The organism is Nakamurella deserti, from assembly GCF_003260015.1.
GTDB lineage: Bacteria > Actinomycetota > Actinomycetes > Mycobacteriales > Nakamurellaceae > Nakamurella > Nakamurella deserti.
In genome coordinates this window covers 403,075-1,150,313 of record NZ_QCXS01000003.1, presented here as the reverse complement: position 1 = coordinate 1,150,313, position 747,239 = coordinate 403,075, and the positions used below count along the sequence as shown (strand labels likewise).

General features: G+C 72.3%; 651 protein-coding genes, 13 tRNA genes, 1 rRNA gene, 1 other RNA gene, 5 pseudogenes and 5 riboswitches (1 of these 676 running past the window's edge). Of the genes and pseudogenes, 355 read left to right on the top strand and 316 right to left on the bottom strand.

What is annotated here, in order from left to right; all coding sequences use genetic code 11:
- Window positions 1–87, top strand: a 5S ribosomal RNA gene (gene rrf, locus DB033_RS18430); the annotation flags it as partial.
- Between the two features lie 1,568 nt (window positions 88–1,655).
- Here the strand turns inward: rrf and katG are convergent.
- Both katG and DB033_RS18420 read right to left on the bottom strand, forming a co-directional pair.
- Complete coding sequence (gene katG / locus DB033_RS18425) at window positions 1,656–3,854, bottom strand: catalase/peroxidase HPI (protein WP_170315593.1); 2,199 nt, start codon at window positions 3,852–3,854, stop codon at window positions 1,656–1,658.
- Window positions 3,855–3,930: 76 nt separating this feature from the next.
- Window positions 3,931–4,353, bottom strand: a complete 423-nt coding sequence (locus tag DB033_RS18420; RefSeq protein WP_240615973.1) for a Fur family transcriptional regulator — start codon at window positions 4,351–4,353, stop codon at window positions 3,931–3,933.
- 307 nt (window positions 4,354–4,660) lie between these two features.
- On the opposite strand from DB033_RS18420, the gene DB033_RS18415 reads away from it, so the two are divergent.
- A complete protein-coding gene (locus DB033_RS18415) occupies window positions 4,661–5,449 on the top strand; it encodes an excalibur calcium-binding domain-containing protein (protein ID WP_170315583.1) in 789 nt (262 codons plus the stop codon).
- A 58-nt stretch (window positions 5,450–5,507) separates the two neighbouring features.
- Here DB033_RS18415 and DB033_RS20830 read toward each other — a convergent pair whose 3' ends face one another.
- From DB033_RS20830 to DB033_RS18405, 3 genes are all read right to left on the bottom strand, one after another.
- Window positions 5,508–5,660 carry a hypothetical protein gene (locus DB033_RS20830; RefSeq protein WP_157970790.1) on the bottom strand — a complete coding sequence of 51 codons (153 nt, stop codon included), beginning with the start codon at window positions 5,658–5,660 and terminating at the stop codon, window positions 5,508–5,510.
- Window positions 5,661–5,729: 69 nt separating this feature from the next.
- On the bottom strand, window positions 5,730–6,167 hold the full coding sequence (locus tag DB033_RS18410; protein ID WP_111768289.1) for a universal stress protein: 438 nt from the start codon (window positions 6,165–6,167) through the stop codon (window positions 5,730–5,732).
- A gap of 32 nt (window positions 6,168–6,199) precedes the next feature.
- Complete coding sequence (locus DB033_RS18405) at window positions 6,200–7,780, bottom strand: MDR family MFS transporter (RefSeq protein WP_111768288.1); 1,581 nt, start codon at window positions 7,778–7,780, stop codon at window positions 6,200–6,202.
- Window positions 7,781–7,917: 137 nt separating this feature from the next.
- Between DB033_RS18405 and DB033_RS18400 the strand changes: the two genes are divergently transcribed.
- Window positions 7,918–8,499: a TetR/AcrR family transcriptional regulator gene (locus DB033_RS18400; protein WP_111768287.1), complete on the top strand. Its 582-nt coding sequence runs from the start codon at window positions 7,918–7,920 to the stop codon at window positions 8,497–8,499.
- An 87-nt stretch (window positions 8,500–8,586) separates the two neighbouring features.
- Here DB033_RS18400 and DB033_RS18395 read toward each other — a convergent pair whose 3' ends face one another.
- The 11 genes from DB033_RS18395 to DB033_RS18345 form a co-directional block, all read right to left on the bottom strand.
- Window positions 8,587–9,543 (bottom strand): sugar-binding transcriptional regulator, encoded by a 957-nt coding sequence (locus DB033_RS18395; protein ID WP_157970789.1) that lies wholly within the window; start codon window positions 9,541–9,543, stop codon window positions 8,587–8,589.
- A gap of 94 nt (window positions 9,544–9,637) precedes the next feature.
- Window positions 9,638–10,642, bottom strand: coding sequence for an ABC transporter permease (locus DB033_RS18390; protein ID WP_111768285.1), 1,005 nt, complete (start codon window positions 10,640–10,642; stop codon window positions 9,638–9,640).
- A complete protein-coding gene (locus DB033_RS18385; RefSeq protein WP_111768284.1) occupies window positions 10,639–12,186 on the bottom strand; it encodes a sugar ABC transporter ATP-binding protein in 1,548 nt (515 codons plus the stop codon). Before DB033_RS18385 ends, DB033_RS18390 begins: the two co-directional genes overlap by 4 nt.
- A gap of 4 nt (window positions 12,187–12,190) precedes the next feature.
- Window positions 12,191–13,168, bottom strand: coding sequence for a substrate-binding domain-containing protein (locus tag DB033_RS18380; RefSeq protein ID WP_111768283.1), 978 nt, complete (start codon window positions 13,166–13,168; stop codon window positions 12,191–12,193).
- Window positions 13,169–13,257: 89 nt separating this feature from the next.
- On the bottom strand, window positions 13,258–14,802 hold the full coding sequence (locus DB033_RS18375; RefSeq protein ID WP_111768282.1) for a xylulokinase: 1,545 nt from the start codon (window positions 14,800–14,802) through the stop codon (window positions 13,258–13,260).
- Window positions 14,799–15,842 (bottom strand): zinc-binding dehydrogenase, encoded by a 1,044-nt coding sequence (locus tag DB033_RS18370; protein WP_111768281.1) that lies wholly within the window; start codon window positions 15,840–15,842, stop codon window positions 14,799–14,801. Before DB033_RS18370 ends, DB033_RS18375 begins: the two co-directional genes overlap by 4 nt.
- A gap of 197 nt (window positions 15,843–16,039) precedes the next feature.
- The gene (locus DB033_RS18365) at window positions 16,040–16,903 is read right to left on the bottom strand and encodes an aldehyde dehydrogenase family protein (protein WP_111768280.1); all 864 of its coding nucleotides are present in this window, start codon (window positions 16,901–16,903) and stop codon (window positions 16,040–16,042) included.
- Complete coding sequence (locus DB033_RS18360) at window positions 16,900–18,369, bottom strand: aldehyde dehydrogenase family protein (RefSeq protein WP_111768279.1); 1,470 nt, start codon at window positions 18,367–18,369, stop codon at window positions 16,900–16,902. The genes DB033_RS18365 and DB033_RS18360 overlap by 4 nt, the downstream gene beginning before the upstream one ends.
- 13 nt (window positions 18,370–18,382) lie before the next feature.
- Entirely contained in the window at window positions 18,383–19,405 is a 1,023-nt protein-coding gene (gene deoC, locus DB033_RS18355) for a deoxyribose-phosphate aldolase (protein ID WP_111768278.1), read from the bottom strand.
- A gap of 63 nt (window positions 19,406–19,468) precedes the next feature.
- Window positions 19,469–20,425, bottom strand: coding sequence for a sugar-binding transcriptional regulator (locus tag DB033_RS18350; RefSeq protein WP_111768277.1), 957 nt, complete (start codon window positions 20,423–20,425; stop codon window positions 19,469–19,471).
- Between the two features lie 31 nt (window positions 20,426–20,456).
- Complete coding sequence (locus DB033_RS18345) at window positions 20,457–21,488, bottom strand: galactitol-1-phosphate 5-dehydrogenase (RefSeq protein WP_111768276.1); 1,032 nt, start codon at window positions 21,486–21,488, stop codon at window positions 20,457–20,459.
- A 224-nt stretch (window positions 21,489–21,712) separates the two neighbouring features.
- Here DB033_RS18345 and DB033_RS18340 point away from each other — a divergent pair, with 224 nt between their 5' ends.
- The 3 genes from DB033_RS18340 to DB033_RS18335 are packed head-to-tail and all read left to right on the top strand — an operon-like array spanning window position 21,713 to window position 22,931.
- Entirely contained in the window at window positions 21,713–22,486 is a 774-nt protein-coding gene (locus tag DB033_RS18340; protein ID WP_111768275.1) for a methyltransferase domain-containing protein, read from the top strand.
- Entirely contained in the window at window positions 22,483–22,788 is a 306-nt protein-coding gene (locus DB033_RS20825) for a hypothetical protein (RefSeq protein ID WP_157970788.1), read from the top strand. Before DB033_RS18340 ends, DB033_RS20825 begins: the two co-directional genes overlap by 4 nt.
- Window positions 22,671–22,931: a GNAT family N-acetyltransferase gene (locus DB033_RS18335; protein WP_111768274.1), complete on the top strand. Its 261-nt coding sequence runs from the start codon at window positions 22,671–22,673 to the stop codon at window positions 22,929–22,931. Before DB033_RS20825 ends, DB033_RS18335 begins: the two co-directional genes overlap by 118 nt.
- 68 nt (window positions 22,932–22,999) lie before the next feature.
- Here the strand turns inward: DB033_RS18335 and DB033_RS18330 are convergent, their stop codons facing one another.
- From DB033_RS18330 to DB033_RS18290, 9 genes are all read right to left on the bottom strand, one after another.
- Window positions 23,000–25,609 (bottom strand): MGH1-like glycoside hydrolase domain-containing protein, encoded by a 2,610-nt coding sequence (locus tag DB033_RS18330; protein ID WP_420814091.1) that lies wholly within the window; start codon window positions 25,607–25,609, stop codon window positions 23,000–23,002.
- Window positions 25,610–26,003: 394 nt separating this feature from the next.
- Window positions 26,004–27,701, bottom strand: coding sequence for a S1C family serine protease (locus tag DB033_RS18325; protein ID WP_111768273.1), 1,698 nt, complete (start codon window positions 27,699–27,701; stop codon window positions 26,004–26,006).
- 178 nt (window positions 27,702–27,879) lie between these two features.
- On the bottom strand, window positions 27,880–30,075 hold the full coding sequence (gene pknB / locus DB033_RS18320) for a Stk1 family PASTA domain-containing Ser/Thr kinase (RefSeq protein ID WP_111768272.1): 2,196 nt from the start codon (window positions 30,073–30,075) through the stop codon (window positions 27,880–27,882).
- Window positions 30,072–31,274 carry a protein kinase domain-containing protein gene (locus DB033_RS18315; RefSeq protein WP_111768271.1) on the bottom strand — a complete coding sequence of 401 codons (1,203 nt, stop codon included), beginning with the start codon at window positions 31,272–31,274 and terminating at the stop codon, window positions 30,072–30,074. The genes pknB and DB033_RS18315 overlap by 4 nt, the downstream gene beginning before the upstream one ends.
- Window positions 31,275–32,822, bottom strand: a complete 1,548-nt coding sequence (locus DB033_RS18310; RefSeq protein ID WP_111768270.1) for a penicillin-binding transpeptidase domain-containing protein — start codon at window positions 32,820–32,822, stop codon at window positions 31,275–31,277.
- Entirely contained in the window at window positions 32,819–34,348 is a 1,530-nt protein-coding gene (locus DB033_RS18305) for an FtsW/RodA/SpoVE family cell cycle protein (protein WP_420814073.1), read from the bottom strand. Before DB033_RS18305 ends, DB033_RS18310 begins: the two co-directional genes overlap by 4 nt.
- Window positions 34,345–36,039, bottom strand: coding sequence for a PP2C family protein-serine/threonine phosphatase (locus tag DB033_RS21710; protein WP_205843981.1), 1,695 nt, complete (start codon window positions 36,037–36,039; stop codon window positions 34,345–34,347). Before DB033_RS21710 ends, DB033_RS18305 begins: the two co-directional genes overlap by 4 nt.
- 16 nt (window positions 36,040–36,055) lie before the next feature.
- The gene (locus DB033_RS18295) at window positions 36,056–36,526 is read right to left on the bottom strand and encodes an FHA domain-containing protein FhaB/FipA (RefSeq protein WP_111768268.1); all 471 of its coding nucleotides are present in this window, start codon (window positions 36,524–36,526) and stop codon (window positions 36,056–36,058) included.
- 4 nt (window positions 36,527–36,530) lie between these two features.
- Window positions 36,531–37,493 (bottom strand): FhaA domain-containing protein, encoded by a 963-nt coding sequence (locus tag DB033_RS18290; protein WP_111768267.1) that lies wholly within the window; start codon window positions 37,491–37,493, stop codon window positions 36,531–36,533.
- 410 nt (window positions 37,494–37,903) lie between these two features.
- Here DB033_RS18290 and DB033_RS18285 point away from each other — a divergent pair.
- Together DB033_RS18285 and DB033_RS18280 are read left to right on the top strand one after the other, a co-directional pair.
- Window positions 37,904–37,986, top strand: a tRNA-Leu gene (locus DB033_RS18285).
- A gap of 160 nt (window positions 37,987–38,146) precedes the next feature.
- Window positions 38,147–39,250: a hypothetical protein gene (locus DB033_RS18280; RefSeq protein WP_111768266.1), complete on the top strand. Its 1,104-nt coding sequence runs from the start codon at window positions 38,147–38,149 to the stop codon at window positions 39,248–39,250.
- A gap of 37 nt (window positions 39,251–39,287) precedes the next feature.
- Here DB033_RS18280 and DB033_RS18275 read toward each other — a convergent pair whose 3' ends face one another.
- Window positions 39,288–41,633 (bottom strand): putative bifunctional diguanylate cyclase/phosphodiesterase, encoded by a 2,346-nt coding sequence (locus DB033_RS18275; RefSeq protein ID WP_170315582.1) that lies wholly within the window; start codon window positions 41,631–41,633, stop codon window positions 39,288–39,290.
- A gap of 115 nt (window positions 41,634–41,748) precedes the next feature.
- Here DB033_RS18275 and DB033_RS18270 point away from each other — a divergent pair, with 115 nt between their 5' ends.
- Window positions 41,749–41,943, top strand: coding sequence for a hypothetical protein (locus tag DB033_RS18270; RefSeq protein ID WP_170315581.1), 195 nt, complete (start codon window positions 41,749–41,751; stop codon window positions 41,941–41,943).
- Between the two features lie 67 nt (window positions 41,944–42,010).
- Here DB033_RS18270 and DB033_RS18265 read toward each other — a convergent pair whose 3' ends face one another.
- Together DB033_RS18265 and DB033_RS18260 are read right to left on the bottom strand one after the other, a co-directional pair.
- Window positions 42,011–43,012, bottom strand: a complete 1,002-nt coding sequence (locus DB033_RS18265) for a sugar phosphate isomerase/epimerase family protein (protein ID WP_111768264.1) — start codon at window positions 43,010–43,012, stop codon at window positions 42,011–42,013.
- Window positions 43,009–44,211 carry a Gfo/Idh/MocA family protein gene (locus DB033_RS18260; protein ID WP_111768263.1) on the bottom strand — a complete coding sequence of 401 codons (1,203 nt, stop codon included), beginning with the start codon at window positions 44,209–44,211 and terminating at the stop codon, window positions 43,009–43,011. The genes DB033_RS18265 and DB033_RS18260 overlap by 4 nt, the downstream gene beginning before the upstream one ends.
- A gap of 168 nt (window positions 44,212–44,379) precedes the next feature.
- Between DB033_RS18260 and DB033_RS18255 the strand changes: the two genes are divergently transcribed.
- Complete coding sequence (locus DB033_RS18255) at window positions 44,380–45,390, top strand: LacI family DNA-binding transcriptional regulator (RefSeq protein ID WP_205843980.1); 1,011 nt, start codon at window positions 44,380–44,382, stop codon at window positions 45,388–45,390.
- A gap of 127 nt (window positions 45,391–45,517) precedes the next feature.
- Here DB033_RS18255 and DB033_RS18250 read toward each other — a convergent pair whose 3' ends face one another.
- Window positions 45,518–45,982 (bottom strand): MarR family winged helix-turn-helix transcriptional regulator, encoded by a 465-nt coding sequence (locus tag DB033_RS18250; protein ID WP_205843979.1) that lies wholly within the window; start codon window positions 45,980–45,982, stop codon window positions 45,518–45,520.
- A 587-nt stretch (window positions 45,983–46,569) separates the two neighbouring features.
- On the opposite strand from DB033_RS18250, the gene DB033_RS18240 reads away from it, so the two are divergent.
- Both DB033_RS18240 and DB033_RS18235 read left to right on the top strand, forming a co-directional pair.
- A complete protein-coding gene (locus DB033_RS18240) occupies window positions 46,570–47,073 on the top strand; it encodes a DUF4383 domain-containing protein (protein ID WP_157970787.1) in 504 nt (167 codons plus the stop codon).
- Between the two features lie 72 nt (window positions 47,074–47,145).
- Window positions 47,146–48,573: an APC family permease gene (locus tag DB033_RS18235; RefSeq protein WP_111768259.1), complete on the top strand. Its 1,428-nt coding sequence runs from the start codon at window positions 47,146–47,148 to the stop codon at window positions 48,571–48,573.
- A 243-nt stretch (window positions 48,574–48,816) separates the two neighbouring features.
- Here DB033_RS18235 and aceB (DB033_RS18230) read toward each other — a convergent pair whose 3' ends face one another.
- Together aceB (DB033_RS18230) and aceA are read right to left on the bottom strand one after the other, a co-directional pair.
- Window positions 48,817–50,502 carry a malate synthase A gene (aceB, locus tag DB033_RS18230; protein ID WP_111768258.1) on the bottom strand — a complete coding sequence of 562 codons (1,686 nt, stop codon included), beginning with the start codon at window positions 50,500–50,502 and terminating at the stop codon, window positions 48,817–48,819.
- A 59-nt stretch (window positions 50,503–50,561) separates the two neighbouring features.
- The gene (gene aceA / locus DB033_RS18225) at window positions 50,562–51,896 is read right to left on the bottom strand and encodes an isocitrate lyase (protein WP_111768257.1); all 1,335 of its coding nucleotides are present in this window, start codon (window positions 51,894–51,896) and stop codon (window positions 50,562–50,564) included.
- 115 nt (window positions 51,897–52,011) lie between these two features.
- Here aceA and DB033_RS18220 point away from each other — a divergent pair, with 115 nt between their 5' ends.
- The 8 genes from DB033_RS18220 (at window position 52,012) to DB033_RS18185 (ending at window position 67,303) form a co-directional block, all read left to right on the top strand.
- Complete coding sequence (locus DB033_RS18220) at window positions 52,012–53,523, top strand: helix-turn-helix domain-containing protein (protein WP_111768256.1); 1,512 nt, start codon at window positions 52,012–52,014, stop codon at window positions 53,521–53,523.
- A gap of 129 nt (window positions 53,524–53,652) precedes the next feature.
- The gene (locus DB033_RS18215; protein WP_111768255.1) at window positions 53,653–54,843 is read left to right on the top strand and encodes a zinc-dependent alcohol dehydrogenase; all 1,191 of its coding nucleotides are present in this window, start codon (window positions 53,653–53,655) and stop codon (window positions 54,841–54,843) included.
- 145 nt (window positions 54,844–54,988) lie between these two features.
- Window positions 54,989–58,339: an exodeoxyribonuclease V subunit gamma gene (gene recC, locus DB033_RS18210; RefSeq protein WP_240615971.1), complete on the top strand. Its 3,351-nt coding sequence runs from the start codon at window positions 54,989–54,991 to the stop codon at window positions 58,337–58,339.
- On the top strand, window positions 58,336–61,668 hold the full coding sequence (locus DB033_RS18205) for a UvrD-helicase domain-containing protein (RefSeq protein WP_111768253.1): 3,333 nt from the start codon (window positions 58,336–58,338) through the stop codon (window positions 61,666–61,668). Before recC ends, DB033_RS18205 begins: the two co-directional genes overlap by 4 nt.
- Entirely contained in the window at window positions 61,665–63,503 is a 1,839-nt protein-coding gene (recD, locus tag DB033_RS18200) for an exodeoxyribonuclease V subunit alpha (RefSeq protein WP_111768252.1), read from the top strand. Before DB033_RS18205 ends, recD begins: the two co-directional genes overlap by 4 nt.
- A 180-nt stretch (window positions 63,504–63,683) precedes the next feature.
- Window positions 63,684–63,980 carry a GlsB/YeaQ/YmgE family stress response membrane protein gene (locus tag DB033_RS18195; protein ID WP_111768251.1) on the top strand — a complete coding sequence of 99 codons (297 nt, stop codon included), beginning with the start codon at window positions 63,684–63,686 and terminating at the stop codon, window positions 63,978–63,980.
- Between the two features lie 118 nt (window positions 63,981–64,098).
- Window positions 64,099–64,377 carry a hypothetical protein gene (locus DB033_RS18190; protein ID WP_111768250.1) on the top strand — a complete coding sequence of 93 codons (279 nt, stop codon included), beginning with the start codon at window positions 64,099–64,101 and terminating at the stop codon, window positions 64,375–64,377.
- A gap of 532 nt (window positions 64,378–64,909) precedes the next feature.
- On the top strand, window positions 64,910–67,303 hold the full coding sequence (locus tag DB033_RS18185) for a glycoside hydrolase family 31 protein (protein ID WP_240615970.1): 2,394 nt from the start codon (window positions 64,910–64,912) through the stop codon (window positions 67,301–67,303).
- A 117-nt stretch (window positions 67,304–67,420) separates the two neighbouring features.
- Here DB033_RS18185 and DB033_RS18180 read toward each other — a convergent pair whose 3' ends face one another.
- The 4 genes from DB033_RS18180 to DB033_RS18165 all read right to left on the bottom strand — a co-directional run bounded on the left by DB033_RS18180 (window position 67,421) and on the right by DB033_RS18165 (window position 77,307).
- Window positions 67,421–68,368, bottom strand: coding sequence for a DUF6159 family protein (locus tag DB033_RS18180; protein WP_111768249.1), 948 nt, complete (start codon window positions 68,366–68,368; stop codon window positions 67,421–67,423).
- 111 nt (window positions 68,369–68,479) lie between these two features.
- Window positions 68,480–69,904 carry an MDR family MFS transporter gene (locus DB033_RS18175; protein WP_111768248.1) on the bottom strand — a complete coding sequence of 475 codons (1,425 nt, stop codon included), beginning with the start codon at window positions 69,902–69,904 and terminating at the stop codon, window positions 68,480–68,482.
- Window positions 69,905–70,002: 98 nt separating this feature from the next.
- Window positions 70,003–73,683, bottom strand: coding sequence for a S8 family serine peptidase (locus tag DB033_RS18170; RefSeq protein WP_111768247.1), 3,681 nt, complete (start codon window positions 73,681–73,683; stop codon window positions 70,003–70,005).
- A 36-nt stretch (window positions 73,684–73,719) separates the two neighbouring features.
- Entirely contained in the window at window positions 73,720–77,307 is a 3,588-nt protein-coding gene (locus tag DB033_RS18165) for a S8 family serine peptidase (RefSeq protein WP_111768246.1), read from the bottom strand.
- A 153-nt stretch (window positions 77,308–77,460) separates the two neighbouring features.
- On the opposite strand from DB033_RS18165, the gene DB033_RS18160 reads away from it, so the two are divergent.
- From DB033_RS18160 to DB033_RS18140, 4 genes are all read left to right on the top strand, one after another.
- Window positions 77,461–78,714 carry a PQQ-dependent sugar dehydrogenase gene (locus DB033_RS18160; RefSeq protein ID WP_111768245.1) on the top strand — a complete coding sequence of 418 codons (1,254 nt, stop codon included), beginning with the start codon at window positions 77,461–77,463 and terminating at the stop codon, window positions 78,712–78,714.
- Between the two features lie 293 nt (window positions 78,715–79,007).
- The gene (locus tag DB033_RS18150; protein ID WP_111768243.1) at window positions 79,008–80,801 is read left to right on the top strand and encodes an N-acetylglutaminylglutamine amidotransferase; all 1,794 of its coding nucleotides are present in this window, start codon (window positions 79,008–79,010) and stop codon (window positions 80,799–80,801) included.
- Complete coding sequence (locus DB033_RS18145; RefSeq protein WP_111768242.1) at window positions 80,801–82,288, top strand: circularly permuted type 2 ATP-grasp protein; 1,488 nt, start codon at window positions 80,801–80,803, stop codon at window positions 82,286–82,288. Before DB033_RS18150 ends, DB033_RS18145 begins: the two co-directional genes overlap by 1 nt.
- A gap of 146 nt (window positions 82,289–82,434) precedes the next feature.
- Window positions 82,435–82,896 (top strand): hypothetical protein, encoded by a 462-nt coding sequence (locus tag DB033_RS18140; protein ID WP_111768241.1) that lies wholly within the window; start codon window positions 82,435–82,437, stop codon window positions 82,894–82,896.
- A gap of 152 nt (window positions 82,897–83,048) precedes the next feature.
- On the opposite strand, the gene DB033_RS18135 is transcribed toward DB033_RS18140, so the two are convergent.
- Window positions 83,049–83,609 carry a DinB family protein gene (locus DB033_RS18135; protein WP_111768240.1) on the bottom strand — a complete coding sequence of 187 codons (561 nt, stop codon included), beginning with the start codon at window positions 83,607–83,609 and terminating at the stop codon, window positions 83,049–83,051.
- Between the two features lie 49 nt (window positions 83,610–83,658).
- Window positions 83,659–84,174 (bottom strand): SRPBCC family protein, encoded by a 516-nt coding sequence (locus DB033_RS18130; protein ID WP_111768239.1) that lies wholly within the window; start codon window positions 84,172–84,174, stop codon window positions 83,659–83,661.
- A gap of 103 nt (window positions 84,175–84,277) precedes the next feature.
- Here DB033_RS18130 and DB033_RS18125 point away from each other — a divergent pair, with 103 nt between their 5' ends.
- The 3 genes from DB033_RS18125 to DB033_RS18115 all read left to right on the top strand — a co-directional run bounded on the left by DB033_RS18125 (window position 84,278) and on the right by DB033_RS18115 (window position 86,695).
- A complete protein-coding gene (locus DB033_RS18125) occupies window positions 84,278–84,919 on the top strand; it encodes a Pr6Pr family membrane protein (protein ID WP_111768238.1) in 642 nt (213 codons plus the stop codon).
- A 39-nt stretch (window positions 84,920–84,958) separates the two neighbouring features.
- A complete protein-coding gene (locus tag DB033_RS18120) occupies window positions 84,959–85,588 on the top strand; it encodes a MerR family transcriptional regulator (RefSeq protein ID WP_205843978.1) in 630 nt (209 codons plus the stop codon).
- Window positions 85,589–85,723: 135 nt separating this feature from the next.
- Entirely contained in the window at window positions 85,724–86,695 is a 972-nt protein-coding gene (locus DB033_RS18115) for a hypothetical protein (protein ID WP_111768236.1), read from the top strand.
- Here DB033_RS18115 and DB033_RS18110 read toward each other — a convergent pair.
- Window positions 86,647–87,489, bottom strand: a complete 843-nt coding sequence (locus tag DB033_RS18110) for an SMP-30/gluconolactonase/LRE family protein (protein ID WP_111768235.1) — start codon at window positions 87,487–87,489, stop codon at window positions 86,647–86,649. The genes DB033_RS18115 and DB033_RS18110 overlap by 49 nt on opposite strands.
- 1 nt (window position 87,490) lies before the next feature.
- Window positions 87,491–87,769 carry a DUF2277 domain-containing protein gene (locus DB033_RS18105; RefSeq protein ID WP_111768234.1) on the bottom strand — a complete coding sequence of 93 codons (279 nt, stop codon included), beginning with the start codon at window positions 87,767–87,769 and terminating at the stop codon, window positions 87,491–87,493.
- A 184-nt stretch (window positions 87,770–87,953) separates the two neighbouring features.
- Between DB033_RS18105 and DB033_RS18100 the strand changes: the two genes are divergently transcribed.
- On the top strand, window positions 87,954–88,682 hold the full coding sequence (locus tag DB033_RS18100; RefSeq protein ID WP_157970786.1) for an alpha/beta fold hydrolase: 729 nt from the start codon (window positions 87,954–87,956) through the stop codon (window positions 88,680–88,682).
- A gap of 9 nt (window positions 88,683–88,691) precedes the next feature.
- Here the strand turns inward: DB033_RS18100 and DB033_RS18095 are convergent, their stop codons facing one another.
- Window positions 88,692–89,369, bottom strand: a complete 678-nt coding sequence (locus DB033_RS18095) for an SDR family oxidoreductase (protein WP_111768232.1) — start codon at window positions 89,367–89,369, stop codon at window positions 88,692–88,694.
- A 48-nt stretch (window positions 89,370–89,417) separates the two neighbouring features.
- Window positions 89,418–91,742 carry a putative bifunctional diguanylate cyclase/phosphodiesterase gene (locus DB033_RS18090; protein ID WP_111768231.1) on the bottom strand — a complete coding sequence of 775 codons (2,325 nt, stop codon included), beginning with the start codon at window positions 91,740–91,742 and terminating at the stop codon, window positions 89,418–89,420.
- Window positions 91,743–92,077: 335 nt separating this feature from the next.
- On the opposite strand from DB033_RS18090, the gene DB033_RS18085 reads away from it, so the two are divergent.
- From DB033_RS18085 to DB033_RS18065, 5 genes are all read left to right on the top strand, one after another.
- Window positions 92,078–92,515: a hypothetical protein gene (locus DB033_RS18085; protein WP_111768230.1), complete on the top strand. Its 438-nt coding sequence runs from the start codon at window positions 92,078–92,080 to the stop codon at window positions 92,513–92,515.
- 121 nt (window positions 92,516–92,636) lie between these two features.
- Complete coding sequence (locus DB033_RS18080; protein ID WP_111768229.1) at window positions 92,637–93,947, top strand: hypothetical protein; 1,311 nt, start codon at window positions 92,637–92,639, stop codon at window positions 93,945–93,947.
- 196 nt (window positions 93,948–94,143) lie between these two features.
- Complete coding sequence (locus DB033_RS20820) at window positions 94,144–94,554, top strand: STAS domain-containing protein (protein WP_157970785.1); 411 nt, start codon at window positions 94,144–94,146, stop codon at window positions 94,552–94,554.
- A gap of 202 nt (window positions 94,555–94,756) precedes the next feature.
- A complete protein-coding gene (locus tag DB033_RS18070) occupies window positions 94,757–96,040 on the top strand; it encodes an MFS transporter (protein WP_157970784.1) in 1,284 nt (427 codons plus the stop codon).
- A gap of 133 nt (window positions 96,041–96,173) precedes the next feature.
- A complete protein-coding gene (locus DB033_RS18065; protein ID WP_111768226.1) occupies window positions 96,174–96,464 on the top strand; it encodes a hypothetical protein in 291 nt (96 codons plus the stop codon).
- Between the two features lie 8 nt (window positions 96,465–96,472).
- Here DB033_RS18065 and DB033_RS18060 read toward each other — a convergent pair whose 3' ends face one another.
- From DB033_RS18060 to DB033_RS18050, 3 genes are all read right to left on the bottom strand, one after another.
- Window positions 96,473–97,369, bottom strand: a complete 897-nt coding sequence (locus tag DB033_RS18060) for an SDR family oxidoreductase (protein ID WP_111768225.1) — start codon at window positions 97,367–97,369, stop codon at window positions 96,473–96,475.
- Window positions 97,370–97,458: 89 nt separating this feature from the next.
- Window positions 97,459–98,472, bottom strand: a complete 1,014-nt coding sequence (locus DB033_RS18055; protein WP_111768224.1) for a Kiwa anti-phage protein KwaB-like domain-containing protein — start codon at window positions 98,470–98,472, stop codon at window positions 97,459–97,461.
- A complete protein-coding gene (locus tag DB033_RS18050; RefSeq protein ID WP_111768223.1) occupies window positions 98,469–99,041 on the bottom strand; it encodes a hypothetical protein in 573 nt (190 codons plus the stop codon). Before DB033_RS18050 ends, DB033_RS18055 begins: the two co-directional genes overlap by 4 nt.
- 118 nt (window positions 99,042–99,159) lie before the next feature.
- On the opposite strand from DB033_RS18050, the gene DB033_RS18045 reads away from it, so the two are divergent.
- Window positions 99,160–99,927, top strand: a complete 768-nt coding sequence (locus DB033_RS18045) for a deoxyribonuclease IV (protein WP_111768435.1) — start codon at window positions 99,160–99,162, stop codon at window positions 99,925–99,927.
- Window positions 99,928–99,957: 30 nt separating this feature from the next.
- Here DB033_RS18045 and DB033_RS18040 read toward each other — a convergent pair whose 3' ends face one another.
- Together DB033_RS18040 and DB033_RS18035 are read right to left on the bottom strand one after the other, a co-directional pair.
- Complete coding sequence (locus DB033_RS18040; RefSeq protein ID WP_205843977.1) at window positions 99,958–100,935, bottom strand: DNA-3-methyladenine glycosylase family protein; 978 nt, start codon at window positions 100,933–100,935, stop codon at window positions 99,958–99,960.
- Window positions 100,936–100,979: 44 nt separating this feature from the next.
- Window positions 100,980–101,606 carry a DivIVA domain-containing protein gene (locus tag DB033_RS18035; RefSeq protein WP_111768222.1) on the bottom strand — a complete coding sequence of 209 codons (627 nt, stop codon included), beginning with the start codon at window positions 101,604–101,606 and terminating at the stop codon, window positions 100,980–100,982.
- Between the two features lie 68 nt (window positions 101,607–101,674).
- Here DB033_RS18035 and DB033_RS18030 point away from each other — a divergent pair, with 68 nt between their 5' ends.
- The 5 genes from DB033_RS18030 to DB033_RS18010 all read left to right on the top strand — a co-directional run bounded on the left by DB033_RS18030 (window position 101,675) and on the right by DB033_RS18010 (window position 111,020).
- A complete protein-coding gene (locus tag DB033_RS18030; protein ID WP_111768221.1) occupies window positions 101,675–103,705 on the top strand; it encodes a M13 family metallopeptidase in 2,031 nt (676 codons plus the stop codon).
- Window positions 103,706–103,758: 53 nt separating this feature from the next.
- Window positions 103,759–105,117 (top strand): MFS transporter, encoded by a 1,359-nt coding sequence (locus tag DB033_RS18025; protein WP_111768220.1) that lies wholly within the window; start codon window positions 103,759–103,761, stop codon window positions 105,115–105,117.
- Between the two features lie 879 nt (window positions 105,118–105,996).
- A complete protein-coding gene (locus DB033_RS18020; protein ID WP_157970783.1) occupies window positions 105,997–108,684 on the top strand; it encodes a C40 family peptidase in 2,688 nt (895 codons plus the stop codon).
- Between the two features lie 231 nt (window positions 108,685–108,915).
- Window positions 108,916–109,179: a hypothetical protein gene (locus DB033_RS18015; RefSeq protein WP_157970782.1), complete on the top strand. Its 264-nt coding sequence runs from the start codon at window positions 108,916–108,918 to the stop codon at window positions 109,177–109,179.
- Window positions 109,176–111,020: an alpha/beta hydrolase gene (locus DB033_RS18010; RefSeq protein ID WP_111768217.1), complete on the top strand. Its 1,845-nt coding sequence runs from the start codon at window positions 109,176–109,178 to the stop codon at window positions 111,018–111,020. The genes DB033_RS18015 and DB033_RS18010 overlap by 4 nt, the downstream gene beginning before the upstream one ends.
- 331 nt (window positions 111,021–111,351) lie before the next feature.
- Here DB033_RS18010 and DB033_RS18005 read toward each other — a convergent pair whose 3' ends face one another.
- Together DB033_RS18005 and DB033_RS18000 are read right to left on the bottom strand one after the other, a co-directional pair.
- Window positions 111,352–112,143, bottom strand: a complete 792-nt coding sequence (locus tag DB033_RS18005) for an SDR family NAD(P)-dependent oxidoreductase (RefSeq protein WP_111768216.1) — start codon at window positions 112,141–112,143, stop codon at window positions 111,352–111,354.
- Window positions 112,144–113,115, bottom strand: a complete 972-nt coding sequence (locus DB033_RS18000; RefSeq protein ID WP_111768215.1) for a TIGR03557 family F420-dependent LLM class oxidoreductase — start codon at window positions 113,113–113,115, stop codon at window positions 112,144–112,146.
- A gap of 166 nt (window positions 113,116–113,281) precedes the next feature.
- Between DB033_RS18000 and DB033_RS17995 the strand changes: the two genes are divergently transcribed.
- Window positions 113,282–114,325 carry a glutathione S-transferase family protein gene (locus DB033_RS17995; RefSeq protein ID WP_111768214.1) on the top strand — a complete coding sequence of 348 codons (1,044 nt, stop codon included), beginning with the start codon at window positions 113,282–113,284 and terminating at the stop codon, window positions 114,323–114,325.
- Window positions 114,326–114,427: 102 nt separating this feature from the next.
- Here DB033_RS17995 and DB033_RS17990 read toward each other — a convergent pair whose 3' ends face one another.
- The 5 genes from DB033_RS17990 to DB033_RS17970 form a co-directional block, all read right to left on the bottom strand.
- A complete protein-coding gene (locus DB033_RS17990; protein ID WP_111768213.1) occupies window positions 114,428–115,885 on the bottom strand; it encodes a GuaB1 family IMP dehydrogenase-related protein in 1,458 nt (485 codons plus the stop codon).
- A gap of 64 nt (window positions 115,886–115,949) precedes the next feature.
- Entirely contained in the window at window positions 115,950–116,240 is a 291-nt protein-coding gene (locus tag DB033_RS17985; RefSeq protein WP_111768212.1) for a putative quinol monooxygenase, read from the bottom strand.
- Window positions 116,237–117,427 carry a CaiB/BaiF CoA transferase family protein gene (locus tag DB033_RS17980; RefSeq protein WP_111768211.1) on the bottom strand — a complete coding sequence of 397 codons (1,191 nt, stop codon included), beginning with the start codon at window positions 117,425–117,427 and terminating at the stop codon, window positions 116,237–116,239. The genes DB033_RS17985 and DB033_RS17980 overlap by 4 nt, the downstream gene beginning before the upstream one ends.
- 164 nt (window positions 117,428–117,591) lie before the next feature.
- Window positions 117,592–118,866: a GGDEF domain-containing protein gene (locus tag DB033_RS17975; protein WP_157970781.1), complete on the bottom strand. Its 1,275-nt coding sequence runs from the start codon at window positions 118,864–118,866 to the stop codon at window positions 117,592–117,594.
- 223 nt (window positions 118,867–119,089) lie between these two features.
- Window positions 119,090–120,250, bottom strand: a complete 1,161-nt coding sequence (locus DB033_RS17970; RefSeq protein ID WP_111768209.1) for a GGDEF domain-containing protein — start codon at window positions 120,248–120,250, stop codon at window positions 119,090–119,092.
- Window positions 120,251–120,434: 184 nt separating this feature from the next.
- Between DB033_RS17970 and DB033_RS17965 the strand changes: the two genes are divergently transcribed.
- From DB033_RS17965 to DB033_RS17950, 4 genes are all read left to right on the top strand, one after another.
- On the top strand, window positions 120,435–121,331 hold the full coding sequence (locus DB033_RS17965; RefSeq protein ID WP_111768208.1) for an NADP-dependent oxidoreductase: 897 nt from the start codon (window positions 120,435–120,437) through the stop codon (window positions 121,329–121,331).
- 199 nt (window positions 121,332–121,530) lie between these two features.
- Window positions 121,531–121,734 carry a cold-shock protein gene (locus tag DB033_RS17960; protein WP_111768207.1) on the top strand — a complete coding sequence of 68 codons (204 nt, stop codon included), beginning with the start codon at window positions 121,531–121,533 and terminating at the stop codon, window positions 121,732–121,734.
- A gap of 194 nt (window positions 121,735–121,928) precedes the next feature.
- Window positions 121,929–122,366 (top strand): phospholipase A2, encoded by a 438-nt coding sequence (locus DB033_RS17955; protein WP_111768206.1) that lies wholly within the window; start codon window positions 121,929–121,931, stop codon window positions 122,364–122,366.
- Between the two features lie 14 nt (window positions 122,367–122,380).
- A complete protein-coding gene (locus tag DB033_RS17950; RefSeq protein WP_157970780.1) occupies window positions 122,381–122,869 on the top strand; it encodes a GNAT family N-acetyltransferase in 489 nt (162 codons plus the stop codon).
- Here DB033_RS17950 and DB033_RS17945 read toward each other — a convergent pair.
- The gene (locus DB033_RS17945) at window positions 122,833–123,657 is read right to left on the bottom strand and encodes a hypothetical protein (protein WP_157970779.1); all 825 of its coding nucleotides are present in this window, start codon (window positions 123,655–123,657) and stop codon (window positions 122,833–122,835) included. The genes DB033_RS17950 and DB033_RS17945 overlap by 37 nt on opposite strands.
- A gap of 130 nt (window positions 123,658–123,787) precedes the next feature.
- Here DB033_RS17945 and DB033_RS17940 point away from each other — a divergent pair, with 130 nt between their 5' ends.
- Window positions 123,788–124,315: a MaoC family dehydratase gene (locus DB033_RS17940; RefSeq protein ID WP_111768203.1), complete on the top strand. Its 528-nt coding sequence runs from the start codon at window positions 123,788–123,790 to the stop codon at window positions 124,313–124,315.
- A 5-nt stretch (window positions 124,316–124,320) separates the two neighbouring features.
- Here DB033_RS17940 and DB033_RS17935 read toward each other — a convergent pair whose 3' ends face one another.
- On the bottom strand, window positions 124,321–124,878 hold the full coding sequence (locus tag DB033_RS17935; RefSeq protein WP_111768202.1) for a DinB family protein: 558 nt from the start codon (window positions 124,876–124,878) through the stop codon (window positions 124,321–124,323).
- A 53-nt stretch (window positions 124,879–124,931) separates the two neighbouring features.
- Between DB033_RS17935 and DB033_RS17930 the strand changes: the two genes are divergently transcribed.
- Window positions 124,932–125,777 (top strand): HpcH/HpaI aldolase/citrate lyase family protein, encoded by an 846-nt coding sequence (locus DB033_RS17930; RefSeq protein ID WP_111768201.1) that lies wholly within the window; start codon window positions 124,932–124,934, stop codon window positions 125,775–125,777.
- On the opposite strand, the gene DB033_RS17925 is transcribed toward DB033_RS17930, so the two are convergent.
- Window positions 125,750–126,643 (bottom strand): carbohydrate kinase family protein, encoded by an 894-nt coding sequence (locus DB033_RS17925; RefSeq protein ID WP_205843976.1) that lies wholly within the window; start codon window positions 126,641–126,643, stop codon window positions 125,750–125,752. The two genes, DB033_RS17930 and DB033_RS17925, sit on opposite strands and share 28 nt — an antisense overlap.
- A gap of 138 nt (window positions 126,644–126,781) precedes the next feature.
- Here DB033_RS17925 and DB033_RS17920 point away from each other — a divergent pair, with 138 nt between their 5' ends.
- The 4 genes from DB033_RS17920 to DB033_RS17905 all read left to right on the top strand — a co-directional run bounded on the left by DB033_RS17920 (window position 126,782) and on the right by DB033_RS17905 (window position 129,646).
- Window positions 126,782–127,312, top strand: a complete 531-nt coding sequence (locus DB033_RS17920; RefSeq protein WP_111768432.1) for a DUF1697 domain-containing protein — start codon at window positions 126,782–126,784, stop codon at window positions 127,310–127,312.
- Window positions 127,313–127,523: 211 nt separating this feature from the next.
- Window positions 127,524–127,976, top strand: a complete 453-nt coding sequence (locus DB033_RS17915) for a DoxX family protein (RefSeq protein ID WP_111768200.1) — start codon at window positions 127,524–127,526, stop codon at window positions 127,974–127,976.
- 131 nt (window positions 127,977–128,107) lie between these two features.
- Entirely contained in the window at window positions 128,108–128,968 is an 861-nt protein-coding gene (locus DB033_RS17910; protein WP_111768199.1) for an NAD-dependent protein deacetylase, read from the top strand.
- A 27-nt stretch (window positions 128,969–128,995) separates the two neighbouring features.
- Window positions 128,996–129,646, top strand: coding sequence for a hypothetical protein (locus tag DB033_RS17905; protein WP_111768198.1), 651 nt, complete (start codon window positions 128,996–128,998; stop codon window positions 129,644–129,646).
- 31 nt (window positions 129,647–129,677) lie between these two features.
- Here DB033_RS17905 and DB033_RS17900 read toward each other — a convergent pair whose 3' ends face one another.
- On the bottom strand, window positions 129,678–130,073 hold the full coding sequence (locus tag DB033_RS17900) for a hypothetical protein (protein WP_111768197.1): 396 nt from the start codon (window positions 130,071–130,073) through the stop codon (window positions 129,678–129,680).
- 584 nt (window positions 130,074–130,657) lie between these two features.
- On the opposite strand from DB033_RS17900, the gene DB033_RS17895 reads away from it, so the two are divergent.
- A complete protein-coding gene (locus DB033_RS17895; protein WP_157970777.1) occupies window positions 130,658–131,425 on the top strand; it encodes a sigma-70 family RNA polymerase sigma factor in 768 nt (255 codons plus the stop codon).
- 321 nt (window positions 131,426–131,746) lie between these two features.
- Here DB033_RS17895 and DB033_RS17890 read toward each other — a convergent pair whose 3' ends face one another.
- Entirely contained in the window at window positions 131,747–132,283 is a 537-nt protein-coding gene (locus DB033_RS17890; protein ID WP_240615967.1) for a Dps family protein, read from the bottom strand.
- Between the two features lie 264 nt (window positions 132,284–132,547).
- Here DB033_RS17890 and DB033_RS17885 point away from each other — a divergent pair, with 264 nt between their 5' ends.
- The 4 genes from DB033_RS17885 to DB033_RS17870 all read left to right on the top strand — a co-directional run bounded on the left by DB033_RS17885 (window position 132,548) and on the right by DB033_RS17870 (window position 140,965).
- Window positions 132,548–134,116, top strand: a complete 1,569-nt coding sequence (locus DB033_RS17885) for an ATP-dependent DNA ligase (RefSeq protein ID WP_111768194.1) — start codon at window positions 132,548–132,550, stop codon at window positions 134,114–134,116.
- A gap of 468 nt (window positions 134,117–134,584) precedes the next feature.
- Window positions 134,585–135,697 (top strand): M4 family metallopeptidase, encoded by a 1,113-nt coding sequence (locus tag DB033_RS17880; RefSeq protein WP_111768193.1) that lies wholly within the window; start codon window positions 134,585–134,587, stop codon window positions 135,695–135,697.
- Between the two features lie 106 nt (window positions 135,698–135,803).
- Complete coding sequence (locus tag DB033_RS17875) at window positions 135,804–136,109, top strand: protealysin inhibitor emfourin (protein WP_111768192.1); 306 nt, start codon at window positions 135,804–135,806, stop codon at window positions 136,107–136,109.
- Between the two features lie 632 nt (window positions 136,110–136,741).
- A complete protein-coding gene (locus tag DB033_RS17870) occupies window positions 136,742–140,965 on the top strand; it encodes a PKD domain-containing protein (RefSeq protein ID WP_111768191.1) in 4,224 nt (1,407 codons plus the stop codon).
- Between the two features lie 158 nt (window positions 140,966–141,123).
- Here DB033_RS17870 and DB033_RS17865 read toward each other — a convergent pair whose 3' ends face one another.
- The 4 genes from DB033_RS17865 to DB033_RS17845 all read right to left on the bottom strand — a co-directional run bounded on the left by DB033_RS17865 (window position 141,124) and on the right by DB033_RS17845 (window position 158,120).
- The gene (locus tag DB033_RS17865; RefSeq protein ID WP_111768190.1) at window positions 141,124–141,576 is read right to left on the bottom strand and encodes a DUF1810 domain-containing protein; all 453 of its coding nucleotides are present in this window, start codon (window positions 141,574–141,576) and stop codon (window positions 141,124–141,126) included.
- A 573-nt stretch (window positions 141,577–142,149) separates the two neighbouring features.
- Complete coding sequence (locus DB033_RS17860; protein WP_420814072.1) at window positions 142,150–144,483, bottom strand: HelD family protein; 2,334 nt, start codon at window positions 144,481–144,483, stop codon at window positions 142,150–142,152.
- Between the two features lie 652 nt (window positions 144,484–145,135).
- Entirely contained in the window at window positions 145,136–146,464 is a 1,329-nt protein-coding gene (locus tag DB033_RS17855; protein ID WP_111768188.1) for an MATE family efflux transporter, read from the bottom strand.
- A 499-nt stretch (window positions 146,465–146,963) separates the two neighbouring features.
- Window positions 146,964–158,120, bottom strand: a complete 11,157-nt coding sequence (locus tag DB033_RS17845) for a DUF11 domain-containing protein (RefSeq protein ID WP_111768187.1) — start codon at window positions 158,118–158,120, stop codon at window positions 146,964–146,966.
- A gap of 364 nt (window positions 158,121–158,484) precedes the next feature.
- Between DB033_RS17845 and DB033_RS17840 the strand changes: the two genes are divergently transcribed.
- Window positions 158,485–159,744: a cation:proton antiporter gene (locus DB033_RS17840; RefSeq protein WP_111768431.1), complete on the top strand. Its 1,260-nt coding sequence runs from the start codon at window positions 158,485–158,487 to the stop codon at window positions 159,742–159,744.
- Here the strand turns inward: DB033_RS17840 and DB033_RS17835 are convergent.
- Genes DB033_RS17835 through DB033_RS17825 form a run of 3 tightly spaced genes read right to left on the bottom strand, consistent with a single transcriptional unit; the run spans window position 159,671 to window position 163,500 of the window.
- Window positions 159,671–160,192, bottom strand: a complete 522-nt coding sequence (locus tag DB033_RS17835; RefSeq protein ID WP_111768186.1) for a mycothiol transferase — start codon at window positions 160,190–160,192, stop codon at window positions 159,671–159,673. The two genes, DB033_RS17840 and DB033_RS17835, sit on opposite strands and share 74 nt — an antisense overlap.
- Before the next feature lie 56 nt (window positions 160,193–160,248).
- Window positions 160,249–162,738 carry an FtsX-like permease family protein gene (locus DB033_RS17830; RefSeq protein ID WP_111768185.1) on the bottom strand — a complete coding sequence of 830 codons (2,490 nt, stop codon included), beginning with the start codon at window positions 162,736–162,738 and terminating at the stop codon, window positions 160,249–160,251.
- A complete protein-coding gene (locus tag DB033_RS17825; protein WP_111768184.1) occupies window positions 162,739–163,500 on the bottom strand; it encodes an ABC transporter ATP-binding protein in 762 nt (253 codons plus the stop codon). It lies immediately after the preceding gene.
- A gap of 281 nt (window positions 163,501–163,781) precedes the next feature.
- Between DB033_RS17825 and DB033_RS17820 the strand changes: the two genes are divergently transcribed.
- Window positions 163,782–165,482 (top strand): P-loop NTPase family protein, encoded by a 1,701-nt coding sequence (locus tag DB033_RS17820; protein ID WP_111768183.1) that lies wholly within the window; start codon window positions 163,782–163,784, stop codon window positions 165,480–165,482.
- The gene (locus DB033_RS17815; RefSeq protein WP_111768182.1) at window positions 165,479–167,071 is read left to right on the top strand and encodes a GTPase; all 1,593 of its coding nucleotides are present in this window, start codon (window positions 165,479–165,481) and stop codon (window positions 167,069–167,071) included. Before DB033_RS17820 ends, DB033_RS17815 begins: the two co-directional genes overlap by 4 nt.
- A 245-nt stretch (window positions 167,072–167,316) precedes the next feature.
- Here the strand turns inward: DB033_RS17815 and DB033_RS17810 are convergent, their stop codons facing one another.
- The 9 genes from DB033_RS17810 to DB033_RS17770 form a co-directional block, all read right to left on the bottom strand.
- Window positions 167,317–169,071 carry a DEAD/DEAH box helicase gene (locus tag DB033_RS17810; RefSeq protein ID WP_205843975.1) on the bottom strand — a complete coding sequence of 585 codons (1,755 nt, stop codon included), beginning with the start codon at window positions 169,069–169,071 and terminating at the stop codon, window positions 167,317–167,319.
- A 102-nt stretch (window positions 169,072–169,173) separates the two neighbouring features.
- On the bottom strand, window positions 169,174–170,253 hold the full coding sequence (locus tag DB033_RS17805; RefSeq protein WP_111768181.1) for an ATP-grasp fold amidoligase family protein: 1,080 nt from the start codon (window positions 170,251–170,253) through the stop codon (window positions 169,174–169,176).
- 420 nt (window positions 170,254–170,673) lie between these two features.
- Window positions 170,674–172,860 (bottom strand): FtsX-like permease family protein, encoded by a 2,187-nt coding sequence (locus DB033_RS17800; protein ID WP_157970776.1) that lies wholly within the window; start codon window positions 172,858–172,860, stop codon window positions 170,674–170,676.
- Between the two features lie 95 nt (window positions 172,861–172,955).
- Window positions 172,956–173,678, bottom strand: a complete 723-nt coding sequence (locus DB033_RS17795) for an ABC transporter ATP-binding protein (protein WP_111768179.1) — start codon at window positions 173,676–173,678, stop codon at window positions 172,956–172,958.
- Window positions 173,675–174,199, bottom strand: a complete 525-nt coding sequence (locus tag DB033_RS17790) for a PadR family transcriptional regulator (RefSeq protein WP_111768178.1) — start codon at window positions 174,197–174,199, stop codon at window positions 173,675–173,677. The genes DB033_RS17795 and DB033_RS17790 overlap by 4 nt, the downstream gene beginning before the upstream one ends.
- Window positions 174,200–174,974: 775 nt before the next feature.
- Entirely contained in the window at window positions 174,975–177,422 is a 2,448-nt protein-coding gene (locus tag DB033_RS17785; protein WP_111768177.1) for an FtsX-like permease family protein, read from the bottom strand.
- Window positions 177,422–178,195 (bottom strand): ABC transporter ATP-binding protein, encoded by a 774-nt coding sequence (locus tag DB033_RS17780; RefSeq protein WP_111768176.1) that lies wholly within the window; start codon window positions 178,193–178,195, stop codon window positions 177,422–177,424. The genes DB033_RS17785 and DB033_RS17780 overlap by 1 nt, the downstream gene beginning before the upstream one ends.
- A gap of 317 nt (window positions 178,196–178,512) precedes the next feature.
- A complete protein-coding gene (locus tag DB033_RS17775) occupies window positions 178,513–179,169 on the bottom strand; it encodes a response regulator (protein WP_111768429.1) in 657 nt (218 codons plus the stop codon).
- Complete coding sequence (locus tag DB033_RS17770) at window positions 179,166–180,386, bottom strand: sensor histidine kinase (protein WP_111768175.1); 1,221 nt, start codon at window positions 180,384–180,386, stop codon at window positions 179,166–179,168. Before DB033_RS17770 ends, DB033_RS17775 begins: the two co-directional genes overlap by 4 nt.
- A 66-nt stretch (window positions 180,387–180,452) precedes the next feature.
- Between DB033_RS17770 and smpB the strand changes: the two genes are divergently transcribed.
- The 4 genes from smpB (at window position 180,453) to DB033_RS21705 (ending at window position 183,906) form a co-directional block, all read left to right on the top strand.
- Window positions 180,453–180,938 carry an SsrA-binding protein SmpB gene (smpB, locus tag DB033_RS17765; protein WP_111768174.1) on the top strand — a complete coding sequence of 162 codons (486 nt, stop codon included), beginning with the start codon at window positions 180,453–180,455 and terminating at the stop codon, window positions 180,936–180,938.
- Window positions 180,939–181,667: 729 nt separating this feature from the next.
- Window positions 181,668–182,492: an Fpg/Nei family DNA glycosylase gene (locus tag DB033_RS17760; protein WP_111768173.1), complete on the top strand. Its 825-nt coding sequence runs from the start codon at window positions 181,668–181,670 to the stop codon at window positions 182,490–182,492.
- A 74-nt stretch (window positions 182,493–182,566) separates the two neighbouring features.
- Window positions 182,567–182,932: a PLDc N-terminal domain-containing protein gene (locus DB033_RS17755; RefSeq protein ID WP_205843974.1), complete on the top strand. Its 366-nt coding sequence runs from the start codon at window positions 182,567–182,569 to the stop codon at window positions 182,930–182,932.
- Between the two features lie 338 nt (window positions 182,933–183,270).
- Window positions 183,271–183,906: a sugar O-acetyltransferase gene (locus DB033_RS21705; RefSeq protein WP_111768172.1), complete on the top strand. Its 636-nt coding sequence runs from the start codon at window positions 183,271–183,273 to the stop codon at window positions 183,904–183,906.
- Between the two features lie 436 nt (window positions 183,907–184,342).
- On the opposite strand, the gene DB033_RS17745 is transcribed toward DB033_RS21705, so the two are convergent.
- On the bottom strand, window positions 184,343–186,094 hold the full coding sequence (locus DB033_RS17745) for a thiamine pyrophosphate-dependent enzyme (RefSeq protein ID WP_111768171.1): 1,752 nt from the start codon (window positions 186,092–186,094) through the stop codon (window positions 184,343–184,345).
- A 125-nt stretch (window positions 186,095–186,219) separates the two neighbouring features.
- Here DB033_RS17745 and DB033_RS17740 point away from each other — a divergent pair, with 125 nt between their 5' ends.
- On the top strand, window positions 186,220–186,831 hold the full coding sequence (locus tag DB033_RS17740) for a GyrI-like domain-containing protein (protein ID WP_111768170.1): 612 nt from the start codon (window positions 186,220–186,222) through the stop codon (window positions 186,829–186,831).
- A 15-nt stretch (window positions 186,832–186,846) separates the two neighbouring features.
- Here DB033_RS17740 and DB033_RS17735 read toward each other — a convergent pair whose 3' ends face one another.
- Window positions 186,847–187,626, bottom strand: a complete 780-nt coding sequence (locus tag DB033_RS17735; RefSeq protein ID WP_111768169.1) for an LLM class F420-dependent oxidoreductase — start codon at window positions 187,624–187,626, stop codon at window positions 186,847–186,849.
- Window positions 187,627–187,818: 192 nt separating this feature from the next.
- On the opposite strand from DB033_RS17735, the gene DB033_RS17730 reads away from it, so the two are divergent.
- Window positions 187,819–188,283 carry a hypothetical protein gene (locus DB033_RS17730; protein WP_111768168.1) on the top strand — a complete coding sequence of 155 codons (465 nt, stop codon included), beginning with the start codon at window positions 187,819–187,821 and terminating at the stop codon, window positions 188,281–188,283.
- Between the two features lie 4 nt (window positions 188,284–188,287).
- Here DB033_RS17730 and DB033_RS17725 read toward each other — a convergent pair whose 3' ends face one another.
- On the bottom strand, window positions 188,288–190,018 hold the full coding sequence (locus DB033_RS17725) for an FAD-binding dehydrogenase (protein ID WP_111768167.1): 1,731 nt from the start codon (window positions 190,016–190,018) through the stop codon (window positions 188,288–188,290).
- Window positions 190,019–190,550: 532 nt separating this feature from the next.
- Between DB033_RS17725 and DB033_RS17720 the strand changes: the two genes are divergently transcribed.
- The gene (locus tag DB033_RS17720; protein ID WP_111768427.1) at window positions 190,551–191,630 is read left to right on the top strand and encodes an FAD-dependent oxidoreductase; all 1,080 of its coding nucleotides are present in this window, start codon (window positions 190,551–190,553) and stop codon (window positions 191,628–191,630) included.
- A 60-nt stretch (window positions 191,631–191,690) separates the two neighbouring features.
- Here the strand turns inward: DB033_RS17720 and DB033_RS17715 are convergent, their stop codons facing one another.
- The 5 genes from DB033_RS17715 to DB033_RS17695 form a co-directional block, all read right to left on the bottom strand.
- Window positions 191,691–191,894 (bottom strand): cold-shock protein, encoded by a 204-nt coding sequence (locus DB033_RS17715; RefSeq protein ID WP_111768166.1) that lies wholly within the window; start codon window positions 191,892–191,894, stop codon window positions 191,691–191,693.
- 309 nt (window positions 191,895–192,203) lie between these two features.
- Window positions 192,204–193,394, bottom strand: coding sequence for a hypothetical protein (locus tag DB033_RS17710; protein WP_111768165.1), 1,191 nt, complete (start codon window positions 193,392–193,394; stop codon window positions 192,204–192,206).
- Between the two features lie 106 nt (window positions 193,395–193,500).
- Complete coding sequence (locus DB033_RS17705; protein WP_111768164.1) at window positions 193,501–194,301, bottom strand: amino acid ABC transporter ATP-binding protein; 801 nt, start codon at window positions 194,299–194,301, stop codon at window positions 193,501–193,503.
- Window positions 194,258–195,118: an amino acid ABC transporter permease gene (locus tag DB033_RS17700; RefSeq protein WP_111768163.1), complete on the bottom strand. Its 861-nt coding sequence runs from the start codon at window positions 195,116–195,118 to the stop codon at window positions 194,258–194,260. The genes DB033_RS17705 and DB033_RS17700 overlap by 44 nt, the downstream gene beginning before the upstream one ends.
- A 5-nt stretch (window positions 195,119–195,123) precedes the next feature.
- The gene (locus tag DB033_RS17695) at window positions 195,124–196,110 is read right to left on the bottom strand and encodes an ABC transporter substrate-binding protein (protein ID WP_111768162.1); all 987 of its coding nucleotides are present in this window, start codon (window positions 196,108–196,110) and stop codon (window positions 195,124–195,126) included.
- A gap of 327 nt (window positions 196,111–196,437) precedes the next feature.
- Here DB033_RS17695 and DB033_RS17690 point away from each other — a divergent pair, with 327 nt between their 5' ends.
- The 3 genes from DB033_RS17690 (at window position 196,438) to DB033_RS17675 (ending at window position 200,241) form a co-directional block, all read left to right on the top strand.
- A complete protein-coding gene (locus DB033_RS17690) occupies window positions 196,438–196,746 on the top strand; it encodes a GNAT family N-acetyltransferase (protein ID WP_111768161.1) in 309 nt (102 codons plus the stop codon).
- A complete protein-coding gene (locus tag DB033_RS17685; protein ID WP_111768160.1) occupies window positions 196,743–198,008 on the top strand; it encodes an AI-2E family transporter in 1,266 nt (421 codons plus the stop codon). The genes DB033_RS17690 and DB033_RS17685 overlap by 4 nt, the downstream gene beginning before the upstream one ends.
- 271 nt (window positions 198,009–198,279) lie before the next feature.
- A complete protein-coding gene (locus DB033_RS17675) occupies window positions 198,280–200,241 on the top strand; it encodes a CAP domain-containing protein (protein ID WP_157970775.1) in 1,962 nt (653 codons plus the stop codon).
- 76 nt (window positions 200,242–200,317) lie between these two features.
- Here DB033_RS17675 and DB033_RS17670 read toward each other — a convergent pair whose 3' ends face one another.
- From DB033_RS17670 to DB033_RS17655, 4 genes are all read right to left on the bottom strand, one after another.
- The gene (locus DB033_RS17670) at window positions 200,318–200,857 is read right to left on the bottom strand and encodes a copper resistance CopC family protein (RefSeq protein WP_111768158.1); all 540 of its coding nucleotides are present in this window, start codon (window positions 200,855–200,857) and stop codon (window positions 200,318–200,320) included.
- Entirely contained in the window at window positions 200,854–201,588 is a 735-nt protein-coding gene (locus tag DB033_RS17665) for a YcnI family copper-binding membrane protein (protein ID WP_111768157.1), read from the bottom strand. Before DB033_RS17665 ends, DB033_RS17670 begins: the two co-directional genes overlap by 4 nt.
- Before the next feature lie 63 nt (window positions 201,589–201,651).
- Window positions 201,652–202,194, bottom strand: coding sequence for a hypothetical protein (locus DB033_RS17660; protein ID WP_111768156.1), 543 nt, complete (start codon window positions 202,192–202,194; stop codon window positions 201,652–201,654).
- Between the two features lie 56 nt (window positions 202,195–202,250).
- Window positions 202,251–202,784: a DUF6474 family protein gene (locus DB033_RS17655; protein ID WP_111768155.1), complete on the bottom strand. Its 534-nt coding sequence runs from the start codon at window positions 202,782–202,784 to the stop codon at window positions 202,251–202,253.
- A gap of 250 nt (window positions 202,785–203,034) precedes the next feature.
- Between DB033_RS17655 and DB033_RS17650 the strand changes: the two genes are divergently transcribed.
- Window positions 203,035–204,747, top strand: coding sequence for a TM0106 family RecB-like putative nuclease (locus DB033_RS17650; RefSeq protein ID WP_111768154.1), 1,713 nt, complete (start codon window positions 203,035–203,037; stop codon window positions 204,745–204,747).
- Between the two features lie 157 nt (window positions 204,748–204,904).
- The gene (locus DB033_RS17645) at window positions 204,905–205,222 is read left to right on the top strand and encodes a hypothetical protein (protein WP_111768153.1); all 318 of its coding nucleotides are present in this window, start codon (window positions 204,905–204,907) and stop codon (window positions 205,220–205,222) included.
- Between the two features lie 21 nt (window positions 205,223–205,243).
- On the opposite strand, the gene DB033_RS17640 is transcribed toward DB033_RS17645, so the two are convergent.
- Both DB033_RS17640 and DB033_RS17635 read right to left on the bottom strand, forming a co-directional pair.
- Window positions 205,244–205,555 (bottom strand): hypothetical protein, encoded by a 312-nt coding sequence (locus tag DB033_RS17640; RefSeq protein WP_111768152.1) that lies wholly within the window; start codon window positions 205,553–205,555, stop codon window positions 205,244–205,246.
- A gap of 260 nt (window positions 205,556–205,815) precedes the next feature.
- Window positions 205,816–206,361 carry a TetR/AcrR family transcriptional regulator gene (locus DB033_RS17635; protein ID WP_111768151.1) on the bottom strand — a complete coding sequence of 182 codons (546 nt, stop codon included), beginning with the start codon at window positions 206,359–206,361 and terminating at the stop codon, window positions 205,816–205,818.
- A gap of 189 nt (window positions 206,362–206,550) precedes the next feature.
- On the opposite strand from DB033_RS17635, the gene DB033_RS17630 reads away from it, so the two are divergent.
- Window positions 206,551–207,477 carry a proline dehydrogenase family protein gene (locus tag DB033_RS17630; RefSeq protein WP_111768426.1) on the top strand — a complete coding sequence of 309 codons (927 nt, stop codon included), beginning with the start codon at window positions 206,551–206,553 and terminating at the stop codon, window positions 207,475–207,477.
- 47 nt (window positions 207,478–207,524) lie between these two features.
- Window positions 207,525–209,159: an L-glutamate gamma-semialdehyde dehydrogenase gene (gene pruA / locus DB033_RS17625; RefSeq protein ID WP_111768150.1), complete on the top strand. Its 1,635-nt coding sequence runs from the start codon at window positions 207,525–207,527 to the stop codon at window positions 209,157–209,159.
- 467 nt (window positions 209,160–209,626) lie between these two features.
- Here pruA and DB033_RS17620 read toward each other — a convergent pair whose 3' ends face one another.
- Together DB033_RS17620 and DB033_RS17615 are read right to left on the bottom strand one after the other, a co-directional pair.
- Window positions 209,627–210,406: an inositol monophosphatase family protein gene (locus tag DB033_RS17620; RefSeq protein ID WP_111768149.1), complete on the bottom strand. Its 780-nt coding sequence runs from the start codon at window positions 210,404–210,406 to the stop codon at window positions 209,627–209,629.
- 86 nt (window positions 210,407–210,492) lie between these two features.
- Window positions 210,493–211,467, bottom strand: a complete 975-nt coding sequence (locus DB033_RS17615) for an aldo/keto reductase (RefSeq protein ID WP_111768148.1) — start codon at window positions 211,465–211,467, stop codon at window positions 210,493–210,495.
- Between the two features lie 52 nt (window positions 211,468–211,519).
- On the opposite strand from DB033_RS17615, the gene DB033_RS20815 reads away from it, so the two are divergent.
- A complete protein-coding gene (locus DB033_RS20815; RefSeq protein WP_157970774.1) occupies window positions 211,520–211,936 on the top strand; it encodes a hypothetical protein in 417 nt (138 codons plus the stop codon).
- A gap of 353 nt (window positions 211,937–212,289) precedes the next feature.
- Window positions 212,290–212,973, top strand: coding sequence for a peptide-methionine (S)-S-oxide reductase MsrA (msrA, locus tag DB033_RS17605; RefSeq protein ID WP_240615963.1), 684 nt, complete (start codon window positions 212,290–212,292; stop codon window positions 212,971–212,973).
- Window positions 212,974–212,980: 7 nt separating this feature from the next.
- On the opposite strand, the gene DB033_RS17600 is transcribed toward msrA, so the two are convergent.
- The 6 genes from DB033_RS17600 to DB033_RS17575 all read right to left on the bottom strand — a co-directional run bounded on the left by DB033_RS17600 (window position 212,981) and on the right by DB033_RS17575 (window position 218,249).
- The gene (locus DB033_RS17600) at window positions 212,981–213,850 is read right to left on the bottom strand and encodes a bile acid:sodium symporter family protein (protein WP_111768147.1); all 870 of its coding nucleotides are present in this window, start codon (window positions 213,848–213,850) and stop codon (window positions 212,981–212,983) included.
- 133 nt (window positions 213,851–213,983) lie between these two features.
- Window positions 213,984–214,985: a tRNA glutamyl-Q(34) synthetase GluQRS gene (gluQRS, locus tag DB033_RS17595; protein WP_111768146.1), complete on the bottom strand. Its 1,002-nt coding sequence runs from the start codon at window positions 214,983–214,985 to the stop codon at window positions 213,984–213,986.
- 34 nt (window positions 214,986–215,019) lie between these two features.
- Window positions 215,020–215,520, bottom strand: a complete 501-nt coding sequence (locus DB033_RS17590) for a hypothetical protein (RefSeq protein ID WP_111768145.1) — start codon at window positions 215,518–215,520, stop codon at window positions 215,020–215,022.
- Between the two features lie 53 nt (window positions 215,521–215,573).
- Window positions 215,574–216,362 (bottom strand): hypothetical protein, encoded by a 789-nt coding sequence (locus DB033_RS17585; RefSeq protein WP_205843971.1) that lies wholly within the window; start codon window positions 216,360–216,362, stop codon window positions 215,574–215,576.
- 54 nt (window positions 216,363–216,416) lie between these two features.
- The gene (locus DB033_RS17580) at window positions 216,417–217,145 is read right to left on the bottom strand and encodes a maleylpyruvate isomerase family mycothiol-dependent enzyme (protein WP_111768143.1); all 729 of its coding nucleotides are present in this window, start codon (window positions 217,143–217,145) and stop codon (window positions 216,417–216,419) included.
- Window positions 217,146–217,226: 81 nt separating this feature from the next.
- Window positions 217,227–218,249 (bottom strand): NAD(P)H-dependent glycerol-3-phosphate dehydrogenase, encoded by a 1,023-nt coding sequence (locus DB033_RS17575; protein WP_111768142.1) that lies wholly within the window; start codon window positions 218,247–218,249, stop codon window positions 217,227–217,229.
- A 219-nt stretch (window positions 218,250–218,468) separates the two neighbouring features.
- Here DB033_RS17575 and DB033_RS17570 point away from each other — a divergent pair, with 219 nt between their 5' ends.
- Both DB033_RS17570 and treS read left to right on the top strand, forming a co-directional pair.
- A complete protein-coding gene (locus DB033_RS17570; protein WP_111768141.1) occupies window positions 218,469–219,407 on the top strand; it encodes an aldo/keto reductase in 939 nt (312 codons plus the stop codon).
- Between the two features lie 137 nt (window positions 219,408–219,544).
- Entirely contained in the window at window positions 219,545–221,812 is a 2,268-nt protein-coding gene (gene treS / locus DB033_RS17565; RefSeq protein WP_111768424.1) for a maltose alpha-D-glucosyltransferase, read from the top strand.
- A 243-nt stretch (window positions 221,813–222,055) separates the two neighbouring features.
- On the opposite strand, the gene DB033_RS17560 is transcribed toward treS, so the two are convergent.
- Genes DB033_RS17560 through DB033_RS17535 form a run of 6 tightly spaced genes read right to left on the bottom strand, consistent with a single transcriptional unit; the run spans window position 222,056 to window position 227,661 of the window.
- Window positions 222,056–222,895, bottom strand: coding sequence for a DNA/RNA non-specific endonuclease (locus tag DB033_RS17560; RefSeq protein ID WP_111768140.1), 840 nt, complete (start codon window positions 222,893–222,895; stop codon window positions 222,056–222,058).
- On the bottom strand, window positions 222,892–223,713 hold the full coding sequence (locus DB033_RS17555) for a shikimate 5-dehydrogenase (RefSeq protein ID WP_111768139.1): 822 nt from the start codon (window positions 223,711–223,713) through the stop codon (window positions 222,892–222,894). The genes DB033_RS17560 and DB033_RS17555 overlap by 4 nt, the downstream gene beginning before the upstream one ends.
- A 39-nt stretch (window positions 223,714–223,752) precedes the next feature.
- Complete coding sequence (locus tag DB033_RS17550; RefSeq protein ID WP_157970773.1) at window positions 223,753–224,661, bottom strand: septum formation family protein; 909 nt, start codon at window positions 224,659–224,661, stop codon at window positions 223,753–223,755.
- 40 nt (window positions 224,662–224,701) lie between these two features.
- Window positions 224,702–225,610, bottom strand: a complete 909-nt coding sequence (locus DB033_RS17545; protein ID WP_111768137.1) for a septum formation family protein — start codon at window positions 225,608–225,610, stop codon at window positions 224,702–224,704.
- 9 nt (window positions 225,611–225,619) lie between these two features.
- Window positions 225,620–226,600, bottom strand: a complete 981-nt coding sequence (locus tag DB033_RS17540) for an alpha/beta fold hydrolase (protein ID WP_240615962.1) — start codon at window positions 226,598–226,600, stop codon at window positions 225,620–225,622.
- Window positions 226,597–227,661, bottom strand: a complete 1,065-nt coding sequence (locus DB033_RS17535) for a right-handed parallel beta-helix repeat-containing protein (protein WP_157970772.1) — start codon at window positions 227,659–227,661, stop codon at window positions 226,597–226,599. Before DB033_RS17535 ends, DB033_RS17540 begins: the two co-directional genes overlap by 4 nt.
- Before the next feature lie 156 nt (window positions 227,662–227,817).
- Between DB033_RS17535 and DB033_RS17525 the strand changes: the two genes are divergently transcribed.
- The 3 genes from DB033_RS17525 to DB033_RS17515 all read left to right on the top strand — a co-directional run bounded on the left by DB033_RS17525 (window position 227,818) and on the right by DB033_RS17515 (window position 230,170).
- Window positions 227,818–228,624 (top strand): pentapeptide repeat-containing protein, encoded by an 807-nt coding sequence (locus DB033_RS17525; protein WP_111768133.1) that lies wholly within the window; start codon window positions 227,818–227,820, stop codon window positions 228,622–228,624.
- A gap of 72 nt (window positions 228,625–228,696) precedes the next feature.
- Complete coding sequence (locus DB033_RS17520; protein WP_111768132.1) at window positions 228,697–229,038, top strand: rhodanese-like domain-containing protein; 342 nt, start codon at window positions 228,697–228,699, stop codon at window positions 229,036–229,038.
- 199 nt (window positions 229,039–229,237) lie between these two features.
- On the top strand, window positions 229,238–230,170 hold the full coding sequence (locus DB033_RS17515; protein ID WP_157970771.1) for a DUF4328 domain-containing protein: 933 nt from the start codon (window positions 229,238–229,240) through the stop codon (window positions 230,168–230,170).
- Between the two features lie 10 nt (window positions 230,171–230,180).
- On the opposite strand, the gene DB033_RS17510 is transcribed toward DB033_RS17515, so the two are convergent.
- Complete coding sequence (locus DB033_RS17510) at window positions 230,181–231,038, bottom strand: hypothetical protein (RefSeq protein ID WP_111768130.1); 858 nt, start codon at window positions 231,036–231,038, stop codon at window positions 230,181–230,183.
- Window positions 231,039–231,120: 82 nt separating this feature from the next.
- Here DB033_RS17510 and DB033_RS17505 point away from each other — a divergent pair, with 82 nt between their 5' ends.
- On the top strand, window positions 231,121–232,074 hold the full coding sequence (locus DB033_RS17505) for a DUF5926 family protein (protein WP_111768423.1): 954 nt from the start codon (window positions 231,121–231,123) through the stop codon (window positions 232,072–232,074).
- Window positions 232,075–232,135: 61 nt separating this feature from the next.
- Here DB033_RS17505 and DB033_RS17500 read toward each other — a convergent pair whose 3' ends face one another.
- Window positions 232,136–232,696, bottom strand: coding sequence for a dihydrofolate reductase family protein (locus DB033_RS17500; RefSeq protein WP_111768129.1), 561 nt, complete (start codon window positions 232,694–232,696; stop codon window positions 232,136–232,138).
- A 142-nt stretch (window positions 232,697–232,838) separates the two neighbouring features.
- On the opposite strand from DB033_RS17500, the gene DB033_RS17495 reads away from it, so the two are divergent.
- On the top strand, window positions 232,839–233,687 hold the full coding sequence (locus DB033_RS17495) for a PhzF family phenazine biosynthesis protein (protein WP_111768128.1): 849 nt from the start codon (window positions 232,839–232,841) through the stop codon (window positions 233,685–233,687).
- On the opposite strand, the gene DB033_RS17490 is transcribed toward DB033_RS17495, so the two are convergent.
- Entirely contained in the window at window positions 233,680–234,483 is an 804-nt protein-coding gene (locus DB033_RS17490; RefSeq protein ID WP_111768127.1) for a CPBP family intramembrane glutamic endopeptidase, read from the bottom strand. The genes DB033_RS17495 and DB033_RS17490 overlap by 8 nt on opposite strands.
- Before the next feature lie 95 nt (window positions 234,484–234,578).
- On the opposite strand from DB033_RS17490, the gene pheA reads away from it, so the two are divergent.
- Together pheA and DB033_RS17480 are read left to right on the top strand one after the other, a co-directional pair.
- Window positions 234,579–235,502: a prephenate dehydratase gene (gene pheA, locus DB033_RS17485; RefSeq protein ID WP_111768126.1), complete on the top strand. Its 924-nt coding sequence runs from the start codon at window positions 234,579–234,581 to the stop codon at window positions 235,500–235,502.
- A gap of 11 nt (window positions 235,503–235,513) precedes the next feature.
- Window positions 235,514–236,116: a histidine phosphatase family protein gene (locus DB033_RS17480; RefSeq protein WP_157970770.1), complete on the top strand. Its 603-nt coding sequence runs from the start codon at window positions 235,514–235,516 to the stop codon at window positions 236,114–236,116.
- A gap of 266 nt (window positions 236,117–236,382) precedes the next feature.
- Here DB033_RS17480 and DB033_RS17475 read toward each other — a convergent pair whose 3' ends face one another.
- Window positions 236,383–236,964, bottom strand: a complete 582-nt coding sequence (locus tag DB033_RS17475) for a DUF6198 family protein (protein WP_111768124.1) — start codon at window positions 236,962–236,964, stop codon at window positions 236,383–236,385.
- A 101-nt stretch (window positions 236,965–237,065) separates the two neighbouring features.
- On the opposite strand from DB033_RS17475, the gene DB033_RS17470 reads away from it, so the two are divergent.
- A complete protein-coding gene (locus tag DB033_RS17470; RefSeq protein ID WP_157970769.1) occupies window positions 237,066–237,737 on the top strand; it encodes a DUF1707 SHOCT-like domain-containing protein in 672 nt (223 codons plus the stop codon).
- Between the two features lie 4 nt (window positions 237,738–237,741).
- Here DB033_RS17470 and DB033_RS17465 read toward each other — a convergent pair whose 3' ends face one another.
- Together DB033_RS17465 and DB033_RS17460 are read right to left on the bottom strand one after the other, a co-directional pair.
- A complete protein-coding gene (locus DB033_RS17465) occupies window positions 237,742–238,095 on the bottom strand; it encodes a hypothetical protein (protein ID WP_111768122.1) in 354 nt (117 codons plus the stop codon).
- A 94-nt stretch (window positions 238,096–238,189) separates the two neighbouring features.
- The gene (locus tag DB033_RS17460; protein WP_111768121.1) at window positions 238,190–239,047 is read right to left on the bottom strand and encodes a helix-turn-helix transcriptional regulator; all 858 of its coding nucleotides are present in this window, start codon (window positions 239,045–239,047) and stop codon (window positions 238,190–238,192) included.
- Window positions 239,048–239,202: 155 nt separating this feature from the next.
- Here DB033_RS17460 and DB033_RS17455 point away from each other — a divergent pair, with 155 nt between their 5' ends.
- A complete protein-coding gene (locus tag DB033_RS17455) occupies window positions 239,203–240,381 on the top strand; it encodes an MFS transporter (protein ID WP_111768120.1) in 1,179 nt (392 codons plus the stop codon).
- Window positions 240,382–240,602: 221 nt separating this feature from the next.
- Here DB033_RS17455 and DB033_RS17450 read toward each other — a convergent pair whose 3' ends face one another.
- From DB033_RS17450 to DB033_RS17430, 5 genes are all read right to left on the bottom strand, one after another.
- Window positions 240,603–241,550, bottom strand: a complete 948-nt coding sequence (locus DB033_RS17450) for a carbohydrate kinase family protein (protein WP_111768119.1) — start codon at window positions 241,548–241,550, stop codon at window positions 240,603–240,605.
- Window positions 241,551–241,660: 110 nt separating this feature from the next.
- Complete coding sequence (gene prmC / locus DB033_RS17445; protein ID WP_111768118.1) at window positions 241,661–242,467, bottom strand: peptide chain release factor N(5)-glutamine methyltransferase; 807 nt, start codon at window positions 242,465–242,467, stop codon at window positions 241,661–241,663.
- 2 nt (window positions 242,468–242,469) lie between these two features.
- Window positions 242,470–243,420: a Gfo/Idh/MocA family protein gene (locus tag DB033_RS17440; RefSeq protein WP_111768117.1), complete on the bottom strand. Its 951-nt coding sequence runs from the start codon at window positions 243,418–243,420 to the stop codon at window positions 242,470–242,472.
- Window positions 243,421–243,466: 46 nt separating this feature from the next.
- A complete protein-coding gene (locus DB033_RS17435) occupies window positions 243,467–243,757 on the bottom strand; it encodes a metallopeptidase family protein (protein WP_420814090.1) in 291 nt (96 codons plus the stop codon).
- 137 nt (window positions 243,758–243,894) lie between these two features.
- On the bottom strand, window positions 243,895–245,226 hold the full coding sequence (locus tag DB033_RS17430; RefSeq protein WP_111768115.1) for an HNH endonuclease signature motif containing protein: 1,332 nt from the start codon (window positions 245,224–245,226) through the stop codon (window positions 243,895–243,897).
- Window positions 245,227–245,960: 734 nt separating this feature from the next.
- On the opposite strand from DB033_RS17430, the gene serS reads away from it, so the two are divergent.
- Window positions 245,961–247,220 carry a serine--tRNA ligase gene (serS, locus tag DB033_RS17425; protein ID WP_111768114.1) on the top strand — a complete coding sequence of 420 codons (1,260 nt, stop codon included), beginning with the start codon at window positions 245,961–245,963 and terminating at the stop codon, window positions 247,218–247,220.
- Between the two features lie 110 nt (window positions 247,221–247,330).
- On the opposite strand, the gene DB033_RS17420 is transcribed toward serS, so the two are convergent.
- Both DB033_RS17420 and DB033_RS17415 read right to left on the bottom strand, forming a co-directional pair.
- Window positions 247,331–247,837, bottom strand: coding sequence for a phosphoribosyltransferase (locus tag DB033_RS17420; protein WP_111768113.1), 507 nt, complete (start codon window positions 247,835–247,837; stop codon window positions 247,331–247,333).
- A 65-nt stretch (window positions 247,838–247,902) separates the two neighbouring features.
- Window positions 247,903–251,178 carry a DEAD/DEAH box helicase gene (locus DB033_RS17415; protein WP_111768112.1) on the bottom strand — a complete coding sequence of 1,092 codons (3,276 nt, stop codon included), beginning with the start codon at window positions 251,176–251,178 and terminating at the stop codon, window positions 247,903–247,905.
- A 109-nt stretch (window positions 251,179–251,287) separates the two neighbouring features.
- Here DB033_RS17415 and DB033_RS17410 point away from each other — a divergent pair, with 109 nt between their 5' ends.
- The gene (locus tag DB033_RS17410; RefSeq protein WP_157970768.1) at window positions 251,288–252,058 is read left to right on the top strand and encodes a DUF4232 domain-containing protein; all 771 of its coding nucleotides are present in this window, start codon (window positions 251,288–251,290) and stop codon (window positions 252,056–252,058) included.
- 1 nt (window position 252,059) lies between these two features.
- On the opposite strand, the gene DB033_RS17405 is transcribed toward DB033_RS17410, so the two are convergent.
- Together DB033_RS17405 and DB033_RS17400 are read right to left on the bottom strand one after the other, a co-directional pair.
- Window positions 252,060–252,617 carry a hypothetical protein gene (locus DB033_RS17405; protein WP_157970767.1) on the bottom strand — a complete coding sequence of 186 codons (558 nt, stop codon included), beginning with the start codon at window positions 252,615–252,617 and terminating at the stop codon, window positions 252,060–252,062.
- Between the two features lie 31 nt (window positions 252,618–252,648).
- Window positions 252,649–253,986 (bottom strand): aspartate aminotransferase family protein, encoded by a 1,338-nt coding sequence (locus DB033_RS17400; RefSeq protein WP_111768109.1) that lies wholly within the window; start codon window positions 253,984–253,986, stop codon window positions 252,649–252,651.
- 84 nt (window positions 253,987–254,070) lie between these two features.
- Here DB033_RS17400 and DB033_RS17395 point away from each other — a divergent pair, with 84 nt between their 5' ends.
- Window positions 254,071–254,946 carry a LysR substrate-binding domain-containing protein gene (locus DB033_RS17395; RefSeq protein ID WP_111768108.1) on the top strand — a complete coding sequence of 292 codons (876 nt, stop codon included), beginning with the start codon at window positions 254,071–254,073 and terminating at the stop codon, window positions 254,944–254,946.
- A gap of 4 nt (window positions 254,947–254,950) precedes the next feature.
- Here DB033_RS17395 and DB033_RS17390 read toward each other — a convergent pair whose 3' ends face one another.
- Window positions 254,951–256,222, bottom strand: coding sequence for a YhjD/YihY/BrkB family envelope integrity protein (locus DB033_RS17390; protein ID WP_240615959.1), 1,272 nt, complete (start codon window positions 256,220–256,222; stop codon window positions 254,951–254,953).
- 112 nt (window positions 256,223–256,334) lie between these two features.
- Here DB033_RS17390 and DB033_RS17385 point away from each other — a divergent pair, with 112 nt between their 5' ends.
- From DB033_RS17385 to DB033_RS17345, 9 genes are all read left to right on the top strand, one after another.
- Entirely contained in the window at window positions 256,335–256,586 is a 252-nt protein-coding gene (locus DB033_RS17385; protein WP_157970766.1) for a hypothetical protein, read from the top strand.
- Window positions 256,587–256,642: 56 nt separating this feature from the next.
- Window positions 256,643–257,119, top strand: a complete 477-nt coding sequence (locus DB033_RS17380; RefSeq protein WP_111768107.1) for a nucleoside deaminase — start codon at window positions 256,643–256,645, stop codon at window positions 257,117–257,119.
- Complete coding sequence (gene allB, locus DB033_RS17375) at window positions 257,119–258,459, top strand: allantoinase AllB (RefSeq protein WP_111768106.1); 1,341 nt, start codon at window positions 257,119–257,121, stop codon at window positions 258,457–258,459. Before DB033_RS17380 ends, allB begins: the two co-directional genes overlap by 1 nt.
- 18 nt (window positions 258,460–258,477) lie before the next feature.
- On the top strand, window positions 258,478–259,566 hold the full coding sequence (alc, locus tag DB033_RS17370; protein WP_111768105.1) for an allantoicase: 1,089 nt from the start codon (window positions 258,478–258,480) through the stop codon (window positions 259,564–259,566).
- Window positions 259,563–260,066 carry a 2-oxo-4-hydroxy-4-carboxy-5-ureidoimidazoline decarboxylase gene (gene uraD / locus DB033_RS17365; protein WP_240615958.1) on the top strand — a complete coding sequence of 168 codons (504 nt, stop codon included), beginning with the start codon at window positions 259,563–259,565 and terminating at the stop codon, window positions 260,064–260,066. Before alc ends, uraD begins: the two co-directional genes overlap by 4 nt.
- Window positions 260,063–260,395 (top strand): hydroxyisourate hydrolase, encoded by a 333-nt coding sequence (locus tag DB033_RS17360; RefSeq protein WP_111768103.1) that lies wholly within the window; start codon window positions 260,063–260,065, stop codon window positions 260,393–260,395. Before uraD ends, DB033_RS17360 begins: the two co-directional genes overlap by 4 nt.
- A gap of 161 nt (window positions 260,396–260,556) precedes the next feature.
- Window positions 260,557–261,459, top strand: a complete 903-nt coding sequence (gene pucL / locus DB033_RS17355; RefSeq protein ID WP_111768102.1) for a factor-independent urate hydroxylase — start codon at window positions 260,557–260,559, stop codon at window positions 261,457–261,459.
- Window positions 261,459–262,862 (top strand): nucleobase:cation symporter-2 family protein, encoded by a 1,404-nt coding sequence (locus tag DB033_RS17350; RefSeq protein WP_111768101.1) that lies wholly within the window; start codon window positions 261,459–261,461, stop codon window positions 262,860–262,862. Before pucL ends, DB033_RS17350 begins: the two co-directional genes overlap by 1 nt.
- A gap of 319 nt (window positions 262,863–263,181) precedes the next feature.
- Entirely contained in the window at window positions 263,182–264,552 is a 1,371-nt protein-coding gene (locus DB033_RS17345) for a ferric reductase-like transmembrane domain-containing protein (RefSeq protein ID WP_205843970.1), read from the top strand.
- Window positions 264,553–264,795: 243 nt separating this feature from the next.
- On the opposite strand, the gene DB033_RS17340 is transcribed toward DB033_RS17345, so the two are convergent.
- The 3 genes from DB033_RS17340 to DB033_RS17330 form a co-directional block, all read right to left on the bottom strand.
- Window positions 264,796–265,368, bottom strand: a complete 573-nt coding sequence (locus DB033_RS17340) for a hypothetical protein (RefSeq protein WP_157970765.1) — start codon at window positions 265,366–265,368, stop codon at window positions 264,796–264,798.
- Window positions 265,369–265,690: 322 nt separating this feature from the next.
- Complete coding sequence (locus DB033_RS17335; protein WP_157970764.1) at window positions 265,691–266,101, bottom strand: hypothetical protein; 411 nt, start codon at window positions 266,099–266,101, stop codon at window positions 265,691–265,693.
- A 102-nt stretch (window positions 266,102–266,203) separates the two neighbouring features.
- Entirely contained in the window at window positions 266,204–266,674 is a 471-nt protein-coding gene (locus DB033_RS17330) for a flavin reductase family protein (protein ID WP_420814089.1), read from the bottom strand.
- A gap of 204 nt (window positions 266,675–266,878) precedes the next feature.
- Here DB033_RS17330 and aceB (DB033_RS17325) point away from each other — a divergent pair, with 204 nt between their 5' ends.
- The 15 genes and pseudogenes from aceB (DB033_RS17325) (at window position 266,879) to DB033_RS17255 (ending at window position 282,778) form a co-directional block, all read left to right on the top strand.
- Window positions 266,879–268,471, top strand: coding sequence for a malate synthase A (gene aceB, locus DB033_RS17325; protein WP_170315580.1), 1,593 nt, complete (start codon window positions 266,879–266,881; stop codon window positions 268,469–268,471).
- Window positions 268,455–269,798: a DUF6986 family protein gene (locus DB033_RS17320; protein WP_111768098.1), complete on the top strand. Its 1,344-nt coding sequence runs from the start codon at window positions 268,455–268,457 to the stop codon at window positions 269,796–269,798. The genes aceB (DB033_RS17325) and DB033_RS17320 overlap by 17 nt, the downstream gene beginning before the upstream one ends.
- On the top strand, window positions 269,795–270,097 hold the full coding sequence (locus DB033_RS17315; RefSeq protein WP_111768097.1) for an urease subunit gamma: 303 nt from the start codon (window positions 269,795–269,797) through the stop codon (window positions 270,095–270,097). The genes DB033_RS17320 and DB033_RS17315 overlap by 4 nt, the downstream gene beginning before the upstream one ends.
- 8 nt (window positions 270,098–270,105) lie before the next feature.
- A complete protein-coding gene (gene ureB, locus DB033_RS17310; protein WP_111768096.1) occupies window positions 270,106–270,447 on the top strand; it encodes an urease subunit beta in 342 nt (113 codons plus the stop codon).
- The gene (locus DB033_RS17305; RefSeq protein WP_111768095.1) at window positions 270,440–272,137 is read left to right on the top strand and encodes an urease subunit alpha; all 1,698 of its coding nucleotides are present in this window, start codon (window positions 270,440–270,442) and stop codon (window positions 272,135–272,137) included. The genes ureB and DB033_RS17305 overlap by 8 nt, the downstream gene beginning before the upstream one ends.
- Window positions 272,137–272,922, top strand: coding sequence for an urease accessory protein UreF (locus tag DB033_RS17300; protein WP_240615957.1), 786 nt, complete (start codon window positions 272,137–272,139; stop codon window positions 272,920–272,922). The genes DB033_RS17305 and DB033_RS17300 overlap by 1 nt, the downstream gene beginning before the upstream one ends.
- A gap of 37 nt (window positions 272,923–272,959) precedes the next feature.
- Window positions 272,960–273,736: pseudogene (gene ureG / locus DB033_RS17295) on the top strand (urease accessory protein UreG); the annotation flags it as partial.
- 206 nt (window positions 273,737–273,942) lie between these two features.
- Window positions 273,943–274,668, top strand: a complete 726-nt coding sequence (locus DB033_RS17290; protein ID WP_111768094.1) for an urease accessory protein UreD — start codon at window positions 273,943–273,945, stop codon at window positions 274,666–274,668.
- Window positions 274,669–274,945: 277 nt separating this feature from the next.
- The gene (locus DB033_RS17285) at window positions 274,946–276,136 is read left to right on the top strand and encodes an ABC transporter substrate-binding protein (protein WP_111768093.1); all 1,191 of its coding nucleotides are present in this window, start codon (window positions 274,946–274,948) and stop codon (window positions 276,134–276,136) included.
- A 106-nt stretch (window positions 276,137–276,242) separates the two neighbouring features.
- Window positions 276,243–277,091, top strand: coding sequence for an ABC transporter ATP-binding protein (locus tag DB033_RS17280; RefSeq protein WP_111768092.1), 849 nt, complete (start codon window positions 276,243–276,245; stop codon window positions 277,089–277,091).
- Complete coding sequence (locus DB033_RS17275; RefSeq protein ID WP_111768091.1) at window positions 277,091–277,954, top strand: ABC transporter permease; 864 nt, start codon at window positions 277,091–277,093, stop codon at window positions 277,952–277,954. The genes DB033_RS17280 and DB033_RS17275 overlap by 1 nt, the downstream gene beginning before the upstream one ends.
- Before the next feature lies 1 nt (window position 277,955).
- A complete protein-coding gene (locus tag DB033_RS17270) occupies window positions 277,956–278,849 on the top strand; it encodes an ABC transporter permease (RefSeq protein ID WP_111768090.1) in 894 nt (297 codons plus the stop codon).
- A 13-nt stretch (window positions 278,850–278,862) separates the two neighbouring features.
- Window positions 278,863–279,669, top strand: coding sequence for an FAD binding domain-containing protein (locus DB033_RS17265; RefSeq protein WP_111768089.1), 807 nt, complete (start codon window positions 278,863–278,865; stop codon window positions 279,667–279,669).
- Window positions 279,666–282,365, top strand: coding sequence for a molybdopterin-dependent oxidoreductase (locus DB033_RS17260; RefSeq protein ID WP_240615955.1), 2,700 nt, complete (start codon window positions 279,666–279,668; stop codon window positions 282,363–282,365). Before DB033_RS17265 ends, DB033_RS17260 begins: the two co-directional genes overlap by 4 nt.
- The gene (locus tag DB033_RS17255) at window positions 282,362–282,778 is read left to right on the top strand and encodes a YccF domain-containing protein (RefSeq protein WP_111768088.1); all 417 of its coding nucleotides are present in this window, start codon (window positions 282,362–282,364) and stop codon (window positions 282,776–282,778) included. Before DB033_RS17260 ends, DB033_RS17255 begins: the two co-directional genes overlap by 4 nt.
- Window positions 282,779–282,797: 19 nt before the next feature.
- On the opposite strand, the gene DB033_RS17250 is transcribed toward DB033_RS17255, so the two are convergent.
- Entirely contained in the window at window positions 282,798–283,142 is a 345-nt protein-coding gene (locus DB033_RS17250; RefSeq protein ID WP_111768416.1) for a DUF3140 domain-containing protein, read from the bottom strand.
- 91 nt (window positions 283,143–283,233) lie between these two features.
- On the opposite strand from DB033_RS17250, the gene DB033_RS17245 reads away from it, so the two are divergent.
- The gene (locus tag DB033_RS17245) at window positions 283,234–284,028 is read left to right on the top strand and encodes an HAD family hydrolase (protein ID WP_157970763.1); all 795 of its coding nucleotides are present in this window, start codon (window positions 283,234–283,236) and stop codon (window positions 284,026–284,028) included.
- Window positions 284,029–284,046: 18 nt separating this feature from the next.
- Here the strand turns inward: DB033_RS17245 and DB033_RS17240 are convergent, their stop codons facing one another.
- The gene (locus DB033_RS17240) at window positions 284,047–285,036 is read right to left on the bottom strand and encodes a LysR family transcriptional regulator (RefSeq protein ID WP_420814071.1); all 990 of its coding nucleotides are present in this window, start codon (window positions 285,034–285,036) and stop codon (window positions 284,047–284,049) included.
- A gap of 43 nt (window positions 285,037–285,079) precedes the next feature.
- On the opposite strand from DB033_RS17240, the gene DB033_RS17235 reads away from it, so the two are divergent.
- The 4 genes from DB033_RS17235 to DB033_RS17220 all read left to right on the top strand — a co-directional run bounded on the left by DB033_RS17235 (window position 285,080) and on the right by DB033_RS17220 (window position 288,897).
- Window positions 285,080–286,237, top strand: coding sequence for a TDT family transporter (locus DB033_RS17235; RefSeq protein WP_157970762.1), 1,158 nt, complete (start codon window positions 285,080–285,082; stop codon window positions 286,235–286,237).
- Window positions 286,238–286,306: 69 nt separating this feature from the next.
- On the top strand, window positions 286,307–287,257 hold the full coding sequence (locus DB033_RS17230) for an ABC transporter ATP-binding protein (RefSeq protein WP_111768085.1): 951 nt from the start codon (window positions 286,307–286,309) through the stop codon (window positions 287,255–287,257).
- Window positions 287,254–288,288 (top strand): hypothetical protein, encoded by a 1,035-nt coding sequence (locus DB033_RS17225; protein WP_111768084.1) that lies wholly within the window; start codon window positions 287,254–287,256, stop codon window positions 288,286–288,288. Before DB033_RS17230 ends, DB033_RS17225 begins: the two co-directional genes overlap by 4 nt.
- Window positions 288,289–288,309: 21 nt before the next feature.
- Complete coding sequence (locus DB033_RS17220; protein WP_111768083.1) at window positions 288,310–288,897, top strand: hypothetical protein; 588 nt, start codon at window positions 288,310–288,312, stop codon at window positions 288,895–288,897.
- Between the two features lie 220 nt (window positions 288,898–289,117).
- On the opposite strand, the gene DB033_RS17215 is transcribed toward DB033_RS17220, so the two are convergent.
- On the bottom strand, window positions 289,118–290,056 hold the full coding sequence (locus DB033_RS17215) for a hypothetical protein (protein ID WP_157970761.1): 939 nt from the start codon (window positions 290,054–290,056) through the stop codon (window positions 289,118–289,120).
- Here DB033_RS17215 and DB033_RS17210 point away from each other — a divergent pair.
- Window positions 289,964–291,256 carry a hypothetical protein gene (locus DB033_RS17210; protein ID WP_111768081.1) on the top strand — a complete coding sequence of 431 codons (1,293 nt, stop codon included), beginning with the start codon at window positions 289,964–289,966 and terminating at the stop codon, window positions 291,254–291,256. The genes DB033_RS17215 and DB033_RS17210 overlap by 93 nt on opposite strands.
- On the opposite strand, the gene DB033_RS17205 is transcribed toward DB033_RS17210, so the two are convergent.
- The 3 genes from DB033_RS17205 to DB033_RS17195 are packed head-to-tail and all read right to left on the bottom strand — an operon-like array spanning window position 291,164 to window position 294,407.
- On the bottom strand, window positions 291,164–292,513 hold the full coding sequence (locus DB033_RS17205) for an NAD(P)/FAD-dependent oxidoreductase (RefSeq protein ID WP_205843967.1): 1,350 nt from the start codon (window positions 292,511–292,513) through the stop codon (window positions 291,164–291,166). The genes DB033_RS17210 and DB033_RS17205 overlap by 93 nt on opposite strands.
- Window positions 292,513–293,877, bottom strand: a complete 1,365-nt coding sequence (locus DB033_RS17200) for an aspartate aminotransferase family protein (protein ID WP_111768080.1) — start codon at window positions 293,875–293,877, stop codon at window positions 292,513–292,515. The genes DB033_RS17205 and DB033_RS17200 overlap by 1 nt, the downstream gene beginning before the upstream one ends.
- Window positions 293,874–294,407, bottom strand: a complete 534-nt coding sequence (locus DB033_RS17195) for an Lrp/AsnC family transcriptional regulator (RefSeq protein ID WP_111768079.1) — start codon at window positions 294,405–294,407, stop codon at window positions 293,874–293,876. The genes DB033_RS17200 and DB033_RS17195 overlap by 4 nt, the downstream gene beginning before the upstream one ends.
- Before the next feature lie 311 nt (window positions 294,408–294,718).
- Here DB033_RS17195 and DB033_RS17190 point away from each other — a divergent pair, with 311 nt between their 5' ends.
- The 6 genes from DB033_RS17190 to DB033_RS17165 are packed head-to-tail and all read left to right on the top strand — an operon-like array spanning window position 294,719 to window position 301,857.
- A complete protein-coding gene (locus tag DB033_RS17190) occupies window positions 294,719–295,897 on the top strand; it encodes an ABC transporter substrate-binding protein (protein ID WP_111768078.1) in 1,179 nt (392 codons plus the stop codon).
- Window positions 295,894–297,030, top strand: coding sequence for an ABC transporter ATP-binding protein (locus DB033_RS17185; protein ID WP_111768077.1), 1,137 nt, complete (start codon window positions 295,894–295,896; stop codon window positions 297,028–297,030). Before DB033_RS17190 ends, DB033_RS17185 begins: the two co-directional genes overlap by 4 nt.
- 49 nt (window positions 297,031–297,079) lie before the next feature.
- The gene (locus DB033_RS17180) at window positions 297,080–298,006 is read left to right on the top strand and encodes an ABC transporter permease (RefSeq protein ID WP_111768076.1); all 927 of its coding nucleotides are present in this window, start codon (window positions 297,080–297,082) and stop codon (window positions 298,004–298,006) included.
- Complete coding sequence (locus tag DB033_RS17175; protein WP_111768075.1) at window positions 298,003–298,875, top strand: ABC transporter permease; 873 nt, start codon at window positions 298,003–298,005, stop codon at window positions 298,873–298,875. The genes DB033_RS17180 and DB033_RS17175 overlap by 4 nt, the downstream gene beginning before the upstream one ends.
- Before the next feature lie 7 nt (window positions 298,876–298,882).
- Complete coding sequence (locus DB033_RS17170; protein ID WP_240615954.1) at window positions 298,883–300,418, top strand: aminobutyraldehyde dehydrogenase; 1,536 nt, start codon at window positions 298,883–298,885, stop codon at window positions 300,416–300,418.
- An 11-nt stretch (window positions 300,419–300,429) separates the two neighbouring features.
- Window positions 300,430–301,857 carry an NAD(P)/FAD-dependent oxidoreductase gene (locus DB033_RS17165; RefSeq protein ID WP_111768074.1) on the top strand — a complete coding sequence of 476 codons (1,428 nt, stop codon included), beginning with the start codon at window positions 300,430–300,432 and terminating at the stop codon, window positions 301,855–301,857.
- Between the two features lie 108 nt (window positions 301,858–301,965).
- Here DB033_RS17165 and DB033_RS17160 read toward each other — a convergent pair whose 3' ends face one another.
- The 3 genes from DB033_RS17160 to DB033_RS17150 are packed head-to-tail and all read right to left on the bottom strand — an operon-like array spanning window position 301,966 to window position 303,925.
- Window positions 301,966–302,547: a bacterial proteasome activator family protein gene (locus DB033_RS17160; protein WP_420814088.1), complete on the bottom strand. Its 582-nt coding sequence runs from the start codon at window positions 302,545–302,547 to the stop codon at window positions 301,966–301,968.
- A 19-nt stretch (window positions 302,548–302,566) separates the two neighbouring features.
- Window positions 302,567–303,547: an NAD(P)H-quinone oxidoreductase gene (locus DB033_RS17155; protein ID WP_111768072.1), complete on the bottom strand. Its 981-nt coding sequence runs from the start codon at window positions 303,545–303,547 to the stop codon at window positions 302,567–302,569.
- 21 nt (window positions 303,548–303,568) lie between these two features.
- A complete protein-coding gene (locus tag DB033_RS17150; RefSeq protein ID WP_111768412.1) occupies window positions 303,569–303,925 on the bottom strand; it encodes a nuclear transport factor 2 family protein in 357 nt (118 codons plus the stop codon).
- A gap of 98 nt (window positions 303,926–304,023) precedes the next feature.
- On the opposite strand from DB033_RS17150, the gene DB033_RS17145 reads away from it, so the two are divergent.
- Entirely contained in the window at window positions 304,024–304,539 is a 516-nt protein-coding gene (locus DB033_RS17145) for a MarR family winged helix-turn-helix transcriptional regulator (protein WP_111768071.1), read from the top strand.
- A 3-nt stretch (window positions 304,540–304,542) separates the two neighbouring features.
- On the opposite strand, the gene DB033_RS17140 is transcribed toward DB033_RS17145, so the two are convergent.
- Window positions 304,543–306,630 carry an amylo-alpha-1,6-glucosidase gene (locus tag DB033_RS17140; RefSeq protein ID WP_205843966.1) on the bottom strand — a complete coding sequence of 696 codons (2,088 nt, stop codon included), beginning with the start codon at window positions 306,628–306,630 and terminating at the stop codon, window positions 304,543–304,545.
- A gap of 204 nt (window positions 306,631–306,834) precedes the next feature.
- On the opposite strand from DB033_RS17140, the gene DB033_RS17135 reads away from it, so the two are divergent.
- The 15 genes from DB033_RS17135 (at window position 306,835) to DB033_RS17065 (ending at window position 323,505) form a co-directional block, all read left to right on the top strand.
- Window positions 306,835–307,896 (top strand): LacI family DNA-binding transcriptional regulator, encoded by a 1,062-nt coding sequence (locus DB033_RS17135; protein ID WP_111768070.1) that lies wholly within the window; start codon window positions 306,835–306,837, stop codon window positions 307,894–307,896.
- Between the two features lie 136 nt (window positions 307,897–308,032).
- Complete coding sequence (locus DB033_RS17130) at window positions 308,033–309,352, top strand: sugar ABC transporter substrate-binding protein (protein WP_111768069.1); 1,320 nt, start codon at window positions 308,033–308,035, stop codon at window positions 309,350–309,352.
- Window positions 309,353–309,468: 116 nt separating this feature from the next.
- On the top strand, window positions 309,469–310,629 hold the full coding sequence (locus DB033_RS17125; protein ID WP_205843965.1) for a carbohydrate ABC transporter permease: 1,161 nt from the start codon (window positions 309,469–309,471) through the stop codon (window positions 310,627–310,629).
- Complete coding sequence (locus DB033_RS17120; protein WP_111768068.1) at window positions 310,629–311,528, top strand: carbohydrate ABC transporter permease; 900 nt, start codon at window positions 310,629–310,631, stop codon at window positions 311,526–311,528. The genes DB033_RS17125 and DB033_RS17120 overlap by 1 nt, the downstream gene beginning before the upstream one ends.
- Before the next feature lie 40 nt (window positions 311,529–311,568).
- A complete protein-coding gene (locus DB033_RS17115) occupies window positions 311,569–312,225 on the top strand; it encodes a GNAT family N-acetyltransferase (RefSeq protein ID WP_111768067.1) in 657 nt (218 codons plus the stop codon).
- A gap of 27 nt (window positions 312,226–312,252) precedes the next feature.
- Complete coding sequence (locus tag DB033_RS17110) at window positions 312,253–313,134, top strand: EamA family transporter (RefSeq protein ID WP_240615953.1); 882 nt, start codon at window positions 312,253–312,255, stop codon at window positions 313,132–313,134.
- Between the two features lie 73 nt (window positions 313,135–313,207).
- Window positions 313,208–313,321, top strand: a riboswitch (SAM riboswitch).
- Window positions 313,322–313,710: 389 nt separating this feature from the next.
- Window positions 313,711–315,330 carry a TIGR04028 family ABC transporter substrate-binding protein gene (locus DB033_RS17105; RefSeq protein WP_420814087.1) on the top strand — a complete coding sequence of 540 codons (1,620 nt, stop codon included), beginning with the start codon at window positions 313,711–313,713 and terminating at the stop codon, window positions 315,328–315,330.
- Window positions 315,331–315,446: 116 nt separating this feature from the next.
- Window positions 315,447–316,385, top strand: a complete 939-nt coding sequence (locus DB033_RS17100; RefSeq protein ID WP_111768066.1) for an ABC transporter permease — start codon at window positions 315,447–315,449, stop codon at window positions 316,383–316,385.
- 1 nt (window position 316,386) lies between these two features.
- The gene (locus DB033_RS17095) at window positions 316,387–317,307 is read left to right on the top strand and encodes an ABC transporter permease (protein WP_111768065.1); all 921 of its coding nucleotides are present in this window, start codon (window positions 316,387–316,389) and stop codon (window positions 317,305–317,307) included.
- On the top strand, window positions 317,304–318,983 hold the full coding sequence (locus tag DB033_RS17090) for a dipeptide ABC transporter ATP-binding protein (protein ID WP_111768064.1): 1,680 nt from the start codon (window positions 317,304–317,306) through the stop codon (window positions 318,981–318,983). The genes DB033_RS17095 and DB033_RS17090 overlap by 4 nt, the downstream gene beginning before the upstream one ends.
- 43 nt (window positions 318,984–319,026) lie before the next feature.
- A complete protein-coding gene (locus DB033_RS17085) occupies window positions 319,027–319,635 on the top strand; it encodes a CMD domain protein (RefSeq protein WP_205843963.1) in 609 nt (202 codons plus the stop codon).
- Window positions 319,632–320,249 (top strand): alkylhydroperoxidase domain protein, encoded by a 618-nt coding sequence (locus DB033_RS17080; protein ID WP_111768062.1) that lies wholly within the window; start codon window positions 319,632–319,634, stop codon window positions 320,247–320,249. The genes DB033_RS17085 and DB033_RS17080 overlap by 4 nt, the downstream gene beginning before the upstream one ends.
- Window positions 320,242–322,254 (top strand): FAD/NAD(P)-binding protein, encoded by a 2,013-nt coding sequence (locus tag DB033_RS17075; protein ID WP_111768061.1) that lies wholly within the window; start codon window positions 320,242–320,244, stop codon window positions 322,252–322,254. Before DB033_RS17080 ends, DB033_RS17075 begins: the two co-directional genes overlap by 8 nt.
- Window positions 322,251–322,940 carry an SDR family oxidoreductase gene (locus tag DB033_RS17070; protein ID WP_111768060.1) on the top strand — a complete coding sequence of 230 codons (690 nt, stop codon included), beginning with the start codon at window positions 322,251–322,253 and terminating at the stop codon, window positions 322,938–322,940. The genes DB033_RS17075 and DB033_RS17070 overlap by 4 nt, the downstream gene beginning before the upstream one ends.
- A gap of 94 nt (window positions 322,941–323,034) precedes the next feature.
- Window positions 323,035–323,505: a GNAT family N-acetyltransferase gene (locus DB033_RS17065; RefSeq protein WP_205843962.1), complete on the top strand. Its 471-nt coding sequence runs from the start codon at window positions 323,035–323,037 to the stop codon at window positions 323,503–323,505.
- 140 nt (window positions 323,506–323,645) lie between these two features.
- On the opposite strand, the gene ypfJ is transcribed toward DB033_RS17065, so the two are convergent.
- On the bottom strand, window positions 323,646–324,686 hold the full coding sequence (gene ypfJ / locus DB033_RS17060) for a KPN_02809 family neutral zinc metallopeptidase (protein WP_111768058.1): 1,041 nt from the start codon (window positions 324,684–324,686) through the stop codon (window positions 323,646–323,648).
- 188 nt (window positions 324,687–324,874) lie between these two features.
- On the opposite strand from ypfJ, the gene DB033_RS17055 reads away from it, so the two are divergent.
- The 8 genes from DB033_RS17055 to DB033_RS17020 all read left to right on the top strand — a co-directional run bounded on the left by DB033_RS17055 (window position 324,875) and on the right by DB033_RS17020 (window position 333,189).
- Complete coding sequence (locus DB033_RS17055; protein ID WP_111768057.1) at window positions 324,875–325,486, top strand: TetR/AcrR family transcriptional regulator; 612 nt, start codon at window positions 324,875–324,877, stop codon at window positions 325,484–325,486.
- Window positions 325,487–325,527: 41 nt separating this feature from the next.
- Window positions 325,528–327,786: an MMPL family transporter gene (locus DB033_RS17050; protein WP_111768056.1), complete on the top strand. Its 2,259-nt coding sequence runs from the start codon at window positions 325,528–325,530 to the stop codon at window positions 327,784–327,786.
- Window positions 327,787–327,880: 94 nt separating this feature from the next.
- A tRNA-Ser gene (locus tag DB033_RS17045) sits at window positions 327,881–327,968 on the top strand.
- Window positions 327,969–328,187: 219 nt separating this feature from the next.
- Window positions 328,188–329,609, top strand: a complete 1,422-nt coding sequence (locus DB033_RS17040; protein WP_205843961.1) for a hemolysin family protein — start codon at window positions 328,188–328,190, stop codon at window positions 329,607–329,609.
- Complete coding sequence (locus DB033_RS17035) at window positions 329,606–330,643, top strand: CNNM domain-containing protein (RefSeq protein WP_111768055.1); 1,038 nt, start codon at window positions 329,606–329,608, stop codon at window positions 330,641–330,643. Before DB033_RS17040 ends, DB033_RS17035 begins: the two co-directional genes overlap by 4 nt.
- 51 nt (window positions 330,644–330,694) lie before the next feature.
- Window positions 330,695–330,925 carry a hypothetical protein gene (locus DB033_RS17030; protein WP_111768054.1) on the top strand — a complete coding sequence of 77 codons (231 nt, stop codon included), beginning with the start codon at window positions 330,695–330,697 and terminating at the stop codon, window positions 330,923–330,925.
- Between the two features lie 408 nt (window positions 330,926–331,333).
- Window positions 331,334–332,185 carry a glycosyltransferase gene (locus DB033_RS17025; protein WP_157970759.1) on the top strand — a complete coding sequence of 284 codons (852 nt, stop codon included), beginning with the start codon at window positions 331,334–331,336 and terminating at the stop codon, window positions 332,183–332,185.
- Entirely contained in the window at window positions 332,182–333,189 is a 1,008-nt protein-coding gene (locus DB033_RS17020) for a glycosyltransferase (protein ID WP_111768052.1), read from the top strand. Before DB033_RS17025 ends, DB033_RS17020 begins: the two co-directional genes overlap by 4 nt.
- A gap of 15 nt (window positions 333,190–333,204) precedes the next feature.
- On the opposite strand, the gene DB033_RS17015 is transcribed toward DB033_RS17020, so the two are convergent.
- The 5 genes from DB033_RS17015 to DB033_RS16995 form a co-directional block, all read right to left on the bottom strand.
- Complete coding sequence (locus DB033_RS17015) at window positions 333,205–334,119, bottom strand: 2-hydroxyacid dehydrogenase (protein WP_111768406.1); 915 nt, start codon at window positions 334,117–334,119, stop codon at window positions 333,205–333,207.
- Between the two features lie 52 nt (window positions 334,120–334,171).
- Window positions 334,172–335,272, bottom strand: a complete 1,101-nt coding sequence (locus DB033_RS17010) for an SPL family radical SAM protein (protein WP_111768405.1) — start codon at window positions 335,270–335,272, stop codon at window positions 334,172–334,174.
- Between the two features lie 77 nt (window positions 335,273–335,349).
- Window positions 335,350–335,667 (bottom strand): hypothetical protein, encoded by a 318-nt coding sequence (locus tag DB033_RS17005; protein WP_111768051.1) that lies wholly within the window; start codon window positions 335,665–335,667, stop codon window positions 335,350–335,352.
- A gap of 338 nt (window positions 335,668–336,005) precedes the next feature.
- On the bottom strand, window positions 336,006–336,386 hold the full coding sequence (locus tag DB033_RS17000) for a response regulator (RefSeq protein ID WP_111768050.1): 381 nt from the start codon (window positions 336,384–336,386) through the stop codon (window positions 336,006–336,008).
- Window positions 336,383–338,446 carry an ATP-binding protein gene (locus DB033_RS16995; protein ID WP_170315579.1) on the bottom strand — a complete coding sequence of 688 codons (2,064 nt, stop codon included), beginning with the start codon at window positions 338,444–338,446 and terminating at the stop codon, window positions 336,383–336,385. Before DB033_RS16995 ends, DB033_RS17000 begins: the two co-directional genes overlap by 4 nt.
- Before the next feature lie 300 nt (window positions 338,447–338,746).
- Here DB033_RS16995 and DB033_RS16990 point away from each other — a divergent pair, with 300 nt between their 5' ends.
- Window positions 338,747–339,514, top strand: coding sequence for a sulfite exporter TauE/SafE family protein (locus DB033_RS16990; RefSeq protein WP_111768404.1), 768 nt, complete (start codon window positions 338,747–338,749; stop codon window positions 339,512–339,514).
- Window positions 339,515–339,523: 9 nt separating this feature from the next.
- On the opposite strand, the gene hisC is transcribed toward DB033_RS16990, so the two are convergent.
- A complete protein-coding gene (hisC, locus tag DB033_RS16985; RefSeq protein ID WP_111768048.1) occupies window positions 339,524–340,579 on the bottom strand; it encodes a histidinol-phosphate transaminase in 1,056 nt (351 codons plus the stop codon).
- A gap of 111 nt (window positions 340,580–340,690) precedes the next feature.
- On the opposite strand from hisC, the gene DB033_RS16980 reads away from it, so the two are divergent.
- The 5 genes from DB033_RS16980 to DB033_RS16960 all read left to right on the top strand — a co-directional run bounded on the left by DB033_RS16980 (window position 340,691) and on the right by DB033_RS16960 (window position 343,582).
- Window positions 340,691–341,527: a hypothetical protein gene (locus DB033_RS16980; protein WP_157970758.1), complete on the top strand. Its 837-nt coding sequence runs from the start codon at window positions 340,691–340,693 to the stop codon at window positions 341,525–341,527.
- 78 nt (window positions 341,528–341,605) lie between these two features.
- Window positions 341,606–341,692: transfer RNA gene (locus tag DB033_RS16975), tRNA-Ser, on the top strand.
- 80 nt (window positions 341,693–341,772) lie between these two features.
- A tRNA-Arg gene (locus tag DB033_RS16970) sits at window positions 341,773–341,845 on the top strand.
- Between the two features lie 136 nt (window positions 341,846–341,981).
- The gene (locus DB033_RS16965; protein ID WP_111768046.1) at window positions 341,982–342,713 is read left to right on the top strand and encodes a phosphatase PAP2 family protein; all 732 of its coding nucleotides are present in this window, start codon (window positions 341,982–341,984) and stop codon (window positions 342,711–342,713) included.
- Entirely contained in the window at window positions 342,713–343,582 is an 870-nt protein-coding gene (locus DB033_RS16960; protein WP_157970757.1) for a phosphatase PAP2 family protein, read from the top strand. Before DB033_RS16965 ends, DB033_RS16960 begins: the two co-directional genes overlap by 1 nt.
- 2 nt (window positions 343,583–343,584) lie before the next feature.
- Here the strand turns inward: DB033_RS16960 and DB033_RS16955 are convergent, their stop codons facing one another.
- Window positions 343,585–344,256 carry a GAF and ANTAR domain-containing protein gene (locus DB033_RS16955; RefSeq protein WP_157970756.1) on the bottom strand — a complete coding sequence of 224 codons (672 nt, stop codon included), beginning with the start codon at window positions 344,254–344,256 and terminating at the stop codon, window positions 343,585–343,587.
- A gap of 728 nt (window positions 344,257–344,984) precedes the next feature.
- Between DB033_RS16955 and DB033_RS16950 the strand changes: the two genes are divergently transcribed.
- Window positions 344,985–345,728 carry a GAF and ANTAR domain-containing protein gene (locus DB033_RS16950; RefSeq protein ID WP_205843960.1) on the top strand — a complete coding sequence of 248 codons (744 nt, stop codon included), beginning with the start codon at window positions 344,985–344,987 and terminating at the stop codon, window positions 345,726–345,728.
- A 363-nt stretch (window positions 345,729–346,091) separates the two neighbouring features.
- On the opposite strand, the pseudogene rpsR reads toward DB033_RS16950, so the two are convergent.
- Both rpsR and rpmG read right to left on the bottom strand, forming a co-directional pair.
- A pseudogene (rpsR, locus tag DB033_RS16945) lies at window positions 346,092–346,340 on the bottom strand (30S ribosomal protein S18); the annotation flags it as partial.
- Entirely contained in the window at window positions 346,330–346,494 is a 165-nt protein-coding gene (gene rpmG, locus DB033_RS16940; RefSeq protein WP_111768043.1) for a 50S ribosomal protein L33, read from the bottom strand. The gene rpmG and the pseudogene rpsR, both read right to left, overlap by 11 nt.
- A gap of 85 nt (window positions 346,495–346,579) precedes the next feature.
- On the opposite strand from rpmG, the gene DB033_RS21515 reads away from it, so the two are divergent.
- From DB033_RS21515 to DB033_RS16905, 6 genes are all read left to right on the top strand, one after another.
- Window positions 346,580–346,831, top strand: a complete 252-nt coding sequence (locus tag DB033_RS21515) for a type B 50S ribosomal protein L31 (RefSeq protein WP_111768042.1) — start codon at window positions 346,580–346,582, stop codon at window positions 346,829–346,831.
- A gap of 194 nt (window positions 346,832–347,025) precedes the next feature.
- A complete protein-coding gene (locus DB033_RS16925) occupies window positions 347,026–347,148 on the top strand; it encodes a ribosomal protein bL36 (RefSeq protein ID WP_111768041.1) in 123 nt (40 codons plus the stop codon).
- Window positions 347,149–347,181: 33 nt separating this feature from the next.
- A complete protein-coding gene (locus tag DB033_RS16920; RefSeq protein ID WP_111768040.1) occupies window positions 347,182–347,418 on the top strand; it encodes a large ribosomal subunit protein bL28 in 237 nt (78 codons plus the stop codon).
- Window positions 347,418–347,723 carry a 30S ribosomal protein S14 gene (gene rpsN, locus DB033_RS21845; RefSeq protein WP_111768039.1) on the top strand — a complete coding sequence of 102 codons (306 nt, stop codon included), beginning with the start codon at window positions 347,418–347,420 and terminating at the stop codon, window positions 347,721–347,723. The genes DB033_RS16920 and rpsN overlap by 1 nt, the downstream gene beginning before the upstream one ends.
- 32 nt (window positions 347,724–347,755) lie before the next feature.
- Window positions 347,756–348,829, top strand: coding sequence for a GTP-binding protein (locus DB033_RS16910; protein WP_240615951.1), 1,074 nt, complete (start codon window positions 347,756–347,758; stop codon window positions 348,827–348,829).
- Between the two features lie 26 nt (window positions 348,830–348,855).
- Window positions 348,856–349,683, top strand: coding sequence for an ATP-grasp domain-containing protein (locus DB033_RS16905; protein ID WP_157970755.1), 828 nt, complete (start codon window positions 348,856–348,858; stop codon window positions 349,681–349,683).
- 115 nt (window positions 349,684–349,798) lie between these two features.
- On the opposite strand, the gene DB033_RS16900 is transcribed toward DB033_RS16905, so the two are convergent.
- The 5 genes from DB033_RS16900 to DB033_RS16880 all read right to left on the bottom strand — a co-directional run bounded on the left by DB033_RS16900 (window position 349,799) and on the right by DB033_RS16880 (window position 354,322).
- Window positions 349,799–350,440 (bottom strand): anti-sigma factor family protein, encoded by a 642-nt coding sequence (locus DB033_RS16900; protein ID WP_111768037.1) that lies wholly within the window; start codon window positions 350,438–350,440, stop codon window positions 349,799–349,801.
- Complete coding sequence (locus DB033_RS16895) at window positions 350,433–350,942, bottom strand: sigma-70 family RNA polymerase sigma factor (RefSeq protein WP_170315578.1); 510 nt, start codon at window positions 350,940–350,942, stop codon at window positions 350,433–350,435. The genes DB033_RS16900 and DB033_RS16895 overlap by 8 nt, the downstream gene beginning before the upstream one ends.
- Window positions 350,943–351,106: 164 nt before the next feature.
- Window positions 351,107–351,862, bottom strand: a complete 756-nt coding sequence (locus DB033_RS16890) for a VldE C-terminal domain-containing protein (protein WP_157970754.1) — start codon at window positions 351,860–351,862, stop codon at window positions 351,107–351,109.
- Between the two features lie 169 nt (window positions 351,863–352,031).
- Entirely contained in the window at window positions 352,032–353,546 is a 1,515-nt protein-coding gene (gene glpK, locus DB033_RS16885; protein WP_111768035.1) for a glycerol kinase GlpK, read from the bottom strand.
- On the bottom strand, window positions 353,543–354,322 hold the full coding sequence (locus tag DB033_RS16880) for an IclR family transcriptional regulator (protein WP_111768034.1): 780 nt from the start codon (window positions 354,320–354,322) through the stop codon (window positions 353,543–353,545). Before DB033_RS16880 ends, glpK (DB033_RS16885) begins: the two co-directional genes overlap by 4 nt.
- Window positions 354,323–354,483: 161 nt before the next feature.
- Between DB033_RS16880 and DB033_RS16875 the strand changes: the two genes are divergently transcribed.
- The 3 genes from DB033_RS16875 to glpK (DB033_RS16865) all read left to right on the top strand — a co-directional run bounded on the left by DB033_RS16875 (window position 354,484) and on the right by glpK (DB033_RS16865) (window position 358,652).
- Window positions 354,484–356,229: a glycerol-3-phosphate dehydrogenase/oxidase gene (locus DB033_RS16875; protein ID WP_111768033.1), complete on the top strand. Its 1,746-nt coding sequence runs from the start codon at window positions 354,484–354,486 to the stop codon at window positions 356,227–356,229.
- A 91-nt stretch (window positions 356,230–356,320) separates the two neighbouring features.
- Complete coding sequence (locus DB033_RS16870; RefSeq protein ID WP_240615950.1) at window positions 356,321–357,058, top strand: MIP/aquaporin family protein; 738 nt, start codon at window positions 356,321–356,323, stop codon at window positions 357,056–357,058.
- Between the two features lie 76 nt (window positions 357,059–357,134).
- On the top strand, window positions 357,135–358,652 hold the full coding sequence (gene glpK / locus DB033_RS16865) for a glycerol kinase GlpK (protein WP_111768031.1): 1,518 nt from the start codon (window positions 357,135–357,137) through the stop codon (window positions 358,650–358,652).
- A 67-nt stretch (window positions 358,653–358,719) separates the two neighbouring features.
- Here the strand turns inward: glpK (DB033_RS16865) and DB033_RS16860 are convergent, their stop codons facing one another.
- The 3 genes from DB033_RS16860 to DB033_RS16850 all read right to left on the bottom strand — a co-directional run bounded on the left by DB033_RS16860 (window position 358,720) and on the right by DB033_RS16850 (window position 361,782).
- Window positions 358,720–359,676, bottom strand: a complete 957-nt coding sequence (locus tag DB033_RS16860) for a hypothetical protein (protein ID WP_157970753.1) — start codon at window positions 359,674–359,676, stop codon at window positions 358,720–358,722.
- A gap of 49 nt (window positions 359,677–359,725) precedes the next feature.
- Window positions 359,726–360,985, bottom strand: a complete 1,260-nt coding sequence (locus DB033_RS16855) for a GGDEF domain-containing protein (RefSeq protein ID WP_111768029.1) — start codon at window positions 360,983–360,985, stop codon at window positions 359,726–359,728.
- 329 nt (window positions 360,986–361,314) lie between these two features.
- The gene (locus tag DB033_RS16850) at window positions 361,315–361,782 is read right to left on the bottom strand and encodes an OsmC family protein (protein WP_111768028.1); all 468 of its coding nucleotides are present in this window, start codon (window positions 361,780–361,782) and stop codon (window positions 361,315–361,317) included.
- 127 nt (window positions 361,783–361,909) lie between these two features.
- On the opposite strand from DB033_RS16850, the gene hrpA reads away from it, so the two are divergent.
- Window positions 361,910–366,106 carry an ATP-dependent RNA helicase HrpA gene (gene hrpA / locus DB033_RS16845; protein WP_111768400.1) on the top strand — a complete coding sequence of 1,399 codons (4,197 nt, stop codon included), beginning with the start codon at window positions 361,910–361,912 and terminating at the stop codon, window positions 366,104–366,106.
- Window positions 366,107–366,188: 82 nt separating this feature from the next.
- On the opposite strand, the gene DB033_RS16840 is transcribed toward hrpA, so the two are convergent.
- Window positions 366,189–366,449 carry an antitoxin gene (locus DB033_RS16840; RefSeq protein WP_111768027.1) on the bottom strand — a complete coding sequence of 87 codons (261 nt, stop codon included), beginning with the start codon at window positions 366,447–366,449 and terminating at the stop codon, window positions 366,189–366,191.
- 254 nt (window positions 366,450–366,703) lie between these two features.
- Window positions 366,704–367,288 (bottom strand): putative glycolipid-binding domain-containing protein, encoded by a 585-nt coding sequence (locus DB033_RS16835; RefSeq protein ID WP_111768026.1) that lies wholly within the window; start codon window positions 367,286–367,288, stop codon window positions 366,704–366,706.
- Window positions 367,289–367,431: 143 nt separating this feature from the next.
- Between DB033_RS16835 and DB033_RS16830 the strand changes: the two genes are divergently transcribed.
- Window positions 367,432–369,114, top strand: a complete 1,683-nt coding sequence (locus DB033_RS16830) for an ABC-F family ATP-binding cassette domain-containing protein (protein WP_111768025.1) — start codon at window positions 367,432–367,434, stop codon at window positions 369,112–369,114.
- Between the two features lie 136 nt (window positions 369,115–369,250).
- Here DB033_RS16830 and DB033_RS16825 read toward each other — a convergent pair whose 3' ends face one another.
- Complete coding sequence (locus DB033_RS16825; RefSeq protein ID WP_157970752.1) at window positions 369,251–369,544, bottom strand: hypothetical protein; 294 nt, start codon at window positions 369,542–369,544, stop codon at window positions 369,251–369,253.
- A gap of 93 nt (window positions 369,545–369,637) precedes the next feature.
- A complete protein-coding gene (locus DB033_RS16820) occupies window positions 369,638–370,015 on the bottom strand; it encodes a hypothetical protein (protein ID WP_111768023.1) in 378 nt (125 codons plus the stop codon).
- 107 nt (window positions 370,016–370,122) lie between these two features.
- Here DB033_RS16820 and DB033_RS16815 point away from each other — a divergent pair, with 107 nt between their 5' ends.
- From DB033_RS16815 to DB033_RS16805, 3 genes are read left to right on the top strand one after another with little or no spacing between them, the layout of a single operon-like run.
- Complete coding sequence (locus DB033_RS16815) at window positions 370,123–370,764, top strand: hypothetical protein (protein ID WP_111768022.1); 642 nt, start codon at window positions 370,123–370,125, stop codon at window positions 370,762–370,764.
- Window positions 370,764–371,441, top strand: coding sequence for a hypothetical protein (locus DB033_RS16810; protein ID WP_111768021.1), 678 nt, complete (start codon window positions 370,764–370,766; stop codon window positions 371,439–371,441). Before DB033_RS16815 ends, DB033_RS16810 begins: the two co-directional genes overlap by 1 nt.
- A gap of 39 nt (window positions 371,442–371,480) precedes the next feature.
- Window positions 371,481–372,608 carry a copper resistance D family protein gene (locus DB033_RS16805; protein ID WP_111768020.1) on the top strand — a complete coding sequence of 376 codons (1,128 nt, stop codon included), beginning with the start codon at window positions 371,481–371,483 and terminating at the stop codon, window positions 372,606–372,608.
- Between the two features lie 87 nt (window positions 372,609–372,695).
- Here DB033_RS16805 and DB033_RS16800 read toward each other — a convergent pair whose 3' ends face one another.
- On the bottom strand, window positions 372,696–374,021 hold the full coding sequence (locus tag DB033_RS16800) for a hypothetical protein (RefSeq protein ID WP_157970751.1): 1,326 nt from the start codon (window positions 374,019–374,021) through the stop codon (window positions 372,696–372,698).
- Between the two features lie 92 nt (window positions 374,022–374,113).
- Complete coding sequence (locus tag DB033_RS16795) at window positions 374,114–375,127, bottom strand: prephenate dehydrogenase (RefSeq protein ID WP_240615949.1); 1,014 nt, start codon at window positions 375,125–375,127, stop codon at window positions 374,114–374,116.
- Between the two features lie 185 nt (window positions 375,128–375,312).
- Here DB033_RS16795 and DB033_RS16790 point away from each other — a divergent pair, with 185 nt between their 5' ends.
- The 3 genes from DB033_RS16790 to DB033_RS16780 all read left to right on the top strand — a co-directional run bounded on the left by DB033_RS16790 (window position 375,313) and on the right by DB033_RS16780 (window position 376,393).
- Window positions 375,313–375,789, top strand: coding sequence for a tRNA adenosine deaminase-associated protein (locus tag DB033_RS16790; RefSeq protein ID WP_111768017.1), 477 nt, complete (start codon window positions 375,313–375,315; stop codon window positions 375,787–375,789).
- 4 nt (window positions 375,790–375,793) lie between these two features.
- The gene (gene tadA / locus DB033_RS16785) at window positions 375,794–376,264 is read left to right on the top strand and encodes a tRNA adenosine(34) deaminase TadA (RefSeq protein ID WP_111768016.1); all 471 of its coding nucleotides are present in this window, start codon (window positions 375,794–375,796) and stop codon (window positions 376,262–376,264) included.
- A 42-nt stretch (window positions 376,265–376,306) separates the two neighbouring features.
- Window positions 376,307–376,393, top strand: a tRNA-Ser gene (locus DB033_RS16780).
- A gap of 244 nt (window positions 376,394–376,637) precedes the next feature.
- On the opposite strand, the gene DB033_RS16775 is transcribed toward DB033_RS16780, so the two are convergent.
- The 5 genes and pseudogenes from DB033_RS16775 to DB033_RS16755 form a co-directional block, all read right to left on the bottom strand.
- Window positions 376,638–377,861 carry a tyrosine-type recombinase/integrase gene (locus tag DB033_RS16775; protein ID WP_111768399.1) on the bottom strand — a complete coding sequence of 408 codons (1,224 nt, stop codon included), beginning with the start codon at window positions 377,859–377,861 and terminating at the stop codon, window positions 376,638–376,640.
- Window positions 377,861–378,070, bottom strand: coding sequence for a helix-turn-helix domain-containing protein (locus DB033_RS16770; RefSeq protein WP_111768015.1), 210 nt, complete (start codon window positions 378,068–378,070; stop codon window positions 377,861–377,863). The genes DB033_RS16775 and DB033_RS16770 overlap by 1 nt, the downstream gene beginning before the upstream one ends.
- Window positions 378,071–378,328: 258 nt before the next feature.
- Window positions 378,329–379,920, bottom strand: a pseudogene (locus tag DB033_RS21745) (replication initiator).
- A complete protein-coding gene (locus tag DB033_RS16760; RefSeq protein WP_157970750.1) occupies window positions 379,917–381,335 on the bottom strand; it encodes an FtsK/SpoIIIE domain-containing protein in 1,419 nt (472 codons plus the stop codon). The pseudogene DB033_RS21745 and the gene DB033_RS16760 overlap by 4 nt, the downstream one beginning before the upstream one ends.
- Window positions 381,335–381,676, bottom strand: coding sequence for a hypothetical protein (locus tag DB033_RS16755; protein ID WP_111768012.1), 342 nt, complete (start codon window positions 381,674–381,676; stop codon window positions 381,335–381,337). Before DB033_RS16755 ends, DB033_RS16760 begins: the two co-directional genes overlap by 1 nt.
- Window positions 381,677–381,916: 240 nt before the next feature.
- Here DB033_RS16755 and DB033_RS16750 point away from each other — a divergent pair, with 240 nt between their 5' ends.
- A complete protein-coding gene (locus tag DB033_RS16750) occupies window positions 381,917–383,011 on the top strand; it encodes an NsdA family TPR-like regulatory protein (RefSeq protein WP_111768011.1) in 1,095 nt (364 codons plus the stop codon).
- Here the strand turns inward: DB033_RS16750 and DB033_RS16745 are convergent.
- Window positions 383,008–383,487 (bottom strand): NUDIX hydrolase, encoded by a 480-nt coding sequence (locus DB033_RS16745; RefSeq protein ID WP_111768398.1) that lies wholly within the window; start codon window positions 383,485–383,487, stop codon window positions 383,008–383,010. The genes DB033_RS16750 and DB033_RS16745 overlap by 4 nt on opposite strands.
- A 253-nt stretch (window positions 383,488–383,740) precedes the next feature.
- Between DB033_RS16745 and cutA the strand changes: the two genes are divergently transcribed.
- The 4 genes from cutA to DB033_RS16725 all read left to right on the top strand — a co-directional run bounded on the left by cutA (window position 383,741) and on the right by DB033_RS16725 (window position 388,268).
- On the top strand, window positions 383,741–384,085 hold the full coding sequence (cutA, locus tag DB033_RS16740) for a divalent-cation tolerance protein CutA (protein WP_111768010.1): 345 nt from the start codon (window positions 383,741–383,743) through the stop codon (window positions 384,083–384,085).
- A gap of 147 nt (window positions 384,086–384,232) precedes the next feature.
- Window positions 384,233–386,578 carry a restriction endonuclease gene (locus DB033_RS16735; protein ID WP_111768009.1) on the top strand — a complete coding sequence of 782 codons (2,346 nt, stop codon included), beginning with the start codon at window positions 384,233–384,235 and terminating at the stop codon, window positions 386,576–386,578.
- Between the two features lie 422 nt (window positions 386,579–387,000).
- Window positions 387,001–387,687 carry a hypothetical protein gene (locus DB033_RS16730; protein WP_111768008.1) on the top strand — a complete coding sequence of 229 codons (687 nt, stop codon included), beginning with the start codon at window positions 387,001–387,003 and terminating at the stop codon, window positions 387,685–387,687.
- Window positions 387,684–388,268, top strand: coding sequence for a toll/interleukin-1 receptor domain-containing protein (locus tag DB033_RS16725; RefSeq protein WP_111768007.1), 585 nt, complete (start codon window positions 387,684–387,686; stop codon window positions 388,266–388,268). Before DB033_RS16730 ends, DB033_RS16725 begins: the two co-directional genes overlap by 4 nt.
- An 859-nt stretch (window positions 388,269–389,127) precedes the next feature.
- Here the strand turns inward: DB033_RS16725 and DB033_RS16720 are convergent.
- Window positions 389,128–389,805, bottom strand: coding sequence for a response regulator transcription factor (locus DB033_RS16720; protein WP_170315577.1), 678 nt, complete (start codon window positions 389,803–389,805; stop codon window positions 389,128–389,130).
- Between the two features lie 483 nt (window positions 389,806–390,288).
- Here DB033_RS16720 and DB033_RS16715 point away from each other — a divergent pair, with 483 nt between their 5' ends.
- The 3 genes from DB033_RS16715 (at window position 390,289) to lepB (ending at window position 395,170) form a co-directional block, all read left to right on the top strand.
- Window positions 390,289–392,211 (top strand): fibronectin type III domain-containing protein, encoded by a 1,923-nt coding sequence (locus DB033_RS16715; protein WP_157970748.1) that lies wholly within the window; start codon window positions 390,289–390,291, stop codon window positions 392,209–392,211.
- An 837-nt stretch (window positions 392,212–393,048) separates the two neighbouring features.
- Window positions 393,049–394,644: a multicopper oxidase family protein gene (locus DB033_RS16710; RefSeq protein ID WP_111768004.1), complete on the top strand. Its 1,596-nt coding sequence runs from the start codon at window positions 393,049–393,051 to the stop codon at window positions 394,642–394,644.
- A 1-nt stretch (window position 394,645) separates the two neighbouring features.
- Window positions 394,646–395,170: a signal peptidase I gene (lepB, locus tag DB033_RS16705; protein ID WP_205843959.1), complete on the top strand. Its 525-nt coding sequence runs from the start codon at window positions 394,646–394,648 to the stop codon at window positions 395,168–395,170.
- Here lepB and DB033_RS21175 read toward each other — a convergent pair.
- The 3 genes from DB033_RS21175 to DB033_RS16690 all read right to left on the bottom strand — a co-directional run bounded on the left by DB033_RS21175 (window position 395,152) and on the right by DB033_RS16690 (window position 399,272).
- On the bottom strand, window positions 395,152–396,771 hold the full coding sequence (locus tag DB033_RS21175; RefSeq protein WP_205843958.1) for a peroxidase family protein: 1,620 nt from the start codon (window positions 396,769–396,771) through the stop codon (window positions 395,152–395,154). The two genes, lepB and DB033_RS21175, sit on opposite strands and share 19 nt — an antisense overlap.
- Before the next feature lie 494 nt (window positions 396,772–397,265).
- Window positions 397,266–397,679 carry a response regulator gene (locus DB033_RS16695; RefSeq protein WP_157970747.1) on the bottom strand — a complete coding sequence of 138 codons (414 nt, stop codon included), beginning with the start codon at window positions 397,677–397,679 and terminating at the stop codon, window positions 397,266–397,268.
- A 216-nt stretch (window positions 397,680–397,895) separates the two neighbouring features.
- Window positions 397,896–399,272, bottom strand: coding sequence for a sensor histidine kinase (locus tag DB033_RS16690; RefSeq protein WP_170315576.1), 1,377 nt, complete (start codon window positions 399,270–399,272; stop codon window positions 397,896–397,898).
- A 643-nt stretch (window positions 399,273–399,915) separates the two neighbouring features.
- On the opposite strand from DB033_RS16690, the gene DB033_RS20800 reads away from it, so the two are divergent.
- Entirely contained in the window at window positions 399,916–400,989 is a 1,074-nt protein-coding gene (locus tag DB033_RS20800) for a copper resistance D family protein (protein WP_157970746.1), read from the top strand.
- Between the two features lie 78 nt (window positions 400,990–401,067).
- Here the strand turns inward: DB033_RS20800 and DB033_RS16680 are convergent, their stop codons facing one another.
- Window positions 401,068–402,342, bottom strand: a complete 1,275-nt coding sequence (locus DB033_RS16680) for a PucR family transcriptional regulator (protein WP_111768000.1) — start codon at window positions 402,340–402,342, stop codon at window positions 401,068–401,070.
- 91 nt (window positions 402,343–402,433) lie between these two features.
- Here DB033_RS16680 and DB033_RS16675 point away from each other — a divergent pair, with 91 nt between their 5' ends.
- Together DB033_RS16675 and DB033_RS16670 are read left to right on the top strand one after the other, a co-directional pair.
- Window positions 402,434–403,537 (top strand): ferredoxin reductase, encoded by a 1,104-nt coding sequence (locus tag DB033_RS16675; protein ID WP_420814086.1) that lies wholly within the window; start codon window positions 402,434–402,436, stop codon window positions 403,535–403,537.
- A 40-nt stretch (window positions 403,538–403,577) separates the two neighbouring features.
- Window positions 403,578–404,795, top strand: coding sequence for a fatty acid desaturase family protein (locus tag DB033_RS16670; RefSeq protein WP_111767999.1), 1,218 nt, complete (start codon window positions 403,578–403,580; stop codon window positions 404,793–404,795).
- A 108-nt stretch (window positions 404,796–404,903) separates the two neighbouring features.
- Here DB033_RS16670 and DB033_RS16665 read toward each other — a convergent pair whose 3' ends face one another.
- A complete protein-coding gene (locus tag DB033_RS16665; RefSeq protein ID WP_111767998.1) occupies window positions 404,904–405,587 on the bottom strand; it encodes a UdgX family uracil-DNA binding protein in 684 nt (227 codons plus the stop codon).
- Window positions 405,588–405,657: 70 nt separating this feature from the next.
- Here DB033_RS16665 and DB033_RS16660 point away from each other — a divergent pair, with 70 nt between their 5' ends.
- Window positions 405,658–406,992 carry an MFS transporter gene (locus tag DB033_RS16660; protein WP_111767997.1) on the top strand — a complete coding sequence of 445 codons (1,335 nt, stop codon included), beginning with the start codon at window positions 405,658–405,660 and terminating at the stop codon, window positions 406,990–406,992.
- 204 nt (window positions 406,993–407,196) lie between these two features.
- A complete protein-coding gene (locus DB033_RS16655; protein ID WP_111767996.1) occupies window positions 407,197–408,591 on the top strand; it encodes a neutral zinc metallopeptidase in 1,395 nt (464 codons plus the stop codon).
- Window positions 408,592–408,756: 165 nt separating this feature from the next.
- Here DB033_RS16655 and DB033_RS16650 read toward each other — a convergent pair whose 3' ends face one another.
- From DB033_RS16650 to DB033_RS16640, 3 genes are all read right to left on the bottom strand, one after another.
- Window positions 408,757–410,043 (bottom strand): lysylphosphatidylglycerol synthase transmembrane domain-containing protein, encoded by a 1,287-nt coding sequence (locus tag DB033_RS16650; protein WP_157970745.1) that lies wholly within the window; start codon window positions 410,041–410,043, stop codon window positions 408,757–408,759.
- Between the two features lie 164 nt (window positions 410,044–410,207).
- Window positions 410,208–410,873 carry an MOSC domain-containing protein gene (locus tag DB033_RS16645; protein WP_157970744.1) on the bottom strand — a complete coding sequence of 222 codons (666 nt, stop codon included), beginning with the start codon at window positions 410,871–410,873 and terminating at the stop codon, window positions 410,208–410,210.
- A 64-nt stretch (window positions 410,874–410,937) separates the two neighbouring features.
- Window positions 410,938–411,909 (bottom strand): alpha/beta hydrolase, encoded by a 972-nt coding sequence (locus tag DB033_RS16640; RefSeq protein WP_205843957.1) that lies wholly within the window; start codon window positions 411,907–411,909, stop codon window positions 410,938–410,940.
- Between the two features lie 85 nt (window positions 411,910–411,994).
- Here DB033_RS16640 and pta point away from each other — a divergent pair, with 85 nt between their 5' ends.
- Both pta and DB033_RS16630 read left to right on the top strand, forming a co-directional pair.
- Window positions 411,995–414,109 (top strand): phosphate acetyltransferase, encoded by a 2,115-nt coding sequence (gene pta / locus DB033_RS16635; protein WP_111767992.1) that lies wholly within the window; start codon window positions 411,995–411,997, stop codon window positions 414,107–414,109.
- On the top strand, window positions 414,106–415,296 hold the full coding sequence (locus DB033_RS16630; RefSeq protein WP_111767991.1) for an acetate kinase: 1,191 nt from the start codon (window positions 414,106–414,108) through the stop codon (window positions 415,294–415,296). The genes pta and DB033_RS16630 overlap by 4 nt, the downstream gene beginning before the upstream one ends.
- Window positions 415,297–415,312: 16 nt before the next feature.
- On the opposite strand, the gene DB033_RS16625 is transcribed toward DB033_RS16630, so the two are convergent.
- The 4 genes from DB033_RS16625 to DB033_RS16610 all read right to left on the bottom strand — a co-directional run bounded on the left by DB033_RS16625 (window position 415,313) and on the right by DB033_RS16610 (window position 418,557).
- Window positions 415,313–415,504, bottom strand: coding sequence for a hypothetical protein (locus tag DB033_RS16625; RefSeq protein ID WP_111767990.1), 192 nt, complete (start codon window positions 415,502–415,504; stop codon window positions 415,313–415,315).
- A 77-nt stretch (window positions 415,505–415,581) separates the two neighbouring features.
- Window positions 415,582–416,394 (bottom strand): phosphatase PAP2 family protein, encoded by an 813-nt coding sequence (locus DB033_RS16620; RefSeq protein WP_111767989.1) that lies wholly within the window; start codon window positions 416,392–416,394, stop codon window positions 415,582–415,584.
- Window positions 416,394–417,146: an alpha/beta hydrolase family protein gene (locus tag DB033_RS16615; RefSeq protein ID WP_111768395.1), complete on the bottom strand. Its 753-nt coding sequence runs from the start codon at window positions 417,144–417,146 to the stop codon at window positions 416,394–416,396. The genes DB033_RS16620 and DB033_RS16615 overlap by 1 nt, the downstream gene beginning before the upstream one ends.
- Before the next feature lie 4 nt (window positions 417,147–417,150).
- Complete coding sequence (locus DB033_RS16610; RefSeq protein WP_111767988.1) at window positions 417,151–418,557, bottom strand: TPM domain-containing protein; 1,407 nt, start codon at window positions 418,555–418,557, stop codon at window positions 417,151–417,153.
- Between the two features lie 113 nt (window positions 418,558–418,670).
- Here DB033_RS16610 and DB033_RS16605 point away from each other — a divergent pair, with 113 nt between their 5' ends.
- Window positions 418,671–419,357, top strand: coding sequence for a hypothetical protein (locus DB033_RS16605; protein ID WP_111767987.1), 687 nt, complete (start codon window positions 418,671–418,673; stop codon window positions 419,355–419,357).
- Window positions 419,358–419,377: 20 nt separating this feature from the next.
- On the opposite strand, the gene DB033_RS16600 is transcribed toward DB033_RS16605, so the two are convergent.
- A tRNA-Ser gene (locus DB033_RS16600) sits at window positions 419,378–419,465 on the bottom strand.
- A 96-nt stretch (window positions 419,466–419,561) separates the two neighbouring features.
- On the opposite strand from DB033_RS16600, the gene ffs reads away from it, so the two are divergent.
- Together ffs and DB033_RS16590 are read left to right on the top strand one after the other, a co-directional pair.
- Window positions 419,562–419,660: signal recognition particle sRNA small type (ffs, locus tag DB033_RS16595), an RNA gene on the top strand.
- A 72-nt stretch (window positions 419,661–419,732) separates the two neighbouring features.
- Complete coding sequence (locus DB033_RS16590; RefSeq protein WP_111767986.1) at window positions 419,733–422,282, top strand: DNA polymerase III subunit gamma and tau; 2,550 nt, start codon at window positions 419,733–419,735, stop codon at window positions 422,280–422,282.
- A 966-nt stretch (window positions 422,283–423,248) separates the two neighbouring features.
- Here DB033_RS16590 and DB033_RS16585 read toward each other — a convergent pair.
- Window positions 423,249–423,878, bottom strand: a complete 630-nt coding sequence (locus tag DB033_RS16585) for an MBL fold metallo-hydrolase (RefSeq protein WP_111767985.1) — start codon at window positions 423,876–423,878, stop codon at window positions 423,249–423,251.
- Window positions 423,879–424,102: 224 nt separating this feature from the next.
- Between DB033_RS16585 and DB033_RS16580 the strand changes: the two genes are divergently transcribed.
- Complete coding sequence (locus DB033_RS16580) at window positions 424,103–424,810, top strand: hypothetical protein (RefSeq protein ID WP_111767984.1); 708 nt, start codon at window positions 424,103–424,105, stop codon at window positions 424,808–424,810.
- A 67-nt stretch (window positions 424,811–424,877) separates the two neighbouring features.
- Here DB033_RS16580 and glyA read toward each other — a convergent pair whose 3' ends face one another.
- Window positions 424,878–426,215 carry a serine hydroxymethyltransferase gene (gene glyA, locus DB033_RS16575; protein WP_111767983.1) on the bottom strand — a complete coding sequence of 446 codons (1,338 nt, stop codon included), beginning with the start codon at window positions 426,213–426,215 and terminating at the stop codon, window positions 424,878–424,880.
- Window positions 426,216–426,730: 515 nt separating this feature from the next.
- Between glyA and DB033_RS16570 the strand changes: the two genes are divergently transcribed.
- The 11 genes from DB033_RS16570 (at window position 426,731) to DB033_RS16520 (ending at window position 438,912) form a co-directional block, all read left to right on the top strand.
- Complete coding sequence (locus DB033_RS16570) at window positions 426,731–428,497, top strand: ABC transporter substrate-binding protein (RefSeq protein ID WP_111767982.1); 1,767 nt, start codon at window positions 426,731–426,733, stop codon at window positions 428,495–428,497.
- Between the two features lie 172 nt (window positions 428,498–428,669).
- On the top strand, window positions 428,670–429,692 hold the full coding sequence (locus DB033_RS16565; protein WP_111768394.1) for an ABC transporter permease: 1,023 nt from the start codon (window positions 428,670–428,672) through the stop codon (window positions 429,690–429,692).
- Window positions 429,689–430,627, top strand: coding sequence for an ABC transporter permease (locus DB033_RS16560; RefSeq protein WP_111767981.1), 939 nt, complete (start codon window positions 429,689–429,691; stop codon window positions 430,625–430,627). Before DB033_RS16565 ends, DB033_RS16560 begins: the two co-directional genes overlap by 4 nt.
- Before the next feature lie 4 nt (window positions 430,628–430,631).
- Window positions 430,632–431,672 carry an ABC transporter ATP-binding protein gene (locus tag DB033_RS16555; RefSeq protein WP_111768393.1) on the top strand — a complete coding sequence of 347 codons (1,041 nt, stop codon included), beginning with the start codon at window positions 430,632–430,634 and terminating at the stop codon, window positions 431,670–431,672.
- Window positions 431,669–432,763 carry an ABC transporter ATP-binding protein gene (locus DB033_RS16550; RefSeq protein ID WP_111767980.1) on the top strand — a complete coding sequence of 365 codons (1,095 nt, stop codon included), beginning with the start codon at window positions 431,669–431,671 and terminating at the stop codon, window positions 432,761–432,763. Before DB033_RS16555 ends, DB033_RS16550 begins: the two co-directional genes overlap by 4 nt.
- 118 nt (window positions 432,764–432,881) lie before the next feature.
- Window positions 432,882–433,568 carry a GntR family transcriptional regulator gene (locus DB033_RS16545; protein ID WP_111767979.1) on the top strand — a complete coding sequence of 229 codons (687 nt, stop codon included), beginning with the start codon at window positions 432,882–432,884 and terminating at the stop codon, window positions 433,566–433,568.
- An 82-nt stretch (window positions 433,569–433,650) separates the two neighbouring features.
- Window positions 433,651–435,450 carry an allophanate hydrolase gene (atzF, locus tag DB033_RS16540; protein ID WP_170315575.1) on the top strand — a complete coding sequence of 600 codons (1,800 nt, stop codon included), beginning with the start codon at window positions 433,651–433,653 and terminating at the stop codon, window positions 435,448–435,450.
- Between the two features lie 127 nt (window positions 435,451–435,577).
- Entirely contained in the window at window positions 435,578–436,282 is a 705-nt protein-coding gene (locus DB033_RS16535) for a cysteine hydrolase family protein (RefSeq protein ID WP_111767978.1), read from the top strand.
- A gap of 175 nt (window positions 436,283–436,457) precedes the next feature.
- Window positions 436,458–438,056: a SulP family inorganic anion transporter gene (locus tag DB033_RS16530; protein WP_240615946.1), complete on the top strand. Its 1,599-nt coding sequence runs from the start codon at window positions 436,458–436,460 to the stop codon at window positions 438,054–438,056.
- Window positions 438,057–438,088: 32 nt separating this feature from the next.
- Complete coding sequence (locus tag DB033_RS16525; RefSeq protein WP_240615945.1) at window positions 438,089–438,442, top strand: ArsR/SmtB family transcription factor; 354 nt, start codon at window positions 438,089–438,091, stop codon at window positions 438,440–438,442.
- The gene (locus tag DB033_RS16520) at window positions 438,439–438,912 is read left to right on the top strand and encodes an SRPBCC domain-containing protein (protein WP_111767977.1); all 474 of its coding nucleotides are present in this window, start codon (window positions 438,439–438,441) and stop codon (window positions 438,910–438,912) included. The genes DB033_RS16525 and DB033_RS16520 overlap by 4 nt, the downstream gene beginning before the upstream one ends.
- Window positions 438,913–438,916: 4 nt before the next feature.
- On the opposite strand, the gene DB033_RS21505 is transcribed toward DB033_RS16520, so the two are convergent.
- Together DB033_RS21505 and DB033_RS21700 are read right to left on the bottom strand one after the other, a co-directional pair.
- Window positions 438,917–439,219, bottom strand: a complete 303-nt coding sequence (locus DB033_RS21505; protein WP_476703779.1) for a MarR family winged helix-turn-helix transcriptional regulator — start codon at window positions 439,217–439,219, stop codon at window positions 438,917–438,919.
- Window positions 439,220–439,275: 56 nt separating this feature from the next.
- Window positions 439,276–439,404, bottom strand: a complete 129-nt coding sequence (locus DB033_RS21700; protein WP_276309225.1) for a hypothetical protein — start codon at window positions 439,402–439,404, stop codon at window positions 439,276–439,278.
- A 96-nt stretch (window positions 439,405–439,500) separates the two neighbouring features.
- Between DB033_RS21700 and DB033_RS16510 the strand changes: the two genes are divergently transcribed.
- Window positions 439,501–441,072, top strand: coding sequence for an LLM class flavin-dependent oxidoreductase (locus DB033_RS16510; RefSeq protein WP_111767976.1), 1,572 nt, complete (start codon window positions 439,501–439,503; stop codon window positions 441,070–441,072).
- Window positions 441,073–441,193: 121 nt separating this feature from the next.
- Here DB033_RS16510 and DB033_RS16505 read toward each other — a convergent pair whose 3' ends face one another.
- The gene (locus DB033_RS16505; protein ID WP_111767975.1) at window positions 441,194–441,568 is read right to left on the bottom strand and encodes a VOC family protein; all 375 of its coding nucleotides are present in this window, start codon (window positions 441,566–441,568) and stop codon (window positions 441,194–441,196) included.
- Window positions 441,569–441,626: 58 nt separating this feature from the next.
- Here DB033_RS16505 and DB033_RS16500 point away from each other — a divergent pair, with 58 nt between their 5' ends.
- A complete protein-coding gene (locus DB033_RS16500) occupies window positions 441,627–442,067 on the top strand; it encodes a MarR family winged helix-turn-helix transcriptional regulator (protein WP_205843956.1) in 441 nt (146 codons plus the stop codon).
- Window positions 442,068–442,077: 10 nt separating this feature from the next.
- Here the strand turns inward: DB033_RS16500 and DB033_RS16495 are convergent, their stop codons facing one another.
- Complete coding sequence (locus DB033_RS16495) at window positions 442,078–443,301, bottom strand: acetyl-CoA C-acetyltransferase (protein ID WP_111767974.1); 1,224 nt, start codon at window positions 443,299–443,301, stop codon at window positions 442,078–442,080.
- A 73-nt stretch (window positions 443,302–443,374) separates the two neighbouring features.
- Window positions 443,375–443,584 carry a hypothetical protein gene (locus DB033_RS20795; RefSeq protein WP_157970743.1) on the bottom strand — a complete coding sequence of 70 codons (210 nt, stop codon included), beginning with the start codon at window positions 443,582–443,584 and terminating at the stop codon, window positions 443,375–443,377.
- 118 nt (window positions 443,585–443,702) lie between these two features.
- On the opposite strand from DB033_RS20795, the gene DB033_RS16490 reads away from it, so the two are divergent.
- Entirely contained in the window at window positions 443,703–444,560 is an 858-nt protein-coding gene (locus DB033_RS16490; RefSeq protein ID WP_157970742.1) for an AfsR/SARP family transcriptional regulator, read from the top strand.
- Window positions 444,561–444,605: 45 nt separating this feature from the next.
- Here the strand turns inward: DB033_RS16490 and DB033_RS16485 are convergent, their stop codons facing one another.
- Both DB033_RS16485 and DB033_RS16480 read right to left on the bottom strand, forming a co-directional pair.
- Window positions 444,606–445,136: an NUDIX hydrolase gene (locus tag DB033_RS16485; RefSeq protein WP_111767972.1), complete on the bottom strand. Its 531-nt coding sequence runs from the start codon at window positions 445,134–445,136 to the stop codon at window positions 444,606–444,608.
- A 124-nt stretch (window positions 445,137–445,260) separates the two neighbouring features.
- Window positions 445,261–446,337 carry an N-acetylmuramoyl-L-alanine amidase gene (locus DB033_RS16480; protein WP_205843955.1) on the bottom strand — a complete coding sequence of 359 codons (1,077 nt, stop codon included), beginning with the start codon at window positions 446,335–446,337 and terminating at the stop codon, window positions 445,261–445,263.
- Between the two features lie 112 nt (window positions 446,338–446,449).
- Here DB033_RS16480 and DB033_RS16475 point away from each other — a divergent pair, with 112 nt between their 5' ends.
- The 7 genes from DB033_RS16475 to DB033_RS16445 all read left to right on the top strand — a co-directional run bounded on the left by DB033_RS16475 (window position 446,450) and on the right by DB033_RS16445 (window position 451,300).
- Window positions 446,450–447,259, top strand: coding sequence for a DUF4397 domain-containing protein (locus tag DB033_RS16475; RefSeq protein WP_111767970.1), 810 nt, complete (start codon window positions 446,450–446,452; stop codon window positions 447,257–447,259).
- A gap of 41 nt (window positions 447,260–447,300) precedes the next feature.
- Window positions 447,301–448,110, top strand: coding sequence for a class F sortase (locus DB033_RS16470; RefSeq protein WP_157970741.1), 810 nt, complete (start codon window positions 447,301–447,303; stop codon window positions 448,108–448,110).
- A gap of 35 nt (window positions 448,111–448,145) precedes the next feature.
- The gene (locus DB033_RS16465) at window positions 448,146–448,733 is read left to right on the top strand and encodes an RNA polymerase sigma factor (protein WP_240615943.1); all 588 of its coding nucleotides are present in this window, start codon (window positions 448,146–448,148) and stop codon (window positions 448,731–448,733) included.
- Window positions 448,720–449,661, top strand: a complete 942-nt coding sequence (locus DB033_RS16460) for an anti-sigma factor (protein WP_157970740.1) — start codon at window positions 448,720–448,722, stop codon at window positions 449,659–449,661. The genes DB033_RS16465 and DB033_RS16460 overlap by 14 nt, the downstream gene beginning before the upstream one ends.
- Window positions 449,662–449,751: 90 nt before the next feature.
- Complete coding sequence (locus DB033_RS16455; RefSeq protein WP_111767968.1) at window positions 449,752–450,108, top strand: YbaB/EbfC family nucleoid-associated protein; 357 nt, start codon at window positions 449,752–449,754, stop codon at window positions 450,106–450,108.
- Window positions 450,109–450,114: 6 nt separating this feature from the next.
- Window positions 450,115–450,714 (top strand): recombination mediator RecR, encoded by a 600-nt coding sequence (gene recR / locus DB033_RS16450; RefSeq protein ID WP_111767967.1) that lies wholly within the window; start codon window positions 450,115–450,117, stop codon window positions 450,712–450,714.
- 13 nt (window positions 450,715–450,727) lie between these two features.
- Window positions 450,728–451,300 (top strand): uridine kinase family protein, encoded by a 573-nt coding sequence (locus tag DB033_RS16445; protein WP_240615942.1) that lies wholly within the window; start codon window positions 450,728–450,730, stop codon window positions 451,298–451,300.
- 2 nt (window positions 451,301–451,302) lie between these two features.
- Here the strand turns inward: DB033_RS16445 and DB033_RS16440 are convergent, their stop codons facing one another.
- The gene (locus tag DB033_RS16440; RefSeq protein ID WP_111767966.1) at window positions 451,303–452,307 is read right to left on the bottom strand and encodes a GGDEF domain-containing protein; all 1,005 of its coding nucleotides are present in this window, start codon (window positions 452,305–452,307) and stop codon (window positions 451,303–451,305) included.
- Window positions 452,308–452,526: 219 nt separating this feature from the next.
- Complete coding sequence (locus tag DB033_RS16435) at window positions 452,527–453,093, bottom strand: TetR/AcrR family transcriptional regulator (protein WP_111767965.1); 567 nt, start codon at window positions 453,091–453,093, stop codon at window positions 452,527–452,529.
- 65 nt (window positions 453,094–453,158) lie between these two features.
- On the opposite strand from DB033_RS16435, the gene DB033_RS16430 reads away from it, so the two are divergent.
- Window positions 453,159–454,403 (top strand): MFS transporter, encoded by a 1,245-nt coding sequence (locus DB033_RS16430; RefSeq protein WP_157970739.1) that lies wholly within the window; start codon window positions 453,159–453,161, stop codon window positions 454,401–454,403.
- A 267-nt stretch (window positions 454,404–454,670) separates the two neighbouring features.
- On the opposite strand, the gene DB033_RS16425 is transcribed toward DB033_RS16430, so the two are convergent.
- Window positions 454,671–455,861, bottom strand: a complete 1,191-nt coding sequence (locus DB033_RS16425; protein WP_111767963.1) for an MFS transporter — start codon at window positions 455,859–455,861, stop codon at window positions 454,671–454,673.
- A gap of 209 nt (window positions 455,862–456,070) precedes the next feature.
- Here DB033_RS16425 and DB033_RS16420 point away from each other — a divergent pair, with 209 nt between their 5' ends.
- From DB033_RS16420 to cydC, 4 genes are read left to right on the top strand one after another with little or no spacing between them, the layout of a single operon-like run.
- Window positions 456,071–457,507 (top strand): cytochrome ubiquinol oxidase subunit I, encoded by a 1,437-nt coding sequence (locus DB033_RS16420; protein ID WP_111767962.1) that lies wholly within the window; start codon window positions 456,071–456,073, stop codon window positions 457,505–457,507.
- Window positions 457,508–457,519: 12 nt separating this feature from the next.
- Complete coding sequence (gene cydB, locus DB033_RS16415; RefSeq protein ID WP_111767961.1) at window positions 457,520–458,536, top strand: cytochrome d ubiquinol oxidase subunit II; 1,017 nt, start codon at window positions 457,520–457,522, stop codon at window positions 458,534–458,536.
- Window position 458,537: 1 nt separating this feature from the next.
- On the top strand, window positions 458,538–460,145 hold the full coding sequence (cydD, locus tag DB033_RS16410) for a thiol reductant ABC exporter subunit CydD (RefSeq protein ID WP_111767960.1): 1,608 nt from the start codon (window positions 458,538–458,540) through the stop codon (window positions 460,143–460,145).
- Window positions 460,142–461,800, top strand: coding sequence for a thiol reductant ABC exporter subunit CydC (gene cydC / locus DB033_RS16405; protein ID WP_111767959.1), 1,659 nt, complete (start codon window positions 460,142–460,144; stop codon window positions 461,798–461,800). Before cydD ends, cydC begins: the two co-directional genes overlap by 4 nt.
- A 63-nt stretch (window positions 461,801–461,863) precedes the next feature.
- Here cydC and DB033_RS16400 read toward each other — a convergent pair whose 3' ends face one another.
- Complete coding sequence (locus tag DB033_RS16400) at window positions 461,864–462,580, bottom strand: TioE family transcriptional regulator (RefSeq protein ID WP_111767958.1); 717 nt, start codon at window positions 462,578–462,580, stop codon at window positions 461,864–461,866.
- A gap of 59 nt (window positions 462,581–462,639) precedes the next feature.
- Between DB033_RS16400 and DB033_RS16395 the strand changes: the two genes are divergently transcribed.
- The 10 genes from DB033_RS16395 (at window position 462,640) to DB033_RS16350 (ending at window position 474,056) form a co-directional block, all read left to right on the top strand.
- A complete protein-coding gene (locus DB033_RS16395; RefSeq protein WP_111767957.1) occupies window positions 462,640–463,824 on the top strand; it encodes an erythromycin esterase family protein in 1,185 nt (394 codons plus the stop codon).
- A 79-nt stretch (window positions 463,825–463,903) separates the two neighbouring features.
- Window positions 463,904–464,020, top strand: a riboswitch (SAM riboswitch).
- Window positions 464,021–464,291: 271 nt separating this feature from the next.
- The gene (locus tag DB033_RS16390; RefSeq protein ID WP_111767956.1) at window positions 464,292–465,347 is read left to right on the top strand and encodes an amino acid ABC transporter permease; all 1,056 of its coding nucleotides are present in this window, start codon (window positions 464,292–464,294) and stop codon (window positions 465,345–465,347) included.
- Window positions 465,344–466,108 (top strand): amino acid ABC transporter ATP-binding protein, encoded by a 765-nt coding sequence (locus tag DB033_RS16385; protein WP_111767955.1) that lies wholly within the window; start codon window positions 465,344–465,346, stop codon window positions 466,106–466,108. Before DB033_RS16390 ends, DB033_RS16385 begins: the two co-directional genes overlap by 4 nt.
- 70 nt (window positions 466,109–466,178) lie before the next feature.
- Window positions 466,179–467,222 carry an ABC transporter substrate-binding protein gene (locus tag DB033_RS16380; protein ID WP_111767954.1) on the top strand — a complete coding sequence of 348 codons (1,044 nt, stop codon included), beginning with the start codon at window positions 466,179–466,181 and terminating at the stop codon, window positions 467,220–467,222.
- Between the two features lie 71 nt (window positions 467,223–467,293).
- Window positions 467,294–468,418: an FAD-dependent oxidoreductase gene (locus DB033_RS16375; protein ID WP_111767953.1), complete on the top strand. Its 1,125-nt coding sequence runs from the start codon at window positions 467,294–467,296 to the stop codon at window positions 468,416–468,418.
- Window positions 468,419–468,462: 44 nt separating this feature from the next.
- Window positions 468,463–469,551 carry an NADPH-dependent FMN reductase gene (gene ssuE / locus DB033_RS16370; protein WP_111767952.1) on the top strand — a complete coding sequence of 363 codons (1,089 nt, stop codon included), beginning with the start codon at window positions 468,463–468,465 and terminating at the stop codon, window positions 469,549–469,551.
- Window positions 469,548–471,581, top strand: coding sequence for an FAD/NAD(P)-binding protein (locus DB033_RS16365; protein ID WP_111767951.1), 2,034 nt, complete (start codon window positions 469,548–469,550; stop codon window positions 471,579–471,581). The genes ssuE and DB033_RS16365 overlap by 4 nt, the downstream gene beginning before the upstream one ends.
- Entirely contained in the window at window positions 471,571–472,689 is a 1,119-nt protein-coding gene (locus tag DB033_RS16360; RefSeq protein WP_111767950.1) for an LLM class flavin-dependent oxidoreductase, read from the top strand. The genes DB033_RS16365 and DB033_RS16360 overlap by 11 nt, the downstream gene beginning before the upstream one ends.
- Window positions 472,690–472,724: 35 nt before the next feature.
- Window positions 472,725–473,522, top strand: coding sequence for a DUF1684 domain-containing protein (locus tag DB033_RS16355; protein ID WP_111767949.1), 798 nt, complete (start codon window positions 472,725–472,727; stop codon window positions 473,520–473,522).
- Window positions 473,523–473,564: 42 nt separating this feature from the next.
- Complete coding sequence (locus DB033_RS16350) at window positions 473,565–474,056, top strand: NADPH-dependent FMN reductase (RefSeq protein ID WP_111767948.1); 492 nt, start codon at window positions 473,565–473,567, stop codon at window positions 474,054–474,056.
- Window positions 474,057–474,059: 3 nt separating this feature from the next.
- On the opposite strand, the gene DB033_RS16345 is transcribed toward DB033_RS16350, so the two are convergent.
- From DB033_RS16345 to DB033_RS16315, 8 genes are all read right to left on the bottom strand, one after another.
- Window positions 474,060–474,743, bottom strand: coding sequence for a GNAT family N-acetyltransferase (locus tag DB033_RS16345; protein WP_111768386.1), 684 nt, complete (start codon window positions 474,741–474,743; stop codon window positions 474,060–474,062).
- Between the two features lie 62 nt (window positions 474,744–474,805).
- Window positions 474,806–476,176 (bottom strand): NtaA/DmoA family FMN-dependent monooxygenase, encoded by a 1,371-nt coding sequence (locus DB033_RS16340; protein WP_111767947.1) that lies wholly within the window; start codon window positions 476,174–476,176, stop codon window positions 474,806–474,808.
- Window positions 476,173–477,384 (bottom strand): LLM class flavin-dependent oxidoreductase, encoded by a 1,212-nt coding sequence (locus DB033_RS16335; protein WP_111768385.1) that lies wholly within the window; start codon window positions 477,382–477,384, stop codon window positions 476,173–476,175. The genes DB033_RS16340 and DB033_RS16335 overlap by 4 nt, the downstream gene beginning before the upstream one ends.
- 64 nt (window positions 477,385–477,448) lie before the next feature.
- Window positions 477,449–477,535, bottom strand: a complete 87-nt coding sequence (locus DB033_RS21840; RefSeq protein WP_420814085.1) for a putative leader peptide — start codon at window positions 477,533–477,535, stop codon at window positions 477,449–477,451.
- 37 nt (window positions 477,536–477,572) lie between these two features.
- A riboswitch (SAM riboswitch) is annotated at window positions 477,573–477,686 on the bottom strand.
- A 70-nt stretch (window positions 477,687–477,756) separates the two neighbouring features.
- Window positions 477,757–478,419 (bottom strand): methionine ABC transporter permease, encoded by a 663-nt coding sequence (locus DB033_RS16330; protein WP_111767946.1) that lies wholly within the window; start codon window positions 478,417–478,419, stop codon window positions 477,757–477,759.
- Window positions 478,420–478,441: 22 nt separating this feature from the next.
- Window positions 478,442–479,467 (bottom strand): methionine ABC transporter ATP-binding protein, encoded by a 1,026-nt coding sequence (locus DB033_RS16325; RefSeq protein ID WP_111767945.1) that lies wholly within the window; start codon window positions 479,465–479,467, stop codon window positions 478,442–478,444.
- 34 nt (window positions 479,468–479,501) lie between these two features.
- Window positions 479,502–480,467, bottom strand: coding sequence for a MetQ/NlpA family ABC transporter substrate-binding protein (locus DB033_RS16320; RefSeq protein WP_111767944.1), 966 nt, complete (start codon window positions 480,465–480,467; stop codon window positions 479,502–479,504).
- 234 nt (window positions 480,468–480,701) lie between these two features.
- Window positions 480,702–480,817, bottom strand: a riboswitch (SAM riboswitch).
- Window positions 480,818–480,932: 115 nt separating this feature from the next.
- Complete coding sequence (locus DB033_RS16315; protein WP_111767943.1) at window positions 480,933–481,595, bottom strand: response regulator transcription factor; 663 nt, start codon at window positions 481,593–481,595, stop codon at window positions 480,933–480,935.
- 69 nt (window positions 481,596–481,664) lie between these two features.
- Here DB033_RS16315 and DB033_RS16310 point away from each other — a divergent pair, with 69 nt between their 5' ends.
- Window positions 481,665–482,021, top strand: coding sequence for a BlaI/MecI/CopY family transcriptional regulator (locus DB033_RS16310; RefSeq protein ID WP_111767942.1), 357 nt, complete (start codon window positions 481,665–481,667; stop codon window positions 482,019–482,021).
- A 4-nt stretch (window positions 482,022–482,025) separates the two neighbouring features.
- Entirely contained in the window at window positions 482,026–482,916 is an 891-nt protein-coding gene (locus tag DB033_RS16305) for a M56 family metallopeptidase (RefSeq protein WP_157970738.1), read from the top strand.
- A 79-nt stretch (window positions 482,917–482,995) separates the two neighbouring features.
- Here the strand turns inward: DB033_RS16305 and DB033_RS16300 are convergent, their stop codons facing one another.
- The 3 genes from DB033_RS16300 to DB033_RS16290 form a co-directional block, all read right to left on the bottom strand.
- Complete coding sequence (locus DB033_RS16300) at window positions 482,996–484,570, bottom strand: DHA2 family efflux MFS transporter permease subunit (protein WP_111767940.1); 1,575 nt, start codon at window positions 484,568–484,570, stop codon at window positions 482,996–482,998.
- A complete protein-coding gene (locus DB033_RS16295; RefSeq protein WP_205843954.1) occupies window positions 484,567–485,199 on the bottom strand; it encodes a PadR family transcriptional regulator in 633 nt (210 codons plus the stop codon). Before DB033_RS16295 ends, DB033_RS16300 begins: the two co-directional genes overlap by 4 nt.
- Before the next feature lie 149 nt (window positions 485,200–485,348).
- Window positions 485,349–486,275, bottom strand: coding sequence for an EamA family transporter (locus DB033_RS16290; RefSeq protein WP_111768384.1), 927 nt, complete (start codon window positions 486,273–486,275; stop codon window positions 485,349–485,351).
- Between the two features lie 73 nt (window positions 486,276–486,348).
- On the opposite strand from DB033_RS16290, the gene DB033_RS16285 reads away from it, so the two are divergent.
- On the top strand, window positions 486,349–487,269 hold the full coding sequence (locus DB033_RS16285; RefSeq protein ID WP_205843953.1) for a LysR family transcriptional regulator: 921 nt from the start codon (window positions 486,349–486,351) through the stop codon (window positions 487,267–487,269).
- Here the strand turns inward: DB033_RS16285 and DB033_RS16280 are convergent.
- On the bottom strand, window positions 487,259–488,287 hold the full coding sequence (locus DB033_RS16280) for an EamA family transporter (protein WP_111767938.1): 1,029 nt from the start codon (window positions 488,285–488,287) through the stop codon (window positions 487,259–487,261). The two genes, DB033_RS16285 and DB033_RS16280, sit on opposite strands and share 11 nt — an antisense overlap.
- Before the next feature lie 77 nt (window positions 488,288–488,364).
- On the opposite strand from DB033_RS16280, the gene DB033_RS16275 reads away from it, so the two are divergent.
- Together DB033_RS16275 and DB033_RS16270 are read left to right on the top strand one after the other, a co-directional pair.
- Window positions 488,365–488,907, top strand: coding sequence for a CGNR zinc finger domain-containing protein (locus DB033_RS16275; RefSeq protein WP_111767937.1), 543 nt, complete (start codon window positions 488,365–488,367; stop codon window positions 488,905–488,907).
- Window positions 488,904–489,191: a hypothetical protein gene (locus DB033_RS16270; RefSeq protein ID WP_111767936.1), complete on the top strand. Its 288-nt coding sequence runs from the start codon at window positions 488,904–488,906 to the stop codon at window positions 489,189–489,191. The genes DB033_RS16275 and DB033_RS16270 overlap by 4 nt, the downstream gene beginning before the upstream one ends.
- Window positions 489,192–489,205: 14 nt before the next feature.
- Here DB033_RS16270 and DB033_RS20790 read toward each other — a convergent pair whose 3' ends face one another.
- From DB033_RS20790 to DB033_RS20785, 7 genes are all read right to left on the bottom strand, one after another.
- On the bottom strand, window positions 489,206–489,370 hold the full coding sequence (locus tag DB033_RS20790) for a hypothetical protein (RefSeq protein WP_157970737.1): 165 nt from the start codon (window positions 489,368–489,370) through the stop codon (window positions 489,206–489,208).
- 47 nt (window positions 489,371–489,417) lie between these two features.
- Window positions 489,418–490,743, bottom strand: a complete 1,326-nt coding sequence (locus DB033_RS16265; protein ID WP_111767935.1) for a reverse transcriptase family protein — start codon at window positions 490,741–490,743, stop codon at window positions 489,418–489,420.
- Between the two features lie 216 nt (window positions 490,744–490,959).
- A complete protein-coding gene (locus DB033_RS20975) occupies window positions 490,960–493,143 on the bottom strand; it encodes a PKD domain-containing protein (protein WP_170315574.1) in 2,184 nt (727 codons plus the stop codon).
- Between the two features lie 96 nt (window positions 493,144–493,239).
- Window positions 493,240–495,018 (bottom strand): 2-isopropylmalate synthase, encoded by a 1,779-nt coding sequence (gene leuA, locus DB033_RS16255; protein ID WP_111767934.1) that lies wholly within the window; start codon window positions 495,016–495,018, stop codon window positions 493,240–493,242.
- Between the two features lie 554 nt (window positions 495,019–495,572).
- Complete coding sequence (locus tag DB033_RS16250) at window positions 495,573–496,565, bottom strand: hypothetical protein (protein WP_111767933.1); 993 nt, start codon at window positions 496,563–496,565, stop codon at window positions 495,573–495,575.
- A gap of 488 nt (window positions 496,566–497,053) precedes the next feature.
- Window positions 497,054–497,704 carry a metal-dependent transcriptional regulator gene (locus DB033_RS16245; protein WP_111767932.1) on the bottom strand — a complete coding sequence of 217 codons (651 nt, stop codon included), beginning with the start codon at window positions 497,702–497,704 and terminating at the stop codon, window positions 497,054–497,056.
- 390 nt (window positions 497,705–498,094) lie between these two features.
- Window positions 498,095–498,235, bottom strand: a complete 141-nt coding sequence (locus DB033_RS20785; protein WP_157970736.1) for a hypothetical protein — start codon at window positions 498,233–498,235, stop codon at window positions 498,095–498,097.
- A gap of 329 nt (window positions 498,236–498,564) precedes the next feature.
- On the opposite strand from DB033_RS20785, the gene DB033_RS16240 reads away from it, so the two are divergent.
- The 3 genes from DB033_RS16240 (at window position 498,565) to DB033_RS16230 (ending at window position 501,493) form a co-directional block, all read left to right on the top strand.
- Window positions 498,565–499,830, top strand: coding sequence for an aspartate kinase (locus DB033_RS16240; protein ID WP_111767931.1), 1,266 nt, complete (start codon window positions 498,565–498,567; stop codon window positions 499,828–499,830).
- Between the two features lie 53 nt (window positions 499,831–499,883).
- Window positions 499,884–500,972, top strand: a complete 1,089-nt coding sequence (locus DB033_RS16235) for an aspartate-semialdehyde dehydrogenase (RefSeq protein ID WP_111767930.1) — start codon at window positions 499,884–499,886, stop codon at window positions 500,970–500,972.
- An 89-nt stretch (window positions 500,973–501,061) separates the two neighbouring features.
- A complete protein-coding gene (locus DB033_RS16230; RefSeq protein ID WP_111767929.1) occupies window positions 501,062–501,493 on the top strand; it encodes a hypothetical protein in 432 nt (143 codons plus the stop codon).
- 6 nt (window positions 501,494–501,499) lie between these two features.
- Here the strand turns inward: DB033_RS16230 and DB033_RS16225 are convergent, their stop codons facing one another.
- From DB033_RS16225 to DB033_RS16215, 3 genes are all read right to left on the bottom strand, one after another.
- The gene (locus DB033_RS16225) at window positions 501,500–502,807 is read right to left on the bottom strand and encodes an Nramp family divalent metal transporter (protein WP_240615940.1); all 1,308 of its coding nucleotides are present in this window, start codon (window positions 502,805–502,807) and stop codon (window positions 501,500–501,502) included.
- Between the two features lie 109 nt (window positions 502,808–502,916).
- Window positions 502,917–503,951 (bottom strand): hypothetical protein, encoded by a 1,035-nt coding sequence (locus DB033_RS16220; RefSeq protein ID WP_157970735.1) that lies wholly within the window; start codon window positions 503,949–503,951, stop codon window positions 502,917–502,919.
- Window positions 503,948–505,783: a S9 family peptidase gene (locus DB033_RS16215; protein ID WP_111767926.1), complete on the bottom strand. Its 1,836-nt coding sequence runs from the start codon at window positions 505,781–505,783 to the stop codon at window positions 503,948–503,950. Before DB033_RS16215 ends, DB033_RS16220 begins: the two co-directional genes overlap by 4 nt.
- A 155-nt stretch (window positions 505,784–505,938) precedes the next feature.
- Between DB033_RS16215 and DB033_RS16210 the strand changes: the two genes are divergently transcribed.
- The 3 genes from DB033_RS16210 to DB033_RS16200 all read left to right on the top strand — a co-directional run bounded on the left by DB033_RS16210 (window position 505,939) and on the right by DB033_RS16200 (window position 510,006).
- Window positions 505,939–506,793: a hypothetical protein gene (locus DB033_RS16210; RefSeq protein WP_111767925.1), complete on the top strand. Its 855-nt coding sequence runs from the start codon at window positions 505,939–505,941 to the stop codon at window positions 506,791–506,793.
- A gap of 126 nt (window positions 506,794–506,919) precedes the next feature.
- Window positions 506,920–507,195 carry an HNH endonuclease gene (locus DB033_RS16205; RefSeq protein ID WP_205843952.1) on the top strand — a complete coding sequence of 92 codons (276 nt, stop codon included), beginning with the start codon at window positions 506,920–506,922 and terminating at the stop codon, window positions 507,193–507,195.
- Between the two features lie 372 nt (window positions 507,196–507,567).
- Window positions 507,568–510,006, top strand: coding sequence for a sensor domain-containing diguanylate cyclase (locus DB033_RS16200; protein ID WP_111767923.1), 2,439 nt, complete (start codon window positions 507,568–507,570; stop codon window positions 510,004–510,006).
- Window positions 510,007–510,063: 57 nt separating this feature from the next.
- On the opposite strand, the gene DB033_RS16195 is transcribed toward DB033_RS16200, so the two are convergent.
- The gene (locus DB033_RS16195) at window positions 510,064–512,328 is read right to left on the bottom strand and encodes a bifunctional lysylphosphatidylglycerol flippase/synthetase MprF (RefSeq protein WP_205843951.1); all 2,265 of its coding nucleotides are present in this window, start codon (window positions 512,326–512,328) and stop codon (window positions 510,064–510,066) included.
- 551 nt (window positions 512,329–512,879) lie between these two features.
- Between DB033_RS16195 and DB033_RS16190 the strand changes: the two genes are divergently transcribed.
- From DB033_RS16190 to DB033_RS21165, 4 genes and pseudogenes are all read left to right on the top strand, one after another.
- Window positions 512,880–513,629, top strand: a complete 750-nt coding sequence (locus tag DB033_RS16190; protein ID WP_111768381.1) for a prolipoprotein diacylglyceryl transferase — start codon at window positions 512,880–512,882, stop codon at window positions 513,627–513,629.
- Window positions 513,626–513,943: a hypothetical protein gene (locus DB033_RS16185; protein WP_111767922.1), complete on the top strand. Its 318-nt coding sequence runs from the start codon at window positions 513,626–513,628 to the stop codon at window positions 513,941–513,943. Before DB033_RS16190 ends, DB033_RS16185 begins: the two co-directional genes overlap by 4 nt.
- Window positions 513,944–513,975: 32 nt before the next feature.
- A pseudogene (locus DB033_RS16180) lies at window positions 513,976–515,577 on the top strand (radical SAM protein).
- Complete coding sequence (locus DB033_RS21165; RefSeq protein WP_205843948.1) at window positions 515,574–515,957, top strand: hypothetical protein; 384 nt, start codon at window positions 515,574–515,576, stop codon at window positions 515,955–515,957. The pseudogene DB033_RS16180 and the gene DB033_RS21165 overlap by 4 nt, the downstream one beginning before the upstream one ends.
- Before the next feature lie 12 nt (window positions 515,958–515,969).
- Here the strand turns inward: DB033_RS21165 and DB033_RS16170 are convergent, their stop codons facing one another.
- Entirely contained in the window at window positions 515,970–517,262 is a 1,293-nt protein-coding gene (locus DB033_RS16170) for an amidase (protein WP_111768379.1), read from the bottom strand.
- Between the two features lie 281 nt (window positions 517,263–517,543).
- On the opposite strand from DB033_RS16170, the gene DB033_RS16165 reads away from it, so the two are divergent.
- Complete coding sequence (locus DB033_RS16165; protein WP_157970734.1) at window positions 517,544–517,951, top strand: hypothetical protein; 408 nt, start codon at window positions 517,544–517,546, stop codon at window positions 517,949–517,951.
- A gap of 43 nt (window positions 517,952–517,994) precedes the next feature.
- On the opposite strand, the gene DB033_RS16160 is transcribed toward DB033_RS16165, so the two are convergent.
- The gene (locus DB033_RS16160; RefSeq protein ID WP_111767920.1) at window positions 517,995–518,615 is read right to left on the bottom strand and encodes a hypothetical protein; all 621 of its coding nucleotides are present in this window, start codon (window positions 518,613–518,615) and stop codon (window positions 517,995–517,997) included.
- Window positions 518,616–519,279: 664 nt separating this feature from the next.
- Between DB033_RS16160 and DB033_RS16155 the strand changes: the two genes are divergently transcribed.
- The 6 genes from DB033_RS16155 (at window position 519,280) to DB033_RS16130 (ending at window position 525,195) form a co-directional block, all read left to right on the top strand.
- Entirely contained in the window at window positions 519,280–519,492 is a 213-nt protein-coding gene (locus DB033_RS16155) for a helix-turn-helix transcriptional regulator (RefSeq protein ID WP_111767919.1), read from the top strand.
- A 40-nt stretch (window positions 519,493–519,532) separates the two neighbouring features.
- Window positions 519,533–520,624, top strand: a complete 1,092-nt coding sequence (locus DB033_RS16150) for a recombinase RecA (RefSeq protein ID WP_111767918.1) — start codon at window positions 519,533–519,535, stop codon at window positions 520,622–520,624.
- A 620-nt stretch (window positions 520,625–521,244) separates the two neighbouring features.
- On the top strand, window positions 521,245–521,430 hold the full coding sequence (gene mobC / locus DB033_RS21835) for a plasmid mobilization relaxosome protein MobC (protein WP_111767917.1): 186 nt from the start codon (window positions 521,245–521,247) through the stop codon (window positions 521,428–521,430).
- Between the two features lie 178 nt (window positions 521,431–521,608).
- Complete coding sequence (locus tag DB033_RS16140; protein ID WP_111767916.1) at window positions 521,609–523,024, top strand: AAA family ATPase; 1,416 nt, start codon at window positions 521,609–521,611, stop codon at window positions 523,022–523,024.
- The gene (locus DB033_RS16135) at window positions 523,021–523,866 is read left to right on the top strand and encodes a DUF4435 domain-containing protein (protein WP_111767915.1); all 846 of its coding nucleotides are present in this window, start codon (window positions 523,021–523,023) and stop codon (window positions 523,864–523,866) included. The genes DB033_RS16140 and DB033_RS16135 overlap by 4 nt, the downstream gene beginning before the upstream one ends.
- A gap of 516 nt (window positions 523,867–524,382) precedes the next feature.
- A complete protein-coding gene (locus tag DB033_RS16130; RefSeq protein ID WP_205843947.1) occupies window positions 524,383–525,195 on the top strand; it encodes a tyrosine-type recombinase/integrase in 813 nt (270 codons plus the stop codon).
- Between the two features lie 32 nt (window positions 525,196–525,227).
- Here DB033_RS16130 and DB033_RS16125 read toward each other — a convergent pair.
- From DB033_RS16125 to DB033_RS16115, 3 genes are all read right to left on the bottom strand, one after another.
- Window positions 525,228–525,304 (bottom strand) — tRNA-Pro (locus DB033_RS16125).
- Between the two features lie 62 nt (window positions 525,305–525,366).
- Window positions 525,367–526,275 carry a metallophosphoesterase gene (locus DB033_RS16120; protein WP_111767914.1) on the bottom strand — a complete coding sequence of 303 codons (909 nt, stop codon included), beginning with the start codon at window positions 526,273–526,275 and terminating at the stop codon, window positions 525,367–525,369.
- Window positions 526,272–528,608 carry a transglycosylase domain-containing protein gene (locus DB033_RS16115; protein WP_170315572.1) on the bottom strand — a complete coding sequence of 779 codons (2,337 nt, stop codon included), beginning with the start codon at window positions 528,606–528,608 and terminating at the stop codon, window positions 526,272–526,274. The genes DB033_RS16120 and DB033_RS16115 overlap by 4 nt, the downstream gene beginning before the upstream one ends.
- A gap of 402 nt (window positions 528,609–529,010) precedes the next feature.
- Between DB033_RS16115 and DB033_RS16110 the strand changes: the two genes are divergently transcribed.
- On the top strand, window positions 529,011–529,274 hold the full coding sequence (locus DB033_RS16110) for a WhiB family transcriptional regulator (protein WP_240615978.1): 264 nt from the start codon (window positions 529,011–529,013) through the stop codon (window positions 529,272–529,274).
- 30 nt (window positions 529,275–529,304) lie between these two features.
- Here DB033_RS16110 and bagB read toward each other — a convergent pair whose 3' ends face one another.
- Genes bagB through DB033_RS16095 form a run of 3 tightly spaced genes read right to left on the bottom strand, consistent with a single transcriptional unit; the run spans window position 529,305 to window position 531,696 of the window.
- Entirely contained in the window at window positions 529,305–530,399 is a 1,095-nt protein-coding gene (gene bagB / locus DB033_RS16105; RefSeq protein WP_111767912.1) for an ArsA family ATPase, read from the bottom strand.
- A complete protein-coding gene (gene bagA / locus DB033_RS16100) occupies window positions 530,396–531,400 on the bottom strand; it encodes an ATPase BagA (RefSeq protein WP_111767911.1) in 1,005 nt (334 codons plus the stop codon). The genes bagB and bagA overlap by 4 nt, the downstream gene beginning before the upstream one ends.
- Window positions 531,401–531,447: 47 nt before the next feature.
- A complete protein-coding gene (locus DB033_RS16095; RefSeq protein WP_111767910.1) occupies window positions 531,448–531,696 on the bottom strand; it encodes a hypothetical protein in 249 nt (82 codons plus the stop codon).
- An 86-nt stretch (window positions 531,697–531,782) separates the two neighbouring features.
- On the opposite strand from DB033_RS16095, the gene DB033_RS16090 reads away from it, so the two are divergent.
- Together DB033_RS16090 and DB033_RS16085 are read left to right on the top strand one after the other, a co-directional pair.
- On the top strand, window positions 531,783–531,959 hold the full coding sequence (locus DB033_RS16090) for a Sp36 family protein (protein ID WP_111767909.1): 177 nt from the start codon (window positions 531,783–531,785) through the stop codon (window positions 531,957–531,959).
- Entirely contained in the window at window positions 531,956–532,411 is a 456-nt protein-coding gene (locus tag DB033_RS16085; RefSeq protein WP_111767908.1) for a RidA family protein, read from the top strand. The genes DB033_RS16090 and DB033_RS16085 overlap by 4 nt, the downstream gene beginning before the upstream one ends.
- On the opposite strand, the gene DB033_RS16080 is transcribed toward DB033_RS16085, so the two are convergent.
- Window positions 532,395–533,048, bottom strand: a complete 654-nt coding sequence (locus DB033_RS16080) for an MBL fold metallo-hydrolase (protein WP_111767907.1) — start codon at window positions 533,046–533,048, stop codon at window positions 532,395–532,397. The genes DB033_RS16085 and DB033_RS16080 overlap by 17 nt on opposite strands.
- A 42-nt stretch (window positions 533,049–533,090) precedes the next feature.
- Here DB033_RS16080 and DB033_RS16075 point away from each other — a divergent pair, with 42 nt between their 5' ends.
- Together DB033_RS16075 and DB033_RS16070 are read left to right on the top strand one after the other, a co-directional pair.
- Window positions 533,091–533,876, top strand: coding sequence for an MBL fold metallo-hydrolase (locus DB033_RS16075; protein ID WP_240615939.1), 786 nt, complete (start codon window positions 533,091–533,093; stop codon window positions 533,874–533,876).
- Entirely contained in the window at window positions 533,873–534,700 is an 828-nt protein-coding gene (locus DB033_RS16070; protein WP_111767906.1) for a putative RNA methyltransferase, read from the top strand. The genes DB033_RS16075 and DB033_RS16070 overlap by 4 nt, the downstream gene beginning before the upstream one ends.
- A 72-nt stretch (window positions 534,701–534,772) precedes the next feature.
- On the opposite strand, the gene DB033_RS16065 is transcribed toward DB033_RS16070, so the two are convergent.
- Both DB033_RS16065 and DB033_RS16060 read right to left on the bottom strand, forming a co-directional pair.
- On the bottom strand, window positions 534,773–535,390 hold the full coding sequence (locus tag DB033_RS16065; protein ID WP_420814084.1) for a Crp/Fnr family transcriptional regulator: 618 nt from the start codon (window positions 535,388–535,390) through the stop codon (window positions 534,773–534,775).
- A gap of 164 nt (window positions 535,391–535,554) precedes the next feature.
- Window positions 535,555–535,809, bottom strand: coding sequence for a hypothetical protein (locus tag DB033_RS16060; protein ID WP_111767904.1), 255 nt, complete (start codon window positions 535,807–535,809; stop codon window positions 535,555–535,557).
- A 110-nt stretch (window positions 535,810–535,919) separates the two neighbouring features.
- Here DB033_RS16060 and nth point away from each other — a divergent pair, with 110 nt between their 5' ends.
- The 3 genes from nth to DB033_RS16040 all read left to right on the top strand — a co-directional run bounded on the left by nth (window position 535,920) and on the right by DB033_RS16040 (window position 539,023).
- Window positions 535,920–536,729 carry an endonuclease III gene (gene nth / locus DB033_RS16055; protein ID WP_111767903.1) on the top strand — a complete coding sequence of 270 codons (810 nt, stop codon included), beginning with the start codon at window positions 535,920–535,922 and terminating at the stop codon, window positions 536,727–536,729.
- Between the two features lie 267 nt (window positions 536,730–536,996).
- The gene (locus tag DB033_RS16045; protein ID WP_170315571.1) at window positions 536,997–537,842 is read left to right on the top strand and encodes an NUDIX hydrolase; all 846 of its coding nucleotides are present in this window, start codon (window positions 536,997–536,999) and stop codon (window positions 537,840–537,842) included.
- On the top strand, window positions 537,839–539,023 hold the full coding sequence (locus tag DB033_RS16040; protein ID WP_111767902.1) for a MarP family serine protease: 1,185 nt from the start codon (window positions 537,839–537,841) through the stop codon (window positions 539,021–539,023). Before DB033_RS16045 ends, DB033_RS16040 begins: the two co-directional genes overlap by 4 nt.
- 94 nt (window positions 539,024–539,117) lie before the next feature.
- Here the strand turns inward: DB033_RS16040 and DB033_RS16035 are convergent, their stop codons facing one another.
- The 3 genes from DB033_RS16035 to acs form a co-directional block, all read right to left on the bottom strand.
- Window positions 539,118–540,068: an alpha/beta fold hydrolase gene (locus DB033_RS16035; protein WP_111767901.1), complete on the bottom strand. Its 951-nt coding sequence runs from the start codon at window positions 540,066–540,068 to the stop codon at window positions 539,118–539,120.
- 28 nt (window positions 540,069–540,096) lie between these two features.
- Entirely contained in the window at window positions 540,097–540,585 is a 489-nt protein-coding gene (locus tag DB033_RS16030; protein ID WP_240615938.1) for a phage holin family protein, read from the bottom strand.
- A gap of 472 nt (window positions 540,586–541,057) precedes the next feature.
- Window positions 541,058–543,061, bottom strand: a complete 2,004-nt coding sequence (gene acs / locus DB033_RS16025) for an acetate--CoA ligase (protein WP_111767899.1) — start codon at window positions 543,059–543,061, stop codon at window positions 541,058–541,060.
- A 307-nt stretch (window positions 543,062–543,368) separates the two neighbouring features.
- Here acs and DB033_RS16020 point away from each other — a divergent pair, with 307 nt between their 5' ends.
- From DB033_RS16020 to DB033_RS21740, 8 genes are all read left to right on the top strand, one after another.
- The gene (locus DB033_RS16020) at window positions 543,369–544,100 is read left to right on the top strand and encodes a Fic family protein (RefSeq protein WP_111767898.1); all 732 of its coding nucleotides are present in this window, start codon (window positions 543,369–543,371) and stop codon (window positions 544,098–544,100) included.
- An 883-nt stretch (window positions 544,101–544,983) separates the two neighbouring features.
- Window positions 544,984–546,105 (top strand): septum site-determining protein Ssd, encoded by a 1,122-nt coding sequence (gene ssd / locus DB033_RS16015; RefSeq protein WP_111767897.1) that lies wholly within the window; start codon window positions 544,984–544,986, stop codon window positions 546,103–546,105.
- A 35-nt stretch (window positions 546,106–546,140) separates the two neighbouring features.
- Window positions 546,141–547,343 carry a TadA family conjugal transfer-associated ATPase gene (locus tag DB033_RS16010; protein WP_170315592.1) on the top strand — a complete coding sequence of 401 codons (1,203 nt, stop codon included), beginning with the start codon at window positions 546,141–546,143 and terminating at the stop codon, window positions 547,341–547,343.
- Window positions 547,344–547,509: 166 nt separating this feature from the next.
- Window positions 547,510–548,265 carry a type II secretion system F family protein gene (locus DB033_RS16005; RefSeq protein WP_111767896.1) on the top strand — a complete coding sequence of 252 codons (756 nt, stop codon included), beginning with the start codon at window positions 547,510–547,512 and terminating at the stop codon, window positions 548,263–548,265.
- Window positions 548,262–548,978, top strand: coding sequence for a type II secretion system F family protein (locus tag DB033_RS16000; RefSeq protein ID WP_157970732.1), 717 nt, complete (start codon window positions 548,262–548,264; stop codon window positions 548,976–548,978). Before DB033_RS16005 ends, DB033_RS16000 begins: the two co-directional genes overlap by 4 nt.
- 347 nt (window positions 548,979–549,325) lie before the next feature.
- Window positions 549,326–549,586 (top strand): DUF4244 domain-containing protein, encoded by a 261-nt coding sequence (locus DB033_RS15995; protein WP_111767894.1) that lies wholly within the window; start codon window positions 549,326–549,328, stop codon window positions 549,584–549,586.
- A gap of 2 nt (window positions 549,587–549,588) precedes the next feature.
- A complete protein-coding gene (locus DB033_RS21695; protein WP_276309223.1) occupies window positions 549,589–549,954 on the top strand; it encodes a TadE family type IV pilus minor pilin in 366 nt (121 codons plus the stop codon).
- Window positions 549,951–550,736, top strand: coding sequence for an Rv3654c family TadE-like protein (locus DB033_RS21740; protein WP_338066272.1), 786 nt, complete (start codon window positions 549,951–549,953; stop codon window positions 550,734–550,736). Before DB033_RS21695 ends, DB033_RS21740 begins: the two co-directional genes overlap by 4 nt.
- Before the next feature lie 253 nt (window positions 550,737–550,989).
- Here DB033_RS21740 and DB033_RS15980 read toward each other — a convergent pair whose 3' ends face one another.
- The gene (locus tag DB033_RS15980; RefSeq protein ID WP_205843945.1) at window positions 550,990–551,967 is read right to left on the bottom strand and encodes an N-acetylglucosamine kinase; all 978 of its coding nucleotides are present in this window, start codon (window positions 551,965–551,967) and stop codon (window positions 550,990–550,992) included.
- 1,322 nt (window positions 551,968–553,289) lie between these two features.
- Window positions 553,290–555,527, bottom strand: coding sequence for a DEAD/DEAH box helicase (locus DB033_RS15975; RefSeq protein ID WP_205844005.1), 2,238 nt, complete (start codon window positions 555,525–555,527; stop codon window positions 553,290–553,292).
- Between the two features lie 405 nt (window positions 555,528–555,932).
- Here DB033_RS15975 and DB033_RS15970 point away from each other — a divergent pair, with 405 nt between their 5' ends.
- The 9 genes from DB033_RS15970 (at window position 555,933) to DB033_RS15930 (ending at window position 567,947) form a co-directional block, all read left to right on the top strand.
- Window positions 555,933–558,212 carry a sodium-translocating pyrophosphatase gene (locus tag DB033_RS15970; protein WP_111767892.1) on the top strand — a complete coding sequence of 760 codons (2,280 nt, stop codon included), beginning with the start codon at window positions 555,933–555,935 and terminating at the stop codon, window positions 558,210–558,212.
- A 131-nt stretch (window positions 558,213–558,343) separates the two neighbouring features.
- On the top strand, window positions 558,344–559,117 hold the full coding sequence (locus DB033_RS15965; RefSeq protein WP_111767891.1) for a hypothetical protein: 774 nt from the start codon (window positions 558,344–558,346) through the stop codon (window positions 559,115–559,117).
- A 234-nt stretch (window positions 559,118–559,351) separates the two neighbouring features.
- Window positions 559,352–560,074 carry a hypothetical protein gene (locus tag DB033_RS20780; RefSeq protein ID WP_157970731.1) on the top strand — a complete coding sequence of 241 codons (723 nt, stop codon included), beginning with the start codon at window positions 559,352–559,354 and terminating at the stop codon, window positions 560,072–560,074.
- 125 nt (window positions 560,075–560,199) lie between these two features.
- Window positions 560,200–560,871 carry a hypothetical protein gene (locus DB033_RS15955; RefSeq protein WP_111767890.1) on the top strand — a complete coding sequence of 224 codons (672 nt, stop codon included), beginning with the start codon at window positions 560,200–560,202 and terminating at the stop codon, window positions 560,869–560,871.
- 438 nt (window positions 560,872–561,309) lie between these two features.
- On the top strand, window positions 561,310–561,972 hold the full coding sequence (locus DB033_RS15950) for a hypothetical protein (RefSeq protein WP_205843944.1): 663 nt from the start codon (window positions 561,310–561,312) through the stop codon (window positions 561,970–561,972).
- A gap of 299 nt (window positions 561,973–562,271) precedes the next feature.
- Window positions 562,272–565,124: a type I DNA topoisomerase gene (topA, locus tag DB033_RS15945; RefSeq protein ID WP_111767889.1), complete on the top strand. Its 2,853-nt coding sequence runs from the start codon at window positions 562,272–562,274 to the stop codon at window positions 565,122–565,124.
- 17 nt (window positions 565,125–565,141) lie between these two features.
- The gene (locus tag DB033_RS15940; protein ID WP_111767888.1) at window positions 565,142–565,834 is read left to right on the top strand and encodes a hypothetical protein; all 693 of its coding nucleotides are present in this window, start codon (window positions 565,142–565,144) and stop codon (window positions 565,832–565,834) included.
- A 55-nt stretch (window positions 565,835–565,889) separates the two neighbouring features.
- Window positions 565,890–567,080 carry a DNA polymerase III subunit delta' gene (locus tag DB033_RS15935; RefSeq protein WP_111768370.1) on the top strand — a complete coding sequence of 397 codons (1,191 nt, stop codon included), beginning with the start codon at window positions 565,890–565,892 and terminating at the stop codon, window positions 567,078–567,080.
- Window positions 567,081–567,128: 48 nt separating this feature from the next.
- Window positions 567,129–567,947 carry a PSP1 domain-containing protein gene (locus tag DB033_RS15930; RefSeq protein ID WP_111767887.1) on the top strand — a complete coding sequence of 273 codons (819 nt, stop codon included), beginning with the start codon at window positions 567,129–567,131 and terminating at the stop codon, window positions 567,945–567,947.
- Window positions 567,948–568,016: 69 nt separating this feature from the next.
- Here DB033_RS15930 and DB033_RS15925 read toward each other — a convergent pair.
- Together DB033_RS15925 and DB033_RS15920 are read right to left on the bottom strand one after the other, a co-directional pair.
- Window positions 568,017–568,089, bottom strand: a tRNA-Thr gene (locus tag DB033_RS15925).
- Between the two features lie 56 nt (window positions 568,090–568,145).
- Entirely contained in the window at window positions 568,146–568,619 is a 474-nt protein-coding gene (locus DB033_RS15920) for a MarR family winged helix-turn-helix transcriptional regulator (RefSeq protein WP_111767886.1), read from the bottom strand.
- A gap of 77 nt (window positions 568,620–568,696) precedes the next feature.
- Between DB033_RS15920 and DB033_RS15915 the strand changes: the two genes are divergently transcribed.
- On the top strand, window positions 568,697–569,464 hold the full coding sequence (locus DB033_RS15915; protein ID WP_111768369.1) for a dioxygenase family protein: 768 nt from the start codon (window positions 568,697–568,699) through the stop codon (window positions 569,462–569,464).
- A gap of 237 nt (window positions 569,465–569,701) precedes the next feature.
- Here the strand turns inward: DB033_RS15915 and ribD are convergent, their stop codons facing one another.
- From ribD to DB033_RS15890, 3 genes are all read right to left on the bottom strand, one after another.
- Entirely contained in the window at window positions 569,702–570,721 is a 1,020-nt protein-coding gene (gene ribD, locus DB033_RS15910; RefSeq protein ID WP_111768368.1) for a bifunctional diaminohydroxyphosphoribosylaminopyrimidine deaminase/5-amino-6-(5-phosphoribosylamino)uracil reductase RibD, read from the bottom strand.
- Window positions 570,722–570,750: 29 nt separating this feature from the next.
- The gene (locus DB033_RS15905) at window positions 570,751–571,320 is read right to left on the bottom strand and encodes a maleylpyruvate isomerase N-terminal domain-containing protein (protein ID WP_111767885.1); all 570 of its coding nucleotides are present in this window, start codon (window positions 571,318–571,320) and stop codon (window positions 570,751–570,753) included.
- Window positions 571,321–572,403: 1,083 nt separating this feature from the next.
- Window positions 572,404–572,477: transfer RNA gene (locus tag DB033_RS15890), tRNA-Lys, on the bottom strand.
- Window positions 572,478–572,662: 185 nt separating this feature from the next.
- On the opposite strand from DB033_RS15890, the gene DB033_RS15885 reads away from it, so the two are divergent.
- Together DB033_RS15885 and DB033_RS15880 are read left to right on the top strand one after the other, a co-directional pair.
- Window positions 572,663–573,247 (top strand): MarR family winged helix-turn-helix transcriptional regulator, encoded by a 585-nt coding sequence (locus tag DB033_RS15885; RefSeq protein ID WP_170315570.1) that lies wholly within the window; start codon window positions 572,663–572,665, stop codon window positions 573,245–573,247.
- Window positions 573,244–575,016, top strand: coding sequence for an MDR family MFS transporter (locus DB033_RS15880; protein ID WP_111767882.1), 1,773 nt, complete (start codon window positions 573,244–573,246; stop codon window positions 575,014–575,016). Before DB033_RS15885 ends, DB033_RS15880 begins: the two co-directional genes overlap by 4 nt.
- A gap of 83 nt (window positions 575,017–575,099) precedes the next feature.
- Here DB033_RS15880 and DB033_RS15875 read toward each other — a convergent pair whose 3' ends face one another.
- Window positions 575,100–576,518 carry an aminotransferase class V-fold PLP-dependent enzyme gene (locus DB033_RS15875; protein ID WP_111767881.1) on the bottom strand — a complete coding sequence of 473 codons (1,419 nt, stop codon included), beginning with the start codon at window positions 576,516–576,518 and terminating at the stop codon, window positions 575,100–575,102.
- Between the two features lie 44 nt (window positions 576,519–576,562).
- Window positions 576,563–576,676, bottom strand: a riboswitch (SAM riboswitch).
- Window positions 576,677–576,832: 156 nt separating this feature from the next.
- On the opposite strand from DB033_RS15875, the gene DB033_RS15870 reads away from it, so the two are divergent.
- The 4 genes from DB033_RS15870 (at window position 576,833) to DB033_RS15855 (ending at window position 579,525) form a co-directional block, all read left to right on the top strand.
- Window positions 576,833–577,252: a pilus assembly protein TadG-related protein gene (locus DB033_RS15870; RefSeq protein ID WP_157970730.1), complete on the top strand. Its 420-nt coding sequence runs from the start codon at window positions 576,833–576,835 to the stop codon at window positions 577,250–577,252.
- A gap of 1,914 nt (window positions 577,253–579,166) precedes the next feature.
- Window positions 579,167–579,239 (top strand) — tRNA-Glu (locus tag DB033_RS15865).
- A gap of 88 nt (window positions 579,240–579,327) precedes the next feature.
- Window positions 579,328–579,401, top strand: a tRNA-Asp gene (locus DB033_RS15860).
- A 47-nt stretch (window positions 579,402–579,448) separates the two neighbouring features.
- A tRNA-Phe gene (locus DB033_RS15855) sits at window positions 579,449–579,525 on the top strand.
- A 69-nt stretch (window positions 579,526–579,594) separates the two neighbouring features.
- Here the strand turns inward: DB033_RS15855 and DB033_RS15850 are convergent.
- Complete coding sequence (locus tag DB033_RS15850; RefSeq protein WP_240615934.1) at window positions 579,595–580,602, bottom strand: LacI family DNA-binding transcriptional regulator; 1,008 nt, start codon at window positions 580,600–580,602, stop codon at window positions 579,595–579,597.
- A 212-nt stretch (window positions 580,603–580,814) separates the two neighbouring features.
- Window positions 580,815–581,210, bottom strand: coding sequence for a VOC family protein (locus DB033_RS15845; RefSeq protein ID WP_111767879.1), 396 nt, complete (start codon window positions 581,208–581,210; stop codon window positions 580,815–580,817).
- A 402-nt stretch (window positions 581,211–581,612) separates the two neighbouring features.
- On the opposite strand from DB033_RS15845, the gene urtA reads away from it, so the two are divergent.
- The 5 genes from urtA (at window position 581,613) to urtE (ending at window position 586,452) form a co-directional block, all read left to right on the top strand.
- A complete protein-coding gene (urtA, locus tag DB033_RS15840) occupies window positions 581,613–582,908 on the top strand; it encodes an urea ABC transporter substrate-binding protein (protein ID WP_170315569.1) in 1,296 nt (431 codons plus the stop codon).
- Between the two features lie 82 nt (window positions 582,909–582,990).
- Complete coding sequence (gene urtB, locus DB033_RS15835) at window positions 582,991–583,875, top strand: urea ABC transporter permease subunit UrtB (RefSeq protein ID WP_111767878.1); 885 nt, start codon at window positions 582,991–582,993, stop codon at window positions 583,873–583,875.
- Window positions 583,872–585,008: an urea ABC transporter permease subunit UrtC gene (urtC, locus tag DB033_RS15830; RefSeq protein WP_111767877.1), complete on the top strand. Its 1,137-nt coding sequence runs from the start codon at window positions 583,872–583,874 to the stop codon at window positions 585,006–585,008. Before urtB ends, urtC begins: the two co-directional genes overlap by 4 nt.
- The gene (gene urtD / locus DB033_RS15825) at window positions 585,008–585,760 is read left to right on the top strand and encodes an urea ABC transporter ATP-binding protein UrtD (protein WP_111767876.1); all 753 of its coding nucleotides are present in this window, start codon (window positions 585,008–585,010) and stop codon (window positions 585,758–585,760) included. Before urtC ends, urtD begins: the two co-directional genes overlap by 1 nt.
- On the top strand, window positions 585,760–586,452 hold the full coding sequence (urtE, locus tag DB033_RS15820; protein WP_111767875.1) for an urea ABC transporter ATP-binding subunit UrtE: 693 nt from the start codon (window positions 585,760–585,762) through the stop codon (window positions 586,450–586,452). The genes urtD and urtE overlap by 1 nt, the downstream gene beginning before the upstream one ends.
- Window positions 586,453–586,498: 46 nt before the next feature.
- Here the strand turns inward: urtE and DB033_RS15815 are convergent, their stop codons facing one another.
- Window positions 586,499–587,374 (bottom strand): type IV toxin-antitoxin system AbiEi family antitoxin domain-containing protein, encoded by an 876-nt coding sequence (locus DB033_RS15815; protein ID WP_111767874.1) that lies wholly within the window; start codon window positions 587,372–587,374, stop codon window positions 586,499–586,501.
- Between the two features lie 116 nt (window positions 587,375–587,490).
- A complete protein-coding gene (ku, locus tag DB033_RS15810) occupies window positions 587,491–588,456 on the bottom strand; it encodes a non-homologous end joining protein Ku (protein ID WP_111767873.1) in 966 nt (321 codons plus the stop codon).
- Window positions 588,457–588,520: 64 nt separating this feature from the next.
- On the opposite strand from ku, the gene DB033_RS15805 reads away from it, so the two are divergent.
- Entirely contained in the window at window positions 588,521–590,935 is a 2,415-nt protein-coding gene (locus tag DB033_RS15805; RefSeq protein ID WP_111767872.1) for an ATP-dependent DNA ligase, read from the top strand.
- Here the strand turns inward: DB033_RS15805 and DB033_RS15800 are convergent.
- The 14 genes from DB033_RS15800 to DB033_RS15735 form a co-directional block, all read right to left on the bottom strand.
- Window positions 590,909–591,652 carry a glycosyltransferase family 2 protein gene (locus DB033_RS15800; RefSeq protein ID WP_111767871.1) on the bottom strand — a complete coding sequence of 248 codons (744 nt, stop codon included), beginning with the start codon at window positions 591,650–591,652 and terminating at the stop codon, window positions 590,909–590,911. The two genes, DB033_RS15805 and DB033_RS15800, sit on opposite strands and share 27 nt — an antisense overlap.
- The gene (locus tag DB033_RS15795) at window positions 591,649–593,100 is read right to left on the bottom strand and encodes a bifunctional PIG-L family deacetylase/class I SAM-dependent methyltransferase (protein ID WP_111767870.1); all 1,452 of its coding nucleotides are present in this window, start codon (window positions 593,098–593,100) and stop codon (window positions 591,649–591,651) included. The genes DB033_RS15800 and DB033_RS15795 overlap by 4 nt, the downstream gene beginning before the upstream one ends.
- Window positions 593,094–594,137 carry an acyl-CoA dehydrogenase family protein gene (locus DB033_RS15790; RefSeq protein WP_111767869.1) on the bottom strand — a complete coding sequence of 348 codons (1,044 nt, stop codon included), beginning with the start codon at window positions 594,135–594,137 and terminating at the stop codon, window positions 593,094–593,096. Before DB033_RS15790 ends, DB033_RS15795 begins: the two co-directional genes overlap by 7 nt.
- 111 nt (window positions 594,138–594,248) lie before the next feature.
- Window positions 594,249–594,914, bottom strand: a complete 666-nt coding sequence (locus tag DB033_RS15785; RefSeq protein ID WP_205843941.1) for a TetR/AcrR family transcriptional regulator — start codon at window positions 594,912–594,914, stop codon at window positions 594,249–594,251.
- Window positions 594,915–594,921: 7 nt separating this feature from the next.
- Window positions 594,922–595,638, bottom strand: coding sequence for a GAF and ANTAR domain-containing protein (locus DB033_RS15780; protein WP_111767868.1), 717 nt, complete (start codon window positions 595,636–595,638; stop codon window positions 594,922–594,924).
- A 133-nt stretch (window positions 595,639–595,771) separates the two neighbouring features.
- Window positions 595,772–595,954: a hypothetical protein gene (locus tag DB033_RS15775; protein ID WP_111767867.1), complete on the bottom strand. Its 183-nt coding sequence runs from the start codon at window positions 595,952–595,954 to the stop codon at window positions 595,772–595,774.
- 232 nt (window positions 595,955–596,186) lie between these two features.
- A tRNA-Thr gene (locus DB033_RS15770) sits at window positions 596,187–596,259 on the bottom strand.
- A 38-nt stretch (window positions 596,260–596,297) separates the two neighbouring features.
- A complete protein-coding gene (locus tag DB033_RS15765; protein ID WP_111767866.1) occupies window positions 596,298–596,870 on the bottom strand; it encodes an HdeD family acid-resistance protein in 573 nt (190 codons plus the stop codon).
- A 112-nt stretch (window positions 596,871–596,982) separates the two neighbouring features.
- Window positions 596,983–598,359: a DUF4032 domain-containing protein gene (locus DB033_RS15760; protein ID WP_170315568.1), complete on the bottom strand. Its 1,377-nt coding sequence runs from the start codon at window positions 598,357–598,359 to the stop codon at window positions 596,983–596,985.
- Window positions 598,360–598,410: 51 nt separating this feature from the next.
- Window positions 598,411–598,878 (bottom strand): GtrA family protein, encoded by a 468-nt coding sequence (locus DB033_RS15755; RefSeq protein ID WP_111767865.1) that lies wholly within the window; start codon window positions 598,876–598,878, stop codon window positions 598,411–598,413.
- A gap of 74 nt (window positions 598,879–598,952) precedes the next feature.
- On the bottom strand, window positions 598,953–599,825 hold the full coding sequence (locus DB033_RS15750; protein ID WP_111767864.1) for a glycosyltransferase family 2 protein: 873 nt from the start codon (window positions 599,823–599,825) through the stop codon (window positions 598,953–598,955).
- Window positions 599,822–600,817, bottom strand: a complete 996-nt coding sequence (locus tag DB033_RS15745; protein WP_111767863.1) for a glycosyltransferase — start codon at window positions 600,815–600,817, stop codon at window positions 599,822–599,824. The genes DB033_RS15750 and DB033_RS15745 overlap by 4 nt, the downstream gene beginning before the upstream one ends.
- The gene (locus tag DB033_RS15740; RefSeq protein ID WP_111767862.1) at window positions 600,814–601,950 is read right to left on the bottom strand and encodes a glycosyltransferase; all 1,137 of its coding nucleotides are present in this window, start codon (window positions 601,948–601,950) and stop codon (window positions 600,814–600,816) included. The genes DB033_RS15745 and DB033_RS15740 overlap by 4 nt, the downstream gene beginning before the upstream one ends.
- 62 nt (window positions 601,951–602,012) lie before the next feature.
- Window positions 602,013–603,107 carry a glycosyltransferase gene (locus tag DB033_RS15735; protein WP_111767861.1) on the bottom strand — a complete coding sequence of 365 codons (1,095 nt, stop codon included), beginning with the start codon at window positions 603,105–603,107 and terminating at the stop codon, window positions 602,013–602,015.
- A gap of 80 nt (window positions 603,108–603,187) precedes the next feature.
- On the opposite strand from DB033_RS15735, the gene DB033_RS15730 reads away from it, so the two are divergent.
- From DB033_RS15730 to DB033_RS15720, 3 genes are read left to right on the top strand one after another with little or no spacing between them, the layout of a single operon-like run.
- Window positions 603,188–604,111 (top strand): WcbI family polysaccharide biosynthesis putative acetyltransferase, encoded by a 924-nt coding sequence (locus tag DB033_RS15730; protein WP_111767860.1) that lies wholly within the window; start codon window positions 603,188–603,190, stop codon window positions 604,109–604,111.
- Window positions 604,108–605,217: a glycosyltransferase family protein gene (locus tag DB033_RS15725; protein WP_111767859.1), complete on the top strand. Its 1,110-nt coding sequence runs from the start codon at window positions 604,108–604,110 to the stop codon at window positions 605,215–605,217. The genes DB033_RS15730 and DB033_RS15725 overlap by 4 nt, the downstream gene beginning before the upstream one ends.
- Entirely contained in the window at window positions 605,211–606,560 is a 1,350-nt protein-coding gene (locus tag DB033_RS15720; RefSeq protein ID WP_111767858.1) for a glycosyltransferase, read from the top strand. Before DB033_RS15725 ends, DB033_RS15720 begins: the two co-directional genes overlap by 7 nt.
- A 69-nt stretch (window positions 606,561–606,629) precedes the next feature.
- Here DB033_RS15720 and DB033_RS15715 read toward each other — a convergent pair whose 3' ends face one another.
- Genes DB033_RS15715 through DB033_RS15700 form a run of 4 tightly spaced genes read right to left on the bottom strand, consistent with a single transcriptional unit; the run spans window position 606,630 to window position 610,947 of the window.
- The gene (locus tag DB033_RS15715; RefSeq protein ID WP_205843940.1) at window positions 606,630–607,355 is read right to left on the bottom strand and encodes a gamma-glutamyl-gamma-aminobutyrate hydrolase family protein; all 726 of its coding nucleotides are present in this window, start codon (window positions 607,353–607,355) and stop codon (window positions 606,630–606,632) included.
- An 11-nt stretch (window positions 607,356–607,366) separates the two neighbouring features.
- A complete protein-coding gene (locus DB033_RS15710; protein ID WP_111768361.1) occupies window positions 607,367–608,137 on the bottom strand; it encodes a 3-oxoacyl-ACP reductase in 771 nt (256 codons plus the stop codon).
- 29 nt (window positions 608,138–608,166) lie between these two features.
- Window positions 608,167–609,531: an aldehyde dehydrogenase family protein gene (locus DB033_RS15705; protein WP_111768360.1), complete on the bottom strand. Its 1,365-nt coding sequence runs from the start codon at window positions 609,529–609,531 to the stop codon at window positions 608,167–608,169.
- A 27-nt stretch (window positions 609,532–609,558) separates the two neighbouring features.
- On the bottom strand, window positions 609,559–610,947 hold the full coding sequence (locus DB033_RS15700) for a glutamine synthetase family protein (protein ID WP_111767857.1): 1,389 nt from the start codon (window positions 610,945–610,947) through the stop codon (window positions 609,559–609,561).
- 86 nt (window positions 610,948–611,033) lie between these two features.
- Between DB033_RS15700 and DB033_RS15695 the strand changes: the two genes are divergently transcribed.
- A complete protein-coding gene (locus DB033_RS15695; protein WP_111767856.1) occupies window positions 611,034–611,495 on the top strand; it encodes a GyrI-like domain-containing protein in 462 nt (153 codons plus the stop codon).
- A gap of 4 nt (window positions 611,496–611,499) precedes the next feature.
- Here the strand turns inward: DB033_RS15695 and DB033_RS15690 are convergent, their stop codons facing one another.
- Entirely contained in the window at window positions 611,500–612,420 is a 921-nt protein-coding gene (locus DB033_RS15690) for a hypothetical protein (RefSeq protein ID WP_157970728.1), read from the bottom strand.
- A 105-nt stretch (window positions 612,421–612,525) separates the two neighbouring features.
- Here DB033_RS15690 and DB033_RS15685 point away from each other — a divergent pair, with 105 nt between their 5' ends.
- Complete coding sequence (locus tag DB033_RS15685) at window positions 612,526–612,861, top strand: helix-turn-helix domain-containing protein (protein ID WP_111767854.1); 336 nt, start codon at window positions 612,526–612,528, stop codon at window positions 612,859–612,861.
- Between the two features lie 25 nt (window positions 612,862–612,886).
- Here DB033_RS15685 and DB033_RS15680 read toward each other — a convergent pair whose 3' ends face one another.
- The 5 genes from DB033_RS15680 to DB033_RS15660 all read right to left on the bottom strand — a co-directional run bounded on the left by DB033_RS15680 (window position 612,887) and on the right by DB033_RS15660 (window position 617,058).
- Entirely contained in the window at window positions 612,887–613,483 is a 597-nt protein-coding gene (locus DB033_RS15680) for a ClpP family protease (RefSeq protein WP_111767853.1), read from the bottom strand.
- On the bottom strand, window positions 613,480–614,097 hold the full coding sequence (locus DB033_RS15675) for a ClpP family protease (protein ID WP_111767852.1): 618 nt from the start codon (window positions 614,095–614,097) through the stop codon (window positions 613,480–613,482). Before DB033_RS15675 ends, DB033_RS15680 begins: the two co-directional genes overlap by 4 nt.
- An 84-nt stretch (window positions 614,098–614,181) precedes the next feature.
- Window positions 614,182–615,750, bottom strand: a complete 1,569-nt coding sequence (locus DB033_RS15670) for an amino acid permease (protein WP_111767851.1) — start codon at window positions 615,748–615,750, stop codon at window positions 614,182–614,184.
- 97 nt (window positions 615,751–615,847) lie between these two features.
- The gene (locus tag DB033_RS15665) at window positions 615,848–616,510 is read right to left on the bottom strand and encodes an anti-sigma factor (RefSeq protein WP_111767850.1); all 663 of its coding nucleotides are present in this window, start codon (window positions 616,508–616,510) and stop codon (window positions 615,848–615,850) included.
- Window positions 616,507–617,058, bottom strand: coding sequence for a sigma-70 family RNA polymerase sigma factor (locus DB033_RS15660; protein ID WP_420814083.1), 552 nt, complete (start codon window positions 617,056–617,058; stop codon window positions 616,507–616,509). The genes DB033_RS15665 and DB033_RS15660 overlap by 4 nt, the downstream gene beginning before the upstream one ends.
- Before the next feature lie 247 nt (window positions 617,059–617,305).
- Here DB033_RS15660 and DB033_RS15655 point away from each other — a divergent pair, with 247 nt between their 5' ends.
- From DB033_RS15655 to DB033_RS15645, 3 genes are all read left to right on the top strand, one after another.
- Window positions 617,306–618,205, top strand: a complete 900-nt coding sequence (locus DB033_RS15655; protein WP_111767848.1) for a DUF4394 domain-containing protein — start codon at window positions 617,306–617,308, stop codon at window positions 618,203–618,205.
- Window positions 618,206–618,362: 157 nt separating this feature from the next.
- A complete protein-coding gene (locus tag DB033_RS15650) occupies window positions 618,363–619,457 on the top strand; it encodes a hypothetical protein (protein WP_111767847.1) in 1,095 nt (364 codons plus the stop codon).
- Between the two features lie 151 nt (window positions 619,458–619,608).
- A complete protein-coding gene (locus DB033_RS15645) occupies window positions 619,609–619,905 on the top strand; it encodes a DUF3263 domain-containing protein (protein ID WP_111767846.1) in 297 nt (98 codons plus the stop codon).
- Window positions 619,906–619,920: 15 nt separating this feature from the next.
- On the opposite strand, the gene DB033_RS15640 is transcribed toward DB033_RS15645, so the two are convergent.
- A complete protein-coding gene (locus tag DB033_RS15640; protein ID WP_111767845.1) occupies window positions 619,921–620,877 on the bottom strand; it encodes a CDP-alcohol phosphatidyltransferase family protein in 957 nt (318 codons plus the stop codon).
- Complete coding sequence (locus DB033_RS15635; protein ID WP_111767844.1) at window positions 620,877–621,611, bottom strand: phosphatidylserine decarboxylase; 735 nt, start codon at window positions 621,609–621,611, stop codon at window positions 620,877–620,879. Before DB033_RS15635 ends, DB033_RS15640 begins: the two co-directional genes overlap by 1 nt.
- 150 nt (window positions 621,612–621,761) lie before the next feature.
- Between DB033_RS15635 and DB033_RS15630 the strand changes: the two genes are divergently transcribed.
- Both DB033_RS15630 and cphA read left to right on the top strand, forming a co-directional pair.
- Window positions 621,762–622,718 carry a cyanophycinase gene (locus tag DB033_RS15630; RefSeq protein ID WP_111767843.1) on the top strand — a complete coding sequence of 319 codons (957 nt, stop codon included), beginning with the start codon at window positions 621,762–621,764 and terminating at the stop codon, window positions 622,716–622,718.
- Between the two features lie 130 nt (window positions 622,719–622,848).
- Window positions 622,849–625,542 carry a cyanophycin synthetase gene (gene cphA, locus DB033_RS15625; RefSeq protein ID WP_111767842.1) on the top strand — a complete coding sequence of 898 codons (2,694 nt, stop codon included), beginning with the start codon at window positions 622,849–622,851 and terminating at the stop codon, window positions 625,540–625,542.
- Window positions 625,543–625,812: 270 nt separating this feature from the next.
- Here cphA and DB033_RS15620 read toward each other — a convergent pair whose 3' ends face one another.
- From DB033_RS15620 to DB033_RS15610, 3 genes are read right to left on the bottom strand one after another with little or no spacing between them, the layout of a single operon-like run.
- The gene (locus tag DB033_RS15620; protein WP_111767841.1) at window positions 625,813–627,009 is read right to left on the bottom strand and encodes an FAD-dependent monooxygenase; all 1,197 of its coding nucleotides are present in this window, start codon (window positions 627,007–627,009) and stop codon (window positions 625,813–625,815) included.
- Between the two features lie 59 nt (window positions 627,010–627,068).
- Window positions 627,069–627,419: a hypothetical protein gene (locus DB033_RS15615; RefSeq protein WP_111767840.1), complete on the bottom strand. Its 351-nt coding sequence runs from the start codon at window positions 627,417–627,419 to the stop codon at window positions 627,069–627,071.
- Complete coding sequence (locus tag DB033_RS15610) at window positions 627,416–627,781, bottom strand: TetR/AcrR family transcriptional regulator (protein WP_111767839.1); 366 nt, start codon at window positions 627,779–627,781, stop codon at window positions 627,416–627,418. The genes DB033_RS15615 and DB033_RS15610 overlap by 4 nt, the downstream gene beginning before the upstream one ends.
- 113 nt (window positions 627,782–627,894) lie before the next feature.
- Between DB033_RS15610 and DB033_RS15605 the strand changes: the two genes are divergently transcribed.
- On the top strand, window positions 627,895–629,112 hold the full coding sequence (locus tag DB033_RS15605; RefSeq protein ID WP_240615931.1) for a cation:proton antiporter: 1,218 nt from the start codon (window positions 627,895–627,897) through the stop codon (window positions 629,110–629,112).
- A gap of 83 nt (window positions 629,113–629,195) precedes the next feature.
- Window positions 629,196–631,496 (top strand): TerD family protein, encoded by a 2,301-nt coding sequence (locus tag DB033_RS15600; protein ID WP_111767838.1) that lies wholly within the window; start codon window positions 629,196–629,198, stop codon window positions 631,494–631,496.
- A gap of 17 nt (window positions 631,497–631,513) precedes the next feature.
- Here DB033_RS15600 and DB033_RS15595 read toward each other — a convergent pair whose 3' ends face one another.
- Entirely contained in the window at window positions 631,514–632,698 is a 1,185-nt protein-coding gene (locus DB033_RS15595) for a molybdopterin molybdotransferase MoeA (protein ID WP_205844002.1), read from the bottom strand.
- A 5-nt stretch (window positions 632,699–632,703) separates the two neighbouring features.
- Complete coding sequence (locus DB033_RS15590; RefSeq protein WP_205843937.1) at window positions 632,704–632,961, bottom strand: DUF6457 domain-containing protein; 258 nt, start codon at window positions 632,959–632,961, stop codon at window positions 632,704–632,706.
- 102 nt (window positions 632,962–633,063) lie between these two features.
- Between DB033_RS15590 and DB033_RS15585 the strand changes: the two genes are divergently transcribed.
- Window positions 633,064–634,719, top strand: coding sequence for an HNH endonuclease (locus tag DB033_RS15585; protein ID WP_111767836.1), 1,656 nt, complete (start codon window positions 633,064–633,066; stop codon window positions 634,717–634,719).
- 183 nt (window positions 634,720–634,902) lie between these two features.
- On the opposite strand, the gene DB033_RS15580 is transcribed toward DB033_RS15585, so the two are convergent.
- Window positions 634,903–636,627 (bottom strand): Mur ligase family protein, encoded by a 1,725-nt coding sequence (locus tag DB033_RS15580; RefSeq protein WP_111767835.1) that lies wholly within the window; start codon window positions 636,625–636,627, stop codon window positions 634,903–634,905.
- Between the two features lie 85 nt (window positions 636,628–636,712).
- Here DB033_RS15580 and DB033_RS15575 point away from each other — a divergent pair, with 85 nt between their 5' ends.
- The 3 genes from DB033_RS15575 to DB033_RS15565 all read left to right on the top strand — a co-directional run bounded on the left by DB033_RS15575 (window position 636,713) and on the right by DB033_RS15565 (window position 640,096).
- The gene (locus DB033_RS15575) at window positions 636,713–637,525 is read left to right on the top strand and encodes a serine/threonine-protein kinase (protein WP_111767834.1); all 813 of its coding nucleotides are present in this window, start codon (window positions 636,713–636,715) and stop codon (window positions 637,523–637,525) included.
- A gap of 246 nt (window positions 637,526–637,771) precedes the next feature.
- The gene (gene groL / locus DB033_RS15570; RefSeq protein WP_111767833.1) at window positions 637,772–639,391 is read left to right on the top strand and encodes a chaperonin GroEL; all 1,620 of its coding nucleotides are present in this window, start codon (window positions 637,772–637,774) and stop codon (window positions 639,389–639,391) included.
- A gap of 225 nt (window positions 639,392–639,616) precedes the next feature.
- Window positions 639,617–640,096, top strand: a complete 480-nt coding sequence (locus DB033_RS15565) for a hypothetical protein (protein WP_157970727.1) — start codon at window positions 639,617–639,619, stop codon at window positions 640,094–640,096.
- A gap of 63 nt (window positions 640,097–640,159) precedes the next feature.
- On the opposite strand, the gene DB033_RS15560 is transcribed toward DB033_RS15565, so the two are convergent.
- A complete protein-coding gene (locus DB033_RS15560) occupies window positions 640,160–641,182 on the bottom strand; it encodes an LLM class flavin-dependent oxidoreductase (protein WP_111767831.1) in 1,023 nt (340 codons plus the stop codon).
- A 278-nt stretch (window positions 641,183–641,460) separates the two neighbouring features.
- Between DB033_RS15560 and DB033_RS15555 the strand changes: the two genes are divergently transcribed.
- Complete coding sequence (locus tag DB033_RS15555; RefSeq protein WP_205843936.1) at window positions 641,461–642,597, top strand: zinc-binding dehydrogenase; 1,137 nt, start codon at window positions 641,461–641,463, stop codon at window positions 642,595–642,597.
- Window positions 642,598–642,719: 122 nt separating this feature from the next.
- Here DB033_RS15555 and DB033_RS15550 read toward each other — a convergent pair whose 3' ends face one another.
- Window positions 642,720–644,156, bottom strand: coding sequence for an MFS transporter (locus DB033_RS15550; protein ID WP_111767829.1), 1,437 nt, complete (start codon window positions 644,154–644,156; stop codon window positions 642,720–642,722).
- Between the two features lie 36 nt (window positions 644,157–644,192).
- Complete coding sequence (gene mmsB / locus DB033_RS15545) at window positions 644,193–645,089, bottom strand: 3-hydroxyisobutyrate dehydrogenase (RefSeq protein ID WP_111767828.1); 897 nt, start codon at window positions 645,087–645,089, stop codon at window positions 644,193–644,195.
- A gap of 284 nt (window positions 645,090–645,373) precedes the next feature.
- Between mmsB and DB033_RS15540 the strand changes: the two genes are divergently transcribed.
- A complete protein-coding gene (locus DB033_RS15540) occupies window positions 645,374–646,498 on the top strand; it encodes an alcohol dehydrogenase catalytic domain-containing protein (protein ID WP_111767827.1) in 1,125 nt (374 codons plus the stop codon).
- Window positions 646,499–646,581: 83 nt separating this feature from the next.
- Here the strand turns inward: DB033_RS15540 and DB033_RS15535 are convergent, their stop codons facing one another.
- From DB033_RS15535 to DB033_RS15520, 4 genes are read right to left on the bottom strand one after another with little or no spacing between them, the layout of a single operon-like run.
- Window positions 646,582–648,084: an aldehyde dehydrogenase family protein gene (locus DB033_RS15535; protein WP_205843935.1), complete on the bottom strand. Its 1,503-nt coding sequence runs from the start codon at window positions 648,082–648,084 to the stop codon at window positions 646,582–646,584.
- The gene (locus DB033_RS15530; protein WP_111767826.1) at window positions 648,081–649,598 is read right to left on the bottom strand and encodes a hypothetical protein; all 1,518 of its coding nucleotides are present in this window, start codon (window positions 649,596–649,598) and stop codon (window positions 648,081–648,083) included. The genes DB033_RS15535 and DB033_RS15530 overlap by 4 nt, the downstream gene beginning before the upstream one ends.
- Window positions 649,599–649,602: 4 nt before the next feature.
- Window positions 649,603–650,436, bottom strand: a complete 834-nt coding sequence (locus tag DB033_RS15525) for a DUF6042 family protein (RefSeq protein ID WP_111767825.1) — start codon at window positions 650,434–650,436, stop codon at window positions 649,603–649,605.
- A complete protein-coding gene (locus tag DB033_RS15520) occupies window positions 650,433–652,109 on the bottom strand; it encodes a DNA repair helicase XPB (protein WP_111767824.1) in 1,677 nt (558 codons plus the stop codon). The genes DB033_RS15525 and DB033_RS15520 overlap by 4 nt, the downstream gene beginning before the upstream one ends.
- A gap of 162 nt (window positions 652,110–652,271) precedes the next feature.
- Between DB033_RS15520 and DB033_RS15515 the strand changes: the two genes are divergently transcribed.
- The gene (locus DB033_RS15515; RefSeq protein ID WP_157970726.1) at window positions 652,272–653,486 is read left to right on the top strand and encodes an MFS transporter; all 1,215 of its coding nucleotides are present in this window, start codon (window positions 652,272–652,274) and stop codon (window positions 653,484–653,486) included.
- Window positions 653,487–653,586: 100 nt separating this feature from the next.
- Window positions 653,587–654,933 carry a serine hydrolase domain-containing protein gene (locus DB033_RS15510; RefSeq protein ID WP_111767823.1) on the top strand — a complete coding sequence of 449 codons (1,347 nt, stop codon included), beginning with the start codon at window positions 653,587–653,589 and terminating at the stop codon, window positions 654,931–654,933.
- Here the strand turns inward: DB033_RS15510 and DB033_RS15505 are convergent.
- Window positions 654,930–657,149 carry a helicase C-terminal domain-containing protein gene (locus DB033_RS15505; protein ID WP_111767822.1) on the bottom strand — a complete coding sequence of 740 codons (2,220 nt, stop codon included), beginning with the start codon at window positions 657,147–657,149 and terminating at the stop codon, window positions 654,930–654,932. The genes DB033_RS15510 and DB033_RS15505 overlap by 4 nt on opposite strands.
- A gap of 124 nt (window positions 657,150–657,273) precedes the next feature.
- On the opposite strand from DB033_RS15505, the gene DB033_RS15500 reads away from it, so the two are divergent.
- Genes DB033_RS15500 through DB033_RS15475 form a run of 6 tightly spaced genes read left to right on the top strand, consistent with a single transcriptional unit; the run spans window position 657,274 to window position 660,906 of the window.
- Window positions 657,274–657,453 carry a hypothetical protein gene (locus DB033_RS15500; RefSeq protein ID WP_111768356.1) on the top strand — a complete coding sequence of 60 codons (180 nt, stop codon included), beginning with the start codon at window positions 657,274–657,276 and terminating at the stop codon, window positions 657,451–657,453.
- The gene (locus DB033_RS15495) at window positions 657,450–658,040 is read left to right on the top strand and encodes a nucleotidyltransferase family protein (RefSeq protein ID WP_111767821.1); all 591 of its coding nucleotides are present in this window, start codon (window positions 657,450–657,452) and stop codon (window positions 658,038–658,040) included. The genes DB033_RS15500 and DB033_RS15495 overlap by 4 nt, the downstream gene beginning before the upstream one ends.
- Window positions 658,041–658,083: 43 nt before the next feature.
- The gene (locus DB033_RS15490; RefSeq protein ID WP_111767820.1) at window positions 658,084–659,511 is read left to right on the top strand and encodes an NAD-dependent malic enzyme; all 1,428 of its coding nucleotides are present in this window, start codon (window positions 658,084–658,086) and stop codon (window positions 659,509–659,511) included.
- A complete protein-coding gene (gene moaC / locus DB033_RS15485; protein WP_111767819.1) occupies window positions 659,508–659,996 on the top strand; it encodes a cyclic pyranopterin monophosphate synthase MoaC in 489 nt (162 codons plus the stop codon). The genes DB033_RS15490 and moaC overlap by 4 nt, the downstream gene beginning before the upstream one ends.
- Window positions 659,993–660,484 (top strand): MogA/MoaB family molybdenum cofactor biosynthesis protein, encoded by a 492-nt coding sequence (locus DB033_RS15480; protein WP_111767818.1) that lies wholly within the window; start codon window positions 659,993–659,995, stop codon window positions 660,482–660,484. Before moaC ends, DB033_RS15480 begins: the two co-directional genes overlap by 4 nt.
- On the top strand, window positions 660,484–660,906 hold the full coding sequence (locus DB033_RS15475) for a molybdenum cofactor biosynthesis protein MoaE (protein WP_111767817.1): 423 nt from the start codon (window positions 660,484–660,486) through the stop codon (window positions 660,904–660,906). Before DB033_RS15480 ends, DB033_RS15475 begins: the two co-directional genes overlap by 1 nt.
- A 14-nt stretch (window positions 660,907–660,920) precedes the next feature.
- Here the strand turns inward: DB033_RS15475 and DB033_RS15470 are convergent, their stop codons facing one another.
- From DB033_RS15470 to moaA, 4 genes are all read right to left on the bottom strand, one after another.
- Complete coding sequence (locus DB033_RS15470) at window positions 660,921–662,501, bottom strand: glycosyltransferase family 39 protein (RefSeq protein ID WP_111767816.1); 1,581 nt, start codon at window positions 662,499–662,501, stop codon at window positions 660,921–660,923.
- A gap of 164 nt (window positions 662,502–662,665) precedes the next feature.
- On the bottom strand, window positions 662,666–663,772 hold the full coding sequence (locus DB033_RS21160; RefSeq protein WP_205843933.1) for a hypothetical protein: 1,107 nt from the start codon (window positions 663,770–663,772) through the stop codon (window positions 662,666–662,668).
- Window positions 663,773–664,033: 261 nt separating this feature from the next.
- Entirely contained in the window at window positions 664,034–664,306 is a 273-nt protein-coding gene (locus DB033_RS15460; RefSeq protein WP_111767815.1) for a MoaD/ThiS family protein, read from the bottom strand.
- Between the two features lie 4 nt (window positions 664,307–664,310).
- The gene (gene moaA / locus DB033_RS15455) at window positions 664,311–665,405 is read right to left on the bottom strand and encodes a GTP 3',8-cyclase MoaA (protein WP_111767814.1); all 1,095 of its coding nucleotides are present in this window, start codon (window positions 665,403–665,405) and stop codon (window positions 664,311–664,313) included.
- Window positions 665,406–665,540: 135 nt separating this feature from the next.
- On the opposite strand from moaA, the gene DB033_RS15450 reads away from it, so the two are divergent.
- The 3 genes from DB033_RS15450 to DB033_RS15440 are packed head-to-tail and all read left to right on the top strand — an operon-like array spanning window position 665,541 to window position 668,224.
- Window positions 665,541–665,933, top strand: coding sequence for a hypothetical protein (locus tag DB033_RS15450; protein ID WP_157970725.1), 393 nt, complete (start codon window positions 665,541–665,543; stop codon window positions 665,931–665,933).
- The gene (locus DB033_RS15445; RefSeq protein WP_157970724.1) at window positions 665,926–667,047 is read left to right on the top strand and encodes a VWA domain-containing protein; all 1,122 of its coding nucleotides are present in this window, start codon (window positions 665,926–665,928) and stop codon (window positions 667,045–667,047) included. Before DB033_RS15450 ends, DB033_RS15445 begins: the two co-directional genes overlap by 8 nt.
- Window positions 667,040–668,224, top strand: coding sequence for an XdhC family protein (locus tag DB033_RS15440; RefSeq protein WP_111767811.1), 1,185 nt, complete (start codon window positions 667,040–667,042; stop codon window positions 668,222–668,224). Before DB033_RS15445 ends, DB033_RS15440 begins: the two co-directional genes overlap by 8 nt.
- Here the strand turns inward: DB033_RS15440 and DB033_RS15435 are convergent.
- From DB033_RS15435 to DB033_RS15420, 3 genes are all read right to left on the bottom strand, one after another.
- Entirely contained in the window at window positions 668,179–668,652 is a 474-nt protein-coding gene (locus DB033_RS15435) for an SRPBCC family protein (RefSeq protein ID WP_111767810.1), read from the bottom strand. The two genes, DB033_RS15440 and DB033_RS15435, sit on opposite strands and share 46 nt — an antisense overlap.
- Window positions 668,649–669,047: an ArsR/SmtB family transcription factor gene (locus tag DB033_RS15430; protein WP_240615929.1), complete on the bottom strand. Its 399-nt coding sequence runs from the start codon at window positions 669,045–669,047 to the stop codon at window positions 668,649–668,651. Before DB033_RS15430 ends, DB033_RS15435 begins: the two co-directional genes overlap by 4 nt.
- A gap of 713 nt (window positions 669,048–669,760) precedes the next feature.
- Window positions 669,761–670,747 carry an LLM class F420-dependent oxidoreductase gene (locus DB033_RS15420; RefSeq protein ID WP_111768354.1) on the bottom strand — a complete coding sequence of 329 codons (987 nt, stop codon included), beginning with the start codon at window positions 670,745–670,747 and terminating at the stop codon, window positions 669,761–669,763.
- Window positions 670,748–670,863: 116 nt separating this feature from the next.
- On the opposite strand from DB033_RS15420, the gene DB033_RS15415 reads away from it, so the two are divergent.
- Both DB033_RS15415 and DB033_RS15410 read left to right on the top strand, forming a co-directional pair.
- Window positions 670,864–672,072, top strand: coding sequence for a hypothetical protein (locus DB033_RS15415; RefSeq protein ID WP_111767808.1), 1,209 nt, complete (start codon window positions 670,864–670,866; stop codon window positions 672,070–672,072).
- A gap of 103 nt (window positions 672,073–672,175) precedes the next feature.
- Window positions 672,176–672,952 carry an HAD-IIA family hydrolase gene (locus DB033_RS15410; RefSeq protein WP_420814082.1) on the top strand — a complete coding sequence of 259 codons (777 nt, stop codon included), beginning with the start codon at window positions 672,176–672,178 and terminating at the stop codon, window positions 672,950–672,952.
- 84 nt (window positions 672,953–673,036) lie between these two features.
- Here the strand turns inward: DB033_RS15410 and DB033_RS15405 are convergent, their stop codons facing one another.
- Both DB033_RS15405 and DB033_RS15400 read right to left on the bottom strand, forming a co-directional pair.
- Window positions 673,037–673,534: a hypothetical protein gene (locus tag DB033_RS15405; protein ID WP_111767806.1), complete on the bottom strand. Its 498-nt coding sequence runs from the start codon at window positions 673,532–673,534 to the stop codon at window positions 673,037–673,039.
- Window positions 673,535–673,639: 105 nt separating this feature from the next.
- Entirely contained in the window at window positions 673,640–676,420 is a 2,781-nt protein-coding gene (locus DB033_RS15400; protein ID WP_111767805.1) for an ATP-binding protein, read from the bottom strand.
- A gap of 178 nt (window positions 676,421–676,598) precedes the next feature.
- Here DB033_RS15400 and DB033_RS15395 point away from each other — a divergent pair, with 178 nt between their 5' ends.
- Window positions 676,599–677,219 carry an HAD family hydrolase gene (locus tag DB033_RS15395; RefSeq protein ID WP_111767804.1) on the top strand — a complete coding sequence of 207 codons (621 nt, stop codon included), beginning with the start codon at window positions 676,599–676,601 and terminating at the stop codon, window positions 677,217–677,219.
- 36 nt (window positions 677,220–677,255) lie between these two features.
- On the opposite strand, the gene DB033_RS15390 is transcribed toward DB033_RS15395, so the two are convergent.
- Window positions 677,256–677,564: a hypothetical protein gene (locus tag DB033_RS15390; protein WP_240615927.1), complete on the bottom strand. Its 309-nt coding sequence runs from the start codon at window positions 677,562–677,564 to the stop codon at window positions 677,256–677,258.
- Window positions 677,565–677,688: 124 nt separating this feature from the next.
- On the opposite strand from DB033_RS15390, the gene DB033_RS21830 reads away from it, so the two are divergent.
- Window positions 677,689–678,093, top strand: a complete 405-nt coding sequence (locus tag DB033_RS21830) for a cold-shock protein (protein WP_111767802.1) — start codon at window positions 677,689–677,691, stop codon at window positions 678,091–678,093.
- Between the two features lie 92 nt (window positions 678,094–678,185).
- Here the strand turns inward: DB033_RS21830 and DB033_RS15380 are convergent, their stop codons facing one another.
- From DB033_RS15380 to DB033_RS15370, 3 genes are all read right to left on the bottom strand, one after another.
- The gene (locus DB033_RS15380) at window positions 678,186–678,605 is read right to left on the bottom strand and encodes a CBS domain-containing protein (RefSeq protein ID WP_111768353.1); all 420 of its coding nucleotides are present in this window, start codon (window positions 678,603–678,605) and stop codon (window positions 678,186–678,188) included.
- A 152-nt stretch (window positions 678,606–678,757) separates the two neighbouring features.
- Entirely contained in the window at window positions 678,758–679,270 is a 513-nt protein-coding gene (locus tag DB033_RS15375; RefSeq protein WP_157970723.1) for a DUF2771 family protein, read from the bottom strand.
- 53 nt (window positions 679,271–679,323) lie between these two features.
- Window positions 679,324–680,814, bottom strand: a complete 1,491-nt coding sequence (locus DB033_RS15370; protein ID WP_157970722.1) for an MFS transporter — start codon at window positions 680,812–680,814, stop codon at window positions 679,324–679,326.
- Between the two features lie 877 nt (window positions 680,815–681,691).
- Here DB033_RS15370 and DB033_RS15365 point away from each other — a divergent pair.
- The 3 genes from DB033_RS15365 to DB033_RS15355 are packed head-to-tail and all read left to right on the top strand — an operon-like array spanning window position 681,692 to window position 687,335.
- Complete coding sequence (locus tag DB033_RS15365) at window positions 681,692–683,320, top strand: DUF3027 domain-containing protein (protein WP_111768352.1); 1,629 nt, start codon at window positions 681,692–681,694, stop codon at window positions 683,318–683,320.
- Window positions 683,321–683,350: 30 nt separating this feature from the next.
- Window positions 683,351–686,344, top strand: a complete 2,994-nt coding sequence (locus DB033_RS15360; RefSeq protein WP_111767799.1) for a sacsin N-terminal ATP-binding-like domain-containing protein — start codon at window positions 683,351–683,353, stop codon at window positions 686,342–686,344.
- A gap of 10 nt (window positions 686,345–686,354) precedes the next feature.
- Window positions 686,355–687,335, top strand: coding sequence for an NAD(P)H-dependent flavin oxidoreductase (locus DB033_RS15355; RefSeq protein WP_205843932.1), 981 nt, complete (start codon window positions 686,355–686,357; stop codon window positions 687,333–687,335).
- Between the two features lie 26 nt (window positions 687,336–687,361).
- Here DB033_RS15355 and DB033_RS15350 read toward each other — a convergent pair whose 3' ends face one another.
- Entirely contained in the window at window positions 687,362–687,655 is a 294-nt protein-coding gene (locus tag DB033_RS15350) for a DUF2530 domain-containing protein (protein ID WP_111767797.1), read from the bottom strand.
- Between the two features lie 96 nt (window positions 687,656–687,751).
- Between DB033_RS15350 and DB033_RS15345 the strand changes: the two genes are divergently transcribed.
- Window positions 687,752–688,174: a MarR family winged helix-turn-helix transcriptional regulator gene (locus tag DB033_RS15345; RefSeq protein ID WP_111767796.1), complete on the top strand. Its 423-nt coding sequence runs from the start codon at window positions 687,752–687,754 to the stop codon at window positions 688,172–688,174.
- A 13-nt stretch (window positions 688,175–688,187) separates the two neighbouring features.
- On the opposite strand, the gene DB033_RS15340 is transcribed toward DB033_RS15345, so the two are convergent.
- From DB033_RS15340 to DB033_RS15330, 3 genes are all read right to left on the bottom strand, one after another.
- A complete protein-coding gene (locus DB033_RS15340; RefSeq protein WP_111767795.1) occupies window positions 688,188–689,051 on the bottom strand; it encodes a class F sortase in 864 nt (287 codons plus the stop codon).
- A 445-nt stretch (window positions 689,052–689,496) separates the two neighbouring features.
- On the bottom strand, window positions 689,497–690,270 hold the full coding sequence (locus DB033_RS15335; RefSeq protein WP_111767794.1) for a ferritin-like domain-containing protein: 774 nt from the start codon (window positions 690,268–690,270) through the stop codon (window positions 689,497–689,499).
- A gap of 14 nt (window positions 690,271–690,284) precedes the next feature.
- Window positions 690,285–690,950, bottom strand: coding sequence for a ferritin-like domain-containing protein (locus DB033_RS15330; protein WP_111767793.1), 666 nt, complete (start codon window positions 690,948–690,950; stop codon window positions 690,285–690,287).
- A 308-nt stretch (window positions 690,951–691,258) separates the two neighbouring features.
- On the opposite strand from DB033_RS15330, the gene DB033_RS15325 reads away from it, so the two are divergent.
- Window positions 691,259–692,122, top strand: a complete 864-nt coding sequence (locus DB033_RS15325; protein WP_111767792.1) for a TrmH family RNA methyltransferase — start codon at window positions 691,259–691,261, stop codon at window positions 692,120–692,122.
- Between the two features lie 29 nt (window positions 692,123–692,151).
- Entirely contained in the window at window positions 692,152–692,664 is a 513-nt protein-coding gene (locus DB033_RS15320; RefSeq protein ID WP_205843931.1) for a DUF2537 domain-containing protein, read from the top strand.
- Between the two features lie 1,237 nt (window positions 692,665–693,901).
- Here DB033_RS15320 and DB033_RS15315 read toward each other — a convergent pair.
- From DB033_RS15315 to serC, 4 genes are all read right to left on the bottom strand, one after another.
- Entirely contained in the window at window positions 693,902–695,776 is a 1,875-nt protein-coding gene (locus DB033_RS15315; protein WP_111767791.1) for an ABC transporter ATP-binding protein, read from the bottom strand.
- A complete protein-coding gene (locus tag DB033_RS15310; RefSeq protein ID WP_111767790.1) occupies window positions 695,773–697,653 on the bottom strand; it encodes an ABC transporter ATP-binding protein in 1,881 nt (626 codons plus the stop codon). Before DB033_RS15310 ends, DB033_RS15315 begins: the two co-directional genes overlap by 4 nt.
- A 136-nt stretch (window positions 697,654–697,789) precedes the next feature.
- Window positions 697,790–698,818, bottom strand: coding sequence for a septation protein SepH (gene sepH / locus DB033_RS15305; RefSeq protein WP_111767789.1), 1,029 nt, complete (start codon window positions 698,816–698,818; stop codon window positions 697,790–697,792).
- 112 nt (window positions 698,819–698,930) lie between these two features.
- The gene (serC, locus tag DB033_RS15300) at window positions 698,931–700,058 is read right to left on the bottom strand and encodes a phosphoserine transaminase (RefSeq protein WP_111767788.1); all 1,128 of its coding nucleotides are present in this window, start codon (window positions 700,056–700,058) and stop codon (window positions 698,931–698,933) included.
- Window positions 700,059–700,333: 275 nt separating this feature from the next.
- Between serC and DB033_RS15295 the strand changes: the two genes are divergently transcribed.
- A complete protein-coding gene (locus DB033_RS15295; protein WP_111767787.1) occupies window positions 700,334–701,839 on the top strand; it encodes a carboxylesterase/lipase family protein in 1,506 nt (501 codons plus the stop codon).
- Between the two features lie 262 nt (window positions 701,840–702,101).
- Complete coding sequence (locus tag DB033_RS15290) at window positions 702,102–702,752, top strand: YoaK family protein (RefSeq protein ID WP_111767786.1); 651 nt, start codon at window positions 702,102–702,104, stop codon at window positions 702,750–702,752.
- A gap of 404 nt (window positions 702,753–703,156) precedes the next feature.
- Here DB033_RS15290 and DB033_RS15285 read toward each other — a convergent pair whose 3' ends face one another.
- On the bottom strand, window positions 703,157–705,700 hold the full coding sequence (locus DB033_RS15285) for a DEAD/DEAH box helicase (RefSeq protein WP_240615926.1): 2,544 nt from the start codon (window positions 705,698–705,700) through the stop codon (window positions 703,157–703,159).
- A 55-nt stretch (window positions 705,701–705,755) separates the two neighbouring features.
- Here DB033_RS15285 and DB033_RS15280 point away from each other — a divergent pair, with 55 nt between their 5' ends.
- Window positions 705,756–706,211, top strand: a complete 456-nt coding sequence (locus DB033_RS15280) for a GNAT family N-acetyltransferase (RefSeq protein ID WP_170315567.1) — start codon at window positions 705,756–705,758, stop codon at window positions 706,209–706,211.
- A gap of 56 nt (window positions 706,212–706,267) precedes the next feature.
- Window positions 706,268–706,516, top strand: coding sequence for a hypothetical protein (locus tag DB033_RS15275; protein ID WP_111767784.1), 249 nt, complete (start codon window positions 706,268–706,270; stop codon window positions 706,514–706,516).
- Window positions 706,517–706,535: 19 nt separating this feature from the next.
- Here DB033_RS15275 and DB033_RS15270 read toward each other — a convergent pair whose 3' ends face one another.
- Entirely contained in the window at window positions 706,536–707,642 is a 1,107-nt protein-coding gene (locus DB033_RS15270; protein WP_111767783.1) for a citrate synthase 2, read from the bottom strand.
- A gap of 154 nt (window positions 707,643–707,796) precedes the next feature.
- Here DB033_RS15270 and DB033_RS15265 point away from each other — a divergent pair, with 154 nt between their 5' ends.
- From DB033_RS15265 to DB033_RS15235, 7 genes are all read left to right on the top strand, one after another.
- Complete coding sequence (locus DB033_RS15265; protein ID WP_111767782.1) at window positions 707,797–708,156, top strand: ArsR/SmtB family transcription factor; 360 nt, start codon at window positions 707,797–707,799, stop codon at window positions 708,154–708,156.
- Window positions 708,157–708,224: 68 nt separating this feature from the next.
- Window positions 708,225–708,710, top strand: coding sequence for an SRPBCC family protein (locus tag DB033_RS15260; RefSeq protein ID WP_111767781.1), 486 nt, complete (start codon window positions 708,225–708,227; stop codon window positions 708,708–708,710).
- 141 nt (window positions 708,711–708,851) lie between these two features.
- Window positions 708,852–709,526, top strand: a complete 675-nt coding sequence (gene pdxH / locus DB033_RS15255) for a pyridoxamine 5'-phosphate oxidase (RefSeq protein ID WP_111767780.1) — start codon at window positions 708,852–708,854, stop codon at window positions 709,524–709,526.
- The gene (locus DB033_RS15250; protein WP_111767779.1) at window positions 709,523–710,839 is read left to right on the top strand and encodes an MFS transporter; all 1,317 of its coding nucleotides are present in this window, start codon (window positions 709,523–709,525) and stop codon (window positions 710,837–710,839) included. The genes pdxH and DB033_RS15250 overlap by 4 nt, the downstream gene beginning before the upstream one ends.
- A gap of 79 nt (window positions 710,840–710,918) precedes the next feature.
- On the top strand, window positions 710,919–711,482 hold the full coding sequence (locus tag DB033_RS15245) for a hypothetical protein (RefSeq protein WP_111767778.1): 564 nt from the start codon (window positions 710,919–710,921) through the stop codon (window positions 711,480–711,482).
- Window positions 711,483–711,526: 44 nt separating this feature from the next.
- A complete protein-coding gene (locus tag DB033_RS15240; RefSeq protein WP_111767777.1) occupies window positions 711,527–712,453 on the top strand; it encodes an aldose 1-epimerase family protein in 927 nt (308 codons plus the stop codon).
- An 87-nt stretch (window positions 712,454–712,540) separates the two neighbouring features.
- A complete protein-coding gene (locus DB033_RS15235; protein ID WP_170315566.1) occupies window positions 712,541–713,950 on the top strand; it encodes a sensor domain-containing protein in 1,410 nt (469 codons plus the stop codon).
- 3 nt (window positions 713,951–713,953) lie between these two features.
- Here DB033_RS15235 and DB033_RS15230 read toward each other — a convergent pair whose 3' ends face one another.
- A complete protein-coding gene (locus DB033_RS15230) occupies window positions 713,954–715,339 on the bottom strand; it encodes a cryptochrome/photolyase family protein (RefSeq protein WP_111767775.1) in 1,386 nt (461 codons plus the stop codon).
- 49 nt (window positions 715,340–715,388) lie between these two features.
- Complete coding sequence (locus tag DB033_RS15225) at window positions 715,389–716,705, bottom strand: citrate synthase (RefSeq protein WP_420814081.1); 1,317 nt, start codon at window positions 716,703–716,705, stop codon at window positions 715,389–715,391.
- Between the two features lie 398 nt (window positions 716,706–717,103).
- On the opposite strand from DB033_RS15225, the gene DB033_RS15220 reads away from it, so the two are divergent.
- Together DB033_RS15220 and DB033_RS20775 are read left to right on the top strand one after the other, a co-directional pair.
- Window positions 717,104–718,618, top strand: coding sequence for a long-chain-fatty-acid--CoA ligase (locus tag DB033_RS15220; protein ID WP_111767773.1), 1,515 nt, complete (start codon window positions 717,104–717,106; stop codon window positions 718,616–718,618).
- 108 nt (window positions 718,619–718,726) lie between these two features.
- On the top strand, window positions 718,727–720,016 hold the full coding sequence (locus tag DB033_RS20775; protein WP_157970721.1) for a polysaccharide deacetylase family protein: 1,290 nt from the start codon (window positions 718,727–718,729) through the stop codon (window positions 720,014–720,016).
- 16 nt (window positions 720,017–720,032) lie between these two features.
- Here DB033_RS20775 and DB033_RS15210 read toward each other — a convergent pair whose 3' ends face one another.
- Window positions 720,033–721,142: a DNA polymerase IV gene (locus tag DB033_RS15210; RefSeq protein WP_111767772.1), complete on the bottom strand. Its 1,110-nt coding sequence runs from the start codon at window positions 721,140–721,142 to the stop codon at window positions 720,033–720,035.
- A 236-nt stretch (window positions 721,143–721,378) separates the two neighbouring features.
- Between DB033_RS15210 and DB033_RS15205 the strand changes: the two genes are divergently transcribed.
- From DB033_RS15205 to DB033_RS15190, 4 genes are all read left to right on the top strand, one after another.
- Window positions 721,379–721,762, top strand: a complete 384-nt coding sequence (locus DB033_RS15205; protein WP_205843930.1) for a RidA family protein — start codon at window positions 721,379–721,381, stop codon at window positions 721,760–721,762.
- Complete coding sequence (locus DB033_RS15200) at window positions 721,759–722,934, top strand: lactonase family protein (RefSeq protein ID WP_111767771.1); 1,176 nt, start codon at window positions 721,759–721,761, stop codon at window positions 722,932–722,934. Before DB033_RS15205 ends, DB033_RS15200 begins: the two co-directional genes overlap by 4 nt.
- Window positions 722,935–723,046: 112 nt before the next feature.
- The gene (locus DB033_RS15195) at window positions 723,047–723,889 is read left to right on the top strand and encodes an SDR family NAD(P)-dependent oxidoreductase (protein WP_111767770.1); all 843 of its coding nucleotides are present in this window, start codon (window positions 723,047–723,049) and stop codon (window positions 723,887–723,889) included.
- A gap of 226 nt (window positions 723,890–724,115) precedes the next feature.
- Window positions 724,116–725,072, top strand: a complete 957-nt coding sequence (locus tag DB033_RS15190) for a LysR family transcriptional regulator (RefSeq protein ID WP_205843929.1) — start codon at window positions 724,116–724,118, stop codon at window positions 725,070–725,072.
- A gap of 14 nt (window positions 725,073–725,086) precedes the next feature.
- Here DB033_RS15190 and DB033_RS20770 read toward each other — a convergent pair whose 3' ends face one another.
- Window positions 725,087–725,254 carry a hypothetical protein gene (locus DB033_RS20770; protein ID WP_157970720.1) on the bottom strand — a complete coding sequence of 56 codons (168 nt, stop codon included), beginning with the start codon at window positions 725,252–725,254 and terminating at the stop codon, window positions 725,087–725,089.
- Window positions 725,255–725,312: 58 nt separating this feature from the next.
- Here DB033_RS20770 and DB033_RS15185 point away from each other — a divergent pair, with 58 nt between their 5' ends.
- The 8 genes from DB033_RS15185 to DB033_RS15150 all read left to right on the top strand — a co-directional run bounded on the left by DB033_RS15185 (window position 725,313) and on the right by DB033_RS15150 (window position 734,322).
- Window positions 725,313–726,536, top strand: coding sequence for an aminotransferase class I/II-fold pyridoxal phosphate-dependent enzyme (locus DB033_RS15185; protein WP_205843928.1), 1,224 nt, complete (start codon window positions 725,313–725,315; stop codon window positions 726,534–726,536).
- Window positions 726,533–727,570 (top strand): D-2-hydroxyacid dehydrogenase, encoded by a 1,038-nt coding sequence (locus DB033_RS15180; RefSeq protein ID WP_205843927.1) that lies wholly within the window; start codon window positions 726,533–726,535, stop codon window positions 727,568–727,570. Before DB033_RS15185 ends, DB033_RS15180 begins: the two co-directional genes overlap by 4 nt.
- A gap of 127 nt (window positions 727,571–727,697) precedes the next feature.
- On the top strand, window positions 727,698–729,350 hold the full coding sequence (locus DB033_RS15175) for a peptide ABC transporter substrate-binding protein (RefSeq protein WP_111767768.1): 1,653 nt from the start codon (window positions 727,698–727,700) through the stop codon (window positions 729,348–729,350).
- A 133-nt stretch (window positions 729,351–729,483) separates the two neighbouring features.
- Entirely contained in the window at window positions 729,484–730,410 is a 927-nt protein-coding gene (locus tag DB033_RS15170; RefSeq protein WP_111767767.1) for an ABC transporter permease, read from the top strand.
- Entirely contained in the window at window positions 730,403–731,368 is a 966-nt protein-coding gene (locus tag DB033_RS15165; protein ID WP_111767766.1) for an ABC transporter permease, read from the top strand. Before DB033_RS15170 ends, DB033_RS15165 begins: the two co-directional genes overlap by 8 nt.
- Before the next feature lie 77 nt (window positions 731,369–731,445).
- On the top strand, window positions 731,446–732,420 hold the full coding sequence (locus tag DB033_RS15160) for an ABC transporter ATP-binding protein (RefSeq protein ID WP_420814080.1): 975 nt from the start codon (window positions 731,446–731,448) through the stop codon (window positions 732,418–732,420).
- Window positions 732,413–733,480, top strand: coding sequence for an ABC transporter ATP-binding protein (locus tag DB033_RS15155; protein ID WP_111767765.1), 1,068 nt, complete (start codon window positions 732,413–732,415; stop codon window positions 733,478–733,480). Before DB033_RS15160 ends, DB033_RS15155 begins: the two co-directional genes overlap by 8 nt.
- Window positions 733,477–734,322, top strand: a complete 846-nt coding sequence (locus DB033_RS15150; RefSeq protein WP_170315565.1) for an LLM class flavin-dependent oxidoreductase — start codon at window positions 733,477–733,479, stop codon at window positions 734,320–734,322. The genes DB033_RS15155 and DB033_RS15150 overlap by 4 nt, the downstream gene beginning before the upstream one ends.
- 17 nt (window positions 734,323–734,339) lie before the next feature.
- Here the strand turns inward: DB033_RS15150 and DB033_RS15145 are convergent, their stop codons facing one another.
- From DB033_RS15145 to DB033_RS15110, 8 genes and pseudogenes are all read right to left on the bottom strand, one after another.
- Entirely contained in the window at window positions 734,340–735,230 is an 891-nt protein-coding gene (locus tag DB033_RS15145) for a Gfo/Idh/MocA family protein (protein ID WP_240615977.1), read from the bottom strand.
- Window positions 735,187–735,987: a GtrA family protein gene (locus DB033_RS21490; protein WP_111767762.1), complete on the bottom strand. Its 801-nt coding sequence runs from the start codon at window positions 735,985–735,987 to the stop codon at window positions 735,187–735,189. The genes DB033_RS15145 and DB033_RS21490 overlap by 44 nt, the downstream gene beginning before the upstream one ends.
- A gap of 94 nt (window positions 735,988–736,081) precedes the next feature.
- A complete protein-coding gene (locus DB033_RS15135; RefSeq protein ID WP_111767761.1) occupies window positions 736,082–736,861 on the bottom strand; it encodes a MerR family transcriptional regulator in 780 nt (259 codons plus the stop codon).
- Between the two features lie 110 nt (window positions 736,862–736,971).
- Complete coding sequence (locus DB033_RS15130; protein ID WP_111767760.1) at window positions 736,972–737,577, bottom strand: energy-coupling factor transporter transmembrane component T family protein; 606 nt, start codon at window positions 737,575–737,577, stop codon at window positions 736,972–736,974.
- A complete protein-coding gene (locus DB033_RS15125; RefSeq protein WP_111767759.1) occupies window positions 737,574–738,260 on the bottom strand; it encodes an energy-coupling factor ABC transporter ATP-binding protein in 687 nt (228 codons plus the stop codon). Before DB033_RS15125 ends, DB033_RS15130 begins: the two co-directional genes overlap by 4 nt.
- 37 nt (window positions 738,261–738,297) lie before the next feature.
- Window positions 738,298–739,395, bottom strand: coding sequence for a thiolase family protein (locus DB033_RS15120; RefSeq protein WP_111768345.1), 1,098 nt, complete (start codon window positions 739,393–739,395; stop codon window positions 738,298–738,300).
- A gap of 36 nt (window positions 739,396–739,431) precedes the next feature.
- Window positions 739,432–740,757 carry a class I adenylate-forming enzyme family protein gene (locus tag DB033_RS15115; protein ID WP_111767758.1) on the bottom strand — a complete coding sequence of 442 codons (1,326 nt, stop codon included), beginning with the start codon at window positions 740,755–740,757 and terminating at the stop codon, window positions 739,432–739,434.
- 170 nt (window positions 740,758–740,927) lie between these two features.
- Window positions 740,928–741,488: pseudogene (locus DB033_RS15110) on the bottom strand (biotin transporter BioY); the annotation flags it as partial.
- 65 nt (window positions 741,489–741,553) lie between these two features.
- Between DB033_RS15110 and DB033_RS15105 the strand changes: the two are divergent.
- The 3 genes from DB033_RS15105 (at window position 741,554) to DB033_RS15095 (ending at window position 743,318) form a co-directional block, all read left to right on the top strand.
- Window positions 741,554–742,342 (top strand): alpha/beta fold hydrolase, encoded by a 789-nt coding sequence (locus tag DB033_RS15105; protein ID WP_157970717.1) that lies wholly within the window; start codon window positions 741,554–741,556, stop codon window positions 742,340–742,342.
- Window positions 742,343–742,510: 168 nt separating this feature from the next.
- On the top strand, window positions 742,511–743,011 hold the full coding sequence (locus DB033_RS15100) for a MogA/MoaB family molybdenum cofactor biosynthesis protein (RefSeq protein ID WP_111767756.1): 501 nt from the start codon (window positions 742,511–742,513) through the stop codon (window positions 743,009–743,011).
- A 43-nt stretch (window positions 743,012–743,054) separates the two neighbouring features.
- Entirely contained in the window at window positions 743,055–743,318 is a 264-nt protein-coding gene (locus DB033_RS15095; protein ID WP_111767755.1) for a hypothetical protein, read from the top strand.
- A gap of 443 nt (window positions 743,319–743,761) precedes the next feature.
- On the opposite strand, the gene mscL is transcribed toward DB033_RS15095, so the two are convergent.
- The 4 genes from mscL to DB033_RS15070 form a co-directional block, all read right to left on the bottom strand.
- The gene (gene mscL, locus DB033_RS15085) at window positions 743,762–744,187 is read right to left on the bottom strand and encodes a large conductance mechanosensitive channel protein MscL (RefSeq protein ID WP_111767753.1); all 426 of its coding nucleotides are present in this window, start codon (window positions 744,185–744,187) and stop codon (window positions 743,762–743,764) included.
- Window positions 744,188–744,310: 123 nt separating this feature from the next.
- Window positions 744,311–744,850 carry an SAF domain-containing protein gene (locus tag DB033_RS20765; protein ID WP_157970716.1) on the bottom strand — a complete coding sequence of 180 codons (540 nt, stop codon included), beginning with the start codon at window positions 744,848–744,850 and terminating at the stop codon, window positions 744,311–744,313.
- 548 nt (window positions 744,851–745,398) lie between these two features.
- The gene (locus DB033_RS15075; protein WP_111767751.1) at window positions 745,399–745,767 is read right to left on the bottom strand and encodes an FmdB family zinc ribbon protein; all 369 of its coding nucleotides are present in this window, start codon (window positions 745,765–745,767) and stop codon (window positions 745,399–745,401) included.
- A gap of 152 nt (window positions 745,768–745,919) precedes the next feature.
- Window positions 745,920–746,588: a 5-formyltetrahydrofolate cyclo-ligase gene (locus DB033_RS15070; protein WP_157970715.1), complete on the bottom strand. Its 669-nt coding sequence runs from the start codon at window positions 746,586–746,588 to the stop codon at window positions 745,920–745,922.
- Window positions 746,589–746,787: 199 nt separating this feature from the next.
- On the opposite strand from DB033_RS15070, the gene glp reads away from it, so the two are divergent.
- On the top strand, window positions 746,788–747,239 hold the beginning of the coding sequence (gene glp / locus DB033_RS15065; RefSeq protein ID WP_111767749.1) for a molybdotransferase-like divisome protein Glp. 772 nt of this gene lie beyond the right edge of the window; 452 of the gene's 1,224 nt are visible here — the first part of the coding sequence; the start codon lies at window positions 746,788–746,790; its stop codon lies off the right edge, out of view.

Sequence of the window (747,239 nt, the reverse complement as noted above, 5' to 3'; positions counted from 1 at the left end):
GGTCCCATCCCGAACCCGGAAGCTAAGCCCTACAGCGCCGATGGTACTGCACCCGCCAGGGTGTGGGAGAGTAGGACACTGCCGAACACACATCCCAGACAAAGGGGCCCCCACCACGGGGCCCCTTTTCTGCATTCCACGGCAACTGTCACCGAGCCCCTCTCTTGCCTATCAAGGTCGTTGTCGGATGGTGCGTCGAAGGGGTACCCGCGTTTGTGAAGGCGGCGCCGGATGGAGCGAGAATTCCGTGTCACGGCGTCGTCGGAACACGAAGTGGTTCTGATCGCACCGCTGGCGACGGACAACCAGTTCAACGGGTCGCTCGCCGGCCGGCCGGCGCAGGTGGGCTTGCGTCCCTGTGACGAAACGAGGGCGATCGCGCCGCGACCTCCATCCGCATGACGGTCATGTGTCCGTTGGCTGGAGGCATAGTTCCGGTTGGCGGTCTCACGAGCCACGCGCGGGCCGATCCGCGTGGTCTGCAGCGTGCCTCTTCGTAGAGATGGTGGACTCCGATCCGGAGCGGGTCGTCACAGCGCCGTCGATTCCGACCGACGGGCAGTCGCCACACGCATGAGCCACTGGGTGTCGTCAGCGTTGATCGAGCATGTGTCGTGTCTTGGTGCTGACGCGCCCGCAGCGCATGTGTGCGCCGCTGTCAGGGCCCCTGAGTACGTCGCGCGCGACCATGCGAGCATGGGTCGTCGAGTGGCGCCCGATGTCCTGCCACCCTCGCATCGTCGTCCGTGGGCAGAGAGTCGTGCGGGGCAGCGGAGCGCGACGACGATCGGCATGGTTGACCTGACCGTTCACGTCTCCAGAGTCTGAGTGGAACAGTGAGGTCTCGCCGTGGACGTCGCTCGAGCCCCCGAGCTGGTCCGGTGAGCGGCTCCGTCGCGACTCTGATGCAACTCGGTAAGGACGCGAATCGTGCGCGGCCGGGACGGCGCTCCAGGACCTCGTGGACGACCGGCTGCACCTCCAACGGCCACAGGGGGACCCCACCGGACAGGTGCTCATGGTGGTCGCCTTGGTCACGCAGCGCATTCCTTGGGTCCGGCTGTCCGACTATGCCGTGAGGGCGAAGGCCCCCGACCTGTCACCGGTCGACCAGGCGTGAGTGCCGCGACGGTTCGGTACACCCTCGCCGGACAGCACAGCGCCCGGGCGAAGGCCCCCGACCTGTCACCGGTCGACCAGGCGTGAGTGCCGCGACGGTTCGGTACACCCTCGCCGGACAGCTCAGCGCCCGGGCGGAAGGCCCCCGACCTGTCACCGGTCGACCAGGCGTGAGCGCCGCGACGGTTCGGTACACCCTCGCCAGTCAGCACAGCGCCCGGGCGAAGGCCCCCGACCTGTCACCGGTCGACCAGGCGCGAGTGCCGCGACGGTTCGGTACACCCTCGCCAGACAGCTCAGCGCCCGGGCGGAAGGCCCCCGACCCGTCACCGGTCGACCAGGCGCGAGCGCCGCGACGGTTCGGTATACCCACGCCGGACAGCACAGCACCCGGGCCGCTCCGACCGGTCACCGGTCGACTACGCGCGAGTGCCGCGACGGTTCGGTACACCCTCGCCAGACAGCACAGCGCCCGGGCCGCTCCTACAAGGAGAGGCCCGGGCGCTGCGTGATACCAGGCGGTCGGTGAGGACCGATCAGACCAGGTCGTACCGGTCCAGGTTCATCACCTTGACCCAGGCGTCGACGAAATCGCGGACGAACTTCTCCTTGGCGTCGTCACTGGCGTAGACCTCGGCCAGAGCGCGCAGCTCGGAGTTCGATCCGAACACGAGGTCGTTGCGGCTGGCCGTCCAGACGACGTCGCCGGCCGCGTTGCGGCCGTCGAAGGTGTCCGGGGTGTCCGGCGATGCGGTCCAGGTGGTGCCGTGCTCGAGCAGGTTGACGAAGAAGTCGTTGGTCAGCGCGCCCGGAGTGGCGGTCAGCACACCCAGCTTCGATCCGCCGGCGTTGGCGTCCAACGCCCGCAGACCGCCCACCAGCACAGTCATCTGCGGTGCGCTCAGGGTCAGCAGGTTGGCCCGGTCGACCAGCAGGAACTCCGCCGGCAGCAGGTTGCCCTTCCCGAGGTAGTTGCGGAAGCCGTCGGCCTTCGGCCGCATCCCCTCGAACGACGGGATGTCCGTCTGCTCCTGGGTGGCGTCCGTACGGCCCGGGGTGAACGGCACCGTGATGTCGTGGCCGGCGATGCGGGCGGCCTGCTCGACCGCGGCCGAACCGCCCAGCACGATCAGGTCGGCCAACGACACGACGGCGGTCCCGGCGGCGTTGAACGCCTGCTGGATGTCCTCCAGCGTCCGCAGCACCTGCGCGAGGGTTTCCGGGTCGTTGGCCTCCCAGTCGCGCTGCGGCTCCAGGCGGATGCGGGCCCCGTTGGCTCCACCGCGCTTGTCGCTGCCGCGGAAGCTGGCGGCCGACGACCAGGCGACCGACACGAGCTGCGCCGTCGACAGGCCGGACTCGAGGATCTGCGCCTTCAGGGACGCGATCGCCTCAGCGTCGATCACCTCGTGCTCCCGCGCGGGCACCGGGTCCTGCCAGATCAGCGTCTCCTGCGGCACCAGCGGACCCAGGTAGCGCTGGATCGGCCCCATGTCGCGGTGGGTCAGCTTGAACCACGCCCGCGCGAAGGCGTCGGCGAAGTGGTCGGGGTCGGCCATGAAGCGACGGCAGATCTCGTCGTACACCGGGTCCACGCGCAGAGCGAGGTCCGACGTCAGCATCGTCGGCTGCCGGTTCAGGGTGCCGTCCTCGGGGTCGGGCACGGTGTTGGCGCCGCCTCCGTCGACCGGACGCCACTGGTGGGCACCGGCGGGGCTGTCGTACAGCTCCCACTCGTAGGCGTAGAGGTTCTCCAGGTAGCTCATGTCCCACTGGGTCGGCGTCGAGTTCCAGGTGACCTCGAGGCCGCTGGTGATGGTGTCGCGACCCTTACCCGAACCGAACGACTGCTTCCAGCCCAGACCCTGCTCCTCGATGGCGGCCCCCTCCGGCTCCGCCCCGACGTACACCGACGGATCGGCTGCGCCGTGGGTCTTGCCGAAGGTGTGACCGCCGGCGATCAGCGCGACCGTCTCCTCGTCGTTCATCGCCATCCGGGCGAAGGTCTCGCGGATGTCCCGGGCCGAGCCCAGCGCCTCGGGGACACCGTTGGGGCCCTCGGGGTTGACGTAGATCAGGCCCATCTGCACCGCGGCGAGCGGGCTCTCCAGCTCCCGGTCGCCCGTGTAGCGCTCGTCGCCCAGCCAGGTCTGTTCCGGACCCCAGTAGACGTCCTCGTCGGGCTCCCAGACGTCGGGACGACCCCCGGCGAAGCCGAAGGTGGTGAAGCCCATGGTCTCCAGCGCGCGGTTGCCCGTGAAGATCATCAGGTCGGCCCACGAGACCGTGCGGCCGTACTTCTTCTTCACCGGCCACAGCAGGCGGCGGGCCTTGTCCAGGTTGCCGTTGTCCGGCCAGCTGTTCAGCGGGGCGAAGCGCTGCATGCCGGCGCCGGCGCCACCACGCCCGTCGCTGAGCCGGTAGGTCCCGGCGCTGTGCCAGGCCATCCGGACCATGAACGGCCCGTAGTGACCGAAGTCGGCGGGCCACCAGTCCTGCGACGTGGTCAGCACCGCGTCGACGTCGCGGGCCAGCTCGTCCAGATCGACGCCGGCGAAGGCGGCGGCGTAGTCGAAGTCCTCGCCCATCGGGTTGGCCACCGCGGGGTGCTTGCGCAGGATCTTGAGATTGAGCTGGTTGGGCCACCAGTCGCGGTTCCCGCCGCCCTCAGTGGGGTGGTTGCGCGGTCCGACGGTCGCGACGGGGCAGCGGGCTTCGCTCTCCGCCGACTGCATGTCGCCGACTTTCGCGTTGTGGGTCTGGGTCACGTGGTTCCTTCCGGGAGGGGACGGGTGGGGCTGGGGAGGGGGCTCAGGCGGCGCTGCACGCGGGGCAGTGGCCCCAGTAGATGACCTCCGCCTCGTCGACGGCGAAGCCGTGGTCGTGGGACGCGGTCAGGCAGGGTGCCTCGCCGACCGCGCAGTCGACGTCGACGATCACCCCGCAGGTGCGGCACACCAGGTGGTGGTGGTTGTCGCCGATGCGTGCCTCGTAACGGGCGACCGAGCCCGACGGCTGGATGCGTCGGAGCAGCCCGGCATCGGTCAGCGCGTGCAGCGAGTTGTAGACCGCCTGCCGTGACACATCAGGGAAGTGGTCCTTCACCGCGGTGATGATGCCGTCCGTGTCGGAGTGCGGGCGCGATTGCACGGCGTCGAGGACCGCCCGCCGCGGACGGGTCACCCGTAGCCCTGCCGAGCGCAGCAGGTCGTCGGTTCGACGGATCGGAGGCACCGACGCAGTGTCGACCCTTTTCTGGACTGAGTCAAGAAAGCCCGGCATGTCCTGCGTGGGTCGTCGGACCGGCGCTGCCTCGACCGGGTGTCTCGGCTACCCGCGCCGGAAGCCGCCGGCCACAGGTGCGGTCCCCGGGTACTCGGCTCGGATTCGGTGTGTCTGCACGGTCGCGGCGGGTGCGGCGCCTTGCGTTTCGCCCCCTGCTGTCGCGTTCGTCCGATTCACATGTCAGACTCGCACCGCGACGGTTCGCAGCCCTACCGAGTGAATGGCGGGGCGCCGGTTCGCTCCAAGGGGGACGACGATGCGCAGATTGAAGTCGATGCTGTTGGCCGGGCTCGTGACGGCCGCCGGCGTGTTCACGGCGACGCCGGCAGTTGCGGACGTCTACTACGCCAACTGCGCGGAGGCGAGAGCCGCGGGAGCGGCCCCGATCTTGGTCGGCCAACCCGGTTACCGCCTACCTTTGGACGGCAACAAAGACGGCGTCGCCTGCGAGACCGGGGGCTCCGGAACCACCCCGCCGCCCCCCACCGGCGCCACGCCGCCGCCACCGCCCGCGAGTGTCGCCCAGACCGACATCGTGAAGTACTCGTGGTCGCCCAACCTGTACTCGGTGACCTTCTATGCGAGCGGCTGGGTGTGGCACAAGCTGACCGGGGCCGAGTGGGCCAACACCGGGTACCGGGCCCCGCGCCTGGCGGGCTGGATCGAGGGCACGGTCATCTTCAAGTACCAGGTGTCGAACGAGATCTTCGCGACGCTCGACGGTTACACCCACAAGCTGACCTTCGCCGAATGGCAGGACATGGGTCTGCGGGCGCCGCTGGAGAAGCGGGGCGGCTACGTCAATCTGTGGTGGGCTCCGCAGGGCATCGCCATCACCGACGGTGTCACCTCGACCGCGGTGACCTACGACGCCTGGGCTGCTGCGCAGTTCCCGACGCCGCAGGCCCTCGGGATCCTCCCCGGTGACCGCATCTGCACCGCGCCGGGATCGCCGAACCTGCTGTTCCAGGGGGCCACCCTGCAGAACCACGTCCTCACCTACGGCGAGTGGGACGCCACCGGCTACCGGCAGCCCAGCTGCTGACACAGGTACGACGAAGGGGCGGGTCCGTGACGGACCCGCCCCTTCGGTGTGTCTGCGGTCAGCTGCCGGGGAACTCGGCTCCGGCGGCCCGGACCGGATCGACCATCGCAGGATCACCCTGCTCCGGATCGTCGCGGGGCTCCTCGGTGTCGGCCCCGGGGCTGACGGCCTGCGTCGGCTCCTCGGTCGGCGTGTGGTCGGGTGCGGTCATGGCGATCTCCGTCCGTTCGGTGGAACTCCGTCACCGACAACGGTCTCCCGCAGCCGGAGGATCGAAACCTCAGGGCACCACCATCACCGGGACCGGTGCCCGTCGCTGCAGCTTGCGCCCCACCGCCCCGGCCAGCCGGTGCAGGATGCTCTTCGACTGCCCGACGACGATGAGGTCGGCCCACTGCTCCTGCGCGGCCTGCAGCAGCCGGGCACTGGGATCACCGAGGCACCGCACGACCTGAACCTCCAGATCCAGGTCGGCGGTCATCTCGGCGACCAGCTCGTCCAACCAGGCGGTGTCCTCCTCGGTGGGGGCTGCCGCCCGGAACCGGCCGGTGACGTCGAAGCGGTAGTCCGTGAACGGCAGCGCGTGCACCAGCAGCAACCGGGCGTGCTGCCGCCGGGCGATCCCGATGGCGTAGGCCAGCGCGTGCGCCGCCGTGTCGGAGGCGTCCACCCCCACCACCACCGTGGACCCGGTCCGGTCCGTGACCTGCTCGCTCATCGTGCGTCACCCGTCTCCGTCGACCTGCGCGGTCACTTCTGCAATGTGGGCTCGGCCGGCGCGACGTCGAGCGTGTTGCGCAGCCGGATCTTCGGCAGGGCCACCGCGGCGATGATGCCGACCACACCGATGCCGGCGGCGATCATGAACGTCAGCGCGGTCGCGTCGCCGTAGGCGACGTGCACGATGCTCTGGATGGCCGGCGGCATGCCCGCGATGTCCAGCGTGCCGGCGGACGCGCCGCCCGCCTGGGCCGGGATGCCGGCGTCGGCCATGCCGGAGGCGATGTTGCCGGTGACGCGGTTGGCCAGCACGGCACCGAGGACCGAGACGCCGATCGTGCCGCCGAGCGACCGGAAGAAGGCGACCGTCGCACTGGACGACCCGAGGTCCTTCAGCGGGACGGTGTTCTGCACCGACAGGACGAGGTTCTGCATGGTCATGCCCACACCGATGCCGACCAGCGCCATGTAGACGCCCATCAGCCACAGCGAGGTCAGGTGGTCGGTGGTGCCCAGCAGCGCGAACCCGGCGACCAGCACGACCGAGCCGGCCACGATGTAGGGCTTGATCCTGCCGGTGCGGCTGATCAGCCGGCCGGAGACGGTGGAGGCGACCAGCACGCCACCCATCAGCGGGATGGTCAGCAGGCCGGCGCGGGTCGGGCTGAAGCCACGGCCGAGCTGGAAGTACTGGCCGAGGAAGAACGCCCCGCCGAACATGGCCATGCCGACGGCGATGCTGGCGACGATGGCCAGGGCCGTGGTGCGCTGGCGGACGATCTGCAGCGGCACGATCGGCTCCGAGCTGCGGCGCTCGACGAGCACGAAGATCACGGCCATCACCAGGGCAGGGCCGACCATCGCGGCCGTCTGCCAGGAGATCCAGTCGAAGGAGTTGTCCACGAACGACACCCAGATGAGCAGCAGGCTCACCGCGACGGCGATCAGGGCCGCGCCGGGGAAGTCGATGTGCACGTTCTCGCGCCGGACGTGCGGCAGGTGCAGCGTCTTGGCCAGCAGCACGAACCCGATGACGGAGAACGGCACGCCGACGAAGAAGCACCAGCGCCAGCCGAGCCACGACGTGTCCACGATGAGACCGCCCAGCAGCGGGCCGCTGACGGTCGCGACGGCCATCACCGCACCCAGGTAGCCGTTGTACTTCCCGCGCTCCCGCGGCGGGATCATCGACGCGATGGCCACCTGGACCAGCGCCTGGAGACCCCCGACGCCGACGCCCTGCAGCACCCGGAAGCCGATCAGCTGCGGCGTGCTCTGGGCGAAGCCGCAGAGGATCGAGCCGATCGCGAACACCACGATGGCCGCCTGGATCAGCGCCTTCTTCGGGTAGAGGTCGGCAAGCTTGCCCCAGATCGGCGTGGTCACCGTCGACGACAGCAGGGTCGCGGTGACAACCCAGGTGTACTGACCCTGGGTGCCGTTCAGCGAGCCGATGATGCGGGGCAGCGCGGTGGACACGACCGTGGCGCTGATCATCGACACGAACAGCACCATCAGGAGGCCGGACAGCGCTTCCAGAATCTCTCGGTGCCGGCTCTTCTCGTCGGGAACGGCCGGTGGCGCGGCTCGGCGGCTGGTGGTCTGGGTCATCGGGTTCCTCGTGCTCGCGTGCGGAAGGCGGCGGACCGCGCGGGGGGAGTTCCCGCATGCGGACCGTTGAGTGCAACTATGCACCTTGCCGTCATATTCCCGCCGCCGGAGGGCCGCACACTCACTAGGCTGAGTGGATGAGTCTGCGCGAGTCCAAGCGGGTCTCCACCCGCGCCGCCCTGGAGCAGTCGGCGTGGTTGCTCGCGGCCAGCCGGCCCTGGTCCGACGTCACGATCGACGACATCACCACCGGAGCGGGCGTCGCCCGCCGCACCTTCTTCAACTACTTCGAGTCGAAGGAGGAGCTGTTCGCCGCGCTGGGGTCGATGCGTCCGGGGGAGTTCCTCGCCGCGGTACGGGCCCGCCCGCTCGACGAGGATCCGTGGGAGATGCTGTGCGGGTCGCTGACGGTCCAGCTGCAGTCCAGTCCGCGGGAGTCGATCGAGCGGATGCGGGCCATGTGGCGCGAGCCCGCGCTGCTCGAACAGCACATCGCCGGACGTCGCTTGCTGGAGCAGAACCTCGTCGACGAGATCCGCCGTCGCCGGCCCGCCCTCGACACCACCGACGCGCTGCTGATGGCCTCGGTCTTCCTCACCGCCACCCGGGTCGCCCTGCAGACGTGGGTGGACGACGGCTCCCCCGGGACGCCGATCGAGTCGTTGACCCGGACGCTGCGCGCGGTGACCGTCACCGTCGGGACGCAACTCGGGGTCTGACCGCAGGTCCGGACGTCAGATCGGGTACGCCCTCGCGGACCGACCCCGGTCGGTCGGCCGTCGGGCCGGCGACGGGCTCGACCCCGGTCAGTCGGCCGTCGGGCCGGCGAGCAACGCGGTGGCGAGTGAGTCGTCGACGATGAGCGTCGTGAGGTAGCCGCCGGCCAGCGCGGCGCGCGCGACGGCGGCCTTGGCCGCACCCGCCGCGATGCCGATGGACACGTCGCGGGTGCCCAGGGCCGCGAGATCCAGGCCCATGGTGCGGTCGTCGAGCTCCACGTCGGCGACGCTGCCGTCCGCGGTGATGAACCGGGAGATCACGTCGCCGACCGCTCCGCCGTCGCGCAACCGCCGCACATCCGCCTCGTCGATGTAGCCCGACGACACGAGGACCGACTCCGTCTGCAGCCGGCCGAGGGAGAACATGGCCACCGGCGCCTCCCGGGCGCCGCGCAGGGTGGCCCGGATCGTGGGCTCGCTCTCCAGGGCACGCCGCACCGACACCCGCCCGACGATCGCGGGCACCTGGAGCAGGTGCGCCCGCCCCCGGCCGCGTTCGCCGAAGCGGTGCATCGTCTCCACCGCGCCGGTGGCGTAACTGCTGATCGGGACGGCACCGTTGAGCTGGAACAGCTCGACGTCACGGGCCCAGCCGTCGCGCAACGCCATCGACACCGCCTGCATCGTGGTGCCCCAGCCCAGCGCCACCGACTCGCGGGTCAGCTCCAGCGACTCCAGGTGCCGGGCGCCCGCCGACGCCACGGCCAGCAGCCGCAACGGGTCCTCGCCGGGTCCGGTGCCGGCGAAGGAGGCGGCGACCACCGCCTCCTTCAGGTCGAACCGGCTCTCGAGCGCGACCTCCAGCTCGGTGAGCCGCACCTGGGGGTGGCGGATGTCGATGCTGACGATGCCGCGGTGCAAGGCGGACGCGAGCAGCCGGCCGACCTTCACCCTGCTGATCCCGAGCCGGTCGGCCACCTCGGCCTGGGTGAGTCCCAGGCGGTAGTACAAGTAGGCCGAGCGAACGGTCAGGCGGTCGTCCATGGTGGTCTTCCCGGCTCCGGAACCCGTGGACGTGAGCGCGCCCATCAGTCCGGGATGTCTGGTGTCCGGCGGACGCCGCGCGGGTGCCGGGGCATCAATCCGCCGTCTGACCCCGGCGGAGGCGGTCGATCAGCACGGCGAGCAGGATGACCACACCCATGATGATCTGCTGGTAGAACGACTTCACGTTCATCAGCGTCATGCCGTTGGACAGTACCGCGATGAACAGGGCGCCGATCAGCGTGCCCACGAGCGATCCGCGGCCGCCCATCAGCGACGTCCCGCCCAGCACGATGGCGGCGATGGCGTTGAGCTCGTAGCCGGACCCCAGGTCGGGCACCGCGCTCTCCAACCGGGAGGCGACGATGAGACCGGCGATGCCGGCGCAGAGACCGGAGATGACGTAGGTCCACAGCACGACCTTGCGGACCGGGATGCCGCTCAGCCGGGCCGCCTCGGCGTTGCCGCCGATGGCCAGCACCTGGCGGCCGAACACCGTGCGGTTCAGCAGGAACCAGCCGCCGACGAACACGGCCAGCATGACGAGCACCGCCACCGGGACGCCGAGGATGTTGCCCTGGCCGATCCAGTCGTAGCCGACCTGGTCCGGGATCAGCGTGGTGCCCCCGGTGCCGACGTAGACCACACCGCGCAGATAGGTCAGCGCGGCCAGCGTGACGATGAACGCGGGCAGGGCGAAGCGGGCGATGAAGACACCGTTGACCGCACCGATCACCGCACCCGCCGCCAGCGCGCACAGGATCGACACCACGGCGGGGAACGAGTTGTCACTCAGGACGATGGCGACCATCGCGCACACGCCGAGCGCCGACCCGACCGACAGGTCGATGCCCGCGGTGAGGATCACGAAGGTGCCACCGGCGGCCAGGATGGCGATCGCGGACACCTGGCGCATGACCTCGAGGAGGTTGTTCACACTCCAGAAGTAGGGCGCGATCACCGCCATCAGGGCGATGATGAGCAGCAGCGCGATGCCCACGCCCAGCTGGTCGCTGCGGTCGAAGAACTGCTTGACCGCGCCGTGGCGCCGGTCCTGGTCGGGCTGTACGCCCGTCGCCGGTGTGGTGGCGGTGCTCATACCTGAGCCTCTTTCTCCTGCAGTGCTGCGGTGGACGGACGGTCGGTCCCGGCCAGCCCGAAGGCGTGTTCCATGACCGTCTCCTCGGTGAGGTGGTCGTTGGGCAGGTCGGCCACGAAGCGGCCCTGCCGCATCACGACGACCCGGTCGGCGAGGCCGAGCAGTTCGGGCAGTTCGGAGGAGATGACGACGATGGCCATCCCCTGGGCGGCGGCGTCGTTGATGATCCGGTAGATGTCGGCCTTGGCGCCGACGTCCACCCCCCGGGTGGGCTCGTCGAGGATCAGCACCTTCGGCTGGGTCCGCAGCCACTTGGAGAGCAGCACCTTCTGCTGGTTGCCGCCCGACAGCCGGCGGACCTTCTGCCCGCGGGGCGAACGGATGCCCATCTGCCCGCGTTCGGTGTCGGCGGCGCGCCGGACCGACGCGCCCCGGACGACGCCGCCCGTCGACACCCGCCCGAAGCTGGCCATCACGATGTTGGCGGCGACACTCTGGCCGAGCACCAGGCCCTGCTCCTTGCGGCTCTCGGGGACCAGCGCGACGCCGGCCCGCATGGCCGCCCGCGGCGAGGACGCGCGGAAGCGCGCACCGTCGACCTCGACGGTCCCGGTCGCCGGCCGGTCGGCCCCGAAGACGAGACGGGCGAACTCCGAGCGTCCCGAGCCGACCAGGCCGGCGATGCCGACGATCTCCCCCGAACGCACCGTGAGGTCGACCGGGCCGATGGACCGGCCGTCGCCGATGCCCTCCACCTGCAGCATCACCCGGCCCGCCGTGGGCCGGTCGCCGGTGAACAGCGCCTCGATGGACCGGCCCACCATCCGGTTGACGATGACCTCCGGCGGTGCCTCGGCGATCGGCAGCGTCTCGACGAACTTCCCGTCCCGCAGGACGGTGACGACGTCGGCGAGCTGCTCGATCTCGTCCATCCGGTGGGTGATGTAGACGATCGCGGTCCCCCGCCGCCGCAGCTCGTGGACGATCGCGAACAGGTTCGCGACCTCCCGGGCCGACAGGGCCGCCGTCGGCTCGTCGAAGATCAGCACCTTGGGGTCGCTGGCGAGCGAGCGGGCGATTTCGATGAGCTGCTGCTGCCCGGTGCTGAGCCGGTCGGCCCGGGTCTGCTCGGAGAAGGTCGCGCCCACCCGGTCGAGCTGCTCGCGGGCCCGGGCCCGGGTCGCCCTGCGGTCGAGCATGGCGACCCCGGTCCGGTACTCCCGGCCCATCGCGAGGTTGTCGGCCACCGAGAGGTTGGGCGCGATCAGCAGCTCCTGGTGCACGATCGCGATGCCGGCGTCCTTGGCCGTGCGGACGTCGAGCGTGCGCTGTTCACCGTCGACCTCGATGGTGCCGGCGTCGGGCGCGTGGATCCCGGCGAGGATCTTCATCAGGGTGGACTTGCCGGCCCCGTTCTCGCCGGCCAGGACGTGGACCTGGCCGGCGAAGAGATCCAGATCGACGCCGTCGACGACGGTGACCCCGGCGAACCGCTTGACGATCCCGCGCAGGCGGACCACCGGCCGTGCGTGTGCTGCCGTCATCGGATCATCCCCAGGGGGTGTAGTCGGCGGCGGTCGCCTTGTCGACGAGCGTGGTGGGGAGCTCGATGAGCGTCTCGGCCGGCTTCTCGCCCTTGTGCAGGGCGTTGCCGATCTCCACGCCCTTGTTGGCCAGCGCGACCGGGTCCTGGGCGGCGGTGGCGGTGATCATGCCCCCGGAGGTGATCGTGTCCACGGCGGCCTTGGCGCCGTCGACCGAGGTGATGATGATCTGCATGTTCTTCTGCTTGGCGGCCAGCTCAACCCCGGCGGCGGTCGGGTCGTTGATCGCGAACATCGCCACGATGTTCGGGTTCGCCGTCAGGATGTCGGTCGCGACCGGCAGCGCCTTGTCGCGGCTGTTGTCACCCCGCTGCTCGGCGACGATGGTGATGTCCGGGTAGTTCTCCAGGGTCTTCTTGCAGCCGGTGACCCGGTCGGAGACGGCCGAGATCGGCGTTCCGTCGAGGATGGCGATGTCGCCCTTGCCGTTGATCTGCTTGGCCAGCGACTCGCACGAGACCTCGCCCGCCTGGACGTTGTTGGTGGTCACCGAGGCGCTGGCGTTCTTGGTCACCGAGTCGATGCCGACCACCGGGATGCCGGCGTCGATGGCCCGCTTGACGGCCGGACCGACGGCGTCGGAGTCGACCGGGTCGATGACGATGAAGTCGACGCCGGAGGTGATGAACTGGTCGATCTGGTTGGACTGGACGGTGACGTCCTCCTGGGCCTCCTGCGAGAGGACCTCGGCGCCGAGGGCCTTGCCCGCCGCGATGACGGTGTTGGACTCCAGGACGAAGAACGGGTTGGTGCTGTTGGAGACGGTGACGCCGATCTTGAGGCCTTCACCGCCACCGCCGCCGGAGGACCCGGAGGCGGCAGGGGCGTCACCGGACCCGCAGGCCGTCGCGGTGAGGAGGAGCCCCAGGGCGACGGTGGGGAACAGGAGCCGGGTGCGGACGGGACGGACAGCTGTGGCCATCGTGATCTCTCTTCTGGGTCGTGGGGGAGCAGGTGGAAGCGCGGATGCGGGGAAGCGGTGGGCAGTGCGGTGTGGGTCGGGTCCGGCCGTCACGGCAGGGCCGGATCCTCGGATTCGGAGAAGGCCTGCAGGCGGCGGAAGACGGGATCGACCTGGTCGCTGAGCAGGTCGAAGATCTCGCGCAGTTCGGCGTAGCGGTGGGAGCGCCCCGCGTCGGGCAGCACCGGCTCGGGCAGCGTGTGCCAGGCCGCGGCCCGCTCGGCGATGTCGGTGATGTGACCGGTGGCGGTGGCGGCGATGAGCGCGTTGCCCAGCAGGGCGCACTCGGCCTTGGGCATCTTGACGAACGGAACGCCCAGGACGTCGGCCTTGATGGAGATCCACAGGTCCGACTTGGACCCGCCGCCCATGGCGCGGACCTCGGTGAGGCGCCGCCCGATGATGGACGGGGCGCGGTCGGCCCAGGCGGCGTACTGGAAGGCGATGCCCTCCAGCACGGACCGGTACAGATGGGCGCGGGTGTGGCCGGCCGTGGTGCCGACCCAGCCGCTGCGCAGATACGGCTTGGCCGGCAGCACCCCGCCCTGGAAGTGCGGCAGCCACAGCAGCCCGCCGGAGCCGACGGACACCTCCGACGCCATCCGCTCCAGGGTGGCGAACGCCTCGTCGGCCGGCGCGGGATCACCGACGATGCGCTGCCGCACCCACTCCGGTCCCATCCCGCCGCCGTTGATGTAGGAGAACGACAGGAACCCACCGGGCACGATCGAGCGCGAGGTCACCATGGACATCCGCTCGACGTCGGGCGCCCAGCGGTCGATGCACATCGTGAACAGGCTCGCGGTGCCGGCGGAGTCCGACGCCTGACCCGGTGTGACCAGGCCGGCCCCCAGGCAGGCGACGATCTGGTCGCCACCGCCCGCGGCGATCGGCACCCCCACCGGGATGCCGGTGGCGGCCGCGGCCGCCGGCGTGACCGACCCGATGATGTCCAGCGGATCCACGATGCGGGGCAGCCGGTCGGCGTCCAGGCCGAAGAGCGCGATGAGTTCCGGTGACCAGGCCGCGTTCCGGGCGTCGGCGAGGTTGGAGAAGCACAGGTTGGACGTGTCGATGTAGGCGTCGGCGACGCCCAGACCGGCGAGCCGCGCGGCGACGAACGGTCCGGGAACCTGGAACGCCGCGGTCCTGTCGTACACCTCGGGCCGGTTCCGCTTGAGCCACCGCTCCTTCGGGCCGTGCGAGTACGTCGGCGGTCCGCCGGAGATGCCGGTGATCCGGGCGGCATGCGGTGCCATGTCGTAGATGTCGGTGCCGCAGCGCGAGTCCAGCCAGGAGTCGAACGGTGCCACCGGGTCGAAATCGGCGCCCACGGCACCGATCCCGGCCATCTGGCTGGAGAACGACACGCCGGCGATGTCGGAGGCACGCTGCGATGCGGTGACGGCGCGGCGGATCGCCGTGTGGGCCTGCCGTTCGATGGCGAGCAGGTCCTGCTCGACGACCCCCGGTCGCGGGGTGTCCAGCGTCGACTCGACCGAGGCGCCGGCGACGATCTGCCCGTCGAGATCGATGACGGCCGCCTTGATCAGGGTGGTGCCCATGTCGCAGGCGACGAAGACGGGTCCGGTCACGGTGCCACCACCACTTTCAGTGCGTCGCCGGCGGCCGACACCCGGAAGGCCTCGGTGATGTCGGACAGTCCGAACCGGTGGGTGACCAGCGGCCGGTACGCGTCGGCGTGCCGGGCCAGCACGGCGAGCGCCTCCACGCAGTCCTGCGTCGTGTTCGCGGTCGAGCCGGTGACGCGGAGTTCCTTGTAGTGCACCAGGTTCGCGTCCAGCGGCAGCTCGCCGCGGCCGCTGGGGAGACCGGCGAAGAAGTTGACCCGGCCACCCAGGGCGGCGGTGCGCAGGCTCTCGGCGAACAACGCCGGCACCGGCGCCGCCACGAGTGTGCAGTCGGCGCCGTGTCCGTCGGTCTCGGCGAGCACCCGGGCGGGCAGGTCCTCGGCCCGCGGGTCGACGGTCACGTCCGCCCCGAAGCGGGCGGCGAGCGCGCGGCGCGCGGCCGAGGTCTGGCTGACGATGATCCGCCGGACACCGAGCTGCTTGGCGAGGATCACCGCGAGCAGACCGATCGGGCCCGCGCCGTGGACGAGCAGCGAGTCGGCCGGGCCGAGCTCCAGGGCCGTGACGCCACGCAGGACCGCGGCCAGCGGCTCCGTGAGGACGGCGACCTCGGGGTCGAGGCCGTCCGGTACCGGGATGACGTTGCCCTGTTCGACGGCGCGTCGCGGGAGCCGCACGGACTCCGCGAACCCGCCGTCGATGGTGAGCCCGGTCGCCGCGTAGTCCACGCACAGGTTGCTGCGGCCGCCGCGGCAGGCCACACAGTGGCCGCAGCCGATGTTGGGTGCCACCGCGACTAGCGTGCCGGGGGTGAGATGAGCGGCGTCCGAACGGTTCTCGCGGACCCGTCCGACGAACTCGTGACCGGGGACGCGCACCGTGCCGGCCGGGAAGAGTCGGTGTTCGCCGCGGGCCATCTTCAGATCGGTGCCGCAGATGCCGGCGAGGACGACGTCGACGACGATCTCGCCGGGTCCGGCCGCCGGAGCGGCGACGTCGGCCAGCGTCAGGGTCGACGGCGCGTGGAATTCGAGAGCGAGCATACCGTCCTGAACTTCATCGGTGAGGAGGTGAACAGATGCTCACGGAGTAAGCAAATGTCGTTGAACCCAGTCAAGGCCGGGCCGTGGGCGGCGTCAACACGATCAACAAGTGTGCGCAACTGCGGGTGCGCGCTGCTCACCTGAGCAGTGCTGCCGCGCGGGGGTCGACGCCGCCCGCCCGCGATCCGGTGCGACGCTCAGATGAGCGCCTTGGTGTGCCAGACGGTCTTGGTCTCGGTGAACACCGTGATGCGGGCCAGATCGGCCGGCGCGGTGCTGTCCGGCGTCGGGCGCAGCACCCGCTTGAGAGTGTCGGCCGCGGTGGTCTCCAGGGCCGTCCAGTCCAGCGCACCGGCCCCGGTGAGGTCGACGGCGTTGACGTCCGCGTGACCGACCAGCCACGGCGACAGCTCGGCCGGCGAACCGGTGAGGACGTTGACCACGCCGGCCGGCAGGTCGCTGGTCGCGAGCACCTCGCTGAGGCTGATCGCCGACAGCGGCGCGTGCTCGTTGGCCACCACGACGACCGTGTTGCCGCTCAGGATGACCGGTGCCACGGTGCTCACCAGCCCGACCAGGGTGTCGACCGGACCCTGCGGCGCGATGACGGCCACCACGCCCGTCGGCTCCGGCACCGACAGGTTGAAGTACGGACCGGCCACCGGGTTGGCGTGGCCGCTGACCTGCACGTACTTGTCGCACCACCCGGCGTACCAGACCCACAGGTCGATCGCCCGGTCGACCTGGGCGTTGGCCGCGGCGACGGACCCGCCCTCCAGATCGGTGATCTCCCGGACGAACTGGTCGCGGCGGCCCTCGAGCAGCTCGGCGATCCGGTACAGGATCTGCCCACGGTTGTAGGCCGTCGCTGCGGACCACTTCTGCACCGCACCGCGGGCGGCCCGGACGGCGTCCCGGGCGTCCTTGCGGGAGGCCTTGGCGGCGTTGGCCACGAACGATCCTTTCCTGGTGCTCACCGCGTACACCCGGCCGGACTCGCTGCGGGGGAAGGCACCGCCGATGAAGAGCTTGTAGGTCTTGTGCACTGCGAGCCTGGTCATTTCAGGATTCCTTTCGCGGCGGCCTCGACCCGGGCCGAGGTCAGGTAGGACATCAGCCCGGGGACGCCGCCCTCGCGTCCGTAACCGGACTCCTTGTAGCCGCCGAACGGGGAGGTGGGGTCGAACTTGTTGAAGGTGTTGGTCCACACCACCCCGGCCTTGAGCCGGTCGGCGACCGCGAGCACGCGGGACCCCTTCTCGCTCCAGATGCCGGCCGACAGCCCGTAGGGGGTGTTGTTGGCCTTCTCGATGGCCTCGGCCGGCGTGCGGAAGCTCAGCACCGACAGCACCGGTCCGAAGATCTCGTCCCGGGCGATCCGGTGGCTGGGGGAGACCCGGGTGAAGATGGTCGGGGGGAACCAGAACCCGCGGTCGGGCAGCGTGCACGGAGCGCTCCACCGGACGGCGCCCTCGGCCACGCCGACGGCGGCGTGTTCGGTGATCGTGGCCAGCTGGGCGGCGGAGTTGATCGCCCCGACGTCGGTGTTCTTGTCCAGGGGATCACCGACCCGCAGTGTCGACAGCCGGACCTTGAGCCGTTCGACGACCTCGTCGTGGACGTTCTCCTGGACGAGCAGCCGCGAGCCGGCGCAGCAGACCTGGCCCTGGTTGAAGAAGATGCCGCTGACGATGCCCTCGATGGCCTGATCGATGGGGGCGTCGTCGAAGACGATGTTCGCGCCCTTGCCGCCCAGCTCCAGCGTCAGCTTCTTGCGTGATCCGGCGACCGCGCGGGCGATGCCCTGGCCGACCATCGTGCTGCCGGTGAAGGCGACCTTGTCGACCCCGGGGTGGGCGACCAGCGCGCCGCCCATGCTGCCTGGCCCGGACAGGATGTTGACCACCCCGGGCGGCAGCTCCGCCTGCTGCAGGATGTCGGCGAACAGCAGCGCGGTCAGCGGCGTCGTGGACGCGGGCTTGAGCACCACCGTGTTGCCGGCGGCCAGCGCCGGCGCGATCTTCCAGGCCAGCATCATCAGCGGGAAGTTCCACGGGATGATCTGCGCGGCCACGCCCAGCCCGCGCGGGTCCGGGCCGAGTCCGGCGTACTCGAGCTTGTCGGCCCAGCCGGCGTAGTAGAAGAACCAGGCGGCGACGGTGGGGATGTCGAAGTCCCGGGTCTCCTTGATGGGCTTGCCGTTGTTCATGCTCTCGGCCACCGCGAGCTCCCGCGACCGTTCCTGCACCAGGCGCGCGATCCGGTACAGGTACTTGGCGCGTTCGGACCCGGGCATCCGGGACCAGGTCTGCTCGTAGGCGCGGCGGGCGGCGGCGACCGCGGCGTCGACGTCCTGCGCGTCGCCGGCGGCCATGGTGGCCAGCCGCTCCCCGGTGGCCGGCGAGATGGTGTCGAAGGGGGTGCCGTGGCCGTCGACGAACTTCCCGTCGATGAACAGGCCGTACTGGTCGCGCAGCGCGACGATGCCCGGGGACTCCGGCGCCGGTGCGTACTCGAGGAAGGTCATGGGGTGTTCCCTGTCAGTCGATGGTGACGTAGTCGGGGCCGGAGTACTGGCCCGTGCGGATCTTCTGGCGTTGCAGCAGCACGTCGTTGAGCAGGCTGGACGCGCCGAACCGGAACAGGTGCGGGGTCAGCCACTCCTCGCCGACGGTCTCGGCCACCAGCACGAGGTGCTTGATGGCGTCCTTGGAGGTGCGGATGCCGCCCGCGGGCTTGACGCCGACCCGCTCGCCGGTGAGCCGGTACCAGTCGCGGACGACCTCCAGCATCGACAGCGTCATCGGCAGGGTCGCGGCCGGCGAGACCTTGCCGGTCGAGGTCTTGATGAAGTCGCCACCGGCCAGGATGGCCAGCCACGACGCGCGGCGGACGTTGTCGTAGGTGTTCAGCTCCCCGGTCTCGAGGATGACCTTCAGGTGGGCGGACGATCCGTCCGCGCGGCGGCAGGCGTGCTTGACCGCTTCGATCTCGTCGTAGACCTCGCCGTACCGGCCGGCCAGGAAGGCGCCGCGGTCGATGACCATGTCGATCTCGTCGGCGCCGGCGGCGACCGCGTCGGCGGTGTCGGCCAGTTTGACGGACAGCGAGGCCCGGCCGCTCGGGAAGGCGGTCGCCACGGCGGCGACGTTGACGCCGTCGTCGCGGCCGGCCGAGTGCGCGGCGCCGAGGGCCTCGACCGCGACCGGGACCAGGTCGCCGTAGATGCAGACCGCTGCCACCCGGGGGGTGCTGAGGTCGCTCGCGTCCGGGGTGAGTGCCTTGGCCACCAGTGACCGCACCTTGCCGGGGGTGTCGGCGCCCTCCAGGGTGGTCAGGTCGATCAGCTCGATGATGCGGTCCAGGGCCCACGCCTTGGACGACGTCTTGATGGAGCGGGTGCCGAGCCCGGCGGCGCGGGCCTCGAGACCGACCGCGTCCACGCCGGGGATGCCGTCGAGGTAGCGACGCAGGTTGGTGTCCGACGCCGGCCCGCGCAGCAGGTCACGCGCGCGGGTGGCGGAGGTCGCGACCGGCGCGACGTGGTCCTTCTGGATGGTCATGGATTCCTCTGGATCGGTGTGGTGGGCGCGGACGGGTGGCGTCCGGGTGCTTCGCGGGGGTGCTCACCGGCACAGGCTGTCGTCGATGAGGTGCTCGGCGGTGAGTTCGTCGGTGATCAGGACCGAGCACAGTCCGTTGGTCACCACCGCCCGGCAGATGTCGTGTTTGGTCTCGCCGGCGATGACCGCGATCGCCCACTTCGCGGCCCGCAGGACGTCCAGCCCGATGCCGACCGTGCGCTCCTCGAGCGCGGGGTCGACGGGGAAGCCGTTGGCGTCGACGAACCGGCCGAGGACGTCGCCGACCGCGCCCTTGTCCCGCAGCTCGTCGAGGTAGGCCGCGGAGATGTAGCCGGTCTCCACCAGCACCGAGGACTTCTCGACCAGACCGGCACTGAACAGCAGCACCGACGCCGCCGCCGCCATGTCGAGGACTCCCCGCACGGTGCGGTCGGACTCGATGGCCCGCTTGGTCTCGACCCGCTCCAGGATCGCCGGGCTCGGCAGCATGCTGGCCGATCCGCCGCCCTTCTGGGCGAGCATCACGGCGGTGTTGGCCGCGGAGCTGGCCCGCCGGTTGAGGCTGACGCCGCCGTTGAGCTGCACGACGTTGACGCCGTTGGCCCAGCCCTGCTTGGCCTGCGAGGCGACCTCGTGCATCGTGCGGCCCCAGCTGACGCCGAGGCTGCGCGGTGCGGGCCGGATGGTCGACAGGTACTCCGCCGCGGCGAGCGCGACCCGCCCGCGGAGGGCGTCCGTGTCGCCCTCGCCCAGGCCCGGGACGACGACCGCGTCCCGCAGGCCGAAGCGGTCGCGCAACGCCCGTTCCAGCGGTTGCCGCCGGGCCCGCGGATGCACGATCTCGATGCGGACGAACCCGCTCTCCCGGGCCTGCGCGATGAGCCGGCCCACCTTCCAGCGGGTGATCTGCAGCAGGGCCGCGATCTCGCCCTGCGTCTTGTCGCTCTCGTAGTACAACTCGGCGGCTTTGACGGCCAGGATTTCGTCTTCTTCGGTCATGGCCTCATTGTCGATCGCGTGCGAGCGACCCTCAGTTGGCGTTCGGCAGGAACAGGACCTTCGAGCTGAAGATCGACCGGTCGGCGAGCTGCTTCATGGTCAGCGGAACGGCCTCCAGACCCAGTTCATGCGTGATCATGAATTCCCACCGCAGGGATCCGTCGGCGAGGCGGGCGGCCGAGTCGGTCCATTCCGATCCCGGGAACGGGGCCGAGAACGAGTTCCAGCTGCCGTGCAGTGAGATCTCGCGCCGCAGGAATGCGCTGAAGGTCGCCTTGTCCAGTTCCACCGGGCTGTGCGGGATGCCGATGAAGGCGGCCGCACCGTGCCGCGCGGCGAGGTTCGGCGCCAGGGCGATCGTCGGCGGCACGCCGGCGGTCTCGATGATCACGTCGAACCCGCGACCGGCCTGGTCCAGCGCCTCCTCCGCCGAGGTGGCGGTCAGGTCGGCCCCGGCGTCGCGCGCCATCTGGGCCTTCTGCTCGTTGACGTCCAGCGCCAGCACCTCCCCGGCGCCGAAGATCTTGGCCCACTGCACCGCGAACAGGCCGATGGGCCCGGCACCCAGCACCCCGACCCGCTTGCCCTCCGTCAGGTTCGTCTTGAGCACGGCGTGCAGCGCGATGGCCGACGGGTCGATCATCGCCGCGGCCCGCGGGTCGAGGCCACGGGGCATCAGCAGGGCGTTGTCGGCCGGGACGTCGACGTACTGGGCGTACGCGCCGTCGCGGCGGCTGCCGAAGTAGTCGTAGTTCTCGCAGAGACTGAAGTTGCCGGCGGTGCAGCTCGCGCATCGGCGGCAGGGCAGCAGCGGCGGCACCGACACCAGGTCGCCCTGGGAGAACCCGGAGACCGACCCGCCGGCGTCGACGACGTGCCCGGAGAACTCGTGGCCGCAGATGAGGGGGTAGCGGTAGGCGCCGGAGAAGTTCATCCGGGGGATGTCGGAGCCGCAGACGCCGCAGGCGGCCACCTTGACCAGCAGGTCGCCGGGGCCGATGGCCGGGATGTCGACCTGCTCCACCCGCACGTCTCCCGGCTCGTACATCAGAGCCGCGGTCATCTGTTCCGTCACCGAGTCGTCCCCTGTCCTGCGTCGTGTGGGCCGGCGCGTGCCTCAGCGCCGGGGCCAACGCTAGGGCGGCGAGCCGGGCTCCGGCACAAATGTTGGCGGTTTTGCTCACATGAGCAACGGGCACCGGGAGCGCGCCACTATTGAGCAGGAGCCGGCGTCGCGGGACCGGTGCGATCGCCTAGCGTCGTGCGCATTCACCGGAGGAGATGCCCATGCCGCAGTGGAGTCCGCAGACCTACCTGCAGTTCGCCGACGAGCGCAGCCGGCCGTTCGTGGACCTGCTGGCCCGGGTGCCGGGCGAGCGCCGCACGATCGTCGACCTCGGCTGCGGCCCCGGGCACCTCACCGCACTGATGCGGTCACGGTGGCCCGCGGCGGAGATCGTCGGGGTCGACTCGTCACCGGAGATGATCGCGACGGCGACCGCGGAGAACACCGACCCGGGTGCCCGTTACGTCGAGGGTGCGATCGGGGAGTGGTTCCCGGACGAGCCGGTCGACCTGATCATCTCCAACGCCGCCTTCCAGTGGGTGCCGGCGCAGCTCGAGATCGTCCCGCGGCTGCGCGAGCACCTGACCCCGGGCGGGGTGCTCGCCTTCCAGGTGCCGAACAACTTCCGCGGACCGAGCCACGTGCTGCTGCGCGAACTCGCCGCCGCGGACCCGTACGCCCGCTACGCCGAGGGGGCGGCGCTGTCCCGCGGGGTGACCGCGGCGACCTACCTCGACCTGCTGGCCGGCCCCGGGTGGACCGTCGACGCCTGGGAGACGACGTACCTGCACGTGCTCGCCGGCGAGGACGCCGTGTTCGGCTGGATGAGCGGCACCGGGGCGCGACCCGTCCTGCAGGCGCTCCCCGACGAACTGCGCCCCCAGTTCGTCGAGGAGTACCGGTCGGTGCTGCGGGAGGCCTACCCGCGGCAGCCCTACGGCACCGTGCTGCCGTTCCCCCGGGTGTTCGTGGTCGTGGCGCAGGACGTGGTGTGAGCCTGCTGCTCCGGTCGGCGGAACCCCATGACCTCGTCGCCGTGCTGGGCCTGTTGGCGCAGGACCGCATGCGGTCGGTGGCCGAACCCACGGAGGTGACCGACCGGCAGCGGGCCGCGCTCGCCGAGATCCTCGCCGATCCCGCCGCCGACCTGGTCGTCGGTGAGCTCGACGGTCGGCTGGTGTGCACGGCGACCGTGAACCACCTCCGTGGGCTGTCCCACGACGGCGGGCTGATCTGCCAGATCGGGGCGTCCGGACGGTGGACGACCTCCGCGGGCGGGGCATCGGCCGGGCGCTGATCAGCTCGATCGTCACGACCGCGCGGGACCGGGGCTGCGCGCGGGTGCAGCTGACATCGAACCGGCGGCGGGAGCGGGCGCACGTGTTCTACGAGCGGCTCGGCTTCACCGCCTCACACCTGGGGTTCACGCTCGAGCTCTGACCGGCGGCGGGTGCCGGCTCGGCTCGGCTCCCGGGGGTCGGGTGGCCCGCCGTCTCCCGGCGGTGGGCTCAGCCCCAGCCGTGCGAGCGCGGATCCGGGGGCAGCCGCGGGTTGAGCAGGTGCGCCACCAGCGCGGTCCAGCCCGTCTGGTGGGTCGCTCCGAGCCCCTCGCCGGTGTCACCGTCGAAGTACTCGCAGAACGACGGGTGCTGCGACCACAACGGGTCGTCGCTGGACTCGATGCGGTCGCCGTCGGCGGGGCGCTTGCCGTCGACCGGCCGGAACAGTGAGATGAGCCCGCTGTCGATGAGGTCCGCGGCCTGCACCAGGGTCTTGAAGTTGCCCGACCCCTTCGGGATCTCGATGGTGAACGAATCGCCGAAGTGCCGTCCGTAAGTGCGCAGCTTGTCGGCCAGCAGCACGTTCACCGGGAACCAGATCGGCCCCCGCCAGTTGGAGTTGCCGCCGAACATGCCGCTGCGGGACTCGCCGGGTTCGTACTCGATCGACACCTGCTGGCCGCCGATCTCGGCGGTGATGACCTGCTTCACCGCCGCCGACAGCGAGCGGATGCCGAACGGCGACAGGAACTGCTCGGTGTCGAACATCCGCTCCAGGATCCGCTTCAGCCGGTCCGGGTCCACCAGCGACAGCAGCATCCGCCGTCCGCCGGGTCCCGACCGGGACAGCAGCGGCCCCATCATCTCCGGCCGCCGGCGCTGCAGCCAGCGCAGCCGGGCGGTGACGTCGGGACACTCCTCGGCGATCCACTGCGGCACCTCGGTGGCCCCGAGGATGGGCAGCAGGCCGACCATCGACGGCACCCGCATGTGCGGCGCCTGCCCGTCCGGATGGACCAGCACGTCGTAGAAGAAGCCGTCCTCCTCCTGCCACAGCGAGATGCCCCGCGACCCGAACTCGCGCATGGCCTGCGCGATGGACAGGAAGTGTTCGAGGAACTTCGTCGCGACGTCGTCCCACGCGCTGTCGTGCCGGGACAGCTCGAGCGCGATCTTGAACATCTGCTGGCAGTAGAACGCCATCCAGCTGGTCGCGTCCGACTGCTCCAGGCGGTAGCCCGGCGGCAGCGGCGCCGAGCGGTTGAACAGGCCGATGTTGTCCATCCCGAGGAAGCCGCCCTCGAAGACGTTCGAGCCGGTCGAGTCCTTGCGGTTGACCCACCAGGAGAAGTTCAGCAGCAGCTTGGTGAACACCCGGACCAGGAACTCGCGGTCGCGGTAGCCGTCGATCCGGTAGACGTGCCAGGCCGCCCAGGCGTGCACCGGCGGGTTCACGTCTCCGAACTCCCACTCGTAGGCGGGCAGCTGGCCGTTCGGGTGCATCGCCCACTCGCGGCACATCAATACGAGCTGTTCCTTGGCGAACGCCGGATCGACATGGGCCAGCGGGATGACGTGGAAGGCCAGGTCCCAGGCGGCGAACCAGGGGTACTCCCACTCGTCGGGCATCGAGATGACGTCGGCCAGCGCCATCTGCCGCCAGTGCTCGTTGCGCACGTACTTGCGGTAGTCGGCGACCGGCGGGCTGTTCGGGTCGCCCTCCATCCAGGCGTTGACGTCGTAGCGGTAGAGCTGCTTGCCCCACAGCAGCCCGGCGTAGGCGCGGCGGGCGATGTGCCGGTCGGCGTCGGAGAGCTCCGGGTGGATGACGTGGGAGTAGAAGTCGTCGGCCTCGGACCGGCGGTCGTCGAACACGGCGTCGAAGCCCGCGCCGAAGGTGGCGTCACCCGGTGCGTCCCGGGACAGCCGCAGCTCCATCGACACCGAGCCGCCGGCCGGGACCGCGTCGAAGTGGTACCAGAACGCCGCCTTGGTGCCCTCCAGGGCGGGGTTGACCGCCTTCAGGTCGCCGTGGACGACGCGGTTGTTGATGCCGTCCTTGGTGTACTTCGACGGATTGGACGGGGCGTCGAACAGCTTCACCGCGTTGGTCTCGTTGTTGCAGAACAGTACGTCGGGGGACCCGGCGGCGGACAGCACGTAGCGGCCCAGGAAGCCCTGGGAGATCTCGATGGCCTCCAGCCCGCCGACGGACAGCGTCGGCGGCAGGATCTGGTGCATCGTGCCCTGCCGGCCGTCCCGGCCCCACGCCCAGGTGTTGCGCAGCCACGCGGTCGGCAGCACGTCGATGGGAGCGGCGTCCGGACCGTGGTTAGTGACGGTGATCCGGATGCACACGTCGTCGGCGTCGGCCTTGGCGTAGCTCATGGTGACGTCGAAGAAGCGGTTGCCGTCGAGGATGCCGGTGTCGCCGAGCTCGTACTCCCGCTGGTCGCGGCCACGGGCGGCGTTCTCCTCACGCAGCTGCTGATACGGGTACTCGGCCTGCGGATAGCGGTAGAGCCACTCCATCCAGCTGTGGGTCGGGGTGCCGTCGATGGCCCACCAGTACTCCTTGACGTCCTCGCCGTGGTTGCCCTCGCCGTTGGTCAGGCCGAAGAGCCGCTCCTTGAGGATCGGGTCCCTGCCGTTCCACAGCGCGACCCCGAAGTTGAGGAAGCCGAACCGGTCGCTGATCCCGCCCAGCCCGTCCTCGCCCCAGCGGTACGCCCGGGCGTTGGCGTGGTCGAACGGGAAGTAGTCCCATGCGTTGCCGTCGGCGGAGTAGTCCTCGCGGACGGTGCCCCACTGACGGCCGGAGACGTACGGGCCCCACATCCGCCAGGGCCCGGACGCCCCGGGGGACTCGGCCAGGCGGGCGTGCTCGGCGGACAGCGGGTGCCGGGCGTCCGCGGCCGCCCGCTCGGGATCGACCGGACCGTTCGGGTAGTAGAAGACGTCCTCAGGATCCCGGGCACCGGCGCCGCCCGGCGGCGTCGGGGAGGCACCGGCGGGCTGCTCGGGCACGGGTCCACCGGCGGTTCCGCGTGGTCGGATCGGGCTCGTCGTCACCGCGTCGATACTGGCCCATCCTGGTCACGAAGTGGTCACCGGGTCCGGTGCGGTACGGGCGCCGGACGGCGAGAGACGCCCGGGTCGTGGACCCGGGCGCCTCTCTGGGGGAGCGTCGGAGGACCTCCGGCCCCGGACGTGACGTCCGTGGCCGCCGAGGTCAGTTGCCGGCGGAACCGAGCGTGACGGTCACGGTCTCGGTGGACGAGCCGCGGAGCACGGTCACCTCGACCTGGCTGTTCGGCGCCGCCGAGCGGATGGTGGCGACCAGGGCGTCCGACGACTCGATCAGGTTGTCGCCGATCTTGGTGACGACGTCACCGACCTTCAGCCCGGCGGCCTCCGCCGGCCCGCCGGCGGTGAGCTCCTTGATCTCCGCGCCGGTCGGGATGGAACCGTCGCCGGCGTCACCGACCGTGGCACCGAGGATCGCGTGCGTGGCCTTGCCGGTGTTGATGATCTCCTGGGCGATCCGCGAGGCGGTGTCGATCGGGATGGCGAAGCCGACGCCGATCGAACCGGACTCGCCGGAACCCGACGACAGGGACGCGATCGCGGAGTTGATGCCGATGATCTGGCCCTGCATGTTGACCAGGGCGCCGCCGGAGTTGCCGGGGTTGATGGCGGCGTCGGTCTGCACCGCGTTGAGCACGGTGCCCGCCGACGCGGCGGTGCTCTGCTGCTGCTGCTGACCGAACGGGTCCTGCTGCTGCGGCTGGCTGTCGGCGGAGGTGGTGCGCACGGGGCGGTTCAGCGCCGAGACGATGCCGCTGGTCACCGTGGCCGACAGGCCGAGGGGACTGCCGATGGCCACCACCGGCTGGCCGACGGTGACGGCGTCGGAGTCGCCCAGCGACGCGGCGGTCAGGCCGCTGACCCCGTCGACCTTGATCACCGCGATGTCACCGGTGGTGTCGGCGCCGACGAGCTCCGCGGTCGCGGTGGTGCCGTCGTTGAAGCGGACCGACAGGGACGTGGCGCCCTCGACGACGTGGTTGTTGGTGAGGATGTAGCCGTCGCTGGTGAGGATCACGCCGGAACCCTCGCCGCCGGAGCCGGACGAGGTGGCGACCACCGACACCACGCTGGGCAGTACCGCGGCCGCGACCGACTCCACGCTGCCGGCGGGGGCGGCGGTGGCCGGCGCACTCGTCTGTGTGAGGGCGTGCGAGATTGAGGACGCGGTGATGGCGCCGCCGTTGGCGTTCTGCCGGAGGTCGGCACCGAGGTAGCCACCGCCGAGGCCGGCGCCCAGCGCCAGCACGAGCGCGCCGGCCACCAGGACACCCGAGCGGCGCTTGCGCGGCCCGTCCGCGGCGGGCGGGGCGGCCGTCACGGTCTGCGGGCCGTGCTGACCGAAGTGCTGCTGGCCGCCGTGCCAACCGGCGCCCTGCTGGCTCCAGCCGCCCGCGTACGACGCCGGCTGGTAACCCGACGGCTGCTGCTGCGGCATCGGCCGGGGCGGGTAATGGCCGCCGGTCTGCGGCATCGGGGTGGCAGGGTAGCCGCCCGTCTGGTGCGGGATCGGGGTGGGCACGACCGCCGGGTGGGTGGCGGTCGGCCCCTCCGGCGCGGGCCGGTCCCAGCCGCGGTCCGCGTCGCCCTGGCGGCGGATCAGCGGGTCGTTCTCGTCGAGCTCCGGCACGTCCCCGTCGACGGGGCGGCCGTCGGACGTACGGCCCGCGCCGGGGTGGCCGTCGGTGCCGTGGGCGTTGCGGTCACCGAAGAACCAGGCGTTGCGCCCGTCCTCCGGACGCGGCTCCGGCGTCCCGTCGGTGGGCGTGGGGTACTGCGAGCCGGCCACCGCGTCGGCGGGGCGGGGCTGCGATTCGGGAGTGCCGGTGGGCTCGTTGCTCATGGGGTCAACGATGCGCCCGCAACGTGTGGGATCGATGAGCGGTGGCTGAGCCACCGCTCAGAGTTCCCGACGGGGGATACGCCGGGGTGGACTCACCCGTCCGGCCCCGTCCGGACGGGTCCGGACAGCGGCGGAACGAAGGCGGTGGCTCCGAGGTGGACTGCCGGTCGGGTGGTGCTCAGCCGGTCGGCGCGGCGGACGGCGGCGTCTCGGGCGGGGTGGTCGCGGCGGGCGGCGGGGCGGCCGCGCCGATCTGCACCGTCACCCGGGAGTTCGCCGCGACCACGCTGCTGGCCTGCGGTGACTGGCCCTGAACCCGGCCGACCTGCGCCGGGTCGGTCACCGTCACCGGGTTGGCCACGAAGCTGCCGGCGAACCCGGCGCCCTGCACCGCGGACTGGGCCTCGGCCTGCGTCTTCCCGCGCAGGTCGGGCATCGTCACCTTGCCCGGCTGGCCGATGTTGACCTTGATGACGCCGTTCTTGTTGTAGTCGGTGTCGGCGCCCGGATCCTGCTTGATGACCACACCCCACTGGCCCGGGTTGTTGGTGTCGATGTAGCTCACCTGGACGGTGTTGCCCTCGGCCCAGCCGGCGGCGATGAGGGCCGCGTTGGCGCTCTTCTCCGACTGCTGCGTCACGCTCGGCACCCGGAACAGCGAGTTGTCCGAGGTGACCAGCGTGACCAGGGTGCCCTTCTGGGCGGCTTCGCCGGGATTCACGCCGGTCATGTCCAGGACCTCGTTGAGCGGCTTCGACGACCCCTGCTGCTGCTGGTAGACCACGAACCCGGACGCCTCGAGCTCGGCCTTGACCGCATCGAACGGCCGGCCGACCACGGCTTCCTTGGCCGGCACCTCGGACGTGGGGACACCCTTTCCGATGGTGACGGTCACGGTGCTACCCGGCTGCACGTCGCTGTCGGCCGTCTTGTCCTGCTCGACGACGAGGCCCTTCTCGGTCGCCGCCGAATCGGCTTCGACGAAGACCGCCACGAGGTTGTTCTTCGCGAGCGCTGCGGTCGCGACGTCCTGTGTCATGCCGCGCAGGTTGGGCACCTTCACCAGCGACTGCGGTGCGCCCACGGTCAGCCGGATCTTGTCGGTCGTCGGCCGGACGGTGCGGCCGCTGGGGTTCTGGTCCTGCACCTTGCCGACCTGGTCCTCGGCGACCTCGACGAAGGTGACCTGCGGGTCGATCTCGAAACCGGCGTCGCGGGCGGCCTCGACCGCCTCGGCCTGGGTCATCCCGGTCAGGGCCGGCACCGGGACCTCCTTGGCCTGCGGCGGCCGCGAGGTCAGCGAGATCGCCATCCAGATGGCGGCGCCCAACACGGCCAGGCACAGCGCGCCGACCCCGACGAACCCCCAGAACCGCTTCCGTCGGGAGGCCTCGTCGTCCGCGTCGTCGATCGGGAGGGGCGCGACGCGGGACGGCGGCGCCAGCATCGACGCCGCCGAGGTCCGGGCCGGGGTGGCCCGCATCAACTCGGTGCGCTCGTCGTCGCTCATCACCGGGGTCGCGTGCACGGCCTGACCGGACAGCGCCCGGACCATGTCGCTGCGCATCTCGGCGGCGGTCTGGTAGCGGTTCAGCGGGTTCTTGTTCAGCGCCTTGAGCACGATGGCGTCGAGCTCGGCGGGCACCTGCGGGTTGACCTCGCTGGGCGGCTTCGGGTCCTCGCGCACGTGCTGGTAGGCGATCGCCACCGGGGAGTCGCCGACGAACGGCGGGGTCCCGGTGAGCAGCTCGTACAGCACGCAGCCGGTGGCGTAGACGTCCGAGCGGGCGTCGACGGTCTCGCCGCGGGCCTGCTCGGGTGACAGGTACTGGGCGGTGCCGATGACCGCCGCGGTGGCGGTCTGGGTGGCGCCGCCGTCGCTCATCGCCCGGGCGATGCCGAAGTCCATGACCTTCACCGCGCCGGCCTTGGTCAGCATGATGTTGGCCGGCTTGACGTCGCGGTGCACGATGCCGTGGCGGTGCGAGAAGTCCAGCGCCGCGCACACGTCGGCCATGATCTCCATCGCCCGGCGGGCCGGCAGCGCACCCTCGCGGCGCAGGATGTCGCGCAGCGTCTGGCCGTTGACGTACTCCATGACGATGTACGGGACGGGGCCGTTCTCGCCCACGGTCTCGCCGGTGTCGTAGACCGCGACGATCGCGGGGTGGTTCAGGCTCGCCGCGTTCTGCGCCTCCCGGCGGAACCGCGCCTGGAACGACGGGTCGCGGGCGAGGTCGGCCCGGAGCACCTTGACGGCGACGTCCCGGCCCAGCCGCAGGTCGCGCCCGCGGTGGACCTCGCTCATCCCGCCGAAACCGAGGGTCTCGCCGATCTGGTAGCGCTCACCGAGCGGTGGGACGACAGCGGTCATGACCAACCTTCACTCTTCAACACGATCATCGATTCTCTCAAAGCGTCGAGCGGGGATGTCCGGGGTGTGAGCAACACCCCGGAACTCGCCGTCCCGGTGAGGGACGACGTCTGGAAGTACAGGGCCGTGCCGACCGCGCCCGCGAGCAGCAGGATCAGCAGCGCGATCAGCACCGACAGCCCGGTGTGCCGCTTCGGCCGCGGCCGTGTCGCGGGCCGCGCCGCCGGCACCGCGGAGGTGACCGGGCGGGGCGGGGCGGCCGCCACCGCGGTCCGGGTCCGTGGGGGCGCGGCGAACACCTGGGTGGGCGGCAGCGCGGCCGCACCGGGCAGCGCGAAGCTACCGGTCGGCGGCGGCGCGTACCCGGCGCGCACGGCGGCGACCGCCTGGGCGAACGCACCGCCGTCGGGGTAGCGCTGCGCGGGGTTCTTCAGCAGCGCGTGCCGGATCAGCTCCACCACGGCGGGCGGAACGTCCGGCGGTAACGGCGGCGGCTCGTTGCGGATCTGGGCCATCGCCACGATCACCGGGTTGTCCCCGACGAAGGGCCGGAACCCGGCCAGGCACTCGTAACCGACGATGCCCAGGGCGTACACGTCCGACGCGGGACGGGCGTCGTCGCCGGCGGCCTGCTCGGGGGACAGGTACTGGGCGGTGCCCATGACCAGGCCGCCCTTCGTGACGGGCACCTGGGAGGCGACCTTGGCGATGCCGAAGTCGGTGATCTTCACCTGCCCGGTCGGGGTGATGAGGATGTTGCCCGGCTTGATGTCGCGGTGCACGAGCCCCCGGGCGTGCGCCTCCTGCAGCGCCCGGCCGCTCTGCTCCAGCACGTCCAGCACCCGGTCCAGCGGTAGCCGCGGGCTGCGGGCCAGCACCGCCGACAGCGGCTCACCACCGACCAGCTCCATCACCAGGAACGCCGTGTCCTGCGGGCCGTCCGGATGCGAGGCGGTCTCGCCGTAGTCGTAGACCGCCGCGATACCCGGGTTGTTCAGCGAGGCGGTGATCTGGGCCTCGGTGCGGAACCGGCCGACGAACTCCGGGTCCGACGTGAGCTCCGACTTCAGGATCTTCACCGCGATGTCGCGGCCGAGGGTCCGGTCGGTGGCGGCCCACACCTCACCCATCCCACCCACGGCGATGCGCCGGGTGAGCCGGTAGCGGTTGCTCAGGACCAGACCTGGGTGCAGGGCCATCTACGACCCCTGCAGGGCGGCCGCGATGACCGACCGGCCGATCGGGGCGGCGACCACCCCGCCGGTGGCGTCGGCACCGACGTTCGCGCCGCTCTCGATGAACACCACCACCGCCACCTGCGGGTTCTCCGCGGGCGCGAACGCCGAGTACGACACGTACGGCGGGTTGGCCTTGGTGTCGCCGGGGTTCACCCCGTGCTCGGCGGTGCCGGTCTTGGACGCGATGTTCACGCCCTGGATCGGGGTGCCGCCGGCGTTGGCCAGCGTCACCTGCTCCGACTCCTGCATCATCGCGGTCAGATCGGCCGCCACCTGCGGGCTGACGGCGTTCTCGTCGGCCACCGTCGGCACCGCCGTGGACAGCTCCGACAGGTCCGGCGCGGTCGTGCGGGCGATCAGGTACGGATCCATCCGGACCCCCTTGTTGGCGATGGTGGCGGCGATCATCGCCGTCTGCAGCGGCGTCAGCGCGACGTCGCGCTGGCCGATCGAGGACTGCGCGACCGCGGCCTGGTCGGCCATCTCACCGAGACGGGAGCCCTGCGCGATCAGCCCGCCGGTGCTCGTCGAGCCGTCGGCGAGACCGACGTCGAACCGGTCCTCGTCGATGCCGAACGCGGCCGCCTGCCGCCGGATGGCGTCCCCACCGAGCTGCATGCCCAGGTCGGCGAAGGCGGTGTTGCACGAGTGGGCCAGCGCGACGGTCATCGTCACGTCCGAGGAGCTGCCGGCACACTCGGCCCGGTTGAAGTTGCGCAGCTGGACGCCGTCCGTCCCGGGCAGCGTGATGGCCCCGGCGCTGGTCAACGGCGTCTGCGGGTTGTACGCGGCTCCCTGGGACAGCGCGGCGGCCGCCACCACCAGCTTGAATGTCGACCCCGGCGGCAGCGTGTCGTCCAGCGCCCGGTTGTCCACCGGGCTCGGCGCGGCCGGGTCGTCGGGGCTGTACAGCGTGTTGTACTCCTCGCGCTGGGCGCCGTCGTTGTGCGTCGCCATCAGGTTCGGGTCGAAGCTGGGCGTGGACGCCATCGCCAGCACCTCGCCGGTCGACGGCCGCAGCGCCACCACCGTGCCGACCACCTGGGCGTCGACGAGCGCCTGGTAGGCGGCCTCCTGCACCCGCGGACTGACCGTCAGCTCGACGTTGCCGCCGCGCGGGTCGCGGCCGGTGAGGAAGTCGCCGAGCCGGTCGACCAACAGGTCGGCGGAGTCGCCGGAGAGCAGGTCGTCCTGGGCGGCCTCCATCCGGGTCGGGCCGTAGCTGAGCGAGTAGTAGCCGGTCAGGCTCGCGTAGGCGGCCGGATTCGTCGGGTACACCCGCTGGTAGCGGTAGGAGTCGTCGGCCTCCACGGACTGGGCGAGCACCACCCCGCCGGCGGCGGTGATCTGGCCGCGCTGCCGGCTGGCCTCCTCGTAGAGGATCCGCTTGTTGTTGGGGTCGTTGCGGTAGCTCGAGGACTTCGCGACCTGGATGTAGGTGATGTTGGCCAGCAGGGCCACCACCAGCACGATGACCGCGGTGGCGCCGCGGCGGATGTTGCGATTCACCCGGTGCCGTCCGGCGGGGTCTTCGGGCCGGTGGCGGCGTCCTCGCGGGTTCCGCGCAGGGCGCTGATCGGGACGGCCTGGGTCATCGCGTCGCTCAACGGCGCGGCCGGCTTCGGCTTCGGGCGGGGCCGCCGGGACGCGTCGGAGATGCGCAGCAGCAGGGCGATCGAGATGTAGTTGGCCAGCAGGCTGGACCCTCCGTAGGACAGGAACGGGCTGGTCAGGCCGGTGAGCGGGATGAGCGCGGTGACGCCGCCGACGACGACGAAGACCTGGAAGGCGAGCGAGAAGCCGAGACCGGCGGCCAGCAGCTTGCCGAAGTCGTCGCGGACGGCCATCCCGATCCGCATGCCGCGGCTGGCCAGGATCAGATAGCAGAGCAGCACCGCGGCCAGCCCCACCAGACCCAGCTCCTCGCCGATGGCGGCGGTGATGAAGTCCGTCGAGGCGAACGGCACGAAGTCGGGACGGCCGGCGCCGAGCCCGGTGCCGAAGATGCCGCCGGTACCCAGCGACAGCAGCGACTGGACCAGTTGGTAGCCGTCGTTGAAGGGATCGGCGAACGGGTCCAGCCAGATGTCGACCCGCTGCTGGACGTGGCCGAAGTTCAGGTACGCGACGTAGGCGCCGCCGGCGAACGCGAGCAGACCGATGACCAGCCAGGACGCGCGTCCGGTCGCGAAGTAGATCATCGCCAGGAACACGCCGAACAGCAGCAGCGCGGTGCCCAGGTCCTTGCCGTAGAACAGCACGCCGAGGGCCACCACGACGGCGATCATGAGCGGTCCGAGGTCACGGGCCCGCGGCAGCACCAGCCCGAGGAACTTCTTGCCGGCCGTGGACAGCACCGTCCGCTTGCTCGCTAGGTAGGACGCCGCGAAGACGATCAGGGCGATCTTGGTGAACTCGGCGGGCTGGATCGACAGCACGCCCGGGATGCGCAGCCAGATGTTGGCGCCGTTGATGGTCGGCGCCAGGCTGGGCGAGATCAGGCCCAGCACCGCGGGGGTGGCCAGGAAGACCAGCCCGACGAACGCCAGCGTGTACGCGTACTGCCGCAGCGCCGAGTGGTGCTTGATCACCATCAGCACGACGAGGAAGAACACCAGCCCGACCCCGGTCCACACCAGCTGCGCGATCGCCTCCGGGCGGGGGGTGTCGTTGCCGCGCAGCGTCGCCCGGACCGCGGCCGCCAGGTCCAGCCGGTGGATCATCACCAGGCCGAGGCCGTTGAGCAGCGCCACCACGGGCAGCAGCAGCGGATCGGCGAACGGCGCCAGCACCCGGACGATGAAGTGCGCGATGGCGAAGACGGTCAGGAACGCGCCGCCGTACCAGGCCAGGTCCCACGACACGGCGCGGTTCTGGTTCAGCTCCACCAGGGTGAGCGCACTGGTGACGATGACCGCGACCAGGACGAGCAGGCCGAGCTCGGCGGCCCGGCCGCTGGGCGGTCGGTGACTGGTGTGCGGGCCGTCCACGGGAACGCGGATGCGGGCGCCGGTGCTGTCGCGGGTGGTCATCATCCGATCCGGCAGTTGATGTCGGGCTGCGGCGTCTGCGCCGACAGCGTGGTCGCCGACACCGAGGTGCCGGTGGCGGGCTGGGTGGACGGCGGGACGGCGGTCGCGGTGCCGTCGGTGGGACCGATCCCCGCGGTCGTCGCCGCCGACGGGTCGGTGCCGTCGGTGGGACCGATCCCCGCGGTCGTCGCCGCCGACGGGTCGGTGGTCGTTGGCGGGACGCCCGGGGTCGAGGTTCCGGTGCCCGGAGGCCCCGGGGTGGGGGTCGGGCTGAAGGTCGAGCACAGCGGGAGCTTCTGGCCGTCGAGGCGGAGCAGGATCTCGCGGGCGTTCTGTAGGTCGCTGGCCGGGATGCCCGCGATCACCTGGTCGCGGGCGGCCGGCACCAGGTCGGTCGTGTGCAGCGGGACGCAACCGGGCGTCGGACCCCAGCACGAGCCTTCCTGCGCCGACGACAGGTCGATGCCGAGGATGGATCCGTCCACGCCGCGGAAGACCGCGACGGAGCCGTTGTTGTCGCCCACGTAGTACTGCGTGCCGACCCAGTTGACGCCGAGGACACCGCCGATCACGAGCAGCGCGGCGATCGCGACGGCCAACCCGACCCGGCGCACCCACCGGCGCGTGCGGCTGGGCCTGCGCACGGCGCGCGACCGGGCGGCGCCGCGGTGGTCGTCGGCGTCGTCGTCCAGATCGTCGAGGTCGTCGTCGTCGAGATCGTCGTCGTCGTCGAGCCCGTCGAGGTCGTCGTCGAAGCGGTCACCGCCCAGCCGGTTCGGGCTGGTGATGGGCTCGGTGTAGCTGCGCTGGGCGGCCTCCGCCGCGGCGCGCTCGGCGGCCAGCGTGGCCACGTCGGGCTCGCGGGGCAGCGCCACCCGGGGCATCCGCTTGGTGAACCGCAGGTCCGAGAGCGGGCCCGTGGCGTCGGCGTCCATCGGGGTGTCCGGCTCGTTCTCCAGCGGCGGGGTCTGGCCGATGTCCACCACGTCGGCGACGATCACCGTGACGTTGTCGGGCCCGCCGCCGCGCAGCGCCAGCTCGATGAGCCGGTCGGCGGCCTCGGCGGTCTCGTAACTGGCCAGGGTGTCGGCGATGGCCTCGGCCGAGACGACGCCGGACAGGCCGTCGGAGCAGATCAGGTACCGGTCGCCGACCCGCGCCTCGCGCATCGTCAGGGTCGGCTCCACGTCGCTGCCGCCGTTGAGCGCCCGCAGCAGCAGTGACCGCTGCGGGTGCTGGGCGGCTTCGGCCTCGGTGATGCGTCCTTCGTCGATGAGCGACTGGACGAAGGTGTCGTCGTGGGTGATCTGTGACAGCACGCCGCCACGCCACAGATAGGCGCGGGAGTCGCCGACATGGGCGATGCCCAGACGCGGCCCGTCGAACATCAGCGCGGTGACGGTGGTGCCCATCCCGTCGAGCTGCGGGTCCTCGGTGACCATGCCGGCGATGGCCTCGTTGCCGTCCTCGGTCGCGTGCTCCAACGGGGTCAGCAGGTCGCGGCCGTTCGGCTCGTACCGGTCCAGCGGCGCGAACGCGGCGACGGCCAGCCGCGACGCCGTGTCACCCGCGACGTGGCCGCCCATCCCGTCCGCGACCACCAGGAGCCGGTTGCCGGCGAACACCGAGTCCTGGTTGTTGGCGCGCAGCAGCCCGCGATCCGTCCGCGCGGCGTAGCGCAGCGTGTGGGTCATCGGAACGGCCCGCCGCTCACGGCCGCAGCTCGAAGACCGTACGGCCGATGCGGATGGGGGTCAGGGCGGGGACGGGCACCGGAGTGCTCACCCTCGTCCGGTCGAGGTAGGTGCCGTTCGTCGAGCCGAGGTCCTCGAGCCAGTAGCTGTTGCCCTGCAACGTGAGCCGGGCGTGCCGGGTGGAGGCGTAGTCGTCGTCCAGGATCAGCGTCGAGTCGTCGGCCCGCCCGATCAGCACCGGGGCGCCGGTCAGCTCGATGCGGGTGCCCGACAGGTGGCCGGCGGTGACGGTGAGCTGGCGTGGCGGCCCGCTCTGCACCGGCTGGGCGGCGACCGCGCGCTCCCGGCGGGCGCGCCGCGAGTCGCGCGGCTCGTTGGTGGCCAGCGCCCGGATGTCGGCCCGGATGGTGCGGATCGCGGCGTAGACGAACAACCACAACAGGAGCAGGAACCCCACCCTGGTGATCTGGAGGACGAACGCGGGCACGGCCCTACCCTCGCTGGCTGAAGACGATGGTGGAGTGACCGAGCCGGATGACGTCACCGTCGGCCAGCTGCCAGGTCTGCACGATGGTGCCGTTGACCGTGGTCCCGTTGGTCGAGCCGAGGTCGTGCATCACCGCGATGTGCCCGTCGAAGTAGACGTCGAGGTGCCGGCGGGACACGGAGGTGTCGGGCAGCCGGAAGGCGGCGTCCTGCCCGCGGCCGACGATGTTGGACCCGGGCTGCAACTGGTAGCTGCGGCCCGAGCCGTCGTCGGCGTGCAGGGCGGCGACGACCTCCGGGTACGCCGGCCGGCGGCCGGGGTACGGCTGGTCGGGATACCGCGGATCGGCGTAGCGGGGGTCACCGAAGCGTGGGTCGTACTGCGTCTCCGGCTGCGGCGCGTAGCCGTGCTGGTACCCCTGGTCGGCGTACTGGTCGGCGTGCGGCTGGCCGTAGTCGCGGTACTCCGGCTGCCGGTAGGGCCCGGCGGGCGGGCCGTAGGGGCCCGGGTACGGCTGCGACGGGGGCGGCGGCTGGTACGGCGGCTGGTCGGGCACGGGGCGGCTCCCGGACGCGGGGACGGGGCGGCGCGGGCCGACGTCCGGGTCGACGATCGAGCTGACCCGGAACTGCCCGGTGTGCAGCGAGGGAGCCTCCTCGAGCTCCACCTCGATGTCGCCGAACGTGTCGTAACCCTGTTCGTCGAGGTACTCGCGGATCGTGTCCGACAGCGCCGTCGCCACCCGCTGCTCGTCCTCGCCGATGCCCTTGCGGTCGGTCGGGCCCAGCCGCACCGTGAAGTGGTTCGGCGCGACCAGCCGGCCACCGTCCTGGGTGAGCTTGCCGTTGGCCTCGTCCTGCAGGGCGGTGATGACCTCGGACGGGTGCACGGTGCCGCCGAACAGGCGCGCGAAGGTGTTGCCGACGGCACCCTGGAGGCGGCGCTCGAAGCTCTGGATGATGCCCATCGGTCACCCCCTGGGAGTCGTCGCACGTGTCGTGCGGTGTGGTCGGCGTGCGGTCTGACTGTGAGGTTAATGGTCGGGGTTGTGGTTGGACCTGCCGCGACGCGACCGGGATCGAGCTGTGACCGCAGCCGTTGGTGGACGTGTGGCGGCGGCGGGAGTTGCGTGGGAGGGGGATTCCGGGGGGTCGCGCCGTGGAGGTGGCCGGGTCGTCGTGGAGTCGCGCGGGGTCGGGCGGGGTGCCGAGTTGCCCACCGGATCGGGGTCTGCCCGTCCTGCGGGGTGAGCAGAGCCCGCTCGGTGGGGCGGCTCCGGCGCGTGTGGTGAGGGGCGGGTGCGTCGGTGCCGCCGGGGTTCGGCATCCGGCGATTTGGGTTGCCGTGGCGGCCGGTGATAATCTCGTCGGGTTGCTCGCGCGAGTGGCGAAATGGCAGACGCGCACGGTTCAGGTCCGTGTGTCCGTAAGGACGTGGGGGTTCAACTCCCCCCTCGCGCACTCTGGTTGAGACAGACGACCAAGCCCCTGACCCGGCGGTGATCCCGCCCGGTCGGGGGCTTGTGTCGTTTTCGGCCCGGCCGTTCCCCGGTCGCCGGGCGGGAACATTCTCCCGCCCACGCCACTCGCACCCCCAGGACCATGACCTGGAGGGTGTGCGGTGACGAAGACCTGGCGCGCGGCGGTGGCGATGACGGTGCTCACGGTGGCGGTGGCGGGGTGCGCGACGGCGACCGGCTCGGCGGTTGCGGCCGTGGACCCGCCGGCGGCGGGTGCCGGCTCGGCGCCGGTGACGCAACACGACGGCTGGACGGTGGGTGGCGCGCTGGCCCTGCTGCCCGCGACGGCGCTGCCCGCGGGGGAGGCGTTCGTGACGGTCGGCGATCTCGTCGGGGCGTCCGGACACGCGGGGGTGGAGCACCCGGCCGGGGCGGCCGGGTCGATCACCGTGCTGGAGTGGGCGTCGGCGGTCAGCGCGCCGCGCGCCGACGCGACGGTCGCGGCGCTGCTGCCGGAGGTGGCCCAGCCCGCTTCGCTGGCTCTCGCGGACGACTTCCGGGCCGAGGTCGGCTGGAACCTGGCCGATGTGGAGACCTTCGCCGAGATCACGGCGCCGCCGGACCGGTTCAGCGTGCTCACCGGCCCGATCGACGAGGCCGACCTGACGGCCGCGATGGGGACGCCGGTCGAGGGCGTGTGGAGTGTCGGCCCGGACGTCGACGGCCGCCAGGATCTGGCCGGGCGGACCGTGGCCCGGCCGCTGGGCGAGGGACTGCGGACGGCGTCGGCCGACGGTGCCGTCGCGGTCTCGCGCGCCACCGCGCCCCTCCGGCAGTGGGTGGCGGGCGGCGGGCGGACCCTCGCCGAGGACCCGTCGCTGGCGGCCCTGGCCGCCGCGCTCGACGAGCGTGAGGTCTACGCGGCGGTGCTGGTGCCGGACGCCACCGACGCGGTGGGGGAGCACGCGGCACTGGCCCCGTTCGGGGCGATGGCCGTCGGGTTGGCCGTCGAGGACGGCGTGCCGGTCCTGGTGGTGGCGTACCGGTACGACACCGCCGCCGCGGCCGCGGGCGACGTCGCCACGCTCACCGACCTGGTGCGGAACGGGGCCGCCGCCGACGGTCGGCCCTGGGCGGACCGGCTCGATGTCGGCGAGGTCAGCGCCGAGGGCGCCGTCCTGACCGGCTCCTTCACCGTGCACGGGCCCCCGTCGGTGGCCTGGCAGCTGATCGCCACCCGGGACGCGCTGGCGACGCACCGCTGAGGCGGCCGGCGGTGTAAACCGGACGCGCGACCGGAGATCAGCGCGCGACCCGCAGCACCCTGGGCGGCCCGCCGGTCGGCGCGACACTGGCGCGCACCTGGGCGGCGAGGTCGGCGGGCCGCTGGGCCCGGCCGAACAGGTAGCCCTGGCCGGTGCGGAAGCCCAGCTCGACGAGGCGGTCGCGCTGGTCCAGGGTCTCGACCCCTTCCGCGACGAGACCCAGCGACAGCCCGCGGGCGATCTGCACGATCGCCGCGGGGATGGTGTCCGCCGCCGGGCCGCGACCGAGGTCCTCGGTGAACGACCGGTCGAGCTTGAGGTGGTCGACCGGGAACCGCCGGAGGTAGTTCAGCGAGGACCAGCCGGTGCCGAAGTCGTCGAGGCCGATCACCACCCCCGCCGCCCGCAACCGGCGCAGCCGGAGCCCGACCTCCTCGTCGTCGATCAGCACGCCCTCCGTCACCTCGACGGTCAGCAGCGCGGCCGACACCGCGGCGCCGACGAGCACCGCGAGGACCTCGTCCTCGATGCCCGGCTGCTGCAGCGTCCGCCCGGAGAAGTTGACCGCCATGTGCAGCGTGTTCCCCGGTACCTCACGCCGCCACGCCGCCAGCTGGCCGACGGCCGCCCTCAACACCAGACGGTCGACGTCGACGATGAGCCCGGATTCCTCGGCGAGCGCCAGCCAGTTCAGCGACGGCACCATCGAGGCGCCGTCGGTCGTCCACCGGGCCAGCGCCTCGAAGCCGCGCAACGTGCCCGTCGACAGGTCCACCACCGGCTGGTACCAGGGCTGCACCGACCCGTCCTGCACCGCGGCCGCCAACTGGTTGCGCACGTCCAGCCGCTCCATCAGCACGGCCGACATCCCCGGCTGATACCGCCGCCATCCACCGCCGGCCCGCTTGGCCGCGTACATGGCGACGTCGGCCTCCCGGAGCAGATCCGACGTCGAACTCCGCCTGCTCTCCGCGGTCGTCACCCCGAGGCTGACCTGGGGCCTCAGAGACCGCCCGGAGAACGACACCGGCTCGTGCAGCGCTGCGAGCAATCCCTCGGCGACCGACTCGAAGGATCCGACCACGAGGATCGCGAATTCGTCGCCACCGAGCCGGGCCACCAGATGCCGGCCTCCGAGGTGGTCCCGCATCCGGCTGCCGAGCTCGCGCAGCAGGAAGTCGCCGGCTTCGTGTCCGAGGCTGTCGTTGATCGACTTGAAGTCGTCCAGGTCAAGGAACGCGACCGACGGTGCCGCTCCACCGTCCCGCCAGGCGCGCATCGCGGTGTCCACCCGGTCGACGAAACGGGTGCGGCTGGCCAACCCGGTCAGCGGGTCCTGGTCGACCCGTTCCCGGAGCTGCGCGGCGACCCGCTCGCGGTCGCCCAGGGCGGCCTCCAGGGCCCGGCTGTGGTCGCGCAGCTGGACCGACCGTTGCTCGGCGATCCGCAGCAGTCCGACACCCCGGGCGACCACCAGCACCAGCAGCAGCGACATCGCGCCGACCGCGAACACCTCACCCACCGGGGCGTGCTCCTCGTTGCCGAGGTGCTGGTGCAGCAACAGTGCCGCGGGAGCGAACGCCGGGATGAGCAGCGCCTGCAGCCGCCGGTGCGTCGACGACCCGGGTGGTCGCTGCATGCGCTCGGTGAGCCGCGTCATCGACGGGTGCAGCGCGGCGGCGCCGAACATCAGGTCGACCAGCAGCCACCCCACGTCCAGCGGCCCACCGGGGACATAGCTGCCGATGGCCTCCTGCATGCCGTAGGCGGTGTCGACCCCGACCAGGGTGACCAGCGCGCCCACCAGCAGCAGATACGACGGGTTCACCGACGCCCGGCCGACGAGCATCCGCAGCACCATCAGCAGCAGGCCGAGGTCCAGCAGGGGATAGAGCAGCGCCACGGTCACCGCGAACGGTGAGCCGTCGCTGCGCACCACGACCGGTTCGATGAGCGGTTCCCACAGGAGGGTGGCGGCACCGATGGTCCAGATCGACGCGTCGACCCACGCCGTGCGGTCAGGGCGGCCCAGCGCGGCCAGCATGCTCCCCAGCATCAGGAACAGCACGGGATAGAAGGCCAGGTACAGCCCGTCGACGAAGGACGGGAAGGGCACCGAGCCGGCGACGTCGGCGTAGATGTCGAACGCGATGTCGCCGGCGAGGCTGATCGTCAGGCCGGCGGCGAGGAGCGACCAGGGGAGCCGGTTCGCCGGCCGGTGCGCGCGTATTCCGTGCAGGATCGCGAGGATCACGACCACGGAGACGCCGCTGTAGAGCCACGACTGGAACCTCTCGGGCACTACCGGATAGGCCAGTGACGCTGCTGCCACCACCGCGCAGTACGCAGCCGTCACCGCACGCACGGGGCCTCCGAGGGTCACGAAAGGACAACCCATCGTAACGATAGGTGACGCATCGTGTCTAGAGGCGACCTGACCCGGCTCGCCCCGTTCCGGTGCTGCGTACCGTGAGCGTCACGGCGACCGAGGAGCGGACATGGGCAGGACCGGCATGATGATCGGCGGCGCGGTGCTGATCGCGCTGGGGGTGCTGTTCACCCTGCAGGGGCTGGGCTACGTCGGCGGATCGGCGATGAGCGGCTCCACGACCTGGGCCGTGCTCGGACCGCTCATCGCGCTGGTGGGAGTGGTGCTGTCGGTGGTGGGGGCCCGGAAGTCGCGGACCCGCTGACCGGGGCCCGTCGGACGACCCGGGGCCCGCTCCCGACGGATCGGGTACGGGCCCCGGCGCGGGGGGTTCAGCGACCGAGTGCGGCGTCGGCGTCGAGCAGCACCTTCGCGGCGACCTCGAGCCCCTCGATGCGGCCCAGCTCGGTGTCCTCGTGCTCGATGTTGACCAGCATGTCGGGGTCGACCTCGTGCAATGCGCGCAGGAACTCCGTCCAGAACGCGGTGTCGTGGCCCTTGCCCAGCGCGACGAAGTCCCAGGCGGCGGGAGTGGGCCATGCGTTGGCCCACTCGTCGCCGCCCAGGTTGGTGCGCGCCTCGTCGGCAGACAGCCGACGGAAACTGTTGTCCAGCACACCGTTGAGAGCGGCGGTGTCGGCGTTGATCCGGACGTCCTTCGCGGCCGCCTGGTAGACCAGACGACCGAGCTTGCGCACGACGGCGACCGGGTCCATCTGCTGCCAGAACAGGTGCGAGGCGTCGAGCTCGACGCCGACGTGCTGCACGCCGGCCCGCTCGACCAGCATCAACACGTCGGCGGTGTTGAAGACCAGGTTCTGCGGGTGCAGCTCCAGCGCGACCTTGACGTCATGGTCGCCAGCGAGCGCGTCGATCTCCTGCCAGAACGGAACGGCGACGCCCCACTGGTAGTCCAGCACGTCCAGCGCGGCGGAGTTCCAGGCGTTGACCACCCAGTTGACCCGGGTCGCCCCGGGCTCGCCGCCGGGCAGCCCGGACATGGTGACCACGCGGTGCTGGCCGAGCCGGTGCGCGAGCCGGATGGAACGGCGGACGTCCTCGGCGTGCTTGTCGCCGATGGCGGGGTTCGGGTGCAGCGGGTTGCCGTTGCAGTTCAGGCCGGCGATGGCCACCCCGGTGCCCTCGAAGAGGCCCAGGTAGTCGTCCCGGGCGGTGTCGGAGACCAGGATGTCGTCGAAGGTCGGGATGTGCACCGGCGGCAGGAAGCCGCCGGAGTTGATCTCGATGCCGGTCAGGCCCAGGTCGGCGACGACCTTCAGCGCCTCGGGCAGCGGACGGTCGTGCAGGATCGCGTTGTAGACGCCGAGCTTCATGCGGACACTCCCTGGGTGGCGACAGTGGCGACGGTGGCACCGTTGTTCGCCGCGGACTCGGCGACGGCGGCGAGCAGTTCCATGTTGTGCACGCCCTCGTCGAAGGTGGCGCAGCGCGGCAGGCTCTCGGACTCCGGGACGCCGGCGACCTCCTCGAGGAAGGCCCGCGCCTGGTAGGCGAAGGCGTCGTTCTGGCCGAAGCCGACGCTGGGGGCGTCCATGGCCAGGCCGCCGGCGATGTAGGGGTGCTCCGGGCCGAGGATGACCTGGCGGTAACCGTTCTGGGCGGACTTCCCCTCGCGCAGGAACAGCTCGATCTCGGCCGGGCGGCGCTGGTCGAACTTCGCGGCGCCGTTCTCGCAGAACACCTCGAAGATGAGGCTGTTGGCGTGGCCGGCGGCGACCCGGGAGACCTCGAGCGCCCCGACGCCGTTCTCGAACGTCGCCGAGAACGCGGCGTAGTCGTCGTTGGTGACCGGCTCGAAGACGTCGGAGACCTCGGCGTGGTCGTGGCCCATCACCGCGCCCAGCGGCACCGGCCGCTCGGTGATGACGGTGGACAGCTGTCCGCCGCTGACCGAGGTCATGGCGCCGCAGAGGAACTCGGACACGTAGGCCAGGTGGCTGCCGACGTCGGCGAGCGCCCCGGAGCCGGGTTCGCCGGCGAAGCGCCAGCTCATCGGGCCGTGCGGGTCGCAGCCGTAGTCGGTCCAGTACCGCCCGGAGAAGTGCAGCACCTCGCCCAGGTCACCGGACCGGATCAGCTCACGGATGTAGGCGATGCCGGGGGTGCGACGGAAGGTGAAACCGACCTTGGCCACCGAGTTCGCGGTGCGGGCGGCGTCGGCCATCGCCCGCGCGTCATCGAGGGTGTCGCTGAGCGGCTTCTCGCACAGCACGTGCTTGCCGGCGGCCAGCAGGCCCTCGACGACCTCGCGGTGCAGCTTGTTGGCGATGACGACGCTGACCACGTCGACGTCCGGGTTCTCCGCGATCGCCTGCCACGAGGCGTCCCAGCGCTGGTAGCCGAACCGCTGGGCGGCCAGCGTGCCGAAGTGCTCGTTGACGTCGCCGATGGAGACCAGGCGGATCTCGGGCAGCGTCGGGCTGTAGAGCGCGGACGCGGTGCGGTAGGCGGCGGCGTGGGCCTTGCCGGCCATGCCGGCACCGATGACGGCGACGCCGAGACTGTCGGCCATTCCATCTCCTTTGACGGGGGTCTTCGCCCGATGGGGCGGGCTGTTGGAGCGCTCCAATGGAGCGCTCCAACAAGGTACGATGAGCGCCCGGGGCTGTCAACCACGTCCCGGCGGTCTCTGTGGGTGACGATGGGACCTCGAGCGATCGGAGTGCGGGTGGACGGGACGGTGACGGGCGGCGTCGGCGACCGGCCGCCGCCGACGATCTACGACGTGGCCCGGGCGGCTGGCGTCAGCAAGTCCCTGGTCTCGCTGGTGCTGCGCGACTCACCACAGGTCAGCGCGACACGACGGGCTGCCGTGCACGCGGCCATCGCGGAGCTGGGTTACCGGCCGAGCCGTGCGGCCACGGTGCTGGCCAGTCGTCGCACCCACAGTGTCGAGGTCCTGATCGACGACTACCGCAACCCGTCCTTCGTCGGGTTGGTCCGCTCGATCCAGGGCGAGCTGTCGGGGCGCGGGTACCACCTCGCGGTCTCCGACCTGCAGCTCACGGCCTCCCAGGCGCGCGCCGACCTCGACAACCTGGCCGCCCGCGCCGACGGCCTCGTGCTGGCCGCCGAGCCCGACAGCGCGCTGCTCGCGACCTGGCGGGGGCCGACGGTGGTGGCCGGCTGGCGCGAGGTGATGCCGCCGCAGGCGGACCTCGTCACGGCCGACGACGAGGCCGGTGGCCGGCAGGTGGTCGCGCACCTCCGTTCGCTCGGGCACCGGCGGATCGGCCACCTGTCCGGGGCCGGCGGTCCGGCGGCCCGTCGGCGGACCGGGTTCGAGGAGGCGGTGGCCGCCGCCGGCGTCGATCTCCGGTTGTCCAACACCGCGGGTGGCACCACCGAGGAGGACGGCTACCGGGCGGTCGCCGCGCTGTGGGACCGGTTCCCCGACACCACCGCGGTGTTCGCGGCCAACGACTCGATGGCTCTCGGCGCGCTGGCGGCGTTGCGTGAGCGCGGTCTGTCCGTGCCGGCCGACGTCTCGCTCGTCGGGTACGACAACTCGCCACTCGCCCAGTCGCGCTACCTCGACCTGACGTCGGTGGACGATCGCAGCGAGACGGTGGGTATCGGCGCGGCCCGGGCGCTGCTCGCCCGGATCGACGACCCCACCCTGCCGACCACCCGCACGCTGCTGGAGCCGGTGCTGGTGGCGCGGGGAACGTCGGCGCCGCCGGCCTCCTGACCGCTCGCGACTCCGGCGGCTCCGGACCCTGCGGACCGGGTCCGATGGGGACGGCGGTCGGCCGGTGGTGCGCACCGCACCCGACCCGCTGGGGCCCGGCGGTGCGCGGCGGGGCGACCGAGGGGTCTCAGCAGGCGTCGGGGTCCATGGTGGCGGTGATGCGGTCGGCGATGACCCCGAGCTGGGCGACCTGCTCGGGGGTGAGCGGGTCCATCACATGGCTGCGGACCGCGTCGACGTGGTCCGGGGCGGCCGCGACCATCCGGGCGCGCCCGTCGTCGGTGAGCGCCATCAGGATGGATCGGCGGTCGTCGGGCGACGGCTCCCGGCGGACCAGTCCCTGCGCCTCGAGTCGCCGCGCCACGTGGGACAGCCGCGAGACCGAGCCGTTGGCGAACGCCGCCAGGTCACTCATCCGCATGCGGTGGTCGTGCCGGTCCGACAACGCGGCCAGCACCATGTACTCGAAGTAGGTGAGCCCGGACTCGCGCTGCAGGCGGCTGTCCAGCGTCGACGGCAGGACGACCATCAGCTTGGCGAGCGACATCCAGGTCGACAGCTCGGCGGCCGACAGCCAGCGGGGTTCCTCCATGCCGTCCACCGTACCCAGTTGTTTGACGGTTCAACTTTCAGCGGCGACCGTCGGCGTGGAAGTTCAACTCATCGACGAGTGGCTGGAGCTGTCCGGAACGTGGTGTGGTGGATCGTCGCCGGGTTGACGGCCGCGGCGTACCTGGGTGCGGGCTATGAAGCTGTCCCAGCCGAGGCAGAAGTTTCAGAGCTCGGGTATGAGCTGGGCCGGGGACTCACGCCGGCCGCCGTGCAGACGATCGGGGCGGCCGAGGTGCCCGGCGCGCTGGGACTGATCCTGCCCGCGGCGTCGGACGTCGCCCCCCGTGCTGGTGCCGATCGTGGCGTCCGGACGCGTCCTGATGATGGTCGGGGCGGTGGTGACCCACGTCCGCCGGCACGAGGCGGGCGCCGCCGTGCCGGGCGCCGTCCTCGGGTTGCTGTCGCTGCTCGTCGCCGTGCTGCGGTTCGGGCCCTACGCCTTCCGAGTCCAGCCCGGCCGGCGGGGTTTGACCGTCCGGCTGTCGGGCACCAGTGAGAGTGCGGATGTCCAACCGGTCGGCAGCCCGCTCTGTCGCGCGGGTCGCGGCGCTGTCCCAGGAGGCCCTGATGCCCCGACCGTCCATCGGTCCCGTGCCCAACTCCGAGCCCGGACGGCTGCCCATCCAGCAGGCGGCGCTCGTGTTCGGAGTCGTGTTCCTCGTCCTCGGCGTGCTGGGGTTCATCCCCGGGATCACCACCGACGCCGGCGGGGCCGACTTCACCGAACACGGCGGACGGTTGTTCGGCGTCTTCGGCACCTCGGGTCTGGACAACCTGGTGCGCCTGGTCTTCGGCGTCCTCGGCGTGGTCCTGGGCCTGCGGTCGGCGTTCGGCAGCGCGGTGTACCTGGGTGTCGGCGGCGTCTTCTACTTCCTGATCTGGCTGTATTCGGTGCTCGCCGATCCGACGGTGAGCAACGACGGCATGGGCATCGGTGCAGCCGACTGGGCACTCAACACGGTGCTGGGTCTGGGCATGGTCGTCGTCGCCGTGATCACCCGGCCGCGCCGGGCCGGCCGGACCCCGGAGCTCAACGACCCGCCCTTCGACGCCAACCCGACGCCCAACTGACGTCCGCCCGCGCGTGACGCGGGACTGTGTGGTGCACTGACGCCCTGCGTCGTTCACCCACAGGGAGATCCGATGGCCGCGTCCGACACCGAAACGTCCGCAACCCGGTCTCCCCGCGAGCAGCCCGCCCTGAAACGGGTGATGGGACCCAAGCTCCTGCTGCTGTTCATCGTCGGTGACATCCTCGGCACCGGGGTCTACGCCCTGACCGGCGACGTCGCCTCCGAGGTCGGCGGCGCGGCCTGGTTGCCGTTCCTCATCGCCTTCGCGGTCGCCATGGTGACGGCGTTCAGCTATCTGGAGCTAGTCACCAAGTACCCGCAGGCGGCCGGGGCGGCGCTGTACACCCACAAGGCGTTCGGCATCCACGTCTTCACGTTCCTGGTGGCGTTCGTGGTGATGTCGTCCGGCATCACCTCGGCGTCGACGGCGTCCCGGGCGTTCGCGTCCAACCTCGTGGAGGGGTTCGAGCTCGACCTCGGCGACAGCGGGGTGCTGTTCATCGCGCTCGGCTTCATGGCGCTGGTGGCGCTGGTCAACTTCCGCGGGGTGGGGGAGAGCGTCAAGGCGAACGTGGTGCTGACGCTCATCGAGCTGTCCGGGCTGCTGCTGGTGATCATGGTCGGGCTGTGGGCGTTCGTCGACGGCGACCCCGACTTCTCCCGGGTGGTGGCGTTCGAGTCGGCGCAGGACAAGGGCACGTTCCTGGCCGTCACCACGGCGACGTCGCTGGCGTTCTTCGCGATGGTGGGCTTCGAGGACTCGGTGAACATGGCCGAGGAGACGAAGGACCCGGTGAAGATCTTCCCCAAGGTCATGCTCACCGGGTTGACCGTCACCGGCATCATCTACGTCCTGGTGGCGATCGTGTCGGTGGCGCTGGTGCCGGTCGGGCAGCTCGCCGACAGCGACACCCCGCTGGTGGAGGTGGTGCGGGCCGGCGCGCCGGGGCTGCCGATCGGCGACATCCTGCCGTTCATCTCGATGTTCGCGGTGGCGAACTCGGCGCTGATCAACATGCTGATGGCCAGCCGACTCATCTACGGGATGGCCAGGCACCGGGTGCTGCCGCCCGTGCTGGGCCGGGTGCACCAGGACCGGTGCACGCCGTGGGTGGCGATCCTGTTCACCACCGGACTGTCGGTGCTGCTCATCACCTACGTCTCGCTGGCGTCGTCGGACGCGGTGGCGGTGCTCGGCGGGACCACCTCGTTGCTGCTGCTCGCGGTGTTCGCGGTGGTCAACGTGGCGGTGCTGGTGCTGCGGCGCGACACCTCGGCGACGAAGTACTTCCGGGCGCCGACGGTGCTGCCGGTCATCGGGGTGGTCGCCTGCGTGTTCCTGGTGACGCCACTGTCGGGCCGGCCGTCCACGCAGTACGTGCTGGCCGGCTGGGTGCTGGTGATCGGGCTGGTGCTGTTCGGGGTGACGCTGCTGATCAACCGGCGGCTCGGGGTGAAGCCCGAGGGGCTCGGAGACGCCGAGGAGCTCCAGGGCTGAGGACAGCGCGTCGGCGGTGCGGCGACCGGCGCACGCCTCGGGAACGGCAGACCCGGCAGGTCCGATCGTCCGCGCGGTCATCACCGGAGATCCGGGAGAGGCCTCCAGGGTCCGAGCTGGCGTGGAACCGGCCCGGGTGGCAGACCGACGTGAGGACGCCCCCTACCCGGCTCTGCGACGGCCACCGCACCACGCCCCGCCCGGGAATCCCGGACGGGGCGAGGTGCGGCGCGGACCCGCTGATCAGTGCGTGGCGCCCACCAGTTCCGGTGCGGGGAACGGTCCCTGGATGGAGCGCCGCAGGTCCTGCCGGGAGATCGGGCCCTTGGGCTGCAGGGGCCGGTCGATGAGGTACCGGACGTAGGCGTACGGGGTGAAGAAGTCCGGCAGCTCCTCCTTCATGGCCGCTTCGATGAACACGTCGCGGGCCTCCTCGACGTGGCGGTGCTCGCGGTCGGTGGTGACCGTCTCGTGCAGGCCGTCGACGACGTGCTCGATGATCTCGTCGACCAGTGCCGGGGTGATGACCAGGCCCTCGGCGGTGCGGGTGCGGTGGTGCAGCCACTGCCAGATCTGGGTGCGCGAGATCTCCACGGTGGCAGCGTCTTCCATCATGGAGTCGATCGCGACCGCGCCGGCGCCGCCGACCCAGGCGTACAGGTAGCGCAGGGCGACGGCGATGTTGGTGCGCACGCCCGAGATGGTGACCCGGCCGGGGGTGGTTCCCAGGCCGAGCAGGTCGTCGGCGGTGATCCGGGCCGGCCAGTGCTGCGCGTCGTCGTGCGGCCTCCCGGTGAACGCGTCCAGGCAGATCCGGACGAGCGCGGGGTGGGCGACCCAGGAGCCGTCGAAGCCGTCCTCGGCCTCGCGGGCCTTGTCGGCGCTGACCTTGGCCAGGGCCTCGCGGGTGGCCTGCTCGTCGTCGCGGGTGGGGACGAAGGCGGCCATTCCGCCGATGGCCTGGGCACCGCGGCGGTGGCAGGTGTCGACGAGTAGCTCGGTGTAGGCCCGCATCATCGGGGTGGTCATGGTGATCGAGGAGCGGTCGGGCAGCACGAACTCCGGTCCGCGGCCGGCGAAGGTCTTGATGTAGCTGAAGATGTAGTCCCAGCGGCCGGCGTTCAGGCCCGCCGAGTGCTCCCGCAGCTCGTACAGGATCTCCTCCATCTCGAACGCGGCCGGGAAGGTCTCGATCAGCACGGTCGCGCGGATGGTGCCGACGGGCAGCCCCAGCAGTTCCTCGGCGCGCAGGAACAGGTCGTTCCACATCCGGGCCTCCAGATGGGACTCCAGCTTCGGCAGGTAGAAGTAGGGGCCGGCGCCGGTGTCGATGAGCCACTGCGCGTTGTGGAACAGGTAGAGCCCGAAGTCGACGACCGAGGCGGGCAGCGGACGTCCGTCGGCGGACAGGTGCTTCTCGCACAGTCGCCAGCCGCGGGGGCGGACCATCACCGTCGGGGTGGTGTCGCCGACCTGGTAGGTGCGGCCGTTGTCGTCGGTGAAGTCGATGGTGCCGCGCAGCGCGTCGTGGAGGTTGAGCTGGCCGTCGATGACGTTGAACCAGCTGGGCGCGGTGGAGTCCTCGAAGTCGGCCATCCAGACCGAGGCGCCGGAGTTCAGCGCGTTGACGGTCATCTTCTTCGTGGGCGGGCCGGTGATCTCGCAGCGGCGGTCGGCCAGGCCCGGTGCGGTCGGGGCGACCTGCCACGACGGGTCGTCCCGGATGCCGGCGGTCTCGGGCAGGAAGTCCGGCTGCTCGCCGGCGGTGATCCGCTTCTGCCGGTCGTCCCGGGCGATCAGCAGCTCCGCGCGGCGACCGGCGATCGCGGCGTCGAGCTTGCCGACGAACGCCAGCGCCTCGGGGGTGAGGATCTCGTCGAAACGGGGGTGCATCTCGCCGCGGATGCTCGGGGTCTTCAGGTTCAACATGGGGGTCTCGTCTCTGGACGGTGTCGCTGTGACAGGGGAGTCGGGGGCGCCGGGTCGGCTCAGTGGAACTGCTGCTCCTCGGTGGAGCCGCTCATCGCGAGGGTGCCGGAGTTCGGATTCAGGGCGGTGGCGACCTTGTCGAAGTAACCGGTGCCGACCTCGGCCTGGTGCTTGACCGCGGTGTAGCCGTTGCTCTCGTCGGCGAACTCGGCTTCCTGCAGCTCGACGTAGGCGCTCATCCCGGACCGGGAGTAACCCTGCGCGAGGTGGAACATCGAGTGGTTGAGCGCGTGGAAACCGGCCAGGGTGATGAACTGGAACTTGTAGCCCAACTCGCCGAGTTCGTCCTGGAACGTGGCGATCTCGTCGTCGGACAACGCCGCCCGCCAGTTGAACGACGGCGAGCAGTTGTAGGCGAACATCTGGTCGGGGAACTCGCGGCGCATCTCGGTGGCGAACTCCCGGGCGAGACCCAGGTCGGGGGTGCCGGTCTCGACCCAGATGAGGTCGGAGTAGGGCGCGTACCGCTTCGCCCGGGCCAGCACCGGCTCGATGCCGTTGCGGACCCGGAAGAAGCCCTCCGCGGTCCGCTCACCGGTGATGAACGCGGCGTCGGTCTCGTCGACGTCGCTGGTGAGCAGGTCGGCGGCGAGCGCGTCGGTACGGGCGATGACCAGGGTCGGCACGTTCTCGATGTCGGCGGCGAGTCGGGCGGCGTTGAGGGTGCGGACGTGCTGGCTGGTGGGGACCAGGACCTTGCCGCCGAGGTGGCCGCACTTCTTCTCCGAGGCGAGCTGGTCCTCCCAGTGCACGCCCGCCGCACCCGCGGCGATCATCGACTTCATCAGCTCGAAGGCGTTGAGCGGCCCGCCGAAGCCGGCCTCGGCGTCGGCGATGATGGGCACCAGGTAATCGGTCCCGGCCTTCCCGGTGGAGTGGTCGATCTGGTCGGCGCGCAGCAACGCGTTGTTGATCCGGCGGACGACGGCCGGCACCGAGTTCGCCGGGTACAGGCTCTGGTCCGGGTAGGTCTGGCCGGACAGGTTGGCGTCGGCGGCGACCTGCCAGCCGGACAGGTAGATGGCGTCGAGCCCGCCGCGGACCATCTGCACGGCCTGGTTGCCGGTCAGGGCACCGAGTGCCCGGGTGAAGGTCTTGTGCTGCAGCTGGTCCCAGAAGCGCTCGGCGCCGCGACGGGCCAGCGTGTGCTCCTCGGTGACGGTGCCGCGGAGGCGCACGACGTCCTCGGCGCTGTAGGTGCGCTCGATGCCCGACCACCGTGCGTCTACCGCCCACTCCGCCCGGAGCGCCTCGGCGTCGGCGGCGATGGTGCCGGCGGGAGCCGTTGCGGCGAAGCGGGTCTCGGTGATCGGCGACGACAGCGTGGCGGTCATGAGCGGTCCTTTCGGGGCCGTGGGAACGGGTGCTCCATCACCGTCGCGTCAAGACCGGGGGTTCACAATGGCATCCCTTCGTAAAGAATCGCCGTTCTTGCGTTATCGTGCAGCAATGACGGATACGGTCGCTGCTGAGGTCGTCGAGACCGCCGCATCACGCGGTGGACGAGCGGTGCCGGCGGTGCCGGCCGGCCCGGATCTGCTCACGGTGGGACGCCGGATCCGGCACCTGCGGCAACAGCGGGCCAGCACGTTGGACGAGGTGGCCGGGGCGGCCGGGATCTCGGCGTCGGCGTTGTCGCTGATCGAGAACGGCAAGCGCGAGGCGAAGCTCTCGGTGCTGTCCGCCATCGCCGGCGCGTTGGAGACGGGGCTGGGTGATCTGCTGGCGGTGGCGGCGCCGAGCCGGCGGGCCGCCCTGGAGATCGAACTCGAGAAGGCCCAGCGGGCCGACTCCTTCGAGGCGCTCCGGATACCCGCGGTGCGGCCGGGTCCGCGGCTGCCCACGGAGGCGCTGGAGGCGCTGGTCGGGCTGCACCGGGCGCTGGCGTCGGTCCAGGCCGAGCGGGCGGCGACGCCGGAGCACGCGCGCCGGGCGAACGCGAAGCTGCGGCAGCGGATGCGCGACCAGGACAACTACTTCGGCGACATCGAGACGGTGGCCGCCGGACTGTTGCAGGCGGTCGGCTACCGGGAGGGCCCCATCACCCGCACCGTGGTCGACCGGATGGCGGCGCATCTGGGGTTCTCGCTGGTGCACACCTCGAACCTGCCGCAGTCGACCCGGACCGTGACCGATCTGGCCAACCGCACCATCTACCTGCCGCAACCCGATGCGGGACAACACGACTCGCGGTCGCTGGCGCTGCAGGCGCTGGGTCACGTGATGCTCGGGCACCGGGTGCCGGGGGACTACGGCGACTTCCTCGAGCAGCGGGTCGAGGTGAACTACTTCGCCGCGGCGCTGCTGATCCCGGAGAAGGGGGCGTTGTCGCTGCTGCGGAAGGCCAAGGCGGCCAAGGACATCGCCATCGAGGACCTGCGGGACGCCTACGCGGTGTCGTACGAGACCGCGGCGCACCGGTTCACCAACCTGGCCACCCGGCACCTGGATCTGCCGGTGCACTTCATGCGGATCTCCTCGTCGGGGTTGATCTACAAGGCCTACGAGAACGACGGGGTGCACTTCCCGAAGGACCCGACCGGGGCGATCGAGGGGCAGCGGGTCTGCCGGTACTGGACCGCTCGGGTGGTGTTCGAGCAGGCGGACCTGTCGGCGGCGTACCAGCAGTACACCGACACCGGCCGCGGAACGTACTGGTGCACCGCGGTCGTCGACCGCACCCCGGCCGGTCTGTTCTCGGTGAGCGTCGGGGTGCCGTACGCCCACGTGAAGTGGATGCGGGGGCGCGAGACGCTGGAACGGTCGCGATCGAAGTGCCCCGACCCGGCGTGCTGCGAGCTGCCGCCCGCCGACCTCGCGTCCCGCTGGGAGGGCAAGGCCTGGCCGAGTGCCCGGGTGCACTCACACCTGCTGGCGGCCATGCCGCCCGGTGTCTTCCCCGGCGTGGACGACACCGACGTGCTGGGCTTCCTGGAGGCGCAGGCGCGCGGGCGGGGGTGAGTGGCGCGTCGCGGGTTTGTCCGCGCGCCCGGCGTGGCATATCGCTTCACACGTTGGAAAACACCGGCGACCGTCGGCGTGCACACTTCACCGCGAGGCGTTGCGCTGCCGACCGCGGAAGGATCAGCAATGAAGGCACTCACCTGGCACGGCAAGCGCGACGTGCGCGTCGAAGAAGTCCCGGACCCGAAACTGCAGGATCCGACCGACGCGATCATCAAGGTCACCTCGACCGCCATCTGCGGCTCCGACCTGCATCTCTACGAGATCATGGGGCCGTTCCTGACGCCGGGCGACATCCTCGGGCACGAGCCGATGGGCATCGTGCAGGAGGTCGGCTCGCAGGTCACCCACATCAAGCCCGGTGACCGGGTCGTCATCCCCTTCAACATCTCCTGCGGCAGCTGCTTCATGTGCAGCCAGGGACTGCAGTCGCAGTGCGAGACCACGCAGGTGCACGACCACGACAAGGGTGCCGCGCTGTTCGGCTACACCATGCTCTACGGCGCCGTCCCCGGTGGGCAGGCCGAGTACCTGCGGGTGCCGCAGGCCCACTACGGCCCCATCAAGGTCAGCGAGGAGGGGCCGGACGAGAAGTTCCTCTTCCTCTCCGACATCATCCCGACCGCCTGGCAGGCCGTGCAGTACGCGAACGTGCCCGACGGCGGCACGCTGGCCGTGTTCGGCCTCGGCCCGGTCGGCCAGTTCTCCGCCCGGATCGGCAAGCACCTGGGTTACCGGGTCATCGGCATCGAGCTCGTCCCCGAGCGCCGTGCGCTGGTCGAGAAGTACGGCGTGGAGACCCTCGACCCCTCGGCGGTCGACGACGTGCCCGATGCGCTGCGGCAGATGACCAAGGGCCGTGGCCCGGACTCCGTGGTCGACGCGGTCGGCATGGAGGCCCACGGCGGGGTCGGCAACAAGCTCACCAAGGTGGCCCAGGCCGCGGCCGGGTTGCTCCCCGGACCCATCGCCCGCCCCGTCTTCGAGACGGTCGGCCTGGACCGCCTCACCGCGCTGCACCAGTCGCTGGACGCGGTCCGCCGCGGCGGCACGGTGTCGCTCAGCGGCGTCTACGGCGGCTCCGCCGACCCGATGCCGCTGATGAACATGTTCGACAAGCAGATCCAACTGAGAATGGGTCAGTGCAACGTCCACCGCTGGGTGGACGACATCCTGCCCCTGGTGAACGACTCCTCCGACCCGCTGGGAACGCTGGACCTGACCACCCACACGGTGCCGTTGGCCGAGGCTCCGTCGATGTACGAGACGTTCCAGAAGAAGCAGGACGGCTGCATCAAGGTCGTGCTCAAGCCCTGACGGTCGCCGTACCACCCGCGCCGCCGTCCCTCGTGAGTCGAGGGGCGGCGGCGCGGCCGTGTCCGGGTGGACGGCGGATCCGCTGACGGCTCACTGTCGGCGGGGGTCACTACGCTGTGCCGGACCGGTGGGGGAGCCGGGGAGAATGCGCAGCGGAAGGGGGACGACGTTGACGCTGTTCGTGCACCGTGCGGAGCGGTCCGACCGTTTGGTCGACGCGCTCGGCGAGCTGCTCGCGCAGCCGCTGGCGGATCCGTTCGCCCTCGAGGTCGTCGCGGTACCGGCCAAGGGCATCGAACGTTGGCTGACCCAGCAGCTCGCCCGGCGGCTGGGACGCCGTGACGGGCGGGCGGACGGCATCTGCGCCGGCGTGCGCTTCCCGTCCCCGACCAGGCTCTTCACCGAACTGCTCGACGTCGGTGACCGTGACCCGTGGGCGCCGGACAGCCTGGTCTGGCCGCTGCTGGACGTCATCGACGCCGCTGCCGGGGAGCCCTGGTGCGAGGTCCTGAGCACCCATCTCGGCGTGGGCGCGGCCGAGGCCGAGCTGGTGCACCGGCGCGGCCGTCGGTACTCCGTCGCCCGGCGTCTGGCCGGACTGTTCTCCGACTACGCGGCCCAGCGGCCGCAGATCCTCACCGACTGGGCCGCCGGCCGGGACACCGACGGGTTCGGTGGCTCGCTGGCGCCGGACCTGAGCTGGCAGCCGGAGATGTGGCGGCGCACCCGCGACCGCATCGCCGGCCCGGACCCGCTCGCCCGGATGGCCGCAGCGCTCGGTGACGGCACCCCCGATCTACCGGAGCGGGTCTCGCTGTTCGGGCCGACCCGGCTGCCGGCGGCCCACCTGGACCTCGTCGACGCGCTGGCCGAACGGCGTGACGTGCACCTGTGGCTCCCGCACCCGTCCCCGGAGCTGTGGCGGCGGATCGCCGCGGTCCACGTCCCGGCGGTCATCCGGCGCGACGCCGATCCGACGATCCTGACGCCCGAACACCCGTTGCTGTCCTCGCTCGGCCGCGACGCCCGCGAGCTGCAGCTCGCCCTCGGCGGCCGGCCGTCGGTCGACCTCCACCATCCCGGCGCCGAGCTGCCGGCCACGCTGCTCGGCCGGCTGCAGGCCGACCTGCGTGACGACCGCCGCCCCGCCGAACGACTCCCACTCGGCGCCGACGACCGCACCGTGCAGGTGCACGCCTGTCACGGGCCGAGCCGCCAGATCGACGTGCTGCGGGAGGTCCTGGTCGGTCTGCTGGCCGACGACCCGACCCTGGAGCCCCGCGACATCCTCGTGATGTGCCCCGACATCGAGGTCTACGCGCCGCTCGTCGCCGCCGCATTCGGCCTCGCCGACGTCGTCGAGCAGGGGCACCCGGCCCACCAGCTGCGGGTCCGGCTGGCCGACCGGGCGCTGGTCCAGACCAACCCGCTGCTGGCCACCGTGGCCAGGCTGCTCGAGCTCGCCGACGCCCGGATCACCGCTTCGCAGCTGCTCGACCTGGCCGCCTGGCCGCCGGTACGGCGACGGTTCGGCTTCAGCGACGACGACCTCGAGACCATCACCCGCTGGACCGCCGACTCCGGCGTCCGGTGGGGACTCGACGCCGCCCACCGGCAGCCGTTCGGGTTGAGCCAGTTCCCGCAGGGCACCTGGAAGGCCGGCCTCGACCGCATCCTGCTCGGCGCGACGATGGCCGACGAGGGCGGCAACTGGCTCGGTCTGGCGCTGCCGGTCGACGACGTCGGCAGCGGCGACGTCGACCTCGCGGGCCGACTGGCCGAGCTGATCAACCGGCTGCACCGCGCCGTGGACCTGCTGACCGGGCCCAAGCCCGTCACCGGCTGGCTCGCGACGCTCGCGTCGGCCGTCGCCGGACTGACCAGCGTCAGCACCGACGACGCGTGGCAGCAGGGCGAGCTCGACCGCGAGTTCGCCGACATCGCGGCCGGCGCCGGACCGGACCCGACCGCACCGCTGCGACTGCCCGACGTCCGCGCGCTGTTGGCCGGTCGGCTGGGTGGTCGGCCGACCCGGGCGAACTTCCGGACCGGCAACCTGACCGTCTGCACCATGGTGCCGATGCGGTCCGTGCCGCACCGGGTGGTGGCCCTGGTCGGTCTCGACGACGGGGTGTTCCCGCGGGCCGCGCACCCGGACGGCGACGACGTGCTCGCCCGCGATCCGGTGGTGGGGGAGCGGGACCGTCGCGGCGAGGACCGGCAGCTGCTGCTGGACGCGATGCTGGCGGCGACCGGGACCGTCGTCATCACCTACACCGGCGCCGACGAGCGCACCGGCGCGGTCCGGCCGCCGTCGGTGCCGATCGGCGAGCTGCTGGACACGCTGGACGACATGGCGGTGACCGCCACCGGCGAGCCGGCCCGCAGCCAGGTGCTGGTCCGGCACCCGCTGCAGCCGTTCGACCTGCGCAACGTCGTTCCCGGTCGGCTCGGCGTGCCGGGGCCGTTCAGCTTCGACCCGGCCGTGCTGGCGTCCGCCCGGGCGGCGGCCGGCCCCCGGGAAGCGGCGCCGGCGTTCCTGGCCCAGCCGCTGTTCGACCTCCCCCCGACCGACCTCGACCTCGGGCGGCTGATCGCGATGCTGCACAACCCCGCCCGCGGGTTCCTCCGGCAACGGCTGGACGTGGCGGTGCGGTTCGAGGACGACGAGCCGTCCGATGCGCTGCCCGTCGAGCTCGACGCCCTGCAGCAGTGGGCCATCGGTGAGCGTCTGCTCCGCGACCGGCTGTCCGGGCAGGATCCGGACACCACGCGGCAGGCCGAGTGGCGTCGCGGGACGCTGCCGCCCGGTCCGCTCGGTCAGCGCATCCTGGGCACCGTGATGGCCGACGTCGACCCACTCGTCAACGCCACCGCCGGGCTGCGGGTGGGGGACCGGACCTCCGCCGACGTCCTCGTCCCGCTGGGGACCCGGCGACTCGTCGGCACCGTCGCCGGGCTGTACGACACCACCGTCGTCGCGATCAGCTACAGCAGGCTCGGCGCGAAGGCCCGCCTGCAGGCCTGGATCCAGCTGCTGGCCCTCAGCGCCACCCACCCCGCGGTGGAGTGGACCGCGGTGACCGTCGGCCGCGGGCCGGGCGCGCCGGAGCAGTCGACGCTCGGTCCGGTTCCCGCCGAGCAGGCGCGCGAGGTGCTCGAGCAGCTGGTCGACCTCTACGACCGCGCCCTGGGGGCACCGCTGCCGCTGCCGCTCAAGACCGGTCTCGCCTACGCCGAGAGCCGCTTCCGGCGCCGCAGCCCGGAGGACGCCCTGAACGCCGCCCGGATGCGCTGGGTGTCGGACAAGTTCCCGGGCGAGGACGCCGACCCGGCGTTCGTCCGGATCTGGGGAGCCGCCGCGCCGTTTGCCGACGTCAACCGCGAACCGTCGCGGCCCGACGAACGCTGGATGCGGGAGCCGTCCCGGTTCACCGAACTCGCCCTGCGGCTGTGGTTCCCGTTGCTGACCGCGGAACGGCGGGAGACGCTGTGAACCCCTTCGACCTGTGTGGCGAGCTACCCACCGGCACCACCGTGCTGGAGGCCAGCGCCGGCACCGGCAAGACCCACACGGTCGGCGCGCTGGTGGCGCGCTACGTCGCCGAGGGGCACGCCCGGTTGCACGAGCTCCTCGTCGTCACCTTCGGCCGTGCCGCGAGCCAGGAACTGCGGGAGCGCGTGCGCGGGCAGCTCGTCCAGGCCGAACGCGGTCTCGCCCGGCCCGACCTGGCCCGCGCCGGCGACGACGAACTGCTCCGGCTGCTCGCCGGGGCCGACGACGCCGAGGTCGCGGTACGGCGTCGCCGGCTGGCCACCGCACTGGCCGACTTCGACAGCGCCACCATCGCCACCACCCACCAGTTCTGTCAGCAGGTGCTCACCGGCCTCGGGGTCGCCGGCGACACCGAGCCGCACGCCCAGCTCGTCGAGGACCTGGACGAGCTCGTGGTCGAGGTGGTCGAGGACCTCTACATCCGGGGCTTCGGGCATGCCCGGGCCGACAGTCCGCTGTTCGACTACGCCGAGGCGCTGGCCCTCGGTCGGGCCGCCATCGGGGACCCGGCGACGCGGCTGGAGCCCGCCGACGCCGATCCGTCGAGTCCGGCCGGCCTGCGCCGGCGGTTCGCCATCGGCGTGCGGAAGGAGGTCGACCGCCGCAAGTCCGACCGCGGCATCCTCGGCTACGACGACCTGCTCAGCCGGTTGTCGGCCGTCCTGGGACCGCAGCACCGGGCGGCCCGCGAGCGGATGCGGGCCCGCTGGCGGTACGTGCTGGTCGACGAGTTCCAGGACACCGACCCCGTGCAGTGGGAGGTCCTGAGCCTGGCCTTCGCGGGCGCGTCGACCCTCATCCTGATCGGCGACCCGAAGCAGGCGATCTACGCCTTCCGCGGCGGCGACATCGCCACCTACCTCGCCGCCGCCGCTGGCGCGGCCCAGCAGTCGACGCTCGGCCGCAACTTCCGCAGCGACGCTCCGCTGATCGACAGCCTGCAGGTGCTGCTCGGTGACGCGGCCCTCGGCGACGAACGCATCGTGGTGCGACCGGTGGTGGCGCACCACGCCGGCTCCCGGCTGGTCGGCGCGCCGAAAGCCGCGCCGTGCCGGCTGCGCGTCATCCGCCGCGAGCAGTTCGGTGAGTCCGGCAGCGCCCGGATCCCGATCAGCAAGGTCCGCCCGTTCATCGCCAAGGACCTGGCCATCGACATCGAGGCCCTGCTCGGCTCGGGGGCCACCTTCGAGGGGGAGCCGCTGGTCGCCGGTCAGGTGGCCGTCCTCGTCGCCACCCACGCGCAGACCGCGATGGTGCAGAAGGCCCTGCTGGCCCGCGGGATCCCCGCCGTCATCGCCGGCAGCGGCAGCGTCTTCGCCACCCCCGCCGCCGACGAGTGGCTGGTGCTGCTGGAGGCCCTGGAACAACCGCACCGCTCCGACCGGGTGCGCGCCGCGGCGCTCACCCCGTTCATCGGCCGCACCGCCGCCGAGCTGGCCACCGCCGGCGAGGAGCTCACCGACAGCTACGGGGGGCAGCTGCGGCAGTGGGCCGACCTGGTCACCCGACGAGGTGTCGCGGCGCTGCTGGAAACGGTGTCCGAGCTCGGCCTGGGCGAGCGGACGCTGCGTCTCCGCGACGGTGAACGCCGCCTCACCGACCTGCGCCACGTCGGTCAGGCGCTGCACGCCGCCGCCGTGGAACACGGGCTCGGACTGGCCGCCCTGGTCGAGTGGCTGCGCGGCCGCCGGTCGGAGGCGGCGAAGGACACCGCCGCCGAACGCACCCGCCGGTTGGAGAGCGACGCCGCCGCGGTCCAGGTGCTGACCCTGCACGCGAGCAAGGGCCTGCAGTACCCGGTGGTGTACCTGCCGTTCGCCTTCGACCGCTGGGTCGGGGAGCCCGGCATCCTGCTGCTGCACGACGCCGCGGGCGAACGCATCCTCGACATGGGCGGGGCCGGCTCGGTGGGGCGTCCCGAGCGGGAACGGCGCGCCGCCGCCGAGGCCGCCGGTGAGTCGCTGCGGTTGTTCTACGTCGGGGTCACCCGCGCCCAGAGCCAGGTGGTGCTGTGGTGGGCGCCCACCGCCAACACCTGGTCGTCCGCGCTGCACCGGCTGATCTTCGGACGCACCCCCGGCCGGTCCACCGTGCCGGACACGGCGCCGGCCGTCGGGGACGTCGAGGCCCACCAACGCTTCGCGACCCTCGCCGCGGCGGGCGGTCCGTCGGTGGAGCCGGCGCTGTTCGTCGACCTGCCCCCCGACCCGCCGCCCGGGGAGGCGCTGCCGGCCCTGGAGGTCGGCCGGTTCCGGCGCGAACTCGACGTCGCCTGGCGCCGCACGTCCTACAGCGCGCTGTCCGCGGCGGCCGACCACGTCCCCGGAGCCGCCGGCTCCGGCCCGGACGTCACCAGCGAACCCGAGACCGGGGAGCGCGCGGACGAGGATCTGCCCGTCCTCGTGCTGCCCGCCGAGCCTCCCGCCGACGACCTGCCGTCGCCGATGGCCGACCTGCCGAAGGGCACCGGCTTCGGCACCCTGGTGCACGCCGTGCTCGAACACGTCGACCCGCTGGCGAGCGACCTCGGGGCCGAGCTGCTCGAGCGCTGCGTCGAGGAGGTGAGTCACCGGCCCGGCCTCGTCGACGCGGCCGAGCTCGCCGCAGCGCTGCTGCCGGTGCTGCGGACCCCGCTCGGGCCGCTCGCCGACGGCCGCACGCTGGCCGACATCGCACTGCCCGACCGGCTCGCCGAACTCGATTTCGAACTCCCGCTCGCCGGTGGCGACCGGATCGAGGCCGACGTCACCCTCGCCGAGCTGGCGCCCCTGCTGCGACAGCACCTCCCCGCCGACGACCCGCTGCTGAGCTACGTCGACCGGCTCGAGACCCCCGAACTCGGCGGACAGGCTCTCCGCGGGTATCTCACCGGCAGCCTCGACCTCGTCGTCCGGCTGCCGGGGCCGCGCTACCTGGTCGCCGACTACAAGACCAACTGGCTCGGCGAGGGCCCCGACACCCCGTTGACCGCCTGGCACTACCGGCCCGACGCCCTGGACCGGGTGATGGCGCAGTCGGACTACCCGTTGCAGGCGATGCTGTACTGCGTGGCGCTGCACCGGTTCCTGCGCTGGCGCCAGCCCGGCTACCGGCCCGAGCTGCACCTCGGCGGGGTGCTCTACCTCTACGTCCGGGGGATGTGCGGTCCCGACACCCCGGTGGTCGACGGACGGGTCAGCGGCGTGTTCGGCTGGCAGCCGCCCGGCGCACTGGTGGCGGCGTTGTCCGATCTGCTCGACGGCGTCCCGGCACCGGCGGGTCGCGCATGAACACCACGAACCCCCTTCTTGCCGCCGGCGCCGCGACAGCGGACGACCGGCTGACCGATCCGTGGGACGCCTCTCTCGCCCTGGGCGCGACCGGCCTGCTCGCCGTGTTCAACGCGGCCGGGATGATCACCGCCGCGGACGTCCACGTCGCGACCAGCGTCGGCCGGCTGGGCAACGAGGCCGACGAGACGGTGCTGCTGGCCGTCGCGCTGGCCGTGCGGGGTCTGCGGCAGGGATCGGTGTGCATCGATCTCGGCGAGCAGATCCGGATCGACCCGACGCTGCCCTGGCCCGACCTCGTCGACTGGTACGAGACCGTCCAGGCCAGCGTGCTCACCACCGGGAACGGCCCCCTGCGCTGGGACCTGGACCTGCTCTACCTCGACCGCTACTGGCGGCAGGAGGTGCAGGTCTGTTTCGACCTGCTCGACCGCGCCACCCGACCGCCTCCCACCGTCGACGCCGCCCGGTTGGCTGCCGCACTCGACCGGCACTTCCCGGACCGTTCCGAGCAGCGCCAGGCGGCCGAGGTCGCAGCGCGCCGCTGGACCACGGTGCTGGGTGGCGGCCCGGGCACCGGCAAGACCACGACCATCGCGCGGCTGCTGGCGGTGCTGATCGACCAGCCCGGCCCGGCACCCCGGGTCGCGCTGGCCGCCCCCACGGGCAAGGCGGCCGCCCGGATGCAGGAGGCCGTGCAGGAGGTGCAGTCCCGCTTCGCGCCGACCGAACGGGACCGGCTCGGAACGGTGACGGCCTCGACCCTGCACCGACTGCTCGGCTCCCGCCCCGGGTCCGGCTTCGGCACCCGCTTCGCCCACGACCGGCACAACCGGTTGCCCTACGACATCGTGGTGGTCGACGAGACCTCGATGGTGTCGCTCACGCTGATGGCCCGGCTGCTGGAGGCGCTCCGACCTGAGACCCGGCTCGTGCTCGTCGGTGACCCCGACCAGCTCGCCTCCGTCGAGGCCGGCGCGGTGCTCGCCGACCTCGTCGCCGGTCTCACGCAGCGCGAACAGCGCACCCCCGCACCGGCGGCCGGCCAGGTGGGCAGCGGCGTCGTGATGCTGACCCGTATCCACCGCTTCGGCGGCGGCATCGCCGAGCTCGCCCACGCGGTGCGGGACGGCGACGCCGACGAGGCCCTCGACATCCTGCTCAGCGAGCTCGACGACGTGTCGTTCATCGACCCGGACGCCGGCGACGACCTCGATGACGTCCGGACCGACGTCACCACCTCGGCCGCGGCCCTGCGCGACGCCGCCGCCGACGGCGACGCACCGGCCGCGCTCGACGCCCTGGACCGGCACCGGGTCCTGTGCGCCCACCGGACCGGCCCCTACGGCGTCGAGGACTGGAGCCGCCGCATCGAGCGGTGGCTGGCCGAGTCCCGCAGCGCCACCCACCAGGCGGAGTGGTACCTGGGGCGACCCGTACTGGTGACCGCGAACGACTACCTGCTCGGGCTCTACAACGGCGACACCGGGGTGGTGGTCGCCGGTAGCGGACCGGACGGGCCCACCGGTGATCTGCGGGTGGCCTTCCGCCGCCAGGGCACCGTGGTGACCTTCGCGCCCAGCCGGTTGTCCGGCCTGCAGACGGTGCACGCGATGACCGTGCACCGCAGCCAGGGCAGCCAGTTCGACCACGTCACCCTGGTGCTGCCCGAGCCGGACTCACCGCTGCTCACCCGCGAGATGCTCTACACCGCGCTCACCCGGGCCCGCGGACACGTGCGGCTGCTCGGTACCGAGGAGTCGTTCCGGGAGGCCATCGCCCGCCGGGCCGCCCGGGCGTCCGGACTGCGGGAGCGGCTGGCCGCCGGACGCTGAAGTCGGTCGGTCACGGCCTCGAGGGCCGGGATCCGATGCGCGCGGACGGTCCACCGATCGGTGGACGCCACGATCCGCCGGTGCGCCGGCCGGCCGGCCGACTGTCCCGGCAGCCGGTCCGTACGACGCTTGATCCATCGCCCGGACGACAGGCCCGGACATCGGATCAAGGAGTCGGACATGCTGCACCTCGTCATCGCCCTCGGGTTCTTCGTCGCGGTCGGCGCGGTGGTCGGCCTGCTCGCGCGGTTCATCACGTTCGACCGCTTCCGGCTCTCGCTGCCCAGGACCATCGCGTTGGGCACCATCGGCGCGGCGGTCGCGCCGCTGGTCCAGTGGTGGGTCCTCACCCCCGAGGCCCGCGCGACCGACAGCAGCAGCTGCCTGGTCTCGGTGCTCGGCGCCATCGCCGCCATGGCGATCTACCGGGCGTGGGTGCCGGCGAGCGCTGCCGCCACCGGTGAGCGGACCGCCTGACACCACCCGCCCCGCCGCCGGGCCACCGCCCCGTCAAGGGCCCGGCAGTCCCACGTCACCCGACGTCCTCGTCCCGCGGTGCACGGGGCGGCACCCCATCCGGAAAGGCCGATACCTCGTGACCGTCCTGATCGGCCTCTTCGTCGCCATCGCCGCGATCTCCGGCCTGCTCACGCGCCTCGTCGTCCCGGGCGCACGGGATCTGCCGCTGCCGCACTCGTTGCTGCTCGGTGCGGCCGTCACCGCCGCGGCCGGATTCGGCTGCTGGTTCGTGGCCACCCCGGTCGTCGACGTCCTCGCCACGCCGCTCGCTTCGACGGTGCCGATGGTCGGTGTCCTCGCGGTCGTCGCCGGGTGGCGCTCCCGGTCCGTCCCGGCCGATCAGTACATCGGCTGACCCGTCGCGTGTCAGGCCGGCGTCCCCGATCCGGTTGTCCGCCGCCCGGTGTCGGCCGCCCGGTCGATCGAGCCGTTCGGCCGAGTGGACGGCGTGTCCGTCCCGCCGGTCGTCCGTCCCGCCGGTCGTCCGTCCCGACGGCCGTCCGTCCCGCCGGCATCTCCGTCACGGCTGACCGGCCGGTCGGGCTGTCGCGACCGAGCGGCCGGGCTGTCCGTCGCGGCTGACCAGCCGGGCTGGCCGTCTCGGCCGGGCTGTCCGTCCGGGCTGTCCGGCCGGCCTGTCCGCCCCGGCCGGCCGGTCCGGCCGTCGTGACCGAGTGGCCGGGCTGTCCGTCCCGGCCGTCCCTCGGCGCGGCGTCCCGACCGTCGGTCCCGATGATCGGCTGTGCGGCCCAGCCGCGCCAGGGGGTACCAGTCCTGCGGTGGCCGGCGTGACCCGCACGTCGACCCACCGGCGTCGACGCCGCCCGGGCAGCCTCTGGGCACCCCGGGGTAGCGTCGCCCCCCGCACCCGACCGAAGGAACCCGACGTGTCGCACCCGTCCGACAGCTACGACTTCCGACCCACCGGCGCCGCCGTCCCCACCCCGCAGGCCGACCCCGCCGCGATGGTCGTCGGTGACCGTCACCGCATCACCGTGCTGACCGCGGGCCTGGTCCGCCTCGAATGGTCGGCCGACGGCAGGTTCGAGGACCGGGCCTCCACGCTCGCCCAGCACCGTGATCTGCCGGTGCCGTCGTTCACCGTCACCGAGACCGACGCCGCCCTGGAGATCGTGACCGACCGGTTCCATCTCGTCTACGACCGCGGTCCGTTCACCGCCGCCGGCCTCTCCCTGCAGGTCAGGGGCAACACCACCACCTACCACTCGGTCTGGCGCTACGGCGAACCCGTGCCCGACCTCCGCGGCACCGCGCGCACCCTGGACAACGTCGACGGGCGGCTGCCCCTCGAGCACGGGGTGGTCTCCCGGCAGGGTTTCGCCGCGCTCGACGACTCGCACTCGATGGTCTTCACCGCTGACGGGTGGGCGGCCGCCCGCAACGGCGCGAACCTCGACCTCTACGTCTTCGCCTACGGCCTCGACCACACCGAGGCGGTACAGGCCTTCTACGCCCTCTCCGGTGGCCAGCCGGTGTTGCCCCGGTGGGCGCTGGGTAACTGGTGGAGCCGCTACCACCCGTACAGCGCCGACGAGTACCTGGCGTTGCAGGACCGGTTCGCGGCCGAGGACCTGCCGTTCTCGGTCGCCGTCATCGACATGGACTGGCACCGCGTCGACGACGTCCCGGAGATCCACGGCAGCGGCTGGACCGGCTACTCGTGGAACCGGGAGCTGTTCGCCGACCCGGAGGCGTTCCTCGCCGAGCTGCACCGCCGCGGCCTGCGGGTCACCCTCAACGTGCACCCGGCCGACGGCGTCCGCGCCTACGAGGACGCCTACCCGGAGATGGCCGCCGCCCTCGGCCGCGACGCCGACGAGGAGGCGCCGATCGCCTTCGACGTCACCGACCGCGACTTCATGGCCGCCTACTTCGAGATCCTGCACCGCGGACTCGAGCGGCAGGGCGTGGACTTCTGGTGGCTGGACTGGCAGTCCGGCCCGTACTCGCGGGTCGCGGGCATCGACCCGCTGTGGATGCTGAACCACTTCCACTACCTCGACGCCGCCAAGGGCGGGCAGCGGCCGCTCACGTTCTCCCGGTACGCGGGGCCCGGCAGCCACCGCTACCCGGTCGGCTTCTCCGGCGACACGGTCATCTCGTGGGCGTCGCTGGACTTCCAGCCCGAGTTCACCGCGACCGCGTCCAACATCGGCTACGGCTGGTGGAGCCACGACATCGGCGGCCATTTCCAGGGGACCTACGACCCGGAGCTGCTGCTGCGCTGGGTGCAGCTCGGCGTCTTCTCGCCGATCCTGCGGCTGCACTCCGCGCGCAACCCGTTCGTGGTCAAGGAGCCGTGGGCGTACGGCGCCGACGTGCGGGCCGCGCTCGGCGAGGCGCTGCGGCTGCGGGCCCGGCTGGTGCCTTACCTGCACACGATGAACCACCGGGCGGCCACCGACGGTGTCCCGCTGGTGCGCCCGATGTACCACCTGTATCCGGATCAGGCCGCGGCCTACCGGGTGCCCAACCAGTACGGCTTCGGGTCCGAGCTGGTCGTGGCGCCGATCACCACCCCGACCGACGAGGTGACCCGTGTCGGGTCGGTGCGGGCGTGGCTGCCGGCCGGCGTCTGGGTCGACCTGCTGACCGGCGTCGCCTACGACGGCGGCCGGGAGGTCCGGCTGCACCGTGACGGTCAGAGCGTCCCCGCGCTGGTCAGGGCCGGCGGCATCGTGCCCCTGGCGGCGCCGGCCGAGTCCGACGCGACGGTCAACCCCGGCGCGCTGGAGGTCGTGGTGGCGCCCGGTGCGGACGGCAGCTTCACCCTCGTCGAGGACGACGGCACCGGCCACGATCCGGCGTCCATCCCGACCGTGACCACGCGGATCACCTGGGAACAGGCCACGGGCACCCTCACGGTGCACCCCGCCGAGGGCGTGACCACAGCGATCCCGGCTGCCCGGAGCTGGACGGTCACCCTGCTCGGTGTCGTCGACCCCGGCGAGGTCCGGGTCGGTGACGCTGCCGTCGCGGTGGTCAGCGGGAACGGCCGGAGCAGCGTGGAGATCACCGACGTCGCGATCGGCGAGGTCGTTCAGGTGACGTTCGGGCCGGATCCGGCGCCGGTGACCAGCGACGTCCCGGGTCGGTTGTTCCAGCTGTTGATGCGCAGTCACTACGGACTCGACGACAAGGCCGACCTGTGGCGTCGGCTCGAGGGGGCGCCCGCGGCGGTGCTCACCGAGCTCGCGGCCCGGGATGTCCCGGAGTCCCTCCAGGCGGCGATCGCGGAACTGCTCACCGCGCGGCGGTGATCCATCGGTGCCGGCGCCGCCCCCGCGTCGCCGGCGCCGACACCATGCCGCCGGCGCCGCCGCCCCCGCGTCGCCGGCGCCGACACCATGCCGCCGGCGCCCGGCGTCGCGGCGACCTCAGGCGAAGCGGCCCTTGTCCTTCTTCGGTGCGAAAGCGCCGGCCAGCAGCCGCGGGTCGAGCCCGGGCACCGGTCGGCCGGTGGCGTAGCGGTAGAGCATGGCGCGCGCATACTGGCCGACGGCGGCGAACGCGATGCTCAGCACGACCAGCGCGACGAGGGCCAGCGCGGTCAGGGCGATGCCCAGACCCACCGCGGCGCCGCCCCGGCTGATGAGCGCGAACCCGCCGAACAGGGCGAGCACCGGCACCACCATGAACGCCAGCTGGATGAGTCCCCACCGCAGCGTCGACCGCAACCCCAGTCCCCAGGTCTGTCGGATCAACGCGGACGAGCGCTTCACCGCCTCGACCGGACCGGCGTTCTCCGCCACGACGACCGGCACCGCGAGGAAGGTGGCGATGCTCCACGCGACCCCGCCCAGGAAGCCGATGAGGCCGCCGAGGAACCCGGCGCGTTCCTGCACCGCGCGGATCAGGCTGCCGACCACGGTGGTGAGCGCCGCCCAGCCCAGGATCTTGCCGATCTTCCCCCAGGCCGCTCGCACCGTGCTGCCGACCGTCGGGTCCCCGCCGTCGGCCCGTTCGTTGGCGCCGAAGACCAGCGCGGCCTGGAAGAAGATCGCGATCGCGCTCGCGACGAAGCCGCCGATGATCGCGCCTGCGTAGATCCAGCCCTTCGCCGCGCCCTCGCTGCCGTGCGACACCATGACGAGGACGCCGGGGACGAAGAAGATCGCCATCGCGATCGCACCGCCGACCGCGGCCATCACCGGCAGCAGCAGCAGCTCGCGGTCCGACTTCAGCAGTGACCAGCAGGACCGCAACAGGTCGCGTCCCTTGACCGGGCCGTCGAGGCCGCCGTGGTCACCGAACGGGTGAGCGGCGGCTGGCTGCTGCCGGGGCGGCGTCCCGGGGTGGGGTGGCTGGTCACCGGGGTAGGTCATGGCTCTCCTCGTCACCGAGGGGACGGCGTCCCGGGAGTCGGTGATCCGGGATCATTCTGAGCCGCGGCCCGATCCACGCGGCGGCGTTTTACCAGGTCGTGACACGCGGGGTCAGGCTGGTGCGTCGATCCGCTTCGGGATGAACGCGACCGCCAGGCCCATCAGCACGGTGAGCACCGCGCCGACCAGGAAGACCTGGTGCGCTGCGGTGCTCATGGCCTGCGCGGTGGGGTTGTCGCTGCCGCCCAGGCTCGCGTTGGCGATGGCGCCGAACAGGGCCACACCCACCGCGCTGCCCACCGAGCGGGCGAACATGTTCGTCCCGGTCACCACGCCACGGTCGGTCCAGCCGACGCTCGACTGCGCGGCGATCAGCGACGGGCTCGCGACGAGGCCCATCCCGAGTCCGACGACGAAGCAGTACAGCCCGACCTGCCAGACGCTGGACCCGAGGCCCAGCGTGGCGGTCAGGGCGGCACCGGCGACGACCAGCACGGAACCGATGAGCGCGGTGTTGCGGAAGCCGATCCGCAGGTACAGCCGACCGCTGAGGCTCGCCGCGATGGGCCAGCCGAGCGTCAGCGTGGCCAGCGCGAAACCCGCCGTCAGCGGCCCGGTGCCCAGCGCGGTCTGCACGTAGGTCGGAACGTAGGAGGTCAGCCCGAGCAGCACCGCGCCGACCAGGAAGGTGGTCGCGCTCGTGGCGGCCAGCAGCCGGCGACGCAGTACCCACAGCGGCAGGATCGGCTCCGCCGCGGTCCGCTCCACCAGCACGAAGCCGATCAGCATCAGCGGCCCCACGATGAGCACGACAAGGCTCGGCAGCGAGTTCCAGGCCCACGCCTCGCCGCCCTCCAGCAGGCCGAGGATGAGCAGCGCGCACCCGACCGTCAGCAGCAGGGCGCCCCGGACGTCGATGACGTGCGGGGTCCGCTCCACCTTCTCCTTGAGGTTGCGGGCCAGCAGCCAGCCCGCCAGCAGACAGAACGGGATGTTGACGAAGAAGATCCAGCGCCAGGAGATCCACTCGGAGAACACGCCACCCAGCGTCGGGCCGACGACCGCGGAGATCGCCCACACGCTGGCCAGGTAGCCCTGCACCCGGGCCCGCTCGGCGACGGTGTAGATGTCACCGGCGATGGTCATGGCGATCGGCTGCACCGCGCCGGCGCCGAGGCCCTGGACGGCTCGGAAGGCGATCAGCGCCGGCATGCTCCAGGCGAATCCGCACAGGATCGACCCGAGCAGGAAGAGCCCGATGCCCAGGAAGATGATCGGCTTGCGGCCGTAGAGATCGGCGAACCGGCCGTAGATCGGCACCGACACGGCCTGCGCGAGCAGATAGATCGAGAACAGCCACGGGAACGAGGTGAACCCACCGAGGCTGTCGACCACCGACGGCACCGCGGTGGCGATGATCGTCGAGTCCAGTGCGACCAGCGAGGTGCTGAGCATCAGCGCGATCAGGATGGGCCCGCGGTCGGACCGGAATCCGACGGGCCTGACGTCGGCGTCCGATGATGTGGTGCTGGTCATGCGTCTCCTCGCTGGCACTGTCGTTGCAGCAGTGCCCGCGATGGAGCCCGCCGACGCTCACAACCGTCACGTCGACGGGCCCATTCCCCGTTCCGGGTCTATCCGTGGTGTCCGTCCGGGCGCCGCCGCCGGGCCGCGACGACGACACCGGCACCGACCGCGAGCAGGGCGAGCCCCCAGAGCCCCGGCGTCCGCGCGTCCGCACCGGTGTACGCCAGAGAACCGTCGGCCTGCCGGGTCGGTGCCGTCGGAGTGGTCGACGGCGTCGTGCGGGTCGGGCCCGGAACGATCGGCGGCGCCACCGCCGTGGCGGGGACCACCGATCCGGTCGGGTCCGGTGGAGCGGTCGGCCCCGTCGGCCCGGTCGGCCCGGTCGGTCCCGTCGGTTCCGTCGGCGGGGTCGGTACGGGCGCCCCGACGACGTAGGAGTACGGGAACACGGCCAGCACGTCGCCGGTGGTGGAGCCGGCGTCGAGGTACGCGGCGTTGCCGGGCACCTGGGTCACCACCGTCTCCACGGCCAGGAACCCGGTGACGGTCGTGCCCACCGGTGCGTCGGCGTGCAGGACGGCCGACAGCGTTCCGGTGGCCCCAGCCGGCAGGGTGGTGCCCGTCCCGGCGCGGCCGGCGGCCGCCATCCACGGCACGCCGGCGGTATCGGTGACCGTGGTGTCGAACCCGGCGGTCCGCGCCGTGGCGGTGACGGTGGCGGTACCGGCGGGTGCGGGATCGGTGACCGCCCCGGGGACGGCGAACAGAGCACGCCACGGACCGGCCAGGACCGGGGCCTCGGCGGTCGCCGTGAGCGGCCCGCCGACGGGGGCGAACTCGCTGCGGCCGGTCGCGTCGTAGAGGCCGAACGCGCTCGCGACGGTGGCGTCGGCGGTGGCGGTCACCCGTGTGCTGAACGGCGGCACCAGGTACAGCGGCTGCTGCTGGTCCGCCATGGCCGGGAGCGTCACCGGCCCGTCGCCGGCCGCGGCCGGCAGCGCGACGTCGACCTGGCCGGAGGTCCGGGCGTCACCGACCACGGTGAGAGCACCGCCGCCCGGGTTGGTCACCGACAGGGTCACGGGCAGGTCGCTGCCCTGCGGGATCTCCGTGCCCGCGGGCAGCCCGGTGGCCAGGGGTGCGACCGCGTCCAGGGCGAGGTCCACCTGCAGCGGCACGTCGATCGCCGCGACCTCGTAGGCCGACCCGAACACCTGCAGCTGGACCTGCCAGCGGCCCGGCGCGGGATCGGGAACGGTGCTCTGCGCGCCCCGGCCTCCCAAGCCGGCGTCGGCCCCGGTGCCGATGCCCGCCACGGACACCGGGTTTCCGTCGGGGTCGATCAGGACGAGCACGCTGACCACCTCGATCTCGCCGGCCACCCCGGCGACCGCGGACAGCGAGCGGTGGCCGGGCGGCACGTCCACGTCCCAGGTCGCCGTCTGCTGGGCCGCGCCCCGGCGACCCGCGGTGGGCAGCAGCGGTGTGGTGAGGCTGACCCGGTCCCGGGTGGTCAGGTCCGCGGGCGATCGTAGAACCACCGGGATGCTCAGCCGGTCGGCGACCCGCAGGGTGGTGATGCGGTCGCCGGGCCCGATCGGTGCCGGCAGGACCGTGGTGACCTGCGCGGACGCGCCGGGGGCGAGTACCGGGGTGGACGCGGCGACGGCGGCCACCGGTGTCCGGGCGGCCAGGTCCACCGCCAGCACCCCGACGAACGGTGACGCCTGCAGGGACTGCGCGACGACCGTCCAGGTGCCGGCGTCGGGACTCGGCAGCGTCAGCTGGATGCCGGACGTCGAGAAGCCGGCGTTGACGAAACGGCCGTCCGGTGCGATCGCGGTCAGCTGCACGAAGTCGGTCGGGGTGTCGCCGGTCAGCCCGGTGAGCAGCTGCAGCCGGGCCCACGGCAGCCCGGCCGGGATCTCGACGGCCTGCGTCGTGGCGATCAGCGGCTGCCCGCCGACCAGCGTCGACGAGAACCCGTCGAGGTAGGGGACCGCGTCGTCGGCGAAGGACACCGGGTACGACGAGCGCGCGGTGACGGTGTCCTCGGTCAACGACAGGTCGTCCAGCGCCATCGGGGTGGGGCCGGTGTTGGTCACCGTCACCTCGACCGGCAGGGAACCGGTGCGGGTGGCGGCGATCCGGTCGACGTCGGCGACCAGCGTCTCCTCACCGCTGACCGACGGGCCGTCGGCGGGCTCGAGGCCGGCTGCGGGCAGGTGCCGCGCCGCGGTCACCGCGGCGAGGGCGTCGACCTGGCCGTTGCCCTGGACCTCGGCCGGCAGACCGAGGTCGGTGGCGGTGCCGGTGAGGATGCGGCGCACCTGGTCCGGGGTCGGCCGGGCGCCGCCGTGACCGTCCCGGTAGGCCTCGATGACCAGCGCGGCGATCCCGGCGACGAACGGCGCCGACTCGCTGGTCCCGGCGAACGGGATCAGGTCGGACCGCCGGCCGGCGTCGCCGACGGCGGTGCACTCCTGGAACCTCGGGTCGGTCGAGCAACTGCTCCATCCGGCGACCCCGGGGGCGACGAGATCCACGGTGCGTGCGCTCATCGTGGTGCCGGACGAGGAGAAGAACGCCGGGGCCCCGTTGTCCCAGGTGCCGGCACCGAAGCGGCTGATGCCCAGCCCGCCGACCTGCGCGAAGAGGCGGGCGGTCGACGTCGCGCCCACGGAGATGACACCCGGCAGCGCCGCCGGGACCTCGATGGTGTTGTTGGGGCCGGCGTCGCCGCTGGACACCACGACGGTGACGCCCGCCGCGACTGCGGCGGTGTTCACCGCCTGCACGGCGGACCGGAGACCGGTGTCGGGGACGATGGGCAGCCCGAGCGACTCGCTGAGGATGTCGACGCCGGCGACACCGACCGCGTAGTCGACGGCCTGCAGGATGCCGGCCACGGTGAGGTCGCCCTGGTCCTGGACGTTGCCCACGACCAGGTCGGCGGCCGGCGCGACGCCGACCACCCGGATCCAGCAGTGCCCGCCGGGCAGGGTGACCGCGGCCGGGGCGACCGTGTCGGCCAGGTCGTAGGTCACCACACCCTGGGCGCCGATCGAGGACACGTCACCGAAGGCCTCCCCGGCTTCACCGCCGACGGCCGCCCCGCCCGCGCCGTACACCCGGTAGTCGGTGATGACCCGCGACCCGTCGGGCCGGATGAAGTCGGGTGACGCCGGGTCGATGCTGTTGGTGATGATGCCGATGGTGACATCGCTGCCGTCGTAGCCCAGGGCCGCGGCGGTGGCGGCGTCCGGGTCCTCGGAGCGGACGTTCATCACCCCGAGCGCCTCCGGCTCCAGTTGGGGTGCGTCCTCGGTTCCGGTGCAGGCATCCGACGGGGCGGCCACCGGCGGCGCGGTGGCCGCGGCCGGTACGGCGGCCGTCGTGGACAGGGCGGCCGCCGCGTCCGCGCCCAGGTCCGGCGCGGTGACCGGCGGCGCGACCGCGGTGTCGACGCCGACCGCGGCGACCCGGGGGTCGGCGGCCAGGGCCACCCGCTGCTCGGGGGTCACGGTGGCGATCAGGACGTTGCCGGTGCCCAGGTGCGCGACGTCGATCGGGACGTCGCCGGCCAGGTCGGCCAGGACGGCGCCCTGCTCGGCCGCCGCCCGTTCCGCGCGGTCGGCGGCGGGGACGCCGCCGAGGTCGTCGGCCATGGTGACGACCACGGTGACCGACGGTCCGGCAGCTGGCGCGGCCACCGCCGCCGGGACGGTCGTGACGGTCACGGGGGCGGCGAGGACGGCGGCCAGCAGCAGCCGGGGGAGTGTGCGCATGGATCTCTTCCGGGGTCGGTGACTCGGTGGGCGCGGTCAGGAGGAGCGGCGGCGCCGCTGCCGGGCGGCGACCAGCAGAACGGCGCCGAGGGCGAGCAGCCCCAGGCCCCACACCCCCGGGGTCCGCGGATCGGCGCCGGTGTGGGCCAGGGGGCCGTCGGCGGTCCGGCTGGGTGCCGCGGCGGTCGTCGCGGTGGCAGCGGTCGTAGGAGTGGTGGCCGTCGTGGACGCGGTCGCCGGTGTCGTGGGCCCGGACGGCGACGGCGTCGTGGGGACGACGACCTCGGAGGTCGGCGCCGGGTCGGTGGTGGGAGCGGGCTCCGGGGCCACGACCGAGTAGGAGTAGGGAAACACCGCGACGACGTCGCCGGACGACGCCCCCGAGGCGTTCCGATCGGGATCGGTCGCGGGAGTCGCTGCGGTGACCAGTGCGAGCCTGCCGGCCACGGTGTCGCCGACCCGGTCCGGCACCGGGATGCGGACCTGGACGGTCGCGGTCGCGCCCGGCGCCACCACCACCGGGTCAGCCGCCGGGGACAGTCCGGTCTCGGTGACGAAGGGGGCGCCGTCCGCATCGGTGATCGACGGGTCGTACCGCAGCGTGGTGGCCACCGCCCGCACGGTCGCCGTTCCGTCGGGTGAGCGGACGTCACCGACCGGTCCGGGCACCGACTGCGAGGTGGTCCAGAAACCGGCCGTCACGGGACCGGACGCGGTGACGGCGGAGGAGGTTGCGGGTGCGCCGACCAGATCCGGGTAACCGAGCGGCGCCTGCAGGCCGGGCACGGTGGCCACGTCGGCGTCACTGGTCAGGCGGAGCCCGGTGGTGAAGAACGGCACCGCGAAGGACGGCAGCGTCTGCCCACCGATGACGGGGAGCGGTACCGCGGCGTCGGCGCCCTGAGGGGCGAGTTCCACCTCGGCGGTCTCGTCGGTCCGCGCGTCGACCCGCAGCGACAGCGGCGTCGTGCCCGGGTTGGTGACGGTCAGGACAGCCGGCACCGTGGTCCCGGCGACCGACGTCACGGCCACGGGCAGTCCGTCGGCGGCCGGCCGCACGCCGTCGAGCGACAGGTCCACGGTGAACGGCGCGGCAGCCACCGGCGTCGGGTAGTAGGCCTGGAAGAACAGCAGGGTGTACCGCCAGCGCCCGGGGGTCGGGTCGGCCACGGTCTGGGCCAGGTCCAGTCCGCCGCCGGCCGGGGAACTGATCCCGGCGATGGTGGACCGGACGACCCCGTCAGGGTCGATCAGCACGCCGGTCGCCTCGATGGCCATGTCCGACACCCGCAGAGCCGCCGACAGCGATCGGTGCCCCGGTTCCACGTCGAACTCCCAGGTGCCGGTCTGGAACGGCTCCCGGTCCGCGCCGACCGGGGCCACCGTCCCCGACACCGAGGCGGACCCGCCGGACAGATCCAGGGCGCGCCGCTGCACCACCGGCAGTGCGAGACCGGATCCCACCCGCAGGGTCGCGACGGTGTCGCCGACCTCCGTGGCGGCGGGCACCGTGACGGCGACGGGGACGGTGGCGCCCGGCGCGATGGTCAGCGGCTCCGCCGTCGCGACCGTGTGGCGGACGGCGGTGTCGACGATGAGGTCGCCGACCCAGGGGACAGGGGCGCCCGCCTGCATGACCGCGGTCCAGGTGCCGGCCTCTGGCCGGGCGAGCAGCGCCAGCAGGCCGTTCTCGCCGTCTCCGAACGCGGCGAGGGTGCCGTCGGGCGTCAGCACGGAGGCCTGCACGGCGGCCATCGGATCGACGGTGGTGGGAGTGGCGTTGATCCGCAGCCGCACCCACGCGGCCCCGGCCGGCACGTCGAAGGCGACCGGAGCGGCACCGAACTTCCCGCCGCCCTCACCGGCGGTAAACACCGGGGCGGCCGGGTCGAAGGTCACCGGACGGACGGAACCCGCCGCGGTGTCGACGACGTCGGTGGTGACGGACGGCGTCAGCGTGACCGGTGTCGTCCCGGTGTTGGTCACTTCGGTGCGCAGCACCGCCGGCGCGGCGCCGTCGACGGTGAACTGGCTGTCCGCGCTGACCAGGGTGGTGCCGGGAGCGGCCGGTGCGGCGGCGCCGGCGGTGGGCGTGGTGAGCCCGGGCGCGGGGAGGGACCGGGCGGCGAGGACCGCGGCGTAGGCGTCCACCTGCCCGGAACCCTGCTGGTCGGCGGGCAGGCCGAGGTCCCCGGCCGTGGACGTCACGATCTGCTTGACCTGCGCCGGTGTCGGATCCGCACCGCCGTGGCCGTCCCGGTAGGCCTGCACGACGAGTGCGACGACCCCGGCGGTGAGCGGCGCGGACAGGCTGGTGCCGCCGAACTTCGCGATGTCGCTCGGGGTCTGACCGTCCAGGGCGTCGCACCCCTGGAAACGCGGTCCGGCCACACAGCTCGTCCAACCGGCGTCGCCGGGCGCGACCACGTCGATGGTGCGACCCGTCTGGGTCACGCCCGCCGACGACAGCGTCGCGGTGGTGCCGTTGCGCCAGGTGCCGTTGCCCGACCCGGGTGTGCCGTAGGCGCCGATCTGGACGGGCAGCCGGCCGTTGGTGCTCGCGCCGACGGCGATGACCCGCGGATCGGTGGCCGGGTTGGTGACGGTGGACGCGCCCGCACCGTCCCCGGAGGACACGACGACGGTGACGCCGGCGTCGATCGCGGCGTCATTGGCGGCCTGGATCGCCGACCACGAGCCGACCTCGGGCACCATCGTCGAACCGAACGATTCGGACAGGACGTCGACCCCGGCCGCCACCGCGTGGTCGATCGACAACACGGCGCCGGCGGTCGTCAGGTCGTCGTGGTCGTAGGCGTTGGTGGCGACGATGTCGGCGCCGGGCGCGGTCCCGACCACACGGACCCAGCAGTGCCCGCCCGGCAGGGTGGTCGCGGCCGGGTCGACGACGTCGGCGAGGTCGTAGGTCACCACGCCCTGCGAGCCGACGGCCGAGACGTCGCCGAACGCCTCGACGGCCTCACCGACCTGCCGGGTGCCGTCGGCGACATAGGTGCGGTAGTCCACCACCACCCGGGATCCGTCCGGTCGGATGAAGTTCGGTGCGCCCGGGTCCAGGTTGGTGGTCACGATGCCCACGGTCACGCCGCTGCCGTCGTAGCCCAGGGCCGCCGCGGTGGCTGCCGTGGGATCGTCGGAACGCACGTTCAGGGTCTGCAGCGACTCCGGTTCCAGCTGCGGGGCGTCCTGCGTGCCGGTGCAGGCGGCGTCGGGCACGGTGAACGGCGGTAGCACGGTGCGATCGGCGGCCGCGTCCGCGGGGACGGGCGCGGCAGCGGGCAACGGCGCATCCACCGTCACCGCGGCCACCCGCGGGTCGGCGGCCAGCCACGAGCGCTGGGCGGGCGTGACGGTCGCGACGATCACGCTGGCGCTGCGCGACGCGGCGACATCCCGGGGAGCCGGCCCGCGGAGGTCGGCGAACACGGCGGCGCGGGCGGCGTCGATCGCCCCGGCCCGCGCCGCCAGTGGCACGTCGAGCAGCGGGTTCGACAGGGTGATCACCACGGTGACGGGAGCGCCGGTCGCCGGAGCGGCGGCGGCGGGAACCGTCAGAAGCCCGACGAACGCAGCGAGCAGCAGACGGTTGAGTGGAGTACGCAACGGACCTCGCTCGAACGGGCGGCGACGTAGCGTCGCACATCAGTGACTCAATGATGAGATGAGTGACGCTCCGTGTCCAGATATATCTTTGAGGTGACCTTCGCCGGGACTTTGGTCTTTGACAGTCCTTGACCTGCTGGGCACGGTGGAGGGATGAGCCGCCGACCCGCCGTGTCCCGACGCCTCGTCGCGTTGCTCGCCGTCACGACGTTCGGTGTGGCGGCGTGTTCGTCGGAGGGCGCGGCCCCGGCGTCCACGCCGGCCGGCTCGACCCTGGGCTCCACCCCCGCACCGCCGAGCGCCGGCACCAGCGCCGTCGCACCGGCCACCACCGCCGTCACGCCGGCCTCCACCACCGCCGCGCCGGCCACCACGGTCGAGCCGTCAGCCGGATCCGCCACCCCGTCCACCGCCTCGGTGACCGGACCCGTCCGCCCCGCCGGTGAGCCGACCGATGTCGTCACCGGCCTGGACGCGCCCTGGTCGGTGGTCTTCGTCGACGACACCCCGCTGGTCAGCGAGCGCGACACCGGCCTGATCCGGCAGGTCGGCGGCGACGGCCTCCGCGAGGTCGGCACCGTCGAAGGCGTCGCCGCCCGCGGCGAGGGCGGCCTGCTGGGTCTGGCCCCCTACCCGGCCGACGCACCGACGATGCTCTACGCCTACTTCACCGGTGCCGACGACAACCGCATCGTCCGGATGCCACTCACCGGCGACGCGGCCGCAGGGTTCGGCCTCGGGCCGGCCGAGACCGTTTTCGAGGGCATCGTCAAGAACAGCACCCACAACGGCGGCCGCATCGCCTTCGGTCCCGACGGCATGCTCTACGTGACCACCGGTGACGCCCAGCAGCGGGACACCCCGCAGGATCCGGACAGCGTCAACGGCAAGATCCTGCGGCTCACCCCCGACGGCGACGTCCCCGCCGACAACCCCGTCGCCGGCAACCCGATGTACTCGATGGGCCACCGCAATCCGCAGGGCATCGCCTGGGACGCGTCCGGACAGTTGTGGGCGGCGGAGTTCGGCCAGAACACCTGGGACGAACTCAACCGCATCGAACCCGGGGGCAACTACGGCTGGCCGACGCACGAAGGGGCCGTCGGGGTCGACGGCTTCGTCGACCCGGTGCAGCAGTGGGCGACCGGGGACGCGAGCCCCAGCGGTGTGGCGATCGCCGGGGACACGCTGTTCATCGCCAACCTGCGGGGTGAACGGCTGCGTGCCGTCGACCTCGCGGATCCCGCGGCGTCGACGGAGCTGTACGACGGCACCTACGGGCGGCTCCGCGACGTCACCGTCGCCCCCGACGGCACGCTGTGGATCCTCACCAACAACACCGACGGCCGGGGTGAGCCGACCGACGGCGACGACCGTGTCCTCGGGGTGCCGCTCGCCCCTGGCTGACCGTCGTACCCCCCTCGACCAGCCACAACGGCGCCGGGTACGGTCGACGGGCGACGTCGTCGTCGCCCCCGACGGTGCGCGGTGGATGCCGCGAGACGGACACGGACGGTCGTGGGCCCCCGGGATGCGGTGACGATCGCCCTCTCGGCGTGCGGCCGGGGCCCGTCCGAGGTGTGCTCGTGGAGGCCCCACGCGCCCGAGCGGGACAGGCCGACCACGGACCCACCGGAGGATCTGACCATGATCGTCGCAACGGCCCCACGCTGCACCGTCCGCCGGGCGGAGGTCCTTCCGTGTGCGGCCTGAGCGGGGAGATCCGGTTCGACGGCCACGCCGCCGACGTCGAGGCGGTCGCGCGGATGTCGTGCGTGCTCGAACCACGGGGCCCGGACGGGCAGGGCCTGTGGCAGAGCGGCCGGTTCGCGCTGGCCCACCGGCGGCTGTCGATCATCGACCTGTCCGACGCCGGCGCGCAGCCGATGCTGGACCCGGAGCTCGGGCTCGTCGCGGTGTTCAACGGCTGCATCTACAACTACCGGGAGCTCCGCGCCGAGTTGTCGGGTCACGGCTACCGCTTCTTCTCCACCTCCGACACCGAGGTGATCCTCAAGGCGTACCACCGCTGGGGCACCGACTTCGTGCAGCATCTCCGCGGCATGTTCGCGGTGGTCGTGGTCGAGCGGGACAGCGGCCGGGTGATCATGGCCCGCGACCGGCTCGGCATCAAGCCGCTGTACCTGTCGGCCGCACCCGGGCGGCTGCGGTTCGCCTCGTCGCTGCCGGCGATCCTGGCCGGCGGCGACGTCGACACCGACATCAACCCGGTCGCCCTGAACCACTACATGACCTTCCACGCGGTGGTGCCGCCGCCGCTGACCATCCTGTCCGGGGTGCGCAAGCTGCCGCCGGCGACCGTCCGGGTCATCGGGACCGACGGCCGGCACACCGACACGCAGTACTGGTCACCCACCCACGCCCGCGATCCGCAGTACGCCGGACTGGGCGAGAAGGAGTGGCAGCAGCTGCTCCTGGACACATTGCGGACCGCGGTGAAGCGACGGATGGTCGCCGACGTGCCCGTCGGGGTGCTGCTGTCCGGCGGTATCGACTCGTCCGTCGTCGTCGCGCTGCTCGCCGCGGAAGGGCAGCGGGATCTGTCGACCTTCAGCATCGGCTTCGAGCGGGTGGGCGACTACGAGGGCGACGAGTTCCGGTACTCCGACCTCGTCGCGCAGGAGTTCGGCACCGACCACCACCAGCTGCTGATCCCCTCCGCCGACGTGCTGGACGGGCTGGACGGCGCCGTACAGGCGATGAGCGAGCCGATGGTCAGCCACGACTGCGTGGCGTTCTACCTGCTGTCGCAACAGGTATCCCAGCACGTCAAGGTCGTCCAGTCGGGGCAGGGCGCGGACGAGATCCTGGCCGGCTACGAGTGGTACCCGCCGCTGGCCGGCGTCGATCCCGGCGACCCCGACGCCGCCCTGGCCGCCTACTCGGCGAACTTCTTCGACCGGACGCACACCGAGCTGGGAGCCATCCTGCAGCCGCGGTGGTTCCTCGACGGTGACCCGAGCCGCGACCTCGCCCGCGAGCACTTCGCCCGCCCGGGTGCCGACTCCGCCCTGGACCGGGCGCTGCGCCTGGACTCGCTGGTGATGCTGGTCGACGACCCGGTGAAGCGGGTCGACACCATGACGATGGCCTGGGGTCTCGAGGCGCGGGTGCCGTTCCTGGACCACGAGTTCGTCGAGCTGTGCGCGGCGATCCCGCCGGAACTCAAGCTCGCGCACGGCGGCAAGGGTGTGCTCAAGGAGGCGTCCCGGACGCTGCTGCCGTCGGCGGTCATCGACCGGACGAAGGGACACTTCCCGGTGCCGGCCATCATCAGCCTGCAGGGCCGGTACCTCGACCGGGTCCGTGAGGCGCTGCGCGCACCGGCGGCCGTGGAGCGGGGACTGTTCCGGCCGGAGTACCTGGACATGCTGCTCGCCGACCCGAACACCCACCGGACCAACCTCGGGTCCAATCAGCTCTGGCAGGTCGGGCTGCTCGAGATGTGGCTGCAGCAGCACGTGATCCGCTGATGGCCGGCCCCGCCGACCCGACCGCAGGCACCCCCGTGTCCCCGTTGCTCGACGGCTACGGCGCGCCGCCGCTGGACGAGGCGCTGGACACCTCCGGTGGGATCCGCCCGGTGTACGCGCCGGTGTTGGCCGCGCTGGACGCGCTGGGGCCGGCCGCCCTCGCCGAGCGCGTGCGGGAGCTGCACGCGCTGCGGCAGCGGGAGGGCATGATCTTCACCGCCCCGGTCGGAGGCCACCTCAAGGAGCAGGTGTTCCCGCTGGACGCGGTGCCGCGCATCATCGGCGCGGACACCTGGCGGATGCTGTCCGACGGTGCCGGCCAGCGGGCCCGGGCGTTGAACGCCTTCCTCGCCGACGTCTACACCGACCGTCCCGACGGGGCCGCGGCCGCCATCGTCGCGGCCGGCATCATCCCGGAGGCCCTGGTCCGCGGCGCCCCGGGTTGGCTGCCGGCCGCCGTCGGTCTGGTGCCCGCCGACGTGCCGCGCGCCGTGGTCTACGGCATCGATCTGCTCACCGACGAGGCCGGCCGCTGGGTGGTGCTCGAGGACAACCTGCAGGTCCCGTCGGGCAGTGCCTACGCGCTGGCCAACCGGCGGACCGCCGCGGCGGCGCTGCCCGAACTGGTCGGCACCGTGCCGGCCGTCCGGTCGCCGGAGACGCTGGGGGCGATGTTCCGGGCGGCGCTCACGTCCGTGCGGCCGCCGCGCTGCCGCGCCGAGGTGCCGTCCGCGGTGGTGCTGTCGGACGGGCCGGCGAACTCGGCCTGGTACGAGCACCGTCTGCTGGCCGCCGAGCTCGGCGTCCCCGTCGTGCTGCCCGGACAGCTGGTGGCCGACGGCGACGGGGTCGCCGCCGCAATCGGGGACACGACCGCGCGGATCGACGTGATCTACCGGCGCACCGGTAGCGACGAGCTGATCGACCGGGCCGACGGGCCCGGTGGGCTGATCCGGGACGCGATGGCCGCCGGCACCCTGACGATGGCCAACGCGCCCGGGAACGGGGTCGCCGACGACAAGGCGATCTACGCCTTCGTCGGACCGATGATCCGGTTCTATCTCGGCGAGGACCCGATCCTGGACGACGTGGGCACCTGGGTGCTGGCCGATCCGGGCCAGTACGACGCGGTGCGCGGCCGGATGGGCGACCTGGTGGTCAAACCCGTCGACGGCTCCGGCGGCGAGGGCGTGATGATCGGCCCCGACCTCACGCCGTCGCAGGTGGCGGCGGTCGAGGCCGCCGTGGCCGCCCGCCCCGAGCGCTACATCGCGCAGGACGTCGTCCGGTTCTCCACGCACCCCACCCTGATCGGCGACGGACTCCGGCCCCGGCACGTGGACCTGCGGATCTTCGCCTTCGCCCACTCGATGACCGACGTGGTGGTGCCACCGGTGGGGCTCACCCGGGTGGCGCTGCGGTCCGAGGGACTGCTGGTCAACTCCTCGCAGGGCGGCGGCTCGAAGGACACCTGGATCCAGGAGTAGTCGAGGCCGTCGCAGCCTCGGATGGATCGGGTCCGATGGAGCTGGGAACGCGGTCCGCCCGCTGTGGGGCGGATTTCGCTCACCGGTGGGAGCGATCCGCCCCGGAAGTGAGGCACCCGAGAGCAGCCGGCTGGTAGAAGGAGCGGATGACCGGGCCACGGACGCGCGACGGGCGCCCGACGAAACCGCTCGGCCGCCTGTGGTGGTGGCTGTCGGCGATGCTTCTCCTCACCGGCGGACTCCTGCTGTACGTCATGACGGTGCGCCCGGTCCGCGGGTGGGTGGTCGTCGCGCTCGTGGTCGCAAGCCTGGCGGTCGTCGCGGCCTTCGTGCGCACGGCGATGCGGAGCAACGCGGACTTCGTCCGTTCGCTGTCCGGCGAGGACCGGGAACGGCACTACCCGGTGCTGCCCGCGCGACGGCTGTGGCACCTGCTGCCGATCCCGATCGTCCTCAGCGGGTTGGGGTTGTGGGCGTCCCTGGAGGACTGGCTGGGTTTTCCGGCCTGGAACGCGCTCGCGTCCGTCGGGTGGGGGTTCTACTTCACCGTCCTGTTCCGCTCGTTGGCGGCCCGTCGAGCCGGGGAGTCGCCGACCCCGGACGCCTGAGGCGCCCGGGGAGCGCTGCCGGAGGCGTGTCGGTCCGCACGGTCCGGGGCGGATCGGGCCGGGAACGCGGTCCTCCGCTCGACGTGGGGCGGATTGCTCTCACCGGTGAGAGGAATCCGCCCCGGAAGCGAGGCGCCTCAGGGCGACCGGTCTCAGCTCCGGTGGGCGTGGAGGTCCCGCAGCAGGGCGATCTCGGCGCCGTGGTGGATCAGCTCCCGGTGGATGTGCAGCACCAGAGCGGCCATCGACAGGGTCTCGAAGCCGCCCTCGCCGCACGCCCGGTGCAGTCCGTCCTCGCCGAGCGAGCGGACGCCGGCGACCCACGCGGCGTACATCCCGTCCAGCTGCGCCAGCGCCGCGTCGGCGGTCCCCGGGTAGTCGTAGCCGAAGTAGTCCACCGGCGGGCCGCCGAAGTGGGAGGCGATCCGCGCTCCGAGCACCCCGACCAGCAGGTGTCCCAGCCGCCACGCGATCGTGGTGACCGGCGCGGGCTCCGGTGCGGGTGCGGCGAACTCGATCTGCCAGTCGCCCGACCCGCCGGTGATGGGTGTGGTGGTGGTTCCCCGCGGTCGCAGGCTCCAGCAGCCGGCGACCGGCTCCCAGAAGTACTCGTCGTCGGTCAGTCCGGTCAACCGCGGTCGCAGTTGCTGCTCCCAGTGCCAGGTCAGCTGCAGCAGCAGCTCGTCGTTCCAGGTGACGGCGGTGGTGGTCATGACGGTCCTCTCGCTCGCAGGGTGCCCCTCACCGTGGCAGCGCTTCCGGTCAGGGCATGTCCGCAGAGCGGTCGACCTGGTCGCTGAACCAGGCCGACTGCGCCGGGTGGTAGTCGTCGAACGACGGTGGCGCCGCGCCGGTGTGCGCGGCGACGAACATGTCCAGGTAGTACTCCCAGCCGGGACCGAGGTCCGCGACGCCGGCGGTGTCGGGCAGCCGCTGGGTCAGCGTCAGCAGCGCTCCGCCCGGAGCCGCCGCCACGGTCACGGCCAGCTCCCAGCTCGCGGCGTCGTCGGTCATCGACACCTCCAACCGTGCCGGCGGTCGGCACACCCGGATCAGCACGTCGTTCCACGGCGTGCCCTCCTCGAACCCGGACCGCAGGTGCACGGTCCGGCCCTCGCCGGGCTCGCCCTTCCACATCCCGAACCACCGCGCCGTGCGGTCGGGCTCGGTCAGCGTGGCCCACACCTCCTCGGGGGGCGACGCCAGGCTGCGCTGGACGACGAGATCGCAGCCGCCACCCGCCCGCAGCTCCACACGTCCGGTCGGTTCCGCTGTCATGCCGCCTCCTCGGATGGTGACCCCATCGTCGTCCGGACCGGGGGTCCGTGCAGCGTGAACCGGGCGTTCTACGATCGGGCGGTTACCGAACCGAGGAGCGGACGTGACCCCGTACCCGGCACCTCCCGTCGCCGCCCGTGTGCTGCGGGTGGTGGTGGCACTCGCGGTCGTCGCCGCCGTCGTGGCCACCGTCGTCGACATCAGCTCGCGGACCACGCTGCAATTCTTCAACTTCTTCGGCTTCTTCACCGTGCAGTCGAACCTGCTGCTCGCCGCGGTCTACCTGGTCATCACGCCGGCGGCGAGGCCCCGGTCGGCCCGGGCCGCGGAGCTGCTCAGCCTGGTGCGGGCGTCGGTGGCGACCTACATCGTCATCGTGGGTGTGGTCTACGGCCTGCTGCTCGCGCCGCTCGGCGAGGCCGGTGGGGTGCCGGTCCCGTGGGCGAACACGGTGCTGCACATCGTCACCCCCGTCTACGGGCTGCTCGACTGGATCGTGTTCCGTGACCGGTCGCCGCTGGCCGCCCGGCGGGTGTGGGTGGTGCTGCTGTATCCGCTGGTCTGGCTGGTCGTCGTGCTAGTGCGGGGGGCCACCGACGGCTGGGTGCCGTATCCGTTCCTCGATCCGGCGAACGGCTACGGTTCCGTCGCCGTGGTGTGCGTGGGCATCCTGCTGGCGTTGCTCGTGGTGGGCTCGCTGGTCTTCGCGGTCAGCCGGTCGCATCCGGCGACCCCCAGCCACTAGACAGCACCACTCTCGAAAGCTACGCTCTCCAATATGCGGATGGCGGAGCTGAGCGAACGGTCGGGGATCCCGGTCGCCACGGTCAAGTTCTACCTCCGTGAGGGCCTGCTGCATCCCGGGGTCCGCACGAGCCAGACGCAGAGCAGCTACGACGACACCCACGTCCGGCGACTGGGGATGATCCGGGCCCTGATGGACGTCGGGGGGCTGTCGGTCTCACGGACGTCGGAGGTCATCGCCGCGATGGCCGACCAGGATCGCCCCCTGGGTGAGGTCCTGCACGCGGCCCAGCTGTCGGTCAGCCGGTTCGCGGCGACCGCCGGCCCGCTGGACCGGGAGCGGGCTCTCGCCCGGGTGGACGAGCTGGCCGCCCGCCGGGGCTGGACGGTGCACGAGGGCAACCCCGGGAGGCTGGCCGCCGCGGATGTCCTCGCCACCCTCGACCACGTCGGCGTGCACAGTTACGACGTCCTCATCACCGCGTGCGCCACGGCGGCGGAGATCGTCGCCGAGGCGGACCTGGAGGAGGTCGCCGCCACCGTCGGTGGCCGCGAGTCCGTCGTCGAGACCGTGGTCGTAGGAACGGTTCTCGGCGACGTGCTGTTGATGGCGATGCGCCGGATGGTGCAGGAGCACATCTCGCGCAAGCAGTACCCCCACACCCCCTGACCCGGTCGTCCCGCGCTTCCCGGCCGCCCCGCTCGGTGACGGTCCGGTCCTGTTCGGCCCGCACCTCGCTCCACCGTTCCCTCCGCCGCCGTCGGCCCGGAGGTCGCTGCCGCACGCCCCCGAACGGAGACCACCATGACCACCTCGCACCGCCTGCTCCCCGCCGTCCTCGGCCGCCACCGTCCGCTCCGCGTCCTGGCTGCCGCGATGGCCGTCTGCGCGGTGGTCAGCGTCGTCGGCCTCGTCCTGGACGACCGGATCCTCACCGGGGCGCCGATCTGGGCCAAGCCGCTCAAGTTCTCACTGTCGATCGCGGTCTACGCGTGGTCGCTGGCCTGGCTGATCGACCAGCTGCCACGGGCCCGGCGCACCGCCTGGTGGCTGGGAACGGCGGTCGCCGTGCTGCTCGGCGTCGAGCAGGTCATCATCGTCGGCGCGGTACTGCGTGGGACGACCAGCCACTTCAACGGCGGCAGCCCGGTGGACGCCGCGTTGTACGCGGTGATGGGGCTGGCCATCTCGGCGGTCTGGGTGATCACCCTGGTGCTCGGGCTGATGGTGTTCCGCCGGCCCGGCCCCGACCGGGCGCGCACCCTCGCCGTCCGGGCCGGCGTGGTCGTCGCGTTGATCGGGATGGCGGTGGCGTTCCTGATGACGGCGCCGACCGGTGCGCAGATCGAGGCCGGTGGCACCGTCGTCGGGGCGCACACCGTCGGGGTCGCCGACGGGGGACCCGGACTGCCGCTGCTCGGCTGGAGCACGGTGGCCGGTGACCTGCGGATCCCGCACTTCGTCGGGATGCACGCCCTGCAGGGGCTGCCGTTGCTGGTGGTGGCGCTGGAGCTGGTGGCGCGCCGGTGGGCGCCGCTGCGGTCGACGGCCGTCCGGACCCGGCTCGTCGGGGTCGCCGCCGCCGGCTGGCTCGCCACCACCGCGCTGCTCACGGTCCAGGCGCTGCGCGGTCAGTCGATCGTGCAGCCCGACGGGGCGACCCTCGGAGCGGCCGCCGTGGTGCTGATCGGTGTGGTCGCCGGTGTCCGGGCCGCGCTGCGGACCGCTCAGCCGGCGAAGGTCGCCGCCGGCAGCCCCCGGACGCCGGCGGAGTAGTGGAACACCGCACCGGCGGCGGCGTGGTCGTCGTCGCCCTCGGCGGACGTGGTGATGAACAGCTCGTCCAAGCCGTCACCGCCGAAGGTGCACGCCGTGACGTTGGTGGCGTCCACCTTCACGACCTCGACGAGCGCGCCGTCGGCGGCGTAGTGGTGCACCGCGCCGCCGCCCCAGAGCGCGACCCACACGCCGCCCTCGGCGTCCAGGGTCAGGCCGTCGGGCGAACCGCCCTCCACGGTGACGAACGGGCGTCGACCCGTGAGAGCGCCGGCGGCGTCGGAGTCGAAGACGTCGATCCGGCCGGTCGGGGTGTCGTTGTAGAAGGCGTGGGTGCCGTCCCCGGTCCATTCGAGACCGTTGGACACGGTCGCCCCGGTGAGCACCACGTCCAGGGTGCCGTCGGCGGCGATCCGGTGGATCGACCCGGCGCCGGGCGTCTCGTCGTAGGCCATGGTCCCGCACAGGAAGCGGCCGGCCGGGTCGCAGGTGCCGTCGTTGAAGCGCAACGCGGGATCGGTGACGACGGTGGCCAGTGTGCGTAGGGCGCCACCGGGCTCGTCGGCGACGACGAAGTCCCGTTCGGTGGCGATGACCAGACCACCCTGCCGGCGGGGCCGGAACGCCGCCGCCACCTTCCCGACCTTCCAGTCGCTCACCGAGCCGTCGGCGGCCAGGTGCAGGATGCTGCCCGCCAGCAGGTCCACCCAGCGCAGGCCACCCCACTCCGGCCACCACACCGGGCCCTCGCCGTGGTGGGCGTCGGGCCCGGTCAGCTGTTCCGCGCGTGCCACCTCAGGACGCCGTCGCCCGTGCGGCCATCCGCGCCAGCACCTCGGGCCGGCGCAGCGGCGGGACGGTGGCCGGTGGCTGCCGGCGCTCCGGCAGCTGGCCGAGCAGCCGGGCGGTGATCGCCGCGATCTCGGCCACCGCGGCCTCGAACGGCTCGCGGGTGGTGTCGGTGACCTTCTGGATCCCGGACACCTTGCGCACGTACTGCCGGGCGGCGGCCTCGACCTCGACGGGGGTGGCTGCGGGGACGAGACCGCGCAGCTCGGTGATGTTGCGGCACATGCACCCAGGGTAGGACGGTGCCCGCGGTCCGTCGCCCCCGGGACCAGCCGATTCGTTCCTCCGCGGGAGACGCCCCGCGGTAGGGTGGGCCATCCGTCGCGGCCGGTCATCCGGGGCGCGGCGTCTGGACCGGGTCCCTGGCGGGGCCCCGGTCGCCGCACCCATCGACGAGGATGGTTCTTCCGTGGCTTTCAGCTTGGCGCACGACGTCCACATCGGCGACCACCTGGTCCGGATCCGCTGTGCCGGGACCGGCCGGCCCGTGCTGCTGCTCCACGACATCGGCGGCTGCGGTGCCTCGTTCGCCGGTCTGACCAGCGGGATCGTCGGCATCGGCCGCGAAGCGGTCGCCCCCGACCTGCCCGGGTTCGCGCAGAGCGACCCCATCGACGGCGGGATGCCGGAGCTGGTCGGCTTCCTGCAGGAGCTCACCGAGCAGACCATCGACGGCGAGGTGGACATCGTGGGGCACGGGTTCGGCGGGTACCTGGCGCTGAGCCTGGCCGCCGACGCTCCCGACCGCTACCGCCGCATCGTCCTCGAGGACCCGATGTCGCCGCCGCCCGCGGGCAGCCGCGGCACCAGCCGGATGACCGCCTCGATGGCGCTGAACGGGGCGTTCACCACGGTTCGCCGCGGGCGGATCCTGCAGAACGTGGGCGGGTTCGGACGGGCCAAGACCCTGCTGGAGACGCTGGCCCGACCGGATCAGGAGTGGTGGGACCGACTGACCGCCGTGCGGTCCGAGGTGCTGCTGCTCGACCTGGGTCACGCCCGCTCCGACCACCGCTCGCGGCTGCGTCAGCTGGAGAACGCGCTGCTCAAGGTCGACCACCGGGATCTGTCGGGGGAGACGAACGCCGCCGAGCCGGGTGGCGCCGCGCACCGGGCGCTGCTGGAGTTCATGGCCTGACCTCCGCGGTCACGGTGTGCGTTGCGGCTCGAGCCGGATCTCGGTGGGGCAGCCGCGCACCGGGAAGCCGGTGACGAAGCGGACCGCCGCGGCCACGTCGGCCGGCGCCAGCAGCGCGTCCACCGCGGCCCCGGCGCGCAGACCCGCGCCCGCCGCGACCAGGCCGGGGCTGATCAGGCTGACCTTGACGTCACGGTCCCGGACGTCCAGCCACACCGCACGGGCGAGCCCGGTCAGCCCGTGCTTGCTGGCCACGTAGGCCGCGTTGTGCGCGTAGGCGGTGTGACCGGCCGCCGAGCCCAGGTAGATCAGCGTCGACGGTGCCGTCCGCAGCAACGTGGGCAGCAGCAGCCGGGTGGCGGCCGCCGCGGCCACCAGGTTCACGTCCAACACCGACTCCCAGGCGGCAGGGTCGGCCTCGTCGGCGTCGGCCCAGTCGAAGAGGCCGGCGGCCCAGACCACGACCCGCAGCGCGGGCAGGCCGGCGGCCGCGGTGGCCAGGGCCGTCCGGTCGGTGACGTCCACGATCTCGGTGTCGGCGTCCGGGCCGACGGCCGCGCACGCCGCCGCCAGCCGTTGCCGCGACCGTCCCCACAGCCGCACCCGGTGCCCGTCGGCCGCCAGGGCGGCGGCGACCGCGGAGCCGATCGCGCTCGAGCCGCCCACCACGAGCGCGGTCACGTCCATACCGGTGACCTGCCCCGACCGTCGGCGACCGACGCACCCGGGTCGTCCTCAGCGGGCTTCGACGTCCAGGTCCAGCTGCAGCGGCCGGCCCAGAAGGGCAAAGATCTTGTCGGCCGGCGCGGGCCGGGCGAACAGGTTGCCCTGGGCGAACGGGCAGCCCAGCTCGCGCAGGACGGCGGCCTGGGCCGGGCGTTCGACGCCTTCGGCGACCATGTCCAGCCCGAGGTCGCTGCCCAGCCGCAGCAACGCCCGGATGAGGCGTTCGGCCCGCGGGTCCCGGTCGATCTCGGCGACGAACGCCATGTCGATCTTGAGGATGCGCAGCGGGATGTGCTGCAGGTTGACCAGCGACGAGTAACCCTTGCCGAAGTCGTCCAACGCCAGCGGCAGCCCGAGCGCGCTCAACGACCGGGTCACCGCGGTCACCGTGGCGATGTCGCCCAGCAGGGCGTCCTCGGTGATCTCCAGGACCAGCTGGTCGGCGTTCATGTCCCACCGGCCGAGCACGTCGGCCATCCGGGCGGGGAAACCCGGGTCGGTGATGAGCGACGGCGGCACGTTGACCGCGACCCGCAGGTCGCGGTGGCCGAGCCGGCGCGACCAGTCCGCCACGTCGGCGCAGGCGGTCCGCAGCATCACCGTGGTGAGCCCGCCGATCAGGCCGGCGCGCATCGCGAGGGGGACGAACTGGCTCGGCGGGACGTCGGCGCCTTCGTGGCGCCACCGGGCCAGCGCCTCCAACCCGACGACCATCCCGTCGGTCAGCGACACCACCGGCTGGTACACCGCGGTGATGCGGCCGTCGGCGATCGCCGCCGCCAGCGGCTTCTGCAGGGGCAGGTCCAGCACGTTGGGCGCCATCATCGTCGGGTCGTACAGCGCGAGCTTGCCCTTGCCCGACCGCTTCGCCGAGTACATCGCCAGGTCGGCGTTGGCCAGCAGCGCCTCCAGCGTCGGGCTGGGGTCGTCGGGCTTGACCTCGATCATCCCGACGCTCATCCGGACGGTGAGCAGGCTGCCGGCGACGGTGAACGGCGGGCGCAGCGCCTCGATGATCCGCGCCCCCACCGCGGTCGACTCGCCGCCGTCCTCGATGAGGATGGCGAACTCGTCGCCGCCGAACCGGGCCAGGGTGTCACCGGTCCGCAGCGCACCCCGGAGCCGGTCGCTGACCCGGATCAGCAGCTCGTCGCCGGCGGGATGACCGAACGTGTCGTTGACCGCCTTGAAGTCGTCGAGGTCGCAGAACATGATGGCCAGCGGACGCAGATCCCGCCGGTGCAGCTCCAGTGCGTGCCCGACCCGGTCGTTGAACAGGGCCCGGTTGGTCAGCCCGGTCAGCAGGTCCGAGGTGGCCTGCCGGCGCAGCTGGTCCTCGCGGGCGGCGACGACGGCCATCAGGCGCCGGTTCTCGCTGTACGTCAGGTACTGCCGCCCCACGACGCCGGCCACGCCCACCGCGAAGCAGACGAAGTCGATCGGCCCGGCGGTCCGTTGCGTCACCAGCTGCACGACGATGACGACGGCCGCGGCGGCGAGCAACGGCAGGAACGGGACGATGAACGGCACGTCATGAGCGCTCACCGGGTTCTCGATGAACGTCTCCGCGTCCTTCGGCGGGCGGATCGCGGTCACCGCGATCAGCACGAACGCGACCACCCAGCCCAGATCGGAGAGGGCCCCGGTGGCGTAACGGTCCGTCGCGGAGAGGTAGGCGTAGGAGCTGTCGGCCACGGCCATCGCCGTCAGCGCCGCGGTCAGCAGCAGCAGCGGCCGGCGGAAGGGGCCGGGGCGGCTCAGCGAGTACACCACCATGGCCACGAACAGCACGTCACCGATGGGATAGGCCATCGACACCACGAGGGCCATCGGTTCGCCCTGGTAGGTCTCGTAGACCGTCCGCAGCACGGTCCACCACGAGATCACCAGCATCGAGCTGACGACGACCACGCCGTCGAGCACGTTGCGGATCCGGATGCCGGGCGGCTGCGAGGTGGGGAACTTCCACAGGCCGACCGCGACGCCGATCGGGAACATCAGGAACCCGACGTCGGCCAGCGACGGCAACGGAGCCGGGTCGTCGGCGACCAGCTCGTAGTAGCAGTAGACGAGTTGCCCGCACGCCCAGCCCGAGACCCCGAACCCGATCCACCGCCACGACGCCCGCAGCGCCCCGTCCGTGCGGAACGAGGTGACGAGCGCGGCGGCGCCGGCGAACGCCGACAGCACGAGCTGTGTGAGGTCGCCGAAGACGGTGATGCCGCGGGTTCCGCGCTCCGAGCCGACGAACACCCCGCCGATCGCCAGCACGACGACCGCGGCGACGACCATCAGACGGACGGTGGACGCCCGCGGGGTGAGAGAACCGAGCATGCGCAGCTCCGGTACGGGTCGGCGGATCGCCGACCGGCCGGGCGCGGTGGTCGACGGCGGAGAGGGTCGGGAAAGGGTGGGTCTCCTCTCACGATCCTCCGTCGAGGAGACGGCGGGCGTCACCTCACCAGGTGAATGACGCGCGTTCCGTCATGGTCGATGGGGTCAGTATGACGGAGGACATCGGCGATCGGGCGGAAAACGGGGGACCGACCGGGGGTCACGTCGTTTCCCCGACGACCTGGGTAGACAATCAACGGGCCGTCCTTCGACGGCCCCCCACGTCGGACAGGTCGGACATCCGATCCGCCACGGACACAGAACGAGGAACGCTCATGTCACTCGCCGCCAAGCTGCGCCGCGCACCGGTCCGGGTCGCCGCCGGTGCCTTCGTCCTCAACAGCGGTCTGGGCAAGATCAAGGGCGACTCCGAGCAGGCCGCCGGTATCCACGGGATGGCCGTCGGCGCCTACCCGTTCCTGAAGAAGGTGGAGCCCAACACCTTCCTCAAGGCGCTCGGCGCCACCGAGGTCGTCCTCGGCGCGGCGCTGCTGCTGCCGCTGGCGCCCGCCGGGCTGGTCGGCCTGGGGCTGAGCGCCTTCGGCACCGGACTGGTCGGGCTGTACGTGCGCACCCCCGGCCTGCACGACCGCTACCTGCGTCCGACGCCGGGCGGCATCGGTATCGCCAAGGACGTGTGGCTGGCAGCCATCGGGTACGGGCTCGTCGTCGACGCTGCGCTGGCCGAGTCGCCGGTCACCCGCACCGACTGATCCGCCACCGGGTACTGCAGTCGCGCCGGTCGAGGCGACCATCCTTCCGTGAGCTGATCGCCCCGTTCGGCGCAGTCGCGCGTCGTACGCTGGGCACCGTGTTCGGAACCAGGTCGCGTCGGTGGTCGCCGTGGCCGGCCTGATCGACCTGCCGCCGGTCGAGGCCGGCCCGGCGGCCGACGACCCGCTCCACCCCGCTGACGCAACAACCCCGTCCGCACACCCGCCGCAGCCGCCGTCACCCCCGCTGACGATCCGGGAACGGTCGTTCGAGCGCGCGGTCACCGCGGCCGGCGTGATGCCGATGGTCTCGCCGGCGGCGGTCGGGACCGCCGACATCCGGCGCGAGCGCCAGGTGGCACAGGCCTTCCGACGGGCGGCGTTGCGGGCCCGGTGGTGGTTCGTCCTGGTACTGGTCGGCGCGGTCGCGGCCTCCGGCTACGTCGTCCTGCGCACCGATCAGCAGGTGTCGGCGATCGTGGTGTGGCCCACCACCGGCAGCAGGTTCGTCGAGTCCGCGGCGTCGGTCGACGACCCGGGGTACCGGACCACGATGGCCATCGTCGCCGGCGGTCTGAACCGCAAGAGCGGCAACCTCGTCGCGGAGGCGCTCGCCCCGTCGCTGGCCGGCCCGCAGACCCGCGTGTTCAGCCTGGTCTACGGCAGCGGCATCTACGACGACGACATCGACGCGAAGTTCGACGCCCTGTTCCAGCGCTTCCGGCCCGAGCGCCTGGTGCTGTACGGCAACAGCATGGGCGGCGACGTCGTGCTCAACATCGCGCAGCACTTCCAGCAGCGGTTCGCCGACCCGACGTTGTACGCGCCGGGTCAGGTGGTGCCGGTGATCGACACGGTCTTCCTGGACTGCACACCGCTGAGCACCGCCGACGTCCGGTCGAACGCGCGGTCGCGCGCGGACTTCCTGACCGGCCTCACCGAGGCGGTGGGCACCGACGGCGGGGCGGTGACGAGGCTGGCCGCCGAGATGCTGGTGCAGCGCCGGCAGTGGTCGACGGGCGACTATCCGTTCCTGATGGTCGACGGTCACCGCTTCGCCTACAAGTGGGACGAGGTGTGGCGGGAGAAGCTGAACCCGACCGGGGTGTCCACCGCCCTGGTGAAGGACCAGTACGGCGTGATCCGCCGCTTCGACGCGGCGGGCGTGTTCGGCGCGCTCGCGGACGGCACCGATGTGGTGTACCTGCGGCCCGACGTCGGCACCGACGACAACACCATCAACGTCGACCGGGTCGAGTCCGCGCTGACCGTACTGGCCGCCGCCTCCGATCTCGATCTGACCGTCATCGACATCCCCGGTGGCACCCACGCCAGCGCGGTGCGCGACGCCGACCGCTACAACGCCGCCATCGACGATCAGCAGACCGAGGCCGTGCGGAGCCGGGTGGCGGAGCTGTACGCGGGCCGTTGAGCCGTCCGGCGTCGGTCCGACGCAGCGTGGGCGGGCTCGCCGACCGGCCCGTCACGCAACGCTCATGTCATCCGATCGCCCGCGCCGCCGCGGTCGGTGCGGGTCGCCCGCTCGTGCCATGACGCGGTGGAAACGTCGGAGTACTTTCGGTGATGGTGGAAGTGGCTCCCATCGTGGGGGGCCGAGGGAGGCCCAGTTGTCCGTCCAGCGCACCATCCCGCAGATGCGGACGCCGCTGTCCGGCGGCGCCCGCCGCCTGTCGGTCCACACCACGCAGACCGCACGCGTGGGCGTGCTGGTCCTGCGGGGCGACGCCCGACCGGACGCGCTCGGGCCGCTGATCACGGCGATCGACGGGCTGTTCGCCGCCCGCGTCGGCGCCATCGTCCTGGACTGCCGGGACGTCACCTCGTGGTCGAGCCGTGGGCTGGAGGTCGCGGTGCTCACCGCCACCCGCGCCCACGAGCAGCGCATCGGCTTCGCCGCCTGCGGCGTCCCGGAGGAGCAGCTGTCCTTCGTGCGGCGGCAGTGGCCGGGGGTCCGGGTCGAGCAGTTCGCCTACCCCGGGCGTCGGTCCGCCGAGGACGCCCTGCTGTCGCACGCCTGACCGGCGTCGGTCGCCCGCTGGTGCGAAGCGTTCGTCCCCCCATCGGGGCTTCACCGACAGCGAGGTCTTCGCTACGGTGCGACGTGACGGTCATACTGACACCGGGGACGGACCGGATGTACGGCAGGGGGCGGATGCATGACGGCGGAACGACCGGCGCTGTCCGACGCCCGCCGAGCAGCTGATCCCGTGGTCGCCTGAGGTGGACCTCCTCCCCGTCGCCCAGGTCCGCAGCCGGTACCTGATCCTGATCTCGCTGCGGTGGCTGGCGGTCGGTCTGGTCATCCCCGTCCAGGCCCTGCTGCCGCTGGCCCGCGGCCTCTCGCTGGCCCAGCTCGGTGTGGTCATGGCGATCCAGGGATTCGTGGTGCTGGCTCTGGAGCTGCCGACCGGTGGACTCACCGACGCCTGGGGCCGTCGCCCCGTCCTGGTGCTCGCCGGCGTGATCGGTGTCGCCGCGACATCGCTGTACTTCGTCGCCGACAGCGTGGCGTCCTTCGCCGTGGCGAGTGCCCTGATGGGCGTCTTCCGGGCGCTGGACTCCGGTCCGCTGGAGGCGTGGTTCGTCGACGCGACCCAGGCGACCGTCCCGGACTACCCCCTCGAACGCGGCCTGTCGGCGGGCAACGCCGCCCTGAGCATCGCCATCGCAGCCGGTTCGGCGCTCGCGCTGCCCCTCGTCAGCTGGCAGCCCTTCGACGGAGTCGAGCCGCTGGCGTTGCCGGTGGCGGCGGCCCTGGTTGTCCAGATCGTGCTCATCCCGCTGACGCTGGTCCTGATGCGCGAGATCCGGCCGGCGGGCGAACGGCCGGGGGTGTGGTCGGGCATCCGTGAGGTACCCCGGGTGATCGGTGGCGGCGTCGCGCTGCTGCGGCGTTCCCGCGTGGTGCTCGCGCTGGTGTCGGTGGAGCTGTTCTGGAGCTTCGGGATGCCGGCCTTCGAGTCCCTCACCCCGGTGCGGCTGTCGGAACTGTTCGACGGCGACGCGGACCGGGCCGCAGCGGTGATCGGACCGGCCGGCGCGGCGGCGTGGGCGGCGGCGGCCGCGGGATCGGCCGTCGCCCTGCTGATGACCCGCTGGTGGGGGGTGGCCCGCAGCGCCGTCCTGCTGCGCCTCGTGCAGGGCGCGACCGTCGTGACGATGGGGCTGATCGGTGGCGTCGTCGGTTTGCTGACCGCGTTCTTCGCCTGCTACCTGGTGCACGGCGCCTCGAACGCGTTGCACAGCACCCTGCTGCACCGCCAGGTCGGCCCCGACCACCGCGCCACGGTGGTCTCGTTGAACTCGATGGTGTCCCAGCCGGCCGCGTCGGTGGGCGTCCTCGTGCTGACCGCCGTGGCCGACCGGACCGGCGACACCTCCTGGTCGTTCGTCATCGCGGGCGTGGTGATCGCGATCGCGGCGCCGCTGTACCTGCCGGCCTGGCGCGCCGAACGGGAGACCGCGCCGGCCGCGGTGGCGCAAGGGGCCTCGGGCCCGACCTGAGGGCGGCGGCGCCGTGCGGGGCGGTCCCTCCGGCGGCGCGGATCCGGTGGCCGCTGCCGGTCGTGCGCGGGGGGGTCGCCGTACGGTCTGCGGACACCGGGCACCGGAGGGCCCGTGGCGACGGAGGTGGGCGATGGTGTCGAACGTGGTGCTCGTGGTGCTCGGACTCGTCCTCGTGCTGGCCGCGCAACTGGTTGCCCTGCGCGCAGCGGGGGACCGGCGGCTCGGGTGGAGTGGACGGCCGCCCGTGTCGACCGGGCTGTCGGTCACCGGGATCGCGTGTGTGGCGTGGGGTCAGACCCAGCTGCAGGCGCGTGTCGGCGGATGGGCGTGGCTCGTGCTCATCCCGTTCGCGGCGGCCGTCATCGTGCCGGTGTGGTGGCACAACCGGACGGTGGCGGCCGCCGCGTCGGGGCGCGGCTGACCGCAGGCTCAGTGGGTCGGCTTGCCGCCGGTGACCCCCAGCATCTCGGCGGTGATGTAGCTGGACTCCTGCGAGGCGAAGAAGACGTAGGCGGGAGCGAGCTCGGCCGGTTGCCCGGCCCGTCCCAGCGGGACGCCCTCGCCGTGGCTCTTCACCTTGTCCTCGGTCATCGTGGCGGGGATCAGCGGCGTCCAGATGGGCCCGGGCGCCACGGCGTTGACCCGGATCCCGCGGTCGGCCAGACCCTGCCCCATCGACTTCGTGAAGTTGTGGATGGCGGCCTTGGTGAGTGCGTAGTCGAACAGCTCCGGCGACGGTGTGGTGGCCTGGATGGACGAGCTGTTGATGATGGTGGAGCCGGGCTGCAGGTGCGGGACCGCCTTCTTGGTCAGCCAGAACATCGCGTACAGGTTGGTCTTGAGGACCCGGTCGAACTGCTCGGTGGTGACGCCCTCGATGCTGTCCGGCTGCACCATCTGGTACGCGGCGTTGTTAACCAGGATGTCGATGCCGCCCAGCTCGGTCACGGCGGTGGCGATGATGTGGTCACAGGTCGATTCCTCGCGGATGTCCCCCGGTACGAGCACGGCGTTGCGGCCCGCCTCGGTGACCCAGCGGGCGGTCTCCTCCGCGTCCTCCTGCTCGGCGGCGAGGTAGCTGATCAGGACGTCCGCACCCTCGCGGGCGAACGCGATGGCCACGGCGCGGCCGATGCCGGAGTCACCGCCGGTGATGACGGCGCGCTTGCCGGTCAGCCGTCCGGTGCCGCGGTAGCTCTGCTCGCCGTGGTCGGGCTGCTCCTCCATGTCGCCGGTCAGGCCGGGATGGGCGATCTGCGCGCCGCTGGTCTCCGGCTGGTCGTGTTGCTCGGTCGGGTTCTGGGCGTCGAACTGGTCGCTGGTCATGTCGATCCGGTACCCAGCCGGTGGCACCGTCTCACCGCTTCGGGCGATCCGGGCCTCCTCCGTGGACCGCTCATCACCGGTGGTGCCCGTCAGCTGAGCTGCGTCTTGGAGTTCGCCTCGTAGGTGATGTCGGTCAGCTCCGACCGCAGGAAGTCGTCGTCGAGCAGCTTGAGGATCGCCCAGCGGTGCTGGGCGTCGGAGCTGAAGACCAGCCTGGGGTGTGGTCCGTCGGCGTCCTGGACGGGGACGTCGATCTTCGGGTGGGCCTTGAGGAAGGTGACCAGGGCCGGCATCGTCACCGCGTCCGCGTAACCCGGCCGGTCGAGTTTGGCCTGGATGCTCACGAGCTTGCGCATCATGTTGAGGTCGGTCTGACAGGCGGCCGCGAGCTTGTCACCGTCGACGATGTCGAGTTTGCCGATCGAGGCCCGGTACGTCTTCTCCGCCGACTTCCGCAGCTCGGGCAGCGCGCCGAACATCGACTGGTAGGTCGTGGGCGACTGCATGACGACCGTGCTCGTCACCGCGTCGCCCAGCACGATCAGCCGCAGCCCACGGTCGATCACCAACGGCTCCTCGGTCAGCCGGACGAACTGCTCGCCGCTCCACAGCGCCCAGACCTTGCGCCGCTGCAGCGCCTTCTCGGGGGAGAACGCCTGGTAGAGCCGGCCCAGGTCGCGACCGTCGGCGTCGCGGATCCGCAGGACCAGCAGGCTCTTGCGGCCGAACTCCACCGACCGGTCGTACTGCGGGTGCGACGGCCGGGTGACCAGCGCGTCGACCGCGGCCAGCGGGCTGTCCGGGAGCACCGCCGAGTGGAGCCACTGCTGGGCGCTGGGGCTCAGCCCCGGGTCGGCCGGCCGGAGCTCGGCGTTCGCGGCGGCGGCGGCCGACTCGGCGCACTGGGCCAGCAGCTCGGCGGCCAGCTCACCACTCAGCGGCACCTCGTAGGCGACCGGGTCGGTCAGGGCCTCGGTGACCATCAGCATGGTCAGCCGCAGCAGCAGGGTGGGGGTGAGACCGATGAGGCCGCGGCGCAGCTCGTCGGCGGTGGCGTCGTCGTCGGTCAGGTCCTCGGTCGGGGGCGGGGCGGTCTCGGTCATGGTCGTCCTGTCGTGCGGTCGGTGCGGCGGGTGCGGGTGGTGCGGTCGAAGTGGACGTAACCGCCCAGCGGGATGAGATCGCGGCTCTGGCCGGGCGCGAGGTACCAGGACCGGGTGATGAGCAGCAGGAAGCCGCCGTCGGGCCGGTCCGCCTCGAAGACGCGGTAGCCGAGCAGGGCGAGCAGCGGGTTGGAGTAGTAGAGGTCGGACTGGACGTAGAGCACCGCGATCATCAGCAGGTAGATCAGCAGGCCCCAGCGGGCCGCCGGCGGAGCCGACGTCGTCACGAAGAACGGCACCACGTAGGACGCGAAGAACTTGAGGGCCTCGGCGTCCCGGGGCTTGGCCTTGCTGAGGATCTCGGGGGTGGCGTTGCGCCGCGGGATGGCGACGAACAAGAACAGCAGGGTGCCGACCACGCCGGCGGCGCTCATCCCGACGAAGACCCAGCGGAGCCACTCGACGCGGAACGAGTTGAGCACCGCGAGCAGCAGCAGCAACGGGCTGTAGGCGGCAGCGAGCATCACCAGCCGCACGAGCAGCGACGGACGGAAGGCGGTGGTGCGCACATCGCTCAACCTAGGTGGCGGCACCGACAACGACCCGTCGGAAGGCCGCCGGCGGTCGCCGCCCGACCGGTCCGCACGGCGGTCGGTGTCGGTGACCCGGGTTAACCTCGGACCCATGGTGGCTATCGGCGCACACGTGCGCTCGGATGATCCGTTGGCGGAGGCGCGCGAGTCGGGGGCGCAGGCCGTGCAGTTCTTCCTCGGTGATCCGCAGGGCTGGAAGAAGCCGGTCGAGCACGCGCACGCCGCCGAGCTGCGGGCCTCCGACATCGTCCGGTACGTGCACGCGCCCTACCTGGTCAACGTGGCGACCCGGAACAACAAGATCCGCATCCCCAGCCGCAAGATCCTCACCCAGCACGCGGCGGCCGCCGCCGACATCGGCGCCCGGGGGCTGATCGTGCACGGCGGCCACCTCAACGCCGGCGACGACCCGGCCGAGGGCTTCGCGAACTGGCGCAAGGTGTTCGAGCGGGAGGAGTTCGGTCTACCCATCCTCATCGAGAACACCGCCGGTGGTGACAACGCCATCGCCCGTCGGTTCGACCGGCTCGCCCGGCTGTGGGACGAGGTCGGCGAGTTCGGCGTCGGGTTCTGCCTGGACACCTGCCACGCCTACTGCGGCGGCGAGCCGCTCGACGACGTGGTCGACCGGGTGCTGGCCATCACCGGCCGCATCGACCTGGTGCACGCCAACAACAGCCGGGACGCCTTCGACTCGGGCGCCGACCGGCACGCCAACTTCGACGCCGGCACCATCGACCCGCAGCTCATCGCGCACGTCTGCGCCGCGGCCGGGAGCGACGTCATCGTGGAGACGCCGGGCGGGGTCGACGGCACCGGCGAGGACATGCGCTACCTGCAGGAGCACCTGAACCGCGCGTGACCCCGCCCCCGGCCGGGGCGCGTCAGGCGGTCACTTGTCCCAGTGCCGTTCGATGCTCATCCGCGGGCCCAGGCGCGGGGGGCGCCGGCCCACCGGGCTCACCTCCAGCAGCCGGATGACCCGGTAGCGGTGACCGGCCCAGGGCGCCAGCAACTCCAGCATCCGGTCGTCGTCGACCTTCTCCCCGATCAGCGAGTACCCGACGAAGCCGGCGAGATGGTAATCGCCGACCGAGACGGCGTCCGGGTCGCCGAGCGCGCGCTGGGCGATCTCGGCGGCCGTCCAGACGCCGATCCCGCGCACCGCCGTGAGCCGCCGCTGAGCGGTCGCGTGGTCGAGCTCGACGCACTGCTCCAGGCGCCCGATGACCTGCAGGGCCCGCATGATGGTCGCCGAGCGCGCCGGGTCGGTCCCCGAGCGGTGCCACTCCCACGACGGGATGCGGCTCCAGGTGGCGGCGTCCGGCGGCACCCACATCGGTACCGGCGTCGGACCGGGGGCCGGCTCACCGTAGCGGCGGACCAGCCACGACCACTCGCCGAACGCCTCCTTGCCGGTGACCTTCTGTTCCAGGATCGCCGGGATCAGCGCCTCCAGCACGCGGTGGGTGCGCAGGATGCGCACGCCCGGGTTGCGGCGCAGCGCATCGACGAGCCACGGCTCGCTGGGCCGGAACCCTTCGAGGTCGTCGTCGGCGCCGAGCATCCGCGGCAACTGGGCGATGAACTCCTCCGCGCCCGGTCCCCAGGCGTCGGCGTGCACCTCCCGCAGGTGCACCTGTCGCAGCCGGTAGGTGCACGGGCCGGTGGTCATCCGGCTGGCCCGCCACAGGGTGCCGTCCGGCGCGCGGTGGTGGCTGGGATCGGCGCGGCCCCGGCTCAACGGCCGCAGCATCCGGTGCAGGTCGACGTCGAACTCCGGACGCCAGACCGTGCTGTGGTGCGCGACCGGCCCCGGCGGCGGTGCGGGGGCGGCAGGGGGGGTGCGGCGCACTCCACCCCGGGTCATGGCGCCAGGGTAGGCGCCGGGTCGGGACACCACGGGCGGTCGGCTCAGCGCGGGCCGGCGGGCCGGTCGGCCCCGTCCCGCGGGTCCTCGACGGCCATCTCGGCCAGCGCCTCGCCGTCGGCGGGCAGTGCAGCGGCCGTCACGGTGTCGTCGCCGGGCGCGGACGCGGTGTCACTGTCGGCGGAATCGGTGTCGTCGGGCTCGGGCTCGGTGGCGGTGGCGGTGGCGGTGGCGGTGGCGGTGGCGTCGGTGGGCGCGTCCCCGTCGGCCGGCGCGGTGTCGGCGTCGGCGTCGGTGTCGGTGCCACCGTCATTGACATCGCCGGCGTCGGTCCCGGTGGGCGCGTCCCCGTCGGCCGGCGCGGTGTCGGTGTCGGTGGGGGCCGGGTCGGCGCTGCCCTCGTGGCCCCAGGCGTCCTCGAGCCGCACGAGTTCCAGGTGCACCGTACCGAGGAAGGCGTCCACGTCGGCTTCGGCGTACCCCCGGCCCCCGACCCGCGCCTTGCCCAGCTCCAGGCGGTAGACCTCGTTGGACGTGAGCCCGGCACCGGTCTCCAGACGGACGGCGAGGCGTTCGACGAAGGCGTCCACCTCGTCGGCGTCGTACCCCCGCCGGAGGCGGGAGGCGGCGGGGAAGGTGGTGCTGCGGACCTCGGCGGCTGTCAGAGTCATCGCCGATCAGCATAGGAGCCGGGCTGCGGGGCAGCGACCCGTCGCTGTGTCCGACCCTGGTGGTAGGTATGGACAGCGACGACGACACCACGGAGACCGCACACGGTGCGGGAGCGGGAGACGACCACGTGACCAGCACGGCAGTGAACACCGACGACACCACCGGCGACGGAACGGTACGGCCGCAGGACGACCTCTTCCGGCACGTCAACGGGGCCTGGCTGGACGCGACCGACATCCCGTCGGACCAGTCGATGACCGGTGCGTTCGTCCGGCTCCGCGACGAGGCCGAGGAAGCGTCGCGGGAGCTGGTCGAGGAGGCCGCGGCCGACACCGGCGCCGCCCCCGGGTCGCCGGAGCAGTTGATCGGCGACCTCTACCGCAGCTTCATGGACGTCGACCGGGTCGCCGCGATCGGCGTCGGCGCGATCGCCGACCAACTGGCCGCCGTCGCCGCCGTGTCCGACGTCACCGGGTTGTTCGGCACCCTCGGCCGGCTGGAGCGCGACGGCGTGCCGGGGCTCTTCCGCTTCTACGTCGACACCGATCCGGGCAAGCCCGACCAGTACGTGCTCAACCTCCTGCAGGGCGGTCTGGGACTGCCCGACGAGTCGTTCTACCGCGACGAGCAGTACGCCCCCATCCGGGACGCCTACCGGACCCACCTCGCCCGCATGTTCGAGCTCACGTCGCCCGGGGTGGCCGGCGCCGACGCCGCCACCGCGGTGTTCGAGCTGGACACCGCCATCGCGGCCGTGCACTGGGACCGGGTGCGGACCCGCGACAACGACCAGACGTTCAATCCGACCGACCGGGCGGCGCTGGACGCCCTGTGGCCGGCCGCCTGGTGGGACGCCTGGCTCGAGGGGGTCGGTGCGGACGCCGCGGTGGTCGCGCACACCGTCGTCCGGCAGCCCAGCTTCTTCACCGAGGTCGCCCCGTTGCTGACCTCGGAACGGCTCGCCGACTGGAAGGGGTGGCTGTCGTGGCGCGTGGTGCACGCGGCCGCCCCGCTGCTGCCGCAGGCGGTCGTCGAGGAGAACTTCGACTTCTACGGGCGCACCCTCTCCGGCACCCCGCAGCTGCGGGAACGGTGGAAGCGCGGAGTCGGCCTGGTCGAGAGCGCGGTGGGGGAGGCACTGGGTCGGCTCTACGTCGAGCGCCACTTCCCGGCGGCGTCGAAGGCGCGGATGGACGAGCTGGTCGGGCACCTGATCGCCGCCTACCGGCAGGAGATCGGTCGGCTGCAGTGGATGAGCGAGACCACCAAGACGCGGGCGTTGGAGAAGCTCGAGGCCTTCAACCCCAAGATCGGTTATCCCGCGCGGTGGCGCGACTACAGCGCGCTCGAGGTCCGCGCCGACGACCTGGCCGGTAACGCCCGCCGGTCGGCGTCGTTCGAGCTCGACCGGGAGTTCGCCAAGATCGGCAGCCCGGTGGACCGCGACGAGTGGTTCATGACGCCGCAGACGGTGAACGCCTACTACAACCCCGGGATGAACGAGATCGTGTTCCCGGCCGCGATCCTGCAGCCGCCGTTCTTCGACGCCGACGCCGACGACGCCACCAACTTCGGTGCCATCGGTGCGGTCATCGGCCACGAGATCGGTCACGGCTTCGACGATCAGGGCTCCAAGTACGACGGCTCCGGCGCCAAGAAGGACTGGTGGACCGAGGACGACCGGGCCGCCTTCGACGGCCTGACCCAGCGGCTGATCGCGCAGTACTCCGAGCTCGAACCGGCCCAGGTGCCCGGCCACAAGGTCAACGGCGCCCTGACCGTCGGCGAGAACATCGGCGACCTCGGCGGGCTCGGTATCGCCTACCAGGCGTGGCTGCTGGCGCAGGGCGGGGAGACACCCGCCGACGTGGACGGAACACCGGCCCGGCAGCGGCTGTTCCTGTCGTGGGCGACGGCCTGGCGGGCCAAGGGCCGCGACGAGGAGGTGTTGCGCCGCCTCGCGCTGGATCCGCACTCGCCTCCGGAGTTCCGGTGCAATCAGGTGGTCCGTAACCTCGACGAGTTCTACGCGGCTTTCGACGTCACCCCCGACGACGCGCTGTGGCTGGACCCTGCGGATCGGGTGCGCATCTGGTGAGGTGACGGTCGGGCTTGCCCCGGGTGGACGCGGTTCGATCGAGAGGGACGTCGATGGTCGTGACCGGTGGTGGGCGGCAGCGGGTCGGCAGAATCCACCCGGCCTGGTTCGTCGCGGCCGCGGCCTTCGTCGCCCTGCTGGGGGCGGCCGGGTTCCGCTCGGCGCCCGGCGTCCTCATCGTCCCGCTGCAGGAGGAGTTCGGCTGGACCCGCGGCACCCTGTCGCTGGCCGTCAGCGTCAATCTGGTGCTCTTCGGCCTGATGGCACCGTTCGCCGCGGCGCTGATGGACCGCTTCGGGGTGCGGGCGGTGGTGGCCATCGCACTGACCCTCATCGCGGTCGGCAGCGGCACGGCGGTGTTCGTGACCGCCTCCTGGCAGCTGGTGCTGCTGTGGGGCGTCGTCGTCGGCATCGGCACCGGCTCGATGGCCCTGGTCTTCGCCGCCACGATCGCCAACCGCTGGTTCGTCCGGCGCCGCGGTCTGGTGATGGGGGTGCTCACCGCCGGGTCGGCGACCGGCCAGTTGGTCTTCCTGCCGGTGCTCGCGACGGTGAGCGAGCGCACCGGCTGGCGGGTGGCCTGCCTGATCGTGGCGGGTGCCGCGTTGGCGGTGGTCCCGCTGGTGTTGCGCTTCCTGCACAGTCATCCGCGTGACCGTGGTGTGCTGCCCTACGGCGGCACCGCGGCCGACGAGATCCACGCCGACACCACCGGTCGACCGTCCGACGCCGTCCGTCGCGCGGTGACGGCGCTGCGGGAGGCGGCCCGCACCCGCACGTTCTGGGCGCTGGCCGGTGGGTTCGCCATCTGCGGCGCGACGACCAACGGACTCATCGGCACCCACTTCATCCCCGCCGCCCACGATCACGGGATGGGGCAGACGACGGCCGCCGGTCTGCTCGCGGTGGTCGGCGTCTTCGACATCGTCGGCACCGTCGCGTCGGGGTTCCTCACCGACCGCTTCAACCCGCGGGTGCTGCTGGCCGTGTACTACTCACTGCGCGGGGTCGGCCTGGTGATGCTGCCGGGGATGCTCGGCGACAGCCTGCATCCCAGCATGATCGGCTTCGTCATCGTCTACGGGCTGGACTGGGTCGCCACCGTCCCGCCGACGGTCGCGCTCTGCCGGGAGGCCTTCGGCGCGACCGGCACCATCGTGTTCGGCTGGGTGTTCGCCTCGCACCAGATCGGTGCGGCCATCGGGTCCGGCGCCGCCGGTCTGCTGCGCGACAGCACCGGCAGCTACACCGTCGCCTGGTTCGGGGCCGCGGGACTGTGTGTGGTGGCCGCCGCCGTGTCCATCGGCGTCCGGCGCTGGGACGCGCCTGTCGGCGTGGTTCCACCGCCGACCCCGCCGGCGGACGTTCCGAATGCGCCCACGCGGACGAGTGAAACGATGGTCGCGGACTGATCCATCCGGGTCGTGATGCCCCTCGTTCAGGTCGATGGAAACGTGATCGTCGGACGCACGGTGACGCTCACGGCAAATGAATTCGGTGTTTTCCGGGACGAGGTCGTCGCGCACTCAATTCGTCGTCGGAAGAATGTCGGCGCGTGAAATGGGCGGCGGACGGGGCCGGTTCCGGCGCACGCACCCTGCGTGACGTTGCTCCGATCGGTGGCGACCGGCACCGTGACCGGGACGGAGGGTGACGGCCGTTGCCGAACGGCGGTCCCGTGCCGACCTCCTCACCCGGACGCCGCGGTGGCGGGCTCGTCCGATGGCGCACCGTCACGTCGGTGCAGCGGCGTGAGTCCCATTCTGCCGCAACCTGTCTCGTGCACTGTTCCGGGCCAGGGGCGGTCGGTGCGGATCCACGGGTCCGGTCGGCGGGCGGGGCGGTCGCCGCCTCGGTCGTCGGGGTCGCCGGCTCGGCGCTGCCCGCGCGCGTTCCGCGGCGGAGCCGGGTCGTCGAGCGCGGTCGGCCACCCGGCGCAGCGCAAGACGCCGGACGGGCGTGCCCCGGGAACGGCGCGAGGATCATTCTGCGGGAATGACGTGACGCCATTCATGGCGGCGATGTCCGCCGTTGCTCGGGTGTTCGTCGGAATCACCTCGAGATGTTTCGGAACAACTCTGGACACGTCTCACCCGATCGGCCTACGCTGTGTCTTCGGCCACTCTGCTGCGTCTGTCGTCCTGCGCAGCGGCGGTCGGCGGCCGCACCTGGGGTGGGTCGGGCAGTTGTTCCGTGTTGTCGGTTCAGGGGGTTGGGTAGTGGCGTTCGAAGTGCCCGAGGTCGAGACAGCGGTGTCCCCCCGGACCGGGTTCGCCCGTGGACGGCGGTCCGTGAGGTCGGTGGGTTCCGGTGAGCCGCAGCAACCGTCTCCGGCACCGGGCCGCGGTCTGCGGTTCCTGACGACGCCGGGCCGGCGGCTCGCCGTCGCCTCGGCCCTCGCGTTCACCCTCGCCGTGGCCGGTCAGACCCCGGCGTCCGCCGAGCCGGTGGCCGTCCCGCAGCCGTCGACCGTCTGCGTGACCGCGCCGCCGGTCGCACCGGCGGTCGTGGCGGCCAGCGGTAACGCGACGGGTGTGTACGGCGGGGTGCTGCTGACCGGCACGCAGGTCGACGCCGCGGCCACCATCGTCAACGTCGGCCTCGACGCGGGTGTGTCCCGCCGGGGTATCGCCACGGCGGTCGCCGCCGCGATGGCCGCCTCGTCGTTGGACCCGACGGCCCGCAACCGGTCCTACGTGGGCCTCTTCCAGCAGCGCACGGACGCCCGCTCCGGGCTCTACACCGCCGAGGACCGCCTCGACCCGGTGGGCAGCGCGAAGATGTTCTTCGCCGAGCTGGTCGCCCGGGTGCCCGGCTACGACACCGACCCCCGCAGCAACGCCGTCGTCGGCGAAGAGGTCCAGGAGTCCGGCGACGCCGGACTGGCGTCCCGCTGGGCCGGCCTGGCCGACGGCCTGGTCGACCACTTCATCCCGGTCGAGGCCCCGGTCGCCGCGGAGGCGCCCGCCGCTCCCGAAGTCGCCGCGGTGGTCACGCCCGCCGTCGCGACGGTCGGGTCGACCGGGCACCGCGGCCTGACCGTGGCGATGCCCCTGCGCACCGCAGGCCTGGCCTTCGCCGCACCGTCCACCACGGCCGACGTGACCACGCCCACCACCGCCGGCACCACGGCGGTGTCGGGTTCCACCTCGTCGCGTGCCTCGGGCGCCACCGCCGGCAGCACTTCGGCCGCCGGCGACGAACCGGCCACCACGGCCGGCACCACGCCCGGGGCCCCGACGACGACCGGATCGGGCGCGTCCGCACCGACCACCGGGTCGACCGACGGGTCGACCACCACCGCGCCGACAACGACCGGACCGACGACGACGGCCCCGGCGGAGCCGACCGGCACCGAGTCGACGACGACCGGCACCGAGCCGACCACGACCGGCCCGGCGGAGCCGACCGGCACCGAACCGACCACGACGGCCCCGGCGGAGCCGACCACCACCGAGCCGACCACCACCGCCCCGGCGGAGCCGACCACCACCGAGCCGACCACCACCGAGCCGACCACCACCGAGCCGACCACCACCGCCCCGGCGGAGCCGACGCCCGCGACCGCACCGGCGACCGAGACCGCACCGCCCGCGGCCGAGCCGGAGGTCGTCGAGCCGCCCGTCGTGGACACCCCTCGTGAACCCGACACCGCACCCGAACCGGTGCGCGCCACTGACACCGTCGGACAGGCCCCGGGCCGGACGGCGGTCCTCGACTGCGGCCCGGACAACAACGGCGGCTCCACCGCCTTCGACCCGGGCTTCATCGTCTCCGACGAGGTCTTCTACGACACGCAGGCGATGACGGCCGAGCAGATCCAGGCGTTCCTGGACGCCCAGGGCGCCGCCTGCGAAGGCCCGTCGTGTGTGAAGAACCTGCGGGTGACCACGCCCGACCTGCCCGCTGACCGGTACTGCGCCGCGTACACCGGCGGCACCGACGAGCTCGCGTCCGCGGTGCTGGCCCGGGCTTCCGTCGCCTGCGGCATCAACCCCCAGGTGATGCTGGTGACGCTGCAGAAGGAGTCGGCGCTGGTCACCAGGACGTCGCCGACCCCGGCGTCGTACAACGCGGCGTGGGGCTGGCACTGCCCCGACACCGGCCCCGGCGGCACCGCCAACTGCGATCCGGCGCACGCCGGGTTCTTCAACCAGCTCTACGGCATGGCCAAGCAGTGGTCGCGGTACAAGGTCGACCCGGACAAGTACCACTACCAGGCCGGCGAGACCGCGAACATCCTGTGGAACGTGGCCGAGACCGGCTGCGGCGGCTCCGACGTCACCATCCGCAACACGGCCACCGCCTCGCTGTACAACTACACGCCCTACCAGCCCAACGCCGCGGCCCTCGCGTCCTACCCCGGCGTCGGTGACCGGTGCAGCGCCTACGGCAACCGGAACTTCTTCTTCCTGTTCCAGAAGTACTTCGGCGTCACCGGTGGTGGCGTCAGCGCCACTGTCTCGGTCAACGGGGTGCAGGTCACCATCCCGAACCTGCCCACCGTCGCCCCCGAGGTCCGCGGCGCCGTCATCACCGCGCCCAACGAGAACGTCGCCCGGGGCATCGCCGCCGGCTTCGCCTCGATCGGCCTGCCCTATGTGTGGGGCGGCGGCACCAACGGAGGTCAGGCCGACCAGGGCTGCTCCCGCGGCGGTACCGCCAAGAACTCCTGCGCCGGCACGGTCGGGTTCGACTGCTCCGGACTCACCGCCTACGTGCTGACCACGGCCGGCTTCGCGGTCGGCACCAACTCCGGGTCGCAGCGCGCCGGCGGCCGGTCGGTGCCGTGGAGCGCCGGGCAGGCCGGTGACATCATCGGCTACAGCGGCCACGTCGCGGTGTACCTCGGCAAGATCAACGGTGTCGACTACCTGCTCGAGGCGCCGAACGTCGGCAAGTACGTGCAGATCCGCCCGGTCTACGGCCGCACCAGCGGGTCGTCCGCGGACGCCGTGCTGCACCGCTACTGGAGCTGACGACCGCCGACGTCACCGCACCACCGGAACGGGAGCGACCCACGCAGGTCGCTCCCGTTCCGGCTGTGCGGCCCCGCCACCGCCCCGGCCCTCGCTCGACCTCGTCGGCCCCGATTGTGGACAGACCTCCCGGCGCGCCGATCCGGCTCCCTAGGGTCGTGCCCGGAGTGATCGACGGGTCCGGGGGGACGTATGGCGGGGTTGGAGATGGTGCCGGGCGGGGTCCACCGCGTGGCCGAACTGCTGCGGGACGGCTCGGAGCGGGCCGCGCTGGCCGGCGCCGCGGTCGCGCGGCTGACCGACGGATGGGCCCCGCCGGCGGCGGGCCGGTCGGTACGGGCGGCGGTCGAGGCGGTGTCGACCAGCTGGACCGACGTGGCCGGCGACCTGGTCGCCGGGCTCGCCCAGCTGGCCACCTGGGTGGACGGTGCGGTGACGGCGATGCTCACCGTCGACGACACCACCGCCGCCGAGTTCCGGGCGCTCCCGCGATGACCGCCGCCCTCGTCGTGCCGGTGATCGTCCCCTACGCCGAGAGCGTCTCGGCGTTGCCGTTCCCCGGCGACGATCCGGCCGCGCTCAGCGCCGCCGCCGACCGGCTCTTCGACACCGCCCAGCATCTGGCCCGGCTCGACGACACGGTGACCGATGCGCGCGCGGCCCTGTCCGGGGCGTGGCGGGGAGCGGCGGCCGCGACGGGCGAGGCCGAGATCGACGCGGTACGCACCGCGCTCGACGAGGGCACCGGTCGGCTCTACCGGGCCCGCGGAGCGCTGCTGGCGCTGGCCGACGACCTGACCTCCGTCCGGACCGCGGTCGACGTGGCCCGCTCCGGATGGCTGCGTGCCGAAGGGGAGGTCAGGGCGCTCCAGCACGCCATCCGGATGGCGGACTGCGCCACCGTGGCGCCGCTGCAGGAAGAGTTGCGGCTCGCCACGGTCCGCCGGGACGTCGCCACGGCCGCCTGGGACGATCACCTGCGCCGGGCCGACGCGGCGACCGCGGAATGCGCGTCCGCGCTGACCGCGACCGTCGGCGGCGCCCCGGTGTTCCGGGCCGGCCGCGGCGTGGTCACCGCCGACCTCGGCGAGGCGCTCGGCACCGACCGGATGAGCAGTGACGACCTGTTCCGGTCGAGCCTCGCGCAGGAGACGGACGCCGAGGCGGCCTGGGTCGCTCTCGGACCGGCGGCGCAGGCGTTCGCCCGGACGACCGCAGGCACCCTGCCGCCGGCCGAGAGCGGTCCGGCGCTGCGGGCGGCGTGGTTCCGCAGCCGCAGCTGGACCGAGCAGCAGGCCGTGCTGCACGACGACCCGCGGTCGGTCGGCGCGGCGGACGGGCTGCCCGCCGCGGTGCGGCACCAGGCCAACCTGCTGATCTTGGACCGGCGGGACGCGGAGCTCGCGGTGATGATCGCGGCGCCGCCACCGGCGGCGGTGAGTGCCCCCAGCTGGCCGATGTTCGACCAGTCCTCTCTCGCCGACCGCTTCCTTCGCGCGGGGCTGCAGGACGAGCGGGACGCCATCGCGAGCGTCCGGCTGGCCCTGTCCGTCCCGCGGTCACAGGAGGTGTACCTGCTGGACGTGGATCCGACCGGCCGGGGTCGGGCGGTCATCGCCGTCGGCGACCCCGACTCCGCGGCCCACGTCGCCACCTACGTGCCCGGGACGGGCAGCGGCATCGGCAGCCTCGGCGGCGAGCTGGACCGGGTGGACGCATGGGCGGCGGGCACCGCCGAGCACGGCGCCCGGGACGTGGCGGCGATCGCCTGGGTGGGCTACGAGGCACCGTCCGACGTCGTCGTCGCCACCCGTGACGCCTACGCCGATGTCGCGGCGCCGGCGCTGGTCGCCTTCCAGCAGGGCCTGCGCGTCGCGCATCAGGGAAAGCCCGCGCAGGCGACGGTCGTCGCCCACAGTTACGGCAGCTCCGTGGTCGCCGCGGCGGCGTCCGGAGGCCGGAGCCTGGCCGCCGACCGGTTGGTCCTCGTCGCCGGTACCGGCCTGGAGGTGGCGTCCGTGGCGGACCTGGCGCTCGACGGCGTCGACGCGGATGAGCTGCCCGGCCGGGTCTTCGCGGTCATGCACGAGAACGACTTCATCCAGTACACCGGTCTGGCTCACGGCGGCAGTCCCTACGAGGCGGACTTCGGTGCGCAGGTCATCGTGACCGGTCGCCACCAGCAGCTCCCAGGGGACGCCGACCCCGGTCTCCTCGATCTCCGGTCACCGTTCCTGGACCTGTTCCACGCCCACGGTGCCTATCAGGACCCGGGCTCGATCGAGCAGCGGGTGATCAGCGCACTGATCGTCGACGCCCCCGTGCCGGTGCGGTGATCGGCGGCGTTGGAACCTGCGCGACCGGGCTGGCGGTCGGTCGGTGCGGCGACCGGCCGGTGTCGTGACCGGCAGCACGGTGACCTGCGTCGGCGCTGCCATCCGACCGGGGCGCCGTGACCTGCCTCAGCGATGACCTGTCCCGGCCGGTGTGGCGGCTTGCCACAGCGGTCCACCGGCCGGCGATGCGGGGCAGGGCGATGCGGGGCCGGGCGATGCCGTGACCTGAAACATCTGCTCCGGCGGTGCGGAACGTTCTCCCGCAGGCGATCCACACCGCGCTGAGCCGCCAGTGGCCGGGGGTGCCGGTGCCGCGACGGCCCCGGGCCGGTCAGATGGTGGCGACCGACCCGGCGTCGACCCGGTAGTTCGAACCGTTCACGAAACTCGCCCGGTCGCTGCACAGGAACGCGATGACCGCCGCCACCTCGTCCACCTGGCCGCGTCGCTTCAGCTCGAGGTACGGACGCTCCTCGTCGAGGAACGACGCGATCGCGCCGTCGAAGGAGGTCCCGGTCTGCTCCGCGCGCCTGGTCATCATCGCGTCGGTCATCGGCGTGGCGATGAACGCGGGCGACACGGCGTTGACCAGCAGGCCCTCGGTGGCGTACGACCGCGACAGTCCCTTCGCGAGCGCCAGGATGCCGGCTTTGGCGGCGCAGTACGGCAGCTCGTCGTCGTACGGCTGCACCGCGTCCTCCGACGCCACGAAGACCAGCCGGCCCCATCCGCCGCGGCGCAGGCCGGGGAGGAACGCCCGGACCAGCCGTACCGGCGCCAGCAGGTCCGTCTCGACGGTCTGCGACCAGCCCGCGTCGTCGATCTCGTGGAACAGGCCCTGCGCCCCGGTGATCCCGGCCGACTGCACCAGGATGTCGAGGTCGCCGACGGCCCCGGCCACGCGCTCGTGCAGCCTCTCGACCGCGGCAGCATCGGTGAGGTCGGCGCCGAAGGCGAGGACGTCACCCCCGACCCCGGCGGCCGCGTCGACCACCGCCGCCTCGTCCAGGTCGGTCAGGACCACCCGGGCACCCTCGGCGTGCAGCAGCCGCGCGGTGGCCAGTCCTATCCCGGAATCGGCACCGCTGATCAGGGCGGTCCGGCCACGGATACCGAGGTCCATCTAGAGCTTCCTCAGCTCCGGCAGGATCTCCGCGGTGGCTGCGGCGAAGAAGTTGTCCTGCTGGTCGGCGCCGATCTGGACCAACGCCAGATCGGTGAAGCCCGCGTCGAAGAACTCCTTGGCCGCGGCGACCACGGCACCCACGTCGTTGCCGCAGGGGATGGTCTCGGCGATGTCGGCGACCTTCACCGACGACGACGCCTGGTCGAACCCGGCGGTGCCCGGCAGTTCGGCGTTGACCTTCCAGCCGCCGGCACTCCAGCGGAACAGCCGGTGGGCCCGCTGGGCCGCGGCGTCGGCGTCACTGTCCCAGCTGATCGGCAGCTGGGCGACCTTGCGGCTCGACGAGCCGGTCCGACTCGCCGCGTCCCACCACTGGCCGAGCTCCGGCTCGGGGTCGATCGCGATCATCACGTCGGCCAGCGGGCCGAACAGCTCGCACGACTGCTTGCCGGAGACGGCGATACCGATCGGCACGCGCACGTCGGGGAGATCCCAGAGCTTGGCCGACGCGACCTGGAAGTGACGGCCGTCGTGATTGACGTAGCCGCCGTCGAAGAGCGCGTTGATGATCTGCGCCGCCTCCACGAGCCTGGCCTGCCGGACGTCGGCCGCGGGCCAGCCGCCGCCGACGATGTGCTCGTTGAGGTTCTCGCCGGAGCCCAGGCCCAGGGTGAACCGGCCGCCGGAGATGATCTGCAGCGTCGCAGCCTGCTGCGCCACCACGGCCGGGTGATACCGGAACGTCGGAGCGGTCACGTACGTCATCAGCGGGAGGGTCTCGGTCGCCTGGGCGACGGCGCCCAGCGTCACCCAGGCGTTGGGCGCGTGGCCCATCTCGTCCAACCACGGGAAGAAGTGGTCGCTGCTCACGGCGAAGTCGAAGCCGGTGGCTTCGGCCTGCTGGGCGTGCCGGATGAGGTCGCGCGGTCCGGCCTGTTCGGTCATCAGGGTGTATCCGATAGCTGCCATGTCCTCCGGGTTGCCCCCCGCTCCGACGGGATAAACAGACCGGTGCGCGGCCAGTCGAGGCGATCCGGGCGTCCGGCGCCGGATCCGGAAAAGTTCATGCATCCGCATCGAAACGGCTCCGGGGCGACTACCGTCGGCAGGACCACAGGGGACGGAGAGACAGCCGATGAGCGCGACCGACACCGACAACTCGACCAAGGGTGCGTACGTCACCGGAGGAGCCGAGTTCGCCAGGGACACCAACTACATCACCACGCGCATCACCGAGGACGGCCGCGACGGCTTCCCGGTCGAGCCCGACCGTTACCGGTTGATCGTCGCGCGGGCCTGCCCGTGGGCCAACCGGGCCATCATCGTCCGTCGGCTGCTGGGCCTGGAGCCGGTGCTCTCGATGGGCATGACCGGCCCGACCCACGACAAGCGTAGCTGGACCTTCGATCTCGACCCCGGCGGGGTGGATCCGGTACTGGGCATCGAGCGCCTGCAGGAGGCGTACTTCAAGCGCGATCCGGAGTACCCGCGCGGCATCACGGTCCCGGCGATGGTCGAGGTCGCCACCGGGAAGGTCGTCACCAACGACTACCGGCAGATGACCCTGGACCTCTCCACCGAGTGGACGCGGTTCCACCGCGAGGGCGCCCCCGACCTGTACCCGGAGCACCTGCGCAACGAGATCGACGAGGTCGCCCACCGCAACTACACCGAGGTCAACAACGGCGTCTACCGCTGCGGGTTCGCCGGCTCCCAGGAGAGCTACGAGAGCGCCTACGACCGGCTCTTCACCCGGCTGGACTGGCTCACCGAGCGGTTGTCGACCCGGCGCTACCTGGTCGGCGACAGCATCACTCAGGCCGACGTCTTCCTGTTCACCACGCTGGCCCGCTTCGATCCCGTCTACCACGGACACTTCAAGGCCAACCGGTCGAAGCTGTCGGAGATGCCGGTGCTGTGGGCGTACGCCCGCGACCTCTTCCAGACGCCCGGCTTCGGCGACACCACCGACTTCGTGCAGATCAAGAAGCACTACTACGTGGTGCACACCGACATCAACCCGACCCAGATCGTGCCGGCCGGGCCGGACCTGACGAACTGGTGGGAGCCGCACCACCGCGAGGAGCTGGGCGGCCGGCCGTTCGGCGACGGCACCCCGCCCGGACCGCCCGTCCCGTCCGAGGTGGTGCCGGACGGACACGGCGCGCCCCGCCCCTGACCCGCGACGGCTGCGCCGCGACCCGCCCACCTCAGGAGATGGGCGGGTCACGGACAGCGCCGGTGGCGAGACCGGGCGGTCAGCGGCCAGTCGGCGGACGGGTCACCACGAGGTGGGGCGGGGCCTGCCCTCCTCGTAGCCGGCGGCGCTCTGGACGCCGACCACGGCGCGGTCGGCGAAGTCCGGGATCGACGGGGCGCCGGCGTAGGTGAACGAGCTGCGGACGCCGGCGATGATCGAGTCGACGAGGTCCTCCACACCGGGCCGGGCCGGATCCAGGTACATCCGGGCGGTGGAGATGCCCTCCTCGAACAGCGCCGAACGGGCCCGGTCGAAGGCCGACGCAGTGCGGGTGCGGTTGCGCACCGCACGGGCCGACGCCATGCCGAAGCTCTCCTTGTACCACCGGCCGTCGGCGTCGCGGGCGAGGTCGCCGGCGCTCTCCCAGGTGCCGGCGAACCAGGAACCGATCATCACGTTCGCCGCCCCCGCGGCCAGGGCCAGCGCGACGTCGCGTGGGTACTTGACGCCGCCGTCGGCCCACACGGTCGCACCGTGCTCGGCGGCGGCGGTCGCACATTCCAGGACCGCGGAGAACTGGGGCCGGCCGACGCCGGTCATCATCCGGGTCGTGCACATGGCGCCCGGACCGACGCCCACCTTGATGATGTCCGCTCCCGCGTCGGCCAGATCGGCCGCACCGCTCGCGGAGACGACGTTGCCCGCCACCACGGGGATCCGGCGGCCGGTCTCGCCCTCGAATGCGTCCCGCGCCGCGACGACCACGGCCAGCGACTCGATCATCTTCTCCTGGTGGCCGTGCGCGGTGTCGACCACGAGCACGTCGGCCCGGGCCGCGAGCAGCGCCTCGGCCTTGCCCGTGACGTCACCGTTGATGCCGATCGCCGCCCCGATGAGCAGGTTGCCCGACGGGTCGACCGCGGGGGTGTAGATCGCCGAGCGCAGCACGCCCTTGCGGGTGAGCACGCCGAGCATCCGGTCGCCGTCCAGCACCGGCACCACGTCCAGGTGCCGGGAGGTCATCACGTCGAAGGCGTCGCGCAGGTCGTCGTCCTTGGTGACGGTCACGATGTCGGGCGTCATCACCGCCGACGCCCGGGAGAAGCGGTCGACCTCCAGGCAGTCCCGCTCGGTGATGATGCCGACCGGGCGGCCGCCGTCCACGACGACCGCGGCACCGTGCGCCCGCTTGCCGAGCAGCGACAGCACCTCGGCGACGGCGGCGTCCGGGGCGACGGTGATCGGCGTCTCGAAGACGGGGTCGGCGTCCTTGACGTAGCCGATGGCCGCGGCGACCGCGTCGATCGGGATGTCCTGTGGCAGCACGGCCATGCCGCCGCGACGCGCGATGGTCTCGGCCATGCGCCGGCCGGCGACGGCCGTCATGTTGGCCACCACCAGCGGGATCGTGGTGCCGATGCCGTCAGGGGTGCGCAGGTCGACGTCCAGGCGTGACGTCACCGCGGAGCGGGACGGCACCAGGAAGACGTCGGAGTACGTCAGGTCGGCGGTGGGCTGGAGTCCGTTGAGAAACTTCACGGGACCTGATCGTAGGCGAGCGGGTGTTGCGTCGGCATGACGGCCGGCCGGATCCGACGGCGGCTCAGACGCCGGTGGCGGTGAACTTCGTCAGGCCGGGAGGCCCGGCGAGGTAGTCACCGAGCGCGGTCGCGCCGGCTCCGGCGCGCCAGTCGCGGTACATCGCGTCGTGGTACATCGATTCCCACCGCTCGACGACCAGCACGTGGGCCGGGTCGTCGGTGTCGACGAGGACCTCGACGGACAGGCAGCCGGCGAACGAGCGGGTGTCGGTGAGCACGGTGTGCAGGAACGCGAGGCCCTCGTCGCGGCGGGCCGGGTCGAAACGGACGTCCAGCAGCGCGGTGACGGTCATGCCTGCACCCCCAGCCATGCCAGGACGTCGTCGGTGTGTTGCCCCAGCGTGGGCGGTGAGGCGTGCTCGCGGTGCCATTCCGCGCCGTCGGCGCCCCAGAACCGCAACGGCGGGCCGGGGAGCTCCACCGGGCCGAGCACCGGGTGGTCGACCTCGATCAGCAGGCCCTGCGAGCGGGTCTGGTCCCACTCGTACACCTGCTGCATGTTCTTCACCTGACCACTCGGCACACCGATCGCGTTCAGCTTCGCCAGCAGGTCCGCCGTCGTGTACCGGCTGAACGCGGCCTCCACGGCGGCCTTGACGGCGTCGGAGTTGCGGACCCGGTCGCCGTTCGTGGCGAACCCGGGCGCGTCCAGCGGCAGTCCGAACGCGGGCGCGAACGTCGCCCACAGGCCCTGGGAGCCCACCGCGATCTGCACGATGCCGTCGGCGGCGTGGAACAGCCCGTACGGGCAGATCGACGGGTGGTGCGGACCCTCGCCGACGGGGATCTCCCCGGCCACCGTCCACCGGGTGCCCTGGAACGCGTGTACCCCGACGATGGAGGCCAGCAGCGACGTGCCCACCAGCCCGCCGCGACCGGTGGTGGCGCGTTCGTGGAGTTTGGCCAGCACCCCGTAGGCGCCGTACATCCCGGCCAGCAGGTCACCGATCGGCACGCCCACCTTCGTCGGGGTCGCCGCGTCCGGGCCGGTCACCGACATCAGGCCGGCCTCGCCCTGGGCGATCTGGTCGTAGCCCGCGCGGCCGCCCTCCGGGCCGTCGGAGCCGAATCCGGAGATCGACAGCACCACCAGCCCCGGGTTGAGCTCGGCCAGCTGCTCGATCGAGAACCCCAACCGGGCCAGCACCCCGGGCCGGAAGTTCTCCAGCAGCACGTCGCTGCGGCGGATCAGCTCGGTCAGCGCGGCACGTCCGGAGTCGGACTTCAGGTCCAGCGCGATCGACTCCTTGTTGCGGTTGCACGACAGGAAGTACGTGGAGATGTCGTGCTCCGGACCGACGAACGGCGGCCCCCAGCCCCGGGTGTCGTCACCACTGCCCGGCGTCTCGACCTTGATCACCCGCGCCCCGAGGTCACCGAGCATCATCGCGGCGTGCGGCCCGGCCAACGCCCGCGTCAGATCGACCACGAGGATGTCGCCCAGCGGCCCGTCGGACCAGCGGTCCCCAGCATTCGTCATCGACTCTCCTCCACAGCCGCCGGCCCCGGTGCCAGCCGGACAAGCGTATTGCTGGGCGCGCGGCGGCGCCGCCCGGGTCCCTCCGCGCCCTTTGACCTGCACCGACGCCGACAGGGCCCGATCCCGGGTCGCGCTCGGCCCGCGGGACGTGACGGCGTCCGGTGTCAGGACCCCTGGTCCGGGCGCCGCTCCGCCCGGCGGTCACGTCCGCTGCGGGCCGCCATCACGCTGTCGAAGATCTCGTCCGGGCTCCTGGCCATCGTCGCCCCGCCGTCGGTCCGTTCCAGTGCCGCGGTCCGTGGCAGGTCCAGCACCACCTGATCGCCGCCGCGCTGCTTGGCCGCGTACATCGCGGTGTCGGCGCGGATGATCAGGTTGGTCAGCAACACACCCGGATCGGCGGACGGGAAGTCGTCGCCGGCCAGCCCCACCGCGCCGACCGACACCGTGACCGGCACCGGGTCGTCGGGGTGGTGCGAGACCGCACGCAGCCGCTCGGCCATCGACGCGATGCCGTCGGCGTGCACCCGGTCCAGGACGACGAACTCCTCCCCGCCGGTGCGCGCCACCAGGCCGTACTTGCGCACCGAGGCGTCCAACCGGGCGGCGAGCAGTCGGAGCACCGCGTCGCCGGCGTCGTGGCCGTGCCGGTCGTTGACCACCTTGAACCGGTCGATGTCGACCAGGAACACCGCGATCACCGCCCGCTCCGACCGCGCCTGGGCGAACACCCGCGGGGCCGCGGCCTCCAGACCACGCCGGTTGAGCAGCTGCGTCATGGGGTCGCGGTGGGCGAGTTCGGCGCTGCGGGCGCTGTCGGAGCGCAGCGCGTCGGAGAAGACCTGGCCGAACAGACGGGTCACGATCAGCGTCGCGGTCAGGCCGACCACGAGGAAGACCACGAACGGCACGTCCGCGCCCGGCTCGAGCAGCGCCCGGACGCCGTAGAAGAGCAGATTGGCCTTGACCCACACACAGTGCGCGACCAGCGCCCGACGCCCGTGCGCGAAGGTCAGGTAGTCACCGAGCAGGAAGAACCACGTCGCCGCCAGCAGGGAGACCACGGGATCGGCGCAGCAGAACAGCACGATGCCGTGGCCCACCTCGGCGGCCAGGACGAACGCCACGGAGGTCCGCTCGCGGGGCCAGCCCCGCACCCACCACAGCGCCGCGGCGACGACCGCGGCCGCCGCCACCACGCCGGTGGCGATCCGGGCGGCCGTCCCGGTCGGCCCGCCCGGGGTGTACATCAGCAGCACCGAACCGGCCGCCAGCAGCAGGCAGCTCAGAGCGACGAAGCGCCCGGTCGACCGCAGGATGCGTTTGGCCTCGGCCACCGCCAGGTTCTGCCGGTACATCGAGCGGCGGCCGCGGGAGCGTCCCACGGGACCGGGCGGCGGCGCGTCCGGGCCGGGGGCGGAGCCCGAGCCGTCAGCCATCGCCGCTCCGATCACGCACCCGGTGCCACGCCGGGTTCCGGTGGGGTTCGCGGCGGTCGCCTCGAGCCGGTGCCGTGGGACGGTGCCGCCGGGCGTGCCGCCGACGGGAACGTGGGACGGCACGTGCCGGACTCCCGGACCGGCACGGCACGGCACGTGACGGAGCGGAGGAGTCCCGCCTCGATGATGGCAGGGAGTGACCGCGCGCTCGCGGATCGCCGTCCTATTGTGACCCTGATCGCCGGTCCGCGGTGCGCGGGTCACTCACCCGGACCTGGTTCCCGCCGTCGCGCTTGGCGCCGTACATGGTGGTGTCCGACAGCCGGATCAGCTCCTGGACGTTCTGGGTGAGGCGGTCGACCGGTACGTCGCGCACCGGCACGCTGGACACCCCGACGCTGGCGGTCACCGGCACGTCGTCGTCCTGGCGGTGGACGGCCCGGAGCAGCCGGTGGGCCAGTGCGGCGGCACCGTCGGGGGCGACCGTGTCGATGACGATGAACTCCTCACCGCCGGTGCGGGCCACGATGGCGCCGCGGCGGACGCTTCCGGTGAGCCGGGCCGCGACGAGCGTGAGCACCTGGTCGCCGCGGTGGTGCCCGTACCGGTCGTTGATCGCCTTGAACCGGTCCAGGTCCAGCACCACGATCGCGAGCTGCTCGTCGGGACCACGGCCCGCGGCCAGCAGGGCCGGCAACGCGGCGTACATGCCGCGGTGGTTCAGCAGAGCGGTCAGCGCATCCCGCTCGGCCAGCGCGGCGGCGCGTCGGGAGTCGTCGCGCAGCGCGTCGGCGGCGAGCTGACGGAAGATCGGGATGGCGACGATGAGCCCGATCAGCGCCAGCCCCACGTAGACGATCAACGGCAGGCTCGCGTTGGTGCGCCGGCTGGCCTGGGTGGCGAAGAAGGCGATATTGGCCAGTGCCCACAGGGCGTGCAGGCCCACCGCCCGGCGGCTGTGCGCGATGGTGATGTGCTCGCCGATCAACGCGAACCACAGGGTGGCGATCAGCGCCAGCATCGAGCTGGTGGTGAACAGCAGGACGCCGGTGTGCGACAGCTCGCTGTAGAGCAGGAACGCCACCGACACGTGTGCCTTCGGCCAGCCACCGCGCCACCAGAGGAACCCGAGGACGACGCTGACGGCACCGATCACGCCCATGTAGGCGGCCGCTACCGTGCTCGCCGGCCCGGCCGGCGACAGCATGAGCAGCAGCACGCCCAGCCCGTAGGCCCAGCAGGACACGGCGATGCCCTTGCGCATCGGGTTCAGCAGGGACGCGGCCTCGGCGACGTGCAGGTTGCGGGTGTACTCCGGGCGCCCGGTGAGACGGGCCAGCCGCGAGGGCCGCGACGCCCCAGGTCCGTCCCGCTCTTCCACCACGCGTCCGTATCGTCCTGGCCGGTCCGGGGTGCCGCACCGGCAGCCCGTCGATCCGACGGCCGGGTCGTTGTGGAGAGTGGCCGTCACCTGTGAGTATCCCGCACCGGGAAGAATCCACCGGGCGGCTGGGGTCTCAGCCGGGGACGAGGGCGGCCGATCCGGCCGGCCCGGTGACGGAGGACAGATGCGTGCGGTCCGGTTCGATGAGTACGGCGGTCCCGAGGTGCTGGTCGTCGAGGACGTCCCCGAGCCCCATCCCGGCCCGGGCCGGATCCGGGTGGCCGTCCGCGCCGCTGGGGTGAACCGGGTGGACTCCAAGTACCGCGCCGGGATCATGACCGTGAAGTCGCTGCCCTACATCCCGGGCACCGACGTGTCCGGCGTGGTCGACGAGATCGGCGACGGCGTCACGGGGGTGACGGTGGGGGACGAGGTCTTCGGCGCGACCCCCAAGGGGGGCTACGCGGAGTTCGCAGTGCTGACCGCCTGGGCCGCCAAACCGGCGTCGATGTCGTGGGTGGAGGCGGCCGCGGTGCCGCTCGCCGCGGAGACCGCCGCCCGGGCGTTCGCCGTCGTCGACGTGCCGGACGGCGTGACCGTGGTCGTGAACGGGGCGTCCGGCGGGGTGGGCAGCGCCGCCGTCCAGCTCGGGGTCGCCCGGGGGATGACGGTCGTCGGGGTGGCCGGACCCGCCAACCACGCCTACCTGCGCGAGCTCGGGGCGTTGCCCGTCGGCTACGGCGACGGGCTGGTCGGACGGGTGCGCGAGCTGGTGCCGGCCGGCGTGGCCGCCGCCCTGGACATCGCGGGCTCCGGTGTGCTCCCGGAGTTGATCGCGTTGACGGGGGATCCGGCCACCGTGGTCAGCGTCGCGGACTTCAGCGCCCCCGAACACGGTGCGAAGGCGACCGGGGGAGCGGAGGGCCGGCGATGGGACGTGCTGCCGGTGGTCGCCGACCTGCACCGGCGGGGCCGTTTCCGGGTGTCCGTCCAGCAGGTTTTTCCGCTGGCGGAAGCCGCTGCGGCGCAGGCGATCTCGGAGCTGGGGCACGTCCGCGGCAAGCTCGTCCTGGAGATCTGAGTCACCCCGCGTTTGTCGAACCGTCCCCGGCGTGCTTGACTTGACCCTGGTCACCAGATCTTGTTTTTCGCATAACCATTCGACGGCTCCGGCCGGAGGATCCTCTCGATCGTCGTATCCAGAGATGTCGGATTTCCAGACAGACCCGGTCACCCGCACCCGCGGGCGACCGACGGATATGCCTCCAGAGGAGAAAATCATGGCTACCGGAACTGTGAAGTGGTTCAACGCGGAAAAGGGCTTCGGCTTCATCACCCCCGAGGATTCGGGTGCTGACGTCTTCGTGCACTACTCCGAGATCAACTCGGGCGGCTACCGCAGCCTCGACGAGAACCAGCGCGTGAGCTACACCGTCACCCAGGGCCCCAAGGGCCCGCAGGCGACCGGCGTCACCGTCGTCTGAGACTCGTTCTCACGCACCACCAGCACTGTCCACATGGGCGGTCACCCTCAAGGGTGGCCGCCCATGTGGCGTTTCCGCACAGAACCGGGCCCGGAAGAGGACGCCCGGGTGCTGCGCGTGCCGCTGTCGGTGGCCGGGGCTAGCCTCGGATCGAAGATCCGGCACCGGGGCCGGGCGTCGAGTCGGGAGTTCCCATGGTCGCGATCACCCCATCGGCCGCGCGCCGGCGCCTGCAGTCGGCGCTGTCGATCGTGCTGTTCCTGATCGTCGGTTCCCTCTTCGCCGGTGCCGGTTCCGCCGCTGCGCAGACCGCGGCCGCCCCGCCCAGCCCGGAGTTCCCGTATCCGCACGACGGCTGCACCTTGGTGCCCGAGGCTCCGTCCGGCGTCAGTTTCACCACCGCGTGCAACCACCACGACGGCTGCTACGGTGCCCGTGAGCTGAGCCGCGCCACCTGCGACGGCATCTTCTACCGGGAGATGGTCGCCGCCTGCGTCGCCGATCGCGGTACGCACTACTACACCTGCCGCAGCTTCGCCTCGATCTACTACCTCGGCGTCCGGGCGTTCGGCAAGCCGTTCTACGACAGTGCCGACCCGGCGACCCGCATCCGCACGCCCATGGACGCCTGACCGAGGTGGCCGTCGTGCTGCGTCCGTTCACCGCCGCCGACGCCGGGCTGCTGGCCGGGATGGCGTCCGACCCGCGGATCACCCGCTTCGTCGGCGACGGGCTGCCGTGGGACCGTGACCGTATCGAGCAGCGCGTCACCGAGGCGGTGACCGGTGCGGCCCTCGAGGTCGTGGGCGGGGTCCGCTGGTCCGTCGCGGAGGAGAACGGCCGACCGTGTGCGCTCGGCGTGGTCAGCCATCGGGAGTCGGGACTCGAGATCGGCTACTGGGTGGCGGTCACCCACTGGGGCCGGGGCATCGGACGGGCCACCGCCCGGTTGCTGATCGCCGGGCTCGCGGGTGCCACGGCCACCGTGTTCGCCCGGGTCCACCCCGACAACGCCGCGTCGATCGCGGTGCTGACGGGCCTGGGCATGCGGCGCACGGGGACGGCGGACGGCGTCGACCGTTACGAGCTGCCCGGCTTTCAACGCCACGGCAACTCGCCCGTGCCCAGCCCGTAGACCGACCCCGTCAGATCGCGATCGCCCGTCACCGCCACCGCGCACACGCCGAAGACCAGCGACGACGGCGGGTCGAGGTTGGTCCGTGGATCGGCCGCCACCGTCCGGAACTCCACCGACAGCCGGCCGCCCATCGTCGGGTCGCCGGTGTCCAGCAGCGCGGCCGCGAGCTCGGTGCAGCCGGTCCGCCAGCGTCGGGCCTCCCGCTCGTTGATCAGCGAGCGCGCGAACCCGACGGCGTCACTGAGGTACTCGACCCGGTGCGGCCGGTCGCAGGCCACCGTGATGCCGTCGGCGGTGACGCACACCCCGAACGCCGCCGGCCGGGTCAGCGGCGCCCGACCCTGGGCGTGCACCGAGCCGACGGAGGCCGCCGCCCGTGACGGTCCGACGACACACACCGACCAGCCGCGGGACCCGACCCGCTGCGTCGCCGGCGCGTGCACCACCCAGCTGCTCGCGCCGAACGCCGGCCGCCAGACCTGCGCACTCCCGATGAGGCCGAGGGCGACGTACTCGAACGTGGCCGCCCGGCATCGCGAGTCGCCGTCGTCGACCGGCCGGCCGGGCGCGTCGGCCGCCCAGCGGGCGGTGACCTCGCCGGCGTGCACCTCGCCGCAGGGGACGACCGAGGCGTCCAGACGGAGACAGGCCCCCACAGGCGGCGGGGCCGGCAGCGCCACCGGGGACGGCTGCGCCACCAGGGCCGGGGAGAGCAGCCGGGGCACCGACACCGCGACGGTCAGCGCCACCAGCAGCAGCACCATCCCGACGAGTCGGCGCTCCACCCGGTCAGGATAGGACGGCGCCCGCGCCCTGCCCAGAGGTCCGGCTCGCCCGCCCGGCGCGCGGCCGCCTAGGGTGCGACGCTGGACGCGTGCCCACCCACCGGGGCCACGAGGGACGAGGAGGGATCCTGTGACCACCGATCCGGTACCGCCGACCACCCGCGACGTCCCGGGGTGGTCGGGTCGGCTGTTCGAGGACTTCGCCGTCGGCGACGTCCACCACCACCCCTTCGGCCGGACCGTCACCGAGACCGACAACCAGTGGTTCACCCTGCTCACGCAGAACGTCGCGAGGATCCATCTGGACAAGGAGTTCGCCGCCGGCACCGCCTACGGCCGGACGCTGGTGAACTCGGCACTCACGTTGGCGCTGGTCACCGGTCAGTCCACCATCGACTTGTCGATGAACGTGTTCGCCAACCTCGGCTGGGACGAGGTGCGGATGCCGGCCCCGGTCTTCGAGGGCGACACGCTCCATTCGCGCTCGACGGTCCTGGAGCTGCGTCCGTCGGCGTCGCGGCCCGCGGTCGGCGTCGTCACCGTCCGCAGCGAGGGGGTCAACCAGCACGGCGTGGTGGTCATCGTGTTCCGCCGGACCTTCCTGGTGTACCGGCGCGGACACCTGCCGCCGGCCGCGGGCCCGTGGCGGGCGTCGTGAACCGCTCACTGACCGGTGCGGCCGTCGATGCACTCCCGCAGCAGATCGGCGTGGCCGCAGTGCCGGGCGTACTCCTCGATGAGGTGCACGACGATGTCGCGTACCTCCAGGGGCTCACCGTGGTGCTCCACGACCGTGTCCAGCGGCGTCCCGGTGTACACCTCACGCGCGTGCGCGACCTCGCGCCGCCACGTCGCCCACGCGTCCGCGACGACGGCCGCATCGGGCACGGCGCCGTCGAAGTCCAGGTCCTGCCGCTCCGGCGTCCAGTACGGGCGCGCCGCGTCGGGCCGCCCCTGCACGACCCGCACCGCCCAGGTGTGCTCGACCTTCGCGAGGTGCCGCAGCAGGCCCAGCAGCGACAGGGTGGACGGCGGTACCGCTCGCCGGGCCAGCTGGTCCGGTGTCAGTCCCTCGCACTTGAGCTCCAACGTCAGTCGGTACCGCGTCAGGTAGGAGTCCAGGACCGCCGCCTCCCCGGAGACCGGCCCGGCGCCCGCCTCGCGTGGGTCGTCCTCGGGGTCCAGCCACATGTCGGGAAAGCGGCGCGTCGGATCGGTCATGCGTGTCAGCCTGCGCGGCGCCTCCGTCGCGGCACAAGGACGCAGGCCCGCCGGTGACGGTCGCGGGCGCCGTCACGGTGCTGTTCGTCCCCGGGGACCGGCCCGACCGGTTCGACAAGGCGCTGGGCGCCGGTGCGGACCTGGTGGTCGTCGACCTGGAGGACGCGGTCGCGCCGGCAGCCAAGGCCGCGGCCCGCGGACACGTGGCGGCGGCGCTGCGCCCCGGTGACCGGCGGTTCGCGGTCCGGCTCAACCCTCTGGACGGCCCCGAGCGCGAGGCCGACCATCGGCTGCTCGACGAGCTGACGGGCCACCCCGACAGCGCACTGCAGGCGGTGATGGTGCCCAAGGCGGACGATCCGGCCGCGCTGGCGGCGATCGCGGACCGGCTCGCGCGGGCGTTCGACGGGCCGGTCCCGCTCATCGCGCTGGTGGAGAGCGCCCGCGGTGTCCTCGCCGCCCCGGCGCTGGCCGCGGTCGGCGGCGTCACCCGGCTGGCCTTCGGCGCGCTGGACCTGGCCGCCGACGTCGGCGCGTCGAGCGACCCCGGCCCACTCCTGGGGTACGCCCGCGCCCAGGTGGTGCTGGCGTCCCGGGCCGCACGCATCGCCGGGCCGCTGGACTCGCCCCCGACCGAGATCGCCGACCTGGCGGCGGTCACCGCGGCGGCCCGTTCGGCGCGGGGGATGGGCTTCACCGGCAGCCTGTGCATCCATCCCGCGCAGCTGCCCGCCGTGCGGGACGCGTTCGCACCCACGGCGGCGGAGCTCGCGTGGGCGCGCCGGGTCGTCGCCGCGGGCGACTCCGCGGTGCAGGTCGACGGTCGGATGGTCGACCGCCCGGTCACCGAGCGGGCCCGGCGGCTGCTCGGCTACGCGCCGCCGGACAGCGGCCGCTGAGGCGGCGCGAGCTCGTCGGAGCGGACACACCGGGCCGCGTGGGCGGCGGCCGCCCGCAACGCCGTCGCCGCGTCGGCCCCGTCGAGCAGGGCGAGCAGCGCGGCGGCGGTGAAGGCGTCGCCGGCGCCGTTGCTGTCCACGATCTCGGGGACCGGTACGGCGGGAACGTCGTGCCACCGGCCGTGGGCGTCCAGGGCCAGCGCACCGTCGGCGCCCCGGGTGCAGACGACGAGCCGGGCGCCGGCGTCGATCCGCGCCCGCATGTACCCGGCTGGCTCCGGGAACCGTTCGCCGGAGAACACGAGGTGGGTGGCGACGGCGGCGAAGTCGTCCCGGGACCGGTCGCGGCCGTCGTGGCTGTGCAGGTCGACCCAGACGGGGACGTCGCGGCCGGTCAGTTGTGCGATGAACGGTCGTGAGCTGTCCGCCGGATCGAGGACGACGGCGTCCGCGGCGGCGAAGGCGGCCGCGGTCTGGCCGCTGTGCAGGGTCTCGACCAGCTCCGGCCGGGTCAGGTGCACCGACACCCGCTCGCCGTCGTCGCTCATCAGGTTGACGTGCTGCTCGGTGCGTCCGGCCGGATCGATCTCGGCGATCACGGTCGCACCGGCCGCCCGCAGCGGAGCCAGTGCCCACTGGGCCTCGGGATCGTCACCGACGACCGTCCGCAGCGTGACGGCGGCGCCCAGCCGGGCCAGGTTGAGGGTCTTTCCCGCCGACGTGCCACCGAGGGTGTGCCGGTACGAGCGCGCGGTGACCGCGTGCGGTCGGGCGGGTGGCAGCTCCGGCACCCGGATCAGCAGATTCCAGGCGACCGGACCGGCGACGAAGACCTGCGGTCGCGACGGACCGCCCAGCGGGGACACCGCTGCACTGTAGAACGCCCGCCCGGCCGTCGGCGCGGGCCGGTGCGGCCGTCCCCCGGCGCCCAGCGCGACGACCTGCTCCGGCGGGTCCGTCAGGCCCGCGGGCGGGCCGGCGGCGGGACGGGGAGAATCCCCCGGATGACGGCGTGGGCGGCGATGGTGCGTGCGGTGAACGTGGGCGGTGCCCGGCTGGCGATGGCGGATCTGCGCGCCATCGGCACCGCGGCCGGTTTCGAGGCGGTCCGCACCCATCTCAACAGCGGCAACCTGCTCTTCGAGGCGTCGTCGGGCACTCCGCGGCAGTACGCGGCCACGGTGTCCGCAGAACTCGAACGGCTGGTGGGCCGCCCCGTTCCGGTGATCGTGCGGACCGGGGAGCAGTTGCGCCGGGCGGCGGACCGTGCGCGACGGCTGTTCCCGGACGCCCCGGAGAAGACCGTCGCGATCGCGTTCCTGGACCGGCCGGTGCTCGACGTCGCCCCGGACCGGCTGGGCACCTTCGACACCGAGCGGTACGTCATCGACGGCGACGCGGTCCACCTGCTGTACCCCGCCGGTCAGGCCGACAGCAAGCTCACCCTGCCGATGATCGAGAAGCGGCTCGGGGTCGTCGCCACGGCGCGTGGGGTGCGCAGCGTCGAGGGGATGGCGACGCTCCTCGGTGCGTAGTCGCACTGGGCGACAACGGTTCTCGCGACCCGCCGGCGGGCGTCGCGGATGTGGGATGGTTCACGACCGGTCCCCGCGACGTTGACCGTGGGGTGGTCGTTGGCTACCGTCGGCAGTAAATGAGCGTTCATGTATCGAGCGCACCAGCCGGCGGACATCCGTCCCACTCCTGCACCCGGCCCGCTCCGGCGGCATCACGACAAGGACTCCCATGACCATCGCACTGTCCCCGGCCACCTCGGTGACCGGCTCCACGGTCCGCCGTGACCTCGCGCTGCTGATCGGCCGTCTCGGCTTCGGCGTCGTCTTCGTGGCGCACGGTTGGCAGAAGCTGTTCACGAACGGCATCGACGGCGTCACCGCCGGCTTCACCCAGATGGGCATCCCGGCCCCCGGGGTCAGCGCCTGGTTCTCCGCGCTCGTGGAGCTGGTCGGTGGTGGGGCCCTCATCCTCGGCGCCGCGGTGCCGCTCGTCGGCCTGCTCCTCACGATCAACATGCTGGGTGCGCTGTTCTACGTCCACCTCGACGCCGGGATCTTCGCCACCGACGGCGGCTACGAGCTCGTGCTGGCGCTCGCCGTCGGCGCTGCGGTGCTCGGCCTGCTCGGCTCCGGGCGTTTCGGGTTGGATGCGCTGCTCGTCGGCCGGCGTCGCCGCGGCTGACGTCCCACGGTGCCCGTCGGGCGGCGGTGTTCCCCGGGAGCTCCGCCGCCCCGCGACGTTCCGGGCTGTCCGGTGCCGGACACCGGCGTCCGACACCGGGGACGCGCTCCGGCGGTGGGTACCGTTGTCTCGTGCAGACCGCGACGAGTGCGACGCCCGAGGCGCTGCTCTGCGCTGTCGCCGAGGTGCTGGCGGGCGGCGGTGTCGCGGTGTTGACCGGCGCCGGGCTGAGCACCGACAGCGGCATCCCCGACTACCGCGGGCCCGGTTCGCCGCCACGCGCACCGATGACCTTCCAGGAGTTCATCACCCCACGGGGCCGGCAGCGGTACTGGGCGCGCAGCTTCGTCGGGTTCGAGCGGATGGCGGGTGCGGCACCCAACCCCGGCCACCGGGCGCTCGCCGCGATCGAGAAGGCCGGCCTGTCCGACGGCCTCATCACCCAGAACGTGGACGGGCTGCACCAGGCCGCCGGCTCCCGCGCCGTCATCGACCTGCACGGACGCATCGACCGGGTGGTGTGCCTGGCGTGCTCGCGCCGTAGCTCGCGCCAGGACTACCAGCAGCTGCTCGCCGCGCTCAATCCCGACGCCACCCGCGCCGGCGAGATCGACCTGGCGCCGGACGGCGACGCCCACGTCGAGGACACCGACCACTTCGTGGTCGCCGACTGTGAACACTGCGGCGGCGTCCTGAAGCCCGATGTGGTGTTCTTCGGGGAGTCGGTGCCACCACCGGTCGTCGCCGAGGCCACCGCCCTGGTCGCCGGTGCACGGTCGTTGCTGGTGCTCGGTTCGTCACTGACCGTCTACTCGGGCCGGCGGTTCGTCCGGCAGGCCTCGTTGCGCGGCATCCCCATCGTGGCGGTCAACCGTGGACCGACCCGCGCCGACGAGTACGCCACCGTGCGGGTCGACGCCGGCACCTCGGAGGTGTTGCCGGCGGTGGTCGACCTGCTCGCCCCCGACGGGTCGGCCGTCGCCGTCGGATGACCCCGGGGGGCACGTAGGGTCGCGGACGTGACCGCCCGACCTGCAGAGCTCGCCGTGTTCGACGGCTTCATCACCGGTCTCGGGACCACGTCCGGGGTGCGGGTGGTGATCGGCATCTGGCCGCGTTCACCGCTGGGCACCTTCGCCGATGTCATGGTCGAGACCGCGGCCGGCCACCGCGTGCTGCTGGCTCCCCGGCCGGACGTCGCCGAGTACGTGGCCGCGACCTACCACTTCGACGAGATCCGCCTGGAACAGATCGAGGTGCGGCGCGACGGTCCGGACCTGCGTGTGGCGTCGACCAGCCTCGACCTGCGGGTGCGCATCGGCCGGCGACCACCGCTCGGTGTGCTGCTCAGCCTGGTACCGGTGCGCCTGGCCCGGGCGCGGTGGTGGACCTCGGCCCTGGATCCGGTCGCCCGGACGGTGCTGCCCGGCGTCCGCACCCGGGGCTCCGCCGGCAACGGTAGGCGGGAGTGGTACTCCGCGCTGGACCTGCACCGGCTGGCTGCGGCCGGCGGCACCTTCGACGGACTCGACATGGGCTCCCTGGCAGCGGTCAGGCCGCCGGTGCGCTTCGGGTTCGGGTCGGTGCCCGAGCGACCGTCCATCGTGCGGGTGGCCACCACGGTGGGACAGGACCGGCCATCCGCGGCCTGCCCGGTCCCGCCTGCGTGACGGGGACCGGGCAGCCGGGCCGGAGCACGGACTACGCCGTCCGGCTCCGACGTTCCTGGGTGTCGCGGCGCGCACCGCGCAGCATCGACAGTGCCGCGTCGGTGTCCATCCGCATCGCTCCCGCGAGCAACCGCTCCGTGTCGGACGCTCCCGGCTGTTCGGGCGACGTCGCCAGCCGGACGGCCGAGCTCGCGAAGTAGTCGGTAGAGGCGGTGACCCATTCGCAGAAGTTCGACCAGGCGCCGGCGGCGTACTCGCGCACCACCTGATGACCGTCGACGACCCGGAGCACCCCGGCCGTCCGGTCCGCGACGCAGTCGGTGCCCCGGATGTACTCGGAGCGGGGTCGGCCGTCGTCACCCGGACACAGCACGACCCAGGTCGACCGGCCGTCCGCGGACGTCACCGCGGCTGTCGGGTCGCTCATCGTCGGGCACCTCTCGTCTGCTGATCCGCCCCGCCCGGCCCGCACCCGCTGCGGTCGCCGCTGCTCCGTCGGTGGTGGGTGACCCTCCGGTGGGGCTGTCGTCGTCGCCACCCGTAGTCCCGAATGGCTGTGACGGCGCTCACGTGCCCCACGATAGTAGGACTTCCGACCGACCTTCGTCCACCGACGCAGGCGACAGCCCCGGCCGGTCGGCGCGGGGGCCACGGTCGAGGTGGCGCGACGACGCGGGGAACCCGGCCTGCGCCGCCGACGTCGGGTGGGGCGGACGGGGCGGGGTGCGGCGGTCGCCGCCCCGGGAGTTCACCCGTCGTACGGCCACCGTTGCGCCCGCGGCGCTTGGTTAGCCTTGCTAGATGTCATCGATCGTGGTTGTATGAAGTTCTTGGTCCAGCAGCGGCGCCAAGAATCCGAGTGTTTCCACCACGGAGGCTCAAATGCCGCTCTCCCTAGACGACCGCACGCCCACAACGACTCCGGCTGAAGAGCCGAAGACTGTCACCGTTCTGGCCGATCGTGCCGCGCGTCGTGCTTCATCCCATTCGGACCGTAATCGCGAAGAGACGTTGAACATCCTGCGTCAGGCCCGCGAGACCACGGACGAGAAACTGCGTCACCGACTGCTGGACCAGGTCGTCACCGAGCACATGCGGTACGCGCACTCGATGGCCTCCCGGTTCCGCGGTCGCGGCGTCGACTACGACGACCTGGTCCAGGTCGCCTACCTCGGACTCGTCAAGGCCGCTCAGGGCTGCGACCCCGAGCGTTGCGCCGACTTCATGCAGTACGCCACCCCGACCATCATGGGTGAGCTCAAGCGTCACTTCCGCGACCACGCCTGGAGCGTCCGGCCGCCGCGCCGGCTGCAGGAGATCCAGCCGTTGCTCACCTCGACCCGCAACGGGCTGACCCAGAAGCTGGGTCGCCAGCCCACCAGCCGCGAAGTGGCCGAGGAGATGGGCGTCCCGGCCGAGCAGGTCACCGAGGCGGTCGTCGCAGGTCAGGGCTTCAGCACCGCATCATTGGACCCGTTCTCCGACGGCTTCATCAACTCCGGGTCCGACGATCCGAAGTTGGCCAGCGTGGAGAACATGGACCTGCTGTCGACGCTGTTCGTCAACCTGACCGACCGCGAGCGCAAGGTGTTGCTGCTCCGCTACTACCTCGGCTGGACCCAGTCCGAGATCGGTGCGGACCTCGGCTTCAGCCAGATGCAGATCTCGCGGACGCTGCGGTCGGCCATGAACAAGCTGGCTCTGTCGCACGCCGGTCAGGAGGGTCAGACCACTGCGCCCGCCACCGGTGGCGAGGTTCACGAGGACCGCATCGCCTGACGGTTCCGTACGACGTTCCACCACAACTTCACTCCTGCGGTCCGAACGATCGGTCAATCCGGTCGTTCGGATTGCCATGTCCGCATTTCCTCGCGCAGTCCGCATCGCTGTTCGCGCTCGGTATTCGGACGGCCGGGATTGTGATGAGTGCGAATGCATGACGGACGGAGTTCCCGATACACGGGTCGTTTCGCACACGGAAAAAGGTCCGGATCACCGAGTGGCGATCCGGACCTTTTCCGTGGAATCATGGGAATCGTGTGGGTGGAACACCCGGGGAGGTGGGCGGCCGGAGCCGACCCGTCCTCCCACGACCCAAGGTCAGCGCTCGTCCATGCTGGCGTCCTGCGCCTGGGCGGCGGCGGTCTTCTCGGTGTCGGCGTCCTCGTTGCTGAGTACGCCACCCGAGGACTCCAGGTGCGCCCGGACGAACCAGTGGAACTGCTCGATCTGATGAAGGTGACCGATGAGCAGATCGTTGGTGACGGGGTCGAGCTTCTCGGTCTCGTCGGCAGCCTTGCGGTAGTCCTCGATCACTCCGACGTAGACCAGATCCAGTGCACCCAGGTGGGCGATGGAGTCGGCGCGGCCGATGGAGTAGTCGTCCCAGCTGCGGGCCTCGACGAGCTTGCCCGGGGTGCCGACGGGGCTGCCGCCCAGGGTGGCGATGCGCTCGGCGACCTCGTCGGCGTAACCGCGGACCGCCTCGACCTGCGGGTCGATCATCTCGTGGACCCCGATGAAGTGCGGTCCGACGACGTTCCAGTGGATGTGCTTGAGGGTCAGGTGCAGGTCGTTGAGCGCGTGCAGGCGGTCCTGCAGGATCTCGGCGACCTGGGCGCCGGCCTCGAGGGACATGGACGGAACGGTGAAGCTCGGCGTGTACGCCATCTCGTGCTGCCTTTCTGGGTCGCTGTCGGCGGGGCCGACAGGTGACGTGGCGGTGGGTCGTTCGGCCGGTCGGTGGACCGGTGGCCACGACCCCGGGAGGATCCGGTGGGCGGCATGCGGCCGCGCACCCCCTTTCAGGCGGGTACCCGGGGGTCCGACCTGCCAAACCGGTCGTCAGCGTGCCGCAGCGGTCGTCGGAGGACTGTCGGTGGGACGCGACAGAATGGCCCGATGCTCTTCGATGCGCTGGTCACGACGTCGGCGGCCGTGGCCGGAACCCGGTCCCGGCTGGCCAAGCGCGACGCCCTGGCGGCTCTGCTCGCCGCGGCCGGACCGGAGGACGTCGACATCATCGTCTCCTACCTCGGGGGGGAGCTCCGCCAGCGTCGGACCGGCATCGGCCACGCCACCCTCCGGACCCTGCCGCCACCGGCCGCCGAGCCCTCGTTGACGGTCGCCGCGGTCGACGCGGCGCTGGAGCACGTCGCCGGGCTGGCCGGCCCGGGGTCCGCCGCAGCGCGGACCGCCGCGGTCGGTGACCTCTTCGCCCGGGCGACCGCGGACGAGCAGGACTTCCTGCGCCGACTCGTCGCCGGGGAGATCCGGCAGGGGGCGCTGGACTCGACGGTGCTGGACGCGGTCGCGCTGGCCAGTGGCATCCCGCTCGCGTCGATCAGGCGGGCGGTCATGATGGCGGGCGCCACCGGGCCGGTCGCAGTGGCCGCGTTGACCGGCGGTGAACCCGCCGTCGCCGCCTTCACCCTCCGCGTGGGGGTGCCGCTGCGACCGATGCTCGCGTCCAGCGCGCCGGACGTCCGCGCCGCCATGACCAAGCTGGGCGACGGCCTCGAGGTCTGCCTGGACACCAAGCTCGACGGGATCCGCATCCAGGCGCACCGCGACGGCGACCGCGTCCGGCTGTTCACACGGAGTCTGGACGACATCACGAACCGCCTGCCGGAGGTGGCGGCGATCGTCGCGTCGCTGCCCACCGACCGCGTCGTGCTCGACGGCGAGGTCATCGCGCTGGACGCGAACGGCCGGCCACGCCCCTTCCAGGAGACGGCCTCGCGCACCGCCACCCAGGGCGACGGCGGGACGGTCGCGCTGTCGGTGTTCTTCTTCGACTGCCTCGTGTGGGACGGGCGCGAGCTGATCGACCGGCCGCTGTCCGAGCGCCTCGAGGTGCTGGGGGCGGCGGTCCCGGCGGCGCACCTCATCGACCGTCTGGTGACCGCCGACCCGGCCGCGGCCGACGCCTTCTTCGCCGGGGCCCTGGCCGCCGGGCAGGAGGGCGTCGTGGTGAAGGATCTCGCCGCGCCGTACGAGGCCGGCCGGCGGGGCTCGGGCTGGATCAAGGTCAAACCGCGGCACACGCTGGATCTGGTCGTGCTCGCGGTCGAGCGTGGCAGCGGGCGCCGGCAGGGACTGCTGTCCAACATCCACCTGGGGGCGCGCGACCCCGACCGGCCCGGTGAGTTCGTGATGCTCGGCAAGACGTTCAAGGGGATGACCGACGCCATGCTCGCGTGGCAGACGGAGCGCTTCACCGAACTCGCTGTCGAACGGTCGGACTGGGTGGTGCGGCTGCGTCCGGAACAGGTCGTCGAGATCGCCTTCGACGGCGTCCAGCGGTCCAGCCGCTATCCCGGAGGCTTCGCGCTGCGCTTCGCCCGGGTGCTGCGCTACCGCGACGACAAGACGGCCGACGAGGCCGACACCGTCGACGCGGTGCGGGCCCTGGCGAGCTGGTTCGAGGCCCGGGGTGCAGGCGGGGCGGACGAGGACGCCGGGGACTGAACGGAACCGGCGTCCCGTTGTGCCGGACCCGGACCCGGACCCGGACCCGGACCCCGGGGCCGGGCCGGCGATGGCGTCGGTGGCGGCCGCGCCGGTGGGCGGTGTCGGCGCAGGCGGCCGCGCCGGTCGGCGTCGTCACGAACGGCGGTGGGCGGGCGTCGTCACGAAAACGGCGCCGGGCCGGTGTCGTCGCGTGCTGCGGTGGGCGGGCGTCGTCAGGTACGGCGGTGGGCGTGGCGTCGTCGGGAGTGTCGGTGGGTGTCGTCGCCGACGGCGGTGGCGTCGCGTCGTCAGGAGTGTCGGCGGGTCGGTGTCGTCGCCGACGGCGGTGGCGCGGGGTCGTCCGCGCTGACGGCCCGCCCGGCCGCGGTGGAGCCGTCCGCCCGGCCGGGTACCGGGAGCTGCCGCGGGAAGCCGGAACGTCGAGCAGGACGCGTCGTTGTCGGTGGCCCGTGCCACTATCGGGGCATGCGACACGGAATCGTCCCGCCCTACCTGCTCGCCCAGCTCTCCGCCCTGCAGGCCGAGCGGATGACGGTGGCGCGCAGCGCGGCGGCCGCCACCCTCGCCCACGACGCGGAGATCCGCAGTGCCCGGTCGGCTCGTGCGGGGGAGCCCGCGCCCCCCACCGCACCCGGCACACGGGCCGGAACGGCAGGTGCGCGCGCCGACGCCGACACCGCGCCCGCCGGCCCGCAGCGCACCATCGGGGACGCGGGCGGTACCGAGCAGACGCCCGGCACCGTCGTCCGGCGCGAGGGCGAGGACCCCACCTCCGATGTCGCGGTCGACGAGGCCTACGAGGGGCTCGGCGCGATCTACGCCCTCTACGCCGAGGTCTACGGCCGCGACTCCATCGACGGGGCGGGTCTTGCGCTCAACGCGACCGTGCACTACGGGAAGAAGTACGACAACGCCTTCTGGGACGGCAGTCAGATGGTGTTCGGCGACGGCGACGGTGAGGTCTTCAACCGTTTCACCGCGTCGCTGTCGGTCATCGGCCACGAGCTGGCCCACGGCATCACCCAGTACACCGCCGGACTCGTCTACCAGGGCCAGTCCGGTGCCCTCAACGAGTCGGTGAGCGACGTCTTCGGTGCGCTGGTCGAGCAGTACAAGGAGGGGCAGACCGCCGACCGGGCCACCTGGCTCATCGGTGCCGGCCTCTTCACCGACGAGGTGCAGGGCGCGGCGCTGCGCTCGATGATCGCCCCCGGTACCGCCTACGACGACGACGTGCTGGGCAAGGACCCGCAGCCCGACCACATGGACTCCTACATCAAGACCAGTAGCGACAACGGTGGTGTGCACCTGAACTCCGGAATCCCCAACCGCGCGTTCGCCGTCGCCGCCCGCGAGCTGGGCGGCAACGCCTGGGAGACCGTCGGCCGGGTCTGGTACGACACCCTCACCAACGGGTCGCTGACGCCCACGGTGCGGTTCGCGGGCTTCGCCACCGCCACCACCAAGGCCGCGCGGGCCCGGTTCGGTGTCCGGTCACCCGAGGAGCTCGCCGTCCGCAAGGGCTGGGACACCGTCGGGCTCGCCGTGAAGGGGCTGCCGCTCACCCGCCGACGCTGACGCCCGCACCCGACATCATCGACGCTGCGTCACCGGACGGGCGAGGTGGGTTGATGGTGGCCGCGATCGCTGTCCCGACTGCGGCCGGTGGCGTACAAACGGAAGCATGAAGGTCAACGTGCTCCGTTCCGGCGGCTTCGCCGGTATGACGACGGGCTGGGAGATCCGGGTCGACGAACAACCCGACCCCGCGCGCTGGCAGTCCCTGGTGGAGGCCTGCCCCTGGGACGGCCCCGCTCCGCAGGCCGCCGGCCGTGCGGGCAACGACCGCTTCGTGTACGAGTTCCAGGCGGGACGTCGGCGCACCACGCTCGGGGAGTCCTCCGTGCAGGGTCCGTGGCGCGAGCTGGCCGACAGCGTCCGCGAGAACGGCCGCCGGATCCCGGCCACGGAGTTGAGCCCGGGGCGTTGAACCCGGAGGCGGTCGACCGCCGACCTCGACCGGGGAGCCGGCTCGGTGTCCGGGCACCCGGTGAACGGCCGGCCCGCCGTGTCGTGCGTGCCACGGTGGCTGCCACACGACCGGGCCGGGACCGCCCGTGTCGACGGCGGACCGCAGCCGGACTGCGAGCGCCGGCGGGCCGGGAGTCGAGGCGTCGCAGCGCCGTCGTGCATTGTGACGGGCCGCCCGCGCAACGGGGCGGGGCGACGCCCGGCGCGGTGCGGCCCGGACCCGGGGGGCTGCCCTCGCGGGCGCCGCGCCGGCGGGTCGACGTCTCTGTGCCCGTTCGCGGCCCGGCCGACGCCTGCGCTGCCGGTGAAGCCGCACACGCCCCAGCTCGGCGCACCCTGCGATGCGCACCCGACCGCTGAGTGCTGGGCACAGCCGCGACACGCCGTTCGATGACCGAGTGTGACCGTCGTCGATACACAGAGGTCCTGTCGAGCACCGGCAGGGATGCGACTTCCGCTCAAAGGGTGATAGTCGTGGCGATAGACGGTAAATTATCGGGCAGAACGGACATCTCATCCCCCCGAACGGGGATCGACCGCAGCTGCCGATCGGGTCTGCGCCGTTGTCCGGGTTGAGAGCTGGGGGAGTACATGGTGTTTCACGTCCGCACGATCGCGAGCCGGGGCCGCGGGGTGGCGCTCGCGCTGGCCGCCTGTCTGGTCGTCGGCGGCCTGGGAGTCGGGACGGTCGCGTCCGCAGCGGCGGATCCGGCGCCGGTGCAGCCGCGGACAGCAGGGGTCGTGACCGCCGACGTGCTGCCCACCGCCCAGATCAACGGCGTCGCGTGGGCGCAGGTCGTCATCGGGAACACCGTGTACGTCGGCGGTGAGTTCAGTTCCGCCCGGCCCGCCGGGTCCCCCGCCGGACAGAACGAGAGCGCACGGGGCAACCTGCTCGCCTACAACCTCACCACCGGCGCGCTGATCAGCTCGTTCGCCCCCAAGGCCAACGCGCAGGTCAAGGCGCTCGCGGCCGCACCCGACGGGCGCACGTTGTACGTCGGGGGCAACTTCACCTCCGTCGACGGGGTCGCGAAGAGCCGCATCGCGGCCTTCGACACGGCGACGGGCGCGTTGAAGACCTCGTTCACCGCGGGGGTGAGCTACACGGTGTCCTCGATGGCCGCCACCGCCGACACCCTGTACGTGGGGGGTGCCTTCGACGCCTCCGGCAAGACGAGCCGCATCCGGCTCGCGGCCTTCGCGGCCGGCACCGGCGCGCTCACCGGCTGGGCCCCCACGGCGGACGGGACCGTGCACTCGATGGCCCTGTCGCCTGACGGCAGCAAACTCATCGTCGGCGGCATGTTCACGACCCTCAACGGCGTGGCCGCCAAGGGGATCGGCGCGGTCGACGCGCGCGCCGGCACGACCGTCCAGCCCTGGAAGACCAACGACGTCTTCTTCTCCGGCGGCCCCAACGCCTCGGTCCTGACGCTGTCCTCCGACGGCACCTCGGTGTACGGCGGGGTCTACAAGTACAACTCCACCGGGGCGCTGGAAGGCACCTTCAAGATCGATCCGAACGACGGGACCGTCCAGTGGCTGTCGGACTGCCACGGTGACGTCTACGGTGTCTGGGCCGGCCCGGCCGCGGTCTACCAGGTCGGACACTCGCACTACTGCGGCAACCACTTGGGCTGGCCCCAGCCCAAGACCTGGGACTTCAACCGCGGCGTCGCCTACACGAAGGCGGCGACCGGCACCCTCACCCGGGACGCCATCGGCGGGAGCTACGGCAGCTACCCGGGGGTCGCGGCGCCGTCGCTGTACTCCTGGTTCCCCCGTCTGGACGCCGGCACCTACACGGGCAAGACGCAGGCTGCCTGGACGGTGGCCGGCAACGCCGACTACGTCGTCGTCGGTGGGGAGTTCCCGACGGTCAACGGCACCGCCCAGCAGGGCCTCGCCCGGTTCGCCGTGCGCACCCTGGCACCCGACGACCAGGGTCCCCGGCTCAGCGGTTCCTCCTATCTCCCGGTGCTCTCGTCGACGTCGGCGGGTACGGTCCGGGTCAGCGCGACCGCCAACTGGGACCGGGACGACCGCACCCTGACCCACCGCATCCAGCGCAGCGGTGTCCCGGCCGGGACCTGGACGACGGTCGCCACCCGGACCGCGGACTCCGCGGAATGGGAGCGGCCGCCGCTGGGGCATGTCGACACCGGACTGACGGCGGGTGCGGCCTACAGCTACCGCATCCTGGTCGCCGACGCGGACGGCAACTCCGTCACGGGCGGCACGGCCACCGTGACGGTCGCGTCCTCCGGTACCCCGACGGCCTACGGGCGCACGGTGCTCGAGCAGGGCGCCTCGCTGTACTGGCCGCTCGACGACACCAGCGGTCCGGCCGTCGATCTCGCCGGTCACAGCCCCGGCGTGCCCAACACCGGCGTCACCAGGGGTGCTGCCGGCGCCATCGCGGGCAGCGCCGCCATGACCTTCAACGGGACGACCACCGGCGATCTGGCGGCGTCGGGCACGCTGCCGTCGACCGACACGTTCACCGCGTCGGCGTGGTTCCGCACCACCAGCACGGCGGGCGGCCGGATCCTCGGCTTCTCCGACCTGCCCACCGGTACGTCGGCTCACCGCGACCGGCAGCTCTGGCTCGGCACCAACGGACAACTGAACTTCGGGGTGTTCGCCGCCGCCCGGACGACGCTGACCAGCGCCAGAAGCTACAACGACGGCGCCTGGCACCAGGCGGTGGCGTCACTCGGTCCCAACGGCATGGTCCTGACCGTCGACGGCGTCCGGGTCGGCCAGCGTTCGGACGTCACGGCGGCCGAGAAGTACATCGGCACCTGGCGTATCGGAGGGGACAGCCTGGCCGGCTGGGGGACCGGTGGTTGGTTCAACGGTTCCATCGACGAGGTGTCGATCTACCCCACGGTGCTCACCGCTCAGCAGATCAACGCGCAGTACGTCGCCTCCGGACGGAGCTCGACGCTCCCCGCGGCTCCCACCGATCCGTACGGCGCCGCGGTCTTCGCCGACCAGCCCACCGCCTACTGGCGGCTCACCGAGCTGACCGGCATGGTCGCTGCGGATGCGGGACCGTTCCGCTACCCCGCGACCTACCAGATCGGCACCACCCGCGGACAGGCCGGCGCACTCGCCGGCTCGACCAACCCCGCGACCCTGTTCAACGGCACCAGCGGCTCGATGTCGTCGGACGCCTCGTTCACGGCACCGGGCGCCTACTCGGTCGAGACGTGGTTCCGCACGACCTCCACCACCGGCGGCAGCCTCATCGGATTCGGCAACTCACGGGTCGGCCCCTCCACGACCAACGACCGCCAGGTCTACCTCCGCAACGACGGCAAGGTCGCCTTCCGCACCGGGACCGGTGCGGGCGCCGCGGTCGTGGTCAGCCCCACCGCCTACAACAACGGTGCCTGGCACCACGTCGTCGCCAGTCAGGGAGCGGGTGGGATGGTGCTGTACGTCGACGGCGCCCCGGTCGGCACGAATCCGTCCACCACCGCCGCCGCGTACAGCGGGTACTGGCGGGTCGGTGCCGATCCGACCGGCGACTCGACCAGCGCCTTCGTCAACGCCACCATCGACGAACCGGCGGTCTACGGTGCCGTCCTGGGTCCGGAGCGGGTCGCCGCCCACTACCAGGCGGCCCGGGGCACGGCGCCGAACCGGGCACCGACCGCGGTGGTCACCACGTCGACCGCGGGTCTGACGGTCAATGCCTCCGGGACCGGGTCGAGCGACCCGGACGGCACCGTGACCGGCTATGCGTGGAACTTCGGTGACACCACGACCGGTACCGGAGCGACCACGTCGCACACCTACACCGCCGCCGGCACCTACACGGTGACGTTGACGGTGACCGACAACGCCGGTGCCACCGCGACGTCGACGGCCTCGGTGACGGTGACCGCACCGCCGGCGCCGAATCAGGCGCCGACGGCGGTGGTCACCACGTCGACCGCGGGTCTGACGGTCAATGCCTCCGGGACCGGGTCGAGCGACCCGGACGGCACCGTGACCGGCTATGCGTGGAACTTCGGTGACACCACGACCGGTACCGGAGCGACCACGTCGCACACCTACACCGCCGCCGGTACCTACACGGTGACGTTGACGGTGACCGACAACGCCGGTGCCACCGCGACGGCGACGGCCTCGGTGACGGTGACCGCACCACCGGCGACCCCGGTGTTCGCCGACGACACCTTCGGCCGGACCGTGACCTCGGGCTGGGGCTCGGCCGCCGTCGGCGGCGCGTGGACGGTCAGCGGGGCCACCCCGACCGCGACGGTCGGTGGCGGACTCGGTCGGCTGCCGATCAACGCCGGACAGACCCGGACCGCGATCCTCGGTGGAGTGGCGGAGTCCGACGTCGACCTCCGGACGACCGTCACCCTGGACAAGGCGCCGGTGGGTGGTTCCACCCTGGTGTCCACGGTCGCCCGCCGCAGCAGCAGTGGTGAGTACCGGATGACCGCGGCGTTCAGCACCAACGCGGGCAGGGTCAACTTGCAGCTCAACCGCATCGTCGGGTCGACGACGACGCAGATCGCGGTGTTGACCGTCCCGAACCTGACCTACACGGCCGGTTCGGAGCTCGCCCTGCGTCTGCGGGTCGTCAGCACGGGAGGCACCACCCAGCTCCAGGGCAAGGCGTGGCCGGCCGGCTCACCCGAACCGGAGGCCTGGACGGTGACCGCGACCGACACGGCCGCGGTGCTGCCGGCCGGCACGGTGGGTCTCCTGGGGTACGTGTCCGGCGCCGCCACGAACGCGCCGGTGACCCTCGGCGTCCGTTCGTTCAACGGTCAGCGGGTGGCGCCCTAGAAGCCCGCCGCCGCCGCCGGACCACCGCTGCCGGACCACCGCTGCCGGACCACCGCTGCCGGCCCACCGCCGGTCGGCCCAGTCGCGGGGGTTGTCCTGAGCCGACCGGCCGGCGCGGGTGCGGTCCGGGGAGCGCGATCCGCCGCCGGGGCGGGTGCTCAGGTGGGAGCGAGCAGCCGGTCGGTCGCGGCGTCCGGGGAGCCGCGGTAGAACCGGTCCAGGGCCGCGGCGAACACGGGTTCTGCCGGGTCGGCGCGCGCGAACAGCGTCATCGACGACCGTAGTTTGACCGCGTCGATGCCGCCGAGGACGCCGTCGGCGGAAGCGTCCGGGGGCAGGTCCGCCAGGGCCTGCGACACCTCGCGCAACCGATGCCCGAGCACCGGATGCGCGAGATAGGCCCGCGCCTCGTCCAGCGACCCGATGGCGTACCGCTGCGCCATCGGGCTCCTGCCGAGCCCCGCGATCTGCGGGAACACGAACCACATCCAGTGCCCCGTCTTGCGCCCCCGCCGCACCTCGGCCAGCGCCTGCTCGTAGGTCCCCTCCTGGGCCACGACGAAGCGGTCCAGGTCGAAGCGGTCGGCAGGGGCAGGTTCGGCGACGTCCATACCGCCTGCAGTGCCCGCTCGGACCCGCTGCTCACACCCCGACGGGGTCGGCCGGCTCGACCCCGGACCCGGTCGCCCCGTCAGCAGCGCTCCCGGCCCGGGCCCACGCCTGGGCGCGCCCTGCGTCTGGCCGCGTTCCGGCGCGCGTCCGCATCGACGCGGTCCCGCATTCACGCGTGGATCGACGCCCGCTGGCGTTCCCGCGCCCGTCCGCATTCATGCCGTCCCGGATCCGCCCGCGTCTCGACGCCTGCACGCGTTCTGGCGTCTGGCTGCGTTCCGGCGCGTCCGCATCGACGCGGTCCTGGATGCGCCGGCGTCTCGACGCCTGCTCGCGTTCTGGCGTCTGGCTGCGTTCCGGTGCCTGCTCGTGTTCCGGCGCTCACTCGCGTGCCGGTGTCTGCTCGGGCTCCGGCGCTCACTCGCGTGCCGGTGTCTGCTGGTGTTCCGGCGCCCACTCGTACTCCGGCGCCCACTCGCGTGCCGGTGTCTGCTCGGGCTCCGGCGCCCACTCGGGCTCCGACACGCGGCCGCCTGGTTCCGCCCCGGCACCACCGTGGACCGAGCGGCAGCTCAGCCCAGCGAGCGCAGCACCGCCGGCAACGGCTCGGCGTGCAGCACCGTCAGCCGCTTCGTCGGCCGGGTGAGCGCCACGTACAGGTCGTTCAAACCGCGGCCCGACTCCGCCGCGATCGCCGCCGGCTCCACCAGGATCACCGCGTCGAACTCGAGGCCCTTGGCCTGGCGGGTGGTCAACATGACGAGCGGTCGCCGCAGATCCGGGTCGTCCGAGACATCCGCTTCCAGCAGCCCCGGCCGTGCGGCGTGCACCGCCGCGGTCAACGGGGCCAGCGCGTCGTCGGCGACGATGATCGCCGTCGTCCCGACCGGCTCGTCCTCGTCCCCGGTGACGTCGGCGCGCTGCCGCGCCGACTCCCGCTCGGCCGCCGCCACGATCGCCGCGACCAGCCCCTCGTCACCCACCGCGGTCACCGTCGGCTGCTCGCCCGTCTCCCGCACCGACTCCGGCGGGGTCCGCTCCGGATCGATGACCACGAGCACGTCGTTGGCCACCGTCATGATCTCCGCCGGCGTCCGGTAGTTCACCGTCAGCTCGGCCAGCCGCCAGCGCTCGCCCAGGTACGGGGTGAGCACCTGCTTCCACGACGAGGTGCCCGCCGGATCCGACGTCTGCGCGACGTCACCGACGATGGTCATCGAGCGCGTCGGGCAGCGCCGCATGAGGGTCCGCCACGCCATCGGCGAGAGCTCCTGCGCCTCGTCGACGATGAGGTGCCCGTAGGTCCACTCCCGGTCCAGGGACGCCCGCTCGGCGGTGGTCAGCCGGGACAGGTCCTCCTGCCGGTCGGCGAGCACATCCGCGGTGATCAGGTCCGACGCGACCAGCATCTCCTCCTCGGCGTCGTCCTCGAAGTCCGCCGACCGGGAACCCTCGATCACGTCCAGCACGCCCTGCGCGTACTCGACCTCCTCCTCGCGACGCCGCCGGGCCCGGGCCTGCTCGGCCCGGTCGTCGACGCCCAGCAGCTCGGCGGCCTCGTCCAACAGCGGCACGTCCTCGACCGTCCAGGGCGACGACGGATCCCGCTGCAGCAGCGCCCGCGCCTCCGCCGAGAGGTGGATCCGGGCCATCGCCTCGTCGGAGGCGAACAGATCCCGCAGCAGCGCCTCCGGGGTCAGCCGCGGCCACAGCTCGTTCAGAGCCGCCTGCACCCGGCCGTCACCACGGAGCTCGCCCCGGATGTCGTCCAGGTCGTGCCGGTCCAGCAGGTTCCCCCCGCCGGCGACGTTCTCGCCGACCTGGTCCGCGTAGCGTTGGGCGAGCGCCGAGATCATCTCAGTGACGAAGATCGACCGGGCCCGGTTGTGCGGCTGCCGCGACGAGCGGGCCCGCCGCCGCGCCTGGGTGACCTGGCCGCGGTCCAGCGCCAGGTCGTAGCGCTCGAAGCGGACCGTGTCACCGCGGTGCGGCAGTTGCTGCCGGTCGGCGACGGCGGCGGCGATGGTGGCGGCCATCGACGGCGCACCCTTGACCACCGCGACCGCGGCGTCGTCCGTGGCGGTGGCCCTGACCCCCGGGTACAGCGTCCCGACGGTGGCCAGCGATACGGCGGTCTCGCCGAGGGCCGGCAGCACCTGCTCGATGTAGCGCAGGAACGTCGAGTTCGGACCCACGACGAGCACTCCGCGGGTCGCGAGCCGCTCCCGGTGGGTGTAGAGCAGGTAGGCGGCGCGGTGCAGGGCGACCGCCGTCTTGCCGGTACCCGGGCCGCCCTGGACGACCAGTGCGCCGTTCACCTCGGACCGGATGATGCGGTCCTGCTCGGCCTGGATGGTCTCGACGATGTCGCCCATCCGGCCGGTGCGGGCCGCGCCCAGCGCCGCCAGCAGCGCCGACTCGCCGGTCAGCGATGTCGGTGCGGACGCCTGACCAGGGACGTACACCAGCGACTCGTCGTCGATGGAGACGACCTTGCGGCGCCGGGTACGGATGTGCCGACGCCGGGTCACCCCGGCCGGCGACACCGCGGTGGCCAGGTAGAACGGCCGGGCCGCCGGCGCCCGCCAGTCGATGAGCAGCGTCTCGAAGTCCCGGTCGTAAATGCCGAGCCGGCCGATGTAGAGCCGGTCCGGATCGGCGGCGCGGCCGTCCTGCTCGCCGTCGGCGTGCGGCGTGCGGGCCCGGGTCGGGTCGAAGTCCAGCCGACCGAAACACAGCCCGTACTCGGCCGCACCCAGTTGCTGCAGGCGGTCGGAGTAGCGGGCGGCGGCGACGTCGCGGTTGGTGAGCCCCTGCGGGGTGCCGTCGGTCTCCCGCAGCGCACGACGCAGCGACTCCTTGGTCTCGGCCCAGAGATCGTCGAGGCGTTCGTAGAGCACGCCCACGTAACGCTGTTCGTGTTGGATGCCGTCGTCCTCCCGGGTGCCGGCGCTCCGGGCGCCGGCGGGGTCGGACGTCGTGCTGTGGGTCGGGGTGGCGTCGCCGTCGGCGACGGTGGCAGCGGCAGCCGCGGCACCGTTGGGGGAGGCGGCGACGCCGTCGGGAGAGGTCGAACCGGCGGCCGTGGGAGTGGCCAGCTGGTCGGTGATGTCCTGGCTGATGACGATGTCCTTCAGGTCCTACGTGCGTGCATTCGAGAACGTTCGACTTTACCCGCGCCGACGCCGGGCGGGCGGGGTTCGTCCGGTCACGTCCCCTCTCGGGTGAGTGGCGGCAGGACGGGGCGGCCGGGAGGGCCGACCGCGCGGAGCCGCGCCACTCGGCCGCGGCCGGCCCGGGTGCGCCGACGTGACCGGTTAGGTTCCGAGGACCCGCGAACGGTCGCCGCGGTCGCGCCACTCGGCTGCGGCCGGCCCGGGTGCGCCGACGTGACCGGTCAGGTCCCGAGGGTCAGCCAGCGGTCGCCGGAGTCGCGCCATTCGGCCGCGGCCGGCCCGGGTGCGCCGACGTGACCGGTCAGGTTCCGAGGACCAGCCAGCGGTCGCCAGAGTCGCGCCCACTCGACCGCGGCCGGCCCGGGTGCGCCGACGTGACCGGTCAGGTTCCGAGGATCAGCCAGCGGTCGCCGCGGTAGCGCCACCCCAGCGTCACCGCCCGCGCCAGCATGTAGACGCCGGCGTAGACGGCCCATAGCCAGACCAGCCCGGCGGTTCCGTCCGGGGCCAGACGGGCGGTCAGCGCCAGCGCCGGCAGGTAGACCAGCAGGTTCACCACCCCGGCGACCGCGAGGTAGCGGCCGTCGCCGGCGCCGAGGAGCACCCCGTCGAGGACGAACACCCAGCCCGACAGCAACTGCCCGACGGCGAGCACGAAGCAGGCCGCGGTGACCGCGGCGATCACCGCCGGGTCGGGGCTGAACAGCCGGCCGACGAAGGGCGCCGACACCGCGAGGAGCGCCCCGAGCACCACCCCCGCCCCGCACGCCCACTGCAGCATCCGCCGGGTCAGCGACCGGGTCGCGGCGGCGTCACCGGCGCCGAGGGCATGGCCGGTGAGGGCCTGCGCGGCGATGGCGATCGCGTCCAGCGCCAGCGCCAGCAGGTTCCAGACGTTGAACGTCACCTGCAGGCCCGCCAGCGCGACGTCGCCCTTCGTGGCGCCCACCATGACGGTCAGCAGGACCGCGATCCGCAGGGTCAGCGTCCGCAGGAACACCGGGAACCCGGCGCGCCCGGCGTGACCGATGCGCCGCAACGACGGCCGGAGCGGCAACCCGCCCGGTCCGGCGGCGCGGAACACCGCGACCACCAACGCCGCCGCCATCAGGTACTGCACGACGACGGTGCCGATCGCCGACCCGGCGATCCCGAGGTCGAGGCCGTAGACCAGCAGCAGGTTCAGGCCGACGTTGACGGCCGCGCCGATTGCGGCGACCACCAGCGGCGGCATCGTCCGCTGCAGTCCACGCAGCACTCCGGTGCAGGCCAGCACCAGCAGCATCGGCGGCAACCCGAGCGCCGACCAACGCAGGTACGTCGCGCCCTGCCGGGCCACCTCGCCCTGCCCACCCAACAGCTCGACGAGCACTCGGCCCCCCGGCAGCAGCACCGCGAGCAGGACGACGCCGATGGCCACGCTCAGCCACATGCCGTCGACCCCGTGCCGCAGCGCCCCGCGGAGGTCACCGGCGCCCACCCGGCGGGCCACCGCGGCGGTGGCGCCGTAGGCGAGGAAGACACTGAGCCCGACGGCGGTCGTCAGCACGGTGGCGGCGAGGGCCAGGCCGGCCAGCGGGGTGACGCCGAGGTGCCCGACGATCGCCGAGTCGGCCAGCAGGAACAGCGGCTCGGCGACCAGCGCGCCGAGCGCAGGCAGCGCCAGGGCGAGGATCTGCCGGTTGACGCTGCGCGCCGGGGCGGTACTCACCCGGGGACGGTAACCGCCGAGGCCGACAGGGCCACAGCCCTCGGCCCACGGACGGGGCGCCGGCGGCCGTACTGATCAGCTCCCAGGAAGTAGTCAGGGCGAAAGGGGGCGTGTTGATGTCCTTCAATGCACTGAAGTTCGCATTGTGGGCCCTGAGGACGGCCGCAGCGTGACCTCCGAGCCGCCGGCGGGCACCCGGTCGCCGGTCCCCGGCCGCCGGCACCCGGCACCGGTCCCCGGCACCCGCACTCGGTCCCTGGCCGCCGGCACCCGGTCGCCGGCACTTGGTCCCCGGTCGCCGATCCCCGGTCGCCGGCTTTTGGTCCCCGGTCGCCGGTCCCCGGTCGCCGGCACCCGGTACCGGTCCCTGGCCTCTGGCACCCGGTCCCTGGCACCTGCCAGCCGGTCCCCGGTCTCCTCCACCCGGAACGCGGAACGCGGAACGGCCGGAGCGTCCCCCGACGGGACGCTCCGGCCGCAGCCTGCTACTGAAACGTACTCACTGCCGCGAGCGTCGCCGGCCACCACCGATGGTGAGCGCCACCCCGGCGCCGAGCAGCACCAGCGCCCAGCTCAGCGCCGCCCAGACCGGCGATCCCGTCCAGGCCAGCGCGCCACCGGTCGAACCGGGCACGGCCGGCAGCAACGGCGACGTCACCCCCGGCACCGGACCGGCGCCCGACCCAGGACCGGCGCCCGACCCGGGACCGGCGCCCGACCCGGGACCGGCGCCCGACCCGCCGTCCACCGGCGCGGCGACCACCGTGACCTCGGCCTCCGCCCGGGCGACCGCCGCCTCGCCCTGGACCTCGAGCGACACCACGTTCACGGTGTCGCCGGCGTCCGGGTAGGACACCGCGACGGTGAGCACGGCCGGGGCCTCCGGCAGCACGTCGCCCACGGTCCACCGGCCATCGGCGAACGTCCCCTGCCCGGCGGTCGACGCACCGACCACCGCACCGGCGGGGAACAGCTCCGTCAGCACCGCGTCCAGCGCGGCCGACGGTCCCGCGTTGGCCACCGTGATCGTGTAGACCACCTCCTGACCCACCCCCACGCTGGTGGCGGCCGCCGTCTTGGTCACGGTCACCGCCGTCTCCGCGGTGACCGGCGTCGCCCGCACCGCGGTGTCGTCGGCCGGCACCAGGTCGACGAGGGCCGACAGGACCGTCGCGGTCAGCGACAGATCACCGCGGAACGTCGGGTCCACCGGCGCGGTCAGGGCGATCACGACCGTCTCGCCGACCGCCACCGCGCCGACCGTGCAGGTCAGGACGTCCCCGTCCAGGACGCAGCCGTCCGGCGCGACGACCGTTCCGAGCCCGGCGGGCAGCGCGATCGTGACCACCGCGTCCACCGCGTCGACCGGACCGGCGTTGGTCACCGTGACCGTCCAACCCACGGAGGTCCCGGCGACCACGGCGTCCGGGCCGGCGATGGTGACGCCGAGGTCGGCGGCGCCGGTGACCGGCACGGTCGACGAGGCGCTGTTGTCGCCGGGCACCCGGTCGTCGGGGGAGACCACGGTCGCCCCCAGCGTGACGCTTCCGGACGCCGCAGCCCCGACCGTTCCGACGATGGTGATGACCGCATCGGCGCCGGCGTCCAGCGGGTCGAGGCGGCACAGCGGCGTCGGTGTGAGCTCGCACGTCCCGCCGTCCGTGGTCAGCGACCTGACGGTGACCCCGGTCGGCACCGTGATGGCCACGACGGCCGCCCGGGAGGCGTCCGGGCCGGCGTTGCGCACCGTGGCGGTCCACGCCGCCGGGCCACCCGGGGTGACCGGGTCCTCGTCGGCCGTGACGACCACCGCCAGGTCCGCGGCCCGCAACGTGGTGCCGACCACCGCGCTGTTGTCGCCGGTGTCCGGGTCGGGCGTCGAGGACGTCACGCCGACGGTGGTCGAGAGCGTCGCCGGATCGACGTCCTCGGCGAGCGTGCCACTGACGACCACGACCAGGGACGTCCCCGCGGCGAGGGTCGCCGCGGTGCAGGTGAGCACCTGTCCCGCGAACGCACAGGCGCCGCCGTCGACGGTGGACGTCAGCGTTCCGACGCCCGCCGGCAGGGCAGCGGTCAGCGTCACGCCGGCGGCGTCCGACGGACCGGTGTTCGTCGCCGTGAACGTCCAGCTGACCGGTCCACCGGCCTGCGGCAGGTCCGGCGCGACGGCCGCGGTGACCGTCAGGTCGGCGCTGCGGGTGACCGGCGTGGTGGCGGTCGCGGTGGCCGGCGATCCGTCCGGGACCGCGGCGGTGCCGCTGGTCACGGTGGCGGTGCTGATCACGGCCGGTCCACCGAAGCCGGCGTCGACGGTACCGCCGACCTGCACCGTCACCGTCTGACCCGGGGCGAGATCGCCGAGGTCGCAGACGACGTCGCAGGTGCCGGTGGAGGGGGTGCGGGTGACCCCGGTGACGCCGGTCGGAGCTGGATCGGTCAGCACCACCCCGCGGGCCACGGACGGGCCGTTGTTGGTCACGGTGACCGTCCAGCCGAGGCCGGTGCCCGCCACCACCGACGCGGCGCCGGCGGTGTTGGTCACGGTGAGGTCGGCCGCGGTGGTGACCGCGGTGACCGCCGTGGCGGTGGCGTCGGCGGGGTTCGGGGCCGGGTCCGGCCCACTGCCGGCGACCGTGGCCGTGGCCGTGATCGAGGTGCCGGTGAAGGCCGGGTCGACAGTGCCGGTCAGGGTCAGTCGCACCGCGGCACCGGCTCCGACGCCGATGGTCGGGATCGTGCAGGTGACGGTCGCGTCGCAGACGACACCGTCCGGTGCCTGCACGGTGACGCCGGTGACGCCGGCCGGGATCAGCTGGCTCACCTGCACGCCGGTGGCCACCGAGGGCCCGGTGTCGGTCACGGTCACGACCCAGCTGACGGCTCCGCCGGCCACCGCGGTGGCGGGTCCGGTCAGTCCGACGACGAGGTGCGCGGCGGTGCCCACGGTGGCGGTGCCGGTGGCGCTGTCGTTCCCGGCGTCCGGATCGGCGGTGTCGCTGCTGACGGTGGACGTCCAGCTCACGGCGGTGCCGGTGAAGGCGGCGTCGAGGGTGCCGGTGACCCGGACGGTGATCCGACCGGCCGGGCCCAGGTCGCCGAGCGCGCAGCCGCTCTCGGTGCAGACGAGCGGCGTGCCGTCGGCCTGGGTGAGGCCCGCGTCGCGCAGACCGTCGGGGACGAGCCCGTTGAGCAGCGCACCGCGGGCGACGGACGGGCCGGCGTTGGCGACCACGACCGTCCAGCCCACCGGACCGCCGGCGGTGACCGTGTCGTTGTCCGGCGTCACGGTGACCGCGAGGTCGGCGGAGGTGTCGACCTGGGTGATGGCGGTCGACGACCGGCCGTCCGCGGGATCGCCACCCGGCTCGGGCGTCGGGGAGGTGATGGAGGCGGTGTCGATCAGGGTGCCGGCGGGGGTGGCCGGGTCCAGGACCGCGTCGATTCCCACGACGACCACCGCCCGGTCGCCGGGCGCGACGGCGCCGAGCGTGCAGGTGACGACGCCGTCGGTGAGGCTGCAGCTGCCCTGCGACGCGGTGACGAGGGCGGCGGCCAGGCCGGCCGGCAGCACGTCGGTGAGAACGATGTCCCGGGCGACGGACGGGCCGTCGTTGGCGACGACGATCCGCCACGACACGGCGCCGCCCGCGGCGACCGTGCTGGGGCCGGTGGTGAGCACGGTGAGGTCGGCGGCCGGGACCACGGGGGTGGTGGCGGCGCCGGTGCGGTCACCGCCCGCGGGTTCGACGGTGGGGGAGGTGACAGCGGCGGTGAGGGTCACGTCGGTGACATCCAGCGCCGGGTCGACGGCGACCGGCAGGGTCACGGTGACCGTGCCGTTGGCCGGGATGACGCCCACCGCGCAGCTGACGGTGCGCTCCACCACGGTGCAGGTGCCCTGACCGGACGTCGGCCCGGGGGCGGTCAGGGTCAACCCGTCGGGCAGGACCGTCGCCACGGCGGCGCCCGCCGCGTCGGACGGTCCGCTGTTGGTGATCACCACCGTGTAGGTGGCCGTGCCGCCCGGAACCAGGGTGGGAGCGGCGCCGACCGCGACGGTGAGGGCGGCGGCGGTGCCGACCACGGACTCCGCCGTGGCGGTGTTGTCGCGGCTGTCCGGGTCGGCGCTGGCCGTCGTGACGGTCGCGGTGGTGCGCAGGGTGCCGGTCGGGACGTCGGCGGACAGCGTGCCGGTCAACGTCAGGACGACGGAACCGCCGGCGGCCACCGTGCCGACGGCGCAGGCCGCCGGGTCGCAGGGAGTGCCGTCGGGCCGGGTCAGGACGGCGTCACCGACGCCCGCCGGGACCAGCGCTGACACCGACACCTCGCGGGCGTCGGACGGGCCGTCGTTGCCGACGGTCAGCGTCCAGCTGACCGGTCCGCCGGCGGTGACGCCGGCGGCGGTGCCGAGGGTGAGCCCCAGCTCGGCGCTGTCGGTGGTGGAGCCGACCGCGGTGGAGGTGTTGTCGGCCGGGTTCGGGTCGGCGGTGTCGGCCTCGACGGTGGCGGTGTTGGCGAGCCGCTCGGCGACGCCCTGGGCGAGGGTTCCGGTGACCGTCACCGTGCGGGTCGCGCCGGCGGGCACGGTGGGCCAGGTACAGGCGACGACGCCGTCGGTGACCGTGCAGACGCCGTCCGGACCGGTGACCGCGACGGCGCCCAGCACGGCCGCGGGCAGCGCGTCGGAGAGGCGCACCCCCGCGGCGTCGGACGGTCCGCGGTTGGTGACCTCGAGGGTGTAGCCGATCGGGGCACCGGCGACCGGGGCGCCGCTGGTGAGGGCGACGCCGACGGCGAGGTCGGCGGCCGGGACGACCGGGGTGGTCGACGCGGCGGTCACCGGCTCGGCGCCGTCGGCGGTGGCCCCGGCGGTGGTGTCCAGGGTGGTCGACGTGCTGCCGGCGGCCAGCAGTCCGGTGACGGCGATGGTCGACGAACCGAGCGGGTCCAGCGTGCCCAGCTCACAGCGGACGCCGGTCGCGGTGACCGTGCAGGGCACGCCGGTGGCCACGACGGTCGCGGTCACGGCGCTCAGGTCGGCGGGCAGGGCGTCGGTGACGACGAGGCCGGTGGCCGTCGACGGGCCGGAGTTGCCCACGGTGAGCAGCCAGCTCACCGCCGTGCCGGGCACCGCGGGGACGGTGCCGTTGACGCTGTTCACCAGCGTCAGGGTGCTCGTGACGGTGACCTCGCTGGTCACCGTCGTGGTCGAGTTCGCCGCGGCCGGGTCGGTGGTGGCCGCGGTCACGGTGCCGGTCAGGCCGAGCGGGCCGGCGCCGCGGGCGGCGTCGACGGTGCCGGTGACGGTCACCGCGGCGGTGCCGTCGACGGGCAGCGTCCCGAGCGGGCAGGTCAGGACGTCGCCGTCGAGGACGCAGGCCCCGGCGGGGGTGGTGGCCGTGACCGCGCCGAGTCCGGCGGGGAGCGTCACCGTGAGGGCACCCTCGCGGGCGACCGACGGTCCGGTGTTGGTGACGGTGAACGTCCAGGTGCCGTCGGTGCCGGCGGTGATCGAGCCCGGCCCGTCGGCGACCACGGTGAGGTCGGCGCTCGTGGCGACCGGGGTGCTGACCTGGCGGGTGTTGTCCGCGGGGGTGGCCTCCGGGGTGTCGGAGGTGACGGTCCCGGAGAGCACCAGCGCGGTGTCGGCGGCGGCGTCGAGGGTGCCGGTCACCGTGACGGTGGCGGTGCCCGCCGGCGCGAGGTCGTCGACCGTGCAGCGCACCACACCGGTGGTGCCGGTGCAGCCGGCGCCGGCGACGGCGGTGAGGGTGACGCCGGCCGGCACCGCGAGGGTGAGGACGGTGCCGCGGGCGATGGAGGGTCCGGCGGCGGTGATCCCCACCTCCCAGCCGACGGTGCCGCCCGCGGTGAAGGCGGGCGTGATCGGTTCGAGCCGGGTGATGGCCAGGTCCGTGCCGGTGCCGATGAGGGTCTCGACGGTGCCGGTGTCGTCGGTCGGGTCGGGGTCGGTAGTGGCCGAGGAGACGGTCGCGATGGTGCGCAGCGTGCCGCCCGGGTTGTCGGCGGCCAGCGTGCCCGTCACGGTGACGGTGACCGCACCCCCGGCGTCCAGGGTGCCGAGCGCGCAGCGCAGCACCCCGGTGCCGTCCACGGTGCATCTGCCGGCGCTCGTGGTAGTGGCGGTGAAGGTGACGCCGGCCGGGGCCGGGGTGGTCAGGGTGACGCCGGCCGCGGCCGACGGCCCGTCGTCGGTGACGACGAACTGCCACGTCAGGGCGTTGCCGGCGACGGGCGTTCCGGCGGTCAGGGTGGCGTCGACACGCAGGTCGGCGGCGCGGGTGACGGTCGCGGTGCTGGCGGCGGCGGCGCTGGCCGGGTTGTTGTCGAAGCTGTCCGACCGGGCGGTCGCGCTGTTGGTCAGGGTCGCGCCGTCGGCGGTCGTCGACGGCAGGGCGATGACCACGGTGGCGGTCCGGCCCTGGACGGCGCCCACGCCGACGGACGGCCAGGTGCACGTCACGGTGGTCGTGCCCCGGCAGCTGCCGCCGCCGCCGGCGGTCGCCGAGACGAACGTCGTCCCGGTCGGCAGCACGTCGGTGACGGTGACGTTCGCGGCGGTGGACGGTCCCGGGTTCGTGACGGCCAGGTCGTAGCTCGCGGTGGTTCCGGCGACGGGCGTGCCGCTGGTGAGCGTCTTGCTCAGCTTCAGGTCGGAGCGCGCGGTCACCGGACTGTCGACCGTGGCGGTGTCGTTGGCGGGTGTCGGGTCGGCGGTGCCGCTGGACACCGTCGCGGTGCTGCTCAGGGTGGAACCGGCCACGCCGGGGTCGACCAGCACGCTGAGCTGGACGGTGACCGAGGACCCGGGTGCGAGATCGCCGATGCGGCAGACCACCGCGGCGCCGCCGGTGCAGGTGCCCACGGAGCTCAGGGCCGCCAGGAACGCGGTGCCCGCGGGCAGCGTCTGGTCGAGGACGACCGCCCGGGCCGTGGACGGCCCGTTGTTGGTCACCGAGAGCAGGTACTCCTTCTCGGTGCCCGCCTCGGTGAGGTCGCCGACGGCGACGAGCCCGACGGCGACGTCCGCGGCGGTGACGACAGTGCCGGCGACGGTGGTGGTGCGCAGGGCGACGTCGGTGTCGGGCGTGGGGGAGTCCACGGTCACGACCTCGGTGTAGGTGGTGCCGTCCGGCGTCTCCGGGAAGGTCGCCGCCCGGACCACGACCTGGCGGCCGGCGCCGGCGGCGACGGTGCCGAAGGCGCACGTCAACCCGTCGGGCGAGACGGAGCAGGTACCGCCGTCGCTGGCGTCCACGGACAGCACGGTCAGCCCGGCCGACAGCGGCGCGCTCAGGGTGACGGCGGCGGCGTCGGACGGCCCTTCGTTGGTGAGGACCACGACGCTGGTCAGCACGCCGCCGGCGGTCACGGGTTCGGGCGTCGCCGAGCCGGTGATCCGCAGCGCGGCGAGCTGGCCGACCGGGGTGGCGGTGACGGCCGGCGCGACTCCGTCCGGATCGGTGGGTGAGGTGACGCCGGCGGTGCTGCGGAGCGTGCCGGTGGCCGACGGGGCCACGGTGACGGGGATGCGCACGGTGAGGGTGCCGCCGGCGCCCAGCGTCGCCGCCGTGCAGGTGACGGTGCGGCCGTCGACGGTGCAGCCGCCCAGGTCGGTGTTGGCGGTGGACGGGGTCAGGGCGGCGTCGAGGACGTCGGTGACGACGAGGTCGCGGGCGTCGGAGGGCCCGTTGTTGGTCACCGTGACCGTGACGACGGCCGTGCCGCCGGCGACCAGCGGTTCCGGGGACACCGTCGAGGCGATGGCCAGGTCGGCGCGGCTGACGACGCTGATCGTGGCGCCGCCGGTGTTGTTCGCCGGGGTCGGATCGGGGGTGTTGGAGCCGACCTGGGCGGTGCCGGGGATCGCGCCGGAGGCGGCACCGGGGTTGACGACGGCGACCAGCGGCACGGCCAGCGACGTCCCGGGCGGGAGGTTGCCGAGGCTGCAGGTGACGGTGCCGCCGAGCAGGGTGCAGGCGCCGGCGCTCGAGCCCAGGACGGGCGCCAGGTTCGGCGGTACCTGTCCGGTGGCCACCACCCCGACGGCCGTGGACGGTCCGTTGTTGGTGACCGTGAGCAGGTAGCGGACCTGGGTGCCGGCGGTGACCGTGTCGGGCGGCGTCTGGGCGGCGACCGGCGCGAGGGTGACGCCGATGTCGGCGACCGCGTTGACCGTGACGGTCGACGTCGCGTCGTTGTCGCTGCCGTTCGGGTCGGGGTTCGCGCCGGCGACGGTCGCCGAGACGGTGACCGCGCCGGTCAGGGTGGGGGCCAGGGTGCCGTTGAGCACGACCGTGTCGTCCGTTCCGGCGGCGACGGTGCCGAGGGCGCAGGTGACCACACCGTCGGACGACGTGCAGGTGACGCCGGCGGGGCCGGTGAAGCCGGTGAACGCGACGCCGGCCGGAAGCCTGGTGGTCAGCGTGGTGGCGCCGCTGGGAGAGGGGCCGGCGTTGCGGGTGGTCAGGGTGTAGGAGACCGGTCCGCCGGCCACCAGGGGGCCGCCGGTGGTGGCGGCGACGCGCAGGTCGGAGCGGACGGTGGCCGACGAGACGACGCTGCTGCTGTTGTTGGCCGTCGCCGGGTCCGTGGTGGCGGCGCTGACGGTGGCCGTGTTGGTCACGGTGCCGGCGGCGCCGGCGGTGGCGGCGACGAAGGTGACGGTGCGGCTCTGGCCGACGGTGAGCGATCCCACCGGGCAGGTCACCGTGCCGCCCGCGGCGGTGCAGCCGTCGGCGCTGCTGCCGAAGGTCAGGCCGGCCGGCAGCGGGTCGGTGACGACGGCGCCGGTGGCGGCCGAGGGGCCGTTGTTGGTGACGGTGAAGCGGTAGGTGACCGGGGTGCCGACGACGATGGTCGCGGGGTCCGAGCTGGCGGCCAGCGACAGGTCGGCGACGGCGACGACCGGCACGGTGACGGTGGTCGTGTTGTTGCCGCCCACCGGGTCGGTGGTGGCCGAGCTGACGGTCGAGAGGTGGCTGACGGTGCCGGTCGCGGTGCTCGCGACGTCGGCGAGAACGGTCACGGTGACCGTGCCGCCGGCGGCGACGGTGCCGACCGCGCAGCGCAGGGCGCCGTCGGTGACGGCGCAGGTGCCCTGGCTGGTCGAGCCGGAGCGCAGGGTGAGGCCGGCGGTCGCCGGACCGTCCAGGACGACGGTGCGGGCGTCGGACGGGCCGTTGTTGGTGATCCGGACGGTGTAGGTCTGGGTGCCGCCGGCGGTGACCGGGTCGGCGGCGGCGGTGCCGGTGACCGCCAGGTCGGCCGCGGCGGTCACCGTGACGGTCCCGGTGGCGGTGTTGTCGGCGCTCGTCGGGTCGGTGGTGGTGGACAGCAGGGTGGCCGTGTCGGTCAGCGTCGAGCCCGGGGCGAGGTTGGCGGCGGCCCGGGTGACGACGGTGACCGCGACCTGCTGTCCCGGGGTGAGGGAGCCCAGCGGGCAGCTGACGGTGTTGCCGCTGACGGTGCAGGTCACGCCGGCCGGCCCGGTGGCGCTGATCAGGCTGACCCCGACGGGCAGCGGATCGGTGAGGACGACACCGGTGGCGGTGGACGGTCCGTTGTTGACGGCGGTCAGGGTGGTGGTGACCGTGGCGCCGGCGTCGACCGTCGTCCGGTCGGCGGTGCGGCCCAGCGCCAGATCGGCGGCGACGCCGACGGTCACCACGGCGGAGGCGCTGTTGTCGGTCAGGTCGTCGTCGGCGGTGTCGGCGCCGACCGAGACGGTGCCGGTCAAGGTCCCGGCGGGGGTGCCGGGAGCGACGGCGGCGGTGATCGGCAGGACCACCGACGCGCCGGGGGCCAGCGTCGCGGTGGTGCACGTGACGGTCTGTCCGGAGGCGGTGCAGGTGGTGCCGGTGGGCGTCGCCGCGGAGCTGTAGGTGGTGCCCGCGGGCAGCGTCTGCGTGGTGACGACACCGGTGGCCGGGTTCGGGCCCTCGTTGGTGACGGTGTCGGTGAACACGACGGTGCGGCCGGCGAGGGTGGTGCCGCCTCCGGTGGCCGAGGTGACGGACAGGTCGGCGAGCGCCCGGACCGGGGTCGACACCACGTTGCCGGTGAACGTGTAGGACTTGTTGATGGTGCGGGCGAGGTAGTTCAGGGTCGGCGTGTTGGACACGGTGGTGCCCGCTGCGGCCCGGTCGACGGTGACCCGGAACTGCACGGTGCTGGTCTGGTTGGGCGCGATGGTGCCGCCGCTGGTGGTCGTCGCGCCGCTTCCGGACCGCACGGTGACGGTGCGGTTGTTCGCGGTGTACTCGCCGATGTCGTCGCCGGCGGCGTCGGTCAGCGGACCGGTCGCGCCGCTGTTGGCGAGCACGGTCAGGCTGCCCGGGACGTAGGTGACGTTCGGCGGCAGCGCGTCACCGATGACGGTCCGGTCGGCGAAGTCGGCGCCGGTGTTGGTGAACGTGAGCTGGTACTGCAGGGTGTCGCCGGGGACCGCGACCGAGCTGCCCGACAGGTTGGTGACGGTCTTGGAGATCGTGTTGAACGTCGGCGTGAACAGGTCGATCTGGGTGGTGATGACGCCGGGGTAGTAGGTCTCGCCGCCGGTGGTCAGGTTGATGGAGGTCGAGGTCGAGGCGTTGCCGAGCACGTTGGTCGTGCTGACCCGGCCGATGTCGACGCCGAAGTTGTTGCCGTTGCCGGGGTTGCGGGACGTGATGCCGACGCCGGTGTCGCTGATGGCGGAGTCGAAGAAGTTGTTGGCCGGCCGGGTGGCGTCGGACAGCACGGTGCCACCCAGGGCCAGGCTGTCGCCGACGCTGCCGCGGTCGCCCTCCCAGGCGACCACGCCGATGGTGGCGCGCACCGGGCCGGTCGGCGGGGTGAGGAAGCCCGAGATCGGGATGCTGACGTTGCTGTTGCCGGCGGCGGAGGTGACGTCGGCGAACCCCTCGTAGATCCGCAGGTCGCGCAGCGGCTGCGACGGATCGCGGTAGGCGACGACGAGGCTCCAGCCGGCGTACTTGTCCGCGCCCAGCGAGGCGGCCATGTCGGCGACCCAGTAGGTGCCGTTGCCCTGGGCGGCGACCAGCGTGGTCACGTCCAGCGAGCTCTGGTACGGGTTGTCCTGCAGCGGCTGGACCTGCGTGCCGGCGGTGTAGGTGGTGTACCCGGCCGCCCCGGGCGCGCGGAGCTTGATGACGGCGGCCGAGGCCGCGGGCAGCGTGGTGCCGAGCCGGGCGCCCCAGACCAGCTTGGCCGACAGGACGGTGGCGCCGCTGGGCAGGACGAGGTCCGCGCTGGTGGAGTTGCTCGTCGAGGGGTCGGTGTCGGCGTCGACGAAGACCATCGAGTAGTCGTTGTTGTTGACGCTTCCGGCAGCCGCTCCGGTCGCCGCGGCGTTACGGGCGGCCGAGCAGCCCGCGGTGGCCGTCGGGCAGGTCAGCTGGCTGTTGCCGGTGAGGACCACCGCCCCGTTGTCCTGGACGGAGAACGAGGTGGTGAACGGCGTCCGCACCACCGCTTCGGCGGTCGGCGCGGCCGCCAGGCCGCTCCAGGTCAGCATGGAGGCGACCAGCAGCAGGACGGTGCCGAGCCCGAGGAGTCGACGCGCCCGTGGGAGGTCGGTCCCGGCCGGCGGGGTGGACGGCTTCGACCGGGAACCGGTGACGATCATGGAGCTCGCTTTCAGCGTCTGTTACGCACAGTGACAGGCATCGTGCACTATGTGACGATGGTAGGGGAGGTCGCGAAGCCTCGGCAGGGTCCTCACCCCCTCGGGCCGCCGGCTCGTGACCGAGGGTGAGATCCGTCGCCTCCGATGCTCCGGAGGCGGCTCCGCCGCTGCCGGTCGGGTGCGGGCCGACAGGGTGAGCAGCGTCCGGAACGGGCTCGCGACCGACCGGTGGTCCGGGCCGGCCGGGTCCCACCGACTCCCCGGGTTCCTGCCAGGATCGTCGGGACACCGCCGCGCGCTCGAGAAGTGGACCCGCCGTGCCCGATCCGTCCCGCCGTCCCGACCCCGATCCGGTGACGGCACCGTGACCGGCCAGCCGCTCGGCGCGCTGCTCGTCGTGATGGCCGTGGCGGTCGCCGCCCCCATCGTGTCCCGGCTGCTCCCCGGCCGCCCGCCGCAGGTGCTCTTCCTGATCCTCGGCGGGGTGCTGATCGGCCCGGCGGTCGCCGGCGTGGCCGACCCGGCCCAGGTCGGGCTCATCTCCGGACTCGGCCTGGGCTTCCTGTTCCTGCTCGCCGGGTACGAGCTCGATCCGCGGTTGCTGGTTCAGAAGGCGGGCCGGCAGGCCCTGTGGGCCTGGGCGATCAGCGCGGTGGCCGCCGCGGCCATCGTGGGCGGGCTGGCGGCGGTCGGGTTCGTCACGGCCTTCGTCCCGGTGGCGATCGGTCTCACCACGACCGCCCTGGGCACGCTGCTGCCCATCCTGCGGGAGCAGGGGATGCTCGCCGGGGCGTTCGGCCGGTTCGTCTTCGCGGCCGGCGCGGTCGGCGAGATCATGCCGATCCTGGCCATCTCGCTGTTCCTCGGAGCGCACGACTCCTGGTGGGAGGCGCTGATCATCGCCTCGATCGCGGCGTTCGCCTTCGTCATCGCCTGGCTGGTGAAGCTGCTCTCGCACACCCGGGTCGCGGCCATCGTCGGGGAGAACCGGCACGCGACGTCACAGCTGACCCTGCGGATCACCGTGGTGCTGCTGATCGGTCTGTTGCTGATCACCCAGCAGTTCGGCGTGGAGGCCGCGCTGGGCGCGTTCTTCGCCGGCATGGTGCTGCGGCGCACCGCGCACGCGAGCGAGGAACTCGACGACAAGCTCGACGCGGTCGGCTACGGCGTCTTCATCCCGGTGTTCTTCGTCAGTTCCGGGATGGCGCTGGACGTGCGCTCGATCGCGGAGAACCCGGCGCGGCTGTTGGTCTTCCTCGCGCTGCTGCTCGTCGTCCGGGGGGTTCCGGCGATGGTGGTCTACCGCCGGACGCTGGTGGTCCGCGAGCGGGTGCAGTTGATGTTCCTGACCGCGACGGCGCTGCCGCTGCTGGTCGCGCTGGCCGAGATCGGCCGCAGCTCGGGTGCGATGCTGCCCGAGAACGCCGCCGCACTCGTCGGGGCGGGGGTGCTCTCGGTGGCGGTCTTCCCCCTCGTCGCCACCCGGCTCGGGCGGCCGGCCGCGGCGTCCGGCGGGGGCCGCCGACCCGGCGGGCCGGCCACGGGGGTCAGTCGCCTTCGGCGAGCCCGCGCAGGTAGGCGGCCTGTCCGAGGTGCTGCAGGCAGTCACCGAGAACACTGACCAGCCGGGCGCTCATGGTCACGGGCGGGTCCCAGTCCTCGTCGACGATCCGGCCGAGGTCGGCCGCGGTCACGTCGCGGAGGAAGTCCGTCGTCACCGCGTCGACGGCCGCGTGGTAGGCGCGCAGCTCGGCGGCCGGCACCGTGACCGCCCCGACCTCCTCGGGCGACTGGCCGTAGCCGGTCGCCCCGCGGCTGAACGGCAGCTCGAAGCGGTCGGCGAAGCCCTGCTCGGTCCACACCTGCGGGCGGCCGGCGAGCTCGGACAGGTGGGAGTCCTGCACGCGGGTGAGGTGCCAGACCAGCCAGGCGACGGTGTTGGCGTCCGGGTCCGGGCGGTACGTCGCGACCTCGGGGGAGAGGCCGTCCGTGGTGCTCTCGACCAGCTCGCGGATGCGGCCGAACGCGTCGAGCAGCAGTACACGCAGGGCGTCGGTGTCATCAGCCATCCCGACACGGTAAACCGGCCTCGACGGAGGCGAACTCCGGGGCCCCGGCGGCCGGGTCAGATCTCGGCGAGGACGGCCCGGGGTTGGGCGCGGGCGGCGCGGCGGGCCGGGAGGACGGAGGCGGCCACCCCGGCGAGCACCGCCGCGGCGAGCACCAGCAGGACGTCGGTGGTGGGGAAATCCATCACCAGTGGGGTGTCGATCTCGCCGAAGGTGGCGGCGGCCCCCACCCAGCCGTAGACCGCGCCGAGGCCGATCCCGACCACGGCGCCGACGGTGGCCAGCAGCGCCGCCTCCACCGCCAGGCTCATCCGCAACTGACTCCGCCTCAGCCCGAGGGCGCGCAGCAGCGCCGACTCGCGGGTGCGTTCGGTGACCGCCAGGCCCAGCGTGTTGCCGATGCCGACCACCCCGATCACCGCCCCCACCGAGAGCAGCGCGGTGACCAGCAGCAGGATCCGGGTCAGGCCCTTCCAGATGGAGGCGTGGTCGACGGCCGCGCCGGCCAGCGCGATGGACGGGTAGCGGGCGACGATGGGGTTCAGGGCGGTGATCGCGGCGTTGGCGCTGTCGATGTCGGCGAGCCGGCCCCAGAGGGCGACGGGCCCGGCGGCGGGGTCCAGCACGGCCAGGTCGGTGGCCGCGATCACCACGGTGGCGCGCTGGCCGCGGGCGAGGTGGCTGACCGAGACGGTCAGCTCCAGGCTCCCGGCGGGCCCGACGAGCTCGACGGTGTCGCCGGCCTTGAGCCGTGCCGACGACATCAGCCCGTCGGGCAGTGCGATGCGGCCGGTGGGCACCGGGAGCGTGCGGATGACCGCGTCCACGTCGGCGGCGGTGCCGACCGCGGTGACCGGGGTGGGGACGCCGTCCACCCGCAGGTCCGCCAGGGTGCCGGACAGTGTCCGGGTGGTGAGCCCGTCGACCCCCGAGATCTCGGTGCCCAGCCCGCCGGGCAGCGCGGGCAGCACCCGGCCGGTCGGGCTGTCGGCCGACGGTTCGGCCACGCTGGTGATGCTCACGTCCAGCGGGAAGCGGTCGTCCAGGGACGACGACAGGCTGGCCCGGGCGGAGGCGGCGGCGACCTGCAGGGTGACGATCAGGCCGACCGCGATGGTCAGCGCGGTGGCGGTCGCGGCCGCGCGGTGCGGGTTGCGCAGGGCGTTGGCGGCGGCCAGCCGGCCGGGCGTCCCGGCGAGCCGGGCGGCCGGGACGACGAGCCGCAGGAAGCGGGACAGCACGGACCGCAGCAGCAGCAGGACGCCGAGCGCGGACACCACCCCGCCGCCGACGGCCACCGCCAGCGACGGCATCATCACGCCGGCAGCGAGCCCGCCCCCGCCGAACAGCACCATCACCACGCCGAGGAAGGTGCGCACGAGGCCGCGGCTGGCGCTGTGCGGCGCCGGGATCAGCAGGTTCAGTGCGGCCAGCGGCGACACCTTCATCGCCTTCACCGAGGGCAGCAGCGCGGCGATCACGGTGACGCCGATACCGGCACCGACCGACAGCGCGAGCGGCAGCGGGTTCACCGTCAGGCTGGAGGTCTGCAGGTGCGCGATCGGCATCGCGACCAGCGCCGCGCCGACGGCCAGCGGGGCGCCGGCGAGCGAGCCGAGGACCCCGATGAGCAGCGCTTCCCCCAGTACCGAGGAGCGCACCTGCCGTCTGGACGCGCCGATGGCGCGCCACAGCCCGATCTGGCGCTGCCGTTGGTGGATGAGGATGGTGAAGGTGTTCGCGACGACCGTCGAGGCGACGAGTCCGGCGATGACGGCGAAGGCGAGCAGCACGGTGCCCAGCACCTGGGTGCCGCCGAGGGCGAGCTCGACCTGCCCGGCGGCGACGGCCGCACCGGTCCGCACGACGGCCGTGTCGCCGAGGGCGGCGCCGACGGCGGTGGCCAGCGCGCCCGGGTCGGTGCCCGCGGCGGCGGTGACGTCGAACTCGGCGGCGACGCCACCGTCGAGCTCTCCCGCCAGGCCCACCGTGGTGTAGAGCTCGTCGCGGGATCCGGTCAGCGACGAACGGTGCACGTCCAGCAGTCCGACGACGGTGAACCGGCGCTGCGTGGCGTCGGCGGTGGTGACGGTGACGGCGCTGCCGACCGCCAGGTCGTTGCGCTCGGCGGTGTCGGCGTCGACGGCGACGGCGGTCAGCGGGTCGGCGGTGTCGGCCGGCCACTGCCCGTCGGTGAGGTCGAACCAGCGCAGGGCGGGATCACCGGGGATCGACTGGACGTGGGTGAAGCCCCGGGTGGTGGCGGTGGTGAAGGCGAGGATCGCGTGGTGCACCGGTTCCACGGCGGCGACACCGGGGACGGCGGTGATGGCCGCCGGCATCCCGGCGGTGTCGGTCCCGCCGCGCGGCTGGACGATGACGTCGACCCGGGACGCCGCGGCACCCACCGTGCGGGCCAGGTCGGTCCGGAAGCTGTCGGTGAAGATCAGCGTGGACGCGGCGAAGCCGACGCCGATGGCGATGGCGAGCAGCACGGCGGCGAACCGCCGCTTGTGCAGCAGCAGGCCGGCCCAGGCCGAGCGCACTCAGACCGCCAGCGACGACAGGGCGTGCAGCACGCTGTCGACGTCGGGGCGGACGAGTTCGCCACGGAGCCGCCCGTCGGCGAGCAGGATCGCGCGGTCGGCGTAGGTGGCGGCGACCGGATCGTGGGTGACCATCACGATGGTCTGGCCGGCGCGGGCGGCGTCGCGGAGGTGGGCCAGCAGGGCGGCGCCGGTCTTGGAGTCCAGCGCCCCGGTGGGCTCGTCGGCGAAGACGACGGCGGGGCGGGTGATCAACGCCCGGGCCACGGCGACGCGCTGCTGCTGACCGCCGGACAGGTGCGCCGGCCGGTGGTTCAGCCGCTCGGACAGGCCGAGCGAGGTGACCAGCTCGGCGAACAGCGCCTTGTCGACCTTGCGGCCGGCGAGCTCCAGCGGCAGCGTGATGTTCTCCCTGGCCGACAGCATCGGCAGCAGGTTGAAGCTCTGGAAGACGAAGCCGATCCGGTCCCGCCGGTGGATGGTCAGCCGCCGGTCGTCGAGGCCGCCGAGCTCGACTCCGTCGACGAACACCTGGCCGCGGTCGGCGTTGTCCAGGCCGGCCATGCAGTGCATCAGGGTCGACTTGCCGGAGCCGGACGGCCCCATGACGGCGGTGAAGCTGCCGGCCTCGAAGGAGACCGAGACGTCGTCGAGTGCGGTGTAGGCGGCCGGTCCGCGGCCGAAGATCTTGGTGACCCCGACGGCCCGGGCGATCCCGGAGTCGGTGGAGCGGATCGACGACAGCAGGTCGGTCGACGTCATGGTGGCGTCCTTCGCTCGGGCACCGTGCGGGGCGGCCCTCGGGGGTGCGCGACGGTGATTGCAGAGAGCGACTTTACCGTTACACAGTGACACGAGACCATGGATCTACGGGTGATGTTTCCGATCACTGCGGGTAGTCGAACCAGTGGCCGACCGCGTCCGGCCGTCGCTTCGTGGTCCCGCCGGCGCCGATGCCCGGTCCGGTGGTGGGAATGATGACCGAGGGTGGCGACCGGCCCCCCGAGGGGTGCGGATCCACGGCGGCGGGCACCTAGCTGGGCATGACGACCCCGACCGGGCTGCCGGACGCCCTGCAGCGGTTGCGCGACGCCGTCGCCGCGGCGCCCCTGGGCCTGGCGACCGCCGGCCGCGATGCCGCGGCCCGGACCGCCCGCGCCGTCGTCGACCAGATCGACGACTATCTGCTGCCCCGGGTGCGCGACCTCGACGCCCCGCTGCTGACCGTCGTCGGCGGCTCCACCGGCGCCGGGAAGTCCACGCTGGTCAACAGCGTGCTGGGCGCCCGGGTCACCACTCCGGGGGTGCTCCGGCCGACGACCCGCTCGCCGGTGCTGGTCTGCGCGGCCGCCGACGTGGCGTGGTTCTCCGGCACCCGGGTGCTTCCCGGACTGGCCCGCACCACGGGTGGGGGTGACACCCTCAGCGGCATCACCCTCGTTCCCACCGACGCCCTCCAGCCGGGTCTGGCCCTGGTCGACGCCCCCGACGTCGACTCGGTGGTCGAGGCCAACCGCGCGCTCGCCGGGCAGCTGCTGGGGGCGGCCGACCTGTGGATCTTCGTCACCACGGCGGCCCGGTACGCCGACGCCGTCCCCTGGGATCTGCTGCGGACGGCACAGGACCGCGGCACCGCCCTGGCCGTCGTCCTGGACCGGGTGCCGCCCGAGGCGGTCGGCGAGGTCGCCGAGGACCTGGCCGCGATGCTGCGACGCGCCGGGCTCGGCGCGGCCCGGCTCTTCGTCGTCGAGGAACGACCGCTGGTCGACGGCTTCCTGCCCGCGGAGCAGGTGGCGCCGCTGCGGAACTGGCTGCAGGCGCTCGCCGCCGACCAGGAGCAGCGGGCCGCCGTCGTCCGGCAGACGCTGGCCGGTGCGCTGGAGAGTCTCGGCGGCCGGGTCGACCTGGTCGCCGCCGGCGTCGAGGAGCAGGCGGTCGCCGCAGAGGCGCTGCGGGCGGCGGCGGACGCCGCGTACGCCGGTGCCCGTGCCGCCGTCGACGAGGGCGTGGGCAACGGCAGCCTGTTGCGCGGGGAGGTGCTCGCCCGCTGGCAGGAGTTCGTGGGCACCGGGGAGTGGATGCGCAGCCTGCAGGGGCAGGTCGGTCGGTGGCGTGACCGGGTGACCGCGGCGTTCCGCGGCCGGCCCGACCCGGCCGCGGACCTGCAGGGAGCGCTGGAGTCCGGCGTCGAGCAGCTGCTGCGCGCCGAGGCCGACCGGGCGGCGGAGCACACTGTCGTCGCCTGGCGCTCGCTGCCGGGCGGCATCGCGGTGATCGGCGGCCGGGAGACCGAGCTGGACGGGGCCTCGCCGGACTTCGGCCGGAAGGCCGCCGACGAGGTGCGCGACTGGCAGGGTTTCGTGCTCGAGCTGGTGCGTGCGGAGGGCGCGGGCAAGCGGTCGCAGGCCCGGCTGCTGTCCTGGGGCGTCAACGGCGTCGGTGCGACGCTGATGATCGCCGTCTTCGCCTCCACCGCCGGGCTCTCCGGCGCCGAGGTGGCGATCGCCGGCGGCACCACCGCCGTCGGCCAGCGGCTGCTGGAGGCGGTGTTCGGCGACAACGCCGTCCGGGAACTCGCCACGCGCGCCCGCGCCGACCTGGACGCCCGGGCCGACCGGCTGCTGCGCGGCGAGCAGGCCCGGTTCACCGAGCTGCTGGCGGACGTGGCGCCTCCGCCGGACGCCACCGCCGAGCTGCGCGGCGCGCTCGCCGGGCTGGCCACCGCCCGCGGAGCCCGCGCATGAAGCTGGGCAGCGGGCGGCGCACCGATCTCCCGTTGACCGAGCGGCTGGCCGCCCTGCGGGAGGCCGTGGAGGTCGCGGAGGGCCGGCTCGGGGTGCCCGAGGTGTCGCGGGCCCGCACCCTGCTGGCCAAGGCCGGTGCGCGCGAGGCGCTCGGCGACGCGACCGTGGTGGCGCTCGCCGGGGCGACCGGCAGCGGCAAGTCCACCCTGTTCAACGCGGTGAGCGGCAGCGAGGTGAGCACTCCGGGCGTCCGCCGGCCGACGACCGGGGTCGCGCACGCCGCCGTGTGGGGTGATCACGGAGCCGACCGGCTGCTGGACTGGCTGCAGGTGCCGCGCCGGCACCGGGTGCACCCGGCCGAGCCGGCGCTGGACGGACTGGTGCTGCTGGACCTGCCCGACCACGACAGCGTCCGGCTGGAGAACCGGCTGGAGGTCGACCGTCTGGTCGAGCTGGTCGACGTGCTGGTCTGGGTCCTCGACCCGCAGAAGTACGCCGACGCCGCGGTGCACTCGCGGTACCTGGCGCCGCTGGCCGGGCACGCGGGGGTGCTGGTGGTCGTGTTCAACCAGGTCGACCGGCTCGACGACGCCGCGGCGCGGGCCTGCCTCACCGACCTGCGGGGGCTGCTCGACCGCGAGGGACTGGCCGCGACGCCGATCATGCCCACCTCCGCCCGCACCGGAGCCGGATTGCCCGAGTTGCGGGCCGAGCTCGCCGCCCGGGTGGCCGCGCGGCGGGCGGCCACCGACCGGCTGGCCGCTGACGCCCGGTCCGCCGCCGCCGCGCTGGCGCGGCACTGCGCGCCGGACGCCGACGGGGGCCGCGCCCGCGACGACCGGGAGGGCCTGGCGGCCGCGCTCGCGGACGCGGCCGGGGTGCCCGCGGTCGTCAGCGCGGTCGAGCGCTCCGTCCGCCGCGACGGACAGCAGCACACCGGCTGGCCGGTGCTGCGCTGGACCTCGAAACTGCGGGCCGACCCGCTCAGCCGGCTGCACCTGGGGAGCGAGGCGGCCCGCAGCTCGCTGCCCGAGGCCGGTGCGGTGCAGACCGCCGGCGTCGACACGGCGCTGCGCCGGACCCGGGACGCCGCCGGTCAGGGACTGCCGCAGGCCTGGCGGGACGAGCTGCGACGCACCGCGGAGCTGTCGGAGGAGCGGTTGGCCGACCGGCTGGACCGGGCCGTCACCGGCACCGACCTCGGCCCGGACCGCACGCCGGTCTGGCAGCGGGCGGCCGGCGGCCTGCAGTGGCTCCTCGCACTGACCGCGCTGGCGGGAGCGCTGTGGCTGCTCGCTCTCGTCGGGTTGGGCCTGCTCCAACTGGCCGACGTCGTCCCGCTGCCCCGGGTGGAGGGCATCCCGTTGCCCACGCTGCTGCTCGTCGGCGGCCTGCTCGCCGGCCTCCTGCTCGCGCTGGTGAGCAGACCGCTGGTGCGCGCCGGGGCCCGCCGACGGGCCCGGCAGGCACGGCAGCAGCTGACCGACAGGGTGGCCACGGTCGCCGACACCGAGGTGCTCCAACCGCTGACCAGGGTCCGTGCCGACCACGACCGGTTCCGCGCCGCGGTCACCAGGGCCGGCAGCTGACCCCGGCCCGTCCCGGCCCGTCCTGACCCGTCCTGACCCGTCCTGACCCGTCCCGGCCGGCCCCGGCTCGTCCTGACCCGTCCTGACCCGTCCCGGCCGGCCCCGGCTCGTCCTGACCCGTCCTGACCCGTCCCGGCCGGCCCCGGCCCGTCTTGGCCTGTTCCGGACCGGCTCGACCTGTTCTGGCCCGTCCTGATCTGATCTGTCCTGATCTGTCTGGTCCTGTTCTGGCCTGTCCTGATCTGTCAGCGGGGGTCGGGTTCGGCCAGCGCCGCGTCCGGCAGCCACGACACCCCGAGGATCTCCGCGATCCCGGCGAGGGCGGCGCTGTCCGCTCCGGCGGTGTCGGCGGTGGCCCGCAGCCGGCCGACCATCAGCGACGCGATCTGCTCCTCGGCAGTGTCCTCGGCGTAGGCGAGGTGCCACGGACAGATCTGCCCGTCACGGTGGGAGCGGCCCAGGACCTGCCGGGCGGCGATCCCGGAGAAGCGGACGTTGTGCATCAGTGCCTCCCGCGGGGCCGCCGATCCGGTGTCGCCGTCGGCCAGGTGCTCGCCGGCCTGCAGGCTCAGGCTGCTGGTCGGAGTGAACACGACGACCTTCGCCGCACCCGTCTGGAAATGCAGCCGCTCGGCCTCGGCGTCGGCGCCGGTGGTGCCACCGAAGATGCGGGCGACCGGCACCCCGGCCGCCTCGACGGCGTCGGCGATCGGCTGGGCGGCGGCTCCGACGAACTCGCACGACACCGGCACCTGCCGGCCGGCCTCGACGGCGCGCAGCACCCACGCCACGGTCGCGGGCACCCGCAGCAGGGAGGCCTTCTGCCGGAACCGCAGCACCGCGGCGCGGCCGGTGGCGGTGGCGGCCCGCCCCCGGATCTCGCGGTCGTCCTCCAGGGCCCGCAAGGCGCCGCGGAAGGCCGACCAGGCGACGTCGTAGGCGATGCGCTCGTCGGGGGTGAGGGTGACCGGCATCGGCTCCAGCGGCGCCGGCCCCCAGGGGGCGGCCCGGTGCAGGGTCAGCGGTGCCGGTGCGTCCAGCAGCCAGCGCCGGACCGTGCGGGTGGCGTCCTGCTGGGCGGCGGTGTCATCGGCGGCCGCGCCGTCCCAGGTCCAGGTGCCGTACGGGCCCTTGCGGATCGGCAGCCCGGCCTCGAGCAGCCGGCCGCCGAAGTCGGTCCACCGGGTGGTGGGCTCACCGTGGACCTGGGCCAGCAACGGAGCGAGGTAGGTCAGCTCGGCCGGATGGTTGCCGGGGGTGGCGGTCATCCACAGCGTGAACGGTGCCTTGGCGTGCGGGCTGCGGAACCGGGAGACGGCCCGGTAGCGGCGGACCCTGGCGGTGTCCGGATTGCGGTAGAGCTGCGCCTCGTCGACCGCCAGCAGGTCCCACGTCCAGCGCGGCGTGGTGCCGTCGAGCAGGTGCGGCAGCTCGTCCGGCGAGGCGATGAGGATGTCGAGGTCGCCCGGGCCGAGCGCGGTGACCGTGCGCCGCCAGTGCGGGACGGTGATCTGCTTCGGGCGGTCCACCAGGATCAGCAACCGGGTCAGCGTCCGTGCCGCGGCGATCTCCTTCAACGCGAGGAACGCGGTGACGGTCTTGCCGACGCCGGTGTCGTCGGTGAGCAGGAAGCCGCGGGCCGGGGCACCGCCGATGCGGGTGGCCGCGGCGGTGACGATGGCGCGGGCACCGTCCACCTGCAGGTCACGCGGGGTCATTGCGGCGACCGGCGGCGGCGGCGCGCCGGGAGTGCCGTTCGCGTCGTCCTCCCGGCGGCGCAGCACGGTGTAGGGCTGCGACCGGTACGGCGCCAGGTGCGCCGGCAACGCGTGAGCGGTGTGGGTGTGGGCCTTGCGGGCCGGGTCCCACACCGCGCCGTCGACCTGCTGCTGGAAGGGGACCGCCAGGTACCAGAGGCGGCCGGCGGTCGGGTCGTGCGGGCTCGTCGGGCGCGGTGCAGCGGGGCGTCGTGCCGGACGGCGACGGGTGGTGCGGGGCATTCGGCCGATCCTGCCGTCCGGGGGCCGGCCGGCCCGGCAGGGCGAGGCGCCGGGTCGGCCACACCCACCGGCGACAGCGGCCCCGAGGACCGCCGTGCGGTCCTACCGCGGCAGCCGCCAGAGGGCGCCCAGGTCCGCGTCGTAGGACGCGGGCTCGAAGAACACGTGGGCGTTGCCGTCGTTGTGGGTGATCTCGCCGAACCAGCACCGCCCGCGCGCCCAGTACAGATCGATCCGGGCGTAGTCGAAGTCCGCGGCCAGCTGCTCGGCCACCGGGATCATGTCCCGGACCTCGGGCGGCAGCACGAGCGCGGGAGCGGTGGGCATGATCTGGCGCAGGGCGACCGGCTGCAGGTCGGCGTCGAAGAAGTTGACCCGGTGGTCACCGAAGCGGCCCGAGTGCACGCGGATGAGTGCGGTGCGCCCGTGGAAGACGAGGAATTTGTAGTCCGCGGGGACGTCGCCGTCCTCGTCGGTGAGCAGCTCCTCGATGAGCAGCCGCGGCGGGATCTGCTTGTAGGCCCGCTCACGGGACTGCTCGTAGTAGTTGGTCCGCAGCCATCCCTCGGCCGTGCGCAGCACCTCGCTGCGGTCGATGGCGTCCTTGTCCGGCACCAGCAGGTTCATCGCACAGCCGTGGGAACCCTTGAGGACGAACGACTGCGGCAGGTCGTCCCAGGGGATGTCGACCGCGCGCTCGTAGGTGCCGATCAGGGGGATGAGCAGTTCCGGGCCGACGGTGGCGGCCACGTGGTCGCGGACGGCGATCTTGTCGGTGGTCAACGGGATCAGCGGGTTGTCGTCGTGCAGGATCCGCCAGGCCAACTTCTCGTTGTACGTCCTCGGGTTGCGCAGGTCGGGCCGGTAGCCGAGGGAGCGCTGCATGCGTCGCCGGATGACGGCGGCGTCGTAGGTGGTTGCCAGGACCGGCCACCGCTCACCGTGCCGGTCCGCCACGGCGCGCGCGACGACGTCGAGCCGGCGGGTCACCGCGCCGAGCAGCCGACGGGCGACCGGCGGACGCCGTGCGGCGCCGTTGCCGGCCGGGGGCGGTGCGGTGGGGAGACCGGGATCCGCGGCGGGCCGGAGCGGGGTGACCGCAGCTGCGGGGCCGTCCGCCGCCGTGGCGTCCGGGAGGCCGCTGGTCCGGACGTCGTCAGGGGTCGCGAGGTGCGTGGTCATGGGAGGGGTTCCTTCCGAGGTGCTGGCGATGGCGCGGCACGGCGGACCGGGGGTCACAGTCGCACGACCGGTCCGGGGCGCCCGCGCCCCGGCCCCGCGGTCGCGGGGTGGGACCGGCCGATCCGGTCGGCTGCCAGTCGTCCGCGATGAGCGGCGGTGGTCGTGACCCGTTCGGATCAACGCGTTGGCCGGTGCATCGGGAATCTGTGACTGAGAGTAGCAAGCCTGGGCTCGGAGCAGGCATTCGGGTGATGCGGATGACAGTCGGGCTGCGCCCGTCTCGGCGGTCACCGTGCTCGTCGCCGGGACGCCAGGGGTCGGTGTGCGCCGTCTGCCGCCCTACGGGTGGGGGGTGCGGGGCCGTCCGCGCCGGGCGAGCGGTGGATCCGGGCCGTCACCGGTGGGCGGCCCGCAGGGCGCTCATTCCGTGCGGAGCGCGTCCGGCCCGGTGGTCCGGCGGAGCCGGGCGGCGGTGGCGACACCGACGAGAGACGCGGTCAGGACGACCACGCCGCCGCCCACCACCAGCCGGATGACGTCCAACGACACCGCGTCGTCGATGCTGTGGAACACGCGCATCTGTACGACGATCGTCGCGCCCACGATGCCGGCCAGCACAGCGCCGACGACCGCCGGGACGACGGCGGCCAGCACGATCGAGCGGGTGAGCGTCGCGTCCGGCACCCCGGAGGCCCGGGCGAGGGCGAAGATCCGACGGCGGCCGTCGACGTATTCCGCAGCCGACAGCCACTGGCCGAGGGCGCAGATGAGCAGCACCATCAGTGCGCAGCCGATCAGTACCACGCTGACCCAGGTCAGGACGTCCAGGACGCTGCCGGTGTCCGACGCCGTCAGGACCAGCGCCGACTGGCCGCCCAGCCACGCCACCGCCGCCCGGGCGCCCGGCAGCGCGTCCGCGGACATGCGCACGCGCACTTCGACCTGGGCGAGGGTGGTCAGCTCGGGGATCTGAGCGGCGACCGCCCCCGGCGTCAGGATGTACTGGTTGCCGAGGTACCCCTCCCACGGGAGCCCGACGGGGATGGTGTCGGCCGGCGGTGACCAGGTCCCGCCACCCCGGACGACGAACCGGTCGACGGCGGTGGGATCGCCGTGGTGCACGAAGACGTCGCCGTCCGTGCAGGGGACGTCGGCGAGCTCGCCCATGGCATCGCAGGTGGCGAGCCGTGCCGCCGCGTCGGTTCCCACCAACGGCAGGCCTGTCGACAGCGAGACGGTCTGGACACCGGGGACGGCGCCGAGGTCCGCCTGCAGCCTCTGCAGGTCGGCGACGGGCAGGTCGAGGACCACGCCGTCGTACGTCCCGGCGGCCGCGGCGCTCGTCTGCGGGGAGCGGTCCGGCTCGGTGCCGAGGATCGACAACAGAGCGAGCACGCCCGTCAGGGTGGTGGCGATCGCGGCCGCCGGCCGGGTCGACGCCTTCGGCTGCTCCACGAGGCGGCCGCGGGCCAGTTGCGCGGCGGGGCTCCCGGCCCGGAGCCGGCGCGCGAGGCCGAAGGTGAGGGGGCCGACGAAGACGGCCACGCAGAGGACGTCCAGGACGACCATCGGGAACAGCACGAGCACGCCGATGCCCGGATCCCCGCTCGGGGCGTGGGTGTTCCAGTGGACGACGCCGTTCGCCGCGAGCGTCACCGTCAGGAGCAGCAGCCGCCACCACATCGCCGGTGGTCGTTCGTCCCCGTCCCCGACCCCACGCCGATCGGCCCGCCGGGCGCCCAGAGCGGCCGAGGCACCGACCACGGCCGGCACGCCGACGGCGATGACCGCCGCGAACACCGGGTCGGGGGTGACGTCGGCCGACTGGGCGCCGTGGCCGCCGATCGACAGGAACGGAGCCAGCATCCGCAGGCCGAGATACACCGCCGCCGCCAGGACGAGACCGACCGCGGAGGCCACGAGGAGTTCGGCCGTCAGGACGTGGCGCAACTGCTGGCGCGACGCCCCGAGCAGTCGCAGCACATCGGCGCGGCGATCGCGGCGGGCCGCGCCGATGCGGCCGGCCAGCGCCGTGAACACGACGAGGGGCACCAGCAGCACAGCGGTCCCGACCCCCATGATCATCCACAGCTGGAGGTTCAGTGCCGCGGGATCGGGGCCACGGGTGTCCGCTCCCCAGGAGTCCGCGGTGCGCCAGTCCCGCGGGAGGGTGGGCAGGCCCTGGTAGAACCGCCACTCCCGTGCGCTGGTCAGCACGTCCGGATCGATGGTCCCGATCACGGTGCCGCTCACGAGGTTGCGGATCTCGGTCTGGTCGGGGTCGGCCAGCGCGTCGGCGAGGGCAGGGGACACCAGCACCTCGCCGGCCGCCGGGAACACGGCGGTGCCCGGGGGCGGCGCCGCGTCGGGCGGTCCGGCCAGCAGGACGCCGACGACGCTGTGGTCGCCGACCGTGTGGGTCACCGTGCCCGAGCGGAACTCGGGCCCGGACCCGGTCAGGGCCGGCTCGGTGGCGAGGCTGCGCGCGGTGATGGACGTGATCAACGGGTCGACCGTCGCCAGCGCCAGCAACGCCAGCGTGCAGAGTGCGATACCGAGCGCCATCACGAGCAGCCGCTTGCGGTTCCGCCGTTCCGCGGTCGCCATCGACAACGCCCAGCGTGCCTGCGCCCGGACGCCTGCGCGCGACGGCAGGGCCGGCCGCGCCCACCCCGGGCGGTCGACGACCGGCGCCGGGCCGGTCACCGGCGGGTCTCGGTGGTGCGTCCGTCGCGGACCACGATCTCGCGGTCGGACCAGGCCGCCACCCGCGGCTCGTGCGTGACGAGAACCAGTGCGGCATCGACCTCCTCGACCGCGCCGGCCAGCAGCTCCATCACCTTCTCGCCCTGCAGGGTGTCCAGCGCGCCGGTGGGCTCGTCGGCGAAGATGACCGCCGGGCAACCGATGAGGGCGCGCGCCACCGCCACCCGCTGCGCCTGCCCACCGGACACCTGGCCAGGATGCTGGTCGGCGACATCGGCGATCCCGAGGCGGCCCAACCACTCCCGTGCGGCCGCGGCCGCCACCCGGGACGAGGCGCCGCCGAGACGCAGTGGCAGGGCGATGTTCTGCAGACAGGTCAGCTCGGGGATCAGCTGTCCGAACTGGAAGACGAAACCGAACTCGGTACGCCGCACCACGGACAGTTCGCGGTCGCCCATCGTCGCGAGGTCGCGTCCACGGTGGTGGACCGCGCCCGCGTCGGGTCGCAGGATGCCGGCGACGCAGTGCAGCAGGGTGGACTTCCCCGATCCGGACGGCCCGAGGACGGCGACGATCTCGCCCGCCCGCACCTCCAGATCGGCTCCCCGCAACGCCGGCGTGGCCCCGAAACCCTTGACGAGCCCGACGGCGCTCAGTACCGGCGCGGTCGCCGTCCCGACCGTTCCCCCGGCTCCCGGGGCTCCTCCCGGCTGCGTCACCGGCCGACCTGGCCCGCCAGCTCGGCCAGCCGCGACGCGGTGACGTCCAGCCAGCGCAGGTCCGCCTCCAGGTGGAACAACGCGTGGTCACAGATCAACTGGTCGGCCAGGTCGCCGGACCGCTTGCGACGGTTGAACTCCCGCATGGCCTTCAGGTGCTCGGCCCGTTGGGCGTCGAGCAGCCCCGCAGCCGACCGGTCTGACATCAGGGCCAGCACCACCTTCGTGTAGAGGGTGTTCTGCAGGTATTCGGCCGGCTGCTCGGGAGTGGTCAACCAGGCTTCCAGGTCGCTCACCCCCGCATCCGTGATGCTGTAGCGCTTGCGATCCGGTCCCGACCCGGCTTCCGACCCCTCCGCGGAAACCAGGCCGTTGCGGAGCAACCGCGCCAGCGTGGCGTACACCTGCCCGTACGCCAACGGGCGATCCGACCGGAAGATCTGGTCGTGCGCCCGCTTCAGGTCGTAGCCGTGCGACGAACCTGTCTCGATGAGTCCCAGCAACGTGCGCGACACCGACATGCCCCAGGACTATACACACGAGCTATACACCAAGTGAATACGGGTTACCCGGTGGCACCTGGCCGTGGGGCGTCCGGTTCCGCCGACGTCCGTGGGATCTGCCCACCGGATCCGGACGTGCCCACCCTGCAGGCTGGGCATCGCCGGATTCGGTGGGCAGTTCGGGGATGCGGTCAGGGTGGGGGCAGCAGGGCGGGCCGGACGAGCTCCGGGAAGGTCGTCCGACAGCGGAGGCATCACCCCGTCCGGGGCGACCGCGCCCTGGACGACGACGCGCATCCCTCGCGGGCAGCCGGAGTCGACGCGAGTATCCCGTCAGGGGCGGCTGCCACTGCTCGGCGCCTCCGGTTCGGGATGAGCCGGAGGCCGCGCGGTGGCCGGGTCCTGCCCGTGATCGAGTCCGTCCTCAACCCGTGGTGCACGTCGGCGGGTTCCGGAGCCGATCAAGCGTCGGGCGGCCATTCGTGGCGCCCGGCATCGGTGCCGACGGGTGCCCGGCGCAGCCATCACGTGCCGGAAGCGCGGGCCGCTCACGGGTCGGCGACCAGCTGACGCCGGTACCGCTGATCCGGAGCAAGGGCGTCGGTGTGATCGGGGTGTCCCCGAGCAGGTCCTGAAGCATCTCGCCGGGCTGCGACCCCGGGCGCGGAGCCGTCGCCGTCCGGCTGCGACCCCGGGCGCGGAGCCGTCGCCGTCCGGCTGCGACTCCGGGCCCGGAGCCGTCGCCGTCCGGCTGCGACCCGGACCCGGACCGTCGCCGGCCCGGGCCCGTCCCTCACACCTCGGCCAGCGCCGCGGTCGGCGTCGCCTGTGCGGCCCGCCGGGCCGGCAGCACCGAGGCGATGACGCCCGCCGCCATGGCCAGCACCAGGACCAGCGCGACCTGGCCGTAGGGCACGGCGACGACCAGCTCCTCCCCGATCTCGGCGAAGGTGGCCGCCGCGCCGACCGCGCCGTAGCCGATGCCGAACGCGATCCCGACCACCGCTCCCACCGCGGCCAGCAGCGCCGCCTCGATGGCGATGGTCAGCCGCAGCTGACCGCGACGCAGACCCAGCGCCCGCAGCAGCGCCGACTCCCGGGTCCGCTCGACCACCGACAGGCCCAGCGTGTTGCCGATGCCGACCACCGCGATCACCGCCGCGACCGCGAGCAGCGCCACGACGACCAGCAACATGGTGTCCAGGCCCTCGGCGAGCGAGGCGTGCTCCACGGCGGCGCCGGTCAGCGTCAGCGCGTCGTCGGACACCAGCAACGGCTTGAGCTGCGCGATCACCGTGTCGGCCTCGTCGATGTCGTCCAGCGACCCCCACAGCGCCCGCGGCGTCGCCGCCGGGTCGAGCAGCGCCAGATCGGCCGAGGTGACCACCGCGGCCGCGTCCATGTTGTTGGCCAGACTGCTGTCGGCCAGCCGCAGGATCACCGCGGTGCCGTTCACGGTCACCGTCACCGGGTCGCCGTTCTCGAGCTCGAGCGACCCGACGATCCAGCTGGGCAGCGCGATCTCGCCGGCCGGTGGTGCCGGCGAGCGCAGCAGCGCGTCGCTGTCGGCGGTGGTGCCCAGCACCGTCACCGGGAAGGTCTGCGCACCCGAACCGATCTCGGCCGTGGTCCCGGCCACCGACACCGCCCGCACCCCGTCGATGCGGTCGACCTGGTCGACCAGCCCGCCGGGCAGCGTGCCGCCCTCCCCGGACGCGTCGATCACGCTGAGGTCCAGCGGATAGCGCTCGGTCAGTGCGTCCGACAGGCTCGCCCGCGCGGACGCACCCGCCACCTGCAGGGTGACGATCAGCCCGACGGCGATCACCAGCGCGGTACTGGTCGCCGCCGACCGCCCCGGATGACGCAGGGCGTTGGCTGTCGCGAGCCGGCCCGGCACCCCTCCGAGCCGGGCCGATCCGCCGACCAGCCGCAGCACCCACGGCAGCACCGACCGCAACAGCAGCAGCAGACCCGCCGCCGAGAGCATCCCGCCGGCCACCGCCACCAGCAGCGACGGCAGCACCACCCCGGCGGCCAGCGCGGCACCGCCGACGACGGTCAGCCCGCCGCCGAGCACCAGCCGCAGCCGCCCGGACCGCCGGTCCTCGGCCGCCGTGGGCACCACGCTCAGCGCCGCCAGCGGCGTCACCCGCATCGCCCGGGACGCCGGCACCAGCGCGGCCAGCACCGTGACGACGGTCCCGATCACGAAGGCCACGGCCATCCCGACCGGCGGCACCGTCAGACTGCCCAGCGCGATGTCGGCGACGCCCAACCCGACCGCCCCGATCCCGATGCCGACCGCCACGCCGAGCAGCGAACCGATGACCCCGACCAGCGCGGCCTCGATGATCAGCGACCGCCGGACCTGCTGCCCGGAGGCGCCGACGCACCGCAGCAGGGCGAGCTGCCGCTGCCGCTGGGTGACCAGGATGGTGAAGGTGTTGGCGATGACGAACGCGGCGACCAGGCCGGCGATCGCGGCGAAGGCGAGCAACACCGCGGTCAGGGTCTCCGTCCCGCCGATCACCGTCGACGTGCGCTCCTCCGCGGCGGCGGCGCCGGTGCGTACGGCCGCGTCGTCCCCGAGCGCGGCCGACAGGTCGGCGGCCACGGCCTCCGGCGAGGCGCCGTCGGCCACGGTGACCGACAGCTGGTCGATGTAGCCGCCGGCCAGCGCCGACAGCAGCTGCGCATCACCGAAGAACTGGTCGGAGCCGCCGGTCAGCTTCGACTGGTGCACGTCGACCAGGCCGGTCAGGGTGACCTGCCGGGCGACGCCGTCCGGGTCGGTGAAGGTCAGGGTGTCGCCGACGGTCAGCCCGTTGCGGGTGGCGGTGGCGGGGTCGGTGAGCACGGCGTCCGGGCCGATGGGCCAGGCGCCGGTCGTGAGGTCGAACCAGCGCTGCGCCGGGTCGGCCGGAATGCTCGCGACCATCGTCCAGCCGCGGGCGCCGGGGGTCTGCATCTCGACGTAGGTGGTGTAGCGCGGCTCCACCGCAGCCACCCCGGAGGCCGTGGTCACCCGCGGGTCGTCGGGGCGCAGATCGGCGCCACCGGGCTGCACCTCGACGTCCATCAGCGCCTGCGCGGCGCCGACGGAACGGACCAGGTCGGTGCGGAAGCTCGAGGTGAAGACGAGCGTGGCGGCGGCGAAACCGACGCCGATCGCGATGGCGAGCAGCACGGCGACGAACCGGCCGGGGTAGGCGCGCAGATTCGCCCAGGCGGCGCGCATCAGGCGGCCAGCGAGGCGAGCGCGGCCAGGACGGTGTCCGGTGCGGGCCGGTCGATCTCGCCCCGGATGTGGCCGTCGGCCAGCAGCACCGCGCGGTCGGCGTAGGCCGCGGCGTGCGGGTCGTGGGTGACCATGACGACGGTCTGGCCGAGCTCGCGGACGGCGGAGCGCAGGTAGGACAGCAGCGCCGCCCCGGTCTTGGAGTCCAGCGCCCCGGTCGGCTCGTCGGCGAACACGACCGCCGGGCGGGTGATGAGCGCCCGGGCGATGGCGACGCGCTGCTGCTGGCCACCCGACAGCTGGGCCGGTTTGTGGTCGAGCCGGTCGGCGAGCCCGAGCGAGGTGACCAGCGCGTCCAGCGCGGTCCGGTCGACCCTGCGGCCGGCCAGCTCCAGCGGCAGCGTGATGTTGTCCCGCGCCGACAGCATCGGCAGCAGGTTGAAACTCTGGAAGACGAAACCGATCCGGTCCCGGCGCACCTCGGTGAGGGCGCGGTCGGGCAGCCCGGTGATCAGGTCGCCGTCGATGAACACCTCACCCGACGTCGGCTGGTCCAGGCCGGCCAGGCAGTGCATCAGCGTCGACTTGCCCGAGCCGGACGGGCCCATGATCGCGGTGAAGGATCCGGGCGCGAAGTCGATGTCGACGCGGTCGAGCGCGGTCACGGTGGTCGAGCCCTCGCCGTAGACCTTGGTGACGCCGACGGCACGGGCGGCCGGCGCGCCGGCCGCCGGGCCGTCGGTGGGGGGATGGACGAGACCGGCTGCGGTCATGGGTGTTTCCTCTCCGGAGCGCGCGGTCGATGTCCCGCGGCGATGAGAAGAACGCTAGGGATGGGACGTGGTCGCCCACATCGGCCGAGGGCACCGGACGGTCGGTACCGGCGGACCTGCGCGGCGCGGCACATCTCCACCCGTGGGGGGAGAGGAGGGCCCCCGAACCCGACGCGGCGCGGTGTTCGCGCCGCCGGCTCCGCCGCTGCCCGCGCTGTTCACCTCGTCGAGCCACCACAGGGTTCGCTTCGATCCCCGCCGCGCAGCAGCACCTCTGATCCCCTGGCTACGCTCGTACCCCGTCGGGTTCAGCGCACTCAGCGCACCAGCCTGGTCTCGAAGGCGAACAGCACCAACCCGACCCGGTCCCGGCGCTGCAACTTCGCCAGCAGGCTCCCGACGTGCGTCTTGACCGTCGACTCGGCCATGAACAGTCCGGCGGCGATCTCGGGATTGGTGAGCCCGCGGGCGATCTCGACCAGCACCTCCCGCTCCCGGGCGGTGAGCTGCCCGAGCCGGTCGTCGGGCGGGGCCGGCGCGGACGGCAGCGCCGCGGTGACGTGCTGCAGCAGCCGTCGCGTCGCCGACGGGGCGATGACCGCGTCGCCGGCGGCGATCGTGCGGATGGCGGACAGCAACTCGTCCGGCCGGGTGTCCTTGAGCAGGAAGCCGGAGGCGCCGGCCTTGAGGGCGGCGAAGACGTACTCGTCCAGGTCGAACGTGGTCAGCACCAGCACCTTCGGCGTGTCCGGGCCCGGCTCGGCGAGCAGCCGGCGGGTGGCCTCCACGCCGTCCAGCACCGGCATCCGGATGTCCATCAGCACGACGTCGGCGGCGGTGGCCGCCAGTGCGGTGAGTGCCGCGGCCCCGTCGGCGGCGTCCCCGACGACGGCCATGTCGTCCTGCGCGTTGATCAGCATCCCGAAACCGGCCCGGACCAGCGCCTGGTCGTCGACCAGGAAGACGCGGATCACCGCTGCCCGCCGAGCGGGATCCGGGTGGTGGCGTCGGTCGGCGACGGCCACGAGGCCAGCGGCACGACCGCGCGCAGCCGGAACCCGCCGCCCGGCCGCGGTCCCGCCCAGAGCCGGCCGTCGAGCACCGCGAGACGCTCGCGCATGCCCTGGATGCCGTTGCCGGCCCCGTCGGACAGGGCCGCGGCGCCGCGGCCGTCGTCGACCACCTCGACGGTCAGGTCACCGTCACTGACAGCGATCTCGACCTCCGCGGCGGCCGCCGGTCCGCCGTGCTTGAGCACGTTGGTCAGGCCCTCCTGCACGATCCGGAAAACGGTCAGATCGACGGTCGGCGACAGCGGCGGGAGGTCGGCGGACAGTCGCAGGGTGACCGTCACACCCGACTGGCGGATCTGGTCGACCAGCTTGTCCAGCGACGCGAGTCCCGGCTGCGGCAGGTAGCCGTCGGGTTCGCCGATGGCGCCGTCGGAACGCAGGACCCCGACCAGCGAACGCATCTCGGCCAGCGCCTGCCGGCTCGTCTCGGCGATGGTGCGCAACACGTCGACGGCGACCGAGGGGTTCTTTGCCGCCGCCGCGGCGCCACCGTCGGCCTGCACGACGATCACGGCCAGCGAGTGGGCGACGATGTCGTGCAGCTCGCGGGCGATCCGGGTCCGCTCGCCGGCGGCGGCGTTCTGCACCCGCTGGTCGCGTTCCGCCGTGACCAGACGGTTCCGTTCGGCCAGCGCGGCCAACTCGGCGGCCCGGAAGTCCAGGTCGGCGCGGCGGCGGTCGCCCGCGACGTACGCGGTGGCGACCATCGCCAGCAGCGCCACCATCCCGCCGAAGGCGTAGGTCACGTCGTAGCTGTACCGCGTCACCGGCAGGATGACCGCCCCGGCGACGCCGGCGAACAGCGCGGCCCGGCCCCACGACCGGTCGGGGATGTAGACCACGCTCGAGTAGATGACGAGCAGCACGCTGGCCGAGGTGATGGTCGGCGCCCCGCTGACCAGGACCAGCAGCTCCAGCACGATGCTCGCGATGAGCACCGGCACCGGGTAGCTGCGGCGGAACACCAGCGGGAAGGCCAGCAGCACCGCCAGCCAGTCGCGGCCGTCGCCGTAGTACAGCGAGCCCGAGATGACGGCGACCGCCATCACGCCGAGGGCGATGGCGATGTCGCCGGGATACGGGTTCGTCCCGAACCACCGGTAGATGCTGTGCCGCATCCTCCGACCGTAGTTCCGCGGCCGGAGCTCCGGATCCCCCCACGGTTCCGGATAGCGTTGACCCCGATGAAGACCACCGACGGCCGGCAGATCATCGCGCGCAACCGCAAGGCCCGGCACGACTACGCGATCGAGACGACCTACGAGGTCGGGCTCGTGCTGACCGGCACCGAGGTGAAGTCGCTGCGCGAGGGCCGGGCGTCGCTCGTCGAGGGCTTCGCCGTCATCACCGACAACGAGGTGTGGCTGCACGGCGTGACCATCCCCGAATACCTGCAGGGGACCTGGAACAACCACTCGTCGCGGCGGCCGCGCAAGCTGCTGCTGCACCGCCGGGAGATCCTGCGGATCGCCGCGGTGCTGCACGAGAGCCCGCACGCGCTGGTGCCGCTGGAGCTGTACTTCCGCGACGGCATCGCCAAGCTCGAGCTCGCCGTGGCGCGGGGCAAGAAGAGCTACGACAAGCGGCACGACCTGGCCAAGCGGGACGCCCAGCGCGAGATCGAGCGGGCCGTGTCCGACCGCTACAAGCGGGGGCGGGCGCGGGGCTGAGGGTTCTGGCCGGAGGGGCCGGAGGGGCCGGAGGGCCGGGTGCCGTGGGGGTGGCGTGAGCGCCCAGGCGCGGCGTGGCTGGGGCGTCCAGTGTGACTTCGCGACAGTTCCGGCAGCTTCGCGACGGCTCCAGCCGGTCGGACTTGTCGCGAAGCCGATGATCCGGTCGCGGAGTGTGCCCAGGGTGGCCTTCGCGTCGGGTGTGTCGGTGGCGCACCTGTTGCAGCGGGTGCGTCGCTGGCGATAGTGATGCGAAAGGTGCGCGCCGCGGGGTGGCTCACCGGGTGTGTCGCTGGCCTCGACGGGGAGTCGGGTGGGTGGGACGTGCAGCCCCACTTCGCGACAGTTCCGGCGGCTTCGCGACGGCTTCGGCTGCTCGAATCGGTCGCGAAGGCGCTGATCCTGTCGCGGAGTGTGCCTGGGTGGCCCTTGCGTCGGGTGTGTCGGTGGCGCACCTGTTGCCACGGGTGCGTCGCTCGTGATGGTGATGCGAAGGTGCACGTCGGGCGAAGAGTGCTGCAGGAGTCGTACGCCTTCCCACTTCGCGACAGCTCGGTCAGCTCAGCGACGGCTTCGGTTGGCCGGACCGGACGCGAAGCCGATGATCCGGTCGCGAGGTGCGGGCGTCGGAGCCGAGGGCGCCAACGACGCGTCCGACGCGATCACAGGGTGCAGACCGCCCGCCTGCGCCCACGGTTGCTCCCTCACACTTCCGGGCAGACTGGCCGGGTGCCCGAACTCCCCGAGGTCGAGACCGCCCGCGCGGTCATCGAGCGTGCCGGTCTGAACCGCGAGATCGCCGACGTCGACGACAACGACACCTACGTCTGCCGCCCGCACCAGCCCGGTGAGATGAAGGCGGTGCTGGTCGGCCGGACGCTCACGGCCGCCCGTCGCCGCGGCAAGACGATGTGGTGCGAGACGGCGTGGGCCGGCACCGGCGACGACCCGAATCCGGACCTGACACTCGGGCTGCATCTCGGTATGGCCGGGCGGATCTACATCAGCGGCCCCGATGGGTCCGAGCACGAGGGCGGCGACCCGATCCGGCTCGGCACCGGCACGCCGAACCCGAGCTGGGACCGGTTCACGCTCACCTTCACCGACGGTGGGACGCTGCGGATGTTCGACAAGCGGCGGCTGTCGCGGGCCCGGTTGGACCCGAGTCTCGAGGCGCTCGGCCCCGACGCCAGGCTCGTCGACCGGGCCGACTTCCGCACGGCCATCGAGGGCTCGAAGGCGCCGATCAAAGCACGGCTGCTCGACCAGAGCGTCATCGCGGGGGTGGGGAACCTGCTGGCCGACGAGACGCTGTGGCAGGCCAAGATCCGGCCGTCCACCCCGGTGGACGAGCTGTCGCCCCGGGCGCTCACGCGGTTGCACGACGCGCTGCACGCGGCCACCGAGTCGGCCATCGCCCACGGCGGCGTCCACACCGGGGTCGTCATCCCGGCTCGGCACAAGGGGGCGAGCTGCCCTCGCTGCGGTGCCGCGATGCACCGTGACACCGTCGGTGGTCGCACCACCTGGTGGTGCTCCAAGGAACAGCGCTGACCGCGTCACGTTGCCGGTTGCGCACCCGTCTGCGACGCTGTCACCTCGGCGTTCGCTGATGGCGGGGGCCATGCGTGCTGTACCTCGACGGAATCCTGCTCATCGCGGTCCTGGCGCTGTGGGTGTATTGCATCGTCGAGATCCTGCAGACCCCGGACAGCGCGTGCCGTCACCTTCCGCGAATCGGCTGGCTCGTCCTGGTGGTCCTGCTGCCCTTGATCGGCAGCGTCGGTTGGCTGCTCGCCGGTCGACCGCAGGGCACCCGGAACGCCCAGATCCATCCCACGCCCGGGTACCCGGAGTACGAGCGGCTCGGCCGGGCGCTCCCACAGGACCCGACTGCCGACGAGGAGTTCCTGCGCCAGGTCCGTGCCCGCGCCGAGGAGCAGCGTGCCCGGTACCGCGAGCAGCAACGCCGGGAGCGGGACGGGCAGCTCTGACCCGGACGGAACTCGACCGGTGGTGCGGCCGGACGCGTCCCACCGCAGACGCGCGCGGAGCTCGCAGCAGCCGCCCGAGACCGTTCGGCCGGCTGTGCTGGCCGCACGATGTCCGCCGGCCGCGCCGGCCCGCTCGATTTCGGCCGGCGCCGGCCAGCCGCCAATGCCCAGACGTCGTTCTTCCCGTCCGCGGTGCCGGCGGAGACGGATGCCCAGCAGCACCGTCGGTGCTGACCCGCCGAACCGGTCGCCACCGCCGAGCGACGCGGTCCGGGCGGCGCGCAGCGGCCCGCGCCACACCGGCGGGCCCCCGTTGTCCCTGTGGAAGGCTCGCTCCCATGGTCAACCGCGATCGCATGGATGCCGGCCTCATCTACGACCCCACGGATCCTGCGCTGGCGGACCTGCAGGTCGAGGCGCTGGAAGTGCTGTACGACTTCAACGCGACCCGCCCTTCACAGGGCGCCGAGCGGGAGGCGCTGATGCGGCGGATGTTCGCCTCGGTCGGGACGAACTGCTACATCGAGCCGCCGCTGCGGTCGAACTGGGGTGGCCGCAACGTGCACCTCGGCAACGACGTGTACGCCAACTTCAACCTGACGCTGGTCGACGACGCGCCGATCCGCATCGGCGACAACGTCATGTTCGCCCCCAACGTGGTCGTGGCGACCGCCGGCCATCCGGTGATGCCGGAGCTGCGTCGCCGGGCGGCCCAGTTCAACCTGCCGGTGACCATCGGCGACAACGTGTGGATCGGTGCCGGCGCGCTGATCATGCCGGGCGTCACCATCGGGGACGATTCCGTCATCGGCGCCGGCAGCGTCGTGACCCGTGACATCCCCGCCGGCGTGGTCGCCGTCGGATCCCCGTGCCGCATCGTGCGGGAGATCGGTGAGCACGACCGGCAGTTCTACTGGCGCGACCGGCGGATCGACATCACCGTCGACGACTACATCGCCGGCTTCACGTCGTAGGAGCCCCCGTGGCGTCCGGCGAGCCCGGGTCATCCGGCGACCGGTGACGTCCGGGAAGCCTGCCGCGTCAGCGAGTCCGTTGCGTTCCGCGAGCCCGTCGCGTCCGCCAGGCCCGTCAAGTACTGGAAGCCGGTCGCGTCCAGCGAAGGCCGTCGCGGCCGACGAGCCTGTCGCGGCTGTCGAGCCCGTCCCCGCCGAGAGGCCGGTGACCTCTAGCAAGCCGTGACCTCCGGGAGGCCGGTGACGGCCAGCCCGTTGCCTCCGGCAAGCCGGCGACCCCCACCAAGCCGGTGACCGCCAGGCCGGCAAGCCGGTGACCCCCACCAAGCCGGTGGCCGCCAGGCCAACAAGCCGGTGACCACCGAGGTCGCTGAACCGGTGTCCGCCGGGAGAGCCGGTCATCTCGATGGGAGCCGGTCACATCCCCGGCAGCTGCTCAGGGACGCGGGATGTTCTTCAGGTTCGTCTTGGCGAGCTTCAGCACGTCCCCGACACCGCCGCCGAGGACGATCTTGCCCATCGACAGCGCGAAGCCCTTGGCCTCGGCCAGCGTCAGGTGCGACGGCACCTCCAGCGCATCCGCGGTGGTGACGACGTCGAGCAGCGCCGGTCCGTCGTGGGCCAGCACCTCGGTCACGGCCGCCCGCAGATCGCGGGGGTCGGTGACCCGGCGGGTGAAGAAGCCGGCGCCGGCGGCGATCGCGGCGTAGTCGACCTCGTCGTGGTCGGTCTCGAACGGCGGGTCACCGGCCACGAGCATCTCCAGCCGCACCATGCCGAGGCTCGAGTTGTTGAACACCACGACCTTCGTCGGCAACCGGTGCTGCTTCACGGTCAGCAGCTCGCCGAGCAGCATGGCGATGCCGCCGTCGCCGCTCATCGAGATGACCTGCCGCTGCGGGTAGGCGACCTGCGCACCGACCGCCATCGGCAACGCGTTCGCCATCGAGCCGTGCACCCACGAGCCGAGCAGCTTGCGGCGGCCGTTGGGGGAGATGTAGCGGGCGATCCAGGTGCAGCACATGCCGGTGTCGGCGGTGAACACCGCGTCGTCGTCGGCCAGCTCGTCCAGGATGGTCGCCAGGTACTCGGGGTGGATCGGTGTCGGCTGGTGCTCGTCGTCGACGTAGGTGTCGACGGAGCGCCGCACCTTCTTGTCGTGCGACTTCAGCATGTCGTCGAGGAACGACCGGTCGTCACGGGCGGTGAGCTGCGGCAGCAGTGCCTCGATCGTCAGTCCGACGTCGGCGGCGACGCCCTGCACCAGGGGGGTGCGCCGGCCCAGCCGCGTCGGATCGATGTCGACCTGAACGGTGTGGGCCTGCGGCAGGAAGTCGGTGTACGGGAAGTCGGTGCCCAGCATCAGCACCAGGTCGGCCTCGTGCAGCGACTCGTAACAGGCGCCGTAGCCCAGCAGCCCGGTCATGCCGACGTCGTACGGGTTGTCGTACTGCAGCACGTCCTTGCCGCGGAGGCTGTGCCCGACCGGGGCGTTGAGCGCCGCGGCCAGCGCGAGGACGTCGTCGCGGGCGTCGAGGCAGCCGATGCCGCCGAAGATGGCCACCTTCTCCGCGTCGTTCAACCGCTGGGCGAGCTCGGTCACCGCGGCCGGATCGGGCGCGGTCAGGGGACGGCGAGCGGCCGGTGCGGAGTCGACCACCTCGTTCACGGCGTCGGCGGCGAGCACGTCGCCGGGCAGCACCAGCACCGCCGCACCGCACGCGCCGACGGCGTTCTGCACGGCGACCCGGGCCAGCCGCGGCATCTGCTCGGGCGTGGACACCAGCTCGCACCAGTGGCTGGCCTGCGCGAACAGTGCCTTCGGGTCGGTCTCCTGGAAGAAGCCGGTCCCGATCTCCTTGGAGGTGATGTGCGAGGCGAGCACCAACACCGGGGCGGCCGAGCGGTGTGCGTCCATCACGCCCTGGATCAGATGGGTGTTCCCCGGGCCGCAGCTGCCGGCGCAGACGGCCAGCTTCCCGGTCAGCTGCGCCTCGGCCGACGCGGCGAACGCGGCGGCCTCCTCGTTGTGCACGTGGATCCAGTCGAGACCGCCCTTGGCCGACCCGCCGCTGCGGCGGACGGCGTCGCTGAAGGCGTTCAGGCTGTCGCCGACCAGCCCGTAGATGTGGGTGACGCCGGCCTGGACCAGCGTGCGGACCAGAACCTCGGCCACGGTTGTCGACATGCGCACTCCTCGATCGTCGGTACTTCCAGTCTGCCCGGTCGTTAGCTGAGCTAACGAGCCGGCGGTACGTCTGATGCGTCTCACCGTGGCCGGTGCGATGCTCACACCGAGGAGAGGCGGACCCCGTGAAGACGGATTTCAAGAAGACCATCGACGCCTACAGTGCCCGCGCCGGTCGGTTCGACACCGTCCGGGTGCCGCCACTGGACTACCTGATGGTCGACGGGCACGGCGACCCGAACACCGCGCCCGCCTACGGGGCGGCGATGGCGAGCCTCTACCCGCTGGCCTACGCGCTGAAGTTCCTCGGCAAGGCCGAACTGGGCCGTGACCACGTGGTGATGCCGTTGGAGGCCCTCTGGTGGTCCGACGACATGGACGCCTTCACATCGGCGCGCGACACGTCACGCTGGAGCTGGACGGTGATGATCATGGTCCCGGACTGGATCACTCCGGAGCACCTCACGGCGGCCGCCGTCCGCAAGGACATCGATCCCGCGGCGGTGCGGTTGGAACGCCTGGACGAGGGGCTGTGCGTGCAGACCCTGCACGTCGGCCCGTACGACGCCGAGGGCCCGGTCCTGGCCACGATGCACGACGAGGTCATCCCCGGCCGCGGACTGCGGATGACCGGCAGGCACCACGAGATCTACCTCAGCGACGCCCGACGGACGGCGCCGGCGAAGTTGCGGACCATCCTGCGCCAGCCCGTCGCCGAGGTGGCCGCGGCGGGCTGACGCAGGGAAGGCGACTCAGCCCGCGTTGCGCGCGTCCCGCCAGGCCGTCCACTGCCGCAGCTTGGCCAGGTCGTACTCGGGTCCGCCGACGCCCATCGTGAACAGGGTGACCCCGGCGTCGGCGATGGCGTTCACGGCCGCTTCGTCGAGGTCGCCGAGCTCGGTGGAGTGCTCGATCTCGGCGGGGTCGCGCCCGACATCGGCGCAGTGACCCTCGAGGATGCCGACCTTGCGGCGGTAGGTGTCCAGGTCGGAGAACGAGTGCCAGATGTCGCCGTGCTCGGCGACCTGGCGCAGCGTCTTCTTCTCACCACCCCCGCCGATCAGCACCGGGATGTGCCGGTTCGGCTGTGGGTTCAGCTTCGCCAGGCGGGCGTCGATGCGGTCCATGTACTCGGCGAACAGGTTGAGCCGGGAGCCGGCGGTGCCGAACTCGTAGCCGTACTCGGTGTAGTCCTTCTCGAACCAGCCGGCCCCCATGCCCAGGATGAAGCGGCCGCCGGAGATGTGGTCGATCGTGCGGGCCATGTCGGCCAGCAGGTCCGGGTTGCGGTAGCCGCCGCCGGTGACCAGCGCACCGAACTCGACGCGCTCGGTCTGCTCGGCCCAGGCGCCGAGCATGGTCCAGCACTCGAAGTGCTTGCCGTCCGGATCCCCGTACAGCGGGAAGAAGTGGTCCCAGTTCATGACGACGTCGGCGCCGCCCTCCTCGGCGCGCATCACGGCGTCGCGGAGCTGGCTGTAGTCGGCGTGCTGCGGATGCAGCTGGACGGCGATGCGGATCGGTCGAGTCATCGGTGTCTGCTTTCGATCGGCGGATTTCCCCCCGGATTCCTACCCCCTGCGCCCCCGGCCCGTGCGGGCGGGGCCGGGCACCCGGGTCGTGGGGATGCGGCGACACCCGTTGTCAGGACGAGGCAACGTCCGGGATGGCCCGGCCCGTCCTGGGGTGGGAGGGTCGAGGGACCGTCCGGAGAGGAGCCCGTGATGCGTGCTCGCGCGATCCTGCTGTTCGCCGCTCCGATCGTCGCGGTGATCCTGTTGTCGTGGGTGGCATGGGCCGTGTTCGGCGAATCGCACTCGGTCGCATCGGCAGCCGCGAGTCCGGTCGCGTGGATCCCTGTCGTCCCCGACCCGGACGACGACCCCCACGTGCCCGCGGAGTGCGACGGCCTGCCGGTGGAATTCGGGCGTGCGGTGACCGACCCCGCCGATGTCGTGGCGCTGACCCTCTGCTCCGCGGTGCCGCCGCCCGGCTGCGCCCAGGCGGAGCGCCTCGACCACTTCCTCACCGTGGTGACCGCGCCGCCGGCCGGCGGACCGTCGCCGGTCGGGGACGCGTTGTTCACCGTCCAGGCGGACGGCTGCCGTGTGGTCGTCGACGAGGGGTGGGCGGTCCTCGGCTTCGCCGACCCGGTGCCGGTGGAGCGGTTGCTGGCCGGAACGTCCTGACCGCTCAGACCACCGACGCTCCCGCCGCCCGGCCCGCCGACCGTCCGCTGAACAGGCACCCGCCGAGGAACGTCCCCTCCAGCGACCGGTAGCCGTGCACGCCGCCGCCGCCGAAACCGGCCGCTTCACCCGCCGCGTACAGGCCGGGGATCGGCTCGCCGCCCATCCGCAGCACACGCGACGACAGGTCGGTCTCCAGTCCGCCGAGGGTCTTGCGGGTCAGGATGTGCACCCGCACGGCGACCAGCGGACCGGCCGCCGGGTCGAGGAACTCGTGCGGCTCGACGGTGCGCATCTTCCGGTCGCCGAAATACCGGCGGGCGGCCACCACCGCGGCCAGCTGCGGATCCTTGCCCAATCCGGAGCGGACCTGCAGGTCACGGCCCTGCACCAGGCGGGTGACGGCCGCCGGGTCGATGAGGTCCTCGCCGGCCAGCGCGTTCATCTTCCCCACCAGCTCGGGCAGCGTCGCGGCGGTGAGGAAGTCCACGCCCCGCTCCTGGAAGAGCCTTACCGCGTCGGTCGGCCCGTCCGACAGCCGGTTCTTGAGCAGCGCACGCACCGACTTCCCGGTCATGTCGGTGTTCTGCTCCGACCCGGACAGCGCGAACTCCGGCCCGATGGTGCGCTGATTGAGCACCAGCCACGAGTGGCTGAAGCCGGTGGACAGGATGTGGTCGACGGTGCCACGGGTGTCGAATCCGGGCCACAGCGGCGACGGCAGCCGTTGGCCGCGCGCGTCGAGCCACAGCGACGACGGGCCGGCCAGGATGCGGATGCCGTGCGACGGCCAGATCGGCGCGTGGTTGACCACGCCCTCCGCGTAGTGCCACATCCGGTCGCTGTTGATGCGGTGACCGCCGGCCCGTTCGGCGACCTCGATCATGAGGCCGTCGGTGGACGCGGGCACCCCGGACAGCAGCTCGGCGGGTTGCGGCTTGTCGGCCGGCCAGAACCGCCGCACCAGGTCGAAGTTGCCGCCGATCCCGCCGGAGCAGACGATCACCGCCTGGGCCCGCAGGGTGAAGTCGGAGTCGACCTCCCGGGACGACGCCTCGCCGCGGGCCACGGCCGACGCCGCCAGCACCTCGCCGGCCACCCCGGTGACGGTGCCCGACTCGACGGTCAGCTCGGTGACCCGGTGCCGGAACCGGAACTGGATCCGGCCGTCGCGGACGTGCGTCATCACCCGCTTCAGGATCGGTGTGACCACGCCCGGGCCGGTGCCCCAGGCGAGGTGGAAGCGGGGGACCGAGTTGCCGTGGGCGCTGCCCTGGTAGCCGCCGCGCTCGGCCCACTGCACGATCGGGAACAGTCCGATGCCCTGCGCCCTGATCCAGCTGCGCATCTCTCCGGCCGCGAAGTCGACGAACCCCTCGGCCCACCTCCGCGGCCAGTGATCCTCCGGACGGTCGAAGCCGGCCGTGCCCATCCAGTCGGACAGGGCCAGGTCGGCGCTGTCGCGGATGCCGAGCCGGCGCTGCTCGGGGCTGTCGACCAGGAACAGCCCGCCGAGCGACCAGTAGGCCTGCCCACCGAGGCTGGCGGCCGGCTCCTGGTCGAGGACGACGACGCGGCGTCCCGCGTCGGCGGCCTCGGCGGCGGCCACCAGCCCGGCGAGACCGGCGCCGACGACCACGATGTCGGTGGTCAGGTTGCCCTGGCCGGTCGTCGCGGGGGCGCCGCCGGTGCGCTGCTCGGCCCCCAGCCCGGTCGGGGTGTCGGTCACGGTCATGGCTGCCTCGGTTCGCCTCGAAGTGGCTCGGAGTGGCCTGGGTCACTGGGTCCATTCGACCACGGATCACCGACACCGACGCGGGCGAGCCCGATCAGCGGCTCGTACCTGCGGTCACCACGGGCCGTCGGGCCGCGGTGCCGCAGCTGCGCCCGAGGATGCGTCTCCTGCCGTCGAGGATCCGTCGTGATGGCGGGCTCGCGCTCGGTGCTCGGCTTCCCGAGCTCGTGGCTGCCGCCGAGGACGCCCCCGTCGCTCCGCGGGAACACGGACAGGTCGTTCGCCGGGTCGATGTACCCGTGGCCGCGCTCGGGCCGTGGGCGCAGGAGGAGGATCCGGCCCCGCCCGGGGGGTCAGTTCCTCGTCACCGCACAGCTCCTTCGCGCTGAGGCCGGTGCAGTTCACCACCAGCGGCGGCGTCAGCGACTCCAGCTCGTCGGTGCTGGTGAACGCCGCGCCGGCGGGGCGTCGCCGGGGCGTGAGTTCCCGCACCGTGCGGCATGAAGTGCCACCACCGGACGTTGCACCGGCCGTGGAACAGACGGACGTCCTGGTCATCGGTGCGGGTCAGGCCGGTCTGAGCGCGGCCTACCACCTGCGCCGGACGGGCATCCCGCACGTCGTGCTGGACGCGAACGCAGCACCCGGGGGCGCCTGGCAGCACCGCTGGCCGACGCTGACCATGGCCACCGTCAACGGGATCCGCGAACTGCCGGACTTCCCGGTCCCGCCCGGGAACCCCGAGGAACGGGCCAGCGACGCCGTCCCGCGGTACTTCGCCGAGTACGAACGGGCCTTCGACCTGGACGTGCGGCGGCCGGTCCGGGTCCGTTCGGTGTCGTCCCGCGGCGACCTGCTGCTCGCGTCCACCGACACCGGCGACATCGCCGCCCGAGCGCTGATCAACGCCACCGGCACCTGGACGCGACCGTTCTGGCCGACCGTACCGGGGATGCGCGACTTCGCCGGGCGGCAGCTGCACACCGCCGACTACCCGGGCCCGGCCGCCTTCGCCGGACAGCGGATGCTCGTGGTCGGCGGCGGTGTCTCCGCCCTCCAGGCGCTGATGGAGCTGGGCCCGGTCACCGCCGCCCAGCACTGGATCACCCGCCGCCCACCCGCGTTCGTCGACCGCGAGTTCACCGCCGAGTTCGGCCGGGCCGCGGTCAGGCTCGTCGAGGACCGGGTCGCCGTCGGTCTCCCGCCGCGCTCGGTCGTCTCCGTCACCGGCCTGCCGTCGACCCCCGCGATCCGGCACGCTCAGGCGGCCGGCTTCCTCGACCGGCGGCCGATGTTCGACCGGCTCACCGTTGACGGTGCGGCCTGGGCCGACGGCTCGACGATCGCCGTGGACACCGTGCTCTGGGCGACCGGCTTCCGGGCCGCACTGGACCATCTGCGTCCGCTGCACCTGCGGGGACCCGGCGGCGGGATCGTCATGGACCGCACCGCCGTGGCCGCCGACCCGCGGATCCACCTCGTCGGCTACGGGCCGAGGGCCTCGACGGTCGGTGCGAACCGGGCCGGCCGGGCGGCGGTCGCCGTGATCCGGCGGTACCTCGACGCCGCCGATGCCGCCGATGCCCTCGGTTCGACGGGGATGTCGGCCTGAGGACGACGACAGGGGTGGTCCCGTCCGGAGACGGGACCACCCCTGCGCGTGTCGGTCAGGTCAGATCGCGGAGACCGCGGTGGCCTGCGGGCCCTTGTTGCCCTGCGTGACGGTGTAGGTGACGCGCTGGTTCTCCTCCAGCGAGCGGTACCCGGTGGTCTGGATCTCGGAGTAGTGGACGAAGACGTCCGCACCCGAATCGTCGGGCGTGATGAAGCCGTAGCCCTTTTCCGCGTTGAACCACTTGACGGTTCCGTTGGCCATGCCGTTCTCCCTGAGGCGATGTATCCGTCGGGGGAGCGCTGGTGCGACCCCCCGGGTCTGTCCACGAATCCGACATCTCTGGATACTTCGATCGAGAGAAAACTCGGGAAACGGCCCCGGAGCAGACTCCGGAACCGGACCCGGGAGGATGACCCGGGCCCCGAGGAGGAACCATGTTGCACGTGTCGAGCTGAGACCGAGGCCAGTGAAGCACGACCCCTCGCGCCAGGTCAAACCTTTGTGACCAGCAGCAACCGGGCTCTCGGAGCTTCCTCCGTCCGGCCGCGCGGCACCTGCGCGGGGGCCCGGTCACGGCGTCGCTACTCCGTCGTAACGAGGGGGTCGGTTCGGCAGAACGGTGACGAGGGTCGGCCCGAACGGGGTACGCCCGGGCGTGCGGGCGGCGTCGACGAAGACCCGGACCCGCCGGCCCTGCGTCGCGGAGAAGACCTCCCGGTGATGCGAAGGCCGCCAGCCGGGGGCGGGGGTCCCGCCGTTGCTCAGGTCGACGGGTTCGACGCCGTGGCGCGCCTCGGCGGCGGTCATCAGCAGCCGGGTCACGGGGACACGGGCCGCGCTCCCGGCCCCGTCAGTCCGGTCAGCCCGGTCGGCGGTGTCGTTCCGGTCGTTCCGGTCGACCTCGCCGATCCGATCGCCGGCGGCCACGGTCCCCAGGGCGGCCAACCGGTCCAGCAGCACCAGCACCGCCCGCCAGCGCTCGGGCACGTCGGCGATCGGTGTGCCGGTACCGACGAACGTCGTGGGCCACGCGGGTGCGGTCGCATCGGACGTGGCGATCCAGGCCGCGAGATCCGGCCCCGGCACCAGGAACAGCCGGCAGCCCTCGGGGGTGCCGTGCCAGGCGACGAGTCCGTCCGGGGTCCACACCACGCCGTCACTCCGGGCGGCCCGTCGCCGGAACGCGGCGGTGGCCCGGGCCACGGTCGGCGCTGTCCGGGTGAACCCGGCCGCGACCCCCGGCGAGAGGGCCCGGATGTCCGTGGCGGCGAAGGCGCGGTCCAGCGCGTCGAAGGTGGCCAGCGCGGACCAGGCGTCCTGCGCGGCGGTCGCGGCGTCCCGCAGCGGGGTGACGTCCGCGACGCCGGCCGTCTCGGCCAGGGCCCGCCCGGTCATCAGGGTCGCCCGGGTGCCGGCCGCCCGGGAGCGCAGCTGCGCCTCCATCCGGCCCGCCCGGGCCCGCCAGAGGGCGACGACGAGTCCGGTGGCGGCCCCGGTGAACAGCTCCACCGCGGAGCCGGCCCGCAGCTCGAGGTCCTCGACCGTCCCGGGCCGCGGGGGCGGCACCTCCGACCACGGATCGGCCACCGGCGGATGCGCAGCCAGCCGGGCGATCACCGCGTCGACCGAGCGCAGGTCGGTCAGCGCCCCACCGGCCGGGCGACGTACGGCGACGTACGGCGGGGAGCCGCCCGCGGACGCGGCGTCGAAGTGCAGGGGGCGGCGCGGGTCGAGCATGGGTTCGAGCTCGGTGAGCTTCATCGGCGGCCTGTCGGACAGTGGTCGACACGAGCCGACACCACGGAACGCGGGCCGGTCGGGCCCGCTGCAGACGTGACGCCGCGGCGCGCCCCGGGTCACGCGGGTCTTACAACCGCCCGGCGTCGATGATCCGGCGGAGGAACTGCTGGGTCCGCGGGTCGACGGGATCACCGAGCACCTGCGCCGGCGGGCCCTGCTCGGCGATGGTGCCGCCGGCCAGGAACAGCACCCGGTCGCTGATCTGCCGGGCGAAGCCCATCTCGTGGGTGGCGATCAGCATCGTCATGCCTTCGGTCGTGAGGTCGGCGAGCATCGCCAGCACCTCACCGACCAGCTCCGGATCCAGCGCCGACGTGACCTCGTCGAACAACATCAGCTTCGGCTGGTTGACCAGCGCCCGGGCGATGGCCACCCGTTGCTGCTGACCACCGGACAGCGAGTCGGGCCGCGCGGCCGCCTTGTCGCGCAGGCCGACCCGCTCCAGCAGGGTCAGCGCCGCCGCCTCCGCGGCATCCCGGCCGACCCCGTGCACCCGCCGCGGGGCCAGCGTCACGTTGTCCAGCACGCTCATGTGGGGGAACAGGTTGAACGACTGGAACACGATGCCGATCGACGCCCGGGACCGGTCGGGATCGATGCGGGGGTCGGTGATGTCGACGCCGTCGAGGACGATCTGCCCGTCGTCGACCGGCTCCAGCAGGTTGATGCAGCGCAGCAGGGTCGACTTCCCCGACCCGGACGCGCCGATCACGGTCACGCACTCGTGGGCGGCGACGTCGACGGAGAAGTCGTCCAGGATCAGCGCGTCGCCGTAGGACTTGCGCAGGTGGCGCACCGAGAGCAGCGCGTCGGACGACCCGGTCTCAGACAACCGAACCCCCGTTCCAGCCCTGCCGCCGCGCGACATGGTCGGTCAACCGCGTCATCGGGATCGTCAACAGGATGAACAGCAGCCCCGCGACCACGTACGGCGTGTAGTTGAACGTCCGGGCCGTCTCGATCTTGGCGTTCAGGATGGCGTCGTAGGCCACCGCGCCCAGGACGTACAGCAGGCCGGTGTCCTTCTGCAGCGCCACCATGTCGTTGAGCAGCGGCGGCAGCACCCGGCGCACCGCCTGTGGCACCACCACGAACCGCATCGTCTGGGCGTGGGACAGCCCGAGCGACCGGGACGCCGCGCGCTGTGACGGATGGATGGACTCGATGCCGGCGCGGAACACCTCCGACACGTACGCGCCGTAGACCAGCACCAGCGAGACGCAACCCCAGAACAGCGGGTCCCGGGGCAGGAACGACAGCCGCAGGCTGGGCACCCCGAACCCGAGCAGCAGCAGCACCAGGATCAGCGGCAACCCGCGGAAGACGTCCGCGTAGGCGGTGGCGAGGATCCGGACCGGGAAGAACACCGGGCCGCGCAGGGTCCTGGCCAGCGCCACGACCATGGCGAGGACGAGGATGCAGAGCCCGCAGGCCACCATTAACCGGACGTTGAGCCAGAGCCCCCGGAGGATGTCCGGCAGCACCTGCCAGCCGTAGCCGAGGTCGAAGAACGTGGAGCGGACGCGCGGCCAGCCCGACGAGTTGACCACGACGGTGACCAGCACGCCGACGACGACCGCGGTCGACACCAGCGCGATGAGCACGCTGCGCCGGCTGCGGGACCGGCGGTAGGCCCGCCGCTCGAGCTCGACCGCGGACGGCGTCCAGCCGCCCGGCGCGGACATCGGGATCAGGACAGTGCGGGAGCGCCGGTGTCGGCGATCCACTGCTGGGCCAGCGCGTCCAGGGTGCCGTCCTCGCGTAGGGCGTCGACGGCCGCGGTGACGCACGCCGTGAGCTCCGAGCCCTTGTCGAGCACCAGGCCGAACTGCTCGGTGTCGGCGGTGCTCGCGGGCAGCTGGCCGACGAGGGAGCCGTCCGGCAGCTGCGCGTTGGCGACGTAGAGCGCGCTGGGCAGGTCGAGGACGAGACCGTCGATCGAGCCGGCCTGCAGTGCCTGCACGCCCGCGTCGTTGGAATCGAAGATGGCCGGCTCGGAGCTGGGGGCGATCGACGCCGAGATCGCGTCCAGGCTCGTGGTGCCGATCATCGCGCCGAGCCGGGCGTCCTTGAGGCCGGCCAACGTGGTGACGCCCTCGATCGGGCTGCCCTTCACGGTGACGACGGCCTGCACCACGTCGTAGTAGCCCGAGGAGAAGTCCACCGCGGCCCGGCGCTCGTCGCTGATCGAGACCTGGTTGAGGTCGAAGTCGAAGTCCTTCGGGGTCGGCGCGATGACCGCCTCGAACGGCACCCGGGTCCAGGTGACCTGGGCCTTGTCGTACCCGAGCTGCTCGGCGACGGCGTAGGCCACCGCGGATTCGTAGCCCTGCCCGTTCGTCGGGTCGTTGTCCACGATCCACGGCTCGTAGGCGGGTTCGCTGGTGGCGATGGTCAGGGTGCCGGGCGACAGCGTGGGCAGCTCTCCCGGCGTGCAGCCCGCCGCGGCGCCACCACCGGACCCGGCCGGAGCCGACGCCGAACCGGCCGGAGCCGACGCCGACGGGTCCTCCGACGCCGACGCCGTGGCCGACGGACCCGTGCCGGCCGCGGCGGACGTCGACGTCGGAGTGGTCGACCCGGCGGCACCGTCAGCGCCGTCAGTGCTGCCGCAGCCGGTCAGGACGAGCAGGCCGGCGGTGCCGAGCGCGAGGGCCACCGAGCGGGCGGGATTCATCGGGATCTCCTGATGTCGGGCGGGTCCCGGGGCGTGCGGGATCGCGGTCGTACGGACGTGGCGGAGGGCGCGGTGCGGTACCGCCGGGACCGGACACCGCGTCGTGTCCGGCCCGGCGCCGAGGCCCACCGATGCGCACGACTGTAACCGGCAGGTCCGACACCCGACGAGGCGACGACGGGCGGCGCGGCCGGTGGCGGCGGGCCCGGCGGCCGACCCCGACGGCGGCGTTGTCCGAGGTCCGGGTCTGGGTACGGTCACCGCGACGGGGAACGCTGTGTGTCACGATCGGACATCACGCACCACGCGGGAACAACGGGCGGCGACATGACTCACCAAGGCGACAGCCACGACATCACCCATCGGCAGGCGGACCGCCGGTTCGTCGTGACCGAGGGCGGCGCCGACGTCGCGCACCTGGAATACGTGGTCCGGGACGGCGTCTGGTTCATCACGCACACCTTCACCGAGCCGGCGGCCCGCGGGCGCGGCCTGGCCGCCCGGGTCACCCGGGCGGCCCTCGAGGCCGCCCGGTCGGAGCACGTCACGGTGCGTCCGGTGTGCCCCTTCGTGGTCGACTACGTCGCGACGCACCCCGAGTACGCGGACGTCCTGGCGCCGGCGCGCGCGGAATGACGACCCAGCGTGGCCCGGGCAAGAACTGGTTGACCGCAGGCCCGATGCGGGGCTTCGGGGCCGTGCGCTCCACCGGCAAGCCCGTCCCCGGCTCCCTTCCCGCGGTGTCCCCGGCCACGGCCAACGCCGCGGAGGTCAACGCGGAGGCGGCGCTGGAACCGGCGCCCACCGAGCAGGTGAAGCTGGCGAACTCGCAGTCGCACAACGCCTCTCCGGAGGCCGTGCTCTCCAGCGGCCCGCGCCACCACTCACCGTTCCGGTGGGGGTTCCTCGGCGGCCTCGGAGTGCTGCTGGCCTGGATCGCCTACCAGTCGCTGGACTCGCTCCGCGGCACCCTCATCACCATCGCCGTGGCGGCGCTGCTCGCCATCGGCCTCGATCCGGCGGTCGGCTTCCTGATCCGCCGCGGCCTGCGCCGCGGATTGTCGGTGCTGGTCGTGATGCTCGGACTGCTGCTGGCCATCGCCGCCGCGGTCTACGCGGTGCTGCCGCCGATCGTCAACGAGGTCGCCGCCTTCATCGTGTCGGTCCCCGACCTGCTGGCGAACCTGCAGCAGAACGAGACCATCCGCAACTTCGACCAGAAGTTCGGGGTCATCGACCAGATCCAGAACTCCAGCTTCCTGCAGAACCTGGCGGCCGGCGCCGGCACCACGGTGCTGACCGCGAGCGTGACCGTCGCCGGGCTGATCGTGGACCTGCTCATCGTGCTGGTGCTGACGCTGTACTTCCTGGCCGGCTTCCCCAAGATCAAGCGGGCGGCGTACCGGCTGGCTCCGGCGTCCCGGCGCGAGCGGGTCACCGAGCTGGGCGAGGTCATCCTGCGCCAGATGGGCGGCTACCTCGGTGGGGCCACCCTCATCGCCCTCCAGGCGGGCATCTTCGCCGGCATCTTCGCCTCGATCGTCGGGCTGCCGTACCCGTGGGCGATCGCGCTGGGCGCCGCGCTGCTCGACTTCATCCCCGTCGTCGGGCCGATCGTCATCGGGGTCTCGATGATGCTGCTCGGTTTCACGGTCTCGGTGACCGTCGGCATCGTGGCGGGGGCCGTCTACCTGGTCCAGCACCTCTTCGAGGCCTATTGGCTGTACCCGCGGGTGATGGAACGCGCGATGAGCATCAGCACCGGATCCGTCGTGGTCGCGATCGTCATCGGCGGTGCCCTGCTCGGGGTCACCGGTGCGTTGATGGCGGTGCCGGTGGCGGCCGCCATCCAGCTGATCATCCGTGAGGTCGTCTTCCCGATGCAGGACCGCGCCTGACCCGGTGTCCTCGTCGGGCAGCTCGGGTTGGCCGGCACCGCGGCCCGGGACCGCGTCCACCGACGGGGTCGGCGACCGGGTGGCCGGTGACCGTCGGTGATGCGGCCGTTCGAGTCGGCGCGGCGGTGCCCGAACGGTAGACGGCGCCCGTGACGGCCTGTTCATGTGACCCAACGCACGCTGTCTGACGGACAGTTATACAGGTATTACTTTGAGTAGTCACTACCGTGGCTCTGAGTGATCACCGTGCGGTCCGCCTGAAAGGTCCATCATGACGCCTGTCCCGAACGCCCGGGCGCGATCCGGAGGGCAGCGTCCCGCTGTCGTCCGCGCGCTCGCCGGCGTCGCCGTCGCCGCCGTGGTCGGCGGCCTGCTCGTGCCCGTGGCGACGTCCGGCCCCGCCGCCGCCGCTCCCGCACCGAGCGCCGCAGCCGTGGTGGCACTGCCCGTGGTGACCCAGGACGTCTCCCCGCTCGACGTCTTCGACGCCGAGCTGCTGCGGCTGGTCAACGCGGCTCGGGCCGGCGCCGGCGTGGCGCCGGTCCAGGAGGCGCGCGGTCTCGACCGGCTGTCGGCCTGGTGGTCCGGGCAACTGGCCGCCGGCACCGGCACCCTGGCGCACAACCCCACCGGACTGGCCATGGTCACCGAGTACGGCGCCGGCACCCGCACGCTGTGGGCCGAGAACGTCGCCAAGCTGTCGCCGGCCTCGGCGGTGACCGCACAGAGCCTGTTCGACACCTACCTCGCGTCACCGACCCACCGGGCCAACATCCTGAACCCGAAGTTCGGCTACATCGGGGTCGGCTCCGTCACCGCGGCCGGGATCAGCTTCAACACCGTGAACTTCACCGACGCCGTCGACGCCGGCCAGACGTTCGACCCGAGGGCGGCGGCCACCCCCGTCGGGCAGTTCCAGTCGCTGACGGCGACCGGTGCGACCGTCCGGCTCACCGGCTGGGGGCTGGACCCCGAACTCGCGACCGCCGCCTCCACCATCCGCGTCACCGACACCGCCCCCGACGGCTCCGTCGCCACCTCGACCGCGCAGGCCTCGATCGCCCGGCCCGAGCTGGCCGCCGATCGTCCGGCGTCCGGCGCGGCGCACGGTTTTGACCACTCGTACGTCACCGCCGGCCGTGGTGGGCACACCGTCTGCGCGACCGTCGTGGACACCGGCGCCGGGCTGGGCGACACCGCCCTCGGTTGCCTGACCTACACCGTCGGCGATCCGGTCGGCGGTGTGGAGAGCGCCACCGTCACCGGCCGCACGCTCACCGTCGCCGGTTGGGCGGTGGATCCGGATCAGCCGACGGCCGCGGCCACCGTCACCGTCACCGACCGGCTCGCCGGTGGTCCGGCCACGTCGACCACGGTCGTCGCCTCGGCGCCGCACGCAGGCGCCGACCGCGCGGTCCCGGGCGCCGGCCCGGCACACGGATTCACCGTGACGGCGCCGATCTCCGGCGTCGGCGAGCACGCCGTCTGCGCCACCGTCGCCGGTGTCCGGGCCGCGGGTGTCGTCACCGACCTCGGCTGCCGCACGGTCACCGTCACCCCGGCCACCCCGGTCGGCGCCTTCGACACCGTCGGGACCCCGGACCGCCGTTCGGTCAGTGTCACCGGCTGGGCCGCCGACCCGGACGCCCCGACGACGCCGTCCACGGTCGCGGTCGTGATCACCAACAGCGCCGGGACCACCACGACGACCCTCGACGCGGCGACCGGTTACCCGGTGGACCTCGGGTCCGGCCTCGGCCGGGACCACGCCTTCAGCGCGACGCTGCCCCTCACCGCCGACGGGGTCAACACGGTCTGCGTCCGGTCGGTCAGCCGCAGCACCGCCACGGTGACCACCGATCTCGGGTGCCGCACCGTCACCGTCGCCTGGATGCACGGGTGGCTGGACAAGATCACCCCCGCCACCGCCGGGGGCGTGCGCACGCTGACCGTCGCGGGCTGGGCGATCGACCAGGGCGTGCCCACCACGCCGACCCCGGTCCAGCTGAAGGTGACCGGCCCGAGCGGCTACACCACGACCACCACCGTCACGGCGAACGCCTCCCGTGCCGACGTCGGGCGGGCGTTCCCGGGGACCGGCGCCAACCATGGATACCTGGCCACCCTCAAGGTGCCGGCGGCCGGCTCCTACCAGGTCTGCGCCACCGAGGTCAGCCCCCGGAACCCGGCGCTGACCAAGCTGCTGCGGTGCCTGTCGGTGACGGTGGGCTGACGACCGGGACGAGGACGGGCCGGTGCGCGTGCTGCGCACCGGCCCGTCGTGCTGTCCGCGATCGCGGTCCGGTGCCTCAGTCGGCCTGGTCGGCCGTCCGCCGGCGGGTGCTGACGACGCCGATGACGACGACCAGCACCACCACGACGGCGGCGCCGAGCACCCACACCCACGCCGGGATCGAGTCCGACGGTGTGGCAGCGCCGGCGTCCGCCGGGTTGGCGGTGCCGCCACCGGCCGTGGTGAGCGTGAAGGTCGTCGTGCCCTCCACCGGGTGCCCGTCGGCCGAGACGACGCGGTAGGCGATCGTGTAGTCGCCGGCCGGACCGAGGGTGTTCACCGGCACTGACACGGTGTTGTTGAGCACCGTGACCGGTGACCCCTCCCAGCGGTCCCCGGCCGGTCCCACCACCGTCACGACGGGCTGCAGGTTCTGCACCACGTCGTTGAACGTCAGCGTCACCGTGGCCGGCGACGAGTCCAGGGTGGCGGCGTCCGCCGGGTCGCTGGCGGTCAGCGCGTTGTGGGCCCACGCCGGGCCGGCCCCGACGAGGGCGAGGGCGCCGACCACCAGGGCGACGAGGGCGGCGCGGGTGGACCGGCGGGGGACTCTCATGCGGCTCCTCGATCGTCCGGGACGGCTCGCGACCGTCGGCCACGGGCCAGCACCAGTCCGGTGCCGACCCCGGCGAGGCCGACGACGATGCCTGCGATACCCAGTACCCGGGCGGTGGTGTCCGTCGCCGGGGCCGACGGCGCCGACTCGGTCCCGGCCTGGTCGGTGGCGGTGTCCACGGGGGTGATCGTGAGCTGCGGCGCCGGGTGCTCCGGCTCCTCGCCGCTCCCCGGCGTCGGTTCGCTCCAGCTCACCACCTCGCCGTCGTCGTAGGTCTGGACGGCCGGGAACTGCATCGAGGCCACGTCCGGGACCGGTCCGACCAGGAGGTTGAAGACGGTGAACTCGTGCGGCGGCAGTCCGGCGCCGTCGGCGGTGAAGGTGACGCCGGTGACGGCCTCGTCGAGCGTGAAGTTGCCGACGGTGACCGGGGCGGGCAGCGCCGTCTCGATGACGTCGATCGTCCAGCCCGGGATCTGCTGGGCGGAGACGAAGCCGAACGGGGTGTCGGCCGGCAGTTGGATCTCGACCTTGGTGGTGTTGGCGGTGTCGCTCTCGTTCGGCACCCGGAAGCCGATGGTGGTGTAGCCGCCGGCGACGACCGACTCGGGGGTGACGGTCACATGGGCCAGGGCGGTGCCGGCACCGAGCAGCAGCGCGGCGCCGCCGGCGACCAGGACGGTGGTGGCGCGCCGGATCCGGCGCGCGGTGGAACGGTGGTGCTGGGTCATTGCGGAGGTCCCCTCAGGGCGTGGCTGCGCGGACGCCCACCCTCGGCGGGCGTGGCGCAGGGGTCAACAGGACGGAGCGGGCTCCGTCGGTGGACCACGCCGGGAGACCGACGAGCCGGTCAGCCGGGACCGCAGGACACGGCCCGCGCGGTCGACGACGGCGGTCCACGCGGCCGTCGCGGCCACCGGGGGCAGCGCCCCGAGCCGGGGGCGGAGCCGGGTCAGCCAGCCGTGCAGCGCGAACAGCAGCCGCTCGCCGTGGCTGAACATCAGCGCGGTGACGAGGGCGGCCAGCACGTGGAAGGCGAGCATCAAGATCGGGTCCCCGGGATCGGACACCGGATGGTGGGTGCCGGCCAGGGACAGCACGAGGTGGAATCCGACCTGGGTGCCGGCCATGGCCACGAGCAGCGCAGGGAACCGCTGCCGCCGGGTGGCCAGCGGCAGCAGCGCCACGACCAGCAGCGCACACATCGCCGTCAGCAGCGGGAGGTCCGGTGGTGTGCCGCCACCGGCGAGGTGGCCGATCACGGCGATCTGCGCTGCGAGGAGCGCGAACGCGCCGGCACGGACGGACCGCCAGCGGCCGTCGGTGGGGGCGGACACGTTCCGGAGCCTATCGTCCGGCGACCGGACGGGCCCGTCGCCGGGACCGGCGGCGGTCAGTCGTGGGAGTGCAGCAGGTGGGTGATGAGGTCGCGTTCGAGCTTGTCCAACTCGCGCTCGACCGCCGCGACCGTGGGCTTGCGGCGGGCCGCCGGCATCGGCGCGGCGGCGTTCACCGCGATCCCCAGGTCGGTCAGCGTGGTCATCGTGCGGTCGGCGAAGTCGGTGACCGTGGCGTCGCCACCGCGGCGCTCCTTCAGTTCCCGCACCGCGGCGGCCACGGCGTCCAGCCGGGCGCGGACCGGGCCGGTCGGGCCGCGGTAGAGGGCGACGTCGTCGACGGGGACGCCGAGCTTCTTGGCCCGCTGCTGGTCGGCGAGCAGCCGGACGTTGTCGACGGCCTTGAGCGCGACGGGGGCGAGCATGGGTGCGACCACCTGACCGACGCTCATCAGCCGCTTGGTCTTCTTGGGGTCGCCGAGGGTGCGCGCCACCGAGGACGCGAGCCGGGTCGCCCGGGAGGGCTTGCGGCCGGCCACCTTGTCGAGGGCGGCGGCTCCCAGCCGGAGTGCCGCGTTGTTGCCCACCATGTCGTGCAGACCGCCTCGCGTCGCGTGCCGCCGCCAGACCGCCGGCGACTGTGGATGTGTGCACCGCTTCCGGTACCCGCCTGGCGGCGTCGCCACCGGTCGTCTGCCGAGCCTAGCCGGACCCGTCCGGCCGGCGGGGACCCGTCCGGCCGGCGGGATCGGCGACGGTCCGGCTCCGTCAGCGAGCTCTGTCGGTGCCGACGCCTAGCCTGATCACTGTCAAGGCGGGCGTGTCGATCGAGGTGTGGCAGTGCAGACAGGACAGACCGAACGGGTCCGGCTCGGAGCAGGCTCCGCGTCGTCCTGCCGTCGGCGCATCCACCTCGACCACGACCCGACCGCGGACCCCACCGCCCGTTCCGCCCCCGATCCGGCCGCCGCGTTGATCCGCCGCGAGATCGGGGTGCACCGCGTCGAGATGGCCGCGCGGGTCGACGTCGACGGCGCCCGGCTCGCCCAGGACCTGCGCTCCGGGAGCCGCCAGGCGGTCGTCGACATCCTGGTGCCGGGGCCGGACGGCGGCTGGATCCCCGTGCTGATCAAGGGTCACCGGACGCTCGACGCCGGGGCCGGCGCGGTGGTGTCGTCGCTGACCGACCCGCTGCGGTGGGTGTCGTCGGGTGAGCTGCGGGTGCGCCCGCACCACGAGGACGCGCTGGCGCTGGCGCACTGCCACCGGCTGCTCGGCGAGCTCGGGCTGGCCGGGCCGCGGGCCGTCGGCGGCGTGATCGGCCGGGGCAACGCCGACGACACCACGATCTGCTGGTACGACCTGGCCGCGCCCGGGGGCGTGGCCGCGGTGTCGTTCGGGGCGGTGTCGTTCGGGCTCGGTGCGGGCGGCTCGGCCGCCGACGGCGGCCCGGGACCGGCGCCCGGGTCCGCGCCCAGCATCCTCGACGACTACGACGCCCGTTTCGCCGACCGGCTGGCGGTGGCCGAGGCCGCACTGCGGCGCGAGCGGCCGCTGGCGTCGCCGAGCCGGGTGTCGGAGTGCCGCCGCTGCCCGTGGAACCCCGTGTGCACGGTCGAGTTGACCCTCGGTCGGGACGTCTCGCTGATCGCGCCCGGCGCCGACGCCGCCGGGTTGCGTGCGGTCGGGGTGGTCACCATCGACGACCTGGCTTTGGCCGACGACGACCAGCTCGCCGCGGTGGCGCCGTCCCGCTCCACGGGCGCGCTGCGCGGTCCGGAGCTGCGGTTGCGGGCGCGCGCCTGGCAGGCCGACGCGGTGCTGATCCGGCGGCGCGACGCGGTGCAGGTGCCGCGGGCCGACATCGAACTCGACGTCGACATGGAGTGCTTCATCGACGACGGCGCCTATCTGTGGGGGACCTACCTCAGCGGGACGGCGGCCGGGATGACCGCGGCCACCGGTGCCGGGTTCGAAGGCGGTTACCAGCCGTTCGTCACCTGGCATCCCCTGCCCGACCGCGCCGAGGGCGTCATGTTCGCCGAGTTCTGGGCGTATCTGCGGGAGCTGCAGCTGGTCGCCAACGACGCCGGTCTGACCTTCGCCGCCTACTGCTATTCACGGCAGGCCGAGGAGCGGTGGTTGTTCTCCACGCCGGCGCGGTACCCCGACGTCCCCGGAATGCCCAGCGCCCAGGAGGTCCGGGCGTTCACGTCGAGCGCGTCGTGGGTGGACATGTACGAGATGCTGGGCCGCGAGTTCCTCGCCGCCGGGTCCAAGCGGCTCAAGACGGTGGCGCCGCTGGCCGGGTTCAACTGGCGTGACCCCGAGCCCGACGGCGCCAACTCCATGGTCTGGTACCGGGCCGCGGTGGGCGCCGACGGGGCGCCGCCCTCGGAGAGTCAGAAGCGCCGGCTGCTCGAGTACAACGAGGACGACGTTCTCGCGACGCTGGCCCTTCGGCGCTGGATGAGCGACGGCGCCGCCGCCGACACCCCGACCGTCGCCGAGCTGTCCGTCCCCCGTGACCCGCTGGAGCGGCTGGCGGGCTGATCCGGGGACGGGGGCGTGCGGTGCGAGGTGCCGGACGGCACCCGGTTCCGCGTCGGCGAAGTGGGCGGGCGGCAGGGTGGGCCGTGCGGGGTGGGATCCCGAAGCCGAACGGAAGAAAACACCGCGCGGCGGGTCGGACCTGGATGACAATCGGTCGATGCCGCGTCGGTTGATGTTCGTCCAGCTCAAGAGCGGTCACGACACCGATCAGGGTCCGTCGTGGATCACCTGGGTGGACTTCAACCGCACCTGGAAGACGGCCCGGTTCCACGGGCGTGAGCTGCGCCGGTTCCAGGGTGTCCGAGGCAACTTCGCCGACCTGGACACCAGGGAGGAATTCTGGCTGTCGGGCCCGAAACGCGACCGGACCGACGCGCGGTACAGCGCGGCTCGGCCGACAGTCGACCCGGATGCCGCCGCCGCGTACGCCGCATATCTGGCCGGCGGACGCCTGCCGGGCCGGGAAACGGGGTGACAGGCGTCCGTCGGCCAGAAGTCAGACGGCGATCGTGCCGGTGCTGAGCTTGCGGGCGACCAGCGACGCGGCGGCGACCCCGGCGGCGACGGTGATGACCGACGGCCACGCCCCGAGCTTCTTGGCGAGCGGGTGGCTGGCGCCGAACCCGCCGGTGTAGAGCGCGCCGAGGCCGGCCGCGACCGGCCAGCTCAGCTGCTGCTTCCACTGCACCTGCGCCATGGTGCCGGCGGCGGCGAGGACGGCGCCGCCGTACTCCCGGCGGGTCTTGCGTGCGACGGCGAAGCCGCCGATCAGGCCGACGGTGGTGAAGACTTCCGGGGGCACCCGCATGCGCTGTTCTCCTCCTGGGATGTGGCTCTGGTGTTCAGGTGCCCATCCTCCCGGACCGGCAGCGGCCGCGTGCCCGCGGGCAGCCGGCGTCCGGTCCCAGCCCGTTCGCCGGCGCATGCGGTTCCGGATCCGGGGTGCCGCGAGTCCGCCCATCGAACCGGGGTCTGCTCAGCCTGCAGGGAGAGCGGACCCGTGTTCATCGGGCAGATCGGCCCGGTGAGCCGCGGCAGGCCGGATCCCGGCGCAGCCCGCGGCCTGAGTCAGCTCCGCCCGTAGGCCCGCAGGATCTCCCGCGCCTGCGCCGCCGGCAGCCGCGGGTGGGGCAGGTAGCTCTGCACGACCAGCCCGTCGAGCAGCGCGACGAACTCGATGGCCTGCCGCGCCGGGTCGACGACCCGCAGCGTGCCGTCGGCGGCGCCCCGCGCCAGCAGCCGCGCGACGAGATCGTGCAGATCGCGGTAGATCTCCGACTGCCACTCGCCGTACCGCGGCACGTGCGAAGCCAGTGCCCAGAAGTCCAGCCACAGATGCCAGTGCTCCCGCGCCCGGTCGTCCGATCCGACGAGCCCGTCGATGAGCAGGTCCAGGCCGGCCGCCCCGGTCGCCGCGTCCGCGGCCGCGGAGGTGACGGGCGCCGAGAACGCCACCATCTCCTCCGCGAGCACCCCGGCCAGCACCTCGTCGATGCCGGCGAAGTGGTAGGTGACGGTGCCGAGGGCCACGTCACCGGCCCGGGCGACGTCCCGCATCGTCGTCGCCGACAGCCCCTGATCGGCGATCAGGGTCCGCGCCGATTCGATGATCATCCGGCGGCGGACCTCCGGTGGGCGGCGACGTCGGGGCTCGGACGGTGCTGTCTGCTGGGTCACGATCCGGGGGCTCTTCCGTTGGCGGCGGGCCTGCGCTAGTCTGCTAATCGTACGATCGAACGATTAGCTCCGCAAGGCCGCTCGACACTCCAGCCACCTGCTCTGACGAGGGGAAACCCGGTGTACCTGCTCCGCAAGCCGATCCTGGCCCTATCCGCTTCGGACAAGGTCCGCGACGTCATCACCCGGGCGCCCGTCACCCGCGCCGTGGTCGACCGCTTCATCCCCGGCGCCACCGTCGCCGCTGCCGTCGAGTCGGTCCGGACGCTGCGCGGAGCCGGCCTGCAGGTCACCCTCGACTACCTGGGGGAGGGCGTCACCGACACGGTCGGAGCGGAAGCCACCGTCGCCGCCTACCTCGAGCTGCTGCAGGCGCTCACCGCCGCGGACGTCGTCGAAGGCGCCGAGGTGTCGGTCAAGCTGTCCGCCGTCGGCCAGGCGCTGCCCGACGGGGAGGCGATCGCGCTGGCCAACGCCCGCACCATCGTGCGCGCCGCCTACGCCGCCGGCGCCCGCGTGACCCTCGACATGGAGGACCACCCGACCATCGACTCCACGTTGCGGGTGCTGCACACCCTGCGCGAGGAGCAGCCCGACGTCGGTGTGGCGATCCAGGCGATGCTGCACCGCACGCCGCACGACCTCGAGTCGCTCGTCGGTCCCGGCTCGCGGGTCCGACTGGTGAAGGGCGCGTACAACGAGCCCGCGTCCGTCGCGCACCAGGACCCGGCCGAGGTCGACCTGGCCTACGTCCGCGCGATGCGCCAGCTGATGGCCGGCGAGGGCTACCCGATGATCGGCAGCCACGACCCGCGGCTGGTGGCGATCGCCGGCGAACTCGCCGCCGAGCACGGCCGCAAGGCCGGTGACCACGAGTTCCAGATGCTCTTCGGGATCCGCCCCGACGAGCAGCGCCGGCTGGCCCGGGAGGGTCACACCGTCCGCGTCTACGTGCCCTACGGCGAGGACTGGTACGGCTACTTCACCCGCCGGCTCGCCGAGCGTCCGGCCAACCTGCTGTTCTTCCTGCGCTCGCTCGCCAGCCGCAGCTGAGCACCTCACATCCTCTTGACCTGCACCGACCTTCGCTAGGAGCCCCCGTGGACGCCATCACCACCCCGCCCGCACCGGTCAACGACCCGGTCCGCAACTACGCCCCGGGCAGCCCGGAGCGCGACGACCTCACCGCGGCGCTGGCGACCTTCGCCGACGCGCGTGAGCTGCCGGCCGTCATCGGCGGTCGCGTCGCCCTCGGCGGTGGCGCCCGTTTCGACGTCACCGCCCCGCACGACCACGCCCGGGTGCTCGGCACCTCGGCGCACGCCACCGCCGCCGACACCACCGCCGCGATCGACGCCGCGATGGCCGCCGCACCCGCCTGGCGGGAGCTGTCCTTCGACGACCGCGCCGCGGTCATCCTCAAGGCCGCCGACCTGCTGACCGGCCCGTGGCGCGCCCGGATGAACGCCGCCACCATGCTCGGCCAGGCCAAGACCGCCTACCAGGCCGAGATCGACGCGGCCTGCGAGCTGGCCGACTTCTGGCGGTTCAACGTGCACTTCGCGCGGCAGATCATCGCCGAGCAGCCGATCGCCAACGCCCCCGGCATCTGGAACCGCAGCGACCACCGCCCTCTCGAGGGCTTCGTCTACGCCATCACCCCGTTCAACTTCACCGCGATCGCCGGCAACCTGCCGACCGCACCCGCGCTGATGGGCAACGTCGTGCTGTGGAAGCCGTCGATGACCCAGCAGCTCGCCGCGTCGGTGACGATGGACCTGCTGCGCGCGGCCGGGCTGCCGGACGGCGTGATCAACCTGCTGCCCGGCGACGGCCTGGCCGTCTCCGAGGTCGCGCTGGCCGACCCACGTTTGGCCGGCATCCACTTCACCGGCTCGACGAAGACGTTCCAGCACCTGTGGGCCGAGGTCGGCACCAACATCGCCCGGTACGACAGCTACCCGCGGCTGGTCGGCGAGACCGGCGGCAAGGACTTCATCCTGGCCCACCCGTCGGCCGACCTGGACATCCTCCGGACGGCGATCGTCCGCGGCTCGTTCGAGTACTCCGGGCAGAAGTGCTCCGCGTCGTCGCGGGTCTTCGTCCCGCGGTCGCTCTGGGGGAAGCTCCGCGACGACCTGGCTGCCGAGACCGAGGCGCTGTCGATCGGTGACGTCGAGGACTTCCGCAACTTCACCAGCGCCGTCATCGACGAGCGGGCCTTCGACAAGCACGCCGCGGCCGTCGACCGGGCGCACAAGACGTCCGGCATCGAGGTGCTGGCCGGCGGGACGTACGACAAGAGCCACGGCTACTTCGTGCGGCCGACGGTGCTGGTGGGCGAGGACCCGACTGACGAGATCTTCTCCACCGAGTACTTCGGGCCGATCGTGTCGGCGTTCGTGTACGACGACTCCGACAGTTCGGCGTTCGCTTCCGTGGTCGACATGGTCGACAAGGGCTCCAGGTACGCGCTGACCGGCTCGATCATCGCCGCCGACCGGCAGGCGGCGGCGGCGGCGACCCAGGCGCTGCGGTTCTCGGCGGGGAACTTCTACGTCAACGACAAGCCGACCGGCGCGGTCGTCGGCCAGCAGCCGTTCGGCGGCGGCCGGGCGTCGGGCACCAACGACAAGGCCGGGTCGGCGCTGAATCTGCTGCGCTGGACCTCGCCGCGCTCCATCAAGGAGACCTTCGCCGCACCCACCTCGGTCGGCTACCCCCACCAGGGCTGATCCGGCTGCACCTCCCCCGACGTCCGCTGCGCGCCCCGGCTCGCAGCGGACGTCGTCGTCGCGGGCCCGCTGCGCGCGGGCCGCTCCGTCCCCGCCGGCGGGACGAGGGCGGTACTGGTGGTGTGCGGTGGGCACGCCGGCGATGCGGCTTGTTCGACGAGGTCGGCGGACGCCGACCGGGGGACGGACGCCGAGGTGTGCGCCGATCCTGACTCGGTGAGCGTGGACGGACGAGGCGTCAGGTCTCGGACGGCGCCGCGTACTTCGACTGTGTCCGCCGGACCAACCCAGGCGACGGCCCGACCGCGCACCCCGACGGCACGACACAGCCAGGCGAGCAACAGACAAACCACTTCGCCGGACGGCACCAGACAGCTGGGCGAGCAACAGACCCTTCACCTCGCCGGACGACGCCGCACACCGACGCGAGTAACAGACAAACCACCTCGCCGGACGGCACCAGACAGCTAGGCGAGCAACAGGCCCTTCACCTCGCCGACCGCCGTGGCCGGTCCGGCCAGATGCCAGCGGACGCCCTGCGCCTCGAACACGTCCGTCACGCCGCCCGCGCCCTGCACCAGCGCCGCCCCGGGGAACCAGTCCCACGAGAGCGTGTCGGCGTGCACCCAGACGCCGAGCCGGCTGCCGGCGATCGCGGCGAGCTCGACCGAGCCCGACCCGAGCATCCGCAGCGACGCCGACCCGGCGATGCTGCGCAGCAGCGGCCCGATCAGCTCGGGCCGGGACAACCGTGCGGGATGCAGGTAGGTCGAGATCGAGATCTCGTGGAGCGACGCATCGACCAGCGGCGCCACCGGTGCACCGTTGAGGGTCGTCGGAATCCCGGGTCCGCCCAGCCAGAGCTCGTCGGTGGTGGCCTGGTAGACCGCGCCGAGCAGCAGCTCGTCACCGTCGACCAGCGCCAGCGCGGAGCACCACTCGGGCAGTCCGGAGACGAAGTTGTACGTCCCGTCGACGGGGTCGATGATCCACTTCCGCCGGCCCTCGCGGGCCGCGCCCTCCTCGCCGATGAGTCCGTCGTCGGGTCGGAGTTCGGCGAGCCGGTCGACGATCATCGCCTCGGCGGCCTTGTCGGCGTCGGACACGACGTCGCTGATGGAGGTCTTCTGGTCGACGACGAGGACGCCCTGCCGCATGGTCAGGGCGAGCTTCCCGGCCTCGGTGACGAGCTGAGCCGCCAGGTCGAGATCGGCCTGCAGGGCGGGGGACGGGTTCGCGGTGGACACCCGGACACCCTAACGACGCCCCGCCGACGGGCGGCGCGGGGCCACGGGGCGCCCACCGCCGGCACGGTGCGCGCCCCGGTCCCGGTCTAGGCGGCGTCCCCCGACAGCACCGTGTCGACGGCGGCCAGGTCGTCCCCGGTCGGCGTCCACGCATCGGCGGCGGCCGCGTTGGCCTGGACCTGGGCGACGCTGGTCGCCCCGGCGATCACCGACGACACCTGTGGCTGGGCGAGCAGCCAGCCGAACGCCAGCTGCAGCAGCGTGATGCCCCGCTCGTCGGCCAGCGCCTGCAGCCCTTCGACGGTGTCCCACGGGGCCGACGCCAGGATGTGCGGCTTGGCGGCCGTCAACCGGGCCCCTTCGGGGGCGTGGTCGCGGGTGTACTTGCCGGTCAGCAGCCCGTTGTACAGCGGGAAGTACGGCAGCACGCCGACGCCGTGTGCGACCGCGGCCGGCAGCAGCTCCTGCTCGACGCCCCGCTCCAGCAGCGAGTACTCGTTCTGCGCCGAGACGAACGGGGTGTAGCCGCCGCTGGAGGCGGTCCACGCGGCGTCGGCGAGCTGCCAGCCGGCGAAGTTGGAGTGCCCGAGGTAGCGGACCTTGCCCTCCCGCACGAGGTCGTCGAGCGCGGACAACGTCTCCTCGATGGGCGTGGAGGGGTCGGGCTGGTGCAGCTGGTAGAGGTCGATCCAGTCGGTGTCCAGCCGGCGCAACGACGACTCGACCGCGGTGCGGATGTAGCGGCGGGAGCCGCGGGCGCCGAAGTCCGGGCCGTTGGCGCCCTGCATGTCCATGCCGAACTTGGTGGCGAGGACGACCTCGTCCCGGCGCGATCCGAGGGCGGCGCCGAGCAGCTCCTCGCTGCGGCCCTTGGTGGCGCCGTAGATGTCGGCGACGTCGAAGAAGGTGATGCCGGCGTCCAGGGCCGCGGCCACCACCTCCGCCGAACCTTCGGGGGTCTCGGTGTAGGTGCCGGCGCGGCCCAGGTTGTTGCAGCCCAGCCCGGTGGCGGAGACGACGAGACCGGAGGAGCCGAGATGACGCGATGACGGTGTGCTCATGCCTGCGACGGTAGCGACCACGCCGCGGACGCCGACACGTACGGTGGCCTGCGTGTCCGTGAAGCCGAAGAAGAAGTGCTGTCTGAGCAAGCCGCGGTGCACCCGTTGTCCGCTGCGGATGCTCGCCGACGGCACCCTTCCCGACGGCTACACCGTCAAGCACCTGCGGCTGGTGAAGGTCGCCAAGGACCACTCCCGCGAGGGCGTCGTCGCCGGCACCACCCACGGCAGGAGCGAGACCGGGACTCCGGGCACGGGCAAGAGCCCGAAGAGCAAGAGCAGGAGAACGAGTCCGAAGGGCAAGGGCAAGGGCAGGGGCAAGGGCGAGGGCCCGAAGGGCAAGGGCGAGGGCGAGGGCGAGGGCGCGAAGGGCAAGGGCAAAAGCGCGAAGGGCAAGGGCAAGGGCAGGAGCGAGGACGAGGGCCGCAGGAGCGGGAACGCGAAGAACCGCGGCACGAAACGGACCTGACCCGGGCACGACGACGTGCCCGCCGCGTCGTCCCCGGGGCAACCGCGACGCCCGCCCGCGCAGCGTTCACGGCCTGTGCACCCTGCTGACCGCACGCACGTCGCCGCCGCGCGCCGTCCAGGGCTTGTGCACCCTGCTGACCGCACGCACGTCGTCGGGCCTTGCGCCGTCCAGGGCCTGTGCACCCTGCTGACCGCACGCACGTCGCCGGCCCTTGCGCCGTCCCGGGCCTGTGCACCCTGCTGACCGCACGCACGTCGCCGGTGCGCCGTCCGGGGCCCGTGGACCCCGCTCACCGCACGCACGTCGCCGGCCGGGACCCCGGCGCCGGGTCCGCTCGTACGCTCGGAGGGGTGGGCATCCTCGATCGCTTCTCCCTGACCAGCCGCCGGACGCTGCCGACGCCCGAGACCGCGCTCCGCGGCCGGGACACACCGATGCGGGTCGACGGCACGCACACCGTCCTCGGCACCCCGACGGTCGGCCCGTGGCCGGCCGGGTACGCGACCGCGGTGTTCGGGATGGGCTGCTTCTGGGGCGTCGAGCGGCTGTTCTGGCGGATGCCGGGGGTGTTCAGCACCGCGGTCGGATACGCCGGCGGCATCACCCCGAATCCGACCTACGAGCAGACGTGTTCCGGTCGCACCGGTCACGCCGAGGTCGTGTCGGTGGTCTTCGATCCGGCGCAGGTCACCTACCGGGACCTGCTCGTGGCGTTCTGGGAGAACCACGACCCCACCCAGGGCATGCGCCAGCACAACGACCGCGGCACCCAGTACCGATCGGTGATCCACCCGACCGACGCCGCCCAGCTCGCCGCGGCCGAGGCGTCCCGCGACGCCTACCAGGTGCGTCTGACCGCCGCCGGCCACGGGGCGATCACCACCGGGATCGCCGTCGACCAGCCGTTCTACTACGCCGAGGACCACCATCAGCAGTACCTGGACAAGAACCCGGGCGGCTACTGCTCGATGCGCGGCACGGGCGTCAGCTGCCCGGTGCCGGGGAGCTCCGGGCTGGGCGTCGCCGCCCGCTGACTCGGTCTCAGCGGACGTCGGCGGTCGGCGGCCGCACCCTGCGGCGGTCCCGGACGAGCATGCCGAAACCGGCCGCGAAGAAGAACATCAGCACCGCGTAGACCCCGGCGGGCAGCGACATCTCCACGTTGTCCAGCACCGACTGCGCGATCACCACCGCCAGCGTGGCGTTGTGCATGCCGATCTCGAAGGCGGCGGCCAGGGCCTGCCGCCGCTCCACGGCGAACATCCGCGGGACCGCGAACCCCACCGCCAGGCTCACTCCGCAGAACACCGCGGTGATCCCGGCGAGCCGGCCGACGTTTTCGGCGAGCAGCTCGGCGTTGCTGACGATGGTGCCGGCCACCACCAGCACCAGGATGACCAGGGACGCGATCCGCACCGGCTTCTCGGCGCGCGCGGCGATCGCCGCCGAGCGGGCCCGGACCAGCATGCCCGCCGCGACCGGCAGCAGCACGATGGCGAACACCTCGAGGGTCTTGCCGAGCTGCAGGCCCAGGGTCGGGTCGCCGGTGTCGAACCACCGCAGCGACAGGTTGACCACCAGCGGCAGCGTGACCACCGAGATCAGCGAGTTGATCGCGGTCAGGCTGATGTTGAGGGCGACATCGGCCCGGAACAGGTGGCTGAACAGGTTCGCCGTCGTGCCGCCGGGGGAGGCGGCGAGGAGCATCATCCCGACGGCCAGCACGGGCGGCAGCCCGAAGAGCAGCACCAGGCCGAAGCAGACCGCCGGCAGCAGCACCAGCTGGCAGACCAGAGCGACGAACACGGCCCTGGGATGGCGGCCGATGCGGGTGAAGTCCGCCGGGGTCAGCGTCAACCCGAGCCCGAACATGACGATGCCGAGCGCGATGGGGAGCAGCACCGTCGTCATGGCACTCCGCGCCGCCAGGCCCGGCGGCCGTCGGGACCCGGCCGCGGTGCCGGGTCGTGGGCTTTACCTGCGCCTGAACTGTAGGCCGGTCACCGGCGGCGGGACAGGCCCGAACAGGTACGTCGTCCGTCGATCAGCCGGCGTCGCGCCGCAGCTCCGCCGGGTCGACGATCCACGGCTCGCGCGGCAGCCGCGCCGGGTCGAACCCGGCGAGCAGGTCGGCGGCGCGGGCGACCGTCGCGGCGTCGGTCAACCCGGCACTGCGGGCGATGAGTGCGAGCAGTTCCGGCACGGTCCAGCCGGCTCCGGTCAGGTCGGGCAGCGTCACCGCCCCGTCGCGTTTGGCGAGCCGGGCGCCGACCGGGTTCAGCGCCAGCGGGACGTGCCCGTAGGTGGGGACCGGCAGCCCGAGCAGCGTCGCGAGGTGCACCTGCGCCGGCGTGGACGGGAGCAGGTCGTCACCGCGGACGACCTGGTCGACGCCCTGGGCCGCGTCGTCCACGACGACGGCCAGGTTGTAGGCGGCCAACCCGTCGTTGCGCCGCAGCACGATGTCCTCGACCGGACCGGCGAACGCGCCCTGCAGCACGTCGTGGAACGTCAGCGTGTCGACCCGGCGGCGCAGCCGCAGCGCCGACGGGCGGCCCTGAGCGGTCCGGACCGCGACCTCGTCGGCAGTCAGCCGGCGGCAGGTGCCGGGGTAGCGGCCCTCGCCGGGACGGCCGTCGGCCTGTGGGGCCGACGCGGCCTCCCGGATCTCCCGGCGGGTGCAGAAGCACGGATAGGTCAGCCCGGCGGACGTCAGCCGGTCCATCGCGGCGTCGTACACCGGCGCGCGTCGGCTCTGCTGCAGCACCGGGCCGTCGTGGTCGATCCCGAGGGCGGTGAGGTCCCGCAGCTGCCCGGCGGCGGCCCCGGCGGCGACCCGGTCCAGGTCCTCCATCCGGACGAGGAAGGCCCGTCCGGTCGACCGGGCGAAGAGCCAGGCCAGCAGGGCGGTCCGCAGGTTGCCCAGGTGCAGCGTCCCGGACGGGCTGGGGGCGAACCGGCCGGCGCCGCGGGTGGCCGGCTGCCCGGGATCCGCCGACGCTCGATCGGTGCGCCGATCGGGTCCCGCCGTCGCTCCGGGGCTCAACGGATCAGTGCCCCTGGGCACCGGTGCTGCGGCCTCAGAGCCCACGGACGAATTCCTGCGCCTCCCCGGCGTCGAATCCGGCCTGCGTCCGGAGCAGCTCGACCGCCTCGGCGTCGCGGCCGAGGGCCTTCAGGTTGCGCACCTCGAGCTCGACCTCGAACGGAACGGCGGACGCGCTGGGGGCGTCGTCGGACCAGTCGGCCGGTGCGGCGGTCAGCGCGATCTCGGGGAGATCGGTGGGGGGCGCGTCGGGGACGGCGGTCGACCCCGCCGGCGGACGCGGGGCGCGGGTCGCCATCTTCTCCACCATGGCCGTCGCGGTCATCAACGACAGGTCGGGCGTCGCCTGCCGCAGCAGGGCGATGGCCTGCACCTTCTTGCCGGCCCGGGCCAGGGCGTGGACGTCGGTCATCACGCTCGGGTCGAACGTCATCCGGGTCGGGTCGCCGCCGCGGGTGAGCGCCCGGCGGCCGAGTACGACGATGACGACCACGACGGCGACCACCGTGGCGAGAATGCCGAACAGGATGTCCACGACGCCGATGGTAGGCGTCGGTGCGCCGGCGGCGGCCCGCCGCCGGCGCCCGGTCAGGACCCGGTGATCTCGGCGAGCACCTGCTCCTGGAAGGCGCGCGCGTCGGCCGCCCCGGGGGCCGGCGCGCCGTCGACGCGGGCGTCGATGGCCTGCCGGATCACGTCGGCGCCGAGGCCGGAATCGGCGATGCGCAGGCCGGCCGGCACCTTGGCCAGCCAGTAGCCGGTCCGGATGCGGGCGAGTGCGCGGCAGGCACCGAGCACGGCGTCCGCGGCGCCGGTGTCGGGCTCGTTGCCCTCGGGGGCGGGCTGGGCCAGGTACCAGGTGAGCCCGTCGATGAGCAGCCGCCGCAGGTCGCCGCGGCCGACCTCGCCGAAGACGTCGTGGGCGGGCGGGCCGAGCAGCGCCCGGCCGTGCTCGCGCAGGATGCTGCGGTCGATGGCGTACCAGAACAGGCCGTCCTCGGCGGCCCGCTCGGTGCCGCCGTAGGTCGCGCGGAACGGCATGGTCTCACCGGTGTTGAGTTCCACCTCGAAGCCGGGCTCGGCCGCTCCGGCACCGGCCACGGCCCGCCAGTAGACGACCAGCTCCAGGCCCCGGGCGGGGCAGGGGAGGTTCTCGTGGCGCAGCCGCCGGACGATGTCGTCCTTCTGCTCCCAGGACAGCGGATCGGCGGTGACCAGGGCGACGTCGATGTCGCTGCGGCCCCGCTGGTAGGCGCCGAACGCCACCGAACCGGCGGCGTAGGCGCCGATGAGGTTGCCGCCCAGCGATTCCCGGGCCTGCGCCACCAGCGCGTCCAGGTAGTTCTCGATCGCCGTTCCGTCGTCTGAGTGAGTCACCCGCGGATCACACCCCATACCGGCGTCGACGGCAACCGCGACACCCGCAGGGTTTCATCCCATCGCGGTGGCGAACAACCGGCGTACCTCGTCCGCGGCGTCCGGGTCGCCACTGACGGTCACCGGGACGGAGTCGTCGCCGCGCCCCCAGACCCAGGCCCAGACGGCGGCGGCCTCGCCGTCGACGGTCGCGTCGGCGGGGCCACCGGTGGGGAAGTCCAGGAACCGGGCGAGCGGCCGGATCCGCCAGTCCCGTTCCGGGGTGCTGAGCAGCACGGTGCGGCCGCTGCCCGCGGGCGGTGCGGTGAGGCGCGGACCGAGCCAGACCTCGATGGCCTCCGCGATGCCGTCGGAGGCGAGCGTCGGGTTGACCCACCACTCCTGGCCGAGGGCCTGCTGCACATCGATGCGATGGACGAGCGTCTCGTGGGCCATCCGGCGGAACCAGAAGCCGTTGGTGCGGTCGTGGGGGCACCAGGTCGGGGCGGGTGCCGCGGCCTTGCGGGGGAGCAGCACGTCGATCATCGAATGGGCGGCGTGACCGAGCCAGCCGGTCAGCTGCTCCGGGTCGTCGGGCCCGTCGGGCCACTCGTCCGGACGGCGCCCCTGCTGCAGCCACCCGGCGACCCCGGTGTAGATCCGCCCGAGGTGCCGCAGCACGTCGTGGCCGGTCATCGGGGCACACCCCGGCGCGACCGCGGTCAGGCCGGTCTGCGTCCCGGCCAGCTCCAGGAGCTCCGCCACCTCACCCTCGAGGTGGTCCAGCAGGATTTCGCGTTCCATGCGAAGAGTCTGCCGTGTCGCGACGGGCTTCGGTGGGTGAACCACTCGGGGTCCGCCCGGATCAGGCCTCGCAGCGAGCCCTCACCAGCTGTCCCCGTGCACCTCGTGCCCCGGCGGAACGGCGAGCAGCCCGCGGTAGGCGTCCTCCACGCTCGCGCCGGCGTTGACCACGGCGTCGACCTCACGCGCGATGGGCATGTCGATGCCGTGCTCGGCGGCCAGCTTCATCACCACCGACGCCGACTTGACCCCCTCGGCGACCTGGGTCATGCCGGCCAGGACGTCCGCGATCGGCACGCCGCGCCCGAGTTGCTCGCCCACGTGCCGGTTGCGGCTCCGGACACTCGTGCAGGTCACCGTCAGGTCGCCGAGACCGGCCAGACCGCTGAAGGTCTCGCGGTCGCCACCGACGGCCACCCCCAGTCTGGTCATCTCCCGCAGCGCCCGGGTGATCACCATCGCGCGGGTGTTCTCGCCGGCGCCGATGCCGTCGCCCATCCCGACGGCGATGGCGAAAACGTTCTTCAGCGCCCCGGCGATCTCCACACCGGCGACGTCGGAGCTGGAGTAGATCCGGAACCGCGACGTCCGGAACAGGTCCCGGAGCTGCGCCGCCTGGTGTTGGTCGGGCATCGCGATCACCGCGGCCGCGGCGTACCCGGCGGCCACCTCGCCGGAGATGTTCGGACCCGCCAGCACTCCCGCGGGGTGCCCGGGCAGCACCTCGTCGACGATCTCGGTCATCCGCCGCTCCGTCACCTGCTCGAGCCCCTTGACCAGGCTGACGATCGGCGTCCAGGGCCGCAGGTGCGGCGCGAGGTCGGACAGCACGCCCCGGAAGCCGTGCGACGGCACCGCCATGATGACGATGTCGGCCGGTTCGACCACCTCCGCGAGGTCGGCCGACGCCCGCAGCGTCGGCGTCAGCGGTGTGTCCGGGACGTAGCGCTCGTTGCGGTGGTCGGTGTCGATCGCGGCGGCGGTGTCGGCCGACCGCGCCCAGATCGTCGTCGGGTTCCGGCGCGCGACGATCGACGCCACCGTCGTTCCCCACGATCCGGAGCCGATCACGGCCACCCGGGGTTGCCGGCGTTGCAGCGTCATCGCTGTCCTCCCTCGTCCGGCGCCATCATCCCCGGTACGGGTCGGCCGGCGCAGGTGGTCGGGCTCCGGAACGGACGACTTCCAGCCGGCGGGAGTCATCCGCCGCGGAGCGTGGCCCACGGGGCGGGCGGTCTCCCCCCTGTCGCTGCATTCGATTGCACCACTAAGCTCGGGACGCTCGGACACCCCGGTCGATCTCTACGGAAGAGGCTGCCTGTCATGGACCACCGCGAACTCGGCCGCACCGGGATGAACGTCTCCACGGTGTCGTTCGGCACCTCACCGCTGGGCGACATGTTCGGTCCGGCGTCGGAGGAGTCCGGCATCGCCGCGGTCCACCGGGCTCTGGACGCCGGCATCAACCTGTTCGACACCTCCGTCTACTACGGCATGGGTCTCGCCGAGGAGCGTCTCGGCAAGGCGCTGCAGGGCCACCGCGACGAGGTCTTCATCAGCACCAAGGCGGGCCGGTTCGGTCCCGACACCTTCGACTTCTCCGCGGCGCGACTGCGGTCCAGCCTCGAGCAGAGCCTGCGGCTGCTCGGAACCGACCACGTCGACGTGTTCTTCCTGCACGACATCGAGTACGTCGACATGGACCCCGTCCTGACCGAGGGTTTCGCGGCGTTGCAGCAGTTCAAGGACGAGGGGCTCACCCGCTTCGTCGGGATGAGCGGCTACCCGATCAAGGCGCTGCAGCGGGCCGTCGCGGAGACCGACATCGACGTCGTGCTCAGCTACAGCCACGCCACCCTGCTCGACCAGTGCCTCACCGAACGGCTGGTCCCGCTGGCCGAGGAGCACGGCGTCGGCATCATGAACGCCGCCGCGGTCACCCTCGGGCTGCTGACCCCCGGGCCGTCGAAGATCATCGGCGGTCAGCACCCCGCCGACTCCGAGATCATCGCCGCCGCCGAGCGGATCAAGGCGATCTGCGCCGAGGCCGGCGTCGACGTCGCCTTCCTGGCCAACCAGTTCTCCATCCAGCGGTCCGGTTGCCCGACGACCGTGATCGGCACGGTGAAGCCGGAGAACCTCGACAGCGCCGTGGCGGCCGCGACCACGCCGATCGACGAGCAGTTGCTGGCCAGGGTGCTCGCCGCCGCCGCGCCGGTGAGCCGGCACTGCTGGATCAGCGGCCGGCCGGAGAACAACTGAGCCGCGGCGGGCGGTGGGTCGAGCCGGGGAGATGAACCGTCACCGCTCCGAGGGTGACACCATGGTGCGCGGACCGGGCGCACCGCCCGGCTGAGGACACCGGCACCACCGGCAGCACCGACGGAGGGACCTTCGCTGTGACCGTGACCGCGAACCCGAGCAGCACCCCATCCGGCAACGGAGCCGCGGACCCGGTCGACGCGACGTCCGCGGATGTCGCGACCGCGTCCGAGATCAACTTCGACGAGCAGTTCTACCCGGCGCGCCCCCGGGCGCTGCGGCCGAAGGCGCGCCGCCGCATCGAGGTGAGCGCCGACCTCAAGCCGCCCTTCGAACCCGACGGCCGCAACCGCGCCTACGTCGACTGGCTGGTCAAGCAGTCGATGCTCGGTGACGCCAAGACGCTGGCCCGCCAGCTGGCCGGGCAGGCCAGCATGTGGGCCAATCCCTTCGCGCACCCGAACCCGCGGGCCGCCGTCGACCGCGCGTCGGTGTGGTTCACCGCGTATCCGCTGTCGTTCATGACCAAGCGCAACCAGACGTTCCTGTCCGCGCTGGGCGCGGAGGACCTGTGGGCGGCGTTCGCCCGGATCGGCATCAAGGCGGTGCACACCGGGCCGGTCAAGCTGGCCGGCGGCATCAGCGGCTGGGAGCCCACTCCGAGCATCGACGGTCACTTCGACCGGATCAGCATGGCCATCGACCCGCTTTTCGGCACCGAGGACGATTTCCGTTCGATGTGCGAGTCGGCGACGAGCTTCGGTGGCACCATCATCGACGACATCGTGCCCGGTCACACCGGCAAGGGCGCGGACTTCCGGCTCGCGGAGATGAACTACCGCGACTACCCGGGCGTCTACCACATGATCGACATCCCGGAGTCGGACTGGCATCTGCTGCCCGACGTCCCGGAGGGCGAGGACTCGGTCAACCTCGACGCCGCAGCCGAACAGGCGCTGCAGGAGGCGGGCATCATCATCGGCCAGCTCCAGCGGGTGATCTTCTACGAGCCGGGGGTCAAGGAGACCAACTGGAGCGTGACCCGCGAGGTCTACGACACCGAGGGCCAGAAGCGCCGTTGGGTGTACCTGCACTACTTCAAGGCCGGGCAGCCGTCGATCAACTGGCTCGACCCGACGTTCGCCGGGATGCGGCTGGTGATGGGCGACGCCCTGCACTCACTGCTGGACCTCGGGTCCGGCGGGCTGCGGCTGGACGCCAACGGCTTCCTCGGGGTGGAGAAGAGCGCCGAGGAGAGCCCGGCGTGGTCGGAGGGGCACCCGCTGTCGGAGGCGGCGAACCAGCTCATCGGCGGCATGGTCCGCAAGGTCGGCGGGTTCACCTTCCAGGAGCTCAACCTGACGATGGACGACATCAAGGCCACCTCGGAGGTCGGCCCGGACCTGTCGTACGACTTCGTCTCCCGCCCCGGCTATCAGCACGCGATGGCCACCGGCGACACCGAGTTCCTGCGGTTGACCCTGCGCGAGGCCATGCGGGTCGGCATCGACCAGGCGTCGCTGGTGCACGCGATGCAGAACCACGACGAGCTCACCTACGAGCTGGTGCACTTCGCGACCACCCACAAGGACGACCTGTACGAGCTGGGCGGCGAGACGCTCAACGGCGCCGACCTCGCCGAGACGGTGCGTGAGACCCTCCGGCAGAAGCTGACCGGCCCGGCCGGCCCGTACAACTCGACGTTCACCACCAACGGGATCGCCTGCACCACGGCCAGTGTCATCACCGCGACGTTGGGGATGACCGACCTGGAGGCGCTCACCGCCGACGACGTCGAGCGGGTCCGGCGGGCGCACCTGCTGATGGCGATGTTCAACGCGCTGCAGCCGGGCGTCTTCGCGCTGTCCGGCTGGGACCTGTGCGGGACGCTGCCGCTGGACCGCCGGGAGGTCAAGTCCCTGATCTCCAGCGGTGACACCCGGTGGATCGAGCGCGGTGCGCACGACCTGATGGGGTGGTCGCCGGAGTCGACGTCATCGTCGTCGGGGATGCCCAAGTCGATCAGCCTCTACGGTTCGCTGCCCGAACAGCTGGCCGACCCGAACTCGTTCGCATCGCGGCTCAGCGAGATCCTGGCGGTGCGCGAGGAGCACGGCATCGCCACCGGCTTCCTCGTCGACGTGCCGGACGTGCCGCAGAAGAGCATGTTGATCATGGTCAACCGGCTGGCCGTCGGCGCCATCCAGGTGACCGTGCTCAATTTCGCCGAGGACGAGGTGTCCGGTCCGGTCATCTCCCCGGAGCTGCCCGTCGGCGGCACCGTGGTCGACCTCGCCACCGGCGAGGAGCTCGGCACCGTCGACGCGCTGGGCAGTTTCCAGGTGTCGCTCGCCGGTTTTGGTGGGGTCGCGCTGATGGTCAAGGACCCGTCCGAGTCGGAGTAGGTCCGCCCGGACGCCGAGGCACCGCCTCCCGACGTCCGTTCCCGCGGCCGATCACCGGCCGCGGCAACGGATGCCCGAGACGGCACCACTCGGCGGGCCTCCGCTCCCGGTGCCGCCGGCGCATCGGGTGCCGCGGGTCAGTCCGGTGCCGCGGTGTCGCGGTCGCGTCCGGTGGCACCGGCGCGCGCGGTGTCGCCGGCGGGTGTGGTGTCGCCGGCGGGTGTGCGTCCGGCGCGATCCCCATCACCAGCGGATGGCCGCCACGTCGGTCACGGGCCGGCGCTGATCGAGGTCTCCGCTGAGCTCCCCGGCGAACGACGGCTCACCGACGACCTTCGCGCGCAGCGACCGGGACAGCGACAGCTGCGTCCGGCGGGACAGCTCCGCCGCGGTGATCGCGAACACCTCGAACGGCGCCAGCGGGTCGGGCAGCACACCCGGTTGCAGCGTCTGCGTCACCAGGAAGATCCGCACCCGCGGCTTCCCGTCGATCTCGTAGGCCAGCAGCTTCCAGAACTCCAACGGCACCTGGACGTCGCGGTAGTCCGGGTCGTCGGGCTGCAGCACCGGGCCGGCGATGACGCTGGCCCGCTGCCGGTCGACCACCTCGAGCAGCGCGATCTCGATCTGTCCCCACACGCCGTCGCGCGCCGCCTGGTTGAAGTCGTCCATCTGCGGCGTGATGTTGGTGAAGAAGAACGAGTCGCTGTTGGCGCGTTCGGCTGCCGCCCGGGTACCCCACAGCAGATCGGCGCGGCGGGCGAGATGCCCGCGGTCCAGCCGGTTGCGGTCGTAGACGTCGTTGAGGACCTGGCCGGACACGGGCAACCGGGGATCGGCGCGGAACTTCTGACCGTCGCGTGAGATGTCGGAGAACCGGGTGCTGCCGTCGATGTTCCACGCGACCCAGCGCGCCAGCCGCCGTGAGCGGCTCATGACCAGCGAGAAGTGCATGTAGTCGAGCACCGTGCCGCCCGTGGACGGTTCCGCGAGATCGTCGGCGATCGCCGCGTACGGCGTCGGCAGCGCAACCGTGAACGGCAGGAAGGCGGGGTCGAAACCGGAGCCGGTGGGGGCGCTCACGCCGAGCGGGCGAACGCCGACGCCCGCTGCACCTGGTCGGGCGTGGGACGGATCCCCGTGTAGAGCTCGAACTGCCCGGCGGCCTGCAGCGCCACGACCTCCGCACCGGTGATGACCTTGCGGCGCGCGGCCCGTCCGGCGGAGATCAGCGGTGTCTCCGACGGGGACGCGACGACGTCGAAGACGGTGGTCGCGGCCCCGACCGCGTCGCCGGGGACCGGCATCACGCCCTCCCCGGAACCGCCGGCCATGCCGATCGGGGTGGCGTTGATCAGCAGCGACGGCCGGAGCGCGGCCAGTTCGGCCTGCCAGCCGTACCCGTACTGCTCGGCCACCGCGGTACCGGTGGCTTCGTTGCGGGCGACCACGGTGCCGGCCCGGAATCCGGCGTCGTGCAGGGCGGCGACGACGGCCTTGGCCATGCCGCCGCTGCCCAGGACGACGAAGTCGTCGTTGCGGTCGACGTGGTGCGACGCGAGCAGCGAGGCGATGGCCAGGTAGTCGGTGTTGTAGGCCTTGAGGTGACCGTCGGTGTTGACGATGGTGTTGACCGAGGCGATGACGGCAGCGGACGGATCGAGCTCGTCGAGCATCGGGATGCACTGCTCCTTGTAGGGCATCGACACGGCCGCCCCGCGGATCGGCAGCCCCCGGATGCCCCGGATCGCGTCCTCCAGGTTCGTCGGCGCGAACGCCTTGTAGACGTAGTTCAGGTCCAGCTCCTCGTAGAGGAAGTTGTGGAACCTCGTCCCGTGGTTGCTCGGCCGCGCGGCGAGCGAGATGCAGAGCTGGGTGTCCTTGTTCAGGGTGCGTGCCATGCGGCTCATTGTGTCCGGTGGCACCGACAGCCGCCCGTCTCAGGGCGCCCAGGGCAGCGGCGCGTCGCCGAGCCGGCGCAGTGAACCGACCAGCATCCTGCCGTCGGTGCGGATCTCGCAGCTGGTCCAACCGCCGGCGGCGTCCGGGGGCAGGGGTAGCGCCACCGACTGGCTGTCGGCCGATGTGTACCAGGCTGTCGTGTCGGTGGCGACGCGGATGCCGTCCGCTGTCGTCGGCGCATCCCGACCGGTGGACGCCGTGACCAGGGCGGTGCAGTCGGCGTCGACCTCGTCCTGGGTCAGTTGTGAACCGGGATCGATACCCAGGTAGCCCACCCACTCGAGGTCGTGCGGCTCATTGCACGGCACGCTCATCGCCCAGCCCTGGGTGGGCTCGACCCGCCCGCACGAACCCAGAGCGGGATCGCCATTTCTCACCAGCTGGTCGAAAGTGGTCGTCAGCGGCTCCCCGCGACTCAGGCCCACCGTGCACGCCGCCCACTGCTGCCCTGCGGCGCTCTGCCGGTGGTCGGGCCCGATCACTCCCAGCTGCAGCTCCAACGCCCACTGCCAGTGCAGCGTCGTGCCGGCGATCCGGCCCTCGGCGTGCAGATCGGACCAGCAGTCGCCCATGAAGTGTTCGGCCGCGGTCAGCCCGTCTCGACCGGCGCTCGGCGGAAGCACGTCGACGATCCGGTGGATCTCGGCGCCGTGCGATTCGGTGCAGGCGACAAACGTGGGTGCCGGATCTGTCTGCACCCGGCCGGAGTCCGAGTCGGTGTATCCCGAGAACGGCTCAAGGAGACAGTCGCCGGCCGACGGCGGTGGGGGCGGTGGCGCCACCGATGCGGCACCCTCGACCGACGCCGGGTTCAGCACCTTGGGCACGACGATGACCGCGAGCAGCGCCAGCATGAGCATCAGCCCCCCGCTGATCCGCCGGTCCACCGGCCGCACGCTACCCGTGGCACCGGAGCCGGGCGAGGGCTCAGGCCCAGGGCAGCGGCGCGTCGCCGAGCCGGCGGAGTGAACCGACCAGGGGCCGGTCGTCGGCGGTCCGGACGGCGCAGGTGGCCCAGCCGGTGACACCCGCGGGCAGGGGTGCCGTGACGACGGCGGGGATGCCGTCCACCACGGTGAATGCGGTCGCCGCGACGGTGACGTCGGTGTCGTCGAGCAGACCGGGACGGCCGGAGGCCCGGACGATAAGGTCCCGGCACGTGCGGTCCAGCTCGCCCTGGGTGACCGCCTCAGCAGCCAGATCGCGACGGCCGAAGGTCTCGACGGTGTGCGGCAGGGTGCAGTCCACCGCGAGCGCAGACCAGGTCACCCCCGCCGCCGTCGCTGCGCAGGATCCCTGCGCGGGTGCGAGGTCGGCGGCATCCAGGTCGGCGAAGGACCGGTCCAACGCTCCGGTGGCGACCCCGGCGGTACACGCCACCCACCGTTGCCCGGCGGCCCGCTGCCCGCCGTTCGGTGCCACGACCGAGAGCTCGACGACGAGGTCCGGCCGCCATCCGTCCCCGGTGGCCGCGGGGACCACCCCGGGGGTCCGTGCGCTGTCCGCGCACTGACCGATCAGCTCGACCACCGCTGCCGCCGGGCTCGCGGTCCCGTCCCCGAGCGGCAACGCGGACTCCACCCGCACCACCTCACCGGCGTGCAGCTCGTCGCAGCGCACCGTCGTCAGGACCTGGCTCGTGGTCAGCTCGCCGTCCACGGTGAACTCGTACGACGGGGTCTCCTCGCGGATGCAGTCGCCGACCACCGGAGCGGGCGGGGGCGGCGCGACCACGGGTCGGCCGTCGACGGTCGGCGGGGACAGGATGCGGGGGACGACGAGTGCGGTCAGCACGGCCAGCACGAGCAGCAGCGCCCCGCTGATCCGCCGGTCCATGGCGCGACCCTACCGAGGCGCCTCCGGGCGGGTCAGGCGGTCGGCCAGCCGTGCGTTGGCCTCCGTCCACGCCTGCACCATCCGGGGGCCGCCGTGTCCTTCGGTCTCCTCGACGATCAGCTCGCTGCCCGGCCAGCTGCGGTGAACCCGCCAGGCGGTGATCACCGGACCGCTGACGTCAAGCCGGCCGTGGATCAGCACGCCCGGGATGCCGGACAGCGGGTCCATCCGGCCCAGCACCGGCGGGTCGAGAAAGGCGTCGTGCGACCAGTAGTGCGTGATCAGCGTGGCCATCACCGGGTCCCGGACCGGGTCGAAGGGACCGTCGCTGCGGCCGCTGCCGATCCCGATGTGGGCGTGCTCCCACGCCATCCAGGCCCTGGCCGCGGCATCGTGGGCCGCCGGATCCGGTGACCGCAGCAGCTGCGCGTACGCCTCGACGATCCGCCCCTCGCCGCGGCGGTACCCGACCCCGGCGTTCTCGGCGAAGGCCGCGAACCGGTCCCAGTCCTCCGGGTACAGCGCGCCGACGGTCTCGGTGATCCAGTCGACCTCGGCCCGCCGGGTGGTGGTGACGGCCATCAGGACGATCCCGAGCACCCGCTCCGGGTGCGCCTGCGCGTAGGCCAGCGCCAGCGTCGCGCCCCACGACACTCCGTTGAGTACCCAGGCCTCGACGCCGAGGTGGATCCGGAGCAGCTCGAGGTCGGCGATCAGCCGGGGGGTGGTGTTGCCGTCGAGGTCGTGGGCCGGGTCGCCCGCCGGCGGAAGCGACCGGCCGCAGCCCCGTTGGTCGACTCCGATCACGCGGTAGCGGGTGCGGTCGAACCGCTCCACGTATCCGCCGCGGCCCAGGCCCGCGCCGGGACCGCCGTGCAGGTACAGAGCGGGGAGGCCCGAACCCGTCTCCTCCCAGTACATCGACTGACCCGAGCCGACGTCGAGCAGCCCGGAGCGGGTGGTCCGCGCGGCGGGGAGCCCGGCCGTCACGGTGTGCAGCCGACGTTGCTCAACCCGGAACCGGCGTCGGCAGCGGTGTTGTCGCATCCGACGACGTTGCCCAGCGCCGGCCGGACCGCGTAGCCGAAGCCGTCGGCGCGGACGTCGGCGCTGTTGCCGCGGAACACGTTGGCGTCGCCCCAGCCGCCCTTGCCGATCCGGTGCGTCTGGAAGCCGTCGAGCGGACTGTGCGTCCCGCGGTTGCGCTCGATCAGCCAGCCGCTGCCCTTGACGTCGACCCAGGAATCGGCGCCGGTCATCCCGGTGCCGTCGAAGGTGTTGCCGCGGATCACCCCGCCGGTGGTGCCCTCCTTGATGTCGATCGACTCCGAACCCGTGGCGCGGATGCGGTTGTCGAGCACCCGATTGCGGTCACTGCGATCCGGCGCGCAGTCGGTGACGGTGCACCAGTTGCTGTCGGCGCTGCCGACGTAGACGCCCTCGCCGAACTTGTCCCGGCGCAGCCCGGTGGTGTCGATGTCGTTGTCGGCCACCACATTGTCGGAACTGTGACGCCGCAGGTGGATCGCCTCGTCGCCGGTGGTCGTCACGTGCAGGCCCTGGATGGTCGTGTGCGTGACACCGTCGGCCATCACGCCCTTCTGGCCGTTGCGGACGGTGAACCCGACCACCCGCCACCACGCCGCGCCGTCGAGGTGCAGGACGTAACCCTCCTTGATCCCACCCGCGTCCAGCACCGCACCGCGACCGCCGCACAGGTGCACGGGCGCGTCCCGGGTGCCTTCCGCGGTGGCGGCGAAGTTGCCGGCGTAGGTGCCGTCGCGCAGCGCGATGACGGTGCCGGGTCCGGCGCCGGCCAGCGCCGCGGTCAGCTCGTCGGCGGTCCCCACCGTGACGGTGGCCGGTGGGCAGACGACGGGTGCAGGAGCGGGGACGCCCGCGGAGTCGGGTGGCGGGACGGCCACCGTGGTCGGCGGCGGGGCCGGCGGTGGAACGGCCACCGTGGTCGCCGGCGGGGCCGGCGGCGGCGGGGCGGTGCAGCCGGCCACGATCACCATCGCCGCTGCCGCGCGGAGCCACCGGTGCTTCATCCGTCGATCATCGACCGCCGGGGTGCCGTGGCGGTCGCCGGGGGCGGCAGGTCACCCGCGGGTGCCCCGCGCAGCCGCCGGGTGCAGCCGAGCGAGCCCCACCACGCGGGTCGCACCGACCACGTCGGCCGGCCGGCGTTGCGGCACGATGGATCGGTGACCAGCACCGCACCACCGGACGGCCGGGCAGCCCTGCGGGCCGACTGCCGCCGCTGCGCCGGACTGTGCTGCATCGCTCCCGCCTTCCAGCGCTCCGCCGACTTCGCCCTCGACAAGCCGGCGGGCCGCGCCTGCCCGAACCTGCGGGCCGACGCCCGCTGCTCCATCCACACCCGGCTGCGGGACAGCGGTTTCCCGGGCTGCGTGGTGTTCGACTGCTTCGGCGCCGGCCAGCAGGTCGTCCAGGTCACGTTCGGCGGCAGTGTTCCGCTCGGACCGGCGGTGTTCGCGGCGTTCGGCGTCATGCGCGAGCTGCACGAGTCCCGCTGGTACCTGGCCGAGGCGCAGACCCTGGTGGACGGTGCCCGGCGGCGCGAGGTCGACGCGCTGGTCGACGAGACCGCCGCGCTGGCCGGCCTCGACCCGGCGGCGTTGGGGGAGGTCGACCTGCCCGGCCTGACCGCCCGGGTCGGTGCCGTCCTGGGCCGGGTGAGCGACCACGTGCGAGGGCCGGTCCCGCGGTCCAAGCAGCGTCGCGGCGCCGATCTGGTGGGCACACGTCTGACCGGCGCCGACCTCGTCGCGGCCTCGCTGCGGGGCGCCTATCTGATCGGGGCCGACCTCAGCGGCGCCGACCTCTCACGAGCCGATCTGCTCGGCGCCGACCTGCGCGGTGCCGACCTCCGCGGCGCTCGGCTGGCGACCGCACTGTTCCTCACCCAGCCGCAGCTCGAGTCGGCCCGCGGTGACGCCCGGACCACCATCCCCGCGGTGCTGCGCCGCCCCGCGCACTGGGCCGCCTGACCGCGGGCTCGACGCAGCCGCCGCGGCGGTACCGGGTGCACCCGCCGACCCCGCCCGGGCTCCGGTGGCAGGATGGCCCTCGTGACCGCGCCCGAATTCCCCGAGATCCCCGTCAGCCGCCTGCCGGAGGACGCCGTGTTGCTCGACGTCCGCGAGGACGACGAATGGGCCGCCGGACACGCACCGGACGCCGTGCACATCCCCATGACCACCCTGGCCGAGCGGCTCGACGAGGTGCCCGACGGCGACCCCGTCTACGTCATCTGCCGCAGCGGCGGCCGTTCGGCGCGGGTCACGAGCTACCTCAACGGCAACGGCTGGGACGCGGTCAACGTCGAGGGCGGCATGTCGATGTGGGAGCGGCTCGGCAAGCCGCTGGTCTCCGAGACCGCCGATCCGCCCCAGGTCATCTGACCGCCCGGTGGACGCCTTCCGCTGTCGGCGGTGCGGCTCGTCGCTGCCACCTGCCGCCGGGCGCTGCGGGCACTGCGGTGCGGTCACCGGCCCGCCGCCGGTGACCCGGTGGCGGTGGTTCGCGCACCGGCCGCCCGGCGCCCCCGGGCCGACCCCACCGACGCGGACCGTCCCGTACGCCGGTCCACCCCGGTATCCGGTGACCCCGCGGTGGGGTTTCACCCCGTCGGTGTGGATCCCGGACGGCACGGCCACCACGCCGACGCCGCCGGCGCCGGGCCGCGAGCTGCGCTCGGTCGTCCTGCTGGCCCGGGCCACCGCGGTGATGTGCGTGATCGCCGCGGCCGCGGAGACCTTCCGGTACGTCCTGCTGGTCCGCGGGCGCACGGAGGTGCTCCCGGTCGATCTGGTGCGGTGGAGCGACGCGCTGGTCGTCGCGGCCGGCTGGGCGGCCCCGCTGCTGGGCCTGGCCACGGCGGTGGCGTTCGTCCCGGCGTCGGGCAGGGCCGCGGCCTGGGCCGCCCACCGTGCGCGGGTGCGTCCGACCCGGTCGGCGACACGGCGGCTGCTCTGGCTGCTCCTGCCCGGCTGGAACCTGTACGGCGCCGGGGTCGTCGTCGCCGAGGTGGACGCCGTGCTCCGGACCGCCCCGCCGCCGGCACCCGAGCCCGTCCGGCCGGACCGGATGCGGTGGCGTTCCGCGCAGCTGCCGACGGTCGACCTGCCGCAGCCCGCCGTCACCCCGCAGGGCGCAGCCGCTCCGGTCACCCCGGCGCAGCCGCCCCGCCCGGTGCACCGCTCCCCGTCCCGGCTGGTCAGCTGGTGGTGGGCGGCGTGGGTGCTCGGTGGGTTGCTGGCGCTGGCCACCGTGATCCGGGCGCTGGACCCGGGCAGCCTCCAAGCCCGCGCGAACCTGGTCGAACTGCACGTCGTGGTCGACCTGGTGGCCGCAGTCACGGCCGGGCTGACCGCCGCGGTCGCCGCGTCCTGGGCGCGTCTCGTCGATCCCGTCCGGGTCCACTACCCGACCGGTTGGATCCTGCCGCCCGCGGCCGCCCGGGTCGGTGCCGGTCCGCTGACCGGCCCCGAGCGGGATCTCGACGCCCGGCGCAAGCCCGCCGCCGCCCCCTGACCGGCCGCCCTCATCCGGTGGGCAGCGCGCGGTCCCCGAGCCCGACGACCGAGTCGGTCAGCTCCAGTTCGCCGCTGTCGACGACGCAGTCGACCGACCACGCGACGAGGTCGGGTGACGGTGAGATCGCCGGCACCATGCTCGAGCGGACCACCGCGGGCGTCAGCCGGCCGCCGCGGGTGGGGTCGCCGCTGCGCGTCAGGTCGCCGGCCAGGTCGTGGCAGCTCGCCGTCAGCGCCGCGTCCAGGTCCGCCGGCAGTCCGTTGTCGCCGAGCGACGCGGCCGACGCCCGGGGCAGCGTCCCGGACGCCGTCCCCAGCCGCTCCACCGTGTGCCGGTCGGTGCACGGCAGCCGGAAGTACAGCGACCCGGACGCGCAGTCCCCGAACGCGCCGGGCCGTTCCACCGCGTCGGCCGGCAGTCCGACGGCGGTGCCCTCGTAGCGCGACCGGTCGGCGGGCCGCAGGACACACGCCGCCCAGGCCCCGTCGCCCAGCCGCTGGTCGCGGGGCGCCCGGATCAACCGGGTCGAGACGTTGAAGACGGTGAGCTGCCAGCCGTGCAGCTGCGGTGGGTCGCCGCGGGAGGCGGCCAGCTCGTCGGTGCAGGCCAGTGAATGCCGGTTCACGGGACGCCGCGGATCGTCGGCGTCCCAGGTGGTGAACACCTCGCCGTCGTGCGGTCGTGCGCAGTCGACCGGCGTGGCGATGCGGGGTCCCAGGACCATGCAGGTCCCGACCGCCGGGGGCGCCGGCAGTGGGGCGGCGACCGCCCGGCCGTCCATCCCCGGCCGCAACGCCTGCGGCACCAGCACCGCGGCGAACACGGCCAGCAGCAGCGCCGCCACGCCGCTCCACCGCCGGTCCACGGGTTCACGGTAGGCGCCGACCGGCCGCCGCGGGAGGGCCGAACGCGCCGGACGGGCGGCACCGGTGCACTACCGTGACGGGGTGGCTCAGAAGACATCGCGACGTTCCCGTTCGGCCCAGATCGCCCAGGACGGCGCCCCCGCCGCCGACGGCATCAATCCGCGTCAGCCGTGCCCCTGCGGCTCGGGCCGCCGCTACAAGGCCTGCCACGGCTCGGGGGACGCCGAGAACCTCATCGTCGCCCGTCCCTTCGCCGGTCTGGCGGCCGAGACCGAGCTGATCGCGCTGCGTGAGTTCGTACCGTCGGCCACCGCGCCGTTGACCATCGACCGCGAGGACGTCCCGTCGATCACCCTCGGCAGCGTGCTGCCGGCCGCGGCGGCCGCGCTGACCCGCGCCGACGGTTCCATCCTGCTGGGTCTGCAGGTCCAGACGCACTCCGGTGACCTGTCCCGGGACGTCGCCGCCGCGCTGGAGTGGGCGCTGGACGCCGGCCCCTCCCAGGTGCTGTCGGTCGTCGGCCGGGCGACCGCCGGCAACCGTCTGCAGGACCTCCTTTTCGACGGCCCGCTGGACGTCACCGTCCACGAGACGTTCGGCTGGTGGCTCGACGTCGAGGCCGAGCCGGGCAGCGAGGTGGCCCTCACCCTCGAGCGGGCCAACTCGGCGATCATGCCGACCGCGAAGGTCGCCGAGCTGCCGGGTGCCTACTGGGTCGACGCCGGCGAGAAGGCGCACCTGCGCTGGGTCCGCCCCGAGGAGGAGGCGACCGTGATGGCCGCCCTCGCCCGACTGGCGGCGGCCGACGAACTCGACCTCGGTGACGGCTCCCGCTACGTCGGGTCGTTCCGCGCCCACGGCCGGCTGGTCCCGGTGTGGGACCTCGACCGCGACGCGCACCCGACCGAGTGGAACGAGCCCGCGCTCGCCTTCGAGGAGCGCCTCCAGCGGGCGCTGGCCTCCGATGCGCCGCTCACCGACGCCGAGCGCCGGGCCCGCGACGGCATCCTGGGTCGTCAGTTCACGCTGCGCTGACCTGCGGGGTGTCGCGGTGCACCCCGGGGGTCTGGTCCGGCCCCGGGGCGGCGGCGGACGGTCAGGTCCGCGGCCGGTAGCGCAGGACGGTCACGCCGGACCGGAACTCCTGGCGACCCACGGGCCCGAGCGGGAGGCGTCCGTGCAGCCCGGCGAGCAACGTCGGCCCGTGCCCGGCCACGACCGGCTGCACGACGAACGTGTACTCGTCGATCAGGCCTGCGTCCGCCAGCGCCATGGGCAGCGTCACGCCACCCACGAACAGGCCCCCGCCCGGCTCCTCCTTGAGTCGTCGGACGGCGTCCACCACGTCCCCGCGCACCAGGTCGGCGTTCCAGTCGACCGCGTCGAGCGTGCCCGACACGACGTACTTGGGCGCGGTGTCGATGGTCTCGGCGAACGGGATCGCGTCCGCCCCCATCCGGTCGGGCCACGAACCGCTGTCCGGTCGACGCCAGGCGGACCGCATCATCTCGTAGGTCACCCGGCCGAAGAGCAGCGCATCGGCCCGTCCCAGCTCGGCGGTCCAGAAGCGCATCGACTCGTCGTCGGGAGGAATCCCGGCCTCGTGATGGCAGCAGCCGTCGAGGGTGACGTTGATCGCGTAGCGCAGAGGTCTCATCCGTGTCCTCCCGAGGGTGCGCGACACCTGTGCGCCGGACCGTACCCCGGACCCTCGGACGCCGTCGCCGTGACCACCGACCGGGGCCACCCGTTCCCGGGTGGCCGTTGATCCGGTGGGTCGGGCGCGCCACCATCGTCGGATGGACGTTCTCGAGTACGCCGCTTTCGCCGACGGGCCGGGTGGCGGCAATCCGGCCGGCATCGTGCTGGACGCCACCGACCTGGACGACGCGACGATGCAGCGCGTCGCCGCCGAGGTGGGGCACGCCGAGACCGCGTTCGTGGTCGCTCGTGATCCCGCCGACCCGAGAGCCCTGACGCTGCGGTACTTCTCCCCGCAGGCCGAGGTCCCGTTCTGCGGTCACGCCACGGTCGCGACCGCGGTGGCGCTCGCCGAACGGCAGGGCGTCGGGACGTTCCGCTTCGCCACGGCGCCGGGCCTCGTCGTGATCGCGACCGCGACGACCGCCGACGGCATCCGGGCCACCTTCACCAGCGTCGAGCCCGCTGTCACGACGCTGGAGCGCGAGGTCCTGGACCGGCTGCTGACGCTGCTGCACCTCGATCGCAGCGACCTGGACGACCGTCACCCGCCGGCGGAGGCGTTCGCGGGCAACCGGCATCCGGTGGTCGTCCTGCGTGACCCCTCGACCTTCGACGGGTTCGGCTTCGACCCCGCCGCGGTGCGGGCCTTGATGGACGAGCAGGGGTGGGCGGGCACGGTGACGGTGCTGATCGAGCGGGACCCGACGACCTTCGAGGCCCGCAACCTGTTCCCGGTCGGCGCCATCACCGAGGACCCGGCGACCGGGTCGGCGGCGGCCTCGGTCGGCGCGTACCTGCGCGCGACCGGCGCGGTCACCCCACCCGCGACGGTGACCATCCACCAGGGACGCCACGTCGGCCGGCCGAGCCGGCTCACCGTGGACGTCGGGCCGGCCGGCGGCATCCGGGTCAGCGGCGGCGCGGTGCGGATGGGCGTCAGCTGAGCAGGCTGTTCCACCAGTCGGCGACGAAGAAGTAGCCGACGAACGCGCCGACGTCGATCAGCGTGTGGGCCCCGATCAGCGGCCAGAGCCGCCGCCACTTGAGCCACACGAAGCCGAACACCAGCCCCATCAGCAGGTTCCCGAGTGCCTGCCCCCACCCCTGGTACAGGTGGTAGCTGCCGCGCAGCAGCGCGGACAGGGCGACCGCGACCCAGGGGTCCACCCGCAGCTGCCGGAGCCGGGTGAGCAGGTAGCCGACGACGAGAACCTCCTCCAGGAAGCCGTTCTCGAGGGCGGCGAGGACCAGGACGGGAATCGTCCACCAGTGCTCGTCCAACGTCGCCGGGGCGATCCGTGCACTGATCCCGAGCCGGTAGGTGATCACCACGAACACCAGCCCGGTGAGGCCGATCGCCGCCGCCAGGCCGACCGCCCGGCCAAGATCGCCCAAGCGCCAGGACAGCCCGATGTCACGACCGAGCCGGAAGCCCGCGCGCCACAGCAGGTGGACGCCCAGCAGTCCCCACGCGACGCCGACGGCGATGCTGGTGAGCTGGAGCGCGAGGTCGGCCCAACTCACCGACGACTGCGGCGCCACCACGCTGACCTGCTGTCCGGCCAGCGGTACCGGCTTGAGCAGGTTGTCGATCAGGGTGATGAGGGCGCGGACGCCGCTGGCGCCGAGGGTGACCGCGAAGACCACCAGGATCTCGAAGCGGATGGACCGTGGGGTGTCGGGTCGGGGGGTCGGGTCCGGCGCCGCGGCGGGCAGCGCGAGCACGCGGGAGAGGGCCATGACGGGCCAGCGTAGAGACCGTGGGTGCGGCCGGGCTGGGAACCGCGGTCGAGAGCGATGCGCTCGCCCAACTCAGTGCCACTTAGTGTGAGGGAGTGACTCAGCGCTGGGCGTACCTCGGACCCGCAGGCACCTTCACCGAGCAGGCGACGCTGGAGCTGCGGCAGCGGGCGGACGGTGACGTCGAGCTGCACCCGGCCGGCAGCGTCGGAGCCGCGATCGCCGACGTCCGGGCCGGCGCCATGCAGGCCGCCTGCGTGCCGATCGAGAACTCGGTCGAAGGTGCGGTGCCGCTGACCCTGGACGAGTTGACGCACGGCGAGCCGCTGGTGATCAGCGCCGAGGCGTACGTGACGGTCCGACTCGACCTGCTGGTGCGGGCGGGTACGTCGACGGCCGACATCCGCAAGTTGGGGTCGCACCCGCACGGGCACGCCCAGGTGCGCTCCTTCGTCACTTCCCGGCTGCCGGCCGCCGAGAGCGTGGTCTTCGGCTCGACCGCCGCCGCGGCCGCCGCGGTCGCCGCCGGTGAGCTCGACGCCGCGGCCGCCGCACCCGCCGCGGGGCGTCACTACGGGCTGGTGTCCGCGGCCGAGGACATCGGCGAGATCCACGGTGCCGTCACCCGGTTCGTGCTGCTGCGACTGCCCGGCCCGCCGGTGCCCCGCACCGGCAACGACCGCACCTCGCTGGTCGTCTACGTGCAGGACGAGCCCGGATCGCTGCTGTCGGTGCTCGCCGAACTGGCGAACCGGGGGATCAACCTCACCCGGCTCGAGTCGCGACCGGCCCGCTCCGAACTCGGCAAGTACTTCTTCCTGCTCGACGCCGACGGCCACATCGACGACCCGGCGATGGCCGATGCGGTCGCCGCCCTGCACCGCCGCTCGGCCGGCGTCCGCTTCCTCGGCTCGTACCCCCGCGGCGCCGGGACCGCCCACACACCGCCCGCCTTCGCATCGCCCGCCGCGTTCGCCCGTGCCCGCGCGTTCGTCGACGGACTCGGGGCCGGCCGGTGAAGGTGACCCTGGTGCGGCACGGGGAGACCCCGGGCAACATCGCCGGCCTGCTCGACACCGCCCCACCGGGACCCGGTCTCACCGCCCGGGGGAAGGAGCAGGCGGCCGCGCTGGTCGACCGTTTCCGCGGCGAGCCGTTCGACCGCATCTGGACCTCCGCGCACCTGCGGGCCCAGCTGACCGCCGCGCCGCTCGCGGACGACCGCGGGCTGGACCTGACGATCCGTCCGACACTCGGCGAGTTCAGCGTCGGCGACCTGGAGGGCCGCAACGACGACGCGGCGATGGAGGTCTTCCTCGAGGTGATGCACGCCTGGCTCGACGGCAGGCTCGACCCGAGGATGCCGGGCGGTGAGGACGGACACGACCTGATGCGCCGGATGGACGCGGCGATGGCCGAGATCAGCGCGGCGGGCGACGACTCCGCGTTCGTGGTCAGCCACGGTGGCCTGCTGCGGATCTGGGCGTCACTGCGGTGCGCCAACATCACCCGCGACTTCGCCCTGGCCAACTACCTGGTGAACACCGGGGTCATCGTGGTGACCGGCACGCCCACCGTCGGCTGGCACTGCGAGTCCTGGGACCTCACACCCGGCCGGCGCGAGGCGACCTGACCGGACCGGGGCTGCCGTGACCTGATCTGCCCGGGACTGTCCGCGCCTGACCGGGCCCGAGCTGACCGTGTCTGGCCGGGCCTGTGGTGGCCGGTCTGCCGCACAAATCCGGGTCCGCTCACCCTGCAGGCTGGGCAGACGCCGATTCGATGGGCAGATCGCGACCCCGGTGCGCGGAGGCGGGTGCGCGCAGGCTGGGGCGCGGAGGCGGGTGCGCCGGACCCGGTGCGCATGCCCGGACCGCGGAGTCGGGTCGGCCCGGCTGCTCAGGCGGCGTGCACCCGGAGCCGTGGCGAGAGCCGTCCGACGAGATCAACCGCCGGCCCCAGCAGCAGGACGACGAGCACGGTGCCGGGCCCGACCGCGGCTCCGAGGAGCCAGCCGAGCAGCGCGCTCGCGCCCTGGAAGACGCTGTAGCTCCACCGGAACGGGATCGGCGGGTCGTAGGCCGTGGACAGCGCCTCGGCGGGACCGGACCCGGTGTCGCTGCCCAGGTAGCCCGCCACCCCGACGGCGACCACGGCGAAACCGGCCAGCAGCATCACACTCCGCGCCACCAGTCCGGACGGCGCCGACAGCAGCTCCAGCACCGCGGTCACGACAGTCCCGGTGACGACGGGCTGCACCACCGTCCCGAGGGCGGGGCGCCGCCCCTTCAGCCAGGCCAGCCCCACCAGGATGACCCCGACCACCACATTGACCAGCAGGAACGGCGCGTCGAGCGAGAGCGACAGGCCGCTGACCATCGTCGAGAAGCCGTCCGAGCCCAACGCCGGCGTGAGCAGCAGCGCGACGCCGACCCCGAGCACCGCGCACGACAGGACCAGCTGCACCACCCTGATCCACATGGGGGCCAGCCTTTCACGGCCGTCGGGGAGGCCCGGTGTCCCCGATCGGGTCAGGGAAGACCCCGATGCCGACGGTCGCCGCCTTCTCTAACCTGGAATGCATGACCGGTCCCCAGATCCACCCGCGCGACCTGCGGGTGTCGGACGCCGAGCGTGCCCACGCGCTGCAACTGCTGGAGCGCGCCACCGGCCGTGGCTACATCGACATCGGCGAGTTCAGCGACCGCAGCCGGCGGGCGATGGAGGCTCGGACCCGCGCCGACCTGAACCTGCTGCTGCTGGACCTGCCCGGACTGCAGCTGTCCGGCCGTCCCTACGATCCCGCGTCGACGCTGCCCGAACCGACCCCGTCGGCCGCCGCGGCCCCGCGGTCCCCGGGCGACGTGTTGCAGCTGCGGGGCTACGGGTCGCGTCAGTTCACCGGCAACTGGACGGTGCCGTCGCTGATCACCGTCGAGGGGATGGGTGCGGGCACCAAGCTCGACTTCACCCAGGCGCACCTCACCACCCCGCACGTCACCATCGACTTCCGGTCCAACCTCGGCGGCACCACGCACCTGCGGGTCCCGCCCGGTACCGCGGTCCGCTACGAGGGTCTGGACCTGCGCGGCGCCGCGGTGCACAACAACGTGCCCAGCGCCGGCTTCCACGGGCCGCCGCCGCTGTCGCTGAGCCTGGTCGGGGTCAAGCGCTACGGCGCCATCCACATCCGGCAGCCGCGCACGGGCGGGCTGAAGAAGATCGTCACCGACCTGGTGGATGGCTGGCGCTGACCGGTCAGCCCGCCGGCGGGCCGGAGGCGTGCCGGCCCTCGCTGTAGGCGCCGTCCCCCTCGTACGCGGCTGTCTCCGCCGCATCGCCCGGGCTCGCGACCGTCCCGGGTTCGCCGCCGGCGGTGACGGCATCCCGGTCCTCGCCCTCGTCGCTCCTGTCGGCCGGCGGTGCGGCCGGTGCGGTCGGGATCCCCGACGCCTGCAGGCCCCCGGCGTGCGGGCCGTCCGCACCTTCGATGCGGTCGGGGACCTCGGGCAGGTCCGACTCGGGTGAGGTGCGGCCCTGCGAATTCACGAGACCCTGCTGCGCCCACTGGTCGATGCTCTGGTGATCGTGCCGCGGTACCGGTCCGGTCATGGTGGTCTCCCTCAGGTCGGGCGTCGCGCCGAGGTCGGGCGAGGTGCGCCGCTGCTGTCCGCTCTACCCAGCGTGCCTGCGGCGGCACCCGTGCTCAGCGGACCGGCGCCTCGGCGGTCCAGCTCGCGAGCAGGCGCAGCGCCTCGGCGGTGGGGGAGCCGGGCTCGACGGTGTAGGTCAGCAGCACCAGCGAGGGGTCGGACGCGAGCTCGAACGACTCACCGACGAAGTCCAGGTCGCCGACGACCGGGTGCCGGAACCGTTTAACGCCCTCCCGGTAGCGCTGCACGTCGTGCGTCGCCCACAGGGTCCGGAAGTCCGCCGACCGGGTGGACAACTGCCCGACGAGCTGGACGAGGGCCTCGTCGTCCGGGTCGCGACCGGCGGCGGTGCGGAGCAGGGCCACCTGGGCGCGCATGACTCGGGCGGGTTCGCGGTAGAAGTCGGCGCTGCGCGGGTCCAGGAACAGCAACCGCGGCAGGCTGAACGGCAGCGTCATCTGTTGCTCGCCCGGCGCGGCGTACAGCGCGCGGCCCAGCTGGTTGGCGGCGATCATCTCGAGCCGGGCGTTCTGCACGAAGGCCGGCATCGACAGTCCGTCGAGGACGGCCTGCACGGTCGGGCGCACCCCGCTCGGCCGGGCGCGGGGCGGGCGTCGGGTGGCGGACTGGGCCGGCGTTCCGAACAGGTCGAAGAGGTGGTCGCGCTCCACGTCGTCGAGCTGCAGCGCCCGGGCGACCGCGTCGAGGACCTCGGCCGAGACGCCCCGGGCCCGGCCCCGTTCGAGCCGGTTGTAGTAGTCGACGCTGACCCCGGCGAGGTGCGCGACCTCCTCGCGGCGCAACCCGGGGACCCGGCGGGTGCCGCCGAACAGCGGGACGCCGGCGTCCTCGGGGGAGAGCCGGGCGCGGCGGGACGCCAGGAAGTCGCGGATCTCCGCCTGCTGGTCCATGACCGGCAACGCTACGTCTGGTCGGGCGGACCAGGGGTGTCCTGTGAGTACCTGGTTCCCGCGGGACCTGGGTCCGGCCCGGTCTGCCGCCCACGGTCGCCGGCGCGTTGGATGAGGACGTCGCCCGGGGATCCACCCCGGTTCGGAAGGACACCATGACCCGCGCGCTCACCCTGCTGTTCGCCGTCGCCGGCGGCGCCGCCGTCGGCAACCTGTACTGGGCCCAGCCGCTGCTGGAGGAGATCGCCCGGTCGTTCGGCGTCTCGGTCGGGTCGGCCGGTCTGCTGGTCACGGTCACCCAGGTCGGCTATGCGGTCGGCATCTTCCTCGTCGTGCCGCTGGGGGACGTGCTGAACCGGCGGCGGCTGATCCCGGCGGTGCTGGTGGCGTCGTCGGTGGCCCTGTTCGCGGCGTCCGTCGCACCGGGGTTCGCGTTGCTCCTGGTGTCGCTGGTGCTGGTCGGGTTGACCACGGTGGCCGGCCAGCTGCTGATCCCGCTGGCCGGTGACCTGGCCGAGCCGGCCGACCGTGGCCGCATCGTCGGGACCGTGGTGTCGGGGGTGCTGATCGGCATCCTGCTGTCGCGGACGATCAGCGGTCTGGTCGCCGACGCCTTCGGCTGGCGCGCGATCTACGTCCTGGCCGGGGCGATCGCGCTCGTGTTCGCGGCGGTGCTCTGGCGGGCGCTGCCGGTGCTGCCGGCCCGCGAGCGCATCGGCTACGGCACGCTGCTCGGCTCGGTGTTCGCCGCGGTGCGCCGCAACCGGCCGGTGCCGGTCACGCTGGTGATCAGCTCGATCGGCTTCAGCGTGTTCACCCTGTTCTGGACGGCAATCACCTTTCTGCTCAGCGACGAGCCGTACGGCTACTCGGTGACCGAGATCGGGTTGGTGGGGCTGGTCGGCCTGGCGGGGGCGGTGGCGGCACAGCGGGCCGGTCGACTGCACGACCGCGGCTGGTCGGTGCCGGTCACCGGCGCGGCGATCGCGGTGGCCATCGCGTCGCTGGTGCTGGCGGCGGTCGGGCAGCGCTCGATCATCGTCATCCTGATCGCGGTCCTGGTGCTCGACATCGCCATCCAGGCGATGAACGTGCTGAACCAGTCGCGGATGTTCGCCGTCGACCCGGAGGCCAGGAGCCGGCTCAACACCGCCTTCGTCACCATCAACTTCGTCGGCGGCGCCATCGGTTCGGCGCTCGCGTCGCTGCTGTGGCACGTCGGCGGCTGGACCGCGGTGATGGCGGGCGGATCGGGTCTGCTGGCCGTGGCGCTGGCGGTCTGGGCGGTGCACCGACGCGGACGGCTGGTGGTGCCGGTGCCTTCGGCGCGGTGAGCGACGTCCGGCCGGAGACGCGCCGGCGCACCTGACCGACGACGACCAGGCTGCCGCCGTCCATTCCCGCGACGAGGCCCGCCCGGTTCGACTGCCGGGACGACCCCTCGGGGTCCGGGCCGTTACCGCTCGGACCAGGCGAACAGCGCCGGTATCCCACGGAGACGGCCGGTGACCGCAGCACCGGAGACCGGACCGCCGTCAGCGCCGGACCGACCGCCTCAGGTCAGCTCGTGAGCCCACGGCGGGTTGGCTCCGGCCCGGGAGACGGTGACGGCGGCGACCTTGGACGCGAACTCGAGTGCCTCGCGGAGCCCGTCGACGGTGAGATCGTCCAGCCGGCCGCCGAGCGCCCCGGCTCCGGCGAGGTGGTGCAGCAGCCCGCCGTGGAAGGAGTCCCCGGCGCCGACGGTGTCGACCACCGCCCGGCCCGCCACCGGCACCCGGACGTGCTCGCCGCGCAGCGACGCGAACGCCCCCTCGGCGCCGAGGCTGACCACGGCCAGCACCACGCCGTGCTCGTGCAGGGTGGCAGCGGCGTCCTCCGGGGACGCGCCCGGCCACAGCTGTACGAGGTCGTCCTCGGACAGCCGGACGATGTCGGCCAGCGCCGCCCAGTGCGCGATCTTCGCGCGGTACTTCTCGACCGGGATCAGCGCCGTCCGCAGGTTGGGGTCGATCGACACGGTGAGGTGCGACCGGGCCGCGGCGAGCAGATCCTCGATGACCTGGCCGGACGGCTGCAGGGCCAGCGCGAGCGTCCCGGTGTGGATGGCGACCGGGGCGTCGTCACCGCCGCCGGCGACCAGCGGCGCCAGCTCGTCGGGCGTCCACTGCCAGTCGGCGGTGCCGTCGACGTAGAACTCGTACGACGCGGCGCCGTCCTCGGCGAGCTTGGCGATGGCCAGCGTCGCGGGTTCGGCCGCCGCGACACTCGTCGACAGGTCGACGCCGGAGGCCTCCAGCGACGACCGGCACAGCGATCCCAGCGATCCGGTCGAGAGCCGACCGGCGAACCGGGCGACGGTGCCCAGCCGGGCGAGCGCGACCGCGAAGTTCGCCGGTCCTCCGCCGGGGTGCACGGTCAGGTGGGCGACGTGGTCGCGCACCCCGTCCGGCGGGAGGACCGCATCCGCGACGACTTCCCCGACGACGGCGATCGTGGTCATGTGCTCCCTCAGACGTTCTCGGTGTCCCGGGGCGCGACCCGGACGGCCCCCGCATTATGCCGAGGGTGCGACGCCCCGGCAGCGCGACCGGAGGGTGCGGTCAGCGGCATTCAGCGGCGGGCGGTGGTGGCGCGGTCCCGGCCCGCCGCATCCCGGTGCGTGGCCGGGTCGCGCCAGCCGTCCGCGACCAGGATCGCCGCGACCGCCGCGGCCTGCTGCTCACCGTGTTCGATGACCAGCGTCCCGCCGATGCGGAGCAACCGCCGCGCGGTGGTCGACACCTGTCGCAGCACGTCCATCCCGTCCGTGCCGCCGAACAGCGCGACCGCCGGGCTGTGCCGCCGCACCTCGACCTCCCGCGGCACCATTCCGGTCGGGATGTACGGCGGATTCGACATCACCACGTCGACGGCACCGTCGCGTTCCGGCAGCGCGTCGGCCAGGTCGCCGAGGAGCATCCGGACGTTGTCGACGCCGCGGGCGTTGCGCTCGGCCCAGGCGAACGCCTCCAGTGCGACCTCCACCCCGACCACCGTCGCCTGCGGCACCTCCGCAGCCATCGCCAGCGCGACCGCGCCCGACCCGGTGCCCAGGTCCACCCCGACCGGATGCGCCCCGGCGGCGGCCAGCGCGTCGATCGCCAGCTGCACGGTCTGCTCGGTCTCGGCCCGCGGCACGAACACGCCGGGCCCGACCGCCAGCGTGAGCCCCCGGAACGACGCCCGCCCGAGCAGGTACTGCATCGGCTCCCGGTCGGCCCGCCGCTGCACGAGTGCGGCGACCCCCGCGGGATCGTCGACCTGAGTCGCCGCCCCGACGACGTGTTGCACCAGCCGCCGGGCGTCCTCGCCCGGCGTCGGGACCCCGGCCGCCGTGAGCACCGCGGTCGCCTCCGCGATGACGGCGGGGAGGTCCACGCCTAGCCCGCCGCCCGAATGGCTTCCAGCAGCCGCAGCGTCTGTCGCGTCCACTGCTGGTCGCGCGTGTGGTCGCCGTTCGCCGCGATGAGCTCGGCGAAGCGGCGGGCCTCGTCGGTCAGGGTCCCCGCGGGTGCGTCCACCGTGCGCTCCTCGACCCGGCCGTCGACGAACCGCAGGGTGAGCCGGCGCGCGCTGTCGATGGCATCGACCTCGAGGGTGCCGACTTCGCCCTGGATCTCACTGGGCAGCGCGGAGTCGGTGATCTTGGACCAGCTCAGATCGGCGACGAAGCCTTCGTAGACGGCGAGCGCGGCCCCCGCACCGTCGGAGCCGGCGGCGATCGGTACCAGGGCCGCCGCGACGCGCTCGGGTTCACCGAGCAGGGAGACCAGGGCGTGCGCGCAGTAGACGCCCAGATCGTTGAGTGCGCCACCGGCCATCGCCGGATCGAAGATGTTGACCCGTTCCCCGGTCAGCACCTGGTCGTACCGCGAGGACCGTTTGCCGTACCGGAAGGAGACGCGTCGGACCGTTCCGACAGCGGGCAGCGCGGCGCGCACGGCGTCCAGCCCGGGGTCGTAGGCCGTGCGCATCGCCTCGATGAGCACCACCCCGGACGCGCGGGCCGCGTCGACCAGCTCGTCCCATTCGGCGACGGTCGGCACCGCCGGCTTCTCGACGAGGACGTGCTTGCCGGCGGTGACCGCGGCGAGTACCTGCCCGTGGTGGACGCTGTTGGGGCTGCCGACGTAGACCGCGTCGATCGCGTCGGAGGCGAGCAGCGCGGCCAGGTCCGAGGCGGGTTCCGCGCCGAAAGTCGCAGCGGTGGCGGCCGCCTTCGCGGGATCGCGGGAGTGGACGTGGCTGATCGTGATCCCGTCGACGGCGGCCACACCCTCGGCGAAGCGCTCGGTGATGGTGCTGGTGCCGATGGTGGCGACGCGGATCATGGGGCTGCTCCGGGGGTTCGGGACGGGAGCCGATCGTCCCACGGGGTCACGCCCAGCCGAGCTCGTCCAGCCGGTCGTCGTCGATGCCGAAGTGGTGTGCGACCTCGTGGATGACGGTGGTGATGACCTGCTCGCGGGCGCCCTCGTAAGAGGTGGCCCGGGCCAGGATGGGCTGGCGGTAGATGGTGATGGTGTCGGGCAGGGCGCCGGAGTACTGATGGGTCCGCTCGGTGAGGGCGACCCCGTGGTACAGCCCGTACAGGCTCTCGGTCGGGTGTTTCTCCTCGACCAGCACCACGACGTTGTCCATCGCCCGGGTGAACTGCTCCGGGATCATGTCCAGGGCTTCGCTCACCAGGTCTTCGAATTCGAGTCGGTCCAGATCCAGCACGCCCTCCATGATGCCGGGAGCGGCCGGGCCGCGGACGCGGGCTTGCGCGCGCTCGTGCGGGAGGAGCCGAGGCCGGCGCGGTCTCACGGCGGCTCGAGGACCGGAGCCAGGTGGTGCACGGTGTTGCGCCGCGGCCGTCGCTCGGGGTCGATCCAGCGGGGTGGGACGAACTCCGGCACGCCGTCGGTGGACATGCGGGCCTGCCACTGTTCCTTGTGGATCTCGGCGTGGTGGTACGGGCACAGCAGGCAACCGTTGTCGTAGCTGGTGGGTCCGAGGTCGCGGGTCCAGAACCGGAGGTGGTGCACATCGGTCCACGACGGCGGGCGGTCACACCCCGGGAACGCGCACCCGCGGTCGCGGATGGTGATCGCCCGGCGGATCGCGCGACTGAAGGTTCTGGTGGAGCGGCCGAGGTCGAGCACCTGGCTGTCGCCTCCGAGCACGGCCGGCAGCACGTCCGCGTCGCACAGCAGCTGCCGGAGGGTGCGCGCGGTCAGCGTCGCACCGCTGTCGGTCACCGCGGCCCCGAGCTGTCGGCGGGCGGGATCCCACGGCACCGTGACGGTGATCTGCGGGCGGCGGCCGCCGTGACCGGGCAGGTCGGCGTGACCGACGGCGCGGCGGATCACCTCGATCAGTGCGTGGGCCCGCCGGACCGCGGGCGGTCGCGGGTCAGGCACCCCGTCGGACGCGGGCCGAGGTGCTGCGAGGCCGTCGATGGCGAGGCGCAGTGTCTCGACCGACAGGTCGTCCAGCCGGCCGTGGACCGGTGTCAGTCCGGTGGCGGCGTTGCGGACGCCGATGGTGAACTCCGCCCGGGCGGCCGCTGCGTCCTGGTCGAGCCCGCCGTCCGGGTCGAGCACCTCGGCGAGGTGGGCGGCGACCTTGCGGAACTGGTCGGGCTCGAGGTCGGTGGCGTAGGAGACGAGCTGTTGCTCGGCCTCGACGCGCACGTCGTCGGCGAGGGCGGTGGGCAGTCGGTGCATCGTCGCGATGACGGTGTCGAGGTGCGACCGGTCGAGCAGGCCGCTGTCGACAGCGGCACCGAGCAGCGGCAGCTCCGCAGGCGCCTCGCCGCCCGACGGCAGGTCCCGCGGCCGCGTCGCGCGGGCGGCGCGGACCCGGGACCGAGCCTCGTGCGCCGGGATGCGCAGCAGCTGTCGCAACAGTGACGCCGTCGACGGGCACGACGCGGCCGTCGCCAGGCCCCGCTGGTCGATCGCGACGGTCTGCGCGACCTGCACGGCGAGCACCAGCCGGGCCACCGCTTCGGTGGAGCGGGCCAGGTCCTGCAGCTCCTCGGCCGCGACCTGGCCGTACGCGAGTCGGCCCAGTGCCTCGAGCTGCTCGGCGATCCGCGCCAGCAGTGCACGGCCGTGAGTGGCGGTCGGCGAGGCGAGGGCGGTGGACATGGAACAAGATTAGAACACCTGTACGGCAGTGCGATGGGGTTGTCCACAGGGAGGGTCGTCACCGGTGATGGCTGCGAGGGTGCTCACGTCCGCGTACTCCCGCCGTCACCGACCACCGCCGGATCCGCCCGAATCGAACGGGTTGCCCGCGCTGACGATCGTGGGACTACCTGCCGTGGCCAGCCGGACGGTGCCGCCGCCCGCCCGGCTGGCCCGACTGTCCGTCCTGCTCGGTTGGTTCGACTGCCGCCCCGCCTGACAAGACCGACCGGCGCCCGCCCGCCGGGTTGGACCGACCGCGTTCCGCCCGGCAGGACCGGTCGACCGGCTCACCGGCTGCCCCGCCCGGCCCACCGACCGCCCACAGCCCGGCTGGACCCAACCGATCTGTCCCGCCCGGCTCTACCGACCGCCAACAGCCCGGCTGGACCGATCCGCCCCGCCCGGCTGGACCGATCCGCCCCGCCCGGCTGGACCGATCCGCCCCGCCCGGCTGGACCGATCCGCCCCGCCCGGCTGGACCGACAGTCGCCCCGCCCGGCAGGACCGACAGTCGCCCCGCCCGGCGGGACCAACCGATCCGCCCCGCCCGGCCGGACCGACCGCCGCCCCGCCCGCCAAGACCGACCGGCGCCTGCCCGGCTGGACCAACCGATCCGCCCCGCCCGGCCGGACCGACCGCGGCCCCGCCGGACCGGCCGGTCCGTCCCGAGCCAGCAACTAGGCTGACGCCCGTGATCGATCTGCGCCTGCTCCGCGACAATCCCGACCTCGTCCGCACCTCGCAGCTGGCGCGTGGCGCCCAGCCCGCGCTGGTGGACGAGTTGCAGGACCTCGACGTCACCCGCCGGGCGGCCATCGTCGCCGCCGACGCCAAGCGCGCCGAGCAGAAGGCGTTCGGCCGGACGATCGGCAAGGCGTCCAAGGAGGAGCGCCCGGGCCTGCTCGAGCAGGGCAAGGCGCTCGCCGCCCAGGTCGACGAGCTGGAGGCCGCGGAGAAGGCCGCCGAGGCCGCCCTGGTCGCCGCCCACAAGGCCATCCCGAACGTCATCGCCGACGCCCCGCCCGGCGGCGAGGACGACTTCGTCGTGCTGCGCGAGGTGGGCAGGCCGACCACGTTCGACTTCCCGGTGCGCGACCACGCCGAGATCGGTGAGCTGCTGGGCGCCATTGACACGGTGCGCGGAGCGAAGGTGTCCGGTGCCCGGTTCTACTTCCTGCGCGGCGTCGGTGCTCAGCTGCAGCTGGCGATGCTGAACCTGGCGATCAGCCGGGCGCTGGCCAACGGCTTCACCCCGATGATCCCGCCCGTGCTGGTCAAGCCCGAGACGATGGACGGCACCGGCTATCTCGGCGAGCACTCCAGCGAGGTCTACCACCTGCCGGCCGACGACCTTTACCTCGTCGGCACCTCCGAGGTGCCGATCGCGGCGTACCACTCGCAGGAGATCATCGATCTCGCCGCCGGTCCGGTCCGCTACGCGGGCTGGTCGTCCTGCTTCCGGCGCGAAGCCGGCTCGTACGGCAAGGACACCAAGGGCATCATCCGGGTGCACCAGTTCGACAAGGTCGAGATGTTCGTCTTCTGCAAGCCCGAGGATGCCGCCGCGGAGCACGAGCGCCTGGTCGCTTTCGAGGAGGAGATGCTGGGGTTGATGGAGATCCCGTACCGAGTCATCGATGTCGCGGCCGGTGACCTCGGGGTGTCGGCGGCGCGCAAGTTCGACAGCGAGGCGTGGGTGCCGTCGCAGCAGGCGTACCGGGAGCTCACGTCGACCTCGAACTGCACCACGTTCCAGGCCCGCCGGCTCAACATCCGCTACCGCGACGAGGACGGCAAGCCGCAGACCGCGGCGACCCTGAACGGCACGCTGGCGACCACCCGCTGGATCGTGGCGATCCTGGAGAACCACCAGCAGGCCGACGGTTCGGTGCGGATCCCGGCGGCGCTGCAGCCGTTCATGGGTGGACTGACCGAGCTGACGCCCGTCTGACGGCAGGTCCGTTTCGGGGGAGCAGCACCGCCCGGTTCAGGCGTCACCACCCGGTTCAGGCGTCACCACCCGGCTCAGCGTCACCACCCGGCTCAGCGTCACCACCCGGCTCAGGCGTCGTTGATGGCATCCACTCCGGTGACCGGCTTCTGCGCCGACCAGGGGAAGGTGATCCAGAGATCGGTTGCCCGCCAGGAGAAGTCGGGCTGGATGATGGTGCGTGACTTGGTGTAGAGCACCGCCGAGCGGGCCTCGGTGGCGTGCTCGGAGAGCAGCCGCATCACCAGGTCCAGGGTGCGTCCCGAGTCGGCGACGTCGTCGACCACCAGCAGCTTCTTGCCCTGCAGTGCCTCGGTGTCCAACAGCGGGGCCAGCACGACCGGGTCGGGCAGAGTCTCCTCGATGTCGGTGTAGAACTCCACGTTGAGGGTGCCCGCCGCCTTGGTGCCGAGGGCGTAGGCCAGTGCCCCCGCGGGCAGCAGGCCGCCGCGGGCGATGGCGACGACGATGTCGGGCTGGAAGCCGCTGTCGGCGATCGACTGGGCGAGCTCCCGGGACGCGGAGCCGAACAGCTCCCAGCTCAGGACTTCACGTACGGATGCGGGTTCGGCGGCCATGCGACGACCGTACCGGGTGGGCGCGGACCGTTCTGCGGCACAGCGGATGGTGCCGGTCACCCCGGTCAGCCGATGAGTGCCCGGATGTCGGCCGCGGTGAGCGAGCCGTCCACGCCCGCTCCGCCGTCACCGCGCCCCCCGAGGACACCTTCGAACAGCGCGGTCTTGTCGGCCTTGAGCAGCGCCACCTTCTCCTCGATGGTGTCCTTGGCGACCAGCCGGTAGACCATCACCGTCTTCGTTTGACCGATGCGGTGCGCACGGTCGACGGCCTGCATCTCGGTCGCCGGGTTCCACCACGGGTCGAGCAGGATGCAGTAGTCGGCTTCGGTGAGGTTGAGGCCCAGACCTCCCGCCTTGAGGCTGATCAGGAACACCGGGTCGGTGCCGTTGCGGAAGGCGTCGATGACGTCCTGGCGCTTGCGGGTGCTGCCGTCCAGGTACTGGTGACCGATGCCGTCGCGCTCGAGGCGGGTCCGGACCCGCCGCAGGAATCCGGTGAACTGGCTGAACACCAGTGCCCGGTGACCGCCGCCGACGACGTCCTCCAGCAGTTCCGACAGCACCGTGAGCTTGGTGGAGCCGACGTGGTCGTGTTCGGGGTCGACCAGGCCGGGGTCGATGCTGGCCTGCCGGAGCAGACCCAGCGAGCGGAAGATCGCGAACCGCTGACCGTCGACGTCCTCCAGCATGCCGAGCACCTTCTGGCGTTCCCGGGCCAGCAGCCGGTCGTACACCTCCCGGTGGCCGGGCTCCAGGGTCAACGCCAGCACCTGCTCCTGTTTGGCGGGCAGGTCGTCGACCACCTGGTCCTTGGTGCGACGCAGCATCAGCGGCGCGATGCGCCGACGCAGCTGGTCGAGACGCTCGTCCTGGCCGAGTTTCTCGATCGGCGTCCGGTAGTACTCGGTGAAGTTCTTCAGGTTCGGCAGCAGGCCCGGCGCGACGAGGGCGAACAGGGCCCACAACTCGGTGAGGTTGTTCTCCAGCGGGGTGCCGGTGATCGCCACGGTGAAGGTGCGGTCGAGGCGGGTGATCACCGAGAACGTCTTGCTGTCGTGGTTCTTCACCGTCTGCGCCTCGTCGAGCAGCACACCCGACCACGGAAGCGCCTGGTACTGCTCGGCTTCCAGTCGCAGCAGCGTGTAGGAGGTGATGAGGACGTCGGCGCCGGCGGCGACGTCGGCGATCGAGCCGTCACGCCGGCGGGCGGTGCCCTCGACGACGGCGGTGCGCAGGCCGGGCAGGAAACGTGCGGCCTCGGCCTGCCAGTTGCCGACCACGCTGGTCGGGGCGACGACCAGGTAGGGCGGCGCGCCGGGATCGTCCCGCCGGTGCGCGCCGATCATCGCCAGGGTCTGCACGGTCTTGCCCAGGCCCATGTCGTCGGCGAGCACGCCGCCGAGCCGGTGCCGCCGCAGCAGCGACAGCCACTGGAAGCCGCGGTACTGGTAGGGCCGCAACTGTGCGGTCAACGCCGTCGGCAACGGCTCCGGGGTGTCGTCGAAGGCACGCAGCGACCGGATGTGGGCGTTCCACTCGCGGGACTGCCGGTCCGGCACCCCCAGCTTCTCGAGCTCGGCCCAGAAATCAGTCTGGTAGCGGCTGATCCGCAGTCCGCCGCGTCTGTCCTGCAGCAGACGCGCCTCGGTGATGAGGTCGCGGAGGCGGGCCAGCGCGGGCGTGTCCAGCTCGAAGTAGGTGCCGCTGGGCAGGATCATCCGGGTCTCGCCGCTCACCAGTGAGCTGAACAGCAGCACGAACGGGACGTGCTCCCCGGCGACGGTGACGGTGACGGCCAGGTCGTACCAGTCCCGGCCGCCGGACGGGCTGACCTCGAAGCCGATGACCGGCTGTTCGGTCGCCTGGCGGTAGTCGGCGAAGCGTCCCGAGATCTGCAGCCGGACAGCTGCCTCGCCGGCCAGGGCGGGCAGGATGCGCTCGACGAGGTCGATGGTCCCGCTGGTTCCGAGGGTCGTCTCCGGCAGCAGCGCCGGGCCCCCGCCCGGCCCGGTGGTGACCAGGGACGTGCCGGCGAACAGCCGCAGCACCGGCGCCAGGACACCGGCCTCGGCGGCGGGGTCGCGGGGAAGCTCCTCGCGCCAGCCGTTCAGCTCGATCGGTCGCGACCGGTCACCCAGCGGGTAGTCCCAGCTCAGCGCGACCCGGGTGGCGTGGTCCGGCTCGGGATGGACGTCCACCACCAGGATCGGTCCGCGGGATTGCGGGATCGCCACGCTGTCGTCCACGGCGATGTGGTGGTGCTGCTGCAACAGGGCGAGATAGCCCGTGAAGAACCGGCTCTCGTCCTCGCGAGGGACCCGGATGACGCCGCCGTCGAGGAGCTCGGCAGTGCTCGGGTGCTGCCGGCGGGCGAACCGCGCGAGCGTGATCGACGCCCGGGTCGCGGCGTCCCGCGCCGCTACGGCGACGGCGACGCCGTGGGCGGGGGTCCCGAGCAGCACCGCGTCGCCGGTGACGGGCTCACCCGCCACCGTGAGGACGGGCCGCAGCTCCAGGGTCCCCTCCGACCGGCCGAGCCGGAGGACGACGTCCGCGGGTGCGGCACTCACCGACAGCGCGCCGCCGCGCGCGGTGACGAACGCGATGTCGCACCGGGTGGCGTCGTCGAGCAGTTCCCAGATCACCGGGTTCTGCACGAGGTCCAGCCGCAGCCAGGTGCCGGCACCGGCGCGGCGACCGAAACGGTCGACCTCGGCGTCGAGCGCGGCGATGCTGCGCAGCACCTCGAGATGGTCCGCCCGGAAGGTCGCGTCGACCCGCCAGCCGTTGTTGATGTCGGTCCAGGACGCCCCGGTGGTCACCCACCGGCCGTTCTTCCCGATGCGCACGGGACGGGCCCGCAGGGCGCGCAACCGGACGTCGCTGCGCCGGGCCGCGGTGCCCTGCTCGAGTTCGAAGGTCAGCCCGAGCGACTCGGTGCCGTGGCGCTTCCCGGTCTTCAGTGCCCCGAGCGCCCGCTCCCAGTCGGGGACGGCGGGGCCGTCCTCGGGGCCGTCCTTGGTGCCGGCCGCGGCGGTGGTCAGGGCGGCCAGCAGCACCGCGATGCCGTGTTTGCACTCGAATCCGACCGGACACGAGCAGGCGGCGTCCACCGTGCGCAACGCCCCGTTGGGCGCGAGCGTGTAGGACACGGTGACCGAGTAGGGGATGGCCCCCGAGCCGCGGACCGAGCCGGTGACGACGCCTGCCGCCGTGTCGTGCCGGACGGTGAGCACCTGCCCCGAGCGGAAGTACTGCACGCCGCGCTCGTAGCTTCCGGGGTCGACGAGTTCGGCCAGGCCGAACCTGTCCAACCCCGTCATCCCGCCGCTGCCCATCGCCGTGCACGATACCGACGGACACCGACACCACCCGGCCGTGGAGGACGCCCGGTCCGACGACCCCGAAATGGCCGCCGGGGCGCTCCCGGTGCACCAGGATGGGCGGGTGTCCGCCACCGCCGCCCGGTCCGTCCGTCGCTCCGTCGCCGTCCTCGTCGCGGGGGTGGCGTTGACCGCCGGGTGTGCGGGCACCTCCCGCCCGGCCGCGACCGGCACGGCCGGGGGGTTCACCACGACGGTCGCCGACTCCACGACGACGGTCGCCGACTCCGCGACGACGGTCGCCGACTCCACCCCAGCGGCGACGGCGCCGACGCCGACCGGGGAAGTGCCGCCCACCCCGTCCTCGGTCGCCGGGACCGCGGCCACCACGGACGTCCCCGCGGCTGCCGCGGGCCGCTGCGCCGACGGCGGCGTGCCGGTGATCCAGGGTGGCGCGGACGCCGCGATGGGAGCGCGGTACGTCGCTCTCACCGCCGTCAACTGCACGTCGGCGCCGATCGAGCTGTCCGGGTTCCCCGAGATCGAGATGTTCGAGGCCGACGGAGCTCCCGTGAACGTCGCCCCGGTGCCCGGGGTGGTCGGCGAGGTCGGCACCGATCAGCCGTCGCACACCGTCAGCGTCGCACCGGGAGGCAGCGCCTTCGTCCGGTTGAGCTGGCGCAACCTCACCGAGACCGACGCGCCGGTCACCGCCGAGTCGGTCGTCGTCACGCCCGGCCCCGGTCTGGCCCCGCAAACGGTTCCGATGACCGTCGACCTGGGCACGACCTACGAGGCCTACGTGACCAGCTGGACGCTCACCCCACCCGACGTCGCGGTGCCGCTGACGGTGCCCGGCACCGCCGTCGCCGGGTCGACCGCGATAACGGGCTGACTCACGGTCCGTCGGTGGGGCGCCCGCGGCGGATCCGCCGGTACTCGGCGTCCAGCAGCTTCCCGCGGTCGGCGACAGCGCGGACGCGGCGCTCGATGTCGGCCGCTGGGTCCCGGTGGGTGTGGTGCGTCGTCGGTGCTGGTCGCGCCGGCCGCGCGAACGGGACCCCGCCCATCGCGGCGACGGCCGCCGAGAGGTCGACGTGGACGTCGTCGAGGGTGACGGTCCTACCGTCCTTCATCGACAGCCGGACGCGCTCGACGCCCGGCTGCGCGCCGGTGACGAGCTCGATCTCGTCCCATCTCAGCGAGCTCCGGAGTCGCCAGCGCCGGGTGATGCCGCCCGCGTCGACGACGGTGGGGCGGCGCAGACGCATGACGCCGGACGCGGTGACGACGGTCAGGAAGACGGCGCTGCTCGACCAGCTCCCGCGCGACCAGGTCCAGGCCAGGAAACCGAGGTACGGCACGGCGATCACCGTCAGGATGAGCCGGTCACGCCGTGACACCGCCGGCCGTCGTCCGACGATCCGGTCCGGCGTCCCGTTCTCCGAGCTCATGGCTTCCGCCTCCACCCCGCGGAGCGGTCCGTCAGCCGAGTCCCGGGAAGTCCGCGACGACCTCACCGATGGCCTGGTCGAGCATCTCCAACCCGAGCGCGATCTCCGCGGGCGTGCTGGTCAACGGCGGCGCGATGCGGAAGGTGCCGCCCATCCCGCGCAACTGGACGACGTTCATGTGCAGCCCCAGCTGCAGGCAGCGCTGCGTCACCTGCGCCCCGAGAACGTCCGAACCGAGCTTGGTCTCCCGGTCCAGGACCAGTTCGATGCCCTGCAGCAGTCCGCGGCCACGGACGTCGCCGACGACCTCGTGCCGGGCCTGGATGTCGAGCAGCCCCTGCCGGAGCTGGGCGCCCCGGGCGGCGACGACCTCGGTCATCCGGTCGCGCTGCAACACGTCGAGCACGGTGTTGCCCACCGCGGCGACCAGCGGGTCCGAGACGTGGGTGGTGAAGAACAGGTAGCCGCGGTCGCGGGCGGTCTGCTCGATCTCGGCGGAGGTGACCACCGCGGCCAGCGGCAGGCCGGCGCCGAGGGTCTTGGACAACGTGAGGATGTCGGGAACGACGCCGTCGCGCTCGAAGGCGTACCAGTCGCCGGTCCGGCACAGGCCCGTCTGCGCCTCGTCCAGGATCAGCAGCATCCCGCGTTCCCGGCACTTGGCCTGCAGCGCGGCGAGATACCCCGGCGGCGGCTCGATGATGCCGGCCGAGCTGAGGATCGGCTCGACGATGCACGCCGCCAGGCTGCCGACCGACTGGGCGTCGATCATCGCGAACGCGTGGTCCAGCTGCCGTCGCCAGTCGAGGGTGCCGTCGGGGTGGACGACGTCGGGCCGGTAGCTGTGCGGCGTCGGGATCGCGAAGTTGCCCGGTGCCACCGGGCCGTAGCCGAACCGTCCCGAGCTGTACGTCGCGGCCGCGGCGCCGGCGGTCATGCCGTGCCAGGAGCCGCTGAACGACACCGTCTCGAATCTGCCGGTCACCAGCTTGGCCATCCGCAGCGCGGCCTCGTTCGACTCGGCGCCGGTGGTCAGCAGCAGCACCTTCTCCAGCGGGTCCGGCAGGGTGCCGGCGATCCGCCGGGCCAGGTCCACCACGGGCCGTGACAGCATCCCGCTGAAGAGGTGGTCCAGGGTGGCGATGCCGTGCTGCACGGTGGCGACGATGTCGGGGTGCGAGTGACCGAGGATGGCGCTCATCTGACCGGACGTGAAATCCAGGATGCGTCGCCCGCTCTCGGTGAACAGCCAGCTGCCGGCGGCGCGTTCGATGATCTCCGGGCTGAAGCCGCCGCCGTACCGGATGAGGTGCCGGTCGGCGTCGGCCCAGAAGTCGTCGGCGGCGCGGGTGGGGGCGGTGAGCGTCATGACCTGCACGTTAGGACCCGAGCCGGGGCAACGTCCATCGCACGATGGCGGCCAGGCTGTGCGGATCTGCTGAACAATGCGTGCATGACCCTGGACCCGTGGCGACTCCGGTTGCTCACCCAGTTCGCCGACCGCGGCACCGTCCGCGCGGTCGCGGCGGCGCTGTCGCTGAGCCCGTCAGCGGTGTCGCAGCAGCTCACGGTGCTCGAGCGGGAGGCTCGGGCCACCCTGCTCGACCGGCACGGCCGCCGGTTGGTGCTCACTCCGGACGGCGCCCGGCTGGTTGAGCATGCGCGGGAGATCCTGGACCGGATCGACGTCGCCGAGCGGGATCTGGCCGGTCGTGGAGCCGCGCCGGTCGGCCCGGTACGGATCGCCGCGTTCTCCAGTGCCCTGTCGGCGCTGATCATCCCGGCGCTCGCCCGGCTCGCGGCCGCGCATCCCCTGCTCGAGCCGAGCACCGTCGAGTCGGAGCCGCACGAGTCGGTGCCGGCCCTGTTGCGCGGCGAGTGCGATCTGGCGGTCGTCGCCGAGGTCGGAGACGCCCCGCTGCCCCGCGGCGCCCCGATGGTGACCGTCCCGCTGGTCACGGATCGGCTCGTCACCGTCGTGAGCACCGACCGGGCGGCGCCCGCCGGTCTCGCCGAGTTGGCCGAGTCGCCGTGGGTACTGGACAGCGCCAGCAGCTATCTGTCCGACCTGGTGCTGCGGAGATGCCGGCAGGCCGGGTTCGAGCCGAGGGTGGTCGCCCGCTACCGCAGCTTCGGGATGATGCTGCAGCACGTCGAAGCGGGAACGGCGGTCACGGTGCTGCCCGAGCTGGCCATCGACCCGCGGTACCGGGTGCACACCGCGGTCGTCGAACCGGTCGTCCGGCGGTCCGTCTCGGCGGCGCTCCGGGCGGGTTCCGAGCCCCGCCCGGCGGTGCAGGTCGTCGTCGACGCGCTCCGTCGACGCTGAGCGCTCAGGCGGGATCGGCCGCCGGGACGGTGTCGTGCTGGGGGTCCGGGTGCGCCGCCCGCATGCTCCGGGTGCGGTTGCGGACCGGGAAGTACTCCAGCAGCGCGTTGTTGAACTGGGCGCCCAGGATGATCGCCATGCACGCGAAGTAGTAGAAGAGCAGGAAGGTGATCGGGGTGGCGAGCGCCCCGTAGGTCAGGCCGTGGCTGTAGACGTAGGCCAGGTACAGCCGCAGCCCGAAGCTGAACACCAGGAACATCGCCGCCGCCAGCAGCGCGCCCGGGATTCCACGCACCCACGGATGTTTGACCTTGGGGGCGACCTTGTAGAGCGTGGTGAGCAGCAGCAGCAGGACCAGCACGGTGGCCGGGTAGTAGCTGAAGCCGATGACGCTGGTGACGTTGTCCCGCCAGTCCTGGGGGAACAGCCGCGGCAGGTATTCCGGGCCGATCGCGATCAGCGGCAGCAGCAGGATGCCGAACACCAGGGCGATCAGGTAGAGCCCCAGCGCGAAGAACCGCTCCACCACGGGGTGCCGGAACTCGTGCTGGCGGTAGGCGACGGTGATGGCCTCGACGAACGCCGACATCGCCGACGAGCCGGCCCACAGGCTGATGATCAGGCCCACCGAGACCACGTCGGTGCGGCCGCGATCGAGGATCGTCTCCACGGTGTTGCCGACGAGATCCGAGGCGACCTCGGGGTTGAACAACCCGTGCAGGAAGCGGTCGACCTGGTCCTGGATGGCCGCGATGGTGTCCGGCCCGAAGAGCGGCGCGATGAGTCCCACGAGCCCGAGCAGGGCGAGCAGGATCGGCGCGGTGGACAGCGCGCACCAGAACGCCGCCTGCGCGCTGAGACCGAACAGCGAGTCGCCCCAGGCCTTGCCCAGCGTCCGGCCGGCCACCCGCCGCCAGCGCTTCTGCCGGGCCGGCGGCAGGTCGCCGGCCACGAACTCGTGCCACGCCAGCGGGCCGAGGTCGGCGCCGTGCGGCACCGGGTCGTTGGGCAGCGGCTCGTGGATCTCCTTGCCCGCCTTCGCCCGGGCCAGGTACGCGCGGAACGCCAACTGCTCGGTCCGCGACAGCACACCGTCGTGGTTGGTGTCGGCCAGCTCGAACATCTCGTGCTCGAGCTGCTCCTGCTCGGTCATCGGCCGCCCCTTGACCGGGGCGTGCCGCATGATCTGCGCGGTCGCCTCGGAGTCGCCGGCCGCGGGGTGCCGCTGGTCGAACGGCGACAGGTCGGACCGGGAGCCGTCGGACGGAGTGCTCATACGTCGAGGATGCCCCGTCCGGCGGGCTCACGGGGGAACGGGCGCGGGTCACGCGCCGAAACGGTGCACAACTGTGCTGTGACGCCGCGACGAGCCGGTTCCACACCGGCTGTTGCTGGTGCTGTTGCCGCTGCCGCTGCCGCTGCCGCTGCCGTTGCTGCCGCTGCCGCTGCTGTTGCTGCCGCCGGTACCGCCGCTGCTGTTGCTGCCGCTGCCGCTGCTGTTGCTGCCGCCGGTACCGCCGCTGCTGTTGCTGCCGCTGCCGCTGCCGCTGCCGCTGCCGCTGCCGCTGCCGGTGCTGGTGCCGGTGCCGTCGCCGCTGCCGCCCGCGCGCGCCGGCACCTGTCGGGCCGCCCGCGCGTAACAGCCGCGTCATCCCCCCGACCCTCACCGGTCAACCTCATCCCTAGAGTTCGACCCATGGCGGACTTCGAACACCGGTTCCTCACGCGCGCACTCGAGCTGGCGGCCGAGGGGGCGGCGTCCGGGGCCGGCGGCCCGTTCGGGGCGGTGCTGGTCAAGGACGGTGCGATCGTCGGCGAGGGCTGGAACGAGGTCATCGCGACCAACGACCCGACGGCGCACGCGGAGATCACCGTCATCCGCCGCACGTGTGCCGCGTTGGGCACCTTCCAGCTCGACGGTTTCCAGCTCTACTCGTCGTGCGAGCCGTGCCCGATGTGCCTCGGCGCGGTCTACTGGGCCCGTCCCGAGGTCGTCTACTTCGCCGGCACCAAGGACGACGCCGCGTACGGCGGCTTCGACGACTCGTTCATCTACAGCGAGCTGGCCGGCCCGATGGGCGACCGCACGATCCCGTTCGTCCAGGTCGACACCGACGGTGCCCGTGACGTGTTCACCGCGTGGCTCGCCAAGGCCGACCGGACCGCGTACTGATGCCCGGCCCGTTCGCCGAGCTCGCCGTCCACGCCCGGCGGGCGATCGTCGACGGCGAGGAGCGGCCCGTCTCGCTGGCCGTCAGACTCGGCCGCATCGTCGGCATCCACGAGTTCGGCACCGCCGTCGCCGCGCAGCAGCAGTGGACGCTGGCCGACGACGAGGTGCTCATCCCGGGCATCGTCGACACCCACGTGCACATCAACGAACCCGGCCGCACCGAGTGGGAGGGTTTCGACACCGCCACCGCGGCGGCCGCGGCGGCCGGCGTCACCACGCTGATCGACATGCCGCTGAACTCGCTGCCGCCCACCCTCACCGCGGCCGCGCTGGCCACCAAGAAGGCCGCGGCCCGCGGCCGGTGCCGGGTCGACACCGGCTTCTGGGGCGGGGCGGTGCCGACCAACCTCGACGACCTGCCGGAGCTCTTCGCCGCCGGGGTGTTCGGCGTCAAGTGTTTCCTGCAGGACTCCGGGGTGCCCGAGTTCCCGCCGCTCGCGGCCGCCGAACTGGAGCGGGCCATGACGGTCATCGCGGGCCTGGACGGGCTGCTGCTGGTACACGCCGAGGACCCGGCCGTGCTGCACGTGTCACCGACCCCGCTCGGCCGCGACTACCAGGCGTTCGTCGCCTCCCGGCCGGACACCGCCGAGGCCGCCGCCGTGCGGACCGTCATCGAGACGTCCCGGCGGACCGGCTGCCGGGTGCACATCGTGCACTTGTCGTCGGCGGCCGGCGCGGAGCTCATCCGGCAGGCCAAGGCCGACGGGGTCCCGATCACCGCCGAGACGTGCCCGCACTATCTGACTCTCGCCGCCGAGGACATCCCCGACGGCCGGCCCCAGTACAAGTGCTGCCCGCCCATCCGTGGGCACGCCGACCAGGAGGCGCTGTGGGCGGCGCTGCTGGACGGCACCATCGACATCGTCGTCACCGACCACTCGCCGTCCACGCCGGAGCTGAAGATCCTCGACGTCGGCGACCTGGGGCTCGCCTGGGGTGGCATCGCCGGGCTGCAGTTCGGCTTCGCGGCCACCCTGACCGAGGCGCGCCGCCGCGGCATAAGCCTGCCGCAGGTGCTGCAGTGGATGTCCCGGGGACCCGCGGATCTCGTGGGCCTGCCGCACAAAGGGCGTCTCACCCTCGGCGCCGACGCTGATCTGATCGCCCTCGCCGTCGACGAGACCTACACCGTCACAACCGATCTCATTCGTCACAAGCACCCGGTCACGCCCTACCTGGGTGCGCAGCTGACCGGGCGGGTGAGAGCATGCTGGCTGCGCGGCACCCGGCTGGACGACAGCACGGTCGCCGGACAGCTGTTGACCCAGCGGTTCTGACCGCAGATGAGGAGCACCATGGCCAAGCGCACCGACCTGGACCTCGCGAGCCGCGCCCTCGGCGGCTCGGTCCGCTACGCCAGCGACGAGTTCTTCGCCCCGCGGGAGGCGCTGATCCTGCCGGGCGAGTCGGTGCACGACACCTCCACGTTCGGTGCGCACGGCAAGATCTACGACGGCTGGGAGACCCGCCGCCGCCGGACCCCGGGACACGACTGGGCCGTGGTGCAGCTCGGTGCCCCCGGTGTCATCCACGAGATCGTCGTGGACACCGCCTGGTTCCTCGGCAACTATCCGCCGGAGATCTCCGTCGAGGCGGTCTGGATGGACGGCAGCCCGGACGAGGAGACCCTGCAGGCCGCCGACTGGACCACCATCGTGCCGAGCTCGGCCGCACGCGGGAACACCAAAAACACCTACCGGGTGCACAACCACTACGCCTTCACCCACGTCCGGCTGAACATCTTCCCCGACGGTGGCGTCGCCCGGCTGCGCGTCCGCGGCACCGCGGTGCCCGACCCGCGCGTCCTCGGGTCGCGCATCGATCTGGCCGCCCTGCAGCACGGCGGCGACGTCGCCGAGATCAGCGACATGTTCTACTCCGACGCCCGGCTGTTGCTCTACCCCGGTGTCGCGCGCTCGATGGCCGAGGGCTGGGAGACCGCCCGCCGCCGCACCGCCGGCAACGACTACGTGGTCGTCACCCTGGCCGGCCCGTCCACGCTGGACTACGTCGACTTCGACACCCACTACTTCCTCGGCAACGCCCCGGGCTGGGTCCGGTTGTCGGCCCGCACCGACGCGGACGCGCCCTGGGTGGAGATCCTGCCGCGCAGCAAGATCTCCTCCGACGCGCACAACCGGTTCCGGCTGGACCACGTCACCGACGAGATCACCGCCGTCCGGGTCGACGTCTATCCCGACGGCGGCTTCTCCCGCCTGCACCTCTTCGGTGAGCTCGCCCCGGCCGCGCTGTCGGAGGCGATCGCGCACTGGCTGCGGCTGCTGCCGTCGTCCGCGTACGCGGCGATGCTGGCGTCGTACGGCATCCCGTTCGCCGCGGTGAAGGACCTGTCCGCCGAGCAGCTGCTGACCCTGACCTGGTGACTGTGAACCCGACGACGATGGACCTGCGGACCTTCAACACCTCCGACGACGCGACCGTGCGTCCGCTGCTGGACGGCTGCCTCGACATCGACACCTGGGTCGACTCGCTGATCGGTGCGCGGCCCTTCGAGAGTCGACAGGCGTTGTTGGACCACGGGTTCCGGGCGTCGGCGGCGATCACCTGGGACCAGGTCGCCACCGCGCTCGCCCGGCACCCGCGGATCGGGGAACGCGCGTCCGGCTCCGACGCCGCCCGGTCGGCGTCGGAGCAGAGCGGTGTCGCTGCCGGCGAACACGACGCCTTCGCCGCTGCGAATCGGCGCTACGAGGAACGCTTCGGCCACATCTTCCTCATCTGCGCCAGCGGCCGCAGCGGGGCGGAGATGCTCGCGGCGCTCGAGCAGCGCCTCGGTAACGACGACGGCACCGAGCACGACGTGGTCATCCGCGAGCTGCGGGCGATCGCGGCGCTCCGACTGGAGAAGGCGGTCCCGGCATGATCGATCGGATCTCGACCCACATCCTCGACACCACCCGGGGTGTCCCCGCCGCAGGGGTGCCCGGCCGGCTCGAACGGCGCGCGGACGACGGCACCTGGCTGCCGGCCGGCGACGGGATCACCGACGCCGACGGCCGGATCGGCCGGCTGAACGAGGAGCCGGTGGCACCCGGCGAGTTCCGGGTCACCCTGGACACCGAGGGTCACCTCGCCGCAGGCGCGTTCTACCCGGCGATCACCCTGACCATCCGGCTGGACGGGGCCCGCACGCACTACCACCTGCCGGTACTCGCCGGCACCTACACGTACTCCACGTACCTGGGCAGCTGAACCGCTCCCACCTGCGACGGTGTTCCGGGGATGTGACCGCGGGCGGCGCAGATCTTCACACCGTCGTCATCTGAACCGGTCAGGATGATCCCCATCGTCGGCACCACCGGGCACCGCGAGGCGACCCCGGCGCCGGGAGCCACCGCACGGGATGGGAACACATGGGGATCAGGCTCGGGGAGAACCGGTACGGCAAGGCGGAGGTGCGGCTGGTCCACCTCGACCGCAGCAAGCCGCAGCACGTCATCAAGGACCTCAACGTCACCAGCCAGCTGATCGGTGACTTCACCGCGGCGCACAGCACCGGCGACAACGGCCGGGTCATCGCCACCGACACCCAGAAGAACACCGTCTACGCGCTGGCCAAGACCGGCGGGGTGGGCGCGATCGAGGAGTTCGCGCTGCGGATGGCGCGCAATTTCGTCGACAAGTACGACTGGATCACCGGGTCCCGGCAGGAGATCGAGGAGTACGCGTGGAACTCGGTGTACGCCGACGGCCAGCCGGTCGGGCACTCGTTCGTCCGCGGCTCCTCGGAGGTCCGCACCACCGTGGTGTGGAAGGACGGACCCGCCGAGACGGTCATCTCCGGGCTGACCGACCTGGTGCTGCTCAACAGTGCGCACAGCGAGTTCCACGGCTTCCCGCAGGTCGAGTACACGTCGCTGATCGAGACGAACGACCGCATCCTGGCCACCGCCTGCACGGCGCGCTGGGTGTACGTCGGGATGGACCCCGACAGCGCCGACTGGGACGCCCTTTTCACCGGGATCCGGGCGCTGCTGCTGAAGACCTTCGCCACCACCCACTCGCTGGCCCTGCAGCAGACGCTCTACGCGATGGGAGAGGCGGTGCTGCAGGTGTTCCCGGAGGTCGGCGAGATCCGGTTCTCGATGCCCAACAAGCACCACTTCCTGGTCGACATGAAGCACTTCGGACTCGACAACGACAACGAGGTCTTCTACGCGGCGGATCGGCCCTACGGGCTGATCCAGGCGGCCGTCGTTCGTGATGACGCGCCGGTGCCCCCGGCCGTCTGGTCCGGGATCGCGGGGTTCATCTGATGAGTACGTCCACCAGCTCCACCACTGACGTCGTCCGTCCAGAGGACGAGAAGCTCCCCGTCGGGTCCGCCTTCTTCTTCGGCCTCCAGCACATCCTGGCGATGTACGCCGGGGTGGTGTCCCCGCCGCTGATCATCGGTGCGGCAGCCGGTCTCAGCGGCACCGAGATCGCCACCCTGGTCACCGCGGCGCTGTTCGTGTCCGGGCTCGGAACCCTGCTGCAGTCCCTGGGGCTGCCGTTCGTCGGATCAAAACTACCCCTGGTGCAGGGGGTCTCGTTCGCCGCGGTCGGCACCATGACCGCGGCCGCCACCGACACCGCCATCGGCGACCCGCACGCCCGGCTCGCCGTCATCTTCGGGGCGGTGATCGTGGCCGGTGTCTTCGGCTTCGTCATCGCGCCGCTGTTCGCCCAGCTCGTCCGGTACTTCCCGCCGGTGGTCACCGGCTGCGTCATCACCGTCATCGGGCTGTCGCTGTTCCCGGTCGCGTTGCGCTGGATCCGCGGCAACGCGACGATCCGGGTCAACGGTGAGCTCGTCGACAACCCGAACTACGCCGCCGGCTGGGCGCTCGCACTCGGCGCGGTCACCCTGTTCGTGACGCTCGCGGTGGCCCGCTTCGGCCGGGGCCTCTTCGCCCGGATGGCCGTCATGGTCGGCCTCGTCGTCGGCACCGGCATCGCCACCGTCATGGGCAAGGTCAACTGGGGCGCGGTCGGCACCGGGCCGGTGTTCCAGCTGCCGCAGCCGTTCTTCTTCGGCGCCCCGCAGTTCCGCATCGGCGTCATCATCTCCATGTGCATCGTGATCCTGGTGATCATGGCCGAGACCACCGCCGACCTGCTCGCGGTCGGCGAGATCCTCGGGACCGACGTCGACCGCAAACGCATCGCCGACGGGTTGCGCGCCGACATGGGGGCCACCGCCATCGCGCCGATCTTCAACGGCTTCCCGATCAGCGCCTTCGCCCAGAACGTCGGCATGGTCGCGATGACCGGGATCAAGAGCCGCTTCGTGGTGGCGGCCGGAGGCGGCATCCTGGTCGTCCTCGGACTGCTGCCCGTGCTCGGGCGGGTGATGAACGCGATCCCGCAGCCGGTGCTCGGTGGCGCCGGCATCGTGCTCTTCGGGTCGGTGGCGGCATCGGGCATCCGGACGCTGAGCCGGGTCACCTTCACCAACTCCAACGTGCTCATCGTGGCCACCTCGATCGGCGTCGGCATCATCCCCATCACGGTGCCGGAGATCTACCTGCACATGCCGGACTGGCTGCACAAGATCTTCGAGTCCGGGATCAGCGCCTGTGCCATCTTCGCCGTGGTGCTCAACCTGCTCTTCAACCACCTCGGGAGCGGCGCGCCGGCCGCGGCGGGCGGCGGGTCCGAGGGCGCCGCCCATTGACTCCGACCGGTCGGTGAGCGCCGCCCGGCACCCGGGCGCGATCGTCGGATCTTTCCGGATCGACCGTGCAACCGGTGCCCGGCGACCCTCCGTCTGGGTCCCGACGACGACGGGCCGGACCGTGGGTGGTCGCCTCGGCGGAGGGGTTCGAGGTGACCGGCCGGCCCGTCGACGTCAGATCCGCGACCCCCGGTCCACCGATCGGTGGAGGACGACGTCATCCCGTGCGGGGCGCGATCGGCCGAGGGCCGGCACGCCGTGTTCCGGCGACGCTGGGAGCAGCCCCGGATCAGCCGGGACCTGGCGAGCGAGGCACCTGATGAGCACCGAACTCCTGCACCGGCCGGCGATCCCCACGGCACGGGCTCCCCGTCCGGTCACGCACGTGATCGACCTGCCGCCGGTGTCGCCCGGCCACCGGCTGGCCGGGAGCCGGTTCACCCCGTTCCACCGGTTGATCGCCGCCGGCCTGACCGTCAATGCGATGTACGCACTCGTACTGCTGCTGAGTGCGCCGACGGCGGCGGCCCTGTTCGTCACGACCATCACCGCCGCCAGCGTCAACATGGCCGTGGCGGTGCTGATCCGGCACCAGTACGTGGTCAACGCGTTGTTCGCGGTGGCGACCCGGGCGCCGCTGAGCTGGCCACTGCGGGTGCGGGCGGCGCTGGCCAAGGTGCACCACGTCGGTGGCGGCGTCCACGTCGGGTGCGCGATCGCCGCCACCGCCTGGTTCGGCGCGTTCACCGCGGTGCTGTCGACCCAGCCGCACATCGGCGCCGCCGGTGGCGTGCACACCCCGCTGGTCGTGGTCGCCCTGCTCATCGCCACCGATCTCGTCGTCATCGCGATCTGCGCCCGTCCGTCGATGCGGGAGCGCCACCACGACGTCTTCGAATCGACCCACCGCTACGGCGGCTGGCTCGCGCTGAGCCTGTTCGTCGCCCTGACCTTCCTCGTCGCGATCAGCAACGGCGGCGATGTCGTCGCGGCGGTGGCCGCGTCGCCGAACACCTGGATCCTGGTGGTGCTGCTGATCGGGGCGGCGATCCCGTGGCTGCAGCTGCGCCGGGTGCCGGTGGAGGTCGTCAGGCCGTCCGACCACGTCGCGCTGGTCAGCTTCCCGACCGAGAAGCGGCCGCGGACCGGCTCGGCGCTGCACATCGCCCGCCGCCCGCTCGGCCAGTGGCACGCCTTCGCCAACATGGTCACCCCCGACGAGCCGGGATTCCGGATGGCCGTCTCACGCGCCGGTGACTGGACGTCGGGATTGATCGCCGACGCCCCTGAACACCTGTGGGTCCGCGGCGTCCCCACCACCGGGGTCGGTACCTGCGCCCGGCTGTTCACCAAGGTCGTCTGGGTCGCCACGGGCAGCGGCATCGCACCGTGCCTGCCGCACCTGCTCAACGATCCGACGCCCGCTCAGCTGGTCTGGGTCACCCGCCACCCGGAGCGCACCTACGGCACCGAGCTGGTCGACCAGATCCTCGCCGCCCAGCCACAGGCGATCCTGTGGAACACCGACGAGGACGGCAAGCCCGATCTGGCCGAGCTGGCCTACAAGGCCTACCTGGAGAGCGGCGCCGAGGCCGTCATCTGCATCTCGAACAAGGCGGCGACGCTGAAGATGGTCAGCGAGCTGCAGCGACGTGGGGTTCCCGCCTTCGGGCCCATCTGGGACTCCTGAGCCGCCGCACATCCCGGCCGCCGACCCGCTCTCCGGGTCGGCGGCCGGTTGTCGCTGCAGGATGGGCCGGCACGGGGAGCCGGAGCCGTCCTCAACCCGGAACAACGCCGAGATGTTCTGGTTGACGGGCCCTCATCCAGAACATCGATGCCCCGGTCCGAGTCGATGGCGCTGCCACCCGGTTCTTGGGCCGCCGAGCAGGTGCCCACCACGGATCCTGTCGGGGGACGGCAGGGTGAGCGCTCAGTGCAGTGAGCCGGACGCCGTCCACCAGACGTCGTTGTCCACCTGTCGCACCAGTAGCGGTCCGGTGCCGTCGGCGCCCAGGGACCACACCTCGAGCTCTTCCTCCGGTTCGGGAGGAACGAGGTCGCCACGCTTGATCAAGCCGAGTCCGTTCGGCAACCGGACGCCTTCGAGGGGCCGGTAATCCACGCCCCAGCCGGCCTTCGAGCGTCGGACGCGCACGACGGACACCCTCGCCGGGTCGCGGTCGAGTCGCACCCGGAGCAGTCGCTTCCAGCGCCGCGTCGACCACCACATGCCAACGGCGGACGCCAACGTGACCACAATGACGGAGATCATCAGCCAGGCCCTGCCGGCATCGCCGGTGTCGAGGCCGAGCGAGGCCTCGTCGGACGCGGCGATGACGAAGACCGACACCTCCCGGCCAGCGGCGAGCGGGGGGTCGTCGGCCGTGACTCGCGCGGTGCCTTCGCGGAACCCGCCGGGGGCCGCGGCGTCGATCCACCGAAGACCTATCGACCACACCGGACCGTGGCGTGCCTTGCGGGGCTGGTCGTCGGCCGGCAGCACGGATCCGACCACAGCAGTCACCTCTGTCGCCGCGCCCACTGCCCGAGCGAAGGACGTCGGGAGCTGCCACACGACGACGGCCGCGAGCAGGACGGTGAAGGCGACGAGGGACGCCGCAGCCCACCGCCAGCTGCGCATCTGGCGCCGGACGGCGGCGACAGGCCCGGTCGGCGGCGCCTCCCGGACGCGCGCCTTCGGCCGGTCGGTCATCAGGTCCGTCCGACCATCGTCGAACGAGAGCCGGCCATGCCCCGGGTGGTCACCGCGGAAGTAGACCAGAGGACCGCGACGGCGACACCACAGGGCCGGAAGCGTGCGGTCCTCAGTGCAGCGAGCCGGACGCGGCCCACCACGTCCCGTCGTGCTGCCGCATCAGCAGCGGACCGCCGCCGTCGGGGGCCGAGGACCACACCTCGAGTCGCTCGCCGGATACCGGCGGCTCGAGGTCGAACCACCGGCCGATGGTGAAGCTGTGCGGCAGCGTCGCGCCGCGGATCGGTCGGTAGTCGACCACGAAGCCGGTCCTGCTGAGGTGCACGTCGATCACCTCGACCAGGGCGGGTGTGCGGGTCGCCGTCACCGTGGCGAGCCGCTGCCACTGTCGTGCACGGCGCAGCATGCCGGCGCCGGCGAGCGAAGTGACGGCGAGACCGCCGACCATCGCCCAGACTGCACCGGTGGGAACACCCGGCGCCACCCACACCATGACCAGCAGGGTGACACCCGTCAGCACGATGCCCGCGGACCCCCAGCGGAGGATGCGAGCTCGCGGGCGGGTGACCGAGGCCGGATCTGACGTGGCGGCGGGCGTCCCGGTCACGACGGCCGGGACCCGTCAGGCCTGCCGCTGCCCCAGGTAGTCACCACGGAAGTAGAACAGCGGCATCACGTCGGGGGTGGCGTCCAGGTCCAGCACGTCGGCCACCACGATGGTGTGGTCGCCACCGTCGTGCTCGGCGCGCAACCGGCAGTCGACCCAGGCGAGGACGCCCTCGAGCACCGGACTGCCACCGGACGACAGGGTGTAGCCGACCCCGTCGAACTTGTCGGTGCCGGCCGCGCCGGCCTGCGCGAAGGTGTCACTGAGCCACGAGTGGTCGTCGGCGAGGATGTTGATGGTGAACTGCCCGATCTCGCGGATCCGCGGCCAGGTCGTCGACGTCCGCGCCGGGCAGAAGCTCACCAGCGGCGGGTCCAGCGACAGCGACGCGAACGCCTGGCAGGTGAAGCCGATCGGCCCGTCGGGCGACATCGCGGTGATGACGGTGACGCCGGTGCCGAAGTTGCGCAGCACGTCCTTCATCATCCGGGGCGTCACCGCGCCGTCCGAGGCCCGACCGGTCAGGCGCGGACGGGCGTCACTCAGCGGCTCGATCACCCGCTCCACGGTAGCCGCCACCGCCGCCCCCGGGGTTGCGCCGTCGGCCACACCCCCGGTAATCCCGGTGACACATGGCTGCGGCAGCATGGGCCGGGCCGACGCGCTGCCGCGTGCAACGAAAGGACCGGAGTGGACAATTCGATCGTGATCAGCGCCCCGGACGCCGAGGCTGCCGACGAGGTGTTCACCGCCGGCGCGCTGGCCTTCCTCGAGGCGTTGCACCGCCGTTTCGCCGGCCGCCGCCGCGAGTTGCTCGACCTGCGTCAGGTGCGCCGCGAAACCGTCGCCCTGCACGGCACCCTGGACTTCCTGCCGGAGACCGCCGAGGTCCGCTCCGGTGACTGGCGGGTCGCCCCGATCCCGGAGTACCTGGCCGACCGGCGGGTCGAGATCACCGGCCCGACCGACCGGAAGATGACGATCAACGCGCTGAACTCCGGTGCGCAGGTGTGGCTGGCCGACCTCGAGGACGCCAACACCCCGGCCTGGCCCAACATCGTCGAAGGGCAGCTCAGCCTGCGGGACGCGATCCGCGGCACCATCACCCTCGAGCAGAACGGCAGGAGTTACCGCCTCGACGACGGACCGCTCGCGGTCATCGTCGCCCGCCCCCGCGGCTGGCACCTCGACGAGAAGCACCTCGCCGTCGACGGAGAGCGGCTGGTCGGGGCGCTGGTCGACTTCGGGCTGTACCTGTTCCACAACGCGCAGGTGCTCCTCGACCGGGGCCGCGGGCCGGCGTTCTACCTGCCCAAGATGGAGTCGCACCTGGAGGCCCGGTTGTGGGCCGAGGTGTTCGCGTTCTCCGAGGAGTACCTGGGCCTCGAGCACGGGGTCGTCAAGGCCACCGTGCTCATCGAGACCATCTGGGCCGCCTTCGAGATGGACGAGATCCTCTACGAGCTGCGCGACCACATCGTCGGTCTCAACGCCGGCCGCTGGGACTACCTGTTCTCCATCGTCAAGACCTTCCGCGACGCGGGGCCGGCGTTCGTGCTGCCCGAACGGCAGGTCGTGACGATGGCGTCGCCGTTCATGAAGGCCTACTCCGACCTGCTGGTTCAGACCTGCCACCGCCGCGGCGCCTACGCCATCGGCGGGATGGCCGCGTTCATCCCGTCCCGGCGGGACGCCGCGGTCAACGACGCGGCGTTCGCCAAGGTCCGGGCGGACAAGACCCGCGAGGCCGACGCCGGCTACGAGGGATCCTGGGTCGCCCACCCCGACCTGGTGCCGATCTGCCGGGAGATCTTCGACGGCGCGCTGGGCGGCCGGCGACACCAGCTGGACCGTGAGCTGCCGCCGGTCGCGGTCACCGCGCACGACCTGCTCGACGTGGCCTCGGTGGCGGGGCCGGTCACGATGGCCGGCCTGCGGGACACCATCGCCGTCGCGCTGGAGTACATCGCCAACTGGCTGGCCGGCCGCGGCGCGGTGGCCATCCACCACCTGATGGAGGATGCCGCGACCGCGGAGATCTCGCGGTCGCTGGTCTGGCAGTGGCGGGTCGCCGGGGTGGTGCTGGACACCGGTCGGCCGGTCACCGACGTCCTCGTCACCGAGGTGCTGGATGCGGCGACGGAGCAGCTCTCGGCGGCGTGGACCGCCGTTCCCGGCGGACTGGAGTTGCTGGCGCAGGCCCGCAACCTCATGTTCGACCTGTGCAACGACGACTCCTTCATCGACTTCCTGACGCTGCCCGCGTATGAACTCCTCGACTGACGGCTGGCCGTCCGGCCGGCTCGCCGGATGGGACGCCGCCCTCGCCGAGGAGGACCGGCGGTACCGGGACGCCTACCCCGGGCCGCCGGGTCCGGGCCCGGTGCACACCGTCTACGTGCCGGTGCCGAGGTTCTCGGCCGCGACGGTGGGGGAGTGGCGGCTGGCCGCGACGGCCGCGGTCGACGACCGTCCGCGGCAGTGGGAGGCGTTGCTGGCGACGCTGGCCGCCCCGCAGGACCGGGCCGACCTCGCCGCCCGCACGCTGGCCAAGCTCGCCGCGGAGCCGATCGAGGACCTGCGCATCGATTTCGAGGACGGCTTCCGCGCGCACCGCGGCACGGCCGCGGACGACGCCGACGAGGACGCCCACGCCCGCCGCGCGGCCGCCGCCGTCGCCGAGCTGGCCGGGACGACCCCGCGACAGCTGCCCGCTTCGTGGGGGCTGCGCATCCGGTCGCTCGCGCCGGAGACCCGGGCCCGGGGGCTCCGCACGCTGGGTCTGTTCTTCGACGCACTCTTCGCCGAGACCGATGTGCTTCCAGGGGGCTTCGTCGTCACGCTGCCCAAAGTCACTTCTCAGCAGCAGGTCTCGGTGTTCGTCGAGGTGCTGGCGGCGCTGGAGGAGCAGTACGGGATCGCTGTGGGCAGCCTGCGTTTCGAGATCCAGGTGGAGACTCCGCAGACGGTGCTCGGGGCCGACGGCCGGGTCCCGGTGGCGGCGATGATCCACGCCTCGCAGGGCCGGGTCAGCGGCCTGCACTTCGGGACCTACGACTACACCGCGAGCCTGGGCATCCTCGGGGCGTACCAGAACCTGCGGCACCCGGTCGCCGACTTCGCCAAGTCGCTGATGCAGCTGGCCGCGGCCGAGACCGGGGTCAGGGTCAGCGACGGCTCGGACAACAAGGTGCCGGTGGGTGACGACGGGACGGTCCTGGCTCGCTGGGAGGCGCATGCCGACGGGGTGGGGCGTGCGCTGCGGTCGGGCATCTACCAGGGCTGGGACCTGCACCCGGCGCAGCTGCCGACCCGGTTCGCGGCCACCTTCGCGTTCTTCCGCGCCGGCGCGGACGAGGCCGCCCGCCGGCTCGGTGACTACCACCGGCAATGCAGCGGTTCCGGCGTGATGGACGAGCCTGCCACCGCGTTCGCGCTCGCCCGCCACTTGGCGGCCGCCGTGCGGTGCGGAGCCGTCACCACCGCCGAGCTGCACGAGGCCGGCGGCATCGGACCGGCGGTCGTGCGCCGCTACCTGGTCCGCAACGCCGTCCCCGGCGTCGACGTGCCCGAGACCCCGACCGACCCCGACCAGGAGGCGCGCCCGTGAACCTCACCCCGGCCGACACCGAGAAACTGCTGCTGTCCGTGGCGGGCATGGTCGCCCGCGACCGGCTGTCCCGCGGCGTGGTGCTGAACTACCCGGAGACGGTGGCGCTGCTCACCACCTGGGTCATCGAGCGCGCCCGGGAGGGCCGCAGTGTCGCCGAGCTGATGGAGCAGGGCCGCGACGTGCTGTCCCGCGACCAGGTCATGGAGGGCGTCGCCGAGATGATCCCCGACGTCCAGATCGAGGCCACGTTCCCGGACGGGCGCAAGCTCGTCACCATCCACTCACCCATCAAGTAGGGGCGGTCATGGCTTCCGTTTCGTCGTCCGGCCCGGGTGCGATCCGCACCGCCGAGGGCACCATCACGCTCAACGCCGATCGCACCGACGCCGAGCGTCTGGAGCTGGTCATCGTCAACACCGGTGACCGCCCGGTGCAGATCGGTTCGCACCTGCACCTGCCGGAGTCCAACAGCGCGCTCGACTTCGACCGCGCCGCGGCGCACGGCTTCCGGCTGGACATCCCGTCGGGCACTTCCCGGCGGTTCGAACCCGGAGCCTCCCGCACGGTGACGGCGGTCGCGTTCAAGGGCCGCCGCATCGTGCCGGGCCTCCAGATCAAAGACAGCACGGGAGCTCTCGATGGTTGAGATCAGTCGTGCCGAGTACGCGGCGCTGTACGGCCCGACGGTCGGTGACCAGGTCCGCCTCGGCGACACCGACCTGTGGATCGAGATCGAGCAGGACTGGACGGCCGGCGGTGAGGAGGCCGTCTTCGGTGGCGGCAAGTCCATCCGGGAGTCGATGGCGCAGGGGATGCGGACCAGCGCCGACGGCGCCCTGGACACCGTCATCACCAACGCGATCGTGCTCGACCACTGGGGGATCGTCCGGGCCGACGTCGGCATCCGCAACGGCCGCATCGTCGCGCTCGGCCGCTCGGGCAACCCCGACATCGCCGACGGTGTGCACCCGGACCTCGAGATCGGCCCCGGCACGGACGTCATCTCCGGCGAGGGTCGGATCCTCACCGCCGGTGGCATCGACCTGCACGTGCACTTCCTGTCGCCGTCGCAGATCCACGAGGCGCTGGCCACCGGGCTGACCACCCTCGCGGGCGGCGGCACCGGACCGAGTGAGGGCAGCAAGGCCACCACGGTCACCCCGAGCCCGTGGCACCTGACGTCGCTGCACCGGTCCCTCGACGCGCTCCCGATGAACTTCCTGATCATGAGCAAGGGCAACACCGTGTCGGCGGCCGCGCTGAAAGAGCAGGCGCTGGCCGGCGCGGGCGGCTACAAGGTGCACGAGGACTGGGGTTCCACCCCCGCCGCCATCGACGCCGCGCTGAGGGCCGCCGACGACTGGGGCCTGCAGGTCGCGCTGCACTCGGACTCGCTCAACGAGGCCGGCTACGTCGCCAGCACCGTCGGCGCCATCGGCGGCCGTTCCATCCACGCCTTCCACTGCGAGGGCGCCGGCGGCGGCCACGCCCCCGACATCCTCACCATCGCCGGGCTGCCGAACGTGATCCCGGGCTCGACCAACCCGACGCTGCCGCACACGGTCAACACCATCGCCGAGCACCTCGACATGCTGATGGTCTGTCACCACCTGAACCCGGCGGTGCCGGAGGACCTGGCGTTCGCCGAGTCCCGGATCCGCGCGACCACGATCGCGGCGGAGGACATCCTGCACGACATGGGCGCCATGTCGATCACGTCGTCGGACGCGCAGGCGATGGGCCGCATCGGCGAGGTCATCACCCGCACCTGGCAGGTCGCGCACGTGATGAAGGCGCGCCGCGGATCACTCGGCGGCGCTGCGGACAACATCAGGGCCAAGCGGTATGTCGCCAAGTACACGATCAACGCGGCGATCGCGCACGGCCTGGACGACGAGATCGGCTCGATCGAAGCGGGCAAGGTCGCCGACCTCGTGCTCTGGGAGCCGAAGTTCTTCGGTGTCCGGCCGTCGGTGGTGATCAAGGGCGGCGCGCTGGCCTTGGCGGCGCTGGGCGACCCGAACGCCTCCATCCCGACCCCGCAGCCGGTGCTGATGCGCCCGACGTTCGGGGACGCGATCGGCGCCGACCTGTCGGTGTCGTTCGTCTCCCCGGCCGCGGTCGACGACGGACTCGCCGGCCGACTGGGGTTGCGTCGCAGGCTGTACGGGGTCAAGCCGACCCGCGACGTCGGCAAGGCGCAGATGATCAACAACGACGTGCTGCCGGCGATCCGGGTGGACCCGGAGACGTTCTCCATCTGGGTCGACGACGAGCTCATCGTGCCCGCGCCGGCGTCGAGCCTGCCGCTGGCCCAGCTCTACTCGCTGTTCTGATGGTGGCCCGCACCCTGCCGCATCGTGGCGGTCCCCATCCGCCGAGCGGGCGGGAACTGCCACGATCCGGCGACCCGCGGCCGGACAGCGCCGCCGCTCCCACCGAGGCGAGCGTCGGGTCGGCGGAGCTGATGCTGATGCTGCTGGCCGACGCCCGGCTGCCGACCGGCGCGCACACCCAGTCCGCGGGGCTGGAACCGGCCATGCGGCACGGCGTGTCGGTCGCCGAGGTCCCGGAGCTGATCGCCGCGCGCCTGGCCACCGTCACCGCGGTCGAGGCCGGGACCGCCGTCGTCGCCCGGCACCTCGCGATCGACGGCCGCTTCGACGGACTGGCGGCCGTCGACGAGGCCTGGCAGGCCCGCACCGTCAGCCCGGCGCTACGGGAGGCGTCCGCACTGGCCGCCCGCGGCTACCTACGGCTGCTGCGCTCGCTCTGGCCGGCGGCGGCCGGCCTGGCGGCGCTGACCGCGTTGCGGCACCCCTGCCGCGCGGTCGTCCTGGGCGTCACCGCCGCCGTCTCGGGTCTGTCGGCGGCGCAACTGGTCCGGCTGATCGGCAACGACGACGCCGCCACCATCGCCGCGGCCGTGCTCAAGATCGAGCCGGTCGATCCGGTCCTCACCACCCGCTGGGTCCTCGAGGCCCAACCGCAGATCGAACGGTTGGCCGCCCGGCTCGCCCCGATCGGCACCATCGACGAGATCCCCGCCCTGGCCGCACCCCTCATCGAGGAGTGGGCCGAACTCCATGCCACCACGACCCAGAGGTTGTTCCGTGCCTGATTCCCACCTGCCTGATTCCCACCTGCCTGATTCCCACCTGCCCGACACCACCGCGGCCCGTTCGCTGCGTCTGGGCATCGCCGGACCCGTCGGTACCGGCAAGAGCTCGCTGATCGCGCTGATCTGCCGCGAGCTGGCCACCGAGCTGCGGCTCGGCGTCATCACCAACGACATCTACACCGACGAGGACGCCCGCTTCCTGCGGTCCGCCGGGGTGCTCGACCCCGACCGCATCCGCGCCGTCGAGACCGGCGCGTGCCCGCACACCGCCATCCGCGACGACGTCACCGCGAACCTGCTCGCCGTCGAGGACCTGGAGCGGGACTTCTCGCCGCTGGACGTGGTGCTCGTCGAGTCCGGCGGCGACAACCTGACCGCCACCTTCTCGCCGGCGCTGGTCGACGCGCAGATCTTCGTCCTGGACGTGGCCGGCGGCGGTGACGTGGCGCGCAAGGGCGGTCCCGGGATCGGCCGCGCCGATCTGCTGGTGGTCAACAAGACCGACCTGGCGCCGTACGTCGGGGTCGACGTCCCGCAGATGATCGCCGACGGTGAGGCCGCCCGGGACGGCCGTCCGGTCCTGGGGTTGTCCCGCCTGGACCGCACGTCCATCGACGCCCTCACCGCCTGGGTGCACACGATGCTGTCATCGCACCGCTCCGGCGACCACGTGCCCCAGGATCCCGGCCCCATGGCGCCGCACTTCCACGCCGACGAAGAAGGCGGGGGACATGTGCACAGCCACGCCGACGAAGAAGGCGGGGGACATCTGCACAGCCACGCCGACGAAGACGGCGGGGGACATCTGCACAGCCACGCCGACGAAGAAGGCGGGGGACATCTGCACAGCCACGCCGACGAAGAAGGCGGGGGACTTGTGCACAGCCACGCCGACGAAGACGGCGGGGGACATGGGCACAGCCACGCCGACGGCGGGGCGCAGGTGCACCCGCACACCGGCGAGCACACCCACGACCACGGCGGGCACACCCACACCCACGAGCCCACGCCCGCCCGGACGTGACGTTCGTCGGCATCCGGGCGGGCACCGGCGGCCGTCCGGAGCTGACGCTGCGCACGTCGCACCTGAGCCCGCGCACCCTGCGCACCACCGCCGACGGCGCCCGCATCGCGCTGGTCGGCACGACGGCGCTGCTGCTCGCCGGTGACCACGTGGCCCTGGGCGTCGACGTCGGGGCGGGCTGTCATCTCGAGCTCGTCGACACGGCGGGCACCGTAGCCTACGACGGCAGGGGTGGCGCGTCGTCGTGGCGGGTCGACATCACCGTCGCCGACGGTGCCTCGCTGACCTGGAAGGCCGAGCCGTTCGTCGTGGCGGACGGGGCGGACGTGACCCGCACCACCCGGGTCGACCTCGCGGCCACCGGGGTCGCGCTGCTGCGCGAGACGCTGGTGCTCGGCCGCTCCGGCGAACGCGGCGGTGCCCTCCGGTCGCGGACGCGCGTCGCCCACGGCGCGCGCCCACTGCTCGCCGAGGACCTCGACCTCACGGACCCGGTGCGCCGGCACCGCGTCGGGCTGCTCGGCGCACACCGCATCGTGGACACCGTCAGCCTGTTCGGTCGTCGTCCGCCGGCCGACCCGCCGCCCGGCGTCCGGCTGTTCCCGCTCGCCGGTGAGGGCGCGGTCGCCCGCCACCTCGGTGGCGACGCCCACCGCTCGGGCGCCGGCGCGCTGTTCCAGCACTGGCGTGCGGGGGTCCGCCCGGCCATCGGCGACCGGTAAAGTTCACGCCGAGCGACCTGCCGGGCGCGCTGTGCCACCCTCGATCACCTCACAACCTGCCACCGGCGTGCGTCGACGTTCGGCAACGCGCGTGTTACACGAATTTCACGAACCTGCGCGAGGGTCCACCTAGCTGCGCTCCGTCCGGGGAGCACCCAGTGGGTCGCCCACCGACCCGTCGTCGTACGCCCGGAACCACCCTCGCCGTCGAGCCGACCGACCTGACCACGCCGTGGCCCGGCCGTGCGGCTCCCCTTCGTTCCTGATGGAGTGACCGATGACCAACCCGCTGATCCGCCCCGACGACCGCGGTCCGGTGTCCCGCCGCAGTTTCCTGCGGGTGGCCGGTCTGTCCGCCGCCGCTCTGGGCGGCGGTGGGATCCTCGCCGCGTGTGGCGGCGCGGAGACGCCGGCGGCGAGTTCCGCCTCGTCGGCCACCTCGGCGGTCGCGTCGTCGGCGGGTGAGGCGTCCGCCTCGATGTCCTCCTCGGCCGCCGGTGGCAGCATGACGATGGCCCCGGCCGGGACGTACGGCGACATCAAACTCCAGCTGTCGTGGGTGAAGAACTACGAGTTCGCCGGTGAGTTCTTCGCCACCGAGAAGGGCTACTACACCGAGGCCGGGTTCTCGAGCGTCGAGCTGGTGTCCGGGCCGGTCCCGTCCTCGGCGGAAGAGCTCGTCGCCACCGGTGAGGTGCAGATCGGACTGTCCGCGCCGGACGCCACCGCCCGCTACATCCTCGACACCGGCGCGCCGCTGAAGATCATCGGCTCGACCTATCAGAAGAACCCGTTCTGCATCCTGTCGCTGCAGGAGGGCAAGCCGATCAGCACACCGGCCGACCTCGTCGGCAAGAACATCGGCGTCCAGGCGGGCACCAACCAGTCGATCTTCGAGGGCTTCCTCAAGGCGAACGGACTGACCGCCGACCAGCTGACGATCACGCCGGTGCAGTACGACCCGGCGCCGCTGTACGAGAACCAGGTCGACGGCTTCATGTCCTACGTCACCAACGAGCCGTTCCTGGCCGAGGCGAAGGGCTTCACCCCGGTCACGCTGGTCTTCGCCGACAACGGGCTGCCGTTGACCGCCGAGACCTTCACCGTGCTGCAGGACACCATCGACAACGACCGCGAGATGCTCAAGGCGTTCCTCTGGGCCGAGATCAAGGGCTGGACCGACTCCATCGCCGACCCGCAGGGTTCGGCGGAGCTGTCGGCCAACAAGTACGGCAAGGACCTCAACCTCGACGTCGAGAACGAGGTCAAGCAGGCCACCGCGCAGAACGAGCTGATCGTCTCCGACGACACGAAGCAGAACGGCATCTTCACCCTGACCGAGGAGCTGCAGGGGCAGATCGTCGAGGCCATCAAGCTCACCGGCTACGAGACCTCCGCCGAGGAGCTGTTCGACCTGTCGCTGCTCGACGAGGTCTACGCGGCGTACCCGGATCTGATCACGGGCTGACGCCGACGGGTCGTGGTGGCGCGGACACCCGTGCCACCACGACCATGGTCCCGACGGCGACCGCCCCGGTGTCGGCCGCCGCACACTCCGAGGAAGGGCACCCCCGATGACGCACTCCACCACCGAACCGGTTGCCACACCGTCGGCCCGGGGGGCGGCGTACGACCCGAAGTCGGCCACCGGCATCAGCCTGCAGGGACTGTCGAAGAAGTTCTCGATGGGCCGCACCTCGGTCACGGCCCTGACCGACACCGACCTCGGGACGGCGAAGAACTCGTTCCTGTCGCTGCTCGGTCCGTCAGGCTGCGGGAAGTCCACCATCCTGCGCATCCTCGCCGGTCTGGAGACGCCGACGGCGGGCAAGGCGCTGATCAACGGGATGTCGACGCTGGAGATCCAGCGCACCCACCAGCTGGGCATCGCCTTCCAGGAGGCCGCGCTGCTGCCGTGGCGGACCGTGCGCAACAACATCAGGCTGCCGCTCGAGGTCGCCGGCATCACCCCGGAACCGGGCCTGATCGACGACCTGGTCGGGCTCGTCGGGCTCACCGGGTTCGAGGACGCCAAACCCGCGCAGCTGTCCGGTGGGATGCGCCAGCGAGTCGCCATCGCCCGGTGCCTGGCCGTCAAACCCAGCGTGATGCTCCTGGACGAGCCGTTCGGCGCGCTGGACGACATGACGCGGCAGCGGCTGAACGTCGAGCTGCTGCGCATCTGGACCGAGAAGCCCGCCACCACGCTGATGGTCACCCACGGCATCTCCGAGGCGATCTTCCTGTCCGACGTGGTCGCGGTGATGAGTCCCCGGCCGGGCCGGATCGCCGAGGTGGTGTCGATCGACCTGCCCCGGCCGCGGACCCCCGACATGATGCGCACCCCGGAGTTCCACGCCTACCACGATCAGCTGTCGGAGATCCTCTTCGGACGCGGCGGCACCGGATCGGACGAGCACTGATGAGCACCCCCGTGGCCACTCCGGTCCAGACGGCACCCCCGCCCGCGCCCGCGGGTGATCCGCGCACGCCACTGGGCCGGCGGATCACGCAGCTGCCGTCCTGGGTGGGTGCCACCATCGGCGTCGCGTTGATCCTGCTGATCTGGTGGATCGCGTCGATCACCCTGTTCCAGTCCAGCCGCGCCATCCCCACCCCGTTCTCGGTGGCCGCCCGGTTCTTCGACGGCGCCCAGTGGGTGTCGCTGTGGACGAACCTGCAGGTCACGCTCGGCTCCGCGGCGTGGGGGTTCCTGTGGGGCAACCTCGCCGCCTTCCTGTTCGCCTCGCTGGTCCTGCTGCTGCCCCGGCTGGAACAGATCGTCACCCAGCTGGCGATCGTCACCTACTGCATCCCGCTGGTGGCGATCGGACCGGTGCTGGTGATCGTCGCCGGCCTGGACAACCCCCAGGTCCCGTCGATCACCCTGGCCGCGTTGTCGGTCTTCTTCACCTCCGTCGTCGGCACGCTGCTCGGCTTCCGGGCCGCCTCGGCGACGAGCCTGGACGTCGTCCGGGCCTACGGTGGCGGCCGCTGGACGATGCTGCGCAAGGTGCAGCTGATCGCGGCCCTGCCCAGCGTCTTCGGCGCGCTGCGGATCGCCGCGCCGGCCGCGTTCCTCGGGGCCATCCTGGCCGAGTACCTGGGCAGCGGCGGGGAGAACAAGCTCGGCAAGCTGCTGCGCTCCGCGCAGGCCGTCGGCGACGTCCCCACCCTGTGGTTCCTGGCCCTCATCAGCGGAGCGGTCGCCGGCCTGGCCTACTTCCTGGTCGGTCTGGTCGCCCGGTTCGTCACCCCGTGGACCGCCGGAAAGGCCGGAAGCTGACATGACCGCCGTTCTCGATCCCGCCGCTCGCGCCACCCCCACGGCCACGGAGGACGCGCAGCCCTCCATCGCCCGGGTGGTCGCCCGGCGCACCCTGCTGTCGGCCACCGTGCTGATCTCGGCGCTCGTCGGCCTCGGCGTCATCTGGGTGGCGCTGTTCAAGGTCTTCGACGTCAACCCGCTGGTCGGCAAGACGCCGGGCAACGTCTGGGACTACCTGTTCACCTCGGCTCCGACGACGCGCGGCATCCGGCCCCAGTCGCTGTCGGCCGAAGCGGCCCGCTCGGAGCTGTGGGGAGCGCTGGGCACGACGCTCGTCGACGCGGCCATCGGCTTCTTCACCGGCCTGGCCATCGCGCTGGTCGTCGCCGCCCTGTTCGTGCTGTTGCCGGCGGTGGAGTTCGCGTTCATGCCGATCGCGATGCTGCTGCGCTCGGTGCCGCTGGTGGCGATGGCGCCGGTGCTGCTGATGATGTTCACCGGCAAGGCCGCGATCGCCGCCATCGGCGCGATCGTGGTGCTCTTCCCGGCGCTGGTGAACATCGTCATCGGACTGCGGTCGGCCTCGCCCCAGTCGCTGGACGTGGTCAAGGTCTACGGCGGCTCCGACCGGGACGCGTTGTTCAGAGTGCGGATCCCGTCCGCGCTACCGCACTTCTTCGCCGCCGTGCGGATCTCCGTACCCGGGGCCGTCGTCGGTGCCATGCTGGCCGAGTGGCTGTCCGGCAGCGAAGGCTTCGGCGGTCTGCTGAACAAGTACCAGGGCGCCAACAAGACCGGCGTCTGGGCCATCGTGGTGTTCTCGGTGGTCATCTCGATCGTGCTGTACGAGATCGCGACCATCATCGAATCGGCCGTGCTGGCACAGTGGGGACCGAACGCCGGCAAGCGCTGAGGGTGAGGACCCGATGGATCTGACGACGGTGACCGAGGTGCTGGTCGCCCGGGACCGCGCCGATCTCGCCGATCCACGTCCCGGCGACGCCTTCCTCGCCGGCGGCACCGCGCTGTACGGGGAACCCCACGACACCCTGCGCCGCCTGGTCGATCTCAGCGAGCTCGACTGGGAGCCGCTGACCGTCCGGCCCGACGGGCTGCACATCGCCGCCACCTGCACGGTGGCCGAGCTGCGTGCCCTGCAGCCGCCGGTGGAGTGGCCGCACCTGAGCCGGCTGGTCGCCGACTGCTGCGACGCGTTCCTGGCCTCGTTCAAGATCTGGAACCGCAGTACCGTCGGCGGCAACCTGTGCGTCTCCTACCCGGCGGGCTCGATGATCTCGCTGACCGCCGCCGCCGACGGGCGGGTGCTCGTCTGGCGCCCCGACGGCACCGAGTACGTCCTGCCGGTCACCGATTTCGTGGTCGGCGACACCGTCAACGTGCTGCGGCCCGGCGAGGTGCTGCGCGAGATCGTGCTGCCCGGTGCGGCGCTGCGGGCGACGTACGCGATGCGCAAGCTGGCGCTGGCGCCGCTGGGCCGGTCGTCCGCGGTCATCATCGGCCGCACCGACGGCGCCGACGTCGTGCTGACGGTCAGCGCCACCACCACCCGGCCGTTCACCCTGCGGGTGCCGCGCGGGCCGGTGCCCGACCTGGTCGCCCGCCTCGACGCCGTCGTGGCCGGCCACTGGGTCGACGACGTCTACGGCGCCGCACCGTGGCGGCGGCACATCACCGCCGTGCTGGCTCACGAGGTCCTGGAGGAACTGGCGTGACCACCCTGAGCAGCGAGCCGGCGACGGTCACGGCGCCGCCGGACGCCGTCGTCGAGATCGACGGCACCGCCGCCACCGCCGCGCCGCGGCCCGGCCAGTGCCTGCGGACGTTCATCCGCGAGCAGGGGCACTTCGGGGTCAAGAAAGGCTGCGACGCGGGGGACTGCGGCGCCTGCTCGGTGCTCGTCGACGGCGCGCCGGTGCACTCGTGCGTGTTCCCCGCGCACCAGGCCGTCGGTCACGCGGTCACCACGGTCACCGGACTCAGCGACGGCGAGCTGCACCCGGTGGCCGCGGACTTCGTGGCCGCCCAGGGCTTCCAGTGCGGCTTCTGCACCGCCGGGATGGTCGTCACGGCGTCGACCTTCGGCCCCGCCGACCTGGACGACCTGCCGCGCAAGCTCAAGGGCAACCTGTGCCGCTGCACGGGATACCGCGCCGTCGAGGACGCCGTCCGCGGCGTCGTCAACGTGCGGTCCGAGCCGGGTCGCCCGCCCGTGGGGCAGTCCGTGGCCGCGCCCGCCTCGGTGCGGGTGGTCACCGGGACGGAGCCGTTCACGCTGGATCTCGCGCTGCCGGGGCTGCTGCACGCGAAGCTGCTGCGGAGCCCGCACCCCCATGCCCGCATCCGGTCGATGGACGTCACCGCCGCCCTGCGGGTGCCGGGGGTGGTCACGGTCCTCACCGCCGACGACTCCCCGGACGTGCTGTTCTCCACCGGGCGGCACGAGAACCGGCTCGACGACATCGACGACACCCGCGTCTTCGACACCGTCGTACGGTTCGTCGGCCAGCGGGTCGCCGCGGTGATCGCCGAGTCGGTGACCGCCGCCGAGGCGGGCTGTCGCGCGATCGCGGTCGACTACGAGGTGCTGCCGGCCGTCGTGGATCCCGAACGCGCCCGGGATCCCCAGGCACCCGCCGTGCACGCCGACAAGGACCCCGCGACCTGCCGGATGATCGACGGCCGCGGCAACGTCGCCGCCGAGGTGCACTCCGAGATCGGTTCGGTGGAGAGCGGGTTCGCCGACGCCGCGGTGATCGTCGAGCAGGTCTGGACGACCCCGCGGGTACAGCACGCGCATCTGGAGACCCACGGGTCGGTCGGCTGGCGGGCCCCCGACGGCCGCCTGGTCGTGCGGACCAGCTCCCAGGTGCCGTTCCTGGTGCGCGACGAGCTGTGCCGCATCTTCGGCGTGGACCGCCGCGACCTGCGGGTGCTCACCACGCGGGTCGGTGGCGGGTTCGGGGCGAAGCAGGAACTGCTCACCGAGGACGTCGTCCTGCTCGGCATGCTCAAGACCGGGCGTCCCGTCCAGCTGGAGTTCACCCGCTCCGAGCAGTTCGTCGGCGCACCGAGCCGGCATCCGATGCGCATCGGGGTCCGGATGGGCGCCACCGCCGACGGCGACATCACCGCGATCGCGGTGGACGTGCTGAGCAACACCGGCGCCTACGGCAACCACGCGATCGGCGTGATGTTCCACGGCTGCAACGAGTCGCTGACCGTCTACCACTGCCCGAACAAGAAGGTCGACGCCGCGGCGGTCTACACCCACACCCCGCCCGCGGGGGCCTTCCGCGGCTACGGCCTCGGACAGGTCATCCTGGCCGTCGAGGGGGCACTGGACGAGGTCTGCCGACGGCTCGACCTGGACCCGTACGAGGTCCGGCGGCGCAACGTGGTGCGACCCGGCGAGCCGATGCTGTCGACCACCCCCGAACCGCACGACGTGCGTTACGGCTCGCACGGCGCCGACGAGTGCCTGGACCTGGTCCGGTCGGCCATGCACCGCGGCAACGGGGTGTCGCCGCCGCCGGGGCCGCACTGGCGGGTCGGCACCGGGATGGCGATGTCGATGATCGACACCATCCCGCCGCGCGGGCACTTCGCCGACGCCTCGGTCACCGCCGAGGCGGACGGCAGCTACACGGTGCGGGTGGGTACCGCCGAGTTCGGCAACGGCACCGCCACCGTGCACACCCAGATCGCCGCGTCGGTGCTCGGGGTCGGGGTCGGCCGGGTCCGGCTGGTCCCGTCCGACACCGACGCCGTCGAGCACGACACCGGCGCCTACGGTTCGACCGGCGTCGTGGTCGCCGGGCACGCGGTGCTCCGGGCGGCGGAGGACCTGCGCACCCGGATGATGGTGGCCACCGGCCCGACCGCCGGGCTCGTCGGCCGCGGCCGCGACGACGGGTCCGGCCGCTCCATCGCCTTCAACGTCCAGGGGTTCCGGGTGGCGGTCGACGTGCGGACGGGAGAGGTGCGGATCCTGCAGTCGGTGCAGGCCGCCGACGCGGGCTTCGTGATGAACCCGGTCCAGTGCCGCGGCCAGGTCGAGGGCGGCGTCGCCCAGGCCGTCGGCACCGTGCTGTACGAGGACATGCGGGTCGATCCGGGCGACGGGCGGGTGCTCACCACGACCCTGCGGGAGTACCACATCCCCCAGTTCGCCGACGTGCCGCGCACCGAGGTGCTGTTCGCCGCGACCTCGGACGCGTTGGGTCCGTTCGGGGCCAAGTCGATGAGCGAATCGCCTTACAACCCGGTCGCACCCGCCCTGGTCAACGCGATCGCCGACGCCACCGGTGTCCGGTTCACGTCGCTGCCGTTGACCTGGGACCGGATCTGGGCGGGACTCCGGGCGGCCGGGGTGGCCGAGGCGGCGCAACCGGGGACACTGGGTCCATGAACGCCATCCTCAACGTCATCTGGCTCGTGCTCTGCGGGATCTGGATGGCGCTCGGCTACGTGGTGGCCGGTGTGGTCTGCTGCATCCTGATCATCACGATCCCGTTCGGGATCGCGTCGTTCCGGATCGCCGGCTTCGCGCTGTGGCCGTTCGGCCGGCGGGTCGTCGACCGTGCCGACGCCGGGTCGGCCTCGGCCATCGGCAACGTGATCTGGTTGATCTTCGCCGGCATCTGGCTCGCGATCGGACACCTGGTCACCGGGGTGGCGCTGTACATCACGATCATCGGCATCCCGCTGGGCCTGGCCAACTTCAAGCTGATCCCGGTGACGTTGATGCCGCTGGGCAAGGTCATCGTCCCCACCGACGACCCCTACCTGCAGTGGCGCGGCACCGCTGCCCGGACGTACTGAGCCGCGCCCACCATCGCGCTCACTTCTTGAGCGGGTCGTTGCCCCAGTTCATCAGCGAGTAGCGCCACCGGGAGTGCTCGACGTCCTTCGACGGTCCCTGCGCCCGGTGCCGGTGGACGTAGCCGACCACCTTGTGCATCCACTGCACGTCGTCGTCGGTGAGGTCGGCCTTCTTCGTGTGCAGGATCTCCACGATGCGGCGGCCGGAGTGGTGGCCGGTCGACTCGCCGTCGCCGTCCTTCTTCTGACCGACCTCTTTCGACTCGTCGGTCTCCAGCCAGTGCTCGATCTCCGACGCGGTCATGTTCACCGCGTCCTTCCAGTCGTCCCAGACGTCGTCGACGCCCTTCCCGGTGTCTGCCATGACGTGCTCTTTCCCACCTTTCCCGGTCGCGCAATCGCGACTGCGCCGGGTGTTGGTCCGGCGGACACCCGGGCGGGGGCACAATCGGAGGGTGCAGAGTGCTCCGGCGATGGTGGTGTCCGACATGGACGGGACCCTGCTGAACGATCTGGGGGTCGTCACGAGCCGCACGGCGGCGGCCCTGAAGCGGGCCGACGCGGCGGGGGCGCGGGTGGTCATCGCCACCGGCCGCCCCGTCTGGTGGTTGGGGCCGGTCATCGACGCCGGGTTCGACGGCATCGCGGTGTGCATGAACGGGGCGATCGTGTACGACATCGCCGCCCAGGAGGTGCTGTCGGCGTCCCTGCTGACCGCCGACGTCGCGCAGGAGTTCGTCGCCGACCTCACCCGTCTCGAGCCGCGCTTCGCGCTGGCCGTCGAGCGGGCGGGCACCCAGCTCGCGTCGTGTTTCGCCGAGGAGAGCTACGACCACCCGTGGGCCGACGGGGTGTTCCAGCGGGTACCGCGGGCGGAGCTGCTCGCCGAGCCGGTCGCCAAGCTGCTGGTCCGCGGCACCGAGGGATCGGCCGACCTGGCCGCCCACGCCCGGGCCGCCGCCGGTGACCGGGTGGCCGTCACCTACTCCACCGACGACGGCCTCGTCGAGATCGCCGCCCCCGGCGTCAACAAGGGCACCGCCCTGGACCGGTTGGCGCAGGGCTGGGGCATCGACCCGGCGCACGTCATCGCCTTCGGGGACATGCCCAACGACCTGGAGATGCTGAGCTGGGCCGGTCACGGCGTCGCCATGGGCAACGGTCACACCGAGGTCCACGCCGTCGCCGACGAGGTCATCGGTCTGCACCACCACGACGCGGTCGCCGAGGTCCTCGAACGCTGGTTCTGACCCACCGGGCGCGGTGCGTCAGTGCTGATGGTGGACCACGATGTGACTCAACAGATCGCGGGCGGCGCCGGCCGGTGGCTGTGGCGGGCCCGTCCACACCGCCCGCAGCGTGCGCGACAGGTCCAGACCCGACACCGGTACCGCGCGCAACCGCCCGGTGGACAGGTCGTCGGCCAGCGCCAGCGCGCTCAGCACGGCGGGACCGGCGCCCGCCAGCACCGCGGCCCGGACCGCCGAGGTCGTCGACAGGGCCATCACCGGCGTCGCCTGCTCGCGGGAGCCGAGCACCTTGCGCAGGGCGGTGCTCAGCGCGTCGCGGGTACCGGACCCCTCCTCGCGGCTGACCAGCGGGGTGTCGTTGAGCGCCTCGGCGGTGAGTGCCCGCCCGCGGCGCACCCAGGGGTGGTCGGGCCGGGCGACCACCACCAGGTGGTCCCGGCCGACGACCCGGCTGCGGATGCCGCGGGGGACCGACGGCCCTTCGATGAAGCCCAGATCGGCCGAACCGGCGCGGATGTCGGCGAGGACGCGGTCGCTGTTGGTGGCGCTCAGCGTGACCTCGGTGGCCTCCCGCCCGGACGCCCGGGCCGCACTGTGGAACGCGACCAGCCAGCGGGGCAGCAGCTGCTCGGCGACGGTCAGGCTGGCGCTGAGCCGCAGGTGACTGCGGCGGCCGCGGCGCAGCGTGGCGAGTCCGGTGTCGAACTCCGAGGCGATGCCGATGAGCCGGTCGGCCCAGGCCGCCACCGTCACGCCGGCCGGGGTGAGGGTGGAACCCTGGGGGGTGCGCCGGACCAGCGGTACCCCGGTCTGCGTCTCGATCGCCGCGATCCGCGCCGAGACCGCCTGCTGGCTGACGCCGACCTGGCGGGCCGCGGCGTTCAGGCTGCCGGTGTGGGCCACCGCGAGCAGCACCTCCAGGGCGGCGAGGTCGGGCATCCGGGAGCTGAGCACGGCCCCGACCCTACCGCCACCGTCACAAACAGAGGTTGTAACCCCACAACGCATGCCCGGCTACCGGGTCCCTGCCGGCGGCGGCAGGGTCGTCGTCATGACCGGAATCCTCGTCCCCACCGCCGCTCCCGCGCCGCACCGGTGGGTGCGGTTCGGTCTGCTGGCCGATCTGGCCGACCCGCGGTCGGTGTTCGCGGCACTCACCCCCAACTGGTACGCCTCGGTGATGGGTACCGGGATCGTCGCGGTGGCCGCCGCCTCGCTGACCGTGACCGTGCCGGGACTGCGGTCGGTGGCGGTCGGGTTCTGGGGGCTCGCCACGTTCCTGCTGCCGGCGTTGACGGTGGCGACTGCCGTGCACTGGTGGCGGTGTCCGACCACGGCCCGTGGGTATCTCGGCGACCCGGTGATGGCGCACTTCTACGGCGCCCCGCCGATGGCGCTGATGACGGTCGGGGCCGCCACCCTCCTGGTCGGAGCGGACGTCGTCGGCGAGCGGTGGGCGCTGGGGATCGACGTGGCGCTCTGGATCGCCGGGACCCTCGCCGGTCTCGTCGGGGCCGTGGTCGTGCCGTACCTGCTGGTGCGCCGGCACCGGCTGACCATCGGTGGCGCGTTCGGTGGGTGGCTGATGTCGGTCGTGCCGCCGATGGTCTCGGCGTCCACCGGTGCCCTGCTGGTCCCGCACCTGCCTGCCGGCGGGGCCCGGGTCGCGCTGGTGGTGGCCGGCTACGCCATGGTCGGGTTCAGTCTGACGGCCTCGGTGGTCGTGATCCTCCTGCTGTGCCACCGGCTGGCGGTCTTCCCGCCCGGACCGGCGCGGATGGTGCCCACGCTGTGGATCGTCCTCGGACCGCTGGGCCAGTCGGTGACGGCGGTGAACCTGCTCGCCGGTGCGGCCGCCGTCGCACGGCCCGGACCGACCGCAGACGCCCTGTCGGTCTTCGGGACCGGTTACGGGACGGTGGTTCTCGTCCTGGCACTGGGGTGGGCGGGGTACGCGGTGACCGTTACCGCGCGGACCGTGCGGCGCGGTGGCCTGCCGTTCTCCCTGACGTGGTGGTCGTTCACCTTCCCGGTCGGTACCTGTGTCACCGGTGCGAACGGGATGGCCCTGCGCACGGGTTCCGCAGGGTGGGCGGTCGTGGCCGGTGTGCTGTTCGCCGTGCTCCTCAGCACCTGGCTGGTCGTCGCGGCCCGGACGGCCGCCGGTAGCCGGCGGGGGTCGCTGTTCCTCCCGGTGACGGCCCGCTGACCGGGACGCAGGCCCATGGGCCGGTGGGCCGATCACTGACATAGTGGGGCGACCGACGAGGGGACTCCGATGGCAGTGATCGAGATCCGTGGTCTGCAGAAGACCTACACACGGTTCAACAAGCCGCCCGAGCACGCGGTCCGCGGGCTGGACCTGACCGTCGACGCCGGTGGTGTCTTCGGATTCCTCGGGCCCAACGGCTCCGGCAAGACGACGACCATCCGGCTGCTGCTCGGCCTGGCCCGCCCCGACGGCGGCACCATGACGATGTTCGGCCGGCCGATCCCCACCGACCTGCCGGCGGTCATCGGCCGGGTCGGTGCGCTGGTGGAGACGCCGTTGTTCTTCCCGCAGTTCAGCGGGCGCCGCAACCTCGAACTGCTCGCCTCCGCGACCGGTCTGCCGACGTCCCGGGTCGACGCCATGCTGGAGCTGGTCGACCTGAGCGGCCGCGCCGGCGACCGGGTCAAGGGCTACTCGCTGGGCATGAAACAGCGCCTCGGCATCGCGGCGGCGTTGTTGAAGGACCCGGAGCTGATCATCCTGGACGAGCCGGGGAACGGGCTCGACGCCGCCGGCATCAAGGAGGTGCGGGAGCTCATCGTGCGGCTGGGGGCCGGTGGCCGCACGGTGCTGCTGTCGTCGCACCAGCTGGCCGAGGTCCAGCAGGTCTGCGACCGGGTGGCGATCATGTCGCACGGCGCGGTCATCGCGTCCGGGTCCGTCGCGGAACTGCTCGCCGCGGGGAGCAGCGGTGAGGTCCGGGTCCGGGTCGGCGACCTCGCGTCGGGCGCGGACGTGCTGCGGGCCCGGGGGTTCACGGTCACCCGGGACGACGCCACCCTGCGGGTCGGTGGCGTGACCGACGCCGCCGAGATCACCCGGGCGCTCAGCGACGCCGGGCTCTACCTGTCGGAGCTGTCACCGGTGTCGGCGGACCTGGAGAGCGTGTTCCTGACGTTGACCGGTGAGCCCGGATCCGCGGCCGGTCCGTCGGCCGCGGCCGAGGTGGCCGCGTGACCGCCGTCGACACCTCCGGGTCTGCGACGGCGGGTCCCGGCGCGGAGGCACCGACCTTCAACCGGCTGCTCGCGACCGAGTGGCGGCGGCTGTCGGCCCGGCGGTTCACCCGGGTGCTGCTGCTCGTCTCCGCGGTGGGCTACCTCGTCGCGATGGCGTTCATCTGGTCGCAGCACGCGCAGCCGACCGAGGCCGACTACGCGCAGGCCACCGTGGCGCGCGACCAGCAGGTCGTCGAGATCCAGCGGTCGGTCGACGCGTGCCTGGCCGCCGGCGAATCGAGCGACACCTGCGGCGTCGCGCCGACCGTGGACAGCTTCCCGCTCGACTACTTCCTCGACGCCCGTCCGTTCACGCCGGAACAGGTACCCGGCCTGACGTCGGCGGTCGGGATCGCCGTCGCGATGGCGGCCTTCGTCCTCGCGTCCACCGTCATCGGCGCCGAGTGGTCCAGCCGCAACATCGTGGCCTGGCTGTTCTTCGAGCCCCGGCGGCTGCGGTTGCTCGGGGCCAAGCTGCTGACGCTGCTCGGTCTCGTGGTGGTGCTGGCGTTCGTCGCGCAGGCGATCTGGCTGTCGTCCGCACGCCTGTTGATGTCGCAGCGGGGCCTGCCGGTGTCGTCACTGGGATCGTCGGCCGACGCGTTCTGGCCGACGACGCTGCAGGTGTCGGTGCGGGCGGCGCTGCTGGTGGTGCCGATGGCCGTGCTCGGGTTCGGGTTGGCGAACCTGATGCGCAACACCGCGGCGGCTCTCGGGGTGGCGTTCGTGTACTTCGCGGTCGTCGAGACCGTCCTGGGCGGCATCAGCCCGCGGTTGCAGCCGTACCAGTTCACCGTCGGCCTGCGTGCGTGGGTGCAGGACGGTGGGATCACCGTGTACGGGGACCCGGTCTACGACCAGCAGACCGGCAACCTCGACCCCGAGCTCATCCCGGTGTCCAACCTGCACGGCGGGATCGTGCTGCTGGCCTACGCGGTGGTGGTGCTCACGGTGTCCGTCGCGCTGTTCCGGCGGCGCGACATCACCTGAGGTCCGACCGGAGGGAAGGTCATGAGGGTCCGCTGGGCACTGCTGCTCGCCGTGATGGTGGCCGGGCTGGCGACCGTGCCGGCGCCGGTGCCGGCCTGGGCGTGCTCGTGCGTGGAACGACCGCTCGTCGAGATGGTGCAGGACCCGAGGTCGACGACGGTCTTCACCGCGACGGCGGCGGGTGGTCCCGACCATGCCGGTGACGCCGACGGGACCGGCTACGACACGTGGGAGTTGCGGGTCGAGACGGTCTACCGCGGGCAGGTCGCCCCCACGACGACGGTGTCCACGCACCATCAGGCGTCGGCGTGCGGGATGTCGTTCGAGCCCGGCCGGCGGTACCTGGTCGTCCCCGACGCCGCCGCCACCGTGGGCCTGTGCGGTGCCACCACCGGCGACATCACGCCCGAGGTGATGGCGGTGCTGGGAGCCGGCCACCCGCCGAACGCCGCGACGACGGCCATCGCGCGCACCCCGCCGGACGGCGGAGCCATGGACGGCGGCGAGCCGGGTGGGTGGGCCGTGTGGTGGCCGACCGCGGTCGGAGCAGCGGTGGGGATGGTGCTGCTGGTCGGGGGTCTGTGGGCGGTGCGGCGACGGCGGGGGTGAGGACAGCGCGGGTCGGGGGTGAGGTCCGGTGGCATGGCCCGGCCGGCGACGGCGGCAGCCTGCCGCAACCCGACGACCGCCCCCCGTCACGACGCCGATCGGGCACTGGACCGGAGCGTCCCGCCCTGGCCCCCGTCACGACGCCGATCGGGCACTGGACCGGAGCGTGCCGCCCGGCCCGTCGCGATCCCCGTCGAGGACCACCGGCGTCGCCCGAGCCTCAGCCGACGCTGACGATGTCCCCGTCGCGTGCGAGGCGCCCCTCGGTGACCGCCTCGTCGAGGGCCGCCGCCATGCGGGCCTCGACGTTGGCGGTGACCCGCTTCCCGCCGAAGATGCGGCGGGTGATCCCGAAGACCTCGGCCACCGCGGTCGGTCCCTGCAGCGTGACCACGTCGCGCATCGCGTTGGCCAGCTCGTGGCGCGGGATGTGCTCGGTCGGCCGGAGCTCCGGTTCCGGGGAGCTGCGGAAACCCTCGTACCCGACGGGGTCCACCCGGGCCGGCCAGCACACCGTGCCGTCCTCTGTGCGAACGGTCGACTTCGGGATCACCGCGGCGATGTCGGTGACCCGGCCGGGCGACAACTTGCGCACCTCGAACGACGCGGCGATCAACCGGGCCAGACGCTCGATGTGGATGGGACCTTCGGCGTTGATCCCCTCGACCAGGGCCGCGTTGACCAGTCGGCGGTTCGTGGCCACGTCCAGCTTGTCGAGCACGATGCGGCCACCCTTGGGCCCGGGCGTCCAGGGCACGAACACCGACTCGTGTGGCAGCGTCGCCGCCGGTCGCTCCCTCAACGGCGGCGGGACGTGCGCGTCCGACACCGTGGCCGACGCGGGTGTCCCGACCGCGGCGACGTCGGCGGCCTGACGCGCAGCGGCCTCCTGCTCGCCGGCGGCCGCGGCCCGGCGGCTCGCCTCCTCCGCGGCGGCGACCTCCGCAGCCTGACGGGCGGTCGCCTCCTGGGCGGCGCGCTCGGCCGCGAGGCGGCTGGCCTCGGCGGCCGCCGCCACCTCGGCGGCCTGCCGGTCGGCGGCCTCGGTGGCCTCCCGGGCGGCGCGGTGAGCGGCCTGCTCGCGCTCGCGTTCGGCGATCTGCTCGCGCTCGGCCCGCGCGGCGTGGGCGCGTTCGTCGGCCGCGCGGCCGGCTTCCACCGCTGCCGCCTGCTCGGCGGCCCGGCGGTCGGCGGCCTCGCGCGCTGCCTGCTCGTCGGCGCGGCGATGCGTTGCGGCGGCCTCCTCGGCCTCGGCCGCTTCCTGCGCGGCGCGGTGGGCGGCCTGCTCGCGTGCGCGTTCGGCTTGTGCGCGTTCGGTTTCCGCATGTTCGGCGCGCGCGAGCTGTTCCCGGTCGGCGGCCTCGGCCGCTTCCTGCGCGGCGCGGTGGGCGGCCTGCTCGCGTGCGCGTTCGGCTTGTGCGCGTTCGGTTTCCGCGTGTTCGGCGCGCGCGAGCTGTTCCCGGTCGGCGGCCTCGGCCGCTTCCTGCGCGGCGCGGTGGGCGGCCTGCTCGCGTTCGCGTTCGGCTTGTGCGCGTTCGGTTTCCCCGTGTTCGGCGCGCGCGAGCTGTTCCCGGTCGGCGGCCTCGGCCGCCTCCTGCGCGCCGCGGTGGGCGGCCTGCTCGCGTTCGCGTTCGGCTTGTGCGCGTTCGGTTTCCGCGTGCTCGGCGCGCGCGAGCTGTTCCCGGTCGGCGGCCTCGGCCGCCTCCTGCGCGGCGCGGTGGGCGGCCTGCTCGCGTGCGCGTTCGGCTTGTGCGCGTTCGGTCTCCGCGCGTTCGGCGCGCGCGAGCTCCTCCCGGTCGGCGGCGGCCTGCATGGCTTCCTCGAGCGCAGCGGCCGCTTCCTCGGCCCGGGCGGCGGCGTCGCGCTCGGCGACCGCCGCGGCTTCCGCTTCCGCGGCAGCGGCCGCTTCGGCCCGGCGCCGCTCCTCGGCGTCGGCGGCCTCCCGTGCCGCGGCCGCGCGTTCGGCCTGCTCACGTTCGGCGGCCTGCGCCGCCGCGGCGGCCGCCGCAGCTTCGGCGGCGGCGTCCCGCTCGGCCTGCTCGCGCGCGGCCTCGGCGGCGGCGGCGTCGGCCGCCTCCTCGGCGGCCTGTTCCTCGCGGCCACGGCCGATCAGGGACCGTCCCCAGCGGCGCAGGCGACCCCCGCGGGCGCCGTCCGAGTCGTCGTCGTCCAGCGGTCGGGGCATGGTCGGGCGGTCCTCTCATCGGTTCGTGCAGCGCACCGAGCCTATCGGCCCTTGCGCGCCCGGCCCGGGGCGCGGACCGGCTCAGTCCCCGGTCAACGCCCCCAGCACGGTGCCGAGCCGCGACGGTCGGCCGGTCGCCGCTTCGCGCCGGTCCACCAGCGCCGCCAGCCGTAGCCCCCCGTTGATGCCCGCCCATCGCAGCGGCTCCGGCTCCCACCGGCGCGACCGGTGGTTCACCCACGGCAGCGTGACCAGCTCCGACCCCGTGCCGGTGATCAGGTCGGCCAGCGTCCGGCCGGCCAGGTTGCTGGTGCTCACGCCGTCGCCCACGTAGCCGCCGGCCCAGGCGGTCCCGCTCGCCCGGTCGAAGCCGACCGAGGCGTGCCAGTCCCGCGGGATCCCCAGCGGCCCACCCCATGCGTGCGTGAAGCGGATGCCCCGCAGCGCCGGGAACAGCTCCACCAGCGTCCGCCGCAACGACGCGAACACCGTCGCGTCCGCGTCGAACTCCGGCCGGATCCGCGACCCGAAGTGGTACGGCGCCCCGCGTCCGCCGAAGACGATGCGCCCGTCGTGGGTGCGTTGCCCGTAGATCACCAGGTTGCCGTGATCACCGAACGTCGGCCGGTCCAGCAGCCCGACCGCCGCCGACTGCGCGTCGGTCAGCGTTTCGGTGGCCGTGATCAGCGAATACACCGGAGCCAGCGCGCGGGTCGCGCCCGGAAGTCCCGCGGTGTACGCCTCGGTGGCCCGCACCACCACGTCGGCGGTCACGGTTCCCCGGTCGGTCACCACCCTGCCCGGTGCGATCGAGGTCACCGCCGTCGACTCGTGCAGCGTGACGCCCGCCCCGACGACCGCATCCGCGAGACCACGGACCAGCGCCCCCGGATCGACCGCGGCGCAGTGCGGGGTGAACGTCGCCCCCAGCGCCCCGGTGACGCCACAGACCGAGGCCAGCCCGGCCGGGTCCAGCCACCGGACGTCCTCGCCCCACTGCTCCGATTCGCGGACCGCGGCCTGCGCCCGGACCCGCTGCGCCGGTGTCCGCGCGAACGACAGCTCGCCGCCGCGCGTGACGTGCGCTCCCGGCGCCGCGCCGCGGGCGAACGCCTCGATCTCGTCGATCGAGGACCGGACCGCGCCGCGCATCGCCCGGGCCGCGTCCCGTCCGTAGCGGTGGGCCAGGCCGGCGTCGGACACCGGGAACAGGTCCGACGCCCAGCCGCCGTTGCGCCCGGAGGCGCCGAATCCGGCGTATTCCCGTTCCAGCACCACGATCCGCAGCGACGGGTCGGCGCGGCGCAGGTACCAGGCCGTCCACAGTCCGGTGAAGCCGGCGCCGACGATGGCCACGTCATGGCTGCGGTCGCCCGGCAACGGGTCCCGCGGCGTCCGCGACACCCCCTCCCACCACAGCGGCGCCACCACTACAGCAACGTCCAGGCCTCGCTCAGTACGCCCCGCAGGATCTGCTCCATCTCGTCGAAGATCGCCTGGTCGGAGATCAGCGGCGGAGCGAGCTGCACGACGGGGTCGCCGCGGTCGTCGGCGCGGCAGTACAACCCGGCGTCGAAGAGCGCGTGCGACAGGAACCCGCGCAGGATGCGCTCGCTCTCGGCCGGTGTGAACGTCTCTTTGGTGATCTTGTCCTTCACCAGCTCGATGCCGTAGAAGTAGCCGTCGCCGCGGACGTTGCCGACGATCGGCAGGTCCTCGAGCTTCTCCAGGGTCCGGCGGAAGTCGTTCTCGTGGCGGAGCACGTTGCCGAAGAGGTCCTCGGACTCCATCAGGTCGAGGTTCGCCAGCGCCACCGCGCACGACACCGGGTGACCGCCGAAGGTGTAGCCGTGGGCGAAGCTGACGTCGGCCGCGGCGAACGGCGCGAAGATCCGGTCCGAGATCAGCGTCGCGCCCAGCGGCGAATAGCCGGAGGTCAGGCCCTTGGCGGTGGTGATGATGTCGGGCACGTAGTCGAACTTCTGGGCCCCGAACATGGTGCCCAGCCGTCCGTAGGCGCAGATCACCTCGTCGGAGACCAGGAGGACGTCGTAGCGGTCGCAGATCTCGCGGACCCGCTGGAAGTATCCGGGCGGCGGCGGGAAACACCCCCCGGCGTTCTGCACCGGCTCCAGGAAGACCGCCGCGACCGTGTCCGGCCCCTCGGCCAGGATGGCCTCCTCGATGCGGTTGGCCGCGTACAGGCCGAACGCCTTCTCGTCGCCCGCGAGGTGTTCGGGTGCCCGGTAGAAGTTGGTGTTCGGCACTCGGAAGGTGCCCGGCACCAGCGGCTCGAACGCCTGCTTGAACGGAGGCACCCCGGTGATCGACAGTGCGCCGGCGGTGGTGCCGTGGTAGGCGATCTCGCGTGAGATCACCTTGTACTTCCCGGGCTTGCCGACCAGCTTGTAGTACTGCTTGGCCACCTTCCACGCGGTCTCGACGGCCTCGCCGCCCCCGCTGGAGAAGAAGACCTTGTCGAGGTCACCCGGGGCGGCGGCGGCCAGCCGGTCGGCGAGCTCGATCGCCGTCGGGTGGGCGTACGACCAGATCGGGAAGAAGGCCAGCTTCTCCGCCTGCTTCGCCGCGGCTTCGGCCAGCTGCCGCCGGCCGTGCCCGACCTGCACGGTGAACAGCCCGGACAACCCGTCGAGGTACCGCTTCCCGTGGTCGTCGAAGATGTAGGCACCCTCGCCCCGCTCGATGACGGGCACGTCGGCGTGCCCGTAGGACCCCATCCGGGTGAAGTGCATCCACAGGTGGTCGTGGGCGCGGGCGGTCGGCGTGCTGGTCATCGGGTTCCCCAGGTGTAGGTCTGCTTGGAAAGCTTCAGGTAGACGAAGGTCTCGGTGCTGCGAACGCCCGGGACGAGCCGGATGCGGTCGCTCACCAGGTGCAGCAGGTGGTCGTCGTCGGCGCAGACGACCTCGGCGAGGATGTCGAACGATCCGGCGGTCGCCACGACGTAGTCCACCTCCGGCATCGCCGTGAGGACCTCGGTGACGGCGGAGATGCTGCCCTCGGTCCGGATCCCGACCATCGCCTGCCGGTGGAACCCGACCTGCATCGGGTCGGTGACCGCCACGATCTGCACGACGCCGGACGACACCAGGCGCTGCACCCGCTGCCGCACCGCGGCCTCGGAAAGCCCGACCGCGGCCGCGATGGTGGCGTACGGGCGCCGGCCGTCCTGCTGCAGCTGTTCGATGATGGCCAGCGAGGTCGGGTCCAATGACGCCGCCGCGTCCCCCTTCCGGGCGCGCTCGGCCAGTGGGCGACCCGAACCGGGACCGACGTCGACCGTCGACGGTGAATTGGTCGTCATAACGACATCTTCACACCACTGTCTCGGGATCTGCAACAGAATCCGTTGTCACGCACCGTTCACGCAGCGGAAATCGTAGCCTGGTGCGATGGTCGACGGAGTCGCGGGAGCACGGGCGCGTCGGTCGCCGACGGTCGACGGAGATGGTTGCCCGCGCGGACGGGGGATGTCACCATTCCCCGGATCGCCCCGTCGGCCCTGTGGGTGCCGAGGCATCGTGATGCACCGGGAGAATCGACAGGGTTGCAGCGATCGACTGCACCGTCCGTTCGTGAGAAGGAGCAACTGTGGCCGCATCGAGGTTCCAGGGGATGACCGCACCGCGCAGGCCGGGCCTTTCCCGCCGCGGCTTCATGTCGGCGATGGGGATGGGCGGCGCCGCCGCGTTCCTCGCGGCGTGCAGCACCCCGGCCGCGGCGCCGGCCACCAGCCAGCCGGCCACGGACTCCTCCGACACCGACAAGAAGGTGGCCTGGTCCAACTGGCCCTTCTACATCGACATCGACGAGGCCGACCCCACCAAACACCCGACGTTGGAGGCGTTCACCGCCGCCACCGGGATCGCGGTGGCCTACACCGAGGACGTCAACGACAACGACGAGTACTTCGCCAAGATCCAGCCGCAGCTCAGCGGCGGGCAGGCCATCGCCGCCGACCTGTTCGTGGTGACCGACTGGATGGTCGCCAAGCTGGCCCGGCTCGGGTTCCTGCAGGACTTCGACTACGCCAACATGCCGAACGCCAAGGCCAACCTCGCACCCTCGTTGCAGGAGATCTCCTACGACCCGGGCCGCAAGCACTCGATCACCTTTCAGTCGGGACTGGCCGGCATCGCCTGCAATCCCGCCGCCTTCGGTGGCTCGTCCGTGGTCTCGATGGACCAGATGCTCACCGACCCGGCCCTGGCCGGGAAGGTCACCTGTCTCACCGAGATGCGTGACACCGTCGGCCTGACGATGCTCGACATGGGCTACGACCTCGAGAACTTCACGATGGAACAGTTCGACAAGGCGATCGCGAAGCTGCAGACCGCGGTCGACTCCGGGCAGATCCGCCGCTTCACCGGCAACGACTACGGCGCCGACCTGTCCGCCGGGAACGTCGTCGCCTGCGTCGGCTGGACCGGCGACGTGATCAGCCTGCAGGAGGACTCGCCGGACCTCGAGTTCGTGGTCCCGGAGGCCGGCTGCACGCTCTGGAGCGACAACTTCGTCATCCCGGTGCGGACCCCGCACAAGAAGAACGCCGAGCTGCTGATCGACTGGTACTACAAGCCCGACATCGCCGCGAAGGCCGCCGAATTCATCTCCTACATCTCACCGGTCGTCGGGGTGGACAAGGAGATGGCGACGCTGGCGCCCGAGCTCCTGGAGGACCCGCTGGTCTTCCCGGACGCCGCCACGCTCGGCCGCGCCAAGGTCTTCCGCGAACTCAGTGAGGAAGAGGAGAACCGGTGCAATGAGGCCTTCGCGAAGCTGACCGGCGGATGACCACCACGCCCGACCTCTTCGCGGGCTCCGGCGCCCTGCGCATCCGTGGCCTGCAGAAGCATTACGGGAGCTTCGCCGCGGTGGACGGTATCGACCTCGACGTGCCGGAGGGGTCGTTCTTCGCGCTGCTGGGACCTTCCGGCTGCGGGAAGACGACCACGCTGCGGATGGTCGCGGGGCTCGAGGAGCCGACCGCCGGTTCGATCGAGATCGGCGGCCACGACGTCGCGCGGCTCCGGGCCCACCAGCGGCCGGTCAACACCGTCTTCCAGAGCTATGCGCTGTTCCCGCATCTCACCATCTACGAGAACATCGCCTTCGGTCTGCGTCGCCGCAAGGTCGACGGCATCGACGCCAAGGTGCGCGAGATGCTGGAGCTGGTCGACCTGGGGCACCTCGCCCAGCGCAAGCCGACCCAGCTCTCCGGCGGCCAGCAGCAGCGGGTCGCGGTCGTGCGGGCCCTGGTCAACCGGCCGAAGGTGCTGCTGCTCGACGAGCCGCTGGGGGCGCTGGATCTCAAGCTGCGCCGGCAGATGCAGCTGGAACTGAAGCGCATCCAGACCGAGGTGGGCATCACCTTCATCCACGTCACCCACGACCAGGAGGAGGCCATGACGATGGCCGACACCATCGCGGTGCTGAACAAGGGCCGGGTGGAGCAGATGGGGGCACCGGTCGACCTCTACGAGAACCCGGCCACCGCCTTCGTGTCCGGCTTCCTCGGTCAGTCGAACCTGTTGCCCGCCACCATCCTCGCCCGCGAGGGTGACGTGATCACGGTGAACAGCGAGGGTTTCCGGCTCGCGATGCCGGCGTCGCGGGCCCACGCCGAGGGCCCGGCGGTGCAGGTGGGGGTCCGTCCCGAGAAGATCCAGATCGCCGACGAGGGGCAGGCCCCGTCGATGACCAACGTCATCGACGGCGTCATCGTCGACGCGTCCTTCATCGGGGTGTCCACCCAGTACCTCGTCCGCACCCCGGCCGACGAGGAGATCACCGTCTTCTCGCAGAACACCTCGACCACGCTGCGCCGGGTCGGGGACCGGGTGTCGCTGTACTGGGATCCGGCCCACACCTTCGCTCTGGCCGAGAACGCGGCCGAGGTCGCCCTCGCCGCGGAGATCGCCTCGTGAGCACCGGCACCGGCGCCGGCACCGGCGCGACGGCGACAGGGAGCTCGCGGTGACGGCCCTCGCCCATGTCGTCCCGACCGGCGGAGGAGCGACGCCACCGCCGGAGCCGGGGCGCGGCCGGAAGCTGACGCCCTACTTCCTGCTGCTCCCGGCCGGTCTCGCGCTGGTCGTGTTCTTCCTGGTGCCGATCCTCACCCTGTTCAACACCTCGCTGCAGAGTGGCAGTCTCGAGCAGGGCTACTCGTTCACCTGGAGCTTCAACCACTACTGGGAGGTCTGGGTCCAGTACTGGCCGCAGTTCCTCCGGTCGTTCGGGTTCGCCGCCCTGGCCACGGTCCTCACGATCCTGATCGCCTACCCGCTGGCCTACACGATCGCCTTCAAGGCCGGGCGGTGGCGCTCGGTGTTGCTGGTCCTGGTCATCGCCCCGTTCTTCACCAGCTTCCTGATCCGGACGCTGGCCTGGACGACCATCCTGTCCGACAACGGCGTGGTGGTGGACTTCCTCCGTTCGACCGGCGTCCTGGGCCTCACCGATCTCGTCGGGCTGACCACCGGCGACCGGGTGCTGGCCACGCCGTTGGCGGTCATCCTCGGCCTGACGTACAACTTCCTGCCGTTCATGGTGCTGCCGCTCTATGCGTCGCTGGAGAAGCAGGACCGCAACCTGCTGCAGGCGGCCGGCGACCTGTACTCGAGCTCCTGGCAGAGCTTCTGGAGGATCACCTGGCCGCTCTCGCTTCCCGGCGTGATCTCCGGGACGCTGCTCACGTTCATCCCGGCCGCCGGCGACTACATCAACGCGACGTTCCTCGGCTCGACCCGACAGGCGATGGCGGGCAACGCGATCGATGCTCTGTTCCTGCGCATCCGCGACTACTCGCACGCCGCCGCGCTGTCGATCTCGCTGATGGTGGCGATCGTCGCGCTCGTCGTCTACTACGTCCGCCGGTCCGGCACCGAGGAGCTCGTATGACCACCCGCTCGGACCAGCGGACCTCCCGGCCGGACGTCCCGCGTCCGCCGGCGAAGGCCACCCCGGCCCCCGCCCCGCCCCGGCTCGGCCGCTGGCTGCGCGACCACGCGGTGGTCTTCTTCGGCTCGCTGGGCCTGCTGTACCTGTTCACGCCGATCTTCGTCGTCGTGGTGTTCTCGTTCAACAAGCCGGCCGGGTCGTTCAACTACACCTGGTCGCAGTTCTCCCTCGACGCCTGGACCAACGTCTGCGACGTCGCGGGCCTCTGCGACTCGCTCGTGCTGAGCATCAAGATCGCGCTGCTCTCCACCGTCGCGGCCACCATCCTGGGCACCCTCGCGGCGTTCGCCCTGGTGCGACACCGCTTCCGTGGTCGGGGCCTCGCCAACATCCTGATCTTCGTGCCGATGGCGACGCCGGAGGTCGTGGTCGGGTCGTCACTGCTGGTGCTCTTCGTCAACATGGGCTTCCCGCTGGGGCAGACCACGATCTGGATCGCGCACACCATGTTCTGCCTGTCGTTCGTCATCGTGACGGTGAAGGCGCGGCTCGTCGGCCTGGACCCGCGGCTGGAGCAGGCCGCACAGGACCTCTACGCCGGCCGCTGGGAGACCTTCCGCCGCATCACACTGCCGCTGATCCTCCCCGGTGTGGTGGCCGCCGCGATGCTGTCGTTCTCGTTGTCGTTCGACGACTTCATCATCACCAACTTCAACTCCGGGTCCGAGGTCACCTTCCCGATGTTCGTGTGGGGCGCGGCCAAGAAGGCGCTGCCGCCACAGATCAACGTGATCGGCACCGCGATGCTGCTGATCGCCCTGGCGGCCGTGGTCATCGGCCGTTTCGTGAGCGCGCGGCGGGCGAGGTGATCGCGACGTGTCCTCTTCCCCGACGAAGACCCGCGGCCTGCTGAACGTCATCGACGGCGTCCTCCGCGACGGCTCCGGCGACCCCTTCACCGTGCTCGATCCGGCCACCGGCCGCGCGCACACCGGGTACGCCCTCGCCGGCCCGGCCGAGGTCGACGACGCCGTCGCGGCCGCCCGGCGGGCGTTTCCCGGATGGTCGCGGGCGACCCCGGGGGAGCGCGCCACCGCAGTGCACGCGCTGGCCGCCGAGCTCGGCGCGATGGCCGGTGAACTCGCCGACGCGGAGACCGCGCAGACCGGCAAGCCGCTGCGGTTCGCCACCGACTTCGACGTCGCCGGCACCGTCGACAACGCCGCGTTCTTCGCCGGTGCCGCCCGGGTGCTGGAGGGTTCGGCGTCGACCGAGTACTCGCCCGACCACACCAGCAGCATCCGCCGGGAGGCGGTCGGCGTCGTCGGCTCCATCGCGCCGTGGAACTACCCGCTGCAGATGGCCGGCTGGAAGATCCTGCCGGCCATCGCCGCCGGCAACACCATCGTCCTCAAGCCCGCCGAGATCACCCCGCTCACCGCGGTGCTGATGGCCCGGGCCGCCCAGCGCGCCGGGATCCCGGACGGCGTCGTCAACGTCGTGACCGGCACCGGAGCGGTCGCCGGCGACGCGCTCGTCGGACACCCGGACGTCGACATGGTCAGCTTCACCGGCTCCACCGGGGTCGGTCGCCGGGTGATGGCCCGCTGCGCGGAGCGCGGCGCCCGGGTGCACCTCGAGCTCGGCGGCAAGGCGCCGTTCGTGGTGTTCGCCGACGCCGATCTCGAGGCGGCCGTGCACGGCGCGGTGGCCGCGAGCGTCATCAACACCGGGCAGGACTGCACCGCGGCGACCCGGGCCTACGTGCACGTCTCGCTGCTGGACGCGTTCGTCGCCGGGGTCGCCGACCTGTTCGCCGGCATCCGGCTGGGCGATCCGCGCGACCCCGACACCGATCTCGGGCCGCTGTCCAGCGCCGCCCACCGGGACAAGGTCGCCGGCATGGTGTCCCGGGCCGCGGCCGGGGGAGCACAGGTCATCGCCCCCGGCCGGCTCCCCGACGGAGATGTCGCCGGCGGCTTCTGGTGCCGTCCCGCGCTCGTGGTGGGGGTCGGTCAGCGCAGCGAGATCGTCCGGGACGAGGTCTTCGGCCCGGTGCTCACCGTCACCGGATTCACCGACGACGACGAGGCGCTGCGGCTGGCCAACGACAGCCCGTTCGGGCTCGCGGCGTCGGCCTGGACCGGCAGCGTCCACCGGGCGTTGCGGGCGTCGCGGGAGCTGCGTGCCGGGACCGTCTGGATCAACGACCACATCCCCATCTTCTCCGAGATGCCGCACGGCGGTGTCGGTGCCTCGGGCTTCGGCAAGGACATGAGCATGTACTCACTCAACGACTACACGGTGGTCAAGCACGTCGCGATGGACCTGACCGCCCACGCCCGGAAAGCCTGGCACCGTACCGTTTTCACTGACAGGTCACCCGACCTGCAGGTTCCCCCCACGATGTAGAAAGCGATCCGATGAACTCCCGCCGCTACAGCTCGGCCCACCGCCGGCTGGCAGTCAACGCGCTCTCCGACGCCGAGCCCTCGTGTTACTGGCTCGACGACGTGGACGCCCCCGATCCACGGGACACGTTGACGGGAGGCGACACCGCTGACTTGGTTGTGGTGGGGGCCGGCTACTCCGGCCTCTGGACCGCTCTCATCGCCAAGCAGCGCAACCCCGAGCGGGACGTGGTGCTGCTGGAGGGGAAGACCATCGGCTGGGCGGCGTCCGGCCGCAACGGGGGGTTCTGCTCGGCGTCGCTCACCCACGGTCAGGCCAACGGGATGGACTGGTACCCCCGGGACATGCCACGGCTGGAGAGACTCGGCCGGCAGAACCTGGCCGGCATCGTCGAGACGATCGAGAAGTTCGGCATCGACTGCAAGCTCGAGAAGTCCGGCGAGCTGCGGGTCGCGACCATGGAGTACCAGCTGGCCGACATCTGGGTCGACTACCAGCGGATGCTCGACTTCGGTGACGACGCCGTTCTCCTCGACCAGGACGCGGTCCGGGCCGAGCTCAAGTCGCCGACGTTCCTCGGGGCGGTCTGGTCGAAGGACAAGACCGTGATGGTCGACCCGGCCCGGCTGTGCTGGGGTCTCGCCGACGCGTGCGAGGAGCTGGGCGTGCGGATCTACGAGAACTCCTGGGTGAATTCGATGGTGCGTGAGGGCGCGACGATGGTGCTGACCACGCCGACCGGCACGGTGCGGGCGAACAAGGTCGCGTTGGGCACCAACGCGTTCCCCTCGTTGCTGAAGCGGGTGCGGCCGTATGTGGTGCCGGTCTACGACTACGCGATCGCCACCGAGCCGCTGACCGACGACCAGCTGGCGTCCATCGGCTGGAAGAACCGTCAGGGCGTGGGCGACTCCGGGAACCTGTTCCACTACTACCGGCTCGGTGAGGACAACTCCATCCTCTGGGGCGGTTACGACGTCGTCTACCACTACGGCGGCAAGATCGACGACAGCTTCGATCAGCGGCCGGAGACGTTCCAGCGGCTGTCCGAGCACTTCTTCGAGACCTTCCCGCAGCTGGAGGACGTGAAGTTCAGCCACACCTGGGGCGGCGTCATCGACACCTGTTCGCGGTTCTTCCCGTTCTACGGGACCGGCCACGGCGGGAAGGTCGCGCACGCCACCGGTTTCACCGGTCTCGGCGTCGGCGCCACCCGTTTCGGCGCGCAGGTGATGCTGGACCTGTTGGACGGCAGGAAGACCGACATCACCGAGCTGGAGACCGTCCGCGGCAAGCCGGTGCCGTTCCCGCCGGAGCCGCTGCGGTCGGGAGTCATCAACATGACGAAGTGGTCGGTCGAGCGGGCCGACGCCAACGAGGGCAAGCGCAACATGTGGCTGCGCACCCTCGACCGGTTCGGGTTGGGCTTCGACTCCTGAGCCCGGCTCGGACCTGACCCGAGCCCACGGCCGCTTTCGGCGTGAGTATCACCGGGATCCGGCGATCATCACGCCGAAAGCGGCGGTTCGGGGCTCGAGGACCCGGGGTCAGAGGTACTGGCCGGTGCCCTGACCGGGACCGTGCTGCTCGCCGCCGCCGCCCTGCCCCGGGGGCAGGCCCCGGCGCATCTGCTCGATCTGCATCTTGGCGGCCATCTGCTGGGCCATCAGCGCGGTCTGCAGCCCGTGGAAGACGCCCTCCAGCCACCCGACCAGCTGCGCCTGGGCGATGCGCAGTTCGGCGTCCGACGGCGTGGTGTCGTCACTGAACGGCAGGGCCAGCCGGTCCAGCTCCTCCGAGAGGTCCGGCGTCAGACCGGACTTGAGCTCCAGCAGCGACGCGGCGTGGGTGCGCTTCAACCGCTCCCGGCTGGCCTCGTCCAGCGGCGCCGAGCGGACCTCCTCGAGCAGCTGCTTGATCATCGTGCCGATGCGCATCACCTTGGCCGGTTCGCCGATGGCGTCGGCCGGGCTGAGCGACTCGCCGCCGCCGAAGTGCTGCACGTTGCCGGTCACCGACGCGTCGCCGCTCTCCGGCTGGCCGTCCGGGCCGATCACCACGATGCGCTGCCCCTGGGGTTCGCTCACGTCTGTCCCTACGTCTCTCTCGTCGCGCATGCCGCGGTCCATTGTCCCCGACGCCACGGCGTCAGGGGACGGTCAGCAGGACCTTGCCCCCGGGAGCGGACCCGGAATCCAGCGCCGCGTGGGCGGCGGCCGCCTCGGTGATCGGCATCCGGGCGCCGATCACCGGCCGGATCGCCCCGGACGCCACCAGCGGCCACACCTGGTGCTCGACCTCGGCGACGATGTCGGCCTTGGAGCCGCGACCGGTCACCGGCCGGGAGCGCAGCGTCGTGCCGAGCACGGTGGCCCGCTTCGTCAGCAGAGCGCCGAGGTCCAGCTCGGCCTTCGCGCCGCCCTGCATGCCGATGATCGTCAGCCGTCCCAGGGTGGCCAGCGCGGACACGTTGCGCTGCAAGTACTTCGCGCCGATCACGTCCAGGACGACGTCGACCCCGCGGCCGTCGGTGAGCTCGCGCGCGACCTCGACGAAGTCCTCGTCGTGGTAGTCCACAACCCGCTCCGCCCCGAGGTCCAGGCACCGCTGCCGGCCGGCGGCCGAGCCGGCGGTGACCATCACCCGCAGCCCGAGGGCCACCCCGAGCTGGATGGCGAAGGTGCCGATCCCGCCGGTACCGCCGTGCACCAGCAGCGTCTCGCCGCGCTGCGCACGGCCGGCCATCACCACCGTCGACCACACCGTGCAGGCCACCTCGGGCAGTCCGGCGGCGTCGATCAGGTCGACCCCGCCGGGGACCGGCAGCACCTGGACGGCGGGCACCGCGACCCGCTCGGCGTAGCCGCCGCCGGCGAGCAGCGCGCAGACCTCGTCACCGACCCGCCAGCGCCCGACGTCGGCGCCGACGGCGTCGATCACGCCGCTGCACTCCATGCCCAGGACCTCGCTCGCTCCCGGCGGCGGCGGATACTGCCCCTTGCGCTGCAGCAGGTCCGCACGGTTGATGCCGGCCGCAGCCACCCTGATGACGACCTCGTCCGGCCCCGGTGCGGGGTCGGGTGCGGGGGTCCAGGTCAGTCGGTCTCCGTCGATCGCGATGGCGTGCATGCGGCCCAGTCAACCATCGGGTCAGGAGGCGAGGACGGTCCGGATCTCGGTGACGAGGCCGTCGGTGACGGTGAGGATGTCCACACCGCGGACCACCGGCTCGCCGTCGACGGGTCCGAGGGCCCAGCCGAGCAGGCCGAAGTCACCGTCGACGTACGCGGGCCCGTCCTCGCGGAAGGTGAAACCGGGTGGGGCCTGCCCGATGAGGGTGGCGGCGCGCCCCTCCAGGGCGTCACGGCCGACCACGGTGCCCTCGGGTTCGACGAAACGGACGTCCTCGGCGTAGACCCGCTCGATCGCCGCCCGGCGGGAGGCGGCGTCGCGGTTGCCGAAGACCTCGTGGAGGCTGGCGGTCAGCAGTGCTGCGGTGGTGGGCATCGTCACTCCCTGGTTCGGTGGTGAAGCCAGAGTAGGTGAGGTTTCACCCAAGCTGGACGGTGGGTCCGGTCATACTCGGAGGTCCGAGAGGAGAGCCCATGGCACCGGACCGTGCAGTACCGCCCGAGTCGCCGTTCGCTCTGCTCACGCCCGAGCAGGTACGGGCCTGGTACGCGTGGATGAAGCTGCAGCTGCGGCTGCGCTACGAGATGAACCGACAGTTGCGCGCCGACAGCGGCATCTCACTCTCCGACTACGACGTGCTCGTCGCGCTGACCAGCGCGCCGGACGGCCGGATGCGGATGGCGGCCCTGGCCACCCGCATCGGCTGGGAGCGCAGTCGCACCTCCCACCACGTGCGCACGCTGGCCGGGCGCGGCCTGGTGACCAGCGGCCGGGCGGCCGACGACGGGCGGGCCACCGACGTCGCGCTGACCGCGACGGGCCGGGACACCCTGCGGGACGCCTCACCGCAGCACATCGCGCTCGTCCGGCGGATGTTCTTCGAGGGGCTGACGCCGGCTGCGGTGGCCGAGCTCGCCCGGAGCCTGGAGACCGTCTACGAGAAGGTCATCGAGCACGGCACCCTGCCGCGGCCCGACGACCACCCCTGAGGCTCAGCCGCCGGCCACGCGGACGGTGATCCCGGCGGGTGGCGTGCTCCACGTGCACCGGCCGTCCGCGTCGACGGAGATGTCGATGTCCTCCCCGGCGATCCGCAGCCGCTGCACCCGGATCGCGCCGAGGCCGGGCGCCGGCGCCAGTTCGACGACGCCGGCGGGTACGTCCGGCCGGACGCCCAGGAAGCCCTGTACCACCATCACCGCGGCGGCCGCCGACCAGGCCTGTGGGCGGCAGGACGCCGGATAGGGCACCGGCACGGCGATCTCGGTTGCGCCGAAGCCCGCGTACAGCTCCGGGAACCGGTTCTCGAACGCCGCCCCCGCGGCGAGCAGCCCGTCGGCCAGCGCCGCCGCGGCGGCGGTGAGACCGGCCGACACGAGACCGTGGACGGCGATGGCGGTGTCGTGCGGCCAGACGGAGCCGCAGTGGTAGCTCAGGGGCGAGTAGCCGTCGGTCCGGTCGCTCATCGTGCGCAGCCCGAAGCCGCTGGACATGCTCGGATCCACGAGACGGGCCGCCACATCGGCGGCCTCGGCCGCCGACAGGATGCCGGTGGCCAGCAGATGTCCCATGTTCGACGCCGGGGCGTCGACCGCGACCTTGTCGCCGTCCAGGGCGATGGCCGGGTAGCGCCCGAGATCGTCGGACAGCCAGAACGTCTCGCGGAACCGGTCGGCGAGCGCCGCCGCCCAGGAACGCCACCGGGTGGCCCCCGGGCGGCCGAAGGCGTCGAGCAGGTCGGCCGCCTTGACCGCGGCCTCGTAGGCGTATCCCTGGACCTCGGCCAGCGCGATCGGGCCGTCGGCGACACGGCCGTCCCGGAACCGCACCGCGTCGCCGGAGTCCTTCCAGCCCTGGTTGGCCAGCCCGTGCCCGCTGCGGTCGATGTACTCGAGGAAGCCGTCACCGTCGGAGTCCCCGTGGTGCTCGAGCCAGCCCAGCGCGCGGTCGAGCGCCGGCAGCAGGCTCTCGACCTCGGCCGCCGGCAGCCCCCACCGCCAGGCGTCGGCGAGCAGGCAGATCCAGAGCGGGGTGGCGTCGATGGTGCCGTAGTAGAGCGCCGGCAGCACGGTGTCGCCGTGGGCGAACACCGAGCGCCGGACCTCGTGCGGGATCTTGCCGGGCTCCTCGGCGGTGGCCGGGTCGACGGCCGTGCCCTGGAGGGCGGCGAGCGTGCGCAGGGTGCCCAGCGCCAGGTCGGTGCCGGTGGGCAGCAGCATCCGCGCGGCCCACAGCGAGTCGCGGCCGAAGAGGGTCAGGTACCAGGGCGATCCGGCGGCCAGGAAGGTCTCGTCCGGGCGCCCGGCGGCGGCCATCTGCAACCCCTGCAGGTCGGCGAGCGAACGGGCCACCAGCGGGGCCAGCCGGCGGTCGTCGGCGGTGACGACCGGGGCGCGGACCACCCGGCGGCGGGCCGCCACCACGGCGGCCTCCGGGTCGTCGACCGTGAGTTCCCAGCCGACCGTCACCGACGAGCGGGCGGGGACGTCGGGGGTCCAGGACAACCGCAGGCCGGTGCCGGTGGGGTCGATCCGGGCGTCGGCCGCGGTCAGCACCGCGACCGCGCCGCCCGCGGTGAGGGTGACCCGGTCCCCGGTGACGTCGACGGCGACCGCGTCCGGGCGGCCGCCCATCTTGACCGTCTCGATGGGGGCCAGATCGGCGGCGACCAGCAGCGACACGGTCGGCCGGATCCCGGCGTCGGACTGGTTGACCAGGTGCAGCCGCTCGGCGCACCCGGCGGGCGTGACGGTGCGGGTCCGTCGGATCCACACCGTCGGATCGGCCCCGGGGTTCCCGAGATGCCGGACCAGCACGACGAACTCGGCGGAGTCGGCGCCGGGGGTGGCGGTGGCGATCGGTTCGCCGACGGCGCCGTCGACGGTCAGCTCGCAGCGGGAGATCCACCGCAGGTCGGCGGCGTAGACGCCCTGCGCTCCGGCCGGGCGGATGTCCCCGCCGGGGTCCGACAGTGCCACCACGGGCGCGGCGACCGAGGTCACGAGGTCGTGCAGCAGCGGTTGCCGGGGTGCGCCGGAAAGCGCCGGACCGGCATCGGTGCGGGGTGTCTCCAGCGACACGGTGGACCTCCGGGGGTGGGTGGGACGTCGGGTCAGCCTGCCAGTCGAGGCCCGGTCGGTTGACAGGCCGGGTGACGCGGCACACACTGCAGGTATCAATTTGAACGTTCGAACCGGATCTGTCCAGTCGGATTGGAACGATCAAAGTTCGGGTAGTCGAGATCAGCCGGGCACTGCCGCCCGGCGCGGACGATCGGGAGGTCGATGGTGAACGCCCGGTCCGCCGTACCCACCGACCCCGGGGCCGACGACGCCGCCTCCCGGCGGCCCACCATGAGCCAGGTCGCGGCGCTGGCCGGGGTGTCGGTCCAGACGGTCTCCAACGTGCTCAACACTCCCGGCATCGTCCGGCCGGAGACGGCGGCCAAGGTGCGCGACGTCATCCGCGAGCTGGACTACCGGCCCAACCACGCCGCCCGGCAGCTGCGGACCAAGCGCTCCGGCCTCATCGGCGTCCGGGTCGAGAGTGGTTCCACCGACGGCGTCTTCGACCGCTTCCTGCACGCGCTGACCGCGTGCGCCGCAGATCGGGACTACCGCGTGCTGCTCTACACCGCCCGGGACGACGATCAGGAGCTCGCCTCCTACGACGACCTCATGCAGCGCTGGGACCTCGACGGCTTCGTGCTGAGCCACACCCACGAAGGCGACCGCCGGGCGGCGCACCTGATGGAACGCGGCATCCCGTGCGTGTCGTTCGGCCGCGACTGGGATGGCGCCGGCACGCACCCCTGGGTCGACGTCGACGGCGCGCAGGGCACCCGGAAGGCCACCGGGCACCTCCTGGCGCAGGGCCACCGGCGCATCGCCTTTCTCGGCTGGCCGACGGACTCCCGCGTCGGCAACGACCGGCTCGCCGGGTACCGCGCCGCCATGCAGGCGGCGGGACTGCCCGACCTGCCGGTCGGACACTGCCGCAACGCCGTCGACGACGCCCGGCTGGCCGCCCACGACCTGCTGCGGCGCACCGACGCGACCGCGCTGGTCTGCGTGTCCGACCTGGTGGCGCTGGGCGCGCTGGCCGCGGTCCAGCTGCGGCAGGCCACTCCCGGGGCTCCCGCGGTCGAGGTGGTCGGCTTCGACGACACCGCCCTCGCCGAGGGCGCCGGCATCTCGTCGGTGGCCCAGCCGCTGACCGCGGCCGCCGAGCAGTCCCTGCGGCTGCTGATGGACCGCATCGACCGCCCGACCACCGTCGACCCGCCCACGCGCCTGCTGCTCGCGCCCGATCTGGTCGTCCGGACCCGCCGCACCCCGCCCTCCTGACCCCTTCCCGCACGGGCAGGTCACCGCCGACCGTCCCGCGTCCTCCCGTCCCGACCGAAGCGCTCCACCCGGGAACCCGTACCGGGAACCACACCCGGAACCCCCACCGAAGTCCCAGAGAAGAGGAACGACAACGATGTCCGTCCATCGCACCCGTACCGCCGTCATCGGCGCCGTCGGCGCACTCACCCTGCTGGCCGCCGCGGCGTGCAGCAGTGACACCGCCACCGGCGGCACCTCCTCGCCCGCCGCCGCCGCCACCTCCTCGGCGGCCGGCTCGGCCACCGGCAGCGAAGGTGGTGGCGGCAGCGAGGCGCCCGCCGCCGGCGGCGCGCAGCTGCAGCTGCTGTTCGGCAGCTCCGGCACCGCCGAGACCGACGCCCTCACCGAGGCCGCCGACGCCTGGGGGTCGGAGAACGACTCGACCGTCGAGGTCACCGCCGCCCAGGACCTGACCCAGCAGCTGGCGCAGGGGTTCTCGTCCGGCACCGCGCCGGACGTCTTCTACGTCGGCGCCGATCAGGTCGCCAACTACGCCAAGGCCGGCAACCTGCTGCCCTACGGGGACGAGCTGAGCAACGCCGACGACTTCTACCCGGTGCTCAAGGACGCCTTCACCTACGACGGCACCTTCTACTGCGCCCCGAAGGACATGTCCACCCTGGCGCTGTTCATCAACACCGACCTGTGGGCGGCCGCCGGTCTCACCGACGCCGACATCCCCACCACCTGGGACCAGCTCGCCACGGTCGCCGCGAAGCTGAACACCGGTGGCGCCGCCGGTCTGTCGGTCGCCCCCGAGCGGGACCGCGTCGACGCCTTCCTCGTGCAGAACGGCAGCTACCTGGTCGCCGAGGACGGCACGACGATCACCGCGAACGACCCGAAGAACGCCGAGGCCCTCGGCTTCGTCAAGAAGATGATCACCGACGGCGTGCTCAAGACCCCGGCGGAGCTCGACTCCGGATGGGCCGGTGAGGCGTTCGGCAAGGGCGCCGCGGCCATGACCATCGAGGGCAACTGGTTGCTGGGGGCGCTCAAGAGCGACTACCCGGACCTGAAGTACACCGTCGCCGAGCTGCCCGCCGGCCCGACCGGCACCAAGGGCACCCTGGTGTTCACCAACTGCTGGGGGATCTCGGCCACGACCCAGTTCCCGGAGCAGGCCAAGTCGTTCGTCGAGTACATGACGAGCACCGACCAGCAGATGGCCTTCGCCACCGCGTTCGGCGTCATCCCGTCGGTGGAGTCCGCGCAGGCCGACTACCTGTCGGAGTTCGCCGCCAACGAGCCGTTCGTCAAGGGTGTCGACTACGCCCGCGGGGTGGTCAACCTCCCCGGCATCACCGACGTCCTGGCCGATTTCAACTCCCAGCTGCAGGACCTGGCCAACGCCGACCCGCAGGCGATCCTGGATTCGGTGCAGGAGAACCTGACCGCAGCCGTCGGCGGCTGAGCCGACCGCACCCGCGGAACCTGCGGCGGCCGTCCGACGCCCGGACGGCCGCCGCACCTCCCCGCAGGACCCACCTTCCGCACGACCCCACCTCCCGACTCCGAGTGGAGCGATCGATGTCGATCACCCAGGGCATGGGCCCGGCGCAGGTCCCGGCCGCCGTCGCGACCGCCGACGGCGACGTGACCCCGCCGAAACGCCGACGGAGCGGCATCCGCGGCTCCGAGAACCGGGCCGGCCTGCTGTTCGCGGCTCCCGCGTTCGTGCTCATCCTGCTGTTCCTGATCGGCCCGGTGCTGCTCGCGTTGTGGGTGTCGCTGACCGACTGGTCCGGGAAGGGCTCGCCGCTGGGCGCCAACTTCATCGGCGCAAAGAACTACGACACGCTGCTCGGGTCCCCCAACCTGCAGCAGCGCGACCTCGCCACCGCGCTGCGCAACAACATGTACTACGTGCTGCTGGTGGTGCCGCTGCAGACCGTCCTCGCGCTGATCCTGGCGATGGCCATCAACCGACAGCGGCTGCGCGGGAAAGGCTTCTTCCGGACCGCGTTCTACTTCCCGTCGGTGACGTCGACGGTGGCCATCTCGGTGGTGTTCCTGTTCCTGTTCACCGCGTCCGGCGCGGTCAACAGCGTGCTCGCCTGGTTCGGGATCAACGGCCCCAACTGGTTCGCCGACCCCCGCGGTGTCGGGCACCTGATCCTGAGCGGCCTCGGCCTGGTCGACACCGCGAACCCGCCCGCGTGGCTCGCCGACCACGACTTCCTCGGCATCAGCTGGTTCCAGTGGATCGCCGGCCCGTCGGTGGCGATGTGCGCGCTGATCACGCTGGCCATCTGGACCACCGCCGGCACCTTCATGCTGATCTTCCTCGCGGCCCTGCAGGACATCCCGGCCGACGTCGAGGAGGCGGCGATGGTCGACGGGGCCAACCGCTGGCAGCGGTTCCGCAACGTGACCCTGCCGGCGCTGAAGCCCACGATGTTCCTGGTCATCACGCTGGGGCTCATCGGCACCTGGCAGGTGTTCGACCAGGTGTACCTGATGAGTCAGGGCAAGCCCTCCAAGACCACCCTGACCCCGGCCTACCTCAGCTTCCAGACCTCGTTCCAGGACGGGAAGTGGGGCCAGGGAACCGCGATCGCGTTCATCCTGTTCGTCATCATCATCGTGATGACGCTGATCCAGCGGTTCGTCATGCGCGACAGGGACTCCAGCCGCAAGCCCTGGTGGCGCCGCCGCCGGGAAGCCGCCCTCACCGGAAGCGACGTCTGATGGCCACCCGCACCTCCGAGCGTCCGTCGAAGGGCGCCGCCGGCCCGATCGAGCTGATTCCGGCGAAGAACAGCCGCGGTCGCTCCACCGCGCTGATCGTCTACCTGGTGCTGATCTTCTTCGCACTGCTGTACATCTTCCCGTTCCTCATCCAGATCGGGACGTCGTTCAAGTCCGACGCCGAGGCCACCGCCAGCCCGCTGAACCCGATCCCGATGGTGTGGCAGCTCGACGCCTACCGGACGCTGGCCGGACAGGACTTCCCGCGCTGGTTCCTCAACTCGGTCATCGTGTCGGTGTGCGTGACCGCCGGCCGGGTGTTCTTCGACTCGCTGGCCGGCTACGCGCTGGCGCGGCTGCACTTCTTCGGCCGTAAGGCCCTCGGCGGGGTCATCGTCAGCGTCATCGCCGTCCCCGGTGTGGTGCTGCTGATCCCGAAGTACCTGGTCCTCGTCGAGCTGCACATGTACAACACCTACGCCGGCATGATCATCCCGCTGATCGCCGACGCCGCAGGGGTTTTTATCATGCGGCAGTTCTTCCTCGGCATCCCCGCCGAGGTGGAGGAGGCGGCGCGCATCGACGGCGCCGGCACCTTCCGGCTGTTCTGGTCGGTGGTGCTGCCGATGGCGCGGCCCGCGGTCATCACCATCACCATCCTGTCGTTCCAGGCGTCGTGGAACGAGCTCGCACACTTCATCGTGTCCCGGCGCGACCCGGCGCTGAACACCCTGACCTCCGGCGTCGCGTCGCTGTCCAGCGGCGCCTACGGCTCCGGCAACCTGTTCCCGCTCAAGATGGCCGCGGCCCTGCTGATGACCATCCCGGTGGCGCTGGTGTTCTTCTCCTTCCAGCGGTACTTCGTCCGGGGGGCGGGCGCCGGCGCGGTCAAGGGATAACGGGTCGCGTCCGGGAGACCCGACCGGACAGACTGCGGGCATGGGTTCCCGGGAACGACTCGTCCGGTACTGGCCGCTGTTCGGGCTCGAGGTGCGAAGCCCCCGGCTGGTGCTCACGCCGGTCCGCGACGAGCACCTCCCGGACCTGATGGACGCCGAGCTCGCCGGCATCCACGATCCGGCCGAGCTGCCGTTCGACGTCCCGTGGTCGACGGCGCCACCGGACGAGCTGGTGCCCGGCTCGCTGCGGCACCTGTGGGGGCGCCGGGCGGCGACCACCGCCCAGCGGTGGGACCTGCAGTTCGCCGTGCTGCTGGACGGGGTGGCCATCGGCCTGCAGGACGTCCGGGCCGACGACTTCGCCGTCGTCCGTTCCGTCACCACCGGCTCCTGGCTGCGGCGCGACCGGCAGGGGAGCGGACTGGGCACCGAGATGCGCGCGGCCATCCTGCTGTTCGCCTTCGACCACCTCGGTGCCCGGCGGGCCGAGTCGGCCGCGTTCGCCGACAACGCACGGTCGCTTCGGGTCTCGGAGAAGCTCGGCTACGTCGGCAACGGCAGCCGGTTCCAGCAGCGCCGCCCGGGCGAGTCGGTGGAGAGCCACCTGCTGCTCGTCACCCCGGACACCCTGGTCCGGCCGGACTGGACGGTGCGGGTGCGCGGGCTCGCGGAGTGCCGCCCGCAGCTGGGGATCTGACCCCGCGCGCGCCACTACTGTCGGGACGTGCCGTCGCCCCGCAACCTGATCGCCGTCACCCCGGCACCGGCGCTGTTCCTGGTCTCCGGGTTCACCCAGTACTACGGCGCCGCGCTGGCCGTCGGCCTGTTCGTGCTGGCGCCGTCGGCGGTCGTGGGGTGGCTGCGGATCGTGGTCAGCGCGATCATCCTGCTGGCCTGGCGGCGCCCCTGGAAGCAGGGCTGGAGCCGCCGGGAGCTGCTCGCCTCGGCCGGGTTCGGAGTGGTGCTCGCCGCGATGAACCTCTGCTTCTACGTCGCCATCGAGCACCTGCCGCTGGGTACCGCGGTGGCCATCGAGTTCCTCGGACCGGTCGCGGTGGCCGCGATCACCGGCACCGGCTGGCGTGACCGGCTCGGGATCGCCCTGGCGCTGGCCGGAGTCGTGCTGCTGGCCGGCGTCAGCCTGGAGGGCGGCTGGACCACCTCGGTGGTGATCGGGCTGGTGGCCATCTTCGGGTCCGGCCTGTTCTGGGCGTTCTACATCATCCTCGGCCGCCGCATCGCCTCCACCCGCGACGGCATCACCTCCCTGAGTGTCGGGATGACCGCCGGCGCGCTGGTGTTCGCGCCGTTCTGCGTCTGGCAGGTCGGCGGCATCGTCTCCCACGGCCCGGCGCTGCTCGCCCTGGTCGGCATCGCGGTGCTCAGCTCGGTGATCCCGTACGCGATCGAACAGGTCGTGCTGCGCAAGGTCACCGCCGCCCGGTTCGCCATCCTGCTGGCGCTGCTCCCGGTGACCGCCGCTGTCACCGGCGCGGTGTTCCTGGCGCAGATCCCGCACGCCGCGGAGATCACCGGCATGGCGCTGGTCTGCGCGGCCATCGTCCTCAGCGCCCGCAAGTCCGGTGGGGAACTCGCCACCGGCTGACCTGCCGCCCCGAGGTTGTGAACGGCACCACACAACTTGTGGATCGTCGGTGAACGGCAGTAACTTCGGTACCGGTCAAGAGTTCCAGCACGCAGCTCCGGCTCGCTGGACAGCAACCCTCCGACGCGGCGGGGTGCTCCGGATGACGACCAGGCGACCGCATCCCGCGGAACCGCAAGCGCGGCCGACACGGCCCAGCACAGAACAGGCCGGATCCATGCACCAGCACCCCGCGCTCCCCGTGCGTGGTCTCTGCGCGTACCGGCGCCGGCACGTCGATCTCGGCCGGACCAGCTCGATGCTGTGTCGGGGTCCTGTTACCGCCTGACCAGGCCGACACCGCCCGCGGTGTCCCCTCCCCGTACCACGACGTCCGGTCCTCCCCGGACGCTCGCTCCCGGCGCCGTCGCACGGTGGCCGCCCGCTCCCCGCATCCCCCGGAACCCGGCACTCGCGCCGTTCCGGCCCAGAAAGGAACCCGTTGTGACGTCCGACGTGTCGAATACTCCCCGCTCGCGGGCACCGCGGCTCGGCCGCCGCCTCGGGGCGTTGGCCGCCGCCGCGGCCGTCGCCCTGGTGGCGGCGTGCGGTGGCTCCGACGGCACGTCGCCGGCCACCACCGCGGCCGGCTCGGCCTCGGCGCCGGGCACCCCGGTCACCGGCGGCACCCTCACCTATCTCGACAGCGCCGCCCACACCAACCTGTATCCGCCGTCCGGCGGCTTCTATCCCAACGGCGGCATCCTCAACCAGATCACCGACAAGCTGACGTACCAGAACCCCGAGACCCTCGAGATCGAGCCGTGGATCGCCGAGTCCTGGACCGTCAACGACGATCTCACCCAGTACACCTTCGTCATCCGGCCCGGCGTCACGTTCTCCGACGGCACCGCGCTGGACGCGCAGGCCGTCGCCGACAACTACGACACCTTCGGCCTGGGCAACCCGGACCTGAAGCAGCCCGTGTCGGAGGTGTTCAACAACTACGACCACAGCGAGGTCCAGGACGCCTCCACGGTGACGTTCTTCTTCAAGAAGCCGTCGCCGGGGTTCCTGCAGGGCACCGCGACGATCGGCGCGGGCCTCGTCTCGGCCGCCACGCTGGCCCGGCCGTACGAGGAGCTCGGTTCCGCGACGAACATCATCGGCTCCGGCCCCTTCACGGTCACCGGTGAGACCCTGGGCAAGCAGATCGACCTGAAGGTCCGCGAGGACTACAACTGGGCGCCGCCGAGCGCCGCCCACCAGGGCCGGGCCTACCTGGACGGCATCACGCTCATCGTGGCCGCCGAGGACAGCGTCCGGATCGGCTCGCTGCTGGCCGGCCAGGCCGACGCCATCCGCCAGGTCGAGGCCTACGACGAGCCGCAGATCACCGGGGCCGGACTCGCACTGCTGCGGGCCTCCACCCGCGGGGTGAACGACAGCATCGCGATCCGGCCGGACAACCCGTTGGTCGCCGACCTGCGCGTCCGGCAGGCGCTGCTCAAGGCCACCGACAGCGCCGAGGTCGTCAGCACGCTGCTCAGCGACAACTACCCGCAGGCCACCTCGGTGCTCGCCAAGGACGCCCCCGGCTACGTCGACCTGGCCGACAAGCTGACCTTCGATCCGGACGGCGCCAAGGCGCTGCTGGACGAGGCCGGCTGGGTCCCGGGAGCCGACGGCATCCGGGTCAAGGACGGGAAGCCGTTGGTGCTGAGCATCTACCACACCTACGTGCAGCCGCAGAACAAGCAGGTGCTGCAGCTGGTCTCGGAGCAGTGGGCCAAGGTCGGCGTGAAGCTCGAGGTGCTGCCCGGTGACGCCGGCAGCGTCGCCGCGGACAACCTCGACCCGGCCAAGACCCCGCTGCTGGTGGCGATGGTCGGCCGCGCCGACCCCGACGTCATCAAGAGCGGCTTCTACCCGAAGAACCGCGACTGGCTGCTGCAGGTCGGCGGCAGCAGCACCCTCGTGCAGAGCTACACCGACACCGAGCTGAACGGGCTGCTCGAGGCCCAGACCGCGGAGGTCGATCCGGCGAAGCGCCTCGAGATCATCGGCGACATCCAGAACCACGTGCTCGACCAGGCGCTGCTGATCCCGATCTTCGAGGAGCCGCAGATCTTCGCCGCCGGCACCTACGTCAACGGCCTGGAGTTCGAGGCCGTCGGCCGGCCCAGCTTCTACGACACCTGGCTCTCCGAGCGCTGACACCTGGCTCTCCGAGCGCTGACACCTGGCTCTCCGAGCGCTGATCCACCGTCCCGGGGCCGGCCCGCCCGGCCCCGGGACACCGCACCACACCGCTGACACCGTTGAGGATCCTCATGACGCGCTATCTGCTCGGACGGGCCGGTCAGGCCCTGCTCGTGCTGTGGGCGACCTTCACCGCGGCCTTCGTGCTGCTGCAGGCCCTCCCCGGTGACGCCCTGCTGATCAAGTTCCAGAACCCGGAACTGGGGCTCAGCCCGGAGCAGATCGCCGACATCCGGGTCTCCTACGGCGCCGACACCTCGCTGGTCACCCAATACCTGCACGCGCTGGGCAACTTCGTCACGCTCGACTGGGGCTACTCCATCCAGGCCGACGTGCCGGTGTCGCAGCAGTTGGCGACCAACATCCCGCCCACGTTGCGGCTGGCCGTCCTGGGGCTGGCGCTGGCCGTGGTGCTGGCCGTCGGGATCGCCGTGCTGGCCAACCTGTCGCCGTTCCGCTGGCTGCGGTCGTTGCTGGAATCGCTGCCGGCGCTGTTCATCTCGGTGCCGGTGTTCTGGCTCGGCATCATGCTGATCCAGCTGTTCTCGTTCCGGCTCAAGCTCATCCCGGTCATCAACCCGGGCTTCTGGGAGGGCCTGATCCTGCCGGTGCTGACGCTGGCGGTGCCGATCTCGGCGCCGCTGGCGCAGGTGCTGCTGCGCAGCATCGACGACGTGCGCACCCAGCCGTTCGTCACCGTCGCCCGGGCCCGCGGTGCCGGCGACGCCTGGGTGCTGACCCGGCACATCGGCCGCAACGCCGTGCTGCCCACCCTGACCATCGCCGGCATCCTGCTCGGCGAACTCATCGGCGGGGCGGCCATCACCGAGATCGTCTTCGGGCTCAACGGCATCGGCCAGATGACCGAGAGCGCGGTCCGCAGCCAGGACGCCCCGGTGCTGCAGGCCGTGGTGATGCTGTCCGCGGTGGTGTTCGTGCTGGTCAACCTGGTCGTCGACCTGCTGTACCCGGTGCTCGACCCGCGGCTGAAGTCGAAAGTGAGTGTCTGACATGGCCTTTCTGACCTCCGGCCCGGGCGGCGCCGGCGCACCGCTGGTGCTGGACTCCGACGCCGCACCGGTGACCCCGACCGCACCGGCCCCGCGGCGCCGGCGCGGTGCCCGCCTGGCCGACTGGCGCCGTTGGAGTCCCACGCTGGTCCTGGCCTGGCTCGTCGTCCTCGTCGTGCTGCTGTGGACCGTCGCGCCGGGCTGGTTCACCGACTTCAGCGCCACCTCCGGGGTGGCCCGGGAGAAGCTGCAGGCCCCGGGCGGCGCCCACCTGCTCGGCACCGACCAGCTCGGCCGGGACCTGTTCGCGCGCCTGGTGTACGGCTCCGTCCAGTCGGTCACCGGTGCGCTCGTGGCCGTCGGCGTCGGCCTGGTCGTGGGCACCCTCATCGGGTTGCTCGCCGGGTCGGTCGGCGGCTTCCTCGACGCGCTGCTGATGCGGGTGGTCGACGTGCTGCTGGCCATCCCCAGCCTGCTGCTGTCGCTGAGCATCGTCATCGTGCTGGGTTTCGGCACCGTCAACGCCGCCATCGCCGTCGGTGTCGCCGCCGTCGCCGCGTTCGCGCGGCTGACCCGCTCGGAGGTGCTGCGGGTGCGCCGGACCGACTACGTGGAGGCGGCCTTCGGCAGCGGCGGCACCTTCGGCAGCGTGCTGCGCCGGCACATCCTGCCCAACTCGGTGAGCCCGATCATCGCGCTGGCCGCCGTGCAGTTCGGTTCGGCCATCATGGCCATCTCGACGCTGGGCTTCCTCGGCTACGGCGCCCCGCCGCCCACCCCGGAGTGGGGCCTGCTGATCGCCGAGGGCCGCAACTACCTGGCCACCTCGTGGTGGCTGACCACCGTGCCCGGCGCCGTCGTGGTCGTCGTGGTGCTGGCCACCAACCGGATCAGCCGGTCGATCAACGGGAGCGCACGATGACGGCACCGGGGACACCCGTGCTGCGGTTGACCGACGTGTCGATCTCCTACCGGCACAGCGACTCACGCTGGCACCGGGCCGTGCACGACGTCAGCTGGGAGATCGCCCCCGGCGAGGTCACCGCGCTGGTCGGCGAATCCGGATCCGGGAAGTCGACCACCGCACAGGCGGTCATCGGACTGCTCGCCGACAACGGCCGGCTCGACGGCGGCCGGATCGAACTCCAGGGCACCGACATCGCCGGCTGGTCGCAGCGGCGACTGCGCGGCGTCCGCGGCGCCAAGGTCGGGCTCATCCCGCAGGATCCCGGCAGCTCACTCAACCCGGTGCGCACCATCGGCGCGCAGGTCGGCGAGGCCTTCCAGCTGCACGGCCGGATGCCGACGAAGCAGCGCACGGAACGGGTGCTGGAACTGCTGGCCCGCGTGGGGCTCTCCGATCCCCGGCTGCGCTACGGGCAGTACCCGCACGAACTCTCCGGCGGGATGCGGCAGCGGGTGCTCATCGCCGCCGCCATCGCCCTCCGGCCGCAGCTGATCATCGCCGACGAGGCCACCAGCGCCCTCGACGTCACCGTCCAACGACGAGTGCTGGACCTGCTGGACGACCTGCGCCGCGAGGACGGCACCGCCGTCCTGCTGGTCACCCACGATCTCGGGGTGGCCGCCGACCGCTCGGACCGGATCGTGGTGATGCGGCACGGCCGCGTGCAGGAGCAGGGCCGCACCGCCGACGTCCTCGCCCACCCCGAGAGTGGGTACACCGCACGGTTGCTCGCCGACGCGCCATCGCTGCACCTGCGGCAGGCCGTCAGCGTGTCGACCGCCGCCGCGGCGACCCCGGTGTCGGTACCGCCGGCCGACCGGCCCATCGCCGCCGAGGTGCGGCACCTGGTGCAGGACTTCGAGGTCGGCCGGGGACGGACCTTCCGGGCCGTGGACGACCTGAGCTTCGCCGTCCCGCGCGGGACCACGCACGCGATCGTGGGGGAGTCGGGGTCGGGCAAGACCACCACCGTGCGGGCGCTGGTCGGCTTCCGCAAGCCCACGTCGGGTGACATCCTCGTCGGCGGCACCGACGTCGGCGCTCTGGACCGGGCCGCGCTGCGGCGGTTCCGTCGCACCCTGCAGCTGGTCTCGCAGAACCCGTTCGCCTCGCTGGATCCCCGTCGCAGCATCGGCTGGATCGTCGGCGAGCCGCTGCTGAACTTCCCCGAGGTGCTCGGCGCGGACGGCGCCGGTACCGGCCGCGGCGCCGCGGCGGCCCGCAGCCGTCGCGTCGCCGCCCTGCTCGACCGGGTCGGGCTCCCCGCCGACGTCACCGACCGCACCCCGCGCGAGCTCTCGGGCGGGCAACGGCAGCGGGTCGCCATCGCCCGCGCACTCGTCCTGGAGCCCGACGTCGTCGTCCTGGACGAGCCCGTCTCCGCGCTCGATGTCACCGTGCAGGCGCAGATCCTGCGCCTGCTCGGCGATCTCCAGCGCGATCTGGGCCTGACCTACGTCTTCGTCTCCCACGACCTCGCCGTGGTGTCCACCATCGCCGACACCGTCACCGTGATGAGTGGCGGGCGGCAGGTCGAGAGCGGTGCGGTCACCGAGGTCTTCACCGACCCGCAGCACGACTACACCCGCGAGCTCATCCGGGCGATCCCCGGCGGCGGCCGCACCGCCTGAACCGGGCATGCGCCCACCCGCCACCCGACCAGAGAAGGAACCCGTGACCACCTCCTCCGACGACGTCATCGACACGTTGGCCGGCATCACCGCCGGCAGCCCCCTGGACGGCGTCCGCCGCGCCCGGCCGGACACCCGCTCGCACGCGCAGGCCGGCTACGACGAGCTGTTCACCGCCGCACCGGCCGGTCCGAGCGCGGCCGAACGGCAGGCGGTCGCGGCGTTCGTGGCCGTGCTGCACGCCGTCGACCCGGACAGCGACCCCGCCGCCGCGCACTACCGGACGCTGCTGGCCGCCACCGACGCCACCCTGGCCCACCGCATCGACCGGCTGGCCCGGGCCGCCCGCACGACCGGCCCGTACGGCGCCTACCCGGCCTCCACCGTGCTGGCGGCCGAGAACACCGACGGGCTCCGCTTCACCGTTCCCGGCGACGACCGGCCGCTGCTCGGCGAGCGCCTCGCCGCCGCGCTCGACCAGGCCCACCTGCTGGTGTTCCGCCCCCGGGAGGCCGGTGCCGACGACCTCGCCGCGCTGCAGCGGGCGGGTTGGGCGCCGACCGAGATCGTCACCGTCACCCAGCTGGTGGGCTTCCTGGCCTTCCAGCTGCGGCTCGTCACCGGACTGCGCACCCTGAAGGAACTGGTATGACCGAGACCCTGCCCTCCGCCGGAACCGTCGAGACCGCCGCCGCCCCGCGCCCGGAGCGGTTCACCCGCGCCGAGCTGGGCTGGGAGCCCTGGCTGGAGCCGCTGGCCGCCGACGACCTGACCGACGCGCACTGGCACGGCCTGGTCGAGCGGTCGCGGGTCAACAGCGACTACTTCCGGCTGCTGGTCCGCGACCCCGGCATCCTGCACGCCCGGACGAAGGCCGACTTCGACATCTTCCACAACCGGGCCGGCGGACTGCCGCGCGCCGAGCGGGAGCTCGCCGCGGCCGCCACCTCCCGGGTGAACGGCTGCATCTTCTGCGCGTCGGTGCACGCCCGGTTCGCCGCGCACTACGCGAAGGCTCCCGCTGACGTGCAGCGGTTGCTCGACGACGGCGTCGACGCCCCGCAGAGCGACCGCTGGCGCGCGGTGATCGCCGCCGCGGCCGCCGTCACCGCGACGCCGTCGGCCCTCACCGCCGACCACCTGCGGGCGCTGGCCGACACGGGCCTGGACCTGCTCGGGATCAGCGACGTGCTGCACTCGGCGGCGTTCTTCGGCTGGGCCAACCGGCTGATGCTGTCGCTGGGGGAGCCGTTCGGCGATGCCTGACGTGCTCTCCCGGGTCGGCGTCGAGCGGCCGCGCCGGTTCGGGCGGCCCACGCCCCGGGTCGGCGTCGTCGGCGCCGGACCGCGGGCCACCGCACTGCTGGAGCGGCTGGCGAGCTCGTTCGACGCGCTGTTGCCGGGCGGGGATCTCGACGTCGTCGTCATCGAGCCGAGCGAGCTCGGATCCGGCGTGGTGTGGCGGCGCGACCAGCCGCACGAGCTGTCGATGAACACCTTCGCCGGCGAGGTCACGCTGTTCACCGACGAGAGCGTGCTCTGCACCGGCCCGCGCCGGTTCGGGCCCACGCTCTACCAGTGGTGCCGGCTCACGCTGGGCGCCGACCTGGACCTGCAACCGCTGGGCGCCGACGGGCGGGCGACCTTTGCCGACGCCCCGGTGCCCGCGTGGATCCTCGCCGACCCGCAGCTGACGGCGGAGCTGCCCACGGTGCTGCCGTGGTCGCACCCCAGCCGCCGGCTCTTCGGGGCCTACGCGGCGTGGTGCTTCGAGCGGGTGCTGGCCACGCTGCCCGCCGGGATGCGGGTGCGGATCGTCCGCGACACGGTCACCGCGGTGACCCCGGTCGGGCCCGCGCACCGGCTGAGCCTGGCCGGCGGCGCCGACCTGGAGGTCGATGCGCTCGTCCTCAGCACCGGCTGGCTCGCCACCGGCCCGACCGCCGCCGACGCCGCCCTGGTGGCCGACCTCGCGGCCGCCGGGCTCCCCTGGGTGCCGCCGGGATCGCCCGCCGATCAGGACTTCTCGCGGCTCGCGCCGGGGGAACCGGTGATCGTGCGCGGTCTCGGCATGGGCTTCTTCGACGCGCTCGCTCTGCTCACCCTGGAACGCGGTGGCCGGTTCGAGCAGATCCCCGGCTCGCTGCGGCTGCGGTACGTCCCCAGCGGCCGGGAGCCGCGGCTGTTGGTCGGCTCCGGGCGGGGCGTGCCGTTCCGGTCCAAGCCCCGCTACGGGGCGCTGCCGCCCCGTTCGGAGCTGCGCTATCTGCGCGGCGCCGACGTGCTCGCGCTGCCGCGACCGGTCGACTTCACCGCCACCGTGTACCCGCTGGTCCTCAAGGACGCCGTCGACGCCTACTACCGGGCGCTGGCCCGGGTACGACCCGCCGCCTTCGCCGTCGCTCCCGAGACCCTCTGGGCGGCACTGGACGCCACCGACGACGTCCGGTCCCGCGAGTGGGCGGCGACGGTGGCCGCGGCCGTCCCCGACCCCGCCGACCGGCTGGAACTCGACGACCTCGTCGACCCGGCCCGCGGTCCGTTCGAATCGGTCGAGGAGTACCGCGAGTGGGTCCGCGGCTACCTGGTGCACGACCTCGACGAGGGCGCGCTGGGTGACCGCAGTCCGTTCAAGCTGGCCGCCTGGTCGATCGGGTCCGCCCGTGGGATCAGCGCGACGCTGGCCGCGCACGGCGGCCTCACGCCCCGGTCCTACGGCCGGTTCCGCCAGTTCATGGCGCTCGGCGGGATGCTCGGCAGCGGACCGCCGGCGTTCCGCAGCGAGCAGCTGCTGGCGCTGATCGACGCCGGCGTCATCACGCTGCTCGGGCCCGGCCTGGAGCTCGCCGTGGAGGACGATGAGCTGGTCGCGACGTCCACCCGCATCCCCGGGGCGCGGGAGACCGCCCGCGGCCTCGTCGACGCCTGGATGCACCTGCCCGCGGTGTCGCGGACCGAGGATCCGCTGATGCGGTCGCTGCGGGAGCAGGGACTGGTGCGCGGCTACACCGTCGGTGACGACGAGACCGGCCACCGCACCGATCGTTTCGACACGGTGCCGGGCAGCCGGCTCGTCGCCGCGGACGGGAGCACGTCCCCGACCCGCTACCTGCTCGGCATCCCCGCCGACGGGGTGGGGCCACCAACCGGGGCGAGTCCGCTGCCCGGCACCAACGCGCCGTTCCTGCGGGAGGTCGACAGCGTCGCCCGCAGCGTGCTGACGCTGGCGGCGGACCTCGCCGCCCGCGGCGAGACCCGGTACAGCGCATGACCCGGCGCGCGGTCCTGGTGGCCGGCGCGGCCGGTGGGATGGGCCGGGCCGTCGTCGCCGACCTGGCCCGGGACAGTGACGTGATCGCGGTCTGCCGCACGGCCGCCCAGCTGGACGGGGACGGATTCGCCTCGCCGGTCCGGGTGATCGCTGCCGACCTCACCGACGTCGAGGCCTTCCCGGGCCTGCTGGCCGGGCTCGACCGGCTCGACGTGCTGGTCCACGCGGCGGCCATCGCCGAGCGCTGGTCGGTCGCCGACGCCGACGCCGACGTCTGGCGGCGGCACCTGGAGATCAACGTGCTGTCACCGGCGCTGCTGACCCGGGCGGCGCTGCCACTGCTGCGGGCGGCCCAGGGACAGGTGGTGTTCCTCAACTCCGGGGCCGGCACCACCGCGCACCCGCACCACGCCGTCTACTCGGCCAGCAAATTCGCCCTGACCGCGCTGGCCGACGCCCTCCGCGGCGAGGAGGAGCCGTACCGCGTCCGGGTCGCCACCGTCGCTCCCGGGCCGACGCTGACGCCGATGGCCGAGAAGGACGCGGCGCGTAGCGGCCGGCCGCTGCGGGCCGCGGAGCTGATCGACCCGTCGAGTGTCGCCGCGGCCGTCCGGCTCGTCGTCGACGCGTCGGCCGACGCGCAGATCACCCACGTCGCGGTGCGACCCCGCGCCGAACTGCGCTGAGCGGCTCCCGATCGGACGTTCCCGCCGTGTCGCGTCGGGCACCATGGGCGGACACGACAGGACGGGGACGACAGTGCAGCCGCACGGATACACGGTGACCGACGTCGTCTGGGACGACCCGGACGCGGTCGCGCTCCGGGCCGTGATGGACGCCGAGCTCGCCGAGCGCTACCCGCAGTTCGGGTTCGACCGGGCCGACGCGATCCGGGGCTCGCTGGTCGTGGACCCGTCCGATGTGCTGGTCACCGCGCTGGTACGCGACGCCGCCGGGGAGGCCGTCGGGCACGCCGCGCTGCGCACCCACGACGGCGACCACGAGGTCAAGCGGGTCATCGTCCGCGGTGACCAGCGCGGCCGCGGCGTCGCCCGACTGCTGATGGACCGCGTCGAGCGGGCCGCCCGGGAGGCCGGCGCCGCCCGCGTGGTGCTGCACACCGGCCACAACCAACCGGAGGCGGTCGCGCTGTACCGGCGGCTGGGCTACACCCCGATCCCGCTGTACGAGCCGTACGCGACGGTGATGCCGGAGTCGTTCTGCTTCGAGAAGCTCCTCGACCCCGCCTGAGCGGCCCGACCGTGGACGACCTCACGGGTTCGTGCCTGTTCGACCCGTGCCGGCCCTGTCCGACCGGCACCTGACCGGGCCGCACGCGCCTCACCGGCCCGCACCCGCTGAGCGGGCCCGGCCGCGGGTGACCGGCCGGGTCAGCCCAGGTCGTCGGTGTCGAAGGTGTTGCAGGCGGCGGGGTCGCCGGTGCGGAAGCCGGTGGTGAACCACTTCTCCCGCTGGGCGGACGAGCCGTGGGTGAACGAGGACTCGTCGACCGTGCCGTTGCCGAGCTCGGACTGGATGTAGTCGTCGCCGATCTTGCCGGCCGCGTCCAGGGCCGCGGCGATGTCGGCGTCGGTGATCTCGGTGACCAGTACCTCGCCGCTGGCGTCCGGGACGGTGGTCGCGTGGTTGGCCCAGGCGCCGGCGTAGCAGTCGGCCTGCAGCTCCAGACGCACCGAACCCGACGCCGGACCGGCCTCCTGGCCCACCCGGGACGACGTCCCCAGGATGTTCTGCACATGGTGGCCGTACTCGTGCGCCAGCACGTAGGCCTGGGTGAACAGCTCGTCGTTGGCCTTGAACTGGGTCTTGAGCGTCTGGAAGAAGGTCAGGTCGACGTACACCTGCTGATCCGCCGGGCAGTAGAACGGCCCGACGCCGGAGGTCGCCGCTCCGCAGCCGGTGGTGACGTCGTCACGGAACCAGATGGTGTCCGCCTCGGTGTAGCTGGTGCCCGACGCCTGGAGCTCCGCGGTCCAGAAGCCCTGGACCGAGTTGATGATGGCCACCAGCGCGCAGTCGGAGTTGGCGTTGGCATCGGCGCCGGTGCGGCAGTTGGCCTCCAGCGAGCTGTTGTCGGCCTCCACCGGAGCGCCCGACCCGCCGCCCAGCATGTTCGACAGGATGTTGCCGCCGCCGCTCGCCGCGCCGCCGGTGCCGCCGCCGTTGGTGGAGCCGCCGCCACCGCTGAACATCTGCCAGAGCACGACGCCGATGACGACCAGCAGGCCGAGTCCGCCGCCCGCCTTGCCCAGGCCGCCGCCGCCGCGGCCGAATCCGCCGCCGCCGCCGAACCCGCCGCCGAACCCGCCGCCGAAGCCGCCACCGCCGCCCCGGCCGAATCCGCCGCCACCGCCACTGCGGCGGTCCTGCACCTGGGAGGTGTCCAGGCGCGCCCGGTCGTTGAACTTCATGGCAACTCCTCGAGATCGCGGCCGTTCGGCGACCTGGGGTCGCCGCGGGCCGTGCCGTGCAGCTGAGTCATACCCCCGGCCGGGTCCTCGCAGCGAAGGCGGTCCGACGTCACCGGAGTCACAGGAATTGCTCACTGCGCAAAGTTGCTCAGTGCGCAAGATCGAGGCAGGCTGGAGCCGTGGAGAGCATGACGGCCGGTTCGGGCCTGCGGGAGCGCAAGAAGGACGACACCCGGCGCGCCCTCGTCGACACCGCCTACCGGCTGACCCTCGACCGCGGCTACGACGGCTTCACCGTCGCCGACCTCGCCGAAGCCGTCGGCATCTCGCGCCGGACGTTCTCCAACTACTTCTCCAGCCGCGCCGAGTGCGTGCTGTCGTGGAACCTGATGCAGGCCGAGTTCGCCGTCGGCGAGCTGCTGGCCGCCGAGCCGGACGAGCCCATCCCGGCGCTCATCCGCCGGCTGCTGCAGCTGGTCACCGCCGACATGGACGGCCGGGCGGCCGACTTCGCCGCGGTGGTCGGCGCCCATCCCGAACTGCGCGCCGAAGCGGCCGTGGTCGACCAGAAGATGGCCACCATCCTCGCCGCCGGCATCGCCGGGCGGCTGGGCATCGACGCCGACGACGTGGTCGCGGAGTCGCTGAGCCTGTTCGCCCTCACGGCGTGCCGGGTCGTCACCGACCGGTGGCTGGCCGACGGCCGCCCCGGCGGCACGCCCGGCTTCACGGCCTCCCTCGAGCGCGTGTTCCTGATCCTGGATCCGGTCGCGCTCGACGCCCTGCGTCACCGTCCCTGATTCCGACCTGCCCGATCGTCCCCTGCTGAGGAGCACCTGACATGGCCGTACTGCTGTACCGACTCGGGCGCTTCGCCACCCGCCGCCGCGGCCTGGTGCTGGCCGTCTGGCTGGTCCTGCTGGCCGTGGTCGGCGGTACCGCCGGGCTCGCCGGCGGCAAGTTCAGCGATTCGTTCTCCATCCCCGACACCCCGGCGCAGAACGCGATCGATCAGCTGTCCGAGCGCATCCCGGGCGCCGGCGGCTCCACCGGCCGCATCGTCTTCGAGGCACCCGAGGGCCGCAGCCTGGCCGAGCCGGACCTCCAGGCGACCGTGCAGCGCATCGTGACCGCGGCGGTCGACCTTCCCGGCGTGATGGCCGGCACCGATCCGTACACCGGCCAGATCCTGCTTCCGGGCGGCACCGCGGCGCCGCAGAACCCGTCCGCCCAGCCGCAGCTCGCACCGCCGGCCGGCCGCATCGGGTTCGCCACCCTGCAGATGCAGGGTCAGGTGACCGAGGTGCCCAAGGAGACCCACGACGGACTGACCGCGCTGCGTGACAGCGCCGCCGGCACCGGGGTGCGGGTCGAGCTGTCCGGGGCCGCGGTGCCGCAGGCGCCCGCCATCGGCTCCACCGAGGGCATCGGCGTGATCGTCGCGCTGATCGTGCTGCTGATCATGTTCGGCTCGATCGTGGCCGCCGGGTTGCCCATGCTCACCGCGCTGATCGGTATCGGCATCGGTGTGTCCGGGGTGCTGATCGTCGCCAACGTCGTCGACATGTCGTCCACCGCCCCGATCCTGGCCCTGATGCTGGGACTGGCCGTGGGCATCGACTACGCGTTGTTCATCGTCAGCCGGCACCGCAAGCAGCTCGCCGCCGGCATGGAGGTGCACGAGTCCATCGCCCGCGCCAACGGCACCGCGGGTTCCGCGGTGGTCTTCGCCGGCCTGACCGTCATCATCGCGCTGGCCGCGCTCAGCGTCGTCGGGATCCCCTTCCTGACCGTGATGGGCGTCGCCGCGTCGCTCACCGTGCTGATCGCGGTGCTCATCGCCGTCACCATGCTGCCCGCGCTGCTGGCCTTCGCCGGGCCGAAGGTGCTCGGCCGCAAGCAGCGTGAGCTGATGAACCTCGGGCGGCACGCCGTCGAGCGCCGCGAGCAGGCCGACCCGGACCGGGCCAACCGCTGGGGCCGGTTCGTCACCAGGTACCCGGCGCTGGTGCTGATCGTGGGCATCCTCGGGCTCGGGGCGGCGGCCATCCCCACCACCCAGCTGCACCTCGGGTTGCCCGACGACGGCTCCAAGCCGCTGGACTCCACGGCCCGGCAGGCCTACGACCTGCTCGCCGAGGGCTTCGGCGCCGGCGTCAACGGCACCATCATCGTCACCGTCGGCGCGTCCGACGCGGCGCAGCTGCAGCCGGCGATCGGTGCCACCGTGCAGGCCGTCCAGGGCACCGGAGACACCCTCGCGGTGACGCCGTTCGCCCAGGCGGCCGACGGCACGTTCGCCGCGATCAACGTGGTGCCGAAGTCCGCGCCCGGCGCCACCGAGACCGAGGACCTGGTGCACGCGATCCGCGATTCCGCCGACGGCATCGCCGCGAGCACCGGCGCGACCATCCAGGTCACCGGGCAGACCGCCCTGGGCATCGACGTCTCCGAGAAGCTCGCGTCGGCGCTTCCCGTCTACCTGGTCATCGTGGTGGGCCTGGCGCTGGTGCTGCTGATGCTGGTCTTCCGGTCGATCGTGGTGCCGGTCAAGGCGGCGCTGGGCTTCCTGCTGTCCGTCGGCGCCTCCTTCGGTGCGGTCGTCGCCATCTTCCAGTGGGGCTGGTTCGGCATCGTCGAGACGCCGTCCAACATCGTGTCGTTCCTGCCGATCCTGCTGATCGGTGTGCTGTTCGGCCTGGCCATGGACTACGAGGTGTTCCTGGTGGCCGGCATGCGCGAGTCGTTCGTGCACGGCGAGGACCCGAAGGCGGCGGTCCGCAGCGGCTACGCCCACGGCTCCCGGGTGGTCATCGCCGCGGCGATCATCATGACCAGCGTGTTCGCCGGCTTCATCCTGGCGCCCGACTCGATCATCGCCTCGATCGGCTTCGCGCTCGGCATCGGCGTGCTGTTCGACGCGTTCGTCGTCCGGATGACCCTGGTGCCGGCACTGATGACGTTGCTGGGCCGGGTCGCCTGGTACCTGCCGTCGTGGCTGCAGAAGTCGCTGCCCAACGTCGACATCGAGGGGGAGCAGCTGTTGAAGCAGCTCGACGCCGCGGAGCCGGCCGGCGAGCCGGAGACCGTCCGGGTGTGAGTCGCCGGCGACCGCCCCACGGGGCGGTCGCCGGCCGCCGTCGCCCGCGTCGGACCGTTCGGGGGTCGGACGCGGGGACCGTACACTTTCCCGCGGAGGCGTGTCCGAGCGGCCGAAGGAAGCCGCCTTGAAAGCGGCCAGGGCTAACACCCTCGGGGGTTCAAATCCCTCCGCCTCCGCCAACTCCCCGTACGGTCCGCGGTCGCCCGGTCCGCGCCCGGGCTCCTGTTCGGGTACGGGCTCGGTAAACGTTCGGTAAAGATCACACGGCCCGGCGGGAACTCCGCTGCGGCGCGGGTAGTTCAGCTGTCGGTAGACCACACCGACACGAAAGCCCCGATGACACCCGATCGACGTGACCGCCGACCGAAGCACCACCGCACCGCCACCGGGCTCCCGGCGTGATCTGGCCCCTCTCCACCCTGCTCGGCCTGATCATCGTGCTGGTGATCTCCGCGGCCACCGCGTACTTCGTGGCCCAGGAGTTCGCCTACATGTCGGTGGACCGCTCCCGGCTCAAGGCCGCGGCCGCCGCCGGTGACGCCGGAGCCGGACGCGCGCTGGCCGTCACCCGTCGCACGTCGTTCATGCTCTCCGGCGCCCAGCTCGGGATCACCGTCACGGGCCTGCTCGTCGGGTACGTCGCCGAGCCGCTCATCGGGGAGGCCATCGGCGAAGCCCTCGGCGGCGTGGCCGTCCCGACCGCCGTCGGCATCACCGTCGGCACCGTGCTGGCGTTGCTGTTCTCCACCTTCGTCCAGATGCTGCTGGGTGAGCTGTTCCCCAAGAACCTGGCCATCGCCCGGCCCGAGCCGATCGCGATCGCACTGTCCCGCTCCACGGCGATCTACCTGAAGCTGTTCGGCTGGCTCATCACCGTCTTCGACCACGCGTCCAACCTGTTGCTGAAGGCGCTGCGGATCGAGCCCGTGCACGACGTGGAGCACTCCGCGACCCAGCGCGACCTCGAACACATCGTCGCCGAGTCGCGGGAGAGCGGTGACCTGCGGCCGGAGATGTCGGCGCTGATCTCCCGCATCCTCGAGTTCCCCGAGCGGACCGTCGACCACGCCATGGTGCCGCGGGCCCGGGCCGGTGTGCTGCGCCCCGACGCCACCCTCGGCGAGGTACGCGAACTGATGCGGCACGGCCACTCCCGCTACCCCGTGCTCGACGACGACGAGGCCGTCCTGGGTGTCGTGCACCTGTCCGACGTGCTCACCGCGCCGACCGGTGGACACGGCAACGACAGCCCGGCGGTCGGGGTGATGCGGCCGCCGCTGCTGGTCCCCACCTCGATGCGCCTGCCCGACGCGCTCGACGCCCTGGTGTCCAGCCGCAGCCAGCTGGCCTGCGTGCTCGACGAGTACGGCGGCTTCGCCGGGGTCCTCGCCGCTGAGGACCTGGCCGAGGAACTGGTCGGCGAGATCGACGACGAGCACGACCCCGAGACGGTCGTCACCCCCGACCGCGCCTCCGGCGGCGAACCGACCTGGACGTTGCCGGCGGACCTGCCGCTGGACGAACTGGCGCGGCTGATCGGCCGGGTGCTGCCGACCGGCGACCACGAGACGGTGTCGGGTCTGGCCATCGCCGGGCACGGCACGTTCCCGGCGGTGGGCGACCGGATCAGGGTGGCGCTGCCACCGGACCCGGCCGCCTACGCGGTGGACGACGAGCCGCCGCCGGAGCTCCTGGAGTTGGAGATCCTGGCCATCGACCGCACGGTCCCCTCGCTGGTCCGGGTCACCCTGGAGCCCACCGGTCCCGGCTCGGGGCGCGCTGACGTCACCCGCACCACCCCCACCGGAGCGCAGCGATGAGCAACCCCTGGATCGTGGTGGCGGCGACCGTCGCCATCATCGCGCTGAGCGCGTTCTTCGTGGCCGTGGAGTTCGCGCTGCTGGCGGCGAAGCGGCACCGCCTCGAGGACGCCGCCGTCACCAGCCGGTCCGCGCGGGCCGCGTTGCGCAGCTCCGCGGAGTTGACCGTGGTGCTGGCCGGCTCCCAGCTGGGCATCACCGCCTGCACGCTCGCGCTGGGGGCCGTCACCAAGCCGGCGGTCCAGTACGCACTCGCCCCGGCCCTGACCGGGCTGGGCCTGGCGGTGTGGGTGGCCGACGTGCTGGCCTTCGTGCTCGCGCTCGTCGTGGTGACGTTCCTGCACCTGGTGATCGGCGAGATGGCGCCCAAGTCGTGGGCGATCGCGCACCCCGAGCGGTCGTCGATCCTGTTGGCCGTGCCGATGCGCGCCTTCATGGTCGTCTTCCGGCCGGTGCTCGTGCTGCTCAACCGGATGGCCAACTGGTGCGTGCGCAAGGTCGGCGTCGAGCCGGTCGAGTCGGCCGCCGGCGGGCAGGACCCCCGGGCACTGCGGCAGCTCGTCGAGCACTCGACGTCCGTCGGGGCACTGGACGTGTCGTACTACCAGCAGATCTCGGGCGCACTGGACCTCGAGGACGCCGTCATCGGCGACCTCACCCGGCCCGGCCGCACCCCCACCTCGGTGTCCGAGGGGGCGACCGTCCACGACGTCCAGGACGCCGCCCGCCGCTCCGGCCATCTGCGGATCCTGGTGACCACCCCGGGTGCCGGACCGACCGGAGTGGTGCACGTCCGCGACACCCTGCTCGACGCCGCCGACGCCCCGGCCGCCGTGCACCAGCGGCCGGTGTTCACCCTGGACGCGCGGACCCCGCTGTCGGAGGGCCTGGAGACCATGCGGCGTACCCGCAACCACCTGGCCGTGGTCACCGAGCAGGGGACGTTCCGCGGTGTGGTCACGCTGGCCGACGTGCTGCGGACGCTGTTCCCGGACGCCGCCGGCCCGGCGCGTGAGGTGGTGCGGACCGGCTGATCTCTGCGCCGGCCACGCGAGGCCGACCGGGCCCTGCGCGACGACCTGGCGGTGCTCGTGCGCTTCCGGCTGGCCGAGCATCGCCGGCAGTCGCGGTGGTCCACGTACGTCTTCGGACTGTTCCTCGTGCTGAGCGTCGTGGTGGCGATCACCGGCTCGGCGTGGTCGTGGGTCGGCGTCCTGTTCTGGGCTGGCCTGATCGCCATGACCGTGACACAGGGTCGACGGCTGGAACGCACGCGCGCCGAACTCGGTGACTCCGGAGCCGATGTGCCGCGCTGACCATTCTCCGACGAACCCGCGGGACCCGGGGCCGCGGGGATCGTCGACGACCGCGCGACCTCACCGAAGCGCTCACCGGCGCACGACGGCGGCGTCAGGGCACGGAGTCGGCGAACAGCATGAGTTCGCGGATCGCACGCGGCTGAGCCCGCGACCGCCGGGTCCGGAATGCCGACCGGTGACGGGAATCCGACGAGCGCGGGCGGGCGGAGCGCATCCGCTGCGACGGGCACCGCCGCGGGAGCCGGCACCGCTAGCCCGGCCTCCGACCGTCGGGTGACCTTGGTCGCATCCCGCGCCTCGGCCGAGTGGGTACTGCTCCAGCGGTCGGCGGTCCGCCGGCGCGATCCCTACTGTGGTCGTCGAAGAACGCACGAAGCCCGCTGTAACAGAACGGATGGGTCCGAGATGGCTGGTCAGTACCCTGCGCCCGACGGCGCCGCATCGCCGTCGGCGCCCCCCTCGACGCTCGTCGTCATCCCCGCGTTCGGCTCACCCGAGCTGACCGACGCGGTCCTCGGGGACCTCGCCCGTGACGGCAGCGACCGCCGCCCCGACATCCGGATCGTGGTGGTCGACAACGGCGGCGACTACGTCGTCCCGGTCGCCGGCAGCCGGGTCGAGGTCCACCGGCCGGGCCGGAACCTCCGCTGGATCGGATCGGCGAACTGGGCCCTGCACACCGCGGTCGCCGACGGCACCGACGTCTGCGTCGTGCTCAACAACGACATCCGGTTGTCCAGGGGGTTCCTCGACGCGTTGACCGCCCCCTTCGCCGAGGACGAGAAGATCGCCGTGGTGGCCGCCTGCTACGACGACTTCTGGCTCCACCAGCGGGCCCGGTCCATCCCCGAGACCGCCTACGCCTACCTGCCGCGGACCGAGTTGCGTGACGTGCCGTTCTGCGACGGCACCGCGGTGGCCTTCGCCGCCCCCGCGGTCGTCGAGCTCGGGGCGTTGGACACGGTCGCGTTCCCCCGCCACGGCTACGGCTCCGACATCGATCTCGCCCTGCGGGTCCGCGTCGCGGGCCTGCGCAGCGTCGTGACCGAGGGCGCCTACGTCTCGCACCTGCGTCGCGCCACGATGAACCGCACCGGGCAGACCTCCGAGGGCAACCGGGCCGAGATCCTCGACGGGATGGACGGCAAGTGGGGACCGGAGTGGCGGGCCGAGGTCGGGCTGAGCCCGGACGCCTTTCCCGCCCACAACACCGGCAGCGGCTCGTCGTGGTACCTGAGCGCGCCCTACTTCGAGTGACGCCGCGGCGCGTCGTCTACGCCGGGTTCGCCACCCGGCGGCACAGCGGCGGCGTGCACGTGCTGACCCAGCACGTGCGGCTGCTGCGGGCGGCGGGCCACGAGGCGTGGCTGTGGCTGCCCGACCCGGACGACCGCACCGACTGGATCGACGCCGACGTTCCGGTGCTCGCGGGTGCCACGACGCCCATCGGCGCGGACGACCTGCTCGTGCTGCCGGAGACGCCCACGGTGCCGGGACGCGACCCGGCACCGGGTGCCCGGACGGTCATCTTCAACCAGAACCACTTCTACACGTTCGCGGCCGGCGCTCCGGGGCCCGACTTCCCGGGGTGGGCCGCCCCTCCCGGTGTGTGGGCGGTGACCGGCGAGAGCCGTGACGTGCTGTCGGCGGTGCTGCCCGGCCTGGCGGTCAGCCTGGTGCCGAACCCCGTCGACGGCGAGCTGTTCGCCCCGCGACCGGGCGACCGGGCCCGGGTCAGCTGGTTCCCACGCAAGCGCCCCCGGGAGGCCTCGCTGCTGCGTGAGCTCCTGCGCCACGACCCCCGGCTGGCCGGCGTCGATCTCGTGGAGATGGTGGACATCCCGCGGGCGGATGTCGCCGACGTGCTCGCGACCACCACGGTGTTCGTCGCGCTGGGCCACAGCGAGAGCTTCGGGTTGCCGGTCGCCGAGGCGCTGGCGTCGGGCTGTCTGGTCGTCGGGTACGACGGCGGCGGCGGTCACGAGCTGTTCGAGGCCCCCGGCGCCTGGCGCATCCCCGATCAGCGTCCGCTGTTGCTGCGGGACCGGATCGCCGAGCTGATCGCCCACGCCGACGGGTCGGCACCGCTGCGGGCCGCGAACCGTCGCTGGGTGCTCGACCGCTATCCGCTGTCGCGGACCGCCGGCGCCCTGGACGCCGCGGTCACCGCGGCCTTCGCCCGTCCCGGATCGGCGGCGGTCGCGACCCATCCGGCGGCGTGGATCGACGTGCTCGGGCCGCACTTCACCGCGTACGCCTGACGCGGTGAGGGGAGCTCAGTAGCCGCCGGAGATGACGTTGGCCAGCTCCTCGCCGGCCACGAAGCGGCGCAGCTGGTCGGCGACGAGCGCGAACGCCCGGGGCCCGGCGGCCTTGACGTGGCCCGCGGCGTGCGGGGTCAGGATGAGGTTCGGAGCCGTCCACAGCGGATGACCGGCGGGCAACGGCTCGGGCTCGACCACGTCGAGCGCGGCCCGGAGCCGCCCCGTGGTCAGTTCGGCGAGCACCGCGTCGGTGTCGACTACCTTGCCGCGGGCCACGTTGACCAGCAGTGCGCCGTCGGCCATCCGGGCCAGGAACGCGGCGTCGACCAGGCCGGTCGTCTCCGGAGTCAACGGCAGGGTCACCACGACGACATCGGCGTCGGGCAGCAGGGTGGGGAGCTCGTCGATGCCGTGGATGCCGTCCCGGGCCGACGAGGCGACCAGCACCGGCTCGGCGTCGAACGGCCGCAACCGGCGGGCCGTCTGCTCACCCAGATCGCCGGCACCGAGGATCACCACCCGCTTGTCGACGAGGTCGTCGCCCTCGACGAGGTCCCAGCGTCCCTCGGCCTGGGCGGCGAGGAAGTGCGGCAGCCGGCGCTGCGAGGCCAGGATCAGCGCCAACGCCAACTCGGCCACCGAGCTGCCGTGCACCCCACGCGCGTTGCACAGGGTCACGCCCTCGGGCAGCTGATCGACGATGTCCTCGACGCCGGCCCCGGTCAGCTGCATCACCCGCAGGTGCGGCATCGCCGCGAACTTGCCGGGCAGGTCCTCGGAGTCCTCGATCTGCGGAACCCAGAACGTCGTCTCGACGAGCTTCGCCGGTGTGTCGCCGGTGCCGTCCCACACCACCACCTCCACCCCGTCAGGGAGGTCGCCGAGCAGGCGGACGGCATTGTCGTCGGGCAGGCACACCACGGTCATGCCGCCACGGTAGGTCACCGGCGGGCCGGGCCGGGCCGCGGGCCCGTCCGGATCAGGTCCAGTAGAGCAACCGGGCGCCCGGCAGCCGGCGCTCCAGCTCGGTGGTGAACCAGGTGCGCATCTCGGTCATCGTCGCCTTCGGGTAGACGAACTTGACCCCGCCGAACTTGGAACGCTTCTCGGTGCGGCTCTCCTCGTCCATCTCCAGCCGGGTGTTCGGATACCAGCCGAGGAGCACCTCCTTGCTGGCCGGCGTGAACCGGTGGGTGATGATCTCGGCGGTCAGGTCGACGTCACCGACGCCGGCGAGCGTGGCGGCGACGTCGTCGAGCAGCGCGCCGTAGCCGGCCCGCCAGTCGCCGATCGGCATGATCGGGGCGATGGTCAGTCCGACCGGGTACCCGGCGCGGGCCATGGCGCCCATCGCGGTGAGCCGCGCGGGCATCCGGGCGGTGCCGCCCTCGAACCGGTGTGCGACCTCGGTGGAGTTGACCGAGAAGCGCACCCGGGTGCGGCCCCGGTGGTCCAGCGTGAGCAACTCGCCGACGTCGTCGAACTTGGTGGTGAACCGCAGCTGCACGTCGTCGCCGAACTCCCCGGAGCCGACGCGGGCGATCGCCGCGGCCAGCGAACCGGTGACCCGTTCGATGCCGAGCGGATCGGTGTAGCACGACATCTCGAAGGTGGTGCCCTCGTGGCCGCGCTCGACGGTGCCGCTGGTGACGGTGCCACGGCCGGCGTGGGTGCCGACGCCGGCCAGCACCTGGTCGAGGTTGGCGTACACCCGCGTCACCGGCGGCCCGGTCAACGAGCCGGCCAGGTAGCAGTACTGGCAGTGCGCGGGGCATCCCCGGGCCAGGTCGATCCGCCAGTCGGCGCTCGGCGGGATGGGCTGCGGCTTCAGGGCGCTCGGGGGAGCCACGACGACGGCGAGCGTCGACTTCGCCCGCGCGTAGGTCTCGCGTTCGCTGTCGCCGCGAAGCCCGGTCAGCCGGTCACCCGGCAGGAGCAGGATGTCGTCCACTCCGGCGGCCTCGCAGCGGCGGATGATCTCGGCGGTGTGCGGCTGGTCCTGGGCCGCACGGGTGATCTGCACGTGCTTGGGGATCCAGGCCCTCGTGGGGGCGGATACGAGACTGTCAGCGATGTCCATGTCACCGGTTCCAACGCCGGCGGCACCGGTGGGCTTCCCGGTGTGGCCGGTGACACCGGGAGTGCGCCCCGGCAGGGTCAGCCCGCCGCCGGCCACCTCGACAGGCGGTTGCCGGCCCGTCGCAACTGGTTCTCCTGGTCCTCCAGCGGCACCCAGGCCGGCACGATGCGGTCGTGGCAGTCGGCGCACACCCAGTCGTCCGCGCCGTCGTCGGCCCGGCCGACCTCCCAGTGCGGGCACGGCAGGGCGGCCCGCTCGGCGCGCAGGCGGCGCAGCTCGTCCCCGGGGCCGGTGGCCACCGATCGGCCGACCTCACGGATGCGGGCCTCCAGCCGGGCGGCGGCGCGGCGTCGTTCGATGAGCTCGGGCGGCCAGACCGCCTGCCGGGTGGTCACGGTGTGCGCCGCGACCGTGCGGCGTCCCCGTGGCGGTGACAGCGTGTGTCGTGCATGGTCTTCCGGATCCCCTGGGTCGTATCCGTCGGCCGCTGCGAGGGTTTCGTCCGGCCGCCGACGACGTCACCGTAGAGCCCGTGCGTTTCCCGTTCTTTACGCGGCGGTGAAGGTCGGGGTCGTCGTCGCGGACCGTGGGGGTGGCGCCGGCGTGTCCAGGTGGGCTCGGGGCACCGTCGCCGCGGTGACGGATCCCTCGCCCCGGACGGAGCCCGGTCAGTCCTGGCGGATCGATCGCATCGGCCCGGTCGGCCCGGGGACCGCCACCGGGGACCGCCCGGTCAGCCGCAGTGCCGGTCGACCACGGCCAGCAGGTCGTCGATGGCGAAGGGCTTGGGCAGGAACGCCGCCGCCCCGGACCGCAGGATGCTGGTGACCTGGTCGCGTCCCGAGTCGCCGCTGAACACCACGACCGCGAGGCCGGCGGTGGCGGGGTCGGTGGTCAGCTCGCGCAGCACGTCGGCGCCCTGGATGCCCGGCAGCCGCCAGTCCAGCAGCACCAGGTCGGGTCGCTCGGCGCGGGCGGCGGCGAGCCCCTCCTCGCCGGTGCCGACCACGGTCAGGGTGATGTGCGGTCGCAGCCGGAGGATCTTCTGCACCAGCCGGACGTTGACCGGGTTGTCCTCGACGTACAGCACGGCGCGCTGGTGCGGAACGGTCACGGTCGTCCCGACCGGACGGCCGGTACGGCGACGGCCGGCCCGTCGGCGCTGCGGTGGGTGACGTCCTCCAGGACCTGGTACAGCGACGGGAGGTCCAGCGGCTTGGTGAGGTAGGCGGACGCGCCCCGGGCCAGCAGCCGCCGGACGGTGCCCGGGGTGGCGTCGGCGGACAGCACGACGATCGGGATGGAGGTGGTGCCCGGGTCGGCGCGCAACCGCTGGAACGCCTCCTCACCGCTCATGCCGGGCAGATGCAGATCGAGCAGGATGAGGTCCGGCCGGTGGTCGACGGCCAGTTCGAGTCCGCTCTCGGCGTTGTCGGTGGCGATCAACGAGACATCGGTCCAGGTGCGGAAGATGCGGTCCAGGACCTGACTGTTGGCCATGTTGTCCTCGATGGACAGCACGGTCAGGGATCGGCCGAGCGTGCCGGCCTGGGCGGGCGGAACGGACTGCGACTGCGGGCTGCGGGCGTCGGCGGCGACGATGTCGTCGGCGACCGGCAGCCCGACGGTGAAGGTGGAGCCCTGGCCGACGGTGCTGCGGACGGTCAGGGTGCCGTGCATGGCCTCGGCGAGCGCCCGGGCCAGCGGCAGTCCGATGCCGGTGCCCTCGATGGGCCCGCGGTCGGCGTCCAGCCGCTCGAACGGCATCCAGATGCGTTCCTGGTCGGCCTCGCTCAGGCCCTGCCCGGTGTCGGTCACCCGCAGCTCGATGACACCGTCGGCGGTGCGCCGGTGGTCGAGCGTGATCTCGCCGGCGTGCCGGTTGTACTTGATCGCGTTGGAGACCAGGTTGACCAGCACCTGCTTGAGGCGCTGGTAGTCCGCGGACACGGCGACGGCCGGGTCGGTGATGCGGTTGTAGATGGTGATCTGGCGGGCCGCGGCGAGCGGCCCGACGAGAGCGACGACCTCACGGGTCACCCGGGCCACCGAGATCGGCTCCATCGAGACCTGCAGGTCTCCCGATTCGACGCGGGAGATGTCGATGAGCTCGTTGATCAGTGCCAGCAGATGCCGGCCGGCCTGGTGGATGTGCTCAGCGCTCTCGCGGTCCTCCTCGTCGAGGTCCGACATCTCCAGCAGTTGGGCGAAACCCAGGATGGCGTTCAGCGGGGTCCGCAGCTCGTGGCTGGTGCGTGACAGGAACGAGTTCTTGGTGTGCGTGGCGGTGAGGGCCTGGTCGCGGGCGGTGGCCAGCTCCTCGAGTCGGCTGTGCAGCAGCCGGTCCGCGTCGGCGATCGAGGCCTTCAGACGCCCGATCTCGTCGGTGGCCGCGCGCATCGGCAGCAGCCGCCGGCCCTCGCCGAGCCGCTGGGCGTTGGCCGCGGCGCCCTTGACGCGGCGCGAGATGCCGAAGCTGAACAGGGCGATGCCGGCCGCGCCGGTGAGCAGGCCGACCACGAGGCCGGTGATCTGTAGCCGCAGGATGGTGATCTCCAGGGCGTTGACCTGAGCCCGCTTGGTGGCCACGGTCGCTTCCGGCCCGCTCCTGATCGACCCGACCTCCGCCCGCAGGTCGTCCATGATGGCCCGGCTCTTGGCCAGCGGGTTCAGCAGCTGCCCGCGGTCGGCGCCGGCGCTCACCTCTCCCATCACGACGTACAGCTGGGCGACGTGGGTGAGGACGGTCCCCCGGACGCTGGCGGCCGCGGTCCGCTCCTCGTCGGTGACCACCGCGCTGTCCAGCCGGTCCACGAAGTCGTCGAGCGCGGTGGCGTCCTCGTCGAAGCCCGTCACAAAGGAGCGGTCCGCGGTGGCGGCGTAGCCGCGAACCCGGGTCTCCATGTCGGTGGCGGACTGCAGCACCCCGACCGACGACATGACGATCCGGTTCGCGGCGACCGCGGCCTGGCGTTCGCTGCGTTCCTCCAGCTGCAGGACGAAAGCCGACGAGGACACTCCCACCAGCGCGAGGATCGGCACCGACAGGGCCAGGATCCCCTTCACCGGTACCGACCGGTTCAGCCACCACTGCCCCAGGCGGCCCACCCGGCGCGGTCCGGTCCCGGCGGGGGTCTCGGACGCAGCCGGAGGCCCGGCGGACGTTCGCGCCATGGCCACCTCCCCTCGGATCCGCGTTGAGATTACTCCATTCAGTTGTCGCCGTGGTCCCGTCGGAGTGCGAAGCGACATCCGTACCGGGGCTCGGACGGCGTCGGAGCGCGTCATCGTTGCTCTGTGGGGTGGTGATACGCCCATAAGTGTGATGCACACACCGATCGCCCGGCGGTGGCGGCGGGAATTGACTCTGCGTGCCCGGGTCATGTCCCTCGTCGGTTCCGGACGGGCGGGCCGGCGGCGGGCGGACCACCGGCCGACGGCCCGTAGGGTGCCCTGGTGACGTTCGTGGAGGCGATGCTGGTCCTGCTGGCCGGGATCGGTGCGGGCACCATCAACGCGGTGGTCGGCTCCGGCACGCTCATCACCTTCCCCACGCTGCTGGCCTTCGGCGTCCCGCCGGTCACCGCGACGATGAGCAACGCCGTCGGTCTCGTGGCGGGCAGTGTCTCCGGGACGTGGGGCTACCGCCGGGAACTGCGCGGGCAGTGGCCACGGCTGCGCTGGCAGATCCCCGCCTCACTGATCGGCTCGGTGCTGGGCGCCTGCCTGCTGCTGGTGCTGCCGGCCGACGCGTTCGAGACCATCGTCCCGGTACTGCTCGGGCTGGCCCTGGTGCTCGTCGTGGTGCAGCCACGCATCCAGGCCTGGGTGCGGCGGCGAGCGGTGCTCGCCGGGCGTGAGCTGTCGGTGATCACCACCGGCCGGTTGACCCTGCTGGTGGTGTGGACGTTCATCGCGGGGGTCTACGGCGGCTATTTCGCCGCCGCGCAGGGCATCCTGCTGGTCGGCATCATGGGCGCGCTGGTGCACAACTCGCTGCAGGAGATCAACGCCGCGAAGAACCTGCTGTCGCTGCTGGTCAACGTGGTGTCAGCGGCCATCTACACGATCGTCGCGTTCGACCGGATCAACTGGGTGGCCGCCGGGATGATCGCCGTCGGCTCGCTGATCGGCGGCTTCATCGGCGCCGGGGTGGGCCGCAAGCTGCCGGCGCCGGTGCTGCGGGGCGCCATCGTGCTGCTCGGCGTCTACGCGATCTGGCGCATCGTCAGTCTGGAGTAGCCGCCGGCGTCAGCCGAAGCTCAGCGCCGCGGCCAGGAAGGCGTCGTTCTGGTCGGCGGTGCCGATGGAGACGCGCACGCCGCCGTTCTCCGGGTGGGTGAACGGCCGGACGATGACCTTCGCCCGCTCGCAGTGCGCGGCGAACTCGCCTGCGCGGTGCCGGACGGGCAGCCACACGAAGTTGGCCTGGGTCGCCGGGACGTCGAAGCCCGCGGTCAGCAGCGCATCGCGGACGCGGACGCGCTCGTCGACGATCTGCCGGCACCGGGCCAGCAGCTCGTCCTCGGCGTCCAGCGACGCGACCGCAGCGGCCTGGGCGAGCGCGTTGACCGCGAACGGGATGCCGATCTTGCGCAGGGTGGCCGCGACCTCCGGGGCGCCGACGGCGAAGCCGACGCGCAGACCCGCCAACCCGTAGGCCTTGGACAGGGTGCGCAGCACCACCACGTTGTCGCGCCCGCGGGCGTACTCGATGCCGTCGACCGCCGCCGGGTCGTCCACGAACTCGCGGTAGGCCTCGTCGAGGACGACGAGCACCCGGTCGGGCACCGCGTCCAGGAAGGCGTCCAGCGCCGCGCGACCGACCACCGTCCCCGTGGGGTTGTTGGGGCTGCAGACGAAGATCAGCCGGGTCCGGTCGGTGACGGCGGCGGCCAGGGCGTCGAGGTCCAGCGCCTCGTCGGTGAGCGGCACCTGGACGGAGGTGGCGCCGACGACGGCGGTGATGATCGGGTACGCCTCGAACGACCGCCACGGGTAGAGCACCTCGTCACCGGCCACGCAGGTCGCCTCGACGAGCTGCTGGCACAGGGCGACCGATCCGCACCCGACGGCGATCCGGGCGGGATCGACGTCGAAGCGGGTGGCGAGCCTGGCGGTGAGCGCGCCGGCCCCGTTGTCGGGGTAGCGGTTGATACCGGCAGCGGCGTCGGCGATGGCCCGCACGACGGAGTCCAGCGGGGGGAAGGGCATCTCGTTCGACGCCAGTTTGACCGCCCCGGGAACGGTGCGGCCAGGGGTGTAGGCGGGCAGCGCGTCGAGCGCGGCACGGAGCTGGGCGGTCATCGCGGAAAGCCTTTCTGGTGCGGACCTCGCGAGCCTAGTGGCGCCGGTGGGGTCGGCCCCGGCCCGGCGCGGCCCGGCGGCGCGGGTCGGCCGGCTCCGTAGGGTCGCAGCATGCGTGCGGCTCGGGTGGTGGGTGTGGTGATCGGTCTGGTGCTGCTCGGCGGCTGCGGCGGTGCGGACGGTGCGTCGACCACGCCCGGCGCGCTGGCGTCGGTGATGGGCACCGGTGCGGCCGCTGCGGGGGCTCCGACGAAGCTGCAGGTGACGGTGCCCGGGCTGGGCGGCGGGGGAGCGGCGCCCGTGGAGTCGTCGGTCGCGGACCCCGCACCGGTGTCGTCCGAGGGGTCCGCCGCGCCGGCTCCGGAGCCCGAGGACGGCACGGCCGTCGAGGCCTCGCCGGCAGCCCCCACCTCCCCCGCCGCCGAGGACACCGTCGACGTGCAGCTCGTGGGGTGCGACGACTGCCAGGTGCTCGGCACCCACGCCGACGTCGTCGGGAACTACTCGGCGGCGTTGATCAGTCAGGGTGGGCGGGCCGCGATGATCTCCGTCGACCCCGCCGGGGCGCTGGTGGCGGTCCAGGCGGTGCCGTACGGAGTGACCTTCGCCGCACAGCCCGACGGCCGGCTGGCCTGTGGGGCGGGTGGGCGGTGCCTCGTCCGGGCCGCGCAGGCCGACGGGCGGGCGGTGCTGTCGGCGTTCGGAATCGGGGCGGACGGACGCTGGACCGACCTGTCCGGGTCGGACGGTTTCGTCTCCGCGACCGAGCGGGCCGAGGTCGTCGAGCTCGAGGACGCGCTGGGGGCCGCGGTGCAGGTCACCGACGGGACGACCACCGTCTGGAACGTGCTGGCGTGGAACGGGACGGAGTTCGCGACGCTGGGTTGCGGACCCGGTGCGGACGCTCCCGACCTGGCCGCGCTGGACCTGGCGGCGTGCCTGTCCTGAGGCGGGCCGGCGGCGGTTTTGCTCTTGCCGGTGGCCGCCGGGTACCCTCGTCGAGGCAACACCCTCGGGTGGGGCTGGGGAAGCGTGCCAGAGCGGCCGAATGGGTCTCACTGCTAATGAGATGTGCCTTAACAGGTACCGGAGGTTCAAATCCTCTCGCTTCCGCGGTCCGCAGAGCCTGGTAGGTTCTTGTGGGCTCCGGCCCCGTCGCTCGTCGGCGGAGTCACAACTGAAGAAGTGCACACGCGCCCGTAGCTCAACGGATAGAGCATCTGACTACGGATCAGAAGGTTGGGGGTTCGAATCCCTCCGGGCGCACAGCATCCGACACCCGCTCCTGCCGCGCAGGGGCGGGTGTCGTCGTTCGGGCTCGTTGCGGTGACCTCGTGCTGGGTATCGCTGCTGCACGGCACGTGCATCACACGTGACGGGGCGAGCCGGACAGAGGTGGCCGATGGGTGCAGTGGCGGGTGCGGTGCGGCGGACGCCGGAGGAACGGCCGGCCCGGGCGGCGGTGCTGAGGGCGGCGGCCGCGACGGTCGTCGCGGGACTGGTCCTGGCCGCCGTCTGGGTGGCGCTGGGGTTGCTGATCTCCCGCACCGGCGACAGCTGGCCGGCCCGGCTCGACCGGTCGGCCTCGGTGTGGATGGTCGACCACCGCACACCGCTGCTGGACGGTCTGACCCGTGTCGGCAGCCTGCTCGGCCAGACCCTGACCAAGGTCGTCGTCACCGCTGTCGCCGCTCTGGTCATCGGGATCCGGCTCCGGTCGTGGCTCGCGGTCACCTTCGTGGTGGCCTCGACCGCGATCGAGGGGGCGGTCTTCCTGGCCGTCACCACGATCGTCGCCCGTCCCCGCCCGGACGTCCCGCGGCTCGAGGCGGTCACCGTCGACAGCAGCTTCCCATCCGGCCACACGGGTGCGGCCGCCGCCTACGCGGCCATCGCCGTCGTCGTCCTGGCCCACACCCGGCGGACCTGGCTGCGAGTTCTCACGGTGGTCCTCGCCGTGGCGGTGCCGGCGGCCGTCGCGGCGTCACGGATGTACCGCGGGGCCCACTACCTGACCGACGTCCTCGCCGGCCTGGCCCTGGGCGCGGCCTGCGTACTCGTGGTGTTCGTAATCATCCGCCGGTTCCTCGGATCGCCGACCGGCGGTCACGGCCCGCGCCCGCCGGTGCGCTGATGGGCGTCACGATCGCGGTGTTGCTCGTGGCGGGCGCCGCCGGGCTGGCCGCGCTCGTGGTGTCGGCCTCGCGGGGTCCCGTCGATCCGGTGGACACCACGGCGGAGGAACGGGCCCTGGTGCGTCGGCTGGCCGGCCGTCCACGGCTGCAGCGGTTCCTGCGGCAGCGGCTGGACCGGCGAGCCGCCGGCGGTCTGGCCGTCACCGCAGCGCTCGCCGTGGTCTTCGCGACGGCCCTGGCCGTCGGCCTGGTGCTCGACATGGTCGACGGCCGGGGTGGTCTGGCCCGGTTCGACGCCGCCGTGGCCCGCTGGGGCGCCGACCACGCCGACTCCGGCTCGATCGGCGTGATCACGGCGGTGACCCACCTCGGGGACACCGCCGTCGTGCTGCCGGCGCTGGCGGCGGCGGTGCTGGTGGACCTGCTGCGGCACCGCCGCCCCGAGGTGATGCTCTTCGGGGTGGCCGTGCTGGGGGGCGAGAAGATCCTCGTCAACGGACTCAAGGCGATCGTGGGTCGGGACCGGCCCGCGGTGCTGCAGCTCGTCGAATCGGTCGGCTCGTCGTTCCCGTCCGGCCACGCCGGCGCCGCGGCGGCGGTGTGGCCCGCGGTGGCAATGATCCTCGGCCGCACCGCGCCGCGCACCGTGCGGGCCGTCCTGGCGGCGATGGCGGTGCTGATCGCGGTCGCGGTGGCCGCGAGCCGCGCGCTACTGGGTGTGCACTGGCTGACCGACGTGGTCGCCGGCGCCGCGCTGGGATACGGCTGGTTCCTGGTGGTGACGGTGCTCTTCGGCGGCCGCGCGCTGCGGCTGGGCCGTCCGTTCCGCGGTGCGAGGCGCCGCCCGGACGCCGGGGTCCGAGCCTGACGTCAGACCTTCGGCGGTGAGTCCGGCAGGGCCCCGGTGAGGATGACCTCGTCGGCGAGGTCGATGACCTTGCGGTTGTTGGCCTGACTGAGGGTGGCCATCTCCTGAAAGGCGCGCTCCTCGGTCCACCGGTGGGCCGCCATCAGGATGCCCACCGCCACGCCGATCCGGCGGTTGCTCATCAGGGCCTGGTGCAGGTTGCGCGCCCGCAGCCGCTGCGCCAGGCCGGCCAGTGCCGTCTCGACGGAGCCCGCGGCCACCGACGCGATGTACACCGCGTCACCGGTGAAGGCGTGCGTCTCCGCGCCGTACAGCGTGAGCGCACAGGTGGCGTCATGGGTGCCGTGGAGGGGGAAGCTCAGCACCGAGCGGATCGGTGTCTGGCCGACCGCGGCGCGGCTGAAGTCGGGCCAGCGGGTGTCGGCCGTGAGGTCGTGGACCAGGACCGGGGTGCGCTCGCGGATCGCCTGCACCGTGGGTCCCTGCGACAGCCGCAACTGCAGCTCGTCGCCCAGGGCCCCGGAGGCGTCGCTGCTGGCCAGGGTGCGGATCCGGGAGTGACCGGGGCGCCGTTCGGTCAGCGTCACCCACCGTGCCCCGGGCACGAACGTCGACACCACCGTCAGGGCCGACACCGTCATGTCACCGTCGTCCTCGGCGGGACTGGCGACCACGGACGCGAGAGCCGACAGCCCTGCCGCGGTCCGCGCTTCCAGGGAGACGGCCGCGCGGGCGTCGGTGCTCCGGGAGGGTCGCGTCGGCGTGGGTCGGGTCGGGGGGACGCGGTCGCGGGCGGGGTGCGTGTCGGTATGGGAGGTGGCGTCGATCATCACGGGCTCCTGGGGCAGGTCGGAACGGGGCCGCCGGGGGGCGCCGGCAGCGCTGCTGGCACTGGGCTGGTTCCGAACCCACTGTCACCATACCCACACAAGAGGCCCTGAGAACTACCCGTATGGAGTGCATCCTCGCTGCCTCCAGGGCGACGAGATGACGTTACGACCAGGGTGTGTCGGCTGATGGGTGAGACCCTCCACGCGCGACGCTGGGCGGGTCGTGGGCCACTCGGTCATCCCGGCCGCGCGGTGTCGCACGGGAGCCGCGCGGCGTGTGCGGATGGAATCACCCGCCCGGTCCGGCCGAGGCTCGTCACACGGTGTCGGCGACGCCCGACAGCCCGCTCTCGCCGACCCCTGGCCCACCGGGGCCGAGCGGTGACCATCCTCGACCCGGCACCGGGAGCCCGCGCGGGCGCGGGGTGGGACCCGCCCGCTGACCGGAGAATTCCGTGCCGACGGCGTAGCGTCCGGCGGGAGACAGCGCTCCGGACGGAAGCCGGGCGCGCCGTCCGTCCCGCGCCGAGGGTCGGCGTGCCGAGACCTGCGGTCGCCTCCAGGAGGACCCGATGATCGACGACCGGGCAGCCCGTTCCACCGATCGTGGCATGACCAGCGGCGGGCGCCAGCCCGACCACAACCTGGCCCGGCAGCTGAGCGACATGGCGAGGTCGCTGCAGCAGGCGCCCGGCCTGGACCGGACGCTCGACGCGATCGTGCACGCCGCCGTGGTCAACATCCCCGGTGCCACGTACGCCGGGATCAGCCGGATCGACCGGCGTCGCCGGATCACCACCCCCGCGGCCACCGATCCGACGGTCCGGCGGATCGACGAGGTGCAGTACCGCACCGGTGAAGGGCCCTGCCTGGACGCCATCCGGGAGCAGCTGACGGTCCGGGTCGACGACCTGCGCGTCGATCCCCGCTGGCCGGCGTTCGCCGGTGCCGCCGCCGACCTGGGCATCCTGTCGATGCTCGCCGTGCAGCTCTACGTGCACGCCGACGACCTCGGTGCCCTCAACCTGTACTCCGCCGACGCCGCGGCGTTCGACGACCGGGACGAACAGATCGGGCTGCTCCTGGCCAGCCACGCCTCGATCGCGATGATCGGAGCCGAGGAGAACCAGCAACTCCGTGCGGCGATGACCCATCGCGACGTGATCGGGCGGGCCGAGGGGATCCTGATGGAGCGTCACAAGATCACCGCACAGCAGGCGTTCGGCCTGCTGGTGCACGCGTCGCAGGACCGCAACCGAAAACTGCACGACATCGCGGAGGAGTTCGTGACCACCGGCGTCGACCCGGCGGAGTGAGCCGGTGAGGGGCGCGGCGCCGCTGCGGCGGCTCGTCGGGCAGCGGGGCAGCGTGCCGGATCAGCGCGTAGGAGCAGGGCTCACCACGACCGCGGTCAGGTGCTCCGACGGGAGGCCGAGAGTGGTGCGCTCCGTGGGCAGCGCACGGCGCCGCTCGGGCGGCTCGTCGGGGAGTCGGGGAGTCGGGGGGTCGGGGAGTCGGGGAGTCGGGGCAGAATGCCGCATCAGCCGTAGGAGCGGGGCTCGTCATGCCGACGGTGACATCGTCGAGAGGGAGGCCGAGGGCGGTGCGCACCGGACCGGTGCGCACCGCGGGCAGCGGGTCGGACGCGCGGCACTGCCGTCGCCTCCTCGCCGCACGTCTCAGCGCCCCGCGCCGCCGGGGTAGGGCAGCAGGGCCATCTCGCGGGCGTTGCGGATCGCGGTCGCGACCTGCCGCTGGTCGGACGGGCTGAGCCCGGTGACGCGGCGGCTGCGGATCTTGCCGCGGTCGGAGATGAAGCGCCGCAACAGAGTCACATCCTTGTCGTCGACCGTGCCGAGTGGTGTCGCCTTCGCGGCCGGTCGGCGGTCGTCCCCGCGGCGGGTGCCGCGCTCGCGCTCACCGCTCCTCGCGCAACTCGACGCGCCGCCGGACGCAGCGTTCGTACCGGAGCAGAGTCAGCCGCTCGGGATCGTCGCGGCGGTTCGTGCGGGTCACGCAGCGGTGGCCGGTGCCGGCGGTCGAGCGCCGTTTCACGAACGGCCGGGTGTCGGTGCTGTCCATCGGACCTTCCTGGTCGGCGCTACACTAATGAGAACGACAATCATTAGTGTAGCGTTCGGAGGAGTTCCCGGCACGAGGAAAGACGATGAGAAGCGGTATCCACCCCGACTACCACCCGGTGGTGTTCCGGGACGCGAGCACCGGCGACGCGTTCCTGACGCGCTCGACCGTGACCAGCGACGCCACCGTCACGTGGTCGGACGGGCGCACCTATCCGCTGGTCGTCGTGGACGTCACCAGCGCGTCCCACCCGTTCTGGACGGGACAGGCTCGCGTTCTGGACACCGAAGGGCAGATCGAGAAGTTCCGCCGCCGGTACGGCACCCGGAGCCGGTGATGGCGGTCCCCCACGGAAGACGTCACGGTCCGGCACCCGGTCCCGCCGTGCGCAGTCGCAGGCGCAGCTGCCGGCCCTGAACACGGTCGAGATCGCGGGCCGCCGGGTGAGGATCCCCGGCCGGCTCGTCCGCTACCACCAGCGCCACCCCGAACGGCTCGAGCCGTGAGGTCACCGTCGAGGAGAGGACGCCGATGAAGGTCCGGGCATCACTGCGCGCACTGGAGAAGAAGGACGGCTCACTCGTGGCCCGCCGCCACGGGAAGGTCCACGTGGTCGACCGGCGGAACCCGGAGTGGAAAGCCCGTCAGGGCTGACGACCGTTGCGCCCGAACCCGACGATCAGTTCCATGTCCGACCGCTGCCAGCTGACCGGCGCCGGACCCGGCGACGGCCACTCCGTGTCGCACAGCCACGTCGGCACCTCCCGCCGCGGGGAGCCCGACGTCCAGCGCCACCGCCATGTCGTTCCCGGTCTCGGTCGCACCGCCGGGGTTGCGGCTGAGTGCCCGTGCGTGAAGCGCGTGGACCGCAACGGGATCGAGGCCGCCGGCGCCCGCATCCGGGCCTGCGGTGAGCGGATCTGATGGACGGGAACTCCAGGATCGTCCGCAACGACCGGCGCCGGCTGATGGTTGCCGCGGACCCCGACCGCCGGAGCACCCTCCAGGTCCTGATCGCCGCACCGGGTACGGCCCCGGCAACCAGTGCCGCGGCCCGGGTTGCGCAGCAACGGTTCTCGCCGGACGCGAGCCCGGCCCGGCTGCGGAACCGCGACGCCTCCGACGGCCGCCCCCGCGGCCATCTCCACCGGTTGGCTCTGTCGCGTATCACTTTCCGGGGCACGGCCCACCGCGGTGAGCTCCCCGGCGTCCGGAAGTGCAGCTGGTGACCCGTCCCCGCCCCGCCCAGAGAGGCCGTCCCGTGCCCGTGCCCGTCGTCGTCGTGTCCACCGTCGACCCGATCCTGCGTGAGATGACCGCCGCCTCGGCCCTCACCGAGCTGCCCCGCACCGCGGTGCTGCGCATCGACCTGCACCCCGACGAGGGGGAGCTCCGCCGCGTGATCAGCGACAGCGCCGGGATCGTCGAGGACGAGACCGTCCTGATGGACCACGCCTGCATGGGCTGCGCGGTGCGTGACGGCGCGATGCCGACGCTGGCCCGGATGGTCGGCCACCGGCGGTGGGACCGGATCGTGCTGCTGTCACCCGCCACCGCCGAGGCCACCCCGGCCAGCCGTCCGCTCGCCGCTCCGGACATCGCGCGTCGGCTCGGTGTCCGGTTGGCCGGCGTCCTCGCCGTGGTCGACGTCGACACCGTCACCGACGACATCATGGGCGACGACCTGTTGTCCGACCGTTCGCTGGGTGCCGGCGCCGACGACCGGCGCAGCGTCGGGGAGGCCCTGGGGGCGCAGATCGCGCACGCCGACCTGCTGCTCACCGTCGGCGAGGACCCGGCCGGGCTCACCCTGGTCGACCATCTCCGCGGCCGCGGCAGCAGCCGTTCGTCGCTGTACGAGACGGTCGGCGTCGAGTTGTTCCGGATGCGCCACCGCGCCGCGCTCGCCGAGGCCCGGCTGGACCCGAGGCGCGTGCAGCCGCCGCAGGTCGCCGACGCCCACGGCGTGTGGAGTCTGGACCTGGTGTCGGACCGTCCGCTGCATCCGGGCCGCTTCCTCGACCGGATCGCCGACCTCGGATCGGGCCGGCTGCGCTCCCGTGGGCGGTTCGTGCTCCCGACCCGCCGCGACACCGTGTGCGTCTGGGACGGTGCCGGCGGTCAGGTGAGCATCGGTCACGGCGGCGGCTGGGACAGCGTCCCGCCGAGCACCCGGATGGTGTTCACCGGCGTCGACGACGACCGGCGCCGTGTCCAGGAGACCTTCGCCGACCTGGTGCTCACCGACGCCGAATGGGTCGCCGGCCCCGCCCGGTGGCGCGGCGCCGACGACGGGCTGGGCGACTGGCTGGGCGGGGACGACCGGGTCGGCTGACCCGTCGCGCGGTCCACACTCGACGCATGGGCGAGCCTCGAACACTGGTGCTGTACGCGCGGGACGAACACAGCCGGACCGGGCTGCGGGCGGCCGCGACCCGCCGCGGGCTGACCGTCGTCGAACCGGGCCCGACCCCTGCGGAGGTGGCGGCGGCGGCGGCGCCCGGATCGGCGTTCCGGGCGCCGGGTGGACTGCTCGCGCAGGCGCTGGACCGCGGCGTCCCGCTGCGGCTGTCCGGACCGACGCCGGAGTGGTTCGCCGGTCTAGGGCCGGCCGTCACCGGCCGCGCCTGGCACCGCGTCGGGCCCGCCGGCGCCCGGGGGATGCTCACCACCGGCCCGGTCTTCGTCAAACTGGCCGACGCCAAGAGCCGGCTGGTGCCGGCTCGTCGGTATCCCGGTGTCGCGGAGTTCGACGCCGTGATGGCCGCGGCCGGGAACCTGCCGGTCGAGCTGCTGGCCACCCGCGACTGGCTGGACATCGACTCCGAGTACCCCGTGTTCACCCGGGGCCGCGAGGTGCTCACGGCCTCGGCGTACCGGGTGCAGGACGAGCCCTGGGGACCGCTGCTGCACACCCACCGGGCCTCGTTCCACGTCGAGGCGGCTGCGCACGTCGCCGACCTGCTGGGGGGCCTGAGCGGCGACGCGGTCCCGCCGGCGGCGGTGCTGGACGTCGCCCGGCTCGCCGACGGCCGCCTCGTGGTGCTCGAGGCCAACCAGGCGTGGGGGTCGGGCCTGTACGGCTGCGATCCCGACGCCGTGCTCGGCGCGGTGCTGGCGGCCAACGATCCCGGCGTGGCCGAGCGCTGGCGGTGGCGGCCCGACCCGGCGGCGGTGCCGCCGCTCTGAACCCGCCGGCTGCGGGCGTCGACCGGCCTCACCCACACGGCGCGGCGACCGGTGCCCGGTATCCAGGTGCGCGGAGGCTCGGGCGTCGGCCGGCCCGCACCCGGACCCAGCCGGTTCAGCGGGGGAGCCGCAGCACCACGTCCTCGCCGGACAGGACCTCCAGCTTGCCGATGTCGTCGCCCGCGATGGCCGTCGAGGCGTCCATCGTCGTGGTCCGGCCGGGGACCACCTTCCAGGTGCCGACGATCTGGGAACCGCCGGAGCGGTCGAAGACCCGCAGCGCGTAGCTCTCGTCGCTGTCCTCGTCCTCGGCGTAGCGGCACCGGACCTCGATCCGGGCTCCCCAGCGCACCGCTTGCACGCCGGCCTCGCCGGCGACCGTCGTGTCGCCGACCTGCTGCATCGGCGACAACACGACCGCGTCGGCGGGTTCGGGGGGGAGCGTGACCAGGGCCAGGCCGGCGGCGCACGCGGCCGCGGCCAGCCATCCGGAGGCGCCCACCAGCCGACGGCGCCGGCGGTCCCGACGGGCCACGGACAGCAGCGCGGGCAGCAGGTCCGGCGCCGGCTCGTCGGCGGGGTCGTCCAGCGGCGGTCGCGCTCGCGTCAGCAGCCCGGGGATACCGGCCAGCTCACCCACCGCCTCCCGGCAGGCGGTGCACTCCCGCAGGTGTTCCTCGAAGTCCGCGCGGTCGTCCTTGGACAGCGCCCCCAGCACGTAGGGGCCGTCCCAGGTGCGGAACGGGTCGTCAGACACCGGTGACCCCCATCTCGTCGAGGATGAGCCGCAGCGCCCGCAGCGCGTAGTGACAGCGGGACTTGACCGTCCCGGGCGGGATGCCCAGGTTGGTGGCCGCCTCCTGCACGGAGTGCCCACGGAAGAAGCACTCCGTCAGCACCTCGCGGTGTGGGACGGACAGCCGGCGCATCGCCTCGTCGACCTCCCAGGCCTGCAGCCGGGCGTCGATGTCGTCGACGGTGGCGCGCTCGGGCAGCTCGGAGGTGGTGGCCTCGAGGCGGCGGCGGCCCTTGCGCCAGTCGTCGATGACGAGGTTCTTGGCCACCGTGAACAGCCAGGCCCGCGCGGAGTTCCCGGACTGGTCCAGCACCCGCGGGTGCCGCCACGCGCGCAGCAGCGTCTCCTGGACGACGTCCTCGGCGAACGCCCGGTCCCCGGTCAGCCGGACGACGTGCGCCCACAACGCCGCGCTGTGCTCGTCGTGCAGCACCCGCATCAACTGCAGTTCATCGTCGGGCACGTCGGACCTCCATGCCTGCACACACGGTCGGCGGGGCCGTCCGGTTCAGTCGGTCGGCCCGGCGCCGGCAGCGATGACCGCGGTCGACCGCGGTCGTCCGCGGTCGTCTTAGGGCGACTTGGGTTGTCTGCGGTCGACTGCGGTCGACTGTGGTCGACTGCGGGTCAGTACATGGACACGTGCACGTGGTCGTAGTGACAGCCGGTCAGGTTGGCCGGGTTCGGGCACCCGTAGGCGCTGGAGGTGTAGACCGTCCACGGACCGGGCCGGGACCGGGCGTTCCAGATCATGCCCTGCCAGATCACGTACTTGACGCCGAGAGCGGCCTGGTTGGCCACCAGCCAGTTGGCCGCCCGCCACCCCGCGGACACGCCGGCGGCCGAGTTCGGGTCGTACATGAAGTCGCAGCCGCGGCCGCCCGGGTGGTCGGAGTTGGGATTGGCCGCACGCCCGGAGACGCACTCCACCGCGCTGAGCCGGACGAGGCCGGCGCTGATCGCCGACTCGTACATCACCGACGTCCGAGGCGTCACGAGGTTGGTGCGGGGATCGGTGGTCCGGTCCGGGACGGCGGCCGCCTCGGTGGTCCAGCTGGTGTCGGTGACGAGGTCGGCCGGCACGTACAGCGGCTCGTCGGTGCCCGGGGGCTGCAGGCCGGTGGCCGGTCCGGTGTCACCGCCGTCCTCCACGGACCGCCGGGTGGCGTCGATGATCTGGATGCTGGCGAGCACCTCGCTGGCCGGATCGCCGATCTCGATCACCGGGGCCGGCGCCGCCGCGGCCGCCGGCGAACCGCCCACCGCCGTCGTGAGGGACGCGAGCACCGCGACCGCCAGCACCGCCGCCGTCGGCGCCGCGCCGCGTCGACCGGACTTCCACCGCATACAGACCGCCTCGTGGTTATGGTTACCGATTGCCATCAACTATGTACGTTGGGTAGCACCGTGACAACAGGGCGGACCTGGATTCACCGGGTGATTCCGTGCGCGGCCGAGGTGACCCAGGGTGTGCCGGATCCCGTACCGGCGCGGTCAGGCCGGGCTGCGACCCCCGTTCGCCACGCCGGCGGACACACCCGGTGAGCGCCGCTCAGCGGCCCGCCGCGGGGCGGCCCCAGGCGATGGCCAACTCCACCGCCCGCCGCCACGAGGCCAGTTCGCGGTCACGGCGTTGCGCGTCCATCCCGGGCAGCCATTCGGCGGCCACGTGCCAGTGCCGCCGCAGCGCCGCCCGGTCGGGCCAGTACCCGACGGCCAGCCCCGCCGCGTAGGCCGCGCCCAGGGCCACCGTCTCGGCCATCATCGGCCGCACCACCGGGATGTCCAGGACGTCGGCGACCATCTGCATCAGCAGGTTGTCGGCGGTCATGCCGCCGTCGACGACCAACCGGGAGGCACGCAGGCCGGCGTCCCCGTTCATCGCGTCGACCACGTCGTAGGTCTGCCAGGCGGTCGCCTCGAGCACCGCCCGGGCGATGTGCGAGCGGGTCACGAACGAGGTCAGCCCGATGATGAGGCCCTGCGCCCCGGCGTCCCAGTGCGGCGCGAACAGGCCCGAGAAGGCCGGCACCACATAGCATCCGCCGTTGTCGGGGACCTGTGCGGCCAGCGTCTCGATCTCCGACGGCGTCTTGATCAGGCGCAGGCTGTCACGGCACCACTGCACCAACCCGCCGGTCATGGCCATCGAGCCCTCGAGCGCGTACACCGCGGGCTCGCCGTCGATGCGGTGCGCCACCGTGGTGATGAGACCGTGGCGGGAGTGGGTGATCTCGGTGCCGGTGTTGAGCAGCAGGAAGCCGCCGGTGCCGAAGGTGCACTTGGCCTCACCTGCGTCGAACGCCCCCTGACCGAACAGCGACGCCTGCTGGTCGCCGATCAGGGCACCGATCGGGATGTCGGCCACCGGGTCGACGGTGGTGCCGACCACGCCGACGGTGGACCGGATCTCGGGCAGCATCGACCGGGGCACCCGGAAGATCTCCAGCAGCGCGTCGTCCCAGTCCAGCGTCTCGAGGTTCATCAGCATCGTGCGGCTGGCGTTGGTGACGTCGGTGACGTGCCGGCCACCGGCCGTGCCGCCGGTGAGGTTCCAGGTGATCCAGGTGTCCATGGTGCCGAACAGCAGTTCGCCGCGGGCGGCGCGGTCGGCCAGGTCCGCGTCGGAGTCCAGCAGCCACCGCAGCTTCGCCCCACTGAAGTAGGTGACCAACGGCAGTCCCGCCCGGGCGCGGATCTGCTCGGCGGCGTCGGTGTGGTCGAGCTCGGCCAGCAGCCCGGCCGTCCGGGTGTCCTGCCAGACGATCGCCCGGTGCACGGGGACGCCGGTGGCCCGGTCCCAGACCACCATGGTCTCGCGCTGGTTGGTCACCCCCAGGGCGGCGATGTCGGACGCGGCGATGCCGGCGTCGGCGACGGCCTGCCGGATCACCCGCTGCACGGTCGTCCAGATCTCGACCGCGTCGTGCTCCACCCAGCCCGGGCGCGGGTAGTACTGGCGGTGTTCCCGCTGGGCGATGGCGATCATCCGGCCGTCGTGGTCGAACACGATGCAGCGGCTGGACGTCGTGCCCTGGTCGAGCGCGGCGACGTAGCGTCGCTTCACAGGCCGCGTCCGTGGCCCAGCTCGCGGGAGATGTCGCGACCGGCGCGCACGACGTGGGAGACCAGCGTGGGACGGGGCCGGCCGCGCTCGTCGCAGATCCGGTCCTTGGCGCCCTCGATGCCGACCACCGCCACAACGTAGCCGCCACGGTCCCGTACGGGTGCGGCGATGTCGGCGACGTCGGGACCGGCCTCGTCCACCGCGGCCGCCCAGCCGAGATCCCGGACGCCGGCCAGGTCGCGGTAGAGCGCCACCCGGTCGGTGACCGTGCGGTAGGTCAGGCTGGACAGCTCGCGCCCGACGATGCTGCGGGCGGCCGCAGGCTCGAAGGCCAGCAGCACCTTGCCCAGGGCGGTGGCGTGCAGTGGCACCTCGGTGCCGGTGAGCAGCCGCTGCCCGCTGCGGTGCTCGCCGGCCACCCGGAACACGTGGTGGGCGACGACGGCCCGGCCGTCGCGGAACACCGCCACCTTCGCGGCCTCGCCGCTGCGCGCGGCGAGTGCGTCGGTCCAGTTCAGGGCCCGGGACCGCAACTCGTTGGCGTCCAGGCGGTTTCGTCCGAGGCCGGCCATGTCGTCGGACAGGCGGTACGGCCCGGCCGGGTGCGGCTGCTCGACGAACCCGACGTCGGTGAGGGTGCTCAGCAGGCCGTGGGCCGTGCCCTTGGCCAGGTCCAGCGCGCCGGAGATCTGCAGCAGGCCCATCGGGTCGTCGCTCTCGGCCAGCAGGCGCAGGATCGCCGCGGCGCGTTCGATCGACTGGATGGACCCCGGCACGCCGTCACAGTACCCCGATCCGGGGATTGCGTTCGGCAATGTCGAACCGGCGCGCGTTCGGCATTGTCGAACCCCGTGTGTTGTCGGGGTCACAGGACGCTCCTAGGTTCGTGTCATCCCTCTCGCCAGCAACGGCGCGGCCACCATGGAGGAAATACGCAATGAGTTTCGTCTCCGCCGCGATGAGCCCGTCGGCTCGTCGTCAGGCCCTGCAGGATCTGTCCACCACCGAGTTCGACGTGCTGGTCATCGGGGCCGGCGTCGTCGGTGCCGGTGCCGCCCTGGACGCCGCCAGCCGCGGGCTCAAGGTCGCCATCGTCGAGGCCCGTGACCTCGCGTCGGGCACCTCCAGCCGCTCGTCCAAGCTCGTCCACGGCGGTCTGCGCTACCTCAAGCAGCTCAACTTCCACCTCGTGTTCGAGGCGCTGCGCGAGCGGTCGCTGATCCTGGACGACCTGTGCCCGCACCTGGCCAAGCCGGTGCCGTTCCTCTACCCGCTCGAGAAGCCGGTCTACGACCGGGCCTACGTCGGACTCGGCATCGGCGTCTACGACGTGCTCGGCGCCGGCAAGGGGGTGCCCGCGCACCACAAGCACCTGTCGAAGAAGACCGCGATGAAGATCTTCCCGGGGGCCAAGAAGGGCCAGATCCACGGGGCGATCAAGTTCTACGAGGGCCAGATCGACGACGCCCGGCACACGATGATGATCACCCGCACCGCCGTCGCCTACGGCGCCGTCGCGGCCACCAGTGCCCGGGTCACCGGCTTCCTGCGCCAGGGCAACCGGGTGACCGGCGCGACCGTGAAGGACCTCGAGAGCGGCAACGACTTCGAGGTGCGCGCCAAGTGCGTGGTCAACGCGGCCGGCGTCTGGACCGACGAGATCCAGCGGATGATCGGCGGCAAGGGCTCGTTCCGGGTCACCGCGTCCAAGGGCGTGCACGTGCTCATCCCGCGGGACAAGATCGACTGCCAGTTCGGCCTCATCACCGAGACCGAGAAGAGCCTGCTGTTCATCATCCCGTGCCCGTGGAGCGACGACCTGTGGGTCATCGGCACCACCGACACCCCGTGGAGCCTGGACCTGGCGCACCCCGCGGCCAGCGAGATGGACATCGACTACATCCTCGACCACGCCAACGGCCTCCTCGAGACGCCGCTGACCCGCGCCGACGTGGTCGGTGTGTACGCGGGTCTGCGGCCGCTGCTGGCGGGCGAGAGCGACGACACCTCCAAGCTCTCGCGTGAGCACGCCGTCGTCGCGCCGGTGCCCGGCCTGGTCATCGTGGCCGGCGGCAAGTACACGACCTACCGGGTGATGGCCGAGGACGCCGTCGACGAGGCCGTGAAGATGCTCCCCGGTGGCGCGCCGAAGTCGGTCACCGACCGGACCCCGTTGATCGGTGCCGACGGCTACCGCGCGCTGCTCAACAACAAGGACAAGATCGCCGCCGACAGCGGACTGTCCGTCGACCGCGTCGAGCACCTGCTCGGCCGGTACGGCAGCGCGATCACCGAGATCCTGGAGATGATCCAGGACCGCCCGGAGCTGGGCGAGGAACTGCCGTCCGCGCCGAAGTACCTCAAGGCCGAGATCGTCTACGCCGTCTCGCACGAGGCCGCGCTGCACCTGGACGACATCCTGGCCCGCCGCACCCGCATCTCGATCGACACCTGGCACCGCGGGGTCGACTCGGCCGAGGAGGTCGCCCAACTCGTGGCGCCGCTGCTCGACTGGGACGACGCCGCCGTCATCGACGAGGTCGAGCACTACCGGGCGCGGGTCGATGCCGAGCGCGACTCGCAGGTCCAGCCCGACGACCGCACCGCCGACGCCGCGCGGCTGGGCGCGCCCGACGTCCGCGTCGGGGCGAGCGCCGCGGTCGGAGGCACCACGGGCGCCTGACCCCGGCGCACCACCGGGCGCCCGGCCACCCCGGCCGGGCCCCTCACCGAGCGCGCCGGCATCGACGCCGGCGCCCGTCGAAAGGACACCGTTGTCCCCCTCACTCGGCACGATCTTCCTCTGGGAGACGATCGGCACAGGAATGCTGATTCTGCTCGGTACCGGCGTCGTCGCCACCGTCGTCCTGCAGAAGTCCAAGGGCACGAACGGCGGATGGCTGCTCATCAACTTCGGCTGGGCGATGGCGGTGTTCGTCGGCGCCACCGTCTCGTGGCGCTCCGGCGCCCACCTCAACCCCGCCGTCACCATCGGTCTGGCCGTCTCCGGCGGCACCCCGTGGAGTGACGTCCCGATCTACATCCTGGCGCAGCTGCTCGGGGCGTTCATCGGTGCCGTGCTGGCCTGGGCCGCCTTCAAGAAGAACTTCGACGAGGAGCCCAACCCCGAGGGCACCCTGGGCATCTTCTCCACCGGCCCGGCCATCCGCAGCTACGGCTGGAACGTCGTCACCGAGGTGATCGGCACGTTCGTGCTGATCTTCTGGATCCTCATGACCCCGGAGAGCAACTCGGGCCTCGGCTACGCCGGTGTCGCGTTCGTCGTCCTCAGCATCGGCAACAGCCTCGGCGGCCCGACCGGGTACGCCATCAACCCGGCCCGTGACCTCGGCCCCCGCATCGCCTACGCGATCCTGCCGATCAGGGGCAAGGGCACGCCGGACTGGGGCTACTCGTGGGTCCCGATCGTCGGCCCGATCATCGGTGCCGTGCTGGCCGGCCTGCTGTACCTGGCCACCAAGGGCACCCTCGACCTGCCGGTCGTCTCCTGACCCGGCGCACGCCACCCCCCGCTGCCGTCCCTCCTCTTCCCACCGCGTCACCTGAACAGGACAAGGAAGTCCCCGCATGAGCGAACAGTTCGTCGCCGCGATCGACCAGGGCACCACCTCGACCCGCTGCATGATCTTCAACCGTGAGGGCCGGGTCGTCTCGGTCGCCCAGAAGGAACACGAGCAGATCTTCCCGAAGGCCGGCTGGGTCGAGCACGACGCCCTGGAGATCTGGGACAACACCCGTGAGGTCGTCGCCGAGGCGCTGGCCCGGGCCGACCTCAAGCCCGCCGACATCGCCTCCGTCGGCATCACCAACCAGCGCGAGACCGCACTGGTCTGGGACCGCACCACCGGTAAGCCCGTCTACAACGCCATCGTCTGGCAGGACACCCGCACCGACGCCATCTGCCAGCAGCTCGGTGCGCTCGGCGGCGGCCAGGACCGCTACAAGGCCAAGGTCGGCCTGCCGCTGGCCACCTACTTCTCCGGGCCGAAGGTCCGCTGGATCCTGGACAACGTCGAGGGCGCCCGGGAGAAGGCCGAGGCCGGTGACCTGGTGTTCGGCAACATGGACACCTGGGTCGTGTGGAACATGACCGGCGGCGTCCAGGGCGGCCTGCACATCACCGAACCGACCAACGCCTCCCGCACCCTGTTGATGGACCTGGACACGCTGTCCTGGGATCCGGAGATCGCCGAGGAGATGGGCATCCCGATGTCCATGCTCCCGGAGATCCGCTCGTCGTCGGAGGTGTACGCCAAGGTCCGCGAGCGCGGCGTGCTGGCCGGCGTGCCGGTCGCCGGCATCCTCGGCGACCAGCAGGCGGCCACCTTCGGGCAGGCGTGCCTGTCCAAGGGCGAGGCGAAGAACACCTACGGCACCGGCAACTTCATGCTGCTCAACACCGGCACCGAGAAGGTGCCGTCCAAGAACGGCCTGCTGACGACCGTCTGCTACAAGATCGGTGACAACGCGCCGGTCTACGCCCTGGAGGGCTCGATCGCCGTCACCGGCTCGCTGGTGCAGTGGATCCGGGACAACCTCGGGATGATCAAGGACGCCTCCGAGATCGAGGACCTGGCCAAGGGCGTCGAGGACAACGGCGGCGCCTACTTCGTGCCGGCGTTCTCCGGGCTGTTCGCGCCGTACTGGCGGGCGGACGCCCGCGGCGCCATCGTGGGCCTGACCCGCTACGTCAACAAGGGCCACCTGGCCCGCGCCGTCCTGGAGTCGGTGGCGTTCCAGACCCGCGAGGTGCTGGACGCGATGAACGCCGACTCCGGGGTGGACCTCACCGAGCTCAAGGTCGACGGCGGCATGGTCGTCAACGAGACCCTGATGCAGTTCCAGGCCGACATCCTGGGGGTTCCGGTCATCCGGCCGGTCGTCGCCGAGACCACCGCCCTCGGTGCGGCCTACGCGGCCGGTCTGGCCGTCGGGTTCTGGGCCAACGAGGACGACATCCGCACCAACTGGGCCGAGGACAAGCGCTGGGAGCCGCAGATGGACGCGGCCGACCGCGAGAAGGCCTACGGCCAGTGGAAGAAGGCCGTCACCAAGACCTTCGACTGGGTCGACAGCGACTCCTGATCCGCCCCGGGATGCCACACCGCCCCCGACCGCAGCCGCGGTCGGGGGCGGTGTCGTCCGCGGTGGGTCAGCCGGCTCGGGTCGCCGACGGGGTCCCGGCGGCAGCGGCGGCCGCGGCACGGCGGCGCAGTTCGGAGTTCATCCGCACCCACACCAGGGCGCTGATGCCGGAGATCCAGGCGCCCGTCGACGTCGACACCGCGTCGGTGAGGATGCCGGCGATCCCGACGACGGCCAGGAAGCCCGGGACCCAGATGACCAGTGCGAAGGCCGAGGCCGGCGGCTCGGTCGGCTTGCCGACGCGCTGCAGGACCGTGGCCCTCTTCCACTGCGGGTACCACTCGGTGAAGGCCAGGGCGAACAGGTTGGCGGCGATCTGCAGCACCCAGCCGGTCCAGAACGTGTTGCCGCCGTGGTTGAAGAGGTATCCGGCGAGGCTGCTCAGGGCGCCGAAGACGAAGGACAGGCCCCACACCAGGCTGATCCGGGTGCTGATGGAGATGAACAGCGGCGACGTCCACATCTCCGGCGGCGTCTCGCGCTTGGCGTAGGCGAGGGTGAAGGGCCTGCGGCGCAGGATGCCGATGAACACGAAGGCGGCCAGGGCGCCGAAGCTCAGCTCACCGCTCCAGTCCTCGAACCAGTCGATCTGCGCGTCCGAGGCGACGTACCCGACGCCGATCAGCAGCACGAACCAGGCGATGTCGAACACTTCCAGCGGCAGGATCCGCCGCTTCCCGGCGTGCCGGTTGGTCAGCAGGAACAGCGTCAGGCTCAGACCGAAGCAGGTCCAGGCGGCCAACTCGAACCGACCGGGACCGCTGAGGAAGCCGTGCACGATCCACGGCACCATGCCCGCGAACACCGAGTTCACGATGACGTCCAGCAGGTTCGCCTTCGGCCGCGCCGACGCGGCGGGGAGGGCCGTCGGGAATTCCGTGGCCGGTGGCCGGTGGTGCGGTTCGATGGTGGTCATGGTCTGGGACGCCCCTCCGGAGATCAACAGGTCATGAGGGGGACTCATGGCACCTGATGTGATCACGCGGTTACGCAGAGAAACACCTCGTCGCCGGTCAGCGGGCCTCGGCGCCGATCGCCGCCACCCGGTTGCGACCCTCGCCCTTGGCCCGGTACAGCGCCTCGTCGGCGAGGCCCATCGTCGCCGTGAGGGCCTGCGCCAGCTGCTGCGACCCGGTCGGCGGGCACCCCGCCACGCCGATGGAGATGGTCACCCGGGCTCCGTTGTGCCGGGCCTCGTCGGCGACGCGGGCACGGATCCGGTCGGCGACCAGCACCGCGTCGCGCACCGACGTGTTCGCCAGCACCAGCACGAACTCCTCGCCGCCCCAGCGGCAGGCCAGGTCCAGCGGCCGGATCGAGGAGATGAGGATGTCACCGACCTGCCGGAGGATCTCGTCGCCGGCCAGGTGGCCGTAGGTGTCGTTGAGGGCCTTGAATCCGTCGAGGTCGGCCATCAGGATGGCCACCTTCTGCGTACGGACCAGCTTCTCGGTCGCGTCGCGCCACGCGGCGGGGGTGAGCAGACCGGTCCGGCTGTCGGTGGAGACCAGGTCGCGCAGCTCGATGAACTCCAGGATGTACTGCAGCCCTGCGGCGGCGACGAACATCGGGAACGCGAGGAACACCGTGAGCACCGGATCGGCGGCCCAGCTCACGGTCAGCACGATCGCCAGCGGCACCTCGGTGAGGCACATCGCGCCGAGCACGATCAACGCCTGGGACAGCCGTCGTGGCGCCCGGTTCAGGGCGACGTGCAGCTCGACGGCGATCACCGTGACCGCCTCGAAGACGATCCCGGCCAGTAGCCAGGTCTTCCAGGTGGCGGCGTCCGGACCGCCGTCGACCGCGACGACCCCCCAGGCGGCGACCAGCGCCACCGTGGTGAACGCCGCGTTGAACCCGGCCCGGGCCGGCACGAACGGGCGGTCCTCGACCCTGGTCTTGGTCACCGCCTCCGACCACAGCACCAGCGCCAGGTTCACCACGAGGGCGGCGGGGAGGTTCCAGATGAACAGCGCCGACAGCGTCCACACGTCGCGCATGGTGACGGTGCCGGAGCCGTCGGCGAGTTTGCGCAGCTGCAGGCCGATGCTGAAAGAGGTGAGCGCCGCCAGCACGGTCCAGCCGGCCACCGACAGCCAGGGCGTTTCGGTGCCCGACCACCCCGGTTGGAAGGCCGCGGCGGCCAGCGCCACGACACCCACGGCCATCATCACCAGGAAGTAGATCCGGGACGGCCGCGACTGCGAGGTCAGCCAGCCCGATCGGCTCGGCGGCGGGCCCCCGGGGCCACGCGCGTCGCTTCCCTCCACCGGTGCTGATCCTTCGCTGCTCGTCGTCCGCGGGTCGTCGACGGACGTCCGTCCGCCGGGGTTGTCAGCGGCGCACGGATGCGGCGCGATCGGCGACGTCGACAGCAGCTCCGTTACTCACCGCATCGTTCGAGCACCGCGACGACGCAGCCCAGTCTAGCGAGTCGGCCCCTGTTCGGCGGCAGGATCAGCAGATCCGTCCTGGCCCTGACCACACGAAAGGATGAAGTGACAGCCCAGCGTGACGTCGAACGGGTCCGACCGGACGCACAGCGTGCGGCACCGGCGTCGATGCGCGCCCGACCGTGGAAGCGGGCGGCCGGTTGCTCTCAGTGAGCGACATCGCCGTTCACCTGGAGCGTGACCTCGGTGCCCGTGCTGACCGTGCGGCCCACCGTGCAGTGCTCCTCGACCGACCGGTGGACGATGGTCAGCAGCCGCTTCAACTCGGCGGGCGACAGCCCCGCCACATCGACCAGCAGGTTCTCGGTGATGGCCGGGTACCGGTCGGCGTCGACGTCCTTGGCGCCCTCGACCGTGATGGTCGCGTCGAAGTCGTCCCCGAGCCGGCGGGCGAGGACGGCGTCGGTGGTCAATCCGGTGCAGGCGGCCAGGGCGATCTTGAGCAGCTCGCCCGGGGTGAACGAGCCGTCGTTCTCGATCGGGCCGATGCTGACCACGGCGCCCCGGCTGTTGCGGCCCGTGTAGGTGCGGGTGCCGGTGCGCTGGACCCACAGGTCGGCCGACTGCGCCGCAGCGGCGGCGTCCGTGGTGACCGCGTTCTCGGTACTGGTCATGGTGGATCGTCCCTCCCGGTGCGGCAGCGGTTGCCGCACCACGGTAACCAGCGGGCGGCCGCCGATCTTCCCGGTCGCGCCCGACGACGACGCCGACCCCGGTCGCGCGCCTAAACTGCAGCAGGTCATGACGGAGAACAGCGGTACCCGGTCGGTCACGGAACACAGCCACCACGACAGCGGTCGCGAGAACAGCGGTCCCGAGAACACCGGTCCCGAGAACACCGGTGACAGCGGCACCGGCACCGGCAACAGTGGCACCGGCACCGGCACCGGCACCGGCACCGGCACCGGCACCGGCACCGGCACCGGCACCGGTCACAGTGGCAGCGGCACCAGCGGCACCAGCGGCACCGGCTACGCGGCGCAGCTCCGCGCCCGCATCGACGAGCTCGGGGCGCGCGACGCCGAGACCCTGGGCCGCCGCATCCGCAAGACCGGCGGCGTCCGTGACAAGGCAAAGCGGCGGGAGGCCCTGGCCGAGATCGAACGGGCCGTGACCGGCGCGGAGGAGCGGTTGGCGCTGCGCCGTGCGGCCGTGCCGGCCATCCACTATCCGGACGAGCTGCCGGTCAGCGCCCGGGTCGACGACCTCAAGGCGGCCATCGCCGCGCACCAGGTCGTCATCGTCGCCGGGGAGACCGGCTCCGGGAAGTCCACCCAGCTTCCCAAGATCTGCCTGGACCTCGGCCGCGGGGTGCGCGGCCTGATCGGGCACACCCAGCCGCGGCGGATCGCGGCGCGGGCGCTCGCCGAGCGGATCGCCGACGAGACCGGTACCGAGCTCGGCGACGCCGTCGGCTACACCATCCGTTTCGGCGACCACACCGGCCCGAAGACGCTGGTCAAGCTGATGACCGACGGCATCCTGCTGGCCGAGATCAGCCGCGACCGGCTGCTCTCCCGCTACGACACGATCATCATCGACGAGGCCCACGAGCGGAGCCTGAACATCGACTTCCTGCTCGGCTACCTGGCCCGGCTGCTGCCGCGGCGGCCCGACCTGAAGATCATCATCACCTCGGCGACCATCGACCCGCAGCGGTTCAGCGAGCACTTCGGCGGCGCGCCGATCGTGGAGGTCAGCGGGCGGACGTACCCGGTCGAGGTGCGCTACCGGCCGTGGGGCGCTGCGGTCGTCGGCTCGGACGACCCCGACGACGACGGCAGTGACGACAGCGCCACCCGCTCCGGCGAGATCGACCAGGGGCAGGCCATCTGCGCCGCCGTGGACGAGCTGAGCGCCGCGCCCGGCGACGGCGACATCCTGGTGTTCCTGTCCGGCGAGCGGGAGATCCGCGACACCGCGGAGGTGCTCAAGGGCCACCTGGCCGGTCGCCGCCGCGGCTACGAGGTGATCCCGCTCTTCGGTCGGCTGTCCAGCGCCGAGCAGCACCGCGTGTTCGAATCGCACACCGGCCGCCGGATCGTGCTGGCCACCAACGTCGCCGAGACCTCGCTCACCGTGCCGGGGATCCGGTACGTCATCGACCCGGGGACGGCCCGGATCTCCCGGTACTCCCTGCGGACGAAGGTGCAGCGGCTGCCGATCGAGCCGATCTCGCAGGCGTCGGCCGGGCAGCGGGCCGGCCGCTGCGGCCGTGTCGCCAACGGCATCGCCATCCGGCTGTACAGCGAGGACGACTTCGCCGCACGGCCCGCGTTCACCGACCCGGAGATCCAGCGGACGTCGCTGGCCTCGGTCATCCTGCAGATGGCGTCGCTGGACCTCGGGGACATCGGCACCTTCCCGTTCCTGGACCCGCCCGACCAGCGCCAGATCGGCGACGGCCTGACCCTGCTCGCCGAGCTCGGGGCCCTGCGGGCGGGCTCGACCGCCGAGCAGGTCGCGCTGACCCCGGTCGGCCGGACCATGTCGGCACTGCCCATCGACCCGCAGTTCGCCCGGATGATCGTGGCGGCGAACGAGCTGGGCTGCATCCACGACGTCCTCGTCATCACCGCGGGGCTGGCCATCCAGGACGTCCGCGAGCGGCCGGTCGAGGAGCGCGAGAAGGCCACCGCCAGCCACGCCCGCTTCAACGACCCGCGCTCGGACTTCCTGTCGCTGCTGAAGCTGTGGGACTACCTGCAGGAGGAGGGGCGCAACCGCTCGGGCAACGCCTTCCGCCGGATGTGCCGCACCGAGTACCTGCACTACCTGCGGGTACGCGAATGGCAGGACCTCGTCGGTCAGCTCCGGCAGATCGCCCGCTCCACCGGGTTGACGGTGGAGAAGGAGACGGTCACCGGGACCCCGCGGGAACCGGACGCGACCCGGATCCACCAGGCGCTGCTGTCCGGGCTGCTCGCCCACATCGGCAGCTGGGACGAGGTCAAACGCGACTTCCAGGGCACCCGCGGCGCCCGCTTCTCGATCTGGCCGGGATCGGTGCTGGCCAAGCGGCAACCCAAGCTGGTGATGGCCGCCGAGCTGGTGGAGACCTCACGGCTGTGGGCACGGATGGTCGCGTCCATCGAGCCCGGCTGGGCCGAGCAGGTCGGTGCGCACCTGATCAAACGGTCCTACTCGGAACCGCGCTGGGAGTCCAAGCGCGGTTCGGCCGCGGCGACGGAGAAGGTGACGCTGCTCGGCGTCACGCTCGTCGCGGCCCGCTCGGTCGGCTACGCCTCGATCGACCCGGAGCTGTCCCGCGAGCTGTTCATCCGGCACGCGCTGGTCGAGGGTGACTGGCGGACCCGGCACCCCTTCTTCCGGCACAACCAGGAGCTGCTGGAACGGATCGCCGAGCGCGAGGACCGCGCCCGCCGCCGGGACATTGCCGTCGACGACGAGACGCTGTTCGCGCTGTACGACGCGCGTGTCCCGGCGCAGGCGTTGTCGGCCACGCACTTCGACGCCTGGTTCCGCCGGGCGTCGCCCGCGGACAAGGCGCGGCTCACCTTCACCGAGGCCGACCTCGTCGCCGCCGGTGCCGCCGACGTCGACGCGGACGCCTTCCCCGACCGCATCTCCAGCGCCGGGGTCGACCTGGACCTGAAGTACGTGTTCGACCCGACCCGGGCCGACGACGGCGTCACCGTCACCATCCCGTTGACCGTGCTGCAACGGGTCGCCCCGGAGCACTTCGCCGCGCAGGTCCCGGGACTGCGCACCGACCTCGCGGTCGCGTTGATCCGCTCGTTGCCCAAACAGCTGCGGCGGGCGTTCGTCCCCGTCCCGGACTTCGCGGCCGCGGCGCTGCAGCGGATCACCGCCGACGGCACGTCCGGGGCGCTGCCCGACCAGCTGGCCGAGGCGCTGACCCAGCTCACCGGGGTCGTCGTGCATCCGGGGGACTTCGATCCGACGAAGATCCCGGCGCACCTGCGGATGACCTTCGAGATCGTCGACGCCGGCGGTGCGCCGGTGGCGGCCGGCAAGGACCTGTCGGCGATGCAGGAGCAGCTGCGCGGCGACACCCGGCGGGCGGTGGCGAAGGCGTCCGGGTCGGTGGAGCGCACCGGGCTGACGACGTTCCCGCCGGAGCCGGTCCCGCGGACCGTCGATTCCACCGTCGACGGCTTCGCGGTGCGCGGCTACCCGGCGCTGGTCGACGAGGGCACGACGGTCGGGGTGCGGGTGTTCGCCACCGAGGCCGACCAGCTGCGCGCCGCCCGGTCCGGCACCCGGCGGCTGCTGCAGCTGACCCTGCGGTCACCCGAGGGGTACCTGCGGCACACGCTGCCCAAGCCGGTGCTGCTGCGGCTCGCGGTCAGCGGCCGGCACGCCGGTTTCTCCGAGCTGGTCGCCGACGCCACCTTCGCCGCGATCGACGCGCTGCTCGACTGGGCCGGTGGTCCGGTGTGGGACCAGGCGGCGTTCGCCGCCGTCCGGACCCGGATGTCACCCCACCTGGACGCGTCGACGATGGACGTCGTGGTGGCCGCGTCGGACGTGCTGACCGCCGCACAACGGGTCGAGTCGACGTTGGCCGACCTCCGCGGTGGCGTGCTCGCGGCCTCGATCATCGACGCGAAGACGCAGCTCGCGGCGCTGCTGCCGCCACGGTTCATCAGCGCCACGGGGTCCGCGCACCTCACCGACCTCAAGCGCCACCTCGAGGCGCTGGACCGCCGACTGGTCCGACTGCCCACCGATCCCGAGCGGGACAGGGCCCGGATGGCCGAGGTGCTGCCGTGGGAGGAACGGTTCCGGGCGGCGGTGGCGGCGCTGCCCGCGGAGCGCCGCGACGACCCGGACGTCCGGGAGGTCCGGCGGCTGCTCGCCGAATGGCGGGTGTCGCTCTTCGCCCAGCCCATGCGGACCGCCGTGCCGGTGTCCGCGCCGCGGGTCGAGAAGGCCATCGCCGCCCTCGGCTGAGCCCCGGCTGGCTCGGAGATCCTGGCGGTTCCCGCACACGGAGGAACCGCCAGGACCGGGATGGGTCCGGGCCGGTCGCGGGTCAGACCGGCGGGGTCACCGGCGGTGCGGCGGGCGGCGGCACCACCGGGGGAGTGGCCGGGGTGGCCGGCCCGTCGGGAGTGCGGTCGCCGGCGATCGTGTCGACCAGGCCGCCGATCTTGTCCTCGATCGGGTCGACCTTGTCGTGGCCGATCTTGTTGCCGACGAACTCGCCGACCTTGTCGACGCCGCCCTTCACCTGCTCGGAATGTTCGGCGACCAGGTTCTTGGCCTTGTCGGCGAGTCCGGAGAAGTCCACCATGCGAGTCCCTTTCCACACGGGCGGCCGGCGAGGACGGTCGCGGGACGCCACCCGGGCCGACCGTCGTCCGTCCTTTTTCCACGGTGCGGGTGCACCGCCGCGGGCCAGCCTAGCGGCGGCCGGTGGTCCGCTCTCGGGGATCCGGGCCGGCGTCTCCCGCCCGCTGCGTCCGTTCCGGCGGCAGATCGACGAACCCGGACGGCCAGGTGACCGGTAAGGCCCGTGAGGTTGCCCTCCGCGGGGTTGCCGCCGGTTCAGCCGACCCGGTGGGAGGCGCCGGGCACGTCCACGACGAAGAACTGCGGATCGACGGTGAGCGGGCCGTCCCCGTCGGGTCCCCGGTGGGAGACGAGGCCGTCGCCGCGGAAGGTGTAGTGGTGGGCCACCGGGCGCACGGCGAGCGTCGGGAACGAGATGCACGCGACGACGACGGTGAACTCGGTCCCGGGGTCGTCGTCGTGGCCCAGCACGGCCAGCCGCCGCAGGGGCAGCGAATGGGAGAACGTCGAGGCGTCCAGTCCGATGTCCACGGCGGCGTCCAACGCGTACAGCGGGTTCGAGCCGCTGGTCGACTCGACGACCCAGGGTCCGCCCGGGCTGCGGGTCAGGGACAGGTGCCGTTCGCCCTCCAGCGAATCGGACTGGGCGGACAGCCGCCGGGTGCGTCCCTTCGCGTCCACCAGCAGCGAGTAGGAGCCGCCGTAGGGCTGGTCGCCGGCGTCGACGATGTAGCCGTTGGCGCGCAGTCCCCGCTCGGTGACGACCGCGCGGACCGTCTCCAGCCGCTGCCGGCCCTGCGAGCTCCACGACAGGATCGTCGCGCCCGGCTGCGCATCCATCACGGTCCTCACGGTAGGCGACCCCGTCCGTGCCGGCAGCGTTGCGTGACGTAACGGTCACCGAACCGTTGCCGGGCGCCGGGGGCGACGCCCGGGCAGGAACCGACTTGACGCGGTCCCCGTCGTCACCGCAGGGTCGCCCCATGGGTCATCTGGAGGTCAGCGGCATCAGCTACGCGTTGTCGGACGGGCGGGCGCTGCTCGCGGACGTCAACTTCCGGGTCGGCGACGGCTCGGTGACCGCGCTGATCGGGCCGAACGGCACCGGCAAGACGACCCTGTTCCGCATCATCACCGGTGAGCTGACGCCCGACGACGGCGCGGTGAGCCGCTCCGGTGCGATGGCGGTGATGCCGCAGTTCATCGGCTCGGTGCGCGACACCTCGACGGTGCGGGACCTGCTGCTGTCGGTGTCGCCCGAGCCGATCCGGGCCGCCGCGGCCGCCCTCGACGCCAGCGAGCTGGCGATAATGGAGAACGACGACGACGCCACCGCCATCCGCTACGCCGAGGCGCTCTCGGACTGGGCCGACGTGCACGGCTACGAGCAGGAGACGCTGTTCGACACCTGCACGGTCGCCGCGCTCGGCGTCCCCTACGACCGGGCGCAGTACCGGGACGCGGCGACGCTGTCGGGCGGCGAGCAGAAGCGCCTGGTGCTGGAGCTGCTGCTGGCCAGCCCGGTCGATGTGCTGCTGCTGGACGAGCCGGACAACTACCTCGACGTCCCCGGCAAGGTGTGGCTGGAGAACAGGCTGGCCGAGACGAACAAGTCGGTGCTGCTGATCTCGCACGACCGCGAGCTGCTGGCCCGAGCCGCGGATCGGATCGTCACCCTCGAACCGGGGGTCGCCGGCGCGGTCTCGTGGATCCACGGCGGTTCGTTCGCGACCTATCACGCGGCCCGCGCCGACCGGAACTCCCGGCTGGAGGAGCTCAAGCTCCGCTGGGACGAGGAGCACGCCAAGCTCAGGACGCTGGTGCTGACCCTGAAGACCAAGTCCGCCTTCAACGACGGGCTCGCCTCCCGGTACGCCGCCGCCCAGACCCGGCTGGCCAAGTTCGAGAAGGCCGGGCCGCCGCAGGCGGTGCCGCTGGAGCAGAAGGTCGTCATGCGGCTTTCCGGCGGGCGCACCGCCAAGCGGGCGGTGACCTGCACGGGCGTGGAGTTGACCGGGCTGATGAAGCCGTTCGACCTCGAGGTGTTCTTCGGCGAGCGCGTCGCGGTGCTCGGCGCCAACGGCTCCGGGAAGTCGCACTTCCTGCGGCTGCTGGCCGGTGGCGGCTCGGACCCCGACATCGAGCACCAGCCGGTGAGCGACGAGACGCTCGAGCCGGTGCGGCACACCGGGCTGGCCAAGCTGGGGTCGCGGGTGCGGCCGGGGTACTTCCGGCAGACCCACGCCCATCCGGAGATGCACGGCAGGACGCTGCTGGAGATCCTGCACCGCGGCGACGAGCGGCGTGACGGGCTCAGCCGGGAGCCGGCATCCAAGGCGCTGGACCGCTACGGTCTCGCGCTCAGCGCCGAGCAGATGTTCCAGACGCTGTCGGGCGGGCAGCAGGCGCGCTTCCAGATCCTGTTGCTGGAGCTGTCGGGGGTGACGCTGCTGTTGCTGGACGAGCCGACCGACAACCTCGACCTGCACTCGGCCGAGGAGCTGGAGAACGCGCTGCAGCGCTTCGAGGGCAGCGTCGTCGCGGTCACCCACGACCGGGCGTTCGCGCGGACCTTCGACCGGTTCCTCGTCTTCGGCGCCGACGGCCGGGTGGTGGAGACCGACGGCCCGGTGTGGGACGTGGCCCGGGTGCAGCGCGTGCGCTGAGCCGCGACCGGGGGGCTTCGTCGCCGCGGACGCCGGGGGACCGGCAGGCGCAGGGGCGGGGTCCGCGTCCGGCACGACCGGGCTCGGACGCACGTCAGCCCCCGGCGCGCGACGCGACGGGGGCCGACGGGGTGGGTCAGAGCTTGCCGAGGCCCGGGGCCGGGGCCTGCGCCAGCACCTCCTCGTAGCGGGCCTGGCGCAGCCCGGCCACGAAGTCGTTGGCCTCCTCACGGTCCCGGACGACCTTGGACACGACGACCGTGGCGAACATCGAGCACAGGATGCCCATGCCGATCGTGTAGCGGTCCTGGACGGCGACGTCGAGCATCGTGAGGTTCGCCAGGTTCCACACCACCGTCACCGCCATGAACACGACGGAGGCGCCGAAGAACGCGTTGGTGTGCTTGCTGGTGACCTTGGGTTCGGACACGGGACAGCCCTTCTCGTGGACGTGCGGGGACACCCGGGCGGCGGGGTGCCGTCGGGGGCGGTCGTGCGGAGGTGCGGAGGCAGAGGTACGGAGTCAGCCGAGGGTGCGCCGGGCGCGGCGCAGGGGGCGCGCGGCCCGCCGGTGTTTCGCCGAGACGACCGCCTTGGCCATGGCGTGCCGTCGACCGTCGAGCTGGTGCACCTTCAGCACCTGCTCGAGCTTCGTGTGGCGCAGGCGGCTGGCCTGCTTGCTGATGCCCTGGGCATCGCCGATGTCGGTGTAGCTGGTCTGCGGGATCGTGCTGCGGAGGTTGTGCACGGTCTGGCCCTCGATGATGTCCAGGACCAGCCGGGCACGCGAGACGAGCTGGAGCTTCCTCAGTTCGAAGGCCTCCTCGTCCTCGTCGCCGGGCCGTTCCGCGGCCTCGGCGACCAGTTCGGCGATGTAGTCGAACATCTCCGCGAGCTCCATGGACAGAGTCTGCCCCGCGACAACACAAGTTGTCAACGACAATCTTCATTGTCTGTGGATGGCGGCCGCCACCGCCGGTGCGGGACACTCACCGCAGGGAGGGCACCATGCGCTGGACGTTCGACGACGACACCCGCTGGACCGCGGCCTGGGCCGTCCTGCGCCGGTCGCCGACCGAGGAGGCGCGGCGGATCCGCACCGCTGAGCAGTGGCGCACCGCCGGCATCTCGATCGCGGCCGGCGTCGCCGTCGTGGTCGCGCTGGGCGCCACCGGACTGCACGGACTCGTCCTCGGTGCGCGGGGTGAGGACCTGCAGGGCGGCTGGCGCACGGCGCTCTCGATCGCCGGCTACGGCCTCGCGGTAGCCGGACTCGTGCTGTCCATCCCGCGCCGCTACGGGCTCGACCGGGTGGCCGGCCTGCCCGGTCGCGCTCCCGCCGAGGTCCTGAGCCGGTCACAACGCCAGCAGCTGGACCGGCAGATCACCGGCGCCGATCCGCTGGACCCCGACCTGCTGCCGCTGGCCTTCGACCGGGCGGCCCGGCGGATCAACGAACCGTTGCCGGTGCTGCGGGCGTCGGTCGGTGGCGTCCTGCTCGGCTCGGTGGCGCTCCGCGGCACCGCGGGGGCCGTCCTCGCCCTCTGGGTGCTCACCCTCGTGGCGCTCGCGTTCGTGGTCCCGCAGCAGCTCGCCGCCCGGTCCGCGGCGCTGGCCTTCGTCGACCGGCACGGACCGGACGTGCGGTGATGCGCTGGCGGTTCACCGACGACGAGCGCTGGGCGGCCGCGCGGGAGCTGACCCGGGGACGGGAGACGCCGACCGCCGCGGCGATCCTGGTCGGGCGGCACGTGCGGTCCGGCCTGGTGCTGGTGGCGGTCGGGGTGACCCTGGCGCTCGTCCTGACCCGGACGTCGGTGTTCGACGTGGTGTTCCCACCCCGGGCCTCGTCCCGGGAGCCGTTCGGCTGGCAGTTGCCGCTGGGCGTGGTCGGGATGATCGTCGGTGGGGTGGCGGTGATCTGGCTCCGCGGGGCCAACCGGTTGTCCGACGCCGGCCACGCGCTGCCGACGCGCGACCCGCGGAACGTCCTCACCTGGCGGCAGCGACGCGAGCTCGACCGCCGGATCGGTACCGGCACCGCGGCGCCGCCGTCCTGGGCCCCGGTGGCCTTCGATCGCGCCCTGCGGTTCATCACGCTGCCGTTGCCGTCGTCGAGCTGGGCGACGATACCGCTGGCGCTGGCCTCATTGACCTTCACCTACCGGGGACCGGTCGCGTTCCTGATCGTGGTGTGGATGGTGCCGCTCGTGGCCGTGGCCCTGACCCGGCCGCCGGAGAAACGCTTCGCCGCCGCCGCGCAGCGCTGGACCGCCACCCACGGCACGGTGTCCGGACCGGTGGCGGCGCCCACACCCGGCACCTGACACCGGCGTGCGGCGGTGCCGCTCTGTCACCATGGACGGGTGACGACCCGCCGTTCCCTGCCCGCGACGCCGGGTCCCCGGCCGCGGTTCGCCGGGATGGTGTCCTCGGCGGGCTGGTTCGTCGTGCTGCTCGCCGGGGTCGCGGTGGCCACCGCCCTGATCGCCGAGACGGTCACCGGAGCCGCGGCGCTGCCCGGTCTGCCGGCACCGTCGGTGGCCGTCAAGTACGGCGTGCCCGTCGTCCGGGTGCTGCTGGACGTCAGCGTGGTGACCACCATGGGCCTCGCCCTGCTGGCCAAGTTCCTGGGCTTCGACGACCCCGACCGGACGGAGCCGGTGATGCGCACCGCGCGGCGCGCGGCCCTGTGGTCGTCGTGGACGTGGGTGGGATCGGCACTGGTCAGCCTGGTGCTGCTGTCGGTCGAGGTCTATCCGACCGAGTTCCCGACCCGGACCTCCCCGGCGCTGGACCTGCTGACCGCCCCGCTGTCGTTCCTGCAGTACCTGGTGGGCTCACCGGATCTGGTCTTGAACTACGTCGTCGGGGTGCCGGCCGGCAAGGGCCTGCTGACGGTCGCGGGCATCGGCCTGCTGTCGGTGTGGCTGTGCCGGGTCGCGGTCCGCCGGGGCGAGTCGGTGCCCGCGGAGCTGCGCGCCGGTGTCGCCGCGTTCGGTCTGCTCCCGATCCCGCTCACCGGGCACGCGACCGACTGGATCTACCACGACCTGATGATGATGTCGATGGAGCTGCACCTGATCGGGGCCGCCGCGTGGGTCGGCGGGCTGGGCGCGACCATCGTCTTCCTCGCCCGCCGGCCGCACCTGCTGGCGGTGGCACTCCCGCGGTTCTCCAAACTGGCCACCTACTGCGTGTTCATCGTCGCGGCCAGCGGCGTCTTCAGCGGGCTGTCGATGCTGGCCACCGCCGACATCACGGTGCCGCTGCCGGACTCCCTCTGGACCACCCACTACGGGCAGCTGATGATCGTCAAGCTGGTGTGCGTCGCCGTCATCGCCGCCCTGGCGGTCGGCGTCCGGCGCGGGATGCTGGTCCGTATCAGCGACCGCAGGCCGACCGCGGTGGCGGTGTGGTGCGGCTTCGAGCTGGTCGTGATGGCGATCGCCTACGGCGTCGCCGTGGTGCTCACCCGCTCGGCGCCCTACTGACCTGTGGCCCGGGTCGGGCCGCCCTTCGGGTGCGGCGGTGCACGTGCCGCCGGGACACGGTGCCCGGCGGCGGCACGCGAGCCTGCGTCAGCGGCTCCGGGCGCCCGAGCGGGCGCGCGGACGGTGCCCGGTGTGGCCGGCCCGCGGCGTCGGCGGGTTGAGCGGCGCACCGGTCAGGTGGCCGTTCAGGCCGCGCTCCGGCTCGGGGGCGAAGGTCACGGCGAGCGCCGGCGGCCGTGGGGTGTCGACACCGGTCCAGCGCTGCAGGAGATAGGTCATCACCAGCCAGGTGACCAGCGCACCCGGCAGCGCCCAGACGATCGAGCCGAAGTCGACCGGCACGGCGGCCAGGTTGCGGCCGCTCTCGTAGGCCTCGCGCATCCGGGCGACGTCCATCGCACCGAGGTCGGTGGGGGTGGACGACAGCAGGTTCTGCACCCACAGCGCGCCGTAGCCCACGGCGGTGACGGCCAGCCCGCCGATCGCGGCCCGCAGGTACGGGTTCACCCGCACCAGGAACACCGCGTCCACGGCCAGGCCCACCACGACCATCCAGAACGGCACCACCGAGGGCGGGAAGTCGCCGACCACCAGCAGCGGCCAGATGACCGAGCGGTACAGCACGTAGGCGCCGGTGATGACGGTCGCAGTCCAGACCTTGCCGACCATCACCCGCGCCACCATCAGGATCGGGACGCAGACGACCATCGCCCAGATCGGGTAGACCCACGGCGGGATGGGGAGCGCGAAGCCCTCGAGGGCGATGTCGTCGACGCCGCGGCCCAACTGGTCGGCGGCGAAGGTGAGCAGCTCGCTCTCCGCGTACGGCGTCCCGCGGAACCAGGACGCCATCTCGAGGATGCCGTACTCCTGCTGCAGCTGCGCGAAGTGCGCGTTCTCGAAGAAGAAGGCGAACAGCGCGACCAGGCCGCCGGTCCACTGCCAGCCGAAGCGGCCGTCGTGCGGGTACAGCAGGTACCACGCGCGGATGATGCCGGCGATCATGATCGCGGTACCGACGTAGAGCATCGCGTGCGACGGCGACCAGGCGGTGAGGTCCAGACCGTTCACCCGGTGGTTGATGACGTCGATGGGGGCGGCGATGAGGAAGACGCCGGTGCCCCACTGCATGATGCGCAGCGACAGCCGGTCCACCCCGTAGCCGGTGAACGAGTGCACCAGGACGAGCGCGACGGCGATGCCCGTGCCGACGGTGTTGATCAGGTGCGGCGGCGCCAGGTCGTCGCGCAGCCACTTGAAGTGCCATGACACGTCCCAGCTGGAGCCGATCAGCTTGAACGCCAGGGCGGCCACCCACCAGCGCAGCATCAGCACCTGGACCGAACGCGGCGTCGGGCGGCCCGGCTCCCCGCGGGTCCAGTAGGTCTTGAGGAAGGCGCCGAGTCGCTGCATGAGGTCGAGGATACGGCCCGGACGGGCGCCCGTCCGGGTCATCCACGCGGGGTCGGCGTGCATCCGTGCAGTTCAGCGCCCCCCGCCGGCCGTCAGTCCAGGCCGGCCGGGTCGGGGTAGTGGGCGTCGACGAGCGGGGCGTCGTCGGGGCCGGTGATCCCGCTGACGTGGCCGCCCGCGACGCCGACGGACAGCAGCTGGTCGACGAGGTCGTCGCCGTCGAGCTGGACGGAGATGAGGTCAGCGCCGCGCCCCTCGAACAGCATCCGGGCGTCGTGGCCACCGGAGGTGATCTTCTGCAGCGAACCGGTCGACGCCAGCGACGCCCGGGCCACCCCGAGGATGCCCAGCACGTCGTCGAGCGCGTCCACGAGCGCGGCGGCGTTGTTCTCGCACATCGCCCGCATCAGCTCCGGCCGGGTGGCCGCGACGCGGGTGCCGTCGGCGAACGAGCCGGCCGCGAGGGCCATCGCGAGCTCCCCGCCCATCTCGCCGACCTGCGCCATCGCGCACGCCATCAGGTGCGGGAGGTGGGAGATCCGCGCCGCCGCGCGGTCGTGGGCGACCGCCTCGCAGGGGACGATGCGGCTCCCGACGGCCAGACCGAGGCGCGCGACCGGCACCCAGTCGGCGACGTCGGCGTCCTCGTCGAGGCAGGTCACCCAGGCGGCGCCGGCGAAGAGGTCGGCGGATCCGGCCTCCCAGCCGGAGTGCTGGGTGCCGGCCATCGGGTGCGAGCCGACGAACCGGGTCCGGGGGGCCAGTTCGGCGACCCACTGCGCGACGCTGCCCTTGACACTGGCGACGTCGGTCAGCCGGACCTGCGGGGCGCGCTCGTGGACCGACTTCAACAGCGTGCGGAAGGCGGTGACCGGCGAGGCCAGCACCACCAGGGCGTCGTCGGCGCGGGCGCGGTCGAGGGTGGCGTCGAGGTCGTCCAGCACGGTGAAGCCGTCCCCGGCGGCGGCGGCCCGGGTGTCCGCGCTGCGCGACCAGCCGTAGACGGTGGTGGCCGGCGCGGCGGCCCGCAGCAGCGATCCGCCGATCAGCCCGAGCCCGAGGACGCACACCGGCGGCAGCGTGCCGCCCGGCGGGGGAGTCGACAAGATGCCTCCAGAGGTTGGCCCGTCACCCTGGTGGGGCATCGACGAGGAAGTCACGAGCCACGATCCTGTCGCAACGATGGTCCGGCCGCCAGCATCCGGTGTGGACACACCCCGGAACGTGCGCGTCGGCACGGGTCGCCCGGCCGTGTTGGCCGTCCCGCACCCGCCCGCGTACCGTTCCCCGCGTGAGCACCGACGGTTTCGCTGTGGCGGTAGTCCGCGCCGAAGGTAAGTGGCGCTGCTCGCTGCTCGCTCCCGAGCTGCTGGACGATCTGGACGGCATCATCACCGGCCTGCGCCGGGTCGCCACCGAGGGCGCGGTGTTCGGGTTGGTCTGCATCGAGGACGAGTTCTTCGTCGTCATCCGGCCCGTGCCCGGCGGGGTGGCCCTGTTGCTCTCCGACGCCACCGCCGCGCTGGACTTCGACCTCGCCGCCGACGTGCTGGACCTGCTGCACGTCGAGACCCCGGACGAGGACGAGGTCGACGACGACGCCTGGCCGGAGGGCGACATGGCGCTGCTGGCCGACCTCGGGGTGCCCGAGCAGGAGATGCAGCTCATCGTCGACGACGACGAGATGTACCCCGACGAGCAGCTCGTGGTGATCGCCCGGCGCGCCGGTTTCGAGGACGAGCTGCAGCGCGTCATCGACAAGCTCTGACCCCTTGCGGCAGCAGCTGGAGCCGCTGGTCCGCCGCGCGCTGACCGAGGCCCGCCACTCGTTGCCGTCCGGTGACGTGCCGATCGGCGCCGTCGTCCTCGACGCCACCGGTGCGGTGGTCGGACGCGGTCACAACCGGCGGGAGGCCGCCGGTGACCCCACCGCGCACGCCGAGATCGAGGCGCTGCGCGACGCGGCCGCCCGGCTCGGTGCGTGGCGGCTGACCGGATGCACCCTGGCGGTGACCGTCGAGCCGTGCACGATGTGCGCCGGGGCGATCGGGCTGGCCAGGGTCGAGCGCGTGGTGTTCGGCTGCTGGGAACCCAAGACCGGCGCGGCCGGGTCGTTGTGGGACGTCCTGCGCGACCGTCGGCTGACCCACCGGGTCGAGGTCGTCGGCGGGGTGCTCGAGGACGAGTGCGCCGCGCTGCTGCGCGACTTCTTCCGCACCCACCGCGACGGCGATCCGGCCTGACGATGGTCCGGAGCACCCCGCGGCTCCGGTAAAGTGCTCCGCGGTGGCGTGTCCGAGCGGCCTAAGGAGCACGCCTCGAAAGCGTGTGAGCGTGAAAGCGTTCCGTGGGTTCAAATCCCACCGCCACCGCAGTTGAGCAGCACAAACGCCGGGCATCCCCTCCACGGGTAGCCCGGCGTTGTGCGTCCAGTCTCAGTTCCAGTCTCGATAGGGCCTTCGCCAGCCGCACGCGAGCGCATCGGCCGTGACGGAGAAGCCCAGGCCGTCAACTGCGCAAACGAAAGAGGCGCCCACCGTCGGCGGGCGCCTCTCGTACTCCTCGCATGCACTCCGGGGGGCTTGAGCACCACCCGCCTTGTGCCGCGGCCACCGCCTACCGACCGTCGCCAGGACCAGACCAGATCAGGCCGCCGACGCGGTCCGCGATGTCCCGCTGAATAGCCGTGGTCACATGCTGGTACCGAGCCGCCATCGCGCTGTGCGACCAGCCCATGATCCCCATGACCGCCCGCTCCGGGACCCCCAAAATCAGCAGAACCGTGGCCGCGGTGTGCCGGGCATCGTGCAGCCGAGCATCCCGGACGCCGGCGGCCAGGAGAAGGCGCTTCCAGTCCGTGTAATCCGTGCGCGGGTTGATCGGCGCACCCGTCGGCGTCGCGAACACCCAATCCCCGTCCACCCACAACTGCGCCGCCACCAGGCGCTCACGCTCCTGCGCCACCCGATGCTCCCGCAACAGATGCACCAGCTGGCCCGGCAGACCCACCGCACGCCGCCCCGCCCGCGACTTGGTCTCCGAGGTCTCGGACCGCTCAGCAACGCGCGACGGGCACTGACCACCGGTCTTCCGGCCGCATGTCCCGCCGCAGCCGTGACCCCACCGCGGGCGCAGGCGTGCTCGCCGGACCATCAACGACCCGGAGTCCAGGTCGACATCCGACCACTGCAACCCCAGCGCCTCGCCCTGCCGCAGCCCCAACGCCAAGGCCACCGCCCACCGCGCCCCGTTCCGCACGGTCAGCGCCGTCTTCAACAGCAGCTGCACCTCCTCGACCGTGAACGGTTCCATCTCGTGCTCGACGAGCCGCGGAGCCTTCGCAAGCACCGCCGGGTTGCGGCTCAAATGCCCCCGCCGAACCGCCTCGTTCAACGCCGTCCGCAGCGTGCGGTGCGCCTGATGCGCCGTAGCCGCCGACTTTCCGTCTCGCATCATCCGCACGTACAGCGTCTCCAGGTGCTCGGGCTGCAACCGCTCCAACCGGTGCCGCCCCACACCCGGGATCAGGTGCACATTCACCGCCACCCGATACCCGGCGATGGTGTTTTCCCGCACGAACGGGGCCGCAATGTTCTCCAGCCAGTGCGTCAACCACGCCGCAACCGTCCACGAGCTGCCCGACTTACGGACCGACCCGTCGCCCCGCTGCCGCTCCAACTCCCGGACCTTCTTCGTCACCACCGCCTGCGACTTGCTCATCACATGCCGACGATCCGACCGCCCATCATCGGTGACACCCACCGTGACCCGACCGTGCCAATAACCGTCCGCGCCCTGGTAGATGCTCGAGGCGCCGTTCGGCTTCCGTGCCACCGCCATCACCCCGGGTCCCTGACCAGGCCGACGCCGCGCAGCCGAGCAACGAAGTCAGTCAACGCGTCTGTCGGCACCCGGCGCAGCCGGCCGATCTGCACCGACTCCACTTCGCCGGACGCCACCAACGAGTACATCAACGTCCGCCCGATCCCCAGCCGTTCCGCGGCCTCCTCGATCGTCAGCACGATCCGCGCCGTCGCTACCTCAGTCATCGCCGTTCCTCCTGGTCCTGCGTCCCGTGCGGGCGCTGGTCTTCTCATCTGAGCCGGAGCCGGTGGGTCCACGGGATCCAGTCAGCTCGCCGCCCATCAACGGCACCGCCGCGTCGCTGCGCGATGCCCCGGCGGGCCCTTTGACTCCGTGACCCCCCAGCCGAGAAGGCACCCGCCCCGGGGCTGGCTGCACGGCTCCGCCCGGCATCGGCGCAAGGTCGAAAAGCGGCAACTGCGCCCGCTCCATCTGGCGCCGACTCACCGCCGCGCCGCTTCCCGGGCCAACGACCGGTCCACCAGGTGGTCGGCGTACGCATGCGCAGCCAGCAAGGCATCCCCGGGCGTCGTGTACCCGAGCCCTAAGAACTTCCAGTCACCCACCACCTCGATCACCTCTTCCGGGTCTCCGCCGGTCGACAGCTCCGACTCGGTCGCCGGATCGAGCAGAGTCCCGCCGCAATCCGGGGTGTCGAGCTGGCCAGCACCGGGCGTAACCGGTGTGACGGGGGGATCGAACGATTCGGCCGGCTGCTGCCGACGGCTTGCCTGATAGTCCCGCCGCGCCTGCCGCAGCGCCCCCAGCGTCACCGAGAAGCTCCGCGACTTCGTCGTAAAATGACCGCGAAAGCCCAACATGTGCAGCCAGCGGATCATGCCGGAGTAGTGCTCCAAGCCGCCCAATTCCTCAGCGGCCGACATCAACGCCACGGTGTGCGGCCGGAGTCCCGCCGTATGGGCCATCGACGAGGTCCGCACCGTCGAATGGAGCCCGAAGTCCTCCGCGGCCTTCGTCGCGTACTTCGCGATGTACGCCGCGACCATCGCCGACGACACCCCACCGGCCCCGTCGAGAACGTCAGCCTGAACGATGGCCCGTACGTCGACCTGGCGGCCGAACCGCAACACCGTAGAAGTGCCATGCCTGTCGGGGCGGTCACCGCAACGTCCCCGGCCGCCGCCCGGATAGCGGCGGCGATCTCCGGCTCACCCAGCCCGATCCTGACCGGAACATGCCCGTCCCCGGCGCCGTCCAGGCGGATGATCGCGTGGAAGTGCACCACCCCACGCCGCTGGAACTCCGCGACCTTCGCGTACGAGACCCGAACCCGTCGACCGAGCTCAGCCTCCGAGATACCCAACCGACCAGCCAACCGCCGCCGCAGCGCGATCGTGAACCGCCGCCACAACTCCGGCGCCGCCCAATTGAAAGCCACCGAACCCGGGTAGTCGTAGCAATCCGGGCACACCGCCTCACCCAGCATCGGATCGTTCTCGCAGTGGACCGACCCGCACACACGGGGCCGGCCATGCACGCACGTCACCTGGGCGCTGCACGCCCGGCCTCCGCTGGCGCTCCGCCCGGACCCTCCGCGCCCGCACCCCGCACCATGCACCGCACCGAAGCCAGGGCCAGTCAACGTCACGAACCACATCGGGTGCGCGGCAACCGACTCCGGCATCCCCTTCGAGCCGCCGGCCGTTCCAGCATGCAGCAGGTGCCACACATCGCCCTTGTACTCCCGGCTGCACGGCGGACACACCGACGCCCGACGGTTCCCGCACCGAATCAACAGCACCCGATCCGGCTCACCGTCTGTGCGATACACCTGGCGAAGACCACTGGCACCCAGCACCGATCGACCACCCGACACACGCACCGGGCGCGCACAGAACCCAGCACCCCGGGCCTGCGCCTGCCACCGCCAGTAATCCACAGACAGCACCCGCCGAGCCGCTTCCCGAGCCGTCTGCACGTCCAAGCCATTGCAGTCCGCTATCGCCCGCGCTGTCGCCGCGACCACCGCAGCCGCCGGACCGACGCCGCCATCAGCCGCACCCACGCCGGTCATGCCGCACCCTTAAGACCCGATTCAGCCCCGGCGACGGGGGAGTGGTCCGTCAACTCGACGTCACAAGTAGCGTGGGCCGGCGCCGGGAAAAGTGCGGCCACTTCCTGGATGTCAGCGTCCGACACCCACCCGGCGCGAACACGCATCGGCTCTCGTACGTCCTGCACCGTTACGAAGCCGACACCCGGCGAGGAGCCAGGGATCTGGTCGGCTGCAGCGCCCATCGCGTGCATCCCATCCCCGAGCACCATGTCGACCTGTGACGGGGTATCCAGCCGCAGCGCCACCTTCGTGGGGAACAGCGAGCGGAACGACACCACCTCCTTGCGGGGGTCCTGGGCAGCCGCCAGCACCACCACCGCCGCCGCCCGGCCCCGAGAAAGCAGCGCCGAGATCGCCGCTGTCGCCCGGGCCCTCAATTTGGTGTCCGTCTCGTAGGCGGTCAGCGAGGCCAACTCATCGATCACCAGCAGGATCAACGGCTCCTTGTCCGTTGGAACCTGCAACCGGCTGTGGCCCAGCAGCTTCCGACAGCGCGTATCCATGATGCGGACCGCTTCCTCCAGCAGCGCCACCATCGTCTCGGTCGACTCGTGAGCGAACCGGGCGAACATCGGCCGCCCGAAGCCCAGCTCCATCCCACCCTTCGGGTCGACCGCCCAAACCGCGACCAGCCCCGACCGCACCGGCACCGCCAGCGCCCGCAGCACGGACCAGATCACCGATCCCTTGCCCGACCCGGTCTCACCCGCGACGAACACGTGCGTGCCCAACAACGACAGCACCCACGGCTCCCCGTCCTCCCGCAAACCGACCACCACCCCCGACAGATCGGGTTCGGCGGGAATCGGCAAAGCCGGCACCACCGATGCCAACGCATCGGCCCGCGCCAGTTCAAGCCACACCCGGCCCGGACGGTCTGCGAACACCCGCGCCGACTGCGCGCCGAACGCCGCCGCCAACTCCGGGCATGCACGCTCGTAGTCGCGAACGGACTGCCCCATCACCAAGTGCACCAATAGCCGGTCCCGAAGCGTCCCCACCTGTACGGCCCGCAGCCGCGGCACCAACAACTGGCCACCGCGGGACATCGCCAGCCCACACAGATCAAGCGCACTCGCCCACCGCCGCCGATACCGCCGCCGCGCCCGCGCACGCCGCCACGGGTCGACCAGAAGCCGGTAGAACATCGACCGCCACAGCAAGCCGAGGCCCAGCACAGAGACGACCAGCAACAACGCCCCCACCGCAACCCCGCTCCAACCCCACAGCCCGAACATGCCGCCCAACACGAGCAGCACCGCCAGCAACGCAGGACGCAGCGCCAGCCACCGCACCACGACCCACAGCCCCCGGAGGAGGGCCACGATCAGATCCCCGACGAAGTCGTCGTGGTCCTCGTTCTGCCGCACCATCACGCGGCCTTCCCATCACCGGTAGCCCGGCCCCCAGCTGCGAACGGCTCGACCCTCGACGCCCGGAACGACATCCCGTGCCGATCACCCATCTCCCACGACCGGGCAACCAGATCGTGAATCCGCACCCGCAACCCGATGTCCACACCAGCCGGCTGACCAGCGACACGCACCGTCAGCTGCTCCGGGCGCTCGCCAGCCGCCACCGCCATCACATCCACGTCGAACATCTGCAGACCCGTCGCCTTGTCCAGCACCGGTGCGTTCGACTCGAAACCCACCACCCCCCGAACGCCGCCGACAATGAAAGTCGTCCCCTGTGTGTCCACCCGAAACTGCATCTCGTTCTCCTTGCTGTCGCTGTGTTCCGCTCATGTCCGGCGGGGGACGCCCTGGTCCTCCTCACCCGTTCCGCTGCTTGCACGAACAGCTCATCCCGCGGCCGATGCCACGGCTAGTTGGCTGGAGTCGGCTCCGGTTGGCTTTTGCTTTGCAGCGCTTGTGCGCTGTCGGTGCCATTCGGCATGCACAACGTCCGACCGGACCCGTGGGGGTTCGCCGCGGTACGTGAGGAGTCCCAGGTGTCCCAGCTCAGAGCTGCACGCCTCGAACGGAGCTGGACGCAGATTCAGTTGGCGGCCCGTCTCGCGGCTGTTGCAGCCAGAGAGGGCCAATCGATCCCGCGCCCCGAACTGCTCAATTCGACAATCTCGCGCTGGGAGAACGGCAAGGCTGAACCCGACGCCACCTATCGACGCTGGCTGGAACACGTTTTCGGCGAGGACATTTTCGATGCGTCTCGTTCGTCAGGCCAGCCAGCCTTCGTGTTGACCTCGATGTTGGAACAGTCGCAATTTGGCGTGGAGCAAGCGACGGATCACCTGCGGCGCCAGGTGCAGGTGGTTAGGGAGCTGGACGGATCCTTGGGTGCGCCCGCTGCTCTGAACCAGGCGCGAACGTTGCTCGATGATGCGAACAACCGGTTGATGTTCAGTCTTAACCCCGAGGATCGCCGCAGGATGGCTATGGTCATCGCCGATTTGGCTTCTCTGGTGGGTTGGCAGTTACTCGATGCTGGTGACGTCAGAACGGCTTGGGTCTCGTTCGAGCAGGCCAAGGCGGCGGCCCGGGAAGCCGGCGATTCTGCTCTGCTGGCTCATGCGATGGGAGAGCAGTCGTTCGCCCTGATTGACGCCGGGCGCTGCGGTGACGCTGTCGCTTTGATTAGGGCGGCGAACCACGAGTCGGAGTTGCCGAAGCGGCTGGTCGCTTGGCTGGCGGCCGCAGAAGCGGAAGCGCTGTCCGGGCTGGGTGAAGCCACGGAGGCCCGCCAACGCCTACGGGACGCCGAACAGGGGTTGCCCAGCGCGGGCGACGAGCAGCTGACGCCCTACCTGCGGCTGGACGATGCCAACCTCGCCCGCTGGCGTGGTCACACACTCGCTCAACTTCTCGATCCTGCAGCGGGGCCCGAGTTGCGTGCGTCGTTGGCATCAGTCCAGGGGAGGTTCGGTCGGGCCGAGGCCGGTGTGCTCGTCGACCTGGCGGCGGTTGCCTTCCGGGAGGCCGACCAGGAGACCGGGCGCCTGCACATCAGCCAGGCGAAGCGAGTGAGCATCCGCACTGGGTCCGTACGCCAGCAGCGTCGGATCGCGGCCCTGCAACGGGCTGCTTAATCCTGGGGGTGGTCTACCAAGTAGCGCAGGAGGCCGGTCACAGACCCGCCCCCGAGCACTTCGCCGCTGTCGATCATTCGGACGACATCGCTCAACGGGATCCAGCCCACGGTGCCAGCTTCAACGGCGTCGGTAGGCTCACCGACGTTTACCACCTGGTCGAACACCCACACCTCGTGCGGGGTGTCCACCATGCCGATCATCGGCTGGAACTCCACCAGCTTGCGCCCCGCCCCGACCGGCCGATACCCGGTCTCCTCCTCCGTCTCGCGTGCCGCCGTCGTGACCGAGTCCTCGTTTCCGTCGACGATGCCGCCCGGCAACTCCCATCCGACCTGATCGGTGACGAACCGGTGGCGGCGAAGCATCAGCACCTCACTGCCCCCAGCTCGCAGCGCGACCGCGAGAATCACCCGCTGCAACCGCACAACATGGTGCTCGAACCGGCTGCCATCGGGCGGCTCGACGTCGACCATCACAAGGCGCACCCACGGGTTGTCGTATAACGTCCGTTCCCCGAAGACCCGCCAGCGGGGCGGCTCGTGGCCTGGTGGGGTAGCGCTCACCGGACGGACACTACTGGTGACCGGACGGACAGCAGATGACCGGCCCGTGGGTGGGGCTTAGCTACGACAGCAAGATGATGACGGGGGGTGGGGGGAATGGCACACGCGGAACCGGCCGCGCGGAGCCTTATCGTCCAGCTGCGTGCCGAGTCGACTAATTCAGATGGATGAGGTGTGCGAGCTGGTCGTTACGGCGCCGGACGAAGCATGGATGGCCGAGTTCACCAGGTCGCTCGTGGACCGCCGCCTGGCCGCGTGCGGTCACATTCTGACGCCAATCCGCGCCATCTACAGGTGGAGCGGCAAGGTCGAGGACGAGCAGGAGGTGCGCGTCGCGCTCCACACGCGGCTGACTCTGGTGGACCGCATCGTCGATGAAGCCAACCAGCGGCACAGCTATAAGGTGCCGTGCGTCATCGCTACCCCCATCGTTGGCGGCAACCCGGCCTACCTCCGCTGGGTTCTCGACGAGACTGACGCGGACGCCGCCGGCGTGGTCGACTCGTGAGGACTTTCTCTACTCATTCAAGCGGCTCGGGTGCGCGGAAGTTGAGTCCGCCAAACCTGCCGAATCATGCGCATAGCGATGGCCTCGTGGACAAGATAGTCGCTCGACCAGAACGGCAGAACATGGAGAAGGAAATATCCAGCGGGGGTGCAATTGCCTGAGTACGATTTCCGGACTCTGTCACCGCGAGATTTCGAGCTTTTGGTTTGCGACCTCTTGCGCGAGAAGTTGAATGTCGCTTTCGAGGCTTTCGCGCACGGACCTGACGGTGGGGTGGACCTACGATCAACGATGGGCCAGACAAAAATTGTAGTGCAATGCAAACATTACCGCGGGTCCACCTTCAGCGAGCTCAAGCGGGCCGCTCGGCAAGAAAAGCCGAAGATGGACCGAGAAGCACCTGACGAATACTACTTCGTCACCTCCCAGGATTTGTCGATCACGCAAAAGGACACCCTAGTCGACGCCCTAGAGCCCCATATATCAGACTCCAGCCAAGTGCTTGGACAACGCGATCTTAATCAACTTTTGACCGATTTCCCAGAGGTGGAAATCAACCACTTCAAGCTATGGATGGCCTCCGTTGGAGTTATCAAGAGAATCGTGCAGAGCGGCATCTGGGAGCGCAGCAGCGCCTTGATGGAGGAGGTCCAGGATCGTGTCCGCCTGTACGTGCATACGACAAGTTTTGCTGTCGCTCAACAAGTGTTGAGCGACAAGCGAGTCTGCGTAATTACGGGGGCACCAGGCGTCGGCAAAAGCATGTTAGGCGACATGCTCGCTCTGACCTACTGGGAGGAAGGCTGGCAGATTGTTCCCCTTGCGTCGCACGAAATCTCCAAGTGCTGGGATGCATGGACGGGAGAAGCGAAGCAGTTATTTTATTTCGACGATGTATTCGGCCAGACCGATATCCAGGAGCGGCTCAGCAACGACAGTGGTGCGACTCTCGCACGCCTGATCCGGCGCGTAGGCGCCTCAGATGAAAAGCGACTTGTAATCACTACAAGAACCCATATACTTCGCGAAGCCGAGTTGCGGGACGAGCCAATCGAACGCGCAGGCTTGCGAGCCCGGGAATGCGTGGTTCAGGTCCAAGATTACAAGAAAATACACCGCGCTCATATATTATATAATCACCTCTACTTCAGCGACCTCGATAGGGGACTGATTCAAGATTTCGTATCAAAAAAAGTTCACCTAAGAATCGTCGAGCATGCGAATTTCACGCCGCGCCTGATTGAGCAGACGATTCGACAGGAGGAGAGTGGCATCTCGCCGGGGCCGCTAGCCACCCGGATGCTCAACGCGCTAAATCACCCAGTCCTCCTTTGGGGTCCGAGCTTCCGTGAAGCGCTTAGTGAGCCGGCTCGTACGATCTTGATGCACCTAGCGTCATTCCCCACGTCTGGCGCGCCGATGGCGGAATTGCGCACAGCTTCCAAGAGAGAAGCGTCTCCAATCGAATATCGACGCGCGATCGCCCAGCTGGAGGGCAGTTGGATACGAATTGCGCAGGGCATCCCCGCGTTACTCGGCCTGGTGGTGACATTCCATGATCCGAGCTGTCGCGACTTCGTGCTCGCCTTCCTAGACTCCGAGCCAGAGTACGTGGCGGACGTCCTCAACCACGCCACGGACGGCGTGCAACTGGCTCAAATCTTGGCCTACGCCAGACCTTCGAGAACTAACGTGGAACTGAAATATCCGGGGCTCGATTCGGCCATCAGACACGACCCAATTAAGATAGCTGGCTTAGTCCGTGCAGCCTGGGAACGCGGCTCCGACCAGCAGCAATTCGTCGCGACAGAGATCCTTCAATCCCTCCTGGAGTCCAGCTCGGTTTTCGATCTCCATATTGATGGCTGGATTGCAGATCAAGTTCTCCGACTTCCGCCGGTTCTCAGCCGTTACCATTATCCCGATGCGGACTCGATACGTGCCCTAACGGACCTTCTTAAAACGTCACACAAGGTGCCTACTACGGTCGAGGAGTTCGACAGTTGCAGACAGCTATTCCAGGATTGGTGCCAATGCGTGACCGAGGAGTCGGAATGGGACCACGTACTCGCCTTCAAAACTTGGGTCGAAGAATGTGTCGGCTACCGTCCGGATTCTGCGGACGAGGAAGCGTTCCGCGATAGCTTCGAACAGTGGCTGGACAGCGAATTCGATGCGATACTCGATAGCGTCGACGGGCGCGACCCCGCGAACGGGTGGGTTAACCACTTAGAGGTTGTGTCACAGCGGTACTTTAGCTGGACACAGTTTGAGTCCGCTTTCCAACAGGTTCGGGTCCGCATCAATGAAAAATGGAATGACAATTACGAACCAGACGACACCGACTATCGTGCAATGCGTTCGTCGCAAGCCGTCGAACGCGGCCGGTCAGAGCCTTCCTCCAAGACTCGCTTGATCAACGCGATCAACTCCATGACGGAAGCTCAACGAACAGACAGGGAAATCGGCCAGATGTTCACTCAGCTGTCGTAGTCCTCGCTATCGTGGGGTCGACGGCAGGTTGTTCCGCAGATGACAGAAAGTGCCCTCGGTGACGTTGGAGCTGACTATCAGTGTGTCATCGCATCGACGGTGTAGTGCTGGTCTGAACCCGCCGTTCCCGAGCAGCGATCAGGCGTTGTAACTGGTTGGGTTGCGGAACCCGAGGGCGGGGCCTCGAAGGTGCTCGAGTCGGCCGTACATCGCTCCCGCGGGTCCGTTGCTGGTGTCGAGCCGATGGCCATCACCCAGAACGATCACGACGTCGTTGCACATGTCACAGGGCTTGGCGGCGTCGCAGTGGTGCCGACAATTAGGTTAACGTGTGCGTCGAACATCTGGAGCTATTTGAGCACGTCAGAGGATGTTTCGGAGGCGTAGAAGGGGCGATCGTGGAGCTAGGAAGTATTGAAAAGATGCGGGACATCTTGGCCAAGGGGGGCAACCCGTACGAGGTCGATCCCGAGGACCAAGGCGCCTACAACGAAGCGCTAGCTGCTCGGCTCCAGTTCGTGCCGCGAGACTTCGAGTTTGAAGAGACCGACGAGAGCTTGATCAACGCGCTGGAGGCGGCAGAGCCAGGTGAGGCAAGGCGCAACTACCAGGAGCAGGTCTACGCCGATCTAGAGGAAGAGGCCGATAACAATCAGGCCCGTCCGGAGATTCTGGAGAACCTGAAGGTCGATGACTGGGACGAGATCCGGGCCAGCAAGATGAAGCGGGAGGGCACGAAGGTTCCCGGCATGGAGCTGTGGTTCTCGATGAACAGCTTTAAAGACAAGATCACGGGCGTCGTCTGGACGAACGTCGTGCTGCTGTTCGGGCTGCACCTCGCCGTGCCAATTGCTGTGCCCGTGAGCGTGGCAGTGAACGCGTTGCGCAGCGTGAAGCGCATGACCGAGCCGCAGATGGAGGTCTACCGCACGTTCGTGCGCCTGTCGGACGAGAAGGACCAGAACCCGTACAGCGATCGACTCAAGCTCGCCGAGCTGCTGGCCTCGCTGCCCGGCGAGTCCGACAGCAAGAACAAGGTGCTGCTAGACGAGATGAAGCAGGCCAAGATTCTCCAGAGCGCAGGCGACGAGTGGTGGTTGCAGCGGTGAAGCTGTTCATGTCCCATAACCACCGCGACAAGCCACGAGTGCGAGCGTTGAGCCGTCAGCTCCAGTTGGCCGGCGCAGATGTATGGCTCGATGAGTGGGCGATGCGACCGGGCGACTCGATCCCGCTGAAGGTCAACGAGGGCCTGGAGACAATGGACCAGATCTTGGCCTGCTGGTCTACCAACGCCAACGGTGCACGGTGGGTGGAGACCGAGTTCGCGACTGGGCTGAACAGGAGCCTGGCTCCTGCCTCAACAGTGCGGGTGATCCCGGTGATCCTGGACGACACGCCACTGCCGACAATCATCAGTCACCTCCTGTGGGTGGATCTCCGGACCGACGATGTAGACGCGGCAGTCAACCTCATCATGGGCTTCCGGAACAATGCTGAGCGCCTGATGGCTATCCAGGAGGCGCTGGTCGAGTCGGACATCCAAGTCCTGACACTGCCAGGCGGCGAAATTTACGTGTGCTGTGATAACTGCGGAGCGCCAATCTCTGAGCTGGTTGTGCAGCAAGACGTCGACGAAAAGCAAGACGACATCTACTACTCGGTGACCTGTAAAGTTTGCGGACGGTAGGGCATAAAAAGCACTAGTACACGATTCGGGGTGGTCGGATTTTGACCCCTGGTTAGGGCTAGCCGCCGGTCGCCCGCTGATCGAGCCGGCGGGTTTAAACCAGCACGAGACCGTAGATTGCGATGAGCCCTATCTGTATCAATTCAATCTCGTTCGTTGGTGTCCGGCGCGGTTCCACCGCCCTCTCGGCCAGGCTGCTGCTCTCGGTCGGAGGCCAAGCGATTCAGCAGCGACCTCGTCGCGCAGACGTCGGAGGCGTGTCATTGCAGTGTCCACAGGCTCAGCACCCTGCGCCACATGCGCACCTCAGGCACAGTGCATGACGCCAACTCGGTTGCAGCGCAACGGATGTTGTTCTGCCCGTTACCTGGGGGTCAAGGGCCCATTGCTGCCGGGATCCGCAGACCAGAGAGCCCGGGACAACAGCGCCGATGGCATGATTTACGAGCCGTGCCTAGGCAGAAAGGTTCCGCGCCGCGGCGACGCCGCAAGTTCCGGTGTGCGTCCGACGGTCGTTTTTCGCCCTAGTTGCTTAGGCCCATAGTCTCAGTTTCAGTCTCCTTCGCTGGCGTCCGGCGCAGTTCAGCCATGCTCTTAGATTGGCCACCGCCACAGGTCCTCGACCATGCGGTCCTCGGCGAATGCTGCCGTGCGGACCTCGAAAGCGTGTGAGCGTGAAAGCGTTCCGTGGGTTCAAATCCCACCGCCACCGCCATGAACGGGCCCTCGGCCGGAGATCGATCCGGCTGGGGGTCCGTCGTGCATTCTCCGGCTCCCCGTACGCGGCGGACCCGGGGGCAGCCGCGGCGTCGAACGGGCAGCCGGCCGATCCCCCGGGGGCACGCGGACCCCGATGCATTCACCGTTCGTCGCCGGGTCCGATGAGCCCTAATTGCTGCGCCTTCACGACGGCTTCCAGCTGGCTGCTGACCCCCAGTTTGAGGTGCAGGGACTTGATGTACCCACGGCAGGTGTTCAGCGTGATGCCGAGGATCTGACTGGCCTGGGTCGCCGTCGTCCCGCGTCCGAGCAGTTGGAGGACCTGCAACTCCCGCTGGGTCAGGTTCGCCTGCGTCTCCGGCTCGTGACGGTGGGTCGACGTCGACGGGCCGAAGACCGACGGAGCCACCAGCATGTGCCCCTGGCGCACGCGGCGCAGGACGCCGATCATCTCGTCGAGCGAGCCGTCCTTGGGGATGAACGCCGAGGCGCCGGCCTGGGCGGCCTTGGACACCCACTCCGGGTCCCGGTGGGCGGTGACGACCGCGACGATGGTGTCCGGGGACGCCTCGCGGATGCGTCGACTCCCGGCCAGCCCGTCCTGCCGGGGCATCTGGATGTCCATCACCGCGATGTCGGGCTTGAGGCGGGCAGCCAGCGTGATCCCTTCGGCCGCCGAGCTGGCGGTACCGACGCACCGCATCCCGGACACGCTGTTCAAGGCGACGGACAGCAGATCGGCGAACGAACGGTGATCGTCGACGACCAGGATCGTCAGGTCCCGGAACCCGGTTCGACGTGCCTCATCTGATCCCATTGGGGCATCTAAGGTCATGGCAGTCCCGAGTTCTGTGCACGGACAGTAACAGTCGCCTTCCGATTCGTCCCCATGGGGGCGATTGACGACGAATGTATCATCCGTTCGTGTCGGCCGCTGGGAGGGCCAACCGGCCGTCGGTGCCCGTGATGATCGTGGATCCCGCGCCGGTGCTCCCGTGCAGACGCCCCCGGATCCGGCCGGTGAGGCTCGCCCGCAATCAATCGGTTTCCCCAAATATGGGGGGCCGCGGACCCCCTCTATCGGGCTGCCGACGGGGGGCCGGCGACGTCGACTGTGGAGGGCATGGACCGCAGAGGTCACGTTCCCCTCGGGACCGAGTCCCGCCTACGTCGCAGGAGACGCGCAATGAGCAGAATCGAACGAGGGGTGGCCACCACCCCGTCGAGAGGAACCGGGCATCGCCGGCTCCCGATGATTGTCGCCGGAGCGATGGGCATCCTCAGTGCCGGTGCAGTCGGCATGGGCGTCGCACAGGCGGCGGTACCGACGTACCCGGACAACGTCGTCGTGTTCCCGGACCGTGACTTCGTCACCATCGAGGGCTACCAGGACCACATCGGCGAGACGGCCACCGTCACCGTGACCCGCGGCAGCCAGGTAATTGGGTCTGCGGTCGGCACCGTGGCCGAGGGCGACGTCGCCTTCGAGATCAACCACCCCGGCGGGGTGTGCTGGGGCGCGGGCACCGGCCTCAACGTGACCCCGGACATCCAGAAGGGCGACAAGGTCTCGATCACGTTCTCCGACGGTGCGAGCGGTGACACCATCACGAGCACCGGCAGTGCGGCCGCGCACGCTGCCCTCAGCGGGAACACCGTGACCGTCACGGGCACCTACGGCCCCGACGTCATCGCCGGCCAGGCGGAGGTGCGGATCGTGAACCCGGACCTCACCGCCCTCGTCGGCAAGCGCGATGTCCGCGCCGTCACCGGTGGCCTCGCGCCGGCCCCCAAGGGTGGCTACTCCTCGAACCTGGAGATGGCCGACGGGAGGTTCACCGCCACCTTCGACTTCGACACCCTGAAGGCGGCCCAGACCGCCGCCGCGACGCAGGTCGAACGCTTCATGTCCTGGCAGGTCGAGGACGCGGACGCGAACCGCCAGGGCCTCACCATCTCCGAGTTCGGCGAGTTCGGCGGCCCCGGCATGGGCGGCTGCCCCGCCGGTCCCGCTGACTCTGCCCCCCCGAAGGCCAGCTACACCGTGACCCGCTCCGCGGACAAGACGAAGCTCGCCGTGAAGTGGACGCCGGCCGATACCCCTGCGGGTACGCCTGCCATCACCAATTACAATGTCGCGGCGCTCAAGGCCGACGGCACATTCGTCGGCAGCCGCGTGGGTGCAAGCGCCACCGGCGCGACCCTGGCCGTCGACCCGGCGGTGGCTGACTACACGGTCGAGGTCCGCTCGGTGGCCGGCGCCAAGATGGGCGACCCGTTCGAGCCGGCTCCCACCGCAGGCACCGGCGAGCTGCCGGCCGACCAGACCGCGCCCAACCTGACCATCAACCCGGCGGCTTCGGGCAACACGGCCGAGACCGCGGTCGAGGCAACCAGCGTCACCCTCGGCTCGGAGAGTGCGGCCGACGTGTACTTCACCACCGACGGCAGTGAGGCCGTCCTCGGCGACCTGCCCGGCGACACCGCACAGCTGTACAGGTCCCCGATCGCCATCACCGCGCTGACCGAGATCCACGCCGTCGCCATCGACCGGGCCGGCAACATCTCCAAGCAGGCCATCGGCTTCTACAAGCCGGCCGGCGCCCAGGTGCTCAACGCCCCCACCGGTCTGGCCGCCACGGCCGGCATCGGCCAGGTGGCGCTGAAGTGGGTCGCGCCGTCCGGTAGCAGCACCCCGGTCACCGGATACCAGGTCGAGGCCTCGACCGTGGCCGCCGACGGCACGATCACCCCGCTTGCCACCCAGCCGGTCGTCACCACCGACACCAACCAGATCGTCACCGGGCTGGCCTCGGACACGAAGTACTCGTTCACGGTGAAGGCGCTGTACGGCGCGTCGTCCAGCGCTCCATCCGGTGCGGCGACAGCGACGACGCCGGTGGCCTCCGCCAAGGTCACCATCAGCTCGGGCCGGTGGAAGAACGCCGACACCCGCATCCAGGGCACGACCGACCAGCCGGCCCTGACCTCCAGCGTCGTCCGGTTCTACCGCAAGTCGGCCGACGGCACCTTCAGCACCCAGTACGCCGGTCCGACCGCACTGGTCGCGGCGGTGGCCCCGGCCACCGGCTCCACCTTCGACGGCCGGTTCCGTACCACCGCGCTGACCGGGACCACCAACCCCGGCCAGATCGTCGCCAAGCTGTTCGACGGCAGCGGCAAGGAACTGGGAGTCAGCGCTCCGTTCGCTCTGACTGGCTGATCCACCCCGCACCCAAGCGTGCGGCGGGCCGGCAGGCCCGCCGCACGCTCTTCTGCGTTCCCGGCCGTCGGTGTCCTCGAGGCGCATCGGCACGACCAACAGGGCGCTGGGCCGCACGGCCTCGGCGACGTGTGTCGTGGGCGTCGACGCGCAGACCGGCTCTCGGCGTCACGCGGTGAGCGCTGTCGCGCCGGTCCGTGGACACCACGGCGCGACGGCGGCACCCGACCGGCCGAGCCGCTTCCGGCGTGGCGGAACAAAGCCGCCCGTAACCCGGCCACGTGGGCTCCTGCGGTTCCACCGCTGTTCCGGTGGGTGCGGACAGCGACCCGAGGCACGCCGGCGCCCCACCGGGGCGAGCACACCATCCACACCCACGACGAGTTGGACGTCCCGTCTCCGGACCGACCGGGCGACACCTCTCTGCGTCCCGGGCCGTCGCGAGCTCCACCGGCAGACGGTGCGGTTGACGAAGCCATCGACTCCGTGAGCGGGTTCAGGGTGTCGGCGACGTCCGCGACAGCGGCCTCACCCCAGGAGCGCAGGGCCCGTTCCGGCTCCGCGTCGAGGATGCCGCACGCCGTGCGCGGTGAGTGACCGCTCGCAGGGCTCGATGCGCGGATGTCCGGTTTCCTGCACGCACGTATACCAAGTCGGTGACTGGGTGTCACGTGCTCCCCAACTTTAGGGGACTCCATCCCCCCCTGATCGGGGTTCCTGATCGTGAGCCGCTCCGGGATTCTTGACCCAGTGGCGGGGACGGTCGACGAAGACCTGAGTCCTGGATCGACATATCGCCATCCCACTCGTCAACGTCTCCGGGTCGAAGGAATTCTCATGGCTGTGTCACGGCGCGATGTGTTCAAGCTCGGCGGTCTGGCGGCCGCCGGGGCTGCGGGATTGGCCCTGCCCTGGGGTGCTGGCGTCAGCGCCTCCTCGGCGAGCCTGCTCCCGACGTCCAAGATGCCCAAGGTGTTCGCCGCACCGTTCACCCGGCTCGGCGTCCTCACGCCCACCGTCGGCACGGATGCCGACGGCCCGTTCGACGAGTACCACATCAAGGCCGTTCCCGGTCTGGCCGGCATCGTTCCCGGTCTGCAGACGCCGGTCCTCGGTTACGACGGACTTGTACCCGCCAAGCGGATCGACGTGCAGCAGGGTCGCCGAATCAAGATGACCATGTACAACAACCTGCCGCCGGCGCACCCGACATTCGGTACCCCGATGGGTATCTCGACCCACCTCCACGGGTCGGCATCGCTTCCGCAGTACGACGGTTACGCCAGCGACGTCACCGCCCCCGGCCAGAAGAAGACGTACCAGTACCCGAACTTCCAAAACGCGCGCACGCTCTGGTACCACGACCACGGCGTGCACTACACGGCGCAGAACGCCTACTCCGGCCTGGCGTCGCAGTACCACCTGCACGACCCGCAGGAACAGGCGCTGCTGCCCCAAGGCGAATTCGACGTCGCGGTGACCCTGTCCGACATGATGTTCGCCGCCAACGGATCCCAGATGTACGACGACCGCAGCCACTCGGGCTTGTGGGGCGACGTGATCCTGGCCAACGGCACGCCGTGGCCGGTGATGAAGGTCAAGAAGCGGGTCTACCGCTTCCGCTTCCTGAACGCGTCGATCTCGCGGTCCTACCGCCCGACGACCTCCCCCGCGGCGCCGATGTACATGGTGGCCACCGATGGTGGATTGATGCCGAAATCGCAGCAGGTGACATCGTGGCGGCACGGCAGCGCCGAGCGGTACGAGGTGTTGATCGATTTCCGGAACTTCAAGGCCGGGCAGCGCATCGAGTTGCGGAACCTGAGCAATCCGAACAACCGCGACTACGACTTCACGGGCAAGATCATGGCATTCGACGTGGTGGACGACCCGTTCGACAAGAACGACCCCACGTCGTCGACGATCCCGGGAACGCTGAACCCCGGCAACGAGGTGATGAACCTCGTCGACACGGGCAGGTTCAAGGTCCGCAACATCCGCGTGCAGCGCGACGACACGACCAACGAGTGGAACCTCAACGGCGAGAGCTGGCACGACGTCGTGGATTCCGGATACAAGAAGGTGCTTGCCGATCCGAATCTGGGTGACACCGAAGTCTGGGAGATCCAGAACAACTCAGGCGGGTGGTTCCATCCGGTGCACATCCACCTGATCGACTTCAAGATCCTCAGCCGGAACGGTCGCGCACCCTTCAACTACGAGCTCGGCCCCAAGGACGTCGTCTACGTCGGTGAGGGCGAGACGGTCAAGGTCATCATGAAGTTCGGGCCGCACAAGGGCAAGTACATGGTGCACTGCCACAACCTGCCGCACGAGGATCACGACATGATGCACCAGTTCAGTGTCGGGCTCAAGGAGAGCGACCTCGACGACAACGATCCGATCTGGGCGGACCCGCCCACCCCCATCTGACATGCAGCGGGCCATCGGCCGGCGTCGGAACCGGAAGGCCTTCCTGGCGGCAGCCATCGTGGTGATCGCGGTGGTCGTCGTCAGGACGCAGGTCATCGATTCCGTGACGGTGACGTCGGACAGCATGGAGCCGACGGTGTGCCGGGGCGACACCCTCGCCCTCGCGAGAGGTCAGGGTTCGCAGGGCATCTCGCGGGACGACATCGTCACCTTCTCCAGCCCCTCCGACGGTGACCTCGCGATCAAGCGGGTGGTGGCGACAGCGGGACACCGGGTTGCGATCAAGGACGCCCAGCTGGAGGTCGACGGGATCGCGGTGGACGAGCCCTATGTGGACCACGCGAGCATCGACGGCGTGTACTTCGGACCGGTCACCGTCCCGGCTGACACCGTCTTCGTGATGGGTGACAACCGGGAACGGTCCATCGACTCCCGCGTCTACGGGCCGATACCGGTGTCACAGGTCACCGGTCGGCTGCTCTGGCGGCTGTCGTCCGCCTGTGAGGATCAGGTCGGCGGCTCCTGAGCGTCCGGCGCCTCCGGCAGTCCTGGATCCTCGGGCAGCTCCGGCTCCTCCGGTAGGTCCGGGACTTCCGGATCCGGCGCCATGCGCTCGTCGAGCTGGACCACCCCGGCCTCCACCAGGAACGCACCCATCCCGTACCCGGGCTCGCGGGTGAATCCGGAGCTGAAGTACGACGTCGGGTCGAGCGCGATGAAACCGAGAATGCACTCGGCCACGATGCGGGCACCGACCGGGCCGAGGACGCGGCTGCCCTTGAGTACTTCGGCTTCTCTGAGGACGTAGTACCAGAGCGGCACATCCCCGCCGAGCTTGGGGTCGTTGACTCCGAGCTGCTGGTCGGTCAGCGGCGTGAGCCGCATGGCCGTCGCGACCGCCTTGCCGCCGGGCAGGCCCAGCCGCACGGACCGCAACAGGTTCCGCTCGGCCAGTGCGGCGACAGGTGAGTCACCGACGACGGTGGCGGGGAGCGTGGCCAGCGGGAGCGACAGCTTGGCGTCGACGAGCCGCGCGAAGTTGCGGCCCTCGGGAACCGACATCCCCGGTATGTCGAAGAAGTAGCTCCAGTCGATGCGGTCCTCCCGCTGCACCGACCGGCGCCCCCGCAGGTCGTAGCCCTCGGCACCGAAGATCGGCTTCGTGTGGTTGTCGTGCAGCTCGTACTCCGGCCGGATCATGGTGTGGCCGAAGCGGTAGGCCGCGACGGCGAACTCGAGCGGCATCATCGGCTTGGTCAGGTTCTGAGGCTTGTACAGGCTGTTCTTGAACCGCAGGCCCAGGCCCGTCTTCGGCCGTTCGAGCATGGACTGGACGACGTCCGCACCGCACATCCGAGGCAGGTAGTCGTTCACGACCAACCACTGATAGCGCCAGGTCACCTGCTGTCGTGCCGCGGCGAAGCTCATCCCGCTTTCCATCAGCGTGTTGTGCAGGCAGAGGAATGCAGCGTGCAATTGCGCGATGATCAGGTTTTCGTCGTTGCGTGCGTCCCCGACGACAGCCTTGCCGCTCGCGTCCCGAGGTAGATCCTCCACGCCGTCACGGATGTCCACCTTGAGGAACCCGGCGGGTCTGCGGGCCGTGTCGTACAGGTGCGGGTCGGCGGTAGGGCCGCGGCCGTAGACCGAACCGAGATCCAGTGCCGGCGATTCGAAATTCCGGATTCCCTGGGGATCGGCGGTGGCCTGTTCGAGCGGTGTGTGGTCGAGAGTGATGTCGTGGTCGATGAACTGACCGAGGAAGGTGTACCCGGACGGCACGGCGAAATTGTCGAAACCATCCCGCGCGGCGGACGGATCGGGTGCGGGTGGACGGCGGTCGACCATCGTGGCCGCCAGCCTCGTCAGGGCCGATTCCGGCGGCGTGTACGGCTTCAGATTCGGGAACATGAGTCCGAACTTGCCCTGGCGCGTACGGCCGAGCTTGACCACCACATCGGCGCCGCGGAGCGTGGCCGCACCGCCGTGCCCCCACGCGCCGGTGGGAACGCCGGCTTCCGCCCTGCCTCCGCCGAGGACCAGCGAGGTGGCGACCGCTGCACCGGCTGCGCCGGTGATCACCGATCGTCGACTGAACCTGGAACCACCTGTCGCGGCCTCGGACATGGTCGGGGCAACCTTTCGCTGCAGGGGTCGTGCCCACCGGGGTGTCGATTCGTACGGAGAGTGACCACCGCCGTCTGTCGACCCCTCGACCTGATTATCGACCAGCCGGTTCGGGCTGGCAATCGGGGTGGAGTAGAGAAAATGTGCGGCTGGATTGGTCCAGGAGTGTGCATCGACGCGTGAGCGGACGGGGTGGAGCAGAGGGTGAACGAGAGACTGCCGTACCGGCTGGTGCGGGCGACTGCACGAGGGCAGACACTTCTGACGCCAGAATCGAAGCGGTGAGCGGGGGTGCTCGGTCGGTCGAGCGGACCACCGCTGCGACGTGAGCACCTGATCGCCACCGCCACCGTCAGAGGCCGCGCAGCAGGAACCGTTGCCGCCGGAGGCCCGACGACCCGATCCTCCACCGGCGGGCTGTGGAACTCAACGACGCGGAATCGCGATCGGTCGGGATCCTGGGCGGCGGCGTCACCGGGTTCGGCGGGGCGGGATCAGGCGGGCCGGCCGCCGCGCACCGCATGCCTGGCGGGCCACGCCGTGCCGCCGTCGGCGACATCCTGGACGGCAGCGAGCAAATTCCGCGGATCGCCGCCCTTCAACACGAAGCCGCTGGCTCCGGCGAGGGCCGATTCCTGGAGTATCCGTGCGTTGACCGAACCACTCAGCATCAGCACCCGCACGCCGGTCGTGATGCGGAGCAGATCCCGCGTGACGACGATGCCCGAGGTCGTGTTCAGGTTGACGTCCATGAGGACGACGTCGGGACGGAGCCGGCGCGCCTGTTCCGGCGCCTCGGCGCCGTCGGCGCACTCGCCGACCACCTCGAATCCCGCTGTCTCGCGGAGGAGGAACGACAGGCTCGCACGGATCAACGCGTGGTCGTCCACCAGCATGACCTTGACCATCCGGCTACCTCCTCCTGTCATCCGCGAGAGTCGTCCTGCCGACGTCTCGCCGGAGCAGTCGGGTCGGCGCCGTCACGCGCACCCGCCGACTTCGAGCATCCTGGGCGGGTTCTCCGGTGTCCACCCCTAATGAGGGGGGTGCCCCGCGCGGGCGGCACACCGTGGCGTCGCGGCCGGGTGGAGCCTCCGCCGCCGGAACACCACCGGTCGCGTGGGTCACGACGTCGCCGCAGCCGTCCCGCCACCCCATGGAAGTGCGGCACTCACGCGGGTTCCCGTATCACCGGCGGGGCCGATGGCGAAGGTGCCGCCCAGCGATTCGACCCGGTCACGCAACAGACGCAGACCGAGGTGGCCCTCTCCCCGCCGGTCGAGGTCGCCGACATCGATGCCGACACCGTTGTCGGTGACGCTGAGGACGATGGTGCCGCCGTCTCCGCTGCCGTCGCCCCCGGTGTCGACCGCCAACCTGACGGTCACCGCGGTGGCCCGGCTGTGTTCGGCGACGTTGGCGAGCGCCTCGCGGGCCACCCGGTACAGCGCGGTGACGGTGGAAGGGTCCAGTTCCGGCATCGGCTCGTCGTCGAACTGCACGTCGACCGCGATGCCGCTGTCGCGCAGCGGGACGGTCAGGTCTGCGATGGTCGCCGGCAGCTGGGCCGCGTTCAGGTCGGGCGGGTACAGGTCGACCATCATCCGGCGCAGCGAATCGATGGCGCGGTGGACGGAGTCCTGCACGGTGCTCAGCACCGGCTGCTGGGCTTCCGCGGCGGACACCCTGACCGCACCGAGCGCGTAGCCGATGCCGGCGAGGTCCTGGATGGGCCCGTCGTGCAGATCGGCGGCGATCCGGATGCGCTCTTTCTCCGACCCGGTCAGGCTGCGCTCGAGGAGGGCGGCGCGTTCGGATTCGTGGCGTTTCACCCGACGGGCCAGCGACACCGCGATCGGGACCTGGATGAGCTGCAGCATCACCAGCGGGATCAGCACCAGGGGCAGCAGGCTCCGCAGGATCGAGTTGGCCATCTCGTTCACCCGGCCGTAGTCGTAGTACGCCTCGAACGCGAGCTTCGGTTGTCCGGCCACCGCGAGCGGGACGTACACCTCCACGTAGCCGGATCCCGACGGGCCGTGATCCTGGGTCGCCGCCTCGCGTTCCTCGGCGAAGTCGGCACTCCGCACGTCCTGTGTGATCGCCGCCGCCACTTCGACCGGGGTGTCGACCTGCATCCCCACGTCCGCGGCGTCGCTGGCGTAGACCACCGTGCCGTCCACGGTCCAGACGGTCACCTCGGCGAGGTAACCGTCGGCGATCCGGTTCGCGACGGTGCGGTCGAGCTCGACACGGCGCGCGACGTCACCGGTGAGCGCATCGCCGAGCAGCGGGGCGATGACCAACCGGCCCAGCCGGTCGGTCATCCGTTCCGCGTCCTGCAGCGCCTGGTCGCGGGCGAGCGCCCGACTCGCGAGCACGGCACCGGCCGCGATGAGCAGCAGGACGAGGAGCGCGACGCCCCAGAACATCCGCAACCGGCCACCCACGCTGAGCCTCCGCTCGGTGACGGATGCCCGGGCGCTCGGCGGTGCATTCATTCGGGCTCCTGGTGTGGCTCGGAGAGGGCTTCCGCGGCGGACCGCGACGGTGCAGTCAGCGGGCGGACGGCCGGGCGTGCGGCGTCCGCGGCGTCGTTCGTCCACGGCGGCGGTCGGCATCGGCGGATCAGGACGGCCGGTGACGCCGTCGCAGCCGACCGGTCGATCGGGCATCGACGACGGCGAGGTCAGGCCGGCCTCGCGGGGCCGACCGTGGGCTCACCCCAGCGTCGACCGGTCGGCTCCCGTGCATTTCAGGCGGCGAACCGGCATCTGCACACCCCCCGGCTTCGTGGTGACTCTGTGTGCTCTTTCTGCACCCGATCGTCGCGTGACCCCCAGTTCTGGGGGGTCAGGACCCCCCCACGCGAGGGCTCCGGTGACTGACCGTGGCCGTCAGACTAGAGGTACCGGTGAGCTTTGGCCATCGGTGTCCGATCCTTTCGCGCGGTCGTGCCCGTCCGGACCTCCGGGCGGCCGTGGTCCGACGGCGGTGGATCACCGTCGCGCACGACGGCACCCACCGTGTCGTGCCGACGGGGCGCCGCGCCGAGGACCCCGCCGCACCGCAGCTCGCCGACCACCGGATGACGTCCCGCCCGCCCGCGCAGTCCGCCGTGACCCGAGACCCAGGAGATGTCCGATGGTCCAGCTGCTCGACAGTGCCCGGCCCCGCGCCGAGGTGCAGCCGCCCACCGATGCCGTCGCGTCCCACGGAGGCGCGCCGCAGGTCGGTCGACGACCCGGCGCCCGCTTCGTCGTCATCGCGATGGTGCTCGCCGGGGTGACGGCGACGCTGGTGTCGCGCTGGCTGACCGCGCCGCCGGTGCCGCCCGTCCTGGTGGGGTTGCCCGACGCCGGCGCCTTCACCCGGGCCGGCCTGCCGGTGGCGCAGTTCGTCCAGGAGCTCGCGGGGATCGCGGTCGTCGGGGTGTTGTTCGTGCGGTGTCTGACCGCGACCCGCCACCCGGATCCGGCCGGCCCGCACCTGCGGCGGGTGGCGTTGCGATGGGCGTGGGTGTGGTTGGCCGGCGCGACCGCGCTGTCGCTGTTGACCCTGTCCGAGCTCGCCGGCGTCCCGGCCGCCGAGGTGTTGTCCCGTCCGGAGCTGATGCGTGCACTCATCGGCACGGACCGCTTCATGGCCGGTGCCGTCACGCTGTGGGTCGCGCTGCTGCTCGTCCTGTTCGTCGAGCGTGTGTCCGGTGCCCTGGGCACCTGGCTGCTGGCGGTGGCCGCGGCGGGTGCGCTGCTGCCCGGCGCCCTGACCGGTCATGCGGCCCATCACGACAATGCGATCGTGGTCTCCGCCCTCTCCCTCGGCGTCCACATCGTGGCTGCGGGTGTCTGGATCGGTGGTCTGCTCGCGCTCGTCGTCCACCTCCGGAAATTCCCGGAGCAGCTCCGCCGGGCCATCCCGCGGTTCAGCGCGGCGGCACTGGTGTGTGTCGCCGCGGTCGGTGCCTCGGGTCTGCTCGCGGGGATCCTGATGCTGGACGGCTGGGAAGCGCTGTGGACGAGCCCCCGTGGTCACCTGATCCTGGCCAAGACCGTGGCGCTGGTGCTGCTCGTCGTGATCGGCCACCTGCACCGCAGGCGGACCCTCGCCGCCGCCTGCAGCGGTCGCCTGGGGCCGCTCATCAGGTTGGGCGCGGTCGAACTCTCCCTGATGGGCGCCACCCTGGGCGTCGCGGTGGTGTTGTCCACGACGGCGTGACCTCCGCATCGGCCGGCGGGATCGAACCGTCGTCTCCGGCGGGCGGCAGAGATCCGGCCGTCCGGCGATCGCTGCCGCTCAGGCACCGCCATCGGAGGCGTCATCCCCGGCCGGCGTCTCCGGGGGCACCACCAGCGCGACGGTCAGCGCCGCCACCTCGTCGGGATCGTCCCACCGGCTGCCGAAGTGCTCCCGGAGCTGGCCCAGCCGGTACCGCACCGTCTGCGGATGGACGTGCAGCGCGGCCGCGACGTCCTCGCGTCGACCCTGGTGCAGCAACCACGCCCGCAACGTCTCGGTGAGCCGGTGCGCGGTGGTCGGGCGCAGCCCGGCCAGGGGGGCCAGCACACGGGCCTGCAGGTCAGCCAGTGCTTCGGGGTCGGCGGTGACCACGAGCGCGGGGAGGTGCTCGTCGGTGTCGCAGGCGACGCCCGCCCCCCGCAGACCCCACCGCCGGGCCCGTAGGGCACGCAGGTAGGACACCCGGGCCTGCGTCCACGGCCGGGCCGGGCCGAGGTGTGCGTCCAGCCCGTCCAGTGACCGCAGGACAGCCGGCCGGCGTCCCACCGCGGCGTCGGCGACGAGCAGCACGCTGAGGTCGGACTGCTCGTCCTCGGTCAGGTCGGGCAGGTCGTCGTCGATGCGCAGGGTGCGGCCGTCCAGGGCCGCCATCGCCCGCGCCGCCTGCCCGCCGGGCAGCACCACCACCGAGAACGTCGCCGGCGGCCGCCACCCCGCCCGTTCGGCCAGCTTCTCGAGCCGGTCGGCGGGCTCGCCGGTGACCACCCCGAGGCCCAGCTGGCTGAGGTAGCGCTCCCGGACGCGGCCCGAGATGGCCAGCTCGTCGGCGTGGCCGGCGGCGCTGGCCGCCGAGAGGCCGTCGATGTAGGCGAAGACCAGCTCGGCGAACCAGGCCATCCCGCGGGCGCTCACGCCGGTCTCCAGTGCGGTCCGGGAGAACTCGCGCCAGGCCTCGCGGGTGCCGGCGCGGTAGGCGGCGAGCAGCGCGTCCATCGTCCGTCCGCCGCGGGCCTCGCCGCGTCCGAGGTCGTAGGCGCCGTCCAACGCGGGGGTGCGGGTGCGCCCGTCGGCGGCCGGGTCGGCGGCCGGTTGCGAGGCCAGCCGGAGGAAGCCACGCAGGGCGACCTCCACCGCCGAGGTGATCGTCGCACCCAGCGGGCCGGCGAAGGCGGCGCGGTAGGCGGGGACCTCCTCGGTGATCGCCCGCACGGTGTGCGCGGCCAGATCCGGCAGCCGGGCGAGCAGGAGTGTGACCGTCGTCTCGTCCAGACGGAGATCATCGGCGATTGCACCACCGTCGACCTGGGCAGCGCCCGCCGGCAGCACGTCCATTTGTCCTCCGAGAACAGTTCCGTGCGGGAGATTCACGTCCCTCGGTCATGAAAATACCCGCAGACCTCAGGAAACTGGAAGAGTGAGCAGTATCAGCGACAGCAACACCGACGCCGGGCCCCGCCCGTCCTCCCGGGGACCCCTGCGCCGCCGGCTGTGGGCCGTGGCCGAGTCCCTGGCGTCCCCCCGCACGCCCGCGGACTACCTCGACATGTTCTCCCCGCTCCGCCGCGGGGCCGATCTGCGGGCCCGGGTGCTCGAGGTCCGGGCCGAGGTGCAGGACGCCGTCACCGTCGTCCTGCAACCGGGTGCGGCCTGGCGCGGGCACCGCCCCGGCCAGTACGTCCGGGTGGGCATCGACGTCGAGGGTGTCCGCCGCTGGCGTTCCTACTCCGTGACGTCCGCGCCGACCTCGAGCGATCCGACGATCTCGGTCACCGCCAAGGCCGTCCCCGGCGGGCTGGTCAGCGGCCACCTCGCGCAGCGCCTGCAGGTCGGCGACCTGGTCATGCTCGACCAGGCCTGCGGCACCTTCGTGCTGCCGGAGCCGGTACCGGCCAAGACGCTGTTCATCACCGCCGGCAGCGGCATCACCCCGGTCGTCGGGATGCTCCGCGCCGGCCTCGACCGGCTCCGCGACGCCGTCCTGGTGCACTCCGACCGGACCCCCGGCGACGTGCTCTTCGGCGACGAGCTGCGCGATCTGGCGGCCGAGGGCCGGCTGCGGCTGGTGGAGAACCACACCGACGTGCAGGGCCGGCTGGATGCCGCGGCCCTGGACGCCCTCGTCCCGGACCTCGCCGAGCGGCACACCTGGGCCTGTGGTCCCGCGGGCCTGCTGGACGCCGTCGAGGAGTACTGGGCCGCGCGTGGCCTCACCGACCGGCTGCACGTCGAGCGGTTCCGGACCGCCCGGGTCGAGCCGGGACAGGGCGGCAGCGTCCGCTTCGGCGACGCGGGCACCGAGCTGACCGTCGACGGGGGCACCTCACTCCTCGACGCCGGCGAGCAGGCCGGCCTGTTGATGCCGTCCGGATGCCGCATCGGCATCTGCTTCTCGTGCGTGCTGCCGCTGCGCGAGGGCGCCGTCCGCGACCTGCGCACCGGCGACGTCACCACCGCGAGCGCCGGCGACGGCGTGCTCGTCCAGACCTGCGTGTCGGCCGCGGCTGGCGCCTGCCACATCGACCTCTGACCGATCCATCTCCCCCCACACCCCGAGGAAGTCCTCACCCGTGACCGTTCTGCAGAAGAAGACAGACAACCCCGTCGCGCACCTCTCGCCCGACGACATCGAAGACATCGGCCGCCGCCTCGACGCGATCCGCGCCGAGGTCGTCGGCAGCCGCGGCGCGGCCGACGCCGCCTACATCCGCCGGGTCATCGCCGTGCAGCGTTACCTGGAGATGACCAGCCGGGCGGTGCTGCTGTTCTCGAAGTTCAAGCCGGCGTGGTGGATCGGCACCGCCGGGCTGTCGATCGCCAAGATCCTGGAGAACATGGAGATCGGGCACAACATCATGCACGGTCAGTGGGACTGGATGCGTGACGACAAGATCCACTCGACCACCTGGGAGTGGGACAACGCCTCGCCGTCGGACCAGTGGAAGCACTCGCACAACGAGCTGCACCACACGTACACCAACGTGATCGGCAAGGACAACGACCTCGGCTACGGCATCATGCGCGTCGACGAGGATCAGCGCTGGGTGCCGATGTACCTGGCCCAGCCGCTGTGGAACTTCCTCAACGCCTGCTTCTTCGAGTTCGGCATCGCCGCCTACGACCTCGAGCTCGGCAAGAACCTCAAGTCCAAGCGCCGCCGCTCGAGCCCCGACTTCAAGGCGCGGGCCCGCCAGACCCTGCGCAAGATCCGGGCGCAGGCGGTCAAGGACTACGTCGCGCACCCCGCCCTGTCCGGGCCCTCGTTCGCCAGCACCATCAAGGCCAACGCCGTGGCCAACCTCGTCCGCAACCTGTGGACGCACTCGGTGATCATGTGCGGCCACTTCCCGGAGGGCGTGCAGACCTTCGAGCGCCGCTCCATCGACGGCGAGACCCGCGGCGAGTGGTACCTGCGCCAGATGCTCGGCTCGGCCAACATCAGCGGCAGCCGGCTGACCCACATCATGACCGGCAATCTGTCGTACCAGATCGAGCACCACCTGTTCCCGGACCTGCCCAGCAACCGCTACCAGCAGATCGCGCCGAAGGTGCGGCAGCTGTTCACCGACTACCAGCTGGCCTACGTGACCGGACCGCTGCCGGTGCAGGTCGCCTCGGCGTGGAGCAAGGTGTTCCGGCTGTCGCTGCCCAACGGTTTCGCGACGCAGCTGCGCGGCCGGGTGGGGGAGAAGATCGGGGGCCGGCTCGGCCGCCGGTTGGCCGGAGGGCCCCGCGCGGTGACGCCAATCGCGGCTGAGCGCCGGGCGCTGGTGGGCTCCGCCGCCTGAGCCCCTCCGTCCGAGTCCCGTGAGAAGCCGGACGACGGCGGGATGCCACCCCGGGGGTCGGCGTCCTCGCCGTCGTCCGGCTTCTGCGTCGGTGCGGAAAGGCGGTGATCAGCCGTCCGCGGCGGCGGCTCGCGCGAGCACGGTGAGGTCGGCGACCATCATCGCCCGGGACGTGTCCCGGTCCTCCGGGGTGCGGGCCCGCAGCACCGCCGACGGATGGATGGTGGCCAGCGCGAACGCGATGTCGGCCGTCTCCAGGGTGGCCGCGGCGAACGGACCCGCGGCCGGCGGCCAGGAGAGCAGCTCGCCGTGCTGCTGGGTGACCCGGAACGACGGCCCGAGCAGTGACTTCGCCGCCGTCGCCCCCAGCGCCACCACGTAGCGCGGGGCGACCGCCGCCAGTTCCGCGGCGAGCCACGGGCGGCAGGCGTTGACGTGCCGGGTGCTCGGGGTGGCGTGCAGCCGGCGCGGGCTGTCCATCGTGGTGGTGAACCGGAAATGCTTGACCGCGTTGGTCACGTACACCGCGCTGCGGTCGATACCGGCCTCCTCGAGCACCCCGTCCAGCAGCCGCCCGGCGGGACCGATGAACGGCTCGCCCTCGCGGTCCTCCGAGTCGCCGGGCTGCTCGCCGACCAGCATCACCCGCGCCGCGGCGGTGCCCCGGCCGAAGACCGTCCGGGTGGCGTCGGCGAACAACTCACATCCCTGGCAACCCGACGCCGCCGACTCCAACGTCGACAGGTCCAGGCTCGCGGGAACGAACGGTGCGGCGGTGGGGGCGGTGGCCATGGTGGTCAGCTACCCGTCGTCGCGGTGCCGTGAACCCCGATGGACACCGTCCGGCCCTACGATCCCAGGCATGACATCAGCGGCCGTCGGGCCAGCGTCGATCTCGGCTCCCGTACCGCGGAGCACGGTCTTCGCGTGGGGGCTCTGGGACTGGGGGTCGGCGGCCTTCAACGCCGTCATCGTCACCTTCGTGTTCTCGCCGTACCTGACCAAGGTCGTCGGTGCCGACCTGCCCGGCCGGATCAGCGCCAACACCTGGCTCGGCTGGTCGCTGGGCATCGCCGGTTTCGTCATCGCGGTGCTGGCACCCGTCGCCGGTCAGCGCGCGGACGCGAGCGGCCGGCGGCGACGGTCCCTGGCCACCTGGAGTGCGCTCACCGCGCTGGTGATGGTCGGGTTGTTCTGGGTGCGCGACGACCACACCTACCTGTGGCTGGGTCTGGTCCTGATGGGCCTGGGCTCCATCACCTTCCAGTTCGCCGAGGTCTCCTACAACGCGATGATCCGGCAGGTCTCGACCCCGGACAACATCGGCCGGGTGTCGGGTTTCGGCTGGTCGATGGGCTATTTCGGCGGCATCGTGCTGCTCTTGATCTGCTACGTGGGCTTCATCGCCCCGGACGAGGGCTGGTTCGGTGCGGGCGACGACGGCGGTCTGCGGTACCGGATGGTCGCGCTGTTCGCCGCCGCCTGGTTCGCCGTGTTCGCCGTGCCGGTGCTGTTCCGGGTGCCGGAGGTCGCGGCGCCGCCGACGGCGCCGAAGGTCGGCTTCGTCGCGTCCTACCGGCTGCTGTTCGCCGACCTGCGTGACCTGTACCGCACCGACCGGCACACCGTGTTCTTCCTCGGGGCGAGCGCGCTGTTCCGGGACGGGCTGGCCGCGATCTTCACCTTCGGCGCGGTCCTCGCGGTCACCGTCTACGGCATCAGCGAGGCCGACGTGCTCATCTTCGGGGTCGCCGCGAACGTCATCTCGGCGGTCGGTGCGCTGGTGGCCGGACGCTTCGACGACCGCACCGGCCCCAAGTCGGTCATCGTGGTGTCCCTGGTGGGCCTCATCATCACCTCGATCGTGCTGCTGTTCGTCTCCGGTCCGACGTCGTTCTGGATCTTCGGCCTGATCCTGTGCCTGTTCGTCGGCCCGGCCCAGTCGTCGTCGCGCACCTACCTGGCGCGGCTGTCCCCGCCCGGCCGGGAGGGCCAGATGTTCGGTCTCTACGCCACCACCGGCCGCGCCGTGTCGTTCCTGGCCCCCGCCCTGTTCGGTCTGTTCACCTTCCTGTTCGACAACGACCGCGCCGGCATCATCGGCATCCTCGTCGTGCTGCTCGCCGGACTCGCGGCGCTGTGGCCGGTGCGTCCGCCGCGGGACTCCGCTTCCCCGGCCCCGGCGGCGCGCGCCTGACCCGTCGCGGCGGGGGAGGGGATCCCCGGACGGCCGGTCGCGGGTTCACGCACAATGCGGGAGGAGCACCGGAACCTTCGGGCCCTCCGGCGCATCTGACGCTGTGACACCCCCACGGTCCGGGTACACCGACAGCACCGGACCGCGGCACCGACGGCACCGGCGCGGCCACCCGCAGCCGCCCGCAGCACACGGAGGACCCCGATGCACGTTCATGCTGGTCGCACCGCCCGGCGTCGCCGCGCCGCCCTCGGCTTCGGGCTGGCCGCCGTGCTGCTCGCCGGCTGCGCCACCGGTATCGCCGGTACCGCGGCGCCCGACCCGGAGGCGGTCCCGCCCGCGGGCAAACCCGCCGGCTACACCCCGTCGGACTTCCCGATCGAGTTCGCCGAGGAGGGCGGGGCCGACCAGATCGCCCGGGACGCCCTCGACGACGTCGTCGCGCACTACTCGTCCTGGTACCCCGACGTCTTCGGCCACGAGTTCGAGCCGCCGACCGGCGGCTACTTCTCGATCGGCCCCGGCGAGGGCAACAAGTCGGGCTGCATGGAGAGCCCCGACGACCCGATCATCGAGGAGAACGCCTTCTACTGCACCCGGGACGACGAGGTCGCCTACTGGCGTCCGCTGCTGGACCGGTTCGCCGGCGAGTACAGCGACATGCAGGTCGGTCTCGTGCTGGCGCACGAGCTCGGACACACCATCCAGGAGCGGGAGGGCATGTTCGACGTCCGCTCGATCGTCGCCGAGACGCAGGCCGACTGCTTCGCCGGCGTCTGGGCGGCCGGTGTGCGCGACGGCGAGAACCCGCACTTCCGCTTCGACCCGGCCAACCTCGACGAGACGATGCTGGCGTGGGCGCTCGAGCTGCCCAGCGAGGTCGGCTCCGATCCCGACGCCCAGGGTCAGCACGGGAGCGCCTTCGACCGGGTCAGCGCCATGCAGGAGGGCTACGAGCAGGGACCGGAGGCCTGCCGCGACAACTTCGACGACGACCGGGTCTTCACCCAGGCCGAGTTCAGCCAGCAGGAGCTGGCCAACCCCGACCCGGGCGACGCCTCCTACGACTCGTCCCTGGATTTCGCGCAGGCCATCTTCGGGCAGTTCTACGCCGACCAGTTCCCGGAACTCGGCGGCACGTGGGAGGCCCCCAAGCTGGTCTTCGGCGGCAGCGGTGACCCGTCGTGCAGCAGCAACCGGACCGTGTCGTACTGCCAGGGTGCCAACGCCGTGGTCATCTCCGACGAGTCGGAACTGCAGGATGTGCACGAGGAGTACGGGGACTTCGCGATGATGACCGCGCTCGGCCTGGCTTACGGGACCGCGGCGATCGTCGAGCTGGGCTTCTCCGCCGACGATCCGCTGGCCATGTCCGCCGCCAGCTGCCTGACCGGCGCGGTGGCCAGCGCGCTGACCCGCGACAACCCGTACGAGGTGTCGCTGAGCCCCGGTGACTTCGACGAGGCGACCGTGATGCTGCTGTCCGCCGACGACCAGAACACGGTCGTCGACGCCGGCGACGTGACGGCCTTCGAACGGATGGACGCCTTCCGCGCCGGGGTCAACGGCGGGGCGACCAGCTGCGGCGTCTCCGGCTGAGGCCCGGCGCTCCGGTCCGCCGGGGATCCCGCGGACCGGGCGCAGGACCGCTGGTCAGCCCGTCGGACGGCGGTCCGCCCGGCCTGCCGGGCGGGCCCGTCGGGCTTGCGCGGCCCCGCGGGCGGCGGCTCGGGCGGGACGCCGGCGACGAGCACGTTCCCGGGGTCAGGCGGCGTGTTCGGCTTCCAACCGGGCGGCCTTGCGCGCGTCGTGCCGCTTGAGGTTGGCGACCAGGCCGAAACCGATGGGGATGATCAGCCAGGCCGACATCAGCCGGTACACGACGACCGCGGCCGCGGCCGGGCCGTGTGCGGCGCCCGAGGACACCAGCCCCGCCAGGAGCGCCGCCTCGACCAGCCCGATGCCACCCGGGGTGAACGGCACCTGCCGGACGAGCTGCACGCTCAGGTACACCACGGACAGCTTGACCAGGTCGGTCTCGATGTCGAACGCCCAGCACGACGCGAGCAGGCAGATCGCCTCCGCCGCCCACTTCAGCAGGCTCCAGCCGATGGCGATGGTCAGGTAGCGCAGTCGCACCAGGCGCGCCTGACGGACGGTCTCGAGGCCGTCCCGGGCCAGCGCGCCGAGCTTGGGGTAGCGGCCCTCGAAGCGGTCGAGCTTCGGCGTCGGCCGGTCCATGATGTCGGTGGGCTTGCCCTTGATGCGCCGCTTCAGGTAGATCCCCACCAGTCCCACGGCCGCCAGCGCGACCAGGCCGAAGACGACGGGGTTGTTGCGCAGCAGCGTCAGGAACGCCCCGCCGGTGGCGGCGCCGATGACCAGGAAGTACATCACCGCCAGCGACCCGATGGACAGCAGTCCGGACAGCACCATCACGGTCGCTGCCGTCGCGCGGTTGGCGCCGCTGGCGCGGTACTGGGTGAACGAGTAGCCGGCGGAGACCGCGGCTCCGGCGGGCAGGCTGTTGGTGAGCGCGGTGCCGCCGTAGGTGATGATCGTGATCCGCTTGCGGCTGATGCGGGTGTCGAAGGCCGCGAGCAGTTGACGCTGCTGCTCGGCGAACGCGTAGATCGACACGACCATGGCCACCGCGCCGACGAGCACCCACAGCCAGTTCGCGGTCAGCAGGGCCGCCCACACCTCGGACGGCTTGGGCAGCTTGCCCTGCAGCGCGAAGCCGATCACCACCAGCATCACCAGGATGCCGACGATCTTCAGCGGCGTGCGCCACCTGGACCGGGGCTTGGGGGTCTCGTCGTGCTCGTCGTGCTCGTCGTGCGGGTCAGCGGGATCGACGTCGGCGCCGGGTGCGGCCGGGTCCTTGGGCCAGGTCTTGTGCCACCGGGTCTGCCGCGGCCGCTTGCGGTCGGCCTCCGGCACGGGTATCAACGAGGCACCGCCGGGCAGCGCCCCGACGTCCAACGACAGCCCCGCCCGCGACAGTCCGCGGTCGGCGGGTTCGCTGTCGTCCAGCTCGCTGACGTCCACCCTCTGATGGTGCCTGGTGTCTTGCTGCGCTGTCACGTACATACCCCGCGTTCAGGCCCGGATCAGGGAAGAATCAGGGGCAGTGGTGGGGGTTGTACCCAGTGGGGACCCCTGGTGGTCATTCGTGTCGGTCGTCCCGGCGGCCTGTCGCGTCGGTGTCCCGGTCATCGAACGGCCGAGCCCGATCCGGTCGATGTGTCCAGGTGGGGAACGGCGAGCAGCTTCTCCCAGACGTCCACGAGGTCGGCCGGCAGCACCGCGCGCAGCAGCAGCAGCCGCTCGGCCGAGACGCCGGCCGCCGCCGGGCCGTCCGCCAGCGCCAGGGCCACCGTGGCCAGGCTCACGCCCGCCGGGTCGACGTCGACGAGTTCCAGCGGGTCCTCCGGGCCGGCTCGGCCGGCGCGCACGACCCGCAGGTGGAAGCCCGTCCGGCCGCCGCGCTGCAGCCGGACGGCCACGTCGCGGCCCGCCAGCCCGGGATCGGGCTGCGCCGGCGCACTGACCTGCAGCTCGGCGGTGCCCCAGCGGAAGGTGTCGCCGACGAAGACCTCGTGCTCGAGCAGTCCGACGGTGGTCAGGTGCTCGCCGAACGCCGGCTCGTCCAGCGGGGGCAACCCGGCGGCCGACCAGGCCGCGTAGTGCTCCCACGGGTGCACCGTGACGGCCCGCTCGACCCCGCCGTGAGCGTCGTCGTCCCCGAGCCCGCCGGGCGTCACCGGGTGCGGGGCCGTCACCGGGATCCGGGTGCCACCGACGACCACGCTGACCTGGTGGACGCGTCCCGTCAGGTGGCGTCCGTGTCCCCACCGGGTCGTGGTGTCGGCCTTCACGGACCGGATCCTACGTTCACGTCACCCGGTCGGACCAGCGAACGGGGCAACTGTGAGCGGTGCTTCAGACCGGTCGGAGCCGCTGGACGTCGGGCACGTGGGTGGCGGTCCAGTCGAAGACCTCACGGAAGAAGCGGTTCCGGACAGCGGTGGGTGAGAGCGAGAGGTCGTGCAGGCCGCCCTCGACGGTCACGACGGTGACCTCGGGCCCGATCACCCGGGCGCCGCGCCACATGTGCTCGACGTCGAGCACGCAGTCGGAGTCCCGGTGGTGCGGACCCGGCGTCCGGCCATCCCCGGAGCGGGCCGAGGTGATCACCAGCACCGGCACGTCGATGGCGAGGCCGGCGTTGAGTCGCTTCTGCCCGCGCCGGACGGCCCGCAGCCAACCGGCCCGCACCGGCGACTCGGCGATCGACTTCCAGGAGGTGTCGAAGTCCCACTCACCGCCGTTGGTGGTGTGCAGTGCCTGCGCGTAGGCCGACGCCAACGACGACACCACCAGCCGCGGCAGGAAGCGCCCCGCCACGTCGATGACCCGGGTGAGCAGGCCCCGCTCCAGGGCGGTGCCGTTGAGATCGAAGAACGGGCTGTTGAGCACCATCGCGTCGATCAGGTGCAGGCCCCGCCGGCGGTGCGCCCAGAGCGGTGCGATCAGGCCGCCGGTGGAGTGCGCCAGCAGGACGACGACGTCGTGACCCTCCTCACGGATGATCCGCACCGCCTCGTCGATCTCCTCGTCGTAGTCGGCGAGATCGGTGACGTCGTTGACGGTCTGGTGGGCCCGGATGGAGCGGCCGTACTTGCGCAGGTCGAGGGCGTAGAAGTCGTACCCGTGGTCGACCCACTCCTGCGCGACGTGCACGTGGAAGAAGTAGTCGACGAATCCGTGCAGGTAGAGCACCGCGCGGCGGTGCCGGCCGATGGGGGTCCGCCGGACCAGGGTCGCGACCACCGGGCCCTCGTCGTCGGGCCGCAGGTTCAGCGTCTGGGCGCTGAACGGGGCTCCGAGGACATCCTCGACGGGGGTGGTCACGGCGTCATCGTAGGCGTGATCCCGACCCGGCGTCCGCCGCCGCCCGCGCTGCCGACCCGGGCCGATCACCCTTACCCTGCAGGGCATGTCCCGCAGCGTGTACGTCGCCTCCCCCGAGGGGAACTCGGGCAAGTCCACCGTGGCCTTCGGGCTGCTCGACCAGCTCACCCGCAGTGTCGAACGCGTCGGGGTCTTCCGCCCGGTGACCAAGTCCGACACCGAGACCGACCGGGTGGTGGAGCTGCTGCTGTCGCATCCGGCGGTCGAGCAGGACTACCGGAGCACCATCGGCATCAGCTACGACGCGCTGCACCGCGATCCGGACGGCGCGCTGTCGGAGATCCTGCGCCGCTACTACGAGATGGCCGAACAGTTCGACGTCATCGTGGTCCTCGGCAGCGACTACACCGACATCGCCACCGGCAGCGAGCTGGCCTTCAACGCCGAGGTCGCCGCCAACCTGGGGTCGCCGGTGGTGCTGGTGGTCAGCGGCCAGGGCCGCACGCCCGAGGAGATCCGGCTGTCGGCCGAGCTGGCCCGCGCCGAGTTGGCCGGCCTGCACGCGAACCCGGTCGCGGTCATCGCCAACCGGGTCGACCCGGACGCCGTGGCGCAGGTGCGCGAGCTGCTCGCCGCCGACGGGGCGCTCGGCGTCGGCGCCATCCCGGAGCTGCCCACGCTGATCGCGCCGTCGATCGGCCAGCTGATCGCCGCCTGCGACGGCCGCATCGTCCGTGGCGACTCCCCGGAGGCGCTGGCCCGGGAGTCCATGGGTTTCGTGGTGGCTGCGATGTCGATGCCCAACGTGTTGGTCCGGCTGCACGACAACTACACGGTGATCGCTCCCGGCGACCGCTACGACCTGCTGCCCGGACTGGTGCTCGCGCACTATGCCGGCACCTTCCCGCCGCTGGCCTGCATCGTGCTGACCGGCGGCTACCTGCCGCCGGAGCCGGTGCAACGCCTGATCGACGGCCTCGTCGGTGACCTGCCGATCATCGTCACCGACCTCGGCACCTACGAGACGGCGACGGCGCTCAGCCAGGTGCAGGGCAAGCTCCGCGCGGGGTCGACGGTCAAGGTCGACACCGCGCTGCGGGTGTTCGCCGAGAGCGTCGACGTCGACGCCCTGATCGCCGGCATCGAGATCAGCCACAGCGAGGCCACCACCCCGCTCATGTTCCAGTTCCGCCTCATCGACCGGGCGCGGGAGAACCGCCGGCACATCGTGCTGCCGGAGGGCGACGACGACCGCATCCTGCAGGCGACCGATTCGCTGCTGCGTCTCGGCGTCGCCGACATCACCGTCCTCGGTGACGAGAACGCCGTCCGGACCCGGGCCTCGACGCTGGGCCTGACCCTGGGTGGGGCCCGCGTGCTGTCCCCGCAGGACCCGGAGCTGGTCGAGCGGTTCGCGGTGGAGTACCAGCGGCTGCGCGCACACAAGGGGATGACGATCGAGAAGGCCCGGGAGGTCGTCACCGACGTGTCCTACTTCGGCACGATGATGGTGCACCTGGGCCTGGCCGACGGGATGGTCTCCGGTGCTGCGCACACCACCGCCCACACCATCAAGCCGTCGTTCGAGATCGTCAAGACGGTGCCCGGGACGAAGATCGTCTCCAGCGTGTTCCTGATGTGCCTGGCCGACCGGGTGCTGGTCTACGGCGACTGCGCCGTCAATCCCGACCCGACGGCCGACCAGCTCGCCGACATCGCCATCTCGTCCGCGGCCACCGCGGCACAGTTCGGCGTCGACCCGCGGGTGGCGATGCTGTCGTACTCGACGGGCACCTCGGGCAGCGGCGCCGACGTGGACAAGGTCCGCGAGGCCACCGGCATGGTCCACGAACGCCGGCCCGAACTGCTGGTCGAGGGCCCCATCCAGTACGACGCCGCGGTGGACCCGTCGGTCGCGGCGTCCAAACTGCCCGACTCGCAGGTGGCGGGCCGCGCAACCGTGCTGATCTTCCCGGACCTCAACACCGGCAACAACACCTACAAGGCGGTGCAGCGCAGCGCGAACGCGGTCGCCATCGGCCCCGTGCTGCAGGGCCTGAACAAGCCGGTCAACGACCTCTCCCGCGGTGCGCTGGTCGTCGACATCGTCAACACCGTGGTCATCACTGCCATCCAGGCGCAGGCCCGCGCCCGGTCCGTCGACGCGGCGTCCGCCTCTTCCGAAGGAGTGCCGGCGTGAGCCGCAACGTCCTGGTCCTCAACTGCGGCTCGTCCTCGATCAAGTACCAGCTGATCGACGCGGACTCCGGTGCGGCGCACGCGACCGGTCTCGTCGAGAAGATCGGCTCGGTCGACGGGGTGGTGACCCACCGGGAGGGCGCCGAGAGCGCGCGCATCGAGGGGGCGATCGCCGACCACGCCGTCGGGTTGACGCTGATGCGGCAGGCGTTCGCCGATGCGGGTGAGGACCTCAACGACCGCGGTGTGATCGCCGTCGGGCACCGCGTCGTCCACGGCGGGACCACGTTCACCGGACCCGTGCTCATCGACGACACGGTGGTCGCCGAGATCGGCGAGCTGTCGGTGCTGGCGCCGCTGCACAACCCGGCCAACCTGGTCGGCATCGAGCGGGCGATGGCCAACTTCCCGCACCTGCCGCACGTCGCCGTCTTCGACACCGCGTTCTTCGCCGACCTGCCGCCCGCCGCGTCCACCTACGCGATCGACCGGGCGCTGGCCGACCGGCACGGCGTCCGCCGCTACGGCTTCCACGGCACCTCGCACAGCTACGTGTCGCAGGAGGTCGCGTCGTTCCTGGACCGGCCGTACGGCGAGCTGAACCAGATCGTGCTGCACCTCGGGGCCGGCGCGTCGGTGACCGCCATCCGCGGTGGCCGGCCGGTCGACACCTCGATGGGCATGACCCCGCTGCAGGGCCTGGTGATGGCCACCCGCTCCGGCGACATCGACCCCGGTGCGTTGTTCCACCTGCACCGGGTCGCCGGTCTGTCGGTCGACGAGATCGACACCCTGTTGAACCGCCGGTCGGGGGTGCAGGGGCTGTCCGGGGTGAGCGACTTCCGTGACCTGCACCGGCTGATCGCGGCCGGCGACGCCCACGCGCAGCTCGCGCTCGACGTCTGGGTGCACCGGGTGCGCGCGTACCTCGGCGCCTACTACGTGCTGCTCGGGTCGGTCGACGTCATCACCTTCACGGCGGGGGTGGGAGAGAACGACGCCCGGGCGCGGGAGCTCGTGACGGCCGACCTGGAGGGGCTGGGGATCGCGGTGGACGCGGCGCGCAACACCGCACCGTCCCGGGAAGCCCGGGTCATCTCCCCGGACGGCTCGAGGGTGACCGTGATGGTGATGCCGACCAACGAGGAGCTGGCGATCGCGCGGGCCACGGTGGCGTCGATCGACTGACCGCCGCGCCCGGGGCTCACCCCCAGCGGCGGTTGCCGGGCAGCGGCCAGCTGCTCGACCGGGAGAGGTACACCGGCTGGTCGCGTTCCTTGCTGCACCGGGTGCACGCGCGGTACCCCTGCTTCTCGAGTCCACCGGACTCGGGATTGGGGTCCGGGAAGTCGACGAAGTCGTGCCACCCGATCCGGCAGCGTCGTGGTCGCGGCATCGTGCCCCCTCGTCCGGGTTCCTCCGATGCGCCCAGGCTAGCCCCGCGTCGGACGGCCGACGAGGGTGGCCCGGACGTCAGCCGACGGGCGGCCGGCTCCGGACGAACTGCCGGTACCCGGCGAGGGTGCCGGCGACGACCACACCGGCCAGCAGCACTGAGGCGGTGACGTCGGTGAACCAGTGCACGGCCAGGTACAGCCGCGTCCAGATGACGATCAGTGACAGCAACACCGCCACCGCCACCAGCAGCACCGCCGCGAGCCGGCTGACGGGACCGAAGAAGCCGATGAGGACGACCACCACGACGCAGCCGTACAGGCTGACGGCACCGGCGACGTGCCCGGACGGGAACGACGGCTCGACGGTGAGCACGACCTGATCGATCTGCGGCGGGCGGCTACGGGGGGTCAGCAGCTTGCTGAGCCGGACGAGGAGGCCGGCGACCGCGGGCCCGATGAAGACGATCAGGGCGGGAACCCACGACCGGGTCCGCCAGGCCAGCACCGTGGCGAGCACGATGGCCAGCACCGTCGTCCCGAACGGGCTGACCAGGTTGGTGATCACGACGACCGTGGAGTTGAGGCCCTCGACGCGGTGCCGGACGAACCAGTCGTGGACCGGGTCGTCGAAGGTGCGGGTGATGAGGCCGTCCTGGTGCACGTCGAGGGCGAGGGCGACGACGGCGAGGAGGAACACCCCACTCACCACAGCCGGGATGACGACGCCGCGCCGGTCGTAGGTCCGCGGGTCGACCCAGCGGGGCAGTTCGCTCCTGCGGCGGACGGCGTGGCGGACCGCGTACAGGGCCACCGCGGCGAGGACGGCGCCGATCAGCACCTTCGCCCACATCGGTAACGACGCCGAGAACGACACCGGCGATTCGTCCACTACTCGATCAGCTCCTCGAAGGCGGCCACGGTGGCCGCCCACGCGGGCGCCGTGGTGTCGACGAGGGCCATATGCCCACCCGTCACCTCGATCAACGCCACGTCGCCGCCGGTGACGGAGGCCAGCGCCAGGTACGTCTCGGACTGGGAGAACGGCACGTCCTCGTCGTCGCGGGCGTGCAGCAGCCGCACCGGGACGGGGAGCGGGACCCGGGCCAGCGGGTCGGCGATCACCCACTCCTGGCGGTGCTCGTCGGCGCCGGCGCCCATCAGGTCCTGCATCGCGCCGTCACCGACGCGCTCGTCGGCGGCCCGGAGGAGGGCGACGACGCCGGCCTGGCTGACCGCGCCGGTGACGGTGACGAGGGGCCGGGCGCCGGGCGCGTCGGCGGGGAGCTGCGGGCGCCCGGCGGCCCAGACGGCGAGCTGGCCGCCGGCGGAGTGGCCGATGGTGACCACGCCGGCGAGGTCGAGGCCGTCGACGGTGCTCAGCAGGTCGATCCCGGCGGCCACGTCGAGCAGCGTCTCGGGGTAGCCGCCGCCGGCGCCGACGCGCCGGTACTCGAGGTTGACGGCGACGTGTCCGCGGGCGGCGAGGTCTGCGGCCAGCGGCACGCCGAGCGCGGCGTCGTAGCGGCTGCGCCAGAAGCCGCCGTGGATGATCACCGCGACGCCGGGACGTCGCGGCACCGACGGCAGGTACACGTCGATCCACTGGTCGGGGTGCGGGCCGTAGGAGTGGCGGGTGGGCATCGGCTCAGAACCCACCGCTGCTGCCGCCGCCGCGCCGGCCACCGCCGCCCCCGAAGCCGCCACCGCCGCCGCGCCGCCCGCCGCCGAAGCCACCTCCGCCGAAGCCACCCCCGCCGAATCCGCCGCCGCCCCAGCCGCCACGTCGTCGGCGGCCGCCACCGGAGAGCATCCCGCCCAGGACCGCCCCGCCGAACCCGCCGCCGAAGCCACCGCCGCCCGAGTTGTCGCGGTTCCGTGCTTCGGCGAGCTCGCGGGCGGCGCGATCTCGCTCGGCCTGCTCCTGCTGCTGGCGTTGGATGGCCGCGAGATGGGCGTCCACCTCGGACTGCTTGGCCGCGACGGCGCTGTCGACGCTGTCCAGGATGGCGATGCCGTCGGCGACGGAGGTGCTGCCGTCGCGGACCGCCGCCGCCATGGTGGCCAGCTGCGCGTCCAGCGGGCGGGTGTCCATCGGCTCGAACGCCTCCTCGTCGATCAACTGTGCCTGACCGCTGGTCAGCGTGCCGATCCGATGCCGGGTGCCGGCGACCGCGTCGTTCCAGGCGTCCTGCCAGCCGGTGTCCTGACGCAGCACGGCGAGCCGGGCCGCCACCCGGTCGGACACCGCCTGCAACCCCGCGAGATTCTGCGTATCCTGCTCGACGGGGACCCCGAGGTCCGTGCCGCTGAGGCCGCCCCTTTCCTCACGCCGCCGCAGGGCCACGTCGACGTCGGACAGATCGTTCTCGAGGGGGTCGCGGTGTGGCCCGTCGGGCACCGTCTCCATGAGCACCTCGAGTTCCTCGATGCGCTGCCGCAGGTTCACCGCCGTGAGCTGGTTCGCCGCGGCCTGCTGCTCGTCGGCGGCCTTCTGGCGTTGCCGCGCCTTGGCCGTCTTCGCACCTCGGTACACCAGAAAACCGATCACCAGGACGGCACCCGCGGCCAGCACCCAGAGCCATGTGTAGGACGCCGGTGCGGGAGCAAGCGTGGACTGCACCTCGGTGATGGCGGCGACGACGCCGGCACTCCAGTCGCCGCGCTGGAAGTCGCTGGTCATCGCGGCGCGGATGGTCTCGACGTTGTTCTCGATCGACGTCGGAGTGCCGCCCCCGTAGTAGACGGCCGACCGCCGGGACTCGACGTTCACCGCGATGACCACGGCATTCGACAGCCAGTCCGAGCCGTTCCACCCCACGTCGCTGCCGAGGGCCTTCACGTCACGCTCGATCGAGGTGCTCGATGATTCCAGCGTGACGACGTAGAAGGTCACGCCCTCGACGGGGGCCGCGGCCTGCGTCACGCTCGACCCATTCAGCACGTCGGCCTGGTCGGTGATGTTGACCGGGGCAGCGAAGGCCGTGCCCGGTAGCAACCCGATGAACGCGAGCGCGGCGAGCAGCGACAGGCCGGTACGAGCGAGCAGCGTCATAGGCGAACTGTAGTGGCCGGTACCGACGGCGCCCCGGGTCCGCGACCCCCGTGGTGGCGGCGCACGGTCGCGTCGCGCATTCTCGGAGGTGGGCGCGAGCAGGAGGAGCGGACATGTTCCAGCGGTGGACGAAGACGCGAGGCGGCGCAGCCGGGCGGTCGGCGCCGTTCCCGTCCGCGGCGCCCGGGCCCGACCTGTCGGCGATACCGCCCTTCCCGGCCGCGCTGGACGGCGGCCTGCTGGCCGTCGATCCGGCGGTGATCGGCCGCTACATCGGGATCCCGGTCACCTCGGTGGCGCCGTTGGACGGCACCCCCGACGGCGCCGGACCGGACACCCATCCGACGCTCGGCGCGCTGGTCGCCGGCCAGCAGGAGGCCCGCAAGGCCAAGCTCCGGGCCAGCGGGATGTCGGAGGACCAGATCGAGATGGTCGTCACCACGATCAGCGAGGCGGCCGTGCAGCACCGGCAGCACGCCTGGACGGTGGTGTTCGGCAACGGCCGACGCGCCTCCGTGCAGGTCTTCCCGACCGGGGACACCAGGGGTGACTTCGCCGGCTACCAGGCCCGGTTCCGCGAGCAGTCGGGCCGTTCCCGGCAGGCCGGGCACCCGATCCTGGAGGGGACGGTGACCGACATCCCGGAGGCGCACTACGAGACGTACCGGCTCGGCGGGATGGTGGTCGCGATGGGTCGCGGCCACGAGGCGGTGGTGAAGACCCACCAGTTGGAGGTGCCGCGGGCGGACCTCACGCTGGCCGCGCTTGCGGCACTCGGGCTGTGGGCCGTCGAAGGGTGACGCCCCGGTCAGGGATGTCGTGGCGGAGGATAGGGGATTCGAACCCCTGAGGGAGTTACCCCAACACGCTTTCCAAGCGTGCGCCATAGGCCACTAGGCGAATCCTCCGCGGAGGAGTCTACCGGCCCGGACGGGGTGGTCCGGACCTCCCGCCGCCGCGACCTCGGCGGGGGTGCGGGGCGCCCCGGGGAGCCGTTATGCTTGCCGACGGACCCCCGCGGCGTCCATCTCCTTAACTCCCCCAGGGTCGGAAGGCAGCAAGGGTCCGGGAGCTCTGACGGGTGCGGGGGTCCCCTTTCGTCTCCGGCCGGGTGGCCGTGAACCGGTGTGTGCAGCCCGGAGACCACTGTCGGACCCAGCACGTAGCCTTCATCCGTGGCTCTCGCTCTGTATCGCAAATACCGCCCGGCGACCTTCGCCGAGGTGGTCGGGCAGGACCACGTCACCGAGCCGTTGCGCACGGCGCTGAAGGCCGGCCGGGTCAACCACGCCTACCTGTTCAGCGGTCCCCGCGGCTGCGGCAAGACGTCCAGCGCCCGGATCATGGCGCGCTCGCTGAACTGTGTCGAGGGCCCGACGCCCGATCCGTGCGGCGTGTGCCCGTCGTGCATCGCGCTGGCCCCCGAGGGGCCGGGATCGCTGGACGTGGTCGAGCTCGACGCGGCCAGCCACGGTGGTGTCGACGACACCCGCGACCTGCGCGACCGCGCCTTCTACATGCCGGCCGAGTCGCGGTACCGGGTGTTCATCATCGACGAGGCGCACATGGTCTCGGCGCAGGGCTTCAACGCCCTGCTCAAGATCGTCGAGGAGCCGCCGGAGCACCTCGTGTTCATCTTCGCCACGACCGAGCCCGACAAGGTCATGACGACCATCCGTTCGCGGACGCACCACTACCCGTTCCGGCTGATTCCGCCGGCGACGTTGCGCACGCTGCTGGAGAAGCTCTGCGCGGAGGAGCAGGTCCAGGTCGAGCCGGCGGTGTTCCCGCTGGTCATCCGGGCCGGCGGTGGCTCCGCCCGGGACTCGTTGTCCATCCTCGACCAGCTGCTGGCCGGAGCCGGCCCCGGGGGTGTGACCTACCGCCACGCCGTCGCCCTGCTCGGCGTCACCGACTCCGCGCTGCTCGACGAGACGGTCGACGCGCTGGCCGCCGACGACGGCGCCTCCGTCTTCGGCGCCATCGACAAGGTGGTCGAGGCCGGGCACGATCCGCGCCGTTTCGCCGCCGACCTGCTGCAACGCTTCCGCGACCTGGTCATCCTCGCGGCGGTGCCGGATGCCGCCGCCAAGGGCCTGATCGACGCGCCGGACGACCAGGTCATCGCCATGCAGGCGCAGTCCGAGCGGCTCGGGCCCGGGACGCTGACCCGACTGGCGGACGTGCTGCACACCGGTCTCACCGACATGCGCGGGACCACGGCCCCCCGGCTCGCCCTGGAGCTGATGTGCGCCCGGATGCTGCTGCCGGCCGCGTCCGGTGGCGACGGCGCCTTGGTACAGCGGGTCGAGCGGCTCGAGCAGGCGGTCAGCTCCGGCGTGCCCGTCACCGCGCCGGCCGGGCCTCCCGCGGTCGGTGGTGCGACCGCCGTCCCGGCGATCGCGCCCGCCGCCGCTCCGGCTGCCGCGAGCTCCGCCGGGGCCGAGGGGTACCGCCGACCGTCGCTGCGCGGTGCTCCGGAGGCGCCGGCCGCTCCGGCCGCAGCCCCCGCGGTGCCCGCCGCCCCGGCCGCCCCCGCTGCCGCCCCGGCCGCCCCCGCTGCCGCCCCGGCCGCCGCTGCCCCGGCTGCCGCACCCGCGGCTGCTCCGACCGGCGCTCCGGCTGACGTTTCCGCGGCTGCTCCGGCTGGCGCTCCGGCTGGCGTGTCCGCGGCTGGTCCAGTTGCGGCCCCGGCCGCTCCCGCGCGGCCCGAACGGCCCGCTGCCGCCGCGGCGCCGCCGGCGTCACCGTCCCGACCCTCGGTCAACCCGGCCCTCGGACTGCCCGCACCGCCGAAATTGTCCGCGTCCCGGCGGCCGACGGCCGGGGGAGCGCGGGGCGGTGCCGCCGCACCGTCCGGTTCCCGCTCGGGATCGGCGTCGGGCGCGGGTCCGGCCGGAACGGCCGATGCCCCGGTGGTGTTGGCGCCGACCGACGACTGGGCACCGCCGGACGCCCCGCCCGACGAGGAGGAGTACGGCGACCCGGTGCCCGCTGCGCCCCCGGCGTCCCGCCCGTCGGAGTCCCGTACGTCCGGTGCCCGGCCCGCTGATCGCGGCGGACCGCCGCCGGCCCCGCGTTCCACGGCCGAACGGCCCGCTGCCGCCCCGGATCGTCCGGCGGCGTCGACCGCCGACAGCCGAGCCGTCGCACCGGCCCCCTCGCCTGCGGCGTCGACGGAGCGACCCGACGCGCGGCCGCCGGCGGCGTCCGCTGCCGGGCCTGCCGCCGCGGCTGCGGCCGATGCTCCGGCCGGTGGCGGCCCTTCCGGCGGCAAGCCACTGGACGTGACCGACGCTCGCCGGTCGTGGCCGGAGATCCTCAGCGCCGTCCAGCGTCGTAAGCGCGTGACGTACGCGATGCTCGGTGCGGCGACCGTCGCGGACCTGACCGACAACGTGCTGCACCTGACGGTCACGTCGGCGGCGATGGCTCGCCGGGTGATGGAACCGGGCAACGTGTCGGTGTTGCGGGAGGCGATCCATGAGGTGCTGTCCGCGCAGTGGGCGATCCGCTGCGACTCGCCGGACGGCGGCCCGCCGGCGAAGCGGCCCGCGCTGAGCGTGGTGCCGGACCCCCCGCCGGACACCGATGACGCCCCCGACGACTACGACGTCCGCAAGATCGACGACACCCCGCGGGAGCAGGTCGTGGTCGGCGACCCCGAGGTCACCGCCATCGAGCTGCTCACCCAGCAGCTCGGCGCCCGCCGCCTCGACGGCTGAGCTAGTCATCCCCGGACGGGCGGTGCCGTTTCCGTCGGACCGGCCTGCTCGTCCGATCGCGGCGGTTCGCCCGCACGCTGAACTCTGCGGTGTACATGACGCTCCGCTCGGATGATCAGCCTAAGCGGGCTCGGCCTACGGTCTGCCCGACGAATCCGGGTGTGCTCACCCTGCAGGCTGAGTAGATCCATATTCGGTGGGCACATTCCGCATACCGCAATGGGTTGGCGCCACGACTGAGCAGACGCACCTGCGGTGTGCGGATTCTGCGCAGAGCGACGGGCTGGCGCCACGCCGAGTGCCCGGTCCGACCGGGAGGGCGCGGCGCTCAACACGCGGTCGACAACACCGACCCTCAGACGCCGCCTACCCCGCGCTCTTACGGTCGTGGGCTCGGCCTCGGGTCTGCGCGTCGAATCGGTGTGCCCACCCTGCAGGCTGCGCAGACGCGCATTCGGTGGGCAGACTCTGCGCAGAGCGACGGGCTGGCGCCACGCCATGTGCCCGGTCCCACCGTGGATGGCGCTGCGTTCAGCTCGCGGGGGTGGACACCGGGTCTCAGACGCCGGTTCCCGCAGTCACACGGTCGTGGGCTCGGCCTCCGGTCCGCCCGACGAATCGCGGTGTGCTCACCTGGCAGGCGGGGCAGCGCATTCCCGGTGAGGAGAGCTAGCCACTGGGGATCAGACGTGTGTGCCGGTACCGGATGCGGCAGGATCTGCCTGACGAATCCGGGTGTGCTCACCCTGCAGGCTGAGCGAACCCATCGTGGGTGGGCAAACCCAGGGTCCAGGGCCCGTATGCGTTTGCCGAGGACCGGACGCGGCAGGATCTGCTCGACGAATCCGGGTGTGCTCACCCTGCAGGCTCGGCAGACCCGGATTCGATAGGCACACGCGGCCGACGAGCAGGCGGTGGCCCCTGCGGTGGACACCTAAGTCGGCCACACCGCGGTGGCGCGAAGGCTCAGTGCCCCCGGGCGATCCACTCGTCGAGGTCGGGCGCCTCGGCTCCGATGGTGGTGGAGTCACCGTGTCCCGTGCGCACCTCGGTCTCGGGCGGCAGGGTGAGCAGCCGGTCACGGATCGAGTCGACGATGATCGGGAAGCTGGAGAACGACCGGCCGGTCGCTCCGGGACCACCCTTGAACAGGGTGTCGCCGGTGAACACCACACCCAGCTCGGGCACGTGGAACGAGCAGCTGCCAGGCGAGTGGCCCGGCGTGTGCAGCACGTGCAACGTCACCCCACCGACGGTGAAGGTCTGGCCGTCGCTCAACGCGCCGTCCGGCTGCCGGTCGCCGTAGGTCAGCGCCCACAGCTCGAGGTCGGCCGGGTGCAGCAGGATCGGCGCCCCGAGCCCGTCGGCCAGTGCGGGCGCCGCGTCGATGTGGTCGTCGTGGGCGTGGGTGCACAGGATCGCCGTCACCGTGCGCCCGTCGACCGCCGCGGTGATCGCCGCGCTGTCGTGCGGCGCGTCGATGAGCACCACCTCGGAGTCGTCGCCGACCAGCCACACGTTGTTGTCGACGTCCCAGGTGCCGCCGTCCAGGCTGAAGGTGCCCGAGGTGGTCAGGTGCTCGATCCGTGCCGTCATGTGTGGCGCTCCCCGCTCGTCGTCTGCCGGGGCCCGAGTCTGTCACGGACGGCGGACGCCCCGAGAGCGGGTCACACGCCGTGACCGGACGATGACGTGTGCGTGGTCGACGCCCCGCGCCGGGCCGGATCCTCCCGTACCGGTGCATACTCGCCCGAACACCGCCAGCCGCGCTCGCGACACCGTCGACCCGAGGCGGCCCGACCGGACACCCGAGGTGACAGATGCGCCGAACGGTCGCGCTGTGGCTGGTCACCCTCGCCCTCGCGGCCTGTTCGTCGTCGGTGTCCGGCCGACCGGGAACCGACGGCGCCGCGCTCCCCGGCGGCTCGTCGTCCGCCGCCGTCGCGCCGTCGCCGGGACGGGCGGCACCGAGCACACCCCCCGCGACCGGCGACGGAAACCCCGACACCGCGCCCGGCTCCGGCACCGCGCCCGGCTCCGACACCGCGCCCGGCCCTGGCACCACGCCCGGCCCCGACGCGACACCCGGCCCCGACACCACGCCCGGCCCCGGCACCACGACCGGCCCCACCGCGACACCCGGCACCGACGCGTCCAACCCGGCGACGACGACGGCCGGGACAGCCGGTACCGCCGCGACGGACGCCCCGGCGCAGCTGCCCACGGGGTTCTACGCCGCCGGATCCGATCTGGGCTACCGCCCGATGACCACCGACGAGTTCGACTGCACTCCGGATCAGGCCAGCGGCTGCTTCGGGATCATGGTGTTCAGCGTGCCCGGGTGCCCCGCGGGCGCGAACGTGACGGTCGGCATCTTCGACAAGAGCCGCGATCCGGTCAACGCGCTGGGCACCGCGGTCGGCACCACCCCACCCATCGCACCCGTCGGCAGCCAGGCCGTCGTCATCGGCGACACCACGGGGGTCGTGGCCGATCTGACCGCGCGCGTCCAGCAGGTCGTCTGCTGACGAGCCGTCCCCGGCCCACGCGGAACGGGCCCCGCCGTGTGGCGGGGCCCGTGCGGAAAGCGGCGCCTCAGAGCTCGGTGTAGAGCGGGTGCGCGGCGGCCAGCGCCGACACCCGGGCCCGCAGCGACGCTGTGACCTCGGCGGACAGTTCCCCGGCCGGCTCGACCAGGGCGGCGGCGATGATGTCGGCCACCTCGGCGAAGTCGGTGTCGTCGAAGCCGCGGGTGGCCAGCGCCGGGGTGCCGATCCGCAGGCCGGAGGTCACCATCGGCGGCCGCGGGTCGAACGGCACCGCGTTGCGGTTCACCGTGATGCCGATGTCGTGCAGCCGGTCCTCGGCCGCCTTGCCGTCCAGGTCGGAGTTGCGCAGGTCGGCCAGCACCAGGTGGACGTCGGTGCCGCCGGTCAGCACGGACACCCCGGCCTCGGTGACGTCGCCCGCGGTCAGCCGCTCGGCGAGGATCCGCGCGCCGGACAGCGTCCGCTCGAGCCGCTCCTTGAACGCCGGGTCGCCGGCCATCTTGAACGCGACGGCCTTGGCCGCGATGACGTGCTCCAGCGGACCGCCCTGCTGGCCGGGGAACACGGCCGAGTTGATCTTCTTGGCCAGCGCCGGGTCGTTGGTCATGATGACGCCGCCGCGCGGGCCGCCGAGCGTCTTGTGCGTCGTGGTGGTGACGACGTGCGCGTGCGGGATCGGCGACGGGTGGAGCCCGGCCGCGACGATGCCGGCGAAGTGGGCCATGTCGACCATCAGGTACGCGCCGACGGAGTCGGCGATCTCGCGGAACCGGGCGAAGTTGAGGTGCCGGGGGTAGGCCGACCAGCCGGCGATGATCAGCTGGGGACGGTGCTGCTCCGCCAGCCGGGCGACTTCGTCCATGTCGATCCGGTGGTCCTCCTTGCTCACCTCGTACGCCGCCACGTTGTAGAGCAGGCCGGAGAAGTTGATCCGCATGCCGTGGGTGAGGTGGCCGCCGTGCGCCAGCGACAAACCCAGGATGGTGTCGCCCGGCTTGATCAACGCCTGCATGGCGGCGGCGTTGGCCTGCGCGCCGGAGTGCGGCTGGACGTTGGCGAAGCCGGCCCCGAACAGCGCGGTGATGCGCTCGATGGCCAGCGTCTCGATGACGTCGACGTACTCGCAGCCGCCGTAGTAGCGCCGCCCCGGGTAGCCCTCGGCGTACTTGTTGGTCAGCACACTTCCCTGGGCCTGCAGTGCGGCGACCGGGGCGAAGTTCTCCGAGGCGATCATCTCCAGGGTGTTCTGCTGACGCCGCAGCTCCTGGGCGATCTGGGCCGCGACCTCCGGGTCGGCCTCGGCCAGCGAGGCGTTGAGCCCCGGCCAGGCGGCGGCCGGGGGGGCGTCGGTGGCGTCGGGGCGGACGTCGGAATCGATGGTCATGGCTCTCCTCGTGGTGCGCTGTTGGCCGCCGTCGATTGTCGCAGATCAGCGCCTGCACCCGGGCGGGCCGGAACGGCCGCCGGGTGGTCACCCGGGGTGCACCGCCGCCGCCGCCGGTCACCCGGACGGAGCTACCGAAAGGTAACGATCGGCCCCCCGGTGTGGTCCGGGCACCGACCGTCGACGTACGGTGCCTTTACTGCTCCGGCGGAATGTCGTCACCCGTCGGAGCGGTACGCGAAATCTGGGCTCCATGTCCGGTTCGACCGCAGGATGTACGGCTGTCCGCCGTCCGTCCGGCGGATGCTGCGGCCGTTGACCGGACCGGCCCCCGCCGCGCGGGTGCCGGGACGGTGAGCGACCATCGCGACCGCCGCCGACCTGTTCCGCCGCACCGCCCGTCGCCGACCTCGACCCCTGCCGCACCCTTCTTCTCCAGCACCCGCACCACCCGCCGTCAGACAGTCCGGTCGTCCCGACCCACCCGCCCGGGTGGGGCGACCGCAAGGAAAGGAATGCCTGTGAAGCGTCCCCACCGAACACGCCGCGTGTTCGCCGCGGCCACCGCGGCGGCACTCGCCGTCACGCTGGCCTCGTGCGCGTCGTCCAGCCGGGACACCGAGAGCATCGCCAGCCAGAACAACTCCGGCGCCGAGGGCACCCTGCCGGTCGGCGAGAGCAGCGGGGGCGCCACCGGCGAGCCCGCCTCGACGGACGGCACGATCATCTTCGGCGCCGAGGGCGCGCCCAGCATGTTCGACCCGCTGTACGCCACCGACGGGGCGACCTTCAAGGTCACCCGGCAGATGACGGAGGGCCTGGTCGCCTACACACCGGGCACCGCCGACATCGAGCCGTCGCTGGCCGAGTCGTGGGAACCGTCCGAGGACGGCCTGACCTGGACGTTCAAGATCCGCCAGGGCGTGAAGTTCCACGACGGCACCGACCTGGACGCCGCCGCGGTCTGCTTCAACTTCGACCGGATGTACTCCCAGTCGGGTGCCGGGGCGACCCAGGCGCAGTACTGGAGCGACACCATGGGCGGCTTCAAGGACCAGGTGGACGACGCGGGTGCCGCGGTGCCCAGCATCTACTCGAAATGCACCGCCTCCGACGCCGGCACCGCCGTCATCGAGCTGACCCGCGTCACCTCGAAGTTCCCGAACATCCTCGGCCTGCCGTCGTTCTCCATCCAGTCGCCCGCGGCGCTGGAGCAGTACGACGCGAACAACGTGGTCGCCGAGGGTGACTCCTTCAAGTACCCGGCCTACGCGCTGGAGCACCCGACCGGCACCGGCCCGTTCACGTTCAGCAAGTACGACACCGCCAACGGCACCGTCGAGCTGACCCGCAACGAGGACTACTGGGGCGACAAGGCCAAGTCCAAGACGCTGATCTTCAAGATCATCCCGGACGAGTCCGCGCGCAAGCAGGAGCTGCAGGCCGGCACCATCGACGGCTACGACCTGCCGAGCCCCGGTGACTGGGAGGCGCTGACCGCCGAGGGCAACCAGGTGCTGGTCCGTCCCGCCTTCAACGTCCTCTACCTGGGCCTGAACCCGAAGAACAACCCGGCCCTGCTCGATCTCAAGGTCCGTCAGGCCATCGCCTACGCCCTGAACCGCAGCGAGTTCGTGACGAGCCAGCTGCCCGAGGGGGCCGAGGTCGCGCTGGAGTTCTACCCGAAGACCGTCGACGGCTGGACCGACACCGTCACGAAGTACGACTACGACCAGGAGAAGGCCAAGTCGCTGCTCGCCGAGGCCGGGCAGTCGAACCTGACGCTGAACTTCTGGTGGCCGACCGAGGTCTCCCGGCCCTACATGCCGAACCCGAGCGCCATCTTCCAGGCGTTCAAGGCCGACCTCGAGGCCGTCGGCATCACGGTCAACGAGACGTCCAAGCCGTGGAACGGTGGCTACCTGGACGGCGTCGACGCCCAGCAGGCCGACGCCTTCCTGCTCGGCTGGACCGGTGACTACAACTCGCCGGACAACTTCATCGGCACGTTCTTCTCCGACCCGACGAGCCGGTTCGACACCGCCGACTACCCGTGGGGCGCCCAGCTCTCCGAGGAGCTGGCCACCGCCGACAGCGAGCCCGACGCCGACAAGCGGGCCGAGCTGTACGTCACGCTCAACGAGAAGCTGATGGGCGAGTACCTGCCGGCCGTCCCGATCTCGCACTCGCCGCCGGCGCTGGTGGTCTCGGCCGCCGTGCAGGGTCTCGTGCCGAGCCCGCTGACCGACGAGCGTTTCGTGGGCGCCTACAAGACGAACTGACGCCCGCACCTGCGACACCGCGGCCACCCCGGGAGCGTCATCCCGGGGTGGCCGCACCCGTTCGTGGACCCTGTATTTTTCGCCGCACCACTGACACCGCCGCCGCCATCGTCAGGAGCACTCCCATGCCGTTCCGGAACGCCCGGAGACGCCACCCCACCGGATGGTGCCCGTGCTGAGATACACGGTCCGCCGCGTCGGCCAGCTGGTCGTCGTGCTGTTCATCCTGTCGATGCTGCTGTTCTTCTGGCTGCGCTCGATCCCCGGGGGCCTTGCCTCGTCGATCTGCGGTGAGCGCTGCACCCCGCAGAAGATCGCCGAGATCCGCACCGTGCTGGGTCTGGACGACCCGTTGATCGTCCAGTACTTCAAGTTCCTGGGCCGGGTCTTCGAGGGCAATTTCGGTGTCTCCGCCAAGGTCATCCCGGGCACCCCCGCGCTGGACGTGTTCCTGCAGCGCTTCCCGGCCACGATCGAGCTGGCCATCGGGGCCATGCTCTTCGCGATCGTGCTGGGGATCCCGCTCGGATACATGGCGGCCCGCCGCAAGGGCGGCATCCTGGACAACGCCGGCATCGTCGCGACCCTGCTCGGCTTCGCGGTGCCGGTGTTCTTCCTGGCCTATCTGCTGAAGTTCGTGTTCGCCGTGAAGCTCGGCTGGTTGCCGCCGTCGGGACGTCAGGACCCGACGCTGCGCGCCACCCGCATCACCGGGTTCTTCGTCCTCGACGGGTTGATGACGCGCGAGTGGGACGCCGCGTGGGACGCGTTCAAGCACCTGATCCTGCCGTCGATCGCGCTGGGCACCATCCCGCTGGCGGTCATCTTCCGCATCACCCGCTCGTCGGTCATGGACGTGCAGGGTGAGGACTACGTCCGCACCGCCGAGGCGAAAGGCCTGGCGACACCGGTGATCCGCCGCCGGCACATCCTGCGCAACGCATTGCTGCCGGTGGTCACCACGGTGGGCCTGCAGACCGGCGCGCTGCTGGCCGGTGCGGTGCTCACCGAGACGGTGTTCGCCTACCCCGGACTCGGGGCGGCGCTGGCGCAGTCGTTCCGGGAGAAGGACTATCCCGTGCTGCAGGTGATCATCCTGGCCGCCGCGGCGACCTACGTGCTCATCAACCTGATCGTCGACCTGTCGTACGCGGTCATCGACCCACGGATCCGCACGACGGGAGCGGCCCGATGATGGCGACCCTGGGCACGGCCCGCAAGAAGCGCATCGACGCCCTCGCCGGGAGCGGCGAGGACACCGGCGTCTCGCTCCTCAAGGACGCCTGGCGCCGACTCAAGGTCTCCCCGGTGTTCTGGGTGGGCGCGGTGATCATCGGCCTGTTCCTGCTGCTGGCCGCGACCGCCGGCCTGCTCGCCACCCAGGACCCGGCGGCGCAGCTGCTGCGCGGCCAGGTGAGCGTGGCGCGCAACACGCTCGCCCCGGCCCAGCCCGGCTTCCCGTGGGGGAGTGACTTCCTCGGCCGCGACCTGTGGTCGCGGATGGTGCTCGGCAGTCGCCAGACGCTGCTCGTCGGCGTCGCCGCCACCCTGATCGGGCTGGCCGGCGGCGTGGCGCTCGGGCTGCTCGCCGGCGCTTTCGGGGGTTGGGTCGACACGCTGGTGATGCGGGTCGTGGACGTGCTGCTGTCGATCCCCTCGCTGCTGCTGGCCATCTCGATCGCCATCCTGTTCCAGCGGCCGAACCAGCTCAGCGTGATCATCGCGGTGGCCATCGTGCAGATCCCGGTGTTCGCCCGGCTGCTCCGCGGGCAGATGCTCGCCCAGCGCAGCACCGACCACGTCCTGGCGGCGACCGCGCTGGGCGTCAAGCGGACGCCGATCGTCTTCCGCCACATGCTTCCCAACTCGATGAGCCCGGTCCTGGTGCAGGCCACCATCGTGGTCGCGACGTCGATCATCGACGCGGCGGCGCTGTCGTTCCTCGGGCTGGGGTCGCAGGACGCCTCGGCCCCGGAGTGGGGGCAGATGCTCGGCGAGGCGCAGACCAAGATCGACTACCAGCCGCACCTGGCCTTCCTGCCGGCCATCGCGATCATCATCGTGGCGCTGGGCTTCACCCTCGTCGGCGAATCGCTGCGCGAGGCCCTCGACCCGAAGAACCGGAGGTGACGTGATGGCTCTGCTGTCCGTGTCGGACCTGAAGGTCGTGTTCACCCGCCGTGGCTCGGCGCCTTTCGCCGCGGTCGACGGCGTGAGTTTCGAGGTCGAGGAGGGCCGCACGGTCGGCCTCGTCGGCGAGTCGGGCTGTGGCAAGTCGGTGACGTCGCTGGCGATCATGCGGCTGCTGAACAAGCGGGGCAACGAGGTCAGCGGGTCGGTCGCCTTCGAGGGCACCGATCTGCTGCGGCTGTCGATGGGCGAGATGCGCGACCGCCGCGGCCGCGACCTGGGGATGATCTTCCAGGACCCGCTGAGTTCGCTGAATCCGGTGGTGCCCATCGGGCTGCAGGTGACCGAGGTCCTCGAGCGGCACCGCGGCATGAAACGGGCCGCGGCGGCGAAGGAGGCCCGCGACCTGCTCGACCAGGTGGGCATCCCGGACCCGATGCGCCGGCTCAAGGAGTACCCGCACCAACTGTCCGGTGGGATGCGGCAGCGGGCGCTGATCGCGATGGCGGTGGCCTGCCGGCCGCGGCTGCTGATCGCCGACGAGCCCACCACCGCACTCGACGTCACCATCCAGGCGCAGATCCTGACGCTGCTCAAGTCGCTGGTCACCGAGTCAGGGACGGCGCTGATCATGATCACCCACGATCTCGGCGTGGTCGCCGGGATGTGCGACGAGGTCAACGTGCTCTACGGCGGGCGCATCGTCGAGCGGGCCGGCCGGCACGAGCTTTTCGAGCGGCCCCGGCACCCGTACACGAACGGTCTGCTGGAGTCGATCCCGCGGGTGGACGCCCGGCCGGGGGAGCGGCTGACCCCGATCCTGGGCTCGGTGGCCGACAACATCCCATGGGACGGTGGGTGCGCCTTCGCGCCGCGCTGCCGCAACGAGATCGCCCGTTGCCGACAGGAGACACCGGGGTTCACGCAGGCCCCGGACGCCGAGAACGGTCATCTGCTGCGGTGTTTCAACCCCGAGCTGGGGGTGAGTCCGGTCGGCGCGCACGTCGTGCCGTCCGGTGCGATCGACTTCGGGGAGACGGTATGACGGCGGGCACGGGCTCATCGAGAGCGGCGGGAGCACCTGCGACGGAGGCCCCCGTGCTGCTGGAGGTCGACGACCTCAAGGTGCATTTCCCGATCAGGAAGGGCGTCTTCTTCGACAAGACCGTCGGCTACGTCTACGCCGTCGACGGGGTGTCGCTGAGTGTGCGCAAGGGCGAGACCTACGGGCTGGTCGGCGAGAGCGGTTGCGGCAAGTCCACGCTGGGCCGCGGCATCCTGCGGCTGAGCGAGCCGACAGCCGGCCGGGTGGTCTTCGACGGCACCGACGTCGCCGCGCTCAAGGGTGAGGACCTGCGTCGGATGCGCCGCCGCATGCAGATGGTGTTCCAGGATCCGCTGGGGTCGCTGGACCCACGGCAGTCGGTGCAGTCGATCCTCGTCGAGGGGATGAGGGCGCACGGGCTGGCCACCGACGACGCGTCCACCGCCGCCCGGCTGCGGGAGCTGTTGTCGTCGGTGGGGCTGCCGACGAGCGCGCTGAAGAAGTACCCGCACGAGTTCTCCGGCGGGCAGCGGCAGCGCATCGGCATCGCCCGCGCGCTGACCGTGAACCCCGACCTCATCGTCGCCGACGAGCCGGTCAGCGCGCTGGACGTCTCGGTGCAGGCCCAGGTGGTGAACCTGATGTCGGATCTGCAGGAGGAGTTCGGGCTGACCTACATCGTCATCGCCCACGATCTGGCGGTGGTCAAACACATCTCGGACCGGGTCGGCGTGATGTACCTCGGCGGCATCGTCGAGGAGGCGTCCGCGGAGGACCTGTACGCCGCGCCCCGGCATCCGTACACGATCGCGCTGCTGTCGGCGGTGCCGGTGCCGGACCCGGTGGTGGAGGACACCCGCGAGCGGATCCTGCTCACCGGGGACCTGCCGTCCCCGGCGAACCCGCCCAGCGGCTGCCGCTTCCACACCCGCTGCCCGTGGCGGCAGCCGACCCGGTGCGACACCGAACGTCCGGAGCTGCGGACGCTGACCACGGGGCACCGGGTCGCCTGCCACTTCGCCGAGGACATCGCGGCCGGGACGATCCCGGTGAACCGCGCGGTGGTGGACGTCGTCGAGCCGGTCGTCTGACGCCGACCGGCCACCGGCGACGGACGGCCCGGGCCGACCGCGCACCGGGCAGGTCCCGCAGGGGAGCCTCCTACACTGGGCCGGACACGATCCGGACGGCGACGAGGGGGAGCACCGCATGCCTGCCACCGTCGAGACCGGCCTGTTCGCACCGAGCCTCGTGGAGGCCACCACGCGGCGGCTGCGCGACCAGATCCTCTCGGGTGACCTCGAACCGGGCGAGCGGCTGATCGAGGAGCAGATCTGTCAGCGGCTGATGATCAGCCGTGCGCCGCTGCGGGAGTCGCTGCGGCTGCTCGCCCAGCAGGGGCTCGTCGAGCACCTGCCGCGGCGGGGCGCCCGGGTGGCCACCTGGTCCGACATCGACATCGCCCAGCTGTTCGAGGTCCGGGCGCTGCTGGAGCGGCATGCGGTGACCAGCGCACTGCCACTGATTAGCCGGGACGGGACCGACCCGCTCGCCGCCGTCCGGGCCGAGCTGGCGTCGATGCGGATCGCCCGCGACACCGGGGACGAGCTGGCCACCGACGACGCGCACCGCGCCTTCCATGCCGCCATCGTCGCGTTGGCCGGCAACCGGCAGCTCGACCTCGCCCTCGAGCCCATCCTGCTCAAGCTGCAGCGCCCGATGGCGGTGAACCTCCGGCTGGAGGCCACCCTGCACGGACCCGACGAAGGGCTGCGGCGACACCAGCAGCTGCTGACCGCGCTCGAGACCAACGACGTCGACCTCGTTCTCGCCGCACTCGCCGACCACGGCTCGCAGCGCTACCTGTCAGCGCACTCCGACCTCGGGGCGGGGTGACCGGATCCGTGTGAGAAGTCGGTAGCGCGCTCTTAACACGGCAGTTGCCTGCCGGTGACGCAGATTGTCGACAATCGAGCGCATGGCAGCCCCGATCACCGCCCCCACCCGTCCCGGTCCGACCCTGGCCCCCTCGGTGTCCGACCTCGTCACCCGGCACCGCGACAGCACGGCGAGCCTCGTGGACACCGCCGAGGAGGTCATGGAGCGGATCGATCGTCGCGGTGACGACGGCACCTGGATCACCGTGGCCGACCCGTCCGACGTCCTCGCGCGGGCGAGAGCGTTGATGCGCGAGCCCGATCCGGGACGGTTGCCGCTGTACGGCGTGCCGTTCGGCGTCAAGGACTCGATCGACGTGGCGGGGTACCCGACCACGCTCGCCTGCCCCGACTACGGCTATCCGGCCACGGCGACCGCCCCGGCCGTCCAGCGACTGCTCGACGCCGGAGCGGTCTTCGTCGGCAAGACGAACCTCGACCAGTTCGCCACCGGCCTCAACGGCACCCGTACCCCCGGTGTCATCCCGCGCAGCGTCTACGGCGGTGAGCTGATCTCCGGCGGTTCGAGCTCCGGCTCAGCGCTTGCGGTCGCGCTCGGCGAGGTCCCGTTCGCCGTGGCCACCGACACCGCCGGGTCCGGCCGGGTCCCGCCGGCCCTCAACGGGATCATGGGTTTCAAGCCGTCCCGCGGGTTGATCCCGACCGTCGGCCTGGTGCCCGCCTGCCGGTCACTGGACTGTCTGAGCCTGATCGCCGGCCGGGTCACCGACCTGGCCACGGTCTTCGACGTCGTCGCCGGACGGGACGACCGCGATCCCTACGCCCGCGACCGCCGCCGCGACGCCACCCCCGCGGCCGCGCTGCGGATCGGGCTGCCGGCCACCGGCGATCTCGAGTTCTTCGGCGACACCGCCATGCGCGACGCCCATCTCGCCGCCAGGAACCGCGTCGAACGCGACTTCCCCCGCGTCGTGACGGCGCCGCTGGGACCCTTCACCGCCGCCGGCGAGCTGCTGTACTCCGGTCCCTGGGTGGCCGAGCGCCTCGCCGAGTTCGGTGGCTTCCTCGACAGCCACCCGGAGTCCGTCCTGCCCGTCATCCGCGCCATCCTGGAGAGCGGCCGGGGGTACAGCGCGGTCGACGTCTTCCGTGCCGAGCACCGGCTGTTCGCGCTGCGCACCGAGGTGGCGAGGCTGTTCGAGCGGATGGACGTGCTCGTCCTGCCGACCCTCGGCACCACCTTCACCGTCGACGAGGTGCTCGCCGACCCGATCGCGACGAACACGGTGCTCGGCCACTACACGCACTTCGGCAACCTGCTCGACCTGTGCGCCGTCGCCGTCCCCGCGGGGCACACCGCCGACGGCCGCCCCGCCGGCCTGATGATCCTGGGCCCGGCCCTGGCCGACGACCGGGTGCTCGCGGTCGCCGCCGCCCTGGCGGCGGAGCCCCCACCCCCGGCAGCGTCGCCGGGCCCGGCCGACGCGGACCCGGTCGTTCTCGTCGTCGTCGGCCATCACCTGTCCGGCCAACCCCGGAGCGTCGACCTGGTGAACCGCGGTGCGGTGCTGCAGGAGCAGACCACGACCGCTGCGGCGTACCGACTGCTGCGCACCGGTGGGGACACTCCCGGGGTGCCGGTGCTCGTCGCCGACCCGGCCGGCGTCGCGATCGCCGTCGAGACCTGGACGGTGCCGGCCGCCGCCCTGCCCGCCGTGCTGGCCGGCTCCGCACCCGACGTCGCGCTGGGCAGGGTGCAGTTGGCCGACGGACGGGTCGAGATCGGTTTCGTGGCCGATCCTTCGGCGTCGGCCGGCCCGGTGCCGCCCGAGGACATCTCCGCCCACGGCGGTTGGCGCGCCTACCTCGCGCAGCGCTGAGCCGCTCACCGCTCCACTCCTGCCGCTATCTGCTCCCGCTCCTGTCCGTCCGGTTCCCGTCCGTCCTGTACCTGTCCGCTCCCCACCTGTCCGCTCCGTACCTGTCCGTTCCGTCCTGGAGGCAGCCGTGTCCGTTCCCCACCCCGCGTTCCCGGCGGTCGACGCCGTCCCCGGCCCGTTCCCGCTCGGCCCCGGCGGCGTCGCGCTGCTGATCATCGACATGCAGCGGGACTTCCTGCTGCCCGGCGGGTTCGGTGAGACGCTCGGCAACGACGTCGGCCTGCTGCGTCAGGTGGTGCCACCCCTGGTGGAGCTGCTTGCGGCCGCCCGCGCCGCCGGCGTTCCCGTGATCCACACGAGAGAGGGCCATCGGCCGGATCTGTCGGACTGTCCGCCGGCGAAGCTGCGACGGGGACAGCCGTCCCGCCGCATCGGGGATGTCGGGGCCAACGGGCGCATCCTCGTCCGCGGCGAGTACGGCCACGACATCATCGACGAACTGGCCCCCGTCGCCGGGGAACTGGTCGTCGACAAGCCCGGCAAGGGCGCGTTCTACGCCACGGACCTGCACGAGGTGCTCACCAGCACGGGCATCACCCAGCTCCTCGTCACCGGCGTCACCACCGAGGTCTGCGTGCACACCACGGTGCGTGAGGCCAACGACCGCGGGTTCGAGTGCCTCGTGGTCTCCGACTGCGTCGGCTCCTACTTCCCGGAATTCCAGCGGGTCGGTCTGGAGATGGTCGCCGCGCAGGGCGGCATCTTCGGCTGGGTCGCCGATTCCCGTTCCGTCATCTCGGCTCTCGCCGCGACCCCGGTCCTGACCTGCTGACCCGGGCGAGCCGCTCACCGCCGTGTCCCGCTCGGCGGGCCACCTCCGAGGCCGCTGCCCGTCGCTGTGCCCCGCGGCGAATTGCTCCACGCCTCTGCCCGCCGCTGTACCCCGCCGCTGTGCCCCCCTGCCCGGCCGACCACCTCCGCGCCCCACCCCGCCCCGAGGAAGCCCCATGAACCTGCCCGGATTCACCGCGTCGAAGTCCGTCCCCGGCGCCCCGTCCCTGCCGCTGTGGACCAGAGGCGAGACCAACGCCTTCTTCGGTCTCGGCTTCAACATCCTGGTCAACGTGCTGACGCTGACGTCACTGCTGATCTTCGTGGTCCGGGTTCCCTCCGGGGACGTCCTCGGGACCGTGCTGCCCGCGCTGGGGGTGGCGATGCTGGCCGGGAACGTCTACTACACCGTCCTCGCCCGGCGGCTGGCGCGCCGCGAGAACCGTTCGGACGTCACGGCTCTGCCGTACGGGCCGAGCGTGCCGCACATGTTCATCGTGGTCTTCGTCATCATGCTGCCGATCTTCCTCAGCACCGGTGACGCGGTCCGCGCCTGGGAAGCGGGCCTGGCCTGGGCGTTCGTGATCGGTGTCATCGTGCTGATCGGCGCGTTCATCGGGCCGTTCATCCGCCGGATCACCCCGCGTGCTGCGATGCTGGGCACCCTGGCGGGGATCTCGCTGACCTTCATCTCGATGCGGCCGGCCGGCCAGATCTGGGACGCCGCGTGGATCGGGCTCCCGGTGCTGGGCATCATCCTGGTCGGTTTCTTCACCAACATCCGGCTCCCCGGCGGCATCCCGATCGGCCTGGCCGCACTGCTGGTCGGGACCGCCATCGGTTGGATCGGCGGGTACATGTCGGTGCCGGACGTCAGCGCCGCGGTGAGCGACATCGCGGTGGCGCTGCCGGGTTTCCACGTCGACATGCTGCTGAACGGACTGGGGGACCTGGCCCCGCTGCTGGCCACCGCCATCCCGCTGGGCGTCTACAACTTCGCGGAGGCGATGAGCAACGTCGAGAGCGCGGCGGCGGCGGGCGACAACTTCAACCTGCGCAGCGTGCTGCTCGCCGACGGTGCGGGGGCGGTGATCGGTGCGGCCCTCGGGTCGCCGTTCCCGCCCGCCGTCTACATCGGTCACCCGGGGTGGAAGGCCTCCGGTGGCCGCAGCATGTACTCGATGGCCAGCGGGCTGTTGATCGCCGTGCTGTGCTTCCTCGGGCTCTTCGGCGTGCTGGCGGCGGTGCTGCCGACGCCGGCCATCGTGCCGATCCTGCTCTACATCGGACTGCTCATCGGCGCGCAGGCGTTCCAGTCGGTGCCGCGGATCCAGGCGGCGGCGGTGGTGGCCGCGATCCTGCCCAACCTGGCGTCATGGGGTGTCGGCCAGATCGACAACGCCCTGGCCGCCGCCGGTACGACGGCGGACCAGGTCGGCGAGAAGGCCCTCGCTGACGCCGGTCTGGTGTACTCCGGTCTCAAGGTGCTGGGTGAGGGGGCGGTCCTCGCCGGGATGGTCCTGGGGTCCGTCGTGGCGTTCCTGCTGGTGCGCCGGTTCTACGCCTCGGCGATCGCGGCGGCGGTCGGTGCGGTGCTGAGCTTCGTCGGCCTGATCCACGCCCCCGAGGTGTCCTGGGCGGCGGCGCCGGAGGTCGCCCTGGGATACGCGATGCTCGCGATCGTCCTCGTGGCCTTCGGCTTCCTCCGGCGCGACTCCGACGACGCCGCCGGCGCGGTGGCCGCGGCGGCGGAGGCCGAGACCGCTTCCCATTGACAGAAGTCGTCGGTAAGTCGTAGCTCACCGATGTGGTGGTTCAAGCCGGTTTCGAAGCGCTGGCGGACCCGACCCGACGGCGGATCTTCGAGACCCTCGCCGAGGCCCCCCATTCGGTGGGGAGCCTCGCCGCCCTGATGCCGGTGTCCAGGCCCGCTGTCTCGCAGCACCTCCGGGTGCTGCGGGACGCCGGCCTGGTGTCGGCCACGGCCCGCGGAACCCGGAGGATCGACGCGGTCGACCTCGCCGGGGTGGGCGCGCTACGGGCGTACTCCGACCGGTTCTGGACCGCCGCCCTGGCCGACTTCGCCGCGACCGTCATCGCCGACACCCCCGGCGCCGCGGCCGGCGGGTCCGCCGCCGTCCGTTCCGAGGAGCCCGGATGAACGCCGATCCGTCCGTCGACGTCGTGCGCACCGCGGTCGACGTCCCGGTGCCGCCGGCCCGCGCGTTCGCGGTCTTCACCGCAGGCCTGGACACCTGGTGGAACCGGGGCCACCATCTCCTCGACGGCGAGCCGGCCGAGGTCTGGATCGAGCCGCGCGTGGGGGGCGCCGTCCGTGAACGCACCGTCGACGGCCGCACGTGCGACGGGGGCCGCGTGCTGCGGTGGGAGCCCGACGAGGTCTTCGCCTTCAGCTGGCCGATCGGACCGGACTGGGCGGTGCCGGCACCGGATGCGCCGACCAGCCGCGTCACCGTGACCTTCACGCCGACCGGCGCCGGCACCAGAGTCGAGCTGGTACACGACCGGATCGACCGGCACGGCGACGGCTGGGAGCCGTTGCGGGACGCGGTGGCCGGACCCGGGGGCCGGCCGTCGCACCTCGCGGCCTACGCCCGCGCGACCGGCTGACCGGTCAACGGGCGCTGTCGCCCTCGCGGACCGCCGCGCACAGGTCGGTCATCGGGTCGGACTGCTGCACACGGCAGGCCAGCGCCCGCAGCGCCGCGCGGAGACCGGCCGACTCGGTGGCACTCAAGGGGGCCAGCAGCTGGTTCTCGACCTCCCGCAGCGCGTCCCGGCGGTCCTCCCAGGCCATGCGTCCGGCGGGCGTGGCGGTGATGAGCCGGCTCCGCCGGTCGGCCGGGTCGGGTCGGCGCACCACCAGGCCCTGCCGTTCCAGGTCGTCGATGAGGTAGGTCAGGACCGTCCGGTCGATCCCCAGATCCTCGGCGATCGCCCCCTGGTTGCGGGGGTGCTCACCGCAGGCCGTGCTCAGGATCTGGTAGCCACGGGGGCCGCCCGGCAGATCGCGGAGGCATCCTCGGACGCGCGGGCGTAGGCCCGGAACGCCACACCCAGCATCCAGCCGAGGTCGTCGTCCAGGGGGGCGCCGGAGTTCATGGTCGTAGGGTGGCGTGCTGAACAGATCATCTGTCCGATAGACGATCTGTCCGGCATCACTGTCGGACGGACGCTCGACCCCTCCGGAGTTCCGCGATGACCGACTACGGCCACGACCTGGCCTTCGGTTCGTTCCTCACCCCGTCGGCGGGAACGCCCGAACAGACGGTTTCGCTGGCGATGCTCTGCGAGCAGGTGGGCCTGGACCTGGTCACCTTCCAGGACCATCCGTACCAGCCCGGCTTCCTCGACACCTGGACGCTGCTCAGCGTCGTGGCGGCGCGCACCGAGCGGGTCGCGGTCAGCGCCAACGTGCTCAACCTGCCGCTGCGGCCGCCGGCCGTGCTGGCCCGCAGTGCCGCGTCGCTGGACCTGCTCAGCGGCGGCCGCGTCGAGCTGGGCCTGGGCGCCGGCGCGTTCTGGGACGCCATCGAGGCGATGGGTGGGCAGCGGCTCACGCCGGCCGACGCCGTGCAGGCGCTCGCCGAGGCGATTGAGATCATCCGCCGGATCTGGGACACCGACACCCGCGGCGGCGTGCGGGTCGACGGCGACTTCCACCGCGTGCACGGGGCCAAGCGCGGCCCGGCGCCGGCGCACGACATCGGGATCTGGCTGGGGGCCTACAAGCCGCGGATGCTGCAGCTGACCGGCCGGGTGGCCGACGGCTGGCTGCCGTCGCTCGGCTATCTCGCCGACGGTGACCTGGCCGCCGGCAACCTCCGCATCGACGAGGCGGCCGCCGCCGCCGGTCGCTCGCCGTCGGCGGTCCGGCGGCTGCTCAACGTGTCCGGCAGCTTCACCGGGTCGGGGACGGGGCCGCTGCAGGGTCCGGCCGCCCGGTGGGTGGACGACCTGACCCGATGGGCGCTCGAGGACGGCATCAGCACGTTCATCCTGGGCACCGACGATCCCGACGACCTGCGTCGCTTCGCCGCCGAGGTAGCGCCCGCGGTGCGCGAGCTGGTCGCGGCCGAGCGGACCGCCCCGGTCCCGGCGGCCCCGGTGCCGCCCGCCCCGGTCCCGGCGGCGGGGCCGGCGCCGCTGGTCCAGAGCCGCCACGCCGGCACCGGATTCGCCGTCGTGCCCACTCCGGACGACGGTGTCCGCCGCAGCTCGCGCCGGGTGTGGGACGAGGCCGCCCGCCCCACCGGCCCGGCGCCCGACCCGGCCCGCCGCTACACCCGGCAGGAGCTCGTCGGCGGTCAGCACCTGATCGACATCCACGACCATCTGCGGGCCGAGCTCGCCCAGGTGCAGGACCTCGTCGAGCAGGTCGCCGCCGGGTCGCTGGGCGTCGGCGCCGCCCGGTCGCACCTCAACACGATGACGATGCGGCAGAACAACTGGACGCTCGGCACCTACTGCGAGTCCTACTGCCGGGTGGTGACCACCCACCACACCATCGAGGACCAGTCGATGCTGCCCCACCTCGAGCGGGCCGATCCGAGGCTCGCGCCGGTGGTGGACCGGCTGCAGCAGGAGCACCTCGTCATCCACGAGGTGCTGGAGGGCGTCGACCGGGCGCTGGTGGCACTGGTGTCGACGCCGACCGGGATGGACGAGCTGCGGGCGGCGATGGACCTGCTCACCGACACGCTGCTGTCGCACCTGTCGTACGAGGAGCGGGAACTGGTGGAGCCGCTCGCCCGGCTCGGCATGCACTGAGCGGGGCTCAGCTGGCCCCCGGCGCGCAGCGCCGGCCCCGCCGGCCGCTGTGCCGGGTCGGTGGGTGCGCCGCCGGCGCCGCTGTGCGAGTCCGGGCGGCGAGCGGTTCGCTGACCGGCCGTCAGGCGGCGTCGTGGATCGTCACGGCGTAGCCGTCGAGGTCGCGGAAGACGAAGGTCAGGCCGAACGGGCCGGGGAACGGCGGCGTGACGATCTCGACCCCGTCGGCCTCCAGTCGGTCGTGGACACCCTGGGTGTCGGTGGACGCCATCCACAGAGCGACCCCCAGGCCCGGGCGGCCACTGCCGAGATCGGTTCCGGGCAAGGGGGTCCGGACGGCGAACGCGACAGGAGCGGTGGCGAAGACGACGGCGCCCGGAGGTGACTGCGGCGCCCGGACGAGGCCCAGCCGGCTCTCGTAGAACGTCGCCGCCGCCTCGACGTCGCGGACCTGCAGGGCCAGGAAGCTGGGGCCGGTCACCGTGGGCTGGGTCATGATGGTTCCTCTCGTTCGTCAAGGACTTGACGTCCGGAAACTATGTCAAGATCTTGACGTGAGTCAAGTCGATCTGCCGACCTCGATCGGATACGCGCTGAAGCGGGCGGCCACCGCGCTGCGGACGGCGATGGATGCGACCCTGCGCGACTGTGGACTGAGCGTCGCTCAGTACGCGGCGCTGGAACTGCTGGTGCAACGCGCCGGCCTGACCAACGCGGAGCTGGCCCGCGGGGTGTTCGTCACCCGGCAGGCCACCCATCAGCTGCTCGCCGGACTCGCCGACGCGGGCCTGATCCGGATCGAAGGGGCCGGACGTCACCAGCGGGCGGTCGTCACCCCCGTCGGGCGCACCCTGCTGACCGACGCCTCGACCCGCGTCGCCGCGGTGGAACGCCGGATGCTCGCCGGTCTGTCGCCGGAACGCCAGCGGGCGCTGTTCGGTGACCTGACCGCCTGTACGGCCGCGCTGCAACCGGACGACGCCGATCCGGCGTGAACACCGCAGGTCAGCTGAGCCGCTCCAGCACGATGGCCATGCCCTGCCCGCCGCCGACGCACATCGTCTCCACGCCGAACTGCTCGTCGCGGGACCGCAGCCCGTTGATCAGGGTGGTCATGATGCGGGCGCCGGTGGAACCGAACGGATGCCCCAGGGCGATCGCGCCGCCGTGCACGTTGAGCTTCGCCGGGTCGATGCCGAGCTGCCGGTAGCTCGGGATGACCTGGGCGGCGAAGGCCTCGTTGATCTCGAACAGGTCGATGTCGTCGACGCCCAGGCCCGCCTTCGCCAGCACCCGGCGGGTCGCGTCGACCGGTCCGAGGCCCATGATCTCCGGCGACAGCGCCGACGCCGCGGTCGCCACGATGCGGGCCAGCGGCGTGAGGCCGAGTTCCCGGGCGCGCACGTCGCTCATGATCAGCACCGCCGCGGCGCCGTCGTTGAGCGGACAGGCGTTCCCGGCGGTGATGGTGCCCTGCGCGCGGAACACCGGCTTCAGCGCGGCCAGCCCGTCCGCGGTGGTCGACGGGCGGGGGGAGTCGTCGGTGGTGACCGCCGAACCGTCCGGCAGCATGATCGGGGTGATCTCGCGGGCGAAGAAGCCGTCGGCGACGGCCGCCGCCGCCCGTTGCTGGGAAGCCAGCGCGAAGGCGTCCTGCTCCTCGCGGGTCACCCCGCAGTAGGTGGCGACGTTCTCCGCGGTCTGGCCCATCGCCAGGTAGATGTCGGGCAGCTGCCCTTCGGTGCGGGGGTCGTGCCAGGTCTCGTTGCTGTCCACGTAGGACTCCGAGACCTCCTGCGCCGCCCGGAACATCGGGTTCTGCAGGTCCGGATCGCCGGAGCCCACACGGGTCTGGCGGCTGTATCGCGAGATGCTCTCGACCCCACCGGAGATGAACACGTCACCGTCACCGGCGGCGATCGCGTTGGCCGCCATCCGGGCGGTCTGGACGCTGGACGCGCAGGCCCGGTTGACCATCACGGCGGGCAGGTGGTCGTAGCCGAGCTGGACGGCGATCCGACGGGCCATGTTCTCGGCGTGCTCGCCGGCCTGGTCCCAGGCGCCGACGAACAGGTCGTCCACGGTGGTCGGGTCCAGCGCCGGTACCTCGTCGAGCAGCGCCTGCACGACCTGGGTCATCAGGTCGTCGGCCCGGATCCCCGCCAGTGAGCCCTTGAACGCGCGCCCGATCGGCGAACGCGCCGTCGCCACGATCACTGCTTCGGCCATGACTGCTCCTCCCGCACCCGCCGGGGCGTGATCCGCACCGGCGCGGAGTCCAACCTAACCGGGCCCCGCCGGCTCAGCGGCGGCCGTCCCTGATCTGGTAGATCCGGGCCAGCGAGAAACCGGTGGCGTCACGGAGCCGCGCAGCCGGCACACCGGCGGTCAACGCCAGCCGGATGGCGTCGCTCTGCACGTCCCGGGCCGCGGCGGCCGCCTCGTCGGCGGCCCGCCGGTCGGCCGTCGCCGCCTCGACGGCGCTGAGCGCCTCGGCGCGGTCCTGTTCCATGTCCGGTCCTCCGGGACGTATCTGCGGCCGGCGCGCGGTCCTCGGACTGGTGGGACCGCGATCGGGCGTCCCCATCATCTCCGGAGGACAGCCGATGTGTCGTGCCGACGATCCCGTGGTGGACGCTTCGTCCTGGGTCGCGATGGCCCGGCGGCTGGCGGCCGACGGCGCGCTGCCCGAAGCGGTGGCGGCCTACGAACGCGCGGTGCGGTCGTTCGACCGTCCGGGGCGGGACGCCGGCGGCAGCACCGGTCCGGCCGTCAGGGTGCGGCTGTTCGGTGCGTTCGAACTGCGCATCGACGGCGTCCCGGTGGGGTCGGCCGGGCTGCGCCCGCAGCATCACGCGCTGTTGCAGGCGCTGTGCGTGCACGCCGGCCGTGCGGTACCCGACACCCGGCTCGGCGAGTGGTTCTGGCCGGACGCCGAACCCGGCCGGGTCCGTCACCGCGTCGCGGTCGGTGTGAGTGCCCTGCGGTCGATGCTCACGGCGGCCGGCGGGCCCTCGCTCATCCGGGACCGGGACGGCTACCGTCTCGTGCTCGCGCACGACGGCACGGACGTCCGCCGCTTCGACCAGCTCGCCGCGGACGCCCGCGGCGGTCGCCGGGAAGGCCGGACGGAGCGGCTCGAGGCGGCCTTCGCCGCGTACGGCGGAACCCTGCTGCCCGGTGCGGGCGAGGCGGCGTGGGTGGTCGAGGAGCGGGACCGGGTGCGGGCCCGGGCGTCGTGGGTGGCCGCGGAACTCGCGGACGCGTTCGCGCGGGCGGGGCGGCCGCGTGACGTGGTACGGGTCACCCGGACCGCCCTGCGATGGGACCGGTGCCAGGACCGGCTGTGGCGCCGCCTCGTCGCGGCGCTGACCGATCTCGCCGAGCCGGCCGCGGCGGCCGCCGCGCGGCGCGAGTACACAGCGATGCTCGACGATCTCGGCGTCGTGGCCTGGCCGGCGGCGGGGCGGCGCCTGCACTCCGCGTGACCGGACGGGGTGCCCACCGTCGGACAGCCGACACGGGCGGCCCGCTCAGATCGGGACTATGGACTCCTCGACGGTGCCCAGATCGACCGGCCAGGTGTCCGGGGCGTCGCGCAGTGCGGCGATGGCGGCGAGGTCGGCGGGCCAGACGAGGTCCGCGGCGGCCGCCAGCCGGGCCGGCTCCCACCAACGGTGGCCCAGGACGGTCGCCTTCTCGTCCTCGGTGTGGCCGGCGATGTCGACCACGAACGCGGGCACCGACACGAGGAAGAACCACTCGGCCTGCTCGACGATCTGGTCGGAGTAGCCGTGCCACACCGTCCGCACCGCCACCGGCCCCAGCAGCTGGTCCTCGGGCAGCTCCAGACCGGTCTCCTCCCGCAACTCCCGGACCGCCGCCTGCCCGACGGTCTCGCCGGGGTCGATGCCGCCGCCGGGTGTCATCCACCAGCGCGCCCCGGGCACCCCGAGGTCGGAATCCTCGAACAGCAGCACCCGTCCCACCTCGTCGGTCAGCACCACCCGGACCGCGCTGCGGGTCCGTCGGGGGCGTTGCACCGGCACACCGTCATCGCTCACGCGACCACCGTAAGGGGACCCGGTGCCGCTCGGGTCGGCCCGCCGTCCGCGGATCGGCAGGGTGGCGCACCGGTCCGGCGCCGATGCTCCCGCCGCCGAACGGCCGACGCGACACGGCGGCGCGTCAGCCCGCCGCGAGGTAGTCCAGGACGCCCTGCGCGATGCCGGCGGCGAGCAGGTCCTGCCCGGCGTCGGACGTCATGAACGCCGCGTCCTCGCTGTCGCGCATGTTGCCCAGCTCCAGCATGGTCGTGGGCACCTGTGACAGGTTCAGCCCGGCGAGATCGTCCCGTTCCCACAGTCCCTCGGAGCCCAGGTAGTTGCTGGGCTCGGCGCCGGCGGCCACCAGACCGTCGCGCACCGCGGCGGCGAGCGTCCGGGACGCCGCCCCGACGTCCTCGCCGGCGGGCAGCCGCTCCGACGTCATCGCGTAGAAGCCGCGGTCGCCGGGCGCCGAGCCGTCGCCGTGGATCGACACCACCGCGTCGGCCCCGGACTCGTTGCCGATCCGGGCACGCTCGTTCACGCACGGCCCCACCCCGTCGTCGGAGTCGCGGGTCAGCACGACCCGCACCCCCTGCGCCTCCAGCAGCGCGGTCACCCGCTGGGCCACCGCCCAGGTGAAGCGGTGTTCGGCGTAGCCGTCGTCCGTCGAGGTGCCGGTGGTGTTGCAGGCCTTGCGCTGGCCGAAGCCCGCGTCGACCTCGGCGTTGACGATGGACGGGTTCGCCCCGTTGGCCCCGTTGTGACCGGGGTCGAGAACGACCGTCCGGCCGGCGCCGTCACCCTGCACCACCGGGGACGGCGCGCCGGCGGTGGTGGTCGTCGTGGAGATCGAGGTGGTGGGCGCCGGCTCCGGGGACGGCAGCGGAACCGGCGTCGCGGTGGTCACCGCCACCTCGGTCACCTCCGGTGGCGCGGTCGGCTCCACCGGGGCAGCCGTCGTGGCGGGCACGGTCTCCGCCGCCGTCACCGACGCGGTCGTCAGCGGCGGCGCCACCACCTCGCCGCCGGCGGTCCCGGTGGTGGTCGACGGCGCCGCCGAGACCGGAGTGCCGAGCGGAGCCGACGGGCCCGACCCCGGAGCCGCCGATCCGGAGCCGCAGGCCGACACGAGCAGCAGTCCACCCAGCACCACCGTCGTCAGCCGTGCCCGCATCCCGCCGGAGACCCGGCGCCCGGCCCTTCGTCGCACGTCCATGGGCGTCAGCCTGCCAGCCCTGCCGGCGAATGCACCCGTCGACATGCATCCACCGGACCGGCCCCCGAGGTAATGGCAACGTCAAGCAGTTCCGCTCGAACCAGGAGGACCCATGAGGCGTCTCGCAGCTGTCACCGCAGTCAGCGCACTCGCGTTGACCACCGCCGTCTTCGGTGCCACCGCCGCTTCCGCGGCGGAAACCGCCGAGGTGTACGTGGTTCACGGCATCCCGGATCTGCCGGTCGATGTCTACGTGAACGGGGCCCTGACCCTCGACGACTTCGCCCCCGAGACGGTGGCCGGTCCGCTGGACCTGCCGGCCGGCAGCTACGACGTGGCCGTCACGGCCGCCGACGCCGCCGACGCCTCGGCCCCGCTGCTCACCGCCAAGGCCGATCTCGTGGCCGGCACCAGTGTGTCGCTGGTCGCGCACCTCAAGGAGGACGGCAGCCCGACCATCACGCCGTTCGCCAACGACGTCTCCACCGTCAAGGCCGGCGAGACCCGCCTCGTCGTCCGGCACACCGCCGCCGCCCCCGCGGTGGACGTCCGCGCCGGCGGCACCGTCGTGCTGTCGGACGTGACCAACCCGAACCAGGGTGTGCTGAACATCCCGGCCGGAAAGGTCTCCGCCGACGTCGTTCTCGCCGGCACCACCACCGTGGCCATCGGCCCGGCGGACCTGGACCTCAAGGAGGGCACCGCGACGTTCGTGCACGCCGTGGGCAGCGCCGCCGACGGGACCCTGGGCCTGGTGTCGTTCACCGTGAGCGGCCTGCACTCCTCCCCGAGCGGTGTCCCGGCCGGTAGCGGCCCGGCCTCGAGCCCGTGGTCGACCGTGGCGCTGGTCGTCATGCTGACCGCCGGCCTCGGTGCCGCCGCCGTCGGTGGCCGTCGCCTCACCGCGGGACGGGCCAGCTGACCGTTCCCGATCCGGGACGGCCGTCGGCACCACCCCGGAGGATGTCCCGTCGCCAGGCCGTGCTGTGCCTGGCGACGGGAGTCGTCCTCCTGATCGCCGCTCCCTTCGCCTGGGCCGGGCTCACGCCCGACCCGGCGGGGGAGTCGGTGACCGACCTCAACGCGGCCGCCGCCGAGGCGCTGGCCGGTTCTCCACCGACATCCCCGCAGCAGAGTCCGGAGTCGGCGCCCGAACCGGTCGGATCGGAGCCGGCGTCCACGTCGGTGCCGCCGACCGACCTCGCGCCCGCCGTCCCGGAGACCACAGCGGGTCAGACCACCGCACTCCCGCCCGCACTCGCGCCCGCGCCCGCGACCACGCCGGTGCCCGCGACCCCGGTCGTCCCCGCGCCCGGCCCGCCCGATCGGCTCCGGATGCCCACACTGGGCATCGACAGCCCGGTCATCCCGATCGGGGTCACCGGGTCGGGAGAGCTGGAGATCCCCGAGGACGTCGACGACATCGGCTGGTACCGCTACGGACCGGTCCCCGGCGAGGCCACCGGCTCGGCCGTCCTGAGCGGTCACGTCGACAGCGCCACCCAGGGAGCCGGCCCGTTCGCCCGCCTCGGCGAACTGGCCGAGGGTGACCTCGTCACCGTCGTCGACGCGTCCGGTGCCGCGCACGACTTCACCGTCCTGTCCCGCGAGGAGTGGGCGAAGTCCGAGGTGCCGTTGGACCGCATCTTCGACCGCGGCGGCAGTCCGCGTCTGGTCCTCATCACCTGCGGCGGAGACTTCGACGCCGATGCGGGCCACTACGAGGACAACATCGCGATCACCGCGGTCCCGGTTCCGGCGGGTCCGGCCTGAGCGATCACCCCGCACCATTCAGTAGGCTCCGCACTGTGCCCGACCGCCCCTCCGCCAGCCCGGTGAACACCGCCGGTCCCGAGCCGGACGATGTGATGGTCAGCGCCTTCGTCGCCGGCGACGAAGGCGCGTTGAAGTTGGCGTTCGACCGCTACAGCGGCATGGTGTTCCGGATCGGCATGCTGCGGCTCGGTGACTACCACCAGGCCGAAGAACTGGTGCAGCAGGTCTTCGTCCGCGCCTGGAAGGGCCGGGACGGGTTCGACCCGGCGCGGGGGTCACTGGCCGCGTGGCTGCTGGGCATCGCCCGGCGGCTCGTCGCCGACCACTACGCCGGGCTGGACAAGGACCGGCGCGTGATGGTCGCGGCGCAGCGGTCCGCGCCGCCCACGGCGGAGGACCGCACCACCGACCGGGTGGTCGATTCCGTGATCGTCGGAGATCAGGTCAATCGATTGCCCGAACAGCAACGAATAGTCCTACGGCTGGCGTTCTATTCCGACCTCAGCCATTCAGAGATCGCGGAGACGACCGGCATGCCGCTCGGCACCGTGAAGAGTCACATCAGGCGGGCGCTCATCCACCTGCGGAAGGTCTGGGAGGTGGACGGTGCGACACCCTGATCCCGACGACCTCGCACTGTTCGCCGTGAGTTCCGGCCCCGATCTGGACGGTCTGGCCGGCCTCGGCGACCACCTGACCGACTGCCCGGCGTGCCGGGACGAGGTGGACGCCTTTCGTTACGTCGCCGCGCTCGTGCGCGACGACCAGGCCGCCGAGGCGCTGCCCGCCCCCGGCCCCCACGTCTGGGACGCGATCGCCGACGAGCTGGGCCTGGCCTCCCGCAACGGCCAGGCCCCGGCCGGCCGGCTGACCGCCGTCCCCGACGCGCCGACGGCCGCCACCCCGGACGCACGGATCACCGCCGGTGCCGACGCGTCGACGCCGACCGGGCAGGACGCACGGACCAGCGCGGCACGCGAGGCGGCGGCACCCGGCGCACCGGCACCGTCCGGTCCGGCGCCCACCGCACCGGTCACGCACCCCCAGCCGCACCAGGGCTCCGGGATCGTCCCGCCGACGGAACTCGACGAGCGTCGCCGACGCCGGGCCCGGTGGCTGCCGGCCGCAGCGGCACTGGTCGTCGGCGCGGCCCTCGGCGCCGGGGCGATCGCCGTCACCCGCGACACGCGGCAGCCCGACCCGACCGAGGTGCGGGCGACCGCCGCCCTGGACGTGCTGCCCGACGCCCCGGTCGCACTCCCGGAGCCGACCGCGGGGCAGGCCGAGCTGGTCACGGTCGACGGCGCCCAGCGGGTCGTCGTCAACGCGCCGGAGCTCCCGGCCATCCCGGGTGCCTACGAGGTCTGGCTGTTCGGTGCCGACGGGAAGATGGTCTCCCTCGGCTCGTTGCACGCGGGCCGCGGGGACTTCACCGTCCCGCAGGGCATCGACACCGCCGAGTACCGGACCGTCGACATCTCCGACGAGCCGGCCGACGGAGTGCCGACCCACTCGGGTGTCAGCATCGTCCGCGGCACCTTCAGCTGACCGGTCGCCGGCGGCACCGCCAGTAGGGTGGACCGGGCCACGCGGCGCAGTCGGCCCGTGCCCCACCCACGCACCCCGAGGAGCTCCTCCATGCAGCCAGGCGGATTCGACCTCTCGCAGCTGATGCAGCAGGCCCAGCAGATGCAGGACGGGATGGCCCGCGCGCAGCGTGAGCTGGCCGAGTCCACCGTCACCGGAACGGCCGGCGGTGGTCTGGTCGCCGCGACACTGACCGGCACCGGCGAGCTGGTCGGGCTGGAGATCGCCGCCGAGGCGGTCGACCCCGCCGACACCGAGACGCTCGCCGACCTCGTCATCGCCGCCGTCCGGGACGCCCGCACGGAGGTCGAGGCGCTGACCGAGCAGCTGATGGGTCCGGTCACCGGCGGCCTCGGCGACCTCGCGGGTGGTCTCGGGATGCCCGGCCTCCCCGGTCTGCCGGGCTGACCGTCGGTGTACGAAGGACCGGTCCAGGACCTCATCGACGAGCTCGGCCGACTGCCCGGCATCGGCCCGAAGTCCGCCCAGCGCATCGCGTTCCACCTGCTGACCGTCGATCCCGCCGACCTCACCCGGCTGCAGACGGCGCTGCAGCGGGTCAAGGACGAGGTCAAGTTCTGTGAGCTGTGCGGCAACGTCGCCGAGGGGGCGCTGTGCCGGATCTGCGCCGACCCGCGCCGTGAGGCGGCCGCGATCTGCGTGGTCGAGGAGCCCAAGGACGTCGCCGCCGTCGAGCGCACCCGGGAGTTCCGCGGGAAGTACCACGTGCTCGGCGGGGCCATCTCACCCATCGACGGCATCGGCCCCGAGCAGCTGCGCATCGCGCCGCTGCTCCGTCGGGTCGCCGACGACGTCGTCACCGAGGTCATCATCGCCACCGACCCGAACATGGAGGGCGAGGCGACCGCCACGTACCTGATCCGGCTGTTCAAGAGCTTCCCGGGACTGTCGGTCACCCGGCTGGCGTCCGGGCTGCCGGTCGGCGGCGACCTCGAGTACGCCGACGAGGTCACCCTGGGCCGGGCGTTCTCCGGCCGGACCTCCGTCGGATGAGCCGCCCGCCCGCGTGACCCGGCCGGATCCGCTGGTCGCGCTGACCCTGACGATCCGGTCGGCGGCACCGCGGCTGGGTGCGGTCCGTCTGGTCGCCGTGGACGGACCGTCCGGGTCCGGCAAGACCACCGTCGCCGACCGGCTGCTCCCGGCACTGGCCGCGGCGGGGGAGCGGGTGGCACTGGTCCGCACCGACCACTTCGCCACCTGGGACGAGCCGTTCGACTGGTGGCCGCGCCTGGAGCACGAGGTCCTGGCGCCGGTCGCGGCCGGCCGGCCGGCGGCGTTCCTGGCGATGGACTGGAGCGGCGGCACCCCGGTGCCGCGACGGCCGGTGACGGTGCCGGAGGTGGACGTGCTCGTCCTCGAGGGCGTCTCGGCCGCACGCCGTGCGGTGTCGCAGCGACTGTCGTGCACGGTCTGGGTGGAGCACCCGGACCGGGCGGTGCGCACCGCCCGTGCGGTCGCCCGCGACGGCGACGCGATCCGGGAGCCGTTGCGGCGGTGGCAGGCCGCCGAGGACGCGTGGTTCGCCGCGGACGGCACCCGCGACCGGGCCGACGTCCGGTGGGACGTGGCCGACTGAGGTCAGCGCGGCAGCTGCCCGGTGCGGTTGATGCGCTTCGCCTCGTACATCGCCTCGTCGGCGGCGCGCCAGGCCCCCGGGAACCCGGCGACGACGGTGTACGGCGCGGCGCCGAAGGAGCACGACACCCCGGCCTCCTGCAGCGCCGCCGCCATCCGGTCGACCAGCTTGCCGGCCTGGTCGGGACTCGCTCCGATCATCACCACCCCGAACTCGTCGCCGCCGAGGCGGGCGAGCACGTCGCCCTGCCGGACGGTCGACGCCATCGCGGTGGCGGCCCGCTGGATGTAGCGGTCCCCCTCGTGGTGGCCGAAGGTGTCGTTGACGTACTTCAACCGGTCGAGGTCCATGACGATCACGCAGGCCGGGTCGGCGAACCGCTTGAACCGGTCCTCCTCCTCCTCGAGGAACCGGTCCCAGCCACGTCGGTTGACCAGCCCGGTGAGCGCGTCGGTCTCGGCCTCGATACGGGTGCGCTCGAGGGCCCGCGCCGCGGCCGTCACCGACGTGTCGGCGTCCAGCACCGACGACAGCAGGCTCGACAGCAGTCCGAGCAGCGGTTGCAGCCGCAGCATCGAGTCGTCCTGCGCGGTGGTGGCGAACCCGCAGACGGTGCCGAACAACGCTCCGTCGGGCATCACGATCGGCGTGCCCACGTAGGCCCCGATGGACATCGGCAGCGCCTTCTCCAGCACGTCGTAGGCCCGCACCGCGGAGACGTCCGGCGCGATCTGCGGAGCCCGGCCGGTGGCCATCGGCTCGCACAACGACGCCTCGAAGGGGATCTCCAGTCCGGCCCGCACCGGGTAGTCGGAGCCGCGGACCTCGAGCATGATCTGGCGTCCGTGGGTGACGCGGGTGACCGCCCACATGCCCAGCGGCACCGCGTCCATGAGGTAGTCCACGACCATCGCGCAGGCGCTGTCGAACGCCCGGGCCGGTTGCAGACCCGCCGGGACGGCCGGCGTCGAGACGGAGGGAGCGAGGGGCGCGAGGGTGCTGGTCACCGTCTCAGGGTAGGGCGGCAGGCTGTCGCTCCGACGGCTCTTCGACGCCGTGAGCTGCAGGTTCGCTCGGCAGGCTGACGATGTGTGATCAGATTTCACGCTCCGTCACGGTTCGGGAGACGCTCGGACGCCCGCCGGGGACGTCGTCCCCGGGCCGTCACGGACGGCGAGGACGGACAATCGGGACGGTACGGACGATGGTCGGTGTCGGGCCCGGAGTCAGCCGCCACTGCCGCGGGGGACCGCCGCCGGGGCGGTCGCCTCGGCCTGGCGGACCAGTCGTTCGGTGACCTCGGCCAGCAGCTGCGGGTCGGGGACGGGGATGCCCGCCACCGAGCCGAGGTAGAGGCCGAGCCCCACGAGCCGGATGGTCTGGGCCAGGACCGGGTCGGCGACCTCGGCCAGCAGTGGCTCGTCCCAGCGGTGGAAGCCCGCGACGAGTGCCGCGGCCGCGTCGGGCCCGACGCTGTCGTCGGCGCGGACGGCCGCGATGAGCGCGCTGGTGGACGCCGCCTCGAGCTCGGACGCCGGGAGAGCGAAGTCGAGGAACGCCCGCGCCGCGCTCATCCGCTCCATCCGGGAGGCCATCTGCGCCACGACGTCCGCCTCGGACTCCGCCAGCAGGGCGGCGTACAGCGACTCCTTGTTCTTGAAGTGGTACAGCAGTCCACCCTTGGACAGGCCCGCTTCCGCCGCGACCGCCTCGAGGGTCACCGCGGAGGCGCCGCCCCGGGCGAGGACGGTGCGCAGGGCGTCGATAATTCGCTCGCGGGTCGCGGGGGCCATGACATAGACTGTACCGGCCGGACGGTATATCCCCAGCCTGGTCCCCGGCCGCCAGCGTCGTTGGAGTGTGTCCCGTGTTCGGCCAGTACGTCCGTGTCCTGCAGTTCCCCGGTGCCCTGCTGTTCTCCCTCACCGGCCTCTTCGCCCGTCTGCAGCTGTCGATGGCCGGTATGGGCACCACCCTGCTCGTCGTCGCCGAGCGTGACTCGTACTCCCTCGCCGCGCAGCTCACCGCTCTGTACGCGATCTCCGGGGCGATCATCTCGCCGCTGGTCTCCCGGCGGATCGACCAGTACGGGCAGCACCGCATCGTGCCGCTGCAACTGGCCGTACACGTGCCCGCCATCCTCGGACTCATCCTGGTCGCCACCCTGGACGGGCTGACGCCGCTGTTGTTCGTGCTGGCGTTCGTCGCCGGGTCCTCGCAGTTGTCCGTCGGCGCGCTGATCCGGGCCCGCTGGTCGAAGATCTACACCGGTACCCCGCAGCTGCGCACGGCGTTCGCGATGGAGTCGCTGGTCGACGAGGTCGTGTTCATCGCGGGGCCGCCGCTGGCCACCGTGCTGGCGCTGCAGGTCTTCCCGAGTGCCGCGCTGCTGTTCGCCACCACCGTGCTCGCGGTGGGTTGCACCGTCCTGGTGCTGCAGCGCAGCACCCAGCCGCTGCCCAGCGGCCGGCCCGCGTCCACGACCGGCGGCAACGCGCTCCGGCTGCCCGGGGTCGCGGCGATCACCGGGATCTTCGTGCTGCTCGGTGGGGTGTTCGGCTCGTTCGAGCTCACCACGATCGGGTTCGCGGAGGAGAAGGGCGTCGCGGGCTGGACGGGCGTCCTGCTCGCCGTGTACTCCATCGGCTCGCTGATCGCCGGTTTCGCCTTCGGTGCCCACCAGTTCCGGACGCTGCTGCCCGGCCAGCTGCTCGGGGCCGCCACGCTGCTGGCGGTGGTCAGTGCGCCGCTGGCGCTGATGCACACCCCGGTACTGCTGGGCGCGGCGGCGTTCGTGGCCGGTTTCGCGGTCGCGCCGGTGCTGATCAGCGGGATGAGCCTGATCGAGCACATCGTCCCCGGGAACCGCCTGACCGAGTCGATGACCTGGGTCAGCGGCGGGTTGTCGGTCGGGTTGGCCGGTGGCCTGCTCCTCGCCGGCGCGATCGTGGACACCATGTCGGCCACCACGGCGTACCTGGTCACCTCCGGCTGCGGCGTCGGGGTGTTCGTCGTCGCCTTCCTGGTGCGCCGGCCGTTGCGCCGGGCCTACGACGCGGCATCGGCCGAGACCATCGCCTGGGAGCCCGTCGCCGCGCACTGAACGGCGGCGGACCGACGGTCTGCGGTGCGGTCGGGCGGACTGCCGGTCCACTGCGCTGTGCTGGCGCCGGACCATGACCGGCGCCACCACGGCGACAGCGCGGTCACGATTCCCGTGGACACCGGCCGGACCACGAGCAACGGGATCGCCGCGGCTCCACCCACCGCGGCGACCGGCCGTACGCGCCCGCCGAGCTCGAGCCGCACCCGCCGGACCAGGCGGTCACCCGGGTGACGTGACAACGGTGCGATCCCCGCGGTACCGCGGTCAGTCGCCGGCCCGGACCTCCGGTGACCGCCGCGGGATCCACCGGGCCATCAGTGCCGCGGTCAGGATGCCGACCGCCCCGAAGGTGCCCACGCCGACGCCCAGCGAGGCGACCGCGGTGACGCCGGACAGCACGAGCGGCCCGGCGCCGGCGCCGGAGTCGGCGAGCAACCGCCAGATGCCGAGGAAGCGGGCCCGGTCCGCGGGTGGTGCGAGGTCCGCGCCGAGGGTCATCACCAGCCCCGAGCTGGCGCCGTTCCCGACGCCCATCAGCACACCGACCGCCATCAGGGTGCCGGCGCTGTGGGTGAACGGCACCAGCACATGACCCACCGCCAGGATGGTCATCGCCGGCACCGCGCCGGCCACCCGGCCCCACCGGTCCATCGCCCGGCCAGCCGGATAGAACAGCAACATGTCCACGGCGCCGCTGACGCCGAAGACGACGGCGATGGTGCCCGGTGACAGCCCGATGAACTGCCCCCACAACGGGATCACCACCTGCCGGGTGGCGCGGATCGCGCTGACCAGCAGCACGCCCACACCCAGCGTCGAGAACGTCCGTCGGTGCTCGCGGGCCAGTGCCATGCTGCCGGCGGTGCCGGCGCCGGCGGGGGCGGCGGCGGTCACGTCGGGCGCGAGCAGCAGCACGGCGACGGCGACCACACAGGCGACCAGGTGCACCGCGTACGCCGCCCACAGGCCCGTGTGGGCGACCGCGACGCCGCCGAGGAACGGGCCGACGAACAGCCCGATCCGGTACACCCCGCCGAGGGTGGACATCGCCCGCGCACGCAGCTGGTAGGGGACCGCCTGGGCGACGTAGGCCTGCCGGGCGAGTTGCCAGACCGCCGTGCCCATGCCGGTGGCGAACATGGCGGCGGCGAACGCGGGCAGGTTCGGTGCCCACATGCAGACGACCAGGGCCAGGCAGGTGATGCCGCCGGCGGCGACCATCGCCCGCCGGTCGCCGACTCTCGCGGCCAGTGCACCGGCCGGGAGGTCGGCGACCAGCTGACCGACGCCGGCGATGGCCACCACCAGCGCGGCCTGGGCCGGGTTCGCGCCCAGCCGGGTGGCGGTGATGACCACCACCGGGGCGATGGCGCCCTGGCCGACCGAGAACAGCGCCGGCGGCACGAACGCGGTCAATGCGATCGACCGCAGCGTCACCGGCTCACCGCTCGTCACGCCCGGTCCTCCCGCTCTGTGGCGCAGGCTCGTTCGCGCTGCGAAAGATCCATCCTCGCAGGCGTCGTGGGTGAGTCCCGACGGGGCGTCGCGTGTCCGCTGTGGGGGACCGCGTGGGCGAGGTCCCGGGACCTTGGTCCCTACCGGGCCCCGGCGGCCCGCCGCACGATCGAACCAGCGCCCCCGAACCCCAGGAAGACGGCAGCCCGATGAACCCGGAAGCGATCGCACGCTGGCAGTTCGGCGTGACGACGGTGTTCCATTTCCTCTTCGTCCCCCTCACCATCGGGCTCGCCCCGCTGGTGGCCGTCCTGGAGACCGCCTGGGTGCGCACCGGCAAGGTGAAGTATCTGCGCTCGACGAAGTTCTGGGGGAAGTTGTTCCTCATCAACTTCGCCGTCGGCGTGGTCACCGGCATCGTCCAGGAGTTCCAGTTCGGGATGAACTGGAGCGACTACTCCCGCTTCGTCGGGGACGTGTTCGGCGCGCCGCTGGCCATGGAGGGTCTGCTCGCGTTCTTCCTGGAGTCGGTGTTCCTCGGCCTGTGGATCTTCGGCTGGGGGCGGCTGAAGCCCTGGTTGCACTGCGCGGTGCTGTGGATGGTCAGCCTGGGCACGCTGATGTCGGCCTACTTCATCCTCGCCGCGAACTCCTGGATGCAGAACCCGGTCGGCTACGAGATCGGCCCGGACGGCCGCCCCCGGCTCGACGACATCCTCGCCGTGATGACCAACAAGGTGCAGCTGGTGACGTTCCCGCACACCATGGCGGGCGCGATGATGACCGGCGGTGCGTTGATGTTCGGCATCAGCGCCTGGCAGCTCGCCCGGGGCCGGCACCCGGAGATCTTCCGCGGCAACTTCCGGCTCGGCGCCTGGGTCACCCTGGTCGGCGCCGCCCTCACCGTCGTCACCGGCGACCTCCAGGCCAAGATCATGACCGAGGTGCAGCCGATGAAGATGGCCGCCGCCGAGGCCCTCTACCACACGACGGGTAGCGCCTCCTTCTCCGTCTTCACCTGGGGCAGCCTCGACGGGACGGAGGAATGGTTCAGCCTCCGGGTGCCGAACCTGTTGTCGTTCCTGGCCACCGGCACCTTCACCGGGCAGGTCGAGGGCATCAACGACGTGCAGGCCCAGTACGTCGCCCAGTTCGGTGCCGGCAACTACATCCCGTTCGTCCCGGTCACCTACTGGGGCTTCCGGTTGATGATCGGCTGCGGGATGGCCACCGCCGCCGTCGCGCTGATCGGACTGTGGATCCTGCGGCGGATCCGCAGGACCGGCTGGCAGCCACCGCGCTGGATGTGGTCGGTGATGGTGGTGTCGATGGCGGGCCCGTTCCTGGCCAACAGCTTCGGCTGGATCTTCACCGAGATGGGCCGCCAGCCGTGGTCGGTGTTCGGTCTGCTGAAAACGGCCGACAGCGTCTCGCCGTCGGTCAGCGCCACCGAGATGCTCATCAGCTTCGTGGTTCTCACCTCGCTCTACGCGGTGCTCGCCGTGGTCGACGTCGGACTGATGGTCCGCTACGCCAAGGCCGGGCCGCCGTCGGAGGAACAGGTGCAGTCCTCGATCCAGCCGCCTGCCGGACCGGACGACACCGACCCCGACAGTGCCGACCGTCCACTCGTCTTCGCCTACTGAGGTCCGCTCACCATGACTCTCGTCGACTTCTGGTTCATCCTCATCGCGGTCCTGTGGACCGGCTACTTCTTCCTCGAGGGCTTCGACTTCGGGGTCGGCATGCTGCTGCCGATCCTGGGTCGGGACGAGGTGCACCGCCGGGTGCTGATCAACACCATCGGTCCGCTCTGGGACGGCAACGAGGTCTGGGTGCTGGTCGCCGGCGGCGCCACCTTCGCCGCGTTCCCGATCTGGTACGCCACCATGTTCAGCGGCTTCTATCTGCCGCTGCTGCTCATCCTGGTCGCTCTGATCGTCCGCGCGGTGGCGTTCGAGTTCCGCGGCAAGACCCCGGCGATCGACCCGGTGGTGTGGCGCAGGCGTTGGGACGCCTGCATCGTGTTCGGCTCGTACGTGCCGGCGTTCCTGTGGGGCGTCGCGTTCGCCAACATCGCCCGCGGGCTGCACCTGGACGCCGACCACGAGTACGTCGGCACCGTGTTCGACCTGCTGAACCCGTACGCGCTGCTCGGCGGAGTGACCACGGTCGGGCTGTTCCTGCTGCACGGGGCGGTGTTCGTGTCGCTCAAGACGGTCGGCGACATCCGTGTCGGAGCAACTGTTCTCGCGGTCCGGATCGGGCTGGCGGCCGCGGTCGTCGCCGTGCCGTTCCTGGTGTGGACGCAGGCTCAGCGGGGTACCGACGTCACCCTGCTGCTGTTCGGGCTCGCGGTCGCCGGGGTGCTGGCTGCGATCGGCCTGGTCCGGGCCGGCCGCAGCGGCTGGTCGTTCCTGGCCAACGGCATCGCCATCGCCGCGGTCGTCGGCGGCATCTTCACCGGCATCCATCCCGACGTGCTGCCCGCGCTGGATCCGGCGAACTCGCTGACCACGACCATCGCGGCGTCGTCGCCGTACACGCTGACCGTGATGACCTGGGTGGCCGGCTTCTTCACCCCGGTGGTGATCGCCTACCAGGCCTGGTCGTACTGGGTCTTCCGCAAGCGCATCGGCACGCAGCACATCCCGGTCGCGGTCGGGGCGCACTGAGATGGTCCGCCCGCTGGACCCCCGGCTGCTGCGGCACGCCCGCGCCGCCCGGACGCTGATCGTCGGGTCGGCCCTCGTCGGGACGCTGGGTGCGGCGGCGACGGTGACGATCGCGGTGACACTGGCCGAGCTGATCACCGCGGTGGCCGTCGACCGGGCGGCGCCCGTGGGATGGGCGCTGCCGGTGCTGATCGGGGCCGTGCTGGTCAAGGCGGCCGCGACCTGGGGGACCGAGGCGCTGCCCCGCCGGATCGCGGTGGTGATGGTGAACCAGCTGCGCCGCCGGCTGCTGGACCGGGTGGTCGGGCAGGATCGCGGTTGGCTGACCCGGCAGCACCCCGCCGAGCTCATCCAGCTGGCCACCGCCGGTGTCGGCGGACTGCGCGACTACGCCGCGCGCTACCTCCCGCAGCTCGTGCTGTGCGCGCTCGTGCCGGCCGGCATCGTCGTGTTCCTCGGCTCCACCGACCTGTTGTCGGCCGGGATCGTCGCGGGGACGCTGCCGTTGATCCCGCTGTTCATGGCGCTGGTCGGGCTGCACACCCGCGATCACGCGGCGCGGCAGTGGACGGCGCTCCAGGTGCTCGGCGGTCACTTCCTCGATCTCGTCGCGGGACTGCCGACGCTGAAGGTGTTCTCGCGCTCCCGTTCGCAGGAGGCGGGCGTCCGCGACGCCGGCGACCGCTACCGGACGACCACCCTGACCACCCTGCGGGTGGCGTTCCTGTCGTCGTTGGTGCTGGAGCTCCTGGCCACCATCTCGGTGGCGCTGGTGGCGGTGACCATCGGGCTGCGGCTGTTGCACGGCTCGCTGGACCTGCGTACCGGGCTGGTCGTGCTGCTCGTCGCCCCCGAGGCGTACGCCGCGCTCCGCGCGGTCGGCACCCACTTCCACGCCTCGACCGACGGGCTGGCCGCCGCCGACCGGTTGTTCCGGGTGCTCGAAGCCCCGCTGCCGCCGCGGGGTTTCCGTCCGGTGCCGGCGGGTGACATCGTGGTTTCAGCGCGGCTGCACGGGATCGCGCTGGACCTGGTGGCGCCCACCGGTGTGGTCACCGTGCTGACCGGCCCCAGCGGCAGCGGCAAGTCGAGTGCGCTGTCACTGATTGCCGGGACGGTGCAACCCGAGGCGGGAACGGTGCTGGCGGGCGGGGTTCCGCTCGCCGAGGTGGACCCGGACGGCTGGCGGTCCACGGTGGCGCAGCTGGTGCAGGCACCGCACCTGCGGGCCGGGACGGTGCGGGCCAACGTCACGGCCCTGCGTCCGGACGCCCCGGTCGCCGCGGTGCACGAGGCGCTGTGGTGCGCCGTCGCCGACGAGGTGGTGGCCGGCCTGCCCGACGGGCTCGACACCGTGCTCTCCGAGGGCGCGCCGGAGCTGTCGCAGGGGCAGCGGATGCGGATCGCGCTCGCCCGTACCCTGCTCGCTGACCGGGCGGTGCTGATGCTGGACGAGCCGTCCGCGGCGCTGGACGCGGACACCGAGGCCGAGCTCGTGCGTCGGCTGCCGACGGCGCTCACCGGCCGGACAGTGATGCTGGCCTCGCACCGGGAGGCGTTGTGGGCGCTGGGTTCCCGGGTGGACATCGGCGGGATGGTGGCGGCGTGATCGCGGTCCTGCGGATGGTGCGGCCGGCCTGGCGGCGGCTCGGGTGGGCGTTGGTGCTGGCGGTGCTGTCCACCGCGGCCGGGGTGGCGTTGCTCGCCGTGTCGGCCTGGCTGATCACCCGGGCCGCGGGGATGCCGCCGGTGCTGACCCTGATGGTGGCCATCGTCGGGGTGCGCGCGTTCGGGATCGGCCGTGCGGTGTTCCGCTACTCCGAGCGGCTGGTGGCGCACGACGCGGCGCTGCGGGCCCTCGTCGAGGTGCGGGTCCGGCTGTACGCCGGATTGGAACGGGTGGCGCCGCAGACGTTCTGGGGGACCGGTGATCTGCTGCGGCGGGTGACCGCCGATGTCGACGCGGTCGGTGACCTGATCCTGCGCGGCTGGTTGCCGCTGGTGTCGGGGACGGTGGTGCTGGCCGGTGCGGTCGGGCTGCTCGCGCTGCTGTCGCCGGCGGCGGCCCTCGCGGTGCTCGCGGCGGCGCTGATCGCCCTGGTCGTTTCTGTGGTCGCGGCCCGCCGCAGCGTGGCGCTGGAGGCCGCGGTCGAAGAGCTGCAGTCGACGCGGACCCGGATCGTCACCGAAACCCTTCAGGCCGCGTCGGATCCCGAGGTGCTGCTCGACGACTGGCGCGACGGCCTCGACCGGACCGATCGCCACGAGGAGCGGCTGGCGGCCGCTCTCGGACGGTGGTCCGGGGCGGCGTCGGCGGCGACGGTGGCGGCGTTCGGGCTGGCGGTGACTGCGTCGTGGTGGCTGGGGGAGCGGGCCGGCGTCGGCGGTGAGGCGCTGGCCGTGGTGGTGTTGCTGCCGTTGGCCCTGACCGACGTGGCGCTGACCCTGCCGGTGGCGCTGACGGCGCTGGTCCGGGGTCGTGCGGCGGCCGGTCGGCTGCTCGAGGTGATCGGGTCCGGCGAGGTGGTCGCGGACGTGCCCGCGGTACGGCCGACGTCCATCGACGTGCGGGGACTGACCGTGCAGTGGCCCGGTCGCGACGAACCGGTGGTGGAGGACGTGGATCTCCGGCTGAGGCCCGGTCGGCGCATCGCCGTGGTGGGGCCCAGTGGCTCGGGCAAGTCGACGTTGCTGGCGGCGCTGCTCGGGTTCGCGCCGGTCACCGGCGGGACGATCGAGGTCGACGGGGCGACGGACGGACACGCGGCGCGCCGGACGGCGATGTCGCTGTGCGACCAGCAGGCGTACCTGTTCGACTCCACAATCGCCGAGAACGTCCGGCTGGCCCGCGCCGACGCCACCGACGCCGAGGTCGCCGCCGCGCTGCACGCGGCCCGGTTGGGCGACTGGATCGCGGGGCTGCCGGCCGGGATGCACACCCGCGTCGGCCATCTCGGCGCGATGATCTCCGGCGGCCAACGGCAGCGGGTGGCGTTCGCCCGGGCGCTGCTGGCCGGACGGCCCTACCTACTGCTCGACGAGCCGACCGCCGGGCTGGACGCCGCGACCGGCCGCCGGCTGATCGACGACATGCTCGCCGCATCGGCGGAGGTCTGCGTCGTGCTGGTCACCCACGACCGCGACCTGCTGGCCGGCTTCGACGAGGTGCTGACGCTCGGGGGCCGTCGGGCGCCACTGACTCCCGCCCGGGAAGCGTGCGGACCTGGTGGCCGGGGGTGGCTCCCGGCTGCGGTGTCACGCTGACTCGGGGCGGATCACTCTCACCGGCGAGAGAAATCCGCCCGAGAAGGCCTGACACGAAACGCCTCAGGCGCCGGGCAGACCGTCGAGGTGGGCGTCCAGCGCGGCGGCGCCGCGCAACATCGCCCGGCCCCGCGCCGCCAGCCGGGCGTTCCAGTCGTCGAGCATCGCGGCGAGCGGCTCGACCCCGCCGGCCGCACGGACCTGGGCGACGACGGGGGCGATCCGGTCCAGCCGGTATCCGCCGCGGCGCAGCTGGTGCGCGAGCTGCGCGTCGCGGACGTCCGCCGGCCCGTAGACCCGGTAGCCCGTCCGTGGGTCCCGGTGGGGCCGGACCACGCCGGCCCGCTCCCACTGGCGCAGCGTCGCGGGTTGCAGGCCGAGCCGCCGCGCGAGGGGGCCGACGAAGGTGTCGCCCGTCGTGGCCGGCGCGGGATCCACGTCGCGCAGCGCGGATTCGACGGCCCGAAGGGTCCGGCGGTCGTCGAGCAGCTGGGCGTGGCTCTCGTCGATGATCCGCAGCGCGAGGTCGACGTCCCCCCGGGTGACCGCCTGCAGGACGGCGGTCGCCGTCCGGTGTCCGTGGCCCGGGACGAGGGCCACGAACGCCCGCAGCGCCCCGGCGTGCACCTCCGTGTAGACGCGGTGACCGTGCGGCGACCGGACCGCCGCAGGCAGGATGCCCGCCGCCTCGTAGTTGCGCACGGTCTGCGCCGACAACCCGTGGGAGCGCCCCAGGTCGACCGGCCGCTGCCGGTCGGTGCTTTGAGGTCTGCCGGTCAACGACCTGCCCGTTCCTGAGCCGAAGTCTCACTCGGGTGTTCAACGATACCGTTGAAGGGATGACCGATCCGCACCTCCCCGTCCATCCGCTGGATGCCGCCGCGGCGCTGACCCTGTTCCCCGCCCCGCCCCGGGTGCTCGCCCTCGGTGAACCCACCCACGGCTCCGAGGTCCTCCTGGAGCTCCGCAACGACCTGTTCCGCGATCTCGTCGCCACCGCCGACTACCGGACCATCGCGCTGGAGACCGACTGTCTCAACGGTCTCCTCGTCGACGACCACGTCACCACCGGAGCCGGCGACCTCGACGACGTGATGGCCCGCGGCTTCAGCCACGGCTGGGGAGCGTCCCCGGCGAACCGCGAACTCGTCAGGTGGTTGCGGGAGGTCAACCGCGACCGACCCGCCGACGACCTGGTCCGTTTCGCCGGCTTCGACGGACCGCTGGAGATGGCGGCCGCGTCGAGTCCCCGGTGCGCCCTCGAACCCTTGCACCGCTTCCTCGCGCACCACCTGGGTGACGATCGGATGCCCTGTCCTGTCGAGCTCCTGGGCGAACTGGTCGGACCGGACGATCGCTGGACGGACCCGGCCGCGATGTACGACCCGGCGCGGTCGATCGGCGGATCCACCGACGTCGCCCGGTTGCGGGTGATCGCCGACGACCTCGTCGCCCTGCTGGAGGCCGAACGACCGGGCCTGCGGTCGACGTCGTCCGGGCGGGAGGTGGAGCGGGCCGAGCTCCGGGCCCGCTCGGCGGTGGGGCTGCTGCGGTATCACGCCGCGATGGCCACTCCGGCCGGCGACCGGCTCCAGCGGCTGTGCGCCCTGCGGGACGCGATGATGGCCGCGGAACTCCTCGCGCTGGCCGCCCGCGGTCCGGTGTTCGTCCACGCCCACAACAGCCATCTGCAGCGCACGGCCAGCACCATGAGCATGGGCGGCCCGCCGTTCTCCTGGTGGGGCGCCGGCGCTGTCGTCGCCTCGCATCTCGGCACCGACTACGGACACCTGGCCGGTGCGGTCGGCACGGTCCGGGCCCACGGTGTGGACGTTCCGGCGCCGGACACGCTCGAGGGGCTGCTGCACGCCGTGCCGACGGGGAGGTTCCTGATCGACGCCCGTTCGTTGTCGGACGCCACGGCCGGTCCGCCGGCCCGGGTGTCGCCGTGGTTCGGCTACGCCCCGCTGGATCCTGCGCAGCTGGACACCGTCGACGGCGTGGTCTTCGCCCGGGACGCCTGAGCGCGGCCGTTCTCGCCCCCATCCGTGACTCCTACCACCTCGGTTGCATTTGACGGCAGCTCGACGTAGCGTCATCCCCGGTCACGAGTTCCAGCGATCAGCTCCGGCTTGCTGGGCAGCAACCCTCCCTCCGCGGTGGGGTGCTCCGGATGAGGACCTGGCGGCACCGCAGCAGCGGTCACCGCAAGCGCGGGCAGCTCGACTGCCCCGAACGGGAGGGCAGGATCGTGGGCGCGTCACCCTGCACCTGCGGCGGCGGTCCGGTGCGCTACCCGCGCTTCCGGCTGCACCTCGACCTCGGACGGCTGAGCTCGTCCCTGTGTCCCGCCATCCGGGTCTGACCGATCCCCCGCGTCCGCTCCCGCGGACGACCCCCGCCGTTCCCCGCACCCGAACGGTGGCGCACCTCCGAGCCAGTCCCGTGCGCACGTCGCACGGCGTCCCCGCACACCATCCGAAGGCATCCCATGACGACCCTGTCGACCCCATCCGGCGTGGCCGCGACTCCCGGCCCGCCATCCGCACCGCCGCGGCCGGAACCGAGACCGGCCCCCCGTGACATCGAGATCCGTTACAGCACCATCGATGTCGACGCCCTGACGGTGGCCCGGCGGTGGCACCCATGGCGCTGGATCGCCACCGCCGCGGTGCTGGTGCTCGGCGCCCAGTTCGTGCACGGCCTGGCCACCAACGAGACCTGGGACTGGCCCACCTTCGGCGAGTACATCGTCAAGGACTCAATCCTGCGGGCGCTCGGGCTCACCCTGGAGCTGACGCTCTACGCGGTGGCCATCGGGTTCGTGGCCGGCATCGGCATCGCCGCGGCCCGGCTCTCCCGGATCCCGCTGCTGAAAGCCGTGTCCTGGGTGTTCGTCTGGGCCTTCCGCAGTATCCCGCTGCCGGTGCAGATCCTGTTCTGGTTCAACATCTCGGTGCTCTACAAGACGCTGAGTCTGGGGATCCCCTTCGGGCCGTCGTTCTTCGATTTCTCGGTGCGCAGCCTGTTCTCGCCGTTCACCGCCGCGGTCATCGCCCTTTCGCTGCACCAGGCCGCCTACGCGGCCGAGATCATCCGGGCCGGCATCATCTCCGTCGATCCCGGCCAGACCGAAGCGGCGGCGTCCCTGGGCATCCCGCGGCGCCGGCAGTTCTTCGCGATCGTCCTGCCGCAGGCGATGCGGGCGATCGTGCCCAACGCCACCAACGAGGTCATCGGGATGGTCAAGTCCACCTCGCTGCTGGCGGCCGTGGCGGTGGCCGACCTGTTCTACCAGGTGCAGGTCATCCTGGGCCGCAACGGCCGGGTCATCGCCCTGCTGATGGTGGCGACGGTCTGGTACATCGCGGTCACCACCGTGTTGACGGTCGCCCAGTTCTACGTCGAGCGGTACTTCGCCCGCGGGTCGTCGCGGCACCTGCCCCCGACGCCGCTGCAGCGACTGCGGACGAAGGTCGGCCATCTGGTGTTCCTGGCCCGGCAGGCGCGACCGGGCCGCGAACGAGACGCGGAGGCGGCGTCATGACCGCGCCGGCGCTGGAGATCAAGGGCGTCCACAAGGCCTTCGGCGCCCACGAGGTGCTCAGGGGCGTCGACCTGACCGTCCGGGCCGGCGAGGTCACGGTCATCCTGGGCCCGTCCGGCTCGGGCAAGTCGACGCTGCTGCGGGTGATCAACCACCTGGAGCCCGCCGAGCGCGGCGTGGTGCTGGTCGACGGTGAGCTGATCGGCTACCGGCTGGACGGCACGACGCTGCACCGGCTGAGCGAGAAGCAGATCCTGAAGCAGCGCTCGGCCATCGGCTTCGTGTTCCAGAACTTCAACCTCTTCGCGCACCGCACGGTCCTGCAGAACGTCATCGAGGCGCCGGTCTCGGCGCAGGGCCGGCCGCGGCGGGAGGTGGAGGCGGAGGCCCGGGAGTTGCTCGCCCAGGTCGGCCTGTCCGACAAGTTGCACGCCTACCCGCGGCAGCTCTCCGGCGGCCAGCAGCAGCGGGTGGCCATCGCCCGGGCCCTGGCGCTGCGGCCCACGGTCATCCTGTTCGACGAGCCGACGTCGGCCTTGGACCCGGAGCTGGTGGGTGACGTGCTCGCCGTCATCAGCGATCTCGCCGCCCGGGGCATCACCCTGGTCGTCGTCACGCACGAGATCGGCTTCGCCCGGCAGGTCGCCGACACCGTCGTCTTCCTCGACGAGGGCGTCATCGTCGAACAGGGCCCGCCCACCGAGGTTCTCGATCACCCGCGCGAGCCACGCACGCTCGCGTTCCTCTCCAGGGTTCTCTGACCTGATCAGCCTCCCCGCGAGCTCCCGCGGGGTCACCCCGGCGGCTGCGGCCGCCCCCGAAAGGAATCCCATGTCTCCCCGCTCCCGACGACCGCTCGCGTGGATCTCGGCCCTGGTGGCCGTCACCCTGGCGACCAGCGCCTGCGGCAGCTCCACCGGGACCGCCGCCGACGGCGACGCCGCGGCCAGCACCGTCGCCGCCGGCGCCATCGCACCCGCCGCCGACGAGTCGTCCGTCCCGCCCGCCGGTGGTGGCGTCAGCTTCGACCTCAGCCCCGAACAGGCGGGCCGGGTCACCGTCGCCGCCGTTCCCGAGATCGCCGCCCTGGTCCCGGCCGAGATCCGCGACAAGGGCACCCTGGTGGTCACCGGCTCGGCCGGCACCGCCCCGCCACTGCGCTTCTACGCCACCGACGACACCACGATCATCGGTAGCGAGGTGGACATCGCGTACCTCCTCGGTGACGTCCTCGGGCTGGATGTCCAGATCCAGGCGGCCGACTGGGCACAGAACTTCGTCAGGGTCGATTCCGGCGAGGTCGACGCCTTCATCTCCAACGTCACCGTCACCGAGGAGCGCAAGGAGAAGTACGACTTCGCCACCTACCGCCTGGACAACCTCGCCTTCGAGGCCCGCGCGGACAGCACCGTCACGATCACGAAACCGGCTGATGTGGCCGGACTCTCGATCGCCGTCGGTTCGGGGACGAACCAGGAGGCGCTGTTGGTGAAGTGGAACGAGGAGAACGTCGCCGCCGGTCTGGAGGCGGCCGACATCCAGTACTACCAGAACGCCACCGACTACTACCTGGCGCTGTCGTCGGGCCGGATCGACCTGTACTTCGGTCCGAGTCCGACCGCGGAGTACCACGCCGCGGTGACCGGCGAGACGAAGGTGGTGGGCCGCTTCTCCGGGGCAGGCGATGCGCTGCAGGGCAAGATCGCCACCCTGACCCTGAAGGGCAACGGTCTGGCCGAGGCACTGCAGGCGGCCATCGACCACACTCTCGCCGACGGCAGCTACCAGCGGGTGCTCGACCGCTGGGCCATCAGCAGCGAGGCCGTCCCGTCGTCGGAGCTCAACCCGCAGGGACTGCCGAAGACGACCGGCTGACCATCCGTTCCGGCCCGCTCCGGCCCCGGACCACCGGGGCCGGAGCATCCCCATCGATCGAGGACCTCCCGATGACCAGCACCCTCCCGTCCACCGGACCCCGCGTCGCCGTCGTCGGCGCCGGCGTCATGGGGTCCGCCGCCGCCTGGGCACTCACCCGGCGCGGCGCCCGGGTGGTGCTGTTCGAGCAGTTCGGACCCCGTCACCGGCGGGGTGCCTCGCACGGCAGCTCGCGGATCTTCCGGCACGGCTACCCGGAGCCGTCCTACGTCGCACTCGCCGCCCGGTCCCTGGACCTCTGGCACGCCCTCGAGCGGGACTCCCGCACCGCGCTGCTCACCCTCACCGCCGCCGTCGACCACGGTGATCCCGCCGCGCTGGACACCCGCGCGGCGGCGCTGTCCGAGGCCGGCCTGGAACACCGCATCCTGTCACCGGCCGAGGCGGCGCAGCGCTGGCCCGGGCTGCGCTTCGACACTGCCGCACTGGTGCACACCGCGGCGGGGCGGCTGCACGCCGACCGTGCGGTGGCCGCGTTCCAGCGGGTGGCGGGCTCCCACGGCGCCGATCTCCGTTTCGACACCCCGGTCGTCGCGGTGGACATCGACGACGACCGCGCCCGCGTCCGCACCGCTGCCGGCAGCGAGCGGTTCGACGCCGTGGTCACCGCCCCCGGCGCCTGGGCGGCCGACCTGCTGGCCGGTCTCGTCCCGCTACCGGCGCTGCGCACCACCCAGGAGCAGCCGGCCCACTTCCGACCGCTCGACCCGGCGCTGCCGTGGCCGTCGTTCGTGCACCATCCCGGTGGCGAGTGGACCGGGGAGGGCATCTACGGACTGGGGTCCGACGACGGCGTCAAGGTCGGCGAGCACGCCACCGGACCCGGGGTTCACCCGGACACCCGTGATTTCGTGCCCGACCCGGCCGGGGTGCAGCGGCTGGTCGAGTACACCCGGCGTTGGCTGCCCGGTGTCGACCCCGCCTCCGCCGAGCCGCTCACGTGTCTGTACACCTGTACGCCCGACCACGATTTCGTGGTCGACCGGCACGGGCCGCTGACCGTCGCCGCCGGGTTCTCCGGACACGGCTTCAAATTCGCCCCGGCCATCGGCGAGATCCTCGCCGACGTCGCCCTGGGCGCCGGCGCCCCGCCCCGCTTCCGGTTCGACCGGCCGCTGCCGGCCGCCGTCGGCTGACCCGTCCCCACCCAGCACACCGACCACCGAACACGAGGAACACCATGGCCCGCATACTCTCGATCTCCGGCAGCCCGCAGACCCCGTCCCGCACCGACGGTGTGCTGGCCTACGTGGGCCGCCGGTTGACCGGCCGCGGCCACGAGGTCGAGGTGCTGTCGCTGCGCGACCTGCCGCCGGGACCGTTGCTGTCGGCGGACCTGTCGGATCCGACGATCGCAGCGGCGGTGGCCCGGGTGGTCGACGCGGACGCGGTGGTCATCGGGTCGCCGGTCTACAAGGCCGCCTACTCCGGTTTGCTCAAGACGTTCCTGGATCTGCTGCCGCAGTTCGCGCTCTCGGGCAAGGTGCTGCTGCCGGTGGTCACCGGCGGCTCACCGGCCCACGTGCTCGCCGTGGACTACGCGCTGCGGCCGGTGCTGGCCAGTATGAACCCGGCGCACGTCGGGGCCGGCTGGTTCGTCGCGGCGAGCCAGGTCAGGCTCTACCCGGACGGCGGGGTGCTCCTCGACCCCCTCGCCGCCCGCCCGCTCGACGACGTGGTCGACGCCTTCACCACCACCATCGAGCTGCTCGGCGACGCGCACCGGGGCGCGACCGCCCCCGGGCGCCCGCGCACCGGCCCGGCCGAGATCGTCGTGTCCGACGTGCATCTCACCGATCCGGCGGCGGCACCCCTGCTCGCCGACCTCGTCGTCGAGTACGGCACCCGCTACGGCCGCGACGCCACCGCTGAGTTCGACCGGTTCCCGGCCGCCGACTTCGCCGCGCCGGACGGCAGCTTCGTGCTGCTGCGCCGCAACGGCGAGACCGTCGCCGGCGGGGCCATCCGCCGTTACGACGGCCAGACCGCCGAGGTCAAGCGGGTCTGGACGGCACCCAGGTTCCGCCGCCAGGGGCTGGCCCGCCGCGTCCTCGTCGAGTTGGAACGCCGCGCCGCCGATCTCGGCTACCGCCGGCTCTACCTGACCACCGGCCCCCGCCAGCCCGAGGCCGCCGGTCTGTACCTCGCCGCCGGTTACACCCCGCTCTACGACCGGACCGCCGATCCCGAGACCGTCGGCAAGCACCCGTTCGCCAAGGCCCTTGAGGTGCCCGCCGCCCCGGTGGTCCTCGCCGAGCGGGCCTCGTGACCGCCACTCTCGTCTTCGTCGGGGCCGGCCCACGGACCACCTCGCTGCTGGAGCGCCTGGCGGCGAGCAGCGACGAGCTGCTCGGTGGCCGGCCGGTCGACATCCACGTCGTCGACCCGTATCCGCCCGGCGGGGGCCGGATCTGGCGGCGCGCGCAGTCGCCGCTGCTGTGGATGAACTCCACCGCGGCCGACGTGACGATGTACCCGGACGCGTCCGTGCAGCTGGCCGGCCCACTCGTCACCGGACCCAGCCTGGCCGAGTGGGTCGGCGGGCCGGGGGCGGGCATCCTCACCGCCGAGGGCGTCGACCCGTCGGCGATCCCGCGCTCGCCCGCTGACTTCTCCTCCCGCGAGGTGCAGTCGGCGTACCTGTCCTGGGTGTTCGACCGGGCCGTCGCCGCGCTGCCCGCCACCGTCTCGGTGACCACGCACCGCGCGCGGGTGACCGCGGTCGACGAGCTCTCCGGCGACCGGCAGCGGGTGAGCCTGTCCGACGGCCTGGTCATCGCCGCCGACGTCGTGGTGCAGGCCCAGGGCTACCTCGACCGGACGCCGACCGACGAACAGGCCGACCTGCAGGCCGCCGCCGCGTCACGGGGCCTGCGCTACGTCCCGCCCGGTTACACCGCCGACCTCGACCTCGACGACGTGCGACCCGGGGAGGCGGTCGTCGTCCGCGGCTTCGGGCTGGCCTTCGTCGACCTGATGGTGCTGCTGGCCGAACACCGCGGGGGTCGCTTCGCCGACGGCGCGGACGGGTCGCTCACCTACCACCCGAGCGGCGCGGAACCGGTGCTGTACGTGGGTTCCCGCCGCGGCGTTCCCTACCACGCCAAGCTCGGCTACGTGGACCTCGGGGCGCCGCCCACCCCACCGCGCTACCTCACCCCGCGGGCGGTCGAGCAGATCTTCGCCGCGACCGGCGGGCTGGATTACGACCGCTACCTGTGGCCGCTGCTGGTGCGGGAGCTGCACCACGCCCACTACGCCCGGCTGTTCCGCGCCCACCCGGACCGGGTGACCGGCGACTGGGACGCCTGCGAACGGCTCCTCGCCGCCGCCGATCTCGGGTCGGCGGCATACGCGGCGGCGATCGGCGCACTGGTTCCGGATCCGGCCGACCGCTTCGACCTCCACGCCCTGGACCGGCCCCTGGCCGGCGAGACCTTCGACGGAGCGGAGGCGCTGGAACAGCGGCTGCGCCGCTACATCCGGGCCGATCTCGACCGCCGGGCCGATCCGCGGCACTCCGCCGACCTCGCGGTGTTCAACGCCCTCCTCAGCGTCTACGGCGTCATCGGCCGCGCGGTGGCCGGCGGGAGGATCGGTGCCGCTGACCGCATCCGGCGGATCGAGGGCGACCTGCACGGCCTGTTCTCGTTCATCGCCAGCGGTCCGCCGCCCCGGCGGCTGGCCGAGCTGCTGGCCCTCAACGCCGCCGGCCTGGTGCGCTTCCTCGGACCCGATCTGCAGGTCGAGCTGCTCGACGACCGTTTCGTCGCCCACAGTCCCGCGGTGCCCGGCGTCCGGGTTCCGGCCCGGGTGTTCATCGAGGGCCGGTTGCCCCGTCCGGATGTCGCGTCCGCGACCGATCCGCTGATCCGGTCGCTGCTGGCCGCCGGCCAGCTCGCCGTCGAGCCGGTAGCCGCGACCGGGGCCGCGACCCCGGTCGCGGGTGGGCAGTTGCTCGCCGACGGTCTCGGCCGGGCGAAACGCGCCGACGGCACCTTCCATCCGCGGCGGTTCCTGCTCGGCCCATCGGTCAGCGGTTCGCTGGGCTCCGCCGGTTTCAGCCGCCCGGGGTACAACTCGCCGTTCCTGCGGCAGAACGACGCCGTCGCCCGGCACCTGCTCGCACTGCTGCGCGCGGCCGCTGGCGCCACGGCCGCCACTCCCACCGCCGTCGCTGGCGGCGCCCCGACCGACCCGCCCGAGCGGGCGGCCGACATCCACCCGTTCCGGACCCGGCGACCGGCCGCGGCTCGCCCCCACGCCCACGACAGAATCGAGAACCGCCATGCCCGTTGACTTCCTCGGCATCGGAGCCACCCACGACGGCACCGAGATCTCGCCGCGCAGCGGCGCCGCCTTCGACCGCTCGTACACCGTCCGACTGGCCCGGGCGCACGAGGAGAACGGCTGGGATCGGCTGTTGTTCGCCTATTCGTCGAGTTCTCCGGACCCGTCGCAGGCGGCGGCGCTGGTCGCCGCCGACACCGACGCCATCCGCCTGGTCGTCGCGCACCGGCCCAACGTCTCGGCGCCCACCTACGCCGCCACGTCGCTGGCCACTCTCGACCAGGCCAGCGGTGGCCGGGTCCAGATCCACATCATCACCGGCGGTTCCACCGCCGACCAGGCCGCCGAGGGCGACCACCTGCCCAAGGACGAGCGCTACGACCGCACCCGCGAGTACATCCGGATCCTCAAGAAGGCCTGGACCTCGCCGACACCGTTCGACCATGTGGGTCGGCACTACCGGATCCAGAACTTCGTCTCCGACGTCCCGCCCGCCACCCAGCCGCGGCCGTTGATCTCCTTCGGCGGTTCGTCCGCCGCGGCCTACACGGTCGGCGGTGCGGAGGCCGACGTCTTCGCCCTGTGGGGTGAGCCGCTGGCCGGTACCCGTGAGCAGATCGCCTCGGTCGACGCCGCCGCGGCCGCCGCCGGCCGCGCCGATCGACCGGCCATTCAGGTCGCCTTCCGGCCGATCATCGCGCCGACCCGGGCGGCGGCCGAGGACAAGGCGCACCGCATTCTCGACCGGCTGCGCGACGCCCCCCGCGGCCGTCCGGGCGCTCCCGAGAACGCGGGATCGCAGCGGCTTCTCGTCCAGGCCGGCGCCGCGGACCGGCATGACCGCGCGCTGTGGACGTCGACCGCCGCCGCGACCGGCGGCGCGGGCAACTCGACCGCGCTGGTCGGCACCCCCGAGGTGGTGGCTGCGGCGCTGCTGGACTACTACGACCTGGGGGTGCGGCACTTCAGTGCCCGCGGCTACGACCTGCTCACCGACGCTGTCGAGTTCGGCCGCGAGGTGATCCCGCTGGTCAAGGCGGAGGTCGCCCGCCGGGAGGCCGACAATGCCCGTCAGGACCGGTTCGTCGCCGCCGCCAGCGCCTTCGCGCTGGCCTGACACGATCGACCACCGACCGATACGGAGAGACCACGATGACGAGCACCACGCCGACGGACCTGCAGACCGACTGGCAGCGGTGGCACACCGCCCGGGAGACCGATCTCGCCGCCCCCCACGGCTGGCTGTCGATCGTCGACCTGATCTGGCTCGCCGACACCCCGGCGACCACGTCCGCGGTTCCGGGCCGGTTCTCGCTGACGCCGGACGGGACCGCCCGCTACGAGCCCGACGGGACGACCGGGGTGACCCTCGGCGACACCGGCCGGACCGTGGACGCCGCCGTGACCGCTGACGGACCCGAGGGCGGCAGCGACATCTGGCTGCGGCACGGCGCGGTCGCCGTCGAGCTGATCCGCCGCAGCGAACGACTGGCGATCCGGGTCCGGGACAGCACCGCGCCCACGCTGACCCGGTTCCGCGGAGTGCCGGCCTACCCGGCGACACCGGGATGGGTGCTGACCGGGACGTTCCTGGCCGGGCAACCGCATCCGGTGGTGGTCGGGGCGGCGACGCCCGGCCTCACCCACGTGGTGACCGTGGTCGGCACGGTCGACGTCGAGATCGACGGGGTGCCCCAGCGGCTGCGGGCCGTGTCCGGTCCGGGCGGCCGGGCCCAGCTGGCGTTCCACGACCCGACCAACGGACTCGACACCGCGCCCTGGCGGACGCTGACCTTCGACGCGACCCCGGGGCCGGTCACCCTGGACTTCAACCGCACCGTCAACCTGCCGTTCGCGTTCTCCGCGTTCGGCACCTGCCCGCGGCCCGTCGAGGGCAACGTCGTCACCCGGCCGGTCACGGCGGGGGAGCGCACGCCGGACCCGGTCTGAGAACCCGCCGCCTGCACCGCTCCGTCAGAACGGATTCCCACCATGCGCACCGCCGTCGTCGCCGGCAACCTCAAGCCCGCCTCCCGCACCCTGGCCGCCGCCGAACTGCTCGCCGAGCGGTTGACCGGAACTCCCGCGGAGGTCGTGGTGGACGTCGTCACGCTCGGACCGGGCCTGCTCGCCTGGGGCGATCCGGGCGTGTCCGCGGCGATCGAGGCGGTGCGGGCGGCCGACGTGCTGATCGTGGCGTCGCCGACGTACAAGGCGACCTACACCGGCGTGTTGAAGCTGTTCCTGGACCTGTTCCCGACCGGCGGCCTGGACGGGGTCACGGCGTTCCCACTGATGCTCGGGGCGGGTCCCGGACATGCGTTGGCGCCGGAACTCTCGCTCAGGCCGGTGCTGGTGGAGCTGGGTGCGGTGTGCCCGAGCCCTGGTCTGTATCTGCTGGACTCGGCCTGGGCGGAGCCGGACGCCGGCGCGGCGTGGCTCGAGGTCGCCCGCCGGCGGCTGCCGACGGGCGACCCGGGCTGACCGTCAGGCCGCGGGCGAGGTCAGGATCGAGAAGTCCGTGTAGCGGCGCAGTCCGAATCCCAGCGAGCGGTACAGGCCGATCGCGCCGACGTTCGCGGCCGAGGCGTGCATCAGCGCCCGGTCGCCGCGCTCCCGGATCCCGGCGGTGACCGCGAGCACCAAACGGGTGCCCAGACCGCGTCCGCGGTAGGCGGGATCGGTGCAGACCGCGCTGATCTCGGTCCAGCCGTCGGGTTTGATCCGCTCGCCGGCCATCGCGGTGAGCTTCCCGTCGTGCCGGAACCCCAGGTAGCTGCCCAGCTCGACGGTGCGCGGCAGGAACGGCCCCGGCTTCGTCCGAGCCACGAGGTCGAGCATCTCCGGGACGTCGTCCGGGCCGAGCCGCAGCGCCTCGGGATCGGCCACCGCGGCGACGGTCCGGTCGACGAGCTGCACGCCGGGAACGGACTCGCCGACGGTCCACCCCGCGCCGGGCCGCGGCCCGGTGCCGGCCAGCAGCACCGTGGCGCCCGGTCCGACCAGTTCCGCGAGATCCACCCAGGCCTGCGGGTCGGCGCTGTCGGCGAGTGCCACGAACAACGCCACGTCCGAGCGGTAGCGGGCGGCCAGACCGTGCCGGACGGCGAGGTGGGCGTGCCGCCCGGTGAGCGCCGACCAGGCGGGGTTGTCCAGCACCGGATCACCCAGCCTCGCATCCGCGGGACCGTGGACCTGGGTGGTGGTGCGGGGGACGTCGGCGGTCTCGGTCGTCACGACGCGACCCTACGCTCGACGCGATCACCCCTGGCCGGGACGGCGAGCCCGAGGTTGTCGCGCAGCGTGCTGCCGGTGTACCCGGTGCGGTGGACGCCCCAGTCCTGCAGGATCGGCACCACCGTCTCGACGAACGGGTCCAGCCCGTCCGGGGTCACGTGCGGGACCAGGATGAACCCGTCGCTCGCGTCGGCCTGCACGTAGTCGTTGATCGTGCGCGCGACGGTCTCGGGGCTGCCGATGAAGTTCTGCCGCGCCGTCTGCCGGATGACGACGTCCCGCAGCGACAGGTGCTCGGTGGCGCCGAGCTCGCGCCACTGCCGGGCCGTGGCCAGCCGGTCGCCGAACATCCGCACGCTGGCCCGTCCCTTGGCGATGGTGTGCTCGCCCTCGACCGGGTCGAACTCCGGCACCGGCCCGTCCGGGTCGAGATCGGACAGGTCCCGGTTCCACACGTGCTCGGCGAAGCGCAGCGCGGTCTGCCCCGAGACCTGCAACCGACGCACCTCGGCGGCGAGATCCTCCGCCTCGCGGTCGGTGTCACCCAGGACGAAGGTCGCGGCCGGCAGCACCAGCAGCTCCTCGGGTCGCCGGCCGTAGCGGCCCAGGCGCCCCTTGACGTCGGCGTAGAACGCCCTGCCGGCGTCGAGGGTGCCGTGCCGGGTGAAGATCGCGTCGGCGGTGGAAGCGGCGAACTCGCGGCCGGCGTCGGAATCGCCGGCCTGGAAGACGACGGGCCGGCCCTGCGGGCTGCGCGGGACGGTGAAGCGGCCGTGGATGTCGAAGTGGTCGTCGCGGTGGGTGAAGTCGCCGACCTCGGCAGACCGGACGAAGGTGCCCGAGTCCCGGTCGGCGACGACCTCGTCGGCGGCCCAGGTGTCGAACAGCACGGTCGCGGCGTCCAGAAAGGCCTTGGCCCGGGCGTAGCGCTGATCCTCGGGGAGGAAGCCGCCGCGGCGGAAGTTCTCCCCGGTGAACGCGTCCCAGGAGGTCACGACGTTCCAGGCGCCGCGGCCGCCGGACAGCTGATCCAGGGTGGCGAACTGCCGGGCCACCTCGTACGGCTCGTTGAAGGTCGAGTTGATCGTGCCGGTCAGACCCAGGTGCTCGGTCACCGCGGCCAGCGCGCTGAGGACGGCGAAGGTGTCGGGCCGGCCGACGACGTCGAGGTCGTAGATCTCGCCGTTCTGCTCCCGCAGCCGCAGACCTTCGGCGAGGAAGAGGAAGTCGAAGAGCCCGCGTTCGGCGGCGGCGGCGAAGCGGACGAACGAATCGAACTCGATGTGGCTGCCGGCGGCCGGGTCGGACCAGACCGTCGTGTTGTTGACGCCGGGGAAATGGGCGGCGAGGTGCACCTGCTTGGTCATGCGGAGACTCCCTCGGGGGTGCGGGTGGCGGCGTAGCGGCTGACCGGGCGGTCGAGGCCGAGACGGCCCCGCAGGGTGCGGCCGTCGTAGGCGCGGCGGAAGACGCCCCGCTGCTGCAGCAGGGGCACCACGGCGCGGGTGATGGCCTGCAGGTCGTGCGGCAGCGTCGCCGGCCGCAGCCGGAAGCCGTCCAGGCCGGCGGCGGCCCAGTCCTGCAGCTGATCGGCCAGCTCGGCCGGGGTGCCGGTGACGATCGTCGCGTCGGAGGTCCACGGAGCGCCGTCCAGGTCGTCGAGCCGCTCCCGGCGGTCACGGGCGGCGCCGGGTTCGTCGTCGAGGAAGACGACGAGGTCGGCGAACACCCGCAGCGGTCCGGCGTCCGCGGCCAGGGTCGCCCGCAGACCCTGCACCGTGTCGACGATGTCGCGGGCGGCGTCCCGGCTGTCCGGGGTGACGAACACCAGATCCGCACCCCTGGCGGCGAAGCGGTAGGGCCGGTCGGTGTGCGCCAGCGCCGCGACGACGGGCTGCCCCTGCGGTGGACGGGGCACGATGGACGGGCCGCGGACGCTGAAGAACCGCCCGCTGAAGTCGATGTGGTGCAGCTTGTCCCGGTCGACGAACCGGCCGGTGGCCACGTCGCGGATCTCGGCGTCGTCCTCCCAGCTGTCCCAGAGACGGCGTACCACCTCGACGTGGTCGTCGGCCTCGGCGAACAGCTCGTCGACCGCTGCGGCGGCGGCGGGGGAGCCGTCGAACACCGGCGGTACCGTCCGGCGCCCGAAGTGCGCGGCGTCGGCCGGAGCGGCCGACACCTGCGGGCGCCAGCCCGCGCGGCCGCGGCTGACGAAGTCCAGGGTGGCGATGGCCTTCGAGACGTGGAACGGCTCGGTGTGGGTGACCTGTGCGGTCGGCACCAGTCCGATCGCCGAGGTCGTGGGGGCCACCCGGGACGCCACCAGGACCGCGTCGAGCCGTCCACGGACCTGGTCGGTGCGACGGTCCGGGCCGTCGCGCCGGGTGGACTGCAGCCCGAGCGAGTCCTCGAGGGTCACCAGGTCGAGGAGGCCGCGCTCGGCCTCCTGGACCAGGTCGGTCCAGTAACCGGCGGTGAACAGGTCGGCGGGCCGGGCGGCCGGTTCCCGCCAGGCGGCCGGGTGCCAGCCGGCGCCGTCGAGGGCGACGGCCAGGTGCAGGGGTGCGGGCACGGTGATGCTCCGTTCGAGGGGGGAGGGACAGCAGACGATGTCGGACCCGCGGACCACCGCGGCGTCACCGGCAGAGCGCGCTGCTCACCCGCTGCAGATCGACGTGCCGGCGGCTGACCCACCGTCGCCCGAAGGCCGTCGTCTCCGACATCGCCGCACCACCATCTCGACTCGGAACGGCGCACCGCCCACTGTGCTTGCCGGGTACCGACGGGACCCGGCCGGGTCGTCACCTGGAGCACCCCACCACCAGAGAGGGTTGCTGGTCGGCCAGCCAGGGCTTGTCGCCGACACTCATTACCTACTGCAAAGGTAGCACTTGGAACGGCCGTCGGCGACGGTCCCGACCGGTTCCCGGCCGGGACCGTCGCGTCAACGGCGCAGCGCGGTCCGGGCCAGCCGGTTACCGACGAACTGGGCGAGCTGCACGATGACGATGATGGTCAGCACCGCGACCCAGGTCACCTCCCAGTCGAACCGCTGGTAGCCGTAGCTGATCGCGAACTGGCCGAGGCCACCGCCGCCGAGACCACCGGCGACGGCGGTCATGTCGATGATCGCGACCAGCACGAAGGTGTAGCCGAGGATCAGCGGGCCCAGCGCCTCGGGGATCAGCAGGCCGACGATGATGCGGATCGGGGAGGCGCCCATCGAACGGGCCGCCTCGATCACCCCCGGGTCGACCGTCACCAGGTTCTGCTCGACGATCCGGGAGACGCCGAAGGACGCGGCGATGACGAGCGCGAAGGTGGCCGCTCCGGTGCCGATGGTGGTACCGATCACCGACAGCGTCAGCGGGCCGATCGCGGTGATGAAGATGATGAACGGGATCGGCCGGACGACGTTCACCAGCAGGTTGAGAACCGTGTACACGACGACGTTCTGCAGCAGACCCCCGCGCCGGGTGGTGAACAGCAGCACTCCGATCACCAGCCCGAAGAAGCCGCCCAGCACCAGCGTGGCCCCGGCCATCCAGAGGGTCTGCAGCACCGATTCGCCGTAGATCGGCCACAGCAGGTTCCAGTCGGTGTTCACCGGGTCACCTCCGTCACGGTGTTCATGCGGCGAGCTCCGTGACGGTGGTGACGTCGCGGAGGCGGTCGACGACGGCGGCCACCGCCGGATCACTGCCGGTCAGGGCGAGGGTGAGGGTGCCGAACGACCGGCCGTCCAGCGCGCCGATACCGCCGTGCACGATCTCGAAGCCGACGTCGCCCTCGCGGGCGGCGGCGCCGAGGACGGCGCCGATCCCGTTGCCGTCGGTGACCCCCACGCTGACCAGCCGGCCTTGGTGGGCCGCCTCCAGCCGGGCGACCTCGGCCGCGTCGGGCCGGTCCCGCAGGACGGTTCCGACGAAGGTCCGTGCGGTCGGTGTCCGCGGTGAGGCGAAGACGTCGAACGTGGAACCGATCTCGATCACCCGGCCCCGCTCCAGCACCGCGACGCGGTCGGCGATGGTGCGCACCACGTCCATCTCGTGGGTGATGACCACGATGGTCACGCCCAGTTCGGCGTTGACCCGCTTCAACAGCCGGAGCACGTCGTGGGTGGTCTCCGGGTCCAGTGCGCTGGTCGCCTCGTCGGCGAGCAGGATCGTCGGCTGGTTGGCCAGCGCCCGCGCGATCCCGACCCGCTGCTTCTGCCCGCCCGACAACTGGTCGGTGTACTCCCACGCCTTGTCGGTGATGCCGACGAAGTGCAACAACTCGGTCACCCGCGCCTCGACGGCCTCCTTCGACCAGCCCGCCACCTTCAACGGGTAGGCCACGTTGCCGTAGACGGTGCGCGAGCGGAACAGGTTGAACTGCTGGAACACGGTGCCGATGGTGGCGCGCACCGGGCGCACCTCCCGCTCGGACAGCGCCGACACCGCTCGCCCGTCGATGACCACCTCGCCGGAGGTCGGCCGCTCAAGCACGTTGACCAGCCGGGCCAGCGTGCTCTTGCCGGCGCCGGAATAGCCGATCACGGCGAAGATCTCGCCGCGCTCGATGCTCAACGAGACGCCGTCCACCGCGGTCACCGCGGAGCCCTTGCCTCGGTAGGTCTTGGTGACGTCCCGGAACTCGATGACCGGGGTCACCGCCGCAACCCTCGGCAGCGGAGGGGTTCCCGGTTCACGAGGCGTCCCGGACGACGGTCTCCAGGCCGGCCAGGATGGTGCCGAGGTCGGCGGCGGGACGGTCGACGATGACGGCAGTGTCCTTGGACGCCGCGACGACCGCCGCCGTCACCGACGGGTCGTGGTAGAGCTGGGCGATCCGCAGGAAGGTGGGGTTGTCCTTCTGGTCCGCGCGCGCGACGAAGGCGTTGATGTACGGCTCGGCCGCCGGCGCCGCCGGATCGTCGTTGTACAGCGCCTTCGACGGGTCGAGATCGGCGTCCAGGGCGAAGTTGTTGTTGATGACCGCGGCGTCGACCGAGGGCAGCGAGGCCACCGTCTGGGCGGCGTCCACCGGCGTCACGGTCACCTTCGAGGCGGCGGCGTCGATGTCGGCGGGGGTGCTCAGCGGGTCGCCACCACCGGTCAGGCTGATCAGGCCGGCCTGCTGCAGCACCAGCAGGGCGCGGGCCTGGTTGGTGGCGTCGTTCGGGATGGCGACCTGGCCGCCGGCCGGGATCTGCGCGAGATCGGTGTGCTTGCCGGAGTAGACGCCCAGCGGTACCACCACGGTCGCGCCGATCGGCGTCAGGGTGTCGGAGTTGGCGACGTTGTAGTTGGCCAGGAACAGCAGGTGCTGGAACAGGTTCAGGTCGATCTGACCCTGGGAGAGCGCCGGGTCGGCCTGGGTGTAGTCGGTGAAGTTGACCAGTTGGATGTCGATGTTCTCCCTGGCCGCGAGATCGACCAGGATGGGCCAGTAGTCGGCACTGGCCTCGGTGGTGCCGACCTTGACGGTGACCCGGTCGGCGGCGGCCGCGGGCTCGTCGCCGCCGCGCAGCGTCGCGAACAGGATGCCGGCGACGGCCACCACGGCCACCACGGCGAGCACGATCCAGCGGGTGGGGCCGCGGTCGCGGCCGGGGCGGGCGGGTAGAGCGGTGATACCGGACGGGGTGGGTGAGTCGGGGGTGGTGCTCATGGGTGTACCTCCAGGGGGACGGGACACCGGTCGCCGGGCGCGGCCGTGCACCACCGGGGAGGCGGTGCGGAGCGGCGACGGGACGCGGTGCGGGGGGTGCGGACCCGTCAGGCAGGTCCGCGGGACGTCAGGGCCGGCGACAGCCCCCGGACATGGCCCGGCCGGGCGACGGGCGCACGGACGGACGGGACGGGGACGTCAGGGCAGACGGGGACAACGCGGAACTCCTCGGCAACAGTGCGCTTGCGCCGGACCGGGACGGTCCGCCACCTGGTCGTCACCCGGAGCACCCCGCCGCACAGGAGGGTTGCCGGCCAGCTAGCCGGGGCTTGTTGCTGGCACTCGTGACCGTCGCCCACGGTAGGCAGCCGCGGCGGAGGCGTCAAACCGACGGGGTGTGATCTCGGGCCGCGGACGTGACTACCGTTGCGCAACCGGTGCTCTCGCGCGGTGTGGGCCGCGTCGTCAGGCCGGAGGAGGTGCGGCGGGTGCGGTGCCGATGCCGTGCAGCCGCCAGGCGATCGCCGCGGCGTGGGTGCGCCGGCTGACGCCGAGCTTGGCGAACAGGCCGGTGATGTAGTTCTTCACCGTCTTCTCGGCGATGCCCAGCCGTGCGGCGATCTCGCGGTTGGACAGGCCGTCGCCGATCAGCCGCAGGATGCGCAGTTCCTGCGGTGTGCAGTCGGTGGTCTCGTCTCGGAGGGCGCAGCCGCGCCGGCTCGGACAGCTGGACCGGGCGGTCGCGGTGAGGGCGGCCCGGATGGCCGGCGAGGCCGCGTTCTCGGGCAGCGGGGCGAAGCGGGCGCACGCCGGATCGGTGCGGCGGTCTCCGCCGAGGGCGACCAGGGCGACCCCGGGCGCGGCGTCGGCCAGTCGGCACCAGGTGGTGGCGTCGATGAGGTGGGCGGCGACCACGATCGTCCGGTAGCCGCCGGCGGGTGCGGCCGCCACGGCGGTCAGGGCGTCGGTGAGCGAGCCGACGGCGCGGACCTCGGCGCGGGAACCCTCCAGGATCGACATCAGACCGACCCGCACCAGCGGACGGTCGTCGACCAGCAGCACCCGCGTCGTCGGCTCGGCCACGGCCACGGCGGGACCCGGACGAACCGGGGCTGCCGTCGAGGTCATGCACCCAGTATGCTCTACACAAGGTAGAAGTTTCTACATGACGTAGAACAAGTTCTGGACGGTGCGGACGTGAAGACCCTCGGCGATCTCGAGCGGGCTGTGATGAACGTCCTCTGGGACGGCTCCGGTCCGTTGACCGTGGCGGAGCTCGCCACGCGGCTGCCCAATCCGGACCTCGCGGCCACCACGTTGCTCACCGTCCTGTCGCGGCTGGAGGGCAAGGGTTTCGTCGTCCGCCACAAGGTCGGCCGGGCGGCGTCGTTCGCTCCGACGGCCACCCGGGAGGAGCACGTCGCCGAGACCCTGCGGGCGGTGCTCGCCGACGCCGCGGATCCGTCGGCGGCGCTGGCACACTTCGTCGGCGGGGCCTCGGCCGAGGAGGCCGACGTGCTGCGCGGAGCGCTGCGCCGCCGCCGGCGCGACTGATCCCGTGCTGCTGACCGGGGGGTTGCTGGCGATCCTCGCCGTGCTGCTGGCCGACCCGGTCCCGCGGCTGCTGAGCCGCGCCCGGTGGGTGGAGCGCGAACCGGTCGCGGCGCTGGTGCTGTGGCAGGCGGTGGGTCTCGCCGCCGGGCTCTCCCTGCTCGGCGCCGGTCTCGAGCTCGCCTTCCACGATCACGGCACGAGCCTGCCGGGCGCGGTCGGGACGGTGCTGGGCAACATCGCCGACGGCCGTCCGCTGCGTGGCTGGGGGGCGGCGCGGCTGGTCGTGCTGGTGCTGACGGTGGCGCTGGGCCTGCGGTTGTTCTGGACGCTGGTGCGCAGCATCGCCCGGGCCGGCGCGGCCCGGCGGCAGCAGCACGACGCCCTCGACATCCTGGCCACCCCGTGGCCGGTCGAACCGGGTGTCCTCGTCCTCGATCACCCGACCGCGGTCGCGTACTGCCTGCCCGGTGCGGTGCCCCGGCTGGTGGTGTCGCGCGGCACGCTGGACGCGCTGACCGACACCGAGCTGCGGCTGGTGCTCGCGCACGAGCGCGCCCACCTGCGGTTGCGGCACGACGTGGTGGTGCTGCCGTTCGTCGCCTGGGGCGCGGCGTTGCCGTTCCTGAACAGCGTCCGCCGGGCGCAGCGCGCGGTGGCGGCGCTCGTCGAGATGATGGCCGACGATGCGGCGGCGGTCACCGTCGACGAGCGGGCCGCGCTGCGGACCGCCCTGTGCCGGCTCGGCGGACCGACCGCGAACCAGGCCGTCGCGCTGCGCTCGGCGCGGCTGGACCGGCCCGCCGAGACGCGTCCGGGGATCCGGCGCGCCGCTCACGCCGCCGCGGCCGGGCTGCTCCTGCTGCCCACGCTGCTGGTGCTGGTGCCGGCGTTCTGACCCGGGCCACGTCACCCCGGAGCGACCGGCGCACCTGGGCGCACCGGGTAGGCCGGTCGGGCCCGGGGGAGTCCGATCCTCAGCCGGCGGCCGCGTGCCGTCCGTAGCTCGCCCCGGCGGTCGCGGGGGTCTGCCCGGCCGTGTCCTGCGGAGCGGGCTCCGCCGGTGCACGGTGTCCGGTGGGCGCCGGCGTCCGGGTGAACATCAGGGCCGCGATCAGGCCGATGACCAGCACCGCGGCGGGCAGCAGCAGGGCCTGCCCCATGGCGTCGGCGAAACCCTCCCGGAGGGAGCCGGGCAGCGCACCCGCGGTCATCTCGGCGGCGGCCGGATCGACCCCGGCGCCGGTCGGGAGTTCGGCGACGAGCCGGCTCTGCATGAGCGTGCCGATGCCCGCACTGCCCAGGACGGCACCGATCTGCCGGGTCGTGTTGTAGACCCCGGAGCCGGCGCCGGCCAGCTGCCGCGGCAGGTTGCGGGTGGCGGTGGCCGACAACGGCGACCAGATGAACGCGTTGGCCACGCCCATCAGGGCCATCGGCAGCAGCAGCTTCCAGATCGCCACGTCCGGCGCGAGCATCAGGGCGAGCCACACCAGGGACACGATCAGCAGCGTCAGTCCGGTGCCGGCGATGTAGCGGGGGTGCGCGCGGTCGACGAGCTTGCCGACGCGCGGCGCGAGGGCGCCGGTGAGGACGGCCATCGGGATGAACAGCAGTGCCGCGCGGGTCGGGGTGAGGCCCGCGACCTTCTGCGCGTACAGCATCAGGGGCAGCGCCATACCGGTGACGGCGAAGCCCATCGAGCTGATGCCGATGTTGGCCAGCGAGAAGTTGCGGTCGCGGAACAGGCTCAGCGGCAGCAGCGGCTCGTGGCGGTTACGGCTCTGCCACCACAGGAACGCGCCGAGCACGACGAGGCCGACGGCGATCAGCGACCACACCGAGATCGGTCCGGCGATGGTGCCCCAGTCGTACTTCTGGCCCTCCTGGATGCCGAACACCAGCAGGAACAGACCCACGCCCGAGAGCACGATGCCGGGGATGTCGTAGCGGTGGGTGTTGGTCGGCAGCGCCGGAACCCAGCGCATGGCCAGCACGAAGGCGATGACGCCGATCGGGAGGTTGACGAAGAAGATCCACTCCCAGCCGAGCGAGTCGACCAGCACACCACCGGCGATCGGGCCGACCAGGGTGGCGACACCGGCGACGGCGCCCCAGAGACCCATGGCGGTACCGCGCTTGTCGGGGGCGAAGGTACGGGTGATGACCGACATCGTCTGCGGCGTCATCATCGCCGCACCCAGGCCCTGGAAGACCCGCGCCACGATGAGCATCCCGGCACTGCCGGACAGGCCGCACCACAGGCTGGACGCGGTGAACAGCGTCAGGCCCATGAGGTAGACGCGCTTCGGGCCGATCTGGTCGCCGAGGCGGCCGGTGAACAGCAGCGGTACGGCGTAGGCGAGCAGGTAGGCGCTGGTGACCCAGACCACCTCGTTGATGTCGGCGTTCAGGCCGGTCATGATGGCCGGCGTCGCGACGCTGACGATGGTCGAGTCGACCAGGATCATGAAGAACCCGATGACCAGCGCCCAGAGCGCCCGCCAGGGGTCGACTCCGGTCGCGGCGGGGGCGGGTGCGGCGTGGGTCATGCGGGGGATCCTGCGTTCTCGAGAGGGGTGTGCGCAGAGGTGGCGTCGGGGTACGGGCCCGCGGCGCCCGGTGGATGCCAGGGGATGGTGTCGTCGGTCAGCTCGGCGACGAAGCGCCGCAGCCAGTCGAGCTCGGTGTGGCGCATCGTGCGCTGGTAGTCCGCGTCGACGAGGTAGCGGCGGGGCACGCCGCGGGCGGCGGCGGCGGCGATGCCGCTGTCGTACCCGGCCAGTTCGGCGGCGAGACCGTCGATGCGCCGGTGGAGTGCGGCGACGACGTCCTCCCGGGGGAGGTTGTGCGCCTGGGCCAGGGCGAGCGGGAACATCGGGTAGTCCGGTTCGGGCCGGGCCAGCTGGTCGCGGACGGTGTCGTCCAGCACGGTGCGGCCGGCGGCGGTGATGGCGTAGGTGGTGCGTTCCGGGCGGTTGCCGCCGCGGTCGGTGCCGACGACCTCGGTCAGTCCGGTCTCGGTCAGCCGCGCGACCGCGTGGTAGAGCGTGCCGCGCCGCACCTTGACCAGTCGGTCCTCGGAGCGGTCGATGAGCAGCTGGAACATCTCGTAGGGGTGCATCGGCCGCTCGACCAGCACGCCGAGGGTGGCCAGCGCGAGGGGATTCAGCAGGGGCACGGCACATCCAGGCATCGACGACGTTCACGCGGAGGTAATGGTCCAGCTGGACTATTCCATCCGGAACTGTACGTCGCCGTCGGCCGGGGTGCAACGACGCACTGGGCACCCGGACGCGCACCGCTCAAGCGGTGCGAGCGGACGACGGCTCAGGCGGTGCGAGCGGGCGACGGTTCAGGCGCGGCGACCGGAGCCGGAGCCGGCACCGGCTTCCGGCGTCGAGAGGAGCCGAGCAGCACTCCGGCGATGATGGCCACCCCGGCGAGGAGCTCGGTGAGGTCGATGCCCTCGTCGAAGATCAGCCAGGAGGAGAACACCCCGACCACCGGCACCAGCATCGAGAACGGCGCCACCGTGCTCGAGGGGTAACGGCCCATCAGGGTGTTCCAGATGCCGTAGCCGAGCAGGGTCGCGATGACCACGACGTAGAGCAGGCCCAGCACGGCGGGTACGGCGTCGGCGGTCGCGACCGTCGACAGTGAGTCCCAGATGCGCTGCGGGCCTTCGACGAACAACGACAGCGCCAGCATCGGCAGCACCGGGACCGTCGACATCCACAGGGTGAGGTGGAAGGCGTCGGGCGCCTTCGCCTGCCGGCTGCACAGGTTGCCGAGGGCCCAGCCCAGCGCGCCGCACAGGGTGAGGGCGACCGGCAGCAGTGCCGCCACCTGGGCGCGGTGCGCCGCGATCACCGCGAGACCCGCGACCGCCACGACGATCCCGGCGACCTGCCGGCCGGACAGCTTCTCCCGCAGGAAGATCCCGGCCAGCACGACGGTGAACGGGGCCGAGGCCTGCAGGACCAGCGACGCCAGCCCACTGGGCATGCCGGCAGCCATCCCGAGGTAGAGGAAGGCGAACTGCAGGGTGCCGATGCCGAGTCCGACACCGATCAGCCAACGCACCGGCACCGCGGGCCGGGGCACGAAGACCAGGGTCGGCACCGCGATCAGCGCGAAGCGCACCGCCACCATCAGCAACGGCGGGAAATGCTCCAGGGCCAGCGCGGTCGCTGGGAAGTTGAGGCCCCAGCAGACGGCGACGAGCACGGCGAGGAGGCGGTCACGGGTGGTCACGGGGTCACGCTGCCAGGCGCCGACCATGAAGCACAAGCACCAGGACCTGAACACATCTTGTAGCGTTGCTTCAGTGAGAACCGATCACCTCGATCTGGACCAGCTGAACCTGCTGCGGGAGCTGGCCGACCGGGGCTCGGTCACCGCGGTGGCCGACGCCGTCGGACGCACCCCGTCGGCGGTCTCCCAGCAGCTCAAGGCGCTGCAGCGGCAGGTCGGGGTGCCACTGGTCGAACGCGTCGGGCGGGGGGTCCAGCTCACCGATGCGGGTCGGGCGCTCGTCGTCGGGGCGGTGACGGTGGCGACCGCACTCGCCGAGGCGCAGGCGGGCTGGCAGGCCTACCGGGGTGACGTCAGCGGCACCGTCCGGCTGGCGTCGTTCCACTCCGCCGCCGAACTGCTCATCCCCGGGCTGCTGCACCGGCTCGCGCGCTTCGGCCGGCTGCAGCTGGACACCTTCGACGAGGACGTGGCCCAGGACGACTTCGCCGGTCTCACCGCCGACTACGACATCGTCATCGCGCACCGGTCGGACGACGTCGCGGTGCCCGACCGGCCGCAGATCGTCGCCACGCTGTTGATGCGCGAACCGTTGGACGTCGGTCTGCCGCTGGACCATCCGCTGGCCGGACGGGACTTCGTGACCGCCGAGGACCTGGTGGGTGAGGCCTGGATCGTGCCGCCCCCGGAGTACCCGATCGACCGGGTGCTGACCGCGGTCGCCGCCCGCTCCGGGCTGCCGGTGCGGGTGGTGCGACGCAGCACCCACCTGCCCCTCATCGAGAAGTTGATCACCGCCGGTCACGGCATCGGTCTGCTACCCCGGCACACCAGCGCCGACCGGGCCGCCGGCCGCTTCGCGTTGGTGCCGCTGCGGCAGATCCGGGCCGGCCGGGTCGTCGAGGCGTTGTGCCGACCGGACCGGGCCGCCCGGCTCGCCGTCCGGACGGTGCTCGACGAACTGGTCGCCGAGGTCGCGCAGGTCACCGGCTGACGGGGACCGCCGTGGCGAGTGGCGCGGTGGGGACGGGCGCCTCGACCGGTCGCGCCGGGCTGCGCTGGGCGACGACGGCGCCGGCCAGCAGCAGTGCGCCGCCGGCCAGCTCCCAGGCCGACAGGTGCTCGCCGAGCAGCATCCAGGCGCTGATCGCGGCGACCACGACCTCCATCGTCGCGACCACCGCGGCGATCGGCGCGGGCAGTCGCCGCAACGCCGCGATGCCGGTGAGGTACGCGATCACGGTGCCGACCACGACGACCACGGCGAGCAGCAGCCAGACCGGGACCGCGGTGCCGCCGAGTTCCCCGCGCCGGCCGAGCAGGTGCCAGGGGAAGTCCGACCACGACTGGGTCAGGCCGAGCACGACCGCTCCCGCGGCCGCGCCGAAACCGGCCAGCTGCGGACCGGGGATCTGCCCCTTGAGGGCGTCGCCGACGAGGAAGTACGTCGCCGACGCCACTGCGGCCAGCAGGGCCGCGCCGACCCCGACGGTGTCCAGGGCGAAGCCCTGCCACGGGCGGGCGATGAGCACCAGCCCGACCATGGCGGCGCCGATCGCCAGCCACACCGCCCGGTGCTGCGGTCGCCGCTGCGCCAGCAGGGCCCACAGTGCGACCAGTGCGGGTGAGGTGTACTCGATGAGCAGCGCCACCCCGACGGGCATCCGGCTGATGGCGACGAAGTACAGGACCTGGATGGCGACGAAACCGATCACCCCGTAGGCGATCACGGCGGCGATCGCCCGCGGCGTCCACGCCACCCGCCGCACCGCCGGCCGCAGTCGGTGGCCGACGCCGACGATCAGCAGCAGCACGAGTGCGGCGCCGGTGATGCGGAACTGCGCCAGCCACATCGGGGTCAGCTCCGGTCCGGCGGCGGTCATCGCGGCCTTGGCGGCGACGCCGGCCGAGCCGAAGGCCAGCGCCGAGACGCCGGCGAACATCAGGCCGCTCCGCCGGTCACGCGCCCGGTCGGCACCGGTCCCGATGATCGTGCTCTCCTGGACGGACACGGCACCTCCCGTATGTCATGAGCTAAAGTGGCTATGACGCATGACAGTATTCCGCCGCGAGGTCAGGAGTCAACCCGATGTTCGCTCATGACACGGAGTGGGGCCTCACGGCCGCCGCCGCCCTGGTCAACACCGCCGTCCGCGACGAGGAGCGGTTGCCCGACATCGCCGCGCTCGACCGGTGGCTGGACGTCAACGACTACTCGGGCCGTCGCGACCTCGACGAGGCCGAACTGCGGCAGGTGCGCGCGTTGCGCCCCAGGCTGCGCGCGCTGTGGAGTGACGGCGACGTCGACCGGGTCGCCGGTGCGGTCAACGAACTGCTGGCGCAGGCCGAGGCCCGGCCGTTCCTCAGCCGGCACGGCGGCTGGCCGTGGCACCTGCACCTGACCCCGTCCGAGGCGCCGTTGGCCAGCCGGATCACCGCCGAGGCGGCGATGGCCTTCGCCGACCTGATCCGGGTCGACGCCCTGGACCGTCTCGGGCGCTGCGCGGCCGAGGACTGCGACGCCGTGCTGGTGGACCTCACCCGCAACCGGTCACGCCGCTTCTGCGACACCGGCAACTGCGGCAACCGGCAGCACGTCAAGGCCTACCGGGCCCGCCGGGCGGCGGGGTGAACCCGCGCGACGCCCCTCCGGCGGTGTTCGCCCGGCTCGGCGCACTGCTGGTCCTGGGGTGGCTGGCCCTCGGAGTGTGGGGCTACCGGCTCGCGCTCGACGGTGACGTCCGGGGCGTGATCGTGCCCGTGGTGCAGCTCGCGGCGGCCCTCACCGCGTACGGATGGCGCACCGAGCCGGTGTTCCGGCGGTGGCGGTCGCTGCTGACCGTCCAGGCGGCGGCGCTGGGCCTGGTGGGGGGACTCTCGGCGGTCAGCCTGCTGACGGTGGTGATCGCCGGCTGACCGCCGACGACGGCTCAGCGCTCGGCGATGTCGTCCTCGAGCATCTCCTGGTCGATGTCACCGGACACCACCAGGTCGTTGGGGTCGGTGCCGTCCTTGACGGCAGGCTCCGCGGCGGTGTCGGACTGCGTGTGCTCGTCGGTGAGCGGGTGCTCGGTGGCGTCGTCGTGGTGGCCCATGGCGGTCTCCCTCGGTTGCAGGTGACGGTCAGGTACCCGTTCCGCCGTCAGTCACCCCATGCGACAGCGTCGAATGCGGCCCGCAGGCGGGCACCCCGCGCGGGATGCAACGCCGCCACCCAGCTGATCCGGCCGAGCAGGTGCGCCCGGAAGTCGTCGTGCCCGTTCCGGTCGGCCGCCTCCGGCCCGTTGGTCACGCAGTCGTGCAGGACCGCGCGGAGCCGGTCGTACTCGGGCCGCGCGAGGGTGGTGTGCCGGTTGACGACGATGCCCGTCACCGACTGGCGTTCGTGGGACCGGCGGATCCGGGTCTTGGCCGGATTCAGCCGGTAGCCGGCTGCGCGCACGATGCCGTCCACGGCATGCAGCAGGGCCTCGGCCGCCCGGCTGAGCTCCGGTCCGCCGGAGAACGTCAGGTCGTCGGCGTAGCGGGTGTAGGTGACGCCCGCCGCGCGGGCGTAGGCGTCGAGCCGGCGGTCCAGCGAGAACGCCACGAGGTTCGCCAACTGCGGTGACGTCGGTGCGCCCTGCGGCAGGTGCGGGGTGGCCAGCCGGCGGCGCAGCCGGAAGTCACGTCCCCGGTCGGGTCCGGGCGGCATCGCGCTCAGCGTCGCGACCGGGCTGGCGTGGGTGGTCAGCGCGGTCAGCAGGTGCGCCACCGGCTCCGGGTAGCCGGCGGCGCGCAGCACGCCCCACACCCGGCCGGCGCGGACGGCGGCGAAGAAGTGCTCGAGATCGACCGTGACGACCACCGCCGCGCCGACGTGCGGTGCGGCGCCGGTGACCGCCGACCGGCCGGGGACGAAGCCGTGGGCGGCCGGGTGCACCGGGATCGGCGTCAGCAGGCCGTCGAGCACCTTCCGTTGCAGCGCCTTGAGTCTCGGCTTCGGAGCCTCGAGAAGCCGTGCCCCCGCCGGTTTGTCGAGCCAGTGGTAGCGGTAGTGGGCGATTCGCCGGGACGGCGCGCGGCGGGCCCGGCTCTGCGGGTCGGCGAGCAGGACCAGTTCGTCCGGGTCGACCGCGAGGAATTCCGCCAGCTGCGCGACGTGGTCGACCCGCGGCGTCGGGAACGGCCGGGACACCGTGGTGGTCGGGGTGGCGACCCGGACCAGGGCCTTCGGCGGTCGCCGCCGACCCAGGGCCCGCTGCACCGCGGGCGTGGTGCCGACGAACCCGGCCAGCTCGCGGGGCCGGTCCAGGGGTGGGTGCGGGTAGGCGGCCAGCACCTCGACGGCGAGCGGCCGCACCCATCGGACCCGTCGGCTGGTTCGGTTGAGCGTCGCACTCATGGCCCGGATCAGGCCGCGGCGGTGCCAGGTGCCGGCGAGCATCGCTTCTGCCAGCGCGGATGCGAGCGCGGTCTCAGCCGACACGGCGCAGGTCCGTGATGCGGCGGGGGTGGTCGACCTGTCCCTGCTGGGCGGGCACAACCTGGCGCGGAGCGCCACGACGTGCCTGCACGGTCGTGCTTGCTGCGGTGTTCCGGCCCCGGGGGTACCCCGGAGCGGCCGGGCCGTCGCCGGCCGGCGTTCTCGCCCACCCCCGCCGCATCGGCCCCACCCTACGCAGGGGGTCCTCGCGGCGCCGGGTCACTGCGGAACCGTCGCCGACCAGTCGTCGATCCGCAGGGTCAGCGGGGCGTCGGTGACGGTGGAGGACAGATAGGCGCGCAGGCCGGTGGAGCCGCCGACCTGCATGCCGGCCTGGCTGCCGGTGGCCGTGCGGGTCCACCCGGTCGGCTCGGCGGTACCGGCCTTCCACACCTTCAGCTGCAGTATGGTGGGTGACGCCCCGGTGACGAGCAGCCGGACGGCGAGCTTCTCGCCCGGTGCGAGGGACAGACCGGTGACCGTGCTCGGCGGCACCAACGACACCTCCGCACCCGACCCGGGTCGGAACGCCAGCCCCGCGGTCACCGCGCCGTTGGCCGACAGCTTGAGCAGCGCGCGGTAGTCGCCCACCGTCGTCGTCCCGCTGACGACGCGGCGGCCGATGGGGTTGAGCTGCAGACCACCGCCGGTGATCGGCCGGTCGGCCCACAGAGTGGTGCGCAGGTCCACCGCGGGAGCGCTGCCGCCGGGCAACAGGACCGTCTTGTCGTTGCCGCCGGCCAGGGTGATCGCCCCGGAGCCGTCGCGGACCGACGATCCGGACGGCGCCGACCACGGGCCGCCGACCGGTGCCGTGCCGAAGCCGGCGGCGACGGTGCGGTCGAATTCGTCGCGGGCGACGACGGCGGGTCCGGCGGGTGCGGTGACGGTGACGGAAGTCGTGACGGGTGCGGAGGTGGCGCCGGCGTCGTCGGTGACGGTCAGGGTGACCGGGTAGGCGCCGGCGGCGGCGTAGCTGCGGGTGGTGGTGGCGCCGGTGCCGGTGCTGGTGTCACCGAAGTCCCAGGTGTGGGTGGTGACGGTGCCGTCCGGGTCCGACGAGCCGGTGCCGTTGAACGTGCAGGTCAGGCCGGTGCAGGACGAGGTGAACGCGGCGGTCGGCGGTTGGTTCGGCGGCGGTGCGGTGACGGTGACGGAAGTCGTGACGGGTGCGGAGGTGGTGCCGGCGTTGTCGGTGACGGTCAGGGTGACCGGGTAGGTGCCGGCGGCGGCGTAGCTGCGGGTGGTGGTGGCGCCGGTGCCGGTGCCGGAGTCACCGAAGTCCCAGGTGTGGGTGGTGACGGTGCCGTCCGGGTCCGACGAGCCGGTGCCGATGAACGTGCAGGTCAGGCCGGTGCAGGACGAGGTGAACGCGGCGGTCGGCGGCTGGTTCGGCGGTGGTGGGCCGCCGGTGATCGAGAAGGCGTCGGTGAGGTTGCCGTCGGTGCGGACGAAGGTCGCGTCCAGCCGGGTCTCGGTCGCCGACACCTTGAGGTAGCCGTGGCTGGGATTCTGGTTCGACCCCGACGCGGTCACGAAGTACGGAAGCTCGGCGTCGGCGATGTTGACCTCGCGCAGGCCGACGCCGCCGGTGCCGACCGTCGCGGTCACCAGGCCGGCGCCTTTGACCAGCGCCGAGTCGCCGTCGGCGACGCAGGCGGCGTTGTAGGAGCCGGGTTGCACGGCGGGGCATCCGGCCGCGAGGGCCAGCTGCTTGCTGCGCTGGTACATGTGCTCGTGCCCGGACAGCACCAGGTCGACCTTCTTGTCCACCAGCAGATTGAACAGGTCGGCGCCGGGGTCGCAGGCGTACACCCCGACGGTCAGGCACGGCTTGTGCATCCCGACGACGACCCAGGGGATGCCCGCGGTGCGCGCGCCGTCGATGGCCCGCGCGGTCCAGGTGTAGCGGGCACCACCCGCCGGATAGGTGTAGGTGCCGTCCGGGAAACCCAGCGACGGCGAGATCTGGATGAACCGCACCAGCGGCTGCGACCGGGGCACGTCGACGTAGTACTGCTTGCCGTAGGTGCCGATGAGACCCGGCAGCTGGTTGGGCAGGCAGGCGCCGAAGTCGTTGATGTTGCCGTTCTGGCCGTTGCTCTCGTGGTTGCCGGCGAGCAGTTCGAACGCGTAGCCGGGCGGGAACTTCGCGGTCACGAAGTCGCACCACGCCTGCTCCTGGCCGGCGACCCCGTACGACAGGTCGCCGACGGTGAGCGTCAGATCGCTGCCCTGGGCTCCCATCGACGTCAGCACCGCCCCCGCGGCGGCGTTGGCCGAGAAGTCACCGGCGGCCAGGAACGTCACCGAGTCCTCGGCCGGGGCGCTGGTCGCGCCCACCGCCATCGCGGTCAGCGTCAGGGCCAGCACGATCCGCAGCGAGCGCCGGTGCTTCGTCATGCGACGCAGCGTAGGGAACCGGACGAACCGGGCACAGGGGGAATCACTCCCCGTGCCCGGCTGCTGACGTCAGGCGTCCGGGCGCGTCCGGAGAGGTCAGGCGTCCGGGATGCCGGCCCGGTTGATCGCCGACACCACGGCCTTGATCGACGCGGTGGTGATCGACGAGTCCACGCCCACGCCCCACACGACCTTGCCGTCGATGGCGCACTCCAGGTACGCCGCGGCCCGGGCGTCGCCGCCGGCCGACAGCGCGTGCTCGACGTAGTCGAGCACCCGGACGTCGATGCCGACGCTGCTCATCGCGTCGCAGAACGCGGCCACCGGGCCGTTGCCGACACCCCGGACGACCTGCTCCTCGCCCTCGACGACGATGCGGGCGGCCAGCCGGTCGCGGTCCTCGGTCTCGTCGGTCTCGGTGCGGGCCCGGATGAGCTCGACCGGGGAGGTGCGGGTCAGGTACTCGTCGGTGAAGTACGTCCACATCGCGGCCGGGCCGACCTCGCCGCCCTCGGCGTCGGTGACCTGCTGGACGACCCGGGAGAACTCGATCTGCAGCCGTCGCGGGAGGTCCAGGCCGTGCTCGGACTTCATGATGTAGGCGACGCCGCCCTTGCCGGACTGCGAGTTGACCCGGATGACCGCCTCGTACGAGCGGCCCACGTCGTGCGGGTCGATCGGCAGGTACGGGACCTCCCAGGTGAAGTCCTCGACCGCCACGCCCGCGGCGTCGGCGTCGCGCTTGAGGTGGTCGAAGCCCTTCTTGATCGCGTCCTGGTGCGAGCCGGAGAACGCGGTGAAGACCAGGTCGCCGCCGTACGGGTGGCGCTCCGGCACTTTCAGCTGGGTGGCGTACTCAGCGGTGCGGCGGATCTCGTCGATGTCGGAGAAGTCGATCTGCGGGTCCACGCCCTGGCTGAACATGTTGAGGCCCAGGGTGACCAGGCAGACGTTGCCGGTGCGCTCGCCGTTGCCGAACAGGCAGCCCTCGATGCGGTCGGCGCCCGCCATGAAGCCCAGCTCGGCGGCGGCGACGCCGGTGCCGCGGTCGTTGTGCGGGTGCAGGCTCAGCACGATCGCGCTGCGGCGCTCCAGGTTGCGGTGCATCCACTCGATGGAGTCGGCGTAGACGTTGGGGGTGGCCATCTCGACGGTCGCCGGCAGGTTGACGATCATCGGCCGGTCGCTGGTCGGCTGCCAGATCTTGGACACCGAGTTGACGACCTCCAGCGCGTACTCCAGCTCGGTGCCGGTGTAGGACTCGGGGGAGTACTCGAAGCGCCAGTCGGTGTCGGGGTACTTGTCCGCCCACCGCAGCACCTCCTCGGCGCCGTTCGTGGCGATGCTGGTGATGCCGCTCTTCGGCAGGCCGAAGACGACCCGGCGCTGCAGCGTCGACGTCGAGTTGTACAGGTGGACGACGGCGCTGTGCGCACCCTCGACGGCTTCGTAGGTGCGGGCGATCAGCTCGGGACGGGCCTGCGTCAGCACCTGGATGCGGACGTCGTCGGGAATGGCGTCCTGCTCGATGATCTCGCGGACGAAGTCGAAATCGGTCTGCGAGGCGGCCGGGAAGCCGACCTCGATCTCCTTGTAGCCCATCTGCACCAGCAGGTCGAACAGCCGCCGCTTGCGGGCCGGGGTCATCGGGTCGATCAGCGCCTGGTTGCCGTCACGCAGGTCGACCGCGCACCACAGCGGGGCCTTGTCGATGACCTTCGTCGGCCAGGTGCGGTCGGGCAGGTCGATGGGGGTGAAGGGCTGGTAGCGCTGCACCGGCATGGAGCTCGGGCGCTGGCGGTTCCAGGTCGGCTGGCCGGTGGGGATGTCGCCGGCCGGGATGCGGACACCGGTGGCGCGGGAGAACGTGGTCATGGGGTTCCTCGTCTTGCTGGGGGCTGGGACTGCTGTCGGCAGACCGGCACGACGGAGCCCCGCGACGAGGAGGCCGGTCTGTCAGGCCTCGTCGCGGCAGCTAAGGAGCAGTCCGGCGACGGTGAACGCGCCGGGCGCTGCGGTGTGCGCCACGATCGGAAACCCTACCCCCGGGTGTGTGGTGGGGCGCAACCCGCTCGGTGGGGTGGGGGCGGTTCGTGCGGTGGGCGCGTCTCGGTGGCGGGGTGGTCCGCGGGGCCTGCTTCGCGTCACCTGCGCAGCGACACGGTCCCGGTTCGCGACAGGTTCGGCGTCTTCGCGACAGCTGCGGGTGTTCGAAGGTGTCGCGGAGTGGGTGGAGCTGTCGCTGGGCGGCTGGGCCGTGGGTCGTGGACGTGGTGTGGGGTCGAGGTCGGGGTGTGCGCGGCCGGTGTCGTCGTGCCAACCGTCGTTGGCGCGCTCGGGTCGGTGGCCCGTCCCGGTTCGCGACAGGTTCGGCGTCTTCGCGACAGCTGCGGGTGTTCGAAGGTGTCGCGGAGTGGGTGGAGCTGTCGCTAGGTGACGGCTGGGCCGAGTCGGAGGGGCGCCGCCGGCCGATACGAGCCCAGCGCGACCATGCCTCGGGCATGCATGTCGCGACCACGACGGACAGCGTCGGCGATGCGCCGTCGGAGTGCAGCCGGGTCGGTCAGGTCTGCCCAGACGACTCGTGTCACCAGGTAGCCGAGCCCGCGGATCACGTCCTCGCGCCGCTTCTCGGCGAGCACGGCGTCCTCGACGCTCTGACCCGGGGAGCGCAGGGCCAGGTACTTCTGGCGGCCGTCGAATTCGAGGACGAGCAGCGCATCGCGGACCGCGAGGTCGACCCGCGCGCCGAAACGGCCGGCAGCGTCGCGCAGTTCGACCTGCGCGTCCATCGGCGCGATTCCCTGCAGGACGAACCGCGTCAGCGACTCCCCGGGACTTTCGCTGCGGCCGTCTGCCGCGAGCAGGGCCCGGCGGCCGGTCCCGATCCCCGGGATCCCGGCCGAACGGTCCAGCACGTCTCGCACAGCGCTCGGTGTCGTCGTGCCCTCATGGAAGGCGTGGTCGGCGGCCACGACCGCAGCTTCCGGTGATTCTGTTCTGGCCAGGTCGACCAGGGTTCTGGCCGGTGTGGTCACGGCGATCCCGTCCTGCTCGGTGACGTCACCCGGCAGGAGGGCACCCCCGTGGTCCACACGCCCGGCACTCCGTCGCCCGCCGACAGCTCCGGGGCGGGTGAAGTGCACGCGGTCGAGGTCGACGCCGTGCAGGGGGAGACCCCAGACGACAGCCGCCGACGCGTGGCTGATCACGCACGGCGTCGGAGCCCGGGTGGCGGCCGCGATCGCGACGCGATGGCGTTGATGGGTGTCCAGGCCGGCGAGGGCGTCGGGGTCGGCGTAGCTGCCGCGGCGTATCCGGCTGAGCTCGCCGTGGCGTTCCGCACGACGCAGATCGTGGTCCGACCAGCCGTCGGCGAGGACGGCCGAGCGGTGGGTGAGGGAGATCCGGCGCGCATCCATCGGGTCAGCCTCGCGGTCGGCGGCGCTGCGGGCACGACGCGGTCCCTGCGGTGTGGACACCTGCCAGGGTGTGCACAAACCGCGACGCCGGTACCGCTCCCGCGCGCCGGCCCTGCGCTGCCTCGAACTCACCGGCGGGCCGTGGTCGCCCGTTCCGCTCCGTTCTCGCGACGGCGCGGACGGGGCGGGCTTCGTTCTTCGCGACAGTTCCGCCAGCTCAGCGACGACTTCGCTCAAGTGAAGCGGTCGCGAAGCTGATGAAACTGTCGCGAAGCCGGCCTGGTGCGGCGACACACGACGACAGGCGTGACCGGCCCGCCGCGACACCGTACGGCCCGCGAGACCGGCCCGACACGGACCCTGGCCCGACACGGCCGTCCCGGCCCGGCCACGCGTCGGCCCGCGTGTCGGGCCCGACGCGACACCGGGCCCGACGCGCAGCCGGCCCCGATGCGACGACCGGCCGGACCGGCGAGCGAGGCGCGCCGTCAGGCCCGGGTGACCCAGATGGCCCGGGTGGCGAGGTCACCCATGTCGACGGTGACCTCGGAGGGGCCGTGGAGGGCGATCGCGGTGCCGGCGCCGAACGGCAGCCGTCTGAGCACGGTGACCGGGCGGTCCAGGGCGACGGCGAGCTCGTCGAAATAGCGGAGCATCTCGGGGTCCTCGTCGGAGATCCGGGCGATGATGCCGCTCTCGCCGGGTTCCAGCAGCGACAGGCGCCGCGCGTCCGGGCGCTGGACGACGCCGTCGGCGTCCGGGATGGGATCGCCGTGCGGATCCCGCGTCGGATGCCCGAGCTTCGCGTCGATGCGCGACAGCATCAGGTCGGAGATGGCGTGCTCGAGCACCTCGGCTTCGTCGTGCACCTCGTCCCAGGTGTAGCCGAGCTCGGCCACCAGGTAGGTCTCGACGAGCCGGTGCCGGCGCATCATCCGCAGCGCCACCGAGCGGCCGGCGTCGGTCAGCGCGACGGCCCCGTACGGACGGTGCGTCACCATGCCGACGGCGGCGAGTTTGCGGATCATCTCCGACGAGGTCGACGGGGAGACCCCGACCAGGGAGGCGAGCAGCGACGTGGTGATCTGCACGTCGTCCCACTCACCGGCGGTGCAGATCTGCTTGAGGTAGTCCTGCATCACCGGGCTGAGTTCCGCAGCCTCCGGCCCGGCGGGGGGTCGGGGTACGTCCGGATCGGCCACCCGACCAGCCTAAGGCCCGCGATCTCGCCGGACGGCCCGACGTGATGCAGCCCGACGTGACGCCGGACGGTCTAACGGGACGCCGAAAAGGCCCGACGTGATGCGTCCTGACGTGACGCCGGACGGTCTGACGGGACGCCGGACGGCCCGATGTGATGCGTCCTGACGTGACGCCGGACTGTCTGACGGGACGCCGGACGGCCCGATGTGATGCAGCCCGACGGGACGCCGGACGTCCTGACGGGACGCCGAACGGCCTGCCGGGACGCCGGACGGCCTGACGGGACGCCGAACGGCCCGATGTGACGCCGAACAGGCTCGATGGGATCAGTGGCCGAAGACCTCGAGCGCGGCTAGTGCGCACACGAGGGCGGTGAGCAGCAGCACGGCACCCTCCCACGCGGCCCGGCGCGGTGACGACGGGTGCGGCGGTCGCTGGTAGACCGGTCGCGCAGTGGAATTCGGCATACCGAAACTCTACCCAGGGGGCGGCCGGAACATCCGGTGTCGAGGCATCCATCGGTCACTGGACCGATCCAGCCCCGCGACGACGACGAGCGTCTGGCCGCCGGGCCTCCAGCAGGGCGGCACACCCACCCGCGACCCCGTGGTCAGCACGGACGCCCCGGCGCGACCCGGCGCCCTTCGTGGCAGCGGTCGGCCGGGGGTCAAGGGAGCGCGCGGAACGCCGGTATCCTCGATGCGGCTGCGCGCGCCCGCCGACGACCGGCGGCAGCTGCATCGTGGCGCTGTGATGGGAAGTGCCCTCCGGCACGCGATGCGAAAGGTGCCCTCCGGTGAGCCTGGTGGTCCAGAAGTACGGTGGCTCGTCCGTGGCCACCGCCGAGCGGATCAAGCGGGTCGCCGAACGCATCGTGGAGACGGCTGCGGCCGGCAACGAAGTGGTCGTCGTCGTGAGCGCCATGGGCGACACCACCGACGAACTCCTCGATCTCGCCCAGCAGGTGTCGCCGCTGCCGCCGGGCCGCGAGCTCGACATGCTGCTCACCTCCGGTGAGCGCATCTCCAACGCCCTGGTCGCGATGGCCATCGACGCGCTCGGCGCGGAGGCCCGCTCGTTCACCGGTTCGCAGGCCGGCGTCATCACCACCTCGGTGCACGGCAAGGCCCGCATCATCGACGTCACCCCCGGCCGCATCCGGTCGGCACTCGACCAGGGGGCGATCGCGCTGGTCGCCGGCTTCCAGGGCGTCTCGCAGGACACCAAGGACATCACCACCCTCGGCCGCGGCGGCTCCGACACCACCGCCGTCGCGCTCGCCGCGGCGTTGAACGCCGACGTCTGCGAGATCTACACCGACGTCGACGGTGTCTACTCCGCCGACCCCCGCATCGTCCCCGACGCCAAGAAGCTCGACACCGTCACCTACGAGGAGATGCTCGAGCTCGCCGCGTCCGGCGCGAAGGTGCTGATGCTGCGCTGCGTCGAGTACGCCCGCCGCTACAACGTTCCCGTTCACGTCCGCTCGTCCTACTCGGACCGCAGCGGCACCCTGGTCACCGGCAGCATGGAGGATCTCCCGATGGAGGCAGCGCTCATCACCGGCGTCGCGCACGACCGCAGCGAGGCCAAGGTGACCGTCGTCGCCGTACCCGACCACCCGGGGGTCGCGGCGAAGATCTTCCGCACCATCGCCACCGCCGAGATCGACATCGACATGGTGGTGCAGAACGTGTCCCGAGGTGCGGAGGGCCGCACCGACATCACGTTCACGCTGCCCAAGGCGGACGGCGAGCGCGCCGTGGCGGCGCTGAACGCCAACCGCGACGAGCTCGGGTTCTCGTCGATCATCTACAACGACCTCGTCGGCAAGGTGTCGCTGATCGGCGCCGGGATGCGTTCGCACCCGGGCGTCATCGCGACGTTCTGCGAAGCACTGGCCGAGGCGAAGGTCAACATCGACATCATCTCGACGTCGGAGATCCGGATCTCGGTGCTGGTCAAGGACTCCGAGCTGGACGTCGCGGTGAAGTCGCTGCACGCGGCGTTCGAGCTGAGCGGCGACGAAGAAGCGATCGTGTACGGCGGCACCGGGCGCTGACCCGCACCGCACCACCAGCCCGACGCGCGGGCGAGAGACAGAGAGCGAACCAGATGAGCACAGACGTCGCAGTCCAGGATCCGCAGCAGCCGGCCGGGGACGCGCCGACGCTGACCGTCGCCGTCGTCGGCGCGACCGGACAGGTGGGTGCCGCGATGCGGCAGATCCTGGCCGACCGCGATTTCCCGCTGACGAAGATCCGCTTCTTCGCCTCCGCCCGTTCCGCCGGCAAGACCCTGGAGTACCGGGGCGAGCAGATCGTCGTCGAGGACGCCGACACCGCCGACCTGTCCGGCATCGACATCGCGCTGTTCTCCGCCGGTGCCACCACCTCCCGCGCCCAGGCGCCGCGCTTCGCCGAGGCGGGCGCGCTGGTCATCGACAACTCCAGCGCCTGGCGGATGAACCCGGACGTGCCGCTGGTGGTGTCGGAGGTCAACCCGCACGCGATCGCCGAGGCGAAGCTGGGCATCATCGCCAACCCGAACTGCACCACCATGGCGGCGATGCCGGTGCTCCGCCCGCTGCACGACGAGGCGGGTCTCGAGCGGCTCATCGTGTCGACGTACCAGGCGGTCTCGGGCTCGGGACTCGCGGGTGTGCAGGAGCTGGCCACCCAGGTCCGCGCGGTGGCCGAGGGCGCGGAGGCACTGGCCTACGACGGGTCGGCCGCCGAGTTCCCCGAACCGGTGAAGTACGTCCGGAACATCGGCTTCAACGTGGTGCCGCTGGCCGGCGCGATCGTCGACGACGGGTCGCTGGAGACCGACGAGGAACAGAAGCTCCGCAACGAGTCCCGCAAGATCCTGGGCATCCCGGACCTGCGTGTCGCCGGGACCTGCGTGCGGGTGCCGGTGTTCACCGGCCACTCGCTCTCGATCAACGCCGAGTTCGCCCGGCCGCTGTCGGTCGAGCGGGCCACCGAGCTGCTGGCCGACGCCCCGGGGGTCGAGCTGTCCGAGGTGCCGAACCCGTTGCAGGCGGCCGGGTCCGACCCGAGCTTCGTCGGCCGCATCCGGCAGGACCGGAGCGCCCCCGAGGGTCGCGGTCTGGTGCTGTTCATCTCCAACGACAACCTGCGCAAGGGTGCGGCCCTCAACGCCGTGCAGATCGCCGAGCTGGTCGCCGCCAAGCGCTCCTGACCGCTCGGTTTCGGCGTGGGAATCACCGGGATCCGGTGATTCCCACGCCGAAAGTGGCAGTTGACGGAGGCCGGGGTACAGCAGCACCCATGAGCGAAACCCCCGATCCCGACCACGTCCGCCCGGCCGGCGTCAGCGACGCCACCGTCGACGCGCTCGGCAAATTGAGTGCCGCACTCGAGGTCATCGAGAACGCCCGCGGCCAGTTGTACGGCTTCCACCGAATGACCGGTGAGGCCGACCTCGCGCTCGGTGAGGCCGTGCACGCGCTGCGGGAGTCCGGCGCGACCGCGCTGGCCGACGACCTGGAGGCCGAGCTGGTCGGCCGCAACGTCATCGAGGGTCGGTGGACGTTCCAGATCGTCGAGGACTACGACGACGGCTACTACGCGACGTTCAAGGCGTTGGAGAAGCGTGCCCGCGACGAGCTCGCCGACGGCAGGCGGCACCTCTTCGAGTCGGAGATGAAGGAGGACCGCCGTACCCACGGGCGGCGGCACCACGAGTCCCGCCCCGACTGACACCGCTCAGCCCAGGGCCAGGTTGACCAGCAGGAACACGTTGAGCCCGACGATGAGGGCGGCGACGACGGACGCGACGAGGGTGGTCGCCCGGCGGTTGACCCAGGCGCCCATCAGGTCACGGCGCGACGTCAGCCAGACCAGCGGGATCAGTGCGAACGGGATGCCGAAGCTGAGCACGACCTGCGACCAGACCAGCGCCTGGGTGGGGTCGGCGCCGCTGAGCAGGATGAGCAGGGCCGGCACCACGGTGATCAGCCGTCGCAGCAGCAGCGGGATCCGTCGCTTCAGGAAGCCGGCCATGATGACCTGTCCCGCGTAGGTGCCGACGGCGGAGGCGGCCAGCCCGGACGCCAGCAGCGCCACGCCGAAGGCGATGGCCGAGCCGCTGCCCAGTTGAGCGCCCAGCCCGGCGTGCACCTCCTCCAGGGACGCCACCTCGGTGGCATCGCCGAAGAACAGCTGCGCGGCGATCACCAGCATGACCGCGTTGACGACGCCGGCCAGGCCCATCGCGATGACGACGTCGGTGCGCTGGGTGCGCAGCAGTTGGCGCCGGCGCGGCGCGGGCAGGTCGTGGCGGCTGACGTCGGCGGGCAGCGGATAGCGGTCCGGCACCAGGGCCGAGTGCACGTAGATGACGTGCGGCATCACCGTGGCGCCGAGGATGCCGGTGGCCAGCAGTACGCTGTCGACCCCTTCGAACCTCGGCACCAGGCCCTCCGCCATCCCCGACGGGCTCGCCCCCGAGCGGATGAGGGTGTACCCGAAGCCGAGCGCGATGACGGCCAGCAGTCCGCCGATGACCAGCTCGAACGGTCGGTGCCCGCGGTTCTGCGCGGCCAGCAGGCCGAACGCGACGATCGCGGCGATGACGCCGCCGACGGGCAGCGGGATCCCGAACAGCAGGTTGAGCGCGACCGCCCCGCCGACGATCTCGGCGATGTCGGTGGCGATGGCGACCGCTTCGGCCTGCAGCCACAGCCCCCAGGTGACCGGACGCGGGAACCGCTCCCGGCACAGCGACGCCAGATCCCGGCCGGTGGCCAGGCCGAGCTTGGCGGTGAGGGTCTGGATCAGCATCGCCATCAGGTTCGCCGTGACGATGACCCACAGCAGGAGGTAGCCGAAGCTCGCGCCGCCGGAGAAGTTGGTGGCGAAATTACCGGGATCGACGTAGGCGACCGCGGCCACGAAGGCGGGGCCGAGCAACGCCAGCGACGTCCGGAGTCGCCGTCGCCACGGCGGCCGCCGGTCCGGGAAGCGTGAATCGGTCGCGTCGATCACCGTCGCCACCGAGGCCGGTTCGGTCACTCGCCCACCCTTCGTCGCTGCGGAACGCAACGTATTCGGAACGCCGAAGCCCGGAGTTTGGTCCACCATAGTTCGGCTGCCCGAAATCGCGCATCAGGTGCGCCGCACATCACCGGCAGGCCACGCTGCCGATCGCGGGGCCGCTCATCGGCGACTTCTCCGACACCACCACGTAGCCGCAGCCGCCGGCCGCCCGGTAGGTCACGCCCTCGGTCTGCCACTGGGTGGGGACCGGCACCGTGCGGTGCTCCCAGGTCGCGAAGTCCGCCGGGTCGGCGTCCGGAGCCGGTGCCCGGAACTCCACCGCCTGGTCGTAGGTCACCAGCAGGACGGTGCCCGGCCCGCGGGCGGCGTCGGTGACGACGTTGCCGACCACCAGCGACCGGGACGGCGAGGGCGGCCGCGGCGGGTCGAACGTGGCCCACAGGACCAGGTCGCCGCCGCCGGCGGCGCCGGTGTACACCCGGTGCGGGGTCTTCCCGCCGGCCGGTTTGGTGATCACCACGATCCCGCCGTCGTCGGTGACCAGCATCGCCTCGGCGTCGAAGGCGCCGTCGGGGTAGGCGTAGTCCCAGCGCTCCGACGCCACCGATGACGGCAGCGGCACCGTCGGCTCGGCCGCCCGGTACACCGACACCGAGTCCCGGCCGCCGTTGCCGCCGATGTCCCCGACGAAGAGGCAGGTCCCGGTCGGGCACGGTCCGGCCGCGAGGGCCTCCGCGTTGTCGGCGTCCATCCCGTCGACGGCGACGGTCCCGACCGCGGCGCCGTCGGCGTGGACCGCGGTGACCGCGCCGGCGCCCGTGCCGTCGTCGACCACGAAGTACAGGTCCGGATCGGTGCTCGAGGCGGCGACCCCGCTGGCCTCCCGGACGGAGTCGGGCAGCGTCCCGTCGTCGACCGCGTCGGCGTAGCAGGGCTGCCATTCGCATGTCGGGGCCGTCGACGCGGACGGGGAGGGCGGCGCGGTGCCCGTCGGTGTGCCGAAGGGGGTGATGCCGGGCGGGGCGGGGGTGGTCGGCAGCGCGCCGGACGGTGGAGCGGTGGGGGTCGACGGGGGCCGCGGCGCGGGAGGTGCCGGCTGGGGAGCCGTGCCGCAGCCGGCGACCAGCACCGCGACGAGCACCCAGCGGGCAGCTCTCACGCGCGGTCGGCCAGCACCCGCCGGACGAAGTCGAGCTCCACCGCCACCTGTCGCATCCGTTCGGCGACGACCATCGAGCCGTGCCCGGCGTCGTAGCGGTAGACCTCGTAGCGGTGACCGCCGGCGGCCAGCCCGTCGAGGTAGTTCTCCACCTGCCGGATCGGGGTCCGGGGATCGTTCTCGCCGGCCGAGACGAGCACCGGGGTGCGCACGGACGGCAGCCAGGTCAGCGGCGACGAGTCCCGGTACTTCTCCGGCACCTCCGCGGGCGACCCGCCGAAGAGCGCCCGGTCGTAGGCGCGCAGCGGCTCCATCTCGTCCTCGTACGCGGCCAGGTAATCGGCCACCGGGGCGCCCGCGACGGCCGCCGCCCAGCGGCCGGGGTGGGTGCCGACGCCCAGCAGCGTCAGGAAGCCGCCCCAGGAGTAGCCGAGCAGCACGCTGCGGGCCGGGTCGGTGAGCCCGTCGGCGACGACCCGGTCGTGGACGGCGGTGATGTCGGCGAGCTCGGTGTGGCCGATCCGTTCGGTGAGGGCGTCGCGCCAGGCCGAGCCGTAGCCGGTGGAGCCGCGGTAGTTGACCTGGACGACGGCGAACCCGGCGTCGAGCCAGGTCGCGCGGGTCGCGTCGAAGGAGTCGTCGTCGGCCGCGGCCGGGCCGCCGTGCACGTAGAACAGGGTCGGCAGCGGCCCGGTGCTGCCGGCCGGGCGGGCGGTGAACGCGTGGATGCGGCCACCGGGGCCGTCGACCCACAGGTCGGTCAACGGCTCGGATCCGGGTGCGGCGCCGCCGGGCGGGGTCAGCAGCACGGCGTCCGCGCCGTCGGCGAGCACCCGGACCGAAGCCGCCGCGGCCGCCGAGGAGTGCCGGTACCAGACGGCGCCGTCGGGCCGGGCCACCGCGCCACCGACCGTGCCGGGGGCCGCCGGGAGGCCGGTCAGCTCGCCCGACGCGAGGTCGTAGCGGTGCAGGGTGGTGCGTCCGGTGTGGGTGTGCGACAGCAGCAGCGCCGTCGCGTCGGGGTAGAAGTCGGCGTCCACGTCGCCCGGCAGGTCGAGCTCGAGCTCGGTCACCCCACCGGTGACGGTGTCCCAGATCAGCAGCTCGTCGCGGCCCCGCCGCTCGTGGCCGACGAGCAGCCGCTGGTCACCGGCGACCGGTGAGAACGCCTGCGGGTTCAGCCCCTTCCCGGGTCCGTCGGACAGCTCGGCGAGCACCGCACCGTCGGCCACCGCGTACACCCGCAGCTCCGGGTAGCGGGAGTCGCCCGCCTCGGAATGCGCCAGCACCCACCGCGTCTCGTCCCGTGACAGGGCGCCGACGGAGGCGTCCTCGGCGTGGGTGTAGACCGCCCGGGTGCCCGCGCCGTCGGTGAGGTGGACCCGGGAACCGTCGTCGTCGGCGAAACCGGCCACCACCACGGCATCCCCGAGTTCGAGCCCGGCGGGGTAGCCCGGCGGCACCCCGGGCAACGCGTCCTCGGCCGGACCTGCGGTGCCGAACGGCTGCCGCCGCCACGACCCGAACTCGTCGCCGTCGGCGTCGTCGAACCACCAGAGCCGCGTGCCGTCGGGGGTGAGCACACCGGAAGTGGTGCCGTCGGGCCGGCTGGTGGCCTGCACCCGCTCGCCGGAGTCGACGTCCCAGGTGTGCAGCTCGTAGATACCGGACTCGTTGCTCACCAGCACCGTGCGGTCAGGGGCGTCACGCGCCGGGTCCGGGAGGCCGATGCGGACGGCGTCGAACCGGGCCCGCCACCGCGCCTCCGCCGCGGGGTCGTCGAAGAGGACGGCGGGGACGTCGGCGAGCGGATGGGTGGTCGTGTCGGGCATCGGGCCAGCCTAGGCGGCGGCTCCCGGGCCGACGGCGGTCGTCCGATCCCGCGCCCCCGGACCGGTGCCATGCGGCAAGATCGGGAGGCGTCCGTGTCCGCACGGCGCACCGGACAGCACCCGGACGGCAGCGGGACGGCAGTGGGAGGACAGCGATGACGCACGGCGACGACCCCCGGCCGGATCCGTGGCGCAAGGAGACCGACGCGCCCACCGCGGCGACGCCGTCGGCACCGGGTCCGTGGCCCGCTCCGCCGTACCCGTCGACACCGCCCGGACCGCCGCCGGCCTGGTCGGGCCCACCGCCGGTGGACCCGGACGCGCCGGCCTGGGCGCGGCAGGCCCACGCCCAGGGCGCCTACGACGCGCCGCCCGCCGGCCACGTGCAGCCGATGTTCCCGCCGACCGCCCAGCAGCATCCGTACCAGCAGCCGGGATACCTGCCGCCCGGATACCGGCCCGCACCGCCGCCCGGTGCGTACGGCCCCCCGCCCGGCGGCTACCCGCCCGGCGCCTACCCGCCCGGCGCGTACCCGCCGGGCGCCGTACCCGCCGGCTACCCGGGGTACCCGCCACCCCGCGGACCGGTGAAGCCCGGGGTGGTCACCGGCGCCGCCGTGCTCGCCTTCGTCCAGGCCGGCCTGCTCGTCATCGCGGGCATCATCACCCTCGCCGGGGCGTCGGTGCTGTCCGACCTCGATCTGCGGGTGGAGCGCGGTGCGACCGGGACACTGACGGCGATGGGGGTGCTCACCCTGATCGCGGCCGGGCTGCTGATCGCCGGTGGCGTCACCATCCACAACCACCGGCCGCAGCTGCTGTACGTGGGCTGCGGGCTGTCGCTGGTGCTCTCGGTCTGGTGGGCGGTGAGCTTCGGCGTCCTCACCTTCGACGCGACCTGGCCGTTGATCCTGGCGGCGCTGCCGATCATCGCGCTGGCCCTGGCGCTGGCCCCGACCGCACGGGCCTGGGCCCGCGCGGGGGCGGGGGCGGGGGCGGGTCCACGCTGACCGCTGGGTAGCAGGACAGGAGTGACCTCCGACCCGCGGCAACCGGTCCGGCGCGACCGCCTCGAACAGGCCGTCGCCCGGGACGGGAACCGGTGCTTCTGGTGCCGCCGGCCGTTCGGGAGGCTCGTGACACCGACGACGGACCACCTGATCCCCAAGCTGCGCGGTGGTCCGAGCTGGCTGACCAACGAGGTCGCCGCCTGCCGGCGCTGCAACGCCGACCGTGGCCATCAGGCGCCGTCGGACTGGCTGGCCGAGTGCGAGGGCCGCGGCTGGGAGCCCGACCGGTCCGCCACCCGGGCCCTGCTCGTCGCCCTCGACGCCGAGCTGCGGGTCCGCGGCGGACACCGCGCCGCCCGGACCGCCGTCGACGCGCAGCTGCGGCGACTTCCGCCGGGGTGACGGCGGTGTGCCCCGTGACCCCGTCGCACTCGGGTGGCCCGGCTGCGCCCGGACACCGCGCCGCCCGGACCGCCGTGGACGCGCAGCTGCGGCGGTTACCGCCGGGGTGACGGCGGTGCGCCCCGTGACCCCGTCACACTCGGGTGGCCCGGCTGCGCCCCGGACACCGCGCCGCCCGGACCGCCGTCGACGCGCAGCTGCGGCGACTACCGCCGGGTTGACGGCGGTGCGCCCCGTCACGCCGTGCCCCGTGGGACGCGGGTGGCCCGCAGGATCCGCGGCGGATGGCGAGCGGAGACCCACCATGTGTGGTGAGCTGTGCGACTGGCGGTGGATCGTGCTGAGGTCCCGGGGGACGGCGGAAGTGGGTCGATGGTGTTGCGAGCGGGGTCGGACGGGGCGGAGGGCTTCCCGACGACCCCGGAGCGCGGGCACCTGAACCGTTCCGTCACCGGTGCCGACGGTGTCACCGACGGTGCGGCCGCCCTCCCGGACCCGCGCACCACCGGTCCCACGGCCGCTGATGACGGCAGGCCGGCCGTGGACGACGCCGAGGCGGCCCGACTGGCCGTGCTCGCACGGTACGAGCCCGCCACCATCGCCGCGGCGCCCGCGTTCGAGGGCCTGGTGCGGCTCGCCGCCGACCTCTGCAACACCCCGATGGCCCTGATCAGCGTGGTCGACGCCGACACCCAGCGGTACCTGTCGGTGTTCGGTGTCGACCCGCCGCCGCTGCGGCGCTCGGAGAGCTTCTGCGGCCACGAGCTCGCCGCGGGTGAGACCCTCGTGGTGCCCGACGCCCGCCGCGACCCGCGGTTCGCCGCGCACCGCGTCGTCGTCGGCCCGCCCGCCGTCCGGTTCTACGCGGGCGTACCGCTGGTCGCCCCCGAGGGGTACGTGCTCGGCCGCCTCAGCGTGCTGTCCACCGAGCCGGGCACGCTCACCGCGCGGCAGGAACAGCAGCTCGTGACGCTCGCCGCCGAGGTGATGGCCCAGCTGACCCTGCACCGCCGGACGGCCGAGCTCGCCGCCGAGGTGACCGCGCGGCGCGCGTCCGAGGCCGCGCTGGCCGCTCAGGAGCAGCTGCTGCAGGGCGTGCTCGCCAACCCCGACGTCGTCACCTACGCCCGCGACCTCCACGGCCGGTTCCTGATGGCCAACGACGCGATGCACGAACTGCTCGCCGCCGACTCCGGGAGCCTGCGCGGCCGGCACTACTTCGACGTGCTGCCGGACTCGTTGGTCGGGGAGTACCGGGACGGCCGGCGGACCTTCGACGTCGAGGAGCAGCCCTCCGTGATGCACCTGCCGGTGCTGCATCCCGACGGCCGGTCGCTGGTGTTCCGGGTCGCGAAGTTCCCGCTCCGCGACGCCGCCGGCGACGTCTACGGGATGGTGCTCAACGGTGTGGACGTCACCGAGCAGCTCGCCGCGGTGGAGGCCGTGCGGGAGTCGGAGCGCCGCTGGCACGCGCTGTTCGCCGGGTCGCCGGTGGGTATCGGGGTGCTCGACGGGGACGGCGTGCTGCAGGCCGTCAACGACGCGCTGTGCCGGCTGTTCGACCGGCCGGAGACCGAACTGCTCGGCCGCCGACCGCAGGATTTCACCGACCGCCCCACGGACACCGACCCTGCCGAGGGCTCCGCCGGGACCGCATTCCCGGCCGGGGGCTCGACCACCGCGGAACGGCGCCTGGTGCTGCCGGACGGACGGATCCGGTGGGCGTGGGTGTCCACCGCGCCGACGCCCGGTCCGGCGGACGAGGTCTGGACGCTGGCCCACATGCAGGACATCACGGCGCAGGTCGCCACCCAGCAGGCCGTACGCGACTCCGAGGCGAACCTCACCGCGGTGGCCGAGGTGATGCAGATGATCCAGACCGGTGGCGACGCCCGGCAGACGATCGTCGAGTCCGGCCGGGACCTGGCCCACGCGGCCGGCGCCGGCCTGCTGGAGCCGGCGGCCGACGGTTCCGCGCTGGTCATGAGCGCGTCGACCCGCCCGGACCTCGTCGGGACCGAGATCGCCCTCGCCGGGGCCTCCGCGTCGGCGCAGGCGTTCCTCAGCGGGCTGCCCGTGCTGCGCGAGGCCGAGCACCGCCAGGACACGCTGACCCCGACGCTGCAGCGACTGCTGCGGCCGGGCTCGCTGTGCGCCCTCCCGGTGCGGTCCGGCGACCGGGTGACCGCGGTCCTCACGGTGAACTGGGACGACCGGGTGGACGGACTGGGGGACCGACGGATCCGGGCGATCGCGTTGCTCGCCGACCAGGCCGGTGTGGCCCTGCGGCAGGTGGCCCTGCTCGGCGAGCTCGAGCAGCTGGCACTGACCGACACGCTGACCGGGCTGCCCAACCGGCGCAGCTGGGACCAGACCCTGGACGCGCTGCTGCACGGAATGGCCGCCGACGGCCGTCCACTGAGCGTCGCCCTCGTGGACCTGGATCACTTCAAGCGGTACAACGACACCTTCGGGCACGCCGCCGGCGACGCCTTCCTCCGCGTGTTCGCCGCGCACGCCGACGGAGTGTTGCGGTCGGCGGACACGGTCGCCCGCTGGGGTGGCGAGGAGTTCGCGGTGGCGCTGCCGGACTGCCGGGGCCGCGCGGCGGCGGAGGTGCTGGAGCGGATCCGTCAGGGCGTTCCCGACGGGCAGACGTGCAGCGTCGGCTACGCGACCTGGGACGGCACCGAGACGGCCGCGGAGCTGATGGCCCGGGTGGACGGCGCGCTGTACGCGGCCAAGGGCGCCGGTCGGGACCGCATCGAGCCGGCCGCACCCCGGACACCACCGGAGCCGGCGGAGTCCTGAACGGGACCGGCCACGGGTCCCGGGGGCGGGACCCGCGGCCGGTGGCCATCGGGATGCTCAGTGCTTGACGACGGCCAGCATGTCCCCGACGCCGGCGGTCGGCAGGTACGCCCGGGTGATGGCGATACCGATGCGGGGCAGGTCGGCGTCGTCGCGGTAGGCCATGTAGATCGGCGACAGCCGCGGCTGGAACTTTGCCTTGAACTGGTGCAGTGAGCGGAAGCCGTACACCGGCTCGAGTTGCGCGCCGAGACTGTCCATCAGCTTCTCGATGGCCGTGTCGGGCGCCGCGTCGTTGTCCGAGCGCGCCAGCGGTGCGCCGGACAGCGACACGAACTCCGCACCCTCGGCCTTGAAGAACAGGCAGGACGAGGCGATGAGGAACTCCATGGCGGCCCGGTAGCTGCCCTCGGGGCCGCGGCGCATCAGGTCCAGCGTCCAGCCGCGCACGACGCCGCCCTCGCCGTACACCGGCATCCACGAGGTGACCCCGTGCACGGTGCCCGCGGCGTCCACCGCGAGCCCGACCCGCACCTCCGGGTCCAGCGCCTCGGTGAGACCGCCCAGGGTGAAACCCATCTCCGGCAGCTTCTTCTCGCCCAGCCACTCGGCCGAGATGTTCTCCACCTTGTTGACCATCGACCACGGCTCGTCGGCCAGCGTCACCATCCGGAACGAGATGCCCTCCTTGGGCGCCTTGTTCAGCGCGGTGCGGATGTCCTGCCACTTCTTGCCCTTGAACTCCAGGGTCGGCAGGTCGATGAGGTTGTCCTCGGCGACCTGGACGCTGTGCCAGCCGAGGGCGTCGGTGACCGCGGTGGTCCGCTCGGTGCAGGAGAACATGTACGGGATGATCCCGGCTTTGTCGCAGGCGGCGATGAACGCCTTCAGGGTGTCCGCGGTCGCCTCCCGCGGGCCGACCGGATCGCCCAGGGCCACCGCGACGCCGGCGTGGCGGCGGTAGGCGACGTAGCTCTCGCCGTCGGCGGTGACCAGCTGGCGGTTCTCCGGCCAGGTCGTCATCCACGAGATGGTGTCGCCGCCCCAGCGCCGCAGCAGCTCCTTGGCCTTCTCCGGCTGGTTGCTGGCGGTGGCCAGCCGGCGCCTGCTGCGGCGCGGGACCCGGAACGAGTCGCGGAACACGATGAGCAGCACCAGCAGCAGCAACGAGAACACCATGTTCGCGACGAACTGGCCCGGGTCGTCGACCTGCAGGGTGATGTCGGAGGCGAACCAGGAGATGACGGCGAAGACCCCGACCACGACGCCGAACAGGACGGTGACGCCCTGCAGCAGGACCTGCAGCCACCACGCCCAGCGGTAGCCGCGGCGGATGCCGTTGGCGACGAGCAGCGTGATCACCAGCAGGATGACCAGCACCCACCAGGCGTCGGACTCGTCGTCGGTGGGACCGAACGGGGTGAGCCGGTCGGGCAGCACGGTGCTCAGCAGCTGGGACACCGCCGACACCGCGACCAGCGCGAACGCCAGCTGGCGGACCTCGAAGCGGGTCGGCAGCGCGCGGGCCCGCAGTCCGTGCCGCCCGGCGAGGCGGGTGGAGAACGGCATCGACAGCAGCACCGCGATGCTGTGCTCGGCGTCGGCCATCTGCCCGATGAACAGCACGGAGTACAGCACGTAGACCCAGATCAGCAGTCGCAGCCGCAGCCGCCACGGGGGCCGCACGGTGGCGCTGGCGACCGAGATCGCGGCCATCATGCCGGCGGAGAACCCGACGTCGGTCTCGGTGGAGCGCTGGGCCGCCCAGTCCCACCCGGAGTCGCGGAAGACCCGGAACAGCAGGGCGGTGAGCAGCACCGCGACGATCTGACCGCCGACGGTGATGACGACGGTGCGCACGGTGCCCAGCCGCGTCTCGGCGAAGCCCGTGATCACGGCGAACGCGCCCGCCACGAAGATGTAGTAGACGGGGATCAGCGCGAAGAAGTTGCCGGTGATCAGGGTGTACCAGCGGCCCTCCTGGAACGCCGGCAGGCCGTAGCCGACGACGTCGAACCAGGACTTCTGCTCGACGGACTCCCACAGGGTGCCCAGGACGACCGACAGCACCAGCGTGACGAGGACGTAGGCGGTGGTGAACGGCGCCTTGGCGGCCATCCGGAGGAGCCAGGGACGCTGCTTCGGCTCGACGGGGGCGACGGTGCCGGTCGCGGCGCTGCTGCCCGCGGCGGGTGTCGCCGGAGCCCCGGCGGCGGAGGCCGGCGGGCCGGCTGCGGGCTGGGGCTTCGCGACCGCACGGGCGGGCGCGGGTGTCGACCCCGCGGGGGCGGGAGGCGCGGTCTCCGGGGTGGCGTTCGGCATCTGTGTGGATGCCGGTGCCGGTGCCTCCGAGGTGGTGGCAGTCGCCGTGTCCCTCGTCGCCGCGGGTGCCGGCGCTCCGGACCGGCCCGGGGCGCCGGCACCCGAGTGCGCGGTGGTCGCACCACCCCCGGGCGCCGACGTCGTGGCCGGTGAGGCGTACGCCTCCGGCGGCGAGGTGCCCCCCGGCGGCGCTACCAGCGGATCGTTCTCCGTCATCGTGCTGTTCCCACCCTCGTCGGTTCAAGATGGCACCGAGCCCGCGCACCTGAAGCGAAGTGTAGGGTGGCGCGCCGCCGTGTCCAGGGACCTGTGTCGCCCCGTGAAACATCGTTGCGTATCCGTCAGCTCACCGTCAGTGATTCGCCATCGGTCAGGGTGGCGCAGGGCGCGAACAGTCGACGGGGCTGCGGCGGACCGGTGGGTCGGCGCGGTGCGGCGGTCGCGGGTTCGGTGCGATCGGGGCCCTCCCTGTGTGCCCCGGTGTCGGCAGACGGTGTGGACACGTCCTGCCCGGCCCACGCGTCCGGGTCTACATTGACCGCGTGATCGACATGCCGTGGGCGGGTGACGCGCGCGTCCACGGCCTGTTCACCGGCCTGGGCATCGCCGCCGCGCTCGCCTGGTTCGCCGTGGAGCTCCGGCGCCGCCGCCTGGACGATCCGCGGCTGTGGACACTGGCGGGTTTCGCGGTGACCTTCGGCGCCATCGGGTCCCGAGTGCTGACGTGGGACGTCAGCGCCCGGGTCTCCCTGCTCGACTGGTGGGTCGAGGGCAACCGCAGCATCCTCGCCGGCCTCGTCGGTGCCTACGCCGGTGTCCTGCTGGGGAAGCGGCTCACCGGATACCGCCCGTCCACCGGCGATCTGTTCGCGCCGGCCGTCGCGCTCGCGCTGGCCATCGGACGCATCGGCTGCCTGCTCACCGAGAATCCCGGCACCCCGACCGGCGGCGGCTGGGGCATCGTCCTCACCCCGGACCAGGCGGCACTGCTCGGCGCCACTCCCGGGGTCGCGCTGCACCCGTCGTTCGCCTACGAGATCGTCTTCCACGTCGCCGCTCTCGCCCTGCTGTGGCACTTCCGGGACCGTGGGCCGCGACCGGGCGACCTCTTCGTCTGCTGGGTCGCCGCGTACGCACTGTTCCGCTTCGGGGTCGAGTTCGTCCGCGGCAACGACCTGCGGTGGCTCGGTCTGAGCGGTCCCCAGTGGTTCCTGTTGATCATGCTGCCCCTGCTGGCGCGCAAGGTCTGGCGCGTCGCCGCCGCCCGCGTCCCGGCCGAACCGGAAGGACGGACCGCATGACCGACCCGCCACCGATGGGTCCGGTGGACCCACCGCCTCCACCGGAGCTCCGCGGCTCGCGCCGTCTGGGGATCATCCTCGGCGTCGTCTACGTCGCGGTCGTGGTGTCGGTCAACCTGTTCACCCCGGTGCTGCAGACGACCGGCGGCATGCTGCTGCTCGTCCCGCTGGTGGTGCTGGTGGTCGCCGCGGTCGTGCTGGTGGCCATCCCACGGACGGCGGGTCTCGGGTCCGGTCTGCTGCTGGGGTTCGGCATCGCGCTGCTGGTCGGTGCGGGGGTCTGCGTCGCCCTGGTCGCCGGGTTGAACCGGTGAGGGCACCGCGGCCGGCGCCCGGATCCGCGTCGATCGGCCCCGGCCAGCCGCTGCGCGGCGACCGCCTGCACCGCTACGTCACCGCCTTCTGCCCGCTCTGCCACGAGACCGACCCGCCGCTCGCGCAGGTCCGGCGACTGTCGGGCGTGCTCACGGTGCGCGACGACCGGGTGTGGCTGGAACGCGGCTGCCCCGACCACGGCCTGGTGCGCACGCTGTACGACGAGTCGCCCGAGATCCTGCGCTACCTGGAGAAGTGGCAGGCCCCCACCAAGCAGCACGTCCCCGACGAGGCCGGCAACTTCCGTCCGGTGCCGGAGGCCTAGGCCCACGGGCTGCCCGCGATGCAGACCCAGCACACGTGCATCCTGCTCGAGGACGTGATCGAGCACTGCAACCTGCGCTGCCCGACGTGCTTCACCTCGTCCGGTCCGCAGCTGCAGGGCGTCGCGCCGCCGGCGGAGATCCTGGCCAACGTGGACGCCCGGCTCGCCCGGGAGAACGGGCGCCTGGACGTACTGATGCTGTCGGGTGGGGAGCCCACGCTGTACCCCGACCTCGCCGGCCTCCTCGACGAGCTCGTGGCCCGGCCGATCGTGCGGATCATGGTCAACACCAACGGGCTCCGGATCGCCGCCGACGACGCGCTGCTCGCCCTGCTGGCGAAGCACCGCTCCCGGGTCGAGGTGTACCTGCAGTACGACGGGCCGTCGCCGCGCGCCTCCGTGCACCACCGCGGCGCCGACCTGACCCGGTTCAAAGACGCGGCGATCGCCCGGCTCTCGGACGCGGGCGTGTTCACCACGTTGACGATGACCGCGACGCTCGGGGTCAACGACGGTGAGATCGGCGCCGTGGTGATGCGCGCCCTGGAGACGCCCTACGTCGGTGGGGTCGCCCTCCAGCCGGTGTTCGCGTCCGGACGTGGGCACGGCATCGACCCGCTGGACCGGCTGACCCACGGCGGGGTGCTGTCGCGGCTGGCGGAGCAGACCGGCGGGGTGGTGGCGTGGCACGACCTCACGGCGCTGCCGTGCTCGCACCCGCACTGCGCGTCGGTGGGGTACATGCTCAGGGACGACGCCGGGACCTGGCGGTCGCTGACCGCGCTGGTCGGCCACGACCGGCTGCTGTCGTGGCTGGAGATCGACCCCGATGCGCTGGCCAACCGGATCGTCGATCCCGGGCTCAGCGCCGACCTGCGGTCGGTGGTGAAGTCGTCGCTGCTGGATCTGCTGAGCGAGCAGTCGTCGCTGTCGCACCCGCGGACCGCCGACCTGTGGAAGACCATCTGCAGCGCCTGTGATCTCGGGATCGGCACCCTCACGACGCTCGCGACGGGTGCGCTGCCGGGTCAGCAGCACCGGCTGCGGCGGCTGCTCGCCGAGCGGGTCACCCGGATCACCGTCAAACCGTTCATGGACATCTCGACGATGATCGAGGAGCGGCTGACCCAGTGCTGCGTGCACGTCGGGACCAGGAGCGACGAGGGGCGGCAGCAGTGCGCGCCGTTCTGTGCGGTGCAGGCGTGGCCCGCGCTCGGCCGGCAGCGGTTGAGCGCGGCGACGGGACAGGCGTTGCCGCCGACGGGGCGACGGCGGCTGCCGCTGACGTCGGCGGGTGAGGTGTCGTGACCGCCGAGTCGGACGCCCGGCGGATCGCGGCCGGGGCGCCGCCGTCGGCGTCGGTGCCCCGGGCTCTGTCGGCTTCCGGGGACCGCCCGGCCGGGTCGGAGCCGGGGCTCCTCCCGGCTCCGGGGGAGGTCCCGGCCGGGTCGGCGCCGTACGACCCGCTGCGGCTGTGCGTCTACGCGACGATCGCGCTGATCGGCTGGCTGACCGGGCCGGTCGCGCTGGTCGTGTTCGCGGTGCTCGGCCTCGTCGGCTACGGCAGGGCCTGGCGGGCGGGGCTGCGGCGGTCCCGGTGCGTGCTCCGCGACACCCGGCTGGTGCTGGCGTATCTCGGCGTACTCGTCGCCGCGGGGGTGTGGGGGATCTGGGCCTGGCTGACCTGATCGTGGTGCTGGTCAGGCGCGGCGGACCTGTGGCGGCGGGGCCAGCCGGGGCCACGGTCGGGCGCGCTCCAGCTGCGCCGCGAGTGCGAGGAGCAGGCTCTCCGCACCCGGACGCCCGACGAGCTGCACGGCCAGCGGCATCCCGGTGTCGTCCGGTCCCGCCGGCACCGTCACCGCCGGCCATCCGGCCAGGTTCCACGGTGCGGCGAACGGGGCGTAGGTCGCGTTGCTCCAGACGTTGGCGAACCATCCACGGTGCCGCCAGTCGACGGCGTCGATCGGTGTCCGGGCCAGCGCGGGCGTCACCAGGACGTCCACGGTGTCGAAGAGCCGGTGCGCGCGCGCCTGCCACCGTTGCCGGCCGCGGGGACGGGGCAGCCCGGCGGCGAGGGCGACCCTGCCGAGGCGGGCGTGGCGCCGTACCGGGGCGTCGAGCCGGGACCGGTCGGCAAGCAACCGGGCGTCGAGCTCGGTGGCGGCGGTCCACCGGACGATCCCGCGGAGGCCGAGGGCCTGTCCGTAGGACGGATCCGCGGTGGTGACCCGGTGTCCCAGTCGGCGCAGGATCGCCCCGGTGTCGGTCGCTGCGGCGGCCCACCGCGGGTCGACGCGGACGGTGGCGAGGGGTGGCCGGGTCGACACCGCGATGCGGACGCTGCCGGGGTCGTCGACGACGGCCAGGTCGGGGCGGTCGGCCAGCACGGACAGCATCAGCGCGGTGTCGACGACGGTGGTGGCGAGGACGCCGTTCTCGGCCATGTCGAACCAGGAGTTGGCGCCGATGTCGGCGGGCACCACGCCCAGGCCCGGCTTGAACCCGACCAGACCGCAGCAGGCGGCGGGGATGCGGATCGAGCCCATCCCGTCGTTGCCGTGGGCGACGGTGACCATGCCGGACGCCACCGCGGCGGCCGAGCCGCCCGAGGAGCCGCCCGGGGTGAGTCGCGGGTTCCAGGGATTGCGGGTGAGGCCGAACGCCGAGTCGGTGGTGCCGAAGACGCACAGCTCAGGACAGCGGGTGAGCCCGACGACGACGGCGCCCGCATTTCTCAGCCGTTGCACGACCACGTGATCGGTGGTCTGCGGCGACGGGTCGGAGCCGAGGGTGCCGTCGCGCATCGGTTCTCCGGCGACCGGGATGTTGTCCTTGACGGCGATGGGTACGCCCGCCAGCGGTAGCCGGCTGCGGTCCGGGTGCGCATCCACCAGATCCGCTTCGGCCAGTGCCGTCTCCCGCCGCACGACCTGGAACGCGCCGATCGTGGCGTCGGTCGCCTCGATGGTGGCGAGCGCCCGCTCTGCCATGAGTCGAGCCGTCGCGGTTCCGTCCTGGACCTCGCGGACGATGTCCACGGCGGTGGCGTCGGCTCGGAGCTGAGGTGTCTGCAGAAGGCGGTCGGGGTCGCGGTCGCTCGGATGCACGGGATCGCTCCCTTCACGTCCGCAGCCACCCACGGACACGTCGACGTTGACAGTTGCACCCTAGGAGCCGGAACGACCGTGCGCTGGTCTCGTCTCGCGAAGCGAGCTCGGAACCGATGGTCCGATCCCTCGCCTTCGACAGATCCTGGTACTACTATCTGCCCATGTCAGCCGCGGTGCCGCAGCCTGACGACCCGCCGGTGTCGGTCGTCCCGGTCAACACGGGCGAGCCCATGGAGAAGTGCGGCAGATCCACGTTCGGCGTCATCACCTTCGCCCTCGCTGTGCTCGTGTTCCTCGTCGAACCCGCCCTAGCGGGCTTGGTCAACACCGAGCGGTTCCTCGGTCAGGCGTCCACGATCTCGGGCACGGTGATGGGCATCCAGTTGCCCGCCGTCCTCGTGGTGCTGGCGCTCGCGATCACCGCGGCGGTGCGACGGAGGGGCACCAGCTGGGCGGTGGCGGCCATCGCCGTCTCCCTGGTCGGCAACAGCCTGTTCCTCGCGGGTGTCCGCTATCTTTTCCAGCTCGTGTTCACGGGGATCTACGGCACGCCGACAGTCGGCTACTGAGCCACGCTCGCAGCAGGTCGCCGCCGGGTTCCGAGCCATGATGTCATCGGCCTGTCGGCGTCTCACGAGGAGTGAGAACCACGCTGATGCCCTCTGTTCTTACTGTCTCGTCGGAGATCCATCCGAAGACGCGGCACAGCTGCTTCCAGTCGTAGGAATTGCAGAAGAACGGCGGGAACGTTTCGGCCGTGCTCGCCACCACCACTCCGAGGCGGTTCCGGGCAGTGACCGCAAGGTGCCGGAAACCGTCGGGGTCGATGTCCAGGGTGAGTTGCGCGGTGTGCTGTCGATCCGGGCTCTGCCGACGGGGTGATGCGAAATGGGCGACGACGTCGCGGTCCAGGCAGTATTGGTGAGCGTCATGAAGGGGCCGCTCGTCCCAACCGCGAACCCGGGCCAGACCGAGCATGTTCCGATGGAGCCAGTCCAGGTACGCCGGCCCTCGTCGATCAGGGGCGAGTAGGACCAGTTCGGCGTCGATCTGCGCCTTTCCGCCGTCACTGAAGCCGAAATTATCCATTGGCTCTTCGGGATCGATGAGGAAGGAGTCGGCGACGACGACGTCGTCCGGTGAGTGGATCGCGTGCGGGATCGGCCGTTCAGCGGTCAGGAAGATCCGGGTCCACGATGAGGTGGCTGCGATCCTCGTCTCGGAGGCATGCAACGCATGCGTTTACAGGGTGAAGACCGGCGAGCACTGTTGCGCGAAGAGCCGCGTGAGTGGAGGTTCCGCGTCGTTCCACGATCTGGCGTCCACGAAGACCATCCGCCGGCATCGCACTCTGCTCACCGCGAGGACGCTATCGCTCGCGGCGTCGGGACGTGGACCCTTCTCGGCAAAACAGCACAAAGGCCCTGCTCCGTCTCCTCGCGGAGAGAACCAGGGCCTTGTGTGGTCGGGGTGACAGGATTTGAACCTGCGACCTCTTCGTCCCGAACGACAATAAGGGGCGTTCTCGACCGGCGGGAACGACCTCGTAAAGGCCCTTGAACTGCGCATATGATCACAACGCATCGTTGGGCCTCAGGTACCCTGGACACGTTTTGTGACCAAATTGTGTCCAGAAGCCATATACGCGCATACATCTAGCAGACATTTTCGGACTCTCTTCTGGCGGTCGAGCCGGGCGCGGTTCCGGCGTCGTATCTGAGACCGGCACCGAGTGGATGGGCCCGTCATGCCCGTCTGGCGAGACCCTTTTAGCGGCCATCTGAAGCTTTCGGCGTCACCGTGTCCCCTTCGCTGTCGGTACGAACCGTTGGGTTCATACCGAGCGCTCATCGATCCGCGTGATTAGTGGGCCCTGACACCGACAGAAGGACACCCGATGACCAACCCCTTGCTCACCCCGGCGGAGGCCGGCGCCCAGGTCGGACTCAGCGCCGGTGCTCTCGCGCAGCTGCGCTACACCGGAGGCGGCCCCCGGTTCATCAAGCTGACCGCGAAGGCGGTGCGCTACCGCCAGGACGATCTCGACGCCTGGATTGCGGACAAGATGCGCGTCGACACCCGGGACCGCGTGACCGCGTCTTCCGCATGAAGATCCGGACGGACTCCAGTCGGCGGCCGGAGTCAGCCCCATGATCGAGAACGGAACGGCCGTCGCGCCGATGGTCGCCGATGCTTCGGACCGTGTGTTCCTCGTTCCCGACACCGGGGGAGCGGAACGCGGAGCCGGTTTCGACGCCCGGGTGCGCCGGGGTAGCCGCCGCTACGTCGACGTCGCGGCCATGCTGGCCGGTGGTCTGCCGGAGCCGCCGGCACCGTTGCTGCTGGCCAGGTCGGACGGGCACTGCCTGTTCTACGAGGGCCAGGTCAACGTCCTGTTCGGCGACCCGGAGTCGGGCAAGACCCTGATCGCCTTGGCGGCACTGTCAGAGCTCGCACTCGGCCGCCGGCGGTCGGTGTTCGTCGACATCGACCACAACGGCCCGGAGGCCATCGTCGGGCGGCTGCTGGCCCTCGGCGTCGACCCGGCCTACCTCGGTGATCCTGGCCTATTCCGGTACATGGAGCCTGAGGGCCGCAACGACCTGCTGGACATCGTCGCGTTCCTGCGGACGTGGGAGCCGGCGGCCGCGGTCGTCGACTCGCTCGGGGAGCTGCTGCCGCTGCTCGGACGGAAGTCCAACGACCCCGACGACTTCACCACCGCCCACTCCGACGTCCTCAAGCCCATCGCAGTGGCCGGTGCTGCGGTGATCGGCATCGACCACCTGGCCAAGAACACCGACAGCCGTGCCGCCGGCCCCACCGGCACCGCCGCCAAGCGGCGCACCGTGTCGGGCGCGTCGATCCGGGTCACGGTCAAGGAGCAGTTCGTACCCGGCCGCGGCGGCTCCGCGGTACTGACGGTGAACAAGGACCGCCACGGCGGACTGCGCCGACACTGCCCTCTCGGCTCGAAAGAACCACCCGCCGGCACCTTCTCGGTCATCCCGCTCCCGGACGGCGCCCTGGGCTGGGACATCGCCCCACCGCATCACCTCGACGCCGAGCACCTCTCCGGCGTCGCCCAGCCCGACCTGGCCGCCCTCGACCGCCTCGACCCGCCGCCCCGCTCGGTCCGCGATGCAGCCGAACGACTCCGGTGGGGCAACGACCGCACCACCGCCGCACTCCGGGAATGGCGACGTTCCCGGAACACTCCCAGGAACGAGGAACAACCATGACCACACCTAAGTCTTCGACTGCCTGCTCATGCGTCAGGACGGCCAGACGAGTTCCGGGAACGCTCCCGGAACAGTTCTCTGCGGTCGCACGAAGCGCACAAGCCGCGCCCTGCGCCGGCAGCCCGCGGGAGCGGTTAGATTTTCCTTCTCCAGGATTTTCGGGAACCGACCAGCAGCGCCGCGCGACCTGTGACCCACGGGTGACCACTGCGGAGCAAGCTATAGCCTGGGGATATCCCAGGCCCGCAGGTCGCGGCTTCGCCGCGCCCCGCGGCCACACCTTGAGTGTGGCCACGGCCCCGTCACCGGGTCGCTGCGCTAGGCAGAACAGCATCACCGAGAAGGAAAAGCAGACGGCCGATCGCTCCGACTCAGGAGCGGAACAGTGACGGACAGCAACGAGTCAGGCCCCGCCGTGCCAGCGCGCCGCGACAGATCTGCAGCCGGCCGCAGGCCGGCCGGCGTGCTCATCAGACTCACCGACCAGGAACGCAGCGCCCTAGCTCTCCGTGCGGCCACACAGGGCATCAGCGTCCAGCGGTACTTGCTGGAGTGCGCCGCTGCAGTCGAGGCAGGCGGTGGCGGCCTTGAACAAGAACTGAGCGCAACGAGTTCCTCAAATGCTTGCTCTTCGCCGCCTAGTAGCGAACGTTGCAAACAACGTTAACCAAATTGCCAGGGTAGCTAATAATTCCGGCCTAGACGAGGTGCGGCTTGAGTTGCAAGTGACCCTCGAAGCCGCCCGCAGAGCCTCCGATAATATTTTTGACTTCGTCGACCTGATGCTACCAAAGCGCGGGAGTTGATTACCGGCGGCAGTGTTTAGACGACTTCCGAAAATAGCAGACAGAGGCCACAATTTTTTCGAACGTGAGGCTTTGTTCCGAAGGTAATAACTATAGACAGACCCTAAGCTTCTTGGCTCTGGCAGGTGCCTGTATCCTAGACCAGCACCCACAAATTATACTTACCATTGGAGGTTCGATGCCGCATCTCGTTGGAATCGAAGTACATGGCCTGTTGTGGTCGCATCATCACTATATTCAATTTCCGGCAACTGACGAGTTTGTGATCATTCATGGGCCCAATGGAGTGGGCAAGACTAGGTTGCTTGAGCTCATAAAGGCGATTGCGGACCAAGACTGGGCGAAAGTCGCATCTACACCCTTCGTTGCTGCTCAGATCGAGTTCGACGATGGAACCTATATCGATATTGATAGGTCGGATGCTGTCGACAACGCGGATTTAGAAAGGACCGGCTCTAGTCGCAGCTTGGGGCTTCCGCTCGCCATTACGTTAATTCAGCCGGACAGCGAAGCATTACACTGGCGCCCCCGGGTGCCAGGTTTCGAAGACCTAGCGCGGTTCCTTGAGAACGAGATCCCGCAACTTGTTCGCACGGGGGTAAATGAGTGGCGAGATATTCACAGCAGCACGGATGGCGGGCTCACCCTAAATGACGTTCTCAACGCCTACCCCGACGAGATCGCGTCTAGTCGGCGCCTGCGTGAACTCATCGGTCGCACCCAGGCCCCAACTAGAATCAGCGAATTCCTAGCTTCATTTGACGTTCGCCTTATCGAGACGCAACGGCTCTTGCAGCTTGACAGGCACGATCGCACCGATCCGCGCGCCCGGGCAGACTACCGTTCCCCACGTGAGGTCAAACCCGCGGTGACGGTCGAGAACTTTGCCGAACAGTTGAGCATTGCGCTAAAGGCAGCGCAGGCTGAGAACTCGCGAACAACGCAGGCGCTAGATCGTACCTTCCCGGGTCGACTGTTGATGGAAGGTGGTGAGGCCTTCACACCTCACGACGACGATCAAATTCGCGCACGTTATGCAGAGCAAACCGAGCTTAGAAGGCGGCTATCGCGGATTGACGTGCTTGAAGCTGTCACATTTGATGTAACTCTGCCAGATCGGGAGCTAGCAGTCTGGGAACGGCGCGTTCTCTGGCTTTACCTCGACGATGCCGCCCAAAAATTGGCAACATTCGATGAGATTTCGCAGCGTGTGGAACTATTCCGCGATCTGATTAACGCGCGCTTCCTAGGTAAGGAGCTCGTTATCGATCGAGGACGCGGGTTTCGAGTTGCGACAAGTGATGGCCGTAGTATCGCACTCGCAAGCCTATCCTCAGGTGAGCAGCACGAGATGGTGATTTTCTTCGGACTGATCTTTAACGTGCAGCCCGGCGCGCTCGTCCTAATAGACGAGCCGGAAATTTCCCTACATATAAGCTGGCAGCAAAAGTTCATGGATGATTTATTGCAGATTGCACGAGTAACCTCGGCTCGGTTCATCGTGGCGACGCACTCGCCACAGATTATGAATAAGTGGTGGAGAAAATCTGTCAGTCTTAGTGGTCTAGCTGGTACGAACTTGGAGACCAAGTGACAGTCTCACTGAGCCCGGACGAGCATTTAGCTGAGGTCCTGATGATGCGAACTGCGGACGATCGGACAATTTTGTTCGTAGAGGGTGAGTCAGATTGTCAGGCGCTCGATTCGCATATCGACAGCGAGTGCACCTATTCTCTCCCGGCTGGCGGAAAGCAGACTGTCCTTAAGGTTAGGGATCTAATTCGATCATGTCAGATTGAGCGAGTGGTATTTCTCGTAGATCGCGACCTTGGTGCGCCAGCGTCTGAGGGTGGTGACGACTTGTTTGTTACGGATTTCTACGATCTGGACGCGACTCTATTTTTTTCGGCGGATATCCTCGGTCGGGTTGTTCACTCTCATCTACCAAGGGGACTCGTGCATCAGTTGGCACCAGCTGGCGTAGTCGCGCTCCCCGTCGTTATGGGAGAACGGCTGCAGCCCCTATCGGCATTGCGGATCGTATCATTGACTACCGCGTTGCATCTCAATCTTGGCGGTTTCCCGATGGATGCCGTCCTAACCTCAGACTTCCAAATTGACACGGAGAAGCTCTGTTCAGTTGCAATATCAAGAACGGAGCCGAGACCGTCGCGAACTGTAGAAGAGCTTCGTGACGCGATTTGGCTTGAAATTAGGTCGAATTCGGATATTGCACTTGCTCATTGCGGCCATGATCTGTACTCAATACTAGCTGCTTCGGCCCGAAAGCTGAGAGCCACTGCGGGCAAAGATGCGCTTGAGAAGGCAGCGCGCGCAGCGCTCAATTGTGCCGAGCTCCACAAATTTCTTTTTGTTGCTGCAATGCAGCGCTGGGCTGACGATCACGGAACAAGGATCTGGAACTGTTGGGCGTGACTAGGCCCGGTGACCTGAGCGTCGCCCTCAGGTGTTCCCTGCTCCTAGGTCCCTGTGTCGGGAACGGGGAACGGATTGCCGCCTGGGTGCGAATCGACCTTGGTGACAGGGTTGTGACCTTGCTGTCTGGTCGGTCTCCGCTTCACCTGAGTTGCTGACCATCCCCCTGGATTAAGGAGGCACGAGTTGGCCACCATCGAGCCGTATACCGCCGCTGACGGGGAGCAAGCGGTACCGCGTGCGTCTGCGTGTCGACGGCAAGACCACCTCAAAGCGGGGCTTCATGACCGTCCGCGACGCCAAGCGATTCGCGGCCCAGGTCGAGGTGGCGAGAACCGGGGTGAGTACGTCGCGCCGTCCGCCGGCCGCATCACCGTCGGTGACTTGGCTGCCCGCTGGCTCGCGGACTCTGTCCGCATCAAGTCGACGACTCGAGCTGCCCGGGAGAGCGCCTGGGCGCACCGTGTAGGCCCTCGGTGGGCTCATGTGACCGCCGCCGACGTTCGACCGAACGCAGTGCGCTCCTGGGTGGCCGGCATGGTCGCCGAGGGCGTCGGTGCCGCGTCGATCGAGGCGGCCCTCCTGGTGTTGCGGAACACCTTGGAAACCGCGGTGGAGGACCGGGCGCTCGCCATCAACCCGGCGGCCGGGATCAAGGCTCCACGGCGGCAGCAGGAGCGTCGGGGCTATCTCACCGTCGGCCAGGTGCAGCGACTCTCCGACGAGGTCGGCGCACACCGGGACAACGACCGGGCCGCCGTCCGGTTACTGGCCCTGACCGGCCTGCGGTGGGGCGAGCTGGCTGCCCTGCGGGTGGGTTCGTCCGACATGCTGCGCCGGCGGGTGACCATCACCGAGGCCATGGCGGAGGTCAAAGGAAAGTCGGTCGTCTCGAGTCCGAAGACCCACGAGAAGCGCACGGTGCCGTTCCCGTCAGCGCTGGCGGGCGAGCTCGCCGCCCTGATGGTCGGCAAGGGACGGGACGACCTGGTGTTCACCAGCCCCGAGGGTGACTGGTTCCGGGTGTCGACCTTCCGCACCCGGGTCTTCGCGCGAGCTGTCGCCCGATGCCAGGTCGACGACCCGGACTTCCCGACGGTTACACCGCACGATCTACGGCACACAGCGGCTTCGCTGGCCATCTCGGCCGGCGCCAACGTGAAGAGCGTCCAGACGATGCTCGGCCACGCCTCGGCGGCGATGACGCTGGACACCTACGCAGATCTGTTCCCCGACGATTTAGACGCTGTCGCTGAGAGGTTGGACGTCGTCTGGCGAGCAGAGTGTGTCCAGATTGTGTCCACGGGGGTCGAGACTCCCACCGCGTGAGGTCAGAGCATGTGCTCTAACCTGGGAAAACATGGTCGGGGTGACAGGATTTGAACCTGCGACCTCTTCGTCCCGAACGAAGCGCGCTACCAAGCTGCGCCACACCCCGTGATGCCTGAACCAGACTAGCCGATCCGGGCCGGTGCTCCTGACCAGTTTCCGGTCCTGAGCTCAGTTGTCCCCGGGCGGCACCAGGGTCAGCAGCGTTGCCTCCGGCCGGCAGCAGAACCGCGCGGGCAGGAAGGGGTTGCCGCCGATCCCCGCGGAGACGTGCAGCCGGCTCGACGCACCCCACCGCGACAGTCCGCGGGCGCGGCTCCGGTCGAGCCCGCTGTTGGTGGTCAGCGCCCCCACGATCGGCAGTCGCACCTGACCGCCGTGGGTGTGCCCCGCCAGCAGCAGGTCGTAGCCGTCGCCGGCGAAGCGGTCCAGCACCCGCGGCTCGGGGGAGTGCAGCACCCCGATCCGGACCACCGCGTCGGTGTCGGCGGGCCCGGCGATCTGGTCGTAGTCGTCGCGCTCGGTGTGCGGATCGTCGACCCCGGCGAAGGCGATCCGCTGCCCGCGCACGGTCACTGTGCCCTGCCGGTTCGTCAGGTCCAGCCAGCCGCGCTCGGCCTGCGCCGCCCGCAGATCCCGCCACGGCAGCGGAACCCCCGGGATCCGCGGGCCCTTCTTCACGAAGTAGCGGTGCGGGCTCTTGCGCACCGGCTCGACGAAGTCGTTGTTGCCGAATACGAACGCCCCCGGCAGCTCCAGCAGGTTGCCCAGTGCGGCCACCGCGGTCGGCACCGAGCGCTTGTTCGACAACGTGTCGCCGGTGTTGACCACGACGTCCGGGTGCAGCGCGGTCAACCCGCTCACCCACGCCACCTTGCGGTCGTCGTCGGGCATCAGGTGCAGGTCCGACAGGTGCAGCAGCCGGATGGGCAGCGAGCCCGGACGCAGCACCGGCACCTCGATGCGCCGCAGCGCGAACCACCGCGGCTCGACGAGCAGCGCGTACGACGCCACAGCGGCCCCGGTACCGGCCAGACCGCCCGCGACGGTGGCGGCGCGGGCTCTCAGGGAGCGGGTCATCCGGCGGGACCGGACGAGACGACGAGGCTGACCGCAGCCCCGGGGATGGCCGCCGAGGTCGGTGACTGACGGAGCACGGTGCCCGCGGCGGCCGAATTCTGCTCCTCGGTCACGTAGTCGTCGGGCACGGTGTAGCCGGCCGCCGTCAACGCCGACCGTGCGTCTTCCAACTGCTGACCGACGACCTTGGTCACCGACGCGCTGCCGGTGCCCTTCTGGTACTGCAGCGTCGCCGGCGGGAAGTCCAGCGGCTCCTTGCCCTCGTGCAGCTTGACCATGGTGTCGGCCCAGGTCTTCGCGGGGACCGAGCCACCACCCATCCCGGCGCCGCCCTGGGCCTCCTCGGCGGTGCACGTGCGCACGGTGGGCGTCCGGCAGATGGGCTGCGGGCCGTTGTCGAAGTCGAAGACCAACGTCGCGCCGGCGTAGTACGGAGTGAACCCGAGGAACGCCGACGACTTGTAGTCCTGGGTGGTGCCGGTCTTGCCGGCCGCCGGGCGGTTGCCCCAGCCCGCCGCCTCGAGCGAGCCGTGTGCGGTGCCGTAGTCGGCCAGGATGTCGGGCTCCATCGCCTGCGCCAGCGTCGACGCGAGCTTGGCGTCGACCGCCTGGTCGCAGGGGATCTGGTTCCACTGCACCGGGTCGCCGTTGCGGTCGGTGATGGCGGCCACCGGCGTCGGCGGGCACCACATGCCGTTGGAGGCGATCGTGGCGCCGGTGTTGGCCAGCTCCAGCGGGCTCACCGGAGTCACCCCGAGGGTGAAGGAGGTGATCTTCTGCTGCACGACCTGGTCGGCGTAGCTGCCGGCGAGGCTGGCGAAGCCGCGTTCCACCTCACCGGCGGGCAGGTTGTAGCCGCGCAGCCCCAGCTTGACCGCCATCTGCGCCACCTCGGTCAACCCGACCTGGTCCTCCAACGCGACGAACGCGGTGTTCGGTGAGGTGGCCAGGGCCCGCTCCAGCGTCATCGTGGTGGGGTAGTTCTCGTTGGCGTTCTCGACGACCGACGTGGGCGTCAGCGGCGAGCTGTACCGGGCGGGCGAGTCGATCACCGAGTCGGTGCCGAGGCTCTTCTCCATCGCCGCCGCCGCGGTGAACATCTTGAACGTCGACCCGGCGCCGAGCGGCGCGAAGGTGGTCGCCAGTCGCAGTGTCGTCTGACCCTGATCGGTCAACAGGCCGTAGGGCCGGTTCACCGCCAGCGCCAGCACGGGCCGGCCGGTCGCGTTCGGGTTGGTCGACGGCTCGACGACGGCCATCACGTCCGCGATCCGCGCCGACTCCTGCGGTGCCGGGTCGACGTTGGACCTCACCGACTCGACCGCACGCTGCATGACCGTCGGGTCCAGCGTGGTGCGGATCGTGTACCCACCGGCCGACAGCTGCTCGTAGCTGAAGCCGCCGCCGTCGGGCAGGTTCTCCAGGTAGTCCAGCACGTACTGGCAGAAGTAGCCGTTCGTGTCGGAGTTGGCCGCCTGGATGCAGCCGTTGGTCTTGACGTTGCGGGTCGCGGTCAGCGGCAGCGCCTTGGTCTCGGTGGCCACGTCCTGCGAGATGTAGCCGTCGCGGGCCATCGCGTTGAGCACCAGGTCGCGGCGCTCGAGCACGCGGGGCGGGCCGGCCTCGGTGAACGGGTTGAACTTGTTCGGGTTGTTGACCATGCCGGCGAGCACGGTCGCCTCGTTGAGGTCGAGGTCGGCGGCGTTCTTGCTGAAGAAATACTGTGCGGCGGCCTGCGCCCCGTAGACCGACGGCGCGAACGCCACCGTGTTCAGGTACGCCTCGAGGATCTCGTTCTTGCTGCGGGTCTGCTCGAGGTTCAGCGCCATCCGCGCCTCGCGGAGCTTGCGGATCGGGGTCACCTCGATCGCCGCGGCCTTCTCGGCGTCGGTCTTGGCCACCACCAGGAACAGGTAGTTCTTCACGTACTGCTGGGTGATCGTCGACCCGCCGCCGGTGCCCTCCGACCCCTGGATGACGCCGAGGGCGGCCCGGGCGGTGCCGCGCCAGTCGACGCCGCGGTGCTGGTAGAACCGGCGGTCCTCGATCGCGACCACCCCGTTGGTCAGGTACTTCGACATCTGCGACAGCGGCACCCAGGTGCGGTTCTGCGCGTACAGATAGGCGATCGGGGTGCCCGCGTTGTCGGTCACCGTCGTCGTCTGGTCCGCGGGCAGGTTGAGGTCGACGTCGTCGGACTGCTTGACCGCCGACGCCACCTCGGTGCCGCCGTAACCGATGGCGGCCGCGAACGGCAGCATCAGGACGGCGACGAGAAAGCCGGCGATGAAGGTTCCGGCGGCCATCCGGCCGAGATTGTCTTTGACACGCACGGTCATCAGGGTACGGGGCCGACCTGCTCCGATGCCGGGACCGACGACCGAGGTGGCGCCGCCCACAGGCACCTCCCATGCACGCTCGCCCCGCTCCCGGACGGTCACGGAGGGTGTCCCGACCACTGTTACCGAACTGTGACAAAGAAACTCGGAAAAACCGCGGAACCCCTGACGGGGAGGCGACGTCTCACTCGCGTCGGGCTCAGAACGGGCCTGGTGATGCCCGATCGGGCGAGCCGGTCAACCGGACGCGTCGGGGCATCGCACACGAAGATGACGATGCGGTAGCTGGAGGGGGACACCATGACGGTGACAATGCTGCAGACGGGGGCCATGCGTGAGCGGGCACTGGTCAACACCGAGATCCGCGACTCCGAGGAGTCGCGCGAGTGGGCGACGATGGGTCGCTGTGTGGGGCGCGACCCCGACGAACTGTTCGTGACCGGCGCCGCGCAGCGCGTCGCGGCGAAGGTCTGCAACGGCTGCCCGGTCCGCCTCCAGTGCCTGTCCGACGCGCTGGACAACCGCGTCGAGTTCGGCGTGTGGGGCGGCCTGACCGAGCGCCAGCGCCGGATGCTGCTGCGCAACCGCCCCGACGTCACCAACTGGCGCGAGCTGCTCGAGAACTCCCGCCCCGGCGCGGTCGAGGCCGCCGCCAGCTGACCCCGGCGGCCGCCGCCGGCTGAGGGGGTTTCAGCCGGCGGCGAGCCGATCGCCGATCGCCCGCAGCGCGTCCAGGTCGTGGACGTCGGTGGCCGTCGCGGGCACCGACACGCTCGGGAGCCCCGGATGCGCCCGCACGAAACGCGCCGTCATCCGGGTCTCGTTGCCGTGCACGGTCATCCGCTCGGCGTGCAGCCGCAGCACCGCCGAGGTCAGCGGGGCGACGCCGTCGAGCTTCTCCGCGGCGGCCTCGGCCTGCTGCCCCGACAGTTCCGCGAACGGCGGGTGCGTGCGGTTGAGCACGATGCCGGCCAACGGCATGTCTTCGGCGCCCAGCCGATCGGCGAAGTAAGACGCTTCACGCAACGCGTCCGACTCCGGGGTGGCCACCACGAGGAACGTGGTCCCCTCGTCCCGGAGCAGCTCGTACGTCGATTCGGCACGGGCCCGGAAGCCGCCGAACATGTCCTCGAACAACGCCACGAACTTCGCGGCGTCGGTGAGCATCTGTCCGCCGATGACCGTGCTCACGGCCTTGGCGAACAGGTTGAACCCGACGCCCACGACCTTGATGACGCCGCGCCCGGGACTGGTCAGCAGCTTGATGGTGCGCCCGTCCAGGAACGACGAGAGCCGCTGCGGCGCGTCCAGGAAGTCCAGTGCCGACCGGCTCGGCGGGGTGTCCACCACGATCAGATCCCACTGCCCGGTGGCGGCCAGTCGGCCCAGCTTCTCCATCGCCATGTACTCCTGCGTCCCGCTGAAGGAGCTGGAGATGGTCTGGTAGAAGGGATTGGCGAAGATCTGCTCCGCCCGCTGCGGCGTCGAGTGCGCCGACACCATGTCGTCGAAGGTCCGCCGGGTGTCGAGCATCATCGCCCAGAGCTCGCCCGCACTGCCCGTCTCCACCCGCCGTGGGGTGTTGTCGAGCTCGTCCAGGCCCAGCGACTGGGCCAGCCGCTTCGCCGGGTCGATGGTCAGCACCGCGGTGGTCCGCCCCCGGTCGGCGGCGCGCAGGGCGATCGACGCGGCGGTCGTGGTCTTGCCCACCCCACCCGAGCCGCAGGTCACGATGATCCTGGTCGCCGGGTCCCCGATCAGCTCGTCGAGATCCAACCGGGTCATCGGACGCCCTGCGCGTGCAGGTGGTCGGCCAGCTCGTACAGCCCGCCCAGGTCGGCACCGTCGGCCAGGAACGGCAGCGTGATCACCGGCAGCCCCTGGGCGGCGACGGTCTCGGCGCACTCGCGTTCGGCGACGACCTTGGTGGCGTGCAGGGTGGCCTCCTCGATCAGCCCGTCGACGAGGGCGGGGGTGGCGGTGATGCCGCCGCTGTGCAGCCCGGCGGCGAGCCGCTCGGGGTCGAGCCGGCCCTCCGCCGCGGGCAGCAGCGCCGCGTCGGCCAGGTGCGCGCCGGTCGCGGCGTTCACGATCAGCGTGCCGACCTGCAGCCCGACCTCCCCGAGGCCCGCGACGGCCTCGATCGTCTCGGTGACCGGCATGTCCTGCAGCAACGTCACCAGGTGGACCATCGTGTCGGGGGAGTGCAGCAGCTCCACGACCCCGTCGGCCTGGTTGCGGATCGGGCCCTTGCGGGCGAGGTCGGCCATCGCGACCGTGACGTTGAGGAACGACACCACCCGGCCCGTCGGCGGGGCATCCATCACCACGGCGTCGTAGACGCAGGAGCCGTCGCGCTCGGTGCGGGTGACGCACTCCTTGGTCTTGCCGGTCAGCAGCACGTCCCGCAGCCCCGGGGCGAGGGTGGTCGCGAACTCGACGGCACCCATCTTCTTCAGCGACCGGCCGGCGAAGCCGAGGTTGTAGAACATCGCGAAGTACTCCATCAACGCGGCCTCCACGTCGATGGCCAGCGCACGGACCTCGCCGCCCTCGGCGGCCACCGCGATCTTGCGCTCCTCGTAGGGCAGCGGCGGCAGGTCGAACAACCGGGCGATGGCCTGGCGTTCCTCGACCTCCACCAGCAGCACCCGCTTGCCGCCCGCGGCGAGCGCGATGGCCAGCGCGGCGGCGACGGTGGTCTTCCCGGTGCCGCCCTTGCCGGAGACGATGTGCAGACGGGCTCGACGGGCCGCGTCCGGCCAGAGCTCAGCGGTCGCGGCCATGCCGGTCAGCGTAGTGGGCGCACCCGCCGGGCGGCGGAGCGCGCGGTTCAGTCGACGGCGGCCATGGCCAGCAGCGTGACGGCCGGCAGCGCGACGACGACCGCGGCCAGCCACCAGGGACCGACGAAGGCGGCCAGCACCACCACCGGCACCAGCAGCAGCCACGGCGCCAGCCGGCGGGCGGCGGTGCCGGCACTGCCGCCGCGGCGGTCCTTGAGCGTGTCGAACCGCAGGGCCAGCAGCAGCAGGATCAACACCGTCGCCCCGGCCGCCGCCGCCCATCGCCACCACTCCATGACCGGTGATTGTGCCGGTCCCGGGGCGGTGCGCGCCCGCCGACGGTGTCCCGGCCGTCCGCGCACCGGGCCGATAGGGTCAGGGCATGACACAGCCCACCCCCGCCCGTCGTAGCTGGGAATACGCCACCATCCCGCTGATCAGTCACGTCACCAAGCAGATCCTGGACACCTGGGGGGAGGACGGCTGGGAGCTCGTCTCGGTCATCCCCGGCCCGAACCCGGAGCAGCTGGTCGCCTACCTGAAGCGCGAGAAGCTGTGACCGCGTCGGCGAAGTTGGCCGAGCTGGGTATCGTGCTGCCCGCGCTGCCCGCGGCCGCCGGCTCGTACCTGCCCTGGTCGCGTACCGGCAACCTGGTCTACACCGCGGGTCAACTGCCGTTCGTGGACGGTGCGCTGCCGGCCACCGGCAAGGTCGGCGCCGAGGTCGACCCGGCCGACGCCAACCGGCTGGCCCGGCAGTGCGCGCTCAACGTGCTGGCCGCCGCGCACGACGCGGTCGGCATCGACAACGTCGTCCGGATCATCAAGGTCGTCGGCTTCGTGGCGTCGGCCCCGGGCTTCAACGGTCAACCGGGTGTCATCAACGGCGCGTCGGACCTGTTCGCCGAGGTGCTCGGCGAGGACGGCCGGCACGCCCGCTCCGCCGTCGGTGTGTCCGAGCTGCCGCTGAACTCGCCCGTCGAGGTGGAGGCGGTCATCGAGGTCCGCTGACCTCGGCAAGGTCGCGTCGCCACCGGGCGACGACGTCGGTCCCCGGGTGTCCGTGCCCGGGGATCACGAGTGCCGCCCGCTCGGCGTAGGGGCGCAGCGTCTCCAAACCCTCGACGTACTCGGACGGTCCGGTCTCCTCCGGTAGCGGCGGCTCGACGTCGCTGAGCATGTCGCCGGCGATGAGCACCCGCGGTCCGGGCAGCCAGAGCGCGGTGTGGCCGGGGGTGTGCGCGTCGTGCACCACCGGTTCGACCGGCTCCGGCCAGGGCAGACCCTCGGCGGCGGTGAGCCGCCCGACCAGCGGTGTGAGGTCGGCGGGCCAGTCGCCCAGCGCACTGACCAGATGCTGTCGGCTCTCGGCGGCGCGCCGGGCGGTCACCGCCGACGCCCACCGGGGAGCGTGCCCGAACCGGGGATGCCAGAGCACATGGTCGTGGTGGGCGTGGGTGGCGAACCCGCCGACCACCGTCAGACCGCGGTGATCCAGCCAGTCGGCCAGCCCGGCCAGCTCGTCCGGCGTCCACGACGGGTCGACGAGCAGCGCCTCGTCCCCGTGCACCAGCACCGTGCTGGTGGTCATGTCCAGCACCGAGGTGGCGACGTGGACACCGTCGGCGACCTCGACGGGTGTGCGCATCCCCGCAGTCTGCCCCGCCGGCCGGGGCTTACGGTGGTCGGCGTGAACGACGCCTCCGGGGTGCGGCCCCGTACCGCGCTGACCGGCTCCCGGTTGGCTCCCAACGCCGGTCCCATGACCCTGGACGGCACCAACTCCTACGTGCTGTCCGGCCCCGGATCCGCGTCCGTGATCGTCGTCGACCCGGGTCCGCTGGACGAGACACACCTCGCCGACCTCGCCGCCCGGCCCGTCGAGCTCGTGCTCATCACCCACCACCACCTCGACCACACCGCGGCGAGCGAGCGGTTCGCCGCCCTCACCGGGGCGCCGGTGCGGGCGCTGGACCCCGCCTTCTGCGTCGGTGGTGCGTCGCTGACCGACGGCGAGGTCATCGAGGCGGCCGGCGTGCACGTGCAGGTGCTGGCCACCCCCGGCCACACCGCCGACTCGGTCTGTTTCCTGCTCCGTGACGACGTCGCGCCCGACGGCCGGCCCACCGGGTCGGTGCTCACCGGCGACACCATCCTGGGCCGCGGGACGACGATCCTCGCCCATCCGGACGGTCGGCTCGGCGACTACCTGGCGTCGTTGGAGCGGCTCGCCGCGTTGGGGCCGGCGACGGTGCTACCCGCACACGGCCCGGTGCTGCCCGACCTCGCAGCCGTCGTGGGGCGGTACCGCGAACACCGGCTGGCCCGGTTGGCCGCGGTCGAGGCGGCGGTGGCCGCGGTCGGCGACGACGTGGTCGCGGTGACCGACGCGGTCTACACCGACATCGACGACAGCGTCCGGCCAGCCGCCGAGAGGTCGGTCGCCGCGCAGCTGGAGTACCTGCGGTCCCGGTGATCGACCCCGTCCTGCCCGCTCTGGCCTGCCCGCACTGCGACGGCCCGCTGACCCGCACCGACGGCACTCTCGGCTGCCCGCAGGGTCACCGCTTCGACCTCGCCCGGCAGGGCTACGTGTCGCTGCTCGGCCGTCGGTCGCGCACCGACACCGGCGACAGCGCCGAGATGGTCACCGCCCGGGACGCGTTCCTCGCCGCCGGGCACTACCGGCCGACCGCCGACGCGGTGACCGCGCTCTGCCCGGCGGACGCACAGGTGCTGCTGGAGGTCGGGGCGGGCACCGGCTGGTACCTCGCCGCGGTGCTCGCGGCGCGGCCGGGAGCCGTCGGGATCGCCCTGGACGCCTCGGTGCGCGCGGCACGGCGGGCGGCGTCGGCGTCACCGGCGATCGGGTCCGTCGTCGCCGACGCCTGGTCGCGGCTGCCGGTCGCCGACGGGGCCGTCGACGTCGCCCTCAGCATCTTCGCGCCGCGGGACGCCGCCGAGCTGTCCCGGGTGCTGCGGCCGGACGGGCGGCTGATCGTGGTAACCCCAGCGCCCGCGCACCTGGCCGAGCTGATCGGTCCGCTCGGGATGCTCACGGTGGACGCCGGCAAGGACGCGAAACTCGCCGCGTCGCTGGCCGGGGAGTTCGTCGCCGACGGGAGCACCGACGTCCGGTCGCCGCTACGGCTGGACCGGGACGATCTGCGGCGGCTGGTGCTGATGGGGCCGTCGGCGCGACACGTCGACCGGGAGTCGCTGGACCGGACACTGGCCGCCGGACCCGACGTCACCGTCGCGACGCTGGCGGTGACGGTCAGCCGCTGGCGCCGTCGCTGACCCCGGACACACGACACCGCCCCCGGCGGACCGGAGGCGGTGTGGTGGTGCGTTCAGCGGTGTGCGGTGCGTTCAGCGGGAGCGACGGGCCAGCCGGTCGGCGTCCAGGATGATCACGCTCTTGCCCTCGAGGCGCAGCCAGCCACGCTGACCGAAGTCGGCGAGTGCCTTGTTGACCGTCTCGCGGGAGGCTCCGACCAACTGGGCGAGCTCCTCCTGCGTCAGGTCGTGCGTGACGCGGGTGGTGTTGCCCTCCTGCGACCCGAACTGGCGGGCCAGCTGCAGCAGCGCCTTGGCCACCCGGCCGGGGACGTCGGTGAAGATCAGGTCGGCGAGCGAGTTGTTCGTCCGGCGCAGCCTGCGGGCGAGCACCCGCAGCAACTGCTCGGCGATCTCGGGGCGCAGCCGGATCCACTGCAGCATGGAGTTGCGCTCCATCGTCGCCAGCGTCACGTCGGTGACCGCGGTGGCCGACGAGGTGCGCGGGCCCGGGTCGAAGACGCTCAGCTCGCCGAACATGTCCGACGGGCCCATCACGGCCAGCAGGTTCTCGCGTCCGTCGGCGGAGTGCCGACCGAGCTTCACCTTCCCGGACAGGATGACGTAGAGGCGGTCCCCGAGTTCGCCCTCGGAGAAGATCGCGCTACCCCTGGGGTACTCGACCGTCTCCAGTTGGGAACCCAACGCCATCGCGGCGTCCGGGTCCACACCCTGAAAAATCCCGGCCTTCGCCAGCGTGTCTTCCACCAGTCCTCCTGCCCTGCCCTATGACCTGAATCACCTCAGCAGAAGGCAGTCTAGGGGTCATCACCGGGCTTGGTGCTACCAGGACCCGTTCGCCGGGGGCGCGGCGGTCAGCCGCGGGGTGCGTCGCCGCTCTTCGCGCGGCGCGACCGGCGGGGCCGGCGACGTAGCCGGAACAGGTACAACGCCCGTCCGATGCCCTCGCGGATGAAGGTGTTCACCTCGTCCGGACGCGCCTGATCGAGGAACTCCTCGACCTCGTTCTCGGTCACCGACACGTGCTTCAACCGGGCCTCGACGCGCTCCATGAGCACGGCGAAGACCAGCAGCAGCAGCGGGAAGAGCAACACCAGGAAGACGGCCATAGTGCCTCCCATCTTCCCCCGGACCGCGGCCGATCGCACCGCCGCCACCCCGGTCGATCGGCCACCGCTCGCCCCGGCCGGCTGTCGGTGCCGTGTGACACAGTGTTGAGGTGTCCGTTCCCGCACCCGCCCCGGCCGTCCGGGTCCGGGCCCCGAAGCCGCCGGCCACCCCGCTCGCGCGCACCCGCCGGGCCCGTCGGCTCAACGCCGAGCTGACCGTCGGCTACCCCGGGGCCCACTGTGAACTCGACTTCACCACCCCGTTGGAACTCGCCGTGGCGACGATCCTGAGCGCCCAGTGCACCGATGCGCGGGTCAACCAGGTGACGCCCGCGGTGTTCGCGCGGTATCCCGACGCCGCGGCCTACGCCGCCGCCGACCGCGCCGAGCTCGAGGCGCTGATCATGCCGACGGGGTTCTTCCGCAACAAGGCGGCGTCGCTGATCGGACTCGGGCAGGCGGTGCTCGAGCGGTTCGACGGCGAGCTGCCCGGCACCCTGGCGGAGCTGGTCACGCTGCCCGGTTTCGGCCGCAAGACCGCCAACGTCGTCCTCGGCAACGCCTTCGGCGTTCCCGGCATCACCGTGGACACCCATTTCGGCCGGCTCGTCCGGCGGTGGGGACTGACCACGGAGGAGGATCCGGTCAAGGTCGAGCACGCCGTCGGCGCGATGATCCCGCCCGCCGAGTGGACGATGTTCTCGCACCGGGTGATCTTCCACGGACGTCGGGTGTGCGCGGCCAAGAAGCCGGCCTGCGGAGCGTGCTTCCTGGCTCCGCTGTGCCCGTCGTACGGCACCGGGCCGACCGACCCGGAGGTCGCCGCGAAGCTCGTCGTGGGTCCCGAACGCGAGCACCTGCTGGCCCTCGCCGGACTTGGCGGGGAACCCACTCCGGCGCCCGCGGCGGCGCGGGCGTGACCACGGCCCGATGACGGCGGCCTCGGTGGCGGGGGCTCGGCCGATGGCGCCGGCCCTCATGACGGCGGCCCGGATGGCGGCGGCTCGGCCAGCGGCGGCACGGATGGTGGCGGACCGGATGGCGCCGGCTCGGGCGATGGTGGCCCTCATGACGGCGGCCCGGCCGGCGGGGGCCTCGATGGCTGCGGCTCGGCCAGCAACGGCTCGTCCGACGGTCGCCTCGAGGGCTGCGGCTCGGCCGGCGGCGGCCGGAGCGGCGGTGAATCGATGACGGTGCCCGCCGGGGATCCGCTGGTCCCGGGTGTTGCCGCGGCGCAGCCGCGGGAGGCGGGCCCGACTGCCGGCTCCGGCGCGGCAACAGATGCCGGTACGGCTGCGGCGCAGGCACCGGTCGCGTCCCCCGAGCCCGAGGTGGCGGTGGAGCCGCCGGACGCCCTCCTCGACCCGGCCGCCGTCCCGCTGGTGGGCGACGACGAGGTGCCGCACTGGCTGCGGCCGATGATCCGCCGCAGCCTCGGCGGCCAGCTGCCCGGCATGCTGGACCGCGGCGCCCGGCACCAGCAGGGCGGCAACCGTCAGTCCGCGGTCCTGATGCTGCTGTCCGAAGGCACCACCGGGAGTTCGGGTCCGGACATCCTCCTCACCCAGCGCGCGGCGACCCTGCGCACCCACGCGGGGCAGCCCGCGTTCCCGGGCGGCGCCATCGACGTCGGCGAGGACGCGGTCGCGGCCGCCCTGCGCGAGGGGCACGAGGAGACCGGCCTGGACCCGGCGTCGGTCACCCCGTTGGTGCTGATGCCGAGGTTGTACCTGCCGCGTTCGGAGTTCATCGTCCATCCGGTGCTGGCCTACTGGCACACCCCCGGGCCGGTCGCGCCGGTCGATCCGGCCGAAACGGCGCTGGTGGCCCGGGTGCCGATCGCCGAACTCGCCGACCCGGCGAACCGGGTCCGGGGCTCCTGGGGCACCTTCGTCGGCCCGGCCTTCGACGTCGCCGGGATGCTGGTCTGGGGATTCACCGCCGCCATCGTCGACGCCCTGCTGGACCTGGGCGGCTGGACGGTGCCGTGGGAGTTCCCTCACACCCGGACCATCGACCTGAGCCGTCGATGACCTTCTTCGACGTCATCCTCGTCCTGATCGTCGTCGCCGGCGGGGTCGCGGGCTTCCGTCAGGGCCTGCTGGCCGCCGCCTACTCGCTGCTGGGCGCGGTGGCCTGCGCACTCGGTGCCCTGGCGTTGGCGCCGGTGGTCGTGCGCGACCTCGACTCCGGGCTGGCCCGGACGGCCGCGTCGATGGCCATCCTCGTCGTCGGGGTGCTGATCGGGGAGTTCATCGGCGGCTGGGCCGGCCGCACGTTGTCGGAGCAGATCACCTGGACCCCGGCGAAGGCCGTCGACCGCACCCTCGGGATGGCCGGCCAGGCCGTCGCCGTGCTCGCGCTGGCTTGGATCGTGGCGCTGCCGCTGGCGTCCGCACCGGTGCCGTGGCTCAGCTCGGCGATCCGCAACTCCACCGTGCTGGGCGCCGTCGACCGGGTCGCCCCCGACGGATCCCAGGGCATCACCGATCAGCTGCGGGCACTGCTCAATTCCACGGGATTCCCGGACATCCTGGGTCCACTGGGGGCGACACCCATCGTGGACGTGCCCGCTCCCGACGACGCGCTGGTCGCCGACCCGGTGGTCGCGGCGGCCGCTCCATCGGTGCTGAAGGTGCGGGCCGTGTCCCAGTCGTGCGGCCAGGGATCCAGCGGCACCGGATTCGTCATCGGGCCCGATCACGTCCTCACCAACGCGCACGTGGTCGGAGGTGCCTCGACGGTCGGGGTGGAGGTCGGCGGGACGCTGGAGCCGGCCACCGTGGTGGCCTACGACTCCGAGCAGGACACCGCGGTGCTGTACGTGCCGGGGCTGAACCTCCCGGCGCTGGTCTTCGACGCCCGGGCGGCGGCGCCCCAGTCGGACGCGATCGTGCTCGGGTACCCGCTCGGTGGGCCGTTCACGGTCAGCGCCGGCCGGGTCCGGTCGGTCACCGAGCTGACCGGACCGGACATCTACCAGAGCACTACGGTGCGTCGCGAGGTGTACCTGCTGCGCGCGCTCGTGCAGCCCGGCAACTCCGGCGGCCCGGTCCTCGATGCCGACGGGGAGGTCATCGGGGTCGTCTTCGGCGCCGCGATCGACGACGCCGAGACCGGGTTCGCGCTCACCGCGGCCGAGGTGGCGGACACCGTCGCCGCCGGACTGACCGACACGACGGAAGCCGCGACAGGCGCCTGCGCACTGGACTGACGGCGTGCTGGGACGGGCCGGCTGCGGCGGGTCGTGGGAGCGAGCTGTCGGTGCCGCGTCCGCCAGGGGACGGTGGGGCTCGCGGGCCGCCGGGTCAGTGCTGGTCGAGGCCCTGCAGGAAGTCGGCCACCAGCTCGGTCACCCGGGCCGGGGACTCCTCGGCGGCGTAGTGCCCGACACCGCTGATGACGTGCCGCAGGTACCCACCCGAGCAGTACTGCGCCGCTTCCGACAGCATGGCCAGCGGGATCACCCGATCGCCCTCACCGCCGATGTGCAGCACCGGGGCGGTGACCGGGTGCCGCAGGAGGGCCTCCCGGTGGCGCAGGCCGTCGGAACGCCACGGTGACCGGGCGATCCATCGGAGGTGTTCGAGGGCGGCATGGCTGACCCCGGGGATGGTGATCGCGTCGCGCATCCGGCCGATGGTGTCGTCGTAGTCGGCCGAGGCGAGCCACGCCCGGCCCGCCCCCTGCCGCACGACCCGTTCGAGGCCGGCGCCGTTCCCGGCGGCCAGCCGGCGCTCCGGCCACCACGGCCAGCGCGCCCGGGCCAGCAGGCGGCGGTAGCCGCCGGCGCGGCGCGACCGGCGCATCCGGGCCAGCGACATCGGATGGGCGGCATTGACCGCCACGACGGCCCGGACCTGCTGCGGGCGGACCGCGGCGGTGTTGAAGGCGGTGAGACCACCCAACCCGGTGCCGACGACGACGGCACTGGGTTCACCGAGGGCACGGATCAGGCCGGAGGTGTCGCCGGCCAGCGTGAAGGCGTCGTAGCCGCGGGGCGGCTTGTCCGAGTCGCCGTATCCCCGCACGTCGACCGCGACCGCGCGGTAGCCCAGCTGGGGGAGGTGCTCCAACTGGTGCCGCCACGACCACCAGAACTGCCCGAAGCCGTGCAGGAAAACGACGAGCGGGCCCGAGCCGGCCTCGGCCGCGTGGAATCGGACCCCGTTGGCACTGACGTCGATGTGCCGCCAGGGTCCGGGGTAGCGGACGGCGGACGGGTCGGGCGCGGCGACGGAGCGCTGAGGTGCGCTCACCGCGGACCGGGAGCGGGCACCGCCGGTGTCACGCCTTGGTGGGGACGTCCGGGTGGGACGCGGCCCTCTTCAGCGTGGTCGCGGTGTCCTGCAGCGACTGGATGGTCTTTTCGGGCTTGCGGATCTTCTTGACCTTGCGCAATCCGATCAGCACGAACAGGCCGGCCAGGATCACCATCACGATGAAGACGATCGCGAACGACAGCGACCGCGGCAGCCACAGGTCGAGGATCTCGCCGACCATGAACCAGAAGAAGAACAGCGAGAACAGCCCGATGACGCCGGCGACGACGAAGAACACGGCCCCGACGGCGCCCTGCTTCGCCGACGACACGATCTCCAGCTTGGCCAGCTCGATCTCGGCGCGGACGAGGGTCGACACCTGTGCGGTGGCGTCCTTGACCAGCGTGCCGATGGACTCCGAGCGGTCCACGTCCTGCTCCGGGGTGAGCGGGATCGACGGCCGGACGTAGCCGGTGCCGCGGGCTTGGCCGGGGTTGCTCCCTGGGTAGGTCACGGCGATCTCCTGACGTCGAAGCCCGGGGGCTTGCGGACTGCTGTGCGGCTGCATGAGGTGGTGCGGTGGTGCGGGCGCTGCGTCGGCGCGGGGTCGTCCGAAACTCGAACCGGCCTCGCGGCCCGCTCATCGTGCCACGTCCACCCGGTGGGCTTCGCGTGGTGGGCCGGTCGACCGGCCGTTCCCTGCGTCACCCGGGCGGATGGCGGCGGCACGTCCGTGGTGTCGAACCCGCCCGACGACGGTGGTCCGCCGTCGTCGACGGAGGCAACCCGCGGTCGCGCTCAGGTATACCCACGTTCACCCATCCGCGACGCGAGCGGTGTGACCGTCCGCGACGCGAACGGTGTGTAGGTCCCCCCCGCCGCCCGGTGTGACTGTCCCCCCGCGCGGCGCGGCGCGACGGACCGCCCGCGTGCGGCGTGACCGTCCGCGCGCGGCGCGACCGCCTGCCGCCGCACCCCGTCCCGGATCAGGACGACGGCTTGGCCAGCCCGCTGTTGATCAGGCCCATGATGGCGGAGTCCTGCAGCGTGGTGACGTCCCCGAGTTCGCGGCCCTCGGCCACGTCGCGGAGCAATCGCCGCATGATCTTGCCGGAGCGGGTCTTGGGCAGCTCCGGCACCAGCAGGATCTGCCGGGGTTTGGCGATCGGCCCGATCTGGGTCGCGACGTGGTTGCGCAGCGCGGTGATCAGCGACTTCTCCTCGTCGGACTCCCGCTCGGGTACCGGTATGCCGCGGAGGATGACGAAGGCCACGATGCCCTGACCCGTCATGGCGTCGGTCGCGCCGACCACCGCGGATTCGGCCACCGACGGATGCGACACCAGCGCGGACTCGACCTCGGTGGTCGAGATGCGGTGCCCGGACACGTTCATCACGTCGTCCACGCGACCCAGCACCCAGAGCGCGCCGTCGTCGTCGTACTTGGCGCCGTCGCCGGCGAAGTAGTAGCCCTGCGCGGCGAACCGCGACCAGTACGTGTCCTTGAACCGCTGGTCGTCGCCCCAGATGGTGCGCAGCATCGATGGCCACGGGCGGTCCACGACGAGGTAGCCGCCCTCGCCGTTGCCGACGGGGACGCCTTCGTCGTTCACGACCTTGGCGCTGATCCCGGGCAGCGGGCCCATCGCCGAGCCCGGCTTCGCGGCGGTCACCCCGGGTAGCGGCGAGATCATGATCGCGCCGGTCTCGGTCTGCCACCAGGTGTCGACGATCGGGGTGCGGTCGTGCCCGACGTTCAGCCGGTACCACATCCACGCCTCGGGGTTGATGGGTTCGCCGACCGACCCCAGTACCCGCAACGACTCGAGCGAGTACCGCGCCGGGATGTCGGCACCCCAGCGCATGAAGGTGCGGATCAGTGTGGGGGCCGTGTAGTAGATGGTCACGCCGTACTTGTCGACGATCTCCCAGTGCCGGCCCTCGTGCGGGGTGTTCGGGGTGCCTTCGTAGATGACCTGGGTGGCGCCGTTGGCCAGCGGCCCGTAGACGATGTAGGAGTGCCCGGTCACCCAGCCGATGTCGGCGGTGCACCAGTAGACGTCGGTCTCGGGCTTGAGGTCGAACACCGCATGATGGGTGTAGGCCGCCATCGTCAGGTAGCCGCCGGAGGTGTGCAGGATGCCCTTGGGCTTACCCGTGGTGCCGGAGGTGTAGAGCAGGAAGAGCGTCTGCTCGGCCGGGAACGGCTGGGCTTCGTGGGTGTCGGCCTGGGTGTCGACCACCTCGTGCCACCACAGGTCCTTGTCGGTCCAGGTGATGTCGATCCCGGTGCGGCGGACCACCAGCACGTTTTGGACGGGCGAGTCGTCCGTGCCGACGGCGTTGTCGACAGCCTCTTTCAGAGACACCGGCGTGCCGCGGCGGTACTGGCCGTCGGCGGTGATGACCAGCTTCGCCTCGCTGTCGGCTACGCGGGAGCGGATCGCCTCGGCCGAGAACCCGCCGAAGATGACCGTGTGGGTCAGGCCCAGGCGTGCGCAGGCGAGCATGGAGAACACGGCCTCGGGGATCATCGGCAGGTAGATCGCGACGCGGTCCCCGGTGGTGAGGCCCATCCCGGCCAGCGCGTTGGCCGTCTTGCTGACCTCGCGCTGCAGGTCGGCGTAGGTGATGGTGCGGGTGTCGCCGGGCTCGCCCTCCCAGTGGATGGCGACCCGGTCGCCGTTGCCGGCCTCGACGTGCCGGTCCACGCAGTTGTAGGCGACGTTGAGCTGCCCGTCGGCGAACCACCTGGCGTGCGGGGCGTCGGACCAGTCCAGCACCTCGGTGAAGGGGGTGGACCAGGTCAACCGCCGGGCCTGCTCCGTCCAGAACGCGTCGGGGTCGGCGGCCGCTCGCGCGTAGGCCTCCTCGCCCAGGTTCGCCTGTGCGGCGAACTCGGCGCTGGGCGGGAACGTCCGGTCCTCCGCCAGCAGGTTGTCCAGGGTGTGGGTCTGGGTGGGAACCTCGGACTTCGGTGCCTCGGACACGGGAACAGCCTCTCGACGACGGTGTCAGCGGGTACAGGTGGTGCGGTGTCGCCGAGCCCGTGGGGGCGTCGCTCGGCCGGTGCGCTGTCAACCTAACCGGGGCCACCGACGGACCGCCACGCGGTCCGTCGATGGACGGGTGGACCCGCCCGCACTCCCGCGTTCGGAGGGTGCCGGTCGGAACCGGTTCGTGGCGAGCCGGTGAAGGCCGAGCCTGGGCGCGCGGCGGTCGCGTCCCGCCGGGGTGCGCCGGTCGGGGGGTGCCCGGCGTGCCGCCGGCGTCGGAACGGGCCAGTACGGTCGTCCGGTGACCTCCCTCTGGCCCGATCTCACCGCCGGACCGGGTGTCGCCGCCGCCGTCGAAGAGGCCCGCGACGCGCTCTCGGCCCTGGCACTGCACCCCACCAACCGCCGGGGATGGCCGACCTCGGCCGCGGCGGCGGGCATCCGGGCGGCGCGCGCGTCGGCGGCCATGGACGGCGGTGACCCCGCGCTGGACTCCGAGGGGACGGCCGTCGCCGACCCGGTGCTGGCCGGGGCCATCCGCTGCTCGGCGGCGGTCGGGGCGCTCGCCCCGGTGTTCGGGCGGGCCCCGTTGCAGGCGCTGGCCCGGCTGCACACCCTGGCCGCCGCCGACCTCGCCGACCCCGCGGCGCTCGGCCGGCCGGTGTCCGATCCGGAGGTCGCGGCGCGGCTGGCCGGGGTGGCGGCAATGGTGGCGGGCTCCGGCTGGCCGGCGCCGGTCCTGGTGTCCGTGGTGCATGCCGAGATCGCCGCGATCCGCCCGTTCGGCGAGGCCAACGGCGTGGTCGCCCGGGCGGCCGCCCGACTGGCCATGGTGCACAGCTGGCTGGATCCGCACGCCCTCGGCGTGCCGGAGGTGGCCTACCTGCGCAGCGGTGCCCGCTACGAGGAACTGCTCGACGGCTACCGTCACCGGGCCCCCGGAGCCTTGGACGCCTGGCTCGTCTTCACCTGCGAGGCGTTGGTGGCCGGCGCACGGGAGGGGCGGTCGATCGCCGAGACCCAGCGGGGCTGAGGAGTTCGTCGTGCGGTGACGTCGAGTCGGGGCCGGACACGGTGACGGCGCCCTCGCCGAAGTGAGGGCGCCGTCGGACGCAGGCTGCCTGGTTACCAGTGCTCACCACTGTTCGTCGGAAAATGGGGACCGCGAGTGTCGCGGTGCGCCCGCACGACGTACCTCCGCGGTTGGTGCGGTGAGTGGGTGCCGGGGGTCTGCGTGCGAAGCCGGAGCCGGGGAGTCGCCGGTTTCTCTTCCACCGACGACCGAGCCGACCACGAGTTCGTGAGTCAGTAGTACGCCCGATGTGCAGCGTGGGCAAGAAGGTCATCCGAGTGGGTGAGTCGTTTACTTCGTACTGTTACGGCCGCCCCGATCGCTGGGCCGAAAGCGGTATTAGAGTGACATACGGACGAGAGGCGTGACGCGCTGAAGATGACGCGCTAGGCTCGCACCTGTCGGTTTTCACCCCCCCGAAACCGACCACCCGGTCTGGCTCACCCCCCTGAGTCGGACCCCGCGCCCCCCGCCTACCCCCCCTGGCGGGGGGCGCCCTTGACTTCCGGCCCTTTCGGTCCACGATCGCATCCCCGTCCATGGGATGTCGTGCGCTTGCTTTCGGCTTCCCTTCCTTTCGAAGCGGTGTCGCCGTTGCTCCTGCGCGACTTGCACTGTGCCCTACCGCAGCCGAGCCGCCGCACGGTTGTCCACAGACCTGGCCGGTGGCCGCCTGTGAGGCGACCCGCCGACCGTCGGGGCGCTTCCTCGCGCAGGCGTCCACAGCACCGGTCGCGAGACCGGTTGTCCACGCCGGTCGCCTTCCGCGGTGGACCGCCCGGCCGTGCCTCCGCTGTGCTGCTCCGACCGGTCGTCACCAGGTCGACCGGGTGGAGGGACACAGATGGAAGCGCGGCCGTTGGTCGTCACCGACGACGAGGACCTGTTGGACGACCTGCTGCGGATCGCCGCGGCTGCCGGCGTGGACATCACCCACGCCCGGACGGCGGAGTCCCGGGCCTTCTGGCGCTCGGCACCGCTGGTGCTGCTGGACGCGCGGCAGGTGCGGGGCGCAGTCCTCGCCCAGTTGCCCCGGCGGTCCGGGGTCATCGTCGTGTCGGCCACCGAACCGGACGGCAACGTGTGGGAGCACTGTGTGCTCCTCGGCGTGGAGCGCACCGTGCTGCTGCCCCAGGCGGAGGACCTGTTGGTGGCGGTCCTGGCCGACACCCTGCACCGGGGGCCGGGTGGCGGCCGCGTGGTGTCGGTCATCGGCGCCCGGGGCGGGGCGGGGGCGTCCGTTCTCGCCAGTGCGGTGGCGGTCGCCGGCGTCCGGGCCGGCGTCGGCGTCGTGCTGGCCGACTGCGACCCGTGGGGCGCCGGGTTGGACGTCCTGCTGGGGCTGGAGACCGACCCGGGTCTGCGGTGGCCCGACCTCGCGACCCCGGTCGGTCGGGTGCCCGCGGAGGCCCTCCACGAATCGCTGCCCTCCGTCACCGGGCCACGCATTGGCCGACCCTCGCGCACCCGCCGTTCCGACGCACATCACGGGCGGCTCTCGGTGCTGTCGTTCGGCAGCGACGACCACGGTGGGGCACCGCCCACTCCGGAGACTCTGACCGTGGTCCTCGACGCCTGCCGACGGGCCGGCGAGGTGGCTGTTCTGGACGTCCCGCGCGTCCCCGACCCGTTGGGTGACGTCGCCCTGGAGAACTCCGACCTGGTGGTCGTGGTGGCGACCGCCGACGTCCTCGCCTGTTACGCCGCGCGCCGGGTGGTCGACCGGATCGATGCGGCCGGTGCCCGGGCCGGTCTCGTCGTCCGGGGTCCGTCGGTGGGCGGGATCGGTGCCGACGATCTCGCGCGGTCGCTGGAGCTGCCGTTGATCGCCCAGATGCGCCCGCAGCCGCATCTGTCCCGTGACGTCGAGCTGGGTCACGCCCCGGGGGAGGATCCGCGTACCCCGTTGGGCCGGGCGGCACTGGCGGTGCTGTCGGCCGTCGCCGGTTCGGAGCTGCGTCCGTGAGCCCCTTCGCGGCCACGGCGCCGCCGGCGCGGCCGGTGCCCGCCGGGACGGGACGCACCGACCGGCCGGTCCCCGCGGTGTCGGCCGACCTGGTCGCGCGGGTGCAGCAGCGACTCACCGACCACGACGGTGGCGGAACCCAACCGTCGGCCGCGGCGGTGGCGGCGGCTGTGCGGGCCGAGGCCGGCGTCCTCGTCAGCGACGCCCAGATGCTGCGGCTCATCCGGGCCCTGCAGGCCGAACTGGTCGGAGTCGGTCCGCTCGCCGGTCTGCTCGCCGACCCGGCGACGACCGATGTCGTGGTCAACGGTCCGGACGACGTCCGCGTCGACCGCGGTCACGGTTGGGAGCCGACCGGCGTCCGCTTCACCGACGACGAGGCGGTGCAGCGGCTCGCCCGCCGGTTGGCCGCAGCCGCCGGGCGGCGACTCGACGACGCGCGTCCCTTCGTCGACGCGCAGCTGGTGGACGGCACCCGACTGCACGCGGTGCTGCCACCGATCGCCGCCGACGGGACGTCGCTGTCTCTGCGGGTTCTGCGACCGGCCGAGTTCGACCTGGCCGAGCTCGGGCGCCGCGGGGCGTTCCCGCCGGTCGTCGGCGACCTGCTACGACGGGTGGTCGCCGCCCGCCTGGCCGTCCTCATTTCCGGTGGCACGGGCACCGGGAAGACGACGTTGCTGGCGGCGCTGCTCGGCGAGGTCGGTGCCGACGAACGACTCATCACGGTGGAGGACGCGGGTGAGCTGCGGCCGCGGCATCCGCACGTCGTGCGGTTGATCGCCCGCACCAGCAACGTCGAAGGGGCCGGCGAGATCGAGCTGCGCAACCTGGTCCGGCAGGGTCTGCGGATGCGGCCCGACCGGCTGATCGTCGGCGAGGTCCGTGGCGCCGAGGTCGTCGACCTGCTCATCGCCCTCAACACGGGTCACCGCGGCGGTGCGGGGACCGTGCACGCCAACACCGCGGCCGACGTGCCGGCTCGGCTGTCCGCGCTGGCGGCACTCGGCGGGATGAGCGACACCGCGCTCCACGCCCAGCTGGCCGGCGCGGTCCAGGTTGTCATCCAGCTCGAGCGGCTCTCCGCCGGCGGGCGCGTGGTGCGCCGCATCGCCGAGCTGGGGGTCCTGCGGACCGGCGCCGAGGGGCGGGTGCACGTGGTGCCGGCTCACGGGCCCGACGGTGCCCGCGGTCCGGGTGCCGCGGTTCTCGATGAGCTGTTGCGATCGGCGCCGTGACGATACGGCGCTTCGCCGGCCGGTTGCGGGCGGCTACCGCTCCGGCACGGCGACCGCGAGGTGCCGGTCCGTCGGGTATCCCCGACGTCCGTCGAGGGTGCGCCCGCGGTGCAGGGCGCGAACGGTGCCGCCGGTTGCCGGTGGGCGTGGTCATGACGGTGACACCGTGACCGTCCTGCTGCTGGCCGCCTGCCTGTGGGTGTGGCCGACCGCCCCGGCGACCCCGTACGTGGACCCGGTGGGAGCCCGGGTGAGTCGACTCCGGTTGCCGGCCCGGTCCGTTCCGGTCCTGCTTCTCCTGCTGCCCGTGGTGCCGGCGGTCATGCTCGGCGGCTCCGCGGCGGTGATCCTCTCGGCAGCCGTCGGTGGCGGCACGGCGGGCCTGCTGGTGCGCTCGGCGTCGGTACGACGTCGGCAGGCTCGCGAGCAGGCCGAGGTCCTCGACGCGGTGCGGGCGCTGCGTCGCGAGGTCGCCGCCGGAGCCGATCTCGGCACGGCCGTCGCGGCGGTGCGCCGCGCCCGCGGTCCTGCTGTGACGGATCTGCTCGGTCGGGTGGGGTCGCCCACCGGCGACGGTGGACCGGGTCCGCCGCAGTTCGCCGGAGCCGAGTTCGCGCTGACCTCCGCCGTGCGGCTGGCGCGGCGGTTCGGAGCTCCCCTCACGGTGCTGCTCGACGGGGTCGCGGCCGGACTCGCCGACGGGCGGCGGGCCGCCGATCAGCGCGCCGCAGCGGTGGCCGGTGCCCGGCTGTCCGGCTGGGTGCTCGCCGCCCTGCCTCTGATGGGCGTCCTGCTGGGGGCGGGGATGGGAGCGGATCCGGTCCCGGTGCTCTTCGGCGGTGGCCTCGGTTCGGTCCTGCTGCTGGTCGGGACGGTGTTGCTGTGCGCCGGTCTGCTGTGGTCCGCCCGGATCGCGCGGTGACCGTCGTGCTCACCCTCCTGTGCGTCGCGGGCGCCGTGCTGTGCTGGGTCGACGGACCGACGCGGCTGCCCCGGCGGTCGTCGCCGCCCGCCGTTCCCGGGATGCCCGGGGCGGCGCGGTCGGTGTCGCTCGGCGTTCTGTGCGCGGCGGCGGTGGTCGTCATCTGGCCGACGGCCTGGCCGCCAGCGCTGGTCGTGGGTGCGGTGGTCGCTGCCGGGACGTGGTGGGACGCCCGGCGGCGGGGCGTCGCCGCCGATGCGGTGCGCGGTGAGGTGGCCGTGCTCTGCGACCTGTGGGCGGCGTGCCTGGAGGTGGGGATGCCGACCGGTGGTGCGCTGGCCGCCGCGCTCGAGGTGCTGGGTGAGCGGAACGGGGGCACGTCGGTCCGCCGGCTCACGCAGGTCGCCGGACTGCTGCAGGTCGGGGCCGACGTCCAACGGGCGTGGCGCCCCGCGGAGGACGATCCGTGGCTGGCTCCGATCGCCACCGCGGCCTGCCGATCGCAGCAGGCCGGTGCCGACCTCGCCGCCACCGTGCGCGAGCAGGGCGCGGCTGTTCGCCGCGCCGAGGCCGGGATCGACGAACGGCGTGCCCAACGGGCCGGCGTCCTGATGACCGCCCCGCTGACCCTCTGCTTCCTGCCCGCCTTCATCTGTCTCGGGCTCGCCCCTGTCGTGATCGCCCTGGTCGGCACGCTCGATCTCGGTCGCTGAACCCACCGACCATCGACCGTCATCGGGGCCGCCCGGTGCTCGGTCGAACCCGAGGTGGGAGTCCCGGCACGTCGGCGGGTCCACGGGTTCACGTCCGGTGACACAACACCGCCGGGGACGCGCGGCGCCTTCGGGTCGGCGGGGAGCCGGTCTCCTCACCGATGGGAATGCTCCCGAACTCTGCCTTCGTGCGCACGCCGCGTGCAGCGGCCGACAGGTCGAGCCGTTCGTTGATCCATCCACAGGTCGTGTGACGTGCGGAGCTGTCCACAACGGCCGATTCCCGCTCACCGAACCGGTGTCCGGAACCACGAAAGTCACTCCATCAACTCTCGAGAGGACAGCTCATGACCCACCCGCTCACCGTCCAGGACACTCTCGCAGCCGGTCCCGCTGCGCTCGCGACGGAAGCGGGGCATACCCCCGTCGCGGTCAACGCCGGGTCCGAGCACCCTGAACCCGACGCCGGAATGTCCACCGTCGAGTACGCGGTCGGCACCGTCGTCGCGGCGGCGTTCGCCGCGGTGCTGTACCGCATCGTCACCGGCGACTCGATCGTCGCGGGGCTGACGTCACTCGTGCAGTCCGCACTGAACACCGGCTTCTGACCGTGCGACGCCGTCTCTCGATCCTCCGGCCCAGGGAGGGGGCCGACCGCGGGTCGGTGACGGTGGAGGCGGCGCTGGTCATTCCGGTGCTGGTGCTCGTCCTGGGAGCCTGTCTCGCCGGCATCTCGTGTGTGGCACTCCAGGTCCGCTGTATCGATGCCGCGCGGGAAGCGGCGCGGCTGGCCGGCCGGGGTGATCTCGACGGCGCGCGCGCGGCGGCCGTCCAGCTGGCCGGGGCGGCTGCCGTCGACATCGCCGTCGGCACCCGCCAGGTCCGCGTAAGAGTGTCCGCCGAGCCGCTGGGTGGGCTCCTGCCCGGACTGACGATCGACGCGGTGTCGGTCGCCGCCGTCGAGGGTTCGGGGTGACGGTGCGTGGTGGTCGGTTCGGTGTCGTCGGTCTGGGTTCGTCGGTGCGCGGGCGGTGGCGGCGAACCGAGCGGCGAGGTGTGGCCTCGATTCCTGGTGACCGTGGCCGTGGACCGTTCCGGGTGACGGTGCGTCGTGGTTCGTTTCGCGTCGTCGGTCCGGGTTCGTCGGTGCGCGGGCGGTGGCGGCGAACCGAGCGGCGAGGTGTGGCCTCGATTCCTGGTGACCGTCGCCGTGGACGGCTCCGGGTGACGGTGCGTCGTGGTTCGTTCGGTGTCGTCGGTCCGGGTTCGTCGGTGCGCGGGCGGTGGCGGCGAACCGAGCGGCGAGGTGTGGCCTCGATTTCAGGTGACTGTCGCCGTGGACGGCTCCGGGTGACGGTGCGGCGTGACCGGTTCGGTGCCGTCGGTCCTGGTGCGTCCGATCGCGGCGAACGCCCGGATGGCGAGCGGGGGAGTGCCACCGTGATCGGCGCGGTGATGGTGATGGCGCTCCTGGCGGTGTGCGTGCTCCTCGTGCACTACGGCGCTGCTGTCATCGCCAGACACCGGGCGGCAGCCGCCGCCGACCTCGCCGCGCTGGCCGGCGCGTCGGCGGCGGTGACGGGACAGGGCGCGCCGTGCGCCGTGGCGGCGGAGATCACCACGGCCGGGTCCGCGCGGCTCGACAGCTGCACGGTCGACGGCTGGGAGGTGCGGGTGGTCGTCTCGTCCGCTGCCGGGATCCTCGGCCAGCGGGCCACCGCTCGTGCTCGTGCCGGACCGGATCTGCCGACCGGATGAGTGCACCGACACCCCACGGACTGCCGCCGGCAGGCACCAGGAAGTCACGGAGCCGGTGCGCCGGGAAACGACCTTCAGAGAAGTCGACATCGAGGACTCGCGACGATTCACACCCGGGTCGAACCGGCATGAATCGTGTCGCCGGCGACGACCCGCCCCGGTGCTCGGACTCATCACTGCCCTGGTGGCCGGGCGGCGCCGGATGGAGCCGGGACTGCCCGGACAGCGTCCGGAGCTGATCAGTGCTGTCGGATCAGCTCAGTGACTGGCGGGCCAGGTAGACAGCGCCGAAGACGGGCTCCCGGGTCAGCGGCTCGACCCCGGTGATGCCCCGCTCGGCCAGTCCCGCGCGGACCGCGTCCTGCAGGGTCGACTGGTTGACGATCAGTCCGCCGCCGAGCGCGACCGGGCCCGTCAGGCCGAGCTGAGTGGCGACACTGGCGATCTGGACGGTGATGGCCTCGGCCGTGTCCGCGACGATGCGCTGTGCGGCCTCGTCACCGTGGCGGGCCAGGTCGAACACCACGGACGACTTCTGCGCCCACGACCGGCGGACGGGTTCGGCATAGAACTCGCCGAGCACCTCGTACGCGGTCTGCACCCCGCTCGCCCGGGCGATCGCGTCCGACAGCGGATCGGCCGGCAGGCCGCGGTCGGCTTGCCGGAGTGCGTGGCGCACCGCCTCGCGGGTCACCCAGTAGCCGCTGCCCTCGTCGCCCAGCAGGTAGCCCCAGCCGCCGGCGCGGGCGGTGTCGCCGGCTTCGTTACGGCCCCACGCCACCGACCCGGTGCCGCAGATTACCGCGATGCCGGTGTCGAACTCGGGCGTGGCCAGGATCAGCCGGGTGTCGTGGGCGATGACGACCTTCGCGCCCGGAGCGCGGCGGCTGATCATCCCGGCGAGCCACTCCTCCTGGGCGGGGGTGTTGATCCCGGCGGAGCCGGCACAGACCACGTCGATGCCGTCGCGACCGAGTGCGTCGAAGAGCTCGTCCAGTGCGGCGTCGGCCTGCGCGTGGGTCACGGACTCCACGTTGGCGCTGCCCACGATCTTCTCAGCCAGCACCGATCCGTCCGCGTCCACCCGCACGCCGTGGGTCTTGGACCCACCGATATCGACGCCGACCACCACAGGATTCACCGCGACATCATCGCCGACCTCCAGCGGCCGACGCCAACCCGTTCCCTGGTGCGCCATCTTGCCGCGAGGTGGGTGCTGCCCGAGCACCATGATCCCGCTCTTCCCACTCCGGTCCGCCGCACCGGATCTGCCGCACGAATCCGGGTCTGCTGACCCTGCAGGGTCGGCCCACTCGCATTGGGTGGGTAGTGCGACGCTTGACGTGGAGCCGCACCCGGTCGCGGCTCACAGCCCCCTCGCCGCCACGTCCTTCTGTTGTCGCCTGTTGAGCGAGGGCGAAGTCCAGGCGGTCATTGCCGAACTGTGAGGGAAGGGCGCATGACGACGCGCGGCCGGGAAGCCGCACGAATCCGGGTCTGCTCACCCTGCAGGGTCGGCACACTCGCACTGGGTGGGCAGATGCGACGCTTGGCGTAGAGCCGCACCCGGTCGCGGAGCCCAGCTCACTGGCCGCCACGTCCTTCTGTCGTCGCCCGGGGAGCGAGGACGAGGTTCAGGCGCTCAGTGCCGAGCCGTGAGGGAAGGGCGCATGACGACGCGCGCCCGGGTGTGCCGCACGAATCCGGGTCTGCTAACCCAACAGGGTCGGCACTCTCGCATTGGGTGGGCAGACGCGACGCTTGGCGTGGAGCCGCACCCGGTCGCGGCGCACAGCCCCCTGGCCCCCACGTCCTTCTGTCGGTGCCCGGGGGAGCGAGGACGAGGTCCAGGCGCTCGGTGCCGAGCTGTGAGGGAAGGGCGCATGACGACGCGCGCCGGGTCTGCCGCACGAATCCGGGTCTGCTCACCCAACAGGGTCGGCACACTCGCATTGGGTGGGCAGACGCGACGCTTGCGTAGAGCCGCACCCGGTCGCGGCGCACAGCCCCGTGGCCGCCACGTCCTTGTGTCGATGCCCGGGGAAGGGAGGACGAGGTCCATTCGCTCGGTGCCGAGCTGTGAGGTAAGGGCGCATGACGACGCGCGTCCGGGTGCGCCGCACGAACTTGGGTCTGCTAACTCTGCAGGGTGGGGCACACCCGCGTGGGGTATCGCAGATTCACCGTCCTCAGCCGCACCCCACGGCCCACAGCCCGGCAGCATCCCACGACGGATGCGCGTGCGTTGGCGACCAGGGACGGGGTCACCAGCCCCGGCTGCACAGGGGTGGGGCGCCCATAGCGGCAAGCGGTCCCGGGTGTGCCGCACGAATCCGGGTCTGCTCACCCTGCAGGGTGAGCACATTCGTATTCGATGGGCAATCCGCAGCCTGACGACGAGCCGTACCAGGGACACACGGCCGCCCCAGCCAGCCAGTCCCGCTCCCACACCTGTGCCGATGCGCCGGAACAAGGCGATGAGCGGCCGCCTGACGAGGTGCGGCCTCTGTCTGTCGCGGAGGAGGGCGGCCGGTCAGCGCCGAACGCCGGGCATCAGCCCCCCGCCCCCACCACCCGCAACCGCTCACCCATCAACCGCAGCACGACCAGCGCCCCGGCCTTGTCCAGCGGCTCGTTGCCGTTGCCGCACTTGGGCGACTGCACGCAGGACGGGCAGCCGGCCTGGCAGGCGCACGACGCCACCGCGTCCCCGACGGCGGTCAGCCAGTCGCCGAGCACCGCGTACCCGCGCTCGGCGAAGCCGGCCCCACCGGGATAGCCGTCGTAGACGATGACCGTCGGGTCACCCGTGTCCGGGTGCAGGTTCGTCGACAGCCCGCCGATGTCCCAGCGGTCGCACCCGGCGAACAGCGGCAGCAGTCCGATCGCCGCGTGCTCGGCGGCGTGCAGGGCGCCCGGGATCCGTCCCTCGCCGATCCCGACCGACGCGAGCACCTCGAGCGGGATCGTGTACCAGACGGCCCGGGTGTCGAGCGTGTGCTCGGGCATGTCCAGCGGCCGCTGGTCGATGAGTTCGCCGTTGAGGCGTCGCCGGATGTAACCGACGACCTGCTCGGTCACCCGGACCTGCGAGAACCCGCACCGGATCCCGAACCCCAGCCCCCGCTCGGCCTCGACGTCCCGCAGATCCACCGACGACACCGACCGTGCCGTGGTCGTCCACTCCGGGCGCTCCTGGTGCACCAGCGCCAGCTGGTCGTCGAAGTCCAGGGCGTCCACCACGTACGACACCCCACGGTGCAGGTACACCGCCCCCGGGTACACCGATCCGGGCGCGCGCCCCAGGTCCACCGTCCCGAGCATCCGGGCGGTCTCGTCCTCGACGATGACGATCTGCCCCCCACCGCCGCCACGCAGGTCCACCTCGTCCGACGGGTGCAGCAGCCCGGAGAAGTACCAGCCCGCGCTGCGCTCGCGCAGCACCCCGTCCGCGATGAGGTCCTCGATGCACTCCAACGCCGCGTCGCCGCCGAACACGGCGAGGTCGTCGCCGGTCAGGTGGTGCTCCGCGGCCGCACACGCCAGGTGCGGGCGCAGCAGGTACGGGTTCGTCGGGTTGGTGATGGCCACCTCCACCGGCCGGCCGAACACGGCCTCCGGGTGGTGCACCAGGTAGGAGTCCAGCGGGTCCTCCCGGGCCACGAAGACCACCAGAGCGGGCACGTCGCCGCGTCCCGCCCGACCCGCCTGCTGCCACATCGAGGCCAACGTCCCCGGGTAGCCGGCCAGGATCGCCGCGTCCAGACCGGAGATGTCCACCCCGAGCTCGAGCGCGTTCGTGGTGGCCACCCCGAGCAGGCGTCCGGAGTTCAGCGCCGCCTCCAGCTCGCGCCGCTCCTCGGGCAGGTAGCCGCCCCGGTAGGCCGCCACCCGGTCGACCAGCTCGGGCGCGATCTCGGACAGCCGCCGCTGCGCCGACAGCGCGGTCTGCTCCGCCCCGTGCCGGGAACGCACGAACGCGAGCACCCGGGCGCCGCCCGCCACCAGGTCGGCGAGCATCCGGGCGGTCTCGGCGGGCGCGGACCGGCGCGTCGGCAACCCGGTCGCCGACGGCTCCGCACCGGGCTCCAGCAGCAGGAACTCCGCCCCCGGCCGCGGTGCGCCGTCGGCGGTCACCGCCACCACGTCGCGGCCGATCAGCCGCGTCGCCGAACCCGCCGGGTCGCTCACCGTCGCCGACGCCAGCACGACGGTCGGGTGCGCTCCGTACCGCTCGGCGATGCGCAGCAGCCGGCGCAGCACCAGGGCGATGTGTGAGCCGAAGACCCCCCGGTAGGCGTGGCACTCGTCGACGATGACGTAGCGCAGACGCCGCAGGAAGCGGATCCACCGGGCGTGCTGGGGGAGCAGCCCGCGGTGGATCATGTCCGGGTTGGTCAGCACCCACCGCGAGTGCGCCCGCACCCAGTCGCGCACGTCGACGGGGGTGTCGCCGTCGAACAGCGACGGATGGATCCCGGCGATGCCCAGCCCGTGCAACGAGCTCAACTGGTCGGCGGCCAGCGCCTTGGTCGGTGCGATGTAGAGGACCGTGGCCCGCGGGTCGGCGGTCAGGTCGGTGAGGGCGGGCAGCTGGTAGGCCATCGACTTCCCCGACGCGGTGCCGGTCGCGAGGACGACGTGCCGTCCGGCGTGCGCCAGCTCGGCGGCTTCCACCTGATGCGTGAACGGCTCCCGCGCGCCGCGCCCGCGGAACGCCTCGATCACCGTCGGGTGGGCCCAGGTCGGCCAGGGCGCGTGTCCGGCGGGGCGCGGGGGCAGCACTTCCAGGTGGGTGACGGGAGCTGGCTCCGCACCGTCCGCGGACCGGCCGGCCGGGTCGCGTCCGACGCCCCCGACGCCGAGCGTCGAATCCGACGTTCCCCCAGGTCCCGGCACCCGGACACCGGCCGTCGCCAGGGGGGCGTCGGCCGTCGGCAGCACCAGCCCGAGCAACCGGGACCGGTGGGGCGCGTCGGGCGACAGGGTCACCGCTTCATTCTGCCGATCACCACCGACAGTCCCCGGGTGGTGGAGTCCGGACTCGCTGCGTGATCGGGGCAGTGTCCTGGGTCACCATCGGCTGCCTTACAGTGTCCTCACGTGCGCGGGCCCCAGGGGGCCGCGCACGCGATCGTGTCGACCAACGCCGGTCGGGTCGTGAGCCGGCGCAGTGATGCAGGAAACCGGAGCCGCATGACACACCTTCTCGCTGCCGAAGCCGTGACCGTGGACGGCGGTGACAGGACGATCGTCGTCGCGGTCGCCGTCATCGCCCTGGTCGCGCTGGCCATCGCCTTCGTCCTGCGGGCCGGCGTGCTCGCCGCCGACAAGGGCACCCCGAAGATGCAGGAGATCTCCGAAGCCGTCCAGGAAGGTGCGGCGGCCTACCTCGGCCGTCAGTTCCGCACCCTGGCGATCTTCGTGGTCCTGGTCTTCGGCCTGCTGTTCGTCCTGCCGGGTGACGCGTCGGAACGCATCGGCCGGTCCATCTTCTTCCTGGTGGGGGCCCTGTTCTCGGGCACCATCGGCTATCTCGGCATGTGGCTGTCGACCCGGGCGAACGCCCGCGTCGCCGCCGCGGCCAACACCACCGGCCGCGAGGAAGCCATGCGGATCGCCTTCCGCACCGGCGGCACCGTCGGTCTGGCCACCACCGGCCTCGGGCTGCTCGGCGCGGCGGTCGTCGTGCTCGTCTACGCCGGCGACGCCCCCAAGATCCTCGAGGGCTTCGGGTTCGGCGCCGCGATGCTCGCGATGTTCATGCGCGTCGGCGGCGGCATCTTCACCAAGGCCGCCGACGTCGGCGCCGACCTGGTCGGCAAGGTCGAGCAGGGCATCCCCGAGGACGACCCCCGCAACGCCGCCACCATCGCCGACAACGTGGGCGACAACGTCGGCGACTGCGCGGGCATGGCCGCGGACCTGTTCGAGTCCTACGCCGTCACGCTGGTCGCGTCGCTCATCCTCGGCTCGGCCGCGTTCGGCACGAAGGGCCTGATCTTCCCACTGATCGTGCCGGCCATCGGTGTGCTCACCGCGATCATCGGCGTCTACATCACCAAGGCCAAGCCCTCGGAGTCCGGTCTGACCACGATCAACCGCTCCTTCTACATCTCGGCGGCGATCTCCGCGGTGCTGTGCAGCGTGGCCGCGTTGGTCTACCTGCCGGGCACCTTCGGCGAGCTCGGGGTCGACGCGGTCGCCGACGCCACCGGCAGCCCGGCGGTGATCGCGATCATCGCCGTGATCATCGGCATCGTGCTCGCCGCGGTCATCCTGTGGCTGACCGGCTACTTCACCGACACCAACTTCAAGCCCACCAAGGGCGTGGGCCAGAGCTCGGTCACCGGCGCGGCGACGGTCATCCTGGCCGGCATCTCGGTCGGTTTCGAGTCGGCCGTCTACACCGCCCTGGTGATCGGCGCCGCCGTCTTCGGCGCGTTCTCGCTCGCCGCGGCGACCCCGCTGGTCGGTCTGTTCGCCATCGCGCTGGCCGGTTGCGGTCTGCTCACCACGGTCGGCGTCATCGTCGCCATGGACACCTTCGGGCCGGTCTCCGACAACGCGCAGGGCGTGGCCGAGATGAGCGGCGAGGTCTCCGAGCAGGGCGCGCAGATCCTGACCGAGCTCGACGCCGTCGGCAACACCACCAAGGCCATCACCAAGGGCATCGCGATCGCCACCGCGGTGCTCGCGGCGACCGCGCTGTTCGGTTCCTACTCCGACGCCATCGGCAACGCGCTGCGTGAGGCGGGCGGGGTGGCCGAGGACGCGGCGAACGGTATGAGCGCGTTCGTCACCGAGATCGTGTCGCCGAACGTCCTGGTCGGCGCCCTCATCGGCGCGGCCGTGGTCTTCATGTTCTCCGGTCTCGCGATCAACGCGGTGTCGCGGGCCGCGGGCGCGGTCGTGTTCGAGGTCCGGCGCCAGTTCCGTGACATCCCGGGGATCATGGAGGGCACCACCCGCCCCGAGTACGGCAAGGTCGTCGACATCGTCACCCGGGACTCGCTGCGGGAGCTCACCACCCCCGGCCTGATGGCCGTGCTCGCCCCGATCGCCGTCGGCTTCGGTCTCGGGGTCGGGCCGCTGGCCGGGTTCCTCGGTGGCGCCATCGTCACCGGCACCCTGATGGCCGTGTTCCTCTCCAACTCCGGCGGCTCCTGGGACAACGCCAAGAAGCTGGTCGAGGACGGCCACCACGGCGGCAAGGGCTCCGACGCGCACGAGGCGACGATCATCGGCGACACCGTCGGTGACCCGTTCAAGGACACCGCCGGGCCGGCGATGAACCCGCTCATCAAAGTGATGAACCTGGTCTCGGTGCTGATCGCCCCGGCGGTCGTGGCCCTGTCCGTCGGCGACGGTGCCAACACCCCGCTGCGCATCATCATCGCCCTGGTCGTCTTCGCGGTCATCGTGGGCGCCGTGCTGGTGTCCAAGCGCCGCGAGTCGGTCCTCGACGCCGCCTGACGGGCATCGACCGGCAGACGTTCGGGTACCCGAACGTTTGCCGGTTCGTCCGTCCCCGTCCCGCCGGCCGTGGTCAGCTGGGTCGAGCGCGGTACCCGGCTGCGCCCCACGACACCCACAAGGAGATCCCCATGGCCCGCAGCACCCTGCTGATCGGCTCCGTGCTCGCCACCGCCCTGCTCGTCGGTTGCAGCGGGACGTCCAACGACGGCAACGCCAGCGCCACGAACACCACCCCGACGAGCTCGTCGACCGCCGCGCCGTCGTCCACGGGCAGCACCTCGGGTTCCACCTCGACGTCGGCGTCCACGACGACCTCCGAGGACACCGCCACCACCACCGACGACGAGACCACGTCCACGGACGAGGAGACCGCGACCGGGGACGCGGGCGACGACAGCACCGGCTCCGTGCAGCCGGCCTCGTTGGACGAGCAGTCCAAGGCCTGGTTCGGCACCTTCTGCACCGGCATGACGGGCGCCTTCGGCGGGATGATGGGCGCGATGAGCGGCGCGATGTCGACCGAATCGGCCGCCGACCCGAAGGCGACGCAGGCCGCGCTGGTGGCCGCCTACCAGCAGATCGGCACCTCCTTCTCCGACACCGCGTCGGCGCTCGACGGCCTGCCCGTCCCGACCGTGGAGAACGGCGACGCGTTGGCCGGCGACCTGATCGGCGCGCTCAACGCCCTGGGCGAGGGCTACTCCACCGCCACCGAGAAGTTCGCGGCCGCCGAGGTCACCGACGAGGCGTCGCTCTCGGCGGCCATGGACGCCTTCACCGCCGAGACGGAGGAGTACGGACAGCAGCTCGAGACCGAGTTCGGCGACCTCGAGAACACCATGACCCCGGAGATCGGGGCGGCTGTCGAGGCACTGCCCGAGTGCCAGATGATGGCGTCCTGACCCCCGCTCCCCGACGGACCGTCCGCTGGTCCTGCGAACCGTCCGTCCGGACGACGTACGCGGTCCGGTGACCAGGCACGTCTCGGACGGATAAAGGTTGCGCGGTTCGGTCCGGCCCGGACAGTCGCGCGTGTTTAGGTTGTCCACGGCTCTCCGTGCGGGATCGCGTCCGTCGCGTCACCGGGAGTGGCCGTCCACCGCACCGCGACGGTGCGATCGATCGAAAGAGACCACATGAAGAAGACCTTCGTCATCGGTGTCGCGCTGGCCGCGTCCGTCCTGACCGCCTGCGGCGGCGACACCGACGGCACGGCCACCCCGTCGTCGACCCCGACCTCCGCAACCTCCACGTCGACCTCCAGCACCCCGTCGGTGTCGTCGCCCGCGACCGAGGACTCGTCCAGCGCGGCGCAGCCCACGGAGAGCTCCGAGGAGACGACCGCGTCCGACGACGCGAGCGCCACCGGCGAGCCAATCACCCTCGACGAGCAGAGCGTTACCTGGTTCACCACGTTCTGCGGCTCCACGACGGCGATCCAGGAAGCCTCGTCCAACGTGGGTTCCATCCAGCCCGACCCGGCCGCCGCCCCCGCCGAGCAGCAGGCCACCCTGGCCACCGGGGTCAGCGACTACGGCAACGTGTTCAAGAAGGCCGCCACCGACATCGCCGCCGTGCCGCCCGCCACCATCGAGGGCGGCCAGGAGCTGGCCGACGGTGCCACCTCGGCCTACGGTCAGGTCGGCGACGCCATGATCGCCGCCGCCGAGAAGTTCGCGGCGACCCCGGTCACCGACCAGGCGAGCCTGCAGGCCGCCGCCACCACCCTGGGTACCGAGGTGCAGGCCTCGGCCACCACCATCCAGGAGTCGCTGGCGCCGCTCGAGAGCATCCTGACCCCCGAGCTGGGAGCCGCCGTCGAGAAGATCCCCGGCTGCGAGGAGATCGCCGGTTCCTGATCGAACCCGGCGACACAGTCGCCACCGCTGACGGCCGGGTCGGAGTCTCCGACCCGGCCGTCCGGCGTCCTGGGCCTGCCCACGCAGCCCCGCCCCGACCGGATGGCACCACCGAACGGAGAACCATGAAGAACAGCCTGATCCTCGCAGTGGCGCTGGTCGTCGCGCTGCTGGCCGGCTGCGGCAGCGACAGCGACGAAGGCGCGACGACGTCCGTGTCGCCGTCCGTCGCCGCCGGCTCGTCCGACCCGGCACCGTCGTCCGACGCCACCACGGCCGGCAGCTCCACAGCCGGCAGCGCCACGGCCGCCGCGATGCAGCTGGACGAGCAGAGCACGGCCTGGTTCGCCAACTTCTGCACCGGGTTCGTCGGCCTGCGCGACTCCTTCTCCTCCGTGCAGACCGACCTGGCCAACGCCGGGGGCACGACCGTCACCGAGAAGCAGGCGGCCGCCGCCGGAGTGATCTCCGGGCTCGGCGAGAAGCTGAAGAGCCTCGCGACGTCGGCCGGCGCGCTGCCGCCGCCGACCATCGAGAACGGTGAGCAGATGGTCACCACCGCCGTCGACGGTTTCAACACACTCGGCGACGCCATCATCGGCGCCGCGGACGAGTTCGCCCGGGCACCGGTGACCGACCAGGCGTCCTTCGAGGCCGCCGCCACGCAGCTGCAGACCTCCCTGCAGGAGGTGTTCGCCGACACCCAGTCGTCCTTCGCCGCCATCGACACGATGGAGCAGCCCGGGCTCGACCAGGCCGTCGCCGCCATCCCCCAGTGCGCCGAGATGGCCGCCTGAGCGCACCCACCACACCGGACGGTCGGAGTCGGGGCTCCCCGGCTCCGGCCGTCCTGTCGTCCCGTTCCTTCACGACAGGCCTCGACACCGACGAGCTGCCGCCGTTCTCGATAGTGCGCCGCTCCCGACCCCGCTCGTCCTCGGCGGTGGACCCGGGCGACTCGACGAGCCACAGCCGGCCACCGGCGTTCCGGGGGATGAGCGCTCCCGACCCCGGCTGTCCCGTCCCGGGCGCCACGACGAGCCACAGCCGGCCACCGCCGTTCCGGGGGAGGAGCGCTCCCGACCCCGGCTGTCCGGTCCCGGGCGCCATCAAGAGCCGTGACGAGCTCCGGCGAGCCGCAGCGCGTTGTCACCGGGAGTTCCCGACTCCACCCGACCGGCCGTGCAGCTCCGGCATCACCGGGCACCCCACCCCGCGGGATAGCGTGACCGATCGTGGCCCAGCTCTCCTTCTTCTCCGCGGACTACCAGGCGCCCGACGTCGCCGACCTCGGTGGACTGCTCGCCGCCCATGGTCAGATCACCACGAGCACCGCCGGGGCGCGGCTGTCGATCCTGCTGGACGACGATGCGCGGGCGGCCGCGGTCGTCGCGGAGTGCGCCCGCCGCGGGCTCGCCGCCGAGGTGGTCACCGTGGAGGGACCCGGCCCGCAGCTGCTGATGCGCACCTCCCGGTCCGCCGCGCTGCTGCCGCTGGCGCGGGCCTGGACCCGTGGCGCGGTCAAGAGCGTCCCCCGCGCGCTCGCGGTCACCGCCGGCTTCAGCCGGCTCTGGGTGCTCGCCGCCGGTCGCGCCGCCGACGCCGGCTACCTGCTGGGGGTCGATCCGCACACCCCGGACACGGTCGACGACCTCATCGCCGCCTGCTCGCGGGCCGGAGTGGCGGGCTCCTTCGTCGGGGTCCGCGCCGGCGGTCCCGCCATCCGGATCGTCGGTCACCGGCGGCTCGCCCGGCTGGCGGACACGGTCGGCACCCTGCCCGCCGACCTGCCGGCCGATTGCGCCCCGCCCGACGAGCACCGCGCGGTGTACGACGACACCACTCCCCGAGCGCCCCGGCCGACTCCGGTGCACCCGGCGCAGCAGGAGCTGGGCTGACGGGTGCGGTGGCCGGCCACCCGGTCGGGTGGTGCGAGGGTGACGTCACGACGACCCGGGGTGCAGCAGATGCGACGAATGGCCCGGAACCGTGGCATCCTGCACTCAGTGGGCCGCCGCCCGGAACGGCAGCGGCACCCGTGACGTTCCACGTGGGCCGCTCGGCCCGGACACCGGTGGGCCGTGGCCGGCCGCGGACACCCCGCGAGCCGACCCGACCGGCCGGGGGCCCGGACTCGAAGCGGTCGACCCCGGCCGCCTCATCCCACGGGGTCGACAGAAGGAGAACCTGACAGCTCATGGCTGTGCGCAAATCCGCGAAGAGCGCCGGGACCGACGGCGTCCGGCTGGTGATCGTCGAGTCGCCCTCCAAGGCGCAGACGATCGGCGGCTACCTCGGTGACGGCTACATCGTGGAGTCCTCGATCGGCCACATCCGCGACCTCCCGCGCGGTGCCGCCGACGTGCCGGCCAAGTACAAGGGCGAGTCGTGGGCCCGCCTCGGTGTCGACGTCGACCACGACTTCGAGCCGCTGTACGTCGTCAGCCCGGAGAAGCGTGCGCAGGTCGCGAAGCTGAAGTCCGCGCTGGCCGGCGCCACCGAGCTCCTGCTCGCCACCGATGAGGACCGCGAGGGCGAGGCCATCGCCTGGCACCTGCTGCAGACGCTGAACCCGAAGGTCCCGGTCTCGCGGATGGTCTTCCACGAGATCACCCCGGCCGCGATCCGCGAGGCGGCGGCGAACCCGCGGCAGATCGACGACAACCTCGTCGACGCCCAGGAGACGCGCCGCATCCTCGACCGGCTGTACGGCTACGAGGTCTCGCCGGTGCTGTGGAAGAAGGTCATGCCGAAGCTGTCGGCGGGCCGGGTTCAGTCCGTCGCCACCCGCATCGTCGTCCAGCGCGAACGCGCCCGGATGGCGTTCGTGTCCGGCAGCTACTGGGGCATCGACGCCGTCATGGCCAACGCCGAGGGCGCCACTTTCACGTCGAGCCTGCAGCAGGTCGACGGCCGCAAGCTCGCCACCGGCCGGGACTTCGACGAGTCCACCGGCTCGCTCAAGGCCGGCTCCGCCGCGCTGCAGCTGGACGAGGAGACCGCCAACGACCTGGCCCGGACGCTGGACGGCCGCAGCGCCGTGGTGACCTCCGTCGAGGAGAAGCCCTACACGCGCAAGCCCTACGCGCCGTTCATGACGTCGACGCTGCAGCAGGAGGCCGGCCGCAAGCTCGGCATGTCGTCGGAGCGCACCATGCGCACGGCCCAGCGGCTGTACGAGTCCGGCTACATCACCTACATGCGGACCGACTCGACCACCCTGTCGCAGACCGCGCTGACCGCCGCCCGCACGCAGGCCCGCGAGCTGTACGGCCCGGAGTACGTCCCGGACGCGCCGCGGCAGTACACCCGGAAGGTCAAGAACGCCCAGGAGGCGCACGAGGCCATCCGGCCCGCCGGCGAGAACTTCCGCACCCCCGGCCAGGTCGGCAACGCGCTGGGCAGTGACGAGTTCCGGCTGTACGAGCTGATCTGGCAGCGCACGATCGCGTCCCAGATGGTCGACGCCCGGGGTCTGACGCTCACGGTGAAGATGGCCGCCGACGCGGCGGGACGCGAGTGCGTGTTCGGTTCGTCCGGTCGCACGATCACCTTCCCCGGTTTTCTGCGCGCCTACGTCGAGACCGTCGACGCCGAGGCGGGCGGCGAGGCCGACGACGCCGAGCGCAAGCTGCCCAACCTCCGCGAGCGCGAGGAGCTGGGCATCCGGCAGCTCACCCCCGGCGGCCACGTCACCAGCCCGCCTGCCCGCTACACCGAGCCGTCGCTGATCAAGGCGCTGGAGGAGCTGGGCATCGGCCGCCCCTCCACCTACACCTCGATCATCCGCACCATCACCGAGCGCGGCTACGTCTGGCGCAAGGGCCAGGCGCTGGTGCCGTCCTGGGTGGCGTTCGCCGTCGTGGGGCTGCTGGAGCAGCACTTCGCCCGGCTCGTCGACTACGACTTCACCGCCGCGATGGAGGACGAGCTCGACGGCATCGCCGACGGCCGTGTCCAGCGCACCGACTGGCTCAAGTCCTTCTACTTCGGCGACGCCGAGGCCATCGACGGGGTCGCCCACACCGCGGGCGGCTCGGTCGGCAAGGCCGGCGGCCTGAAGAAGCTGGTCGGCGCCAACCTCGAGGACATCGACGCGCGCGAGGTCAACTCGCTGCCCATCGCCACCTCCGCCGACGGTCGCCAGGTGTTCGTCCGGGTCGGCCGCTACGGCCCGTACCTGGAGCGGGCGGCGCTGGACGGCGAGGCCACCGAGCGGGCCAACCTGCCCGAGGAGATGGCCCCCGACGAGGTCACCACCGACACCGTCGAGGATCTGTTCGCCAAGTCCGAGGTCAGCGACCGCGAACTCGGCGCCGCCCCTGACACGGGGTATCCGATCGTCGTCAAGGACGGCCGCTACGGCCCGTACGTCACCGAGGTGCTCCCCGAGGACACGCCCACGAAGGGCAAGAACGCGGTCAAGCCGCGCACGGCGTCGCTGTTCAAGTCGATGAACGTCGAGACCGTGTCGTTCGAGGACGCCCTGCGGCTGTTGACCCTGCCCCGGGTGGTCGGTACTGATCCCGAGACCGGCGTCGAGATCACCGCGCAGAACGGCCGCTACGGCCCGTATCTGAAGAAGGGCACCGATTCGCGGTCGCTGACCACCGAGGAGGAGTTGTTCTCGGTGACGCTCGAGCAGGCGCTGGCGATCTACGCCCAGCCCAAGCAGCGCGGTCGGTCGGCGGCCACCGCCCCGCCGCTGCGCGAGGTGGGCGAGGACCCGGCGACGAAGAAGCCGATGGTGATCAAGGAGGGCCGCTTCGGCCCGTACGTCACCGACGGCGAGACCAACGCCTCGCTGCGCAAGGGCGACGAGGTCGAGTCGCTGACCGTCGACCGGGCCGCCGAGCTGCTGGCCGAGCGTCGCGCCCGTGGCCCGGCGCCGAAGCGCGCGACCACCCGCAAGCCGGCGGCGCCGAAGGCGACCACGGCGAAGACGGTCAAGGCCGGCGCCACCAAGGCGGCCGCCAAGACAACGGCCGCCAAGAAACCGGCGGCCAAGAAGCCGGCGGTCCGCAAGGCCACCACCAGGACGGCGACCTGAGGCCTACCCTCGGGCGCATGAGCACGCAGCGTTTCGTCGATGCGTTGAGCGGCGCCGACGGCACCCAGGCCCTGCGGGTCCGGTACGAGGTGCTCCCGGTGTACCCGGACGCGACCGTTCCGGTGGCGCCGGTGCGACCGCCCCTGGCCGTCCGGGCCACCGCACCCGGCCTGCCGGAGATCGATCCGCGGGTGGCCGCGGCGGTGCGGGAGCTGGCCGCGATCGACCGGCCCGCGGCGGCACGCGCCCAACCCCGCGAGCGGGCGCCGCGTCCGCCTGCCGCGGCGGAGCCCAGCCGTCGCGCGGCCGCCCGGGCCGGCTTCCACCAGGGACCGACGCCCACCGCGATCGCGCCGGCCGCGCCGTCCACCCATCGCCGGTCGGCCGCGCCGTCGTTCCCGGTGCCGGCGGCCCCCGCAGGGACGGTGCCCTCCGCCGCCGACCGGTTCCGCGGCCAGCTCACGCAGTTCGGGCAGCAGTTCGGTACCGGCAACGTGCGGACGCCGCCGGCCGCGCCGTCCTCGCCACAGGCCGGTCCGCGGTCGTCGGTGCCGGCGTCGGCCTTCCAGCCGCCCGCGCCGCCGCAACGCCTCGACCGCAGACGGGCCAACCTCGTCCAGCTCGGGCTGTTCCTGCTGTTCTTCTTCCTCGTGGTCACCGGACTCGGGGCCGACATCGTCCAGGCCGTGGTCGACCTGCTCGACCGCTGACCCGGCCCGGTCAGGGCTCGTGGGTCTGTCGGTGACCGCCGGTAGGGTCGCACCCGTGACCGCCCCTCCCACCGACGTCTTCGCCGATCTCGTCGGCCAGCACGAGGTGATCGAGACGCTGCGGCTGGCCGTCGACGCCTCCCACGGCGACGCGGGCGTACCGGTCTCGGCGATGACGCACGCCTGGCTGTTCACCGGCCCGCCCGGCTCCGGCCGCTCCAACGCCGCCCGCGCCTTCGCCGCCGCGCTCGAATGCCCGGACCGTGGGTGCGGCCACTGCGTGCACTGCCGCACGGTGCTGCACGGCACCCACGGCGACGTCCGTTCCTTCAACCCCGAGGGCCTGTCGATCCGCGTCGACGAGATGCGCGCCGTCGTGCAGGCCGCCGCCCGCCGGCCCATGACGGGCCGCTGGCAGATCGTGCTCATCGAAGACGCTGACCGCCTCACCGAGGGCGCGGCGAACGCGCTGCTCAAGGCGGTCGAGGAGCCGTCGAAGCAGACCGTCTTCCTGCTCTGCGCGCCGTCCACCCATCCCGACGACGTGTCGGTGACGATCCGCTCCCGGTGCCGGGTGATCAGCCTGGCCAGTCCGTCGGTGGACGACATCGCCCAGGTGCTCCGGACCCGCGACGGCGTCGACCCGGAGCGGGCGGCCTGGGCGGCGTCGGTCTGCGGTGGTCACGTGGGGCGGGCCCGGCGGCTGGCCCGCGACCCGGACGCGGCGGCGGTCCGGGCGGCGATCCTGGAGATCCCGCGGCGGCTGGTCGGGCTCGGTGACGTCTACGACGCCGCGGCCACGATCCTGGACCGGGCCAAGCAGGAGGCGAAGGCCATGAGCGAGCGGCGCGACGCCGTCGAGCTCGAGGAGCTCAAGACCGCGCTGGGGGCCGGCGGTACCGGCAAGGGTGCGGTCGGGGCCGCCCGCGGGACCGTCGGCGTCGTGCGGGAACTGGAGAAGCGGCAGAAGTCGCGGGCCACCCGGACCGAGCGGGACGTGCTGGACCGGGCTCTCATCGATCTGTCCGGCTACTACCGGGACGTCATCACGCTGTCGCTGCGGGCGCCCGCGACGCTGCTCAACCCCGACCTCCGCGGTGACCTCGAGTCGGCGGTGCAGCGGCTCGGGGCTGCCGGGGCGTTGCGGCGACTGGACGCGATCCTGGAGTGCCGGGTGGCGATCGAGGCCAACGTGAAGCCGCAGATCGCCATCGAGGCGCTGATGATGCGGCTGCTCACCGGCTGAGCCGTCGTCCGTCCGGTGCCTACGGCGGGGGCCGCGTACGGTGCTCCCATGGGAATGCTGTGTGCGGTGGTGTTCACCAGGAACGGCCAGCTGTTCTACGCCGATCCGGGCGACCTGGAGCTGGAGGTCGGCGACCCGGTGCTGTACCCGACGGCGAACGGCCACGTGACCGCCACCGTGCTGTGGCCACCGGAGTACACCTCGGAGGACACCGACGGATTCCCGGTGCTGGCCGGCAAGGCGACCGCCGCCGACGAGCAGGCCGCCGAGGAGACCCGCAAGGCGAAGGCGCGCACGCTGGTCGCGACCCGGCGGCTGGTGCGCACCCATGCGCTGCCGATGAAGATCCTCGCCGTCGATCCGCAGGGTGCGAAGACGGTCGTCTACTACTCGTCGCCCGAGACCGTCGACTTCCGTTCCCTGCTGCGTGACCTGTCGTCCACGCTCAAGGTCAGGGTGGAGCTGCGCCAGGTCACCGACCGCGACGCGGTTCGGGTGACCGGGGCCATCGGGTCCTGCGGACGCGACACCTGCTGCTCGACGTTCCTGCGGGACTACGAGCCGGTGACGCTGGCCATGGCCCGCGACCAGGATCTGCCGTTGAACCCGATGCGCATCTCCGGGGCCTGCGGCCGGTTGATGTGCTGCCTGAAGTACGAGCACCCGATGTACGCCGACTTCAAGGCCACCGCACCCGGTGTGGGGGAGCGGGTGGACTCGCCGGTCGGCGCGGGGGTCGTCGTCGGACACAACGTGCTCGACGACTCGGTGGTGCTCAAGCTGGCCGCCGACGGCAGTACCGAGGTGTGCAAGAAGGCGTCGGTCTGCAGCGCGCGCAAGGCCTACGACTCGCGTCCGCGTCGCTGACGTGTCCGTCTGACGGGGTCTGCAGACGCCTCAGGCCCGGCGGGATCCGCCGGGCCTGAGGAGGTGCCGAGCCGCCTTGGGGAATCGAACCCCAGACCTTCTCATTACGAGTGAGATGCTCTACCGACTGAGCTAAGGCGGCAACGCGGCGTTACTCTACCGGCTCCCGGCCCCCGCTGACGAACCCGCCGGCCGACCTCACCCGCACGGCGGTTCGGCGCTACCCAGGTTGGTCGAGATCTTGTCGAAGATGCGGCTCAGCTCGCCGAGGTCGTGGTCGTCCAGCCCCGCGAACATGGTGCGCTTGACGGTCCCGGCGTGGCCCGGCGCCAGCTGCTGCACGCGGCTCCATCCGGCGTCGGTCAGGACGGCCACCTGGCCGCGGCCGTCCTCCGGACTCCGTTCGCGGCGTACCCATCCCTGCTCCTCCAGCCGCGAGACCGCGTGCGAGGTGCGCGACTGGGACGACTCCAGGATCTCGGCCAGCTGGTTCATCCGCAGCGAGCGTCCCCGCGCCTCGGACAGCATCGCCAGGATCAGGTAATAGGCCATCGGCATCCCCGACTGCTGCTGCATGTCGCGTTCGATGCGCTCCTGCAGCCGCCGGTCCAGATTGAGGTACTGACGCCACACGCGCTGCTGGGCGTCCGTGAGCCACGGCTGATCGGACATGTGGGGCATCTTACGGACGAAAGATGCTTGAGCGCTCATGTAATTCACCGTAGCATCGCAGCATGACCTCGAACCGGATGCCTGCGCTCTACCTGTCCCATGGTGCGCCGCCGCTGGCGGACGACGCCGTCTGGACCGGCCAGCTCGCCGCCTGGAGTGCCGGCCTGCCGCGGCCCGAATCGATCCTGGTCGTCTCGGCGCACTGGGAGTCGGCGCCGCTGACCGTCGGGGCCACCGAGACGGTGCCGCTCACCTACGACTTCGGCGGCTTCGCACAGCGCTACTACGAGGTTCGCTACGACGCGCCCGGAGCGCCCGGTCTCGCCGACGACGTGGCGAAGCTCGTCGCGAAGCCGGGTCGGCCGGTCTACCAGGACCCGAACCGCGGCCTGGACCACGGCGCCTACGTGCCGCTCGTCGAGATGTTCCCGGAGGCCGACATCCCGGTGCTGCAGGTGTCGATGCCGACGCTGGATCCGCGGGAGCTGTTCGAGCTCGGCCGGACGCTGGCGCCGCTGCGGGAGCAAGGTGTGCTGATCATCGGATCGGGGTTCACCACCCACAACCTCCGCGAAGCGATGTTCGACGACACCACCGGCGCCGCGCCGCAGTGGGGTCACGAGTTCGACCAGTGGGCCAAGGAGGCCGTCGAGTCCGGCGACATCGACGCCGTGCTCGACTTCGAGAACGCCGCGCCGGCGGGCCGCCGGGCGCACCCGCGCACCGAGCACTTCGCCCCGCTGTTCGTGACGATGGGCGCCAGCGCCGATCAGGGCATCGACGCCAGGACCGCCGTCGACGGCTTCTGGTTCGGGATGTCCAAGCGGTCGTTCGAGTTCGCCTGAGCGGAACGCTCCCCGAGTCGGGGAGTGATGTGCTCGCTGAGCGGGAGGATTGCTCCCCGACTTCGGTAGGTAAGTGCCCGCTGAGCGGGAGGATCCCTCCCCGATTCCGGTAGGTAAGTGCCCGCTGAGCGGGAGGATTCCTCCCCGACTTCGGTAGGTAAGTGCCCGCTGAGCGGGAGGATCCCTCCCCGACTCCGGTAGGAATTTGCCCGCGCAGTGGACGCTGCCCGATCCGGATCAGCGGGCGCCGACGGAGTACCGCAGTCGGACGTCGTCCCCGATCCGGGTGACCTCCCGGAGCGTCAGCCGGTGGGCGTCCGTGAGGGTCGCTGCCGCACCACCGTCGACCGACGGGCGACCCGCGCCCAGCACCGTCGGCGCGATGTAGGCGACCACCTCGTCGACCAACCCGGCGTCGAAGAACGCCGCCGCCAGTCGGGGGCCGCCCTCCAGCAGCACGTGACGTCGGCCGCGGACCCACAGCATCGACAGCAGGTGCGGCAGATCCAGCCCATCCCCGCCGCCGACCTCGGCCGCGGTGGCGATCCACGTCTCGGCGTCACCGTTGCGCACGCGGGCGCGGGGCGGGGTGCGCCCGGTGCTGTCGGCGACCACTCGGAGCGGTTGTCGGGGCAGCGGTCGACCGTCGGCGTCCCGGACGGTGAGCACCGGGTCGTCGGTGAGCACGGTCCCCGAGCCGACCAGCATCGTGTCCACCCGCTGCCGCAGACGGTGCACGTCCGCTCGGGACTCCGCCGACGTGATCCACCGGCTGGTGCCGTCGGGAGCGGCCACCCGGCCGTCCAGGGTCATCCCGGTCTTGAAGGTGACGAACGGCCGGCGCCGCCGGACGCCGGTCAGCCACACCCGGTTGACGTCGGACGCCTCGTCGGCGAGCACGCCGGTGACCACCTCGACGCCGGCGGCTCGTAGGGTCTCCGCGCCGCCGCCGGCGGTTTCCGACGGGTCGGTGTTCGCCACGACCACCCTCGCCACGCCGGCAGCGATCAGCGCCCGGGCGCACGGTCCGGTGCGTCCGGTGTGGTTGCACGGCTCGAGAGTGACGACGGCGGTCGCGCCGCGCGCCCGGTCGCCGGCGGCGCGGAGGGCGTTGACCTCGGCGTGCGCGTCGCCGTACCGCTCGTGCCAACCCTCACCGATGACGGTCCCGTCGGGGGTGAGGAGCACGCAGCCGACCACCGGATTGGGGAGCACCTCGGTGGCGCCGCGGACGGCGAGCTCCAACGCCCGGTGCATCGCCGTCTGCTCCACCGGCGACGTCGCGGTCACGTTCGCCGTCCGGCTGCGGCGACGACCCGGTCGAGCAGCGGCGTGCCGGGCGGCACTGCGACCGGCTCGCTCCCCAGACCGGCCACCGGTGCGGTCGGTACGAACGCGAGCAGGCGGTCGAGGCTGTCTCGCAGCACGTCGTCGGGAAGGGCGAACGGCCGGCCGTTCGCGCGGGCGAGGTCGCAGCCGTGGACGTCCAGTTCGGCCGGCGCGATCCGACCCCGGATCGCGTTGGGCAAGTCCACCCCGGGGGCGACCGGCGAGGAGCCGGTCCGAGCCCGGGGATCCGACCAGGCGGCCGCCAGGGCCACCGCGTAGTGGGCGAGGTCCTGTCGCGGATCGCCGCGTACGTGCGCCGCGGCAGGCTCCGCCGTGTCATCGGGGCCGATGAGAGGCGCGCCGGCGACGGTGACGAGCCCGCGGCACCCCTTGTCCACATGGTCGACGAGGTCACCGACGGTGTCGTCGGTGCAGGGCGTCGGCCGCACCGGGTCGTCATCGTCGAGGGCGCCCAACATCCCGGCCCACTGTCGGGCGGCGGGCCGCGGATCGGGTGGTTCGGTCACGCGACGACGGTACGGCGGGCGACTGACAGCGTCCCCGTCGGGGAGCCCGAGCGCACTTCGGACTCCGGCGCCACCGTCCCGTCCGTCAGCACCCGCATCGCTCGAGGAGGTCCGGTGAGCCACCCGTCGGTTCCGGCTTCGACGATCTCAGGCCCGCCGCTTCGCCGCGTCCACCGCCTTTGTGGTGGGGGACCCGGGTCCGTTGCCGGCCCTGTCGGCGACCGCGGATCCCGCCGGCATCGTCGGGCCCGGCGGGGATGCGGTGGTGGGCGCCGCGGCGGTGGCTGGAATCGACACGGCCGGTGCGGCGAACGTCGAACCCCTCTCGGCGATCCGCTGACGGGCCCCGTCGGCGGAGACGAACGCCCGGTTCGCGCGGGTGACGCGCAGGCACACAGGCAGCAGCTTACGTGGCCGGTCTCGAAGACTGACGGCGGTGCCAGCGCTTGTTCACATCCTCTGACGGCGTGCCCATCATGGGGCGACTGGCACCGGATCCGGTCCGCGTCGCTTCCCAGCGTGCGAGGCGCGGAGAACGTCTATGGTGTTCCGGTAACCCATCGGGGCGACCCGTGCGTACTAATCGCTAAACGACGTGTAGGCAACGGCGATACGCGCCGGAGGTCACGCCAATCACCGCTCGTGGTGGGTGGGTGACCGACACCGGTCTGCGTCATTCCGGCAAGGCGTTACGGGCCTCGCGTCGGACCCTGGACCATGTCCCAGCGAAGTAGCCGACGTAGCAGGCTGCTGCGGGGATCAAGAGCGACCAGGACCATCCGCCGTCGATGAGGACGACCAGCACCAGCGCCACCGCGACAGCGAGCGTGACGACGCCAAACGTCCACAGCCATCTGTGCGCCGCAGCGAACTGCCGTATCCGGGTCACCCTTCGACCGTAGAGGGACGCGGGTCGGTGTGTCCCGGCGGGGGGGACCCCGACGCCAATCGACCGGTGACGTCCTGTCGGTAGCACTTCAGATTTTCCTAGACCACGTTAAGAGGTTCGACGAAGTAAGTGTGGAGGTTTGTGTGAATCACTTACCCTTCACTACCGGCCTTACGCTCTGACCAGGCAAAATGTGGGCCCCCCGGGGCTCGAACCCGGAACCTGCGGATTAAAAGTCCGTAGCTCTAACCGATTGAGCTAGAGGCCCGCGCCGGACCGTCGGCCCGACATCGCCTCGCAGCCTACCGGGCACCGGCTCGGCCCTCGGCAGCGTGATCCCCAGCACTGGCCGGAAAAGAACTTGCATGCGTCAAGCATCCGATGCATGCTTGCACCCAGCAACTAGTTGCATAGCTCAAGCAAATTACCCGGACTTTACCGGAAGGAGGCGGGATGACCATCACCGAAGCTCCGCACGGTACGGGTGAGGCGGCGGTCGAGTCCTACCGCGAGGCCGTCGCCGGGTGCTCGGCCGCCGATCGTGACTACGCGGGCGACGTCGCCCAGCGGCTCGTCGACATGGTCAAGTCGTTCAGTGCCATCAAGGCCAGGATTCACGGGTCGGCGTCGCCGGAGGGCTACGACTCGTCGCTGCTGCTCAAGTTGGCCCACCACGGGCCGATGCGCGCCAGTGACCTCGCCGAGCGGATGTGCGCCGATCCCTCCACGGTGTCGCGTCAGGTCGCCGGCATGGTCAAAGCCGGACTCGTCGAACGGCAGGCGGACCCGGACGACGGACGGGCCTCCATCCTCGTGCCCACCGCGTCGGGGCAGGCCCGCGTCGACCAGATGGTCCAGATGCGGGGCCAGATCTTCGCGCCCCTCGTCGCCGACTGGTCAGCCGAGGACCGCGCCGTCTTCACCCGCCTCCTCACCGAATTCGTCCACGGGCTGTCGAGCAACATCGAAGCCGTCAAGAACGTCGCCGCCGAGCTCGTCCAGCCGGCTCCGTCGAATGCTCAAGGGAGTACTGCATGACCACCGCACCAACTCAGGTGGAGTCACAGGTCGGCCTGACCCACAAACAGATCCTGACGATCCTGGGTGGACTGATGGCGGGCATGCTGCTCGCCGCGCTCGACCAGACCATCGTCTCCACGTCGATCCGCACCATCGCCGACGACCTCGGCCAGTTGTCCGGCCAGGCCTGGGCGACGACCGCCTACCTGATCACCTCGACCATCACCACGCCGCTGTACGGCAAGCTGTCCGACCTCTACGGGCGTCGCCCCCTGTTCATCGCCGCCATCAGCATCTTCGTCGCGGGATCGGTGCTCAGCGGTGTCGCCACCTCGATGACCGAGCTGGCCGCCTTCCGTGCGGTGCAGGGTCTCGGCGCCGGCGGTCTGTTCTCCCTGGCGCTGGCCATCCTGGCCGACATCGTGCCGCCGCGTGAGCGCTCGCGCTACCAGGGCATGTTCCTCGCCGTCTTCGGGACCTCGTCTGTCATCGGCCCCATCATCGGTGGGTTCTTCGCCGGTGCGGACACGATCTTCGGCGTCACCGGATGGCGTTGGGTCTTCCTCATCAACGTCCCCATCGGCATCGTGGCGCTGGCCGTGGTGCTCAAGGTGCTGCACATCCCGCACACCCGGCGCGAGCACCGCATCGACTGGTGGGGAGCGGTCGCGCTGGTCGTCGGTATGGTGCCGCTGCTGCTGGTCGCCGAGCAGGGCAACAAGTGGGGTTGGACGTCGGCCGCCAGCCTGGTCTCGATCGTCGTCGGCGTGCTCGGCATCGTCGGCTTCGTGCTCATCGAGCGCCGCATGGGTGACGACGCGCTGATCCCGATGCGGCTGTTCGCCAACCGCCAGTTCTCGCAGGGGCTGGTCGTCAACGTGCTGATCGGCCTCGCGATGTTCGGAGCCCTGGCCACCCTGCCGCTGTACCTGCAGCTGGTGAAGGGGGCCACGCCGACCCAGTCCGGTCTGTGGCTGCTGCCGATGATGGTCGGCCTGATGGGCGGCTCCATCAGCTCCGGCATCATCACCGGCAAGACCGGCCGCTACAAGATCTTCCCCGTCGTCGGCACCGCGCTGCTGATCGTCGCGTTCGCGATGATGCTCGCGCTGATCAAGGTCGACACCCCGTACCTGGTCCTCGCCGGCACCTTCCTCGTCCTCGGCGCCGGGCTGGGCCTGAACATGCAGACGATGATGATGGCCGTCCAGAACACGGTGAAGGCCCGCGACATCGGTGTGGCCACGTCCTCAGCGACGTTCTTCCGGGCCACCGGCGGCACCATCGGCACCGCGGTGTTCCTGTCGCTGCTGTTCAACGGGCTGCCCACGAACGTCAACACCCAGGTGCAGGCGGTCGCCGGGACACCGGGGTTCCAGCAGGCGCTGGCGTCGTCGGGCAGTTCCATGCAGCAGTACGGCGCGCAGCTCGCGGGCCTCAGTGAGGATTCCGCGTTCATCAACACGCTGCCTGCGACCTTGGCTCAGCCCGTGAAGCAGGGCTTCGTGGACTCCACCCACGTCGTCTACATCCTCGCCGGCATCGTCGCGGTGCTCGCCTTCCTGCTGGTCCTCCTGCTCAAGGAGGTCCCGCTGCGCACCAAGTCCGCGCTGCAGGAGATCCAGGAGGAGGACGCCGCTGCGGCGGCGGCTGCGGGCAACGTCGGTCTCAACGACGCCGCCGGTGCCGAGCGCGAGCGGCAGCAGGACGACGATCTCGTCACGGCGGGTTCGGCTCCCACCGTTGAGGTCACCAAGCCGAGCGGCGGTCGGCACCGTCGCGACTGACGCGCTGGACCGTCCCTGAGACGGTCCTTAGACACGAGTGGCCCCCGACCTTTTGGTCGGGGGCCACCGTCGTGTTCGAGGTCTTACTGCCAGGCCACGATCTTCGGCAGGGTGCGCTGGTCGCGGAGCGGCTGCGGACGACCGTTGACGGTGACGTAGCGCAGTCCCGGGCCCTCGGTGGCGAGTGTGGTGACCGCGGCGATGAGCCGGTCGACGTGCTCGGTGGTGGTGCCGAGACCGACGGAGGCGCGGACAGCATGCCCGGTGCCGTCGACGGAGTCGCAGCCTGCCGCGCCGAGCAGGCGGCGGACGAGCGGCTGGGCGCAGAACGCGCCGTCGCGGACGCCGATGCCGTACTCGGCCGACAGTGCGCTGGCCACGACCGGAGACGACAGCGAGCTCAGGGTGAAGGTGGCGACACCGATGACGCTGGCCCCGCCGGTGAAGAGCGAGTGCACGGTGACGCCGGGGATGTCGGACAGCCCGCGGATCAACCGGGCGGTGAGGTCGCGTTCGGCGGTGACCAGCGCGTCGCGATCCGTGGTGAGCAGCGCATGGCAGGCGGTGGCCAGCGCCACGACGCCCGGGATGTTGGGGGTGCCGGCCTCGTGCCGGTCGGGGAGGGGCTTCCAGACGGTGCGGTCGTCCTCCACCGTGGAGGTGGCGCCGCCGCCGACGAGGTAGGGGGGAGCCTCGGCGAGCCAGTCGGCGCGGCCGATCAGCGCGCCCGCCCCGTAGGGGGCGTACACCTTGTGCCCGGAGATCGCGACGTAGTCCACCCACAGGTCGGTAATGGAGAAGGGCCGGTGCGGCGCGAGCTGGGCGGCGTCGAGGGCGATGCGGGCGCCGTGGGCGTGGGCGACGGCGGCGAGCCGGGCGATCGGCCAGATCTCGCCGGTCACGTTGCTCGCCCCGGTGACCACGACCAGCACCGGCCCGTTGCGGCGGGCGTCGCGGCAGGCGTCCCCGACGGCGCGGACGGCGGCCTGCGGGGTCGCCGGGGCGGGCAGGCGGACGACGGTGTGCTTCTCCCATGGGAGCAGCGTCGCGTGGTGCTCGGTTTCGAAGACGATGACAGTGGTGTCGTCGGGGAGGCAGTGCGACAGCAGGTTGAACGCGTCCGTGGTGTTGCGGGTGAACAGGACCGCGTCGTCGGAACGTCCGCCGACGAAGGCGCGGATGGGTTCGCGGGCGCCTTCGTACAGCGCGGTGCACAGCTGGGAGTCGAATCCGGCGCCGCGGTGCACGGAGGCGTACTGCTCGAGGACCGCGTCGACCGCGTCCTTGACGACCTGCAGCGAGGGGGCGGACGCGGCGTGATCGAGATTGGCGTACTCGACGTGGGAGCCGTCGGCCAGGGGTACCCGGTGACCGGCGCCGACGATCTCCAGGCCCGGTGCGTGGGCGCCGGTGATGGGCGTCGCGGCGTCGACGCTGGGCAGGGAGGCCTCGACGGGACCGGTGGCGGTGAGGAAGTGCAGGTCCTCGAGGGTGAGCGTCATGGCTGGTCTCCTTGCGGTCGAAGGACCGCCGGGGACGAGCCGGAGATCCGCGCTTGCCGCCGGCGACAACCGGACGGCCAGGTCTTCACCTGGGGCACCCCACCGCGGAGGAGGGTTGCCGGCTAGCAAACCAGGGTTTGTCGCTAGCACTCATGACCTACGCGACGACGTTAACACGGGTCCGGGCCGAGCTCGAAGCGGGTGTAACCGGGACCACAGCGGTGGGCTCAGTTGTCCACAACTTCGGCGAACGGGTGATGCTGCCCGGTGAACGTCTCTACGCTGGACCGGTCGCGGACGAAGCGGGGTGGAGCATGCGGCCGAACGGGTTGCGGCATGCCGGCGGCGGCGAGGACGACCGGGGGTCGATCACCCCGCTGTTGCTCGGCCTGACGCTGTGCCTGTTGCTCCTGGTGGCCGGGGTGACGGCGGCCGGGTCCGCGTTCCTGGGGCGCAGTCGGTTGCAGAACCAGTGCGACGGGGCGGCGCTGGCGGCCAGTGACGCGGCCGATGTGCCTGGACGGCCCCGACAGATGGCGCTCGCCAACGACGCCGCCATCGCCTACCTCGCGGTGCGCCCGGGTCGGGTCGGCGTGCGCGTCGTGGTCGGGGCCGACACGGTGACCGCCACGTGCTGGACCGACACCCCCATCACCTTCGGCGACATGTTCTTCACGCCCACCCTGCGTCAGGACGTGGAGTCGAGCAGCCGGCTGCGGTACGACCAGGCCTGATCACGCGTGATCGGGTCCGGTCAGTTGGGGCCGGCGACCAGCTCGCTGCGCCATTCGCCGACCGACACCGGGGTGGTGGAGCTCTGCGGCGGGGCGTCGAGCGCGCCGCCCACACCCACGTTCGATGTCCAGGTGACGGTCCAATTCGCGGTTGCCGTGACCGGCCAGGTTGCTGTGCCCCCGGTTCGTTCCGGCAGGGAGCGCCAACGGTAGGCATAGACGCACGCGTCCGAAGCAGCCGGCTTAGAAATGTTCGCGTTGGCGGTCGGGCCAGGATCGCGCCCCGGGCCGTCGCATGTGATGGTCGCCGGTGGCCCCTTAGGCGCCTTTGGGTTGGCGGGTTCACCCATGGACCACGTCACCGAACTCAGCGTGGCTGTGAGTGTCACAGTCACCGCTCCAGCCGTAGCCTGTGCAATCAGTGGACCTGGATTGTCAACCCACAGGTAGAGCCAGCGATTCACGGCTATTTGCGTGTCGGGTCCAAAGTGAAGGACCGGCGGGACGAATCGAATAGCTGCCTGTGCGCTTAGCGCAAGCGCCTCAGGGCTGACGGCGGTAGGTGTGGTCCCATTCCCAACGAAATAGGGCTGAGAGTTAGTAAATGGCACGGCTGCCGAGTTCGTCGGACAAATGTCGTAGGCAATAAATCCGTCTGCTGGCGTGTGTCCCGCCCAGAGCGGTGAGTCGGCGGCTGGCTGGGTAGGCATAGGTTGTTGCTTGCATAGGCTCTCCATTGAAGACTTGACGGCAGTGGCTCCTGTCGTAACCACCGCAATCAGCGTTTTCTTTACTACTGAATCAGTCGCGCCGACGATGCATACTTGATCGCCACAACCGGCCGTCGGGGCTGACGATCTTGAAACCGAGGGCTGGTCTGGGTCGGCGTACGCAGGAGCTAATACAACGAGGCTCTCGAGCGCCATCAATAGTGCTGCGCCGGCAATCCTCATCGCTAGCATTGGACACTGAAGTCGTTAACCACGGAGGTTACCAGCCATCGGTTGTCGATTTGGCTGACTGACACCGTTGCCGGATGGCGACGGTAGAAGCCGGGTGCATCGGGCGCAATGAGCGAATTTCCATTCGCATCGACGAAGATGGAAGCAGTGTTATCGACACAGTCGCTGAGTTCGACTGTTCCAGTTCCTACTTCCGTAACTCGAGGGTCGATGATCGTGCGGCCTTCTCCGCTGCCCTGTTGGAACGCGGGGTCCCTGACAAACTTTACAAGATTAGACGCCACTGGGTCTGCTGCGTATTCGTATATCTCTGAAGCCCAATCCCTCCGAGGGTCGGTGAAGGTGAGGTCCGAGACGCGGCGGTATCCGACATAAGCGTCGAGCGCTGCCTGTGCTTCACGGACCTGGTCTGGGCTGAGGTCCAAATTCGACCATGGCATCTTCGTGGGCTCTGAACTTGTCGACTCGGGGGTCTGGGGCGTTGTTTCAGACCGGGATCCGCCATCGGTCGGCTGCGCTGCGGTTCCGGACCCCAAACTGGACGAGGCATCAGTGGCGGTGGAGAGCGCCTCGCTCCGACTCGCCGAGCTGTCCACCGGCGCCAGCGTGGTTCCCGGGTTGGCCTGCCCGGCGCTGCAGGCAGCGATCCCGGTCACACTCAACCCCGCGGTGATCAGCGCCAGCAGCGCACGTCGCGTGTCGGTCGTTCGTCGCCCCACCAGAACCCCTGTCCACGTTCGCCGACGTGGGCCCCGCCTGGCGCGACCCGATCGGAGTAGCGTACCGACCACGGTGGCGATGGGGAGTAACGATCTGATCCTTGTGGACAGGTCGAGTGCGGCGCGACTGCCCCGTCGGAGCAGGGCGCCGTGGCGGATTTGGGAGCGCCGCACCTCGTCCCCTATAGTTGACTCGCTCCCAACGGATGGCCGTTGGAGGCGGAGTTCCTCCAGCCCCCATCGTCTAGTGGCCTAGGACGTCGCCCTTTCACGGCGGTAACACGGGTTCGAATCCCGTTGGGGGTACGCAGCGCAGAGGTCACGAGCACCTCCACGAGGCAGTAAAGTAGTCCCAGCGTCACGCAGTTCAGCACCAAGGTCTCAGCAACACCGAGGCCCCGTAGCGCAGTTGGTTAGCGCGCCGCCCTGTCACGGCGGAGGTCGCGGGTTCAAGTCCCGTCGGGGTCGCCGAACGTGGGCCGGGTTCAGTCACATGAGCCCGGCCCTACGTTTGAGGCCAGGTAGCTCAGTTGGTACGAGCGTCCGCCTGAAAAGTGGAAGGTCCGCGGTTCGACCCCGCGCCTGGCCACCACCAGCCCTTCGCAGCCGTCAGGCCAGCGGGGGGCTGACTGGTTTTCCGGGCCATCCGCCCACTCTCCGCTCAGCGCGGCGGGCCTACCGACTCCCGCGACACCAGCGGCATCTCGATGCGGTGCACAACCGGCGACCCGGCCGGCGCCATCAGCAGCTCCGTCGCTCGTCGCCCCATCTCCAGGTGCGGCAGCGCCACGCTGGTCAGTCCGGGGCGCACCCAGCCGGCCAGGTCCGAGTCGTCGAACGAGATCACCGACACGTCACCGGGCACCGACAGCCCCGCGTCGGCCAGTGCCTGGTAGACACCGAGCGCCACCCGGTCGTTCAGGCACACGATTGCGGTCGGCCGATGCCCGGCGGCGAGCATCCGAGACATCGCGGCGAACGTCGGCTCGGGCCACCACGTCGTCGCCACCTCGCCCGCCAGTCCGGCGCCGGCGTCGGCGAGGGCGGCCTCGATGCCGCGTCGCCGGTCCCGACCGGCCACCACATGGTCCAGGGTCTCGCCGACCAGCACGATGCCGTCGCGGTGTCCCGCGTCGAGCAGGGTGGTCGCGGCCAGTCGGCCGCCGCCCTCCTCGTCCGGGACCACGGCGGTCACGTCGTCCCCCCGGGCCAGGCAGTTGAGGAGCACCAGCCGCTGCGACTCGAACAACGCCGACACCTCGACCACCCGCGTCGACGACGACGCGTAGAGGAATCCGCCGACGCCGCGGTCCAGCATGCTGCGGACCAGCTGTTCCTCGACCGCCGGGTCGCCCTCGCTCTCGCCGACGAACAGCAGGTGATCGTGCAGCAGCGCGGTCGTCATGCTGCTGCGGATCAGATGACCGGCGAACGGCTCGGTGGCCACCACGTCGGAGATCAGCCCGATCGTCTGCGACAGGTTCGTCCGGAGACTGCGCGCCAGCAGATTGGGCCGGTAGTCCAGCTCCCGTGCGGCCTGCAACACCCGCTGCTCCGCCGCGCTGGAGATCCGCATGTCGCGACGACCGGTCATCACGAACGACGCCGTCGTCCTGGACACACCCGCCCGGGCGGCGACGTCCATCAGCGTGACGCGCTGACGGACCACGGGGCTCCTCGCAGAACATCGGGTGGACACGGGCGGCGGGCGTACCGGTGGCGCCGTCGTTGCCGCCCCCTCAGGGCACGGTGATCCTTTCATCCGTCCCGGGGGCGGCAAAGCGGTCGAGTCGCCGCTGATGGCCGGGAGCCCTCATTCCGTCGGCTAACCCGGGTTACCGGGACGCATTATGGGGCAGGTCACATCACCCACCCGAGCGATCAGCCCCGCGGTGACAGCACGCAGAACTCGTTGCCCTCCGGGTCGGCGAGCACGACGAACGAGGCGTCGTCCGGTTGACCCACGTCTACGTGACTGGCGCCGAGTCGTACCAGCCGCTCCACCTCGGCGCGTTGATCGTCCACCGGACCGGGGGCGAGGTCGAGGTGCAGCCGGTTCTTCCGCTGCTTGTCCTCCGGCACCGGGACGAACACGAGGCCCGGCCCGCGCTGCTCCAGCGGAAGGGTCCGGGTCGGGTCGAAGGCGTGCCGCGGCACCAGGACGATCTCGTCGTCGGATTCGTAGGCGATGCGCCAGTCCAGCACCCCGGCCCACCAGCGGGCGAGGGCGGCCGCGTCCTGGCAGTCGATCACCGTCGTGTACCAGCGAACGGGCATCGGGTCACCTCCGTCGATGCGGCGAAGTGTAGGCCGGGAGCACGCCGCGCGCAGCGCTCACGCCGGCCGACACCCGCGGTGGCTGGGTCAAGCCGCTGTCCGGGTGAGCCGAGGTCGTGACGACTTCTGGCGGCAACAATGGGCCCGCCCCGGCAATCTGGCAGCAATGCGGCGGCCACCCTGCGTGAAACACCTCGCCCATACGTTGCTCTCGGATCGAGCGGGAAGACGTGCCGGACAGAAGCATTCTGCGGCCGGGGATCTCGCGTGCGGTTCGAACCACCGGAAAGCCTGTCGGCGGATCGGCGCTCCTGACCGGCGTGCCTCCCACGGTACCCACCGTTGCGCCGCGCCGGCCGTTGTTCCGCGAAGAACACCCATCGAACTGCGAAAGGCGTTGCCGTGAAACACACCCGACGAAACATCACGAGCGCGGGACTGCTCGGACTGACCGCGGTCCTGGTGCTGACCGCCTGCGGCAGCAAGATCACCCCGCAGGCCGGCGGCTCGACGACGACCAGCTCGTCCGCCGGATCGGCCACTCCGGCCGCCGCGGGCGCCTCCTGCGTCGACACCTCGGGCGACTCCGTGAAGATCGGGTTCCTCAACTCGCTCTCCGGCACGATGGCGATCAGCGAGAAGACCGTCCAGGAGTCGCTGATGATGGCCGCCGACGAGATCAACGCCGCGGGCGGCGTCCTCGGCAAGCAGCTCGAGGTGGTCGCCGAGGACGGCGCCTCCGAACCCGCCACCTTCGCCGAGAAGGCGACCAAGCTCATCCAGAGCGATTGCGTCGCTGCGGTTTTCGGGGGCTGGACCTCCTCCTCTCGCAAGGCCATGCTGCCTGTCTTCGAGAGCAACGACGCCCTGCTCTACTACCCCGTCCAGTACGAGGGTCTGGAGTCGAGCAAGAACATCTTCTACACCGGCGCCACCACCAACCAGCAGATCCTGCCCGCCCTGGACTACCTCAAGGAGCAGGGCGTCACCAGCCTGTTCCTCGTCGGCAGCGACTACGTCTTCCCGCAGACCGCCAACAAGGAGATCAAGGCCTGGGCCGCGGCGAACGGTATGGAGATCAAGGGTGAGGAGTACGTGCCGCTGGCCTCGGGCGCCGACTTCTCCACGATCATCACCAAGGTCAAGGACTCCGGTGCCGGCGCGGTGTTCAACACCCTCAACGGCGACGCCAACGTCTCCTTCTTCAAGGAGTACCGCAACGTCGGGCTCGCCGCCGACACCATGCCGGTCGTCTCGGTGTCCATCGCCGAGGAGGAGGTCTCCGGCGTCGGCGTCGAGAACCTCGTCGGTCAGCTGACCGCGTGGAACTACTACCAGACGCTGGACACGCCAGCCAACAAGAAGTTCGTCGAGGACTTCAAGGCCAAGTACGGGGACGACCGCGTGACGTCGGACCCGATGGAAGCCGCCTACACGTCTATGTACCTGTGGAAGAACACCGTCGAGAAGGGCAAGTCCTTCGCCGTCGCCGACATCCAGGCCAACGCCGGCGGAGTCAGCTTCGAGGCGCCGGAGGGGACCGTCACCATCAACGGCGACAACCACCACATCGCCAAGACCGCGCTGATCGGCAAGGTCGCCGAGGACGGGCTCATCTACACCGAGTGGACCTCGCCGGCGCCCATCGAGCCGGATCCGTACCTGACCACCTACCCCTGGGCCGCCGGCCTGAGCTGACGACCCCGGCGGCGGGGCCCACCGCCCCGCCGCCGGGTCCACCACGGCACCGCAGTCACCCACCCCGACCCTCGGAGTCCCGATGGATGTAGTGGTTTCGCAGGTCTTCACCGGCCTGAGCATCGGATCGATCCTGCTGCTCGCGGCGATCGGTCTGGCCCTGACCTTCGGTCAGATGGGCGTCATCAACATGGCGCACGGCGAGTTCATCATGGCCGGCGGCTACACCGCCTTCGTCGTGCAGGGACTGTTCGACAACGCGGGCGTCGGCCTGCTGCTCTCCATCCCGGTGGCGTTCCTGGTCGGCGGGTTGCTGGGCGTCGTGCTCGAGATGACGCTGCTGCGACGGATGTACCACCGCCCGTTGGACACCCTGCTGGTGACCTACGGTGTGTCGCTCATCCTGCAGCAGCTGGCCAAGAACATCTTCGGCACCCAGGGCAAGTCGGTACGGACGCCGACCTGGCTGCAGGGTCCGCTGGAGCTGTTCGGCTTCGACTTCCCCAAGACCCGGGTCTTCGTGCTGGTGCTCGCCGTCGTCACCGTCGTCGGCCTGTCCGTCGCGCTGAAGACCACGTCGCTGGGACGCCGCATCCGCGCCACCGTGCAGAACCGCCAGCTCGCCGAGTGCTCCGGCATCTCCAGCCGCGCCACCGACCGGCTGACGTTCTTCCTCGGCTCCGGGCTGGCCGGTATCGCCGGCGTCGCCCTCACCCAGCTGTCGCCGGTGAACTCCTCGGTCGGGCAGTCCTACATCATCAACGCCTTCCTGATCGTCGTGGTGGGAGGCATCGGGCAGATCAAGGGTGCGGTCATCGCCGCGTTCGTCCTCGGCATCGGCCAGGCGGCGCTGGAGAAGATCTACGACGCCTCGCTGGCCCGCATCATCGTCTTCGTCGCCATCGTCGCGTTCCTGCAACTGCGGCCGCAGGGCATCTTCAACGTGCGCACCCGGAGCCTGGCATGAAAGCGCTGACCTCGAGCCGGTTCTCGGCGTTCATCCCGTTCCTCGTCGCCGCCGCGGTGCTCTTCGTGCTGGCCCCGGCGGTGCTCAGCGACTTCCGCCTCAACCTGCTCGCGCGCTACCTCTGCTTCGCCATCGTCGCCGTCGGCATCGGGTTGGCGTGGGGCAGCGGCGGCATGCTCACCCTCGGACAGGGCGTGTTCTTCGGGCTCGGTGCCTACGCCATGGGCCTGCACATGAAGCTGGACGACGCCGGCCCCGGACGGGCTCCCGACTACATGCCGCCGACGACGGACTTCCTGCCCGGGTGGGTCGAGATGTTCCGCAGTGGCATCGTCACGATCGTGGCGATCGCGCTGTTGCCCGCCCTGGTGGCGCTGGTGCTGGGGCTGGCGACCTTCAAGCGCAAGGTCCGTGGCGCGTACTTCGCGATCCTGTCGCAGGCGCTGGCCGCGGCGTTCGCGCTGCTCATCATCGTGCTCGGCTCGCAGTCGGGGAACTACACCAACGGCACCAACGGGCTCAACAACTTCCGGTCGTTCTTCGGCTACGACCTGGACGACCCCGCCAACCAGAAGATGCTGTTCTTCATCGCCGCGGGCTTCCTGCTGGTGATGGTGGCGATCGCCCGGCAGCTGCGCAACAGCCGCTACGGCGAGCTGCTCCGCGCCTGCCAGAGCTCGGAGGAGCGGGTCCGGTTCCTCGGGTACGACCCGGCCAACGTCAAGGTCGTCGCGTACGTCATCGCGGCCGCGATGGCGGGCATCGGTGGCGCGCTGTTCGTGCCCGTCGTCGGCATCATCACGCCACTGGACGTCGGGGTCGCGCCGTCCATCGCGATGCTCATCGGCGTGGCCATCGGCGGCCGCGGCACCCTCTGGGGCCCGGTGCTCGGCGCGATCGGCGTTGCGTGGGCCCAGAGCACGCTCTCGGAGCAGTTCCCCGCGTTCTGGACCTACATCCAGGGTGCGCTGTTCATCGTGGTCATCGCGTTCCTGCCCGGCGGTATCGCCGGCGTCGGCGCGGCGATCCGCAACGCGCGGGGCCGGTGGGACGACAGGCGCCGGGGCCGGACGGATCCGCCCGCGGCGAATCCCGTCGAGACCGTCAAGCACGACGTGGGGAGCATGGCCTGATGGCGACCGACTACCTCGAGATCAGCAAGCTGACGGTCTCCTTCGACGGGTTCGTCGCCGTCGACGCCGTCGACCTGACGGTCCTCAAGGGCGACCTGCGGTTCCTCATCGGACCCAACGGCGCCGGCAAGACGACGATCATCGACGCCATCTCCGGTCTGGTGGACTCCACCGGTCACATCGAGTTCGCCGGGAACCAACTGCAGGGCCGCAAGGTCCACCGGATCTCCCGCCTCGGCGTCGGCCGGACGTTCCAGACCTCGACCGTGTTCGAGGACCTCACGGTCCTGCAGAATCTCGACATCGCCGCCGGGGCGGGACGGACGCCGCTGACCCTGCTCCGGCGGCGGGCCGGTGTGCCCGCGGAGGTCACCGCCGCGCTGGAGACGATCCGGCTGACCGCTCAGGTCGACACGCTCGCCGGCGTCCTGTCGCACGGGCAGAAACAGTGGCTGGAGATCGGGATGCTGCTGGTGCAGAACGCCCAGCTGCTGCTCCTCGACGAGCCCGTCGCCGGCATGAGCCACGACGAACGCAACGCCACCGGCGAGTTGCTGCAACGCATCTCGCAGGAACGCACGGTGGTCATCGTCGAGCACGACATGGACTTCATGCGCAGCTTCGCCAAGTCCGTCACCGTGCTGGCCGCCGGCAAGGTGCTGTCGGAGGGCTCGGTCGCCCAGGTGCAGGCCGACCCACGTGTGCAGGCCGTGTATCTCGGCACCGCCGCCTCGTCCGGAGTGGAGATCTGATGCTGTCGTTGATCGATGTGACCGTCGGCTACACCCGGTCCGACGTGCTGCACGGGGTGACCGTGGAGGTGCCCGCCGACGGGGTGGCCGCGGTGATGGGGCACAACGGGGCTGGCAAGTCGACCCTGATCAGGGCGGCCATGGGGCTGCTCAAGGTCCGCTCGGGCCGGGTGCTGCTCGACGGCGAGGACATCACCGGGTTGCGGCCGTACCAACGGGTCGCCCGCGGGATGGCGTACGTGCCGCAGGGGCAGCAGTCGTTCGGGCAGCTGACCACGATGGAGAACCTCCAGGTGGTTGCGGACGGCCGGCGGCGGGGCCGCGAGCTGATCGACGAGGCGCTGACCATGTTCCCGGTGCTCGCCGAGCTGAGCGGCCGCAAGGCCGGCCTGCTGTCCGGCGGCCAGCGGCAGCAGCTGGCGATCGCCCGGGCACTGATCACCGAGCCGCGGGTGCTCATCCTCGACGAGCCGACCGAGGGCATCCAGCCGTCGATCGTCGCCGACATCCAGCGGACCGTGATCGACCTGGCCGCCCGGGGCGGCCTCTCGGTGCTGCTCATCGAGCAGCACGTCGGCTTCGCGCTGGACGCCTCCAGCCGCTACTACGTGCTGGCCTCCGGCCGCGTCAGCGCCACCGGGGACGGCGGCCGGGAATCGGCGGGGTCCGTCCGCGAGGCGATGGCCATCTGAGCCCGTGTCAGGTTTCGGGGTGATCGTGACCGCTGAGCGAACACGATCACCCCGAAAGCTGCAAGGTGGAACGGATCTCGGCGATGATCGCGGTAACGTCCTCGCGTATCTGCCAGGGCGTGTAGCGCAGCACCGTCCAGCCGTCGCGGATCAGCAGGTTCTGCCGGGTGCGGTCGGAGGCGAACACGGCGGGGTCGGTGTGGGCCTTGACGCCGTCGACCTCGATCGCGAGCTTGCGTCGCACGTCGGCGAAGTCGAGCCAGAACTGGCGACCGCCGGCCACCACGGTGACGCCGGCACGGATCTGGTCCACGCCGGCACCGCGCAGCGCAGCGGCGAGGGTCCGCTCCGGCGGGGAAACCGTCCCGTCCGTGGCGAGCGACAACGAGTCCCGCGCCGCGATCACACCGTAGGCGTGCCACAACCGGGTGATGGTGCGCTCGAGCTCGGGCACCCTGACGTGACGTTGCAACGCCCGGTCGAAGGTGTTCTGGCCGTCCGGCAGCCGAGCGTTCTCCAGTGCGGTCAGCTGGCGGGTCGTGACCCGGACACCTCGGAGCTCGACGACGTCGACCGGCTCGAGGTCGCGCCGGCGAAGTTTCACGTAGGCGTGTGACCGGCTCCGTGCGTGACGCGGGACGGTGACAGTGACGGGCCCGGACGGCTCGGGACGCAGGTCGTGCCACCACGCCGCCCAGTTCCCGTGCAGCACCATGGCCCGACCGAGCCACAGCTGCGCGGCGTGCACCCACATCAGGTCCGACACCGGGCTCGCGAGGTGGCGGTACACCCCGGGTAGCACCCGGACCCACTGGCCCGTGGAGATGCGGCGGGTGATCGCCGACGGGCTGAGACCCGCCGTCAGCGCCTGCTGCCGGCTGATCAGCCCCTCCTGGCGCGCGATGAGACGTAGATCCTGCATCGCGCGACCCTGACAGGGTCGTGCCGTCGCCCGCCGTCCCCATCCACAACGCCAGGTTTCGGGGTGATTGTGACTGCTCAGCGAACACAATCACCCCGAAACCTGGGGACCCGGACTCAGGCGGACTTGGCCTTCCGGGTCCGGGCGGCCGGCTTCGCGGCAGCCCCGTCGGCGTCGGCGTCGGCCTTCTTGGCGGCGGTCGCGCGGGGCTTGGCGGGCGCCCGGCGCTTGGGGGCGGGCTTGTCCTCGGGCTCCGGGTCGGCCTTCTTCGTGGCGGCGGGCTTGTCTGCGTCGGCGGCCGCGCCGCCGCCCTTCTGCCGCTCCACGCTGCGCTGCAGCGCGGCGAGCAGGTCGAGCACCTCGGCGTCCTCGCCGTCGGAGGTCTCCTCCGCGGGGAAGGCGTCGCCCCCCTCGAGCTTGGCGTCGATCATCTGCTCGAGCTCGGCACGGTACTCGTCGACGAAGTCCTCGGGCTTGAAGTCGGCGGCGAAGCTGTCGACCAGCGACACCGCCATCTTCAGCTCCTTGTCGCTGATGGTGACGTCGTCGGAGATGCCGGAGAACTCGGCGGCGCGGACCTCGTCGGGCCACAGCAGGGTCTGCACGACCAGCACGTCGTCACGCACCCGCAGCACCGCGAGCCGCTGCTTCTGCCGTAGCGCGAACTTGGCGATGGCGATCCGGTCCGTCTGCTCCAGCGTCTTGCGCAGCAGCACGTACGCCTTGGGCGACTTGGTCGCCGGTTCCAGGTAGTACGGCTTGTCGTACATCAGCGGGTCGATCTGGTCGGTGGGGACGAACTCGATGATCTCGATCTCGTGGCTGCGGTCGGTGGGCAGCGACGCGAGGTCCTCGTCGGTGATCATCACGACCTGGCCGTCATCACCTTCGAACGCCTTCTCGATGTCCTCGAACGGCACCACCTCACCGCACTTCTCGCACACGCGGCTGTACCGGATCCGGCCCATGTCGCGGCCGTGCACCTGCCGGAACCGGATGTCGTGGTCCTCGGTGGCGCTGTAGACCTTGATGGGGACGTTCACCAGACCGAAGGTGAGGGAACCTTTCCAGATGGATCGCATGTGACCCATGATGAACCGGGGTCGGCTGTGACACCAGAGCGGGGGCGGCCTGAGAGGACAACCGGTGGCGAAGGAGTCGACGCAGGTCGAGATCGACGGCCGCCGTCTGAGCCTGAGCAATCTGGACAAGGTCCTGTATCCGGGGTCGGGGACGACCAAGGGCGACGTCATCGCCTACTACGCGGCGATCGCGCCGATCCTGATCCCGCATCTCGGACGGCGCCCGGTCACCCGCAAGCGCTGGCCCGACGGCACCGCGTCGCACTCCTTCTTCCAGAAGGACCTCGAGGTGTCGGCGCCGGGCTGGGTGCCGGCGCAGGCGCTGCGCCACGAGGACCGGACGGTCCGCTATCCGATGGCCGACTCCGAAGCGGTGCTGGTCTGGTTCGCCCAGGTCGCCGCACTGGAACTGCATGTGCCGCAATGGTTCTTCGGACCGGACGGAGCCCCGGCCCATCCGGACCGGGTGGTCTTCGACCTCGATCCGGGGCCGGGCGCGACGTTGGAGCAGTGCGCGGAGGTGGCGTTCGCGGTCAAGGACCACCTGGACGCCGAGGACCTGGTCAGTGTCCCGGTGACCAGCGGCAGCAAGGGTCTGCACCTCTACGCCCGGGTCGACGGCACCCGCAGCTCCGAGGAGATCTCCACCTGGGCGCACGCCATCGCCCGCACCGTCCAGCGGCGGCTGCCCAAGCTCGCCCTGTCGCAGATGAGCAAGGCCCTGCGGGCCGACAAGGTGTTCATCGACTGGAGTCAGAACAGCGTCGCCAAGACGACGATCTCGCCGTACTCACTGCGCGGGCGGGACCACGCGACGGCCGCGGCCCCCCGCAGCTGGGCGGAGATCGAGGCGCCCGACCTGCAGCACCTGATGTTCGACGAGGTCCTCCGGCGCGCCCGGGAGGACGGCGACCTGCTGGCCGCCCTGGGCCCGGAGGCCGCGCCGCAGCCCCGGGACGCCCCGGTCAGCGGCGGCGGCCGGTTCGGCGGCGGCGGCAGCTGGGGCAGCGAGGAGGAGCCCGGCGCGAAGCTGACCATCTACCGCGCCAAGCGGGACCGGGCGAAGACCCCGGAGCCGGTGCCCGAGCCCGGCCCGCTGCCACGGGGTGCGGGGAACACCTTCGTGATCCAGGAGCACCACGCCCGCGCGCTGCACTGGGATCTGCGGCTGGAGCACGACGGGGTGCTGGTGAGCTGGGCGGTGCCCAAAGGGATCCCGGAGGACGCGCGGTCCAACCGCCTGGCCGTGCACACCGAGGACCATCCGCTGGAGTACGCGACGTTCGAGGGCAGCATCCCGCACGGGGAGTACGGCGGCGGCGAGATGACCATCTGGGACTCGGGCACCTACGAGGCCGAGAAGTGGCGCCCCGACGAGGTGATCATGACGTTGCGCGGGGACCGCGCGAAGGGCCGGTTCGCGCTGATCCGCACCAACGGCAAGAACTGGCTGCTGCACCGCACCCGCGAACAGCCCGGCGGGACCACCGCTGCGCGGCGGCCGGTCGACCGGCGGGAGCTGGAGCCGATGCTCGCGACGCTGGGCACGGTCGCCGAGATCGACGACGGTGTCGCCTGGGCGTACGAGAACAAGTGGGACGGCGTCCGGGCCCTGGCCCACGTCCGGCACGGCGAGCTCACGCTGATGTCACGCAACGGCAACGACATCACCGCGACCTATCCCGAGCTGGTGGAGATGACCGCGCTGCTGGGTGATCTCGACGCGGTGCTGGACGGGGAGATCGTCGCCTTCGCCACACCGGGGGTGCCGAGCTTCTCGCGGCTGCAACGCCGGATGAACGTCTCCCAGCCCGCCGAGATCGCCCGGCTGCGGGACGAGATCCCCGTGGAGTTCCTGGCTTTCGACCTGTTGGCGCTCAACGGCGTGTCGTTGCTGAACAAGCGCTACGACGACCGGCGGAAGCTGCTGGCGGCGATGGCCTTCGACGGGATCAGCTGTCACACCCCCGAGGAGCTGCCCGGTCCGGCGACCACCGCGCTGGCCCACACCCGGGCGCACAAGCTGGAGGGGATCGTCGCCAAGCGCCGGGACTCGGTGTACCGGCCGGGGAAGCGCTCGCGGAACTGGCTGAAGATCAAGAACTTCCACGACCTCGAGGTCGTCATCGGCGGGTACCGGCCCGGGAACGGCAACCGGGCCGGCTCGCTGGGGTCGCTGCTCGTGGGAGTGCCCGACGGTGGGGGACTGCGTTACGCCGGCAAGGTGGGCACCGGCTTCGACCAGGCCGCGCTGGACACGCTGATGGCGAAGCTGGCGCCGTTGCGCCGCAGCACGTCCCCGTTCGCCGACACGCTGCCGGCCGCCGAGCGCAAGGACGCGGTGTGGGTGGACCCGGAGCTCGTCGGGGAGATCAGCTTCGCCGAATGGACCGACACGCACCGCATCCGGGCGTCCAGCTGGCGGGGATTGCGTCCCGACAAGGACGCGGCTTCACTGCTGGCCGAGTCCGGCGGGTGACAGCTCCCCGCCGACACCGGCCTGCCGTTGCAGGGCGCCCAGGTACTCGGCGAACCCGCCGGGTGTCCGCCCGACCGTCCTCGCGGAGGTCCGCACCGGCCCCCCGGCCGGACTGACCACCACCCCGCCGAGGGCCCGCACCGCCGCGGCCAGCAGGACGTCCTCGTGTTCCCGGACCTCGGGGAAACCGCCGGCCCGGACGTAGGTGTCGGCCCGGACACCGAGGTTGGCGCCGTGGACGTACGGATGCCCGTCCACCTGCGGATGCCGGGCCGTCCAGGCGGCCAGGGCCCGTTCGTCGAGCTCGGCCGGGTCTGGGACGACCGTGCCGAGCAGCAGGTCGGCGCCGTCACGTGCGATGGCCAGGTGCCGGCCCAACCAGTCGACCGGGACGACCGAGTCGGCGTCGGTGGTGGCGATCCAGGTCCGGGCGGTGAGCACGGCCGGATCGCCGAGTGCCGCGCCGACGCCGCGGTGGCGCGCCGCCCCCACCATCCCCGCCGTGCTGGTCACCGCCCGCACCTCCGGGAACCGTTGCAGCACGTCCGCGGTGCCGTCGGTGCAGCGGTCCAGCACGACCACCACGTCGGTGACGACGGTGGGAGCGGACTCGGCCAGCGTGCGCGCCGCGCCGCGGACGGCCGTCAACGCCCGCCCGAGACGCCGTTCCTCGTTGCGGGCCGGGATCACCACGGCGATCCGGTCGATCGCCGTCACCCGAGGAGCCCGTCCGCCGCGGCCACCGACACCGCCGGGGGCCGGACGAGGACGTCCAACCGGAAGTCCGCCTCGACATGGGTGGCCAGGACGTCCAGGCCCGACCGTTCGCGGAGCCGGTCGTGCACGTCGTCACCGCGGAGCGGGTACTCCGCCACCGGATGCCGCCAGTGGCACGCCACCAGCACGCCGTCGTCGGTCAGGGACGCCACGGCGCGGTCGATCAACCGGTCGAGATCGTCGCTGTCGCAGTAGTACCCGACCTCGGACAGGACGACCAGGTCGAAGGGCCCGGCCGGCCAGTCCCGCGGTACCTGCAGCTGCTCGAAGGCGACGTGGGTGGCGTCACGGAGCCGTCGCCGCGCGAGATCGAGGGGACGGCGCGCGATGTCGGCGGCGAGCAGACGGTCGCTCCGGGCCGCCAGCCCCGCGGTCAGCACGCCGATCGAACAGCCCGGCTCGAACGCCGACCGGAACCGCCGACGCGGCAGCGACGCCAGCGTCAGGTCCCGCTTGCGTTCCTCGTACCAGCGGGTCTCGAACTCCCAGGGGTCGGTCCGGTCGCCGTAGAAGTCGTCGAAGAACCCACGGCCCAGGCTGCCGTCGGCGGCTGCGGACGATCCCACCGGGAACGCCGACGGATCGGGCACCCCCGGGAACGCGGTGGGCGGCGGCCGGGTGTCGGCCGCCGCCGGGGTCAGGAAGTACTCGGTGCCCGCCTCGAAGAACGCGGTCAGCGTCCGGGGCAGCAGCATCTCGTCGCCGGGCGCCTCCGACAGCGGGGTGACCTGGCTGTGGTGCGCGGCCAGCGCGCGTCCCTTGGCCTCGGCCACCGCGGCGGTGAGCCGCAGTGCCCGCAGCCGGTGCAACGGCACGTCCCCGGCGTCCGGCGTGCCCCAGTGCCACGCCCAGATCGGGTACTGCAGCACGGTCGCGCCGGGGTGGGTGCGGGCGGCGTCGGACGCCGCGGTTCCCGCGGCGTGGTGATCGGGATGGCCGTCCCCGATCCAGGGCGACACGACGACCACCGGACCGCTGCCGCCGCGGGCCAGCACGAGGGCGATGGCCTCGGTCATCGGAGCGAGCCGGTCCGTCAGGCCGCCGTCGGGCAGGTGCAGCAGGGTCATGGTCGCGCCCGGCGCCACCACGGCCAGGGCCGCGGCGACCTCACCGCGGCGGATCGCGGCCAGTTGCGCCGGAGTGTGCGTGGGTGAGTGCGGGTGGGACGCCTCCCCGTCGCACGCGACGACGACGTCGATGTCGACGCCGGCCGTGGTCGCGGACGCCAGAAGGCCGGCCGCTCCCAGCGTCTCGTCGTCGGGGTGGGCGGCGACCACGACGAGCCGGGTGAGCGCGTCGAGCGGGAACGGCGTCAGGCCCGCCGCGTCGAGGGCGGTGGTCCAGACCGCGGGTGGGGTGCCGTCGGTGTCGGCGGTGAAGGTCACCACGGCAGGCCGTCCTTGACGAGAGTGGTGCCGAGTGCCAGGTCGTCGCGTTCGGCGTGGTGTTGGCGGAGGTACAGGGTGAGGTCGGCGACCCGGCGGGCGTGGGTCTCCTCGAGCGCGAGCGCGGCCGGCCCCAGGGTGTGTCCCGCGCGGAGCAGCGTGAGCTCGGCCGCCGCGGCGACGACGCCACGGACCCGGGCGGCGAGCAGCGCCGGGGCGGCGGTGCCCCGGTCGATCGCGCCGGCGGAGGCGGCGAGGATTGATCGGGATCCGGTCAGTGCGGTGTCGACCGCACCGAGGGCGGCCAGCCGCAACGGGTCCTCGGGCTTGTCGCAGCCGTGGTCGAACAGCCGGCGGGCCACCCCGACCGCACCGCCGTGCCAGACGGCGGCCACCCCGATACCGCCCCAGGCGAAACCCGGTCGCTCGAGGTACCAGCGCGGCGGCCCGACGGGGACGGCGGACGCCGCTCCGATCACCAGCGGGCCGCTGGGGACGTTCGTCAGTCCACGGGCCGCCCAGGTGCCGGCGGGGACGTCGAGGGCGCCGTCGCGCAGGGAGACAGCGAACAGCGCGCGGCCGCCGTCGGTGTGGGCGGTGATCAGCGCGTGGCTGAGCCGGTCGGCCAGGGAGCACCACGGTTTGGTGCCGCGCAACGTCCAGCGGCCGTCGGACCGGGTGGCCCGCACGGCCACCCCGGGGCCTTCGGCGGCGAACACGCCCCAGGTGCTGTCGGCGCTGGCACCGATCGCCTCGAGCTCGACGGGCATCCCGGCGGCGGCCGCCTCGTCGAGGATCGCCACCGCGTCCAGATGGGGTTCCACCACCCGGGCGGCGGTCAGGTCCGCAGCGCCCAGGGTGGCCAGGATGTCCCACCGGTGCAGGGTGCGACCCGAGCCCGGCGCGGGCGCGGAGCGACCCAGCTCGACCGCGAGTGTGAGGGCGAGCGACACGTCGTCGCCGAGCTCGGTGGCCCGGGACGCGAGCATGTTCAGTTCGGTGCTGGCAGCGGATTCGGCCAGCCGTACAGGCGAGGACATGGGTTCCGTCCGGGCGCCGTCTGCCGAGGGGTCACCGGTGTTTTCCAGCGGTCCCGCCGCCCAGTGGCGCGAAGCGGTCAGTACCCCGCGCGTCCGGCCGACAACCGTCCGTCAGGACGCGGCCCCGACCAGTCGCAACGCGAGGTCGGCGTAGAGCACCGACACGTCGGCGGGGGAGTGCAGCGTGCCGGCGGGGAACCAGCGGGCGACGTCGACGCACATCGAGGTCATCGCCAGTGCGGTGCCGTCGGGGTCGGCGAGCCGGAAGCTGCCGTCGACGATGCCCGCCCGCACCGCGTCGGCGATCAGCCCGTCGATCCGGCGCCGGATCACCGCGACGGCGTCGAAGTTGTCCCGGGTGAGCGAGGTGAGCTCGTGGTGCACGATCCGGGCGGTCGTGTGGTGGGTGGCGTGCCAGCCGGCGAAGGCGGCGATCATCCCGGACAGCCGCTCCCCGGAGCTGCTGCCGGCCGCCCGTGCCGTCCGCAGCACCTCTTCGCAGGCCTCGTGGCCGAGCAGACTGAGGTGGAACAGCAGGTCCTGCTTGGAGCGGTAGTGGATGTACATGGCTGCGGGACTCATGCCCGCGCCGGCGGCGATCTCCCGGGTGGTGGCGGCGGGATAGCCCTTCCGCGCGAACACCTGGTGCGCCGACAGCAGCAGCCGCCGGGCCGCCGCCGGGCGCAGGTGCGGGAAGATCGCCTCCTCCAGGGACGCGACCGCGGGTGCGGCACGGGACGTGCCCGACCCGGCCGGGACGCCGCCAGCTCGGGTCACGCCCGACCTACAGCTCGACCCGGTGGCCCGACGCGCTCTCCACGAGCTGCGCGGCGACCTCGGCCAGCCGCATGTTCTCGTCCATCGAGATCTGCCGCAGGATGTCGAACGCGTCGCCGGCGGTGCACTTGCGCTGCACCATGATGATGCCCTTGGCCTGCTCGATGATGCTGCGCGTGACCATCGCCCGTTCGAGGTTCTCCGCCCGCACCCGGTGGCCGCGCCGGGCCTCGGCGTGACTGAGGGCGGCGGTGATGTGCGCGGCGAGTGCCTCGCCCAACGCCAGCGAGGCGGGCTCGAAGGCTCCCGGGACGGAGGCGTACAGGTTGAGCGCCCCGACGAGGTAGTTCTCCACCGGCAGCGGGATCGACAGCGAGCTGGCCAGGCCGTGCTCGCGGGCGCGCGGGAGGTAGCGGGCCCAGCGGCCCTCGGTCGCGGCGTCGGAGATGTGCTTGACCTCGTTGTCGCGGCCGGCGTCCAGACACGGGCCGTAACCCATCTCGTACTGCAGCTCGTCGAGCGGCACCGCCATACCGCCGGTGCTCGCCACGGTGGCCGCCTTCTTGTTGCGGACCAGGGTGATCGCGGCCTCTTCGGTCCCGGGCACCCGTCGCTTCGCCATCGCGACCACGTCGGCCAGGATCGCGTCGAGATCCCGGTCGGCCCGGAGCAGACCGGACAGCTCGGCGAGGACGCCGGTCGGATCGATGGGGTCAGCCGCCATCACGGTCCTCCCGTCCTGAAGCCGGACGGAGGTGTCCGGACGCTGCTGGAATCGTACCGGGCAGCCCGGGGTGGGCAGACCGGCGTCGGTGCCGGCTCGGCCGCACGCGGGCCGGGTCGCGCGACCGCGGCGCTCAGCCCGCGTCGGCTCCGGAGGTGAACGGGGCCAGGTGCTCCTGCAGCAGATCCACCGCGCTGGAATGGCTGCCGCCGCTGGTGGACCAGCCGCAGGCGCAGGCCCGGTAGGTCGGCGCACTCATCGGCGGGGTGCCGTCGGCGTGGGTGACGTCGGTCGTGTCGGGTGTCGTGGTGGTCATGGTGTCCTCCGGTGGTCGGCCGTGCCGGGCGGCCCGGTGGGGCGCCTCAGGGTCGTGTCGGTCGGTGGTGATGATCGGGCGGTACGCGGGTGTGACGGTCGGTCCGGGGTGATCGGCACACCGTCAGGCCCCCCGACCCGGTCCGACGATGGTGACCGGACGGCCGCCGCGCTGTCAAGGCGGACAACCCGGACCGCCGTGCCACGACACCCATCATGACCTGCGAAAACAGAGCCGCCTGTCGGATTCGAACCGACAACCATCTCATTACAAGTGAGGCGCTCTACCGTTGGAGCTAAGGCGGCGGGACCGGTCCGCCCGACGGGCGCGGACCGTCCTCAGACTAGCCCAGCTGCAGTTTCCGCAGCCGCAGACCACCCGCGACGAGCATCACGCCGCCGATCAGGGTGAGCACACCGAGGATCGACGCGAGCGCCACCATGGTCTCGGCCGGCTGGAAGATCATGATCAGGCCGAAGATGACGCCGAGCAGGCCGAGCAGCGCCGGCGCCCACCAGAAGCGGGGGCTGGTGCGGCGCAGCTGCAGGCCGATGGCCGCGATGACCACACCGATCAGCAACGCCCAGAAGCCGAGCACGAACAGCACCACGGCGCCGGTGGCGGCCGGCCAGAACAGGGCGATCAGGCCCGCGACCACCGCGATGCCGCCCTGCAGCAGCCAGCCGTTGCCGCCCTGCCGCGACCGCCGGCGGCGGAAGCCGTAGGCCAGCGTGACGATGCCGTCGACCACGGCGTAGGCGCCGAACACGGCGATCAGGACCACCGCCGTCAGCGACGGCCAGACGAGCGTGGCCAGCCCGAACACGGCCATCAGCACCCCGCGGACGACCAGCAGCGGCCACACCCGCCGGACCGTCTCCGACGCCTGCCGTACCTCGATCGGCTGCCACACCATCGTTCTGCGCTCCTTGTCGGCGGGGATGTCCCCGGTCCTCGTGCCCGTCACCGGTGCAACGTCGCCGACGCCCTCGACGTTCCGGACGGGTGTGGGAGTGCGCTGGGAGTCCTCAGTCGCGCCAGGACTGCCGGCCGTGCTCGACCGCCTGCGACGCTCCGGTGTAGCTCGCCCCGTAGTCGTCGGTCGCCGGGGGGCCAGATCCGTCACCGTCCGGATCGACCGGCCGGCCGTCGTCGTCGACCGCTCCGCCCGTGCCGCCCATCCCCATCAGCTCCGGATCGAGCAGCGCCTGCTCGTCGGGGCGGTGGGCGAGCACGGTGACCAGGTACGAGCGGGCCGCGTCCTCCAGCCGGATCTCGCGTCCCGCGGACTCACTGAGGAACCAGCGGTGCTCGAGCACCTCGTGGAAGATCTCGGCCGGTTCGAGCTTGTGGGCGAACGCGGCCGGCACCATCTCCAGGACCGGCTCGAAGACGTCGGCCAGCCAGTGCCGGGCGACCGCGTACTCGTCGACGTCGGTCCCGGGCATCACGGCCCGCGACCGGTAGCTGTCGAGGTCGTTGAGGATGCGCCGGGCCTGGTTCTCCTGGACGTCGAGCCCGGTCAGCTCGAACAGCCGGCGCTTGTGGTGCCCGGCCTCGACGACCTGGGTCTGCACCATCACGTGCGGCTGGCCGGCGACGTCGTCGATGTCGATCTGCGCCACGTCGTAGCCCAGGGTGTTTAGCCGGCGCAACCGTTGCTCCACCCGCCACCATTCGTCGTCGCTCATGGTCTGCGCGGTGGTCAGCTCGCTCCACAGCTGCTCGTAGCGGGCCATCACCGACAGTGCGGTGTCCATCGGGTCGACGCCCGGTGGCAGCAGGCCGCTCATCTCCAGGTCCAGCAGCTCGCCGGCCAGGTTGGTCTCGGCGATGTCGAGATCGTGCATCCGCTGACCGGTCGACAGCTGCTCGCGCAACTCCCCGGTCTCGGCGTCGACGAGATAGGCGGCCAGCGCGCCCGCGTCCCGGCGAAACAGCGTGTTCGACAGCGAGCAGTCCTTCCAGGCGAACCCCGCCAGGTGCAGCTTCACCAGCAGCTCGGCCAGCGCGTCGAGCAGCTTCGGCTCCAGGTCGGGGTCCATCCGCCGGGAGAACAGCGCCCGGTAGGGCAGCGAGAAGCGCAGGTGCTTGGTGACCAGCGCCGAGTCCAGCGGGTTGCCGTCGGCGTCGACCCGGTTGGACACCACTCCCACCGGGGTGACGCAGGGGATCTGCCGCTTGTTCAGCTCGCGCAGCATCGCGTACTCGGACTCCGCCAGCGCCGGGAAGATCTCCTTGATCGCGTACACGATGCCGCCGATGCGGACGAAGCGGACGATGTGCCGGGAGATGCCCCGGGGGAGCGTGACCGTCAGGTCCTTCGGCCAGTCGATCAACGGGGTCGACCACGGCAGGGTCAACAGGTCGGTGGGATCGGGCCCCGAGGAGAACTGCATCCGCATGGGCCCAGCGTCGCACAGGCCCGCCGTTGGGTCATCCGGCGATGTCGGCGGTCAGACCACCGGGTCCGCCGGGTCGTGACCGGCGAACCAGCGGCGCAGACCGAGGAAGCGGCCGAGACCGACGACGGCGTTGACCGCGACGAGGACGACGAGTGCGATCGTCGGCTGGTCGTCGACGGGCAGCAACACGAGCGTGGTGACAGCGAGCCCCACCAGGCTGAACGCGCTGGACACCGCGAAGTCGCGCGAGGCGCCGGGCCGTCCGTGCCGGCCGAAGGTCAGCGAGCGGTTCACCTGGTTGCCCACCACGGTGGACGCGCCCCAGGCGATCAGGTTGGCCCAGAACAGCGGGACCAGGACGTGCAGCAGCGCGAACAGAACGACCTGCAGGCCGGTCGCGCCGGCTCCGACCACGGCGAACCGGGCCAGCCGGCGTCCGCGGGCCCGGGCGCCGCCGGGGAGCCGCGTCGGGCGGCGCGCCGATCGCAGCGCCGTCCGCACGCCCACCGCCGCCATCATCGCCCGTTCCCGTCCGTCGTCACCGATACATCGGCACCCTGTGCAACGCGGCGGCGACGTCGATCAGTCCGGCGTCACCGCCGACCCGGGGTGGCGTCGGTCACGGGTGTCCGGGGCGGCGGGCCGACCGCCTCCCAACGGCCGTCGCGGAACCGGGCGATGCCGAGGTCGGCGAAGCGGCGCAGCCAGCCCTCCATCGGCCACCGGTCCCACCGGGCATGGAAGACCGCGGCGTTGCGCAGGATGTCGTCGCGGTGGCGCACCGGCGGGGACTCCGAGGCGTGGTGCTGGTGGTACACGTCGGCGCCGCCGACCCAGCGCAGGTGCACGCCCGCCTCGTGCGCCGACAGCCCGAAGTCGGTGTCCTCCGCGCCGTAGCCGGTGTAGGCCTCGTGGAAGCCGCCGAGCCGCCGCCAGGTCGCGGCGTCCACCGCGAACGACAGCGACCAGAACAGGGGCCACTCGGTGGAGGGCACGGTCTGTCCGGGTTCCGGTGCCGGGCGGGCGGGGTGCGGCGGTCCGACGAGGACCGGGGGCGTCGCGCGGCTGTGGGTCTCGTCGAGGTACCGCACGGTGCCGCAGTGCAGCTCACCGGGATGTGCGGCGACCGTGGTGCGGTACGTGCCGATCGCGCCCGGGGACGGGATGCAGTCCACGTCGAGGAACACCAGCACCTCCGCCCCGGCGGCCAGCGCGGCACGGGCACCGGCGTTGCGCGCGGCGGCCAGCGGCAGGTGCGGCTGGGCCGACAGCGGTATCGCGTGGACGGCGATCCCGGAACCGGCCAGCGGACCGGTCGACGTCGCCTCGACGGCTGCCGGGTCGTCCATCGCCACGACCACGTAGTGGTCGGGTCGGACGGTGGCGGCGGCGAGTCCGCGTTGCTGCTCGCGGAGATGATCGGCCCGCCCGTGGACGAGCGTGATCACCGCACAGGTCGGGCTCACGCGGAGAGCCGGGTCGCGGCGAGGGTCTCGATGTGGCCGGCCGCGCGCGCGGCGGCCTGCGGATGGGTCCACCGGCGCCAGCCCCGGCCGTCCAGGGCCGTGGCCCGGTCGATCAGACCGGGCCAGTCGGCACCCGCCGGCCAGCCGATCACCCCGACGGCCGCACCGGTGGCGCCGACCGCGACGGCCGTGGCCCGCTGCTCCCCGTGCGGGCGGTCGTCGGCGATCACGACGGCCGGCCGCTGGGCGGCGGCGACCTCGGCGACCGCGTTCTGTCCGGCGTGGGTGACGACGACGTCGGCCCACTGCAGGGCGTCCCAGACCTCGTCGGCGGCGAGCCCGCCGTCGGCGACCCGCCAGACCGTCGACGGCACCGACCGCGCCGCCGCCAACTGGGCCCGGGTCAGTCCCGTGCCGCCGGACCCCCACAGCACGAGCACGCGGCGGGGACCGGCGTGGCGTGCCCGCTGCGGCACCGGGCGGCCGGCGAAGCGGGACAGGGCGCCGGTGTGGAAGGTCTTCGCGTACCAGTGCTCCGGCCAGCCCGGCTCCGGGAAATCGGCCGACCAGGGGGCGACCAGGGCGTCCGCCGCGTCGTAGGCCAGCCGGTGGGCGCGGTCGGAACGGTCACCGCGCATCGCCATCACCACCGTAGGTACCCCGAGCAGCCGGCACAGGGTGGCGATCTCCACCGAGACGTCCACGACCACCAGCTCGGGGTCGTGTCGGGCGATCCAGGCGGCGACGGCGGCCATCCGCCCCCGGAGCCCGGGGTGGTGCCGCGGCACCCAGTGCAGGGTGCCGCCCGCGTCGGCGTCCCGGAAGTGCTCGCCCGAGTCGTCGGCACTGAGCCGGACCCACGGCAGGTGGGCGGCCTCCGGCGGCGGGGCCAGCGACGACAACACCGTCACCGGGGACTGCAACCGGGCCGTGATGGACAGCATCCGGGTGAGGTGGCCCCGGCCCTGGTGGTGGACGTAGTAGCCGATCACGCGTGGTCGCGCAGCACGTCGCGGTAGACCGCTTCGTAGCCGGTGAGCATCGCGTCCAGGCTGAGCCGCTCGACGGCGAACCGGCGGACGCCGGCACGGTCCAGTGCGGCGGCCTCGTGCAGGGCCACCGTGGCGCGGGCGAGATCAGCGGCGTCGAGGACGTCGTCCGCGGGCGGGTCGATCAGCCGCCCCGACGACGGGTCGACGATCTCCGGGATTCCCCCGCGGGCGAAGGCCACCACCGGAGTGCCGCAGGCCATCGCCTCGGCGACGACCATGCCGAACGGTTCGGCCCAGACGGGGGTGACGAGGGCGACCGCGCTGGACCCCACCAGGGCCGCGAGCTCGGCGCGCTCGAGGTGCCCGACGTAGCGGACGTCGTCACCGAGGTGGGGCGCGACGGCGGCGTCGAAGTAGCAGGTGTCCATCACCGGCCCGGCGATGGTCAACGGCAGGCCGGCCGCCCGGGCCAGCTGGATCGCCAGGTGGGGCGCCTTCTCGGCGACGATGCGTCCGGACCACACCGCGCCGGGGCCACCGGGGCCTGCCGGCCAGGCGTCGGTGTCGACGCCGTTGAGCACCACGCGGGGCGTCAGCAACGGAGCCCACGAACGGGCGGTGGAGGCGCTGACGGCGACGAAATCGCTGTCGCGGTGGCGTTTGTCGCCGAGTACGCGCTCGGACCAGTAGAGCGGCGGAGTGTGCAGCACGCTCACCATCGGGTACGGCAGGGTCGCGGCGCGCTCGACCGGGACCGAGTACAGCGAGTTGTTGTGGATCAGGTCGAACGACCCGAGGAGGCCGTCGCGGACGTCGTCCATCAGGGCGGTGAAACAGCGGTGCTCGGCGGCGCGCACCTCGTCGTTCTCGGTGATGTCGGCGCGTTCGCCGGGCCGGCTGGGCGGCATCATGCCGAACTCGTGCCCGACGACGTCGGGGTCGCTGCCCACGGCCCCGGCGACCAGGACGGAGTGGCCGCGTTCGCGCAGGCCCAGGGCCAGCGCGTGGGTGTGGGCCTCGAGGCCGCCCGCGAAGGGTTCGGCGATGGGATATCGGAGCGAGGAGATGACCAGGATCTTGAATGCGTCCGACGTCTGCGGTGATGTCGTCCGGTCCGGCCTGTGCGGCAGCATCGACCGCCTCCTGTCTCCTCCTGAGTGCGTGGCGCGCGCCGTGGTCCGGTCGCGCCAGGGGCTTACCCAGAAGTGGCGGCGAGCACGCCGTCATACACCTGTCGGTGGGTCGCGGCCACCCGTCTGCGCTGGTCCAGGCGGTCCGGTCGCGGCGGACGGGCGTCGACGCGTCCGTCCTGCACGGCGGTGACCCGCTCGACGAGATCCGTGCCACCGACGCCGCGCCCGCCGGGGAACCGGTACGTCGGGTGCCCGTGCTGACCCGCGTAGTGGCCGGTGTCGGGAACCAGCACCGCGGTCCCGAGGTCGACGCAGGCCTCCAGCCAGCCGGAGTGGGTGCCGAACCGGTAGGGCAGCACGGACAGGTCCAGTGCCTCGAGGTGGGCGAACAGCTCCTCGTCGGAGTAGCGGTCGTGCGGGATGACGCTGAACCGCGGGTGGTCGTGGTGCTCCGCGACGAGGGCGCGGAACGCGACCGCCCGGGGATCGGTACGCGACGGGTCCATCACCTCCCGGTGCACGTCGACCTCCAGGTGCACACCGGGAAGTCCGGGCAGGGCCGGCAGCAGGGCGGCCAGCAGCGGCACCGGATCGATGTTCGCCCGGAGGTTCTTGGCGCTCAGGCCGACGACGAACCGGCCGGCGCCGGTTCCCGGTCGGTCGGCCGGGGTCCGCAGGCGGTCCAGGGGCACCACGTGCGGGTGCGGCACGACCATCGCGTGCCGTCCCCAGCGGGCGCCGATCTCGGCGGCCGCGCCCGCGGTCAGCGTGAGCACCGCGTCGGCGGCGGGCACCAGGACGTCCAGGGCCGCGAGATGCGTGCCCGGGTCGGCGAAGTGCGGATTCACCAGGTCGTGCACGGTGAACACCAACGGTTTCCGGGTGGCCCGCAGCGCGGCCACCCACTGCCGCAACCGGTCCGGGGAGGCAGCGTCGAACCCGAAGTGCAGGTGCATCACGTCGAAGTCCGCCGGATGGTCACGCACCCACTCCGGCTCCAGCATCACCGGCGGCCACCACTGTCCGGGCAGCGGATCGGCGACCGCCGGGAGCGGGTCGGGGAGCCGGTGCACCCGGTCGCCCGCCGGGTCGCCGAGATGCTCGACGTAGGGATGCGCGGACGGGATGGACGCCACCCGGATGACCTCTCCCGACATCGGCGTTCTCCCTTGTGATGTGCTGCAGCGGACGTGCACGGACACCGTTTCGGCCGGAACGGAACGGGTACAGGCCAGACGTGTCCACGATCGACGGTCGCACGCGACACTACGGAACCTTCTACGGCCTCCCCGACGACCCGGAGGCCGACCTCGCGTCGGGCCCCGTGGTGCTGGTGCACGGGAACTGCCAGGCCGAGGCGATGCGGCAGCTGATCGCCCAGTCCCCCGAGCTGCACGGGCGCACCATCCGCATCCCGCCGGTGTTCGAGCTCACCGCCGACGACCTCCCGCACCTCGAACGGCTGCTGGCCCGCTGCGACGTCCTCGTCAGCCAACCCGTGCGCGACGGCTACCGCGACCTCACCCTCGGCACCCGGGAACTCGCCGGGCTGCTGCCCGCCGGCGCCCGGGTCGTCCGCTGGCCGGTGCTGCGGTTCGCCGGACTGCACCCGTGGCAGGTCATCGTCCGCGATCCGCGCGACCCCGGGCGCAACCCACCGGTCGTGCCCTACCACGACCTGCGCACGCTCGCCGCGGCCGCCGGCCGGGTGGCGGGGCCGACCGCCGACGGGGCGTTCCGCGCGGTCGCCGACGCCTCCCGCGCCGAGCTGGCGCGGCGCGAGGACCGTGACTGCGACGTGTCGATCTCGGACCTGTTCGCCGCGCCCCGGGCCGGTGACATGCTCACCGTCAACCACCCGGGCAACCGGATCCTGGTCGAGCTGGCCCGCCGCCTGCAGGAGGCCATCGGCGTCGCTCCGGTGGCCGCCGACCCCGGTCGGGTGCTGCTGGGGGAGGTCGTGGCGCCGGTCGAGGCGCCCGTGCTGGCGGCGCTGGGTATCGACGCCGACCCGGTCGACCACTGGACCGTGCGGGGTGAGCGAGTCGGCGCGGACACCGTGCACGCCGCCCAGCAGCGCTGGTATCTCGACAATCCGTGGGTGCTCGACGCCGGGATGCAGCGCCACGCGGACACTCTCGCCCTCCTGGGGTTGACGTGACGCTCACCGGGGAGCGTCCGGCCACCGCGGCCCGGTTCCGCGGGGAGGGCGTCGTCATGGCCTGGTGCGGGCCCGACGACCACGGCGTCACCCTCTTCGGCCGGCGGCTGTTCGACGCCGCGCTGGCGCTGGGGTTCGGCGGCTCGGCCCTGGTGGCGGCCAGCCCGGCCGCCCTGCCGTCACTGCTGGACACCGTTCCGCTCGGCACCCGGCTCGTGCACCTGCAGGTGAACGACTGGCTGTTCGCCGATTCGTCTTCCACCGCCCGGGACCGGCTGCTCGACGTCGCGTCGCGGCTCCGCCGACGTGGCGTCGCGCTCTCGGTCACCTTCCACGATCTGCCGCACACCGAGGTGTCGGCCTCGCTGTACCGCAGGCGGGCCGCGACGTACGCCGCGGTCGCCGCCGTCGCCGCCGGGGTGGTGGTCTCCAGCCGGCACGAGGCGGAACTGCTGACCCGGGCGGTGTCGGCCGCCGACCCGACCGCCACACCCCCCACGGTCACGGTGATCCCGCTGCCGGTGGCGGCGGGCCCGGCGCCCGCGCGACCGGCGCCGCCGGCGCTGCGCGGCGACACCCCCACGGTCGGGGTCTTCGGCTTCCTCTACCCGGGGAAGGGCCACGTCGAGGTCATCGAGGAACTGGCCGGGATCCAACCGGCGGTCCGGCTGCTGGCCATCGGCCGGGCGTCGACCGGACACGAACACCTGCTCGGCGACCTCGGCGAGCTCGCGCGGGTGCACGGCATCGACTTCGCCACCACCGGGTACGTGCCCGACGAGGACGTGGACGTACTGCTCCGGTCGGTGGACGTCCCCGTCGCGCCGGCCGCGCAGGTCTCGGCGTCGGGGTCGATCAACTCCTGGATCACCGCCGGCCGCCGCCCGCTCGCACTGGCCGGCGACTACACCCGTGAGATCGCCGCCCGCCGGCCCGACTGTCTGCGGCTGTACGCGCCCGGCGAGCTGCGCGAGCTGGTGCTGGCCGCGCTCGCGGACCCGGAGTCGACCTGGCTGCCGCGGGGCGCGGTCACCGGCCCCGGCCCCGCGGTGGTGGCCCGCCGCTACGTCGACTGGCTGCGCGCGACCGCGGCCGCCGCGTGCTGACCGCCACCACGCGGTCGGACGGCCTGCTCGCCGTCCCCGGGAACCGCTGGGACCTGGTGACCGCCACGCCCGACCCGGCCGAGGTCAGCGTGGTCATCCCGTACTTCGAGGGCCAGGCCGCCCTCGACCTGATCCTCGCCGGGTTGACCGCGCAGACGCACCCGCGGTCCCGGCTGCAGGTGGTGATCGCCGACGACGGCTCGGCGGAGCCGCCCCGGACCGGTGCTGGAGCCGGCCTCGACGTGGTCGTGGTCCGGCAGGACGACCGCGGGTTCCGGGCGGCGGCGGCGCGCAACCTCGGCGTCCGGCACGCGGACGGCCGCGTGCTGGTGCTGTTGGACGGCGACACCGTCCCGGAGCCGGGCTACGTCGCGGCGATGTCCCGACTGCCCACGGCGTTGCCCGACGCCGTGGTCGGGGGGCGTCGCCGCTACGCCGCCCTCGACGGCTGGAGCCCGGGCCGGGTGCTCCGCTGGTTCGCCGGTGGACCAGCGCCGGCGGCGCTCGAGGAGCCCGAGTGGCTGCTGCGGGAGTACCGAGCGTCGGGGGACCTGCTCGACATCGGTCCCCGCAGCTACCAGCACCTGATCGGCGCGGTGCTGGCGTGCAGCCGCGAGCTGTTCGACGACATCGACGGTTTCGACGACAGCTTCGTCGGCTACGGCGGCGAGGACTACGACTTCACCTACCGGGCCCACACCGCCGGTGCGGTGTTCGCCTACGTGCCGGACGCCGTCGCCTGGCACCACGGGCCGGACTGGTCGGGCCGCAACCCCGACCCCGAGGCGCAGCGGACGCAGAAGAACCGCGAGATCCAGGAGCTGGCCCGGCGCATCCCGGAGCCGTCGCTGCGGGGACGTGGGCAGGTCTACCCGGTGCCCGACGTGGTGGTGATCGCCGACGTGACCGGCTGGCCGTTCGGCGCGGCGGTGGTGGCGTTGCGGTCGCTGCTGACGGCCGGTGACGTCGGGATCTGGCTGGCCGGTGCGGCCGCGGCGGTCGGTGCCGTCGCCGACTGGTTCGCCGGGGACCCCCGGGTGCACGTGGGTGCCCCGCCGACCCGGGTGACCGACCGGGCCCGGGTGCAGCTGACGGTCACCGCGCCGGTGCGGGCCGCGGACGGGATCGCGGACGTGCTGCGGCGGCTCACCGACGACGGCGTCGGGCGGATCACCGCCGGCCCGGTCACGCTGACGGCGACCCGGGCGCTGCGGCGAGCCGCACGGTCGGGCGTACCGCTGGGCGGGTTGTTCCCGGACCTCACGATGACCGGCGAGGAGGCCGGACTGACCCCCGTCGACGGAGAACCACTGCTGTCCGCCGTCTTCGGTGGCTGGGCCTGAGCACGTCCGCTTCCGGGTCGGGGCGGATCGTGCCCGCTCGGCGGGCACGGACCTTCCCGACCGCGTGGGTCAGACCCGGGCGTCGGCGGTGCGGTAGTCCCGCGCGGCGGCGGTCAGCGCCTGGAACAACCGGGGGTCGGTGCCGGTCTCCGGGTGCCACTGCACGCCCAGCCAGAACGCGCGGTCGGTGTGGTCGATGGACTCCACCAGCCCGTCCGCGCTGAACGCCGCGGCCTCGAACCCGGGGTAGGACTCGACCGCCTGGTGGTGGTGGCAGTGCGCGGTCGCCGCGGCCCCGAGGATGTCGGCGAGCCGGGTGCCGGCCACGACCGACACCGGGTTGTCCTGGTAGCGGCCCGGTCCCGGCGAGTGGTCGTCGTTGCCGACCACGTCCGGCACGTGCTGGATGAGCGTGCCCCCGGCGTGGACGGCCATCAGCTGCATGCCCCGGCAGATGCCCAGCGTCGGCAGCCCGATGTCGGCGGCCGCGTCGAGCAGCGCGAGCTCGCTCACGTCGCGCTCGTCCACCCAGCCGGCCGTCATCGGCTCCGGGTCGCGACCGTAGCGGGACGGGTTCACGTCGGAGCCGCCGGCGATCACGAGACCGTCCAGCCGCGAGACGATCCCGTGGAAGTCGTCGGCGATGCCGTACGGCGGCAGCAGCACCGGCGACGCCCCGCCGCCCGAGACCGCCGCGGCGTAGGTGGCCGGCAGCAGCGTCGCCGGCACACTGTCCCACTGCCCCCAGGTGGCGGTCTGGCGGTACATGGTGATGCCGATGATCGGTCGGGACACGGGTGCCGTCCTCAGTCCAGCGGGGTCACGTAGGCACCGGCGATGCCGCCGTCGACCATGAACTGCGACGCGGTGATGAACGACGACTCGTCGGAGGCGAGGAACAGCACGGCGTCGGCGATCTCGTCGGGTTCGGCGAACCGGCCGACCGGGATGTGCACCAGCCGGCGGGCGGCACGCTCCGGGTCCTTGGCGAACAGCTCCTGCAGCAGCGGGGTGTTCACCGGACCGGGGCACAGCGCGTTGACCCGGACCCCCTGCCGGGCGAACTGCACGCCGAGCTCCCGCGACATGGCGAGCACGCCGCCCTTGGAGGCGGTGTAGGAGATCTGCGAGGTGGCGGCACCCATCACCGCGACGAACGACGCGGTGTTGATGATCGAGCCGCGGCCCTGCTCCAGCATGTACGGCAGCGCGGCCTTGCAGCACAGGTAGACGCTCGTCAGGTTGACGTCCTGCACCCGCCGCCAGGCGTCCAGTTCGGTGGTGAGGATGGAGTCGTCGTCGGGCGGGGAGATGCCGGCGTTGTTGAAGGCGATGTCGACCGAGCCGAAGGTGTCGTTCGCCGCGGCGAAGAGCGCGTCCACCTCGGCCTTGTCGGTGACGTCCACCGGCACGAAAAGGCCGTCGAGCTCGGCGGCGACCTCCGGCCCGCGGGTGGTGTCCAGGTCACCGATGACGACCTTCGCGCCCTCGGCGGCGAACTTCCGCGCGGTCGCCAGGCCGATGCCGGAGCATCCGCCGGTGACGACCGCGACCTTGCCGGCCAGACGTCCTGCCATGTGCTTCGCTCCCTGCTGTTGGAGATCGGTCATTCCGAGCTGAGAAAGACGTTCTTCACGTCGGTGAAGGAGTGCGGGGCGTCCGGCCCGAGCTCCCGGCCGATGCCGGACTGCTTGAAGCCGCCGAACGGCGTCCAGTAGCGCACCGACGAGTGCGAGTTCACCGACAGGTTGCCGGCTTCCACCGCGCGGGCCACCCGCAACGCCCGGCCGACGTCGCGGGTGAAGATCGACCCGGACAGCCCGTACTCGGTGTCGTTGGCCAGTCGGATCGCGTCGGCCTCGTCGGTGAACGGCAGCACCGACAGCACCGGGCCGAAGATCTCCTCGGTCCAGACCGGGTCCCGGGGGGAACGCGGGAGCGCGACCATCGGCGGATGCCAGAAGCCCGAGGAGAGCGGGTCGTCGGTGGGAACGGAGCCGCGGACGGCGATGTCGGCGGCGTCGGAGTAGCGGCGCACGGCGGCCAGCTGACCGGACGAGATCAGCGGCCCCATGTCCGAGGTCGCGTCGGCGGGGTCGCGCACCGCGATCGCGGAGACCGCGGTCTCCAGGTGTCCGAGGAAGCGCTCGTACACCGACGCCTGGACCAGTACCCGGGAGCGGGCGCAGCAGTCCTGCCCGGCGTTGTCGAACGCGGCACCGGGGGCGGCGGCCGCGGCGGCCTCGAGGTCGACGTCGTCGAACACTATGTTGGCGCTCTTGCCGCCCAGCTCCAGCGTCACCCGCTTCAGCTGGTCGGCCGCCCCGGCCATGATCTGCTTGCCGACGGCGGTCGATCCGGTGAAGCAGATCTTGCGGACCGCGGGGTGGCCGACGAAGCGCTGCCCGACGACGGACCCCTTGCCGGGGATGACGGTGAAGACGCCCTCCGGCAGGCCGGCCTCCAGCGCCAGCTCGCCGAGCCGGATCGCCGTCAGCGGGGTGACCTCGGCCGGCTTCAGCACGACGGTGTTGCCGGCGGCCAGCGCCGGCGCGAAACCCCAACCGGCGATGGGCATCGGGAAGTTCCAGGGCACGATGACGCCGACGACGCCGAGCGGCTCGTAGAAGGTGACGTCGAGACCACCGGCGACCGGGATCTGCCTGCCGGACAGCCGCTCCGGGCTCCCGGAGAAGTAGTTCAGGACGTCACGGACGTTGCCCGCCTCCCAGCGGGCGTTGCCGACGGTGTGGCCGGCGTTGCGGACCTCGAGCTGCGCGAGCTCCTCGAGGTGCTCGTCGACGACCGCGGCGAAGCGGCGCAGCAGCCGCGCGCGGTCACCCGGCGACACCGCCCGCCAGGCCGGGAACGCGGCGTGCGCCGCCTCGATCGCGGCGTCGGCCTCGGCCGCCGAGGCCAGCCGGACGTCCTGCAGGGCGGTGCCGGTGACCGGCGAGATCAGCGTGCTGATCCCGCCGTCGGCGAAAGCGACAGTCACTCAGAGCCTCTCGAATCCGCGCCGCAGCTCCCAGTCGGTGACGGCGGCATTGAAGGCGGCCAGCTCGGTGTCGGCCGCGTGTACGTAGTGGTCGACGACGGCGTCGCCGAGGGTGGCGCGGGCGATCGCCGAGCCGTGGAACAGGTCCCGGGCCGCCTGCAGGGTGCGCGGGACGGTGGGCTTGCCGGAGGTGTAGGCGTTGCCGACCTGCTCCGGCTCCAGCGGCAGCTCGTGCTCGATGCCGTACATGCCGCCGGCCAGCATCCCGGCGATGGCCAGGTAGGGGTTGACGTCACCGCCGGGCAGCCGGTTCTCCAGCCGCGCCCCGGCACCGTGACCGACCAGCCGGATCGAGCAGGTCCGGTTGTCCAGCCCCCACGCGACGGTGGTCGGCGCGAACGAGCCGTCGGCGAACCGCTTGTAGGAGTTGACGTTCGGCGCGTACAGCAGGGTGAACTCGGCCATCGTGGCCAGGACGCCCGCGATGAAGTGCTCGTACAGCGGGGTGCGGCCGCCCTCCCCGTCGTCGAACACCAGCGACCCGTCGGTGCCGCGCAGCGACAGGTGGATGTGGCAGGAGTTGCCCTCACGCTCATTGAACTTGCTCATGAAGGTCAGCGACTTCCCGTGCAGGGCGGCGATCTCCTTGGCGCCGTTCTTGTAGACGGAGTGGTTGTCGGCGGTCTGCACCACCTCGGCGAACCGAAAGGCGATCTCGTGCTGGCCGAAGTTGCACTCGCCCTTGGCGGATTCCACCACCATGCCGGCCGCGTACATCGAGTTGCGGATGTCGCGCAGCAGCGGCTCGACCCGGGTGGTGCCCAGGATGGAGTAGTCGACGTTGTACTGGTTGGCCGGGGTGAGGTCGCGGTAGTTCGCGTTCCAGGCCGCCTCGTAGGTGTCGTCGAACACGATGAACTCGAGCTCGGTGCCGGCGTGGGCCGTCCAACCCTTCTCGGCGGCCTTCGCGACCTGGGTGGCCAGGATGGTCCGCGGCGACTCGGCCACCGGGGTGCCGTCCATGGCGGTCAGATCGCACTGGATCATCACCGTCGCCGGCAGCCACGGGATCAGCCGGATGGTGTCCAGGTCGAGGGTGAAGACCATGTCGCCGTAGCCGCGCTCCCAACTGGAGATCGCGTACCCCGGGACGGTGTTCATCTCCACGTCGACGGCGAGCAGGTAGTTGCAGCCCTCGGTGTCGTGGCCGAGCACCTCGTCGAGGAAGAACGGGGCGTGCAGCCGTTTGCCCTGCAGGCGACCCTGCATGTCGGTGAAGGCGACGACGACGGTGTCGACGGTGCCGTCGTCGATCAGCTCGCGGAGCCGGTCCACGGTCAGCAGGCGCGGGTTGCGGGATCCGGTGCTGGGTGCGGTCACGAGGCACATCCTTGCACCGCGGTGGACGCAACGGGTTGCGAGCCCCGCTGCGGCGCGCCACGCTGGTCGTGGCCCGCCACCCGGAAGGACGACCGATGGACATCGAGCAACGCGACGAGCCGGCCCGGACGGTGGCGGTCCACCGCCGGACCATCGCCATGAGCGGGATCCGCGACTTCTACGACCACGCCTACGGCAGCGTGGCCGGCGCCCTCGCGCGGCGCGGCGCCGGCCCCGCCGGGCCGGCGATCGGCTGGTACCACGAGATGCCCGGTGAGACCTGCACGATCTCGGCCGGCTTCCCGGTCGACGGGCTGCCACCGGGAGGGCTGGACGATGAGGTGGACGTCACCGAGCGGCCGGGTGGCCCGGCGCTCGTCGCGGTGCACCGGGGCTCCTACGACGCGCTCGGGGAGGCGTGGCAGCAGCTGATGGGCGAGCTCGGGGCCCGCGGCGTCGCGCCCCGTGGCGACTTCTGGGAGGAGTACCTGACGGATCCGTCGACGGCCTCGGACGCGTCGGAGATCGCGACCCGGCTGGTGCTTCCGCTGGCCTGAGGGTTCAGCGGGCCCACGGGACCGGTGCGTCGCCCAGCGCGAGCAGACTGCCTGCCAGGCGTCTCCCGTCGGTGGCGACGACGCCGCACGTCGCGTGACCGTTCTGACCGGTCCGCAGCGGGGGGACCACGACGTCCGGCCCGCTGCCGTCGGGCAGCAGGTACGCGACCACCCGGACCTCCAGGGATTCCCAGCCGGCCGGATCGGTGCCGGCCATCCGCGCGACCAGCTCGGTGCAGCCCGCGGTCAGGGTGTCGGCGTCCGGGCCCGGACCGGTCAGCTGGATCTGGGCGAAGTCCTCGCCGATGTGCGGCCGGTCGCAGGGCACACTGCTCGACCGCGTCAGGTCCGCGCCGTCCTGGCACACGGCGAACTGGACGGGCAGCGTGCCGGCCGCGTAGGCCCCCGCCAGCGGGGCGGTGAACGGCCGGCTGTCGGCGTAGGTGGACAGCGCGATCACGCAGGCCACCCAGGCCTGCCCGGTGTCGCGTTGCCGCTCGTCCGGCCCGCCGAGGACGACGAAGAAGTTGAGGGTCGGGAACCACGACCCGGCCGGCGTCGGCGGCTGCCCCAGATAGCTGAGCGGGTCGGGGACGGCGCTGTCGTCCCCCCAGCAGGACGGGCCGTCGTCGGCGGTGTCGTACGGGACGACCGTGTACACCTCCCCGAAGTGCGGCTCGGTGCAGTCGCCGAGCTGCAGCGGCGGCGGCAGCACGCCGGGCTCGTACCAGCCGTCGTCCACCGGCAGGGCCAGCAGGCAGTCGCCCACCGACGGAGGCGGTGCGGGCGGCTCCGCCGCCGCCGTCCCGGCCAGCCGCGGCGGGTTCTGCAGCCGCCCGAGGGCCGCGATCGCCAGCACCGCCACGCACAGCAGGACGATTCCCGCGGCGCGACGCCGCACGGCGGTGCCGTCACCCTGCCGCACGTCCACCTCCCGCGGGCGCCGGCCGGGCGCCTGCTCCCATCCAACTCCGATCGGCTCTCGGCGAACAGCGTTCCCCGGAACGACCAGTCGGCCTAGGGTCCCGACATGGCCACCGTGATCGCCTTCCGCCCACGCCCCGACCGCCCCGACCGCGCCGACCGCCCCGCTGCGCCCGCGCCGGAGCGGCTCTGGCGGGAGGCGGTCGGCGAGCAGCTGCGCGACGAGCGGCGCACCCGGGGGGAGCGGATCGCCGATGTCGCCGGCCGGGCCGGGCTGTCCGCCCAGTACCTGTCGGAGATCGAACGCGGCCGCAAGGACCCGTCGTCGGAGATCCTGTCCGCGGTGTCGGGGGCCCTCGGGCTGTCGGTCCTCGAGCTCACCCGGCGGGCCGGCGACCGGCTGGTGCCGCGCGCCGCCGGCCCGGTCTGCCTCGCCGCCTGACGCGTCCGTCCGTGCCGCCCACCGCTCAGGGCAGCCGACGCCGGGCCAGCACCGCGTCCACGGCCCCGTAGGCGACCGCGGCCTGCGGCGTCAGGATGAGGTCGCGTTCGGTGTCCTCGCGGATCTGCGCCGGGGTGCGGCCGGTGTGCTCGGCCATGATCTCCTCGAGCATCGTCCGCACCCGCTCGACCTCGTCGGCCTCCAGGATGAGGTCCGGAATGGTGCCCCGCCCCTCGCTCGCGGGGGTGTGGATCACGACCCGGCCGTGCGGCAGGATCCGCCGCTTGCCGGGCGCGCCCCCGGCCAGCAGCATCGACGCGGTCGCCGCCGCCTGCCCGACGCACGTCGTCTCCACGTCGCACCGGATGTACTGCATGGCGTCGTAGATCGCCAGCGTCGCCGAGATCGAGCCGCCGGGGGAGTTGAGGTACAGGTTGATCGGCTGCTCGGGGCTGTCGGACTCGAGGTGGATGAGCTGGGCGATGACCGCGTTGGCGACGCCGTCGTCGATCGGGGTGCCGAGGTAGACGACCCGGTCGGACAACAGCCGGCTGTAGACGTCGACCGTCCGCTCGCCCTGGTTGGTCCGGGTCGTGACGTAGGGGATGGCATAGCCCGTCATCGCCGCGCCCCCAGTCCGATCGGGTGCTTCGGTGCGGGCAGGATGTCCTCGGCCGAATCGACGATGTGGTCCACGAAGCCGTACGCCAGCGCCTGCTCGGCGTCGAACCAGCGGTCGCGCAACGAGTCCCGTTCGACGTCCTCGACCGGCCGGCCGGTGTCGGCGGCGATCAACCCCAGCACGGTGTCGCGGGTGTGCCGCAGGTCGTCGGCCTGGATGGCGATGTCCTGTGCGGTGCCGCCGATCCCGGCGGAGCCCTGGTGCAGCAGCACCTTGGAGCGGGCCAGCGCGTACCGCCGGCCGGGGGTGCCGGCGCTGAGCAGGAACTGCCCGGCGCTGTAGGCCATCCCGAGGTTCACGGTGACCACGTCGTTCGGGATCGCGCGCATGCAGTCCCGGATGGCGAGCATTCCGGGGACGGAGCCGCCCGGTGAGTTGATCAGCAGCCGGATGTCGGAATCCGGGTTCTCCGCGGCGAGCAGCAGCAGACCGGTGCACAGCCGGTTGCTGTTCCAGTGCTCCAGCGGTTCGCCGAGCAGCAGGGTGCGCCGCTCGAACAGTCGTCGGTAGATTCCCTCGTCGAGATCCCTGCCAGGGGGTGGGGTGTCGGTCATGGGTCCACCCTGACCGGAGCGGGGACGGCGAGGGGGCGGGCGCTGCCGGGAGCAGCGCTGCTGACAGCAGCGCCCGCGGTGGTGCTACTGCTCGGCCAGGCCCAGCTCGTCGGCGACCGACGGCCGGTCGACGGTCATCTTCGGGCCGGTGAACCACTTCTTCACCGAGAGGTGCCAGAAGATCCACAGCAGGATCAACGCGCCGCCGACCAGCAGCGGCGTGTAGTTCACGAACTTCCACTCGAAGGCGTCGTCCCAGGGCATGCCGCCGGCGGAGGTCGGGAACAGCGCCACGACCGACGTCACCGCGATCTCGATCAGCGCGACGACATTGATCCAGCGGTAGTGCTTCCCGAGCGTCCACGAACCCGGCGTGAACGCCGAACCGAGCCGCCAGCGCAGGAAGATGGGGATGGCGAAGCAGACGTACAGACCGACCACCCCGATCGAGACGACCGCGAAGAACGCGACCGGCACGGGGGCGCCGTTGATGTCCACCGCGACCAGCGCGGGCAGCGTGATCAGGGCGGCGACGACCGCGGACAGCAGCACGCCGTTGGCCGGGACCTTGCTGGACGACAACGAGGCCCAGAGTCGCGCTCCGGGCACCGCGCCGTCGCGGCTGAACGCGAACAGCATCCGCGAGCAGCTGGTGAGGCAGGCGACGGCGCAGAAGAACTGGCCCACGGTCGAGATCAGCAGTACGACGCCGGCGACGGTGGGCGACAGGGCCTGGCCGAAGATGACGGCCACGCCGCCACCGCCGGCGCTGACCGCGTCCGGGTCCTGCACCGCGAACAGGAACGACAGCAGCAGCAGCCAGCCACCGATGGCGGAGTAGAAGATCGACCGCCAGATGCCCTTGGCGGCGGCGTCTCCCGCCGACTTCGTCTCCTCCGACAGGTGTGCGGAGGCGTCGTAGCCGGTGATCGTGTACTGGGTCAGGATGGCCGCCATCGGCAACACGTAGAACAGGAACCCGGCACCCGTCCCGCCGTCGAACAGGCCGGTGTTGTTGATGACCGTGCCGAACACCTCGCCGAAGGTGGCGTGCCGCTCCGGGACGAGGAACAGGATCAGGATGACCGCGGACGCGCCGGCGACGTGCCACCAGACCGAGATGTTGTTCAGCACCGCGAGCAGGTGGCTGGAGAAGATGTTGACCACCGCGGCGATCGCCAGGATGACCAGGAAGAGCACGAACACCCGGGTGAGGCTGTAGCCCTCCAGCCAGCTCTCGCTGAACACCCCGAGCGTGAGGTCGAGGAACGTGGCGCATCCGTAGCTCACCGAGGCGACGATGGCGATCAGACCGATGAGGTTGAGCCAGCCGGTGTAGTAACCGGCCTTGGGCCCGCCGAGTTTCGCGGCCCACCAGTAGATCCCGCCGGAGGTCGGGTAGGCCGACACCAGCTCCGACAGCGAGAACCCGATGAGCAGGATGAACGCGGCGATGATCGGCCAACCCCAGGCGATGGCCGCCGGTCCGCCGTTGTTCCAGCCGAGCCCGAACGAGGTGAAACACCCCGCCAGGATCGAGATGATGGAGAACGAGATGGCGAAATTCGAGAAGCCGGACCAGGAACGGTTCAGCTCCTGCTTGTAACCGAGTGAGGCGAGGTGTTTTTCGTCGTCGGACAGTTCGGTGGACACGGGTCTCCTCTGCGGGATGGGTACGCAGGAAGCTACGCCGCGACCGGCGACGCGGGAATGACCGGTGCGTATCGGTCCGGTAACCGGATCGGCCGGCTCAGACGGCGTGCGCGTCCACGACGACCGCGCCGCCCGCGTCGGTCACCGTGATCTCCACCGTCTCCTCCAGCGGCAGGGCACCGTTGAGGCTGCAGTTCAACGTGTTCGCGCCGGTCCCGATGAACGTGCCGCCGGGCACGACGCTGCCGTCGGACCGCACGAACGCCACCGTGTAGGAGCCTTCGGCGAGGCCGGTCGCGGTCAGCTTCAGCTCGGTGCCCCAGGTGTGCCGGACCAGTCCGGCCTCGGCCCGCACCCCGGCCGCCACCCGGTCGACCGCCATCGCGATGACCGGCGGTGCGCTGGGTGCGGGCGCCAGCTGCACGCCCAGCAGGAACACCCCGGCCAGGACCGCGGCCGCCAGCAGCCCCGCACCCGCCCGCCTGAGCAGCCGGTCGCGGTCGCGCCGGCGCGCACCCTCGCGCACCGAGGTGAGGATGGCGTCGCCCAGTTCGGGCGGCGGCGGGGTACCGACGGCGACGGCGTCCGGATCGACGCCCCGCAGGGCCGCGGCCACCGGGGCCAGCTCGGCCACCTCGGCCCGGCACGCCGCGCAGCCGTCCAGGTGGGCCTGGACCGACGTGCGCTCGGCCCCGCTCAGGCCGCCGAGCACGTAGGCCCCGACCAGCTCGCGGAGTGCGCGGTGCTCCTCGGCGTTCACAGCGTCACTCCCATCTCGTCCATCGCGATCCGCAGCGCCTTGAGGGCGTAGAACGCCCGGCTCCGCATCGTGCCCGTGGGCACGCCACTCTCCGCCGCCACTTCGTCGTAGGGCCGTCCCCGCAGGTGGGTCTCCACGATGACGTACCGGTGCTCGGGGCTCAGACGCCGCAGGGCCTCCTCGACCAGCCAGCGGTTCAGCACCGCGTCAGTGTCGTCGGGAACCGGGTCCAGCGCCTGCTCGACGGTGTCCTCGCCGCCGGGAACCCGGGCCCAGGACCCCGCCGACCGGCGCCGCGACGCGTCCACGACCACGTTGCGCACGATCGCGAACAACCAGACCCGCAGACTGGCCAGCTCCGGGTCGTACCGGTCCGCGGACTTCCACGCCCGCAGGAACGTCTCCTGGACGGCGTCCTGAGCCGCACCCGGATCGCCCAGCGAGCGCAGCGCGAAGCGGTAGAGCTCGGCGCCGTGGGCGGCGTAGGCGGCCTTCACCGCCGTCTCGTCGCCCAGGCCGGCCGGGCGCGGACGACGCAACCGGGTCAGTGCCGACACCGCGTCCCCCTCTCGTCCGTCGTGGATACGGTCCCGCCGGGGACCGCGTTCACCGCACCGGCTTGCCACTTCTCCCGGTGCCCGACGGCACGCCGCCGGCCGGCACCGGTCCAGCGATTCGGTGCCGACACCCGGGGCGGATGGTGCTGAACGCGGGCGCGCGCCGCGGCGTAACCACTGGCGTCGCCGTCCGGCGGCGGCCGGGCCGACCCGGCCTCCAGCGAACAGAGGATCGACCATGCGTCTCCGTCCCATCGCCACCTCCGGTCTCGTCGCGGTCCTGGCCGCCACCGGTCTCGTGTTCACCGCCGGCCCGGCCGTGGCCGCCCCGCGCGTCCCGATCCCCGCCGCGGTCGACGTCGGCCTGAGCTTCGGCGGCCACCGTGGCGGGCTCACCGCCGTCGGTCTGACCGGGAACGGCACCGAGCTGGTCACGTTCTCGGTGAAGAAGCCGGGACGCGCCGGCAACGGCACCCCGATCACCGGCCTGAAGGGTGACGCGAAACTGGTCGGCATCGACCACCGCGTGCAGAACGGCAAGCTCTACGGCGTCGGCGACTCCGGCGGTCTGTACGTCCTGTCCGACAAGGCCGTGGCCACCGAGGTCGGTCGGCTCGGCGTCGCGCTGTCCGGTGCCGCGTTCGGCGTCGACTTCAACCCGGCGGCGAACGCACTGCGGATCGTCAGCGACACCGGCCAGAACCTGCGCCAGCCGTTCGGCGCCGGCGACGGCCCGACCGTGGCCACGGTCGCCGACACCCCGCTCACCGCGGCCGCCGCGCCGGCCGTCGGGATCACGGCCGCCGCCTACACCAACAACGACCTCGACCCCGGCACCGCGACGACCCTGTTCGATCTGGACACCGTGGCCGACCAGGTGGTGCTGCAGTCGCCGGCCAACGCCGGGACCCTGGTGCCGACCGGCACGTTGGGTCTCGCCGCCGACCTGGACGCGGGATTCGACATCTACTCGACGCTGCGCAAGAACCGGACCGTCGAGGTGACCGGCTACGCCACGATCGGTGTGAACGGCGCGTACGCGCTCTACGAGGTCGACCCGCTCACGGGCGCCGTCGAGAAGAAGGGTGACTTCCGGACGGCCGTCACCGACCTCGCCCTGCCGCTCGGACAGCGCTGACCCGCCCCGGCCCGGCGGCCGGGGGGCTGCCGGGCCGGGTGATCTGGCTCATCCCGGGGCAACGCGGGCGCGGGGTGGGCCGTCGTTGGAGGTGAGACCACGAAACCCTGCCCGGTGCCGCGAGGCCCTTCCGGGCGCTCGAAGACGAAGAGACACGATGTCGTACCGCATGTCGCACCGCACTCCCGCCACCGACCCGTCCCACCCCGGACAGCCGCTCGTGACGGACCCGACCGCCGGGGTGGCCGACCCCGTCGCCGACCTGGATCCGGCGCCCCCGACCGCCGCGATCCCGGCGGTGCCGGCCCCGGCCGCCCCGGCCCCGGTCGGATCCGACACCGAGCCGCCGGAACCGCCGACCTTCCAGCTGTCGATCAAGCAGCTGCTGGCGAGCGCGGCCGCCGCGGTCACCGCCGCGGTGCTGGGTTCCCGGCTGGGGGTGGCCGGAACCTTGATCGGCGCCGCGCTGGCGTCGTCGGTGTCGATGGTGGCGGCCGCCGTGTACAGCCACTCACTGGCCACCGCCGCCTACCGGGTCAAGGTCGTCCGCGCGCACGGGGACGCCGCTCCCACCGCGCCGCTGCCGACGGTCACCGCGGCCTGGAGCCGATCGCCCGCCCCCGCCACCGGGGCGCCCCTCGACCCGACGCCGACCCGGTCGCGGCGATCCTGGCGGACCCGCTGGACGGCCGCCGGTCTCGGGATCGTGGCCGCCTGCGCGCTCGCGCTGCTCACCGTCACCGGTATCGAAGCCGTCCGCGGCGCCCCGCTCTCCGGCGGGACCGCCGGCGGGCTCAGCGTCCTCGGTGGCGCGTCCGTCGGCGTCCCCGACGGCAGCACCACCACCGGCCGGACGACCGGCGGCTCGACCACCGACCCGGCGCCGGTCACCACGGACGACGACGCCACACCGGCACCGTCCCCGGCGTCGGCGAGTCCCCAGGCCCCCTCGACAACGGTGACGACGACGGTCACCGTGACGCCGAGTGCTCCTGCCGACCCGTCCACGTCCTCCTCGACCAGTGCGCCGTCGCCGGAGCCGTCGACGTCCGGCGGGACGCCCACCACCGCCGGTCCGACGACAGGTCCGACGACAGGTCCGACGACAGGTTCGACGACCGGCTCCGCCACGACCGGCCCGGCCACGACCGGCCCGGCCACCACCGGGGCCGACACGGCCACACCCACAGCCGGCGGCACCGCCACCTCCACTCCCACGCCGCAGCGGGCCGGCGTCGGCGCCACGGGCTGACCGGACCGGGCCACCTCACACCCGTCCTGCGGGGTGGCGGCGGGCGTCACCCTGCCGGACGTGGTTCGATGGAGCGGTTGCGAATCACACGTCTGTGATTCGACCGGGCCGGCGCGTGCCGCCGCCCGACAGCGGTCGAAGGGGATGGAACATGGACAGTGCGGCAGCCGCCGAGCGGTCCGGCGACAGCGCACCGGTTGGACTGACCGAGATCGAACGCGCCGTCCTCAACTTCGAGAAGCAGTGGTGGCAGTACCCCGGCACCAAGGAGAAGTCCATCCGCGAGGAGTTCGCGCTCTCGCCGACCCGGTACTACCAGCTGCTCAACGAGGTGATCGACAAGCCCGCCGCGCTGGTCCACGACCCGCTGCTGGTCCGTCGCCTGCGCCGACTGCGCGCCAGCCGGCAGAAGGCCCGCTCGGCCCGCCGGTTCGGCATCGAGCTGTAGCGCCCGCCGGGACGTTCAGTCCCGGTCGAAGTTCCGCCGCGGTGCGCCGTCACGCCGGCCACCCTGTCGCTGGCGGGGATCCCGCATCCGCTGCCGGGGGACGCCACCGTCGACCCAGCGGGTGGAACCACCCTCCGACCACCGCGCGGGGGCCCGTCGGGCCCGCACCGCCAGCCGCAGCGACCGCCGTGACCGCCGGGTCCGCGGTGTCCGCCGGTTGTCCCACAGCTCGGGGTGCGCCGCCAGGTACCGGTACCGCGCCGCCGCCCACGGGATGTGCGCCAGGTACACCGCCAGCCCGATCAGCGCGACCACCCGGGGCAGGAACACGAACGTCACCAGCGCGAACACCAGGATGACGATCAGCGGCACGAACGCCTTCGGTGGCACCCGGATGGACTTCAGGGCGATGGTCGGGAACCGCGACACCATCAGCAGCCCGACGCCGACCGACCAGATCGCGACGAGCCAGTGCGGCAGCGTGAAGCCGTCGAACTGGACGTAGACGAGGATCGGCACGATCGCCAGCAGGGCCCCGGGCGGGGACGGGATGCCGGTGAAGAAGTTCTTCTCGAAGGGCTTGGGCTCGGTGTCGTCGAGCAGCGAGTTGAAGCGGGCCAGCCGCAGGGCGGTGCACACGGCGTAGACCAGCGAGCCGCCCCACACGAACCACAGCTCGTCGACCATCAACGTGTCCGTCTTGTCCTGCCAGATGTAGAGCAGGATCGCCGGGCAGATGCCGAAGTTGGACAGGTCGGACAGCGAGTCCAGCTCGGCGCCGACCCGGCTGCTCGAGTTCAGCAGCCGGGCCGCCGGGCCGTCGAGCGCGTCGAGCACCGCGGCGACCCCGATCATCACCATCGCGGTCATGAACTGGCCCTGGGTGGCGAAGACGACGCTGGTGAGGCCGGTGGCCAGAGCCAGCGCGGTGATCGCGTTGGGCAGGAAGCGGACGCCCGGGACCGCGGGCATCAGGCCGGGGGGACGAGGTGGGCGAGCACCGTCTCGCCGCCGATGGTGCGCTGCCCGACGACGACCTCCAGCGGGGTGCCCGACGGCAGGTAGGTGTCCAACCGCGACCCGAAGCGGATCAGCCCGTAGGTGTCGCCGGCGCGGGCGACATCCCCCTCGCGGACGTCGCAGACGATCCGCCGGGCGATCAACCCGGCGATCTGGGTGACCACGACCTGGGTGCCGAGGACCGCGTCCTCGATCAGCAGCGAGTTGCGCTCGTTGTCCTCCGACGCCTTGTCCAGGTCCGCGGACAGGAACTTCCCGGGCCGGTAGGCGACCGCGGTGACCACCCCGCTCATCGGGATGCGCTGCACGTGCACGTCCAGCACGGTGAGGAAGATCGACACCCGCAGCCGCGGCTCGCTGCCCAGGCCCAGCTCCGCGGGCGGCGCCGCCGTCTCGATGAGCGACACGATCCCGTCGGCGGGCGCCACGACCAGACCCGGCTTCGACGGCGTGACGCGCACCGGGGCGCGGAAGAACAGCGTGCAGGCGGTGGTGGCCAACAGCCCGACCCGGGTGAAGGTGCCGCCGGCCCGGTGCAGACCCACGGTGCGCAGCAGCTTCCGCCCGGCCAGGGTGCCGGCGAGGGCGCCGCCGATGACGGGGAGACCGCCGCGGTGGATGGGCGGTACCGCCTCCCGCACCAGGCCCAGGATGTGGACCGCACGTCCTCGTGTGTCGTCGGCCATCTCGGTCGGGAAGTCCTTTCCTGGGGCCGGCCGCAGCGTTCGCCACCGGCTCGGCGAAACCCCCACGATAGTCGCCGGTGTGACGATCTCGGTGACCCGCGCGGCGGGAGCGCGGAACGCGCGCGCGGCCCGGCCCACTAGGTTTCATGCATGGACACTGCGCGTACGGGGGTTGATCCGGGTCGCGGTGTGGTGATGCCGATCGGCGGCGCCGAGGACAAGGTCGGCCGGATGACGGTGCTGCGTGAGGTGGTCCGGCTCGCCGGTGGCCCCGCCACCCGCCTGGTGGTGATCTCCACCGCGTCCTCGTTGGGTGACGAGATCACGCACGCCTACCTGCAGCTGTTCGCGGGCCTGGGGGTCACCGAGATCGTGGGCATCCGGCCCGAGAGCCGGCAGGAGGCCGCCGATCCGGCGTTGGTCGCCGCGGTCGAGGCGTGCACCGCCGTGTTCATGACCGGCGGCAACCAGGTCAAGCTCGCCACCCTGCTGGTCGGCACGCCGCTCGGGAACGCGATCGTCGCCGCGTCCGAGCGCGGCGCGCTGATCGCCGGGACGTCGGCCGGCGCCAGCATCTGCAGCCGGCACATGGTGTCGTTCGGGCCGGGCGGCACCACCCCCAAGTTCCGGATCTCGCACGTCTCCGAGGGGCTGGGCCTGCTGGCGGACGTCATCGTCGATCAGCACTTCACCCAGCGGAACCGCTTCGGCCGGCTGCTGGCGCTGGTCGCGGCCAACCCGGGGCAGCTCGGCGTCGGCATCGACGAGGACACGGCGGCGGTCTTCCGGCCCGACGGGGTGCTGGAGGTCAAGGGCCGCGGCGTCCTGACCATCGTGGACGGCTCCGACCTGGTCACCACCGCCTACACCGCGACCGGCACCCAGCCGTTGATGATCTCGGGCCTGAAGCTCCACTCGCTGCCGCGCGGGGCGAAGTTCGACCTGCTCACCCGGACCTTGATCAGCGCCCCCGGGCTGCCGGTCGAGGATCCGCTGCGGCCGGCGGTGACGACGCTGGACGACGTGCCCGCCGGGACCCGTCCGCAGAGCCGCCGGATCGCCGCCGAGGGCGCCCACGTGACCACCGAGCAGCTCCGCCGGCGCTGACCCGCCCGGTGCACGCAGGTCGCAGCCGACCGGGTGCACCCCCCGGGTTAGGGTGCTCGGCGATGGCCGTCGGGTCCCGCGTGCGCGCCCTCAGGCCCCGCACGTCCCGTCGAGGAAAGGTCGTAGCGACGTGTCCGAGCTCCCCCGCGAGATCGCGATCCGGGAGGTCCGCGTCTACCGCGGACCGAACTACTACTCCTACGAGCAGTCCATCCACCTGACGGTGGATCTGCAGGCGTTCGAGGACGAACCGACGAACCTGCTGCCCGGTTTCACCGAGCAGCTGATCACCCTGCTGCCGGGGCTGCACAGCCACCAGTGCAGCCGCGGGCACGACGGCGGCTTCGTCGAGCGACTCGAGGAGGGGACCTGGCTCGGGCACGTCACCGAGCACGTGGCGTTGGAGCTCCAGCGCACCGCCGGGCACGTGATGACCCGGGGCAAGACCCGGTCGGCCCGCGAACGCGGCGTCTACAACGTCATCTTCGGGTTCATGGACGAGACCGTCGGCACCGCGGCCGGCCGGCTCGCGGTGCGGCTGGTCAACCACCTCGCCAACCCCGAGCACGAGCTCGACTTCGTCGACGAGCACGAGGCCTTCCTCCGGATGAGCCAGCGGGTCGCCTTCGGGCCGTCCACGCAGGCCATTCTGGACGAGGCCATCACACGCGACATCCCGTGGCAGCGGCTGAACTCCGCGTCGCTGGTGCAGCTCGGACAGGGTGTCCACCAGCACCGGATCCGGGCCACGATGACCTCGATCACCAGCTCGCTGGCGGTCGACATCGCCTCGGACAAGGAGCTGACGAACCGGCTGCTGGCCGCCGCCGGGCTGCCGGTGCCGGCGTCGGATGTGGTCCGCACCGCCGACGGCGCCGTGCAGGTCGCCCGCCGCATCGGCTACCCGGTGGTGGTGAAACCGCTGGACGGCAACCACGGCCGCGGGGTGGCCATCAACCTGACCACCGACGACGAGGTCCGGGCGGCGTTCGAGGTGGCCGCCGACGAGTCCCGCCGCGGGCCCGTCCTGGTCGAGTCGTTCATCACCGGCAAGGACTACCGGGTGCTGGTGGTCGGCGGGAACATGATCGCCATCGCCGAGCGGGTACCCGCGCACGTCATCGGCGACGGCCGCAAGACGGTCGCGGAGCTCGTCGAGGACACCAACGCCGACCCGCGCCGCGGGGTCGGGCACGAGAAGGTGCTCACCCGGATCGTGGTCAACGACGCCGCCGTCGAGCTGGTGGCGAGCCAGGGACTGGCGATGACCGACGTGCCGGAGTCCGGGAAGCAGGTGCTGCTGGCGCTGACCGCGAACATGAGCACCGGCGGCATCTCGATCGACCGCACCTACGAGGCGCACCCGGACAACGTCGACATCGCCGAGGAGGCCGCGAGGGTCGTCGGTCTCGACATCGCCGGCATCGACTTCATCTGCCCCGACATCACCCAGCCGGTCCGTGAGACCGGCGGCGGCATCTGCGAGGTCAACGCCGCACCCGGCTTCCGGATGCACACGCACCCGACCATCGGCGAGCCGCAGTACGTCGCGAAGCCGGTGGTGGATCTGATGTTCCCGCCCGGGGCGCCGTCGCGGATCCCGATCGTCGCGGTGACCGGCACCAACGGCAAGACCACCACCAGCCGCATCATCGCCCACATCTTCAAGGGCATCGGCAAGAAGGTCGGCATGACCTCCACCGACGGCGTCGTCATCGACGAGCGGCTGGTCATCCGCTCCGACGCGTCCGGCCCGCGCAGCGCCCGGATGGTGCTGCAGAACCCGCGCGTGGACTTCGCGGTGCTCGAGGTCGCACGCGGCGGCATCCTGCGGGAGGGCCTGGGCTACGGCCGCAACGACGTCGCGGTGGTGCTCAACGTCGCCCCCGACCACCTCGGGCTGCGCGGCATCGACACGGTCGAGGATCTCGCCCGGGTCAAGCAGGTCGTCGTCGAGGCCGTGCCGAAGAACGGCGCGGCGGTGCTCAACGCCGACGACCCGCTGGTCGCGGCGATGCGGCGGGCCTGCTCGGGGGAGATCGTCTGGTTCTCCATCAAGCCAGACAACCGGATGATCGACGACCACTGCCGGCGCGGCGGGAAGGCCGTCATCCTCGAGAAGGGCGAGCTGGGCGACCAGATCCTGCTGGTCCACGGTCGCCGCCGGATGCCGCTGGCCTACACCCACCTGCTGCCGGTGACGTTCGCCGGCCGGGCGATGTTCAACGTGCAGAACGCGATGGCCGCGGCGGCCGCGGCGTACGTCGCGGGCGCGCACCTGCACGACATCCGCAGTGGACTGCGCAGTTTCACCCCGTCGTACTACCAGGCGCCCGGCCGGATGAACCTCACCGAGGTACAGGGTGTGCAGGTCGTCGTGGACTACTGCCACAACGTGCCCGCCATGGAGGCGCTCGGCGGCTTCGTCGACAAGTTCTTCGGCGACCTGCAGGCGTGGGAGCGGCCGCAGAAGATCGGCGTCATCGCCACCGCCGGTGACCGCCGGGACCAGGACATGCGCGACCTCGGCTACGAGTCCGGCAAACACTTCGACCGGATCATCGTCCGGGAGGACGAGCGCACCCGGGGCCGCAAGCGCGGCGAGACCGCGGCGCTGATCGTCGAGGGGGCGCTCAAGGCCCGCTCGGAATCGTTGCGGGTGAAGGAGATCGAGACCGTGTTGGACGAGATCGACGCCACTCGCGCCGGTCTCGCCCGCGCCAACCCGGGGGACCTGGTGGTGCTGTGCGTCGACCGCGCCCGCGCCGTCTGGGACGAGCTGCAGCTGATCGGCAACAAGGCACAGGCCGGCACCGACGACTGAGCCGCCGGGTCACCCGGGCCGCCGGGTCACCCGGGCCGCCGGGTCACCCGGCGTCGGCCGGACCCGGCGTCGGCCGGACCCGGCTCGGTCGGACCCGGCTCCGGTTGGACCCCGGCTCCGGTTGGACCCCGGCGTCGGTCGGACCCCGGCGTCGGTCGGACCGGGCTCGGTCGGACCCGGGCTCCGGTCGGACCCGGGCTCCGGTCGGACCTCGGCTCTGGTCGGGCCCCGGCGCGGTCGGACCCGGGCTCGGTCGGACCCCGGCTCCGGTCAGCGCCCGGGGACGGTCACGTAGGTGGGCAGGTCGATGGCGTCGGCGGGTGGGGAGAAGATGCGCCCACCGGCCCTGCCGAGTGCCTTGGCCACCGGGCTCGCGGCGGCCCGGAGCACGGTGTGGAACACCGCGATACCGGCCCGGGTCTGCGGGTTGGCCAGCCGCGGCGTGCCCGGTGGCAGCTTCTGTGCCTGGTCGACGTAGGGCCGCATGATCGTCTCGTAGGCGGCGAAGGCGTCGGCCGGCTCCGCGTGCGCGGCGAGCTCGCCCGCCAGTACGTACGCCCCGACCAGGGCCAGCGTCGTGCCCATGCCGCTGACCGGCGACGGGCCGTAGGCGGCGTCCCCGACCATGCCGATGCGGCCGTCCGACCACCGCGGGGCGTGCACCTGGGAGACGAACTCCATGTAGACCTCGGCGCCGTCCATCGCGGCCAGCAACCGCGGGGCCTCCCAGCCCACGTCGGCGAAGGTCTCCCGGAAGGCCCGCTTCTGGGTCTCGAGGTCCTTCTCCTCGAGGCCCGTCGGCTCGGAGATGAACTGCAGGGTGGCGCGTGCGGTGCCCAGGTTGTCGGGCCGCAGCGTGATCGACCGACCGCCCGGTGCGTTGTACCAGCGCCACCAGGGCACGTCGGACTCCGTCTTCGGCACGGTCAGGTAGGCCATGTACATGCCGAGCGGTTTGATCCGCGGCTCGTCGCCGAAGACGGTCCGGCGGGTGCGGGAGCGCAGTCCCTCGGCCAGCACGACGGCGTCGAAGGTCCGGTCGCCGCCATGCTCGAAGGTGACGTGGACGCCGTCGCCGGTGTCGTCGAGAGCGGTGATGCTGTCGCCGAACAGGTACTCGGTCCCGGTGGTGTGCTCGGCCAGGATGCGGGTCAGCTCGCCGCGGAGGATCTCGACCTCGGCCGTCGGGCCGGTGGAATCGTCGGTGCTGGCGGGGAACTCGGCGACCACGCCGCTGTCGCCCAGGAACCGCGTTCCCCGCTCGCCGGTGGTGGCGGCCCTGACCTCGTCCTCGAGGCCCATCCGGCGCACCACCTCGCGACCCGCGCCGCGGATGTCGATGTTCTGCCCCTCCGGGCGCAGCGCCGGGGCGCGCTCGACGACGGTCGTGTCCCAGCCGTACCGGTGCAGCCAGAACGCGAGTGCGGGACCGGCGACGCTGGCGCCGGAGATGAGGATGCTCGGCACGGTGTCTCCTGAGAACGGGTGTCGTTGGATTCTGTCCAGACGGCGCCGCCGGCAAACCGTCAGCGCGGAACGGCGGCGTTGATGGCGTCCACCAGTGGGCGCGGCTCCGCGACGCTGAGGAACAGCCGCTGGTACCGCTCCCCGGTCAGCTCGACGACGACCGTGCGGCCGGGAGTGCTGACGTTCCAGAACGACAGCGCCCCGCCGCGGGAGAAGGTGCCCGCCCACTTACCGGGCAGGTGCAGCCCGGGCCGGCGGAAACCCTTGGGCTCGGCGTTGGCGCCGGGGTCGAAGGTGGCGCCGCGGACGTGGGCCAACGGGATCTCCAGCCGTCGGGTGAACGACCAGGGGTTGTCCAGGCCGCGCGGCTCCACGCGCAGGATGCCGTCGGTGAGGGTGACGGTGTTCATTGGGGTCCTTTCTCGAGGTGGGCGCGGGCCAGCAGTCGCCCGCCGAGAACCGTCGCGGGATCGTCGAACCGGGCGAGGACGTCGGCTACCAGGCCGCGGACCTCGTCGTCCCGGGGGGCGAGTTCGAGGGTGGCCACCAGGAGCAGGTCCAGGGCGGCCGGGGTCGGCGGGTGGTCGAGCTCGCGCAGTGCGGTGACGAACAGGCCCCGTTTGCTGCCGAAGGCCTGGTACAGGCTGCCCCGGTGGAGGCCGGTGCACCGCACCAGATCGTCGACCGAGGTCCCCTCGTAGCCGGTGTCGAGGAAGGCGGCGGCCGCGGCGCGGACGACCTCGGTGCGGTCGAAGGTGGGGGTGCGTCCCATGTCCTCATGGTGCCTTTTGTTGAACGCTTGGTCAAGAACGATCGGTCAACAATTTCGCCGGCTCCGGCGGTGCGGCAGGATCAGCCCATGACCTGTGTGGGGCGGGACCGGCCGTGCTGATCGATTCGATGGCGCCGGTGCTCATGGTGCCGTTGGTGGTGGTGCTGGCGCCGCTGCTCGCCGCGCTCGTGGGGCGGGTCGTGCGGGTGCCGCTGGTGGTGTTCGAGGTGGTGCTCGGGCTGTTGATCGGGCCGGCGGTGCTGGGCCTGGCGCCCACCGACGGGTTCGTCGACGACCTGGCCGAGGTCGGGCTGGCGATGTTGTTCTTCTTGGCGGGCAACGAGATCGACTTCCGGCAGATCAACGGCCGACCGCTGCGGCGGTCCGTCACCGGATGGCTGGTCGCGGTGGTGCTGATGGTGGGCGCCGGCCTGCTGGTGGCCGGGAACGCAGCCGGTGCGGTGTATCTGGGCGTCGCGCTGACGAGTACCGCGCTGGGGGCGCTGGTCCCGCTGCTGCGCGACGCCGGAGAGATGCGGACCCGGTTCGGCACGGCGGTGGTCGCGGTCGGTGCGGTCGGGGAGTTCGGCCCGCTGATCGCCATCTCGGTGTTCCTGTCCGGGCGCGATCCTGGGGTGGCGACGGTCGTGCTGCTGGCGTTCGTGGCGGTGACCGCGGTGGCGATCTGGTTGGCCGGCCGGGCGACTCACCGTGGGGTGCACCGGCTGATCAACGCGACCCTGCACACCAGCGGACAGTTCGCGGTGCGGCTGGTGGTGCTCGTGCTGGCTCTGCTTGCGGGCCTGAGCTACGTGCTGGGGCTGGACATGCTGCTGGGCGCGTTCGCCGCCGGGGTCCTGATGCGGCTGGTGCTGCGCAACGCCCGGCCGGCCGACGCCGTGCTCGTGCAGTCGAAGCTGGAGGGGCTCGGCTTCGGGTTCCTGGTGCCGGTGTTCTTCGTGCACACCGGGATGACGTTCGACCTCCGGGCGTTGCTCGACGACGGGCGGGCGCTGGCCCTGCTGCCGGTGTTCGTGGCGCTGATGCTGGTCATCCGCGGCGGGTCGGGCCTGCTGACCGCACCCCGGGGGGCGCCCCGGACCGACCGGCTGGCCCTGACCCTGCTCACCGCGACCGGCCTGCCGATCATCATCGCGGTCACCGCCATCGGGGTCGAGCGCGACGAGCTGACCGCCTCGCTCGCCGCGTCGATGGTCGGCGCCGGGATGGTGACGGTCCTGCTCTTCCCCCTCCTCGGGTTGCTGGCGCGGGGGCGGAGCCGGGGGGAGGCGCCGGTGCAGACAGAGCCCGCGACCGACCAGGGGACCTGACCCTGCGCGGAGGACGTCGACGGCAGTGCGGACAATCCGGCGCAAACGGAGCGAACCTCCGTCGACGCTGGCATTCTCGACAGATGACGTCCGCCGCGTTGCGCAAAGGCCAGAACCGTCCGCTCACCGACGGCACGGGCGAACCGTGTTCTCGCGTCCAGGTGATCCTTCGGTGGAGTGATCCGGATTCCACAGCGGACGTCGACATCTCCGCACTGTTGCTCGGTCCCGACGGCAAGGTCCGCTCCGACGAGGACCTTGTCTTCTACAACTCCCCGGTGGGCGCCGACGGAGCGGTGCGTCTGGTCGGAAAGACGGAGTCGGAGGACGGCAGCGAGGATCGCGTGGCGATCGACGTCGAAGCCCTGCCTGCGTCGATTCATCAGGTGGCGATCGCCGCCAGCCTCCAGCACGACGACGGACTGGGCTTCGGTTCGTTGGGTGGTCTCAGCCTGACCGTGCTGAACCACGCGGGTGAGGAGCTGTTCGGTTACGACATCACCGATGCCAGCACCGAGACCGCCTTCGTCTTCGGTGAGCTTTATCTACGCGCCGACCAGTGGAAGTTCCGAGCCGTCGGCCAGGGCTGGGAGGCAGGGCTGGCGGGGCTCGCCACCGATTACGGCATTTCCGTCGACGCCTCGGACGCCGGAGCCGAGGTCGAGACAGGGACAGTTCTGAGGTCCGCCGTTACCGGGCCGGAGGACGAGGCGGTGCACGCAGAGGCCGGCTCGGGTGGTCCCACCGTGGACCCGATCGAGGACCTTTCCTTCGGGGACACCACCGCGACATCGGCCACCGACGGTGCGAGCCAGGACCTGGTGGTCGAGGACGGCACCGCTCCGGCCGAGATCGCCTCGATGGCGGCTCCGTCCGGTGATCCCGAGGTGGACAGCGACGAGGTGTCCGCGGACTTCGCCGCCGTCGTCGAAGAGGTGCCAGCAGCGGTCGTGCCCACCGCAACACCGGTCCGCCGGAATGCGTCCGGCGTTCGGACCCAGAAGCCGAAGCCCAAGCCCGCCGCGCCGCCGCCGTTGACACTCGGCGGTCCGAACTGGCATGCCGCACGCCTGTTCTCCATCTATGGCGTCGGCGCTCAGGAGGAGCAGGAGAAGCGGGCCACCTCGGCTCTGCTGGCCTCGGCAATGGCCGTCAAGGAGTTCGGTCGCACGTTGATCTCCCGGCTGGGTGGTCCGGCCGGAACCATCGAGTGCTATCAGGAGGTGTCGTTCAAGCTCGGGGACCGCACGGTGGTTCCCGACGGCGTGATCGTCGCGGCAGGACGCGGTGGACGCGTCTGGACAGCCCTGCTCGAGACCAAGACGGGCGCGAATGCCCTGAGGCCCGACCAGGTGGAGGCCTACGTCGACGTCGCGGTCAGCCGTGGGTTCGACGCGGTGGTCACTCTGTCCAATGAGATCGCCATCATCGGTGGGGACCATCCCGCGGCGGTGGACCGCAAGCGTCTGAAAAAAGTTGCTCTGCATCACCTGTCGTGGGCCGAGGTGCTGCACGAAGCGCGCATGCAGGCCGTGCACCGCGGCGTCGAGGACCGTCATCAGTCGTGGATTCTGCACGAACTCATCCGCTACCTAGAACACCCCAAGTCGGGAGCGGCCACCTTCGACGACATGGGACCTGCGTGGGTCCCGGTGCGCGAAGCGGTGCGAACAGGAACGCTGCGTGCGGCCAACGCCAAGATCGGGGACGTCGTGCGGTCGTGGGACCGCCTCACCCAGCATCTGGCCATGAGGTTGACGAGCGACCTCGGCGTTCCGGCCTGGGTCGTGGTGTCGCGGGCGCTCAGTGCTGACGCCCCGGCACGCCAGAAGGACGCGGTGGCCACAGTCCTCAGGGATGGAACGCTGCAGGCCCACCTCCGCATCCAGCGCGCCGCGGGTGTCCTGCACGTCGTCGCGGACCTGAAGGCCAACAAAGTCCACGTGTCGGTGGACCTCGACGCCCCGCGCGAGGGTGGCGCCAGCCGCAGGGTCAACTGGTTGTTACGACAGCTGAAGACGGCCCCGGACGATGTCTTCGTCGAGGTGCTGTGCGCGAAGAAGGATCAGGCGGCAGCGGAGCACCTGAAGAACCTGCGGGACGACAATGCGGCGCTTGTACCGGATTCCGCTGCGGACGTCCGGTCGTTCCGACTCAAGAAGAGTTTCCCCATGGGTCAGAAGCGCAACGGACTGCAGGGCGGTTTCGTGACCAGCGTCAACGCCGCAGTCGACCGGTTCTACTACGACGTCGTGCAGGGCATCAAGCCGTGGGTCAAGCCTGCCGCCAGGCTGCCGGCGGACGTGGCCGAAGAAGCTGCGGAGACCATCGAGGGGCTGGACCGCGCCGCCGCCGAGATCGCAGACAGCGGGTCGACCGTCTGAGAGAACCCTCGCTCGAACTACTCGAGCAGCCACACCTCGACGGGGTCACCCGGCTCCAGGCGGGTCTCGTTCTCGGCGATGACCAGCATCGAGTCGGCGCCGGCCAGCCAAGACAGCAGGTGCGACCCGGGTCCGCCCCACGGTTTCACGGTGTGCGCGGCGCGGTCGAACACCGCCCGGCGGAACTGACGCCGCCCGGCGGGGGAGTCGACCGCCTCGGCCAGCGGCACCCGCGACACCGTGCGCGTCTGCACCGCCGAACCCATGGCACGCAGCAACACCGGCCGCAGGAACACCTCGAACGACACGAACGCCGACACCGGATTGCCGGGGAAGGTCACGACCGGCACGCCGGCGAAGCGGCCCGCCCCCTGCGGTCCGCCCGGCTGCATCGACACCTTGGCGAACTCCACGCCCTGACCGGTCAGCGCGTCCTTGACCACTTCGTAGGCCCCGGCGCTGACGCCGCCCGTGGTCACCACCACGTCCACGCCGTCCAGCGCCGCGGTCAGTGCGGCGGTGAACTGCGCCGCGTCGTCCGGCACGAACTGCAGCACCCGGGCGTGCCCGCCGATCGCCCGCACGGCGGCCGCCAGCATCACCGCGTTCGATTCGAAGATCTGTCCAGGCCCCAGCGTGCCGCCCGGTGCCACCAGCTCGGAACCCGTCGACAGGATCAGGACTTCGGCCGCTCGGACGACGTCGACCTCGGCGACCCCCAGGGCCGCGGCCACCGCCAACTGGGTCGGGCCCAGTGTGGTTCCGGCGCGCAGTACGACACCTCCCGACCGCACGTCCTCGCCGTGCCGGCGGATGTGCACGCCCGGCTGCGGCGCCGAGCGGATGGTCACCTCGCGCACGCCGGCGTCGGTCAGCTCGACCGGCACGATCACCTCGGTGCCGTCGGGGGTCGGAGCACCGGTCATGATGCGGGCTGCGGTGCCCGGTGCCAGTGGCTCCGGCGACACCGAGCCGGCCGGGATGTCCACCGACACCGGCAGGGTCACCGGCAGCGTCGCGAGATCGGCGGCGCGGAGCGCGTACCCGTCCATCGCCGAGTTGTCGAACGGCGGGAGATCGATCGGCGCGACCAGATCCCCGGCGAGCACCCGGCCCTGCGCATTGGCGAGCGGTAGTCGAGCGGCGCCCAGGTCGGGCAGCAGGGCGTCGACGATCCGGCGGTGTTCCTCGACGGTACGCAGGGAGGTCATTCGTTCGGCTCGGCCGGCGGCCGGTGTGCCGACGCCAGACCCCTGACGACCTCCACCGCCGCCGACGGGGCCATCCCGCGCGCCACCGCGAGCCCCAGCAGATAGGTGGTCAACGGCCCGGCGACGCGGGCCACGTTGTGCGCGACGTCGCGGGTCACGTCGAGCAGGTCGGTCCGCAGGTCGGCGGGAACCGCGTCGGCGGGCAGTTTCAGCGCCGCGGTCGCCTCGCGCAGCCAGTCGTCGAGTGTGCTCACCCGGCCAACCTAGACCGGCAGCCCGTCGGTGCCCCAACGGCCGTCGAGACGGCGGGGGACAACTCTTTCCCCGGCGGTCGACGAAGAGCTAGAATCGAACACATGTTCGATAAGCTGACGCCGGGGGGCGAGACGGGCACGGTGACGGTGCCGGCGCTGATCGCCGCGCTGGGCCGGAGGCTGCAACCCGCCCAGGACGAGGTCGGGCAGCACACGGCGGCCGAGCTGATCGACCTGATCGGTGCGCTGGAAACGCTCAAGTCGGTGGCGTCCGCCGCGCAGGCGCACTTCACCGCCGAGTTCGCCGCCTTCCGTGAGGCCGAGCTCGCGCCGCTGAAGGCCCGCGACGACGACCGGGGCGCGGCGGTGCGCCGTGACATCGGCGCGCAGATCGGTCTGGCCCGCCGGGTCAGCCCGCGGGTGGGTGCCCGGCTGGTGGGACTGGCCGAGGTCCTGACGACCGAGATGCCGTCGACGATGGCGGCGTTGCGCGGGGGGCGGATCGACGAGTACCAGGCCCTGCTGGTCGTGGCGGAGACGGCGACCCTGAGTCGCGAGCATCGCGCGAAGGTGGACGCCGAACTGGCGGCCCGGCTGGGGACCCTCAGTCCTGGCCGGGCCCGGTCCGAGGCAGCGCGTATCGGCTACCGGCTCGACCCCGATCAGGCCGTGCGGCGTGCGCGGAAGGCCGTCGGTGACCGGTGCGTCACGCTGCGGCCCGCGCCCGACACGATGACCTACCTGACCGCACTGCTTCCCGCGGTCCACGGGGTCGCCGCCTACGCCGCGCTCACCCGGCATGCGGCTTCCGCGACCGCTTCCGGGGATGCGCGCGGCAGGGGTGCGCTGATGGCGGACGCACTGGTGGCTCGGCTGGTTTCGGTGCCGTTAGTCGGGGTGCCATCGGTCGGTGTTGGGGCGGTCGCCCGCGCCGGTGCTGCCATGGCGACCGGCAGTGCCGCTGTGACTGTCTCCGCCGCGGCGACCGGGAGCGCCGCCGGGATCGGTTCGGCCGCTGCGACCGGTTCCGCCGCCGGGACCGGCGATGCCGCCAGGACCGGGCGTGCGTCCGGCGCAGAGCCGCTCGCCGTGCCGGCAGTCCTCGGACAGGACGAGCGAGGGGCCGACGGTGAGCCGTCCAGCGCCGAGCTCGGCACCGCCGACGACACCGGTCCGGCTGGGTTCCTGACCGAAGGGCTGCCCGACATCCCGGCGGGCGTGCAGCTCGAGATCCAACTGCTGATGACCGATCGCACGCTGTTCAGCGACGACCCGGAGCCCGCGATCCTGGCCGGCTTCGGGCCGGTGCCTGCGCCGCTGGCCAGGCATCTCGCGCGGGGCGGTGACCCGCACACCACGACCTGGGTGCGGCGGCTCTACGCCGACGCCACCGGCAGGATTGCCGACGCGGACAGTCGCCGCCGTCTGTTCTCGCACCCCGCACGACAGGTCCTGGTGGCGCGCGACCAGGTCTGCCGCACTCCGTGGTGCGGGGCACCCATCCAGCACGCCGATCACACGCAGGCGCACGCCCGGGGCGGGGTCACCGCGCTGGGCAACGGCGCCGGACGGTGCGCCGCCTGCAATCAGATCAAGGAGGCGCCGGGCTGGAGCATGACGACGGATACCGAGGGGGCCATCACCACCGCCACCCCGACCGGGCACCGGTACCGCAGCATCCCGCCGCCCGCGCCCGGTTCAGCAGCCCGGCACGGCGACGGTCTACCTTCCGCCGCCCGGACCGCCCGGACCGCCTGATGCGCCTACGCGTCTCGCGGCACCCGTCCCAGCGCCTGTCCCAATCACCGCTCGGCGACGGCCTCGCGCCCACCGCCCGGACCGCGTGATGCGCCGGCGCGTCTCGCGGCACCCGTCCCAGCGCCTGTCCCGACCACCGCTCGGCGACGGCCTCGCACCCACCGCCCGGACCGCGTGATGCCCCTACGCCCGTCCCGACACCCGGTCGAGGATCTCCCCTGGTGTCAGCTCATGGCCCCCCCGGGTGGTGATCTCCTCGACGCTCTCGATGCGCTGCTCCAGGGTGCACACGGCGATCGCCGATCCCGGTGGCAGGCCGGCGTCCAGCACCGAGCGGATCGCGGTCAGCTCGTCGGCGAAGTCCGGCACGTCGACCACGCCGGCCTCGGTGGCGCCCGACCGCCACAGCTCGGCCATCTCGCCCGGCGCGCGGCCGCGCAGGTACTTGGCCTTGTCCGCGATCAGCACCCGATCCGCGTGCCGCGCGGCGATCGAACCCATCGCGTGGATCGCCTCGTCCGGACGGTCGCCGGCCGTCCCGACGATCGTCACCAGCTCGCCACCCGGCCGGCGGAATGCGCCGCCGACCTCCAGCAGCGAGGCCAGCGAGGCCTCGTTGTGCGCCAGATCGAGGATCACCACGGTGCTGTCGTCGACCGAGTCGCCCACCAGGTAGCAGTTGAGCCGCCCGGCGTTGTGGGCCGCGTCCCCGGCGAAGGTCGAGAGCCCGGCCCGCACCGTCGTCAGGTCGCAGCCGATGCCCAGCGCCGCGGCCGTCGCCGCGAGCACGTTGGCCAGGTTCACCCTGGACGCTCCGCCCAGGGTCAGCGGCACCCGGGCCACCGCGATCACCCGCACCGGATCGAGGCCCCGCTCCAGCACGACGATCTCGCCGTCCAGCACGGTGATCCCCCGGCCGCCGGCGTCGAGCACCTCGGCCAGCCGTGGGTTCTCGGGATCGGTCGCGTACAGCCAGACCCGGGCCCGGGTCACCCCCCGCATGGCGTAGACGAGGTCGTCCTCGCCGTTGAGCACCGCCCAGCCGGTGGGTCGGGTGATCCGGGGGACCACCGACTTGACCTCGGCGAGCTGCTCGACGGTGTGCACCCCCAGCGTGCCGAGATGGTCGGCGCTGATGTTGGTCACCACCGACACGTCGTTGACCGCCAGCCCGATGCCGCGGAGCAGGATGCCACCCCGGGCGGTCTCGGTCACCGCGACCTGCACCCTGGGGTCCTCGAGCACCCGGGCGGCGCCGCCCGGCCCGGACCAGTCGCCGGTCTCCACCACCTCGCCGTCGATGACGATGCCGTCCGTCGACGACCACCCGGGGATCCTGCCACCGGTCCGGACCAGGTGCGAGATCAGTCGGGTGGTGGTGGTCTTGCCGTTGGTGCCGGTCACCGCGATCACCGGGATGGCCGGACGCAGCGGCCGGGTCACCGGGCCGACCGGAACGTCCCGGAGGCGCTGCCGCGCGGCGGCGACGGCCGTCTTCGGGTCGGCGCCCTGCACGGTGACGGCGCCGAACGCCGCCGCGACCGCCTCGCCGAACGCCTCCGCCAGATCCTGGTGCTTGAACGGGAACGCCGCCACCACCGTGTCGTCGTCGCCGGGACGCCCCACCGCGGGCACCCGCCGCCGGATCCCCGCGGCGATCCGCCGCACCAGGGCCGCCGCGAGCTCGGCCACCGCCCGCGCGCGGACCTCGGAGCCGGGCAGGCCCACCGCCGACGCCGTCGGCGCGATCGCCTGCTGCCACCCGAGCATGACCGCGGCGTCCGCGGCCAGCGCCGCCGACGCGTCCAGGGTCAGCTTCACCGCGGGCCGGGTGAAGTACAGGTTCGGTCCGGTCAGCACCCGCAGTTCGACGGGGGCGATCTCGGAACCGGGGGAGGCTGCCGTCATGGCGGTAACCCTAATGGGGGCATCTGGGCTGGTCCGCGGCCCGCCTCCCGCCGGTTGAGGACCGGCCGCCCTAGCCTCGACGGCCATGGGGGACGGGGCCGAGCTGGCCGGGACGGCGCTGGGCGACTACGCCCTCGGGGACGTCCTGGGCCGCGGCGGGATGAGCACGGTCTACCGGGCGCGGGACCGACGGTCCGGCGACGAGGTGGCCTGCAAGGTGATGCACCCCCGCGTCAGCGCCGACCCGGCGATCCGGGCCCGCTTCGCCCGGCAGGTCTGCGCCATCGACCATCCCAACGTCATCCCCATCTACGAGATCGGGGAGGCCGCCGGCCGGCTGTTCGTCGCCATGCGGCTCGTCGTCGGCAGCGATGTACAGACCGCGCTGCGCTCCGGCGGGCTCCGGCCGGTGGGGGCCATGGGGATCTTCGGTCAGCTGTCCGGCGCGCTGGCCGCGCTGCACCGGCGCGGCTTGCTGCACCTGGACGTCAAACCGGCCAACGTGCTGCTCGCCCGCGACCGCCCTGACCATGTCTTCCTGATGGACTACGGCCTCCAGGACGCGGCCCCGGACGCCCGGTCGGACTTCGTCGGCACCCCGAACTACGCCTCCCCGGAGCACCTGCGCGGCACGTCCATCGGTCCGAGCAGCGACGTCTACTCGCTCACCTGCGTGCTGTTCGCGCTGCTCGCCGGCCGGCCACCGTTCGCCGGACGGCTCACCGAGGTCATCGGCGGACACCTGCGCGGACGGGCGCCGTCGCTGGCCGCGATCACCGGCCTGCCGGACCGCATCGACCGGGTCATCGCCGCCGGTCTGCACACCGATCCGGCCCGTCGGCCGGCCTGCCCGGAGGAGCTGGCCGACGCGGCCCGGACGGCCCTCGCCGGCTGCTGACGGCACCGTCCCGACACCTCCTGTTTTCTTGCACTCGATGGGTGAGAGTGCTAAACCTGGAACTGGCACTCAGCACGTTCGAGTGCCAGTCGACTCGATGAGTCCGGCCACGCGGCTCCGCCGCGGCACCGGGCGTCCGTCGCGGGCATCGGAGCCGGCTCCCATCTGCACCACCACAACTGCATGTCACCCGCCCCGGCCGTTCCGGCACGGCGGCGGACACCCAATCTGGAGGACGTACACCTCATGGCAAAGCTGATTGCCTTCAACGAGGAAGCCCGCCGCGGGCTCGAGCGGGGCATGAACACCCTCGCCGACGCGGTCAAGGTGACCCTCGGCCCGCGTGGCCGCAACGTCGTGCTGGAGAAGAAGTGGGGCGCGCCGACCATCACCAACGACGGTGTGTCGATCGCCAAGGAGATCGAGCTCGAGGACCCGTACGAGAAGATCGGGGCCGAGCTCGTCAAGGAAGTTGCCAAGAAGACCGACGACGTCGCCGGTGACGGCACCACGACCGCGACCGTCCTGGCTCAGGCGCTGGTCCGCGAAGGGCTGCGCAACGTCGCCGCCGGCGCGAACCCGCTGGGTCTGAAGCGCGGTATCGAGAAGGCCGTCGAGGCCATCTCCAACCAGCTGCTCGCCGACGCCAAGCCCGTCGAGACCAAGGAGCAGATCGCGGCCACCGCCTCGATCTCCGCCGCCGATTCCTCCATCGGCGAGCTCATCGCCGAGGCGATGGACAAGGTCGGCAAGGAAGGTGTCATCACCGTCGAGGAGAGCAACACCTTCGGCCTCGAGCTCGAGCTCACCGAGGGCATGCGCTTCGACAAGGGCTACATCTCGCTGTACTTCGCCACCGACCAGGAGCGTCAGGAGGCCGTCCTGGACGACCCCTACATCCTGCTGTTCGGCTCGAAGATCGCCAACGTCAAGGACCTGCTGCCGCTGCTGGAGAAGGTCATCCAGTCCGGCAAGCCGCTGCTGATCATCGCCGAGGACGTCGAGGGCGAGGCCCTGGCGACCCTGGTGGTCAACAAGATCCGTGGCACCTTCAAGTCCGTCGCCGTCAAGGCCCCGGGCTTCGGCGACCGCCGCAAGGCCATGCTGCAGGACATCGCGATCCTGACCGGCGGCCAGGTCATCACCGAGGACCTCGGACTGAAGCTCGAGACCGCGGAGATCGCGCTGCTCGGCTCCGCCCGCAAGGTCGTCGTGACCAAGGACGAGACCACCATCGTCGACGGCTCCGGCGACGCCGAGGCCATCGCCGGTCGGGTCAAGCAGATCCGCGCCGAGATCGAGAAGTCGGACTCCGACTACGACCGCGAGAAGCTGCAGGAGCGCCTGGCGAAGCTGGCCGGCGGCGTGGCCGTCATCAAGGCCGGTGCCGCGACCGAGGTCGAGCTCAAGGAGCGCAAGCACCGCATCGAGGACGCCGTCCGCAACGCGAAGGCCGCTGTCGAAGAGGGCATCGTCGCCGGTGGTGGTGTGGGTCTGCTGCAGGCCGCCACCAAGGCGTTCGCCACCCTGGAGCTCGTCGGTGACGAGGCCACCGGCGCGAACATCGTCAAGGTCGCCGTCGAGGCGCCGCTGAAGCAGATCGCGATCAACGCCGGTCTCGAAGGTGGTGTGGTCGCCGAGCGCGTCCGCAACCTGCCCGCGGGCGAGGGCCTGGACGCCTCCACCGGTGAGTACAAGGACCTGATCGCGGCCGGCATCATCGACCCGGCCAAGGTCACCCGCTCGGCGCTGCAGAACGCAGCCTCGATCGCGGCCCTGTTCCTCACCACCGAGGCCGTCGTCGCCGACAAGCCGGAGAAGGCCTCGGCCGCCCCGGCCGGCCCCGGCGGGGACATGGACTTCTGAGTCCAGCCCCACCTGTTCGACCGCACCACCGAAGGCCCGTTCCCGGTTCGCCGGGGCGGGCCTTCGGGCGTTCCGGGGCTCCGTAATCCGTCAGAGGGGACCGTCATGCGGCATCACCGGCCGGGCGACCACCCGCCCGAGCCCTTCACGGACAGGCTCGCCCACGCCGGCGACTGGACGTCGTCGATCGAGCTGACCTGGGCCGATGACGGCCGCTACGGTGTCGTGCGCTCCTTCGGCGGCCGGACCTTCGACCCACCGGTGCGGCTCGCCTTCGACGAGGCGCAGCTGCGCGCGCACCTCGCCCGCACCGCCGATGCCGCCCGGTCGGTCCACCCGGAGGTCACCGACCCGCTCGAGCGGGCGTTCCTGCTGTTCACCGTGCAACTCGACGCGCACCTGCGCAGCGAGGCCGGGCCAGGGTCCGAGGTCGGCCTCCGCGACGGCGTCCTGCGGGTGCGCCCGGTCCAGCGCCCCGTCAGCGGCTTCGACGACCTGCCGCCCGGCCGGAAGGACGGACCCCTCGATGGTGCTCGGGAGCGCCGTCAGTCACCGGCGGCACCGTGGGTGCCGGACGGACCGCGATCGCTCGGATCGACGCCGATCACTGCATCGCGCAGGGAGCAGTGCCAACGGCATCTCCCCGATTGCCCAGCGCCGGGTGGCTCAGCTCACGCCGCAACCATGTGCACGCAATACAGGTGATCCGCACCCGTTCGGGTTGATTTTCATCAAGGTCTGATCATCGATCGTGTCCGGCGGGCGCCGTCAACTCGCGGGCGACCAGCCCAGCGCCGGCCCGAGGTGGGTGGCGATGTCGCCGATGATCTGCCGGTAGTCGGGCTCGGAGAAGCTGAACGGCAGGGCGAAGGCGACCTCGTCGACCCGCTGGAAGCCGGCGTGGGCGTACAGCGCCTCGGCGATCTGCTCGGACGTCCCCACCAGGTCCGGCGCGAACAGCATCTTCCGCGGTCCCTGCGGCGCCAGGGTCCGGGCGAAGCGGCTCTCGGCGTAGGCGGTGTACATCCGGACCTGCTCGGGGGTGGCGGTGTCGGTCGGGATGACGACCAGCCCCTGGGAGACGCGGGCGCGCCCGGGGGCGACGTGGGCGGCCCGGTAGGCGTCGATCTGCTCGGCCTGGATGGTGGCGAAATCGGTCGACGACGACGCGGCCGTGGTCACCACCGAGCTGGTCAGGTAGTTGACGCCCTGCTGACCGGCCCACACCGCGGACTCGAGCCCTCCGCCGTACCAGACCCGCTCGGCGAGGCCCGCGGAGTGCGGTTGCACGGTCCGGGACCAGGTCTCGATGCCCTCCACGCCCTCGAAATCGCTCACCGGCTCGCCCCGGAGGTACGCCAGCAATCGCAGCACCCGGTCCTTGGTGAAGTTCTCGACGTCGTGGGTCTCGGGGTACAGCGCGGTGCGGAAGCTGTCATAACGCATCGGGGTGCCCACCGACACCCCCGGCTGCAGCCGGCCGTGCGACAGCAGGTCCACGGTGGCGAGGTCCTCGGCCAACCGGAACGGGTTCTCCAGGCCCAGCGGGATCACCGCCGTACCGAGCTGGATCCGCGAGGTCCGCTGGGACGCCGCCGCCAGCACCGCGACCGGCGACGAGACGCCGAACTGCAGGTGCCGGTTCCGCAGCCACACGCTGTCGTAACCCAGGTCCTCGGCGAGCTCGATCGTCCGCAGCAGGCTCTCGTGCCCCGGGCCGGGGTCTGCCCCGTCGAAGACGCCGATGGTCAGGAAGCCCAGGTTGCGCAGTGGTTCGCCGGGACGCGGCATCGGTCCTCCTCCAGGTGGTTCGGGCACCGCCACGGTAGTCGCGCCGGGCTGCTGCCCGGCCGCCGCCTCCGACAGGCCCCGTGCCCCGTGCCCCGTGCCCCGGGTGCCGTCCGCTGCGGTCCCCATCCGCACGTCCGTCCGGGTGGTTCCGCGTCCAGCGTGTCCGCAACGCCCGGACCGGCGATACTGGGAGGGCATCGCAGACGTCACCGACGACGGCCAAGAGGCGCCGCGCCGCACGCCGCGCCTTGACGGCCGGCCGGTACGAAGGAGTCCCCATGCCAGATGCACTTCCCCCGACGATGCTGGCCGCCGTGTGGCCGGGCGACGCTCCGGAGCTCAGGCTCGAACGCATCCCGGTGCCCGCACCACGTCGGGACGAGGTCCTGATCAAGGTGGTCTCGTGCGGCGTCTGCCACACCGATCTGCACGTCCTCAAGGGTGAGGTGCGCTTCCCCGGACCGGCGGTGCTCGGGCACGAGGTCAGCGGGACGGTCGTGGCGTTCGGCGAGGGCACCGCCGACCGCCGGGATCTCACCGAGGGGCAGGCCGTCGTCGGCGCGTTCATCATGCCCTGCACCACCTGCGACGCCTGCCGGCGCGGCCGGGACGACCTGTGCGCCAACTTCTTCAACCAGAACCGCCTGAACGGCACGCTGTACGACGGCACCACCCGCCTCGCCCGCGAGGACGGGACGCCACTGGCGATGTACTCGATGGCGGGGCTGGCCGAGTACTCCGTGGTGCCGATCGCCGCGCTGGCCGGCCTCCCGGCCGGACTGGCCGCCGAACAGGCGGCCATTCTCGGGTGCGCCGCCTTCACCGCCTACGGAGCGGTGCACCGCGCGGCGGAGCTCACGGCGGGGGAGTCGGTGGCGGTGGTGGCCGTGGGCGGTGTCGGCTCGGGGATCATCCAGGTCGCTCGGGCTGCGGGTGCCTCGCCGATCATCGCCGTCGACGTCAGTGCCGAGAAGCTCGAGGCCGCACGGGCGCTCGGTGCGCACGAGGTCGTCAACTCCAGCGAGACCGACGCGGTCGCGGCGGTCCGCGAGCTGACCGGCGGGGTCGGCGTCGATGCCGCGTTCGAGGCCCTCGGCCGGCCCCAGACCTTCACCCAGGCGTTCCGGATGCTGGCCGACGGGGGCCGGATGGTGGCCATCGGGATCGCGGCCGGCGTGGAGAGCGCCCAGATCGAGATCACGCCCCTCGTCCGCCGCGGTCAGCGGGTGATCGGCTCCTTCGGCGCCCGCACGCGGGAGGACCTCGCCCGTGTCGTACAGCTGGCCGCCGACGGCTCGTTCGACGTCGAGACCGCGGTCACCCGGCGGTACACGCTGGCGGAAGCGAACGAGGCCTACCAGGCACTGGCCCGCGGTGAGATCACCGGCCGCGCCATCGTCGCCATGCAGGACTGACCCGCGCACGGCTGCGTGCGGTGTGGACCTCCGGCACGCAGACCCACCCATCGACGATGAAGGGGCGGGGACGATGAAGGGGCGGGCGCCGGAATGCGGCACCCGCCCCTTCTCTCGTCGCGCTACCGACGCGCGCCGCTGATGGACACCTGACGCCGGTCCAGCGCGTCCACGTCGGCCAGGCTGGTGCCCTTCGTCTCCTTGTACAGGATCGTGCCGATCAACGACACGACGCCCATGATGGCGACGTAGATCGCGACCTTGGACCAGTCGGAGTTCTCGTCGGTGATCGCGGTCCCTTTCGCAGCGACGTTGCTCAGCAGTGCGACACCGATGAGAGGTGCGACCGAGCCGGAGAACACGCTGGTCAGCTGGGCACCGATGGACACCGCGGTGTAGCGGATCTTGGTCGGGAACATCTCGCTCATCAGGGCCGGCTGCACCGCGTACATCAGGCCGTGCACCAGGACTCCGACCAGCAGCCCGAGGGTGAACCACAGCGGGGATCCGCCGTTGCGGCTGCCGTCGAACAGCAGGAAGCCCACCCAGGCGTAGCCGATCATCAGCACCGCGCCCAGCATGTAGATGGGCCGCCGGCCGATCCTGTCCGCCCAGGTCGCGACGATCGGGATCCACACGCACTCCACGGCGTGGGCGATCAGCATGAACGTGAGGATGGTCAGCGGCTTGATGCCGATGCCGGTCAGATAGGTGATGGAGAACGTGACGACCGTGTAGTACAAGACGTTCTCACCGGCCCGGCAGAGCATCGAGATGATGATCTCGCGCGGGTACAGCCGGAAAACGTCGACGAAAGCGGGGCGGTGCGCGATCATCTCCTCCTCGTGCGCGCTCGCCGCCTTGAAGATCGGCGCGTCCTCGACGCTGCGCCGGATCCACCAGCCGACGAAGACGATCACCGCGGACAGCCAGAACGCGACACGCCAGCCCCAGCTGAAGAAGTCCTCCTCGGAGAGGGTGGCGTTCAGAACGAGCATCACCACGGTGGCGATCAGGTTGCCCAGCGGGACGCCCACCTGCGGGAAGCTGCCCCAGAACGCCCGGCGGTTGTTCGGTGAGTGCTCCGAGATGAGCAGTACGGCGCCGCCCCATTCACCACCGACCGCGAAGCCCTGGATGAAGCGCAGGATGACCAGCAGCAGCGGTGCGCCGAAGCCGATCGTCGCGTGGCTCGGAATGCAGCCCATGAGGAACGTCGCCACACCCACGATGAAGATGGACAGCTGCAGCAGCTTCTTGCGTCCGAACTTGTCACCGAAGTGCCCGAACACCAGGCCGCCGAGCGGCCGGGCGACGAAACCCACGGCGTAGGTGGAGAAGCCGTAGATCAGACCGGTGCGAGCCGTCTCGCCGGGGAAGAAGACCACGCTGAAGACGCCCAGCGCGACCGCCGTTCCGTAGACGAAGAACTCGTACCACTCGACCACCGTCCCGGCCATGGACGCCGCGACGACCTTCTTCAGGTTCGTCGGGCCTGCAGGCGGTGTCTCGTCCGCTGAGACCTGGCCGGGGACGGATGCCCCAGTCGCTTCACTCATCGTTGAGCTCCTTGCGATTGTCGGTGATTGAACGGGTCAAGCGGTCCGCGATCGGAGAACCAGGTCGACCAGGATGGAACAATCCCTGTCCGCCCATCCCTTCTCGATGAGCACATCCAGTCGCGCTGCGACAGCCGCGGCGAAGCTGAGGTCGGTCCCGGTCTCTTTCCCTGCCTGCAGCGCGAGACCGACGTCCTTGCGCAGCAGGGCCGTGGAGAATCCCGGGGTGAAATCACGGTTGGACGCGGCGGTCTCGACCACGCCGGCGACCGGATACCAGGTACGCAGTGCCCAGTTGTCGGCGGAGGAGGCCGCGGCGAGCTGCTGGAACGTGGCGCTGTCGAGCCCGAGTCGCTCGGCGAGAACGGCACCCTCGCAGGTGGCCTGGAGGCAGATGGCGAGGATCATGTTGTTCGCGATCTTCGCGGCCTGCCCGTTTCCGGGGCCGCCGCAGTGGACGACCCTGCCGGCGAGGACGTCGATGACGGGGCTGGCCGCGGCCAGCACGTCGGCATCTCCTCCGACCATGAAGGTCAGGTTGCCGGCGGCCGCCCCGGAGACGCCGCCGGAGACCGGCGCGTCGAGGAAGCCGTGGCCTGATTCCCGGGCGGCGGCGTGCAGGTCGCGCGCGGTCGCGATGTCGATGGTCGACGAGTCGACCACCACCGCCGTCGTGGGCGCGGAGCTCAGCACCCCGTCCCCACCCAGGAGGACGTCCCGTGCATGGGCGCCCGTCGGCAGCATGGTGAAGACAACGTCGGCGTCGGTGACCGTCCCCGCGATGGATCGCTGCACCTCGACGCCGTGACGGGCGGCGGCCGTGGACGCGGTCTCACTGACGTCGTAGCCCTTGACGACGTGTCCGGCTCGGACCAGGTTGGCCGCCATCGGCGCGCCCATGTTCCCCAGCCCGACCCAACCGATGCGGACCACGGGTCCTCCTCGTCGTCGCCGGGAACGCGGTTCCAGCGGGTCGATCGTCCGATTGCTCCGGCGCGCCCGCTGCCGGCGCCTCGGTGATGACGGCGCCTCGCAGTTCCCAGCCGCACCATTGTGTCCCTTCCAGCCCGGTAATCAACCCCACCGCGCGGAGTTGTCCGAATCGAGTCGGATCGGCCGGCCGGGCCCGCTGGTGCCGATGCCGGTTGCCGTCCGGGTGCTTAGGCTGATGCGGACGCGCCAGGTTCGCCCACCGGCGCCGCAGTCAGGGGACCGCCATGGACATCACCGGTGCTGTGCTGGAGGAGACCGGGCGCCGCCGCCCGTACGCCCGAACCCGGCCGATCAGCATGTCGACGCTCACTCTGGACCCGCCGGGGCCGGGTGAGCTCCTGGTGCGGATAGAGGCGGCCGGCGTCTGCCATTCGGATCTGTCGGTGGTCGACGGCAACCGGGTCCGGCCGGTGCCGATGCTGCTGGGCCACGAAGCCGCCGGCCGGGTCGTCGAACTCGGCACCGGCGTCGACGACCTCCGGATCGGGGACCGGGTGGTGATGACGTTCCTGCCGCGCTGCGGGGCGTGCGCGGGGTGCGCCACCGACGGGCAGATGCCCTGTGTGCGGGGCACCGCATCGAACAACGCCGGCTCCCTGCTGGGCGGCGGCCGCAGGCTGCACCGCGACGGCGAGGTCGTCCACCATCACCTGGGGGTCTCCGGGTTCGCCACCCATGCTGTCGTCGACCGGCGATCGGCGGTCCCCGTGGGCGACGACGTGCCGCCCGACGTCGCCGCGGTTCTGGGGTGTGCGGTGCTGACCGGCGGCGGCGCGGTGATCAACGCCGGCCGCCCGGAGGACGGCGAGGCCGTCATCGTCGTCGGCCTCGGCGGCGTGGGGATGGCGGCGTTGATCACGGCCGTGTCGCTGGGCCGGGGCGAGGTGATCGGAGTGGACGGCGTACCCGAGAAGCTCGACCGCGCACGGTCTCTCGGAGCGTCGGCGGCGTACACGCCGCAGGAGGTGATCGAGCGCGGCGTGGTGGCGCCGATCGTGATCGAGGCCGCCGGGAACGTGCGCGCCTTCGAGACCGCCGTCGCCGTCACCGCTCCCGGCGGCAGGACCATCACGGTGGGACTGCCCTCCCCGGACGCCAGGGCCCAGATCTCGCCACTCACGCTGGTCGCGGAGGCGCGCACCGTCATCGGCAGCTATCTCGGGTCGGCGGTGCCGGCCCGCGACATCCCCACCTACGCCCAGCTGTGGCGCGACGGGAAACTGCCCGTCGAGGCACTCATCTCGTCTCGGATCGAGCTGTCGGACATCAACACCGCGATGGACGAGCTGGCGGCCGGCAACGCCATCCGGCAGGTCATCATGTTCGACGCGGAGTCCCCGGCGCCGTAGCCGCCCGGCGACCGCCCGCGCTCGGCGTGAACCCGCCCGGGGTGGTGGCTCCAGGTGGTCCTCACGCCGAGGACGGCACGGGGTCAGCCCAGTTTGACGTTGATCTGCTTGATCTGGCTGAAGCCCTCGAGGGCTCCTTCGAGGGAGAATTCGCGGCCGATGCCGGAGGCTTTGTAGCCGCCGTAGGACTGGCCGATGACCTGGCCGCCGCCCTGGTTGATCTGGACCCAGCCGGACTGGATGCGGTGTGCGGTGTCGAGTGCGTCGGTGAGGTTGTGTGACCAGATGTAGGCGCCGAGGCCGTAGGTGGAGTCGTTGGCCATCCGGATGACCTCGTCGCGGTCGGTCCAGGGGATGGCCACGAGGACGGGTCCGAAGATCTCTTCCTGGGCGATGCGCCAGCTGTTGTCGACCGCGGCGAAGATGGTGGGGCCCTGGTAGTAGCCGTTGAGGCCTTCGCCGACGAAGTCGGCGCCGTCCAGCGGCACCTGGACGCCGGGCTGGGACTTGCCGTCGTTGATGTAATCCATGATCGATTCGTACTGCTTGGCGTTGATGATGGAGCCCATGTCGGTGGTCTCGTCGAGTGGGTCGCCGACCTTGAGCTGCTTGACCTTCTCGATGAGCGCGGCGAGGAAGACGTCGTAGACGTCGGCGTGGACGAACAGCCGGGACCCGGCGGTGCAGGACTGTCCCTGCCGGGTGAAGCGCATGGCGGTGAGCACACCGGTGGTGGTGGCGTCGATGGTGTCGGGGGTGGCGGCGTCGGGGAACACGATGTTCGGGCTCTTGCCGCCGAGCTCCAGCGACACGTGCGCCAGCCGCTTGCCGGCGACCTCACCGACGTGCCGGCCGACCTCGGTGGAGCCGGTGAAGGACACCTTGTCCACGCCCGGGTGGGTGAGCAGCGCCTCGCCGATGCTGCGTCCGGGGCCGGTGACGACGTTGATGACGCCGGGCGGCAGGTAGCGGTTGGCGATCTCGGCCATCTTCAGGATGGTGAGCGGCGCTTCCTGCGCGGTTTTGAGGATGAGGGTGTTCCCGGCGGCCAGCGACGCGGGGGTCTTCATGCCGGCGATCATCAGCGGCGAGTTCCAGGGCAGGATCCCGGCGACGACGCCGAGGGGCTCGCGGCGGGTGTACTGCAGCTGGTCGTCGCCGGCGGGCAGCACGGTGCCCTTGAACTCGCCGGCCACGCCGCCGAAGTAGCGGAACAGGCTGACCAGGGTCTGGGATTCGGGGCGGGCCTGGGTGCGCAGCGCGTTGCCGGTGTCGGCGGCGGTGAGCAGCGCCAATTCCTCCGCCTCTTCTTCCAGTGCGTCGGCGATCTTCAGCAGCGCTTTCTGCCGGTCTTTGAAGTGCAGCGCAGCCCACGCGGGGAACGCGGCGCGGGCGGCCTGCACGGCCCGGTCGGCGTCCTCGGGGCCGCCGACGGGGACCCGGGCGAGGACGGTCCCGCGGCGACCCGGGGACTGCACCTGGCTCCACTCGCCCGACAGCGCCGGCACCCACTCGCCGCCGATGAGCATCGGCCGGTCGGGGACGGTGGTACCGGTGGTCGTGGGCTCGGACGTGGTGATCGTCATGCTTCCTCCTGGATCGGGCCGTCGGCGATGACGGCGTCGAGCGGGTGGCCTACCGGTATCCCTCGAGCGCGGGACCGCCGGTGCGGGCGCGAACGCGACGGCTGCTGTCGTGGGAGCGCCGCACCCACCGGCCGGGCGGTGGTTCCGCCGGGGTACCAGCGCGTCACACCCATTCTGCTACCCACCCTCTCCGGCGCCGAGTCCCCGGGACGGGGCGGCTCAGCGTGGGGAGCGACGTAGTCCTCGATGCCGTCTGCGAGCAGCAGTCCGGTCAGTGGCCGCAACCCGGTGGGCGCCGACGGATCAGCGACCGCCAGTGACGACGACCGGGTGGCCGGCTGCTGGTCGATCACCGGCAACGCCGGATCGGAAGCCCCGAGCAGGCTCTCCACCGACGCGGGCCCGACCGTGGTGAGCGCCGTGGACACGCCGTTTCTGGTGAGATCCTCGGCGTCGCACGCCGCGACGAGCAGCCGCTGCCAGACCGCGCCCGCCGCGTACCCGGCGAAGGTCGACACCCCGGGGACGCCGCCGCCGGCAGCCACCGCCGCGGCGACGTCCTTCGCGCCGGGGTGGTCCGCGCCGACCGCCGGGGTGCTGAGGGCGACCCTCAGGTGCGCCGCCGCCGCTGCGTCGATCAGGGTGGGGTCGTACCCGTCCAGGGTGGTGACGACGGTGGTGTCGGCGGGCAGCGCGTCGGCCAGCGTCGCGGTCAACGCGGCGTCACCCAGCGCGAAGACGACGGGCAGCGTGGACAGCACGTCCACGTCGCGGCCCTGACCGGTCTGCACGACGAGCGTCAGGTCGTGCCGGGCGGCGAACCAGCGCAGGCCGTCGACGGCGTTGCGGGACGGGTCGGCGCCGTCGCTGACCACGCCGAGCCGGCCGCCGGTGGCCAGCACACCCGTCCGCAGGAGTTCGTCGGCGGCGTTGGCCGCGATCACGTCGGCGGTCGGGCCGATCACCACCGGGCTGGTGGCGAGCAGGTCGGTGGCGGTGCCCTCGACGGTCAACGCCGGGATCCGGTCGGCGCTGAGCAGCGTCGCGAGCTCCGACCTCACCTGCGTCGACGTCGTCGCCGTCACGAACCCGAGGACCGATCCGCCGAGTGCCCGGTAGGCGTCCGGCAGGTCCCGGGGCACGTCGTCGACGCCGGCGTCGGCCAGGACGACGCTGCGGTTGCAGACCCCGCCGGCGGCGTTCGCCGACTGCCGCCACAGCTCCAGGCCCTGGCGGAACCCGCGGTCGGCGGCCGGGTCGATCAGCGTCCCCAGGGTGATCTGCCGGTCGTCCACCCCCGGCCCGGTCAGCAGCCCGAGCTGCGTCACCGGGGCGTCGGTCGGGCTGGTCTGGGTGGACCCCACGGCCAGCGACCCGGCGGTGCCGGTGGCCACCACGCCGGCGCTCACCGTCACCGGCGTCGACCCCGGGGTGGGGGTGGCGTCGTCCGGGGTGGTGCAGGCGGTCAGGGCCAGCACCGCGCACACCACCCCCGCCAGCCGCCGGGCCGCCACCGGCTCAGTGCTCGTGGTCGGCGAAGCCCGGTGCGGTCCGGTCCACCCGCAGGGTGAACTTCTGGTGCTCCTTGAGGTTCTCGACACCCTCGGTGTCCAGCGGGCCGAAACGCTCGGCGCTGACGCCACTGTCGGCCTGGGAGATGAGCATGGCCACCGTCATCCCGGCGATCTCGACGGTGACGTCGGCCTGGTCGGCCAGCTTGCGCAGCGTGGTCACCAGCTCGTCGGAGTCGCCGTGGTAGAGGGTGTCGTGCAGCACGTCCTCGACGGCCTCCATCTCGGGGCCCATCCGGTCGAGGATCAGCCGGCCGATGGTGTCCTCGGTGAGGGGCAGCTTCTCCAGCGGGTCCGGCACCGTCTCCACGAGCTCGATGAGGTCACCGTGCTCGGTGAGCAGGCCCCAGTCGATCAGCCGGTCCACCAGCTCGTTGAGCGACGACACCGCGATCCGCGGGTCCCGGGCGGTCAACTCCGCCCAGTCCTGCCGCTGCGCCCGCATCTCCTCGAGGTACTGCCCGTAGGCCTCCTCGTGGTTGTCCAGCCGGTCCTCGTCGGGCAGGTCCTCCGACAGCACCGGCCAGAGCGGATCCCCGTCCAGCAGGGTCAGGCCCTCGCCGGCGACCATGTCGGCCGACACCTTGTCGAAGTCCAGCCGGGTGGTCGTCGGGCCGTCGAACGCGCCGGTGATGGCCATCAGGCCGGCCGGCAGCACGTCGAGCCAGCCGAGGTACTCCCACTCGTCGAGGACCTCCTCCCACGGCTCGAGGTCCGCCGTCTCGTCCGCCTCGTCCAGGGCGGCCGCCTCGGCCGCTTCGAGATCCATCCGGTCGGTCATGCGCTGTCTCCTTCGGTGCTGCCCGGAACGGCCGGGCCGAGCAGGTCGTCGGCGTCGACGATGTGGTAGGCGTAGCCCTGTTCGGCCAGGAAACGCTGGCGGTGCGCGGCGTACTCGGTGTCGATGGTGTCGCGCGAGACGACCGAGTAGAAGTGCGCCTGCCGGTGGTCGCTCTTGGGCCGCAGCAGCCGGCCCAGCCGCTGCGCCTCCTCCTGCCGGGAGCCGAAGGTCCCACTGACCTGCACGGCGACGGTCGCGTCGGGCAGGTCGATGGAGAAGTTGGCCACCTTGCTGACCACCAGCACCGGGATCTCCCCGGTGCGGAAGCCCTGGAACAGGCGCTCCCGTTCGGCGTTCTTCGTCGAGCCCTGGATGATCGGTGCGTCCAGTGCGGCGCCGAGCTCCTCGAGCTGGTCGAGGTAGGCGCCGATGACCAGCGTGGGTTCGCCGACGTGCTTGGCGAGGACGGCCTTCACCACCGGCAGCTTGGTGCGGGCGGTGGAGGCCAGCCGGTACTTCTCCTCCGGCTCGGCGATCGCGTACTGCAGCCGCTCGTTGTCGGTGAGCGTCACCCGGACCTCGATGCACTCCGCGGGAGCGATCCAGCCCTGGTCCTCGATGTCCTTCCACGGCGCGTCGTAGCGCTTGGGGCCGATCAGGGAGAACACGTCGCCCTCGCGGCCGTCCTCGCGGACCAGCGTCGCGGTCAGGCCGAGCCGCCGCCGGGACTGCAGGTCGGCGGTCATCCGGAAGACCGGCGCGGGCAGCAGGTGCACCTCGTCGTAGATGATCAGCCCCCAGTCGCGGGAGTCGAACAGGTCCAGATGCCGGTATTCGCCGCCGGACTTGCGGGTCATCACCTGGTACGTGGCGATGGTGACGGGGCGGATCTCCTTGCGCTCGCCGGAGTACTCGCCGATCTCCTCCTCGGTCAGTGAGGTGCGGGCGATCAGCTCGCGCTTCCACTGCCGACCGGAGACGGTGTTGGTGACCAGGATCAGCGTGGTCGCGCCGGCCTTGGCCATCGCCGCGGCCCCGACCAGCGTCTTGCCGGCGCCACAGGGCAGCACGACCACGCCCGAACCGCCGGCCCAGAAGCCCTCGACCGCCATCGCCTGATAGTCGCGCAGCGTCCAGCCGTCCTGCGCCAACGTGATGTCGTGCGCCTCGCCGTCGACGTACCCCGCCTCGTCCTCGGCGGGCCAGCCCAGCTTGAGCAGGACCTGCTTGATGTTGCCGCGCTCGGACGGGTGCACCAGGACGGTGTCGGCGTCGATGCGCTGCCCGATCATCGGGGCGATCTTCTTGTTGCGCAGGATCTCCTCGAGGACCAGCCGGTCGCGGGCGACCAGCACCAGACCCTGCCCGGGGACGCTGCGCAGCACGAGCCGGCCGTAGCGGCCCATGGTGTCCACGACGTCGACGAGCAGCGCCTGCGGCACCGGGAACCGCGACCAGCGGACGAGAGCGTCGACGACCTGCTCGGCGTCGTGCCCGGCGGCGCGCGCGTTCCACAGCGCCAACGGGGTGATGCGGTAGGTGTGGATGTGCTCGGGGGAGCGCTCCAGCTCGGCGAACGGCGCCAGCTGGGCGCGGGCCGCGGGCGCGTCGGGATGCGCGATCTCCAGCAGGACGGTCTTGTCCGACTGGACGATCAGGGGGCCGTCGGTCACGGGTGCTCTTCTCTGCAGGACGTGCTGCCCGGCGAGGGCAACCCATCCAGTGTGCCTGGCTCCGCGACCGGGCGGCCACGACGGCTGCCTAGACTGGCGGGCGCACAGGGTTTCGGCGCCGGGGGTGGGACGGCGCCACCGCCAGCGACGACGTGGGGCCCCGTGACCACCTTCCTCTCCGCCTACAAGGCACTTCCCGCCGTCGCCGGCCGGGCGCTGCTGCCGGTCGGTTTCCTGGCCCGGCTGCCGCAGCCGATGCTGCAGCTGGGCATGGTGCTGCTCGTCACCACCAGCACCGGCAGTCTCGGCTACGCCGGTCTGGCGGCCGGGGCGCTGTCGCTCGGTGCCGCGGTCGGCGGGCCCTGGGTCGGGCGCCTGGCCGACCGGCGCGGACAACGCGTGGTGATGGTGGTGGCCAGCCTGCTCAACGCCGCGTTCGCGGTGGCCTTCGTCGTCGAGGTGGCGCTGGACGCCCCCCGGTGGCTGGCGCTGGTCACCGCGGCGGCGACCGGCGCGGCCACCCCGCAGATCGGTCCCCTGATGCGGTCCCGCTGGGTGCGGCTGCTGCGCGACCGCGACCGGTTGTCCACCGCGATGAGCTGGGAGGGGGCCGCCGACGAGATCGTCTACATCCTCGGGCCGGTGGTGGTCAGCCTGTTCACCCTGATCTCGCCGTCGCTGGCGATGCTCGCCGGGGCGCTGATGGTCGCGGTGTTCGGGGTCTGGGCCGGCCTGCACCCGAGCGCCGCCGCGGCCGGACCCACCGCCACGCACACCGTGCACGCGCCCGTCTGGCGCGAACCGGCCGTGGCCTCGTTGCTGCTGGTGTCGCTGGCCATCGGGTCGTTCTTCGGCGGCATGCAGACCGCCGTCACCGCCGTGGCCACGCTGTCCGGGGCCGCCGCGTCGGCCGGGCTGCTCTACGCCGCGATGGGCGTCGGGTCGGCGCTGACCGGCCTCGGGACCTCGGCGCTGCCCGCCCGGTTCGGCCTCGGCGACCGGCTGGTCACCTTCACCCTCTGGCTGGTCGTCGCGGTGGTCCCGCTGCTGTGGATCACCGCGGTGCCGCTGGTCGCGGTGCTGCTGTTCGTCGTGGGCTGCGGCGTCGGCCCGGCGCTGATCACCGTCTACTCGCTGGCCGAGCGGCAGGTCAGCCCGGAGCGCACCGGGGTGACCATGACGTTGATCTCCGCGGGTTCGGTGATCGGCTACTCGATCGGGTCGAGTCTGGGCGGGCGGCTGGCCCAGGACGACGGCCCGGGCGCGGCGTTCACCGTCTCGCTCGCCGCGGTCGGGGTGGCGACGGTCGTCGCCGTCGCCCGCCGGTGGCGCGGGTCGGCCGTGCGCGAGGCGCGACGGGATCCCGCGCTGCGCTGAGGGCCCAGGTGCGCTGAGGACACAGGTGCGCTGGGGGCCAGGTCTGCTGAGGGCCCAGGTCTATCGCCCCGGCGGCCCCGATCCGGCAACGTCCCCGGCCATGACCGTCTCCCGTCGCCGCCGGCTCGCCGCCGCGGCCCTCGCCGCCCTGCTCCTCGCCGGATGCTCGTCGTCGCCGGCCGCCACCGGATCGACGGCCGGCTCCCCGGCCACCGGGTCGTCCGGGTCCCCGGCCACCGGGTCGTCGCCGGTCGACCCGGGCACCGCGGGCTCCACGTCCGTGACGAGCGCCGGCCCGACGGAGTCGGCGGTCACGTCATCGTCGACCACCACGCCGGACGACGGCTCCGCCCCGGCGTACGTGGCCGGTCTGCAACCCGAGATCGACAGGGTCGTGGCGGAGCTCGGCATCGTCGGCGGCGTGGTGCTGGTGCGCTCGCCGGAGCTGGGGGACTGGTCCACCGCCTTCGGCACCCGCACCTACCGGGGCGACGACCCGGTGACGTTGGACGACCACGTCCGGATCGGCAGCAACACCAAGACGATGACCGCGACCGTCATCCTGCAGCTGGTCCAGGAGGGGAAGCTGAAGCTGGACGACCCGGTCTCGACGTACCGGCCGGACGTGCCCAACGGCGAGAACATCACGATCGGCCAGCTGATGGACATGCGCAGCGGCCTGGGCAACTACACGACCGACCTCGCGCTCAACGAGGAGCAGGACGCCAATCCGTCGCGCGTGTGGATGCCCGAGGAGCTGCTCGCGATGGGACTGGCGATGCCGCCGGAGTTCGCCCCGGGACAGGGCTGGTTCTACTCCAACACCAACTACGTGCTGCTCGGTGTCATCATCGAGCAGCTCACCGGCCACAAGGTCGAGGACGAGTTCGCGTCCCGCATCTTCCAGCCGCTCGGACTCCAGGGCAGTTCGATGCCCGCGTTGGCCGACGCGGGCATCCCCGAGCCGCATCCGCAGGGATACACCTACGGCACCAACGTGGGGACCATCGACAGCAACGAGCTGTCGCCGGAGATCCAGGCCGCGGCGGCGGACGGGTCGCTGGCGCCGTTCGACGTCACCGGGCTGAACCCGTCGTGGGGGTGGACCGCGGGCGGCGCCATCTCCACCGCCGGTGACCTCGCCGTCTACGTCAAGGCGATGGTCGGCGGCGGGCTGCTGAGCCCCGAGGTGCAGCAGGAACGGATGGACAGTGTCATCCCCACCACGGACAACCCGGACGGCCAGAAGTACGGCTACGGTCTCGGCCTGTTCCCGGGCGGCTTCTACGGACACAGCGGCGAGCTGCCGGGCTTCAACTCGTTCATGGGCTACGACCCCGCGACCGCCACGACCGTCGTCACCTGGGCCACCAACGCGCCGGCGCCGAACGGGAAGCCGCCGGCGGTGTCGCTCGCCCAGGTGACGATCGGAGCGCTGGCGGGCTAGTTCTCCCGGTAGGGCACGACCCCGGTGATCCGGTGCAGGACGAACGTGCGCAACTGGTTGGACAGCCGGTCGAAGGCGGCGACCGTGCCGCCGGACAGGGCCAGCGGCTCCACCAGCCGGCGGGTCGGTGAGCCCTCGGCGTTGACGTACTCGATCCACACCGGGGTGCGCAGGCCGGCCGCCTCACGCAGCGCGGTCACCGCCTCGGTGGGGGTCTGCGAGCCGTTCGGTTCGGCCGGCTCCGCGGTGCGCATCCGCTGCACGACCACGGCGAGCTGGTCGCGGGTGGGCGTGGCCGGCTCCCGCCACCGTTGGTGCACGGTCAATCCCGGCTTCACCCGCCGCGGCGCGGCCTGCAGGGTCACCACGGCACCGAACTCGTCCTCGGCGACCGGCGCCATCCCGGCCCTGCGGAGCTCGGTCAGCAGCTCGTCGGTCTCGGTCGCGGTGATCGCGATCGTCGGGGCCAACCGGCGCAGGTGGATGCCGGCGGCGGTGGCGAAGGCGATCGCCTGGTCGATGATCACCGGGTCGTCGCAGCGCAGGTAGGACGACGCCATCCCGGCCCGCAGCACCCCGTGCCGGCGGGCCAGGTCGTCGATCAGGTAGGTCAGCGCCTGGGGGATCGGGGTGGCCGAGGCGTCGGCGAACAACCGGTGCAGCTCGGCCGCCGAGCGCCCGCGGTCCAGCGCGCGCCGGACGCTCGCGGGAGTCACCCGGTACACCGTCGCCGAGCCGGCCGACTCGATCTCGGCGACGACGGCCAGCTCCTCGGCGAGCTCGGGCACCAGCCGGCCGGGGGCGACCACGGTCAGGTCGGCCTGCACGAGGACGGTCCGCACCGGCTCCGGCAGCGACGCGGCCAGCAGCTCGGCCACGTCCTCGGCGCCGGCCAGCAGCGCCCGGCCCGCGGTGGTGATCGCGTCGAAGGCCACCACCCCCAGCAGGGTCGCCTCCCGCAGCACCGAGGTGATCACCCGGTCGCGGCGGTCGGCGCCGCGCAGCGGACTGCGGACGGCGAGCACCGCGCCGATGTCGGCGGCCGTCCACGCCGCGCCGGCGGGCAGCTCGGCCAGCACCCCCAGCACCCAGCGGCGGTCGGCGGGTCCGCGCAGCCAGCTCAGCTCCGACGCCAGCACGTTGAACGGCTTGCCGTTGGCGTCGGGCTGACCGGCCCGGGCCGGGTCGCGCCGCAGGTCCAGCCAGTGCTGGGCGACGAACGCCCACGCCGCCTCGTCCGACAGCGCCAGCCAGCTGTCGGCCGCCATCGTGGGCGTCCAGAACGCCGCCTGCCGGCCCACCCCGTCGGTGGCGGTGACCAGATTGCCGGCCACCAGCAGCTCGGCGAGCACGCTCAGCGTCGGCTCGTCGATCTCCAGTTCCCGTGACAGGCGACGGGTCTCGCGGACCCCGAGCCCGCCGGACTTCAGCGCCGGGGTCGAGGTGGCGGTCAGGGCGTCGACGAGGCGGCGCAGCTGCCGCAACACCTGCAACGCCTGCCCGGCGCCGGTCGCGTCGACGGTTTTCGTGCCCGGCTTGCGGGTCGCCGGCAACGCCGGTTCCGGATGCAGCTCGCCCAGCGGCCGGTCGCCGCGCAGTGCCAGCCCGACCTCGCGGGGCAGCTCGACCAGGGTCGCGTCCTTGCGGGTCAGCAGCCCCTGGGCGACGAGCCCCTTGATCGTCGGCGCCAGCGGACCGGACGGCGCCACCGCGCCGACCGGCGGTCCGGCGGCCAGCTTCTCGAGCACCCCGCGGCCGCGGTCGGAGACCTCGGCGAGCAGCGCGGCGACCGTCGCCGCGTCCAGCCCGGATTCGGCGCCGAGGCCGCCGGGGTGCGGGCCCAGCGCCTCGGTGACCGGATACGGGATGTGCAGGGCGCCGTCACCGGTGTCGGCCCGGACCAGCGCCAGCCCGCCGAGGTGGGTCAGGGTCGCGCCCAGCCGGGCGGGCGTCACCTGCTCCCCGAGGAACGCGGCGAGGTCGTCGACACCGACACCGCGGGCGTCGGCGTGCAGCAGGACCAGGGCGGTCAGCACCTCGACACCGAACTGGTTCACCGTCTCCAGCGCGCGCCAGACCGACGGCGCGGTGTTGACCCGGCGGGCGAGGGTCTCGAAGTCGCCGGGGGCCGGGACCGAGAGGTCCGGGCGGGCTGCGAGCAGCGCGACGATCGCGTCGTCGTCCAGGAGTCGCAGCCAATCCAGCGTGTTGGCCATCCCGTCGACTTTAGTGGTGCCGTGGGAGACAATGGGCTCGCGACCGGGGGCGGCGCTGCGCCGTGCGCCCGGGCGGTGCACACGACGGCGACAACGGAGGAGTGACGTGGCGAAGAAGAGCGGCATGGGCGTGGACCCGACCTGGCCCCACGGCGAGGACGGCGACCACCCGGTGACCGAGCTGAACTCCGACCGCCAGGGCGCCTTGTCGCCCTTCGGTGACACGGAGTTCCCGCTGCCCAGCTCCGCGGTGCCCTACAAGCACCCGAAGACGGTCATCAACACCAGCCCGATCGGCACCTGACGCCCGTCGCCGGCCTCGTCCTCGCGGCGGGGGTGGGCCGCCGCTACGGCGGCCCGAAGGCGCTGGCCCGCACCGGCGGCGTCCCGTGGGTCGTGCGGGCGGTGGACGTGCTCCGTGACGCCGCGGCCGACCCGGTGCTGGTGGTGGTCGGGGCCGCGGCGGACGAGGTCCGGGCCCTGTTGCCGGCCGGGACCACCGCGGTCGACAACCCCGACTGGCGGTCCGGGATGGGCTCCAGCCTGCGCGCCGGTCTGACCGCCGCGGCTGCGCTCCCCGTCGACGCCGCGGTGGTGCTGCTGGTGGATCTGCCCGGCGTCACCGCCGCCATGGTGCGGACGCTGACCGCCGGCGCCGCGCGGGACACCCTGCGACAGGCGGAGTTCGACGGCCGACCGGGACATCCGGTGCTCATCGGCCGGGACCACTGGGCCGCCGCGGCCGCCGCGGCGCACGGGGATGTCGGCGCCCGGGCGTACCTGCGCACGCACGGAGCCGCCCGGGTCCCGCTGGGCTCGGCGGCCGACGGGGCCGACGTCGACGTGGCCGCGCCGCCCGACGATCGCGCTTCCGGAGGCGGGCCGCACTAGCCTTGATCCGACCGTCGTCGGGCAATCGAGGAGCAGTGCAACTATGGCCGTACCAGGCCCCGGATACTCCATCACGATGCGGATCGCGGCCCCGCCGTCGGCGTCGGCCGCCGGCGACCTGACCGGCGAGGTCGGCCGCGCGGGTGGCGTCATCACCGCCTTCGACGTGGTCGAGTCCACCGCCGGCCTGATGGTCGTCGACCTCTCGTGCAACGCGCTGTCGGCCGAGCACGCCGACGAGATCACCGCTGCGGTCAATGCTCTCGACGGTGTCGAGGTGCGCAAGGTCTCCGACCGGACGTTCCTGGTGCACCTGGGCGGCAAGATCGAGGTGACCTCCAAGGTCCCGCTGCGCAACCGCGACGACCTCTCCCGCGCCTACACCCCGGGGGTCGCCCGGGTGTGCCTGGCGATCGCGGCGAACCCGGCCGACGCCCGCCGGCTCACCATCAAGCGCAACACCGTCGCCGTCGTCACCGACGGCACCGCGGTGCTGGGACTGGGCAACATCGGCCCGGCCGCGGCGCTGCCGGTGATGGAGGGCAAGGCCGCGCTGTTCAAGCGGTTCGCCAACGTCGACGCCTGGCCGGTGTGTCTGGACACCACCGACGTCGACGAGATCGTCCGGACCGTCGAGCTGATCGCCCCCGTCTACGGTGGCATCAACCTCGAGGACATCGCCGCCCCACGGTGTTTCGAGATCGAGGCGCGGCTACGGGCCAAGCTCGACATCCCGGTGTTCCACGACGACCAGCACGGCACCGCGATCTGCGTGGTCGCGGCGTTGCGCAACGCGCTGCGGGTGGTCGACAAGGACATCGCCGACTGCAAGATCGTCATCTCCGGCGTGGGTGCGGCGGGCAACGCCATCATCCGGTTGATCCTGCTGCAGGCTCCGAAGGACATCGTCGCCGTCGACATCAACGGCATCGTGTACCGCGGTCGCCAGGGCATGGACCCGAACCTGGCCGACGTCGCCGAGAAGACCAACGCGCACAACCAGCAGGGCACCCTCAAGGAGGCCATCGCCGGGGCGGACGTGTTCATCGGGGTGAGCGCACCCAACCTGCTCGTCGGCGCCGACATCGCGACCATGAACGACAAGGCGGTCGTGTTCGCGCTGGCCAACCCGGACCCGGAGATCGACCCGTTGGAGGCGCAGAAGCACGCCGCCGTGGTCGCCACCGGCCGGTCGGACTTCCCCAACCAGATCAACAACGTGCTGGCCTTTCCCGGGGTGTTCCGCGGGTTGCTCGACGCCGGCGTGCACCGCATCACCGACGAGATGCTGCTGGCCGCCGCGACCGCCATCGCCGACGTCGTGCTCCCGGAGCAGCTCAACGCCTCCTTCATCGTGCCCAGCGTGTTCGACGCGAGCGTGTCGCCGGCGGTGGCGCAGGCCATCGGCGCGGCGGCCGCGCAGGCCCGGATCAGCGTCGCGCCCGAGGCGGTCGGGGCGGGGGTGTCGTGACCGAACCCGCCCTGACCCACCTGGACCGCGCCGGCGCGGCCCGGATGGTCGACGTCACCGACAAGGTGCCGTCGGCCCGGCGGGCGGTGGCGTCCGGGCGGGTGCGCACCACGCCGGAGGTGGCCGCGCTGCTGGTCACCGACGGGCTGCCCAAGGGCGACGCCCTGGCGGTGGCCCGGATCGCCGGCCTGATGGGGGCCAAGCGCACCGCCGACCTCGTCCCGCTGTGCCACCCGATCGCGCTGTCCGGGGTGACCGTCGACCTGGCCGTCGAGGACGCGTCGGTGCTCATCACCGCGACGGTGAGGACGGCCGACCGGACGGGGGTGGAGATGGAGGCGCTCACCGCGGTCGCCGTGGCCGGCCTCGCCCTGCACGACATGATCAAGGCCGTCGACCCGGCCGCGACCCTCACCGACGTGCGGGTCGAGCGCAAGGAGGGCGGCAAGACCGGCCTCTGGACCCGACCGGAGGAACGCCCGTGAACCGGACCGCCGCGGTGCTGATCGCGTCCACCCGGGCCGCCACCGGCGTCTACGCCGACACCACCGGCCCGGTCATCCGCGACTGGCTCGCCGCCCGCGGGTTCACCGTCGGCGACCCGGTCGTGGCCGTGGACGGCGACCCGTTCGCCGCGGCCCTCGCCGCCGAGCTCACCCTGCGGCCGGAGCTGATCATCACCTCCGGTGGCACCGGGATCTCGCCGACCGACCGGACGGCGACCATCACCGCCGCCGCGCTGGACTACGAGATCCCCGGCATCGCCGAGGAGATCCGCCGGCGCGGGGTGGCGAAGGTGCCGACCGCCATCCTGTCCCGTGGCCTCGCCGGGGTGGCCGGTCGGACGCTGATCGTCAACCTGCCCGGTTCCACCGGCGGCGTGAAGGACGGCCTCGCCGTGCTCGCCGACATCGTCGACCACGCGCTGGACCAGCTGGCCGGCGGCGACCACCCGCGGGGCGGTGACCTCTGATGGGCGAGGTCCGGCTCACCGGCATCACCGAGGCGCCGCTGGACGTGGCCGCGCACACCGCCGCGGTCGCCGACCCGGCCGCGGGCGCGGTGGTCTCGTTCACCGGCACCGTCCGCGACCACGACCACGGCGCCGGGGTCAGCGCGCTGCACTACCAGGCGCACCCGACCGCCGCCCGGATCGTCGCCGAGGTGGCCGCCGAACTCGCGGACCGGGACGGGGTGATCGCGGTCGCGGTCACCCACCGGATCGGTGCCCTGGCGATCGGCGACGTCGCCATCGTGGCCGCGGTGTCCAGCGCCCACCGGCAGCTCGCCTTCGCCACCTGCAGCGATCTGGTCGACGAGGTCAAGGCGCGGCTCCCGGTGTGGAAGCACCAGCTGTTCGCCGACGGCACCGACGAGTGGGTCAACAGCGCCTGACCCGACCGGGCGGGTCAGCTCCGGCTGAAGCGGTAGACCCGGTCCAGCGGGCCCGACCACTCGAGGGTGCCGGTGAAACCGGCGGCGGCCAGCGTCGCGTCGTCGGTGGCGGTGTCGACCGGGTCGTAGTCGACCCGGCGGATCACCCAGACCGTGTCCTCGGCGGCCAGCTCGGCGGCCGACGCGGCCAGCGTCCGGGAGAAGCCGGTGAGGTTGCCGGCGGCGGTCGGGGTCTCGGCGAGCGTCAGGTCGTCCAGGTCCGCGAAGGCCGCCGGGTAGGCGACGGCGATACCGCGGGTCGTCTGGCCGACGACGTCACCGGTGACCGGGTAGCGCGGGCTGAAGTAGACGCCGTCGCCGGCGGCCGCGTGGGTCTGCACGTACTCGGCGACCGAGACCCAGTCGCTGCTGCTCTTGGCCCACAACGTCCGCTGCGACGCGTACACCGGAACGGCGAGGACGACCAGCAGTACCGCCGCGACGACCTTCGCGGCCCGCGACCGCAGCGCGAGCAGCCCGAGCCCGATGGTCAGCGCGACGGCGGGGGAGGCGAAGGACAGATAGCGCGCGCTGTACATCGGGCTCACGGCGAGCGAGTAGAGCCCGATGACCGCGGTCGGCACCACGAACCACGGCAGCAGCCAGCCCAGCGCCTCCCGGGGCGCGGCATCGGGCCGGGGCCGGAACGCCGAGACCACGGCCACGACGACGAGCGCCCAGGCGACGAGGGCGAACCCGACGCCGGCGTACTTCCACAGGCTGGCCGGGTCGGTGAGGGACACGACCGTGGTGTCCACCCCGCCGGTGGTCGTCGGGGTGCCGCCGAGGAACCACTGGTTGACGCCGACGTTCTGCACCAGTTGCGACAACCGGAACTCGTCGCCGCCCAGCTGCCCGGTCTGGCCGACCGCCTCGAGCACGATCGGGGAGGCGAGCAGCGTGCCGGCGACCCCGGCGACCAGCCAGGGCCAGCACTGCCGCCACTCCCGGCCGCGGGTCAGCAGCAGGGCGACCCCGTGCGCGACCAGCAGCAGGGCGCCGTAGATGTTCACCGCGATGCCCGCGCCGGCCAGCAGTGCGTAGACCACCCACCATCCCGGCGACCGGCGGTCCAGGGCGGCGAGCAGCGCGACCGTGGCCCAGACCGCGAGGGCGGTGGCCAGTGCGTACGGCCGCGCCTCGATGCCCAGCCAGGTGACCCGGGGCAGGATCGCGAACACCACGCCACCGGCGACGGCGAGCCGGGCGCCACCCCAGCGGAAGCCGAGCACGGCCACCCCGGCCGCGGCGACGCCCATCGCCAGCGCACTGGGCAACCGCAGCGCGAACGGGGAGATGCCGAAGGCCGACGTCCAGACGTGCATCACCGCGTAGTAGGCGGCGTGTACGACGTCGATGGTGCCGGTCATCCGCCACAGCTCGGACAGGCTGCGGCCGGAGCCGGAGATGGTGGCCGCCTCGTCGGTCCAGAACGACACGTACCAGGAGTCGACCAGCCCGAGCAGCGTCGTCAGGACCCCGACGCCCACCGCGATCGCCGCGCGCCGCGGGGCGGGTCGACGCACCGCGGGATCGGCGGTGGCGGTTCTGTTCACGGGGTGGTCTCCGTCGTCGGGGGTGCGGGTCCGACCGAAGATAACGCCGGGGGATGGAGCCGGTCCGGCGTTCGGGACAACTGTGCCCGCCCCGACACCTCCCGGCGACGACGACGGCCGCCGCCCCGGGGTGCGGGACGGCGGCCGTCGGGGACGGGCGGGGACTACAGCTTCGGCCCGGGGACCGCCACCGGCAGCTTCTCGCCGCGGGACTGCAGCGACAGGGCCAGGAAGTACACGAACGCCAGGCTCAGGATCAGCGACGCCCAGATGCCGAAGCCCGGGCCGGCGCTGAACGACCCGCCGATCTCGTCGGCGCCGTCGAAGTTGCTGTAGGTGAAGATGTCGATCAGCGAGATCAGGTAGACGACCACCGCCACGATCGCGGCGTACAGCAGCCACAGCGGCTTGACCTCCCTGGTCAGCAGCCCGGTGAGCAGCTGGGTCGCCCGGATCGCGGTGATCACCAGGATCAGCAGCGGCGCGATCCACCAGAACCGGTTCCACCCGCCGATGCTGTCGTCCTGGGAGAGCGCCCCGAAGTCGAAGGAGAAGGAGTACCAGCCGAAGAAGCTGAAGATCAGCAACAGCAGGCCCAGGCCCAGGACGACCCAGTCGCCGGTGCGGACCTTGGAGACGTCGATCGGCGGCAGGCTCGGGGTGTTGCCCGACGAGCCGAAGCCGCCCGACTGCTGGGCGCCGCCGTAGCCGCCGGTCGCCGGCGGCCCGTACCCCTGTTGCGGCTGTCCGTAGCCCGGTTGCGGGGCGCCGTAGCCCTGCTGGGGCGGCTGGCCATAGCCCTGCTGCGGTTGCTGCGCAGACCCGTACCCCTGCTGCGGTTGGCCGGGGCCCTGCTGCGGTTGGCCGTAGCCCTGCTGCGGCTGGCCGTACGCCTGCTGCTGGGCGCCGTAGCCCTGCTGCGGGGGCTGGCCGTAGTGCTGTTGCGGTTGCTGCGCGGACCCGTACCCCTGCTGGGGAGCACCCTGACCCGGCTGCTGGCCGTACTGCGGTGCCGGCGGCGGGAACCCGGGGCTCGGCGCACCCTGGCCGTAACCGGGCTGGGTGTACTGCTGCGGATCGGTGCCGTAACCCTGCGGCGGCGGTCCGTAGCCCTGCGGGGGCGGTCCGTACCCGCCCGGAGCGGGCGGCGGGAAGCCGGTCGGCGTGGGGTCACCGGTCGGCGACTGACCGACCGGGGTCGATCCGGCCGCCTCGTGCTCCGATGGCCGACCCGCGGACGGGTGCTGTTCTTCCGGCGGGGGCTGGGTCACTGCATCCTCCAAGACGGGCGAGCGGGTGGTCGTGCGGTGTGATCCGTGGTCCGTGCGGGGTGCGCCATTGACAACGGTGCGAGGTGAGGGTAAGCCCCCGCCCGGCCCGAAGCGAGGAGGCTGCGGGCGCGGTGACCCGACGGAATCGCGGCGGGCGTGCCGGTGCCGGTGGACGACGGGTCGGGACCGTCGCCCACCGGCACCAGACAGAGGCACGGGACGGCCCGCTGATACCTCCGGGGTCCGGACGGACCCCGCGGATCAGCCGCCGGCGAACGGCGGCAACACGTCCAGCCGGGCACCCGACCGCAGCGGGGCGTCCAGCTCGTGCACGGCGATCTCGTCGAGCAGGTAGCTGCACCGCTGGAGCACGGTCGCGAACTCCGGCCCGAACCGGCGCACGCAGCTGTCCAGGACGCTGCGCACGGTGGCCGGCGCGGCCGCGTCCACGCGCTCCTCCTCGACCCCGGCGGCGGCGGCCGCCGCAGCGAAGTAGCGCACGGTCAGCGTGACCGTGTCGTCGGATCCGGTCATCCGGTCATCCTCCGATCGCCGACATCGGCCGGTCCGGTTGCAGGAAGGACGGGTCGTTGATGCCGTGTCCCGGGAGCTTCACCCACATCCCGCCGCGCCACACGTCGGCGATCGCGGCGTCGTCGGCCCCGCCGCGCAACAGCGCCCGCAGGTCGGTCTCGGTGGCGGAGAACAGGCAGTTGCGGATCTGCCCGTCGGCGGTCAGCCGGGTGCGGTCGCAGTCGCCGCAGAACGGCCGCGTCACCGAGGCGATCACCCCGACCTGACCGGTGGTGCCGTCCGCGGCGAGGACGTCGAACAGTTCGGCGGGGGCGCCGTCGCGCGGTGCCGCGTGCGGGCTCAGTGTGAACACCGCCGACAGTCGCTCCAGGATCTCCGCCGCGGTCACCATCGTGGTGCGGTCCCAGCCGTGCTGGGCGTCCAGCGGCATCTGCTCGATGAACCGCAGCTGGTACCCGTGCCGCAGGGCGAACGCCACCAGCTCGGGGGCCTCGTGGTCGTTGACGCCGCGCATCAGCACGGTGTTGATCTTGACCGGGGTGAGCCCGGCGGCCGCGGCGGCGGCCAGTCCGTCGATGACGTCGCCGAAGCGGTCACGGCGGGTGAGCCGCGCGAACACCGCGGGGTCCATGGTGTCCAGCGAGACGTTGATGCGGTCCAGCCCGGCGGCGGCGAGCGCCGGCGCCTTGCGGACCAGCCCGAGGGCGTTGGTGGTCAGCGACTGACGTGGGCGGCGGGGGAGGGCGGCCACCCGGCCGATCAGGTCGACGATGCCGCGGCGCAGCAGGGGCTCGCCGCCGGTGAAGCGCACCTCGTCGATGCCCAGGTCCTCGGTCCCGATGCGGATGAGCCGCAGCAGCTCGTCGTCGGTGAGCAGCTCGTCCGACGGCATCCAGTCCAGGCCCTCCGCGGGCATGCAGTAGGTGCAGCGCAGGTTGCAGCGGTCGGTCAGGGACACCCGCAGATCCGTGGCGGCGCGGCCGAACCGGTCGATCAGGCCGGGCAGGGCCGGGCGGTCGGCGGTGCCGGCGGCGTCACCGCCGGCCGGCCCGGGACGCGCCGGTCCCAGGCGCGGCAGGCCCAGCGGCACGGACGTCATACGACTCAGCGTAACGGCGGTGTACCGCGGCGGAGTCGTGACTGCCGACTGCGGGCCGACCGCGCCTCCGGACCGGGCGCGGTGGGCGCCGCGTGCGACGGGTCCGCGCCGCACCCCGCCGCAAAGCGCGCTAGCGTGGCAGTGGTGTGGACCGACCAGGACCGCGGGCGCAGCTTCGACCGGGTGGACCGGGCCATGGCCGCGCTGCCCGGCACCAGGGTGCAGCCCCGGGGCACACACCTCCGGCTGACCGTGCGGGACAAGGGGTTCGGGTACGCGATGGCGGATCACCACGGCGACGGGCGGCTCGCGCTCACCGGCCGTCGCGGCCGGGGTGCGCCGCCGGCGTCGACCGCCGGCGAACCCGGGCGGCCCTCCGTCCCCGCCCACCCCCGCGACGGCCGGATCGGCGTCCGCCCGGACGACGTGCATGCCCCCGACCGGCCGGGTGTCGACCGTCCGCGGCGCCAGGCCCGGGAGTCGATCGCACCGCGCATCCCGCTCCGGGAGTTCCTCACCGATGGCTGACCCGACCTACGACGCCGTCGGACCCGAGCTCGTCGCCGAACTGACCGACTTCACCTTCGCCCTGCGGTTGGCCGGCGTGGCCGTCACCATCGACGGTTCGATGGCGTTCCTGCGGACGGTGGCCGGGCTCGATTCCCACGACCACGTCCAGCTGTACTGGGCGGGGCGCAAGACGCTCTGCGAGGGTCCCGCCGACTTCGACATCTTCGACGAGACGTTCAACTGGTTCTTCCGCCGTGAGGTGCCGCTGCGTCCGGTCAAGCCGGTCGGCCGCCGCTCCGTGGTCCGGCTGGTGACCGCGGACGACATCGCGCCCGGCGACGCCCACCACCGGCCGCCGGCGCACCTGGACCACGATCTCGACGGCCTGCTCGACGGGCGGGCCGGCGAACCCGAGCTGATCCCGCACGACGCCGTGGGCCAGCTGCCCGAGGACGAGCTGGCCGAGCTGACCGCCCTCGTGCGGCTGCTCGATCCGGCGCCGACCAGTCGCCGGCGGACCGCGGCGGACGCCGGGCGCTCGCTCAAGGCGGTACTGCGCAGTGCCGGGCAGGACGGGCTGGGGCTGCGGCTGGGTACCCGGCCGCGCACGCTGATCGTGCTGGTCGACGTCTCCGACACGATGGCCGAGCACGCGGAGCCGGTGCTCCGTTTCGCCCACACCGCCCGCCGTGCGCTGGGCGCCGGTTGCGAGGTGCACACCATCGGTCATCCGACCCTGAGTCTGTCGGCCGCCCTGGACACCCCCGACCCGGACGACGCGCTGGCCGTGGCGGCCGAGCTGGTCCCCGGCTGGACCGGCAGCGCCCCGCTGGGACAGGCCCTGTGGGCGTTCCTGGACGACCAGGCGCGCCGCCGGCTGACCCGCGGCGCCGTGGTGGTCGTGGTCTCCGACGGCTGTGACCGCGGTAGCTCGCAGCTGCTCATCGAACAGGCCCGCCGCCTCAGCCGTACCAGCCGGTCGTTCCTGTGGATCAACCCGCATCCCGCCGTGGACGGCCGGGCGCCCGCGTCGCGCGGCCTGCTCGCCGTCCGGCCGTTCTGCGACCAGTTGTTCGCCGGACAGGCGCTGACCGCGCTCGGGGAGCTGATGGACGTTCCGCGCGATGCGTGAGGCGATGCCCGAGCTGCACCGCTGGTGGGCGCAGGGGGACCGGGCCGGGATGGCCACCGTGGTGCGCACCTACGCGTCCGCACCACGGCCGCCCGGGGCGACCATGCTGGTCGGCCCGGACGGCGCGGCCGTCGGGTCGGTGTCCGGCGGGTGCGTGGAGGGTGCGGTCTACGAGCTCGCCACCGCCGTCCGGGACGGCGCCCCGCCGGAGCTGCAGCGGTACGGCATCTCCGACGAGCTGGCCGCGAGCGTGGGGATCACCTGCGGGGGCGTCGTGGACGTGTTCGTGGAGCCGGTGGACCGGACGTCGTTCCCCGAGCTCGGGATGCTGGTCGCCGCGGTCGAGGCCGGGGAGCCGGTGGCGCTGGCCACCGTGATCGGTGGCGACCGGGCCGGCCGGCATCTGCTGGTGTTCGGTGAGACGCCAGGCGAGGCCCGTCGGCGGGCGGGTGGACTCGGGTCCGCGCGGCTCGACGACGCCGTCACCGACGACGCGCTGGGGTTGCTGACCGCCGGCCGCTCGGACGTGCTGCGGTACGGCCCCGACGGTGAACGCCGTGGTGATGGGCTCGAGGTGGTCGTCGACTCCTTCGCCCCGCCGCCCCGGATGATCGTGTTCGGGGCCATCGACTTCGCCGCTGCCGTCGCCGAGGTCGGCCGGTTCCTCGGGTACCGGGTGACCGTGTGCGACGCCCGCCCGGTGTTCGCCACCGCCCGGCGCTTCCCCGGGGTGGACGAGGTCGTCGTCGACTGGCCGCACCGCTATCTGGCCGGTCAGGCCGCCGCCGGCGCGCTGGACGAGCGGACGGTGGTGTGCGTGCTCACCCACGACCCGAAGTTCGACGTCCCGCTGCTGGAGGTGGCTCTGCGACTGCCGATCGGCTACGTCGGGGCGATGGGTTCCCGCCAGACGCACCTGGACCGGCTCGACAAGCTCCGCGCCGCGGGGGTCACCGCGGCCGAGCTCGCCCGGCTGTCGTCCCCGATCGGTTTGGACCTCGGGGCGAGAACCCCGGCGGAAACCGCGATCTCGGTGGCCGCGGAGATCATCGCCCGGCAGTGGCACGGCCGCGGTCGCCCCCTGTCGGAGCTGACCGGGCCGATCCACCACGCCCGGCTGGGGTTGCCGGCTCAGACCGACGCGTCGGCGCCCAACAGCTCGTCGAGCCGCTCGTAACCCTCGACGATCCCGTACTCCATGCCGGAGGCCACCGCCATGTCGCGGGCTTCCACCGTCGGGTAGACCTCGTGCACGGTGAGCCGGGTCCGGCCGTCGTGCTCGCTGAAGGCGGCGGTGCTGATCACCACGTTGTCGGGAGCACCGTCGAACTCGAAGGTCTGCACGATCAACTCGTCGGAGCGCACGGTGTGGAAGACGCCGCGGAATCCGTAGGCCCCGTCGGCGTTGCGGTGCACGTACTGCCAGCGCCCGCCGGTGATCGCCTCGAACTCCAGGACCTCCATCTCGAGGCCTCGCGGTCCGACCCACTGGCGGTACAGGTCCGGATCGGTGTGCGCGCGGAAGACGGCGGCGGCCGGGGCGTCGAACTCCCGGACGATGTCGATGTACGGGGTGCCGGGCGCGGCGGTGATGGTGGTGCTCATGATGGCTCCTCCTCGGAGTCGGTGGGGGATGGTGCCGGGGTGGGTGTCGCGGTGGTGCCGCCGAGCAGGGCGTCGAGGCGCCGGAAGCGGTCCTCGGTGACCAGCCGGTAGCGGTCGATCCAGGCGGTGAGGCGTTCCAGGGCCGCCGGGTCCAGGTGCACCGGGCGGCGCTGCGCGTCCCGGGTCCGGGTGACCAGGCCCGCTCCCTCCAGCACCTGGATGTGCTGCGAGACGGCCTGGGTGCTGATGGGGAACGGTTCGGCGAGCTCGGTGACGGTGGCCGGGCCCAGGGACAACCGGGCGATGATCGCCCGGCGCACCGGATCGGCCAGGGCCAGGAACGCCCGGTTCAGCGCGGTCTCGTCGGCCGGGGTGGGGGAATCGTCGATGGGCACCTCCTGGGTGGCCGCTCGCTGATCGGCTGCTCGACAACCAACTGCTTTATCAAGCTAATGCTTGATTAAGGATGCCTCCTCGACGGGCCGGCCGTCAAGGGCGTCCCGATCTCGACCTGACCGGGTCGCAGTGCCCGTGGTCGACGAGCCGGTCGATCGCGGCACGCGGGGGACGATCGACGGCCGACGACGGGGTCCGCCCCGGTGCGCCGCCCCGGCCGACCGCATCCGGCGGCAGATCTTCGACCGGTGAGGGACGGCGAGGGGACGGTCGGCGTACCCGGCGTACCCGGCGTACCCGGCGTACCCGGCGTACCCGGCGCAGGCGGCGCAGGCAGCGCACCTGCGTGCGGGCGGGTACCTCGGGCTGTCGATGGTCGGTCGTCCGGACCCGCAGTGGTCGCCCCGGGCGTGAACCCGCCGTCGTCCGAGGTGGTGGAGAGTCGGCCGTCGGCTGCGAGCTCACCCGGGACCTCCCCGATGTCGGGCGACACCCCGCCGGGCCTGACGATCGGGTGGGTGCCGAGGGAGAGGGCACCCGGCCGGAACTCCGCCAGGGACGTTCCCATGCCGCGGCACGGGTGCCGTGGGGCGGAACCGGTCGTTCCGCACGCCGGCCGGGCTGCCGGCGACACCGGCGAGGTCCGCACCGGAAACGCCGCCGGCTGACTCCGTGGCGGCGCGAGGACGTCACGTCCGGCGCCGCACCGGCCTCAGCCCAGGGCCGGGACGACCTCGGCGGCGAACAGATCCATACCGGACGTGTCGTAGGCCGCCTCGGCGAAATAGGTGATGGCGTACGTCATCCCGGCCTTCTCGAGGGTGCGGAGGTTCTCCACGATCTGTTCCGGGGTGCCCACCGCGGGCATGCCCCGGAAGCCGTCGACCGTCTCCTGCACCTTCGCGGGCGACAGCGTGCCGGCGAGCCGCTCGGCCAGCTGGGTCAGGCGGTCCTCCACCTCGGCCTCGGTGCGGCCGATGACGACGTTGTAGTTGGCCGAGCGGGTGATCGCGTCGAAATCGGTGCCCGCGTCGGCACAGTGGGACCGGAGGATGTCCGACTTGGCGGTGAAGGTGTCGAGCGTGCCGTCGAAGTTGGTGTACTGCGCGTACTTCGCCGAGATCTTCAGCGTCACCTTCTCGCCGCCGCCGGCGATCCACAACGGGATGCCGTTCTCCTGCAACGGGAGTGGGTAGCAACGGGCGTCGTCGACCTGGTAGTGCCGGCCGTCCAGGCTGGCCCGTCCGGTGGTCCAGGCCTGCCGCATGATCTGCACACCCTCGTCCAGCCGGCGCAGCCGTTCGCCGGCGGACGGGAAGCCGTAGCCGTACGCCCGCCACTCGTGCTCGTACCAGCCGCCGCCGATGCCCATCTCGACCCGGCCGCCCGAGACGAGGTCGCAGGTGGCGGCGACCTTGGCCAGGTACATCGGGTTGCGGTAGGCCATGCAGGTGCACATCTGACCGAGGCGGATGCGGTCGGTGACCGCGCCGAAGGCGGCCATCAGCGTCCAGGCCTCGTGGGTGGCCTCCTCGGTGGGCTCGGGCACCGTGTGAAAGTGGTCGTAGACCCACAACGACTCCCAGGGACCGGCGTCGGCGTGCTGCGCCAGCCGTCGCATGGTGGCCCACTGCTCGGCCGGGTCGATGCCGACCAGGTCCAGACGCCAGCCCTGCGGGATGAACACACCGAATCGCATCGTCACGGCTGCCACCGTAGTGCCTTCCCTCACAGCGGTGACAGGGCTGCTCCTCAGGACGAACGGGGACCATGGAGGGAGGTCCGTCGACGCGGCGGTCCGGGAGCGGAGTGCACATGCGGTGGCGGGCCCTGATGCTGACGGCGGCGATCCTGACGGGTCTGACCGTGTCGACGGGGACCGCCTCGGCCGCCCCCGTCGACGACGCCATCGCCGCGGCCGTGGCGCAGGCCGATCAGTACGGCGTCACGAGCTACCTCACCGTGGTCGACCGGGCCACCGGTGAGGTGGCCGGCGAGACCGGGAACGCCCACGTCCAGGTCGCCTCCGAGTCGGTGATGAAGCTGTTCCTGGCCTCCTACTACGCCACCGAGGCGGGCGGTGCGGACCTGCTGTCGGAGAGCCGGCGCGCCTCGCTGGAGGAGATGATCGAGTACTCCGACGACGACATCGCCTCGGCGCTGTTCACCGAGGACGCCATCCCGTCGCAGGCGCAGCGGTACGGGCTCACCGAGACCGCCAACGCCGACAACCCCGGTGAGTGGGGTGCGGCGCGGATCACCGCCCACGACACCGCCCTGTTCCTGTACCGGATGAGCAGCGACCCGCAGGTCGGCCCGTGGCTGATGACGGTGATGGCCCGGACCGCGCCGAACGGCCACGACGGTTTCGACCAGTTCTGGGGGTTCAACGCCCTCGACGGCGACCACGGCTCGAAACAGGGCTGGGGAAGCGAGAACTGGACCGCCCAGCGCAACGCCGTGCACTCCGTGGGCTTCACCGACCGCTGGTTCGCCGCGGTGCTGCAGACCGGCGGCTCGGGCACCTACTACACGATGCACGACACCGCGACGGCGTCCGCGCGGCTCATCCAGGACGCCCAGCGGGCCTCGCTCGCTCCCGTGGGACGGCTGGAGGCCGTGGCGGTGGACGCGGCCACCGCCACGGCGACCGCCACCGGCTGGTCGTTCGACCCGACCGACGCGGCCGCCCGGATCGCCGTCGACGTGACCACCACGGCACCCGACGGCACCGCTACCACCACCCGCACGACCGCGGCCGTCGACCGGCCGGACGTCGCCTTCACCACCGGCGCCCCGGGCGGTCACGGCTTCAGCGTCGCCGTTCCGGTCAGCGCCCCCGGGCAGTACTCGGTGTGCGCGACCGGCATCGACGGCGGGGACTCCCCGGACACCCCGCTGGGCTGTCAGTCCTACGAGGTCGCCGTCCCGGTCGCGGCCCCGACCACCACCGGCTGGAGCTGGGCGGGCCTGGTGCCACGGCTGTCCGGCCCGGTCGACGCGGCGCTGGCGGCGTGGGTCTGACCACGATCGCCCGGTCCGCCGGCTTCGATGGGCGATCATGGGAGGTGTGACCGACGCATCGACGACCCGCCCCACCGACACCCTCGCCCCGTGGTCCTACCTGATGGACATGGACGGCGTCCTGGTCCGGGAGGAGCACGCCATCCCGGGAGCCGGGGAGTTCATCGCCGAGCTCACCGCCAACGGCATCAACTTCGTGGTCGTCACCAACAATCCGCTCTACACCCGGCGGGACCTGCGGGCCCGGCTGCTGGCCGGTGGCCTGGACGTCCCCGAGGACCGCATCTGGACGTCGGCCCTGGCCACCGCGCAGTTCCTGCACACCCAGCGCCCGGACGGCACCGCGTACGTCATCGGCGAGTCGGGGCTGACCACCGCACTGCACGAGGTCGGCTACATCCTCACCGAGCGCGACCCCGACTACGTGGTGCTCGGGGAGACCCGCAACTACTCCTTCGAGCAGATCACCACGGCGATCCGGCTGATCCTCGGCGGGGCGCGGTTCGTCGCCACCCACCCCGACGCCACCGGCCCGAGCCCGTACGGCGTGCTGCCGTCGGTCGGCTCGATCGCCGCGCTCATCGAGACCGCCACCCAACGGCGGCCCTATTTCGTGGGCAAACCCAACCCGCTGATGATGCGGTCGGCGCTGCGGGCCATCGGCGCGCACTCGGAGAACACGGTGATGATCGGTGACCGGATGGACACCGACATCGTCGCGGGCATGGAGGCCGGGCTGCAGACCATCCTGGTGCTCACCGGCATCTCCACCCCGACGAGCATCGGGCTGTACCCGTACCGGCCGCGGCTGGTGCTGGACTCCGTCGCCGATCTCATCGGCCGGACCGGCGATCCGTTCGGGGCCCGCACCGTCGCCTGACGCGGCGACGCACGCGCACCGTGACGGCGTCGCGCGTGCCCACGGGCGACCCGGCCGTGGTCGACCGTCGACCGGCGGCGGCGGTCACCGGGACGCCCGGTGCAACGGAGCGACGCGGATCGCCGCGGTGAGGTCGCCACCGGCGCTGCGCGCCGCCCGCACCGCGCTCACCCGCAGGCCGATCCGGGTCACCTCCGAGGCCGATCGTGCGCCGGCGGTGACCGCACCCACGGCGCCCGGACGCGCCGGCACGACGGCGGCCGGGTGGGCGCCGGGAATCGGGTCAGCGGCGGGGGCCGGGTCGGCGGCGGGGGCCGGGTCGACGGTGGTCACGGCGGCCGGCTGCGGGGTGCCGTCGACGTGGACGCTGACGGCGTCCAGTGGGTTGTCCGCGAGCAGCAGCAGCACGGCTGCCGCGATTACGGCGACGACATGGGCCAGGAGCGACAGCAGGTTGCGCACCCGGGTCGCGGTGGCCGTCGTGGTGCCGGCGGGCCGGGTCGGAGCGGGGGCGGTCGGGAACGACAGGACACAGGCGGCGGGGTGGGCCGGATCCGTCCAGATCGGAGCTGCGGTGGTCATGGTTCCACCGTCGCCGTCCGGCGGCCGGAGCGGATCGGGGTCCGCGCCCCGACCCCTACCCCAACGTTTCCCGGCACGGCACCCCTACGGGGGCGGGGCGACCGGTCAGCGCAGGGCGGCGCCCATCGCCGTGGGCAGTTCCCGTCGGGAGCCGATGCCGAGCTTGCCGTAGGTCCGGGACAGGTGGATCTCCACGGTCTTCAGCGTCACCCACAGGGTCTCGGCGATCTGGCGGTTGGTCAGGCCCTCCACCGCCAGGTCGGCGACCCGGCGCTCGGCGGCGGTGAGGGCCAGCGTGCCGCTGACGTGGCTGCGTCGTGGCCGGACCCCCGCGGCCTCCAAAGCCGTCCGGCTGTGCCGGGCGAGCCGGGTCGACTCGGTGCGGGCGGCGGCGTCCAGCGCGAGCCGCAACGGCTCCCGCGCGGCGGCCCGGTCGGTCCGCAGCAGCAGCGCCCCGAGGTCGTGCAGCGCCCACCCGTGGTCGAGCCGGTAGGGCGACCGGCCGAGGACGTCGACGGCGGCCCGCAGAGTGGGCACCGCCCGGTCCGGCGGCTGCGCCATCGCCCGGGCCCGCAAGGCCATCCCGAGCGGCCCCTCGAGTCCGGCCGCGTCGGCGACGGCGACGGCCCGGTCGGCGAGCTCGAGCGCCTCTTCGCGGCGTCCGGTCGCGGCGAGCAACTCGGCCAGCCGCAGCGCCGAGCGCGTGAAGTGCGGTGCCACCCATCCCCGCCGGTCGTCGAAGGCCACCGACCGACGCAGATCGGCCTCGGCGTCGGCGACCCGGCCGAGCAGGTAACGGCTGTACCCGCGGACGGTGAGGATGAAGGGCTCCATGAACGTCTCGGCCGCGGGCCCGAGGTCCAGATGGGCCTCCGCCTCGGCCACCCGGTCCAGGTGCACCAGGTTCTCCGACACGATCGCCGCCACCACCGGGATGGTGAGGAGGTAGCCCAGCTCACGGCACTGCTCCAGGCACAGCTGGCCGCGCGCCGCGCCGGTGGCGACCGAGCCGAAGTCGCGGTGCCAGTAGCCGAACGACTGGTCCACGAAGAAGCGCGACGCGGACAGGCCGTGCCGGGCGATGTGGGCCTCGCCGTCCTGCAGGACCTGCCGGGTGCGCTCGGGTGCCTCGGCGAAGCGCAGGGCATGGGTGAGCAGGTTCCAGGTGGAGTTGCCCGGCCCGATGGCGTCCAGCAACCGGTTCCCGGCCAGTGCCCGCTCGGCGAGGTCGCGCACCTCCGCCCGCGGCCGGCCGGCACCCGCGGCGGCCAGGGCCAGGTTGACCAGCATCACCGGCGACGGGTCGGGGTCGGCGCGCCCGGCGGCGAAGGCCGCCTCGCGCTCGGCGGCGAACGCGTCCGGGAAGATCAGCGCCTCCAGCGTGAACGCCTCGAGCCGCAGCGCGAGCACCGGGTCGGTGGCCTGCTCCAGACCCAGCCGGACCTGGGCCAGCGCGGCCACCGGGTCGTTGTGCACCAGCTCGTTGCCCAGTGCCGCCCGGGCGCGGGCGGCGTCGTTCCCGGGGGGCAGCAGCGTCAGGGCCTCCCGTAGCCGGGCGGCACCTCCGGGCAGCTGCCCGCGGACCTCCAGCTCACCCAGCTCGAGCAGCACCCGGCCGCGTCGCTCCGCGGACGGCGGTTCGGCCAGGGCGCGGCGCAGATGGGCGACGGCGGTCTCGGGGGCGTCGTCGGCGACGGCTGCGGCGGCGGCGGCCAGCAGGTCCGTGACGGCCTGCGGATCGCCCGCCGGGTCGATGGCCGTCCAGTGCAGCGCGACCTCGGCCGGCCGGGCTCCCTGCGCGCGCAGTCGGTCCGCCGCGGCCCGGTGCAGCCGCGATCGCACACCCGGCGGGCAGGCCTCGAGCACGGCCGCCTCGACCAGCGGGTGCACGAAACTGCGGCTGCCGGGGCGCAGCACGGCCGCCGCCCCCAGCCGTTCCACCGCCGCGGCGACGGTCCCGGTGGTCAGACCGGTCAGCGCGGCGATGTCGTCGACGGTGCCCCGGGGGCCGGCCACGGCCACGGCCCGGGCGACCGCCTCGGCCTCGGCGCCCAGCGGCTGCAACCGCCGCCGCACCGCCGGCGCCACACCGGGCGCACCCAGGCCGGTGAGCCGCGCGCCCTCGTCGTCGGTACCCGCCAGCCGCAGTGACGCGGCCTCCCGGGCCAGCAGCGACACCAGCAGCGGGCTGCCGCCGGTCGCCTCCCAGGCGGCGCGGACGAACCCCGGCTCCGGGGTGGTGCCGATGGCCCCGCCGACCACCTCGCCGACGGCGTCGATCTCCAGCGGGGCGGGGCTCAACGTCCGGGCCGACGGGCCGTGGGCGATCTCGGTGAGCAGTTCCGCGGGCGCGTCGGGCTCGGCGGTGCGCACCGTCGCCACCAGGGTCACCGGCAGCCCGTCGAGCCGGCGGCCGAGGTACTCCAGGAACCGCAGGCTGGGCAGGTCCGCCCACTGCAGGTCGTCGACCAGCATCAACAGCGGGCGGTCGCCGGTCAGGTTGACGGTCAGCCAGTACAGACCGTGCTGGATGGCGTAGGCCGGCTCGTCGGCCGCGTCCCCGCCGGCGAACAGGGTGGCCGCCCGACCGGCGGCGCCGCTGAGCAGCGCGTCCCGGCGCGGCCGGTCGACGCCGGCGAGCGCGGGCTCGAACAGCTGGTGCACGACGCCGTGCGCGAAGGCCCGGTCCAGCGCGGAGGCGCGCGCGGTGAGCACCCGGACCCCGCGGGTGCCCGCCTCGTCGCGCACGTAGTCCAGCAACGCGGTCTTGCCGATACCGGCCGGGCCCTGCAGGACGACGACCCGTCCCTCGCCGCGGGTGGCGTCCGACAGGGCCGCGTCCAACTCCGCCGTCTCGTCGGTGCGGGAGAGGAGGAAGGCAGCCACCCGAACAGCGTAAACAAACCCGTCCGAAGGCCCCGCCAGGGGGGAAGCGCCTGGAACGGGTGACTGCCGGCCACGGTCGTGTGCAGGTCCGGGGCGGCCCAGTCACGAATCGATCACCGTACGGCCTCGACCCCGCTTTCTGGCGGGTCCTCCCGGTCGGCCGGGTTATCGTCGCGCGGTGAGTTTCACCGTCGGCTTCGACCTCGACATGACGCTGATCGACCCGCGTGCGGGTCTGGTCACGCTGTTCGACATCCTGGCGGCGGAGTCGGGTGTGCCGCTGGACGGTGTGGCCTTCGGCAACCGGCTGGGCCCGCCCCTGGAGCAGGAGTTCGCGCGCTACGGCCTGGACATGCGGACCACCGCGGCCCTGGTGGCCCGGTTCCGCGAGCTCTACCAGGAGACCGTCATCCCGGTCACGGTGGCGCTGCCCGGGGCGATGGAGGCCCTGCAATCGGTCGCCGAACGCGGCGGCGACGTCGTCGTGGTCACCGGGAAGTACGGCCCGAACGCGGTCGCCCACCTGCAGGCGCTGCGCGCCGACGTCAGCGCCGTCGTCGGACAGCTGTGGGCGGGCGGCAAGGCCGTGGCGCTGCGCGAACACCGGGCGGAGGTCTACGTCGGCGACCACACCGGCGACGTGGTGGCCGCGCGGGAGGCGGACGCGATGGCGGTGGCGGTGGCGACCGGCCCCATTCCGCTGGAGGCGCTCGCCGAGGCCGGCGCCGACGTGGTGCTGCGCGACCTCACCGAGTTCCCGGCGTGGCTGGACTCCTACCTGATGGCCACCGTCCACTGATCCGCGGTCGGCGGCCCGCGCCGCCGGGCGGCGACGTCAGACGGTGGGAGTGTCCCGGCTGACCCGGGTCGCGCGGGCGCGGCCGTCGGCGCGGGCCTCCCGGAGCACCCCCACCAGGCCGACGCCGAGTCCCACCGGGGCCAGCATGCAGGTCACGTTGAGCCAGACCGGCAGGTTGCGGGAGCCGGAGGCGAACAGCACGAGGTCGGCCACGATCGCCAGCAGACCGATCGCGAACAGCACCATCCCGACCTTCGCCCACGGCGCGGCGCGGCGACGCGACGCTCTGCTCGGACCCGTGCCGGGATCCGGGGTGGCCGCATCGGACGGGTCGGCTGCATTCACGACCGCCCACCCTAATCGGTGTGGCCGGGTTTTCGCGGACGGTTACTCTGGAACGTCGTGGGTTTGGTTGACCGACCCCGGCGGGTCCGCCCGCTTCGTCGCGATGTGAGAACAGGTGAGTACCGTGCCAAGCGGTCGAGTGAAGTGGTATGACGCGGACAAGGGCTTCGGCTTCGTGTCCCAGGAGAACGGCGACGACGTCCACGTCCGCGCCTCGGCGTTGCCGTCCGGCGTCCAGACCCTGAAGTCGGGGCAGCGGGTCGAGTTCAGCGTCGCCGAGGGCCGGCGCGGGCCCCAGGCCATGCAGCTGTGGCTGGTCGAGGCCCCGCCGTCGGTCGCGGTCAACGTCGCCGCGGCCAACCGACGTTCGCCCGACGAGCTGCACGGGCTGCTGGAGGACGTCATCAAGCTGATCGACGCCAAGATCCTGCCCGAGCTGAGCCGGGGTCGCTACCCCGACCGCGCGCTGGGCAAGCGGACCGGTGACGTGCTGCGGGCGATCGCGTCGGAGCTCGACCTGGGCAGCTGAGCTCCGGAGTCCCACCGCGGGGCGGATCCCTCCCGACCGGGAGGGATCCGCCCCGTTGTCGTGGGCGGTGACGTGGAGGCCGTCCAGGTGGGTCAGTCCTCGGTGACCGCACCGACCGTCTCGCCGACCTCGTCGGCGTCGACGTGCTGCGCGATGTCGGCCTCGCTGATGATCCCGACCAGGCGCATCCCGTCGATGACGGGTAGCCGTCGGACCTGGTGCTCGGCCATGGTCGCGAGCGCCTCCTCGACCGGGTCGTCGGCGCCGATGGTCACCGGCTTGCCCTGCCCGAAGCTGCCGGCCGGCGTCGACGACGGGTCCCCGCCGTCGGCGATGCAGCGGACCACGATGTCGCGGTCGGTGATCATCCCCGTGAGGCGACCGTCGTCGCCGCAGATGGGAAGCGCACCCACGTCCAGGTCACGCATCTTCCGCGCGACCTCGACGAGGTTGTCGGACTCACCGGCACATTCCGGTGACCCGGTCATGATGTCCCGTGCTCGCAGTGGCATGACGCCGCCTCTCTGCTGCCGCCGGCGGTCCCACCGTCCGGCGTCGCCGGCGTTCCCCGTGATCCGATCGAAGGCCGACACCGGGAAGGATGCCCGCGGGCTGCGCTGCGGTAACGGTGGCCGGCCCGGTGGGCGGGCCGGACAAGGCCGGGTCAGGCCGGATCGGCCTGCAGCCGCCACAGGGACAGCGGGGCGTACTCCGGTTCGGCGTTGTCGCCGGCGACGAGGGTCAGCACCTGCAGGTCGACCTGGGCGATCTGCTTGCCGTCGGCGGGCCGGATGACGTAGCTGAGGGTGTGCCCGTCGGTGTTGACCGGGCTCCGCTCGGAGGTCTGGGTCTCGGCACTGTCGGTGTAGTTCCACACCAGCACCCACGGCTGCTCGGCGACCTCGCTCGGGATGTTGACCTGGACGAAGTCGCCGGGCTCCAGCGACAACCGGGCGGCGGGTCCGTCGGTCTCGGTGCAGGTCGGAGCGGCCTCGGCGGTGAGCTCGCAGTAGACCGTCGGTCCGGCGTTGGTGGAGCTGCCGTTGCCGTACCAGGTGATGGTCGGCGTCGGCTTGTCGCAGCCGGTGAGGGCCAGCCCGGCCAGCAGCGTGCCGGCGGCGAGGAGACCGCGCCGGCGACGGCTGCGGGAGGGGGCGGGGGTGGTGGTTCCGGTCATCTGCGTCGGCCGCTCTACTCGGGGATGGGTCATGGTGGTGTCGCCGGGGGCGCTCAACCGTCGCGCGGCCGGCGGGCGTCGCGGGCGCGGCGGCGTGGCGGGCGGGCCGGGGTGTCGACGGCGTCGGCCGGGACCGCGGTCGTGCGGGGGTCGGTACCGGCGGTCGGCGCCTCGGGTGCGTCGGCGGTGCCGCGTGCGCTGCGGCCGGTCCGCCGGCGCGGGAGCCGCACGCTGGGGAACAGCGACCGGCCGGACCGGGCCAGCCGGGTCTGCACCAGACCCAGCGCGACGAGCACCGTCGCGGTGCCGAACCCGATCGTGTAGACCGAGTCGTGGCCGAGGTCGAGCAGGCCACCGATGAGCAACCCGACCACGCCGCCGAACACCCAGCTCAGCTGAAGGGACGTCTCCGAGCGGCCGAACGCCGACGCCCGGCTCACCTCGGGCATGTCGCGCTGGATGACCGAGTCGAGGCACACCTTGGCCAGCGACGACGAGGTCGACCCGACGAAGCCCACGACGGTGGCCATCGCCAGGCCCGGCATCACCGCGGCGAACAGGATCGTGACCAGGGTGACGCACAGCCCGATGGTCGCGATCAGCTCCGGGTCACGGAGGGTGAGCTTGGCGCCCAGCGCGTTGCCGACGAAGCCGCCCGCGCCGGCCGCCGCACCCACGACGCCGAGCAGCATGAGCTTGTAGAAGCCCGTCTCGCCGGCGTACTCCTTCATCACCACGAAGGCGATGAACATGGCCAGGAATCCGGTCTCGATGCGGATCGCACTGTTGGCCCAGAGCGTGACGCGCACGTCGACGGTGAGCTGGGCCGGGGCGTTGCGGGTCGCCCGCGGGGTCAGGTGGACGGGGACCTCGCCCTCGGTGGACTCGACCCACGCCGGGATCCGCAGGCAGAGCCAGGCGCCGGCGAAGCCGAGCAGCGCGGTGAACACCAGCGCGCCGGGGGATCCGAGGAGCCAGGTGAGGCCGGCCGCGACGGCGCCCGCCGCGCCGCCGGCCACCAGGCCGAAGACGGTCAGCCGCGAGTTGGTGGCCACCAGGGTGATCTGCTCGGGCAGGACGCGGGGCGTCAGCGACGCCTTGAGCACGCCGAACGACTTGCTCAGCACCAGCGACCCGAGCGCGCAGGGGTAGAGCACCCAGCTCGCGTCGGCGCCGGAGAAGGTGAAGATCATCGGGATCGCCAGCAGACCCCGGCCGGCCATCGACAGCGCCAGGGCCAGCCGTCGGCCGGTCTGCAGCCGGTCCAGGAACGGTCCGATCAGCGGCGCGACCAGTGCGAACGGCGCGACCGTGATCAACAGGTAGAGCAGCACCCGGCCGGGGCCCTCCTCCGGCTTGACCAGGAAGAGGGTGTTGGCCAGTGCCACCGCCAGGGCCGCGTCGCAGGCGTAGTTGGCCATCTGCGCGTAGGTGAGATGGGCGAGCCCCGAACGGTCGGCACCGTCGGCGGTGGTCGCGCGGTGGAACATGTCCACCCCGCGCAGGGTGAGCTCCCGGCTGCGTGCCGCGGCGACCCGAGTCACGGTGATCTTGCGCAGCGGCCGGCCCGCTCGAGTGCGGGGCCCGGGGATGTCCGAGCCGGCGGCGGCGGTGGCCGCGGATCCGGCGAGCGGCTCCTGGTACGGCGGCAGGTGGGCGCCGCGGGGCGCGACGGTGCGGCCGGGATCGATCGGTCCGTACGCAGACGGCGGCGCGGAGGGGCCGGGTGGGTGACCGCCGGGTCCGTACCCGCCGGCGGGGGCGGGGGGAGCGCCGGGGTACGCGGCAGGGGGTGAGCCGCCACCGGGGTAGGGCGCCGCCGGTGAGCCGCCGCCCGGGTAGGGCGCGGTAGGTGAGCCGCCGCCGGGGTACGGCGCCGTCGGCGGTCCGCCGGGCGGGGTCCAGGACACCGGACCGGCGGCGGTGCCGTAGCCGCCCTGGGTGACCGGCCCGTACGGCGACGGTCCGGTGCCGGTCGGCGGCGGCCCGTACGCCGGGGGTGGCAGCGGTGGAAGAGGGGGCAGCGTCGAGCGGTGTCCGCCGGACCGGGGATCAGCGGGCGGCGGCATCCACGCCGGCCGGCCGTCGACCGGCGGCGGTGGGGGGCGGCGTGGGAGTGCGGTGGTCTGCTGCTCGGACAGCGGCGTCCGGTGGCGGGGCAGCATGTCGGTGGACCGGGTGCCGTCGTCCGGCCGGTGCGCGGGGCCGCGGTCGTCGCCGGCCGGCGGCGACCACCCGACCGGCGGCGGGCTGTCCGTGTCGTCGGTCCGTCCGCGCCCGTCCGCGCCGTCGCGCTCGCTGCCCGGACCCGTCACACGACCATCCTGCCGCACCCGCCCGCCCGCGTCGCACGCCCGTGGGGCGGGTCAGGACGCCGTCGGCGTCGTCGGCTGCAAACCGCCGGTGCGGTGGTGCGGCAAGATGGGCGCTGTGAATGCCGCGACACCGACGATCAGCACCGATACCGCTGCCGCCTCCCGTCCGGTGGATCCGTCCGCCACGGTCGTCGAGCTGGCGCGGACGGCTGCCCGGCAGGACGCCGGCGACCCCGGCCAGGTGGGTGACTACCGCGGTGCGGCGTCCGAGGACGACGTCGCCGTCACCCTCCGGTTCGCCACCACCGATGTCGCCTACACCGGCTGGACCTGGTGCGTCACCGTCGCCCTCGTCGACCCCGACCAACCCACGATCAGCGAGGTCGTGCTGCTGCCCGGGCCCGACGCGCTGCTGCCGCCGGCGTGGCTGCCCTGGAGCGAACGGATCCGGCCCGGCGACCTCGGTCCCGGCGACCTGATCCTGCCGCCCACCGAGGACGACCCGCGGCTCGCGCCCGCCTATCTGCAGTCCGACGACCCCGCCGTGGAGGACGTCGCCCACGAACTCGGCATCGGCCGCGTCCGGGTGATGAGCCGTGCCGGCCGCACCGACACCGCCGAACGGTGGCACGAGGGCGGGTTCGGGCCGACCGCCGACATGGCCAAGCAGGCCCCGCTGTCGTGCGTGATGTGCGCCTTCTATCTGCCGTTGGCCGGCTCCCTGGGCGCCCGGTTCGGCGCCTGCGGCAACGAGATGTCACCGGCTGACGGCCGGGTCGTCGACTCGGGCTACGGGTGCGGCGCCCACTCCGAGCTGGTCATCGAGCCGGTGCCGACCGGGTTCCGGCCGTCGCACATCGACGACACCGTGCTCGACGTGCACCCGCGCGGCGCCGCGCTGGCCGACGGTGCCGCGGCCTTCCTGAGCGACGACGACACCGAGCTCGAGATCCGGGTCACCAGCCAGGAGGTCGCGCCGCCGGTGTCCCCGGAGGATGCGGCCGGCGGGGCGGCCGGTGCGGTGTCGTCGGAGGAGGCTCCGGTCGGGGGCGCGCCGATGGATCCGGCGGAGGCGCCGTCGTTGGAGGAGGCTCCGGTCGAGGGAACGCCGGTTGATCCGGCGGAGGCGCCGTCGTTGGAGGAGGCTCCCGTCGAGGGAACGCCGGTTGATCCGGCGGAGGCGCCGTCGTTGGAGGAGGCTCCGGTCGAATCCGGCGACACGGCCGAGGCTGCCGGGGCAGGCGGGCCTGCTGACCCGGTTGACGTGGCCGACGCTGCCGACGCCGCTGCACCGGCTGACGTCGCTGCGCCGGATGACGTCGCTGCGCCGGCTGACGTCACTGCACCGACCGACGATGACGCATCGAACGACACCGCTGCACCGGCTGGCGTCGCTGCACTGACCGACGGTGACGCATCGAACGACACCGCCGCATCGACCGACGCCGCTGTACCGTCCGACACTGCTGCACCGTCCGACGGTGCCGGATCGGCCGGCGCCGCTGCACCGACCGACGGTGCCGCATCGACCGACGCCGCTGCATCGACCGACGGTGCCGCGGCGACCGACGTCGCTGCAGCGTCCGACGCCGCTGCGGGTGCCGACCCGACGGACGGCGCCGACACCGTCGAGCTCTTCGACTCCACCGGCCTCGCGGGCACCGCCGATCCTGCTGACGCGTCCGCCGAGCCGATCGACGCCGAGGAGCCGACACCGGGCGATGCCGGCGCCTGAGCGTCCCCGCCGGGCCGCGACGACCGGGCCATGGACGTGACCGGTTCGCCGGCCGCCGACGACCCGTTTGACACGGCCGCGCTGCGGGCGGCCGTGCTCGACATCTGGCGACGGTCGCCGGCCCGGCTGCGCGAGGACGCCAACGCCGAAGAGGCCCTGGCCGTCGTCGGCTACGCCGGGCGGGTGCTCGTCGAGCTGATCGCCAACGCCGCCGACGCGGCGATCGCCGCGGTCCAACCGGCCCGGATCCGTATCACCACCCGGGGCGGCGAACTCCGGGTGGCGAACACCGGCGCACCGTTGACCGCCGCCGGGGTCGCGTCGCTGGCCTCGCTGCGGGCGTCGGCCAAGACCGGCGACGCCGGGGTCGGTCATTTCGGCGTCGGGTTCACCGCCGTGCTCGCGGTCAGCGATCAGCCGTCGGTGGTGTCCACCACCGGTTCCGTCCGCTTCGACGCGGCCGACACCGCGGTCGCGGTCGCCCGTCTCGCGGACCCCGCCCTGGACGCCGTCGTCGCCGCCCGCGACGGACACGTCCCCGCGTTGCGGCTGCCGTGGCCCACCGACGGGACGCCGCCCGAGGGCTTCAGCACCGAGGTGCGGCTGCCGCTGCGGCACGGCATCGCCGCCGCCGACGTGCTCGCCGAGATCGGCGACCACCTGCTGCTCGCGCTGCCCGCCGTCGAACGGTTGGAGGTCGACGACCGGGTGCTGGCCCGGCTGCCCTCCGACGACGACACGGTGGTGCTGTCCGACTCGGCGGCGGATACGCCGGTCACCCGTTGGCGGCTCGCGTCCCGCGCCGGCCGCTGGGACGCCGCCCGGCTGGCCGGCCTGCCCACGGAGCAGCGGCGCCGTGCCCGGTGGCAGCTGACCTGGGCGCATCCGACGACCCGCCCGCTCGGGCCGGACGTGCTGTACGCGCCGACGCCGACCGACGAGCCGCTGGGCCTGCCGGCCCGGTTGATCGGCACGTTCCCCGTCGACGACACCCGGCGGCACCTGGCCGCCGGGCCGCTGGTCGAGGCGCTGCTCGACGAGGCGGTGGCCGGTTACCTGGACCTGATGGCGGCCACCGACCCGGACGCGCGGCTCGGCTTGCTGCCGGCCGCGGGTCTCGGTCGCGGCGAGCTCGACTCGACGTTGCGCCGGCGCATCACCGACGCGGTCCGTGGGGCCCGGCTGCTGGTGAGCGCGTCCGGTGAGGCGGTCCGACCGGCCGATGCCGTGATGCTGCCCGGCGCGGACGCCGATCTGGTCGCGCTCGCCGCCGAGGCACTGCCGGGTCTGCTGCCGCCCGTCGGCGACACCGTCGCGCGGGAGGCGTTGCGCTCCCTCGGTGTCCGCACCGTGACCGTGGCCGACCTCTCGACGGCGCTCGGGGCGTTGGCGCGGGACGCCCGGTTCTGGGGCCGGCTGTACGCCGTGTTGGACGAGACCGGCGCGGCCGGTGACGATCTCGCGGACCTCCCGGTGCCGTTGGCCGGTGGCCGGACCGTGCTCGGCGCCCGCGGTTGCCTGGTCGCCGACGGCCCCGCGCCGTGGTTGGACGCCGCCGTCGCGGCGGTCCCCGGGTTGCGTCTGGTGCATCCCGACGCGACCGCCGACCCGGTGGCCCGCCGGCTGCTGCTGCGGATCGGCGCCGTCCGGGCCGACGCGACGGGCGTCCTCGGCGATCCCGCGGTCCTGCGGGCCGTCGCCGAGCTCCGCGCCGACCTGGAGGAGGACGACGTCCCCGTCGAGCGGGTGGTCGCGGTCGGTACCGCGGTGCTCGACCTGGTCGCGGCCGGGGGTGCGCCCGGGGCCGACGTGTCCGGCGACCTGCTGCTGACCACCGACGACGACGAACCGTGGCCGGTCACGGAGCTGACCCTGCCCGGTTCGCCGCTCGCCGCGATCCTCGTCGACGCCGAGCTGGAGCCCGTCGGGTCACATTGGACCGACGGCTGGTCCGACGACGTCCTGCGCCGCGCCGGGGTGCTGGGCGGCTTTCGGGTGATCGAGGACACCGCGCCCACCGGCCCCGACCACGATCTGCCCGACGAAGACCGGTGGTGGGACGAGGTCGTCGGGAACGGGCCGCCGCCGGCGGTCCTCACCGCCGTCGCCGACCTGGACCTCGTCGCCGACGACCGCTGGCCGGCGGCCCTGCAGCTGATCGCCGACGACCGCGCCGCCCGCGACAGCCTGGCTCCCGTCGCCGGCCGGCCGAGTTACACGGCGTGGTGGCTCGGCCGCTTCGCCCGGCTCGCCGACCGGCCCCCGACGGCGTGGCGACTGCCCGGGGCGGCGGACCTCGTCGGGCTGTTCGACCCGCTGCCGGTGCCGCTGCCCGAACCGGTCGCCGCGGCGATCGGCGTCCGGAACGGGGCGGCCCAGGTCCTCGCCGACGACCCCGTCGACCTCCTGCGACGGTTCTGCGATCCGGCCCGCACGGTGCCGGCGGTGCGCGTGCCGGCGCTGACCGCCGCGCTGACCACGGCACTGGCCGGAGTGCGGGTGGCACCGTTGCCGTCCGGGGTGCGGGTGCTGACGGGCACCGTGGTGGACGCCGGCGACGCGGCCGTCCTGGACCTGCCCTGGTTCGCCGCCGTCGTCGATCCGGCGCGGACCGTGCCCGGCGGTGCCGACCCGGCGGCCGTCGCGGGGGTGTTCGACCTCGACCTCGTCTCGGAGCGCCACCCCGTCGAGCGGGTGACCGCCACCCCGACGTCGGCGGTGCGGCCGACCGCGGCCGGCGCGGCGCTGGGAGTCACGGCCGGGGCGGTGGCGGCCGTCGGCGTCGACCCCGATCTGCGGGTCCGCATCGCCGGCACGGACCACCGGGTGCCCTGGTGGGTGAGCGTCGACGGTGCCTGGGTGGACGGGTCGGCGGCCGGCTGGGGACGGATGCTGGCCTGGCTGGCCGGCGACTGGGCCCTCCGGCACACCGCGACCGCCTGGGTGGTCGGCGACACTCCCGGGGTGGTCGAAGATGGGCTGACGGGGCCGGCACGACGCCGGCCATCCGCTGAGGAGTCCTGAGGAGCCCCTGGTGCGTACCTGGCTGACCGAGCAGTTCGAGCTGGAGCTGCCGCTGATCAGCGCCCCCATGGCGGGGGTCTCGGGCGGCCGGCTCGCCGCGGCGGTGTCCGCCGGGGGTGCGCTCGGGATGATCGGTGTGAGCCCGGCGGCGTCGGCGGGCTGGCTGCGCGGCCAGCTGGAACTCGCCGCCGCCACCGGCCGTCCCTACGGCGTGGGCCTGCTGGGCTGGGCGCTGGAGTTGTCGGACGCCCACATGAAGCAGGTCATCCAGGCGCGGCCCGACCTGGTGTCGGTGAGCTTCGGCGAGGTCGAACGGTGGGTGGCCCCGCTGCACGACTCCGGCATCGCCCTCGCCGCGCAGGCCGGGAACCTGGTGGAGGCGTTCGACCTCGAGGACATGGGGGTCGACATCATCGTCGTCCGTGGCGGCGAGGGCGGTGGCCACGGCCGCAACGAGGTCGCCACCCTGCCGCTGCTGCAGGCCGTGCTCGACGAGGTCGACGTGCCGGTGGTGGCCGCGGGCGGCATCGGCACCGGACGCGGACTCGCCGCGGTGCTGGCCGCCGGTGCGGCCGGGGCCTGGGTCGGCACCGCCTTCACCTGCTGCCCGGAGGCCGACACCTCCGCCGAGGCCCAGGAGGCCATCGTCCGCGCCGAACTCGGCGACACCGTCTACGGCAGCATCTTCGACATCGCCCAGCAGGTGCCGTGGCCCGCGGCCTACGGCGGCCGGGCGCTGCGCAACCAGTTCACCGAGATCTGGCAGGGCCGCGAGAGCGAGCTCGCCGCCGGCACGCCCGCCGCGGTGGCCGCGTCCGACCAGGTGCTGGCGGCCAGACAGGCCGACGACATCCGGTACGCACCGGTCTACGCCGGACAGTCAGCCGGCCTGGTGGAGAGTGAGCGGCCGGTGGCCGAGGTGCTGTCGGAGTTCGCCACCGCCGCGCACCACCTGCGCGCGGTCGCCGCGATCCTGGAGACCGAGGGCTGACACCTCGGCGTCGGCGAGCGGTCGCGTCAGTCGAGGGCGCTGGTCTGGGCGCCGCGACGTCCCTTGCGGGCGGCGCTGCGCTGCCAGCCGAAGATGCCGAGACCGGCCACGCCCAGCAGGCCGCCGGCCAGACAGGTCCACAGCCAGATCATGGCGTCGTGCTCGCGCAGGAAGTCGGTGAAGAACAGCAGCACGACGAAGGCGGTGAACCACACGACGGTGCCCGGGACGACGATGTGGGCGACGCCGCTGCGGATCGGCGGCAGCGGTGGCGGACCGTCCTGAGCAGATGCCTGCGGGGTCGGGGAACTGCCGTTCATGCGGGTCAGCCTAGCCCGCCGGGGTGAGTGGCAGCGGCGTCCGGTCACGCTGCAGGCTCCCGATCGGCGCCCGAGATCGTGAGGTACGCTCACGAAATGCCGGACGTCGCACCGTTGGCCGCGGATCTGCGGTTCGCGTTGAACCGGCTGAATCGACGTCTGCGTCACCAGCAGCTCGGCGACGACCTCACGGTGTCGCAGCTGTCTGCGCTGGCCGTCCTGCGCCGCGAAGGTCCCTTGTCCGCGGGGGATCTCGCCGCTCGCGAGCACGTGCGGCCGCCCTCGATGACCCGCATCATCGCCGCGCTGCAGCGGCTGGGGATGATCGAGCGCAAGGTCAATCCCGACGACGGTCGCCAGGTGATGATCGGCGTGACGCCGGCCGGGGCCCGGCGGGCCGACGCGGAAGGCGCGGCCCGTGAGCGGTGGCTGGCCCAGAAGCTGTCCGCGATGACGCCCGAGGAGCGGGCGCTGCTGCGGCAGGCGGCGGCCCTGCTCAACCAGCTCGCCGAGCGCTGACCCCCGGGCCGGATCAGGCCGCGCGGGTCGCGACCAGCGACGCGAACACCACGATGTTGCTCTCGTAGTGGCCGGTGTCGCCGTTGAAGACGCCACCGCAGGTGATCAGTCGCAGGCCGGCGTGGTCGAGGTTGCCGTACACCTGCAGCGTCGGGAACTGGGCCTTCTCGTACTCGCGGACCCCGTCCACCGCGAAGATCGCCACCGTGCCGTCGGACCGGGTCACCTCGACGGTGTCGCCGGGGACGAGCGAGCCGATGTCGTAGAACACGGCGGGACCGTACTTCGCGGAGTCGATGTGGCCCAGCAGGATGGCCGGCCCGAGGGTTCCCGGCTCCGGGGACTGGTCGAGCCAACCCGCGTGCGAGACCTTCTCGTCGATGGGCGGGGTCTCGGCGGTGCCGTCGGCGTTCAACCCGAGCTGCAGCAGGTCAGAGCTGGCGCCGATCCTGGGGATGTCGAACGACACCGGGGTGGCCTCGGGCATCAACAGCGTCTCGCCCGGGGCCGCGGTGGTGGACGGTGGCACCGGCTTCGGCGACGAGCTGCTGGATGCGGGCGCCGGGGCGGGAGCGGGGACCGCGCTGGTGGTGACCGGGGGTGGCTCGGTGGGCGTCGGCTCGGCGGACGTCGGGGACGGGACCTCGCTCGTCGCCGTCGGGGTCGGGGAGGTGCCGGACGACCGGGTGCTCGATGCGGTGCTCGTGGTGACCGGGCTGATCGAGCCGGCGGCGGCGGCCGTGGGTTGCGGCGGGGCGGGCCGCGAGGTACACGCGGCGACCACGATCAGGACGACACCCACCAGCGCCAGTACCGCGGCGGCGAGCGCCGGGACGCGGCGGGAACGCGGCGGGGAGGGGGTCTGGCGGGCGATCACGGAAGTCTCCTCGTCCGGTGGCGCCGGCGGGGCGCCGCAGGGATGTCGGTGCGGTGAGCGCGGCGGTTCAGCGCTGGAAGAGGGTGAGCATGCCGCCGACCCAGACGGCGGCCACGGCGACGAACACCGGCAACGTCGTCCGCAACGCCGACGTGGGCCGGGCCGGAGCGCGGTGGGGAAGGGTCACGTCGTCTCCTCGGCGGCGGCCGCAGTCGCGGCGGCGGTGGTGCGGGCGGCGGTGGTGCGGCGAGTGGCGGGGCTGGAAGCGGTGGTGCGGTGGGGCTGGAAGCGGTGGTGCGGAGGAGCGGAAAGCCGGGGGGCGACGAGCGGTGGCGCGGGTGCCGGGTGGAGCGGTGGTGCGGGTGCCGTCCGGGGCGGGAGGATCCGCCCCGGACGGCATGCCGGTGCTGCGGTGCTGCGGTGCTGCGGTGCTGCGGGTGGGACGTCAGATGGTGTCGGAGACCTCGTCGGCACGGTGACGGCCGGCGTAGACGGCTGCACCGGCGGCGCCCAGCAGGGCAGCCCCGCCCAGCACGTACAGCCCGGTCTGGTCGTTCTCCGAGGCCGAGCCGCCACCGGTCTGGACGCCGCCGGACGGCACGGCACCCATCTGGCTCATCAGGAACGGGGTGACGGCCTTGAGGACGTCGGCCTGCGCGATCGGCGTCTCGTAGGCACCCTGGTAGACGCCGCCCTCGGCGGGCAGGCCCAGCAGGTTGGCGACGACCGCCGCGTGGCGGGCCTCGACCCCGAAGATGCCGGCCGCGGCCTGCAGCACGGTCTTGTCCTTGATGAAGCCGGCGGCACCGAGGTACGCGCCGACACCGACGTTCTCGAACGTCACGCTGGTGGTCAGGTAGGTGTCACGGCTCTTGAACGCGTCGCCGAAGCCGACCCCCGGCTTCTCGACGGGGGTGCCGCCGAGCTGCTGGATGGTCTGCGTCAGGGCGGTGACGTGGAACTCCTCGTCGGTCTGGATGACCCCGAGGTAGTCCTTCTCGACGCCGCTGAGCAGGCCGGCGGCGTTGCCCTGCTGGTAGAACGCGGCCTCGAGGTACTCGAGGGTGAGCGCGTAGTTGAGCACGTCGATGTCGTTGGCGAAGTCGGCCTTCGACGCGAGTGCCCACCGGTTGTTCAGGGCGAACAGGGCCTGCTTCGAGGAGACCTGGCCCAGCTGGCCCCGCACGAAATCGGCGCGGGCGGAGGAGATGCTCGTCATGATGGTGGTCCCTTTCAGCTGATCAGAGGAGTGACGGCGGCGAGAACGGTGTCCATCGACGCGTTCTTCTCGATCTGGTTCGGGAACGGGTTCCCGCCGATCAGGGTGGCGATCACCGCGGCGTGCCGGGATTCCACACCCGCGATGGACGCTGCGGCGCCCAGGATGTCGACACTCTGGATGAGCGGGACCTGGCCGTGGTAGGCCGTCACACCGAGCTCCTCGAACACGGACGCGTTCTTGAGGAAGTTGTCGCGGCTGTCGAAGACACCGGCCGGATAGGTGATGTTCGGCTTGGCGACCGGGGTGCCGCCCAGGGTGGTGATGGTCTGGGTGACCGCGGCCACGTGCTGGTTCTCGTGGTCGGCGATCGGGGTCACCAGGTCGAGCTCACGCCCGCTGAGGAAACCCGCCTGGATGCCCTTGGCGTAGAAGTCCGCCTCCAGGTACTCCAGGGTCAGGGCGTAGTTGAGGATGTCGATGTCGGTCCCGGCCTTGGCGGCCTTCGAGCCGGCGCGGATGCCGGACTTGAGCTCGGCGGCCTGCGCCGTGGTGGGAACGACACCTGCTGCGAGGGTGGCGCCGACTCCGACGAGTCCCGCCCACTTCAAGAAGGTGCGGCGGTCGTGTCCGGTGCTGAACTGCAGCACCGGCTTTCCGCCGAAGAGTTGATCGGCCATCTTCGATCCCTTTCTGCCATGGGCCGTGTCGCGGCCATGGGTCATGAGGACAACGGGGAACGCCGTCCTGGACACAGATCTCGGGCTGCCCGGACACGACGACGCCGCGTGGGGGCAGAGAGGTACCGGTCGTGGCCGAGAAGTCGACCGGCCGGTACGCGTGTCGGCGGTCGCACCCGCCGCGATGACCGGTCCGTGCGAGACCGGTGTGAACCCGCTGTGCGGGGTGGAACACAGGGCATTCGTGACCCGCTGTGCACCGGATGGGTCGGATCGGAAATTCTTTTCGCCGGTACCGTCGGCTCACCATGGCCGAGCTGATCGACATCGACGACCCCGCTGACCCCCGGGTCGACGACTTCCGCGACCTGACCACCGCCGACCGGCGCCCCGACCGGCCCGGCGGCCGGGGGCTGGTGATCGCCGAGGGCACCGTCGTGGTGGAGCGGTTGCTGGCGTCGGCGTACCCGGTGCGGTCGCTGCTGGGGGTGGGATCGAAGTACGACGTGCTGGCCGGGGTGCTGCGCGCCGTGGACGTGCCGTACCACCGGGTGTCGGCGGAGGTGATGGCGGAGGTGGTCGGTTTCCACCTCAACCGGGGGGTGCTCGCGGTGGCCGACCGGGTGGCGTTCCCGAACGCGGCCGACCTGGTGCGCGGCGCGCGGACGGTGGCGGTGCTGGAAGGCGTCGGCGATCACGAGAACCTGGGGTCGATCTTCCGCAATGCGGCCGCGCTGGGGGTGGACGCGGTGCTGCTGCTGGACGGGTGCGCCGATCCGCTCTACCGGCGATCGGTGCGGGTGTCGATGGGCAACGTGCTGAAGGTGCCGTTCGCGCCGTTGACCGGGGACGTCACGGCGGCGCTGAACACCCTGCGCGCGGCAGGGTTCCGGGTGGCGGCGCTGACGCCACGGGTGGGCGCGCAGCCGCTGCTGTCCTTCGACCGGGGGCCGTCGCCGCTGGCGCTGCTCCTCGGGTCGGAGGGCCCGGGACTGTCCGAGGCGGCGTTGGCCGCCAGTGACGTCTGGCTCCGGATCCCGATGGCCGCCGGGGTCGACTCGCTCAACGTCGCCACGGCCGGAGCGGTGGCGTTCGCGACGCTGGCGGCACCGGAACCGGAACCGGAACCGGAACCGGCACCGGCACCGGCACCGGCGTGGTGGAGTGAGTGACGTCGGCGGCGTGCGGCAGACTCGGTGACATGGTGGAGGAGAGCGGTCTGTCGGGAGCGGTCTGGGCGCGCCCGCACAACGTGCCGGACCGCGTCCGGGAGGTGGCGGAGACCTCGGCGGCGCCCGCCCCCGGCGTGCCGGTGGACCCGCCCGGGTTGACCGGGGTGGTGCCGATGCTGCCGCTGACGGACCCACCCCGCCGGCGCTTCGGACGCGGCTCCCGGGCACCATCCGGCGACCAGACCGACTGGCGCTGGGTGGAGGAGTGGCGACGCGGCAACGAGCCGACGCCGTGGGGCCCGGGGCTGTTCCTCGCCGGGTTCGCCGGACTCATCATCGGCTGTGCGGTGTACGTCATCACGGCCGGCCTGGCCGACAACGTGGTGTTCGCGCTGGCAGCGAACATCGTCGTCGCGCTCGGGCTGACCCCGGCGCTGTGGATGTCCCGGGCGCTGCCGGTGCTGCGCTGGATCGCGCTCGGGGGTGCGCTGGGCACCGTGGTCGCGTGGATCTCCCTGCTGTTCTTCCCGCTCGTCCCCTGAGGCGCGTTCCTCGCCGTCAGGTGTGCGATCTGCCCAGTGGATGTGGACGTGCCCACCCTGCAGGGTGGGCACATTCCGGTTCGGTCGGCTTCCTTTGCAGAAAGCCGGTCCCGCTGGCGAGCAACAGCCGGGCTGGGGCCCGCGACCCCCGCTTCGCTGCGCGAAGCGCGGCGTGGGGCAGACCGGGAGCGCCGAGCCGGTGCCGAGCGAGGCGTCGGCGGCAGCGTCAGTTGCGTGCTGGGTGGGCCTTTGCTCGATCTGCCTAATGAATGTGGACGTGCCCACCCTGCAGGGTGGGCACATTTCAATTCGTTGGGCAGACCCGGCGGGGAGCCGGGCACCTCGGCGCGCAACAGCCGGGCTCAGGCCCGCGGTCCCCGCGTCGCTAGACGTATCGGGGCGTGGGGCAGACCGGGAGCGCCGAGCCGGTGCCGAGCGAGGCTCGGCGGCAGCGTCAGTGGCCTGCTGGGTGGCCCCGTGCGCGATGTGCGCAACCAATGTGGACGTGCCCACCCTGGTGGGTGGGCACATTCGGGTTCGGTCGGCAGACCGGGGCGTTGAGTCGGGGTGCGGGCGCTCGCCTTCAGCCGGTGCCGAGCGAGGCGTCGGCGGCAGCCTCACTTTCGTGCTGCGTGGCCCTTGCGCGATCTGCGCAACGAATGTGGACGTGCCCACCCTGCGGGGTGGGCACATTCGGGTTCGGTCGGCAGACCGGGGCGTTGCGTCGGGATGCGGATCTCACCTTCAGCCGGTGCCGAGCGAGGCGTCGGCGGCAGCGTCAGTGGCCTGCTGGGTGGCCCCGTGCGCGATCTGCCCAACGAATGTGGACGTGCCCACCCTGCGGGGTGGGCACATTCGGGTTCGGTCGGCAGACCGGGGCGTTGAGTCGGGGTGCGGGCGCTCGCCTTCAGCCGGTGCCGAGCGAGGCGTCGGCGGCAGCGTCACTTTCGTGCTGCGTGGCCCTTGCGCGATCTGCCCAACGAATGTGGACCTGCCCACCCTGCAGGGTGGGCACCTTCCAATTCGTTGGGCAGACCGGGCGGTGAGCCGGTCCCGCGCCGGCGGCCCACAGCCGGGCTCGGGGCCGCGATCCCCGCAATCCCCGATTCGCTGGGCCGACCAGAGCGCTGGGCCGACCGGAGCGCCGGGCAGACCGGCACGCGGAACCGGGGCGCCGGGGCAGACCGCGAACGCGGGACCGGTGAGCCGGTCCCGCGCCGGCGGCCCACAGCCGCGCTCAGGCCAGCGACTCCCGCCACGCCGTGTCGAGTTGCGCGAACCGGCCCTTGCCGGCGATGAGTTCGGCGGGGGAGCCGTCCTCGACGATCCGGCCCTGGTCCATCACCAGGACCCGGTCGGCGATCGACACCGTCGACAGCCGGTGCGCGATGATCACCGCGGTCCGGCCGTGCAGCACCCGGTGCAGCGCGGACTGCACGGCCCGCTCGCTGGGGATGTCCAGCGAGGCGGTCGCCTCGTCCAGGATCAGCACCGCCGGGTCGGCCAGGAACGCCCGGGCGAAGGCCACCAGCTGACGCTGTCCGGCGGACAGCCGCCCGCCCCGCCTGCGCACGTCGGTGTCGTAGCCCTGGGGCAGCGCATTCACGAAGTCGGCCACCCCGACCGCCTCGGCGGCGGCCTCGATCTCCGCCCGCGTGGCACTCGGCTTGCCCAGCGCGATGTTGTCGGCCACCGACCCGGAGAACAGGAACGACTCCTGGGTCACCATGACCAGCGCCCGCCGCAGGTCGTCGTTGGCCAGCTCCCGCAGGTCGACGCCGTCCAGCCGCACCCGCCCCTCGGTGGGGTCGTAGAAGCGGGCCAGCAGCCGGGCCAGCGTCGTCTTGCCCGCACCGGTGGCGCCGACCAGGGCGATCGTCTGGCCGGCCGGCACCGTCAGGTCGAACCGGGGCAGCACCTCGCGCTCGGCCGAGTAGCCGAACCCCACACCCTCGAAGCGGAGCTCACCACGCGGCTGCGGCAGCGGCGTCGGGTCGACCGGCTCCCGCACCGACGGCTGCTGCGCGAGCAGGGTGGCGATCTTCTCCAGGGCGGCCGCCGCCGACTGCGCCTGGTTGTAGAACATGGCCAGCTCGTCCATCGGGTCGTACATCCGGCGCAGGTAGAGCAGGAAGGCGGCCAGGATGCCGACCTCCAGCGAGCCGTTCACCACGAACACGGCCCCGAGGATCATCACCGCGGTCAGCGCGACGTTGCCGATCAGCCGCACCGCCGGGCTGTAGATGCCGGCGACGACGAGCGCGTCGCCGTCGTTGCGGGCGAAACGGTCGTTGTCCTCGGCGAAGATGCGCGCGTTGCGCGGCTCGCGGCGGAACGTCTGCACCGCGCGCAGGCCGTTCATCGTCTCGGTGAACTGGACGATCAGCGACGCCATCGCCGTCCGGGAACCGCGGTAGATGGTCAGCGAGCGCCGCTGGAACCAGCGGGTGACGAAGAACAGCGGCACGAAGGCCAGTAGCGAGACCGCGCCCAGCGTCGGGTCCAGCCACAGCAGGACGCCGCTGATCACCACCACCGACAGCAACCCGGCGATCAGGTCGTTGATGCCGGTCTCGAGGGTCTCGCCGATGGTCTCCAGGTCGCTGGTCATCCGCGAGATGACCCGGCCGGAGGTGTACTTCTCGTGGAAGGAGACGCTGAGCTGCTGGGCGTGGTCGAACACCCGGGCCCGCAGCCCGCGCAGCACGTCCTGCGAGATCCGGCCGGACATCCGGACGAACACCAGCCGGGTCAGCGCGCTGGCCGCGGCGGTGAACAGGTACAGCCCGACGGCCAGGAACATCGGGCCGCGGTCGCCGTCCATCAGGGCGGGTACCGCGGTGTCGATGCCGTAGGCGATGAGCAGCGGGCCGGCCACCGACACGGCCTGGTCGAGGAGGATGACCAGCCCGGCGAGGATGAGCCGCCCGCGGTGCGGCCGGGCCAGTTCGCGGACCAGTTTCCGGCTGCCGCCGGCGAGCTTGAGGCCGCCGGGGCGGGCGTCGCCGTCGGGCGCGGTGGTGCCGTCGTCGCCGATACCCCGCCAGTCGGTGACGGTGGCGGGATCGTCCGGCAGGTCGCCGGCGCGGTCCTGGTCGGTCGCGGTGCTCATCGGAGGCTCTTCTCGGTGACGCGGTCGCGCGTCGGTGGGTCGGTGTCGGGGTCGTCGGCGGGAGCGCTCGACAGCAGCGCGCGGTAGGCCGGCACCCGGGCCAGCAGCTCCTGGTGGGTGCCGATCGCGGCGATGCGACCGTGCTGCAGCAGCGCCACCTGATCGGCCATCATCACCGTCGACGCGCGGTGGGCGATGATCAGCGCGGTCGTGGAGTGCAGCACGCTGCGCAGCGCACGCTCGACCGCGGCCTCGGTGTGGATGTCCAACGCCGAGAGCGGGTCGTCGAGCACCAGCACCCGCGGGTTGCCGATGACGGCGCGGGCCAACGCCAGCCGTTGCCGCTGCCCGCCGGACAGGGTGAGCCCCTGTTCGCCGACGCGGGTCCGCAGACCCCACGGCAGGTCGTACACGAAGTCGGCCTGGGCCACCGCGACGGCCCGGCGGATCTCGTCCTCGGTGGAGTCCGGGCGGCCGAGGGTGATGTTCTCGGCGACGCTCGCCGAGAACAGGATGGGCTCCTCGAACGCCACGCTGACGGCGCGGCGCAGGTCGGCGAGGTCGAGATCGCGGACGTCGACGCCGTCGAGCAGCACCCGGCCGCCGGTGACGTCGTACATCCGGTTGACCAGCGCGGTGAGCGCGGTCTTGCCCGAACCGGTGGCGCCGACGACGGCCACCGTGGTGCCCGGCCGCAGGTGCAGGTCGATGCCGGCGAGCACGTCCGGACGGTCGGCGGCGTCCGGGAAGTGGAACCGGACGTCCTCGAAGACCAGCTCACCGGCACCGGCGTCGGCGGGGAGCCGGACCGGGTTCGCAGGCGAGGTGATGGTGACCGGCTCGTCGAGCACCTCGAAGTAGCGCTCGGACGCCGACGCGGCGTCGTTGAGCAGGCTGAGCAGCCACCCGAGCGAGTCGATCGGCCAACGCAGGATCATCGCGACGGTGAAGAAGGCGACCAGGGTGCCGGCCGACATGGCGCCGTCGGCGACCTGCTGGACGCCCAGCAGCAGACACACGCCCAGCGCGATCTCGGGTAACGCGATGATCGTCGCCCACAGCTTCGCGATCATCCGGGCCTTGCCGATCTCGGTGGCACGCAGCTCGCTGGCCTGCCGGAAGAACTCCCGGCCGAGGTGCGCCGAGCGCCCGAACGACTTGAGGATGCGGACCCCGAGGATGGACTCCTCGACGGTGGTGGCGACGTCGCCGACCTGGTCCTGCGAGCGACGGGCCAGCACCTTGTAGTGGGTCTCGTACCGGGCGCAGATGACGATCAGGGGGATGGCCTGGGCCAGCACGACCAGTGCGAGCAGCCACGACAGGCTGAAGAGGATGCCCAGCCCGATCAGGAACGTCAGCGAGTTCACCACCAGGAAGATGGCGCCGAAGCTGAGGAACATCCGGATGGTGGACAGGTCCGAGACCGCCCGGGACAGCAGCTGTCCCGAGCCGATCCCGTCGTGATAGGCGACGGGCAGGGCCTGCAGACGGTCGTAGATCCGCTGCCGCATGGCGGCCTGGATGCGGGTCGCGGGCCGGGCGGCGACCCAGCGGCGCAGGCCGAACAGCAGGGCCTCACCGATGCCGGCCAGCAGCAGCAGGGCCCCTGGCCACCACAGCCCCGAGAGGTCGCGGTCGGCGATGGGTCCGTCGACGATCCGCTGCACGACGAGCGGGAGGACGAGACCGCACACCATCGCGGCCAGCGCGAGCACCGCGGACAGCACCAGCTGGCGCAGCTCGGGGCGCACGAACGGCCAGAGCCGGGTGATCGAGGCGCGCGACGTCGGGGCGGCCGGGAGGACGGGGGTGACGCCGGCCGGACGGGGCGGGGTGACGCTGTCCGGCGGGGCGGTGGACTGATCGGTGCTCATGGCTGTTCCGACGGTACGGGGCCGGTCCGACACTGTGGAACTCATTTAGCGGTGGGCGCAGTCCGCCCAGGTCAGTGCCGGGCGGCCGCCGTCGACGACCGGCAGCCGGACGACCGTCGCCCCGGACGTCGCCGGATCAGCGACCCGGCGAGCGGGTGCCGAGCAGCACGTCCTCCCAGGACGGCATCGGCGCGCGACCGGAACGACGGTTGTCGTCGGTGCCGGTGCGGGCGATCGTCGCGCGCTCCTCGCGGGGCTCGGCCGGCCCGGCCGGTGCGATCGGCGCGGTCACGGTGTGGTGTGCCAGCGCGGCCGCCACCCGGTTCTGCGCCGCGGCCGGGGCCGGGCTGTCGAACAGCGGGTTCTGCGCCGGCACCCGATCGGCCTGCTGTGTAGGTGCAGGTGCGGGTGCGGAAGCCGGGGTGGGCTGCGGCGCCGGGGCGGCAGGGACGTGCTGGGTGGCCAGCGGGTTGAGCGGCGGCGCGGGGGTCTCGACGACCGGCTCGCGGACCGTCCGCAACGGCCGGGGTGCCGGGTCCATCAGCTCGGCGGCGGCGTCGTCCAACGCGGTGACGGTGCCGCTGGTGGCGCTGTGGTGGTAGGTCCACCGGGCGGTGTTCTCGCTGCGGCCGGCGTTCCAGGTGAGCAGCAGGATCCAGGCGCCGGCCTCGGTGCGGTAGGCGTCCCAGCTCATGGTGTCGGCCTGGCCGCGCTCGGCCAGGGTGATGCGGACCAGCTTCTCCACGCTGTCCTTCACCGGGGCGCCGTCGACGACCGGACGGGCCTGGCGGCCGCGGTCGGCGATCATCGAGCGCTCCATCAGGACCGGGAAGGCGAACCGCTCGATGCGCGACGGTTCGCATCCGGCGTCGGCCGCGACGGCCTCCAGGGTGGCGCCGGCGCGGATGCGGGCCTGGATGTCGCGGGGTCGCAGCTGCGGTTCCATCGGGGTCTCCCGGTTCGGGGTGCGCCGGGGCGCGGAGGGGGCGGGGCCGTCGGCGCGGGCGGAAGCGGCGCGCCGGGGCGTGTCACGCAGCAGGTTCTCCCGCAGCGCCACCAGCACCCGGTCGTCGGACGGCACGAAGAAGCGCTCACCGCTGGTGGGCTCCTCGCACACCAGCCCGGCACCGTCCTCGGACAGCCCCAGCAACTTCAGCGCGCGCATCGGATTCCTCCCCGGATCTCGTTGACCACGACGGTATCTTTTCGATCACGACCACCCGGCCAGGCGCGCCGCAGCGCACCCGGCCGGGGCCCGTGGGAACGACCGGACCGGGCTACAGAGCGGCCACGACGTGGTCGATGCAGGCGGTCAGCGCCTGAACGTCGGCGGGGTCCACCGCCGGGAACATCCCGACGCGGAGCTGGTTGCGGCCGAGCTTGCGGTACGGCTCGGTGTCGACGATCCCATTGGCGCGCAGCACTTTCGCCACTGCGGCGGCATCGACGGCGGCGTCGAAGTCGACGGTGCCGACCACGGGGGAGCGCAGCTCGGGGCGGGCCACGAACGGCGTCGCGAAGGACGAGCTCTCGGCCCAGCTGTACAGCGCCTTCGCCGAGTCGGCGCTGCGGCCCGCGGAGAACGCCATCCCGCCGCCGGCGTTGATCCAGTCGAGCTGGTCGGCGAGCAGGAACAGCGTCGCCACCGCCGGGGTGTTGTAGGTCTGGTCCTTGGACGAGTTGTCGACGGCGGTGGCCAGCGAGAGCGACTCGGGGATCCACCGGTCGGTGGCACTGATCTCCTCGACGCGGGCCAGGGCCGCCGGCGACATCAGCGCGATCCACAGCCCGCCGTCGGAGGCGAAGACCTTCTGCGGGGCGAAGTAGTAGACGTCGGCCTGGGTGATGTCGACCGGGATGGCGCCCGCGCCGGAGGTGGCGTCGACGAGGACCAGCTGGTCGCCGGTCGCTCCCTCGGGGCGGACCACGGGAACGGTGACGCCGGTGGAAGTCTCGTTGTGCGCCCAGGCGTAGGCGTCCACGTCGGCCTCGGAGCGGGGGGCCGGTGCGTCGCCCGGATCGGTCTTGATCACCGTCGGCGCACCGAGGAACGGGGCACCCGCGGTGACGCCGGCGAACTTCGCGGAGAACTCGCCGAAGGTCAGGTGCTGCGACCGCTGCCGGATCAGGTTGAGCGCCGCGACGTCCCAGAACACCGTGCTGCCGCCGTTGCCGAGGACGACCTGGTAGCCGTCGGGCAGCTGGAACAGGTCGGTCAGGCCGGTGCGGACCCGGTGCACCAGGTTCTTCACCGGGGCCTGCCGGTGGGACGTCCCCATCAGGGAGGTGCCGGACGCGGCCAGCGCGGCGAGCGCCTCCGGGCGGACCTTGGACGGTCCGCAGCCGAAGCGGCCGTCGGCCGGCCTGAGCTCGTCGGGGATCCTGATGGTGCTGGCGTCGGCCATGGACGTGCGGCTCCTCGGTCGGGTGCACACCGGGGACGGTGCCCCGGTGCAGGGGCGGAACGGGACAGTGCGAGCCCGTCGATTCTCCCACTCCGCGGGAGCCCCGGCGGCCTCCCCGAGGCGGTGGCGGTGTCGCCGCAGATCGTCAGGTGACCCCGTCCCACCACGGCCGATGCTGTCGTGGCGGCCCGGAGGAGCGGTCGATCCTGCGGCCGGCGCCCGAGCCGCCGGGCGGGCGTCGTACCGTCGGACGCACCCCCCGGCGGAAGGCAGGCATGACCGACAGCAGCAGTCCCGAGGTCGTCACCGGCTCGGGCACGTTCCGGGGCCGCGACGACGGGCGGGTGGCCGTGTGGAAGGGCCTGCGGTTCGCCGAACCGCCCGTCGGGGAGCGCCGCTGGCGGGCACCGGTGGCGGCGTCGCCCGGTGCCGGGGTGGTCGAAGCGGTGGCGTTCGGGCCGGCCGCGCCGCAGCCGCTGAACCCGGTGATCTTCCTCGGTGACGGCATCGCACGGGACGAGGACTGCCTGTTCCTCAACGTCTGGGCGCCGTCGGGTGCGGTGGGCCTGCCGGTGATGGTGTGGGTGCACGGCGGAGCCTATGCGCTCGGGTCGGCCAGTCAGCCGCTCTACGACGGGGCGGCGCTGGCCACGTCCGGGGATGTCGTCGTGGTGACGCTGAACTACCGGCTCGGTGCGCTCGGCTTCCTGGATCTGACGTCGTTCGGCGACTCCTTCGACTCCAATCTCGCGTTGCGCGACGTGCTGCTGGGCCTGGAGTGGGTGCGCGACAACATCGCCGGATTCGGGGGTGACCCGTCGGCGGTGACGCTGTTCGGTGAATCGGCCGGGGGCGGCATGGTGTGCGCGCTGTTGGCCGCGCCGGCCGCCGCCGGACTGTTCGCCCGGGCGATCGTGCAGAGCTCGCCGGCGACGTCGATCTACGGGACGACGCGCTCCCGGGCGGTGGCACAGCGGTTCCTGACCGCCGTCAGGGCGTCCGTCGACGAGGTGCGTGAGCTGCCGGTCGACGCCATCGTGGCCGCCTCGACGCTGGTCTACGACGCGGTGCCGTCGGAGGAGCCCGGGACGCTGGCGTTCGCGCCGACCGTCGACGGTGCGGTGCTGCCGGAGCACCCGATCACCGTGCTGCGGGAGGGGCGGGGGCATCCGGTGCCGCTGGTCATCGGCACGAACAGGGACGAGGCGACGCTGTTCAAGTTCATGAAGTCGCCGCTGATCCCGATCACCGAGGAGAAGATCACCGCGATGCTGCGGCAGCTCGCCGAGGAGAGTCCCGGCACCGTGCTGCCCACTCGCGAGCAGCTGTCGGGTGCGTACGAGGGCGTCCGGCAGCGGATGCTGGGCCTCGGGGTGGCGCGTGACATCGGCTTCCGGATGCCCACGGTGTGGCTCACCGAGGGGCACTCGGCGATCGCGCCGACCTGGCTGTACCGCTTCGACCACGCCACCCCGATGCTGCGGCTGATCGGTATCGGCGCTGCGCACGCCACCGAACTGCCCTACACCTGGGGCAACTTCGGGGCGTCGAAGAAGGACTTCACCTTCCGGCTCGGCGGACGCAGGGCGGCGCTGGAGATCTCGCGTCGACTGATGGGGCGTTGGACGGCGTTCGCCCACGGTGACCCGCCCGGCGACGACTGGCCCGCGTACGGCGACGACCGGGCCACGCTGGTCATCGAGCGACACGACCGGGTCGAGCCCGACCTGGACGGGGCGCTCCGCAAGGGATGGGGCGACCAGGTGCTGTCGTTCAGCTGAGCGGCCCGGACCCTAGGAAGCACCCCGGCGAGGAGGCGATGTGGCATCGCGAACGGTCAGCGACACGACCAGGATGCTCCTGGGATGCGGCCTCGGATCCTCGGTGATGAGGGTGCCCACGGCGGTGATGCCCGGGCGCAGTTCCGCAGGGTCGATCTCCCGGGTCGGCGGTGCGTGGGTTCCCGCGATCACGACGGCCATGGGCTGGGCGTCCGCGCATTCGCGACCGTGCGGATGCGCCGGCACGGGCGGACGTTCCTGAGTGGCCGACCATCCGCAGGTCCGCTGGGCCCTGGTGGTGCTGTCGTTCGGATCGGGAGCGACCGACGCCTTCGCCTTCCTCGCGCTCGGCGGGGTGTTCACCGCGAACATGACCGGCAACCTGGTGCTGGCCGGCCTGGTCGGGCGGCCCGAGTACCTCGACACGCTGCTGACCGCGACCCTCGCGGTGGTCGCCTTCGTGGCGGCGATGTACGTCGGGTTCCGGTGGACGCGGACGGCGTCGCCGCGCCCGCTGCTGGCCGCGGTGGGGGTCGTGCAGGCCGTCGTGCTGGCGCTGTGGATCGCCGTGGACGGGTCCGCCGGGCTGGCCCTGACCTGCACGATGATCACGCTGTCGGCGATCGCGATGGGCTGGCACACCGTCCTCGGCCGACGGATGTCGTCGCGCGCCGGCCTCACCACCACCTTCGTCACCGGCACGCTCACCTCGGTGATGCAGGACCTCGCCGAGGGCCGCCGCGAGGCCCAGCCGCTGCGCCTGGTCTCGATCGCCGCGCTGGTGCTCGGCTCGTTCGCCGGGGCGCTGGTGCTGCTCGGTCTGCCCCGGATCGGTCCGGTGCTGCCGGTCGTCGCGGCGATCGCCGCGTGGCTGTTGCTCCGGCGGGCCGGAGCACCGAGGGCGGAGGAGTGACGACGCTTCGGCGTCGCCCGCCGGCGGTGGGGCGTCGCGACGTGGGGTCCGTCGTCCTGGGGCGGATTCCTCTCACGGGTGAGAGTTTTCCGCCCGAGGCGAGCCGTGACTCGAGGGTCCGCGTGCGTTCGGGGCGGATGACGACCCCAGGTGGGCAGTTTCCGCCCGCGGATCAGACGGGTCCCATGGGGTGCGTCGCTCGCGGCGGATTTCACTCACGGCTGAGAGTTCTCCGCCGAGGCGGGGGCGGAGGAGGGCTCCGGGTGCAGCCGGCCGGAGAGCGACCGGATGCGGCCACCACCCGCCCGGGGGGCGAGCCGGGGGACCCGTGCACGCGACGCCCCGTCCGGGACCACCCGGGCGCATGGCGGGCAGTTTCCTCCCCGAATCGGGGAGCAAACTGCTCAGGCGTCGAGCGGGCCCACCGCGACGATGCGCAGCACCGGCTCGCCGGCCTCGTCGGACGCCTCGACGTCGACCTCGGCGCTGATGCCCCAGTCGCGGTGCGCGTCCGGGTCGTCGAAGGTCTGCCGGACGGTCCAGACCTCGGGGCCGGGCGTCACGGCGATCATCGCGGTGCTCCGGGCGTCGGCGCCGGTACCCATCTCGTCGTACTCGTGCCAGTAGCCGTCCATGGCGTCCTCCCAACGGGAAGCGTCCCAGCCGTCGTCGAAGCCGCCGAGCAGGTCGTAGCGCTCCAGCGCGGCCAGCGTGACCCGCTGGAACAGCGCGTTGCGGACCATGATGGTGAACGCCCGGACGTTGCCGGTGACCCCGCGGTGCGCGGTCGGCGGTCGCAGCGCGTCGGCGGCGACCCCGCCGGCCAACGGCTCGGGGTGGGACAACTCGTCCCACTCGTCCAGCAGTGACGAGTCCACGCCGCGGACCAGCTCACCCAGCCAGCTGATGAGGTCGGTCAGCTCCGGTACCCGCGCCTCGACCGGGACCGTCCGGCGCATCGCCTGGAAGGCGTCCGAGAGATAGCGCAGCACGACGCCTTCGGAGCGGGTGAGCTGGTAGAACGCCACGTACTCGCCGAAGTTCATCGCCCGCTCGTACATGTCCCGCACGACCGACTTCGGCGAGGGGGAGTAGTCGGCGATCCACGGGTGCCCCCGCTTGTAGAGCTCGTAGGCGGCCTCGATCACCTCGACCAGCGGCTGCGGGTAGGTGACCTCCTCGAGCAGCGCCATCCGCTCGTCGTACTCGATGCCGTCGGCCTTCATCCGGGCCACCGCCTCGCCGCGGGCCTTGAACCGCTGCGCACCGAGCACCGCGCCCGGGTCGTCCAACGTCGCCTCGATGAGCGACACCACGTCCAGCGGATACTCCGGCGACTCCGCATCGAGGATCTCGATCGCGGCCAGGGCCAGCGGTGACAGCGGCTGGTTGAGGGCGAAGTCCAGCTGCAGGTCGGTGGTGACCCGCCAGCGGCGGCCGGTCGCGTCCGGCGGGTCGATCCGCTCGACGACGCCGGAGCCGAGGAGCCCGCGGGCGATCTCCAGCGCCCGCTTGGCGTGCTGGAGCTGCCGCGGCCGCGGCTCGTGGGAATCCTCGATGAGGTGCCGCATCGCGGCGAACGCGTCACCGGGGCGGGCCACGACCGAGAGCACCATCGCGTTGGTCACCGCGAAGTGCGACTGCAGCTGCTCGGGCTGGGCGGCGACGAGCCGGTCGAAGGTCTTCTCCGACCAGTTGATGAAGCCCTCCGGCGGCTTGGTGCGCACGACCCGCTTCTTCTTGACCGGGTCGTCACCGGCCTTGCGCAGCCGGCGCTCGTTCTCGATCTCGTGGTCGGGCGCCATCACCACGACGTCGCCCGCGGTGTCGAAGCCGGCGCGGCCGGCCCGGCCGGAGATCTGGTGGAACTCCCGGGCGTTCAGTGCGCGCATCCGGGTGCCGTCGAACTTGGTCAGCGCGGTGATGAGCACCGTCCGGATCGGCACGTTGATGCCGACGCCGAGGGTGTCGGTGCCGCAGATGATCTTGAGCAACCCGGACTGGGCGAGCTTCTCCACCAGCCGCCGGTACTTGGGCAGCATGCCGGCGTGGTGCACGCCGATGCCGTGCCGGACCAGCCGGGACAGCGTCCGGCCGAAGCCGGCCGAGAATCGGAAATCACCGATCAGCTCGGCGATCTGGTCGCGCTCGGCGCGGGTGGCGACGGTGATCGAGGTCAGCGACTGGGCGCGTTCCAGGGCGGCCGCCTGGGTGAAGTGCACGACGTAGATCGGGGCGCGGCCGGTCTTGAGCAGCTCCTCGAGGAGCTCCTGCAGGGGCTGCAGCGCCCAGCTGTAGTGCAGCGGGACCGGCCGGGTGACGCCGGTGATGACGGCGGTCTCGGCGCCGGTGCGGCGGGTGAGATCCTCGGCGAAGAAGGAGACGTCGCCGAGGGTGGCCGACATCAGCACGAACTGGGCGTGCGGCAGCTCGATGATCGGGATCTGCCAGGCCACCCCGCGCTGTGGGTCGCCGTAGTAGTGGAACTCGTCCATCACGATGACGCCGACCTCGGTGGCCGCGCCCCCGCGGAGCGCCATCGACGCCAGGATCTCGGCGGTGCAGCAGATGATCGGCGCCTCGGGGTTGACCGCGCTGTCGCCGGTGACCATGCCGACGTTCTCGGCGCCGAACACCGCGACCAGCTCGAAGAACCGCTCGCTGACCAGCGCCTTGATCGGGGCGGTGTAGAAGGCGCGGCGTCGGGTGGCCAGGCCCGCGAACAGTGCGGCGGTGGCGATAAGCGTCTTCCCTGAGCCGGTCGGGGTGGCGACGATGACGTTGGAGCCGGCGACGATCTCGAGCAGCGCCTCCTCCTGGTGCGGGTACAGCGGCAGCCCGCGCGCGGTCGCCCAGCCCTCGAAGTCGGTGAAGAGGTCGTCGGCGGAGCGGGGGTGTGCGTCGCCCAGGTCGTGGCCGGGAGTGGGGAGCAGATCGGCCAGAGTCACGGTGACCAGCCTGTCACAGGCCCACGGCGCCCGGTGGCACCGCAGAATCGGGTGCGTGGACATCGGACCCGACGATCCGGCGCGGCCGGACGTCACCGCCCTGCTGCGGGAGCACCTCGCGGACATGGTCGCGACGTCGCCGCCGGAGAGCGTCCACGCGCTGGACGTGGAGGCGCTGCGCGCACCGTCGATCACCTTCGTCACCGCCCGTCGCGACGGTCTGCTGCTCGGCTGCGCGGCGTTGCGGGAGCTCGACCCCGCCCACGCGGAGCTCAAGGCGATGCGGACCACCGCCGCCGCCCGCGGCACCGGGGTCGGACGGGCGTTGCTGGTGCACCTGATCGGACTGGCCCGGGAGCGTGGCCATGCCCGGCTCAGTCTGGAGACCGGTACCCAGCCGTACTTCGCGCCGGCCCGGACGTTGTACGCCGCCCACGGTTTCGTCCCCACCGGGCCGTTCGGCGACTACCGGCCCGACCCGAACAGCGCGTATCTCACGCGCGAGCTGTAGGACCGGAGCTCGCCGTCGCCCGTCCCCCGGGGCGGAGGCCGCCCTAGGGTCGAGCGATGGGGAAGGTCTTCACCGTGACGTACGTCCGTCGGCCGACGGGCTCCGACCGGCACTGGCTGACCGTCGTCACGGCGATGCAGGCGGGCCTGATCGCCGTTCTCTGCGTCGTCTGCCGGTCGATCACCGGCCGGTGGTGGCACCCGTTCCTGTGGTGGGCACTGGTCGGCGGGGTCATCGGCATCGTCTGGGGCCTGCGCGACCGGGCGCTCGCCCGTCGCCGGTGCGACCGTCAGGATCCGGCCTGACGGTCGACCGGCACCGGACTCAGTTGCGGGCGCCCAGCAACGCCCAGCCGTCGACGGACTCGGGGTCGCGGGTGGACGGCCCGTCGTAGACGGCCGCCGGGCGGACCAGCCGGCCGAGGCGCTTCTGCTCCAGAATGTGGGCGCTCCAGCCGGCGGTGCGGGCGCAGGTGAACATGGCCGGCATCATCGGCGCCGGCACCCCGGCGAAGTCCAGGATGACCGCCGCCCAGAACTCGACGTTGGTCTCGATGGTCCGGTCCGGACGCCGCTCCTGCAGCTCGGCGCGGGCGGCCTCCTCGAGCGCGGCGGCGGCCTCGTACCGGGGTGCGCCCAGCTCCTGGCAGGTCCGGCGCAGCACCCGGGCGCGGGGGTCCTCGGCGCGGTAGACGCGGTGGCCGAAGCCCATCAGGCGCTCGTGGGCGTCCAGGATGCGGGTCACCACCCCGCGCGCGTCACCGGTGCGCTCGACCTCGGTGATCATCGGCAGCACGCGGGCCGGGGCGCCGCCGTGCAGGGGCCCGCTCATCGAGCCGATGGCGCCGGCCATCGCGGCCGGCACGTCCGCGCCGGTGGACGCGACGACCCGGGCGGTGAAGGTGGAGGCGTTCATGCCGTGCTCGGCCGCGCTGACCCAGTAGGCGTCGATCGCCCGCACCTGCTCGGGCGACGGCTCGCCCAGCCAGGCGGTGAGGAAGCGTTCGACCACGTTCGCGGTGCCGTCGAGCAGGGTCTCCGGCACCTCGGGGAGATCGCCCCGGGCCGAACGGGACACGTACGACAACGTCGCGGCGGTGGTCTGCGCCAGGTGGTCCCGCGCGTCCTCGTCGGAGATGTCCAGCAGCGGCCGGAATCCGCGGCCGGCCGCGAGCGCCGGCAGCGACGACTGGGCGTCCACCCGCACGTCGCCCGACCGCACGATCGGGAACGACACGTCGACGGGAAGGCTTGCGCCGAAGGCGTTGTCGACGAGCAGAGCCCAGACGTCCTCGAAACCGACGCGTCCGACGAGGTTCTCGATGTCGACCCCGCGGTACCGCAGGGCGCTGCCTTCCTTGTCGGGCTCGGCGATGGCCGTGTGGAACGCCACCACGCCTTCGAGTCCAGGGGTGAACGTTGCTGCCGACATGGGGCACCTCCGCGCCGAGATGGTCTGATCTCCTACGATCGCCCGTCTCCAGGTCGGGCGCCAGTAGGGCCCGAGTGGTTCTCGTCACCTCCCGCGGAGATCTCCCGGACGGCGGTCTTGACAACGTACAACCGAACGGTTGTATATTGGTCCGGTGAGCAGCGACCGGGACACCCAGGACGAGGATCGGGCCGACGCCCTGTTCCACGCCCTGGCCGACCGGACCCGGCGCGACATCATGCGCCGCGTCCTGCGAGGGGAGCACTCGGTCACCACGCTCGCGGCGAAGTACGACATGAGCTTCGCCGCGGTGCAGAAACACGTCGCCGTCCTCGAGAAGGCCGGCCTCGTGATCAAACGCCGTACCGGCCGCGAACAGCTGGCCAGTGGTGACGTCGCCGCCGTGCGGTCCGTCGCCTCGATGCTCGGCGAGCTGGAGGACGTCTGGCGCGGTCGCATCGGCCGCATGGACGAGTTGCTCGCCCTGGACACCCCCGCACCACCCACGCTGTAGCGCTCCCCACCCCCACGCTGTACCGCTCCCCACCCCCCACCCTCTGAGTCCCCGGAAAGGACCTCGCCATGCCCGTCACCGACGTCACCCCCGACATCGACAACCGCACCCTGACCATCACCGCCGACTTCGCCGCCCCGGTGGAGCGGGTCTTCCAGGTCTACGCCGACCCCCGCCAGCTGGAGCGCATCTGGGGCCCGCCGACCCACCCCGCCACCGTGGTCGACCACGACCTGAACCCCGGCGGCCGGGTCAACTACTTCATGACCGGTCCCGAGGGCGAGAAGTTCTACGGCACCTGGCTGGTGGAGAGCGTGGACGCCCCGAAGGGCTTCGCCTTCGACGACGCGTTCACCGACGACGCCTTCGCCATCAACGCCGACCTGCCGGTATCCAAGAACGTCTTCGCGTTCAGCGAGTACCAGGGCGGCACCCGCGCCGTCTACACCAGCACCTACGCCACCGCCGAGGGGCTGCAGCAGGTCCTGGACATGGGCGTCGTCGAGGGTGCGTCCGGCGCGATCAACCAGATCGACACCCTGCTCGCCGGCTGAGCCGCGCCGGCCGCGGAGCGGCCCGGAGAACGCTGTCGGCCCGCAGGCGTACCGTGCCTGCGGGGCGCAGCGCCCCGTCCGGAGCCGTCGAGGAGGCCCATCACCGTGGCTGGTCAGCAGGATCCCGGGACGCTCGCGACCATGCGGGTCAGCTACGCCGGCGCCGGGCTCGCCGAGGACGAACTCGCGGCCGACTGGCTCACCCAGTTCCGCCGCTGGTTCGACCAGGCCGTCGCGGCCGGGGTCACCGAACCCAACGCGATGGTGCTGGCCACCGCGTCCGAGAACGGGGTCCCGGCCTCCCGCACGGTGCTGGCCAAGGACGTCGACGAGGCCGGTGTCACCTTCTACACCAACTACACCTCGGCCAAGTCGGCCGACCTGCTCCGCAACCCGGTGGCCAGCCTGACCTTCCCGTGGATCGACCTGCACCGGCAGGTCCACGTCCGCGGCGCGGTCGTCCAGGTCGACCGGGACACCACCCAGGCGTACTGGGTCACCCGCCCCCGGGGCTCGCAGCTCGGCGCGTGGGCCAGTCCGCAGTCGGCGGTGCTCGGCAGTTTCCCGGCGGGCTCGCCGCCGGCCGCGTCGTTCCGGCAGCGCATCACCGACACCGAGGCCGCGCTCGAGGACCGCTTCGGCGGCGGCCCGGAGGCCGTCGGCGCCCCGCCCATCCCGGTGCCCCCGCACTGGGGCGGCTGGCTGGTCGTGCCCTCGACCGTGGAGTTCTGGCAGGGACGTCTCGGCCGGATGCACGACCGGCTCCGGTACCGGCGCGAGGACGCCGGCTGGATCGTGGAGCGCCTCGCCCCGTGACCGACGTCCCCACCCCGGGCGCGAACCCGGAATCGCCCGGTCCGGTCGATCCGACCCCGCCACCCCGGCAGTCCCGGCTCCGCCGCATCGCCCCCGACACCCGGGCCCTGCAGATCCCCGCCTACCGACGGCTGTTCCTCGGCCAGGCCGTCACCGTCGTCGGCTCCCAGCTCACGGTCGTGGCCGTCCAGCAGCAGATCTTCGACCTCACCGGGTCGTCGGCCTGGGTGGGGGCGGCGTCGTTCGTCGCGCTCATCCCGCTGATCACCTTCGGCCTGCTCGGCGGGGCCATCGCCGACACCCACGACCGCCGCGTCATCCTGGTGCTGTCGTCCACCGGGATCGCCCTGACCAGCATCGGTCTGTGGGTCAACGCGATCATCGGCGGCGGCTCCGTCGTCGTGGTCTTCGCGATGCTGGCCCTGCAGCAGGGCCTGTTCGCGGTCAACAGTCCGGCCCGCGGTGCGATCATCCCGCGGCTGGTACCCGCCGATCTGGTGCCCGGCGCGAACGCGCTGAGCATGACGGTGTTCAGCGTCGGCGTGCTGCTCGGGCCGTTGCTGGCCGGGGTGCTGCTGCCCACCGTCGGGCTGGGATGGCTCTACCTCATCGACGCGATCGGGCTGACGGCCGTGGTGTGGGCCGCCTACCGGCTGCCCCCGATGCCCCGCCAGGGCCCGGCGCGGGAACGGGCGAAGGTCGGGGAGGGCCTGCGCTACCTCCGCGGCCGCGACGTGCTGCTGCTGACCTTCGTGGTCGACATCCTGGCCATGGTGCTGGGCATGCCGCGGGCGCTGTTCCCGCAGATGGCCGAGCAGACCTTCGGCGGTCCCGCCGAGGGCGGCATCCAGCTCGGTCTGCTCAACCTGGGCCTGGGCCTCGGAGCGGCAATCGGCGGACTCACCGGCGGCTGGATCCAGCGGGTGCGCCGGCAGGGGCTGGCCATCATCGTGGCCATCGTGGTGTGGGGGCTGGCGATGGTCGGTTTCGGCCTGTCCACCAGCATCTGGATCGCGGTCGGCTTCCTGGCCGTCGGCGGCTGGGCGGACATGGTCAGCGCCGTCTACCGGACCACCGTGCTCCAGCTGTCGGCCACCGACGAGATGCGCGGCCGGATGCAGGGCGTGTTCCTCGTCGTCGTCGCCGGCGGGCCGCGGGTCGCCGACCTGCTGCACGGCCTCGCCGCCGAGGCCTCCAGCACCACGCTGGCGGTGACCGGCGGCGGTGTCCTGGTCGTGGTGACGGTGCTGATCGTGGCCTTCGTCCGGCCGGCGCTGATCCGCTACCGCGCCGAGGACGCGCTGCAGAAGTGATGCGCGCCGGGTGACCGGCATCCCGGCCCGACCGGGTAGAACACGTGCCGACGACCACCGACAGGAACGAGAACCAGACATGTCCCACCCCGATCAGCCCGACCAGGACTGGGCGGTCTACCAGGGTCTCGAGGACGCCGCGCGGGCCTATCTGCGGGACGCCGACGTGGCCCTGGACGCGATCACCGCCGTTCTCGACCTGGACCACGTGCGGGCGTTCACCTGCGAACGGGTGCTCAGCACGGCCGCCTTCGGCGAATCGCTCTGGCAGGAGATCGCCGTCACCGACGGCCACCGGCTCATCCTGTGGCACGGCGACGACGAGGAGAACGAGGACAACCCCGGCGAGGTCATGTTCTCCTCCTCGGTGCGCACCGTGCCGCTGGCGGCGCTGGTCGACCAGGGCATGCGGACCCGCTACAGCTACGACGCGCAGGGCGCCCGGCAGCTGCACTCGGTGATGCTCTACCTGTCCACGCAGACCCCGGAACGGTCGGTCACCGAGCTCACCGAGGACGCCGGCACCCGGACCATGCAGTACGTGGAGACCTACCGGTTCGCCAAGTCGGTGACCGACGGGGGCAGGGGGCAGATGCAGCGGCTCACCCAGTTCGGCCGGGCGTTGTCCCGCGCCATCGGCTGACCGCGCGCCGCTGGCGCACCCGCCGCTGGATAGGGTGTCGAGCCATGTCCGACAACACGTTGCGCCGCCTGCCCACCGGGATCCAGTACGAGCTCACCCACGGCACGGCCCGGGCGCGGATCGGCTCGGTCGCCGCGGTGCTGCGCGAGTTCTCCGTCGACGGCACCCACTACACCGAGGTGTGGGACGACGCGAAGCCCGCGCCGTACGGCTGCGGCATCGTGCTGGTGCCCTGGCCCAACCGCATCGCCGACGGAGTGTGGACCCTCGACGGCAGGCCCCAGAAACTGGACCTCAGCGACCGTTCGAACAACGCCGCCAGCCACGGTCTGCTGCGCAACACCGGCTACGAGCTGGTGGAGGTCGACGAGTCGTCGGTGACGCTGGGCGCCTCGATCTACCCGCAGCACGGCTACCCGTTCACGCTGGACACGGTGGTCACCTACCGCCTCGCCGACGACGGGCTGCACGTGACGCACCGGATCGTCAACGAGGGCGACTCCCGGGCGCCCTTCGGCGTCGGCGCGCACCCGTACCTGCGGGTCGGTGAGACGCCGATCAAGGACCTGCGGATCACGGTCGACGCGGACACCTGGTTCGTGCTGGACGACAACAAGATCCCCACCGGCACCGCGCCGGTCGAGGGCACCGAGGTCGACGTCCGGGGTGGCGTCCGGCTCGACGCGGTCAGCCTGGACACCTGCTACACCGACATCCGCCCGAGCGGCGAGCACTACACGGCGACGCTGGCCGCGCCCGACGGCTCCGGTCTGGTGCTGTGGGCCGAGGAGCCGTTCTCCTACATCCAGGTGTTCACCCCCCGCGACTTCCCGGGCCGCGAGCTGACCGTCGCCGTCGAACCGATGACCTGCCCGGCGAACGCCTTCAACACCGGCGAGGGCCTGCGCTGGCTGGAACCGGGGGAGACCTTCGAGGCGTCCTGGGGTCTGCGACCGGTTCAGCAGATCTGACCTAGAGTAGGACACAGCGCTACCGGGTATGACGGAGCGTGACGGCACCAGGAGATGCCGGCCAGCGTTCGACGGAAGGGCCGTTCCGTGTCCGATCCGACGGATGCCGGTATCGATTTCGAGCAGGTCTTCACCGCCATGCCGTCCGCGGTGCTCGTCCTGGACCTCGACCTGGTGATCGTCGACGTCAACCAGACGTACCTGACGCTGCTCCACCGCAGCCGTGCGGACCTGGTGGGCCGTCACGTGTTCGCGGCGTTCCCGCCGCCGACCGGCGGGGAGATCCCGAGCCCGCTCGAGCGGTCCTTCCGCCGGGTGCTGGACACGGGCCGGTCGGACGTCATGCCGATGCACCGGTACGACGTCGCCGACCCCGGCAGCGGCGTGGTCGAGCGGCGGTTCTGGTCGACGGTGAACGCCGCGGTTCCCGGCGCCGACGGACGCCCCGCGCTGATCCTGCACAAGGTGGAGGACGTGACCGCGTTCGTCGAGCTCATCGAGGACCGGCTGGCCGGGCCTGCGCCCGGGTCCCCGGACACGGGTGTGGCCGAACAGGCGGTGGCGGCGGAGCTGTACCTGCGGATGCAGGAGCTGCACCGCGCCCGGGAGGCCGAGACGGCGGCGGTGGCGGCGTTGCAGGCCAGCGAGGCGCGGGCCCGGGCCATCCTGGACACCGCGGTCGACGCCATCGTCATCTTCGACCGGGCGGGCCTGGTGGAGTCGATGAACCGCTCGGCCGAGTGCATGTTCGGCCGGTCGGCGCCCGACACCGCGGGGCTCGGCATCACCGCCCTCATCGTGCCGCCGGACAGCTGGAGCGACGACGACCCGGAGCCGCTGCTGGAACGGATCGACCGCCGGGCCGCCGCGGTGGGCGAGATGCGCGGCCGCCGCTCCGACGGGACCGTCTTCCCCATCGAGCTGGCCATCAGCGACGCCGGCCCCGGGACGGATCTGTTCACCGCCGTGGTGCGCGACATCAGTGAACGCAAGCGGCTGGAGGCGCAACTGGCCTACCAGTCGGTCCACGACCCGCTCACCGGGCTGGCCAACCGGCGGCAGGTCCGTCCGCGGCTCGAGCACGAGGTCGCCCGGATGAACCGGCACCCGGGTGTGCTGGCCGTGCTGTTCATCGACCTCGACGGGTTCAAGGCGGTCAACGACACCCTCGGCCACAGTGCCGGCGACGAACTGCTGGTCGCCGTGGCCGACCGGCTCCGACTGGGGTGCCGCAGCGAGGACCTCGTCGCCCGGTTCGGTGGCGACGAGTTCGTGGTGGTCTGCGCCGAGATGCACAAGCCCGAGGAGGCGCTGGTCATCGCCGAACGGTTGGACGCACTCCTGGGCCTGCCCGTGGAGATCGCCGGACAGCAGCTGCGCCCGCGGGCCAGCATCGGCATCGTCACCGACGACGGCCGGCGCACCCCGGACCAGCTGTTGGACGCCGCCGACGCCGCCATGTACCGCGTCAAGCGGGGCCGGGCGACGGCCGGCTGACCGTCAGGCGGACTTCGGCCGCTGCTCCCAGCGCCGCAGCGCCTCCAGCCGCTCGGCCGCGTGGTCGACGATGCGCTCCGGGTACCCGTCGGGGACGCCGTCCGGCAGCTCCCACGGCGTGTGCACGGCCTTGCCGGCCACCCCGCGCAGCTCCGGCACGTAGCGCCGGACGTAGTCGCCGTCCGGGTCGTGCCGCACCCCCTGGGTGACCGGCTGGAACACCCGGTAGAACGGCGCGGCGTGCGGGCCGGCGCCGGCCGCCCACTGCCAGCCGTGGTTGTTCGACGGCAGGTCGCCGTCGACCAGGTGCCGCATGAAGTGCTTCGCCCCGACCTGCCACGGCAGGTGCAGGTCCTTGATGAGGAACGACGCGACACCCATCCGCGCGCGGTTGTGGATCCAGCCCTCGGCCAGCAGCTGCCGCATGGCGGCGTCGATGTACGGGTAACCGGTGCGGCCGGTCTGCCACGCCGTCAGGTGTTCGTCGGCCACCGGACCGCTGTCGTACTGCAGCGCGTCGACGGCGGGGTCGATGGAGTGCCACGCCGACCGTGGGTTGTGCCAGACCAGGTCGGCGTAGAAGTCCCGCCAGGCCAGCTCCTGCCGGTAGGTCACCGCGCCCTCGGAGGGGTGCTCCTTGATGTCGGCGAGCAGCGTGCGGGGGTGGATGCAGCCGTACTTCAGGTAGGCCGACAGCCGGCTGGTGCCCGCCCGGTCGGGCCGGTCCCGCTCGGTCTTGTAGTCGGCGAGCCGCTCGTCACGGAACGTCGCCCACCGCTGCCGGGCCTGCGCCTCGCCGCCGGGCGGCAGCTCGGGGTCCTGCTCGGACACACCCGCCAGCTCGCCGACGTCGACCCGATCGGCGACCTCGACCCCGCCGCCGGGCACGAAGTCGACGGTGTTCCCGGGGCCGGCGGGACCGCGGTAGCCGTGTTCGCTCCAGGCGCGGAAGAAGGGTGTGTAGACCGCGTAGTTCCCGCCCGCCCCCTTGCTGACCCGGCCGGGCGCGACCGCGTACGGCGAGCCGGTGGCGATCAGCGGGATGTCGCCCAGCGCCGCGCGCACGGCCTCGTCGCGACGGTGGCCGTAGGGCATGAAGTCGGCGCTGATGTGCACCTCGGCGGCACCGACCTGCCGGGCGACGGCCGGCACCACGGTGCGCGGGTCGCCGCGGACGACGAGCAGCCGACCTTCCGTCGACGCCGACAACGCCTGCAGGCAGGAGTGCAGGAAATGGATGCGCGGTTCCCCCGAACCCGCGAGCAGGACCGGGTCCAGCACGAACAGCCCGAGGACCCGCCGGCCGCCGGAGGCGGCGGCCAGCAGGGCCGGGTGGTCGTCGAGCCGCAGGTCGCGACGGAACCACAGGAGTGCGGGGGAGTCGGTCACGCCGGTCGGGTACCCGACCGGCCGACCTGACAACCGGGAGCCGGAGCCCTCAGCGGGCGTCGATCCCGACGTAGTCGCGGGCCGTGTGGCCGGTGTAGACCTGGCGCGGGCGGCCGATCTTGGTGGCCGGGTCCTTGATCATCTCGCGCCACTGGGCGATCCAGCCGGGCAGCCGGCCGATGGCGAAGAGCACGGTGAACATCTTGTCCGGGAAGCCCATGGCCTTGTAGATGAGGCCCGTGTAGAAGTCGACGTTCGGGTAGAGCTTGCGCGACACGAAGTAGTCGTCGTGCAGCGCGATCTCCTCCAGCTGCTTCGCCAGGTCCAGCAGCTCATCGTTGCCGCCGAGGCTCGCGAGCACCTCGTCGGCGGTGGCCTTGACCAGCGCCGCGCGCGGGTCGTAGTTCTTGTAGACCCGGTGGCCGAAGCCCATCAGCTTGACGCCGGGCTCCTTGTTCTTGACCCGGTTGACGAACTGCGGGATGTCGCCGCCGTCGGCCTTGATCTTCCCGAGCATCGACAGCACGGCCTGGTTGGCGCCGCCGTGCAGCGGGCCCGACAGCGCGTGGATGCCCGAGCTCACCGAGGCGAACAGGTTGGCGTGCGACGACCCGACGAGCCGCACCGTGGAGGTGGAGCAGTTCTGCTCGTGGTCGGCGTGCAGGATGAGCAGCTGGTCGAGCGCCTTGACCATCACCGGGTCGGCGTCGTAGTTCTCGGCGGGGAAGCCGAAGGCCATCCGGAGGAAGTTCTCCACCAGCCCGCGGCTGTTGTCCGGGTACAGCAGCGGCTGCCCGATGGACTTCTTGTAGGCGTACGCGGCGATGGTCGGCATCTTGGCCAGCAGCCGGATGGAGGACAACTCGACCTGGGCGTCGTTGAACGGGTCGAGCGAGTCCTGGTAGAAGGTCGACAGCGCCGACACCGCCGACGACAGCACCGGCATCGGGTGCGCGTCGCGGGGGAAGCCGTCGAAGAAGCGCTTGAGGTCCTCGTGCAGCAGGGTGTGCCGGGAGATCCGCGACTCGAACGAGGCCAGCTCGTCGGCGGTGGGCAGCTCGCCGTAGATCAGCAGGTAGCTGGTCTCCAGGAACGTGGAGCTCTGGGCCAGCTGCTCGATCGGGTAGCCGCGGTAGCGCAGGATGCCCACGTCGCCGTCGATGTAGGTGACCGCGGACGTCGTCGACCCGGTGTTGGTGAAGCCCGGGTCCAGGGTGATGACGCCGGTGGAGGACAGCAGCTTGCCGATCTCCACGCCGGGTGCGCCCTCGGTGGCCGGGACGACCTTGAGGTCCAGGGTGTGGTCGCCGTAGCTGAACCGGGCGCCGGCCGGTGCGGCCTCGACGGCGGCGGCGGTGTCGGTCACGGGGGCGTCGGTCACGGGGGCGGCAGCCGCGGCGTCCGTGGTCGTGGTCGTGCTGGTCTCGGTCATGGGTGGGCGAGCGCCTCTCGTCGGTACAGCGACTGGTGCTGCTGCGGTGTGGTGCGGATCGGTCTCGGGTCGCGCGGTCGTGCGGAGCCGGCGCTGCCCGGCCCGTCCCTGTTGCCCTGGAATCTACTTGCTGCCGTCCGGCCCACTGTCCGCGGGACCGTCCGCCCGAGGGTGATCACGCCCGCAGATTTTCGCGCCGGGGACCGTCGGGGACCGCGTTCCTGCGCTCCGGTGGGCCATCCGGGTAGTTTCGTGTGATCCAGCTCGCACCGAAGCGGCTGGTGCCCCGCCGTCCATCGGACCCGCGCCCGCGCGCACAGAGGAGCGAGACCATGACGGTCTCCCTGGCCACCATCCTGGCCGAGTCGGCCCTGCGCCATCCCGACCGCGAGGCGGTGGTCCTCGGCGCCGAGCGGATCACCTACCGCGACCTCTGGGAGCAGACCCGCCGCTACGCGCGGGTGCTGGCCGACCGGGGGATCGGCCCGGGGGACCGGGTGGCGGTGCTGCTGCCCAACGTGCCGGACTTCCCCCGGACCTACTACGCGATCCTGTCGCTGGGGGCCGTCGTGGTGCCGATCCACGCGCTGCTGGTGGCCCGCGAGATCGAGTACATGCTGCGGGACGCGGAGGTGAAGCTGCTCGTCGCGGCCGCGCCGCTGCTGGCCCACGGTGCCCCCGCCGCCGACGCCGCCGGGGTCGGGCTGCTCACGGTCCTCGGGGGTGAGGCCGACCGTCTCGACCTGCTGGCTGCCGACGTGGTGCCGGTGGACTCCTACGCCTCCCGGGACGCCACCGACGAGGCGGTGATCCTCTACACCTCCGGCACCACCGGCAAGCCCAAGGGGGCGGTCCTGACCCAGCTCAACATGGTGATGAACGCCTCCGTCACCGCGTCCGACGTCATCGACCTGAAGCCCGAGGACGTGATCCTCGGCTGTCTGCCGCTGTTCCACTCGTTCGGCCAGACCTGCGCGATGAACGCCGGCTTCCACGCGGGCGCGACGCTGGTGATGCTGCCGCGGTTCGACCCGGCGCAGGCGCTGGACCTGATGGTCACCGCGGGGGTGAACGTCTTCGAGGGGGTGCCGACGATGTACGTCGGGCTGCTCGCCGCGGCCCGCGACGATCCGCGCCGCCCCCGGCTGAAGAACGCGATCTCCGGCGGGGCGAGCCTGCCGGTGGCGGTCATCGACCGCTTCGCCGAGGTCTTCGGCGCCGACATCTACGAGGGCTACGGCCTCTCCGAGACCAGTCCCGTCGCCACCTTCAACCAGCAGGTCTTCGGCCGCAAGGCCGGCTCGGTGGGCCGCGGGGTGTGGGGGGTGGAGGCCGCCATCGCCGCGCCCGACGTCGAGGGCCGCATCGAGCTGCTCGGCGTCGGCGAGATCGGCGAGGTCGTCATCCGCGGCCACAACGTCTTCGCCGGGTACCTGGGCAACCCCGAGGCCACGGCCAGGGTGCTGGTCGACGGCTGGTTCCGCAGCGGCGACCTCGGCACGGTCGACGAGGACGGCTTCCTGTCCATCGTCGACCGCAAGAACGACCTGATCGTGCGGGGCGGCTTCAACGTCTACCCGCGCGAGGTCGAGGAGGTCCTGGCCGGGCACCCCGGGATCGCGCAGGTCGCCGTGGTGCCGGTCCCCGACGAGGTGCACGGCGAGGAGGTGTGCGCGGTCGTCGTCCGGTCACCCGAGGGCGCCGGGCTGGACGCCGCGGGACTCATCGACTGGGCGAGCGAGCGGATGGGGCGGCACAAGTACCCACGACGGGTGGAGTTCGTCGAGACGTTGCCGATGGGTCCCAGCGGCAAGGTCCTGAAACGGGAGATCGTGCGGAGTCTCTGACGTCGGGGGGTTCAGGCAACCCCCACGAGCGCCTAACGTCAGTAGCAGGGGGGCGTCGGTCGTCGTCCCGGGGTCGTTGGCGCGACAGGGTGCCGGATGGGGCGTGGCGTGAAATCCAGTCAGGTGAAGTGGGCGGTTCTCGCCGTCGTCGTGGTCCTGGCGGCCACGGTCGGCGTGATCCTGGGGACCAGCGGCAACCGCGACGACTCGGCCGCCCTCGGGCCGGTGACGCTGACCACCACGGTGCAGCCGTCGGAGGACATCTACGCCAAGCCCACTGAGACGGCCCCCACGACGACCTCGGCGGTGCCCGGCACCTCCACGGCTCCGTCGTCGGAGAGTCCGTCCAGCGCCGCCGGCTCGGAGTCGCCGGCGAGCTCGGCGCCGGTCGACGCGTCCGGCCGCAAGGCGACCAACGTCCCGATGACGAAGCTGGCGCCGGGGGAGAAGGCCCCGCAGTTCGTCATCTTCTCCTTCGACGGTGTGGGCAGCTCGGCCAAGATGCGGGAGTTCCTCGACGCGGCCGCACCCAACGACGCCCGTTTCACCGGTTTCCTCACCGGCCTCTACGTCATCGACGACAGCCACGCCGACGCCTACCAGGGGCCCGGCGCCGACCGTGGTGCGTCCGAGGTCGGCTTCGGTGGCGACCAGGCGGAGGTCGTCCAGCGCGTCAAGGACCTCAACGAGGCCTACCTGGCCGGGAACGAGATCGGCACGCACTACAACGGCCACTTCTGCGGACTCGGGGAGAACTGGTCGACTGCCGAGTGGAACGACGAGCTCGACCAGTTCTTCGACTTCCTGACCAACTGGAAGACCATCGACGGCATCACCGACGCGCCGGACCTGGTGTTCCCGGCCAGCGAGGTGAAGGGCGGCCGCACCCAGTGCCTCGTCGGGCAGCTGGACCAGCTGGAGCCGGCCTGGCAGAAGCACGGCATGCTGTACGACTCGTCGATGCCCGCCCCCCGGGACGGCATCTTCTGGCCCGAGAAGCTGGACAGCGGGATCTGGGAGTTCTACATGCCGCAGGTCTACTCCGCCGGCCTCGGCGGCAAGGTCACCGCGATGGACTACAACTTCTGGGTCAAGTTCAACGGCGCGCAGAAGGGCGACTTCGCCGCCGAGCTCACCCCGAAGGTCCTGGACACCTACCGCTTCATGTACGACCAGGCCTACAACGGCAACCGCGCGCCGGTGCTCATCGCCAACCACTTCAACGACTGGGCCGGCAACGCCTTCAACCCCGCCACCGCGGAGTTCATGCGTGAGACCTGCGGCAAGCCCGACACCTACTGCGCGACCTACTCCGACGTCATCGCCTGGATGGAGCTGCAGGACCCCGCGGTGCTGCAGGACCTGCAGGACCAGGGGTCGGTGGCCTACCAGCCCTGACCGGTCCCGTCCGCGTTCACCCACCGCCCCCGGCTGCCGCCGGGGGCGGCGGCGTCTCCGGGGGTGTGCGGGTGGCCGGTGGGTCCAGTTCGACCCGCACGCCCAGCAGCCGGACCGGGCGGTCCAGCGGGAACGCGGCCAGCACGTCGCGCGCGGTGGCCGCGACGACGTCCGGGTCGACGGTCGGCGCCGGCAGCTTCCGGATCCTGCTGCGGGTGAAGAAGCTGGCGGTGCGGACGGTCACGGCGACCCGGTGCACGGTGCGCCCGTCCGCGGCGATGTCGGCGGTCAGCTGCGCGGCCATCGCGGTCACCTCGGCGTCCATCCGGTCGCGGTCGGTCAGGTCGGTCTCGTAGGTGACCACCCGGCTGCGGGAGCGGGGCACCCACGGCGTCGGATCGACCGTGGTGGCGCCGCCGCCGCGGCCGGCGACGGCCAGCCAACCACCGGTGCTGGGACCGAACGCGGCCGTCAGCACCGCCGGGTCGGCGCCGGCCAGGTCGCCGACGGTGGCGATGCCCATCGCCGCCAGCTTCCGGGCCGTCTTGACCCCGACGCCCTGGAGCGCCGCCACCGGCCGAGGGAACATCACCGCCGGCCAGTCGGCGCCGGTCAGCATGCCGACGCCGCCCGGTTTGCCGAAGCCGGTGGCCAACTTGGCCTGCGACGTGTTCTCGCCGATCCCCACCGAGCACGACAACGCGGTGGCGTCGAGGACGTGCCGGCGGATCCGGTCGGCGAGTCCGCGCGGGTCGTCGGTGGTGGCGCCCAGGACGGCTTCGTCCCAGCCCCACACCTCCACCGGATGGCCCAGACCCCGCAGGGCGTCCATCACCTCGGCCGACGCGGCCTCGTAGGCGGGATGGTCGCCGGCCAGGAACACCGCGTCAGGACACCGGCGGGCGGCCACCTTCAACGGCATCCCGGCGTGCACCCCGAACGCCCGCGCCTCGTACGACGCGGACGCGACGACCTGCCGGGCGCGCGTGGGATCGCCGTTCCCGCCCACCACCACGGGGCGGCCGGTCAGCTCCGGATGCCGACGCACCTCGACGGCGGCCAGGAACTGGTCCAGGTCGACGTGCAGGATCCACGGCCGCGGGGCCGGGGGCGGCGGGAGCGTCATCGGTGTCCATGGTGCCGGGCTCCGCCGGCCCGCGCCCGCCGCTGGCGTTACGGATGCTTCACCGCACCGCGCAGCATCTGTAGCTTGTCGGGCGCCTGCTTCCCTGACACGCTCACCGCACCCCGGACGACGCGGACCTCCGCCGAGAACCGCTGACGAGACGGCGTTGTCGTCGGGGTCCGTCCCGGTGCTGCGCGACCACGGCCGGGCGGCGGACGACGACGGACGGGAGCAGGGTGGCTGCGCGGGAGACCTTCATCGCCCCGGGGGCGCCGCCCCCGGCCGGGCACTACTCGCACGCGGTGCGGGCCGGCGACGTCCTCTACATCTCCGGGCAGGTACCGCGGGACGGCACCGGTGCCTACGCACCCGCCGACGTCGCCACCGAGACCCGCCTCACCCTGACGAACCTCGCCACCGTCGCCGCCGCGGCGGGGGCCCGGCTGACCGACGCCGTCAAGATCACCGTCTATCTCGCGGCCCGGTCGTACACGACCGAGTTCGACCGGGCCTACGCGGCGTTCTTCCCCGCCGCGCCGCCGGCCCGGACGGTGGTCGTCGCCGGACTGCGCGAGGTCAAGGTCGAACTCGACGCGGTGCTGTACCTCGGGTCGGGATGACGGCCACCCTGTACGTCGGGCGCGGCCGCACCCTGACGTCCTACGACCTCGACCCCGACGACGGCACGCTGACCGAGCGGTCGGCGCTGGCGCTGCCGAACACGATCCAGTTCGGCCGGCCGCACCCGCGGTTGCCGGTGCTGTACGTCAGCTGCGGTGAGCCGCCGCCGGGATCGGACGTCGGCGACTGGGTGTGTGCCGTCGCGTTGCGGCCCGGGTCCGGTGCCCCCGCCCTGCTCGCCGACCCGGTGCGCATCGCGGGCCGGGCCCTGCACCTGACGACCGACACGAGCGGCGCGCACCTCGTGCTGGCCCACACCCGGCCGGCGGTGCTGTCGGTGCTGCGGCTCGGCCCCGGCGGGGCGATCGGCGCGCCGGTAGGGCAGCGGCCGGACCTGGAGCTCGGTGTCTTCCCGCACCAGGTGCGGGTCACGCCGGACGACCGGTTCTGCCTCTGCGTGTGCCGGGGTCTGCCGTCCCCGCACCCGTGGCGGGCGAGCCGCGAACCGCAGACCGCGCCCGGCTCGCTGCACGTCCTCGACCTCGACGCGGGCCGGCTGGGCGCCTCCGTGACGGTGACCGTCGGCGACGGTACCCACTTCGGCCCGCGCAACCTGGACACCGACGCCACCGGCTCGACGTACTACCTGGCCCTGGAGACGCAGAACGAGCTCCTCGTCCTCGGGACCGACGCCGACGGGCGGCCGGATCCGACACCGCGGCAACGCCTCTCGACGCTCGCGCACCCGGAGGCGCAGATCCACCAGGGGGTCGGACCGGTCCTCGTGCACCCGGGTCGCGCCGTCGTCTACGTCGCGAACCGGGCCTACCGGCCGGGCGCCGGTGCCCCGCGGGTCATCCCCGCGGCCGCGGAGAACTCGATCGTGGCGTACGCGATCGACGGCACCGGACTGCTCCGCGAGCTCCAGCGCATCGACTCCGGCGGCGTCTGCCCGCGCACGATGTCGCTGGACCCGACCGGGCGCACGCTCGTCGTCGCCAACTCCGAGACCTACCGCGTCGGTGACGACGACGGTGCCCCGGAGGTCGGGATGAACCTGGCGACCTTCCGCGTGCTCGACGACGGACGGCTCGCGCCGTTGCACCGCCTCCCGGTGGGTGACGGCTCGGGGCCGGAGATCGCCTGGTCCGGTATCGCGACCCACCCCTGACCACCCGGCCCGGCCCACCCGGCCCGACCTACCCCTGACCACCCGGCCCGGCCCGCTCCTGACCACCCGGCCCGGCCCGCCCCCGGGCCCCCGCACCAGAAACGGAAACCCCATGGACGACCAGCACTCCCCGACGGCCCAGGCCTCCACGACCCCGCGCCCGGTGTGCGTGGTGACCGGCGCCGCCGACGGCATCGGGCGGGCCATCACCGAACGGCTGCTGGCCACCGGCTGGGCGGTGGTCGGCGTGGACGTCGACGGCGACCGCCTGCAGCGGCTCGTCGAGAGCAGCGGTGCCGACGGCCTTCTCGTCGCCGTGTCCGGAGACGTCGCCGACCGGGAGACCCACCGCCGGGCCGGTGCCGCCGCCGTCGCCCTCGGGACGCTCGCCGGCTGGGTCAACAACGCCGGGGTCGAGATGGACGCACCCGCGCACCGTCTCGCCGTCGACGCGGTCCGCCGGCAGGTCGACGTCAATCTCCTCGGCACCGTGTGGGGCTGCGCGGAGGCCGTCGAGCGTTTCGTGGCGGCCGGGACCGGCGGGTCGGTCGTCTCGATCAGCTCCGTGCAGGGGATCCGGGGCTATCCGGGTGGTTTCGCCTACGCCGCCACCAAGGGCGGCATCAACGCGCTGACCCGGCAGCTGGCCGTGGAGTACGCCCCGCTGGGCGTGCGCGCGAACGCGGTGCTGCCCGGCCCGGTGCGCACCACGATGAGCCTCACCGGCGTCGTCCCGGAGGGGCACGACCAGGAGGCCCACGACCGGCAGCGGGCCGCCCGGCACCCCCGGGGCCGTATCGCCGAACCATCCGAGATCGCCGCCGTGGTGGCGTTCCTGCTCTCCGAGGACGCCTCGTTCGTCTCCGGCCAGGAGCTCGTGGTCGACGGTGCGACGTCCGCGCGCTGCTCGGTGCTGCCGGTCGACGCCGAGATCCTCACGGCCGCCGGCCGCTGACCGCCCCGCGCCGGCCGCCGTGACCGACCCGTCCCTCGGGGGGAAGGGAGAGCCCCGGACGGCTGGGATGATGGCCGCGTGCCCACCCCGGATGCCCCCGCCGCCGCCCGCCCGACTCCCGCCCGCCCCGGCCGGGGGAATCGGTGACGGGTACCCGGCCGCGGGTGGCGGTCCGCCGGTCCCGGCCGACGTCGGCGGTCGGCGGCCGGCCGCCGGGGACGGCCGCGTGAACGTCAGCCTGGCCGGGCTGCGGGCGATCGCGGCGCTGGCCGTGCACGGGTCGATGACGGCGGCCGCCGGGACGCTCGGTTACACGCCGTCGGCCGTGTCGCAGCAGATCGCCCGGCTGGAGCGTGACGTCCGCCAGGTGCTCATCGAGCGCCGCGGCCGCACCGTCACCCTCACCGACGCCGGTCGCATCATGGCGGAGTCGGCCGGCCGCGTCATCAACGAGCTCGAGGCGATGAGCGCGCAATTGCAGGCGCACGGGGCGACGGTCCGCGGGGAGATGAAAGTCGCGGCATTCGCGACCGCGGCCCGCGGATTGTTGCCGCGTGCGGTCCGCGATCTGACGCAGGCCCATCCCGAACTGACCGTTCAGGTGCTCGAGGTGGATTCGCACCGGGCGGTGGACCTGGTCACCCGCGGTTCGGTGGATCTGGCCATCGCCCACGACTGGAAGGGCATGCCGCTGTCACTGCCCGAGGGGATGGACGCCCGTCAGCTCGGCGACGACGTCTCCGACGTGCTGGTGCCCGTCACCCACCGGCTGGCCGGCGCCGCCAGCGTCGATTTCGAGGACCTCGCCGACGAGGCGTGGCTGTACGAACCCGGGTCGGTGGCGCACGACTTCCTGCTGCACGCCTACCGGGCCGCGCCGGGCCCGGCCAGGTTCGGCCACATGGTCACCGAGTACGCCAGTCAGATCGAGATGGTCGGCGCCGGACTGGGTCTGGCGCTGGTGCCGCGCATGGGCCGCGGTCCGCTACCCGCCGAGGTGCGGGCGCTGACGGTGGCGTCGGCGCCGGTCCGGCGCATCTACGGCGTCTGGCGGGCCGCGACCGGGCCGCGCCCGGCGCTGCGGGCGACCCTGCAGACGCTGGCCGACGCGCTGGGTGGGCGACGGCCCGCGGCGGCCCCCGGTGGGTCGGTGGACGCGGGGCGAACCGGGGGAATCTGTTAGGAGAACTTCACCGGTCACGACAGCATCCCGCGCTTGTGCAGCACCGCGCCCGCCGCTGAGGATGAATGCAGCCGCGGTGCGGTCCGCATTTCCCGGAAATGCGGCGGCAGGTATCCGACAAATGTTACGGAGACATTGCCGGAACCATTCTGTCCGTGTCGCGGCGCATTGTCGGTGTTCACCGCCGGTCCCGGGCACAATCGTCTGCCGCCACCGCCCCGTGCGTGAAGGAGAAACCCGTTGAGTATCCGGTCCGTCGAATCGACCAGGTTGCGCCGCACCCACCTCCCCGAGCGGGCGCCGCTCATCGGGATGTCGGTCCGCGACGCCGACCTGTCGCTGCGGCTCAACGGCACCGGGCACGGACTCCTGGACACCACCCACTTCGACACCGTCCGGTTCGCGCCGCCGGCGTGGGCGCTGCCCACCTTCGCCACCGCCGCCGGTGACGGGGAACAGGCCTACACCGCCTACCGCGGCAACGGCGGGGTGCGGGCGATCTGTGCCGCGTCGATCTCGACGCTGATGGGGATCGACGTCGACCCCGAGCGGAACCTGGCGATGACCACCGGCACCCAGGGCGGGCTGTTCGCCACCCTGAGCGCGCTGGTCGACCACGGTGACGTGGTCGCATTGGCCGACCCCGAGTACCTGTTCGTCGAGCGGATGCTGCGCTTCCTCGGTGCCGAGGTGGTGCGGGTGCCGATGGTCGACTCGCCGGACGGACCGCAGCTGGACCTGGACGCGCTGGAGACGGTGAGCCGCAACGGTATCCGGCTGCTGCTCACCTCCAACCCGAACAACCCGACCGGCGCGGTGTTCACCGCGGCGACGATCGCCGGGCTCGCGCGGCTGGCGGTCCGGGACGACTTCCTGGTCGTGGTCGACCAGCTCTACTGCCGGCTGGTCTACGACAACGCCGTCTTCACCCACCTCGCGGCCGAGCCGGGGATGGCCGAGCGGACCGTCACCATGCTCGGCGGCTCCAAGACCGAGTCGTTGAGCGGCTACCGGGTCGGTGCGGTGGTCGCCGGCGCGGCGGTCATCGACGCCATCGAGCAGATGATGGCCATGTCGTGCCTGCGGGCGCCCGCCTACGCCCAGCACGTGATGACCCGGTGGCTGGTCGACGACCACGAGTTCGTCGCCGACCGGGTCCTGGAGCTGCAGGCCATCCAGAAGACGACCGTCGAGGCGCTGCGCTCGGTACCGGGCCTGCGGGTCGAGCCCGGCGCCGGCACCGCCTACCTGTGGCCGGACGTGTCCGCGCTCGGCATCAGCGATGTGGAGGTGGCCCGGGTCCTGCAGGACGAGGCCGGCGTCGTGGTCAGCCCGGGCTACCAGTTCGGTCCGTCCGGGATCGGGCGCTTCCGGATCTGTTACGCCCGTGAGGAAATCAGTTGGAACGCGGCGCTGGACCGGATGACCACCGCCCTGACCGCCGTGGCGGAGGCGGGCCGGTGACGACCCCGGAGACCGTGACGGTGGTCATCTCCTCGCCGTTGGAGCCCGAGCACGTGGCGGCGATCCGGGCCGTCGACGAGCGCCTCGACGTGCTCTACGAGCCCAGCTTCCTGGCGACGCCCCGGTACGTCGCCGACCACGGCGGCGACCTGCCGGTGCTGACCGCCGCGCAGGACCGGCACTGGCACGAGATGCTGGCGCGGGCCGACATCAGCTTCGACTTCGACCGCCGGGAGCCGGAGCGGGCCACCGCCAACTTCCCGAACCTGAAGTGGATCCAGGCCACCAGCGCCGGTGTGGGACAGGTGATCCCGCGGTTCGACCTCGATCTGTCCCGGGTCGTCGTGACCACCGCGGCGGGGGTGCACGCGGTCCCGCTGGCGGAGTTCGCGGTCGCCGCCCTCTTCCATTTCGCCAAGGGCTTCCCGCAGCTGCGGCAGTGGCAGCAGCAGCACCGGTGGACCCGCTACACCAGCCGGAATCTGGCCGGGCAACGGGTTCTGGTCGTCGGGCTGGGCGCCGTCGGGCGCGCGACGGCGGCCAGGCTGGCCGCGCTGGACGTGCACGTGACGGCCGCGGTGCGACCCGGCGGTACCAGCACCGCGCCGGGGGTCGTGGACAGTGTGGCGTTCTCCGAGATCGACCGGGTGCTGCCGGTGACGGACGGCGTCGTGCTGGCCTGCCCGCTCACCACCGAGACCAAGAAGCTCATCAGTGCAGTGAGTTTCGACCTGGTGAAGCCCGGGGCCGTGCTGGTCAACATCGCCCGCGGTCAGGTCGTGGACGAGGAGGCGATGATCGCCGCCCTCGTCGAAGGCCGGCTCGGCGGTGCCGCCCTGGACGTCGCCGCCGTCGAGCCGCTGCCGACCACGTCCCCACTGTGGGACCTGGACACCGTGCTGATCTCGCCGCACTCGGCGTCCACCGTCGCCACCGAGAACGGCCTCATCACCGACCTGTTCTGCCGCAATCTCCGCCGGTGGCTGGACGGCGAACCGCTGCTCAACCGGTACGACCCGGACCGGGGGTACTGACGGCCCGCCGGGCGGCCGCCGCCGCAGCCCACCGCGCCCGCCCCGTGCGGCCGGGTGCTTGTTCCCCCGTCAGCGCCGACGTCGTCCGTCCCTCCCTGCCCGTCCCGTTCCCGTCCCAAGGAGTCCCATGCGCACCTCCAGGCTGACGGCGGGGCTGACCGCTCTGGTCGCCCTCGCCCTCATCACCGCCGGCTGTTCCTCCGAGACCTCCGGTGACGCACCGAGCTCCACCGCTGCGGGGGGCGGCAGCGGCTCCGGTGCCGACTCCGGCGGCGGCGGTGGCACCCTCCGGATCTCCAACGCCATCACCACCGACCCGATCATCCCGATGACGGTGGACACCGCCACCACCCGGGTGATGGACATGGTGTGGACCGGCCTGGTCCGCTACGACGACACGCTGACCCCCTACAACGCCAACGCCGAGTCCATCGAGACCACCGACGCCACCACGTTCACCATCACGCTGAAGCCGGACTACACCTTCTCCGACGGCACCCCGGTCACCGCCGACAGCTACGTCGACGCCTGGAACTACTCCGCCTACGGACCGAACGCGGCCCAGTCTTCGAGCTACTTCAGCCTCATCGAGGGCTACGAGGCGCTGAACCCCGCCGCCCCCGAAGGCTCCGACACGGCACCGGAACCGACGGCCACGACGTTGTCGGGGCTGAAGAAGCTGGGTGACCACCAGTTCTCGGTGACGCTGGCCAAGCCGATGGCGAGCTTCCCGTCGATCCTGGGCTACTCGATCTTCTATCCGATGCCGACCTCGTTCTTCGCCGATCCCGAGGCCTACGCGAAGCTGCCGGTGGGCAACGGGCCGTACACGATGACCAGCCTGATCCCCGGCCAGGAGGTCGACCTGGTCAAGACCGTCGGCTACGACCACGAGGACGCCGGCAAGGCCGACGCCATCAACTTCATCAGCTTCTCCGAGGACACCGCCGCCTACACCGCGGTGCAGGGCGACCAGTTGGACTACGCCCCGGTGCCGTCGGCCTACCTGCCGACGTTCCAGGACGACTTCCCGAACTCCAGCGCCCTGGTCACCGGCACCAGCATGATGGACATGCAGATCCCGCTGTACCAGGAGAAGTACGCCGACCCGAACGTGCGCATCGCGCTGTCCATGGCCATCGACCGGGAGAGCATCGTCAAGGCGCTGCTGCCGGGTGCGGCCACCCCCGCCGACGGCTGGGTCTCACCGGCACTGCCCGGCTACCAGGCCGGCGCCTGCGGCGAGAACTGTTCGTACGACCCGGAGAAGGCCAAGGCGCTGTGGGCGAAGACGTCCTTTCCCGGTGACGTCGTCATCACCACCCTCGCCCCGCAGAACACCCTCTTCACCTCGGTCTGCCAGAGCATCACCGACACCCTCGGCGTCGCCTGCTCGGTGAACTCGGTGGCCGACCGCACCACGTACAAGGGCATCGCGCAGGCGTTCGAGGCCCCGGGCCCGATCCGCTGGGGCTGGGCCATCGACTACCCGACGATGGAGAACATGCTGGTGCCGCGGTTCACCGACGGCGGCTCGTCGAACTGGATGACCTACGCGTCGCCGGAGTTCCAGGCGCTGATCGACAAGGCCAACGCCGAAACCGATCCGGCGGCCGCCGCCACCCAGTTCAACGCCGCCCAGGCGGTGCTCGGCAAGGACATGCCGGACGTGCCGATCTACTTCCAGCAGGGCGCCGGCGTCTGGTCGGAGAGCACCCAGGGCCTGGTCCTGACCGGCTTCGGCTGGCCCGACCTGCTCAAGGCCTACAAGACCTCCTGATCCCCGGGGCGTCCCCGGGAACGAGATGCGTCTGCCGGGCCGGGATCCCGGCCCGGCAGACGCGTGGCGGCGCCGGGACCACCGGCGGTGCACAGAATGTGGCCAGTGACGAACAGGAGACGGGCGCGGTGACATGCTGAAGTTCACGGGCCGACGGCTGGTCCAGTTCATCCCGGTGCTGATCGGCGCCACCATCATCTGCTGGGGTCTGGTCTGGGCCCTCCCGGGCGACCCGTTCAAGGGCCGGTGCGGTCAGGTGGCGTGCTCGGCCCAGTACATCCAGACGATGACCCAGAAGTACGGCCTCGACAAGCCGCTGCCCGAGCAGTACCTCGTCTTCCTGAAGAACGTGTTCACCGGCAACCTCGGCCAGACGTTCTCGGGGCTGGAGATCTCCGACGTCATCGGGCGCGCGCTGCCGGTGACGGCCCGGCTCGCGCTGATCAGCATCGTCATCCAGATCGTGCTGTCCGCGGCGATCGGCATCTGGTCGGGACTGCGCGCCAACGGCCCGTTCGACGTGACCGCGTTGTTCGGCTCGCTGATCCTGTTCTCCCTGCCGATCTTCGTGGTCGCCTTCGTCGCCCAGTACGTCCTGGGGGTCCAACTGGACTGGGTCAAGCCGACCGTGAGCACCGCGGCACCCACCCGGGAGCTGATCCTGCCGGCGGCGGTGCTCGCCATCGGCACCCTGGCCACCCTGATGCGCATCCTGCGGGCGTCGGTGGCCGAGGGGATGCACGCCGACTACCTGCGCACCGCCCGGGCCAAGGGTTTCCGCGAGTCCCGGGTCATCGGTGTGCACCTGATGCGCAACGTGATGGCGCCGGCGCTGAACGTCCTGGGCCTGGAGTTCGCCGCCCTGCTCGGCGGCACCGTCATCGTCGAGGGCATCTTCAACATCAAGGGCATCGGCGGGCTGATCTACCGCGCCATCCAGGACCGTGAGCAGCTCACCGTCTCCACGGTGGTCACCCTGGTCATCGTCTTCTACCTGGTGATCAACCTGATCGTCGACATCGCCTGTGCCCAACTGGATCCGAGGAGCCGGAATGACTGACCCGGTCACCGTCGACGCCACCTCCGACATCGAGCGCGCCACCGCACCGACCGGGACGGTCAGCCGGGCCGAGGCCGAGGCGGCCGACGACCGCAGCCACGGCGTCTGGATCGACGCCTGGCGCATCCTGCGCCGCAAGCCGATGTTCCTGGTCAGCGTCGGGGTCATCGTCGTGCTGGCGCTGATGGCGTTCTTCCCCGGCTGGTTCGCCGCCGGCGACCCCAACAGGGGGGTGCTCGCGCACAGCCTGCAGGGCCCCTCGAAGGACGGCTGGTTCGGCTTCGACGTCAACGGCCGCAACGTCTGGACCCGGGTCGTGTACGGCGCCCGGGCCTCGCTCACCGTCGGGTTCGCCTGCACCGTCGGCACCACCCTCATCGGCATCGTGCTGGGTGCGGTCGCCGCCTACTCCGGCGGTTTCGTCGACACCGTGATCTCCCGGGTCGCCGACATGCTGCTGGGCATCCCCTTCGCGCTGGCCGCGATCATCGTGCTGAGCACCCTGACCACCTTCCTGACGCCGAACTGGCAGGTCGAGATCATCCTCATCCTGACCATCGTGGTGTTCGGCTGGCCGAGCATCGCCCGGGTGCTGCGGGCCACCGTGCTCACCACCCGCAACGCCGACTACGTCGTGGCCGGGCAGGCTCTCGGGCTGTCGGGGGTCCGGGTGCTGTTCCGGCACATCCTGCCCAACGCGGTGTCGCCCATCCTGGTGCTGTCGACCATGCGCGTCGGCGGCTACATCGCCACCGAGGCGTCGCTGTCCTACCTCGGTCTCGGGCTGCGCCCCCCGGCCGTGTCGTGGGGTCAGATGGTCAGCGACGGACAGGCCTATCTGCGCACCGCGTTCCACGTCCTGCTGTTCCCCAGCATCTTCCTGGCCATCACGATCCTCGCGTTCGTGCTGGCCGGCGAGGCGCTGCGGGAGGCCCTCAACCCCGCCAACCGGAGGTGACCGTGCAGATCCAGGGCAACACCGACCGGCAACCGGTCGACACGAGCGGCGGTGCCACGGACCTCGCGTCGCGCGAGCTGCTCTCCGTCCGCTCGCTCGGGGTGCAGATCCGCACCGGCGGCGAGACCATCGACATCGTGCGGGACGTCTCCTTCGACGTCCGCCGCGGCGAGACCGTCGCCATCCTCGGCGAATCCGGCTCCGGCAAGACGATGACCGGTCACGCGGTGATGGGCATCCTGGACACCCCACCGGCCTACGTCAGCGCCGGCTCGATCCACTTCCAGGGCCGGGATCTGCTGACGCTGCCCGAGCGGGAGCGGCGGGAGGTTTGCGGCCGCAACATCGGCATGGTGTTCCAGGACTCGCTGTCGGCGCTCAACCCGGTGTTCAGCGTCGGCTTCCAGATCGCCGAGTTGTTCCGCAAGCGGCAGGGTCTCGGTCGCCGGGAGGCCACCGCCAAGGCGGCCGAGCTGTTGGACCTGGTCGAGATCCCGAATGCCCGCAAGCGTCTCAAGGACTACCCGCACCAGTTCTCCGGCGGGATGCGCCAGCGGGTGATGATCGCGATGGCGATCGCCCTGGAGCCCGACCTGCTGATCGCCGACGAGCCGACCACCGCCCTGGACGTCACCATCCAGGCGCAGATCATGGACATGCTGTCGCGGCTGTGCGACGAGCGGCAGATGGGGCTCATCCTCATCACCCACGACCTCGGCGTGGTCAGCGAGTTCGCCGACCGCATCATCCTGATGTACGCCGGGCGGGTGGTCGAATCGTCCTCGGCCGCCGCGCTGTTCACCGGCTCGGCCCATCCCTACTCGCGGGCGCTGCTGGAATCGGTGCCCAAGCTCGCCGACCAGCACACCGGGCTGAAGGTCATCCCCGGATCGCCGCCGGACCCCCGCGACGTGGGCCCCGGCTGCTCGTTCGCGCCCCGCTGCTCGCACGCGGTACCGGCCTGCCTGGCCGGGGTCCCGCCCACCCTGCAGGTGGCGCCGGACCACCTGTCGGCCTGCCTGTTCGCCGAGGAGATCGTCGCCCATGTCTGAGCAGCCGCCCCCGCCCGACACCGCCCCGGGCGACGACCCGGTGCTCGAGGTGCGCCACGTGGTCAAGCACTTCCACCCGGGGCGCAGCCTGTTCCCGTCCCGGCGGCAGACGCTGCGGGCCGTGGACGACATCTCGTTCACCCTGCACCGCGGCCGGACGCTCGGCATCGTCGGCGAGAGTGGCTGCGGCAAGTCGACCCTGGCGCGGATGACCCTGGGCCTGGAGACCCCCACGGCCGGTGAGATCCGGCTCCGGGGCCGGGAGCTGTCGACCGTGAGCCGGCACTGGCGCAGCAGCGTCATCCAGCTGGTGATGCAGGACCCGTACTCGTCGCTGAACCCGCGGATGACGATCTACGACATCGTGGCCGAGGCCTTCGTGGCGCACCCGGAGCTGGTGCAGGGGGTGCGGCGGCGGGACCTGGTCGCGGAGATGCTGTCGCTGGTCGGCCTCGGGGCGCACCACCTGAACAAGTTCCCGCACCAGCTCAGCGGCGGGCAGCGGCAGCGGGTGGGTATCGCGCGGGCCCTGGCGCCGAAGCCGTCGATCGTGGTGTGCGACGAACCTGTGTCGGCGCTGGACGTCTCGGTGCAGGCGCAGGTGATCAACCTGCTGGAGTCGCTGCAGGCCGAGCTCGGCCTGTCGTACGTGTTCATCTCGCACGACCTGTCCATCGTCCGGCACGTGTCCGACCGGATCGCGGTCATCTATCTGGGTCGCATCGTCGAGGAGGGACCCGCCGAGGCGGTCTACAACGCGCCGGCGCACCCGTACACCCAGGCGTTGCTGGCCAGTATCGCCACCACCCGGTTCGACGCCGACGGCGCCGAGATCGCCAAGCCTGCCCGCATCCGCGGTGAGCTGCCCGACCCGCTGAACCCGCCGTCGGGGTGCCCGTTCCGCAGCCGCTGCTTCAGGGCCCGGGACCGGTGCGCCGTCGAGGTGCCGCTGCCGCAGGCCGTGGGGCCGGACGGGCATCTCACCCGCTGCCACTTCCCGACCGTGGCGGACCCGATCCTGCTCACTGCCGGCGGCGCGCCGGACGGCGGTCGGCGGTGACCGGCGTCCGACGTGGCCTGGCGGCACCGTGCTTCGCTGAGGACCCGGCCGAGCTCGTCGAGCTCGGGGTCCGGGCGGAGGAGGCCGGCTTCGACGGCTTCTTCCTCTGGGACCACCTGGTGTTCAGCAACGACGGCGACGGGCCGCCGATCGTGGACCCGTGGCTGGTGCTGGCGGTCATCGCCTCCAGGACCAGCCGGATCCGGCTCGGACCGATGATCACCCCGGTGTCCCGACGACGCCCCTGGGTGCTGGCCCGGCAGACCGCGACCCTGGATGTGCTCAGCGGGGGCCGGACCGTCCTCGGCATCGGGCTGGGGTCACCCGCACACGGCGACTTCGGCATCTTCGGTGACGCCACCGACCCGGTCGTGCGGGCCGAACTGCTCGACGAGGGAATGGATGTCGTTGCCGGTCTGTGGACCGGGGACTGGTTCTCCCACCAGGGGAAGCACTTCACCGTCGAGCCGGTGCGGTTCCGCCCGAGACCCGCCCAGAGGCCCCGGATCCCGGTCTGGGTCGGTGGGGTGCTGCCCGCGCAGCGGCCGATGCGGCGGGCCGCCGGCTGGGACGGTGCCGTGCCCATCCGCTTCGCCGAGCGGGAACTGGCGCGGGTGTCGGTCGCCGACGTCGCGGGCGTCCGGGAGCTGGTGCACGACCGGCGCGGATCGGTGGCCGGGTACGACATCGTCGTCTGGGCCGAGGTGGCCGCCGAACCCGCCGCGATGGGCCCGACGCTCGCGTCCTACGCCGACGCCGGGGCGACCTGGTGGATCGAGACGGCCAAGCCCGGCGCCGGCTGGCAGGACGGGCTGCGGGACCGGATCGCCCACGGCGTCTGATCGGGACGCCCGGCCGGTCAGCGGGCCGCGGCCGCCCGGATGAGGTCCAGCGCCCGGGCGTTGCCCCCCGACGTCTCGGCCGCGGTGATCCGGGCGTCGCCGCCCCGGACGACCTGCTGGGCGTGCTCGATCATCCACTGGAACGCCGGGGCCGGGTCGGCCGACCAGGTCTGCCGCAGTGCTCCGTCGCGCCAGAGTTCCACGGTGTCGGTCGGTGTCGGGTGGAACGGGTTGCCGACGCGGAGCTCGGCGTGCGAGCCGATGATGCGGGTGGCGGTCGACGCGGGCCGTCGCATCCCGGCGGACAGGATCAGCCGCTGCCCGGACGTGAAGTCGGCGACGGCGGCTGTCTCGATGTCCACCCCGGAGTCGGCGGACCGGCTGCGGGCCGCCGCGGTGTCCACCTCCGAGCCGAACAGCAGCCGCGCCAACCGCACCGGGTAACAGCCGACGTCGTACAGCGCGCCGCCGCCGAGGGCGGGATCGAGCCGGATGTTGGTCGGGGTGCGGACGTCGAAGTGGAACTCGGAGACGATCTCGCGCACCTCGCCGAGCGTGCCGTCGTCGACCAGCCGGCGCAGCAGCTCCGTCTGCGGGTGGAAGGGGAACGCGAACGACTCCCACAGCGGGGCGCCGGCGGGGATCCCGGCCAGCAGGGCGTCCACCTGGGTCGCGTCCAGACCCAGCGGCTTCTCGCAGATGACCGGCCGTCCGGTGGCAGCGGCGGCGGCGGCCCACTCCACGTGCTGGTCGTTGGGCAGGGCGATGTAGACCGCGTCGACGTCGGGACGGTCCAGCGCCCCGGCGTAGTCGGCCGTCGCCTCCACCTGGTGGTCCGCAGCCCAGGCGCGGGCCCGGTCGGGATCACGGCTGCCGACGACGACGGCGCGGCCACCGGCCGCCCGCATGGCGGGGAGGAAGGCCTTGGCGGCGATGTTCGCCGTTCCGAGAACCGCCCACCGGACGGGCGTCGGGGATCCGCTGGGCTGAGAGGTCGTGGAGGACACGGGGTTCCTGACTCGAGACCGGTGAGAAGAGTTGCCGACACGGGCGACCCGCAGACCGGGAACTTACCACCGCCGGGTGCGCGCCCCCGTCGCGCCCGTGCGGGTGGGTGGGCCCCGGGTCCGCGGCCGCGGACGACGATCCACCGACGGCGGCGGGGCGTCCGATCAGACGTCCGGGGCCGGCCGGACGGGTACCGCCCGCCTCGACGGACACCGGCGCGCGGTCCCGCGCCGCCGGTGCGCTCCGCCAACGGGTCATCAACGCGACCCTGACGGCGGTCGCGACGCCGCCGGAGGCCAGCAGCACGACCATCTCGGCGACGCTGCCCGCGTCCGGGGCGGCCTGCGCCAGCAGGTCCAGGGCCAGGTCGTTGACGGCGAGCCCGAGGACCAGGACGCCGATCATCTCCAGGTGGTGGCGCAGCGCGCGGTGGCTGCCGGTGACGTGCATCGTGAAGCGGCGGTTCGCCGCGGTGCTCATCAGCGTGGTGACCAGTTGGGCGAGGACGTTGGCGGTGCCCGCCGCCAGGACGGTGCGCAATCCGGCGTACAGGCCCAGGTAGGCCGGCGTGCAGACGGCCCCGACGGCCAGGAACGTCAGGGCCCGGCGACGGGCCGCCGCGGAGAGGTGCTCCAGGGGACCCGCCGTCAGCGTCATGGACCGAGTCTGGGCGAGCCCACTGTGCCCACCCGGAGGTGGACCTGTGCCGTGGCTGTGCGGCGGGGCCCGGGTCGGGCCCCGCCGCGTCCCATCAGCCCGCCTCGGGGGTGGCCCCGGCGCGGTCGGCGTTGGCGTGGATGGCGTCGTGCAGCCACTGCGTCAGCCCGGGCGCCAGATCCTCGTAGGTCCGGGTGAACCGCTCGTCGGCCAGGTACATGTCGGCGAGGTTGCGCTGCATGTCGTAGCCGCAGTCGTAGAAGGCGTTGATCCCGGCGCGGTGCTCCTCGGCGATGGCATCGGCCTCCGGCGAGCCGGGGACGGCCCCGGACCTGAACACCGCCACCATCCGGGCGTTGGCCGCGTCGGTGTCGGCCTTCACCTTCTCCCACTCCTTCCGGCCGAACCCGCGGGTCCGCTCCTGCGACTGGCGCCACATCTCGGTGTCACCCCAGCGTTGCTCCGCCTCGACCTCGTAGGCCGGGTCGTAGGTGTCGCCGAAGATCTCCAGCTTCTCCTCGGCGGTCAGTTCGATGCCGCTCACGGCAGCCTCCATCTCCTTCTCGATCGCGGTGACCATCGCCTGCACGCGTTCCAGACGTGCGGTCAGCAGTTCGTGCTGCCGACGCAGGTGCCGCTGCGGGTCCTGCGACCCGTCCAGCAGGGTGGCGATGGCGTCGAGAGCGAAGCCCAGGTCCCGGTAGTACAGGATCCGGGTCAGCCGGTCCAGATCGCCGGCGGTGTACAGCCGGTAGCCCGACCCCGACCGCTCGTCCGGGACCAGCAGGCCGATCCGCCCGTAGTGGTGCAGGGTGCGCACGGTGACCCCGGACAGGCGCGCGACCTGTCCGACGGTGTACCGGTCGACGCCCATGGACCGCTCCTCGTCTCGACGGCCGGCGGGTGCCGGCCTCGGGAACCAGCCTGGAGCCTGACGTAGCGTCAGGGTCAAGTCCGATTCTGCGGGACCGTCGGATCCCTGGCTCAGTCGTCGACGCCGCGCGCCCGGAGCGCGTCACCCAGGCTGTCGGCCGTGCGCAACGCGCGCACCACGGCCGGCGCGGCCAGCGCCAGCGCCGAGTTGCGCAGACCGGTCACCCCGCGGGCCTTGCGGGCCTGCACCACGTCGCCGACGATGCCGCTGACCAGTGGGACGCAGCGGATCGTCAGCGCCAGCATCAGACCGATCCGGTCGGGGTCGACGCCGACGCGGCGCAGCGGCCGCAGCAGGGTCCGGGTGAGATCGAGCATCGCGCTGACCCGGGTGGTCAGCGTGACCAGGGCAGCCAGCCCGACGTTGACCAGCAGCGTGCCGACGCTGGTCACGGCCCGTTCCCAGCCGGAGAACAGCAGCTGGAACGCGGCGATGAACGGCACGATCCACAGCAGCGGCCGGAACTGGGCCAGCGCCACCCGGGCCGGGATGCCGGCCACGGCGAAGAGGACCGCGACGGCGAGCAGCGCCACGCCCAGCTGCACCGGGGTGTCCAGCCGGACGGTGAGCACCACCGCGACCGCCAGCAGCAGCAGCTTCGGTCCCGCGGGCGTGCGGTGCAGCAGCGAGCGGCCGGGGTGGTAGAGCCCGATCACGCGAGCAGCACCCGGCGGTAGGCGGCCAGGGCCGGCCCGGGGAGGTCGTCGGCGACGACCCGGCCGTCGTCGATCACCAGCACGCGGTCGAAATCGGCCACCAGATCCAGCTGATGGGTCACCACCACGACCCGCTGGTCGAGGCGGCCGAAGGTGGCGGCGATCATCGCGGCGTTGCGGGCGTCGAGCAGCGTCGTCGGTTCGTCGGCGATCAGCACCGCCGGCTCGGCGACCAGCACCGAGGCCAGCGCCAGCAGCTGCTTCTGCCCACCCGACAGCAGGTGCGCCGGATGGTCGGCGTGATCGGCGAGGCCGAACCGCTCCAGGATGGCGGTGACCCGGGCGGCGGCCTCGGCCCGGGACAAGGTCGTCCGGCGCAGCGTGAAGGCCACGTCCTCGCGGACCGTGGGCATCACGATCTGGGTGTCCGGGTCGGTGAACACGAAGCCGACGCGCTCCCGGACCCGCTTGCCGTCGCGGGCCACCGACAGCCCGTCCACGCTGACCGTGCCGCTGCTCGGCTCGACCAGCCCGTTGATCAACCGGGCCAGCGTGGACTTGCCGGAGCCGTTCGCGCCGACGATGCCGACCCGCGGTTCGGTGAGCGTGAGGTGGACGTCGGTGAGGACCCGGCGGTCGCCGAAGGCGTGCGAGACGTGCTCGAAGCGGATCTCGCGGGTCACGGCGCGCCGCGTCCGCTGCCGGCGGTGCACGGCCGGCTCACGGCGCCACCCGCTGGACGACGAGGGCGATGCCCTGTCCGCCGCCGATGGCACAGGCGGCCAGACCGAACTCCGGGCCGCCGGGCTGCAGCATCCGGGCGAACAGCCGGACCACCAGGACGGCGCCGGACGCGCCCCAGGGATGGCCCATGGCGATCGCCCCGCCGTCGGTGCAGACGGTGTCCGGGTCCAGATCCAGGGTGCGGACGGCCGCGAGGATCTGCGCGGCGAAGGCCTCGGTGATCTCGACGGCGCCGAGCTCGGCGACGCCCAGCCCGAGCCGCTCCAGCAGCGGCGGCACCGCGGCGGTCGGGCCGAGACCGGGCAGCGCCGGGTCGCAGCCGCGGACCGCCCCGCCGAGGATCCGCAGGTGCGGACGCCCGCGGGCGGCGTCGGGAGAGGTGAGCGCGACCGCGGCGGCGCCGTCGGAGATGCCGCAGGAGTTGCCGGCGGTGTGGGTGCCGTCCGGACCGAAGGCCGGCCGCAGCCGGGCCAGCCGCGCGGTGGTCACCCCGGGGCGGACCCGCTCGTCGTGGTCGAGGCCGGGCAGCGGCACCCACTCGGCGGCGAACGCCCCCCGTTCGCAGGCGCGCTGCGCCCGTTCGAACGAACGGGCCGCCCACGCGTCGTGGTCGGCCCGCCCGATGCCCAGGTGCGCGGCCAGCGCGTCGGCGGCCGGGCCCATGTCCGGGTCCGGGAAGCCGGCGGGGGCGAACGGGGCGCGGGCGTAGGTCTGCCCGGTGTCCCGCCGGGCACGCACCGGTGCGGTGGACGCGGATTCGGCGCCGCCGGCCAGCACCACACCGGCCTGGCCGGCGGCGATCCGGGCGGCGCCCTGCAGGATCGCGTCCAGACCGGAGCCGCACTGCCGGTCGACGGTGACCGCCGGGGTGGCGGTGCCCAGGCCCGCACCCAGCGCGGCCAGCCGCGCCGGGTTGCCGCCCGGTCCGAGGCAGTTGCCGAGCAGGACGTCGTCCACCGGCCCCAGGAGGGGGTCGTCGGCGAGGACGCGCAGCACCGGGGCCGCCAACCGGTCGACGGTCACCCCGGCCAGGGCGTGCCCGGCCGTGCCGATCGGCGTTCGGCGCGCGGCCACGACCGCGGCGGTCACGGCCGCGGCGAGCCGGCCCGGTCAGGCCAGCGGTTGCGCATCCAGGGTTCCGTCGATGAGGCCGGCGCGGATGGCGGCCCTGACGATCTTGCCCGCGGAGGTGCGCGGCAGGGTGGCGACGTACCAGCGGCGGGGGAGCGCGGCGCTCTGCAGCCGGGAGCGCGCCTCGGTGCGCAGCAGCGCCCCCTTGGTGCCGGGGGCGACCTCCATCACCGCGGCGACGATCTCTCCGAGCCGCTCGTGCGGCAGGCCGACGACCGCCACCGCCCGCACCCCGGGCAGCTCGAGCAGGCTCGCCTCGATGTCCTCGGCCAGCACCGTCGCGCCGCTGGTGGTGATGGCGGCGTCGCCGCGGCCCCGCACGGCCAGCGACTCGCCGACGAAGGCGCCGAGGTCACCCACCGAGGCGAAGCCCTCGTCGTCGACACGCATCTCGCCCGACGCCCCCGCGTAGCCCAGCGACAGGTACGGCGACCGCGCCCAGATGACCCCGTCGCGGGCGACCACCTCCACCCCCGGGAAGGGGGCGAGCGGCCGGCGGTACCGGCGGGCGGCGACGAAGGACAGCTCGGTGGCGCCGTAGTACTCGACGAGCTCGATGCCGGCGGCCCGCGCACGGTCGGCGAGGCCGGTGGTCAGCGGCGCGCCCCCGATGACCGCGAGCCGGACGGCCGGCGTGGCGGTCTCGTCGTCGCGGAGCAGCGTGTCGAGCACCGTCGGGACGCAGTGCATCACCGTGGCCGCGGTGACGTCGTCGGTCAGGGTGGCGCCGACCCACAGCGTGTGCAGCGCCCCGAGCAGGTGCATGCTGCCGTGCAGCGGCCCGGTGAGGGCGACGGTGTCGTCGCCGTCGATGCCGGTGATCTCGGTGAATGGCGGGAACGACACCCGCCAGGACTCCCAGGTGCGGGCGATGACCCGCGGCCGGCCGGTCGAGCCGGAGGTGGTGAGCAGCAGCTGGGCCCCCGCGGGCAGCGAGGTGACGGCCGGGACCGGCTGCTCCGGGTCGGTGACGAGTACCGGGCGGCCGGCGATGAGCGCTGCGTAACAGGCGATGAGAGTGGCCAGCGGATCGGTGTCGCTGACCGCCAGGATGTCGGCGGGGCCGTCGCCCCGCTCGGTGGCGTGCAACTCGTCGACGGCCTCGTTGATCTCCGCGGCCAGCTCGCCGTAGCTGAGCCGGATCCCGTCCAGGTCGACGGCCCGGTGCTCCAGGGCGCCGCGGAGCCAGCCGGCCAGGCCCGCGGGTGGCGCCTCGGCGTCCCGCTGCTCGGTGTCCCGGTGCTCGGTGTCCTGCTGATCGTGCGGGGGTGTGGGCTGGCTGCCCGGGTGGTCGGACGCGTTCATCGGTCTCCGCCGGTCGGGTGATGGTCGGGGTGGGCGGCAGCCGGGGCGGGGGAACCGCCGTCGCGTGAACCGGCCGGGCGGGCGCGGGAGGGAGTGCTGCCGCCGGGCGCGCGACCGTCGGCGGCGACCGGGTCGCCCGCGACGGCGCGGGTCGGGCGGCCGCCGGCCGGCCGGCCGATCAGGCCCGGGTAGGCGCGGTGCACCTGACGGGCGACCAGCACGGTCACGACGACCTTGATCAGGTCACCGGGCCAGAACTTGAGCGAGTCGACAAAGGCCGCGCCCAGGGGCACGCCGGCGTTGAGCGCGGTGACCGGGACGCCGACCGCGTAGACGGCGACCATCCCGCCGAGCGCGGTGAGCGGCAGGGCCAGCCAGAGCCGGTAGGCCGGCAGCAGCCGCCGGGTGGCCAGTCCGATGACGAAGGCGCCGAGCAGCCAGCCGTACGGGTAGCCGGCGCTGGGGGCGGTGGTGAGCCAGCTGATGCCGCCGCGGCCGCCGGACAGCAGCGGCAGGCCGGCGGCGACCAGCACCGCGAAGACGGCGACGGCGGCGACGCCCTTGCGGGGTCCGAGGACGGCGCCGGCGAGCATCACCCCGAGGGTCTGGAAGGTGATCATCACGCTGGTCGAGCCGACCTGGATGCCCCCGGGGAGTCCGAGGGCGGCGATCAGACCGGCGAAAACGGCGATCTGGGCGAGATCGCGTGCCGGGTGGCGGTGTCGAGTCACAGACGGACCTTACTGGGTGTGGTGTCGTCCGCCGCCGTCGCCGCTGATGGGGGAGCATGGGGCGGATGTCCACCGCACCCCCGTCGCCGACCGACGTCACCGGACCTGACGGCACCCCGGTCCGGGTGTACGTGACCCCCGGAGCGGCGGACGCCGTCCCGGTGGTGCTGGTCCACGGGCTGGGGTCGGATGCGTTCGTGAACTGGGAGCAGGCCGGCTGGCTGCGCTCGCTGCGCGCGACGGGCCGGCCGCTGATCCGCCTCGACCAGCGGGGTCACGGCGGGAGCGGTGCGCCCCACGATCCGGCCGCCTACCGGCTGCCGCTGCTGGTGGGCGACCTCGCCGCGGTCGTGGCGTCGACGGTGGGGGCCGGCCGTCCGGTCGACGCGATCGGCTACTCGCTGGGCTCGCGGGTGCTGCTCGAGTACCTGGCCACCCCGGGGATGCCCGCGCCGGTGCGGCGACTGGTGCTCGGCGGCAGTGCCGGTCAGCCGTTGCTCCAGGGCTTCGACCCGGACCTGGTCGATCGGGCGCTGGGGGGCGGGCCGGTGCCGGCGCACGCCGAGACGGCGCGGATCGCCCGGACCATCGCCGCGCTGCCGGGCAACGACGAGCGCGCGCTGGCCGCGCTCGTCCGCGGACTCCACACCGACCCGGCCGCCGTCCGTCGCGCACCCGACCCGGCGGTCCCGACGCTGGTGGCGGTGGGCACCGACGACCCGCTGCACGACCCGGCCCGGGCCTGGACGGCGGGACTGCCCGCGGCGACGTTCGTCGGGCTGCCGGGTCGAACCCACGTGTCGGCGGTGCCGTCCGGGGTGTTCCGCTCCGCGGCGGTGGCGTTCCTGGGCTGAGCCCGCCCCGGTCACCGGCGGGGTTCGGCCCGACCGGCTGCGCACCGCGTCCGGGCGTACCCGCTCCGTCGCCGACGACTAGGCTCGAATGCCTGTCGGCGCACCAGCGCGACGGGGGTGTGGACCGGTGAGCGGCGACCGCGAACCGGACGAGGAAAGGTTTGCCGAGTGCCCGCAATCAACGACCGCTCCGGACGTGCACTGATCGTCCTGGTGGCGGATCGGCACCTTCACGAGGCCGAGGACGACGGCACCGGTGCGCTGGTCACCGAGCTGCTGGTGGAGGCCGGGTTCGTGGTCGACGGCAGCGTCACGGTGCCCTCCGACGAACCGGTCATCCGCAACGCGCTGAACACGGCCGTCATCGGCGGCGTCGACCTGGTCATCACCGTCGGCGGCACCGGGGTGTCGCCGCGCGACGTCGTCCCGGACGTGACCGCGGAGATCCTGGACCGCGAGCTGCTGGGGGTCAGCCAGGCCCTGCGCTGGTCGGGGATGACCGCCGGTGTCATGGAGGCGGTGATCTCCCGCGGGCTCGTCGGGGTGTCGGGTTCGACGCTGGTCGCCAACATCCCGGGCTCACGGCAGGCCATCCGCGATGCCCTCGCGACCCTCACCCCGCTGGCCGCCTACCTCATCGGCGAGCTGTCGGACCTCGAAGAGCTCTGAGCCGGATGCGGGGCAGCGTGGCCGCGGCGGCGTCGACGGGCGCATGGTGACGCCCGACCGGTCGGTCGTCCCGGCCGACGGCCCGCCCGAGCCGCCGGCCGATCCGGGCGCCACACCGACCGGGAGCACCACCGCACCCCCGCCCGCCGGTTCGACCCCGGTGCGCAGCCGGGCCGAGCTGGACCGCATCTTCGGCACCGATCCGGTGAGCACCCGGGACGACCTGCCCGACCCCGAGGTGCCGTCGGGTCGGGACCCGGCGGAGGCCTGGTACCTGGAGAACCGGCCGCCGCACCACGGCGGCTGAGCGCCTTCCGTAGCCACCGACAGCGGGCGGTGCGGGACGGCACGGACGCCTGGTCCTGGAGGACCGGCCGTCGCAGCACGGCGGTTGAGCGCTCCGCCGCCCGCAGCCACCGACAGCGGCGGTGGTGGACGGCGTGGACGCCCTTGGTTTCTGGAGATCGGCCGCCGCACCCCGGCGGCTGGTCGCCGTCCGCGGCCTCGGGCAGCAGGCGGTGCGGACGCCTGGTCCTGGACGACCGGCCGCCGCACCACGGCGGCTGAGCGCCTTCCGTAGCCATCGACAGCGGGCGGTGCGGGACGGCACGGACGCTCTCGACTCGGGCTGGCCCACACCGGGACCGCCCCGGACCGCACGGCCGTCACCGGGCCGGCCCACACCGGGACCGCCCCGGATCGCACGGCCGACACCGGGACGGCCCACCCGGGACGTCCGGGTCGAGTGCCTCAGATCAGCGGGTTGTCGGTGGCCTTCCCGTCGTTCTGCGCCTTGAGCAGGTCGCGGATCTGCAGCAGCAGCTCGTTGTCGGTGGGTGCGGCGTCAACGGGCTTCATTCCCTTCTTGCGGCGCTCGGTGATCGTGTTCATCGGCACGATGAAGATGAAGTAGACGACGGCCGCGGTGATCAGGAAGGTGATCGCGGCGGTGATGACCGCGCCGATGTTGACGAAGGACGTCGCGGGGCCGTCCGACCCGAGGATGTTGAAGCCGAGCCCGTCGGCGTTCACGCCGCCGATGCTGGCCAGGATGGGCTGGATGATCGCGGTGGTGAAGCTGCCGACGAGGGCGGTGAAGGCACCGCCGATGACCACGGCGATCGCCAGTTCGACGATGTTCCCGCGGAACAGGAAGTCCTTGAAGCCTTTGAGCACGGGTTCTCCTCGGGGTCGGGGGAGGGGGTGGCGCGCAACACCGCGCAACTGACGGACGGAGCGTATCCGCCGGTCCGCCGGCCGGGTGAAACGCCTGCACGGCGTGCGCCCGGTCCGGGCCGGTCACCGCAGACGCAGGGCGACGTCACCGGTCAGTGCGGCGGCGGCGAGACGGTCGGCCTCGGCCTCGGGGACGGACAGCAGCACCGGCTGCGACCGGTCACCCGAGCCGCTCCCCGCGACCAGCACCGCCAGCACCAACGCGTCCGACGTCAGTGGCTGCACCGCGCCGGCGCTGTCGATCCCGACGACGACGACCGCGCTCCCGGCCTGCAGGAGTTGCAGGACCGCAGGGTCGGCGGGCCGGACCGCCACCGCCGCGCGTCCCGGCCCGGGCTCGGGCCCGGGGGTGTCGACCAGCCGGCGATCGGTGAGGACCTCGCCACGCCGCGCGGCCGAGGTCAGGCGTCGGCCGTCGACGTCAGCGGGGTCGGCCAGCGCACCGTCGGGTGGCGACACGACACGGGTGACCGCGACGTCCGTCGCGGTGAGGACCGCCCCGACCTTCAGATCGCGGGTCAGGGCGAGGGCCTCGACCCCCGGCTCGGCCGCGCTGCCCCGCGCGGCCGACAACCCGGCCAGCACCAGGAGCAGGACCGCCACCGCCCGCCGCGCCGCCCGGTAACGCCGACCGCCGGCCCGCCCGGTCCAGCGCTCGCGGCGCCAGCGTGGGGTGAGTGCCCGTACGGACCGCCGCCGCGCCTCGGCGGCCGCCGTCACAGCGCCGCCGGCGCGGTCGCACCCGCCCGTGCGATCGATCTGCGAGTCGCGGTCGATCGGTTCGGCGCGGACCGCCCCGCCCGGCCGCCGACGCGGCGCGCCGGTCGGTGCGTCGGCCGCGCGGCGCGCGGTGCCCCGCCCGGCCCGGTGGCGGCTCGGCTGTACAGCACTGTCGCTGATGCGCATGTCTGGTCCCCGTCCTCGACACCCAGGACGCTAGGGAGCGCACGGACGGTCGGCCGTCGACGGACGGTGCCGGAGGGGACAACCCCACGATGGGGTGCAACTGGGGACCGCCGATCACGCCTCCGGCGGCTCGTAGCGGCGTGTCGGAGGTCCGACGGGCCGCGACGGTGCCGGAGGACCGACGGGTGCGGGCGACCGACGAACGTCCGGCCGCGCTTCGGCGGGCCGGCGCCGGCCCGCCGTCGTCAGGAGCCGGTGCTACCCGAACCCGACGCCGTGCTGCTGGCGGACGACGTCGAGGAGCTCGCGGGAGTCGAGCTGCCGTTCGAGGTGGTCGCCGGGGCCGGCTTGCTGCTGCCGCCGTCACCGGACGAGGACTTCTCCGGGCTGCTCTTGGGGGCGGCGGGATCGGCGCTCTTCGCGACCTTGCCGTCGCCGTTGCGGGAGTCCGTCCGGTAGAAGCCGGAGCCCTTGAAGACCACGCCGACGGATCCGTAGACCTTGCGCAGGCGCCCGCCGCAGACCGGGCAGTCGGTGAGGGCGGCGTCGCTGAACGACTGGAATTCCTCGAACTGGTGCCCGCATTCGGTGCAGGCGTACTGATAGGTGGGCATCGAGGGTTCCTCCGCTGACTGCGCATCCCGGTGGGTGGCCGATGGGCGAACGACCGCCCCGGGCATCCGGTTGGCACTCGACCGGTCGGAGTGCCAGTTCGATGATCCATGGGCGACGCCCGGCACGCAAACACCGTCGGGTGCGGTCCTGCTCACCCCGCCCGCGACGCCCCCGGAACGCGCAGTCCACCCCGGGGGGTGACCAGCAGTGACACCGGCACGTCGAGGTGGTCGTGCGGCACGGTGTCGAGCACCTCGTCGTCGTCCAGCACCGCGACCAGCGGCGGCCGTCGACGCGTCAGGGTGCCCAGCAGCGCCAAGGTGCGGTCGTAGTGCCCGCCCCCACGGCCCAGCCGGTGACCGGCCGGGTCGACCGCCAGCGCCGGCACGAGCACGAGATCGGCCGAGGCGACCGCGCCCGGGCCCAGCCGCGGGGCGTCCAGCTCGTCGATCCCCACCGGGCCTGCGCGGCGTGGCAGTTCCCCGGACCCGGCGGCCCGGCGGGCGGCCGACCAGTCGCTCCAGTCCAGGGGGGCCGCGCCGGTGACGACCGGCACCAGCACCGTGACCCCCGCTCCGGTCAACCGGTCGAGCAGCCGGCCGTCGAGCGGCTCGGACGGCAGGGGCAGGAAGCCGCACACCGTGGTGCCCGGGGACGCCGCGGCGAACAGGTGGTCGGCGTTCGCCCTGCCCACCGCTGCGCGGTGCTCGGGCGTGCGGTGTCGCCGGCGGTCGAGCAGCCGGCGGCGAAGCTGCTGTTTCGCGGCGGTGACCGACGGGTCGTCCGGGGCGTCGGGGGAGGAGCGAGGTGACCGGGTCATCCGGCCACCTTCACCCATCGCGGGCTCCGCCGGGAAGGCGGCGTGGGCACCGGACGCGCACGTCACCGGCCCGCGGTGCCGCGTACAGGTGCCGCCGCGCTATAGGTTGGGCAGTCATGACCACTCTGAGCTCAGCCCGTCCGGTGTCCGGAGGTCGACGCCGGACCGGCCGGTCCGGTCGGCGGGGCGGGGCCGTCTGATGCGATCGGTGAGCGAACAGCTCGACCTGGTGCTCCGGTCCGCGGTCACACCGTCCCCGGTCCGTACCGCGATCTCCGAGGCGCAGGGGCTGCTGTGCGCGGAGGAGGTGGTGGCCCAGTCGGCGCTGCCGGCCTTCGACCAGGCCGCCGTCGACGGCTACGCCGTCCGGTACGTCGACATCGCCCAGGCCTCCGACGCGACCCCGGTGGAGCTGCCCGTGGTCGGTGAGATCACCGCCGGTGCCCGCACCGCGCACCGGCTGCAGCCCGGCCAGGCCGTCTACGTCGCCACCGGCGCGCCGCTGCCCATCATCGCCGACACCGTGGTGCCGCGGTACGAGACCGACGGGCACGCCGCCCGGGTCGCGTTCTCCGCGGCAGTGCCCTCGGGCAGCTACGTGCGCCGCATCGGCGAGGACGTCCAACCGGGGGACGTCGCGGTCCGCTCCGG

Bases quoted from the DNA above. Each gene is read 5' to 3' on its own strand.
- DB033_RS18115 (WP_111768236.1), top strand. From the start codon at position 85,724: ATGACCACCTCGCACCGCCTGCTCCCCGCCGTCCTCGGCCGCCACCGT.
- DB033_RS17120 (WP_111768068.1), top strand. From the start codon at position 310,629: ATGGCCACCCGCACCTCCGAGCGTCCGTCGAAGGGCGCCGCCGGCCCG.
- glyA (WP_111767983.1), bottom strand. From the start codon at position 426,215: ATGACCATCGATTCCGACGTCCGCCCCGACGCCACCGACGCCCCCCCG.
- DB033_RS16230 (WP_111767929.1), top strand. From the start codon at position 501,062: ATGAGCGAAACCCCCGATCCCGACCACGTCCGCCCGGCCGGCGTCAGC.
- DB033_RS17330 (WP_420814089.1), bottom strand. From the start codon at position 266,674: ATGATGAAGGACGTGCTGCGCAACTTCGGCACCGGCGTCACCGTCATC.
- DB033_RS15440 (WP_111767811.1), top strand. From the start codon at position 667,040: ATGCGTGAGGCGATGCCCGAGCTGCACCGCTGGTGGGCGCAGGGGGAC.
- DB033_RS15245 (WP_111767778.1), top strand. From the start codon at position 710,919: ATGTCCCACCCCGATCAGCCCGACCAGGACTGGGCGGTCTACCAGGGT.
- DB033_RS17725 (WP_111768167.1), bottom strand. From the start codon at position 190,018: ATGACCGTGACCGACACCCCGACCGGGCTGGGGGCCGAGCAGCGCACC.
- DB033_RS17440 (WP_111768117.1), bottom strand. From the start codon at position 243,420: ATGATCCGCGTCGCCACCATCGGCACCAGCACCATCACCGAGCGCTTC.
- DB033_RS17470 (WP_157970769.1), top strand. From the start codon at position 237,066: ATGACCGGTCCCCAGATCCACCCGCGCGACCTGCGGGTGTCGGACGCC.
- DB033_RS18240 (WP_157970787.1), top strand. From the start codon at position 46,570: ATGCCCCGACCGTCCATCGGTCCCGTGCCCAACTCCGAGCCCGGACGG.
- DB033_RS18030 (WP_111768221.1), top strand. From the start codon at position 101,675: ATGGACAGCGACGACGACACCACGGAGACCGCACACGGTGCGGGAGCG.
- DB033_RS15420 (WP_111768354.1), bottom strand. From the start codon at position 670,747: ATGCGATTCGGTGTGTTCATCCCGCAGGGCTGGCGTCTGGACCTGGTC.
- DB033_RS16860 (WP_157970753.1), bottom strand. From the start codon at position 359,676: ATGAGTCCCCCTCATGACCTGTTGATCTCCGGAGGGGCGTCCCAGACC.
- urtB (WP_111767878.1), top strand. From the start codon at position 582,991: ATGGATGTAGTGGTTTCGCAGGTCTTCACCGGCCTGAGCATCGGATCG.
- DB033_RS17975 (WP_157970781.1), bottom strand. From the start codon at position 118,866: ATGGCTGACGGCTCGGGCTCCGCCCCCGGCCCGGACGCGCCGCCGCCC.
- DB033_RS16355 (WP_111767949.1), top strand. From the start codon at position 472,725: ATGACGAGCACCACGCCGACGGACCTGCAGACCGACTGGCAGCGGTGG.
- DB033_RS17735 (WP_111768169.1), bottom strand. From the start codon at position 187,626: ATGACTCGACCGATCCGCATCGCCGTCCAGCTGCATCCGCAGCACGCC.
- DB033_RS16315 (WP_111767943.1), bottom strand. From the start codon at position 481,595: ATGACCTCGACGGCAGCCCCGGTTCGTCCGGGTCCCGCCGTGGCCGTG.
- DB033_RS16660 (WP_111767997.1), top strand. From the start codon at position 405,658: ATGACATCAGCGGCCGTCGGGCCAGCGTCGATCTCGGCTCCCGTACCG.
- DB033_RS17980 (WP_111768211.1), bottom strand. From the start codon at position 117,427: ATGACGAATGCTGGGGACCGCTGGTCCGACGGGCCGCTGGGCGACATC.
- DB033_RS16615 (WP_111768395.1), bottom strand. From the start codon at position 417,146: ATGCCCACCCGCCACTCCTACGGCCCGCACCCCGACCAGTGGATCGAC.
- DB033_RS15535 (WP_205843935.1), bottom strand. From the start codon at position 648,084: ATGACGATCACCACGTCCGAGCCCACGACCACCGGTACCACCGTCCCC.
- recC (WP_240615971.1), top strand. From the start codon at position 54,989: ATGCGCAGCGGAAGGGGGACGACGTTGACGCTGTTCGTGCACCGTGCG.
- DB033_RS17690 (WP_111768161.1), top strand. From the start codon at position 196,438: ATGACTCACCAAGGCGACAGCCACGACATCACCCATCGGCAGGCGGAC.
- DB033_RS18395 (WP_157970789.1), bottom strand. From the start codon at position 9,543: ATGGACGACCGCCTGACCGTTCGCTCGGCCTACTTGTACTACCGCCTG.
- DB033_RS16480 (WP_205843955.1), bottom strand. From the start codon at position 446,337: ATGGACGTGCGACGAAGGGCCGGGCGCCGGGTCTCCGGCGGGATGCGG.
- DB033_RS16965 (WP_111768046.1), top strand. From the start codon at position 341,982: ATGGGTGCAGTGGCGGGTGCGGTGCGGCGGACGCCGGAGGAACGGCCG.
- DB033_RS18410 (WP_111768289.1), bottom strand. From the start codon at position 6,167: ATGAGCGAGCAGGTCACGGACCGGACCGGGTCCACGGTGGTGGTGGGG.
- DB033_RS16390 (WP_111767956.1), top strand. From the start codon at position 464,292: ATGACGACCCTGTCGACCCCATCCGGCGTGGCCGCGACTCCCGGCCCG.
- DB033_RS20975 (WP_170315574.1), bottom strand. From the start codon at position 493,143: ATGACGAAGCACCGGCGCTCGCTGCGGATCGTGCTGGCCCTGACGCTG.
- DB033_RS15345 (WP_111767796.1), top strand. From the start codon at position 687,752: ATGCCGGACGTCGCACCGTTGGCCGCGGATCTGCGGTTCGCGTTGAAC.
- DB033_RS17730 (WP_111768168.1), top strand. From the start codon at position 187,819: ATGCGTGCTCGCGCGATCCTGCTGTTCGCCGCTCCGATCGTCGCGGTG.
- DB033_RS15970 (WP_111767892.1), top strand. From the start codon at position 555,933: ATGACACACCTTCTCGCTGCCGAAGCCGTGACCGTGGACGGCGGTGAC.
- DB033_RS17820 (WP_111768183.1), top strand. From the start codon at position 163,782: ATGACGACCCCGACCGGGCTGCCGGACGCCCTGCAGCGGTTGCGCGAC.
- DB033_RS16455 (WP_111767968.1), top strand. From the start codon at position 449,752: ATGCAGCCAGGCGGATTCGACCTCTCGCAGCTGATGCAGCAGGCCCAG.
- DB033_RS18095 (WP_111768232.1), bottom strand. From the start codon at position 89,369: ATGGACGTGACCGCGCTCGTGGTGGGCGGCTCGAGCGCGATCGGCTCC.
- DB033_RS16550 (WP_111767980.1), top strand. From the start codon at position 431,669: ATGACGGCGGGCACGGGCTCATCGAGAGCGGCGGGAGCACCTGCGACG.
- DB033_RS17670 (WP_111768158.1), bottom strand. From the start codon at position 200,857: ATGAGAGTCCCCCGCCGGTCCACCCGCGCCGCCCTCGTCGCCCTGGTG.
- DB033_RS15500 (WP_111768356.1), top strand. From the start codon at position 657,274: ATGGGCGTGGACCCGACCTGGCCCCACGGCGAGGACGGCGACCACCCG.
- DB033_RS16375 (WP_111767953.1), top strand. From the start codon at position 467,294: ATGACCAGCACCCTCCCGTCCACCGGACCCCGCGTCGCCGTCGTCGGC.
- DB033_RS18315 (WP_111768271.1), bottom strand. From the start codon at position 31,274: ATGGCCCTGCACCCAGGTCTGGTCCTGAGCAACCGCTACCGGCTCACC.
- DB033_RS16185 (WP_111767922.1), top strand. From the start codon at position 513,626: ATGACCGACCCGCCACCGATGGGTCCGGTGGACCCACCGCCTCCACCG.
- DB033_RS17350 (WP_111768101.1), top strand. From the start codon at position 261,459: ATGAGTACGTCCACCAGCTCCACCACTGACGTCGTCCGTCCAGAGGAC.
- DB033_RS17115 (WP_111768067.1), top strand. From the start codon at position 311,569: ATGGGTTCCCGGGAACGACTCGTCCGGTACTGGCCGCTGTTCGGGCTC.
- DB033_RS17300 (WP_240615957.1), top strand. From the start codon at position 272,137: ATGGTGGCCCGCACCCTGCCGCATCGTGGCGGTCCCCATCCGCCGAGC.
- DB033_RS17995 (WP_111768214.1), top strand. From the start codon at position 113,282: ATGAGCGCGACCGACACCGACAACTCGACCAAGGGTGCGTACGTCACC.
- DB033_RS18145 (WP_111768242.1), top strand. From the start codon at position 80,801: ATGGCCGGCCCCGCCGACCCGACCGCAGGCACCCCCGTGTCCCCGTTG.
- DB033_RS16300 (WP_111767940.1), bottom strand. From the start codon at position 484,570: ATGACCCACGCCGCACCCGCCCCCGCCGCGACCGGAGTCGACCCCTGG.
- DB033_RS15615 (WP_111767840.1), bottom strand. From the start codon at position 627,419: ATGAACACCGTCACCCTCACCGACGGCATCCTGCGCGTGGAGCCGCGC.
- DB033_RS16200 (WP_111767923.1), top strand. From the start codon at position 507,568: ATGGTGTTGCGAGCGGGGTCGGACGGGGCGGAGGGCTTCCCGACGACC.
- DB033_RS17710 (WP_111768165.1), bottom strand. From the start codon at position 193,394: ATGAAGCTCACCGAGCTCGAACCCATGCTCGACCCGCGCCGCCCCCTG.
- serC (WP_111767788.1), bottom strand. From the start codon at position 700,058: ATGGCCGACGCCAGCACCATCAGGATCCCCGACGAGCTCAGGCCGGCC.
- DB033_RS17845 (WP_111768187.1), bottom strand. From the start codon at position 158,120: ATGATCGTCACCGGTTCCCGGTCGAAGCCGTCCACCCCGCCGGCCGGG.
- DB033_RS18085 (WP_111768230.1), top strand. From the start codon at position 92,078: ATGTCACTCGCCGCCAAGCTGCGCCGCGCACCGGTCCGGGTCGCCGCC.
- DB033_RS17665 (WP_111768157.1), bottom strand. From the start codon at position 201,588: ATGACCCAGCACCACCGTTCCACCGCGCGCCGGATCCGGCGCGCCACC.
- DB033_RS17100 (WP_111768066.1), top strand. From the start codon at position 315,447: ATGACGCGCTATCTGCTCGGACGGGCCGGTCAGGCCCTGCTCGTGCTG.
- DB033_RS17380 (WP_111768107.1), top strand. From the start codon at position 256,643: ATGGCGGACTTCGAACACCGGTTCCTCACGCGCGCACTCGAGCTGGCG.
- DB033_RS16190 (WP_111768381.1), top strand. From the start codon at position 512,880: ATGCCGTGGGCGGGTGACGCGCGCGTCCACGGCCTGTTCACCGGCCTG.
- DB033_RS21705 (WP_111768172.1), top strand. From the start codon at position 183,271: ATGGTCAACCGCGATCGCATGGATGCCGGCCTCATCTACGACCCCACG.
- DB033_RS15550 (WP_111767829.1), bottom strand. From the start codon at position 644,156: ATGAGTGAAGCGACTGGGGCATCCGTCCCCGGCCAGGTCTCAGCGGAC.
- DB033_RS15410 (WP_420814082.1), top strand. From the start codon at position 672,176: ATGGACATGGACGGCGTCCTGGTCCGGGAGGAGCACGCCATCCCGGGA.
- DB033_RS15845 (WP_111767879.1), bottom strand. From the start codon at position 581,210: ATGCCCGTTCGCTGGTACACGACGGTGATCGACTGCCAGGACGCGGCC.
- DB033_RS17155 (WP_111768072.1), bottom strand. From the start codon at position 303,547: ATGCACGCCATCGCGATCGACGGAGACCGACTGACCTGGACCCCCGCA.
- DB033_RS17165 (WP_111768074.1), top strand. From the start codon at position 300,430: ATGAACTCCCGCCGCTACAGCTCGGCCCACCGCCGGCTGGCAGTCAAC.
- DB033_RS16585 (WP_111767985.1), bottom strand. From the start codon at position 423,878: ATGACGGCACGGATCGAGCACCTGACCACCTCGGGCACCTTCAGCCTG.
- DB033_RS16820 (WP_111768023.1), bottom strand. From the start codon at position 370,015: ATGGAGCTCGCGGAGATGTTCGACTACATCGCCGAACTGGTCGCCGAG.
- moaA (WP_111767814.1), bottom strand. From the start codon at position 665,405: ATGACGTCCGTGCCGCTGGGCCTGCCGCGCCTGGGACCGGCGCGTCCC.
- DB033_RS18365 (WP_111768280.1), bottom strand. From the start codon at position 16,903: ATGACCAGGCTCGCAGTGCACAAGACCTACAAGCTCTTCATCGGCGGT.
- DB033_RS17655 (WP_111768155.1), bottom strand. From the start codon at position 202,784: ATGGTGGGCAACAACGCGGCACTCCGGCTGGGAGCCGCCGCCCTCGAC.
- DB033_RS16360 (WP_111767950.1), top strand. From the start codon at position 471,571: ATGCCCGTTGACTTCCTCGGCATCGGAGCCACCCACGACGGCACCGAG.
- DB033_RS18195 (WP_111768251.1), top strand. From the start codon at position 63,684: ATGCTGCACCTCGTCATCGCCCTCGGGTTCTTCGTCGCGGTCGGCGCG.
- DB033_RS17825 (WP_111768184.1), bottom strand. From the start codon at position 163,500: ATGACGTCGACCGACCTGCTGTCGTCGATCCGCTCCACCGACTCCGGG.
- ssd (WP_111767897.1), top strand. From the start codon at position 544,984: ATGGAAGCGCGGCCGTTGGTCGTCACCGACGACGAGGACCTGTTGGAC.
- DB033_RS17450 (WP_111768119.1), bottom strand. From the start codon at position 241,550: ATGACCACGATCGCCGTCGTCGGGGAAGTCGTCGCGGATGCGGTCCTC.
- DB033_RS15240 (WP_111767777.1), top strand. From the start codon at position 711,527: ATGTCCGACAACACGTTGCGCCGCCTGCCCACCGGGATCCAGTACGAG.
- DB033_RS17545 (WP_111768137.1), bottom strand. From the start codon at position 225,610: ATGGACCGGCGGATCAGCGGGGCGCTGCTGCTCGTGCTGGCCGTGCTG.
- DB033_RS18260 (WP_111768263.1), bottom strand. From the start codon at position 44,211: ATGGCCGACAGTCTCGGCGTCGCCGTCATCGGTGCCGGCATGGCCGGC.
- DB033_RS15780 (WP_111767868.1), bottom strand. From the start codon at position 595,638: ATGGCGGCTGACCCCATCGATCCGACCGGCGTCCTCGCCGAGCTGTCC.
- DB033_RS17015 (WP_111768406.1), bottom strand. From the start codon at position 334,119: ATGACCGTGGTGTGCCTGCCCGACGACAATGCCGTCCGCCTGCTCGGC.
- DB033_RS15575 (WP_111767834.1), top strand. From the start codon at position 636,713: ATGGGGGACGGGGCCGAGCTGGCCGGGACGGCGCTGGGCGACTACGCC.
- DB033_RS16470 (WP_157970741.1), top strand. From the start codon at position 447,301: ATGTCCCGTCGCCAGGCCGTGCTGTGCCTGGCGACGGGAGTCGTCCTC.
- DB033_RS16760 (WP_157970750.1), bottom strand. From the start codon at position 381,335: ATGGTGCGGCAGAACGAGGACCACGACGACTTCGTCGGGGATCTGATC.
- DB033_RS17615 (WP_111768148.1), bottom strand. From the start codon at position 211,467: ATGAGCACACCGTCATCGCGTCATCTCGGCTCCTCCGGTCTCGTCGTC.
- DB033_RS16475 (WP_111767970.1), top strand. From the start codon at position 446,450: ATGAGGCGTCTCGCAGCTGTCACCGCAGTCAGCGCACTCGCGTTGACC.
- DB033_RS15460 (WP_111767815.1), bottom strand. From the start codon at position 664,306: ATGACCGGATCCGACGACACGGTCACGCTGACCGTGCGCTACTTCGCT.
- DB033_RS15685 (WP_111767854.1), top strand. From the start codon at position 612,526: ATGGCCACCGTGATCGCCTTCCGCCCACGCCCCGACCGCCCCGACCGC.
- rpsN (WP_111768039.1), top strand. From the start codon at position 347,418: ATGGACGGGAACTCCAGGATCGTCCGCAACGACCGGCGCCGGCTGATG.
- DB033_RS18400 (WP_111768287.1), top strand. From the start codon at position 7,918: ATGAGTCTGCGCGAGTCCAAGCGGGTCTCCACCCGCGCCGCCCTGGAG.
- DB033_RS16530 (WP_240615946.1), top strand. From the start codon at position 436,458: ATGAACCTGCCCGGATTCACCGCGTCGAAGTCCGTCCCCGGCGCCCCG.
- DB033_RS17145 (WP_111768071.1), top strand. From the start codon at position 304,024: ATGGCACCGGACCGTGCAGTACCGCCCGAGTCGCCGTTCGCTCTGCTC.
- DB033_RS16380 (WP_111767954.1), top strand. From the start codon at position 466,179: ATGTCTCCCCGCTCCCGACGACCGCTCGCGTGGATCTCGGCCCTGGTG.
- DB033_RS17815 (WP_111768182.1), top strand. From the start codon at position 165,479: ATGAAGCTGGGCAGCGGGCGGCGCACCGATCTCCCGTTGACCGAGCGG.
- DB033_RS15630 (WP_111767843.1), top strand. From the start codon at position 621,762: ATGGACACTGCGCGTACGGGGGTTGATCCGGGTCGCGGTGTGGTGATG.
- DB033_RS16770 (WP_111768015.1), bottom strand. From the start codon at position 378,070: ATGACTGAGGTAGCGACGGCGCGGATCGTGCTGACGATCGAGGAGGCC.
- DB033_RS16995 (WP_170315579.1), bottom strand. From the start codon at position 338,446: ATGGCGCGAACGTCCGCCGGGCCTCCGGCTGCGTCCGAGACCCCCGCC.
- DB033_RS18370 (WP_111768281.1), bottom strand. From the start codon at position 15,842: ATGCTCGCTCTCGAATTCCACGCGCCGTCGACCCTGACGCTGGCCGAC.
- urtD (WP_111767876.1), top strand. From the start codon at position 585,008: ATGGCGACCGACTACCTCGAGATCAGCAAGCTGACGGTCTCCTTCGAC.
- DB033_RS15610 (WP_111767839.1), bottom strand. From the start codon at position 627,781: ATGGGACGCACCCCCACCTTCGACCGCACCGAGGTCGTCCGCGCCGCG.
- DB033_RS17890 (WP_240615967.1), bottom strand. From the start codon at position 132,283: ATGTCCCTCGAGGCCGGCGCCCAGGTCGCCGAGATCCTGCAGGACCGC.
- DB033_RS16570 (WP_111767982.1), top strand. From the start codon at position 426,731: ATGCCTGTGAAGCGTCCCCACCGAACACGCCGCGTGTTCGCCGCGGCC.
- DB033_RS21840 (WP_420814085.1), bottom strand. From the start codon at position 477,535: ATGTCGGAGACGACGGCCTTCGGGCGACGGTGGGTCAGCCGCCGGCAC.
- DB033_RS18135 (WP_111768240.1), bottom strand. From the start codon at position 83,609: ATGACCACCACCGCCGTCACCTGGAACGACGAGCTGCTGCTGCAGCTG.
- DB033_RS16720 (WP_170315577.1), bottom strand. From the start codon at position 389,805: ATGGGATCAGATGAGGCACGTCGAACCGGGTTCCGGGACCTGACGATC.
- DB033_RS17535 (WP_157970772.1), bottom strand. From the start codon at position 227,661: ATGAAGCACCGGTGGCTCCGCGCGGCAGCGGCGATGGTGATCGTGGCC.
- DB033_RS15920 (WP_111767886.1), bottom strand. From the start codon at position 568,619: ATGTCCGATCAGCCGTGGCTCACGGACGCCCAGCAGCGCGTGTGGCGT.
- DB033_RS15885 (WP_170315570.1), top strand. From the start codon at position 572,663: ATGACCATCACCGAAGCTCCGCACGGTACGGGTGAGGCGGCGGTCGAG.
- DB033_RS16235 (WP_111767930.1), top strand. From the start codon at position 499,884: ATGAGCACAGACGTCGCAGTCCAGGATCCGCAGCAGCCGGCCGGGGAC.
- DB033_RS15220 (WP_111767773.1), top strand. From the start codon at position 717,104: ATGACGGTCTCCCTGGCCACCATCCTGGCCGAGTCGGCCCTGCGCCAT.
- DB033_RS17880 (WP_111768193.1), top strand. From the start codon at position 134,585: ATGCGACACGGAATCGTCCCGCCCTACCTGCTCGCCCAGCTCTCCGCC.
- groL (WP_111767833.1), top strand. From the start codon at position 637,772: ATGGCAAAGCTGATTGCCTTCAACGAGGAAGCCCGCCGCGGGCTCGAG.
- DB033_RS15070 (WP_157970715.1), bottom strand. From the start codon at position 746,588: ATGACCCGGTCACCTCGCTCCTCCCCCGACGCCCCGGACGACCCGTCG.
- DB033_RS17305 (WP_111768095.1), top strand. From the start codon at position 270,440: ATGGTTGAGATCAGTCGTGCCGAGTACGCGGCGCTGTACGGCCCGACG.
- DB033_RS18325 (WP_111768273.1), bottom strand. From the start codon at position 27,701: ATGAGCAACGAGCCCACCGGCACTCCCGAATCGCAGCCCCGCCCCGCC.
- DB033_RS16890 (WP_157970754.1), bottom strand. From the start codon at position 351,862: ATGGCAATCGGTAACCATAACCACGAGGCGGTCTGTATGCGGTGGAAG.
- DB033_RS17400 (WP_111768109.1), bottom strand. From the start codon at position 253,986: ATGACGCTCACCGCCCCCACCCGCGCCGCCGACGACTTCTGGGCCGAC.
- DB033_RS15505 (WP_111767822.1), bottom strand. From the start codon at position 657,149: ATGGCCAACACGCTGGATTGGCTGCGACTCCTGGACGACGACGCGATC.
- DB033_RS15295 (WP_111767787.1), top strand. From the start codon at position 700,334: ATGACCGACAGCAGCAGTCCCGAGGTCGTCACCGGCTCGGGCACGTTC.
- DB033_RS18385 (WP_111768284.1), bottom strand. From the start codon at position 12,186: ATGACGGCAGCACACGCACGGCCGGTGGTCCGCCTGCGCGGGATCGTC.
- DB033_RS18330 (WP_420814091.1), bottom strand. From the start codon at position 25,609: ATGTGGGGCCCGTACGTCTCCGGCCGTCAGTGGGGCACCGTCCGCGAG.
- DB033_RS15740 (WP_111767862.1), bottom strand. From the start codon at position 601,950: ATGCTGCCGCACAGGCCGGACCGGACGACATCACCGCAGACGTCGGAC.
- DB033_RS17420 (WP_111768113.1), bottom strand. From the start codon at position 247,837: ATGGCCGCCGAACCCGCATCCGTACGTGAAGTCCTGAGCTGGGAGCTG.
- DB033_RS17800 (WP_157970776.1), bottom strand. From the start codon at position 172,860: ATGGCGACCGCGGAACGGCGGAACCGCAAGCGGCTGCTCGTGATGGCG.
- DB033_RS18090 (WP_111768231.1), bottom strand. From the start codon at position 91,742: ATGCTCGGTTCTCTCACCCCGCGGGCGTCCACCGTCCGTCTGATGGTC.
- DB033_RS17265 (WP_111768089.1), top strand. From the start codon at position 278,863: ATGGATCTGACGACGGTGACCGAGGTGCTGGTCGCCCGGGACCGCGCC.
- urtE (WP_111767875.1), top strand. From the start codon at position 585,760: ATGCTGTCGTTGATCGATGTGACCGTCGGCTACACCCGGTCCGACGTG.
- DB033_RS15775 (WP_111767867.1), bottom strand. From the start codon at position 595,954: ATGACCACCACGACACCCGACACGACCGACGTCACCCACGCCGACGGC.
- DB033_RS17770 (WP_111768175.1), bottom strand. From the start codon at position 180,386: ATGCGGCACAGCATCTACCGGTGGTTCGGGACGAACCCGTATCCCGGC.
- DB033_RS16625 (WP_111767990.1), bottom strand. From the start codon at position 415,504: ATGCCGCGACCACGACGCTGCCGGATCGGGTGGCACGACTTCGTCGAC.
- DB033_RS17520 (WP_111768132.1), top strand. From the start codon at position 228,697: ATGGCCCTCGTGACCGCGCCCGAATTCCCCGAGATCCCCGTCAGCCGC.
- hrpA (WP_111768400.1), top strand. From the start codon at position 361,910: ATGACGGAGAACAGCGGTACCCGGTCGGTCACGGAACACAGCCACCAC.
- DB033_RS17010 (WP_111768405.1), bottom strand. From the start codon at position 335,272: ATGGACATCGCTGACAGTCTCGTATCCGCCCCCACGAGGGCCTGGATC.
- DB033_RS16040 (WP_111767902.1), top strand. From the start codon at position 537,839: ATGACCTTCTTCGACGTCATCCTCGTCCTGATCGTCGTCGCCGGCGGG.
- DB033_RS18005 (WP_111768216.1), bottom strand. From the start codon at position 112,143: ATGGACCTCGGTATCCGTGGCCGGACCGCCCTGATCAGCGGTGCCGAT.
- DB033_RS16155 (WP_111767919.1), top strand. From the start codon at position 519,280: ATGACCAACCCCTTGCTCACCCCGGCGGAGGCCGGCGCCCAGGTCGGA.
- DB033_RS15325 (WP_111767792.1), top strand. From the start codon at position 691,259: ATGGCCGAGCTGATCGACATCGACGACCCCGCTGACCCCCGGGTCGAC.
- DB033_RS17715 (WP_111768166.1), bottom strand. From the start codon at position 191,894: ATGGCCAACGGAACCGTCAAGTGGTTCAACGCGGAAAAGGGCTACGGC.
- DB033_RS17875 (WP_111768192.1), top strand. From the start codon at position 135,804: ATGAAGGTCAACGTGCTCCGTTCCGGCGGCTTCGCCGGTATGACGACG.
- DB033_RS16420 (WP_111767962.1), top strand. From the start codon at position 456,071: ATGAACCCGGAAGCGATCGCACGCTGGCAGTTCGGCGTGACGACGGTG.
- DB033_RS15940 (WP_111767888.1), top strand. From the start codon at position 565,142: ATGAGCACGCAGCGTTTCGTCGATGCGTTGAGCGGCGCCGACGGCACC.
- aceA (WP_111768257.1), bottom strand. From the start codon at position 51,896: ATGACCGCCACGCTGTCGTCGCCGATCACCGAGACCCGCTTCGCCGCA.
- DB033_RS20795 (WP_157970743.1), bottom strand. From the start codon at position 443,584: ATGGAACAGGACCGCGCCGAGGCGCTCAGCGCCGTCGAGGCGGCGACG.
- DB033_RS15695 (WP_111767856.1), top strand. From the start codon at position 611,034: ATGGACATCGAGCAACGCGACGAGCCGGCCCGGACGGTGGCGGTCCAC.
- DB033_RS15870 (WP_157970730.1), top strand. From the start codon at position 576,833: ATGCGGCCGAACGGGTTGCGGCATGCCGGCGGCGGCGAGGACGACCGG.
- DB033_RS18340 (WP_111768275.1), top strand. From the start codon at position 21,713: ATGCCGCAGTGGAGTCCGCAGACCTACCTGCAGTTCGCCGACGAGCGC.
- DB033_RS15165 (WP_111767766.1), top strand. From the start codon at position 730,403: ATGACTGACCCGGTCACCGTCGACGCCACCTCCGACATCGAGCGCGCC.
- DB033_RS15640 (WP_111767845.1), bottom strand. From the start codon at position 620,877: ATGCCCGCGGTCCCGGGCGTCCGCTTCCTGCCCAACGCGATCACCGCG.
- DB033_RS15210 (WP_111767772.1), bottom strand. From the start codon at position 721,142: ATGACGCTCCCGCCGCCCCCGGCCCCGCGGCCGTGGATCCTGCACGTC.
- DB033_RS18380 (WP_111768283.1), bottom strand. From the start codon at position 13,168: ATGGCCACAGCTGTCCGTCCCGTCCGCACCCGGCTCCTGTTCCCCACC.
- DB033_RS17035 (WP_111768055.1), top strand. From the start codon at position 329,606: ATGAGCAACCCCTGGATCGTGGTGGCGGCGACCGTCGCCATCATCGCG.
- DB033_RS15270 (WP_111767783.1), bottom strand. From the start codon at position 707,642: ATGTCGGCAGCAACGTTCACCCCTGGACTCGAAGGCGTGGTGGCGTTC.
- DB033_RS17185 (WP_111768077.1), top strand. From the start codon at position 295,894: ATGACCACCACGCCCGACCTCTTCGCGGGCTCCGGCGCCCTGCGCATC.
- topA (WP_111767889.1), top strand. From the start codon at position 562,272: ATGGCTGTGCGCAAATCCGCGAAGAGCGCCGGGACCGACGGCGTCCGG.
- DB033_RS15075 (WP_111767751.1), bottom strand. From the start codon at position 745,767: ATGCCCACCTATCAGTACGCCTGCACCGAATGCGGGCACCAGTTCGAG.
- DB033_RS17240 (WP_420814071.1), bottom strand. From the start codon at position 285,036: ATGCGTTGTGGGGTTACAACCTCTGTTTGTGACGGTGGCGGTAGGGTC.
- DB033_RS17575 (WP_111768142.1), bottom strand. From the start codon at position 218,249: ATGACGCTGCAACGCCGGCAACCCCGGGTGGCCGTGATCGGCTCCGGA.
- DB033_RS15435 (WP_111767810.1), bottom strand. From the start codon at position 668,652: ATGAGCACCACCATCACCGCCGCGCCCGGCACCCCGTACATCGACATC.
- DB033_RS15490 (WP_111767820.1), top strand. From the start codon at position 658,084: ATGGCCGTACCAGGCCCCGGATACTCCATCACGATGCGGATCGCGGCC.
- DB033_RS15335 (WP_111767794.1), bottom strand. From the start codon at position 690,270: ATGACGAGCATCTCCTCCGCCCGCGCCGATTTCGTGCGGGGCCAGCTG.
- DB033_RS16835 (WP_111768026.1), bottom strand. From the start codon at position 367,288: ATGGATGCGCAGCCGGGCGCGACGATCCTGTCGTGGAGCTCGCAGGGC.
- DB033_RS15095 (WP_111767755.1), top strand. From the start codon at position 743,055: ATGGTGACGCCCGACCGGTCGGTCGTCCCGGCCGACGGCCCGCCCGAG.
- DB033_RS18140 (WP_111768241.1), top strand. From the start codon at position 82,435: ATGACCGGGCCACGGACGCGCGACGGGCGCCCGACGAAACCGCTCGGC.
- DB033_RS17935 (WP_111768202.1), bottom strand. From the start codon at position 124,878: ATGACCGATCCGACGCGCCGCTTTCCCGACATGTGGCTGGACCCCGAG.
- mobC (WP_111767917.1), top strand. From the start codon at position 521,245: ATGCTTGCTCTTCGCCGCCTAGTAGCGAACGTTGCAAACAACGTTAAC.
- DB033_RS17430 (WP_111768115.1), bottom strand. From the start codon at position 245,226: ATGTCCACCGCCCTCGCCTCGCCGACCGCCACTCACGGCCGTGCACTG.
- DB033_RS16245 (WP_111767932.1), bottom strand. From the start codon at position 497,704: ATGCAGGACTACCTCAAGCAGATCTGCACCGCCGGTGAGTGGGACGAC.
- smpB (WP_111768174.1), top strand. From the start codon at position 180,453: ATGAAGACCACCGACGGCCGGCAGATCATCGCGCGCAACCGCAAGGCC.
- ku (WP_111767873.1), bottom strand. From the start codon at position 588,456: ATGCGATCCATCTGGAAAGGTTCCCTCACCTTCGGTCTGGTGAACGTC.
- DB033_RS18160 (WP_111768245.1), top strand. From the start codon at position 77,461: ATGAGCCGCCGACCCGCCGTGTCCCGACGCCTCGTCGCGTTGCTCGCC.
- pdxH (WP_111767780.1), top strand. From the start codon at position 708,852: ATGCGGGTCAGCTACGCCGGCGCCGGGCTCGCCGAGGACGAACTCGCG.
- DB033_RS16710 (WP_111768004.1), top strand. From the start codon at position 393,049: ATGGCTGTGTCACGGCGCGATGTGTTCAAGCTCGGCGGTCTGGCGGCC.
- DB033_RS16690 (WP_170315576.1), bottom strand. From the start codon at position 399,272: ATGAATGCACCGCCGAGCGCCCGGGCATCCGTCACCGAGCGGAGGCTC.
- DB033_RS16110 (WP_240615978.1), top strand. From the start codon at position 529,011: ATGGGTCGCTGTGTGGGGCGCGACCCCGACGAACTGTTCGTGACCGGC.
- DB033_RS15350 (WP_111767797.1), bottom strand. From the start codon at position 687,655: ATGAACGGCAGTTCCCCGACCCCGCAGGCATCTGCTCAGGACGGTCCG.
- DB033_RS17250 (WP_111768416.1), bottom strand. From the start codon at position 283,142: ATGGCAGACACCGGGAAGGGCGTCGACGACGTCTGGGACGACTGGAAG.
- DB033_RS15175 (WP_111767768.1), top strand. From the start codon at position 727,698: ATGCGCACCTCCAGGCTGACGGCGGGGCTGACCGCTCTGGTCGCCCTC.
- sepH (WP_111767789.1), bottom strand. From the start codon at position 698,818: ATGCGCGCGCTGAAGTTGCTGGGGCTGTCCGAGGACGGTGCCGGGCTG.
- DB033_RS18105 (WP_111768234.1), bottom strand. From the start codon at position 87,769: ATGTGCCGCAACATCACCGAGCTGCGCGGTCTCGTCCCCGCAGCCACC.
- DB033_RS15510 (WP_111767823.1), top strand. From the start codon at position 653,587: ATGACCGTCTCCCGTCGCCGCCGGCTCGCCGCCGCGGCCCTCGCCGCC.
- DB033_RS17075 (WP_111768061.1), top strand. From the start codon at position 320,242: ATGCCTGACGTGCTCTCCCGGGTCGGCGTCGAGCGGCCGCGCCGGTTC.
- DB033_RS17495 (WP_111768128.1), top strand. From the start codon at position 232,839: ATGGACGTTCTCGAGTACGCCGCTTTCGCCGACGGGCCGGGTGGCGGC.
- DB033_RS16560 (WP_111767981.1), top strand. From the start codon at position 429,689: ATGATGGCGACCCTGGGCACGGCCCGCAAGAAGCGCATCGACGCCCTC.
- DB033_RS16850 (WP_111768028.1), bottom strand. From the start codon at position 361,782: ATGACCAGTACCGAGAACGCGGTCACCACGGACGCCGCCGCTGCGGCG.
- DB033_RS15645 (WP_111767846.1), top strand. From the start codon at position 619,609: ATGGACAGTGCGGCAGCCGCCGAGCGGTCCGGCGACAGCGCACCGGTT.
- DB033_RS18000 (WP_111768215.1), bottom strand. From the start codon at position 113,115: ATGGCAGCTATCGGATACACCCTGATGACCGAACAGGCCGGACCGCGC.
- DB033_RS16340 (WP_111767947.1), bottom strand. From the start codon at position 476,176: ATGACCAAGCAGGTGCACCTCGCCGCCCATTTCCCCGGCGTCAACAAC.
- DB033_RS17070 (WP_111768060.1), top strand. From the start codon at position 322,251: ATGACCCGGCGCGCGGTCCTGGTGGCCGGCGCGGCCGGTGGGATGGGC.
- DB033_RS17985 (WP_111768212.1), bottom strand. From the start codon at position 116,240: ATGACCGTCACCGCGCTGCTGGACGTCCGTTTCGACCCGGCCCGCCGC.
- deoC (WP_111768278.1), bottom strand. From the start codon at position 19,405: ATGACCATCCAGAAGGACCACGTCGCGCCGGTCGCGACCTCCGCCACC.
- DB033_RS15560 (WP_111767831.1), bottom strand. From the start codon at position 641,182: ATGCCGCGTCCCGGCGAACCACTGCGCAACCTGGGCTTCCTGACCATC.
- DB033_RS16775 (WP_111768399.1), bottom strand. From the start codon at position 377,861: ATGGCGGTGGCACGGAAGCCGAACGGCGCCTCGAGCATCTACCAGGGC.
- allB (WP_111768106.1), top strand. From the start codon at position 257,119: ATGCCCGGCCCGTTCGCCGAGCTCGCCGTCCACGCCCGGCGGGCGATC.
- DB033_RS16905 (WP_157970755.1), top strand. From the start codon at position 348,856: ATGGGCGAGCCTCGAACACTGGTGCTGTACGCGCGGGACGAACACAGC.
- DB033_RS17555 (WP_111768139.1), bottom strand. From the start codon at position 223,713: ATGGCACGCACCCTGAACAAGGACACCCAGCTCTGCATCTCGCTCGCC.
- DB033_RS17435 (WP_420814090.1), bottom strand. From the start codon at position 243,757: ATGATCCCGGAGCAGTTCACCCGGGCGATGGACAACGTCGTGGTGCTG.
- DB033_RS15115 (WP_111767758.1), bottom strand. From the start codon at position 740,757: ATGAACGCGTCCGACCACCCGGGCAGCCAGCCCACACCCCCGCACGAT.
- DB033_RS18220 (WP_111768256.1), top strand. From the start codon at position 52,012: ATGACGGATACGGTCGCTGCTGAGGTCGTCGAGACCGCCGCATCACGC.
- DB033_RS15580 (WP_111767835.1), bottom strand. From the start codon at position 636,627: ATGACGGCAGCCTCCCCCGGTTCCGAGATCGCCCCCGTCGAACTGCGG.
- DB033_RS15145 (WP_240615977.1), bottom strand. From the start codon at position 735,230: ATGCGGGCGGCCGGTGGCCGCGCCGTCGTCGTCGGCAGCCGTGATCCC.
- DB033_RS17785 (WP_111768177.1), bottom strand. From the start codon at position 177,422: ATGCGCGCCGCCTGGGCGAATCTGCGCGCCTACCCCGGCCGGTTCGTC.
- DB033_RS17600 (WP_111768147.1), bottom strand. From the start codon at position 213,850: ATGACGACGGTGCTGCTCCCCATCGCGCTCGGCATCGTCATGTTCGGG.
- DB033_RS18250 (WP_205843979.1), bottom strand. From the start codon at position 45,982: ATGGAGGAACCCCGCTGGCTGTCGGCCGCCGAGCTGTCGACCTGGATG.
- DB033_RS17870 (WP_111768191.1), top strand. From the start codon at position 136,742: ATGGTGTTTCACGTCCGCACGATCGCGAGCCGGGGCCGCGGGGTGGCG.
- DB033_RS15700 (WP_111767857.1), bottom strand. From the start codon at position 610,947: ATGTGCCTCGTGACCGCACCCAGCACCGGATCCCGCAACCCGCGCCTG.
- DB033_RS18065 (WP_111768226.1), top strand. From the start codon at position 96,174: ATGGTGTCGAACGTGGTGCTCGTGGTGCTCGGACTCGTCCTCGTGCTG.
- DB033_RS16165 (WP_157970734.1), top strand. From the start codon at position 517,544: ATGTCAGCCGCGGTGCCGCAGCCTGACGACCCGCCGGTGTCGGTCGTC.
- DB033_RS17415 (WP_111768112.1), bottom strand. From the start codon at position 251,178: ATGGGCAGCGGCGGGATGACGGGGTTGGACAGGTTCGGCCTGGCCGAA.
- DB033_RS17475 (WP_111768124.1), bottom strand. From the start codon at position 236,964: ATGTGGATCAGGGTGGTGCAGCTGGTCCTGTCGTGCGCGGTGCTCGGG.
- DB033_RS16950 (WP_205843960.1), top strand. From the start codon at position 344,985: ATGATCGACGACCGGGCAGCCCGTTCCACCGATCGTGGCATGACCAGC.
- DB033_RS16840 (WP_111768027.1), bottom strand. From the start codon at position 366,449: ATGGTGGACTTCTCCGGACTCGCCGACAAGGCCAAGAACCTGGTCGCC.
- DB033_RS15755 (WP_111767865.1), bottom strand. From the start codon at position 598,878: ATGATGGCGGCGGTGGGCGTGCGGACGGCGCTGCGATCGGCGCGCCGC.
- DB033_RS15330 (WP_111767793.1), bottom strand. From the start codon at position 690,950: ATGGCCGATCAACTCTTCGGCGGAAAGCCGGTGCTGCAGTTCAGCACC.
- cydB (WP_111767961.1), top strand. From the start codon at position 457,520: ATGACTCTCGTCGACTTCTGGTTCATCCTCATCGCGGTCCTGTGGACC.
- DB033_RS15405 (WP_111767806.1), bottom strand. From the start codon at position 673,534: ATGACCACCGCAGCTCCGATCTGGACGGATCCGGCCCACCCCGCCGCC.
- DB033_RS17405 (WP_157970767.1), bottom strand. From the start codon at position 252,617: ATGAGCTCGGAGAACGGGACGCCGGACCGGATCGTCGGACGACGGCCG.
- DB033_RS17705 (WP_111768164.1), bottom strand. From the start codon at position 194,301: ATGTCGCGCGGCGGCAGGGCTGGAACGGGGGTTCGGTTGTCTGAGACC.
- DB033_RS21700 (WP_276309225.1), bottom strand. From the start codon at position 439,404: ATGAACTCCGGCGCCCCCCTGGACGACGACCTCGGCTGGATGCTGGGT.
- DB033_RS15375 (WP_157970723.1), bottom strand. From the start codon at position 679,270: ATGACCGGAACCACCACCCCCGCCCCCTCCCGCAGCCGTCGCCGGCGC.
- DB033_RS16435 (WP_111767965.1), bottom strand. From the start codon at position 453,093: ATGGCCCCCGCGACCCGCGAGCGAATTATCGACGCCCTGCGCACCGTC.
- DB033_RS16510 (WP_111767976.1), top strand. From the start codon at position 439,501: ATGACCGACTACGGCCACGACCTGGCCTTCGGTTCGTTCCTCACCCCG.
- DB033_RS18035 (WP_111768222.1), bottom strand. From the start codon at position 101,606: ATGACTCTGACAGCCGCCGAGGTCCGCAGCACCACCTTCCCCGCCGCC.
- DB033_RS18180 (WP_111768249.1), bottom strand. From the start codon at position 68,368: ATGACCTACCCCGGTGACCAGCCACCCCACCCCGGGACGCCGCCCCGG.
- DB033_RS17125 (WP_205843965.1), top strand. From the start codon at position 309,469: ATGTCGATCACCCAGGGCATGGGCCCGGCGCAGGTCCCGGCCGCCGTC.
- DB033_RS17390 (WP_240615959.1), bottom strand. From the start codon at position 256,222: ATGAGCACTCCGTCCGACGGCTCCCGGTCCGACCTGTCGCCGTTCGAC.
- DB033_RS17160 (WP_420814088.1), bottom strand. From the start codon at position 302,547: ATGGACCGCGGCATGCGCGACGAGAGAGACGTAGGGACAGACGTGAGC.
- DB033_RS17285 (WP_111768093.1), top strand. From the start codon at position 274,946: ATGACCAACCCGCTGATCCGCCCCGACGACCGCGGTCCGGTGTCCCGC.
- DB033_RS15915 (WP_111768369.1), top strand. From the start codon at position 568,697: ATGCCTGCGCTCTACCTGTCCCATGGTGCGCCGCCGCTGGCGGACGAC.
- DB033_RS17965 (WP_111768208.1), top strand. From the start codon at position 120,435: ATGCGTGCGGTCCGGTTCGATGAGTACGGCGGTCCCGAGGTGCTGGTC.
- DB033_RS16060 (WP_111767904.1), bottom strand. From the start codon at position 535,809: ATGGCCGTCTTCCTGGTGTTGCTCTTCCCGCTGCTGCTGCTGGTCTTC.
- DB033_RS18170 (WP_111768247.1), bottom strand. From the start codon at position 73,683: ATGCGCACACTCCCCCGGCTGCTGCTGGCCGCCGTCCTCGCCGCCCCC.
- DB033_RS15310 (WP_111767790.1), bottom strand. From the start codon at position 697,653: ATGAGCACCGATCAGTCCACCGCCCCGCCGGACAGCGTCACCCCGCCC.
- DB033_RS18360 (WP_111768279.1), bottom strand. From the start codon at position 18,369: ATGACCTTCCTCGAGTACGCACCGGCGCCGGAGTCCCCGGGCATCGTC.
- DB033_RS17640 (WP_111768152.1), bottom strand. From the start codon at position 205,555: ATGCGGGTGCCCCCGGAAGTCTTCACCACCGTCGGCCTGATCGGCGGC.
- DB033_RS20780 (WP_157970731.1), top strand. From the start codon at position 559,352: ATGAAGAAGACCTTCGTCATCGGTGTCGCGCTGGCCGCGTCCGTCCTG.
- DB033_RS16210 (WP_111767925.1), top strand. From the start codon at position 505,939: ATGACGCACGGCGACGACCCCCGGCCGGATCCGTGGCGCAAGGAGACC.
- pta (WP_111767992.1), top strand. From the start codon at position 411,995: ATGTCCCGCAGCGTGTACGTCGCCTCCCCCGAGGGGAACTCGGGCAAG.
- DB033_RS16665 (WP_111767998.1), bottom strand. From the start codon at position 405,587: ATGGCCACCGCCCCCACCGCCGCACCGTTCGTTCCCGCGAGCCTGGAC.
- atzF (WP_170315575.1), top strand. From the start codon at position 433,651: ATGGCAGCCCCGATCACCGCCCCCACCCGTCCCGGTCCGACCCTGGCC.
- cutA (WP_111768010.1), top strand. From the start codon at position 383,741: ATGGATGAGGTGTGCGAGCTGGTCGTTACGGCGCCGGACGAAGCATGG.
- DB033_RS21710 (WP_205843981.1), bottom strand. From the start codon at position 36,039: ATGACCCACACGCTGCGCTACGCCGCGCGGACGGATCGCGGGCTGCTG.
- DB033_RS17455 (WP_111768120.1), top strand. From the start codon at position 239,203: ATGACCCGCGCGCTCACCCTGCTGTTCGCCGTCGCCGGCGGCGCCGCC.
- DB033_RS17865 (WP_111768190.1), bottom strand. From the start codon at position 141,576: ATGGACGTCGCCGAACCTGCCCCTGCCGACCGCTTCGACCTGGACCGC.
- DB033_RS16920 (WP_111768040.1), top strand. From the start codon at position 347,182: ATGTCCGACCGCTGCCAGCTGACCGGCGCCGGACCCGGCGACGGCCAC.
- DB033_RS18130 (WP_111768239.1), bottom strand. From the start codon at position 84,174: ATGACAGCGGAACCGACCGGACGTGTGGAGCTGCGGGCGGGTGGCGGC.
- DB033_RS17835 (WP_111768186.1), bottom strand. From the start codon at position 160,192: ATGGCTGATGACACCGACGCCCTGCGTGTACTGCTGCTCGACGCGTTC.
- DB033_RS16815 (WP_111768022.1), top strand. From the start codon at position 370,123: ATGCGCTGGACGTTCGACGACGACACCCGCTGGACCGCGGCCTGGGCC.
- DB033_RS17130 (WP_111768069.1), top strand. From the start codon at position 308,033: ATGTCCGTCCATCGCACCCGTACCGCCGTCATCGGCGCCGTCGGCGCA.
- DB033_RS17810 (WP_205843975.1), bottom strand. From the start codon at position 169,071: ATGCCCCGCACCACCCGTCGCCGTCCGGCACGACGCCCCGCTGCACCG.
- DB033_RS16745 (WP_111768398.1), bottom strand. From the start codon at position 383,487: ATGGTCGACGTCGAGCCGCCCGATGGCAGCCGGTTCGAGCACCATGTT.
- DB033_RS15195 (WP_111767770.1), top strand. From the start codon at position 723,047: ATGGACGACCAGCACTCCCCGACGGCCCAGGCCTCCACGACCCCGCGC.
- DB033_RS15600 (WP_111767838.1), top strand. From the start codon at position 629,196: ATGACGTCCGCCGCGTTGCGCAAAGGCCAGAACCGTCCGCTCACCGAC.
- DB033_RS16730 (WP_111768008.1), top strand. From the start codon at position 387,001: ATGCGGGACATCTTGGCCAAGGGGGGCAACCCGTACGAGGTCGATCCC.
- DB033_RS15540 (WP_111767827.1), top strand. From the start codon at position 645,374: ATGGACATCACCGGTGCTGTGCTGGAGGAGACCGGGCGCCGCCGCCCG.
- DB033_RS16610 (WP_111767988.1), bottom strand. From the start codon at position 418,557: ATGACGCTGCTCGCTCGTACCGGCCTGTCGCTGCTCGCCGCGCTCGCG.
- DB033_RS17200 (WP_111768080.1), bottom strand. From the start codon at position 293,877: ATGACCAGCACGCCGACCGCCCGCGCCCACGACCACCTGTGGATGCAC.
- DB033_RS17955 (WP_111768206.1), top strand. From the start codon at position 121,929: ATGGTCGCGATCACCCCATCGGCCGCGCGCCGGCGCCTGCAGTCGGCG.
- DB033_RS16140 (WP_111767916.1), top strand. From the start codon at position 521,609: ATGCCGCATCTCGTTGGAATCGAAGTACATGGCCTGTTGTGGTCGCAT.
- DB033_RS15445 (WP_157970724.1), top strand. From the start codon at position 665,926: ATGGCTGACCCGACCTACGACGCCGTCGGACCCGAGCTCGTCGCCGAA.
- DB033_RS16555 (WP_111768393.1), top strand. From the start codon at position 430,632: ATGGCTCTGCTGTCCGTGTCGGACCTGAAGGTCGTGTTCACCCGCCGT.
- DB033_RS17190 (WP_111768078.1), top strand. From the start codon at position 294,719: ATGACCGCACCGCGCAGGCCGGGCCTTTCCCGCCGCGGCTTCATGTCG.
- DB033_RS21175 (WP_205843958.1), bottom strand. From the start codon at position 396,771: ATGTCCGAGGCCGCGACAGGTGGTTCCAGGTTCAGTCGACGATCGGTG.
- DB033_RS15655 (WP_111767848.1), top strand. From the start codon at position 617,306: ATGCGTCTCCGTCCCATCGCCACCTCCGGTCTCGTCGCGGTCCTGGCC.
- pknB (WP_111768272.1), bottom strand. From the start codon at position 30,075: ATGACCGCTGTCGTCCCACCGCTCGGTGAGCGCTACCAGATCGGCGAG.
- bagB (WP_111767912.1), bottom strand. From the start codon at position 530,399: ATGACCCGGTTGGATCTCGACGAGCTGATCGGGGACCCGGCGACCAGG.
- DB033_RS15995 (WP_111767894.1), top strand. From the start codon at position 549,326: ATGACCCACCCGCTCACCGTCCAGGACACTCTCGCAGCCGGTCCCGCT.
- DB033_RS17220 (WP_111768083.1), top strand. From the start codon at position 288,310: ATGAGGGTCCGCTGGGCACTGCTGCTCGCCGTGATGGTGGCCGGGCTG.
- alc (WP_111768105.1), top strand. From the start codon at position 258,478: ATGGCCAAGCGCACCGACCTGGACCTCGCGAGCCGCGCCCTCGGCGGC.
- DB033_RS15260 (WP_111767781.1), top strand. From the start codon at position 708,225: ATGCCCGTCACCGACGTCACCCCCGACATCGACAACCGCACCCTGACC.
- DB033_RS17050 (WP_111768056.1), top strand. From the start codon at position 325,528: ATGGCCGTACTGCTGTACCGACTCGGGCGCTTCGCCACCCGCCGCCGC.
- DB033_RS18055 (WP_111768224.1), bottom strand. From the start codon at position 98,472: ATGACCGAGACCGCCCCGCCCCCGACCGAGGACCTGACCGACGACGAC.
- DB033_RS20800 (WP_157970746.1), top strand. From the start codon at position 399,916: ATGGTCCAGCTGCTCGACAGTGCCCGGCCCCGCGCCGAGGTGCAGCCG.
- DB033_RS15930 (WP_111767887.1), top strand. From the start codon at position 567,129: ATGGGAATGCTGTGTGCGGTGGTGTTCACCAGGAACGGCCAGCTGTTC.
- DB033_RS18270 (WP_170315581.1), top strand. From the start codon at position 41,749: ATGGGCAGGACCGGCATGATGATCGGCGGCGCGGTGCTGATCGCGCTG.
- DB033_RS16505 (WP_111767975.1), bottom strand. From the start codon at position 441,568: ATGACCCAGCCCACGGTGACCGGCCCCAGCTTCCTGGCCCTGCAGGTC.
- DB033_RS17055 (WP_111768057.1), top strand. From the start codon at position 324,875: ATGACGGCCGGTTCGGGCCTGCGGGAGCGCAAGAAGGACGACACCCGG.
- rpmG (WP_111768043.1), bottom strand. From the start codon at position 346,494: ATGGACAGCACCGACACCCGGCCGTTCGTGAAACGGCGCTCGACCGCC.
- ureB (WP_111768096.1), top strand. From the start codon at position 270,106: ATGGCTTCCGTTTCGTCGTCCGGCCCGGGTGCGATCCGCACCGCCGAG.
- DB033_RS16830 (WP_111768025.1), top strand. From the start codon at position 367,432: ATGGGTCATCTGGAGGTCAGCGGCATCAGCTACGCGTTGTCGGACGGG.
- DB033_RS18405 (WP_111768288.1), bottom strand. From the start codon at position 7,780: ATGACCCAGACCACCAGCCGCCGAGCCGCGCCACCGGCCGTTCCCGAC.
- ypfJ (WP_111768058.1), bottom strand. From the start codon at position 324,686: ATGAAGTTCAACGACCGGGCGCGCCTGGACACCTCCCAGGTGCAGGAC.
- DB033_RS15815 (WP_111767874.1), bottom strand. From the start codon at position 587,374: ATGCAGGATCTACGTCTCATCGCGCGCCAGGAGGGGCTGATCAGCCGG.
- DB033_RS15680 (WP_111767853.1), bottom strand. From the start codon at position 613,483: ATGACGGGCTATGCCATCCCCTACGTCACGACCCGGACCAACCAGGGC.
- DB033_RS16065 (WP_420814084.1), bottom strand. From the start codon at position 535,390: ATGGCGTTGGGTTCCCAACTGGAGACGGTCGAGTACCCCAGGGGTAGC.
- DB033_RS17780 (WP_111768176.1), bottom strand. From the start codon at position 178,195: ATGACCGCAGCCGGTCTCGTCCATCCCCCCACCGACGGCCCGGCGGCC.
- DB033_RS15525 (WP_111767825.1), bottom strand. From the start codon at position 650,436: ATGACCGACCGGATGGATCTCGAAGCGGCCGAGGCGGCCGCCCTGGAC.
- ssuE (WP_111767952.1), top strand. From the start codon at position 468,463: ATGGCCCGCATACTCTCGATCTCCGGCAGCCCGCAGACCCCGTCCCGC.
- DB033_RS17695 (WP_111768162.1), bottom strand. From the start codon at position 196,110: ATGAATCCCGCCCGCTCGGTGGCCCTCGCGCTCGGCACCGCCGGCCTG.
- DB033_RS16350 (WP_111767948.1), top strand. From the start codon at position 473,565: ATGCGCACCGCCGTCGTCGCCGGCAACCTCAAGCCCGCCTCCCGCACC.
- DB033_RS15675 (WP_111767852.1), bottom strand. From the start codon at position 614,097: ATGACCGACACCCCACCCCCTGGCAGGGATCTCGACGAGGGAATCTAC.
- DB033_RS16120 (WP_111767914.1), bottom strand. From the start codon at position 526,275: ATGACCCGCTCCCTGAGAGCCCGCGCCGCCACCGTCGCGGGCGGTCTG.
- cydD (WP_111767960.1), top strand. From the start codon at position 458,538: ATGGTCCGCCCGCTGGACCCCCGGCTGCTGCGGCACGCCCGCGCCGCC.
- DB033_RS15170 (WP_111767767.1), top strand. From the start codon at position 729,484: ATGCTGAAGTTCACGGGCCGACGGCTGGTCCAGTTCATCCCGGTGCTG.
- DB033_RS15650 (WP_111767847.1), top strand. From the start codon at position 618,363: ATGTCGTACCGCATGTCGCACCGCACTCCCGCCACCGACCCGTCCCAC.
- DB033_RS17235 (WP_157970762.1), top strand. From the start codon at position 285,080: ATGACCGGAATCCTCGTCCCCACCGCCGCTCCCGCGCCGCACCGGTGG.
- DB033_RS16095 (WP_111767910.1), bottom strand. From the start codon at position 531,696: ATGGAGTGGTGGCGATGGGCGGCGGCGGCCGGGGCGACGGTGTTGATC.
- DB033_RS15200 (WP_111767771.1), top strand. From the start codon at position 721,759: ATGACGGCCACCCTGTACGTCGGGCGCGGCCGCACCCTGACGTCCTAC.
- DB033_RS17230 (WP_111768085.1), top strand. From the start codon at position 286,307: ATGGCAGTGATCGAGATCCGTGGTCTGCAGAAGACCTACACACGGTTC.
- DB033_RS17095 (WP_111768065.1), top strand. From the start codon at position 316,387: ATGGCCTTTCTGACCTCCGGCCCGGGCGGCGCCGGCGCACCGCTGGTG.
- DB033_RS17805 (WP_111768181.1), bottom strand. From the start codon at position 170,253: ATGACCACGCACCTCGCGACCCCTGACGACGTCCGGACCAGCGGCCTC.
- DB033_RS15735 (WP_111767861.1), bottom strand. From the start codon at position 603,107: ATGTCGGGAGAGGTCATCCGGGTGGCGTCCATCCCGTCCGCGCATCCC.
- DB033_RS17255 (WP_111768088.1), top strand. From the start codon at position 282,362: ATGAACGCCATCCTCAACGTCATCTGGCTCGTGCTCTGCGGGATCTGG.
- DB033_RS18305 (WP_420814073.1), bottom strand. From the start codon at position 34,348: ATGATGACCACCCGCGACAGCACCGGCGCCCGCATCCGCGTTCCCGTG.
- DB033_RS16980 (WP_157970758.1), top strand. From the start codon at position 340,691: ATGCGTGCGGCTCGGGTGGTGGGTGTGGTGATCGGTCTGGTGCTGCTC.
- DB033_RS17195 (WP_111768079.1), bottom strand. From the start codon at position 294,407: ATGACGACCAATTCACCGTCGACGGTCGACGTCGGTCCCGGTTCGGGT.
- DB033_RS16680 (WP_111768000.1), bottom strand. From the start codon at position 402,342: ATGGACGTGCTGCCGGCGGGCGCTGCCCAGGTCGACGGTGGTGCAATC.
- glpK (WP_111768031.1), top strand. From the start codon at position 357,135: ATGAGCGAACAGTTCGTCGCCGCGATCGACCAGGGCACCACCTCGACC.
- DB033_RS17280 (WP_111768092.1), top strand. From the start codon at position 276,243: ATGACGCACTCCACCACCGAACCGGTTGCCACACCGTCGGCCCGGGGG.
- DB033_RS16495 (WP_111767974.1), bottom strand. From the start codon at position 443,301: ATGGCCGAAGCAGTGATCGTGGCGACGGCGCGTTCGCCGATCGGGCGC.
- DB033_RS17635 (WP_111768151.1), bottom strand. From the start codon at position 206,361: ATGATCATCGAATCGGCGCGGACCCTGATCGCCGATCAGGGGCTGTCG.
- DB033_RS17745 (WP_111768171.1), bottom strand. From the start codon at position 186,094: ATGTCGACAACCGTGGCCGAGGTTCTGGTCCGCACGCTGGTCCAGGCC.
- DB033_RS15315 (WP_111767791.1), bottom strand. From the start codon at position 695,776: ATGAGCACCGCGACCGACCAGGACCGCGCCGGCGACCTGCCGGACGAT.
- DB033_RS18415 (WP_170315583.1), top strand. From the start codon at position 4,661: ATGCGCAGATTGAAGTCGATGCTGTTGGCCGGGCTCGTGACGGCCGCC.
- DB033_RS16170 (WP_111768379.1), bottom strand. From the start codon at position 517,262: ATGGCAGAGCGGGCGCTCGCCACCATCGAGGCGACCGACGCCACGATC.
- DB033_RS16150 (WP_111767918.1), top strand. From the start codon at position 519,533: ATGATCGAGAACGGAACGGCCGTCGCGCCGATGGTCGCCGATGCTTCG.
- DB033_RS20830 (WP_157970790.1), bottom strand. From the start codon at position 5,660: ATGACCGCACCCGACCACACGCCGACCGAGGAGCCGACGCAGGCCGTC.
- DB033_RS20785 (WP_157970736.1), bottom strand. From the start codon at position 498,235: ATGCCGAATTCCACTGCGCGACCGGTCTACCAGCGACCGCCGCACCCG.
- DB033_RS16715 (WP_157970748.1), top strand. From the start codon at position 390,289: ATGGGCGTCGCACAGGCGGCGGTACCGACGTACCCGGACAACGTCGTC.
- DB033_RS17025 (WP_157970759.1), top strand. From the start codon at position 331,334: ATGGCTGGTCAGTACCCTGCGCCCGACGGCGCCGCATCGCCGTCGGCG.
- DB033_RS16545 (WP_111767979.1), top strand. From the start codon at position 432,882: ATGCCTGCCACCGTCGAGACCGGCCTGTTCGCACCGAGCCTCGTGGAG.
- DB033_RS18265 (WP_111768264.1), bottom strand. From the start codon at position 43,012: ATGAAGCTCGGCGTCTACAACGCGATCCTGCACGACCGTCCGCTGCCC.
- DB033_RS16800 (WP_157970751.1), bottom strand. From the start codon at position 374,021: ATGCAGCGACTCGGCGCCTTCCTCAAGACCTACTGGACCCGCGGGGAG.
- DB033_RS16810 (WP_111768021.1), top strand. From the start codon at position 370,764: ATGCGCTGGCGGTTCACCGACGACGAGCGCTGGGCGGCCGCGCGGGAG.
- aceB (WP_111768258.1), bottom strand. From the start codon at position 50,502: ATGTTGAACCTGAAGACCCCGAGCATCCGCGGCGAGATGCACCCCCGT.
- DB033_RS15965 (WP_111767891.1), top strand. From the start codon at position 558,344: ATGGCCCGCAGCACCCTGCTGATCGGCTCCGTGCTCGCCACCGCCCTG.
- DB033_RS17500 (WP_111768129.1), bottom strand. From the start codon at position 232,696: ATGAGACCTCTGCGCTACGCGATCAACGTCACCCTCGACGGCTGCTGC.
- DB033_RS17920 (WP_111768432.1), top strand. From the start codon at position 126,782: ATGACGGCGTGGGCGGCGATGGTGCGTGCGGTGAACGTGGGCGGTGCC.
- DB033_RS15380 (WP_111768353.1), bottom strand. From the start codon at position 678,605: ATGCCACTGCGAGCACGGGACATCATGACCGGGTCACCGGAATGTGCC.
- DB033_RS16520 (WP_111767977.1), top strand. From the start codon at position 438,439: ATGAACGCCGATCCGTCCGTCGACGTCGTGCGCACCGCGGTCGACGTC.
- DB033_RS15320 (WP_205843931.1), top strand. From the start codon at position 692,152: ATGGTGGAGGAGAGCGGTCTGTCGGGAGCGGTCTGGGCGCGCCCGCAC.
- DB033_RS15365 (WP_111768352.1), top strand. From the start codon at position 681,692: ATGGGCGCTGTGAATGCCGCGACACCGACGATCAGCACCGATACCGCT.
- DB033_RS18215 (WP_111768255.1), top strand. From the start codon at position 53,653: ATGAAGGCACTCACCTGGCACGGCAAGCGCGACGTGCGCGTCGAAGAA.
- DB033_RS17135 (WP_111768070.1), top strand. From the start codon at position 306,835: ATGGTGAACGCCCGGTCCGCCGTACCCACCGACCCCGGGGCCGACGAC.
- DB033_RS17460 (WP_111768121.1), bottom strand. From the start codon at position 239,047: ATGGACCAGCAGGCGGAGATCCGCGACTTCCTGGCGTCCCGCCGCGCC.
- DB033_RS17465 (WP_111768122.1), bottom strand. From the start codon at position 238,095: ATGACCGGACCGGTACCGCGGCACGATCACCAGAGCATCGACCAGTGG.
- DB033_RS17790 (WP_111768178.1), bottom strand. From the start codon at position 174,199: ATGTCGGTGTCGCGCACGTTGCTGGGACTCATCGAGACAGGTTCGTCG.
- DB033_RS17570 (WP_111768141.1), top strand. From the start codon at position 218,469: ATGGACCACCGCGAACTCGGCCGCACCGGGATGAACGTCTCCACGGTG.
- DB033_RS15875 (WP_111767881.1), bottom strand. From the start codon at position 576,518: ATGACGCTCACCCTCGAGGACCTGCACTTCCTCACCGCCACCGGTCCC.
- DB033_RS15790 (WP_111767869.1), bottom strand. From the start codon at position 594,137: ATGTCCTCGCCTGTACGGCTGGCCGAATCCGCTGCCAGCACCGAACTG.
- DB033_RS18390 (WP_111768285.1), bottom strand. From the start codon at position 10,642: ATGAGCACCGCCACCACACCGGCGACGGGCGTACAGCCCGACCAGGAC.
- DB033_RS18235 (WP_111768259.1), top strand. From the start codon at position 47,146: ATGGCCGCGTCCGACACCGAAACGTCCGCAACCCGGTCTCCCCGCGAG.
- DB033_RS15760 (WP_170315568.1), bottom strand. From the start codon at position 598,359: ATGCGGATGCAGTTCTCCTCGGGGCCCGATCCCACCGACCTGTTGACC.
- katG (WP_170315593.1), bottom strand. From the start codon at position 3,854: ATGCAGTCGGCGGAGAGCGAAGCCCGCTGCCCCGTCGCGACCGTCGGA.
- DB033_RS18060 (WP_111768225.1), bottom strand. From the start codon at position 97,369: ATGACCAGCGACCAGTTCGACGCCCAGAACCCGACCGAGCAACACGAC.
- DB033_RS16755 (WP_111768012.1), bottom strand. From the start codon at position 381,676: ATGCAGTTTCGGGTGGACACACAGGGGACGACTTTCATTGTCGGCGGC.
- DB033_RS15710 (WP_111768361.1), bottom strand. From the start codon at position 608,137: ATGGCAGGACGTCTGGCCGGCAAGGTCGCGGTCGTCACCGGCGGATGC.
- DB033_RS16250 (WP_111767933.1), bottom strand. From the start codon at position 496,565: ATGGATGCGCGCCGGATCTCCCTCACCCACCGCTCGGCCGTCCTCGCC.
- DB033_RS17645 (WP_111768153.1), top strand. From the start codon at position 204,905: ATGCCGCGTCGGTTGATGTTCGTCCAGCTCAAGAGCGGTCACGACACC.
- recD (WP_111768252.1), top strand. From the start codon at position 61,665: ATGAACACCACGAACCCCCTTCTTGCCGCCGGCGCCGCGACAGCGGAC.
- DB033_RS17885 (WP_111768194.1), top strand. From the start codon at position 132,548: ATGCTCTTCGATGCGCTGGTCACGACGTCGGCGGCCGTGGCCGGAACC.
- DB033_RS16215 (WP_111767926.1), bottom strand. From the start codon at position 505,783: ATGCCCGACACGACCACCCATCCGCTCGCCGACGTCCCCGCCGTCCTC.
- DB033_RS15955 (WP_111767890.1), top strand. From the start codon at position 560,200: ATGAAGAACAGCCTGATCCTCGCAGTGGCGCTGGTCGTCGCGCTGCTG.
- DB033_RS18040 (WP_205843977.1), bottom strand. From the start codon at position 100,935: ATGACCCGGGGTGGAGTGCGCCGCACCCCCCCTGCCGCCCCCGCACCG.
- DB033_RS15765 (WP_111767866.1), bottom strand. From the start codon at position 596,870: ATGGTGTGGCAGCCGATCGAGGTACGGCAGGCGTCGGAGACGGTCCGG.
- DB033_RS17675 (WP_157970775.1), top strand. From the start codon at position 198,280: ATGACGCCTGTCCCGAACGCCCGGGCGCGATCCGGAGGGCAGCGTCCC.
- DB033_RS17580 (WP_111768143.1), bottom strand. From the start codon at position 217,145: ATGGAACGCGAAATCCTGCTGGACCACCTCGAGGGTGAGGTGGCGGAG.
- DB033_RS15555 (WP_205843936.1), top strand. From the start codon at position 641,461: ATGCCAGATGCACTTCCCCCGACGATGCTGGCCGCCGTGTGGCCGGGC.
- DB033_RS16925 (WP_111768041.1), top strand. From the start codon at position 347,026: ATGAAGGTCCGGGCATCACTGCGCGCACTGGAGAAGAAGGACGGCTCA.
- DB033_RS16395 (WP_111767957.1), top strand. From the start codon at position 462,640: ATGACCGATCCGCACCTCCCCGTCCATCCGCTGGATGCCGCCGCGGCG.
- DB033_RS17900 (WP_111768197.1), bottom strand. From the start codon at position 130,073: ATGAGCGACCCGACAGCCGCGGTGACGTCCGCGGACGGCCGGTCGACC.
- DB033_RS17700 (WP_111768163.1), bottom strand. From the start codon at position 195,118: ATGTCCGCGCCGGGCGGCTGGACGCCGTCCGCGGTCGAGCTCGAGCGG.
- bagA (WP_111767911.1), bottom strand. From the start codon at position 531,400: ATGGCCGCGACCGCTGAGCTCTGGCCGGACGCGGCCCGTCGAGCCCGT.
- DB033_RS17490 (WP_111768127.1), bottom strand. From the start codon at position 234,483: ATGGCCCTCTCCCGCGTGCTCGCGCTGCCCGCCGCGGCGCCGGACCCG.
- hisC (WP_111768048.1), bottom strand. From the start codon at position 340,579: ATGACCGCCCAGCTCCGTGCCGCGCTCGACGCGCTGCCCGCCTACACC.
- DB033_RS18025 (WP_111768220.1), top strand. From the start codon at position 103,759: ATGGTCGTGACCGGTGGTGGGCGGCAGCGGGTCGGCAGAATCCACCCG.
- DB033_RS16045 (WP_170315571.1), top strand. From the start codon at position 536,997: ATGACGGTGCCCGCCGGGGATCCGCTGGTCCCGGGTGTTGCCGCGGCG.
- DB033_RS17270 (WP_111768090.1), top strand. From the start codon at position 277,956: ATGACCGCCGTTCTCGATCCCGCCGCTCGCGCCACCCCCACGGCCACG.
- DB033_RS17360 (WP_111768103.1), top strand. From the start codon at position 260,063: ATGATCGATCGGATCTCGACCCACATCCTCGACACCACCCGGGGTGTC.
- DB033_RS17915 (WP_111768200.1), top strand. From the start codon at position 127,524: ATGACCATCGCACTGTCCCCGGCCACCTCGGTGACCGGCTCCACGGTC.
- pucL (WP_111768102.1), top strand. From the start codon at position 260,557: ATGGGGATCAGGCTCGGGGAGAACCGGTACGGCAAGGCGGAGGTGCGG.
- DB033_RS15415 (WP_111767808.1), top strand. From the start codon at position 670,864: ATGCGGTGGCGGGCCCTGATGCTGACGGCGGCGATCCTGACGGGTCTG.
- DB033_RS16695 (WP_157970747.1), bottom strand. From the start codon at position 397,679: ATGGTCAAGGTCATGCTGGTGGACGACCACGCGTTGATCCGTGCGAGC.
- DB033_RS16605 (WP_111767987.1), top strand. From the start codon at position 418,671: ATGTTCCAGCGGTGGACGAAGACGCGAGGCGGCGCAGCCGGGCGGTCG.
- urtC (WP_111767877.1), top strand. From the start codon at position 583,872: ATGAAAGCGCTGACCTCGAGCCGGTTCTCGGCGTTCATCCCGTTCCTC.
- DB033_RS15135 (WP_111767761.1), bottom strand. From the start codon at position 736,861: ATGGGCGTCGACCGGTACACCGTCGGACAGGTCGCGCGCCTGTCCGGG.
- DB033_RS15880 (WP_111767882.1), top strand. From the start codon at position 573,244: ATGACCACCGCACCAACTCAGGTGGAGTCACAGGTCGGCCTGACCCAC.
- DB033_RS15360 (WP_111767799.1), top strand. From the start codon at position 683,351: ATGGACGTGACCGGTTCGCCGGCCGCCGACGACCCGTTTGACACGGCC.
- DB033_RS17080 (WP_111768062.1), top strand. From the start codon at position 319,632: ATGACCGAGACCCTGCCCTCCGCCGGAACCGTCGAGACCGCCGCCGCC.
- DB033_RS15635 (WP_111767844.1), bottom strand. From the start codon at position 621,611: ATGGCCGACGACACACGAGGACGTGCGGTCCACATCCTGGGCCTGGTG.
- DB033_RS16090 (WP_111767909.1), top strand. From the start codon at position 531,783: ATGACACAGCCCACCCCCGCCCGTCGTAGCTGGGAATACGCCACCATC.
- DB033_RS17150 (WP_111768412.1), bottom strand. From the start codon at position 303,925: ATGCCCACCACCGCAGCACTGCTGACCGCCAGCCTCCACGAGGTCTTC.
- DB033_RS18120 (WP_205843978.1), top strand. From the start codon at position 84,959: ATGGCGGAGCTGAGCGAACGGTCGGGGATCCCGGTCGCCACGGTCAAG.
- DB033_RS18010 (WP_111768217.1), top strand. From the start codon at position 109,176: ATGACCGCCGCCCTCGTCGTGCCGGTGATCGTCCCCTACGCCGAGAGC.
- DB033_RS21515 (WP_111768042.1), top strand. From the start codon at position 346,580: ATGAGAAGCGGTATCCACCCCGACTACCACCCGGTGGTGTTCCGGGAC.
- DB033_RS16580 (WP_111767984.1), top strand. From the start codon at position 424,103: ATGCGCCGAACGGTCGCGCTGTGGCTGGTCACCCTCGCCCTCGCGGCC.
- DB033_RS17960 (WP_111768207.1), top strand. From the start codon at position 121,531: ATGGCTACCGGAACTGTGAAGTGGTTCAACGCGGAAAAGGGCTTCGGC.
- DB033_RS16275 (WP_111767937.1), top strand. From the start codon at position 488,365: ATGTTCGCTCATGACACGGAGTGGGGCCTCACGGCCGCCGCCGCCCTG.
- DB033_RS17090 (WP_111768064.1), top strand. From the start codon at position 317,304: ATGACGGCACCGGGGACACCCGTGCTGCGGTTGACCGACGTGTCGATC.
- DB033_RS15980 (WP_205843945.1), bottom strand. From the start codon at position 551,967: ATGGTGCTCGGGCAGCACCCACCTCGCGGCAAGATGGCGCACCAGGGA.
- DB033_RS17345 (WP_205843970.1), top strand. From the start codon at position 263,182: ATGAGCACCGAACTCCTGCACCGGCCGGCGATCCCCACGGCACGGGCT.
- DB033_RS16875 (WP_111768033.1), top strand. From the start codon at position 354,484: ATGAGTTTCGTCTCCGCCGCGATGAGCCCGTCGGCTCGTCGTCAGGCC.
- DB033_RS16385 (WP_111767955.1), top strand. From the start codon at position 465,344: ATGACCGCGCCGGCGCTGGAGATCAAGGGCGTCCACAAGGCCTTCGGC.
- DB033_RS17685 (WP_111768160.1), top strand. From the start codon at position 196,743: ATGACGACCCAGCGTGGCCCGGGCAAGAACTGGTTGACCGCAGGCCCG.
- DB033_RS16320 (WP_111767944.1), bottom strand. From the start codon at position 480,467: ATGAGCACCACCCCCGACTCACCCACCCCGTCCGGTATCACCGCTCTA.
- DB033_RS17175 (WP_111768075.1), top strand. From the start codon at position 298,003: ATGACCACCCGCTCGGACCAGCGGACCTCCCGGCCGGACGTCCCGCGT.
- DB033_RS18350 (WP_111768277.1), bottom strand. From the start codon at position 20,425: ATGACCGAAGAAGACGAAATCCTGGCCGTCAAAGCCGCCGAGTTGTAC.
- DB033_RS18290 (WP_111768267.1), bottom strand. From the start codon at position 37,493: ATGGGCATCATCCAGAGCTTCGAGCGCCGCCTCCAGGGTGCCGTCGGC.
- DB033_RS21490 (WP_111767762.1), bottom strand. From the start codon at position 735,987: ATGACGCTGACGGCGGGTCCCCTGGAGCACCTCTCCGCGGCGGCCCGT.
- DB033_RS15105 (WP_157970717.1), top strand. From the start codon at position 741,554: ATGTCCACCGCACCCCCGTCGCCGACCGACGTCACCGGACCTGACGGC.
- DB033_RS16080 (WP_111767907.1), bottom strand. From the start codon at position 533,048: ATGCGCACACCCGTCGAGGTCGCCGACGGTGTCCACGTCGCCACCTCG.
- DB033_RS18175 (WP_111768248.1), bottom strand. From the start codon at position 69,904: ATGACCAGCACCACATCATCGGACGCCGACGTCAGGCCCGTCGGATTC.
- DB033_RS15475 (WP_111767817.1), top strand. From the start codon at position 660,484: ATGGGCGAGGTCCGGCTCACCGGCATCACCGAGGCGCCGCTGGACGTG.
- DB033_RS20790 (WP_157970737.1), bottom strand. From the start codon at position 489,370: ATGGGCCACCACGACGACGCCACCGAGCACCCGCTCACCGACGAGCAC.
- DB033_RS16960 (WP_157970757.1), top strand. From the start codon at position 342,713: ATGGGCGTCACGATCGCGGTGTTGCTCGTGGCGGGCGCCGCCGGGCTG.
- DB033_RS15155 (WP_111767765.1), top strand. From the start codon at position 732,413: ATGTCTGAGCAGCCGCCCCCGCCCGACACCGCCCCGGGCGACGACCCG.
- DB033_RS17275 (WP_111768091.1), top strand. From the start codon at position 277,091: ATGAGCACCCCCGTGGCCACTCCGGTCCAGACGGCACCCCCGCCCGCG.
- DB033_RS16195 (WP_205843951.1), bottom strand. From the start codon at position 512,328: ATGCCGAACGCCACCCCGGAGACCGCGCCTCCCGCCCCCGCGGGGTCG.
- lepB (WP_205843959.1), top strand. From the start codon at position 394,646: ATGCAGCGGGCCATCGGCCGGCGTCGGAACCGGAAGGCCTTCCTGGCG.
- DB033_RS17320 (WP_111768098.1), top strand. From the start codon at position 268,455: ATGAACTCCTCGACTGACGGCTGGCCGTCCGGCCGGCTCGCCGGATGG.
- ribD (WP_111768368.1), bottom strand. From the start codon at position 570,721: ATGCACCGGGCGTTGGAGCTCGCCGTCCGCGGCGCCACCGAGGTGCTC.
- DB033_RS18345 (WP_111768276.1), bottom strand. From the start codon at position 21,488: ATGACCGCGGCTCTGATGTACGAGCCGGGAGACGTGCGGGTGGAGCAG.
- DB033_RS16990 (WP_111768404.1), top strand. From the start codon at position 338,747: ATGCTGGTCCTGCTGGCCGGGATCGGTGCGGGCACCATCAACGCGGTG.
- DB033_RS17395 (WP_111768108.1), top strand. From the start codon at position 254,071: ATGACCCTGGACCCGTGGCGACTCCGGTTGCTCACCCAGTTCGCCGAC.
- DB033_RS15585 (WP_111767836.1), top strand. From the start codon at position 633,064: ATGTTCGATAAGCTGACGCCGGGGGGCGAGACGGGCACGGTGACGGTG.
- DB033_RS15275 (WP_111767784.1), top strand. From the start codon at position 706,268: ATGGGGAAGGTCTTCACCGTGACGTACGTCCGTCGGCCGACGGGCTCC.
- DB033_RS16655 (WP_111767996.1), top strand. From the start codon at position 407,197: ATGCACGTTCATGCTGGTCGCACCGCCCGGCGTCGCCGCGCCGCCCTC.
- leuA (WP_111767934.1), bottom strand. From the start codon at position 495,018: ATGACCACGTTCTCCCGCGCCACCGGTGTCCGCATCCCGGCCGGCGAC.